At 35.1% G+C, this 922,746-nt stretch carries 762 protein-coding genes, 11 tRNA genes, 3 rRNA genes, 3 other RNA genes, 4 pseudogenes and 2 riboswitches (2 of these 785 cut by a window edge); of the genes and pseudogenes, 386 read left to right on the top strand and 397 right to left on the bottom strand.

Annotated elements, in window-relative coordinates:
• From ACXX8U_RS09275 to ACXX8U_RS09265, 3 genes are all read right to left on the bottom strand, one after another.
• Positions 1-1,314 carry the 5' portion of a phospho-sugar mutase gene (locus ACXX8U_RS09275; protein WP_458565611.1) on the bottom strand. Its footprint begins 414 nt before the window's first position, so only the first 1,314 of its 1,728 coding nucleotides appear in the window; its start codon is at positions 1,312-1,314; the stop codon falls past the left edge of the window.
• 136 nt (positions 1,315-1,450) lie between these two features.
• Entirely contained in the window at positions 1,451-2,407 is a 957-nt protein-coding gene (locus ACXX8U_RS09270; RefSeq protein ID WP_458565610.1) for a glycosyltransferase family 2 protein, read from the bottom strand.
• Positions 2,408-2,413: 6 nt separating this feature from the next.
• Positions 2,414-2,944: a DUF4199 domain-containing protein gene (locus ACXX8U_RS09265; protein ID WP_458565609.1), complete on the bottom strand. Its 531-nt coding sequence runs from the start codon at positions 2,942-2,944 to the stop codon at positions 2,414-2,416.
• Positions 2,945-3,186: 242 nt separating this feature from the next.
• Between ACXX8U_RS09265 and ACXX8U_RS09260 the strand changes: the two genes are divergently transcribed.
• The 3 genes from ACXX8U_RS09260 (at position 3,187) to ACXX8U_RS09250 (ending at position 6,707) form a co-directional block, all read left to right on the top strand.
• A complete protein-coding gene (locus tag ACXX8U_RS09260) occupies positions 3,187-3,438 on the top strand; it encodes a type B 50S ribosomal protein L31 (protein ID WP_166138340.1) in 252 nt (83 codons plus the stop codon).
• Between the two features lie 250 nt (positions 3,439-3,688).
• On the top strand, positions 3,689-4,864 hold the full coding sequence (locus tag ACXX8U_RS09255) for a GlmU family protein (RefSeq protein ID WP_458565608.1): 1,176 nt from the start codon (positions 3,689-3,691) through the stop codon (positions 4,862-4,864).
• Positions 4,865-5,072: 208 nt separating this feature from the next.
• Positions 5,073-6,707: an ABC-F family ATP-binding cassette domain-containing protein gene (locus ACXX8U_RS09250; protein ID WP_458565607.1), complete on the top strand. Its 1,635-nt coding sequence runs from the start codon at positions 5,073-5,075 to the stop codon at positions 6,705-6,707.
• Between the two features lie 240 nt (positions 6,708-6,947).
• On the opposite strand, the gene ACXX8U_RS09245 is transcribed toward ACXX8U_RS09250, so the two are convergent.
• Positions 6,948-7,232: a GNAT family N-acetyltransferase gene (locus ACXX8U_RS09245; protein ID WP_458565606.1), complete on the bottom strand. Its 285-nt coding sequence runs from the start codon at positions 7,230-7,232 to the stop codon at positions 6,948-6,950.
• 14 nt (positions 7,233-7,246) lie between these two features.
• Complete coding sequence (locus ACXX8U_RS09240) at positions 7,247-7,966, bottom strand: pirin family protein (protein ID WP_458565605.1); 720 nt, start codon at positions 7,964-7,966, stop codon at positions 7,247-7,249.
• A 114-nt stretch (positions 7,967-8,080) separates the two neighbouring features.
• Here ACXX8U_RS09240 and ACXX8U_RS09235 point away from each other — a divergent pair, with 114 nt between their 5' ends.
• Positions 8,081-8,755 carry an alpha/beta hydrolase gene (locus ACXX8U_RS09235; RefSeq protein ID WP_458565604.1) on the top strand — a complete coding sequence of 225 codons (675 nt, stop codon included), beginning with the start codon at positions 8,081-8,083 and terminating at the stop codon, positions 8,753-8,755.
• 53 nt (positions 8,756-8,808) lie between these two features.
• Here the strand turns inward: ACXX8U_RS09235 and ACXX8U_RS09230 are convergent, their stop codons facing one another.
• Positions 8,809-9,324 (bottom strand): DUF2892 domain-containing protein, encoded by a 516-nt coding sequence (locus tag ACXX8U_RS09230; RefSeq protein ID WP_210788226.1) that lies wholly within the window; start codon positions 9,322-9,324, stop codon positions 8,809-8,811.
• A 164-nt stretch (positions 9,325-9,488) separates the two neighbouring features.
• On the opposite strand from ACXX8U_RS09230, the gene rpmH reads away from it, so the two are divergent.
• Complete coding sequence (gene rpmH, locus ACXX8U_RS09225; RefSeq protein ID WP_008464848.1) at positions 9,489-9,650, top strand: 50S ribosomal protein L34; 162 nt, start codon at positions 9,489-9,491, stop codon at positions 9,648-9,650.
• A 146-nt stretch (positions 9,651-9,796) separates the two neighbouring features.
• Positions 9,797-12,649, top strand: coding sequence for a carbamoyl-phosphate synthase large subunit (carB, locus tag ACXX8U_RS09220; RefSeq protein WP_458565603.1), 2,853 nt, complete (start codon positions 9,797-9,799; stop codon positions 12,647-12,649).
• Between the two features lie 69 nt (positions 12,650-12,718).
• Here the strand turns inward: carB and ACXX8U_RS09215 are convergent, their stop codons facing one another.
• The 3 genes from ACXX8U_RS09215 to ACXX8U_RS09205 form a co-directional block, all read right to left on the bottom strand.
• The gene (locus tag ACXX8U_RS09215) at positions 12,719-15,859 is read right to left on the bottom strand and encodes a DEAD/DEAH box helicase (RefSeq protein ID WP_458565602.1); all 3,141 of its coding nucleotides are present in this window, start codon (positions 15,857-15,859) and stop codon (positions 12,719-12,721) included.
• A complete protein-coding gene (locus ACXX8U_RS09210; protein WP_458565601.1) occupies positions 15,856-16,257 on the bottom strand; it encodes a (deoxy)nucleoside triphosphate pyrophosphohydrolase in 402 nt (133 codons plus the stop codon). Before ACXX8U_RS09210 ends, ACXX8U_RS09215 begins: the two co-directional genes overlap by 4 nt.
• 117 nt (positions 16,258-16,374) lie before the next feature.
• Positions 16,375-17,268: a dienelactone hydrolase family protein gene (locus ACXX8U_RS09205; protein WP_458565600.1), complete on the bottom strand. Its 894-nt coding sequence runs from the start codon at positions 17,266-17,268 to the stop codon at positions 16,375-16,377.
• A gap of 279 nt (positions 17,269-17,547) precedes the next feature.
• Here ACXX8U_RS09205 and ACXX8U_RS09200 point away from each other — a divergent pair, with 279 nt between their 5' ends.
• The 7 genes from ACXX8U_RS09200 (at position 17,548) to ACXX8U_RS09170 (ending at position 24,209) form a co-directional block, all read left to right on the top strand.
• Entirely contained in the window at positions 17,548-18,498 is a 951-nt protein-coding gene (locus tag ACXX8U_RS09200; RefSeq protein ID WP_458565599.1) for an ion channel, read from the top strand.
• A 72-nt stretch (positions 18,499-18,570) separates the two neighbouring features.
• Positions 18,571-19,467, top strand: coding sequence for a MerR family transcriptional regulator (locus tag ACXX8U_RS09195; RefSeq protein WP_458565598.1), 897 nt, complete (start codon positions 18,571-18,573; stop codon positions 19,465-19,467).
• Between the two features lie 38 nt (positions 19,468-19,505).
• Positions 19,506-20,981, top strand: a complete 1,476-nt coding sequence (crtID, locus tag ACXX8U_RS09190; RefSeq protein ID WP_458565597.1) for a bifunctional phytoene desaturase/3,4-desaturase — start codon at positions 19,506-19,508, stop codon at positions 20,979-20,981.
• A gap of 1 nt (position 20,982) precedes the next feature.
• Complete coding sequence (locus tag ACXX8U_RS09185; protein ID WP_458565596.1) at positions 20,983-21,822, top strand: phytoene/squalene synthase family protein; 840 nt, start codon at positions 20,983-20,985, stop codon at positions 21,820-21,822.
• A 36-nt stretch (positions 21,823-21,858) separates the two neighbouring features.
• Positions 21,859-22,299 (top strand): sterol desaturase family protein, encoded by a 441-nt coding sequence (locus ACXX8U_RS09180; protein ID WP_166137063.1) that lies wholly within the window; start codon positions 21,859-21,861, stop codon positions 22,297-22,299.
• 153 nt (positions 22,300-22,452) lie between these two features.
• The gene (locus ACXX8U_RS09175) at positions 22,453-22,914 is read left to right on the top strand and encodes an SRPBCC family protein (protein ID WP_458565595.1); all 462 of its coding nucleotides are present in this window, start codon (positions 22,453-22,455) and stop codon (positions 22,912-22,914) included.
• On the top strand, positions 22,914-24,209 hold the full coding sequence (locus ACXX8U_RS09170) for a cryptochrome/photolyase family protein (RefSeq protein WP_458565594.1): 1,296 nt from the start codon (positions 22,914-22,916) through the stop codon (positions 24,207-24,209). The genes ACXX8U_RS09175 and ACXX8U_RS09170 overlap by 1 nt, the downstream gene beginning before the upstream one ends.
• Positions 24,210-24,303: 94 nt before the next feature.
• On the opposite strand, the gene ACXX8U_RS09165 is transcribed toward ACXX8U_RS09170, so the two are convergent.
• The 9 genes from ACXX8U_RS09165 to ACXX8U_RS09125 form a co-directional block, all read right to left on the bottom strand.
• Positions 24,304-25,722 (bottom strand): SDR family oxidoreductase, encoded by a 1,419-nt coding sequence (locus tag ACXX8U_RS09165; protein ID WP_458565593.1) that lies wholly within the window; start codon positions 25,720-25,722, stop codon positions 24,304-24,306.
• A 123-nt stretch (positions 25,723-25,845) separates the two neighbouring features.
• Positions 25,846-26,457: a GTP cyclohydrolase I FolE gene (gene folE, locus ACXX8U_RS09160; RefSeq protein WP_458565592.1), complete on the bottom strand. Its 612-nt coding sequence runs from the start codon at positions 26,455-26,457 to the stop codon at positions 25,846-25,848.
• A gap of 36 nt (positions 26,458-26,493) precedes the next feature.
• Complete coding sequence (locus tag ACXX8U_RS09155) at positions 26,494-27,177, bottom strand: SDR family NAD(P)-dependent oxidoreductase (RefSeq protein ID WP_458565591.1); 684 nt, start codon at positions 27,175-27,177, stop codon at positions 26,494-26,496.
• 44 nt (positions 27,178-27,221) lie between these two features.
• A complete protein-coding gene (locus ACXX8U_RS09150) occupies positions 27,222-27,506 on the bottom strand; it encodes a TIGR03643 family protein (RefSeq protein ID WP_210789287.1) in 285 nt (94 codons plus the stop codon).
• 41 nt (positions 27,507-27,547) lie between these two features.
• Entirely contained in the window at positions 27,548-29,035 is a 1,488-nt protein-coding gene (locus tag ACXX8U_RS09145; RefSeq protein ID WP_458565590.1) for a cryptochrome/deoxyribodipyrimidine photo-lyase family protein, read from the bottom strand.
• Positions 29,036-29,041: 6 nt separating this feature from the next.
• Positions 29,042-30,346 carry a DASH family cryptochrome gene (locus ACXX8U_RS09140; RefSeq protein WP_458565589.1) on the bottom strand — a complete coding sequence of 435 codons (1,305 nt, stop codon included), beginning with the start codon at positions 30,344-30,346 and terminating at the stop codon, positions 29,042-29,044.
• Positions 30,322-30,456, bottom strand: coding sequence for a DUF2256 domain-containing protein (locus tag ACXX8U_RS09135; RefSeq protein ID WP_166137087.1), 135 nt, complete (start codon positions 30,454-30,456; stop codon positions 30,322-30,324). Before ACXX8U_RS09135 ends, ACXX8U_RS09140 begins: the two co-directional genes overlap by 25 nt.
• Positions 30,456-31,763 (bottom strand): ABC1 kinase family protein, encoded by a 1,308-nt coding sequence (locus ACXX8U_RS09130; protein WP_458565588.1) that lies wholly within the window; start codon positions 31,761-31,763, stop codon positions 30,456-30,458. The genes ACXX8U_RS09135 and ACXX8U_RS09130 overlap by 1 nt, the downstream gene beginning before the upstream one ends.
• Positions 31,763-32,422, bottom strand: a complete 660-nt coding sequence (locus ACXX8U_RS09125; protein WP_458565587.1) for a TetR family transcriptional regulator C-terminal domain-containing protein — start codon at positions 32,420-32,422, stop codon at positions 31,763-31,765. The genes ACXX8U_RS09130 and ACXX8U_RS09125 overlap by 1 nt, the downstream gene beginning before the upstream one ends.
• A 118-nt stretch (positions 32,423-32,540) precedes the next feature.
• On the opposite strand from ACXX8U_RS09125, the gene ACXX8U_RS09120 reads away from it, so the two are divergent.
• Positions 32,541-33,455, top strand: coding sequence for a TIGR01777 family oxidoreductase (locus ACXX8U_RS09120; protein ID WP_458565586.1), 915 nt, complete (start codon positions 32,541-32,543; stop codon positions 33,453-33,455).
• A 2-nt stretch (positions 33,456-33,457) separates the two neighbouring features.
• Here the strand turns inward: ACXX8U_RS09120 and ACXX8U_RS09115 are convergent, their stop codons facing one another.
• The 5 genes from ACXX8U_RS09115 to ACXX8U_RS09095 form a co-directional block, all read right to left on the bottom strand.
• Entirely contained in the window at positions 33,458-33,997 is a 540-nt protein-coding gene (locus ACXX8U_RS09115) for a YceI family protein (RefSeq protein WP_458565585.1), read from the bottom strand.
• A gap of 106 nt (positions 33,998-34,103) precedes the next feature.
• Positions 34,104-34,652, bottom strand: coding sequence for an acyl-CoA thioesterase (locus ACXX8U_RS09110; RefSeq protein ID WP_458565584.1), 549 nt, complete (start codon positions 34,650-34,652; stop codon positions 34,104-34,106).
• A complete protein-coding gene (locus ACXX8U_RS09105) occupies positions 34,653-35,018 on the bottom strand; it encodes a DUF8785 domain-containing protein (protein WP_458565583.1) in 366 nt (121 codons plus the stop codon).
• A 6-nt stretch (positions 35,019-35,024) separates the two neighbouring features.
• Positions 35,025-36,395, bottom strand: coding sequence for a DNA recombination protein RmuC (locus tag ACXX8U_RS09100; protein WP_458565582.1), 1,371 nt, complete (start codon positions 36,393-36,395; stop codon positions 35,025-35,027).
• A 154-nt stretch (positions 36,396-36,549) separates the two neighbouring features.
• Positions 36,550-39,957, bottom strand: coding sequence for a choice-of-anchor J domain-containing protein (locus ACXX8U_RS09095; RefSeq protein WP_458565581.1), 3,408 nt, complete (start codon positions 39,955-39,957; stop codon positions 36,550-36,552).
• A 159-nt stretch (positions 39,958-40,116) separates the two neighbouring features.
• Between ACXX8U_RS09095 and ACXX8U_RS09090 the strand changes: the two genes are divergently transcribed.
• Entirely contained in the window at positions 40,117-40,689 is a 573-nt protein-coding gene (locus tag ACXX8U_RS09090) for a pseudouridine synthase (RefSeq protein WP_458565580.1), read from the top strand.
• 56 nt (positions 40,690-40,745) lie between these two features.
• The gene (locus tag ACXX8U_RS09085) at positions 40,746-41,204 is read left to right on the top strand and encodes a tRNA (cytidine(34)-2'-O)-methyltransferase (RefSeq protein WP_458565579.1); all 459 of its coding nucleotides are present in this window, start codon (positions 40,746-40,748) and stop codon (positions 41,202-41,204) included.
• 109 nt (positions 41,205-41,313) lie between these two features.
• On the opposite strand, the gene ACXX8U_RS09080 is transcribed toward ACXX8U_RS09085, so the two are convergent.
• The 3 genes from ACXX8U_RS09080 to ACXX8U_RS09070 form a co-directional block, all read right to left on the bottom strand.
• Complete coding sequence (locus tag ACXX8U_RS09080) at positions 41,314-42,096, bottom strand: ABC transporter ATP-binding protein (protein WP_458565578.1); 783 nt, start codon at positions 42,094-42,096, stop codon at positions 41,314-41,316.
• On the bottom strand, positions 42,096-43,127 hold the full coding sequence (locus ACXX8U_RS09075; protein WP_458565577.1) for an iron chelate uptake ABC transporter family permease subunit: 1,032 nt from the start codon (positions 43,125-43,127) through the stop codon (positions 42,096-42,098). The genes ACXX8U_RS09080 and ACXX8U_RS09075 overlap by 1 nt, the downstream gene beginning before the upstream one ends.
• Before the next feature lie 66 nt (positions 43,128-43,193).
• Positions 43,194-44,336: an ABC transporter substrate-binding protein gene (locus tag ACXX8U_RS09070; protein ID WP_458565576.1), complete on the bottom strand. Its 1,143-nt coding sequence runs from the start codon at positions 44,334-44,336 to the stop codon at positions 43,194-43,196.
• 158 nt (positions 44,337-44,494) lie between these two features.
• Between ACXX8U_RS09070 and cobU the strand changes: the two genes are divergently transcribed.
• The 5 genes from cobU (at position 44,495) to ACXX8U_RS09045 (ending at position 50,276) form a co-directional block, all read left to right on the top strand.
• Entirely contained in the window at positions 44,495-45,010 is a 516-nt protein-coding gene (cobU, locus tag ACXX8U_RS09065) for a bifunctional adenosylcobinamide kinase/adenosylcobinamide-phosphate guanylyltransferase (RefSeq protein WP_458565575.1), read from the top strand.
• The gene (cobT, locus tag ACXX8U_RS09060; protein ID WP_458565574.1) at positions 45,007-46,689 is read left to right on the top strand and encodes a nicotinate-nucleotide--dimethylbenzimidazole phosphoribosyltransferase; all 1,683 of its coding nucleotides are present in this window, start codon (positions 45,007-45,009) and stop codon (positions 46,687-46,689) included. Before cobU ends, cobT begins: the two co-directional genes overlap by 4 nt.
• 51 nt (positions 46,690-46,740) lie before the next feature.
• Entirely contained in the window at positions 46,741-47,526 is a 786-nt protein-coding gene (locus ACXX8U_RS09055; RefSeq protein WP_458565573.1) for an adenosylcobinamide-GDP ribazoletransferase, read from the top strand.
• Positions 47,511-48,047: an alpha-ribazole phosphatase gene (cobC, locus tag ACXX8U_RS09050; protein ID WP_458565572.1), complete on the top strand. Its 537-nt coding sequence runs from the start codon at positions 47,511-47,513 to the stop codon at positions 48,045-48,047. The genes ACXX8U_RS09055 and cobC overlap by 16 nt, the downstream gene beginning before the upstream one ends.
• A 40-nt stretch (positions 48,048-48,087) precedes the next feature.
• A riboswitch (cobalamin riboswitch) is annotated at positions 48,088-48,289 on the top strand.
• Between the two features lie 76 nt (positions 48,290-48,365).
• Positions 48,366-50,276 (top strand): TonB-dependent receptor plug domain-containing protein, encoded by a 1,911-nt coding sequence (locus ACXX8U_RS09045; RefSeq protein WP_458565571.1) that lies wholly within the window; start codon positions 48,366-48,368, stop codon positions 50,274-50,276.
• A gap of 77 nt (positions 50,277-50,353) precedes the next feature.
• Here the strand turns inward: ACXX8U_RS09045 and ACXX8U_RS09040 are convergent, their stop codons facing one another.
• The gene (locus ACXX8U_RS09040) at positions 50,354-50,974 is read right to left on the bottom strand and encodes an N-acetylmuramoyl-L-alanine amidase family protein (RefSeq protein WP_458565570.1); all 621 of its coding nucleotides are present in this window, start codon (positions 50,972-50,974) and stop codon (positions 50,354-50,356) included.
• A gap of 188 nt (positions 50,975-51,162) precedes the next feature.
• Complete coding sequence (locus ACXX8U_RS09035) at positions 51,163-52,671, bottom strand: GFO_1087 family putative carboxy terminal peptidase (RefSeq protein ID WP_458565569.1); 1,509 nt, start codon at positions 52,669-52,671, stop codon at positions 51,163-51,165.
• Between the two features lie 123 nt (positions 52,672-52,794).
• Here ACXX8U_RS09035 and ACXX8U_RS09030 point away from each other — a divergent pair, with 123 nt between their 5' ends.
• From ACXX8U_RS09030 to ACXX8U_RS09015, 4 genes are read left to right on the top strand one after another with little or no spacing between them, the layout of a single operon-like run.
• Positions 52,795-53,313, top strand: a complete 519-nt coding sequence (locus ACXX8U_RS09030; RefSeq protein WP_458565568.1) for a GFO_1088 family ECF-type sigma factor — start codon at positions 52,795-52,797, stop codon at positions 53,311-53,313.
• Entirely contained in the window at positions 53,291-53,773 is a 483-nt protein-coding gene (locus tag ACXX8U_RS09025; protein WP_458565567.1) for a PG0215 family putative anti-sigma factor, read from the top strand. The genes ACXX8U_RS09030 and ACXX8U_RS09025 overlap by 23 nt, the downstream gene beginning before the upstream one ends.
• Before the next feature lie 49 nt (positions 53,774-53,822).
• The gene (locus tag ACXX8U_RS09020; RefSeq protein ID WP_458565566.1) at positions 53,823-54,413 is read left to right on the top strand and encodes a GFO_1090 family protein; all 591 of its coding nucleotides are present in this window, start codon (positions 53,823-53,825) and stop codon (positions 54,411-54,413) included.
• Between the two features lies 1 nt (position 54,414).
• Positions 54,415-54,948, top strand: coding sequence for a GFO_1091 family lipoprotein (locus ACXX8U_RS09015; RefSeq protein WP_458565565.1), 534 nt, complete (start codon positions 54,415-54,417; stop codon positions 54,946-54,948).
• 60 nt (positions 54,949-55,008) lie between these two features.
• On the opposite strand, the gene ACXX8U_RS09010 is transcribed toward ACXX8U_RS09015, so the two are convergent.
• From ACXX8U_RS09010 to ACXX8U_RS08995, 4 genes are all read right to left on the bottom strand, one after another.
• The gene (locus tag ACXX8U_RS09010) at positions 55,009-56,613 is read right to left on the bottom strand and encodes a PepSY-associated TM helix domain-containing protein (RefSeq protein ID WP_458565564.1); all 1,605 of its coding nucleotides are present in this window, start codon (positions 56,611-56,613) and stop codon (positions 55,009-55,011) included.
• A gap of 100 nt (positions 56,614-56,713) precedes the next feature.
• Positions 56,714-58,861 carry a TonB-dependent receptor family protein gene (locus ACXX8U_RS09005; protein ID WP_458565563.1) on the bottom strand — a complete coding sequence of 716 codons (2,148 nt, stop codon included), beginning with the start codon at positions 58,859-58,861 and terminating at the stop codon, positions 56,714-56,716.
• A 226-nt stretch (positions 58,862-59,087) separates the two neighbouring features.
• On the bottom strand, positions 59,088-59,465 hold the full coding sequence (locus ACXX8U_RS09000; RefSeq protein ID WP_458565562.1) for a hypothetical protein: 378 nt from the start codon (positions 59,463-59,465) through the stop codon (positions 59,088-59,090).
• Between the two features lie 183 nt (positions 59,466-59,648).
• Positions 59,649-60,155 carry a tetratricopeptide repeat protein gene (locus ACXX8U_RS08995; protein ID WP_458565561.1) on the bottom strand — a complete coding sequence of 169 codons (507 nt, stop codon included), beginning with the start codon at positions 60,153-60,155 and terminating at the stop codon, positions 59,649-59,651.
• Between the two features lie 457 nt (positions 60,156-60,612).
• Between ACXX8U_RS08995 and ACXX8U_RS08990 the strand changes: the two genes are divergently transcribed.
• From ACXX8U_RS08990 to ACXX8U_RS08940, 11 genes are all read left to right on the top strand, one after another.
• Entirely contained in the window at positions 60,613-61,854 is a 1,242-nt protein-coding gene (locus ACXX8U_RS08990; protein ID WP_458565560.1) for a tyrosine-type recombinase/integrase, read from the top strand.
• 11 nt (positions 61,855-61,865) lie between these two features.
• A complete protein-coding gene (locus ACXX8U_RS08985) occupies positions 61,866-62,204 on the top strand; it encodes a helix-turn-helix domain-containing protein (RefSeq protein WP_458565559.1) in 339 nt (112 codons plus the stop codon).
• Between the two features lie 497 nt (positions 62,205-62,701).
• On the top strand, positions 62,702-63,382 hold the full coding sequence (locus tag ACXX8U_RS08980) for a hypothetical protein (protein ID WP_458565558.1): 681 nt from the start codon (positions 62,702-62,704) through the stop codon (positions 63,380-63,382).
• 362 nt (positions 63,383-63,744) lie between these two features.
• Positions 63,745-65,085, top strand: coding sequence for a DUF3987 domain-containing protein (locus ACXX8U_RS08975; RefSeq protein WP_458565557.1), 1,341 nt, complete (start codon positions 63,745-63,747; stop codon positions 65,083-65,085).
• 118 nt (positions 65,086-65,203) lie between these two features.
• A complete protein-coding gene (locus ACXX8U_RS08970; RefSeq protein WP_458565556.1) occupies positions 65,204-66,286 on the top strand; it encodes a DUF6371 domain-containing protein in 1,083 nt (360 codons plus the stop codon).
• Between the two features lie 407 nt (positions 66,287-66,693).
• The gene (locus tag ACXX8U_RS08965) at positions 66,694-68,436 is read left to right on the top strand and encodes a TerB family tellurite resistance protein (protein WP_458565555.1); all 1,743 of its coding nucleotides are present in this window, start codon (positions 66,694-66,696) and stop codon (positions 68,434-68,436) included.
• Between the two features lie 63 nt (positions 68,437-68,499).
• The gene (locus tag ACXX8U_RS08960; RefSeq protein ID WP_458565554.1) at positions 68,500-70,851 is read left to right on the top strand and encodes a type I restriction-modification system subunit M; all 2,352 of its coding nucleotides are present in this window, start codon (positions 68,500-68,502) and stop codon (positions 70,849-70,851) included.
• Complete coding sequence (locus tag ACXX8U_RS08955; RefSeq protein ID WP_458565553.1) at positions 70,851-72,149, top strand: restriction endonuclease subunit S; 1,299 nt, start codon at positions 70,851-70,853, stop codon at positions 72,147-72,149. Before ACXX8U_RS08960 ends, ACXX8U_RS08955 begins: the two co-directional genes overlap by 1 nt.
• A gap of 9 nt (positions 72,150-72,158) precedes the next feature.
• Positions 72,159-73,946 (top strand): DUF262 domain-containing protein, encoded by a 1,788-nt coding sequence (locus ACXX8U_RS08950; protein WP_458565552.1) that lies wholly within the window; start codon positions 72,159-72,161, stop codon positions 73,944-73,946.
• A gap of 4 nt (positions 73,947-73,950) precedes the next feature.
• Complete coding sequence (locus ACXX8U_RS08945) at positions 73,951-76,050, top strand: DUF262 domain-containing protein (protein WP_458565551.1); 2,100 nt, start codon at positions 73,951-73,953, stop codon at positions 76,048-76,050.
• Positions 76,043-79,075, top strand: coding sequence for a type I restriction endonuclease subunit R (locus tag ACXX8U_RS08940; RefSeq protein WP_458565550.1), 3,033 nt, complete (start codon positions 76,043-76,045; stop codon positions 79,073-79,075). The genes ACXX8U_RS08945 and ACXX8U_RS08940 overlap by 8 nt, the downstream gene beginning before the upstream one ends.
• Before the next feature lie 73 nt (positions 79,076-79,148).
• Here ACXX8U_RS08940 and ACXX8U_RS08935 read toward each other — a convergent pair whose 3' ends face one another.
• Positions 79,149-79,352 carry an IS3 family transposase gene (locus ACXX8U_RS08935; RefSeq protein WP_458565549.1) on the bottom strand — a complete coding sequence of 68 codons (204 nt, stop codon included), beginning with the start codon at positions 79,350-79,352 and terminating at the stop codon, positions 79,149-79,151.
• A gap of 319 nt (positions 79,353-79,671) precedes the next feature.
• Positions 79,672-80,682 carry a helix-turn-helix transcriptional regulator gene (locus ACXX8U_RS08930; protein WP_458565548.1) on the bottom strand — a complete coding sequence of 337 codons (1,011 nt, stop codon included), beginning with the start codon at positions 80,680-80,682 and terminating at the stop codon, positions 79,672-79,674.
• 383 nt (positions 80,683-81,065) lie between these two features.
• Here ACXX8U_RS08930 and ACXX8U_RS08925 point away from each other — a divergent pair, with 383 nt between their 5' ends.
• The 8 genes from ACXX8U_RS08925 to ACXX8U_RS08890 all read left to right on the top strand — a co-directional run bounded on the left by ACXX8U_RS08925 (position 81,066) and on the right by ACXX8U_RS08890 (position 91,822).
• Entirely contained in the window at positions 81,066-82,664 is a 1,599-nt protein-coding gene (locus ACXX8U_RS08925; RefSeq protein ID WP_458565547.1) for a reverse transcriptase domain-containing protein, read from the top strand.
• 11 nt (positions 82,665-82,675) lie between these two features.
• A complete protein-coding gene (locus ACXX8U_RS08920) occupies positions 82,676-83,929 on the top strand; it encodes a hypothetical protein (protein ID WP_458565546.1) in 1,254 nt (417 codons plus the stop codon).
• On the top strand, positions 83,926-86,088 hold the full coding sequence (locus ACXX8U_RS08915) for a response regulator (RefSeq protein ID WP_458565545.1): 2,163 nt from the start codon (positions 83,926-83,928) through the stop codon (positions 86,086-86,088). Before ACXX8U_RS08920 ends, ACXX8U_RS08915 begins: the two co-directional genes overlap by 4 nt.
• A gap of 64 nt (positions 86,089-86,152) precedes the next feature.
• A complete protein-coding gene (locus tag ACXX8U_RS08910) occupies positions 86,153-86,515 on the top strand; it encodes a hypothetical protein (protein ID WP_458565544.1) in 363 nt (120 codons plus the stop codon).
• A gap of 84 nt (positions 86,516-86,599) precedes the next feature.
• Complete coding sequence (locus ACXX8U_RS08905; RefSeq protein WP_458565543.1) at positions 86,600-88,789, top strand: ATP-dependent DNA helicase; 2,190 nt, start codon at positions 86,600-86,602, stop codon at positions 88,787-88,789.
• Positions 88,779-90,284: a DUF7017 domain-containing protein gene (locus tag ACXX8U_RS08900; protein ID WP_458565542.1), complete on the top strand. Its 1,506-nt coding sequence runs from the start codon at positions 88,779-88,781 to the stop codon at positions 90,282-90,284. The genes ACXX8U_RS08905 and ACXX8U_RS08900 overlap by 11 nt, the downstream gene beginning before the upstream one ends.
• 100 nt (positions 90,285-90,384) lie before the next feature.
• Positions 90,385-90,705, top strand: coding sequence for a hypothetical protein (locus ACXX8U_RS08895; protein ID WP_458565541.1), 321 nt, complete (start codon positions 90,385-90,387; stop codon positions 90,703-90,705).
• A gap of 52 nt (positions 90,706-90,757) precedes the next feature.
• Positions 90,758-91,822, top strand: coding sequence for a hypothetical protein (locus tag ACXX8U_RS08890; protein ID WP_458565540.1), 1,065 nt, complete (start codon positions 90,758-90,760; stop codon positions 91,820-91,822).
• 1,795 nt (positions 91,823-93,617) lie between these two features.
• Here the strand turns inward: ACXX8U_RS08890 and ACXX8U_RS08885 are convergent.
• The 3 genes from ACXX8U_RS08885 to ACXX8U_RS08875 all read right to left on the bottom strand — a co-directional run bounded on the left by ACXX8U_RS08885 (position 93,618) and on the right by ACXX8U_RS08875 (position 93,927).
• Positions 93,618-93,700, bottom strand: a tRNA-Leu gene (locus ACXX8U_RS08885).
• A 42-nt stretch (positions 93,701-93,742) separates the two neighbouring features.
• Positions 93,743-93,815: transfer RNA gene (locus tag ACXX8U_RS08880), tRNA-Lys, on the bottom strand.
• Between the two features lie 39 nt (positions 93,816-93,854).
• Positions 93,855-93,927 (bottom strand) — tRNA-Lys (locus ACXX8U_RS08875).
• 127 nt (positions 93,928-94,054) lie between these two features.
• On the opposite strand from ACXX8U_RS08875, the gene ACXX8U_RS08870 reads away from it, so the two are divergent.
• Positions 94,055-94,573: a shikimate kinase gene (locus ACXX8U_RS08870; RefSeq protein ID WP_458565539.1), complete on the top strand. Its 519-nt coding sequence runs from the start codon at positions 94,055-94,057 to the stop codon at positions 94,571-94,573.
• Here the strand turns inward: ACXX8U_RS08870 and ACXX8U_RS08865 are convergent.
• Positions 94,565-95,065, bottom strand: coding sequence for a phosphoribosyltransferase family protein (locus tag ACXX8U_RS08865; protein ID WP_458565538.1), 501 nt, complete (start codon positions 95,063-95,065; stop codon positions 94,565-94,567). The genes ACXX8U_RS08870 and ACXX8U_RS08865 overlap by 9 nt on opposite strands.
• 69 nt (positions 95,066-95,134) lie before the next feature.
• A complete protein-coding gene (locus ACXX8U_RS08860) occupies positions 95,135-95,524 on the bottom strand; it encodes an RNA-binding S4 domain-containing protein (protein ID WP_306263198.1) in 390 nt (129 codons plus the stop codon).
• An 80-nt stretch (positions 95,525-95,604) separates the two neighbouring features.
• On the opposite strand from ACXX8U_RS08860, the gene bamM reads away from it, so the two are divergent.
• A complete protein-coding gene (bamM, locus tag ACXX8U_RS08855) occupies positions 95,605-96,597 on the top strand; it encodes a BamM family beta-barrel-assembly machinery protein (protein WP_458565537.1) in 993 nt (330 codons plus the stop codon).
• 70 nt (positions 96,598-96,667) lie between these two features.
• Here bamM and ACXX8U_RS08850 read toward each other — a convergent pair whose 3' ends face one another.
• Both ACXX8U_RS08850 and ACXX8U_RS08845 read right to left on the bottom strand, forming a co-directional pair.
• Positions 96,668-97,621, bottom strand: a complete 954-nt coding sequence (locus ACXX8U_RS08850) for a transketolase family protein (protein WP_166137207.1) — start codon at positions 97,619-97,621, stop codon at positions 96,668-96,670.
• Positions 97,622-97,725: 104 nt separating this feature from the next.
• Entirely contained in the window at positions 97,726-98,580 is an 855-nt protein-coding gene (locus ACXX8U_RS08845; protein WP_458565536.1) for a transketolase, read from the bottom strand.
• A gap of 151 nt (positions 98,581-98,731) precedes the next feature.
• Here ACXX8U_RS08845 and ACXX8U_RS08840 point away from each other — a divergent pair, with 151 nt between their 5' ends.
• A complete protein-coding gene (locus ACXX8U_RS08840) occupies positions 98,732-99,307 on the top strand; it encodes a Crp/Fnr family transcriptional regulator (protein ID WP_458565535.1) in 576 nt (191 codons plus the stop codon).
• A 222-nt stretch (positions 99,308-99,529) separates the two neighbouring features.
• Positions 99,530-100,624 carry an alkene reductase gene (locus tag ACXX8U_RS08835; RefSeq protein WP_458565534.1) on the top strand — a complete coding sequence of 365 codons (1,095 nt, stop codon included), beginning with the start codon at positions 99,530-99,532 and terminating at the stop codon, positions 100,622-100,624.
• Between the two features lie 117 nt (positions 100,625-100,741).
• Here ACXX8U_RS08835 and ACXX8U_RS08830 read toward each other — a convergent pair whose 3' ends face one another.
• Positions 100,742-101,026, bottom strand: a complete 285-nt coding sequence (locus ACXX8U_RS08830; RefSeq protein ID WP_458565533.1) for a rhodanese-like domain-containing protein — start codon at positions 101,024-101,026, stop codon at positions 100,742-100,744.
• 357 nt (positions 101,027-101,383) lie between these two features.
• On the opposite strand from ACXX8U_RS08830, the gene ACXX8U_RS08825 reads away from it, so the two are divergent.
• Both ACXX8U_RS08825 and ACXX8U_RS08820 read left to right on the top strand, forming a co-directional pair.
• Positions 101,384-101,761: a hypothetical protein gene (locus ACXX8U_RS08825; protein ID WP_458565532.1), complete on the top strand. Its 378-nt coding sequence runs from the start codon at positions 101,384-101,386 to the stop codon at positions 101,759-101,761.
• Between the two features lie 197 nt (positions 101,762-101,958).
• On the top strand, positions 101,959-102,813 hold the full coding sequence (locus ACXX8U_RS08820) for an alpha/beta hydrolase (protein ID WP_458565531.1): 855 nt from the start codon (positions 101,959-101,961) through the stop codon (positions 102,811-102,813).
• 53 nt (positions 102,814-102,866) lie between these two features.
• Here the strand turns inward: ACXX8U_RS08820 and ACXX8U_RS08815 are convergent, their stop codons facing one another.
• Positions 102,867-106,913: a chemotaxis protein CheB gene (locus tag ACXX8U_RS08815; protein ID WP_458565530.1), complete on the bottom strand. Its 4,047-nt coding sequence runs from the start codon at positions 106,911-106,913 to the stop codon at positions 102,867-102,869.
• Between the two features lie 624 nt (positions 106,914-107,537).
• On the opposite strand from ACXX8U_RS08815, the gene tgt reads away from it, so the two are divergent.
• From tgt to ACXX8U_RS08770, 9 genes are all read left to right on the top strand, one after another.
• Complete coding sequence (gene tgt, locus ACXX8U_RS08810; protein WP_166137227.1) at positions 107,538-108,668, top strand: tRNA guanosine(34) transglycosylase Tgt; 1,131 nt, start codon at positions 107,538-107,540, stop codon at positions 108,666-108,668.
• A gap of 76 nt (positions 108,669-108,744) precedes the next feature.
• Positions 108,745-109,833: an LptF/LptG family permease gene (locus tag ACXX8U_RS08805; protein WP_458565529.1), complete on the top strand. Its 1,089-nt coding sequence runs from the start codon at positions 108,745-108,747 to the stop codon at positions 109,831-109,833.
• Positions 109,820-110,710: a DMT family transporter gene (locus ACXX8U_RS08800; RefSeq protein WP_458565528.1), complete on the top strand. Its 891-nt coding sequence runs from the start codon at positions 109,820-109,822 to the stop codon at positions 110,708-110,710. Before ACXX8U_RS08805 ends, ACXX8U_RS08800 begins: the two co-directional genes overlap by 14 nt.
• 112 nt (positions 110,711-110,822) lie before the next feature.
• Complete coding sequence (locus ACXX8U_RS08795; protein WP_166137236.1) at positions 110,823-111,776, top strand: acetyl-CoA carboxylase carboxyltransferase subunit alpha; 954 nt, start codon at positions 110,823-110,825, stop codon at positions 111,774-111,776.
• A gap of 146 nt (positions 111,777-111,922) precedes the next feature.
• The gene (dnaB, locus tag ACXX8U_RS08790; protein WP_210789172.1) at positions 111,923-113,467 is read left to right on the top strand and encodes a replicative DNA helicase; all 1,545 of its coding nucleotides are present in this window, start codon (positions 111,923-111,925) and stop codon (positions 113,465-113,467) included.
• 169 nt (positions 113,468-113,636) lie between these two features.
• Complete coding sequence (locus ACXX8U_RS08785; RefSeq protein ID WP_458565527.1) at positions 113,637-114,032, top strand: hypothetical protein; 396 nt, start codon at positions 113,637-113,639, stop codon at positions 114,030-114,032.
• 2 nt (positions 114,033-114,034) lie between these two features.
• Positions 114,035-114,676 (top strand): hypothetical protein, encoded by a 642-nt coding sequence (locus tag ACXX8U_RS08780; protein WP_458565526.1) that lies wholly within the window; start codon positions 114,035-114,037, stop codon positions 114,674-114,676.
• Entirely contained in the window at positions 114,673-115,464 is a 792-nt protein-coding gene (locus ACXX8U_RS08775) for a sensor histidine kinase (protein ID WP_458565525.1), read from the top strand. The genes ACXX8U_RS08780 and ACXX8U_RS08775 overlap by 4 nt, the downstream gene beginning before the upstream one ends.
• Positions 115,465-115,467: 3 nt before the next feature.
• Positions 115,468-116,136, top strand: a complete 669-nt coding sequence (locus ACXX8U_RS08770) for a response regulator (RefSeq protein ID WP_458565524.1) — start codon at positions 115,468-115,470, stop codon at positions 116,134-116,136.
• Between the two features lie 17 nt (positions 116,137-116,153).
• On the opposite strand, the gene ACXX8U_RS08765 is transcribed toward ACXX8U_RS08770, so the two are convergent.
• Complete coding sequence (locus tag ACXX8U_RS08765) at positions 116,154-116,807, bottom strand: DUF547 domain-containing protein (protein ID WP_458565523.1); 654 nt, start codon at positions 116,805-116,807, stop codon at positions 116,154-116,156.
• 334 nt (positions 116,808-117,141) lie between these two features.
• Here ACXX8U_RS08765 and ACXX8U_RS08760 point away from each other — a divergent pair.
• A pseudogene (locus ACXX8U_RS08760) lies at positions 117,142-118,397 on the top strand (asparagine synthetase B).
• Between the two features lie 70 nt (positions 118,398-118,467).
• Here ACXX8U_RS08760 and ACXX8U_RS08755 read toward each other — a convergent pair.
• The 11 genes from ACXX8U_RS08755 to ACXX8U_RS08705 all read right to left on the bottom strand — a co-directional run bounded on the left by ACXX8U_RS08755 (position 118,468) and on the right by ACXX8U_RS08705 (position 127,610).
• Positions 118,468-119,274, bottom strand: a complete 807-nt coding sequence (locus ACXX8U_RS08755; protein WP_458565522.1) for an endonuclease/exonuclease/phosphatase family protein — start codon at positions 119,272-119,274, stop codon at positions 118,468-118,470.
• Positions 119,275-119,349: 75 nt separating this feature from the next.
• Positions 119,350-119,646: a hypothetical protein gene (locus ACXX8U_RS08750; protein ID WP_458565521.1), complete on the bottom strand. Its 297-nt coding sequence runs from the start codon at positions 119,644-119,646 to the stop codon at positions 119,350-119,352.
• 206 nt (positions 119,647-119,852) lie between these two features.
• Positions 119,853-120,140 (bottom strand): hypothetical protein, encoded by a 288-nt coding sequence (locus ACXX8U_RS08745; RefSeq protein WP_458565520.1) that lies wholly within the window; start codon positions 120,138-120,140, stop codon positions 119,853-119,855.
• Positions 120,141-120,317: 177 nt separating this feature from the next.
• Positions 120,318-120,986: a response regulator gene (locus ACXX8U_RS08740; protein WP_458565519.1), complete on the bottom strand. Its 669-nt coding sequence runs from the start codon at positions 120,984-120,986 to the stop codon at positions 120,318-120,320.
• 8 nt (positions 120,987-120,994) lie between these two features.
• Positions 120,995-122,710: a tetratricopeptide repeat-containing sensor histidine kinase gene (locus ACXX8U_RS08735; RefSeq protein WP_458565518.1), complete on the bottom strand. Its 1,716-nt coding sequence runs from the start codon at positions 122,708-122,710 to the stop codon at positions 120,995-120,997.
• 145 nt (positions 122,711-122,855) lie between these two features.
• Positions 122,856-123,200, bottom strand: a complete 345-nt coding sequence (gene rplT, locus ACXX8U_RS08730; RefSeq protein ID WP_086453231.1) for a 50S ribosomal protein L20 — start codon at positions 123,198-123,200, stop codon at positions 122,856-122,858.
• A 173-nt stretch (positions 123,201-123,373) separates the two neighbouring features.
• Entirely contained in the window at positions 123,374-123,571 is a 198-nt protein-coding gene (gene rpmI, locus ACXX8U_RS08725; protein ID WP_022827375.1) for a 50S ribosomal protein L35, read from the bottom strand.
• A 118-nt stretch (positions 123,572-123,689) separates the two neighbouring features.
• On the bottom strand, positions 123,690-124,247 hold the full coding sequence (gene infC, locus ACXX8U_RS08720; RefSeq protein WP_370637578.1) for a translation initiation factor IF-3: 558 nt from the start codon (positions 124,245-124,247) through the stop codon (positions 123,690-123,692).
• Between the two features lie 16 nt (positions 124,248-124,263).
• Complete coding sequence (thrS, locus tag ACXX8U_RS08715) at positions 124,264-126,210, bottom strand: threonine--tRNA ligase (protein WP_166137272.1); 1,947 nt, start codon at positions 126,208-126,210, stop codon at positions 124,264-124,266.
• A 291-nt stretch (positions 126,211-126,501) separates the two neighbouring features.
• On the bottom strand, positions 126,502-127,110 hold the full coding sequence (locus tag ACXX8U_RS08710) for a DUF8845 family protein (protein ID WP_458565517.1): 609 nt from the start codon (positions 127,108-127,110) through the stop codon (positions 126,502-126,504).
• The gene (locus ACXX8U_RS08705) at positions 127,110-127,610 is read right to left on the bottom strand and encodes an RNA polymerase sigma factor (RefSeq protein ID WP_458565516.1); all 501 of its coding nucleotides are present in this window, start codon (positions 127,608-127,610) and stop codon (positions 127,110-127,112) included. Before ACXX8U_RS08705 ends, ACXX8U_RS08710 begins: the two co-directional genes overlap by 1 nt.
• 267 nt (positions 127,611-127,877) lie before the next feature.
• Here ACXX8U_RS08705 and ACXX8U_RS08700 point away from each other — a divergent pair, with 267 nt between their 5' ends.
• Positions 127,878-129,182 carry an NAD(P)/FAD-dependent oxidoreductase gene (locus ACXX8U_RS08700; protein WP_458565515.1) on the top strand — a complete coding sequence of 435 codons (1,305 nt, stop codon included), beginning with the start codon at positions 127,878-127,880 and terminating at the stop codon, positions 129,180-129,182.
• A gap of 48 nt (positions 129,183-129,230) precedes the next feature.
• Here ACXX8U_RS08700 and ACXX8U_RS08695 read toward each other — a convergent pair whose 3' ends face one another.
• Positions 129,231-130,292 (bottom strand): DUF3810 domain-containing protein, encoded by a 1,062-nt coding sequence (locus ACXX8U_RS08695; RefSeq protein WP_458565514.1) that lies wholly within the window; start codon positions 130,290-130,292, stop codon positions 129,231-129,233.
• Between the two features lie 110 nt (positions 130,293-130,402).
• On the opposite strand from ACXX8U_RS08695, the gene ACXX8U_RS08690 reads away from it, so the two are divergent.
• A complete protein-coding gene (locus ACXX8U_RS08690; RefSeq protein WP_458565513.1) occupies positions 130,403-131,866 on the top strand; it encodes an aminoacyl-histidine dipeptidase in 1,464 nt (487 codons plus the stop codon).
• Between the two features lie 165 nt (positions 131,867-132,031).
• Here ACXX8U_RS08690 and ACXX8U_RS08685 read toward each other — a convergent pair whose 3' ends face one another.
• From ACXX8U_RS08685 to ACXX8U_RS08675, 3 genes are all read right to left on the bottom strand, one after another.
• A complete protein-coding gene (locus ACXX8U_RS08685; protein WP_210789143.1) occupies positions 132,032-132,799 on the bottom strand; it encodes a carboxypeptidase-like regulatory domain-containing protein in 768 nt (255 codons plus the stop codon).
• A gap of 84 nt (positions 132,800-132,883) precedes the next feature.
• On the bottom strand, positions 132,884-134,803 hold the full coding sequence (locus ACXX8U_RS08680; protein WP_458565512.1) for a DEAD/DEAH box helicase: 1,920 nt from the start codon (positions 134,801-134,803) through the stop codon (positions 132,884-132,886).
• 205 nt (positions 134,804-135,008) lie between these two features.
• Positions 135,009-135,587: a non-canonical purine NTP diphosphatase gene (locus tag ACXX8U_RS08675; protein WP_458565511.1), complete on the bottom strand. Its 579-nt coding sequence runs from the start codon at positions 135,585-135,587 to the stop codon at positions 135,009-135,011.
• A gap of 262 nt (positions 135,588-135,849) precedes the next feature.
• Between ACXX8U_RS08675 and ACXX8U_RS08670 the strand changes: the two genes are divergently transcribed.
• Positions 135,850-138,234 (top strand): hybrid sensor histidine kinase/response regulator, encoded by a 2,385-nt coding sequence (locus ACXX8U_RS08670; protein WP_458565510.1) that lies wholly within the window; start codon positions 135,850-135,852, stop codon positions 138,232-138,234.
• On the opposite strand, the gene ACXX8U_RS08665 is transcribed toward ACXX8U_RS08670, so the two are convergent.
• On the bottom strand, positions 138,227-138,991 hold the full coding sequence (locus ACXX8U_RS08665; RefSeq protein ID WP_187038256.1) for an NYN domain-containing protein: 765 nt from the start codon (positions 138,989-138,991) through the stop codon (positions 138,227-138,229). The genes ACXX8U_RS08670 and ACXX8U_RS08665 overlap by 8 nt on opposite strands.
• 259 nt (positions 138,992-139,250) lie before the next feature.
• On the opposite strand from ACXX8U_RS08665, the gene capB reads away from it, so the two are divergent.
• The gene (gene capB, locus ACXX8U_RS08660) at positions 139,251-140,513 is read left to right on the top strand and encodes a cysteate-C-fatty acyltransferase (protein WP_458565509.1); all 1,263 of its coding nucleotides are present in this window, start codon (positions 139,251-139,253) and stop codon (positions 140,511-140,513) included.
• 132 nt (positions 140,514-140,645) lie between these two features.
• Here capB and ACXX8U_RS08655 read toward each other — a convergent pair whose 3' ends face one another.
• Both ACXX8U_RS08655 and ACXX8U_RS08650 read right to left on the bottom strand, forming a co-directional pair.
• Complete coding sequence (locus ACXX8U_RS08655) at positions 140,646-141,764, bottom strand: GTP cyclohydrolase (protein ID WP_458565508.1); 1,119 nt, start codon at positions 141,762-141,764, stop codon at positions 140,646-140,648.
• A gap of 21 nt (positions 141,765-141,785) precedes the next feature.
• Entirely contained in the window at positions 141,786-142,730 is a 945-nt protein-coding gene (locus tag ACXX8U_RS08650) for a transporter (RefSeq protein WP_458565507.1), read from the bottom strand.
• 120 nt (positions 142,731-142,850) lie between these two features.
• On the opposite strand from ACXX8U_RS08650, the gene ACXX8U_RS08645 reads away from it, so the two are divergent.
• The 6 genes from ACXX8U_RS08645 to ACXX8U_RS08620 all read left to right on the top strand — a co-directional run bounded on the left by ACXX8U_RS08645 (position 142,851) and on the right by ACXX8U_RS08620 (position 149,768).
• Complete coding sequence (locus ACXX8U_RS08645; RefSeq protein ID WP_166137311.1) at positions 142,851-143,129, top strand: DUF4834 family protein; 279 nt, start codon at positions 142,851-142,853, stop codon at positions 143,127-143,129.
• Positions 143,130-143,177: 48 nt separating this feature from the next.
• The gene (locus ACXX8U_RS08640) at positions 143,178-145,595 is read left to right on the top strand and encodes a YfhO family protein (protein WP_458565506.1); all 2,418 of its coding nucleotides are present in this window, start codon (positions 143,178-143,180) and stop codon (positions 145,593-145,595) included.
• Positions 145,596-145,697: 102 nt separating this feature from the next.
• The gene (locus tag ACXX8U_RS08635; protein ID WP_458565505.1) at positions 145,698-146,987 is read left to right on the top strand and encodes a glycosyltransferase family 4 protein; all 1,290 of its coding nucleotides are present in this window, start codon (positions 145,698-145,700) and stop codon (positions 146,985-146,987) included.
• A 40-nt stretch (positions 146,988-147,027) separates the two neighbouring features.
• Complete coding sequence (locus ACXX8U_RS08630; protein WP_458565504.1) at positions 147,028-148,497, top strand: lipopolysaccharide biosynthesis protein; 1,470 nt, start codon at positions 147,028-147,030, stop codon at positions 148,495-148,497.
• A gap of 162 nt (positions 148,498-148,659) precedes the next feature.
• Positions 148,660-148,968, top strand: coding sequence for a hypothetical protein (locus tag ACXX8U_RS08625; RefSeq protein ID WP_458565503.1), 309 nt, complete (start codon positions 148,660-148,662; stop codon positions 148,966-148,968).
• A 38-nt stretch (positions 148,969-149,006) separates the two neighbouring features.
• Positions 149,007-149,768, top strand: a complete 762-nt coding sequence (locus tag ACXX8U_RS08620) for a DUF3575 domain-containing protein (RefSeq protein ID WP_458565502.1) — start codon at positions 149,007-149,009, stop codon at positions 149,766-149,768.
• Positions 149,769-149,840: 72 nt separating this feature from the next.
• Here ACXX8U_RS08620 and uvrA (ACXX8U_RS08615) read toward each other — a convergent pair whose 3' ends face one another.
• Positions 149,841-152,624, bottom strand: a complete 2,784-nt coding sequence (gene uvrA, locus ACXX8U_RS08615) for an excinuclease ABC subunit UvrA (protein ID WP_458566399.1) — start codon at positions 152,622-152,624, stop codon at positions 149,841-149,843.
• Between the two features lie 182 nt (positions 152,625-152,806).
• On the opposite strand from uvrA (ACXX8U_RS08615), the gene ACXX8U_RS08610 reads away from it, so the two are divergent.
• The 9 genes from ACXX8U_RS08610 (at position 152,807) to ACXX8U_RS08570 (ending at position 167,955) form a co-directional block, all read left to right on the top strand.
• Positions 152,807-155,608: a helix-turn-helix and ligand-binding sensor domain-containing protein gene (locus ACXX8U_RS08610; protein WP_458565501.1), complete on the top strand. Its 2,802-nt coding sequence runs from the start codon at positions 152,807-152,809 to the stop codon at positions 155,606-155,608.
• Positions 155,609-155,844: 236 nt separating this feature from the next.
• Positions 155,845-158,895, top strand: coding sequence for a SusC/RagA family TonB-linked outer membrane protein (locus tag ACXX8U_RS08605; protein ID WP_458565500.1), 3,051 nt, complete (start codon positions 155,845-155,847; stop codon positions 158,893-158,895).
• An 11-nt stretch (positions 158,896-158,906) separates the two neighbouring features.
• On the top strand, positions 158,907-160,385 hold the full coding sequence (locus tag ACXX8U_RS08600) for a RagB/SusD family nutrient uptake outer membrane protein (protein ID WP_458565499.1): 1,479 nt from the start codon (positions 158,907-158,909) through the stop codon (positions 160,383-160,385).
• 19 nt (positions 160,386-160,404) lie between these two features.
• The gene (locus tag ACXX8U_RS08595; RefSeq protein ID WP_458565498.1) at positions 160,405-162,000 is read left to right on the top strand and encodes a hypothetical protein; all 1,596 of its coding nucleotides are present in this window, start codon (positions 160,405-160,407) and stop codon (positions 161,998-162,000) included.
• 29 nt (positions 162,001-162,029) lie between these two features.
• Positions 162,030-163,679 (top strand): glycoside hydrolase family 16 protein, encoded by a 1,650-nt coding sequence (locus ACXX8U_RS08590; protein WP_458565497.1) that lies wholly within the window; start codon positions 162,030-162,032, stop codon positions 163,677-163,679.
• Between the two features lie 73 nt (positions 163,680-163,752).
• A complete protein-coding gene (gene bglX / locus ACXX8U_RS08585; protein ID WP_458565496.1) occupies positions 163,753-166,047 on the top strand; it encodes a beta-glucosidase BglX in 2,295 nt (764 codons plus the stop codon).
• Positions 166,048-166,053: 6 nt separating this feature from the next.
• The gene (locus ACXX8U_RS08580; RefSeq protein ID WP_458565495.1) at positions 166,054-166,809 is read left to right on the top strand and encodes a glycoside hydrolase family 16 protein; all 756 of its coding nucleotides are present in this window, start codon (positions 166,054-166,056) and stop codon (positions 166,807-166,809) included.
• Between the two features lie 367 nt (positions 166,810-167,176).
• Positions 167,177-167,761, top strand: coding sequence for an RNA polymerase sigma factor (locus ACXX8U_RS08575; RefSeq protein WP_458565494.1), 585 nt, complete (start codon positions 167,177-167,179; stop codon positions 167,759-167,761).
• 50 nt (positions 167,762-167,811) lie between these two features.
• Entirely contained in the window at positions 167,812-167,955 is a 144-nt protein-coding gene (locus tag ACXX8U_RS08570) for a hypothetical protein (RefSeq protein WP_306263147.1), read from the top strand.
• A 77-nt stretch (positions 167,956-168,032) separates the two neighbouring features.
• On the opposite strand, the gene ACXX8U_RS08565 is transcribed toward ACXX8U_RS08570, so the two are convergent.
• On the bottom strand, positions 168,033-168,686 hold the full coding sequence (locus ACXX8U_RS08565; RefSeq protein ID WP_458565493.1) for an endonuclease III domain-containing protein: 654 nt from the start codon (positions 168,684-168,686) through the stop codon (positions 168,033-168,035).
• A gap of 230 nt (positions 168,687-168,916) precedes the next feature.
• Here ACXX8U_RS08565 and bcp point away from each other — a divergent pair, with 230 nt between their 5' ends.
• Positions 168,917-169,369: a thioredoxin-dependent thiol peroxidase gene (gene bcp / locus ACXX8U_RS08560; RefSeq protein WP_458565492.1), complete on the top strand. Its 453-nt coding sequence runs from the start codon at positions 168,917-168,919 to the stop codon at positions 169,367-169,369.
• 116 nt (positions 169,370-169,485) lie between these two features.
• Here bcp and ACXX8U_RS08555 read toward each other — a convergent pair whose 3' ends face one another.
• Positions 169,486-170,946 carry a TonB-dependent receptor gene (locus ACXX8U_RS08555; RefSeq protein ID WP_458565491.1) on the bottom strand — a complete coding sequence of 487 codons (1,461 nt, stop codon included), beginning with the start codon at positions 170,944-170,946 and terminating at the stop codon, positions 169,486-169,488.
• 93 nt (positions 170,947-171,039) lie between these two features.
• Between ACXX8U_RS08555 and ACXX8U_RS08550 the strand changes: the two genes are divergently transcribed.
• Positions 171,040-171,804, top strand: a complete 765-nt coding sequence (locus ACXX8U_RS08550) for an MBL fold metallo-hydrolase (protein WP_458565490.1) — start codon at positions 171,040-171,042, stop codon at positions 171,802-171,804.
• A gap of 11 nt (positions 171,805-171,815) precedes the next feature.
• Complete coding sequence (locus tag ACXX8U_RS08545) at positions 171,816-172,316, top strand: hypothetical protein (protein WP_458565489.1); 501 nt, start codon at positions 171,816-171,818, stop codon at positions 172,314-172,316.
• Between the two features lie 58 nt (positions 172,317-172,374).
• Here ACXX8U_RS08545 and ACXX8U_RS08540 read toward each other — a convergent pair whose 3' ends face one another.
• The 4 genes from ACXX8U_RS08540 to ACXX8U_RS08525 form a co-directional block, all read right to left on the bottom strand.
• Positions 172,375-173,019, bottom strand: a complete 645-nt coding sequence (locus tag ACXX8U_RS08540; protein ID WP_458565488.1) for an alpha/beta hydrolase — start codon at positions 173,017-173,019, stop codon at positions 172,375-172,377.
• A 68-nt stretch (positions 173,020-173,087) separates the two neighbouring features.
• Positions 173,088-173,420, bottom strand: coding sequence for a hypothetical protein (locus ACXX8U_RS08535; RefSeq protein ID WP_166137366.1), 333 nt, complete (start codon positions 173,418-173,420; stop codon positions 173,088-173,090).
• A complete protein-coding gene (locus tag ACXX8U_RS08530; RefSeq protein ID WP_458565487.1) occupies positions 173,420-174,676 on the bottom strand; it encodes a dihydroorotase in 1,257 nt (418 codons plus the stop codon). Before ACXX8U_RS08530 ends, ACXX8U_RS08535 begins: the two co-directional genes overlap by 1 nt.
• Positions 174,677-174,707: 31 nt before the next feature.
• Complete coding sequence (locus ACXX8U_RS08525; protein ID WP_458565486.1) at positions 174,708-176,630, bottom strand: vWA domain-containing protein; 1,923 nt, start codon at positions 176,628-176,630, stop codon at positions 174,708-174,710.
• A gap of 181 nt (positions 176,631-176,811) precedes the next feature.
• On the opposite strand from ACXX8U_RS08525, the gene ACXX8U_RS08520 reads away from it, so the two are divergent.
• On the top strand, positions 176,812-177,924 hold the full coding sequence (locus ACXX8U_RS08520) for a lactonase family protein (protein ID WP_458565485.1): 1,113 nt from the start codon (positions 176,812-176,814) through the stop codon (positions 177,922-177,924).
• An 80-nt stretch (positions 177,925-178,004) separates the two neighbouring features.
• Here ACXX8U_RS08520 and ACXX8U_RS08515 read toward each other — a convergent pair whose 3' ends face one another.
• The 3 genes from ACXX8U_RS08515 to ACXX8U_RS08505 all read right to left on the bottom strand — a co-directional run bounded on the left by ACXX8U_RS08515 (position 178,005) and on the right by ACXX8U_RS08505 (position 181,052).
• On the bottom strand, positions 178,005-179,357 hold the full coding sequence (locus ACXX8U_RS08515; protein ID WP_458565484.1) for a DEAD/DEAH box helicase: 1,353 nt from the start codon (positions 179,355-179,357) through the stop codon (positions 178,005-178,007).
• 65 nt (positions 179,358-179,422) lie between these two features.
• Positions 179,423-180,187: a TIGR02757 family protein gene (locus tag ACXX8U_RS08510; RefSeq protein WP_458565483.1), complete on the bottom strand. Its 765-nt coding sequence runs from the start codon at positions 180,185-180,187 to the stop codon at positions 179,423-179,425.
• Between the two features lie 178 nt (positions 180,188-180,365).
• Positions 180,366-181,052, bottom strand: a complete 687-nt coding sequence (locus ACXX8U_RS08505; RefSeq protein ID WP_458565482.1) for an ABC transporter ATP-binding protein — start codon at positions 181,050-181,052, stop codon at positions 180,366-180,368.
• Between the two features lie 148 nt (positions 181,053-181,200).
• Between ACXX8U_RS08505 and msrA the strand changes: the two genes are divergently transcribed.
• Both msrA and ACXX8U_RS08495 read left to right on the top strand, forming a co-directional pair.
• Positions 181,201-181,848, top strand: coding sequence for a peptide-methionine (S)-S-oxide reductase MsrA (gene msrA / locus ACXX8U_RS08500; RefSeq protein WP_458565481.1), 648 nt, complete (start codon positions 181,201-181,203; stop codon positions 181,846-181,848).
• A 49-nt stretch (positions 181,849-181,897) separates the two neighbouring features.
• On the top strand, positions 181,898-182,194 hold the full coding sequence (locus tag ACXX8U_RS08495; RefSeq protein ID WP_458565480.1) for a hypothetical protein: 297 nt from the start codon (positions 181,898-181,900) through the stop codon (positions 182,192-182,194).
• Positions 182,195-182,207: 13 nt separating this feature from the next.
• On the opposite strand, the gene ACXX8U_RS08490 is transcribed toward ACXX8U_RS08495, so the two are convergent.
• The 6 genes from ACXX8U_RS08490 to ACXX8U_RS08465 form a co-directional block, all read right to left on the bottom strand.
• Entirely contained in the window at positions 182,208-182,510 is a 303-nt protein-coding gene (locus tag ACXX8U_RS08490) for a DUF6787 family protein (protein WP_166137394.1), read from the bottom strand.
• 34 nt (positions 182,511-182,544) lie between these two features.
• Complete coding sequence (locus ACXX8U_RS08485; RefSeq protein ID WP_458565479.1) at positions 182,545-182,979, bottom strand: DUF6146 family protein; 435 nt, start codon at positions 182,977-182,979, stop codon at positions 182,545-182,547.
• Positions 182,980-183,072: 93 nt separating this feature from the next.
• The gene (locus tag ACXX8U_RS08480) at positions 183,073-183,636 is read right to left on the bottom strand and encodes a hypothetical protein (protein ID WP_458565478.1); all 564 of its coding nucleotides are present in this window, start codon (positions 183,634-183,636) and stop codon (positions 183,073-183,075) included.
• A 98-nt stretch (positions 183,637-183,734) separates the two neighbouring features.
• Positions 183,735-184,685 carry a D-2-hydroxyacid dehydrogenase gene (locus ACXX8U_RS08475; protein ID WP_458565477.1) on the bottom strand — a complete coding sequence of 317 codons (951 nt, stop codon included), beginning with the start codon at positions 184,683-184,685 and terminating at the stop codon, positions 183,735-183,737.
• 170 nt (positions 184,686-184,855) lie between these two features.
• On the bottom strand, positions 184,856-185,926 hold the full coding sequence (gene serC, locus ACXX8U_RS08470) for a 3-phosphoserine/phosphohydroxythreonine transaminase (RefSeq protein ID WP_458565476.1): 1,071 nt from the start codon (positions 185,924-185,926) through the stop codon (positions 184,856-184,858).
• Positions 185,927-186,016: 90 nt separating this feature from the next.
• Complete coding sequence (locus ACXX8U_RS08465) at positions 186,017-187,078, bottom strand: acyl-CoA reductase (RefSeq protein ID WP_458565475.1); 1,062 nt, start codon at positions 187,076-187,078, stop codon at positions 186,017-186,019.
• Between the two features lie 134 nt (positions 187,079-187,212).
• On the opposite strand from ACXX8U_RS08465, the gene ACXX8U_RS08460 reads away from it, so the two are divergent.
• The gene (locus ACXX8U_RS08460) at positions 187,213-187,563 is read left to right on the top strand and encodes a 4Fe-4S dicluster domain-containing protein (protein ID WP_166137409.1); all 351 of its coding nucleotides are present in this window, start codon (positions 187,213-187,215) and stop codon (positions 187,561-187,563) included.
• 136 nt (positions 187,564-187,699) lie between these two features.
• Here the strand turns inward: ACXX8U_RS08460 and ACXX8U_RS08455 are convergent, their stop codons facing one another.
• Positions 187,700-190,348 carry a TonB-dependent receptor gene (locus tag ACXX8U_RS08455; RefSeq protein ID WP_458565474.1) on the bottom strand — a complete coding sequence of 883 codons (2,649 nt, stop codon included), beginning with the start codon at positions 190,346-190,348 and terminating at the stop codon, positions 187,700-187,702.
• Between the two features lie 285 nt (positions 190,349-190,633).
• Between ACXX8U_RS08455 and ychF the strand changes: the two genes are divergently transcribed.
• The 8 genes from ychF (at position 190,634) to ACXX8U_RS08415 (ending at position 200,155) form a co-directional block, all read left to right on the top strand.
• Positions 190,634-191,728: a redox-regulated ATPase YchF gene (ychF, locus tag ACXX8U_RS08450; protein ID WP_458565473.1), complete on the top strand. Its 1,095-nt coding sequence runs from the start codon at positions 190,634-190,636 to the stop codon at positions 191,726-191,728.
• A 270-nt stretch (positions 191,729-191,998) separates the two neighbouring features.
• Positions 191,999-192,661 (top strand): hypothetical protein, encoded by a 663-nt coding sequence (locus ACXX8U_RS08445; RefSeq protein ID WP_458565472.1) that lies wholly within the window; start codon positions 191,999-192,001, stop codon positions 192,659-192,661.
• Positions 192,662-192,696: 35 nt separating this feature from the next.
• Positions 192,697-193,218, top strand: coding sequence for an NADPH-dependent FMN reductase (locus ACXX8U_RS08440; protein WP_458565471.1), 522 nt, complete (start codon positions 192,697-192,699; stop codon positions 193,216-193,218).
• A gap of 358 nt (positions 193,219-193,576) precedes the next feature.
• The gene (locus ACXX8U_RS08435; protein WP_458565470.1) at positions 193,577-195,445 is read left to right on the top strand and encodes a DNA topoisomerase IV subunit B; all 1,869 of its coding nucleotides are present in this window, start codon (positions 193,577-193,579) and stop codon (positions 195,443-195,445) included.
• Between the two features lie 22 nt (positions 195,446-195,467).
• Positions 195,468-196,079, top strand: a complete 612-nt coding sequence (locus tag ACXX8U_RS08430) for a hypothetical protein (protein ID WP_458565469.1) — start codon at positions 195,468-195,470, stop codon at positions 196,077-196,079.
• A gap of 28 nt (positions 196,080-196,107) precedes the next feature.
• Complete coding sequence (locus ACXX8U_RS08425; protein WP_458565468.1) at positions 196,108-196,287, top strand: hypothetical protein; 180 nt, start codon at positions 196,108-196,110, stop codon at positions 196,285-196,287.
• Between the two features lie 52 nt (positions 196,288-196,339).
• Entirely contained in the window at positions 196,340-197,467 is a 1,128-nt protein-coding gene (locus ACXX8U_RS08420) for a PDDEXK nuclease domain-containing protein (protein ID WP_458565467.1), read from the top strand.
• A complete protein-coding gene (locus tag ACXX8U_RS08415) occupies positions 197,468-200,155 on the top strand; it encodes a DNA gyrase/topoisomerase IV subunit A (protein WP_458565466.1) in 2,688 nt (895 codons plus the stop codon).
• 98 nt (positions 200,156-200,253) lie between these two features.
• Here ACXX8U_RS08415 and ACXX8U_RS08410 read toward each other — a convergent pair whose 3' ends face one another.
• The 8 genes from ACXX8U_RS08410 to ACXX8U_RS08375 all read right to left on the bottom strand — a co-directional run bounded on the left by ACXX8U_RS08410 (position 200,254) and on the right by ACXX8U_RS08375 (position 206,248).
• On the bottom strand, positions 200,254-201,033 hold the full coding sequence (locus tag ACXX8U_RS08410; protein WP_458565465.1) for a TerC family protein: 780 nt from the start codon (positions 201,031-201,033) through the stop codon (positions 200,254-200,256).
• A gap of 23 nt (positions 201,034-201,056) precedes the next feature.
• A complete protein-coding gene (locus ACXX8U_RS08405) occupies positions 201,057-201,431 on the bottom strand; it encodes a DNA topoisomerase IV (protein ID WP_458565464.1) in 375 nt (124 codons plus the stop codon).
• Positions 201,432-201,593: 162 nt separating this feature from the next.
• Positions 201,594-202,166, bottom strand: coding sequence for a pentapeptide repeat-containing protein (locus ACXX8U_RS08400; protein ID WP_458565463.1), 573 nt, complete (start codon positions 202,164-202,166; stop codon positions 201,594-201,596).
• Complete coding sequence (locus tag ACXX8U_RS08395; protein WP_166137439.1) at positions 202,166-202,387, bottom strand: DUF6095 family protein; 222 nt, start codon at positions 202,385-202,387, stop codon at positions 202,166-202,168. Before ACXX8U_RS08395 ends, ACXX8U_RS08400 begins: the two co-directional genes overlap by 1 nt.
• 149 nt (positions 202,388-202,536) lie before the next feature.
• Positions 202,537-203,709 (bottom strand): hypothetical protein, encoded by a 1,173-nt coding sequence (locus ACXX8U_RS08390; RefSeq protein ID WP_458565462.1) that lies wholly within the window; start codon positions 203,707-203,709, stop codon positions 202,537-202,539.
• Between the two features lie 34 nt (positions 203,710-203,743).
• On the bottom strand, positions 203,744-204,565 hold the full coding sequence (gene murQ, locus ACXX8U_RS08385; protein WP_458565461.1) for an N-acetylmuramic acid 6-phosphate etherase: 822 nt from the start codon (positions 204,563-204,565) through the stop codon (positions 203,744-203,746).
• A 167-nt stretch (positions 204,566-204,732) separates the two neighbouring features.
• Positions 204,733-205,401, bottom strand: a complete 669-nt coding sequence (locus tag ACXX8U_RS08380) for a ZIP family metal transporter (protein ID WP_458565460.1) — start codon at positions 205,399-205,401, stop codon at positions 204,733-204,735.
• Positions 205,402-205,483: 82 nt separating this feature from the next.
• Complete coding sequence (locus tag ACXX8U_RS08375) at positions 205,484-206,248, bottom strand: class I SAM-dependent methyltransferase (RefSeq protein WP_458565459.1); 765 nt, start codon at positions 206,246-206,248, stop codon at positions 205,484-205,486.
• Positions 206,249-206,317: 69 nt separating this feature from the next.
• On the opposite strand from ACXX8U_RS08375, the gene ACXX8U_RS08370 reads away from it, so the two are divergent.
• Positions 206,318-207,514, top strand: coding sequence for a THUMP domain-containing class I SAM-dependent RNA methyltransferase (locus ACXX8U_RS08370; protein WP_458566398.1), 1,197 nt, complete (start codon positions 206,318-206,320; stop codon positions 207,512-207,514).
• A gap of 38 nt (positions 207,515-207,552) precedes the next feature.
• The gene (locus ACXX8U_RS08365) at positions 207,553-207,792 is read left to right on the top strand and encodes a hypothetical protein (protein WP_166137457.1); all 240 of its coding nucleotides are present in this window, start codon (positions 207,553-207,555) and stop codon (positions 207,790-207,792) included.
• Positions 207,793-207,829: 37 nt separating this feature from the next.
• Here ACXX8U_RS08365 and ACXX8U_RS08360 read toward each other — a convergent pair whose 3' ends face one another.
• From ACXX8U_RS08360 to rlmD, 3 genes are all read right to left on the bottom strand, one after another.
• Positions 207,830-208,663, bottom strand: coding sequence for a DUF6048 family protein (locus ACXX8U_RS08360; protein ID WP_458565458.1), 834 nt, complete (start codon positions 208,661-208,663; stop codon positions 207,830-207,832).
• Positions 208,635-209,156 (bottom strand): DUF6452 family protein, encoded by a 522-nt coding sequence (locus ACXX8U_RS08355; protein ID WP_458565457.1) that lies wholly within the window; start codon positions 209,154-209,156, stop codon positions 208,635-208,637. The genes ACXX8U_RS08360 and ACXX8U_RS08355 overlap by 29 nt, the downstream gene beginning before the upstream one ends.
• 92 nt (positions 209,157-209,248) lie before the next feature.
• Complete coding sequence (rlmD, locus tag ACXX8U_RS08350; RefSeq protein WP_210789047.1) at positions 209,249-210,661, bottom strand: 23S rRNA (uracil(1939)-C(5))-methyltransferase RlmD; 1,413 nt, start codon at positions 210,659-210,661, stop codon at positions 209,249-209,251.
• A 318-nt stretch (positions 210,662-210,979) separates the two neighbouring features.
• Here rlmD and ACXX8U_RS08345 point away from each other — a divergent pair, with 318 nt between their 5' ends.
• Positions 210,980-212,035, top strand: a complete 1,056-nt coding sequence (locus tag ACXX8U_RS08345; protein WP_458565456.1) for a sensor histidine kinase — start codon at positions 210,980-210,982, stop codon at positions 212,033-212,035.
• A 174-nt stretch (positions 212,036-212,209) separates the two neighbouring features.
• Here ACXX8U_RS08345 and ACXX8U_RS08340 read toward each other — a convergent pair whose 3' ends face one another.
• On the bottom strand, positions 212,210-212,956 hold the full coding sequence (locus ACXX8U_RS08340; RefSeq protein WP_458565455.1) for a CPBP family intramembrane glutamic endopeptidase: 747 nt from the start codon (positions 212,954-212,956) through the stop codon (positions 212,210-212,212).
• A gap of 249 nt (positions 212,957-213,205) precedes the next feature.
• Here ACXX8U_RS08340 and ACXX8U_RS08335 point away from each other — a divergent pair, with 249 nt between their 5' ends.
• The gene (locus tag ACXX8U_RS08335; RefSeq protein ID WP_458565454.1) at positions 213,206-213,619 is read left to right on the top strand and encodes an OsmC family protein; all 414 of its coding nucleotides are present in this window, start codon (positions 213,206-213,208) and stop codon (positions 213,617-213,619) included.
• Between the two features lie 64 nt (positions 213,620-213,683).
• On the opposite strand, the gene ACXX8U_RS08330 is transcribed toward ACXX8U_RS08335, so the two are convergent.
• The 3 genes from ACXX8U_RS08330 to ACXX8U_RS08320 all read right to left on the bottom strand — a co-directional run bounded on the left by ACXX8U_RS08330 (position 213,684) and on the right by ACXX8U_RS08320 (position 215,888).
• Positions 213,684-214,358 (bottom strand): SGNH/GDSL hydrolase family protein, encoded by a 675-nt coding sequence (locus ACXX8U_RS08330; protein ID WP_458565453.1) that lies wholly within the window; start codon positions 214,356-214,358, stop codon positions 213,684-213,686.
• Between the two features lie 49 nt (positions 214,359-214,407).
• The gene (gene cysM / locus ACXX8U_RS08325) at positions 214,408-215,295 is read right to left on the bottom strand and encodes a cysteine synthase CysM (protein ID WP_458565452.1); all 888 of its coding nucleotides are present in this window, start codon (positions 215,293-215,295) and stop codon (positions 214,408-214,410) included.
• A gap of 305 nt (positions 215,296-215,600) precedes the next feature.
• Entirely contained in the window at positions 215,601-215,888 is a 288-nt protein-coding gene (locus ACXX8U_RS08320; protein ID WP_458565451.1) for a DUF2752 domain-containing protein, read from the bottom strand.
• 91 nt (positions 215,889-215,979) lie between these two features.
• Here ACXX8U_RS08320 and ACXX8U_RS08315 point away from each other — a divergent pair, with 91 nt between their 5' ends.
• Both ACXX8U_RS08315 and ACXX8U_RS08310 read left to right on the top strand, forming a co-directional pair.
• On the top strand, positions 215,980-216,165 hold the full coding sequence (locus ACXX8U_RS08315; RefSeq protein WP_458565450.1) for a hypothetical protein: 186 nt from the start codon (positions 215,980-215,982) through the stop codon (positions 216,163-216,165).
• The gene (locus ACXX8U_RS08310) at positions 216,155-216,706 is read left to right on the top strand and encodes a DUF8465 domain-containing protein (protein ID WP_458565449.1); all 552 of its coding nucleotides are present in this window, start codon (positions 216,155-216,157) and stop codon (positions 216,704-216,706) included. Before ACXX8U_RS08315 ends, ACXX8U_RS08310 begins: the two co-directional genes overlap by 11 nt.
• Before the next feature lie 130 nt (positions 216,707-216,836).
• Here the strand turns inward: ACXX8U_RS08310 and ACXX8U_RS08305 are convergent, their stop codons facing one another.
• Positions 216,837-217,784, bottom strand: coding sequence for a hypothetical protein (locus ACXX8U_RS08305; RefSeq protein ID WP_458565448.1), 948 nt, complete (start codon positions 217,782-217,784; stop codon positions 216,837-216,839).
• 195 nt (positions 217,785-217,979) lie between these two features.
• Between ACXX8U_RS08305 and ACXX8U_RS08300 the strand changes: the two genes are divergently transcribed.
• The gene (locus ACXX8U_RS08300; protein ID WP_458565447.1) at positions 217,980-218,879 is read left to right on the top strand and encodes an EamA family transporter; all 900 of its coding nucleotides are present in this window, start codon (positions 217,980-217,982) and stop codon (positions 218,877-218,879) included.
• Positions 218,880-218,917: 38 nt separating this feature from the next.
• On the top strand, positions 218,918-220,042 hold the full coding sequence (locus ACXX8U_RS08295) for a cysteine desulfurase family protein (protein WP_458565446.1): 1,125 nt from the start codon (positions 218,918-218,920) through the stop codon (positions 220,040-220,042).
• A gap of 130 nt (positions 220,043-220,172) precedes the next feature.
• Here the strand turns inward: ACXX8U_RS08295 and ACXX8U_RS08290 are convergent, their stop codons facing one another.
• The 10 genes from ACXX8U_RS08290 to truA all read right to left on the bottom strand — a co-directional run bounded on the left by ACXX8U_RS08290 (position 220,173) and on the right by truA (position 232,042).
• Entirely contained in the window at positions 220,173-220,559 is a 387-nt protein-coding gene (locus ACXX8U_RS08290; RefSeq protein WP_458565445.1) for a response regulator, read from the bottom strand.
• Entirely contained in the window at positions 220,552-223,164 is a 2,613-nt protein-coding gene (locus ACXX8U_RS08285) for a PAS domain S-box protein (protein ID WP_458565444.1), read from the bottom strand. Before ACXX8U_RS08285 ends, ACXX8U_RS08290 begins: the two co-directional genes overlap by 8 nt.
• 239 nt (positions 223,165-223,403) lie before the next feature.
• A complete protein-coding gene (locus ACXX8U_RS08280; RefSeq protein WP_458565443.1) occupies positions 223,404-223,850 on the bottom strand; it encodes an endo-arabinase in 447 nt (148 codons plus the stop codon).
• Between the two features lie 200 nt (positions 223,851-224,050).
• Positions 224,051-224,635 (bottom strand): fasciclin domain-containing protein, encoded by a 585-nt coding sequence (locus ACXX8U_RS08275; protein WP_458565442.1) that lies wholly within the window; start codon positions 224,633-224,635, stop codon positions 224,051-224,053.
• Between the two features lie 687 nt (positions 224,636-225,322).
• Positions 225,323-226,240 (bottom strand): cysteine synthase A, encoded by a 918-nt coding sequence (gene cysK / locus ACXX8U_RS08270; protein WP_458565441.1) that lies wholly within the window; start codon positions 226,238-226,240, stop codon positions 225,323-225,325.
• Between the two features lie 4 nt (positions 226,241-226,244).
• On the bottom strand, positions 226,245-227,081 hold the full coding sequence (locus ACXX8U_RS08265; protein WP_458565440.1) for a serine O-acetyltransferase: 837 nt from the start codon (positions 227,079-227,081) through the stop codon (positions 226,245-226,247).
• A gap of 206 nt (positions 227,082-227,287) precedes the next feature.
• Positions 227,288-228,676 (bottom strand): dihydrolipoyl dehydrogenase, encoded by a 1,389-nt coding sequence (gene lpdA, locus ACXX8U_RS08260; protein WP_458565439.1) that lies wholly within the window; start codon positions 228,674-228,676, stop codon positions 227,288-227,290.
• A 163-nt stretch (positions 228,677-228,839) separates the two neighbouring features.
• Positions 228,840-229,382, bottom strand: coding sequence for a hypothetical protein (locus ACXX8U_RS08255; protein WP_458565438.1), 543 nt, complete (start codon positions 229,380-229,382; stop codon positions 228,840-228,842).
• Positions 229,383-229,431: 49 nt separating this feature from the next.
• Positions 229,432-231,189, bottom strand: a complete 1,758-nt coding sequence (locus tag ACXX8U_RS08250; RefSeq protein ID WP_458565437.1) for an ABC transporter ATP-binding protein — start codon at positions 231,187-231,189, stop codon at positions 229,432-229,434.
• A gap of 112 nt (positions 231,190-231,301) precedes the next feature.
• Positions 231,302-232,042, bottom strand: coding sequence for a tRNA pseudouridine(38-40) synthase TruA (gene truA / locus ACXX8U_RS08245; RefSeq protein WP_458565436.1), 741 nt, complete (start codon positions 232,040-232,042; stop codon positions 231,302-231,304).
• A 240-nt stretch (positions 232,043-232,282) separates the two neighbouring features.
• Here truA and ACXX8U_RS08240 point away from each other — a divergent pair, with 240 nt between their 5' ends.
• Positions 232,283-232,780 carry a metallophosphoesterase family protein gene (locus ACXX8U_RS08240; protein ID WP_458565435.1) on the top strand — a complete coding sequence of 166 codons (498 nt, stop codon included), beginning with the start codon at positions 232,283-232,285 and terminating at the stop codon, positions 232,778-232,780.
• Here ACXX8U_RS08240 and ACXX8U_RS08235 read toward each other — a convergent pair.
• The 3 genes from ACXX8U_RS08235 to ACXX8U_RS08225 all read right to left on the bottom strand — a co-directional run bounded on the left by ACXX8U_RS08235 (position 232,755) and on the right by ACXX8U_RS08225 (position 235,834).
• Complete coding sequence (locus ACXX8U_RS08235) at positions 232,755-234,479, bottom strand: tetratricopeptide repeat-containing sensor histidine kinase (RefSeq protein WP_458565434.1); 1,725 nt, start codon at positions 234,477-234,479, stop codon at positions 232,755-232,757. The two genes, ACXX8U_RS08240 and ACXX8U_RS08235, sit on opposite strands and share 26 nt — an antisense overlap.
• Positions 234,480-234,527: 48 nt before the next feature.
• Positions 234,528-235,187 carry a response regulator gene (locus tag ACXX8U_RS08230; RefSeq protein WP_458565433.1) on the bottom strand — a complete coding sequence of 220 codons (660 nt, stop codon included), beginning with the start codon at positions 235,185-235,187 and terminating at the stop codon, positions 234,528-234,530.
• 236 nt (positions 235,188-235,423) lie between these two features.
• Positions 235,424-235,834 (bottom strand): DUF4293 domain-containing protein, encoded by a 411-nt coding sequence (locus tag ACXX8U_RS08225; RefSeq protein ID WP_236363151.1) that lies wholly within the window; start codon positions 235,832-235,834, stop codon positions 235,424-235,426.
• 187 nt (positions 235,835-236,021) lie between these two features.
• Here ACXX8U_RS08225 and rho point away from each other — a divergent pair, with 187 nt between their 5' ends.
• Positions 236,022-237,791: a transcription termination factor Rho gene (gene rho / locus ACXX8U_RS08220; RefSeq protein ID WP_458565432.1), complete on the top strand. Its 1,770-nt coding sequence runs from the start codon at positions 236,022-236,024 to the stop codon at positions 237,789-237,791.
• A 95-nt stretch (positions 237,792-237,886) separates the two neighbouring features.
• On the opposite strand, the gene ACXX8U_RS08215 is transcribed toward rho, so the two are convergent.
• The 3 genes from ACXX8U_RS08215 to ACXX8U_RS08205 form a co-directional block, all read right to left on the bottom strand.
• Positions 237,887-239,140: a DEAD/DEAH box helicase gene (locus ACXX8U_RS08215; protein WP_458565431.1), complete on the bottom strand. Its 1,254-nt coding sequence runs from the start codon at positions 239,138-239,140 to the stop codon at positions 237,887-237,889.
• Between the two features lie 126 nt (positions 239,141-239,266).
• The gene (locus tag ACXX8U_RS08210) at positions 239,267-239,647 is read right to left on the bottom strand and encodes a helix-turn-helix domain-containing protein (RefSeq protein WP_458565430.1); all 381 of its coding nucleotides are present in this window, start codon (positions 239,645-239,647) and stop codon (positions 239,267-239,269) included.
• 159 nt (positions 239,648-239,806) lie between these two features.
• On the bottom strand, positions 239,807-240,835 hold the full coding sequence (locus ACXX8U_RS08205) for a formimidoylglutamase (RefSeq protein WP_458565429.1): 1,029 nt from the start codon (positions 240,833-240,835) through the stop codon (positions 239,807-239,809).
• A gap of 105 nt (positions 240,836-240,940) precedes the next feature.
• Here ACXX8U_RS08205 and ACXX8U_RS08200 point away from each other — a divergent pair, with 105 nt between their 5' ends.
• Positions 240,941-241,825, top strand: a complete 885-nt coding sequence (locus ACXX8U_RS08200) for a DUF8428 domain-containing protein (protein WP_458565428.1) — start codon at positions 240,941-240,943, stop codon at positions 241,823-241,825.
• A gap of 51 nt (positions 241,826-241,876) precedes the next feature.
• Here the strand turns inward: ACXX8U_RS08200 and hutI are convergent, their stop codons facing one another.
• Entirely contained in the window at positions 241,877-243,115 is a 1,239-nt protein-coding gene (gene hutI, locus ACXX8U_RS08195) for an imidazolonepropionase (RefSeq protein ID WP_458565427.1), read from the bottom strand.
• A gap of 6 nt (positions 243,116-243,121) precedes the next feature.
• Positions 243,122-244,198 (bottom strand): glutaminyl-peptide cyclotransferase, encoded by a 1,077-nt coding sequence (locus ACXX8U_RS08190; RefSeq protein ID WP_458565426.1) that lies wholly within the window; start codon positions 244,196-244,198, stop codon positions 243,122-243,124.
• A gap of 88 nt (positions 244,199-244,286) precedes the next feature.
• Here ACXX8U_RS08190 and ffs point away from each other — a divergent pair.
• From ffs to fsa, 4 genes are all read left to right on the top strand, one after another.
• An RNA gene (gene ffs / locus ACXX8U_RS08185) (signal recognition particle sRNA small type) lies at positions 244,287-244,384 on the top strand.
• Between the two features lie 97 nt (positions 244,385-244,481).
• On the top strand, positions 244,482-245,285 hold the full coding sequence (locus tag ACXX8U_RS08180; RefSeq protein ID WP_458565425.1) for an SDR family oxidoreductase: 804 nt from the start codon (positions 244,482-244,484) through the stop codon (positions 245,283-245,285).
• 10 nt (positions 245,286-245,295) lie between these two features.
• Positions 245,296-246,138, top strand: a complete 843-nt coding sequence (locus tag ACXX8U_RS08175) for a hypothetical protein (RefSeq protein WP_458565424.1) — start codon at positions 245,296-245,298, stop codon at positions 246,136-246,138.
• Between the two features lie 145 nt (positions 246,139-246,283).
• Positions 246,284-246,940: a fructose-6-phosphate aldolase gene (gene fsa, locus ACXX8U_RS08170; RefSeq protein ID WP_458565423.1), complete on the top strand. Its 657-nt coding sequence runs from the start codon at positions 246,284-246,286 to the stop codon at positions 246,938-246,940.
• Positions 246,941-247,051: 111 nt separating this feature from the next.
• On the opposite strand, the gene ACXX8U_RS08165 is transcribed toward fsa, so the two are convergent.
• Positions 247,052-248,521, bottom strand: a complete 1,470-nt coding sequence (locus ACXX8U_RS08165) for an MFS transporter (RefSeq protein WP_458565422.1) — start codon at positions 248,519-248,521, stop codon at positions 247,052-247,054.
• Positions 248,522-249,010: 489 nt separating this feature from the next.
• Here ACXX8U_RS08165 and ACXX8U_RS08160 point away from each other — a divergent pair, with 489 nt between their 5' ends.
• Positions 249,011-250,630 (top strand): ABC-F family ATP-binding cassette domain-containing protein, encoded by a 1,620-nt coding sequence (locus ACXX8U_RS08160; protein WP_210788997.1) that lies wholly within the window; start codon positions 249,011-249,013, stop codon positions 250,628-250,630.
• Between the two features lie 73 nt (positions 250,631-250,703).
• On the opposite strand, the gene ACXX8U_RS08155 is transcribed toward ACXX8U_RS08160, so the two are convergent.
• The gene (locus ACXX8U_RS08155; protein ID WP_458565421.1) at positions 250,704-250,877 is read right to left on the bottom strand and encodes a hypothetical protein; all 174 of its coding nucleotides are present in this window, start codon (positions 250,875-250,877) and stop codon (positions 250,704-250,706) included.
• 201 nt (positions 250,878-251,078) lie between these two features.
• On the opposite strand from ACXX8U_RS08155, the gene pyrR reads away from it, so the two are divergent.
• The 6 genes from pyrR (at position 251,079) to ACXX8U_RS08125 (ending at position 255,380) form a co-directional block, all read left to right on the top strand.
• The gene (gene pyrR / locus ACXX8U_RS08150) at positions 251,079-251,618 is read left to right on the top strand and encodes a bifunctional pyr operon transcriptional regulator/uracil phosphoribosyltransferase PyrR (protein ID WP_458565420.1); all 540 of its coding nucleotides are present in this window, start codon (positions 251,079-251,081) and stop codon (positions 251,616-251,618) included.
• A gap of 45 nt (positions 251,619-251,663) precedes the next feature.
• Positions 251,664-252,590 carry an aspartate carbamoyltransferase catalytic subunit gene (locus tag ACXX8U_RS08145; protein WP_458565419.1) on the top strand — a complete coding sequence of 309 codons (927 nt, stop codon included), beginning with the start codon at positions 251,664-251,666 and terminating at the stop codon, positions 252,588-252,590.
• Positions 252,591-252,665: 75 nt separating this feature from the next.
• Positions 252,666-252,998 carry a ribonuclease Z gene (locus ACXX8U_RS08140; protein WP_458565418.1) on the top strand — a complete coding sequence of 111 codons (333 nt, stop codon included), beginning with the start codon at positions 252,666-252,668 and terminating at the stop codon, positions 252,996-252,998.
• 67 nt (positions 252,999-253,065) lie between these two features.
• Positions 253,066-253,971 (top strand): ribonuclease Z, encoded by a 906-nt coding sequence (locus tag ACXX8U_RS08135; protein ID WP_458565417.1) that lies wholly within the window; start codon positions 253,066-253,068, stop codon positions 253,969-253,971.
• A 90-nt stretch (positions 253,972-254,061) separates the two neighbouring features.
• Positions 254,062-254,706 carry a pyridoxamine 5'-phosphate oxidase gene (pdxH, locus tag ACXX8U_RS08130; protein ID WP_458565416.1) on the top strand — a complete coding sequence of 215 codons (645 nt, stop codon included), beginning with the start codon at positions 254,062-254,064 and terminating at the stop codon, positions 254,704-254,706.
• A gap of 167 nt (positions 254,707-254,873) precedes the next feature.
• Positions 254,874-255,380, top strand: coding sequence for a CAP domain-containing protein (locus tag ACXX8U_RS08125; protein ID WP_458565415.1), 507 nt, complete (start codon positions 254,874-254,876; stop codon positions 255,378-255,380).
• A 596-nt stretch (positions 255,381-255,976) separates the two neighbouring features.
• Here the strand turns inward: ACXX8U_RS08125 and ACXX8U_RS08120 are convergent.
• The 3 genes from ACXX8U_RS08120 to ACXX8U_RS08110 all read right to left on the bottom strand — a co-directional run bounded on the left by ACXX8U_RS08120 (position 255,977) and on the right by ACXX8U_RS08110 (position 275,660).
• Complete coding sequence (locus ACXX8U_RS08120) at positions 255,977-257,917, bottom strand: OmpA family protein (protein WP_458565414.1); 1,941 nt, start codon at positions 257,915-257,917, stop codon at positions 255,977-255,979.
• A 10-nt stretch (positions 257,918-257,927) separates the two neighbouring features.
• On the bottom strand, positions 257,928-258,836 hold the full coding sequence (locus tag ACXX8U_RS08115; RefSeq protein WP_458565413.1) for a PorP/SprF family type IX secretion system membrane protein: 909 nt from the start codon (positions 258,834-258,836) through the stop codon (positions 257,928-257,930).
• A gap of 138 nt (positions 258,837-258,974) precedes the next feature.
• Positions 258,975-275,660 (bottom strand): MBG domain-containing protein, encoded by a 16,686-nt coding sequence (locus tag ACXX8U_RS08110; protein ID WP_458565412.1) that lies wholly within the window; start codon positions 275,658-275,660, stop codon positions 258,975-258,977.
• A 557-nt stretch (positions 275,661-276,217) separates the two neighbouring features.
• On the opposite strand from ACXX8U_RS08110, the gene ACXX8U_RS08105 reads away from it, so the two are divergent.
• The 3 genes from ACXX8U_RS08105 (at position 276,218) to ACXX8U_RS08095 (ending at position 279,753) form a co-directional block, all read left to right on the top strand.
• On the top strand, positions 276,218-276,703 hold the full coding sequence (locus tag ACXX8U_RS08105; RefSeq protein ID WP_458565411.1) for a SixA phosphatase family protein: 486 nt from the start codon (positions 276,218-276,220) through the stop codon (positions 276,701-276,703).
• Positions 276,700-278,793, top strand: coding sequence for a polyphosphate kinase 1 (gene ppk1, locus ACXX8U_RS08100; protein ID WP_458565410.1), 2,094 nt, complete (start codon positions 276,700-276,702; stop codon positions 278,791-278,793). Before ACXX8U_RS08105 ends, ppk1 begins: the two co-directional genes overlap by 4 nt.
• Positions 278,794-278,862: 69 nt before the next feature.
• Positions 278,863-279,753 (top strand): Ppx/GppA phosphatase family protein, encoded by an 891-nt coding sequence (locus ACXX8U_RS08095; protein WP_166137883.1) that lies wholly within the window; start codon positions 278,863-278,865, stop codon positions 279,751-279,753.
• 1 nt (position 279,754) lies between these two features.
• Here the strand turns inward: ACXX8U_RS08095 and ACXX8U_RS08090 are convergent, their stop codons facing one another.
• Positions 279,755-280,135, bottom strand: a complete 381-nt coding sequence (locus tag ACXX8U_RS08090; RefSeq protein ID WP_458565409.1) for a DUF8439 domain-containing protein — start codon at positions 280,133-280,135, stop codon at positions 279,755-279,757.
• Positions 280,136-280,178: 43 nt separating this feature from the next.
• Here ACXX8U_RS08090 and ACXX8U_RS08085 point away from each other — a divergent pair, with 43 nt between their 5' ends.
• The gene (locus ACXX8U_RS08085) at positions 280,179-280,382 is read left to right on the top strand and encodes a hypothetical protein (protein WP_458565408.1); all 204 of its coding nucleotides are present in this window, start codon (positions 280,179-280,181) and stop codon (positions 280,380-280,382) included.
• Positions 280,383-280,410: 28 nt separating this feature from the next.
• Here ACXX8U_RS08085 and dnaX read toward each other — a convergent pair whose 3' ends face one another.
• Positions 280,411-281,496, bottom strand: a complete 1,086-nt coding sequence (gene dnaX, locus ACXX8U_RS08080) for a DNA polymerase III subunit gamma/tau (protein ID WP_166137880.1) — start codon at positions 281,494-281,496, stop codon at positions 280,411-280,413.
• A gap of 48 nt (positions 281,497-281,544) precedes the next feature.
• Positions 281,545-282,207, bottom strand: coding sequence for a hypothetical protein (locus ACXX8U_RS08075; RefSeq protein ID WP_458565407.1), 663 nt, complete (start codon positions 282,205-282,207; stop codon positions 281,545-281,547).
• A 188-nt stretch (positions 282,208-282,395) separates the two neighbouring features.
• Here ACXX8U_RS08075 and rnpB point away from each other — a divergent pair.
• Positions 282,396-282,721: RNase P RNA component class A (gene rnpB, locus ACXX8U_RS08070), an RNA gene on the top strand.
• 10 nt (positions 282,722-282,731) lie between these two features.
• Here rnpB and ACXX8U_RS08065 read toward each other — a convergent pair.
• The 3 genes from ACXX8U_RS08065 to ACXX8U_RS08055 all read right to left on the bottom strand — a co-directional run bounded on the left by ACXX8U_RS08065 (position 282,732) and on the right by ACXX8U_RS08055 (position 286,937).
• Entirely contained in the window at positions 282,732-284,516 is a 1,785-nt protein-coding gene (locus ACXX8U_RS08065) for a chloride channel protein (protein ID WP_458565406.1), read from the bottom strand.
• 95 nt (positions 284,517-284,611) lie between these two features.
• Positions 284,612-286,312, bottom strand: a complete 1,701-nt coding sequence (gene ggt / locus ACXX8U_RS08060) for a gamma-glutamyltransferase (RefSeq protein ID WP_458565405.1) — start codon at positions 286,310-286,312, stop codon at positions 284,612-284,614.
• 34 nt (positions 286,313-286,346) lie between these two features.
• Positions 286,347-286,937 carry an acyl carrier protein phosphodiesterase gene (locus ACXX8U_RS08055; protein WP_458565404.1) on the bottom strand — a complete coding sequence of 197 codons (591 nt, stop codon included), beginning with the start codon at positions 286,935-286,937 and terminating at the stop codon, positions 286,347-286,349.
• A gap of 117 nt (positions 286,938-287,054) precedes the next feature.
• Between ACXX8U_RS08055 and glmM the strand changes: the two genes are divergently transcribed.
• On the top strand, positions 287,055-288,443 hold the full coding sequence (glmM, locus tag ACXX8U_RS08050) for a phosphoglucosamine mutase (RefSeq protein ID WP_458565403.1): 1,389 nt from the start codon (positions 287,055-287,057) through the stop codon (positions 288,441-288,443).
• A gap of 82 nt (positions 288,444-288,525) precedes the next feature.
• Here the strand turns inward: glmM and ACXX8U_RS08045 are convergent, their stop codons facing one another.
• From ACXX8U_RS08045 to ACXX8U_RS08035, 3 genes are all read right to left on the bottom strand, one after another.
• Entirely contained in the window at positions 288,526-291,057 is a 2,532-nt protein-coding gene (locus ACXX8U_RS08045; protein ID WP_458565402.1) for a TonB-dependent receptor, read from the bottom strand.
• On the bottom strand, positions 291,044-291,958 hold the full coding sequence (locus ACXX8U_RS08040; RefSeq protein WP_458565401.1) for a FecR family protein: 915 nt from the start codon (positions 291,956-291,958) through the stop codon (positions 291,044-291,046). Before ACXX8U_RS08040 ends, ACXX8U_RS08045 begins: the two co-directional genes overlap by 14 nt.
• 61 nt (positions 291,959-292,019) lie before the next feature.
• On the bottom strand, positions 292,020-292,535 hold the full coding sequence (locus ACXX8U_RS08035; RefSeq protein WP_458565400.1) for an RNA polymerase sigma factor: 516 nt from the start codon (positions 292,533-292,535) through the stop codon (positions 292,020-292,022).
• A 247-nt stretch (positions 292,536-292,782) separates the two neighbouring features.
• On the opposite strand from ACXX8U_RS08035, the gene ACXX8U_RS08030 reads away from it, so the two are divergent.
• From ACXX8U_RS08030 to ACXX8U_RS08015, 4 genes are all read left to right on the top strand, one after another.
• The gene (locus tag ACXX8U_RS08030) at positions 292,783-293,826 is read left to right on the top strand and encodes a hypothetical protein (RefSeq protein ID WP_458565399.1); all 1,044 of its coding nucleotides are present in this window, start codon (positions 292,783-292,785) and stop codon (positions 293,824-293,826) included.
• 89 nt (positions 293,827-293,915) lie between these two features.
• Complete coding sequence (locus ACXX8U_RS08025; RefSeq protein ID WP_458565398.1) at positions 293,916-294,689, top strand: membrane metalloprotease; 774 nt, start codon at positions 293,916-293,918, stop codon at positions 294,687-294,689.
• Positions 294,690-294,728: 39 nt separating this feature from the next.
• The gene (locus tag ACXX8U_RS08020; protein WP_458565397.1) at positions 294,729-295,310 is read left to right on the top strand and encodes a porin family protein; all 582 of its coding nucleotides are present in this window, start codon (positions 294,729-294,731) and stop codon (positions 295,308-295,310) included.
• Between the two features lie 373 nt (positions 295,311-295,683).
• Complete coding sequence (locus tag ACXX8U_RS08015) at positions 295,684-297,168, top strand: aminotransferase class V-fold PLP-dependent enzyme (protein WP_458565396.1); 1,485 nt, start codon at positions 295,684-295,686, stop codon at positions 297,166-297,168.
• Between the two features lie 71 nt (positions 297,169-297,239).
• Here the strand turns inward: ACXX8U_RS08015 and ACXX8U_RS08010 are convergent, their stop codons facing one another.
• On the bottom strand, positions 297,240-298,109 hold the full coding sequence (locus ACXX8U_RS08010; protein WP_458565395.1) for a lysophospholipid acyltransferase family protein: 870 nt from the start codon (positions 298,107-298,109) through the stop codon (positions 297,240-297,242).
• A 110-nt stretch (positions 298,110-298,219) separates the two neighbouring features.
• On the opposite strand from ACXX8U_RS08010, the gene ACXX8U_RS08005 reads away from it, so the two are divergent.
• Together ACXX8U_RS08005 and ACXX8U_RS08000 are read left to right on the top strand one after the other, a co-directional pair.
• Complete coding sequence (locus ACXX8U_RS08005; protein WP_210791417.1) at positions 298,220-298,858, top strand: rhomboid family intramembrane serine protease; 639 nt, start codon at positions 298,220-298,222, stop codon at positions 298,856-298,858.
• A 49-nt stretch (positions 298,859-298,907) separates the two neighbouring features.
• Entirely contained in the window at positions 298,908-299,597 is a 690-nt protein-coding gene (locus tag ACXX8U_RS08000; protein WP_236364569.1) for an SIMPL domain-containing protein, read from the top strand.
• Between the two features lie 410 nt (positions 299,598-300,007).
• Here ACXX8U_RS08000 and ACXX8U_RS07995 read toward each other — a convergent pair whose 3' ends face one another.
• Both ACXX8U_RS07995 and dinB read right to left on the bottom strand, forming a co-directional pair.
• A complete protein-coding gene (locus tag ACXX8U_RS07995; RefSeq protein WP_458565394.1) occupies positions 300,008-303,052 on the bottom strand; it encodes a DNA polymerase III subunit alpha in 3,045 nt (1,014 codons plus the stop codon).
• Between the two features lie 548 nt (positions 303,053-303,600).
• Positions 303,601-304,782 carry a DNA polymerase IV gene (dinB, locus tag ACXX8U_RS07990; protein WP_458565393.1) on the bottom strand — a complete coding sequence of 394 codons (1,182 nt, stop codon included), beginning with the start codon at positions 304,780-304,782 and terminating at the stop codon, positions 303,601-303,603.
• A gap of 84 nt (positions 304,783-304,866) precedes the next feature.
• Here dinB and ACXX8U_RS07985 point away from each other — a divergent pair, with 84 nt between their 5' ends.
• The 3 genes from ACXX8U_RS07985 to ACXX8U_RS07975 all read left to right on the top strand — a co-directional run bounded on the left by ACXX8U_RS07985 (position 304,867) and on the right by ACXX8U_RS07975 (position 307,860).
• Positions 304,867-305,646: an XRE family transcriptional regulator gene (locus tag ACXX8U_RS07985; RefSeq protein ID WP_166137811.1), complete on the top strand. Its 780-nt coding sequence runs from the start codon at positions 304,867-304,869 to the stop codon at positions 305,644-305,646.
• Between the two features lie 60 nt (positions 305,647-305,706).
• Entirely contained in the window at positions 305,707-307,101 is a 1,395-nt protein-coding gene (locus ACXX8U_RS07980) for an exonuclease domain-containing protein (protein ID WP_458565392.1), read from the top strand.
• Between the two features lie 111 nt (positions 307,102-307,212).
• Positions 307,213-307,860 (top strand): SOS response-associated peptidase, encoded by a 648-nt coding sequence (locus tag ACXX8U_RS07975; RefSeq protein ID WP_458565391.1) that lies wholly within the window; start codon positions 307,213-307,215, stop codon positions 307,858-307,860.
• Positions 307,861-308,135: 275 nt separating this feature from the next.
• Here the strand turns inward: ACXX8U_RS07975 and mnmE are convergent, their stop codons facing one another.
• Positions 308,136-309,536, bottom strand: a complete 1,401-nt coding sequence (gene mnmE, locus ACXX8U_RS07970; protein ID WP_458565390.1) for a tRNA uridine-5-carboxymethylaminomethyl(34) synthesis GTPase MnmE — start codon at positions 309,534-309,536, stop codon at positions 308,136-308,138.
• A gap of 168 nt (positions 309,537-309,704) precedes the next feature.
• Here mnmE and ACXX8U_RS07965 point away from each other — a divergent pair, with 168 nt between their 5' ends.
• A complete protein-coding gene (locus tag ACXX8U_RS07965; protein ID WP_458565389.1) occupies positions 309,705-310,544 on the top strand; it encodes a universal stress protein in 840 nt (279 codons plus the stop codon).
• A gap of 399 nt (positions 310,545-310,943) precedes the next feature.
• Entirely contained in the window at positions 310,944-312,515 is a 1,572-nt protein-coding gene (locus ACXX8U_RS07960) for a MutS-related protein (protein ID WP_458565388.1), read from the top strand.
• A gap of 184 nt (positions 312,516-312,699) precedes the next feature.
• Here ACXX8U_RS07960 and dnaN read toward each other — a convergent pair whose 3' ends face one another.
• The 5 genes from dnaN to ACXX8U_RS07935 all read right to left on the bottom strand — a co-directional run bounded on the left by dnaN (position 312,700) and on the right by ACXX8U_RS07935 (position 317,682).
• Positions 312,700-313,818, bottom strand: a complete 1,119-nt coding sequence (gene dnaN / locus ACXX8U_RS07955) for a DNA polymerase III subunit beta (RefSeq protein ID WP_166137668.1) — start codon at positions 313,816-313,818, stop codon at positions 312,700-312,702.
• Positions 313,819-314,042: 224 nt separating this feature from the next.
• Positions 314,043-315,728 (bottom strand): gliding motility-associated ABC transporter substrate-binding protein GldG, encoded by a 1,686-nt coding sequence (gldG, locus tag ACXX8U_RS07950; protein ID WP_458565387.1) that lies wholly within the window; start codon positions 315,726-315,728, stop codon positions 314,043-314,045.
• Positions 315,728-316,453, bottom strand: a complete 726-nt coding sequence (gene gldF / locus ACXX8U_RS07945) for a gliding motility-associated ABC transporter permease subunit GldF (RefSeq protein ID WP_458565386.1) — start codon at positions 316,451-316,453, stop codon at positions 315,728-315,730. Before gldF ends, gldG begins: the two co-directional genes overlap by 1 nt.
• A gap of 66 nt (positions 316,454-316,519) precedes the next feature.
• Complete coding sequence (locus ACXX8U_RS07940; protein ID WP_306262919.1) at positions 316,520-316,816, bottom strand: putative quinol monooxygenase; 297 nt, start codon at positions 316,814-316,816, stop codon at positions 316,520-316,522.
• Between the two features lie 26 nt (positions 316,817-316,842).
• Positions 316,843-317,682, bottom strand: coding sequence for an SAM hydrolase/SAM-dependent halogenase family protein (locus tag ACXX8U_RS07935; RefSeq protein ID WP_458565385.1), 840 nt, complete (start codon positions 317,680-317,682; stop codon positions 316,843-316,845).
• A 121-nt stretch (positions 317,683-317,803) separates the two neighbouring features.
• On the opposite strand from ACXX8U_RS07935, the gene ACXX8U_RS07930 reads away from it, so the two are divergent.
• From ACXX8U_RS07930 to ACXX8U_RS07910, 5 genes are all read left to right on the top strand, one after another.
• Positions 317,804-318,313, top strand: a complete 510-nt coding sequence (locus ACXX8U_RS07930) for a hypothetical protein (RefSeq protein WP_458565384.1) — start codon at positions 317,804-317,806, stop codon at positions 318,311-318,313.
• Between the two features lie 21 nt (positions 318,314-318,334).
• Positions 318,335-319,285, top strand: coding sequence for a PhoH family protein (locus ACXX8U_RS07925; protein ID WP_458565383.1), 951 nt, complete (start codon positions 318,335-318,337; stop codon positions 319,283-319,285).
• A gap of 154 nt (positions 319,286-319,439) precedes the next feature.
• Positions 319,440-320,294 carry a Cof-type HAD-IIB family hydrolase gene (locus tag ACXX8U_RS07920; RefSeq protein WP_458565382.1) on the top strand — a complete coding sequence of 285 codons (855 nt, stop codon included), beginning with the start codon at positions 319,440-319,442 and terminating at the stop codon, positions 320,292-320,294.
• 25 nt (positions 320,295-320,319) lie between these two features.
• Positions 320,320-322,665, top strand: a complete 2,346-nt coding sequence (locus tag ACXX8U_RS07915) for an alpha/beta hydrolase family protein (protein ID WP_458565381.1) — start codon at positions 320,320-320,322, stop codon at positions 322,663-322,665.
• A gap of 95 nt (positions 322,666-322,760) precedes the next feature.
• Positions 322,761-323,717, top strand: a complete 957-nt coding sequence (locus tag ACXX8U_RS07910) for a phosphoribosylaminoimidazolesuccinocarboxamide synthase (RefSeq protein WP_458565380.1) — start codon at positions 322,761-322,763, stop codon at positions 323,715-323,717.
• Between the two features lie 208 nt (positions 323,718-323,925).
• Here ACXX8U_RS07910 and ACXX8U_RS07905 read toward each other — a convergent pair whose 3' ends face one another.
• Entirely contained in the window at positions 323,926-325,014 is a 1,089-nt protein-coding gene (locus tag ACXX8U_RS07905) for a M42 family metallopeptidase (RefSeq protein ID WP_458565379.1), read from the bottom strand.
• 81 nt (positions 325,015-325,095) lie between these two features.
• On the opposite strand from ACXX8U_RS07905, the gene ACXX8U_RS07900 reads away from it, so the two are divergent.
• The 7 genes from ACXX8U_RS07900 to ACXX8U_RS07870 all read left to right on the top strand — a co-directional run bounded on the left by ACXX8U_RS07900 (position 325,096) and on the right by ACXX8U_RS07870 (position 331,896).
• Positions 325,096-325,767 (top strand): DUF4294 domain-containing protein, encoded by a 672-nt coding sequence (locus ACXX8U_RS07900; RefSeq protein WP_458565378.1) that lies wholly within the window; start codon positions 325,096-325,098, stop codon positions 325,765-325,767.
• A gap of 804 nt (positions 325,768-326,571) precedes the next feature.
• Positions 326,572-328,085, top strand: a 16S ribosomal RNA gene (locus ACXX8U_RS07895).
• 132 nt (positions 328,086-328,217) lie between these two features.
• Positions 328,218-328,291: transfer RNA gene (locus ACXX8U_RS07890), tRNA-Ile, on the top strand.
• An 88-nt stretch (positions 328,292-328,379) separates the two neighbouring features.
• A tRNA-Ala gene (locus tag ACXX8U_RS07885) sits at positions 328,380-328,453 on the top strand.
• Between the two features lie 130 nt (positions 328,454-328,583).
• Positions 328,584-331,467, top strand: a 23S ribosomal RNA gene (locus tag ACXX8U_RS07880).
• Between the two features lie 188 nt (positions 331,468-331,655).
• A 5S ribosomal RNA gene (rrf, locus tag ACXX8U_RS07875) occupies positions 331,656-331,765 on the top strand.
• Together the 16S, 23S and 5S rRNA genes with 3 tRNA genes alongside form the textbook arrangement of a ribosomal RNA operon.
• 58 nt (positions 331,766-331,823) lie before the next feature.
• Positions 331,824-331,896 (top strand) — tRNA-Phe (locus tag ACXX8U_RS07870).
• A gap of 204 nt (positions 331,897-332,100) precedes the next feature.
• Here the strand turns inward: ACXX8U_RS07870 and ACXX8U_RS07865 are convergent.
• Positions 332,101-333,303: an aminotransferase class V-fold PLP-dependent enzyme gene (locus ACXX8U_RS07865; protein ID WP_458565377.1), complete on the bottom strand. Its 1,203-nt coding sequence runs from the start codon at positions 333,301-333,303 to the stop codon at positions 332,101-332,103.
• Between the two features lie 231 nt (positions 333,304-333,534).
• Here ACXX8U_RS07865 and ACXX8U_RS07860 point away from each other — a divergent pair, with 231 nt between their 5' ends.
• Complete coding sequence (locus ACXX8U_RS07860) at positions 333,535-333,993, top strand: Lrp/AsnC family transcriptional regulator (RefSeq protein ID WP_458565376.1); 459 nt, start codon at positions 333,535-333,537, stop codon at positions 333,991-333,993.
• Positions 333,994-334,138: 145 nt separating this feature from the next.
• Positions 334,139-335,542 carry a dihydrolipoyl dehydrogenase gene (gene lpdA / locus ACXX8U_RS07855; protein WP_458565375.1) on the top strand — a complete coding sequence of 468 codons (1,404 nt, stop codon included), beginning with the start codon at positions 334,139-334,141 and terminating at the stop codon, positions 335,540-335,542.
• Between the two features lie 51 nt (positions 335,543-335,593).
• Here lpdA (ACXX8U_RS07855) and ACXX8U_RS07850 read toward each other — a convergent pair whose 3' ends face one another.
• Entirely contained in the window at positions 335,594-336,487 is an 894-nt protein-coding gene (locus tag ACXX8U_RS07850; RefSeq protein WP_458565374.1) for a DUF4349 domain-containing protein, read from the bottom strand.
• Between the two features lie 249 nt (positions 336,488-336,736).
• Between ACXX8U_RS07850 and ACXX8U_RS07845 the strand changes: the two genes are divergently transcribed.
• The 4 genes from ACXX8U_RS07845 (at position 336,737) to ACXX8U_RS07830 (ending at position 343,467) form a co-directional block, all read left to right on the top strand.
• Positions 336,737-338,026, top strand: coding sequence for an anthranilate synthase component I family protein (locus ACXX8U_RS07845; protein ID WP_458565373.1), 1,290 nt, complete (start codon positions 336,737-336,739; stop codon positions 338,024-338,026).
• Between the two features lie 24 nt (positions 338,027-338,050).
• The gene (gene tilS / locus ACXX8U_RS07840; protein WP_458565372.1) at positions 338,051-339,361 is read left to right on the top strand and encodes a tRNA lysidine(34) synthetase TilS; all 1,311 of its coding nucleotides are present in this window, start codon (positions 338,051-338,053) and stop codon (positions 339,359-339,361) included.
• The gene (locus ACXX8U_RS07835; RefSeq protein ID WP_458565371.1) at positions 339,361-341,397 is read left to right on the top strand and encodes a protein-disulfide reductase DsbD family protein; all 2,037 of its coding nucleotides are present in this window, start codon (positions 339,361-339,363) and stop codon (positions 341,395-341,397) included. Before tilS ends, ACXX8U_RS07835 begins: the two co-directional genes overlap by 1 nt.
• A 222-nt stretch (positions 341,398-341,619) precedes the next feature.
• A complete protein-coding gene (locus tag ACXX8U_RS07830) occupies positions 341,620-343,467 on the top strand; it encodes a CocE/NonD family hydrolase (protein WP_458565370.1) in 1,848 nt (615 codons plus the stop codon).
• 133 nt (positions 343,468-343,600) lie between these two features.
• Here the strand turns inward: ACXX8U_RS07830 and ACXX8U_RS07825 are convergent, their stop codons facing one another.
• The 4 genes from ACXX8U_RS07825 to ACXX8U_RS07810 form a co-directional block, all read right to left on the bottom strand.
• Positions 343,601-344,917, bottom strand: coding sequence for an ammonium transporter (locus ACXX8U_RS07825; RefSeq protein ID WP_458565369.1), 1,317 nt, complete (start codon positions 344,915-344,917; stop codon positions 343,601-343,603).
• Between the two features lie 304 nt (positions 344,918-345,221).
• On the bottom strand, positions 345,222-345,599 hold the full coding sequence (locus ACXX8U_RS07820) for a PH domain-containing protein (protein WP_458565368.1): 378 nt from the start codon (positions 345,597-345,599) through the stop codon (positions 345,222-345,224).
• A gap of 6 nt (positions 345,600-345,605) precedes the next feature.
• Positions 345,606-346,913, bottom strand: a complete 1,308-nt coding sequence (locus ACXX8U_RS07815) for an amidohydrolase family protein (RefSeq protein ID WP_458565367.1) — start codon at positions 346,911-346,913, stop codon at positions 345,606-345,608.
• 65 nt (positions 346,914-346,978) lie between these two features.
• The gene (locus ACXX8U_RS07810; RefSeq protein ID WP_458565366.1) at positions 346,979-349,972 is read right to left on the bottom strand and encodes an amidohydrolase family protein; all 2,994 of its coding nucleotides are present in this window, start codon (positions 349,970-349,972) and stop codon (positions 346,979-346,981) included.
• A 235-nt stretch (positions 349,973-350,207) separates the two neighbouring features.
• On the opposite strand from ACXX8U_RS07810, the gene ACXX8U_RS07805 reads away from it, so the two are divergent.
• On the top strand, positions 350,208-351,743 hold the full coding sequence (locus ACXX8U_RS07805; protein WP_458565365.1) for a YifB family Mg chelatase-like AAA ATPase: 1,536 nt from the start codon (positions 350,208-350,210) through the stop codon (positions 351,741-351,743).
• A gap of 215 nt (positions 351,744-351,958) precedes the next feature.
• Here the strand turns inward: ACXX8U_RS07805 and ACXX8U_RS07800 are convergent, their stop codons facing one another.
• From ACXX8U_RS07800 to panB, 7 genes are all read right to left on the bottom strand, one after another.
• Entirely contained in the window at positions 351,959-353,248 is a 1,290-nt protein-coding gene (locus ACXX8U_RS07800) for a DEAD/DEAH box helicase (protein WP_458565364.1), read from the bottom strand.
• 191 nt (positions 353,249-353,439) lie between these two features.
• Positions 353,440-354,300 (bottom strand): KPN_02809 family neutral zinc metallopeptidase, encoded by an 861-nt coding sequence (ypfJ, locus tag ACXX8U_RS07795; protein WP_458565363.1) that lies wholly within the window; start codon positions 354,298-354,300, stop codon positions 353,440-353,442.
• A gap of 31 nt (positions 354,301-354,331) precedes the next feature.
• Complete coding sequence (locus ACXX8U_RS07790) at positions 354,332-358,342, bottom strand: PAS domain S-box protein (RefSeq protein WP_458565362.1); 4,011 nt, start codon at positions 358,340-358,342, stop codon at positions 354,332-354,334.
• Between the two features lie 180 nt (positions 358,343-358,522).
• Positions 358,523-359,317 carry a hypothetical protein gene (locus tag ACXX8U_RS07785; RefSeq protein ID WP_458565361.1) on the bottom strand — a complete coding sequence of 265 codons (795 nt, stop codon included), beginning with the start codon at positions 359,315-359,317 and terminating at the stop codon, positions 358,523-358,525.
• A gap of 146 nt (positions 359,318-359,463) precedes the next feature.
• On the bottom strand, positions 359,464-360,792 hold the full coding sequence (locus tag ACXX8U_RS07780) for an aldehyde dehydrogenase (protein ID WP_458565360.1): 1,329 nt from the start codon (positions 360,790-360,792) through the stop codon (positions 359,464-359,466).
• A gap of 128 nt (positions 360,793-360,920) precedes the next feature.
• Entirely contained in the window at positions 360,921-361,610 is a 690-nt protein-coding gene (locus ACXX8U_RS07775) for an RluA family pseudouridine synthase (RefSeq protein ID WP_458565359.1), read from the bottom strand.
• 27 nt (positions 361,611-361,637) lie between these two features.
• Positions 361,638-362,456, bottom strand: coding sequence for a 3-methyl-2-oxobutanoate hydroxymethyltransferase (gene panB / locus ACXX8U_RS07770; protein WP_210791340.1), 819 nt, complete (start codon positions 362,454-362,456; stop codon positions 361,638-361,640).
• A gap of 100 nt (positions 362,457-362,556) precedes the next feature.
• On the opposite strand from panB, the gene ACXX8U_RS07765 reads away from it, so the two are divergent.
• Positions 362,557-363,000 carry a nuclear transport factor 2 family protein gene (locus tag ACXX8U_RS07765; protein WP_458565358.1) on the top strand — a complete coding sequence of 148 codons (444 nt, stop codon included), beginning with the start codon at positions 362,557-362,559 and terminating at the stop codon, positions 362,998-363,000.
• A 53-nt stretch (positions 363,001-363,053) separates the two neighbouring features.
• Here ACXX8U_RS07765 and ACXX8U_RS07760 read toward each other — a convergent pair whose 3' ends face one another.
• A complete protein-coding gene (locus tag ACXX8U_RS07760) occupies positions 363,054-364,481 on the bottom strand; it encodes an L-serine ammonia-lyase (protein ID WP_458565357.1) in 1,428 nt (475 codons plus the stop codon).
• Between the two features lie 235 nt (positions 364,482-364,716).
• Between ACXX8U_RS07760 and ACXX8U_RS07755 the strand changes: the two genes are divergently transcribed.
• The gene (locus ACXX8U_RS07755; RefSeq protein WP_458565356.1) at positions 364,717-367,224 is read left to right on the top strand and encodes a M14 family zinc carboxypeptidase; all 2,508 of its coding nucleotides are present in this window, start codon (positions 364,717-364,719) and stop codon (positions 367,222-367,224) included.
• 63 nt (positions 367,225-367,287) lie between these two features.
• Here ACXX8U_RS07755 and tamL read toward each other — a convergent pair whose 3' ends face one another.
• The 14 genes from tamL to ACXX8U_RS07685 all read right to left on the bottom strand — a co-directional run bounded on the left by tamL (position 367,288) and on the right by ACXX8U_RS07685 (position 384,834).
• A complete protein-coding gene (gene tamL, locus ACXX8U_RS07750) occupies positions 367,288-369,579 on the bottom strand; it encodes a translocation and assembly module lipoprotein TamL (RefSeq protein ID WP_458565355.1) in 2,292 nt (763 codons plus the stop codon).
• A 4-nt stretch (positions 369,580-369,583) separates the two neighbouring features.
• Complete coding sequence (locus tag ACXX8U_RS07745; protein WP_458565354.1) at positions 369,584-374,572, bottom strand: translocation/assembly module TamB domain-containing protein; 4,989 nt, start codon at positions 374,570-374,572, stop codon at positions 369,584-369,586.
• Between the two features lie 362 nt (positions 374,573-374,934).
• Positions 374,935-375,372, bottom strand: a complete 438-nt coding sequence (locus tag ACXX8U_RS07740) for an acyl-CoA thioesterase (protein ID WP_166133634.1) — start codon at positions 375,370-375,372, stop codon at positions 374,935-374,937.
• A 222-nt stretch (positions 375,373-375,594) separates the two neighbouring features.
• Complete coding sequence (gene trpA / locus ACXX8U_RS07735) at positions 375,595-376,356, bottom strand: tryptophan synthase subunit alpha (RefSeq protein WP_458565353.1); 762 nt, start codon at positions 376,354-376,356, stop codon at positions 375,595-375,597.
• Positions 376,357-376,440: 84 nt separating this feature from the next.
• The gene (locus ACXX8U_RS07730; RefSeq protein WP_458565352.1) at positions 376,441-376,758 is read right to left on the bottom strand and encodes a gamma-glutamylcyclotransferase family protein; all 318 of its coding nucleotides are present in this window, start codon (positions 376,756-376,758) and stop codon (positions 376,441-376,443) included.
• Positions 376,759-376,889: 131 nt separating this feature from the next.
• Positions 376,890-378,071 carry a tryptophan synthase subunit beta gene (trpB, locus tag ACXX8U_RS07725; RefSeq protein WP_210791324.1) on the bottom strand — a complete coding sequence of 394 codons (1,182 nt, stop codon included), beginning with the start codon at positions 378,069-378,071 and terminating at the stop codon, positions 376,890-376,892.
• Positions 378,072-378,089: 18 nt separating this feature from the next.
• A complete protein-coding gene (locus ACXX8U_RS07720; RefSeq protein WP_458565351.1) occupies positions 378,090-378,755 on the bottom strand; it encodes a phosphoribosylanthranilate isomerase in 666 nt (221 codons plus the stop codon).
• Between the two features lie 37 nt (positions 378,756-378,792).
• Positions 378,793-379,575, bottom strand: a complete 783-nt coding sequence (gene trpC, locus ACXX8U_RS07715) for an indole-3-glycerol phosphate synthase TrpC (protein ID WP_458565350.1) — start codon at positions 379,573-379,575, stop codon at positions 378,793-378,795.
• Positions 379,576-379,659: 84 nt separating this feature from the next.
• Positions 379,660-380,652, bottom strand: a complete 993-nt coding sequence (trpD, locus tag ACXX8U_RS07710) for an anthranilate phosphoribosyltransferase (RefSeq protein ID WP_458565349.1) — start codon at positions 380,650-380,652, stop codon at positions 379,660-379,662.
• A gap of 42 nt (positions 380,653-380,694) precedes the next feature.
• Positions 380,695-381,261 (bottom strand): anthranilate synthase component II, encoded by a 567-nt coding sequence (locus ACXX8U_RS07705; RefSeq protein WP_458565348.1) that lies wholly within the window; start codon positions 381,259-381,261, stop codon positions 380,695-380,697.
• 124 nt (positions 381,262-381,385) lie between these two features.
• The gene (locus ACXX8U_RS07700) at positions 381,386-382,786 is read right to left on the bottom strand and encodes an anthranilate synthase component I family protein (RefSeq protein WP_458565347.1); all 1,401 of its coding nucleotides are present in this window, start codon (positions 382,784-382,786) and stop codon (positions 381,386-381,388) included.
• Positions 382,787-383,132: 346 nt separating this feature from the next.
• On the bottom strand, positions 383,133-383,702 hold the full coding sequence (locus tag ACXX8U_RS07695; RefSeq protein ID WP_458565346.1) for a YceI family protein: 570 nt from the start codon (positions 383,700-383,702) through the stop codon (positions 383,133-383,135).
• A gap of 29 nt (positions 383,703-383,731) precedes the next feature.
• Positions 383,732-384,364, bottom strand: coding sequence for an NAD(P)H-dependent oxidoreductase (locus ACXX8U_RS07690; protein ID WP_458565345.1), 633 nt, complete (start codon positions 384,362-384,364; stop codon positions 383,732-383,734).
• Positions 384,365-384,378: 14 nt separating this feature from the next.
• A complete protein-coding gene (locus ACXX8U_RS07685) occupies positions 384,379-384,834 on the bottom strand; it encodes a MarR family winged helix-turn-helix transcriptional regulator (RefSeq protein WP_458565344.1) in 456 nt (151 codons plus the stop codon).
• 274 nt (positions 384,835-385,108) lie between these two features.
• Here ACXX8U_RS07685 and ACXX8U_RS07680 point away from each other — a divergent pair, with 274 nt between their 5' ends.
• Positions 385,109-391,150 carry a PAS domain S-box protein gene (locus ACXX8U_RS07680; RefSeq protein ID WP_458565343.1) on the top strand — a complete coding sequence of 2,014 codons (6,042 nt, stop codon included), beginning with the start codon at positions 385,109-385,111 and terminating at the stop codon, positions 391,148-391,150.
• A gap of 120 nt (positions 391,151-391,270) precedes the next feature.
• Here ACXX8U_RS07680 and ACXX8U_RS07675 read toward each other — a convergent pair whose 3' ends face one another.
• From ACXX8U_RS07675 to ACXX8U_RS07660, 4 genes are all read right to left on the bottom strand, one after another.
• Positions 391,271-391,882 (bottom strand): methyltransferase domain-containing protein, encoded by a 612-nt coding sequence (locus ACXX8U_RS07675; protein WP_458565342.1) that lies wholly within the window; start codon positions 391,880-391,882, stop codon positions 391,271-391,273.
• Between the two features lie 105 nt (positions 391,883-391,987).
• Complete coding sequence (locus ACXX8U_RS07670; protein WP_458565341.1) at positions 391,988-393,406, bottom strand: MBL fold metallo-hydrolase; 1,419 nt, start codon at positions 393,404-393,406, stop codon at positions 391,988-391,990.
• A gap of 79 nt (positions 393,407-393,485) precedes the next feature.
• Positions 393,486-394,271 carry a sulfite exporter TauE/SafE family protein gene (locus tag ACXX8U_RS07665; RefSeq protein ID WP_458565340.1) on the bottom strand — a complete coding sequence of 262 codons (786 nt, stop codon included), beginning with the start codon at positions 394,269-394,271 and terminating at the stop codon, positions 393,486-393,488.
• Between the two features lie 33 nt (positions 394,272-394,304).
• Entirely contained in the window at positions 394,305-394,937 is a 633-nt protein-coding gene (locus ACXX8U_RS07660) for a Crp/Fnr family transcriptional regulator (protein WP_458565339.1), read from the bottom strand.
• 286 nt (positions 394,938-395,223) lie between these two features.
• On the opposite strand from ACXX8U_RS07660, the gene ACXX8U_RS07655 reads away from it, so the two are divergent.
• Positions 395,224-395,535 (top strand): rhodanese-like domain-containing protein, encoded by a 312-nt coding sequence (locus tag ACXX8U_RS07655; protein WP_458565338.1) that lies wholly within the window; start codon positions 395,224-395,226, stop codon positions 395,533-395,535.
• A gap of 43 nt (positions 395,536-395,578) precedes the next feature.
• Complete coding sequence (locus tag ACXX8U_RS07650) at positions 395,579-397,159, top strand: NADP-dependent glyceraldehyde-3-phosphate dehydrogenase (protein WP_458565337.1); 1,581 nt, start codon at positions 395,579-395,581, stop codon at positions 397,157-397,159.
• A gap of 78 nt (positions 397,160-397,237) precedes the next feature.
• Here the strand turns inward: ACXX8U_RS07650 and ACXX8U_RS07645 are convergent, their stop codons facing one another.
• Together ACXX8U_RS07645 and ACXX8U_RS07640 are read right to left on the bottom strand one after the other, a co-directional pair.
• Positions 397,238-398,299, bottom strand: a complete 1,062-nt coding sequence (locus tag ACXX8U_RS07645) for an AMP-binding protein (protein WP_458565336.1) — start codon at positions 398,297-398,299, stop codon at positions 397,238-397,240.
• 31 nt (positions 398,300-398,330) lie between these two features.
• A complete protein-coding gene (locus ACXX8U_RS07640) occupies positions 398,331-399,251 on the bottom strand; it encodes a CPBP family intramembrane glutamic endopeptidase (RefSeq protein ID WP_458565335.1) in 921 nt (306 codons plus the stop codon).
• A 103-nt stretch (positions 399,252-399,354) separates the two neighbouring features.
• On the opposite strand from ACXX8U_RS07640, the gene ACXX8U_RS07635 reads away from it, so the two are divergent.
• On the top strand, positions 399,355-399,702 hold the full coding sequence (locus tag ACXX8U_RS07635) for an ArsC/Spx/MgsR family protein (protein ID WP_458565334.1): 348 nt from the start codon (positions 399,355-399,357) through the stop codon (positions 399,700-399,702).
• A gap of 95 nt (positions 399,703-399,797) precedes the next feature.
• Positions 399,798-402,254: a TonB-dependent receptor gene (locus ACXX8U_RS07630; protein ID WP_458565333.1), complete on the top strand. Its 2,457-nt coding sequence runs from the start codon at positions 399,798-399,800 to the stop codon at positions 402,252-402,254.
• 110 nt (positions 402,255-402,364) lie between these two features.
• On the opposite strand, the gene ACXX8U_RS07625 is transcribed toward ACXX8U_RS07630, so the two are convergent.
• Entirely contained in the window at positions 402,365-402,535 is a 171-nt protein-coding gene (locus ACXX8U_RS07625; protein ID WP_166133677.1) for a hypothetical protein, read from the bottom strand.
• A 217-nt stretch (positions 402,536-402,752) separates the two neighbouring features.
• Between ACXX8U_RS07625 and fumC the strand changes: the two genes are divergently transcribed.
• The gene (gene fumC, locus ACXX8U_RS07620) at positions 402,753-404,150 is read left to right on the top strand and encodes a class II fumarate hydratase (protein ID WP_458565332.1); all 1,398 of its coding nucleotides are present in this window, start codon (positions 402,753-402,755) and stop codon (positions 404,148-404,150) included.
• Between the two features lie 49 nt (positions 404,151-404,199).
• On the opposite strand, the gene ACXX8U_RS07615 is transcribed toward fumC, so the two are convergent.
• Positions 404,200-405,228 carry an LLM class flavin-dependent oxidoreductase gene (locus ACXX8U_RS07615; RefSeq protein WP_458565331.1) on the bottom strand — a complete coding sequence of 343 codons (1,029 nt, stop codon included), beginning with the start codon at positions 405,226-405,228 and terminating at the stop codon, positions 404,200-404,202.
• Between the two features lie 199 nt (positions 405,229-405,427).
• Positions 405,428-406,630, bottom strand: coding sequence for an NAD(P)-dependent oxidoreductase (locus ACXX8U_RS07610; RefSeq protein ID WP_458565330.1), 1,203 nt, complete (start codon positions 406,628-406,630; stop codon positions 405,428-405,430).
• 246 nt (positions 406,631-406,876) lie between these two features.
• Here ACXX8U_RS07610 and ACXX8U_RS07605 point away from each other — a divergent pair, with 246 nt between their 5' ends.
• A complete protein-coding gene (locus tag ACXX8U_RS07605; RefSeq protein WP_458565329.1) occupies positions 406,877-408,076 on the top strand; it encodes a serine hydrolase domain-containing protein in 1,200 nt (399 codons plus the stop codon).
• A gap of 76 nt (positions 408,077-408,152) precedes the next feature.
• Positions 408,153-408,549: a transfer-messenger RNA gene (ssrA, locus tag ACXX8U_RS07600) on the top strand.
• A 79-nt stretch (positions 408,550-408,628) separates the two neighbouring features.
• Here the strand turns inward: ssrA and ACXX8U_RS07595 are convergent.
• Entirely contained in the window at positions 408,629-409,096 is a 468-nt protein-coding gene (locus ACXX8U_RS07595) for a thermonuclease family protein (protein ID WP_458565328.1), read from the bottom strand.
• A 106-nt stretch (positions 409,097-409,202) separates the two neighbouring features.
• On the opposite strand from ACXX8U_RS07595, the gene ACXX8U_RS07590 reads away from it, so the two are divergent.
• Positions 409,203-410,006: a hypothetical protein gene (locus tag ACXX8U_RS07590; protein ID WP_458565327.1), complete on the top strand. Its 804-nt coding sequence runs from the start codon at positions 409,203-409,205 to the stop codon at positions 410,004-410,006.
• A gap of 156 nt (positions 410,007-410,162) precedes the next feature.
• On the opposite strand, the gene ACXX8U_RS07585 is transcribed toward ACXX8U_RS07590, so the two are convergent.
• The 12 genes from ACXX8U_RS07585 to ACXX8U_RS07530 form a co-directional block, all read right to left on the bottom strand.
• Positions 410,163-410,585 carry a DUF6943 family protein gene (locus ACXX8U_RS07585; protein WP_458565326.1) on the bottom strand — a complete coding sequence of 141 codons (423 nt, stop codon included), beginning with the start codon at positions 410,583-410,585 and terminating at the stop codon, positions 410,163-410,165.
• Between the two features lie 1,011 nt (positions 410,586-411,596).
• Entirely contained in the window at positions 411,597-412,241 is a 645-nt protein-coding gene (locus ACXX8U_RS07580) for an NYN domain-containing protein (RefSeq protein WP_458565325.1), read from the bottom strand.
• 695 nt (positions 412,242-412,936) lie between these two features.
• Positions 412,937-413,812, bottom strand: coding sequence for an Abi family protein (locus ACXX8U_RS07575; protein ID WP_458565324.1), 876 nt, complete (start codon positions 413,810-413,812; stop codon positions 412,937-412,939).
• 25 nt (positions 413,813-413,837) lie between these two features.
• Positions 413,838-414,512 (bottom strand): M48 family metallopeptidase, encoded by a 675-nt coding sequence (locus tag ACXX8U_RS07570; protein ID WP_458565323.1) that lies wholly within the window; start codon positions 414,510-414,512, stop codon positions 413,838-413,840.
• A gap of 1 nt (position 414,513) precedes the next feature.
• Positions 414,514-417,714 carry a type I restriction endonuclease subunit R gene (locus tag ACXX8U_RS07565; RefSeq protein ID WP_458565322.1) on the bottom strand — a complete coding sequence of 1,067 codons (3,201 nt, stop codon included), beginning with the start codon at positions 417,712-417,714 and terminating at the stop codon, positions 414,514-414,516.
• Positions 417,715-417,724: 10 nt separating this feature from the next.
• The gene (locus ACXX8U_RS07560) at positions 417,725-418,945 is read right to left on the bottom strand and encodes a restriction endonuclease subunit S (RefSeq protein WP_458565321.1); all 1,221 of its coding nucleotides are present in this window, start codon (positions 418,943-418,945) and stop codon (positions 417,725-417,727) included.
• A 1-nt stretch (position 418,946) separates the two neighbouring features.
• On the bottom strand, positions 418,947-421,838 hold the full coding sequence (locus tag ACXX8U_RS07555; RefSeq protein ID WP_458565320.1) for a type I restriction-modification system subunit M: 2,892 nt from the start codon (positions 421,836-421,838) through the stop codon (positions 418,947-418,949).
• Between the two features lie 88 nt (positions 421,839-421,926).
• On the bottom strand, positions 421,927-424,131 hold the full coding sequence (locus ACXX8U_RS07550) for a DUF3987 domain-containing protein (RefSeq protein ID WP_458565319.1): 2,205 nt from the start codon (positions 424,129-424,131) through the stop codon (positions 421,927-421,929).
• A gap of 46 nt (positions 424,132-424,177) precedes the next feature.
• Positions 424,178-424,465, bottom strand: coding sequence for a helix-turn-helix domain-containing protein (locus tag ACXX8U_RS07545; RefSeq protein WP_458565318.1), 288 nt, complete (start codon positions 424,463-424,465; stop codon positions 424,178-424,180).
• A 3-nt stretch (positions 424,466-424,468) separates the two neighbouring features.
• Positions 424,469-424,756 carry a helix-turn-helix domain-containing protein gene (locus tag ACXX8U_RS07540; protein WP_458565317.1) on the bottom strand — a complete coding sequence of 96 codons (288 nt, stop codon included), beginning with the start codon at positions 424,754-424,756 and terminating at the stop codon, positions 424,469-424,471.
• Between the two features lie 97 nt (positions 424,757-424,853).
• Complete coding sequence (locus ACXX8U_RS07535; RefSeq protein ID WP_458565316.1) at positions 424,854-426,557, bottom strand: hypothetical protein; 1,704 nt, start codon at positions 426,555-426,557, stop codon at positions 424,854-424,856.
• Positions 426,558-426,834: 277 nt separating this feature from the next.
• Positions 426,835-428,070, bottom strand: a complete 1,236-nt coding sequence (locus ACXX8U_RS07530; RefSeq protein WP_458565315.1) for a tyrosine-type recombinase/integrase — start codon at positions 428,068-428,070, stop codon at positions 426,835-426,837.
• Between the two features lie 503 nt (positions 428,071-428,573).
• Here ACXX8U_RS07530 and ACXX8U_RS07525 point away from each other — a divergent pair.
• The 4 genes from ACXX8U_RS07525 to katG all read left to right on the top strand — a co-directional run bounded on the left by ACXX8U_RS07525 (position 428,574) and on the right by katG (position 432,558).
• Entirely contained in the window at positions 428,574-428,882 is a 309-nt protein-coding gene (locus ACXX8U_RS07525; protein ID WP_458565314.1) for a DUF202 domain-containing protein, read from the top strand.
• Positions 428,883-429,022: 140 nt separating this feature from the next.
• Positions 429,023-429,586, top strand: coding sequence for a YeeE/YedE family protein (locus ACXX8U_RS07520; RefSeq protein ID WP_458566397.1), 564 nt, complete (start codon positions 429,023-429,025; stop codon positions 429,584-429,586).
• A gap of 10 nt (positions 429,587-429,596) precedes the next feature.
• Positions 429,597-430,070, top strand: coding sequence for a DUF6691 family protein (locus tag ACXX8U_RS07515; protein WP_458565313.1), 474 nt, complete (start codon positions 429,597-429,599; stop codon positions 430,068-430,070).
• A gap of 235 nt (positions 430,071-430,305) precedes the next feature.
• Positions 430,306-432,558 carry a catalase/peroxidase HPI gene (gene katG / locus ACXX8U_RS07510; protein ID WP_458565312.1) on the top strand — a complete coding sequence of 751 codons (2,253 nt, stop codon included), beginning with the start codon at positions 430,306-430,308 and terminating at the stop codon, positions 432,556-432,558.
• A gap of 168 nt (positions 432,559-432,726) precedes the next feature.
• Here the strand turns inward: katG and ACXX8U_RS07505 are convergent, their stop codons facing one another.
• The 3 genes from ACXX8U_RS07505 to prfB form a co-directional block, all read right to left on the bottom strand.
• Positions 432,727-434,355, bottom strand: a complete 1,629-nt coding sequence (locus ACXX8U_RS07505) for an acyl-CoA carboxylase subunit beta (protein ID WP_458565311.1) — start codon at positions 434,353-434,355, stop codon at positions 432,727-432,729.
• 162 nt (positions 434,356-434,517) lie between these two features.
• Positions 434,518-435,519 carry a UDP-3-O-(3-hydroxymyristoyl)glucosamine N-acyltransferase gene (lpxD, locus tag ACXX8U_RS07500; protein WP_458565310.1) on the bottom strand — a complete coding sequence of 334 codons (1,002 nt, stop codon included), beginning with the start codon at positions 435,517-435,519 and terminating at the stop codon, positions 434,518-434,520.
• Between the two features lie 188 nt (positions 435,520-435,707).
• Positions 435,708-436,803, bottom strand: a protein-coding gene (gene prfB / locus ACXX8U_RS07495; protein WP_210790014.1) for a peptide chain release factor 2 whose coding sequence is annotated in 2 segments (ribosomal slippage) — positions 435,708-436,739 and positions 436,741-436,803 — 1,095 coding nt in all. Because the reading frame shifts where the segments join, the coding sequence is not laid out codon by codon here.
• Positions 436,804-436,994: 191 nt separating this feature from the next.
• Between prfB and ACXX8U_RS07490 the strand changes: the two genes are divergently transcribed.
• On the top strand, positions 436,995-438,017 hold the full coding sequence (locus ACXX8U_RS07490) for a threonine aldolase family protein (RefSeq protein ID WP_166133700.1): 1,023 nt from the start codon (positions 436,995-436,997) through the stop codon (positions 438,015-438,017).
• Between the two features lie 80 nt (positions 438,018-438,097).
• Here ACXX8U_RS07490 and ACXX8U_RS07485 read toward each other — a convergent pair whose 3' ends face one another.
• Positions 438,098-438,418: a YbaB/EbfC family nucleoid-associated protein gene (locus ACXX8U_RS07485; protein ID WP_210790012.1), complete on the bottom strand. Its 321-nt coding sequence runs from the start codon at positions 438,416-438,418 to the stop codon at positions 438,098-438,100.
• 70 nt (positions 438,419-438,488) lie between these two features.
• Between ACXX8U_RS07485 and ACXX8U_RS07480 the strand changes: the two genes are divergently transcribed.
• Positions 438,489-440,624 (top strand): S9 family peptidase, encoded by a 2,136-nt coding sequence (locus tag ACXX8U_RS07480; RefSeq protein ID WP_458565309.1) that lies wholly within the window; start codon positions 438,489-438,491, stop codon positions 440,622-440,624.
• A gap of 70 nt (positions 440,625-440,694) precedes the next feature.
• Positions 440,695-441,735 carry a cysteate synthase gene (gene capA, locus ACXX8U_RS07475; protein ID WP_458565308.1) on the top strand — a complete coding sequence of 347 codons (1,041 nt, stop codon included), beginning with the start codon at positions 440,695-440,697 and terminating at the stop codon, positions 441,733-441,735.
• A 127-nt stretch (positions 441,736-441,862) separates the two neighbouring features.
• Here capA and ACXX8U_RS07470 read toward each other — a convergent pair whose 3' ends face one another.
• From ACXX8U_RS07470 to ACXX8U_RS07460, 3 genes are read right to left on the bottom strand one after another with little or no spacing between them, the layout of a single operon-like run.
• A complete protein-coding gene (locus ACXX8U_RS07470) occupies positions 441,863-442,573 on the bottom strand; it encodes a YebC/PmpR family DNA-binding transcriptional regulator (protein WP_166133708.1) in 711 nt (236 codons plus the stop codon).
• Positions 442,574-442,628: 55 nt separating this feature from the next.
• A complete protein-coding gene (locus ACXX8U_RS07465) occupies positions 442,629-442,955 on the bottom strand; it encodes a DUF2752 domain-containing protein (RefSeq protein WP_458565307.1) in 327 nt (108 codons plus the stop codon).
• A 12-nt stretch (positions 442,956-442,967) separates the two neighbouring features.
• On the bottom strand, positions 442,968-443,327 hold the full coding sequence (locus tag ACXX8U_RS07460) for a TM2 domain-containing protein (protein ID WP_306262780.1): 360 nt from the start codon (positions 443,325-443,327) through the stop codon (positions 442,968-442,970).
• An 86-nt stretch (positions 443,328-443,413) separates the two neighbouring features.
• Between ACXX8U_RS07460 and ACXX8U_RS07455 the strand changes: the two genes are divergently transcribed.
• Positions 443,414-444,280: a hypothetical protein gene (locus ACXX8U_RS07455; protein WP_458565306.1), complete on the top strand. Its 867-nt coding sequence runs from the start codon at positions 443,414-443,416 to the stop codon at positions 444,278-444,280.
• 78 nt (positions 444,281-444,358) lie between these two features.
• Here ACXX8U_RS07455 and gcvT read toward each other — a convergent pair whose 3' ends face one another.
• Positions 444,359-445,441 (bottom strand): glycine cleavage system aminomethyltransferase GcvT, encoded by a 1,083-nt coding sequence (gene gcvT / locus ACXX8U_RS07450; RefSeq protein WP_458565305.1) that lies wholly within the window; start codon positions 445,439-445,441, stop codon positions 444,359-444,361.
• 240 nt (positions 445,442-445,681) lie between these two features.
• Between gcvT and ACXX8U_RS07445 the strand changes: the two genes are divergently transcribed.
• Together ACXX8U_RS07445 and ACXX8U_RS07440 are read left to right on the top strand one after the other, a co-directional pair.
• Positions 445,682-446,476: a HipA family kinase gene (locus ACXX8U_RS07445; RefSeq protein ID WP_458565304.1), complete on the top strand. Its 795-nt coding sequence runs from the start codon at positions 445,682-445,684 to the stop codon at positions 446,474-446,476.
• Positions 446,454-446,837: a DUF3037 domain-containing protein gene (locus ACXX8U_RS07440; protein ID WP_458565303.1), complete on the top strand. Its 384-nt coding sequence runs from the start codon at positions 446,454-446,456 to the stop codon at positions 446,835-446,837. The genes ACXX8U_RS07445 and ACXX8U_RS07440 overlap by 23 nt, the downstream gene beginning before the upstream one ends.
• Before the next feature lie 14 nt (positions 446,838-446,851).
• Here the strand turns inward: ACXX8U_RS07440 and ACXX8U_RS07435 are convergent, their stop codons facing one another.
• The 4 genes from ACXX8U_RS07435 to thrA all read right to left on the bottom strand — a co-directional run bounded on the left by ACXX8U_RS07435 (position 446,852) and on the right by thrA (position 452,271).
• On the bottom strand, positions 446,852-447,358 hold the full coding sequence (locus tag ACXX8U_RS07435; protein WP_458565302.1) for a GNAT family N-acetyltransferase: 507 nt from the start codon (positions 447,356-447,358) through the stop codon (positions 446,852-446,854).
• A gap of 91 nt (positions 447,359-447,449) precedes the next feature.
• Complete coding sequence (gene thrC, locus ACXX8U_RS07430) at positions 447,450-448,745, bottom strand: threonine synthase (RefSeq protein WP_458565301.1); 1,296 nt, start codon at positions 448,743-448,745, stop codon at positions 447,450-447,452.
• 72 nt (positions 448,746-448,817) lie between these two features.
• A complete protein-coding gene (locus ACXX8U_RS07425) occupies positions 448,818-449,738 on the bottom strand; it encodes a homoserine kinase (protein ID WP_458565300.1) in 921 nt (306 codons plus the stop codon).
• Positions 449,739-449,823: 85 nt separating this feature from the next.
• Positions 449,824-452,271, bottom strand: coding sequence for a bifunctional aspartate kinase/homoserine dehydrogenase I (gene thrA, locus ACXX8U_RS07420; protein ID WP_458565299.1), 2,448 nt, complete (start codon positions 452,269-452,271; stop codon positions 449,824-449,826).
• 624 nt (positions 452,272-452,895) lie between these two features.
• Between thrA and hutH the strand changes: the two genes are divergently transcribed.
• Genes hutH through ACXX8U_RS07405 form a run of 3 tightly spaced genes read left to right on the top strand, consistent with a single transcriptional unit; the run spans position 452,896 to position 456,487 of the window.
• Positions 452,896-454,410 carry a histidine ammonia-lyase gene (gene hutH / locus ACXX8U_RS07415; RefSeq protein WP_458565298.1) on the top strand — a complete coding sequence of 505 codons (1,515 nt, stop codon included), beginning with the start codon at positions 452,896-452,898 and terminating at the stop codon, positions 454,408-454,410.
• 49 nt (positions 454,411-454,459) lie between these two features.
• Complete coding sequence (locus ACXX8U_RS07410) at positions 454,460-455,104, top strand: DUF47 domain-containing protein (protein ID WP_458565297.1); 645 nt, start codon at positions 454,460-454,462, stop codon at positions 455,102-455,104.
• A gap of 30 nt (positions 455,105-455,134) precedes the next feature.
• Complete coding sequence (locus ACXX8U_RS07405) at positions 455,135-456,487, top strand: inorganic phosphate transporter (RefSeq protein WP_458565296.1); 1,353 nt, start codon at positions 455,135-455,137, stop codon at positions 456,485-456,487.
• Positions 456,488-456,555: 68 nt separating this feature from the next.
• Here the strand turns inward: ACXX8U_RS07405 and rimK are convergent, their stop codons facing one another.
• Both rimK and ACXX8U_RS07395 read right to left on the bottom strand, forming a co-directional pair.
• On the bottom strand, positions 456,556-457,938 hold the full coding sequence (gene rimK, locus ACXX8U_RS07400) for a 30S ribosomal protein S6--L-glutamate ligase (RefSeq protein ID WP_458565295.1): 1,383 nt from the start codon (positions 457,936-457,938) through the stop codon (positions 456,556-456,558).
• Between the two features lie 133 nt (positions 457,939-458,071).
• Positions 458,072-460,618: an ATP-dependent Clp protease ATP-binding subunit gene (locus ACXX8U_RS07395; RefSeq protein ID WP_458565294.1), complete on the bottom strand. Its 2,547-nt coding sequence runs from the start codon at positions 460,616-460,618 to the stop codon at positions 458,072-458,074.
• 256 nt (positions 460,619-460,874) lie between these two features.
• Between ACXX8U_RS07395 and gyrA the strand changes: the two genes are divergently transcribed.
• Together gyrA and ACXX8U_RS07385 are read left to right on the top strand one after the other, a co-directional pair.
• The gene (gene gyrA, locus ACXX8U_RS07390) at positions 460,875-463,517 is read left to right on the top strand and encodes a DNA gyrase subunit A (protein WP_458565293.1); all 2,643 of its coding nucleotides are present in this window, start codon (positions 460,875-460,877) and stop codon (positions 463,515-463,517) included.
• Positions 463,518-463,555: 38 nt separating this feature from the next.
• Positions 463,556-464,824, top strand: a complete 1,269-nt coding sequence (locus tag ACXX8U_RS07385; protein WP_458565292.1) for a tetratricopeptide repeat protein — start codon at positions 463,556-463,558, stop codon at positions 464,822-464,824.
• Between the two features lie 64 nt (positions 464,825-464,888).
• On the opposite strand, the gene ACXX8U_RS07380 is transcribed toward ACXX8U_RS07385, so the two are convergent.
• The 4 genes from ACXX8U_RS07380 to ACXX8U_RS07365 all read right to left on the bottom strand — a co-directional run bounded on the left by ACXX8U_RS07380 (position 464,889) and on the right by ACXX8U_RS07365 (position 468,489).
• Positions 464,889-465,977 carry a PAS domain-containing sensor histidine kinase gene (locus ACXX8U_RS07380; RefSeq protein ID WP_458565291.1) on the bottom strand — a complete coding sequence of 363 codons (1,089 nt, stop codon included), beginning with the start codon at positions 465,975-465,977 and terminating at the stop codon, positions 464,889-464,891.
• Positions 465,978-466,198: 221 nt separating this feature from the next.
• Complete coding sequence (locus tag ACXX8U_RS07375) at positions 466,199-467,044, bottom strand: hypothetical protein (protein ID WP_458565290.1); 846 nt, start codon at positions 467,042-467,044, stop codon at positions 466,199-466,201.
• Positions 467,045-467,062: 18 nt separating this feature from the next.
• Complete coding sequence (gene kdsA, locus ACXX8U_RS07370) at positions 467,063-467,881, bottom strand: 3-deoxy-8-phosphooctulonate synthase (protein WP_458565289.1); 819 nt, start codon at positions 467,879-467,881, stop codon at positions 467,063-467,065.
• Positions 467,882-468,039: 158 nt separating this feature from the next.
• Positions 468,040-468,489, bottom strand: coding sequence for a 2-dehydro-3-deoxyphosphooctonate aldolase (locus ACXX8U_RS07365; protein WP_458565288.1), 450 nt, complete (start codon positions 468,487-468,489; stop codon positions 468,040-468,042).
• Between the two features lie 163 nt (positions 468,490-468,652).
• Here ACXX8U_RS07365 and ACXX8U_RS07360 point away from each other — a divergent pair, with 163 nt between their 5' ends.
• Complete coding sequence (locus ACXX8U_RS07360; protein ID WP_458565287.1) at positions 468,653-469,213, top strand: YeeE/YedE family protein; 561 nt, start codon at positions 468,653-468,655, stop codon at positions 469,211-469,213.
• Positions 469,214-469,232: 19 nt separating this feature from the next.
• Entirely contained in the window at positions 469,233-469,649 is a 417-nt protein-coding gene (locus ACXX8U_RS07355) for a DUF6691 family protein (RefSeq protein WP_458565286.1), read from the top strand.
• Between the two features lie 88 nt (positions 469,650-469,737).
• Here the strand turns inward: ACXX8U_RS07355 and ACXX8U_RS07350 are convergent, their stop codons facing one another.
• Complete coding sequence (locus ACXX8U_RS07350) at positions 469,738-470,013, bottom strand: ATP-dependent Clp protease adaptor ClpS (protein WP_166133756.1); 276 nt, start codon at positions 470,011-470,013, stop codon at positions 469,738-469,740.
• Between the two features lie 48 nt (positions 470,014-470,061).
• Positions 470,062-470,895 (bottom strand): 50S ribosomal protein L11 methyltransferase, encoded by an 834-nt coding sequence (gene prmA, locus ACXX8U_RS07345; protein WP_458565285.1) that lies wholly within the window; start codon positions 470,893-470,895, stop codon positions 470,062-470,064.
• A gap of 94 nt (positions 470,896-470,989) precedes the next feature.
• Between prmA and ACXX8U_RS07340 the strand changes: the two genes are divergently transcribed.
• Complete coding sequence (locus ACXX8U_RS07340) at positions 470,990-472,213, top strand: porin (RefSeq protein ID WP_458565284.1); 1,224 nt, start codon at positions 470,990-470,992, stop codon at positions 472,211-472,213.
• 58 nt (positions 472,214-472,271) lie between these two features.
• Here ACXX8U_RS07340 and tpiA read toward each other — a convergent pair whose 3' ends face one another.
• The 4 genes from tpiA to ACXX8U_RS07320 all read right to left on the bottom strand — a co-directional run bounded on the left by tpiA (position 472,272) and on the right by ACXX8U_RS07320 (position 475,454).
• The gene (gene tpiA, locus ACXX8U_RS07335; protein ID WP_458565283.1) at positions 472,272-473,024 is read right to left on the bottom strand and encodes a triose-phosphate isomerase; all 753 of its coding nucleotides are present in this window, start codon (positions 473,022-473,024) and stop codon (positions 472,272-472,274) included.
• A 52-nt stretch (positions 473,025-473,076) separates the two neighbouring features.
• A complete protein-coding gene (locus ACXX8U_RS07330) occupies positions 473,077-473,574 on the bottom strand; it encodes a TlpA family protein disulfide reductase (protein WP_458565282.1) in 498 nt (165 codons plus the stop codon).
• 221 nt (positions 473,575-473,795) lie between these two features.
• Positions 473,796-474,896, bottom strand: a complete 1,101-nt coding sequence (locus ACXX8U_RS07325; protein ID WP_458565281.1) for a BT_3928 family protein — start codon at positions 474,894-474,896, stop codon at positions 473,796-473,798.
• 9 nt (positions 474,897-474,905) lie between these two features.
• The gene (locus ACXX8U_RS07320; RefSeq protein ID WP_458565280.1) at positions 474,906-475,454 is read right to left on the bottom strand and encodes a DUF1599 domain-containing protein; all 549 of its coding nucleotides are present in this window, start codon (positions 475,452-475,454) and stop codon (positions 474,906-474,908) included.
• 151 nt (positions 475,455-475,605) lie between these two features.
• Here ACXX8U_RS07320 and folP point away from each other — a divergent pair, with 151 nt between their 5' ends.
• A complete protein-coding gene (gene folP, locus ACXX8U_RS07315; RefSeq protein WP_458565279.1) occupies positions 475,606-476,427 on the top strand; it encodes a dihydropteroate synthase in 822 nt (273 codons plus the stop codon).
• A gap of 13 nt (positions 476,428-476,440) precedes the next feature.
• On the opposite strand, the gene rlmH is transcribed toward folP, so the two are convergent.
• Genes rlmH through ACXX8U_RS07300 form a run of 3 tightly spaced genes read right to left on the bottom strand, consistent with a single transcriptional unit; the run spans position 476,441 to position 477,908 of the window.
• Complete coding sequence (gene rlmH / locus ACXX8U_RS07310; RefSeq protein WP_458565278.1) at positions 476,441-476,914, bottom strand: 23S rRNA (pseudouridine(1915)-N(3))-methyltransferase RlmH; 474 nt, start codon at positions 476,912-476,914, stop codon at positions 476,441-476,443.
• A gap of 58 nt (positions 476,915-476,972) precedes the next feature.
• Entirely contained in the window at positions 476,973-477,482 is a 510-nt protein-coding gene (locus tag ACXX8U_RS07305; protein WP_458565277.1) for a CIA30 family protein, read from the bottom strand.
• A 3-nt stretch (positions 477,483-477,485) separates the two neighbouring features.
• Positions 477,486-477,908: a hypothetical protein gene (locus ACXX8U_RS07300; protein ID WP_458565276.1), complete on the bottom strand. Its 423-nt coding sequence runs from the start codon at positions 477,906-477,908 to the stop codon at positions 477,486-477,488.
• Positions 477,909-478,102: 194 nt separating this feature from the next.
• Between ACXX8U_RS07300 and nadC the strand changes: the two genes are divergently transcribed.
• From nadC to priA, 4 genes are all read left to right on the top strand, one after another.
• On the top strand, positions 478,103-478,960 hold the full coding sequence (nadC, locus tag ACXX8U_RS07295) for a carboxylating nicotinate-nucleotide diphosphorylase (protein ID WP_458565275.1): 858 nt from the start codon (positions 478,103-478,105) through the stop codon (positions 478,958-478,960).
• A complete protein-coding gene (locus ACXX8U_RS07290) occupies positions 478,957-479,865 on the top strand; it encodes a YihY/virulence factor BrkB family protein (RefSeq protein WP_166133780.1) in 909 nt (302 codons plus the stop codon). Before nadC ends, ACXX8U_RS07290 begins: the two co-directional genes overlap by 4 nt.
• Positions 479,866-479,913: 48 nt before the next feature.
• The gene (locus ACXX8U_RS07285) at positions 479,914-480,342 is read left to right on the top strand and encodes a DUF2147 domain-containing protein (RefSeq protein ID WP_458565274.1); all 429 of its coding nucleotides are present in this window, start codon (positions 479,914-479,916) and stop codon (positions 480,340-480,342) included.
• Positions 480,343-480,411: 69 nt separating this feature from the next.
• Positions 480,412-482,859, top strand: a complete 2,448-nt coding sequence (gene priA, locus ACXX8U_RS07280) for a replication restart helicase PriA (RefSeq protein ID WP_458565273.1) — start codon at positions 480,412-480,414, stop codon at positions 482,857-482,859.
• Here the strand turns inward: priA and ACXX8U_RS07275 are convergent.
• Positions 482,856-483,551, bottom strand: a complete 696-nt coding sequence (locus ACXX8U_RS07275; protein ID WP_210789907.1) for a LytR/AlgR family response regulator transcription factor — start codon at positions 483,549-483,551, stop codon at positions 482,856-482,858. The genes priA and ACXX8U_RS07275 overlap by 4 nt on opposite strands.
• Positions 483,552-483,718: 167 nt before the next feature.
• On the opposite strand from ACXX8U_RS07275, the gene rpsF reads away from it, so the two are divergent.
• From rpsF to ACXX8U_RS07240, 7 genes are all read left to right on the top strand, one after another.
• Positions 483,719-484,060, top strand: a complete 342-nt coding sequence (gene rpsF, locus ACXX8U_RS07270; RefSeq protein WP_166133788.1) for a 30S ribosomal protein S6 — start codon at positions 483,719-483,721, stop codon at positions 484,058-484,060.
• 5 nt (positions 484,061-484,065) lie between these two features.
• A complete protein-coding gene (gene rpsR / locus ACXX8U_RS07265) occupies positions 484,066-484,362 on the top strand; it encodes a 30S ribosomal protein S18 (protein WP_026715037.1) in 297 nt (98 codons plus the stop codon).
• A 62-nt stretch (positions 484,363-484,424) separates the two neighbouring features.
• Positions 484,425-484,865, top strand: a complete 441-nt coding sequence (rplI, locus tag ACXX8U_RS07260) for a 50S ribosomal protein L9 (protein WP_210789905.1) — start codon at positions 484,425-484,427, stop codon at positions 484,863-484,865.
• A gap of 98 nt (positions 484,866-484,963) precedes the next feature.
• The gene (locus tag ACXX8U_RS07255) at positions 484,964-488,140 is read left to right on the top strand and encodes a TonB-dependent receptor (protein ID WP_458565272.1); all 3,177 of its coding nucleotides are present in this window, start codon (positions 484,964-484,966) and stop codon (positions 488,138-488,140) included.
• 127 nt (positions 488,141-488,267) lie between these two features.
• The gene (locus tag ACXX8U_RS07250; protein WP_458565271.1) at positions 488,268-488,741 is read left to right on the top strand and encodes a DUF6495 family protein; all 474 of its coding nucleotides are present in this window, start codon (positions 488,268-488,270) and stop codon (positions 488,739-488,741) included.
• A gap of 74 nt (positions 488,742-488,815) precedes the next feature.
• A complete protein-coding gene (gene ligA / locus ACXX8U_RS07245) occupies positions 488,816-490,816 on the top strand; it encodes an NAD-dependent DNA ligase LigA (RefSeq protein ID WP_458565270.1) in 2,001 nt (666 codons plus the stop codon).
• A gap of 4 nt (positions 490,817-490,820) precedes the next feature.
• Positions 490,821-491,534 carry a hypothetical protein gene (locus ACXX8U_RS07240; RefSeq protein WP_458565269.1) on the top strand — a complete coding sequence of 238 codons (714 nt, stop codon included), beginning with the start codon at positions 490,821-490,823 and terminating at the stop codon, positions 491,532-491,534.
• A gap of 64 nt (positions 491,535-491,598) precedes the next feature.
• Here the strand turns inward: ACXX8U_RS07240 and ACXX8U_RS07235 are convergent, their stop codons facing one another.
• Both ACXX8U_RS07235 and ACXX8U_RS07230 read right to left on the bottom strand, forming a co-directional pair.
• Positions 491,599-492,510 (bottom strand): bifunctional metallophosphatase/5'-nucleotidase, encoded by a 912-nt coding sequence (locus tag ACXX8U_RS07235; protein WP_458565268.1) that lies wholly within the window; start codon positions 492,508-492,510, stop codon positions 491,599-491,601.
• Positions 492,511-492,658: 148 nt separating this feature from the next.
• Entirely contained in the window at positions 492,659-493,438 is a 780-nt protein-coding gene (locus tag ACXX8U_RS07230; protein WP_458565267.1) for a 5'-nucleotidase C-terminal domain-containing protein, read from the bottom strand.
• Between the two features lie 53 nt (positions 493,439-493,491).
• Here ACXX8U_RS07230 and ACXX8U_RS07225 point away from each other — a divergent pair, with 53 nt between their 5' ends.
• From ACXX8U_RS07225 to ACXX8U_RS07170, 12 genes are all read left to right on the top strand, one after another.
• Positions 493,492-494,004 carry a DUF6913 domain-containing protein gene (locus tag ACXX8U_RS07225; protein ID WP_458565266.1) on the top strand — a complete coding sequence of 171 codons (513 nt, stop codon included), beginning with the start codon at positions 493,492-493,494 and terminating at the stop codon, positions 494,002-494,004.
• A gap of 10 nt (positions 494,005-494,014) precedes the next feature.
• Entirely contained in the window at positions 494,015-494,902 is an 888-nt protein-coding gene (gene dapA / locus ACXX8U_RS07220) for a 4-hydroxy-tetrahydrodipicolinate synthase (protein ID WP_458565265.1), read from the top strand.
• Between the two features lie 128 nt (positions 494,903-495,030).
• Positions 495,031-495,825, top strand: coding sequence for an outer membrane protein assembly factor BamD (locus ACXX8U_RS07215; protein ID WP_458565264.1), 795 nt, complete (start codon positions 495,031-495,033; stop codon positions 495,823-495,825).
• An 8-nt stretch (positions 495,826-495,833) separates the two neighbouring features.
• Positions 495,834-496,151 (top strand): DNA-directed RNA polymerase subunit omega, encoded by a 318-nt coding sequence (locus ACXX8U_RS07210; RefSeq protein ID WP_026709525.1) that lies wholly within the window; start codon positions 495,834-495,836, stop codon positions 496,149-496,151.
• Positions 496,152-496,160: 9 nt separating this feature from the next.
• Positions 496,161-497,372, top strand: a complete 1,212-nt coding sequence (gene coaBC, locus ACXX8U_RS07205) for a bifunctional phosphopantothenoylcysteine decarboxylase/phosphopantothenate--cysteine ligase CoaBC (RefSeq protein WP_458565263.1) — start codon at positions 496,161-496,163, stop codon at positions 497,370-497,372.
• Positions 497,373-497,436: 64 nt separating this feature from the next.
• Positions 497,437-498,321 carry a type IX secretion system protein PorD gene (porD, locus tag ACXX8U_RS07200; protein ID WP_458565262.1) on the top strand — a complete coding sequence of 295 codons (885 nt, stop codon included), beginning with the start codon at positions 497,437-497,439 and terminating at the stop codon, positions 498,319-498,321.
• Between the two features lie 54 nt (positions 498,322-498,375).
• Positions 498,376-500,028, top strand: coding sequence for a DNA repair protein RecN (gene recN / locus ACXX8U_RS07195; RefSeq protein ID WP_458565261.1), 1,653 nt, complete (start codon positions 498,376-498,378; stop codon positions 500,026-500,028).
• Between the two features lie 96 nt (positions 500,029-500,124).
• Complete coding sequence (fabV, locus tag ACXX8U_RS07190) at positions 500,125-501,315, top strand: enoyl-ACP reductase FabV (protein ID WP_458565260.1); 1,191 nt, start codon at positions 500,125-500,127, stop codon at positions 501,313-501,315.
• A 123-nt stretch (positions 501,316-501,438) separates the two neighbouring features.
• On the top strand, positions 501,439-502,437 hold the full coding sequence (locus tag ACXX8U_RS07185; protein WP_458565259.1) for a glycosyltransferase family 2 protein: 999 nt from the start codon (positions 501,439-501,441) through the stop codon (positions 502,435-502,437).
• A gap of 1 nt (position 502,438) precedes the next feature.
• The gene (gene coaE / locus ACXX8U_RS07180; protein WP_458565258.1) at positions 502,439-503,035 is read left to right on the top strand and encodes a dephospho-CoA kinase; all 597 of its coding nucleotides are present in this window, start codon (positions 502,439-502,441) and stop codon (positions 503,033-503,035) included.
• A 59-nt stretch (positions 503,036-503,094) separates the two neighbouring features.
• Positions 503,095-504,678: a sensor histidine kinase gene (locus ACXX8U_RS07175; protein WP_458565257.1), complete on the top strand. Its 1,584-nt coding sequence runs from the start codon at positions 503,095-503,097 to the stop codon at positions 504,676-504,678.
• A 3-nt stretch (positions 504,679-504,681) separates the two neighbouring features.
• Positions 504,682-505,398 (top strand): response regulator transcription factor, encoded by a 717-nt coding sequence (locus ACXX8U_RS07170; protein WP_210789861.1) that lies wholly within the window; start codon positions 504,682-504,684, stop codon positions 505,396-505,398.
• 56 nt (positions 505,399-505,454) lie between these two features.
• Here the strand turns inward: ACXX8U_RS07170 and ACXX8U_RS07165 are convergent, their stop codons facing one another.
• From ACXX8U_RS07165 to ACXX8U_RS07135, 7 genes are all read right to left on the bottom strand, one after another.
• Positions 505,455-506,195, bottom strand: a complete 741-nt coding sequence (locus ACXX8U_RS07165; RefSeq protein ID WP_458565256.1) for an acyl-[acyl-carrier-protein] thioesterase — start codon at positions 506,193-506,195, stop codon at positions 505,455-505,457.
• A gap of 29 nt (positions 506,196-506,224) precedes the next feature.
• Positions 506,225-507,142: a tRNA (adenosine(37)-N6)-dimethylallyltransferase MiaA gene (gene miaA, locus ACXX8U_RS07160; protein ID WP_458565255.1), complete on the bottom strand. Its 918-nt coding sequence runs from the start codon at positions 507,140-507,142 to the stop codon at positions 506,225-506,227.
• Between the two features lie 269 nt (positions 507,143-507,411).
• Complete coding sequence (locus tag ACXX8U_RS07155; protein ID WP_458565254.1) at positions 507,412-508,773, bottom strand: exonuclease domain-containing protein; 1,362 nt, start codon at positions 508,771-508,773, stop codon at positions 507,412-507,414.
• A gap of 67 nt (positions 508,774-508,840) precedes the next feature.
• The gene (locus ACXX8U_RS07150) at positions 508,841-509,503 is read right to left on the bottom strand and encodes a YggS family pyridoxal phosphate-dependent enzyme (RefSeq protein ID WP_458565253.1); all 663 of its coding nucleotides are present in this window, start codon (positions 509,501-509,503) and stop codon (positions 508,841-508,843) included.
• Between the two features lie 22 nt (positions 509,504-509,525).
• Entirely contained in the window at positions 509,526-510,749 is a 1,224-nt protein-coding gene (locus ACXX8U_RS07145) for a DUF1015 domain-containing protein (RefSeq protein WP_458565252.1), read from the bottom strand.
• A gap of 89 nt (positions 510,750-510,838) precedes the next feature.
• On the bottom strand, positions 510,839-511,726 hold the full coding sequence (locus tag ACXX8U_RS07140; RefSeq protein ID WP_458565251.1) for a 3-hydroxyacyl-CoA dehydrogenase family protein: 888 nt from the start codon (positions 511,724-511,726) through the stop codon (positions 510,839-510,841).
• Positions 511,727-511,807: 81 nt separating this feature from the next.
• Positions 511,808-512,773, bottom strand: coding sequence for a Gfo/Idh/MocA family oxidoreductase (locus ACXX8U_RS07135; protein WP_166133840.1), 966 nt, complete (start codon positions 512,771-512,773; stop codon positions 511,808-511,810).
• A 156-nt stretch (positions 512,774-512,929) separates the two neighbouring features.
• Between ACXX8U_RS07135 and ACXX8U_RS07130 the strand changes: the two genes are divergently transcribed.
• Positions 512,930-513,571, top strand: a complete 642-nt coding sequence (locus tag ACXX8U_RS07130) for a protein-L-isoaspartate(D-aspartate) O-methyltransferase (protein WP_236364209.1) — start codon at positions 512,930-512,932, stop codon at positions 513,569-513,571.
• A gap of 71 nt (positions 513,572-513,642) precedes the next feature.
• Here ACXX8U_RS07130 and ACXX8U_RS07125 read toward each other — a convergent pair whose 3' ends face one another.
• The 3 genes from ACXX8U_RS07125 to ACXX8U_RS07115 form a co-directional block, all read right to left on the bottom strand.
• On the bottom strand, positions 513,643-514,614 hold the full coding sequence (locus ACXX8U_RS07125) for a helix-turn-helix domain-containing protein (RefSeq protein WP_458565250.1): 972 nt from the start codon (positions 514,612-514,614) through the stop codon (positions 513,643-513,645).
• Positions 514,615-514,695: 81 nt separating this feature from the next.
• Complete coding sequence (gene smpB, locus ACXX8U_RS07120) at positions 514,696-515,151, bottom strand: SsrA-binding protein SmpB (protein WP_458565249.1); 456 nt, start codon at positions 515,149-515,151, stop codon at positions 514,696-514,698.
• A 40-nt stretch (positions 515,152-515,191) separates the two neighbouring features.
• Positions 515,192-515,677 (bottom strand): SixA phosphatase family protein, encoded by a 486-nt coding sequence (locus tag ACXX8U_RS07115; protein ID WP_458565248.1) that lies wholly within the window; start codon positions 515,675-515,677, stop codon positions 515,192-515,194.
• A gap of 44 nt (positions 515,678-515,721) precedes the next feature.
• Here ACXX8U_RS07115 and ACXX8U_RS07110 point away from each other — a divergent pair, with 44 nt between their 5' ends.
• Positions 515,722-515,952 (top strand): VF530 family protein, encoded by a 231-nt coding sequence (locus ACXX8U_RS07110; RefSeq protein WP_458565247.1) that lies wholly within the window; start codon positions 515,722-515,724, stop codon positions 515,950-515,952.
• 5 nt (positions 515,953-515,957) lie between these two features.
• Here ACXX8U_RS07110 and ACXX8U_RS07105 read toward each other — a convergent pair whose 3' ends face one another.
• The 3 genes from ACXX8U_RS07105 to ACXX8U_RS07095 all read right to left on the bottom strand — a co-directional run bounded on the left by ACXX8U_RS07105 (position 515,958) and on the right by ACXX8U_RS07095 (position 518,038).
• The gene (locus ACXX8U_RS07105) at positions 515,958-516,509 is read right to left on the bottom strand and encodes a DUF3575 domain-containing protein (protein ID WP_458565246.1); all 552 of its coding nucleotides are present in this window, start codon (positions 516,507-516,509) and stop codon (positions 515,958-515,960) included.
• A gap of 116 nt (positions 516,510-516,625) precedes the next feature.
• Positions 516,626-517,174, bottom strand: a complete 549-nt coding sequence (locus ACXX8U_RS07100) for a GNAT family N-acetyltransferase (protein WP_458565245.1) — start codon at positions 517,172-517,174, stop codon at positions 516,626-516,628.
• Positions 517,175-517,186: 12 nt separating this feature from the next.
• Complete coding sequence (locus ACXX8U_RS07095) at positions 517,187-518,038, bottom strand: aldose 1-epimerase family protein (RefSeq protein WP_458565244.1); 852 nt, start codon at positions 518,036-518,038, stop codon at positions 517,187-517,189.
• A 162-nt stretch (positions 518,039-518,200) separates the two neighbouring features.
• Between ACXX8U_RS07095 and ACXX8U_RS07090 the strand changes: the two genes are divergently transcribed.
• Positions 518,201-520,471: a M1 family metallopeptidase gene (locus tag ACXX8U_RS07090; protein WP_458565243.1), complete on the top strand. Its 2,271-nt coding sequence runs from the start codon at positions 518,201-518,203 to the stop codon at positions 520,469-520,471.
• Between the two features lie 70 nt (positions 520,472-520,541).
• On the opposite strand, the gene ACXX8U_RS07085 is transcribed toward ACXX8U_RS07090, so the two are convergent.
• Positions 520,542-521,582, bottom strand: coding sequence for an agmatine deiminase family protein (locus ACXX8U_RS07085; RefSeq protein WP_458565242.1), 1,041 nt, complete (start codon positions 521,580-521,582; stop codon positions 520,542-520,544).
• A 182-nt stretch (positions 521,583-521,764) separates the two neighbouring features.
• Between ACXX8U_RS07085 and ACXX8U_RS07080 the strand changes: the two genes are divergently transcribed.
• Positions 521,765-523,285, top strand: a complete 1,521-nt coding sequence (locus ACXX8U_RS07080; RefSeq protein WP_458565241.1) for a choice-of-anchor I family protein — start codon at positions 521,765-521,767, stop codon at positions 523,283-523,285.
• A gap of 76 nt (positions 523,286-523,361) precedes the next feature.
• On the opposite strand, the gene ACXX8U_RS07075 is transcribed toward ACXX8U_RS07080, so the two are convergent.
• Positions 523,362-524,249, bottom strand: coding sequence for a carbon-nitrogen hydrolase (locus ACXX8U_RS07075; protein ID WP_166133864.1), 888 nt, complete (start codon positions 524,247-524,249; stop codon positions 523,362-523,364).
• A 134-nt stretch (positions 524,250-524,383) separates the two neighbouring features.
• On the bottom strand, positions 524,384-527,089 hold the full coding sequence (locus tag ACXX8U_RS07070) for a S8 family serine peptidase (RefSeq protein ID WP_458565240.1): 2,706 nt from the start codon (positions 527,087-527,089) through the stop codon (positions 524,384-524,386).
• A gap of 545 nt (positions 527,090-527,634) precedes the next feature.
• Here ACXX8U_RS07070 and ACXX8U_RS07065 point away from each other — a divergent pair.
• From ACXX8U_RS07065 to ACXX8U_RS07055, 3 genes are all read left to right on the top strand, one after another.
• Positions 527,635-528,465 (top strand): M57 family metalloprotease, encoded by an 831-nt coding sequence (locus tag ACXX8U_RS07065; protein WP_458565239.1) that lies wholly within the window; start codon positions 527,635-527,637, stop codon positions 528,463-528,465.
• Positions 528,466-528,731: 266 nt separating this feature from the next.
• Positions 528,732-533,090: a PKD domain-containing protein gene (locus ACXX8U_RS07060; protein WP_458565238.1), complete on the top strand. Its 4,359-nt coding sequence runs from the start codon at positions 528,732-528,734 to the stop codon at positions 533,088-533,090.
• Between the two features lie 16 nt (positions 533,091-533,106).
• Positions 533,107-534,111: a PorP/SprF family type IX secretion system membrane protein gene (locus ACXX8U_RS07055; protein WP_458565237.1), complete on the top strand. Its 1,005-nt coding sequence runs from the start codon at positions 533,107-533,109 to the stop codon at positions 534,109-534,111.
• A 696-nt stretch (positions 534,112-534,807) separates the two neighbouring features.
• Here the strand turns inward: ACXX8U_RS07055 and ACXX8U_RS07050 are convergent.
• The 4 genes from ACXX8U_RS07050 to clpB form a co-directional block, all read right to left on the bottom strand.
• Positions 534,808-535,062, bottom strand: a complete 255-nt coding sequence (locus ACXX8U_RS07050; RefSeq protein ID WP_210789801.1) for a PH domain-containing protein — start codon at positions 535,060-535,062, stop codon at positions 534,808-534,810.
• A 243-nt stretch (positions 535,063-535,305) separates the two neighbouring features.
• Entirely contained in the window at positions 535,306-536,181 is an 876-nt protein-coding gene (locus ACXX8U_RS07045) for a DUF808 domain-containing protein (protein ID WP_458565236.1), read from the bottom strand.
• A 355-nt stretch (positions 536,182-536,536) separates the two neighbouring features.
• Positions 536,537-537,868 carry an amidohydrolase family protein gene (locus ACXX8U_RS07040; protein WP_458565235.1) on the bottom strand — a complete coding sequence of 444 codons (1,332 nt, stop codon included), beginning with the start codon at positions 537,866-537,868 and terminating at the stop codon, positions 536,537-536,539.
• 282 nt (positions 537,869-538,150) lie between these two features.
• Positions 538,151-540,754, bottom strand: coding sequence for an ATP-dependent chaperone ClpB (clpB, locus tag ACXX8U_RS07035; RefSeq protein WP_458565234.1), 2,604 nt, complete (start codon positions 540,752-540,754; stop codon positions 538,151-538,153).
• 143 nt (positions 540,755-540,897) lie between these two features.
• On the opposite strand from clpB, the gene ytxJ reads away from it, so the two are divergent.
• Positions 540,898-541,287, top strand: coding sequence for a bacillithiol system redox-active protein YtxJ (gene ytxJ / locus ACXX8U_RS07030; RefSeq protein WP_458565233.1), 390 nt, complete (start codon positions 540,898-540,900; stop codon positions 541,285-541,287).
• A 41-nt stretch (positions 541,288-541,328) separates the two neighbouring features.
• A complete protein-coding gene (locus tag ACXX8U_RS07025) occupies positions 541,329-542,006 on the top strand; it encodes a hypothetical protein (RefSeq protein ID WP_458565232.1) in 678 nt (225 codons plus the stop codon).
• A 120-nt stretch (positions 542,007-542,126) separates the two neighbouring features.
• Here the strand turns inward: ACXX8U_RS07025 and ACXX8U_RS07020 are convergent, their stop codons facing one another.
• The 12 genes from ACXX8U_RS07020 to fahA form a co-directional block, all read right to left on the bottom strand.
• Positions 542,127-543,290, bottom strand: a complete 1,164-nt coding sequence (locus ACXX8U_RS07020) for a hypothetical protein (protein WP_458565231.1) — start codon at positions 543,288-543,290, stop codon at positions 542,127-542,129.
• Complete coding sequence (locus tag ACXX8U_RS07015) at positions 543,274-544,272, bottom strand: DUF2157 domain-containing protein (protein ID WP_458565230.1); 999 nt, start codon at positions 544,270-544,272, stop codon at positions 543,274-543,276. The genes ACXX8U_RS07020 and ACXX8U_RS07015 overlap by 17 nt, the downstream gene beginning before the upstream one ends.
• Positions 544,273-544,407: 135 nt before the next feature.
• Positions 544,408-545,688, bottom strand: a complete 1,281-nt coding sequence (gene argH / locus ACXX8U_RS07010; protein ID WP_458565229.1) for an argininosuccinate lyase — start codon at positions 545,686-545,688, stop codon at positions 544,408-544,410.
• A gap of 145 nt (positions 545,689-545,833) precedes the next feature.
• Positions 545,834-546,904, bottom strand: coding sequence for a M20 family metallo-hydrolase (locus ACXX8U_RS07005; protein WP_458565228.1), 1,071 nt, complete (start codon positions 546,902-546,904; stop codon positions 545,834-545,836).
• 79 nt (positions 546,905-546,983) lie between these two features.
• Positions 546,984-547,769, bottom strand: a complete 786-nt coding sequence (argB, locus tag ACXX8U_RS07000) for an acetylglutamate kinase (RefSeq protein WP_458565227.1) — start codon at positions 547,767-547,769, stop codon at positions 546,984-546,986.
• 76 nt (positions 547,770-547,845) lie between these two features.
• Complete coding sequence (locus ACXX8U_RS06995) at positions 547,846-548,787, bottom strand: N-acetylornithine carbamoyltransferase (protein ID WP_458565226.1); 942 nt, start codon at positions 548,785-548,787, stop codon at positions 547,846-547,848.
• 97 nt (positions 548,788-548,884) lie between these two features.
• A complete protein-coding gene (locus ACXX8U_RS06990; protein ID WP_458565225.1) occupies positions 548,885-550,024 on the bottom strand; it encodes an aspartate aminotransferase family protein in 1,140 nt (379 codons plus the stop codon).
• A gap of 78 nt (positions 550,025-550,102) precedes the next feature.
• Entirely contained in the window at positions 550,103-551,080 is a 978-nt protein-coding gene (gene argC / locus ACXX8U_RS06985) for an N-acetyl-gamma-glutamyl-phosphate reductase (protein ID WP_458565224.1), read from the bottom strand.
• A gap of 192 nt (positions 551,081-551,272) precedes the next feature.
• Positions 551,273-552,475 carry an argininosuccinate synthase gene (locus ACXX8U_RS06980; protein WP_458565223.1) on the bottom strand — a complete coding sequence of 401 codons (1,203 nt, stop codon included), beginning with the start codon at positions 552,473-552,475 and terminating at the stop codon, positions 551,273-551,275.
• 102 nt (positions 552,476-552,577) lie between these two features.
• Entirely contained in the window at positions 552,578-553,201 is a 624-nt protein-coding gene (locus tag ACXX8U_RS06975; protein ID WP_458565222.1) for a GNAT family N-acetyltransferase, read from the bottom strand.
• A 465-nt stretch (positions 553,202-553,666) separates the two neighbouring features.
• Positions 553,667-554,851, bottom strand: a complete 1,185-nt coding sequence (locus ACXX8U_RS06970; protein ID WP_458565221.1) for a hypothetical protein — start codon at positions 554,849-554,851, stop codon at positions 553,667-553,669.
• A 143-nt stretch (positions 554,852-554,994) separates the two neighbouring features.
• A complete protein-coding gene (fahA, locus tag ACXX8U_RS06965) occupies positions 554,995-556,278 on the bottom strand; it encodes a fumarylacetoacetase (protein ID WP_210789754.1) in 1,284 nt (427 codons plus the stop codon).
• Between the two features lie 108 nt (positions 556,279-556,386).
• Between fahA and glyA the strand changes: the two genes are divergently transcribed.
• Together glyA and ACXX8U_RS06955 are read left to right on the top strand one after the other, a co-directional pair.
• Complete coding sequence (gene glyA / locus ACXX8U_RS06960) at positions 556,387-557,661, top strand: serine hydroxymethyltransferase (protein ID WP_458565220.1); 1,275 nt, start codon at positions 556,387-556,389, stop codon at positions 557,659-557,661.
• A 135-nt stretch (positions 557,662-557,796) separates the two neighbouring features.
• Positions 557,797-558,390, top strand: a complete 594-nt coding sequence (locus ACXX8U_RS06955) for a MiaE family protein (protein ID WP_458565219.1) — start codon at positions 557,797-557,799, stop codon at positions 558,388-558,390.
• A gap of 115 nt (positions 558,391-558,505) precedes the next feature.
• Here ACXX8U_RS06955 and ACXX8U_RS06950 read toward each other — a convergent pair whose 3' ends face one another.
• Positions 558,506-559,075 carry a pentapeptide repeat-containing protein gene (locus ACXX8U_RS06950; protein WP_458565218.1) on the bottom strand — a complete coding sequence of 190 codons (570 nt, stop codon included), beginning with the start codon at positions 559,073-559,075 and terminating at the stop codon, positions 558,506-558,508.
• A gap of 215 nt (positions 559,076-559,290) precedes the next feature.
• Between ACXX8U_RS06950 and ACXX8U_RS06945 the strand changes: the two genes are divergently transcribed.
• On the top strand, positions 559,291-560,334 hold the full coding sequence (locus ACXX8U_RS06945; RefSeq protein ID WP_306262571.1) for an NAD(P)-dependent alcohol dehydrogenase: 1,044 nt from the start codon (positions 559,291-559,293) through the stop codon (positions 560,332-560,334).
• A 78-nt stretch (positions 560,335-560,412) separates the two neighbouring features.
• Here ACXX8U_RS06945 and ACXX8U_RS06940 read toward each other — a convergent pair whose 3' ends face one another.
• From ACXX8U_RS06940 to ACXX8U_RS06915, 6 genes and pseudogenes are all read right to left on the bottom strand, one after another.
• Positions 560,413-562,566 (bottom strand): S9 family peptidase, encoded by a 2,154-nt coding sequence (locus ACXX8U_RS06940; RefSeq protein ID WP_458565217.1) that lies wholly within the window; start codon positions 562,564-562,566, stop codon positions 560,413-560,415.
• A gap of 263 nt (positions 562,567-562,829) precedes the next feature.
• Positions 562,830-562,910, bottom strand: a tRNA-Tyr gene (locus tag ACXX8U_RS06935).
• Between the two features lie 173 nt (positions 562,911-563,083).
• A pseudogene (locus ACXX8U_RS06930) lies at positions 563,084-563,470 on the bottom strand (peroxiredoxin family protein); the annotation flags it as partial.
• A gap of 18 nt (positions 563,471-563,488) precedes the next feature.
• Positions 563,489-564,253 carry a DUF4369 domain-containing protein gene (locus ACXX8U_RS06925; protein ID WP_458565216.1) on the bottom strand — a complete coding sequence of 255 codons (765 nt, stop codon included), beginning with the start codon at positions 564,251-564,253 and terminating at the stop codon, positions 563,489-563,491.
• Positions 564,254-564,467: 214 nt separating this feature from the next.
• A complete protein-coding gene (locus ACXX8U_RS06920) occupies positions 564,468-564,908 on the bottom strand; it encodes a KTSC domain-containing protein (RefSeq protein WP_210789734.1) in 441 nt (146 codons plus the stop codon).
• 136 nt (positions 564,909-565,044) lie between these two features.
• On the bottom strand, positions 565,045-565,290 hold the full coding sequence (locus tag ACXX8U_RS06915; protein WP_458565215.1) for a hypothetical protein: 246 nt from the start codon (positions 565,288-565,290) through the stop codon (positions 565,045-565,047).
• Between the two features lie 86 nt (positions 565,291-565,376).
• Here ACXX8U_RS06915 and ACXX8U_RS06910 point away from each other — a divergent pair, with 86 nt between their 5' ends.
• A complete protein-coding gene (locus tag ACXX8U_RS06910; protein WP_458565214.1) occupies positions 565,377-565,931 on the top strand; it encodes a hypothetical protein in 555 nt (184 codons plus the stop codon).
• A gap of 28 nt (positions 565,932-565,959) precedes the next feature.
• On the opposite strand, the gene ACXX8U_RS06905 is transcribed toward ACXX8U_RS06910, so the two are convergent.
• Entirely contained in the window at positions 565,960-566,361 is a 402-nt protein-coding gene (locus ACXX8U_RS06905; protein WP_458565213.1) for a response regulator, read from the bottom strand.
• Complete coding sequence (locus tag ACXX8U_RS06900) at positions 566,358-569,204, bottom strand: PAS domain S-box protein (protein ID WP_458565212.1); 2,847 nt, start codon at positions 569,202-569,204, stop codon at positions 566,358-566,360. Before ACXX8U_RS06900 ends, ACXX8U_RS06905 begins: the two co-directional genes overlap by 4 nt.
• Positions 569,205-569,522: 318 nt before the next feature.
• Here ACXX8U_RS06900 and ACXX8U_RS06895 point away from each other — a divergent pair, with 318 nt between their 5' ends.
• From ACXX8U_RS06895 to ACXX8U_RS06885, 3 genes are read left to right on the top strand one after another with little or no spacing between them, the layout of a single operon-like run.
• Positions 569,523-569,672 carry a hypothetical protein gene (locus ACXX8U_RS06895; protein ID WP_458565211.1) on the top strand — a complete coding sequence of 50 codons (150 nt, stop codon included), beginning with the start codon at positions 569,523-569,525 and terminating at the stop codon, positions 569,670-569,672.
• Positions 569,673-569,690: 18 nt separating this feature from the next.
• Positions 569,691-569,933, top strand: a complete 243-nt coding sequence (locus tag ACXX8U_RS06890) for a hypothetical protein (RefSeq protein WP_458565210.1) — start codon at positions 569,691-569,693, stop codon at positions 569,931-569,933.
• A 7-nt stretch (positions 569,934-569,940) separates the two neighbouring features.
• The gene (locus ACXX8U_RS06885) at positions 569,941-570,324 is read left to right on the top strand and encodes a YchJ family protein (protein ID WP_458565209.1); all 384 of its coding nucleotides are present in this window, start codon (positions 569,941-569,943) and stop codon (positions 570,322-570,324) included.
• Positions 570,325-570,520: 196 nt separating this feature from the next.
• Here the strand turns inward: ACXX8U_RS06885 and ACXX8U_RS06880 are convergent, their stop codons facing one another.
• A complete protein-coding gene (locus ACXX8U_RS06880; protein WP_458565208.1) occupies positions 570,521-571,153 on the bottom strand; it encodes a hypothetical protein in 633 nt (210 codons plus the stop codon).
• Between the two features lie 282 nt (positions 571,154-571,435).
• Between ACXX8U_RS06880 and ACXX8U_RS06875 the strand changes: the two genes are divergently transcribed.
• The 3 genes from ACXX8U_RS06875 (at position 571,436) to ACXX8U_RS06865 (ending at position 575,137) form a co-directional block, all read left to right on the top strand.
• Entirely contained in the window at positions 571,436-572,554 is a 1,119-nt protein-coding gene (locus tag ACXX8U_RS06875) for a vWA domain-containing protein (protein ID WP_458565207.1), read from the top strand.
• A gap of 145 nt (positions 572,555-572,699) precedes the next feature.
• A complete protein-coding gene (locus tag ACXX8U_RS06870) occupies positions 572,700-574,157 on the top strand; it encodes an AAA family ATPase (protein WP_458565206.1) in 1,458 nt (485 codons plus the stop codon).
• Between the two features lie 125 nt (positions 574,158-574,282).
• On the top strand, positions 574,283-575,137 hold the full coding sequence (locus tag ACXX8U_RS06865) for an EamA family transporter (RefSeq protein WP_458565205.1): 855 nt from the start codon (positions 574,283-574,285) through the stop codon (positions 575,135-575,137).
• Between the two features lie 29 nt (positions 575,138-575,166).
• Here the strand turns inward: ACXX8U_RS06865 and ACXX8U_RS06860 are convergent, their stop codons facing one another.
• Together ACXX8U_RS06860 and ACXX8U_RS06855 are read right to left on the bottom strand one after the other, a co-directional pair.
• Positions 575,167-575,805, bottom strand: coding sequence for a response regulator (locus ACXX8U_RS06860; RefSeq protein WP_458565204.1), 639 nt, complete (start codon positions 575,803-575,805; stop codon positions 575,167-575,169).
• A gap of 26 nt (positions 575,806-575,831) precedes the next feature.
• Positions 575,832-577,184, bottom strand: coding sequence for a sensor histidine kinase (locus ACXX8U_RS06855; RefSeq protein ID WP_458565203.1), 1,353 nt, complete (start codon positions 577,182-577,184; stop codon positions 575,832-575,834).
• Between the two features lie 436 nt (positions 577,185-577,620).
• Here ACXX8U_RS06855 and ACXX8U_RS06850 point away from each other — a divergent pair, with 436 nt between their 5' ends.
• The 3 genes from ACXX8U_RS06850 to ACXX8U_RS06840 are packed head-to-tail and all read left to right on the top strand — an operon-like array spanning position 577,621 to position 588,599.
• Positions 577,621-585,672, top strand: a complete 8,052-nt coding sequence (locus ACXX8U_RS06850; RefSeq protein ID WP_458565202.1) for a CLIPPER-2 domain-containing protein — start codon at positions 577,621-577,623, stop codon at positions 585,670-585,672.
• 52 nt (positions 585,673-585,724) lie between these two features.
• Positions 585,725-586,639, top strand: coding sequence for a PorP/SprF family type IX secretion system membrane protein (locus ACXX8U_RS06845; protein ID WP_458565201.1), 915 nt, complete (start codon positions 585,725-585,727; stop codon positions 586,637-586,639).
• Position 586,640: 1 nt separating this feature from the next.
• Positions 586,641-588,599, top strand: a complete 1,959-nt coding sequence (locus ACXX8U_RS06840; protein WP_458565200.1) for an OmpA family protein — start codon at positions 586,641-586,643, stop codon at positions 588,597-588,599.
• A 152-nt stretch (positions 588,600-588,751) separates the two neighbouring features.
• Here ACXX8U_RS06840 and ACXX8U_RS06835 read toward each other — a convergent pair whose 3' ends face one another.
• The gene (locus ACXX8U_RS06835; RefSeq protein ID WP_166133953.1) at positions 588,752-589,084 is read right to left on the bottom strand and encodes an ArsR/SmtB family transcription factor; all 333 of its coding nucleotides are present in this window, start codon (positions 589,082-589,084) and stop codon (positions 588,752-588,754) included.
• 179 nt (positions 589,085-589,263) lie between these two features.
• On the opposite strand from ACXX8U_RS06835, the gene ACXX8U_RS06830 reads away from it, so the two are divergent.
• Complete coding sequence (locus ACXX8U_RS06830; RefSeq protein ID WP_458565199.1) at positions 589,264-592,392, top strand: TonB-dependent receptor; 3,129 nt, start codon at positions 589,264-589,266, stop codon at positions 592,390-592,392.
• Position 592,393: 1 nt separating this feature from the next.
• Here ACXX8U_RS06830 and ACXX8U_RS06825 read toward each other — a convergent pair whose 3' ends face one another.
• The 3 genes from ACXX8U_RS06825 to ACXX8U_RS06815 form a co-directional block, all read right to left on the bottom strand.
• A complete protein-coding gene (locus tag ACXX8U_RS06825) occupies positions 592,394-593,686 on the bottom strand; it encodes a type II toxin-antitoxin system HipA family toxin (RefSeq protein WP_458565198.1) in 1,293 nt (430 codons plus the stop codon).
• Complete coding sequence (locus ACXX8U_RS06820) at positions 593,686-594,033, bottom strand: helix-turn-helix domain-containing protein (RefSeq protein ID WP_458565197.1); 348 nt, start codon at positions 594,031-594,033, stop codon at positions 593,686-593,688. The genes ACXX8U_RS06825 and ACXX8U_RS06820 overlap by 1 nt, the downstream gene beginning before the upstream one ends.
• A gap of 292 nt (positions 594,034-594,325) precedes the next feature.
• A tRNA-Arg gene (locus ACXX8U_RS06815) sits at positions 594,326-594,399 on the bottom strand.
• 94 nt (positions 594,400-594,493) lie between these two features.
• Here ACXX8U_RS06815 and ACXX8U_RS06810 point away from each other — a divergent pair.
• Positions 594,494-595,006: an adenine phosphoribosyltransferase gene (locus tag ACXX8U_RS06810; protein WP_210789329.1), complete on the top strand. Its 513-nt coding sequence runs from the start codon at positions 594,494-594,496 to the stop codon at positions 595,004-595,006.
• Here ACXX8U_RS06810 and ACXX8U_RS06805 read toward each other — a convergent pair.
• The 4 genes from ACXX8U_RS06805 to ACXX8U_RS06790 form a co-directional block, all read right to left on the bottom strand.
• The gene (locus tag ACXX8U_RS06805; RefSeq protein ID WP_458565196.1) at positions 595,003-595,143 is read right to left on the bottom strand and encodes an SsrA-binding protein; all 141 of its coding nucleotides are present in this window, start codon (positions 595,141-595,143) and stop codon (positions 595,003-595,005) included. The two genes, ACXX8U_RS06810 and ACXX8U_RS06805, sit on opposite strands and share 4 nt — an antisense overlap.
• 68 nt (positions 595,144-595,211) lie before the next feature.
• On the bottom strand, positions 595,212-596,987 hold the full coding sequence (locus ACXX8U_RS06800; protein ID WP_458565195.1) for a M56 family metallopeptidase: 1,776 nt from the start codon (positions 596,985-596,987) through the stop codon (positions 595,212-595,214).
• Between the two features lie 36 nt (positions 596,988-597,023).
• Positions 597,024-597,392, bottom strand: coding sequence for a BlaI/MecI/CopY family transcriptional regulator (locus tag ACXX8U_RS06795; RefSeq protein WP_236363689.1), 369 nt, complete (start codon positions 597,390-597,392; stop codon positions 597,024-597,026).
• Between the two features lie 331 nt (positions 597,393-597,723).
• Positions 597,724-598,950 (bottom strand): MDR family MFS transporter, encoded by a 1,227-nt coding sequence (locus ACXX8U_RS06790; RefSeq protein WP_458565194.1) that lies wholly within the window; start codon positions 598,948-598,950, stop codon positions 597,724-597,726.
• A gap of 209 nt (positions 598,951-599,159) precedes the next feature.
• On the opposite strand from ACXX8U_RS06790, the gene ACXX8U_RS06785 reads away from it, so the two are divergent.
• The 5 genes from ACXX8U_RS06785 (at position 599,160) to ACXX8U_RS06765 (ending at position 602,856) form a co-directional block, all read left to right on the top strand.
• A complete protein-coding gene (locus tag ACXX8U_RS06785) occupies positions 599,160-599,762 on the top strand; it encodes a DUF1684 domain-containing protein (RefSeq protein ID WP_458565193.1) in 603 nt (200 codons plus the stop codon).
• Positions 599,762-600,415 (top strand): TatD family hydrolase, encoded by a 654-nt coding sequence (locus ACXX8U_RS06780; protein WP_458565192.1) that lies wholly within the window; start codon positions 599,762-599,764, stop codon positions 600,413-600,415. The genes ACXX8U_RS06785 and ACXX8U_RS06780 overlap by 1 nt, the downstream gene beginning before the upstream one ends.
• Positions 600,416-600,455: 40 nt before the next feature.
• The gene (locus ACXX8U_RS06775) at positions 600,456-601,169 is read left to right on the top strand and encodes a tRNA threonylcarbamoyladenosine dehydratase (protein ID WP_458565191.1); all 714 of its coding nucleotides are present in this window, start codon (positions 600,456-600,458) and stop codon (positions 601,167-601,169) included.
• Positions 601,170-601,282: 113 nt separating this feature from the next.
• Positions 601,283-601,957: an HAD family hydrolase gene (locus ACXX8U_RS06770; protein ID WP_458565190.1), complete on the top strand. Its 675-nt coding sequence runs from the start codon at positions 601,283-601,285 to the stop codon at positions 601,955-601,957.
• Positions 601,958-602,010: 53 nt separating this feature from the next.
• Complete coding sequence (locus ACXX8U_RS06765; protein ID WP_458565189.1) at positions 602,011-602,856, top strand: DUF2911 domain-containing protein; 846 nt, start codon at positions 602,011-602,013, stop codon at positions 602,854-602,856.
• A 277-nt stretch (positions 602,857-603,133) separates the two neighbouring features.
• On the opposite strand, the gene ACXX8U_RS06760 is transcribed toward ACXX8U_RS06765, so the two are convergent.
• The 11 genes from ACXX8U_RS06760 to ACXX8U_RS06710 form a co-directional block, all read right to left on the bottom strand.
• Positions 603,134-603,616: a hypothetical protein gene (locus ACXX8U_RS06760; protein ID WP_458565188.1), complete on the bottom strand. Its 483-nt coding sequence runs from the start codon at positions 603,614-603,616 to the stop codon at positions 603,134-603,136.
• A gap of 74 nt (positions 603,617-603,690) precedes the next feature.
• Positions 603,691-605,415 carry a sodium:solute symporter family protein gene (locus ACXX8U_RS06755; protein WP_458565187.1) on the bottom strand — a complete coding sequence of 575 codons (1,725 nt, stop codon included), beginning with the start codon at positions 605,413-605,415 and terminating at the stop codon, positions 603,691-603,693.
• A 120-nt stretch (positions 605,416-605,535) separates the two neighbouring features.
• A complete protein-coding gene (locus ACXX8U_RS06750) occupies positions 605,536-608,067 on the bottom strand; it encodes a PIG-L family deacetylase (RefSeq protein WP_458565186.1) in 2,532 nt (843 codons plus the stop codon).
• 157 nt (positions 608,068-608,224) lie between these two features.
• Positions 608,225-608,725, bottom strand: a complete 501-nt coding sequence (locus ACXX8U_RS06745) for a hypothetical protein (protein ID WP_458565185.1) — start codon at positions 608,723-608,725, stop codon at positions 608,225-608,227.
• 305 nt (positions 608,726-609,030) lie between these two features.
• On the bottom strand, positions 609,031-610,692 hold the full coding sequence (locus tag ACXX8U_RS06740) for a hypothetical protein (protein ID WP_458566396.1): 1,662 nt from the start codon (positions 610,690-610,692) through the stop codon (positions 609,031-609,033).
• Between the two features lie 248 nt (positions 610,693-610,940).
• Positions 610,941-612,134 carry an AI-2E family transporter gene (locus ACXX8U_RS06735; RefSeq protein ID WP_458566395.1) on the bottom strand — a complete coding sequence of 398 codons (1,194 nt, stop codon included), beginning with the start codon at positions 612,132-612,134 and terminating at the stop codon, positions 610,941-610,943.
• Positions 612,135-612,296: 162 nt separating this feature from the next.
• Positions 612,297-612,833 (bottom strand): mechanosensitive ion channel domain-containing protein, encoded by a 537-nt coding sequence (locus tag ACXX8U_RS06730; RefSeq protein WP_458565184.1) that lies wholly within the window; start codon positions 612,831-612,833, stop codon positions 612,297-612,299.
• A 5-nt stretch (positions 612,834-612,838) separates the two neighbouring features.
• Complete coding sequence (locus ACXX8U_RS06725) at positions 612,839-613,423, bottom strand: Maf-like protein (RefSeq protein WP_458565183.1); 585 nt, start codon at positions 613,421-613,423, stop codon at positions 612,839-612,841.
• On the bottom strand, positions 613,416-614,336 hold the full coding sequence (locus ACXX8U_RS06720) for a geranylgeranylglycerol-phosphate geranylgeranyltransferase (RefSeq protein WP_458565182.1): 921 nt from the start codon (positions 614,334-614,336) through the stop codon (positions 613,416-613,418). The genes ACXX8U_RS06725 and ACXX8U_RS06720 overlap by 8 nt, the downstream gene beginning before the upstream one ends.
• Before the next feature lie 21 nt (positions 614,337-614,357).
• The gene (locus ACXX8U_RS06715; protein ID WP_458565181.1) at positions 614,358-614,885 is read right to left on the bottom strand and encodes a KdsC family phosphatase; all 528 of its coding nucleotides are present in this window, start codon (positions 614,883-614,885) and stop codon (positions 614,358-614,360) included.
• Complete coding sequence (locus ACXX8U_RS06710; RefSeq protein ID WP_458565180.1) at positions 614,869-615,642, bottom strand: Rossmann-like and DUF2520 domain-containing protein; 774 nt, start codon at positions 615,640-615,642, stop codon at positions 614,869-614,871. Before ACXX8U_RS06710 ends, ACXX8U_RS06715 begins: the two co-directional genes overlap by 17 nt.
• A gap of 200 nt (positions 615,643-615,842) precedes the next feature.
• On the opposite strand from ACXX8U_RS06710, the gene ACXX8U_RS06705 reads away from it, so the two are divergent.
• Positions 615,843-619,055, top strand: a complete 3,213-nt coding sequence (locus ACXX8U_RS06705; RefSeq protein ID WP_458565179.1) for a cytochrome c biogenesis protein — start codon at positions 615,843-615,845, stop codon at positions 619,053-619,055.
• Positions 619,056-619,295: 240 nt separating this feature from the next.
• On the opposite strand, the gene ACXX8U_RS06700 is transcribed toward ACXX8U_RS06705, so the two are convergent.
• Entirely contained in the window at positions 619,296-620,081 is a 786-nt protein-coding gene (locus ACXX8U_RS06700) for an anti-sigma factor (RefSeq protein WP_458565178.1), read from the bottom strand.
• On the bottom strand, positions 620,081-620,611 hold the full coding sequence (locus ACXX8U_RS06695; RefSeq protein WP_210789369.1) for an RNA polymerase sigma factor: 531 nt from the start codon (positions 620,609-620,611) through the stop codon (positions 620,081-620,083). The genes ACXX8U_RS06700 and ACXX8U_RS06695 overlap by 1 nt, the downstream gene beginning before the upstream one ends.
• A gap of 707 nt (positions 620,612-621,318) precedes the next feature.
• Here ACXX8U_RS06695 and ACXX8U_RS06690 point away from each other — a divergent pair.
• Positions 621,319-621,819: a glutathione peroxidase gene (locus tag ACXX8U_RS06690; protein WP_254906704.1), complete on the top strand. Its 501-nt coding sequence runs from the start codon at positions 621,319-621,321 to the stop codon at positions 621,817-621,819.
• A gap of 184 nt (positions 621,820-622,003) precedes the next feature.
• Here the strand turns inward: ACXX8U_RS06690 and ACXX8U_RS06685 are convergent, their stop codons facing one another.
• Entirely contained in the window at positions 622,004-622,954 is a 951-nt protein-coding gene (locus tag ACXX8U_RS06685; RefSeq protein WP_458565177.1) for a tRNA dihydrouridine synthase, read from the bottom strand.
• A gap of 59 nt (positions 622,955-623,013) precedes the next feature.
• Entirely contained in the window at positions 623,014-623,511 is a 498-nt protein-coding gene (locus tag ACXX8U_RS06680) for a GNAT family N-acetyltransferase (protein WP_458565176.1), read from the bottom strand.
• A gap of 96 nt (positions 623,512-623,607) precedes the next feature.
• Between ACXX8U_RS06680 and menD the strand changes: the two genes are divergently transcribed.
• On the top strand, positions 623,608-625,269 hold the full coding sequence (gene menD / locus ACXX8U_RS06675; protein WP_458565175.1) for a 2-succinyl-5-enolpyruvyl-6-hydroxy-3-cyclohexene-1-carboxylic-acid synthase: 1,662 nt from the start codon (positions 623,608-623,610) through the stop codon (positions 625,267-625,269).
• Positions 625,270-625,359: 90 nt separating this feature from the next.
• On the top strand, positions 625,360-625,701 hold the full coding sequence (locus ACXX8U_RS06670) for a DUF2853 family protein (RefSeq protein WP_458565174.1): 342 nt from the start codon (positions 625,360-625,362) through the stop codon (positions 625,699-625,701).
• A 70-nt stretch (positions 625,702-625,771) separates the two neighbouring features.
• Here the strand turns inward: ACXX8U_RS06670 and ACXX8U_RS06665 are convergent, their stop codons facing one another.
• Entirely contained in the window at positions 625,772-627,124 is a 1,353-nt protein-coding gene (locus ACXX8U_RS06665) for a M28 family metallopeptidase (RefSeq protein WP_458565173.1), read from the bottom strand.
• A gap of 440 nt (positions 627,125-627,564) precedes the next feature.
• On the opposite strand from ACXX8U_RS06665, the gene ACXX8U_RS06660 reads away from it, so the two are divergent.
• From ACXX8U_RS06660 to ACXX8U_RS06625, 8 genes are all read left to right on the top strand, one after another.
• Entirely contained in the window at positions 627,565-628,419 is an 855-nt protein-coding gene (locus tag ACXX8U_RS06660; protein ID WP_458565172.1) for a CvfB family protein, read from the top strand.
• 451 nt (positions 628,420-628,870) lie between these two features.
• Complete coding sequence (locus tag ACXX8U_RS06655) at positions 628,871-629,740, top strand: 1,4-dihydroxy-2-naphthoyl-CoA synthase (RefSeq protein ID WP_166134218.1); 870 nt, start codon at positions 628,871-628,873, stop codon at positions 629,738-629,740.
• A 79-nt stretch (positions 629,741-629,819) separates the two neighbouring features.
• Positions 629,820-630,341: a PH domain-containing protein gene (locus tag ACXX8U_RS06650; protein WP_458565171.1), complete on the top strand. Its 522-nt coding sequence runs from the start codon at positions 629,820-629,822 to the stop codon at positions 630,339-630,341.
• Positions 630,341-631,852 (top strand): PH domain-containing protein, encoded by a 1,512-nt coding sequence (locus ACXX8U_RS06645; protein ID WP_458565170.1) that lies wholly within the window; start codon positions 630,341-630,343, stop codon positions 631,850-631,852. The genes ACXX8U_RS06650 and ACXX8U_RS06645 overlap by 1 nt, the downstream gene beginning before the upstream one ends.
• An 84-nt stretch (positions 631,853-631,936) precedes the next feature.
• The gene (menA, locus tag ACXX8U_RS06640) at positions 631,937-632,896 is read left to right on the top strand and encodes a 1,4-dihydroxy-2-naphthoate octaprenyltransferase (protein WP_458565169.1); all 960 of its coding nucleotides are present in this window, start codon (positions 631,937-631,939) and stop codon (positions 632,894-632,896) included.
• Positions 632,897-632,983: 87 nt separating this feature from the next.
• Positions 632,984-633,661 carry a metal-dependent hydrolase gene (locus ACXX8U_RS06635; protein WP_458565168.1) on the top strand — a complete coding sequence of 226 codons (678 nt, stop codon included), beginning with the start codon at positions 632,984-632,986 and terminating at the stop codon, positions 633,659-633,661.
• A gap of 174 nt (positions 633,662-633,835) precedes the next feature.
• Entirely contained in the window at positions 633,836-635,041 is a 1,206-nt protein-coding gene (locus tag ACXX8U_RS06630) for a tetratricopeptide repeat protein (protein WP_458565167.1), read from the top strand.
• A gap of 26 nt (positions 635,042-635,067) precedes the next feature.
• The gene (locus ACXX8U_RS06625) at positions 635,068-636,126 is read left to right on the top strand and encodes an o-succinylbenzoate synthase (RefSeq protein WP_458565166.1); all 1,059 of its coding nucleotides are present in this window, start codon (positions 635,068-635,070) and stop codon (positions 636,124-636,126) included.
• Positions 636,127-636,157: 31 nt separating this feature from the next.
• Here ACXX8U_RS06625 and ACXX8U_RS06620 read toward each other — a convergent pair whose 3' ends face one another.
• The 7 genes from ACXX8U_RS06620 to ACXX8U_RS06590 form a co-directional block, all read right to left on the bottom strand.
• Positions 636,158-636,634: a nuclear transport factor 2 family protein gene (locus ACXX8U_RS06620; protein WP_458565165.1), complete on the bottom strand. Its 477-nt coding sequence runs from the start codon at positions 636,632-636,634 to the stop codon at positions 636,158-636,160.
• A 231-nt stretch (positions 636,635-636,865) separates the two neighbouring features.
• Positions 636,866-637,219 (bottom strand): hypothetical protein, encoded by a 354-nt coding sequence (locus tag ACXX8U_RS06615; RefSeq protein WP_458565164.1) that lies wholly within the window; start codon positions 637,217-637,219, stop codon positions 636,866-636,868.
• A complete protein-coding gene (locus ACXX8U_RS06610) occupies positions 637,216-637,569 on the bottom strand; it encodes a phage holin family protein (RefSeq protein WP_458565163.1) in 354 nt (117 codons plus the stop codon). Before ACXX8U_RS06610 ends, ACXX8U_RS06615 begins: the two co-directional genes overlap by 4 nt.
• Before the next feature lie 54 nt (positions 637,570-637,623).
• The gene (locus ACXX8U_RS06605) at positions 637,624-637,887 is read right to left on the bottom strand and encodes a YtxH domain-containing protein (protein ID WP_458565162.1); all 264 of its coding nucleotides are present in this window, start codon (positions 637,885-637,887) and stop codon (positions 637,624-637,626) included.
• 131 nt (positions 637,888-638,018) lie between these two features.
• The gene (locus ACXX8U_RS06600; protein ID WP_458565161.1) at positions 638,019-638,171 is read right to left on the bottom strand and encodes a lmo0937 family membrane protein; all 153 of its coding nucleotides are present in this window, start codon (positions 638,169-638,171) and stop codon (positions 638,019-638,021) included.
• A gap of 127 nt (positions 638,172-638,298) precedes the next feature.
• On the bottom strand, positions 638,299-638,910 hold the full coding sequence (locus tag ACXX8U_RS06595) for a porin family protein (protein ID WP_458565160.1): 612 nt from the start codon (positions 638,908-638,910) through the stop codon (positions 638,299-638,301).
• A gap of 330 nt (positions 638,911-639,240) precedes the next feature.
• Positions 639,241-640,131: an EamA family transporter gene (locus tag ACXX8U_RS06590; protein WP_458565159.1), complete on the bottom strand. Its 891-nt coding sequence runs from the start codon at positions 640,129-640,131 to the stop codon at positions 639,241-639,243.
• Positions 640,132-640,468: 337 nt separating this feature from the next.
• On the opposite strand from ACXX8U_RS06590, the gene ACXX8U_RS06585 reads away from it, so the two are divergent.
• The 3 genes from ACXX8U_RS06585 (at position 640,469) to ACXX8U_RS06575 (ending at position 645,894) form a co-directional block, all read left to right on the top strand.
• A complete protein-coding gene (locus tag ACXX8U_RS06585; protein WP_458565158.1) occupies positions 640,469-640,987 on the top strand; it encodes an ankyrin repeat domain-containing protein in 519 nt (172 codons plus the stop codon).
• 21 nt (positions 640,988-641,008) lie between these two features.
• Positions 641,009-641,776: a T9SS type A sorting domain-containing protein gene (locus ACXX8U_RS06580; RefSeq protein WP_458565157.1), complete on the top strand. Its 768-nt coding sequence runs from the start codon at positions 641,009-641,011 to the stop codon at positions 641,774-641,776.
• A gap of 290 nt (positions 641,777-642,066) precedes the next feature.
• Positions 642,067-645,894, top strand: a complete 3,828-nt coding sequence (locus ACXX8U_RS06575) for an FIDD domain-containing protein (protein WP_458565156.1) — start codon at positions 642,067-642,069, stop codon at positions 645,892-645,894.
• Between the two features lie 341 nt (positions 645,895-646,235).
• Here ACXX8U_RS06575 and ACXX8U_RS06570 read toward each other — a convergent pair whose 3' ends face one another.
• The 11 genes from ACXX8U_RS06570 to ACXX8U_RS06520 all read right to left on the bottom strand — a co-directional run bounded on the left by ACXX8U_RS06570 (position 646,236) and on the right by ACXX8U_RS06520 (position 661,236).
• Positions 646,236-650,054 carry a DUF8693 domain-containing protein gene (locus ACXX8U_RS06570; RefSeq protein WP_458565155.1) on the bottom strand — a complete coding sequence of 1,273 codons (3,819 nt, stop codon included), beginning with the start codon at positions 650,052-650,054 and terminating at the stop codon, positions 646,236-646,238.
• Positions 650,055-650,875: 821 nt separating this feature from the next.
• Entirely contained in the window at positions 650,876-653,410 is a 2,535-nt protein-coding gene (locus ACXX8U_RS06565) for a multicopper oxidase domain-containing protein (protein ID WP_458565154.1), read from the bottom strand.
• Between the two features lie 4 nt (positions 653,411-653,414).
• Positions 653,415-654,287, bottom strand: a complete 873-nt coding sequence (locus tag ACXX8U_RS06560) for a DUF2911 domain-containing protein (RefSeq protein ID WP_458565153.1) — start codon at positions 654,285-654,287, stop codon at positions 653,415-653,417.
• 17 nt (positions 654,288-654,304) lie between these two features.
• Positions 654,305-656,842: a heavy metal translocating P-type ATPase gene (locus tag ACXX8U_RS06555; protein ID WP_458565152.1), complete on the bottom strand. Its 2,538-nt coding sequence runs from the start codon at positions 656,840-656,842 to the stop codon at positions 654,305-654,307.
• A 77-nt stretch (positions 656,843-656,919) separates the two neighbouring features.
• Positions 656,920-657,480 carry a helix-turn-helix domain-containing protein gene (locus ACXX8U_RS06550; RefSeq protein ID WP_458565151.1) on the bottom strand — a complete coding sequence of 187 codons (561 nt, stop codon included), beginning with the start codon at positions 657,478-657,480 and terminating at the stop codon, positions 656,920-656,922.
• A gap of 88 nt (positions 657,481-657,568) precedes the next feature.
• Positions 657,569-657,871, bottom strand: coding sequence for a heavy metal-binding domain-containing protein (locus ACXX8U_RS06545; protein WP_458565150.1), 303 nt, complete (start codon positions 657,869-657,871; stop codon positions 657,569-657,571).
• 109 nt (positions 657,872-657,980) lie between these two features.
• The gene (locus ACXX8U_RS06540) at positions 657,981-658,790 is read right to left on the bottom strand and encodes a hypothetical protein (protein WP_458565149.1); all 810 of its coding nucleotides are present in this window, start codon (positions 658,788-658,790) and stop codon (positions 657,981-657,983) included.
• The gene (locus ACXX8U_RS06535) at positions 658,790-659,278 is read right to left on the bottom strand and encodes a heavy-metal-associated domain-containing protein (RefSeq protein WP_458565148.1); all 489 of its coding nucleotides are present in this window, start codon (positions 659,276-659,278) and stop codon (positions 658,790-658,792) included. The genes ACXX8U_RS06540 and ACXX8U_RS06535 overlap by 1 nt, the downstream gene beginning before the upstream one ends.
• A 5-nt stretch (positions 659,279-659,283) precedes the next feature.
• The gene (locus tag ACXX8U_RS06530; RefSeq protein ID WP_458565147.1) at positions 659,284-660,138 is read right to left on the bottom strand and encodes a DUF3347 domain-containing protein; all 855 of its coding nucleotides are present in this window, start codon (positions 660,136-660,138) and stop codon (positions 659,284-659,286) included.
• A 196-nt stretch (positions 660,139-660,334) separates the two neighbouring features.
• Positions 660,335-660,712, bottom strand: a complete 378-nt coding sequence (locus ACXX8U_RS06525) for a hypothetical protein (RefSeq protein WP_458565146.1) — start codon at positions 660,710-660,712, stop codon at positions 660,335-660,337.
• A gap of 439 nt (positions 660,713-661,151) precedes the next feature.
• Positions 661,152-661,236: transfer RNA gene (locus tag ACXX8U_RS06520), tRNA-Ser, on the bottom strand.
• 488 nt (positions 661,237-661,724) lie between these two features.
• On the opposite strand from ACXX8U_RS06520, the gene ACXX8U_RS06515 reads away from it, so the two are divergent.
• The 21 genes from ACXX8U_RS06515 to ACXX8U_RS06415 all read left to right on the top strand — a co-directional run bounded on the left by ACXX8U_RS06515 (position 661,725) and on the right by ACXX8U_RS06415 (position 683,652).
• On the top strand, positions 661,725-663,026 hold the full coding sequence (locus ACXX8U_RS06515) for a site-specific integrase (RefSeq protein WP_458565145.1): 1,302 nt from the start codon (positions 661,725-661,727) through the stop codon (positions 663,024-663,026).
• A 40-nt stretch (positions 663,027-663,066) separates the two neighbouring features.
• Complete coding sequence (locus tag ACXX8U_RS06510) at positions 663,067-663,819, top strand: hypothetical protein (protein ID WP_458565144.1); 753 nt, start codon at positions 663,067-663,069, stop codon at positions 663,817-663,819.
• An 83-nt stretch (positions 663,820-663,902) separates the two neighbouring features.
• Complete coding sequence (locus ACXX8U_RS06505; RefSeq protein ID WP_458565143.1) at positions 663,903-664,199, top strand: helix-turn-helix domain-containing protein; 297 nt, start codon at positions 663,903-663,905, stop codon at positions 664,197-664,199.
• Positions 664,200-664,308: 109 nt separating this feature from the next.
• Positions 664,309-664,749: a hypothetical protein gene (locus ACXX8U_RS06500; RefSeq protein ID WP_458565142.1), complete on the top strand. Its 441-nt coding sequence runs from the start codon at positions 664,309-664,311 to the stop codon at positions 664,747-664,749.
• The gene (locus tag ACXX8U_RS06495; protein ID WP_306262388.1) at positions 664,736-665,056 is read left to right on the top strand and encodes a hypothetical protein; all 321 of its coding nucleotides are present in this window, start codon (positions 664,736-664,738) and stop codon (positions 665,054-665,056) included. Before ACXX8U_RS06500 ends, ACXX8U_RS06495 begins: the two co-directional genes overlap by 14 nt.
• Positions 665,053-666,243, top strand: coding sequence for a primase-helicase family protein (locus ACXX8U_RS06490; protein ID WP_458565141.1), 1,191 nt, complete (start codon positions 665,053-665,055; stop codon positions 666,241-666,243). The genes ACXX8U_RS06495 and ACXX8U_RS06490 overlap by 4 nt, the downstream gene beginning before the upstream one ends.
• Positions 666,244-666,554: 311 nt before the next feature.
• Positions 666,555-668,117, top strand: a complete 1,563-nt coding sequence (locus ACXX8U_RS06485) for a type I restriction-modification system subunit M (protein ID WP_458566394.1) — start codon at positions 666,555-666,557, stop codon at positions 668,115-668,117.
• Positions 668,117-669,313, top strand: coding sequence for a restriction endonuclease subunit S (locus tag ACXX8U_RS06480; protein ID WP_458565140.1), 1,197 nt, complete (start codon positions 668,117-668,119; stop codon positions 669,311-669,313). Before ACXX8U_RS06485 ends, ACXX8U_RS06480 begins: the two co-directional genes overlap by 1 nt.
• Before the next feature lie 11 nt (positions 669,314-669,324).
• Positions 669,325-670,032, top strand: a complete 708-nt coding sequence (locus ACXX8U_RS06475) for a hypothetical protein (RefSeq protein WP_458565139.1) — start codon at positions 669,325-669,327, stop codon at positions 670,030-670,032.
• 39 nt (positions 670,033-670,071) lie between these two features.
• Entirely contained in the window at positions 670,072-670,365 is a 294-nt protein-coding gene (locus ACXX8U_RS06470) for a hypothetical protein (RefSeq protein ID WP_458565138.1), read from the top strand.
• A 19-nt stretch (positions 670,366-670,384) separates the two neighbouring features.
• The gene (locus ACXX8U_RS06465) at positions 670,385-673,264 is read left to right on the top strand and encodes a type I restriction endonuclease subunit R (RefSeq protein WP_458565137.1); all 2,880 of its coding nucleotides are present in this window, start codon (positions 670,385-670,387) and stop codon (positions 673,262-673,264) included.
• A 151-nt stretch (positions 673,265-673,415) separates the two neighbouring features.
• Positions 673,416-674,414, top strand: a complete 999-nt coding sequence (locus tag ACXX8U_RS06460) for a hypothetical protein (RefSeq protein ID WP_458565136.1) — start codon at positions 673,416-673,418, stop codon at positions 674,412-674,414.
• A 70-nt stretch (positions 674,415-674,484) separates the two neighbouring features.
• Positions 674,485-675,597: a hypothetical protein gene (locus tag ACXX8U_RS06455; RefSeq protein WP_458565135.1), complete on the top strand. Its 1,113-nt coding sequence runs from the start codon at positions 674,485-674,487 to the stop codon at positions 675,595-675,597.
• 200 nt (positions 675,598-675,797) lie between these two features.
• Positions 675,798-676,163 carry a hypothetical protein gene (locus tag ACXX8U_RS06450; protein WP_458565134.1) on the top strand — a complete coding sequence of 122 codons (366 nt, stop codon included), beginning with the start codon at positions 675,798-675,800 and terminating at the stop codon, positions 676,161-676,163.
• Positions 676,164-676,374: 211 nt separating this feature from the next.
• Positions 676,375-677,661 carry an OmpA family protein gene (locus ACXX8U_RS06445; RefSeq protein ID WP_458565133.1) on the top strand — a complete coding sequence of 429 codons (1,287 nt, stop codon included), beginning with the start codon at positions 676,375-676,377 and terminating at the stop codon, positions 677,659-677,661.
• Between the two features lie 286 nt (positions 677,662-677,947).
• Positions 677,948-678,745, top strand: a complete 798-nt coding sequence (locus tag ACXX8U_RS06440; protein ID WP_458565132.1) for a hypothetical protein — start codon at positions 677,948-677,950, stop codon at positions 678,743-678,745.
• A gap of 137 nt (positions 678,746-678,882) precedes the next feature.
• Entirely contained in the window at positions 678,883-679,434 is a 552-nt protein-coding gene (locus ACXX8U_RS06435; RefSeq protein ID WP_458565131.1) for a hypothetical protein, read from the top strand.
• A 108-nt stretch (positions 679,435-679,542) separates the two neighbouring features.
• Positions 679,543-679,869, top strand: a complete 327-nt coding sequence (locus tag ACXX8U_RS06430; RefSeq protein WP_306262364.1) for an Lcl C-terminal domain-containing protein — start codon at positions 679,543-679,545, stop codon at positions 679,867-679,869.
• A 591-nt stretch (positions 679,870-680,460) separates the two neighbouring features.
• Positions 680,461-681,711 carry a phospholipase D-like domain-containing protein gene (locus ACXX8U_RS06425; RefSeq protein WP_458565130.1) on the top strand — a complete coding sequence of 417 codons (1,251 nt, stop codon included), beginning with the start codon at positions 680,461-680,463 and terminating at the stop codon, positions 681,709-681,711.
• Between the two features lie 97 nt (positions 681,712-681,808).
• Positions 681,809-682,474 (top strand): hypothetical protein, encoded by a 666-nt coding sequence (locus tag ACXX8U_RS06420; RefSeq protein WP_458565129.1) that lies wholly within the window; start codon positions 681,809-681,811, stop codon positions 682,472-682,474.
• 362 nt (positions 682,475-682,836) lie between these two features.
• Positions 682,837-683,652 (top strand): hypothetical protein, encoded by an 816-nt coding sequence (locus ACXX8U_RS06415; RefSeq protein WP_458565128.1) that lies wholly within the window; start codon positions 682,837-682,839, stop codon positions 683,650-683,652.
• A 346-nt stretch (positions 683,653-683,998) separates the two neighbouring features.
• On the opposite strand, the gene ACXX8U_RS06410 is transcribed toward ACXX8U_RS06415, so the two are convergent.
• The 13 genes from ACXX8U_RS06410 to ACXX8U_RS06350 form a co-directional block, all read right to left on the bottom strand.
• A tRNA-Ser gene (locus ACXX8U_RS06410) sits at positions 683,999-684,083 on the bottom strand.
• 166 nt (positions 684,084-684,249) lie between these two features.
• Positions 684,250-685,383, bottom strand: coding sequence for a 3,4-dihydroxy-2-butanone-4-phosphate synthase (gene ribB, locus ACXX8U_RS06405; RefSeq protein ID WP_458565127.1), 1,134 nt, complete (start codon positions 685,381-685,383; stop codon positions 684,250-684,252).
• An 8-nt stretch (positions 685,384-685,391) separates the two neighbouring features.
• Positions 685,392-686,825 (bottom strand): LptF/LptG family permease, encoded by a 1,434-nt coding sequence (locus tag ACXX8U_RS06400; protein ID WP_458565126.1) that lies wholly within the window; start codon positions 686,823-686,825, stop codon positions 685,392-685,394.
• A gap of 8 nt (positions 686,826-686,833) precedes the next feature.
• On the bottom strand, positions 686,834-687,523 hold the full coding sequence (gene lolA1 / locus ACXX8U_RS06395; protein ID WP_458565125.1) for an outer membrane lipoprotein periplasmic chaperone LolA1: 690 nt from the start codon (positions 687,521-687,523) through the stop codon (positions 686,834-686,836).
• Between the two features lie 3 nt (positions 687,524-687,526).
• The gene (locus ACXX8U_RS06390) at positions 687,527-689,977 is read right to left on the bottom strand and encodes a DNA translocase FtsK (protein ID WP_458565124.1); all 2,451 of its coding nucleotides are present in this window, start codon (positions 689,975-689,977) and stop codon (positions 687,527-687,529) included.
• Between the two features lie 18 nt (positions 689,978-689,995).
• Complete coding sequence (locus tag ACXX8U_RS06385) at positions 689,996-690,370, bottom strand: diacylglycerol kinase family protein (RefSeq protein WP_458565123.1); 375 nt, start codon at positions 690,368-690,370, stop codon at positions 689,996-689,998.
• An 11-nt stretch (positions 690,371-690,381) separates the two neighbouring features.
• Complete coding sequence (gene tpx, locus ACXX8U_RS06380) at positions 690,382-690,879, bottom strand: thiol peroxidase (RefSeq protein WP_458565122.1); 498 nt, start codon at positions 690,877-690,879, stop codon at positions 690,382-690,384.
• Positions 690,880-691,060: 181 nt separating this feature from the next.
• On the bottom strand, positions 691,061-691,318 hold the full coding sequence (locus ACXX8U_RS06375; protein WP_166134272.1) for a DUF6952 family protein: 258 nt from the start codon (positions 691,316-691,318) through the stop codon (positions 691,061-691,063).
• Positions 691,319-691,411: 93 nt separating this feature from the next.
• Complete coding sequence (locus ACXX8U_RS06370; protein WP_458565121.1) at positions 691,412-691,720, bottom strand: thioredoxin family protein; 309 nt, start codon at positions 691,718-691,720, stop codon at positions 691,412-691,414.
• Between the two features lie 125 nt (positions 691,721-691,845).
• Entirely contained in the window at positions 691,846-692,484 is a 639-nt protein-coding gene (locus ACXX8U_RS06365) for a peroxiredoxin (RefSeq protein WP_458565120.1), read from the bottom strand.
• A gap of 142 nt (positions 692,485-692,626) precedes the next feature.
• Positions 692,627-694,237 carry a glycoside hydrolase family 3 protein gene (locus tag ACXX8U_RS06360; RefSeq protein ID WP_458565119.1) on the bottom strand — a complete coding sequence of 537 codons (1,611 nt, stop codon included), beginning with the start codon at positions 694,235-694,237 and terminating at the stop codon, positions 692,627-692,629.
• Positions 694,238-694,337: 100 nt separating this feature from the next.
• The gene (locus ACXX8U_RS06355; RefSeq protein ID WP_458565118.1) at positions 694,338-695,630 is read right to left on the bottom strand and encodes an MFS transporter; all 1,293 of its coding nucleotides are present in this window, start codon (positions 695,628-695,630) and stop codon (positions 694,338-694,340) included.
• Positions 695,631-695,639: 9 nt separating this feature from the next.
• On the bottom strand, positions 695,640-697,181 hold the full coding sequence (locus ACXX8U_RS06350) for a glycoside hydrolase family 10-like protein (protein ID WP_458565117.1): 1,542 nt from the start codon (positions 697,179-697,181) through the stop codon (positions 695,640-695,642).
• Positions 697,182-697,402: 221 nt separating this feature from the next.
• Between ACXX8U_RS06350 and ACXX8U_RS06345 the strand changes: the two genes are divergently transcribed.
• The 19 genes from ACXX8U_RS06345 (at position 697,403) to ACXX8U_RS06255 (ending at position 720,914) form a co-directional block, all read left to right on the top strand.
• Positions 697,403-700,312 (top strand): FAD-binding and (Fe-S)-binding domain-containing protein, encoded by a 2,910-nt coding sequence (locus tag ACXX8U_RS06345; protein ID WP_458565116.1) that lies wholly within the window; start codon positions 697,403-697,405, stop codon positions 700,310-700,312.
• Between the two features lie 201 nt (positions 700,313-700,513).
• On the top strand, positions 700,514-702,445 hold the full coding sequence (locus ACXX8U_RS06340) for an amino acid permease (RefSeq protein WP_458565115.1): 1,932 nt from the start codon (positions 700,514-700,516) through the stop codon (positions 702,443-702,445).
• Positions 702,446-702,959: 514 nt separating this feature from the next.
• Entirely contained in the window at positions 702,960-703,754 is a 795-nt protein-coding gene (locus tag ACXX8U_RS06335; RefSeq protein ID WP_458565114.1) for a 3-keto-disaccharide hydrolase, read from the top strand.
• Positions 703,755-703,855: 101 nt separating this feature from the next.
• A complete protein-coding gene (locus tag ACXX8U_RS06330) occupies positions 703,856-705,085 on the top strand; it encodes an HD domain-containing protein (RefSeq protein ID WP_458565113.1) in 1,230 nt (409 codons plus the stop codon).
• Positions 705,086-705,125: 40 nt separating this feature from the next.
• On the top strand, positions 705,126-706,169 hold the full coding sequence (lpxD, locus tag ACXX8U_RS06325) for a UDP-3-O-(3-hydroxymyristoyl)glucosamine N-acyltransferase (RefSeq protein ID WP_458565112.1): 1,044 nt from the start codon (positions 705,126-705,128) through the stop codon (positions 706,167-706,169).
• Entirely contained in the window at positions 706,162-707,550 is a 1,389-nt protein-coding gene (locus ACXX8U_RS06320; RefSeq protein ID WP_458566393.1) for a bifunctional UDP-3-O-[3-hydroxymyristoyl] N-acetylglucosamine deacetylase/3-hydroxyacyl-ACP dehydratase, read from the top strand. Before lpxD (ACXX8U_RS06325) ends, ACXX8U_RS06320 begins: the two co-directional genes overlap by 8 nt.
• Positions 707,551-707,619: 69 nt before the next feature.
• The gene (gene lpxA, locus ACXX8U_RS06315) at positions 707,620-708,405 is read left to right on the top strand and encodes an acyl-ACP--UDP-N-acetylglucosamine O-acyltransferase (protein WP_210789453.1); all 786 of its coding nucleotides are present in this window, start codon (positions 707,620-707,622) and stop codon (positions 708,403-708,405) included.
• Between the two features lie 58 nt (positions 708,406-708,463).
• Entirely contained in the window at positions 708,464-709,030 is a 567-nt protein-coding gene (efp, locus tag ACXX8U_RS06310) for an elongation factor P (RefSeq protein WP_236363628.1), read from the top strand.
• A gap of 87 nt (positions 709,031-709,117) precedes the next feature.
• Entirely contained in the window at positions 709,118-710,047 is a 930-nt protein-coding gene (locus ACXX8U_RS06305; RefSeq protein WP_458565111.1) for a UDP-3-O-(3-hydroxymyristoyl)glucosamine N-acyltransferase, read from the top strand.
• A gap of 1 nt (position 710,048) precedes the next feature.
• On the top strand, positions 710,049-710,411 hold the full coding sequence (locus ACXX8U_RS06300; RefSeq protein ID WP_458565110.1) for a nuclear transport factor 2 family protein: 363 nt from the start codon (positions 710,049-710,051) through the stop codon (positions 710,409-710,411).
• A gap of 241 nt (positions 710,412-710,652) precedes the next feature.
• Positions 710,653-711,558, top strand: a complete 906-nt coding sequence (locus ACXX8U_RS06295) for a hypothetical protein (RefSeq protein WP_458565109.1) — start codon at positions 710,653-710,655, stop codon at positions 711,556-711,558.
• Positions 711,559-711,653: 95 nt separating this feature from the next.
• Entirely contained in the window at positions 711,654-712,526 is an 873-nt protein-coding gene (gene sucD, locus ACXX8U_RS06290) for a succinate--CoA ligase subunit alpha (RefSeq protein WP_210789466.1), read from the top strand.
• A gap of 214 nt (positions 712,527-712,740) precedes the next feature.
• Positions 712,741-713,163 carry a hypothetical protein gene (locus ACXX8U_RS06285; RefSeq protein ID WP_458565108.1) on the top strand — a complete coding sequence of 141 codons (423 nt, stop codon included), beginning with the start codon at positions 712,741-712,743 and terminating at the stop codon, positions 713,161-713,163.
• 114 nt (positions 713,164-713,277) lie between these two features.
• Positions 713,278-713,374, top strand: a riboswitch (SAM-I-IV-variant riboswitch).
• Between the two features lie 54 nt (positions 713,375-713,428).
• On the top strand, positions 713,429-714,751 hold the full coding sequence (locus ACXX8U_RS06280; protein ID WP_458565107.1) for a Na+/H+ antiporter NhaC family protein: 1,323 nt from the start codon (positions 713,429-713,431) through the stop codon (positions 714,749-714,751).
• A 183-nt stretch (positions 714,752-714,934) separates the two neighbouring features.
• Positions 714,935-715,681, top strand: a complete 747-nt coding sequence (gene fabG / locus ACXX8U_RS06275) for a 3-oxoacyl-[acyl-carrier-protein] reductase (RefSeq protein WP_144890891.1) — start codon at positions 714,935-714,937, stop codon at positions 715,679-715,681.
• A gap of 99 nt (positions 715,682-715,780) precedes the next feature.
• A complete protein-coding gene (locus ACXX8U_RS06270; RefSeq protein WP_458565106.1) occupies positions 715,781-717,808 on the top strand; it encodes a hypothetical protein in 2,028 nt (675 codons plus the stop codon).
• An 11-nt stretch (positions 717,809-717,819) separates the two neighbouring features.
• On the top strand, positions 717,820-718,716 hold the full coding sequence (locus ACXX8U_RS06265) for a LysR family transcriptional regulator (RefSeq protein WP_458565105.1): 897 nt from the start codon (positions 717,820-717,822) through the stop codon (positions 718,714-718,716).
• A 73-nt stretch (positions 718,717-718,789) separates the two neighbouring features.
• A complete protein-coding gene (locus ACXX8U_RS06260) occupies positions 718,790-719,770 on the top strand; it encodes a YeiH family protein (RefSeq protein WP_458565104.1) in 981 nt (326 codons plus the stop codon).
• 145 nt (positions 719,771-719,915) lie between these two features.
• A complete protein-coding gene (locus ACXX8U_RS06255; protein WP_458565103.1) occupies positions 719,916-720,914 on the top strand; it encodes a zinc dependent phospholipase C family protein in 999 nt (332 codons plus the stop codon).
• Between the two features lie 59 nt (positions 720,915-720,973).
• Here ACXX8U_RS06255 and ACXX8U_RS06250 read toward each other — a convergent pair whose 3' ends face one another.
• The gene (locus ACXX8U_RS06250; protein WP_458565102.1) at positions 720,974-723,070 is read right to left on the bottom strand and encodes an LTA synthase family protein; all 2,097 of its coding nucleotides are present in this window, start codon (positions 723,068-723,070) and stop codon (positions 720,974-720,976) included.
• A 161-nt stretch (positions 723,071-723,231) separates the two neighbouring features.
• On the opposite strand from ACXX8U_RS06250, the gene ACXX8U_RS06245 reads away from it, so the two are divergent.
• The 24 genes from ACXX8U_RS06245 to ACXX8U_RS06130 all read left to right on the top strand — a co-directional run bounded on the left by ACXX8U_RS06245 (position 723,232) and on the right by ACXX8U_RS06130 (position 749,846).
• On the top strand, positions 723,232-723,669 hold the full coding sequence (locus ACXX8U_RS06245; protein ID WP_458565101.1) for a thioredoxin family protein: 438 nt from the start codon (positions 723,232-723,234) through the stop codon (positions 723,667-723,669).
• The gene (locus tag ACXX8U_RS06240; protein ID WP_458565100.1) at positions 723,666-724,652 is read left to right on the top strand and encodes an FAD:protein FMN transferase; all 987 of its coding nucleotides are present in this window, start codon (positions 723,666-723,668) and stop codon (positions 724,650-724,652) included. Before ACXX8U_RS06245 ends, ACXX8U_RS06240 begins: the two co-directional genes overlap by 4 nt.
• Positions 724,653-724,663: 11 nt before the next feature.
• Complete coding sequence (locus tag ACXX8U_RS06235) at positions 724,664-724,876, top strand: DUF4266 domain-containing protein (protein ID WP_458565099.1); 213 nt, start codon at positions 724,664-724,666, stop codon at positions 724,874-724,876.
• 38 nt (positions 724,877-724,914) lie between these two features.
• Entirely contained in the window at positions 724,915-726,291 is a 1,377-nt protein-coding gene (locus ACXX8U_RS06230; RefSeq protein ID WP_458565098.1) for a DUF3570 domain-containing protein, read from the top strand.
• A 25-nt stretch (positions 726,292-726,316) separates the two neighbouring features.
• Entirely contained in the window at positions 726,317-726,979 is a 663-nt protein-coding gene (locus ACXX8U_RS06225; protein WP_458565097.1) for a response regulator transcription factor, read from the top strand.
• Between the two features lie 6 nt (positions 726,980-726,985).
• Positions 726,986-728,380, top strand: coding sequence for a sensor histidine kinase (locus ACXX8U_RS06220; RefSeq protein ID WP_458565096.1), 1,395 nt, complete (start codon positions 726,986-726,988; stop codon positions 728,378-728,380).
• Positions 728,381-728,437: 57 nt separating this feature from the next.
• Positions 728,438-732,772, top strand: a complete 4,335-nt coding sequence (locus tag ACXX8U_RS06215) for a CusA/CzcA family heavy metal efflux RND transporter (protein WP_458565095.1) — start codon at positions 728,438-728,440, stop codon at positions 732,770-732,772.
• 10 nt (positions 732,773-732,782) lie between these two features.
• A complete protein-coding gene (locus ACXX8U_RS06210; RefSeq protein WP_458565094.1) occupies positions 732,783-733,898 on the top strand; it encodes an efflux RND transporter periplasmic adaptor subunit in 1,116 nt (371 codons plus the stop codon).
• Positions 733,899-733,912: 14 nt separating this feature from the next.
• Positions 733,913-735,031 carry a VIT1/CCC1 transporter family protein gene (locus ACXX8U_RS06205; RefSeq protein ID WP_458565093.1) on the top strand — a complete coding sequence of 373 codons (1,119 nt, stop codon included), beginning with the start codon at positions 733,913-733,915 and terminating at the stop codon, positions 735,029-735,031.
• Between the two features lie 52 nt (positions 735,032-735,083).
• Entirely contained in the window at positions 735,084-735,587 is a 504-nt protein-coding gene (locus ACXX8U_RS06200; protein ID WP_458565092.1) for a hypothetical protein, read from the top strand.
• A 269-nt stretch (positions 735,588-735,856) separates the two neighbouring features.
• A complete protein-coding gene (gene hisG, locus ACXX8U_RS06195) occupies positions 735,857-736,714 on the top strand; it encodes an ATP phosphoribosyltransferase (protein WP_458565091.1) in 858 nt (285 codons plus the stop codon).
• 86 nt (positions 736,715-736,800) lie between these two features.
• Entirely contained in the window at positions 736,801-738,093 is a 1,293-nt protein-coding gene (gene hisD / locus ACXX8U_RS06190; protein WP_458565090.1) for a histidinol dehydrogenase, read from the top strand.
• Positions 738,083-739,135 carry a histidinol-phosphate transaminase gene (gene hisC / locus ACXX8U_RS06185; RefSeq protein ID WP_458565089.1) on the top strand — a complete coding sequence of 351 codons (1,053 nt, stop codon included), beginning with the start codon at positions 738,083-738,085 and terminating at the stop codon, positions 739,133-739,135. The genes hisD and hisC overlap by 11 nt, the downstream gene beginning before the upstream one ends.
• Before the next feature lie 16 nt (positions 739,136-739,151).
• Entirely contained in the window at positions 739,152-739,574 is a 423-nt protein-coding gene (locus ACXX8U_RS06180) for a DUF2846 domain-containing protein (protein WP_458565088.1), read from the top strand.
• 195 nt (positions 739,575-739,769) lie between these two features.
• Complete coding sequence (hisB, locus tag ACXX8U_RS06175; RefSeq protein WP_458565087.1) at positions 739,770-740,906, top strand: bifunctional histidinol-phosphatase/imidazoleglycerol-phosphate dehydratase HisB; 1,137 nt, start codon at positions 739,770-739,772, stop codon at positions 740,904-740,906.
• A 77-nt stretch (positions 740,907-740,983) separates the two neighbouring features.
• Positions 740,984-741,565, top strand: a complete 582-nt coding sequence (gene hisH, locus ACXX8U_RS06170; RefSeq protein ID WP_458565086.1) for an imidazole glycerol phosphate synthase subunit HisH — start codon at positions 740,984-740,986, stop codon at positions 741,563-741,565.
• A 47-nt stretch (positions 741,566-741,612) separates the two neighbouring features.
• Positions 741,613-742,344 (top strand): 1-(5-phosphoribosyl)-5-[(5-phosphoribosylamino)methylideneamino]imidazole-4-carboxamide isomerase, encoded by a 732-nt coding sequence (gene hisA / locus ACXX8U_RS06165; protein WP_458565085.1) that lies wholly within the window; start codon positions 741,613-741,615, stop codon positions 742,342-742,344.
• Between the two features lie 23 nt (positions 742,345-742,367).
• Positions 742,368-742,727, top strand: a complete 360-nt coding sequence (locus ACXX8U_RS06160; protein WP_458565084.1) for a four helix bundle protein — start codon at positions 742,368-742,370, stop codon at positions 742,725-742,727.
• Positions 742,728-742,760: 33 nt separating this feature from the next.
• The gene (gene hisF / locus ACXX8U_RS06155; protein ID WP_458565083.1) at positions 742,761-743,516 is read left to right on the top strand and encodes an imidazole glycerol phosphate synthase subunit HisF; all 756 of its coding nucleotides are present in this window, start codon (positions 742,761-742,763) and stop codon (positions 743,514-743,516) included.
• A gap of 47 nt (positions 743,517-743,563) precedes the next feature.
• On the top strand, positions 743,564-744,163 hold the full coding sequence (hisIE, locus tag ACXX8U_RS06150) for a bifunctional phosphoribosyl-AMP cyclohydrolase/phosphoribosyl-ATP diphosphatase HisIE (protein ID WP_458565082.1): 600 nt from the start codon (positions 743,564-743,566) through the stop codon (positions 744,161-744,163).
• A 155-nt stretch (positions 744,164-744,318) separates the two neighbouring features.
• Positions 744,319-745,416 (top strand): alpha/beta hydrolase, encoded by a 1,098-nt coding sequence (locus tag ACXX8U_RS06145; RefSeq protein ID WP_458565081.1) that lies wholly within the window; start codon positions 744,319-744,321, stop codon positions 745,414-745,416.
• Between the two features lie 45 nt (positions 745,417-745,461).
• On the top strand, positions 745,462-746,895 hold the full coding sequence (locus ACXX8U_RS06140; RefSeq protein ID WP_458565080.1) for a leucyl aminopeptidase family protein: 1,434 nt from the start codon (positions 745,462-745,464) through the stop codon (positions 746,893-746,895).
• A gap of 3 nt (positions 746,896-746,898) precedes the next feature.
• Positions 746,899-748,113, top strand: coding sequence for an ATP-grasp domain-containing protein (locus ACXX8U_RS06135; RefSeq protein ID WP_458565079.1), 1,215 nt, complete (start codon positions 746,899-746,901; stop codon positions 748,111-748,113).
• 80 nt (positions 748,114-748,193) lie between these two features.
• Positions 748,194-749,846 (top strand): M1 family metallopeptidase, encoded by a 1,653-nt coding sequence (locus ACXX8U_RS06130; protein ID WP_458566392.1) that lies wholly within the window; start codon positions 748,194-748,196, stop codon positions 749,844-749,846.
• Positions 749,847-749,912: 66 nt separating this feature from the next.
• Here ACXX8U_RS06130 and ACXX8U_RS06125 read toward each other — a convergent pair whose 3' ends face one another.
• From ACXX8U_RS06125 to ACXX8U_RS06040, 18 genes are all read right to left on the bottom strand, one after another.
• A complete protein-coding gene (locus ACXX8U_RS06125; protein ID WP_458565078.1) occupies positions 749,913-750,791 on the bottom strand; it encodes a sugar phosphate isomerase/epimerase family protein in 879 nt (292 codons plus the stop codon).
• An 18-nt stretch (positions 750,792-750,809) separates the two neighbouring features.
• Positions 750,810-751,703 carry a hydroxypyruvate isomerase family protein gene (locus tag ACXX8U_RS06120; protein ID WP_458565077.1) on the bottom strand — a complete coding sequence of 298 codons (894 nt, stop codon included), beginning with the start codon at positions 751,701-751,703 and terminating at the stop codon, positions 750,810-750,812.
• 6 nt (positions 751,704-751,709) lie between these two features.
• Positions 751,710-752,948 (bottom strand): MFS transporter, encoded by a 1,239-nt coding sequence (locus ACXX8U_RS06115; RefSeq protein ID WP_458565076.1) that lies wholly within the window; start codon positions 752,946-752,948, stop codon positions 751,710-751,712.
• A 50-nt stretch (positions 752,949-752,998) separates the two neighbouring features.
• Positions 752,999-753,736: a 3-keto-disaccharide hydrolase gene (locus ACXX8U_RS06110; protein WP_458565075.1), complete on the bottom strand. Its 738-nt coding sequence runs from the start codon at positions 753,734-753,736 to the stop codon at positions 752,999-753,001.
• Positions 753,737-753,764: 28 nt separating this feature from the next.
• Complete coding sequence (locus tag ACXX8U_RS06105) at positions 753,765-755,222, bottom strand: Gfo/Idh/MocA family protein (protein WP_458565074.1); 1,458 nt, start codon at positions 755,220-755,222, stop codon at positions 753,765-753,767.
• A gap of 77 nt (positions 755,223-755,299) precedes the next feature.
• Complete coding sequence (locus ACXX8U_RS06100) at positions 755,300-755,674, bottom strand: c-type cytochrome (RefSeq protein WP_458565073.1); 375 nt, start codon at positions 755,672-755,674, stop codon at positions 755,300-755,302.
• Positions 755,675-755,692: 18 nt separating this feature from the next.
• Positions 755,693-756,745: a sugar phosphate isomerase/epimerase family protein gene (locus ACXX8U_RS06095; RefSeq protein ID WP_458565072.1), complete on the bottom strand. Its 1,053-nt coding sequence runs from the start codon at positions 756,743-756,745 to the stop codon at positions 755,693-755,695.
• A gap of 33 nt (positions 756,746-756,778) precedes the next feature.
• Positions 756,779-757,945 carry a Gfo/Idh/MocA family protein gene (locus tag ACXX8U_RS06090; RefSeq protein WP_458565071.1) on the bottom strand — a complete coding sequence of 389 codons (1,167 nt, stop codon included), beginning with the start codon at positions 757,943-757,945 and terminating at the stop codon, positions 756,779-756,781.
• Positions 757,946-757,949: 4 nt separating this feature from the next.
• A complete protein-coding gene (locus tag ACXX8U_RS06085; protein WP_458565070.1) occupies positions 757,950-759,653 on the bottom strand; it encodes a GMC oxidoreductase in 1,704 nt (567 codons plus the stop codon).
• A 47-nt stretch (positions 759,654-759,700) separates the two neighbouring features.
• Complete coding sequence (locus ACXX8U_RS06080; RefSeq protein ID WP_458565069.1) at positions 759,701-760,264, bottom strand: gluconate 2-dehydrogenase subunit 3 family protein; 564 nt, start codon at positions 760,262-760,264, stop codon at positions 759,701-759,703.
• Between the two features lie 425 nt (positions 760,265-760,689).
• A complete protein-coding gene (locus ACXX8U_RS06075; RefSeq protein WP_458565068.1) occupies positions 760,690-761,880 on the bottom strand; it encodes a hypothetical protein in 1,191 nt (396 codons plus the stop codon).
• 12 nt (positions 761,881-761,892) lie between these two features.
• A complete protein-coding gene (locus tag ACXX8U_RS06070; protein ID WP_458565067.1) occupies positions 761,893-762,723 on the bottom strand; it encodes a type 1 glutamine amidotransferase in 831 nt (276 codons plus the stop codon).
• 32 nt (positions 762,724-762,755) lie between these two features.
• Complete coding sequence (locus ACXX8U_RS06065) at positions 762,756-763,865, bottom strand: carboxylate-amine ligase (protein WP_458565066.1); 1,110 nt, start codon at positions 763,863-763,865, stop codon at positions 762,756-762,758.
• A 68-nt stretch (positions 763,866-763,933) separates the two neighbouring features.
• Entirely contained in the window at positions 763,934-764,875 is a 942-nt protein-coding gene (locus ACXX8U_RS06060) for an ATP-grasp domain-containing protein (protein WP_458565065.1), read from the bottom strand.
• An 18-nt stretch (positions 764,876-764,893) separates the two neighbouring features.
• Positions 764,894-765,607 carry an esterase family protein gene (locus ACXX8U_RS06055; RefSeq protein WP_458565064.1) on the bottom strand — a complete coding sequence of 238 codons (714 nt, stop codon included), beginning with the start codon at positions 765,605-765,607 and terminating at the stop codon, positions 764,894-764,896.
• 340 nt (positions 765,608-765,947) lie between these two features.
• A complete protein-coding gene (locus ACXX8U_RS06050) occupies positions 765,948-766,343 on the bottom strand; it encodes a glyoxalase (protein WP_458565063.1) in 396 nt (131 codons plus the stop codon).
• Between the two features lie 84 nt (positions 766,344-766,427).
• Entirely contained in the window at positions 766,428-767,699 is a 1,272-nt protein-coding gene (locus ACXX8U_RS06045) for a mechanosensitive ion channel family protein (protein ID WP_458565062.1), read from the bottom strand.
• Entirely contained in the window at positions 767,692-767,976 is a 285-nt protein-coding gene (locus ACXX8U_RS06040; protein WP_458565061.1) for a DUF3817 domain-containing protein, read from the bottom strand. The genes ACXX8U_RS06045 and ACXX8U_RS06040 overlap by 8 nt, the downstream gene beginning before the upstream one ends.
• A gap of 99 nt (positions 767,977-768,075) precedes the next feature.
• On the opposite strand from ACXX8U_RS06040, the gene ACXX8U_RS06035 reads away from it, so the two are divergent.
• The 4 genes from ACXX8U_RS06035 (at position 768,076) to ACXX8U_RS06020 (ending at position 773,150) form a co-directional block, all read left to right on the top strand.
• Positions 768,076-768,603, top strand: coding sequence for a DUF6155 family protein (locus tag ACXX8U_RS06035; protein WP_458565060.1), 528 nt, complete (start codon positions 768,076-768,078; stop codon positions 768,601-768,603).
• A 249-nt stretch (positions 768,604-768,852) separates the two neighbouring features.
• The gene (locus tag ACXX8U_RS06030; protein WP_458565059.1) at positions 768,853-770,397 is read left to right on the top strand and encodes a DEAD/DEAH box helicase; all 1,545 of its coding nucleotides are present in this window, start codon (positions 768,853-768,855) and stop codon (positions 770,395-770,397) included.
• Between the two features lie 142 nt (positions 770,398-770,539).
• Complete coding sequence (locus ACXX8U_RS06025) at positions 770,540-771,877, top strand: DEAD/DEAH box helicase (RefSeq protein WP_458565058.1); 1,338 nt, start codon at positions 770,540-770,542, stop codon at positions 771,875-771,877.
• 205 nt (positions 771,878-772,082) lie between these two features.
• Positions 772,083-773,150, top strand: coding sequence for a serine hydrolase domain-containing protein (locus tag ACXX8U_RS06020; RefSeq protein ID WP_458565057.1), 1,068 nt, complete (start codon positions 772,083-772,085; stop codon positions 773,148-773,150).
• An 18-nt stretch (positions 773,151-773,168) separates the two neighbouring features.
• Here the strand turns inward: ACXX8U_RS06020 and ACXX8U_RS06015 are convergent, their stop codons facing one another.
• Together ACXX8U_RS06015 and ACXX8U_RS06010 are read right to left on the bottom strand one after the other, a co-directional pair.
• Entirely contained in the window at positions 773,169-774,413 is a 1,245-nt protein-coding gene (locus tag ACXX8U_RS06015; RefSeq protein WP_458565056.1) for a multidrug effflux MFS transporter, read from the bottom strand.
• Between the two features lie 78 nt (positions 774,414-774,491).
• Complete coding sequence (locus ACXX8U_RS06010; protein ID WP_458565055.1) at positions 774,492-775,211, bottom strand: sulfite exporter TauE/SafE family protein; 720 nt, start codon at positions 775,209-775,211, stop codon at positions 774,492-774,494.
• A 106-nt stretch (positions 775,212-775,317) separates the two neighbouring features.
• On the opposite strand from ACXX8U_RS06010, the gene ACXX8U_RS06005 reads away from it, so the two are divergent.
• Positions 775,318-775,743, top strand: coding sequence for an Lrp/AsnC family transcriptional regulator (locus ACXX8U_RS06005; protein ID WP_458565054.1), 426 nt, complete (start codon positions 775,318-775,320; stop codon positions 775,741-775,743).
• 256 nt (positions 775,744-775,999) lie between these two features.
• On the opposite strand, the gene ACXX8U_RS06000 is transcribed toward ACXX8U_RS06005, so the two are convergent.
• Complete coding sequence (locus ACXX8U_RS06000) at positions 776,000-776,506, bottom strand: DUF2911 domain-containing protein (RefSeq protein ID WP_210789594.1); 507 nt, start codon at positions 776,504-776,506, stop codon at positions 776,000-776,002.
• A gap of 179 nt (positions 776,507-776,685) precedes the next feature.
• On the opposite strand from ACXX8U_RS06000, the gene ACXX8U_RS05995 reads away from it, so the two are divergent.
• Complete coding sequence (locus ACXX8U_RS05995) at positions 776,686-778,602, top strand: DUF294 nucleotidyltransferase-like domain-containing protein (RefSeq protein WP_458565053.1); 1,917 nt, start codon at positions 776,686-776,688, stop codon at positions 778,600-778,602.
• A gap of 2 nt (positions 778,603-778,604) precedes the next feature.
• Positions 778,605-779,201, top strand: coding sequence for a 3'-5' exonuclease (locus ACXX8U_RS05990; RefSeq protein WP_458565052.1), 597 nt, complete (start codon positions 778,605-778,607; stop codon positions 779,199-779,201).
• A gap of 5 nt (positions 779,202-779,206) precedes the next feature.
• Here the strand turns inward: ACXX8U_RS05990 and ACXX8U_RS05985 are convergent, their stop codons facing one another.
• The 7 genes from ACXX8U_RS05985 to ACXX8U_RS05955 are packed head-to-tail and all read right to left on the bottom strand — an operon-like array spanning position 779,207 to position 784,626.
• Positions 779,207-779,710: a 4'-phosphopantetheinyl transferase family protein gene (locus tag ACXX8U_RS05985; RefSeq protein WP_458565051.1), complete on the bottom strand. Its 504-nt coding sequence runs from the start codon at positions 779,708-779,710 to the stop codon at positions 779,207-779,209.
• Positions 779,711-779,727: 17 nt separating this feature from the next.
• Positions 779,728-779,985 (bottom strand): acyl carrier protein, encoded by a 258-nt coding sequence (locus tag ACXX8U_RS05980; RefSeq protein ID WP_458566391.1) that lies wholly within the window; start codon positions 779,983-779,985, stop codon positions 779,728-779,730.
• A gap of 41 nt (positions 779,986-780,026) precedes the next feature.
• The gene (locus tag ACXX8U_RS05975) at positions 780,027-781,298 is read right to left on the bottom strand and encodes a beta-ketoacyl-[acyl-carrier-protein] synthase family protein (RefSeq protein WP_458565050.1); all 1,272 of its coding nucleotides are present in this window, start codon (positions 781,296-781,298) and stop codon (positions 780,027-780,029) included.
• Positions 781,299-781,733 carry a 3-hydroxyacyl-ACP dehydratase FabZ family protein gene (locus ACXX8U_RS05970; protein WP_458565049.1) on the bottom strand — a complete coding sequence of 145 codons (435 nt, stop codon included), beginning with the start codon at positions 781,731-781,733 and terminating at the stop codon, positions 781,299-781,301.
• A gap of 14 nt (positions 781,734-781,747) precedes the next feature.
• On the bottom strand, positions 781,748-782,800 hold the full coding sequence (locus tag ACXX8U_RS05965; protein WP_458565048.1) for a type III polyketide synthase: 1,053 nt from the start codon (positions 782,798-782,800) through the stop codon (positions 781,748-781,750).
• The gene (locus ACXX8U_RS05960; RefSeq protein WP_458566390.1) at positions 782,797-783,468 is read right to left on the bottom strand and encodes a methyltransferase domain-containing protein; all 672 of its coding nucleotides are present in this window, start codon (positions 783,466-783,468) and stop codon (positions 782,797-782,799) included. The genes ACXX8U_RS05965 and ACXX8U_RS05960 overlap by 4 nt, the downstream gene beginning before the upstream one ends.
• A gap of 42 nt (positions 783,469-783,510) precedes the next feature.
• Positions 783,511-784,626 (bottom strand): NAD(P)/FAD-dependent oxidoreductase, encoded by a 1,116-nt coding sequence (locus tag ACXX8U_RS05955; RefSeq protein WP_458565047.1) that lies wholly within the window; start codon positions 784,624-784,626, stop codon positions 783,511-783,513.
• Positions 784,627-785,110: 484 nt separating this feature from the next.
• Between ACXX8U_RS05955 and ACXX8U_RS05950 the strand changes: the two genes are divergently transcribed.
• Positions 785,111-785,443, top strand: coding sequence for a hypothetical protein (locus tag ACXX8U_RS05950; protein ID WP_458565046.1), 333 nt, complete (start codon positions 785,111-785,113; stop codon positions 785,441-785,443).
• 11 nt (positions 785,444-785,454) lie between these two features.
• On the opposite strand, the gene acs is transcribed toward ACXX8U_RS05950, so the two are convergent.
• A complete protein-coding gene (gene acs / locus ACXX8U_RS05945) occupies positions 785,455-787,362 on the bottom strand; it encodes an acetate--CoA ligase (protein WP_458565045.1) in 1,908 nt (635 codons plus the stop codon).
• Between the two features lie 93 nt (positions 787,363-787,455).
• On the opposite strand from acs, the gene ACXX8U_RS05940 reads away from it, so the two are divergent.
• Positions 787,456-787,656 (top strand): hypothetical protein, encoded by a 201-nt coding sequence (locus tag ACXX8U_RS05940; RefSeq protein WP_458565044.1) that lies wholly within the window; start codon positions 787,456-787,458, stop codon positions 787,654-787,656.
• Between the two features lie 199 nt (positions 787,657-787,855).
• Here the strand turns inward: ACXX8U_RS05940 and ilvC are convergent, their stop codons facing one another.
• The 6 genes from ilvC to ACXX8U_RS05910 form a co-directional block, all read right to left on the bottom strand.
• Complete coding sequence (gene ilvC / locus ACXX8U_RS05935; protein ID WP_458565043.1) at positions 787,856-789,325, bottom strand: ketol-acid reductoisomerase; 1,470 nt, start codon at positions 789,323-789,325, stop codon at positions 787,856-787,858.
• A gap of 56 nt (positions 789,326-789,381) precedes the next feature.
• Entirely contained in the window at positions 789,382-789,900 is a 519-nt protein-coding gene (gene ilvN, locus ACXX8U_RS05930) for an acetolactate synthase small subunit (RefSeq protein WP_458565042.1), read from the bottom strand.
• 96 nt (positions 789,901-789,996) lie between these two features.
• On the bottom strand, positions 789,997-791,691 hold the full coding sequence (gene ilvB / locus ACXX8U_RS05925; RefSeq protein WP_458565041.1) for a biosynthetic-type acetolactate synthase large subunit: 1,695 nt from the start codon (positions 791,689-791,691) through the stop codon (positions 789,997-789,999).
• A 137-nt stretch (positions 791,692-791,828) separates the two neighbouring features.
• On the bottom strand, positions 791,829-793,502 hold the full coding sequence (gene ilvD / locus ACXX8U_RS05920; protein ID WP_458565040.1) for a dihydroxy-acid dehydratase: 1,674 nt from the start codon (positions 793,500-793,502) through the stop codon (positions 791,829-791,831).
• Positions 793,503-793,540: 38 nt separating this feature from the next.
• Positions 793,541-794,644, bottom strand: a complete 1,104-nt coding sequence (gene leuB, locus ACXX8U_RS05915; protein ID WP_458565039.1) for a 3-isopropylmalate dehydrogenase — start codon at positions 794,642-794,644, stop codon at positions 793,541-793,543.
• A gap of 29 nt (positions 794,645-794,673) precedes the next feature.
• Positions 794,674-795,849: a 2-isopropylmalate synthase gene (locus ACXX8U_RS05910; protein WP_458565038.1), complete on the bottom strand. Its 1,176-nt coding sequence runs from the start codon at positions 795,847-795,849 to the stop codon at positions 794,674-794,676.
• Between the two features lie 154 nt (positions 795,850-796,003).
• On the opposite strand from ACXX8U_RS05910, the gene ACXX8U_RS05905 reads away from it, so the two are divergent.
• Positions 796,004-797,548, top strand: coding sequence for a hypothetical protein (locus tag ACXX8U_RS05905; RefSeq protein ID WP_458565037.1), 1,545 nt, complete (start codon positions 796,004-796,006; stop codon positions 797,546-797,548).
• A gap of 31 nt (positions 797,549-797,579) precedes the next feature.
• Here ACXX8U_RS05905 and ACXX8U_RS05900 read toward each other — a convergent pair whose 3' ends face one another.
• Together ACXX8U_RS05900 and ACXX8U_RS05895 are read right to left on the bottom strand one after the other, a co-directional pair.
• Positions 797,580-797,804 (bottom strand): hypothetical protein, encoded by a 225-nt coding sequence (locus ACXX8U_RS05900; protein ID WP_314838772.1) that lies wholly within the window; start codon positions 797,802-797,804, stop codon positions 797,580-797,582.
• Positions 797,805-798,082: 278 nt separating this feature from the next.
• Positions 798,083-800,059: an alpha-ketoacid dehydrogenase subunit alpha/beta gene (locus ACXX8U_RS05895; RefSeq protein WP_458565036.1), complete on the bottom strand. Its 1,977-nt coding sequence runs from the start codon at positions 800,057-800,059 to the stop codon at positions 798,083-798,085.
• Between the two features lie 167 nt (positions 800,060-800,226).
• Between ACXX8U_RS05895 and ACXX8U_RS05890 the strand changes: the two genes are divergently transcribed.
• The 7 genes from ACXX8U_RS05890 (at position 800,227) to ACXX8U_RS05860 (ending at position 806,278) form a co-directional block, all read left to right on the top strand.
• Positions 800,227-801,177, top strand: a complete 951-nt coding sequence (locus ACXX8U_RS05890; RefSeq protein WP_314838775.1) for an isopenicillin N synthase family dioxygenase — start codon at positions 800,227-800,229, stop codon at positions 801,175-801,177.
• Between the two features lie 127 nt (positions 801,178-801,304).
• Complete coding sequence (locus ACXX8U_RS05885) at positions 801,305-801,634, top strand: translation initiation factor (RefSeq protein ID WP_458565035.1); 330 nt, start codon at positions 801,305-801,307, stop codon at positions 801,632-801,634.
• A 103-nt stretch (positions 801,635-801,737) separates the two neighbouring features.
• Positions 801,738-802,610 (top strand): nucleoside phosphorylase, encoded by an 873-nt coding sequence (locus ACXX8U_RS05880; protein WP_458565034.1) that lies wholly within the window; start codon positions 801,738-801,740, stop codon positions 802,608-802,610.
• A 90-nt stretch (positions 802,611-802,700) separates the two neighbouring features.
• Positions 802,701-803,825, top strand: a complete 1,125-nt coding sequence (locus ACXX8U_RS05875; RefSeq protein WP_458565033.1) for an SDR family oxidoreductase — start codon at positions 802,701-802,703, stop codon at positions 803,823-803,825.
• 120 nt (positions 803,826-803,945) lie between these two features.
• Entirely contained in the window at positions 803,946-804,473 is a 528-nt protein-coding gene (locus tag ACXX8U_RS05870) for a GNAT family N-acetyltransferase (RefSeq protein WP_458565032.1), read from the top strand.
• Positions 804,473-805,324 carry a substrate-binding domain-containing protein gene (locus ACXX8U_RS05865; RefSeq protein WP_458565031.1) on the top strand — a complete coding sequence of 284 codons (852 nt, stop codon included), beginning with the start codon at positions 804,473-804,475 and terminating at the stop codon, positions 805,322-805,324. Before ACXX8U_RS05870 ends, ACXX8U_RS05865 begins: the two co-directional genes overlap by 1 nt.
• Before the next feature lie 21 nt (positions 805,325-805,345).
• Complete coding sequence (locus ACXX8U_RS05860; protein WP_458565030.1) at positions 805,346-806,278, top strand: transglutaminase-like domain-containing protein; 933 nt, start codon at positions 805,346-805,348, stop codon at positions 806,276-806,278.
• Positions 806,279-806,306: 28 nt separating this feature from the next.
• Here the strand turns inward: ACXX8U_RS05860 and ACXX8U_RS05855 are convergent, their stop codons facing one another.
• The 9 genes from ACXX8U_RS05855 to ACXX8U_RS05815 all read right to left on the bottom strand — a co-directional run bounded on the left by ACXX8U_RS05855 (position 806,307) and on the right by ACXX8U_RS05815 (position 817,170).
• Positions 806,307-808,043 carry a HAMP domain-containing sensor histidine kinase gene (locus tag ACXX8U_RS05855; protein ID WP_458565029.1) on the bottom strand — a complete coding sequence of 579 codons (1,737 nt, stop codon included), beginning with the start codon at positions 808,041-808,043 and terminating at the stop codon, positions 806,307-806,309.
• A gap of 114 nt (positions 808,044-808,157) precedes the next feature.
• The gene (locus ACXX8U_RS05850) at positions 808,158-809,285 is read right to left on the bottom strand and encodes a sensor protein KdpD (protein WP_458565028.1); all 1,128 of its coding nucleotides are present in this window, start codon (positions 809,283-809,285) and stop codon (positions 808,158-808,160) included.
• A gap of 75 nt (positions 809,286-809,360) precedes the next feature.
• The gene (locus ACXX8U_RS05845; RefSeq protein ID WP_458565027.1) at positions 809,361-810,443 is read right to left on the bottom strand and encodes a porin; all 1,083 of its coding nucleotides are present in this window, start codon (positions 810,441-810,443) and stop codon (positions 809,361-809,363) included.
• A 203-nt stretch (positions 810,444-810,646) separates the two neighbouring features.
• Positions 810,647-811,201: a K(+)-transporting ATPase subunit C gene (locus ACXX8U_RS05840; RefSeq protein WP_458565026.1), complete on the bottom strand. Its 555-nt coding sequence runs from the start codon at positions 811,199-811,201 to the stop codon at positions 810,647-810,649.
• Between the two features lie 53 nt (positions 811,202-811,254).
• Positions 811,255-813,288, bottom strand: coding sequence for a potassium-transporting ATPase subunit KdpB (gene kdpB / locus ACXX8U_RS05835; protein WP_458565025.1), 2,034 nt, complete (start codon positions 813,286-813,288; stop codon positions 811,255-811,257).
• An 8-nt stretch (positions 813,289-813,296) separates the two neighbouring features.
• Complete coding sequence (gene kdpA, locus ACXX8U_RS05830; protein WP_458565024.1) at positions 813,297-815,018, bottom strand: potassium-transporting ATPase subunit KdpA; 1,722 nt, start codon at positions 815,016-815,018, stop codon at positions 813,297-813,299.
• 120 nt (positions 815,019-815,138) lie between these two features.
• Positions 815,139-815,216: a K(+)-transporting ATPase subunit F gene (gene kdpF / locus ACXX8U_RS05825; protein ID WP_236363702.1), complete on the bottom strand. Its 78-nt coding sequence runs from the start codon at positions 815,214-815,216 to the stop codon at positions 815,139-815,141.
• Positions 815,217-815,329: 113 nt separating this feature from the next.
• A complete protein-coding gene (locus tag ACXX8U_RS05820) occupies positions 815,330-815,611 on the bottom strand; it encodes a DUF7674 family protein (protein WP_458565023.1) in 282 nt (93 codons plus the stop codon).
• 215 nt (positions 815,612-815,826) lie between these two features.
• Positions 815,827-817,170 (bottom strand): sigma-54-dependent transcriptional regulator, encoded by a 1,344-nt coding sequence (locus ACXX8U_RS05815; RefSeq protein ID WP_458566389.1) that lies wholly within the window; start codon positions 817,168-817,170, stop codon positions 815,827-815,829.
• A gap of 373 nt (positions 817,171-817,543) precedes the next feature.
• Here ACXX8U_RS05815 and ACXX8U_RS05810 point away from each other — a divergent pair, with 373 nt between their 5' ends.
• From ACXX8U_RS05810 to ACXX8U_RS05795, 4 genes and pseudogenes are all read left to right on the top strand, one after another.
• Positions 817,544-818,845 (top strand): glycosyltransferase, encoded by a 1,302-nt coding sequence (locus ACXX8U_RS05810; RefSeq protein ID WP_458565022.1) that lies wholly within the window; start codon positions 817,544-817,546, stop codon positions 818,843-818,845.
• Between the two features lie 275 nt (positions 818,846-819,120).
• A complete protein-coding gene (locus ACXX8U_RS05805) occupies positions 819,121-820,560 on the top strand; it encodes an FAD-dependent oxidoreductase (RefSeq protein WP_458565021.1) in 1,440 nt (479 codons plus the stop codon).
• A 102-nt stretch (positions 820,561-820,662) separates the two neighbouring features.
• Positions 820,663-821,468 (top strand): annotated as a pseudogene (locus ACXX8U_RS05800) (DUF3822 family protein).
• A complete protein-coding gene (locus tag ACXX8U_RS05795) occupies positions 821,465-822,067 on the top strand; it encodes an RsmD family RNA methyltransferase (protein WP_458565020.1) in 603 nt (200 codons plus the stop codon). The pseudogene ACXX8U_RS05800 and the gene ACXX8U_RS05795 overlap by 4 nt, the downstream one beginning before the upstream one ends.
• A 46-nt stretch (positions 822,068-822,113) precedes the next feature.
• On the opposite strand, the gene ACXX8U_RS05790 is transcribed toward ACXX8U_RS05795, so the two are convergent.
• On the bottom strand, positions 822,114-822,671 hold the full coding sequence (locus ACXX8U_RS05790) for a hypothetical protein (RefSeq protein ID WP_458565019.1): 558 nt from the start codon (positions 822,669-822,671) through the stop codon (positions 822,114-822,116).
• A gap of 94 nt (positions 822,672-822,765) precedes the next feature.
• Positions 822,766-823,689 carry a ketopantoate reductase family protein gene (locus ACXX8U_RS05785; protein ID WP_458565018.1) on the bottom strand — a complete coding sequence of 308 codons (924 nt, stop codon included), beginning with the start codon at positions 823,687-823,689 and terminating at the stop codon, positions 822,766-822,768.
• Positions 823,690-823,874: 185 nt separating this feature from the next.
• On the opposite strand from ACXX8U_RS05785, the gene ACXX8U_RS05780 reads away from it, so the two are divergent.
• The 13 genes and pseudogenes from ACXX8U_RS05780 (at position 823,875) to ACXX8U_RS05720 (ending at position 844,097) form a co-directional block, all read left to right on the top strand.
• The gene (locus ACXX8U_RS05780; RefSeq protein ID WP_458565017.1) at positions 823,875-824,624 is read left to right on the top strand and encodes a LytR/AlgR family response regulator transcription factor; all 750 of its coding nucleotides are present in this window, start codon (positions 823,875-823,877) and stop codon (positions 824,622-824,624) included.
• The gene (locus tag ACXX8U_RS05775; protein WP_458565016.1) at positions 824,608-827,589 is read left to right on the top strand and encodes a sensor histidine kinase; all 2,982 of its coding nucleotides are present in this window, start codon (positions 824,608-824,610) and stop codon (positions 827,587-827,589) included. Before ACXX8U_RS05780 ends, ACXX8U_RS05775 begins: the two co-directional genes overlap by 17 nt.
• 372 nt (positions 827,590-827,961) lie before the next feature.
• A pseudogene (locus tag ACXX8U_RS05770) lies at positions 827,962-828,060 on the top strand (YkvA family protein); the annotation flags it as partial.
• Between the two features lie 101 nt (positions 828,061-828,161).
• The gene (locus ACXX8U_RS05765) at positions 828,162-828,416 is read left to right on the top strand and encodes a hypothetical protein (protein WP_458565015.1); all 255 of its coding nucleotides are present in this window, start codon (positions 828,162-828,164) and stop codon (positions 828,414-828,416) included.
• 400 nt (positions 828,417-828,816) lie between these two features.
• A complete protein-coding gene (locus ACXX8U_RS05760; RefSeq protein ID WP_458565014.1) occupies positions 828,817-829,554 on the top strand; it encodes an outer membrane lipoprotein-sorting protein in 738 nt (245 codons plus the stop codon).
• A gap of 63 nt (positions 829,555-829,617) precedes the next feature.
• Positions 829,618-832,698, top strand: coding sequence for a WD40/YVTN/BNR-like repeat-containing protein (locus ACXX8U_RS05755; protein WP_458565013.1), 3,081 nt, complete (start codon positions 829,618-829,620; stop codon positions 832,696-832,698).
• A gap of 137 nt (positions 832,699-832,835) precedes the next feature.
• The gene (gene uvrA / locus ACXX8U_RS05750) at positions 832,836-835,667 is read left to right on the top strand and encodes an excinuclease ABC subunit UvrA (RefSeq protein ID WP_458565012.1); all 2,832 of its coding nucleotides are present in this window, start codon (positions 832,836-832,838) and stop codon (positions 835,665-835,667) included.
• 368 nt (positions 835,668-836,035) lie between these two features.
• On the top strand, positions 836,036-836,764 hold the full coding sequence (locus ACXX8U_RS05745) for an LOG family protein (protein ID WP_458565011.1): 729 nt from the start codon (positions 836,036-836,038) through the stop codon (positions 836,762-836,764).
• 175 nt (positions 836,765-836,939) lie between these two features.
• A complete protein-coding gene (locus tag ACXX8U_RS05740) occupies positions 836,940-839,705 on the top strand; it encodes a gluzincin family metallopeptidase (RefSeq protein WP_458565010.1) in 2,766 nt (921 codons plus the stop codon).
• Positions 839,706-839,891: 186 nt separating this feature from the next.
• Entirely contained in the window at positions 839,892-842,300 is a 2,409-nt protein-coding gene (locus ACXX8U_RS05735) for an alpha-ketoacid dehydrogenase subunit alpha/beta (RefSeq protein ID WP_458565009.1), read from the top strand.
• 170 nt (positions 842,301-842,470) lie between these two features.
• The gene (locus ACXX8U_RS05730) at positions 842,471-842,764 is read left to right on the top strand and encodes a putative quinol monooxygenase (RefSeq protein WP_458565008.1); all 294 of its coding nucleotides are present in this window, start codon (positions 842,471-842,473) and stop codon (positions 842,762-842,764) included.
• Positions 842,765-842,941: 177 nt separating this feature from the next.
• Positions 842,942-843,619 (top strand): peptidoglycan DD-metalloendopeptidase family protein, encoded by a 678-nt coding sequence (locus ACXX8U_RS05725; protein WP_458565007.1) that lies wholly within the window; start codon positions 842,942-842,944, stop codon positions 843,617-843,619.
• 1 nt (position 843,620) lies between these two features.
• Complete coding sequence (locus tag ACXX8U_RS05720) at positions 843,621-844,097, top strand: hypothetical protein (RefSeq protein ID WP_458565006.1); 477 nt, start codon at positions 843,621-843,623, stop codon at positions 844,095-844,097.
• Between the two features lie 173 nt (positions 844,098-844,270).
• Here the strand turns inward: ACXX8U_RS05720 and ACXX8U_RS05715 are convergent, their stop codons facing one another.
• Positions 844,271-845,308: a response regulator gene (locus ACXX8U_RS05715; RefSeq protein WP_458565005.1), complete on the bottom strand. Its 1,038-nt coding sequence runs from the start codon at positions 845,306-845,308 to the stop codon at positions 844,271-844,273.
• Positions 845,296-846,492, bottom strand: a complete 1,197-nt coding sequence (locus ACXX8U_RS05710) for a PAS domain-containing sensor histidine kinase (protein ID WP_458565004.1) — start codon at positions 846,490-846,492, stop codon at positions 845,296-845,298. Before ACXX8U_RS05710 ends, ACXX8U_RS05715 begins: the two co-directional genes overlap by 13 nt.
• 1,006 nt (positions 846,493-847,498) lie before the next feature.
• Between ACXX8U_RS05710 and ACXX8U_RS05705 the strand changes: the two genes are divergently transcribed.
• The 11 genes from ACXX8U_RS05705 (at position 847,499) to ACXX8U_RS05655 (ending at position 858,585) form a co-directional block, all read left to right on the top strand.
• On the top strand, positions 847,499-848,545 hold the full coding sequence (locus ACXX8U_RS05705) for a glycoside hydrolase family 130 protein (protein ID WP_458565003.1): 1,047 nt from the start codon (positions 847,499-847,501) through the stop codon (positions 848,543-848,545).
• On the top strand, positions 848,535-850,898 hold the full coding sequence (locus ACXX8U_RS05700) for a glycosyltransferase (protein WP_458565002.1): 2,364 nt from the start codon (positions 848,535-848,537) through the stop codon (positions 850,896-850,898). The genes ACXX8U_RS05705 and ACXX8U_RS05700 overlap by 11 nt, the downstream gene beginning before the upstream one ends.
• A gap of 114 nt (positions 850,899-851,012) precedes the next feature.
• Positions 851,013-851,273, top strand: a complete 261-nt coding sequence (locus tag ACXX8U_RS05695; RefSeq protein WP_458565001.1) for a hypothetical protein — start codon at positions 851,013-851,015, stop codon at positions 851,271-851,273.
• A gap of 188 nt (positions 851,274-851,461) precedes the next feature.
• Positions 851,462-852,139, top strand: coding sequence for a DUF6629 family protein (locus ACXX8U_RS05690; RefSeq protein ID WP_458565000.1), 678 nt, complete (start codon positions 851,462-851,464; stop codon positions 852,137-852,139).
• An 18-nt stretch (positions 852,140-852,157) separates the two neighbouring features.
• Positions 852,158-853,168 carry a 2-hydroxyacid dehydrogenase gene (locus ACXX8U_RS05685; RefSeq protein ID WP_458564999.1) on the top strand — a complete coding sequence of 337 codons (1,011 nt, stop codon included), beginning with the start codon at positions 852,158-852,160 and terminating at the stop codon, positions 853,166-853,168.
• Between the two features lie 113 nt (positions 853,169-853,281).
• Positions 853,282-853,527 carry a hypothetical protein gene (locus ACXX8U_RS05680; protein WP_458564998.1) on the top strand — a complete coding sequence of 82 codons (246 nt, stop codon included), beginning with the start codon at positions 853,282-853,284 and terminating at the stop codon, positions 853,525-853,527.
• A gap of 38 nt (positions 853,528-853,565) precedes the next feature.
• Entirely contained in the window at positions 853,566-853,886 is a 321-nt protein-coding gene (locus ACXX8U_RS05675) for a hypothetical protein (protein ID WP_458564997.1), read from the top strand.
• A complete protein-coding gene (locus ACXX8U_RS05670; protein WP_458564996.1) occupies positions 853,887-854,360 on the top strand; it encodes a hypothetical protein in 474 nt (157 codons plus the stop codon).
• A 92-nt stretch (positions 854,361-854,452) separates the two neighbouring features.
• The gene (locus ACXX8U_RS05665; RefSeq protein ID WP_458564995.1) at positions 854,453-856,954 is read left to right on the top strand and encodes a cation-translocating P-type ATPase; all 2,502 of its coding nucleotides are present in this window, start codon (positions 854,453-854,455) and stop codon (positions 856,952-856,954) included.
• Between the two features lie 74 nt (positions 856,955-857,028).
• A complete protein-coding gene (locus ACXX8U_RS05660; RefSeq protein WP_458564994.1) occupies positions 857,029-858,132 on the top strand; it encodes a DNA alkylation repair protein in 1,104 nt (367 codons plus the stop codon).
• Positions 858,133-858,408: 276 nt separating this feature from the next.
• Complete coding sequence (locus ACXX8U_RS05655; RefSeq protein WP_166134531.1) at positions 858,409-858,585, top strand: BF3379 family histone-like protein; 177 nt, start codon at positions 858,409-858,411, stop codon at positions 858,583-858,585.
• Positions 858,586-858,740: 155 nt separating this feature from the next.
• On the opposite strand, the gene ACXX8U_RS05650 is transcribed toward ACXX8U_RS05655, so the two are convergent.
• Positions 858,741-858,815, bottom strand: a tRNA-Val gene (locus ACXX8U_RS05650).
• 211 nt (positions 858,816-859,026) lie between these two features.
• Here ACXX8U_RS05650 and ACXX8U_RS05645 point away from each other — a divergent pair.
• Complete coding sequence (locus ACXX8U_RS05645) at positions 859,027-860,814, top strand: ABC transporter ATP-binding protein (RefSeq protein WP_458564993.1); 1,788 nt, start codon at positions 859,027-859,029, stop codon at positions 860,812-860,814.
• Between the two features lie 97 nt (positions 860,815-860,911).
• Here ACXX8U_RS05645 and ACXX8U_RS05640 read toward each other — a convergent pair whose 3' ends face one another.
• A complete protein-coding gene (locus ACXX8U_RS05640) occupies positions 860,912-862,081 on the bottom strand; it encodes a proline dehydrogenase family protein (RefSeq protein WP_458564992.1) in 1,170 nt (389 codons plus the stop codon).
• A gap of 183 nt (positions 862,082-862,264) precedes the next feature.
• Between ACXX8U_RS05640 and aroB the strand changes: the two genes are divergently transcribed.
• The 6 genes from aroB to ACXX8U_RS05610 all read left to right on the top strand — a co-directional run bounded on the left by aroB (position 862,265) and on the right by ACXX8U_RS05610 (position 869,168).
• On the top strand, positions 862,265-863,332 hold the full coding sequence (gene aroB / locus ACXX8U_RS05635; RefSeq protein ID WP_458564991.1) for a 3-dehydroquinate synthase: 1,068 nt from the start codon (positions 862,265-862,267) through the stop codon (positions 863,330-863,332).
• 291 nt (positions 863,333-863,623) lie between these two features.
• Positions 863,624-865,024 carry a type III PLP-dependent enzyme domain-containing protein gene (locus tag ACXX8U_RS05630; RefSeq protein ID WP_210790158.1) on the top strand — a complete coding sequence of 467 codons (1,401 nt, stop codon included), beginning with the start codon at positions 863,624-863,626 and terminating at the stop codon, positions 865,022-865,024.
• 88 nt (positions 865,025-865,112) lie between these two features.
• The gene (locus ACXX8U_RS05625) at positions 865,113-866,084 is read left to right on the top strand and encodes a deoxyhypusine synthase family protein (RefSeq protein ID WP_458564990.1); all 972 of its coding nucleotides are present in this window, start codon (positions 865,113-865,115) and stop codon (positions 866,082-866,084) included.
• A 7-nt stretch (positions 866,085-866,091) separates the two neighbouring features.
• Entirely contained in the window at positions 866,092-866,490 is a 399-nt protein-coding gene (locus tag ACXX8U_RS05620; RefSeq protein ID WP_458564989.1) for a DNA primase, read from the top strand.
• 88 nt (positions 866,491-866,578) lie between these two features.
• A complete protein-coding gene (gene recQ, locus ACXX8U_RS05615; RefSeq protein WP_458564988.1) occupies positions 866,579-868,693 on the top strand; it encodes a DNA helicase RecQ in 2,115 nt (704 codons plus the stop codon).
• A gap of 1 nt (position 868,694) precedes the next feature.
• Positions 868,695-869,168, top strand: a complete 474-nt coding sequence (locus ACXX8U_RS05610; protein WP_458564987.1) for a DNA-deoxyinosine glycosylase — start codon at positions 868,695-868,697, stop codon at positions 869,166-869,168.
• Positions 869,169-869,172: 4 nt separating this feature from the next.
• Here the strand turns inward: ACXX8U_RS05610 and ACXX8U_RS05605 are convergent, their stop codons facing one another.
• The 4 genes from ACXX8U_RS05605 to ACXX8U_RS05590 all read right to left on the bottom strand — a co-directional run bounded on the left by ACXX8U_RS05605 (position 869,173) and on the right by ACXX8U_RS05590 (position 874,095).
• Positions 869,173-869,688: a DinB family protein gene (locus ACXX8U_RS05605; RefSeq protein ID WP_458564986.1), complete on the bottom strand. Its 516-nt coding sequence runs from the start codon at positions 869,686-869,688 to the stop codon at positions 869,173-869,175.
• Positions 869,689-869,701: 13 nt separating this feature from the next.
• Positions 869,702-872,287 (bottom strand): phosphoenolpyruvate carboxylase, encoded by a 2,586-nt coding sequence (locus ACXX8U_RS05600; protein ID WP_458564985.1) that lies wholly within the window; start codon positions 872,285-872,287, stop codon positions 869,702-869,704.
• Between the two features lie 97 nt (positions 872,288-872,384).
• A complete protein-coding gene (locus ACXX8U_RS05595) occupies positions 872,385-872,864 on the bottom strand; it encodes an Lrp/AsnC family transcriptional regulator (protein WP_072943262.1) in 480 nt (159 codons plus the stop codon).
• Between the two features lie 76 nt (positions 872,865-872,940).
• Positions 872,941-874,095, bottom strand: coding sequence for a M14 family metallopeptidase (locus ACXX8U_RS05590; protein ID WP_458564984.1), 1,155 nt, complete (start codon positions 874,093-874,095; stop codon positions 872,941-872,943).
• Positions 874,096-874,405: 310 nt separating this feature from the next.
• On the opposite strand from ACXX8U_RS05590, the gene ACXX8U_RS05585 reads away from it, so the two are divergent.
• Entirely contained in the window at positions 874,406-874,867 is a 462-nt protein-coding gene (locus ACXX8U_RS05585; protein ID WP_458564983.1) for a helix-turn-helix domain-containing protein, read from the top strand.
• A gap of 29 nt (positions 874,868-874,896) precedes the next feature.
• Here the strand turns inward: ACXX8U_RS05585 and ACXX8U_RS05580 are convergent, their stop codons facing one another.
• Positions 874,897-875,898 carry a hypothetical protein gene (locus ACXX8U_RS05580; protein ID WP_458564982.1) on the bottom strand — a complete coding sequence of 334 codons (1,002 nt, stop codon included), beginning with the start codon at positions 875,896-875,898 and terminating at the stop codon, positions 874,897-874,899.
• A gap of 13 nt (positions 875,899-875,911) precedes the next feature.
• A complete protein-coding gene (locus ACXX8U_RS05575; protein WP_458564981.1) occupies positions 875,912-876,475 on the bottom strand; it encodes a 1-acyl-sn-glycerol-3-phosphate acyltransferase in 564 nt (187 codons plus the stop codon).
• A gap of 62 nt (positions 876,476-876,537) precedes the next feature.
• Here ACXX8U_RS05575 and ACXX8U_RS05570 point away from each other — a divergent pair, with 62 nt between their 5' ends.
• Positions 876,538-877,206, top strand: a complete 669-nt coding sequence (locus tag ACXX8U_RS05570) for a spermidine synthase (RefSeq protein ID WP_458564980.1) — start codon at positions 876,538-876,540, stop codon at positions 877,204-877,206.
• Positions 877,207-877,208: 2 nt separating this feature from the next.
• Here ACXX8U_RS05570 and kdsB read toward each other — a convergent pair whose 3' ends face one another.
• The 5 genes from kdsB to ACXX8U_RS05545 all read right to left on the bottom strand — a co-directional run bounded on the left by kdsB (position 877,209) and on the right by ACXX8U_RS05545 (position 881,150).
• Positions 877,209-877,940 carry a 3-deoxy-manno-octulosonate cytidylyltransferase gene (kdsB, locus tag ACXX8U_RS05565; RefSeq protein ID WP_458564979.1) on the bottom strand — a complete coding sequence of 244 codons (732 nt, stop codon included), beginning with the start codon at positions 877,938-877,940 and terminating at the stop codon, positions 877,209-877,211.
• 103 nt (positions 877,941-878,043) lie between these two features.
• Positions 878,044-878,874: a 4,5-DOPA-extradiol-dioxygenase gene (gene ygiD, locus ACXX8U_RS05560; RefSeq protein WP_458564978.1), complete on the bottom strand. Its 831-nt coding sequence runs from the start codon at positions 878,872-878,874 to the stop codon at positions 878,044-878,046.
• 13 nt (positions 878,875-878,887) lie between these two features.
• Positions 878,888-879,283 carry a VOC family protein gene (locus tag ACXX8U_RS05555; RefSeq protein WP_458564977.1) on the bottom strand — a complete coding sequence of 132 codons (396 nt, stop codon included), beginning with the start codon at positions 879,281-879,283 and terminating at the stop codon, positions 878,888-878,890.
• 11 nt (positions 879,284-879,294) lie between these two features.
• Positions 879,295-880,716, bottom strand: a complete 1,422-nt coding sequence (locus ACXX8U_RS05550) for an ATP-dependent DNA helicase (protein WP_236363502.1) — start codon at positions 880,714-880,716, stop codon at positions 879,295-879,297.
• Between the two features lie 152 nt (positions 880,717-880,868).
• The gene (locus ACXX8U_RS05545) at positions 880,869-881,150 is read right to left on the bottom strand and encodes a hypothetical protein (RefSeq protein ID WP_458564976.1); all 282 of its coding nucleotides are present in this window, start codon (positions 881,148-881,150) and stop codon (positions 880,869-880,871) included.
• A gap of 467 nt (positions 881,151-881,617) precedes the next feature.
• On the opposite strand from ACXX8U_RS05545, the gene porX reads away from it, so the two are divergent.
• From porX to ACXX8U_RS05520, 5 genes are all read left to right on the top strand, one after another.
• Positions 881,618-883,198, top strand: a complete 1,581-nt coding sequence (porX, locus tag ACXX8U_RS05540; protein ID WP_458564975.1) for a T9SS response regulator signal transducer PorX — start codon at positions 881,618-881,620, stop codon at positions 883,196-883,198.
• 72 nt (positions 883,199-883,270) lie between these two features.
• Positions 883,271-883,678 carry a tRNA (adenosine(37)-N6)-threonylcarbamoyltransferase complex ATPase subunit type 1 TsaE gene (gene tsaE / locus ACXX8U_RS05535; protein WP_458564974.1) on the top strand — a complete coding sequence of 136 codons (408 nt, stop codon included), beginning with the start codon at positions 883,271-883,273 and terminating at the stop codon, positions 883,676-883,678.
• 5 nt (positions 883,679-883,683) lie between these two features.
• Complete coding sequence (locus ACXX8U_RS05530) at positions 883,684-884,169, top strand: GNAT family N-acetyltransferase (protein WP_458564973.1); 486 nt, start codon at positions 883,684-883,686, stop codon at positions 884,167-884,169.
• Between the two features lie 81 nt (positions 884,170-884,250).
• The gene (locus ACXX8U_RS05525) at positions 884,251-885,450 is read left to right on the top strand and encodes an alanine dehydrogenase (RefSeq protein ID WP_458564972.1); all 1,200 of its coding nucleotides are present in this window, start codon (positions 884,251-884,253) and stop codon (positions 885,448-885,450) included.
• A 37-nt stretch (positions 885,451-885,487) separates the two neighbouring features.
• Entirely contained in the window at positions 885,488-885,862 is a 375-nt protein-coding gene (locus tag ACXX8U_RS05520; protein ID WP_458564971.1) for a DUF4258 domain-containing protein, read from the top strand.
• A gap of 151 nt (positions 885,863-886,013) precedes the next feature.
• On the opposite strand, the gene ung is transcribed toward ACXX8U_RS05520, so the two are convergent.
• On the bottom strand, positions 886,014-886,703 hold the full coding sequence (ung, locus tag ACXX8U_RS05515) for a uracil-DNA glycosylase (protein WP_458564970.1): 690 nt from the start codon (positions 886,701-886,703) through the stop codon (positions 886,014-886,016).
• A 149-nt stretch (positions 886,704-886,852) separates the two neighbouring features.
• Between ung and ACXX8U_RS05510 the strand changes: the two genes are divergently transcribed.
• Positions 886,853-889,018, top strand: a complete 2,166-nt coding sequence (locus tag ACXX8U_RS05510) for an endonuclease MutS2 (RefSeq protein ID WP_458564969.1) — start codon at positions 886,853-886,855, stop codon at positions 889,016-889,018.
• A gap of 64 nt (positions 889,019-889,082) precedes the next feature.
• Positions 889,083-889,499, top strand: coding sequence for a thiol-disulfide oxidoreductase DCC family protein (locus ACXX8U_RS05505; protein ID WP_458564968.1), 417 nt, complete (start codon positions 889,083-889,085; stop codon positions 889,497-889,499).
• A 74-nt stretch (positions 889,500-889,573) separates the two neighbouring features.
• On the opposite strand, the gene ettA is transcribed toward ACXX8U_RS05505, so the two are convergent.
• From ettA to holA, 3 genes are all read right to left on the bottom strand, one after another.
• On the bottom strand, positions 889,574-891,268 hold the full coding sequence (gene ettA / locus ACXX8U_RS05500; RefSeq protein ID WP_210790217.1) for an energy-dependent translational throttle protein EttA: 1,695 nt from the start codon (positions 891,266-891,268) through the stop codon (positions 889,574-889,576).
• A 49-nt stretch (positions 891,269-891,317) separates the two neighbouring features.
• A complete protein-coding gene (locus tag ACXX8U_RS05495; RefSeq protein ID WP_166134592.1) occupies positions 891,318-891,500 on the bottom strand; it encodes a CAL67264 family membrane protein in 183 nt (60 codons plus the stop codon).
• A gap of 67 nt (positions 891,501-891,567) precedes the next feature.
• Positions 891,568-892,572 (bottom strand): DNA polymerase III subunit delta, encoded by a 1,005-nt coding sequence (gene holA / locus ACXX8U_RS05490; RefSeq protein ID WP_458564967.1) that lies wholly within the window; start codon positions 892,570-892,572, stop codon positions 891,568-891,570.
• Between the two features lie 94 nt (positions 892,573-892,666).
• Between holA and ACXX8U_RS05485 the strand changes: the two genes are divergently transcribed.
• The 3 genes from ACXX8U_RS05485 (at position 892,667) to ACXX8U_RS05475 (ending at position 895,034) form a co-directional block, all read left to right on the top strand.
• Positions 892,667-893,122: a type I restriction enzyme HsdR N-terminal domain-containing protein gene (locus tag ACXX8U_RS05485; RefSeq protein ID WP_458564966.1), complete on the top strand. Its 456-nt coding sequence runs from the start codon at positions 892,667-892,669 to the stop codon at positions 893,120-893,122.
• 9 nt (positions 893,123-893,131) lie between these two features.
• Positions 893,132-894,118, top strand: coding sequence for a glycosyltransferase family 2 protein (locus tag ACXX8U_RS05480; RefSeq protein ID WP_458564965.1), 987 nt, complete (start codon positions 893,132-893,134; stop codon positions 894,116-894,118).
• An 82-nt stretch (positions 894,119-894,200) separates the two neighbouring features.
• Complete coding sequence (locus ACXX8U_RS05475; protein ID WP_458564964.1) at positions 894,201-895,034, top strand: OmpA/MotB family protein; 834 nt, start codon at positions 894,201-894,203, stop codon at positions 895,032-895,034.
• A 326-nt stretch (positions 895,035-895,360) separates the two neighbouring features.
• On the opposite strand, the gene ACXX8U_RS05470 is transcribed toward ACXX8U_RS05475, so the two are convergent.
• The 3 genes from ACXX8U_RS05470 to ACXX8U_RS05460 all read right to left on the bottom strand — a co-directional run bounded on the left by ACXX8U_RS05470 (position 895,361) and on the right by ACXX8U_RS05460 (position 899,286).
• Positions 895,361-895,981 carry an L-threonylcarbamoyladenylate synthase gene (locus ACXX8U_RS05470; RefSeq protein WP_458564963.1) on the bottom strand — a complete coding sequence of 207 codons (621 nt, stop codon included), beginning with the start codon at positions 895,979-895,981 and terminating at the stop codon, positions 895,361-895,363.
• 85 nt (positions 895,982-896,066) lie between these two features.
• The gene (locus tag ACXX8U_RS05465) at positions 896,067-898,400 is read right to left on the bottom strand and encodes an ATP-dependent helicase (RefSeq protein ID WP_458564962.1); all 2,334 of its coding nucleotides are present in this window, start codon (positions 898,398-898,400) and stop codon (positions 896,067-896,069) included.
• A gap of 118 nt (positions 898,401-898,518) precedes the next feature.
• Positions 898,519-899,286, bottom strand: a complete 768-nt coding sequence (locus ACXX8U_RS05460) for a sulfite exporter TauE/SafE family protein (protein WP_458564961.1) — start codon at positions 899,284-899,286, stop codon at positions 898,519-898,521.
• A gap of 122 nt (positions 899,287-899,408) precedes the next feature.
• Here ACXX8U_RS05460 and ACXX8U_RS05455 point away from each other — a divergent pair, with 122 nt between their 5' ends.
• Complete coding sequence (locus ACXX8U_RS05455; protein WP_458564960.1) at positions 899,409-899,930, top strand: DUF7935 family protein; 522 nt, start codon at positions 899,409-899,411, stop codon at positions 899,928-899,930.
• An 8-nt stretch (positions 899,931-899,938) separates the two neighbouring features.
• Here the strand turns inward: ACXX8U_RS05455 and ACXX8U_RS05450 are convergent, their stop codons facing one another.
• A complete protein-coding gene (locus ACXX8U_RS05450) occupies positions 899,939-902,005 on the bottom strand; it encodes a M1 family metallopeptidase (RefSeq protein ID WP_458564959.1) in 2,067 nt (688 codons plus the stop codon).
• 93 nt (positions 902,006-902,098) lie between these two features.
• Here ACXX8U_RS05450 and ACXX8U_RS05445 point away from each other — a divergent pair, with 93 nt between their 5' ends.
• Positions 902,099-902,842: a Dph6-related ATP pyrophosphatase gene (locus ACXX8U_RS05445; protein ID WP_458564958.1), complete on the top strand. Its 744-nt coding sequence runs from the start codon at positions 902,099-902,101 to the stop codon at positions 902,840-902,842.
• 24 nt (positions 902,843-902,866) lie between these two features.
• On the opposite strand, the gene ACXX8U_RS05440 is transcribed toward ACXX8U_RS05445, so the two are convergent.
• The 7 genes from ACXX8U_RS05440 to ACXX8U_RS05410 all read right to left on the bottom strand — a co-directional run bounded on the left by ACXX8U_RS05440 (position 902,867) and on the right by ACXX8U_RS05410 (position 909,054).
• The gene (locus ACXX8U_RS05440; protein WP_458564957.1) at positions 902,867-904,078 is read right to left on the bottom strand and encodes a sensor histidine kinase; all 1,212 of its coding nucleotides are present in this window, start codon (positions 904,076-904,078) and stop codon (positions 902,867-902,869) included.
• Between the two features lie 264 nt (positions 904,079-904,342).
• The gene (locus ACXX8U_RS05435) at positions 904,343-905,827 is read right to left on the bottom strand and encodes an aminopeptidase P N-terminal domain-containing protein (RefSeq protein ID WP_458564956.1); all 1,485 of its coding nucleotides are present in this window, start codon (positions 905,825-905,827) and stop codon (positions 904,343-904,345) included.
• Positions 905,828-906,247: 420 nt separating this feature from the next.
• On the bottom strand, positions 906,248-906,796 hold the full coding sequence (locus ACXX8U_RS05430; protein WP_458564955.1) for a DUF1697 domain-containing protein: 549 nt from the start codon (positions 906,794-906,796) through the stop codon (positions 906,248-906,250).
• Positions 906,797-906,893: 97 nt separating this feature from the next.
• Complete coding sequence (locus ACXX8U_RS05425; RefSeq protein WP_458564954.1) at positions 906,894-907,373, bottom strand: GyrI-like domain-containing protein; 480 nt, start codon at positions 907,371-907,373, stop codon at positions 906,894-906,896.
• A gap of 161 nt (positions 907,374-907,534) precedes the next feature.
• Positions 907,535-908,170: a nitroreductase family protein gene (locus ACXX8U_RS05420; protein WP_458564953.1), complete on the bottom strand. Its 636-nt coding sequence runs from the start codon at positions 908,168-908,170 to the stop codon at positions 907,535-907,537.
• A gap of 22 nt (positions 908,171-908,192) precedes the next feature.
• A complete protein-coding gene (locus ACXX8U_RS05415; RefSeq protein ID WP_458564952.1) occupies positions 908,193-908,615 on the bottom strand; it encodes an organic hydroperoxide resistance protein in 423 nt (140 codons plus the stop codon).
• Between the two features lie 13 nt (positions 908,616-908,628).
• The gene (locus ACXX8U_RS05410) at positions 908,629-909,054 is read right to left on the bottom strand and encodes a MarR family winged helix-turn-helix transcriptional regulator (RefSeq protein WP_458564951.1); all 426 of its coding nucleotides are present in this window, start codon (positions 909,052-909,054) and stop codon (positions 908,629-908,631) included.
• Positions 909,055-909,475: 421 nt separating this feature from the next.
• On the opposite strand from ACXX8U_RS05410, the gene recG reads away from it, so the two are divergent.
• From recG to ACXX8U_RS05380, 6 genes are all read left to right on the top strand, one after another.
• The gene (gene recG, locus ACXX8U_RS05405; protein WP_458564950.1) at positions 909,476-911,587 is read left to right on the top strand and encodes an ATP-dependent DNA helicase RecG; all 2,112 of its coding nucleotides are present in this window, start codon (positions 909,476-909,478) and stop codon (positions 911,585-911,587) included.
• 263 nt (positions 911,588-911,850) lie between these two features.
• Positions 911,851-912,909, top strand: a complete 1,059-nt coding sequence (locus ACXX8U_RS05400; RefSeq protein ID WP_458564949.1) for an efflux RND transporter periplasmic adaptor subunit — start codon at positions 911,851-911,853, stop codon at positions 912,907-912,909.
• Positions 912,910-912,975: 66 nt separating this feature from the next.
• A complete protein-coding gene (locus ACXX8U_RS05395) occupies positions 912,976-916,071 on the top strand; it encodes an efflux RND transporter permease subunit (RefSeq protein ID WP_458564948.1) in 3,096 nt (1,031 codons plus the stop codon).
• Positions 916,072-916,128: 57 nt separating this feature from the next.
• Complete coding sequence (locus tag ACXX8U_RS05390; RefSeq protein WP_458564947.1) at positions 916,129-917,442, top strand: TolC family protein; 1,314 nt, start codon at positions 916,129-916,131, stop codon at positions 917,440-917,442.
• Between the two features lie 27 nt (positions 917,443-917,469).
• Complete coding sequence (locus ACXX8U_RS05385) at positions 917,470-918,333, top strand: bestrophin family protein (protein ID WP_458564946.1); 864 nt, start codon at positions 917,470-917,472, stop codon at positions 918,331-918,333.
• A 73-nt stretch (positions 918,334-918,406) separates the two neighbouring features.
• Positions 918,407-919,330, top strand: a complete 924-nt coding sequence (locus tag ACXX8U_RS05380) for an AraC family transcriptional regulator (RefSeq protein WP_458564945.1) — start codon at positions 918,407-918,409, stop codon at positions 919,328-919,330.
• A gap of 1 nt (position 919,331) precedes the next feature.
• On the opposite strand, the gene ACXX8U_RS05375 is transcribed toward ACXX8U_RS05380, so the two are convergent.
• Both ACXX8U_RS05375 and ACXX8U_RS05370 read right to left on the bottom strand, forming a co-directional pair.
• A complete protein-coding gene (locus ACXX8U_RS05375) occupies positions 919,332-919,706 on the bottom strand; it encodes a DUF779 domain-containing protein (RefSeq protein WP_166138905.1) in 375 nt (124 codons plus the stop codon).
• Positions 919,707-919,782: 76 nt separating this feature from the next.
• On the bottom strand, positions 919,783-921,288 hold the full coding sequence (locus tag ACXX8U_RS05370) for an aldehyde dehydrogenase family protein (protein ID WP_458564944.1): 1,506 nt from the start codon (positions 921,286-921,288) through the stop codon (positions 919,783-919,785).
• Between the two features lie 284 nt (positions 921,289-921,572).
• Between ACXX8U_RS05370 and pheT the strand changes: the two genes are divergently transcribed.
• A protein-coding gene (gene pheT / locus ACXX8U_RS05365; RefSeq protein WP_458564943.1) for a phenylalanine--tRNA ligase subunit beta crosses the window boundary here: on the top strand, positions 921,573-922,746 show its start. Its footprint extends 1,247 nt past the window's final position; only the first 1,174 of its 2,421 coding nucleotides appear in the window; its start codon is at positions 921,573-921,575; the stop codon falls past the right edge of the window.

Raw genomic sequence — 922,746 nt, 5'->3', positions numbered from 1 at the left:
TTCTTGGTATACAGTACTTCCATTGGCTTTTGCTTGAGCTGCCATTTCGCAAACCAAAAGGGTTGCCGCAACAGCATCTTTATCGCGTACAGCATCGCCCACCATGTAACCAAAACTCTCTTCGCCACCACCAATGAACTCTAGTTCTGGGAAGTCTTTGATCATTTTGGCAATCCATTTAAAACCAGTCAAACCAACTTTGCATTCTACGCCATAATTAGTAGCTAGCTCCATCATCATAGGAGTCGATACAATCGTAGAACCAATAAATTGTTTGTCGTTAATTTTTCCGGCTTTTTTCCATTGCTCTAGTAAAAAGGCTGTCATCAAAACCATAGTTTGATTTCCGTTCAACAATACCATTTTACCCTCGTTATTACGAACTGCAACTCCTAATCTGTCACAATCTGGATCAGTACCCACAACGATATCGGCATTAGTTTTATCTGCCAACGCCAATGCCATAGTCAATGCTTCTGGCTCTTCAGGATTTGGCGATTTTACTGTTGGGAAATCACCATTTGGCACGCGTTGCTCCTCAACAATGTGCACTTGGGTGTAGCCCGCTTGCGCTAAAGTATCTGGAACAAGTTTTATCGAAGTACCGTGTAAAGAGGTAAATACAATATTCAAGTCTTTTTTGGCCTCAGCCGAAGTACCAAAACTAGCATTCTCAATAGTTGATTTTATAAAAGCAGCATCAATTTCAGTATCTACGTAATGAATCAAATCTTCATTTGCTGCAAATTTGATTTGATCGTAAGTCAAGTTTTCAATTACCTCAATAATTCCTTTGTCTTCTGGTGGTACAATTTGTCCACCATCTTGCCAATATACTTTGTATCCGTTGTATTCTGGTGGGTTGTGCGATGCAGTAAGTACAATTCCACATTGGCATCCCAAATGCTTTACTGCAAAGGATAATTCTGGTGTTGGTCTAAGTTCAGAGAACAAGTAAACTTCAATTCCATTAGCCGAAAAAACATCAGCAACTACTTTTGCCAGCGTATCACTATCATGACGGCAATCATAAGCAATAACTGCTTTTAAAGGTTGGTTCGGGAAAGTAGTTTTCAAGTAATCAGATAATCCTTGCGTGCTTTTTCCTAATGTATATTTGTTGATTCGGTTATTTCCCACACCCATTACCCCGCGCATTCCACCGGTTCCAAATTCTAAATTTTTATAGAAACTTTCCTCTAAATCCTTCGGTGATGAGGTCATTAATTCTATAATTGCTTCTTGTGTGGCTTGGTCAAACGTTGGTGTCAACCATTCATTGACCGCATCTAAAATGTTTTGTTTAATTTCCATTTGATGTGTTTTTTATTTTTTCTAGGAGCTATTTCCTGCTATTCGTTACAATCTTTTATTCGCCGCGGCGCATAAAAGGATTTCCACTGCTATCAGGGCTAGGGTTTGTCCCGTTGCATGTCGTTTTTGCTTAAAACTACAAATTTACACTACTCGCAACCTTGTAGCGCTCTTCATTATTTTTCGTTCTCAAAATGATTTCTCCCAGAAATCCAGCTAGAAATAATTGTGTTCCCAAAACCATCGTAGTCAAAGCAATATAAAACCAAGGATTGTTGGTCACCAAGCTATAGCGCATGTCGTTATACATATAATATAATTTCGAAAACCCAATATATCCTGCAAGCATAAATCCTATGATAAACATCAAAGATCCCATCGCGCCAAAAAGGTGCATTGGTCTTTTGCCAAAGCGAGACAAAAACCAAATGGTAATCAAATCTAAGAATCCGTTAATAAAACGTTCCATCCCAAATTTAGTTTCACCATATTTTCGGGCTTGATGTTGCACTACTTTTTCACCAATTTTGCCAAAACCTGCATTCTTAGCCAATACCGGAATGTAACGGTGCATTTCGCCAGAAACTTCAATATTCTTAACAACAATATTTTTGTACGCTTTCAAGCCGCAATTGAAATCATTCAATTCTACGCCTGATGTTTTTCGTGCTGCCCAATTAAATAGTTTCGAGGGTAAATTCTTAGCCACAACAGAGTCGTAGCGTTTCTTTTTCCAACCCGAAACCAAATCGTATTTTCCATTGGTAATCATGTCATACAATCCCGGAATTTCTTCAGGGCTGTCTTGCAAATCAGCATCCATGGTAATAATAACATCTCCTTGAGCTTTTGCAAAACCGGCGTGTAAGGCCTGCGATTTTCCAAAGTTTTTCATAAAACGAACGCCTTTTACATGAGGGTTTTCTTTGGAAAAGCCTTCAATTAGTCCCCAAGAATTATCGGTACTTCCATCATCTAAAAAAATGATTTCATACGAATAATTATGGGTTTGAACCACTTTGATAATCCATGTGTAGAGTTCGTGCAGGGATTCCTCTTCGTTTAAAAGCGGAATAAGTATAGATAAATTCATTAATTTTTATTCTTGTGTAGATTTGCTTTTGAAAATAGCAGCTAATAATAAACCAAATAGTGAGCTAAAACCAATACTGAAAAGGGATCCTTTCAATAATTCAATAGGCGAGTACGGATCGTTTTCTCTCATTTTAGCAATAGCTTCATTAATTGCTGATGCTGGTGCGCCAAATTTTTGCATCATATTCATCGTGTATTTAATGATCAATTCATTAACGGCCTCCTTAGCAGATGGATCAATTACATTAAATAATAGTATATTGAATAGGACAGATATTAAAATTCCAACTACGATGGCAATAAAATAAGTCGTAAAGGCTTGCTTAAAAGTGAAAACGCCATTTAATTCTTTTTTTGTTCTAACCAACAATACAATTCCTAAAACTAAATATGTTAAAATGCTGAGTACTCCTATCCACCATTCGGTAAACAAATTCAAGTCAATAGCATAGATTAGGGCAGTAATTAATGAAGAAACAACTCCAATTGCAACTCCAAATGTAATTCCGTTCTTTTTAACAATTTCGTTAGTCATTTTTGCTAGTTTTAAAATTAATCCACAAAGATAACAATTCCCAAAACATACAGCGCTAAAAAACGTTTTTTGGATTTGCGTAAAAAAAGTGAATCAAAGATTTGTTTATTGAAAATTAATTGTAAATTTGCACACTCAAAATAATAGTGTTAAACAAAAAGTTAGTAGGCGTTTATACCTTTTTTGTATTTGAAAAAGCTGCAAAACAAGGACTAACCAATCAATAAAAAAAGATTTACAAGATGAAAAAAGGAATTCACCCAGAAAATTACAGATTAGTTGCATTTAAAGACATGTCAAATGACGAAGTTTTTATCACTAAATCTACTGCAGATGCAAAAGAAACAATTACAGTTGACGGTGTTGAATACCCAGTTGTAAAAATGGAGATCTCTAGAACTTCTCACCCTTTTTACACAGGTAAATCTAAACTTATCGATACTGCAGGACGTATTGACAAGTTCAAAACTAAATACGCGAAACACGTTAAATAATTTTAACTGTTTACTTCATATCAAAGCCTCGCAATTTGCGGGGCTTTTTATTTGATATCAATTCTTGTAATGGTACTTTACACCAGTTCCTTCCCAATACTTTTATTTTCCCAAACCTTAATTCCCGTAATACCTTAATGGTTTAAAAAACATTACGAGTTTATCGACAATTCCTTCGTTGACCTTTTATTTTTATTGCTATTTAAAACTTTGTAACTTTGAACCTTCATAACATCTGAAAAGCTACACCATGAATTACATACTTTTTGACGGACCTGCCAGAAATGCACTTTTGCCTTTTACATTTACACGCCCTGTTGCTGATATTTTAATCGGAATTTTGACTATTCGTCAAAAATGGGAACTTTACTTAGGTTCAACCACAACGACTTTAACAGAAGAATATCTGTCGGAGAAATTCCCAATGGTTGAATTAGAGGAGAATGTAATGATCAACGCCTCGTTTCTTCCTAATCCAGTTTTGGCGGAAATAGTGAGTAATTTAGAACCAAATCAAGCTGTCTTTAAAGGCGATGAAGTCATCGCTTTTTATACCAATGACGAGCAAGAAGAAGTAGATTTTGACTCTTACGAAATTATCGAGTACAATGATGACTGCCTAACAGTGGCGCACACTTGGGATATTTTTGCTAAAAATGATGCTGCAATTCGTGCTGATTTTGAATTTCTAACAGAAGATAGAACGTCACAACCTATTCCTAAAAGTGTAAATGTGATTGCACCTGAAAACATTTTCATCGAAGAAGGTGCTAAACTAGAATATGTAACTTTAAATGCTGCTACTGGACCTATATATATTGGTAAAGATGCTGAAATCATGGAAGGTTCGGTAATCAGAGGTCCTTTTGCCTTGTGCGATCATGCGCAAGTAAAATTAGCTACCAAAATTTATGGTGCAACCACAGTTGGTCCGCATTCCCGTGTAGGTGGCGAGGTAAATAATTCGGTTTTGTTCGGATATTCGAACAAAGGGCATGATGGATTTTTAGGTAATTCAGTTCTTGGCGAATGGTGTAATATTGGTGCGGATAGTAACAATTCGAATCTTAAAAACAACTACGAAGAGGTGAAATTATGGAGTTATGAAACCGAAGGATTTGCAAAAACAGGACTGCAATTTTGCGGTTTGATGATGGGCGATCACAGTAAATGCGGAATCAATACGATGTTCAATACCGGAACCGTAGTGGGAGTGAGCGCTAATATTTTTGGAAGCGGTTTTCCTCGCAATTTTGTACCAAGTTTTTCTTGGGGTGGTGCATCTGGTTTTACAACATACATTACTAAAAAAGCTTTCGAAACAGCACGCTTGGTAATGAGTCGCCGTAATATGGAGTTTGACGAGCGTGAAGCGGCCATTTTAGAACATGTTTTTGAGGCAACTAAAAAGTGGAGAAAAGAATAAATGCTTCTTGTTTAAAAAAATAAAAAGCCATTAAAAAACCGCTAATTCGCAAATTTTAAATTCGTGAATTAGCGGTTTTTAGTTTTTGGCATAAAAAATTAATAATTGCTCAATTCCTTATTTAATCTATCTTTGCACCTTCAAAAAAACGGTTTCATAAAATATGGAATCCTTTACACTTTTGAACATTAAACTTTAAACTCAAATAATGATTACAGTAAACGATATTTCAGTGCAATTTGGTGGTACAACGCTTTTTAGTGATGTTTCTTTTGCCATTAATGAAAATGACAAAATCGCCCTTATGGGTAAAAATGGCGCGGGTAAATCTACCTTACTTAAAATTATTGCAGGGCAAAGTAAACCTTCAACTGGAAATATCTCCGCACCAAAAGAAGCTGTCGTGGCTTATTTGCCACAGCATTTGCTAACAACTGATGGTGCTACTGTGCTTGAAGAAGCTTCAAAAGCTTTTGGGGAAGTTTTTGCAATGAAAGCTGAAATTGACGAAATCAACGAACAATTAACCATTCGTACTGATTATGAAAGTGATGCATACATGAAGTTAATCGAGCGCGTTTCTGATTTGAGTGAGAAATTTTATGCCATCGAAGAGATAAATTATGAAGCTGAAGTAGAGAAAATTCTAACTGGTTTAGGGTTTGAGCGTACTGATTTTAATCGTCAAACTTCTGAGTTTTCAGGAGGTTGGAGAATGCGTATCGAGTTGGCTAAAATTCTTTTGAGAAAACCCGATTTGATTTTACTAGATGAGCCCACCAACCACATGGATATCGAAAGTATTCAATGGTTAGAAGACTTTTTGATTAATTCAGCTAAAGCGGTTGTGGTAATTTCGCACGATAGAGCATTTGTTGATAATATAACCAACCGTACTATTGAAGTAACAATGGGACGTATTTACGATTATAAAGCGAAGTATACTCATTACTTAGAGCTGCGCAAGGATCGTCGTATTCATCAGCAAAAAGCATACGATGAGCAACAGCGATTTATTGCAGACAATCAAGCTTTTATTGATAGATTTCGTGGTACTTTTTCTAAAACAGATGCCGTTCAATCGCGAGTTAAAATGTTAGAAAAATTAGTACTTGTAGAGGTTGACGAGGTTGATACTTCTGCCTTGCGTTTGAAATTTCCGCCTGCAGCGCGTTCGGGACAATATCCTGTGATTGTAAAAGAAATGTCGAAATCGTATGGCGATCATGTGGTTTTTAAAGATGCTAATTTGGTAATCGAAAGAGGTCAAAAAGTTGCCTTTGTAGGTAAAAATGGTGAAGGTAAATCGACGATGATCAAAGCCATTATGAAAGAAATTGGTATTGATTCAGGTAGTGTAGAAATTGGACACAATGCACAAATTGGTTATTTTGCTCAAAACCAAGCGGCTTTATTAGATGAAAATGCTACTATTTTCGAAACAATTGACGGCATTGCAGTAGGTGATGTGCGAACTCAAATCAAAAACATCTTAGGTGCGTTTATGTTTCACGGTGACGATGTGACCAAAAAAGTAAAAGTACTTTCAGGTGGAGAGAAAACGCGTTTGGCGATGATTAAATTGTTGCTTGAGCCAGTGAATTTATTAATTCTGGATGAACCTTCAAATCACTTAGATATGAAAACCAAAGACATTATCAAAGATGCCTTGCGTGATTTTGATGGTACTTTAATTTTGGTTTCGCACGATCGTGATTTCCTTGACGGATTGGCGACTAAAGTATTTGAATTTGGAAACAAACGTGTGGTAGAGCATTTTGAAGATATTACTGGATTCTTAGCCAATAAGAAAATGGAAAGTATGCGCGAAATAGACAAATAGAATAGCAATCAAAACAGTGCGGAAGTTGAAAAAAATATCGCAAGTGATTTACTGCTACTTCGCAAATTTTATTGATGATCTTTAATTATAAATAATTTTAAATCTGCGAATTTGCGGTGGAATATTTTAAAAAATAATAATAATAAACCGCAGATTCGCAAATTTTTAGTAATAATCTATAACTTTAAGTTGTTTTTTAAATCTGCGAATCTGCCGTGAAAAAAATCAAAGCAATTTTTTTTACAATCTAATTCCGGGAGGAAGTAATTCTTTGTATTGTGGGAATTTTTTAAAAAACTGCACAATTCGTGGTAAAATAGGAACTACTTTCCACTTTTTCTCGATGGCATTTTCTAAAATACTTTTTAAAAAATCATTCAAAAAATCTTCATCTTCAAATCCTTCTGGTTTGTGAATTTTGGTGAGAAAGATTTTCTTTTCCTGAAAAGAATACTCCACAGCGAGTAAACCTTGTGGGCCGTTGGTTTCAAATTGTCTCGAAAATGTATTGTCTTTAATTTCCATAAAAATAAGGAGGATTACTGCTGCATTGGTACTTCAATCAACAGTATTTTAGCTGTACTGTTAATTTTAATATCAATTGCAGTTGTTGCGGTTATTCCGATTGCATCTCTTGCTGTCAGAATTTGGTTGTTTATTTCAATTTCACCTTCTATTAAAAACAAGTAAACTCCGTTGTTAGGAATTTGAATCGGGTAGTTTACCGTGGTGTTTTCGTCAAAAATACCTAAGTTGAAAAACGTTTTTTGGTGCACCCAAAGCGCGTTCCCATCGTTGAGATCCTTTGGTGAGACTACATTTACGAAAGTGTTTTTGTGATGTTCTAGGTCAAATGATTTTTGGTCGTAACGCGGTGTTACTTCTTCTGTATCCGGAAAAACCCATAACTGTAACGTTTTAGCGCGTTCGGTTTTGCTGGCATTCATTTCAGAATGTTCCACTCCGCTACCGGCACTCATTACTTGTACTTCGCCAAAGCGAATAACGCCTTCGTTACCCATGCTGTCTTTGTGCATCAATCCACCTTCAAGCGGAATGGTGATGATTTCCATATTGGCATGACCGTGCGTACCAAAACCAGCTCCAGCTGCAATGGTGTCGTCATTTAGTACACGTAACATTCCAAATTGCACGCGTTCTGGATTGAAATAGTTACCAAACGAAAAAGAAAAATTAGCCTGAAGCCAGCCAAAATCAGCAGTACCTCTTGTATTTGCTTTATATAGTTGCGAAGTCATAATTTAATGGTAATATGTAATTGTAAAGAAGCGCTTATTCTGAAAAAAGAATTATTTTTAAACAAATTTCGGGATTAAATATCCGAATGATGTTATAAAATAGTTAAAACAATTATGGATAGAATTCCAGTTTATTTCATGCCTGGTTTAGCAGCAAGTACTGCTATTTTTGAACGTATTTCTTTGCCTGAATCGCAGTTTGAAATGCATTTGTTAGAATGGGAAATTCCGCTGCCCAATGAATCTCTACAGCAGTATGCGTCTCGAATGGCTGCTAAAATTACACACGTAAATCCAGTACTTGTTGGAGTTTCTTTTGGGGGAATCTTGGTTCAAGAAATGGAAAAGTTTATTACAACTCGTAAAGTAATCATTATTTCAAGTGTTCGCTGCAATAATCAGTTTCCGAGGCGATTAAAAATAGCCAAGGCGACAAAGGCATACAAGTTGTTACCCATGCGATTCATTGCAAATATAGATGCTTTAGCGCGGTTTTCGTTTGGTCATAAAATTAACGAACGCTTGCATTTGTACAAGAAATTTTTATCCGTTCGTGATGTGGGATACCTAACTTGGGCCGTAGAACAAGTTGTGCTGTGGGATCGGGTGGCAATTGATGATAAAGTAATTCACATTCATGGCGATCAAGATGACGTTTTTCCGATTCAATACATTAATAAATGTATCGTTGTAAAAGGCGGAACACACATCATGATTTTAAATAAATACAAATGGCTCAATGAGCATTTGCCTGCATTAATTTTAGGAACATCTGAATTGAAAGTATAACAGAAAGGGTCAAAAATAAATTTGACCCTTTCTGTTATATAAAATTGAAGCAATTAAATCTTTTTCATTTGTTCTTTCATCATTGCAATTTGCTCTTTGAGCATGTTTTGCTTGTCTAATTTTTTAGCTTCGTTCAAAAGAGCAGTCGCTTCTAATTTACGACGACGTGTCATCGCTACACCTGCCAGATTCAATTTGGCAACAGCCAAATCCATATCCATTGATAAACCTAATTCAATTGCTTTTTTGAAATATTTTTCGGCTTGATTGATATTGGTTTGCGCCAGCATGATTCCGTGTAGGTAGTTAAAATATCCTTGTTGTTTTTGAATCAAAGCAGTTTCAGGATTTTTAATATGCGACAACCATTTTTTGGCTCCTTCAAAATCTTGTTTTCTCAGTTTTAAGAAAGCGAGTAAAATAAATTCATTTCTAAAGTATAAAAATATTGGAATGGCACTTAATACTAATAGGAAAATTCCGTTACCAATATTACTCTCAGTAAATTGCCAAATGCCAGCGGCAATAATAAGTCCGGCAATAATAAATTTGATATTTTTGTGAAACATAGCGTGTTTAATTTAAGAGCACAAATATAGTAAAAGGAATTGAAAATATTTTTACAAAACTACTTGTGAGGAAAAAAAGTCTTTGTATATTTGCACTCGGTTTTCGAACAACCACTATTGAGAATTAAATAGACATATAAATAAGTTTTTAAAGATACAAAGCAATGAGCAAAAGAACGTTTCAACCATCGAAAAGAAAAAGAAGAAATAAGCACGGATTTATGGACAGAATGGCTTCTGCTAATGGAAGAAAAGTTCTTGCGCGTAGAAGAGCTAAAGGAAGACATAAATTGACTGTTTCTAGCGAACCAAGACACAAAAAATAATGTTTGAATAAACATATTTAAGGCGTTACTTTTTTTAGTATCGCCTTTTTTTATACCTTTTCGGTAAAAAAATCACTGCAAATCGACCCAAAAGTCTTCCTTTCAGTACCTTTACATTTACACATAACTACACAACACACTACAACATGCCTAAAGACACATCAATAAAATCGGTTTTAATAATAGGTTCAGGTCCTATTGTAATTGGTCAAGCTTGCGAATTTGATTACGCAGGTTCGCAATCAGCACGCTCTATTCGTGAAGAAGGAATCGAGGTAATCTTGATCAACTCCAATCCGGCTACCATTATGACCGATCCTTCTATGGCCGATCATATTTACCTAAAACCACTTACTACCAAATCGATTATCGAAATCCTAAAAGCGCATCCGCAAATTGATGCTGTTTTACCAACTATGGGCGGACAAACCGCTTTGAACTTGTGTTTGGAAGCTGAGGAGAAAGGAATTTGGAAAGATTTTGATGTGAAATTAATTGGCGTTGACGTTAATGCCATCAACATTACCGAAGACAGAGACCAATTTAAAGCATTACTTAAAAAAATAAATGTACCAACTGCTCCAGCCGAAATTTGTACTTCGTACCTACGTGGTAAAGAGATTGCGCAAGAATTTGGTTTTCCGCTGGTAATTCGTCCTTCGTTTACTTTAGGAGGAACAGGAGCTGCAATTGTGTACAAAAAAGAAGATTTTGACGAACTCTTAACTCGCGGTTTAGAGGCGTCTCCAATTCATGAGGTGCTTATTGATAAAGCTTTGATGGGTTGGAAAGAGTACGAATTAGAATTGCTTCGAGACAAAAACGACAACGTAGTTATTATTTGTTCTATCGAAAATATGGATCCAATGGGGATTCACACAGGAGATTCGATTACGGTAGCGCCAGCAATGACCTTATCGGATACGACTTTCCAGAAAATGCGTGACTATGCCATCTTAATGATGCGTTCTATTGGTAACTTCGCCGGAGGTTGTAACGTTCAGTTTGCCGTTTCACCAGATGAAAAAGAAGACATTGTGGCCATCGAGATTAATCCTCGTGTGTCGCGCTCTTCAGCATTGGCATCAAAAGCTACAGGTTATCCTATTGCCAAAATTGCTTCAAAATTGGCTTTGGGTTACAATTTAGATGAGTTACAAAATCAAATTACCAAGTCAACTTCGGCTTTGTTCGAACCGACTTTGGATTATGTGATTGTTAAAATTCCGCGTTGGAACTTTGATAAATTTGAAGGAGCTGATAGAACTTTAGGGCTGCAAATGAAATCGGTTGGTGAGGTTATGGGAATTGGGCGCTCGTTTCAAGAGGCCTTACACAAAGCCACACAATCATTAGAAATTAAAAGAAACGGATTGGGTGCCGACGGAAAAGGCTACACCAATTACGAACAAATTATAGAGAAATTAACCTATGCCAGCTGGGATCGTGTGTTTGTTATTTACGATGCCATTGCGCTTGGAATTCCGTTGAGTAGAATTCACGAAATCACCAAAATTGACATGTGGTTCTTGAAACAATACGAGGAATTATTTACACTCGAGAAAGAAATTGCCAAATACACCATCGCTACTTTGCCAAGAGAGTTGTTGCTTGAAGCCAAACAAAAAGGCTTTGCCGACAGACAAATTGCGCACATGATGGGTTGCTTAGAAAGTGAAGTACACAGTCTACGTACCGAACAAAACATCAATCGTGTGTTTAAATTGGTTGATACTTGTGCGGCCGAATTTAAAGCAAAAACACCATATTACTATTCAACTTTTGAAGCTGAAATCGAAAAAGCAGATGGTACGCGATACGTTGACAACGAAAGTATAGTTACCGACAAAAAGAAAATCATTGTGTTGGGCTCTGGGCCAAATAGAATTGGTCAAGGAATCGAATTTGATTACTCTTGCGTGCACGGGGTTTTGGCTGCCAAAGAATGTGGCTACGAGACAATCATGATCAATTGTAACCCTGAAACGGTTTCGACTGACTTTGATACGGCCGATAAATTGTACTTTGAGCCAGTATTTTGGGAACATATTTACGACATCATCCAGCACGAAAAACCAGAAGGTGTTATTGTGCAGTTGGGCGGACAAACCGCTTTGAAACTGGCTGAAAAGTTATCTAAATACGGAATCAAAATTATAGGAACTAGTTTTGATGCACTTGATTTAGCCGAAGACCGCGGTCGTTTTTCTGATTTGTTAACCGAATTAGAAATTCCGTTCCCGCAGTTTGGTATTGCGGAAACAGCTGATGAAGCGGCTGCCTTGGCTGATCAATTGGATTTCCCATTGTTAATTCGTCCTTCGTATGTGTTGGGTGGTCAGGGAATGAAAATTGTAATCAACAAACAAGAATTAGAAGAGCACGTAATCAATTTATTAAAAACCATTCCGGGTAATAAATTGCTTTTAGATCACTATTTAGATGGTGCTATCGAAGCCGAAGCCGATGCCATTTGCGATGGCGAAAATGTTTACATCATTGGTATCATGGAGCACATTGAGCCTTGTGGCGTGCACTCTGGCGATAGTAATGCGACCTTACCACCATTTAACTTGGGTGAGTTTGTAATGCAACAAATAAAAGACCACACTAAAAAAATTGCCTTGGCACTCAAAACAGTTGGTTTGATTAACATTCAGTTTGCCATCAAGAACGATACCGTGTATATTATTGAGGCCAACCCGCGTGCGTCACGTACAGTGCCGTTTATTGCCAAAGCTTACGGCGAACCGTATGTAAACTACGCCACGAAAGTAATGCTAGGACACAATAAAGTAACTGATTTCGACTTTAATCCACAATTAAAAGGATTTGCCATAAAGCAGCCGGTGTTCTCGTTCAGTAAGTTTCACAATGTAAATAAAGCGTTAGGACCTGAAATGAAATCAACTGGTGAAAGCATCTTGTTTATTGATGACCTAAAAGACGATCAGTTCTACGAATTGTACTCTCGCAGGAAAATGTATTTAAGTAAATAAAACCTAACATCGTTGTATATAAAAAGCTCCGTTTGGGGCTTTTTTTGTTGTGAGGAATTTGAAATTATTTTATCCAATTGACATTTTTGCGGATTCTTTCCACAAATAGTTGGGTAAAGGTTCATTAAGTTCCCATTTTATACTCATCGGTTTTGAGCCTTCTGTTTCTCTGAAATTTGCTTCACCGATAAAAACATAACCAAGCGTATTTCCGTTTTCGTCATTAGCTTTTTCTCGAACAAAAAGAAGTATTTTTTTATTCAATTTACCATGATTTATGTATGATCGGCCTTTGCCAGTCTCTGGACCATAAGCATTGTGTGATTGCCAATGAAATAATGTTTCACTAATTGCATAATCATCATACATCGTTGTTGGAGAAAAATTTTCCTCTGATTTAATTAAATTGATAAAGAGAATTTCAGTGTTTAATCTTTTATTTTCAGCGGCTCCTTCTCGGTTTGAAGATTTTTTGTCAAATGTACTAAGTCCAAAAGCGACCAAGATTTGATCTCTTGTGTATCTAGCATGTAACTTTAATGGTTGCTCGTAAGGAAGTTTAATGTCAATTTCTTTAAATCCAATTTTATCAATTAAAATCTCTAATACTTCAATTATTTCATTGACTAGTATTTTATTTTTCCCAATTTGCTTTATACTTTGCTCTAAAGAATCAAAACCACCTGCACTTTGCCATACATCATAATGTAGCATAAGTAACATGATTTTTTCATTTTCATTAAAATCATTGATGTCAATATTAAAACCACTTTTTGCAATGTTCAAAATGAAATTGAAATAACTGGTGGAATTTGTAGACAACCATTTTTTTCCGATAGCTGAATAAATTTGTTTTTCATTTTTTGATTCAAAATCATCTATTACACCTGCTTTTTGACATAATCTTGACCAACTATCTTTTTTATAAATTGTTTCAATTGATAAATGATTCAAACTAATAAAGTTTTCTAAAGATAATGGTAACGTCGTTTGATGTTGAAAATTTCTGATCTTTGCAATCAGTTGATTTACATTTAAGGATGTTGCTTTCTTGATATTTTCAAGAATAGTTTCTTTTGCTTTCTTTTCTAAAATAACAGAACAACCCAATGGTAAATACGGAAAATCATCTTCTATTTCCTTTTGCACAGATGTAGTAGTTTTTCCAATCAATGCTCTAAATTTACTTTCAAAATCATATTCAGGCCTTGAATTTCCAACAAAATCTAAAACGGTTAAACAATCTTTTCCTTCAGCTAAACGTAAACCACGTCCCAATTGTTGAAGAAAAACTGTCAAACTTTCTGTTGGTCTTAAAAACAAAACTGTATCAATTTCGGGTATATCAACACCTTCGTTGAAAATATCTACGACAAATAAATAATTGAATTCTTTTTTCTTGAATTGAGCTCTAATTCTTTCTCTATCAGTTGAATTTTTGCGTGTCAAACATTCCGCTTTTAAACCTGCTAAATTGAACTTTTCTGTCATAAAAACTGCATGTTCAACAGTTACACAAAATCCAATCGCTCGCACATCGTTTATGTCATTTGTATACTTTTCAAGATTTGAAATTATTTGACCAACACGCACATCATTTTTTGTATATAAACTCGTCAATTCACTTGCAACGTACTTTCCTTTTTCCCACTTTACATTAGTTAAGTCAATACTATCTGTAATTCCAAAATATTGGAACGGACTTAACAATTTCTTATTTAAAGCTTCGGGAAGTCTAATTTCAGCAGCAATACGATTACAGAAATCCTCTAAAATATCTTCTCCATCCATTCTTTCAGGAGTTGCTGTTAATCCAAGTAGAATTTTTGGTTGAAAATAATTTAAAAATGGTCTATAGCTTGATGCTGGTCCATGATGAGCTTCATCTAAAATTATAAAATCATAATAATCAGGTGAAAGTTTGATGTCTTTGATTCTGTTATTAAGAGTTTGAACCGAAGCAAAAACATATTCATTTGAATTTGGTTCTATTCCATCAACCCATAAATCGCCGAAATTATTGTCTTTTAGAATTCCTTGAAAAGTTGCTTTTGCTTGTTGTAAAATTTCTTTTCTATGAGCGACAAAAAGTAACTTTGATGATTGATTATTATTTCTAAAATTTTTATAATCAAAAGCAGAAATAACAGTTTTTCCAGTTCCTGTTGCGGCAACTAAAAGATTTCTAAATCTATTATGAACTAATCTTTCAACTTCTAATTTTTCAAGGATTTCACTCTGATAATGAAATGGTTTTAAATCAAAATAAGATGTTGTAAAAGTGTATTCTTTAGAAAATTTTCCTTGTTTTAAAGCTTCAACTAACTTTACAGAATGAATATTTTTATCATATAATTCAAATTCAGAATTTTGCCAATATGCTTCGAATGTTTTCTTGAATTTATCAATAATATGACCAACTTCTTTGGTTGTTATTTTTAAATTCCATTCTAATCCATCTGTTAATGCAGAACGAGAAAAATTTGAAGAGCCAATATATCCTGTGTGGAAACCTGTTTTTCTTTGAAATAAATAGGCTTTTGCATGTAATCTTTCATTTCCTGTATTATAAGAAACTTTGACTTCAGTATTTTTTAAAGAAGATAAAAACTCAACTGCTTTCGCATCAGTTGCACCAATATATGTTGTTGTAATTACTCTAAGTTTTCCGCCTCGTTCGGTAAATTCTCTCAGTTCACGTTCCAGAATTCTAATTCCTTTCCATTTGATAAAAGAAACCAACAAATCAATTTCATCTGATGATAAAATTTCTTTTCTTAATTCACTTTCTAATGTTGTTCCTGAATTTCCACCTGTAAAAAGTTCACTGTGAATTAATCTTGTGTAGGGTGTGATTTCTTTTAAATGTAAATCCAAATCTGTAAAATGACTATCAACTTTTGTAAAAACAGCTTTTAATATTTTCCCTTCTGTTTCAATTAAGTCATCTTCAAATTCTTCCTTTTTCAATTCTTCTTTCAAAAAAAGAATAATCTTATTGGCAATTTCAATTTGAGTTTCAAGAACATCTTCACCTTTAATTAAGTTAAAAGCTTGTTTTATAGTTCTACCAATATGCTGCGATAATAATTGTGCTGCTTCTGCTCTGTCAATCGAGGTTTTTTTAACTTGAAAAGTATCTTTATCTAGTTCGTTTAATTTATAGTTGATAAGTTTGGTTACTAATTCTTCGTACAATCCTTGGTTCATAATTCAAGTTTTAAAAATTCTTCAACGATAGGTAAATCCGCTTCTGCCCAATCTAAGTTTAATAGTTCAGCTTTATCTAATAACTTATAATCTTTATGTTCGGATAAAATGATTTCTCCAGAAACATAATTGGCTATAAAAGGAATCAAATTGATTTTAAAACTTCCGTAATCATAAACACTATTTGATAATTGTTTTAGCACTTCGATTTCAATATTAATTTCTTCTAATATTTCTCTTTTAATACAATCTGCTTCACTTTCATTTTCTTCTAGTTTACCACCCGGAAACTCCCATTTTAAAGGTAGTTTCATTTTTTCACTTCTTTGAGTAACAAGTATTTTATTTCCCAAAAATATCAATGCGCAAGTCACGTCTATGATGCTAATTTCTTTCATTTGATAATATTACAAAATCCAATCTTCAAAACTATACGGAAATCCACAAATTAGGAAATTTAACATAAAAAAAAGTGGAAACCTTCATTTCCACTTTCTTACTATTTCGCAATGCGCTTATTTCTTTTTGAGTTCTTGTTTAAAAAAAGCAATGGTTCGTTCCCAGGATAGGGTAGCGGCTTTTTCATCGTAACGCGGTGTGGTGTTGTTGTGAAAACCATGGTTCACACCTTCGTAAAAATGTGCTGTATGTGGTACCTTGTTTTTTTGTAAAATAGCTTCGTAGGCAGGCCAGCCTTCGTTCACGCGAGTGTCTAAGCTCGCGTATTGGGCCATAATAGGGGTTTTAATTAATTCTGCTTCAGCAGCAGTGGGTTGACCTCCGTAGTACGGTACGGCAGCTTGCAAAGTTGGAATTTTTACCGCCATCATATTGGCAATCCAACCTCCAAAACAAAAACCAACAACGCCTATGTGTCCGTTACAGTCCTTATGGGTTTTTAGGTAGTTGTAGGCTGCAATGAAATCTTCGAGCATTTCATCGCGAGTCCGTTTTTTTTGCAATTCGCGACCCGCATCATCGTTACCGGGATAACCGCCTAATGGCGACAAGGCATCTGGCGCTAGGGTGATAAAACCATCAAGCGCAGCTCGGCGCCCCACATCTTCAATATAAGGGTTGAGGCCACGGTTTTCGTGAACGACAATAATTCCCGGAAGTTTCTTTTTGCTAGCCACAGGTTGCGATAACAAACCTTTGATAGCGCCACCACCTTTGGGCGAATCGTAGGTGATGAAACCTGTTTTCAGTCGCGGATCATTGGGTGAAACTAGTAAAGTGTCAACATAATTGGGTGACATAAAACTCAGTAATGAGGGTAGGGTCAAGGTTCCCACCGCGAATAGGGATAGTTTTTCAACAAAGCCGCGACGGTCGATTTTGTTGTGTGCGTAATCGTCATAAAGGTCAAAAACCTCTTGGCTGATGTCTTCTTTGGTTATTTTGGTCATGTTTTTTTGAATTAGTTGGTACTAAGATACTAAAAAAGATTGTAGTAATTGGTTCTCGATACAATGGCCTTCCCGAAGTATCGGAAGTCCATCACTCGAACTGACGTGCCATTCAGCAGGCTAGTTTTTTGCAGTTCGTTAGTTCGAGTGCTTTGTTTGTAATGCAATGGAGAACAAAGTGTATCGAGAACCTTGTGAAACCAATTAATCATCTTCCTCGAATTAATAGTGCTACGTTGCCATAATAGTTTTATTTTTGAATTTTAAATCCAAGCAGAAATGAGCACAGCAGGGAAATCACAAGAAAATACAGGTTTTGGAACCAATGCCAGCAACTACGGCGGCCGATTCATCAATAAAGACGGCAGCGCCAATGTAGAAAAACGAGGCATGTTTTTACTGCGTCGTATTAGTTGGTACCACACCATGATTGCCATGCCGCAGTGGCGTTTTTTGTTGACGCTTTTGCTGTTTTACATGGGGATGAATTTCATTTTTGCGCTTTTGTATTTTTCTATAGGTATCGAACATTTAAATGGTATCGATCCTTCGGGCACCGAATTGGGTAAGTTTGGGCAAGCTTACTTTTTTAGTGCGCAAACTTTTACGACTGTGGGTTATGGGCACATCAGTCCTGTTGGTTTTTTGGCTAGTGCGCTTTCTGCCGCCGAGGCATTAATAGGTTTACTCAGTTTTGCTATTGCTACCGGATTGTTTTTTGGGCGTTTTAGTAAACCTACTGCTTTCATCAAATTTTCAGACAATGCCCTGATTGCGCCTTACCGCGAGGGAACGGCTTTAATGCTGCGATTGACTCCTTTTAAAAACACCGACTTGACCGATGCTTTCGCAAGAATTACGATGCGTAGGAGTGACAACGAAAACGGCGCCATGACCAATCGCTTTTTTGCTTTAGATTTAGAACTCGATCGCATAAATGTACTTAGTTTGAGTTGGACACTCGTGCACCCTATAACACCTGAAAGTCCGTTGTATGGTCTTTCAGCTGAAGATTTCGCTTCCATCAACGGAGAGTTTATCGTGCACTTGACTGCTTTTGACGATATGTTTAGCAACACAGTGGCTACACGAACGTCTTATACTTTTGATGAAGTAGTTTATGGTGCTAAATTCGATTCGATGTACACCCGAAATGAATCAAACTCCAAGACAATCTTACACTTAGATTTGTTAAACAGTTATCAAAAAGTCGATTTTAAAGAAAAATAGCGTTTTTACAACGGTTTAGGTCGTTTTATATCTAAATTTATTTTACATTTGTTCAATAAATTTTCAGAAACGATGAACAATGTAAAAAATGTATTCAGTATCAAGGATCTTGAAAACCTTTCAGGAATCAAAGCGCATACGATACGAATTTGGGAAAAACGCTACGATATACTGCAGCCCATGCGTACCGATACTAACATTCGTTTGTATGATTTGCCGAGTTTGCAAAAGCTGTTAAATATCACATTGCTACACGATTACGGTTATAAAATATCTAAAATCGCGACCTATCCACAGGAGAAAATCCCATCTTTGGTTCGTGAGATTATATCTAACAAAACAGCCAAAAGTCACGCCATAAGTGAGTTCAAAATGGCTATGATGAACTTTGATCAGGAACTTTTTTTTAATACCTACAATTGGTTAATCGCCGAAAAGTCGTTTAAAGAAATTTTCCATCAAGTATTCATTCCGTTAATGAACGAGTTGGGATTGTTATGGCAATCCGATACTATTACCCCAGCACACGAGCACTTTATCAGTTATTTGATCAAACAAAAATTGCTCATCAACACTGAGAAATTGCAAATTTTAAAACAAACCAAGACCGATAAAGTTTTTGTTTTGTCATTGCCAATGAATGAAATTCATGAATTGGGATTGATGTATTTAAATTACGAAGTACTTTTACACGGTTATAAAACCATCTATCTGGGCGAAAGCATGCCGATAGAAAACCTACGAGATCTTAAGAAACATTTTGACTCGATTGTATATGTATCTTACATGACGGTTCAACCTGAAAAAGGCATTCTAGACGAATACGTGCAGCAAATGTCTGATCAACTTTTAGATGATACTTCCGAACTTTGGCTTATTGGTCGAATGGTGGAACACATCGATAGAGAAAAGCTGGCCGAGCGCATTACTATTTTTAATTCTATCACGGAATTAGTAGATTGGATTTAAAAATAATTGTTTAAAGATTTTGTATATTTGCTAAACAAATGAAGAAAGTAAAAAATATTACCATTATAGGATCGGGTTTCTCTGCTTTAGCAGCTTCGGCTTATTTAGCTAAGAGCGGTCATCAAGTTACCGTTTATGAAAAAAATAGTGCTGTTGGCGGTCGCGCACGTCGACTAGTACGCGAAGGTTTTACCTTTGATATGGGACCAAGTTGGTATTGGATGCCTGATGTTTTTGAACGCTTTTTTGCTGATTTTGGCAAAAAAACAACCGATTATTATGAGCTAATAAAACTATCGCCTGCTTATCGCGTGTATTACGGAATTGATGATTTTATAGCAATTGCAGATAATCTTCCAGAAATTATATCGGCTTTTGAGGCCATCGAAACAGGAAGTGGAGCCAAATTGCAAGCTTTTATGGATCATGCTAAAAGCAATTATGATATCGCCATCAAGGATTTGGTCTATCGCCCAGGTGTTTCGCCACTTGAGTTAATTACTGTTGAAACAGCGTTAAAAGTAGGGGAGTTTTTCTCTAATATTAGCAAAGATGTACGCAAGAAATTCAAGAACGAACGTTTGATTCAAATTTTAGAATTTCCTGTTTTATTTCTCGGAGCAAAACCTTCGGACACGCCTTCGTTTTACAGCTTTATGAACTACGCCGATTTTGGTTTAGGAACTTGGCACCCTAAAACAGGTATGCACGATGTAGTGCGTGCCATGGAAAACTTGGCAACTGAACTTGGTGTTCAATTTGTAACCAATGCAAACATTGAAAAAATAATTGTCGAAAATAAAACAGCTGTAGCCATTCAAGTAAACGGAAAGATAATCGCTTCTGATTTGATTTTGAGCGGTGCCGATTACCATCATACCGAAACTTTACTCGATCAAGAGCACCGCGCTTATTCTGAAAAATATTGGGACTCGCGCGTGTTTGCGCCTTCGTCCTTGTTGTTTTATGTTGGTTTTGATAAAAAGTTAGATAACATTTCGCATCATGCTTTGTTTTTTGATGTTGATTTTTACCAACACGCGAAAGACATTTATGATGAGCCACAGTGGCCAAAAGAACCGCTTTTCTATGCCAACTTTCCATCGGTTACTGATGCAACTGCGGCTCCTGAAGGAATGGAATCTGGGTTTTTCCTTGTGCCATTAGCACCCGGAATCAATGATACCGAGGCATTGCGCGAAGAGTACTTCGAAAAAATTATCAGCCGTTTCGAAACTTTAACACAGCAAAGTGTCAAAAATAATATTATATTTAAAGAATCTTTTTGTAAAAATGATTTTGTGTCCGAGTACAACTCGTACAAGGGTAACGCTTACGGTATGGCCAATACCTTATTGCAAACCGCATTTTTAAGACCAAAACTAAAGAGCAAAAAAGTAAAGAATTTATATTTCACAGGACAATTAACCGTTCCTGGACCTGGAGTACCGCCTGCACTGATTTCTGGAAAATTAGTGTCGGAATTAATTAATAAGCAATTTTCAGAACAATAATATGAAGCAATTATTTGACGATGTCTCTTTTAAATGCAGTAAGTTAGTTACTAAAAATTACAGTACATCTTTCTCACTCGCGGTGTATATGTTGTCCCCAACAATTCGCGAGGCAATTTACAGCATTTACGGTTTTGTGCGTTTTGCTGACGAAATTGTCGACACTTTTCACGGTTTCGACAAAGAAACTCTAATCACCGAATTTGAAGACGAGTACTACAAAGCCTACGATCGTGGAATTAGTTTGAACCCGATTTTGAATTCGTTTCAACAAACAGTGAAAGAGAATAATATTGGTGACGATTTAATTCAGGCCTTCTTGCGAAGTATGAAATTAGATCTCATAAAATCCGATTATCACAGCAAAGAAGAGTACGATGCCTATATTTATGGCTCGGCCGATGTGGTAGGGCTTATGTGTCTTAAAGTTTTTGTGGCGGGTGACAATGCACGTTACGAGCAACTGAAAGATGAAGCCATGCGTTTGGGATCAGCTTTTCAAAAAGTAAACTTTTTACGTGATTTGAAAGATGATAACTTAGTACTCAACCGCAACTATTTCCCGGGTGTCGACTTGAATTCGTTCGATGAAAAGGCCAAAACAGCCATCATCAACGAAATCGAAGAAGATTTTAGAGTAGCCTACGAAGGTATTGTAAAACTACCAATGGAAGCTAAGTTTGGCGTATACACGGCGTATGTGTACTACCGCAAACTACTCAAAAAATTAGAAAACACACCTTGTCACGAAATAGGAAGCGCCCGTATTCGCGTTTCTAATTACACCAAAGCAGGTCTTTTGGCCAAATCTTTTGTATCGTACAAGCTAAAACTAGTTTAATTCATTCCTTTAATTTTCACTTAAATCTATAATAAAATGATCTTTTTTTTGATTTTTTTGGGTACTTTTCTGACCATGGAAGGCATAACTTGGTGCACACACAAATACGTGATGCACGGTTCTATGTGGTATTTCCACGCCGATCATCACCAACCTAAATATGCCAATATCTTTGAGCGCAACGACATCTTTTTTGTCATTTTTGCAGCGCCAAGCATCGCCTTATTTTACTACGGAGTCGAAGGCGGCTTGAATTACAAATTCTTTATCGGCCTTGGAATTATGTTTTACGGCTTGTGTTATTTCTTGATTCATGATGTGTTAATTCACCAGCGTTTCAAATGGTTTAAGCACACTAACAACAAGTACTTAATTGGTCTTCGTAAGGCACACAAAGTACACCACAAACACCTAGGTAAAGAGGATGGCGAATGTTTCGGAATGCTTTTCGTACCATTCAAATACTATAAAATGTAAAGTTTTTTGGGGCGTGACCCCGCTTTCACTAGCGTTACAGCGGGGTCGGGCAATCCGTTCCCGCTTTTTTTATCGCCCTAAAAAGGGCTCTCAAAAAGAGCTCCACTGCTGTCCCTCACGCGGATCGCTGCTAAATATCCTAAACAAAATACCATGAAAATATACAAACAAGAAACCGTGCAGCACATCAATGCAACGGTCGAGGAGTGTTGGGCTTTTTTTTCAAATCCAAAAAACCTTCAAAAAATAACACCTCAGGATATGGGATTCCAAATCACTGATTTTGATCAAAAATCAATGTATCCCGGACAAATTATTCAATATAAAGTCACGCCGCTTTTTGGAGTTACACTTTCTTGGATGACTTTAATTACTGCCGTGAAAGAGAACAGTTATTTCATCGATGAGCAAAAATTTGGTCCGTACAGTTTTTGGCATCACAAACATTTTTTTGAAGCCACTGCCACCGGAACCAAAATGACTGATGTGGTTCATTACGGTTTGCCGCTTGGTTTTATTGGTCGTATCATGAACACTTTGGTGGTAAAAAACAAATTGAAATCCATCTTTGAATACCGCGTTCAGAAAGTAGATGAACTTTTTAATTCGAAGTAATGAGCAAAGCAGCTGTTTCTATTTTTTGGTTTCGTCGTGATTTACGCCTTGAAGATAATGTAGGTTTGTATCAAGCCTTACAATCAGATTATCCGGTGCTTCCTATTTTTATTTTTGACGAGGCTATTTTGAGTAAACTCCCAAAAAACGATGCTCGAGTAGGTTTCATTCATGAAAATCTGCAGCAAATGCATGTCCAATTGCAAAAACATTCCAGTGGCTTGCGTGTTTGCCACGGAGCAATCAATAGTGTTTGGGAATCGCTATTGGATGAGTTCGATGTCAAAGAGGTTTTTTATAACAAAGATTACGAACCTTATGCACTGCAACGCGACGCACAAATTACAACTTTGCTGAAAGAGCGTGGAGTAAGCGTTTCTCCATTCAAAGACCAAGTTATTTTTGAGGAAAAAGAAATCGTTAAAGCGGATGGTTTGCCGTATACAGTGTACACGCCATTTAAAAACAAATGGTTAGAAAAGTATAAAACATTGGCGCCTGTTCAAGAGTGGGATACTGCAGCACATTTTAGCAAGTTGTACCAACATAAGGGAGAAATTTTAACGCTTTCCGCAATTAGTTTTGAACCAAGTCCAATAAAAGTAAAACCGCATAATTTAAAGTTTATAGTCAATTACCACGACACGCGCGATTTTCCAGCCATGGACAAAACTTCGTACTTATCGCCGCATCTGCGTTTCGGAACAGTAAGCGTACGCAAATTAGTAAATTGGGCTTTTCACAAAAATGATGTATTTTTAAGTGAGTTAATTTGGCGGGAATTCTTCATGCAAATTTTATTCAGCTTTCCGAAAGTGGCTAATAAAAATTTCAAGTCGGCTTATGACGGCATTCAATGGCGCAACAATGAAGACGATTTTAAACGTTGGTGCGAAGGAAAAACAGGCTATCCTATGGTTGATGCAGGCATGCGCCAGCTCAACGAAACGGGTTACATGCACAACCGCGTGCGTATGGTTGTGGCGAGTTTTTTATGCAAGCACTTGTTGATTGAATGGCAATGGGGCGAAGCGTATTTTGCTCAAAAACTGTTGGATTATGACATTTCAGCCAATGTCGGCAATTGGCAGTGGGCAGCAGGAACAGGTTGCGATGCCGCGCCTTATTTCAGAGTTTTTAATCCTGATATTCAGCAGAAAAAATTTGATGAAAAAGGAGCTTACATCCGCACTTGGATTAAAGAATTCAATTTAGGTTACGGAAAACCAATGGTGGAGCACGCCATGGCCCGCGATCGCGCTATTGCAACTTACAAAGCGGGGATTTTAAAATAAACCAAAATCATTTTTATAGCAAAAAATAAAGGCTCGGAATTCATTTCGAGCCTTTTTTGTTGCTGATCATTTTTGAAATTATTTGATATTGGAATTACCGAATTAATTTTTCGAGCATTCCCTTAAAGATGAATCCGTGAAATGGCAAAACGGAGTACCAATACAATTTGCCCCAAATGCCGCGCGGTCTAAACGTAGCCGATTGGTACAAGGTATTATTTATAATCTTAAACTCGAGCCAAGCTTCGCCAGGTAGTTTCATTTCGGCAAACAAAATCAATTTTCCTTCTTGTTTGTTAGCGTATAAAACTCGCCAAAAGTCCAGGGCATCGCCTGCATGTATGTCATGTCGGTTGGTGCGTCCGCGTCGAGAACCAACACCTCCGTACAGTTTGTCAATAAATCCGCGTAAATCCCAGAGCCAATCGCCATAATACCAACCCGTTTCGCCACCAATTGACCAAATGCGGCGTATGGTGAAATCACGATCAATAATCTCCATTTTGCGGCGATCGATATAACAATCTTTCTTCGGGACTTTTAAATAAGGCGACAGATTACGGTTGAAGCGACCACTTACTAACGAATCTTTCCAACTCGAAGCCACTTGATCTTCATCTACTTTGATCAATGCACGTGACAAACCTTGTTGATAGGTCATGGGTTGCACGCCCAATAAATCATTAATTCGATTATCCTGGCACACGACTTCTACTTTCATACTGCTTACTAATGCAGATGCCAAACGGTACGAAGTTGAGGTTACAAAATATAACCAATATGACGATAATTTGGGAGTCATCACCGGAACGGTATAAATGTATCGTTTTAAGTTTTTAGCTTTGGCAAACCCCAAAAGCATTTCTTTATAGGTGAGTACATCGGGTCCGCCGATATCAAAACTTTGGTGGTACGTCAATGGATTGCATAGAGATTTGTACAAAAAATCTAAAACATCAGGAATGGCAATGGGTTGGCAACGGGTGTTGAGCCATTTGGGAGTAATCATTATAGGTAATTTATTCACCAAATCCCGAATGATATCAAAGGAGGCACTGCCTGAGCCGACAATAATTCCGGCGCGTAGGGTAGTGGTTGCAAAATTGGCAGACCGTAAAATTTCTTCAACACGCAGTCGTGATGATAAATGTTTAGAGAGCGCACTGTCGTTTACAATTCCGCTTAAATAAATAACATGTTTTACTTGCGTGCTATTCAAATATTCGACAAAATTGTGTGCCGACAAGCTTTCTAAATCATCAAAATTAGATGCTGAACCAGACATCGAATGGATGAGGTAATACGCTGCATCAATATCTTTAGGAATGGCAATTAATGAATCTTCATCAAGAAAATCTACTTCAACTACTTGAACTTTATCTTGTAAATCGATAGGACAGTAAAATCGGTTTTTGTCCCGAACGCAGCACACTAACTCATGACCATTATTTACTAACATTGGCAAAAGTCGCTTGCCAATATATCCCGTAGCTCCTGTTAGTAAAATTTTCATAGCGCCTCTGTTTTAAACCAAAAGGCGCAACAATGGCAAAGATGACAATCTAAAATAGGAGAGTATGACTTTGTATTGTTGCGCCTTCGTGGCAATTATTAATGTTGGATTACCTACATAAAGTTAGCTTAATTTATTCGAAACTAGGCTAATAAATTCTTTTCTTGTTTTGTCTTTTGTAAAAGCACCTGTAAACGAAGAAGTTGTAGTAACCGAATTTTGTTTTTGGATGCCGCGCATTTGCATACACATGTGCTGTGCCTCGATTACTACGGCTACACCTAGCGGATTTAAAGCTTCTTGAATACAGTTTTTAATTTGGTCAGTTAAACGCTCTTGTACTTGCATTCTGCGAGCAAATGCATCAACCACGCGTGGTATTTTACTTAATCCTACAATTTTTCCGTTTGGGATGTAAGCCACGTGCGCTTTTCCAAAAAACGGTAACATGTGGTGCTCGCACATAGAGTACACTTCAATATCTTTTACAACGATCATCTGTTGGTGATCCTCAGTAAACATCGCTGATTTAAGTATTTCTAAAGGATCCAATCCGTACCCGTGAGTCAAATATTGCATGGCTTTGGCCACACGCTCTGGTGTTTTTTCAAGTCCTTCACGAGTCACATCTTCACCTAAATTGTCAATTATGGTTTTATAGTTGTCCGCTAATGCTGAAGTAATTTCGGTGTCGTATTGTTCGATTTTCTCGTAACTTTTCATTTCTTTGATCATGGGTTTCGGTTTTCTATATATGTAATTTTTATTGTATTAGATTTTAAAAGAGACAATGCCATAATCCATTTCAAAAATTTGTCCTGAAATAGATTTTGCTTGATCTGAGATTAAGAAATTGGCCATGTTGGCTACTTCTGTTGGTTTTAAATACCCTTTCATTGGGTGTCTTTCGATCATGTTTTCTTTCATACGATCGTTGCGCAAAATGCCTGCCGCAAGTGTAGTTTCGGTAATTGTTGGTGCAATAGCATTGATACGAATTACCGATGCCAATTCAGCACCTAGTGATTTTACTAAACCTTCAATTCCAGCTTTTGCTGTAGCGATACTAGCGTGAAACGGCATTCCGAGTTTTGCTGCTACCGTGCTAAAAAGTAAAATAGAAGGATTCGTTCCTTTGCGTAAAAGGGGTAAGTATTTTTGAATGGCTTTTACAGCGCCAATCACGTTGATTTCGAAATCGTTTCTGAAATCGTCAATGCTCAAACTGCCAATTGGTTTCAAGTTAATTGATCCCGGACAATAAATCAAGGTATCAACAGCTTCCAAATCAGGAAGTGCATTTTGCAAAACATCTACTGAAAAATGTTTTAAGTTGGGATGCGTGATTTCAGGTGCATTTCTGCTGATGTTGTACACTATATTTGACTCTAGTTGTTGCAACAAAATGGCACTGCCAATTCCTTTACTGCCACCAATGATTACGATGTTTTTCATGTGTTTTGTTCAATCAGTTATTAAATATGTTGCTGCTCTTGAGCTTATCGTTTGGAAATCTTATTGTTGTTTATTTGCCTTTGCATACTGCATTTAAAGCGACCTTCTCTGAACTCGCGCAGTTTTTCGTGTTTGGTTTTGCGCCCTTGTACACGCTCACGCCACATTCTGAAACTAGAGGGTTTCATTTCGGTACGCATCAAGTTAATCACTTCTTGTTCCTTAAGTCCAAATTGTCTCAGGATTGCATCAAAAGTAGTACGGTCTTCCCAGGCCATCTCTATGATTCTGTCTTTTTCAAGGTCGGTTAATTCTCTTTTTGTAGTCACGGTCAACGGTTTTTATATTCGTAAATGGTTTCTATAGTATTTTAGGCGTCTGAATCACCAATATCGGCCATGGTGTGCAGGCGTAGTATTCGGTTGCTCTCTTCCTTTACAAGCGGATTTTTTTTCATTTTCCATAAAAAGTCACTTGCAAACTTTCGGGTACGTTCCATATTGACAATGGGCTTTGGGTAATGCACACCAACTTCAAAATCATTAAATTTCTGATCCAAATAGGTCATTTTATTTGGTTCATGTACAAAGTTGGTTGGCAAATTGCTCAATTCAGGCACCCATTTTTTGATAAATTCCCCTTGCGGGTCGTGCGCATAACTGTTTTTAATTGGGTTGTAAATACGCAACATATTAATTCCTGTTTCGCCCGCTTGCATTTGCAATTGCGGAAAGTGAATGCCAGGTTCAAAATCTAAAAATTTTTGCGACAAATGCTGTGTGGCTTCTTGCCAAGGTTGCCATAAGTTATGGGTAAAAAACGATACCAACATGGCACGCATTCTAAAGTTTAAATAACCGGTTTCATTCAAGCAACGCATGCACGCATCAATTAACGGGAAACCTGTTTGACCCGTTTTCCAAGCTTCAATATAGTTTTCGTTCACTTTTTTCTGTAACGAATGAAAGCCTTTATTCACACTTTCAAACTCCATGATGTCTTCCATTTCAAATTTTTGAATGAAGTGTGCTTGCCATGTTAAACGCGATACAAATGAATCGATTTGCTTTGGATTGTTGCAATTCAATCGAAAGGTCGCTGCTTTTTGCAAAACTTGTCTCGAGGACAAGTTACCCCACGCAATGTACGGCGACAAACGACTGCAGCTTTTGCGAGCCAACGTTGGTTTAGAGATGTGCGCACTGTAATTGTGGTAGCGATCATTTAAAAAACTATTCATGTATTTCCAACCCATAGTTGATCCTCCTTTTTGGAAAATAGCATCCGGTAGGGTTTCTAAATCTTGAACTTCCAAAGAGGTTTCAAGAGCTGCAATCTCCTCTAGGTTGAGGTATTTTGATGGTGTAAAATCAAATTGGCATTGTGGTTGATTCATGTAATCTTCCCATTTTTGCACCCAATTGCTACGGTCCTTTAACGCTCTAAAAATGCCGTTATTTATATTTTCTGTCCAAGTGATAAAGTTGTTTTTGCAAAAGCGTTTGAATGCCTTGTCGCGCTCGTATGTAATGCGAAGCCCAGTTTCTTGATGTGAAAAAACAGCATTAATCTTATAGCTTTCTTCAAGAATGTTAAATACGTGAATCACCTCAGATGAAACGGCTAAAATTTTGGTATTGCAAGGGGCTAGCTGTTTATTCAGGTCAACGATAGATTGTTTGATAAAATTCCAATGTCTGCTGCTATAATGGGCGTCTTGCTCTAGCGATTTTTCAAAAACGTACAGCAACAAAGTAGGAATAGCAGTTCTTGTGGCGTTAAAAATCGCTTCGTTATCTTGCAAACGAAGGTCTCTTTTGAGCCATACTACATTAATCTTTGGTTTGTTGGTCGTCATGTTTTTTTAGAATAATTGTTGTTGTAACCACAAGTTTTGAAACTTTGATTGTCCATCGTAATTGCTTGCTTGCAATTTGATGTTGAATTTTCGGTTTCGAGGATCGTTGCCTACGCCAGATACGTACATCCAATTACCATAGTTAGAGTGTACGTCATAATCCAGCAACATGGCTTCAAAATAGGCAGCGCCAATGCGCCAATCCATCAACATTTCTTTGGCAAAATAAGAAGCTACGTTTTGTCGGCCGCGATTACTCATCCAGCCCGTTTGCTGCAATTCGATCATATTGGCATTCACAAAAGGCTCTTCGGTAGTACCGTTAATCCATTTGTTGATGGCGTATTTGTTGTTTTTCCATTCGTAATCGCGCTCTAAAATTCCTCCAATTTTAAAAATGGCACTACCATTTTGAAGTGAAATGTATTTGAAATAATCACGCCAAATCAGCTCAAAAAGCAACCAATAAGTCGATTCGTTTTTCTCTACTTCTCTTTCATATTGTGCCACTTCCCAGTAAATTCTTTTTGCCGAAATACAACCATTAGCTAGCCAAGGCGAAAATTTTGAACTGTAATCGGTGCCAACTAGTCCGTTGCGCGTAAGTTTGTAAGAACTTAGTTTTTCAGTATTCCAAAAGTAATTTTCCATTCGGCGTAACGCTTCTTGCTCTCCACCTTTAAACGGAAATGCAGTGCGAGTATCTTTTTCAAAAGCTTCAAATCCTAGCTCCTGTAAAGTTGGTAACGTCGTATTCGTTTCTTGGGAATTAGCAGCTGTGAGTGAACCTAATTTAAATTCGGCACTTACTTTTGCTTTCTTTTCGCATTGATTTCTGAATTGTGTAAACACATTCGGAATCGATTCAATCGTAAACGGAATTGCATTTGGATGAAACAAAAATTGTCCGTATGTAGCTTTGAATATTACGTTATCAGTAGCTTTAGCTTTTAACGCATTGGCTACTGCCAGCTCTTCAGTTGTCCATTCTTCTTGATAATAAACCTTGGTGATTTCTTGGTTTTCAATCAGTACGGGAACAATATTTTCAGGCTCTTGAAAATACACAAACAAAGGAATGTGCAGTTCTTTGAGATTTTTACGAAGGTTAGCAACCGATTCCAATAGAAACTGCGCTCTAAACTTCTCTGTTTTTTTAAAACCGTATTTTGTTTTCGCAAAATGTCTTGGATCAAAGCAATATACAGCTACCACCGCCTCATTTTCTTTAATTGCAAGATGAAGTGATTCATTATCATGAACACGTAAATCGTTTCTAAACCAAACTAAACCTTTTTGTTTCTTCTGCATTTTTCGCTACAATATTTTACTTCATCCCAAACTTTTTCCCATTTTTTGCGCCAAGCAAAAGGCCTATCGCATACCAAACACATTTTGGTGGGTAAATGTTCTTTTTTCACTAGGTGTATTTCTCAAATTCGTTTACTACAATCTTGGCTTTCAAATCAAACATTAAGTTGTACAAACCAAAGAAAGTTCTGTTCATATAAATAAAATGCTTCGAACCTCTGCTGCCATTCATCTTCTTAAGATTGGTATCTTTTGAAAAACGCTCTCCTAATTCGCCAATACTTTGAAAGAATTTTTCGTCCGAGAAGTCGAATGTTTTTTCCTGAAACGGCTTGGTAAATAATGACAATAAATCATGAAACATACTCGTGAAATAGGCCATTTCTTCTTTCGTATCGTCTTGACGTAGAATTTCTAATTCTAATAACTTATTGTGAAATAAGGCAGCGTCATTAATTACTTTTTTATCGATGAGTTCGAAGTATGGGATGTAAAAGTCCATTGGAATTTTTTTCATACAACCAAAATCAAGTGCAACTAAATTATTGTCGCTATCTACTAAAAAGTTGCCAGGATGCGGATCGGCATGAACTTTCTTAAGCACGTGGATTTGGTACATATAAAAGTCCCATAGTGCTTGACCTATTTTATCTGCAGCTTCTTGATCGGTATTAATTTTCGTGAATTCAGACAAGTGCTTGCCTGTCATCCAATCCATCGTGATGATTTTTTCTGATGAAAATTCTGGATAGTAACTAGGGAAAACCAAGTTGTCAATTTTAGAACAAGCATTAACTACTTCAGTACTTTGCTCTAACTCCAATAGATAATTCGTTTCTTCGATTAATTTGTCTTCAACTTCCTTGAAATACTTATCAGAGTCTTTTCCTTGAAGATTAAACATACGAATCGCAATAGGTTTTACCATTGCTAAGTCAGATGAAATACTATTGGCAACGCCGGGATACTGAATTTTCACGGCTAATTTTTTACCGTCCTTGTGTGCCACGTGAACCTGACCAATACTCGCAGCATTTACAGAGTTGGCATTAAAATCATCAAAAATTTCAGTTGGCGTTTTACCAAAATTATTTTTAAATGTTTTTAAAACCAAAGGCGCAGACAAAGGCGGTACCGAAAATTGAGACAACGAAAATTTCTCAACATAAGCTTGAGGCAAGAAATTCTTGTCCATACTTAGCATTTGAGCTACTTTCAAGGCACTTCCTTTTAAGCTTTTCAATCCGTCATAAATATCCTCGGCATTGTCCTCGTTAAGTTTATCGCGAGTCAAATCAGAGTTGACCATTTTTTCGCCGTAGTACTTCAAATAATTCACGCCAATTTTAGCGCCTGTTTGCACTAATTTTGATGCTCTTTCAATTTTTGAAGTAGGTATATAGTCTATCGTTTTCATTATTTTTTGTATATTTTTTCTTTGAAAATGAATTTTCCAAAGTCAATTAGGCTATCAATAGGAGCAATGTTCATTAATTCGAAAGTTGCTTTTACTGATTTTTCAATATAAATATCTGTTTTTTCAAAAGCGGGTGAGGCGTCATCCAACCAGAATTTAAGTGTAAGTAACAACTGAAACCAAGAAGTTTCTTGAAATGCTTTTTCTTGAAAATTTTGAAAGCGCTCTTGCTGTGTTCTAAAATCATCTTCAATAACTTCGGTTAAAAACTCTTTGAAGCGTTCACGCAAACCAGCTAATAAACTCAATTTTTTCAATTGGTTGTTGTGCTCCTTTAAAACCAAAACAACATAACTGCGATTGGCTGTTAGGATTTCGAAGAAGGTAAAATAGAAACTCAACATTTTGCTTTTCATGTCGTAGGTCTCATATTCACTGTTTTTGTGCAAAAGTTCAATTGTTTTTTCAACGAACATTCTGAAAATCTCTTTCTCAATACTTTCAATAGTTCCAAAAAACGCGTAAAACTCTGTTTCAGTAAAGCCGTTAGTTTTAGTGAAATTGTAAACTGATTTAGGTTTTTCGCTGTGCTCCAGTACGTGATCCATGTACATAGAAACTATTTTATCTTTTGTAATTGCTGTTTTTTTAGTAGCCATTTCGTGTGTATTTCAAATTAAGGTATAAAGGTAGTAAATGTTTAACTATATATTAATAAAGTTAAACAAAATTTAATATAATTTTATATCATTAAAAAATCACTAGCTTTACGGTATTATGAAAAAGAATGTATTAATTAGCGGCGGTACTGGATTTGTTGGAAAACATCTAACGGATTTATTGTTAAAAAAAGGGTATTCTGTATCTATTTTAACTAGGAGCGTAAAACCAAATCAACCAGATGTTTTTTATTACAAATGGGATGTTGCTCAGCAAACTATAGATGAAAAAGCTGTTGCCAAGGCTGATTATATAGTACATCTAGCTGGAGAAAACATTGCTGAGAAACGATGGACGGCAAAACGTAAAGCTGCCATCATCGAAAGTAGAGAACAATCAACTGTTTTGTTGTATTCTACAATAAAAAAACAAAATAAAAAGCTTGAGGCTTTTGTATCTGCCTCAGCAATTGGTATTTATGGTGCTGTTAATGGGCCTGAGATTTGTACAGAGGATATGCCTCCTGCAAATGATTTTTTGGGCTATACTTGCCAGAAATGGGAGGATTCTTTAGACTTTATTGAAAACAGAAACATTCGAACTGTTAAAATTCGAACTGGTTTAGTATTAGGAAAAGGAGATGGTTTTTTGTCTAAATTGGCTCCCTTATTCAAGTACAGATTGGGTGCTATTATTGGAAGTGGCAAGCAATATATGCCATGGATTCACATTGATGATTTGTGTGAGATGTATGCTATGGCGCTAGAAAACAATGAAATGCAAGGCGCTTACAATGCTGCAGTTCAAGATGACACTAACAATGCTATTTTTTCTAAAACTCTAGCATGTGTGTATCGCTATTCCATCTGGTTGCCTGCGGTTCCTGAGTTTGTTATAAAATTAGCAATGGGCGAAATGTCAAAAATTGTGCTGACTGGTCGCAGAGTTTCTTCTAAAAAAATTGAAGTTGCTGGTTTTCGTTTTCAATTTAAAAACCTTGAAGGTGCCTTGCGCAACTGTTTAATAAAATAAGTTTATTGTAAGACAAAAAAGAGGCTTGTATTTACTTTTTTAGAAATTTTTGAACGAACCAAAAGTGGAATTTCGATGTTGTAGTCGTCTGTATTGACTGTAAAATTAGCTTGGAAAGACAATCCTTCACTTGTTTTTTTGATACTAGCCGGAATACTAATTCTTTTTGTAACTCCTTTGATAGTTAGTTTTCCCGAAACAATATAATTCTGTGCTGAATTGCTGCATTTTTCAAAGTCAAATTTTTCAATACTCCCTTTGAAGAACGATCTTGAAAACCGAATACTCTCCATGTAATTTTCGTTGAAATGTTGTTGCATTAAGGCACGAGGAAAATTAAAATCCTTAATGTTCATCCAGCAGTTTATGTTCCCAGATTTGGTTAGTAGGGCACAAGAGGTTTTGGTATTTAAAGCTTTCACCTCTTCAAACATAGGTATTGAGGCTTCAAATTCTGTTGTTCCTTTTGTAGTGCTCAAACGGTCTTGTGCCAACATAGAAAGTTGGCAGCAGGTAAGTAGTAAAAGGACCATCTTTTTCATGACTACTAATTAACAATAAACACTTAAATTTACGAATCGTTTCTTAGATACACAAAAAAAAGTCCTATGATTTTCAATAGGACTTAGTATATTTATGATGTCATTTTTAGCGTAAATCCAATTGGATATGATGTTGCTCTAAGCTGGCAAGTGCTTCGGGCGAACTATAATCGAATATTTCTTCGTGTAGGTCTTTTTCTTTTTTTTGAGCAATTTGTTTGATACAATTAAAACAACGTCGAACATCATTCATTGTAGACAAAATCAATCCAGGAACGGCTATGGTTTTACCGTTATTGTCTTTGGCAACCATTGTAAAATAAGAGGAGTTGCAGTGTTTTACTTCGCCTGTTTGAATGTTTTCCGATTCGACACGAATGCCCACAATCATGGAGCTATTGCCTACATAATTTACGCTGGCTTTCATCGTTACCAATTCGCCCACTTCAATGGGGCGTAAAAAATTAACCGTATCTACTGATGCCGTGACGCAATAATGTCCTGAAAATTTAGAAGCACATGCAAAAGCAATTTGATCTAGGAGGGATAAAATGTAGCCACCATGAATTTTTCCGCTAAAATTGGTATGCGACGGGAGCATCAATTCAGAAATTTTAATATCTGAACTCGCCACGGTTTTGTACAAAGTTTTCATCTACTTGATTTTGAAAGGAGAATTTACTTTTTTTACTGAAGTGATAAAGTAACGCGTGTCACCCCACCATGGGAAAGTACGGTATTTTTCAACATAATTTACTTGTACATATTGTCCTTCCATTTCTTGTAGCTGCGTAATTACATCTGATTGGCTATCTAAAACAGAAAATGAAAATATTTGTGCACCTGAGATTCCTTGACTGATTTCGCCTTCCCAGGTTTTAAAAATAACTCCTTTGTGGCTCACTTTTATTAATTCGCCAGAGCGCACTCCTTCGCTGTAAGTGGCATTGTATAAAAAGGTAAAATAGGAAACGAGTCCTAAGACTAATATTGCTAAAGTGATCATTAAAAATTTTCTCATCTGTACTTAGTTTAGTAGTTTATTTTCGTCTTTTTCTGCTCGGTTTATAATACTTTCGGGTAGAGCTTTTTTTGCTTTGGCACCCATTTTCTTTAATTTTTCGACACTAATTATTAAGTTTCCTTTTCCTTCCACTAATTTGTTCATGGCCGCTGCATATTCTGTTTTACTTTCGTCAATTTTTTTACCAATTTTAATCAAATCATTTACAAAGCCTTCAAATTTATCGTAAAGTGCGCCTGCTTGTCTTGCAATTTCGAGGGCATTTTCTTGTTGTTTTTGGTTGGTCCACATGCTATCAATGGTTCGTAAAGTGGCTAGTAATGTAGATGGCGTTACGATGACTATATTTTTCTCAAAAGCTTTATTGTAAAGGCTATTGTCTTCATTTAGCGCTACAGCAAAAGCCGGTTCAATTGGGATAAACAGCAATACAAAATCAGGACTTTCAATGTGGTATAGATCGTGGTAGTTTTTGTTTCCTAATTGTTCTACGTGACGTTTTATGGAGTTTACATGTTCTTTTAACCAACCTGTCCTGATGGTGTCATCTTCTTCGTTACTATATTTTTCGTAGGCAGTTAAGGATACTTTTGAATCGACAATCATTTTCTTGCCATCAGGTAAGTTAATCACTACGTCAGGAAAAACACGATTGCCTTCTTCTGTCGTAAAAGCTTGTTGCACTTCGTATTCTCGTCCTTTTTCGAGTCCTGATTTTTCTAAAACTCGTTCCAAAACTAATTCGCCCCAATTGCCTTGCATTTTGCTATCGCCCTTTAAAGCTTTGGTTAGATTGATAGTTTCTTTACTCATTTGAATATTCATTTCGCGCAAGCCCAAAATTTGTTGGCGTAAGGCGGCATGATAATCAATACTTTCCTTGTGGGTATCTTCGACCTTTTTTTCGAACAACTGAATTTTATCTTGTAGCGGTGACAAGATATTTTTCATATTTTCTCTATTTTGTTCGGTAAATTTATTCGATTTTTCTTCGAGAATTTTATTGGCTAAATTTTCGAATTCTTTTGTGAATTTAGCTTGCAGTTGTTCCACCTCTTCTTTTTGTTCTTTGTTACGTTCCCAAAGATTTTCAAAGTCTACTTCTTTTTTAGAAAGCTGTATGGCTAGGCTGTCTTTCTCGTCTCTTATGCGTTCTTTTTCATTGCTAATTACTTCAATCCGTTTTTCAAATTGAAGTTGCTCTGCACTGGCTTGTTCTTTTACTTGTGAATATTGTTGCGTAAGAGCAAGAATTTTTTCTTCCAAACTTATTTTTTCGCCTTTTGCATGAGCGGTAAAAAGCAATTTTCCTATAAAAATTCCAATGCCTAGGGCTACAATAAAAACGATTAAAAATGTTAGTAGGTTGGTCATAAATTAAATATTTGTCAGTTGGTAAAAGTAAGGAAAAGATTCTAGGTTTTGATTGTGACAAACAAATTAGTGTTGCATTTTAACGTGTTGTTGCATAAAAAAAAGCCAGATTTCAGGAGTATGAAATCTGGCTTTTTAGAGTTGCTTTTAAAGCTTATTTTTTAATTATTTTTTGAGTGTAAATTACCTTTTCACCGCTTGTCACGGTATAAATGTAAATACCTGTAGGTAATTGGGCTACATCAATCGCAGCTGAGCTACCATTTGAAGTAGCTTTTAAAATAACTGGTTTTCCTACTTTACGACCAAGAAGATCGTAGAATTGTACACTAGTTTTTTCACTATCAGTGCTAGTTACATTTACAGTAAAAATATCGTTCACTGGATTTGGATAACCGTTTACAGCAGTGCTATTGGTTACTGGATTAGATAATCCAAGTGTAGGATCTGCTTTTAATTCAAAACGAGCAATAACTGGTCCGTGGTCTGAAGTGGTGTTAACGTAATTTGTAATTTCAGGACGTGGGTCGTATACTTGAATAGAATTCGCGATGTACTCGTCATTTAACTCATTCGAGATCAAGATGTGATCTAAAAATCCTCCAGATGATAAGAAACTAAAAGCACCTGCTTTACTAATGTCTAATGTTAATGCATTGTAACGAGCGGTATCTTCAACCAATTTTTGGTAAGATGAAGGATTGCCAGCAATTACAGAGACATCTACGTCGTCATTGTAATCACCTAACAAAATGATGTTAGCATCTGGATATTGAGCATCTAAACTGTCTTTTAGTAATTCAACATCATATTTACGCATATTGTAACGCGTAATGTCGGTACCACTATTAGCACGAGCGTGTAAATTAACTATTTTAAGGTCTTTTTTAATACCACCAATATTAGTTTCAAGTTCTACCATGTACGGTAAACGACCAGATGAATAAAAGCTTTCACCAGTACTTGGGTAATTAGGTAAAGTAGTTGTTCCAGAACGAACCTCATCGTACAATTTACTAAACATGACACGTGTCTTTTTAACAGCAGTAGTTTGAGTGTTGTACAATACAACTAACTTTTGAGGTGGAAAAGTAGGATCGGCTGGTTGGTAAGAGCGTGACCACACAGGAGAAACTGCTTTTGCAAAAGTTTTTCCGTTCACATTTATTTTTGTAATCAAAGTCTCTAAAGCAGCATCATCAGACACCTCTTGCACAGCGTATACATCTGCATTTAAAGTGTTCATTACTTTTGCCACATTATCTATTTGTAGTGCGTCATCTGTTGGGCCAAATTCAGCTCCGCTAGTATCTTTTACATCAGTACCAAAAAACTCTAAATTGTAAGTAACGATATCAAAAGTTTCAGATTTAGTTAAAGATGATGCAGTTAACATACCCAATTGTTGGTTCAATCCTGTTCCATTTAATTGCAATGGTCCAGCACTATTCAACTCTTTAGTAGTTGGAGCAAAACGAGCATAAAGCGTAATTCCAGCCAATGCTTGTTCAGCAGTTACTTGTACGTTGTTTTGAAAGTTAGTATTGTCCAAACTCAATTGATAGTACAAAGGTGCTGTAACAGTTATAGCGCCGTATCCTCCGGCCATGAAAGTAAAAGATTGGCTAGCAGAAACTGTATTTGGGGCGATTTCACCAAAATTTAAAGTCGGTATTGTTGCGATGAACGCAGCTTCATTTGTAATTTTTACATCGTCAAGTGTCCACTCAGCACTGTCTGTAGCTCCATTCAATCCTGATTCATATACCCATGCAACATAGGTGCTGTTTGATTTATAGGCTTCTAGATTGATAAATTGCGACTGTTTGAAAGTTCCTGTAGTAGTTGGAAAATCACCATTTAAAGCAGTCCATGTAGCTGTTTCGGGGTTGCTTTTTCCATCATAATTGGTAGATACCATTAATTTTAAAGTATTTCCAGAAAAGAATTTTCTACTGAAAAAAGATAACAATGGGAATTTATCAAATGAATTTAAACGCATTGCTGGCGAAATCAACCAATCTTTACTTGGTCCATTTTCTGAAAATCCATTCATTTGTACTGCTGCTGGTGAGCTATTAAAACGAGAAGTTGTACTGCTCCATTTTACTTTATCTCCAGCTACACTATATGAAGTCCATCCGCTATTAGTCAATACATTTATGTCGTTAAAATCTTGAGTGTATGGGTTGATTCCTACTCCATTAACAGCTACTGTTTTTGATGAGCCACCTGCAGTTGCAAGTGTAATTACTCCAGATTTTACCCCAGTTGTTGTAGGGTTAAATTGTACAAATACTTTTGGAGTAGCGTTGTTTGCGAATTCGCTAACTTCAAAGCTTAAACTGCTTTGGAAACCAGTGCTTTCTGTTTTTGAAATCAAAAATTCTGAAGGAGCAGTGACTGTAACCGCCTGGGTTAAATTTTGTCCCTGAATACCGTAGTTCAAAATTGAGCTTGAAGTATTTTGTTCCACAAAACTAAAGTTTAATTCATTTACAGTGGTTGTAATTGAAGGTACTACAACATTCGAAGTAGTTACATTTAGTAAGGTGCTTGCAGCTTGTAAATTACCTGAAGTGTCCTCAGATACAGCGTAAACATTGTAGGTAGTTCCCAATGTTAAGCCGCTTACTGCAGCAGTGTAAACAATAGCAGGATCGGCTATAACAAGAACTCCTGTTTTAAGTGCAGCCGAATTATTAGCATCAGTTCCTGCTTTAATCTGCGCAACGCTAGGAGCATTACTTCCAGCTGGTAAAACAACAAAAAACGTTTTTCCGTTTTCATTAAGTTGCGTAGCAAAGTCAAATCCCTCTGAAAGGATATTGTTTATTTTTGGAAAACCATCTGCATATTTTGGGGCTTCGGTATCGTTTGTAATGCTGATGTTATCGATTGCAAAAGATGGTCTTGCACCTCCGCCAGATGTTTGTTTTGAAATCCATCTGAGTTGAACAATATCTTTGTTGTCGCAATCGGCTGGTAATTGTATTTTTATCTTTTGTGGATTTTGCTCTGCTGTTCCTGCTGATTGTGGAGTGGTAGTACTTGCGTAAGCAGTTGCAAGTAAGTTTACAAAAGCATCTGTTGTTCCTACGCGATACTGTAAAATCATATCATTGATTCGGGTATTGGTCGATCCGTTATATGGGTTACGAATAACCATAGCATCATATTCTACAAAAATTCCTGATTTACCTGTAGTTTTTATAGCCAAGCCAATACTTAAATCTAATGAACCTGTGTTTAAAAAACCAATTTTACCGTTGTAGTTGTGCACGTTTCCACTACTTGTTGCAGCGGTACTACTACCTACTAAAACTCTATCAGCAGCTATAGTTGCTGAAGTGTTGTAACTGCTTCCAGGTGAAGTACTGGCTGTCCATCCTTGAAAGCCGTCTGGATAAGTAGTTGATGCAACATCAAGAGCATTAAAGTTTTGTAAAAACGGCAAGGCTTGAGGGGTTGGCTGCGTGGCTTGCGCCGAAATATTCCAGCTGAATGCCAAAAGTGCTAATAAGAAAAACGCTAAGGTTTTGAATGCGTAATTGTGTTTCATAGGGTAACAATTAATTAATTGGGCACAAAAATAGAATTCCTAAGGTTAAGCCAATATTATCAGTTGCTTTTTTTCAAAAAAAATAGATTTTGAAGGAAACTAGGTGCTGTTTTTTTACAAAAGAGAAACGACCTATCTTTGTCGCCAAATAATTTAAGCATGCACCGCCATTTTATCATTCACAAGCCTTACGGTTATTTAAGCCAATTTATTTATGAGTTAAAGCGAAAGAAACGCTTACTTGGGGAATTGTATGATTTTCCCGAAGGCACCATGGCTATTGGTCGCTTGGATGAGGATTCAGAAGGTTTATTACTTTTAACCACAGACGGAAAAGAAAGTGAACGTATTAGAAGTAAAAAAGTCGAAAAGGAATATTTTGTTCAAGTTGATGGGCTAATCACTCAAGAAGCTATTGAGAAAATTAGAGTTGGTGTTGAAATTGGGTTTAATGGCACGAAATACATAACCAAGCCTTGCAAAGCAAATGCACTTGAGATAGCGCCCGATTTTGGCCCACGTGGTAAAAAAATTCGTGATGAACGTCATGGTCCCACTTCATGGGCATCGATCACCGTCAACGAAGGTAAATTTCGACAAGTACGTAAAATGACTGCTGCAGTTGGTTTTCCTACTTTACGATTGGTTCGTGTACGAATAGGAAACGTAAATCTCGACAATTTGCAGGCAGGAGAAGTAATTGAAGTAGAAAATTTTCAAATAGAAATTTAAAAGGTAGTACTAGTTTTTTAATCTTTTAATTTTCCAATCTTATAATAAAGTATAAAATGTTAAACATTGTTTTAGTAGAACCTGAAATCCCAAATAATACAGGAAACATTGGCAGGTTATCCGTAGGTACCGAAAGCCGTTTGCACTTAATTCACCCTTTTGGATTTGTTATTAATGATAAAAATTTAAAACGTTCAGGGCTGGATTATTGGGTACATCTCGATGTAACCGAATATCAAAATGTAAGCGAATGGCTCGATCAGGTTCCTGATAAATCACGTGTTTTTTTGATGAGTTCGCATGCCGAAAATTCATATTTAGACATCGAATTCCAAGATGAAGATTGGTTGGTTTTTGGTAAAGAAAGCGTTGGCTTAAGCCAAGAAGTTTTGGGTTTATTTGCGAAAGAAAATCAACTTAAAATCCCGATGTCAAATTTAATTCGCAGTTTTAATATTGCTAATTCGGTTGCTTTTGTCATTGGTGAAGCTAGGAGACAAATTGGATTGAGATAGGCTCTGGATCTACATTTTTTTAGCCCAGATAGGAGCGGCATCCTTTTATTTTTTTCTTTAAAAAATAAAAGATATAGCGGATAGCTGGAATAAGCTCCTAAAAAGAAAATTACTGAATCATAAACTTTCCCTTTTCAGGATCAAAAACTATATGTTCGTCATTAAAAAGGGTACCAAAAGTTCCTTTTGAGATAAAATTACAAGGCTGGTCCTGAAAAGTAGCTTCAGGTGTCATGATGATCATTTCGTCACTCAATTGTATGGCCATATCAATATCATGTGTTGAGAATAAAATGCATTTGCCTAATTCCGAGGTTAATTTTTTAAGCAATTTAAAAAGAGCCACTTTGTGCAACAAGTCGAGGTGGGTGCTGGGCTCATCAAGAATTATCAGCTCTGTGTCTTGTGCCAATGCTCGTGCAATCAGTACTTTTTGAAGTTGTCCGTCGCTAATTTCAAAATGTTTTTTGTGCGCCAAATGGCTAATTTGAGTAAGCTCCATCGCCTCATTTACTTTGGCGATGTCATTCGGTGTCAATGTGCCTATCCAATTGGTGTAAGGTTGACGGCCCAGCGCGATTAATTCGAAAACAGTAAGATTGCTTGGTGGTAATTTTTCGGTTAAAACTAAACTTAATTTTTGCGCAAGGTCCAACGGGCTATACGTATCGATTTTTTTATCCTCCAAATAAACAGTTCCTTGCAAGGGTTTTTGTATTCCCGTAAGCGTTTTTAACAATGTAGATTTTCCAATTCCGTTGGCACCTACAAGAGCAACAAGTTTACCAGTTTCAAGTTGTACATTCACCTTTGAAGCAACGGTAATTGTTGTTTTTTTGTGCGTGTAGCCTATGCTAATATCGGTTGCTGAAATAAGTATTTTATGATTCATTAGGCAATCATTTTTTGTTTTCGTACCAATAACCAAATGACAATTGGTGCGCCAATAATCGAGGTAATGGCATTAATTGGCAGCATGACTTCTAAACCTGGAAGTTGCGTTAAAATATCACATAATAAAAGAATTGCTGCACCAAATAGTAGGGTGCTCCAAAATAAAACAGCATGATTACTAGTTTGAAAAACCAATTTAGCAATATGTGGTACTGCCAAACCAACAAAGGCTATAGGGCCCGCGAATGCCGTAATACTTCCCGCCAAAATACTGGTTGCTAAAATAATTATATTTCGAGTGCGTTTAAAATTTAAACCCATACTGCGAGCGTAATTTTCGCCTAAAAGTAAAGCATTCAAAGGTTTGATGCTAAATATACTAATTAAAATTCCCAAGAAAACACAAACTGTCAACAGCCCAATAGAAGTCCAAGATAGGTTTCCTAAATTTCCCATTGACCAAAAGGTAAATTTTTGTAGTTGCTCTGCAGAACTAAAATAGGTTAAAACTCCAACAATAGCGCTGGTAAAACTACCAAACATTAATCCAACAATTAAAATGGCCATGGTGTCTCGCAGCTTTTGTGACACGGCTAATACTGCCAATAAAACCAATGAACTTCCCATGGTAGATGCTAGTACTATTCCGTAAGGCGAGGTGATGAGGGTGCCTAAAAATGAAGGCAATAATCCAGCTCCTAAAATTACAAAGGCAACGCCCAAACTTGCTCCTGAGCTTAAACCCAAAACGTACGGTCCTGCAAGCGGATTCCGAAATAAGGTTTGCATCAATAAACCACTTATTGATAATCCAGCACCAACCAAAATAGCCGTAATTGCTTTTGGTAAGCGATAGTTGATAATGATATATTCCCAAGTTGTTTTGCTCGCATGCACTCCCGTAAGACTGTGATAAATATCTGCCACAGGAATTTGAATTGCGCCATAACTGATGTTTATAAAAAACAGCACCACCAAACCAATGGTTAGGATTACAAATAAAAAGCTATTTCTCTTGCTTGAACTCAATGTTTTTGGAGATTTATTTTTGGGCGATGTTGTTTGAAAAGTTATGTTTTATAAAATGTTTTGCGATTATTGCAACTGTTCCGCAAAGGTAAAATTATAGTTTGGCAGCACCTCTGGATGAAAAATTTTAATATAATCTTTCAAAACCAAATCAGGTCTGCTGGCAGCTGTTTCATAATAAATCGTGCCGCCTTTGGCTCCTAATTTCGCCTCAAAAGTAAAAACTTTATTTCTTTTTAAAGCCGTAAATTGAGCATAATGCGGATTGCTTTTTTCAAATTCAGCTTTGCTTTTGATGGCTCCAGTGGCAATCCAATAATCTGCATTTTGAGCTTTTTCAAGAACTTTTTCAAATGGTAAATTCAAGCTTCCGGAGCCGGCCACATCTGACCAAAGGTAATTGGCTTTTGCATCTTTCATGAATTGTGCTACCCAACTGTTTCCTTTGGCTACATACCAAGTGTCAGAATACATCGATCCATACAATACGGTGCTTGAGGGTTTTTTGGTAGCTACCATTTGTTGCGCCTCTTTATAATTTTTTACAATAGTATTGAAAAGTGTGTTGGCTTCTTTTTTCTTTCCAAACAGAGCGCCATACAGTTTAATCCATTCTGCTTTTCCAAGAGGAGTTTGTTCCATCCAATCGGCTTGAATCAATACTTTTAAACCGCTTTTTTGTAAATTATCCAAAACAGGATTTGAATTATCAATACCAAAAGTCACTATTGCATCAGGTGATAATGCAATTAATTGTTCAATATTTAGCTTTTCATTTTGTCCAATATTAGTGACTTTTCCAGCATCAATAAGTTGACGCGTTTTAACTGATGAAACATAATCTGTATGCGGAAAACCAATTAATTTTTTTTCAACACCCAACATTTCTAAAAACGGAATCGAAGTAGTTGAGGTAACAACAACGCTATTTAAAGGTACATTTATAGTTTCATATTCAGATAAGCTATCTGGAATTTGAGCTTGCTGCTCTTTCAGGACATAGGTAAAATCTTTTTTGGCTTGCGGCCAAGCATCCGATACGGTTACTACGTCATAACCATCATACGATACAATTGATAAACCACTGGCGTACGAAATGCTATTCTGACCTTTTAAGTTGATTTTTTTATCCGACTTTACTTCGTTTTTGCAAGAGCTTAAAACAACAAAAGTAAGTAGAATAAGTAAATTTGGTACTGAAATTCTCATGAGGTAAATTTAAAATCACGGCAAAGGTAGCCCAAATTAATCTATTTTCTTGTTTATTTTTTGCAGTAAAAAAATCAACAAACACTATCTTTACCCCTCAAAAAAATGCAGACAAGTGAACTTTTTAGTTTTTAGTCTGGCATCTAAATGATTTTCAAATGATGTATTTAATTACAGGTGGTGAGCGCTCGGGCAAAAGTTCTTATGCCGAAAACCTTGCAAAAAGTTTAGCAGAACAACCATTGTATGTTGCAACTGCGCGAAAGTGGGATGCTAATTTTCAAGAGCGTATTGACCGACATCAAAAAGACCGAGACGAACGTTGGATCAATATCGAAAAAGAGAAGTTTTTGAGTGAGATTGATTTTTCTGGTAAGGTTGCAGTGGTTGATTGCGTGACGCTTTGGTTGACTAACTTTTTTGTCGATACAAAAAATGATGTACCCTTATGTTTGGAACAGGCCAAAGCTGAAATTGATGCTTTAGTAAAACAAGAAAATGCTACAATTATCATAGTTACGAACGAAATCGGAATGGGACTTCATGCTGAAACTCCGGTTGGACGCAAGTTTACCGAATTGCAGGGCTGGATGAATCAATACATTGCGAGCAAAGCCGATAACGTGGTGCTGATGGTTTCAGGAATTCCGGTTGAAATTAAAAAAGCAAAATGACACATTTAGATAAAATCATGCAATCGCGTCGCGATACCCGTCATTTTACCGCAGATCCTGTTCCGGATGATGTTTTGGCAAAAGCCTTACAAGCCGGAAACTATGCGCCATCTGTAGGTTTAACGGATGCTACGCGCTATTACACGATTCATTCTGCTGAGGTAAAAAAAGCAATAAAAAAACTCTTTGTGGCTTATGATGCGAAAGCAATTGCCCAAACTGACAATCTTGAACAAGAGCAATCCTACAAAGCCTTGAAATTAGAAGCAATAGAGGAAGCGCCTGTTGGCTTAGTAATTGCCTATGATCGTTCGGTGCTAAATTCGTTTACCATTGGCACCGTGGGCAGCAATGAGTCCATCAAATTTAGTGCAGTTTGCGCAGCACAAAATATTTGGCTTTCGCTCACAGAGCAAGGTTATTCTATGGGATGGGTGTCGATTTTAAATTACCATCAATTCAAACAATTACTCGGATTACCAGAACATATCGAGCCTTTGGGCTACTTTTGCGTTGGCAAACCGGCTACGGATTATGGCAAGCAACCCATGTTACAACAACTTGAATGGCGAGAAAAACAATCTGCTGCGCAGGTAACAACAATCGATCTTTTGCATCCGATAGAGGATGTTAATACTCCTTCTGTTGCTCAACAACAATCAAAAAATATTTCTTTTGAAGCAGCTATTCAGTTCAAAATAGATCAAAAAACAAAACCTACTGCCTCATTAGGTGTTTTAGAAACTTTGGCGAAGCAAATAGCATTGGTTTTCCAAACTGATTCACCAAAAATTATCGCGCCACATTTAGTTGTTTTTGCCGCAGATCATGGCATTGCTAATCATGGCGTTAGCGCTTATCCACAGGATGTTACCAGGCAAATGGTGAACAACTTTCTAGAAGGTGGCGCCGCGATAAATGTTTTTTGCAAACAAAATAATATTGCACTTTCGATAGTTGATGCAGGTGTAAACTACGATTTCCCGACAAACACAGCCTTAATTGCTGCTAAAATAGGGAAGGGAACGGCTTCATTTTTGAACGAACCTGCCATGAGTAGTACCGAGTTGCAATTGTGTTTTGCAAAAGGAGCCGAAATTGTTCGTACCATAGCGCAAACTAATTGTAATTGTATCGGTTTTGGCGAAATGGGAATTGGGAACACCACAACAGCAGCCGTTTTGATGAGTGTCTTGCTGCAAATCCCCATCGAAGAATGTATCGGTTTAGGAACAGGAATTGCCAATGAAAAACTCCAATTCAAACTAGAAATTGCTAAAAGAGCACTGAATAATTACACCGGTCCTGAAACTTTAGATAGTCAATTGGCCTACTTTGGAGGTTTTGAAATCATGCAAATTGCGGGAGCTATGCTCGAGGCAAAAGCACAAAACATGTTGATCCTTGTGGATGGTTTTATAGCTACAGTTGCTTTTTTGGTCGCTTTTAAAAAAGATCCTGCCGTTTTGCAAAACGCGATTTTTTCTCACTTATCAGCTGAGCAAGGACATCAAAAAATCATAAACTATTTAGGCGTCCGTCCTTTGTTGCAACTAGATTTACGCTTGGGCGAAGGAACGGGCTGTGCGCTCGCATTTCCTTTGGTACAATCGGCTGTAGCTTTTTTGAATGAAATGGCAAGTTTTGAAAGTGCCGGAGTAAACTCGAAAGATATTTAATGCTTGTTCGATAATTTCTGAAGAGAGGAAATGATTTTTAATACACTACAAATGAAAAAAGAAATAAACTTGTTTTTTACTGCCTTGATGTTTTACACCAGGATTCCTTGTCCCAAAAACATCGATCATGCCGCTGATTCCCTCAACAAAGCATCTCGTTATTTTCCCTTGATTGGTTGGATAGTTGGCAGCGGTTCATTTGCTATTTATTTTCTGGGTAGCCAGCTTTTTAATGAAAGTATAGCTTTGGTTTTGTCCATGATTGCTTCCATTTTAATCACAGGAGCTTTTCATGAAGATGGTTTTGCTGATGTTTGTGATGGTTTCGGAGGCGGTTGGACCAAGGAAAAAATCTTATTCATCATGAAAGATAGCGCTATTGGAGCCTACGGAGCCATTGGGTTGATCTTACTTTTTTTACTTAAATTTTTAGCTTTACACGAGCTCGTTGCAGTCGATAGCACTTCATTTTATTGGATTGTTTTGTTTTTTGTTAGTGGTCATTCCTTAAGTCGATTTGCGGCGATTTCAATTGTATTTACCCATCAATATTCAAGGGATGACGCCACAAGTAAAAGCAAACCTATTGCTCAAAATTTTACGTGGCGTGAAGTAGTAGGAGCTAGTTTTTTTGGTTTACTGCCTTTGGTTTTATTGACCATGCAGCAACCTTTATTTTTAATTACCATTGTTCCTGTAGCGGTAACGCGAATTTTTATGGCACGCTATTTCCAGAAATGGATTGACGGTTACACAGGTGATTGTTTAGGAGCTACCCAACAAGTATGCGAAGTTGTTTTTTATCTTTCAAGTATTGCAATATGGAAATTTATTTAGTTCGCCACACCGAAACTGTTTGCGAAAAAGGAGTGTGTTACGGTCAAGCCGATGTCGAAATTCAAACGCCTTTCGAAACGGTTTTTAAAGCAATAGTAAAACAATTGCCCACTGATTTTGAGTTGTTTTCTAGTCCCTTACAACGCTGCCGTATTTTAGCAACATTTATTCAAAAGTATGCTGCTATCCCTCAAATAAAGCACGACGATCGATTGCTCGAAATGAATTTTGGCGATTGGGAACTTCAGCCATGGAATGCCATTGATGAAGCCGTTTTAGAACCTTGGATGGCTGATTTTGTTTCGGTTCGTGTTCCTAATGGCGAATCTTTTCTTGATTTGCATGATCGTGTTTTGTCTTTTATTGAAACAGAATTAACCCATCCATCACAAAAAGCAATTGTAATCGTGGCTCACGCCGGTGTAATTCGAAGTATTTTATGTGCCTACAGCAATTTACCGCTGAAAGATGCCTTTCAAAACAAGGTCGATTTTGGTCAAGTTATTCGGCTTGAAATATAAAAATCAAATTTCTGTTGCATTGTACACTTTTATAATTCTATATTTGTGCCCGTATTGAGGTTGTTATTGGTTCAGTTTGTTCCAATAGCATTAAAAGGGAATTAGGTTCAAAACCTAAGCTGTACCCGCAACTGTAAGCTACCAAGCTTGTTGTTATCTACAAAACCACTGCTCGCCGCGGCGAGTGGGAAGGTCAACAACAAGACGCAAGCCAGGAGACCTGCCTAATACATCGAGTATCAAACTTTCGGGAAAAAAGGTTTGGGTATGGGTAATTCTGTGCTTTTCTCCCAGTTATTAAAATTTTACATTTTTAAAATGAACAAAAAATTCATTCGCTTTAGTGCGCTTGCATTATTTTTTGCAGTGGGTGCGTATGCACAAGAACAAGAACCTCAAAAACTAGATGAGGTAGTAGTATCTGATTCAAAATTTGCTTTGGCTAAAGAAAAATCAGGAAAAGTAATTGTTAAAATCACCGCCGAAGATCTTAAAAAAAGAGCGGGACAGTCAGTAGCCTCGATTTTGAGTACTGTTGCTGGTGTTGAAATCAACGGAAACCAAAGCCGAATGGGTAAAGATTTAGGCCTTTACATTCGTGGCGGACGCAACCACCAAGTTTTGATTATGATAGATGGAGTTCCAGTAACCGATGCTTCTGGAATTAGTTTGTCTTACGATTTACGCCTTTTGCCAGTTGAGCAAATCGAAAGTATCGAGGTTTTAAAAGGAGCTTCAAGTACTTTGTACGGTTCTGGTGCTGCGACAGGAGTAATCAACATTACACTTAAAAAAGCAGCTAAAAAAGAAATCGCCGGAAATGCCTACGTGAATATGGGTTCACAAACAGCTGCTAAAATTGTCGATTACAGTTTACAAGATTTTAATCAAGGAATTGCAGTAAATGGTACTTCTAAAAAATTCAGTTATTTCACGGGACTAAATAGTACTGAAACAACTGGTATTTCTGAGGCACGTCCAGCTTCGAATGCTGCTGTTTTTGAAAACGATGCTTTTTCCCGTGTTAATGCAGTGGTGAAAGTGGGCTTCAAAGCAAATGATGCGTTTTCATTAGATTTTTTCTCTAATTATGATCGTTTGAAAAGCGATTTTGATTCAGGTTCATTTGCAGACAATAAAGATAATTTTAGCGTTTCTGAGCAGTTTAGAGTTGGGTTTACACCGAAATTGAAATATGCCAAAGGCGAATTAGTTTTGAATACAAGTGCAGGTTTGATTGAAAGAGGGATTTTTAATTTCGGGAGTTTAAGCAACTACAAATCCAGAAATGTCAATGCTGATTTATTCAACAAATACAATTTCAGCTCAGAGTTTTTCTTGGTAACTGGTGCGCAATTTCAGTTTCATGAAATGTCAAACGAAAGTCAGTTCGCTGTAATTCCAACTGAATTGGCAAAATTCAATATGATTGATCCTTATTTCACCTTAGTTTATAACGCTGAATTCGGACTAAACGTTAACGCTGGTGCACGTTATAACATGCACAGTAAATACGGAAATAACCTAGTTTACAATTTTAATCCGTCTTACAATGTGAGTTCAAATTTTAAAGTTTTGGCTTCATTTAGTACGGCATTTGTAACTCCAAGTTTGTACCAATTGTATTCTGAATACGGAAAATTAGATTTGGCACCAGAGAAAGATGCTACGGCTGAATTGGGTTTTGAAACTAGTGTTTTGAACAAAAAATTAGTAGTTAATGCTGTTGCTTTTCAACGTGAAGAGGAGGATGCTATCGGGTTTGATTTAATCGATTATAAATATTTTAATGTACTTGGTAAAAACAAGGCGCGCGGACTAGAGACTATGGTATCTTATGCTTTTTCAGATAAAGTAAAAGCTGCAGCTAACTATACCTTCACAGAATTAGAAAGACAGTCTCGAATTCTAAATCCAAAACATAAAGTAAACGCTACTCTTGATTACCAAGCTTCTTCTCGATTGGCATTTAATATGGTGTATCAATTTGTTTCGGACAGGGTTTTTGAATACACAACTTATCCTGCGCCAACTTTTGATCCGGTGCTCAATTCAGAAATTTTGAAAGATTATCAATTAGTGCATGTTAATGCACGTTATGATTTACTAAAGAATAGACTTCAAGTTTTTGGAGCTGTTGATAATATTTTTGATCGTGATTTTGTTGAGACTAGAGGGTATTCTACCAGAGGTCGAAACTTTAAAGTAGGTTTGAATTTCTTATTTTAAGATTATAAAATAGATTTTGTTTGAATTGGAAACGAAAAAGCGAGACTCAGTATTGATGATCTCGCTTTTTTATTTTTTTATTTTAATTCTGAAACAAAAGATAGAATTGTAGAGGCAATTTTTTCTTGCTGTTTTTCATCGGTCAGCATTGCTCTGTCTGCAGTATTAGAAAGATATCCTAATTCGATTAAAACGGCTGGTGCTGCTGACTTTTTTAAAATGAAAAAAGGTGCTTTTTTGATCTCGGTTGCACTGATAGCATTGTCTTTTTTGAATTTTTCTTGTAGCGCTTGGGCAATAGTGTGCGTTGTATCATTGTCTTTTGAAGTATTTGATACATAAAATTCCATTCCGGATTTCTCATTATTCGCACTTTGATTAATGTGAAGTGATAGCACTAAATCAGGCTTGATTTCATTGATCATTTTGGCTCGATCTGTTAATGATAAAAATTCATCCTCTTCTCTTGTTAAATGAATTACTACGTCTTGATTTTGGTTTAATGCTTTTATTTTTTGGGATATAGCAGCAACAATTTGCTTTTCTTTATAAAGGATAGAGCTTGCGCCAAAATCGCTTCCTCCATGCCCGGCATCAATAACTACATGAATTTGTTTATTGTTATTGAAATTAGGTTGCGTAAAGCTTAAACTTATTAGTGCAGTTAAAGCGACAAAATACGGAATTGCTTTTTTCATAGGTATGTTTTTTTGATGTTAGTATTTATAAACTTACAAAAAGTATTGTTTATTGTACGGTGAATCATTTTTTTATTTTTCAACTCTAAAAAATTTCAATTCCTAGTTATTTAAAATCGAAAATGCCACAACAAAAAAGAATGTTTCCTTTCTTGTTGTGGCATTTTAGATATGTTTGTGGTCGAAAATTATTTTTGCTCTAAAGCTTTCAATAAACCTTCAGGTGCTTTTTCAAGATACATTTGATTTTGAATTCCTTGCGTAGCTTTTTGATCCGTGATAAAACGAAGAGTTGAACCTGAATAATTTGAATTTATTCGGTTTGATGTTGTCGTTCTACCTGTAATTTTCGCAAAAGCTAAATCCAAAAGTGGTTCATTTGAAATCAATTCCTGTTTACTATTTATTGTTTGTAGTTCAGAATGGCCTAGTTCACCTAATTTTCTAACACTTTCTTTAAGCAAGAAATCGGGTTGTAAACCATTAAAGTAATCACCAAAGCCTACTGAATTTACAATTTTCAACACTAGTGGCTGCATTGCATAACGGTGTCTTGGATTTCTGTTTTCTTTACCAAAAGTTGGCGAATCGTATAAAGTGACTGATCCTACGTTTTTACCTACTGTCACATCTCCAATTTGAATCACATTGATGTGTGGTTCGAGCCCGTTTATTACCAATTCACTAGCCGATGCTGAGCTGGCAGAGGTAAGGATATATACTTTGGTCAAGTTTAAACTATTAATCGGCGTACTACCAATTTTATCGGTAAAAAGGTTGTTTAACGCATTTGGATCTTCGGCCTCAAAATAGTCGTTTATTTTTTTATTCCACTGCTGCTTAGCAAATATTTTACCTGTAAACTGTCCGGTTATCATACTTGCCAATCGTGTTGCTGTTTGCACTGAGCCACCACCATTGTAGCGCAAGTCAAGAACTAATTCCGTAACGCCTTGTGATTTTAAACTTGCAAATGCTGTATTCAACTGTTCATCAAAGTTAGAGAAAAAGCCATTGTACATTAAGTATCCAATTTTGTGTGGTCCTACGGTATATACCTTGTTAACTAAAATAGGATTCTCAGTCAAATCGGTTTTGGTTAAATTAACTGACTTACCATTGCTAGTAAAGTTTGCTGATGCTGGATCGGCCATATTCAGTGTGTAATTTTCATTTGCTCCAAATAATAAAGATTGGTAATTAGTAATGGTCAATGGTGTTCCATTTACACCAATAAAAATATCACCTCGTTTTATGTCTTTATTTGCAGCATCAGAATTTGGAACAATATATCGCACAAAACCAAGAATTTCAGTATTACTTCCTGGTTTGTAGCTTAAACCAAACTCGACACCGTTATTTTTAGTTGTTCCTTGAAGCTGTCCTTCTAGTTCTAGATAATCATCTACTATCCAACTAAAACGATCAATAGAAGGTGCTACACGTAGTGCATTGAATAAATCTTCTGGTTTATTGTAGTTTTGTAAAAAAGAATTGAGAGCATTTTGATTGGCAAACTTATCATCAGCTAGATTGGGTACATCAGCTTGCCATAAATAGTATTGATTCATTCCTTTCCAGATAAAATCTTGAACTTCAAGTCTTGTTGGTGTTGCTATATCATCATTGTCTTGACAGCCTTGAACAAAAAAGGCAGAGACAAAAGCGATTAGGGTGAGTTTAAAGTAGGTTTTCATAAATTTGGTTTAATTCTTTAATTAACGTAAAAATAATACCTTTAGTTTTATTTTACATTTTTTTGTTGCAAAAATAAATGTGAATCGTCTTCTTTTTGTAAACGGTCAAACAGCACCCTTAGTATGAACCAAAATGAATTTTTAACAGTCGTTTTACCCTTCAAAGACAAACTCTTTCGATTGGCCAAACGATTGTTGGTAAGTACCGAAGAAGCGGAAGATGCTACACAAGAAATTATGGTGAAGTTGTGGGTTAAGAATGACAACTTACAAACCTACAAAAGTACAGAGGCGATGGCTATGACAATGACCAAAAATTATTGCTTGGATCAGTTAAAAGCCAAGCGCTCCGGAAATCTACAATTAGTTCATACCAATTATACTGACGGAGCAGCGGGAGTTGAACAAACCGTTGAAGATACTGATAGCCTAGAATGGGTTAACAAAATAATGCTGCAGTTGCCTGAACAACAACGAGTAATTATTCAGTTGAGAGACATTGAGCAATATGATTTTGACGAAATGGCCGAAATTTTGAACATGAGCGAAAGTGCCATTCGCGTAGCGCTATCAAGAGCGCGTAAAACAATTAGAGAAAATATGACAAAAACACACAATTATGGAATGGAGCGAGATAGATAGTCTTTTAGAGAAATATTTTAACGGAGAAACTTCTTTAAGCGAAGAGCAGCAACTACGAGATTATTTTTCCACAGAGGTTCCTGCGCCACATTTGCAACAATACCAATCGCTTTTTGGATATTTTGATCAAGCAAAATTTGAAGAGTATCCTAAACAATTGCCAATTTTTACAACTGCAAAACCTGTCCGTAATAGAATGCTGTGGTGGTCAGCAGCAGCATCTGTTGTGGTGCTTCTAGGTTGGAGTACTTTTGCTTTATTGCAAACCACAGCACCTGAGCAATCAGATTTAGGTACTTACGAAGATCCTAAAGTGGCATTTGAGGCAACACAAAAGGCTTTATCAATGTTATCTAGTCAAGTAAATGTTGGCATAGAAAGTGTACAGTATATTGAAGAGTATCAAATTGCAAAAAATAAAGTTTTCAAGAAGCCTGTAACGAAACAGCAAGGCAGTTAAGTAAGAATTATAATTTAAGAATAAGTAATCACAAATACCCAATTATATCATGAAATCAATCAATCAAAAAGCGTTAGTTAACGCAAAAAATGGAGTTTCAATTCAAAAATCGTTTCGTAAAATAGCGCTTACGTTAGCCTTGTTCTTGGCTACAAGTTCGCTTTTTGCGCAATCGGTGTTTGATAAATTTGACGGACAGGATGATGTTACCTCGATCATTGTCAACAAAAAAATGTTCGACTTAATGAGCAAAGTTAAAATGGATGCATCCGATAAAGATACGCAGCAATATTTAGCTTTAATTAAAAAGTTAGACAACCTAAAAGTGTTTACAACCAAAAGTACTCGTGTAGAGGGCGAAATGAAACTTGCAGCTGAAAAATATGTAAAAACAGCAGGTCTTGAAGAGTTAATGCGTGTTAACGATAATGGCCGAAATGTAAAAATCATGGTAAAATCAGGGACAAGCGATACGCAAATACGTGAGCTGTTGATGTTTATTGAAGGTGCCAAAAACGAAGATACTGTTTTGATGTCCTTGACAGGAAATTTCGACTTGAATCAGCTTTCGGTTTTGACAGATAAAATGCGTATTCCGGGCGGTGACGACTTGAAAAAAGCAACTAAAGGTAAAAAGTAAGATGAAATTGCGATTCGGTATTCCCGTTGTAATGGCACTCTTTTTATGGAGTTGCAACAATGAATCTTCTTTGCAAAAGTATTTTGTAGAACATTCAGAAGATAAAAACTTTGTTGCCTTAGATGTTTCGCCTACTATTTTGAATGTGGATGCGAGCAAATTATCAGTCGCTCAAACGGAAGCCTTAAAATCTTTTGATAAGATGAATGTGTTGGCCTTTAAAGCAAATCCAACCAATAAAGCTGAGTTTGAAACAGAACGAGCAAAAGTCGATTTGATTTTAAAAGACAAAAAGTACCAGCAATTGATGAAATTCGGTTCAGGAAAAGAGGGTGCTTCGGTGAGTTTTGTAGGTACTGATGAGCACATTGATGAATTTATTTTGTACGGAAACAAAAAAGAAAACGGTTTTGTAGTTGTACGTGTTTTGGGCAAAGACATGAACCCGACGCACATTATGACCATGATGAGTGTGCTGCAACAATCAAAAATTGATATGGAACAGCTAAAACCTTTACAGCAATTGATGAAATAATTATTGCTACAAAAAAGTAAAGCGTCATGAACTCTTGTTTATGACGCTTTTTTTTGGCTTTTATTTTTTCTTTAGGAACAAAATCAATCCTAAAACACTCACGATTAAAATTGCAAGTGCGGCCAAAACCATTGCAGCATCACGTACATTTTTGCCCGCCCAATCTAAAAACAAAAATTTGTGTAGAATAGCAAAGGAATATCCTTCTCTTTTGTCTGCGTTTTCTACTTTTGCGGCTAATCTTGAGGTGGCAGTTTCTATAAAATAAGTAGTGTTTTCAGGTGTGTCATACGCCAATTTTACCACAGGAAGTCGCTTGTTCACAAAGCCATACTCACGACTTTCAAATTCGTAAATGGTTTTCGTTTCAACCAATTTTGCGTTTTGTAAAGAAGTTTCAGGTTCATCAGTTTCAGGGATCATTTCGCAGCAAGCGGCTTTTGGCGCACCATCAGTAAAATAATGGGCTAAAAATTCAGCATATTTCACATCTAGAATAGGCGCTATGCGATTAGTTTGTGCGTTGATGTAAACAATTTCTAGTGGTTGTTTGTCTTTCTTTGCCCATTTTGACTCGGGTGAACTGATGGCTGTGTTGGTCTTTGTTACTTGCTTGGGAAGCAGTTGGCAACGGTAGTACAAACTGTCTTGAAAAGCAACTATACTCGCATTTTCAAACCGACTCCAATCTAGTTTTAAATCAGTAAGTGAAGTTGTAAGTGCTTCGGTTTTAAAGCTAGGTTCGTATACCATTTGCGATAGCGTGTACGGGTCCCATTTGGTAGTGGCGTGATAAGCACCGCTAAAAGCAAAGGTTAAAGTAAACAGTGAAATCCAAATTCCGATTTGTCGGTGGTATCGACGAATGCCTTTTTTGGGAGCAAGCGCATCACTTTTTTTGAATTGTTTCCAGAAAAGCCCGTAAATCAAGAGTCCGCTTATTGCTGAAAAGGAGATCACAGACAAAATTAAAATCATGATTATGATGCGCAAACTGTTATTAGAAATCGCATCAATAAAGGACCAATTGTGAAAGGTATCGAAGAACCAAATAAAAATTTGTCGCGATTTCGGGTTGAAAGTCGCTAGTTTACTTGAGGCTGTTTCTACATAAACTTGCATGGCATCGTCACGATCAAAACTTATTTGGTATACGGGCAAGTAGCGGTTCACGTACTTGTATTGCGTTGTAAATTCAGTGAGGACTTTGCTGTTTGAATTGCTGCTGCTGCTGTCTTGTAAAAAGTAACGCGCTAGAACTTCGGCGTATTTTTGATCACCGTTTTCAAGTTTTTGAGCCGTGGCTGCATCAAAATAGAGTAGGGCTCCTGATTCGGTTTTTACTTGATAATAGGTTTTGTCGTTCAGACTGACTAGACGAAAGTTTTTGAACGTTTTGAGCTGGTTTTTTTGTAAAACCTCTTTCAACGACAATGGCAATTGACTCTGATTAATGGCGGTTTGAGGTAGTTCTTGATTGGCGATTTCAGGTTTAAAAAAATGCGCCATAAACGGATGCATGACGCCTGAAAGTGTCCAAAAGATAACGGGAATAATGGTGATAATGGCCAAAGTACGGTGCCACGCGTAGACGTGCTGCTTGATTTTTTTGATCCATTTGGAATCTTTTTTTCGTGTAGATGCCTTTTGATTTTCTTTTTTCATTTTGTGTGTTTTTTAGCCCGGATAGGAGCGATATCCTTTTTTGAGGCCTTTTTTTGGCCTCAAAAAAGATAAAGCGGATAGCCGGATAAGCTCCTGATAATTATTTTTTTAATGATAAGTTGTACTGCAATCCCATCATTAAAATGCGGGGTGCGGCGGCGGTATACGTAGCCTGATCAATTTCGGCATTGCCTCTAGAAACATTGGTAGCATACAATTTATCGGTCAAGTTCATGATATTTGTGAAAATTTCAACTTGTTTGTAGCGGTAGCCCAAACGAGCGTTGAAAATGGTGTAGCCTGCGGAGGAAACGGTATTTATTTGGTTTTGAAACCAGCTCGAAACGTACTGGCATTCTAGTGCTGCACGGAAGTTCGGGAACCATTTTGGGTAGTAATTGAGCTCAGCATTAGCGATCCATAGTGGTGCGCTAGGCATGTCAAAGCCGTCGAGTTTTTGAACCGCATCGGTGCTTCGTCTGGAAACGGTAAAGTCGATAAATTCGTGGCGCGCGTAGGTTCCGCCAAGGCGAAATGCAAGCTGTAAGGACGGATTGTATTGTAGTCCAAGTTCAATTCCTCTATGGCTTGTTTTTCCGGCTGATTGGGTATCGGTTGAATTATCTGGTTGGCGAATGCTCAATAATTCATTGCGACCATCAAGTATATACACGGCAAAATCTAGTGTCAATTTGTTTTTTAGTAAATTGCTATAACCGCCAATTTCGTAGTTTGAAAAATGTGCCGCATCAAGATCAGTGTAAAATTGTACGGGTGTAACTCCAGGTTTTGGACGGAATAAAGTGGTCACCGAAGGTGGAGAGAATCCTTGAGAATAATTAGCATAAAACCCAACATTAGTAAGCGGATTGTAATTGATGCCCGCTTTAAAAGTCAGCTGATCATAAGTTTTGGCTCCCGAAGTAGCATTGATGTTATTGATGTAATCAATTTTGATGTAGTCGTAGCGCGCGCCTGTGGTTACCGTTACTTTTGGAAGTGGTGCAAAGCTGTATTGTAAATAGCCCGAATTGTTGTAAATGGTAGCATTGTAATTTGAAATGCGTAAATCAGGACGAATTTCTAAAATTTGATACTTGTTGACCGTCTTTCCATCAGGATTTCGGTTGGCTTGTAGTTTAATTTGGTGCGAAAAATACTCGTTTGGTGACCTATCGTAAGTAGTTCCGGCGATTAGTTTAGAGTTTAAAAATGAAAATCCTTGCGTGTGCTGCGCTACTATTCCGTAACTTTTAAAATCGTTCGAATTGATTTCGCCAGTTGCTTTTGTAGGATCGTTGGTTGCTGATGGTGTGGGATTCCATCGAATGCCGTAACTTGGATTTTGTCCTAATTTATTGTCTCGATGGTAAACAGTTACAACGGTTTGGCTGTTCTCAGACCACTCTTTTTCAAGTGTTAAACGGCTGCGTAATGCATCTGATTTTCGGTAGGTAAAATCGGTTGTACTTTTGTAGGAGCGACTTTTAAAGTCTTGTTCGTTTACGCTGCCCGTCATATCCGAGTAATATTGCCCATAAAAAGTACTGCTGATCAAGCGGAGACTGCTACTAAAATTATATTGGAATTTAGCGTTCAAATTGTTTTTGTTGTAATCAGAAAAAGTGAGCCAACTGTTAGTTTGGTCAGTGCTAGCGCCCGCAATAGCAAACGAAAATTTACCAACGGTAGCGCTCCCAAAGGCTTGCAGGTTGCGGTAGCCGTATTGATCTGCCTGAATACCTACTTTAAACTCAGGATCGCGACTTGGTTTTACGGTGATAAAATTTATGGTTCCGCCCACAGCCTCTGGACCGTACAGCGATGAGGCGGGTCCTTTGATCACTTCTAGATTCTGTAAATTAAACGGATTCATTTCAAGCAAAGCATTGTGGTTGAAAACGCCGAGTGGTCGAATTGGTAAACCGTCTTCGAGATACAAATAATACGGACTCAAACCCATAGGCTGCCTGATTGACATTCCGTGTTGCTCGTTGCCCAGATTTGTCATTATTACCCCAGGTGTTTTATTCACAATTTCGAAAGCAGAAGTTGCTTTAGTTTCTTGAATGAGTTTTGTAGATAGTTTAGTAATTGCTACTGGCACCTCACTTCGTTTGGCTTTGCCACGATTGGCAGTAATTACTACTTCGTTTAGGTTTTCTACGGTGCTGCTATCTACTGCAGCAGTTTTTTGTGCATAGGTATATTGTAACGCCAAAAGCATTACAAAAATCAATTTTTTCATTTTGTTTGAAAGGTGTAAATATCTTATTTCAGTGAAAATTTAACCCAGAATCCTCATTTAATTAAGTTATGAAACTGAATTAGCTGATATTGGGTTCAAAATGTTTGCAAAGCTAGAGAGCAGCAAACAAAGCACGAAAGATCAAGACGCGGTTAGTGCCTACACAATATTGTAAAACGAAATAGGCAACATAAGGTGCATTTCGTTCTAAAACAGATTGATCTTTTTAAATGAAATAAGCGGGAGGACGAAAGGTGTAAGCCGAAAAGGAAATCGGTTTACGGTTTACAACAGTTTCAGTTTTTGTTGTACTAACGATAAGTTGTACCAACTCGTATGAAGTACTTAGTAACTCTTGCACGTACACCACATCAACTTTTTCTTTGAGGGTGTTTTGCATACTTTTTTCATTATCAGTGTAGCGTTTTAGGCTTTTTTGCAGTTCGCATCGGCCGTTACAACTATTAAAAACCATTTTGCGTTGTACGCAAATGGTTTTTGCAATTTCTTCTTGCTGAAGTTTAAAGTTCAAATACGTAAATGAGCTGCCAAAAGAGGGCAGGAGTAAAATAAAAGAAAGTATGTAGATACTGAACTTTTTCAAAGGGGGTATTTTGATTTTGCAAAAGTACTTGTTCCTTTAGAATAATAAATAGCTCAGATGTTAAATTTTGAAAGTGAAAATAATTAGGTATTGTATTGTTTTAAAAGACAAGCTGTTTCTTGAGATTTAAAAAAAATGACCTACTATTAAGTAAGTCATTTTTATAGAAAAGCTTTTAAAAGCTTATTTACAAAAGGTTTTTTTGTTTTTCACGGCACTTTGACTACCGAGTTGAATGGCTTTTGTAAAATCAGCACAAGCATTTTTGGTGTTTTTTGAATGGTAATTAGCCAAACCTCGTAGATTATAAGCAATGTAATCTTTCGCATTCATGTTAATGGCCGTGGTGCAATCTTGAATGGTAGTTTTATAATCTTTTGCTTTATAGCTAATATCAGCACGGGTGGTAAAAGCATCAGCTCGTTGTGGCTCTATTTTTATAGTTATGTTCACATCGCTCAAGGCTCCATTTATGTCTCCTAATTTTTGTTTTAAAAGTGCTCTGTTGAGATAAGCTGAGGCAAACAAAGGATCAATTTTGATAGCTTTTGTATAATCGTCAATAGCTCCTTTTGAATTTCCTGCTTCTGCTTTTTTGATGGCTTTGTCAAACAAGGCATAAGCAGCGGGATCTTGGCTCCAGCCTACGTAGGGACTTAATAAAATGGCAAGTAAAAATATTTTTTTCATGAGGATTGGCACAGTTTGGGTTTTCTTTTTTGGATTATTTTCTAATTGCAATAAAAGTACATTTATTACTGAAAGTATACAACGATTTTATGCTTGGTTTATTATTGTTTTTATCAGTTAGTTTTAAAAATATGAAGTAAAAATCGGAAATACTTTTTATTCGATGGTAAGAACATTATCGAGGATTATGATTTTGAGAAATGCTTTTGTAGAAGATTTTTTTCGAATTTTATTTCTTGTCTTTCATTTGGGTACAGAAAGGTTTGAAACAAAAAAAATCCCATCAAGATGGGATTTAAAATTTTAAAGTGACCACGGTGGGACTAGGTTTTTATTACTATTTATTACCAAATAGCGCTATTTTGTCCCTCTTAAATATATTATATTATTATTTAATTGTATTTAATTATACTTAGTACTATATTTGTTGGGAAAATACAGGGAAAATACAGGGAAAATGAATGTTAGGATAATAATAAAAAGTAATAATTTGTACTGCAGATTGACCGCTGGCAGACAAATTGATATTTCTAAAAAAATCGGAATTTCTATTCCAACGGAGCATTGGGATTCAGTCAAACAAAAGATTAAGAACTCCTATAAATTGCCAAACAAAGATAAGATTAACGCGAAATTATTTTTGTTAAAATCCAAGATAACTGACAAGTATAACTTCGACAATATTAACGGAGAAGTCATCGATGGTATTTGGTTGGAAAAAGCAATAGACGAAGCTTTTGGTCGAGTTCCAATAACTGCAGGTAAAATTGAAACATGGAAGATTTATCTCCTTGATTTTTGTAAACATTGGTTGAAAAATGAATCTACAAAGATAAATGCAACCGCACGTCAGCAATATACTGTTTTTGTCGATTTGCATCTGACAAATTATCTCAAAGAAAAAAGTCTAAGTAAAATAAAAATCAAAGAGGTAACGAATAAAACTATTGAGGATTTTATTGATTATTTGCTTGGTAAGAACTATTCTTCTGATACAGTAAAACGACATGCAAATCGTTTTAAATTTTTTCTTAACCGAGCTGAAAACATGAACTTACAAGTAAATAGAAATTACAAAGAGTCAGTAAAAGTCAGCAAAGAAACGGAAATTGTAAAAGAAATTTATCTTAATGAAGATGAAATTGAAAGAATTTATAAACTAGATTATTCAGACAACATTACACTAGACAACATCCGTGATAACTTCATTATTGGATTATGTACAGGGCTCCGTGTTAGCGATTTTAATAACAATTTGAACCAGTCTAATATAGTAGATGGTTTCATTGAAATTAAGACCAAAAAAACAGGCACTGCAGTAGCTATTCCGCTCCATAAATACATTGTTGAAATTCTAAAAAAACGAAACGGTAATTTACCCAAAAAAGTTAACGATGCTCAATTTAACGAATCGATTAAGGATGTATGTCGAGACGCCAAAATAAATGAAACTACCAAAGGTCTAGTATTTGACAAAGCTACTAAGCGCAACAAATTAGACTATTATGAAAAGTACAAATTGGTATCTTCTCATATTTGCAGACGATCCTTTGCAACTAACTTATTCGGAAAGGTGCCAAACTATGTAATTCAAGCAGTTGGCGGATGGGCTACTGAAAAGATGATGCTGCACTATATTAAGAAATCAAACCGAGAGCAAGCAGAGGAGCTAAAAAAATATTGGGAAGAACAAAACTAAAAATGAACACAATGGAAGAAATTATTACAGACGGCCAAAAAATTCAAACAATACTCGATGAATTAGGAATGTCATCATACAGAATGACACAAGAATTAGAACTTTCTTCGGGAGCACTTTATCATATTCTTTCGGGTAAAAACAAACTTTCTAAAAACGTGATCGACAAAATCTGCAATACTTATCCGGAGGTCAATAAAAAATTCCTTGTAAAAGGCATTGGCGAGCCGATCATCGAAAAAAGTCCAATTAAAGAGGCAGAATACATATTCGTTAAGAAACAAGACCTCGAAGATATCAAAACCGACATCAAAAAACTGTACGAAATCATAAAAAAAATAGATAAATAGCAAATTATTTTTTGTCCAAAAACTATACAAAAAAAACAGACTTTACCATCCCCCTTCCTGTTTCAGCTATGAATGTAAAACATTTCCAAGCCCGGAGAGTATTGGCTTTTTTTAGATTTTTTTCTTTTTAGGATTCTGTTTTACCTTCTTTTTTTATTGTCTAATAACTATACAAATAAATTATTTTTTTATACTTTTTATTATTTTTAATTTATTTTGTTTGAAATTATTCTATAGCTTTGTAATTCAAAACGAGGCGGAACTCGGTTTGAATATCGGGTTCTATAATCGTTGAAAAACAATTTTTATTCCCTAAAACCTTTAGCTATCCGCCTCGCTAAAGGTTTTTTTTTGCAAAAAAATCAAGAACGTCAGTTTACATTTTGATTTAACAGTAAAGATCAAATTAGGACTGAGATTTACCTTATCGCAGTAGAGTAATCCAAAAAGTAATATAAAAATAAACTATAAATCATATAATTGTAATAATTAAGAAAATGGAAAATAAAGATCAGAAAGCAACCGACAAAATTGAAAATACAAAAAGAGTTTCAACAGAAAAAGAAGTGTTATTTCGCGGAACCTTAAATCCAATCCACAGTCAAACAGATCTCGACGTTCAATACAGAAAAGGCCAAAGATGTTTAAGGTTATCTGACTTATATGTTTTATCCAAAGCATATCATAAGTATCACGTATTCTACCTTGGTAAATATGTATTAAATCATAGTAAAGAATACAATTCATGTGAAAGTACTTCAATGCTAATGAATACAATTTTTAATTTAGAAACAACTCCTGCCGATTTCATCCAAACACAAGATGAGGCAACAAATGAGTTGATAGAATATTATCAAGATTATCAAAGTTTTTTAGATAAAAGCCATTTAGATAAACAAGTATTAGATGCGTTTTGCAAAGCATATGAACATAATTTTGGAACAATGCTCAAAATAAACTCTGTTACATTTATTTTTCAAGTAGAAGCGCTGTTAGAATATAATATAGGACTAATAACAAAAAAAGAATTGCACGAACGTTTAGTTGACTATTGTATTTTTTCTCAAAGGACAAAAAAACTTAATACTAGTGTATTTAAAAAAACAATCCACTCCATAGAAAAATTGTACAGCGAAATACTGAATAAAAGAGCTGTAAGGCAAAGGAAGAAAGTATAAATAAAAAATTTAACTACAACGGTAACAATGTTACATTCAAAAAAGGAATTGGTTGTGCGAAGTTATCGGTTATCCAAACAGCAAAATCATTTTGCAAAAAAAAACTCAATGATTGTTTAAAACTAGTCAAACAATTGAATTGATTGACGCTTAACCCTTTGGTGCAAAATTCGTCATGATTTATTTAGCCAGAATATTAAGCGGACTGACGTCGAATTCATTTACAAAGTACTAGCTACCTAAAAAAATGTAGAAATCTAATTTGAAGCAAAAAAAAATAACAAAACAAAAAAAGGTAAACTATGCTGGAACATAACAATAACCGGATAAATTCTCTCACCAGAAATTTAAAAGTTACTAATTTGAGAGATGCAGTTGACATTGCAATGAATAGTGTTGTAGTTTCAACTGAAAACCAATTCCCTATTGACATATTTCCTAAGATATTTAAGAATTTAATTATTGACTTAAATAAAAGTTTGAACTTTCCTATTGACTATACAGGAACATCAATTTTAACAGCAGTTTCAACAGTGGTAGGAACGAGTGTAAAAATAAGAGTGAAGGGCAATTGGTTTGAATATGCTTCAATTTATAGTTGCATAATTGGAAATGCAGGAGCTAATAAAACGCACCCAATTAATACGGTCTTTGCGCCGATAAAGGAATATGATAAAAGTAATCACGATAGCTTTGTTAGCAAAACAAACGAATGGGTCAAATGGAGTAAATTACCAAAAGAAGAGAAAATAGAGATGGAAGAACCAAACGTTCCTCCTCTTAGGAAAAGTATTTTAACAAATTTTACACCCGAAGTCTTGTATAAAAGATTAGACGAAAATTTGAGAGGTTGCACTGTTTTAAGTGATGAAATGGCTACTTTTTTCGAAGGAATGAATAACTATTCCAAAGGGGACCAAATAGGGATTTATTTATCATTTTGGAGCAATCAATCGACAACAATTGATAGGATGGGAAACCCAATTCCTCTGTTTATTCAAAATCCTTTTTTATCAATTATTGGAGGTCTGCAGCCGAGAGTTTTAGCTAAATCCTTTCCAGTTCAAAAAATAAATAACGGATTTTTTCAAAGGTTTTTGTTTGCTTATCCTGATGTTATTTTCAAAAGTCCGATAAATGACAATGAATCAAATTTTCAAATTCTAAAAGAATATGAAAACTTCATAAAAAAATATTATGATGCTACAAATGTAATAGAAGAAAACGGACAAATTAATAGCAAGATCTTAAATTGGAATAGTGAATCTAAAGCTTTTTTCTATAAATGGCAAAAAGAGAATTGCAATTTAGTTAATGAATACAGCAATTCGATAAAAGGTGAAATAGCTTCAAAATTTGATAATCATTTTGTAAGACTAGCTTTATTGCTTCAGATAATGGAAAACCCAGAAAGTGATTTTGTGGAACTTAAAGCAGCAATGGGTGCTGAAAAACTATGTTCTTATTTTATGAATTGTAGTTTTAAGGTGTTGGAAGCTATCCAAAACCCAAAAGAATATTTAAACACTTTAGTAATTAATAAGCAAAAATTTTACAAGGAACTCAAGGAGAATTTTACCACAGCTGAAGCAATTATGATTGGTTTAAATTTTGACATGCAAGATAGAAGAGTTAAAGAATTTTTAAAAGACACTATTTTGTTCAAGAAAATAAAACATGGGTTCTATAAAAAAACAATATAGAAAGCAAAAACTGCAAGTTTATAAATAAACCATTGCACTTTGCACTTTTAGCACTTTCAACACTTTAAAAGTGTCAATAATGTCAATAATGCAAAGTGCAAAATTTTAAAATCTATTTATGAAACAATATAAACACAGTTTAGATAAAAGTAGTAAGAAATTTATTTGTCCTAGATGTCATAAAAAAACATTTGTCAAATTTATTGATATTGAAACAGAATGCTATTTAGAAGAAGAGTATGGCAGATGTGATAGAGAAACGAATTGTGGTTATTTCAATATACCAACTGCCGAAAAGATCTACACTTTTGAAAAAGTAACCATGTCTAAACCTAAAATAAGTTATCACGGTTTGGATTTAGTAAACAAAATGTATGCAGAAGAAACAAGCGTTAATAATTTTACCGAATTTCTAAAAACTAAGTTTAAGGCTGAAAAGGTTTTTATAGCCATGCAGAAATATCTGATTACAGCTTCAAATGAACGCTGGCAAGGAGCTACTGTTTTTTGGCAAATAGATAATTTAGAAAAAGTTCACGCTGGTAAAATATTACATTACAATCCAGAAAAGGGTAAAAGAATGAAAGACAAGAATAATAAATCATCAATAGATTGGATTCATAGTCTTTTAAAAAAAAATCAATCAATCTCAGAATTTAACCTTGGTCAATGCTTGTTTGGTTTACACCTCATAAATGAAGACAAAACAAATAAAATTGCATTAGTTGAGAGCGAAAAGACTGCCGTTATAATGAGTATTTTAAAGCCAAACTATACTTGGTTGGCAACTGGTTCAAAAAGCGGTTTAAAATATGATTTCTTAAAACCTGTCAAAGATTATAAAATTGCAGCATTTCCAGATAAAGGCGAGTATTCAGATTGGTTGTATGTAGCTATAGAATTAAATAAGTTAGGGTTTAGAATTTTAGTTGATGACTGGTTAGAAAATACGGATTATCCAATTGGAACAGATTTAGCAGATGTTTATATCAATGAAATTTTAGCCGAGCCACCGCCAGAAAAGAGGAAGCCAAAACAAGAGCATGAATTTTCAGAAGGAAGTTTGGAAGTTTACGAAATAATACAAAGGCGCAAGGAACAAAAACAAGATTTAACAAAAGAGGAATCTTATAAAGCAATCCAATACTTTATTGATAACGATACAGATAAGTATATTTTCAAAAGTGCTCATAATTTTTAAAGTGCTAAAAGGGCGAAAGCAAAATTTTAAAAAATTATAAGTAGCGGCAAAAAAATAAGAGGAAAAATCTTAATGGGAACGAATGAGTTAATTGAGTCTTAGTTTATGATATTCAATTTATTAAAATTGGATTTGAGAGCTGCAAAATGTAAGCTTACATTATGAGCCGCAAAAGGAAATATCATTTTTTGACATAAATTTTGTTTCAAATCCTAAACGAATGAATTTTGTCTTAAAATCACTAAAAGTGGGTATGGTAAATTCTCTTAAAAAATTGTTTCTTTACCAATTGACAAAAAATGTTTCAATCGTTAATGAACAATGATAAGTGAGTGATTGGGCTTCATTTTTAGTGTAACACGATAGCTTTTTATGATTATTCATTCATTTAAAAACAAAAACCTTCAATGAAAATTTCTGCGGACAAGCAACTTCAAAATATAATTTACGATCAAATTAAAACCATTTTAAAAAATCAAATCCCCAATGAATTTGATAAGATAATTATCAACGAAAATCAAGCTATTAAAAGAGCAGATTATAGTTACTCAAAAATGAATTTTCAAAAGGTAGAGAGAGAAATTCAGTATGTGAAATTTCCGCTTTATGGTGCTGTCTTAGATAATTTTAGAGAGATCGAAGGTGGGGAGTTAAAATTTGGTCAAAAAGCAGTATTACAAAGTGAAAATATTTTAAAAATATTAAGTCAGCACTTTAAAATAGATCCTAAGAAACTTGAAAAGATTCACCTTGCAAATCCATTCGAATTTCCTTTTGATGAGATGGACAATGAAATTAAAGCGAGTCAAACCAAATATTTTTTCCCAGATTTAACATATCAAGAAAATTGTTCGAACTGTAATGCAGCTAAATACATCGGCTGTACAAATACAGAATGTCAAGGAAGACATGATTATACCTGTCCTACATGTAATGGAAACAAAAAGGTAGACTGTAAACCATGCAAATGCTCTGGATTTATAAAGTGCGATCAATGTAGAGGTAGTGGAGAGTGTAAATGTTCTAAATGTAAAGGAAAAGGAGAAATAAAGTGTGTTTCTGGACTTTTTGATATTGGTTGCAATGGAACAGGAAAAGCAACTTACAATGGAAAAGAACAACGTTGCAAAAAATGTAGTGGTCGAGGTAATTATCCTTGTTCAGATTGTCGTCATGGAATTGTTAATTGCAATAAATGTGCTTCTAAAGGAGAATTGCGTTGTGAAAATTGCAGTGGTCGTGGAGAAATAAATTGTAGCTATTGTAAAGCACAAGGAAATATCATCTGCAAAACATGTTACGGAGATAAAGAGCGATATGGAATGGTTGACTGCCCAATATGCCAGACAATGGGGCACTTAGCGCAAGTTGTATATGTTAACACAACTGTCTCTAACGATAGTATTGATAACCTTACTTTTGAAGGGGATCGCATTGATATAGAAGAGGAACGAATCAGAAAACACGTAGTTGATGATTCACCTATGATCGAGATTTATAAAAAGTTGAACGATGTGGCAATCGAAAACTACGACGATTATAGTCATAAATTTGCAACAAATTTTGAATCAATTTTGAAGCTAAGTAAAGATAGTTTCCCAATGATTACCCGGGAACAAATAAGTTATCAAATAATACCTTGTGTTGAAATTAGTTATAAACATATCATTACCAACGAAGATCATAAAATTTCAATTATTGATATTTGGGATAATCCCGAAGTGATTTTTCATAGCGATGCAGAGCAGTTAAAACAAAATATTGGCAATGCTTCAAAAGCAGTTGGTGGTTTTTTTGGAAAACTTTTTAAAACAAACACTTTCAAAACAAAAGAGGATAAAAGAAACGAAATTATTTTACTGCTGCATTTAGCTAAAGTTGACGGTAAAATTGAGGAACAAGAAAAAGTACTCCTTTCAGAAATGATTGGTAACTTAAATGAATTTACAAACACTGAAAAACAACTTTTGTTTGATTTAATGAATGCTACAGTTTTACCTGACCTAACAGCTAAGGAAACTACTTTCAGCACTAGAGAAAGAGCTGATGAAGTAATTCAAAAATTAAATCAATTAGCAATTAGTGATGGCGAAATAGAGGAATCAGAGCGAATGCTGATTGAAAAAATAATTCGGTTGGTCAAAAACTAACAAAACAGACAATTAAAAAAAAAGAAAAAAATACCACAATTAATAATACCATTTCAAAATACAATGAATCAATCCGTGCACAATAAATTAGTTTCCTTCATTTGGTCAATTGCCGATGACTGCCTTCGCGATGTCTATGTTCGTGGAAAATACCGCGATGTAATACTGCCTATGGTGGTTTTACGTAGGTTAGACGCTTTGCTTGAACCAACGAAAGAGGCCGTAATGGAAGAGTTAACTTTCCAACGCGATGAAGCAGGTTTCACAGAATGGGACGAAAGCGGTTTACGAGCAGCTTCTGGGTATGTTTTTTACAACACCAGCGATTGGACCTTACAGCGTTTACACGATACGGCTACCAATAGCCAACAATTATTACAGGCTAATTTTGAAGATTACCTGAATGGTTTCAGTAGTAACGTGAAGGAGATCATTGAAAAATTCAAACTCAAAAGTCAAATTCGTCACATGGCAGCCAAAGATGTGCTGCTTGATGTATTAGAAAAATTCACGTCACCAGATATTAATTTAACGCCTTTTGAAAAAAATGATTCCAATGGCAGAAAACTTCCTGCCTTGTCAAACCTCGGAATGGGCTATGTGTTTGAAGAATTAATCCGAAAATTTAACGAAGATAATAACGAAGAAGCAGGAGAGCACTTTACACCACGTGAAGTAATCGACCTGATGACGCATATTATTTTTGATCCTATAAAAAACAATTTGCCTCCGGTAATGACCATTTACGACCCGGCTTGTGGAAGTGGTGGAATGTTGACCGAAGCGCAAAATTTTATCAAAGACGAAGACGGCGAAATACGTGCCGTGAACTCGGATGTGTATTTGTACGGAAAAGAAATCAATGATGAAACTTATGCCATTTGCAAAAGCGACATGATGATTAAAGGGAATAATCCTGAGAATATTCGTGTGGGCTCTACCTTATCAACAGATGAATTTGCAGGAACTTCTTTTGATTTTATGTTATCCAATCCGCCTTACGGGAAATCATGGGCAACCGAGCAAAAATACATCAAGGACGGAAAAGACGTAATCGACAGTCGTTTCCAAATCCGATTGAAAAACTACTGGGGAATTGACGAAGATGCTGATGCCATTCCGCGTTCTTCTGATGGGCAATTGTTGTTCTTGATGGAAATGGTCAGTAAAATGAAATCCCTTTCGCAAAGTCCTACAGGTACACGCATTGCCTCCGTTCATAACGGAAGTAGTTTGTTTACCGGTGATGCTGGCGGTGGCGAAAGCAACATTCGTCGTTACATTATTGAAAACGATTGGCTCGAAGCCATTGTACAACTACCCAACAACTTGTTTTACAATACAGGAATTACCACTTACATTTGGATACTAAGCAACAATAAAACCGCCAACCGTGTAGGCAAAGTGCAATTGATTGATGCTGGGCAATTGTACCGCAAACTACGTAAGAACTTAGGGAACAAAAACTGTGAGTTTGCTCCAGAACACATTACTGAAATTGTAAAAACCTATACCGATTTAGCAGCAATCGAAAGAACGGCTGACGAAGGCATTGCCGCAAAAGTATTTGATAACAGTGATTTTGGCTATCATAAAGTAATCATTGAAAGGCCTAAACGCTTAAAAGCACAATTCACTGCGGAACGCATTGCCGAATTGCGTTATGACAAATCACTGAAAGAAGCCATGGTGTATGCCTATGAAACTTTTGGTGACTCGATTTATACTGAAATTGAAAATCATAAAAAAGAAATTCTCGACTGGTGCGAGAAGAACGAATTGAACCTAACCGCTGCCAACCAAAAGAAAGTAGTGGCCAAAACTACTTGGGACAAGCAAGCTTTTTTACTAGAGCAAGCTACTATTTTGTTGGATGCTTTAGGAGACGAAGTTTTTAGTGACTTTAACCTTTTCAAACAAAAAGTCGATGCGGTTATCAAAGACAAAAAACTAAAATTAGGCGCATCAGAAAAAAATGCGATTCTAAATGTCGTAAGTTGGTACGATGCCGAAGCCGAAAAAGTAATTAAAGGCACTGTAAAACTAACGGGCGAAAAACTTTCATCGCTTTTAGATCATTTAGATTGTACTGAAAGTGAATTATCTAATTACGGGTATTATCCAACGGCTAAAAAAGGCGAATACCTTACTTACGAAACAGAAAGTGATTTGCGTGACACCGAAAATGTACCTTTAAAAGAAGACATTCATACCTACTTTTTACGAGAAGTAAAACCACATGTGGAAGAAGCTTGGATAAACCTGGATGCTACCAAAATTGGTTACGAAATAAGCTTTAACAAATATTTCTACCAACACAAACCCTTGCGTGCTATTAATGAAGTTAGTGCTGATATTATAGATTTAGAAAAATTGAGCGATGGACTAATTGCCGAAATTTTAAACCTAGTATAATGGAAGCAACTATAGAAAAAGTAATATTGCAATCTTATTCTGCATATAAAGATTCCGGTGTGGAATGGTTGGGTGCAATTCCTGAGCATTGGGAGTTAACTAGACTCGGAACACGTTTTTTAGAAAGAAGAACAAAAGTTTCTGATAAAGATTTTGAACCTTTATCAGTTACAAAAAACGGAGTTTTCCCTCAATTAGCAAGTGCTGCCAAAAGTAATGATGGAGATAATAGAAAGCTAGTCAAAAAAGGTGATTTTGTTATTAATAGTCGTTCCGATAGAAAGGCATCTAGCGGTATCTCAGATAGAGACGGCTCTGTATCATTAATTTACATTGTGATTGAGCCTATTAGCATAAATAGTACTTATTGTAATTATTTATTAAGGGGTTACAATTTTGTTGAAGAATTTTATAGAATGGGTCATGGAATTGTTGCAGATTTATGGACAACTCGTTATGATGAAATGAAATCGATTATGGTTGGAATTCCACCTATCGAAGAACAAACTGCAATAGCCAATTTCCTTGACGATAAAACTACCAAGATAGACCAAGCCATTGCCATCAAACAAAAGCAAATAGAACTGCTTAAAGAACGCAGACAAATAATAATTCATAAAGCGGTTACTAGAGGTTTAAACGAAAATGTAAAGTTGAAAGACAGTGGTGTGGAATGGATTGGGGAGATTCCGGAGCATTGGGAGGTGAAACCACTGAAATATATTGGAAATTCAATTATTGGTTTAACATATAGCCCAAATGATTTATGTGATCAAGATGAAGGTACTTTGGTATTTAGATCTTCAAATTTATATGAAGGTAAAATTAGATATGGTGAAAAAGAAAATGTCTATGTAAAATCAAGGATTTCAAATAAATTGATGGTAAAAGAAAATGATATTTTAATTTGTTCTAGAAATGGAAGTAGAGATTTAATTGGTAAATGTGCTTTAATTTCAAAAGAAGATATTGGACATTCATTTGGTGCATTTACAACAGTTTTCAGATCAGAAATTAATCCATATATATTTTGCATATTAAACTCTTCAATTTTTAAAGCATTGTCAGGAATGTTTCTAACATCTACTATAAACCAATTAACAATTGGTAATTTAAATTCTATTTTAGTACCAATTCCACCACAAAAAGAAATGGATACAATTAGAGCTTTTGTTGAAAATATAAATTTAAAAATAGATACCGCCATTTCATTAAAAGAGCAAGAGATTGATAAGTTGAAGGAATATAAAATGAGTTTGATAGATGGGGTGGTTACGGGGAAGGTAAAAGTGAGTTAAAATACAACTATGAAAGAATTAATATTCAATATAAAGGACATATTTAATAATCATAATCAAAATGGTTGTTTAAGCCAATATGAAAGTAGCTTTTATCACATTCCTGCTTATCAAAGAGGTTACAAATGGGCATCCAATCATAATGGAGCAGTAACAATTCTATTAAACGATTTGTGGAAAGCTTTTGATAGTTTTATAAAGCAAGAAAAGTCAGAATATTACTTGCAATATATAACAGTAAAGAGAATTGAATTAGCAAAAGGAAATTGTTTAGAAGTTATAGATGGGCAACAACGTTTGACTACTTTATCAATTTTACTTTCTGTTTTGTCATTAAAATTAGATCAAGAAAACTTAGCTGAAAATAAATTAGACTACGCGATTAGAGATAATTTTTTTGAAAAGCACATTTACCCTAAAGAAAAATTAAAGGTAATTATTGAAAGTAATTGGAAAGATCTACAAGAAAATAAAATGCTTGAAAACAATCAAGATGTTTTTTACATGGCTAATGCCGCTATCACAATGAATACTTTTTTTACCAATAAAAAACTGTATGAATTTTATGATTTTGTGCTTAATCAGGTAAAAATTATAGTAAACTCAGTAGAGGAACACATCAGTAGCGAAACAGTTTTTAAAAACTTGAATAGTAATAAAGTACCATTAACTGAAGCCGAACTTATTAAGGGATTACTTATTACCAAAGTTGGCAGAACGCAAACCAACAAACAAACAAAACATTTTAAGGAAATTATGGAAATCCGAATGAACATTGGCAGGCATTGGGATGAAATAAATAACTGGGCAAACAAACCCGAAATAAAAAGCTTTTATTTTAATAATAAACAAGATGCCATGCACGAGTTGCTGGCCTTAACTGCTGCTTGCCAAGACGATGCAATTGTTATTAAAAACTTAAACAATCATTCAAAAGATTTTCCTCTTTTTAATTATTATTTAGAGCAAACGGATTGTTCTGTATTGTACAATAAATTGTTAGCCGTAAAAAACACCCTTGAGGATTGGTATAATACGACAGAAATCTATAATCTTCTAGGTTACTGTAGATTTACCAAAAAAAGCGGTAGAAATAATCTTAATTTCTTAAAAGAATGTTTAAAATCGAAAACGAAAACTGATTTGATCAAGAACAAACTAAATAGGATCAAGCTCGATTTAATTACTAACATAGATTTTAATGAAATTAGCTACGAGGAGACACCCGAAAAAATCCATCAAATTTTATTGCATTTAAGTGTGTTTGTTAAAGGACAAGAAAACACTCGTTTTGATTTTTATCAATTTGAAAAAGAAAAATGGACTTTAGAACATATTTTTCCACAAACACCAGAGGGTAAAAATAAAATATTAAATAACGCGGATAAAGAAGCTATTAAGCAAATTTTGGTAAATGTGTCTGATGAGGTAAACGATGTTTTAGAATTAGATGTGAGAACAGAAGAAGAAAAAAATGTGTACTACAAAGCATTAAAAGAACATCCTGCCTTAAATAGTATTGCAAATATGTGTTTGCTTACAGGTGGGGATAATTCCTCCAATGGTAACAAATTTTTCAACGAAAAAAGATTAAATATCTTATCGTTAATACAACGTGGGAGTTTTGTCCCAAAACACACTTTTGATGTGTTTAGCAAAATGTTTTCTAATTCAAATACCGAGAGTATGAATAACTGGACAATTTCTGATTTTAATGCACATTTAGAATATATTAAAAATTCAATTGGTTATGAAACTATTGAATCTATTGAGTTAGTTGAGTCTCTAAGTAATTGATCATATGAAAGCAGGAAAATATAACGTAAAAGAATTGTTTGTAAATAGATATGTACAGCAAATTATAATACCCGAAATTCAAAGAGATTATGTTTGGAAACTTGAACAAGTCAAAGGATTGTTGGACTCAATAGAAAATGATTATAATCTGTTTAAGTCAGCAGAAATTCCATTGATTGAAAGTAAAGATGACTTACTTGTCAAATCATTTGCAGCCTTTTATAAAAAAAGAAATTATTCCTCAAATATTGGCTTTATCTATGCCTACAACGATGAACAATATCATGGCAAGTATTTTTTAATAGATGGGCAACAACGCATTACTACAATATTTATCATTTTATTGGCACTGGCTAGTTTAAATGAAGGATTAAAAGAAAAATTTAAAGCAACTTATTTACTTAATCAAAATATAAAACTGGATTATAAAGTTCGTGAATTAACACATGACTTTATAAATGCATTTGTCCTACATGTTTTGGAGGGAGAAAAAGAATTTGTAAACCAACATTGGTATCTAACTACGAAATATAATTCGGATACTACTATTCAAAGTTGGCTATCAAATTTTAATTTTTTGTCAAAATATTTTAATGGCAAAACAGATGACGAAATTGTCGATTTCTATTATTTCATAGAGGATCAAGTTGAGTTTTGGTACTTTGACACTAATATTAGCGAGCAAGGAGAGGAACTTTATATTTATATGAATGCGCGAGGCGAACAAATGCAGAGTAACGAAAATTTGAAAGCCGATTTATTAAGTAAGTTTGATAATATCGATGACAAAAATAGTTACGGGATATTATGGGAAGATTGGCAAGACTTTTTCTGGGAAAATAAAGGCAAAAATGAAAATGCTGATATAGGCTTCAATGAATTTTTGTTTTGTATTGCAGGTCTTGAAAACATTAGAAATGATAAAAGAAAGATTTATCAAAATATAGATAATCATAGTGTTAAATATGCTTTGATAAAAGAAAATTTAGATCTTCTAATCATAAAAAGATATTTCGATGCATACAAATACCTTATTACAAACAAAGAAAATTTTAAAGGAGCTTATGGATACTGTGATTGGGTAGATAATTGTTTAAATGATTTAATGAAATTATTTAACGAGACAAATACCAATTGGTTTGCTGACATTCAAGATAATAATAAAGGTACTGAAAGGAATCGAATGATTTTTATTTGGTCGATTTTATATTTTAATACGTCTACTGGAGAACTTAACATAGATGGTTCGTTCCGTACGATGAGAATGTTTTATTTAAGGTACAATAACTTTAATCGTTCAGTTTCAACATTATTTAAAACTATAGATGAAATATTTGAAAACGGGCTTTTAAATATTCATGAATTAGAACAAAACAATGGTATTAAGAATGAAGTAGATCAAAATGGAAACGACAGTAAACTAAGGACTAATGATGAAATTATAAGAATTAAAATTCTTAATAAGTTCAAAGATTTAGAAGTTTTTAAAGAGATTGAATCTGTTCTATGGGAAATAGAAGATCATAAATTGAATTTAAATGGAAGAAATGTAGGCGCAACGAATATTAGTCATTTAATTCATAGCATTGAAACAATTAGTTTAGAACAACTTTATCTTATAAAAAATAAGTTTTTTGAAATATTTCCACCAAAAGAATTAAAACATCCAACTGTTCAGAACATATTATTACATTACAATGAATACTGGGATAGAGTATCACCTTATTATTATGAAAATTATAGATTTGATAATTGGGCAAAAATTATTCGCGAACATATTATAAGTTCTGATAAACAAAATATTGCATTCAAAGAGTTTTTCAAAGAGTTTTTAACTTTTAATGGTTCGATCCATAGTTTCTTAGAAACCAAAAGAATTGATTTTACAGAAATAGAGAAAATAGATGATTTAAGAACCCAACTCATTTGGTATGCGCAAAAGTTAAATTCAAAATTATGGTCTAAAGGCAATAATATTGCTTTGAGGCATTGGGAGAATCAGGATGCGATTTTTTCAAATCAAATGAAAATAATTAATACACAAGGAGATTTTAAAGGATACAATAATATCGAAATATCAAAATTAGTAGAAGACCATGCCTAGCCAAACCAACGAACAAGCATTAGAATCCGCCATAGAAAAAAAACTAACCGGTTCTTGTCTTGAAGATTTAAAAAACGAAGGAAGTTTACAAGAACGAGAGGACTTGTACCGCGCTGGCAATGGCTATTACATAGGCTATGCTGCTGATTTCAATACTAAATATGCAATTGATGAGGTTCGTTTTTGGCATTTTCTGGAAACAACCCAAGCAGATGAGTTAGCCAAATTACAAAAGCAAAACGACTGGAAATTAAAAATTCTGGAACGTTTAGATCGTTTGATTAAAAAATACGGCATCCTGCGTTTGCTTCGTAAAGGTTTAGAAGTAGATGATGCTCATTTTACTTTACTGTACGTATTACCATTAGCTAGCAGCAGTGCAGCGGCAAAAGCCAATTTTGAAAGCAATGAGTTCAGTGTGTCGCGCCAACTAAGATATTCTTTGACAAATCCAGGAGAAGAAATTGATATGGTGGTTTTTATAAACGGTTTGCCTATTGCTACTATGGAACTCAAAAACCATTGGACCGGTCAAAACGCCAAAGTACACGGACAAAATCAATACAAACACAAAAGAGACATAACACAACCCTTATTAAACTTTGGTCGTTGTGTGGTACATTTTGCCGTTGATACCGATGAAGTCTACATGACTACCAAATTAGATGGAGCCAATACTTTTTTCTTACCCTTTAATTTAGGTCACAATTACGGAAAGGGTAATCCGCCCAATCCTTTCGGACATAAAACAGCCTATTTATGGGATGAGGTCTTGACACGTGAAAGTGTGGCAAACATCATACAGCATTTTGTGCGTTTTGACGGAAAAGAGAAAGATCCATTGAGTAAAAAAACCTTGTTTTTTCCACGATACCATCAAATGAATGTAGTTCGTAAACTAATAAATCACGCCAGTAAAAACGGTGTGGGTCAAACCTATTTAATTCAGCATTCAGCCGGTTCAGGAAAATCAAACTCTATTACTTGGGCAGCGTACCAATTGATTGAAACCTATCCCGAAAGCGAAACCACACCTGGAAGCAGAGGGATTACCAATCCGCTTTTTGATTCCGTGATTGTAGTTACTGACAGACGATTGTTAGACAAACAACTACGCGAAAACATTAAAGAATTCTCGGAAGTAAAAAATATCGTAGCACCAGCTTATTCTTCCAAAGAACTAAAAGAAAGTCTAGAAAGTGGTAAGCGTATCATTATCACTACTATTCAAAAATTCCCATTCATTGTTGATGGAATAGCTGATTTAAGCGACAAACGTTTTGCGGTAATCATCGATGAGGCGCACAGCAGTCAAAGTGGTTCAGCAGCTGATAATATGAACCGTGCGATGGGAACAAACAACAATGAAGAAGAGGACGAAGATCCTCAGGACAAAATTATTGAAATCATGCGCTCGCGCAAGATGAGCAAAAATGCTTCCTATTTAGCTTTCACGGCTACACCAAAATCAAATACACTCGAAAAATTTGGAGTAAAACAAGAAGATGGAACCTTCAAACCATTCCATTTGTACTCCATGAAACAAGCCATTGAGGAAGGGTTTATTCTGGATGTCTTGGCGAATTATACAACTTATAAAAGTTACTACGAGATTGAAAAGTCCATAGAAGACAATCCATTATTTGATACCAATAAAGCACAAAAAAAGCTACGAGCATTTGTAGAACAGGACAAACAAACCATAGCAATTAAGGCAGATATCATGGTGGATCATTTCATCAGTAAATTAGTAAATACTAAAAAGCTGAAAGGAAAGGCCAAAGCTATGGTGGCAACTCAAAGCATTGAATCAGCAATAAAATATTTCTTTGCCATTCAAAAGATATTGAAAGAGAAGGGAGAACCTTTCAAAGCAATTATTGCTTTCTCGGGTAAGAAAAAAATAGAGGGAGTCGAATACACAGAAGATAGTATCAATGGTTTTGCAGAGAAGGAAACCCGCGATCAATTTGATAGTGACGATTATAAAATTTTGGTAGTAGCTAACAAATATTTGACTGGTTTTGACCAGCCGAAACTCACCGCAATGTATGTCGATAAAAAACTACAAGGCGTTTTAGCCGTGCAAGCATTATCAAGATTAAATAGAGCTGCCAACAAATTAGGCAAGAAAACAGAAGATTTATTTGTACTCGATTTCTTCAACTCGACAGAAGACATGAAAGATTCCTTTGATCCTTTTTATACCGCAACATCATTAAACAAAGCCACAGATGTAAATGTGTTACACGAAATCAAGGCAATTTTAGATGATGTAGGCGTTTACGAATGGTCAGAAGTTGAAGATTTTGTCGATAAATATTTTAAGAAAGTAGATGCACAATTGTTGAGTCCAATTATTGATACCGCGGCAGACCGTTTCAACTTTCAGTTAGATCTGGAAGATAGTGACAAAGCCGATTTCAAAATCAAAGCAAAACAGTTTGTGAAAATTTACGGTCAGATGGCATCTATATTACCGTATGAAGTACTGAATTGGGAAAAGCTCTTTTGGTTTTTAAAGTTCTTGATACCAAAACTGATTATTGTTGATACCGATATTGATGCTTTAGACGAATTACTAAATTCAGTCGATTTATCCACTTATGGATTAGAGCGCGTTAAGTTAAACACAAGTATTGCATTAGACGATTCCGAAGCTGAATTAGATCCACAAAACCCAAATCCGAGAGGCGCTCACGGAACAGATAAAGAGGAAAACCCATTAGATTTAATCATCAATAGTTTTAACGAAAGATGGTTCCAAGGTTGGGAAGCTACGCCAGAAGAACAAAGAGCAAAGTTTGTGAATTTGGCCAAAAACATGCAAACGCACCCTGATTTTAAAGCAAAGTATGCAGAGAATACTGACACACAAAACAGAGATATCGCCTTCGATAAAATATTCGCAGACATCATGTCTAAACAGCGAAAATTAGAACTCGATTTGTACAAAAAAGTAACCCAAGATGATTCCTTCAGGATTGCAATGCAAGATACTTTGAAGAGGATATTGAGTGTTTGATTACAGTTGTAAATTTTTATACTAAAAGAGCAATGTAGCATAATGGATATGCAAATAAAAACTGCACATTAAGTTAAGCTACATTTTTGTAATTAATTTGATTGTTAAATTCTTCAATAGTTGCATAATTCAAAGCAGAAGGTCTCCTTTTTCTGTTGTACCAAATTTTAATATATTCAAAGATTTCCAGTTTCATTTGTTCTTTAGAAATCAGTTTGTTTCCATAAATCAATTGGACCGCTTTTTTTTTGAAAGCTTTGTCATAAATTTTGCGCACTTGTTTCGTAGGTTAAAATTAAGATTATTTCTTAACTTTTTGTGATGGCTAAGTTAGTATGTTCAATTAGGAACCGATAAGGTATTTGTATGCTTAAATTGTGACAAACATTTTGATTTAAATAATAATGATGATTTTAATTTTGTTAGAAAAAGAGCAGTTCATATATTTCACAAAAAAGTTTTTCCTAAAATTGATCTGTAATAACAGCTGACCCCATCCTACTTTAAGAAGCAACAGGATTAGTGGGGAACTTTTTTTCAGAAAGAATAACATTAGGGTCAAATTCAAAAATGGTTTGTATCAATGCGGATATAGCTTAATATTGATTCATCCCATTAAAAAGTCTATTTTTTATCCGTTCCTTTAGTTCTTGAGGTTCTACAACCCTAACACTCTCTCCATAACTTAAAATTAAACGTTCGAGTTCATAATTGATCATCACATTAATTTTCAGTTCCAATACATCATTACTAATCCATTTGTGCTTTTGTGTTTCGTGAATAGATTTGTTCTCCATATATTTCCCCGTCAGTTGATTAAAATGCAAAACAACATTTTCTAAAACAGCACCTTCTGTTTTGCTGACTCCTATCATGTCCGAGAAATACTCTTGCCAATCAATAGTATCATTGTGAATAAAGGGTACGTTAATTGGTACGATTGTCACAATTCTGTCAATAGCAACATTCCAGTCTGATTTCCAGCTTTCTACATGCAGCCCAAATAAAAACCATCGATGATTGTATTCCTTTAAATAATAAGGGTGAAAAATATAGGTATAAGGTTCTTCAGTTTTAAAATCCTTATAAGTTATCTGTAGAGGTGTTTTATTTTGTACCGCGTTATACAGTGTACTGAAGTGCTCGATACCTTTTAAATCTTGCGAGCTATCAAAACCAATGAAGGGTTTTTCGTGGTTGGTTATTTTTAAATCTGTTTTTAATTTGGCTATTATAGCTTGAATACCTTCAAATTGTGGCATACCTTCAAATTGTGCTAAAACTTGTATTGCCGATTGGAACTGGTCCATCTCAACATCATTTAATGGCGCATTGTTAATCGAAAAGTTCAAATCTTCATATCGATAAATTTTCTTTTTCCCTTCAAATAGATCAGCTAATTCGATGTTCCATCCCTCAGGACTTCTCATGAAAGCAATATCATCCCTCAGTTGACGTGTCTTTATATGTTCTTCAACACCAGTAACTTCAAAAAGAGCTTCGTTTACTGTTTCTAATAATGTATCGAAATAATAATTTTTGTAAGGATTTCGAAAACACTTATCTAAAATTTTGTAACGAATTAAAGGGTTTTTAGTGATTGCCATTGTGGGTTTTTATTTATATTTACCAAGTTAAGAATACGCAAGGTATAAAATAAATTTATGTGTGCAGCAAAAACGCACTCTTGAATTATACGTTTGCAGAGTCAAACAAAAACAAGTTCTTTGAAAGCCTGCTGCATAATATTGATTTTTTGCCAACTGGAATCTATCGCAAGAAAGTTTCAAATCGGTTGGTGTCCTAGAGCGATCTAGGATGAATGTTTCGTGGTTATTTTACACTTGGGTTTTTATGATCTTCTTGTAAAACTATTTTGAAATATTATTTTTCTATTATTTTAATTATGATCTATTTTTAGTTTAATTTTCTTTAATATAGTTCATAAACAAAGAGTACAATAGCAGGCTTCTTGGAATATTTTAATATCATGAAAATAGAACAAACACATATAGACCAGATCCGTACCGCATTTCAAAATATGAAGTCTAGAGAAGATTTTCTTCATTTATTGAATGAAGCAAAACCTTTAGTCTATGGTGAAAAAACGGTTCCTTTTGAATTTAAACAGCTTACTTGGTATTCCAATCCTAAATTGGTAAAAAAACGCTACACTGAATTCAAAGTAAAGAAGAAATCAGGCGCGGAGCGTACTATTCATGCTCCAGTGAATGGTCTAAAAGCCATTCAAAAAACACTAAGTTTCATTTTACAATGCGTCTATGAGCCTCATAAAGCTGCAACAGGTTTTGTTAAGGAGAAGTCTATTGTTGATAATGCCAAAGAGCATGTAGGAAATAAATATGTTTATAACATTGACTTAAAGGACTTTTTTCCTAGTATTGATCAAGCTAGAGTATGGAAGTGCTTGCAGTTGAAACCATTCAATTTAACTCCATCAATTAACGAAAATCTTTTTGAGAAAGAGATAAAGGAAGTATCCTTTGAAAAAATTAAAGAAGTTTTCAAACCAACTCACGCCATAATAAAAGAAACTAAAATTGGAGGTTTTTTATATTTAATAGATACCATTATTGGAAATAAGGTAGTATTAAAAATTAAAATCGATAGTAATGCGAAAATTACAGGCACTACCATAGAAGATAAAATCGAAGATATTAAAACAAATCATGTTTTTTATCTTACTAAAACAAAAGATCAAACGTGGATAAGTTTGACTCATAAAGACGAGTTCATCAATAATCTTAGGTCTATTAGCTTATCTAAACAAAATATTGCTAATATGATTGCTTCATTATGCTGCACAGAAATGAATGTAGAACGAAAAAATACAGCTGGTGAATGGGAAACAGTAGTGCGTAATGTTTTACCTCAAGGCGCTCCAACTTCTCCAGTGCTAAGTAATGTTATTTGCCAACGATTGGATTATTTACTTTCAGCAGTAGCTAAACGTTTTGGGTTGAAATATACTCGCTATGCAGATGATATGACATTCAGTTCAATGCAGAATGTGTACCAACCTAATAGTGATTTTATAATGGAATTACACCGAATTGTTGCTGAGCAAGGTTTTCATATCAAAGAAAGTAAAACGCGTTTACAAAAAGAAGGTTACCGTCAGGAAGTAACCGGTCTTTTAGTTAATGAGAATGTTAATGTACAAAAACGTTATATCAAGCAGTTGCGCATGTGGCTATACTATTGGGAAAGCTATGGACAAGAAAGAGCACAAAGTTTTTTTCAGCAACAATATATTGCTGATAAAGGATATAGTATTAAAGGAAGACCTGATATGATCAATGTTATTGACGGTAAACTCAATTACCTTAAAATGGTGAAGGGTGATAGTAATGACTTGTATTTGAAGTTGAGAGAGAGATTCAATAAACTAACTAATAAAGAATCATTCATTAGTAAAGTATTGACCATTTGGGAAACCAATGGAATTGAAAGTGCTATGGAGCTTTATTATTCCAAAAATGGAGAACATCCTATCAATAATTCAAATACTGATTTTGAATTTAATCAATTTGATATAAGTATGTTTTTAGACAAGCAATCAACTTAAAAAGAATCATGATGAGTACTAATAAAATTGATTTTATAAATGATTTGTTGTCTTCTAAAAAAATTAAAACAGAAGAAAAAAGTAGAATCATTGATCTAACTAAGAATGAATTTAAAAATTTCGAAGCTGATAATTTAGAGCTTAAGAAAAGGATTGATATTATTGAAGTTAAATTAGGAATAAATTTTGAAGAAAATAAAGCAAGTGAAATTGTGTCAAATATAGAGAAAAATGATCTTGATTCTAAAGACAAAGTTTCTAAATCAAAAGAAAATAAATCGCTAAAATACATTAATCCATTTTCTTCTAATGGCCTAGTAAAGTTTTTAGAAGAATATAATTCAAATGAATTTTTAAAATATACTTGGCATACTTTTGATGATAAAGATGTCTTTGAAAATATCATTAATAAAATGGACATTAAAGAATTTGACTTAGTAAAATATCAAGAAAAAATTGAATACCAATTAAAAAATTTATTTATCAATTATTTTTTACAAGGAAAAGTAAAAAATTTTCTATTGGATTATATCACAGGTAAGAATTATGAAGGTAAAATCGGATTTTGGACACAAAGCAATGTTGTAAATTGGAATTCTGAAAACTTAATAAATTGGTCTAATCAAAATAAAATTGTCCCTAATCCAGGTGGGAATTTTTCAAGACAGATAAGAAGTAAGGGATATAAACTAGATAAACCTATAAAATCAAAATTAAATGGTAAAAGAATAAATTACTTTTCTGAACTAATAATCTATTCTAAAAATTTATTTAGAATTCAAGCTGATAATTCATTATTCGATATTCTCGTTTACAATAATGAAAAATATAAAAACGATTGTATTTTTAATTATGATAATTTTGAAAGAACTATAAATTTATACACAGATGTTAATAGCATAATTGAATGTTTTAATATTATCATTGAAAACACTCTCGATATTTACAGAAGATTTAATTTAGAAAAACCTATTATTAATATCTCGTTTAGTACAGAATTAAATAATCACATTAATTTAATTGTGCATCATGAAAATGTAAATTATTTTAAAAAAAATCTTAACTCAATTTCAGATAGAATGTTGCTGGGAGAAAAACATATCAGAATGATAGAGAAAATAAACGGTATTTGTGATTTATATTTAGAAGCAATTTTTGAGAACAATTTGTCTTACAAAATAAATTTATGGGATAGCAAAGAAATAAAAGCTCAGGAAATTGAAAAAAGAATCGGAGTTAAACACATATTAAATTTTAAAGTATGATTTATTTAATTGATGATAACATATCAAGACAGATTGGATTCGGTTGGAATAAATCAAGATTTGAGGAGTTTTCAGATATTGTTTGCGTTATAAATAATATTGATATGCTCTTTAAAAACAAAGAATCCATTAATAAAACGGCAACTCACATATTCATACATGAATCTTTTAAAGATTTATCTGCGTTAAATAATAAAAGTTTTATTGATGATTTTATAAAAGAGATAAATTACAGGGCAGAAAATAAAGAAATTTTTTTAACCTTTTTTAGTGGAGGGAAAAATGAGCGTTCCATTATAGATAATATTGTAAATATACCTGCGGATATATTTTATCAAAATTTGAATATTTTTTTATTAAAATATTCAAAAAAAAATGATGAAATTAAGCATATTGTTTACGGTGAAAATATTCAGATTGAAGAAAAGATAATTGAATTATTAAGAACTAAAAATAATAATATTGATAATTCATTAAGTATTGAGAATTCTTCAAAAAACTTAATTTTTAAATCATTTGAGCATGAGATTGAAGATCCATTCGAGGATACTTTTAGTGAAATAATTTATGAAGATGAAGATGGTATAACAGATACTTTTTTAAATAAATTATGCTTTCAAACTTTAAATTCTAATGAATTTGAAAACATTTTCCTGCCTATTTGTTTTGGGCCAACTTTGTCAGATTTTAATGGTTTAAGACTTGCAACACATATTAGGTGTACACCTACAATAAACCAATTAAAACCAATCTTTATTTATTCAGTGGTTGATTTTAAGGATATTTTTAACATTGAATATGGTACTATTTTAAAAACTAAAAATATATTTTTAATTGATTATTCAAAAATTGCCTTTAAAAAAGCATTGGAAATAGGGATTAACAATTTTACTATTGAAGAGTTACCTATTGAAATTAAAAAATTAAATCTCAAAATACCTACAAACTATGAGGATAATCATAGTATTGCAAATGAATGGGCGATATATAGATGGTCACAAGTAATTGATGCTAACGACGACGGGATTAAAAAGATAATAGACATTCAAAATAGTAATTTATACTTCAAATATTTAAAGACCATTTATCCAATTTGTCATCTAGACAAAATAAATTCTACACAATTAAAAATCAGATACGATGATCATCCTAAAGTATTATATATTGATGATGAGGCAGAAAAAGGATGGTATGAAATTTTTTGTAAAATTTTAGATGATGAAAATAAATTGTTTTTTAGGCATTTAGACTATGAATTTAATGAAAAATCTAAAGAAGAGATAATTGATATTTCACTAAAAAAAATAATCGATGAAGATATAGATTTAGTTATTTTAGATTTCCGCCTTCATAAAGATGATTTTGAGAATATCAGTATTAATGAAGTAACCGGTTATCAGATTTTAAAAAAAATAAAGGAACACAATAAAGGAATTCAAGTTATTGTTTTTTCTGCAACTAATAAAATTTGGAATTTGTTAGCTCTTCAAGATGCTGGTGCTGATGGATTTATTATAAAGGAAAGTCCGGAAAACAGTATTGATAATCAATTTACCAAACAATCCATTCAAAACTTTATTTCAATAAGTCAGGAGTGCTTAAAAAAGAATTTCTTAAAAAGCTTTCTTAACGTTTGCCAAGAAATTCAAAAAAATATAAAAAATGCATGTGCAGATCCGCAAAGCGACTTTTATAACTTTAAAAACGAATTATTAATTGCACTGAAAATTGTCCGTCAATCAGCAAGTAGAATTGATTTAAATTCAAGTTCATCATTAGATGTAGTTTTTCTAAACTGCTACAATTTCCTTGAAAAATTTAAGCATAGTTATATTAGAGAAATAAAATATGATCTTGTATTGGGCTTTGAAGAAGTGGAAATGAAAAGGTATAACTTAGCTAACAATAGACTAGTTGATGGCGGAAAATTTACAAGGCTCAACAGTGCTGACAATCCAACTTTTTTTCATAGTATGACAGCATTGCTCATTGATTATTTTGGTATTGTAAACATTAATGATACTGCAATTAAAAAAGTTTACGAGATAAAAGAGGCAAGAAATAACTATGTACATAAGGATAAATCAAATTTTAGCATAAATGAATTAGTTGATGTAATTAATATTTGCAAAACAATTACGGACAATCTAAAAGAATAAATGCACTAATCCTTCATATTTCCCTACCATCTTTACATCAAAATTATAATACAAAATCGAAAACATGAAAGACTTACTAATTAAACTCCGACGACAATTAGCTGCAATGATTGAAGAAATTGACAACTATAATATCCCCTCAGATGATACTATATTTATCAAAAAAGAAGATCTAAAATGGATTAAATATTTAGGAAAATTAAATTCATATATTAATGTATTTGAATATAAACAAGAAGTGATATTTACTCTAAGAGTGTCTTCGTCCTATCCATATGATTATGAAATTTATAATAAATTAATGGATGGTACACTTGAAATATTAATTCTCAATAAACGTGAAGAAGAATATGTAGATTCTGGACATCTAATTAATTATACATTAGAGGATAAAAAAAACACTATACTACGTGATTTATATAATTGAGAAAAACAAACCCAAAACGAATAATTTTTTCTATGCGCTAATCCCGCACACATCTCTCCAATCTTTGCATCAAAATAATAAGACATGAGTATATTCAATCATTTCAGTCATCTAAACTTAAGTTCTGCACAAGAAACAGCTCTAACAAAATTGGAATCTTTTTTGGAAAGCCCTGTTCCGGTTTTTATGCTAAAAGGATATGCAGGTAGTGGTAAAACAACTATTCTTAAAGGATTGGTTGAATTCTTAAATGCCATTGAAAAAGACTTTTTATTAATGGCGCCCACAGGTAGAGCAGCAAAAGTAATACGAGAAAAAACAGGTCAAGAAGCTTTTACTATTCATAAATCAATATACAGTTATGAAGAAATGTTAGAAGTCGAAGAAGGTGATTCTTTTTTCTACAATTATAAACTCCGAAACAATACTGATGTATCGGGTAAAATATTTATTATTGATGAAGCTTCAATGCTATCAGATTCTAAAACTGAAGGAGAGTTTTTTCGCTTCGGCTCAGGGCATCTATTGAGTGATTTAATTACCTATTCAAGAATTAATAATGAAAATGCAAGAACCAAGATAATCTTTGTAGGTGATCCATTTCAGTTGCCTCCTGTAACCGATAATAGCTCAAAAGCGTTTGAACCACTGTACTTGAAAGAAAAGTTCAATCTTTCCTCTGAAGAAACAGAAATGAAAGAGGTAAAACGTCAAGGTAGTGAAAGTGGCATTTTAAAAGCAGCTGCCAAAATGCGCAAAAGTATATCTGCTGGTTTTTTCAACGATTTTGATTTACGTCCAAACGGTGCTGATATTGTAAATCCTTCATATGAAGCCTTTTTAGATACTTGGCAGTCAACAGCAAATCCTAAAATTATTATTGCTAGTAAAAACAAAACTTGTCTAAAACTCAATTTACAAATAAGAGAAAGAAGATTTGGAAATGCAAATTTACCTCTTCAAAAAAGTGACATAGTAATAATGGGAGGTAATAATTATAGAAAAGGAATTTTCAATGGTGAATTTGCTGTAATCAATGAAGTTAGTAATGAAATAGAAACTCGTACCATACCTTTAAAAGGAAAACCTCCAGTAACTTTAAATTGGAGAAATGTTGAATTAGTGTTTCCTGATTCCGATAGCAATAATAAAATAGTTAAAGGTAAAGTGTTGGAAAACTACCTTTATGGGGATAATTACTTAAAACCCGAAGAGACACAGGCATTATATGTTGATTTTAGGTTGAGACATGAAAACCTGAAACCTAAAACAGAAGAATTCAAAGAAGCTATTATACAAGATGAATACTTCAATGCTTTACTAATGAAATTTGGTTATGCGGTAACCTGTCACAAAGCACAAGGTGGTGAATGGGCTAATGTTTTTACAGTTTGGGATAATGATAACACAGAGGGTTTTAATTGTTTCTCAGACAATCAAAGAAGAGCAGGTAAATTAAATCAAAACTTCTACAGATGGGCATATACAGCGATTACAAGAGCATCTAGTACATTGTATGCTTTAAACCCGCCTTATTTCAATTCCTATTCTGCAATGGCATTCTTAGATGTTGAGGTATTAAATGCATTGAATGAAGTATCAGGATTTGACATTCAAGGAGAAGAACTAAGCATTGATGAAGAAATGCAAGAACAACTATCTCAGTTTAATCTATTTGAACAATCAGTACAACTGCAGGATCATTTTGTCAAAGTACGTGAAACTGTTAGAAAACAATACATTGAAATAATGGGTTGGGAAAAGAAAAATCTTGAAATTTGGTATTATTTTAAAAGGGAAAATCAAACTGCTGCCGTAAAAACCTGGACAAATAAAGAGGGTGTATTTAATGGTAAATACCAAAAATTAGTATCAAATACTAATAGTGAAGAACTTTATAGCGACATTGAAACATTACTAAAGAATTTACCCAATATTTCCATTAATAGAAAAACTGTAGAAACTATTATAAGTAAATTAGTATTTGATACTGAGATTGAAGAAATGTTACCATTTACTAAAAATTTATTTGATGATTTGAGTGTTGTATTAGAATCTAAGCAAATCAGTATTGATAAAATAAAACATCTGCAATACAAAGAAAGATATACATTCATGCGCAATCAAGAAGTAGCAGTTATGGATTATGAATACAATATGAAAGGTTTCTTTGGTCGAGTGGTTCCTATTCAAAAACAATCCAATAGCCCAAGATTAATTTCAGACATACAATCTGCACTACAAACTTTTAAAAAAGAAGATTATGCCAGCTAAAGAAATAAAAGAACTACGCCAATCCGGAAAATTGGAAGAAGCACTAACTATGGCTAAATCAGAATTAGAAGTTCAGCCAGACAATATATGGGCAAAAAGAAATATTAGCTGGGTGTATTATGATTATTTAAAGCAAAATGTAGCTTCAGTGGATGTAGATGGATTCATTTCCATTTTATCAGAGATAAAAAATCTGGAATTGCCTGTGGATGAAAAAATGCTTTTTGATAATCTAAGTTGGCAAATAGGTTCAATGGTTTTTAAAATTCTTGGTAGTGATAATTTACAACTTGCGAAATTAAAGCTAATGATTGAAATCAGTATGTCTTTTGAATATACTAAACCATCTGAAGGGTATAGTTTTTTGTTTAAAGCATTCCATAAAGCTTTAAAAATTGATAACACTTATATACAGTTTGCAGATTGGTGGAACTTTGAAAATTTCAGGGAAGTAGATTATCAAAAGGAAACTCTTCCTAACGGAAGAGAAATAATGTCGATTGTGGAGCAGGCTTATATCACTTATGCTAAACACTTGTTGCCAATACAACATCCGGATGGTGAAATTGTTTTTCACAAAGAAAAATCATTGGCTTTTATAGAAAAACTATCTGTTTTGGAAGAGAAACATAAAGAGTACCAATATCCGGCTTATTTCAAGGCTAAACTTTTATTAGCGGTAGGAGATCAAGATAATATGCTTGAATCACTTATACCCTTCGCAAAGAAAAAATGTAATGATTTTTGGGTATGGGAAATCTTGGCAGAAGCATTTTCAAGTGAACCAGAAAAAGTTTTTGCTTGTTATTGCAAAGCATTATCGTGTAAAAGTCCAGAAGAAATGCTTGTAGGGATAAGACAAAAAATGGCTCGTATTTTAATTTCTAAAAACAACTACAATGAGGCCAAAACGGAAATTGAATTATTGGTAAAAGTGAGAAATCAACATGCCTTTAAAATTCCAAATGAAGTCCTCAAATTTCAATCTCAGGAATGGTTTAAAAATGCATCGGTGCATATATCAAATACTGATTTTTACAAAAGGTATATACCTGAAGCAGAATCGCTTTTGTATTATGATATACCAGAAGAAATGCTAATTGTAGAATTTGTCAATACAGATAAAAAAATTCTGAATTTCATTGCTTCTGAATCAAAGTTTGGCTTTTTGAAATATGACAGGTTCTTTAGACAAGTTAAAATAGGAGAGACTTTGAAAGTAAGGTTTCAAGGTGGTAGTAATGAGGGTATGCATCAACTTTATACAGCAAGTAAAATTGAAGACACTTCTTTTAAAAAACAATTTTTAAAAGAAGTTGAAGGAAAAGTTCGTATTCAATCTGGTAAACCATTTGGCTTTTTAGAAGATGTTTTTATTCATCCATCTTTAGTAACTAAATTAAGATTACAAGATGGAATGATTTTTAAAGGCAATGCCATGAAATCGTATAATAAAGATAAAAAAATGTGGAGTTGGAAAATGATTGATAAGTAATTTGATGAAAATCTCAGCGAAGGAGCAATTTCTACTAAAACTTAAAAGTGCATCACCTTTGTTTGTTTCAAAGAACAAAATTGTAAAATAGATAGAAAAAATGGGAAATATAATAAAATCAAAATGCCAATCATGTGGTTTTTCAAATGAGTTCAGATTTGGTGGTGGCAGATTTAATTATCTAACCAATTGTCCAGTACCAGCAATTAATAAGGAAACCTTAGAGTTTGAAAACATAAATTATTTAGCAAGCAAAAATTCAGAAAAATATCTATTCTACACTGATGATGTTTTAAAAGGTGATAATCTCGATTATATCACTATCAATAACTTTGATTTAAAATTAAACATGGTCAATAATTATTGTCCTAATTGCAAGGAAAAAGCACTAGACTTTAGGATAATTATGTTTGTTGATTAAAACAAGTAATTACAATAACTCAAGATAAAGGAATTCTGAATTTTTAACATCAATGAAACCCGAACAAATAAGATTAATTCAAAAGCTTGCAGAAGTAAGCGAAGATGCCATGGTAAATAATGCTCCAGCAAGTCTTATTGATGCTATTTCAGAAATGAATTGCAAAGCCATAGAGTTAATTTTAGAGGACAAGATTACATATCAAGATACTACCAAAACTATTTTTCTTCAAAAATTGCAAGAAGTCTTCAAGGAATTCCAAAATAAGGACAATAAGCTACTTGCTTATGAGGGTAAATGTAATTCTGATGAATGTATCAATAAAAATAAAAAAGGAATTGCCTTTGTTGGCAATAAATCAGGTCGCTATATCAATTTTATAATAGAAGAAGACGAGGTTTGTTCTGTAAAAGGCATTTACAACTGTTCTGATTTTTACACAGATAAAAGAGTTATAGATGAAAATAAGAGACAATTAAATTTTATTATTTATGATGATGAAAAAGTAACTTTTGTTCCTTCAGCTTCATATGACTATTTAAAAAACAAATCAATCACTGCTCTGAATGAAATGAGGCAACTCAATGACAGTGAGATTTCAAAAGATCAAATAATCACTTGGATTAAGCGATATGAAGAATTATATGATGTTATCGATAGGATAAATAATTTTTACAAATATCATCATTCATTTTATTGGCTTTATGAGCATATCAATCAAATTTTTCAATTCTTAATGATCGAAAATGAAGCTAAAATAGCGATTGACGAATTTAAATCAATTACTCTTGACAACGAAATAGATCTATTAAAATGGTTAGTAAAACAGGAACATTTATATAATGATTTGATATTGTTGTTTGGTAACGTTGTATCTGTGGAAAGTTTAAAAACCGGCAAATGTGTTTTACATGAAGACTATACTGTTTACTTCAAAACAAGCATTTTACAAAACTGCATTGATTTGCAAGAGCTTTTAGATAAGTATTATTACGAAAAATTAAATAAATACAATACCCTTTCTCCAGCAGAACAACAAAATCAAACACCTTTTGATGATGATTACGAAGAAACTTCATCATTGAAGTATCATTTACAATTAAGAGGGATTGTCTAAATAAGATTTCATTCAGGTGCATTAAGCTATTCCTTGTTCGAAGAATGAATTAGAAAAAACCTTGAAATTTGAAAGAGTACATCAAAAAAATGTTACTTTAAAAATATGTTATATAAAAAAATTAGTTTACATACATATTGCCAATTCATACCTCTTCAATTTAATAAAATTTGAACTCAAATTGGTTAAGAGCAGATTGATAAGGGAAACTGAAACAGTGTGGTTAGCAAAAAAAATACTATCGGATAACGTGTTGGTGATGGAATATAGTTTTTTCGCGGGGTGGGGATCGCGGGAAAACGCAAACGCAAAGGGCAGGGGGGTGTAAGGCGTTAATGATGCCCAAGATTTTTACCTTTTTTCGGTCGGTGGCGCTGGAGCTATTTCGGTTTCTACTACTCGTACCTAATCTTTAGAGGAACCCTCGTTTCATTCGCAACTGCCTACTAACAAAGGAATTGTATTTAGTCAGTGTACTATTTTCCCAACATAGTCCCAACATTGAGCAAAACAAGGCGTCATACGTAGCGTATTTGGAAACGTTCGATACATTGGTCGGGAATATGGAAAGGAAACAAGGCTTAAATCGTTGAAATTGAATTGAGGTGGTAAAAACTGCTGAACGAACGACTGCGTTAGCGATTCGGAGTCTAACCATTCCATCGTCCTTAATTCTACAATATTGGTCGAATAACGAGTCCTTTTTTTTTAACCTTTGGCATTTATATATAATTTATAATTATTCCAACACGCTCGACAAAATGTGTGACTTTTTTTTGATGCTTATTTGTGGTCTAATTTTGACAGTCAATCGTTGTGTATTTTGATTGACGAAATAGAGATATTCAGCAGTAGTAGTTTTGTAGTTCAAAAAAAAAAAATAAGAACCCTAAGATTATATATATATTATAATCAAACCCCCAAAAAAAAAACACCCCAATTCTATTAATATACATAGTATGTTAATAGATATATATATATAACACTCGCTTCGCTCGAAAAAAAAAAAAAAAAAGAGCGTGATATGATGCCTACAAATAAAATCCTTTGCCTACGATGGGTGCAAATGCGTGTATTGCGATATTTCTTGTCGTCAACGGCACACTACATACTACATACCTTTCACCTAGCAATTAACCTCAAAGACAGAAAATAGCTTTGTTTTGTTAGTTTTTAGCCGTTTTTTAAGCTAAACACTATCAAAGTATCACCTAGTCAAAATTAAAGCTTTAAAAGCGGTATATTACGTTTGGTGTATTTTGTTATACTATACACTTACCAATTTATAAATATGTATAAAGATAAATTTAAAAGGTCGGTTTATTGAGGTCTAATGCTATCGGTGCATTTGCAATTAGGTTGAGAAAAATGTAATAAAGTGATTTCAGTTCAAGTTAATCGAATTGATAAGCTTTAAATCTAAAGTGTGTGCAAGCTATTATGTTGTAAAGGAACTTTCAAAGTAGTATTTGATAGATCTAAAAAAATGAAAATGGATAAATTGGAGCATGAATTCTAAAAGTGAACTAGTTAATCCAAGACGAAAAAATTACAAGAAGTAAGTTTGGAGGTACTTATTCCTTGACAAAGATACTTTAGAATGGAAATTTCACTTGCATGGTTAAACTAACTGTATAGAAAATGGCAAAACTTGGCAAAGCTCCAGAATATTGGGTTACTACTAGTAAAAAATATGAGAAATTAGGACCACTATGGTTGGCGGGAATATGCTGGGAAAAATTTATAAAAAAACCCCTTAAATCGTTGATTATAGGGGTTTTACATTTCAAAAACGTGACCACGGTGGGATTTGAACCCACACGCCCTTACGAGCACCACCCCCTCAAGATGGCAAGTCTACCGTTTCTCCACGTGGCCTAAAAAAAATAAAGGTCATTCGCCATGGCGAACAACCTTTTGTGACCCGACTGGGGCTCGAACCCAGGACCCCATCATTAAAAGTGATGTGCTCTACCAACTGAGCTATCGAGTCATTGCTTTCAAGGAAATTATGTGTTGATCACTAAATTTGTGACCCGACTGGGGCTCGAACCCAGGACCCCATCATTAAAAGTGATGTGCTCTACCAACTGAGCTATCGAGTCATATTCTTTCCTTGAATGCGGGTGCAAATATAAGAACTAATTTCGGATAATTGCAAGCGTTTTTATTATAAATTTGTCTTTTTTAAACAAAAAAACACAACACCTTAATTTGTAAGGTTTTATTAAGATGAAAAAAATCATATTATTAGGCTATATGGGCTGCGGGAAGTCTACTATTGCTAAAAAATTGTCAAAAAGTATTCAAGTCCCTTTTGTAGATTTAGATGAAATGATCGAAAAAAAGCTCAATTTATCTGTAAATGCTATTTTTGAAAAGCACGGAGAAATCTATTTTCGTAAAATAGAACACGAAGTTTTTGCCGATTTGATGCAATCAACAGAAGAAATGGTCATCGGTTTGGGCGGAGGAACGCCTTGTTATGCCAATAATCATGAATTTTTTAAAGGAGAAAACGTTTTTTCGATCTATTTGAAAGCTTCAATTGAGACTTTGTTTCAAAGATTGCATCAAAATAAAAGCAAACGACCACTTATAGCGAGTAAAAACGAAGAAGAAATGAGGGAATTTATAGCAAAACATTTGTTCGATAGAAGTTTTTACTATAATCAAGCACAGTATAAAATTGTGGTTGATGAAAAATCTATCGAACAAACGGTTGCCGAAATTATAGCCTTGTTAGCTTAAATACGCGTAGTTGTCGCCGTTTTCATCAAACACAACTTGTACATGCTCAAAAAGTGAGGTAGAAAGTGAGATACCTTTGAAATCGGCTTTTACAGGATATTTTTTGTGATTTCGATCGACTAATACCGCTGTTTTGAATTTTTTCAGTGGTACGTCTATAAAGTGTTTTACGGCATATATTAGTGTCGTACCTGAATTGAGTACATCATCTACCAAAACCAGTCCTTTGTTAGCGTATTGCTCTTGTGTTAATGAAGTTGTAATCGGAAGCTGTGGCTCTAGTTTGTTAATTTGCACTTCGCAGAGTGATACTTTGATAGGAGAAATGCTTTCAAGGACTGCTGTAATTTTTTTGGCAAAAGTAAAACCATTGCTTGCAATGCCAGCAATCACAATTTCTTGTTCATCTACAAAGGTTTCGTAGATTTGATAGGCAATTCGTTTTATTTTATGTTCTATTTCTTGGTTGTTCAAGATGATATTTTTGCTCATTATATAATGTTGTTGTTTAGCGGTTTTATGTTGTAAAAATGATTTTTTTATTTGATGAGAAATTATGGTTTAATCCTCTTCTTCATCGGTGATTATCTCGTTCCCAAATTCATCAATGTCACGACGGTCTTTTTTGGTTGGTCTACCAGTTCCGTTTTTACGGTAATGTTCCTTGGATAATTTCAGCAATTCTAAATGCTGAAAAGCTTCGGCAGGAGTATCGTTACGGCGGTACATATCGACTAATTTGGCACCTACACGATTTTCAGGAATGTCAAGAACGGTGATAATTTGCGTTATTTGATCTTTTCTAAAGGTAATTTTATCGGTAGGGAAAACTTCCTTGGAGGCTTTGGCTACTTGGCCATTAACGGTAATATGGTTTTTTTTACAGGCCTCCGTTACCATGTTTCTGGTTTTATAATAACGAACACACCATAAATATTTATCTATTCTCATAATTTTTCTAAAATCAGCGTTAAATTGTTTACAAAAATCAATCAATATTGTATCTTGCGCACTTAAAAAATTTAGCTATAATGAACAAATTTAAGTATTATTTTATTTTATTAATTACAACAGTCTCTTTATTTTCATGTTCAAAAGATGAAGTGGCGGCATTGACACCACCAAGAGAATATGCTGCACAATATAAGACTGAAAAAGCAGATATTGAGGAATACTTGAAAACGTATTATATCGAAGATTTGAATCCTGATGTAGTTACTAAAATTAGTAAAATACCTGCTGGTGGAACGCAAAGATCCATTTTTAGTTATTTAAATAATGCCTCATTTCCTAAGTTATTGATGAAAGAAATAAGCTTTCACGATATAAAATATGAAGTATACTACATGGTATTGCGTGAAGGAGTAGGGCAATCACCAACAAATACTGATGAGGTATTAGCTGCGTATAGCGGATCGTATTTGTCTAGAAAAAAAGTGGCAGATGTAGAAACCTTGGAGGCTACTTTTTTTGAAGCTTCAAACACTCCTCAAAGTTTTTTTAATTTAACTACTACTATTTCGGGTTGGGGATTGACTTTTCCCGAATTTAAAACAGGAAATTATTCATCAAACCCTGATGGAACGATTTCGTATTCTGATTTCGGAGCTGGGATTTTGTTTTTGCCTTCAGGTCTTGGGTATTACTCTCAAGGTAGCAATTCGATTCCTCCTTATGCGCCTTTGGTTTTTAGTATTAAGCTTTACGAAATTAATAGAATTGATAGCGATCTTGACGGTATTCCTAATTATTTAGAAGACTTAGATGGCGATGGTTATATGTACAATTATGCCAATACAACTAATTATCCTACTACTCCAGCAGATAATATTCGATATGCAGATGACACGGATAAAGATGGAATTCCAAATTTCCTAGATACTGACGATGATGGCGACGGCGTAAGTACAAGAACAGAAATTACAGTTAACGGAAAGCTTATTCCTTTTGCAGATATTCCAAGTTGCGATGGAAATATAACTGATCCAAACAGAGTTAAAAGACATTTGGTTAAATGTAACTAGAAGTTAAAAGACATAAAAAAACCAGATTGCTAAGGCAGTCTGGTTTTTTTTTATGAATAAATCGAAAAGATTATTTTCTTTTCATTACTCGTTCTACTGCTTCGATAATCGCTTGATCGTTCAGTTTGTATTTTTCCATTAATTGTTCTGGAGTTCCTGATTCACCAAAACTGTCATTTACAGCAACAAACTCTTGTGGAGCCGGACTGTTTAAAGCTAATACTCTAGAGATGCTTTCGCCAAGACCACCCAAAATATTGTGCTCTTCAGCGGTAACAATACATTTTGTTTTTGCTAAAGAATTCAAAATTGCTTCTTCATCTAATGGTTTGATGGTGTGAATGTTGATTACCTCTGCAGAAATTCCTTTTTCTTCTAGGGCTTCAGCAGCTTGCAACGCTTCCCAAACCAAATGTCCTGTAGCTACAATAGTCACATCAGATCCTTCTGTTAGTGTGATTGCTTTGCCAATTACGAAAGGTTCGTCAGCTGGCATAAAGTTAGGCACAACCGGACGACCAAAACGCAAATAAGCCGGTCCGTTATGATCTGCAAGTGCTAAAGTAGCCGCTTTGGTTTGGTTGTAATCACAAGTGTTAATTACGGTCATTCCAGGTAGCATTTTCATCAACCCGATATCTTCAAGGATTTGGTGTGTTGCACCGTCTTCTCCTAAAGTTAATCCAGCGTGAGAAGCACAAATTTTTACATTTTTCTCAGAATACGCTACTGATTGACGAATTTGATCGTATACTCTTCCAGTAGAAAAGTTAGCAAAAGTTCCAGTAAAAGGAATTTTTCCTCCTACGGTTAATCCTGCTGCAATTCCGATCATGTTAGCCTCTGCGATTCCGATTTGGAAAAAACGCTCTGGATGGTTTTTCTTAAAATCGTCAAATTTTAATGAACCAATTAAATCGGCACAAAGTGCTACCACATTTTCGTTTTTTTGACCTAATTCAGTCATTCCCGCTCCAAAACCCGAGCGCGTATCTTTACTTCCTGTATTTGTATATTTTTTCATTATTGCTTTTTAAAATTGAAAGATTAAAAAATTGAAAGATTAAAAAATTCTGAACTATTTCGCCATTGCGTAGATCAGAAATTAGCACCTCATAATTTTAATACTTAATAATCTAGGTTATCTCCGGTAGTATCGTTTTGTCCTAATGCAATTTCTAGTTGCGTATCATTAGGCGCTTTACCGTGCCAAGCATGACTGTACATCATGAAATCGACACCATTACCCATTTCTGTGTGCAACAATACGCAAACTGGTTTTCCTTTTCCAGTTCTTAATTTAGCATCGTTCATACCGGCAATAATAGCCTCGATATCGTTTCCATTTTTAATTTCTAAAACATCCCAATCAAAGGCTTCAAATTTAGCACGGATACTTCCCATAGCTAAAACTTCGTCAGTAGTTCCATCAATTTGTTTTCCGTTCAAATCGATTGCTGCAATTAAGTTATCTACTTTTTTAGCAGATGCATACATGATGGCTTCCCAGTTTTGACCTTCTTGTAACTCACCATCACCGTGAAGGGTGTAGATGATATGATTGTCACCATTCAATTTTTTAGCTTGAGCAGCACCAATTCCAACAGATAATCCTTGACCTAAAGAACCAGATGCAATACGAACACCAGGAAGATGGTCGTGTGTAGTTGGGTGACCTTGTAATCTAGAATTGATCAAACGGAAAGTAGCTAATTCAGCAACTGGAAAATAACCGCTGCGGGCCAATACACTGTACAATACAGGTGAGATATGACCATTAGAAAGAAAGAAAAGATCTTCACCTATTCCGTCCATTTCAAAACCTTTTTTGCGATCCATTATGTTTTGGTACAATACTACAAGAAATTCAGCACAACCTAATGAACCACCTGGGTGCCCTGAGTTGACTGCGTGTACCATGCGAAGAATATCTCTTCTAACTTGGATTGTTAAATCCTTTAATTGTTGTGTGTTTGGTTTCATTTGTGTGTTAAATTAGACTCGGCAAATATAATCAGATAATTTGATTAATATAAGGTTCCATTTTTAGATTTATCATTAGTTATCAAGGTTGAATTGTTATTAGTTGTAAATGCTACGCTACTGTTTTTACAGTATTTTGTAACTTGCAAACATGTTTGATCAATTGTTTAAAAGTATTCAAGAAAAAGTAGCTTTGAGTGAAGCAGAGCGCGAGTTGTGTAAAACTTATTTTGTGCCGAGGAAGGTGTTAAAAAAAGAAATGCTACAAGTTTCTGGCGGACTTTGTCAGTATAATTTTTTTGTTGAAAAAGGAGTACTTCGATCCTTTTATGTCGATGAAAAAGGCAATGAACACACGATGCAATTTGCAGTCGAAGGCTGGTGGATTACTGATTTAGCTAGTTTTTTAACTCAAAGCACTTCGATTTACACGATTCAGGCGCTTGAGGATTCAGAGGTATTACTGCTAACTTCAGTCACTCGTGAGGCTTTAATGGAGCAAGTGCCTTTATTTGAAAGATACCAGCGTTTGCTTTTGCAAAATGCCTACGTTGCCAATCAAGAGCGCATTAACAGTGTGCTGACCGCATCCGTAGAGGAGAAATACATTCAATTGCTACAGCGATATCCAAACATCGTTCAAAGAGTTCCGCAACACATGATTGCTTCTTATTTGGGTTGTACTCCAGCTACACTTAGTAGGGTTCGGAGAAAAATTAGCAGCTAAATTTTTTTATTTCAAACTTGTTTCTTGTCCTAGGTCAACGAAATGAGTTGTGGTTCTGATTTATCTTTGTGCCATAAAAAAAGGAAGATAGAACTTGTATTTAAACGGACTTGCATCAAGAAAATAATGTGTGTCTGTTTAATTTCTTCTCTTACTTACCGTTTTACTGCATGATTTGAATTTATGTAGTTGCGGTTTAAATTATCTAAAAAAATAAATCAAATGAGTAAATCAATTTTATTTCAGCCTTACACTTTAGGAAATAGTGTTTTAAAAAACAGAATGGTGATGGCACCTATGACTCGTAGTCGTTCAAATAACGAAGGAAACGTTCCTACAGCACTTACAGCAGAATATTATGCGCAAAGAGCAACAGCAGGTTTAATAGTTTCTGAGGGAACTTTTGTAAGTACCAAAGCAGTAGGTTTTATTAATGTACCAGGAATTTATAGTGAAGCGCAAACCGAAGGATGGAAGCTGGTTACCAAAGCGGTACACGAAAAAGGAGGGACTATTTTTGCACAATTGTGGCATACAGGTCGCATGTCGCACCCAGATTTGCATAACGGTGAATTACCTCACGCACCATCAGCGTTGAATCCTTTTGCGCAAGCGTATACTAAAGATGGTTTTCAAGATACCGTAGTGCCAAAAGAAATGACAATCGAAGACATCAAACAAACTGTGTTAGATTTCAAAAATGGAGCTAAAAATGCTATCGCTGCAGGATTTGATGGCGTAGAATTGCATGCTGCTAATGGCTATTTGTTACAACAATTTTTTAACGGTTATTCCAATCATCGTACTGATGAATACGGCGGATCTATTGAAAACAAATCAAAAATCCTTTTTGAGATTCTAGATGCTTTGAAAGAAGTTATCGATTATTCAAAAGTGGGAGTGCGTTTGAATCCATCCTTGCACAATGCGCAAGGAATAATGTTGGATGAAGAAACAATTCCGACCTACGAATATATTGTTAATAAACTGAACGATTACGGATTAGCGTATGTTCATTTAACGGAGCCTTTTACAGATGTATCTGAAGTGCCTTTTGCGGTAACTCAAGTAGCGAAACATTTTAGACCCTTGTACAAAGGAACTTTGATTATTAACAAAGGTTTCAATAAGGAAACAGGTATTAAAGTTTTGGAAGATGGTGATGCTGATTTGGTTGCTTATGGCGTTCCTTTTATTGCCAATCCTGATTTAGTAGCACGTTATGAAACGGACGCTCCTTTGAACACACCTGATCCAACCACATTTTACACCGATACGGTAAAGGGATATACTGATTATCCAGCTTTGAATGACTAAGTCGTTTTATACTTCAAAAATTTGATTGAGACGATTCAATATAGTACAAGAAAGCCCGCAAGTAGCGGGCTTTTTGCATTGTATAATTTCAATTGAAAGTAATTATCTTCATGGTTTTTACTCAGCTTGGGCTTGCATAAAATTCACATCCAGCCATGAACCTCCGTTATAACATTCAATTCCCTGCGAAGTGAGGAATACTTGTGCTTGACCGCTTCTGTTTCCAGAGGCACAAAATAATACTAATGGAGTTTTAAGTTCTTGAATTTCTTGTATTCTGTGTGGTATTTCTTGGAGCGGGATATTTAATGATCCTGCAACATGACCTCCAGTAAATTCTGCGTAAGAGCGAACGTCAATTAAGGTTCCTCTTTTTTCTTTAATAATTTGAGCTATTTCCATTGGGATTATTTTTGTTTCGAATCTAGATTTTATTGATACAAAAATAAAGCTTTATTAGATAATACTTTAGTCAAACAAAAAAGTAGCGTTTATTCTTTTGTATATTCAGCTTAATTTAATGCTCCTGTTGCTAATTTTCTGGTGAATTTTGTTTAAGCTTTTGTGTGTTCATTGTAAGTTTCTGATCAATTTTAAATTAGTTTGTATAAACCTATGAAACGCACAAATACTATATAGAGAGCATAAGACTTTGTTAAATACAACTTTATTAAAAATAGATGGGTTACCTTTATAAGAATACTAATAATCAGCAAAATACAGCTGATGCAAAAGGTGTTATAACTTAAACAAACAATCATGTCACAGAACAGCAAAAAGCAATTTGGAGTGTGGATGGGTTCCCATCACGCTTCCATTGTAGGAAGAGAAAATGTAGATTCCGGAGATTTTTTAGTACTAGGTCATGAAACCGTTGACGGACAAGGTTACAATACCAGCGAAAATGCCGCTAACAATGCCGAGAGAGATCAGCTGCGAAAACTATTTAAAAGCATTACCGCTCACATGCAAAACGTAGATGAATTGCACGTAACAGGAACAGGAACTGCTCAGGAGCAATTCATAAATTTTTTAAGTGAAACTCCACAGTACAAAAATGTAGTAGCTACTGAAAGCACTTCGAATAAAATGTCAGATCAAAGTTTAGTTGAGTACGTGACAGCGCAATTTAATTAATCTAAATGCTTCTTTTTTGATAATCATTTGATCATCAAAAGCTTCATTAAAAACGGTTGGTATCCTTGATATGGACCGTTTTTTTTGTGTTTTAAATCTACCAAAACTAAAAATGACTCTCAATCGAAAGGCCTATTTTAGAGACTTGCTAATGTCTATGAATTTTATAAATAGTATATTCGTAAAAAAAATACATGATGCGTTTGTTTAAAATCCCTACTGTTCTAATATCGGTTTTTCTGATAACGAGTTGTGCCTCTAAAAAGACTACTAATATCGTTTACCAACCAACTACGGTTGAAAACGCAAGCACAGCGCCCAAGCTCAACATTTTTGTTCCTCGAAAAGTAAATAAAGCAGGCGCTAAAGTTTTGATTTTTGTGCATGGTGGAAATTGGAATAGCGGGCGTAAGGAAACTTATAATTTACTAGGTCGTAATTTTGCTAAAAGAGGAATTATCACCGTTATACCAGATTATAGCTTGAGTCCTACGGTAAATTATGATGTCATGGCACAGCAAATTGCAACTGTCATTGAGTGGACTAAAAAGAATATTGGTCAATACAACGGTAATGCGAACCAAATTTTTGTAACCGGACATTCAGCAGGCGCACATCTCGGTGCCTTGGCGGTTATGAATCCTAAATATGGTGTACAAACTAATAGTGTTGCTGGAATTATTTTAAACGATGCGGCTGGATTAGATATGAAAAACTATCTCGAAAAATATCCTCCTACTAATCAGGATGATTATTTGGCAACTTGGACTTCCGATCCTGAGCAATGGAAAGCAGCTTCGCCAATTTACTATGTTAATGCCCAAACGCCGCCAGTTTTATTGTATGTTGGTACAAAAACCTATCCCTCTATTATTGAGGGAACACAACGTTTTGAGAAAGCTATCAAAGTTTTTCAGCCTGAGGTACAAACCATTCGTTTGAGGAAAAAGCATGTTCCTATGGTATTACAATATTTTAAACCTTGGAGCGCTAGATTTGAAGAAATGATTAGTTTTATGGAAGAAAATTCAAAAGAGCGTTCATCAAAATAGTTTGATAAACGCTCTTTAAATAGTATTAATTCTTTAGATAAGTAAATGTCTTTTTAAGCCATCCATTTCCCAAGTGTTTCAATTAATTTTTCTTTGGTAATGGGTTTTGGTATGTAATCTACAAATCCTATTTCAAGGCATTTATCCTTGTCTCCAGACATTGCATTGGCGGTTTGTGCAATTACTTTGGCTTCAGGTTTAATGTCAAGTAACATTCGGGTAGCTTGATAACCATCCAAAAGAGGCATTCTAATATCCATTAATACAATGGCAATATTGCTTTCTTTTTTGAAAATAGTTACTGCTTCTAGTCCGTTTTTTGCCCAGAGTACTTGTAGCGGAAACTCTTGAAGAATCGCTTTTAAATATAGTTGGTTGTTAATTTCATCCTCTACAACTAATATTTTTTTACCCTCAAAAATCGGGATAATGGAATCGAGATTGGTGTTTTTTGCCTTGGAATTACTTTTTATAGGACGGTATGGAATTTCGAAAGCAAAAGTACTTCCTTTGCCAAATTGAGATGTAACCACTATGTGTCCTCCTAATAAATGAACAATTCCTTTTGAAATGGTAAGACCTAAACCAGTACCGTCATACTTTATTTTAGAGTCGTGTTCTACTTGCTGAAAACGTTCAAAAATAAGGTCTAATTGATCTTGCGACATTCCAATTCCTGTATCTACTACAGTAAATACAATGGAATGATCATTTATTTGGTAACCAAATTCAATACTTCCTTCGTTAGTAAATTTGAGTGCGTTTCCAATCAAATTGGTAAGTACTTGTTTTAGTCGAGCACTATCAGTAGTGATTATTAATTCTTGGTTAGGGTTAAAAACTTTTTTAATTAACCTAATGTCATTTTTTTCTTTTTGATGCTGAATATTATTAAAAGTGATTTCTAATTCATTAAAAATTTTATTGATGTCGCAATTTTCTAATTCTATTTTTAATTCACCTGCCTCGATTTTTGCCAGGTCAATTATATCGTTTATTAGGTTTAGTAATTGGTTAGAACAACTTTCAACAATAGACACGTATTGATTTTTGGTTTCTTGATCTAAATCTTCACTGCCTAATAAAGAGGCGAAACCAACTAAGCCGTTAATTGGTGTTCGTATTTCGTGGCTCATATTGGCAAGAAACTGGTTTTTATAAATATTTGCAGTTTCTGCATTTTGAAGTGCGCTAAAAAGTTCTAATTCAATTTGTTTTTTGATGTTTATGTCAACTACAATACCTGACATAATGGTTTCATGATTATTTTTTAATACAATTTTCCCAATATCTTGAAACCATTGGTAATCACCATTATGATTTTTGATACGGTATTGGCAGTCGTAACTTTGCGTTTTACCTGCCAAATGATTTTGGAAAGCTTGAACAGTTTTAGCATAATCATCGGGATGGATAAGTCCTAGTAAATCATCGTGATTTTTAACATCATTAGGATTTAAACCAAGCATTTCAACCCATGATTTAGAAAAAAATAATCCATTTGGTGTTGATTTCAGTTCCCACCAAGCCATGTTTCCTGCTACTAAAGCTGTTTCTAATCGAGCTTCAATGGCATTGAGTTCTGATTTTACTTTTTTCAAGTTATTAATATCGACAAAGGTGATTACCACACCATCAATTTTTTTATCAGAGGTTATAAAAGGACTAATTCGTTTGAGATACCAGTTGCCTTTGAGATCTCTTACTTCTTTTTCAACATTGGTTAAATTATCTAATGCTGCCTTCGCATCTCTAAGAATTGATTTTTGAATGGCAGTATCAAACTCAGATGCAAAACTCATAACTGATCTACCAATATCGCTTTCTTCTAAATGAAATAAACGTTTTACTGCAGGTGTAAATTTTCTGATATTGAGTTGATTGTCAAGAAAAAGAGTGCCAATATCAGTGCTGTTTAACAAATTATTGATATCGTTGTTTAAATTCTCGAGTTCTTTGTTTTTCTCTTGAAATTCAGAGTTAACCGTGTATAATTCTTCGTTTACAGATTGTAATTCTTCGTTTGAACTTTGTAATTCCTCGTTAGAGGACATCAATTCTTCATTGGAACTTTGTAATTCCTCATTACTGGTTTCGAGTTCCTCAACTACATTTTGCAATTGGGCTCTGTTCTCTTTCAAATCAAGCTCTAAGTCTTCAATGCGTTGTTTTGAAAAATTGGAGACATCTTCATTTGATAAAACAATCTTTTCTTCAGATTGATTGTAAGTACCCATATCAAATTGCACCATATAAACATTGTCTGTTGTATCGGTGCTGTTGACAGATTCAAAATATAAATCGGTTGTTATTTTGTCTTCCTTAATATCATATACCAAATTTTTAATGCTCAATGAATTATTTGTTTCAATGACTCTTCTAATTCCGTTGCGGATGATAGTAGCTAGTTCAGGCTCGACCATTTGTAAAAGATTATTAGAAAATAGTCCATCTGTTTGACGAAACCATTTTTTAAATTCGCCTAGAATGAATTGAACATTAAATTCTTTATCAACAAATACAGTAACTGGCGAATGTTTTTTGCTGAGGTATTTGTAGTAAAAAAGTTCGTTTTGCTTTTTGCTTGTCACAATTTGGTTGTTTTGACTCACGAGATATTGTGCGGTTCCTGCGCTAATATTGTATAAATTTTCATCACCGTTATCCTCACGGGTGAGTCTTTTATTCTCGAACATACTCTGGAAAATTTTATTTTTTTGGTCGTGAACCGCAAATAAATTACTTAAAGTTCCTAGTGATTCACTGCTGCCAAGGAATAAAAAAGCATCTTTATTTAAAGCAAATTGAAAACTAGATAAAACGGTTTTTTGTGTGGTTGTAGAAAAGTAAATGAGTAAATTTCGACATGAAATTAAATCTACTTTAATGAAGGGTGGATCTTTGATAACATCGTGATACGAGAAAACAATTTTTTCCCGAATACGTTTTATGATTTGAATTTTTTCTCCTGTTTTTACAAAATAGTCTTGTAAATAATCCTTTTTAATTTCAGTACTATTATTTACTGAGTACGATCCTAAACTAGCTCTTCGTAGGGCTTTGCGGTCTATGTCTGTTGCAAAAATTTTATAATCAATAGTGAGTTTGTTGGTCCTTATGTAGTCTTCAATCAATATGGCTATCGAATATACTTCTTCGCCACTAGAACAAGCGGGAATCCAAATTCGGATATTATTTTGATGGTTTGTACGATTGCAAATTGCGGGTATTACAGATTTTTCTAAGATTTCAAAAGCTTCACTATCTCTAAAAAAGCAGGTGACACCTATTAAAAATTCTTGGTTAATTGCGGTTATCTCCTCGGTATTTGCTCGAAGAAACTTTAGGTACTCTTCAAATGAGCTTAAGTTATGTAAGTTCATTCGTCGTTCTAAGCGACGCAATAAGGTATTGACTTTGTATTTTTTAAAATTTACTCCGGTGTGTTTGTAAATAACAGAGAGGATTTCTTGAAAAACGGTTTCATTTTTTTCATAAATATCTTTTTGAATAGAACCAATTTTATTGCTTTGGGTAAATTGAACTACTTTTTGTGCTAATTCTTGAGGTGGCAAAATAAAATCAGCGAGATTAGTTAGAATGGCCGAATTAGGCATTCCGTCAAATTGTGCAGATCCTGGTTCTTGAACTAATATGGTTCCGCCAGCTTCTTTGATCGTTTTAATGCCGCGCGAACCGTCTGATCCCGTACCAGATAAAATAACGCCTATTGCTTTCTCTCGATAGGATTCACCAAGCATATGAAAAAGAATGTCAATGGGTAAATTCAAATGGTTTTTAGGAGCTTTGTCAAGCAGGATGAATTTATTATTTTCAATTCCAATATTTTTATTTCGTTGATTAAGGTAAATGCAGTTGGGTTTAATTTCTTGCCCATCTTCGGCAGTGTAAATGTTTAAACCAGTATGTTTAGCCAACAACTCAGGCATTAAACTTTTAAAATCCGGAGACAAATGCTGAATGATAATATAAGCTACATTATCGCTTTGTGGTATGTTGTCAAAAAAATGCTGAACCGCATCTAATCCTCCTGCAGATGCTCCTACACCTACGACATAAAAATCGTTTTCTTGCTTCATAAATTCAAGTTATCCAATGGAATATCTAATAAATATTGTTTTGTTCAGTTGTTTATTATGGATATGTATAATAGCGTTACAACACAAAACTACTTCCAAATTTACTATTAATTGTTTAATATTTTACTTTGCAGTTTTTATTTTGTTAAAATTGCGTTTTTAAAAAATAGTTTACGGTTTGTTTTATGGTATGAAATTGCAATTAGTTTGCAATAAGATTTTTTGTTTTACTGTAAATTTTTTTGTCGAGTTAGTTCAACTAATATTTTGATTGGGTTGTGCAAGACAGTTTTTTTGCGCGAGGGATAGCAGTGGAAATCCTTTTTTAGAGAACAGCGACTAGCTGTGTACTAAAAAAGATTGCAACGAATAGCCCGACCCAAATGCAACGCTAGTGAAATGGGGTCGCGCCCAAATAAATGAGGTGTTGGTTAATCGTGTAGCCAATAAAAGGAGTGCGTAAATGGACTGAAATATTTTTTTGATGTGGATTTCTATTTAACCTATCTTTGCCAGCCGAACAAACGGGTGAAATAGGTTCGCACGAAAGGCGTTACGCAGGCTGATTTTGTTAAAGAAAGTCTTTGTGAAAAGTTTAGGCGACTGAAAAAATAGAAGTACCAGATGAAATTTGATTTATTAAAAAAAGATCCGCTATCGAAAGCTAGAGCGGGAAGTATAACTACTGATCATGGGGTGATTGAGACCCCAATTTTTATGCCTGTAGGTACCGTAGCCTCTGTAAAAGGAGTGCATCAACGTGAATTAAAAAACGATATCAACCCAGATATTATCCTAGGGAATACCTATCACTTATACTTGCGTCCGCAGACTGAAATTCTCGAAAAAGCAGGCGGATTGCATAAATTCATGAATTGGGACCGTAATATTTTGACCGATTCAGGCGGATACCAAGTCTATTCACTTTCAGCAAATCGTAAAATTAAAGAAGAGGGTGTGAAGTTTAAATCGCATATTGACGGTTCGTACCACTTTTTTACTCCAGAGAATGTAATGGAAATTCAGCGTACCATTGGTGCTGATATTATCATGGCTTTTGATGAATGTACGCCTTATCCTTGCGATTACCGCTACGCGCAACGCTCTATGAAAATGACGCACAGGTGGTTGGATAGATGTATCAGTCATTTGGATAAATTACCTTTTAAATACGGGTATGAGCAAACTTTTTTCCCAATTGTTCAAGGTAGTACGTACAAAGACTTACGCATGCAATCGGCGGAGTATATTGCCAATTCAAATCAGCAAGGAAATGCTATTGGAGGTTTATCAGTAGGGGAACCTGCTGAGGAAATGTATGCCATGACCGAAGTAGTTTGCGAAATTTTACCAGAAGACAAACCAAGATATTTAATGGGAGTTGGAACGCCAATTAATATTCTAGAAAATATTGCGTTAGGTGTTGATATGTTCGACTGTGTGATGCCTACTCGTAACGCCAGAAACGGAATGTTGTTTACAGCCAACGGTACCATCAATATTAAAAATAAAAAATGGGAAGCTGATTTTTCGCCACTTGACGAAATGGGAATCACTTTCGTAGATACTGAGTATACCAAAGCGTATTTGCGCCATTTGTTTGCTGCCAATGAATACTTGGGTAAACAAATTGCTACAATACACAACCTTGGTTTTTATATGTGGTTGGTTCGTGAGGCTAGAAAGCATATTTTAGCTGGCGATTTCAAGCCATGGAAAGAAATGATGGTAAAAAACATGAGTCAACGTTTGTAAAAAAAATGTTTAAGGTTTCAAGTTTAACGTTCTAGCGCTGACTTTAAACCTGAAACTTTAAACTTTAAACAAAAACATGCTTACAATAATAGACAAGTACATCCTGAAAAGATATTTGGCCACGTTTGTGGTCATGTTATTGTTGTTTATCCCAATCGGAATCGTGGTTGACGTATCTGAAAAGATTAATAAGTTACTCGAAAACAAAGTTCCTTTTGCAGAAATAGCCTTGTACTATTATAATTTTACAGTGTACTTTGCTAATTCGCTGTTTCCTATCTTTTTGTTTTTGTCGGTGATTTGGTTTACTTCGAAACTGGCCAATGATACTGAGATTATAGCTATTTTGAGTTCCGGAATTTCATTTACTCGTTTTTTACGACCGTATTTGATCGGAGCTTCTATCGTTTCGGTTTTTGTTTTGTTGATGGGTTTTTATGTAGTGCCATCAGCAAGTGAGGGGTTTAATAATTTTAGGTACACTTATTTAAAAGGAAATGGTAAAGAAGCCATGCGTGGTGACAATACGGATGTTTATCGCCAATTAAATGACAATGAGTTTATTTATGTAAACAGTTTTAATACAGAAACTAAAACAGCCTATAGTTTTACTTTAGAGAAATTCAAGAATGATAAGTTGCAGCATAAAATAACTGCTACTCGAATCACTTGGAACCCAAAAGACAGTACCTACACATTATACGATTATACTAAAAGAACGGTAGGCAAATTAAGTGATGTTATTGTGAAGTTACCTGAAAAAAAAGCAACTTTTGCATTTGATTTAGAAGATTTAACTCCTGTTGTTTATATTGCAGAGACCTTAAATTTGGGTAAATTGAATGCTTTTATTGCAAAAGAACGGGAACGTGGCTCATCGAACATCAATGTGTATTTGGTGGTGTTGTACAAAAAATATAGTATTCCAGTTTCAGCTTTTATCCTAACCATTATCGCGGTTGCAGTTTCGTCAATGAAACGTAGGGGCGGTATGGGAACCAATTTGGCTATTGGAATTGCGTTGGCATTTGCCTTTGTGTTTTTTGATAAAATATTTGGTGTACTCGCTGAAAAATCGAGTATACCGCCTTTATTAGCCGTTTGGTTGCCAAATATTGCTTTTGGAATTTTAGCCATTTACTTATTACGAAATGCAAAACGATAATTTAAAAAGTTACTTAAACCTTCATTTAATTGTATTTATTTGGGGTTTTACGGCCATTTTAGGCGCATTGATTACCATTCAATCGGATGCTTTAGTTTGGTTCAGAATGTTTTTTGCAGGATTGTTTTTGGCACTTTTTATTGTAGCTACCAAAAAATCGTTTCGGGTACCTTTACGATCTTTCTTCAAACTACTTTTTGTTGGATTGCTAATAGCCTTGCATTGGATTTTATTTTTTCAAGCTATAAAAGTTTCAAACGTGTCCATTACGCTTTCTGTATTTTCTTTGGGAGCCTTTTTTGCCTCCTTACTAGAACCGCTTTTTTATGGGCGTAAAGTTCTCTGGTACGAGGTGTTTTTTGGACTAATAATTATCGCCGGTTTGGCTTTAATCATGCAAGTTGAGGTAAATTACATCAACGGAATGTTGTTTGCTTTAGCTTCAATTGTATTGGGCGTTTTATTTACTTTGATGAACGGAAAGTTAATTGCCAAGCACGATCCCGCTGTAATTTCGTTTTATGAATTTATAGCTGGCGTTTTCTTTATTTCTATCTATTTGTTGTACCAAGGCGTTTTTACAGCTGACTTTTTTACGTTAACCGCTAAAAATTGGGTGCTAATTTTAGTTTTGGCTTCAGTTTGTACTGCCTATGCTTTTACAGCTTCGGTCAAAGTAATGCAAAAACTTACTCCTTACACGGTTATGTTAACCACTAATTTAGAGCCTGTGTACGGAATTGTCTTAGCCTACTTTATCTTGGGCGGAAAAGAAAAAATGAGTTTCGAGTTTTATGTTGGTGCGGTGATTATAGTGCTTACCGTATTGTTAAATGGGGTAATCAAACATTATCAAAAAGCAAAATTTAAGGAATAGAAACTCGTTCAAATCATTCAAAAAAATATACATTAACACAATAATTACCTTTTCGAACGATTTAAAATTTTATATTTGCGGTTCGAAATAAAAACAAAAACGCAAAAATCCTATGGAATATTTAGATTTTGAGCTTCCTATAAAAGAGTTAGAAGAGCAGTTAGAGAAATGTCTTGTCATTGGTGCAGAATCAGATGTAGACGTTACAAATACATGCAAACAAATCAATAAAAAACTAGAAGAAACCAAAAAAAATATCTACAAAAATCTTACGGCTTGGCAACGTGTTCAGCTTTCGAGACACCCAAATAGACCTTATGTTTTAGAGCATATCACTAATCTTACAAAAGGTACATTTTTGGAACTTTTTGGGGATAGAGCATTTAAAGATGATAAAGCCATGATAGGTGGTTTAGGCCAAATAAACGGGCAATCATTTATGTTTGTTGGTCAACAAAAAGGAATCAATACTAAAATGCGTCAGTTCCGCAATTTTGGGATGGCGAATCCTGAAGGATATAGAAAAGCTTTGCGCTTGATGAAAATGGCTGAAAAATTTGGTATTCCTGTTGTTACCCTTATTGATACTCCTGGTGCTTATCCAGGTCTTGAGGCTGAAGAGCGCGGACAAGGAGAAGCTATCGCGAGAAACATTTTTGAGATGGTTAACTTGAAAGTGCCAATTATTACTGTCATTGTGGGTGAAGGAGCATCAGGTGGTGCACTAGGAATAGGAGTGGGAGATAGAGTTTACATGATGGAAAACACTTGGTACTCTGTTATTTCACCTGAATCTTGTTCTTCAATCTTATGGAAAAGTTGGGAATACAAAGAACAAGCTGCTGAGGCTTTGAAATTGACATCAGCTGATATGAAAAAACAAAAATTAGTTGACGATATTATTCCAGAACCTCTTGGAGGCGCGCACTACGACAGAGAAACTACATTTAAAACCGTAGAACAATACATCTTAAAAGGTTATAATGAGCTGAAAGACTTATCAACAGCTGATTTAATTGCACAAAGAATGGAGAAATACAGCAAAATGGGAGAGTACAAGGAATAAGCACTCCAAACTTATATTTACCTAACCGTCTCGTACTGATATGAGACGGTTTTTTTTGGGGTTATAAACAAAAAATAGTTACTTATGAACATTTATTTGTAATAACTCCGGCTTAATCTTTTTTATAATTTTGTTACTTTCGTGCTATGGAAAACTTCAGAAACATCAATCCAGTGAAGGTTGATAAATCGACAATTATAAGCCTAGAAAAAGGAAAATTACAACCTCAAGTTATTGAATTAGAGGAGGCTGTACTTGGCGCCATGATGATTGATAAAAAAGGGGTAGATGATGTTATTGATATTCTGCAACCTGATGCTTTTTACAAAGAAGCGCACAAGCATATTTTTGAAGCAATTACCCAGTTGTTTACTGATACACAACCTATTGATTTGTTGACTGTATCGGCACAATTAAAAAAGAATGCCAAATTAGAGCTTGCCGGTGGCGATTTGTATTTAATTCAATTGACTCAAAAAATATCATCTTCGGCACACATTGAATTTCACTCGAGAATCATTTTGCAAAAATTCATTCAGCGTAGTTTGATTCGAATTTCAACTGAAATTATAGAAGACTCTTACGATGAAACTACAGATGTATTTGATTTATTAGACAGAGCAGAATCTAAACTATACGAAGTTACGCAAGGAAATATCAAACGTAGTTCTGAAACAGCACAAAGTTTGGTTTTACAAGCTAAAAAGCGAATCGAAGAAATTGCTGGTCAGGAAGGCTTGAGTGGTGTAGCCACTGGTTTTGACAAATTAGATAAAGTAACTTCTGGTTGGCAGCCAAGTGATTTAATTATTATTGCCGCGAGACCTGCAATGGGGAAAACAGCATTCGTTTTGTCTATGGCTCGTAATATGGCAATCGATTTTAAAATGCCAGTAGCTTTATTCTCGCTCGAGATGGCATCGGTGCAATTGATTACTCGTTTGATATCTTCAGAAACTGGTTTGTCTTCAGAAAAATTACGTACTGGAAAATTAGAAAAACACGAATGGGAGCAGTTGAGTACCAAGGTTAAAAATTTGGAGAAAGCGCCACTTTTTATTGATGATACACCTTCGTTATCTATTTTTGATTTGCGTGCAAAAGCAAGGCGTTTGGTCTCGCAGCATGGAATTAGAATTATCATTGTCGATTATTTGCAATTAATGACTGCTGGAGGTAGCGGAAAAGGAGGAGGAAATAGAGAGCAAGAAATCTCGACAATTTCGCGAAACTTGAAGGCTTTAGCAAAAGAATTAAATGTGCCAGTAATTGCACTTTCGCAGTTGTCTCGTGCTGTTGAAACCCGTGGTTCAAGTAAAAGACCTTTGCTTTCTGACCTTCGTGAATCTGGAGCGATTGAGCAGGATGCCGATATTGTATCGTTCTTATACCGTCCGGAATATTATAAAATTGATGAATGGGATGATGACGAGGCAGCACCAACGGCAGGTCAAGCCGAAATTATGATTGCCAAGCACCGTAATGGTAGTATCGAGAACGTTCGTTTAAAATTCTTAGGACATCTAGGTAAATTTGATAACCTTGAAGATTACAGCGGAGGTTATGATGATTTACCTTCGAGTATGAATCAAGAAGATAATCCGTTTATTACTAAAAATTTACCATCAGCGAATGAGGCTTTTGGTAGTAATTTTAATGATGATGATGATGATAGTGATGTTCCATTTTAATTAAATTGGTCGAAAAAAGTATTTACATGATATAAAAGCCTAAATTTCAAAAAGTTTAGGCTTTTTTAGTAAATTCTAATATCGTATTCTTTTTGTTAAAATAATAAAAAAATGGTAGTTTAGCCTATCATTTTCTTGAACCAATTTAAACAACCAAATTTTCTAAATAATGGATAAAGAAACCAATTCAAAAGAAAGTATAACGAGTAAAAAACCAAATTCGATATCCTTAAAAACAGCCCAAAAATGGGCCAAACGTTGGTCTAAAAAAGAAGGTGATTATAACAAACACCATCGGTTAAATGCATTTTTAATTCCAAAGGAAGATTTACTTGAAGTTTTGGCTGAGGGTGTTGATGCGGTTAGAGCTTATATTGGAGTTGATGATAACAATGTAGAAAAATTAATGATTGTAGGTACTAAGTTTGATGCAGCAACAAATACATACGTTGATATGATTACTGTTGGTGTTGATGGGGTTACTCAAGGTGAAGACGATATTTATGATTTTACTAGACCCTGTCCAACTGTATGTGATGAGAGTAGTCCATTATTACAAAAATAAAAATGATTACAATTCTAGCATACACAGGATATTTTGTTTTATTAATCAATCTAATTCTTTTTTCTACTCAATTTATTAAAGAAACCAAGGCTTATAAAATCTTTACAATTTATCTCGCGCTCTCTTTTATTATTCAAATGTGGGCTGAAATTTTAATTCTGCAAAAGAGTAGTAATTTATTTCTTTCCCATTTTTATTTTATAGGACAATTCATCTTGTTAAGTGGGTTTTATAAACAAATATTAAAGCAAGATGGTACGCAAAATAAAATTGTAACAGCTTGTTTAGTTCTTGTTTTATTGATTTTAGGCGTACAATATGCTTATGATAGCACTTTGTTTTTTAGGTTCAATTTATTAGAAATTGTAATTACTTCAATTGTATTAGTTGTGTTAGCAAGTTTTCATTTTTATAATTTATTAAATGAAAAAAAAGAATTTTATTACGTGAACATAGGGATTTTAATTTACTTATTAGGAAGTACCATTTTATTTCTAGTAGGTAATTTAATGACTTCGTTAAGTGCAGCATTTAATAAAATACCATGGGTTTTGAATAGTTTTATGTATCTTTTGTATCAAATTATTATTTTGATCGATTGGAAAAGAAGATTTTCAAACAACGAAATTAAGAACGAATTATGAAACCAAACACCCTTGCTGAAAATGAAATAATAGAGATTATTATCTATAGTTGCGTTACATTTATTCTAATGGGAATTGTTTTGGTCTTGTTTTTTTATTTTTCAAGAAAGAAAATTATTCAAAAAGAGCTTGAGAAAAAAGATCTAGAAATTCAATATCAAAAAGAGCTATTGACTGCTGTAATTCTTACACAAGAAGAGGAGAGAAAACGTATTGCACAAGATTTACATGATGATATAAGTTCTAAATTGAACATTGTTTCTTTGAATAGTCATTTGCTTAACACCCCCAAATTATCAGAATTACAAGTCAAGGAAATCACAACTACCATTATTGATTTAACAGGTAAAGCACTTGATAATTCGCGAAAAATAGCTCATAACTTACTGCCTCCAGTTTTGGAGAAATTTGGTTTGCAAGCTGGAATCGAAGAGCTCTGTGAGGAGTTCAGTAGTAGTAAGGCAGTTAAAGTGAATTTTACCTGCAATACTAGTTTTGATCTTGCCGAAAATGATAGGCATTTACATGTTTTTAGGATTCTGCAAGAATTAATGAATAATTCTTTGCGTCACGGTAAAGCAACCGAAATTAATCTTGTATTAGATGAAAAAAACGGTAAAAAACACGGTTTTTATACTGATAATGGAGTCGGTTTCGATCAAAAAATATTTGAGAATCAAAAAGGTCTAGGAATGAAAAACATCGAGAGCCGAGTGACTTTTTTGAAAGGGAATTTGCAATTGCAATCAGGAATTAATGAAGGAGTCAAAGTAAATTTTAATTTTTAAAAAATGAAAAACGTTGTAAAAATTGCGCTTGTAGATGATGAAATTTTATTTCGTAAAGGAATATTATTTTTACTAGACCGCGAAGAAAATATTAACGTTGTTTTTGAAGCGGCAAACGGACAAGAACTCCTAGATGCTTTACATGATGAAAATGTAGATGTGCCTGATATCATTATTATGGATCTTAAAATGCCCGAAATAAATGGAGTCGAGGCTACTAAAATTATTCATACTTCTTTTCCAGATATAAAAATATTAGCACTGACAAGTTACCAAACTAAATCTTTTATAGCCAACATGATTGCAGTAGGAGCTGTGGCTTATTTAATTAAAAACGCCACACCGCAAGAGCTTTTATTTACTATAAATGAGGTTGCTGAAAAAGGGTTTTATTATGCAGAGGATGTGTTAAAAATTATTCAAGAAGATAGTTTGAATTCTAAAAAAATGAAATCTGTTTTTGATGCTAATTTTTTAACCACTCGTGAAATAGAGGTTTTAGGACTAATTTGCGCACAAAAAAGTACAGCAGAAATTGCTGAAATACTTTTTATAAGTCCCAGAACTGTTGAAGGGCATCGCAATAATTTACTTTTAAAAACAGAATCTAAAAATAGTGCAGGTTTAGTAGTTTTTGCGGTGCAAAATGACCTGATGCTCTTTGACTTATAAAAAAACTTCATTTATTATTACGTGAATTTTTTATATCGCAAGCTGTGTTTTTGTAAGTCTCTGTTTAAAATTAATTGCAGTATATTTTTGATACTACCAAAGCCCCCAAAATCGCCTGCATATTGGCGTAAAAAAGAAGGTGTAAAAAGTATATTTTGTGCTGTGTCTTCTTGAGTTTGCTCTTGTAAGAGGGTAACAGCAGTGTTTTTTAGCTGCGTGCGTAAGTTTTCGGCATCAAAGATTATCGTTCCGCCGGAATTTGTTTTGATTTTTTGTAAAGCAAAATGCACATTGTAATTCAATTGCTCTACGGCCATATTTTTAATGAAGGAAGAGTAAAAAGGATTTTTTAAATACCCAAAACCTATATTTAGTTTTGTTTTTCTTAAAATACCGTGTTCGATATCATGCAAAGAAAGAATTGACCGAGCTATTTTTATCTTTTTTAATTTATAGTGCTGTTTATTTTTTGCTATTTCATTTTGTTGTAATAGGTAAAAAGCATTGTATAAGTTGAGCCAAAATACAATTTTTAAACAATCGGTTGTAAGGCTATTTTGAAGATTTGATGCTCGAATATAAAACAGTTGTCTGCGATGCGCACTAGTATCGCCTCCTTTTTGAGCAATCGAAAGCATTTCTTGGGCGATATTGACGTGGTAATTTTTCAAAAGAAAAAGTGTTTATTGAATTAGGTTATTGGCTTAAAAACCGGAAGCACAAAATATAGAAAAATAGTATACACCCAATTAGGACTATAATTCCTAATTTTTTTAATAATGTCAACATTTTAAATGGTGAGTTGTTTGGGTTTGGTATCATTATTAAGGTTCTCATAGTTTTGGTTTTAACTATTTGCGAATTTAGCACTACACTGGAAACCATTTGTACGTGTTTTTACGTGATTTGAAGTAAATTTAATATGCGGAGTCATTTTATAGTTAAAATTAGATTTACTATTCTCCTTAGTTTCTATCTTTGAAATATCAAAAAAAATATCCTATGATGCAGCGACTTCTTTTTTTAGCGGTAGTGTTCCTTTCGTTACAGGCAAAAGCCTCTTTTATTTTGTTGCCAATGGATGAAACTTCACAAAAAAATCATCTTAAAGCCTATGGAATTACGTTTTGGTGTATCGATAAAAGCTACAAAGCTAGCTGGCTTTTAAATTACCGAGGCGGATCTTTCTTATTGCCTGATGCCGATGAAATTAGAAAAGAATGTCAAATTCGAGGGGTTAGTTTTGAGGTAATTTCAGATGATGAGCAACAAACAATCTTAAACGAAATAAACAGTCCGTCCCAAAATATGGAAGCTGTTCTCTTAGAAAAAGCTCCAAAAATTGCGGTTTACACCCCAAAAGGCAAACAACCGTGGGATGATGCCGTAACACTCGTGCTCACCTATGCCGAAATTCCTTTCACCGCAATATATGACTCAGAGGTTTTGACAGACCAATTGCTTTTGTATGATTGGCTACACCTACATCACGAAGATTTTACGGGGCAATATGGTAAGTTTTATGGTGCGTACAAAAATACACCTTGGTACATTGAGCAAAAAAAGAAGCTGAGACCTTAGCCTCATCTTTAGGGTATGCAAAAGTATCAAACGAAAAAGGCGCAGTAACAAAAAAAATTAGAGATTTTGTAATTGGTGGAGGATTTATGTTTGCGATGTGTTCAGCAACTGACAGCTTCGATATTGCTTTGGCGGCTGATGGATTAGACATTTGCGAAACTATGTTTGATGGTGACGCGAGTGAGGCCAATTACCAATCTAAATTGAATTATACGAGTGCTTTCGCTTTCAAGGATTTTACTTTAGAGCGTAAACCGGAACAATATGAGTTTTCAGATATTGACATGACTTCTAAACGCCGTATTCCGATGGATAAAGACTATTTTACTTTAATGGAATTTTCGGCAAAATGGGATCCTATCCCAAGTATGTTATGTCAAAATCATACACAGTTAGTAAAAGGATTTATGGGGCAAACCACTGCTTATGATGCTAATTTAATAAAGTCTAATGTTTTGGTCATGGGAGCTTGTGAACTCAATAACGAAGCACGCTATATCCATGGACAAAAAGGCAAAGGAATGTTTACTTTTTACGGAGGTCATGATCCTGAAGATTACCAACATCAAGTGGGTGATGCGCCAACTGTTCTCGATTTACATCCTAATTCTCCTGGTTTCAGATTAATTTTAAACAATGTTTTATTTCCTGCGGCAAAGAAAAAGAAGTTAAAAACCTAAAGTAAGTCGGTTTTAAAACTTAATCCTTTATGACATTGTACAAAGTGTAAGACAGAAATTTTTTTTTTAGTCATAGCAACGAAAGTTTAAACCAAATAGGGATGTGGTCTGAAATTTTTCTTGCTTCAGTTAACGCAGTGAAACTTGTATAGAATAGCAATACTCCTTTTTGATCTACTTTTACCTTTGCTTTGTTGTAAAAAATGTTGTCAAATTCTGATGCTAAACAATTTCCGGCAACACAATTCTTTTTTAGCGACGTTTTTTGGCCTTTAAAAACCGGTTCATAACCCATTTTTTTTAGAGGCGTAAATACACTGTGAGATTGTGGACAATTAAAATCTCCCAAAAACACCAGGTTTAAATTAGGATATTGCTCTGGCAATAATTTAAAATATTTGATCTCAGTTTCGGGCTGACGTTGCTTGGTAATGGCATGAAAATTCGCCAAAGTAAAGGTTTTAGTCCCGTATTTGAACGTACAATAAAAAGGTTCCCTGTCAATTTCTTGATTGAATTTTTTTTCAAGCCATGCGTTTCCTAGCTTTTTAACTTTTGATGCTTGCCAAATAAAAGCATAACGTTCGGTTTTATAGGCACTACTGCTTGTAGGATCGCTTACAACATAATCCCACTGCTTACCTTTTCGATTGAGGTTGTCAACTAGTTGAGCGATAGCTTGCGCTCCTCCAGGTCCTGCAACTACCTCTTGGATGGCAACGATATCAAAATCTTCTACGGTATTGACTATAAAAAGTATTTCGTTTGCAGATTTTGACTTACCAAGATTTTCAATATTCCATGAGGCTACTTTTAATTGAGCAAAAGTGTAAAATGAAATAAAAAATAGCAGTAATAGAGGTATAAATCTTTTCAAACCGTTAAATGGTGCTATTGATTGTGAATGAATAATTGTAATGGTGTTCCGTAAGTAGAAATGGTATTCATCCTACTATTTTTTGGTTTTAAAATCAGGTTTAGATTCCGATTGTAAAAGTAAAGAATTCGAAAATATTATCTTTCCTTTTTTACGTCGGGTACGATAGTTGGGATCACTTTTTACGAGATTTTCTTTGTTGATGCGACTAATCGATAATCTGGTATCATCGTCTCGTTTAAAGTGCTGCTTGAACAAGATGGTATTTGTGTTCGTATAATCGGACTCTATTGATCCGATGTGTTTTTGTTTTGCAGGGAATGAAAAGATTAAAATTAAAACTAATGTCAAAATCCAAGGTGTTTTTTTCATTTTTTATGGTTGCAGCAGTCTAGTTGTTGGTTTTGGGTTTACAAGGATTAAGCGTATACTTAAAAACAATTTACCATTAGCTTTGTGTTTATAGACAATTTTAAATCTAGATTCATTCCATAAAAAGTAAGAGCTGGAATATTTAGTTTTTAAATTGTAATACTATAAACAATAAAAATAAGCGAATGGAAGCTTTGAAATTACTACTACAGTTTGATCCAATTGGTAGCAATCCAATCTTGTAACTGACTTCTATGTATTTCATTTTCTAACGCTTCGTGGTGCAAAAAATGTTCAACTTTTTGAAAAGTGGCTTTAGTTTTGGGAACTTTATATTTTTTAAGAAATTGATTGCAAAAGTAAACTACCTCGGCTTCCTCTGCTTTGTCAACATACTCGCCCTGCAAAACAGTTATGGCATCAGGATGCGTACTATCAATAATTGATTGTGAATAACCAGAATAGGATAAATCTTTACTTGTAAAAAGGGCCATTATTTGTTGTCTTAAAGTTTTGCAGTTACAAACGTAGCATCTTTAAAACATAAAAGTTTACGGGAATCCGTAAAGGCTCACTTTTTTTTGATTTAAATGAGTAGAAAAACTGTTGAAAAAACGATGACTGGCATCAAATTGCTGTTGAAATACGAAAAAACTTAAAATTCTCAAATATTAAAGTAATCCAAAATCTTTAGTGATAGCTATTAATTGAACGTTATTATTTGCCTTAAAAGATAATTTGAGTTTATTGATTCTTTTTTCAATGCTGCTGTGACCATTGGGTGTGAGTCCATTTTTTTTGAAAGACAGTGAAATTTCTTCAATTGTACATCCATTTGCCAGCAGCTTTAAAAGTTCAATATCATAATGCTCGATTTCAAAAATAGTTTTGTCTTGCAGTGCATTTGCTACAAAATTAATTGGCGTATAAGTTTCGTTGTTATATAGTTGTTCAATAGCTTTTTTTAATTCGGTTAAACTATCGCGCCCTTTAGGGACATATGCATTAATGCCAGAATTCTTGAAAAGTGATTGAATGCGATAAGATTTGTCCTCAATCGAGAATACAATTATTTTTATGTTTTTTTGAATTTTTTTAATAGCATTTATTAACTCTTCTCCAGAATTGATTTTGTTTTCTCTGTGGTCGGGTTTAAATGATAAGTCACAAATAACAAGGTCAAAAGATTTGTTCTGGTTTAAGGCTTTTTTCACTTGTAGAAAGGCATCATCACAATATTTGGTATGATGAATTTCTTCAACCCCAATTTCTTTAATCGTATCAATGAGGGAGACTGCTATTGCATCTAAATCTTCAGCTATTAAAACTTTTTTAAACATAAGAGATGTTATATCGGAATTTGAAATTGTGCATTAAAACCAGATTCATTCATCGTATTAAAAGTAGCTGTTCCGTCAATACTTTGAACTCTACGTTCTAAATTTGACAAACCGTTTTTTAATTGTAATGTTTGATTTTGTAAACCAAGCCCATTATCGCGATATGAAATTTGTAATACGTTCATAATTATTTCAAAGTTAAAAACAGCTACAGTGCAATTACTGTGTTTTTTCATATTGACTAATAGTTCTTGTACGATTCTGAAAATAGTGATTTTTGTATGGTTTTCGATACTGTTCCATTTTATAGTGTCTAGTCCTACGGTAATAATATGCTGTTGTTGCGTATTAAAGTCAAAAAATAGTCCTTTTAAATTGGGCAAATAACTCGCTTCAGTTTCTATACTATTATTTTCTCGTGAAATATTTCGAGTTTGATTGTATATTATGTCCAAATTAGCAATGAGTGTTTCCTTATTTTCTTTTGTTGATAAATCTTGACCTTCGGCAAATGCTATGGCCTGAAATACATCATTCGCCAACTCGTCATGTAGTTTTTGTGACAATCGTACTTCAGTAGAATAAGCAGCATTTACTTTTTCTTTTTTGCTATTAAGTCGGATTTTCTTAATGATTAAAAATCCAATCAAGATCATTGTTGCAATAGTGAGGACAATGGTTATATTGCGTTTTTGTATTTTTTGTGCTTGCTGAATACTTTCGTTTTTAAGACGTAAATTTTCATCTTTTTCACGCTTGGAGTCGTACTGAATTTTAGCAAATACATGTTTAGCTTTTTGACTTGCTTTTTTGAGACTATCATTAATTTGAACGTATTCCGTTGCGTATTTTTTTAATGTACCACCATTTGAATTTCTAATTAAAAGATCTAAAAATTCTAATTCGCTTAATGGGTTTTTTAATTTTCGGGAAATTTCCAAACCTAAAAGCGCATATTCCTTAGATTTTTCAGCATTTGTTTTTTCAAAATAAAATGATAAATAATTGTAATTTCCGCTTAAACCTACATATTGTTTAAGCTTTATTCTTGTTTTTAAAGATGATAATAATAATTCTAGCGCTTTCTTTTTTTGCAATTTAAAATAAATGAATCCTAAATTGGCTTGTATTATTGCGTAGTTCAAAGTATCCTCTTTTACTTCTCTTTTCTGTAATAATGGTTTGAGAATTTTTTCTGCTTTTTCGTATTTTTTGTCGGCCAGATATACAAGTGCAATGTTATTTAAAATACAAGCTTTTGTTAATGTGTCTGTTTTATGATTTATTGCTTTCCTATAGCATAGTTCTGCTGTTTCAAAATCATAGGTATCGAGATAATTGGTTCCTAGTGTTATGTATAAATTGGTTTCACCATAGGGGAAATTTTTAGAATTGTTTAAAACTTTTAATGCTTCTAAGCAAGTAAATTCACTACCATTAAAATCACCTTGATTATGTTGAATATCTGCCATCCATCCTAATGAATGAACAATTCTTGAAGTGTCTTGTATTTTTTCAGCTTCATTTTTTGCTTTGTTAAAATAAAAAAAAGAACTGTCGTATCTAGCTTCTTCAAAAGTTGTGTACGCACGATCCAGGATATTTCCTATTTCAGCTAATTTTATTTTTTTTTGTGTGTTTTGTACCTTTTTCTCTTGGCAAGAAAAAAGTAAAAATAGAGTTATGAAGAATATAATAAAGCAGTGTACGCTGTGGTATTTCATATTACGAAAATACCTATTTTATTTTAAAATCAAAACAATTTTAATCTTCTAATTCTTCCATTTTGAATAATTAAAAAACCCCATCTCACGAACGTGGATGGGGTTTTTTTATAAGTAAGTAATCTAAATTGAGTTGATAAAACGTTTATTTTACTTTATTAAGTACTGCTTTGAAAGCTTCTGGGTGATTCATTGCTAAATCAGCAAGAACTTTACGGTTCAATTCGATACCGTTAGCTTTTACTTTACCCATAAACTGTGAGTAAGACATTCCTTCTAATCTAGCTCCTGCGTTAATACGCTGAATCCACAATGAACGGAAATTTCTTTTATTCACTTTTCTATCGCGGTAAGCGTAGCACATTGCTTTCTCTACTGCGTTCTTAGCAACTGTCCAAACGTTTTTACGTCTACCAAAGAAACCTTTGGCTTGCTTCATTATTTTTTTTCTTCTTGCTCTTTTAGCAACTGAATTTACCGATCTTGGCATAATTTTTAATTTTTTTTTGTAGCAGGCGTCCCGAATTTAATCAAGAGAACTTAAAGGCCATACTCCAAGGTTATTGAAATTGTTTTAACCTAAAGAAATCTTAAGTCAAATGTCAAAAGTCGAATGTCGAAAGTGTGAACTTTCGGCTTTAAGACTTTCTAACTTTGGACTTATTAGATAATTCTTAATTGTTGTTTGATGCTTTTCATATCTGTTTTGTGAACTAACGCTGAGTGTGTCAAAGCTAATTTACGTTTTTTAGATTTTTTAGTCAAGATGTGACTTTTAAAAGCATGCTTTCTTTTAATCTTTCCAGAACCAGTAACTTTAAAACGTTTCTTGGCGCTAGATTTGGTTTTCATTTTAGGCATTTTTTCCTAGTGTTTTTTAATTTATTCTTACTTACTTATATGGCATAGTCGTAAAGTTTCTAAAGTCTTAAAGCCGAAAGTGAAATACTTTTGACTGTAAGACTTTTGACTTTGAGACTTATTTTTTCTTCTTAGGAGCAATGAACATGATCATTCTCTTTCCTTCCAAAACTGGCATCGCTTCTACTTTACCAAATTCTTCTAAATCGGTTGCTAATCTTAATAACAAAATTTGACCTTGGTCTTTGTAAATGATAGAACGTCCTTTGAAAAATACAAACGCTTTTAATTTAGCTCCTTCTTTTAGGAACTTTTCAGCATTTTTTCTTTTAAATTCATAATCATGCTCATCTGTTTGAGGTCCGAAACGGATTTCTTTTACCACAACTTGTGTAGATTTCGCTTTCAGCGCTTTGTCACGTTTCTTTTGCTCGTAAACAAATTTCTTGTAATCCATGATTTTACAAACTGGCGGCTCTGCATTTGGCGAGATTTCAACTAAATCTAGTTCAAACTGATCTGCTAAACGCAATGCTTCTGCTAGTTTAAAAACACCTGGCTCGATGTTTTCTCCTACAAGCCTTACTTCTTGTACACCACGAATAAGATTATTTATTCTGTGTGCATCTTTTTTTTCTACGCGAGGTTGGTAACCTCTGTTGCTTCTTATTGCTATGACTTTATAATTTAAGTTAAACTGTAAATACTTTCAATGTTTTGCTAATTTCCTCATTTACAATAGCTGCAAATTCTTCTATTGTAACGGTAACATTACCTTTTCCTTCTTGTCCGTGACGACGAATTGAAATGGTTCCGTTCTTTTCTTCTTCTTCACCTACAATCAACATGAACGGTGTTTTTTGCATCTCGGCATCTCTAATTTTCTTACCGATAGTCTCATTTCTATTGTCAATGAGGGCGCGAATTTCGTGATTTTCTAGCAAATCTAAAACTTTTTTCGCATATATTTCATATTTCTCGCTCAAAGACAATATTATAGCTTGTTCAGGCATTAACCAAAGCGGGAAATTTCCTGCTGTGTGCTCTAATAAAATAGCTATAAAGCGTTCCATTGATCCAAAAGGTGCTCTGTGAATCATTACCGGACGGTGTAATTCATTGTCTGAACCCTTGTAAGTCAAGTCAAAACGCTCCGGTAGGTTGTAATCTACTTGGATGGTTCCTAACTGCCATTGTCTTCCTAAAGCATCCTTCACCATGAAATCTAGCTTTGGACCGTAAAAGGCAGCTTCACCGTATTCTACAACGGTATTTAAACCTTTATCTGCTGCGGCATTGATGATTGCATTCTCTGCTTTTTCCCAATTTTCATCTGTACCAATGTATTTGTCTCTGTTCTCTTTATCGCGTAATGATATTTGAGCGGTAAAGTTCTCGAAACCAAGTGATCCAAATACGTAAAGAACCAAGTCAATTACTTTTTTGAATTCTTCATCCAATTGTTCTGGTGTACAAAAAATGTGTGCATCATCTTGAGTAAATCCACGTACTCGCGTCAAACCGTGCAATTCTCCACTTTGTTCGTAACGGTAAACAGTTCCGAATTCAGCGTAACGTTTTGGTAAATCTTTATAAGACCATGGACGAACGTTGTAAATTTCACAGTGATGCGGACAGTTCATCGGTTTTAATAAAAACTCTTCTCCTTCAGCAGGCGTGTTTATCGGTTGAAAACTATCAGCTCCGTACTTAGCATAGTGACCTGATGTTACGTATAATTCTTTTTGACCAATATGTGGCGTAACTACTTGCTCGTAACCCGCTTTTTTCTGCGCTTTTTTCAAAAATTGCTCCAAACGGTCTCTCAATGCAGCTCCTTTTGGTAACCACAATGGTAATCCTTGTCCAACTTTTTGTGAAAAAGCAAATAATTCTAATTCTTTACCTAGTTTTCTGTGGTCGCGTCTTTTCGCTTCTTCAAGTAATTCTAAGTATTCCGTTAGATCTTTTTGTTTTGGGAAGGAGGTACCGTAAACACGAGTCAACTGTTTGTTTTTCTCGTCTCCACGCCAGTAAGCTCCTGCAACACTCATGATTTTCATGGCTTTGATAATTCCTGTGTTAGGAATATGGCCACCACGGCACAAATCAGTAAAAGTATCGTGATCACAAAACGTAATCGTTCCATCTTCTAGATTAGTAATTAACTCAGTTTTGTAAACGTTGTCTTTGTATAATTCTAATGCTTCCGCTTTAGTTACCGGACGCAATTTAAATTCGTGTTTTCCTCTTGAAATCTCTAAAACTCTGTCTTCGATTTTTTTGAAATCAGCATCAGTAATTTTGTGATTTTCAAAGTCTACATCGTAGTAAAACCCATTAGAAACAGCTGGTCCTAGAGTTAATTTTATACCAGGGTACATTTCTTCTAAAACCTGAGCCATTACGTGTGAAGTCGAGTGCCAAAAAGCTTTCTTTCCTTCTGCATCGTTCCAAGTATACAATGTAAGACTTCCGTCGGTGGTCAATGCAGTGGTGGTTTCAACAGTGGTACCATTGAAAGAAGCCGAAATTACATTTCTTGCAAATCCTTCGCTTATGCTTTTAGCAACATCCATGGGAGTAGCTCCTGGAGCAAACTCTCTAATTGACCCGTCGGGCAAAGTAATCTTAATCATTGTTTGATAGTTTTATACTGCAAATATAGCCCTTTACAAAAACACAAGCAATAGTTGGCCTAGGTTTGTTTCAGTAAATGATGCGATTGTGGAAGTAAATATAAATCAGATTTTATTTAAAACTATTCATACTCTAATTCCACATAAAAAAAGGAACCAAAAAACAGTGCGATTGTTTTTTGGTTCCTTGGTTTTATAAAACGTTTTCCGTGGTTACGAACTTTTATTTTTTAAGTGAATCTCGATAATGAAAAACTTTGTCTGTTATTTCATTGAGATCATAATTTTATATTATAAATCAATTTTCTTCAATTCGGAATAATTTTTTGATAATCTAGATAAAAAACTACCGTAAATGAGCTTGTAAAAACACCAAATTAAACCCATGATAATCAGTGCAAAAATCAATATTACAATTATGTTTTCGCTATCTAAAAGCTCTGCTTGTGAATTTGCTGCTTTTTGCCCTTCATTGAAACCTTCTATTGCTGTATAGGTACCTGTGAGTCCACCAAACACTATATTCCACAAAATATAAAATTTAACGACTTTACGTGTGGTCAAAATTTGTTTTATGAGTTCTTTAGCCGAGGTTAGGGTGGATATTAATCTGTAGTTCCTGAAAAACAGTACAATAAAGCCAAAAATTACAGCGTAATTGATGATCTCAATCGTTTTGATAATCGGATGCGCCAAAACAAAAGCATCGTACTCTTTACTGTTCATGAAAAACGATATACCGTTCAACAGTACAAATTCGAGTATACTTACAATCAATATCCATTTCACTACCGATGATGATTTTTTATGTATCATCTGGTAAATCGCGTCTGCGCTCACTTGTTCAAAAGAGTTTTCGCTCCTTTGCCAGTCTTTTTTAAGTAAATCCAGTTCTTTCATTATCCTAATGGATTTAATATTTTTTTTAATTTCCCTTTAATTCTGTTCATTTTCACCCTTGCGTTTACTTCGCTAATACCCAATGTTTCTGATATTTCTTGGTAATCTTTATCTTCTAAATACATAAAAATTAACGCTTTTTCAATATCATTCAACTGGTAAACTGCGGCATACATTAATTTTAATTGTTCTTCCTCTTCATAATTGTACTCCACCTCATTTAAAAAATGCTGCCTTCCCTCAAACTCAACGGTATTTATTGAGCGTTTGGTTTTCCGGTAAAGCGTAATGGCTGTGTTTAAGGCTACTCGATAGGCCCAAGTGCTAAACTTGCTATCTCCTCTAAATTTAGGATACGCCTTCCATAATTGAATCGTGATTTCTTGAAACAAGTCTTTATGCGCATCGTCACCATTGGTATACAACCTACAAATCTTGTGGATTATATTCTGGTTTTCTTGCAATTGATGCACAAAGGATTGTTCTAATTGTGTACTCATATTTACGTTAGTACTGCGCTTCTGGATTTTGTTACAAAACGGCTGTTTTTTTTCTAGGAGCAGGAATTTTCCCCTTCTATAAGTCGCCCAGTCCCGCTCTCCGCTGTATCCTCGCCCAAAAAAGGCGAGGGATGACGCTGCTATCGGGGCTCTAAAGTCGATTAATTTTCATAAAACTAATAATTTTATTTTGGCTTTTTACTGCTTTGATACTGCTACTTACAAAATAAATGTACCTTTGATTACACCATTTTCATTTTGAATACTATGAATATTCCTAAATCTACTTTGCCGCGTGTTGTTATCATTGGAGGCGGATTTGCTGGTCTAGCAGTTGCTAAAAAACTCAAAAACAAAAATTTGCAAGTCGTTTTGCTTGATAAACACAACTACCATACGTTTCAACCTTTGTTGTATCAAGTGGCTACAGGAGGTTTAGAGGCGGGTTCGATTGCCTATCCCATTCGAAAAGTAATTCAAGAGTACCGTGGCTTTTATTTCAGGTTAACTAATGTGCAAGAAATTGATACGCAAAACCAGAAAATCAGTACCGAAATTGGTGATTTAACCTATGATTATCTAGTAATTGCAACTGGTTCTAAAACCAATTTTTTTGGCAATAAAGAAATTGAACGCAACAGTATGTCAATGAAAACCATACCGCAATCGCTTAATATTCGCAGTTTGATTCTTGAAAATTTTGAACAAGCGGTACTCACACAAGATCCTACAGAGCAAAAAGCATTGATGAACTTTGTTCTTGTAGGCGGTGGTCCAACGGGTGTAGAATTAGCGGGTGCTTTGGCCGAAATGAAAAAAGCCATTTTACAAAAGGATTATCCCGATTTAGACATGGGTAAAATGCAAATTAATCTAATTCAAAGTGGTGATCGCATTTTAAATACCATGAGCGAAGAATCATCTGCAGCGGCGCAACAATTTCTGGAAAGCTTAGGTGTGGTGATTTGGAAAAATGTGCGCGTGACCAATTATGATGGCCGAACGATTACTACCAATTCTGACCTGCAATTTGAAACCGCTACAGTGATCTGGACCGCGGGCGTACAAGGTGCTTTACTAGCCGGAATTAAAGGGAGTGAACTCGTGGATAAAGCAGCAAGAATAAGGGTGAATGAATTCAATCAAGTTCGCGGATTTAATAACGTTTTTGCCATTGGTGATATTGCTACTATGGAGTCAGACTTGTTTCCGCAAGGGCATCCTATGATGGCGCAGCCTGCTTTACAGCAAGGAGAATTATTGGGCGAAAACTTAGTGCAACTCCTGCATAATAAACCCATGAAAGCTTTTGAATACGATGACAAAGGCTCCATGGCAACTATCGGTAGGAACAAAGCGGTAGTCGACTTGCCAAAATATCATTTTCATGGCGTTTTTGCTTGGTTCGTTTGGATGTTTGTACATTTATTTGCATTGATTGGTTTTAAAAATCGAGCCGTTGTTTTCTTGAATTGGGTGTACAACTACATTCGATTTGATCGTGAAGGCCGATTAATCATTAGACCCTACAAAAAAAGAAGTTTTACTACTTTTACCACTGATGAAATGTAGTGCAAAACAGCTTGGTTTTTTGTTGAATAAGCCAAATTTTTCGCTTTTTTACAGCGGTTTGTTTTTATAGTAGTTCACCATCAAATCAACATATTTACTATAACTATTCAAGCCGTCTTGTTGCTGATTGAGTTTTAAAAACTGATCGTAAAATGCGTGAAAAGCAGCGTCGATAAAAGTGTCATATTGTTCCCAAAAAGCAATACTCTCTTTGTAATTCTGAATGATTCCAGGGTTTATTTTTTTTAGTAAAATTTGATATTGTTTTTCATCACGAGCCTGCCAATTGGCTAGGCAATACCGCAACGCAAGGCTGTAGCCAGAATATTTAATGTAAGGATTACTGTTTTTAGTAGAAGCCATAAATCCAATAAAATTACATTCGCTTTCGCTTGCATATCCTATCTGATGCGCCATTTCATGATTGGTAGTCATGGCAAAACTGTACATCGGTCCGAGCGAGTTTACTTGGGCCTCATTTGTAAAAGGATTCAAATAACCACCAAAACCCATATATGTTAAAGGTGTACTCCAAAGAGATTTTTTAATGCTCGCTTTTTCGTATTTCAAAAAGGGAAGTTCTTTTGTTAAATTGTCGTAACTGTTTTGATTCATTTTAAAAATAGCAGCGGCACTATAAGGTACTATCACTTTTTTGTTTTTTACTGCAGTAATTTGATGATGAATAGCGTTGGTTTTAACGATTAATTTTTCTGTAAAAAGTAATAAATCTTCATTGCTATATTCTTTTTGAAGCTGTAGTTTTTCGTGCAAAGGCTGTCGGTAATAATTGTATCCCCACAATAAGTGAAAACAAAAATAAAGTACTGAACAAAAGTTCAGTATTGCCAAAATTGTTTTTTTTCGATTGGAAAGCCAAGATTTTTTTAAATTCCAAACCCATCGTATTAAAAACAATATCAAAATAAAATAGAGAACATCTCCCACTGAAAAGGGAATTCCTCCCAAACTGCTTCTTAAAAATCGCGAAAGAATAGGGTATAACGTTTGGCTGTACTTTGTTTCGACCTGTTCAGGGAAGTATGGCAGAATTTGTAATAGTACAATTTGAAATAATAGAAAAAGGGACAAGAAGTAGGATTTGCGCACGAGTGTTTTTTTTATTCCCGTAAATATAATTACAATATCAATTCTATCGTAATCGATTTTAAACTTTGTAACTTTGAACTTTCAATAATGTAAACATCTAAATATACGACATGAGTCAAGAAATAAGAAACCTCGAGCCGAAAGCGCTTTGGAATAAATTTGCAGATTTGAATGCAGTACCTCGACCTTCAAAAAAAGAAGATCGCGTAATTGCTTTCATGAAGAACTTCGGCGAAAGCCTTGGTTTGGAAACCTTTGAAGACGAAATTCGCAATGTGATTATTCGTAAACCTGCCACTGCCGGAATGGAAAACCGCAAACCTATAGTGCTTCAAGGACATTTGGATATGGTGCATCAAAAAAACGGAGACACTGTATTTGATTTTGATACGCAAGGTATTGATATGTATATTGATGGCGACTGGGTTCGTGCGCGTGGTACCACTTTAGGTGCCGATAATGGTTTGGGAGTAGCAGCAATTATGGCTGTTTTAGAGAGCACTACAATTGCACATCCAGCTATCGAAGCTTTGTTTACAATTGATGAGGAAACAGGTATGACAGGTGCATTAAACCTGCAAGGCGGTATTTTGCAAGGTCAAATTTTATTGAACTTAGATACTGAAGAAGATGATGAAATTGACATTGGTTGTGCCGGTGGTATTGATGTTACAGCTACTGCCGAATATGACGAAGAGGATACTCCTGAAGGGTCAGTAGGGTACAGCATTACGGTAAAAGGCTTGAATGGTGGGCACTCTGGTATGGACATTCACAAAGGATTAGGGAATGCCAATAAAATCATGAATCGTTTATTATTTGACGGATTTGATAATTTTGGATTGCAAATTGCCGAAATAAAAGGTGGTAGTTTGCGCAACGCTATTCCGAGAGAAAGTGTGGCTAAAGTAATTATTGCCGAAGTTTACGATGAGGCTTTTGTTTTTGATATGCAGCAAATTGTAAACGAAATTAAAACCGAATTAAAAACGACCGAGCCAAATTTAGAGGTTGTTTTTGAAAAATTAAAGGCGACTCCTGCTAAAGTTATGCCTTCAATTGCGCAGTTTTATTTTGTACGCGCTATGTACACGGCACACAATGGCGTGTATAGTATGAGTGCCGACTTTGATAATTTAGTTGAAACTTCAAATAATATTGCAAAAGTGATGTTAGCTGAGGGGCAACTTACGGTTCAGTGTTTAACTCGTTCTTCTATTGAGACAGCTAAGTTTGACTTGGCTAATGGGTTGCGATCTGCATTTGAATTAATGGGCTGCGAGGTGGAGTTTTCAGGCTCTTATCCAGGTTGGACACCGAATTCTAAATCTGAAATTTTAGATGTTTTGGTGCCTTTTTATGAAAAACAAAATGGCGAAAAACCACGAGTTGTTGCTTGCCATGCCGGTTTAGAGTGTGGTATTTTAGGAACTAATTATCCTGATATGGATATGATTTCATTTGGACCAACGATTCACGGTGCGCATTCGCCAGATGAAAGAGCTAGCATATCTTCTTCTCAAAAGTTTTGGAAATTCTTAGTTGAAATTCTGGCTAATATTCCTCTTAAATAAAATAATTTTTGACTGCAATTCTGGATTAAATTAGGAACAGCAGATTGTTATAAAATATTTTAAAAACACTTCTTGTAGGAGTGTTTTTTTGTTTGTAATTTTTTTTAATAAAAAATCCTCTTTTGGTTTTATCAAAAGAGGATTTTATCAATGAGTAATTTTGTTTTATTTCTTTTTTAGAACTTTGTAATCTTCGTAACAAGCGCTTATGGCATCCATGATTTGTAAGTCGTTGGCAGTTTTAATAAACGATTCAGAGTAGTTGCAACGTTGTAATATTTCAGGAATTTCGTTTTTATCAATGCCAAGCAAAACGGCAATGGTTTCTCGGTCAAACTTAGATTCTAGTAGTTTACGCACCGTATCGTCTTTTTTCATCTCCTTTAATTTCTTTAATTCCTTCGGATTTTTACCAAAGAAATTATAGAGTAAATCGGCGGGATTGAATATCGATCCTAAAACTTTTCCAAATGCGTTTGGAGAGTATTGCCCGGCTTCATAGCCTTGTGTTAAGCCTGAAATACTGTAGCGGTAGTTTTCTTTTACCGGGATTATCTTGCTGTCAACCTCCAAATATCCCGTTAAATTAAAAGGTCTAATAACAACTTCTTCAAGTGCAATAGCCTTTTCTGTCAATTGAATTTTAGTAGTTCTATTTTTAATCCAGTCATTGGTAACGCGCACGCGCAAAGATTGATATCCTAAACTAGTAATGTGTAAAGTATCATTTACTTGTACATCAAGTTCAAAGTGTCCACTTTCATCAGTTGTGGCTCCTCGTACTTTATTGACGTTGATGATGTTGACGCTCGATAGGGGTTGCTTGGTCGTGTTACTCAGGATGATTCCTTCTACTCTTTGCGATGGCTCTCTAACTTGCGAAAAAGCAGATATTGAAAGTGTTATAAATAGAAAAACTACAAAATATTTCATACTTAGATTTAAGACTTTAAAAGTAATAAATCAAGATTAAATATTTTGTAGTTCTCTTATAATTATAAGAAAATTAACTAAACGTTAGTCTCTTCTTGGTCTTCTTGGTCTAGGAGCGTCTCCAAAACTTTCAGAACGTCTTGGTGCTCTGTCAGATCCGCCTTCGCTTCTTGATCTATCCGATGAAAAACCGCCTTCTCTTCTTGAAGAAAAACCGCCTCTATCACTTTTAAATCCGCCTTCTCTTGGAGCAGCACTTCTGTCGCTTCTAAATCCGCCTGAACCTTCTCTTCTTGGTGCAAAACTTCCTTCTCTTCTAGGAGCAGAACTTCTTCCGCCAAAACCACCACCAGAATTTCTTCCATTGTGATCACGTCTTCCGCCACCGTCATTTTTAGAAATTTCAACATTGATTCTACGTCCTTCTAATTGTACGTTATTCAATATTTCCATTACTTTATCAGTATGCTCAGGATCCGTGTTAAAGAAAGAGAAACCTTCTTTTACATCTACTTTGAAAACGTCATCACGACCTAAGTCTAATGTTTCTTTCAAGTAATCTTTCAATGACATCCAGTCAAAGTTATCTCTTGATCCGATGTTTACAAAATAACGAGTTGCACCGCCATTGTTGTTTTCTCTCGGTTCTCTGTCGTCACTTCTTTCGCGTCTTTCTCCAGATTGTGAAGAGATATCTCTTGTTTTCTTGTAGTAATTGATAAAACGGTTGAATTCAACTGAAACCATTTTCTTGATCAATTCCTCTTTGGTTAAACCTTCAAGAACACTGTTAATAGCTGGTAAATAGTTGTCAATTTCGTGATCAACCTCAGTATCTTTAATTTTTGTAGCTAGGTGCAACAATTGAATTTCGCAGATTTCGATTCCTGATGGAATAACTTTTTCTTCGAATTTTTGCTTGATAATTCTTTCAATAGAAGAAATTTTACGCAATTCACTTTTAGTTACAATAACAATAGATGTTCCTAAACGACCTGCACGACCTGTACGACCAGAACGGTGGTTGTAAGTTTCAATTTCGTCTGGTAATTGGTAGTTCACTACGTGTGTAATGTTATCAACGTCAATTCCACGAGCGGCAACGTCAGTTGCTACAAGCATTTGAATTTGACGACCACGGAATGATTTCATAACGCCATCACGTTGTGCTTGAGATAAATCTCCGTGCAAAGCTGCAGCGCTGTATCCGTCTTCAATTAATTTTTCAGCAACTGCTTGTGTGTCTCTTTTGGTACGACAAAAAACTACTGAAAAGATATCAGGATTTGCATCAGCCAAACGCTTTAAAGCTTCGTAACGGTCGCGTGCGTTTATTAGATAAAACTCGTGAGAGACTGTTGCTGATCCCGAGTTTTTAGCACCTACAGTTACTTCAACTGGGTCGGTCATAAATTGCTTACCAATACGCGCTACTTCAGCAGGCATAGTTGCAGAGAATAACCATGTGTTTTTGTCGTCTGGTGTAGTTGAAAGGATGTTTACGATATCTTCGTAGAATCCCATGTTCAGCATTTCATCTGCTTCATCTAAAATGCAGTAGTTGATCCCAGTGATGTTTACTAAACCTCTGTTAATCATATCTTGCATTCTTCCTGGAGTTGCCACAATGATTTGTGCGCCTCTCTTTATTTCTCTAGCTTGTTCTGTAATGCTAGCTCCACCGTAAACTGCTACTACATTAATACCTTTTTCGTATTTAGAGTAGTTTTTAAGTTCGTTGGTAATCTGCAAACACAACTCGCGCGTTGGAGATAAAATTAATGCTTGTGTGTTTCTGTTGTTAGCATCAATTTTTTGGATAACTGGAAAACCAAAAGCTGCCGTTTTCCCTGTCCCTGTCTGAGCCAACGCAACCATATCTGTATCTTTTTCCAATAATAGGGGAATCGCTTTCTCCTGTACTTCGCTCGGATTTTCAAATCCTAGATCTAAAACCGCCTTCAGTAACGATTCACTCAATCCTAATTGTTCAAATTTATTCATATGTATTTTTAAAATAGGGTGCAAAATTACTCTAAAATATTCATATAAACTAATGCAATCTGAAGATTTGTGGTTTTATTACAATTTGATTATCAGAAAGTTATGTTTTGTTGTTCAAATAGATAAAGACTTTTTAAAAAATAATGTGTTAAATTATGACTTGTTTAGTGCAGAATTGTTGTAAAAATGTTATGCTTTGGCGTTGCTATTTTTTTTCATGAAGAAAATCAAGCAATTGCTGTGTAGCCTTACCTCTATGGCTGATTTTGTTTTTCAAGCTCAGCGGCAATTGAGCGAAAGTTTCTTCGTAATTCTCAGGTTGAAAAATAGGGTCGTAGCCAAAACCTTGATTACCAATTTTTTCAGTTGTTATTTGTCCTTTTGCAATTCCCGTAAAAAGATACTGTGTTCCTTTTAAATTGAGTGCAATAACGGTTTTAAATTGAGCGCTTCGGTCATTTTTGGTTGCAAGTGCCCCCAAAAGTTTGTTCATATTGTCATCAGCATTTCGCTGCTCACCTGCATATCGGGCACTGTATACTCCTGGAGCGCCATTCAAAGCAATGACTTCAAGTCCTGTATCATCAGCAAAACAATCAAAGCCGTAGTTTTGGGTAACGTAATTGGCTTTTAAAATAGCGTTGCCTTCAATTGTGGATGCAGTTTCGGGGATTTCTTCATGACAGCCAATACTTTCAAGTGACAGTATGGTAATGCTGTCTGGCATCATGCTTTGTAGTTCGGCTATTTTATTGGGGTTGTTGGAGGCAAAAACTATTTTCATGAGTTATATTTTGTTTAAACAAAGGTAATAATTTGAAGAAGGCTTCGATAGCCTTTACTTGTAAATAACTTTCTTGTTTTGATATCAGGTGAGTGTATTCACAAATTAATTTCATTTTGTTTTTAAATGGTGTTTTTTACTAAAACCTTTTATTAAATCTTATTTTTGCTTCCATTTTATGATTAACTTTATCTTGTGATGTAAAACCAAATGTGCGCTCTGCACGTAGATAATAATACAGGAATTTAAGTAGAATAGCAGTATGGGAGAAAAAAAGACAAAAAATAATTTCGCTTTTTTGGGTTTGGTTTTAGTTATCTTATTTTCTGTCAATTCCCGGGCACAATTTATTGTAAAAAATAATACTTCTTTAAGTACATTTTCATTACACGAGCATACCTTTATAATTGATATGCAGGATCGTGTTTTAACAATTGAGCAAGTAATCAAAGGTTTTGATAGTTTTAAACCTGTTCCTTTAAAATCTGAAAATGACGATTTAGGTTTTTCGCAACATCATTTTTGGGCAAAAACGGGTTTAGTAAATGCTACAAATGTAGAGTTTCACTATTATATGGAAACAGCTAGACCGATGACTGACGTGGTTGAGTTGTTTATTGTTAATCGTGCAACGGGTAAAATAACCAAAAAAATTAGTGGCGATGCTAAGCCTTTCGAGGATCGTGATTTTACCAGTCGAAAATCAATTTTTGAGCTAACTCTACCTCCAAAAGCACAGTTCGATTTGTATTTGCATTTGAAGAGCGACGGCGAAGTGGTTAAAATCCCAATGCTTATTTATTCGACTGAAAGTTACATTGCCCTGATGTCTAAGGAAAATTTGTTTTTTGGTGTCTTTTACGGCATGCTTCTTATAGTTGCGGTAATTTACTTCTTTTTTTATCTCGCCTTAAAAGAGAAAATTTTTCTTTTTTACAGTTTGTATGTAACTTCTGTGGGTTTGTTGCAGTTTTCTCTGGATGGTTTCTTTTATAAACTAGTAGTTTCAGATGGTAGTTGGTTTTCTAAACATGCCATTTTACTCATTGCAATTGTCGCGGTATTCATGTCGGGTATGTACAGTCAGTTATACCTGAAAATAAAAGAAAATAGTAAAACAATTTACCAACTTTTTAAGGTAGCGTATGGTTTGTTGATTTTTCTCCTATTTTCAGTAATTTTCTTGCCAAGCATATTGTTATTTTCCTATATATTAGTAAATGTTTTAACTTTAGTTTTTCTTTTGCTGATTGTTTATTCGATAGGGTTTTTGTATTATACTAATAAGCCTGTTGATTCCTATTTTACAACTGGAATTTTGTTTTTGATTTTAGGTTTTGGTGTATTTATTTTGTACAATTTTGGATTGTTACCTATTAATTTTTTTACACAAAACAGCTCTAAATTAGGTACTGCACTTGAGGTAATTTTTCTGTCGTTGTCAATGTCTAATCTAATTCGAAATCTTAAAAACGAAAAAAACGAATTGAATCGCCTTGCTTTAGTTCGTTCTGAAGAAATGAATGATTTGAAATCTTACTTCTTATCGAATATTAGTCATGAATTACGAACGCCTTTGAATGCTATTTTAAATTTAATTGAAAATATTTCAACAGAGGTTCAAGATGATAAAATACGAGAAAATTGTCAAATTATTAAATACTCCTCACATAGTTTACTGAGTTCTGTAAACGATATTTTAGACTTTTCTAAAATTGAAAAAGGAGAACTTAAATTGGATAAAAGTCCGTTTAATCCCCTTGAAGTCTTAAATAATTTAAAAAATAATGCAATTTATCGGGCTAAAGACAAAGGACTTGAGTTTGAGTTTGTACAAAGTGGTAATTTTCCGGATCGTGTGGAAGGAGATGTAAATAGATTTGTGCAAATTGTAAATAATGTGCTTAATAATGCTATAAAATTTACAGGTCGAGGTCATGTCAAATTTGTTGTAAATTGCGAATTAACTGAGGGAGACAAGGCCCATATTGTTTTGACTGTTTCAGATACCGGAATTGGGATTTCAAAAAGAAAGATCGGCAGTATTTTTGATTCTTTTTCACAAAATAACATTAATAATAAACGAAAATTTGGTGGCTTAGGTTTGGGTTTATACATCGTTAAAACCTTGGTTGATATGCAAAAAGGACAGGTTCAAATTGAAAGTAAAGTTGATTTAGGTACAACCTGCGTTATTGCTCTTGACTTTCCTGTTTTAAAAGCTGTTGAAATAGTAGAACCAAGTAAAATCGCGATTGAGTATGATTTATCAGGTAAATCTATTTTGGTTGTAGAGGATAATCCTATTAATCAGATGGTCATAAAAATGATTACCAAAAAATGGCTAAACACCAATGTAGCCTACGCAAATAATGGTCAAGAGGCCATTAATTTTCTATTGGAAAGTACTTATGATTTGATTCTAATGGATTTGCAGATGCCAATTATGGATGGTTATGAAGCCGCAATTGCAATAAGAAACGGCGAGGCAGGAATGCAAAATACCAATGTGCCAATTGTGGCCGTTACCGCAGACGTAATGGAAACTACCAGGGATCGAGTTAAAGAGCTAGGTATGAATGATTACATTACAAAACCTATAAAAAAAGAAGCTTTGTTCGAAATAGTTCAGCGATTACTTAGCTAAAACGCAATCGTACGTATACGTGTTTTATTCCTTTTTTATCGGAGTCGCGTTCGTCAATCTCTAAAATATCAGTTAGTGATTTTAGCATGGGTGTTAGTTTCGTGTATCCATAATTTCTGGGGTCAAATTCAGGTTTTTTCTTGACAATTAAATTACCTACATCACCAAGAAAAGCCCAACCGCTTTCGTCACCAATATCTTCAATTGTCGCCTCAATAAGTTCAATAGTTTGCAAATCAATTTTGTTTAGGCTTTTGGTCACGGTCTTTTTAGTATCGGTGTTGGCTCTTTTGGGAGACACTTTTTTAGTGGCACCATCCAAAACTTCGATGTAAACAAATCGGTCACAGGCCACAATAAATGAATTTGGTGTTTTTTGTTCTCCAATTCCAATTACTTTCATGCCTGACTCACGCAATCGAATTGCTAGTCTAGTAAAGTCGGAATCACTAGACACAATACAAAATCCATCCACTTTATCAGAGTACAATAAATCCATGGCATCAATAATCATTGCTGAATCTGAAGAGTTTTTACCCACAGTGTAGCTGTATTGCTGAATTGGAGTAATGGCGTGTTCTAACAAAACACTTTTCCAACCTGCAGCATTTGGTTTGGTCCAATCTGCATAAATGCGTTTGGTAGTGGGTGTGCCAAATTTTGCAATTTCCTCCATCATCCCTTTTACATTACTGTAAGGCACGTTGTCGGCGTCAATTAATACGGCTAATTTTAACTCTTTGGTGTTTTGTGACATAATCTATTATTGTTTAACAAGCTGCAGCCAAATATACAAAGTTAAAATGGCACCGATGCTATGAAAATTGTAATCTATGATATTATTCACAGTTAGAAAATTGCTTGCATAATTTGTAAAGTTTTTACTTGTCTGCAGGAATTCTTCATGATTTTAAGCTATTTATAACCAAAAAAAATAAATTTATTTTCAAGTCCTTTATAAAATTAAATAATTATTTTTGCAACTTCTTAAAATTAAAATTATTACTTGACATATTATGGTAAAAGATTTATTCGAAAGGATTCAAAACAATAAAGGACCTTTAGGGAAATGGGCTTCTCAAGCCGAAGGTTATTTTGTTTTTCCAAAATTAGAAGGTGAATTAGGACCAAGAATGCAGTTTGGTGGAAAAAATATTTTGAATTGGAGTTTGAATGACTACCTAGGTCTAGCCAATCATCCTGAAGTACGTAAAGCAGATACTGAAGCCGCTGTGCAATTTGGAGCTGCTTACCCGATGGGTGCGCGTATGATGAGTGGACACACGAAATACCATGAGCAATTGGAGCAAGAATTAGCTGCTTTTGTAATGAAAGAATCAGCATATTTATTGAATTTTGGTTACCAAGGAATCATGTCAGCAATTGATGCTCTTGTGACAAGAAACGATATTATTGTATATGATGTTGATGCGCACGCATGTATTATTGATGGTGTACGTTTGCATAGTGGAAAGCGTTTTACTTACAAGCATAACGATATCGAAAGTATGGAGAAAAACCTGCAGCGTGCTACTAAAATGGCAACCGAAACTGGCGGTGGGATTTTGTTCATTACCGAAGGTGTTTTTGGAATGCGTGGGCAACAAGGAAAATTAAAAGAGATTGTAGCTTTAAAAGAAAAATACAATTTCCGTTTGTTAGTTGATGATGCGCATGGTTTTGGAACTTTAGGAAAAACCGGTGCTGGAGCAGGTGAGGAGCAAGGTTGCCAAGACGGAATTGATGTGTATTTTTCGACTTTTGCTAAATCAATGGCGAATATTGGTGCTTTCGTAGCAGCAGATAAAGACATTATTGATTATTTGAAATACAACATGCGTTCTCAAATGTTTGCTAAAGCTTTACCAATGATTCAAACTATTGGTTCGTTAAAACGTTTGCAATTATTACGTGAATCTTCGGAGATAAAAGATAAATTGTGGGAAAATGTTAATGCGTTGCAAAACGGATTAAAAGAAAAAGGTTTTAATATTGGAGATACCAACACTTGTATTACACCTGTTTACCTAGAAGGAAGTATACCTGAAGCAATGGTAATGGTGAATGACTTAAGAGAAAACTACGGTATTTTCTTGTCAATTGTTGTGTATCCAGTAATTCCAAAAGGAATTATTTTATTACGTATGATTCCAACTGCTTCACATACTTTAGCCGATATTGATGAAACTTTGGCAGCTTTCGAAGCTATCCGCGAGAAATTAGTAAACGGAACATATAAACAAATTGCAGCGACTACAACTGTAGATATGGAGGCATAATTTTATAGTGAACTAATAAATAAAAGTCTAAAGAAGTTAACTATTTGAATTTCTTGGATCAAAACAAAAAAGGAGTAAAACAGTGTTTTACTCCTTTTTTTATGGTTTCATCTATCAGTTTCATCACTGGTTCTACAAATCTTTTTTGTAGGTACATCGGCGTTTGTGAATTTTTGGATCAAAATGTTTCCATAAATTCAAACTAGCCGCATTGTCAGCAAGCTCAGGTGTTCTAAAACAATCTTGAATATTCAATTTTTTAAAAGTTTCGTAATATTCTTTAAAGATAATGGCGGTTACGGCCTTATTTTGATATTCGGGCAAAACACCAATTAGATAAAAAATGACATTTTTGCTCTGCTTTTTGGCTTTTAAAAGATGGATGAATCCAAATGGGAATAACTTTCCTTTTGCTTTTTTTAAAGCAGGAGCAAAGTCAGGCATAACAATACTAAAAGCAACAATATTGTGGTCCTTGTCCTCTACAAACTTGATGTATTCAGGATTTATAAAACTAATGTATTTCTTTTTGAAATATTCTTTTTGAGTATCAGAAATAGCTACAAACGACGATAACGATGCGTAAGATTTGTTAAATAAATCGAACATTTTGTCTACATGAGGCATCACCTCTGCAGTAGTTTTAAAATTAAGTGGGCTAAGTTGGTATCTTTTACGGACTAAATCATTTGCTTTTTCAAAAAATTCTGGTTTTACATTAGCAAAAGGAAAGGTACTTTCGATGTATTCTTTTTCTTTGATGTAACCTAATTGTTCAAAATGTTGTGCATAGTAGGGGTGGTTGTACCAAGTAATCATTGTGCCAATTTGATCAAAACCTTCGGTTAAAACGCCTACTTTGTCAAGGTTTGAAAAACCCATTGGTCCTTCAGCATAGATCATTTGGTGTTTTCTACCTAATTCGTAAACCTTTTCTAATAGTGCTTTTGTAACTTCGATATCATCAATTATGTCAAACCAGCCAAAACGTACTTTGCGTTTGTCTTGATCGTTTACTTCGCTCCAATTAATTATAGCGGCAATTCGTCCTACTATTTCTTGATTTCTTTTGGCAACATAGAAATACGCCTCAGCGTTTTCGAAAGCTGGATTGTTTTTTTTATCAAAACCTTCTAATTCATCAGCAATTAGTGGCGGAATCCAGTTTTCGTTGTTTTTGTAAATGGTAAAAGGGAACTTAATAAAATCAGTTAATTCTTTTTTGGTAATCGCTTCGTGAATTGTAATCATTATGTTTAGAAAAGTCTGGTGTTAATTTTTTGATCCCGTTTTGGATGTATTGTTGTTTTTGGGTTTTTTTGATCCCGATTTTGGGCTATCGATATTGATGCGCACCTCTTTGTAATTAGCATCGTATCGCCAAGAAAAACCTAGTCCTCCATAAAAAATAGAAGGTGTGTTTTTTAAACTCGTACTAATTGATGCGTCAATTTGCATGTCTTTATTAAGCAGGTAAGCGGCTCCACCTCGAACAATGGCATCACTGTAAAAGTCACTTTTATACCCTTGATTTTCTACAAACCCTGACCATTTTTGTGTAATGCCTCTGGTTAAAGTAAGTACGTAGCCATAACTTGGGAATTCGGTACCAATGTAATCAGCAATAATATTAGTTACAAAAACCCATTTGCCATCACCCAAATGGTTTTGAGTAATCAGCATGATTTTCGGTGAAATACTCGATTGTAAATCAAAAGCATAAGGATTGTCTGCCATAGTAACATTTGCGCCAGCAAAAACGGAAACTGCCGGTACTAATTGCCTCCAATTAAAAGCTCTGTTGGCCTTCCAGCTATAGACATTTACCTTTTTTTCGTAGTTTTTAAATGGGTCGTAAATCAAGTATTTAGCACCAAGTACGGTTTGTTTTAAATTAGATATTTTTGTGGAACTAAATAAATTATTGATCGTTTCGTTTTGATACTGCAAATCGGCAATAAGTTCTAATTTTTCTGAAAAAACTCCCCAACGTAACACAGCGTCCACGCCAAAGCCATTTGATTCATAATTTAAAATAGAATGCTTTTGACGAATGCCGTATACTCCCGTTTCTACTTGAATAACAGATTTACCGACTGAAAAAGCAGACATAGTTTCTCCGGGACGATTTGAGTTGATTTCATCAGTATGTTGTGCATAATTGACGCTGCAAAAGGCCATCACGGTGCAAGTGAGGAAGAGTTTTAAATGCTTCATTGTTTTTTGGTTTTAAAATTAACAAGGCTCTTCAAATGTACTATTTTTTATTATTTATTTAAGATTGATAACTTACTTTTGAACTTTGGATTTAGTAATTTTGAAAAAAAATATACCAATATGCAAACAGCTTCATTTTCTGGATTTATCAGAGCGATTTTTTACATGATTGCTTTTTATTATATTTTTCGCTTTTTGGCTAAATTATTTTTACCTCTTGTTGTGAAAAAAGTAGTTGAAAAAGCAGGTCAAAATATGCAGCAACAGCAATACCAGCAACAAAATAACTGGAATAAGTCACGCGCTAATGAGGATGTTGTATACAATACCGAAAATGTAAAAAAACCTCGTGAGACCAAAAAAGTAGGAGAGTATGTGGATTACGAAGAAATAGACTAAATTTGCGCTTTTTAGCATTAGATTTATTTAATTCAAATTCTTTTTACATTGAAAATAGTACAAAAGTTCTATCCGCACGCTCTTGCTTTACTGGGATTCGTTTTGGTCTCTGTTCTTTATTTTTACCCTGTTTTACAAGGTAAACAAATATTTCAATCGGATATTGTTCAATATACCGGAATGGCAAAGGAGCAAAACGACTTCAGAGCGGCTGAAAATATAGAACCTTATTGGACTAATTCTGCTTTTGGTGGTATGCCAACCTACCAATTGGGAGCGCAATATCCGCATGATTACGTGGGAGTTTTAGATGATATTTTGCGTTTTTTACCGCGTCCTGCCGATTATTTATTTTTATACTTCCTAGGTTTTTACGGATTGATGTTAGTGCTGAAGGTAGATCCTCTTAAAGCGTTTTTTGGTGCTTTAGCTTTTGGTTTGTCTACATATTTAATCGTAATTCTTGGTGTTGGACATAATGCAAAAGCACACGCCATTGCCTATATGCCACTAGTGGTAGCTGGTTTCATACTAGTTTTTCAAAAAAGGTACATCTTGGGTGGATTATTAACATTGATTGCTACGGCTTTAGAAATCAATGCAAACCATTTCCAAATGACGTATTATTTGTTGTTTTTGTTATTATTTGTAGTTGCTTTTTATTCCTATAAATTTATTAAGTCAAAAGATTACAAAGGTTTAGGTATCGCTTTTGGAGTACTTTTAATTGCTGGAATATTGTCTCTTGGGTCTAACGCTACAAGTCTTTTAGCTACTAAAGAATATACCGATTATAGTATTCGTGGTAAAAGCGAGTTGACTTATAATCCGGATGGTAGCAAGAATGAAACTACATCGGCTATGTCCACAGAGTATATAACCGAGTACAGTTACGGCATTACAGAAAGTTTTAACTTAATTGCTCCAAGGCTTTTTGGAGGATCAAATAGTGAAGCAGTAGGTACAGATAGCAATGTTTACGAGTATTTAATTGGTCAAGGTGCTCGAGAAGATCAAGTACGAGAGTTTGTAGATGCCATGCCAACCTATTGGGGAGACCAACCAATTGTGGCTGCTCCAGCTTATATTGGCGCCATTGTATTTTTTCTAGCAATTTTAGCTTTGTTTCTTGATAAACGAAAAATTAAATACGTTTTTGCATGTGGTGCTGCCGTAGCATTAATTCTTTCTTGGGGTAAGAACTTTAGCTTAATCACTGACTTTTTTATCTCCTACGTTCCTTTGTATGATAAATTCAGGGCTGTTTCATCGATTCAAGTGGTTTTAGAATTATGTTTCCCTGTTTTGGCAATAATGGGATTGCAAGCCTTCTTTTTAGCAGATAAAAAATCCCAATGGAAAGCACTTTATGAGACAACAATTTTAAGTGCGGGCATTCTCATTATTTTATTTTTGAGCAAAGGAATGTTTAACTTCTCAGGTCCATCGGACGCACTTTTTGTTAAAAATTTCGGCCCTGAATTTATAACTGCATTAAAGCAGGATCGCATGAATTTGTATACTGCAGATTTGCTTCGATCTGTATCCTTTATTTTGGTCGCTGCAGGTCTATTATGGTTGGCTGTAAAAGATTTTTTTGCGCAACGTACTGCAATTATTCTAGTTGGACTATTTATGGTTTTCGACTTGTTTTTTGTAGATAAAAAATACGTTTCAGCTAAGGATTTTGTCAGTAAATACGAAGTAGAAGTTCCATTTCAAGAAACAGCAGTTGACAGCCAGATTTTAAAGGATACTGCTAATTTCAGGGTATTTGAAGTAGCAAATGTTATGGGTTCTCGTACTTCTTATTTCCACAAATCAATTGGTGGTTACAGTGCAGTACGACCAAGACGTATGCAGCAATTATTGGATTATCAGATAGCCAAAAACAATATTGAAGTACTCAATATGCTTAATGTGGTTTACGTGATTCAAAAGGATGAAAAAGACAATGATTTTGTTGCTGCTAATCCAGATGCAAATGGAAATGCTTGGTTTGTGAACCAAGTTAAAAAAGTAAATTCTCCTGATGAGGAAATGAAAGCGTTGACAAATTTAAACTCTAAAGAAGTTGCTGTTGTAAACCAAAAAGAGTTTCAAGTTCCTACAGTGGCTTTCGCCAAAGATAGTATTGCAACTATTACACTTGAAAGTTACAAACCTAATGCATTAAAGTATAAAGCTGTGAATGCGAACGATGGCTTGGCTGTTTTCTCTGAGATGTATTATGCTGATGGTTGGAATGCCTACATTGACAATAAACTAGTAGATCATTTGAGAGTAGATTATACTTTACGTGGGCTAATTGTTCCAAAAGGGAATCACATTATCGAATTTAAATTTGAACCTCAAGTGGTAAAAACGGGAAGTACCATAACACTTATTAGTTCTATTGTTGTCCTGATTTTACTCGTGGCAGGAATTTATTTTGAACGTAAAAAGATTTCGGTGGCAAGCAAATAAATCGAAATCTTCGTCGGAATTTGTAATAACACTGCATAGCTAACCATGTTTATTTTGGCTATTTATTTTTGTGTCGCGTATAAAGTTTAAAAAAAACACATTTTGTCTCAAAAAAAGGTACTTATTATCACATATTATTGGCCGCCGGCAGGAGGACCAGGAGTGCAACGTTGGCTCAAATTTGTCAAATACTTGCCTGAGTTCGGTGTACAGCCAATTGTATATATTCCGGAAAACCCAACGTATCCCATTATTGATGAGCAATTAGCGCAAGAGGTTTCTAATGAGGTTGTTATTATTCGAAATAAGATTTTTGAACCTTATCAATTGGCATCGTTTTTATCTAAGAATAAAACTAAAAAGATGAATTCGGGAATTATTCCGAACCAAAAAAAGCAATCTTTTTTAGATAAAGCTTTTTTATGGATACGAGGTAATTTGTTCATACCAGATGCACGTGTTTTTTGGGTAAAACCCTCTGTGAACTTTTTAGAACAGTACATAAAAGAAAATCAGATTGATACCATTGTAACATCCGGACCACCACATAGTTTGCATCTTATTGGATTGGAATTACAAAAACGATTGGCTGTAAAATGGATTGCTGATTTTAGAGATCCTTGGACAACTATTGGCTATCATAAGGCATTACGCTTATCTAATTTTGCAGCATCGACTCACAAAAAATTAGAAAAACAAGTTCTAAATGCTGCTGATTCGATTTTGGTAACCAGCAAAACTACCAAAGTTGAGTTTGAAGGAATCACATCAAAACCAATCACAGTAATTACCAACGGATATGACAGCGAAGAGGTGTCAGTACAAGTTTTGGACCGTAAGTTTTCACTGGCGCATATTGGTTCTTTTTTATCAGAACGTAACCCTATGATGCTGTGGGAAAGTTTAGTAGAATTGTGCGAAGAAAACGCCACGTTCAAATCAGATTTGGAAATAAAGCTTATCGGAGCTGTAAGTCAGGAAGTTTTAGGAACTATAGAGCGAGTTGGCTTAAATTCCTATGTGAACAACTTAGGTTATGTGTCGCATAAAGAAGCTATTGCTCACCAACGAAAGTCGCAAGTATTACTGCTTATCGAAATAGATTCGGTTGATACCAAGAGTATTATTCCAGGGAAATTATTTGAATATATGGTTTCGAATAGGCCAATAATCGCAATTGGTCCAAAGGATTCTGATTTTGCCGAAATTATTACGCAGACTAATACGGGAGTATTTTTTGAGTATTCCGAAAAAGTGAAACTTAAAAGTGTAATTTTGGACTTTTATAACCAATTTCTGCAAGGGAAATTACAATCGCATCCCGTTGGTTTGCAGCAATATTCGCGTAAAAATTTAACACAGGAACTGGTAACTTTATTAAACAAAGTCTAAAAATAAGAGCAAGGTAACTAACACTTTGCGTAAAATCACAATGGGAATAGTTCTTAATCAATCTTTAAAAAATACAATAATTACCTATTTAGGTTTTGGTATCGGTGCAATCAATACACTCTATTTATATCCATTTTTTTTAGGAACTGTATTTTATGCTTTAACTAATTACATACTTTCTTGGGCAAATATTATTATGCCTTTGTTAGCTTTTGGGATGCAAAACACTTTAGTAAAGTTTTATACGCAATATGAAACAGAGGAAGAGCGCTCTCGTTTTTTATCATTTACGGTGTTAATTCCTTTATTGTTATGTATTCCATTAGTATTGATAGGATTGTTCTTTTTTGAACCCATTTCGCTATACTTGAGTAAAGAAAATCCTGTTGTTAAAGATTATTTGTGGCTTATTCCATTTATAGGCCTCAGTATGGCTTACTTTGAGATTTTTTATGCTTGGGCTAGAGTGCACATGCATTCAGTTTTTGGCAATTTTGTTAAAGAGGTTGGCTTAAGATTATTTTCTTTATTTGCCTTGATTGGAGTTTATTATGGATGGATTTCTGTTGTTGAATTCATTTATGTCACTGCAATTATTTATTTTCTGGCTTTTATTATTACCATGCTTTATGCTTTCCGTATAAAAAAACCAGTTTTCCAGTTCTCTATTCCTCAAAATGTGAAAGATGTTTTAGTCTATACTTTTTTCATTATTTTGTCAGGTAGTGTTGCGGTTATGTTGTTAGATATCGATAAGATTATGCTGAATCAATATATTAAAATTGAAAACATAGCCTATTATTCAGTTGCTACATATATTGCTTCTGTAATTGCTGTTCCCAGTCGTGCAATGCATCAGATCACATATCCAATAACTGCTAAATTGATGCATGAGAACAAGCATGATGAATTAAATGACTTGTATAAAAAGACTTCTATTAATCTGCAAGTTGTTGGTGGCTTTGTAATGCTGTGCATTTTCGTTAACATCAATCAATTATATGTTATGGTTCCAAAAGAATATGGTGGTGGAATTCTTGTGGTATTTTTGATTGGTATATCTAAATATTTTGATTTGATTTTAGGAAATAATAATGCGATTATTTTCAATTCAAAATACTATCGAATGGTCTTGTTTTTAGGATTATTGCTTGTTTTTTTGACAGTTGGGTTAAATATGTTTTTTATTCCAAGGTTTGCTATAACTGGAACTGCAGTCGCTACGCTTTTATCTATAACTTTATATAGTTTGGCTAAATTACTTTTTGTTGTCAAACGAATGCATTTGTATCCATTTACAAAGCAAACTGTGTATTCCTTAGGAATTACCTTCTTCTTGTTTTTATTGTTTTATTTTTGGGACTTTCCATTTGTACCAGTTTTTAACATCATATTAAAATCGATATTAATTACAGTTGTTTATGTAGCTGTCAATTATAAACTGGTTATTTCGCCCGAGATTAACAATGCTATTGACATGGTTTTAGTTAAGTTGAAACTTCGTTCCTAATACAGTTTAAATAGTTATGTTTTTTGAAGTACTATCGATTTTGTAATAAAGCACTTCTTTTTAAGGTGTAAATATCACCTAAAGTTGGTATTGCTTTTACTGGATTTTGGAAGTAAATTTGTGAAGTTAATTTTTAGCAAATCAAAAAATTTACAACTAATTATGGAATCAGAAATTATACTTCAAGATGTCTCAGAGACGCAAAAAAAGAATTTCTACTTTACCTTAAAAAATAAAATTGCAGATGGTTTTGTTATTTTAGAGCAAAATGACAAGTTGCCCTACATTGTTTTGCGTAGGGAAAAACAGCAAGTTGATCACTTATTCAACTTTGTATTGTGTTGTATTACATTGGGGCTGTGGTCTTTTGTATGGCTATATTATACAAGAGTAAGTGCAAAGCCTAGAGAGATTATTATTGCCATTGACGAGGATGGTAATATTTTTGAAGAAAATTGCCACATGGCTTAAAAAATCCTATTTTTGATTCATTAAACAATCTAAATCCTATGAAAAAAAGTATCCTTTTAGTAGCGTTGCTGCTTTTTGCCATCGCGCCTGTTGTCGCACAAACAAAAAATGATTCTATTGTAATTCCGAAAAACAATTTTAAAATTAGTTTGACAAGTTTGGCATTCAAAAACATTCAACTTCAATACGAAAGAAGTGTTTCAAAACGAATCGGAATTGTATTAGGTTATAGTTTTATTCCTTCAGGTGCCTTGCCGTTTCAAAAAACTATTAACGATTTTACATCTGATGATCCAGAAACGCAGGGTATTTTTGAAAACGCGACTTTAGGCTACACAGCGATAACCCCTGAGGTTCGATTTTATCTTGGAAAAGGGTATGGAAAAGGATTTTACATTGCTCCTTTTTACAGAAATATAAAGTATGATATTTCAAATATAAATTTTACGTTTGATACAAGCCCCACTGGAACAAATCAAGAAAATATTGCTGTTGGAGGTAAATTAACCGCCAATTCATTCGGGTTACAATTGGGAGCCCAATTTAATTTAGGTAAACATTTCATTTTAGACTGGTGGATTGTAGGACCTCATTACGGTACATCTGATGGTAATTTTCAAGGTGTTACAGATCGTGACTTGAATGCTTTTGAGCAAGAGGAATTACGCAATCAATTAGAGGATATCGAGTTGCCTTTATCAGATGTGACTTCAACAGTAACTGCTCGTGGAGCAACCATTAAAGTAAGCGGTCCTTGGGGCGGTGTACGCAGTGGATTGAGTTTAGGTTACCGATTTTAAGCAAAGAAAGTTAATCAATTAAAAAAGCCGATTCTAGATAAGAATCGGCTTTTTGCTTTTATAAATCGGCCTTTATAAAACTGCTTTCAAGTAACTTGCAGTAATCGATTTTTTATTTTTTACAATTTGCTCCGGCGTACCAACGGCGAGCAATTGGCCTCCATTTTCGCCACCTTCTGGGCCCAAGTCAATAATCCAATCGGCACACTTAATCAAATCCAAATTATGTTCAATTACGATGATGGAATGTCCTTTGTCTATCAATGCATCAAATGAAGCTAAAAGTTTTTTAATATCATGAAAATGTAGTCCCGTAGTAGGTTCATCAAAAACAAACAAAGCCTTATCTTTCGTTGCTCCTTTTACCAAGAATGAGGCCAATTTGATTCGTTGTGCTTCACCACCAGAAAGGGTAGAAGAGGACTGGCCTAATTGCACATAACCCAAACCTACATCTTGTAATGGCTGTAGTTTTTGAGTGATTTTAGTTTGTTTGTGAGCGGCAAAAAAGGCAAGGGCATCATCTATGGTTAAACTCAATATTTCATGAATGTTTTTGCCTTCAAAAGTAACTTCGAGCACTTCCTTTTTAAAGCGTTTCCCTTGACAAGTTTCGCATGGCAACTGTACATCGGCCATGAAGACCATTTCTACATTAATACTGCCTTCGCCTTTGCATGTTTCGCAGCGTCCGCCATCCACATTGAAGGAGAAATGTTTGGCTTGGTATGCTCTTAATTTAGAGAGTTTTTCGCGTGCATACAAATCTCTGATATCATCGTATGCTTTGATATATGTAACAGGATTCGATCGTGAACTGCGGCCAATCGGGTTTTGGTCTACATATTCAATGTGTTTGATTTGCGAAAAAGAGCCTGTCATTTCGCTAAACTGCCCGGCTTTGTCTCCTACATTTTCCAGCTTTTTTTGCATGGCAGGAAACAAAATCTTTTTTATCAATGTACTTTTTCCGCTTCCTGAAACTCCAGTAATAACAGTGAGAACATCTAATGGAAAAGTAACATCAATATTTTGTAAATTATTTTCTCGAGCTCCTTTTATTTCGATATGATTTTTAAATAATCTTCTTTTTTTTGGCACTTCAATCGCTAAATCTCCGTTCAGGTATTTGGCTGTAAGCGAATCGGCTTTCAGAATTTCCGGGTAAGTACCTTGTGCCACTAAATTTCCGCCTAATGTTCCTGCTTCTGGACCAATATCAATAATCATATCAGCCGCTTTCATGATGTCCTCGTCGTGTTCTACCACAATTACAGTGTTTCCTAAATCACGTAAAGAAAGTAGCACCTGAATCAATCGTTCGGTATCTTTTGGATGTAAACCAATACTAGGTTCATCAAGAATATACATGGAGCCTACCAAGCTACTACCAAGAGATGTTGCTAAGTTGATTCGCTGAGATTCACCGCCTGATAAAGTAGCGGAGTTTCGGTTTAAGGTCAAATAATCGAGTCCTACTTGGGTTAAAAATGACAAGCGATTATTGATTTCAACTAGCAATCGTTTGGCAATTTGTTGCTCATAAGTATCTAGTTGAATGTCTTTAAAAAAGTTAACTAAATGTTTTATTGGAAGGTCAACTAGATCAGAGACAGTTTTGCCGTTAATTTTAACGTAAGAAGCCTCCACACGCAGGCGTTTTCCTTTGCAAGCCGTACATTTTGTTTTCCCTCGGTAACGCGACAGCATTACTCGGTTTTGTATCTTATAATTTTTCTCTTCTAATTCTTTAAAAAAGGCATTCAAACCTACAAAATAAGAATTTCCAGTCCACAACAACTCTTTTTGTGCGTCGCTCAATTGGTAATAAGGTTTGTGTATCGGGAAATCAAATTTATAGGCTTTGTTTACCAATTCATCTCGGTACCATCCCATACTTTCGCCTCGCCACGGATAAATAGCGTTTTCAAATACAGATAAGGTAGTGTTAGGCACAACTAATTCAGCATCTACACCAATAATGTTTCCGTAGCCTTCGCACACCGGACAGGCTCCATACGGATTATTGAAGCTGAATAAATGTACATTGGGCTCTAAAAAAGCGATGCCATCTAACTCAAAATTATTGGAATAGGAATATTTTTGTTCGCCCTGTAAATCTTGTAGGTAACAAATTCCTTTTCCTTCAAAAAAGGCAGTTTGCACCGCATCAGCCAATCGGTTGAAGAATTCTTCTTCGTCTTTGACTACAATTCGATCAACAATTAAAAAGATAGTTTTTTTATCCAAATCATCCGGTAATTCATCAAGACGAACCATTTCGTTGTCCACCAAAATCCTTGCGAAACCTTGCTGTAGGAGTACATTTAATTTGTCTTTAAGCAGTCTGCCTTCTTCGAGATGAATCGGGGCAAGGAGTAGCCATTTACTGTCTAAAGGAAGCGATTTTACTTCGTTTACAACATCAGTAACCGTGTTTTTTTTAACTTCTTGGCCTGAGATTGGTGAAAATGTACGACCGATACGAGCGTACAATAATTTCATATAATCATAAATCTCGGTTGAAGTTCCTACTGTTGACCTCGCGTTTGTAGTATTCACTTTTTGCTCAATCGCAATTGCGGGAGCTATACCTTTAATATATTCTACTTTGGGTTTGTCTAACCGACCGAGAAATTGACGTGCATAAGATGATAAACTTTCTACATACCTTCGTTGTCCTTCTGCGTAAAGCGTATCAAATGCCAAACTAGATTTTCCTGATCCTGAAAGTCCTGTAATTACTACTAATTTATTACGCGGTATAGCAACATCCACATTTTTTAAATTGTGAACTTGAGCTCCTTTAATAATAATATTTTTCTTTGGATCTAGCTTAGAAAGGTCAATTTGCATACAAATGATAATTTTTACAAAAGTAAGCATTTTTGAACAGAGATTTGAGCGTGAACAATTCACAATTAATCATTAAAACGTTTATTTAGGCAGATAAAATTGGTCATCCAAATTTTATGAGGCTGATATGTGTAATAAATACTATATTTAGATTTACTTTTGAAAAAATAAACTTTTGAGCCTTGAAAACACCTATTTACTTCCTAATTCTGTTTTTTTATTCTTTTGTCTTTTCGCAGGAATTGCCACCTATTGTTAAGTATAACTCGGCAACTTACGGTGCGGGAAATCAAAACTGGATGATTGCGCAAGATGAAAATCATTTTGTTTTTTTTGCCAATAATGAAGGTTTACTTGAATATAATGGTGCTAGTTGGGAGTTGTATCCTTCGCCTAACGAAACAATTTTACGTTCGGTTAAAGTGATAGGTAACAAAGTATACACTGGTTGTTACATGGAATTTGGCTATTGGTCAAGGCAAGCGAATGGAAAACTGAAGTACAATTCGTTAAGTAAAAAGATAAAATCAAAAATTTTAGATGACGAGCAGTTTTGGAATATTTTGCAGTATGAGCATTGGGTTGTTTTTCAATCGTTAAATAGGATTTATATTTATGACTCAAAACAAAATAGTTTTAAAATTATAAGTCCTAAAAACACGATTACCAAATCATTTTGGACTAAAAATGGCATTTTTTTTCAAACAGTAAATCAAGGTTTATTTGAAATAGAGAATGGCAACGCTCGCTTGGTTTCGAACAGTCCGATTTTACAAAACAATAAAATTGTAAATCTTTTTTCAGATGCGGATGGTTTGCTGATTCAAACGCAGTTAAATGGTTTTTACAAGCTAGTTGGAAATACTGTAACGAAGTTTAGCACTGAAGTAGATGCTGAGTTAGCTGCCAGTAGCGTGTATAGTAGTCAACGGCTTTCTGATGGTAGTTTTGCATTAGGAACAGTGTCTAACGGAATTTATATCATTAGTTCCACTGGTCGATTTCAATATCATATCACTCAAAACAAAGGATTAAGCAATAATACAGTACTTTCATTATTTGAAGATGATGATAAAAATTTATGGGTTGGCCTCGATAACGGTATCAATTGCATCAACCTGCAATCACCTGTTCAAAATTATGTTGATGATACGGGGACTTTAGGAACAGTTTACGCCTCAAAGTTGTACAAAGGAATCCTGTACATTGGAACCAACCAAGGTTTGTTTTACAAGAAATATGGTGGTAATGATTCTTTTAAGTTTGTTCCAGGAACCAAAGGGCAAGTATGGTCGTTATTCACTTTTGACAATACCTTATTTTGTGGCCATGACTCGGGTACTTTTGTTGTTGATAATGGTGCAGCACAATCTATTTTTTCGGCATCAGGAACTTGGAAATTTGAGTCTGTTCCTAACCAAAAGGGCCTCTTACTACAAGGAAATTATTATGGAATCTCAGTCCTACAAAAAACAGCTTCTGGTTGGCGTTTTAAAAACAAAATCGCGGGCTTTAATAATTCTTCGAAATATTTTGAAGCCACTACTAAAAATCAAATTTTTATAAGCCACGAATATAAAGGAGTCTATCGCTTAAACGTGGACGCTAACTGGAGCAAAATAACTTCTTTATACACGTATCAATCTCCAAGCAAAGGTAAGCATGCCAGCTTAACACAATTTAATAACGCCATTTATTACGCTAACAAGCAAGGAATATATAAATTGAATGCAGCAACCAATCAATTTGCTAAAGACAATTTGTTAAGTAATGTATTTGCAAAAGACGAATACACTTCAGGTAAGTTAATTGTAGACGAGTCGAACAAAATTTGGCTTTTTTCTAAAAATTACATCCACTATTTTTCTATTGGAAAATTAAGTAGTCAATTAAAACAAAATGTAATTCCAATACCTGCATTTTTAACCAATTCGATGCTAGGATATGAAAACATAACTCAAATTTCTAATGCACATTATTTAATAGGAACAACAGACGGTTACTACATTTTAAATCTGAATGATTTGACTTTTAAAAACTACAAAGTTGCTATTACGTCAGTCACAATTAACAAACAGAACGAGGCTAATAAAAATCAGGAAATTCAGGGCCAAGGTATTTTTAAATATGATGAAAATAACATCACAATAAATTACACCGTTCCGGAGTACAATAAGTACATCAATACAGAATTTCAATATCTTTTGACGGGTTTTCAAGAAGAGTGGAGCGAATGGAATTCTAAAACGTCTATAAATTTTAAAAATTTACCACCAGGTGATTATGTTCTAAAAGTTCGTGCCAAATATGCTAATGGAACTCTTGATGATGGTGTAAGTTATAGTTTTACGGTAAAAAAACCTTGGTATTTAACCAATCTTGCTTTGCTGACTTATTTCGTTCTCTTTGCCATTTCAGCTAGATTCATCCACAAAGCATATAAAAAATATTATCAAGAAAAAGAGCTTAAGTTAATTGAAGAAAATAATCTTTTGTTGGAGATTAAAGAGTTAGAAAATGAACAAGAACTCATGCGCGTACGTAACGAGCAGCTTTCTCGCGATGTAGATACCAAAAACAGGGAATTAGCAGTATCGACTATGAGTTTAAACAGTAAAAATGAATTACTCGCTTTTATAAAAGAAGACTTAAAGAAAACTTCCGAAGAGGGAAATAAAAGCATTAAATCTGTTATTACTACAATCAATAAAAACATCTCCGAAGGCGATAGTTGGAGCGTTTTTAAAGAAGCTTTTGATAATGCCGATAAAGATTTCTTGAAGAAAGTAAAAGAAGCACATCCAAATTTAACTCCTAATGATTTACGCTTGTGTGCATACTTGCGATTGAATCTTTCGTCTAAGGAAGTTGCACCATTGTTAAACATCTCTGTTCGAAGTGTCGAAATTAAAAGATATCGTTTGCGTAAAAAGATGGGATTAACACATGAACAAGGACTTGTTGAGTATATTTTAGCTGTATAGGTAAGTCGAAATTAATGGGTATTACCTATACATCACCACAACATTAACGTTATTGTTGGATGATTTAACCTTTTTGTTGGGGATATTTTTCTGTAAAAAGGCACGATTTTCAATGTATGTTTGGAGATTCGAAATTAATTAGATGTTTTTTTGCATTGTATGTTTTTTGTTGAGGTTCTTTTTAATTAATTATTAGTTGTTACCGCTAATTTTATGATTCACAAAAAACACAAATTATGAAGTCAAACTATCTAATCATTCTTTTTCTATTTCTGACTTCCTTTGGTTTTGCCCAAGGAAATGATGTAGGAGGAGTTGTTAAAGAAGCAGGTTCTGGTTTACCAATTCCAGGAGTAAACATTCAAATTAAAAATTCAACTTTGGGAACGTCTACAGATATGGATGGGAAGTTTTCTATTAAAAACGTTCCAACCGGAGCAACTTTAGTGTTTTCATACGTTGGATATAAAAACCTTGAATTTAAAGTTACCTCTGCGAACAATGTATTAAATATTGTAATGCAAGAGGACTCTAAAATGTTAGACGAAGTAGTCGTTATTGGTTACGGAAGTCAAAAAAAGCGTGAAGTAACAGGTGCCGTTTCAGTAGTGGATAGTAAAACTCTTGAAACATTAAAGCCAGTCCGAGTGGAACAAGCCCTTCAAGGTACCGTTTCGGGAGTGAATGTAACTACTACATCAGGTGCTCCGGGAGCTTCCTTGGATATCAGAATTAGAGGTATTGCTACCAATGGTGAGAACAGACCTACCACAATCATTGACGGTTATGTAGGAGAGTTGGGCTTATTAAATCCTAATGACATTGAATCGATCACTGTCTTGAAGGATGCTCAAGCAGCTATTTATGGAACAATTGGTGCGAATGGTATTATATTAATTACAACAAAGTCTGGTAAAAAGAATTCCAAAGGCAAATTAAGCTATAATACTTACACCGGGTTTCAAGAAACATCACGATCGCTACCTACATTAAATGCTACTGAGTATGCTTTACTTTTAAATGAAAGTTATGCTAATGGTGGTGCTGCCATTCCTTTTCCTAATGTATCAGGTTTAGGTAAAGGTACCGATTGGCAAAAAGAGATTTTTAGTACCAATGTCCCTGTTATAAGTCATGATTTGTCTTTTTCAGGTGGTTCTGATAAAATCACTTATTCTGTGAGTGGTTCACACATCGATCAAGAGGGAATTATCGGTCGAGCAAAGTCAGGTTTTTTAAGAAATACTGCCAGAATTGGACTAAGTGCAGATGTTACCGATAAACTGAAATTGAAGACCAATGTTATCTATACTTATTTTAATAGAAAATCTTTAAATGAAAACGGACTTGGTTCAGTTTTGTTCAATGCCTTGAATTTACCAGCAACACTTGCGCCCTATGATGCAAATGGCAATTTTACCAAAGTGCCAAGCCCAGCAGGTTTGGGTTTTGAAATTATCAACCCTTTAGAGCAAATGGCTAATACTTACAATGACTACAATTTCAAAAAAATTAATGGAAATTTTGGTTTAGAGTACAAAGCATTTAAAAATTTTGTGATTTCTAGTACCATTGGTTTCAATACAGCGAACAGTGAAGCGAAATCTTTTGCAAAGCAAGTATCCTACGGTGGTAAAGTTTTTGATGTACTGCGTAGTTCAGTATCTCAAAATGCGATTAATGATAACGATTATTCTTTCGATTTATACGGAACTTACTCAAACAAATTTGGTGAAAATCATAATGTAACTGCAACGGTAGGTAACACCATTTACAAGCAGTTTGGTAATGGTTTGTTTGCAACAGGATATGATGTGCCTTACAATTCATGGGATTTTGCTGATATTACTTTAACAAGAGGTGTTCCGCCGGAAGGGACGATTCCAGTTGGATCTTATGTGTACGATGAGCGCAGACTGTCTTACTTTGCAAGAGGATTATACGATTATAAAGGAAAATATTTATTCTCTGCTATGATTCGTAGAGATGCTTCAACAAAATTTGGTCCGGGTAACAGAGTGGGCTATTTCCCTTCATTAACTGCGGGTTGGGTAATTTCTGATGAAGGTTTTTTTGGAAAAGACAAACTTGTTAATTTTATGAAATTAAGAGGAAGTTATGGAACACTGGGTAATGATCAAATTCAAAATAATGGATACATTTCTCAATTAAATGGTGAAGCAACCTATGTTTTTGATGGGACTTTAATCAACGGTCTGGCTACGGGACAAATTCCTAATCCAAATTTGAAATGGGAAGAAGCTAGGAAATTTGACGTTGGTTTAGATTTGAGGTTAATGAATGACAAAATTTCAATTGTAGCGGATTATTTTATTGACACAAGAGCTGATTTGTTGATCACTAATATACCAGTTTCGGGTATCAATGGAACTGCAGCGCCAGGAGCGTCTTCACCAACAATAAATGGAGGTACAGTAAGAAATTCAGGATTGGAGTTTGCTTTTGATTATAAAAATAAATTCTCGGATAGTTTTTCAGTCAATTTAGGGTACAATGTTACTTTTATTAAAAATGAAGTTTTAAGTACAAATGGAGTACCATTTATACCAAGAGGATCTTTCGGGGTAGGTCAACAAGCACCATCAAGAATGCAAGTAGGTTTGCCAATTGGATATTTTTATGGTTATAAAACGGACGGAATCTTCCAAAATCAAGCTGAGGTCGATGCACATCCATCTCAATTAGCACTTGGTGCTGAAGCTAGCCCTGGTGATTTGCGATTTGTAGATGTAAATGGTGATGGTACTTTAGACGACAAAGACAGAACAAACATCGGTGATCCTATTCCAACAGCTACTATGGGTTTTAATATTCAAATGAATTACAAGCAATTTGATTTTGCCATGTATACATTTGCTTCCGTTGGTAATGATATTGTTCGTAACTATGAAAGAAACCTTACGGATGTCAATAGATTAAACTACGTTTTAGGCCGTTGGACAGGTGAAGGAAGTACAAACTCTATTCCAAGAGTAACTACAGGTGCTACCGGAAACTCAAATTTCTCAAGTTATTTTGTAGAAGACGGATCTTATGCCCGAATTCAAAATATTCAGTTAGGCTACTCAGTAAAACCGAGTTTTGTAGAAAAAGCGGGTATTTCAAAAGTGCGTTTATACGCAGCGGTAAACAACCTTTATACATTTACAAAGTACCGTGGTTATGATCCAGGTGCTTCAAATGGAGCTCCAATTGGTGGAGGTATTGACAATGGTTTTTACCCTATTCCAAGAACCTATTTGTTAGGTTTAAATCTTAATTTTTAATTCTACATACAATGAAAAAGTACATATACATTAGTTTACTTTCGGTTGCTGTTAGCTCTACTTTAATCGTTTCTTGTAGCGATGAGTTTATAGACAGACCGGTTCAGTATTCAATCGATTCAGAGAATTATTTCAATTCAAAATCGGATTATGACAATGCAATAATTGCAACTTATGATATTTTACAGTCAACTTACCTGAATGTTTTATTAGGAGAAATTGCTTCGGATAATACCTTAGCAGGTGGAGAAAGCCAATTAGATACTCCTGGTTTTCAGCAGATTGATGATATGATTCACACTCCAGTAAATAGTAATTTGAAAAATCTTTGGGATTTTATGTTTGCAGGAGTACAACGTGCCAACTATATCCTAGAGTTCAAAGACAAAACTGATTTTATAGGAAAAAATCAAGTGATTGCCGAAGCTCGTTTTCTAAGAGCCTATTTTCACTTTGAATTAGTAAAATGGTTTGGAGGAATCCCAATGAAAGGGGACGCCCGCTTTAGTCCTGGTGATGAAAAATCAATTAAAAGATCGACTCCAGCAGAAGTGTTTGCATCTATTGAGGCAGATTTGATTTTTGCTTCAGAAAATTTGCCAGTTACAGCTACTCAAAAAGGACGTGTGACTCGTGGTGCAGCATTAGCACTTTTAGGTAAAGCATATTTGTATCAAAATAAATTTGCACCTGCAGCTACTGCGCTGGAGCGTGTAATAAATTCTTCAGCATATTCATTAGTGGCTAATTACAATTCTATTTTTGAAGAAGCTGGTGAAAATGGTCTAGAATCAGTTTTCGAAGTGCAATACACCGATACCGAAGGTGCTGATTTTAATTGCTTGCAATGTAGTGAAGGAAACGTAGCAGTTGGTTTTAGCGGACCACGTAACTATACAGGTGATGTATTTAGCTCTGGTTTCAGTTTTAATGTGCCTACGCAAAAAATTGTAAATGCTTTTGAAGCAGGTGATAACCGAAAAGCAGTAACAATTTTAGATATCGAAGCTTGGGCAGCAAGTACGGGCGCCACATTTGGTAAAGGGTATGAGCATACTGGGTTTTTTAACAGAAAATACATTCCAAGAAAAAGACGTACTAATGCGCAAGGAGATTTGAACCTAACCAATCCAAACAACTACAGAGCTATTCGTTATGCTGATGTATTATTGATGGCTGCAGAAGCTTTAAATCGTGGAAACATAGATGATGCCAAAGCAAGAGGCTATTTAAATCAAGTGCGTCGTCGTGCGTTTGGAGATTTAAATCACGACATCGCTTCATCAGGTGCTGCCTTAACAGATTTTATTTGGGCAGAAAGAAGAGTGGAATTAGCAGGCGAAGGACACCGTTTCTTTGACTTAGTTCGTACCGGAAAAGCAGCTCAAGAAATTACAGGATTTACAGCCAATAAGCACGAATTGTTTCCAATTCCAATCGAAGAAATTCAGTTTGCTAACGGAAATTGGGCACAAAATCCAGGATACTAAAAACTAATACTATTTAGATATGAAAAAGTTAAAATTAATACTAAGTGTTTTTGTACTGACATTCGCTTTTGGGTGCTCAGAGGAAAATAACGATGTTGATTTAGACAGCATCGCTGCTCCATCAAATATTTCAGCACTTACAACCATTACACAGGACAATACAGGTAATGTTACCTTTTTGCCAAAAGGAGATGGAGTAACGCAGTTTGAAATTTATTTTGGAGACAGTACTACAGCTCCAGTGTTTTTGAGAGCTGGTGAGACATATACACACAAATACAAAGAGGGAAAATACAATGCTCGTATTATTGGTGTGACTTTGAATGGTAAAAGAACTGAAACTACTCAAGAAGTTATGGTTTCTTTCTTGGCGCCACGCAATTTAGTTACTAAAGTAGGAATCGGAAGTAATCTAGGAATTACAGTTTCTGCCGAGGCGGAATTGGAAACTTTCTTTCAAGTTTATTTTGGAGATGTTCCTAACGAAGTACCAGTTGACTTTATGCAAGGGGATGTAGTTTCTCATACGTACAAAGCAGCAGGTACATATCAAGTAAGAGTGGTGGCACTTAGCGGTGGCGCAGCAAAAACTGAAAAAACAGAAAGTGTTACAGTAACTAATTTATTTGCCGCTCCGGCTCCTACTATTCCTGCTGCAAATGTAATATCTATGTTTAGCAACAGCTATACAAATGTCGCAGTTGATACTTGGAGAACATCTTGGTCACAAGCAACCCTTGAGGATATTAATATTAGTGGTAATGCTACTAAAAAATACAGTGCCTTAAATTTTGTTGGAATAGAGGCTACTTCCTCGCCAATTAATGCTTCGGCAATGACTTTTTTCCATATCGATATTTGGTCAGCTGATTTAACTGAATTCAAAGTGAAGTTAGTCGATTTTGGTGCCAATGGTGTTTTTGCTGGAGGTGATGATAGAGAACACGAAATTACAATTGCCAACCCAAAAAGGGAACAATGGGTGAGTTTAGATCTACCTTTGAGTGACTTTACAGGATTAACTACTCGTAGTCATATTGCACAGTTGATATTGGTAGGAGCTCCAGCTTCAAATAATACGGTGTATGTTGATAATGTTTTTTTCTACAATACAGCGGGATCAATTACTGCTTCGCCAAACCCAACTTTACCAGCATCCAAAGTAATTTCTATGTTTAGTGATGTTTACAGCAATGTAGCAGTTGATACTTGGAGAACTTCATGGTCTAGCGCAACTTTAACGGATGTTAGTATTAGCGGTAACGCTACAAAAAAATACAGTGCACTAAACTTTGTGGGTATTGAAGCAACTACTACACCAATCAATGCTACTGCGATGACACATTTTCATACGGATGTATGGTCGTCTGATTTTACACAATTCAAAATTAAGTTAGTTGATTTTGGTGCTAATGGTGTTTTCGCTGGAGGTGACGATGTAGAACATGAGATCACAATTACATCACCTGCAAAGAACACTTGGGTTAGTTTGGATATACCTCTAAGTCAGTTCACTGGTCTTACCACAAGAGCGCACATCGCACAATTGATATATGTGGGAGCACCTTCAGGAAACAACACGGTTTATGTCGATAATGTTTATTTCCATAACTAAATCGTAATAAGATTTAAAAAAATAAAAAAATGAAAAAATTAATATCAAACATTGTAGCTCTCTTTGCCCTTCTGTTGATGGTCAATTGTCAAGAGGATAATTTAGGCTTTGGGTCAATTAATGCCCCTTCTGGACTTCAAATAACAGCTGAAGTTGTGGGTAAAACAGCGGCTCTTCCAAACGGTGACGGTTCAGGTAAAGTGAAGTTTGTTAGTAAAGCTGATGATGCCATTTCGTATAAGTATATTTTTAGTGATGGTACTTCTAAAAATGTTCCTAGTGGTGTTTTTGAAAACACCTTTAGTACACCAGGAACAGTAACTTATACGGTAACTGTTATTGCCTCTGGAGCAGGTGGAGTTAGTTCAAGTAGTACTATTGAAGTAACTGTTTTTAGTGAATACGATGATCCAATCGCAGTACAACGTCTTACAGGTGGTACTTCAAGGAAATGGTATTGGGCACAAAGCGAGCCAGGACATTTAGGTGTAGGACCAAATGTGGCTTGGGCTGATCCTACTTTTGGTAAACAAAATTATTTTCCTGCATTTTATAGTGCTGCGGCAAATGAAAAATCAGCAACTTGTATGTACAACAGCGTGATGACATTTTCACTAGTTGGTAAACAAATGAAATTTGAATTGGATAATAAGGGACAAACTTTTTATAACGGTGCTTTTAAAGGTGGAGGGGATGATGCCTGCTACCCATTAAACACTAGTGGTTTAAAAACAGTTACCTTGAGCAAATCAGAATCGTTTGTTTCTAAAAATCCGGATGCGAAAACGCAAACAAGAGGGACAGTTCTCAATATTGCTGATGGCGGTTTCATGGGATATTTTGTTGGAGCTAGCTCTTACGAAATCTTAAGTATTACTGACAATCGTATGACTGTACGTGTAATTCAATCAGGAAATCCATTCCTAGCTTGGTACCATACTTTTACGACATCGCCAGCAGGTTCAGTGGTGAATCCAACGCCTGTAACGGATTATACCGTGTTAAAATTTTCAGATGAATTCAATGTAGATGGTGCTCCTGACCCAAGTAAATGGGGTTATGACTTAGGTACTGGTACAAACGGTTGGGGTAATAACGAATCTCAAAGTTATACTAGCGCAGCTGATAACGTTTTGGTATCAAACGGAACTTTGAAAATTACTGCTAAAAAAGTAGGATCAAGTTATACTTCTGCTCGTATCAAAACAGAAAATAAATTTGAATTTACTTATGGTAAGATCGAAGTGAGAGCCAAATTACCAATCGGGCGTGGAACTTGGCCTGCAATCTGGTCTCTTGGTGAAAATTATGCAACCAATCCTTGGCCGGCATGTGGTGAAATTGATTATATGGAACACAGAGGAAATGAACAAAATGTAATTCATAGTTCTTTCCATTATCCAGGTAATTTTGGTGGTAGTGCGAATACAGCTAAGAAAACAATTCCTAATGTTTCGACAGAGTTTCATATTTACAAAACTCTTTGGACTCCTACATCGGTACAAATTTATGTTGATGATACCTTGGTACATTCCGTAAATAACACGAGTAGTTTACCTTTCAATAAGGATTTCTTCTTAATTATGAATGTGGCTATGGGTGGTACTTTTGGTGGTGCAATAGATCCTGCTTTCATGCAATCAGCAATGGAGGTAGACTACGTTCGAGTTTACCAATAACGATATATTTATAAATCAATTAATAAAAGGTAGGTGTCATTACCTACCTTTTGTTTTTTAAAAAAGACTAAAAATGAAACATTCATTTATATATCTGGCAGTTTGTGTAAGCGTTGCGGTGGCTTGTAGTAAACAAACATTGCAAACTCCGGTGAATATGAAAACTACAAATACATTAGACCGTAAAGTTGATTCTGTCCTTAACTTAATGACGCTGTCTGAAAAAGTAGGTCAACTCAATCAATACAATGGTTTTTGGGATATCACTGGGCCTACGCCAAAAGAAGGTCAAGCAGCCAAAAAATACGACGATTTAAAAAAGGGCTTGGTAGGATCTATGCTTAACGTAAAAGGGGTGAAGGATGTACGTGCCTTACAGAAAATAGCTGTAGAAGAAACTCGTTTGGGTATTCCCCTAATTTTTGGGTTTGACGTCATTCACGGATACAAAACCATAAGTCCAATTCCGTTAGCCGAAGCAGCTAGCTGGGATCTAGCAGCGATCAAAAGATCAGCGGCAATTGCAGCCGAAGAAGCAGCAGCAGTAGGTTTAAATTGGACTTTTGCGCCAATGGTTGATATAGCTCGAGATGCCCGCTGGGGACGCGTTATGGAAGGTGCTGGCGAAGATCCGTTTTTAGGAAGTAAAATTGCAGTAGCTCGTGTCCAAGGTTTTCAAGGAACGGATTTAGCAGCAACCAACACTATTTTGGCCTGTGCAAAACATTTTGCTGGTTATGCTTTCGCAGAATCAGGGCGTGATTATAATACAGTTGATATCAGCGAATCAGTTTTGCAAAACACTATTTTTCCTCCGTTCAAAGCTGCAGCTGATGCTGGCGTACGTACCTTCATGAATTCATTCAATGAGTTAAATGGAGTGCCTGCAACGGGAAGTGCTTACTTGCAAAGAGAAATCTTGAAAAAAGATTGGAATTTTGATGGGTTCGTAGTTTCTGATTGGGGATCTATCAATGAAATGATTACACACGGATTTGCAAAAGATAGCAAACATGCCGCTGAATTAGCTATCAACGCAGGTTCTGATATGGATATGGAATCTTCAGCATACGTTGATCATTTGGTTCAATTAGTTAAAGAAGGCAAGGTTAAAGAAGCGACAATCAACGATGCTACAAGAAGAATTTTGAAAGTAAAATTCGAATTGGGATTGTTTGATGATCCGTACAAATATTGTGATGAAAATCGTGAGAAAACAACAGTTGGAAAACAAGAATTTCATGATGGGGTTTTAGATGTAGCTAAGAAGTCTATCGTTTTATTAAAAAATGAAAAAAACTTGTTGCCTTTACAAAAGTCAGGTCAAAAAATTGCAATTATTGGTGCACTTGCGGCAGATAAAACAAGTCCGTTAGGAAGTTGGCGCATTGCCGCTGATGATAATACCGCAGTTTCTGTGGTTGAAGGAATGCAAAAATATACAGGAAACCAAATCACCTACGTTAAAGGTGCTGATGTAGCGATGGGAAGGACGCAGTTTATTTGGGAAACTAATATTAATATGACGGATAAAAGTGGTTTTCCTGAGGCGGTTGCTGCTGCAAAAAAAGCAGATGTGGTGGTAATGGTTTTAGGCGAGCACGGTTTGCAATCAGGTGAAGGACGCAGTAGAGCCAACATCGATTTACCTGGAGTACAACAACAATTATTAGAGGAAGTTTACAAAGCAAACCCTAATGTTGTTTTGGTACTCAACAACGGTCGTCCGTTAGCATTGCCTTGGGCAGATCAAAATATTCCGGCAATTGTAGAGGCTTGGCAATTGGGTACGCAAAGTGGTAATGCCATTGCGCAAGTACTTTATGGTGATTACAACCCAAGTGGTAAATTACCAATGACTTTTCCGCGTAGTGTGGGGCAGTTGCCTTTGTATTACAATGCTAAAAATACTGGCAGACCCACAATGAACGAGCCTGAAAGTGTTTTTTGGTCGCATTTTATTGATGAGAAAAATACACCTTTGTATCCATTTGGACATGGTTTAAGTTACTCTAAATTTGAATATTCTGATTTAAAACTAAACGCTAATTCTTTTGGTGTAAACGGAAAAATTGAAGTGTCAGTAATCTTGAAAAATAACAGTAAAATAGCTGGGAAAGAAGTGGTTCAATTATACATTCGGGACCTAATTGGTAGCACAACGCGTCCTATTAAAGAGTTGAAAGGTTTTGAAATGATCGAACTTCAAGCTAACGAATCAAAAAAAGTAACATTTACTATTGATGAAAAAACCATCGAATATTTTACTGCTAACCGCAAATGGGAGACCGAAGCGGGCGATTTTAAAGTGTTTGTAGGTGGAAGTTCAGAAACGGTTTTAGAAAGTAGTTTTCAATTTGTAAAGTAAGTAAAGATGAAAAAATACATCCTTTTTTTGATAATTATTGTGCAAACTAGTTTTGCGCAACAGCAACGAAAGTTAGTTTGGGAGGAGAATTTTAACGGGTCAAGTTTGAATGAAAAGGATTGGAATTTTGAACTTGGTGATGGCTGTCCTAACTGTGGCTGGGGTAATAATGAACGCCAATTGTACACGAAAACAAACCATAAAGTAGCTAACAATCAATTGACAATTCTGGGCAAAAAAGAAGGTAATACCTATTCTTCCACACGTATCACTACCCAAGGTAAAAAAGAATTTCAGTACGGACGTTTTGAAGCTCGAGCTAAATTGCCAGTCGGACAGGGAGTTTGGCCAGCATTCTGGATGTTAGGATCAAATATCAAACAAGTAGGATGGCCACTTTGTGGTGAAATAGATATTCTAGAATACGTGGGCAAAGAGCCTCACATGGTTTTTACATCGTTACACACGCAGGCAAGTCACGGAAATACGATCAATACTAAAAAAACAAAGTTTGAAAATATTGAAAATGGATTTCACATATATGCAGTAGAATGGACAAAGGACAAAATGGATTTTTTTGTAGACGATCAATTGGTATATACCTTTCAACCAGAGCAAAAAACAGAGGCAACTTGGCCTTACAATCAACCATTTTATCTTATTGTAAATATGGCAATAGGCGGCAATTTTGGAGGACCTGCGGTTGATGATACTATCTTACCTCAAGAATTTTTGATCGATTATATCAGAGTTTATCAATAACCAATTCATATTTTTAAAGAAATGAGTTCATGCTTTTTTTCTTTTTAAAAATAGCATCATAATATAAAAGCTGTTGTTCTTTTTACGAGCAACAGCTTTTTATTTGAACAGAGTTAAAATGTCAAATAATCTTGAAGAGATGAAATACAAGGTCTTACATTTTCGCTTTTAAGCACACTTAGTTAAATCAAGTTTGATAAATTAACATTTTTTGCTATCAAAATGTTAACTTTTATTGATTTTAGTTGCAACTTGAAAAAAAAAATAGCTATTTTTGATTTATAATTTAACGCAAAACATACTGCCTATAGCATAACAATACTTTTTAGAACATTATTTCAATAAATTACCACTAAAAAGTACTATTATGGTTAGTATACAACTTCCTGACGCGTCATTAATCAAAGAATATATCGATGGAAACGAGGATGCACTAGCAAAACTCATCAAAAGACACGAATCTAAGATTTACGGTTTTATTTATTCAAAAGTCCCAGATCGCGATGTGACCAACGATATTTTTCAAGATACTTTCATAAAAGTCATTAATACCCTTAGGTCTAATTCCTATAACGAAGAAGGTAAATTTTTGCCTTGGGTAATGCGTATTGCTCACAATTTGATTATTGATCATTTTCGTAAATCTAAAAAAATGCCGCTTTTTAGAGAAACCGAAGAATTTTCCATTTTTTCTGTTATGACTGATGAATCATTAACGGTAGAAAATCAAATTATTGCTGATCAAGTGCAATTAGATATTAAAAAATTAATCGAAGAGCTTCCTGATGATCAAAAAGAGGTTTTGATTATGCGCATGTATCAAGACATGAGCTTTAAAGAAATAGCCGAAACTACGGGGGTTAGTATCAATACAGCTCTTGGGCGCATGCGTTATGCATTACTCAATTTGCGTAAAGTGATTGATAAACATCAAATAGTTTTAACGGCTTAGCAATATTAGCCAAAGTAGAGCGTTATCATAGAAACAAAATATTGTATTCTATGGCAAAAATTTACTCTAAAAAATTGCAGACAAGTGCTGTAATGAAACCCAAAAAAGAAACCATTTCTTTTTTACTCAATTATTCAAAAGCCTTGCATTTAATGCAAACCAAAGACCAAAAATTTCTGATAATAGCCAATTAAATGGCCTGAGTTATTTATCGATTTTTAATAAGTATAAAATAACCACTTTCTAGTTGATGAAAGTGGTTTTTTTATGCTTATTTCCCTTTGTAAAAACTATCAATAACTGTTTTTCTTCCAATGGTTTTGGTTATAATATCGCGTTCCAAATCCCATCCACGAGCTGGCGAATATTCGCGTCCATACCATATAATTTGCAAGTGCAAGTCGTTCCAAGTAGCTTCAGGAAAAAGGCGTTTGGCATCTTTTTCAGTCTGCACCACATTTTTACCATTCGTTAAATTCCATCGGTACATCAAGCGGTGAATGTGTGTATCAACTGGAAAAGCAGGCACACCAAAAGCTTGTGACATCACCACACTCGCAGTTTTATGTCCCACCGCTGGCAATTCCTCCAAGGCTTCAAAACTTTGCGGTACCTCGCCATTATACTTGTCAATTAAAATATGAGATAAACCATGAATCCCCTTTGATTTCATTGGCGATAAGCCACAAGGTCGAATGATTTCTTTAATTTCTTCAACGGTCATTTTTATCATGTCATACGGGTTATCTGCCTTAGCAAAAAGTAAGGGTGTTATTTGATTGACCCTAACATCGGTGCACTGTGCCGAGAGTAAAACAGCAATCAATAGCGTATACGGATCCTTATGATCTAGCGGAATTGGGATGGTAGGATATAATTCTTTTAACGTATTTATAACAAAAGTTACACGTTCCTGTTTGTTCATTTTCGTACATTTAACTCAGGTAAAAATAACAAAAATTTTAAGAGGAGCCTAATCCAGCTGTACATTGCAAGTCCTCCTTCAAAACACTTTTTTTCTAGAATGCTAAAGGAGCTTCCTGTCGGTCGCTCTTTATCATCCTGAAAAAAATAGTGTTTTTCAGTCCGGGCTTTCCATTTCCATCTGGGGCATACCTCAATTAAAAACACAAATAGAAGTAAAATCCACAATCCATGACAACATTAAAAAAAGGCGATGCCGCTCCCGCATTTATAGGAATCGATCAAGACGGAAATACCCATCAACTAGCTGATTATGCTGGTAAAAAACTAGTAGTTTTCTTTTATCCAAAAGCTAGTACGCCAGGTTGTACCGCTGAGGCTTGCGATTTAAGAGATAATTTTGAGCGTTTTCAAGCAAATAACTATGCCATATTAGGCGTAAGCGCTGATTCGGCAAAAGCACAAGCAAAGTTCAAAGACAAGTATGAATTTCCTTTCCCTTTATTAGCTGACGAAGACAAAGCCGTAATTCAGGCTTTCGGAGTTTGGGGACCTAAAAAATTCATGGGTAAAGAATACGATGGAATTCACCGCACCACTTTTATTATTGATGAAAACGGAATAATCGATGAGATAATTTCAGATGTAAAAACCAAAGCGCACGCTGCTCAAATTTTGAAATAAAAATACAAACTCATTCCTGTAAAGTAGTTAATTTCAACTATTGCTTCGTTTGATGAAAACAAAAAACCTTGTTAGTATATCCTAACAAGGTTTTTTTTATCGTTCAAAGTGAATCTTTAATTGACTTCTTTTAAAATTTTATTTGGGTCATAACCAAACAATTGGTGTTCCTTTATAATTTCTGCAATACCTGACGGTAGCATACTTTCCCAACCTGGTTTTCCATTGTTAATCATATTCAATACTTGACGAGAAAACACCTCCAAAATTGTAGGATCATAGTCGTCAATATCAACTACTTTACCATTAAATTTAAAGAACTTGTAAAGTTCCTTCATTCTAGGATGTACTTTTAAATTGTCAGAGTTGATAATCACACCATCTTCGCCCATCATAGGGTATAAAAATACTTTCATATCGCGGTAAAATAATTTACCAAAGGCTTCTAAAATACCACCGCTTAAGTGACGATAGTATTTTTCGTCAAAAATATCAACCAAGTTGTTTACACCTAGTGCTAATCCCATGCGGGCTTTGGTATAATTAGCAAAATACTCAACCACTTTGTAATATTCTTGAAAGTTCGATATCATTACCGTTTGTCCGAGAGAACAAAGTAATTCCGCACGATCCATAAAATCTCGTTCGTCAATTTCACCATCCGATCGTAAATTAGAAAGTGTAATTTCAAAAACAACCAAGGTATTGTCTTTATCGACCTTGTTTTCATTTAGGAACATTTTTAATGATTTCTCATACATGTCCATGTTTACCTTGGTTACCGGTCTAAAACTTCCTCTGAAAGCTAAGATATTCTTCTTGTACAAAATGGCAGCAGGTAAAATGTTTTTTCCATCAGGATTAAACATCACCGCATCAGTCATTCCGTTTTTAACTAACTGTAAACTCATCAAACGGTTATCTACATCAGCAAAGCGAGGTCCAGAAAAGTTAATGGTATCAATTTCGAGTTGGTCTTTGTCTAAATGGTCATACAGATAACGCAGCAAACGTTTTGGGTCGTTGTATTTGTAAAAGGCACCATAAATTAGGTTAACACCTAAAATACCTAAAGTTTCTTGTTGTAAACGCACATCAGTCTCTTTAAAACGGATATGCAATATAATTTCGTTGTAGTCTTCGTCAGGTTCAATTTGGTAGCTAATTCCTACCCAACCGTGGCCTTTAAATTGTTTCGCAAAATCGATAGTAGCTACGGTATTAGCATAACTAAAAAACATTTTGTTAGGATGTTTTTCTCTACTCAAACGTTTTTCAATCAAATTGACCTCGTGGCTTAACATTTTTTTGAGTCGACTCTCGGTTACATAACGACCATCCGATTCAACACCATAAACGGCATCACTGAAGTCTTTATCATAAGCTGACATTGCTTTTGCAATAGTTCCAGATGATCCACCAGCTCTAAAAAAATGACGCACTGTTTCTTGTCCAGCACCAATTTCAGCAAAAGTTCCGTATATATTTTCGTTCAAATTAATACGAAGTGCTTTGTCTTTAATCGAAGGTATTTGTTCGATGATTTTATCACCTTTTAATTTAATTGCTGTATCCATTTTTGTTTACTATGCTAATATGTTGCAAAGTTAATGAAATAGGTTATCAAAGAAAGAGAATTAACCCTATTTTTGCAATAAAAAGCGATAAAATTGAAGGTAAATTTTTTAGGAACTGGCACCTCACAAGGCATTCCCGTAATAGGTAGCGATCACCCTGTTTGTAAAAGTACTGATAGTAAGGATAAAAGGTTGCGCGTGTCCATTTGGTTGGCATGGGAGCAGCATTCTTTCGTAATTGATTGCGGACCCGATTTTAGGCAGCAAATGTTGCGTTCCAATTGTCAAAAAGTAGACGGCATTTTGTTTACTCACGAACATGCAGACCATACTTCAGGATTGGATGATATTCGCCCTTTTAACTTCAAGCAAGGCGAAATTCCAGTTTATGCACATCAGCGAGTATTAGATAACTTGCAGGAGCGTTTTGCTTACGTTTTTGAAACTGTCAACAAATATCCCGGAGCTCCTTCGGTACGCACTATTCCGGTTCAAAATAACGTTCCATTTGTTTTAGGCGGAAAATTAATTATTCCGATCAATGTGCTGCACGGAAACTTACAAGTTTTTGGGTACAGAGTGGATGATTTTGCTTATTTAACAGACGTGAAAACGATTGAAAAAGCTGAAATTGAGAAGTTAAAAGGAGTAAAAGTATTGGTGGTTAATGCTTTGCGCGAAGAGCCACATGATACACATTTCAATTTGAAAGAAGCTTTAGATTTCATAAATTTGGTACAGCCAGAACAGGCCTATTTAACGCACATTAGTCATGTTATGGGCTTTCATGAGGAGGTACAAAAAAAATTACCGCCTAATGTTTTTTTGGCATTTGATACCCTGGAAATTACTATTTAAAAATTTACAAAATGAAAAATTCTTTCTTGCTTTATCTCACAATTTTGGCCGTTTTGTCAACTCTTTTTACTTATATGTTTTTGAGTAATCAAGTAAATTTTGAGCAAAAGCGCTACGAAAAAACGACTAAAAAATTACGTGATAGCTTAACTTTAGTGACAGATCAATTAGCAAATGCCGATTATTTTTCATTGCAAAAAAATGAAAATGCTCAAAATTATTTAGAAGCTAGTTTTCCAGATAAAACCATTCAATACGAAAAGTTAATTCCTGTAGTTACTGAAAAATTATTAGACTTTAACGCTAATCCAAAAGGGAATCCGTACACGGGTCAGGATCAAATTGGAGCCAATAAATTTGTGATAAACAAAGTAAAAATTTTAAACCACCGTTGGATTATTGCAGATTATAGTGACGGAGAACGTTGGGGCGAAGTACTGTTGAAATACTTTATCAATGAAGATGACAGTATTTCATTTGAAGTAAACCAGTCGTTTATTTATCAGAAGTAAAAATCAAAAGAAAATCGCAGTAAAGAATTTAATTCCTTCTGCGATTTTTTTTATTCCTTTATTCTTGTAACCAAGCCTTGAAATCATAAAAATTTTGTGGTGCTACTCCGTGGCCAACTGCATACTCTTTATAGGTTATAGGAATACCATATTTTTCGATTATTGCAGGTGTTTTTCGGGCCCAATCAATTGGGATTACTTGGTCTACCGTGCCATGTGATGCAAATATTTTTAAGTTGGTAAAACTATTTTTTAAGTAATCAGCGGTTGCCATTTCAAGATTTACATAGCCACTCATAGCTACAATTCGTTGCACTGTTTCTGGGTACGATAAAGCTACGGCATAACTTAAAATTGCTCCTTGGCTGAAACCGATTAAAGAAACATTTTGTTTATTAATTGGGTAATTTTCTATTAGTTCTTCAATAAAATTTTTGATACGGTCTCTAGATTCTTGCCCTTGACCAACATCTGAAAATTTATTTTCATCTGCATCAAAGTTGATGGCGTACCAAGCATAGCTGCCAAATTGCAAATCATACGGAGCTCTTGCAGAAACTACATAATATTCGTCCGGTAATTCTTCTGCAAATGAGAATAAATCAGCTTCGTTGCTGCCGTAACCGTGCAATAATAACAATAATGGATTTTGAGCTTCAATTTTTTTGGGCTCTCTAATTTTATATTCTAAAGATAAATTCATGCTGTGTTTTTTAAGGAATACTGAAATTCTGGTTTTTTTTTCAGTTAAAAAGTAGCTTCTAACTTCGTTTATGAAATATTAGAAAGCCATTTTTGGTATAGATTTCCCAACAATGGTAATGGTTTCATTTCGCCTCTTATGGCAGATGTGATCCCGTACGACCACAAAACTAAAATAAAAATCCACATTGGCGCGGAGATCATCATACTATCAAAATTACTAATGATTAGACCTAATGAAAAAAAGGTAAGTGTGAGTCCTAGTCCTTGTCGGATGTGAAATGAGGCAAAGGCACTTTTATCTTCGGAGTTCATTGACATAGCAATAAAAACGCCAATCCCTAAAATATAACTTGTAATCGCGGCCGTTTTTCCTGAATTAGACTGATTTGTTGGTGTCATTATTTGTTTAATATTAATTGTCCTTGGTTTACAATTCCGTATACTTTTCCTTTGATAGCACTACCTAAAAAAGCAGAATTTTTCGATTTTGACAGTATGTTTTTTTTCTGAAAAATAGCATTTCCATCAGGATTGAATAAGCTAAGTGAAGCTTGAGCTCCCTCAGTTATGCTGTGCGAGTCGATGCCAAAAGTAGCTTTTCCAGCGGTTAATTTTTCAATAACTAGCTCTAGTGGAAGCACAGTTAGTAAGCTTGCAAAAGCGCTTTCTAAACCTATCGTTCCGTATTTTGCGCCATCAAATTCCATTTTCTTGTGCTCAATGTCAATCGGATTATGGTCAGAGGTAATCATATCAATGGTGCCATCGTGAATACCTTCCAAAAGAGCTTGTCGGTCAGTTTCGCTACGCAGCGGAGGCAAAACCTTAAAACGGGTATCAAAATCATCAAGCTTTTCATCGGTCAAAACTAAGTTGTGAACAGCAACGCTACAAGTAACCTGCAATCCTTTTGCTTTAGCTTCTTTAATAAATACAACTGATTTTTGAGTAGAAATGGTGGGAATGTGTAACTTTCCGCCTGTGTATTCCGATAAATATAAATTTCGTGCTACTTGCAATTCTTCAGCTAAACTCGGTATTCCCTTTAGACCTAAGCGAGTTGAAACAATTCCTTCATGCACTACACCATGTCCTTTGAGTGTGTTGTCTTGGCAAAAAGCGATCACTAAACCATCAAAATCTTGCACGTATTGCAAAGCGATTTTCAGCAAATTAGCATTTGCAATACTTTTGTTATAATCTCCAAACGCAATTGCTCCTGCGTTTTTCATATCGAACATTTCAGCCATATCAATTCCTTCGCTTCCTTTACTCAATGCGCCAATCGGATAGAGTTCAGTGGCTGCGTTTTTAGCTTTTGAAAGTACGAAGTTGATTTGTGATTGATTGTCAATAACAGGGTTGGTGTTAGGTTGTAAAGCCACGGCTGTGAATCCGCTTTTAGCCGCTACCAAAAGCCCATTGGCTAAAGTTTCTCTTTCTTCAAAACCAGGCTCTCCTAATGAAACGCTGCTGTCAAACCAACCCTGCGAAACGTGTAAATTTTCTAGTTGGAGTTCTTCAATATTATCAGGATTGGCTAATGCCGTTTCTATTTTTTGCAGGAAACCATCAACGATTAAAAGATCAGTAGTCTGGTTGTTGAATGGACTTGTTGGATCAATAATCTTGGCATTTCTGATGATTAATTTCATGATTGTATAAAGTTAAGCAAGGTGTGTGTTGTTATTTTACGAATCGAATTATCGCCATTTCAGTCAGTGCTAGCAATAGCGCAAAGATAGCAAACCATTTCCATATTTGATTATCGGTTCTGTTGGTTTGTAGGGCATCAAAAAAGGATTCAATTGATGATTCAGTGTCAAAATCCGACGCAGCATTTTGGTTGGTTTGAGACAGGTCGCTTTCATTTCGGTTGTAATTAAAGCTGATGTTTTCAATCCACTGTTTTTTATTGTAAATCCTGAAATTTCCGGCTTGTTGCGGATATTCTGTAAAACGCATTTTGACTTTGTTACTCAAAATTTGTTGTACCGGAATAAAGGGTTCGCCGGGACCTTTTACTTCAAGAATAGCATCTTTTGATAAGGTTACAGGTGTAATATGGGGTTGATCGTTACCGATAGTTTGAGCTAAGCTACCATTGGACTGCTGTAAAGTAGCGAGTTTGTAAAAAGTAGGAACAATTAAAGGCGATTGCTGAAAATTAGAATTTTCTGTATTTAAAGGCGCTGCAAATACAGCCAAAGCACCAACTGGATTGATAACTGCCGTTAAAAATGCCGATTGATCTTCATACCATAAAGCCGCAGGATTATTATTTGATAGCTCAAAGTTGCCTTTGGTTTTAGGAAACTGGAAGTTGGTAATTTTCTCTTCAAAAACAGCATTAAAAACCGGATGGTCAAAATTGATTTTGGTAATTTGTTTTTCATTCGCAGCCCAATCAGTCAACTGTAAGTTACTCACTTTTGCTAGAAATGGATTCGTATCCTTTGTATTGGCTGCAGGAATAAGAATAACACTTCCTCCCTTGTTGATAAATGATTGTAATGTTGTACTCAATGCTTGCGGTATGGCATCAATTTCATTTAAGACAATGGCATTTTGCTCTTCGATGCTGTTATAATCCAAAGCAGAAAGTGCGCTATTGCGAAAACTAAATTCGGGAGCGGTGTAAATTCGGGATAAAAATTCGCTTTTCGATTCATCTCCAATGCTCAATACACTTGTTTTTTTCATTTCGGCAATACTAAAATAATAGGTATTGTCATAAGCTAAACCATCGTCGCTGATAGAAGCATAACCATGAAAAGCTTGTTTGGGAATAGTAAACGGAATGGATTGTTTGTTGCCTTTTAGTGTTACTGATGTTTTGGCTATCAATTTATTTTCGTTGTATAAAGCAACCGGAATACGATCCATGTCTGAACCATAGTTTGAAATTTCAACACTTATCTCGTAGAAATTGGAAACGGCTTTTTTGATAAATACACTATCAATGGATACGTTTGTTTTTTGTTCGGCCTCCGGAATTATCAACAATGGGGCTAAGTCTTTCGATACGCTTTTAAGCGCTTTAACGTCTAAATCTACAGCATCGCTGATAATGACAATATCTTTTTTGAAAGCTGATTTTCGGGCTTTGATTTGTGATAAAAGAGCTTTGACATTAAAAGGTGTAGCACTGTAATCTAAATTTTGCAAAGCGTTCGTAATGGTTTTGATATCGGTATTCCAAAAATTCTCTGTATTTGTAAGTAAAGAAAACGTGGTTTGCTCCGGTGCGTGTTCCAATAAATCTTGTACGGCTCGTTTTAATAATTCTCCCTTTTTGCCCTTGGCTTGCATGCTGTAGGAGTTGTCAAGCACTATGTACAATTCGTTATTGGCATTTTTACTGTCTTTGGATTCAAAAAAAGGTTGAGCAAAAGCTAAAATTAAAGTAGTTAAAAGCAAACAGCGACAAGCCAAGAGCAGCCACTTTTTTAAGGTCGAGCTTTTTCTGGATTGAATAGAAAGTGCTTGTAAAAATCGAACATTGGTAAAATATTCTTTTTTAAATCGCCTTAGTTGAAACAGATGCACCACTATAGGTATGAGGAGCAAAAACAGGAAATATAAAAATTCAGGATGTTTAAAATGCATTCGTAAGCGGTGTTTAAAGCTTTGCAAGTCACTTGCAATGGCATTTGTTTACTTTTCGGAATCAAAAATACAAATTTGTGAACAGATTAATGGTATTGCGCTTTTATTTTTCGGCGCTTGATTCAAAGTGTTAAACCTACACAATTAATGCGTATTTTAGCTACTTAATACCATTTAAAACATGAAAAAAATAGTTTTATTTACGGTTGCGTTTCTGTTTTTAGGAGCTACTTATGCACAAAAAAACAAATTGAATTTACTTATAGGTACCTACACGCAAGGGTGTGACAGTAAGGGAATTTATGTTTACGATTTTGATAGCAAGACAGGTGATTTTAATTTGAATAACACTTCGGCTCCAACTGTGAATCCGAGTTTTTTGACAGTTTCTAGTGACAATAAGTATGTTTATGCAGTCAATGAATTTGGAAGTAAAAGTAGCGTTAGTGCTTTTAGTTACGATGCGAGTTCTGCACGGTTGCAATTACTTAATACACAGCCGTCAGAAGGGGCAGATCCTTGTCATATAATTACAGACGGCCCAAATGTGATGGTAGCCAATTACAATGGTGGTAGTATTACTGTTTTTAAAAAGAAATCCGATGGAAGTCTTTCCGCAGCCAATCAAATTATTTCTCACAAAGGCAAAGGTCCAAATATACAGCGACAAGAAGGTCCTCATGTGCATATGTTGCATTTCTCTCCTGATAAAAAGTATGTGCTAGCAACTGATTTAGGTACTGATACCGTGACGCTCTATGCTTACAATCCTAATTCAGAAAAGGATGTTTTTACCCAAACAGCTGTTATTGCTGTAAAATCGGGTAGCGGGCCAAGGCATTTAACCTTCAGTCCTGATGGGAAATACATGTATTTAATACAAGAACTTACTGCTGTTTTGTCCGTTTTTGAATATGGAAACGGTCAATTAAAATTAATTCAAGAAACTTCATTACTTTCTCCAGATTTCAAAGGTAGTTTTAGCGCGGCCGACTTGCATTTTTCTCCGGATGGGAAATTTTTATATGCCTCAAATCGTGGAGAAGCCAATACCATTTCAATTTTTAAAGTCGAAAAAAACGGTTTGTTAAAAGTGCAAGAACATCAAAGCTCATTAGGTAAAGGGCCTCGCAACTTTGTGATTGATCCAAGCGGTAATTTTTTACTGGTTGGACACCAATATACAAATGAAGTGGTTTTTTTTAAACGAAATAAAAAAACAGGAAGTTTAACAGCAACGGGTAAGAAGATTTCGTTAAGCGCACCAGTTTGTTTGGTTTTTACAAAGAAGTAAATAGTTTAAGTAAACAAAAAAAAGCTAAAAATACAATTGCATTTTTAGCCTTTTTTAATGTTATGTAACTAATAAAAGTATTATTTATTGCTGTCTTTCTTCTTTTTAGCTCGCGTTTTTAGCATGTTTCTATTCACTGATCCGTGTGTTTTTTTCTTTGTAACGCCAGGACCTCCGAGATTAACCTTTTTATTTTTCTTGCTTTTTTCCTGAAAAGCACCATCGCCGGCTAGTTTTTGTTTTTTCATCAAAAACTTAATCGGTTGTTTATCTTTTTCAGGTTCGATTAATTTGCTAGAAATCTCGACTGTTTCTGGGAAAGGTTCTAAAGCCAATTCCATATTCATCAATAATTCTACTTCAATCTTTTTTTCTTCTTCGCGAGGAGCTATAAAACTTATTGCTGTGCCTGTTGCATCGGCACGGCCAGTTCTACCAATACGGTGCATGTACAATTCAGGTAGTTCAGGCATTTCAAAATTGACAACATGAGTAATGTTAGAAATATCAAGTCCTCTTGCCATGATATCAGTAGTAATCAAACCACGTAAATTGCCTTCTTGAAAAGAGGCCATAGTGCTCAAACGGTAATTTTGAGACTTGTTGGAGTGAATTACCCCAAATTGACCTTCAAAATCTTCCTCGATTCGCTCGTGTAGTAGATCGGATATTTTTTTATTGTTTACAAATACCAACAAACGACTCATATCTTCCGTTGTCGAAAGTAGGTGTTTTAATAAGTTAACTTTGGTATTAAAATTAGGTACATGATACGTAATTTGTGTAATGTTTTCAAGCGGCGTTCCCGATGCTGAAAGGGTAACTTCTTCAGGATAATCAAAATAATCATTCAAAATAGCATCTACTTCGTCTGTCATTGTAGCCGAGAAGAGAATGTTTTGACGTTTTTTGGGCATCATTGCCAAAATTGCAGTTAGTTGGGTGCGGAAACCCAAGTTGAGCATTTCATCAAATTCGTCAATAACTAATTTTTGCATTTCCTCAAATCGGATCACATTGTCCAAGGTAAGGTCCATGATACGCCCAGGAGTGCCTACAAGAATATCACATCCTTGGTATACAGTAGTTTTTTGGGTATTGATGTTTACACCACCGAAAATACCAATAGTACGAACCGACATGTATTTGGTTAGCTTTTCAACCTCTTCAACTACTTGTACAACCAATTCACGTGTAGGAACCAAAATCACGATTTTTGGCGTATGGCCGGGTGTGAATTTATACAACTTTAATAGAGGTAATAAGTAGGCAAATGTTTTTCCAGTACCTGTTTGTGCAATTCCCATCATATCGCGTCCTGACATAATTACAGAAAAAGTTTTTTCCTGAATTGGAGTTGGAGTGGTAAATCCTAAATCATCAATTGCTTTTTGTACAGATTTAGGGAGTTTGAATTGTTCGAAAGTACTCATTTGCTTAAATTTTGTGCAAAGATAGTCTTTTTACAAGGAATGTAGCAAAGGCAGTTTGTTTTGGATTAAAAGCCTTCAAAAACGCCTAACCCAAACAAAGCAAAATCGTATTTTACAGGATCATTGGGATCAAATTCTCTTAATTTGGTATCTAGCTCGGCTAAGGCTTTGCCATCGTTTTGTTTTCGATTTAAAATACCCAATTTACGTGCTACATTGCCAGAGTGCACATCCAAAGGGCAAGATAGGGCACCGGGTGAAATACTTTTCCAAATGCCTAAATCCACTCCTTTATTGTCTTGTCGAACCATCCAACGGAGGTACATGTTAATGCGTTTGGCTGCCGAATTGTTCAAAGGATCAGAGATGTGTTTTTGTGTGCGTGGCAAATGCGGAATAGAGAAAAACGTTTTCTTGAATTCAGATATGCTTTTTTGCATGGATTGAGCTTCCTGATTTTGCGCAAAAACAGCCTCAAGTCCACCGTGGTTTTTATAAATGTGTTGCAATGATTTTATGAAGCCCATGAAATCTTGCCCGTTGAAGGTGCGGTGCACAAAATTATTGAGGCGTTCTAGATCGCTTTCGCTGTGCGACATTACAAAATCAAAAGGTGCATTACCCATTAAATCGAGCATGCGATGTGAATTTTGAATGATCATTTTGCGGTTGCCCCATGCAATAGTAGCACTCAAAAAGCCTGCAATTTCGATGTCTTCTTTTTGTGAAAAAAGATGCGGAATTTGAACGGGATCACTGTCGATAAAATCAAGAGTGTTGTATTGTATGACTTTTTCGTCTAAAAAATCTTTGAGTTCAGTTGAAGTCATGGTTAAGAGGTAGCTTAATGAAATTAATTACGCATGTTTGGAGCAGTTTTCCTAGCCCAGATAGGAACGGCATCTCCCGATTTTTAAAAAAAAAACAAGGCTTTTTCGGCCGTAGTTTTTTTGATTGGGAATATAGTGGATAGCTGGACATCAAAGATTCAACGTAGCTAATTAGCTCCTAATTACTAATTTGCCCGTCAACCATAATTAATTTTCTGTCGGCCATATTGGCGAGCTCCTCGTTGTGCGTAACGATGACAAAAGTCTGTCCGAATTCGTCACGTAATTTAAAAAATAGCTGGTGCAAATTTTCGGCTGATACGGTATCTAAATTTCCTGATGGCTCATCGGCAAAAATCACAGCTGGTTTGTTGATTAAAGCTCTAGCAACTGCCACACGCTGCTGTTCTCCGCCAGAAAGTGCATTTGGTTTATGATCAATACGGTGCGCTAAACCCAAATAGGTGAGGAGTTTTATTGCTTCGGCCTCGGTTTCTTTTTTTGATTTTTTGGCAATCAAAGCGGGTATGCATACGTTCTCTAGAGCAGTGAACTCGGGTAAAAGTTGATGAAATTGAAAAATAAAACCTAAGTTAAGATTTCTGAATTGTGACAAAGTCGTGTCGTTCATTTTTGTGATATCCTGCCCGTTGATAAGTAATGAGGATTCGCCAGGCGTTGCATGATGCTTGCTTGCCGCAACAGTGGGTTTGTCTAGGGTACCTAACAGTTGTAGCAAAGTTGTTTTTCCAGCTCCTGACGCGCCTACAATCGATACGATTTCACCTTGTTTAATATGTAAATCGACTCCTTTTAGAACGTGTAATTGGTCGTAATATTTATGCAAATTGGTAGCTTGGATCATTTTTTGAAACTGTTTTGACAAAGAAACAAAGATTTTAAGTATTATTAAAAAGATCCTTCGTAATTTTAGTTTAACAAACGATAAACTTTAGTTAATGACAAGGGCAAGACTGTTGCTTATCTTGTAACTTTGATTTAAAAATTACACTATGAAAAAAATGATAGGTGTTTTTTTGGCATTACTTCCTTTTTCATCTTGTGCCAAAGAAAAAGCAGTTTTAGTACCTAAAAGTATAGAGAAGAATAATATGGAAATTCAAAAAGATTGGGATGTTGCCACATTTGCAGGTGGCTGTTTTTGGTGTACCGAAGCGTTATTTTTACAACTAGATGGCGTAACTAAAGTAGTTTCAGGGTACATTGGCGGACGTACATTGAATCCAACTTATCAAGAAATAAGCGGCGGTATGACAGGCCATGCCGAGGCGATTGAAATTACATTTGATCCTAAAAAAATTACCTATGGCGAATTGCTAGAAATATTTTTTGCCACACACGATCCAACAACATTGAACCGTCAAGGTGCCGATTCAGGTACACAATACCGCAGCGAGATTTTTTACCACAATGAGGCCCAAAAACAGTTAGCCACAGATTATATTGCTTTAATGACTAGCGAAAATACTTTTGGAAAGCCGATTGTAACTCAAATTTCGCCGGCTACTGCTTTTTATGTTGCTGAGGATTACCATCAGAATTATTACAATCAAAACAAAACGCAAGGTTATTGCAGTTATGTAATTACTCCTAAAATTGAGAAATTGCAAAAAATGTACAAAGACAAGCTCAAAAAATAATTGGCATTAGATTTGTAACTGCTTTGTGAAATATTAAAAAGTAATACAAATGAATAACCCTGTTGCTGTTCCTGAAACCCAGTCCAAAATGCGTCTTTTGGCTCTGAGTATTATATTTGATGCAATTGGAATGCTGTCTTTTACAATTCCGTTTCTAGGCGAATTTTCAGATGTGATTTGGGCGCCATTCGCTGGTTTTCTAATGACTCGAATGTACAAAGGAACTTTAGGAAAAGTTGGTGGTATTTTGGCATTTGTCGAAGAGGTATTGCCATTCTCTGATTTTGTGCCCACCTTTACACTAGCTTGGCTTTATAAATATGTTATCAAGAAGGAAAACGCCTAATAAGGCGTTTTTTTTATTCTTTTAATAAAAATCCCAAGCCAATACGGCGAAGCATTTTCTTTTCAAATGTCCAAAAGAATTTGAATTGCCCGAATATAAAACCTATCAATACCAATAAAACTTGATAAATTGGGAATACTAACAAGAATCTTAGCGGATAATAACCCCAGCCAAGAGTTTCTTTGGTAATGCCTATCCACACGCATAAAGGCTTAGACAGCCATGCAGAGGCAGAGCCAGTAATAGCGAAAACAATAAAAATTATTGTAAGTTGGTAATTACTTGTAACACCCCAACGTTGTTTGAGTTTATTCATTCTATATTTTTATCTGCTTACAAAGATACTTACATTATCTAATGGGAACAAAACCATAGAGCTGCTGTTTGTAAGTGTTTTGAAAAAAAATCATGTAATTATAAATTAGATAATTTACTTCGTAGCCATAGTTAATGGTTGGGTCGTAATTAATTGTCATTTCATACAAATTAGGATCGAATCGCATAGGCTGTAAAACACGGTTATTCCATTCGGTTATATAGAGACGGTTTTTATTTTCGAGAAAAGATTGGGTATGATAATTTCTTGGCAAAGCATTGCCATTAAGCCAAGCATTAAAACCGGGCTCAATAATGATCACTTCGTATTCGAGCTCCTCATTTGCTATTCTAATGGTATCACTAGCAACATTATTTGATGGAATTTTCACCGCTGTTAATGGCGTAGTTGTAGCACAACTGTACATAATGAGCGCTATTATTCCTAGGATATAGAGACTGCGTTTCATAACTGAAAATTTACCCTAAATTTACAACTATATTCTCTTTTTAGTAAACCATTTGACAAAAAAAAATCACCCAATTGAGTGATTTTTAATATTTTATTTTCCAAATAGTTTTCCGAGTAAACCTCCTAATCCGCCACTTTTTCCTGAAACAGCGGCCATTGCATCACTAACATCTATTTTTCCGTCAGCGTTTTGATCTAGTCCAAACTGCCCGCCGTATTTTGAAACAGCATCCATAATGCTAGAGCCGTTTGCTCCACCTCCTGAGATTGCTGCAATGATATCCGAGATTTGAAAACTACTATCATTTGGATCTTTAGCTTTGTTTACTAATGAACCAAGGATTTGTGGAATTAAGTTTCCTGCCACACCGGCTGCGGTTTCGCTATTAATTCCAAATTTTTGACCTAAGCTTCCTGTGAGTTTTTCGGTTAGTTTTTGAACCACAGGATTGGATGCATTTTGAGCATTGTTACCTTGAAATAGGGATGCTAATTGTTCCACGCCGCCTTCAGAAGCTATTTTTTGTAAGCCAGCAAAAATAGAACCACTTGTTTCTTGAATTACGGCTTCGTTTTGTTCATTTGGAATTGCATTGTTTTTTACAACTGATTCTACTCCAAACTGTTGTGCTAATTGGGTTAATTGTTCTAACATAGGTTTTTGATGTTGTTTAGTTCTCAAAGCTAAATAAAAAAAAGGATTTATTTCATTGAAATAAATCCTTTTTAAATTAGGCCTGAAATCGTATTATGTTATGCCAAAAGGCTGATAATTTGTTGTGCCAATTCTGTACCAATGCGGTCTTGTGCTTCACCAGTTGCGGCACCAATATGTGGTGTTAACGAAATTTTTGGGTGCATTAAAATGCCCATTTCAGGAGTTGGTTCGCTTTCAAAAACGTCTAATCCTGCAAACAATACTTTGCCGCTATCCAAGGCTTTTACCAAAGCTACTTCATCAATTACACCGCCACGCGCGCAGTTTACAATGCCCACTTCATTTTTCATGATGCTCAATTCTTTTTCACCAATAATATAGCCGTCTTGTGCAGGTACGTGAAGAGTTATGAAATCAGCTTCTTTAAAAACACTTTCTAAACTTTGAGATACAATTGTGGTAGTGATTGATTGACCATCAAAAAATGATACCGTAACATCCACTTGAGGAATAAAACTATCCGCTGCAATTACCTTCATGCCTAAGCCCAAAGCCATTTTTGCAGTAGCTTGACCAATGCGGCCAATACCAACAATTCCTAATGTTTTACCTCTAAGTTCAATACCATTTGCGTATGCTTTTTTAAGTCCGTCAAAGTTAGTATCGCCCTCAAGTGGCATATTTCTATTCGAGTCATGTAAGAAACGTACTCCAGAGAATAGATGTGCAAATACCAATTCTGCAACCGATTCTGATGACGAAGCTGGTGTGTTAATCACATGAATGCCTTTGCTTTTAGCGTAATCCACATCAATATTATCCATTCCTACGCCACCACGACCAATGATTTTTAGTCCCGGACAAGCATCAATAATATCCTTACGAACTTTGGTTGCACTACGTACCAAAACCACGCTCACATTATTTTCATTCACAAAATTAGCTACTTGCTCTTGAGCTACTTTGGTTGTAATTACTTCAAATCCGCCTTGCTCCAAGGCAAGAATTCCGCTTTTTGAAATTCCGTCGTTTGCTAATACTTTCATTTTTTTATATTTTAAGAATCCTAAACGATTCTCTAGTTATTTATCTTATCAGAAGCTATTTCCCGCTTTCCATTGCAATCTTTTATGTTTTTAAAGAAAAAACATAAAAGGATTTCCATTACAATCGGGGCTAGAGCCTATTGCTTTTGTAGTTCGTTTTTTTTTGGCTTTTACACTTTCGTTTCTAAAGCTTTCATTACATCAACTAAAACTTGTACGCTTTCAAGAGGTAATGCGTTGTACATAGAGGCACGGTAACCACCTACACTGCGGTGACCTGGTAGTCCAGAGATCCCAGCTGCTTTCCACATTTCATCAAAAATTGGGGCATGCGCCTCATCATTCAATAAAAAAGTAGCATTCATTGCTGATCTATCAGCGACTGCAGCGGCGCCTTTGAACAATGGGTTACGATCAATTTCTGAATACAATAAATCCGCTTTAGCGTTATTTTGCTTTTCAATAGCTGCAATTCCACCTAAATTTTTTAACCATTGCAAGGTTAATAATGAGGTGTACACCGGGAAAACAGGCGGTGTATTGTACATGCTTTCGGCTTTAATATGTTTGCTGTAATCCAACATGCTTGGAATCTCGCGTCCACTTTTCCCTAGGATTGATTCTTTTACAACAACAAGTGTAGTTCCAGCAGGTCCCATGTTTTTTTGTGCGCCTGCATAAATCAAATCAAATTGAGAAAAGTCTAATACTCTCGAGAAAATATCCGAACTCATATCGCACACTACCGGCACTTCAGTATTTGGAAAAGTTTTCATTTGTGTACCAAAAATGGTATTGTTGCTCGTGCAGTGAAAATAATCGGCATCAGTAGGAATGCTGTAACCTGTTGGAATGTGGTTATAATTGTCGTCTTTTGATGATCCTACGACTACGGTTTCACCAAATAGTTTGGCTTCTTTGATAGCGCCTGCTGCCCAAGTACCTGTATCTAAATAGGCAGCTTTTCCCCCTACTTTCATTAAATTATAAGGAGCCATAACAAATTCTAAACTTGCTCCTCCTGCTAAAAATAAGGCTTGGTAGCCTTTTCCTTCAAGGCCTAACAATTCAAGTACTAAGGCTCTTGCTTGGTCCATTACGGCTACGAAGTCTTTACTTCGGTGTGAAATTTCTAAAAGTGAAAGTCCAGAGTTGTTAAAATTAAGGATGGCTTGTGCTGATTTTTCGAAAACTTCTTGCGGTAAAATGCAAGGTCCTGCGCTGTAGTTGTGATTTTTCATGGTGTAGTTTATATCCAAAAAATTAAAGTGCAAATTTCGGCAATACTTGCTTAATAAGGACTATTTAATTCGGAATAATTACACTTTTTTCTACGGCAAACTTGTTAAAAATGAAATTGTATCGATGTTATCTGCGTAATTCCACAATCGCGGATTTTGAGTTTCGCCAAAGGCGACACTGTTTTCAATCAAATTATCTGATACAATGCACTGTAGTAGGTCTTTTTCGTTTTCTAAACGATTTTTGAGTTCATCTAGGTTGTCGTAAAATTCATAAAACACACTCGAAATTGGAGAGGCATGACTCACATCTTCTTTAATGGTCAAAAAGCCATTGTCAAGTAATTTAAAATTGCTCATCAAGAAAACGGCCTTGTTGTAATCGTAATTATTGGCGTATTTCTCGTAATGAATCACATCTTGGTAGGCAAAAATTGCTTCAAAAAACGGAACAAACGAGTAGTCTTTTGGAACAAACAGTTTAGAAACGTTACGGCAGCCCAAACCAAAATACCTAAAAATATCTTCGCCCAATGCATGGAGTTGTGCTGCAGTTTCGTTACCGGTTAATACGGCTACCGAATTGCGGCTTTTTCTGATGATGGCTGGTTTTTCTTTAAAATAATATTCAAAGTAACGCGCTGTATTGTTACTTCCAGTTGCAATTACAGCATCAAAATTTTCTAATTTGCCTTCAACGAAAGCAATTTTAGTAGCTAATTCAGGCTCAATTGCAATGAGGTATTTGGCTAAAAAAGGCAATAAATGTTGGTCGTTTGAAGAGGTTTTAACAACCACATTATGGCCACAAATTAAAACTGATAAAAAGTCATGAAAACCAACCAGCGGAATATTTCCTGCCAATATTAAGGCAATGGTTTTCGGTTGTTGATGCTCAATTTCATAGGATTCTAACCACTGATCTAAATTTTCAGAAGTTAATGCTTGTGCCCATGAATTAATGGCATAGTACACATTCTCGGGAGTGTACCAGCCGTTGTGACTTTGCGACAACTGAATCAAATCATGAAACGAGTCAAAAAAAGTATCATTATGCAAAACTGCATCATTTTTTGAGGTGTTGTTGGCTGTAAATTGCCCGAGAAATTTACCTAATGCAACAAAAATACTTTTTTTTGTTTCTAATGTCATAATGTTTGCTTATGAATTGTTTTGATTGTAATTTTGCACAAAAATAAGCATAAATATGTCTAAAGTCAAAGGTCTAGCGTTCAAAAGAAATTGATCGTTGCCAACAGACCGTCAGACTTTAAAAATTATATATCATGGCAATTATTATAACAGACGAGTGCATCAATTGTGGGGCCTGCGAACCAGAGTGCCCAAATACAGCAATTTATGAAGGTGCAGATGATTGGAGGTACAAGGATGGAACTAAATTATCGGGTACGATTATTCTTCCTGATGGAACTGAAGTAGATGCCGAGGCGGCTCAAACTCCAATTTCTGATGAGGTGTACTACATCGTTCCTGGAAAATGTACGGAGTGTAAAGGATTTCATGACGAGCCACAGTGTGCAGCAGTTTGTCCTGTTGATTGTTGTGTGCCTGATGATAACCACGTAGAAAGCGAAGAAACATTGTTAAATAGACAAGCTTTTTTACACAACGAATAGTAACTTTTTATTGTAAATCATAAAAAAAACCTGAGATATTCTCAGGTTTTTTTTTGTGGTTATTATTTTGCATAAGTGCAGAAAAAAAAGGACCATCTTGCGATAGTCCTTTTTGTGTGATATGGATATTTTAAAATTAGAATTTGTAGTTCAAAGATAAATTGAACATAGTTCCTAATTGACTAAAGTGGTATCCATCATAAGTCATTTGAGAGTAACGTTGGTTAAATGTGATCAAGTTAGATTGTGTTTTAACTTGTGCTGGGTCATTTAAGATCGCTACACCTGCTGCATTTTCAGCTTTGAAATTCCATTCTGGCAAAACATTCAAAAGGTTATTTACATTTAAAGCTAAAGTTAATTTATCAGTAGCAGAGAACGTAACTCCTAAATCAGTAACAATTTTTGGTGTAAACTCAGTTCTTAAGTTTGCATTCATACCATCTTGTTTGAAAGTTGATTTTCCGAAATAGGTGTTATTCAAAGAAAAACCAAATTTGCCAATTTCATAGTTTGCTCCTAAAATCCATTTAGTTTCTGGTCTTGAAGTGAACATCAATGCATCTAGAGTTGCTCCAAATGAATTGTTTGTTACAGGAGAAATTCTTTCATTTTGGAAAGTCACGTTACCAGATAAATTGAATCCTAATTTTCCTTCTCCAAGTAGAATGTTACTGTAGTTTGTCACAACATCTAAACCTGCTGTTCTTGAATCAAATGAATTAGAGAAGTAAGCGATGTTACCAAATTGAGTGTCTTGTCTGTCACCTAAAACAATTCTGTCTTTAACTTTAATATTGTAGTAGTCTACCGTAAGGCTAAAGTTTTTAGAAGGTTTAGCGCCAAAACCAATAGTAATGTTAGTAGATTTTTCAGCATCTAGTTGCGGTACACCCAAAATACGTGCTTGTGGTGAAACGTTATTGATGATACCACTTACTTGAATTCCTTGACCAGCTACAAAAGAATATTGTGCTTTTTGAGTATAAATCTGGTGCAAAGTTGGTGCTCTGAAACCTGTAGACACAGATCCTCTAAAAGTAATTTTGTCATCTAAAAATTTATATCTAGAGCTAATTTTCCAAACTGTAGCTCCACCAAAATCGCTATAATCTTCGTAACGAAGTGTTCCATTAATTAAGAAATCTTCGGTAACGTCATAAGCTAAATCAAAGTAAGCTCCTAAATTGTAACGGTTCCATTTCCCAGAGTTTTCAGGTCTGTTTCCTGCAAATGAGTCAGCACCAATTCCGTCCCAAGATGCTTTGTCGCCTTCTGTTACTTCAAAAGTTTCTGTTCTAATTTCTGATCCAAATCCAATACTAACTTGGTCAGATAAGTTTTTAGAAATATCTAAGTTACCCACAATATGATTGAAAGAAGTTCCTCCAGGCTTGAATGTGATAGGGCTATTCTCTAAGTAAACATTGTTACCATCTTCATCTTGAATGTCAGAACGGTTAAATGAATTTTCTACACTGTACGTCTGAGAGTTTCCTCCAACAGTAATACTTGCGTCAGTATTCCAACCATTTTTCACAGCTTTGTAACCTAATGTTGCGTTGTAATCGTTCAAATCTCCTGTGAAAGTAGGTACATAACCTTTGTAAGAAGCTGCAGTTCCGTTTCCGAAGAAATCAGCTAAGAAAGGATAATCAGCCAAAGTTCTCCAATATGGTGTTCTGTAGTTGGCAAATGAATTTACTTTTTTGTAAACATAAGCCGCATTATAGTACAGTGAAGTGTCATCAGATAATCCAAATCCACCATTAACTAAAAATTTAGCAGCAGCAGTTTCAGGTGATCCATTGATGTTTCCTGCATCTGGTTTTAATGCTAAAAACGATTGTACATCTGCTAGTGATGCTCCAAAATCAGCTGCTTCTCCAGCCGCATCTACTTTACCGGGTCTGTTAGCAAGGTTTACTTTAGAAAAATCTACTGTATAGTTGATGAATCCTTTTTCACCTACCTCAGAACCGTTATTTAAGCTAATACCGATCATTTCACCATCGCCTTCTGAAGTCATTCCGCTTCTCATAGTTACCGATGGGCCATTTGTGTTTTTCTTTAAGATGATGTTCATTACACCCGCAATCGCATCAGAGCCGTACTGTGCAGAAGCACCATCACGTAAAATCTCTACTTTTTCAATTGCGTCAGTAGGAATTGCTGATATGTCAGATCCTGTTTCACCGCGTCCTGGAGAAGTCTGTACATATAATAAAGAACTTAAGTTTTTTCTTTTACCGTTAATTAAGATCAACGTTCTACTTGGTCCCATGTTTCTAATCTCATACGGGTCAAGTAAAGAAGTTGCATCATTAACAGGAGTTTGCACTGTGTTAAATGACGGGATTTTGTACTGTAACGCTTTGTCAAAAGTAGCTTGTCCTGTTGAAGTTAAGTCTTTTGAAGACAATACGTCTATAGGTAATGCTGAAGTAGTGTTGCTTCGAGGAGCTGTTCTAGTTCCTGTTACTACAACTTCATTTAAATTTTGCCCACCTTCTTCAGACATAACCACATTAATTGTGGCTTCAGTAGCGGCTCTTTCTACTTTATTAAAGCCCACGTAACTAAATACGAGAGTTGCGCCATCTTTTACTTTGATCTTGTACGAACCATCAGTATCTGTCGATACTCCGTTTTGCGTTCCCTTTTCAACAATATTTACTCCTGGGAGTGTGTTGCCGCTGTTGTCTTTTACAACTCCCGAAACCTGCTTCTGTGCGAAGGCAAAGGAGATGTTTAATAGAATTAATAAAAATGCGAATTTTTTCATAATACGTTGTGATTTTTTTGGTTTGATTAGAATTTGGTTGCAAGATATATATCTTTTAACAAAACATTAGTATCAAATTTTGATTTTTTTTCGATTTTAACAGTTCTTACTGTTTTAAGCCTTCTATTGCGTATTGAAAACCTATTTTAAAATGGTATATTTGCCAACTTTTAGCAACAAGCCACCTTCTTTATTTTTGTAACGTGGTCTAAAAGAGTAAAATCAATTAATGGCATTGCCAGTAACAAGTGGCAAGTCTCTTTATTATAGAAAAAGTATTTACACATGAAAGCAGGAATTGTAGGGTTACCTAATGTTGGAAAATCAACTTTGTTCAATTGTTTGTCAAACGCAAAAGCGCAAAGTGCTAACTTTCCTTTTTGTACCATTGAACCAAATATTGGTGTGGTAAACGTTCCCGATCCCAGAATTAACAAACTAGAAGAATTGGTAAAGCCAGAGCGCGTAATAATGGCGACTGTAGATATCGTTGATATTGCAGGTTTGGTAAAAGGCGCTAGTAAAGGCGAAGGTTTAGGAAATCAATTTCTTGGAAATATTAGAGAGTGTAATGCAATTATTCACGTTTTACGTTGTTTTGATAACGATAATATTGTTCACGTAGATGGCAATGTAAACCCAATTCGCGACAAAGAAACTATTGATATCGAGTTGCAGTTAAAAGATTTAGAAACTGTTGAAAAACGTTTAGAAAAAGTAAATCGTGCTGCAAAAACAGGTAATAAAGAAGCGCAAACTGAAAAAGCGCTTTTAGATCGCATTCGTGAAGCTTTATTGCAAGCAAAATCAGCGCGAACAATTGTTCCTCAAAGCAATGATGAAGAGGTTTTGATGGAAGCTTTTCAATTGATCACCGCAAAACCAGTATTGTACGTTTGTAATGTTGACGAAAGCTCTGCTGTAAACGGAAACAAATATGTAGACCAAGTAAAAGAATTGGTTAAAGATGAAGATGCCGAGGTAATTATTCTTTCAGTAGGAGCCGAGGCTGATATTACAGAATTAGAAAGCTATGAAGAGCGTCAGGTTTTCCTTGAAGATATGGGACTTGAGGAGCCGGGAGCATCTGTTTTGATTCGTGCTGCCTACAAGTTGCTAAAACAACAAACTTATTTCACTGCAGGTGTAAAAGAGGTTCGCGCTTGGACCATTAATATTGGTTCAACTGCACCGCAGGCAGCAGGAGTAATTCACACCGATTTCGAAAAAGGTTTCATCCGTGCCGAGGTGATTTCTTACGAGGATTATGTAACTTACGGTTCAGAAGCTAAATGTAAAGAAGCTGGGAAATTTAAAGTAGAAGGCAAAGAATATGTTGTAAAAGATGGTGATGTAATGCACTTTAGATTTAACGTCTAGTTTTTACAAGTAAAAATAGAAAAGTCGAAAGTTAGAAATAGCTTTCGACTTTTTTTTTGAACCCAATCCCGCTTTCCGCTTCAAGATTTTCAGCTAAAGTCACTTTTTCTAAGCCCTAAAAGGAGCTTCCGGTGGTCGCTCTTTTAGTGCAAGAAAAAATAGTGACTTTATCTAAAAATGCTTTTCGCTGCAATCGGGGGTAATTTTGTAATCTTTCTAATTCCGATTCAATTATAAATTGTAAATTCACTTTAATTTTAAGTGGTTCAAATGAAGCAATTTCTGTTAATAGCAATATCTTTACTTGTTTTTTCTTGTAAAAAAGCAAATTTTCCAGCAGATGAGAATGTTTTGTATTACGAACAACCACAGCCAATTCATGATGCTGAATTGTCTCAAATTCCATTTAAGTTTAGAGGTTCTTTTGTAAATTCAGACTCTGTACACTTAATGATTTCTGAAAAAATGATTCGTAGAGAATTTGATAGAAAATTTAAAATTCACAAAACACAGTTGGACTCTTTAAAACAAGAATTTGATTTTAAGAACGACAAATACTTTTTCAAAGGCGATGACCGTGCTTTTATTGCCAAAAGCATTGGTGATTCTATTGAGTTTATTCACACGGAAATAGATACTGTTTTTGTTTTCTCAAACACACAAAAAGCAAAAAGATTTAATGGAAAATTAGTACTGAACTACAAGGATTCATTGTACTGGGCAGTAAATACTATTGACTTAGCAAAAAATGTGCTGCACTGGAAAACATTAGGCACCCAAGACGATGTTAGACGAATGGATTCACTAACTCAAAGAAAATCAATTCTCATTGATTCTTTAACTTACTTGTCAAAACCAACACGAAATGAATTCAAAACCTTCATTAACTTAAAACGGTTACAATCAGATGAAGTGTTTGAAAAAATCAAATAATTAAAAGTTACTTTATTCATACACAAACCAATCCCATGAAAATAATCGCTTTTGGCGCTAGCAACAGTAAAAATTCAATTAATAAACACTTGGCAACTTATGCGGCAAGTTTGTTTAGTGCAACTGAAGTACAAGTTATAGATTTAAACGATTATCAAATGCCGCTTTTTAGCGTTGATTTAGAAGCCGAAATTTGGCAGCATGAACTAGCTAAAGCCTTTATAAAAGCGCTTTCTACAGCTAATTTACTAGTGGTGTCAATGGCAGAGCACAACGGTAATTATTCTGCGGCCTTTAAAAATATTTACGATTGGTGTTCTCGAATTACTCCAAAAGTTTTTCAGGACAAACCCATGCTATTGCTGGCTACCTCGCCGGGAGCACGCGGTGGCGCTTCGGTTTTAGAAATTTCCAAAAATGCTTTTCCGCGTTATGGAGCTGATGTGAAAGCAACTTTTTCGTTACCTAGTTTTAATGACAATTTCGATCTTGAAAAAGGCGTGATTACAAATGAAGTATTGGATGCGGAATTGAGAAAATTGATTTCTCTTTTTTAATTCCAAATATTGGCTAAATAGCAAATTAAATAAACTCGTCTCATTACCCCCGACAGCAGCGGCATCCTTGTGACGGTGGCATTTATGCCGGTACAAGATACAGCGAATGGCGGGAGCGAGTGTCTTTAAAAGAGGACTGCTGTGGTCCTAAATAAAAAAAAACTAAGGCTTTTATTGTAAAGTAAATTCGGACTCTGATTTCAAAATTGTTGGTGGAGTTTCGTTGTCAATATCATTTTTAATAACTTTGCTTGCATCTGCTTTTTATATAGTTTGAGATGCATTATATTAGCGCTTTCGAGGGCTAGGCGGATAGCGAAGGCCTAACTGAACGAAGTTAAAATCCACAATTTTTACCATGTCCAATCAAAATCAATATACCGAAGATAATATTCGGTCACTCGACTGGAAAGAGCACATTCGTATGCGTCCCGGGATGTATATCGGGAAATTAGGTGATGGCTCCTCGCCAGATGACGGTATTTATATTTTATTAAAAGAAGTTCTTGACAACTGTATCGATGAGTTTGTCATGGGTTCGGGCAAAACGATTGAGGTGACTATTCGTGACAAAACGGTTTCGGTACGTGATTACGGTCGCGGAATTCCGTTGGGTAAGGTCGTTGATGTGGTTTCGAAAATGAATACAGGTGGTAAATACGACTCTAAAGCGTTCCAGAAATCGGTTGGTTTGAACGGTGTGGGTACTAAGGCTGTCAATGCGTTGTCGAACTATTTTAGGGTAGAATCAGTTCGAGATGACAAGCAAAAAGCCGCTGAGTTTTCGGCTGGAAATTTGGTCCTTGAAGAAGATATCATTGATACCACCAAGCGTAAAGGAACGAAAGTAACTTTTACGCCTGATGAAACCATTTTTAAGAATTATAAATTCCGAATGGAATACGTGGTCAAAATGGTCAAAAACTATTGTTACTTAAACAATGGTTTGACGATTATTTTTAATGGTGAAAAATACATTTCGGAAAACGGACTTCGTGATTTGTTAGAAGAAACGATCAATGTTGAAGACCAAGAATATCCAATTATTCATCTTAAAGAACACGATATCGAAATTGCGCTTACTCATAGTAAAACGCAGTACAGTGAGGAATACCACTCGTTTGTAAACGGTCAAAACACCACACAAGGAGGTACGCACTTAGCAGCCTATCGGGAGGCTATTGTAAAAACCATTCGTGAGTTTTACAACAAAAACTTTGAAGCTTCAGATGTTCGGAAATCTATTGTGAGTGCTATTAGTATTAAGGTAATGGAGCCGGTATTTGAGTCGCAGACGAAAACCAAATTGGGTTCCACAGATATGGGATCAGATGATGGTACGCCGCCAGTTTCAGTTCGTACTTTTGTTAATGATTTTATCAAAAATAAGTTAGATAACTATTTACATAAAAATCCACCCACGGCAGAAGCGTTATTGCGTAAAATTTTGCAGGCAGAGCGTGAGCGTAAAGAATTATCTGGAATTAGAAAACTAGCTACAGATCGTGCTAAAAAAGCCAACCTGCACAATAAAAAATTAAGAGACTGTCGTGCGCATTTGCCTGATACTAAAAACCCAAGAAACTTAGAAAGTACGCTTTTTATAACTGAGGGGGATTCGGCTTCGGGATCTATTACCAAGTCGCGCGATGTGAATACACAAGCCGTGTTTAGTTTGCGTGGAAAGCCGTTGAACTCCTACGGAATGAGTAAAAAAATTGTTTACGAAAACGAAGAATTCAACTTGCTTCAAGCCGCCTTAGATATTGAGGACGGTCTCGAAAAGTTGCGTTACAACAACATTGTAATCGCTACCGATGCCGATGTCGATGGAATGCACATTCGATTATTATTGATTACCTTTTTCTTGCAATTTTTCCCAGAATTAATTAAAGAAGGGCATTTGTATATTTTGCAAACGCCATTGTTTAGGGTTCGAAACAAGAAGGAAACCATTTATTGTTACTCTGAAGAAGAGCGAAAAGATGCCATCGAAAAACTAAAACCAAAACCAGAAATCACACGATTTAAAGGATTAGGTGAGATTTCACCAGATGAGTTCAAGAATTTCATTGGAGAAACCATTCGTTTAGATCCTATTATGATGGATAAAAATACGTCGATTGAGCAGTTACTTTCCTTTTATATGGGCAAAAATACGCCAGATCGACAAGAGTTTATTATCAAGAACTTGAAGGTGGAGTTGGATGCTTTGGTAGAGGAGTGATTTTAATTAGGATATTTAGTTTATGCGGAGAATAATATTTTTTGTTGCTATTTTATTATTGGTTTGTTGTAAAAATGAAAATGGACAGCAACAATTGGAGTCGGAAGGGATTCCTATTGAAAAATCAATTAGTAAAATAATTAATAAAAGAGATTTTCCAATAAAGAAGTTCTCTAAGATTGAATTGGTTTCTTATTATAACAGAGTAGTTTGGGATACTATAAAATATAAGGACGAGTCAACTTCATATAAAGCACTAGTTGATAATTATAAACTTACTTTTGATAGTACAATGATACAAGAGAGAGTAGTTTTAAATAGAAGCCAAGAGAAAGAGCTTATTAATCTGTTGATAAGTGATACTTGTATTCCCCAAGAGATGGAAGCTGGGTGTTATAATCCAAGGCATATGATATTGTTTAGAGATGAAAAGAATAGAATTATTGGTTACAATGAGTTTTGTACGAGTTGTATTGGTTCAAGAAATTCAAGAAATTTGGAAGGATTTCAAAAATATTGTTATGCTGATATGGCTGAGCTTTTTCGAAAATTTGGAATAAAACTTTTTGTGGAATATGGAGATGGAAATGGAGCAAAAGAATATAATTTTTTTAAAAGCAAAGGTTTTAACTAATTGACAAACATTAATTAAAAAAGGAAGTATGAACAAAATTACTCTAATATTAGGCTCAATTTTTACTCTAGCTGTTTCAGTATTATTTTTCATTAATTTATCAAATGATCATAAAGAGTGCGGCAAAATCGTTAAAAATCACGTTGATGCAAAAGGAAAGAAAGTAGAAGTTGTGGAACATATCTGTAAGGAGAACTATTCTTTTTAGCTGGATAAGATAAAAAAAATATACACAACTATTATTCAATAGAATATATTTAATGAAAAACGAAGAAGGTATATTCGAGGAAAAGCTTCAAAATAAAGTTTTATTTTCTCAAGTTGTTGGGTTACTACAAAATGCTCGAACGCAAGTTCTACGTACTGTAAACTCAACAATGGTGTATACCTATTTTGAAATTGGAAGAATGATTGTTGAAGAAGAACAAAATGGAAACAACCGAGCTGAATATGGGAAGCAATTATTGAAAGGACTTTCTAAAGAGTTGACTACTAAGTTTGGGAAAGGGTTTTCTGTTGTTAATTTAGAGAGTATGAGAAAGTTTTATTTGACTTACTCAATTTCCGATACAGTGTCTCGAATTTTACAAATTCAAAAATCCCAGTCAATGACTGGGGAATTGAATACTAAGATTTCTCAGTCAGTGACTGGGTTTTCTGAAAATCAAAAAACGCAGTCGCTGATTTCGTTTTTCAAACTAACTTGGACACATTATGTTTTTTTAATACGAATTGAAGACTTAATGGAGCGACGTTTCTATGAAATAGAAGCCGAAAAATACAACTGGAGTGTTCGTGAGTTAAAAAGACAATATGATTCGGCACTTTATACAAGATTGGCTTTAAGCAGGGATAAAGAAGGGATCTTGAAGCTTTCTGAAGAAGGTCAAATTATTGAGAAACCAAAAGACATTATCAAAGATCCTTATATTTTAGAATTTCTAGGCTTACCTGAATTGCATCAGTATTCCGAATCGGAACTAGAAGAGGAAATCATTAATAAACTGGAGCATTTTTTATTAGAATTAGGTCACGGTTTTACTTTTGTAGCGAGACAAAATAGAATAACCTTTGATGATAAACATTTTCGAATCGATTTGGTTTTTTATAACCGAATATTAAAATGTTTTGTTCTAATTGATTTAAAAATAGGGGAACTAAAGCATCAAGATTTAGGACAAATGCAAATGTATGTCAATTATTATGACAGAGAAATGCGTTTGGAGGATGAAAATAAAACGATTGGAATTGTGCTTTGCCAAAACAAAAGCGATTTGGTTGTCGAGTATACTTTGCCTGAAAATAATGAGCAAATATTTGCCAGTAAATACAAAACAATTCTGCCTAGCAGAGAAGATTTAATACATTTAATTTCGGAATCAAAATAAATGAAAGACGAAGAAGACGAAAATACAATTCCTGAGGGAGACGAAAATGAAGATGTAAGCAACGACGCTGGTTTCGAAGACATAAAAACCTCGAGTGGCATGCAGCATTTTTACGAAAACAATAACGAAGAAGGCGATACCATAACCAAGGTTACGGGCATGTACAAAGACTGGTTTCTGGATTATGCTTCGTATGTAATTCTGGAACGCGCCGTACCTGCTATTGAAGATGGTTTCAAACCCGTTCAACGCCGTATCATGCACTCGCTGAAAGAGTTGGATGACGGCCGTTATAATAAGGTAGCCAATGTAGTAGGGCACACCATGCAGTATCACCCACACGGAGATGCGAGTATTGGTGACGCCATGGTGCAAATTGGCCAGAAAGATTTATTAATTGACTGCCAAGGAAACTGGGGAAATATCCTAACAGGCGATGGCGCTGCGGCTTCGCGTTACATTGAGGCGCGTTTGTCTAAATTTGCTTTGGAGGTTTTGTATTCTCCAAAAATTACTGATTGGGGTGTTTCGTATGACGGTCGTCGTGCAGAACCAAACAATCTTCCGGTAAAGTTTCCGTTGCTTTTGGCGCAAGGAGCAGAAGGTATTGCAGTAGGACTTTCCACGAAAGTACTGCCGCACAATTTTAATGAGCTAATTGACGCTTCGATCAAAATATTAAAAGGAAAAGCGTTTACGTTGTATCCTGATTTCATGACACAAGGTATTGCTGATGTATCGAATTACAATGACGGTATGCGTGGCGGGCGTGTACGAGTACGTGCCAAAATTGCTCAATTAGATAAAAATACGTTGGTGATTACACAAATTCCGTTTTCGACCAATACAACTACTTTGATTGATAGTATTTTGAAAGCCAATGAAAAAGGCAAAATCAAAATCAAAAAAATTGAAGACAATACTGCTGCTGAAGTTGAAATTTTAATTCATCTTTTCCCAGGAGTTTCTCCAGACAAAACCATTGATGCCTTGTTTGCTTTTACAGCTTGCGAAACATCGGTAGCGCCTTTGGGCTGTGTGATTGAAGATAACAAACCTTTGTTTATTGGGGTTTCTGAAATGTTGCGTATTTCAACACACAGAACAGTTGATTTATTAAAACAAGAACTCGAAATTCAGCTTGAAGAATTAAAAAACAAGTGGCATTTTTCTACGCTCGAAAAAATCTTTATTCGAGAAGAAATGTACATTGATTTCAAATTATACTCAGACAGAGAGTCGCTTTATAAATATTTGTACGATCGTTTTGAGCCTTTCAAAAAATCGTTTGTCAGAGAAATTAATGATGACGATTTGCAGAAACTAACGCAAATTCAAATGATTCGTATTACCCGATTTGACTCGGATAAGGCTGATGATATGATTGCCAAATTAGAAGCTGAAATGCAAGAAGTAGAGCATCATTTAGCAAACTTAAATGATTTTGCAATAGCGTATTTCACCAAGTTGAAAGAGAAATACGGTAAAGGACGCGAACGCCAAACAGAATTACGTATTTTTGATGATATCGAAGCAACAAAAGTAGTTTTACGTAACACCAAACTCTATGTCAACCGCGAAGAAGGTTTTGTGGGTACGAGTTTAAAGAAAGACGAATACGTTACCGATTGTTCGGATATTGACGATGTGATTGTGTTTTTGCGCGATGGAAAAATGATGATCACCAAAGTTGATGCAAAGACTTTCGTAGGAAAAGATATTATTCACGTAGCTATTTTTGATAAGAGCGACAAACGTACTATTTACAACTTGATTTACCGCGATGGAAAATCTGGTCCATCGTACATCAAACGTTTCAATGTATCGGGCGTTACTCGTGACAAAGCGTATGATTTAACCAATGAAACTGCCGGATCCCAAATAGTTTACTTTTCATGCAATCCAAACGGAGAGGCTGAGGTAATTACCATTTTGCTGCGTCAGGTGGGAACGATCAAAAAATTGAAATTTGATATTGACTTTGCCAACTTAGCCATCAAAGGACGAAGTTCAAAAGGGAATTTAGTGACTAAATATCCAATCAAAAAGATTGAACTGAAAGAAAAAGGAATTTCTACTTTGTTACCTCGTAAGGTCTGGTTTGACGATACAGTACAACGATTAAATGTTGATGGACGCGGAGAATTATTAGGTGAATTCAGACCTTCAGACAAAATTTTGATCGTGTCGCAATCAGGTAAATTAAAAGTGATTACACCTGAATTAACGACACACTTTGATCAAGACATGATTGTTTTAGAGAAATGGAATCCGAAAAAACCTATTTCTGCTATTTATTATGACGGTGAAAAAGAGCGCTACTACATCAAACGCTTTTTGGTAGAAACCGAAAACAAAGAAGAAGCTTTCATCTCAGAGCATGCTAATTCAAGACTCGAAATTGTTTCGACTGATTACAGACCTGTTGCCGAATTAGTTTTTGCAAAAGTAAAAGGAGTTCAAAAAGAAAATCAAATTGTAGATGTAGAGGCTTTTATCGCCGTAAAAGGATTCAAAGCACAAGGTAATCAATTGACTACGGATAAATTAAAACAAGTCAATTTGCTAGATCCACTGCCATACGAAGAACCCGTAGAAGAGGTGCCTGAAACACCTGTTTTAAGCGATGAAGATGCCGGTCCTGTACAACTTGATGATGATGGTCAAATCACCATGAGTTTAGATTAATTTTATTCTCCATAAAAAATGCCCCCAAACAGTGCTACGCTATTTGGGGGCATTCTATTTTATAAATGAAATCATTTTCACAAATCACAAATCACTTCTCACGATTTACTTTTGCTTTTATTCATTTTCATATTCAGTACTTCTACTAACAATGAGAACGAAATGGCAAAGTACAAGTAGCCTTTTGGTACCGGAGTCACATGACTTCCAAAGATTAAAGCGTTAGATAAATGCGCACTTTCTGTAAGTAGCATCATTCCAATTAAAATTAAAAAAGATAATCCTAAAATTTGAATCGATGGATGTTTGTTTACAAAATTCCCAACTGGAACTGCAAACTGCATCATCACCATTACTGAAATAATAACGGCAGTAATCATAATATAAAGTGCACCTTCAACGCCATTGGTCATTCCCACAGCAGTCAAAATACTATCAAAAGAAAATACAAGGTCAATTAAAATAATTTGAAAAATTACATTTTGAAACGACTTTGTTGCGGCTTTGCTTAACTCTTTTTCTTCATGGCCTTTTTCATCTACTTTCTCTCTAATTTCGTTGGTACTTTTGTAAATTAAGAATAATCCACCGCCAAACAGAATCAAACTTTGTCCCGTAATTCCAGCCGAAAACCAAGATAAATCAATATGAAACCAAGGCTCTTTCATTTGAATCAAAATATTGATACCAAACAATAGCGCAATACGCATGAACATGGCCAAAAACATTCCAATTTTGGTAGCTTTTTTGCGTTGTTCTACTGGTAATTTACCCGTTGCAATCGAAATAAAAATAATATTGTCAATTCCTAAAACGATTTCAAGAAAAGTCAATGTTAATAAGGCTACCCAAGCATCTGGGTTCAAAAATACTTCCATTTTATAGTGTTTAAAAGTCTACTTTAATCATTAATTTTCGTTACCGTACCGCGCTGCTTAGCATCGGAGCCTACCATCCCAAATTCAAATGTGTAAGAATCCTTAGTGGTGGTTAAAATTTTCATACCAATTGCTTTTTCTTCGGCCATATTTTTTGGATGCAATTTGAGCAAAACATATTCGCAATCATTCACCCATCTAATACTGGCTGTATCTGTTTTTCCTTCAAAAGTTTCAATTTCAATACTATCGTTGCGCTCAAAAACAGTCGTTTTCTTAACGCCATCTACCTCGTATTCAAACTTGAATTTTCCAGTTTTAAAATCCTTACAATTGTGTTCTTGCTCGTAGCAGGAAGCCAACATAAAAATACTTACTAATGCAATAATTTTTTTCATTCTTGTTTTTTTTAGAACCAATTCCAGCTGTTCGTTGCAACGTGTTGCGTTTTTTGCTTTTTTTCTACTGTCCCAAAAGGAGCTTCCGTTGGTCGCTCTTTTTGGCCAAGAAAAAGAACGCAAAAAACAGCAACCCTGTTTTCACTGCCATCTGGGGTAAAATTAAACTATTTTGATATCATATTTATCCAATAATCCCACAATTCCTTGCGCCGAAAATTTGGCTTTGCGCATCGGGTTGTATTCGGGGTCAATCTTATAATTACTTGCTTTGGTAAAATCTACTGAGGCTAGTTGCGTATTGTTAAAAATAGTGCCTTCAAGCATACTATCTTCAAAACTAGAGCCTGTAAGAGTACTGCCAACAAAACTTACTTCTTTAAGCGAACACGCAATAAAATTAGTTTTCGGCATTTTTTTATTGGCAAAAGAGGCATAATCAAGGTTGCAATCCTGAAAACTAACTTGAAACAAAAAATCAGCACATTGGTCAAAAGCAATGCCTAGCAATTTGCAATTGGTAAATTGTACATTTTTGAAACTGCAGCCAGCGGTTTGAATTAGGGCCAAATTACAATCGATAAACTCGCAATCCATAAAAGTGGTTTGCGACCAATTGCTTGAAGAGAAATCGCAGTTAGTAAAAACACAATCTTCAAATTCACGGTTGGTGAGTTTGTAAGAAGGCAGCACGATTTTATCGAATTTTTTTTGAAAATAGAGTAATTCTTCCATTAATCGTTAAATAAGCTTTGCATGATTATTTTTAGACCTTTAAACATGCAATACATCGCGGCACCGCAGGCTGCAATGCCTATGGCAAGAATTAAATAATGCCAAACATTTCCTTGGTTCATAAAGGCATTGTAAATCAAGGACGGTCCTATAAATAACAACGGCAACGAACCCGCTAAATATTTAACTCCTTTGGATAAAAGTACTCTATTGGTGCTCATAGTGATAGTTTATGCAGTTTGTAATTGTTGTTTTTGTTGCTACTGCGGGTTTGATTGTACTTTGCGTTTTGTTTTAGGTTTAATAACTTCCGAATACAAAACAATTTTGTCATTACTTTAAAAATAGCAAAGTGATTGTCTTACATGTTTTAGGTATTGTTTTTTATTTCAAATTCCATATTGGCAAGATATTCATTTATATTTATTTCACTTTTCACTTTTTTTAATGCTACAACTATTGGAATTGTCGCAGAACCAATATCATTAGTATGTTCGTTAAAAATTATAATTTTTGCTTTATTGTAGTTATCTCTTATGAAAACATCATCGTAAAGAGCACAGGAAAGTTGGTCCAAACATTGCGATGCGTGAATAAGTGAAGATTTTAAATCGTGTTCTTTTTTTCCTTTAAGTTTTAAACAAAATGTTTCATTTTCAATTTCAGTCGAAATAAATTCAAAACCTACTATTTGCATATTATGAACTAAATTTAAAAGTGAAGATTCAAAACGATGATTAGATTTTTCTGAAACGCCAATATTGCCAATAATTTCTTTCATATAGTTTAGACAAGTAATAACTTGAGATAATCGGATTACTCGATATATGTCTTGCGTCCAATATACTATTTTGTAAAAATCTTCAAATTGTATAAAAACAGTTTTTTTGTTTGTTTTTCCGTATTCAACTTTAATATTTTCTTTGTTAATTGTAAATGATTTATGTGCTGAAATATTTCGCCACTGACTTGTTGAAATTGAATGTATTGGATCTTTTAAAAAAAGTTTTGCATCAATTTCATATTGTTTTGGGAAATCTGAAATTATTTTTCCAAAATCATAATTTGAATTATCAATTATATTTTGGGTTATTAAGAAGTTAGTTAATTTATCAAATAGTTTGAAGCGTGGTTTAAAAACTCCTTCTAATGTTTCATCTATAATTTTAAAATAAAAAGTAATTTTATCTCTTTCTGCAAATTCCTCAATATTTGGTTGAGTTAATACATTTGTCATCCATTTATAATCAGTATTACAAATTTCGTCAAATGATTCTGAAATAACATTAATTGTTTCTTTCTTATTAAAGTTTATACAATCAGTATATATTTTTAATGTCCATTCGAAAAGTTCTAAATATTCGTTTTTTACTGCAACTCTAATATAATTTACAATTTCGGTTCTTAAAACTTCTTTGTTTTCTTCTATTAAATTTTCATTTGGTATGTATTTTTTGAATTTAAGTTTTATTAAAGCGTTCCAATCTTCAACAGCAAAATCTGTTGAAAAATCTAGTCCTTTAAAAATTTTATCTTGATTCACATTTTTGTTTTTTTTTAGGCCTAATAACGGCTATCTACGACCTTGATACAGTATAATTCATCACCGCTTGTCTTACACTTTTGTGTTCCAACAGTAAGGCAGATGCTTGCTCATAGGTCACTGGAATTTCATCCATGATCATTTTAATGCCACGATCTACAAGTTTGTTGTTGCTGAGTTGCATATCGACCATTTTGTTTCCTTTTACTTTACCAAGCTGAATCATACTTGTAGTCGAAATCATGTTTAGTACTAGTTTTTGTGCTGTTCCGGCTTTCATTCGTGAACTTCCGGTTACGAATTCAGGACCTACAACCACATCAATAGGGAATTGTGCGGTTTGCGAAAGCGGACTGTTGGCATTGCATGAAATGCTTCCGGTTGTAATGTTATTTTGGTTGCAAGCCTGTAAACCGCCAATTACGTATGGCGTAGTGCCTGAAGCAGCGATTCCAATAACGACATCATTGGTATTGATATTGAATGCTTGTAAGTCAAGCCAAGCTTGTGTGGCATTGTCTTCGGCATTTTCAACGGCTTTGCGTATTGCAGCATCGCCACCTGCAATGATACCCACAACCAAATCAAATGGAACTCCAAAAGTAGGCGGACACTCGGAGGCGTCAACTACTCCTAATCGGCCGGATGTTCCTGCGCCAATGTAAAACAAACGCCCGCCTTGCTGCATTTTGTGCACTATTTCATTAACAAGCGCTTCTATTTGCGGGATGGCTTTTGCCACTGCTTGTGGTACGGTTTGGTCTTCTTGGTTGATGTTGGTTAACAATTCCTGAACCGACATTTTTTCTAAATGGTCGTATTTGGAGGCTTGTTCGGTAGTTTTTGTAAATTCCATTGCTGTTGTATTTTGGGTGCCAAAGCACAAAATTTTCTATTTATTTGGGTCGCGCGTGAGGGATAAAAGCGGAAATCCTTTTTATCATGAAGCGGCAGCGAAATGAAAAAAGATTGCAACGAATAGCCCGACCGCCTTTTTTTGGCGGGCACGCCCACCTTGTAAATTTATAAAAAATATGCCAATGCAATACCAATTACAATCATGGAAACCTTGGCGATATTGAATTTGTGGCCTTCGCTACTTTCAAAAATAATGGTGGAGGAAATATGGAATAAGATTCCGATGACTATGGCTGTGATTTGAGTCGTGTATTGAGTAATGAATGGCAAATAATCAGCGGCAAGTGAGCCAAGTGGCGTCATGACTGAAAAAGTGATCATGAAGAAAAAGATGGCCGTTTTATTGAGATTTCCGTTAATGAAAAAGGTGGTCAAAATAATGGCGATTGGTAGGTGATGTATGGCTATTCCTAATGCTAAATCGTGGTGATGGCTTACTGGAAAGCCTTCGAGAAAAGCATGAATGCACAAACTGATGAATAGCAACCACGGAATTTGGCTCATGCTGGCTTTGCCATGTACGTGTCCGTGCTCTGCGCCTTTGGAGAAGAATTCTAAAATAATTTGGAACAATATCCCTAACATGATAAACAAACCGATATTGCTTATGCTACTTTCGTAAATTTCAGGCAACAAGTGCATGACTGTAAGCGACAACAAAAACGACCCGCTAAAGGCGAGTAGTAATTTTAAGTTGGTTTTGTTTTTTGGTTTAAGAGCGAGTGCTATGAGGTAACCAATTAAAACAGAAAGTAAGGGCAATAGGTAATTCATGGTACGTAGTTAACGAATAAATTGTTGTATTGTGCTGCAAAAGTGAGTTGAAAATGCAGTTGGGTACAAAAACAATTGTTTCCTATTTAAAAATCATAATCAATCGTTCGCTCTCTGTTTTATGGAATTTTTTTAATTTATAATCGCCAAAAAGGTCTAAGAGATAAATTCCGGCCTCTTCCATAAGGGTTTCAAAGTCGGTTAGGGTGAGTGCTTTTACTTTTTCGGTAAAATGGTAGTCTTGCCCTTGGTCTTGAAATTGAATTTCTTTGTAAATATGTCCGTCTTTCAAGTAACGGGTGATGTGAAAATCGATTCCGTCAACAGTTTTTGTTTCTGCGGGTACCAATGTGTTCAGTACCTGATTGACGTTCATGAAATCAATCACTGCAAAGCCGTACTCAGATAAACTTTCTTTGATGGCTTTTAGGGTAGTTAAATTGTCTTCGTCATTTTCAAAATACCCAAAACTGGTAAAAAGATTAAAGATAGCGTCGAATTTTTCTTCGAAAGGAACACGCATGTCGTGTACTTTGAAGTGCAGATGGTTGTTCTCGTTTTTCTTGGCTGTTTCAATGCTGTTGGTAGATAAATCGGCACCCAAAACATCAAATCCTAATTGATTCAAGTAAATAGAATGACGGCCTTTGCCGCAAGCTAAATCCAATACTTTGGCTTTTTCGGGTAAGTTAAGGTAGTGTGTTAAATTATCCATGAAAAGCTGTGCTTCTCGGTAATTACGGTCTTTGTAAAGGATGTGGTAATAAGGAGTGTCAAACCAGGAAGTGTACCAATTGGCTTTAGAAAGTTCTTGGTTTTCTTGAGACGTATTTTGATCTGCAGACATTTATTCTTTTTCAATTAATTCGATTGATGCAAATTTAGTGTATTTTTGCAACGAATACTTGATTTTACGATGGAAAATAATTTTAAAATGATTGCCAAAACCTTTTTTGGTTTTGAAGAAATATTAGCAAAAGAATTGCAAATGCTTGGCGCACAAAACGTGGAGCAAGGTGTAAGAATGGTTAGTTTTAAAGGGGATAAAGGTTTTATGTACAAAGCGAATTTGTCTTTGCGTACGGCTTTGAAAATTTTAAAACCTATATATTTCTTTAAAGCCAATAATGAGCAAGGTTTGTATCGTGGGATTGCGAGCATGAATTGGTCAAAATTATTGCAAGCCAATCAAACTTTTGTGATTGATACAACGGTGCATTCTACCTATTTTAATCACTCGGAGTTTGTTTCTCAAAAATGTAAAGATGCTATTGTAGATCAGTTTAGAGAACGTACAGGACAACGCCCAAGTATTGACAAAGTTCATCCTGATTTACGCATCAACATTCATATTGACAAAGATCAAGTTTCGGTGGCATTAGATACTTCTGGAAATGCGTTGAACCAACGTGGTTATAGAACGGCTACCAATATAGCACCTATTAATGAAGTGTTGGCAGCGGGTATTTTATTGCTTTCTGGTTGGGATGGGCAATCGGATTTTTTAGATCCAATGTGTGGGTCAGGGACTTTCTTGGCCGAAGCAGCAATGATTGCTTGTAATATTCCGGCGAATATCAACAGAAAACAATTTGCATTTGAAAAATGGAACGACTGGGATAATGACCTATTTGATGCCATAACGGATAGTTTGCTTAAGCGTGTGCGTGAGTTTCATTATACCATCAAAGGCTATGACAAAGCGCCAAGTGCGGTTTTAAAAGCAAAAGAAAACATCAAGAATGCTAATCTTGAGGATTATATATCTATAAGCGAAGCTAACTTTTTTGATTCGGAAAAAACCTCTGAGGGCAAATTACATATCGTATTCAATCCGCCGTATGATGAGCGTTTGGATATTCACATGGAAGCATTTTACAAAAATATAGGAGATACGCTAAAGAAGAATTATCCGGGGACCAATGCTTGGATGATTACAGCAAATCTAGAAGCCTTAAAGTTTGTGGGATTGAAACCTTCTCGTAAAATTAAATTATTTAACGCTGGTTTAGAAGCTCGCTTGGCTAAATACGAAATGTACGAAGGTAGTAAGAGAACGAAATTTGCAGCAGTTGGTAAAACTGACGGTGAGCAAGCAGCAGAAGAAGCTTAATTTTATAAGTTGATTTATATTTTCAAAAAAATAAAGAAATGACAAAAAAACAAGTACAAGCATTTGTTTATCAATTGGCTAGTTTTGCGGTTTTATTTATCGCAGCGCGTTACGCCATTGCAGAATACACCAATTTAACAGGGATTTGGATCCCGCTAACTGCATTTGTAATAGGAACATTAATCGCGCCTAAATTTCAAGCCGTTAAAACCAAAGATGGCGAGAAGCTGTATATGAAATGGCTTTTTGTAAAAGGATTTAAAGAAATAGGATCGTAGTTGAAACTGCATCAAAAAAATAACCGCCAATTGGCGGTTATTTTTTTATGACTACTTTTGGTGCTACCTTCTTTTTGAAAATAGGAACAAAATACGTCACGGTATAATTAAATCCAACTCCAAAATTACCATCGTAAGTTCGGTTGAATCCCGGAATGTACAAGTTTGAAAAATTATCAGGTTCTTTATTAGTAACCAATCGGTTTAAACGAAGGCTGAATCCCATAAAAACATTATCAAAAACTTTCGCTTTTATTCCTGCCACTACTTCAATCCAACTTGCTGACAATCCTTCAAATTTTCGTCCAGAAGCTATAGTTGGTGTTTCTTGAAAATACGGATTGGCATTGTAAATTCGATACGTATTCAATTGCTGATTGAAAGTACTAAAGCCGTAGCGTAAACCAATCGAAATGATGTTTTCCATATCCAGCCAATTTTCGTAGCCGTTGTAATCAAAACCTACTTTCAAGTATGAACCTTTTGTGGTAAAGTTTACACGATCGTCATCAGTGGTTTTGTTTTCGTTACCTAACTCTGCGGCTAAAAAATATTTTTTAGTCAAGCGGTAATCTCCAACAAGTTCTAATCCTTTGTAATCGCGGTCATATAAACCTCTTGTAATTTTGTACAAATCAAGACCTACTCGTATTCCATAACGATCTGTTTTGGGAGGCACCACAGTAGCTTTTTTTACTGTATCATTGATAATTGTATTGCTCAGCGGTTTTTGATTACTAACTGCAGGTGCAGCAGTATTTGCTTTTGGTGCTTTCGGAATTTCTCCTTTGGTTGTTGTTTCTTGTGCAGTAGTGATCGCTATCGAAAAGAAAAGCAAACTGCTAAAAAAAGATTTTAAGGTGTGTTTCATTTTCGTTAGTTATACTGTTTTTTTCAACTGAAATAAATCGGATCCATCTTTGGTTAGCCGCAATAGGGTCTGTATGCGTAAAAGGCTTGGTTGGGTCTAATGTAAAGATACTTTTGTAGCCGCACGCCCTTGATACAAATAACTCCTGTGTGCTGTAGTCAAAACGGATGATATCTTCATCAATTAAAGCAGGATTTGAATTTCCGGAGTTGAGTGTAAGGCTGAATGTTGTGGTGGTACCGACAGTTCGCAAGGGCAAAGCAATTTTGCTTCCGCTAGTAGTAGGAGCACCACCAAACAATAGCGGTTCTGTCATTCCTTGGCCAATGACTCTCAAGTTGGATACGTTTTTAAGCACCGAAGGATTATCGAAATCATAGAACTCGATAATGAGTCGGGGAGTGGTTGGTGTATTCGCATCGCAAATATCATCCTTTTCACAAGATGAGAAAGCACATGCCAAGAGCATGATGAACACTACTATTTTTTTCATTTGCATATTTTTGTACTTGATGGCAAACATTTTTAAAGCAAAATTATTGTTTTTACACAGCTAATTTTGACAAAAGGTTGTGACTATCGCGTTTATCTTAGCTCTAAAAGAACAACATTCTCAACGTGATGCGTTTGTGGAAACATATCTACAGGACGCACACGAGTTACTTTGTATTTTTCATCCATCAAAGCCAAATCACGAGCTTGTGTAGCCGAATTACAACTTACGTAAACAACTTTTTGAGGCGCAATTTTCATGATTTGCTCTATAACATCTTTGTGCATTCCGTCACGTGGTGGATCAGTGATAATAACATCAGGTTGTCCGTGTTGCGCAATGAAAGCGTCATTAAAAACCACTTTCATATCTCCAACAAAAAACTCACAATTGGTTATCTCGTTTCTTACGGCATTTGCTTTGGCGTCTTTAATCGCATCAGGAACACTCTCTACACCAATTACTTTTTTCGCTTTTTTAGACACGAATTGCGCAATAGTTCCAGTTCCAGTGTATAAATCATATACTACTTCGTTGCCAGTAAGTCCTGCAAAATCGCGCGTAATTTTGTATAATTCGTAAGCTTGATCAGAGTTGGTTTGGTAAAAAGACTTGGCATTAATGCTGAATTTTAAACCTTCCATTTCTTCAAGGATGTAATCTCTTCCTTTGTACAATTCGATGGTTGTATCGTATAAAGTATCGTTCGCCTTGTTGTTGATTACGAACTGTAAAGAAGTAATTTGCGGAAATTTAGCGTATAAATGATCAAGCAATAATTCTCTTTGTTCTTTGTTATCTTCAAAAAACTGAATCAACACCATGATTTCTCCGGTAGAAGCTGTACGCAACATTAAAGTTCTTAGCAATCCAGCGTGCTCTCTCGGGTTGAAAAATGTCAATCCGTTTGCATTAGCAAAGTCACGTACTTCGTTTCTAATCGCGTTTGATGGATCTTCTTGAAGGTGGCATTTGGTAATGTCTAAAATCTTATCCCACATTTTCGGGATATGAAAACCTAGGGCATTGCGGTTACCTAAATCGTCTGTACTGTCGATTTCGGCTTGAGTCAACCAGCGACTATTGGAGAAAGAAAACTCCATTTTGTTTCTGTAAAAAAACTTCTTCTCAGAACCAAGAATGTTTTCGAACTCTGGTAATTCAATTTTTCCGATACGTTGTAAATGGTTTTGAACCTCATTTTGTTTGTAAAATAATTGTTGGTTGTAGTTCATGTTTTGCCATTTGCATCCTCCGCAAACACCAAAATGCTCGCAAACAGGATCAACGCGATGTGTTGAATATTCATGAAAATGCACAGCTTTACCCTCGTAATACGCTTTACGCTTTTTAAAGGTTTGTACATCAACTACATCACCCGGAACTACATTCGGGATAAAAATTACTTTACCATCAGGAGCTTTTGCTACCGAAACGCCTTTTGCACCAGCATCAAGGACTTTTATTTGATGAAAGACAACTTTGTCTGTATTTTTCTTAGCCATGCTGCAAAAATAAGGGATTGAATGGTTTTTTGAATTTAAATTGTGAAATATTTTTAAGTCCTATTATTTTCAAGTAAAGGATGTCCTTGCTTAATGGAGTTTATAACTTTAATAAATTTGTTCGATTACTGTATAATTCCATAATTTTAATCAATTTGTGCTATTTTGTCTATTTCTAAAACCAAGTAAGTAATTTCATCGTACCTCATTTCAATTGCAATAAAAGCTTTAACTTTTTCTTATCATTTAAATAAGAAATAGCTTATTGATTTTAATTATTTTCGTTTAGCTTCCATTTTTACATTTAAAATTTATATAATGCAATTTTACAGTCAGTTATCAAAAATTTCTTTTCTTAGAAAAAGGTATGCCTTCAAATTTTTGTTTGTTGCTTTTGTTGGAATTCACTTGCCTTTAATTGGATTGGTGTTTTTTGTACTTTTTGGCAAAGAGCATTTTTCTGCAGAGTCTGCCATTTATTTCATTCTGGTGGTTACTTTACTTGCCACCTCAATTACTTTATGGGCGCTTAAATTATTAATTAAACCAATTGAATTGGCCTCTAAGGCTTTGAGTAAATATCGTAAAAAAAGAATTATCCCGCAGTTACCTACAAATTTTCAGGATGAGGCAGGGTTGCTTTTGGCAAATATACAAAGTGCTGTTATTGAAAATGAACGTTTTATTGATGACAAACAAGATTTAGTTTATCTTTTATCGCATGATCTTAGAGCTTTTGCTGCAAATGCAAAAACACTTGCAACTTTGATCGTTGACGAAAAAGGATCGGCAGAGGTGACTGAGTTTGCACATTTAATTGAGGATTCAATGACGCAGCAATTAGAGATGATTGGTTCTTTTATTAAACTAATTCATGCAGAAGAAGAGGCATCTAAAAAAAGTAAAAAATTAACCCCTGTTTCTATTGATTCTCTTGTTGCACAAATACAACTTGAAATGGAGGCTAAATTAAAATCTAAAAATATTAAATTTCAACAAAACATAAAATTGCTGTCAGTAAAACTAAAAATTGATGTTGATTTACTGACCAGAGTTTTAGTAAATGTCGTAGCTAATGCGCTCAAGTTTTCATTTGAAAATAGTCATATTGAGTTTTCTGTTTTTGAAAGAAACCAGAGAATTATTTTTGAAATAAAAGATTATGGAATTGGTTTTGATCCTGACAAAGTACCTGAGCTATTTCAAAAATTCACAAGTAGGAGCAGAACTGGTACCGCCGGAGAAAATTCAACCGGTATTGGGCTTTATCTTTGCAAGAAAATTGTAGAGAAGTTTGACGGAGAAATTTCTGCTGTAAGTGTTGGGGTAAATAAAGGAGCTACATTTACAATTAGCTTACCTAGTTTTGACTAAAATGTTTTTATTTGGAAAGTTTAAATTATCTGTTTTTGAGAGAGAAAAGCCTTGCTGATGCTCTTATTGTGCTCCAAAGTGGCTCATGATTTTAAACCTCACAATCTTTTGTTTGGGAAAATTTTATTTTCGTTATAATTACTATGTATTATCGTTTTTTACCTGAAGTACTTTTTAGTATTTGAAAGTATTGTGGACTCTGCATTCTTGGCTTGAGTTCCATTCAATGATTCTCTGCTGCGAAATTTTCTTTTTTTCAAGGTCAGGATTTGTTTTAAAAGCTATGACACTGATACCCACGAATACAAAATTATGGAAAGCATGCATCAAAAATCCAGTCCAAAAGCCGTGACGAACTCTTAAATATCCAATTACTAATCCTAATACTATTTGCGGTGCCACAATAATAGGCGAAAGTAAGAGGATTGCTGGTGTTATTTCAAAATTTACGAGATGAACAAGGCCAAATAGCAGTGCCGAAAAGTAGAAAATCTTCGGGTAAAACCGAGACCATTTGCTGTTCATAGCCAAATCGAATTGGGCTGCTTTTTCCCTATCATAAAAAAGGTAACTAAATCTGATGCTTGTTCCAACTAATAAATTCGTTTCATAGCGCAAATAAAGTCTAAAAATAAGTTCTTCAAATAAAGGGGCAATAATAATAACTAGAAAAAAAAGTGCTGTTGTTGGAACAGTTTTTAATAAGGTTTCGATGGAGTGATTATCGGTATTAATTAATTTAGCATTTTCTAGACCGCCAATAATTAAAATCAAAACGAGCATTACAGGTATTTCAAGTAAAAAAAACGAAAGAACAATTTTAAACTTTGATGCAATTGTTGTAGGCAAAGGAACCTCGTCTTTTGGGTTTTTTAAAAATGATAAAAATTGAAGTAGTTGCTTATTGATGAAATCTGACATTGACAAGGTTTTAATGATTCTTAAAAGTTTTGAAGTCGAACTGTTCCTTACAAAGTTAATTATTTTACTACAAAATCCGATTGAATGTTTGTTTTAGTTTACTAATTCTTTTTTTTGTATTTATAAACTTCTATGATGATTTGTTGAGCATCGCTACGTCAAATTTGTGTTAAAAAAAAGGTTCTAAACAGTTGATTCAAAGACTTCCGTCTATCTTTGATAAAACACATAAACTAAAAACAAACTATTATGAAAAGAAATGCAACCGCTGTTTGGAAAGGCACTTTAAAAGAAGGAGCAGGTCACTTGAGTACGCAAAGTACTGTTCTTCACGATACACAATATTCATTTAAATCAAGATTTGATGAAGGTGTAGGTACAAATCCTGAAGAATTGATTGCGGCAGCGCATTCGGGCTGTTTTACGATGCAATTAACCGCTTATATTTCAGAAGCAGGCTTTGCAATAGACCAAATAGAAACCAAGTGCGATATTGATTTTGTTGATGGAGCCATACAAACCTCTCATTTAACGGTAGAAGCAAAAGTACAGGATATCTCAGAAGATGCTTTTCAAGAATTAGTGACAAAGGCAGAAAAAAACTGTCCGATTTCAAAGTTACTAAACGCAACTATATCGAGCACCGCTACACTTATCAATTAGAACGATTTATTTTTAAAAAAAAAGGCTCAAAATCAGTATGAATTTGAGCCTTTTTTTATTGATTTTATTTCAAACTTCTTTGAATAGCTTTGGTTGCTAGCGGAGCCATAGCTTGGTATCCTATTTTATTGGGATGCACACCATCACCAGAATAAGCTGATTGAAGTCCGTTGCGATCGTCTTTCATTGCAGTAAAATAATCGATGAACTCAATTTCGTGCGCCAAGGCATAACTTTTAAGCATCGTATTAAGAGCAATAACTTTTTCAGCTGGATTTTGATTGGGTTTCCAAGGAAAATCGTAGGCAGGCAGTACACTGCATAATATCACTTTGATGTTATGACTTTTAGCGAGCTCCGCCATAGAAAAGATATTATCTGCAATCATTTCAATAGTTGACGGTCCCGTGTTGCCCGCAATATCATTGATTCCTGCTAAAATATGCACTACTTCAGGCTTCAATGCAATAACATCTGCTCTAAAACGTACCAACATCTGTGGCGTGGTTTGTCCGCTAATGCCTCTGTTGATATAGTTTTTTCCTGAAAAAAAATCAGAATCTGTTGCGCTCCAAAATTCGGTTATGGAGTCGCCCATAAAAACAATTCGTCGAGGGTTCTTGTTGGTAGTAACAAGTGCAGCATTTTGTGATTGGTATTTACTGAAATTTGGCCAATCCTGACCTTGAGCGGTAGTTGTCATGACAAGTAAAATAAAAATTGGAATAAATTTGCTCATTTTCATAAATATAAAGGTTTGCAAAGATTACTGTTTTAGATGGCCACTATTAATCAAACAGGTCAGATGATAGGTATCTGTCCCCGCGATCACAAATAATGGCTACAATCACTCCTGATTCGATTGATTCGGCTATTTTACAAGCGGCCGCTACAGAGCCACCACTACTCATGCCCGCAAAAATGCCTTCTTCACGTGCCAAACGTTTGGTCATAGCTCTTGCTTCCGCTTCGGTTACTTCAATTGTGACGTCTACTTTGCTCGCATCGAAAATTTTCGGCAAGTATTCTTGAGGCCATTTTCTAATACCTGGAATTTGAGATCCATCACTAGGTTGCGCACCCACAATTTGAATAGCTTGATTTTGCTCTTTTAAGAAAGTTGAGGTGCCAATTATTGTTCCCGTTGTTCCCATGGCCGACACAAAATGAGTTACAGTTCCTTCGGTATCGCGCCAAACTTCTGGTCCAGTGGTGTTGTAGTGTGCTTTCCAGTTGTCATCATTGGCAAATTGGTTCAGCATAACATAACCACCTTGAGCTACTTTTTGATCGGCGTAATCTCTTGATCCAATTATTCCCGTCTCGGCTGGTGTTAAGGTAACAGTCGCTCCATAAGCTCTCATGGTTAGAGTTCGTTCAATTGTTGAATCCTCTGGCAGTACCAATTCGATTTCAATATTAAAAAGTTGAGCAATCATGGCTAATGCAATTCCGGTGTTGCCACTGGTAGCTTCAATTAGTTTATCTCCTTTTTTGATGTCGCCACGATCCAGTGCCGCTTTAATCATATTATAGGCTGCTCGGTCTTTTACACTACCGCCAGGATTATTTCCTTCTAGCTTTAATAAAAGTTTGACGTTTTTATTTTTTACTAAGTGACTTGATTCGACTAATGGCGTGTTGCCAATTAATTGAAGTAAGGGGTATGCTTTCATTTGTTATAATTTGTAATGCACTTTTTATCTTTCATTTTAATCATAGTAATTGTAAAGTCATCTTCAGCTTTTGAGAGATGATTGAGACTATTTTATTTGGAAGATTTTCGACTTGCTTTTAATTTTAAAATTTAGATTGTCACGATCTTTTGCAAAGGTATTGAACAATTTTTACACGGCGGTGCGCTTGTGCAAAAAGCTGAAACACGAATTCAATTCAATTGGTTAAAAAAGTTCATTGTAATAAAAGCAGATAGTGAATTTGATTATCAATTACGCACAAGTTTTTCTCTAAAAAATAAATTTTAGAAATGTTTGTAATAGTAACCGACAATCATAATCGATGCGTTAATGACTGCTAAAACAACAATTGCTCTAGAGTAATTTCCTTTTTTATGAACAGCGTTCAGAAGTAGTGAAGCAATAAAAATTAAGCTTGTAAAAATGGCGGGATACATTTCAAAAGCGGCTTTAAATTCTCCTTGAAAAAGCAAGAATAAACTACGCTGAAAACCGCAACCCAAACACTCAATTCCAAAGAGCGTTTTGCTTAAACAAGGCAGCATGAATTTTTGTATTTCTTCGAGTTTCATATTTTACAATAGTACAAAAAAAAGAGAAACTTTTTTGAGATTAAAGGAGGCAATTTTAAATTCAGTACTTTTGGAAACTGATATTTTAAAGATGAAAAAAATAGTACTTCTGATAATGGTAGTTGCAATAGCAGTTGCTTTCAACGAACAGGTAAGCAAAGAAAAAAACGTGTACATAATGGTGGGAGCAATTCTAGTTTTTATGTTTGGCATGATGCGATTAAGCGCTAAAACACCGAGTAAAAATCAAGATAAAAAAGAAGAGCATGATAACTAAAGGCGATCGAGTAGAGGTATTAGATGATGCCATCAGCGGACGCGTGTTGAGCGTTCAAAATAACCAAGTTACGATAGAAACTGAGGACGGTTTTACGATGACATTTTTTGTCAATGAAGTTATTAAAGTAAACGATTCCAGTAATTTACTAAATGACATTAAAAGAATTAATGTAAGTGAGGTTGCAAAGGAGAAAGAAATTCCAAAACCCAGAAGTTTTGTAAAAGAAAAGAAATCGAAGCACGAAATTGCCGCTCCAGAATTTGATTTACATATCGAAAAGTTGGTCCCAAACAAGCGTGGTATGTCAAATTACGACATCTTGACTTTACAAACAGAAACGGCTAAACGACATATTGAATTTGCAATCAGAAATAGAATTCCGAGAATCATTTTTATACACGGAGTTGGTGAAGGGATCTTAAAATCGGAATTGGATTTTTTATTGGGTCGCTATGAAAATATCGATTTTAGAGACGCCAATTATCAAAAATATGGTTTAGGTGCAACCGAAGTTTTTATCAAACAAAGCGCAATGTAAGTGCTCTTTTTTCGCGTTTTTTTGAAAGCAAAAAAAAATCCCAAATCCTAGTTTTAGGGTATTAAATACCTACTAGAATTTGGGATTTTTTAGATCAAAAAAGCAGTGTTTTTTTAACCGATTTTCACTCTTAATTTGTGGTTAAAAGTTCGCCATAAATGTAATTGTCACCTAGTAAAAAATCATTATTTCCTTTCTTCATTTTTACCTTTTTTAGAACAATTGTATGCTTAAATCCGTTACCAAAAGAGGCTGTTGTAACTTCAATTATTCCGCTAGAATTGGCAACTCCAGCTACGCCCAACCACTCTTCATTCACTACAGGTGTAGCAGGATAAGTAGGGTTGCAAAAGTAGTCGTCAGTCAATAAACCTCCAAATAATCGGTAGGTAAGTTTGTTTGTTGTAGTACCAATTAGTGCTGTTCTTGGAGTATTTATAGGTGTCGGTGTATTGCTTATTAGGCTTGGGTCGATGTCTAAAATTAGCGCTTCAGCACTATTTCTGTCGTACAATTGTTTGGATGTAGGACATTGCTTTAAAACTTTGGTGAATGAAAATGGCAAAGGTGTTGCAGTGGTTTTATAGTTTCCAAAAGCAAATGTTTCATACACTTGCGTGCCATTTTCTTTATTAAAAGTAACGTTTTTAAAACTGATGTTGTGATTGTATCCAGTGATTCTAGTACTGTTATCAGTTGTGTTTGGTGGCTTGATTGCTGTAGTGTTAATCACAATTATTCCACCTTCTTTTGCGGTCCATTGGTTGCTTACAATTGGATTTGCTGGCGGTATCGTTTCGCAGAAAGTGGCTGATGTTACTGTTCCTTTGTAAGAGCGGTATAGGATACGATTGGTCGAACTGATAATGATTTCTTGACTACCTTCCTCAGTAGGAAAAGTAATTCCTGTAGCATCAATGATAAAAGCTTCGTTGTCTTTTATCTTGTAAATGATGTTGTTATTAGCACATTTTATAGGATCAACATTGTCAAAACTAAGGTCTTCTTGTACTAAATCTCCGTCATCACAGCTGGTAAACAGTAGTGCTAGTGTTACTAGGCTCAATATTTTTTTCATTTCTTTGGTCTATTTAGAACAAAAATATAATTTTTAATCTGTATCAAATCGATTCCGTTTTAAAATTCCCATTTTTAACAAGATATTGTGTTTAAGGAACCTCTTTTTTGCCTCAAAAGTTTGCTATCAGAAAGGAGTTCACTTACGGATTTAGCCAACATAAATCAGTATCTTTGCACTTATTTTATATCTTTCATGGCACGAAATAAGTATTATGCGGCGGCCTTTGCGGCTTTTTTTATTTGGGGATTTTTTAGTTTTGCTCTCAAACCGCTGCAAAATTATCCTTCACTCGATATTTTGTTTTACCGCGTTTTTTTTAGTGTTGCTACAATGATTTTGATTAACGTACTTTTTAGAAGAAAAGTAGTTACGCAAAATTGGCGTTATTTGCGTTCTTTGCCTATGGCGGAGCAGCGTAATGCTATTGTGATGACCTTGGGTGGAGCAGTATTTTTATCAAGTAATTGGTTCATTTATATTTTTGTAATGAACCATGTAAGCGTTAATGCTGCTTCATTAGCCTATCTAATTTGCCCTATTTTAACCACAGTCTTTGCCTATTTTTTGCTTAAGGAGCAGTTAAGTAAATGGCAGTGGTTTGCTGTTTTTGTAAGTTTTGTGAGTTGTATACTGTTGGGTTTTGGTCATTTTAGTGCTATTTTTTATAGTCTGTTAACGGCAGCCACTTATGCGTTTTACATTATCAGTCAACGAAAAAATACGGCAATTGATAAGTTTTTTGGACTTACGGTACAATTGAGTTTTACTGCGGTAATTTTAGCTCCTTTTTATCCTACATACAGTGGCGCTGTCCCAACCGAGCCATTGTTTTATGGGTGCATGGCGCTTATTGTTGTGTTTTTTACGGTAATTCCTTTGTTTTTAAATTTGTATGCACTGAAAGGAATAAGCTCTTCGGCGGTTGGAATTATGATATATATTAACCCAATCATAAATTTTTTACTAGCCATTTTTTATTACAAAGAACAAGTAAGCTTCGTACAACTATTCTCGTATTTCCTAATCTTAGTTTCGATTGTAATTTTTAATGAAAAGTTATTGTTTACTAAAAAGAAAGCCAGTTTGGTTTAACAAAAGTCATTTAATTGACCTAATTAGTATTAATCACCATGAATAAAGTATATCTCGATAATGCTGCTACAAGCGCCTTACGACCTGAAGTAATTCAAGAAATGACCCGTGTTTTAACGCAAGAATATGGCAATCCATCGTCTACCCATAGTTCTGGTAGATCTGCCAAAAACACTTTAGAATTAGCTCGAAAATCGATTGCTAAAAACCTAAATGCAACAGCGCAGGAGATTATTTTTACATCAGGTGGTACCGAAGGAAACAATTGGATTCTTCGTTCTGCGGTGCGTGATTTGAAAATAACCCGAATTATAACTAGCAAAATTGAACATCATGCGGTTTTGTATGCAGTTTTGGCATTGCAAAATGAATTTAAAATTCAGGTAGACTATGTGAATTTACAAGCTGATGGAACTGTAGATTTGACTCATTTAGTAGAATTGCTTGGTCAGGAACGCAAAACCCTTGTAAGTTTAATGCATGTGAATAATGAAATTGGTAGCGTACTTGATTTGCAACGTGTGGGTGTAATATGTCAAGAGCATTCAGCTTTGTTTCATACTGATGCAGTACAATCAGTGGGGAAATTAGCGCTTGATTTGAGTCAGTTACCCATTGATTTTTTAGTATCAAGTGCTCATAAGTTTCATGGACCGAAGGGTGTGGGTTTTGCTTTTATTCGTAAAAATTCGGGATTACAACCACTCTTTTTTGGAGGTGAACAAGAAAAAGGATTGCGTGCAGGAACCGAGGCTTTACATCAAATTGCTGGTATGGCGCATGCTTTGACGTTGAGTTATGATAGTTTAAGAGAGGATGAACAGTACATTAAATCGCTTAAATCCTATTTACTGAAATCACTTGAAGATTCGTTTCCGGGTGTTAGAGTAAATGGACCAGCAGAAGGTTTACATACGGTTGTAAATATCCTGCTGCCTTTTTCGGAAAGTAAAACGGCGATGATTTTATTTCATTTGGATATGAAAGGTATTGCTGTTTCGCGCGGGAGTGCTTGTCAATCGGGCAGTATAAAGCCTTCGCATGTGTTGGCCGAAATACTCTCTGGTGAGGATTTAAAAAAGCCAAGTTTACGTATCTCTCTTAGTCAATACAACACCAAAGAAGATATTGATCTATTTGTTCAAGCTTTACAAGCTATTTGATCAACTTTATTTTAGTTGTAAAACAAAAAAACTTTTTTCAATTGATACACTCGTGAAATCTTTTGAAAAAAGTTTTTTACCGAAAAAAGATAATAGTGTTAAATTACACGTTTTTTTTGCAGCAGCAATATTACGAAATAAGTTTTTGTAACTCTTCTATTGTAATAGGTTTCACAAGATAATTGCTTACGGCATCATAACTTTTTGCTTTTTCAATATCTGCAGGATCTATAGAGCTTGTCATAATGTAAATAGTTATGGGATTTGCGCTTGGGATTTTGATAAACTCGTCCAAGAAGGTCCATCCATCCCATATTGGCATGTTTAAATCTAATAAAATTAAATCAGGTAGCTTTTGGTTTGCAATAATTATAGATTTCAAATTATCGAAAGCTTCTTTTCCATTTCTGAAAATCATAAAACTTTCGCAAAAGTTTGCAATTTCCATGATGCGTTTTGTTCCAAAAACAAAAATAGGATCGTCATCAATAATACAGGCAATATCAATTTTAGCCATAATTAAAATATATTTTAAAGGTCGTCCCTTTGTTAAGTTCGCTTTCTATTTCTACTTTTCCTCCAAGGGCTTCAATTTGGTTTTTAGTAATAAATAGTCCAATTCCACGAGCATCTTCGTTGCCATGAAAAGTTTTATACATGCCAAATACCTTGTCTCCATTTTTCTTTAAATCGATCCCAATTCCATTATCAGCAATACACAATACAGCGTGATTTTTTTCACTTAGCAAATATAATTTTATTGTTGGTGGGTAAATCGTAGATCGGTATTTGATTGCATTTGATATAAAATTCAGTAAAATGCTATCTACATATGCTGGAATTCCTTTAATATTAATATCATCTTGAATCTCATTTTGGATTTCTACATGAGCGCTATTAATTAATGCTTGTAGATTTTGAATACTTGATGCTATTGAATTTTTAAGATTAATACTGATCAAATTATCGCTTAAAGTAGTATTCATGTGTACTACTTCATTCAAATGAGCAATAGTTTCTTTTAGATTTTTAGAAGCGGTATCGAGTAATTGTATAATGTCGTTTTCTGCTAAATATTTATTTTCGTAAAGCAATAAATCTAGCATCATGGCAATATTCCCAGAATGCGATCGCAAGTTGTGTGATACAATATGAGCGAAGTTTTTCAGCCTTTCGTTTTGATCTTTTGTTACCAATAATAATGATTGTATTTCCTCTTCGGCCTTTTTTTGCGATGTAATATCAATTATTTGGGATATAAAATACAAAGGTTTTTGATTCTCATCTCGAACTAATGAAGCAGCAAGAATTATATGTACAATGTCACCGTTTTTACAAATATATCTTTTTTCGATATGATAAAAATTAATATCACCGGCTATAAGTTCGTTAAGTAGTTTTAAATCAGCATCTAGGTCTTCAGGATGTGTAATGTCTTGAAAAGTAATTTGCATGAGCTCTTGCTCTGTATAACCTACAATTTTGCATAGGCTTTGATTGACTTTCATCCATTGTCCTGACTCATTGAGTAAAGCCATTCCGATAGCGGCATTTTCAAAATTTCCCCTGAAAGCTTCTTCACTAATTCTAAAGGCTTCTTCTGTTTTTTTTCTATCTGTGATGTCTAGGGTATACACGATTAGGCCACCAACATTTGATTTGTCTATATACCAAGGTTTTATTTCCCATTGTAACCATTGTACAGCGCCATCTGCTAGAAAAAATTTCTCTTCGTCATTCTTTTTTACAACTCCAGTTAAACATTCGTCATGAATTTTTTTCCATTTTTCTTCAGATCCGGGAAATAATTCGTAGATAGATTTTCCTTCAGCATAAACACTTTTAATGTTATAATCTAATTGCCATTTTTCGGAACAAGCAATATAACGCATGTTGTTATCAAACATGGCTATTGCGTTAGGGTTTTGTATTATGAATTGTTTATTTAGCTCAAATTTGTTTTTGCTTTCAGTTATATCGGTATGGGTTCCATACATCAATAATGGCTGTCCGTCAACGGCCCAACTAATGACCCTTCCCTGATCAAGAATCCAGATCCATTCACCGTTTTTGTGGCGCAATCGACATTCACAGCTATAAAATTCTATTTTTTTTGTAAAGCAATCTTGAAGTTTTTCCTCTGATTCTTTTAAGTCGTCAGGATGCACGAGGTTTATCCACGTTTGAAGACTGATCGGTTCTAATTCCTCAATTGTGTAACCAATCATCCCAGCCCATCGTTTGTTAAATGTAAGGCCTCCAGTACTTATATCCCATTCCCATGTACCTAGATTAGTGCCTTCGAGTACGGTTTGTAATTTTTCCTTTTCTTTGATTAGGGCAAGTTTAGCCACTTTTTCAGCTGTGATATCCTGAAAAGTTCCGTAGACTTTTACGCATTTTCCATCAACAAATATTGCTTGACCTATTGAACGCACCCATTTTGTATTGTTGTTTACTGTAACAATTTGCAAACGGACGTCATAAGGCGTCCCGTTTGTAGCACACTCAGTAAATTTTGAGATGATTTCATCGCGGTTTTCTCCTGTTTTGAAGAAATTAATTGCAGTTTCAAGTACTGGTTCGTAATCCTGTGGAGTTTCGTGAATTATTTTGGTAATTCTACTCCAATGTAATTTTTGCGCTACTAAATCTACTTCCCAGTATCCTATTAAAGCAGCTTCATTACATTTTTCTAAAAGTTCTTCTTGGTATTTTAAGTCGGTAATATCAATGTGGGCTCCCAACATACGTATTGGCTTCCCATTTTCATCTCGAATGGCTTTTCCACTACATTTTATCCATTTGGTAGTACCGTTTTTATGCTTGTATCTACATACCTGGTCGTAGGGATGATTTGGATCTTGTAAATGTTTAGTCACGTTATTCGTAGCTACGGCTAAATCTTCTGGGAAAATAATGTTTTGCCAAGCACTTGATTTGTGCGGCATTTCATCTGGATTGTAACCTAAAGTGGTCCAAAATTTAGGATTCATCCATTCTTCTTCGGGGTTTTCTAAATCCCAATACCACAACCCATCTAGTGCGGATTGTTGAATAAAATCAAAAATGGAATTATCATTTGAGATTAATTCATAAAGTTCCTTTTTTAAGTAGCTCATTCAGAAGAAACATATAATTAGTATTCAAATGTAATTTTATTTTTTGTAAACTACTAGTTTTGCTAGGTATTATTTGGTAAATAAATAACGACTAAATTTTAAATTAAAGCCTTGTTTTTTACGTTAATTACAATTTTAGAGTCTTTTCTCCACCTGAAAAACTTTATTTTAACGTTATGAATTACATCAAAAATAGCATCCGCAAAATAAATAAGGTCATCAATTTCTCCGTTTTTTATTTATTCCGTTTTGTAAATATGAATCGATTGGCCAACAAGTTTCCACTTTTTCTTTATTTTTTCGAGTAAACGTATTTCATATGAGTATGTTTTTTTACCATCAATCCCAATCGAAATTTCATCATGACTCACCCAAGCTGTTTGTTTTTGGATGTTCATTTTGTAATTACTATTAACTGCTGAACCGCCGTTGCCCATTTTTTGAGGATCTGTAGCTGTCATTGCCGAAGGTGGCACGTCATATGTTTGTCCATCAGCTGTTGATACTAAAATGCGACTGTAGGGTTGAATGTACCAACATTCAGCATGACCTTTTGCATCTTGCAAACGCCAAGTTGATGACTCCTTTTCTAGGAGTTTTTTAATTTGTTCTTGATCTTTTTCTTTTTGCGCAAAAACAATGAAGGCATTTAAAAGCGCTAGTGTGATGAATAACTTGAATTTCATAATGCACTGATTTTTATATTTTTAAAATCTAAGATATAAAAAACATAATAATATTGGATATAAAGTCCTCTTGGTTTGCTCAAGCTGATTGTATAATAGCACTGATTTACTATGGAAATTAAATTCAAATTTTATTCATTTATAAATATAAAAAAAGCCGCTGTAAAGTTACAGCGGCTTACAAATGTATGTAGAGAGCGTTATTTTGGCATTACTACGCTGTCAATCGCGTGAATTACTCCATTTGAAGCAGCTACATCAGCTAAAACTACTGTTGAAGTAGCTCCGTTTGCATCAGTTAAAATTACTTTACCGTCTTTTAAGCTAAGAACGATATTTCCTCCTTGTACAGTAGTCACAGTAAATTTACCGTTTCCTTTGGTAATGGCTTCTGTTACAGCCGCAGCATCAAATTTTCCTGCTACTACATGATACGTTAAAACCGCTTTTAATTTGTCTAAACTTTCAGGCTTCAATAATGTATCTACTGTTCCTGCTGGTAACTTATCAAAAGCTGCATTGTTTGGTGCGAACACAGTAAATGGCCCTTCACCGCTTAAAGTTTCTACTAATCCAGCCGCTTTAACAGCAGTTACTAAAGTAGAGAAGTCTGCGTTTTCAGCTGCTACTCCTACAATGTTTGGCGTTTCAGTTACTACAGTACTATCTACTGCAACTGCAGTTGAATCCAAAGTTTCTGTTGCTTCAGCTGTTTTCTTATCTCCGCAAGATGCGGTCAGCGCTCCAACCACCATTAATGCACTAATTGTTTTTACTAATTTCATAAGGTTTATTTTAGATTGTTAAATTAAGATGTTCAAATGTAGTTATTTAATTCTCTTGTCTAACATATTTAACAAAATATTAAACAAAATATAATATTGCGAATGACCACCTTACATTATACTGAGTTGCCGTTATGGAAAAAGAATTTTTTTTGCTATCAATTGGCTTTTCGCTCTAAATAATACAAAATACAGCCATCTGAAAAATTCGTTAAGTTGATTTTGTTACCAGATACTGTGATCTCAAACATATATCTAACACCATCTATTGAAAGGACTTTTCCTTTTGGTTCTTGTAAATCGGGATTAAAGTAATTTTCGAGCAATAATGAGTAATTGTAGTTCCCCAAAGCATGAAGAGGCGTATCTTTTTTAATTAAAACTGTAGCTCCGTCAAAAGTAAATTCGGTATTACTGCGATCAAGTACAACTGTCGCATTATTTTTTTGTTGTATGACTTGCTTTAAAACCCACGTTCCTTTTATTTGTTTTTCGGGATTTTGAAAATCATCATCAGGATTACAGGAAATAATAGTGAAAATGAAAATACCTAGTAACGATAAAATTTTTTTAATAGTATCTTTAAGTAATTGATTTAGAAAGCAATTTATGAATAAAATTTTGAAGTTACTTTACTTTTTATAAAAAAAAACCGACTTAAAATTTATAAGTCGGTTGTTGTAAAAATTAGACAAATAATCCTTCGATGCTCAAATAATGTTCTCCTGTGTCGTAACAAAAAGTGAGGACGGTAGCATTTTCTGGAATTTCATTTAATTTTTGTGCAACTGCTGCAAGCGATGCGCCTGAAGAAATACCTATAAACATACCTTCTTCTTTTGCAGCGCGTTGTGCGTAGGTGAAAGCTTCGTCTTTGCTAACTTGAATACTTCCATCGAGCAAATTGGCATGCAGATTTGTTGGAATAAAACCAGCTCCAATTCCTTGAATGGGGTGTGGGGCAGGAGCTCCGCCGCTTATAACCGGAGATGCTTCGGGTTCGACAGCGAATACTTTTAAGTTCGGGAATTTTTGTTTTAAAATATCTGCACAACCTGTAATATGTCCGCCTGTGCCTACGCCAGTAATCAAATAATCGATTCCGTCTGGAAAAGCAGCAATGATTTCTTGAGCGGTCGTTTGTTGGTGAATTGCAATGTTAGCAGGATTCTCAAATTGAAGAGGAGACCAGGCATTTGGTAATTCTGCGACTAATTCTTGTGCTTTTTCGATAGCGCCTTTCATACCTTTTTCGCGAGGTGTAAGTACAAATTCAGCACCGTACAAACTCATTAAACGGCGTCTTTCAATCGACATTGATTCGGGCATTACCAAAATCAATTTGTATCCTTTTACTGCTGCTACCATCGCAAGTCCAATTCCGGTATTTCCAGAAGTGGCTTCAATGATTACGCCTCCAGCACTAAGTTTTCCATTTGCTTCGGCATCTTCAATCATAGCCAATGCAATACGATCTTTGATGCTTGCACCCGGATTGGCACGTTCTAATTTGATGTACACGTTGTGTTTTTCGCCAAACAAGCGATTGATTTTTACATGTGGCGTATTGCCAATGGTTTCTAGTATGTTGTTGTATTTTGTCATTTCTTTAAATAGTAAAAAAGTTAATATCCTTGGTTTCCTGTTGATTTAAAACAGTGTTTTTATTGGATTGCATTACAAACGAGTATGGATTAACGCTTTTTGTTATGAAAGTATTTCCACCAATAATACTATGATTGCCAATAATAGTGCTGCCACCTAAAATAGTTGCATTCGCATAAATAATTACATGATCTTCAACCGTTGGGTGGCGTTTTTTTTCTTGCATGCTTTTTTCTACTTGTAAAGCACCAAGTGTAACTCCTTGATAAACGCTGACGTGTTTGCCTATAACGGTAGTCTCACCAATTACGATACCTGTACCATGATCAATCATGAATGGTACGCCAATAGTAGCATTTGGATGAATATCGACACCCGTTTTACTGTGTGCATATTCTGTAATTATACGTGGTAGTAGGCAAGGAGTTCTTTTTGCAATGGCATTGGCAATTCGGTACACTTCAATAGCAAAAAATCCAGGATAGGAATTGATGATTTCTTGAATGCAATCTGCAGCAGGGTCAGTATCCAGAATAGCTTGTGCATCAGCCTGCATGTTTGCGTAAAGTTCCGGTAAACTATTGTAAAACGCCTCAGCATCATCTAAGATGGTGTTCGTAGGTTTGTCTTTTACAATTTCAGATAAAATACTAATAAAATCGGCCTTGTTTTGATTTAGTAATACTTCTATCTGCAGCGTTTCCAAAGCCTTTTCAGGAAATAATATTTTGAATAAATCATCAATCCATTTAATGATTTTTGTCGAATCGATTGCTCGTACCCAATTGTTGTTCTGGTTTTCGCTTAAAAGTGTAGAAAATCGTTTGTTTTTTGGAGTCATTGCTGTAAAATAAGTTCAATAAAAAAGTGGTTCAAACCACCATTTACAAAGATAAAGTAGATTTGATTAGAATGTAGGTTACATTTTGTAAATAATTGTTAATGTGCAAAAATTAAACAAATGCATCACATCGTGTTGTTTTGCATAAAAAAAATCCGATTAGCATTTTGAGCCAATCGGATTTTTTTGTTCTAAAAAGTGTAGTCTTACAAGTGAATCACTTCTCCGTAAGCATCAGCCACGGCTTCCATTACTGCCTCACTCATTGTAGGGTGTGGGTGAATGGCTTTTAAAATTTCGTGTCCTGTAGTTTCTAGTTTACGAGCTACAACTGCCTCAGCAATCATATCTGTAACACCAGCGCCAATCATGTGGCAACCTAACCATTCGCCGTATTTTGCATCAAAAATTACTTTTACAAAACCATCAGGTGTTCCAGCTGCTTTTGCTTTTCCAGAAGCTGAGAATGGGAATTTACCAATTTTTAATTCGTATCCTTTTTCTTTAGCTTGTTTTTCAGTTAATCCAACTGATGCAATTTCAGGAGTAGCATATGTACAACCTGGAACATTTCCGTAATCAATTGGTTCTACATGAAGACCTGCAATTTTTTCAACACAGTTAATTCCTTCGGCAGAAGCAACGTGCGCTAATGCTTGCCCCGGAGTAACATCGCCAATAGCGTAGTAACCTGGAATGTTGGTTGCATTGAATGCGTTTACTAGAATTTTATCTTTATCAGTAGCGATACCTACTTCTTCTAATCCGATGTTTTCAATGTTGGTTTTGATTCCAACCGCTGAAAGTAAAATATCAGCTTCAAGAACTTCTTCTCCTTTAGCAGTTTTTACAAATGCTTTAACGCCTGCGCCAGTGGTATCAATACGCTCAACAGAAGAGTTGGTCATGATTTTTACTCCTGCTTTTTTCATAGAACGTTCCATTTGTTTAGAAATGTCTTCGTCTTCAACAGGAACAATGTTTGGCATGAATTCTACAATAGTAACTTCTGTTCCCATCGCGTTGTAGAAATGAGCGAACTCAACTCCAATTGCTCCAGAACCTACAATAATGATAGATTTTGGTTGCGTTGGCAAAGTCATCGCTTGTCTGTAACCAATTACTTTTACACCATCTTGTGGTAAGTTTGGCAACTCACGAGAGCGAGCTCCGGTAGCAATAATAATGTGATCAGCGCTGTATTCAGTAACTTTATTGTCTTTGTCAGTAACATCAACTTTTTTTCCTGGTTTTAGTTTTCCAAAACCATCAATCACGTCAATTTTATTTTTTTTCATTAAAAATTGAACTCCTTTGCTCATGCCGTCAGCAACAGAACGGCTGCGTTGTACCACAGCAGGGAAATCTTTATCAAATGAAGAAACAGTTAATCCGTAATCCGAAGCATGTTTTAAATAATCAAAAACTTGAGCTGATTTTAGCAATGCTTTTGTTGGGATACATCCCCAGTTCAAGCATACACCACCTAAGTTTTCTTTTTCAATAACCGCTACTTTAAAGCCTAATTGCGATGCTCTAATAGCTGTAACGTACCCACCAGGACCACTTCCTAAAACTATAATATCGTATTTCATTGTAAAGTTTTTTTGTTTTTTTAATTGTTGAAAATCTAGCACCTCTACCACTGCAATTTACAAGTGGTTCAAAACACTTTTCGGGTAGCAAAATTAAGGATTTTTTTTAAAAAAAATTAACCGTTTTACAAGTTTATTAGCTTTGTTGATAGCCATAATGGAATCATTTCATTTTTAAATAGGCTTCAACATAATTTGTGGTCGAAAAATATTCGTCCTTTATCTTTTTTAAATGTTTGATTACAATTGCTTGTTCGGGATGAGTAGGGTCGAGGCAGTCTTTGATTTCACCATCACGAACTGAAATTACAATATACCAATACCCATTTCTAGAAGTATAATTGTCCTCAAAAATTGGGTCATTTCCTTTAGTTTGTAAACCAGCATCTACTGCAATTGGGAGTAAATTCAGCGTTTTGCTGACTCTTTCTCTTTCAAAAAAAGACATATAAAAAGTCTTCTTGTCAACAACAATAGGAACATTTGAATCAACATTGCTATGTTTTAAATTGTATTTTGTATTGATAAAATTATAAAATTCATCAGCTTTTTTTTTGTCTTCAAATACAAAACCGTAGCAATTGGGCAGGTCTTTTTTGAATTTTTTGGCTTGAACAATTTTGTCGCCCTTAATATTTGGTGCAATTCGCAAAGGGATACACGAATGGAATAGTAGAATCAAGAAACAAAGTCCAATTTTTTTCACTTGCTTATGGTGTTGAGTAGAATACTAACTTCAAGTAAATGTAAGGATTTTATTTGTATTCAGAAACAAATTGCGATTCGTATAAGTTTTTATAATATCCACTTTCGCGATTAATTAATTCTTGATGTGTTCCTTGCTCCACGATTAATCCTTTATCCATAACTACAATTTTATCAGCATTGACAATCGTTGCTAGTCGGTGCGCAATAACAATAGAGGTACGACCTTTTGTAATAGTTTCGGTAGCACGCTGAATCAATTCTTCAGAGTAAGTATCAATAGAAGATGTGGCTTCGTCCAGAATTAAAATACTTGGATTACTTACATAAGCTCTCAAGAACGCAATTAATTGGCGTTGACCTGATGAAAGCATTACTCCGCGTTCCTTAACATCAAAATCATAATTATCAGGCAAACTCATTATAAAGTCATGAACTCCAATTTTTTTGGCGGCAGCCAATACTTGTTGGCGATCAATTTCTGGATTATGTAAGGTAATATTATTAAAGATAGTATCTGCAAAAAGGAAAACATCCTGCAAAACAACCGCAATTTGCTTGCGTAACGAGCCTAAGGTATAGTTCTCTATGTTTTGATTGTCAATATAAATCGAGCCGCTGTTGATTTCATAAAAGCGATTCAACAAGTTGATTATGGTTGATTTTCCTGCTCCGGTTGATCCAACAATGGCAACTGTTTGGCCGGCTTGCACTTCAAGATCAATGCCTTTGATGACTTCTTCTTCCGGAATGTACCCAAAACGAACTTTGTTAAAAGTTATGGCACCATTAAAAGTAGGTGCTTCAATAACACCAGTATCTTGTATTTGATCTTGGGTGTCTAAAATGTCAAAAACACGGTTGGCTGCAATCATTCCCAATTGCATTTCGTTGAATTTATCAGCAATTTGACGCAACGGATTAAATAACATACCAATAAACATCGTGTACGAGAATAAATCACCAAAAGTGGTAAAGTTATCTCCGTTTAAAATTTTGATTCCGCCGTAAAGCACAATAAAACCAAGTGTCAATGACGAGATGATATCAGCAATAGGAAAGAAGATGGAGTTGTATAAAATGGTTTTTATCCACGCTTTTTTGTGTTTGTCATTGATTTCTTTGAACTTTTCGGATTCAATATTTTCTCTATTAAAGAGTTGAACAATCTTCATTCCGGTAACACGTTCTTGCACAAAGGAATTCATATTGGCAATTTGAGTACGCACTTCTTCAAAGGCAACTTGCATTTTTTTCTGAAAAATACGAGTGAAAAACACCAAAATAGGCATGGCTACAATAACAATCCAAGTCAAAGTCCAGTTCATATAAAACATAAAACCTAGCACAACTACCATTTTCATCAAGTCGCTAATAATCATAAATAGACCTTGACTAAAAATTCGTGCAATAGACTCAATATCAGATACACTTCGCGTTACCAACTGCCCAACAGGAACGTGGTCAAAGTATTTCATTCTGAAACTTAAAATGTGTTGAAACAATTTGGTTCGAATGTCTTTTACAATATCTTGCCCGAGCCAGTTGGCCCAAAATACAAAGTAAAATTGCGAAAAGACTTCTAATAACAATACAATTCCCATCAAGGTTACGTACAACAGCAATCCTTTTTGATCTTCGGTTGCAATGTATGCATCAACGGTTTGCTTGAGCAAATACGGCCGTAATGCTGCAAAAATAGAGAGTGAAATGGCAAATATTATAACGCCATTAAAACGCCATTTGTATGGTTTTGTGAATTTTAAAATGCGACTAAACAGTCGGGTATCAAATGCTTTTGCTTTCATATTTTTTTGGAGCTATTTACTTCGTCGATTCGCTTTGCTCGTGTCTGCTATTAGATATAAATATAATTTACTGAGCTTCTACTAAAATTAAAGTCTAGGAATTTAATCAAGGCTATTCAGTGATGTAATCGTATTCTATTTGGGTTAAAAACAACCCGTGTGCCGGCACCGAAAATCCAGCTTTATCGCGGTTTTTACTTTCGATTATTGCTGAAAAATCAGTAAGTGTAATCTTGTGTAAACCTACATTAACTAATGTTCCAACTATCGCGCGAACCATGTTGCGCAAAAATCGATTGGCCGAAATGGTAAAAACCAAATGACCATTGTTTGCTGTCCAATAGGCTTCAAAAACGGTACAATCAAATGTATTAACATCTGTATTTACTTTTGAAAAGCACTGAAAATTAGTATGAGCTAGCAGAATTTGCGCCGCTTGATTCATTAATTCTACATCAAGTGCTTGATGAAAATACCAACTTTGTTCTTGCAAAAAGGCATTTTTAAAGGTGTTAATGTGGTATTCGTAGGTACGTTTACTAGCATCAAACCGGCAATGAGCCTCATCATGAACTAACTGTACGGCATAAATGACAATGTCCTTTGGTAAATAGGAGTTCAGTTTGTGAACTAAAGTCGGCTCGTTTATTGGAGTATCAAAATCAAAATGGGCATACATTTGCGTGGCGTGAACACCAGTATCAGTGCGGCCTGCTCCCATAACGCTTATGGTTGTGTTTAATACTACCGAAAGTGCTTTGTTGAGCGTTTCTTGAACCGATGCGGCATTGGGCTGGATCTGCCAACCGTGATAATGCGTGCCATTGTAGGCGAATTTGATAAAATACCTCAATTCTTTTTTTTTGAAAGCACAAAGATACTTATTAATTTTTGTGCAAAGAAGTGGCAAATAGCCAAAGTTTGTTAAGATTAAATGAGGCGTTCTTATTGACTGAATAATGGCTATTTTTACCGAAAATTCTAGCCCAGATAGCAGCGGTATCTCCCGATTTTAAAAAACAAGGCTTTTTTGCCGTAGTTTTTTGATCGGGAATAAAGCGGATAGCTGGAAATAGCTCCTAAATAAAAAACTTTGAAAAAAATTCTTCTACTTTCGGATACGCACAGTCATGTTGATGATGTTATTTTAAAATATGTGGCACAAGCTGATGAAGTATGGCATGCTGGCGATATTGGCAATTTGGAAGTAACGGATGCAATTAGGGCGTTAAAACCCTTGCGGGGCGTTTATGGAAATATTGATGATGCTAAAGCGCGTTTGGAGTTTCCATTACACCAGCGTTTTTTGTGTGAGGATGTGGATGTTTGGATCACGCATATTGGCGGTTATCCGGGTAAATACAGCGCGGCAATTAAATCGGTTTTGGCAACCAATCCACCTAAGTTATTTATTTGCGGACATTCGCATATTTTGAAAGTGATGTTTGATAAGCAGTTTCAGGTATTGCATTTAAATCCAGGCGCTGCGGGTATAAGTGGTTTTCATCAAATGCGAACGATGCTACGTTTTGTAATTGACGGAGCAGCTATCAAGGATATGGAAATTATTGAGTTGGGTAAACGGGGTTAGTTTTCTTTTTTTGGTAAGCAATTGGAATTTGCAACTGAATACTTGAACCGTTGTTTAATTTTGAGTCGATAATTATAGAACCTTTCAAATTATTGATACGTGCTTTGATTTGGTTGATTCCAAAGCCTTCTAAAACTTGAAAGTTTTTTGAGTCGAAGCCTTTTCCGTTGTCTTTTAAGTTGATGTGCAGCGCTTGGTTGATTTCCTCAATTTCTAGTAGTGCTTGATTGGCTTCACTGTGTTTGATGATATTGTTTGTAAGTTCCATTACAATATAGTATATCTTTATTTCAAATTCTTCATGGTAGCGTCTGTCATGTGTTGTTGCCGAAGTGAATTTAAATTCTAGAAAAGGGCTTGAGTTTTTTTCGCACAAATCTTCTAGTGCGTCAAAAAGGCCAAAACGAGCGAGTAGGGACGGCATAAGTTCATGCGATAAATCGCGTACTTGGTCGTGTGCATTATCTAAGATTGCTTTAGTTTTTTTTATTTCTGGTGATGCAATAGGATTTTGTATTAAAAAAGCTTGCAACTGCATGCCCGCCGAAGATAGTAAAGCACTGATGTTGTCATGTAAAAAGGAGGCGATTTTTTTACGCTCCAATTCTTGCCCATTTATGGATGCGTTAATGATGTTTTCTTGTACCTTACTTTTTAAATCTTTGAGTTTGTTTTTGTGCTTAAGTTTTGAATTCTGCGCCCAAATATAAAAGAGTAGAGATAGGAGTAGAACAATTATGACAACCACTATGACTATTTTTTTATTTCGATCTTGCTCTTTTAATAGTTTATTCTTTTGATCTTCAAATTGGTTTTCAATTTTATCTATTTCTCTTTTGTATTCGTCAATTTGCAAATTGATACCAGCAACATTTGCCTTGTTTAATTTTTCTTCGTTGTTAAGTTCTTCTGTAATTTGGTTGTATCGTGCTAAGTTGAGATATGCATTTTTATAATCGCCAACTGATAGAAGGAATTTTGCGTACTCATTGTGAGAGTATGATAAATCTGATTTTTCGTTTCCTGCAGTACCCTCTTTGATTGCTTTTTGAAAAAATTGATCTGCTTTTTTATTGTTTTTAAGCGATGCTTGATACATACCATTTAGCATATTTAATGCTACCATAGTAGATTTGTCTCCGTGTTTTGGATGGTGTTTGTTGATGTAATCTAAATGAGGTGCGCCTTGGTTAAAATTACCTACATCAAAGTAAGCCCAAGTGATATTTAATTTTGTGAAAACAATCTGTGCTGAGTCTTTCAGTTTCTGGCTGTACGATAATGATTTTTTGTAGTGATAGATTCCTTTTTTGTATTCTTTTTTATCAAAACAATAAATGTTGGCAAGGTTGTTATGAATCCAGTTTTTTAAAACATCGTTGTTTGTTTTTTTTGCATAGGTAAGACCTTGGTTGTAATAATAAAAAGCTTTGTCAAACTCTGAAAGTTGATCAAAATTAGCAGCTATCGTATTGTAACAACTAGCTATTAAATTATCGTTTTTTAAAGCGATGGCTTGGCTCAATGCTAATCTGGATTGCACCAAAGATTGTTCAAAATCTCCTTTTTTCAACAGCTCATTGGCTTGTTTTGCAAGAACAGCTGTTTTGTTATTAAGAGTTGGGTTAGGATGTGCAAAAGTTGTATTTATACTACTGAGGTAAAATGTGATCAACAATACAAATTGAGGTAACAGCATGGTAAGTGGCTTTGTAGAGAAGAAATTAGGGAAAATGTGGGTATAGTTTTATTTAATTAGTTTTTTCTTTAATGCATATTTTACTAGACTTATAGAATTTTTCGCATCTAGTTTTTTCATTATGTTTTTACGATGTGTCTCGACTGTGTTGACGCTAATAAAAAGTTGTTCGCTAATTTCTTTTCCGCTAAATTCAAGAGCGATGAGTGTAATTATTTCTCGTTCTCGCTCGGTCAAATTGTCTTCATCTTTGGTTTCAAAGACTGCTGATTTAGTGAGATCTTTGGTGGCAGAGGTAAAAATCTTTTCGCGAACGGCCTTGCAAAAATATTCTTCTCCATCTAGTACGGCGCCAATTGCTTCAATGATATGTTCGCCAGCACATTTTTTGGTTAGAAAGCCTTTTGCTCCTAATTTCATTACTTCTTTAATTATTCGTAGGTCGTCATGGCTTGATAGAACAATAACCTTGCATGGAAATCCTTTAGTGCTGAATTCTCTTATTACTTGGACTCCGTCTGTTTCGGGCATGTTTAAATCAAGAACTAGTAGGTCTGCTTGATTATCAATTAATTCTTGGCGTAAGTTGCTTCCGCTAAGGGATGTTCCTACTACTTGCAAATTAGCATGGGTATGCAATAAGGTTTTAATTCCGTCAATTAAAATTTGGTGGTCATCGGCAAGGTGAATACGGACTTTGTGAAGCATGTGGAAATTATAATAATCAAATTTATGAAAAAAATATTAAGTTTTTAATTTATTAAGAACTTTATTATCATTTTCTTTATCTTAAGAGCTATGAGAATGTTTTTACTGTTTCTTTTTTGAAAAATTTAAAGAGCCTACAGTGGTTTATTTGTTATTAACTTTAAAAAAGGAGCACAAAAAAACCCGAATGATTAAATTCGGGTTCCCTTCGCACTAATAAATTAAAATTTATAGGTTTATCTCAATCGGTCCACAGATTTTACAAGATCTTCGTCCTTCTTGATGGCCTTATTAGCAAGGGCTAATAACACGATAGCTACGACAGGCAGAAACATCCCAATACCTTTCTCAGAAACAGCAGTTTCTCCAGATACACTTAGTGAGCGATAAACAAATAATCCTAATAAAATCAAATTTAATATCATATTCAATCTGCCTAACACAAATTGATTTTGTCTTTTTTTGTAGGAAAGGATACTAAAAACAGAAAGAGTTGTACTTAAACCAAGAAGAACAGTGTAGACTTGACTTTGCATAAAGTAAAAAGGAGTTCCATCAGTTCCTTTCCAAAGAGGAATGAAAAAAACCAAAACACCCGTTACAACAAATGCTAAAAATAAATAAACAGTTTGAATTCTTTGTATCATTTTGTGGTCATTATCTGTTACAAAAATATATTTTCTTTTTTAAAAATACTATTGTATGCTTAATTTTTATTCGTATTATTGCATCAAATTACCGTAAGCACTTCATACTGCGGTTCATTCATTTTACGATTACTACCTATCCTTACAGTATTCCCAACACAAAATTAATTAAACTCCAAGAACTTTCATGTTTGATATTTCTGCATTAAAACAAATGAAGCTTACCGAGCTTCAACAAATAGCTAAAGCCGCTAAAACTATTAAATTTAATGGTGTTAAAAAAGAAACATTAATTGGTCTGATTTTAGATTTTCAAGCAAGCGTTGTTCCTATTGCAACTGAAAAAACTAAAGGAGAGGTTAAGGAAGATAATAAGTCTAAAAGAGTTCGTATTGTACCGACAAAAAACAGAGATGTTGAAGAAGGAGTTGAATCAGAGCAAAATCAACAAACACAAGAGCGCATTGAAACAATTCCAGTAAAAGCTGAAGCTGAACAAACCAAAGTTGAAACGCTGGGAAATGAAAGCGCACCTTCTGAAAAGAAATTAGGAAAGGTTATAAAATTCAATAAATCAGCTTACGAGAAAAAAATAGCTTTAAAACAAAAGAAAAGCGAAGGAGTAAAACCTGTTACAGAAACTGAAATTGCTGCAGTTGAAACAGTTGAAGCCCCAGTTGCTCCTAAAAAAATAAATCCGAATCAGTTAAATAAATCCAATGGAAACCAAAACGGAAATTCTAACGGAAACCAAAATAACAACCCGAACGGAAATCAAAATGGGAATCAAAACCCAAATTTTAAAAACAAGAAAAACAATTTCGCAGCCTCTGATTTTGAATTTGACGGGATTATAGAAAGCGAAGGAGTTTTAGAAATGATGCCTGATGGGTATGGATTTTTAAGATCATCAGATTACAACTATTTGGCTTCGCCGGATGATATTTATCTTTCTACTTCGCAAATTAGACTTTTTGGTTTAAAAACCGGTGATACTGTAAAAGGTGTGGTGCGTCCACCAAAAGAAGGAGAAAAGTTTTTCCCATTAGTACGTGTCTTAAAAATTAATGGTCACGATCCTCAAGTAGTGCGTGATCGTGTTTCATTTGAGCATTTAACTCCAGTTTTTCCTTCTGAAAAATTCAAATTAGCCGAAAAACAAAGTACTATTTCCACTCGTATCATTGATCTGTTTTCTCCAATAGGAAAAGGGCAACGTGGTATGATTGTGGCGCAGCCAAAAACAGGTAAAACCATGTTGTTGAAGGAAATTGCTAATGCTATTGCAGCAAATCATCCTGAGGTTTATTTAATTGTTTTATTAATTGACGAGCGTCCTGAGGAGGTTACTGATATGCAACGTAGTGTAAGAGGTGAAGTTATTGCCTCAACATTTGATCGTGAGCCGCAAGAGCATGTGAAAATTGCCAATATTGTTCTCGAAAAATCAAAACGCTTGGTAGAATGTGGTCATGACGTAGTTATTTTGCTCGATTCGATCACTAGATTGGCTCGTGCTTACAACACTGTTCAACCTGCATCTGGAAAGGTGTTGAGTGGTGGTGTTGATGCTAATGCATTGCAAAAACCAAAACGATTTTTTGGAGCAGCTCGAAATGTAGAAAATGGCGGTTCGTTAAGTATTATTGCGACGGCATTAACTGAAACAGGTTCTAAAATGGACGAAGTAATTTTTGAAGAGTTCAAAGGTACGGGTAACATGGAGTTACAATTAGATCGTAAAATTGCCAACAAACGTATTTTCCCAGCTATTGATTTGACTTCATCAAGCACTAGACGTGATGACTTATTATTGGATCAAAAAACATTACAACGCATGTGGATTATGCGCAAATACTTATCTGATATGAATCCTGTTGAAGCAATGGATTTTATCAACGATCGTTTCAAGAAAACCAGAAATAACGAAGAGTTTTTAATTTCGATGAATGATTAAAAGCTAAAATCGAATTGTAAAATAATTACAATAGAAAAAGCCTCAAATGAATTAATTTCAATTGAGGCTTTTTTGATTTATTGTCTAAATATTTTTTAATACCAACGTTTCTTGTTTTGTTTAGAACCTGCTGATTTTCTGGATTTATGAGCACCGCCGCTTCTGTTTGAATTTTTTGGCTTGCTTCCCGCTGCAGCGTCAGGACTTCCTGAATGCCATTGAAACTGATGGTCAGTTACTGTTTTAACATCAACTTTTATCAATTTTTGAATGTCCTTCCAATACGGATGTTCGTCTTTGCCACAAAAAGAGATTGCAATTCCGCCATTGCCTGCACGTCCTGTACGCCCAATTCGGTGTACGTAAGTTTCAGGAATGTTAGGTAAATCAAAGTTTATTACCACCGGAAGTTGTTCAATATCAATTCCACGAGCTGCTATATCAGTTGCTACTAGTACGCCAATTTCTTTGTTTTTAAAAGCATCAAGTACTCTTTGTCTGGCGTTTTGCGATTTATCACCATGTATTGCTTCGGCAGCGATGTTGTTTTTGTTTAAAGCTTTTACAACATTATCTGCACCGTGTTTTGTTCTTGAAAAAATGAGTACATCGGTCAAATTCTCGGTTTTAATCAAGTGATAAAGTAAATTTCTTTTTTCGCCTTTTTCTACAAAATATACGCGTTGCTCTACATTTTCAGCAGTTGAAGATATAGGAGAAACGGTAACGGTAGCAGGATCAGTTAAAAACAATTCGGCTAGTTCTCTAATTGCGATTGGCATTGTGGCCGAAAAGAATAGCGTTTGTCTGTTTTTTGGCGTTAGTTTTACTATTTTTTTTACGTCATTTACAAAGCCCATGTCTAACATTTGATCAGCCTCGTCTAATACCAAAGTGTGTAGATGATCCAGATCTACAAAACCTTGTTTGTGTAAATCAAGTAAGCGTCCAGGTGTGGCAATAAGTACGTCGATTCCGTTTTTTAAGGTGTCAACTTGCGGATTTTGTGAGACACCACCAAAGATGGTTAATTGTGTTAAATTGGTGTATTTGGCATACGTATCAAAACTTTGCCCTATTTGTACTGCTAGTTCGCGAGTGGGAGTTACTACTAGAGCACGAATTTGTTTGGCTTTTTTTGAAGACCCAACAATTCGGTGTAATTGGTGAATAATAGGTATAGCAAATGCAGCTGTTTTTCCGGTTCCGGTTTGTGCACAGCCTACCAAATCTCGACCTGATAAAATAATAGGAATGGATTGCTCTTGAATAGGAGTAGGGTTTAGGTAGCCTTCTTCAAAAACGGCTCTTTGGATGCTTTTGGATAATGATAACTCTTCGAATAACATATTTTTGATTGGGTATTTACAAAAAGCTAATTCCTTTAAAATTAACAGCTCTGTTATATGCTGGTTAGTAGTTGGTTGTGCTTTTTGTGTAAAAATTGTGTAAAAAACACAACGTAAAAATTCGCTCTAATTTTCTATTTTTGATTCTAAAATTTTTATTTTTTCTTTTAAAATATTATTCTCATTGAGGTACATTTCAGCAATTTTGGTTTTCTCAACTAAGAAATCTTTGAGTGTTTTAATGTAATCTTTTAAAACTTCTCTATCATCATCTAAACTATCGTTAATAGGTGCAACAATAACCTCTCTTTTTTCATTAATAGCCGAGGCAGATTTCATTAATCCATTAGCAAGCATTAATTCTAGCAGAGTTACTTTTGTTTTCGGAATTACCTTTCCCTGCTCGTAATTTATAACAGTTCTCTTATCAACTCCTATTAATTTTCCAAATTCTACTTGAGTCAAATTCAAATCTTTTCTAATTTTTGCTACATCTAATCCATTCATAATCAGTTTTTTGAAAATTTTACTGTTTTGATTTGTGAAATAATATATTTTGTGAAATAACAAATCTTGCAAGAAGTACAAGATTGGAGCTGCAAAGATAGTTTATTTATTGTTTGGGTTTCTGCACTCCCTTTTTATGTTATACTTTAGTTTTTTATTTTATTGATTTGCTTTTATAAAATCGGTTACCAAATAGCCGATTAGTTTTCCAATTAAGTGGTTGTTTAATTCTTCACCTAAGTCGGGTGCGCCCTCACAAATATGCAAGTAAGCGGCGTTTGTGTTTTTTGCATAAAAGGAAATAAATTGGCGTAATTGTTCAACTGAAAAACCACTAGTTGTCATGGCACTACAAGCTATATTTGGTAGCGAGTCAAGATCGATTTCGATACCAAAGTGGTTGTCATCGATGAACTCTAAGGCAGCTTGCATTTCTTGTCTAAAGTCTTTTTCGCCTCGAATTGAAATACTGTCATAGGTAGTGTATCGAACTCTATTTTCAAGTTTTTTGATGATGTCTAACACATTTTTTGAAGTGTAATTTTCATGTAATCCAAAGATGAAATACTTTTTCAGGAAACCTTCTTCGTAGGCATAGGAAAATCCGTTGCCGCTGTGACGACCTTCTAAGATTCTAAAATCAGAGTGCGCATCAAAATTTATTGAGTTAATAGGTTTTCCTTTTGCGAGAGCAGTACCTTTTATATTACCGTAAGAGTTGTTGTGACCGCCACCAATTACAATTGGTATTTTTCCTGAGGAAACGATATTGAATATAATATGCGATACATCTTTGTCAATTTTTTGAACTAATTGACTGAGTTTTGAACGGTCATCAATATCGTTAAAATCAAGAGAGGTAACATCTTTCATTAATTTTCGAACATCTAATGTGCCTAAAACCAGGATTTGATTTCCTTTACAAAATTTATTGTGCTGAATATTGGCAATACTTTTTATAGCGCTTTCCCAAGCAGAAGCTGCTCCTGGCCTGCCATAGTTGGCACGTATGCCAATATCTTCGGGAATGCCAAATAATACATATTTGGCCTCTGATTTTTTTAAAAACTCAAGTGTGTCATTCTCTTTTGGGATGGTAATCATTTTCTCTCCAAATTTAATTTCTCCACTGCGGTGGTTGGTAATTTTAGCTAGATCATGAGAGGTAAATCGGATTATTTTTTCCATTCGAGAAATAAATTTTTTTCCAAAAATAATATAATTGTGTTAACATTCGTTACTAGGTAATTATATATTGTTAAATTTGAAAAATAAATAAAAAATTAAATCGAGATGGAAAACCAAAAAAGCAATTCAAGTCTTAAAGCGATAGTAGCCATATTAGCACTTCTTTTAGTGGGAAGTTTGGTGTATATCTTTAAAATGACATCGGAAGCAGAAGTTGTAGAAACAGAATTAAAAACAACTACGACTGAAAAAGAGTCTGTTATGAAAGACTTAGAAGAACTAAAAGCTACTTATGATGCGGCAATCGCTGAGAATACTTCAATGTCAGATGAACTGATTGTGGAGCGTGACAAAGTAGTTAATTTAATGGCAAGTTTATCAAAGTCGAAAGGTGATGTGGCAAGTTTGGCAAAATACAAAGCGCAATACAATACTTTGCAAGGAAATATGAAGGTTTTAATGGAGGAGAATGAGGCACTTAAAAAGGCTAATACTACTTTAACAGCGCAAAGAGATAGTACTGCAACTGTTTTGGGTGAGTCAAAAAAATACAACGAAACTCTAGTGGGTCAAAACGAAGAATTATCTAAAGTGGTTGAAAAAGCTGCAAAGTTGACTGTTTTGAATACAAGAGGATCTGCTTTTAAATTGAGAAGTAGTGGTAAAGAAATTTCTACTGAAAAAGCAAGTCGTGCTGATGTTTTAAAAATTAGCTACACTATTGCTGAAAATCAAGTGGCACAATCTGGCGCTAAAACGTACTTTGTTCAAGTTATTGACAGTAAAAACAATGTTCTTGGAGACAAGAAAACAGAAAATTTTGGCGACAATTCACTGACTTATAGTTTTGTATCAAACATTAATTATGAGAACAAAACAGTTGATGTAACTGAAAATTTGAAAGGAAAAGATTTTCCAAAAGGTGTTTATTACGTTAACATTTTTGACAAAGATCAGTTGGTTTCAAAAACAAGTTTTACTTTGAAATAATTCAAGGTAGACTTTACATAAAAAAAGAGGAATTAATCGATTCCTCTTTTTTTATGTAATTATTTTTCCTTCAATAAAAACACTTTCTATCAAGTTGCTTCCAAATGAATAGGGAAGCTCTGCAAAGGACGAAATGGGTTTAGTTACTATAAAATTGGCCTTTTTTCCAATTGTAATGCTGCCGTGAGTATTAGACAGATTCATTGCGTAAGCTCCGTTAATGGTAGCGGCATTTATCGCTTCCTCAGGAGTCATTTTCATTTTGATGCAAGCTGTCGCTACCACAAAATTCATGTTTCCAGAAGGTGTTGAGCCCGGATTGTAATCAGAGGCCAAAGCCAGCGGAAGACCCGCTGTGATCATTTCACGAGCTGGCGTATACGGAATGCTTAAATAATAAGAACATGATGGCAAAGCAACTGGCATTGTTTGGCTCTTTACTAATGCTGCTATATCATCTAGAGTAAGAACCTCTAAATGATCTACAGAAAGGGCATTGTTATTAACTCCAGCTTGAATGCCTCCAATGGCAGTAAATTGGTTGACGTGAATTTTTGGTTGTAAGCCAAAAGAAATTCCTGCTTGCATGATTTGCTCGGTCTCTGCAACGGTGAAGTAGCCCGTTTCGCAAAAAACATCAATAAAATCAGCCAACTCTTCTTTTGCAATAGCAGGTAACATTTCGTTAATAATCAAGTCGATGTATTCTTCTCTGTTGTTCTTGTAAAGAGTAGGCAATGCATGAGCACCCAAAAATGTGGCTTTTATGGCAATAGGATATGCTATTTTTAAACGCTGAATAACTCGTAACATTTTCAACTCGCCTTCAACAGTTAATCCGTAACCCGATTTTATTTCGACCGCACCTGTGCCCAAGCGCATGATTTCTTCTAAACGTTCGTTTGATTGCTCGTATAAATCGTCTTCGGAAGTTTGGTTAAGTTTGTCGGCAGAGTTTAAAATTCCGCCACCGCGTTGCGCTATTTCTTCATAGCTCAGTCCATTTATGCGATCTACAAATTCTTGAATTCGATTATCTGCATAGACTAAGTGTGTATGACTGTCGCACCAAGTGGGCAGAATCATTTTCCCAGTAATATCAATGATCTTGTCAGGATTTATTTCTGGTAAGTCATCCATTGATCCAAAATCAACAATCAAATCATTTTCAATAACCAAAAAAGCATTTTGGATGGTTGGTAAAACGGCCATTTCTGAACCGGAAACCTTAGTGATTCCTGCTTCTCTGATTTGAATCAACTCTTTGATATTGGTAAATAGCGTGGTCATAAACTGTTATTCTGTTACTTTGATTTCAAACATTTTATCCCAGTTTTTTCCGGTAACAAAAATAGTTTTGGTTTTTGGGTTGTAAGCAATTCCGTTTAGTACATCAGTATCTGGTAATTGCGTGATTTTCTTTTTTAAATCGGCTAAATTAATGATGGCTTCTACGGCTCCATTTAAAGGGTTGATAACAGCTATAGCGTCTTTCTGGTAAACGTTTCCGTAAATTTTTCCGTTGATCCATTCGAGTTCATTTACCGCTGCAACTTTAGAGTTTAGCGAGTAAACATGAATTTGATCAATTGGTTGAAAAGTAGCAGGGTTTAAAATATGAATGGTTTCTGAACTGTCGGTCATGTATAAGTTAGTCCCGTCATTTACCAATCCCCAACCATCCATTTTTTTGTGATAAGGAAGAGTTTTTTCTTTGGCAAAAGTGTCGGCATTGTATACATAAGCTTCGCCATTTTGCCAAGTTAACTGGTATACTTTATTGTTTAAAATGGTTATGCCTTCTCCAAAATATTGTTCTGCGAGCTCTACTTTTTTATACAATTCGCCGGTTTTGTAATTGGTTTTGCGTAAGCTCGAAATTCCTTTTATTCCCGTGCCGTTGCCTGCTCCATTTCCTGTTCCTTCATATAAAGTGTCACGATAAAACTCTAAACCTTGCGTGTAGGCTGCTGTGTCATGTGGGTAGGTGTTTATGATGGTATACTTTAACAATTTTGGTTGTATATCTGAGACTAGCTCGATTCGAGTGGTTGCTTCAGTGTTTTGTCCTTCAAAATAAACCAAAGCTTTAATGGTTTGATAACCTAGTTTTTGGTCTTGTAATACCAATGGCAAAGCTGTAGCATCTTTTTTTGTCGCTATTTTTTTATCATTTACATAATAAACAACGCTATCAATTGCTTTATCATCTTTGTTCAAAAGAGCTAATGAAGCTGTTTCTTTTGGGGTGTATTGCTCTTTTAATTTGCTGCTATCAAAGGAAAACAAAGTATTTGTATCTTTTTTTGTATCGCCGCAGTTTGTTAATGCTGTACTTAATAAAATGACAGATAGGAAGTTATGTTTTTTCATGAGATCTATTTTTTGTTGAAGCAATATACAACGTTATTTTTAATAGGTAAAGCTCTTGCGAAAATATAAAAAGGTTGTATATTTGCACCGGCAAGTCCTACACGACCAGCTCCTGCAGACTCCCCCAGGATGGGAACATAGCAAGGGTACGTGGTTGAGCGGTGCGATGTAGGTCGCTTGCCATTTTTTATTTTATGTACTTTCCGAAATTCACTTCATTATATGGTCTTCCTTACGGAGGATTTTTTTATTTTTGGACCTTTCTAGCAATAACAAAACACCAATGAAAAAAGTAGTATTGATTACAGGCGCATCATCAGGAATTGGTAAATCAATAGGCGAATTTTTACATGAAAAAGACTTTGTGGTGTTTGGAACTAGCAGAAATCCTAAGAACATTCAAAATTCTGTTTTTCCGTTATTACAATTAGATGTTAGAAATGCCAATTCAATTCATGCTGCAGTTGCTGAGGTTATTAAGTTGGCTGGACGAATAGATGTAGTGATTAACAATGCTGGAGTTGGGATTACAGGTCCTTTGGAAGAAATCCCGATGGAGGAAATCAAAAATCACTTCGAGACTAATTTTTTTGGACCAATTGAAGTTATGAAAGCCGCTTTACCGCAAATGCGCGAGCAAAAATCAGGTTTGATAATCAATATTACTTCTATTGCGGGCTACATGGGTTTGCCATATCGCAGTATTTATTCGGCTTCAAAAGGAGCTTTAGAGTTGATAACCGAAGCTTTGCGTATGGAGGTAAAATCTTTTGGCATACATATTACAAATGTTGCACCAGGAGATTTTGCTACTAATATAGCCTCTGGAAGGTATCATGCGCCTATTATTTCGGGTTCGCCTTATGAGTTGCCATATAAGAAAACTTTAGAGACTATGGATACGCACGTGGATACAGGTAGTAATCCTAATCAGATGGCAGAAGCTGTCTATGCTATTATTACCACTTCAAATCCGAGAGGACATTACAAGGTAGGTGCGTTTCTACAAAAAATAAGTATCGTACTCAAGCGAATACTTCCTGATAAGGTATACGAGAAAATGCTAATGAATCATTATAACTTATAAATATTTACAAATGGACTTTAGAAAAGCGCTATTGTTTTTTCCGTTTTTTACTATGGCTACTGCTCAACAAATTGATGCTACAACCAACGGTAATTTTGCTCAAATTGAAAAAGCTACTGTTACTATGAATTTGGTAACACCACAAATTGACACCATCAAAAGTCATCAATTTGTAAATTCAATGACTGATTTTTCTTCAAATGAAATCATATCTACTGTAGATAAAACTAGAAGTCCAAAAATTTTGCTAATGGCTAATTTTGCTAAGAGTTGGAGAGTTGCAGCGTCACCTGATAATTTAACAGCACAAGAAAAAAAATATTATAAAGAGTTAAAATCAGGAAGTAGCTTTGACATAGCTGCCTATTATATTACTAACGAATCAAATGGTGTTGGTTTAAAATATAATGTGTTTCGTGCGGATGCAATATTGCGCAATCAAATTATTGATTTTGGTGGCGGAAATTTTGTAAGTGGCGATATTGCTGACGATGTTAAAATAACATTTGTTGGGCCGTCATTTATTATTTCTGATAACGCAAGTGCACGCTTGGGAGAAGCTAGTTTAGAGATTGCATTGGGTTATATGGGTTACCGTAATGATGCTTCAGTAGTAGGTAATCCGCTTAAAATAACAGGCGGTGACGTTGGAATGGTTGGAGGTTTTAGTTATCATTTTAGATTGCGTCCTGATTTATTAATTGGGCCTCAGCTAAATTTTGCAGGAGCGGTTCTCAAAAAATTGAAATATACTTACGAAGATGGCTCTACCCAAACTATTAAGCTTGACGAGGAAGAGTACGAAAATTTATGGAGAATTGATTTGGCGATTGGTGCTAAATTCAGATTCTAAATTGTAGTTTTGCAGTAGTTATGCGTTAGTGATTGTAGCGGCATCCCTCGCTTTTTTGCGAGGATACAGCGAAAAGCACGACCCGTAGCTTTGCGGAGGGTAACGCCCAAAAGAGTAGTAACACACAATTAAATATACAACGATTATGAAATTTTTTATTGACACAGCTAATTTAGCTCAAATTAAAGAGGCGCAAGCATTAGGTGTTTTGGATGGGGTAACTACCAATCCGTCATTGATGGCAAAAGAAGGAATTACGGGTAAAAACAATATTTTAAAGCATTATGTTGACATTTGTAACCTTGTTGAAGGTGATGTAAGTGCTGAGGTAAATGCTCTTGATTATGAGGGTATGGTTAAAGAAGGTGAGGAGCTTGCTGACTTACATGACCAAATTGTGGTAAAATTGCCTATGACTAAAGATGGGGTTATGGCTGCTAAATATTTCTCAGATAAAGGAATTAAGACCAATGTTACTTTGGTGTTTTCTGTAGGGCAAGCTATTTTGGCTGCTAAAGCGGGAGCAACATATGTATCTCCATTTGTAGGTCGTTTGGATGATGTTTCAACAGATGGCTTGGCATTGATTGAAGAGATTCGTTTGGTTTACGATAATTACGGTTACGAAACTCAAATATTAGCTGCGTCAGTACGCCATACAATGCATATTGTAAATTGTGCTAAAATTGGTGCTGATGTAATGACTGGCCCGTTATCTGCAATTTATGGTTTATTAAAACACCCTTTAACAGATATTGGATTGGCGCAGTTTGTTGCTGATTTCGAGAAAGGTAATAAATAAAACATTTTTTGGTGTGTAGTTTTTAGTTACACTGAATGAAATAAAAAAATCCCATTCGCCGCGGCGAATGGGATTTTTTATTGGTTTGCTTTTGGTTAGTTTTTTTGGGAATTAGTGTCCGCCGCCAGCGCTTTCAACGGAGGATATTCCTTGTTTTTTGAGTAGTTTTGGACAGTAATATCCATAAAATGCCAAATAAGCAAATCCTATTAATGGAACGATATACGAGAAATGAGTGTAAGTAATTCCTAAAATCCCCTCAGGGTTAGAAAGATCTAAATCACATATTTTTCCCTGAACAAGAGGTATAACTCCTCCGCCAAGAATCATCATGATCAAAAAAGAGGAGGCTTTTCCTGTGTTTTTGCCCAGTCCTGATATGGCAAGATCAAATATCGAAGGCCACATTATTGATAAAAACAGACCGCCGGATATGAAAAAGAATTTTGCAATTTCTGGATTTGGCCAAATTAAACCAAGAGCCATCATTAATAAACCAGAAAAACCAAAAAGCATTAATGTTTTGCCAGCATTTTTGCCTCCAATAAAACTGATAGCAATGAATAAACCAATCCAAATTGGGTAAATGTAAAAGGCAGAGACGTCATGGGCAGCAAATACATTAGCTCCAATAATAACCCCGAAAGCTACGGCTGGGACAATGAATTTTAGTGCCGTGTTCACTAAGGTTGATGTATTGAATACGTTTACTCCGCCGTTCCAACGTCCGATCATTAGACTTCCCCAATACAATGCAATAAACGGAGCAATGGCATCTTCAAGTACGCTGCCAAAGGCTTTCGTACTAAGCAATGCTGGAAGGTTACTAATGATGGTTACCTCTGTACCTACATAAATAAAAATGGCAATCATCCCTAAATACAATTGCGGGTAATTCATGATGCTGAAATTTTCATCAGTTAAGGTTGCACTCTCTGATTCTAATTTAGCAGGATCTTCTATGCGTGAAAAATACATAAATACAGCTACTGCGAGAAAGGCAATTCCTAAAATGATAAACGGTAGTTTAATGTCTTCAAGTGATAAATTTGTTTTTTTATTATCTCCCATGCCAAATAATGCAATACCTAAGAGAATGGCTCCAATAGTGGTTCCAAAAGAGTTCACACCACCGGCTAATGTTAGTCGATGTGCTCCTGTGCCGGCACTACCCATTTTGATTGCTAGTGGATTGGCTACAATTTGTTGTATTGAAAAACCCAAGCCCACGGTGAAAAGTGCAGTTAAAAAGAAAGTAAAACTTTGCATTGTTGCTGCAGGCACAAACAGGAATGAACCAATAGCTGATAGTACGAGACCAATAGAGAGCGTTTTTTTATATCCGTATTTTTGTAATACGTCTGATTTTAATGAGATTAAAAAGAAGATTAGTGAACCAACAAAATAGGCAGCATAAAAGGCCCAAGCAACCAATTGCGATTGTACTTGAGATAGGGTAAAGACTTTCTTAAAAACTGGAATTAGGATGTCGTTTGCTGATCCGACGAAGCCCCAAAAAAAGAAAACAATAATAAGTGAAATAAACTGACCCCATTTGGTTTGGATTTGCTCTGTGTTCATAAGATGAATTTAGTTAGAAATAGTGTATGCTCTTTTAATATTCGATGTGAGCGTAAATATATTTGTTAAGTGAATTAAAAAAAAATTAATCGAACGAAATAATAATATAATTATTGAATAACTAGTTTTTAATCGAGATATCTGCTTTTTTTTCAAACTTTTTATTTGTTTTTCTTAAGATAAATATTGTAAGTCTGATACTATAGATGAGTTGAATTATTATTTGGTGATTATTCACGTATGTAAATTTGTGTCAAGTAACTTGTGTGTATAGCACTTCTTTTGTTTTGTAGTTTTCAAGTTGTACATGATGAATTTTCAACTAGAAAAGAGCTTTGACTTTTAAAAATCATTTGTCATTTTGAAAGAACAATTTTAATGAAATGTTGGTTTTTCGGACAATCGCAATAGAATTTGCTCCATTTTTTTTGATGGTTTTTAAACCGTATTTTTTTTGTATTTTTGCAAAAATTTTATAATCAGATCTTCATGTTAACAGTTAATAATTTATCAGTTCAATTTGGCAAGCGAATTTTATTCGACGAGGTAAACACTACTTTCACTCACGGAAATATTTATGGTGTGATTGGTGCTAATGGTGCTGGAAAATCTACCTTTTTAAAAATAATTTCGGGTGATATGGATCCAACTTCTGGACACATTCATCTAGAGCCAGGCAAACGTATGTCTGTTTTGAACCAAAATCACAACATGTTTGATGAGCATACCGTTCTTGAAACAGTAATGATGGGTAACAAAGTACTGTATGCCGTTAAAAAAGAAATGGATGAGCTGTATTTAGATTATAATGATAAAAATGCTGATAGAATTGGCGAATTGCAAGTACAATTTGAAGAAATGAACGGTTGGAATGCCGACTCTGATGCGGCAGCCATGTTGTCAAACCTTGGTATTACTGAGGATAGCCATTATACATTAATGGCAGATCTTGAGGGTAAGATGAAAGTTCGTGTACTTTTGGCACAAGCTTTATTTGGGAATCCTGATTTACTTATTATGGATGAGCCTACCAACGATCTTGACTTTGAAACGATCGCTTGGTTAGAAAATTTCTTGGCAAATTATGAAAATACAGTTATTGTAGTATCTCACGACAGACACTTTTTGGATGCAGTTTGTACTCATATTTCTGATATCGACTTTAATAAAATTAGTCACTATTCTGGTAACTATACGTTTTGGTATGAGTCTAGTCAATTAGCTGCTAAACAACGTGCACAACAAAACAAAAAAGCCGAAGAGAAAAAACAAGAGTTAGAAGAGTTTATTCGTCGTTTTAGTGCCAACGTTGCTAAATCGAAACAAGCCACTTCTCGTAAAAAAATGATTTCTAAATTAAATATTTCTGAAATCAAGCCTTCAAGCCGCAGGTATCCTGCAATTATATTTGATCAAGATCGCGAAGCAGGAGATCAAATTTTGAATGTACAAGATTTAAGCGCCACTGTAGATGGTGAACTTTTATTCAAAGGAGTCGATTTGAACATGGCCAAAGGAGATAAGATTGTGCTTTTTTCAAAAGATTCCCGTGCTACAACAGCTTTTTACGAAATTTTAAATGGCAATCAAGTTGCTGATACTGGTAAATACGATTGGGGAGTAACTACCAATCAAGCTTATTTACCAAGTGAAAATCATTCTTTTTTTGATAATGATTTGACTTTAGTCGACTGGTTGCGTCAATATGCTAAAACTGAGGAGGAGCGCGATGAGGTTTTTATCAGAGGATTTTTGGGTAAAATGATTTTCTCTGGCGAAGAAGCTTTAAAAACAAGTAGAGTATTGTCAGGAGGAGAAAAAGTGCGTTGTATGTTATCTCGAATGATGATGGAGCGTGCTAATATTTTGATGTTAGATGAACCAACCAATCACCTAGATTTGGAGTCAATTACAGCATTCAATAACTCGCTTAAAAACTTTAAAGGTTCTGTGATTTTTACAACACATGATCACGAGTTTGCACAAACTGTAGGTAATAGAGTAGTAGAGCTTACGCCAAACGGTGCAATCGATCGCTATATGACCTTTGATGAGTATCTTGAGGATGATAAAATTCAAGAATTAAGAACTAAAATGTATACGGTTTAATTACAAACTAATTATCTAGAAAATAATACTTAAACCCCAACTGTAATAGCCGTTGGGGTTTTTTATTTGGGTTCTATTTACGTGCTAAGATCCTTGAAATGATAAAGGCTAGTATGGCTAGTATGGCTACTACAATAAAAATGCCTACGCCAACACCCGCTTTAAAGATGCCTTCAATCAACGAGCAACTAGATACGGTAATTAATACGAGTACTAATGTAAGGACTCTTGATATTTGCTGAAACATAAGGCTGAGGTTTTAATGGTTAGTGAAGTATCAAAAGTAATCGATTTATAAGTGTATGGGTTATACAATTCTGTTTGGTTTTTACACGATTGTTCTATTTAAAATGCTTTTTCGGAAATATTTTACGCTTTTTTGTCCCTTTTGAATACCAAAAAGCTAAATTTGAATTTGTATATTTGCACAACTATCTACCTAATTACTATGAGTCAAAAAGTATTACTTACTGCACAAGAAGTTACTATCATACTGCATCGTTTGGCTTGTCAATTAATCGAAAAACATTCAGATTTTTCAAATACAATTCTAGTAGGGATTCAACCTCGAGGTGTTTTTTTGGCAGAGCGTTTAAAACAAATCTTAGAACAAGAATATAAGACTCCTGCAATTGCGTTAGGTTATCTGGACATTACTTTTTTTAGAGATGATTTTAGAAGAACTGATAAACCACTCGAGGCAAACAAAACCAAGATCAATTTTATTGTCGAAAATAAAAAAGTAATTTTTATTGACGATGTACTCTATACCGGCCGCAGTATTCGATCGGCATTAACAGCAATACAATCTTTTGGGCGACCATCAGAAATTGAACTTTTGGTTCTTGTAGACAGACGTTTCAGTAGGCATTTGCCAATTCAACCTGATTACAGAGGAAGACAAGTTGATGCCATCAACAACGAAAAAGTAAAAGTAAGCTGGAAAGAACAAGAAGGGGAAGATGGCGTGTATTTGATTACAAGCTAAGTGCCAGCGCAACTATCAAGTAAAAACATATAATCGTAAACTAAAATGAAAGAATTAAGCGTAAATCATTTATTGGGTATCAAGTACATTACAAAAGATGATATCGACCTAATTTTTGAAACTGCGGATCATTTTAAAGAGGTAATCAACAGACCTATTAAAAAAGTACCTTCGTTAAGAGATATTACGATTGCCAATATATTTTTTGAAAACAGTACCCGAACTAAATTATCATTTGAATTAGCTCAAAAAAGATTATCTGCTGATGTTATTAGTTTTTCGGCAGCACAATCATCTGTTAAAAAGGGTGAAACCTTAATTGATACCGTAAACAATATTCTCTCCATGAAGGTTGATATGGTTGTAATGCGACATTCCAATCCGGGAGCCGCTTATTTTTTGAGTAAAAACGTAAAAGCCAGTATTGTAAATGCAGGCGATGGCGCGCACGAACATCCTACACAAGCCCTGTTAGATAGCTATTCTATTCGAGAAAAATTAGGAGAAGTAGCAGGAAAAAAAGTAGTTATTGTGGGTGATATTTTACACTCTCGAGTAGCACTTTCAAATATTTATGCGTTACAAATGCAAGGTGCTGAGGTTAAAGTGTGCGGACCTAAAACATTAATTCCAAGATACATCGAATCCTTAGGTGTTACAGTAGAGCCTAATTTGCGGAAAGCATTAGAATGGTGTGACGTAGCCAATATGTTGCGAGTACAGAACGAACGTATGGATGTGAATTTTTTCCCTTCAACTCGTGAATACGCCCAACAGTACGGAGTAGATCTTCCGCTGTTAGAATCTTTGAACAAAGAAATTGTAATCATGCATCCTGGTCCAATAAACCGTGGAGTTGAGATTACTAGTGAAGTGGCTGATTCTGGTCAATCGGTTATCTTGAATCAGGTTGAAAATGGAGTGGCAATCCGTATGGCGGTAATTTATCTTTTGGCTTCTAAAATTCAATAGTTTGTTGAAAAACTTCGTAAATTAGCCAAAGCAATACAAATAGATTATAAAAATTGATTTCAGAATAAATACAAAATGAAAGTAGATCAAAAAGGACACACCATTATCATTAAAGATACACAAGGAGATTTAATGGGATTTTTGATGAAAGTGACACACCAACACAAAACCTTTGAAACGCATAATCTAATCATTGATTTGTTGGCGTACAAAGAAGTTTCAGTTGCTGATGTAAAGTCATTTGCTCCTTTAGCAAAACAACATAAAAAATTAAAAAAATCATTTGTCATTGTGGTAGCTGATTTTGATTTTAACGCACTTCCAGCCAAGTTGACTGTCGTGCCTTCATTACTTGAAGCACATGATATTATTGAAATGGAAGAAATTGAACGTGATTTGGGTTTTTAAACTTATTCCCATACTTAGAAAGTGTTGCAAAAAGGAATACCAATACATTAATTGAACACGAAACCCTTTGAAACTAACTATCCTTGGTTGCTATGCCGCCACTCCGCGCACATTTACCAATCCTACTTCTCAAGTATTAGAAATAAAAAATAGACTTTTTTTGATTGATTGTGGCGAGGGTACTCAGGTACAACTTCGAAAGAACAAGATTAAGTTTTCTAAGATCAATCATATTTTTATATCTCACTTGCACGGTGATCATTTTTTTGGTCTTGTTGGTTTGGTTTCTACATTTTCTTTGTTAAATAGAACCACTGATTTACACATTTATGGTCCTGAAGGAATTAAGGATATTATTCTGCTTCAACTTAAACTATCAAACGCTTGGACTAATTATGGTTTGTTTTTTCATGAATTGAAATCGCTTGATAGTGAAATTGTTTATGAGGATGATAAGGTTACAGTCAAAACCATTCCATTAAAGCACCGTGTTTATACCAACGGCTTTTTATTTGAAGAGAAAGTCGGAGAGCGTAAATTAAATGTTGTAGCCGTACAGCAACATAAAATAGAAACTTGCTACTATCAAAAGATTAAAAACGGTAGAGATATTACATTAGATGATGGTACTATCATACCTAACACAGCACTAACTTTCGATCCTGATGCTACCAAGAGTTATGCTTTTTGTTCTGATACTATATATCATGAAGCTATTATTCCCATTATAAAAAATGTTGATGTATTATATCATGAATCGACATTTTTGCAGTCAGAAGAAGCTTTAGCAAAAAAAACATTCCACAGCACCGCTCAAGAAGCCGCCTTGATTGCCCAGAAAGCAACGGTTAAACAATTGATTCTTGGTCATTATTCTACACGATACGATTCTATTTCCTTGTTTAAAGATGAGGCTGAATTAATTTTTTCCTCTATTCTTTTGGCTGACGATGGTAAAAGTTTCGAGTTCTAAAATAATATAGTGGGGAAGTAGTGAGCTATAATTACAACCTTGCTTCTGTTTTGTAAAATAGATTATCACAACTAATTAAAATATATAAGTATGAATGATTTAAGTAATTATCGTAAGTCTTATGATAAAAATGAACTATTAGAGTCGACTATTCCAACTAATCCAATGGAATTATTCGATTCATGGTTTCGAGAAGTTGAGGAGGCAGGAGGAGAGTTTGAGGTAAATGCAATGACTGTTGCTACAATTGGCAAAGATGGGTTCCCAAAATCAAGAGTCGTTTTGTTAAAACAAGTAACTCAGGAAGGATTTGTTTTTTACACCAATTACAACTCTGATAAAGGGAAAGCTATAATTGCTAATTCACAGGTGTGTTTATCCTTCTTTTGGCCTAATTTAGAGCGTCAGGTGATTATTAAAGGCACTGCTGCTAAAACAACTACAGAGGTATCTGACGCCTACTTTAATTCTCGCCCGTTAGGCAGTAGGCTCGGCGCAATTGTATCGAATCAAAGTGATATCATCACCGGAAGATCATTTTTGGAGGATGCCTTGAAGGAATTAGAAAATGAAATGATTGATAAAGAAGTAAAAAGGCCAGAACATTGGGGTGGATTTTTAGTGTCACCAGTTGAAATTGAATTTTGGCAAGGAAGACCCAATCGTTTACATGATCGAATTCGATTTATAGTTAAACAAAACGGAGCTTGGGACTATAGTCGTTTGGCGCCTTGATGTAAGATAAATACCTATTTATTTTTTATAATGATGTAGTTCATCGATTTTTTTTGGTACTTTAACGATAATGCTTGTATATTTGTCAAAGAAATCAAGGGAAAAATTAATGATACATTAAAGTTTTTTGCCCCACAATCTACTTTAATTTTAATCTACTTTTTATTATGAAAAAAGCTTTACTCCGTATTTTTTTAATAGCAAATGTTGTATTAACAATGAATTCTTGCGCATCTGATGATTCAGAAGCTGAAACAAAACCAGCTGCGGCTCTTGAAAAAGTAGTAAGTTATGAGTACAATACCATCGAGATTGAAACGATGGATTTGATTAACAAATATAGAGTAAGTAAAGGTTTAAATCCTTTGCAACGCATCAATCATATGTCATTCAAATCAGAAGAGCATGACAATTACATGATTGCAAACAATGTGGTAAACCATAATGATTTTGTTGCAAGATCTGAAAACATAATGAAGACTTTAGGTGCCAAATCAGTAAGTGAAAATATTGCTTATAATTTTAACACACCAGAGGCAGTTTTAAATGCATGGTTAGCAAGTCCAAGTCATAAAGAAAATATCGAAGGAAATTTTACACACTTCGGTTTAGCTATTAAAGAAAATCCAGCAAATGGTAGAAAGTATTACACTAATATCTTTGCAAGAATATAAGTTGAGTTTGTAATGAAAAGGCTGCCTTCTCCCCAAGAGGCAGCCTTTTTTTTGTTGTATAAAATTGGGTAGTGATTAGTTATACGCTTCTATCTGTATTTCTACTTTTTACGTTTTGGAATATAGCTTAATCTTTAATTGTTTTACTTTTAAAATATATCTTACGTGATTTTAACGGCCTATTTTTCAATCCAAGCAAAAATAGTAGAGGAATAGCCTATTTTACACGTTATTACATGTGTTCCTTGCATTCACTAGTGATTTATGACAGTTAGTGCACAAGAAGGTGCACCAAACAACAATGTAAAGTTTAAAAGAGCTCTTTTTCTATTTAACGCATATTTACGTTTGTACCTATATTGATTTGTAAAGTACTTAGTTATTCCTTAATTGTGATTGAAAATCTTAGTACCACCCTTTTATTTTGTATTGAAGGTAATATCTTGAAAGCATACTTAAAGTTTTTGTTTTCAAATCTATTTTTGATAGCAGATCTAATTAAATTCTTTGAGCTACAAATTATGTTGTATAAAAAAAGGAGTAGTTCACACTACTCCTTTTTTTAATCAGTTGCTAAACTGTTTAATAATTTCTAATTACAAAGCTGTAATAATAAACTCACTTCTTCTATTTAGTTGGTGCTCTTCTTCGGAACAGGATACTCCATCGGCACAATTATTTACCAACTGAGTTTCACCGTATCCTTTACCAGTGAGGCGAATAGGACTAATCCCTTTCGAAATTAACCAATCTATTGTCGCTTTAGCTCTACGATCAGATAATGCTTCATTGTATTTAAAGGTTTGCCTACTATCTGTATGTGATCTAATGTCAAGTTTCATAGTTGGATTTTGTTCCAGTACATCTAATATTTTTTCTAAGTCAAAAGCGGCAGCTTGCTTTATCGTTGATTTATCCAAATCAAAATAGATCATTTTAATATTGAAACATTTACCTAAATCATCACCAATTGCAACCTTGCATTTTGAACTTTCTAAAGCAATTGGAACATATGTTTTTTCGTTCTCTTTTTTGGTTTCTGCTTTTACTTCTGTTGTTGTAAACTCAGGATATTGTGCTCTTACAAAATATATCTTGTCGCATTCCACGTTGAATGAGTATTTGCCTTGCGCATCTGCTTGCTGAGTTTGAATCTTGTTGTATTGCTCATCTAATAACACTATGGTTGCGTTTGCCAATCCTGCAGAAGTACTTAAATCAGTAACAACTCCATACAAAACATGTTCACATTTTATCTTTTTGAGCTCCAGAAATTTATAGATGTCATCAAATCCTTTTCCACCGTCTTTATTAGATGTAAAAAAACCTTTTCGTGATGTGGTGTCAATATAGTAAGCGAAATCATCTTTAGGAGAGTTGATGTCTGATCCGACATTTTCAACAGTTCCCCAAGCAGAATCGTTGTTCAATGTCGATACGAATACATCTAATCCTCCTAATCCTGGATGCCCATCAGATGAGAAATACAATTCGTTATCTTGACTAACAAAAGGGAATGTTTCTCTTCCTTCAGTGTTTATATTTTTACCTAGATTTTCAGGAGTGCTAAAACTACCATCAGTGTTAATTGTCACTTTAAATAAATCAGATTGGCCAATAGTACCTGGCATGTCAGAAGCAAAATAAAGTGTTTTTTCATCAGGACTAAGGGCGGGGTGAGCGGTATTGTAGTTGTCACTTGTAAATGGAAGTGCTTCAATGTTAGTCCAAGTGTTGTTGATTTTAGTAGCTTTGTATATTTTTAAAAGTGTTATTTTTTCTGCATTTTTCCCTTTTTTACCATTTAGAAAGTTATTTCTGGTAAAGTACATTGTGTTGAGATCTTTGGTGAAAACAGGTGTCGATTCATTGAATTTGGAGTTTACATTTTTATCAAATTTTGTTGGTTTTGCTTCAGCTGAAATTTGATCTAAAGACGCGCTGTAGAGGTTGGTAAAATGCTGATTAGTCCATTTGTGTTTGCGTTGACTAATTCCACCTGTATCTCTAGCTGATGTAAAAACAATTCTGTTGTTGTAAAGGGTTGTACCGTAATCGGAATAAATAGAGTTAATACCCGCATCTTCAATAGTGTAACGCCCTGAATTTTTTTTTATTTGTTCTAAGTAATTGGTGTTTTTTTTATAGAGAGTTCCTCTAGAATCTCCACTCGATTTTTTTGTAAATTCAAGTAATATTTTATCTGCTTTGTCATTTTGACCTATTGCTCTCAAGCATTGAGCATATCTATAATAATATTCTGTTTCTAAATCAGAAGTATTCATTTCAAAAAGCGCTTGGTACCATTTAGCTGCTTTATCTAATTGTGCATTAAAATAATAGGAGTTGCCAAGTTTTTTGAACATTTCTGCTGACTTATATCCTTTTTCAGCAACCTTTTCATAGGTTTTAATAGCATCAATAAAAGCATAATTTTCATATTCCTTGTTAGCTAATTTCACTTGTGCCTTTTGAGCATATCCGGTTATTGAAATAGTTATCAATAGAGCGATACAAAAGAGTATATTAGGTTTCATATAATTTTATTTAGAAGAATCGTGGAGCTACTATTTTATCGTTATTTTTGAAAATATCATAGCGAATAAATATTTCGTGTGAGCCTCTGTTGTAATTTTTCAAATTAGTGGTTTCGTTGTCAAATCCATAACCAATGTACATTCCTTCGCTTACTTGGAAACCTACCATAGCACTAACAGCGGCACTCCATCTGTAGGCAAGTCCAACAACAAATTTTTCGTTAAACATAAAATTTCCCGAAACATCAACTTGTAAAGGCGCTCCTGTCACTAATTTTGATAAAAAGGCAGGTTTAAACTTCACACTGTTGTTTAGATCAAATACGTATCCTCCAATTAAATAATAATTTATTCTTTCTTTAAAAATAGCTACTTCATTATCGTCATAGCGACTAGATTCGATAAAATTGGGAACAGATAAACCCAAATATGCTTTATCAGAATGTAAATATAAACCAGATCCTATGTTAGGGCTAAATTTATTATTGAAATTTTGAAGTGTAGGATCAGCTGTTACTGGATCTAATCTTGAAGGATCTAAATTTAATAAGTTAGCTGTTCCTTTCAAGCCAAAAGCAAGTTTATAGTTGGCAGATACTTGTATGCTGTATGATAAATCTGCAGATATTGTTGTTTCGTTAGTTGGACCAATCTTATCATTAATAAATGATACCCCAAGTCCAAGTTTACTGTTATTTAATGGTGTATTAATAGAGCCTACATTGGTAACAGGTGCACCATCTAATCCCACCCATTGTGCACGATGTAAGGCAAAAATACTCATAGCCCCTCTGGAGCCTGCGTATGCTGGATTAATATTTATGGTATTGTACATATACTGCGTGAACTGGGAATCTTGTTGTGCAGCGCTCTTGTAAGCTGTAAGTAGCAACAAAACAAAAAATATTTTCGTCTTCATAGTGGGCTTTTTTAATATAATTGTACCTAAGCTGTAATGTGTTATTCAGGTTGTAATCGATTTATTTCTTCTTTGTGTTAGTGTGCATAATTTTAAATGCAATCCTAAGGATGTTGTTCCCTAGGATTGTATTTATGATTATCTAGAAAGATACAAATATCCATCTAATTTTTTAGTTTCAACTCTATTACTGTCATCTACTGATTTGTATGTTAAAATATAGAAGTAAGTTCCAGTTGGTAGTCCAGCAGATTGTTGAATTGTCGATCTACCTCTAGAAGTACCATCAAAGTTATTAGTTTCGTTATTGTAATTTTTCGTTTCGAATACTAAAACTCCCCAACGGTTGTAAATTTCAACTGTATTTTCAGGGTAGCATGTTGCGTCAATATTGTCAATAACAAACACTTCATTAATACCATCACCGTTCGGTGAGAAAGCATTACGAACTTTAATATTTCCACATCCTAATACAATTGCAGCTTCTACGACTGCGTCATCAGAAGTGCTAACCTCATTATTTTGAGGTGTTTTTCCTTTTGCAAAAGCCACGTTTGTCACACTTAAATTAGTGATGTCGCTTTGAGTTACTCTATAGCTTTGCTCGTATTCTTTAGACGCTCCTGGTAGTAAAGTGTCGATAGTTTCATTCATACCAGTAAGTGGGTCAGTTACAACAATCTGTGCTAAAGTTACATTTCCATTGTTTGTGACTTTAATGGTGTAATTGATTATGTCTCCAACACTGATATAGTTTTCAGTACTAGATGTTTTTACAACCAATAAACTAGGATTTTGTGAAATTGGTGTTATCGTACATGTTGTACAAGTTGGAATTACTGGACAGGTCGTGCAAGGTGTTGGATCAGTAGATGTTGCTGATATAGTTGATCCATTTGGTAAGCTACCTTTTACTGTTGCTAAATTATACACAAAGCCAGCATCAATATCATTTTGAGTTATTGTATGAACTGCTGTATATGTTGTAGAATTTGTTGCACCAACAGCTAAAAGAGCGATAGGTCCACCGTTTACAACAGCGTTATTATCTGTCAAAACTACGTTTGTCAAGTCTACATCGCCAGTGTTTTTTATTACAAATGTATATTGTACTACATCACCAATGTTTGCTTTTCCGTTACCATCTTTGTCTACATAGGTACCTTCTTTCAAAACTGAAATTCCAGGATTATAGGTAGGTTCATTTACTGTGATTATCACAGTTGCATTTGAACAATTAGTAGGGTTTATAATTTCGCAAATTTCATATTTGATTTCGTATGTTCCTGGTATTGTCCCGAAAGGAATACTTACTTGTCCATTGCTAGGGTTGAGTACAGGTACAGGTGAATTTGTAGCAGACGTTGCAGGTCTTGTTACAGTTATTACCACAAGTGTTGTTGTAGCTTGTTCTCCATTTAATGTATCTTTTCCAGAACCGTTATCCAGTAATACGTTACCAGCATCTGTTGTGCCGGCTGTTGCTGTAATTGCATCGTCTTTTGCGAGAATTTTAAGAGGCGTAACTGTTAAAGTTCCGTTTACAGCAGTAACATTATAATTAGGATTATTACCTAAAGTCACTACGATAGGGTAAGAACCTACGTTAGAGAACTGCGTTGCAGAAGTTGCAAGAGAGTAATCAATAACATCTCCATTTACAGCACCCGTTACCACAGCAGTAAGAGCAGGATTAGCTTCACCGTATACTTTTGTTTTATCATCAGCCGTAACCAAAACATCAATAGCTTTAGGAGTTACAGTCAAGGTTCCGTTTACAGCAGTAACATTATAATTAGGATTATTACCTAAAGTCACTACGATAGGGTAAGAACCTACGTTAGAGAACTGCGTTGCAGAAGTTGCAAGAGAGTAATCAATAACATCTCCATTTACAGCACCCGTTACCACAGCAGTTAGAGCAGGATTAGCTTCACCGTATACTTTTGTTTTATCATCAGCCGTAACCAAAACATCAATAGCTTTTGGAGTTACCGTCAAAGTACCATTTACAGCAGTAACCGTGTAGTTAGGATTACTACCTAAAGTCACTACGATTGGGTAAGAACCTACGTTAGAGAACTGAGTAGCAGAAGTTGCAAGAGAGTAATCAATAACATCTCCATTTACAGCACCCGTTACCACAGCAGTAAGAGTAGGATTAAGATCACCGTATACTTTTGTTTTATCATCAGCCGTAACCAAAACATCAATAGCTTTTGGAGTTACAGTCAAAGTACCATTTACAGCAGTAACCGTGTAGTTAGGATTACTACCTAAAGTCACTACGATAGGGTAAGAACCTACATTAGAGAACTGCGTAGCAGTAGTAGCAAGAGTATAGTTGATGGTATCTCCACCCGCTACAGCACCCGTTACCACAGCAGTAAGAGCAGGATTAGCGTCACCGTATACTTTTGTTTTATCATCAGCCGTAACCAAAATATCAATAGCTTTTGGAGTTACAGTCAAGGTTCCGTTTACAGGAGTAACCGTGTAGTTAGGATTACTACCTAAAGTCACTACGATAGGGTAAGAACCTACATTAGAGAACTGCGTTGCAGTAGTAGCAAGAGTATAGTTAATCGTATCTCCGTTTACAGCACCATCCACCACCGCTGTTAGAGCAGGATTAAGATCACCGTAAACTTTTGTTTTATCATCAGCAGTAACGACTACATCAATAGCTTTAGGCGTAACTGTTAAAGTTCCGTTTACAGGAGTAATGTTATAATTAGGATTGCTACCTAAAGTCACTACGATAGGGTAAGAACCTACGTTAGAGAACTGAGTAGCAGAAGTTGCAAGAGTGTAGTTAATCGTATCTCCGTTTACAGCACCAGTCACCACGGCTGTTAGAGCAGGGTTAAGATCACCGTATACTTTCGTTTTATCATCAGCAGTAACTACTACATCAATAGCTTTAGGCGTAACTGTCAAAGTTCCGTTTACTGGAGTAATGTTATAGTTAGGATTAGTTCCTAAAGTCACTACGATTGGGTAAGAACCTACGTTAGAGAACTGCGTAGCAGAAGTTGCAAGAGTGTAGTTAATAGTATCTCCGTTTACAGCACCAGTAACCACGGCTGTTAAAGCAGGATTAATGTCACCGTATACTTTTGTTTTATCATCAGCAGTAACTACTACATCAATAGCTTTTGGAGTTACAGTTAAAGTTCCGTTTACTGGAGTAATGTTATAGTTAGGATTAGTTCCTAAAGTCACTACGATTGGGTAAGCACCTACGTTAGAGAACTGAGTAGCAGAAGTTGCAAGAGTGTAGTTAATCGTATCTCCGTTTACAGCACCAGTTACTACAGCAGTTAAAGCAGGATTAGCTTCACCGTATACTTTTGTTTTATCATCAGCCGTAACCAAAACATCAATAGCTTTTGGAGTTACAGTCAAAGTTCCGTTTACTGGAGTAATGCTATAGTTAGGATTAGTTCCTAAAGTCACTACGATAGGGTAAGAACCTACGTTAGAGAACTGCGTAGCAGAAGTTGCTAGGGTGTAGTTAATAGTATCCCCGTTTACAGCACCCGTTACTACAGCAGTAAGAGCAGGATTAGCTTCACCGTATACTTTCGTTTTATCATCAGCAGTAACCAAAACATTAATAGCTTTTGGAGTAACTGTTAAAGTTCCGTTTACTGGAGTAATATTATAGTTAGGATTTGTTCCTAAAGTCACTACGATAGGGTAAGAACCTACGTTCGAGAACTGCGTAGCAGAAGTTGCAAGGGTATAGTTAATCGTATCTCCACCCGCTACAGCACCAGTTACTACAGCAGTTAAAGCAGGATTAGCTTCACCGTATACTTTCGTTTTATCATCAGCAGTAACCAAAACATTAATATCTTTTGGAGTAACTGTTAAAGTTCCGTTTACTGGAGTAATATTATAGTTAGGATTAGTTCCTAAAGTCACTACGATAGGGTAAGAACCTACGTTCGAGAACTGCGTAGCAGAAGTTGCAAGGGTATAGTTAATCGTATCTCCACCCGCTACAGCACCAGTTACTACAGCAGTTAAAGCAGGATTAGCTTCACCGTATACTTTCGTTTTATCATCAGCAGTAACCAAAACATTAATATCTTTTGGAGTAACTGTTAAAGTTCCGTTTACTGGAGTAATATTATAGTTAGGATTAGTTCCTAAAGTCACTACGATAGGGTAAGAACCTACGTTCGAGAACTGCGTAGCAGAAGTTGCAAGGGTATAGTTAATCGTATCTCCACCCGCTACAGCACCAGTTACTACAGCAGTTAAAGCAGGATTAGCTTCACCGTATACTTTTGTTTTATCATCAGCCGTAACCAAAACATCAATAGCTTTTGGAGTTACAGTCAAAGTTCCGTTTACAGCAGTAACATTATAATTAGGATTAGTTCCTAAAGTCACTACGATAGGGTAAGCACCTACGTTAGAGAACTGAGTAGCAGAAGTTGCAAGAGTGTAGTTAATCGTATCTCCGTTTACAGCACCCGTTACCACGGCTGTTAGAGCAGGGTTAAGATCACCGTATACTTTCGTTTTATCATCAGCAGTAACTACTACATCAATAGCTTTAGGCGTAACTGTCAAAGTTCCGTTTACTGGAGTAATGTTATAGTTAGGATTAGTTCCTAAAGTTACTTCGATAGGATAAGAACCTACGTTAGAGAACTGCGTAGCAGAAGTTTCTAGTGTATAGTTAATAGTATCCCCGTTTACAGCACCCGTTACTACAGCAGTAAGAGTAGGATTAATGTCACCGTATACTTTCGTTTTATTATCAGCCGTAACCAAAACATCAATAGCTTTAGGCGTAACTGTTAAAGTTCCGTTTACTGGAGTAATGTTATAGTTAGGATTAGTTCCTAAAGTCACTACGATAGGGTAAGAACCTACGTTAGAGAACTGAGTAGCAGAAGTTGCAAGAGTGTAGTTAATAGTATCTCCGTTTACAGCACCCGTTACTACAGCAGTAAGAGCAGGATTAGCTTCACCGTATACTTTCGTTTTATCATCAGCAGTAACCAAAACATTAATAGCTTTTGGAGTAACTGTTAAAGTTCCGTTTACTGGAGTAATGCTATAGTTAGGATTAGTTCCTAAAGTCACTACGATAGGGTAAGAACCTACATTAGAGAACTGCGTTGCAGAAGTTGCTAGGGTATAGTTAATAGTATCTCCGTTTACAGCACCAGTCACCACGGCTGTTAAAGCAGGATTAAGATCACCGTATACTTTTGTTTTATCATCAGCAGTAACTACTACATCAATAGCTTTAGGAGTTACAGTCAAAGTTCCGTTTACTGGAGTAATGTTATAATTAGGATTACTACCTAAAGTCACCACGATAGGGTAAGAACCTACATTAGAGAACTGCGTTGCAGTAGTAGCAAGAGAGTAATCAATCACATCTCCATTTACAGCACCAGTTACCACAGCAGTTAAAGCAGGATTAGCTTCACCGTATACTTTCGTTTTATTATCAGCAGTAACCAAAACATCAATAGCTTTTGGAGTTACAGTCAAAGTTCCGTTTACAGGAGTAATGTTATAATTAGGATTACTACCTAAAGTTACCACGATTGGGTAAGAACCTACATTAGAGAACTGCGTTGCAGTAGTAGCAAGAGAGTAGTTGATGACATCTCCACCCGCTACAGCACCAGTTACTACGGCAGTTAAAGCAGGATTAGCTTCACCGTATACTTTTGTTTTATTATCAGCCGTAACTAAAACATCAATAGCTTTAGGCGTAACTGTTAAAGTTCCGTTTACTGGAGTAACCGTGTAGTTAGGATTAGTTCCTAAAGTTACTTCGATAGGGTAAGAACCTACGTTAGAGAACTGAGTAGCAGAAGTTGCTAGGGTGTAGTTAATAGTATCTCCGTTTACAGCACCAGTCACCACCGCTGTTAGATCAGGATTAACGTCACCGTATACTTTTGTTTTTTCATCAGCCGTAACCAAAACATCAATAGCTTTTGGAGTTACAGTTAAAGTACCATTTACAGCAGTAACCGTGTAGTTAGGATTACTACCTAAAGTCACTACGATAGGGTAAGAACCTACATTAGAGAACTGCGTTGCAGTAGTAGCAAGAGAGTAATCAATCACATCTCCATTTACAGCACCAGTTACCACAGCAGTTAAAGCAGGATTAGCTTCACCGTATACTTTCGTTTTATTATCAGCAGTAACCAAAACATCAATAGCTTTTGGAGTTACAGTCAAAGTTCCGTTTACAGGAGTAATGTTATAATTAGGATTACTACCTAAAGTTACCACGATTGGGTAAGAACCTACATTAGAGAACTGCGTTGCAGTAGTAGCAAGAGAGTAGTTGATGACATCTCCACCCGCTACAGCACCAGTTACTACGGCAGTTAAAGCAGGATTAGCTTCACCGTATACTTTTGTTTTATTATCAGCCGTAACCAAAACATCAATAGCTTTTGGAGTTACAGTCAAAGTTCCGTTTACAGGAGTAACAGTGTAGTTAGGATTACTACCTAAAGTCACTTCGATTGGGTAAGAACCTACATTAGAGAACTGCGTAGCAGAAGTTGCAAGAGTGTAGTTAATAGTATCTCCGTTTACAGCACCCGTTACTACGGCAGTTAAAGCAGGATTAGCTTCACCGTATACTTTTGTTTTATTATCAGCCGTAACCAAAACATCAATAGCTTTTGGAGTTACAGTCAAAGTTCCGTTTACAGGAGTAACTGTGTAGTTAGGATTACTACCTAAAGTTACCACGATTGGGTAAGAACCTACATTAGAGAACTGCGTAGCAGAAGTAGCAAGAGAATAGTTGATGGCATCACCACCTGCTACAGCACCCGTTACTACAGCAGTAAGAGCAGGATTAGCTTCACCGTATACTTTCGTTTTATTATCAGCAGTAACCAAAACATCAATAGCTTTTGGAGTTACAGTCAAAGTTCCGTTTACTGGAGTAATGCGATAGTTAGGATTAGTTCCTAAAGTCACTACGATAGGGTAAGAACCTACGTTAGAGAACTGCGTTGCAGAAGTTGATAGGGTGTAGTTAATAGTATCTCCGTTTACAGCACCCGTTACTACAGCAGTAAGAGCAGGATTAGCTTCACCGTATACTTTCGTTTTATCATCAGCAGTAACTACTACATCAATAGCTTTAGGCGTAACTGTCAAAGTTCCGTTTACTGGAGTAATGTTATAATTAGGATTACTACCTAAAGTCACCACGATAGGGTAAGAACCTACATTAGAGAACTGCGTTGCAGGAGTAGTAAGGTTATAGTTGATAGCATCTCCACCCGCTACAGCACCCGTTACTACAGCAGTAAGAGCAGGATTAGCTTCACCGTATACTTTCGTTTTATCATCAGCAGTAACTACTACATCAATAGCTTTAGGCGTAACTGTCAAAGTTCCGTTTACTGGAGTAATGTTATAATTAGGATTACTACCTAAAGTCACCACGATAGGGTAAGAACCTACATTAGAGAACTGCGTTGCAGGAGTAGTAAGGTTATAGTTGATAGCATCTCCACCCGCTACAGCACCCGTTACTAAAGCAGTAAGAGCAGGATTAGCTTCACCGTATACTTTCGTTTTATCATCAGCAGTAACTACTACATCAATAGCTTTAGGCGTAACTGTCAAAGTTCCGTTTACTGGAGTAATGTTATAATTAGGATTAGTTCCTAAAGTCACTACGATTGGGTAAGAACCTACGTTAGAGAACTGCATCGCAGGAGTTGCAAGAGAGTAATCAATCACATCCCCGTTTACAGCACCCGTTACCACCGCTGTTAAAGCAGGATTTGCCTCACCGTATACTTTTGTTTTATCATCAGCAGTAACTACTACATCAATAGCTTTAGGAGTTACAGTCAAAGTTCCGTTTACTGGAGTAATGTTATAGTTAGGATTAGTTCCTAAAGTCACTACGATTGGGTAAGCACCTGCGTTAGAGAACTGAGTAGCAGAAGTTGCAAGAGAGTAATCAATAACATCTCCGTTTACAGCACCGCTTACTACAGCGGTAAGAGCAGGATTAGCTTCACCGTATACTTTTGTTTTATCATTAGCAGTAACCAAAACATTAATAGCTTTTGGAGTTACTGTCAAAGTACCATTTACAGGAGTAACCGTGTAGTTAGGATTACTACCTAAAGTCACCACGATTGGATAAGTACCTACGTTAGAGAACTGCGTTGCAGTAGTAGCAAGAGTATAGTTGATGGCATCTCCACCCGCTACAGCACCAGTTACTACAGCAGTAAGAGCAGGATTAGCTTCACCGTATACTTTCGTTTTATCATCAGCAGTAACCAAAACATCAATAGCTTTTGGCGTTACTGTCAAAGTACCATTTACAGGAGTAACCGTGTAGTTAGGATTACTACCTAAAGTCACCACGATTGGATAAGTACCTACGTTAGAGAACTGCGTTGCAGTAGTAGCAAGAGTATAGTTGATGGCATCTCCACCCGCTACAGCACCAGTTACTACAGCAGTTAAAGCAGGATTAGCTTCACCGTATACTTTTGTTTTATCATTAGCAGTAACCAAAACATCAATAGCTTTTGGCGTTACTGTCAAAGTACCATTTACAGGAGTAACCGTGTAGTTAGGATTACTACCTAAAGTCACCACGATTGGATAAGTACCTACGTTAGAGAACTGCGTTGCAGTAGTAGCAAGAGTATAGTTGATGGCATCTCCACTCGCTACAGTACCAGTTACTACAGCAGTTAAAGCAGGATTAGCTTCACCGTATACTTTCGTTTTATCATCAGCAGTAACCAAAACATCAATAGCTTTTGGAGTTACTGTCAAAGTACCATTTACAGGAGTAACCGTGTAGTTAGGATTAGTTCCTAAAGTCACCACGATTGGATAAGTACCTACGTTAGAGAACTGCGTTGCAGTAGTAGCAAGAGTATAGTTGATGGTATCTCCACCCGCTACAGCACCAGTTACTACAGCAGTTAAAGCAGGATTAGCTTCACCGTATACTTTCGTTTTATCATCAGCAGTAACCAAAACATCAATAGCTTTTGGAGTTACTGTCAAAGTACCATTTACAGGAGTAACCGTGTAGTTAGGATTACTACCTAAAGTCACCACGATTGGATAAGTACCTACGTTAGAGAACTGCGTTGCAGTAGTAGCAAGGGTATAGTTGATGGCATCTCCACCCGCTACAGCACCCGTTACTACGGCAGTAAGAGCAGGATTAGCTTCACCGTATACTTTTGTTTTATCATTAGCAGTAACCAAAACATTAATAGCTTTTGGAGTTACTGTCAAAGTACCATTTACAGGAGTAACCGTGTAGTTAGGATTACTACCTAAAGTCACCACGATTGGATAAGTACCTACGTTAGAGAACTGCGTTGCAGTAGTAGCAAGAGTATAGTTGATGGCATCTCCACCCGCTACAGCACCAGTTACTACAGCAGTTAAAGCAGGATTAAGATCACCGTATACTTTCGTTTTATCATCAGCAGTAACCAAAACATCAATAGCTTTAGGCGTAACTGTTAAATTTCCGTTTACTGGAGTAATGTTATAGTTATGATTAGTTCCTAAAGTCACCACGATTGGATAAGTACCTACGTTAGAGAACTGCGTAGCAGTAGTAGCAAGAGAGTAATCAATCACATCTCCATTTACAGCACCAGTCACCACGGCTGTTAAAGCAGGATTAATGTCACCGTATACTTTTGTTTTATCATCAGCAGTAACCAAAACATCAATAGCTTTTGGAGTAACTGTCAAAGTTCCGTTTACTGGAGTAATGTTATAATTAGGATTGCTACCTAAAGTCACCACGATAGGGTAAGAACCTACATTAGAGAACTGCGTTGCAGTAGTAGCAAGCGTATAGTTGATGGCATCTCCACCCGCTACAGCACCCGTTACTACAGCAGTAAGAGCAGGATTAGCTTCACCGTATACTTTTGTTTTATTATCAGCAGTAACCAAAACATCAATAGCTTTAGGCGTAACTGTCAAAGTTCCGTTTACTGGAGTAATGTTATAATTAGGATTGCTACCTAAAGTCACTACGATAGGGTAAGAACCTACGTTAGAGAACTGAGTAGCAGAAGTTGCTAGGGTGTAATTAATAGTATCTCCGTTTACAGCACCAGTCACCACGGCTGTTAAAGCAGGATTAGCTTCACCGTATACTTTTGTTTTATTATCAGCCGTAACCAAAACATCAATAGCTTTAGGCGTAACTGTTAAAGTTCCGTTTACAGGAGTAATGTTATAATTAGGATTGCTACCTAAAGTCACTACGATAGGGTAAGAACCTACGTTCGAGAACTGCGTAGCAGAAGTTGCTAGGGTGTAGTTAATAGTATCTCCGTTTACAGCACCCGTTACTACAGCAGTCAAAGCAGGATTAGCTTCACCGTATACTTTTGTTTTATTATCAGCCGTAACCAAAACATCAATAGCTTTTGGAGTTACAGTCAAAGTTCCGTTTACAGGAGTAATATTATAATTAGGATTGTTTCCTAAAGTCACTTCGATAGGGTAAGCACCTACGTTAGAGAACTGTGTTGCAGGAGTTGCAAGAGAGTAATCAATCACATCCCCGTTTACAGCACCAGTTACTACAGCAGTTAAAGCAGGATTAGCTTCACCGTATACTTTTGTTTTATTATCAGCCGTAACCAAAACATCAATAGCTTTAGGCGTAACTGTTAAAGTTCCGTTTACAGGAGTAATGTTATAATTAGGATTGCTACCTAAAGTCACTACGATAGGGTAAGAACCTACGTTCGAGAACTGCGTAGCAGAAGTTGCTAGGGTGTAGTTAATAGTATCTCCGTTTACAGCACCCGTTACTACAGCAGTCAAAGCAGGATTAGCTTCACCGTATACTTTTGTTTTATTATCAGCCGTAACCAAAACATCAATAGCTTTTGGAGTTACAGTCAAAGTTCCGTTTACAGGAGTAATATTATAATTAGGATTGTTTCCTAAAGTCACTTCGATAGGGTAAGCACCTACGTTAGAGAACTGTGTTGCAGGAGTTGCAAGAGAGTAATCAATCACATCCCCGTTTACAGCACCAGTTACTACAGCAGTTAAAGCAGGATTAGCTTCACCGTATACTTTTGTTTTATTATCAGCCGTAACCAAAACATCAATAGCTTTTGGAGTTACAGTCAAAGTTCCGTTTACTGGAGTAATGCTATAGTTAGGATTAGTTCCTAAAGTCACTACGATTGGATAAGTTCCTACATTTGATGTAGTCGTTGCAGTGGTAGCTAGGGTATAGTTAATAGTATCTCCATTGATAGCACCAGTCACCACAGCTGTTAAAGTTGGATTAACGTCACCGTATACTTTAGTTTTATCAGTAGCTACTACAGTTGCAGTCTTAGGGGTAACAGTAAGTGTTGCATCTGTTTTGGTAACAGTATAATTAGGATTGGTTCCTAAAGTCACCGCGATTGGATAAGTTCCTATATTTGATGTAGTCGTTGCAGTGGTTGCTAGGGTATAGTTAATATTATCTCCATTGATAGCACCAGTAACAGTTGCAGTCAAAGTTGGATTAACGTCACCGTATACTTTCGTTTTATCAGCAGCTACTACAGTTGCAGTTTTAGGGGTAACAGTAAGATTTGCGTCTGTTTTGGTAACAGTATAATTAGGATTGCTTCCTAAAGTCGCAACGATTGGATAAGTTCCCACATTTGATGTAGTCGTTGCAGTGGTTGCTAGGGTATAGTTAATCGTATCTCCGTTTACACCACCAGTCACCACGGCTGTTAGAGCAGGATTAACGTCACCGTATACTTTAGTTTTATCAGCAGCTACTACAGTTGCAGTCTTAGGGGTAATAGTAAGATTTGCATCTGTTTTGGTAACAGTATAATTAGGATTGGTTCCTAAAGTCACCGCGATTGGATAAGTTCCTACATTTGAAGTAGTCGTTGCAGTGGTTGCTAGGGTATAGTTAATAGTATCTCCATTGATAGCACCAGTAACAGTTGCGGTCAAAGCTGGATTGGCATAACCGTATACTTTAGTTTTATCAACAGCTACTACGGTTGCAGTCTTAGGAGTAACAGTCAGAGTTGCATCTGTTTTAGAAACAGTATAATTAGGATTGCTTCCTAAAGTTACTGAAATTGGATAAGCTCCCACATTTGAAGCAGTCGTTGCAGTGGTTGCTAGGGTATAGTTAATAGTATCTCCATGGATAGCTCCAGTAACAGTTGCAGTCAACGCTGGATTAACGTCACCGTATACTTTAGTTTTATCAGCAGCTACTACAGTTGCAGTCTTAGGGGTAATAGTAAGATTTGCATCTGTTTTAGTAACCGTATAATTAGGATTGGTTCCTAAAGTCACCGCGATTGGATAAGTTCCTACATTTGAAGTAGTCGTTGCAGTGGTTGCTAGGGTATAGTTAATAGTATCTCCATTGATAGCACCAGTAACAGTTGCGGTCAAAGCTGGATTGGCATCACCGTATACTTTAGTTTTATCAACAGCTACTACGGTTGCAGTCTTAGGAGTAACAGTCAGAGTTGCATCTGTTTTAGAAACAGTATAATTAGGATTGCTTCCTAAAGTTACTGAAATTGGATAAGCTCCCACATTTGAAGTAGTCGTTGCAGTGGTTGCTAGTGAGTAGTTAATGGTATCTCCGCTAATAGCTCCTGTAACAGTTGCAGTCAAAGTTGGATTAGCATCACCGTATACTTTAGTTTTATCAGCAGCTACTACAGTTGCAGTCTTAGGAGTGACAGTCAGAGTTGCATCTGTTTTAGAAACAGTATAATTAGGATTGCTTCCTAAAGTCACAACGATTGGATAAGTTCCAATATTTGAAGTAGTCGATGCAGTGGTTGCTAATGTATAGTTAATAGTATCTCCGCTAATAGCTCCTGTAACAGTTGCAGTCAAAGTTGGATTAGCATCACCGTATACTTTAGTTTTATCAGCAGCTACTACAGTTGCAGTCTTAGGAGTGACAGTCAGAGTTGCATCTGTTTTAGAAACAGTATAATTAGGATTGCTTCCTAAAGTCACAACGATTGGATAAGTTCCAATATTTGAAGTAGTCGATGCAGTGGTTGCTAATGTATAGTTAATAGTATCTCCGCTAATAGCTCCTGTAACAGTTGCAGTCAAAGCTGGATTAACGTCACCGTAAATTTTAGTTTTATCAACAGCTACTACAGTTGCAGTCTTAGGAGTAACAGTCAGAGTTGCGTCTGTTTTAGTAACCGTATAATTAGGATTGCTTCCTAAAGTTACCGTAATTGGATAAGTTCCAATATTTGAAGTAGTCGTTGCAGTGGTTGCTAGTGAGTAGTTAATGGTATCTCCGCTAATAGTTCCTGTAACAGTTGCAGTCAAAGCTGGATTAACGTCACCGTAAATTTTAGTTTTATCAACAGCTACTACAGTTGCAGTCTTAGGAGTAACAGTCAGAGTTGCGTCTGTTTTAGTAACCGTATAATTAGGATTGCTTCCTAAAGTTACCGTAATTGGATAAGTTCCAATATTTGAAGTAGTCGATGCAGTGGTTGCTAATGTATAGTTAATAGTATCTCCGCTAATAGCTCCTGTAACAGTTGCAGTCAAAGCTGGATTAACGTCACCGTAAATTTTAGTTTTATCAACAGCTACTACAGTTGCAGTCTTAGGAGTAACAGTCAGAGTTGCGTCTGTTTTAGTAACCGTATAATTAGGATTGCTTCCTAAAGTTACCGTAATTGGATAAGTTCCAATATTTGAAGTAGTCGTTGCAGTGGTTGCTAGTGAGTAGTTAATGGTATCTCCGCTAATAGTTCCTGTAACAGTTGCAGTCAAAGCTGGATTAACGTCACCGTAAATTTTAGTTTTATCAACAGCTACTACAGTTGCAGTCTTAGGAGTAACAGTCAGAGTTGCGTCTGTTTTAGTAACCGTATAATTAGGATTGCTTCCTAAAGTTACCGTAATTGGATAAGTTCCAATATTTGAAGTAGTCGTTGCAGTGGTTGCTAGTGAGTAGTTAATGGTATCTCCGCTAATAGTTCCTGTAACAGTTGCGGTCAAAGCTGGATTGGCATCACCGTATACTTTAGTTTTATCAACAGCTACTACGGTTGCAGTCTTAGGAGTAACAGTCAGAGTTGCATCTGTTTTAGAAACAGTATAATTAGGATTGCTTCCTAAAGTTACTGAAATTGGATAAGCTCCCACATTTGAAGCAGTCGTTGCAGTGGTTGCTAGGGTATAATTAATAGTATCTCCATTGATAGCTCCAGTAACAGTTGCAGTCAACGCTGGATTAGCATCACCGTATACTTTCGTTTTATTCGCAGCTACTACAGTCGCAGTTTTAGGAGTAACAGTCAGAGTTGCGTCTGTTTTAGAAATAGTATAATTAGGATTGCTTCCTAAAGTTACTGCGATTGGATAAGCTCCCACATTTGAAGTAGTCGTTGCAGTGGTTGCTAGTGAGTAGTTAATGGTATCTCCGCTAATAGTTCCTGTAACAGTTGCGGTCAAAGCTGGATTGGCATCACCGTATACTTTAGTTTTATCAACAGCTACTACAGTTGCAGCCTTAGGAGTAACAGTCAGAGTTGCGTCTGTTTTAGTAACCGTATAATTAGGATTGCTTCCTAAAGTTACTACGATTGGATAAGCACCCACATTTGAGGCAGTCGTTGCAGTGGTCGCTAATGTATAGTTAATAGTATCTCCGCTAATAGCTCCTGTAACAGTTGCAGTCAAAGCAGGATTAGCTGCACCGTATACTTTAGTTTTATCAACAGCTACTACAGTTGCAGCCTTAGGAGTAACAGTCAGAGTTGCTTCACTTGAAGTTACTTGGTTACAATTTCCTGTTCCAGTCAGTATTACTCTGTACAGGTATGAATTCATACTAACAGCAGGATTATTAACTGTAAGGGTTGAAGTTGTTGCGTTACTATAAATAGAATTGTTTGTGATATTACTAAAACCAGATCCGGTATTAACCTGCCACTGGTAAGCAGTAGCATTAGAACTTGAGATTGTAAACGTGGTACTATTTCCGTAGATAATAGCTTTTGATATCGGTTGTGTACTAATAATTGTTTTCGGGTGAACGATTACAGTTATCGGAGATTTTGGACCAAAACATGAATTACGTTGTTCGGCAACATAATAAGTGAACTGCCCGGCAGTAGTGGTACTTGGTGTAATACTGGTTTGAGGAGTGCCATTTAACGAACTAAAATAAAATAATGTTCCTCCAGCTGAACTTGCATTAGCGCTTAGCGGTTGAGCTATAGCATCCTGGCAGTATTCGTAGTTTGTTGCGATTGGTTGTCCTGGTAAAGGAGTGATTGTTAAAGTGACTGCAGTTCTAGTCAAACTAGAGCAAGTTCCGTTTGATGCTTGCGCATAATAAGTTTTAGTTCCAACACCAACTTGGGTTGGAGCATTAACTACATTTCCAGCAGTTGCTGAATCATACCAAGTTATGGTTCCACCTGTTGCAGTTGCAGTTAAGGTTTGAGTGGTACTACCATCACTACAAACAGTTTGATTTCCTCCAGAAACTGGAGCATTAGGAGTTGCAGGTTGGCTATTAATTGTTAAAGAAGTAGCACTTGATATACAGCCAGAAGATGATTTAGCTGTAACAGAATAAGTACCTGCTGGAATATTTGTAAAAATCCCACTTGTGTTTTGATAATTCGTTCCGTTAATGCTATATGTTAATCCATTTCCTGTTGGAGAAGAAACAGTTATTGATCCGGTTGCTACTGCACAAGTAGGCTGAGAGGTTACAGATGCAATTGGTTTTTCAGGAGTGTATGTAATTGTTATGGTAGCCTCATTCGACATTAATGGTGTACTGTCGCTAATTGTATATCTAATAGGTGTTGGGTCTCCTTTAAAAGTCGTTAATGGAGTAAAAGTTACCACACCAGTATTGTTTACAGACCAATTACCTTGATTGGTTACAGATAATGTTGTCTGTCTACCCACAGCAGTTGGGTTTAAATCAACTGAATTTGTATTTAAATTTCTGTTTGCATCTACATCATTTGCTGTAACGTCAATACTTACTGGTCCGTAAGTATTACACAATTTATTATCATTATTTGCAGTTGGAGCTGTTGGCACAGAAAACGTAACTTCTCCGAAACTTATGGAACTTTGTCTATTACTTGATTGAGTACTATTTCCTAATCTAAAAGTTACAGAATTAACATTACCATAATTAATAGCAGCAATATATCTAGTGTTTGTAATACTTATCGGGTCTACAGAATTGGATGGTCCTTGAATTCTTGTAAATTGATCAATTAAATTTGGAAGAATGGTAAGAAAACTGTTTAATTCTAAAATTATTAATTCGTTAGAAGGTCGCAGCACATCGAAAAACTCATTTCCATCTAAATCTAGCGCTTCAAAGGTAAATGAACTTAAATCAATTTTAAGTTCTTGAGGTGTGCCGTAAGTTCCCGCTTTGTAAAAATCAAAAGTGAATTGAACATAACCATTTGACCTTTTTGTAGTAATAACAGGTTGAAATCGATCTCTCAAACTTCCACTACCATTGTTGGGGTTATCAATGTCCACAATTGTGGCATCTTTAATACTTACAACAGATAAAATAGCATCAACATCTGTACCGTTCACATTGGTTACGTTTGTATAACGATACTTAGCACCAGCCGTTTTATCTATTCCCGAGTATAATGTGGGATCAGTAAATCTCGGAGTTTGACTATAACTAGAAAGGGAGATAAAAAAGAATATAAAGAATATAAATCCCTGAATTAATTTTAATTTTTTGTGAGTAATTTTGCTCATGTGTTTATTTTATTTTGTGAAAAAACAGCTTTCATTATAGCAGCTTTTTACCTGTTCAATGTATTGATTATTTTGTATTCTAAAACAACAAAACAGTAATTAATTATCACCTTAATTTTTCCAAAAAATAAGGGATAATAATTATGTTTTTTATAACTTTATTTTGTTTTTATGTGTCTATAAATCAGGTGTTTATATGTAAAATAATTTTAATTTTTGCTTGTTTATTTAATCATTGTCAATTTGACTGTTGAGCAAGTATCTAATAATACTTTGCTAAATTAAATGTTAAAATTGTATTACCATTATTTTTCCTTTTAAAAACTTAAATAACCGTTGAATTACATTATACAAGTACTTCTACGTATGTTTTAATTTAAGTCAACATTTGATTACTTTGTGTTAATATTGTAAGCAAATTAGTATTATTAATGATTTTGCACTGCTAATTATCGATGTCGTTTTATGTCACTTTTTGCAAAAATTATTTGTTTGTAAAAGTGCTTTATTTCGTGTAACTTTCAACGTTAATAAATTAAGGTTTTTAATAAAAGTTTATGAAAGAACTTATTTTGATTCGCCATGCCAAATCTAGTTGGGAAGTTCCTGTGAAAGATATTGATAGAGGTCTAACTTGTCAAGGAATTAAAGACGCTCATTCTATTGCGCTTCATGTAAAGGATTTATTGCCAAAATCCTACTCAATTTGGTGTAGTGAGGCTAAGAGAACATCAAGCACTGCATTAATTTTTGCTCAAAATGTTGGCTTTCCTCTTGAAAGTATCAATTACAAATACGACCTTTATACTTTTGAATCCAAGCAGCTGGAAAAAGTTATAAGAAGTTGCCCAAATGCTATTGATAATTTAATCATTTTCGGACACAATAATGCCTTAACTGATTTTGTAAATAAATTTGGATCTGTACCTGTAGCTAATGTATCAACTGCAGGTTTTGTAGCTATACAATTTGATAGCGATGATTGGAATTTTAATAAAAAAGGTATAACAAAAACAGTACTATTTCCCAAAGATTTAAAATGAATAAAGCAGTTGCATACAAATATATTGATCGTGAAAAAAGTTGGTTGGCATTTAATGCTCGCGTATTACAGGAGGCGGGAGATTCATCAGTTCCTTTACTAGATCGACTTCGGTTTTTAGGTATATTTTCTAATAATTTAGACGAATTTTTTAGAGTTCGTTTTGCTGCTATTAGGCGCTTGAGTTTAGCAGGTATTACTGGCGAAAAATATCTAGGCGGTATCTCGGCGCAACAATTAGTTAAGGATATTACCGAAATTGTAATTCAGCAGCAGTCCGAAAGTTTGCGAATTCTGAATATCATCGAAAGTGAACTCGAGACCAAAAACATTTTCATCATCACTGAAGCTGATATTGATGCCGAGCAAGAACTCTTTCTGAAAGATTTTTTTATTCAAAAAGTCAGTCCCGAGTTGGTTACTATAATTCTTAACGATTTGGCTGAGTTTCCTGTTTTAAAAGATACTTCTGGTTACTTGGCTGTAAAATTGGTAATGAATCATACTGCCGAGGTGCGTTACGCAGTAATCGAAATTCCAACTACTATAAATCGTTTTGTGGTATTACCCACAATCAATGAAAAACAATATATTATTTTGCTTGATGATGTGATCCGTCACAATCTCAGTAATATTTTTAATATTTTCGACTACGAAAGTGTTTCTGCACACATGATTAAAATTACCAGAGATGCTCAATTAGATATCGATAGTGATTTAAGTAAAAGTATGATTGAAAAAATCACGCTAAGTGTCAAAGACCGACGTATTGGTGAGCCGGTTCGTTTTATATACGATCAGTTGATTGAGCCAGACACTTTGAATTTCTTTTTGGATAAAATGAAAATCGTTTCTACCGATAGTATCATTCCAGGCGGAAGGTATCACAATAGGAGAGATTATATGAATTTCCCAAATTTAGGAAGACAAGATTTGTTGTATCAAACTAATGATCCGTTGCCAATTCCTGGTTTGAGTTTAGAAGGAAGTATGCTCGAAAAAATTAGCGAACGCGACTATTTACTTCATGCTCCTTACCAGTCATTTTCATACTTGACTAAGTTTTTGCGCGAAGCTGCCTTAGACCCAAAGGTAATATCAATTAAAATTACGTTATACCGTTTAGCGAAGAATTCGCAAATCATCAGTTCATTGATTAATGCTGCTAAAAATGGTAAAAAAGTAACGGTACAAATAGAATTGCAAGCGCGATTTGATGAAGCTTCGAATATTTCCTATGCAGAGCAAATGCAACTCGAAGGTATTGAACTTATTTTCGGTATTAAAGGCCTAAAAGTACACAGTAAAATATGTGTTATTGAACGAGTAGAAAATCTTAAAATCAAACGTTACGGATTTATCTCGACTGGTAACTTTAATGAGTCAACTGCCAAGATCTATACGGATGTAACTCTTTTTACAAGTCACCAACAAATCCTTAAAGATATCATGCGTATTTTTGAGTTTTTTGACATCAATTATCGTGTGCATCGCTACAAGCATTTGATCGTTTCTCCGCATTACACTAGAACACGATTTATTAAATTAATTGATCGCGAAATCACACACGCATTAGCTGGAAGAAAAACACATATTAAGCTTAAAATGAATAGTTTATCTGATTTAGAAATGATCGATAAATTGTATGAAGCGAGTAGAGCAGGTGTGAAAATTCAGCTTGAAATTCGTGGTATTTGTTCCTTGATTCCGGGCATTGCAGGTATGAGTGAAAATATCGAGGCTATCAGTATTGTTGATAATTATTTAGAACATTCTAGAGTGTATATTTTTGGCAATGCAGGGCAAACAGAAGTTTTCATTTCTTCGGCTGATTTTATGACTCGAAATTTAGATGGCCGTGTAGAAGTTACATGTCCTATTTACGATCAAAACATTAAAAATGAGTTAATTGACAATTTTGATATCGCTTGGAAGGGAAATGTAAAAGCCCGTTTTCATTCGTATAAATTAGATAATAAATACCGAGCGCGCAATCATAATCCTATTTTTAGAGCGCAATTAGAAACGTACAAATATTACCAAAAAAAATTAGATGAACTTGCTCATAACGAAGAATTGGCACAAAATTAGCGAGTCTTTTTTGTGTTCGATTTTTATGAAAAAAACAGTGTAATTGCAAAGAAAAAACAGCAGTAAAAAATGATTAAAATTAAAAAGTATGCAGCAATAGATATTGGCTCGAATGCCATGCGATTGCTAATTGCAAACATTGTAGAGCAAGACGGTAAAGAACCACAATTTAATAAAAGTTCCCTCGTGCGTGTGCCCATTCGTTTGGGTCAGGATGCCTTTACAGTAGGTGAAATTTCGCCTGAAAATATTGACCGCATGTGCGATGCTATGAAGGCATTCAACTTGCTTATGAAAGTGCATAAAGTAGAGCGTTATATGGCTTTTGCAACCTCTGCCATGCGCGAAGCTTACAATGCCAAAGAAGTGGTGGCGATCATTAAGAAAAAGGCCGATATTAAGATTGAAATTATTGATGGAAAAAAGGAAGCAGCAATTATTGCTTCAACAGATTTGCATCATTTGCTAAAAACAGATCAAACCTATTTGTTTGTTGATGTAGGTGGCGGAAGTACCGAATTCACTCTATTTTCGAATGGTAAAATGATTAATTCGAGATCATTCAAAGCAGGAACGGTACGCTTGTTAAATAATATGGTTTGCGATGTAGTCTGGGACGAAATTGAAAAATGGATCAAAACCAACACGCAAGATTACGAAGAGGTAACTTTAATTGGCTCTGGTGGAAACATCAATAAGTTGTTTAAAATGTCTGGTAAACCGCAAGAAAAGCCACTTTCGTACATTTACATCAACTCTCAATATGCATTTTTGAACTCCTTGTCGTATGAGCAAAGAGTGGCGGAATTAGGCTTAAATCCGGATCGTGCTGATGTAATTATTCCGGCTACTAGAATATATCTGAATGCCATGAAATGGAGTGGCGCCAGACAGATTTACGTGCCAAAAATTGGACTTTCTGACGGAATTGTAAAAGCCATGTACTTTGGTAAAATATAAATTAAGCATCTAAATCCAATCCGAATGTTGTGCGTAAAAGCTCAATGTTCGGATTGATTTCTAAAAAGCGGTTGTAGCGGTCTTGATCTGTAAAACTGCGTTTGTGTTCTATAGTTTCATTAACTATCACTTCAATAGTAATATCGTGATTGTGTAAATGACCACGCAAATACCCCAATAATCCAATCAATTCTCTTTCGAAATCTAACTTTGAACCCTCATTAGGAAGTTCGATAGTAATTGCGGTTCCGTTTAGTTTTGGATCGTTAATCAATAGGAGCGACTCCATAATTTTGAAACCTTTTTCTCCTAAGCGTTGTGCATATTTGTTCCAATACACTAGCATTTCAGTCTCTGTAAAAGGTTCTGTAGGTAAGTGCAATACTTCTTTTACAATTCCTTTGGTGCTTTCCTCTAGTGCTTTTTTGGCTCTAATACTGGCAAGTGAAAATGCAGATACTTTCCCCTCTGTTGGTACAGAAGCTGCGGGTGCTACAATAGGATTTGGCTTCGCTTCAACGGGTACCAGTGGTTTTGGTTGTTCAATTGTAGTTGTCGTAGTTACGTTTAATGCTTCGGCGGTTTTAGCAGTAGCAGTTGTGTTAGAACTATTATCAACAATAGAATAATCCGATTTACGGAAATGTGTGGGCGGGATTATAAATTGCTCAACTTTTTTTTTTCTCCATCAAAAGTGATAGAGGCCAATTGCATTAAGCAAAGTTCGACTAAGAGTCGTTGGTTTTGACTGACTTTGTATTTCAAATCACAGTCGTTTGCAATTTCAATTCCTTGTAGTAGAAAATCTTGACTGCATTTTTGTGATTGCGTTGCATACATTTGCTGTGCAGCTTCGCCAACTTCTAAAAGAGTTAAAGTAGCAGGATTTTTTGATACCAATAAATCTCTAAAATGAGTAGCCAATCCCGATACAAAATGATGTGCATCAAAACCTTTGGCCAAAATTTCATTAAAGGCAATTAACAGGTCTGGAATTTTATTTTCCAGAATCAAATCGGTAACATTGATGTAGGTTTCGTAATCTAAAACATTTAAGTTTTCGGTTACCGCTTGTCGTGTTAAGTTTTTACCACAAAACGAAACCACACGATCAAATATGGACAGCGCGTCACGCATGGCTCCATCAGCCTTTTGGGCAATGATATGCAGTGCATCATCTTCAAAAACTACACCTTGACTAGTTGCAACTTCAGCTAAGTGCTCTTTAGCGTCTTTTACGGTAATGCGTTTGAAGTCGAAAATTTGACAACGAGAAAGTATCGTTGGGATGATTTTGTGTTTTTCGGTCGTGGCCAAAATAAAAATGGCGTGCTTAGGCGGTTCTTCTAATGTTTTTAAGAAAGCATTAAAAGCTGCCGATGACAGCATGTGCACCTCATCAATAATGTATACTTTGTATTGCCCTGTTTGTGGCGGGATTCTAACTTGGTCAATTAAATTACGAATGTCATCAACAGAGTTATTGGAGGCCGCATCAAGTTCAAAAACATTGAAAGCAAAATCTTCATTTGGGTCATCATAACCAGGTTGATTGATTTTGCGAGCTAAGATTCTAGCACAGGTGGTTTTTCCCACTCCGCGTGGTCCCGTAAACAATAGGGCGGAAGCCAAGTGATTGCTTTCTATGGCGTTCAATAAAGTATTGGTAATGGCTTTTTGCCCTACAACATCTTTAAATGTTTGCGGGCGGTATTTACGTGCCGATACTACAAATTGCTCCATAAAAATCTATAATTAATGTGAGCAAATATAGGGTTTTTGTTGATTTGTTTAATCGCTAATTTGTTTATTTGCAGAAAATCTTTTCCCTAATACTATCAATATTAGAACTGAAAGCAATAGTCCATTAATAATCAAAGAAATGATTAGAGCTTTGACATAAAATGAGTTTTTCTGATTTTTAGAAATTTTATTTTGAGATAATTTATAAGCTCTTAATTGTTCTAATTGGTAAAACCAATTTGACATCGTTTCATTCCTAATATTTAAATTATCGATTTCATTACTTAAAGAATCAATTTTTGTAATTCTACTTTCCGAGGATGTATATAATGGAATTGGAGGTAAAAAGCCAGCAGGAATATCTATAGTTTGAGATGGCAAACAATAATTAAGATGAATTGTATTGTCTTTATTAAAACTTGCATAGACTATCCATAAATCTTTTTTGAAGGGAAATATTTCACAATTATTATTAATTGCTTTTCCTTTTATTAGATAGTTATTATAACTGCCCTTAAACGTTTCAATTATTCTAAATGAATAAGTTCGAGATATAGAATCAATTTTTATTAACTCTCCAAAAAAAACTATTTCTGCTTTTTCAAGTCCTTTTGAAACCATCGTCTCTCTTTTATGAGGTGGACAATCACAAGAAAAAGCTTTGTTAAAACAAATGAAAGTTAGTAAAAATAGTATTTTTTGAAATTTCATTTTTTTTGTAAAATATGTTTACAAGGATACGTATTTTATTTAAATAATTTTATTAACAAAAAAAATCATATTGAATATCGAGAATTCATAGCCCCGATAGTAGTGGAAATCCTTTTTGTTTTTTTCTTTAAAAAACAAAAAGATTGGAACGAATAGCGGGATTAGCTCCTAAAAAAAGTTACTTTTGCACAGCAGACCGCCTTATCGTCGTCCCGATTTATCGGGAGGGAGGAAAGTCCGGACACCACAGAGAAGCATAGCGGGTAACACCCGTCGGTTGCGTTTTTACGAACGCGATTAGGACAAGTGCAACAGAAAGTATGTACAGGTAATGCTGTAGTGAAACCAGGTAAACTCTATGCGGTGAAATATCAAGTATATCAGCATTTAAGGGCTTCTCGTTCGTTGCTGAAGGGTAGATAGCTTGAGTTACGCAGTAATGTGTGATCTAGATAAATGATAAGGGTTTCGAGTAATCGAGATACAGAATCCGGCTTATAGGTCTGCTTTTTTTCTACAATTAGTTATTCTATTGTCATCGATTTTAGCTTGCTTCTGTAAGCCTCTAAAGCAACTGATTTAGAGATGAATCCGTAATATTTATCGTTTTTTAGCACGGGTAAAAAGGCTTTGTTAGCGCTTTCGAACTTGTTCATAACCACTCCCATGGAATCTTCGGGCGAAATTACTGCAGTGGGCGCCGTCATTACTTCGTGTACCAAAGTATATTTAACACGGTAATTGTTAAAAATAATTTCGCGAATGTCATTGAAATGTACAATTCCGAGTAGGTTTTGTTCCGTGTCTACCACCGCAAATATCACTTGGTTGGAGTGTGAAATTAAGTCGACCAATCGTTCTAAATTTTCGTTAGCAGTTACAGTCAGAAAATCAGTTTGTATTATCGCGCTTGTTTCAAGAGTCGAGAGTACGTTTGTGTCTTTGTTGCTGGTAAAAGCGTGTCCTTTTTTGACTAAATTTTTCACATCCATGGAGTGTTTTTCAAAACGTTTGGAGATGGCAAAACTTATTGATGCTACGATCATAAGCGGAATCATCAAGTTATAACCACCCGTAATTTCGGCAATAAGGAAAATGGCTGTGAGTGGCGCATGAAACAAACCACTTAAAATCCCGGCCATTCCTACCAAGGTAAAATTGCTTACAGGTAGTTTTGTCAATCCGATAAGATTGATCAGTTTTGAAAAGAAAAAACCAGCATACGATCCTAAAAATAGTGAGGGTGCAAAGTTACCCCCGTTTCCGCCGCTGCCAAGAGTAATACCTGAAGCAAATACTTTGATCATCATTGTTGCACCCACAAAAAGTAGTAAAACCCAATTGTTGTCTCTAAAACCTTCAAACAAGGTGTTTTCTAATAGTTTACCGGGATCGCTTTCGGATAGTGTTTTAATGCTTTCGTAGCCTTCGCCAAAAAGTGTCGGAAAAATAAAAATTAATATGGCTAAAATAGAGGCGCCAAAAAGCGCTTTTTTATAAGGAGTTAGTTTTAAACGGGAAAAGAAATGTTCGACGCGTTGAAAATTACGAGAATAATAAACTGATACAAAACCAGTAAACATGCCTAGTAAAACGTAGTAAATGATGTTGTGGTAATCAAAATCTTCTTGACGCTTGAACGAAAGCAGAATCTCTTCATTTAAGGCAATAACCGATACCAAAGCGCCTGTTGCGGCTGCGATCATGATAGGCGTGAAGGCAGCAATGCTTACATCGACCAATAATACTTCGATAGCAAATAAAACACCAGCAATTGGCGCGTTAAACGCAGCTGCAATTCCGGCAGCAACTCCGCAGCCAATCAGCAATGTACGATCTTTATAACTGAGTTTGTATTTTTGGGCATAATTCGACCCAAATGCGGCTCCGGTAATTACAATAGGACTTTCTAAACCAGCTGATCCTCCCAAGCCTACGGTTAATGAGCTAGTAACAATTTGGGCGTACATTTGTTTTTTGGGTATGATGCTTGCTTTTTTAGCAACTGCATATAATATTTGAGAAGTTCCTTTTTGAATAGAACCACCTAACACTTTTTTGACAACCAAAACGGTGAGTAAAATTCCAATAATGGGTAGAATACTATTTAAAAATCCGAGTTTCAAAATGCCGCTGACGTAGGTAGCAAATGAAAAAACGCCATGAGCAAATGTTTTCAAAACAATTACAGCAAATGCAGCCGAAATACCCACCAAAACTGCCGACATAAAAATGAACTGTTTCGGACTAAGTAATGATTGAGCAATGGCAATTATGGCCTCTAGTTTTGATAGAATTTTTTTGAACATATTGTAATTTATAGGAAGGCTACAAAGCTAGTATTATTTTACGCTTCGACATATTTTTAGTTGTTTTTTGCTTAGGAATTCGCAATCTGTGTTTCCTAATATCCAACTGCTTTATTGTCACCTCTTTTGTCGGCACCGCCTTCTAATTTTCCGTTGGGTAAAACTAAAATTGCATCAACTGCTCCGATTATTTCTTTGTCTTTTTCGTTGGTTGTGTAACCTTTTGCTTGTAATTCTTTCAAAGTTTCTTTTGGGAAGGAGTTGGGTTCAAAAGTAATTAAGTCCGGCAACCATTGATGATGAAATCGAGGTGCATTTACCGCTTTTTGCATACTTAAATTAAATTCATAAACGTTTAAAATAGTTTGCAAAACTGAGGTGATAATGGTAGACCCGCCGGGAGTTCCTACTACCATATAAAGTTTTTTGTCTTTTTCGATAATGGTTGGCGTCATTGAGCTGAGCATTCTTTTTTCAGGCGCAATACTGTTGGCTTTGCTACCTGTTAAACCATACAAATTGGGTACGCCCGGCTTAGAGCTAAAATCATCCATTTGATTGTTCAAGAAAAAGCCCAATTCATCACAATAAATCTTGGAGCCATAATTGTCGTTTAAGGTGGTTGTAGCTGCGACTGCATTCCCAAAGGAATCAACAATAGAATAGTGGGTAGTTTGATCGCTTTCATGGCCTACGATTTCTCCTTGAGCTACATCGGCTGATTTGGTCGCTTTGTCAAATGAGAAGCTTTTCATGCGGTTTTTTAAATAAGAATCATCCAATAATTGCGCTGTCGGAATGGATACAAAATCGGGATCGCCCAAATAAAAATTTCGATCGGCATACGCACGTCGTTCCGCTTCGGTAATGAGTTGAATGCTTTTTGTACTGTTATGTCCCATTTGCGCCAGCGGATAAGGCTCTATCATTTTCATGATTTGATTCAAACAAATTCCTCCACTACTAGGAGGCGACATCGAAGTGATTTTTAAATCTTTGTAATTAAACGAAATGGGAGTGCGCCATTTTGCTTGGTATTTTTGCAGGTCGGTTGTGCTCATGATTCCGTTTTTTTTAGCGAGAAAAGCAACTAATTTTTGTCCTGTTTCGCCTGTGTAAAACTCGTCGCGACCGTTTTGAGCAATCCTTTTTAACGTAGCTGCTAAAGCCTTATACTTGATGGTGTCTTTTGCATGATATACTTTCGAAAAAAGGCTTTCTGGACCATTCACTTTTTGAAAAACAGCTCGAAATGCAGCCAAACTTTTAGCTTGATTGGGTGTTACAACAACTCCTTTTTCGGCCAATGCAATAACAGGTTCCAAAATTTCTTTTAGTGGTAAAGAACCAAATTTTTTGTGGACTTCAAAAATACCGGCAATAGTCCCAGGAACTCCTACGGCATAGGCTGTAGCAGTGCTTTTACCAGGAATCACATTTCCGTCGGCGTCTTGAAACATAGTGCTGGAAGCGAACAAAGGTGCTTTTTCTCGGTAATCAATTGCACCAGTTTCACCGTTGGCTTTTCGGTACACCATAAATCCGCCACCGCCTATATTTCCGGCTTGCGGGTGGGCTACAGCCAATGCTAATTCGGTGGCAACCATAGCATCAAAAGCGTTACCTCCTTTTTTCATAATAGCCACACCAATTGCTGATGCTTCTTCACGAGCAGAAACAACCATAGCGTGAGACGTTACTAATCCTGTTGGTTTTGTATTTTGCTTTTGCGCATAAAAAACACTGCTACAAAACAGTGCTAAAAATAGGGTTGAAATTCGAGTGGTTAAGATCATTTTTTGGTTCGGTTTAGTTTAAAAGGCTAGTTTTTTATACTTCTAATTCGTTTATTTTTTGCTGTACAAATGCACGGAGGTCTTCAAAAAAAATCTCAAATTCTTTTTCAAATTCGGAGTAGTAAATTGTTAATTGTTCCGTGGCAAATCGCATCTGAGATTGGTTCTTCGTGCGACGGTCCATTTGCGTTAAAATGTGTTTGATACCATCAACGGTTTGGTAGCTCAGTAACCAATTTTCCTCTTCCATGATCGGTAAAATATTCTTGGTTTTGTCAGATAATAAATCGTAGTTTTTGTGCAGTGATTGATAAAATTGATGTACAAAATCAGCTAGCGGTTCAGAGGAATAGACTTGCCAGTTTTTGGCTAAGAAATGATCGTACAAAACATCTACAATTACACCTGCGTAGTGATGGTAGTTCTCGTGTAGTTTTTTCGTGCTTTGTCTAAAAACCGGATGCGCATCGGTAAAAGAATCAATTGCTCGATGTAAAAGGATACCGTTTTGAATGGCTTTGGGATAAGTTTCAAATTGCTTGCCTCGAATACCGTCAGCCATAAAATTGCCTATTTTTAAGAGCTCGTTGTTGCCAGAAAGATATATGTGTGCTAAAAAATTCATTCGCACAATTTAAGGATTTATCTGCTGATTTTAAAATCAATTTTACGTTTGTAAGTATCCAATTGCTATATTTGTTGTCTTTTTAAATTTAAATTCAGAATTTAATACTCATACTAAATGACTTTAATAAAATCAATATCAGGAATTCGTGGCACAATAGGCGGTAAAGTAGGTGATAACTTAACACCGGTCGATGCGGTAAAATTTGCATCGGCGTACGGTACATGGTTAAAAAATTATGCTGGAAAAGAAAAATTAACTGTGGTTGTAGGGCGTGATGCACGTATTTCAGGACCGATGATTCACAATTTGGTAGTAAATACGCTTATTGGTTTAGGTATTGATGTGATTGATTTGGGACTTTCGACTACGCCAACAGTTGAAGTTGCGGTTCCTTTAGAAAAAGCTGATGGTGGTATTATTTTGACTGCATCGCATAATCCAAAACAATGGAATGCCTTGAAGTTATTGAACGAAAAAGGGGAATTTTTAAATGGTATTGAAGGCGAAAAAATATTAACGATTGCCGATGCCGAAGCTTTCGATTTCTCGGATGTGGATCAGCTTGGAGAAGTAATCAGCAATGACGCTTACATGGATATACATATTGATGAAGTGTTAAATTTACCTCTAGTGGATGTTGAAGCTGTTAAAGCGGCAAAATTCAAGGTTGTTGTTGACGGAGTAAATTCTTCAGGCGGAATCATTATCCCAAAATTGTTAGAGTTAATGGGTGTTGAAGTAGTGGAATTGTACTGCGAACCAAACGGACATTTTCCGCACAATCCAGAGCCGTTGAAAGAACATTTGACTGACATATCCGAATTGGTTGTCAAAGAAAAAGCACATCTTGGAATTGTTGTAGATCCAGATGTAGATCGTTTGGCATTCATTTGCGAAGATGGCGAAATGTTTGGCGAAGAGTACACTTTGGTAGCTTGCGCCGATTATGTTTTGAGTAAAACTCCAGGAAATACAGTTTCTAATATGTCTTCGTCTCGCGCCTTGCGTGATGTGACAAAAGCACACAACGGAAACTATGAAGCTAGTGCTGTAGGTGAAGTGAATGTGGTGGAATTGATGAAAAAGAACAATGCAATTATTGGTGGCGAAGGAAACGGTGGAATCATCTATCCAGAGCTTCATTACGGACGTGACAGTTTGGTAGGAGTAGCTTTGTTTTTGACTCATTTGGCTAACAAAAAAATGACAGTTTCGGCATTGCGTGCTTCGTATCCAGAATATTACATGAGCAAAAACAAAATTGAATTGACACCACAAATTGATGTGGATGCCATTCTAGTTGCAATGACTGAAAAGTACAAAAACGAAGATATTACCACTATTGACGGAGTAAAAATTGACTTTGCTGACAATTGGGTGCATTTACGTAAATCGAATACCGAACCAATTATTCGTATCTATACTGAAGCGGCTTCTCAAGAAAGAGCAGATGCTTTGGCGTTACGTATTATTGACGAAATAAAAGTTATTGCCGGAATTTAATTCTGAATAATTTCAAATACAAAACCCTTTCAAAGCAATTTTTGAAAGGGTTTTGTTCTTTTAATTACAATGTAAAATGAAATTAAAAATTCACTCTAAAGCTTATATTTGGCGTTAAGCCAAGTGACTTATTGTCTACTTGAATGGCATCATTCTTGTCATTTGGATTAACTCTGTAATAGCGATTGATCTCATTATCTTGATTGGTAATATTCATTACTCCGGCTGTTAAGGACGCTTTAATAGATTCCGAAAGATTAAAATTATAATTAAGAGAGGCATCTAAACGCATGAAATTATCTAAGTTTTCACTGTTTGGTGAATCATAATTTACCAAGATGTTATTTCCGTTTTGAACGGTTTCATTTCCTTCGATTGGTTTTGTATACGGTTGCCCATTTCTCCAAATACCACCAACCGATATTTTTAGATTTTTACGAATATCATAATAAAAACCTAGAGATACAGAGTGTCTTATATCTACATTATTGGGAAAAGTTGAAGGGGTGAAGGTATCAAATGTATAGTCATTGGTACTAAACGTGTAACTCAACCAAACGCTATATTGACGCGCAGTTTTATTGGCTAAAAATTCTAAACCTTTGGCTGTGTAGCTGCCATTTGCGGTCTCATACTGAAAACGGTTATAGAAACCCTGATTAGAAGCCGTGATACCATCAACAATTTTATAAAAAGCTGTGGCCTCGATATTTAGTTTGTTCTTATTAAATTCCATACCAAAAGAACCTTGTTTGCTTGTGGCAATTGGAATGTCTTTATCGTTGACTAAAACCCAACGTCTTTTTTCAACACCTAAAAAATCATCTTCAAAATCCACGATTTGAGTAGTCGATTGATTTTTGAATTCCCCTTCTAATTTTAAAGCAAATTGATTGGATAATTTTTGTCGAATGTTTATTCTTGGTTCAACCAAAAACTTTTCGAATTTTTGAAAATAATTTAAACGCAATCCAACTCGCAAATAGGTATTATTTTTATTGTATTCTATCTCAGAAAACAAGGCATGGTTCAACAAAACATCTTTTTTGGTACTCGAGAAAAATGGAGCACTAACAGTGGTTTGATTCAACATTCCTGTTTCATTAAATTGATATCCAAACAAGAAATTTAAGTGGTCATTTTTTTTGTAATTGGTATTGATTTTAGCGCCAGTTTCCAGTACTTCATTGGCTTCTGTTAAGCGCTGATCCGTTTCTACTCTGTAATCAATAGCGTCAATATTGTATCTGGAAAAGTAAGTGATAAAATTTGAACTTAGTTTTGAATTCCATTGTGCTTTCCAATTTCCGCCGTAACCTATGTTTTTTTGAGATAAATTACTGGTCTTAGATTGGGTTTGGTTTGTATTTATGCGACGTTCCGAATAATCCAAAGCGTTATTGATGCCAATGACATTTGCTCTGAATTGATGTTTTTCGTTTAAATCAAAAAGTAACTTAGCGGTATAATCGTAAAAATAAAAATCAGATGAGGTGTCATGTTGGTCGCTATCTGCGTTGATTTCAGTGTCCTGAAAACTACGTTCAAAGTATTTAGCGTACGTAGGTGATTTCACCAAATCAGTGAGGGAACGACGTCCTGAAATATGAAGTTCTAATTTTTTAGTTATCGGAATTTCTAAAAAGGCATCGGCGCTAATGGAGTTAATTCCTGCACCACCAGAAAAGGTATTACTTATTGCATCTTTTGTATACATGTTTATAGTACTGGAAACGCCATCACTATACTCAGCACTTGTTCCGTTTTTGCTAACGATAACTTTATTAGTTAGATTAGGATTGTAGGGAGATATTAACCCGAAAAAATGACCAGAATGATACATTTTGATATTATCCCAAAGCACTAAATTTTGATCGTTAGTTCCACCGCGAACGTTTATGTTAGCAATACTTTCGTTAGTACTTTCCACACCCGGAAGTGCTTGAACTGATTGTAGAATATCGGGTTCAATTAATCCGGGAAGGATACCAAATTTTTTTGTGTTTAAAACGGTGCTTCCATCTAAATATTTTTGTAATCCTGAAGTTAAATATATTGGAATCAAAACCTGATTCAACTCTTCATTTTTTGTAGTAAGAACAATTTCCTTGCAATTGTTTTGTGCCGAAAATAATTCGTTAGCCGAAAATTGTTTGGATTCAAATCCTACATACGAAATGGTCACCGTTGCATTTATTGGAATATTCTGCAATTTGAATATACCATTTTCATCTGTAATTGTGCTTCTTCCAATATTGTTTACAAAAACAGATGCGCCAACTAAACGAGATTTTTTTTCATCAGAAACAATTCCGCAAACTGATATTGTTTTGTTCAGTACTGAAACGGTAACATATCGATCGTCTAAAGCTTTAAAGTTTAAAAGCGTTTTCGAGTTTAGATAATCAATTGTTTCTTGTAAAGTAAAAGAGGTGCTTGGCTTTTCAATTGCAATATTTGACACATCCTCAACAGCATACGAAAACTTGATGTTGAATTGTTTTTCGAGGGAAATAATCACCGCAGTCAAAGATGTCTTTTTAGTTGAATTTTGCCCATAACAAATACAACTACTACAAAATAACAGAAAAACCAGCCATTTATTTAACATCATAGTTGTAAAATAAAATGGTTTTACCTTCGATCTTGTAACTTAATTTCAAGGGAATTGTAACTGCTTGAAGCGCAATTTTTTTGTTGGTATGAGTAAAACTTCCTGTAAAGAGTTTTGAAGTATCGACACCTTCCACTTTAATTTTGATATCGTATTGACGCTCTAATTCTGCAATGACTTGTTCTAATGGAATCTGAGTAAAGCTTGATTCTTGTTGAATCCACGAAGGATTTTGTGCATCAAAATCTGCAACATTTTCGATGGTGCCATTTATAACTCGAAATGTTTTCCCAGGAGGTAATTTGATGGTTTTATTATTATGTGTAACACTCACCAAGCCTTCATAACAATGCACTTCAAAAAAGTTTTTACGTTCTTTTACATTAAATTGTGTTCCTAAAACCTTAACAACTCCTGCAGCGGTATTTACACTAAAAGTTTGCCCTTTCTGCACCTTGAAAAAAGCTTCTCCTTCAAGAGATAAATCTCTTTGGTCAGCCCATTTTTTTTCGTTAAAACTAAGTTTGGAAGCAGCGTTTAATATCACTTCAGAATTATCTGGAAGTGTGACTGACTTTGTTTGTGCTATTTGGGTTTCAAATGAGGTAATGTTATTGAACAACAAAAAATAACTTGATGTTAGCAAAACGGCCACAACTGCGGCAACTTTGTAGAATGATTTGAAGTTCAAAGTTCTTACTTTTGTTTTGTTTTTAGAATGGTTTTTGGCCTTAAAAGCTTCCAAAGCAGCTTGCGCATCAACGGTTGGTGCCTTTAATTGAGATGCGTAATGAGCGATTTTTTCAAGCGTTTGTAAATCTTCTGATTGTTTTAAATCTCCGATTTCTTGGCTTGAAAGCTCATCATTGAACCATTTTAATATTTCTTTTTCGTTTTCCATTTTCTATCTCTATGTTTATAAGACAACTAACTTTTAAATTACCCTATAGCTAAATGATTAATTATATATTTTCTATTTGGGCTCTCAATAGTTGTAATGCCCCAGACATTCTTTTTTCAACGGTTTTTTGAGAAATATCGAGTAATTCAGCAATTTCTCTGTATTTTTTTCCATCTATTCGATTCAACAAAAACACTTCCCGTTGCACATCACTTAATGATGCGATCGCGTTGGTGAGTTTAAGTTTGAATTCTTCCTCTTCGAATAAATATTCGGGACTTTGATTAGTAGTGTCTAAGTTAGGCGCATCTTTGGCATACCTCAATACCACTTTTTGATGCTTAATGTTATTCAGGAATAAATTATTAATGCTGGTAAACAAATACGTTTTGACTTTACTAAAGTCAATCTTAGAACAATTTTCCCAAATCTTGGTAAACGCATCTTGTACCAGATCTAATGCAGCTTCATCATCACCACATTTGTAATAGGCAAAATTAGTTGCTGATTGCACGTGCTTTAAGTAAAAGTCTCTAAAGTGATTTTCTTCGCAAAGGTTACTTTTTTCGTCGCTCATGGAATATTAATTCATTTTTTGTAGGTTGTAAATGTAAATTATTTTTTCAAAAAGCAGTTGTGTTACCGGTGATAGCTTTTTTATTTAAAATATTTTTTACTTTAACGTTTTGATTTTTAGTATTTTAAATTTTTTTTAAATTTTTTTTAAAATTTAGGTAGGGTAAAACTAAGCGTAGTTGTCTTACTAACAGAAAGGCGTTAAAAACATCGCTTATAAATATAAAAATACATTAAATTTGAAAATTATGAAAAAATTAAAAATTGTTACCGGAATTGCATTGATGGCTATCTTAGGTTTTACATCATGCCAAAGTGAAGTTGATGACGTACAAGGAGAAAATCCAAATACAAATTCAGCTAATTCAACTACAACAACTAATTTGAAACGTACTTCGATGTATGATGGTACATTTGATGATTTCTTGGATGGAGCTTCATGTTCATCTATTGTATTGCCGGCTACTGCAAAAGTTAACGGAGTTCAGGTTTCTCTATTAAGCCAAGTAGATTACCAACAAGTACTTTCTATTTTTGGTAAATTCAATGACGATCAGGACACTGTTGTTTTGCAATTTCCTTTAAAAATTAAAACTAGTAATTACACAGAAGTTACCGTTGCCAATCAAACAGAGTACAATGCAATTCTAAATGCTTGTTCTTCTGCCGAAGCCTCTGGAAAGGATGCAATTTCATCTGTAAAGTTGAGCTTTCCTATCACAATTTTAACCTACAATCTTAGTTTTCAGCAAACGGGTAGTGTTGTCATTACATCCGAACAGCAATTATATACGTATATGACAAATATTAGCGCTTCAGAATTGTATTCAGTAAAATATCCTATTTCAGTAACAATTGCTGATGGAACAAAAACTACTGTTACAAGTGATGCAGAATTACAAGCAGCTATAAGCGCGTCATTAAAAACAGAACAGACAATTGCTTTAGCAGCTCAAAATAGAAAAAAAGTAGAAACTATTTTAGTAAATGGTAAGTTCAAGGTAGATTCATTTGTGAATGCAGGAGTTAATTCAGCAACCAATTATAAGGATTTTACGATTGATTTTGCAAATAATTTATCAGTAACTGCTGTAAATTTGGTGAACACGACTGTAAGTGGAACTTATGCAGTAAGCTCGGAATTAAATGTTTTTCTAAAATTAAATTTTTCGGGTAACGCTTCGTTTGCATTATTAAATAATACATGGAAAGTTACCAGTTTTACTGCTTCGACAATTACATTACAAAGCTCAACTAATGCAGCAGTAACATTAGTATTGAAACAAATATAGCTTGATTTAAGTTGGTGGTTTACTAAGAACAGCTACCTTCAAAAAGGGTAGCTGTTTTTAGATAAATAAACTTAAAAATAAATTTAGTAATGAAAAAAATATCTCTTCTTAGCCTCATCGCCTTATGTTTTTTTGTTTCCTGTGCCAAAGACGAAACTGAGTTAAGCGGTTCAGCTGCAGTAAATACAACAGCCAATAAACAAATCACAGGGAGTTCAGCAAACGATTTATTATCGGACAGAAAGTTTAAAAGTCTTGTTATCGAAATAGTGTACGTAAACGGGTTTGAGCCAAGTGCTGCAGCAATAAATAATTTTGTAGCATTTATTAGTGCTCGTACCTTCAAGCCTGCAGGTATAAATGTAATCAAACGTGCTATTACATCTCCTGGTAATGCCACTTTTACTACTCAGCAAATAGTAGCTCTTGAAGATGCAAACAGGACAAAATACAACTCAGGTACGGAGCTTGCGGTTTGGGCTTTCTTCGCCGATGGAAAATCAGCGCAAGATACTGCCGATGGTGTGGTATTAGGTACCGCCTACAGAAATACATCCTTTGTGATTTTTGAAAAAACCATTCACGGATTAAGCGACAGCGCTTTCGAACCTAACCGAACCCTACTAGAAACTACTGTAATTACTCATGAGTTTGGCCATATTCTGGGATTGACCAATTTTGGAACTGCCTTGCAAAGCAATCATGAAGATGCGGCGCACCCTAAACATTGTATTGAAAAAACGTGTTTGATGTACTGGTCTGCGGAAGTTGGTGGCGGTATTGGTAATATGGTTTCAAGTGGTTCAGCTCCACAATTAGACTCGCAATGTATTGCAGATCTTCGTGCCAATGGAGGGAAATAAATTAGAATTGGATAAACAAAAAACAAAAAACAAAAAACGATGAAAATGAAACAGATTACATTAGCTTTATTTTTTGGAGCATTAACAACAATCAATGCTCAAGAAAAAACCATTTCTAAATCAAATGGTGGTATTAAGGGCGGGTATACACTTGCAGCGGTAAGTTTTGACGGTGAGAGCGAAACAGAGCAAAGACACGGCTTTCATATTGGATTTTACGGTGAATCATTTATCAGTGAAAGCTTTTCTATTCAACCTGAATTACTGTATTCGCAACAAGGATATACACTTACAAATAGCAATGGTACTTTTACCCAAAAGCTGGACTACATCAATTTACCAATAATGCTTAAAGCGTATCCATCTAAAAATTTATTTCTAGAAGCAGGTCCTCAAATTGGATTGGCAATTTCTCATAAAGAAGAATACGATGGACTTTTTAGCGGCTCGCAAGAGTATGATCCTAATAATTTTGATTGGGGTTTAAATTTTGGAGGTGGTTTAAAATTTGATTCAGGAATAAATTTAGGAGTTCGTTATCATTTAGGATTAGGAGATTTATATGATGAAGGCAAAGCTCAAAATAGAGTATTGCAATTTTCAATAGGATTCGATTTATAATCTTATTTAGTTTTAAAATAAAAATCCTTTCAGAGTGTAAACTTTTGAAAGGTTTTTTGTTTTTAAGTCAAATTTGTTTTCATTTCGGGAGCTACTTATGGGTGTTTTTTCATAAATATCATTCCTGTTTTTAGTTGCAAATGAAATTCATTGAACTCAAATAAAAATTAAAGTATAGTCAAGTAATCTTGCCCTTTTTAAAGAAAAAGGAAAAGGATTTTTACTAAAACTGGAGCTAAATCTGTAAAAATGGTTCTCTTTCTACAAATATTAAAATTTGAATCGTTGTATTTCATGGTGTATTCTCCGAATACATTTCTAATTTCAGAAATACTAAGAAAACCTATATCTTTGAAGTCAAATTAGACATATTATGACTGCCAAAGAAACGCCAACTCAATTAGAGCAATACTTTCAACAGTTTCGCGATAACATAATCGGAATAGATCAAACGTTTGATTCTCCTTATGGGAAAAAACAAATCATTTATACAGATTGGACAGCGAGCGGACGCTTGTACCGACCAATCGAAGAAAAATTAATGAATGAATTTGGTCCTTTTGTGGCCAACACACATACTGAAACTACAGTTTCGGGAACAGCAATGACCAAAGCTTATCATCATGCTAGACACCTAATCAAGCAGCATGTTAATGCAAATGCCGATGATGTTTTGATTACAGATGGAACCGGAATGACGGGCGTTGTCAATAAATTTCAACGTATTTTGGGTTTAAAAGTTCCAGAAAACCTCAAAAATTTCATCACAATTCCTGCCGAAAAAAAACCAATTGTTTTTATTTCGCACATGGAGCACCATTCTAACCAAACTTCTTGGCTTGAAACCATTGCAGATGTTGAGGTAATTTCGGCTACCGAAGACGGTTTATTTAGCATAGAAAATTTGATGCTTTTACTTGATAAATACAAAGAACGCTCATTCAAAATAGCATCAATAACGTCATGTTCTAATGTTACTGGTATCAAAACGCCGTATCATGAAGTGGCAAAAATTATGCACCAGCATAACGGACTTTGTTTTGTAGATTTTGCATGCAGTGGTCCGTATGTAAAAATTGACATGCATCCGGAAGATTCAGAGAGTTATTTGGATGCCATTTTCTTTTCGCCACACAAATTTTTAGGAGGCCCAGGAACATCAGGAATCCTAGTTTTTAATAAAAAATTGTATCAAAATGTAGTACCTGATAATCCAGGTGGAGGTACGGTGAGCTGGACCAATCCGTGGGGAGAGCACAAGTATATTGACAATATTGAAGAACGCGAAGATGGTGGAACTCCAGGATTTTTACAAGTTATTAAAACCGCTTTGTCCATTCAGTTGAAGGATCAAATGGGGATTGAAAATATTTTAAATAGAGAACACGAACTGGTTGATTATATTTTTTCAGAGTTAAAGTGGGTACCTAACATTAAAATTTTGGCTGGCCAACACCAAGAACGTTTGGGAGTGATTTCGTTTTTTATTGAAGACTTACATTTTAATTTAGGTGTAAAGTTACTCAACGATAAATTCGGAATTCAAACTCGCGGTGGATGCAGTTGTGCTGGTACTTATGGGCATTTTTTATTGCATGTAGACCAAGAAACTTCTAATAAATTGATTGATGAAATTTCATTGGGTGATTTAATTAGAAAACCAGGATGGATTCGCATGTCTATTCATCCAACAACAACCAATGCCGAAATTGAATTTGTTTGCAATGGCATTAAAGCACTAGCAGAAAATCATGGAACTTGGTCTTTAGATTATGAGTACAATCCAACTACTAATGAGTTTGTTCATAAACAAGCCCAGCCACTAGAAGATGCTCTGGTAACAACTTGGTTTTCTTAATTAATAATGCAATTGGAAGTTTTAAAGAAGTAATGGTAAAACTGAAAACTGAGACTGTTAGACTAATTCACTTACCTTCTGTGTTTCCAACGTTTGTGAGTCCAGAAATAATACTCAGGAGCTTCAGCAATTTGTTTTTCGACCTCTTTGATGTAGGCTTCTGTAATTTCAAAATCAGGAACCGATTTGGCATTTTCGCTCAAAGGCACAATCGTTAGTTCGTAATACCCTCGTTTTATTTTTTTTACCTTGGCAAAAACTACATTCATATCGTATTTTTTTGCTAGCATCTCGGGTCCTGTATGCACAGGAACTTCGACACCCATAAAACTGTGCCAATGAAAAATTCGGTCTGCTTTTGGCGATTGATCGCTTGCCAAGCCGTAGATGCACTGAATGTTATTTCTGTGGTTGTTTGCAATTAACGGAATCGTTTGGTTCGTAGGTACCAATTCCGTGTTGTATTTCGAACGTATATCGCGCACCAATTTATCAAAATGCTTGTTGGCCAATTTTTTATAAACACCAATACCTTTGAGGGATACTTTTTGGTTAAAAGAAAGTAACCATTCCCAGCTTGCATAATGTGAAGCAATGAGCATGATACTTTTTCCTTTTTTTTCTAAGTCTGTCATCACCTCAAGGTTCGTAACTACAAAACGTTTGTTCATTTCTGCTGAAGAGATGGTCATTGTTTTTACCATTTCTAAAAACATGTCGCACAAATGATGATATGATTTTTTTTCAATTTGCAACCGTTCTTTTGCTGTAAGATGAGGTAAAGCCAAAGCCAAGTTAGCACGAACTACTTTTTTTCGGTATCCAATAACATGATATACAAGTAGGTAAACGCAATCAGAAAGAAAATAAAATATAGGAAAAGGCAATATTGAAACAATCCACAAAAACGGATAAGCAATAATAAAGACAAGTAATTGCATGAATTTTTTTTTGCAAATATAACGGAAAAATGATTGCTGTTAGAAAATTACGCCTCAGCACGCAACCCTATTTGATAATGATTATCTTTACCAATAAAAACAAATTAGTTATGAATAGCGCACTTATCGCCATTATTGTTATCAATGTATTATTTAGTTACAAAGGGTTTAACGACCTTTCTTTTTTTAGGAAATACGAGTTTCATATCGGAAGTATTAAAGCAGGTGAGCAGATTAGAATGATAAGTTCTGGTTTTTTGCATGTGGATATGTTACATTTGATTTTTAACATGATGACACTGTGGTTTTTTGCTCCGGTTGTACTGGGTTATTTGGGCAATTTTTCTTTTGTTTTGATCTATTTAGGGAGTTTGATTTTTGGTAATTTACTCAGTTTGATGTTTCATAAAAACGATTACAGTTACAGAGCAGTAGGCGCTTCGGGTGCAGTGACAGGAGTATTGTATTCTGCTATTTTGTTGCAGCCTGATATGATGTTGGGTCTCTTTTTTATTGTTCCAATACCGGCTTATTTGTTCGGGATTTTGTACTTATTGTATTCTATTTATGGCATGCGCGCTAAAAATGATAACATTGGTCATACCGCACATTTTGGAGGAGCCATTGGTGGATATGCCATTACGCTTTTAAAAGAGCCTAGTTTGTTAGTTAATAATATTACTATGGTTGTTTTACTAGCCATTCCAATTGTGATTTTATTTATCATGGCTAAGCTCGGAAAATTATAGTGGCATAACTTTTGAGATAGACAGCAACAAACAACTAAAATAGCATATCATGAAAAAAGCACTTACCATTTTATCCGTATTCTTTCTATCATTTGCGCAAGCGCAGGAAACAAAACAAATTCCGCAAATTAGCGCTAACGGCGAAGGAAAAGTAAAAGTTACGCCTGATCAAGCCAGTATTTCGGTAACGGTTGAAACGAAGGGGAACAATGCAAAAGACGTAAAAAAACAAAATGATACGAAGATAGATGCGGTTCTAAAATTCATCAAAAAAATGAATGTCGCTCCAGCTGATTTTAAAACTGAGCGTGTAGCACTCAACCCGCAATACGATTACGAAAAAAAGAAACACAGCTACAATGCCACTCAAACTATCGTGATTTTGCTTCGTGACTTGGGTAAATACGATGAGTTGATGGAAGGTTTGGTAAATGAAGGAATTAACAGAATTGACGCGGTTACTTTTCAGTCTTCAAAATTGGCGCAATACCAATCAGAGGCGCGTAAATTGGCTATGAAAGATGCTAAGTTAAAAGCCGAAGATTATGTATCGGTATTGGGTCAAAAAGTAGGTAAAGCATTCACAATTGTTGATAATTCACAAACCTATTATCCGCAACCGATGTATGCGATGATGAGAAAATCCGAGGCTATGGATGTTAACGAACCAAGAGAAACATTGGCCTTAGGTGAAATCACAATCACGGCTAATGTGATGGTTAGTTTTATTTTAGATTAAACAGCTATTGTATACAAATTGGAAATCGGGATGGTCTACTATCCCGATTTTTTTGTTTGTAGTAACTTTTTTTAAGGGTCTAATGCCGTTGGTTGCAATTAGTTTTTAAAGATGATTTTTCGTCTGCTCGTTTTTCGATAGAAAAACGGATCGAGCCTTTCGATTATCACTAAGGACAAAGGAAAAATTTTATTAAGAACGGTTCTCGATACGCGTCACTTCGAGTAGCGGAGCGTATCGAGAAGTTTTGTATCTTTTTACTGTACAAAAAACACTCGGGCTGACGTTTTTAATAATTTCATCCCGCGGGTTAAGTTTATTAAGTTTTGGACTTAATTTTTCTTAATTATCTTAATGGTTTTAATACACTTCATAACAAATGAGGGAGTAAAAGATATTGGTTGATTTTATTAACTGCTTTTAAATCTAGGTAAATTAATTTCATGCGCTCTCGGATAAGGCGCTCTATTGGTACTGCTTACATCTTCCTTGATGCGTTGTTGGGCTAAAAATTGATGGTCTTTAGCATCAGAATATCTTGGGTCAGGTACAAAGGGCATTTTTGCCATTTTGCTAATCGTTAGTGTAGGGAAGTGGTAATCAACTTCGACAGTTCCTAAAAGTAGGTAACAACCGCCTCCTTGAAACGGATACTGCTGTAAATTATCAGGAAAATGGGTGGTGTCAAAATAAGTACCTTCATGATCTATCCAAGTGCCAAAAAACATCGTGCCACGTACCGTAGGAACCTGTTTTCGAGAAATAAGATAGGCGAGCATGCGAACTTCTTTTTTATGATATTGAAGTAAATGTTGGGCCATAACATTGCCTCTGTAAGGACTTTGTAACAAATCGAAAGGTGTGCAAGAAACAGGAAAGCCTAATAATTCAATCTCGTCAAAAGCATCTTCAAAAAAGGAACGTTCTAGTTTAGGCAATTGAAATTCTTTGACAGCTTCTTGCAACAATAACATTTGATGGTCTTGTGGTGACGAGTTAAATAACAAACTAGCCAGTATGAGTAATTCGTTTTTGGTTTTGCCTGTGTCTCTAAAAGCGCCTATGAAGATTAATAATTTAAGACTTTCTAAACCAATTGAAACCCGATTACAAAAATCTTCTAATGAAAGATAATCGCCATTTTTTTCTCGTTCGGTTACAATTTCTTCGGCTAGTTTTGTGGGTAAACCTTGCATGTGCATGAAGCCTAAATAAACCTCTTTACCATATAATGTTGTGGTGAATTCACTTTTATTTACACAGGGATTATGAATCGTAGCGCCAGCCATTCGTGCTTCGTGTACATAAACTTCAGTTCTGTAAAAACCACCTTGATTGTTGATTACGGCTACCATAAACTCAATAGGATAATACACTTTTAAATACAAACTCTGATAGCTTTCTACGGCATACGAAGCCGAGTGTGCCTTACAAAACGAATAGCCTGCAAACGATTCTATTTGGCGGTAAATTTCCTGACTCAGTTTTTCGGCATGACCTTGTTTGGCGCAGCTCACGAAAAAATCATCTTTAATTTTTTGTAAAGCTGCCAAGGAACGCCCTTTACCGCTCATCGCTCTACGCAAAATATCTCCATCGGCAGCGGGTAATCCACCAAAATGCAATGCAATTTTGATGACATCTTCTTGGTACACCATTATACCGTAAGTTTCACTTAATTGTTCTTCAAAAACGCTATGAAAATATTCAAATTGGTTGGGATGATTGTGTCTGAAAATATATTCTTTCATCATACCAGATTTAGCCACTCCAGGCCGAATAATTGATGAGGCAGCGACTAAGGTTTTGTAATTGTTGCATTGCAAACGGCGCAATAAACCACGCATGGCTGGACTTTCGATATAAAAACAACCAATGGTTTTGCCTCTTGCCAAATACGTATTGGCTGTAGCTTCATTTTTAGAAATGCTGGTGTCTCTAATATTAATTCGGATGCCTCTGTTTTTGGCTACGAGTTTTACGGTATCGTCAATATGACCAATGCCACGCTGACTCAAAATATCGAACTTTTCAAACCCAATTGATTCGGCCACATACATATCAAATAGCACAATAGGAAACCCTTTTGGAGGCATTTCTAAAGGCGTATAATTAGTGATGGGTTCTTCAGAAATTAAGACTCCACACGAGTGCATGCTACGCTGATTAGGGTATTTTTCTAGTAGCATACCATATTCTTGTACTTCTTTGACGATGCTATTGCTTTGTTGCAAACGCATAGGATTTTTAGCCAAATGATCGAGTTCTTCTTTGGGTAAACCAAAAACTTTTCCCACTTCTCTAAAAATAGAACGGTATTTGAATTCCACATTGGTACCACAAAACGCTACGTTTTCATATCCATACCGATTAAAAATATATTCTAAAATGACATCGCGTTCTTGCCAGCTCCAATCGATGTCAAAATCAGGAGGACTTTTTCTGTTTTCGTTCAAAAAACGTTCAAAATACAAGTCGAGCTCAATGGGGCAAATATCTGTGATTCCTAAACAGTAGGCGATAATGGAGTTGGCACCGCTACCGCGACCAATGTGCAAAAAACCACGGCTATTGCTATAGCGAATAATGTCCCAAGTAATCAAGAAATAGCCGCTAAACTGCAATTCGTCAATTACTTTTAATTCTTTTTGCACTCTAGCTAAGGCAACAGTATCGTTTTTTCCGTAGCGCCAATGCAGGCCTTGATGGGCCAATGTGGTTAGCAGTGCGATATCACTTTCTTGAGAATTGGTGTAGTGTTTTTTGTTCTTAGGGGTTTCAAAGTCAAATTGAAAATCGCAACTATCGATGATCGTTTGTGTATTGGCAATGATTTGCGGGTAATCCTTGTAAGCAGCAAGCAAGCGATCTTGATTGACCATGATTTCGTAAGGCGTTGCTATATCTGTTTCTTGCAGTTTTGAGAGTAAAGTATTGGTGTCAATGGCGCGCAAAATTTGATGCAAGCGGTATTCTTTTTTGGTTCTAAAAGTTACGGGTTGCAGGATTACTATTTTGTCCAGATTGCCTTTGTAGCCAAATAACTTTCCTACTTCTTCGGGGCGAATGCCGATGTATTCGTTCGTTTTTAAGGTTGTTGGTGCATTCGCAAAAGCGTAAATAATCACTACCGATTCCATTTCAGGAGCTATAGTAGGTAATGGAATATTCTTAAAATTATGATGTGTCAAAAACCGATTCATGGCAGCCAATCCGCGAGTGTTTTGGGCTAGGCCAATATATTTGAATTCGTTATTGGTGCGAAAATCAATTCCTACCAAAGGTTTAATGTTTACTTGATTACAGGCTGTTATGAAATCATAAATTCCGGTCACGGTATTAATATCAGTGAGTGCCATAGCCGTAACGCCAGATTGAACCGCTTTATTGATGAGGTCCTCTAGCGGAATCGTTCCGTAACGCAAGGAATGGTACGAATGACAATTTAAGTACATACGGTTTTGTAATTTTAGGAATTAACTTTTAATCTCTTGAAGATCTAGTTTGTTATTTTTTCGCCACAGATTTCACAGATTTTCACAGATTTTTGTTCGTGTAAATTTGTATTCTATTTCATTATAGGGTTTTGCAACAGCATAGTCTACGCCATAGCCGTAACGACAGATTGAACCGCTTTATTGATGAGGTCTTCTAGTGGAATCGTTCCGTAACGCAAGGAATGGTACGAATGGCAGTTTAGGTACATGATTTAGATTTTAATTTTTTTTATGAAATGCAATATTTCTCATCTTGCAATGTATGTCCTTAGCTGCCGCAGGCGAGTGTCAAATGTGTGAAGAATGCGAAAAAAGAAAAGCTGTTTGAGCGCAGCGAGTTTTTTTCTTTTAGCATTCGAAAACTAATTTGACCGCCGAGGGAGCGTAAGACTTGATTTTTTTGTTTCTTTTTTGATCAAGCAAAAAAGAAAAATATCAAACTACTATTTCTCAATAAAAAAGATTCAGCAATAGATGATTTTACTTAATTCTAATACATACGTCAACTAAATTCTACGCTTCAAAATAACATCCTTCGTATTGGGTTTTATAGCTGCACCAGCACAACGCATAACCGCATCAAATCCGTAGCGGCTTTTCATTTTATCCATGGCGGCATAAAGCGAGAGCATTTCTTGCGTATCTTCAAAAAGATCAATCTGGTAGGTGCCTCGAACGAGTCCGCTAAACCGAACTCCAACGAGACGTAAACGCATCCTTCGATGATACAAGCTTTCAAACAGACTGAGTACCTTTTGCGTAAGCGCATGATCGGCTGAGGTGTATTGAATTTTACACTGTTTGGTTTCGGTGTCAAAATTGGCATACCGAATTTTAACTACCACAGTTGAGGTCAGCCATTGTTCAGAGCGCAATTGAAAGGCTAGTTTTTCGACCATGCCACACAAAACTGATTTTAGTTGTGCCATATCGATGGTGTCTTGTACAAAGGTATGTTCCGTAGCTATGGATTTGCGTTCGGTATACGGTTCAACGGGATTGTGGTCAATGCCATTGGCTTTTTTCCAGATTTCGATTCCGTTTTTACCAATCATGCGTTGCAAGACTTCGGCAGGCATTTCGGCAAGGGTTTGAATGGTTCGAATGCCAATGCGCGATAAGGTTTGAAACGTGACATCACCTACCATAGGGATTTTTTGTATCGATAACGGATTCAAAAAATGCCGAACCTGATCTTCGGGAATGTCTAAGTGGCCTTTGGGCTTGCCCTCGCCAGTACCAATTTTAGAGACTGTTTTATTGATAGAAAGTGCAAAGCTGATAGGCAATCCCGTCTCTTTGACTACGCGTTGCGCCAACTCATTGGTCCATTGGTAGCAACCATAAAACCGATCCATGCCGGTAATATCCAGATAAAATTCGTCGATACTGGCTTTTTCCATAATAGGCGCTTTTTCCTGAATCACCTCGGTCACGGTATGCGAAAGTTGTGAGTAGCGTTCCATGTCGCCTTTGATTACTTTGGCTTGCGGACATAGTTTGAGCGCCATAGCAGTTGGCATCGCAGAGCGTACTCCAAAACGTCGAGCTTCATACGAGCAGGAGGCCACCACACCGCGATCGCCGCCACCAATAATAAGCGGAATCCCTTCTAGTTGCGAGTTGTTCAAGCGTTCACAGGAAACAAAAAAAGTATCTAAATCCATATGTACAATTGCACGTGCCATTTCCTTTTATTTTAGATTACAAAATTAGTACAGATAGTAACATTTTTTAGTATATTTGTTGTTCTAAATTATAACAAAATAGTTATGTCGTTATTTTCAGACAATATCAGAGCCTTGCGAGTAAAGCACAAAATTTCGCAAGAAAAAGTAGCCGAAAGCCTTATGATTACTAGGGGTAGGTATGTAAAATACGAAGACGGAACCTCAGAAGCGCCGTATGAAATTCTGAAAAAAATAGGACAGTATTACCAAATCAGTATTGATTTGTTGCTCTCTGTTGATATTCGTAAAATTGAGGTAACTGATTTGTTAAAACTCGAAAATAACCGTCTTATTTTGCCTATTCAAGTCGATCAAATGGGTGAAAACCGTATAGAAGTAGTCACCCAAAAAGTAAAAGCAGGATACTTAAACGGATATGCTGATCCGGAATATATCGAACAATTGCAACAAATTTCGTTACCGTTTTTGGGTGTGGGCAAATACCGTGGTTTTCCGGTTGAAGGAGATTCGATGCCACCACATCAAGACGGGGATATTATTGTAGGCAGTTATGTAGAGCAATTGGGCGAAGTGCTAGATGGGAAAACCTATATTTTTATCACCCGAAGCGAAGGTATGGTGTATAAACGACTCAATAAAAATAAAAAGAACGCGCTGGTAGTAGCTTCGGATAATTATTTTTATCCGCCATACGAAATTAAAGCCTCAGATATTCTTGAAATTTGGGAATACCAGTGTAGTATTTCTAAAAATGACCAGCGCACAGAGCTGTTAGAAAGTGATGCCATTAAAAATATGTTTGTAGAATTAAAAAGAGATTTAGCCGAAGTAAAAAACAGTATTGGCTTAACAAATAGTTAGCACTAGTACCGGAGTACAACTTTACTTTTTACCCCAAAAAACAGAACAGTACCTACAAAAATGAAACAACAAGAATACGCCATAGTCGATATTGAAACCACAGGTGGCAATGCCAGTCACAGTCGTATTACCGAAATAGCCATTATCATACATGATGGTACGCAAGTAATTGAGCGCTGGGAAACCTTGGTTAATCCGCAAAAATACATACCTGATGCTATTTTTGCTCTAACGGGAATTACCAACGAAATGGTGCAGGATGCGCCTAGTTTTGAAACCATATCCAATACGGTTTTCGAACTACTAACAGATCGGATTTTTGTGGCGCATAACGTGAATTTTGATTATTCATTTGTAAAACACGAATTAGAGCGTGCCGGTTTACCTTGGAGTGCTAAAAAATTGTGTACCGTACGAGCGGCCCGCAAGATCAAGCCAGGATTACCGTCTTACAGTTTGGGGCGTTTGTGTACCTCGTTAGGAATTGATTTAGAGAACCGGCATAGAGCAGGAGGTGACGCCGATGCAACCGCTATTTTATTTACCAAATTATTAGCCTGGGATACGGAGCAGGAAATGGGTAAAATGATCAAAAAGACAGCGCAAGACCAGCGATTACCACCCAATTTGCCACGCGAAGATTTTGAGCAATTACCTGAAAAACCGGGTGTGTATTATTTTTATGACGAACATAAAAAAGTAATTTACATTGGTAAGGCATTGAACCTGAAAAAACGGGTAGCATCGCATTTTACAGGTCATAAAATTACGCCTCAACGACAGCATTTTTTACGGGATATTTACGCTATTAGCTACGAGCTTTGCGGTACTGAACTCATGGCGTTGTTACTTGAGTGCATTGAAATCAAGCAATTATGGCCCGTACACAACAAGGCATTAAAACGTTTTGAGCCTAAATTTGGATTGTTTGAATACGAAGCCAGAAACGGTTATCGTTATTTGGCCATTGGTAAATTGACCAAAAATCAAACCTGTTTAGAAACTTTTGACACTTTGTACGAAGGCATACAGGTATTGCAGGAACTCAGTAAAAAATTTGAAATTGACCAACGTTTTTGTAAATACGGCAGCATGAGCGAGGATGTTTTTACAAAAACGGTAGCTGTTACTGAATTACCTGATTTGGATATTCATAACGATCAAATACAGGCAGCTTTGGATTTTTATACCAATAGTAGACCTAGTTTTGCTATTATCGATGCTGGACGAACGCTACAAGAACGCAGTTGCATTTGGGTCGAAAAAGGACATTTTTACGGTATGGGTTACCTAGATACGGATGTTGTAATTCATGAGGCTACACAAGTCAAGGAGTATGTTACACCTTATAAATCGAATCAATACATCAGGCAGCTTTTGTTTGCCTACGCACAAAAATATCCACGTAAAGTAATGCTGGCGCAAAGGAACGACTTAGTAGTTTTTGAAGATTAAAAAGTGGTAGTTTTTAATCTATTTTGTTGGTAAAAACGAGCGTATTCTTTTGCTCGAGGATTCAGTATCTTTGTTCTGATGTTATTTTTTTGTATTTCATAAAGTAAAGCCATGTGTTTTCATACTATTCAAAACAAACTCTCCAAACAAATTGAAAAGCGTTTTAATGCAAAGATCAAGGACAAACATGAGTTTGCTCCACAAGAACATTACAATGGATTTACTTTTCCTAAAACGCCTATAATTACAAACACAGATCCAACGATTATTGAACATTATAATTGGGGCCTTATTCCGAGTTGGTCCAAGGACGATACTATCAAAGCATCAACTTTAAATGCTCGTATTGAAACTGTAACAGAGAAACCTTCTTTTAAAGAAATTTTACAGCAACGTTGCTTGGTTATTGCCAATGGTTTTTATGAATGGCAATGGCTTGACAGCAAAGGAAAAAACAAAGGAAAATACCAAGTTGGAATTTGCAATGAGGAACTCTTTGCTTTTGCAGGCCTTTATTCGCATTGGAAAGACGCTCGGACAGGCGAAATTAAAAACACCTATACCATTTTGACCACCGAAGCCAATCCGTTAATGGCCGAAATTCACAATCACAAAAAGCGCATGCCGATCATTTTAAATCCTGAAGATGAATACAAATGGTTGAACCAAGAACCGATTATTTCTTTTGCGTTTCCGTACACTGCACCCATTGTAGCTACTAAAATTACAACAGGGGAGGAGCCTTGGTTGTTGTTTTGAATTTGTCTTTTGTTACTTGCGGAGAAAAAATTAATTCGTTGTGAAAATCGGCGTGTAAAATTTATCGGCGATGATTATCTGTAATTTAAGTAACTCTCCCTGCCCCTGATAGCAACGAAAAGCCCGCAAGGGTAGGAGCCTAATAAAAACAAAACCCAAAACAGCGACCAACGGAAGCTCGTTTTGGGTTTATGTTTTTTAGGGCGATACCCGCGGACTTGTAGTGTATAGCAGGAATTGGCAGCCAGAATATTTAGAGTAAACAGTTGATGAAATTATTTCCCGATACAGAAATTTGCAAATATATTCCCCAGCAGTTCATCATTCGTCACCTGACCGGTAATCATCCCGAAATGGTATAGTGCTTCGCGGATATCAAGCGCCATCAAGTCGCTAGAAAGGTTGGTTTCAAGGCCGTATTTTACTTTGCTAATCTCATCAAGAGCTTTTAATAAGGAATCATAATGACGAGTGTTGGTTACAATGGTTTCGTTATTGCGCAACGCACCGGTGTTGACAAAGGAAAGCAATTGGTTTTTGAGTTCGTCAATGCCAATTTTTTGTTTCGCGCTTAATAAAACTTGCAGCACATTTAACTTGTCAAGTTGCTGGCTGATAGAATCTCTTTCCTCAACCGAAATTAAATCTATTTTATTGATTACAACGAGTAAGGGTTTTAAAGGATATTTGTTTTTTACTTTTTCAATTTCAAGGATGTACTCTGAACCTGAAACTTGAAACCTGAAACTTTCAAACAAATACAAAACCACTTGCGCTTGCTCTATTTTCTCAAAAGTTTTTTGAATACCTATACTCTCTACATAATCTTTGGTTTCGCGAATACCTGCCGTATCAATAAAGCGGAAACCAATGCCGCCGATGGTTAATTCGTCTTCGATGGTGTCACGAGTTGTTCCCGCAATGTCCGATACAATAGCGCGTTCTTCGTTGAGTAAAGCGTTCAAAAGCGTCGATTTTCCTACGTTTGGTTCGCCCACAATAGCAACGGGAATTCCGTTTTTAATTACGTTACCCACCGCAAAGGAATCAATCAAACGTTTTAGTACAAACTCAATTCTATTCAACAATTCGTGAAATTGTGTTCTGTCTGCAAACTCTACATCTTCTTCGGCAAAGTCTAATTCGAGTTCGATAAGCGAAGCAAAGTTTAAAAGTTCTTCTCTCAATTTGGCAATTTCGTTCGAGAATCCGCCACGCATTTGCTGCATCGCAATTTGGTGGCTGGCTTCATTGTCTGACGAAATCAAATCGGCTACCGCTTCGGCTTGTGATAAATCGAGTTTTCCATTCAAGAAAGCACGTAGGGTAAACTCACCAGCATCGGCCATTCGGCATCCTTTTCTAAGCAATAACTGAATAATTTGCTGCTGAATATAAGTTGATCCGTGACAAGAAATTTCTATGGTATTTTCGCCGGTATAGGAATTAGGTCCTTTAAAAACAGAAACCAAAACTTCATCGAGTGTTTTGGAACCATCCACAATATGACCTAAATGAAGGGTGTGGGTTTTTTGAGAGACTAGATTTTTATTTTTTATCGATTTAAAAACACTATCAGCAATAGGAATAGCATCTTGACCAGAAATTCGTATTATAGCAATTGCTCCGGCGCCAGATGGTGTGGCAAGGGCAACGATGGAATCTTGAGCGATCATGTTGATTTATTTTTATACAAAAGTAACCAAAATTGGTGGGAGCGCAAGACAACTGAGCTACTGAAAAATAATTTTGAAAAAGTGATGCTATAATGATAAATGTCATACTTCTAGTGCAAGTAAGAGTCTACCTTTGTTACAACAACTAATCTTTTAACTTCACTTGCCATGAAAAAAATTCTTTTCCCTACCGATTTTTCTCCTGTTGCCACAAATGCTTTTGTACATGCCTTAGAATTTGCAAATACCGTAAAAGCTGAAATCGTATTGTTGCATACCTTTGATGCGCCTAGTTTTGACAGTTCGTTTTTTCCGCCTAATTATTCCATTTTATACAACTCAGTCGAGTTGATTAATTTTGAACAGTTTAAGGATGAGGTTCCTAAATTGCGCGCCATTGCAGAAGAACGCAATTTGCAACACATTATATTATCGCATAGATTGACTGAAGGCGACTTGACCTCTTGTATTTTTGATATCACTCAAGAAGAAGATATTGATTTTGTAGTAATGGGAACTAATGGAGTGCAAGGTTGGGATGATTTTTTTGCGGGCACCAATACGGCAAATACTATTTCAAATGGTTCAGTACCGGTATTGTGCATTCCTGGAGATGCTATATACAGACCCATTCAGGAAATTTGTTTTACCACTCGATTTCGAAAAAAAGACAAGAAAGCTTTAAAGCAGGTTTTGGCTATTGCGCGCAAAACAGGAGCCAAAGTAAAATGTTTGTATGTAAAAACAGCTAGTTCTGATGTTACAAAAGATACGATTAAAGCTTGGGAAGAGGAGTTTAGTGCTGATCCAGTTCAATTTCACGTTATGATTAGTGATGACGTTCAAGGTTCTATTTACGATTTTATTCAGCAAAAAGACATTGATGTACTCACTTTGTTGCATTACAAAAGAAGCTTTTTGGCAAGTATTTTTAATTCGAGTTTAACCCGAAAAATGGCTAATTACACTGAATTGCCAATTTTAGCCATTCCTGCAGAGGTAGAGTAGCAAAGAGCTGTTTTGGGGCATAGTTGTCAATTTTTAAAAGTTGCTTGTATTGTTTTTCGAATGTGAAATCGTTTGATAATCAATGGAGACTCTTAAGTTATGGTTATTGTGCGACTTGTAGTATGGCGGCGTCACTGTTTTTTTAAGGAAGGAGCGCTCGATGCAATTTCACTATATTTGCTTTTCAATTTTATTACTATGCAAATTTATAATTCAAAACATGCTCTTTTTACTGCCGAAGCACTCGTTTTTTCAAGAAAGCACAACACAATCAGTATATGCAGATTACTGGTGGTTGTGCTTTTTTTTGTGGGTCTTTACTATTATAATCAAACAACAGACTCAATGTATGCCGTAGCAGCTGCCTTTGGTTTCGTGTTATTTATAATTTTAATGCGAATGCATACTACACTTGGCGTAAAAAGGAAATTGAATCAAGCGCTGATCGATATCAACAAGGATGAAATTGATTATTTAAACGGCAGTAGTATCCCTTTTAAAGATGGTGTCGTTTACAATGACTTTCAGCATCCGTATGCGTATGATTTGGATATTTTTGGAGGGCATTCGTTATTTCAAAATATAAATAGAACTGCCACTCATATTGGAGAGAAAACCTTGGCTAATCGTTTGTTGGCTGTGGCAACTCCTTTAGAATTAAAGCAGAATCAAGAAGCCATTCAGGAATTAGCCTCAAAAATCGAATGGCGTCAAGAGTTTTTAGCTATAGCAAAAGTAGGTGAGGATAGTGCCGCTAGTTATGAAAGTTTGCTCCGTTGGAAATCATTCAACAGTGCACCGCTCCCACGCTGGATCGAGGTGATTATGTATGCTGCTCCCGCCTTATTTTTGGTTTTGTTGTTAGTGTATGCTTTTACATCTAATGCTTATTATGCCACTCTTGCAGGCTATGTTTTTGTGTTCAACTTGATTATTTTAGGCCGCGTTGTCAAACGAATTATGGCTGATGTTGCAACTTCAACCAAAATTGATGCGATTATTTTTCAATACAGTTTGCTGTTGCAAAAGATAGAACAAGAGTCGTTTACATCCCAAAAATTAAAGCAATTACAACAACAGTTATCGAGCAATCAAAGTACAGCAAGCGCGTATTTAAAATACTTGTCGGAATTGTTTTCTAGGATGGATAGCATCGGTAATTTTGTAACAGCTACTGTTTTCAATGGTACTTTTCTATTTAATTTACACGTCTTTAGGCAGCTTTTGCAGTGGAAAAAAAAGCATGGAACTGAACTTCCTAAATGGTTACAAGTGATTGGCGAAATGGAAATGCTGAATAGTTTGGCTAATTTGAGCTATAACAATCCAGATTTTGTATTTCCGTTGATTAACGATAAGTATCAAATTGATTTTAAAGATTTGAGTCATCCTTTACTAAATTCTCGAAGCAGAGTTACCAATGAGGTATCTTTTCACCCACAGTCATTTTTAATTTTAACGGGCTCGAACATGTCGGGCAAGAGTACATTTTTACGTAGTTTGGGAGTCAATATGGTTTTGGCCGGAATTGGCGCTCCTGTTTGCGCTACTGCTGCCAATGTACATCCGTTACCGGTTTTGGTTTCGATGCGTTTGTCTGATTCATTGGCAGATAGCGAATCGTACTTTTTTGCTGAAATTAAGCGCTTGAAGCAAATTATGGACGAGCTTGAAAGTCAACCCGCATTTGTTTTACTAGACGAAATATTACGCGGAACGAACTCAGATGATAAACGCAACGGCACAATTGAAGTAGTAAAAAAAGCTATTGGTAAAAAAGCCATTGGAGCCATTGCTACTCACGATATTGAAGTGTGTTTAACAACTAATGAATACCCAAATGTATTAGCTAATAAATGTTTTGAAGTGGAGATTATTAATGATGACCTGCATTTTGATTACAAACTGCGTGACGGAATTTGTAAAAACAAAAGCGCTACTTTTTTAATGAAAAAAATGGGAGTGATTTAAAAGAAATACAGAGTAAAAATCATTTAAGATACTGAAATACGCATCTATTTTTGAGGTAAAAAAATCTAATGATAATGCTGATTTCAGCGAAAATTAGTCAAAAAAAAAACCGCTTTTCAAATCTGAATAGCGGTTTTTTTAAATATAAAAGTGGTTTGGTTAATAGCGTATTTTAATTGTAATCTTAGCTGTTTAGCATTACTGGCATTACCAGCATGGTAACGGTTTCACCTTCCTCTAATCCATCAACAGGCGTTAAAATTCCAGCTCTGTTTGGTAAAGACATTTCAAGCATAATCATATCCGATTGTAAGTTGGTCAACATCTCAGTTAAAAAACGAGAATTATATCCAATTTGCATGTCATCCCCTTGGTAATCACAAGTCAATCTTTCTTCAGCTTTGTTTGAATAGTCAATATCTTCTGCCGAAACGTTCAATTCAGCTCCAGCAATTTTCAAACGAATTTGGTGTGTAGTTTTGTTCGAAAAGATAGCCACACGACGTACTGAACTCAAAAATTGAGAACGGTCAATCATCAATTTATTTGGGTTCTCTTTCGGGATTACAGCTTCGTAATTTGGATATTTACCATCGATTAAACGACACATCAAAATGTAATTGTCAAAAGAAAAAGTAGCATTCGAGTCGTTGTATTCAATTTTTACTTCAGCGTCAGAACTTCCTAAAATATTTTTTAAAATAGTCAAAGGCTTTTTTGGCATGATAAAATCCGCTACCTGCGATGCAGTCACATCAGTACGAGCATATTTTACTAACTTGTGTGCATCGGTTGCAACAAAAGTTAATCCTTGTGGCGAAAACTGAAAAAACACCCCCGACATTACCGGACGCAAATCATCATTTCCGGCTGCGAAAATTGTTTTGCTAATTGCAGTAGCTAAAACATCAGCAGGAACTAAAGTAACAGATGGATCTTCTAATTGAACTGATTTAGGAAATTCTTCACCAGGTGCATACGCCAAAGCATACTTTCCGGAATTAGAACTAATTTCGATAGTGCTATTTTCTTCAACAGTAAAAGTCAAGGGTTGCTCTGGAAATGTTTTTAAAATCTCAAGAAGCAATTTCGCTGGTACCGCAACACTTCCTTTACTTTCGGAATCAATTGTCAATGATGCAGACATAGTAGTCTCTAAATCAGATGCAGACACTGTCAAAACATTTTGGTCTAAATCAAATAAGAAATTATCTAAAATAGGTAAGGTATTGTTGCTGTTAATCACATTACCTAAAACTTGTAATTGTTTCAATAAGTACGAACTCGATACTATAAATTTCATCTGTTTTATTTTATTTTTAAAGCCTTTTCATCTGTCAAAAAAGCGATAGCGTGTACAAATATATCGTAAACTATTCTAGTATGGAAACTTTTTTATTAACATATTTCTTTAAAAAAAAGCTTTTCAAACTCCTGTTCTTGCTGTGGCTATCAAGGCCTTGCTATTGTTGGTTTTACTATTTTAAAAGTTGTTTAAACCAACTGAACAAGTAGTAGCACTAGATGCTATTTACTGTATGTTTTTTTGCGAATATAGGTAAATAACAGTCCAAAAACGAGCAATACCACAAGCGGCAGTCCAATGGTGATTAACTGCGTTTGGGTATACGAAGCATATACTTTTTCTTTATCCAACAGTGGCAACGTCAAGTCTTTGCTACGAATGTTAATAAGTCCTGTATCGTCAAGTAAATAATTTACACAATTGATCATAAAATCTTTATTGTCATAGACATTTCCAGAGCGTTGGTCAAAACCTAATTCTACCGGTTGGAAATTTTTATCTAACTGATTCTTTACTAAATCACCATCCGAAATAACGATCATTTTAGTAGGTTTCCCGCTGCCTTTAAAGTTATTTTGATTAAATGGCAGTACTCTATTTTCATAAACCGAGTGAAAGTCTCCTTCTAAAAGTACCGCCATTGGTAGGTTTCCTTTGTTCAAATATTCTTGTGGAACGCTGTTTTCGGCTACAATATTCAAGTTGACTTCGGCTGGTGTACCTATTTTTTTCGAATAAGGTGATGATTGCAATAAAACTGTTTTTTTGATTCCGTTTTTCAAAGTGTCAATCGGATTGGCGAAGTCAAATTTGATTCCGCCTAAATTTTTCACAATCGGATGCGTGCTTGTTGGATACACTTGCGGTGCGAATTTCCAATTGAATTCTTGGTATTGTGTAGCCGATCCTTGTTCGCCCGAAGCTAGTTTAATTGGACTTCCTTGCTCGTCTTTTATCAAATCAGGATTAATTCGGAAACCGTATTTGAAAAACATATCATTTAATCCTAAATCGCGAGGGTAGGCCAATGTAGCGCCAGCATCATTATACAAACTATCCATTTCTGCAACCACTTGATCTACCAACCACAAGGTTTTTCCGCCGTTCATGATAAATTGATCGAGGACTTGTTTTTCAGAGTCGGTAAAGGTTTCAGTTGGTTTGGCAATAACAGCCAAATCGTATTTTGTAAGCGCTTCTAAACTTGCAACGGGACTTTTGGCCACAGAATCTAAAGTAAATGGTCCGATGTAATAGCTTTCCCGGACTTGTAACAAGAATTTTGCCATCAAAATGTCCTGCAACTCGCCGTTTCCTTTAATAACGGCAATTTTCTTTTGCTTGGCTTTAATAATTTTATTCAAACCATCTGCAATTGAATATTCAAGGTGTTGCACAGAACCAATCACTTTTTGTGTAGTCGATGCGCCCATCATGTTTTTAAGCAAAGGAATATTCACCTCTTTGTTGTTGTAAACGGCAATTGCCCAAGGGAAAACCATCGCTTGTGATTGTTTACCTTTATCATCAACGGTAATATTGATTGGCGTGAGGCCTTTACGGTACAGCTCTTTAATATTGTCCATACTGCTTTCCTCATTCTCTAAAGGATCAACAAATTCAAATACAATGTTACTGTTGTAGGCTTGAAATTCTTCTAAAAGTTGTTTGGTTTCTACCTGTAACCTTTTGAATTCTGCGGGTAAATCGCCTTGCATGTACACTTTAATTGACAGCGGATTATCAACCTGTTTTATGATTCCCAAAGAGGTTCCAGATAGGGTGTAGCGTTGGTCTGCCGTTAAATCAAAACGCTGAAAAAACGAACGACTAAGTACATTGACAACAAGTACAACTGCCAAAACGAGTAGTACTGATTTGATGTTATTTTTTCTAAAAGATGTCATTACGATTTGAAAGATTTTAAATTAAAAACAGTAAACGAAAGGAATAGTACTGCAATGCTGCAAAAATAAATAATGTCTCTGCTATCGAGTACACCGCGGCTCATACTTTTAAAATGATCTTGCATCCCTAACGAAGCTACAAACGAAGATCCTACCGGTAAAATGGAGGAGAATCCTTCGAATCCAAAATAGAAAAAGAAGCATAAAAAAACCGCTACAATAAAAGCTACGATTTGATTATCAGATAGAGTAGAGGTGAAAATCCCAATGGCTGAATAGGCCGCAATAAGAAAAAACAACCCGAAATACGAACCAATTGTGCTCCCCATATCAATATTTCCTTCGGGTAAACCCAATGATGAAATGCTAAAAACATAGATAAATGTGGGAATGATTGCCAAAATAATTAATGCAATTGCGCCAATAAATTTACCATTTACGATGCTCCAAACTGAAAGCGGTTTGGTTAGCAATAGTTCTAAGGTTCCTTGTTTTCGCTCATCAGAAAAACTACGCATGGTTACGGCCGGAATTAAGAAAATTAAAATCCATGGTGCTAGCGTGAAAAAAGGTGTTAGGTCAGCAAAACCCGTATTTAAAATGTTGTATTCTCCTTCAAAAACCCACAGAAATAGGCCGTTGATTATTAAAAAAATAGCGATTACTAAATAACCTATCGGTGAGCCGAAAAAGGATTTAATTTCTCGTAAAATGATTGCTTTCATTTGATGTATTTAAAAATTGAAAAAAGTACAAATGTACCCTTGCTGTTCAACACTTAATAATTGATTTTATTGTAAAGAAGCTAATTTATCAACGCTCCAAGCCTCAGGTTTGTCATTAAAAAAAGCTTTTGTGTATGCCCAAACTTCCTTAAAAAGAGCTGAGTTTCGATAGTTTTCTAAATCAGCTTCGCTTTCCCAATAACTATAAGTAAAAAAAATACTCGGGTTGTTTTTATCTTGATACAATTCTAAAAAACGATTGCCCGGTGAATTGCGTATTTTGTGTTTTACCTCTTCAAAGTTGCTTAAAAAAGCAGGAATATGCTCTTGATGAAAACTTAATTTTACGATGCGTACGAACATGAATTATATTTTACAGTTTTGATTTTTTATTTGTGTTCTGCTTTAAATTGAATGGTAATAACGTCTCTATAATTTAATCCCAAAAGACTACTTGCTGAGCCCACTTTTGATGGATTACTTCTAAAGATGGCAATTTCTAAAAAACCAGCTTCGTTAAAAAGTGCTAATTTTTCCCCTTCGTATGATTTTATTGGATACTTGTCGGAGTGCGCCACTGCCGAATAATTGGGTAAAATAGTTTTTATGTTTTTAGTTTTTAAAACAATCTCGTAAGGTCTGCCTTTAGCAATTTCAATAAAATATTTTTTCGAGATATTGGTCACCACGTTGCCAAAATGATCAATGTAAATTACGTGTCCTTTTATAGTGTTGCCAGCATCGGTTGTGGTTGCTTCAAAATTAGTCAAAGGTTTTATTTGATCTATTTCGCGACCAATGACACTCAAAGCGCCTCCTTTAGCCAAATGGCAAGCCACTTTTACAAACACATCTAAATCAGTGGCATCAGTAGGAAAACGGTCGTGTATATAGATTTGAACAATTTTTTGCGGAACAATTTTTTGCGATAGTATGCTTAAAATACCATTATCGGCTGCAATAAAAAAGTGATCGTTCCATTGCATTACAATATGCTGATTCTCCTTATTACGCTCAATATCCACTCCAATAAGATGTACCGTTCCTTTCGGGAAACTATTATACGAGGCCTCAATTATGTAACTGGCTTCTAGTGTGTTGAATGGGTCAATATTGTGCGAAATATCAATAATTTTAGCCTCTCCAAATTCAGATAAAATTTTCCCTTTCAATGCACCCACAAAGTGATCTTTCAAGCCGTAATCGGATGTAAGGGTAATTATTGACATAATTTTTTTTCTAACTATTGCTGTTTTGTAATCTTAAATTTGCTTAAATTTGAGAAACGCAAAGCTAAAGTATTTTAAGCGTTATTTTAAATAGAATTTTCAATTTGAATCAGGTGTCAGTATGAAGCAAAAAGTTTTTTTTCTACTTGTATTATTTATGTGCTTAAAATCGTGGAGCCAAACATTAGTTTACAAGGGAAGTGGTACTGTTACCAACCAAAAAAATACGGTGTTAACCCCAAATTTGGTACGCATCGCATTAGCCGAACATCCAGATTTATTAAAGGAGTACAACATAGGGCGACGCAAAAAAACAGTGGGTAATACCATGTTGTTAGCTGGTCCGGTACTCATAGGTGTTGGTACAATGGCATATGTCATATCTAATTTTGATTCTGGCATGAATCCTGGCTATGCTGAACCTAGAAACACAGTGCCCAAAATTATGATGGGTACAGGTTTGGCAGCAATGCTTATTGCTATTCCAGTTAAAATTGGTTTTTCTAAAAAGGTCAAAAATTCCATATCACAATACAATAATCGGCTAGAAACAACTTCTGAGACAAATAATAACAATTTGGAAATTGTTGGAAATACAAATGGCTTAGGTTTGCGATTAACTTTAAATTAAAACAACTAAATACACTATCATTTGAACGAACGAATTATCGAGCTCATAGACATCGCTCCAAAAGAGTTTTGGGGCGCTCAAGACACTCATCTTGAAACTATTAAAAAATATTATCCCAAGTTAAAAATTGTAGCTCGCGGCACAACTATCAAAGCTTTTGGTGAAAAAGAAGTTTTAGACGAATTTGAAAAACGTTTCGGGCGCTTAATGCTCCATTTTACCCGATACAATAATATAGATACAAATGTTATTGAGCGTGTTATTATGAGTGATGTACAAGAGGATCGAAAGTTTCAAGCGCAAGACAAGATTTTAGTGCACGGTGTAGGTGGTAAAATAATAAAGGCCATGACGCCCAATCAGCAATTACTTGTTGATACGCTCGAAAAAAACGATATGGTCTTTGCCGTAGGTCCTGCTGGAACCGGAAAAACGTATACCGGAGTTGCTATGGCGGTAAAAGCTCTAAAAGAAAAACAGGTAAAGAGAATCATTTTGACTAGACCTGCTGTTGAAGCTGGCGAAAATCTCGGTTTTCTGCCTGGTGATATGAAAGAAAAACTAGATCCTTACATGCAACCTTTGTATGATGCTTTACGTGACATGTTGCCTAATGAAAAACTCGAAGATTATATCCTGAAAGGAATTATTCAAATTGCACCTTTGGCATTTATGCGTGGACGTACACTTGACAACGCCTTTGTAATTCTTGACGAAGCTCAAAACACTACGCATTCGCAAATGAAAATGTTTCTGACTCGAATGGGTAAAAGTGCCAAGTTCATGATTACAGGTGATCCGGGTCAAGTAGATTTACCTCGCCGAACAATTTCAGGATTGAAAGAAGCCCTTTTGGTACTAAAAGATATTGACGGAATCGGAATTATTTACTTAGATGATAAAGATATTGTGCGCCATCGTTTGGTTAAAAAAGTAATCGATGCCTATAAAATGATCGAGAACAACGATTAATTTTTTTTGCAGTTATTATTAGGGCAAAAAAGCGTTTTTGATTCAAGTGAAATCAAAAACGCTTTTTGAATTTTAACAGTGTTCGATATTTCATTTTAAAATCATCAATAAAAGCCGTTGCAATCTTTTTATTTCTATGAAAAATGCAATAAATTTGAAAAGAATAAAAACTTCTTTTTTAAAAATGGGTTTACAACACAATATAAAAGTCGTGGTCACAGATCTCGACGGTACGTTATTAAATGAACACCACCAAATTGCACCCTACACCAAGAGTGTTTTTCAAGAGTTACACCGCCAAAATTTTTTAATTGTCATAGCAACAGGTCGCCATCATTTAGATGCACTGCCCATTGTCTCCAAACTTGAATTGCCCTTTTATTTGGTTACCTCAAACGGAGCACGAATTCATGCACCTAATCAGGAACTAATTTTTTCTATAAATATGCCCAGTGAGTCCGTTCAATCGCTTCTTTCAGCAGCAGTTGATCCTGAAATTACTACGGTACTCTTTCGAGAAAAAGTATGGTTGACCAACAAACACAACGATAAACTAAATGCGTTTCAACCAGAGGTTCATTACCATCCTGAATTAGTTGATTTTGCAACACTTGAAGATTTCACGGCAATTAAAGTATTTTTTACCCATCACAAACACAGTAAGCTTTTAGCATTGCGGAAACAAATTTTAGAACAACATGAAGGGCGTTTCAGTCATGCCTTTAGTTTACCGTATTGCTTAGAGTTTATGGAGAAATCGGTAGATAAAAAAACTGCAATTGACAAGATCTTAGAATTAGAGAATTTGCAATTTGAAAATGTAATTGCGTTTGGCGACGGATACAATGATGAACAAATGCTATGCGCTGCGGCAAAAGGTAAAATTATGGGTAATGCTCCTGAAAGCCTTCAAACCAAATTGGCTCATTTAGAAGTGATAGGGGATAATGTTCAAGAAAGTGTAGCAAAGTATTTAAAAGAGCATGTCTTACTGCCGGTTACTAATTAAAAAACCAATCTAAAATAAACGAACTATGATAAACAAAAAAATACTATTGCTTTTTGGAGTGCTTTGCTTTTCGTCTATGCACGGGCAAAAGCTTAAGATGGAAGAAATCATGAAAGGTAATGGCTTTATTGGTGTTTCCCCTGAAGGCGAACGTTGGTCTGTAGATGGGCAACAAATATTCTTTGAATGGAATCCCAAAAACGAATTAGGAACTTCAACTTATTTCTGGAAAAAAGGAATGAGTAAGCCCGAATTAGCAACAGCAGCCCAAGCTAGTTTTTCAAGAATGGACTTAAAAAAAGTAGCTAACTCAAATTTACATTATTATTTAGACAAAGGGCGTTTGTTTTCGTATGATGCAAAAGCGAAGACAACTAAGAAGCTAGTTCAAATGAGCACGCCAATTGCAAACTTACAATTGGGTTCTGAGTCGGCTGTTTTGTTTTTCAGACAAGGAGATAATATTTTTCAATACAATCAAAAAGAAGGTTCTGTGGTGCAATTGACCAATTTCCGTAAAGGAAGAGGCGAGGAGCAAGCAACAGAAAAAGAATCGTTCTTGAAAAAACAACAGACTGAGTTGTTCCAGTTTGTTAGAGATCAAGAGGCGTTGAAAAAATGGAATGCAGCCAAAGCTACAAAATCGGATTTTGCAAAACCTTATTTTTACGGAAAAAATACTTTAGGAAGTTTAAAAGCGCATCCAAAAGGAACTTATGCTACTTTTCGATTAGTAGAAGATGCGGAGCGAAAGTCGGAGAAGATGGAAGTTTTTATTACCGATGATGGGTATAATGATATCGAAAATACCAAGGAAAAAGTGTCAACTGCTAATTTTGTGAATACCAAATTCGGAATTTACAACGTAGCTAAGGATTCCGTTTACTTTGTGAATTTTTCAAAATTAAGTCACATTCAAGATGTTCCTAAATATTTTGCTGATTATCCTACGGCAAAACCTGCTGATAAAAAGGATAAGTTAATCTTGGTACAAGAACCCGTTTACAATGACGAAGGAACTTTTGCGGTATGCGATATTCGCAGCCAAGACAACAAAGACCGTTGGATTGTGAGTTTGAATCTAGAAAACGGAACTTTTGAAGAAATAGAACACCAACATGACGAAGCTTGGATTGGAGGACCTGGAATTCCTTCGAATGCATTTGGCAGAGGAACACTTGGTTTTTTAGCAGATAATGAAACTATTTATTTTCAATCAGAAGCGACAGGCTATTCGCATTTGTACTCTTATAATTTAAAAAGCAAGAATAAATCGCAACTCACAAAAGGCAATTGGGAAGTTCGTTCTGCGGTATTAGCCAAAGACGAAAAGACGTTTTATTTGACTACAACAACAACGCATCCTGGAAACAGAAGTTTTTACAAACTAGATTCGAATAAACCAGTTTTACAGCCAATTTTGGTAAAAGATGGAGCGCATGAAGTATCACTTTCACCAGATGAAAGTACTTTGTTAGTTCGTTATTCTTTTAAAAATAAACCTTGGGAATTATTTATTGGTCCAAATACTGCAAATCCAAAGTTGCAACAAATTACAAATTCTACAACATCAGCTTTCAACGGATACGCATGGCGCGAGCCTGAAGTGATCACGATTACAGCACAAGATGGAACGCCTGTGAATGCTCGTTTGTACAAGCCAGAGGTTGCAAATGCAAACAAAGCAGCGGTTATCTTCGTTCACGGCGCAGGATATTTGCAAAACGCACACAATTTCTGGAGTACGTACCACAGAGAATATATGTTTCATAACCTTTTGGTCGATTTAGGATACACCGTTCTTGATGTAGATTACAGAGGTAGCGACGGTTACGGACGCGATTTTAGAACCGGAATTTACCGTTTTATGGGAGGTAAAGATTTAACAGATCAAATTGATGGTAAAAAATACTTGGTAAACAATTTAGGTATTGATCCAGCTCGCGTGGGAATCTACGGAGGTTCATACGGAGGATTTATTACACTTATGGGAATGCTTACAACACCGGGCGAATTTGCATCAGGTGCAGCATTGCGCTCAGTTACAGATTGGGCACACTACAACCACGGTTACACAGGTAATATTTTAAATTTCCCTGAAACAGATCCAGAAGCGTACAAAAAAAGTTCACCAATTTATTTTGCTGATAATTTAAAAGGTGATTTGCTCATGCTACACGGTATGGTGGATGATAATGTGGAGTACAAAGATATTGTACGTTTGTCACAACGTTTCATTGAATTAGGAAAGAAAAAATGGAGTTTAGCCAGTTTTCCGGTTGAAGCACACGGTTTCAAGGAAACCTATTCTTGGGTTGATGAATACAGCCGAATTCTAGATTTGTTCAACAGTACTTTAATCAAACAATAAAACAGCACAAGTTGAAACCTTCGAGATTTTTCTTTGCGAAACTCTTTGAAATAGTTTTAAATTTGCATCCATAAAAACAACACACAACAAACACAATGAGCAACACAATTACAACTACTGATTTTAATTTTCCGAACCAAAAATCGGTGTATCGCGGAAAAGTAAGAGAGGTATACAACATCAATGACGATCTTTTGGTTATGGTAGCTACAGATAGGCTTTCAGCTTTTGATGTGGTTTTACCAAAAGGAATTCCGTATAAAGGTCAAATTCTAAATCAAATTGCTACCAAGTTTATGGAGCTTACTCAGGATATTGTTCCTAATTGGTTAATTGCAACTCCAGATCCCAATGTAGCAGTGGGTCATTTATGTGAACCATTTAAAGTAGAAATGGTAATTCGTGGATACTTGTCAGGGCATGCAGCACGTGAATATGCTCTTGGCAAAAGAGAACTTTGCGGCGTAGCTATGCCAAAAGGTTTGAAAGAAAACGACCGATTTCCGGAACCAATTATAACGCCAACAACCAAAGCGGATAACGGAGAACACGATGCAGATATTTCTCGCGAAGCCATTTTGTCAAAAGGAATCGTAACTGAAGCCGATTATTTGGTTTTAGAAAAATATACTCGTGCTTTGTACCAGAGAGGAACTGAAATTGCAGCGAGTCGCGGATTGATTTTGGTAGACACCAAATACGAATTCGGGAAAACAAAAGATGGCGTTATTGTTTTAATTGACGAAATTCATACACCTGATTCTTCTCGCTATTTCTACGCCAATGGATACCAAGAGCGCCAAGATAACGAACAAGAACAAAAACAATTATCAAAAGAATTTGTTCGCCGTTGGTTAATCGAAAATGGTTTCCAAGGTCAGGAAGGACAACAAATTCCGGAAATGACAGAGGAATATATTGAAACAGTATCAGAGCGCTACATTGAATTGTATGAAAATATTTTGGGTGAAAAATTCGTTAAAGCAGATATCACACAAATTGATGCACGCATTGCAAAAAACGTAAACGAATATTTGTCTGCAAAGAGCTAAATAATATTTTGTACTAAATATCAAAACGCCATTCAAAACTAAAATTTTGAATGGCGTTTTTTAGTAAAGTCTCTTTTCGAGTTAAAAATAAAAGAATTGAAGTTCTGTATTGAATTCTGATTTGGTAGCCCCGATAAAAGCGGCATCCTTTTGCTGGCTTCTTTAGCCAGGAAAAGATATAGCGGATAGCGGGATGAGCTCCTAAAAATTATTTGAAGTAAGAAAAAGTATCTTCGTTCTCTAATTTGAGTAATGTTTCGTAAATCAATTTGATTACATTTTCAACATCGTCACGGTGCACCATCTCTACAGTGGTATGCATGTAGCGCAATGGTAATGAAATCAACGCCGATGCAACTCCGCCATTGCTGTAGGCAAAAGCATCCGTATCAGTACCTGTTACTCTCGACGAAGCCAATCGTTGAAAAGGAATTTCTTTCTCAATTGCAGTGTCTAAAATCAGTTCTCTCAAATTATTTTGAACTGCTGGTGCGTAGGTCACAACGGGGCCTTTTCCTATTTTGGTGTCTCCTTCAATTTTTTTATCAATCATAGGAGTAGTCGAGTCGTGACAAACATCAGTTACAATGGCTACATTCGGTCTGATAGTTTTGGTAATCATTTCGGCACCGCGCAATCCTACTTCCTCTTGCACCGAGTTGGTAATGTACAAACCAAACGGAAGCTTGATGTTGTTTTCATGTAACAAGCGCGCTACTTCGGCAATCATAAAACCGCCCATGCGGTTATCAATAGCTCTGCACACAAATTTGTTGCCGTTCAAAACTGTAAAAGTATCAGGGTAGGTGATCACACAGCCTACGTGGACTCCAAGCGCCTCTACTTCAGCTTTGGTTTCGCAACCACAATCAATGAAAATATTGGTTAGTTTAGGCACCTCTTCCTTATCTCTCATACGTGTATGAATCGCTGGCCAACCAAAAACTCCTTTTACAATACCGTTTTTAGTATGAATGTTGACGCGTTTTGATGGGGCGATTTGATGGTCTGAACCGCCATTTCGAATCACATAGATTAATCCGTCTTCAGTAATATAATTTACATACCACGAAATTTCGTCAGCATGTCCTTCAATAACTACTTTATAAGGTGCGTCCGGGTTAATGATTCCCACGGCCGTTCCGTAGGTGTCGGTAATAAAGGTATCCACATAAGGCTTTAAATAGTCCATCCAAATGCGTTGCCCGCTGCTTTCGTATCCTGTAGGCGAAGCATTGTTTAGGTATTGTTCTAAAAAGGTCAAAGACGACTCCTTTAAGATAGATGTAGTGCTCATAAAATTATTTTTTTGCTAAATTATAAATTTGGCACAACACTTGCAGATATATTGCATAATTTTGACTTGAAATTTTTACCCATGAAACAAGTTTTTTTCCTCTTTTTCTTTACAATTGGTTTAGCGTCTGCTTTTGGTCAAGTTACACCCAAAGATACCACTCAAATAGCCTTTGAGTTAGATGAAGATTATAATCCCAATGATACCATTAAGCTTCCAGAAATCTTTATCTCCAAAGAGAAACTAGATCCCGAGGCAAAAAAACAGTTTTTACTCCTGCAAAACAGAGTGCTCAAAACGTATCCGTATGCCAAGTTGGCTTCGGAACGATTGACTAACCTTAATATTGGTATGGCAAATTTGAAAACCAGTAAAGAAAAGAAAAAGTATTTCAAGATAGTAGAGACCTATTTAACCAATGAGTTCGAAGCCAAGCTTAAAAAACTTTCTCGCAAACAAGGTCAAATTTTGGTCAAATTGATTCACCGCCAAACGGGTAATACAACCTATGAACTTGTCAAAAGCCTCAAAAGCGGTTGGAAAGCCTTTTGGTCTAACACCGCTGCCAGTTTATTCGACATCAATCTCAAGACTAAATACCAACCTTACACCGTTAATGAAGATTTTTTAATAGAGACAATATTGGTGCGCGCTTTTGAATCGGGCCGATTACAAAATCAAAGGCCTGCACAACCCATAGATTTTGATAATCTTAATGAATCCTGGATAAACAAAGCTGCTAAGGCACAGTAGGGCGTTCCGCTTTTCTTGCTCTTGCCATTTGGTAGGGCAAGCGCAAGAAAGGCGTCGGGCTATTCGCTACAAGTCCTCGCCACTCCCCAAGGGGGTCGTGTCTGTGGGCTTTCCGCTGCTATCCCTAACGCGCGCTATTCTTATTAAAGACGAATTTTGCAAGAGCTACCTATTATATAGTAAAGCTTTATTGAAGACTATATATAGTGAGACGAATTATCAAATCACTGCCCAATTCCCTCATCAACCCCTCAAAACCACCCCAACTATCTTACCAACCAAAAAAACTTTATATTTAACCCCTTTGATTTTAAGACAATTAAAAAATAGTTTACAATTAAGTTTAAAAAAGGCTTGTAAAAGCGAATAAAGGTTGTAGTTTTGCACCCGCAATCAGCGCAACGTTCTACTAAAAACCTGAAACAAACGAAGAAACAATTTTTAAAAAAAGATTGCAAAAAGTTTGCCAGAGTTAAAATAGATGTTACCTTTGCACCCCGCAATACAACAGAGTTCTTATTACATATTGAGAGAAAAAGAAAAGAAAATTGAGAAAAACATTTTCGAAAAAAACTTTAAATTTTTCTTGCATAGTTAAAAAGAAATTTCTACTTTTGCACCCGCTTTGAGACACACGAAAAGCGTATTAAATAAAGAAGAATACGTTCCTAGACATATTGAATTGACAGCCGTTTTGAAAGAGATTTCAAAACAAAAGAATAAGAGTAATAGAATCGAGAGATTTGAAAAGAACCGATAGAATTTATCGTCATACAACAGTCCGCCACGGCGGACAAACAATATACGATGAAGAGTTTGATCCTGGCTCAGGATGAACGCTAGCGGCAGGCTTAACACATGCAAGTCGAGGGGTATAGTTCTTCGGAACTAGAGACCGGCGCACGGGTGCGTAACGCGTATGCAATCTACCTTTTACAGGGGAATAGCCCAGAGAAATTTGGATTAATGCCCCATAGTATAGTTTTTTCGCATGAAGAGATTATTAAAGTTCCAACGGTAAAAGATGAGCATGCGTCCCATTAGCTAGATGGTAAGGTAACGGCTTACCATGGCGACGATGGGTAGGGGTCCTGAGAGGGAGATCCCCCACACTGGTACTGAGACACGGACCAGACTCCTACGGGAGGCAGCAGTGAGGAATATTGGTCAATGGACGCAAGTCTGAACCAGCCATGCCGCGTGCAGGATGACGGTCCTATGGATTGTAAACTGCTTTTGTACGAGAAGAAACACTCCGACGTGTCGGAGCTTGACGGTATCGTAAGAATAAGGATCGGCTAACTCCGTGCCAGCAGCCGCGGTAATACGGAGGATCCAAGCGTTATCCGGAATCATTGGGTTTAAAGGGTCCGTAGGCGGTTTAGTAAGTCAGTGGTGAAAGCCCATCGCTCAACGGTGGAACGGCCATTGATACTGCTAAACTTGAATTATTAGGAAGTAACTAGAATATGTAGTGTAGCGGTGAAATGCTTAGAGATTACATGGAATACCAATTGCGAAGGCAGGTTACTACTAATGGATTGACGCTGATGGACGAAAGCGTGGGTAGCGAACAGGATTAGATACCCTGGTAGTCCACGCCGTAAACGATGGATACTAGCTGTTGGGCGCAAGTTCAGTGGCTAAGCGAAAGTGATAAGTATCCCACCTGGGGAGTACGTTCGCAAGAATGAAACTCAAAGGAATTGACGGGGGCCCGCACAAGCGGTGGAGCATGTGGTTTAATTCGATGATACGCGAGGAACCTTACCAAGGCTTAAATGTAGATTGACCGGTTTGGAAACAGACTTTTCGCAAGACAATTTACAAGGTGCTGCATGGTTGTCGTCAGCTCGTGCCGTGAGGTGTCAGGTTAAGTCCTATAACGAGCGCAACCCCTGTTGTTAGTTGCCAGCGAGTCATGTCGGGAACTCTAACAAGACTGCCAGTGCAAACTGTGAGGAAGGTGGGGATGACGTCAAATCATCACGGCCCTTACGCCTTGGGCTACACACGTGCTACAATGGCCGGTACAGAGAGCAGCCACTGGGTGACCAGGAGCGAATCTATAAAACCGGTCACAGTTCGGATCGGAGTCTGCAACTCGACTCCGTGAAGCTGGAATCGCTAGTAATCGGATATCAGCCATGATCCGGTGAATACGTTCCCGGGCCTTGTACACACCGCCCGTCAAGCCATGGAAGCTGGGGGTGCCTGAAGTCGGTGACCGCAAGGAGCTGCCTAGGGTAAAACTGGTAACTAGGGCTAAGTCGTAACAAGGTAGCCGTACCGGAAGGTGCGGCTGGAACACCTCCTTTCTAGAGCCTTAGTGTTAGTAGTAATACACGCTAGGGAAAAAGATAAATGATAGAGGAACTTACTAAATAAAGAAGTTCTATTACTCTTGCTGTTAATTTAAAGAAATTGAAAAGAAGAATGAAGTAAAACAGAGTCTCGTAGCTCAGCTGGTTAGAGTACTACACTGATAATGTAGGGGTCGGCAGTTCGAGTCTGCCCGGGACTACTATTTTAACCATTCGGAAGGAAATTCTAGAGTTGAGAGGTTATGAATCGACATTCATAATTCATAATTCACAATTCATAAATAGATTGGGGGATTAGCTCAGCTGGCTAGAGCGCCTGCCTTGCACGCAGGAGGTCAACGGTTCGACTCCGTTATTCTCCACAAATTCGCTGATGCGAATAAAAGTTCATTGACATATTGAGATAAGAAATAATAAAAAGTAGAAAGCAGTTTTTTCTAATTTATTAGAAAAAGCGAAAAAAAACGGTCGTAATTAATTTTACGATTGGTACAATAAGCAAAATAAGGGCGTATGGGGGATGCCTAGGCTCTCAGAGGCGATGAAAGGCGTGATAAGCTGCGAAAAGCTACGGGGATGGGCACACACCAATTGATCCGTAGATACCTGAATGGGGCAACCCACTATCTTGAAGAGATAGTACACCGATAGGTGGGCAAACCCGCTGAACTGAAACATCTAAGTAGGCGGAGGAGAAGAAAACAAAAGTGATTCCGTAAGTAGTGGCGAGCGAACGCGGATTAGCCCAAACCAATGTTGTTACGGCAATGTTGGGGTTGTAGGACCACGATATTTTATGTACAAGGAACCGGAATTGACTGGAAAGTCGAACCATAGAGGGTGATAGTCCCGTATGGGTAACGAGTATAATAAATAGTGGTATCCTGAGTAGGGCGGGGCACGTGAAACCCTGTCTGAATTTGGCGGGACCATCCGCTAAGGCTAAATACTCCTGAGAGACCGATAGTGAACCAGTACCGTGAGGGAAAGGTGAAAAGAACCGTGAATAACGGAGTGAAATAGATCCTGAAACCATACGCTTACAAGCGGTCGGAGCCCTTTAGTGGGGTGACGGCGTGCCTTTTGCATAATGAGCCTACGAGTTAACGTTGCTGGCAAGGATAAGTGGTTAAGCCACGGATCCGTAGCGAAAGCGAGTCTGAATAGGGCGCTTTAGTCAGTAGTGTTAGACGCGAAACCGTGTGATCTACCCATGGGCAGGATGAAGCGCTGGTAACACAGTGTGGAGGTCCGAACCGGTTGACGTTGAAAAGTCTTCGGATGACCTGTGGGTAGGGGTGAAAGGCCAATCAAACTCGGAAATAGCTCGTACTCCCCGAAATGCATTTAGGTGCAGCGCACGGCATAAAGTTATATAGAGGTAGAGCTACTGATTGGATGCGGGGGCTTCACCGCCTACCAATTCCTGACAAACTCCGAATGCTATATAATGTTTCCGTGCAGTGAGGGCTTGGGTGCTAAGGTCCAAGTCCGAGAGGGAAAGAACCCAGACCATCAGCTAAGGTCCCCAAATATACGCTAAGTTGAAAGAACGAGGTTTGTCTGCCCAGACAGCTAGGATGTTGGCTTGGAAGCAGCCATTCATTTAAAGAGTGCGTAACAGCTCACTAGTCGAGCGGACGAGCATGGATAATAATCGGGCATAAGCGTATTACCGAAGCTATGGATTTACAATTTATTGTAAGTGGTAGGGGAGCATTCTAACAGGGTAGAAGGTGTATCGTAAGGTATGCTGGACTGGTTAGAAAAGAAAATGTAGGCATAAGTAACGATAATGCGGGCGAGAAACCCGCACACCGAAAGACTAAGGTTTCCACAGCTATGCTAATCAGCTGTGGGTTAGTCGGGACCTAAGGCGAACCCGAAAGGGACAGTCGATGGACAACGGGTTAATATTCCCGTACTAGTTATTACTGTGATGGGGTGACGGAGTGATGAAAGCGCCGCGAACTGACGGAATAGTTCGTTGAAGTACCTACCTATAAGACCCGCAGGCAAATCCACGGGTTTTGGGGAAATACGATAGTACTCGGATACTTCGGTAGAAGAGATAGTGCGCCTAAGGGCTTCCAAGAAAAACCTCTAAACTTCAGGTAATAAGTACCCGTACCGCAAACCGACACAGGTAGTCGAGGAGAGAATCCTAAGGTGCTCGAGAGATTCATGGCTAAGGAATTAGGCAAAATAGACCCGTAACTTCGGGAGAAGGGTCGCCAGCAGCAATGCTGGCCGCAGTGAAGAGGTCCAGGCGACTGTTTATCAAAAACACAGGGCTCTGCAAAATCGTAAGATGAAGTATAGGGCCTGACACCTGCCCGGTGCTGGAAGGTTAAGTGGAGATGTTATCTTCGGAGAAGCATTGAAATGAAGCCCCAGTAAACGGCGGCCGTAACTATAACGGTCCTAAGGTAGCGAAATTCCTTGTCGGGTAAGTTCCGACCTGCACGAATGGTGTAACGATCTGGACACTGTCTCAGCCATGAGCTCGGTGAAATTGTAGTAGCGGTGAAGATGCCGCTTACCCGCAGTGGGACGAAAAGACCCTGTGCACCTTTACTATAGCTTAGTATTGACCTTGGATAAATGATGTGTAGGATAGGTTGGAGACTGTGAAGTGGCGTCGCTAGGCGTTGTGGAGTCATTGTTGAAATACAACCCTTTGTTTATCTGAGGCCTAACTCCGCATTGCGGAGGACATTGCTTGGTGGGTAGTTTGACTGGGGTGGTCGCCTCCAAAAGAGTAACGGAGGCTTCTAAAGGTTCCCTCAGTACGCTTGGTAACCGTGCGTAGAGTGCAATGGCATAAGGGAGCTTGACTGAGAGACATACAGGTCGATCAGGTACGAAAGTAGAGCATAGTGATCCGGTGGTTCCGCATGGAAGGGCCATCGCTCAAAGGATAAAAGGTACGCCGGGGATAACAGGCTGATCTCCCCCAAGAGCTCATATCGACGGGGGGGTTTGGCACCTCGATGTCGGCTCGTCACATCCTGGGGCTGGAGAAGGTCCCAAGGGTTGGGCTGTTCGCCCATTAAAGTGGCACGCGAGCTGGGTTCAGAACGTCGTGAGACAGTTCGGTCTCTATCTACTGTGGGCGCAAGAAATTTGAGTGGATCTGATTCTAGTACGAGAGGACCGAATTGGACAAACCTCTAGTGTATCTGTTGTCACGCCAGTGGCACCGCAGAGTAGCTACGTTTGGAAGGGATAAGCGCTGAAAGCATATAAGCGCGAAACCCACCACAAGATGAGATTTCTTTTAAGGGTCGTGGGAGATGACCACGTTGATAGGCTATAGATGTAAAGGCAGTAATGTCATAGTCGAGTAGTACTAATAACCCGTAAGCTTATGTACACCCTTTTCCTCCCGAGTAATCGGGAGGGAGAAACTTTCTAATACTTCAATGTATACTTTTTTATATTCTTTATCTCAGTATGTTAAGATATTTGTCCGCCGCGGCGGATGTTTAAAGTTTGAAGTTTAATGTTGCAGGTTGAAAAACTTGAAACTATAAAAACTTGAAACTCCTTAAACAATAATCTTAAGGTGATTATTGCGGCGGGGCTCACCTCTTCCCATCCCGAACAGAGTAGTTAAGCCCGCCAGCGCAGATGGTACTGCAGTTATGTGGGAGAGTATGTCGTTGCCTTTCTTTGAAAGCCCATTCTAATCGGATGGGCTTTTTTTTATCATTTACTTTTTACAAGTAAGGTACCTTAGCTCAGATGGTAGAGCAATGGACTGAAAATCCATGTGTCCCTGGTTCGATCCCTGGAGGTACCACAACCAAAGCTCGCTCGGATGGTGAAATTGGTAGACACGCTGGACTTAAAATCCAGTGAACAGCAATGTTCGTGCCTCAACTCCGAAAATTCGGAGCCGCTCTGAGTACTAAATCAACATGAAAAACTCCCTATGAAGTAGGGAGTTTTTTGGCGTTTGTTACAATTCGGTAACTTGATTTTTTTCTTAAAAATTATAGTTTGATTACAAAATGTTTAAGTCAATCATACATTGTTTCATAGATTGGTATGTTCTTTCTATGTCATTATCTAATCCAATTGAAAATCTAATTAATCCATCTGTTAATCCCATTTCCTTTTGCTCTTCTAAAGGAATTTCACTTGAGGTTGATGTTCCTGGAGCACTAAATAAAGTTTTATAAAACCCTAAACTAACTGCTAGATAGCCTAAATTTCTTTCTTGCATTAATTCCATAAGTTCATTTGCTTTTTCAAGCGTTCCTACATCTATGGTCATCATTCCGCCAAAACCGTATTCAGGATTAATCATATTTTTATAGAGAGTATGGCTTGGATGACTTTCTAATCCTGGATATACCGTCTTTAACCCATCTTTTTCAAAACGTTCCGCTAGGAAAAAAGCATTGTTGCTGTGTTGTTTCATTCTAATGTGCAGTGTTCGTAGATTTTTCATTACGCTTGCAGATCTTAAACTATCCATTGTAGGACCTAATAGCATACTGGCACCACTATTTACATTTTTTAAACTATTTATAAAGTCTTGTGAAGCACACGTTACACCACCCACAGTATCACTGCTACCGTTTATGTATTTCGTTAAACTATGAATTACAATATCAGCGCCTAATTTAGCTGGAGAAACCGATAATGGTGAAAATGTATTGTCAACCACAAGTGTCAAATTGTGCTTTTTCGCAAGTAAAGAGAGTCCTTTAATATCAGCAACTTCTAGCAACGGATTGCTAACTGTTTCACAGTATAGCACTTTAGTATCTGGAGTAATAGCAGCCTCTACAACATCTAATTTTGTAATATCTATAAAGGTAGTTTTGATACCTAATCTTGGAGTGAAATTCTTCAAAAAAGCATATGTTCCTCCATAAATTGTTCTACTCGAAACAATGTGGTCTCCAGTTCCGCATAATTGTAATAGAGTAGGTGTAATGGCACCCATTCCAGAAGCCGAAACATTTGCTGATTCTGTACCTTCCATAGCAGCTAATGCCTGATCCAAATATAAATTACTAGGTGAGGAGTGTCTTGAATATAAGTAACATCCTTCCATATTGCCCTCAAAAGTATCAAACATCGTTTTTGCTGAAAGGAAAGTATATGTTGATGAATCTGAAATTGAAGGATTTACTCCTCCAAATTCGCCAAAATATTGAAGGTCTTGAATGTTGTTTGCTGGATTAAAATTTTTCATTTGTTGATTATTTAGTAATGATTTTTATTTTTAAATTAAAATTTGTTCTTGTTACTATTCAATGATGCTTTCTACATTTTTAGGTCTAAATTCGCTATTTATAGGTGTTTTGTCAATACTTAATCTTTATTTTAGTTTTATTATCTATTATTGCGTAATTTGGTAGTTTTAATAATTATGGGAAATGCTTTTTAAGTTGAATTATAGATATTTTATATACTTTGCTACATTATGATATTAGACGTGATTGATAAAAAAATACTCGAGTTAGTTCAAAACGACAGTAAAAAAACAACGAAAGAGTTGTCGATTAAGCTTAATTTATCCGTTACTGCCGTTTACGAGCGCGTAAGAAAATTAGAACGGGAGGGAATTATTGAAAAATATGTAGCAATAGTCAATAAATCGAAAGTTGAAAAAGGGTTTTTAGTGTTTTGTCATCTTAAATTAATCCAACATTCAAGAGAATACATTCAGATATTTGAAAAAGAGGTAGCGCAACTTTCTGAAGTTGTCGAGTGTTATCATGTGAGCGGAGATTATGATTACATTTTAAAAATTGTTGTAAAAGATATGGAGGCGTACAGGCAATTTTTGATAAACAAACTTACTTCTTTGTGTCATATTGGTAGTACACACAGTACTTTTATGATTGATGAAATAAAAAATACCACACAAATTGTATTGTAGATAGAAATATTTGGCGAAGGATTTAAATGATAAGTAAATGTTAATACCTCTAAAAAGGCTGCAAAAACCTTCATAATTCAACTTTTAACAAAACTTAATTCCTTAATTTTGTATAACTTTTATAAAACCATTTAAAAAATTTACTATGAGTTCATTTGACGTAGTCATTATAGGTTCAGGACCAGGCGGATATGTATCGGCAATTCGTTGTGCACAATTAGGTTTCAAAACTGCCATTATTGAAAAATATTCAACCTTAGGCGGAACATGCTTGAATGTTGGGTGTATTCCATCTAAGGCATTACTAGCTTCTTCTCATCATTACAGTGAAATTGCTCATTTTGCTGACCATGGTATTGAGCTTTTTGGCGAAGTAAAAGTAAATCTAGAAAAAATGATTGCTCGCAAACAAGCTGTTGTTGATCAGACTTCTGGTGGAGTTAAATTTTTGATGGATAAAAATAACATTACCGTTTTAGAAGGTTTAGGTTCATTTGTAGATGCGACGCACGTAGCAATCGCAAAAGCAGATGGTACTTCTGAAACGATCGAAGCAAAAAATATTATTATCGCAACAGGTTCAAAGCCATCTTCTTTACCTTTTATCAAAATTGACAAAGAAAGAATTATCACTTCAACAGAAGCCTTGAAGCTTAAAGAAGTGCCAAAACATTTGGTAATTATTGGTGGTGGAGTTATTGGTATTGAGCTTGGTCAAGTATATTTGAGATTAGGAGCACAAGTTTCAGTAGTTGAGTATTTAGACAGAATTATTCCGGGAATGGATGCGTCTTTATCTAAAGAATTGACAAAAGTATTGAAGAAACAAGGTATGAAATTCTATGTTTCGCACAAAGTTCAATCTGTTGATAGAAATGGAGATGCTGTTGTTGTTCAAGCTGAGAATGCAAAAGGAGAGACAATTACACTTGAAGGAGATTACGCATTAGTTTCTGTAGGTCGTCGTCCATACACTGATGGATTGAATGCAGATAAAGCGGGCGTTAAAGTAACTGAAAGAGGAATGGTTGAAGTAAACGATCATTTACAAACCAATATTCCTAACATTTATGCAATTGGTGATGTGGTTCGTGGAGCAATGTTAGCGCACAAGGCAGAGGAAGAGGGGGTTATGGTTGCTGAGATTTTAGCAGGTCAAAAACCTCATATCGATTACAATTTAATTCCAGGTGTGGTTTACACTTGGCCAGAGGTAGCAGCAGTTGGGCAAACGGAAGAGCAATTAAAAGCAAACGGCGTAGCCTACAAAGCTGGAAGTTTTCCTTTTAAAGCGTTAGGTCGTGCAAGAGCAGGTGGAGATACGGATGGTTTTGTGAAAATCTTGGCAGATGCAAAAACAGATGAAGTTCTGGGAGTTCACATGATTGGTGCTCGTTGTGCTGATTTAATTGCCGAGGCAGTTACTGCTATGGAGTTTAAAGCATCGGCAGAGGACATTTCGAGAATGTCACATGCGCATCCAACTTTTGCAGAAGCAATTAAAGAGGCAGCTTTAGCAGCTACTGACAATAGAGCTTTACACGTATAAGTACATTATATTTCAACAAAAACCCGTTCAGTTTTGAACGGGTTTCTTTGTTTAATTTCCTTTTTGAAAATATTTTTTATAACCGAAATAGCCCAAAATACCTATCAAAATAATCGACCATAATTGTGCGATTATTGCAATTATTCCTTCAAGAAGATACCATCCGTTTTCTAGACCATCAATTATTTTCGAACCAAAACCTTGACGGTATTGCTTTTCGTTAGCGATCATTTCTTTCTTAATAGTTTCACGTTGGTAAATTTGTAACGTTAAAGTACTAAAATTTACTTGGTCAGCTAGTGAGATATTTTCGAGTTTGCTATTGTCTTTTTGTTCAGATTTTTGATTCAGATGGTTTTCAGCTTGTACTACTTCATTTAGTTTTTTGCCTTTGCCATCAATCGCTTTTGTGAGGCGCTTTTCCTGATTTACTTCTCGTTTTTCTTTTAATTGATTCGAGAGTAGTTGTAATGAAACATCATCGGCTTTGATTACTCGGTATTCCAGAAAATCAATTTGTTTCGCAATGGTTTTAATTACGGTATCCATTTGGGTGTTGGGAACTCGAATGGTAATGTTATTTTCTACTGTATATTTGGTAATTTCTAAAGTGCTGTCCTGGCTAATTTTAACTTCATTCTTTTCAGAAATTGTGCTTTGTAAATTGGTATATGTGACAAAACCTCCAAATTTAGTGGTAGCATTTTCAATGATGTAAGTGGAATTGGGAACATTTTTTACTTTGAATTTAATATCGGCAGTACGAACAAATTTTCTATCGCTATTTTTTGATTGCACCGCAGCAGCTGAAGAAAGTGTGTTGGTACTGCCGCTTGAAGAAGTTGTAGTATCTGAAGCAGTTTCTTCTAAAGCTTCGGCTTTTTTGCAAGAAACAGCTACAATTATTAGCAGTAAAGGTTGTAGAGCATGGTGTTTTTTAAGCATAATTTTTTTGTTTTTTAGGTGAATAATTTATTTGTTAATAGGTGTTTTCTTCTTCAATTGCGTTTTATTACTTAAGTAAAATGGTACAATTCACGCAATCCAAATTTCATGCCGATAAATTGAAGTTGCTACAATCGGGTATGCTTTTTAATTATAAACTTTAAAGATTATTGCCATTGAGGATAATTATCATTGCTCATTTCACCTAAAATTGTTGTAATTTTGAGCTATCAAAAATATTTCAATTCCTTGAGAACATCCATCATAAAAAATGTTGAAAATCCATTGCAAATCAAGCAACAACTTGTAACATGGGCGCAACAGTTTCGTGAAGTTGTATTTTTAGACAGTAATTCTTATCCACAACGATATTCTAGTGCCGATTGTATACTTGCTGTTGATGCATTCACAGCCATACAAACAGACTACGCGAACGCTTTTGAGGACTTGAAACAATATCAAGAAAGTACCAAGGATTGGTTATTTGGGTATTTGTCCTATGACTTAAAAAATGACATTGAGAGCGTTACCTCTTCCAATCGAGATAATCTAGATTTTCCTGATTTGTTTTTTTTTCAGCCTAAAAAGATATTTATCTTGAAGGGGCAAGAATTAGAAATGCAATATTTGTTTTTATGTGATGATGAAATTGATTACGATTTCGAGTCTATTCAGGCAACCGAAGAACTGCAATTTGATAGTTTGGGAACGATAACTATTGAAGAAAGAATTTCACAAAAGGATTATGTAACAAAGGTCAATGATATTTTAAGCCATATTCATCGAGGAGATATTTACGAAGTCAATTTTTGTATGGAGTTTTTCGCAGAAAAAGCGGAGATTAATCCGTTGGAAAAATTTTTGAAGTTGAACGAAATTTCACAACCTCCATTTGCTGTTTTTTTCAAGAATAATAAGCATTTTATTTTATCAGCTTCGCCGGAACGCTACTTGCGTAAAGAGGGAGATTTGATAATTTCGCAACCGATTAAAGGTACGGCTAAGCGCTTTTTGGATGTGGAACAAGACGAGGCATCAAAAAATGCCTTGCTCGCAGATCCGAAAGAGCGCTCTGAAAATATTATGATTACTGATTTGGTTCGAAATGACATGTCAAGAACCGCTCAGAAGGGAAGTGTTCAAGTTACTGAACTCTGTAAAATTTACTCATTTTTACAAGTACATCAAATGATTTCGACAATTACAGCACGTTTGGCAGAACCTTACACGGCTGTTGATGTGATAAAATCGACTTTTCCAATGGGAAGCATGACGGGAGCTCCAAAAATTTCAGCTATGAATATTGTAGATCGTTTAGAAGAAACTAAACGCGGTGTGTATAGCGGTGCTGTTGGGTATTTTACTCCAAATGGCGATTTCGATTTTAATGTTGTTATTCGAAGTATTTTGTATAACGAAGAAAAAAAATACCTGTCATTTTCAGTAGGAAGTGCAATTACAGCTAATTCAATTCCTGAAAAAGAATACGAAGAATGTTTATTAAAAGCTAAGGCGATGTATGCAGTTTTGCAAGAGTAAATTTTAATCAATAAAATTATCCTAATGATTGATACTTTAAAAGAAATTCTTTCGGAACGTTTTTCATTTCTTGACAGCAAGCGACTATTGTTGGCTGTTAGCGGTGGAAAGGATAGTATGGTAATGTTGCATTTGTTTCAAAACCTAAATTATGACTTAGCACTTGCGCATTGCAATTTTCAGTTACGTGGTCTAGAGAGTTTTGAAGATCAAAATTTTGTCAATGATTATGCGTTGTCAAATAATATTAAAGCGTTTATAACACAGTTTGATACAAAGGCTTTTGCCGAAGATTATGCTGTTTCAACACAAGTTGCTGCACGTGAATTGCGTTATAATTGGTTTTATGAATTATTGGAAACTGAGGGCTATGATTATGTACTGACGGCACATCATGCAGATGATAATTTAGAAACTTTTTTGATCAATTTGAGCCGTGGGACAGGTTTAGAGGGTTTAACAGGCATTCCTGAGCAAAATGATAAAATAATTCGCCCGCTGCTTACATTTACCCAAGAAGAAATTGAATTATATGCGGCTAACAATGGTATTGCGTGGCGTGAAGACAGCAGTAATGCCTCTGATAAATATCTTCGGAATAAAATTCGCCATCATCTAGTTCCGATGTTCAAAGAATTAAATCCAAACTTTCTTTCATCTTTTGGTAAAACACAGAACTATTTGCAGGAAGCACAAGAAATGGTAGAGGATGCTTCAATTATGGTGTATCAACAAGTAGCAAGGCAGGAAAATGACATTATTTATTTTGATTTGAATAATTTAATAAAATTGCCAAATTTTAAATCTTACTTGTACCAATGGTTGAAAGAATTTGACTTTACGGCTTGGGATGATATTTATAATTTGGTCGAAAGTCAGACGGGTAAGTTTGTATATTCGCCAACTTATCGATTATTGAAAGACAGAAATTCTTTAATCCTAAGTCCATTAAATTTCGTAAATGCTAGTGAGGAATATTTTATTTCTGAAAATCAAAAAGAAGTTAATATTCCCTTAAATCTAACGTTTTGCAAAGTAGCGGACATTAGTATCGCCTCAAATACTTCTATCTTTGTAGACGCAGATTTGTTACACTACCCATTGCGATTGCAAAAGTGGAGTGAGGGAGCTGTTTTTCATCCTTTTGGTATGCAAGGGAAGTCAAAAAAAGTCAGTAAGTTTTTTAAGGATGAAAAATTGTCTTTAAATGAAAAAGAGCAAACTTGGTTGCTATATTCCGATGAAAAAATTGTTTGGATTGTTGGATTAAGACCAGACGAACGGTTTAAAGTAACCGAAACAACTAAAAATATTTTAAAAATAGAAGTACGCTAATGAAAAAATTATTCTTTATTTTATTTGCTTTTTTGGTCTACGCCAATTCAAGTGCACAAGTTCTAGATCCTGCTAAATGGACCACCAAAATTGAAAACAAAGGTGGTTCTACATATCTCTTAACTTTTAATGCGGTTATTGAAAATGATTGGCACTTATACTCTCAATTCACACCAGATGGAGGCCCTCTTGCATTAGAAATTATTTTTAAAAATCAAAAAGGTAATTATACTTTGGTTGGTAAAGCCAAAGAGAGCAAAACTAGAACTGCTTACAATGATATTTTTGAGGTGAATGAAACTTTTTTCGAAAAGAAAGCACAAATCCAACAAGAAATTAAGATTACAAATCCTAAGTTAACTGAAATCAAAGTTGACTTTAATTATCAAGTGTGCAAAGATGTTTGTATCAATCAGGAGAAAAATTTCACTTTAAAAGTTCCTACAGTTCCTTCAGTCGAGGGTATTACGCCTACAATAACAAAAGTTGATACCATCAAATCAGCAACTGATTCAGTTGCAACGACAGTAGCGGATACAGTTCGAGAGCAATCTACAGCATCAGTGCCTTCTGCTGAAGTGTCAAAAGTGGAAGATACATCAGAAAAAAAGGGTTTACTGTCTATCTTTTTCATCGCATTTTTATCTGGTTTTGCAGCATTATTGACACCTTGTGTGTTCCCTATGATACCTATGACAGTGAGCTTTTTTACAAAACAAAGTAAAACCAAAGCAGCCGGCATTCGCAATGCGGTAATTTACGGAGTATCAATTATTTTTATTTATGTAGTTCTAGGATTATTGGTAACTGCTATTTTTGGTGCTGATGCGCTGAATGCATTGTCTACAAATGTTTGGTTCAATATAATCTTTTTTGTTCTTTTAGTTGTTTTTGCGGCTTCATTTTTAGGAGCATTCGAAATCATGTTGCCCAACTCTTGGGCAAATAAAGTCGATTCGCAGGCAGACAGAGGTGGATTGGTTGGTATTTTGTTCATGGCTTTGGCTTTAGCGATTGTATCTTTTTCTTGTACGGGACCAATCGTAGGAACGTTATTAGTAGAAGCAGCATCTAAGGGCGGAATTGCTCCTGTGGTTGGAATGTTTGGCTTTTCTTTGGCCTTAGCCTTGCCGTTTATGTTATTTGCTATGTTCCCAGGTTGGTTGAATTCATTACCAAAATCAGGTGGCTGGTTAAATACTGTTAAGGTTGTACTTGGATTTTTAGAATTGGCATTGGCATTCAAATTTTTATCAAATGCAGATCTTGTATTGCAATTACATTTATTAGAGCGTGAAGTATTCTTGGCTATTTGGATTGCAATTTTTGGTACTCTTGCATTATACTTATTTGGAAAAATTACGTTACCTCATGATAGCCCATTGAACAGTATTTCTGTTGGTAGATTATCACTTGGATTAGTAGTGTTATCTTTTACTGTTTACTTAATTCCGGGACTTTGGGGAGCGCCTTTAAAAGTTATTTCTGGTTTTCCACCGCCCATGACTTACAGTGAAAGTCCTTATGGTGTAGGAAATTCAAAAGGATCCGCAACAAATTCAAGTCAATCGTTGCCAGATGGAGCGCACCTTGGGCCACATGATTTAATTGCTTTTGAAGATTATGAAAAAGGTATGGCTTACGCGAAATCGGTTAACAAACCTGTTTTACTTGATTTTACTGGTTATGCGTGCGTAAATTGCCGTAAGATGGAGGATTATGTTTGGTCACAGCCCAAGATTTTATCTATATTACAAAAGGAAGTTGTTCTAATTTCATTGTATGTTGATTCTAAAAAAGATTTACCAAAAAGTGAACAATACGTTTCGAAAGAAACGGGAAAAGAAATTGTTACTGTAGGAAATAAATGGAGTGATTTTCAAATTACAAAGTTTAAATCCAATGCGCAGCCCTATTATATCATATTAGATTACGAGGGTAATTCTTTATCCAAAAAACCAGAAAGTTATAATTCAGATGCTACAGCTTATCAAGCATGGTTACGCCAAGGTATAGATGATTTTAATAAAAAGTAAATACTTTTTTTACTGAACAATAAAGCACTAAAAGCACTAGAATAAAAGTGTTTTTAGTGCTTTTTTTGTTTTCAAGCTAATTCATATTGGTTGGAATAGCGATTAAATTCGCATTTATTTTTTGATTTAGTTATTTGTTTTCTTTCTAAAAAAGCTAGCTATTGGCTTTCAATTTCGAGTAGTTTTTATATCTTTAAACACTATTTTTTAATAAAAAAACTTATGAAAAAACTATTTAGTATTGTGCTGCTTTTTGTGGGTGCAATTCTCTTAGCACAAGATAAAGTGCCGAATTATGTAGCCGAAAACTATACTAAAAAAGAAGTGCATATAAAAATGCGCGATGGGCAATCGTTATTTACCGCTATTTATTCTCCAAAGGATGTTTCTAAAAAATATCCCATCATCATGCAGCGTACGCCTTATAATTCTGGGCCTTACGGTGAAGGGCAGTACAAGCGTGCAGTTGGGCCTAGTGAGACCATGATGAAAGAAGGGTATATTGTTGTTTATCAAGATGTACGAGGGCGTTTTATGAGTGATGGTTTGTATGACAATATGCGAGCATACATACCGAACAAAAAAGGAAAAATAGCCGTTGATGAAGCTTCTGATACATACGATACGATTGATTGGTTGGTTAAAAATGTACCTAATAATAACGGAAATGTTGGTACTTGGGGTATTTCATATCCTGGGTTTTACGCGAGTTATTCGTTGTTAAGTAATCACCCAGCTTTAAAAGCGGTTTCTCCGCAAGCGTGTATTGCTGATTTCTTTTTTGATGATTTTCATCATAATGGTGCATATTTATTAAGTTATTGGAAGGTAACACCATTGTTTGGACCACAAAAAACGAAGCGAACCACCGAGCCGTGGTACAAATTTACCAATGTAGGAACGAATGACGATTACCAGCTTTTCTTGGACGCGGGGCCATTATCCAATTTAGATAAATATTATGGTAAAGACAATGAATTTTGGCAGCAATTAAAAGAGCATTCAAGCTATGATGATTTTTGGCAAAAAAGAGGATTATTGCAACATTTAAAAAATATCAAACCAGCAGTAATGACAGTAGGTGGATGGTTCGATGCGGAAGATTTGTATGGTCCATTGAACACCTACAGTACTATTGAAAAAAACAGCAAAAATTACAATACCATCGTAATGGGACCATGGAGTCATGGTGATTGGGCTCGTAATTCCGCTAAACAAGTTATTGGTAATATCAATTTTGGCGATAGTATTTCAGCTTATTACCAAAAAAATATTGAGGCGAATTTTTTCCGTCATTTCTTAAAAAATAATGGAAAAGGAGAAAATAAATTGCCAGAGGCTTTTGTTTTTGATACTGGTAGAAAAGAGTGGAAAACCTATGAAATATGGCCTCCACAAAATACTGAAAAACAAAATTTCTTTTTGCAAGGAAGTCAATTGACAAAAATGGCTAAGAGAAATATTTCATTTGAAGAATTCATTAGTGATCCTAAAAAACCAGTTCCTTATTCTGAAGATACTAAACAAGCGGGTCTTACACCGAGGAAATACATGACCGATGATCAACGTTTTGCCGCTAGACGTCCTGATGTAGTTGTTTTTGAAACGGAAGTTTTACAAGATGACACGACTCTGGCAGGTGAAATTTTAGCTAAACTACAAGTTGCTACCACAGGTACTGATGCTGATTGGATTGTAAAAGTCATCGATGTTTTTCCTGCTGATGAACCAGAGACTAAGGAGGTTGCTCCTTATTTAAAAATGAGTAATTACCACATGATGGTACGTAGCGAAGTGATGCGTGGGCGTTTCCGTAATAGTTTTTCTAAACCAGAAGCATTTGTTGCTAACGAGAAAACACCAGTGAATATTAAGTTACAAGATGTTTTTCATACTTTCAAAAAAGGACATAAAATCCAAATTCAAGTACAAAGTACTTGGTTTCCTTTAATTGATTTAAATCCACAGACTTTTGTAGAAAATATTTTTTATGCTAAGCCAGAAGATTTTCAAAAACAAATACATCGTATTTACAATGATTCAAGTATTGAGTTTACGGTGTTAAAATAAATGAAATACTTATTCTATAGTCTTTTAAAAAGTAGATAAAAGCTTGCTTTTAAATTTCAAATTAAAATCAAATTATACAAAAAAACACTCTGAATTTTCAGAGTGTTTTTTTATTTAAACTGGTTTGTTCCTCTTATAAAAACTCACCGTGTTGTGTAATGTCAAGTCCAAGTTCTTCTTTTTCTTCGCTTACTCTAAGTGGAGTAATTTTGTTTACAATGAAAAACAAAGCATATGATGCAGTAAAGGCAAAAACAGATACAATTGCCAAAGCCGTTAATTGATTTAGAAATAAAGTGGAATCTCCAAAAATAAGTCCTTGTTTGTCGCCAACAACTGAGTTGATTGATTTAGATGCAAAAACTCCTGTTAGAAGCATTCCAACCATTCCGCCAACACCGTGACAAGCAAATACGTCTAAAGCATCATCAATTTTCCCCTTGTGGAAAGCTCTCACAACAAGATTGCTAACAATACTTGCAAAGGCACCGATAAAAATTCCGTGTGAAATACTAACGAACCCAGCTGCTGGAGTAATAGCTACTAAACCTACAACTACACCAATACATGCGCCCATTGCTGATAATTTTTGTCCTAGAATTTTGTCAAGAAATACCCATGCCATTCCTGCAGCAGCAGCTGCAACAGTAGTAGTTCCTAGTGCTTGAACAGCTAAGCCGTTTGAACCTAATGCAGATCCAGCATTAAAACCAAACCATCCAAACCATAATAATCCAGTTCCCAACAATACATAAGTGATGCGGGCAGGATTAGGTTTTTGTGCTTTTCTTTTTCCTAAAAATATGGCTCCCGCTAATGCAGCCCAACCTGCACTCATGTGTACAACTGTACCACCAGCAAAGTCTAATACTCCCATTTTAAAGAATATCCCATCAGGATGCCAAGTCATGTGTGCTAAAGGGGTATATATTAATAAAATGAACAAAACCATGAATAAAAGGTAAGCCCAAAAACGGATTCTTTCTGCAAATGCACCTGTGATTAAAGCGGGTGTAATTATAGCAAACTTCGCCTGAAACAAAGCAAATAACAAGAAAGGTATTGTTGGTGCAAGACTCCAAGCGGTATTTGTCCCTACGCCTTGAAACATTAAATTGGGTAATGGATTACCGATAATTCCATTAATTGTTGGGCCGAATGATAATCCAAATGCTATTACAACCCACAATACAGTAACGATTATCATAGCCATAAAACTCTGAAGCATGGTACTAATTACATTTTTTTTGCCAACCATTCCTCCGTAAAAAAAACCTAATCCAGGAGTCATTATTAAAACAAGTGCTGTTGCTACAATCATCCAAGCGGTATCTCCTGTGTCAAATTTTACGGGTTCGGTCGGAGTGGGACTTTCAAGTATAAAATAATTTGAAAAAAGGGTCAGTAGTAAAATGGCGATTAAAATCACACTTAAAATAATTTTTCTCATAGTTGTTTGTTTTAAATTTCAATAAAAGTATAAAAATCATCATTGCACCCTGTGAAAAATGATAGTTAGTATTAAATTTTTATCATTTTTATATTAGCACCCCTATTTTTTTATAGGTATAGGATTATTTTACTCTTAATTTTATAATTTGTTAAAATAAGATTTATGCTTTAATGGCTATTAAAGGCAACCGAGGTCTTACCGATAGATTGTAGGATAAAAATTCAATTTTCAAATGCACTGAATAAAAAAAACGCCATCCGATTTGACTCGAATAGCGCTTTCACTATGAATTTAAAAGTACTTATTTTAAAGTATGCTTACTTAAAATTCTGTAGACTTCATTAATATTGTTGCCTCCTTTTCCAAATTGTTTTGTAATTGGAGCGTTATCATGATTGAGCCAAATTTTTAGCTCTGCATCCATATCTAAAATTCCAGCACTTTCTTTTGAGAACTTTTTAATGCTAGAGTAGGGAATCGTTAGATAGTCTACCTTGGTGCCTACAAGCTGTTTCTCGACTAATATCAGTCGCTTATTTGTAAACAAAAAGAGGTCTTTGATAAGCTTGTATGCTTTTTCAATATGTTCTCCATCGATCAAGATGGGCTCAAACTCTGCTGAAATTTTTTCGATATCTACTTCTGAGGCATTTCCTAAAATTGCATTAAATAGTCCCATTTTTATTTATTTTTGATTGTATTTTGTTTTGTAACGCTCGTTTAATCGTGTTTGGTGTGTTTCTAAACTAATAGCTCTTCCTTGAATAAAGGCGTTGGTTAGTTTATTTGTTCTCATATCCAAAGCATCTCCTTCTGATATAAATAAAGTCGCGTCTTTACCTTGTGTTAAGGTACCACATTGTTCATCAATACCCAAAATTTTAGCAGTATTTGAAGTAATTAATTGTAATGCTGCTTCTTTATCTAAACCATAAGCGGCACAAGTACCTGCAAGGAATGGTAAGTTTCTGGTGTTCATTCTTTCGTGTGAACCACTGTTTTCTAAGCCCACTAAAACTCCTTTTTCGGTTAATAGTCTTGCGTTTTTATAAGGCAAATCAACATCGTGATCATCGTTTTCAGGCATGTCATGCACGCGCTTCAACAATACACCTACGTTGTTTTTCTGCAACAATTCAGCTGCTTTATACGCTTCATAACCTCCAACAATTGCCATTTTTTTAATTCCGTTTTGTTTGGCAAATTGTACGGCATCGATGATTTGTTTTTCTTCGTTAGCGTGAATGTATAAGGTTTGCGTACCATCAAATAGTCCCTTTGTAGATTCTAATACCAAATTTCTTTCCTTGGCCGTATCACCCAAATAGGCTTTTGCATTGGTGAAAAAAGAATTTAGGTCATTTACTTGTTTTGGATAATCTTTATTGGCCTCAATTGCTCCTGGCTCAGCCCACCAACCGCTTCTTCTAAAAGTAGATGGAAAATTCAAATGCATACCATCGTTTTCCTTTACCAAAGCATCTTGCCAATGCCAAGCATCCAATTGTACAATTGAAGATGAGCCTGAAATGATTCCACCTCTTGGCGTAATTTGAGCCATTAAAATTCCGTTTGGTCGTACGGTTTCGATTACCTTAGAATCAGCCGTGTAAGCAATAATACTGCGAACATTTGGATTCATACTTCCAATTTCGCTTTCATCATCAGATGATTTTACGGCATCAATTTCAACTAAACCTAATGTAGAGTTGGGTGCAATAAAACCAGGATATACGTGCTTGCCTCCTGCATTTATTGTTGTATCATAAGCATCTGCAGCCAAGCGGATCGTTCTTGCATCGGCAATTAGCGTTATTTTACCATCTTTAAAACCAATGGCGCTGTTTTCAATAACAGTCCCATCACCGATGTGTGCCGTTGCATTCAAGATCAAAACAGACTTGGTTTGTTTATTGGCTGGAGTTTGTTGCGCTTGCAAAAGAGTAGATGCACCAAGCATCAAGGTTGCAAGCATTATTTTTTTAAATTTCATAATTTTAAGTTTTAGAATTGAATCGAGCAATGCTCTGCTTTTAAAGAAATCTATTGTACTACTAACTACAATTCTTCAAGAGAATCACAGTGGTATTCTACTTTTTCTTTCTTTGTAGCAGGTTGTGTGCTCATTCCTTTGTTTTTCTCTTGCAATAATTGACCAATCAATTCGCTTCTCTCTTTAGTGATTGCTTTTCTTTGTTCTTCGTCTTTTTGAACGTCATAATACACAACACCTTCAATTAAAGTTTTTTCTGCTTTGGCATAAATTGATAACGGATTGGCGTTCCATAAAACGATATCAGCATCTTTACCAGTTTTGATACTTCCTACTTTATCATCAATGTGTAATAATTTTGCAGGGTTTAATGTTACAAATTTCCAAGCATCTTCTTCAGATACATTGCCGTACTTAACTGCTTTTGCAGCTTCTTGGTTCAATCTTCTTGACATTTCGGCATCATCAGAGTTATAAGCTACAACCAATCCAGCGTTGTGCATGATAGGTCCGTTGAACGGAATAGCATCGTTTACCTCAAATTTGTAAGCCCACCAATCAGAGAAAGTAGAAGCTCCAACACCATGTTCTTTCATTTTGTCGGCAACTTTGTATCCCTCTAAAATATGCGTATATGTATTTACTCTAAAATTGAATTTTTCAGCAACCTTCATCAACATCAAGATTTCAGACTGTACGTAAGAGTGACAAGAAATAAAACGCTCTTTGTTTAAAATTTCAGCTAAGGTTTGTAATTCTAAATCTACGCGAGGCGCTTTGCCTTTTTTGTTGCTTGAATTGTATGCTTTCCAAGCTACATCATAATCCTTTGCACGTTGAAAGTAATCTGTAAAAACTTGTTCAACTCCCATTCTACTTTGTGGGAAACGAGTTGGGTTTACATTACCCCAGTTCGATTGTTTTACGTTTTCACCAAGTGCAAATTTGATAAAGCCTGGCTGGTTTTTGTATAACATTTCATCGGCAGCAGCACCCCATTTCCATTTTACAATTGCAGAGCGACCACCAATAGGGTTTGCTGATCCGTGAAGCAATTGCGAAGTAGTTACTCCACCAGCTAATTCTCTATAAATATTGACATCCTCTGAGTTTACCACGTCTTGAATAGTTACCTCGGCGCTAGAGTTGTGACCACCTTCGTTTACTCCATTTGAAATGGCAATATGCGAGTGCTCGTCAATAATTCCGCTAGTAAGGTGTTTTCCTTTTGCATCAACAACAGTAGCGCTTGCATCTGAAAGATTTTTTCCAACGGCAGCGATTTTTCCATTTTTAACAAGTACATCTGTTTCTTCAAGAATTCCTTCTTTTTCATTGGTCCAAACAGTTGCATTTTTGAATAAAAGGGTAGTTGCTGTTAGTTTTTTCGTGTTTCCGTAGGCAATGTTCGGGTAAGTAACGGGCATTATTGTTGGTCCTTTTTCTACTTTTACAGAATCTACTGCTTTTGCAAAAGCGGCCGTTTTTACAGCAGCCCATTTCAATTCTGATCCATCAAACAAAACCGCTTTTCCAGATAAATTATCGGTATTGTCAACATAACCAATTAATCTAGTAAAGTTCGTTTTTGTTGAATCAATTGGTTTTACCACTGTAGAAACCCAATTGTTGGTGAATGTCAATTTTGAATTCACTTTTTTAGCATCAGTTGTTGTAATTTCTGATTTAGGAGCGTTGATTTCTCCGTTGATTTTCCATTTGAATTTTTCATTTCCAATGGTTAAATCGTAGTTTCCTCTGATATCTTTGGTGTTTAAATCGTTGATTACGAATTTATTTCCTTGTACCCAGTTTTCATACATTACCGTCTTAGCGTCAAAAATTGCTCCTGATGTAATCACAAAGTTGGCTAAACTTCCATTTTTTAAAGATCCTACTTCATTACTTTTTCCTAAAAGCGCTGCAGGAACGGTAGTTAATGCCTCTAATGCTTTTGTACTATCAAAACCGTATTGAATGGCTTTTAAAAGATTGGTTCTAAAATCTTCAATTTTTTTCAATTTATCAGTTGTCAAAGCAAAAACAACTCCGTTATCTGACAATACTTTTAAATTGGTTGGTGCTTGATTCCAAAATCTCAAATCTTTTAACTCCATTTGGTTGGCTTGATTCGGGTCGGATACATCATAAGCCTCTGGAAAGTTGATTGGAATAATAAATTTAGAATTCGTTTGTTTGATTTCTTCAATACGTTCAAATTCGTTTCCGCTTCCTTTTAGGATGTAGCTTAAGCCGAATTCTTTTGCAATTTTGGCAGCACGTAAACTATTCAGTTTATCTTCGGTTGTAAAAACTTGAACTAATTTTTCATTTTTAGCCAAAGCCTCTAAAGATAAATCCGTTGTTTTTGAATTTCCTTTTTTATACCAATCTAAATCATGATACATTTGACGCAATAAAGCCATCATTCCCATCAATGAACTTGGGTAAGATTGTGCTGTAGTTACACTTCTTGAAAAAGCAAAGTGATTGGTTAATTTGTCTGTTAGCAATTGTTTGCTGTTATCAAAATTATTTAATGCAACTAGAGTTCCTGTACCGCGAGCAATTCCGTCAGGAACGTGAGTTCCTACTACGCCGAAGCCTGCTTTAAGGAATTCCTCCGCCTTGGCCTGGTCGTATTTGAAAGCTTGGTAAGCATTTTGTTCTGATTTGATGTTTTCATTCCAATAATAGCCCACGCGTTTGGTATCGTATAATGAACCACGACCCGCTGTTGCTACAGGTTTTGGTTTTTCTACTCCAAAGCTGGTGTACAAATCAATGAAGGATGGGTAAATTGATTTTCCATTTAAATCCACAGTGGTGCAATTTTTTGGAATAGCAATGTTAGTTCCCGCATTTACTACTTTTCCGTTCTGGATTAATAAGGTTCCTTTTTGGATAATTTGTGTGGGTGTCACATAAATAGTAGCATTGGTAAATGCAGTAAAATGATTGGTCTTGTTCGGGATACTTTCGTTGTTTGGAAAGTATTCCTGAGCATAGGATTTTGGCATGAAGATGCTCAAAATCAGCAGTAATACAATTTTTTTCATGGTTTAGTTTCTAATTAGTTCTTAAAAGTAAAAAAATGTTAATATTTCACCTTGTTTATTTCTGATTTTAACATTTATTTTTGATAGTTATTCTATGAATTTGAAGTGATTTTAATAAAATTACGCTGTAATATGCAATCATTTTTATCTTTTCTGCAATAATTAATATTACATGTAAGATTTGTAGGTATAATTTGAAATATTTTTTTATTTTTAGAAATAAAATAGTGATTATATGCTAGTTAAAGTTTTTGGTAGTGCTGTTTTTGGAGTCGAAGCGACAACCATAACCGTAGAAGTTAACATGGATAAAGGTATTGGCTACCACTTGGTAGGATTGCCTGATAATGCCATAAAAGAGAGTAGCTACCGCATAGCCGCCGCTCTTAAAAATAACGGATTTGCCATGCCTGGTAAAAAAATTACAATTAATATGGCTCCTGCTGATTTGCGAAAAGAAGGTTCTGCTTATGATTTAACTTTGACGATGGGTATTCTTGTCGCTTCTGGGCAAATTCAAGCCGATGCTTTGTCGGAGTACATTATTATGGGCGAACTGTCACTCGATGGCAGTTTACAACCTATTCGCGGTGCTTTGCCTATTGCAATTAAAGCAAAAGAAGAGGGTTTTAAAGGTTTTTTTCTGCCAAAGCAAAATGTAAAAGAAGCTGCTATTGTTGCAGGTTTAGATGTCTATGGTGTTGAAAACGTACAAGAAGTGATTGATTTTTTTGAAGGCAAGGGTACTTTGGAACCTACAAAAATAGATACGAGAGCTGAGTTTTATAAAACTTTAGATTTTCCTGAGTTTGATTTTTCGGATGTGAAAGGGCAGGAGAGCATAAAGCGATGTATGGAAATCGCAGCAGCCGGTGGACACAATATCATTTTAATAGGTCCGCCTGGAGCTGGAAAAACTATGTTAGCCAAGCGTTTACCGAGTATTTTGCCGCCTATGACTTTGCGGGAAGCGCTTGAAACTACTAAAATTCATAGTGTAGCGGGAAAATTAAAAGAAGTAGGCTTGATGAATCAAAGGCCATTCAGGAGTCCGCACCATACGATTTCAAACGTAGCTTTGGTGGGTGGAGGTAGTTATCCGCAGCCTGGTGAAATATCAATGGCGCACAACGGAGTTTTGTTTTTGGATGAGTTACCGGAGTTTAAACGAGATGTTTTAGAAGTGATGCGACAGCCACTTGAAGATCGAGAAGTAACTATTTCAAGAGCTAAATTCACCGTAACCTATCCGTCTTCTTTTATGTTGGTGGCAAGTATGAACCCGAGTCCGAGTGGATTTTTTAACGATCCTGACGCGCCACAAACTTCTTCTCCGCATGAAATGCAACGTTATTTAAGTAAAATTTCAGGGCCTTTACTAGACCGCATTGATATTCATATTGAAGTTACGCCTGTTCCTTTTGATAAATTATCAGATGATCGCAAGGCAGAAAGCAGTGTTTCGATTCGGGAACGAGTTACTGCCGCAAGAGAAATTCAAACATTGCGCTTTGAGCAAATGGATCACATTCATTACAATGCACAAATGAATACTAAACACATTCGAGAATATTGTGTACTTGACGATAGTTCTAAATTATTATTAAAAACAGCTATGGAGCGCTTGAACTTGTCGGCTCGAGCGTATGATAGGATTTTGAAAGTAGCAAGAACGATAGCCGATTTAGATGCAGCTCCGAATGTTTTGGCAATGCATATTACAGAAGCTATTCAGTACCGAAGTTTAGACCGCGATGGTTGGTTGGGCTAACTCTATTATGGTACCTTCGAAAATTGGCAGCATAAATTCAAAAAAAAAACTACTCTCGTTAATGAAAGTAGTTTTGATATTTGTTTTGAAAGATATAGGTGATTTGTAGCCCCGATTGAAGTGTAAATCCTCCCGATTTTTTTCGGGAGATTGCAACGGAAAGCGGGACAATTTAGGTTCTGAAATGAGATTTTCTGCTCCTAAAACAACCAATATTAGTTAGATGAACGTCTTTCGTTATTTTGTTTTGGTCTTCTTGGACCAAAGCTATTTGGGCTTGTACGCTTACTAGCATCAGCTTTAGGTTGCTTTGGTGTGGAATTGCGTTGCGGTCTGCCTTGCCCTTGTTTGATAGGAGCGGTAGATGCATTTGGGTCGGCCTCAAAACCTGGAATTTGCTCTTTAGGCAAGCGCAATCCAATTAGTTTTTCGATATCTCTTAAAAATTGTGTTTCGTCAGGACTAAACAATGAAATGGCCTCGCCGCTAGCACCCGCGCGACCTGTACGACCAATGCGGTGTACGTAATCCTCAGGAATATTTGGCAATTCAAAGTTAACGACGTGTGGTAATAGCGGAATATCGAGTCCTCTGGCAGCAATATCGGTTGCCACAAGCACGGCGACAGTTCCTTTTTTAAAGCCATCTAAAGCTTTTGTTCGTGCGCCTTGTCCTTTATTTCCATGGATGGCAGCAGCTACAATTCCGGCTTTATTCATGCTCTCACACAATTTATTAGCACCTTGTTTGGTGCGCGTAAAAACGAGTGTTTGTTTCCAATTGCCTTCCGAAATTAATTTGATAATTAATTCGGTTTTTTTCTCTTTAGCCGCAGGATATATTTTTTGAGCAATAGCTTCAACAGTTGTGTTTTCAGGAGTTGCCTCAACATGAACGGGTTGGTGTAAAATGCCCATTGCTAGTTTTTTGATATCTGGAGAAAACGTAGCTGAGAATAATAAGTTTTGTCTTTTGGCAGGAATGATTTTTAAAATTCGCTCAATGTCTCTTAGAAATCCCATGTCGAGCATGCGGTCAGCCTCATCGAGTACAAGGATTTCAATTTTATTTAAGCTTATTAAACCTTGGTTTTGTAAATCGATCAATCGTCCTGGAGTTGCAACCAGAATATCCACGCCTTGGCGTAATTGTGTTACTTGCGGATTTTGATTTACTCCGCCAAAAATCACAGCACTTTTTAGGTCTAAAAAGATGCTATACTCTTTAATATTTGCTAAAATTTGGGCTGCTAATTCGCGAGTTGGAGTAAGTATTAACGCTCTAATTGGGCGGTTGCGCAGTTGTACTCCTTGAGCAAGCGTATGTAAAATTGGCAATGTAAAGCCAGCTGTTTTTCCGGTACCGGTTTGAGCTGAGGCTAAAACATCTTTTCCGTCTAAAATGGGTGGTATTGCTTTTTGTTGTATTGGTGAAGGGGTTGTGTAACCTTTTTTGCTGATGGCTTTGAGTAGCTCATCAGATAATCCTAACGATTTGAATGACATATATGGTGTTTACGAAGCATTTACAAAAAAAAAAACTTCTTTTAATTGTGCGCGAAGGTACTGCTAATTTTTTGATAAGCTGGTTTATACAGAATATTACTTATTTTTTGTAAATATTAAATCACAATTTTGTTTTTTTAGTAAAAAAAATAGGGTAGATCCCTATTTTTCTTTTTTATCTTAGCTGTTGTTTACAGCTTTTCGAAAGTATTACCTTGTCTGATATCACCACTTTTATAGCCTTTCATAAACCATTGTTTACGCTGTTCTGAAGTGCCATGTGTGAATGATTCTGGAACGATATGCCCTTGAATTTTCGACTGAATTGCATCGTCGCCTACGGCATGTGCAGCACTAAGTGCATCATCTAGGTCTCCCTCTTCAAGGAAGTTTTTCATATTTTGGTTGTAGTGCGTCCATAGACCCGCATAAAAATCAGCTTGCAACTCGAGAGCTACAGATAATTTGTTGGCTTCGGCTTGACTTTTTCCTTGTTGCATTTGTCGCATCTTGGCTGATGTGCCTAATAAGGTTTGTACATGGTGACCTATTTCATGTGCAATTACGTAGGCTGTTGCAAAATCGCCTCCTTGAGCACCAAATTTGGTTTTTAGATCATTGAAGAAGGTCAAGTCCATATAAACTTTTTGGTCAGCAGGGCAGTAAAATGGTCCGGATGCTGATGTTGCACTTCCACATTCTGTATTTACAGCATCTGAAAACAACACCATAGTTGGTTCTTTGTATTGTAAGTTGTTTTCTTGAAAAATTTTGGTCCAAACATCCTCAGTGTCAGTTAAAATCGCATCTACCATTTTGCCCTCTGTAAGCTCAGCTTGTGTAAGGTCTCTTTGCTCGGTTGGCGCACTTTGACCGCCTTGATTTAATTGTTCTAATATTGGAGTCAGCATTTGAGCGTTTTCACCACCAAATGTGTTTAGTAAAAGGATTATGATACCTATTACTCCACCGCCAACAATTGTTTTACCCCCAGAAGACATTCCTCTGCGGTCCTCAAGATTTCCGCTTTCGCGTCTGCCACTCCATTTCATAAGTTTTAATTTAGCTGTTATTTTGTTTTTTTTATACTTGTTGCCATTTGAAAAATGTCTCCTCCACGATGCCTTTAATGATAGGTTTGGGGATATAATCGTTCATTCCGGCTTTCAGGCAATTGTCTCTTTCTTGTTTTTCGGTTCCGGCAGTGATCGCAATAATAGGCACATGCTTGCCTGACTCTAATTTACGTATTTGTTCTGTAGCTTCGTAACCGTTCATTACTGGCATTTGGATATCCATAAAAACAAGGTCAGGTTTCCATTTTTCAAATTGCTCTACAGCTTGCGATCCATCTGTAGCTTCGTGGATTGTAGTTGGAAAGGACAGGTTTTTTAAAATTGTTTTTAATAACAACATATTCACTTTATTGTCCTCTACTATCAGCACTGTTGCCATTTTTGAGCTGATTTTATTTTTTACGACCATATCTTTTATGGCGTTAAAATCAGTATCAAATAGACTTTCGCTAACAATAATTTCAGAGCAAGTTTGTAATTTTATGTCAAAATAAAAAGTACTTCCCTTTTTGGCAGTGCTCTCGAGTTGTAACTTACTATTCATAAGGCCAAGTAGTTGGTTAGAAATAGTTAGCCCAAGACCGGTACCGCCAAACTTTCTTGTTGTTGATCCGTCTTCTTGTGAAAACGCCCGAAAGATTTTCTTTTTATTTTCGTCTAATATTCCTATTCCAGTATCCTTTACTGCAAAACGAATAGTAGCGCTGCCATCCTTTAAGGGGTTGAGCATTTTTACTTCTAATTTGATACTTCCTTTTTCAGTAAATTTTACTGCATTGGCCAAGAGATTGATTAAAATTTGCTTTAATCGGACACTATCCAAAAGGAAAAATTTTGGTAAATCGTCTGCTATATGCAATTCTAATGCTAACTTTTTTTGATTGGATTCAAATAAAATCAAATCAATCACTTGATGAAGAAGCTCGTTAAGATTGCATTTCTCGATATACAATTCTAGTTTACCAGCCTCAATTTTAGAAAAATCCAAAATATCATTAATGATGTCAAGTAAAGAGTGTGCGGACTGACTAATGGTTTTCATGTACTTACTTTGAGTAGGTCCTAGCATAGTTTTCATTAGCAAATCTGTAAACCCAATAATGCCATTAAGAGGTGTCCGTATTTCATGGCTCATGTTAGCTAAAAACTCTGATTTTGCTTTGTTGGCAGCTTCTGCTAACTCTTTTTCTTGAACGGCAGTTTCAGCCATAACACGCTCAGTAATATCAATAAAAATACCTTCTAAAAAAGCAATTTTATCATTTTTATAAATGGCATCTCCAAATTCTTCTACCCATACTACGCGGTTGTCTTTATGTATAATGCGGTATGTTTGACGAATTGATTTCTTGTTTTCGATTGCTTCTTTTTGCTCGTTGATCGTTTTTATTTTATCCTCTGGATGAATAAGATCGATAAAGGATATTTGATTAGTTAAAAAAGCAGATTTTGGATAACCAGTTAATTTCTCTACTTCATCGTTGATGTAAATTTTAGTATTGTTTTCATCGTAGTTTGATAAATATACCGTTCCAGGTATGTTGTTAGCTAACGAACGAAATTTTTCTTCACTTTCATAAATGGCAGTTTCATTGGTAATACGTTCTATTGACGAAGCAATATTTCGAGCCAAGGTTTTTAAAATCGTCACCTCGTCTTCGCTCCAATAGCGTTCAGTTATTGTATCATCAAATCCTAAAAATCCTTGGAATTTATCTTTTATAAAAACAGGAAACAAGATGAGCGATTTTACCTCGACACTTTCTAGTTTTTGTCGAAGCGATTTGTTTTCGATATGCGAAATAGTCGCCTCGTAAATTTCGTTATTTAGTAACGGAATTAAAAGTTCTTCAAATTCTGAGTGGGGTAGGTTTTGCAGCCTCGGGTTGGTCTCGCTTAATTCAGTATTGTGCACAAACCAACGGTGCTTTTGACTAATTAATCCTGTTTCTTGGTTGTGTTCGTAATAATACGATCGATGGGATTTTGTAGCTTTACCCATAATAACTAGTGCATCTGCAAAGATATCGTTGAGATCAGTACAATTCAAGAAATTTTCGGTACACAAAGCCATTGCCGACAATAGTTCACTCTTGTATGCCAGTTTACCCTCTGTTTCATAGCGGCTTTGTGAAATGATAGTTAGAGCAATTATGTCTGCAATTGATTTAGCAAAACTGATGTCTTCATTGTCCCATTTTATTTTATTATGAGTGCCCTCTAGACATAAGATAGCATATACTTCACCATTTAAAATTAATGGAATATCTAGGATTGATTTAATATTGTGTTTGGTAAAATAATCGGCATGAAATTCTTTTAAGCTTCTCTTTTTAAAAACATTGGACGCACAAATTTGTTTTCGAGTAGTTAATTTCTCGAAGTACAAAGGGAAATTTTCTTGGTACAATACTTCTCCTTTGCTGAAGGAATTGCGATCTAATTCAAATAAAATTTCGCAAATAATTTTATCTTTTTCATATTTCCAGTAACTTACTCTATTGCATTTCATGACCTTAGCAGCTGTCTGAATAATTTGCCTAATACTAAGTTCAAGGTTAATGTAGTTACTAAAATTGGTGGTAGAAAGTTTCGCTATGGTTTTGTTGTATTCATCTACTTTTTTCTGGCGATTTTTGGCGTTTAATTCAATTTCTTTGAACTTAGTTATGTCTCTTGCGATACCGGAATAAGCAATAATTTTTCCATGCTCGTTACGACGAATAATTACTTTTTGCGATATCCACAATTCATCTCCATTACTTTTGATCATTGGGAATTCAACGGTAGGGAAAAAAGTTTTATCGGCTGCATTATTCAAATAATAATCTGCCATAGATGAAACATGGTCTTTACGGATGAAATCAGTAAAATAACTACCTATAATTTGTTCTTTTTTGTAACCCAATGTTTTAATGGAGAATTCATTTGCAAATACAAACTGCCCTTTATCATTTACTTCGTAGATTAAGTCAATTGCGTTTTGAATGAGGTTTTCATATTGATTTTGCATTTCCATTTCATGCGTAACATCTTGGCCAATTCCAATGATGAGGTCATTCGAAAATTTTTTGTCGTTCCATCGAATAATTTTGTAATCTCCGTTCTTGCACTTGAGGCGACGTGTAAACACGCGGTCTGCTTTAAATTTTTTGTGATATTCCTCGCCATAAAACTCTGTGTCCTCCGTTAATTTCCAGTATCCTAAGCCCATAACTTGATCTACAGAGTAACCTAAAATAGATTCAACATTATCGCTACAAAATACAATTTCACCTTTGATGTTGGTAGCTAAAATTAATGAGTTCCCTTTATTAATGATTTGGTTGTTGAAATTAAGTTTGTTCTTTAGATTTAAAATAGAAAGTTGTCTGATATAGTTTACCACCACTACTGCTATGCAATAATTGAATAAAATGATCGCGGTGTTTATAGGAATGATTTCGAAAATCATCAATACAAACAAGAAAATCAAAACAATGGCTACTAAAATCCAATACCATTTTTGGGGCTTTATAATAGAATATGAGAAGAAAAAAGCCGTAACAAATGCAATAGACGGTATGATATCTGGCGAGTACAGTATGATATTTCGAGCTATATAAACCAGAGCAATTAGGAATAAAACGCGGAAAATTTTCTCTCCATTACGATAAATAAAATCGTTTTTTTTGCTTAAAAAGTAAAGTCCCAGAAAAAAAACACCGATAAAACAATTTGTAGCTAACAAGCTGGAATCTCTTATTCCAAAAATTTCAAAACTTATTTCCAAAAAAGGAACTATGATTCCAATAAACAAAAAATAAAGCTGGTATTCTTCACTTTTTGAATCTTTTTCCGAATTGCGTGTGATAAAATCAGGAAAAAGAAGCTGTGTGATTTTTGAAAATTTGAAAATAATCAAAAACAATAACAGTAAAATAAATGGATTCAGAATGCGGAATAAGTTATTATTCATCGCAAGTTTGTCAATGAATGAGACTGGCACGGCACTCGCAAGCACTGATATCTCTTCCATCAAGGAATTGTTTATTTGTAAAGCTGCTATAGTTTTACAAGCGTAGGTCATGGTTGGTTTTGGCTTTAATTCAATAAAATTTGAAAAGTACTTCTAATTTTATTGAAAATTAAGTAATTTTTTAATAAGAACCAAAACAAGTAATCGGTCTGTTTTGGTTCTTATTAAAAAAGTTGTATTCTAGCCATTATCCTGCAAATCCTCAAGAGTTTCTACACCAATTATTTCTTTGTATACAACATAATACATTGAGTATAAAAAAGGAATAGTAAAAACAATACCGATGCAACATCCTAAAAATCCAATAAAAGTAGCAATTGAACTCACAATGATTAATCCTAAAAGAGTAAGTGGCTGTTTGGATACAACAAGAATACTAGCCTGAATAGACTCAATCGCTTTTAGGTTGCCAAAAATGATAAATGGAACTGATAAAAAAGTAAATAACGAAAGTATTACTGACGAAATCGAGCCTACAAATGGAATTTGGAAATAGGTAATTGTGTTTTGTAAAACAGTATTCACGATAGCTAATAGTGTTGTAGCTATCAATAATTCTACAAAATAAGGTGCTTTATAATATTGAAACATGGTCGCAATACCAAATTCCTCATCTTTGTCAGCACTTTGCGCCATTTTTGTTAAACCAGCCGGAAACGGACATGTAATAGCTGTAATAATTATTGTTGCGACCGAGACGTATAATAAAATCTCTAGAGATAGATTTTCTAATTGTAAGTTTTCTGGTTTTAAAATGGCCTTTAATTCAGGAAATCCAATAAAGGCAACAGCTATTCCGAAAAGAACTAAACAAAAAAGAGTGAAAAACACAAAAATCATTAAGCCTCCATACCAAGCAATTTTTTTATAGTTTTCTATGGTGTTGTTGAATACGGTTCCAAAATCAAGTTGATATCCTTGTTCTTTGATTTCGGCCAGGCGTTTTTTGGTGTAGGTGTTCATGGTTGTTTGCATTGGTTTGGTTTTAAATTATTATTTTTTAATAGTCGCATTTTTTGTAAAAAGTTTCATTTTTTGTTTTAAATAATTTTAAGAATCTACTACTTCTTCAAATATTATATATCATAAAAAGATTGTGCGGCTCCGAATATTTTATGCAACTACATCCATTTTAGTAGTTTACGAATGGTTTTTAATTTTTCTTTATATGGAGCATAGCGCAAAGGTAGGTCAAGCCAAGTTCCTCTTTTTACGATCGATTTTTGATGGGAGAAAATATCAAAACTTAGTTTTCCGTGATAAGCGCCCATCCCAGAATGTCCTACACCACCAAATGGAAGTCTCTCGTTTACTAAATGCACCACTGTGTCATTGATGCATCCGCCTCCAAAAGAATGATTTTGCAAAACATAATCAATATATTTTTTGTTTTCAGAAAACAAATAGAGTGCAAGCGGTTTTTCGTAATTGTTGATAATTTGATCTACTTCGGAGGTCTTAGTGTAAGAGATAATTGGAAGTATTGGTCCAAAAATTTCTTCAGTCATTATTAAACTATCTTTTGCGGGTTCATCAACTAAGGTCGGAGCTACGTAAAAACTATTTTTGTCTGATTGTCCTCCAAAAAGTATCGATTGGTTTTCGAGAAGTTGCAATTGTCTTTCCCAATTTTTCTGATTGATAATGCGAGCGTAATCTGGAGACTCTTGTGGATTTTCGCCCAATGCCGTGGTAATTTCAAAACGTAGCGCCTCAATCAATTGCTGTTTAACAGATTGATGCACCAAAACATAATCAGGTGCTACACAGGTTTGGCCAGCATTTACAATTTTTCCCCAAACTATTCGTCGTGCACTGATTTTAATATTGGCGGTTTCATCAACAATACACGGACTTTTTCCGCCTAATTCTAATGTAACTGGTGTAAGATGTTGTGCGGCCGCCTTGGCTACAATTTTACCTACTGCCACGCTACCCGTAAAAAAGATGTAATCCCATCGTTTTTCTAGTAAATCTGCCGCTACTTTGGCATCACCAGTAACCACGACTACATGTTGTACCGTAAAAGTTAAACGTACAATTTTAGCAATTATAGCGGCGGTATTTGGTGTAAGTTCAGAGGGTTTTAGTGTAACAGCATTCCCCGCTGCTACAGCGGCAACAAGCGGACAAAAAGCAAGTTGAAAAGGATAGTTCCAAGGGGACAAAATTAAAACATGTCCGTATGGTTCACTGTAAATATAGTCAGATGAAGGAAAGTTGAGTAACGAAGCACGAACTTTTTTAGGTTTGGTATAAGAGTCAAAATTTTTGATCGTTGCTTTAAGGTCACTTATAACATAATTTGTTTCGGTTAAAACAGCTTCAAAATCGGGTTTTTTAAAATCATCATATAGCGCTTTTATAATTTCGTCTTCGTGTTGTGTAATTACTTCGAGCAATTTTTTTAACGATTCTTTTCGGTACCCTAGATCGGTTTTATATTTCATGAGATGATTTTATTTTAAAAGTACAATTTAATTAGTTCAAAGCCAATTTTGATTTTAATAAAAAAGCGAGCTGATATAGCTCGCCGTATTTGGTTTTCATGTCTCTAAAATTAGAAGGAATGGGTTTTTTAAATGGCATTCCAAATTACATCATCGGGTGTTGGAGCAATGATTTCTAGTTTTTCTTTTGTAACCGGATGGTCAAAAACTAATTTTCTTGCATGTAAATGAATACCTCCATCGGGATTGCTGCGGTCAAAACCATATTTTAAATCACCTTTTATAGGAGAACCGATTGCAGATAGTTGGGCGCGAATTTGATGGTGTCTCCCGGTGTGCAAATTAATTTCAAGCGCACAATAATTATTGAGTTCTTTTATGATTGTATAATCTAAACTGGCCAATTTACTGTCGGGTACTTCTTTTAAATGCGCTTTAGAAGTATTGTTTTTTTCAGTTCTTTTCAAGTAATGTACCAACTTATCATGGCTTTTTTGAGGCTTGTTTTTAACCACACACCAATAGGTTTTTTGAGTTGCGCGATTGCTAAACAATTCGTTCATTCTGCTCAGTGCTTTACTGGTTTTTGCAAAAACTACAATGCCTGTAGTAGGGCGGTCTAAACGATGAACAACTCCCAAAAATACAGCACCTGGCTTATCATACTTTTCTTTGATATATTCTTTTACAACCTCCGGTAATGGCTTGTCACCAGTTTTGTCACCTTGAACAAGATCTCCTACGCGTTTATTAACAACAATAAGATGGTTGTCTTCGTGCAGAATTTGAAGGTTGCTTTTATTTGATACTATTTTCATTCGGATTTCCCAGTGGGGAATTAAAGCTTAATATTGTTCGCTAGCGTTTGGAAAATCAGATGATTTTACATCGGCCACATATTGTCCAATGGCTTGTGTCATCCCTTCGTAAAGGTTCATATAGCGACGTAAGAAACGAGGACTGAACTCATTATTCATTCCCAACATGTCGTGAATAACCAAAACTTGTCCGTCTACACCACCACCAGCACCAATACCAATTACAGGAATCGAAATACTTTGCGCTACTTTTTCAGCTAAGTGTGCAGGGATTTTTTCTAATACCAAAGCAAAACATCCTAGACGCTCTAATAATTTGGCGTCTTCGATTAATTTATCAGCTTCTTCTTCTTCTTTTGCACGAACTGTATACGTTCCAAATTTATAGATAGATTGCGGTGTAAGACCTAAATGTCCCATTACCGGAATTCCAGCATGTAGTATTTTTTTAATCGAATCTTTAATTTCGTGACCACCTTCTAATTTAACTGCATGACCACCACTTTCTTTCATGATTCGGATAGCAGAGCGTAATGCTTCTTTTGGGTCTGATTGGTAACTTCCAAAAGGCAAATCAACTACAACTAAGGCTCTTTCAATAGCTCTCACTACTGATGAGGCGTGGTAAATCATTTGATCTAACGTAATTGGTAAAGTCGTTTCGTGACCTGCCATAACATTTGATGCTGAATCTCCTACCAAAATAACGTCAATACCAGCAGTATCAACTATTTTAGCCATCGTATAATCATAAGCGGTAAGCATCGAGATTTTCTCGCCGTTGGCTTTCATCTCGATCAATGATTTTGTTGTGATGCGTTTGTAATCTTTTTTTGCTACAGACATAATTCTTTTATTTGAGGCGGTAAAGGTAGTAAAATGAATATTTTTTAATCAAAAATGTAACACTAAGTTTGTAAAAGTACTAATTAAAAAAATGGAAGATATGAAGCGTATAGTTACCGTTATGATTTTGTGCTTTTTTGCGGGAAGTTTGCAAGCACAGGAGGTAGAAAAAGAAAAAGTTAAAGTTACAATAATTCAGTTTTTTGAGGCTTTTCATGCCAAAGATACGGCACAACTCAAAACATTTTGTCACCCGAAAATGCTGATGCAATCCATAGCAGAAAAGCCAACAACTGCAACGGTAACTGCTGATGGTGTGGCGAGTTTTATGAAATCAATTGCTTCAATTCCAGCCGGAATGGCCTTCAAGGAAGAGTTAAAAGGATTTCATATTCAAATACAAGGCGCTATCGCTCATGCTTGGACGCCTTATGTTTTTTCGGTTAATGGCAAAGTGAGTCATACTGGTATTAACGCTTTCACTTTCGTGAAAAATGCCGATACTTGGCAAATTGTGCACTTGATTGACACTCGTAAAAAATAGATTTTATCGAATTATTTCGGCTGAAGTTTCAACAAAATGAAACGATAATTATTCTAACAATCGGCCATATTTACTGCAATAGCAAGACCGCCTTCGGATGTTTCCTTGTATTTGTTGTTCATGTCTTTAGCTGTTTGCCACATGGTATCGACCACTTTGTCTAGCGGTACTTTTGCATTTTTAGGATCGGTTTGCAAGGCAAGTTCAGCGGCATTGATCGCTTTTATGGCACCCATAGTGTTGCGCTCAATACACGGAATTTGAACCAATCCGCCAATTGGGTCGCAGGTAAGTCCCAAGTGATGTTCCATCGCTATTTCGGCAGCCATTAAAACTTGTTCCGGAGTTCCGCCCATTACTTCGCATAAAGCGGCTGCGGCCATTGCTGATGATACACCAATTTCTGCTTGACAGCCTCCCATTGCTGCTGATATTGTAGATCCTTTTTTGAAAATACTTCCAATTTCACCGGCTACCATCAAAAATTGTTTGATTTCCTTGTTACCTGCTTGATGATTTTCAATTACCAAATAATACATCAATACGGCTGGAATCACTCCTGCGCTACCATTAGTTGGAGCAGTAACTACACGTCCTAGTGCGGCGTTTACCTCATTTACCGCAAGGGCAAAAGTAGAAACCCATTGCAAAATTTGTCTGAATTTGACTTCAGTTTTTCTGATTTCTTCCAACCAAGTTTGTGGCGAATCATAATTAGATAATCCAATTAAATTTTGGTGCATGTCGAAAGCGCGTCGGCGCACATTGAGTCCGCCTGGCAATATGCCTTCTGAATGGCAACCAATATACATACATTCTAACATGGTATGCCAAATGCGCAGTAACTCGTGATCAATGATGTCTTCGCTTCGCATTGATTTTTCATTCTCGTAAACAATCTCCGAGATCGATTTGTTTTCCTGACGGCAAATGGCTAGTAATTCAGTTGCTTTGTCAATAGGATAGGGGAAAGCGCATTTTATCTTTACTTTTTCCTTGGCATTTACGCGTTCTTCCTTTACTACAAATCCACCACCAATAGAGTAAAAGGTGGAAGCATACTCTTTTTCATTGCTCAAATAGGCCGTAAAAGTAAGTGCATTGGCATGAAAAGGTAAAAAGTTTTTATTGAAAACTATGTCTTGTAAAAAGTAAAATGGAATATTTTTTTCGTCACCCAACAATAGTGTATTCGTGCTTTCGATGCTTTGAATGATGCTGTTGATGTTGGCAATCGGAATGTACTCTGGATCTTGTCCGCTTAACCCAAGCATCACGGCAAGATCAGTTGCGTGTCCTTTTCCTGTTAACGAAAGGGAACCGTATAAATCGATTTTGATACGCGTTACTTCTGAAAAAATAGATGCTTCACGAAGTTCTGTCAAAAAACGCTCTGCCGCTCGCCACGGACCTAAAGTGTGGGAACTCGATGGGCCAACGCCAATTTTTAACATGTCAAAAACAGAGATACATTCTTCCATTTGTAGTGTGATTTTGTTACTTGCAAATATAATAGAATGTGGCAATGATGCTAGTTAAAAAGTAAATATTATTGTTTTTTTAGTAGTGATTGCCTCTGTATTATCAGTATTTCATAAAAAGTAGTTGATTTTGACGGATGTATAATGAGTACTTCAAAACTACTTTTTCAGTTCGAAATAGTTTGTGGATAATACACTAAATGGCTATTTTTGAGGCATAACTAATTGAAACAATATGAAAAAAACTTTTTTTTCTTTCGGACTACTGCTTGCTTTTGTCTGGAATATGCAGGCGCAAGTTCAAAGTCCCTCGGAATTTTTACCTCTTTATGGGAAACAAATTTCATACTACCATCAAGTAGAAAATTATTTTAAACATTTGACCGAAAAATCTCCCCTGATCAAACATCAGAAGTATGGAATAACTGCTGAGCAACGCGATTTGAGTGTTTATTTTATCTCATCAGAAGAAAATTTATCGCAATTAGATGCTATCAGAAATAATAATCTTGCGGCCATTGGTATGTCAGCCAATCGCACTGCAACTATTGGTGATAAACTGATTGTTTGGTTGAGTTTTAACGTACACGGAAATGAATTTGCTGGAACCGAAAGTGCCATGACAGTGGCTTATGAATTGCTCAATCCAAGTAATGCAGCCACCAAAAAATGGTTAGAAAACACGATCGTTATTCTTGATCCTTGCATCAATCCAGATGGATATTCAAGATACGGAAATTGGTTACGCGAAATATCTGGAAAGCAAACGCATCCTGAATTATCAGATAGAGAACACATGGAAGCTTGGCCAGGCGGGCGCTACAACCATTATATGTTCGACTTGAACCGTGATTGGGCTTGGCAAACACAAATTGAGTCGCAACAACGCATTGCGCTTTACAACCAATGGATGCCGCAAGTTCATACTGATGTGCACGAGATGGGCTATGATTCTCCTTATTTTTTCCCGCCATCGGCAGAACCTTTGCACGAATATATTGAGCCGTATCAAAAAGATTTTCATGCTACCCTAGGTCAAAATATCTCAAAGAAATTCGATGCTCAAAATTGGATGTATAATACGAGCGAGCGCTTTGATTTATTTTATCCAAGCTATGGTGATACTTATCCAACCTACAACGGAGCAGTGGGAATGACGATGGAGCAAGGAGGAATAGGCGCCGGTCGTGCAGTAATGATGAGTAATGGAACTGTTTTAACTATCAAAGACCGTTTAACGCATCACGCCACTGCAGTGTTAACCGTGGTAGAATCAGCAGCAGGACAAGCGGATGTTTTATTGAAAGGCTTTAGAGGATTTATGAATAATTCTCGTAAAACGGTAAAAGGGAATTACAAAACTTATGTCTTGAAGCAAAACCCTAAATTAGTACAACTAGCCGATTTGCTCGCTAAAAACAATATCGAGTACAGCTATGCAGCAGGTTCTCAAAAAGCAACAGGTTTTGATTATTATACAAAATCCGATAAGGCTTTTTCGGTAGAGCCAAATGATATGATTGTAAAAGTGGACCAGCAAAAAGCAGTTTTTGCACAAGTATTATTTGAACCGAATCAAAAATTAAACGATAGTTTATCCTATGATATTACTGCATGGGCTCTTCCGTTAGCTTATGGAGTTCAGGGTTATGCTGTAAAAAACAATCTTCTTGTTCCCACAAAAAAGAGTATTGAAACCGCTGAAAAAGTAGTTCCAAAACAGGTTTATGCTTTTTATATTCCATGGAATAACAGAGTTTCAGCGCAAGTTTTGTCTGCATTACATCAAAAAAATATCAAAGTACGTTCAGCTATGAAAAAAGCCGTTTTTGGTGATGTTGTAGTGGAGCCAGGAGGATTGATTGTAACCAAAACAGATAATATCAAAATGGCTGATTTTGAAAATACAGTTGCTAATATTATCAAAGTTAAGAACGATTACAATTTTATACAAACAGGTTATTCATCTAATGCGAAAGATATTGGTGGAGAAAATTTCGTTTTGTTACGAGCGCCAAAAGTAGCGTTATTATCAGGAAAAGGAGTGTCAAGTACTGAGTTTGGTGCTGCATGGTATTATATGCAAGAAACAATTGGTTATCCTGTGAGTGTGGTTGAGACTGCTAATTTCAATAGAGTGAATTGGAACAGTTACACCACTTTAATCTTGGCCGATGGTTATTATTCATTGTCGGAAGAGCAACAAAAAAAATTAGCTGATTGGGTTTCCAATGGAGGAAAAGTCATTGCGATGAACAACGCATTGTCTCTATTTGATGGTAAAGAAAATTTTGCACTTACCCGTTTTGCTACTGATGAAGAAAAAGAAAATGCTGCGAAAGCCGATGACGAAGCCGAATTAAAAGAGCGCTTTTTGGATTTTCAAGATGCAGAACGTAGGTCGATTTCAAAAGCAATTCCGGGTGCAATTATTGAAAATGTATTAAATAAAACACATCCGTTGGCTTTTGGTTTGGGCGATAAATATTTTAGTTTGCGTACCGATGACAGACATTATTCGTTGTTAAAAGGAGCAACAAATGTGGCTTACGTTCCTAAAGATTTTAAAAGTTATGGCTTTGTTGGAAGTAACATTCGCAAGAAATTAGACAACACAGTAAGTTTTGCTGTTGATTATAAAGGAAATGGGACCGTAATTTATATGGTTGATAATCCTTTGTTTAGAGGTTTTTGGGAAAACGGAAACTTACTTTTCAGCAATGCATTGTTCTTGGTAAACTAAGCCAACTCCAATTCAAATAAAAAAGAGCATCATTACAAAATGATGCTCTTTTTTTATACTTGTTTAAAAAGGATATCCAATGGCTAGATTGAAGATGAGGTTTTCTTTGCGCCAAGTTCCATTTCCGAAATTGATTTGATCTAAAACCCAACGATTTCCTGAAGGTAAATTAGGCTTTCGCAAAGGAAAAGCAAAATCGGTTCGCAAAACCAGAAATGAAAAATCAAATCGCAATCCAGCTCCGGCACCTACAGCGAGTTCACTCATGAAATTCTTGGTAAACTTAGCTCCTGGCTTGTCGCTATTTTCGTTTAACAACCAGATATTTCCAGCATCTACAAAAAGAGCTCCTTTAACAGGTCCAAAAATTTGTGCTCGATATTCTGTATTGAACTCTAGTTTGATATCACCGGATTGGTCAGGTAAAAATGCATTACTATTTGTAGTTGATCCATCAAAACTTCCCGGGCCAATTGAGCGCACTCTAAAAGCACGCAAACTATTTGTGCCACCAATAAAAAATTGTTTGATAAACGGCATTTCTCGCGAGTTTCCATAAGCGTGACCTACACCTGCAATTACTCTTGTAGCCAATTGCGACTCGCGACCCAATTTATAATAATGTCTAAAATCATTTTCAATTTTTATAAACTGACTGAACGGGACATTAAATATCGAGATAGTATCGCCTTTTTGAATGTTTGCACCTGTTGCTAAACCTGCAATATTCCCTGCCAAGTCAATACTACCTTTATAATAAAAAGTGTTTTTCTTTCTTTTTTGCATCGTATTGGTGTATGTGTACGAGTAAGTAGGACCAAAAATAAGCTGCTTTTCGATAACTTTTTCTAGAGTAGGGTTGCTAGCAATTTGTTGTAAATAAAGATCGGTTACGTTTTGTGGGCTTGCATAGGTAATCTCTGAAATTTGCAAAACGTGCTCTTTGCGTTCGTTTTCTTTCCACAAATACCCAAACGAACCTTTAAATGTTTGTAAAGAATACAAATTGGTTCTGTTTTGAAACTCGTAACCAAGCGTTGCTTTTGTTTTTGGTACAAAGCCAGATGGCGCTTTTAGTTTAAATGGTGATATTAATCGTGGCCAAATCAAATTAGCTTCTGTTCCCACACGATATACATTAAAACCGTTATTTTGTCCCGAAACTTGAACCTCGACACCTCCAAAAGCAGATACTGTGAGTAATTCGGCTCCACGAAAAGTATTTCGGTTACTCCAATTCAAGTTAAGTTCTGTACCAGTATAGTTCGCAGAGTTTGTTTTGCCAAGAAGTTCTAATTGCAATGATTTTCTTGGCAAAGGAGTGAGGTAATAATACGCGTCAAGATAGTTAGCGGTTGTATCTGATACTGTGAATTGATTTTTTACGAATTTAAAAGTACCCAAATTCACCAATCGATTTAAAGATAAATTATGATTTGTACGATTGTACAAATCGTTTTTTTTAAAGTAAAGTGCTCTGTCGAAAATGCGTGGTTTGAATAATTTTGCAGAATCAATAATGGTCAAATCATTGTATTTGGTAATAGAATCTGCTGATTGTTTGATGCCATTTGGTCCAATAGAATAATTAGGATAAACAATTATTTTATTGATCTTGTATGGTGTTAGTCCTAATTTTGGCGTAGTCTCTTTAATTTTTACAATTAAATCAACTTGATTTTTTGCTACAGTGCTATCAACTTGCACTAAGATGTAATCAGGATTAAAATAATAAAATCCTTTTTCTTTCAAGCGACTATCTATACGATTGCGTTCCTCTTTTATAACCTCCAGATTGTATTGTTTATTTATTTTTAAAAGGCTACGACGCATTGTGGCATTCACAGCCTTACCAATTTCAGAGGAGTCGGTCTGGAATTTTACAGATTTAATGGTATAAGGTTTCCCAGGTTTAACCGTGTACAAAACACTAGCAAGTTTGCCTTTCGTGGTAGAGTCGGCTGAAACTCTCGTTGTAAAAAAACCTGAATTTTCACTGTAATTTTGCAGTACATTTTTGGTGTACTCAGGATCTATTTGGCTGTAAAGTACGGGCGCTTGTCCTGCTTTGTTTTTTAACCAATACCTGAAACCTTTTTCTTTTTTTGGATTTCCCGCAAAGGCGTAAAGATATAACCTTGGTCGCATACCAAAAAAGCTTGCGTTTGGTTTTGGGCGTACTAAATCTTCTAAACTATTTTTTAATAATTTTCTATCCTCTTTTGAAGTGGCGGTATCTTTTACGGTTACCTTGGCGCCGGTGTATAAAAGTTCACCTTCGGGCAAAAATTGTGTACCGCTGCAAGCAGATAGCAAAAATAGGCAAAGTACCATTGGTAAATAATGACTCTTCATGTTGTTATTTTTTTGGCGTTGCTTTTTTTGATTTTTCTTTTGGTGCTTGACTCTTTTTAAACAATTCGCTGAATTTATTATAATCCATCGTAATTACAAATGACACGCCCGTTTCAATAACTTCGCCTTGCAGGGCTACTTGGTATTTGTTTACTCGATAGGCGCGAGCTTTGTATCTTCCATCTTTTGATATCTGATAATCAAGAGCTACGTCGCCTGCAATATTGCTTGCGTTTTGGTTGGCTTGCTGAGATCCTTCGAGGCCAAAACTACTTCCAACCGTCACTTTCAAACGGTCGTTCAACAACTTTTTCGAAATCCCTACACTTAAATCGGTTTTGTTTTCACGTTGGCCGGTGGTGAAATCTTCGGAAGTATTTAAGTCAAAGTTGAGTTCAACACCTTGAATTAAATCGCCTGCTAAATTGTTCAATTGTTGCGATAAAAGTTTACTAGCACTCTCTCTGGCCAAAGCCGAAACTGAGGTACCGCCATTTTCGCTAGCAAAAGGATTCTCACCAATGAAACGATTCAAAAGTAAAAGTGCAAAAACTTGCTTATTTAATTCGTCCTGCTGTGTTCTAATTTGTTCTAACTTGGCTTGAGTTGAATTAATAATCTCGGTAGCCACATTATTATTTCCTTCTGGCAAAACAATATCAAACGAGATAGTTGGTTGCAGCAATTCACCATTCATTTTTAGTTCGGTTTCAAACGGAATTTTCTCTTTGTAGGTGTTGCGAACTGATGCACTTACATCGCCCAATTGATCATTGACCAAATCAATAGGAGCGGCCTCAGTTTTGTATACTGCCGTAATGTTAATATCAGCTGTTGTTGGCTCGCCGGTCCACAAAATATAGCTTCCTGATTTGATATCGAATTTCCTTTTGATGGCGTTAAAATTCATTTCATAACTTCCTTCAGAAAGTTCGTATCGGCCTGTTAAACTGGTTTTTCCTGAAGGATCAATACCACCGTTTAATTGTGCCTCACCTTTTAGTTTCAAGAAATCACCATTTGCTTTGTCGATAATAATTGATAATTCAGCTTCTTTGTCAACCTCGATATTTACCGATGCGTTTATTCCTTTTACCTCAGTGCTGCTGCTAAATTCTTGTAGTGCGATTGCTGTTGCAGCTTTTGGTTTGTCCTGATCAATAAATTCAACAATACCTTCGCGGTCAGCAATCGATGGATCTGACTGGGGTAGAACAATATTAAATTTTGTGTCTTTATTAATTGTAACGGTCCCTTCAATTTGAGGGCTATCTAATGTTCCGCTAATTTGTAATTGGTTGTCAAGATACAATTCACCATAATACAAATCGTTGTCTTTGGCTTTAGAGTTGACCGCTTTAAAGTTTTTAGCATCGATGGCTAAATCAAAGCCCATATTAGTAAGGTTACTAATGTCTATTTTACCGTCAATAATAAGGTCATTCTCTTTTTCATCTTTGATGGTAAAGCGATTTAGCACTATGGTATTAGGTGCAAAAGTAATTTTATCATTGATTTGTTGAAACTTAGCGTTCAATGGTTTGACTGTAAAACCAAATGAATTGAATTGTACTTCTCCTAAAAGTTCAGGCTTTGAAGTGTTTCCTTTTAGATTCAATTGCCCGGATAGAAAGCCATTGCTGTCAATTAAATTACCTAAAGTAAAACCTTGAATACTCTTTAATTGTAATGCTTTTAGATCGATGTTCAGGTCAAAAGTACTGTTTAGGGCATTGTAGATTCCCTTCAATTCCGCTTGATTTTCCTGGCTACTTATTTCAATATTGGCATTGTATTGATTGGCTATTGCGTTATCAATTTTAATTTTCAGGTTACCAACGGTATCTTTTTTAAAGGTTAAATTTTGTACATCTAAATCAGAGATAAAAAGTGGACTTGGAGTATTAATAGTAACCTTTGCTGCACCATTAATTTTACCGCTCAATTGCAGGTCGTTTTTCTCAACAAAACTTGTAATTGTGCTGATATCAAAATCTTTAAATTCTAGTTGCAAAGGTGCATTTTCGGTATTGGGTTCGGATTGAATTTGTATTTCACTTCCGTTTTTTTTCAAGTTAAAATCGGTAATCAACAGTCCTTTTTTACCAAAACGAATGCGATTACTGTTGGCAATTTCCCAAGGTTCGTAATTCAAAACGAATTGATTACTATCAAAATACAGTTCTTGATTACCATTTGTGGCAACTAATTCTCCGGTCAAAAGGTAGCGTTCTTTATCTTTCTTATCTTTTAATTGTAATAGGTATTCAACAGTATTATTTTTCACACTGCCTTTTAATTCTGTATGTGGTAATTCTAAAGCGCTGTTTTGGATATCATCTACCAAAAACTCATACAATAGAGCTTTATTTTGCGTATCAACTTTTAAAGCAGCATTAGTTACAGTTACACCTGCATATACCATTTTTGGTACGGATCCTTGGATGGTGATTGTATCGTTAACCGAATTGTATCGGCCAGAAAAATTAATTGGCTCGAGACTTTTCAGATCTGGAAGCAATTGAAATAAGATAGGATGATCTACTACAGCTACTTTAAATTCAAATTGTTGAGGTGCTGTATTTTTTTTCTTTTGAGCAGGATTTGTACTGTAGTAAGCAGCGATTGATTGAGATAAAGCTGTTCCTAATTGTGATAACGAAAAACGTCCATTTACAGCAGCATTCATAAATGGTGCTTTCAATTCTATAACATTGCTTTGCGCTGTAGATTTGGCTGTAACTTGAATAGAATCAATTACAAATTGCTCTTTAGCATTTGTAACTTCAATATTTTGCGCTACAATTGTTCCGTTCAGAAAATCTAAATTTGCCGATTGGATATCAGCATCTACAAAACCTCTTAGTTTTAAAGGACCTGCATGCAGATTTAATTTTTCAAGATCGGCAATATCCATATTGAGTTTGATTTTTCCAGTTGGATATTTGTCTCTAAAACTTCCCGAGCTCAACATTGTGAAATTCAAATTAGGATCTTTTGCCGAAGCAGTAGCTTGAAATAATCCTTTTTTAATAGCGCCTTTTAATGCAATGCTTTTGTAATTGTATTTATTAAAATAAGCTTTTACAACATTTGCATTTAATGCCGCAGTTGCTGTTTTTGGATTAAAACCAGTTCCTTTAACATTGGCAGTAGCACTTATTTTACCAATAGAATCGTTTTTTAGTAGTTTCCCTAAGTCAAAATTGACAAATGTAGCTTGTGCTTGGTACTGTTCCGCATTTTTTCTTCTTTGGTCTAAACTGGCATTTACCTTGGCAATTCCCATACTGCTATTAAAATTGAGCATTGTTTTGAAAGACTGAATGGTTCCTTTAAAAGTACCATTTAAGCTCAATCGTGCGGGAAGTTGAATATTGTTTGGAATCACGCCTTTTGGTACAAACGAATAAATATCTTTTGCTGTTGATTTAAATTCTTTAATCTTCAAGTTGAAAACCGCTTTTTCTATGTCTGGCAAGCCTTGTATTGTGCCACTTGCAGCTAATTTGGTATTGCCTATTCCGCTTACCTCAAGTGAGGGAATTACTAAATTTTTAAGTTTTCCTTTTACCGCACCGTCAATTAAGATAATAGCTTTGGGATTGGTTTTAAATGGCGGATTACTGGCTAATGCAGGTGCTAAAATCAAAATATCTTGAGTACCCAAACGACTCTTTTTAAGACGTGCAATGACACTCAAATCTCCCGGATTTTTGGATAAAGCTTCAATTGAAGGATAGCCAACTTGAATTTCATCACGAAGTTCAGTATTTGGGGTTTTTAGATAGAGATTTTTGATAAATGAATTCTTTTTTCCATAAAAGAAATTTCCTTTCAAAGATTGAATGTTCAAACCGCTTTTATCTTTTATTGTAAGTTTGGTGAGGTCTCCTGAAATATTTTCTGGATTGTAGTTTAAAGATTCCAAATCCATATTAAAGTTGCGCAAATGCATGTGGTTGTAATCAATCCCTTTTGCTACAGGAGCCGCGTTATTGTTATTGAATTTAAAATCAACACGCTGCAAAGCTGTTTTCTTTATTTTGATTTCCCAACCTGTTGTTGCGGCTACTTCTTGAACTTTTTCAATTTTTTGTGTGGTGTTTTTGTTCAGAGCTAATTCTCCTTCAACTCCTGTTAATTCAACGCTTTCAAGAATTGCAAATTGGTTGTTGAGGTCAAATTTATCAATTGTTGCTAACAGTTTTTTAAAGTAAAATTGAGTATCGATTTTGCTGTTTTCGTCGGCATACACTACTTTAATTTTACCAAAATCCAATGCGCCTAGTTTTAATTTCAAAGGTGTTGTTGGATTCGAATTTTTATCATCAATTTTTGTCTTACTAGGAGCTGATTTTCCTTGTTTGTAAAGAACTGTTAAACCATTTATTTTAATTTTCGGAACGTCAAAGTCCATCTTTTCCAGATCAAACTTTTTGATGGTCGTTTGAAAATGATTGATTTTGGTATTCAGTTCATTATTGGCAGTAGCATCTTTGTAGCGCAATTGAATACGGTCTAGCGCAATAGACTCCACCGAAAATGTCATTGGTGTGCTTTTTTTATCTTCTATTTTTGGAGGTGATGTAAATGCTTGAGTAATATAATCAAAGTTAAATACGCCGTCTTTTGACCTTGAGATATTAGCTGTGATTCCCTCGAGTGCGATACTATTAATTTCGACTTTATTGCGTAACAATTGAAACATGCTGATATCAACCGCAAGTTTTTCGCCAGCTAAAAGGGTGTCCTTTTTTTGGTCTTCAAAGTAAACACCTTGCAAGATTACATTTTTAGGAAAACCAATTGAGAGATGCTCAATTTTTACTTTCGTTTTAATTTTGTCTTGCAAATAAACCACAGCTTTGTCTTTGGCATAAAGCTGAACAGAAGGAATTTGAATGACAATCAAAAGCAGTAGAAAAAGGGCAACTAAACCACCCAAAATCCATAATGCGATTTTCAAACTTTTTTGTAAGTATTTTTTCAAACGTAGCATTTTAAATTTAAAACAACTATTAGTTGCAATTTTGCAATCCTGATGGGATATAATTATATACAAAGGTCGCTAATTTGCCTTACAATTGCTTATAAAACTTTTGTTTAAAATTGTATAATTTCTCTTTTCGCCAAAGCATTAGTTGTTACTCTAAATTTGAATAAAAACAATTTTTACGAGATATTAGTTTTGAGAGCTTTTTAACTAGAAGTACCAAGATGTTTTTTGAAAATAAATTGAATAAGGAGGTCAATAAAAAACTAGGAAAATTTTATAAAAACCCTCCTAGTTTTAAAGGTACGCAAACCAATTTCCTTTTAAAATGGGTTTAAAAAAGAGCGTTATAATTTGAATTATTTTGTAGAGAAATTATCGCTTTTTGGAAAAATACTCAAAGCTTGCATAGCCAATTCTGGAGTAGGAGAGGCCAGTTTACGCAGTTTTACATCCATCCAAGCGCCATCAACGGTGATGGTTGCGCACACTTGATCTTGTTCGTTTTTGAATTCGTGAATGATAGACCATCGAGAGCCATCTTCATTCACTTTTGAGGTTTTAGTATGCATGACAATACGATCTGAGAGTTTGATTTCTTTTCTGAATACGCATTCTTCTCTAAATAAAATAGGTCCAAAACCTTGCGCTTGCATGACTCTCATAGTCAACCCCAAGCTTTCTAAAATTTCAATTCGATGTTGTGCACCAAAATCGTAATAAGCACTATGGCGAACATGAAAATTAGGATCAAGATCAGACCATCTAAAGGATAACTCTTTGGTAAATGAATTCATTTTTGGTGATTTAAAGTATAAAATATATTTGTTGCTAAATTGCAAAAAAAGATTGACAATTTCTTGTGGTTTTTGACGAAAAATGAGCTGTGGAGAAAAGAAATTGCTATAGATTGGATAGGGTTGAAATTATTCTTGCGCCTTCGTTTTTTTATTTATGTAGTAAAAAAAAGCCTCTTTGCAGAGGCTGATTTGTTTTTTTGAAATTGTTTGTGGAAATGCTTAGCGAATCGTTTTTACAAATTCTGCAATGGTTCCTGTTCCTTGTTCCGTGAGATGTTTGATGAATGCACTTCCAATAATAGCTCCTTTTGCATATTGTGTGGCTTGCTGAAAAGTAGCTGCATTATTGATACCAAAACCTACTACTTGCGGGTTTTTCAAATTCATGTTGGCAATGCGTTCAAAGTAGGCTTCTTGCGAAGTTCCGAATCCGATTTGTGAGCCGGTAACACTAGCCGAGCTTACCATATAAATGAATCCGTCAGAAACACTATCAATAAATTGAATGCGCGCCTCAGAAGTTTGAGGAGTGATTAGGAAAATGTTTTTTAAACCGTATTTTTCAAATGTAGATTGATAAGAATCAGCATAAACGTCAACTGGTAAGTCAGGAATAATGAGTCCGTCAATGCCAATAGCGGCACATTGTTTGCAAAATTCTTCGATTCCATATTGTAACATTGGGTTAAAATAACCCATAATGATCAACGGAATAGAAACGGTTTTGCGAATGTCTTTTAGTTGATCAAATAAGACCTGCGTGGTCATACCGTTGTGTAAGGCCTGCGTAGAACTTTCTTGAATGGTTGGTCCGTCAGCCAAAGGATCACTAAATGGCAAACCAATTTCGATCATATCGACACCATTTTTTTCTAAATCTTCGATGATTTGAACGGTATCATTCAAACTTGGGTATCCAGCTGAAAAGTAGATGGAGAGTATTTTTTTTGATTCTTGTAATTTCTGATTTATTCTGTTCATTGTAAACTCTTTTTGTGTCTTTCAGCAAGGTTTTAGCAAGCTAAAGCATTTATTTTTTATGTTTGATGCGATTACTGTTATCTATTAACTTTCAATATAAATCCAAGCAGTGATGCCTGATTTTAATGTGATTTCAGTCCTTTTGTAAGCGTTTGATTCAAATTGATCTGCTTTGATAAGATCATCGCTTGTTACTGCAAAGGCAATTCCGGTGATTGCATCAGCGGGATCATCGCTTGGCATGGCTACAAAATAATCTTCCATTCCAAATTCTTCTTCAATTTGCAAACCTTTTAGTTTGTATCCTGTAAGTTGGTTTTCGGTTCCGATTAAAAGTTTATTAAAAACTTGCATCTGAATTTCTTTAGACTGAAGGGTACCGTAGGAGAATAAATATTCCATAAGTAGTTTGATTTCTGGTTATTGGTGTGCGTTAGGGATGGAAGCGGCATCCTTTTTCATGGCTTTTTTTGCCATGAAAAAGATACAGCGTACAGCCCGACCCGGCGGGAAACGCCCCAAATATACTGATGTTATAAGTTGAAATAATCAATGTATGTATTTAAATCTTTGTCGCCACGGCCAGAAAGGTTGATGACTACAATATCCTCAGGTTTGAATTTCATTTCGTCTAAAACTGCAAAGGCGTGTGCGCTCTCGATCGCAGGAATTAATCCTTCGGTTTTTGATAATTTGATACCCCAATCCATGGCTTGTGCATCGGTAATTGAAATGAATTGTGCACGTCCGGAAGCAAATAAGTGCGCGTGCATTGGACCGACACCAGGATAATCAAGACCAGCTGAAATACTGTACGGCTCGGTAATTTGGCCATCGGTGGTTTGCATTAACAAAGTTTTGCTACCATGAATAACGCCCACTTTACCTAGTGCTGAGGTTGCGGCACTCTCGCCAGAATCAACGCCTAGTCCTGCTGCTTCAACGGCAATAATGTTCACGTCTTTCTCGTCAAGAAAGTGATAGTACGTTCCGGCTGCATTGCTACCGCCACCTACGCAAGCTACCACATAATCAGGGTTTTCGCGGCCTTCTTTTTCAAGCAATTGTGCTTTGATTTCTTTTGAAATAACCGATTGGAAACGCGCTACCATATCAGGATATGGATGCGGTCCCACCACTGAACCAATGATGTAATAAGTATCTAGCGGATTGTTAATCCAATCTCTAATCGCTTCGTTAGTAGCATCTTTTAAAGTTTTTGATCCTGAAGTTGCTGGACGAACGGTAGCGCCTAACATTTTCATACGAGCCACATTGGGAGCTTGGCGCTTGATGTCGACTTCGCCCATGTACACAATACACTCTAAGCCCATCAATGCACATACAGTTGCGGTGGCTACACCGTGTTGTCCTGCACCAGTTTCAGCAATAATTCGCGTTTTTCCTAGGCGTTTAGCTAGTAAAATTTGACCGATTGTATTGTTTACTTTATGCGCACCAGTATGGCATAAATCTTCACGCTTTAAGTAAATTTTGGTATTGTATTGCTCTGATAATCTTTTGGCAAAGTACAATGGAGTAGGGCGACCTACATACTCACGCAATAAACTGTCAAACTCCTCTTGAAAAGAAGGTTCGGCTGTGATTTTTAAATAATTCTGACGTAGTTCCTCTACATTTGGATATAACATTTCAGGGATAAATGCACCACCAAATTCTCCGTAATAACCTTTCTCGTTTACATTGTAACTCATGATATTTTTTTTAAAAGTTTATTGTTTCAGTAGTTCCTGAAACTGCTTTAATGCATTACTGTTTTTTAATCCTGCCTCAATTTCAAATTTACTATTCAAATCTAAGGCGTATACGGGTAAGTTGCTTTTTGTTATTTCTTTTATTTGTGCTACTTCATTAATACCAATTCCGCCACTTAAAAAAAACGGTTTTTGCGAAGGATAATTTTCTAGCATTTTCCAGTCGAATACGGTACCGTTGCCACCGGGTAATTTTCCTTTGGTATCGAATAAGAAAAAATCGCAACTGTCTTCAAATTCTTTGATTATTTCGAAATCAAAATCACTCCCAACAGAGAAGACTTTAAAAATTTCGATGTTAACACCCAGAACTTCTCTTAAATCTTGGCAAAATGCAACAGATTCGTGTCCGTGTAATTGTACGGCTTTTAAATCGTGTTGGTTGACTTTTGCTTGTATTTCAAGCACGCTTGCATTTACAAATACCCCAACTTTTTTTATTGATGCTGGTAAGGTTGGAATAGTTCCTGTGAAATACCTTGATGATGGTTCCCAGAAAATAAAGCCCATGTAATCTGGCAAAAGCGCAGCAACTTCGAGAATGTTTTCAGAGTACTTCATGCCGCAAATTTTCATGGCGTAGCCAATAGGTTTTGCAGTATTTGGTATTTCTTGTTCTTGCATTGTGAGCGATTTAAGAGTGTTTATCGTAATTTTTTATTTAACCTAATTGTTGAATGAATTCAGCAGCTGCTGCGCCTGCGTTATCGGTTTTCATGAAGTTTTCTCCAATTAAAAAACCTTTGTATCCGTAAGGTTTTAATTCTTGAATGGCCGCTACTGATGAAATACCACTTTCGGAAACCTTAACAAATTCATCCGGAATATGAGCTGCCAAATCCTTACTGAAATCTAAGCTGACTTCGAATGTTTTTAAATTGCGATTGTTAACGCCGATAAGATCTAAGGAAGGCATAATCGATTTGTGTAACTCTTCAAGATTGTGTACCTCGAGCAACACTTCTAGATTTAAACTCTTAGCAAATTCAGATAATGATTTGATTTCGTCTCGCGTTAAAACGGCAGCGATTAGCAAAATTAAATCGGCGCCATGTGCTTTGGCTTCTAAAATTTGGTACTCGTCAACAATAAATTCTTTTCGCAAAAGCGGAACATTTACACTTGCTCTTGCTAGTAGCAAATCGTCAAGCGAACCACCAAAATATTTCCCATCGGTTAGTACCGAGATTCCGCAAGCACCCGCATTTTCATATCCTTTTGTCACTTCTTCAACGGTGAAGTCGTAATTTATAGCTGCTTTTGAAGGTGATCTGCGTTTGTGTTCGGCAATAATTCCGGAACTGCTGTTTAATAAATTTGATCGCAATGAAATGGTTTCTTTGTTGAAAAACACTGACGATTCTAACTGCGAAACAGGAATGATATTTTTTTTGAGAATAACTTCTCGTTTTTTGTCGATTATGATTTTATCTAAGATATTCATTCTTATTTGTTTAACGTTTTGTTTGTTTAAAGTTTCAAGTTGTTCGAAATTCTAACAACTTTAAACCTCAAACTTTAAACTATTTTATTTACTCAATTCCTGCAATCTGGTCAAAGATAAAAGTCCTTTTCCGGATAATAAACTTTCTTTTGCTATTTGAAATCCTTCTAAAGGACTGCATTTAGTAACCGTTGCGATAGCCATTGCTGCATTGGCACAAACTACATTATTTTGAGCCTCAGTACCTTTGCCAGAAATGATGTTAGTAAACATTTGAGCCGATTCGTCAATTGTTTTTCCGCCTTCAATATCTGTTTGTAGCAATAGGCTTGCTCCAAAATCTTCAGGGTGCAACATGCCTTCCATTGTATTGCTTATGGTTTTGGTAGCACCTGTTAAGGATACTTCGTCATAGCCATCAAGTGAGTGCAAAATTGTGAAATTTACCTCGGTATTTTGATAGAGATAGGCATACATTCTAGCTAATTCTAAATTAAAAACACCTACCAATTGATTTTTAGGAAATGACGGATTTACCATCGGTCCCAACATATTAAAAAAGGTTTTTACAGCTAATTCTTTTCTGATGGGTCCCACATTTTTCATTGCAGGGTGAAAAAGTGGCGCATGCAGTACGCAAATACCCGCTTGATCGATGGAACGCTCTAAAAACTCCGGGTCGTTACTGAACTTAATTCCCATTTTTTCCATGACATTGCTCGATCCTGAAACAGATGATAAGCCATAGTTACCGTGCTTTGCTACTTTTATACCAGCACCAGCAGCTACAAATGAAGCCAATGTTGAAATGTTAAAAGTATCTTTTCCATCGCCACCTGTTCCGCATAAATCGATAGCATTGTAAGCAGACAAGTCAACGCGAATGCACAATTCTAGCAAGGCTTCGCGAAATCCTGCAAGTTCATCAATTGTAATGCTTCGCATCATGTAAACGGTCAAGAAAGAAGCAATTTGGCTACTGTTGTAACTTCCGTTCGAAATATTAATCAATACCTCCTTTGCCTCTTTCTTTGAAAGTATTTCGTGATTAATTAGGCGGTTTAATATGTTTTTCATTTTTGTATCTGACTTAAAGTTGAGAGTCTTTGGGGCTTATGACTAATTTTTCACCCAATTTTCTAAAATCTTTTTACCATTAGGCGTCAAAACGCTTTCGGGATGGAATTGTACGCCACGAACATCAAAAGTTTTATGACGCAAAGACATAATTTGTCCGTTTTCGTCAACAGAAGTAGCTTCAAGTACTTCGGGTAAATTGCTTTCGACAACCCACGAGTGGTAACGTCCTACTTCAAATGAATTACCCAAACCTTCAAACAAAGCTTCATCAGTAACGGTGGTTTGCACCATTGAGCTTACACCGTGATAAACTTTGTCTAAGTTGGTTAATGTTCCGCCGTATACTTCGCCGATAGCTTGTTGGCCTAGGCATACTCCAAAAATACTTTTTGTTGGGCCATATTTTTGAATAATCGCTTTTAGTAAACCAGCTTCGTCAGGAATTCCAGGTCCTGGCGAGAGTAAAATTTTATCAAACGAAGCGATTTCGTCTAACTCAAATTCATCGTTTCGGTACACCGTAACTTCGCAATTTAAATCTTCTAGGTAGTGCACTAAATTGTAAGTGAAGCTATCGTAATTGTCTATGACTAGTATTTTTTTCATTTTTATTATTGAAAAATTGAAAGATTTAAAGATTGCTTCGCCAGTTCGCCGCTAAGGCTCGTGTAAAAATTCTATTTTAGACAATCTTTAAATTCTTGAATTATTAAATCTTTAAATTAGTTTTTTATATTGTCTCCGCTAGATCCAAAGCTGTATTTAATGCTCTTAATTTATTGTACACTTCCTGCATTTCGTTTTCTTCATCTGATCCTGCAACAATTCCTGCACCTGCTTGGCAATGCAATTGATGGTTTTTACTTAAAAAAGTACGAATCATAATGGCGTGATTAAAGTTGCCTTCAAAATCCATAACACCAATTGCACCTCCGTAAAAATTTCTATTGGTTTTTTCGTACTCTTCAATCAGTTGCATGGCTCTATGTTTTGGTGCGCCACTCAAGGTTCCTGCTGGAAATGTATCGGCTACTACTTGCATAGTTGTGGCATTTTCATGCAAATGTCCTGTTACCTTGGACACTAAATGAATTACATGCGAGAAAAATTGAACCTCACGATAGCGCTCCACGTTTACTGCATGGCCGTGGCGACTGAGATCGTTTCGAGCCAAATCAACAAGCATAACGTGTTCGCTGTTTTCTTTTTTATCTTCGGATAATTGTTTGGCTAATTCAGCATCTTTTTCGTCATCGCCAGTTCGTTTAAAAGTTCCTGCGATTGGGTGAATTTCAGCCTTTCGATCTTTTACGATAATTTGCGCTTCGGGCGAAGACCCAAATATTTTAAAATCGCCATAATCAAAGAAAAACAAATAAGGTGAAGGATTTATGCTGCGTAAGGCACGATATACATTGAATTCGTCTCCTTTAAAGCCTTGTGTAAATCGGCGTGAAAGTACCAATTGAAAAACGTCTCCGCGGAAGCAATGTTTTTTTGCCAAAGCTACATTGTGCTTGAACTCGGCATCCGTTAAGTTCGAAAATCCAGCTCCTTCTTTAGTGAATTTATACGAAGCAATATTGCGAGACTGCAGCAATTGTTCAATTTCTGAAATATTATTGTGACCGTTTATGCTGTGGCAAAAAATATAAGCTTCATTTTTAAAATGGTTGATGGCAATTATATTTTGGTAAACCGCATAATAGATATCGGGAATGGTATTGCTATTCTCTTTTTTAGCAATAGTTACTTTTTCAAAATAACGCACAGCATCATACGAAATGTACCCAAACAAGCCGTTATTGATGAATTTAAAATTATTTTTTTCAGATTTGAATTGTCCTGAAAATTCTTGAATAATTGACGGTACATCTGTACTAGCTTCGATTGCCGTTTTTTCAAAAGTTCCATCAGGAAACTGCTTGTAAATCGTTTCATTTTCTATTTTTATTGAAGCGATGGGATTGCAACAAATGTACGAGAAGCTGTTGTCGTTACCGTGGTAATCGCTACTCTCAAGCAGTAAACTATTAGGGAATTTATCTCTAATTTTTAAATACACACTTACAGGCGTAATAGTGTCTGCAAGAATTTGTTTGTAGTGGGTATGTAAAGCAAATGATTTCAAGATCTTGTATTTTTAGTTGATTGGGTTTGATTTTTTGATACATAAAAAAAAGGCTTGTCGTCATGACAAGCCTTTTTGTATAAGTAGTTTTAAACATACTATAGGAGCTCTCTTCACGACGATTGACGTAAATTGTTCCACCACCAAGTATTGTTTAAAATTGTGTTCATTTTTTATTTTTATGGTGCAAATATAGAAATGATTATCGGACTTGCAAATAAAACGGTTGTTAAAAATGAAGCAGTTATCACGCTATTTTGTTAAATCCTGACTGAATATTAATTGGTATATAAAAAAGAACCCCAACAATTGCTTGTTGGGGTTATAATGTGAGGGCTATAAATTCTTAGAATTTTAAAGCTACAGCTAATGTGAAATCATCGTTGATGGCTTTGTCACCAATTGCGCTGAAGATACTAGCTGAGTTGTACTCAATTTTGTATTTAGTTCTATCAACTACTACGTTAGCATTTGCAGTGTTTGCAGTTGTAGTCAAGTCAAAAGTTACTGGTTTAGTAATTCCTTTGATAGTCAAATCAGCTGTTACTGCGTAAACGTTTGCAGATTTTGGAGTTACTTTTTTGAAAACTAAAGTTGAAGTTGCAAATTTGTCAGTTCCAAAAAAGTCATCAGCTTTTAAGTGTCCTTCTAATTTTTCTTTTCCTTGACCTGCTTTTAAGTCAGTTACAGTCATTGAGTTCATGTCAACAATAAAGTTTCCACCAACTAATTTTTTACTTTTAAAAACAAGGTTACCACTTTTAAGGTTGATTGTACCTTCATGAGCACCTGTTACTTTTTTTCCAACCCATTTAATAGAGCTTTGAGTAGCATCTACTTTTTTAGTTTGCGCGTTTCCTGTTACTGTAGCTAATGCTACAACTACTGCTAATGCAATTGATTTTAGATTTTTCATTTGTTTTTTTGTTTAATGTGGATTAATAATTATAGTGTAATAAATAATTCTTCAGTTGATTTACGCACTTTTTTGCCAAATTGAGTTGCGTCATCTTCGTGTCTGTAACCTACAGTTGCAAGTAAAGTTGCGTTCAATCCTAAAGCGTTCAGTCCTAAAATGTCGTTTACATCAGCAGGAATAAATCCTTCCATTGGAGTAACGTCAATTTTTAGCTCCGCTGCGGCATTCAATAAATTACCCATTGCTAAGTAAGTCTGTTTTGCTGCCCAAGTGTTACGCACTTCTTCAGGAAGTGTAGTCAAGTTATTTTTCATTAAGTCATTGTATGGCTGCAAATTTTCAACAGGAATACCTCTTGTTTGACTCATGTTTGCAATAAAAGCATCAATTCCTTCAGCTCCAAAATTCACTTCATTAGCAAAAACCAATAGGTGAGAAGCATCAACAATTTGTGTTTGTCCCCATGCAGATGGCTGAATTTTAGCTCTTAATTCAGGATTTTCAACAATAATAATTTTGTAAGGCTGTAAGCCGTAAGAAGATGCAGAAAGTCTAATTGCTTCTTTCAATATGTTTAAATCTTCTGTACTTACTTTTTTAGAGGCATCAAATTTCTTTGTTGCATATCTCCAATTTTGATTGTCTACGAATGTATTCATTTTGCTATTGGTGTTTATTGATTTCTATATTTTTCTAATAATTGATTTAATGTTTCAATTTCTGGGTCAGTTAGTTTTTTTGAAAAAGACTGTTCGTGGGCCAAAACTTTTTCGTCTAATGCTGCTAGGATATCGAGTCCTTTTTGAGTGATTAAAACTTCAATTTTTCTGCGGTTGTCTGAACAAACTTTTCGGGTCACAAAATTTTTAAGTAATAATTTATCAACTAACCGAGTGGTGTTACTTGTTTTGGCTAACATACGCTCTTGAATGACGCACATATTGGCTGGATTTCCTTTTTGCCCTCTTAAAATTCGCAAAACATTGTACTGTTCATTTGATATTTCAAAAGGTTTTAAAATTTCATTAAAATGCTCTGCAAGTACATTTTGGGTGTACATGATATTAAGGATAATTTTTTTTGAATTATCCATCGGTACAGTAGATTTTAATATTTCTTCAATTTTCATATTTGTATATATGTCATTTGTGGGTACAAATGTAGTCTTTATTTAATGTTGTATATACAAATGTCGATTAAATTTTTGTTAATTTTTTGAGATCGAAATAGAGGTTGAATTTTAGTGTTTTTTACGATCCATAACTTTTGTCCGAATTTTAGGATCTTCAATAATTGTAAGGGTATGATTAGTTGTTTCTTGCACGATTATAATTTGAAAAAGTAAACTTGATTTAAGTTTTAAAAATTTATACATTTAGCTTTTTCTTTAATATTTTCACAATATGCAATCAAAAGAACCATCCTACGATGATCTAATTCGGCAAATCAAAGCTCAAGAGCAACAAATAAGTAGGTTGGAGCAAGCAAATGCTGAGCTCAAGAAAATTGAAAATGTGCTACATCAGTCAAAAGATTTAGTGTGTATCCTGTCATTTGATGGTTTTTTTAAGCAAATTAATCCTGCTTTCACTCTTAAATTTGGATTTTCCGAAGAAGAGTTTCTTAGTCGACCATTTTTATCTTTTATACATGCTGATGATCATAATGAAACTTTAAAAGCATTTGCGTTAGTAGGCAGTGGTACTTCTGTCACTACTTTAAAAAATAGATTTGTAGCGAGTGATGGCCGAGTATTCGGTTTTGAATGGGTGTTGACATTGTCATCACAAAATGACTGTATTCAGGCCATTGGTGTGGAATTTACTGAGTTCGAAAGTATACAAAAACAATTACTCGATAGCGAAGCATCTTTAACTCATATTCAAAAAATCGCAAAAATAGGCAGTTGGGAACTCGATTTTACAACAAAAAAAATGCAATGGTCGCAACAACTATTTGCTATTTTGGAAGTTCAAGAGGCAGCTCAGTTGGATTTGTATAATGAATTCCTATTGGTCCAAACCAAGGAATCGGCTGAACTTTTTTTAAGTAAATTAATTACCTGTATACAAGATATAGAAGAAGTAATATTTGAACAATGTGTGACTTTATCAACCGGAAAAAATAAGTATTTAAATGCCATAGTTTTCCCTATTGTAGATGAAGATGGATCTGTGCGCCGTTTAAAAGGAACAATTCAAGACCTTACGGATAAGAAAAAATTCAAAAAAGAAATAAAAGAACCTGAGGTTTCGGCACTTGACTACGAATTGAAATTACTAGCGGAAGAAAGTAACTCAAACTTTAAAACTTATATCGAAAATGCACCCGATGGTGTTTTTGTAGTAGGTGAAAAAGGTCATTATTTAGAGGTCAATCAAGCAGCATGCACATTATCAGGATATTCGAGAGAAGAACTTTTAAAAATGAAGTTTGGTGATTTATCTATTGAAGAAGAGGTTCAAGAGTACATCAAGGAATTTCAAAAATTGGTAGAAAATGGGGTGGGTAAAAAAGAAATATTTATCAAAACAAAATCTGGGCAAGTTAGATGCTGGGCTGCCGAAGCGGTAAAGTTGTCCGAAAATAAATTTTTAGGTTTTGTAAAAGACATTACAGAACAAAAAAACATTCAAGAGCAACTTGTTCGCAATGAAAGACGATTTAGGGCTTTTATTCAAAATAATCAAGATAGCATCACTTTATTAGACGAAAACTATCGAATATTGTTTAAAAGTGAGTCTTCAAAAAAAATAACAGGTTGGATTAACGATGATTTTACAGATTTATGTGGCCTAGATTTTATACATCAGGACCATTTGCTTTATGTAAAAGAAAAAATGGCTTTAGCTATCGAAAATCCTGGTTTATCATTTCCGGTACAATTTCAAGTCAAACATAGTGATGGGTACTACATTTGGATGGAGGGATACGTTAATAACCTTTTGCACGATGAAGATGTGCGTGGTATTATTACCAATATGCGAGACGTTACGCAGGCAAAAGCAGCTCAAAAACAATTGGAACTTGAACGAGATAAATTTTTAAAAATTGCTGAAGCCTCGCCAGGAATGATATATTCATTGCGACAAAATTTAGATGGAAGCTATAGTTACACCTATGCTAGTAACGCAATCCACGATATTTTTGGATTTAAATTTGAAGAAATAGAAAACAATCAACAACAAATTTATGCTGCCGTACACCCGGATGATCTTGCTCCTTTATTAGCTAGCGTGACCAATACTAAAAATAATTTGGTACCCCTGCAAATAGAATACCGCTATTTTCATCCTACAAAGGGCTTAATGTGGCATCACATAAATTCGTTACCTATTCTGGAGCCTGAAGGAACGGTAATTTGTCATGGTATTATCACTGATGTTACTTCTAGAGTGATTTCTGAACAAAAGATCATTAAAGCCAATCGCTTATACTCTTTCATTAGTCATATGAACCAAATGATTGTTCGTACAACTAATCAAGAAAACTTATTCAATGAGGCCTGTACAATTGCTGTAGAGCAAGGCAAGTTCAGAATGGCTTGGATTGGTTTGTATGATGAGCAAAAGCAGTTGTTAAAACCTGCTCGTATGGCTGGTGACCATCAAGACTATTTTGATAATATTGTAATGCCTTCAACAAATGCAGACATGCCTGCGGGGCAAGGTCCTGCTGCTCGGGCATTTCTTGAAAACCGATATATTGTTTGTAATGATATTGAGGCAGATGCAATGATGTTGCCTTGGAAGAAAGAAGCCTTAAAACGCAATTATAACTCTGTGATAGCATTGCCTATTCAGAAATTTAAGGAAGTCATTGGTGTCATTATGTTTTATGCGGGTGAAAAGAACTTTTTTGATGCAGAAGAAATAAAATTATTGCAAGAGGCAACCAACGATATTGCTTTTGCACTTGAAATTCTTCAAAACGAATCACAAAGAAAAGAAACATCTGAGGCAATAATAGAAAGTGAGCAGCGCTACCACACTTTAACAGAAGTGTCTCCTGTTGGAATTTTTAGAACCGATATTACAGGTTGTACGACTTATGTAAATCCGTATTGGAGTAGAATTTCAGGTTTTTCATATGATGATGCTATTGGTTATGGTTGGCTCGATGCAGTACATCCTGACGATAAGGAGTATTTGGCAAAAAGATGGCAAGAAGATTCAAAAACACAACAAAAATCAACTACAGAATATCGTTTTTTAAAGCCCGATGGAACTATTGTTTGGGTAATGGGGCAAGCAATTCCAGAACGCAATATTAAAAATGAAGTAGTAGGGTACGTTGGTACAATTACAGATATTACGGAACGTAAGAAATCGGAAGTTGCAATTTTAAAGGAGCAGCAGCTTTCGGAAGTAATTATCAATAATCTACCTGGAATTTTCTACTTGTGTAACGAGGAAGGAAAATTTGTAAAATGGAATAAAAACTTTGAAGCGCTCACTGGTTACACTACGGAAGAAGTGGGGCAATTAAATGCACTTGATTTGTTTTATGATGATGAAAAAGCAAAAATTAAGGAACGAATTGAACAAGCACTTGGACCTAACTTTGAAGAAGGTGATAAATTGCCTGGGATTGAGGTTGTTTTTCAGACAAAAAATAAGATTATGGTTCCGTTTTTTATTAACTCGAACCCAATTCAATATAACGGTGAACGATGTTTGTTGGGAATGGGACTTGACTTATCCGAAATTAAAAAAGCCGAAGAGGAACTAAAGACTGCAAATTTGCGATTTGAAACTATTGCACAGGCTACCAATGATGCTGTTTTTGAAGTAGATTTAGTTACTGGTCAAAGTTGGAATAATCAAACATTTATTGATTTACTAGGTTTTGGAAGTTTAGAGCCTGATGGAATAAATAATGCAGATTTATGGCGTTCTAAAGTGCATCCTGATGATCGCGAACGGGTTACAAAAAAGTTAGATGATACTTACGCTGGCGCAGAACGTAACTGGTCAGATGAGTTTCGTTTTCTTAAAGCTGATGGAACTTACGGCATATTTTACGACCGTGGTGTTGTCACCCGGGACCAGAATGGAAAGGCTATTCGGTTAAACGGAGCATTAACTGAAATAACAGAGTTAAAAAATATCAAAGAAAAACTCAGTAACAGTGAAGAACAATACCGCAGTTTAATTGAGCAAGCATCTGATGCGATTTTTATTAATAATGTTGCTGGTAATCTATTAGAAGTAAACGAAAGTGCTTGCAAGATGTTAGGCTATTCTAAGGAAGAATTGTGCTCTAAAAACGTAAGTGATTTATTTCAAAATGAAGAACTAGAACGAATTCCGTTAATGTTTAAAGAACTTGCAAATGGTCAACAAACGCTACTAGAACGCAGTATGCAGCACAAAGACGGTTCTTTAGTTGTTGTCGAAATTACTGCTAAGATGATTGCTGATGGAAGGATTGTGGCTATTGTTAGAAACATTAGCGAACGGAAAAAAATTGACAATGAGTTTCTGAAAATGCATAAAAAAATGGAAGCTATTCTTGGCGCCATTCCTGATATGCTTTTCGAATTAGACGAAGACGGAAAAATTTACAATTACCATTCACGTACTAATGAATTGTTGATTGTAACTCCCGATTACTTTCTTGGAAAGTTGTTTTCAGAGATATTACCAGCTGATGCATCCAATTTGATTTTATCAGCAATAAAGGAGGCTAGTGAATTTGGATATTCAACGGGACGTCAATATTCTCTGGACTTACCTGAGAAAGGCTTGCATTGGTTTGAATTGTCGGTTGCACCAATGTCCGATAGTGCAAGCGATCAGAAACACTTTATTTGTTTGAGTCGTGATATTACACAATCAAAGCAGTCCGATCTTATGCTTTTTAAAAGTGAAGAACGTTATCGTGGACTGATAAGCAATTTAGATGCAGGAATCATTGTTCACGCTCCTGATACTTCAATTATTGTATGGAATCAAAAGGCAGCTGAATTATTAGCGTACGATGTAGAATCCTTAAAGGGAATGACGGCCAATAGTCCAATTTGGAAGTTTTACGATGAAAACAACGATAAAATGACGCTGGAATGGTATCCGGTTAATCAAATTATTACCTCTAAAAAACCACTTAAAAACTTTAAAATTGGTTTAGAATTGCCTGATTCGAGCACTATAACTTGGTTGTTGGTCAATGGTTTTCCTGATTTTGATATGAACGGCAATTTGGTTGAGGTAATTATAAGTTTTATTGATATAACTGAACAAAAAACACTTGAAATGGAATTGCTGAAAGCTAAAGAGCAAGCCGAAGCAGCCAACAAAGCAAAAACGGATTTCTTGGCCAATATGAGCCACGAAATACGAACGCCTCTAAACGGAATTATAGGTTTTACATACCTATTAATGAAGTCTAATTTAAAGAAGAATCAGGCGGAATACATGACGACGGTAAATGAGTCAGCAGCAACACTTATGGATATTGTTAATGACGTTTTGGATTTTTCTAAAATTGAATCTGGAAAATTAGAACTGAACATTGAAGAGGTTAATCTTGTAAAGTTAACCACTCAGGTAATTAATTTATTCAAAATTCAGGCCAGCAAAAAGAACATCCAATTAACATTAAATATAGATAAACTGTTGCCACAATACATTATGGCTGATTCCGTTCGATTGAAACAAATTTTAGTCAATCTCTTGAGCAACGCTATTAAGTTTACTCATTTTGGCGAAATTCGTTTAGATATAAATAAAATAGAATCTTCGGGGCAAAAGTGGTCAACTATAAAGTTTTCTGTAAAAGATACAGGTGTAGGAATCAAAACTGATAACAACAAAAAAATATTTAAATCCTTTGTACAAGAAGACAATTCGACTAACCGAAAATTTGGTGGTACGGGGCTAGGTTTGGCAATTTCAAACCAACTTTTGGCTTTGATGAACAGCAAGCTTCAATTGATAAGTACCTTAGGCGAAGGAAGTGATTTCTTTTTTGAAATTAAATTTAAAAACGCCAGAAATAAAAAAAATGAATTAATAGCTATTCAAAAATCTATTGAAGAGAGTATAACTGCTCCTCAATTTGAATTAAAAGATAAAAAGGTTCTTATTGTTGAGGATAATAAAATCAACATGATGTTGGCTAAAACATTAGTTAAACGACTTGTTGCTAATTGTATAGTATATGAAGCAAAAGATGGAAATGAAGCCATTGAAATGTCTCGAAATTACAAACCCGATATTATTTTGATGGACATGCAAATGCCAAACAAAAATGGATACGAAGCTACAGTCGAAATTAGAAAAATAAATGGGTACGAAGAGGTTCCCATAATTGCGATTACGGCAGGAATCATGGTTGGTGATAAGGAAAAATGTTTTGAAGCTGGAATTAATGATTATTTACCTAAACCAATTATACAATCAGATCTAGAGAAAATGTTACAATTGTGGTTAACTGAGAAATAATTAAAAAACGGGTAAAAACTGTTGGGTTGCAGTTCTTATCCGTTTTTTTATTTAGAAAGATTGGAAATTATAAATTGTGTTTGGCAGATCATAATAAATTTGATTGCAGTAGTACAGCCCTTACTTTCTTATTTGTAAATGAATGAATACCTCGGCGTTTGCTCTTGGCTGAATTGAATTTGTTGCTTTTTCAAGGCGAATTATATTAAAATCTTTTTCAAATAAGTTTTTATACTCGTTTATGCTTCCGCCAAAAGGAGGTCCTGAGTCAAAATCTCGGTCAAATAAAAGACCAAACAATTCTCCGTTCGGAGCAAGTAATTCTTTCATTTTTGAAACATACAAGGGCCTGTTTTGTGGAGGCAACGCACAAAAAAAAGTTTGCTCAAGGATATAATCGTAGTGGTCTTGATGTTCGAAAAAATCTCCTAAAAGTACTCTAATTTGCAGCTGATTTTTGAATTTTTCTTGTAAATTATTTACTAATGTAGGTGCAATATCAATTAATGTGATAGCAGTAAATCCTTGTTGAAGTAAATAAATAGCTTCATAACAATTCCCACAACCTGGAATTAGAATTTTTGCATTTTTATCAGCAATAGTGTCTATAAATTCCTGAATTGGCGGTGCAACTTGACCAATGTCCCATTGGGTGTTGTTCGTTTGATAGCGATTGTCCCAATAATTTTTGTTTAGTTTTTGATTCAAATTGATCTCTTTCGTATCACTCATTAAAACAAGCTTTATTTAATTTGATAGTGTGATTTCCAAATTACTTAAAATATGAAAATCACACTAACCAATGTTGAGGTTTATGACAATTTTACTGCAGCTGAACTAGTTTTGAAGTATTTTACTCTGACAAACAAAATCAGTTTTTGGCACCTCAGTTTTTGCAATAGCGTTAAATCCACCTTCAATTTCAGTAAAATTTCTAAATCCTCTTGCTTCTAAAATCGATGCTGCTATCATACTGCGGTATCCGCCGGCACAATGAATAAAAAAGTGTTGTTTTGGGTCAATATCTTCAATCCAATCATTAATTGCAGCAAGTGGTTTGCTGTAAGCATCTGTTACATGCTCCGCTGCATATTCTGTTGCTTTTCGAATATCAATTACTTTGCTTTCGCCAATAATTACTTGCTTTGCAAATGTTTCGGCAGTAATTCTATTGATGGTATCGGTTTCTTTTCCTGCAGTTACCCATGACTCAAAACCTCCTGCCAAATGGCCTACCAAATTGTCAAAACCTACACGACTCAATCGAGTTACAGTTTCTTCTTCTTGACCTACTTCACAAATAATTAAAATAGGTTGTTTAACATCGGCAATCATCGATCCTACCCACGGAGCAAAGTCACCATCAATACCAATATTAATCGATTGCGGAATAAATCCTTTGGCAAAATCACCATTTTTACGAGTATCCAATAGTAAAGCTCCAATTTCAGAAGCTGCAGTTTCAAACTCGTCGGCCGTAAGTGCTCTCATTCCCAGATTTAAAACATGTTCAAAGCTTTCGTAACCTTGTTTGTTCATAGCTACGTTCATACCAAAATAGGCCGGCGGTGGCAATAAACCATCTGTAACTTCTTGAATAAACTCCGCTTCAGTCATATTGGCTCGTAAAGCATAATTAGTAGCTTTTTGGTTTCCAATGGTCGATACTGTTTCTTTACTCATATTTTTGCCACAAGCGCTACCTGCACCGTGTGCCGGATAGACAATCACATCATCTGGCAAAGTCATGATTTTTGAACGTAACGATTGATATAATGTAGCTGCCAATTGTTCTTGTGTTAAATGCGCCGCTTTTTGAGCCAAATCCGGGCGACCAACATCGCCAATAAACAAAGTGTCACCAGAAAAAAGTGCGTGTTCTTTACCGTTTTCATCCAACAATAAATAGGAAGTACTCTCCATTGTGTGTCCTGGCGTATGCAAAACTTTGATGGTTACATTTCCAAGAGGGAATAATTGCCCGTCAGTAGCTGATATCGCCTCAAAAGCAGTCACTGCCTGTGGACCGTAAACAATAGGAGCTCCTGTTTGCTTACTTAAATCCAAATGACCCGATACAAAATCAGCATGGAAATGAGTTTCAAAAATATATTTTAATACTACGCCATCTCTTTGCAAACGATTTAAATACGGTTGCGTTTCGCGCAGTGGATCAATAATTGCTGCAACTCCATTTGAAGTAATATAATAGGCACCTTGTGCTAAACATCCAGTATATATTTGTTCAATTTTCATAATAGTATGTTTTATTTGAGTACAAATGTACTTTTGTTTTTTAGTAATAAAAGTGATAATTGTTACAGTTGTAGATTTTTTAGAAAAAAAGTTCTCTAGTAATAATGTACATGCCCATGATTAAAACAAACCAACCAAAAATAGGTTTGAGTTGTGCTCCATTAATTTTTTTTGAAATTTGAATTCCAATCAGCATTCCAACAAAAGCCATTGCGGCAATTACCACTAATAACTGATAATTAATAGCAGTCCCGATATACAAATCGCCCGCAAAACCGATGCTAGAGTTGATAAAAATAATCAGTAAGGAGGTTCCAACAGCTTGTTTCATTGGTAGGTTTGCAAAAAATAATAAGGCAGGAATAATCAAAAAACCGCCTCCTGCTCCCAAGAAACCGGTCACAATTCCTACAACAAAACCAATAAAGCCTAATTGTATGTAATTTGTTTTTAAACCTTCAGGAATAGGTTTGCTTTTTCGAATCATAGCAATTGCTGCAGCCATCATTAAGATCGAAAAAACAATCATGATTAAATCGTTTTTAGAAACTTGATAAGTTGCTATAGTAAAAAGGGTAGTTGCAATTTGCGGAAAAATAACTTCTCGAATAATCAAGATCGAAAATACCGATGGTATGGCAAAGTACAAAGCCGACTTGAGTTGTAAGTTACCCATTTTGTAATGGCTAATACAGCCTAATAAGGATGTAACCCCTACGATAAATAAGGAGTATGTAGTGGCTAACTCAGGGTCAATTTTAAATAAGTACACTAAGATTGGTATCGTTAATATTGATCCGCCACCACCAATTAAACCCAACGAGAGCCCGATAATTATTGATGCTAAATAGCCAAAATATTCCATAATAAGTTACAAATGAGAAGGAAACAATGAATGTTATTTTTTAGAAAGCAGTTCGATGTTATTGCGATGCAACTTCAACAAACCTCTTTGTTCCATTTTTTTTAAAAGTCTTGAGATAACTTCTCTTGACGTATTTAAATCGGATGCAATTTCTTGATGAGACAATTTTAGTTCATTGCAACCACAAGAGTCTGCATGACGCTGCAAGTAGAATTCCAAACGCTCATCCATGGCTCTAAACGCAATGCTATCAATTACTTCTAAGACTTCTTCAAATCTGTTTCTATAGGTTTCGATTACAAATTCATACCAAGAGCGGTGCTGCATCATCCATTTGTCCATAACCGATAGCGGGATGGTGATTAGCTCGACTTCATCAACCACTTTGGCCATTATTTGGCTTTTTTCATTTTTGGTAGCGCAAATCATTGATAACGCGCAGGCTTGACCTGGATGCAAGTAATACATAAAGAATTCGCCTCCATCTTGGTCTTCACGATAAATTTTGACAGTGCCGCTTACAACCAAAACTGTATTTTTAATATACTGACCAGTTCGCATTAAAATGCTACCCGCCTCTTGCGTTTGGTAGGAAGCTTCTTGATCGATGGCAGCGAGTAGATCAGGCGAGAATTGTGGAAAAATTGTTTTTAAAGGAACAATCATCTATAATTTATTTTAATTTCTGATGCAGGTAAAAGTACTTCATAAAATAGAAAATAGCAGGTGATTTAGATATATTTTTTAAGCTAACTACTTTATTTTTAAGTAATTAATTTTGTATGGCCTATCGATGAAATAGGGTGTTTTGCTAATTTTAAAACCGATTTCGGCTATAGTATTGATTGTAATGTGGTTGCGAAATCGTTTTCTGCTATTTATTATCTAATTAACAAAAGCCACGATAACTGTTACTTAAAAACGTCGTATTTTTACAAAAAAAAACATCATTATGAATTTAACACAAGAAGATTGGTTAGCTCAGTTTGAAGCTGAAGAAAATGCAGTAATACTTGACGTAAGAACTGCTGATGAGTTTAACGAAGGTTTTATCGCAAACGCTATTAATATTGATATTCACAAAGGTCAAGGCTTTATTGACGCTGTTGAAGAATTAGATAAAGACAAAAAATACTATGTGTATTGTCGTTCAGGAATGCGTAGTGCAAAAGCCTGCGAAATCATGAACCAATTAGGTTTTGAAAATGCATACAATTTACTTGGAGGAATCTTAGATTGGGAAGGTGAAGTAGTAGAACCGTAAACCACTACAATAGCTAATTAACTAACCACAAAACACCAACTAAATGAATACAATTCCCGAAGAATTTCAGATTAAAGCCTTATTGAATCAAGATACCTATTTAATCAACGGCGAATTAAAAAAGTGGGAGGGAGAAACCACACCTGTTTTTTCTACTATTTCTTCTACCGATGCTTATGGACCCACTTTACTCGGTTCTATTCCTTTTATGGGCGAGGCAGAAGCTAACGAAGCAGTGCAAGCTGCAAGTGAAGCGTACAACAACGGACAAGGACTTTGGCCAACGATGAAAGTTGCTGACCGAATTAAATGCATGGAACGATTTGTTGAACAAATGAAAACCACTCGAACCGAAGTTGTAAAACTATTGATGTGGGAAATTGGTAAATCATTGGGCGATTCTGAAAAAGAATTCGATCGTACAGTTGAATATATTTATGATACGATTACAAGTTTAAAAGAACTCAATACTCGTAGCGCCTTTTTCTCGAAAGTACAAGGAATCAACGCCATGGTACGCCGTGGTCCTCTTGGGGTAGTATTGTGTCTCGGTCCGTACAATTATCCTTTGAATGAGACATTTTCGTTATTGATTCCCGCATTAATCATGGGGAATCCAGTAATATTTAAACCTGCCAAACATGGTGTGTTATTAATTTCTCCACTTTTAGAGGCTTTTCGAAACAGTTTTCCAAAAGGAGCTATCAACATTGTTTATGGTCGAGGCCGAGAAGTAGCATCTCCTATAATGAAATCCGGTAAAGTTGATATCTTAGCTTTGATCGGAAATAGTAAATCAGCGATTGCCTTACAAGATCAACATCCAAATAAAAACAGATTGCGACTTATTTTAGGACTTGAAGCCAAAAACCCAGCAATTGTTTTACCAGATGCTGACTTGGATTTGGCCATTCAAGAGTGTATTGCAGGCTCACTATCATTCAACGGACAACGTTGCACTGCACTCAAAATAATTTACGTACACGATTCGATTGCAGCAGAATTTAACAAACGCTTTGCAGCAAAAGTAGATGCGCTTGCGTTTGGAAACCCTTGGGAAAAAGGAGTGTTTTTGACACCACTTCCTGAAAAAGATAAACCAGCTTATATTCAAGAGTTAATTGATGATGCGGTAGCAAATGGTGCTTCAATAATTAATGAAAAAGGAGGTCAAACAACTCCAAATGCGATATTTCCAGCGGTTCTTTTTCCTGTAAATAAAGCAATGCGAGTGTATCATGAGGAACAATTTGGTCCTGTGGTTCCCATAATGACTTTTAGTGAAATTCAAGAACCACTTAATGACATGGCCGAATCAAACTACGGTCAGCAAGTAAGTTTATTTGGTAAGGATATTACAACGATAGCACCATTGATTGATGCATTGGTAAATTTAGTTTGTCGTGTAAACTTAAATAGCTCATGCCAAAGAGGTCCAGATGTGTTTCCGTTTACCGGACGCAAAGATTCGGCAGTAGGAACCTTGAGTATTCATGATGCTTTGCGTTCGTTTTCGATACGAACTTTTGTAGCATCAAAAGACAATGCTTACAATAACGAGATTCTTCAAGAATTACTCAATAGTAAAGAATCCAACTTCATCAACACGGATTATATATTGTAAATTAAGTTTGTAGAATTAAAAAAAAACATCTGAAAAGAAACCAAGCATTACTTGCATTTCCTTTCAGATGTTTTTGTTTTATGCAGTTATGTTGTAAGGAATCTGAGCTAAAATTTCTTTTCTTTTTATTTTTCCGCTTTCTGTTTCTAGAAATTGTGTAACAAAGAAATAGTCTTTTGGTTTTTCGTAAGCACTTAAAGTTTCAAAAACACCAAGTGGAATTTCTCTTGCTTCACCTTCAATGACAAGAATTAATTTTTCTCCCAAAGTAGTGTCAGGTATTCCTGCTACGAAAAAGCGTTCTTTTATTTTTGAGGCGAGCTTTGTTTCAATTTGTTCGGGAATCAATTTAATTCCTCCGCTGTTGATGATGTTATCTGCTCGACCTAATAAAATGAATTCTTTTTCATTTATAATTTCAACCAAATCATTAGTTATCAAAACTTCTGACGATACTAGCGGAGCGTCAATCACCAAACAACCTCTTTGATCTTGACTAATAGTAACATTTGGTAAAACCGAGAAAGAGGTAGCGCCCACACGCTTAGCAGCAATATGCGAAACCGTTTCGGTCATTCCGTAAGTTTCAAAAATTTGCGTAGGCAATTTGGCAACCAAATTTTCTAATTCCTGATTCATTTTGGAGCCCCCCACAATTAGTTTTTTTACTTTTCCCAAACTATCTATTGAATTTTGTACCTGTAATGGTACCATAGCTACAAAATGATAGGTTGTGGTGTTTTTAGCAAGAGGAGTACTGTTTGGTGCCACAAGATCAAGGTCAAGCCCCAAAATAAAACCGCGTACCAGCATCATTTTTCCAGCTATATATTGTGTTGGAAGGCAATGCAAGGCTTTATTTCCCGGACTTAAATCAAAATAAGCTCCCGTAGCTAAGGCAGATTGAACCATGGCTGATTTTTGAACTTGTATTAATTTGGGAGTACCTGTTGTTCCAGAAGTACTGACTTCTAAATAGGGTTTCGCATCAAACCAATCTAAAATAAAAGAGCCAATAGCTTGTTCATAGGGATCCCCTTCTTTAATAAAGCTGTAGGCTACTCGACATAAATCGTCTCGATCCAGATGAAATCCATTTAATTTAAAAAGAGGATGTACTTTTTGATAGGCTGCGATCATAGCTTAAGATGGTTTAGGTTCTTTACCAAAGTTAGTCATTTAAAATTTTCCCTGTTAATTTTTCTTTCCAATTGGTCCATTGGTATTTTTTACCAAAAACAAATAATAGTATAGGATAGATAATCAGAATAGGTAAAATCACATCAAAGCCAGCAGAAGGATCTGAGATATCTTTAAAAATGGAATTGGTTTTAAAAGCTGACCAGTCAGAGGTTACTAATAACGCGCCGATGAGGTTGTTGGCCGCATGAAATCCCAAAGCCAGTTCCATACCTTCATCCATTATGGTGATGAACCCCAAGAATAATCCGGTACCAATGTAGTATACCATGATAATCGGCCCCATTTGCGTTACTTCTGGATTAAACCAATGCATGCCACCAAATATTAGAGAGGTGAGCAGCAGCGGAAACCACTTATTTTTTGATAAAGTAGCAAAGCCTTGCATTAAATAACCTCTAAAAATATACTCTTCGGTGCTGGTTTGAATAGGAATTAGTAGCGCGCCAATAATTACCAAAAAGGCAAACGGTAGAGGATTAAAATTCCATTTAAAATCTTCTGGATATAAAAAATAAGAGATAACTGTGGTGATAATGGTAATCGAAGCCCAAACTGTAAATGAAAAGGCAACACGTTTCCAATCTACTTTTTTGCGCGAAGTGGTAACGGATAAAAACGATTGATTGTGATAAAAACGAACCAATAAGTAAAGCGCTGCTAGCACAAGGGCGAAAGGAATTAAAAGAAAAAATAACGTTGTATTCGAATCGAAATAATGCATCATTCCTTTTTCAGAAGTTGGAAAAGGAAGGTTGTTTGACTGCGAGTCAATAAAAAGCGCACCTACAAATAACAGTTGTCCAATAAACGATACAATTATCAATATCAGCGATCCCAGCATGTAGCCCCAAAATGAATTTTTATTTTGTATTCCTTGTTCGATGTACATACAATTAAGTTTAATTATTTCTTAAATAAGTTTAACAAATGCTACTTTTGTTACAATAAATAATCAGAATTTTTCTAATAGTTATCTAAAAAAATTATTTCTCATGATAAAAGTTTTTCATAATGCCCGTTGCGGTAAGTCTAGAACATGTTTGGCTGCATTGACTGCTAACAATATCGATTTTGAAGTGGTTAATTATTTACAAGAAGCGCCAACTTTTCAAGAATTAGAAGCACTCCTTTTAAAGCTAAACTACAAACCGATTGATTTGATTCGACAAAAAGAGCAAATTTGGATAGAGAATTACAAAGGAACTGAAATGACTGATGAAGCGATTATTCAAGCAATGGTGCAGTATCCTATTTTAATTGAACGTCCGATTGTAATTGACGGTAACAAAGCTATTGTGGGTCGAGATGAAAAATTGCTTCAAGATTTTTTAACAATTTAAGTACGTATTTTTTTATTAACATTTTTTTGTGATTCTCCTTATTAAACCATTAATCGGTTTAGTCATCTAAAAAAGCGTAACCAAAGTTTTAAAAAATGAAAAAAATCAAATCCGTTTTAATTCTTGTTCTTGTTTTTACATCGCTCTTCACTTTTGCACAACCGGGCGCTGCAGGATCAAAAATTAAAATATCAGGTAAGGTTGTCGAAAAAGTAAGCAAGCAGCCATTAGAGTACGCAACTATTACCTTTATGCTACCCAATGATTTAAAGCCAGTAGCTGGCGGAATCACCAATGCAACAGGTCAGTTTGACATTGAGGTTAAACCAGGAGTGTATGATATAAAAATTGAATTTATATCCTTTAAATCCAATGACATCAAACAGAAAGCTTTGCAAAAAAGTACTAATCTTGGAGTTATTAGCCTTGATGAAGATGCCAATCAGTTGAATGAAGTAGTAGTTAGAGCTGAAAAAACAACAGTAGATATCAAGCTAGATAAAAAAGTATACAGTGTAGGAAATGACCTTATGGTAAAAGGAGGTACTGTGAGTGATGTACTTGATAATATCCCATCAGTATCTGTAGATGTAGAAGGAAATGTAAGTTTGCGCGGAAACGAAAATGTACGTGTTTTAATTGACGGACGACCATCAAATGCGATCAATATCGCTGAGGCGCTACGTTTAATTCCTGCTGATGCAATCGAAAAAGTTGAGGTAATTACTAACCCATCTGCACGTTATGATGCTGAAGGTGGAGGAGGATTATTAAACATTATTTTGAAAAAAGGAAAAAATCAAGGATTGAACGGAACTGTAATTGCTTCTGTAGGTGATCCTGCTAATTATGGTTTAAGTGGTACTTTAAATTATAAGTCTAAAAACTTTAACCTTTTTACTACACAAGGATACAACGATCGTAACAATCCAGGAAATGCGTTTACCAATACAGATTACTTAAACGATGCTAATCAAATCACAGGTTCTGTTAATGAATCTCGTACTAATGAAAGGTTAAGTAAAGGGTACAATGGAAATTTTGGTGTAGAATGGTTTTTGAACGAAAGTACTTCTTGGACAAATTCATTTAATTACAGAAAAAGTAACGGAGACAATACAGATAATGTTTTCCAAGATTATTTTAAAGCAGATGGTTCTTTTGACTACCGTAGAAATCGTATAAATTTAGAGGGAAGTGGTAATGAGAGTGTAGAATTTAATACCAATTACATCAAAAAATTTAAAAAGGACGGTCATAAGTTAACCATTGATGGTTCTTTCTCTACCAGTAATGAATTGAACGATGCTTTTATAACTGATACTGATACACGAACAAACGAAGTAACATTCGATACTACTTTAAATGATCAGAAACAAAGTAGAAACTTAATTCAAACAGATTACGTATTGCCTGTTGGTGAATCAAGTCAATTTGAGGCAGGATATCGTGGAGATTTTTTAGAAACCATTACCGATTTTAATGTACAAAATAGCGGCGTAGTAAAACCAGAATTTACTAACATATTGCAATACAAAGAAAAAGTAAATGCTTTGTATACGCAGTACGGAACGAAATTCAATAAGTTTTCAGTATTACTAGGATTACGTTTTGAAGATTCAAACATCGACGTAAACCAATTAGGAACAAATGATTTTAATACCAAAAAGTACAATAACTTTTTCCCAAGTGCTTTTTTAACCTACGAGCTATCAGATAAAAGTAGTGCATCTGTGAGCTACAGCCGACGTGTACAAAGGCCAAGAGGTCGACTTCTGAATCCATTTAACAATTTATCAAGTAACATTAACATCTTTGTAGGAAATCCAGATTTAAATCCTGCGTTTACGGATGCACTTGATTTTGGATACATCAAACGTTGGGAAAAATTGACTTTTAATACCTCATTGTATTTAAACAAAACAACTGATTCTTTTCAATTTGCACGAAGAGACTCAGGTGATATTGTAAATGGAATTCCTGTTATTATTAGTACTCCTTTTAACTTGGGTATTGAATATCGCGCTGGGTTTGAGTTTACGCTGAATTATTCCCCTTATAAATGGTGGAAATTGAATGGAAACTTTAACTTTTTCAGAAACGAAACGCAAGGATCATCTACATATACTGATTTTAACGGTGATGAAGTGGTGCAAGATTTTAATAACATAGCAACTTCATGGTTTACCAGAATTACATCAAAAATTACTTTACCTTATAAAATTGACTGGCAGACTAACGCTACTTACAACGGGCCTCAAGACAATGCCCAAGGCAGAAGTTTAGGTGTTTTTGCAGCTAACTTAGCATTTAGTAAAGATATTTTGAAAGATAAAGGGACGCTGTCATTTAACGTTAGTGACGTGTTTAATTCTAGAAAAAGATTAATGGAAACATTTATTCCAGGACGTTTAACTTCATACAGCGAAATGCAGTGGAGAGTACGTCAAATAAACTTATCATTCACGTACCGTTTTAACAAACCGAAAAACGAACGCGAGAAGCCAGAACGTAAAATGCAAGGTGATGGCGAAGGCGATTACCAAGGATAAAATAAAAAGGACTCATGAAAATGGGTCCTTTTTTTTATTCTTTTAAATCAGATTGAAACCAAAAAAAAAGGACAACCAATTGGATGTCCTTTTTTATAGTAACAAAAAGCTTATGCTGATTGTTCTTGCTTCTTTTTTGCTCTTTTCTCTTTGAAAGCTTCCCAACTAGCTCCGCCAACCCAATAGGATACGAAACCAACTAGAAAAAACATTAACCAAAAACCTATAGTTAGTATGGTCAAGAAAAGTAAAAAGCCTAAATACTGTGAAAATTCAAACATGTTTTCCGGAATTTTGAATGTTGCTACAAATGTAAGTTTAATTCTTTGTGATAACAATAATTTTTGATAAAAACTGATGACAATTTTTAAGCTTCCAATAAATAGCGTAACTTACTTTCTTGGAAAATTAAAACAACTTGTATTTGTTTTTAAAATACTGAATTGATGAGGTTTATTGCTTTTTTAGATTCCCTAACGCAACTAAAAAATAATTGAAATGAAGTACCGAATTGAAATAGATACTATGGGCGAGGTAAAAGTACCTCATAATAAATATTGGGGTGCCCAAACGGAACGCTCGAAGAACAACTTTAAAATTGGACCGACTGCCTCAATGCCCATTGAAATTATTGAGGGATTTGCCTATTTGAAAAAGGCGGCGGCGTATGCCAATTTCGACTTGGGTGTTTTATCAGAAGTTAAAAAAGAGGCTATCAGTGTCGTTTGCGATGAAATTTTAGCAGGTAGTTTAGCTGACCAATTTCCTCTCGTGATTTGGCAAACAGGCTCTGGAACGCAAAGTAATATGAATGTCAACGAAGTAATAGCCAATCGAGCGCAAGTATTGGCGGGGTTACAAATTGGTATAGATGAACCATTTGTTAAAGCGAATGATGATGTGAATAAATCGCAATCGTCAAATGATACTTTTCCCACGGCAATGCACATAGCAGCTTATAAAATGGTGGTTGAGAAAACAATTCCTGCGGTGCAGCAACTTCGAGATACTTTGCACAATAAAGCCATTGCGTTTCGGGATATTGTCAAAATAGGTCGCACACACTTAATGGATGCAACACCGCTTACTTTAGGACAAGAACTTTCAGGTTATGTAGCACAATTAAATTTTGGAATTCGAGCCTTAGAAAATACATTGGATCATCTCTCTCAAATAGCTTTAGGAGGTACCGCTGTAGGAACAGGTTTGAATGCGCCTGATGGTTACGATATAAAGGTTGCTAATTATATCGCACAATTTACCTGTCATCCCTTTGTTACAGCGACAAATAAGTTCGAAGCTTTGGCTGCACACGATGCGCTGGTAGAAACCCATGGCGCACTAAAACAATTGGCGGTTTCTCTAAATAAAATTGCAAACGATATCAGAATGTTAGCATCAGGACCGCGATCTGGTATTGGAGAATTATTTATTCCAGAGAATGAGCCCGGTTCCTCAATTATGCCAGGAAAAGTGAATCCTACGCAATGCGAAGCTTTAACAATGGTGTGCGCTCAGGTTTTAGGTAATGATGTGGCTATAGCAATAGGAGGCATGCAGGGTCATTACGAGTTGAATGTTTTTAAACCCATGATTGCTGCTAATTTTTTACAGTCAGCGCGATTGTTAGCCGATGCTTGTGTGTCATTTGATGTGCATTGCGCGCAAGGAATAGAACCTAACTACCAAAGGATTGCTGAGTTGGTTAACAATTCGTTGATGTTGGTAACTGCTTTGAATACTAAAATTGGGTATTATAAATCGGCAGAAATAGCACAGTTGGCTCATAAAAATGGAACTACTCTTAAGGAAGAAGCTGTTCGATTGGGATATGTCACCGCGGAAGAATTTGACCAATGGGTTCGACCAGAAGAAATGGTGGGTAAATTAAAATAGTCTGCTTGATAAGATTTTGTTTGGTAAAAGAATAAAAAAATCTTGTACGCTACAGTACAAGATTTTCTTTTTTTGAAGTAACGATAGATTCCGCCACTGTTTTCATGAGGTGCATACTTTTTATTTTGGCATCAAAATCATAAATGGGACTCGTAATCATGAGCTCATCTATTTGTGTATATTTTACAAATTGTTGCAGCTCTCGAGCAATTTTCTCAGTACTTCCTATAAAAGAGCAGGCTGTCATTTGATCTACATGAAATTTTTCTACTTCGCTCATTAGATCATTGATATCTTCAACGGGCGGTTGCAAGGGTTTGCGGTCATTCCGAATTAAGTTCAAAAACATTTGCGTTAAACTTGTGGCAAGTTTCGCAGCTTCTTCGTCTGTATCTGCAGCTACGGCATTAACACAAGCTATTATTTTGGGTTTTTGCAAATATGCTGAAGGTTCAAAATTATCTCGGTAATACTGAAAAGCTTGATGCATTAGTTTTGGAGCAAAATGTCCTGCAAATGCGTACGGAAGTCCTTTAGATGCTGCCAATGCGGCGCTGTCTAAACTAGAACCTAAAATCCAAATGGGTACAGAAACTCCTTCTGCAGGAAACGCTCGCACTTTTGCGGAAGCATTATTGACGTTAAAAAAGTCTTGCAAAGCCGTCACGTTTTCTGGGAAACGTTGCGATTGTTCTACAAAATCTTTACGGATGGCTTGAGCTGTTAAACCATCGGTACCAGGTGCTCTCCCTAATCCTAAATCAATACGATTGGGGTACAAAGTGGCTAATGTTCCAAATTGTTCAGCAACAATTAGCGGCGCGTGGTTGGGTAACATGATTCCGCCAGAGCCTACGCGAATGTTTTGCGTTTGCGAAGCTATATGACCTATTAAAACTACGGTTGCTGAACTGGCTACGTGTGCCATATTGTGGTGTTCGGCTAGCCAAAAGCGCTTGTATCCTAGCTTATCGGCTGTTTGAGCAAGTAGTTTAGTTCTTTCTAAAGTTGTAGTAGCGTTGCTATCCTCGGCGATAATTGCCAATTCTAAAATCGAAATAGGAAGGGATGCTGACATTGTATTTTTTTTACAAAATTAAGCAATACTTCCCTTTGCAAGTCTTTCAGGATTGTTAATTGAATGGTAATTGTCACAATACCGATATGAAAAAAAATAACCTGTAACCAAAGGCTACAGGCTAATAAGTATGAATTTTAGCATCGATTTTATCTCGAAGCGTATTAATGTTGATTTACTAAAATACGCAACAATTTGCTTATTGACCGTCTACATAATCTTGCAAGTAGCTAAATCTCTCCGTTAATTTACCGTTTTTAGTAATTTGTGCACGTTGTAAAATACCGTCTTTATCTCCATCAAAAAAAGCAGGAATCACATGTTCTAGGAACATTTGCCCAAATCCTTCGCTAGCATCTTTAGGTAACTCACAAGGCAAATTATCAACTGCCATGACCACTATCGCACCCGGATGAAAAACATCAACCTCTTTGTTTTCTAAAGGCAAGTAACCGTACAAAGGTTCTGCTATTGTTGAGGCACGTAAAGTACAAGCAATTGGACCGTTGACATCGCAAGAAACATCCGCTACAATTTTGAGCTTACAATCTTTTGAATTCAACATTTCTTGTGTCAAAATCATTGGAGCTTCATTGGCATGAAAATGTCCTGAAATATAAACATCAGAAACAGTGGTAAATAGTTCAAAATTAGTTTCGTATTCCGTTGGGTTTTGGTAAAAATCATAATGATCCAAAACTTGACCGTCTTTTCGTTTGTTGTAATCTAAAACATCAATTTGAGTGTAAACGGCTTGAGTGTAATTTTTAGTTAAATAATTTTCTACGGTTACCGATTTGATTTTCATGGCATCGAGTATTTCTTTAGCGCCACTGCCTACTTTTCCGCTACCGGTAATGACAAATTTAATAGGAGGTAAAATCACACGCTTTAATTGTGCAATCAGCGCTTCTTTTCCTGAAAGGGTTTCTGCTTTTGGTAATTTAAACAATTCAAATTTGATTCCAAACGCACGAATTCCGTTGTACGCACCAACCATTCCAGCATAGCGTCCAAAACCAATCAGTCGTTGGTTTTTAGCATTTACAATGGTTTCGTGGTCAAACAATGAAATGTTTTCTTTCAGTATGGTTTGTAGCAAATTTCTATTGTAAGGCTGTTTTTTTATTGTATGCGAAAAAAAGAAATACGATTTATTAGGAATTAGTGCTTCAAAAGGAACTTCTTTTACTCCCAACAAAACATCGCATGTACTGAGATCAGTACCAACTTCAATTCCGACTTGAGTATAAGCTTCGTCCGTAAAAATGCGACAATCTGAACTTTCAACAAGAATTTCTATACTAGGATATTGATTTTTTAATTGTACTAATGCCTCTGGAGAAAAAACCACTCTACGATCTGCTGGTTTTTTTCTTTCTTTTATGATTCCAAACTTCATTTTATAAGTTTTTTCTAAATTATAATATAACTTTAATAGTGCTATTTGTTACAAATATAACAAATACCATTTCTCTTTTAATTTTTTTTCGAAAAATTCGATAGTTTTTATTCAAGTATGCACTGACGTACAATTTAGTAGCATTCAAAAAGCCTTTTACTACTGATAAAATACTGTTAAGGTTTAAAAAAAAGAAGGAGCAAAAACAGACTGATTCTATATATTTGTCTTTCTAGTTATACCACAATGAATTTTATTAAAAACGCAAATATACTACATATATCACTCCTTTTTTTGATTTTTGGATCTTGTGCCAAAGAGAAAGTAAAGGTAGAATTACGAGACGATCAATTGCCAAAAAACAGGTTGCCAATTATGAAGCCTTTAGCAACAGTTGAGCCAAAACTGACGGCATCATATATTAACGTGAAGCAGGCTGAAATCGATTCTTTTTACCAAAAAAACTGGCCCAACCAAACTGCAAATGGAAGTTTTTTGGTAGCCAAAAATGGTCAAATCATTTATGAAAAATACGAAGGTTTCTCCAATTTTAGAGATGAAACAGTCATTACAGCAAATACTCCTTTGCATATTGCATCAGTAAGCAAGGTGTTAACGGCCACTGCAGTTTTAAAATTGGTTAACGCCAAAAGGTTGAGTTTAGATCAAAAAGTAAATACCATTTTAAAGTCTTTTCCTTATCCAGAAGTAACTGTGCGTACCTTGTTGAATCACCGAAGCGGATTGCGTAACTATGCTTATTTTACCGATCGTGATAAATCGGTTTGGGATAGACGTAATACTTTGACTAATACAGATATTTTGACCATTATGGCAACTAAGGATATTGGTCTAGAGTTTGCAACTGATACTCGTTTTGCGTACTGTAATACCAATTATGCAATGTTAGCGCTAATCATAGAAAATATTACAAAATTGTCTTATGAAGAGGCTATGAAAAAGATTGTTTTTGAGCCCCTAGGCTTGAAAAACACTTATGTTTTTGATTACGAACGCGATAAAGACTCTGCTGTCACTTCGTATAAAGGCAATAAAGTAGAAATAGGCAAAGATTATCTTGATGCAGTGTACGGAGACAAAAATATTTACTCCACGCCACGAGATTTATTGAAATTTGATCGTGCTAGGAGCAGTGCTCAGTTTTTGTCGAAAGACCTAAATAAACAAGTGTACCAGCCGTATAGCAACGAACGTAAGGGAACTAAAAATTACGGACTTGGTATCCGAATGATTAACTGGGAGACTGGGCAAAATTTTTATTTTCATAATGGTTGGTGGCACGGGAACACTTCGTCTTACATTACTTTGACTAAGGAAGGCGTGACTATAATCGCACTTTCAAATAAGTTTACACGTAAAACGTATGATGTTAGAAAACTGGCGACTTTATTCGGAGATTATCCTTTTAAATTTCAGGACGAATAAATAAAAAGGCACTATTTTTGAAATAGTACATTATAAAAAAGTGTACATTTGCACTCTCAAAAAAAATGAGAAAATTGGGGTCGACTGGTTTTGACAGCAAGTCGAATTGATAAGTAAGCACGTCGAGCATTGAGACCTTGCTCGTAAATATAAGATCTTACACTTTTACACGGCGAAAATAACTACGCTTTAGCTGCATAATCCGAATTATAGTACGATTACGCCACGTCTCTACAAGGTAGGGAAGCTGGATTCTCCTTGAAAGCCTTGGTTTGTGGCGTTCAGTACAGGGGAACCGTAAAAATAAACCTAGATTTCCATGAGCTTCGGGTGGATTTCGACATTAAGAAGATAAGTAGGGTGTGGTTGTTTCTGGCCGAGCACACTATCGAAAATTCAATCAGGAAATAAGCGCGTAGAAAGCTTTTTAGTTGCTTGTTTGGACCCGGGTTCGATTCCCGGCGACTCCACTTTAAAAACCTGTTAATATCTTGATTTATAGATATTTACAGGTTTTTTATTTTATCTTTTCCCAACATCTTCCCGACAATTTTAGAATTTTTCAATTATTGAGTACAATCCTTTTTTAGCAATTCTAGCCTCTAAATTCCACTCTTGATACATTGGCAGCATTTCACAAAAAACATTGCTGTACGGCTTTGCAAATCCTTCCTTGATCATAATTTCGTTTAAGACTCTACCATCATTTAAAATTAAATAACCTAAACTTCTTCCGTATTTGTCTTTTAGATTATTAGTTTCTTGTACTAATGTACATTTTTCGCCAATCGAAACGATATCTTTCAAAAATTCGAAAGACATAAATCCAAGTTTAATTAAAAAAGCAGCAGGAACATGAAGTTCTTTTTCATCTTTTTTAATTTTATTGCAGTAGTTCATTTCAGGTGCATCGATACCATATAATCGTACTTCAAACTCCTTTTTACTAAAATAATCTTCTACAATTAGTCCATCCCCATCTACAAATTTTTTCACTTTCAGAATAATATTTCTTGTCATGGTTTTTTTAGCGTTACAAAGCGTTAAAATGCTTTATTTAAGTTAATGATTATCAATGTATTATATATTAATTTAGTAAATATAAACATTTAAAATACATATTCAAATGGCAAAACAAAAAGGACACATTAAGTATGTCGGAACATTAGGAGAAGTACGTCACTTCAAAATTAAAGGAAACGAAGGTTTCTTTGCAGGTCTAAAAGGAGGACCTACTGGGGAACAAGTAAAAACTGCACCAGGTTTCGTCCGTACTCGTGAAAATATGAGTGAATTTGCAGCTTGCGCAAATGCGGGTAAATCATTAAGAGTTGGTTTATCTTCATTAATGAAACAAATGTCGGATAGTCAACTTACAGGAAGACTAACCGCAATCATGAAAAAAATAAATATTGAAGATGGTTCTGAAGCCAGAGGGCAAAGAGCTGTTTTGGTATCGCAGCAACCTCAATATTTGAAAGGATTAGACTTTAATCGTAATATTTCATTAAACGGTATTTTTAAAGCTCCTTTTACACTTTCGGCTACACAAGATAGAAATGAAAGTACTTTGAGTGTTCCTGAATTCAATCCTCTTAGTTTTTTAACTGTTCCTTCTGGAGCTAGTCATTTTAGAATTATTAATGCTTTGTCTGTCGTTTCAGATACTGTTTTTAATCCAATCTCTGGAGCGTATGAGCCAGCGGAACCAACATTAAATGAACTGTCAAACATTGCCTATTCTGATTATACACCTGTAAACGCTATAACTTCACTAATTGAAGTAACAGCAACGTTACCAAATGCACCGGTAATTACAAATAATGTAGCAGTAATTGGAAGTATAGGAATAGAATTTTATCAAATGGTAGGATCAAATTATTATTTGTTCAATGCTGGTAACGCATTAAAAATCCACGATACTTTCTAAAACAAAACCATCAGTTCTGCAACACTGCAAAGTTTGCAAAATATGCCCTTTCAGCGAGAGGGCATTTTTTATTTGCATTCATTTGTCCATAATGTGGACTTACATGTGAAATATGGTGCAAATAACTACCAAATAAAGAGCAAGAAAACCCGAATACTATCTATTATAAAAACCATGTAAAATAGTGCTCCTTAATTCATTAATCAAAGTCAAATTCTTTTGAAAATGCTGCGCTTGTTGTTCCAATATTTTCAAAGCTTTAATTCGTTTTTGATGCTGCTGAAAATTTAAAGTCGTTTCATAAACTTTGATATTAAAACTTTTCTTAAATTCTGTCAAACGTAAAAAAGGAATAACCGAACCACAAAGAGACTGATGCCAAAATTTAGCTTTCCAAAGGCTGTATGCTAGCCAATAAACCGTTTCGGCATCTTCTTCGCTTTGAAGAATAATTACAAAACTATTTGTAAAAGGCTCTTTCTGTGGCTTTCCGCTATTTAATCCTTTGCTTAGAATGTAAATTTGATTTCCAGCATGAACAATATCCTTTCTGTGGGTTTTAACGATAAATTTTAGCATAGTATCGGATTTAAAGTGATGCTGTCGCTACGCTCCGCACCATATCATTTTTAAAAGAAAAAAAAAGAAAAAAAAGAAAGTCATCTTGTAAGTGGAGGTTTCAAAAGGAGTCAAGTTTTTTTGAAAAAATACTACCCAAGGCATCAACGGATGGAATGGTAGCAAAACGAAAGTGAGTATGTTGCGATACGATAAGGGTGGAGATTTTTTCAAAAACCCGTAGGGCTTGAACTTTACTTTTTGAAACCGAAACTTTACTTTACTTTCTTTTTATTATTTTTTTATAGGATATTTTTCTGTTGAGGAGTATCTAAGAAATACGTTCTACCGAAGGAGGCAATCAAACACCCCCAAGCACCGCAAGAAGCAAAAAAAAGTGGTCTCGCCTTTTTTTTGGCGAGAAGGAACTTTTTTTGCGGATGAGGAGCGCAGTGGCGGGGTTGCGGCAATCGAACAGCTACCATAGATGCGGGAATTGAGCGAAGGAACGTAGCGAAATGTAGCAGGTATGAGCGTGAACGGCGGGGAAATAATTAATACTCCCGCCTTTTTTTGGCGGGGAACCTTGATTTAGGGCAAAGTGCTAACGGAGCCAACCCCGATAGCTGTGCGAAGGAGCAACCGCTGAAAAAACTGAGGGCGGCAGACATAATATGGCTGGAATGTAGTGAAACGTAGCCTGCGGAGTGTAGCGAAATGAAGCGGTATTATGGATGCATAAGCCCGACCGAACGCAGGAAGAGACCGTGTGAAGATGAGGAACGAAACAGTGCTAAAAAATAGCTGCTGTTTTTTAAGCTGCTATTTTTGTAGTGCTGTAAAGTGACTGTGAAATGGAGGGAAACCTTACTGTTGAATAGAATAATGAATTGCCTATTTACCGAAAATGGACTTACAAAAATTTAAGGTTGACCGACTGAAACAGCCGAACGGAACAAAGGGAACGACCGTAGAGAGACCGCTTGATTGCTTTACGTTCTAGTGAAGATATTTAATAAATTTTTAAAATAATTAAACTGTCCATTCTACTGGAACTCTATATGTTTTACCGTTAACTTCCAAAATATTATCTAATATTGATTTATTCCATCTTTGCTTATATCGATCCATTGATATGCAAGGGAAACCTAAACTTGCAATTGAATTAGTATATTTTGCGGGCGGAAATAAAACCATTAATTCAATTTCTTTGTAAAAGTTTTTAATTAATTTTAATGGAGGTAAAAAATCACTATCCCCTGAAACTAAAATAATTTTATTACAATCAGAATTGTGACTATCTTCAACCATTTTTATGGCAAGACTAACATCGGTTTGTTTTTCTTCCCAATGCATAAATTCTTTTGCACAACCATCGTCAGCACGACATTTCATCGTTTTATCTTGATATTTACCGTAATGAAGCTTTAACTTATCACCATTTATTGCTTTGTTACAATTCATCAAATTATTTTGACGGGCTGTTTTACCCATATTTTTAGGTCTGGCAGTAAAATAATGGACGGTACCAATTATTTCATCTTCTTTGAGGTACTGCTCAAATAATTTCACCAAATCAATCCAATAAAATTTTCTCCAGTCTCTTTTCATTTTGGCCATATCCTTAAGGCCATAATAAAAATTGAATCCATCAACGTAAATATTTACTTTCTTCATCAATATTAATTTTTTAAAATAAAAAAAGCCTCTATTAAGAGGCTTGGCTAGAGTGATAGAACACTGTAGGTTGCGTTACCAATACATTGAATGGTGGTACAAAAGTAACATATTTAATTAATATTCCTATATATTTTAAAGAAACATGATAATATGAGTGTCAATAAATAAAATTAAAAGTAAAACAGTACAATATGCAGCTCATTGATAATACGCTCACAGTGGATAATAAAATTATTCTTCAATAGCAATTTTACCTGCAGTATTTTAACCTAGTTTCGTTAAATTAAGCGTTGGAAGAATTAATGTAGGAACACCAAAAATAGCTGTTAATGATACTTTGTATGCTCTGATATATGAGAAAACAATTGCAGATGAATTAGCTGTAAACAAACCGTCTTGCAATGCTACTAAACTTATTGCGCTATTATAGCTAAATATTGATTTAGAAACTATAAGGTATGTTTGATTTTTCCTTCGCTTTGATTACTTGTGTTATTGGAACGAGATTTATGGTAAAAAAGTTTTTTAATTTTGGTTGTATTTATGCAGATGATAGAGGTAGTATTAATAAAATAAAAAAGCTCAGTTGTTAAACTGAGCTGAATGTTTTTTTATAGTGCACCAAATAAGCCATTGTTAAGAGAGGCACTTTATAATGCAAAGATATAAACTTTTTACTAATGCAACACGTTTTAATCTAAATATTTTATTCTATCATTAATGACTTGTAACAAAACAGGATCTTGTTTTCTTTTATCAAAGAATAGTTTTATATCCTGTTGAAAATCAATATATCTATTTGATGAAATTGTTTCAATAAAAAAGCCAATTACTTTAATAGAGGTATCTAATGAATTTCTATCTCCTTTATTGTAATTTATTTGAGGAATTGAACTTACACTTTGTGGTAAAGAATAATCAAACAGAACCCCGCTATGAGCACAAATATTCCTTATTAGTCTTACGGTATTCAAAAGTTTAAAAAACTTGTTTAAATCTTTTATACCGTATTTTTCGGAAATTATCTGCTTTACTGATTGGTCTTGTATATTACTAAAAATAGTTATGATTGCGCCAAAAGTTAGGTATTCAAAAACTTTCCAACAAGGGGCAAAATCATCCTCTGGATTATTGATGTGATGATTTTTTACTGTTAGGTTATCTTGCTTAAATTTATCTGTATAAATATTGTTTTTGAATGTTATGACACTTTCAGCATCCATTATTGAATCATCAACATACCATCTTGAATTATCTTTATATTTCATTGATACGTAATAAATAAGCTTTGTTCTAAAGTTTATTTCAATGCGGTTAATGTATTTTAAAAGAAGGTATTTTAAATCAATGTCAAGGTAATAAAGGTTTATAATATCTGATATTTTTATATCCTTTGAAAACTTATTTGCTTTTGCGTCAAAATAATAATAGCAATAAAAACCTAATCTGTAATATCCTATATCAAGAAGCATTTCTTTGAGTTTTGCTTCTTCATAACAAGATAGATCTAATTCACGCTCTTTGAATTTCGCTATTTGGTTAGTAATACTGTGAACTACATTTCCCATATTTTTAATTTTGTAAATTATTCATTTAAAAATCTACTTCCAATAAATGGCCATTTACTTTAAGCCAATTTTTTGCTTTTTGATAATTAGGAACTTGAATTGATAAAATATTCCAAAAAGTAGGTGTATGATTTTCTTCTAGAAGATGTACTAATTCGTGAGCTACTAGATATTCTAAAACGTACATCGGTGCTTTTATTATTCGCCAATTGAAAATGATATTGTTGTTTGGTGTGCAAGAACCCCAACGGTATTTCATTTGTGATGTTTTAAATTCATTGAACTTAACACCTAAATTTGTTGCATACATTTTAGCTAATGGTTCAATTTTACTTAATGCTTGTTTCATATACCAAGCTTTAAATAATTTGTTAGCTGCTTCTTGATTTTCTCTTGAAATTCTGAAACGTTGATTAAATTCAATTCCTTCAATTGATTCATCAACTACTAATAATTGATAGTTTCTACCTAAATACAGTAGCGTTTCCCCTGAAATAAACTCTTTTGGTTTTGTATCAACTGGGTATTTTTGAGTATGATTAATTTTTTCTTTTAACCATTGTCTTTTTGATTGAACTATTTCTTCAATCTTTTCTAATGATAAATTTAGCGGAGCACGGACAATAATTTTCCTATCACGTTCAACTGTAATGTTGAGTGTTTTTCTTTTACTAAATTTTATTTCGTACTCTAACTGCATATTATTCTGCTATCATTTTAAAATGATTGGTTTTTGAAAGCTCCATAATCCTTGATATTAACTCTTTGTATTTGAGCTTAATATTTGGCAGTTTGTTGAACTCCACAGATAATAACATTTTTTGTATTTCGGCTTTTAGTTTTAATTGTGCAGGTGTGCTATCCCAAAACCCTGTCAGTTTTATTTCTGTAACTACAAGATAAAAGATGTGTTGTGTTAGATTTACATTCTGTGCAATTTCGTCTTCGCTTAATGCTCTGTTATCGAATAATTCAGCCTTGAAAATACGGAATAAAGGCATTTGTTTTTTACGGTCTAAACCATAGGTTTCCTCTTTTTCTCTATTCTTTATTTTCTCACGAAGTTTTTCTAATTCTTCATAGATTGCTTTCCAATTACCTTTAAAGTTTTCCAAAATCTTTTCTAATGCTTCGGAGAACGATGCAAATAATTCAGGGTCTTCATCTAAATTAATATCGATGTAATGGCGGATTGCGTGTTCTACTTCGGCAGCTTTTGTTTTGGTTCTCGTTTTAGTGTTTACATTTTTTTGAAAATCATCTGCCATAATTGAAATTGGTGCAATAGTTTGTTCAATTCCTTTTGATTTCAAAAACTCGTCTGCTATTCCTCTTAACTTTGGAGGAATACCTTTCATACTGAAACGATTATCTCTAAAATGCTTGTTTGCTAAAGCATTAATTTCTGTAAATGATTTCCAATCTGTAAAAAAGTCTAATGCTTCTTTTCGTGGCAAAACATTATTAAAGCAAGTCGTTAAAGTATTATAACGCTTAATATATTCAAAACGAATATCTTCATCGTAAAACACATCAAAGAAAGCATCTATATCTGTTAAATCATCTAAACCTTGATTTATAAGATAATCCCAAATGTCGCCGTGTGCTTTTATAAGCTCATTTAATTCGGTTTCATCATCTGAAATACATTCGATAAATTCCTGTAATTCTTTTTCAGCATAGGTATTTAATGCTCTTTTTAAATGATGTCCAACACCAACATAATCAACAATAAAACCTTTGTCTTTTCCTTCTGGTCCAATTCTGTTTACCCTTGCAATTGTCTGTAATAAATTATGAGCAACAATCACTCTATCCAAGTACATTACTTGTTCTATGGGGGCATCAAAACCAGTAAGTAACATATTGTTTACGATAATAATACCTACATTACCGTTTACTGATTTATCTTCTTCATCTGTTTTTCCGAATGGCAGTTTGAAACGTTTGATGCTTTTTTTATGGTATTCTCCATTTGTAAAAGCTTTTATATGAAGTTTATCGTTATGGTCTCCGGAAATAACTACTGCCGTTTCCAATTGTTTTAACACCTCAATATTTACTAACATCGGATTTGATATTTCCAATTCGGCTATTTTTGTTTTTAAAGCATCATCTAATGCTACTTTATATCGTACACAGGCCTCACGAGAATTACCAACAATTTGTGCTTTAAAACCTCCTGAAAAGATATGTTCCACATAATGATTGATCATGTGGGTAGCCTTATCTTTAATAGTTTCAATAGCATCTAAATAGGCATCACGAGAACCAAATCCTAAAATTTGCAATCGCTCTTTTAATGTATATTCACTGAAAACATCTTCAAACTTTTTATCCATTCCTGATTTGTTAGGAATTTCGGCATTGTGGGTTAATCCTTCATAAACAATTTCTAATGTTACACCATCATCAATAGCTTGACGCATTGTGTATTTATCGATGTAATCTTTGTATTTCTTTTCTGTTTTTCCTGTTGGTGTACCTGTGAAGCCTATTGATGTTGCATTAGGTAGCGCTTTGTCTAAATTTGCAGCTAATAATGAATATTGAGAACGGTGCGCCTCATCTGTCATTACTAAAATATTAGCGCTTGGATTCAATTCTGGAAAAATTTGTAAACCGCTTAAATCTCCGTTTTCTTGAAACTTATGTATCATTGCCATCACCAAGTCGGAATTATCAGTTGCTAATAATTCTTTTAAACTTTGTCCGTTTGGTTGGGCTTTTGGATTAATGAAATTTGCTGTTTTGATAGTAAAACCAATACTTCCGCCTGTTTCTGATAATTGTTCTTCTAATTGGGTTCTATCAGTTACAAAAACAATTTTCCAAGAAAGTAGTTCAGGTTTTAAACGCATTTCGCGCACCATAAACATCATCGTTAATGATTTCCCTGAACCTTGTGTATGCCAAATAATACCGCCGCGCTCTAAAGGATTTTTTCCTTCAATTAAACGCTTGTTAGCTATTTTTACTGATCTGAATTGCTGATAGCGACCAACGACTTTTATTTTCCTTCCCTTATCGTCTATTTGAAAAACTGTGAATACTTGAATGATGTCTAATAGGTTCCTTAAATCAAGCATACCAGCAACTAATCGTTGTTGGTCGTTTGGTGAAGATTTTCCGTGAACTAGATCATTTAATGATTTAGGATATGGATCTGTCCAGCGATAGAAATGTTTCTCGATGTTAGTTGTAATAGTTCCAAATTTTGCTTCTAAACTACAAGTTGTAATTATAAATTGATTGTAAAAAAATAATTCTTTGTTTCCTTCTCTGCTATCACCGCGTTGCTCTGAATAACGTAATAATTGGTCGATGGCTTCTGGAATAGGTTCTTTTACTTTTGATGATTTTGCTTCAACTACAACTATTGGTAAACCATTTATAAACAAAACTATATCAGGAATAATATTGTGGTCTGTGCCTGGAATGTTAACTTTGAATTGAGATATTGCTGTAAAAATATTGTTTTCTATATTTTCAAAATCAATGTAACGAACTGTTGGGCTTAACTCTCCTGTTATTTCATTTTTAGAAACGGTTGTGTTTTCTAACAATAAATCTAATACTTTTTGATTGCTTTCGATTAAGCTGTTTTTTTCAAACGTAGTTATTTTGCGAACTACATCATCAATTTGTGGCTCGGTTAAAAATGGATTTATTGTTTTTAGAGATTGACGCAATTTGGGTTGTAAAACAACTTCTGAAAATGAAGTACGATAACTTTGTTGAGGAGTTTGTTGTAACGCTAATTCTAACACTTCGTTGTTGCCTGATGCCCAACCTAAATGTATTAGCTGCTCCAAAAAAGGTTTTTCTACGTGTGAATACTCGTCTAGTTTTAGACTTGAACCCAAATTACCTCTGTATTTGTTATCGTTAGTGACTATCATTGGATGCGTTTTAATTTATTAAATGCGTTACTCTTTTTTTACCTGATAATAGGTCTTGCATTAACCCTGTTTTGATGGATTTCAATTTGTTTAATTCAACTTCATTAAGTGAAATATTCTCTTTTATTGAATTTATTTTATCTGCTATTTTATTTTGTTCTGTTATATCTTTTGGAAAAGTCAAAATAAAATTTTCAATATCACTCTTTGTGATGTTAGGGTCTTTCCTAGTGCTGACTGCAAATTGTTTCCATTTAAACCTGTAATACTGTAAAAGTAATTGAACAAAATCTGAATTCATTTCAAATCTTGGATTACTTAAACAAGTTATAGCTTGATTTGTTCCTGCTTCTTTTTTAAGTATTGCAGTTCTTCCTATTTGTTCCCAACCACCATACATTGCAATTAGTATTGAGTTAACTGGCATTAATTTAAGTGATGTATTACTTAAAGCATAATCAGAAACTCTTTCTTCTGTTTCAAATAAATAATCCTCATTTAAATCAAGTGTTTTTACCCAATTATGACCATCATTCGAAAAGTATTTTTTATTACTTCTTAATGGTGTAATACCTGACTTTAAATCATAAACATTTGCAATTGGTAAAAATTCCCATTCTTTTGGAATTCTACCTAATGGACTATCTTTAAAATTGTGTGTTACTTCACTTCTAATATTGCCTTTTTCATCAATACCTTTAGTCAATAAATCTTGCATTAAACCTGATTTAATTAGACTGTATTTTGCAATTATATTTCCTGTTTCTAAAATTGCTTTATCAACTTTAGATAGTATTTCTGCTATTTTGGATTGTTCCTTTAGAGTAACAGGTTTTAATATTTTAAAATTTTTTAGCTGTGAAATCTTTATGAATTGAATAGTTGTGCCACTTTGACCTTCTGATAAGTGTTTTATTAAATTCGATTTTAAGTATTGATACAAATACTGAACATCAACACAAAAATCAGATAAAATGTATGTTCGTTGATAAGCTTCAAATTTACCTTTATAATAATGAACAGTACCTACATCGCCATTTCCTGCAATTAGTAAAGCTTCTTTGTCAAAAGAAAAATATTCCGAAGAAAAGACTTTTTTGGAACAAGTAAAAAATGGGTACTCACCAATTGAATTTCCTTGATTAACATCTTTTTTCCCTGTGGCGAAATTAGTTAATTTTGATAGCTCAAGATTATCCCAACCATCTGGAATATTATTATTTTCTTCCATATTAATTCAAATATTTTAAATCAGTTAGAAAATCATTAAGCTCCTTCATTGTGTTGTTTCGATCTTTTTCTATACTATCAGCCGAAACAAAATATTTATCAAAAAGGTTTTCATACGCACCTATTAAAGCTCTTTTTTCAGCATTTAAATAACGTTGTAATTGATTGTTTATAATATCAAAATGTTTTTTAAGAATTAGCTTTTGGGCTTCCTCTATAGTTATCATTGCACCAATTTCAATCAATAAATTATCTAATTTGTTTAATTTATTGGTGATAATTCCTCTGTCTTTCGTTAGTGCTGTAACTTGTTTTGATATTTCTGCAATTTGTTTTTTAGCCTCTATCACTTTTGATAATTTCAATAGTGTTTCTGCTTCGTTAGTTTTATTTGCTTTTAGTTCTTTTTCTAATGCTGTTACTGATTTCTTTATATCTTGAAAATCAGTAGTGTTTTTTAGATTGGCTTTGAAATCTATAATTAATTCCGCTGTTGCACTATTCAGTTTATCCAATTCGGTATTTACTATTTTCAAAAGCTTAACGCTTTCTTCTTTTTCTTCTTCAGAACCGTATCGTTTTAGAATTAACTTCAATTCCAATTCTGCTTGTTTTAGTTTTAAAGTAGCTTTGATTTCTTTGATTTCGGCTTCAAGATTTTTAATCGTTTTTTCAACATCTTGAAAAGGTTTTGCCTCATCGAGTTTCTTCTTTTCTTTAACCAAATAATCAATGTTCTTTTTAAGTTGTTCTTTTACTTTAGAATTGGTTACTTTTTCGTCTTCCTCTGCTTCGTATTCTAATAAATTGATTGCTTCTTCAATAGCTTCCTCCAAATTGGTTTCTTTTTCGGATTGACTAATTTCAAGGTTTTCAATTTCGGATTGTTCTTTTGTGAAAAATTCTGCAATAAGATATTCATCAGGTATCAATCCTGCATCCCAACCATTTTGCATAATTGTTTTTAGGTCGTACTTGATATTATCCCACCAATTTACGAAAACTCCTGCAACTTGAAATTTATCTAATACACCAACAGGAACAAATTTTTCTTTTATAGTGTCTAATAATTCTTTTCTAACTTTTGGAATTTTGTCACCTCCAATAGAAACGTAATACGAAATACTTTCAGAAGCTGCATTTTGTGGAGTAGTTTCATTAACAGGTGCTAAGGTTGAAAAATCTTCTTTGGCTAATTGCCACCAATCTGCTAAATGTAATCCTAAATCTACTAATGTTTTGACTACATTTGCATCCTCTTCGATTTGCTTTTTTATTTCTGCTTTCTCGTTAATTGCAAAGTCTTTGTATACTTCGTTTTTATTTGCAAACAAAACACTACCATTGTAATTAAACTTTTTACAAATGGAGTTTTGTATTGCTTCAATTTCAGTTATTGGAATACCACCAACTAAATGCGCCTTTACATCTTCAGGTTCAGGTTCTGGAGTATTATCAACGTATCTTCTGATGTTTAAGGTATACTCATTTTCTTCAATAGTTTTTAAATCAACTAATTTGGAATATTTAGGTTCTTCTACTTTGTTTGTGAAAACATAATCTATTTTCTCAATATCTTCTGGACGTAATGAATTTTGTTTTTTGCCTTCTGCAAAGTCTTTGTCTGCATTAATGAAAAACACTTTATTCTTTAAATTGTCAGGTTTGTTTTTATTTAAAATAATCACGCAAGCTGGAATACCCGTACCATAAAATAATTGAGGTGGTAAACTTATGATACCTTCGATTACATTATCTTTCAACATTCCCTCTCTGATTTCCTTTTCTTTTCCACCTCTAAATAAAACACCGTGAGGCATTACAACGACAACTTTACCGTTCTTTTTACAACTAGCCAACATATGTTGTACAAACATAAAATCGGCTTTTTTACCATCTTCTGGAGCAAAACCATAAGGAAAACGAGATTTGTATTTCATCTCAGCTTCTTTGTAATTTTGAGAAAATGGTGGATTTGCAATTACTCTATCAAACTGCAATAACTGACCATCTTTTTCATTTAATGGTTCTTCTAAAGTATCGCCATATTCAATTGTGTATTTTGAAATGTTATGCAAAATGATATTCATCTTACAAATTGCAACTACAGTCGGGTCCATTTCTTGGCCAAACAATTCTAAATTATTTGCATCTTGACCTTGCTCTTCAATGTATTGGTGCGCTTGAATTAACATACCTCCCGAACCTGCTGTTGGATCGTAAATTGACATTCCTTGTTCGGGTTTCATCAATTGTACTAGTAATCTAACTACTTGGTTTGGCGTGTAAAATTGCCCTCCTTTTTTTCCACCTTCATCGGCGAAGTGTTTCAATAAATATTCATAAGCGGCACCTAATAAATCAGGGAACTCAAAGTTTTCATTGATTAATGCAGGAAAAGAATTAAAGTGTTCCAGCATCTTAATTAGGTCATTGTTTTTTACAATTGCTTTTCCGTCAACTTCTTTGTTGAAATTAATCCTACCTTTAAAAATACCTGATAAAGTTTCGGAATTTGAATCTTCAATAGCATCTAATGCTTTGTTTAGCATTTGACCGATATTGTTTTTTAAATATTTTATTGGTGGTTGTTGATTTCCATTTTCATCAATAAATCCTTCATTCCATCTTGCTCTTGCAGGAACAAAAAAAGTATCACCATAAGTTAATTTATCTTCTAAAATAATTGCGAGAGTTTCTTCGTCTAAATGTGCATAATCGGTTTTTTTGTATTGCCCTCTTTTTTGTTCGAATATATCAGACATTCTTTTAAGGAATAGCATTCCAAAAATAAATTCTTTGTATTCTGATGCGTCCATTTTACCTCTCAAAATATCAGCTGCTTTCATTAAAAAGCCTTCTAATTGTGAGAGTTTAATTTTATCGTTTTTCATTGGTTTTTGCCTTAATTAGGGTTTGCTAATATAATAATAAGTAAATAAAGATTATTTTAAATAAGCTTAACTTTTACTTGTAAATTACTTACATAAATTTTTCATAAAACCCTGTTTTTGGCTGTGTTAAATATTGTCCTAAACAAGACTTTAAAAATGTTGCTACTGAACGCTCGCTAATATTGAAGTTTTTAGCAATTTCAATGGCATCTTTACGCTGAAAATCATTTGGAAGAGCATCAAAAAATAACTTTTTATTTTGTCCTGACTTAAATACTCCTCCTTCTCCTTGCTTTGGTAAATTTTCAAACATAATAACACTGTGTTGCAAGTACACGTTTATTAAATTTAATGCGGTTTCAAAATCTAAATCAGAGCAAAATACATTTTTAGTATGGTCGTTGTTTTTAAATTTTCTGATGGCTGTAAAAAGCATGCAAAATCGATATAAAATCAAACCTAAACGCTTAACAATACTAAGAGCATCTTCGCTTACAAAAGTGTTTATTTGTTGTAAATATGAGCTAAAAGCAGGATTAAATCTTTCCCATTGTTCGTCTGTGAGTTGTAAAATCATTTCGTCTCTTTCAAAATATTGTACCAATTTATAAACTTCATTTGATTGCTTTTTGAAATAATCCGTGAGGTTAATAGGGTTTCCTTTTGGTGATGGATCTAGCCATACTGCATCTGTCTTAAAAACATAAAATACAAAACGACTAAACAAACCGTCCTCTGCTGAAGCAATAATATTAAATACTTGTTTGGGTGTTCCTGATAAGGCAACTGAAAGTTGCGGATTATTGACTTCGACAAATTCTCCATCTGTTTTACGACTAACCGATATTTTTTCACCATGAAAAGATTTGCGCAGCATATCTGAATACGAACCCCAATCATTTTTAAACGTTTGTCCTAAAGTATCGGCTTCCGTTTCGCAAATAATTCCTTTGCCTTCATTGCAATCTAAATGCTGAATGATTTTAGCATTGCTAGTGTTTGCAGGAATAAAAACTACTTTAAACTTCGGTGCTATAGGCATTGCTTGTCCGTCCTCTAATTTTCCTTTAGCTTTAAGCATTTTGTATGCTTCCAAATTTTGATCGTACCTTTCTTTTTCTGCTCTGGATTCTGCTAAAACCGCATCGTGATATTTGTCTGCTAGTGCTTTCGCAAATTTCAAAGCTCCTTTACCTGATGCCGCTGGAGCTAGTATGAATGAAAATAAACTTGGAAAAACTACATTACCGCTATATAAACCGGTAACATTTGGTAAACACCCTGAAAGTATTGCTAATGCTCCGGTAAGAAATACATCTCTTTCTCGCGGTTCTTTAAATGCTTGGCAACTTTCAAATAATATAGGTGGCAAATTATCGTAGACTGTTTGAGGTATAGTAGGCGTTGATTTTAAATAATCTTCTTCCTCTACTGCTGATTGAATAATAGGATTATTTGTATTGACTGTTTCTGTACTTTGCAAGTTTGCAAACTTTGCAAACTTTGCAAAGTCTGCAATTTGATTTTTATAGGCGCTGTGAACAGCGTTTTTAATTTCTCTTTCCGCTAAATCAAAATTAGTAACACAATAATCCAGAGTGTTCAATTCATCAATACCAAACCTGTTGGCATTACTTGCAAACAAATGAATGAAATTGTTTCTGTTCCCATTCTGATATTGTTCTTTGTTTTCTGTGAATTTTAGGCATTTGTCTAATAAATCATCTGTTGAAAGACATTGCGAAACTTGTTTTTCAACTTGTGGTTTTTGTTCTTTTACATCTTCTTTAACTGTAAATATTTCAGCTTCTTCATCTATAAAAGTATCTGGATCATGAGATACAAAACACAATCTGGTAATGTCTTTACATTTTGGATCAAAGTCAAAACCTGTAAGGCTTTTGTAAAAATTAGCCACTTGATTGTATGCGATTGCGTGTTTGTCTGCATTTGAATTTATTTTAATGAATACTTTAATTCCTTCACCTCTAGGACTTACAAATGAAGCAAGTGTAAACTTGCAATTGTTTATTATTGCTACTAGATTTTCTAAATCTTCGGTTGGAATGTGGTCAAAATCAAGATTTATAATTTGTGTATAATTTGTTAAAAAAGCTTCTTTTCGTTGTGTTGAAAATGTACCCGAAGTTGTAAAACCTAAGAGATTGCTTTTTAATTCATCCGCTTTTTGGTCTTTGCCGGAATGATAAGCATATCGAATAGATTTTATCTCACTTTCATATTTTCCATTTTTTATGTCCTGTAGAATGTGAATTAAACTTGTGTCCTCCAACTTTGTTTTGAAATTTTTATATGTAGATACCATCAGCTTTATTGGATTATTTTAGAGTTTCTTTTTTAGGATTGTAGTTCTCTTTTAACAGATTGAGAATATCTGAAAGTGAGTAATAAATTTTATTACCCACCTGAGAGAAGCCAATGACTTTGTTGTCTCGCCATTGTTGTGCTGTTCGTTTACTAATATTCATTAGTTGCATGAACTCTTGGCTATCAAAAAAGATATTCTCTGGGTTTAATCTATAGCCTAACTTCATCTTGGCAGACATTTCGACAACATTGCTCTCAATTCTTGAAAGGCTGTCTTTTGCGTTTTCGTAGAAATTCATCACTTATTTTTTTAATAAGGTTAAACATTCTAATAACTCGCTTTTTTTGTAGTAACGTCTGGCACCTATGCCGTAAGCCTTAACTTTAGAGTTATTGGTCCATGCCCAAAGTGTGCTGCTATCAATTTTTAAAAATTGGCAGGTTTCTTCTCTAGTAAGCAATTCCTCAGAATTGTCTTTTTCTTGAAGTTGTTTTTGAAGTTCTAAAATTCCGTTTTTAACGGATGTCCCAATCAGTTGTTGTAGTTGTTCAACGGTTAGGGTTTCGAGTAAAATTGCATTTGTTTGCATGGCTTGTTGTTTTAAGTTTAACAAGCCAAAGGTTTAAATGAAGTCGTGTTGTAGATTGAATGGTTTCGTGTGTTTTTAAACACGGTTTAAAAAAAAACTATTTTACACTATTGTAAATACTCTCTCTTAAATCTGTTTTGCCTAGTTGATTTTTAGGTTTAATTCTTTTTATATTGATATTAAAATCTAGTAAAAAAAACATGAATTCTGTTTGTTTATAATCTTCGTAAATAAATTTATCTTTCACCATACGGTGATAAACAAAACTATAATTAGCCAAATTTTCGTCTCCATTGCCAAATTCCTCTAACAGTTTTTGGAATTTATCAAAGGCTTTGGAAGAGGTAAAAATTCTCGGATAGGGGTTTGCTTCTATTGGATTGCCTATAACACTTTGCTTTGCCGAAGTTTTTTCACTGTCTCTATTTTCAAAATTAAATAGTTGTTCAATTTCGTTTTCAAATAAAACATCTTTGAATTCGGATACTTGACCACTCATTTTTTTAATTGTTTTAAGTAGAAATTCTAGTTTTTGATCTTCGTGAAAGCAATCCATTGTTTTGTTCAATTTTTCACTTAATCTTGACTTAGTAGCTGCGATGTGATTTATTATCTCGTCTTCTGACATACCTTCTTGCTGCAAATTTTTACGCAAAAGTGACATTGATGTTTCTAGGTCTTTTCTAACTTTATCAATACCGAAATAAATTAAATTGTTGTCAAAATCTATTGTGATATCGCGATTTTGGAGCATCCAATCTTCAAAATTATTCCTTATAATATCTGGTGTCAAACCAATTGCAAACAAATTACTTAGTGTTAGCTCAATGGTTTTTATTGGAGTATCAACATCTTGCTTTGAGTCTGCAACAACTGTTTTTTGCTTTTGGCTTTTCGCATCTGTTACAATATCTACAATAGAAGGTAGTTCAAATTTATAATCATCAACATGAGTACTTAGACCAAATTCAGCAGCTCTGGAGTTATGAATATTACTGATTTCATTACAATCTCTATTGAAATCCTCATTTTTATAAGCCTTTTGATTTTTGAACTCACTTTTATCGTAAGTATAATCAATTTGAGTAAGTAAATAATAATATCCATCTCTTAGACTGAAATTCTCTGGATTGATATTTTCTATTTTGTAAAGTTCATTGAAAAATTTAGTAAAAGCATCGTTAAACAAAAAACTTTGATAAACCGGAACGGTTCCTTTCATGAAATTTTCAAGTCTAAAAAGAGCGTTGTTAATATCTGAAACAATTTCTTCTATTCTAACTGAAGGAATTGGATAATGCTTATTTAATTGAACAAGAGTATTTTCAAACTGCTTCTTAAAATTAATTATGGCAACCTCGTTTGGAGCAACATTTAAAATTGCATTACAAACAGAAATTTGATATTGAAAATAACGTTTTTCAAAACTTTTATAAGTATCTGTTACCCAATCCGCTTTTTCTTCAATATTTATAGGTAATTCTAAATCATCGAATTTGTTTTCATTAGCTATTAGCCATTGACTGAGATTATTGTCAAGACGGTCATCCATTTGAAACTCAAAAATGACTTTTTTGTGGTTATTATCGGTAGAAAAAGTACTGCTATTTTTTGGTTCTGCATTTTGTTCTGAAATAAATTTCAAAATCAAAATGGAACTTTTAATATGATTTTCTAAAGCAATTTCATCAATTTTAATCTTATCATTTTTGGCTCCAGAAAGTGATAAAACAGTATCATCTTTAACAGGATTAAGTTCTACAACAATCGAATTATAGGCCTTTAAATCAATCTTTTTCAAGTCTAGTGCTGTAGTTCTATAAATTGGATTTTCTTTAAGCTCAGCACTTGTAAATAGCTTTATTTGGTCTGATATTTTAATTAAGGCTTTTTGGTATGCCTTGTATTTGGTTTTTTCTTTTTCAAGAAAAAAAGCTGTTGTATTATCTTCGTATTCGTTCAAAAACGCTTCTAAGTTAGTCTTGAAACTTTGTTTATATTGGTTCAAAGTACTGCTTATCATACTGTAATTTTATGATTTTAAAAAAGCGTCAATTTATAAAATAAATCCTTACATATTAAAAGTAATTTGTTAACTCCATTGCAATATCCTTGTTACTCTTTCCGATGTAGGTTAAAAACATGGTTTCTGTTGCGTGTCCGGTTACATAAATTAAATAAGTAGTTGGAATTTTACCGTAAAAATTCGTGGCAAAACTACGTCGACCAATATGAGAAGATACTAGCTCATACTTTTTGTAGGTATCTGTTTTTTTGCGAAAAATACCGCTTTTAGGTTTAGTCTCAGTTTTTTTACTTCCTACAACTAATTTATTTATTTCAGCTATTTCACAAACCTTCTTTATGTAGTCGTTGTATTTTTGGTCTGATATGGCATAAGGGAATTCTCCATTTCTTTTTTCTAATATTTCCAGTACTTTTTTATGGACAGGAATAGTCATTATTTTATTCGTTTTCTTTTGAGTGAACTCTAATAGATGTTTGCCATTTTCTATTCTGATCATTCCCTTAGTAAACCTCAAAAAATCAGAAACACGTTGCCCTGTATAACAACTAATTATTAGCCAATCTTTGGCGTTGTCCAGGCTCTCTGTTAATTTATCTTTTTCTATTAGTTCAATTGTATCTAGTTCTTCTACTGTTAAATAAATTTTCTCCACTTTTGCTCTATCCAATCTTAAACTATCTAATTGGTTATGGGTTTCAAGTCCTAAAAAGCGAGCGTGTTTGCAGAATGTTTTTATCATTACTAATTCTCGCTGCATCGTATTTTGAGCATACGATTGGCTTTTATAATAACTTACGAATTCATTTTTAAATCCATCATTTATCTCTGCAATATAGATTGGCCTGTTTCTAAATTGTTGAAAACGCTCCATCTTTTTTTGAATAACTTTAAACTTTTGAATTGAAGTATAATTAAGTTCGTGCTTTCTATATTCGATATAATGATCAATATATTCTATAAGAGTGTTAGGAATAGTTTTTTCTTCGACAACCGTTACAGCTGGATTGAGAAAATCTTTTAACCATTGCGTATTTATTATCGCATTATCTTTGGAATCATTATAGTATTTTGTTAATCTTGATTTTAGTGTCGCTAAATCAGAATGCATATTACTGTAATGAATGTCATTTAAGTTTTTTGGCTGCTCTTTTGCATTACTCCAATCGGTTGAATTGATGTTGTATTTGGTCTTAGCTATTACATCAATTTGTCTTCCATCTGTTAGTCTAATATAAATAGGAGAGGGATTGTTTTTCGATTTTAAAAGTACTTTTATCCTAGCCATGATATTGATTTTTTGTTCTATCAAATATACGAAATACTTTTATCCTTCCCAACATCTTCCCGACATTATATCAAACCTATCCAAAATGAATCAAAGCTATCCAAAAATGAATATTAATAAACCTCTCTATTTCATTGGTAAACAAAAGGCTTTTGTGTAAAAATCAACACTTTTGTAATTTATGAATTTTAGTAATAGTATTCCCGGCGACTCCACAAAAAAAACCGTAAGAACTTAATTGTAAGTGTTACGGTTTTTTTTATTTATGTTATCCTGATATCTTCCTGGCATTTTTTTTTCTTGATCTCCTTTTTATAATAGGCTTGCAGCAATTTGCTCATCAGTCTTTTCGAAATTCTTTTAATTTTATTTCATAATTATTGCCTCTGTGACATTTGTCACTGTGTGTGTTTTATATGGATCTTACTTTTGTGTAGGATGAAAAACAAGTTTACTTTCTTGCGAGCAAATTAGCATTTAATTTTAAATAAATAATCACCACGATGGATTCAGAACAAAAGAAAAATAAAGATCTCATTTTACGAGAAAAATTGGCCCTTCAGCGCACTACGCTGGCTAATCAATCTACTTTTTTATCATTTATGCGAACGGCTATGTATTTTTTAATAGCAGGTTTAAGCCTTAAAAATTTGATTGCAGTTCCAAATAGCTTTTATATCGAAGTGGGCTTGTTTGCTAGTTCATTGATAATTTTTGTTTTCGGAATTGCAAATTATTTTGTTCATCGAAAGTCAATTGCTAACAATAAAAAACACGTAGGCGATTACCAGCTTGAATATTTAAAACTTTAAGAAAGCCTGTAAAGTATTCTTTTGATCAATTAACCTTAAAAGAATCTTCAAATAAAAGGAGTTGTGTGACAAAAGTAACAGAACGTTTCGTCTATAAACTCAACCTTTGTCAAAAATAATTTATGATTAACACTATCGAAATTTTAGAATTTATTCAACAACCTTGGCCTTGGTATGTTGCCGGCCCGCTGATAGGCTTAACTGTTCCCGCTTTATTGCTAATTGGAAACAAATCATTCGGAATTAGCTCCTCTTTGCGCCATGCATGCGCTATTTGTGTACCTGCAAATATTCCTTTTTTTAAATACGATTGGAAAAAGGAAATTTGGAATTTGTTTTTTGTGTTGGGAATTGTGCTTGGAGGCGTGATTGCCTTTTTTGGACTTTCAAATCCAGATCCTATTCAAATTTCCTCATCATTACAAACCGATCTAGCGCAATACGGTATTACTGAAATTAACGGTCTGCTTCCTGAGCAATTGTTTTCTTGGTCTAATTTAGGTACAATTCCTGGTTTTGTGGTTTTGGTGTTTGGAGGTTTTTTTGTTGGCTTTGGTTCGCGCTACGCCGGAGGTTGCACCAGTGGTCATGCTATTTCAGGCTTATCTAATTTGCAATTAGCGTCCTTAATTGCTACTTGTTGTTTTTTTATCGGTGGTTTGTTAATGGTTCATTTTATCCTGCCTCTAATCTTAACACTTTAATTTTAATACAATGAATCAATTTAAAAATATTACAACTAATAATAAGGAGCAGGACAGCAATCGTGTTAGCTTTTTAAACTCTTTAAAATATTTAATCGTAGGGATACTTTTCGGAATTGTTTTTATCAAAGCCGAAATCATTAGTTGGTATCGCATTCAAGAAATGTTTCGCTTTGAATCTTTTCACATGTACGGGGTAATTGGTAGTGCAGTAGTTGTAGGAATGCTTTCTGTATTTATTATCAAAAAATATGACATCAAAACATTTTCAGGTCAGCCAATTACATTTCAACATAAGCCCTTTCACAAAGGTCAAATCATAGGCGGATTACTATTTGGTTTCGGTTGGGCACTTACAGGTGCTTGTCCAGGTCCTTTGTTTGCACAAATAGGAAGCGGTGCCACTGTGATGTTAATTCCTCTTTTAGCTGCTATTTTTGGAACTTGGGTTTATGGACTTTTAAAAGAACGTCTGCCTCATTAAGTAATTTTCTCAATTCAAATGCTTTTTTTATCATAAATACAAGCTTCCGCATTTAATTTCGACTAGGAACTTAATTTTAGGTTATCTGTTTGATTTAAAGGTAGAAAGAGACGTTTAGTATCGGTCTGAAGTATGTTTTTTTTGTTGCAGTATAGTTTTTATCTATTAAAATTTTGATTACACTCGAATTTTTATTGGTAAATTTGGAATTAGAAAATTAAAAATCAAACATATTATGGAAAATAATTCAAGACCTACCTCTTACAATGTGAATGGAGAGAGTAAATGTCCTTTCTCTGCTGGTGCAAATGCGCCTAAGCAAAGTGAACGTAATGGTAAAATCAATCGCGATTGGTGGCCAAATCAATTAAACCTGAATATTCTGCGTCAGAATGGAGTGGCTTCAAACCCAATGGGAGAGCACTTTAACTACGCGGAGGCATTTAAATCAGTTGATTTAGAAGTTTTAAAAAATGATATCAAAGAGGTAATTACTACTTCACAAGATTGGTGGCCTGCTGATTACGGTAGCTATGGTCCGTTCTTCATTCGTTTGGCTTGGCATAGTGCAGGTACCTATCGTATTGCCGATGGTAGAGGTGGAGCAGGTTTTGGTACACAACGTTTTGCACCATTAAACAGCTGGCCAGACAACGCTAACTTAGATAAGGCAAGACTATTACTTTGGCCTATCAAACAAAAATACGGAAACAAAGTATCATGGGCAGATTTAATGGTTTTGGTAGGAAACTGTGCGCTTGAGGTAGCTGGTTTCAAAACATTTGGTTTTGCAGGAGGTCGTGTTGATGTTTGGGAACCACAAGAAGATATTTATTGGGGACCTGAAAAAGAATGGCTTTCATTAAGTACGGAACCACACAGCCGTTACTCTGGTGATCGTGAACTTGAAAATCCGTTAGCAGCAGTGCAAATGGGATTGATTTATGTGAATCCAGAAGGACCAGATGGAAATCCAGATCCATTATTAGCAGCTAAAGATATCAGAGAGACTTTTGGTAGAATGGCCATGAATGACGAAGAAACAGTTGCACTTATTGCGGGTGGACACACTTTAGGAAAAACGCACGGTGCTGCTGATCCAAATAAATATGTTTGCGCAGAGCCTGCAGCAGCTTCTATGGAAGAGCAAAGTTTAGGTTGGAAAAACACTTACGGAACTGGAAACGGAGCGGATACAATTACAAGTGGATTAGAAGGTGCATGGACAACTACGCCGGCAACTTGGAGTAACAATTACCTTGAAAACTTATTTGGTTACGAATGGGAATTAACGAAAAGTCCAGGTGGAGCACACCAATGGAAACCAGTTGGTGATGCAGGAGCAGGTACAGTTCCTGATGCGCACGACCCAAACAAAACGCACCAGCCGTTTATGTTAACTACTGATTTATCTTTAAGAGTTGATCCAGCTTACGAAAAAATTTCAAGACATTTCTTAGCTAATCCAGATGCTTTTAATGATGCTTTTGCAAGAGCTTGGTTCAAATTGACACACCGTGACATGGGACCAAAAGTTCGTTATTTAGGACCAGAAGTTCCTGCTGAAGAATTAATTTGGCAAGATCCAGTTCCTGCAGTTACTCATGCTTTAATTGATGCTGAAGATGAAGCAGCTTTGAAAGCAAAAGTTTTAGCTTCAGGATTGAGTATTTCTGAATTAGTAAGTACAGCATGGGCTTCAGCATCTACATTTAGAGGATCTGATAAGCGTGGTGGAGCTAATGGAGCACGTATTCGTTTAGAGCCACAAGTAAACTGGAAAGTTAACAATCCAGCACAATTGCAACGTGTTTTACAAACTTTAGAAGGAATTCAAAATGAATTTAACGCAGCTCAAACTACTGGGAAACATTTATCAATTGCGGATTTAATTGTTTTGGCTGGAAATGCGGCAATTGAAAAAGCAGCAGCAAATGCAGGACACGCTATCAAAGTTCCTTTTGCAGCAGGTAGAACAGACGCTTCTCAAGAACAAACAGACGTAGAGTCGTTTGCAGTTTTAGAGCCGCAAGCGGACGGATTTAGAAATTATGTAAAAACTAAATACACTGTTTCAGCAGAAGAAATGCTTATTGATAAAGCACAATTATTAACTTTAACTGCGCCAGAAATGACCGTTTTAGTTGGTGGATTACGTGTATTGAACACTAATTTTGACCAATCTCAAAACGGAGTATTCACTAAAAAAGTAGATGCTTTAACGAATGATTTCTTTGTAAACCTATTGGATTTAGGCACTACTTGGAAAGCGGTTTCTGAATCAGATGATGCTTTTGTAGGAAGCGATCGTATGGCAGGAGGTATCAAATGGATTGGAACAAGAGTTGATTTGATTTTTGGTTCTAATTCAGAATTAAGAGCACTTGCCGAAGTATATGCATACAGTACAAGCCAAGATAAATTTGTAACTGATTTTGTTGCAGCTTGGACTAAAGTAATGAATCTTGACCGTTTTGATTTGGTTTAGATTTTGAATTTAATTTGTTAGAAAAGTGAGTTGGAAACAACTCACTTTTTTATGTTTAAAGGATAGCTAATCGATTTTTAAATTGTTTTGTTCCACAAAAAAAGCCCGACTTAAAATCGGGCTATTTTGTTTTATGTATTTTGCAATTAGTAATTCAGTCAATGTGATTTACACTTGAATTACGCCCAAGTTAAAAGCTTTTTCAATAGGAGCGTGGTTGGCTGCTTCAATTCCCATAGAAATCCAAGTTCTGGTATCAAGAGGGTCAATGATGGCATCTGTCCACAAGCGTGATGCTGCGTAGTAAGGAGAAACTTGTTCGTCATAACGCGCTTTGATAGTGTCGAATAATTCTTTTTCCTTCGTTTCGTCTACCAGTTCGCCTTTTGCCTTGAGCGATGAAGCTTCAATTTGAGCTAAAACTTTGGCTGCTTGCGTACCGCCCATTACCGCTAGTTCAGCGCTTGGCCAAGCAAAAATTAATCGAGGATCATACGCTTTACCGCACATGGCATAGTTTCCGGCACCGTAGGAGTTACCAACAATTACTGTGAATTTTGGAACAACAGAGTTAGAAACGGCATTAACCAATTTAGCTCCGTCTTTGATGATTCCGCCGTGCTCGCTTTTTGAACCCACCATAAATCCAGTAACATCCTGCACAAATACCAACGGAATTTTCTTTTGGTTGCAATTAGCGATAAAACGAGTGGCTTTGTCAGCGCTATCAGAGTAAATCACTCCTCCAAACTGCATTTCGCCATTTTTGGTTTTTACCACTTTACGTTGGTTAGCCACAATTCCTACTGCCCAACCGTCAATGCGGGCGTAACCCGTGATAATGGTTTGTCCGTAACCATCTTTGTATGTTTCAAATTCAGAATTATCGACCAAACGGTGAATGATATCCATCATATCATACTGTTCGCTTCGCGCTTTTGGTAACAAACCGTAAATTTCATTTTCGTCAAATTTTGGTTTTTCTGGAGCAATACGGTTGTAACCAGCTTTGTCAAAATCACCAATTTTATCTACTATTTTTTTAATTCTATCTAAAGCGTCTTTATCATCTTTGGCTTTATAATCAGTCACACCTGAAATTTCACAATGTGTTGTTGCACCGCCTAGAGTTTCATTATCAATGCTTTCTCCAATGGCAGCTTTTACTAAATAACTTCCTGCCAAAAAGATACTTCCGGTTTTATCAACAATCATAGCTTCGTCACTCATGATTGGTAAGTACGCGCCACCAGCGACACAACTTCCCATAACTGCAGCAATTTGTGTAATACCCATGCTGCTCATTTGCGCATTATTTCTGAAAATTCGGCCAAAATGTTCTTTGTCAGGAAAAATTTCATCTTGTAATGGCAGATAAACACCAGCGCTATCAACTAGGTAAATGATTGGTAATCTGTTCTCCATTGCGATTTCTTGTGCGCGAAGATTTTTCTTTGCAGTAATTGGGAACCAAGCACCTGCTTTTACGGTAGCATCGTTGGCAACAACTACGCATTGTTTGCCTTTGATATAACCAATTTTTACCACTACGCCTCCTGATGGACATCCGCCGTGTTCTTTGTACATTCCTTCGCCTACAAAAGCACCAATTTCTATACTTTTTGCTTTCGGGTCTAATAAATAATCAATGCGTTCGCGTGCTGTCATTTTGCCCTCGCTATGCAATTTTTGAATGCGTTTTTCGCCGCCGCCTAGTTTAACAATGCTTAATCTTTGGCGTAAAGCAGATAACAAAAGTTTATTGTGGTCTTCGTTTTTATTGAAGTTCAAATCCATGGTCAATTATAGTTATAAAAGTTTGTGCTAAAATACAAAAAGGAACTTAATTATTAGTATCAATGCTTTGTTCTAGTGAAAAAAATAGCGTGTTTGATTGCTATATAAACAAAAAAACAGAAGCGAACTTCTGTTTTTTTATGGATATGATAAAAAAAATAATTATTTATTTTTAGATTCGTTAACGAGTCTTTTTAAGATTGCCCATTGTTTTAGGGCATCTCTGGCCTCAACTGCAGGGTAACCCAACATCGTTTTTCCAGCAGGAATATCGCCGGTTACACCAGACCCTGCACCAACAATGGCACCATCACCGATAGTCGTGTGATCTTTAATCGATGCACTTCCACCAATGATTACGCCGTTTCCTAAGGTTACAGATCCAGCCAATCCGCTGTTTCCGGCCATGATACAAAATTTGCCTAGTTTACTGTTGTGACCAATTTGCACCAGATTATCGATTTTACATCCATCACCAAGAACTGTTGAGCTGAACTTACCGCGGTCAACACAAGAGTTGGCGCCAATTTCAACATTATTACCAATGATGACATTTCCAATTTGCGGAATTTTTACCAAACCACGTTGCGGATCAGGTCGAAAACCAAAACCATCAGCACCGATTGTTGCGTTCGGATGAATAATACAATCGTTACCAATATGACAGCGCTCTCTTACCACCGTTCCTGACCAGATTACGGTGTTTTTACCCACTGTTGATTCGTCTAAAATGGTTACGTTTGGATAGATAGTTGAGTTGTCGCCAATTATTACATTAGGTCCTATGTAGCATCCAGCGCCAATCTTAGCGCCATTACAAATTTGTGCGGTAGCATCGATGGTTGCAGTAGGATGTATGCTTACTGCAAAAACTGGAGTTGGTGGAGCAAAAAGTTCTAAAACTTGTGACATAGCCAAGTCAGCATTTTTAACTTTGATAAAAGCACGATTATCACCTGGTTCGATGCTAATATCTTCATTTACAACAGCAGCACAAGCCTTTGAGGTTGCCCAAAATTTTTCGTATTTTTTGTTTCCTATAAATGAAATGTCCGTAATGCTGGCAGCTTCTAATTGTTCTGGAGCAGTAATGCTTGTTAGGGTTGACCCAACGATTTCTCCGTTAAGAATTTCGTTTATTTCGTTAATTGTATAGGATTTCATTGAAAAATTGGATGTTTTTGAGTTAAATATTTTTCAAATAAAAGAATTTACCCGTAGTTATCCTAATTAATCCTCCATTTTAGTTCTAACATTTTTTGATTGTTATTGAAGTTTTGTAATTGCAGTTTTGATATTCTTTTTTTAAATAAAAAATCCTATAAAAAAAGTTTTTTATAGGATTTTAAAATTTATTCTTCTTTTTGTCCCATCATCATCAGATAGGCTTTTAGGAACGCATCAATTTCACCATTCATGACGCCATCCACATTGCTCGTTTCGTAGCCAGTCCTGACGTCTTTAACCAGTTTGTAAGGTTGCATCACGTAATTTCGGATTTGTGAGCCCCATTCAATTTTCATCTTGCCAGCTTCAATATCCGCTCGTTGTGCTTGTTTCTTTTTCAATTCAATTTCATACAACTGTGATCGAAGCATTTGCATGGCACGTTGTCTGTTATCTTGCTGTGAACGCGTTTCTGAACATTGAATTTGAATACCGGTTGGTTTGTGAAATAGTTGTACTTTCGTCTCTACTTTATTCACGTTTTGACCACCTGCACCACTAGATCGTGAGGTAGTAATTTCAATATCCGCAGGATTGATTTCAATTTCAATACTATCATCAACAAGCGGGTACACGTATACGGAAACAAAAGAAGTATGTCGTTTGGCATTACTGTCAAAAGGCGAAATACGCACCAATCGGTGTACGCCGTTTTCTCCTTTTAGATAGCCAAATGAATAATCGCCCTCAAACTCTAATGTTACGGTTTTGATTCCAGCGGCTTCTCCTTTTTGAAAGTTCAGTTCTTTGATTTTGTATCCGTATTTTTCGCCCCACATCATGTACATACGCGTAAGCATTTCGGCCCAATCACAACTTTCAGTTCCACCAGCACCGGCTGTAATTTGGATTACGGCACTAAGCGTATCGCCTTCGTCAGAGAGCATGTTTTTGAATTCGATAGCTTCAATATGTGCTTCTGTTTTGGTGTATTGCTCGTCTAATTCTTCTGTAGAAAGTTCTCCTTCTTTGTAAAAATCATAGGCTAACTCTAATTCGTCGGTCATTTCAACCGCTTTATTGTAGTCTTCTATCCATTTTTTTTTGTTTCGAAGATTTTTTACCAAAAGCTCAGCCTCTTTAGGATTGTTCCAAAAATCGGGAGCAAATGTTTTTTCTTCTTCGTTAGAAATTTCAATTAGTTTGGCATCAACGTCAAAGATACCTCCTCAACGCACCAAGGCGCTCTACAATACCTTTTATTTGTTCGGTAGTTGTCATAAAAATTAGTGTACTAGGTTGTTAGATAATCATTTTACCTCGCTACGTTTTTGCTGTGTAATATTAGTTCAGATTTAACGGAACTTATTGGAAATAACAATTCGTATTGTGTAAATTTGTGCCACAAAAATAGGAAAATTATGCGACGGTGCAATTGTAAGTGCTGCACCGTGTCTAAATAAAAATATAATATGGAAATAAATTTAATAAGCGATACGATTACAAAACCGTCTCGCGAAATGCTAGTGCACATGTTGAACGCAACTGTGGGAGACGATGTGTACAAGCAAGATCCTACAGTTATAGCTCTTGAAGCCAAAGTAGCAGCGATGTTTGGTATGGAGGCTGGTCTTTTTTTTCCTTCAGGAACGATGGCTAACCAAACGGCCATTAAATTACATACGCAACCAGGCGAGCAGTTAATTGCCGATAAATACGCACACGTATATCATTACGAAGGTGGTGGAGTTTCGTTCAATAGCGGTGTATCCTGCTGTTTGCTTGACGGAAAACGCGGAATGATTACAGCAGATCAGGTGGCAGCAGCTATTAATGATCCCGAATTTTACCACAGCCCGTTAACGAGTTTGGTTTGCGTTGAAAACACTACCAATAAAGGTGGTGGCGCTTGTTATGAAATTGAAGATTTGCAAAAAATCCAAGCAGTTTGTAAAGCCAATAATTTAAAATTCCATTTAGATGGCGCGCGAATTTGGAATGCATTGGTAGCTAAACGTCAAGATCCTAGGGCATTTGGGCAAATTTTTGATACGATTTCAGTGTGTTTGTCAAAAGGTTTGGGTGCTCCAATTGGTTCAGTGCTTTTGGGTGACAAAGCAACAATACATCGCGCTTTACGCATCCGAAAAATATTTGGTGGAGGAATGCGCCAAGTAGGTTATTTGGCTGCAGCCGGAATTTATGCTTTAGATAATAATATTGAACGCTTGGCCGAAGACCACCGCAGAGCTAAAGAAATTGCAGAAGTATTAAAAAGGGTAAGTTGGGTAGCTTCTGTCGAACCAGTAGAAACGAACATTTTGATTTTTACTTTGGTGCCGAATGTAATCGAGAAGAATTTAATCGAACTCTTAAAGCAGAAAAATATTTTAATTAGTTCAATGGGGCATGGAAAACTGCGTATTGTAACCCATTTAGATTATAAAGAAGTAATGCATACCTATGTGCTTGAAACACTCCAAAAATTAGTGTAAAGCTAATTCAAGAACTTTTTAAAGTTTAAGGTTTACCGTTTTTTAAATCATTAAAAACAGTAAACCTTAAGCTTTATTTTTTATTTGAACAAATTATCCATTCCTGGAATCATCGGCATGTCCATTTTTGCCACAGCATCCAATTCGGCTTCATTAACTTGAGAAGCTTTTGCGATAGCTTTGTTCAAAACCAAAATCATATAATCCTCTAATTGTTCTTTATCCTCCAAAAGTGCATCATCAATACTAATTGATTTGATTGCTCTGTTAGCAGTTAGCGTCACTTTTAGTAATCCATCTGAACTTTGTTCGTCAATCAATACTGTATCAAGTCTCTTTTTTGTGTCTTCTATTTTTTGTTGGGTCTCTTTTAATTTGCCCATCATTCCCATTAAATCCATGTTTAGCTATTTTTAAGTTAATTCAGATACAAAATTACTATATTGCGTAGTCATTATCAATAAAAGATTCATGAAAAACACACCCTTCCTTAGTGGTGTTTGTCTTATTTTTGCAATTGTAAATAGTAATGTGCAAGCACAAAAAATAGTAACTCCTATGACTCAGCCAAAAGCTAAAATTATACCTAAAACGCTAGAAAAACACAATCAAAAACGTATCGATAATTATTTTTGGCTGAACGATCGCGAGAATCCAGAAGTAATTGATTATTTGAATCAAGAAAATGCCTACTACGAAGCTTCTACTGCTGGTACGAAAGATTTTCAGAAAGCTTTGTACGAAGAAATGAAAGCGCGTATTAAAGAAGATGACCAGTCCGTTCCGTATTTGTATAATGGTTATTACTACATTACTCGTTACGAAACTGGCAAAGGTTATCCGATTTATTCTCGAAAAAAAGGAAGTTTGACTGCTACTGAAGAAATTCTTTTTGATTGTAATGAATTAGCTAAAGGACACTCTTATTTTCAACTTGGTGGTATGAGTATCAGTCCTGATAATAAATTGGTGAGTTTCGGAATCGATACGGTGGGAAGAAGAATTTACACCATTCAAATCAAAAACCTAGAAACGGGCGAATTATTCTCTGATACCATTGAAAATGCTGACGGAAGTTCCGTTTGGGCAAATGATAATAAAACTATTTTTTACACCCGACAAGATACGGTTACGCTGCGTTCCGATAAGGTTTTTAAACATAAAGTAGGCTCTTCAGCTGATCAGGATGTGGTTGTTTTTTATGAAAAAGACGATACATTTAGTGTTTCTGTTGGTAAAGAAAAGTCTAAAAAATATATTGTAATCAGTTCAGGCAGTACACTTACAACCGAGTACCGCATTTTAAATGCGGAGCAGCCTGATGGCGAATTTACTATTTTTCAAAAAAGAGTGCGTGGTTTAGAATACAGTATTTCGCATTTTGGAGATTCATTTTACATCCTAACCAACAAGGATAAGGCGAGTAATTTTAAACTAATGAAAACCCCAGAAAACGCTACATCCAAAGAAAATTGGAAAGATGTAATTGCGCACCGTGAAGATGTTTTGCTAGAGGATATTGAAATTTTCAAAAACTATTTAGTTGTCGAAGAACGCTCAAATGGTTTGAATCTTATTCGAATTATGCCTTGGAGTGGGGAAGCTGACTATTACTTGCCTTTTGGTAGCGAGACTTACAATGCTTTCACTACGACGAATATCGATTTTGATACAGATGTTTTGCGTTACAGTTACCAGTCATTGGCTACACCTTCGTCAGTCATTGATTTTAATATGACAACGAAGGAGAAGACGATTCTAAAAGAGCAACAAGTTCTAGGTGGTAAATTTGATAAAGACAATTATACCGAAGAACGTGTGTGGGCGACTGCGAAGGATGGTACCAAAGTGCCAATTTCGATGGTGTACAGAAAAGGCTTGAATAAAGATGGTAAAAATCCATTATTACTGTATGCATATGGTTCATATGGTGTAACGATGGATACCTATTTTTCATCTACACGACTTTCTATCTTAGATCGTGGATTTGTTTTTGCAATTGCACACATCCGCGGAGGCGAAGATTTAGGAAGGCAATGGTACGAAGATGGGAAATTGCTGAAAAAGAAAAATACGTTTACTGATTTTATTGATTGCTCTAAATTTGTAATAGAGCAAGGTTATACCTCTGCAGATCATTTGTACGCTGAAGGAGGCTCAGCTGGTGGATTACTAATGGGTGCGGTAGTCAATATGGCTCCTGAATTGTATAAAGGCGTAATTGCTCAAGTACCATTTGTTGATGTAGTAACAACGATGCTAGATGATACTATACCTTTAACAACGGGTGAATACGACGAATGGGGAAATCCAAACGTAAAAAAATACCATGATTATATGTTGTCTTATTCGCCCTATGATAACGTAAAAGCACAAAAATATCCTAATATGCTTGTTACAACAGGCCTGCACGATTCGCAGGTGCAGTATTGGGAGCCTGCTAAGTGGGTGGCTAAGCTTCGTGCATTTAAAACCAATGATACTGTTTTGTATTTGAACACCAATATGGATGCGGGTCATGGCGGGGCTTCAGGACGATTTGAGGCTTTGAAAGAACTCGCTAAGGAATACAGTTTTTTGTTAGATTTAGAAGAAATTAAAAACTAATTAGATTATTTTTGTTAAATTTGCACCATGCGCGTTCGAATTTATAGTCGGTGCGACTAACTATTTTTTTATGAAAAAAGAAATATCTGCTTATAATAATGTCTTAGAATTAATAGGGAATACACCCCTTATTAAACTAAATAAAGTTACTGAAGATCTAGTTGGAAATTTTTACGCTAAGGTTGAAGCTTTTAATCCAGGACATTCCTCTAAAGATAGAATTGCATTATATATAATTGAAGAAGCTGAAAAACGTGGGATTTTAACTCCAGGTGATACCATTATAGAAACTACATCGGGTAATACTGGATTTAGTTTAGCTATGGTAAGTATCATTAAAGGATACAATTGCATTTTAGCAGTAAGTTCAAAGTCATCAAAAGATAAAATTGACATGTTGCGTAGCTTGGGCGCCAAAGTTTATGTTTGTCCAGCACACGTTTCAGCAGATGATGAGCGATCTTATTATAATGTAGCAAAACGTTTACACGAAGAAACAAAAGGGTCAGTTTACATCAATCAATACTTCAATCAGTTAAATATTGATGCACATTATAACTCTACCGGTCCAGAAATTTGGAAACAAACTAACGGACAGATTACACATTTGGTTGCTTGCAGCGGAACCGGAGGAACTATTTCTGGTACAGCCAAATATTTAAAAGAGCAAAATCCGAATATCAAAATTTTAGGAGTAGATGCTTTTGGCTCGGTGTTAAAAAAATACCACGAAACTAGAGAGTTTGATAGTGAAGAAATTTATCCGTACCGTATTGAAGGTTTAGGGAAAAATTTAATTCCATCAGCAACTGATTTTGATATTATTGATAAATTCATGAAAGTAACTGATGAGGAAAGTGCTCATACTGCTCGTGAAATCACCAAAAAAGAAGGTTTGTTTGTAGGCTATACTTCTGGTGCAGTAATGCAAGCCATCAAGCAATATGCTGAAGAAGGTGAGTTTGATGAAAACAGCAACGTAATTGCTATTTTTCCTGATCACGGTTCTCGTTATATGAGCAAAGTATTTAGCGATGATTGGATGAATGAGCAAGGCTTTTTTGATAGTATCAATGAAGAGGAAGTTCAAAAAATCGAATTTATTAAATAATTCAATATTGAATTAAATCCCATATAAAACTCCAGAGCAATCTGGAGTTTTTTTTGCTTTGTGGTAATGATATCCATAAAAAAAGCCCTTGTAAAACAAGAGCTTTTAGTATTGTAAAAAGAAAAATTTATTCTTCCATAGTGTGATAAACGTTCATAACGTCATCATCTTCTTCAATTTTTTCGATCAATTTCTCTACATCCGCCATTTCAGCTTCAGTAAGTTTTTTGGTAATTTGTGGAATTCTTTCAAAACCTGAAGAAAGAATTTCGATTCCGCGACTTTCTAGTTCTTTTTGGATAGTTCCAAAACTTCCAAAAGGAGCATAAATTAAAATGCCATCTTCATCAGCAAAAATTTCTTCTGCACCAAAATCGATAAATTCTAATTCTAGTTCTTCGATATCTTGGTTGTTATTCGGAATACGGAAATTACAAGTATGGTCAAACATGAATTCTACAGATCCTTGTGTTCCAAGAGTACCGTTACATTTGTTAAAGTAACTACGAATGTTGGCTACTGTGCGATTGTTGTTATCTGTTGCTGTTTCAATTAGTATAGCAATTCCGTGTGGAGCGTAACCTTCAAATAATTGTTCTTTGTAGTTAGCCGTATCTTTGTCAGTTGCTTTTTTGATGGCGCGTTCCACGTTTTCTTTCGGCATGTTAACTGCCTTCGAGTTTTGGATCACCGCTCTTAGTCTGGAGTTGGCTTCTGGATTAGGTCCACCTTCCTTAACAGCCATCACGATATCTTTACCAATTCTGGTAAACGCTTTGGCCATTGCTGACCAACGTTTCATTTTTCTTCCTTTTCGAAATTCAAACGCTCTTCCCATTTCTATTAATTATTTTGAAGTGCAAATATAAAAAAATAAAGCAAAAAAAAGAGGCCTAAGCCTCTTTTGGATAAGTTAATCTACCTATAATGCCTGGTATTTTTTTACCCTGAATATCGTAAATTGCTTTTAGCCACATGACAAATAGCATTGGCACTACAACAAAGCAAAGTGGGTTGTATTCCCAAGCCTTTACAAGGTCAAAATGAATAAAATGCATTACAGCTCTGGTTAGTCCGCAAGCATAACATTCAATTCCTGCCAATACTACAGACAAGCAAGTGCTTTCTCCTTTATCAAACCAAGTTTTTGGTAAAAAGAGCAAAACAATTGGAGCTAAAATCAATACAAGATTCGAAAGATAAAAATAAGCTTTACGCATTTTTAGGTTGTATTAAAGTGTTTTAGAGTAAGAACCTCCTTTTGGTTGTAAATCTCCAGTGATGATACGAATTAAGTCAATTAAAGACCAGATTCCGCAACCTCCAAATGTCAACAACTGAACAATTCCTTGCCAAGTGTATCCTAAGTAAAAACGGTGAATCCCGATTCCACCAACAAAAATAGCCAATAATAAGGCTGTCAATTGACTTTTTCCGCTTGCAATAGCGGCTGGAGATGATAACTCATCTTCTTGCGTGTTCACTACTGTAGTGTTTTCACTTGTTGCTCTTTGCACAGGGAAAGATGCGTAGGTTGTTGTTAAAACACCTAAAAATAACAGTACAACTGTAAAAAGTAATTTGATTTTCATAGGAAAAAGTTTAAGTTTGTGCCAAATATAAATAAAAAAATAAAATACCGATGTATATTTTTATTAAAAAAATAACAATTTTTTTTGTGGCCTTTCTAGGATACTTCCTAACAGTAGAAAATGCATTTTCACAAAATAATTACGAGTTTCTTGGAGCATTAAAACTGAATGGAAATGATAAAAGTGTCATCACATACCGTTTGGTTTTTGAAGAATTGAACGGAAAATTAAAGGGCTATTCAATTACTGATTTAGCAGGTAAGCACGAAACCAAAAATTTAATTGAAGGTAGCTATAATAAAAAACTAAAGTTGTTTGAGTTCCGCGAAACCAATATTGTGTACACCAAATCAAAGTTTGAGCAGAGTGCATTCTGTTTTGTTAATTTCTCAGGAAAATTGAAGTTGGTGCAAAGTACAAGTAAATTGGAAGGAGCTTTTAAAGGTTTGTATAAAAACAAACAAAAGTGTATTGATGGAACTCTTGTTTTAATTGGAAGTGCTAAACTTTATAATTTGGTAAATAAGGTGAATAATCGCATTCAAAAATCAAATAAGGTAGATGTAAAAACTAAAGAAACCATCAATCCTTTAAAAGTGTTGGACAGTTTAAAAACAAATCGATTGAGTAACGATGAAAATTTAAATGTTTTTTGGGGATCGAATAAATTTAAAATGGAGATTTATGACATTGGTAAAGAGGATGGCGATGTTGTAAATATTTATCAAAATAATAAATTAATTCTGGCTAAGCATAAATTAACTAATGCTAAAAGAATTATCGAAGTGGTACTTGATGGTAATAAAAATGAGTTTAAAATTGAAGCAATTAACGAAGGTACAATTGCTCCGAACACCGCCAAGATTACATTATTTGATGGAGATACTTCTTTTGACTTGATGTCGAATTTAAAGAAAGGGGAGAAAGCAAGCATCACAATTCATAAAAAATAAACGAGTTTCTTGAAGTTCAAGATAAAAAAAACCGGAAGCTAATGCTTACCGGTTTTTTGTTTGAGATCCTTTTCGGAATTATTTTTTGTAAAAAGGTAGCTTAACTACTTTCGCAGGAACATCATTTTTTCTGATACGGATAAAAATATCGCTATCAACAGTACTGTTTTCTGTAGTAACGTATCCTAGTCCAATTCCTTTGTTCATAGAAGGCGACATAGTTCCTGAAGTTACAATGCCAATTACAGTTCCTTCTGCATTAACTATTTCGTAATCGTGTCTTGGTACGGCACGTTCTTGCATTTCGAAAGCTACTAATTTGCGGCTAACTCCTTTTTCTTTTTGTTCTTTTAAGTTTGCGGCATTCACAAAATCTTTGTTGAACTTTGTAATCCAGCCTAAACCAGCTTCTAATGGCGAGGTAGTATCGTTAATGTCGTTTCCGTACAAACAGAATCCCATTTCCAGTCGTAAAGTATCACGAGCTGCCAAACCAATTGGTTTGATTCCAAATGAAGCACCTGCCTCAAATACTTTGTTCCAAATTTGCTCTACTTCATCATTCTTGCAATAAATTTCGAAGCCGCCAGAACCTGTGTATCCCGTTGCTGAAATAATAACATTTTCAATCCCTGCAAAGTCACTTACTTCGAAATGGTAATACGCAATAGACGCTAAATCAACAGAAGTTAAAGCCTGCATAGCTTCAACTGCTTTTGGCCCTTGAATAGCTAAAAGAGAATAATCGTCTGAAAGGTTTTTCATATCTACACCTAAATCATTATGGCTAGAAATCCATTCCCAATCTTTGTCAATGTTTGATGCATTTACAACCAAAAGATATTGCTCTTCTTTCATTTTGTAAACTAATAAATCGTCTACAATTCCGCCATCAGCATTAGGCAAACAAGAATATTGCGCTCTTCCAATAGTTAAGGTAGCTGCATCATTTGATGTTACTTTTTGGATTAAAGCTAGAGCATTTGGTCCGGTAAGCAAAAATTCGCCCATGTGCGAAACATCAAAAACACCTACGGCGTTACGTACGGTTTCGTGTTCAGCATTAACTCCTTCGTATAAAATAGGCATGTTAAAGCCTGCAAATGGTAGCATTTTTGCTCCTAAACTTTCATGTATGTGCGTTAGCGCAGTATTTTTCATTGCGTTGAATCTAAAATTTTAAGTGGCTAATTTATTGATTTTATTCGGTGTGACAAAGGTTCTTTGAGGGATTATTTCAATCGTTTTCGGTGTTCTGTTTTTTGATAATAGGTTAGGAAAATTAATAGCTATTCAGTCGATTAGCAATGCTTAATAAATAGTAATAGTGCCAATGCCGAAATTTTACAGCACTTATTTGTAAATTTGCAAATAGGTAAAATCACCTTAGCCAATTAAATTATGGATAAAACACTGCATTTGAGAACAGTAAACGTGACGCGTTACATTACCCCTTTACGGGAAGGTGGATCGTTGCCCGCATTAGCTGAAGCCGATGATGATTTTAAATATGTCTTAAAATTTAAAGGAGCAGGGCATGGTGTTAAGGCACTTATTGCCGAATTAATAGGTGGCGAGATTGCCCGTTTTTTGGGTTTTAAAATGCCTGAATTGGTTTTTGCAAACCTTGACGAAGCTTTTGGCCGCTCGGAGGCTGACGAAGAAATTCAGGATTTGTTACAAGGAAGTCAAGGCCTTAATTTGGCGCTGCATTATTTGTCTGGTGCTATTAATTTTGACCCTGTGGTTACTCTAGTTGATGCTAAATTAGCTTCTCAAATTGTATGGTTGGATGCATTTATCACCAATGTAGATCGCACGTTTAGAAATACTAACATGTTGCTGTGGAAAAAGGAATTGTGGTTGATTGATCACGGTGCCAGTTTATACTTTCATCATTCTTGGACCACTTGGGAAAAACATGCACAAAGCCCGTTTGGGTTGATTAAAGATCATGTGCTTTTGCCACAAGCTAGTTTACTTGATGAGGTAGATGCTGCTAGTAAAGCTCTTTTAACGCCTGCTGTTTTACAAGAAATTGTCAATTTAATACCTGAGGTTTGGTTGCATTGGGAAGATACAGATGAAACTCCTGAACAAATCCGCCAAGTATATTTCAACTTTTTATCGACCCGATTACAACATTCTGAAATTTTTATAAAAGAAGCGCAAAATGCAAGAAAAACACTTATATGAGTACGCGGTAATACGAGTGGTACCTCAAGTTGAGCGCGAAGAATTTCTCAATGTTGGTGTCATTTTGTTTTGTAAAAAAGCCAAATTTATTAAAGTTCTTTTTACTATCAATCCATTAAAATTACAATTATTTTCGAAAGAATTAGACGTTGAACAACTGCAATTAAATATCGAGGCTTTGGCAAAAATTGCCCATGGCGAAAAGCAAGCAGGTCCAATAGCGCAGTTTGATATTCCTTCTCGTTTTAGATGGTTAACCGCCTTGCGGAGCTCTGTGATACAAACTTCTCGTCCGCATGCGGGACTTTGCGAAGATTTAGATTTAACTACCCAACGCCTATTTGAAGAAATGGTTTTGTAACCAAAATGATTTTCTTAAAGTACCTTTTCGAGAACTAAAAATTCTAGTGGCTCAGCTGTAATCGGAATATGAACTTCACTTGCAGGGAAAGGCTCTCGCGTGCCTGTTTCTGCATAACCATTTCGCTTATACCATGCTATAAGTTCCTCTCTAACAGATATTACTGTCATTACAATTTTGGGTAATGAAAGTGATTTGGCATGAATTTCAGCTTCTTGAAGTAGTTTTTTACCAACACCTCCATTTTGTAATTCGGGTGATACTGTCAGCATTCCCAAATACAGTTGATTTTCCTTTTGAACTAATAAAACACAACCAATAATTTGCTCTTGCTCAGTGTATTTTAAGATAGTATTTTTTGGATCATTTAAGGTTTCGGCTAATTCCCTTTCGGTGGTTCGCAAACCTTCTAAAATGTTGGCTTCGGTGGTCCAGCCTTTTTTAGAAGATTCGCCGCGATAAGCCGAATTTATCAATGTGTTGAGTGCTGTTATATCAGATGCGGTTGCTTTGGTAATCATTATTTTTTGCTTGTTTGAACGTCAAAGATATAAAAAAGCTGCATCGTAAAACGCACATTTGAAATCCTTATTTATTTTTGTTTCTAATGGATTAATTCTGTAACAAATAGGTCTTTAAATCCTCGTAAATACGTACTGAAACACTAAATTTTTCTTTGTTTAATATAGGTGTAATTTGCAACGGAATTGGGAGTTTTATCTTCAAAGCAAGCTCTACAGTATCTAAAAATTTGATGGGATGGGCTGTTTCTAAAAATATACCAATAGCATCAGGATGGTTTTGTAATTCTTGTTTTAAACCAAGGTAGCCAACCGCGCCGTGAGGTTCAGCAACATAGCCTGATTTTTCAAATATATTTTTCATTGCAACCAAGGTTTCCTCGTCAGAAAATGAAAATGAACTAAAATCTTTTTTGAATTCTGCTAAATCATTTTGATACAGTTCCTGAATACGGATAAAGTTACTCGGATTTCCTACGTCCATTGCATTTGAAATGGTTGCTTTTGAAGGTTTAGGATTGTATTTTCCTTCTTCTAAAAAGCGTGGAACCGTATCATTTACATTTGTAGCTGCAATAAAATGTTGAACAGGCAAACCCATTTTTTTGGCAACAATTCCAGCACAAATGTTGCCAAAATTCCCACTTGGGCACGAAAAAACTAAAGGTTTGTTGTGTTTTTTTAAAGATTTGTAAGCAAAGAAAAAGTAAAACATTTGTGGTAACCAACGCGCAATATTTATTGAATTAGCCGAAGTAAGATTTTTATGTTGCAATTTTTCATCTAAAAATGCTTGTTTAACCATATCTTGGCAATCGTCAAAAAAACCATCAACTTCAAGTGCTGTTATATTTTGTCCCAAGGTTGTCAATTGACGCTCTTGAATGTCGCTTACTTTTCCTGAAGGATATAAAATTACAACGTCAACGCCAGGAACTCCCAAAAAACCACTTGCAACTGCACCACCTGTGTCGCCAGATGTAGCCACTAAAACAGTATTGTGGCTGTTATTTATATCAGAATTAAAATAGCCTAAGCAGCGAGACATGAATCTTGCTCCAACATCTTTAAACGCCATGGTTGGACCGTGAAATAATTCAAGCGAAAAAATACCGCTCTCTATTTCAACAACAGGAAAATCAAAACAAAGTGTTTCTGCAATGATTTGTTTTAAAATTGCTTCAGGAATTTCGTCGGCCACGAATTGTTTAATAGCTTCGAAAGCGATTTCCTCATGACTCATTTTTTCAATATTTTCGAAAAAACTATCAGGAAGTCGGGTAATTGATCCTGGGAAATACAAACCTTTGTCGCTGGCTAATCCTTGCTCAACGGCCTCTTGAAAAGTAACGTTTGGGGCATTGTGGTTTAAACTATAGTATTGCATGCTGTATGTTGTAAGTAGTTGTGTTATTTTTTTAATTTAAATTATTGATTTGTAAGCAACTGAAATTATCGTTTAGATAATTTTAATTCCTTCGTCATTTACTTTTGAAACATGTATTTCGTAAGGTAGATTCATTGCGTCGTATACTTTGCTCATGCCTTTTGCAACAGCATTAGCAGTTTCTAGTCCTTTGCTCAAGGCAAAAATTGAAGGTCCAGAACCTGAAATTCCAGAGCCGAGCGCGCCATTTGCATAAGCACTTTTTTTAATGAGATCAAAACCAGGAATCAATACAGAACGAAGTGGTTCGATAATTTCGTCGTGTAACGAGCGACCAATCAATTCATAATCTTGCGTGTACAAGCCAGCAACCAAGCCGCCTACATTTCCCCATTGTGTGATGGCGCTTTTTAACGAAACGGTTTGTTTTAATACGGAGCGGGCATCAGAAGTTTTGAGTTCAATTTGAGGATGAACAACGGTTGCATATAAATCGGTTGGACTTGGAATTTTTACAATATCAAGCGGACTCGAACTCCTAACGAGTGTAAAACCGCCAAGTAGGGCAGGCGCCACGTTATCAGCATGTGCATTTCCACTTGCTAACTTTTCGCCTTGCATGGCAAATAATACCAATTCTTTCCTAGTAAAAGGTTTATCCAATAATTCGTTAATGCCGAAAACAGCCCCTGCTGAACTAGCAGCGCTACTGCCAATACCACTGCCAGCTTTGATGCGTTTGTATATTTCAATTTCGAATCCAAATGGGAAATCAATTTGCTCCAGCATCGCGAGAGCTGCGACACCAGCCACATTTTTTTCGGTTTCCAAAGGTAAATCAGCACCGTCTATTTTGATGATTCGAACTCCCTTTTCAGTAGATTTTCGAACAATCATCTGATCGCCTGCGGTTTCCAAGCAAAGACCTAGAACATCGAATCCGCAGGATAAATTGGCAATTGTTGCAGGGCAAAATAACTTTATTTCGTTCATGATTTTTTGTTTCAGGTTTAAAGTTTAAAGTTGTTTTTAGTTCTTGAAATTGAAACTTTAAACAAAGAAAACTTTAAACTATTTTTTAAATATTTCCAATTCGAATCACATCAGCAAAAATTCCGGAGGCGGTTACTGCAGCACCAGCGCCAGCTCCTTTAATTAGCAACGGTTGATCGGAGTAACGGTCTGTAAAAAAGAGTACGATATTGTCTTTTCCTTCCAAATTGTAAAAAGGATGGTCTTTCGGGATGAAACGCAAGCCAACATTAGCTTTTCCATTTTCAAGCTGAGCTACATATTTTAATCGTGAATCTTTAGCAAGTGCCTCTTGAAATATGGTGTTAAAATGATCGGCATGCGCAATTAATGATGCAAAAAAGGCCTCGTTGTTAGTTGTCTCCAAACAAGCTGCTGGTAGGAAAGATTCATTTGAAATTTCGTCAATCTCCATTTTGTAGCCACTTTCACGAATCAAAATTAAAATTTTACGTGCTACATCAATTCCACTTAAATCAATCTTCGGATCAGGCTCGGTAAATCCTTGAACACCTGCTTCTTTAACCACATCATGAAAACTGCTACTTTCATTAAAATTGTTAAAAATAAAGTTTAAACTACCCGATAAAACAGCTTGAATTTTATTGACTTTGTCGCCAGATGCCACCAGGTTTTTTACGGTATCAATAATTGGTAAACCCGCTCCAACATTGGTTTCAAATAAAAATGGCGCATTGTATTGGCGAGATAATTTTTTCAATTTTTTATAATTATCAAACTCGGATGCGCAAGCAATTTTGTTGCAAGTTACTACGGCAATATTTTGTTTTAAATAATGTTCATAGGTTTGTGAAACGCTTTCATTTGCAGTAATGTCAACAAATATACTGTTACGTAAATTGAGGTCTTTGGCTGTTTTAAAAAACAGAGAGGCATCAGCTGCATCGCCTGTATCCAGCAAAAATTGCCATTCTTTTAAAGAAATTCCATCTTCGTCGAAATACATTTTGCGTGAGTTTGATAAAGCAATAACACGTAAGTTGATTTTTAATTTTTCTTTTAGAAATTTTTTCTGTTGGTGAATTTGTTCAATGAATTTTTCACCCACATTACCCACACCCATCACAAACAGGTTCAATTGCTTGGTGTTTTCTTCAAAGAAGTTCTCGTGAAGCGTGTTTAAAGCCTTTTTTACATCACGCTCATTAATAACTGCTGATATGTTTCGTTCTGATGCACCTTGGGCAATTGCTCGAATATTGACATTGTTTTTACCCAAAGTACTAAACATTCGGCCACTCAATCCCTGGTGGTTTTTCATGTTTTCACCAACCAAAGCGATAATGCACAAGTTTTTTTCAACGATGCAAGGTTGAATTTTATTTTGAGAAATTTCTATTTCAAAGGCTTTGTTGATGGCATTTTCAGCTGTGTCAGCATCTGAATTTAAAATTCCAATACAAATAGAATGTTCCGAAGAAGCTTGTGTGATAAAAATTACGTTTATGTTTTTTTGTGAAAGCACTTCAAAAAGACGTTTTGATGATCCAGAAACACCAATCATTCCTGAACCTTCAAGAGTTACCAATGTAATGGAATCGATGTGCGTAATTCCTTTTACGGGATTGTTTTGCGTAAAAATGTCATTCGAAATATAAGTACCAATTGCAGTGGGTTCGAAAGTGTTTTTAATCAAAATAGGAATACTCTCGCGTAAAACGGGCTGAATTGTAGGCGGATAAAGTACTTTGGCTCCAAAATGAGACAATTCCATAGCTTCTTGATACGATAAGTTTGCAATTGGTTTAGCTTGCTTTACAATTTTAGGATTTGCAGTAAACATGCCATTTACATCAGTCCAAATTTCTAATTGATGCGCTCGCAAGGCTGCTGCAAGTATTGCTGCCGTATAATCTGAGCCTCCACGACCCAAAGTAGTAGTAATTCCCTCTGTTGAAGCAGCTATAAATCCGGGCATAACAATAACTTCCTGATTGTTTGTTTGAAAGTATTCTTGAATTAGAGCATTCGATACTTCAAAATTCACACTTGCCTTTCCGAAATTATTATCGGTTTTAATTACTTCGCGACTGTCTTTGTAACTGCTGTTTTTTATTTTTTGCTGTAAAGCTTCAGAAATAATGTAAGCTGAAAGTAATTCACCAAAACTCAGTATTGTGTCTGATGTTCTAGCAGATAGTTCGCCAAGCAAGAAACAGCCATCTAATAAAGTTTCAAGATAATTGATAATGCGCTTAATATGACTCAATAAAGCGCTTTGCTCGCTCACAGGAATCAAAGCTTTAAGTGCTTCTAAATGTTTGGTTTCTATTTCGGCTACTATTTCTTTGAATCTATCATCGCCTTGTGCTGCTTTTTGCGATGCGAGATGCAGTAAATCAGTGACTTTACTAAACGCAGAAACAACTACAACTAAGTGTTCTCCTGATCTTGATTCTTCAATTATTTGTAAAACTAATTTTATGTTTTGTGCATTGGCTACCGATGTGCCACCAAATTTTAAGACTTTCATGTGTGGTAATGTATAAAGTTGTGTGCTGTGTTTGTGTGAATGAGATCGTATTTTATTGTTGTAAATACTTTTTTACAACTGTAGTTTGGTCTCTTTGTAAATAGGAGACAAATAAAAATACTTGCTTATATGTAGTTTGTTTACCCCAAAGGGGTAGTGGTAGTTGTAGTAAACGTCATGGTAGTAACCGTCTCAGTTGAGATCGATTTATAAGAAGCTTGTATGTAATTTTTTTTCTCCATGATTGTTTTTCAAAATTAAGGTTTTTTGTAGAAATGAAAGTCTAAAGTGCTCTTTTTGTGAATATTTGATTATTGTAGTTTTAAATTAAGAATTGCTAAATATTGGTTGTTTTTAGTACGGTCATATCTCAGTATTCGTATTTATTGTCCTTTTTTAATCAGGAAAAATTAAGAAATAAATCAAGGTTTTTAGCTTCAACAATATTCAAAAATGAAAATTTGATTCGAATTCTAGCTTTGAATTATATTAAAAGTTATTTATCTCCTTTACAGTTTTTGCAAGAATTATTAAGATTTGTTAAAGCTTTTTTTGAAATAAAATGCAATTGGTATTGTGTAATATTAAAGAATTAATCACTTTTACTTCCCAAATAGAAAACCGATGAATTCAACGCATTATATTACAAGTGAAACTCTTGATTTTGATTTGTTACATAAAATAATTACTCAAGATAAAAAACTGTGCTTATCAGAGGAGAGCAAGGACAAAATTTTAAGTTGTAGAACTTACTTAAACAAAAAAATGGAGTTGCATGCAACACCCATTTATGGTATCAATACCGGTTTTGGATCACTTTGTAATGTCAAAATTTCCAATGATAACTTAGCTCAATTACAAGAAAATTTAGTCAAGTCTCACGCTTGTGGTACAGGAGATAAGGTTCCTGTTGCCATTGTGCAGCTTATGTTACTTTTAAAAATTCAGTCTTTGAGTTATGGTTATTCCGGTGTACAACTCGAAACGGTTGAGCGCTTGATTGCTATGTACAACAATAAAATTTGGCCTGTAGTTTATGAGCAAGGGTCATTAGGCGCATCGGGCGATTTGGCTCCGCTTGCACATTTGTCATTGCCGCTACTAGGAGAAGGAGAGGTGTATTTTGAGGGCAAAATAGTTCCGACTGAACAGGTAATGCGTTTTTTTAATTGGGAACCTATTGTTTTACAATCAAAAGAAGGGTTGGCTTTATTAAACGGAACACAGTTTATGAGTGCTTATGGAGCTTATGTAAGTTTGAAAGCAGCTAAAATTTCGTATTTATCAGATTTAATTGGTACCATTTCATTAGAGGGTTTTGATGGAAGGATAGAACCGTTTGATGCGTTAATTCACCAAATTAGACCTCACAAAGGACAATTGGCGACAGCCGAAAGAATCAAAGAATTTCTTGAAGGTAGTGCTATTATTTCACAACCAAAAGTACAGGTTCAAGATCCTTATTCTTTTAGATGCATGCCCCAAGTTCATGGTGCTTCAAAAGATGCTATTGCCTATGTGCAACAAGTTTTCAAGATAGAAATAAACTCGGTAACCGACAACCCAAATATTTTTGTAGACGAAGATCAGATTATTTCTGGTGGTAATTTTCACGGTCAGCCATTAGCTTTAGCGCTTGATTTCATGTCTATTGCGCTAGCGGAGTTGGGTAGTATTTCTGAACGTAGAACCTTTCAGCTTATTTCAGGAACTCGTAATTTGCCTCCATTTTTGGTTGATAATCCCGGATTGAATTCAGGTTTAATGATTCCGCAATATACAGCAGCAAGTATTGCAAGCCAAAACAAACAATTGGCAACCCCAGCAAGCGTAGATAGCATTGTATCTAGTAATGGTCAAGAGGATCACGTGAGTATGGGCGCCAATGCAGCGACGAAAGCTTTACAAGTTCTTGAAAATGTAGAACGCATTTTAGCTATTGAACTGCTCACAGGAGCTCAGGCGATAACTTATCGAAGACCTCTGCAGTCTAGTCCATTTATAGAGAGTTTTTTAACAGTTTACCGTGGCGAAGTCCCGTTTGTCAAAGAAGATAGAATATTGCATTATGACATCGAAAAGACAATTGCTTTTTTGAATTCTTTCGATATTGAAAGTGATTTGTTAATGTTAACTTAACATTCGCGCTGAATAATGAAGTAATTTTGCCAAACTAAATTTAAACGAAATGAACATTAATAATTTTTTCCAATTTTTGGTTCCAAAAGACAAAAAGTTCTTCCCTCTTTTTGAAGAAGCTTCAAGCAATTTGATTGAAATTGCTGAAAATTTGCACGAAGCAGTTAATTTACCTTTGAAAGAACGTGAAATTCTTTTTCAAAAAATTGATATGTTGGAACAAAAAGGAGAGGACATTGCCCGTCAAACTAACTTAGAATTGAGTAGAAATTTCATTACTCCGTTTGACAGAGAGGATATTCACTCGTTAATAACTGCTATTGATAACGTTGCAGGTAACCTACATGGTGCAGCAAGTAGAATGCGTTTGTATCAAGTTGACAAAATCACAAAATCGATTCGTAAGTTGACTGAAATCAATTTAGAAGCATGTCAGAATATTGATGTTGCTATTCGCGAATTGAGAGATTTGAAAAAAATGAAGAATATTACAGATGCTTGTGCACGTATCAATAAATTAGAAAACAAATCGGATAACGTTTATGATAAAGCGGTTTTAGATTTGTTTGAAAACGAAACTGATGCCAAAAACATCATCAAATACAAAGAAGTATTATCTGTTTTAGAAACGGCAACTGATAAATGCAAAAGTGTTGCAGGTGTTTTAGAATCTATTTCTGTGAAGCACTCTTAATTCAATCCGTTTTATTCTGAAATTATAAATATGGAATTTACTCTTTTAATAGTAATCATAGTCTTAGCATTAATTTTTGATTACATCAATGGTTTTCATGATGCTGCTAATGCGATTGCGACTGTAGTTGCTACAAAGGTATTGACGCCTTTTCAAGCCGTTGTTTGGGCCGCTTTTTTTAACTTTTTGGCATACTGGGTTTTTGGTTTTGGTGTTGCAGATACTGTTGCAAAAACAGCGAATACCGATCAAATCGATTTGGTAGTAATTCTCGCCGGTGTTATTGCAGCTATCATTTGGAATTTATTCACATGGTGGCAAGGTATACCTTCCAGTTCGTCTCATACCTTAATTGGTGGTTTTGCTGGAGCAGCAATTGCTCATGCCTTAATGGTGCACGGTTTTTCTTCGTATACAACAGGTACAGGTGTCGAAATGCAGACAGCCTACTGGTACGACACAGTGAACTGGTACACTGCAAGTAAAAGTGGAGGTTTTCCTTCTGGAGTTCTTGTCATTATTGCTTTTATTGTATTAGCTCCTTTATTGGGTGCCTTAATGTCTTATTTAATTTCTATTTGGTTGCTGAACGCTTCTAAAAGAGAAATTGGACCAAAAATATTTACTGGGGTCGTGATTTTGTTGACCATCTGGTTTGTAGAAAGCCAAATGGTATATTATAAAGATATAGCCAAACCTCGTTTTGAATCGCATTTTTGGAGCGTTGTTTTCGAAACGCATAACATCAAGTGGTTTTTGGTAGCATTCATAGTGCTATCAATTAGTTCGTTTTCTTTGATTTTTAGCAGCTTAAATTTACATCAATCAACAGCTTGGTTAAAGAAGATGCAATTATTGTCTTCTGCGGCCTTTAGTTTAGGGCATGGTGGAAATGATTCTCAAAAAGTAATGGGAATTATAGCCGCTGCCGTTACAGTTTACAAAGTCAAGAGTGGTGTATCGCTAAATAGTCTTCCAGATTGGTTGAATGTTATTTTGCCAAATGAAGATAAAGGAATACTTGGTGTAATGCCAGAATGGATTCCGCTTGCATGTTACTCTGCAATTGCTGCTGGAACATTAAGCGGTGGCTGGAAAATTGTGAAAACAATGGGGTCTAAAATTACTAAAGTTACTTCTTTTGAAGGAGTTGCTGCAGAAACCGCTGGTGCACTAACCTTATATTTTACGGAGCATTTTAAAGTTCCTGTGAGTACTACACATACAATTACAGGTTCTATTATTGGTGTTGGATTAACAAAAAGAGTATCAGCTGTGCGATGGGGAATGACTGTGAGTCTTATTTGGGCTTGGGTACTTACAATTCCAATCTCAGCAATTCTTGCAGCTCTTATCTACTACTTATTTCGTATTTTTATCTAATACCAAAATTTAATATTTACAAAAAAAACCATTCTCAGAATGGTTTTTTTGTTTTTGTTGGACTCTTTTTATTTAAGCTCTATTTTTTGTCTGAAGTTCTTTTCGATTGCTTTAATCATTTCGCCAGCAATATCTTTATTGGTTGCTCCTTCAATACCTTCCAGACCAGGAGAAGAATTTACCTCAAGTAATAAAGGTCCTTTTGAAGACCGAATAATATCAACACCTGCCACTTTTAGGTCCATTGCTTTAGTTGCACGAATGGCGATCTTCTTTTCCTCTGGAGTTACTTTAATAACCGATGCAGTTCCGCCAAGGTGAATATTTGCTCTGAACTCTCCTGGCATTGCTTCACGTTGAATAGCAGCAACTACTTTTCCGTCAATGACAAAGCATCTAATATCTTTCCCATTAGCTTCTTTTATAAATTCTTGAACCAAAATGTTAGCATTCAAACTTTTGAAGGCGTTAATAACACTTTCCGCTGCTTTTTTAGTTTCTGCCAAAACAACACCTTTTCCTTGCGTTCCTTCAAGTAGTTTTACAATTAAAGGAGATCCACCTACCATTTTAATTAAATCATCAGTATCTAAAGGCGAATTGGCAAATCCCGTTGTAGGAATAGCAACGCCATGATTGAGTAATAATTGTAAAGAGTATAATTTGTCACGCGACTGTGTAATAGCATTAGATGAGTTCAAGCAATATACTTTTAGAGCTTCGAATTGTCGTGTCAAGGCGCAGCCGTAAAAAGTGATACTTGGTCTTATTCTTGGAATTATCGCGTCAAATTGATTTAAAATTTTACCACCACGATAGTGTATTTCGGGAGTTTTGGCATCCAATTTCATGTAGCACTCTTTTATGTTCAAAAAGTGCATTTCATGGCCTCGCATTTCGCCGGCTTCCATAATACGTTTGTTGCTGTATAGTTCGGGGTTACTCGCCAAAAGACCTATACGTAATCCTGAACTTGCCTTTTCTGAATTTTTATATAATTCTTTTAAAGTATCGCTCGTAGGTTGTCCTAGTAAATATTTTTGTTCAGGATCAACTAAAACTCTTCCACTCATTGCTTCACGACCCAATAACATACGGAAACCCATGGAATCACGATTGGTCAAAGTCATTTCTATAGGCCATTGCCCGCTACCAAGTTGAACATTAGTTTGGATCACATAGCGGTGTTCTCTAAAACCACTTGAACTTTTTACAATACGTTTGTCTACTAGTGGAGCTTCGCAGTGAATTACTGTTTTTAAGTTATTTTGAATGGGATTGATGTCAAATTTTACCCAGTTGCTTTCGTTTTTGATAAAGGGTGCGATGTTAATGGCATGCAATGCTGATGTTTTAGCACCTGAATCGACACGGGCTTTTATGGTAGGAATGCCTAATTCTGGAAAAGAACACCATTCTTCGCTACCTAAAATTACTTTATTATCTGACATAAATTGCGGATTTAATCTTATTTTAAAATTCAAATGTAGCTATTTGTTTTCACAAAATGTTGGTTTACTGTAAAGAATAAACCCGTTATGTTATAAAAACGTAACGGGTTTATTATCAATTAAAAAGTGGTTTTTACAAATTGGTAGCTTCTCCAGCTTTGTGCACTTTTACAGTTAATTCCTGAGCTCCTTCTTCTATATCCATGAATATTTCGTCGCCTACTAGAATTTTTGAAGTAATTATTTCTTCGGCGAGTGTGTCTTCTACATATTTCTGTATCGCTCTTTTTAGTGGTCTAGCACCAAATTGTTTGTCAAACCCTTTATCAGCTATAAATGCTTTTGCAGCGTCTGATAGGTTCAAATTATAACCCAATTCGGCCACGCGAGCATACAGTTTTTTCAACTCGATTTCAATGATTAAATCAATATCATGTTTTTCAAGTGCATTGAATACAATTACATCATCAATACGGTTTAAAAATTCAGGAGCAAAAGTTTTCTTTAAAGCATTTTCAATAATACTTTTCGAATTGTCATCTGCTTGGGCCACTTTTGCAGCTGTACCAAATCCAACGCCTTGACCAAAGTCTTTTAATTGTCGGGCACCAACATTAGAGGTCATTATGATAATTGTATTTTTAAAATCAATTTTTCTGCCTAAGCTATCCGTTAAAAATCCGTCATCAAGAACCTGAAGTAACATATTAAATACATCAGGATGTGCTTTTTCAATTTCGTCTAATAATACTACGCAGTACGGTTTTCTTCTTACTTTTTCGGTAAGTTGTCCACCTTCTTCATATCCTACGTATCCCGGAGGAGCTCCCACTAATCTTGAAATAGCAAATTTTTCCATGTATTCGCTCATGTCAATACGGATTAAAGCATCTTCTGAGTCGAATAATTCTTTTGCTAAAACTTTAGCCAATTGCGTTTTTCCTACTCCTGTTTGACCAAGGAAGATAAACGATCCGATTGGTCTGTTCGGGTCTTTTAAGCCTGCACGATTACGCTGAATAGAGCGTGCTATTTTAACAACGGCTTCTTTTTGCCCAATAACTTTATTTTCAATAAGTTCTGGTAATTTCGCAAGCTTGTTACTTTCGGTTTGTGCAATACGATTTACAGGTATACCGCTCATCATCGAAACTACATCGGCTACATTGTCTTCAGTTACTTCAATACGATTGTTCTTTGCATCTTCTTCCCATTGCTCTTGAGCAATTGCAAGATCCTTCTCGATGCGTTTTTCATCGTCTCTAAGTTTAGCAGCTTCCTCGTATTTTTGTTTTTTAACCACTACATTTTTCATCTCGCGAACTTCTTCCAACTGACGCTCAAGATCTAAAATTTGTTTAGGAACTTCGATATTGGTAATGTGTACACGTGAACCTGCTTCGTCAAGAGCATCAATCGCTTTGTCTGGTAAAAATCGCTCAGACATATATCTGTCAGTCAATTTTACGCAGGCCTCAATGGCTTCAGGTGTAAATGTTACGTTGTGGTGATCTTCATATTTGTTTTTAATGTTATTCAAAATCGTAATTGTTTCTTCAACAGATGTTGGTTCAACAATGATTTTTTGAAAACGTCTTTCTAAAGCGCCATCTTTTTCAATGTATTGACGGTATTCGTCAAGAGTTGTAGCTCCAATACATTGAATTTCACCACGAGCCAAAGCCGGCTTGAACATGTTTGATGCATCAAGTGAGCCTGTAGCACCACCTGCGCCAACAATTGTATGGATTTCATCAATGAATAAAATAATGTCATCGTTTTTTTCAAGTTCGTTCATGACCGCTTTCATACGCTCTTCGAACTGTCCGCGGTATTTTGTTCCAGCAACTAAACTTGCTAAATCTAAAGTTACCACTCGTTTGTTAAAAAGTGTACGCGAAACCTTTTTTTGAATAATGCGGAGCGCTAAACCTTCAGCAATTGCTGATTTTCCTACTCCAGGCTCACCAATAAGTAAAGGATTATTTTTTTTGCGACGGCTTAAAATTTGCGATACACGCTCAATTTCTTTCTCGCGTCCTACAACAGGATCTAGCTTGCCCTCTTCGGCCATTTCGGTTAAGTCACGACCAAAATTATCCAGAACTGGAGTTTTTGATTTTTTATTGGATTTGTTTGTCGGATTGTTGAAAGTTCCTTCTTTCAAACTGTCATCTTGTCCTGAATCGTCGTTGTAAGACTCATTGCGTGGCAAATTTTCTCTGAAATCTTCGTCGTTTGGCGTCATATTAATGTATTGTTCTTTAGCTATATCATAATCTATTTTGAGCTTATTCAATAGCTTGGTTGTAGGATCGTTCTCGTTTCTTAAGATACACAGCAGCAAATGTGCGGTACTAATCGAGGTACTTTGGAATACTTTTGCCTCTAAAAAAGTGGTTTTTAAGGCACGCTCTGCTTGTCTAGTCAAATGTAAATTTTTCTTTTCTACATTGATTTCTAGGGTTGGGCTTGCAGGACTTAAAATTTCTACTTTGCGGCGTAAATGGTCTAAATCAACATCTAAATTGTTCAGAATTTGTATTGCTTTTCCGCTGCCATCTCTCAAAATACCTAACATTAAATGTTCAGTACCTATAAAGTCGTGACCTAAGCGCAAGGCTTCTTCCTTACTGTAGGTTATTACGTCTTTTACTCTTGGTGAAAAATTATCATCCATATTATATATTTAATCTCGTAAATTTAATGATTTACAATTTGAAAAACAAAAACCGTTCCTCTTGTTGCGCATGTCTGCTAAGAGACAAAAAATATCACGATTTAAGAGTTAATTTTACCTTAAATTATTAACTAAAAGCGTGTTTAATTTTGTTAATAAATCATTGAAATATGTTGGTACAAATTGGTAAAAAAAAATCTAAAAAGTGTATCTTGGCACGTTTTGAAACTAATATAATATTTTAATATAACAACTTATGTCTGAAGGAGAAAAGTTAATTCCTATTAACATAGAAGATGAAATGAAGTCAGCTTACATTGATTATTCAATGTCTGTAATTGTATCTCGAGCGCTTCCAGATGTTAGAGATGGTTTAAAGCCTGTACATCGAAGAGTTCTTTATGGTATGTATGATTTAGGAGTTTTTTCAAATAAAGCCCATAAAAAATCCGCAAGAATTGTAGGAGAGGTTCTTGGTAAGTACCACCCGCACGGTGATACTTCTGTATACGATGCCATGGTGCGTATGGCTCAGGAATGGAGCATGCGTTATTTATTAATTGACGGCCAAGGTAACTTTGGATCTGTAGATGGTGATAGCCCTGCAGCAATGCGTTATACTGAGGCTAGAATGCGCAAGATTTCTGAAGAAATCATGGCAGATATTGAAAAAGAAACAGTCGATTTTCAATTGAACTTTGACGATACTTTATATGAACCTAAGGTAATGCCAACACGCGTTCCGACTTTATTAATAAACGGAGCAACAGGAATTGCAGTAGGTATGGCTACCAATATGCCACCACACAACCTTACCGAAGTAATCAACGGAACATTAGCTTACATCGATAATAATGAAATCGAAATTGATGAGTTGATGACACATATTAAAGCTCCTGATTTTCCAACCGGTGGTATAATATATGGTTACGAAGGGGTTCGCGAAGCTTTTAAAACTGGAAGAGGACGTATTGTCATGCGTGCGAAAGTTGGTTTTGAAGAAGTAGACGGAAGAGAGTGTATCATTGTTACTGAAATTCCATACCAAGTCAATAAAGCGGACATGATTAAGCGTACTGCTGATTTGGTAAACGATAAAAAAATCGATGGTATTGCCAATATTCGAGACGAATCGGATAGAAACGGAATGCGAATTGTTTACATCCTAAAACGTGATGCTACTCCAAACGTAGTTTTAAATACACTTTATAAGTTTACACAATTGCAATCTTCATTTAGTGTAAACAACATCGCCTTGGTAAAAGGACGTCCGCAAATGTTGAATCTGAAAGATATGATTCATTATTTTGTAGAGCACCGTCATGATGTGGTTATTCGTAGAACACAATTTGATTTGCGTAAAGCCGAAGAAAGAGCTCATATCTTAGAAGGTTTGATTATTGCTTCAGATAATATTGACGAAGTAATAGCATTAATTAAGGCGTCTAAAAATACGGAGGAAGCTCGTAATAAATTGATGGAGAGATTTCAGTTGTCTGATATTCAATCTCGTGCAATTGTTGAAATGCGTTTACGTCAATTAACGGGTCTGGAGCAAGACAAGTTAAGAGCGGAGTATGATGAGATCATGAAATTGATTGATCATTTAAGAGCATTATTAGCTGATGTTAATTTGAGAACGGCTTTGATAAAAGAAGAACTTGAAGAAATTCGTGATAAGTATGGTGATGAGCGTCGTTCTACTATTCAATATTCAGGTGGAGATGTTAGTATTGAGGATTTGATTGCCGATGAAAATGTAGTAATTACAATTTCACACGCAGGATACATTAAACGCACCAACTTAACAGAATACAAAACTCAAAATAGAGGTGGAGTTGGGCAAAAAAGCGCTGGAACTCGTGATCAAGATTTCTTAGAACACATGTTTGTAGCTACAAACCATCAATATATGATGTTCTTTACCCAAAAAGGGAAATGTTTCTGGATGCGTGTGTACGAAATTCCAGAAGGCAGTAAAACAGCTAAAGGTAGAGCCATTCAAAACTTAGTGAACATTGAAAGCGATGACAAAGTGAAAGCTTTCATTTGTACCCAAGATCTTAAGGACAAAGATTATATCAATAGTCACAACTTAATCATGGTTACAAAACAAGGTCAGGTTAAGAAAACTTCATTAGAAAAATACTCAAAACCGCGTGTAAATGGGGTGGCGGCTATTACAATTAAAGAAGGTGATGAATTACTTGAAGCAAAATTAACTGATGGCGAAAGTCAAATTATTTTGGCAGTTAAATCAGGTAAACTAGTTCGTTTTGAGGAAACTAAAACGCGACCGATGGGTAGAACAGCCTCTGGGGTTCGCGGAATTAGCTTGAAAGACGAGTCGGATGAAGTAATTGGCATGGTTACTGTTGCTAAGGACAATATCAACGATTCACAAATTCTTGTTGTTACTGAAAACGGATACGGAAAACGTACCAAATTAGTTGACGAAGATGGAGAAGATGTGTACCGTATTACAAACCGTGGAGGTAAAGGTGTAAAAACACTAAATATTACTGAGAAAACCGGTAATTTGATCTCGATTAACGCAGTTACTGATGCTGATGATTTAATGATTATTAATAAATCAGGACTTACTATTAGAATGGCAATTGAAGATTTACGTGTAATGGGGCGTGCAACACAAGGAGTGAAATTAATCAACTTGAAAGGCAAAGACTCAATCGCGGCCGTAACTAAAGTAATGAAAGACGATGTTGCCGAGGTTGTTGTTGATGAAGATGGAAATGTCCTAGAAACAGCTGCTATCGAAAGAGTAAAACCTGTTTTAGAAGTGCTAGAAGAAGAAGTTGTTGAAGAAGATGAAGACGAAGAAGATGAAATTATCGAGGACGACGAAGATGTTGAAGACGAAGAAGAATCTGAAGAATAAACATAAATTAAAACAATTATAAATTAAATTAGAATACCATGAACAGTAAATATGTAGTATTAGCATCAGCGTTATTGATATCAGTAACTACTTTTGCTCAAAAAGACCAAATTAAAGCTGCTGAAAAGGCTTTAAAAGGTGGTAAATCTCAAGAGGCAGCCACATTTTTAACTGAGGCTGAGTCCTTAATTGCTAATGCAGCAGACGCTGAAAAAGCGCAATTCTTTTTCGTTAAGGGTAATACATACTTAGATTTAGCTAATAAAAATGTAAACACAGACGCTAGTCTTTCTGCCGCTGCCAAAGCATTTCAAGATTTAATTGATGCTGAAAAGGCTTCAGGGAAATCAAAATTTTCTGCACAAGCAATAAAATCAGTTACTGAGATAAAATATAAATTAATCAATAGTGCAATTGCAGATTCTAAAGTTGAAAAATTTGCAGAAAGTTCTAAAAAGTTATATGATGCCTACTTGTTGGACAAAAAAGATACAATCAACTTGTATTATGCAGCTTCAACTTATGTAAATGCTAAAGATTACGATAAAGCACTTGAACTTTACGGAACATTGAAAACATTAAACTATTCTGGTAAAGCAACCAATTTTATTGCTGTTAATAAGCTGACATCTGCAGAGGATTTCTTTTCAACGGCACAAGAAAGAGACCGTTTGGTAAAACTTGGTACACACGAAAAGCCAAGAACAGAGGTTGTACCTTCAAAAAGAGGAGAGATCTACAAAAACATGGCTTTAATTTTGGTTGAAAAAGGAAAAACAGACGAGGCTAAAAAAGCAATTTCTGAGGCTCGTAAAACAAATCCAGAAGATGGATCTCTAGCTTTAACAGAAGCTAATTTATACCTAGAGACTAAAGACTATGACACTTACAAAAAGTTAGTTTCTGAAATTTTAGAAAAGAATCCGAATGATTCCGAACTAATTTTTAACCTAGGTGTTCTTAGCGCTAATGCGAAAAATGTAGTTGATGCTGAGAAATACTACAGAAGAGTAATCGATATCAATCCTCAATACGTGAATGCTTACATTAATCTTGCTGCCATGAAATTGGAAGATGAGAAGGTGATTATTGATGAGATGAATAAATTAGGAACTTCTACAAAAGATCAAAAACGTTACGACGAATTGAAAAAGAAAAGAGAAGATATGTTCAAAGCGACTATTCCATTTTTGGCAAAAGCGGTTGAATTAAATCCAACAAATCAAGATGTATCCAAAACTTTATTAGGTGTTTACAATGCCCTTGAAATGACTGCTGAAGCAAAAGCTTTGAAAGCAAAAATGTAATTCAAAACTGTAGTTAAATAAAAAAGCCTGTCTCGAAGGAGACAGGCTTTTTTATGATTTATATTTATTTGAATGAAATAGTAAAAGTGGTTCCTTCATTCGGTTTGCTATTAACCGAAATGCTACCACCCAAGCTGTTCACATGATTGTAAACGAGATACAATCCAATACCACTGCTGTCTGAATTATTATGAAATTTTTCGTAAAGACCAAATACTTTATTTTTTACTTTTTCCATATCAAAACCAATTCCGTGGTCGCTAAAAATTAATTGCTTGGTACCATTATTAAATTTTGTGGATATTACAATATTGGGTGAACTACCAACTTGACAGTATTTAATGGCATTGCTGAGCAGATTTAAAAAAATACTTTGCAAATAGCCTTTGTTAAAGTTTATTTCATCAAATGCAGAAAAATCACTTGAAATAGTAGCTTTAGAGTTTAAAATTAATGATTTAATCGATGCTATTACTAGCGCCAAAGTCTCGGAAATATTTACAGTTTCAATTTGAGGGTGCAAATTTTCGTTAACCACTAGTTGATCAAGTGAATCATTTAGTGTGTTTCTTAAATTTTGACTTGTTTCCTGTAAGATGTTTATTAATTCTAGAGTTTCGCTATCATCTATTTTAGATGTATCTATTAAGTTGAAAATAGCCATCATATTATTTAGTGGCGATTTTAAGTCATGTGAAATTTTGTGCGAAAGTACTGTTAGTTCTTTATTGATTTGTGTCAGTTTTGCTAATAAAATATTACGTTCTTCCTCTCTCTTTTTGGTATGCGTTATATTTTTTGCAATTGCGTACACTAATTTTTCTTCTATTACTGGCATTGAAGTCCATGACAACCAAATAATCTCTCCGCTTTTAGTAAGGTATCGATTTTCAAAATTGAGAAGTGGTTTGTTTTTGTAGACCTGCTCCCTGGTTTCAATTGTGTTTTTTAGATCAGCTTCGTGTATAAAACTACTTATTGGTCTAGTGTAAAGTTCTGCATCAGTATATCCTAAAGTTTGGGATACGGCAGGATTAATTCTTTTAAAATAACCGTCAAATCCTGCAATACAAATAAAGTCTGCAGATATTTTAAAGAAATTATCAAAATGATAAATTCCGGCAGGATCAGGATTTTCTTTGTTTTTAGTCATGATTGTTTCACCTAAATGATACTATTTCTAAGCCAAACAAAAAATTAATATTTGTTTAGTTTTTGTTTTGGTTATCAAAGAATTCAACTTCAAATCTAGTTATTATTTATCAATTAGGAGGGTGATTTTATCACAATATTTTTAATTATAACCTTAAACAAAAAAAACAGACTCTTTGTTATAGAATCTGTTTTTTTGTACTTTGAATGGTTGAGAAAGTGTTATAGTTTAAATATTCCACCAAAAGCTATGATTCTTTGCAAAAAGAAAAAATCTTGTGAAGCACTATCCGCGGTGCTTTGCGTGGTGCGAATGTCTGGCATGTTGATGTAACCGCCTTTGATTTCTCCCTGAATATAAAAATGTTTAAAAAAGGTAACGTTTACACCTGCTTTTACCGAAGCTCCATATCCTGAAACATGAAAATCGTCGTGGCGCTCTTTACCAAGCAAAGTAGTATTGGTTTTAGGATATAGCATTCCGGCGCCAATACCTTCTGTCAGATTCACCTGAATTTTATCAGTATTTGAAATTTTAAATAGTTTGGAAATATCATCATGACGAGATATTTCAGTATGTACATAGTTTAAACCATCGGTGTGCTCGTACATTAAAAAATCTTCAGTCAATTCAATCGGGGAATTATTATACACTCCGTCAAAAGGCGTTCCTGCTGCAATTGTACCACTAATATTAGCCGTTTGACCTTGAGTCATCACATATTTCATGTGGTCAACTCCAAGGGCTATACTGTAATGGTCATTGATAAAATAACCCAAACGAAAATTGGTTTGTGGGATGGTCATTTTAGTAGGGTTGATGTAATCTACATGCCAACCCTTAGGTTTGTCATGCGCCGTTATGTTATTAAGGGTAAAATTATAATCGGCTCCCTTAAAAGTAACATCAGATTTACTATAAGTTTCTCTGTTTCCGCCCCATGACACAAAAAACTTCCCTTTATTGTGTGCTGTATATTTATCTTGAATTTTAATATCGTCTTGAGCTTGAACCCTATTTCCAGCCAAAACTGTTAAAAATGCAGATATAAAAATTATTTTTTTCAATTGTTTAGTTCTCTAAAATTAGAATTTATTCACCGTTTGTCTAATAGCCACTAGCTTAGTCATCAAAGCTTCAAAATAATCTAAATGTAGCATATTAGCACCGTCACTTTTAGCATTAGCAGGATCAAAATGTGTTTCTATAAAAATACCATCGACTCCTGTTGCAATTCCGGCCTTGGCGATCGTTTCAATCATATCAGGGCGTCCGCCCGTTACACCTGCAGTTTGATTGGGTTGTTGCAAAGAGTGGGTTACATCAAGCACCGTTGTAGCATAGTTTTGCATTGTTGGGATTCCTCTAAAATCAACAATCATGTCTTGGTATCCAAACATCGTTCCTCTATCTGTAACCATCACATTGGTATTGTTGCAATCTAGTACTTTTTGAACGGCATGCTTCATGCTTTCTGGACTCATGAATTGTCCTTTTTTTAAATTCACAACTTTTCCAGTATTAGCCGCCGCAACTACCAAGTCAGTTTGACGTACCAAGAAAGCAGGAATCTGCAATACATCAACATATTGAGCAGCCATGTCAGCATCTTCATTGGTGTGAATGTCAGTAACCGTTGGAATATTAAAAGTTTCAGAAACTTTTCTTAGAATTTTCAAAGCTTTCTCGTCTCCAATTCCTGAAAAACTATCTATTCTTGAACGGTTTGCTTTTTTAAAGGAACCTTTAAATACAAATGGAATTTGAAGATTGGTAGTAATTCCAACTAATTTTTCAGCAATTTGTAATGCCATTTCTTCGCCTTCAATAGCGCAAGGTCCAGCCAATAAGAAAAAATTGCCGCTATCAGTATGCTTAATTAAAGGGATATCTTGTATGTTCATAATGTGTTGTTTTTTAAAGTTGCAAAGATAGTCAGGTTTTACAAATTAGCTTGCGATTTTATTTTTTTTAGGAGCTCTTTCCTGCTATCCGTTGCAATCTTTTGCTTTTTGAAAATAAAAAGCAAAAGGATTTCCACTGCTATCAGGGCTAGGAGCGATTATTTTTTTAAAGTGAAACCCATTGGTACCATCAAAACTCCTTTTTCATAGATGTTTAAGTAGAGTAAAACAGGTTTGTTTTGGCCTTGCCATTTAACCTGATATACATCTAAGAAACCTGCACCCATATCACTTTTTGTGGTCGGAAAAGGACAACAGCTTTCTAATTTTTCAAAACTTATTTTTTCACCTTTTGGCCCAGCCAAGGCATTCAAAAAACGTTCTTGGTTAATGGTTGGATTTGTTGTACCGCTAAAAAAAATGTTTATAGGGTAATCTTTGTCGTATCCATATTTCTTATCCGTACTAAACTGAGTAATTATAAAGGTGTTATTCTCGCTCAGTCGTAGGTTTGGTGCTGAGTCATCGGTGTTTTTTAAAGTTGATTTGGTGCTAGTGCAAGAGCTTAGTTGTAATGCCAAGATGGTTAAGAGCAGTAATTTTTTCATACTATGTGGTGTTTTTGTATTTGTTTGTAGCGCTTTTTAGGGGTTCAATTTCTAAAACAAAGATAAATGAATCTGAGATGTATTGTATTTCTACTTCCAAATTTTACACGTCTTAATTGAACTTTGCAAATGCTTCTTATATTTGTCTAAAAAATTCAAGAATATGGAAATAATTTTTCAAACCTGGCCTTGGTATATTTCAGGTTTTTTAATCGGTATGATAATGCTAACACTTACTTATTTTGGAAAAGCTTTCGGAATGTCTTCGAACCTGCGCTCACTTTGTGCAATGTCTGGATTGGGTAAAAAGGTATCCTTTTTTAATTTTGATTGGAAATCGCAGCGTTGGAATTTGGTAGTGGTTTTAGGCGCTATGCTTGGCGGATTTGTAGCAGTTCAATTCATGAGCGACCCTTCTAACGTTACTTTAAATCCGGCTACAATTACACAATTAGAACAAATGGGTATTGATGCGCCAAATGGTAAGCTGATGCCTGCGGCACTTTTTGGGTCTGAAGCAATTGCAAATCCTGCGACTCTTATTTTATTAGTTGTTGGCGGAATTTTGATTGGTTTTGGCTCGCGTTATGCCGGCGGATGTACGTCTGGTCATGCTATTTCTGGCTTGAGTAATTTGCAAATCCCATCTTTAAAAGCGGTAATTGGTTTTTTTATCGGAGGGTTATTGATGGCTCATTTTATTTTACCATATCTTTTATCCTAATCATTTTAAATAGTTCAAAATGAAAAATATAATAAAATATCTTTTAGTTGGTTTTGTTTTTGGAATTGTCCTTACAAAATCTGAAGCCGTTTCTTGGTACCGAATTTACGAAATGTTTCAATTCCAATCCTTTCATATGTTTGGTATTATTACCGTTGCAATTTTAACTGGCGTAATAGGGTTACAGCTAATCAAGCGTTTTAATGTTAAGGACAGTTCAGGTGCAGCGATTAACATTCCAGATAAGGAAAAAGGAAATGCCAGATATTGGATTGGCGGTCTTATTTTTGGATTAGGTTGGGCCTTAGTTGGTTCTTGTCCAGGACCGATTTTTATTTTAATTGGCGCAGGTTTCTGGAGTGTACTTATTGTCTTGTTTGGTGCTCTGTTGGGTACTTTTTTGTACGGTGTCATTCGTTCAAAATTGCCTCATTAAACTAAAACAAGTAAACTTAAAAGCAATAAAAAAACCTATTCGAGATTAAAGCAAGAATAGGTTTTTTTATTGTTTTTAAGCGAATTAATTACACTATTTCAGCGCTAATTCCTGCCTCTAGCAATTGTGTACATTGTGGTTTTAGCTTTTCAATAGGTCCCGTTTTTACGGTACATTTGCCGTTATAGTGTACAATTAAGGAACATTGCTCTGCTTGCTCTGGAGTATGATCGCATACTCGAATGAGAGTTTCAATAACGTGATCAAAAGTGTTGACATCGTCGTTATACACGATAATTTCATTTTCAAGCTGCACAGCCTCTTTTAAACTGACTCTTTCTCTAACTTTTTCTTTAGTACTCATTTTATTTGCTTTTTGTACTGTGATTATTACTTTTTACAAATACTAGTTCTAATTTACGTATTTTAATGATACCCAGTTGTTTCTTTCAAATTTTTTAACATAGGTCAACCCTTTTTCAGTGCATGACGCATCGATAAACGGGATATCTTCTTGGTAAAAACCACTCAATAACAAAGTCCCGCCCGGATTTAAACAATCTACATAGCTTTGCATATCATTTAACAAAATGTTGCGATTGATATTTGCAATAATCAAGTCGTAATTTTTTCCTGCAAGTAAAGCAGCTTCGCCTTCATAAACGGTAATGTGCTTGCAATTGTTGCGTGCTGCATTTTCAATCGAGTTCAAATAACACCAATTGTCAATATCAATAGCATCAATAGGTTGTGCGCCTTTCATTTCGGCTAAAATAGCCAAGATGGCCGTTCCGCAGCCCATGTCTAGTGTTTTAAGATCAGTAACATCCATCTCAAGTAAATGCTGAATCATCATGTGTGTAGTTTCATGGTGACCAGTTCCAAAACTCATTTTGGGTTCGATAACAATATCAAACTCGGCATCAGTTTTTGGGTGAAAAGGAGCTCTCACATGGCAATTACCGTCTACGTCAATTGCTTCAAAGTTTTTTTCCCATTCCTCATTCCAATTAACTTGCTCGATTTCTTCAAAGGTGTAATCAATTTCAAATTCTTCTGAACTTAAAATTTGTACTCCTTCTAAAATCATTTCGTCCCAAAGGTCTTTTTGTACAAAAGCTGAGATGCCGTTTTCTGTTTCGGTAAAACTTTCAAAAGCTTTTTCTCCTAATTCAGCAATTAAAATTTCTGAACCTAATTCTTTTGGACTTATCGTAAAATGGTAGCCTATATAAATGTTTGACATGCTTATTTTTTTTGCAAAGGTAACAATAGCGTAGCAAATGCATTTGATATTTAAATAATATTTTACATTTGTAAGACAAACACACAACAAAATAATGAAAAAAATTGCCTTAATCATTGCGCTTGCTTTTTGCTTGTCTAGTTCGGCTCAAGTGTCTATTAAACGAAGCAATCAAGACAATGATTTAAAACTTTCTGCTTTACCCTATTATAGTTTTGGAAAAGGAATTGGGATCACTTCGCCAGATAGTTTGTACCAATTGAATATTAGGTTCCGAATGCAAAACAGAGTTACCTACTTAGATAATGAAGGAGTGGCTTCTTCCTATGATGGTCAAATTCGTCGATTGAGATTGCGTTTGGATGGTTATGTGGGCTCACCAAAATTTTTATATGCGGTGCAATTGTCATTTGCCCCGGGCGACGTAGGCGAATTTAGAGAAGGCGAGAATATAAACATTATTCGAGATGCTGTGTTGTTTTACAGACCCAACAAACATTGGAATTTAAGTTTTGGTCAAACGAAATTACCCGGAAACAGACAACGTGTAAATTCGTCAGGAGGATTACAGTTAACCGATCGCTCCATCAATAATGCTAAGTTTACTATTGACCGTGATTTTGGTTTTCAAGTTCACAATTTGAATGAATTTAAGGATGCATTCTCGTATAATTTTAAAACAGCTATTTCAACGGGAGAAGGCCGAAATATTACCGACAACGCTGATGCAGGTTTAGCTGTAACTGGTAAAGTAGAATTGTTTCCGTTTGGCGCTTTTGCAAAAGACGGTACTTATTTTGAGGGAGATATTGTGCGAGAGCCAAAGCCTAAATTAATGCTTTCAGGAGCTTTTCAACAAAATAATCAAGCCAAGAGAACGCAAGGACAATTAGGAAATGATTTATTTCAAGCTCGAACTATGCAATCCGTTTTATTGGATGCCATGCTGAAATACAACGGTTGGGCTTTTATGAGTAGTTATATGTCTAGAACTACGAGTAAGAACGCTGTTACTTTTAGCCCTACTGATGCAAGCCTTTTTAATTTTGCTTATGTTGGTCATGGATTTGACCATCAAGTCAGCTATAATTTTGTATCAAATTATGAAGTAATTGGTCGTTTTTCAACTCAGAAGGTGGGAACAGATATTCAAACATTGGCTCCAAATACCAAACAATATAGTTTAGGACTCACCAAGTACATCTGGGAACATGCCTTTAAGGTACAAGGTGAAATTAGTTTTGATACACTGACTTTTTATTCAGGTGATAGAAAAAATAATTGGTACGCCCGTTTTCAAATTGAAATTGGGATCTAAAACAAAAAAAACCGATGCTGTTAGAGCATCGGTTTTTTTTGTTTTAAATAGGAGTTGTTTAGATTGCAGTAACAATTGCAACAAAATCATCTGCTTTTAAAGCAGCACCACCAATTAATCCGCCATCTACATCTGGCTTAGAGAAAATTTCTTTAGCATTTTCAGGTTTAACGCTTCCACCGTAAAGGATAGAAACGGTATCAGCCACTTTATTTCCGTATGTTTTACGAACAGTTTCTCTGATGAATTCGTGCATTTCTTGTGCTTGCTCTGGCGAAGCGGTTTCGCCTGTACCAATAGCCCAAACTGGTTCGTAAGCCAAAACAACTTGCTCCCAATCTTTTGCTTCAATTTGAAATAAACCATCTTTTAATTGGTTTTCTACCACATTAAAATGATTGGCTGATTGACGGTCCTTTAATTCTTCGCCAAAGCAAAAAATAACAGTCATATCATGTTCTAAAGCTGTGTTAACTTTGTTTGCAATGAGTGCATCAGTTTCGTGAAAAATTGCACGTCGTTCAGAGTGACCTAAGATTACGATGTCAACACCAACATTTTTTAACATGTCTGCTGAAATTTCTCCGGTAAATGCACCGCCTTCAGCTTGGTGTACGTTTTGCGCTGCAACCTTGATATTGGTAAACTCTAAATGATCTACTGCCGATGCTAAATTGACAAATGTAGGTGCAACAATTACGTTTGTATCAGTATCAGTTGGAATTTTAGCGATTAATTCATTCAATAAATCTTCTGTTTGCTCCGCATTTTTATGCATTTTCCAGTTTCCAGCAACAATTTTTTTTCTCATTATAATTCTCTTGTAAGTTTATTAGTTTTTTCTTTTGTGTCAAAGTAGTAGTTTACTTTAAACTTTTTAGTGTTTCGTTGATTTTATCAAAGTCGGTTTCAATGGCTCTGTAAAGAACGATTTTGCCCGTTTTGTCTACGATGATGTAACGCGGTATCCAATCAATGTCCATTGCTTTTCCAAAAACACCTTTCATTTGGTCATTGGCCATATAATGATCTCCAACCAAAGCGTGTTTCTCAATACCAGACTTCCATTTGTCAGCAGTTTTATCCATCGAGATAAAAACGTAATCAACATTGGTATGAGTAGCTTGCATTTCTTTTACTTTCGGCATTGCTTTTACGCAGTCACCACACCAAGAAGCCCAAACTTCAATCACTACGGTTTTACCTTTGTGTTTCTTTAAAATGTTTTTAAATGCTACTTGGCTACCATTTGGCGCCAAAAGTGTTTCATTCAAAGCGGTTTTTGAAAATGCAGTTTTTTGTGCATTGGTATTACAAGAACAGCTCAAGATTACAAGAAATAATGCTATTAATTTTTTCATTTTTATTTTGTTTTTAACAAAGTTACGCAAACAAATGTAATGCCAAATAGAGAAAAAGCATTTTTGAAATTATTATTCGAAAATCACAAAATTATATCGTTATCGTATAGTAATTTTGTAACACTTTTGAGTTTTTGCAATGCAATATTTTGATTTAAAGTCATAAAAAAAAGTCGTAAAACTCATGATAGTATTTACGACTTTATATTTTGGACTTGTTTTTACCACTTGATTTGATCCAAATCTTGATGATGTACTTTTTGTTTTACGGTACCTTTTTCAAGAAGTATAATACTTGGATTTGCTCTTTCAATAGTTTTAACTGTGATTGCATCACAAAAATAAAAATCAAAATTGTAATCGTATTTTTTTTGAGCTTCGGTAATTTCCTCAGGTAATGAGGCTGTCATTCCTACAACTTGATATCCTTTTGCTTTAGCGGTTTTAGTTAAATTTACTAACTTTTTCATCCCATCAGTATCAGCATTTGGTAAATCATAAGCTGCAATCAAAAGTAATTTAGGAGCATTTAAAAATTCATCTTTATAATCCGAACCGTCTTTTTCCATAATAAAATCATGAATAGGCGGCACATAGCCTTCAGTAATTACCTTGTCTTTTCGGTCAACAAATATGGCTCCTTCTGGTATTGCCATTAAATCAGCCTCTTTGAATTCTTTGTCTACACCGTCTACTTTGTAAATAAATACCATTTCAACTACTGATTTTGCAGCTCCATTAGGAACTTTCATTCCTTCTTGAATGCTGTTACCCACTTTGTAAGGTCTAAAATCGATGATAGGTAAGTGGTTTAAAACCCAGTAGCCCAAGAATGCCGAAGCTGCAATGCTTCCTAAAAACAAAGTATTTTGTAAAGCGGCAGGAAATAACGGTTTGATGAGTTTTTGGTTTCGGTACAAAATCAAAATAAAGACTAACAAGACTACATCTTTTGTAAATGATTCCCAAGGTGTTAATTTTAAAGCATCACCAAAACAACCACAATCTTTTACCACATTAAAATAAGCCGAGTAAAAAGTTAAGAATGTGAATAAGACAATTAAAATAAGTAAGCTCCAAACTGTAAACTTTGTTTTGTAACCAATTAAAAGCATCACGCCTAAAACCACTTCAAGGATTACAAGAAATAAAGCAATTGCTAAAGCAAAAGGGACAAAAATAGGTAGGTTAAAAACCGGTTCACTGAAATATTCGGCAAGTTTGTATGAGAATCCTACTGGGTCATTTAATTTGATTAATCCTGAAATAATGAAAAGGATTCCGACAAATATTCTAGAAAATTGAGTAATTGCATTTTTCATGTGAAGAAATTATTTTTGAGAGCCAAAGCCCATTAAAATTAGTGCGAAAACAGCATAATTAAGCATGTCTTGATAATTGGCATCAATACCCTCTGATACCAAGGTTTTTCCTTTATTATCCTCGATTTGTTTCACGCGAAGTAGTTTTTGCAAAATTAAATCGGTTAAGGATGCCACACGCATTTCGCGCCAAGCCTCACCATAATCGTGATTTTTAGCTTCCATGAGTTCTTTGGTTAAAGTAATTTTAGCGTCGTACAAATCGGTTGCTTTGGCCACTTCAAGATCGGGTTGTTCTACAACTCCAAGTTCCAATTGTATTAAAGCCATTACCGCATAATTGATGATACCGATAAATTCGCCCGTTTCATCCTCGTCAATTTTGCGCGTAGCGTTTTCTTGAAGACTTCGAATGCGCTGTGCTTTGATGTAAATTTGATCGGTTAGCGATGGGAGTCGTAAAATGCGCCAAGCACAACCGTAATCTTTCATTTTGTTAACAAAAAGGCTGCGACATATGGCAATCACGGCATCATATTCTTGTGAAGTATTCTTCATTATTGCTGTATATTTGTATTCAATTTTTTTCAAAAGTAAAGAATTAAGACCGAAGTACAAAGTTCCAAAGTTGTTACACCACTCATATTAAACTTTCATCTTGCTGGTTTGGGACTTGCTGTAAAAGGAATTGAATTAAAACAAGTATAAAATGACAATTAATTGTAAAGGAAATTTAATCGATTTAAGCAGTCCGAAGGTGATGGGGGTTTTAAATATTACACCCAATTCGTTTTTTGATGGCGGAAAGTATAATGATGAAACTGCTATGTTGACTCAGGTAGAAAAAATGCTTCAGGCAGGCGCTACTTTTATTGATGTAGGTGCTTATTCTAGTAAGCCTAACGCCGAATTTGTAACGGAGCAAGAAGAAATTGAGCGCATTGTGCCCGTAATTGAATTGATTTTAAAACATTTTCCTAACGCATTACTATCAATAGATACTTTTAGGAGTGCTGTTGCAAAAGCTACACTTGATAGCGGAGCGGCTCTTATTAATGATATTTCGGCGGGGAGTTTAGATGCTGAAATGTTTGGAGTTGTTGCAGAATACAACGTTCCTTATATCATGATGCACATGCGTGGGAATCCGCAGACGATGCAAACTTTGACAAATTATGATAATGTAGTAAAAGATGTATTGTTTTATTTTTCTGAAAAAATAGCATTGGCTCGCAGTTATGGTATCAATGATCTTATTGTAGATCCTGGCTTTGGCTTTGCCAAAACTTTAAATCAAAATTTTGAAATTTTCCAAAAATTAGACCATTTTCATATTCTTGAGTTGCCGTTGCTTGTTGGTATTTCTCGCAAATCGATGATTTATAAAACTCTAGAAACAACCGCTCAGGAAGCCTTAAATGGAACAACGGTCTTAAATACTGTTGCGCTGACAAAAGGTGCTCACATACTGCGAGTACATGATGTGAAAGAAGCTGTTGAGTGTGTTGCTTTGCTTCAAAACTTGAGATAATTATTCAGTCACTTTATTGATGGTGATAGGGTTCATTTCGTAAAATAGTAAAGCCGCGGTACAATTGTTCAATAAAAAATAACCGAACCATTTGATGCGAAAAAGTCATAAGCGAAAGAGAAATTTTGCCCTGAGATTTGGCGTAAACAGTATCTGAAAATCCGTAAGGGCCGCCAATTACAAATACCAAAGTTTTTATTCCTGAATTCATTTTCTTCTGTAATTCAGATGAGAAACCTACGCTTGAAAAATTTTTACCGTTTTCATCAAGCAAAATCAATTGGTCAGTTGCAGTAATTTTTGAGAGTATCAATTCTCCTTCTTTCTCTTTTTGTTGGCTTTCGCTTAGGTTTTTTACATTTTTGATATCAGGAATGATTTCGAGATCAAATTTGATGTAAAATGACAACCGTTTGGTGTAATCATCAATTAAAGTTTGCAACGCTTTGTTGTCGGTTTTTCCTATTGCGATAAGCTTGATATTCATAAAGTAATGCTTTTGGGCAAAGGTAATCCTAATCTTGAATAAGGAAAAGTGGATTGAATTAAAATTCAAGCCAGATTTTGTCAATGCACAATTCAAAGTGTTCTGCTACTTTGTTACCAATCAAAAAAGTAATTTCTTCGAGATTTCCACCATTATAATTAGGTAAATCTAATTGTCGTCCTCTGTAAAAAGGTGTAAATTCTGCAACTGGAATTTTGATTACTTCCCAGTCTGTACTTGTGGTGATAGTATAAGTAAAGGCGTGTTGTTCTGATCTAAATTGCTTCACTCGAAATTGATACTGTTTGCCATCTCCCTTTAAACATAGAAAAATTATAGCTTTTTGTGATATACCGCTATATTTACAGTCTAACTTTGTAGCGCAAAAACCGCCATTGTTTTCAAGAGATACTTTACCTGTAAACAGCACGAAGTTTTCACGTTCAATTCTCATTTCGCTATTTGAAACGCCTCCCATCACGGTGTCGTTTACGGTACGCCAAGTATTAAAATCTTCTTTTCGGCTTGAATCGAAAAGAATAATGGTTTCCAAAGAGTTTGTTTCCATTTTTTACACTTTTGGTAATGGAGCACCGACTGCAATATCACAGCGGTGATTTTCTTGGCCATGCGGCGGATTCATTCCAGCTTCAGTGACTACAGGTGCTGGAATTGTTTCAGGCTGTGTTGCAGTACTTGGTGTTGCCGAATTTTGTGTTGCTGTAGGAGCTGGCGTCACAGGTGTGCTTAATGAAGCTCCTACGGGTATGTCACATCGGTGTCCTGGCTGGCCATGTGCTGGATTTGAGTCAGCGCTAGTAGTAGCAACGGCTGAACTTGTTGCTGGAGTAGAATTTGGAACTTCACTTTTCATTTGCCGTCCTACTTCTGTAAAAGGAACAACAATTTTATTTGGTGCAGGCTTTGGAGTTTCTTTGTTGCAAGATGTCAATGTAAGGAGCGCAATAGCACTATAATAAAGTAATGATTTCATGATCGTTTTATCTTTAGAATCTCAAAGATACTTGATTATTGCTATTTGCCAAAATAATTAGAGTACGGTTTTGGTTCTCAGAAGTTACTTGTGAAAAAGTCTTTATTTATCAGTTTTTTAATAAAGTTGCTTGTTTCCAAATTTCCTAGTCCGCAAAATATAACCTATTTTAGCAATTCAAAAATTATCACAAAATGATCAGCGAAAAACAGTTCGAAAAAGAATTACAATTAATTATTGAAAATGCAATTCGAGAAGATGTAGGAGCCGGAGATTACAGTTCACTGGCATGCATTCCTATTGAAGCGAAAGGAAAAGCGAAGTTATTGGTAAAAGAAGATGGCATAATAGCTGGTGTGGCTTTTGCCAAAAAAGTATTTGCATACGTTGATGCTGATTTGCAAGTAGAAACTTTCATTGAAGATGGGAATTTTGTAAAAAAAGGAGATGTCGTTTTTCACGTTAGTGGTAGTTCTCAATCCATCTTGAAAGCAGAGCGAGTAGTTTTAAATTCGATGCAAAGAATGTCGGCAATCGCTACAAAAACCAATCAGTATGTACAATTGTTAGAAGGAACTCAAACTAAAATTTTAGATACTCGAAAAACTACACCGGGATTTAGGGCTTGTGAAAAATGGGCTGTAAAAATTGGTGGCGGAGAAAATCATCGATTTGCTTTGTATGATATGGTTATGCTTAAAGATAATCACAATGATTTTGCAGGGGGAATTACGTTGGCAATTGCAAAAACCAAAGCGTATTTAGCAGCAAATAAGCTCGATCTAAAGATTATTGTAGAGGCTAGAAATTTAGCCGAAATAGAGGAAATATTAGAAAGTGAAGGTGTTTTTAGAATTCTAATTGACAACTTTAACTTTGAAGATACCAAAAAAGCAGTTGCGCTTATTGGAGATAAATGTCTGACGGAATCGTCCGGAAATATTAACGAAAGTACGATTAGAGCGTATGCAGAATGTGGCGTAAATTACATTTCTTCAGGAGCATTGACACACTCCGTTTATAACATGGACTTGAGTTTAAAAGCAATATGAATCTCTTATTAGAAGATAAACTTGTTAAAATGCCTGTTATTAGGCATGTAATCTCGGGACTTCAAAAATTGAAGTTACCATGGTTACAAGGTTTGTCTTTATATGATTTGATTGTTCTTTACAGTAAAGGAATTGTTGAAAGTGCCGTTCCGTATCACGCAAGCGCCATTGCTTTTAGTTTTTTTATGGCTTTGTTTCCGTTTGCACTCTTTATTTTGAATCTGATTCCTTTCATTCCAATTGATGGTTTTCAGGAGGATTTTTTACTATTCGTTAAAGATGGTGTTCCGCCCAATACCTATGATGCTATTTATAAAATTATCAGTGATATTTTGAATAATAGTGATTCTGGTTTGTTGTCTTCGGGTTTTATGTTATCGATTTTTTTGATGGCAAATGGTTTGAACGGAATTCTAGGTGGTTTTCAAACTTCAAGACATGTTATTGTAAAAAGGGGTTTTGTTAGGCAGTATTTGGTGGCTTTAGCAATGTCTTTGTTGTTGTCGGTTTTACTTTTGGTTACCGTAGCAACCATCGTAGTTTTTGAAGTTTTGTTGCAAAAAACAGTGTTTAGTGATCAAGTGTTGCTCATTGTTGCAGGTAGATATGCCTTTGTAATTTTGATGATTTTGCTTACCACGTCGGTACTTTTTAAATTCGGAACTAAAAGAGTAGGCAATAGAGCATTTATCTCGATAGGTTCTGTATTCACAACAATTTTAATTTTAATTGATTCCTATCTTTTCGGGATTTGGGTAACCAAGTTTTCTAAGTACAATGAGTTGTATGGCTCCATTGGAACGCTTTTAATTTTGATGTTTTACATCTGGATTAACTGTGTAATTTTGTTGTTGGGATTTGAATTGAATGCAACAGTCTCTAAGTTGCGTGCAAAAAAAGAGTAGTTTAAAAGGGAATAGTTTTAGTAAAAAAATAATAAAAATAAGATTAGAATGAAAAAAGTGATTACCGCAGTAGCAGTTATGATTTCAATGGCTTTTTATGGCCAAAATAATCAAGTAGTTGGTAAATGGAAAACTATTGACGATGAAACAGGTAAGCCTAAATCTACGGTCGAAATTTATGAACGTGGAGGACTTTTGTATGGTAAAATTATTGATATCGTAGAGGCAGATAAACGAAAAAGCATTTGTACCTTATGTACTGGAGAAGATAAAAACAAACCAGTAATGGGTCTTGTTATCATAAAAGGTCTTAAAAAAGACGGCAAAGAATACAATGGAGGGAAAATTGTAGATCCAACAACTGGAAAGCAGTACAAATGTTTTATTGCACTTGAGGGGAATGATAAACTTAATGTACGGGGTTACATTGGAGTATCTCTTTTTGGTCGCACTCAAACTTGGAATAGAGTTAAATAAACGTCTCATTAAGATTTTGAATAAATCAAAAACGTAAAGTAATAAGCTTTCAAAATAAAAAAATAATACATGTATTTTGTTGAAGTAATTTTGCCGCTATCTTTGGCTAAGACCTTTACGTATGCTATTTCTGAAGAAGAATATAAGTTCATTCAAAAAGGGATGCGCTTAGCGGTTCCGTTTGGTAAAAGTAAAATTTATACCGGTTTGGCGATAGCCACGCATCAAAACGCACCTGTTTTGTATGAAGCAAAAGAAATTCATCAAATATTAGATGAAAAACCAGTTGTTACTGAGATTCAAATACAACATTGGCAATGGATTGCATCGTATTATATGTGTGCTATTGGTGATGTGTACCGAGGTGCCATGCCAAGCGCTTTACTATTGGAGAGTGAAACAGTTATTTCGCAGCAAACAAGTGCAATTGTAGATGTTTCACTATTAAGTGACGATGAGTTTTTAGTATACGAGGCTTTACAGCAACAATCTACCTTAAAAGTCAACGATATTATTGCAATATTGAACAAGAAGAACATTTTTCCTGTCATTCAAAAGTTGGTAGATAAAAATATTTTAGTACTTCAGGAAGAGATTCAAGAAAGTTATAAACCCAAATTGATTCGATATGTGCGCTTGCACCCTCAATATGCCGGCGATTTGGGTTTGGGTGTTTTGCTAAACAACTTAAAAAACGCTCAAAAACAACGAGAGATTGTAATGGCTTTTTTTCAACTAAGTGCAAGTGAAAAAAAGTCGGTTACAGTAAAGAAATTAGTAGAAATAACACAGTCATCAACTGCAGTTGTTAAAGCTTTAATAACAAAAGAAATATTCGAAGAGTATTTTTTAGAAATAGATCGCGTAGAATTTGGAGCCAAAAATGCTAACGAACTAAAATTGAGTGAGCAACAAAAGGAAGCGAGCTTGTCTATCAAGGCAGTTTTTGAGTCTAAAGAAGTTTGCTTATTGCATGGTGTAACCTCTAGTGGTAAAACGGAAATCTACATTCAGCTTATTCAAGAGTGTCTAAATTCAGGATTACAAACCTTGTATTTGTTGCCTGAAATTGCGTTGACCACTCAATTAGTCAGCCGATTAAATGCTTATTTTGGTAACAAAGTGGCTGTTTATCATTCCAAATACAATAATAACGAGCGTATTGAAGTATGGAGGCAGGTTTTGTCAAATTCAGAAAAAGCGCAAGTTGTTATTGGTGCCCGTTCTGCTTTGTTTTTACCATTTTCAAATCTAGGTTTGGTGTTAGTAGATGAAGAGCACGAACAAACCTTTAAACAAGTAGATCCTGCACCACGTTATCATGCAAGAGATGCGGCTATTGTATTGGCTCATTCTCATAAAGCTAAGGTGTTACTAGGATCTGCAACGCCAAGTATCGAAACCTATTACAATGCACAATCCGGAAAGTTTGGATTAGTTGAACTTAGTAAACGATACGGTAACGTGCAGCTACCGGTCATTGAATTGGTTGATTTAAAAGATAAATATTTCAGGAAGAAAATGACAGGTCATTTTAGTGATGTTTTAATTGCTGAGATGGGGCAGGCGCTCTCATTAGGAGAACAAGTGATTTTATTTCAGAATAGAAGGGGTTATTCACCTGTGGTAGAATGCATGACTTGTGGGCATGTTCCGCAATGCCAACAATGTGATGTAAGTTTGACTTATCATAAAAATAAAAATCAATTGCGATGTCATTATTGTGGCTATACTATGGCGAAACCAACTAATTGTCATTCGTGTTCTAGTATTGATTTGTTGACTAAAGGATTTGGTACCGAGCAAATAGAACAGGAGTTACTTACTATTTTGCCGAATGCAAGAATAGGACGTATGGATCAAGATACGACAAGAGGTAAATTCGGCTTTGAACGTATAATTGATGCCTTTAAAAATAGAGAAATTGATGTTTTGGTTGGTACGCAAATGTTGGCCAAAGGACTAGATTTTGATAATGTAAGCTTAGTTGGGATTTTAAATGCTGATAATATGCTTTACCATCCTGATTTTCGCGCCTTTGAGCGTAGTTATCAAATGATGACTCAAGTAGCAGGTAGGGCAGGGCGCGCTCAAAAACAAGGAAAAGTAATTATTCAGACCTATAATGTCAATCACAATACGATTCAACAAGTTACCAGAAATGATTATGTTGGTATGTATAAAGAGCAATTGTATGATAGGCAAATTTATAAGTATCCTCCTTACTTTAGAATCATTAAGCTTACTTTAAAGCAGCGTGATTATGATAAGTTGAAGCAAGGCTCTCTGTGGTTGTATCAGGTTTTACAACAAAATTTAGATATGCCTGTTTTGGGTCCAGAAGAACCAGCTATAAGTAGGATACGTAATGAATATTTGCGCACAATTATGATTAAAATGCCTCAAAATGTTGGGGTTGCTACAACAAAAAAAACTATCCAGAAAATCCTGAATAGTTTTGAAGCTGTTGCGCAATATAGAGCAATTAAAGTTTCTGTAAATGTTGATTTTTATTAAGAAAAAGACAAAGCTTTTACTAAATCTTCTTTTTTGTGACGACTCAATGGTATTTTTGTCGAACCTATTTCGGCAAATTTACTATTAAAACGTTCTACCTTATCAATATTGATGATATACGATTTGTGTACACGAACAAACTTATCCTTTGGTAAGTCGCTTTCAAAAGCCTTCATTGTAGACAAAACCAAATTACTATCATCCTCTGTCACTACTTTTACATAATCTCCAAATGCTTCAATCCATTTGATTTTTGATGTAAATATTTTTAGTTTCTTGAGGTTACTTTTGATGAAAATGTGATCACCTTCTTCGTCTTTATTTTCTTTTTTGAGTAAATGAAAATCAATAGCTCTTTTTACAGACGAATTAAAACGATCAATTGCAATTGGTTTTTGTAAATAATCGGTGGCATCATAATCAAAAGCCTTCATTGCGTATTCTGCTTTTGAGGTAATAAAAATGATCTGAGGTTTGACTTTTAAACCATCCAAAAAATCAAATCCACTAATTACTGGCATCTCAATATCGAGAAAAATCAGGTCAACATTGTGAATAGACATACAACTACGCGCTTCAATAGCATTAGAAAAATCACCGATTAAATGTAGGCTTTGGTGATTATTAACTAACTTTGCGATGATCATTCTCTGAATGGAGCTATCATCTACAACTACACAGTTTAGTTTCATAATTTTTCAATTTTTAGATTTGGCTTTGTAAACATAATAATTATTTTTTAATCTGTAACCAGTTGCTATTCCTTTTTTTTGTCATACGTCGAATAAAAATGAAATAATGTTGCTTATTTTAAAAAAATGATTACTTTTGCACCCAAATTAACAATAAATATATTTTTATGAATCATTATGAAACTGTTTTCATTTTAAATCCCGTTTTATCTGAAGTTCAGGTAAAGGAAACAGTAAGCAAATTTGAAGATTTTCTTACTAGTAGAGGTGCTGAAATGGTGTCGAAAGAAGACTGGGGTCTTAAAAAGATGGCTTACGAAATTCAAAACAAAAAAAGTGGTTTTTACCATTTATTTGAATTTAAAGTATCTGGAGAAGTACTACTTGCATTTGAAACTGAATTTAGACGTGACGAAAGAGTTATGCGTTTCTTGACTGTAAGTCTTGATAAACATGCTATTTCATGGGCTGAAAGAAGAAGAACTAAATTAAAATCTACAAAAGCTTAATTATCATGGCAACATTACAACAATCAGCTTCAGGGAAAAAAGACGGAGATATCAGATATTTAACGCCTTTGAACATAGAGACTAACAAAACTAAGAAATACTGTCGTTTCAAAAAATCAGGTATCAAGTATGTTGATTACAAAGATGCTGATTTCTTATTGAAATTTGTAAATGAGCAAGGAAAAATTCTTCCTCGTCGTTTAACAGGTACTTCTTTGAAATACCAAAGAAAAGTGTCTGTAGCTGTTAAGAGAGCACGTCACTTAGCTTTAATGCCGTACGTAGCGGATTTACTTAAATAATAATTAATCAAAGTTGTTGCCTCGCCTAGGCGGGCTAACTTCTACAATACAAGGACAACAACATGGAACTTATTTTAAAACAAGACGTTCAAAATTTAGGATTTAAAGACGATGTAGTAACTGTAAAAAATGGTTATGGTCGTAATTACTTAATCCCACAAGGATTTGCTCAATTAGCTACTTCTTCTGCAAAGAAAGTATTGGCTGAAAACCTAAAACAAAGAGCGCACAAAGAAGCTAAAGTGGTTGCAGATGCAAAAGCACTTGGTGAAGCTTTAAAAGCAATTGAAATTAAAATTTCTGCAAAAGCAGGTGGAGAAAAATTATTCGGTTCAATCACTAACAGTGATATCGCTGAGGCATTAGCTAAAGGTGGTCAATCGGTTGATAGAAAATTCATCACTAGCGGAATTGTGAAACGTACCGGTAAATATACTGCTAGTGTACGTTTACACAGAGATGTTATAGTTGAATTAGACTATGAAATTGTTGCAGAAAAATAATATTTTGTTAGCATTTTGTTAATAAATTACTAAAATCACTCTTCGGAGTGATTTTTTTTTGCTTAATTTCGCGCCATAAACAATACATACTCAAACAAATGAAAAAAATCATCACATTACTACTTATCTTTTGTAGTTCGGTCACTATGATCGGTCAGACTACAACTTCTAGTATTAAAGGAATTGTAAAAAGCACAACGGGTGAAACATTACCTTCGGCATCAATTTTAGCAGTTCACACTCCTACAGGATCTAAATATTCTGGAGTTTCAAACGTAGATGGTAGATACAATATGCTTAACATGCGTATTGGTGGACCGTACAAGATTACCGTTTCCTTTGTAGGTTACAAATCTCAAGAATTTAATGAGGTATATTTAGAACTTGGTAAAGCATTAATTTTAGATGCAGAATTATCAGACGAAAGCATGCAATTGAGCGAGGTGAAAGTTACAGGAGCTAAAAACAAAGTATTTGGTAACGGTAGAACAGGTGCTGAGACTACAATTGGTAGAAAAGAGTTGTCAGCCTTGCCAACAATTTCTCGATCTGCAGAGGATTTTACACGTTTAGAGCCATCTGCAAGTGGAGGGTCTTTTGGTGGTCGCAACGATCAATACAATAGTTACTCTTTGAACGGAGCTGTGTTTAACAACCCTTTTGGTTTGGATGCTGCTACGCCAGGTGGACAAACGGGTTCTCAACCGATTTCCTTAGATGCAATTGATCAAATTCAAGTAGCTACTGCTCCTTATGATGTTACTTTATCTGGTTTTACAGGAGCATCTGTGAATGCTGTTACTAAATCAGGTACTAATGAGTTTCATGGTACAGCTTATGCTTTTTTTAGAAATCAAGATCTTACAGGTGGACGTATTAAAGGACAAGATATTTTTGTTCCTTCTTTAGAGCAAACTCAGGCAGGTTTTAGCATCGGTGGACCAATTGTAAAAGACAAACTTTTCTTTTTTGCCAATTATGAAATTGACCAAAGAAGTGATTTGGGTTCTAATTTCGTGGCCAACAATGGTGATGGAGTTGCCGGAGTGAATGAATCAAGAGTTTTAGAGTCTGATTTAATTGCGGTTTCATCTGCATTGAGTAGATTGGGATACAATACTGGATCTTATCAAGGTTTCAAGCACAATTCAAATTCTAATAAAGGAATTTTTAAATTGGACTGGAATATCAATGACAACAATAAATTAGCAGTTATCTACAATTTTTTAGATGCTAGTAAAGATAAACCAGCACATCCATCAGCATTAGGATTCAGAGGACCGGATGCAAATACACTTCAATTTGAAAAATCAGGTTACCAAATTAACAATGAGTTGAGTTCATTTTTAGTAGAGCTTAATTCAAAAGTGAGTGAAACTGTTTCTAACAAATTACAAGCTGGATACACAACATTCAATGATTTTAGAAACCCTTTTTCGACGCCAGCACCAGTAATTAATATTCAAAGTAATGGATCTAATTATATTATCGCAGGACACGAGCCTTTCTCTATCAATAATACTTTAAGTCAAAAGGTATTACAAATTACAAATAATTTAAACTATACTGTAGGAACACATGCTCTTACCTTTGGTGGTTCGTTTGAAAAGTACCAGTTTGAAAACTCATTTAACCTTGCTGGTTATGATAATTTTGGTAATCCAAATGGTTATGCTGGAACTTTCTTTTCTCCATACTTCAGTGTACAAGATTTTTTAACAGATGCTGCTAAACCGTTTGCTAGTAGTATTATTGCACAAAATTTACTTTACGCGCAAAATACAGCTGCAGCAAAAAATACTTTTGCTGTTGGTGCAGATAACGGCTGGAAATTAGCGGAATTAAATGTAGGTCAAGCTGCATTCTATGTACAAGATGACTGGAATATCACTGAGAATTTTAAATTCACTTACGGTATTAGAGTGGATAAACCATTGTATTTTAATACGTCAGATTTAATTCAGAAATACATTGATACGGAAAATGGAGCTACAAGAAACAATAATACTTTGTACTACAATCCGATAACTAAGATGAATGAGCAATTAATCTCAACTACGTTACCAACTGCTGAATTGTTGTGGTCTCCTAGATTTGGTTTCAATTGGGATGTAAAAGGGGATAAAACAACACAATTGCGTGGAGGTTCTGGAATTTTTACAGGAAAACTTCCTTTCGTTTGGTTAGGAAATCAAGTAAGTGGTGCTGATGATGGTTTCTTCCAAATTATGGATAAAGACTTTAAGTGGCCACAAGTATGGAGAAGTAGTTTAGGTTTGGATCACCGTTTCAAAAATAATTATATTGCTACACTTGATGTTGCTTACAATAAAGATATTAATGGGGTACACGTTCAAAACTGGGGATTAAGAACTCCATCAGGTACTTTGGCAGGTGTAGATAATCGTTTAATCTACAATGCTTCAGATAAAGGTGCTAACAATGCTTATGTAATGACCAATTCTAGTAAAGGTTATGTTTTGAACTCTTCTGTAAAGTTGCAAAAAACATTTGATAACGGAGTATTCGCTAGTTTAGCTTACAACTACCTAGTTGCCAAAGATGTGAACTCTATCGAAGCTGAAATTACAGGTGATGCGTTTGCATTTAATCCTGCTTTAGGAAATGTAAACAATGCTGTTTTATCAAATTCTAAATATGGAGATACACACCGTTTTATTGGTGTAGGTTCAAAAAAATGGAAATACGGTTCTAATGATGCATGGGCTACAACAATTTCAACTTTCTTTGAATATGCTCAAGGAGGTCGTTTTAACTACATTTACGGTGGCGACATTAATAATGACGGATCTGGAACTAACGACTTAATTTACGTTCCAACTACTACTGAAATCGGTGCTATGGCATTTAGTGCTCCTGGTCAAGGTGCAGCTTTTGATGCTTTTATTAGTCAAGATAAGTACTTAAGCGGTAGAAGAGGACAATATGCAGAGCGTTATGGAGCATTAGCGCCTTGGAGAGGAAAATGGGATATGAAATTAATTCAAGATTTTAACTTTAAGCCTTCTTCTCAATCGTCTAAAACTAATACTATTCAATTTAGTATTGATGTTTTAAATGTTGGAAATTTAATCAATTCTGATTGGGGATTAGTACAGGTTCCTACTAGTATTCAACCTATCGGAGTTAGCGTTAATCAAACTACAAAAGTACCTACTTATACTTTTAACGGAACGCAAACAAAAACATTCAATTATGATGCTAGCTTATTGTCAAGATGGCAAGCACAATTCGGATTAAGATATATCTTTTAGTAGATATTTTAAAGTACCCAAAAGCCTTCTTGAAAAAGAAGGCTTTTTTGGTTTTAAAATTATAAATTTGCACCCATTTTTATTTTAATCAAAGTCCGTATTCGGACCAATAGCAATTATATATTTCATGAAATATTCAAGACTTACAAAAGAGCAATTTGAAGAATTAACGCAAGAGTTTACTAATTTCTTAGCAACCCAAGCAATTGATAAAGCGGAATGGGATAAAATTAAATTAGAAAAACCTGAAGTAGCAGAGCAAGAATTAGATGTTTTCTCTGATTTGATTTGGGAAGGCGTTTTATCTAGAGCAATATTTTTAGAGCATTTTTCTAAAAACCATATTTTTCTTTTTGAATGTTTTGATACACACGTACAATCAATTGTTTTAAAATCATTAGTTCCTGATGTTGATTTTCTAACGCGTGAAGGTTTACAATGGTTGAGTGACAATATGTTTACAGATACTATTGAAATGAAAGTGGGTAAAAAAGTATTCACAGAAGAGCGAAATTCATCTATTTTTCAATTGATACAACAAGGAGCCTTTTTGAGCGACGGTCAGCTATACCAACAAATAAACTCGATTATCACATCCTAATTATGTTGTTTTTTGGTTTAATTTGATTATTTTAGTACACTGATTACAGGCGCTAAAATGACCAATTTTTTTTTATGGATGACCAAAATACGATATTAAAATTACGCGAAGAATTACACTTTCATAACCACAATTATTATGTGTTAGATACACCATTAATTTCGGATTATGAATTTGATATGAAATTAAAGGCCCTTCAAGATCTTGAAAATGTACATCCAGAATGGTTCGATTCTAATTCTCCAACGCAGAGAGTTGGAGGTGCAATAACTAAAAATTTTGAAACTGTTGCACATGAATACCGCATGTATTCGCTAGATAATTCGTATTCAAAAGAAGATTTAATAGAATGGGAAAACCGAATAAAGAAAACTTTAGGCGATGTACCTTTGCAATATACATGTGAGCTTAAATACGATGGCGCCTCCATAAGTATTACCTATGAAAACGGACAATTGAAACGGGCATTAACTCGTGGTGACGGTTTTCAAGGGGACGATGTTACGAATAACATAAAAACTATCAAATCAATTCCTCTCTCTTTAAACGGAAATGATTTTCCTGAAAAATTCGATATTCGTGGAGAGATCGTTTTGCCTTTTGCAGGTTTTGAAAAAATGAATCAAGATTTGATTGCCCTTGGTGAAACGCCCTATTCAAATCCTAGAAACACAGCTTCGGGAAGTTTAAAATTACAAGACAGTGCTGAAGTAGCGAAACGCCCGCTAGACTGTTTATTGTATTTTATGATTGGACCCAACCTTCCTTTTCAATCTCAATTTGAAGGCTTACAAGCTGCGAGAAAATGGGGTTTTAAAGTTCCTCAAGAATCAAAATTGGCTCAAAATTTAGACGAAGTTTTTGAGTTTATTGAATTTTGGGATCAAAACCGAAGCAATTTGCCTTACGAAACAGATGGTGTGGTCATAAAAGTAGATAACCTACAGTATCAGGACGAATTGGGTTATACAGCTAAGTCACCTCGATGGGCGATGGCTTATAAGTTTAAATCAGAGCAGGTTGCTACCGTTTTAGAATCTATCTCGTATCAAGTTGGTAGGACAGGTTCAATAACGCCTGTTGCTAATTTAAAGGCAGTACAGTTGGCGGGTACCATAGTTAAAAGAGCTTCCTTACACAATGCGGATCAAATTGAAAAATTAGATATTCGGGTTGGAGATACTGTTTTTGTTGAAAAAGGCGGTGAAATTATCCCAAAAATTATCGCTGTAGATTTAACCCAACGACCACTTCATGCTGAGCCTACAATATATATTGATAAATGTCCGGAATGTGAAAGTATTCTAGTAAGGAACGCTGGTGAAGCTAATCATTATTGTCCCAATTTTTATGGTTGTCCGCCGCAAATTATAGGTCGTATTCAGCATTTTATTTCTCGAAAAGCTATGGATATTGAAGGATTGGGCGGCGAAACGGTTGCGCTTTTGTATCAAAACAATTTAGTTCAAAATTACGCAGATCTTTATGACTTAACCGTTGTTGATATATTACCATTGGAAAGAATGGCTCAAAAATCAGCTGAAAACTTGGTAAATGGTGTCGAAAAATCAAAAAGTATACCGTTTGAGCGTGTACTTTATGCATTGGGAATCCGTTTTGTTGGCGAAACTGTTGCTAAAAAATTAGCCAAGCATTATAAAAGTATTGACGCTTTGCGTGCGGCAAATTTATTAGAATTGATGCTAGTTGATGAAATAGGAGAGCGCATTGCTCAAAGTGTAATGGACTTTTTTCAAAACGAACAAAACAGTATTACCATACAGCGCTTAAAAGGTTATGGTTTACAGTTTGAGCTATTAGAAAATACAAATCCTAATGCAACTAATTTGTTGGTTGGTAAGACATTTGTGGTATCTGGTGTTTTTGAGAAATTTTCTCGTGACGAATTGAAAAAAGCAATTGAAGATAACGGCGGAAAAGTAGGAAGTTCTATCTCTGCCAAAACAGATTATTTGATCGCTGGAGCAAATATGGGTCCTGCCAAATTGGACAAGGCTGTAAAGTTGAATGTTTCGATTATTTCGGAGGATGATTTTATGAACTTAATAGCTTAAAATAATGATGGTATCATTTAAAAAAACTCAATTTTCGACTGAAAATATTCTTGTTTTTTTGCTTTTTGCATTTTCGTTAGTAGCTGTAGTTGCGGAATGGAGAGGGAATCATCTATTTACAGTTCTATATAAGCCAACTGTAGCTATTTTTTTAATAGCCTTGTATTGGCTATCATCAAAAAGAAGAGACCCTATTTTTGTTATTTGTTGCTTTTTTTTGTTGGCCGCAAGTGTAATGATGATGAATCCTTCAATGTTATTTGTGATTCTAGGAGTAATTTCGATCGTAATTTTTCGTATTTTATTGATTGTTTTAATTTTAAAACTACAAAGAGTCAAAAAAACAGGAATTGCAATCTTGGCTGTTATACCATTTTTAAGTATTTTCTCTTATTTACTGATCAATTCAGAAGGATTGCCAGCCAATAGTTACACTGTTATTATAATTCAGAATGTAGTTGTTGCTGTTGCACTAGGCATTATCGCATCTTTGTACATAAATCAATACTTAAGTAATAATACAGTTTGGTTGTTTATTTTTGGAATCCTGTATGCTTCGCTTTATTTTTTATTGCTAATTGAAAAATGCTTTTTGGTAAAATTTCCTTTATCTCATTTCGAACCTTTAATAATGATACTTCACGTATGTTGTTATTATGCTTTTTATAAGTATGTACGTGACATCGAAGATAAGTCAGATTTCGTTACTCTTTCGTAAAAAAAAAGAATCGATTAACTAAATCGATTCTTTTTTTGTAAAACCCATTTTCAATAGGAAGGTTTTATACAATTATAGTTTTGCCATCGATGGCTTTTGCCTTATCATTATCGAAGTAAAAGTCAATACGCCCCAAATTTATACCGTAGCAGCCCACTTGGTTAACTAGTACATCTTGACCAGCTTTATTTTTTACAACTGTTGGCTTGTCTAAAAAAGTATGCGTGTGCCCTCCAATAATCAAATCGATATCTTGTGTTAGTTCTGCTAATTTCATATCAGATATTTTGTTTGGTTCGTCTCTGTATTTGTATCCTAAATGCGAAAGGCAAATTACAAGATCGCATTTTTGCTCTTTTTTCAAAATGCGAACCATATCCTGCGCAATTTCAAGTGGGTCATTGTAGACTGTTTCTTTTGATAAGTTTTTATCAACTAAACCGGCTAATTCTATTCCAAGTCCAAAAACTCCCACCTTTATACCATCTTTGTTAAATACTTTGAATGGTTTTACAAAACCGTCCATTACAGTATTTTTAAAATCGTAATTAGCACATAGAAAATCGAATTTTGCATGTGGCAATTGTGCTCGTAAACCATCAACTCCGTTGTCAAAATCATGATTCCCAATAGCAGATGCGTCGTATTGCATCATGCTCATTAATTTGAACTCTAATTCACCTCCGTAATAATTAAAATAGGGAGTTCCTTGAAAAATATCTCCCGCATCTAATAATAATACATTTGGATTTTCTTTGCGTACGGTTTCAATTAATGCAGCGCGGCGCGCAACACCTCCCATATTCGCATTTCTAGGATGGTCAGCAGGAAATGGATCAATGTAACTATGCACGTCATTTGTGTGTAAAATCGTCAAATGTTTTGTTTTTGAAGTGCCAAAACTACTTAACGATACTCCTAAGCCAAGTAGTGCAGAACCGGCAGCAGTTTTTTCTATAAACTCTCTTCTTTTCATGTGTATACTTTTTTATTAAAAGCAGGAACAATATTTTTAATTTAAAATGCTGTTCCAAATTTCGTTATTGCTAAATAGAAAATCCTAATCGGTCTTATTCTATTTTGCTACTACTAATTTATATTTAGTTCTGTTTAAAAACTATATTTTATTCTTCCGTAATTCGTACGTCGTTTGGAACCGCGATAGTGTCAACATCTTTGAAATAGTCAATTAAGATGTTGCGTAATTTGTATTCCAAATCAAATTTTTGAATACCTTTTTTGAAAAAGTTCATATTGTCTCCGCCGTTGGCTAAGTAATCGTTGGTGCCTACGTAGTAAATAGCATCGTTTTGAATAGGTTTTCCTTGTATCACAATGTTTTTTGCAAGCTTGTTTTTATCAATTGTAAATGTAATTCCTGCTAAAGGGTGTGGTTTTTTTTCGGCAATAAAGAAATTTACCATTTCAGTAATTTGCTCTCCTTTTAGTGCAATTACAACTAGACTATTTTCAAAAGGCATGATTTCAAAGGCAGTGCGAGCTGTTACATTACCTTTTGGAAGAATAGAACGAATACCACCACTATTAAGCAAACAAATGTCTATACTTTTTTTGTCTCTTAATTGAAATGCTTTGGTACCATATTGTAAGGTTACATCAGCCATTAAATTTCCAATTTTGGTTTGCCATTTCCCAGTACTTTTGTCAAGTGTTTCAGGGCAAATTGCCAAAACATTATCCAAATCTTTATTGATGTGCTCTCTGTATGGAGCCACAAAGTTTTCAATTGCAGCTACTTGCGAGTTTGTATTGTTAATTGGAACTTTCTTTCCCTCAATTTTTGTAACGTAATATTGCTGATTGCTACATGATGCAAAACCAGTAAGTGTTAAGAATATAACAAAAAGTTTCAAAAAATCGTTATACTTTTTTAAATTTACCATTTTAAATGCGACTTTATTAATTAAATTTGTAATCAGGTAAAAGTACTATGTTTTTGAATTATATAAAGCGTTTTTTGGTAAAAAAAACATTAAATTATGGATGGGGTAATTTAAAAACAAACGTGGTAAACAACCGTATTAAAACAGTTGGAATACTGGCAGATGATGAAAAGAAGGAGCTTCATGAGGAGCTATTAGAAGCAATTTTTACACACCAAATTAAAGTAGAAAAAAGTTCGTTTTTGGTTTTTAAATCAGATAAAACAAATTGTTTTGCCGAAAATGTCACTTATTTCAGCCCTAGCGATTTCGGTTGGAGCGGTGGTATTAATGAGAAGTTGATAATTGATTTTTGTGATATAGAGTTTGATTTACTGATTAATTTTTTTAATGAACCTAATCCCTTTTTGATCAAAGTAGCACAACGATCTAAAGCAGAATTTAAAGTGGGGTTTGATACAGTTGACCAACGATTAAACTATTTATTGATACAATCCGCTGACACAGAGCCTACGGTTTTTGTAGATGAATTATTCAAATACCTAAAAATACTTAACAAAATATAAATAGACGATCATGCAGGCATTAATAGGGACCGGAGTTGCCTTAATCACTCCATTTAAAAAAGATTTTTCAATCGATATAGAAGCTTTGAAAAGAGTTGTTCAATTTTCAATCGATGGGGGAATTGAGTATTTAGTAGTTTTAGGTACTACTGCTGAAAATGCCACTTTATCTCAGGAGGAGAAGGAATTGGTAATTCAAACTGTAATCGAAGCGAATAAAGGAACGTTGCCTTTGGTTTTAGGAGTGGGTGGAAACAATACTGCAAAAGTAGTAGAAGAGTTAATGACGAGAGATTTATCGGCATTTGCAGCTATTTTGTCAGTTTCTCCGTATTACAATAAGCCAACACAGGAAGGAATTTACCAGCACTTTAAGGCTGTTGCGCAAGCATCGCCAATTCCCGTGGTTTTATATAACGTACCAGGTAGAACATCAAGTAATATGTTGCCTTCTACTGTGGTTCGATTAGCAAATGAGTTTAGCAATGTAGTTGCAATTAAGGAAGCTGCAGGCGATATCGTTCAAGCCATGCAATTAATCAAAGATGCACCAAAAGGCTTCTTGGTTATTTCTGGGGATGATATGATTGCGTTACCAATGGTTTTGGCAGGAGGAGCAGGGGTTATTTCAGTGATAGGGCAGGGTTTTCCAAAAGAATTTTCAGAGATGATTCGCTTGGGGCTTAATCGCAAAGTTGATGAAGCTTTTAAAACGCAATACCTTTTAGCTGAAAGTATTGATATGATTTTTGAACATGGAAATCCAGCCGGTATTAAAGAAGTTTTTAGTGTACTAGGACTAACCGAAAATACGGTACGTTTGCCTTTGGTTACCGTTAATGATGATTTGTCTAGTCGAATTGCAGCTTTTGTGGGTAAACTTTCAAAAATTAGCTAAAAAAGCTACTTTTTTTTAAATAAAAAATATATTTTGCAGTCGCTAAATTAATAACTAAATTTGCCGACGAAACTTCGGCGTGATTCTGTAAGTAGTTTCAGCTTGCAAATCATGAAATAAGTAAGAAAATGAAAAAAATAATATCGCTTTTTATTGTAGTTGTCCTGTTGTGTTCTTGTAATGAGTATCAAAAAGCCTTAAAATCAGAAGATGTGGCTGTTAAATTTGATTTAGCAACTAAAATGTATGATGCAGGTAAATACAATAAAGCTATTCGTCTTTTTGAACAAATAGCACCATCGTACAGAGGGAAACCTCAAGCAGAAAAATTATTTTACATGTTTTCTCAGTCTTATTTTAAAACGAAACAATATTACTTGTCCGGATATCAGTTTGAGAGTTTTGTTTCAGGTTATCCAAAAAGTGAAAAATTAGAGGAAGCAGCGTTTCTTGGCGCCAAGAGTTATTCAATGTTGTCTCCGGTGTATAGTTTAGATCAAACGGAAACTAACAAGTCGCTTGACAAATTGCAAACTTTTATTGATGCTTATCCGAATTCAACTTATCTAGCAGAAGCAAATGCTATTGTGCAGACTTTGAGTGGTAAAATTCAAAAAAAGGTATACGAAAATGCTAAAGGTTATCATACAATTTCAGAATACAAAGCTGCTATCGTGGCTCTAGATAATTTTGTAGCTGATTATCCTGGTACGCCTTTTAAAGAGGATGCTTTGTTTTACAAATTTGATTCGGCATACCAATTGGCAATAAATAGTATTCCAGCTAAGATGGAAGAGCGTTTAAATGCAGCTAAAGTAGCACAGTCAAGTTTGATTAAGTTCAATGCGGAAACAAAATATAAAAAAGAAGCAACAGCAATGTTAGCTCGAATAGAAAAAGATTTACAAAAATTTACTAAATAAATAAAGTCATGGATTTAAAAAAGACGAATGCTCCAGTAAATACAATAACTTACAACAAAACAGTTATTGAAGAACCTACTGGTAATGTGTATGAAGCGATAACCATTATGGCTAAAAGAGCAAATCAAATCAACTCTGAGATCAAAAAAGAATTGACAGAGAAATTAGAAGAGTTTGCTACATACAATGATAGTCTTGAAGAAGTTTTTGAAAATAAAGAACAAATCGAGGTGTCTAAATTTTACGAGAAATTGCCTAAGCCGCACGCTTTAGCTGTTCAAGAATGGTTAGACGGTAAAATCTACCACAGAGATTCAAACAAATAATAAAGTACTATGTCAGTTTTAAACGGGAAGAAAATTCTACTAGGAATTTCTGGTGGAATTGCAGCCTATAAAACAGCGTCATTAGTTCGACTTTTCATAAAAGCAGGTGCACATGTCCAAGTGATAATGACACCTGCTTCTAAGGATTTTGTAACGCCGCTTACTTTATCTACGCTTTCCAAAAATCCAGTTCACTCTAGCTTTTACAATCAAGACGATGAAAACGAAAAATGGAATAATCACGTAGAATTAGCACTTTGGGCTGATTTTATGGTTATTGCTCCTGCAACGGCCAACACTTTATCGAAAATGACACACGGCACTTGTGATAATTTACTGATTGCGGCCTATTTGTCAGCTAAATGTCCGGTTTATTTTGCTCCTGCAATGGATCTAGATATGTACAAGCATCCATCGACTATTGCTAGTTTTCAGGCTTTAAGTAGTTTCGGTAATGTAATGATACCTGCTGAAACAGGAGAGTTAGCAAGTGGTTTATCGGGTGAAGGTAGAATGGCAGAGCCGGAGAACATAATTGCTTTTATAGAGGCTGATTTAGAGAGTAAATTGCCTTTGAAAGGAAAAAAAATTCTAATTACCGCTGGCCCAACATACGAAGCAATAGATCCTGTACGTTTTATAGGTAATCATTCGTCTGGAAAAATGGGTTTTGATATTGCACAAGTAGCTGCTGATTTAGGTGCTTCGGTGACCTTAGTTACAGGTCCTACACATTTAAAAATAAATCATTCCTTAATTCAAGTTGTACCTGTTGTGGCTGCAGAACAAATGTACCAAGCATGTCACGAGTTTTATCAAGATGTTGATGTAGCCATCGCTGCCGCTGCTGTGGCCGATTACAAGCCTAAGTATAAAGCTGATCAGAAAATTAAAAAAGCATCAGATGATTTTACAATTGAGCTTGAAAAAACAAAAGATATTTTATCTTCTTTTGGAGCTCTAAAAAAACAACAGTTTTTGATAGGTTTTGCTTTAGAAACCGAAAATGAAATTGAGAATGCCAAATTGAAAATTCAGAAAAAAAACCTAGATTTGATTGTTTTAAATTCGTTGCAAGATGAGGGTGCAGGATTTGGTACACCTACCAACAAAATCACTTTCATCGATAAGAATTTTTCGATTGAGCCAATGCCTTTAAAATCCAAAGAAGCAGTTGCTGCTGACATTGTCGCAAAAGTTTTAAAACATTTTAATTTGTAGTTAAAACAGAGGTAATAAACTTCTGTTTAAAATAACCGAGTCAAACAAATACTGAAAGTTAAAGATGAATAAATTAGTTACTTTTTTGCTCCTTTTTATTTGTGGATACGGACAAGCACAACAACTTAACTGTACAGTTACTGTTGATTCACAGCGGTTAAGTGCAACAAACCAGCAGGTTTTTAAAACTTTACAAACATCGATAACAGAGTTTGTTAATAAAACTGATTGGACCGGCCAAGTTTTAAAACAGTCTGAAAAGATTAACTGCTCGATGTATATTACGATTAATTCTAATAGTTCAGATCAATTTTCGGCTACTATTCAGGTGCAATCCTCGAGACCAATTTATAATTCTACTTATGCTTCGCCAGTTTTAAATTATAACGATAAAGATTTTAGTTTTAGATACGTTGAATTTGAAAACCTGTTTTTTAACCCTGCTTCGTACGATTCTAACTTAGTTTCTGTTCTAGCTTTTTACAGCTATATGATTTTGGGCTTAGATGCTGACACTTTTGTAGCTAATTCGGGTTCAAGTAGTTTAGAAATCGCCCAAAACATAGCAACGGTCGCACAACAAGGTGGTGCTAAAGGTTGGAGTCAAGCAGATGGAAATCAAACCCGCTTCTTTCTAATTAATGATTTATTGTCGCCACCATTCCAACCAATAAGGCAAGCAATGTTTGATTACCACACCGCACTCGATGTTATGAGTCAGGATGGTAAGAGTGCGAAAAATAGCATTAAAACAGCGCTGATCAATCTTTCCAAATTAAATTCATCAAGGCCAAATGCTTTTTTGTCAAGAGTTTTTTTTGATGCTAAATCTGATGAAATAGTTTCTATTTTTTCAGGAGGACCATCTGTACCTACCGCAGATTTGGTTGATGGGTTAAATAAAATTTCGCCTTTAAACTCTAGTAAGTGGGCTATAATGACTTTTTAATCTCACAAAAAAATCCTCTTTTTACTGCCAATTATCTATTAATAAATCAAACTAATGATTACGTCACTTTCGATAAAAAATTACGCTTTAATTGAAAAGCTAAGCATTGATTTTTCTTCTGGATTTTCTATTATTACAGGGGAAACCGGCGCAGGAAAATCTATTATTTTAGGTGCTTTAGGATTGGTTTTGGGCAAAAGAGCCGACTTAAGTTCGTTAAAGAACAAAGAAGAAAAATGTGTAATTGAAGCACAGTTTGAAATTAGTAAATACAACCTGCGTCCGTTTTTTGAATCAAACGATTTAGATTACGAGGATGAAACTATTATTAGACGTGAAATTTTGCCTTCGGGAAAATCAAGAGCATTTATTAATGACAGTCCAGCGAATTTACAAGAATTGCAGGATTTAAGTGTTTTCTTGTTGGACATTCATTCGCAGCAACAAACACAGGAATTATCCGATGAAGGAGCACAGTTTGCAATTATTGATGCAATTGCTTCAAATAATGGTACTATTTCAGAATATCAATCTTTGTTAAAAAAATTCAAAGCAGATCAATCTAAATTGAATGCGCTACTTAAAAAACAAGCTGAATCTAAAAAAGAACAAGATTACAATACCTTTTTATTGCAAGAATTGCAGGCTGCCAAACTAAAAGCTGGTGAGCAAGAAATTTTAGAGACAGAATTTGAAAAATTAAATAATGTTGAAATCATCAAAGAATCCCTTCAAAAGGCTTTGGCAATTTCAGAAGAAGAACAAATTGGAGTTTTTCATAATTTGAATGAAATAAAAGCTGCTTTACAAAAAATAGCTCCTTTTTCTGTTGAATACAATTTATTATTAGAGCGCGTAACAAGTTTAGCTATCGAATTTGTTGATATTTCTGATGAAATGAATCGCAATGCGGAGAAATTGATTGATGATCCTGAACAACTCAATTTATTAAGTCAAAAATTGCAATTGATTTTCTCTTTACAGAAAAAGCATCAAGTAGCAACCGTTGAAGAGTTGTTGGCTATTCAAACCGGATTAGAGTATGCTGTTTTAGAGTTAGGAACAATGGAAGAGGATATTGCATCTTTAACTGCTGCATTGTCTGGTTTTACAGAGCAATTAGATGGTGTGGCTGAAGTGATTCGTAAAAATAGACAAGTTGCTATTCCGGTCTTGACAGAGCAATTGGTTACTATTTTAGCATCTTTAGGTATGCCTAACGTACGGTTTGATATTCAAGTATTGCCATCAAAAATATATCATACTAATGGTAAAGATGAACTTCAATTTTTGTTTTCGGCAAACAAAGGAACTGATTTCGGGATTTTGAAAAAGGTAGCTTCTGGCGGTGAAATGTCGCGAATTATGTTGGCAGTTAAAGCTATTTTGGCACAATATTCAAAACTACCTACTTTAATTTTTGACGAAATTGATACTGGAGTTTCAGGAGAAATCGCCATTAGGATGGGCGAAATCATGAAGCAAATGAGTCAACAGATGCAAATATTTGCGATTACGCATTTACCGCAAATTGCTGCCAAAGGAAATGCGCACTTCAAAGTTTTAAAATCAACTGTTGGAGAAGATACGCAATCGGAATTGAGATTGCTTTCTGCGGAGGATAGAGTGGTTGAAATCGCTCAAATGTTGTCCGGAACCGTAGTCTCTGACTCAGCCTTAAATCATGCAAAAGCCTTGTTGAACTAATTTTTTAAATTATATTTGTCAGCGTTTTGAATTGTAATTACAACTACAAATGCACAAAAAAAAACTAAAACTGTACATAAACGAATAAGCAAGAATATGATTATTGAACCAAGAATGAGAGGATTTATTTGCACGACATCTCACCCTGCAGGATGCGAGCAAAATGTAAAAAATCAAATTGAATATATTAAATCAAAAGGCAGTATTGATGGTGCTAAAAAAGTATTGGTAATTGGAGCTTCTACTGGATTTGGTTTAGCCTCAAGACTTACTAGTGCTTTTGGATCTGATGCCGCTACTATTGGTGTGTTTTTTGAAAAAGCACCAGCTGAAGGAAAAACAGCTTCGCCAGGATGGTACAATTCTGCAGCTTTTGAAGCAGAAGCACACAAAGCAGGTTTATACGCCAAAAGTATAAACGGAGATGCTTTTTCAAATGAAATCAAACAACAAACTATAGATTTAATCAAAGCGGATTTAGGTCAAATTGATTTAATAATTTATAGTTTGGCGAGTCCTGTACGTTTACACCCTGTAACAGGTGTTTTGCACCGTTCGGTTTTAAAGCCAATTGGTGATACTTTTACCAACAAAACAGTTGATTTTCACTCGGGTAAAGTTTCTGAAATTTCAATTGCTCCGTGCAATGATGATGATATTCAAAATACGGTAGCCGTAATGGGTGGTGAAGATTGGGCTATGTGGATTGACGCTTTGAAAGAAGCTAATTTACTTGCTCCGGGAGCTACAACTGTTGCGTATTCATACATAGGACCTGCATTAACAGAAGCCGTTTACAGAAAAGGAACTATCGGTCGTGCCAAAGATCACCTAGAAGCAACTGCGTTTGAAATTACAAATAGCTTAGCTGATCTGAATGGAAAAGCTTTCGTATCAGTAAATAAGGCATTGGTTACGCAAGCAAGTTCTGCTATTCCAGTTATTCCTTTGTACATTTCATTATTATACAAAATCATGAAACAAGAAGGAATTCATGAGGGTTGTATTGAGCAAATTCAACGTTTGTACCAAGAGCGTTTGTATACTAACGGTGAAGTTCCTGTTGATGAAAAAGGCAGAATCAGAATTGACGATTTAGAAATGCGTGCTGATGTTCAAGAAAAGGTAGCATTACTTTGGGATCAAGCTGTAACTGAAAATGTTGCTGAAATAGGTGATCTTGAAGGATACAGAAAAGACTTTTATAACTTATTCGGATTTGACGTAGCTGGTGTTGATTATAAAGCAGACGCTAATGAAATGATGGGAATTGAAAGCATTGCTTAAGCCTAAATCATAAAATTATATAAAAAACCATCGCTGAAAAGTTGATGGTTTTTTTATGGATTAGAGTATCTTTGTTAAAATTTTTTGAATTAAAAAAGTGTTGTAAAACCACCATTTTCTATTATGTTATTTTCCTTAATTATTCCAGTATACAATAGGCCAGACGAAGTTGATGAATTACTAGAGAGCCTATCCAAAACTACCTATACAGAGTTATTTGAAATTGTTTTGATTGAAGATGGATCTACCATTAGGTGTCAAGATGTGGCTAGCAAATATGGTGATCGATTGGATATTTGTTATTATTACAAAGAAAACTCAGGACCAGGTGATTCTCGAAACTATGGAATGGATAAAGCCCGTGGTGATTATTTTATCATTTTTGATTCGGATTGTATCATTCCAGCTAATTATCTGAATAATGTGGCAAGTGCATTAGAAAAAAATTACGTGGATTGTTTTGGTGGTCCAGATCGTGCTTTAGATAGTTTTTCAGATATTCAAAAAGCAATCAATTTTGCCATGACATCCTTTTTGACAACCGGCGGAATCCGTGGTGGATCAGAAAAAATAGATAAATTTCAACCTCGTAGTTTCAATATGGGATTATCACGTAAGGCCTTTTACGCTTCACAAGGTTTTGGAAATATTCATCCTGGTGAAGATCCAGATTTGTCTATTCGCCTATGGAATTTAGGATTTGAAACCAAACTGTTTCCGGATGCTTATGTGTATCATAAACGCCGAATTGATTGGGATAAATTCTCGATTCAAGTAAACAAGTTTGGTAAAGCAAGGCCTATTTTAAACAGTTGGTATCCTGAGCATAACAAATTAACTTTTTTCTTTCCAACTGTATTTATCATTGGTTTGTTGGTAGCTATTGTAGCAGTATTTTGCAATTTCGATTATTTATTACAGTTGTATTTCCTATACTTTGCTATACTTTTTGTAACGGCTACTTACCAAACGAAAAGCTTTAAAATTGGCTATTTGGCGCTAGTTGCTGTTTGGAAACAATTTTATGGTTACGGTACTGGTTTTTTAAAATCATACATTAAAGTGATTGTTTTAAAACAAAAACCTCAATTAGCATTTCCAGAGTTATTTTTTAAAAAATAATATGACGAAAATTATCGGGTTAACTGGAGGTATTGGTAGCGGAAAATCTACTATTGCTACTTATTTTAAAGAGGCAGGTATTCCTATTTATTTAGCCGATGACGCGGGTAGGGAAGTAATGCAAGATCCTAGCATTATAGCCGCTATCGTAGATGTATTTGGTACTAGTATAATCGAAAACGGTGTAATTAACAGACAAAAATTAGCGGCTATTGTCTTTAATGAATCTCAACAATTGCAAAAATTGAATAGAATTGTTCATCCAGCAGTTAAAAAACATTTTGACAATTGGTTGCTAGAGCAAAAACATTTTCCTTACGTACTTTACGAAGCTGCTATTTTATTTGAAAGTGGAAAATATAAAGAATGTGATTGCGTTATAACTGTAATTGCATCCCTTGAGGCCCGAATTGCAAGGGTTGTAGAACGAGACCAAACTACAAGAGAGCTTGTTTTACAAAGAATGAATTCGCAATGGTCTGATGACCAGCGAATTTCATTAAGTGATTTTGTTGTTGAAAATGACGATTTAGATTTAGCTAAAGTACAAATTGCTAAAATTCTTAAAATTTTAGAGATTAAACAAAAACAGTCCTAGATGTTAATGTTTGGTTAATCTATCATTTAATATATTGTTAAAATACTAAATTTGTTTCGATGAATAAACTTTTCTTTAGGCTGCTTGTATTGTTAATGAGTTTGTCCCTAATCGGGATAATTCTGGTACAGGTATATTGGTTTAACAATTCTTTTGAAAATAACGATGAGCAGTTCAAGTTTCATGTGAACCAAGTGATTGGCAATGTTGCCGAAAAGATTCAGAAACAAGAAGCTTATAATTTTTACGATAAGATAAATCATTACAAGGATAGTACAGGTAAGGTGCCAAAGAGAGATGATATCTTGGAATTTTACTACGTTCAGAAAAATCCGCGTACCAAAAAAACGATTATTTATTCGAACAGCATAATTTCTGAAGATTATAATATTTCGCCTTCGTTCTTTGATAAAAAATATAACAATGATAAATTCAAAAGCTTTAGTGCCAAGAGGGTAACAGAGGTTTATGATGATAATTCAATAGATAACTCAGGATTGAACCAAAGTATGATTCCTGATATTAAAATTGAAAAATCAGGGAATTTGAATGTTTTAGATAATGCCTCATTTGAAATTTTTTATAAAGATTTTGCTTCCGTTTTACCTATTCAGGAGCGAGTTTCGAAAGAAACACTGAGTAAATTAATCAAAAAAGAATTAGCAGAATCTGGTGTTAATACCAAGTTTGAGTTTAGTGTTTACAACAACAATATTGCTACAGCTGTTAAATCTAATGATTTTAAATACAATAAAGAGGCGACTTATTCGATTCCGATTTTTACAGATAACGAGGGGAATAGTAAATACCAATTGCTGGTTACTTTTCCGCAGAAAAAGAAGTTTTTGTTGTCAGAATTGGTGAGCATTACTATCCTTTCAATTGTTTTTACATTAATTATTTTGATCGCCTACACAAGTGCATTGAATCAGTTAATTAGACAACGTCAGATATCGGAAATAAAAAACGACTTTATCAATAATATGACGCATGAGTTCAAAACACCAATTGCTACCATTAACCTAGCTCTTGATGCTATAAAGAACCCAAAAATAATTGAGGACAAGGAAAAAGTACTTAGGTATTTGCAAATGATTAAAGATGAAAACAAACGTATGCATGCTCAAGTTGAAAACGTTTTGCGAATATCGAAATTAGAGAAGAAAGAACTTGATATTACAAAGGATTCAAACAATGTTCATGATATAATAGAGGATGCTATTGATCACGTGAATTTAATATTAGAAGACAGAGGCGGAAAAGTACAATGTTATTTTAAGGCTGTAAGAACAACCGTTCTTATCAATGATGTCCATTTTACCAATGTAATCGTGAATATTTTAGAGAATGCGATTAAGTATTCTCCTAACGCACCTGAAATAGATATTTATACTGAAAACATTAAAGATGTAATCATTATCAAAGTTAAAGATAGAGGTTTAGGAATGAGTAAAATAGCTCAGAAGCGTGTTTTTGAAAAATTTTATAGAGAACACACAGGTGACATCCACAATGTAAAAGGGCACGGTTTAGGCCTTGCTTATGTGAAAAGAATAGTTGACGACCATAACGGTCAAGTTTATGTAGAAAGTGAAAAGGGAAAAGGAAGTACCTTCATAATAAAATTACCATTAATAAATTAGAATATGGAAAATGTAAATAAAAAAATACTTTTAGTAGAAGACGATCTTAATTTTGGAGCAGTCTTAAAAGATTATTTGATGCTAAATGATTTTGATGTGACTTTAGCTAAAAATGGTATGGAAGGATTTGAAAAATTCAAAAAGGATACCTATGATCTCTGTATTTTAGACGTCATGATGCCATATAAAGATGGATATACACTAGCAAAAGAGATCAGGGAAAAAAATACTGACGTTCCAATCATATTTTTAACCGCTAAGTCTATGAAGGAAGATGTGTTGAAAGGTTATAAAGCAGGTGCTGATGATTATTTAAACAAACCGTTTGACTCTGAGGTTTTGTTAATGAAAATTAAAGCCATTATTCAGAGAAAATCATCTGATACCAAGGCTGAACAAGTACAGTTTGAATTCAAAGTAGGTAAGTTCCATTTGAACTCTAAACTTCGATTTTTAACGTACAAAGATGAGGAGCCAATCAAACTTTCTCCAAAAGAAAATGAGTTGCTTAAAATGCTTATTTTACACGAAAATGATTTGATGCCAAGAGAATTAGCATTAACCAAAATTTGGAGAGATGATAATTATTTCACCTCAAGAAGTATGGATGTCTATATTGCAAAATTGCGTAAGTACTTAAAATTAGATGAGGATGTTGAAATTTTAAACATTCACGGTGAAGGTTTCAGGTTAGTTGTAAAAAACAAAGTAGCTCAATAACTTGAGTTGAAAATAGATAAAAAAATGCCCTAAGATTAATTTCTTAGGGCATTTTTTTATTTCCAATTGAGTTGTAAAGCAAAGCAAGTTTTTCCATCTTTGGTGATGTTAAAAAGGCTTTCGTTGTCATCTTCTTGTTTTAAAATTTCTACTTGATCCTGAAGTGATAATTCCTTTAAAAAATTCATTTCTAAGCTTTGTAGTTGTTGCGTTAATAATAGTGGTGCCGTTGTATAATCAAGGCACCACTCTAGGTATTTAACGTTGTTTACATGGTTTACAATATCTAAATCGGACATGTACACTGTTTTATCTGCAATTTTGCTTGTGGCAGTACTCACATTTACTTTACTAAATCCGTGTACGGTAGCTCTTTTTTCGGGATAAAGTTCAAAGTGATCGTACGGCAAAGCCAATGCTTCTGGACGGCGTTTTTGGGTGTTAAATACAGCCCAAAAGGTTTCGGCGCCCACAATTTTTTTTCCGTTCAAATGCATCTCTAAGGCACGAACGGAACGTGAATTTTCTAAGGAATTGATCCATGTTGTTACCGTAACGGTATCGCCCCATTTTGGAAGTTCTTCTATTTCAACGCGCATGCGGCTTAAAACCCAAGCTTGGTGAAACTCCTGCATATCATAAAAACTGATACCGCCAAGTTCAGAATGGGTAGCTGCTGTAAGCTGTAACATATTGCATAAATCAGTATATTTTAAGTAGCCATTTGGCGCACATTGTGTAAAATTAATATCCCATTGTTTGCTGATGATGGAATTGAAATTAGGGGAAATAGGCATGTATTTAAGTACGAATTATGAGTTATGAATTATTTGTATTGTTTAATGTAATCTATAATGGTCTTATACGGGGTTTCAAAGTCAAACCATTTAGTGTTTTCATTTCTTTTAAACCAAGTTAGTTGCCTTTTAGAAAATCGTCTTGTGTTTTTCTTTATTTCTTCTATGGCAAATTCTAAGGTGAACTCTTTGTCAAAAAAGCTAAATAATTCTCTATATCCTACGGTTTGCAAAGCGTTTAATTCTTTATTGGGATATAAAGTTTTGGCTTCGTTTAGCAAGCCTTCATTCATCATGATATCTACACGTTGATTGATTCGGTTATAGATTATTTTTCGATCAGCTTCTAAACCGATTACGATAGGAGTGAAGTTGCGATTGTTTTTTTTCAGGTTTAAAAAAGAAGAATACGGTTTTCCTGTTCCAAGGCATACTTCTACAAAACGCATCATGCGCTGTGGGTTTTGTAAGGTTTGCGGATTTTCTTTGGTTAGTGTTTTGTAATAGTTAGGGTCTAACTGATCAAGCTTTTGTTGCAAATATCCAATTCCCAATTTTTCGTATTGTGTATTTATTTGGATACGCAATTCAGGATCAATTTCAGGAAATTCATCAAAGCCTTTTAGAATGGCATCAACATATAAGCCAGAACCGCCAACTAGAATAGCGTAATCATTGTCTTGAAATAGTTCGTTGAGTTTAGCAATGGCTTCTTTTTCGAAATCGCCAACGGTATAATTTTCAAAAATAGACTTGTTTTGAATAAAATGGTGTTTGGCTGCAGCCAATTCAGTTAGGCTAGGAACGGCGGTGCCAATTGTCATTTCTTTAAAAAACTGTCGGCTATCGCACGAGACGATTTCGCAATTAAAGTGGTTTGCCAAGACAATGCTAAGAGAAGTTTTTCCGATAGCTGTAGGACCGACGATAGTGATTAGGTATTTCATATTTTTTAGCCCAGATGGGAACGTAAACCCCGCAGTGATTGAAGTTTGTTTTTCTTGGTGTAAAAGAGCGACCGTAGGAAGCTCCTTTTATGCCTTAGAAAAACAACTGAAGTCACGAGGAGTTGCAGTGTACAGCTGGATTGGCTTCAAGGTTAATAAATTAGGATTCGAATACATGATCAAAACACTATGTAAAAATAAATTTGATTATTAGTTGCATAAATCTAGTTTAAGATAATTCACATAAAGGATCATAATTAATATTCAGCCTAGAGATGAACTATTTTTAACGTTTTGTTTTTTCGGATGTGTCCTTGAATAATATTTTTTACATCTCGATTATTTTGCATTGGGATAATAATGTTTCTTAGGATTTCAACATTGGTTATTTGGTAGTTTAAATCATAAAAAGCATACCCTTTGTAGATTCCGTTTTCTATCAAAACCGCTGATCGTTCGCTAATTGTTCGGCCTTTGTCTATTAAAATCATGTTTTGATTGTCGAAACTATTTTTGTCGATAAAAGCTTGCACTCTTGTGTTGTATTCCTCTGGCGATACTTCTCCTACGCAAGCACCATCACATTCTTTTATGGTGTATTGAAAGCAGTTTGTTTTACTAGCGTACAAGCCCGTTAGTTTTTGGCATAAATTGTAATGAGATGTTATTCTGAACAAAGCATTTTTTCCTTCTTGAATTGAAGTGAAAGATGTGATTTCTTTTTTACGACCATCGGCTTTTTGAAGTTTTAAGTTCAAATAACCTTTTTCATCTTTCTCTACATACAAAGCGAGTTGAAAAATACTTTTGCGCTGCGCTCTGTTGTAAATGGGTTTGTTGACTTTGATTTCCTCACTTTCTTTTAACAAAGCTATAAGCTCACTACCCGTTTCATCATAGGAAACTGTAAAAACTTCGGCTTGAATTTTTTTACATTTTTTTGTAGTTCCTGTAAAATGTTGGTTGATTCTTTTTTTGATGTTTCGGCTTTTACCAATGTAAATCAAAGTTCCTTTTTCGTTGTAAATGTAGTACACGCCTGTTTTATTCGGTAGACTAGATACAATATCAAGTAACTTAGGAGCAATGCCTTTTTGTACTTCTAGTTTGATGAAATCTTTTACGATTTCTTTTTCTAGGTCTTTTTCTAAAAGAATTTTAAACAGTTTTACGGTAGCTAACGCATCTCCGCTAGCACGATGCCTGTCGGCCATTGGAATGCCAAGTGCGCGCACTAATTTTCCTAAACTATGTGAGGGTTGTTCGGGTAATAGTTTCTGTGAAAGGGCAACCGTACAAAGTGTTTTGGCTTCAAAATCATAGCCTAATCTGCGAAATTCTGTTCTCAAGATTCTATAATCAAAAGAAGCATTGTGAGCCACAATCACACAACCTTCCGTAATTTCAATGATGCGTTTGGCTACCTCAAAAAATTTAGGAGCTGAAGTAAGCATGGCATTATTGATACCGGTAAGTTTTACAACAAACGGCTGAATGGGAATTTCTGGATTGACCAAGCTTATGAATTGATCTACTATTTCATGTCCATCAAATTTATAGATGGCAATTTCAGTGATTCCTTCTTCGTTAAATTGTCCTCCTGTGGTTTCTATGTCGAGTATTGCGTACAAAATAAGTATTCAGTGTTCAGTTTTTAGTATTCAGTTTTTAACAGCATTATCGACTTTGAAATTGAAATCAATTTCGACCCCCAAAAATACTACTTCCTATTCTAACCATAGTACTACCACATTCAATCGCAAGCTGATAGTCACCGGACATACCCATTGAAAGGACTTCGAGCTGGCAGTTTGAAATTGTTAAAGCTTTCGTTTTTTCGAAAATAGTTTTCAAATGCGTGAACTCTTTCTTGATTTGATCTTTACTTTCCGTAAAAGTCGCCATTCCCATTAATCCAACGATTTGAATATTCTTTAGTTTTTCAAATTCATTTGAGGAAAGGAGGGAAGTCAGTTCAGCTTCATCAAGACCAAATTTACTTTCCTCTTCGGCAATGTAAATTTGCAGTAAACAATAAATAATACGGTTGTTTTTTAACGCTTGTTTGTTGATTTCTTGTAATAGTTTTAGGCTATCTACACCATGAATCAAGCTTACAAACGGCGCCATATATTTTACTTTGTTCGTTTGCACGTGACCAATCATATGCCATTGAATGTCTTTTGGCATTTGTTCCCATTTATCGGCCATTTCTTGGATTTTGTTTTCTCCAAAAATACGCTGACCTGCTTCGTAGGCTTGCATTAAATCAGATACAGGTTTCGTTTTTGAAACTGCAACCAATGTAACGTGTTCCGGTAAGGCTGCTTTTATGATTTGTAAACTATTTGTGATAGACATGGTTTTGTTTTTTTGTAATAACCTAATCAAATTCGTAAACGACCAATCCGCTTCTGAATTTGGGTTCGATATATGTGCTTTTAGGCGGCATAATCAAATTAGCATCTGCTAAGGCTTTGATTTCGCTAATATTGGAAGGAAAAAGAAAGAATCCCAACTCAAATTCGCCTTGATCTATTTTATTTTTTAATTCTAGAACGGCCTGTTTTCCTGAAAGATAATCAATTCGTTCGTCATTACGCAAATCTTCAATACCTAAAATTGGCAACAATATTGTCGTGTATAAAATTTGAGCGTCTAATGAATCCAATGGACTTTCAAAGTTTAGATTTTCAGATTTTAAAGTCAAACTATAAAACTCCTCTTCAAGATACATTCCAAATTGATGTTTTTGACTGGGTTGAAATGGTTGTTGCGCTCTATTTTCGATTGTGAAATGAGCACTAACTTGCTGTAAAAATTCAACTTTGGTCAAGCCATTCAAATCTTTAATCAACCGATTGAACTCGTATATTTTGACATTATTTTCAGAAATTAAATAACTTAAAATATGATTCGTAGTAGTATTTTCAGGATTATCATTTTCAGCTGCAAGCAAACGCATAGCTTCTGTACGATGATGACCATCGGCAATGTACAGGCTTTCAGTTTGAGCGAATATTTTTTGCAACCAACTTATTTCTAATGCATCATCAATTTTCCAGAGATAGTGAATTTCCTTTTTCGTAGTTGAAAACTCAAAATCAGCTAATTTTTGAGTACAATTAAAAATCCAGTTTTCGATGGTTTTGTTGTCAGGGTAGGTCATTAAAACAGGTTCTGTATTGAAGGCGGCGTGTTTCATGTACTCCTTAAGTAATTGCACTCTAAACGCAATAATATCTTCGTGCTTTTTGATGTGATCTTCGCAATAATCCGCTACGCTTGTTCCTGCAATAATTCCAGTAAAGGATTGCGTTTTGTTGACAATTTTATGAATGTAAAGCGCTGGTTTTTTATCTTTTACCAAGATGAGTTCATTTTTGAAATCTTGGTATTTTTGATGCACTTGGCGGTATCTTTTTTCGAATGAAACACTTTCTTGATTGGTGTAAGCGGGTTTTAGAATGTGTAAAAAAGAAAGCGGATTAAAATCCAATTGTGCAGCAAGCTCTGCATTGACATATTCCTCGTAGGACCTGCACGTTACAAGACAAACTTTATCACGAGTAGGGCGGACCGCTTGAAAAGGAATTATTTTTGCCATAATTAAGTCAAAAGTCAAAGGTCAAAAGTCAAAAGTTCAAGGTCTACAGAAGCTAACCTTGATACTTTTGACTTTCAAAATTTATGACATTAAATAAATTGTTTAGATATTTTTTCCGCTTTTTTGCTTTCAGAATAATCATAGAAACCTTCACCTGATTTTACTCCTAATTTTCCGGCGCGAACCATGTTTACAAGTAATGGACAAGGCGCGTATTTTGGATTTTTGAATCCGTCGTACATCACATTTAAAATAGCCAAACACACATCAAGACCAATAAAATCAGCTAGTTGTAATGGTCCCATTGGTTGTCCCATTCCAAGTTTCATCACCGTGTCAATTTCATACACACCAGCAACTTTGTTGTACAAAGTCTCAATAGCTTCATTGATCATTGGCATTAAAATTCTGTTGGCAACAAATCCTGGATAGTCATTTACTTCAACAGGAGTTTTTCCTAATTTTTCAGAAAGGCTCATGATGGTTTTAGTAACTTCATCGCTAGTATTGTAACCACGTATGATTTCTACTAATTTCATAATTGGCACCGGATTCATAAAGTGCATACCTATTACACGCTCTGGGTGCGTCACAACAGCACCTATTTGTGTAATAGATATAGACGATGTATTCGTAGCTAAGATGGTATCATGAGAACAAAGTTTATTCAACTTTTCGAAAATACTTAGTTTTAAAGCTACGTTTTCAGTTGCCGCTTCAACAACTAAATCAACGCCAACAACTCCATCTTCAATATCATTGTAAGTAATAATGTTGGTTATTGTTTTCGTTTTATCTTCCTCGGTGATAGTACCTTTAGCAATCATTCTATCTAAATTAGCGGCTATAGTTGCCATTCCTTTATCTAATGATTTTTCAGATACATCAATTAATTTAACGGTAAAACCACTTTGCGCAAAGGTATGTGCTATTCCATTACCCATTGTTCCTGCTCCGATTACGGCTATTGTTTTCATATTTTGAGTTTAAAGTTTAAAAGTTTAAAGTTCAAAGTTATTATGAGTAACTGAAAACGGTAAACTTCAAAGTAATTATATTTATTTTTTAAAGCAGTCAATGATTTGGTATGCTACTCGCAGCGCTTCTGTTGCTTGATTTAAGGTTACTGTTGGAGTAGTGTTGTTGGTAATGGCATCTGCAAACGATTCTAATTCATCAAGAATGGCATTATTTTGCTCCACTTCAGGATTGGAGAAGTAAATTTGTTTTTTTACTCCTTCAGCATTTTGCAGGATCATATCAAAATCACCTGGAACTTCTGGAGCATCTTTCATTTTAACGACTTCACATTTTTTTTCTAGGAAATCAACGGAGATGTAAGCGTCTTTTTGGAAAAAGCGTGATTTGCGCATGTTCTTCATCGAAATTCGGCTTGCGGTCAAGTTGGCCACACAACCATTTTCGAATTCAATTCTAGCATTGGCAATATCAGGAGTGTCAGAAATAACAGAAACTCCGCTTGCACTTATATTTTTTACTTTAGATTGAACTACGCTTAGAATAGCATCAATATCATGAATCATCAAATCTAAAACTACAGGAACATCGGTGCCACGAGGGTTAAATTCTGCCAAACGATGCGCTTCAATAAACATTGGGTTTTCGATCATGTTTTTAGTCGCAATAAATGCAGGGTTGAAGCGCTCCACATGCCCAACTTGACCTTTTACATTGTATTCATTTGCTAAAGCGATAATTTCTTCGGCTTCTTCAACGGTGTTTGAAATTGGTTTTTCAATAAAAACATGCTTACCTGACTTGATAGCGACTTTGGCGCATTTGTAATGCGAAAGAGTAGGAGTAACTATGTCAATTACATCTACAGCATGTATTAAAGTAGCGATGGTGCTAAAATGTTTGTAACCAAATTCTTTAGCTACTTTTTCAGCATTTTCTTGATTGGGGTCATAAAAGCCTACTAATTCATATTTTTCAGATTGTTGTAATAAACGCAAATGTATTTTTCCTAGATGACCCGCACCTAATACTCCAATTTTTAGCATAACGATGTAATTTTTACAAAAATAGCAATAATATGATTAAAATTCAATTTAAAAAAGTCCAATTTCGGGCTATTATTGCAAGGATTGATTTTGCAAATTGCCATTTGTTTTTTGGTATTTTTCCCTCTATTTTTACCAAAATAAAACTACCCCATTTTGAGAGATACAGCCAAACATCAAGGACTTCGAAATCAACTAACAAGCATTTTAGAGCAAAAAGGGATTGTAGATAAAAATGTACTTGATGCGATAAAAAAGATACCAAGACACTTATTTTTAGACTCTAGTTTTGAAGATTACGCATATCAAGACAAGGCTTTTCCTATTGGGGCGGGGCAAACTATTTCACAACCTTACACGGTAGCTTTTCAGTCGCAATTGTTAGAAGTTAAAAAAGAAGATAAAATCTTAGAAATTGGTACAGGATCAGGGTATCAAACTGCTGTTTTGTGTACCATGGGAGCTAAAGTATACAGCGTAGAACGACAAAAAGAGTTGTTCAAAAAGACATCTAATTTGTTTCCGAAATTGCATATTAGACCCAAGCATCTTTCTTTTGGCGATGGGTACAAAGGTTTACCAAATTATGCGCCGTTTGATAGTATTATTGTCACTGCAGGTGCTCCTTTTATCCCGCAACCGTTAATGGCTCAGTTAAAAATTGGAGGTCGATTGGTAATTCCGCTTGGCGAAGACGTTCAAATCATGACGTTACTTATTCGTAAAAACGAAACCCAATTTGAAAAACACGAATTTGGTGAATTTCGATTTGTACCGCTTTTGGAAGATAAAAATTAAGTAAGATTCCTAATATTCTGACGATAATTTGTTCTGTCTTTATTAGTAGACTATCAGAATTTATTTCAATTTCATTCGGTTGTAATAGCTAAACCATATCGTTTTAAAATGTTTTTCTGCTCATTTATAACGGCTATATAATTTTCTTCTTCACTTGAATTTGTTGTGTTTAATAAGGTTTGAATAGTTGGTACCAGCGTGTAGCCATTCAGTAAGAATAAGTAATTAGCCACTAAGCACGCAATCTTTTCATTTTCAACATCAAAAACAGACAGGCTTCTTAACTTTTGATAGGTTTGGACAGCAAAAATAATAGGATGAAGCTCATTTTTTTGGCTTTCGAACCATGTGAAAAAGCTTTCCAATTCTTTGTTTGATTCATTTGTCTGACTTTCATTTGCATCTGATGAAATGCCGCGAATTACCAATTGATAAAGTGTGTATAACTCTTTAGAACAGATTACTGTATTGTTTTGAGCAAGGTCTCGAAGGTAGGCAAGTGCCTCATGCTGATTAATTACTTCAAGGTGTTCGCGCATGCTTTTTCCTGAAATGGTGTGGCCTTTGTTGATGACTAAATCTGTTTCTCCAAGATTCATACTGTTTCCCGCAGCACGGTTGTTTTCAAAAGTAAATTCTATTTCTAAAGATTTGGATACTCGGTAACGGTCAAAGTGACTAATTTTGCTTAAGTCATTTTTTAAAGAAGTAACCTCATCTAATAAGCGTAAAAGGATTGTTGAAGGCTCGAAAATTTTTGGTCTAGCAATTACTTGGAGTTCCTGCTGAGCGAGTAGTAAGGCTTGCATAGCCCATTCTTCGTTATTGATTTCGTGAAGAATTTTATCTTTAAGCCAAAGCACTACAATTTTTTCTAAGTCTATTTCGAGTAAATGGGCTAGTTTTACTAATTGGTCTCTTGTAGGTTTTCGGTTTCCAGTTTCAAATTTGCTAATCAAAGCTTGATCAATGCCTAATAGTTGCGCTACCTCTCTGGTTTTTAAACCTTTTTTTTCGCGCGCTATTTTAAGCATTTGGTGCATATAATTGAAATGTTTTTGAGAGTCTTGACGATTTAAGTCATCAATAAAGTCATAATCTTAATGTAAATAAAACCAAACCACTTAGAATGATTTTTTGATTCGTTCTAAGTCGCGTTTGGTATCTTGCTCTTTTAATGATTCGCGTTTGTCGTAGGTTTTTTTACCTTTACAAAGGCCTATTTGTAGTTTAGCCAAGCCTTTTTCATTGGTAAACAATTTTAAAGGAACAATAGTTAAACCTTTGGCTTGTACGCTTTTTAGTAGGCCTTTTAATTCTTTTCTTTTTAAAAGTAATTTTCGTTCACTTCTAGATTTGTGATTGAATTGATTACCAAAAGCATATTCTTCAATATAGGTATTGATTGCAAAAAGCTCAGCATTGCTGCTAAACTCACAAAAGCTCTCTGTAATATTGGCTTTGCCTAAACGAATAGACTTAATTTCAGTGCCTGCTAATACAATTCCAGCCGTAAAAGTTTCGATTATTTCGTAATCGAATTTGGCTCTCTTGTTGAATATGTTTATTGTTTTTACCATAGGTTACAAAGGTAATAAAATTTAAAATGGTTTTGTCAAATTAAGGTAATTTGAGAAGTTGATAACTAATGGTATCGCCAATGATGGTCACAATATAAAGGTTTCCAAATGTGGTATCTTCAATTGGGTTAAAAACTTGTTGATTAATTATTTTATTGACAAATTCAGGCGTGGTATTACTGTGCCCTACAATGAGTACTTTTCTGCCTAAAGTGATTTTTTTAAACGCCTTTAAATCGATTTTTTGAGGATCATAAAGCTGTACTTCAATTTTATCGGCAGTAGCAATTGGAGCCGCTGTTTGCTGAGTTCTTTTGTAATTGGTACTGTAAATTTGATCAAAATCAATTGATTCAAAAATAGCTTTCCATTTTTGGGCACGTTGCATTCCTAACTCTGATAAATTAGGATCTTTAGAGTTATCTACTTTTTCAGCATGTCGAATAAAATAGTAAGTAGTACTTTTTTGTTGACTAAAAGTAAGTTGCCACGCCATTAATAGGAATAATATCAGTTTTGTTTTCATATTCAATTATAGTTTGCTTCTTTAAAATTAATTATCTTTGCATTATGCAAAATTCACCATCAAAAGACCCGCTTCATGGTATTACTTTAAAATCTATAGTAGAGCAATTGGTTGCTCACTTTGGGTTTGATACACTAGGCGAATTGGTCAAAATTAAATGTTTTAGAGACAACCCCAGTGTAAAATCAAGCCTTACTTTTTTGCGAAAAACTGAATGGGCACGTCAGCAAGTCGAAGAGTTGTATGTAAAAACTCTACCTAAATTCACAAAGTAATCTTGCTATTTAAGTCGGTATGAAAGCATTATGCCACCGCGATACGGTAGCCATTCTCCACTTTTATTGTATTTTTTGGCTTCATCCACTCGTTCACCCGTACTAATCAAATACCCTTTGTAAAACCCCTGATGATTTCCGCCACCTAAAAAGAAATCCAAAACAAAGCGTTCTTTTATTTTCTTTTGGTAACCAATGGTAGCCCCTGCCATATATCCTACTCCTTTTTCGTAGTTATCTGTTTTCCAATAGTTCCATTTTTGAAAGTTGTAAACGGTACCACCTACGTGAACGCCAGCATAAAAACCATTAAATTTTTCTTTAAAATGATAGCGGTACTCTGGAACAAACATATAGAACTGCGCTGGATTTCCATTGATCGATTTCCACATAGACGCAGTGATATCAAACTGAAAAGTTGATTTTTTACCAATGCTAGTTTCAATACCAACATTAGGTACGGTGAGTAAAGTCGTAATTGCATTGGCTTTCAAATAGGTTTGTGCTTGCGCAAAAGTGCTAATTAAAAGGAGAGTGCAGTAAATTAGTTTTTTCATAATTATCGAATTAATACCAATGGTATTCAATGTGTATAATGGTTTGGAGCAAATTTAAAATATAATAGATAGCAAAAAGGAATTGTGGTTTATAAATCACTTTTAAAGTGATTGTTTTACTTTTTTAAAATCGAATAAACAAGGCTGTCCCAGAAACGACCATCGAAAAATTCATTTTCTCGCAAATGACCTTCTTTTATAAATCCGTTTTTCTCTAATACTTTTGCAGAAGCATAATTTTTAGGATCGATAATAGCTTCAATAGAATGCAAGTTCATTTCGTTCCAGCCGTATTTTACAACTTCTTGCACTGCCTCTGTTGTAATTCCTTTGCCTTGATATTCAGGTAATAACATGTATCCAATTTCGGCTCTGTAGCTCTCCGGTTTTATTCTGTAATGCCCAATAATACCAATCATTTTTGGATTGTCTCGCAAAGATATGGCCCAATTAATACCTAGATTAGCATCAATGTTATCATTGATAGTTTTAATATGCTCAAGTACTTGTTCGGTAGTATGCAATAATGGTCTTGGAATAAACTCCATTGTTTGAGGATTAGAACGTAACGCAAGCATTTCGGCAGCATCGCCATTGTCTAAACGTCGTAAAACCAATCGCTCGGTTTGTAAAACAGGAAATGGGGAAAAATTAATTACCATCATGTGAATGCATTTTTAAAGTATTTCTATTTGATATTGTGCCGTAAAAGATTGATTTGTATTAAGTTTTTGCATTCCTTCCTTTTCAAACAAATTACCATTTGCATTTTGAGTATCAGAATAACCAAACCAAGGTTCAATGCAAATAAAAGGAGCGTTAATTTTTGTCCAAATGCCTAAATTAGGAAATCCAGCATATTTTACTTTTAAAATGGGTTTGTCTTGCTGTACGATGGTCAACTCTTTGGATTCAATAGTTTTGAAAATCAAAGCATCATTCTCGAACATTTCATAATTTAATGCCACTTTTTTGTCATTTGTAGCAAGAACTTTGGTTTGATCAGATACTAAATCGTCGGCCAAAATAAAATACTTCAAAGTTTCTTCTTTTTCGAAAACTAAACTGTAATCATTAAAATTATCTGCTAAAGCAAATGCAGGATGTGCACCTATGGCAAACGGCATCGAATGCTCGCCTTTATTACTCACTTTGTAATCAACAAAAATAGAAGTATCTTGAAGTGTGTAGCTCACCTGCAATTCAAAATGGAAGGGATAAACTGCTAAAGTTTTTGCATCGGCTTGCAAAGAAAAAGTAACTGCTGTTTTTGACGATTGTACGATATCAAAAGGCATGTCTCTCGCAAAACCATGTCGTGTTAAATGGTATTGTTGCTCGTTAAAGTTGAAGCTATTGTTTTTTAAAGTTCCAACAATTGGGAATAAAATAGGAGCGTGCTTTCCCCAGATAGCTGGGTCACCTCCCCACATGTATTCTTTTTGATCCGAATTTGTAATTGAAAATAATTCGGCCCCAAGCTGCTTAATTTTAACTGTAAGTTTTGAATTTTCTAGCGTTGTAATCACGTTGATTGATTTAAAATGAGAATTTGGAATTTTGTAAAAGTATTTATAAAATATCTAATTGTTGCTTGAAGCACTTTTTTTATTCATGCAGGTGGTAATGATTGCGTTTTTAGGATTTAAATTCCACTTTTTTTATTTAATTTGTATAAAAAATTATAAACAATGAAAAACTTAAAATTAGGATTTCTACTACCAGTTGTTTTACTGTCTGTAGGAGTTCATACTTTGTCAGCGCAGCAGACTCCAGCAAATGGAGCAACGGCACCGATTTCAAAGTATGATTATCATGATGCGTTTGCACCTCATTTTTATTCGAAAAACGGAACAAATACTCGTTCTGCGAGCGGACAACCTGGAGCCGAATATTGGCAAAATAGCGCCGATTATAAATTGACTGCCAAATTAGACGAGCAAAAAAATGAAATTACCGGTACAGGAATCATAACCTACACTAATAACAGCCCTGATAAATTGGGATTTTTGTGGATGAATTTGGATCAAAATTTATTCAAAGCTGATTCTCGTGGAAATGCCGTTGTGCCCTTAACAGGAAGTAGAAACGGAGCTCAAGGTCAGGTTTTTGATGGAGGACACAAAATTAAATCAGTTAAAGTTTTAAGCACTAACAAAGGAGTAACAACCGAGGCAGTAGCTAAGTATGTAATCACTGATACAAGAATGCAAGTTTTTTTACCTCAGGCTTTGAGTGCAAAAGGCGGCGTTGTAAAAGTAAAAATCGAATTTTCATTCGTTGCACCTTATGAGGGGTCGGATAGAATGGGAGTTTTGGAAACTAAAAACGGAAAAATCTTCACGATTGCCCAATGGTATCCACGTATGTGTGTGTACGATGATGTGCGCGGCTGGAACACTAACCCTTACTTGGGAGCGTCTGAGTTTTACCTAGAATACGGTGACTTTGATGTGAGTATCACCGCTCCAGCAAACCACATTGTGGTGGCTTCGGGTGAATTGGTGAACACAACTTCGGTATATTCTGCGGCGGAACAAGCTCGTTTGGCACAAGCAAAACAAAGCGATAAAACAGTAATCATTCGATCTGCTTCAGAGGTTGAGGCACTTGCTAAATCAGCAAGTTCAGCTACCAAAACGTGGAATTATAAAATTAAAAATTCACGAGATTTTTCATGGTCTTCTTCTGCAGCTTTTGTTTTGGATGCTGCTAAAATTAATTTGCCAAGCGGTAAAAAATCATTGGCAATGTCAGTTTATCCTGTTGAAAGCGCTGGTGATGCAGCTTGGGGAAGATCTACAGAATATACTAAGGCTTCTATTGAACATTATTCGAAAAAATGGTACGAGTATCCGTATCCTGCAGCAATCAACGTTGCTGGAAATGAGGGCGGAATGGAATATCCTGGAATTGTATTTTGTAGTTGGGAATCAAAAGGAGCTGACTTATGGGGAGTTACTGATCACGAGTTCGGACACATTTGGTTTCCGATGATTGTGGGTTCTAATGAGCGTTTATTTGCTTGGATGGACGAGGGTTTTAATACGTTTATTAACTCTTTAAGTACAGAAGAGTTTAATAATGGCGAGTACAAAGAACCAAAAGCCGACATGCATCAAAGAGCGGAAGTATATACAAGTCCGAATTTAGAAACTATCATGAGTTCTCCTGATAATATGAAGGAACGTAATATTGGTTTATTAGCGTACTCTAAACCAAGTTCTGGATTGGTAATTTTGAGAGAACAAGTTTTAGGGCCTGAGCGTTTTGACTTGGCTTTGAAAACATACATTGAACGTTGGGCTTTCAAACACCCACAACCAGATGATTTCTTCAGAACGATTGAAAACGTTGCTGGAGAAGATTTAAGTTGGTTTTGGAGAGGTTGGTTTCAATACAACTGGCGTTTAGATCAGGGTATTAATAATGTGAAATACGTTAAAAATGATCCTAAACTAGGTGCAGTAATTACCATTGAAAACTTCGAAAAAATGGCTATGCCAGTAGCCTTAGATGTAAAAACTAAAGCTGGAAAAGTTACACGTGTGAATTTACCAGTTGAAATTTGGCAGCGCAACAAAGCATGGTCTTTCAAACACAATTCAACTGAAGAAATTGAAAGTATTACTTTAGATCCAGATCACGTTTTACCAGACAGCAATACTAAAAACAATACTTGGACAGCAACAGCTGGAACTCTTGAAAAAGATGTGATTTTGGATGGATATTTAGGAACTTATTCTACAAAAATGGCTCCGCTTAAAATTACTTTCACAGAGAAAAATGGCGTTTTAAATGCGTTGATTACAGGTTATCCAAGTTTTAGTGTAGAGCCAATTGGTAAAAACAAGTTTGAATCTAAACTAGCAGGGTTAACTTTTGAATTCAACGATAGTTTAAATGGCTTCGAAATGTTGGTTCCGGATGGACAAAAAATTCCTTTCACGAAGGAAAAATAAAACCATGATTGTTATCAAACAAAATAGGCTGCCCGAAAAGGCAGCCTATTTTTATTTAGAGTTTTAATTGTTATTCTGGTATTTGTTGGCTTAAGCAGTGCAAAGTTCCAAATCCCCAAATGAAATCAGTAGCACTGATTCCTATAACTTCTCTGTCAGGAAAGCATTCAGATAAAATATTCAATGCAATTCGGTCATTACTGTCATTAAATGTTGGTACCAAAACGCAGTTGTTCAAAATCAAAAAATTAGCATAACTAGCGGGTAATTGCAATCCATCAAAAAGTACTTTTTTAGGCATAGGCAACGCTACAATTACTGGTGATTTACCATTTTCTAGTTTTGCATTTTGCAAGCGCTTTAAATTGTCTTGTAGTGCATGGTAATTTTTATCTTCTGGATTCGTCTCTACGATGGCCACAATGGTATCTTCGTTGACAAAGCGACACAAATCGTCAATGTGTCCGTGCGTGTCATCTCCTACGATTCCGTCACCAAGCCAAATCACATTGGTTACTCCTAAATATTCTTTAAATACGGCTTCGTAATCTTCTTTGGTGAAACCTGTATTTCGTACCTGAATATCTGGATGTAATAAACATTCTTCAGAAGTTAATAGAGTACCACGACCGTTTACATCAATAGCACCGCCTTCTACAATGACAGGTTTTCCATTGTATACCACTTGCGTTAGCGGTAATCCAAGATGAGTGGCTACTTTTTCAGGAACCAATTTATCTAATTGTATGTTTTTGTATTTGGCCCAACCGTTGAAATTAAAGTTTAAAGCTTCTCTTGCAGAACCATTATATACGATAATTGGTCCTGAGTCACGCATCCAACTGCGATTGGTTTTGTATAAAATATAAGATATCGAGTCGGCTGAAACATGAGCCATCTCTAGCATTGTTTGCACTTTTTCTTTTTGGTTTTCATCGGCTACAACCAAGTAAACAGTTTCAAAAGCGGCTACTTTTTTAATGAATTCAACAAATGCCCACTGAACGGCTTCATATTTTCCTGGCCAATCTTTTCCATTGTGTGGAAAACAAAGTAACATTCCTTGTTGTTTTTCCCACTCTGCAGGAAATCGTCTTGTATTTGTAGTCATAAAGTATTTCTTAATTGAAGTATGCAAATATAAACATTCAGCTTCACACTCAAAAATGATGTGGGTAAGAATAGATACTCATGATTATTGTCAGTTTTTTTTGGTAATGATTTTATAATATTTAGTTAATTTCAAAAATACAGTTGCGTGTTAGTTTTGATAAAAACAAAAAACACACAATTATGAAAAAACAATTTATGATGTTCTTGGTTGCCGGTACCGTATTGGTAGGTTGCGAGAAAGATTCGAATGCAAACCAAGAACCTGAGTTAATCGTTAATGAAAATGCTGCAACTTTTAAAGAAATCGGTTCTCTTGCTGTAGGAGGAACGGGTGCTGCTGAAATTAGTGCTTATGATGAAGTGACTAAAAAATTATTTACAGTTAATAACAGCAATACCAATCAAATTGATGTAATTGATTTATCAGATCCTACCAGTCCTAAAAAATTAGCTGTGATTGATTTATCTGTATATAATGGAGCATCAAATAGTGTAGCAGTTTACGATGGCAAGTTAGCAGTTGCATTAGAATCTACTGTAAACAAACAAGGAAATGGAAAAGTAGTTGTTTTTAAAACGTCTGATTATAGCTTAATTAAAGAAATTACTGTGGGTGCATTACCGGATATGTTGACCTTTTCGCCTGACGGGAAATTTATTATGACGGCCAATGAAGGAGAACCAAATGCAGATTATTCGGTAGATCCTGATGGAACTATTTCGATTATTGATGTAAACAATAACTACGCTGTGACTACTTTGAATTTTTCGGGATTCGAAAATCAATCAACAGCTTTGAAAGCAAAAGGATTTCGTATTTCTAAAAAAGCAAAATCTTTTGCTGCAGATATTGAGCCCGAATATGTTACTATATCTGAAGATTCTAAAACGGCTTGGATCACTTTACAAGAAAATAACGGAGTAGCTAAAGTCGATTTGACTAGTAAAACCATAACTGCACTTTTTGGATTAGGTTATAAAGATTTCAACAACGTTGAAAATGGCATTGACGTAAGTGATAGAGACAATGCAATTGCCTTCACTCCATGGAAATTAAAAGGATTGTTTATGCCTGATGCAATTGCCAGTTATATGGTAAACGGAACTACTTATTTTGTAACAGCAAATGAGGGTGACGCTAGAGAATATGGTACCTATAGTGATGTTGCACGGTTAAAACCCTTATCATTAGATCCAACTGCTTTTCCTGATGCAGTAACTTTAAAAACAGATCCTCAAATGGGACGTTTGAATTTAGTTTCTACTGAAGGTGATACTGATAATGATGGTGATCTGGATGAACTTATTAGTTTTGGAGCGCGTTCTTTTACCATCTGGAACGGGAATTCAGGCGCTTTGGTTTTTGATAGCAAAAATGATTTAGATAAACGTTCTCAAGATTTTGGAACCTATGACGATGCACGTAGTGATGATAAAGGTTCAGAACCAGAAGCTGTTGTAGTAGCAAAAATGGGAAACAAAAATATTTTATTTGTTGGCTTAGAACGAACAGATACAGTAATGATTTATGACATTACTAACCCAGCAGCTCCACAGTATTTGCAAAGTTTTAAAACGGGCGATGCACCTGAAGGTTTACTTTTTATACCAGCAGCAAAAAGTCCTACTAAAAGAAGTTTACTCGTTGTAAGTAGTGAAGGAGATGGTGTAGTCAAATTTTTCCAACCGGATTTGAATTAAATAGAGTTATTATTTAAAGCAAACAAGCCTGCTGATTTTAAAATTAGCAGGCTTGTTTGTTATTTACAATAGAAATTTAGTCGATGGCTCTTTTTGTAATATCGCCAAAAGCATCAATACGTCGGTCTCTAAAAAATGGCCAGTTTTGACGTACATTTTCTTGTAAGTCAAGATCAACTTCGGCAATTAATATTTCTTCTTGATCGTGTGAGGCTTGCGCTAAAATTTCTCCTTGAGGTCCGGCAATAAACGAAGATCCCCAAAATTGAATTCCAGCTGTGTCAGGTAAATATTGCTCTAAACCAATGCGGTTAGCTGCTGCAACGTACACACCATTTGCTACGGCATGGCCTTTCATAACAGTCATCCAAGCATTGTGTTGGTTTTCGCCATATTGTTCTTTTTCTTGCGGGTGCCATCCAATTGCAGTAGGATAAAACAATACTTCAGCACCTTTCAAAGCAGTTAAACGAGCTGCTTCAGGATACCATTGATCCCAGCAAATTAAAGTTCCAATATTTCCTTTTTTGGTTGGATTGTTTTTAAAGCCTAAATCACCTGGTGTGAAATAAAACTTTTCGTAAAAAGCAGGATCGTCTGGAATATGCATTTTGCGGTATAAGCCCGCTTCTGTCCCATCAGTATCAATAATGTACGCACTGTTGTGATAAATGCCAGCCATTCTTTTTTCGAAAAAAGGAACAATAATAACCACTCCTAGTTCTTTTGCTAAAGCACTAAAAGCAGTAAAAGAAGTGCTGTACAAAGGCTCTGCGATTGAAAAATTTTCAACATCTTCGCTCTGGCAAAAGTAATGGCTGCTGTATAACTCAGGCAAAGAGATAACTTCTGCTCCTTGTTGTGCGGCATCGCGAACCCAACTGATGCATTTTTTCAAGTTGTTTTCGGCAACATCATTCAAATTCAACTGAATAACCGCTATTTTGTATTTTTTATTTGACATGCTTTCTAATTTTAGACTGCAAAAATAGTGAATTTTAGAAAGAGTAAAAAATAGGGTATTAGCGAATTTGTTTTTCTGAAGGCTCGCTTTTTTCTTGCAGTCCTTTTTTTGGAAATTACTTTAGCATGTTAACACTATAATTTAATTAATTTTCCGGTTTGTGTCTCGCCTTTAGCGGTAATAAGCTTATAAATATATACGCCAGATGTGAAATTAATGAGCGTGATTTCTGAGGATTTTGAACTAATAGGATTGGTTTGTATTAACTGCCCGCTGCTATTAAAAAGTTGTAATTCGCTAGCACCTTCGGATTTAGCTTCAATTAAAAGTTTGTTGTCTTTTTGGACCAAGGTTGGAGTAACAAAAAATAACTGTTCGAAGTAATAATTAGTCTCGAATACGGAAGAGTCGAATACTGTTCCATCAGTTAAAGTTAATCTGATAAAGTAGCGATTAATACCAATTTCGGGATTGTCATCTGTTACGGTAATTGTTTTCGAATTGATATCCAAGATGGTATTTATTGCAGTTTCTTGATTATTTTTTGTTTTGAGTATTTCTATTTTTTTTATTTGAAAAAGACTAAAAAGGCTAGCGCTTATTTTAATTTGATTTTCTGATTCAATTTCAGCTAGAGTCGACTCAAAATAACAATCTGTATTTGGTGTTGTGACTGCCGTCGATTCACTTTTGATGCCCTCAATTCCTTTAAAAACTGGTGCTACCGTATAATTTGTGGCATCGGTAAAGGTGTAGGTGTTGGTTGTTATTTGCTCTTTAAGTTGTAAGCTATTGTCGCGCAAGGTATAAATATTGAAAGCGTTTACGGCTGGTGGAGTAGACCAAGTAATCTCTGTAATTCCACTGCAAGCCAAAGTTGTGGTAACGTTTAAGTCGTACGATAAAATAAAGGAATCACTCAGATATTCTCGTTCGTTAATCTTCATTTTTAGTTTAGCTTGCGCAAAAAGGGGTTGAGCTGGTAAGTACAAATAGCGTTGATTTTGTATATCGATATTATTTTGAATCGGTGTCCATGATAATCCGTCGTCAAAGCTTATAGATAGTACTCCATTAGTATTTGTTTGATTAGTTTTCCATTTAAACGGAGAAGGATTTATTCCATCAAATGGGAAATTATCATTGCGTTTTGGATACAACCATTCAAAGGTATCGGCTGATTCATAATCATAAACAATACTGTAATTTTGAAAATCATTTTGTAAAAGCTGACTTTTCACTATTAAAGTATAAGTTTGCTCCTGAGGATTTGCTAATTCAATTTGTTCGATTGTATTGAGATGGTCGGGCGCTTTAGTAGCAGGGGCTGCTGGATTTGCGGCATTAAGTGACCAAGGTAATTCATTTTCTGTAGCTGAATTTAAAGATAAATCGAGGTCATTTACCAAACAAAAGGTGCTATTGGCAGGTGCTTCGGGATCAGTCCAAACTAATGATATTTTTAGATTTTTTGCGGAGGCAGGCAATTCTATTTGGTGGGTGTTAGTTTGCATGGATCCAATTTTTCCCAAAATAATCCTATTTTCATTTATAGTATTCAAGCATTTGGTAGCATTTATATTCCCGAAACCGTAGGTATAATCAGGGCCTTTATTACCTACATCTTTAGCACTGTTTATTAAAATGGCTTTTGCAGTATCATTACGTAGCGGCTGTTTGTTTTTTGCAATATGCAGTTCGTTCATTAAGGCGATAACTCCAGTAGTAATGGCTGCGCTATTGGAGGTGCCTTCTGTGCTGTAAGCTACTATTTCGGGTTTTATTCGACCGTCATTAGCAGGTCCTTTTGACGAAAAAGGCATTATTTGTTCATTAGTATCAACACAGCCAACTACAATACTATTTTTAGAGTTTTTAAAATTACCTGTAATGGTTTTATAGCCCTCAGTTCCTCTGTTTCCTGCCGAAAAGACATGGTTTAAGCTGGTGTTTTCAAATAAATTTTTGTCGTAAGAGTTTGCTAGTAGACCATAAAAATTTTCAATAGTGGTTCCATACGAATGATTTTGAACAGTTACACCTTGTAGGGAATTAATTGGATCAGGAAAAAGTGAATTAAAATTAGAGGATTGTATTTTAGCCTTAGGTGCAACGCCTTTACCAAATACTGAGCTATTGCCTAATCCTGCTGAAATAGTTGCCATAGCAGTAGCATGGGAGCCTACTTGTGCTGACTCTGTGCTAGACGAAATATATTTTCCGAGGAGGTCAATATCTGTTCGATCAAACAAATCATCTTTAATGGAAATTATTTGGTTGGCGCCTTCGATGAGCGGAAATATTTCGGACAATCCGTTTATTTGATTTACCGTTAAATTTTGATCTCTTATTTTAGATTCAAGCGCAGGAGTAAAGGATTCTGTTGTGATTGATAATACGAAGGGCAATGGTAAAATATGGCTTTGTATGGTTTTTAAATCAGTACGTAAAACAATAATATTACCAACAATTTTATTTACTATTTGCAACTTGTTTAATGTGGCTTGTAGTAAATCAATGTTAGAAGTTGAGAGATTGAAATTTATCTTTTTATTTTTTTTTAAAGTTTGTTGCGGTAGTTTCCAATCATTGTTAACTGGATAAATTTGTCCCCTAAATTTTGCTGATGATTTTTCTGAAACGGATATGATACAAAATTGTGCGTCTAATTGTTTTATTATTTGTTGTTTAGTATTCACTGCATTAAGAACAGTGGTTAAAAAGAAGCTTGAAGCTTGCTTTTGGTCTGTTGTAACAATCAAATGTTTCCACTGATCTAATTTTTGAGAAAATGTAATCAGAGGAATGAAAAGTAATGCTAAGATGATTTTGCAATTCATGTATTAAAGTATTTTGACCGTATTTTTTTAAAGGATCTTAATGCGTTGTAGTCCTTTTTTCTGATGATTTATTTGTAAGAATTTGTGATTTTGCATTATTTTGGAGCTATTGTGTTAGGGGTTTTTATATTTTAACACCTTACAAAAATTATGTTAAAAAATATAAAATAACTGTTGTTTGTACTTTTTTTCTTAACGAAATTTATTGTTGACTTTTTTTCAAATATAAAAAAATAATTTCTATTTGTATTTTTCATTTTATTAAATAAAATTTATAGTATGATATTTTATTATTCATATTTAGTACATATTGTTTTTTTTTAACAATAAAATTACTGTATTGATAAATGAGTCTTAATTCTAAAATGCTGCTTATTTATCATTTCTTTTATTAAATTGTTATATTTGTAACTTAATTTGTTAAAATTGTTAAATTATGTAAATTATGATTTTCGTACAAAATTTATTGTCTATTTTCGGCTTTTGGAATTTGCAAAGTGTTTCAAAAAAATAATTATTTAACTTTTCTTAAAATTAACCAAACGATGAAAAAAATTAAAAGAATTTTAATGTTGTCTTGTGCTGTTTTAGCCTTTGTGGCATGTACAAAAGATGACGAAACTACTGCTGTAAAAGCGGAAGCTACAAAAGTAACACCAGAAATTTTAGCTAAACTTAGTGCGCTTTCATTCAATAATAAAGATGTGAAAGTAATCAAACATACTAATGCAAATGGCGTTTCAGAAGATGCTTTTTTAATTGAAGGCGATATTATCATGACAGAAAAACAAATTAACAGCATGGACTTGCATGGAGGTATTACTTCGGAGCAATATCGTACAACTAATCTTGTTTCAGGAACAAGAACGATTAAAGTTGTTGGTTTATCAGGTACTGGTTCATCAGCTCTAAGTACTAACATGCGTTCAGGATTACAAGCGGCAATTAATCGCTATAATAATCTTAACTTGAGGCTTAAGTTCTCTTTAACATTCAGTTCTAATACTACTGGTGCTAATATTGTAGTGCGCAGAGAAGTTGGTGGAGCAGGCGGAGTAGCCGGATTCCCATCAGGAGGAAACCCATTTAATACAGTAACTTTGTACTCTGGTATGGACACGTATTCAGTTGGTGTAAACTCGCATGTAGCTGCTCACGAAATCGGACATTGTATTGGTATGCGTCACACAGATTGGTTTAGCCGTCAAAGTTGTGGAGAAAACACTAATGAGGGTACTTCAGGTGTAGGTGCTGTTCATATTCCAGGAACTCCAACAGGTTATGATGCTACTTCATACATGAGAGCTTGTTTCAGTTCAAGTGACACTGGTGTATTTAACACTAACGATGTTACTGCTTTAAATTATTTATACTAGTAAGTAGTATTATAAACACTTTGCAAATTTTAAGAAGGCTGTTTCTCTGTTGAGAAATAGCCTTTTTTTTATATTCAATTCTTTTAATTTCAGTTATAGTTCATAAACAGTGCTTGTAATTTGATTATTTAAGTTTAAATCTGATGTTCACATAACTAGTATTAAAAACATTTTTTGTGTAATATTTTTTTTAAAATAACTCATGATATAATTGTGTAGTTGATTAATTACTATATTTTTGTGAGAAAATTATATATTTTGTTTTCATGCAAAAAAATACGCTGCTGTTCCGATGGTATGTGCTATTGGCACTCTTTTTTGGAATTAATTCCTTACTTGCCAATACGATCTACCCCAATAATGAGATTAAGGAATTTGCTCCCAATGTAGATTTTAATTTTAATAACAATAGTAGTTGCTCTGAAACCCCAATTACATTCAACCCAACTGTGAGCGGTAATACTCCTTTTACTTATCTTTGGGACTTTGGTGATGGAAAAACATCTTCAGACAGCAATCCGACTCATACTTTTACGGCTTTAGGTTGCGGTATCCAAACCTTTATTGTCAAATTAACAGTCAAAGACAGGAATGGGGAGGAAAGCATAGTTAGTAAACCTGTTTTGGTACAACAAAAACCCGATCTGAAATTTGTAAACAGAATGGCAGGTTCCAACTCGGTTTTTGAACGTTGCGGAGATAATAATTCCAGTTTAAGTTACACCATTGATGTTGGAAATGAATCGGCATCAACTTCATGTGTTACTTCTTATAATGTTGATTGGGGAGATGGTAGAACAGAAACCAATGTTGTTTTTCCTAAGCAACATACTTATGAAAAGTTGGGGTCGTTTAATATGGTAATTACTGCAGTAGGTGCCAGTGGTTGTAATAACCGTGTTTCATATATTGTAAAAAATTCAAATAACCCAATCGGAGCCTTAATTGCTCCGGGAAATACGACCAATTTTTGTCTACCTGTGGCACCAATGAATTTTGCAATTGGGTCTTGGGCTCTCAATCCTTCAGATACAAAATATCAGGTAAATTATGGAGATGGAACTATTGTAAATTACACTCAAGCACAATTAGAGAGCTCGATTTATTACAACAAGGCTAATCCAGCAGCTTCTCAAAATTTTCCAATTCCACATACCTTTACTAGATTCAATTGCCCAAACGGAAACACTGTTGCTTTAATTATTTCTACCTCATGCGGGAGCACTTATTTAACAGCTGGTCCTATTATTATTTTAGATGTTCCTATGGTTGATTTTAACGTGAATCGCGTTAATTGTGTAGGTAGATCAGTGTTTTTCAATAATAACACTATTGCAGGTTACACTAATGATTGTAGTACTTTTAATGTTTATACTTGGGATTTTGGAGATGGTAGTCCTGTTTCAAGAGCAGTTAATCCATCACATATTTATAACAATCCAGGATCTTATACAATAACTATGTTTGCCCAAACGCCTTGTGGAATTGGAAGAACAGTTACCAGAACAATTTGTGTAGAACCAGTATTGCAACCTAGTTTTACCTATTCAAAACCATGTGCGAATTCAAATACTCAAATCACCAATACAACAGATGTGCGACAAAGTTGTGGAACAGAAACGTACATTTGGGAGGTAATAAATTATTTTGAAGGTTTTTGTGGTAAAAAGCCAGAACAATGGTTTTTTGCTAATGGTACTGGACGTAATTCAAAGGATCCAGTGATTAATTTTGTAACTCCAGGAACTTATTATTTACGCCTTACCACAATAAATTCATGTGGTGTAGAACGTGTTAATGTACAGATTATAGAAGTTAAAACACCACCAAAAATTACTTTAAATCCAATATCCGATTTTTGTAATTCGGCTACTATTCAGCCTGTTGGGAACGTGTTAGATGGTTGCGCACCGCAATCAGAGTTGACTTACTTATGGAGTTTCCCGGGCGGAACACCGTCAACATCAACTCTTTTGAATCCAGGTTCTATAACCTATTCAGTTAGCGGAAATTACCAAGCCACTTTTAGTGTAACCAATAGTTGTGGTACTACTACTGCAACACGAAATTTTTCAGTAAATACGGTTCTTTCGCCAATTATTAGCCCAAAATCAGAATCAATTTGTAGTGGTTCTTCATTTTTTGTACGTCCTACTTCTAATGGTATTGATAATGTTCCAGCAAATACGACTTATACTTGGACGAATCCGGTTGTTTCGCCTGCAGGAGCAGTAGGTGGTGCTGTCGGACAGTTTTCTCCCGTTAGTGCTATTGGTCAAACATTAGTAAATAACACGAACACTCCTGCCACAGTTACCTACACCATCAACCCAACGGCAGGAAGTTGCCCTGGGCCAGCCTTTACAATTACCGTTGAAGTAAACCCTTTGATCAAAGTAGTAGAAACGAATAAAAAATCAAGTTGTTTTGGTGCAAATGATGCTTCTTTGAGTATTGTAGTTTCTGGAGGAATTCCATTTGCAACGGGCAGTCCATATCAGTTTTCTTGGTCAGGTCCTGACGGATTTTCTGCCAATACCAGCTCTATCATTAATCTAAAACCTGGATTGTATACATTAAGAGTTATTGATAATGGTAATTGTCCGTTTGTCAAATCATATTTGGTAGAAGAGCCAGGAAAGTTTCAGTTTGGAGCATCAAAAATTGATATCAGTTGCTTTAATAAAAATGACGGAACTATTGATTTGAATGTGATAGGAGGTAATTTGCCTTATACATATGAATGGACCAAAGATGGGGTTTCATTTTCAACAACTGAAGATCTTAGAAATCTGCAAGAGGGTACTTATAAGGTTACGATCAAAGAAGCTAATAATTGCGATATTTTAACAGGTACTTATGTTGTAACAAATCCGCCATTGCTAGAGGTGAAATTAGAAAGTAAAGTAGATATTTTATGCTATGGTTTTAGCACAGGAGAAATAAATGTTACACCTAGTGGTGGGCGTGCAGTTGAAACCACTCCTGAAAATTTTAATTACCGTTACAATTGGTCAGGTCCAAATGGTTTTAGCAGCAGCATTAAAAACCTAAGAAATGTTCCTGCTGGTACTTATAATTTAGTGGTTACAGATAATTCAAATTGTACTGCAAATTTACAAGTGATTCTTACCCAAAACGATGAAATAGCACTTGACTTTACCAAGACCGAAATAGCATGTTACAATGACGCGAATGCATCTATTACAATTACCAATATTAAAGGCGGAATTCCTTTTGCAACAGGAGCGCCGTACCAAGTACAATGGAGCAATTTAGGAACAGGTTTGGTTCAGAATAATTTATCAGCTGGAACGTATTTAATTACCGTGACGGATGCCTTAAATTGTTCGAAGATTTTCCCAGTAATTATTGACAATGCACCCGTATTTACAATCAATCCTGATGTTAAAAACATCTCGTGCTTCGGGGCTAAGGACGCTTACATTCGTTTGAATTTGGTTGGTGGATTGGCTCCTGTAAAATTAGTGTGGGATGACGATTCAACTGCTGGAATTGAGCGAAATAATATAGGGCCGGGCCGCTATACTGTTACGATTACAGATGCTAAAATGTGTCAAATTAAAAGAACTTTTATAATTAATGAGCCTTTACTATTAGAATTGAAAGCTGATGTGACTAATACATTGAGCTGCTCAAATGCTAATACTGGAGCTGTCAATTTGGTAGTAACAGGTGGTGCACAGCCGTTTAAATACTTATGGTCAAATGGTGCAACTACTGAAGATTTACAAAATTTACCTCCTGACAACTATACCGTAATTGTTACCGATGCAAATGGCTGCACGGAGACACAATCCTGGAAAATAACACGTTTTGAACAATTAACTCCTACTGTTGAGGTGCTTACGGATTATAATTGTGAAACTAAATTTGTAAAACAAACATTTGTGGGCAAAGTAAAAGGAGGAATTCCACCCTATACTTTGAGTTGGTCTGATGGTGTTGTTTCTGGAAGCAACAACGAGATTATGAATACCAATAATAATGGTTTGATCATTTTTAGTGTAACGGATAGTTTTGGTTGTAGCGCAGCCATTAATTTTAATGTTGCTACGCCAGTTTTAGGAACTCCAAATTTTGAAACAAGTTCGTATGGCAACGATGTTTACCAACTTTATTCTATTCATGATCCTATTCAATTTTCCAATTTAGCTACTGGCGATTTCACTAGTATTTCTTGGGATTTTGGAGATGGAAATTTCTCTGATCAAGCGAGTCCACAACATATTTATACCAAGTCTGGAACCTATACAATTAAACAAACTGTAAATTATCCTTTTGGATGTCAATATGTAAATACTAAAACTTTGCTTGTTCAAAAAGGCTACAGTGTAGTCATACCTAATGCCTTTACACCAAATGGTGATGGAGTAAATGATTCGTTTGCGCCTGTGTTTTTAGGTTTTATTGAGATGACATTAGATGTTTATGATAGCTGGGGAAGTATCGTTTATACTGAAAAGGGCCAAACACTTAGCGGTTGGAACGGGAAAGTAAAAGATTTAGATGCAGAAAACGGAAATTATTATTTCAAACTTTCAGCAACTACTTTTTACAATAAAACAGTTGTCGAAGAAGGCGCATTCACATTAATTAAATAAAGAAAAGCATTTTAGAATGAATTTTAAATTTTTTATTACCACTGTTATTACTGCTTGCTTTTTTGCGACAAGTACTGCACAAGATCCTATTTTTACACAATATTTTTTGGTTCCTGAAACACTAAATCCGGGTTTTACAGGTTTTATGGAAACAACTTACACAGGTATAATTCACCGTGAGCAATGGCCTGATTTGGCTTTAAAAATTGATACAGATTATGCTTTTTTAAATACTTGGAATGAAGAAATGAATTCTGGTTTTGGAATTAGCATTTTGAATCAAAGGGAAAACGCCAGTAATTACACATTCACGCAACTGAATGCAAACTATGCTTATCGTGTTAAAATTAGTGATAATTGGCAATTTCGACCAGCTATAGAGGCAGGTTTTGGCTTTAAATCATTTGCATTTCAAAACTTACTTCTAGAAGATCAAATTAATATTAGAACAGGAATTATCAATGCTAGTTCGATTGATCCTTTACTTAGAAACGAGAAAATTAGCTTTTTTGATGTGAGTGCAGGAATGGTTTTTAATACGGATGATATGTGGATTGGTCTTTCAATGAAACATTTAAACAAGCCAAATATTGCGCTTACTCAAGATGGAAATTTACCTTTGAACACATTTTTTTCATTGAGTGCAGGATATGAATTTTTATTAGCCAATTACATTGATGTTAAATTCTTTCCATACGAAACAAAGTTGTTTTTGACGTCTAATTACATGCAACAAGGTCGCTACAATCGTGTTGATTTAGGAGCCTCATTATTGTTTGAAAAAATGTTTTTTGGTGCCACTGCAGTGACCAATCCTGCTAAAAATGGTTTGAACAGTCAATTGCTAACTTCTGTCAATTTATTTACAGGCTTGCAATACGATCATTTAAGATTGGGATTGGCTTATGATTTAAACACGTCAAAAATTGGTAAAACAGGCGGGATTTATGAGTTATCCTTAACCTATCAATTTAATCTGGATAAAAAGTGTTTTGGTTGTCCCAATTATACTGGACGTTAGTTATACTTCTCGAACTTGATGAGGTGATGGTTTGAAGGTGTTAGCTTTTTCGATTAAAGACAAAATTTCAAATACAAAACAATCTTTAAATTCAGCTTACAGTCCGATCTTGTCAAACGCCTGCTAGCGGTAGTTTTTACAAATAATTTTTCGTGATCAAATACATTGGCAATAGTATACTCAATACTATAAAAATTAAACCAAAAAGTCTGTCAGCAAAAAGTTCTACATTTCCACTATAAAATAGTTCACGCGGTGGAGTTTTCGGATCTCTTTTTTTCTTGCCCAAAATGCGATTAATAATATTCTGTAGAGGAAAAGAGAATATAATGGACAAAACCAAATAAGTGCAAAGTTCGGTTTTCCACTTTCGGCTGATTCAAAGTTTAAGATTGCCAAAATTCCGCAAACTATGCAAACACATAAAATTATTAAAAATGGTTGTCTTTCGCGCAATGCTTTTCGGCTAATGAAAAAAATTGCTGGAATCAATATCAAACCAATAAAATAGAAATCTTCGAGCATGTTTTTAGGTTTGTATTCTTTTCAGTGCATTCTTGGTACTAAAGCATTTTATTATTTATCATTCCTGTTCAAAAGGGAATCTTTAGGTGACTAAATATTTAGATTTAAGCCTTTTAACTAGAATTTTTATTTGATTGGCTTGCGCTAAAAGTTGAGTATTGGTTTATTGTTTTACTCTGAATCTAGTTCACCAACTTCTTCAATTTGATCGAGAATATTGGTTTGATTAGGTGAAATGTAATTTTTTATTTCTGTGGGAGTATCTTTTTTAAATAGTAGATCTAAAGCATTATAAAGTTTTAAAAGTACATCTCGATCTTCTTTTGCAATGGCTACGGAGTTGTTAAAATCAAAAACATAGTTGTTTGAGTTTCGAACTTCAACTTTAATGGTTTTGGGTGTGATTTTAAATTTTACAATATCCATATTACTTTATTTTTAACGCTGATTCTCTTTTCTATTTTGCTTATTTAGCAGCTGCTGTACTTTTATTTGATACTTCAAAACTACTAGAAATTTCTATAATTACAATGGTCAAAAGAGGGTCTTTTTGAATAATCTTTTGTTGTATTCGAAAATAATTTTTTGGATTTTTATTTCGAAAAAAATTGCTTTCAAAAAAAAATCAGTCCGAAGACTGATTTTGTATTCTGTATTTAAAGCAAAAACTTAATGTGCTTTCTTACCAAAAATTTTCTTTGCTAACATTACTACGATCAAAACGGCTAGTCCAAATCCTAAACCGTAAGCGAATTCCATTACAAATGCAGGAAGTGGTGTTTTAATATGGTGTAAAAATGGAATGTAGTGTGCAAATATACCTCCGGCTACCAAAAGTAAAGCGATGGTACCAATTACAGATAAAGCTTTGATGATTAGTGGTAAAGCTTTGACTAAAACTGTTCCGAATTTATAAGTGAAACTTTTTTCATTGGAGTTCAATTGAATGAGTTTTAAGCCTGCTTCGTCCATACGAACAATGACTGCCACGATACCATAAACACCAACAGTTGCCAATAATGCAATGATTGATACCACGGTAATTTGCTTTCCGATAGGTTCTCCAAGTACGGTACCAAGTGCAATAATTACTATTTCGACTGAAAGTATAAAGTCGGTTACAATAGCCGATTTAATTTTTTCTTTTTCAAATGTTAGTACTTGCTCTTCGGTCCATTCTGTGGTTGTAATTTCTACTTTTGCGTGTTCGTGTGGAAAAAAATATTCGTAGATTTTTTCGGCTCCTTCGTACGCCAAGTACAAACCACCTAGTACCAAAATTACAGTAACAGCAGTTGGTAAAAAAGCACTGAGTACAAATGCGATGGGTAGAATGATTACTTTGTTCAAGAGAGAGCCTTTTGAGATGGCCCACAGCACAGGTAATTCTCTATTGGAAACGAAGCCGGAAGCTTTTTCAGCATTCACTGCTAAGTCATCGCCCAAAATCCCTGCTGTTTTTTTTGCAGCTACTTTGCTCATGACAGCCACGTCATCCATCATTGCTGCGATATCATCTAATAATGCGAAAAATCCTGATGCCATAATTCTAGTTTTTAGTAGGGCTTGCACTAACTTATTGCTTTATAGCAGTAACCCATTGTATTGTTTTGTGGTGCGAAGCTAAAACTTTTTTGCTTTAAAAAAAAGTATAGTAGAAAGGCTTTGTAGCAGTTTTATTCAATATTTGATGCTTTGGTTCGGAAGGATTGCGCTAAGGTTAGCGACTGCTGAAAAATAGTTGTCGATTATAGCCCTGATCGAAGCGGTATCCACGGCGCATAGCAAAGTGATTTAGCGTAGAGCAGGACTAATAGTCTTGAAGTGATAGGATTTATGTGCTCCTAATATTATCAGTTGGTTACCAAATAATCGAAGTAGTGATTTTTGAAGTCCGACTTTACTTTTGTTCTTGGTTCAGATAAGGATCTCCGTTGTGTATAACTTGGTAAATTGCTGTTGTGTTTTTTACATCTGTTAAAGGGTTTTGATTTAAAATTAGGAGGTCGGCAATTTTATCTTCTGCCACATATCCTTTTTCGTAAGTAGGTCCAAACCAAATGGCGGGATTTACAGTAGCAGTTTTCAATGCTTCGAAGTTACTTAAACCAGCCACAGTAAATCGTTCGATTTCTTGATGTAAGGACAGGCCAGGAACCAACCAAGGATTTGGAAAATCGGTTCCGGCTAGCAATTGTGCTTTTTCTTTGTGCAGTAAAGCCACGGTTTGATGCTGAAATTTAGTGTAATTAGTAAGTTCAGGAGTGTTGCCAAAACCGGTGCTTTGCCACCAACCTAATAGGCCATCTAAACCGGGATGAATTTTAGTTTTTAAAATGTTTTTACAAAAAATAGTATCTGTTTTATTGTAAAATAGGACTAGAGTAGGGCAGTTCCAAATTTTATTTTTTACTGTTTGGCTCACTGCAGTTTTAAGTTTTTCGTTATTTATCGATTTTGATGAAACTTCGTCAAACGGGACGTCATAATTTTTCAGCATTATTTTTTTAGGTAAGCTATCTTGGGCGTGAGCAAAACGTGCATAACCGCTCATATGCTGAATTTCGCCAGTAGCATTCTGAAAGAATTTTGATTTTTCTAGGTCGGTCGGAATGTGGTAGGTAACTTTAATTGTATTAGCCTTGCAATACGCAACCGCTTCCTGAAAAACGTCTTGTTTGAGTCTACTATAAAGTTTTATAAAATCATATCCTTTTTTAAGTTGCTCTTGTATTACTGGAATGATTTGTTCTTTTTTTGTCACGATTGGGCCTTGATGGTCAGCACCAAAAGACGGTGGATCACCATCAATTAACTCTGAGGCAACATAAATATCGGGTAGTCCTTTTAGTTTATTGGTTCGAATACTATCTCTTTTTACGCGTATGGCATCGTTTCCGGCCATTACTCTTATAGTGGTTACTCCATATTTCATAAAAAACGGTAATGCATACGTATCCATGTACGGATTGGAATGCATGTGCATATCCACTAGTGTGGGCATGATGTATTTACCAGTACAATCGATAGTTTTTACGTTTTCAGTGTTTTTCCATTTCGTACTGGGAATTATTTTAGATATTTTATTTCCTGTGATTAAAACGGTTTGATTTAATAGTACTTTGTCATTTTTCATTGTAATGATATTGCCGTTAAGCAAAGCAAGATCTGGTTTTTGGCAGTAACTAGCTGTGTAAGCCAAAAGAATAAAAGTAAAAATGAGTTTTTTCATATTGGTAGTTAGTTTAGAAATCAAAGAAAAGCATAATTTTTTTTTAATCAAATTTTAGCTACCAAAAAGTAAAGGTTAAATCACTCAAAATAGGATTGTTGCTGCGTGGATTAGTTGTTTTTTGTAATTTTTTATTTTCATTTTAAAAAAGAATAAAGTTGGAATATTGGATTGTTGAGGGCTTAAATTTCGTCTGAAGAAATAAAAAAAACACCTTCAAAAGATAAATTTCTTTTGAAGATGTTTTGAAAATGTTGCCTTACCTGAACTGATTTCGAGTTATTAATTTACCAATTCTGTTTGATTCCTGAAAACTAATTTTCCATCAAAGGCATCGATTAACACAATGCTATCTGTGGTAATTTTTCCAGAAAGTATCTCTTTTGAAAGTTCGTTGAGCACTTCTCTTTGGATGACTCTTTTTACCGGTCTAGCGCCAAATTGCGGATCGTATCCTTTTTTTGATAAGTAATCAATCGCTTCGGGCGTTGCATCTATCGTGATTCCTTGCGCCGCTAACATTTTTACCACACTCTTTAATTGTAAACCTACAATTTGAGCGATATTAGAGTGAGATAGTGGAGTGAACATCACAATTTCGTCAATACGATTGATGAATTCTGGTCGAACCGTCTGTTTTAATAAACCTAAAACTTCTACTTTGGCAGCTTCGGTTGCGGCTTCAACGCTTCCGCTTAAATTATCAAATTTATCTTGAATGATTTGGCTTCCCATGTTAGAAGTCATAATGATAATCGTGTTTTTGAAATCGGCCAAACGTCCTTTGTTATCCGTTAAACGTCCTTCGTCTAAAACTTGTAACAAGATATTGAATGTATCAGGATGTGCTTTTTCAATTTCATCGAGCAGTATAACAGAATAAGGTTTTCTGCGCACGGCCTCAGTCAATTGTCCACCTTCGTCATAACCCACATATCCCGGAGGTGCACCTACCAATCGGCTCACACTGTGGCGTTCTTGATATTCACTCATATCTATTCGGGTCATGGCGCTTTCATCATCAAAAAGGTATTCCGCTAAGGCTTTGGCCAATTCGGTTTTTCCAACTCCCGTTGTTCCCAAAAACAGAAAAGTTCCTACTGGTTTTTTCATATCTTGTAATCCTGCACGACTACGTCTAACGGCATCGCTCACGGCTTGAATCGCTTCTTCTTGGCCTACAACGCGCAGGTGCAATTCATCTTCTAGTTTTAAAAGTTTTTCGCGTTCGCCTTGTAGCATTTTCATGACCGGAATTCCTGTCCATTTAGCAACAACTTCGGCAATATCTTCTTTGGTTACTTCTTCTTTTATCAAAGAGGTACCCGATTGATTCTCTTGTAATTGTTTTGTCAAAGCAGCAAGTTGTTCTTGCGCTTCTTTGATTTTTCCGTATCGAATTTCGGCTACCTTACCATAATCTCCATCTCGTTCCGCTCTTTCGGCCTCATATTTCAGGTCTTCAATTTGTGTTTTGATGATTTGAATGCCATCAACTACATCTTTTTCTGATTTCCATTTGGCAAAAATCTCGTTGCGTTCTTCCTTTAAATTAGCCAAATCAAGGCCTAAAATTTTGAGCTTGTTTTCGTCTTTTTCACGTTTTATAGCTTCGATTTCAATTTCGAGTTGCATAATTTTACGATCCAAAACATCCAATTCTTCTGGTTTCGAATTGATTTCCATACGCAATTTTGAAGCTGCCTCGTCCATCAAATCGATGGCTTTGTCCGGAAGAAAACGGTTGGTAATGTAACGTTGTGATAATTCGACAGCAGCAATGATAGCCTCATCCTTAATTTGTACTTTATGATGCGTTTCGTATTTTTCTTTGATGCCTCGTAAAATTGAAATGGCGCTTTCGGTATCCGGTTCCTCGATCATGATTTTTTGAAAACGTCTCTCGAGTGCTTTGTCTTTTTCAAAATATTTTTGATATTCATCAAGCGTTGTAGCACCAATTGCACGTAATTCACCACGTGCCAAGGCCGGTTTCAAAATATTGGCCGCGTCCATAGCGCCCTCGCCACCGCCTGCACCTACGAGGGTGTGAATTTCATCTATAAAAAGAACAATATCGCCATTAGCAGCGGTCACTTCTTTCACAACCGATTTTAAACGTTCTTCAAACTCACCTTTGTATTTGGCACCCGCAATTAAAGCGCCCATGTCAAGAGAGAAAACCAATTTATCTTTTAAATTTTCAGGTACATCGCCATCCACAATTCGGTGTGCCAAACCTTCGGCAATAGCTGTTTTTCCTACTCCCGGTTCACCAACTAGCATTGGATTGTTTTTGGTTCGTCGGGTTAATATTTGCAATACCCTTCTGATCTCTTCATCGCGACCAATAACGGGGTCTAATTTGCCAGAGCGCGCCAGTTCATTTAGATTTTTTGCGTATTTGTTTAAGGAATTATACGTCTCTTCTGCTGATGCTGAAGTTACTCTTTCACCTTTTCTGAGTTCTTCAATAGCAGCTTTTAATCCTTTTGAAGTAACGCCTTGATCTTTCAAAATTTGAGCAACCTTAGCTTTCGATTCGAATATGGCTAAGAGCAAATGCTCAATAGAAACGTATTCATCATTCATTTTTTTACTGATGATTTCAGCTTCGTTCAAGGTGCTGTTTGCGATGCGAGAAAGCATGATTTCGCCTCCAGAAACCTTCGGGAAATTTTGTAAACTGCTGTTAAGAATTTGTTGAAACAACGGAAGGTTTACGTTTAGCTTTTTTAATATAAAGGGCGCTACATTTTCGTCTACTTCAAAAATAGCTTTTAATAGATGTTCGTTTTCAATTTGTTGTTGTCCCAATTCTTGCGCCAACTGCTGTGCGCGTTGTATGGCTTCTTGCGATTTGATGGTAAATTTATTTAAGTTCATCTTTCGGTATATTTAGGTTGAATTAAGTAACTTTGCGTGAGAATATTCAATTTATATTCCATTAGTAAATATACGACAAATTGACATATTAAAGCTGTTTTTTGCTTTTTTAAAATGTCAAAATGTCTTAAAAACAGACAATTATGAGTTTTTTGAAGAATATTTTTGGTAGTTCTGAGAATCAAGAACAAGCCCAATCAAAAATGCAGTGGAACAATTTAGAGACAATTTCACAGCTGGATGAATTAGTGGCTTTGTCACAAGATCAAGCGGTTGTTATTTTTAAACACAGTACACGCTGTAGTATTAGTCGCATGGCTTTGAAGCAATTTGAAAACGAGTTTGATTTTGCAGATCGTGTACAACCTTTTTATTTAGATTTAATTGCATTCCGCGAGGTATCAAATGAAATTGCAGCTCGTTTTGGAGTTGTTCATCAATCACCACAATTAATTTTGATCAAAGAAGGGAAAGCAGTTTATGATGTTTCGCATAGCGATATTGATGCTGGAGCATTGAAAGCAAAATTGTAAATACCCTCTTTTGAAATAAATAATTGAAAAAAATAGTGTTGATGAAATTAAACAAATGGCTAGTAGCAGGATTAATAAGTTTTCAAATATTATCCTCATGCACAGCGGTGCGAATTAGTGAAGTTAAGGAATACAATAAATCCGAATTCACCTTCGGAACAAATAAAACAGCATTACTAGTTAGTAGTGATGAGGTTGCATTGAAAGAGTTTACTAAAACTTTTGGTAAAAAGTATAAGGAAAAAGAAGATTTCATTAAGGAGTTTGATAGTCTACTTGTTACTACATTAAAAAATGAGAGTGTTTTTGGTACTATTAAAATCGAAAAATCAAGAGATTTGGTTTCTAATGATTCGTTTATATTTAATCTGGAGCAACAAAAAAAAGTAGATTCCTTGTTTACAAATGCAGGAACTGATTATTTGATACGAATTGTAAGGTATGAAATAACAAATAGCATCCAAGGGAACCCAGGTATGATGATGCCAATGGCCGGTGGTGGTATGGGAATGATGGGCGGGGGACAAAGTGAGAGTTGTATTGTAAATTCTCATTTTCAAATTTACGATATCAAGTCTAAGAAAAAAGTCCTAGATTTCGTATCAAAAGGAAGTGGGAGTGTAGTGTTTTTTGCATTTGAGCCAGCACTCAATAAAGCGATAGATAACTCCGTTAAAAATGCAGCGATTTATCTCAAGACAGGAAATGTAAAATTCTAGGTTAAGCAACACATCAAAAAAACCGCAACTTACAAAATTAGGATTTTCGCCTAGTTTGTAAATTGCGGTTTTTTGTTTTACTACTAGTAGATACAACTATTAAAATATAGTTTATTGTACTTAAAATTCTCCCGACGCTCCACCGCCGCTGTAGCCACCGCCACCAAATTTCATCGGTGAATCGGTTGTTTGTTGATTGGTTTGTGCACCACCTACTTGTGTGGAGACTATAATTTCGGCCGCTTGAAATGGAGTAGAATTACTAAAACGGTCAGGTTTAAAGGTAATTCCAGTTGTTTGATTTTGTAATTTTTTGGTCAACACCAAGGTAACTCCAAATAAAAATAACCCGCCAAAAGTTAGTGCTAATTCCAATGGCAGTACAGCGTAGTAAAACCGTATACTATAAATTGAAAATGCCAATGCTGCAAAACCAAGCCAAAGTATAATTTTATTTTTTTGTTGTAATGCTTGATAGATATAACCAACAGGTATAATAAAAGTAAAAATATAGAAAAACCAAGCAAAAGGTATATCTTGACCAGGGTTGATAGCTTGCTGTAGTAAAACCACCGAGAGTTCACGAACTACCAAATAATTCCCCGAAAGATAAAACAACAGATAGCTGTAATAACGAATTAAATCTACATCAAATTTATAAAACGTTGAAGTATGCTGTAACTTTTTGTTCCAAAGTAAAAAAAGGACCAATGCAAACGCCATGCTTACAAATGGTAGTATTGCTGCTGTTTCAGTCCCAAGGTTAAGGATTCCGTAAAAAATACTTACCGTTGCGGCAACACAAGCTAAAAGCAACATACTACGGTGTAAATAACGCAAATAACAGAATGCGGCTGATGTTGTTACTGCAATGGCTATCAAAAATTTGTCTCCCGAGGTATAAATTCCGATGGTAGCTGCCAAGCATATTTGAAATCCGATAATAAAAGCATCATCTAAGCCATGACCGAAATAGTTTTGTCGGGCAAAAAATTCAGTTCCAGCAAGGCCAATTAAGGCAAATACAAAAAATAGAACTTCAAAATGCTCACCTGTAACTTGAAGAATTGATAGCGCAATAAATCCACAAATCGAAGAATATAAAAAACTCCCTAGTAGTAAAAATGCAACTCGTAAAAACCAATTTTGGTTACTTTTAAAATCGACTAACTCTTTTTTAATGTTGCTGTAATGCTCTTCAGAAATGAAGCCGGCATCTTGTAATGCTTTGGCTTCTTCGCTCAGGTATTTATTTTGTAGTAGTGTTTTATCGTGTACTATCATGTGCAATTTTTTTATTGAAGTCTTTAATTACTTTTATGAATAAAACAATGGAACCTATAAAATAGCCTGGAATTACCATAAAAAAGAGGCTTTCAATCGCACCAAGATCAATTAGTGAAAGTAGTCTACCTAGTAGAATGTTGCAGCCGATATAGCCATAAAGACAAGTAAAAACAAAGAGCGAAACTGCTTTTTCTTGATAACTAAATTTGTAAAACAAATAACAAGTAGAACCAAGTACAATGGCAAAAATAGGCCAATATGTTTCGACAAGCTGCGAAAGACAAGCCAATGCAATAAGGTGTAAGGCGAAAGTGAGGTATAAAAAAGTAAAATGGGTTTTTAAATCGATGCGTTTACTGTATTGCGACCAAAATAAAAGTGCAAATCCAAGTATAATTGCCGTGTAACAAAGAAAATCGGTAGCGATGGTTTCGTTATTTAGTAAAGCCTGTGGACTTACTGTAAGTCCAACTGCAGCAGCAAGTCCGGAGATGGAAAGTGATAAAATACTCTTGTTGTCAAAATAGTAAGCGGAATAAAAACCAATTGCGGTTGGCACCAATGTGGCCAAGTTGTTATAAGTGCCAAAAACTTTATATTGGTATTGCAAATAGCCAAAAAACACACAAGTTAACAACTGAGCCGCTAAAAGGAGATAGTCCAAAATAGGATTGTCAAAGGAAACTTCCTGCTTGTGAAAACCTTTTGCATTTTTATTACAAAAGTAAAAACAACCAATAGTTGCCATTAAAATTAATGCTAAAAGTATCGTGTGGCCAATGGTATCAATGTTTTGATAAATTAGTATTCCGATACCGCTACTTATTGCCAATACGGATCCATAAAGCAACAATTTAAGTTCGTTGTGCAATGAAAAAATCTTCAATTTTCGATAGTCTTGCACTGCATCGAATTGTGATTTGTCGATTAACTTCCGATCAAAAAGGTCCTGAGTAAGTTGTTCTTGGTGGTTATGCATAATTGTTACTGACTTTTTGTATTTCAAATATAGACATTAATTGCTAATGAAATCTTTAGGACGATTATCAAAAAAAAAATCCACTCAAAGCGAATGGATTTTTAAAGTAGTTGTGGTTGTTGCAGTAGTTGCATCTTAAAATGTGTTGTCCATTTTATGTTTTATTTCATCTAGGCAAAGGTTGTTGATACTGCCTTCGTGAGTGTGTTGCGTAGCTTGAGGCGATTCGTAGCTGCCGTTTTCTAATTGTTCTGCAACGGCTTTGTAGGCATCTCTAAAAGGCATGCCTGCTACTACCATTTCATTTAAAGTATCTACAGTAAACAAATAGTCGTATTTTTTATCGTTTAGGATGTGTTCCTTAACTTGAATGTCTTTAATTGAAAACAAAGCGATATCCAAACAAGCTTTTAAGTTTTGAATGGCCGGAAAGAGACCTTCTTTTAAAAGTTGTAAATCACGGTGGTAACCACTTGGCAAATTGTTGGTTATTAGTGTAATTTCATATGGTAAAGCTTGAATTTTGTTGCACTTTCCACGAATTAATTCAAAAACATCAGGATTTTTTTTATGAGGCATGATGCTAGAACCTGTGGTTAAATGAGCAGGTAAACCAATAAAATCAAAATTCTGACTCATGTACAAGCATACGTCCATTGAGAATTTTGCCAAAGTTGCGGCTACACTGCTCATGGCAAAAGCAACGCTTTTTTCTGATTTTCCTCGGCTCATTTGTGCAGCTACCGAGTTGAATTTTAAAGTTTTAAATCCCAATTCGGCAGTAGTAAAACTTCGATTGATGGGAAAGGAACTTCCATAACCGGCTGCTGAACCAAGCGGATTTTGGTCGACAATTGCAAGTGCAGCATTGAGCATGCTAATATCGTCAATGAGAGTTTCGGCGTATGCTGAAAACCACATCCCGAAAGAGGAAGGCATGGCGATTTGCAAATGCGTATAACCTGGCAATAGCACGTTTTGATGCTCTTTGGCCAAATCCATTAACAAATCGAATAGTGCTTTTACTTGAGTTTTAAAATCAGTTATGACATCTTTGAGGTACAAATTTACGTCTACAAGGACTTGATCGTTACGAGAACGAGCGGTGTGTATTTTTTTACCAGCATCGCCTAGTTTTTCAGTGAGTAGGTATTCGATTTTTGAATGCACATCTTCAAAACTATCTTCAATTTCAAATTGGCCAGCAGCCACATCTTTTATGATTTGTTCCAAAGCCTCGACCAATGAGTTTGTTTCTTCGTTGCTTAATAAGCCAATGGAGCCTAACATTTTGGCATGCGCAATAGAGCCTAGTGCGTCGTATTTAGCAAGTACTAGGTCTAATTCTCGGTCGTTGCCAACGGTAAAATGTTCTATTTGTTTGTCGGTAGGTATTCCTTTTTCCCAAAGTTTCATATTCGTTTTTGTTTCTGGTTTACCATTTCGATTTTGTTTTTGAAAAGGTAAAATAGGTTTTTATTCGTGTTGTTTGTAGCCCTGATAGTAGTGGAAATCCTTTTATGGCGGGGTTCGCCATGAAAGATTGCAACGGATAGCAGGATTAGCTCCTAAAAAAATCGCTTAGGATTTGAATGTACAATTGAATTCCTTCTTCGATTTCGTTGAGGTATATAAATTCGTTAGCAGAGTGTGACCGAAGTGTATCGCCAGGACCAAGTTTTAAAGATTGACAACTCAAAACCGACTGATCAGAAAGGGTAGGAGAGCCATAAGTGGTTCGGCCTAGCGCAACTCCTGCCTGAACTAGCCCGTGATTTACAGGAATAGAGGAAGCGTTGAGGTGCATGGATCTTGGGGTAACTTGTGCTGTAAGATGTGCTGCTATGGTTTGTAAAATCTCTTCATTGCTATAGCAATCATTTACACGAATATCGACTACCAAATGGCATTCGGCGGGAACTACGTTGTGTTGTTTGCCGGCATTGATTTGCGTTACCGTCATTTTAACAGGCCCAAGAATCTCTGAAACTTTATCGAATTGAAAACTATTGAACCACTCGATTACTGAAATTGCGTTGTAGATAGCGTTATCAGGATTGTGATGTGCGGCATGGCTAGCGGTACCTTTTACAACAACATCAAGCACTAATAATCCTTTTTCGGCAACGGCTAGTTGCATCAAAGTTGGTTCGCCTACAATGGCACAGTCTAGTTCTGGTAAGTGTTTCAATACGCTGTTTAAACCATTTTTTCCGCTGCTTTCTTCTTCTGCCGAAGCGACCATAACTATGTTGTACGGTAGATTTTCAAGTGGGAAAAAATGTGAAAAAGTAGCCAATAACGATACCAAACAACCTCCAGCATCATTGCTACCTAAGCCAAAAAGCTTGCCTTCTTGTTCGATTGGCTCAAATGGATCGAGGGTGTAACCTTGATTGGGTTTTACCGTATCATGATGTGAATTGAGCAGTAAGGTTGGTTTTGATGCATCAAAAAAGTGATTGTAGGCCCAAATATTATTGTTTTCGCGCTCAAAAGGAATGGCATTGGTGCGAAACCAATTTTCAATCAATAGTGCGGTTTGCTGCTCTTCGCTGGAGAAAGAAGGTGTTGCGATGAGTGCTTTGAGCAAACTGATGGCCTCTTGTGTAAGTTGTGCTGTGTTTTTCATAAGTTGGGTTGCCACAAATATGGGTCAGGAACGGTAAAAAGGTTGCAATACATTATAAATAGTGCCGCTTCTTGGTGGTTTATAAGTTAATAGTGGTACAAATGGTTTTATTGTTTTGTAACATTTGGCGTTGGCCAATTTTGATGCTCTGCACACCTTGTTTTAAGCTGTTGAAGCAGTTGTCCAGTTTTGGAATCATGCCTGAGTGTATAGCGCCTTCTTGTTTTAAGTTGGCATACAAGCTTGCGTTTAGATGTTCGATTATCGAATCATCATCATTGCTATCAGCAAGAACACCTGCTTTTTCAAAACAATAATTTAAAGTTACCTCAAAATGTACTGAAAGTGCAATGGCCAATTCACTAGCAATAGTATCAGCATTTGTGTTGAGTAATTGCCCTTGCTTATCATGCGTTATAGCGCAAAAAACAGGTACAATTCCGGTATTTACTAGTGTTTGTAGCAAAGTCGAATTTACATGAGTAACATCACCTACAAAGCCGTAATCAATAGTGGGATGATTTCTTTTTTGTGATTGAATTAAATTTCCATCAGCACCGGTAAACCCCATAGCATTGATTTGGTTGGCTTGTAATTGTGCCACAATGTTTTTATTGATTTGGCCTGCATAAATCATCACGGCAACATCAAGCATTGCGGCATCAGTGATGCGTCGTCCATCAATTAAAACAGGAGTTAGGCCAATGCTCTCAGCCATTTTAGTAGCTGATTTTCCGCCACCGTGAACGAGTAGTTTAAATCCTTCTATGTTTGCGAAATCGTTTAAAAACAGCGCTAATTCGGTTGGATTGTCAATGATATTGCCACCTATTTTTATTATCGTTATCGGTTTTTTATTTTCCATTTAAAAAAGGTTCTGAGGTTCTCAGATACAAAATTTTTAAGGGTTTTGGGCTTTAGAACCTTTGCATCTAAATGCCTTATTTTTTTAATATTTTTTGCAAGACCAATTGTGCGGAATATGTTCGATTATTGGCTTGTTCAATTACAACAGAATTGGTACCGTCAAGTACTTCATCAGTGACAATTACATTTCTACGTACTGGCAAACAATGCATGAATTTAGCGTTGTTCGTCAGTTTCATTTTCTCTGAAGTGACTGTCCAATTTGTGTCGGAATTTGTAATTTGACCATATTCGTTGTAATTGCTCCAGTTTTTGGCGTAAATAAAATCAGCATTTTCAAATGCTTTGTCTTGATCATATTCAATGTGCGAATCTTTAGTAATTTCTGGATTGAGCTCGTAGCCTTTCGGGTGAGTGATTACAAATTCGGCATCTTGTAACTGCATCATTTCTACAAAAGAATTGGCTACAGCTTGAGGCAAAGCTTTAGGATGTGGTGCCCAAGTGAGTACTACTTTGGGTCGTGCCTTTGTTTTGTACTCGGCAATCGTGATGGCATCGGCCAAAGCTTGTAGCGGATGACCAGTAGCACCTTCCATATTGACAATAGGAACTGTAGCGTATTTTAGAAAACCTGCCATTACTGTTTCAGCATTGTCTTTTTCTTTGTCTTGCAAACCTGCAAATGCACGTACAGCAATAATATCGCAGTATTGTGAAACCACCGCTGCAGCTTCTTTGATATGCTCTGATGAACCAGAATTCATTATGGCGCCATCTTCGTACTCAAGCGTCCAACCTTCGCTGCTAAAGTTCATCACCATGACATTCATACCAAGGTTTAAGGCTGCTTTTTGCGTGCTCAAACGGGTACGAAGGCTTGGATTAAAAAACAACATTCCTAAGGTTTTATTTTTTCCTAGTTTTTTATTCTTTAAAGGTTTTTTCTTGATTTTTATGGCTTGTTGAACCCATTGGTCCAAATTATCTATGTCTTTAATTGAAGTGTAATTCATGGTACAATTGATTTAATTTTTTAAAATCGATTTGTTGTGCAATGTATTGATTTAATGTAATTTTTTACTTTAAGTAATTATTGTAATCAATTTATCCTTATTGCTTTAATTCTGATAATGATTCTTGTAATGCTTTGATAAAAGTATCTATTGCAGCAGTTGTGATTGTAAGAGGTGGCAAAATGCGTAATAAGTTTTTATTGCTTGATCCTCCGGTGAAAATGTGTTTTTCGATGATCATTTTCTTTCTCAAGTCATTGACGTCAAAATCAAACTCAACGCCAAGCATTAAGCCGCGTCCTTTTACTTTTATGATTTCTGGAATAACTTTGATGGCTTCCATAAAGTAAGCTTCGACCTTTTGTGCATTTTTCATTAAATGCTGTTTTTCGATGATATCTAAAACGGCAATACTAGCTGCACAGGCCAAATGACTGCCTCCAAAAGTAGTTCCAAGCAAACCGTAGCTCGCCTTAAAATGTGGTGCAATTAAAATTCCGCCAATAGGGAAACCGTTGCCCATACCTTTTGCCATGCAAATGATATCAGGTTGAATACCATGAAATTGATGTGCGAAAAATTTACCGCTACGTCCGAAACCCGATTGCACTTCATCTAAGATCAAAACCACATTATGTGCTTTGCAGGCTTTTTCTAAGGCTTGAAAAAAGTCTGTGGTTCCCATGTCAAGACCACCAACTCCTTGAATTGGCTCAATAATTACGCCTGCAACATCGCCTTTGGCCAATTCGGCTTCAACAAGTTCGATTTGGTTGAGTGGTAAAAAAGTAACCACTTGTTGCGCATTAATTGGTGCTACAATTTTTTTGTTATCGGTAGTAGCTACGGCTGCTGATGTACGGCCGTGAAAGGCATTTTCAAACGAAATAATTCTAGACTTTTGCGTATGAAAAGAAGCCATTTTTAAAGCGTTCTCGTTTGCCTCGGCACCGGAGCTGCATAAAAATAAGCTATAATCCGTATAGCCAGACATTTGACCGAGTTTTTCAGCTAATTCAACTTGTAATGGATTTTGAATAGCATTTGAATAAAAACTCAATTGAGCAAGCTGTGCGCTAACTTTAGCTACATATTCTGGTTGGCTGTGGCCAATAGAAATCACTCCGTGGCCAGAATATAAATCTAAGTATTCAATTCCTTTGTCGTCAGTAATGATACAATCTAGGGCTTTTACGGGAGTAATTGGATATAATGGGTAAACGTCAAATAAGTTCATTTTTTTGTGTTTAAATGGTTTAAGGTTTAAAGTTTCAAGTTACTCGAGAGGCTTGAAACTTGAAACTTGAAACAAATTTTAGAATCCTGATGGTTTTAATTGTAAACCAGTTGTTTCATTAAGGCCAAACATTAGATTCATATTTTGAATGGCTTGTCCTGAGGCTCCTTTTACAAGATTGTCAATTATAGATGTGATTAATAGTCGGTCGCCTTTTTTCATTAAACTGATAATGCATTTGTTGGTTTGTACCACTTGCTTCATGTTGATGTTGGTTGTGGTGATGGTAACAAATGGGTGTTCTTTATAAAAGGTTTCGTATTGTGCTACTATTTCTTCTAAACTTTTAGTACAATGGGTGTACAACGTTGCAAATATTCCGCGTGGGAAATCTCCGCGATTAGGAATAAAAAGCAACTCTTGACTGAAATTTTCTTGTAGTGAAGCTATACTTTGATTGATTTCTGCAAGATGTTGATGTTCAAAAGCTTTGTAGTGCGACATGTTGTTGTTTCTCCAGCTGAAATGACTTGTTTCTGATGGACTTACACCTGCGCCTGTGCTTCCCGTTGTGGCGTTGATGTGCACTTCGGTTGTAATTTGATTGGCTTGCGCCAAAGGCAATAAGGCAAGCTGAATTGCGGTGGCAAAACAACCTGGATTTGCAATATAGCTGGCAGTTTTGATTTTATTTTTTTGCAATTCTGGCAAACCGTACACAAAGGATTTGTTTTGAAATAGTTGATCAGCATGCAATCTAAAATCGTTACCTAAATCGATTATTTTGGTGTGATTTGCAAATTGATTAGCTTTAAGAAAAGCTTTTGACTTGCCATGTCCGAGACATAAAAAAACTACGTTGACGTTTGGATTTATGACATTGGTAAAATGTAAATCAGTATCGCCTAATAAATCATGGTGTGCTACCGAAAGCGGTTTACCAGCATTTGTAGTGCTGTAAACAAAATCGATAGTAGCATACGGATGGTATAGTAAAATACGAATGAGTTCGCCTGCTGTGTAGCCTGATCCTCCTATAATTCCAATTGTTATCATAATTCTATTTTTTGTCCTTGGCATTTTTGCCTATTTGAGTCTTGTAGCGTTGCAAATGTGTTGTTGTATTCCTGCGCGTGTGCGTGAGGGGTAGCAGCGGTATCCTTTTGTGAGGCTTTTGCCGAGCAAAAGATAAAGCGGATGACCCGACCCGTAGTTTTTACGAAGGGTCACGCCCAAAAGAATAGCATTTTAATCCTCGTACGTCAATTGGTTTACCGATGAAAAGATGTTTTGCGCGTTACCTAATATTTTGATGAATCCTTTGGCATCATCCGCGGTCCAAGCATTGTTCATTTCGCCGTATTGACCAAAACCAGTGTTCATTAAATCGTTTTCCGACTCGATGCCATCAAGCGAAAAATGATAGGGTTGCAAGGTCACGGTCACAATTCCGTTGACAGTTTTTTGGGTGTCTTCAAGAAAAGTTTCGATGTTGCGCATTACGGGATCAAGAAATTGACCTTCGTGAAAAAGCATGCCGTACCAATTGCCTAGCTGTTCTTTCCAATATTGCTGCCATTTGCCCAAAGTGTGTTTTTCGAGCAAGTGGTGCGCTTTGATGATGATCATAGGAGCCGCAGCCTCGAAACCAACACGACCTTTGATACCAATAATGGTGTCGCCTACGTGGATGTCACGGCCGATGGCGTACGCGCTGGCAATTTTTTCGAGAGTGACGATATTGTTTGATGGTTTGTCTGAAATGCCGTTCACAGCAACGAGTTCACCTTTTTGAAACTCTAATGTTACTTTTTCGTGCCCTTTTTTTACTAATTGAGAAGGATAAGCCTCGCTTGGCAAAGGTTGTCCTGAAGTAAGGGTTTCTTTTCCACCTACGCTTGTTCCCCAAAGACCTTTGTTAATAGAATATTGAGCTTTTTCCCAAGAATAATGTACGCCGTTTTTGGCTAAATAATCAACCTCTTCTTGACGCGAAAGTTTTAAGTCACGAATAGGAGTGATGATTTCAATTTCGGGAGCAATAGTTTGAAAGATTAGATCGAAACGAATTTGGTCATTTCCGGCACCTGTACTTCCATGTGCAATTGCGGTAGCTCCTACAGATTTGGCGTATTTTATGGCTTCAATAGCCTGAAAAACACGCTCAGCACTTACAGAAAGTGGGTAGGTATTGTTTTTCAAAACGTTACCAAAAATAAGGTATTTGATGGCCTTGTTGTAATATTTATCTAAAATGGTAAGATTGGCGTGTTTTGCACTACCTAATTCATATGCTCTTGCTTCGATAGCTTCCAATTCAGCCTCATCAAAGCCTCCAGTATTGATAAGTACGGTGTGTACTTCAAAGCCTTTTTCGTTTTTTAGATATTTTAAACAATATGAGGTATCTAATCCGCCGCTATAGGCTAAAACTACTTTTTTATTTTCCATTTGTGTTTTATTTTTTGTTGGGCTATTGCCGCTTAATGTCTGTTTTTTCTGGGTGCTGTTTTAATTTCACAGCTTACTTTTAATTCTTTAGGAGTGAACCTTTTAAAAAAGTTTTGGTAAAAAGAGCGCTTGCTTTATTTTTTTTAAACGGTTCCAAATCCGGACATTAAAGTCGTGTTTTGGTGGAATCTTAGGTTTCTCTGCAGGGTCATACAACATACCAGTGCAAAGGCACATTTTGTATTCTTTACTTTTTAAAATTTCAAAATTAGTACAGGTTTTACAGCCTGCCCAAAAAGTTGGGTCATTGGTCAACTCTGAAAAAGGTACTGGTTTGTAACCTAAATCCGAATTGATTTTCATCACCGCCAATCCTGTTGTAATACCAAATACTTTGGCGCCAGGATATTTTTGTTGTGAGTAGGTAAACACAAAAGTTTTGATTTTTTTAGCCAAACCATGATTGCGATAATCTGGGTGCACTATTAAACCAGAATGCGCTACAAATTGGCCGTGTTGCCAGCTTTCGATATAGCAAAATCCTGCAAAATTGCCGTTTTCAATAGCAATTACAGCATCTTTGGTTTCCATTTTTTTCTGGATGTACTCAGGCGTTCTTTTGGCAATACCAGTGCCTCTCAGCAAGGCTGAAAGTTCGATGGTATCGCAAATTTCTTGCGCATATTTATAGTGTTCTTCCTGAGCAGTTACAATAGAAATATTCATTTCAAAAGCTGAATTTTAGAGTTAGAAAAGGAATAAAAAATTGGATTGGTATCAATGAAATAATACCTAAGAATTAGGTTTATTGCAAATAAACAAGCGTAACTTATTGTATTTGAATAATTTGTAAATAAATCATGAGTTGGTATTGGATGCGAATATCCAATAGGTTTTTGAGATAAAATCAAAACGAGAAAAATGAAATATGAATACTAAACGAACAACGTGGAGACTATACAGATAGCGTCCGTACTTCGGGTGAAGTAGCAGGTGTGTTTGTCCGTGACAATGTAGTATGTAAACTTGTCTGATTCATTGCTGCAAAAGTACACTTATTTTTAAAAGTGAAACCTATTTTTTTAAAATCTAACAAATTTTTAATGGTATGTTTAATTTTTGGAATAAAAAAAAACTCCTTGATATTTGTTTATCAAGGAGTTGTAATTTAACAAGTTTTTGTTTTATATTTTAATTTCGAAAGCGATTTCTTGTAATAATGTCTTTTAATTTCGCTTTTAAGTCCTCGCCAGAATCATAAACCATCTGTTCGCTGCTTGGAAAAGGCACTGCCCTGCGATCAAAATAGGAGAAATAGTTGTCGTCAGAAGCACGACGATCACCTTTGTAAGTGGCGTAAATATTCTCGAAAACATACTCACTCGCCAATGGAAAAGATTGTAAAAGTTGGTTAGATCGTAAGTTTATATAATCAATTTTGGCTGTGACTTGACAAGCTTTGAATTGTTTGAATTCGTAAATTCTAGCATTAACCGTAACTAAATTGTCAACCATAACAGGTTTTCCTTTTTCGTCTAAGACTTCTTTCCCGTTTGCATCAATGAGTTTTTTAACGCCATCTTTAATTACGCGTTCTTTAACAAATTCACGTTCTTTGATTTGTTCTGGTGAAATATTTATTTGTCTAAAATTGATCAACATGCCATAATCGTAAGTTAAATTTCTGACTTTGTTACTGTGATATACGGTCCATCTGTCGTTCAATCCCAATGTACTGAAATCTAATAAATCATTTTGTAAACGAACCGGAATGATCATGTTGGTTTCGTTTTTGGTGTAAACATGCACATAGTCGGCGCCTTTTGCTAGGCATTCGTCCATTAAATCAACTGTATTTTTGTAGTTGGGATTGATTTTGTTCAAATACTCTAAATCATCATATGCTGCACGATACTTCATTTTATCAGGTGTTCCCATTAGCTTTTTAGCATTTCCAAACAAATAAGCAGAAAGCGCGTTCTTACTGTCTACCAATTCATCATTGTAATTGTCTAAAGGAAATATGGCATTGCGTCCTTCTTTCAGTAGTTTCAATGGTAAAATGGGTTTAATTAACTCCTGACGTTGGTTCAATTGTAAGTAAATGTTGTAAATTTTTTCTAACTGCGCAGGATTAGCCTCTTTTACGAGTAAATTAATGGTGTTTAAATCGCGTTCTTTAGCTTTCGCAAATGCCTCTTCAAGCATATAAACGTAATCCTGTTTGCCTTTTTTGTCTTTATTACTGCGTAAATTCGATACGGCATTTTCGATAGCTTGATCATAATTGCCTGAACTCAAAGCGTTTTGTGTTTGTTTGACTCCACAAGCTGTGGTAAGAACTATAAAAGCGATTAGGAGAGTAATTTTTTTCATAAGCGGATGATTGAGTTCTTAATTGATTACTATTTTGATTGATAATTAGGTTGTTTCAATTTGGAAAAATTCAAATATAGTGCCAAAAAAAACCTAACAAAATAAGTTAATTGTTAGGTTTGATTTTTTAGTTTGATGATTTTTTATTGACGAACAAATGGCGGTAATAATTTACTTGAAACTTCACCAAAACCGATACGTACTTGTCCGTTTTGACAGAAACCTTTCATGATAACAGTGTCGTTATCGTTGATAAATTTACGTTCAGTTCCGTCGCTCATTTTTAGGGGGTTTTTGCCTCCCCAAGTAAGTTCTAGCATCGATCCAAAGCTATCTGGAGTTGGTCCTGAAATGGTTCCAGATCCCATCATATCTCCTGAATTGACGCGGCAACCGTTGCTAGTATGATGAGCCAATTGCTGGCACATGCTCCAATATAAATATTTGAAATTAGAGCGAGAAACTACAGTTGCTTCAGCATTTTCTGGTTGTATAGCTACTTCTAAATTAATGTCAAACGAGTGCTTTCCTTTTTGCTGTAAATATGGCAATGGTGTTGGCTCTTGTTTTGGACCTTTGGTTCTAAAAGGCTCTAGAGCATCCATAGTTACGATCCACGGTGAAATAGAAGAGGCGAAATTCTTCGCTAAGAACGGTCCAAGTGGCACGTATTCCCATTTTTGAATGTCGCGTGCGCTCCAGTCATTTAATAAAACCATTCCAAAAATATAATCCTCGGTCTCGGTAACCGGAATATTTTCGCCCATGATGTTAACATCAGTGGTGATAAAAGCGGTTTCTAATTCAAAATCAACAGAGCGCGAAGAGCCAAATACAGGAGTGGTTTCTCCGTTTGGTAAAGTTTGTCCCATTGGTCGGTGCACCGGAATTCCAGATGGCACTATCGAAGAGCTTCTTCCGTGATAACCTACAGGAATGTGCAACCAGTTTGGTAACAAGGCATTTTCTGGATCGCGGAACATCTTTCCTACGTTGGTGGCGTGCTCTTTACTAGAGTAAAAATCAGTATAATCACCAATAAGAACCGGCAATTGCATTTCGACATCTTTTATGTCAAAAATAACAATATCTCTGTCTTTCGGATTGTTTTGCAATTTCGGATTATTGACATCAAAAATGTCTGCAATTCGGTTTCGTACCAAACGCCATGTTTTTTTACCATCCGAAATAAAATCGTTCAGAGTATCTTGCATGAACATATCATCGGTCAATTCTATACCTTCAAAATAGTTCAATTGTTGTAATGCACCTAAATCAATGGCGTAATCGCCAATTCTTGTTCCCACTGTTACGATGTTCTCTTTAGTAAGGAAAACTCCGAAAGGTATATTTTGAATAGGGAAATCGCTGTTTGAAGGTACTTCAAGCCATGATTTTCTATTCGTATCGTTAGCTGTTATTGGCATATTTTGTTAATTGTTTTGTTAAAAAATTACTCATCAAATATATTATAATCTGAGTACTAAGCAAACGTTTTTTTGTATTTTTGCATCAAATTAACGAAAATCAAAAAAATGCAACGCGACGAACAAATTTTTGACCTTATTCTTGAAGAACAAGAAAGACAAATTCACGGATTAGAACTTATTGCATCAGAAAACTTTGTAAGTGACGAAGTGCTTGAAGCAGCAGGATCTGTATTAACCAACAAATATGCTGAAGGATACCCAGGAAAAAGATACTACGGAGGTTGCGAAGTAGTAGATGTGGTAGAACAAATTGCAATTGATAGAGCTAAAGAATTGTTTGGTGCTGCTTACGCAAACGTGCAGCCACACTCTGGTTCTCAAGCCAATACTGCTGTTTTTCATGCTTGCTTGAAACCAGGAGATAAGATATTAGGTTTTGATTTGTCGCACGGTGGACATTTAACTCACGGATCACCAGTTAATTTTTCTGGACGTTTGTACTCTCCTTCTTTTTATGGAGTTGATCCTGAAACTGGACGTTTAGATTATGATAAAATACAAGAAATAGCTACCAAAGAGCAACCAAAATTAATCATCGCAGGAGCTTCGGCTTACTCACGTGATATGGATTTTGCTCGTTTTAGAGAAATTGCTGATAGCGTTGGCGCTATTTTGTTAGCAGATATCTCGCATCCAGCGGGACTTATTGCAAAAGGATTGTTGAGTGATCCAATTCCACATTGTCATATTGTAACTACAACTACGCACAAAACTTTACGTGGTCCACGTGGAGGTTTGATTTTGATGGGTAAAGATTTTGAAAATCCGTTTGGTTTAACTACTCCAAAAGGTGAGATCAGAATGATGTCTTCATTACTTGACTTAGCTGTTTTTCCTGGAAATCAAGGTGGTCCTTTAATGCACATTATTGCTGCAAAAGCAGTAGCATTTGGCGAAGCTTTGCAAGATGAATTTTTTACTTATGCTTTACAATTGCAAAAAAATGCAACTGCTATGGCGGAAGCTTTTGTAAAAAGAGGGTATAAAATTATCTCAGGCGGAACTGATAATCATATGATGTTGATCGATTTACGAAACAAAAACATTTCTGGTAAAGAAGCTGAAAACGCATTGGTTAAAGCTGAAATTACAGTAAATAAAAACATGGTTCCTTTTGATGATAAATCACCATTTGTAACTTCTGGAATTCGTGTAGGTACAGCTGCAATTACCACTCGTGGTTTGGTTGAGGCGGATATGGAAACTATTGTTGACTTAATCGACAGAGTTTTAGTTGATCACACCAACGAAGATGTTATCGAACAGGTAGCAAATGAAGTAAACGAAATGATGAGCGAGAGAGCTATTTTCGTTTATTAAATTTTTGTTTAAAGTTTCAGGTTAAAAGTTTAAAGTTTTGTGTTTACGGAATGGTATCGCAAAATTTTAAACTTTTTCAGTTCTAAGTAAAACTTGAAACATGAAACTAATTTTAAAACTTGAAACCAATTTAAAATGGGAGTATTACGATTGCAATTGCCTACTGACCCAAGATGGGTGAATATTGTAGAAAAAAATATAGAGGAAATCCTAACAGATCATGCTTGGTGCGAACAAAAAGCGGCTACCAATGCCATTACGATTATTACCAACAACTCAGAGCATCAGGATTTGGTTAAGGACTTATTGGCTTTAGCCAAAGAGGAGTTAGATCATTTTGAACAAGTGCATAACATTATTATTAAAAGAGGTTTAACACTTGGTCGTGAGCGCAAAGACGATTATGTGAATGAGCTATATATGTATATGAAAAAAAGTATCGATGGCAGCCGCGTTTCCGGTTTGGTAGAACGATTACTTTTTTCGGCAATGATTGAAGCAAGAAGTTGCGAGCGTTTCAAAGTACTCTCCGAAAATATTCAAGACGAAGAATTGGCCTTGTTTTATAGAGAATTAATGGAAAGCGAAGCAGGTCATTACACCACTTTTATTACCTATGCTCGTAAATACGGAACAGGAATAGATGTAGAAAAGAGATGGAGAGAATGGCTGGCTTTTGAAGAATCTGTAATTGCTAATTACGGTACAGGTCAAACTATCCACGGATAATAAATCTTTTGAATGCTTTTTTAATAAGCATTATTTTTACAGATTATAATTTTTAAGAACCAAATAGAATCAGTTTAGCGGTGTTACTGCAATGCAACTGATTCTATTTGGTTTTTTATTGCACAACAATATCATAGTGTTGTAACAATCCTTTTACGTTAGCGCTACTAAATACTGCTTTGGTAATTTTAGTTTTTTGAGGATTGATAGCAAAATTAAAACTACTTGCAAAATGAGCCTTACAAAGATTGGCTTGCGCAAACTCAGCGCGGTACAAGTCGCATTTTTCAAAAATGGCAGCAGTCAAATTGGCTTTCATAAAATCGACAGCAACACAACTGCAATTGGTAAATAGGGTTTCTTTTAAATTCAAATCGTAAAACTGTGAGAAATCTAAAATACAATTTTTGAAGGTAATTTCAAAAATCAGTCGATCGCACATGGCAAAATTGACTTCTACAATTTTACACGACTCAAAAGTAACTGTTCGTAGTGCAACATGGTTGATTTTTGTTTTGTTGAACGTACAATTAGTAAAATTACAGTCAATAAAAGTCACATCGATAAAACTACAGGCAGAAAAAATACAATTCGTAAAAGTACACGATTCGAACTCTTGAAAGTTCAATTCTGTTTCACTAAATATTGTATCTAAAAAATGTTGTTCTACCGTGTATTTAGCCATGCGGAAGTATTACTGATTTATATTTTATTGGCTAAAATTACTCAAAAAAACCTTATCAACTTAAAATGGGAGTGAGGGTGTTACCTTTATTTTTAAACATCTGATAAGCAGTTGTTCAGATTTGTGACAAAGTGAACGATTCTTAAAAAACGTTAAAAATCAGTATTTAATGGTGGTTTATGTGTAAATTTAGAACTTAATTAAAAAGAAAAAATATGATACCATCAAAAGGTTACGCGGCTCAAAGTGCCACTTCAGATTTAGCTCCTTGGAATTTTGAAAGAAGAACATTAGGGCCGCATGATGTACAATTTGATATTCAGTTTTGTGGAGTATGTCACAGTGATTTACATCAAATAAAAGACGATTGGGGAGGTTCAATTTACCCAATGGTTCCCGGTCACGAAATAGTTGGTAAGGTTGTACAAGTAGGAAGTCATGTTACCAAGTTTAAAGTAGGAGATATTGCTGGTACAGGATGTTTAGTAGATTCTTGCAGAAGTTGCGACAATTGTAAAGAAGGTTTAGAGCAATATTGTTTAAAAGGACGCACAGATACTTACAATGCTTTGGGTCAAGATGGGGTAACGCCTACTTACGGAGGTTACTCGGATACTATTGTAGTGCATGAAGATTTTGTATTGCATATTTCGGAAAAACTAGATTTAGCTGCTGTTGCACCATTATTGTGTGCTGGAATTACAACCTATTCTCCATTGCGTCATTGGAAAGTAGGGAAGGGACATAAATTAGCTGTTTTAGGTTTAGGTGGATTAGGACATATGGCTGTTAAATTCGGAGTTTCTTTTGGTGCTGAAGTTACAGTGTTGAGTACCTCTGCAAGTAAAGAAGCAGATGCTAAAAAATTAGGAGCTCACAATTTTGTGGTAACATCAGATGAAGCGCAATTAGCCAGTGTGGCTGGGACTTTTGACTTTATTTTAGATACGGTTTCTGCACCACACGATCTTAATCTGTATTTGTCATTGCTTCGCGTAAACGGAGTTCATATTTGTGTTGGAGTGCCACCTACGCCTTATCAAGTGCATGCTTTTAGTTTGATTGGTGGTCGACGTAGTTTAGCCGGATCATTAATTGGTGGATTGCCAGAAACGCAAGAAATGTTAGATTACTGCGCAGAACACGGTATTGTATCAGAAATTGAAATGATTGATATCAAAAATATTCATGAAGCTTACCACCGTATGGAAAAAGGGGATGTTCGTTATCGTTTTGTAATTGATATGGCTACTTTATAAAAAAGGACGCTGCATTAAAATAAAAAATCGCTACCAGCAAATTGTTGGTAGCGATTTTTTTTGTCTGTGTACTTATAATTATTTAGTTAAAAAACGTTGAAAAAACTCGTAAGTTCTCAACATTTGATCCATGCGTTGTCTGTTATCGCCATTACGAGTAATCTCGTGTGTAGCTCCAGGATGAACCACAAATTCTACCGGGCGGTCTAAAACTTTTAAACTTCTAAACATCATTTCGGCTTGTACAAATCCTGTTCTACGATCGTTACCGCCGTGAAAAATGATAAAAGGCGTTGTAATGTTTTGTACGTAATTAATTGGCGATTCACGAGCTAGTATTTCTTTAACTTTTGGTTCCCAAGGATAACCTCCAAAATAATTTGGCACCAATCGCCATGCATTTCCTTCTCCAAAAAATGTATTCAAATCGTATACACCTCTTTGAGCACAAGCCGCTTTAAAACGATTGTCATGACTGATGATCCATGCTGTTAAATATCCAGCATAAGAACCACCAGTTATGAATAAATTAGATTGATCTGCCCAACCTTCGGCAACAGTTTTGTCTAGAGCTGTTAAAACATCACTTGCAGGTCCTTTGCCCCAATCATTAACATTGGCTCTTAAAAAATCAAGGCCGTAACCTCCAGATCCACGCGGATTGCTGTATACTACGCCATATCCTTTGCTACAAAAATATTGGTATTCATGCCACATACTTTCTTCACCTGGTCCCCACATGGCTGATGGTCCGCCGTGAATTTCTAGTAATAAAGGCGCTTTTTTACCGCTTATGCTTTGAGTAGGTTTCATAACCCAATATTCAACGGTGAGTCCTAACTCGTTGACAAAACTTTTCTTTTCAGGATAAGATAGTTTTTTAGTTGAAACCCAATTGTTGAATGTACTTACTTTGTTTTCTTTCTTAAAATTGGAATCAGCAGTGTACAATTCTGATGGATTACTCACTTGAGTTTTACTGTAAAGAAAACCATCTGCAACTAAATCATAACTTGATATTCCTTGATCTGCTGCCGATAAAGCTTCAATTTTTTTAGATGATAGCGCAATTCGGTGTAAAACGTTCCCACCGTTCATTTGCGATGTAAAATAAAGGAATTTGTCGTCCTTGCTCCATTTTAAATTAGAGATGTTACGGTCAAATGGAATCGTTTGAATTGATTCTGGCCCACCGTTCAATGGCATAATTGATAAAGTTGGAATGCTCACGAATGAAGTTGCTCCTGATAAAAATGCAATCCATTTTCCAGAAGTACTAACAGACGCATTGCTGTAGCGTTTTCCGTTCTCGCCTAAAATCATTTTGAAAGTACTACCGTCAGTGGTTACTGTAAATAATTCACTTTCTTGTGAACGATCAGGATTTTCGATATTATCTACATCGCCAGACAAAAGTATTTGAGTTCCAATTGCGATGTAATCTGCTGATGAAAAGCTATAGAATCCGCTGGTAATGGCTTTTGGAGTACTATTTGTTTTTGCATCTGTCTCAAAAAAGTGATTAAAGTTAATTTCAGATGATAAATTACTTTCGCTTTGAAAGTTTAACTTGTTTAAAACAATGGCTTTTTTATCAGTAGCGTTTTGGTTCAAATAGGCTCTTACTTCGGCTAATGATCCGTTCGGATTGGCTTTGATTTTAGTATTGGCTAAATAATCATTTGATGTAAAACCAGGTTTTTCTGTATTCCAACTTGGAACTTCTTTTTTAGGATTTAAAATGGAGTCTTTTAAGATTTCTGCTAACGAAATACTAGCTGAAAAAAGTATTTTGTTGCCGTCAGGCGACCATTTTGGGTTATTGGCACCATATTTAAAATTTGTAAGTTGAGTGGCCTCACCGCCATCCATATCAAGGACAAAAATTTGCGTTTTATCTTTTACGAACCTTGTAAATGCTAGTTTTTTTCCATCCGGACTCCATGCAGGTCTGGAGGCCCCATTTTTATCCGATGTAAGTTGCTTTAAAGTATTTTTACCATCCTTTGTCCACGTGTAAATTTGAGTACGATAAGTGTAGTCTAACGAACTGTTTTCGTCGTTTTCAATAGAAGTAACAGTGAAGGCGGCTTTTTTGCTATCAGGAGAAGTTGTTATACTATTTACTGTTTTTATTTTTAGTAAATCAGTCAATTCAATCCGATTGCTTTCACTTTGCGCTTGAGCAAAATGTATTGGAATGAACAGTAAAAGGGTTAGAATTTTTTTCATAGTTTTTTTGTTTATTAATCGGCTTGTTGAAGCTGGTTTTAAAAGACCTAAGTTAATTATTCTTCGGCAGGAATCAAAATTCCACTGAGAATGTAATTGGACTTTGAGCTAAACTACCAGTATTTTTATGGAGATGTTTAAAATCTTATGAAATCATAAAATTTAGTGCTTTGTTATCGTATTGAATTAACTAGAATTTTTAAAAGGAGATGAAAAAATTACAAGTATAAAAAAAGCGCTTCAGTATGACTGAAACGCTTTAGTGGGGAGAGCAGGATTCGAACCTGCGAAGTTTTCACAGCAGATTTACAGTCTGCCCTCGTTGGCCGCTTGAGTATCTCCCCAAGACTTAAACAAGTGTACTTGTTTTGCTAACCGGGTGCAAATATAGGAACTGTTTTGATGTTTCCAAACAAAAAATGAACTTAATTTTGTACTTTTTTTTAATGTATTGGTAGTGAATAAAATAAAAAAATCTCCACGAAGGAGATTTTTTTATATGTTGCTTTTTCAAGCGTTATTTCTTTAATAATTCGATAACTTTTGCACGTAGTGCATCGCCTCGAAGATCTTTTGCAACTACTTTACCAGAGGCATCTAGTATAAAAGTAGCCGGTATGGATTGTACTTTATACTGTGCAGCTATTGGCTCATCCCAAAATTTTAAGTTGGAAACGTGGGTCCAAGTTAAATTGTCTTTTGCAATGGCTTCTTTCCATGCTTTAGCATCTTTATCTAAAGAAACACCAACAATATTTAATCCTTTACTATGGAGTTCTTTGTAAAGAGCAACTACATTTGGGTTTTCTTTTCTGCATGGTCCACACCATGATGCCCAAAAATCAACAATAGTTACTTTTCCTAAACTTTCTTTTAAGGAAATTACTTTCCCTTCTGGATTAGGTGCTGAAAAATCTGCTCTTCAGTTAGCAGCTGGTGCAGCAGGAGCAGGAGTTGCACCAACAGCAGCAGGAGCTTTCATTTCAGCTAATTTAGTTTTAATAGCTAAACCTGGTTTCGTTTTTTTCAATGATTCATCTAAACCATTGTACATTTTTTCAGCCTTAGCTACATCCATACTAGGGTCATTCAACATACCTTGCACGATTAAAGCAGAAATGAATGATTTTGGGTGTGATTCAGCATAAGAGTTGTATTTTGCTTTTGATTTTGCGCTAACTTCTTCTTGAATCTTTGCAAATTCTCCCATTAATTGGTTAATGACAGTTTGGTCATTTTTTTGCTGCGCTGCTTGCATTGCAGCCATGTTTTTAGTTTGGAAATCCATTAGTGGTTTTTGCACTTTTGTAATTTCTTCGTTAAAAGTCATGAATTCGTTATTATTATACGTTCCTGAAACTTTTGATTTTTGAATGCTGTCTTTGTTAATCTCAACTACAACTTCAGCATTTTCAAGAATAAAAGGAATTTTTGCTTGTGCACCTTCTAATTGAAGTGTATAAAATGCAGGTTCTGTAATGTTACCTTTCATTTCAAATTTACCGTTTTCAACTTTTACAGTATCTTTGGCTAACATCATTCCAGTAACATCTTGAGTTTCTAAAATGATTGTTTTGCCATTGTCAATTCCTTTGGCAGTTCCAGTAATTAAGTACTCATCTTTTCCTACTTTACTACATGAAATAAAAACAAGAGCTGCTGAAAGTAATAAAATTATTTTTTTCATTATTAATTAGTTAATTGAGTTATGGTTGCAAAAGTATTTAAAAATTGTAAAATAAAAATAATTTTTGAACCTAATTTTTTGTTATAATTCACTATTTATTCTGTATCTAAAAGTCAAATTATCAAATTGTATGCTTTAGAAATTACAATTTATAATTAAAAAAAAAGCATTCTTATTTGAAATAAGAATGCTTTTATATATTATTTTGTAAACCTTAGTCTTGGTTTGTTGTTTTTCTCCAAGTATAAGCGTTTAAAATGTGTCTTTTAGCAAAACGACCCGGTGAGTCAGCATTTACCATTTTCACATAAGTTGCTTTAGGTACGCTAATGTATTCGTATACACTACCGTTAGAGAAATTAATGATTAATCTACCGTCAACAAATTTATAATCTGTAATGGTTGAAGTAGAAATAGTTTCAGTATACTCAGGTAAATTAGCTTTAATAGTTTCTGGGTTGATACTAACAAGGAAATGGTAAGCTTCAATAATCTTCTTACTGTTTTCCTCTGCTGCTTTCAATCCAGCCTCGTCACCTTGAAACTTATCAGGATGCGCTTCTTTCATCGCGTTGCGATAAATGGTTTTTAAATCTTTCAGCTCTGCAGTTTTGTCTACATTAAGCAATTTGCGGTATTCAACTATTTTTTTCATAAATATGTAACTACTTGTCTTTTAAGATGAAATGAATAGGTCTTGATTTCAAAATCGACAATTTTTTGCAAAGGTACACTTTTTTTTATTTTTGACGTTTGTCACCTAAAAAATTAGTGTAAAAGTTTAGTTTTCTTTACTGTTGTGGTTTATGATTGGCTTTGTCAAAGTTTTTTGACTTTTTAGGATACTGTGAATGACTGATATCACTTGGGTTTTCAATTACAGATTTAATGGTAATTAATTCTCCCAATGTGTGTTTCAATGCCATTTTATAATCAAGAAGATAAATGCCGCAAAAAAAATTATTTTTATCGTCCTTCTCCATGATTCCGGTGTAAATTCCTTTTTGTAATATCTTATCGTCTTGAGATTTCGTCATGTTTTCGTTTTTAATTTTCAGGTTGCAAAGTTATGCAAATATCCTTAGCTCTGTTTTATTTTATAAGATGTGTGTACCTTTGTCCAATGAATTCTAATTTTAAACCACGTCCGGGATCATTTAAAAATACATTTTGTGTTTTTACCGAAGTCGAATTGACAGCAATTGATGATTTAAAAATTCAATATGAAAGCAAAGCAGGTAGTACCTATTTTTACACTAAAGAAGGAATGTATCGCTATTCTAATCATTGGGGGCGGCTTGCAAATAGTAAGTGGCGTTTAGAACAGATGAATCCTGAGTCAGTATCAAAAAGAAAGCTTGGTTTTGCTAAATGGGATTCCTTCTATCCGGATATTGCAACAGATAAATTATATTATTTAGAAGCTAATTTTGAAACAAAAACAGTGCAATATCAGCATATTAATAATCCTTTATATGATAAAAAAGCAGTAGTAAGGAATAGTTTTGATACAAGAAAACGTATCAAACAAGTTCGTAACTTGTTTGAGTTGGAATCTTGGTCTAAATATTTTGATGAGGAAGACATTGATCTACTTCGAAAAAAAATAATAACAAGGTTAATTGAAACAGATAAAGGGTTAGATGAAATAAAAAACGAAGTCAAGTTAGAAAACTAAACTTCGTTTTTATCTTTCCAATATACAACTACTCGTCTTTTGAAGCAATTAATAGAAGATCATTAACTGATATTGGTTTAGAAATGTAACCCAAAATGTCATTATATTTTTTCGATTTACTTTTGTCTTCTACAGCAATTGAAGAACTCACAATGTAAACCGAAAATTCTTTTTGAATTTGTGGTTTTATTGCCGTTAGTTCTTCCATAAATTCCCAACCGTCCATTACAGGCATGTTGATATCAAGTAAAATAATGTCAGGAATTGTATTTTTGTTTTCTAGAACTTGATACACAATGTTCATAGCTTCTCTGCCATTTTTAAAGGTAGTTACCTCTGAAAACATATCAGATCGCTGGACTATTTTATTGGCGATAATTTGATAAATCGGGTCGTCATCTACAATCCATATTGATTTTTTTGTGATCATTTTATATAAATTTTAAATGTTGTACCAATATTTGGTTCACTTTCTACTGTAATGTTTCCACCCATTGCATCAATTTGGTTTTTTGTTATGAATAAGCCAATTCCTCGAGCATCGGCATGTGATGTAAAAGTTTTGTACATACCAAAAATTTTATCTGCGTTTTTAACCAAATCAATCCCAATTCCGTTATCTGTAATTTGAATGACTTTCTTTTTTTGTTCTTCGTGTAGGCTAATTGTAATCGAGGGCTGACGCGAATGATCTCGGTATCGAATAGAATTAGATATTAAATTAAATAATATACTTTCTAAATATGCCGGATTGTATTTAATGAAAACGTTGTCAGGTATTTGATTTTGAAAGATAACATTTTGTGTTGAGATTTCATCGGATAATACATTAGCTGCTCTACCAACGTACTCTTTTAAATTTACAGTTTCAGATATCAGCCCGATATTATTTCGAATATTAATTACCTCATTCAAATGCAACATGGTTTCGTTTAAGGAATCGCTAGCAGATTTTAGTAATTCCATCATTTCTTGGCGCTCATTCTCCGATTCTGACGATTCTATCAATGCTATAACGGAGGCTATATTGCTAGTATGCGATCGTAAGTTATGTGAAACTATATAAGAGAAATTAAGTAATCGCTTATTTTGTTCGCTTACTATGGTGAACGAATTATTTAATTCATCTTGCGCTTGCTTTGTTTTGGTGATATCAATCATAATACCGCGCAAGCTGACAGCTTTTCCGTTTTCGTAGATAATGTTGACAATATCCCTAAGCCATACTACAGTACCATCTTTGGCTATCATGCGGTATTCAAAGTCATGATCTTCACTTTGTAAGGTTTTTGCTTGACAGTATTCTTGTACCCACTCTTTATCTTCCTGATAAATATGGTCCCTCCAAAAATAAGGCTTTGACAACCATTCCTCGGGTGTATAGCCTAATATATCCTCTACTTTTTGACTTACAAAATTAAATGTAAAAGTGCTAGCATCACATTCCCATACAATTCCGTCAATGGTATTGATTAACGATTCTACTTTTTGTTTGGTTTCGAGGATGATTTTATCAGAAATAAGCCGTTCGGTAATATCTTCACTAGAAACAATTACCCGCTCAAAACTTTTTTTGTTTCCTTTAATAACGTTCCATCTTAAATTTATATCTCTAAGATCGCCTTCTGCGTTTCTCATTTGAGTATCAATTGCAAACTGTTTTTTGCCTTGAGATATAGCGATTAAGCTTTCTATGAAATGTTGATGTGAATACGTATTTTTTAAAGCTGCTTGGTGCGAGGTTAGTTCTTCTTTGGTTTTAACTTTGTGCAATTTAATGCAGGCTTTGTTACAGTTAATAAGTTTGATCAAAGAGTAGCAGGTATTGACTACGTCTTGGTTGTTTGTAAAAAATTCAGCTAACAGTGTTTTGTTTTTTTTGTAAAGATTATTTTCTTTCAAATAGTGTTTAATAGCAGAAAAGTCCTCTTCTCGCAATGGTAAAGGAGAATCATCAAAAAGACTTTTAAAGCGAGTTTCATTTTTTTTAATTAAAAATTCAGCTTCTTTTTTTTGTGAAATATCTTCTACAATTGAAATAACCGAGTTTAATTTTTTCTCTTTTCTAAGTAAAGGTGAAACGGTCAAATGCACCCAAACAATTGTTCCACTTTTGGTAAAATATCTTTTTTCTACAGCATATTCATTTATTTGACCATTCATTAATTTCTCCAACATATGTAAATCAGATGCCAAATCTTCAGGATGCGTAATGTTTTGAAAGTTTTTCTCTTTCATTTCTTGCTGCGTATAACCTAAAATAGAGCAGAATTGGTTGTTGATTTCAATAAAATTTCCAGAATTGGCATCCACATGAGCAATACCGAGCGCTGCTTGATCAAAAATAGACTGAAATTTAATTTCAGAGTCCAATAATTTAGTTGCTTGCATAGTAACCAAAGACCGCAATTCTCTTGGTAAATTCAGTAATCTGTACAATAAAAAACTGAGCAAAGCAGCAAGTATAACCCCTACAATTCCAGGAATTAGAATTTGGGAATACAAAGAATTTTTATTTTTGGAAATTAGGTATAATTTCCAGTCCCCATCTGAGATTCTAGTTGAAATATTATAATGTTTTGAAAAATTAGCGTTTGCAATTGGCAAATAAAAAACTTCTTTTTGGAGTGTAGTGTCAAATTTTGAGAATTGAAAATAATATTTTGAATTATCAATGTTTTTAATCCCTGAAATATCTAAAAAGGTATCTAGTTTAATAACTACAGCAGAAAATCCCCAGAATTTATTTTTGTAAAAAATAGGAAAACGCCCTACAATTCCTAAACCACCTTGGCGCAATTTCAAAGGCCCTGCAAAATAAATTTTACGGTTTGCAATAGAACGTAGGGCTTCATTTTTTAAATAAGGGTCTGTTAATATATTTACATTAAGCGCTGCTTTGTTCTTCTCTAAAGGATAAAGATATTTGATTACTCCATTGGGCACCAATTGCAGAGCAAATATCGATTTGTTAGATTCCATTAATCGTCGGCTTACGTACTCGAAATCTTTGGGAATCCCTTCATCATCTATCGAAAGCGCCAATGTGAGGGTTGTTGTGGTATAATTTTTAAGAGATTGCTCAATGTTTTGATGCACAACCTGAAGGATATTGTTCATTTCTCTTTGGTCGTGCTCTTTTAATAATTGGTATTGCTGATGCACAACGTAAGCTGCCAAAACCGTCAAAAGCAAAAATGTTAGAAGGCTGGTGCTAACAGGTCTTTCTAAAAACCATGTAATGAGCTTATTGTGTTTTTTGTCAAAGTTCATGTATTTAAATATATGTTAACAAAGCCTAAGCATTCAGCAACTAAATATAAGAAAAATATCTATTATGACGTGCAAGATAGAGAATTAAATTTTCTGACGACTGTTTTGTAGGAGTAAAAAAGTAATTTTTAAATATTTTAATATTTGATTAATTTAAAATTATGTATTATTTAGGATTTTTTATTTAAATACTTCAAAATCAATTGTATTTGTAGGTAACAAAATAAATTAAGTTGAAACAATGTTAAAAAACCAATTCTGTTTGAACAATAAAGCCGAACTTTGTCACCGGAATTGAAAATAAATAAACTACAAATTGTGGGAAGAAATAACGAACGCAATATCAAAAAACACAATGATAAATTGCACAAAGCGCAGGATAAAGCAAAGCAAGCCGTAATTGCTAGAAAAGAAAAGTTGAAGCAAATTACCAAGAAATTTAATGAGGATAAAAACGGTCAAGAATAAGGTAAACAGCAAATAAAAATGGAAAATCCTAAATTTGAAGAAATAAAAAAGAGTGTACAACATATTATTGATTGTATCGCTGTAAAGAATGCACAAGAAGCCTTATTAACTTTAGCAGATGTAAGTGACGAACTGGATGAATTGCTCGATTATTCTGATGAAGACGATGATTTAATTGAAATTAGTAAATACCAAGTTTTGTTGAATCAATTGCAGCAAAAGATTGTTAGTTTGAATGATTCGAGTTCACAAATAAATTAGGACAGGAATGAAAACTGACGATTTGTGTCCTTGTTGCTCTGGTAAAACCTACTTTAATTGCTGTCAATTGGCACATTTAGACCATTCAAAAGCAAATACTGCCGAGGCCTTAATGCGTTCTCGATATTGTGCCTATGCTTTGCACAACGCCGATTATTTATTAGCAACAACGCACGAAACGCAACGAAAACTTTATTGCAAGAATGAGTTACTTGAATGGGCCACCCAAAACGAGTGGATTGAATTACAAATTATAAGCGCAGCAGCTACCGTCGTTGAGTTTAAAGCGTGGTATCGAAATGAAAAGCAAATGTTGTGCGTACATCACGAACGATCTACCTTTACACACGAAGTCGGTTTTTGGTATTATGTTGATGGAATCTTTTTATAATCTTATTCAACCTCTGTGTAGCAATAAATAAATTTGTTTAAAACAAGAAAATGCCCTAAAAAGTTAAATACTAATTGGGGCATTTTTTAATTATGTGCAAAGAAACAAAAAGCAGCACCTTGGTTTCTTACAATTCATATAGCAACAAAAGCAGCGCAACTTTTTTTGTATTGCGAAAGCACAATTTTATTATGTTTTAATACGGATTTTTAGCCGTTTTTGCATTTGCTGGTAAAGCAAAAAAACTTGGTTCTAACACTATATTTTCAATACTAGTTGCAGTTACTTCCATTGAAAATTGAGGGTTTTCAATGGTATACTTTAATGGCAATGCTTTTGATTGCGATACAAAGGCATACCAATTTCCAAATTTATGATTCACAAATTTATTAGCATCTACGCCTATTTTGGCATTGTAGTAATATTTTTGAATACCACTTTTACAAGTTAAAATGATTTCATCACAACTATAGCCTACCACAGTAGCAACCGCTTTATTAATTTCTACCTTGAGTACTTCGTCGGGGTTACTAGCGCCATCATTCCACATAAATGTTTCGGAGTTAGCCATTTTTGTATATAGTTTATTCTCGGCATTAAGGTAATTTTGAGATTGCAAAAGACTTCCATTAGAAATCGTTTTATAATCACCATTTTTTATGTAATACTCCATTGTATTACCCATCATTGCTGCAAATTGAGCATCGGTGACATTGGGTAATTTACTTTTAATATTGTTTTGATAAACAATTTTACCTTCAAAGGTTTGTGCCTGAACAACGAAACACATAAACAATAATGATGTTAAAAAGAGAATTGATTTTTTCATTTTTTAATTGATTTTGAGGAATTGATTTGTGGGTTTAAGGGTGATCATATTTTGGAAAATAACTCCAATAATTACTGTTGTCAGGAATAAAGTATTGTTTCATTTAATTTTAAAAATCAAAGATATCATTTTTTATAGTTTGTAGGTTTTTTTACTTTTTTTTATTTCCAAATAACTATAATGCACGTTCGGTAATGGATTATTTAGCATCCAAAAGTTTTTAACTAAAAATTAATAAACGTTTCTACAGCATACTTTTAAAAAGCCGTAATTTTAACAATTATGAGAAACAAGACTACTAAAGGATTTTACTTCAAGTCGTACGAGGCGCCGTATCAGTCGCCCTTCGACAGGCTCTTTGGTATATTCAAGGAGCTAATTACCCATACCTCAGGTGATTTTGATGAAGCTATTGATTGGTTGCGCGAACTTGATGTAGAGTACAAACTTACAGACGATTCGTATACGATCGATGATTTTATCGAAGACTTAAAGAAAAAAGGTTACCTACGCGAGGAAATTAAAGACGATGGAACTCCAGGCTTAGGAATTACTGCCAAAACAGAAAGAGCCATTCGCCAGCAAGCCTTAGATACTATTTTTGGAAACTTAAAACGAGCTGGAAACGGAAATCACAAAACCAAACACAGCGGTAATGGTGATGAGCACACGGGTGAGTTTCGCGAATTTCATTTTGGCGATGGACTCGAGCGTATTTCGTTAACTGAGAGTTTACGTAATGCGCAAATCAACAATGGTGTTGCCGATTTTATGCTCACCGAAAATGATTTGATTGTTGAAGACACGCAATTCAAAGCCCAAATGAGTACGGTTTTGATGATTGATATTAGCCACAGTATGATATTGTACGGCGAAGATCGCATCACTCCAGCCAAAAAAGTTGCCATGGCTTTGGCCGAATTAATCACCACGCGTTACCCAAAGGACACGCTTGATATTTTGGTATTTGGCAACGATGCTTGGACAATTGCTATTCGCGATTTACCGTACCTGAAAGTCGGACCGTATCACACCAACACCGTAGCAGGTTTGCAGTTGGCCATGGATATTTTACGTCGAAAAAGAAACACCAACAAGCAAATTTTCATGATTACTGATGGGAAGCCAAGTTGCGTGCGCGAAAAAGACGGATCGTATTATATGAACAGCAACGGTCTCGACGAATACATCGTTGACAAATGCTACAATCAGGCACAACAGGCTCGAAAATTGAACATTCCGATTACGACTTTCATGATTGCCAACGATCCTTATTTGCAAAAATTCGTCAATAAATTCACGGAGTCTAATCAAGGGAAAGCCTTTTACACCGGATTAAAAGGTTTAGGCGAAATGATTTTTGAGGATTATGAAACCAATCGTAAAAAAAGAATAAAATAGAGCAGGGCGTTACCCGCCGCGGCGGGTCGGGCTGTACGCTGTATCTTTTGTTTCGCTATCGCTGCACAAAAGGATGCCGCTACCATCCCTAACGCACTCTCGTAAATACTTAGAAAACTGATATACAAATTCAAAATAGATCTCAATGAACCACATAAAAACACTTGGCGAATTAAAACAAGCCGGATACCAAACTAAAAGTATCAAAGACGAATTGCGTAACAACCTACGCGATAAAATAAAATCAGGAAAACCAACTTTCGAAGGCGTTCACGGTTTCGAAAATACCGTAATTCCAGAATTAGAACGCGCTATTTTATCCCGCCACAACATCAATTTATTAGGCCTACGCGGTCAGGCTAAAACGAGATTGGCTCGCAAAATGATTGAATTGTTAGATGAGTACATTCCGTTTGTGGCCGGCTCTGAAATTAATGATGATCCATTAGCGCCCATTTCACGTTTTGCAAAAGACTTAATTGCCTCACAAGGCGATGCCACACCAATTGCGTGGTTGCACCGTAGCGAACGATTTTTCGAAAAATTAGCTACGCCAGATGTAACTGTTGCCGACTTAATTGGTGATGTAGATCCTATCAAAGCTGCCAATTTAAAACTTTCTTATGCTGATGACCGTGTCATTCATTTCGGAATGATACCGCGTGCTAACCGTTGTATTTTTGTCATCAATGAGTTGCCAGATTTACAGGCCCGAATTCAAGTTGCTTTGTTCAATATTCTACAAGAAGGCGATATTCAAATTCGTGGTTTTAAACTGCGTATGCCGCTCGATATGCAATTTATCTTCACGGCAAACCCTGAGGATTACACCAATCGTGGTAGTATTGTTACGCCATTAAAAGATAGAATTGGTTCTCAAATATTAACGCACTATCCTGAATCGATAAAAATTGCACGTACTATCACGGAGCAAGAAGCTAAGTTAGATGTCAATCAAAGTGATTTGGTTTACGTGCCATCTCTAGCGCGTGATTTGTTAGAGCAAATTAGTTTTGAAGCTAGAGAAAGTGAATATATCGATAACAAAAGTGGTGTAAGTGCCCGAATGAGTATTACAGCTTTCGAAAATTTACTGAGCACTGCGGAGCGTCGTGCCTTGCGAGCAGGAGACGACAAAACGACCTTGCGCTTGTCTGACTTTATGGGAATCATTCCAGCCATCACCGGAAAGGTAGAATTGGTTTACGAAGGAGAGCAAGAAGGAGCTGCAGCGGTAGCACAACATTTACTTAATGATGCGATACATACTTTTTTCCCAGCTTTTTTTCCGAAAATTGAAAAGTTAGAAAAACAAGATCAAAAAACGCCTTACACTGATGTTATTGAGTGGTTTTTTGCCGAAAGTGGTTTTGAATTACTAGATGATTGCAGCAATGCAGAATACGAAAGAATTTTGAGTAACATCGCTCCATTGGATGCTTTGATTCAAAAATACCAACCGCAGTTAGAAAAGCAAGATCAAAATTTCATGAAAGAATTTATCTTGTGGGGATTAGTCGAATATAAAAAACTGAGTAAAGACCGCTTTGCAAAAGGTTATCAGTTCAAAGATATTTACGGTAGTTTTATCAGTAAATTATAATTTCAAAAGGGTTTAGCTACGGTTAAACCCTTTTTTTTTAATCCTTATTTTAAAAATTTATCCAAAAAAAACTTGCATGTGTAGCGTTTTAAAAAATGTATTTTTACAGTTCAAAATAAAATAAGATGTTGTTTTTACTATTAAGTGTTGTTTGCAGTGTTACCGTTGGAGTTATCTTTAAAATGTCACGCCGTTATGAGGCAAATCCAATACAAATTGTAGCTTTTAATTACGCTATTGCTATACTACTTTGTTATTTCTTTTTTGAGCTCAATTTTGTAGATGAAACGGTTGTGTATCCTTGGCACCTATATATTCCTCTAGGTATTTTACTACCAACTATTTTTTTGGTTTTAGCAAAATCAATTGAACAAGTTGGCATTGTAAAAACGGATGCGGCGCAGCGCTTGTCCTTGTTTATTCCCATACTTGCGGCTTGGTTACTTTTTGGTGAGAGCTTTTCTGTTTTTAAAGTAAGTGCATTAGTTATTGCTTTTCCAGCTTTGCTTTGCATTTTAAATAAACCCACTCAAGATCATAATTCGCAATGGATGTATCCTGCAATCGTGTTATTAGGTTTTGGTGTTATTGATATTTTGTTCAAACAAGTGGCACTGCATACTACTTTGCCTTATACCACATCACTATTTGTTGTTTTCGCTATTTCACTAACAATTATGGTTGGGGTGATATTGTATCAAATAGGTATTCAAAAGCAAAAATTTGTTATCAAAAATGTTCTTTTTGGTATTGTTGTTGGACTTTTTAATTTCGGGAATATTTTGTTTTATTTGAAAGCACACCAAGAATTTGCCCAAAATCCTTCAACTGTTTTCGCAGGAATGAACATGGGAGTCATTGTGCTAGGCAGTTTAGTGGGCGTATTAGCTTTTAAAGAAAAGTTGTCTAAACTTAATTACGTAGGACTTCTTGCGGCAATTACCGCAATTGTTTTGATAGTTCTCTCGCAAAAATCATAGAATATAAAAGTAATGGTATATAGAATTTATTAATTATTCAAACCAGGCATTTTATTGCTTAGTTGAGAAAGTTCTATCACATTCTTGACTTTCAATTTGCTGAAGATCTTATTTTTGTGCGTGCTTACAGTAGTTAGATTTATGTCTAACTTGTTTGCTATTTCGATATTACCATCCCCTAAAATCAGCAATTCAGTAATTTCTTTTTCTCTTTTAGACAGTTGTTCAAAAGGATTCAAACTGATTTTATTGGTACTAATTTGGATTAAATTTTGTAAGGTACTTGGCGGTAGGTACGAACCATTTTGCAGAATTAAATCAACAGCTGTTGTAATTTGATTTTTATCACAAAGTTTATTTAAATATCCATTGGCACCAGCCATTATGTAAGGGCAAGCATGAGTTTTTTCGTCGTAGCCAGAAACCATTAGAATTTTCACCTCGGGCTGTATGCTCCTTATTTCTTGAATCATATCGGTATTTTTACCACCTGGTATATTGATATCCAATAGGATTAAATCCAAGTTACTTTGCTCTAATTTATTTAGCAATTCAAAATAAGTATCGGCAGTATCAATACTAAATTCAGGGAATCTTTCCTTTAGTATTATGGAAATCCCTGTGCTTACTACAAAATGATCATCGACGATTAAGATATTTTTTTGCATTGTATTCTATTTTAATTCTACACAAATTACTCGAGTGGTATGGTAACTGTGACTTTTGTTCCTTGCCTTAATTTGCTTTCAAAATGTATTTTTCCTTTAATTATTAGGAGCAACTCTAGTACTAAATGTAAACCAATTCCGTAGGTGCTTAGTATTAATTTTTCAAGGTCTCGGTTGTTTTGAAGCGTCATATAATAGTTTATTTGCTCTTCTTTCATCCCTATCCCTGTGTCATTTACGTAATAAACAAGATTTTGGTTTTCTATTTTAGCGCCAATAGTTATCGTTCCATTATGTGTGTTTTTGACCGCGTTATCTGTGAGGTTATGAATAATTACCGAAACGACTCGGCTGTTGATATTTGATAGCAAATCAGGGGTAACCTCTGCAATAAAGGTTGTTGAATTGTTGGCAGCAACTTCTTCAAAGAACAAAATTTTATTTTCAATAAGTTCAAGGATAGAATAGGTCTTTTTTTCTCCGTGTCGTTCTTCAATATAAATTTTAGAATAATCAACTAGATTCTTTGTAAAATCATTCAGTTGTGTTGTTGACTTGTAAATGGAGGCAATGTATTTTTTAGACAAAGGGTCTTGTTGAGGATTATCTAAAAGGTGCTTTGCAATGACTTGAATATATTTTAAAGGACTTTGTATATCGTGACTTATGGTTCCAATAATTTTTTTGTGTTGTATGATTTCTTTTGACAGGTTGTATTTGGCTTTTTTTAAATCCTTGATAGTGCTTAAAAGTTGCTTGGTTCGAGCGCTTATCTTTAATTGTGATCTTTGTATGCGTTTGGCACTAGCATAGTAGTATAGCGTGATTGTACTGATGAGAATTAAACTAAATATTATATTGAACCAGATAAGGTATTTTTTTGTGGCGCGAGTGCCAATGCCAAAACTTTGTGAAAAAGCATCTTGATTAAGTTCGATTTTAGAACTCAATACGTTAATTTTCAGAACCATCTCGGATCGATAATTTTCATTTAATTTATTTTTGTTGTTTTCCTGATGGATATTCTGACCAAGTTGAAATAGTTCTCTGTTTAGTTGATCACCAAGTTCCCAATGATAAATAGCTTTTTTAAAAAATGGTACTGATTTAAAGGTATTAAACAACCAAATCATATCGTCTAAATCTTCAACAGAATTTTTTCCTTCACTTAATGCATTTTCAATAATCTTTTTCTCGGCGCCACTTTGCATAGCAATTCGTGCTTTTTCATCTCCAAAATTTACTGCTAAACCATCTTCAAATTGTTGCCAATACAAATCTTGCTCGGTGAGCAAAAATAGGAGTAAGCTATTAACTGCCTTGTTGTGACCTTTGGAGTAAAGAGATTCACCATTTACGTAAGACCTAGTGGCTGACATGATCCTAATCGTATAGTAATTTACGAGAATTAAAATAGTACAAGCTATAACAGTTATGCTGATAACTTGTTGCAAATTTAATGCCTTCAAATTCAGTTTTGGTAATTTGTTGACCAAGTGTTATCGTTTTAAGTTTGTTATTTCTTACCAAATATAATTAAAAACTTTTTTGTTAAGTATATCTAATTGCTTAAAAAAGAGTAGTTCATGTTAACTTTGTAGGAAATAGTCAATTTTGTTATTTATATATAATGATTTTTAAGTCGATTTAATTTTAGTTGTCGATAGTTTTTTGTTTGTATTTTTTCCTATTTTTTACTAAAAAATTATCCTACTTTAGGGAAACCCAAATCATGTAATAAGCAAATTAGTGTTAGGCTGTAGGAGCAGCCGCACAACAACAAAGTTTTTTGCGATTAAATTAAAATTAGTCCTTATGAAACAGCATTACCTACTATCCAGTTTAAATTGGCTAAAGCTTGATGAAACTTTGAAAATAAACATTCTGAAGCTACTTATTCTAAGTTTATTCTTCTCCGGTGCTAACGTAGCGCACAGCCAATGTAATTCTGAAATTCCTCGTCCTTTCACTACTCTAGATTTTGATAATTTATCAGTTAGCTCTTCTACTAGCGGTCTTTGTCTTCTTGGCTGTGGAATATCAGATAGAAATAATTTAATTGACGCAGATTTAACTAATAGCGCTACTGCTAGCTTTGGAGCGCTCGGTGTGGGTACTACACATCGCTTGCGTGTTTCTGATGGAAACACAGTGTACAGTGCTGGTTCATTTGCCGGTTTTAAAATACAACCATCGGTGGGTGTTTTAAATCTTGATGTGCTCAATGGTATTAGTATCAATACCTATTTAAGCGGTACTTTAGTGCAATCTTTTTCTGGAACGTCTTTACTTGGTTTAAGTGTTTTGGGTAATCCAAGTGATTTTATAGTTGGATTCAATACCTCTTCTGCTTTTGATGCGATAGAAATTGCTATCAATTCGGGTGTTTCAGCTTTGAGCTCAACATCAATCTACCATGCGGTAATAAGAGAATATTGCGCTGGTCCAGCTTTGGTTTGTAATGTGAGTACAAAACCACAACTTCCTAACTTTCCCGTTGCAATAAATCAAGCTGCTACCGGTTTATCAGGAGTTTCTTTAGGAAGTATAGCCGATGCTGAAAACGCCATTAATTCCGATTCAAATGATTTTGCATCCATAAATTTGAATGTGGGTGTTGTGGCTGCAGGAACGTTTGCTATTAAAAATCAAGTTGATATATATCCAATAAATACTTTCGCAGGTTTTGAAATCGAAAATTCAAATTTAGCTGTAGTTGGTGCTTTGGACAATGTGGTTGTTGCAACTTATTTAAATGGTGTTTTTAGAGAACAAAGCAGCGGCAGTAATTTGATTGCAAATGCTGGTTTATTAAATGCTGGTGGTCGTATGCCAGTAGGATTTGTGGCTACTCAAACTTTTAATGAAATTCGACTCACTAATAATCAAACCTTAGCTTTAAATTTAGGCACAACTAGAGTGTATGGTTCCGTTTTACAGAATTTTTGTGCTGGCCCTAATTTAGTTTGTAATACACCAACAGCTATGACTTCTCCGCTATATCCTGTTTTTGTAAATTCAGCAAACACAGGTTTTGATGGTGTACTTTGTGTAGGTTGTAATGCAACTGATACTCAATTTTTGATAGATAGTGATCCTTCTAATTTTGCAACCATAAATAATACAGTAGGAGTTGGTGTAATAGGTAAGTTGGCGGTTAAAAATCAAATAACAGATTATTCATCAGGATCATTTGCTGGATTTACTATTGAAACGCCAGCTCTAGCAAATGTAGATGCATTAAACGGTATTACCATTAAAACCTATCTAAATGGTGTAGTGCAAGAAACTAAATCAGGTTCTGGAGCATTAGTTGCAGTAGGATCTAATTTATTGACTGGTTCTGGAAAGCAAACACTGGGTTTTGTGACAACAACAGCCTATGATGAGGTGCAAATTAATTTTGAAAATACAGTTGCGGTAAGTTTCGGAACTATTCGAGTTTATGATGCAGTAGTTCAACAGTTTTGTGCACCAACGGTTGTATGTGATGCGACTTACTTTTTATCAAATCCAGAATTTCCAGTTCAAGTTAATTCATCTCGTAGCGGAATTTCTGGTCTTGTTTGCGTGGGTTGTGATGTTGCAAATGCATCAAATGTTGTAACTGCTGATATTAATGATTTTGCAAATATTACTCTGGTTGCAGGTGTAGCAAGTACTGGTTCTATTGCTGTTCAAGATCAGTTGTTCACCTATCCTCCTGGTACCTTTGCAGGATTTGTTATTGATGATTTGGGTACTTTGGCACAGGTAGACTTGTTTCAATCGTTAACTATTAGCACTTACAACAATGGAATCTTTGTTGAATCAAAATCAGCTGCCAATTTGATTGATCTTGCCGCACTTGGAATAAATGTTTTAGGTTCTGTTCCCGGAGTTTATAACGTAGGTTTTAAAACATCACAAGAATTTGATGAGGTTAGAATCAGCGTAAATGGATTAGCATCAGTAATTAATTCTATAAATATTTACGGTGCTTTTGTAAATACATCAGAAAGTAATGATGGGCCTTCAGGAAATTTTAACTGTTTTCCCTCTTCTTTATTATTAACCAAGGATGGAACATACAATGATTTTAATGCTGATGGTATTGTTAATGTTGGAGATAGAATAGATTATGTATTTGAAATAAAAAATACTGGTACAGATACTTTAACAAATGTTACTCTTACTGATAATAATGCTGTTGTTTCTGGTTCTCCAATTGCATCAATGCCTGCCGGTGCGACCGATACAACTTCTTACTCTGCGCTATATAACATTACCCAGCAGGATATTGATGCTGGTGTTGTGTATAATTTAGCTACGGTATCAGCTCGTACTTTTTTTGGGACAATTATTACAGCAACTTCTACAGATCCAACTCTATGTTTGGTATGTCCTCCTAACCCGTCTTGTACAACTTGTACTGCTACGGCATTACCTCAAGTTAATTCTATCGCATTAGTGAAAACAGCCGTTTACAATGGCAATGCGACAGCAGCACAAGTAGGAGATACCATTACATATACCTTTACTATCACCAACACGGGCAATACCACTCTAAGCAATGCAGTTGTAAGCGATGCTAAATTAGGAATGAATAACGTAGCGGTAAGTCCAAGCACTTTAGCACCAAATGCCAGCGGTACTTTAACACAAAACTACACCATTACCCAAGCCGATATCGATGCGGGAACGGTAACGAATTCGGCAATAGGAAGCGCGACAGATCCATCAAATGCGACAGTCTCAGATACTTCGGGAACAACAACTACGAATGATACACCAACAGTAACAACTGTTCCAAAAATAGCAAGCGTAGTGTTGGTAAAAACCGCAGTGTACAATGGCAATGCGACAGCTGCTCAAGTAGGAGATACGATTACGTATACCTTCACCATCACCAACACGGGTAATACCACTTTAAGCAATGCAGTTGTAAGCGATACTAAATTAGGAATGACCAATGTAGCGGTTAGCCCAAGTACATTGGCTCCAAATGCCAGCGGTACTTTAACACAAAACTATACCATTACCCAAGCCGATATCAATGCGGGAAGTGTTACGAATTCTGCAGTAGGAAGCGCGACAGATCCATCAAATGCGACAGTTTCAGATACTTCGGGAACAACAACTACAAACGATACCGCAACGGTAACAAATCTTCCAAAAATAGCAAGCGTAGCGTTAGTAAAAACTGCTTTTTACAATGGCAATGCGACAGCTGCTCAAGTAGGGGATACTATTACGTATACCTTTACTATCACCAACACGGGTAATACCACTTTAAGCAATGCCGTTGTTACCGATACTAAATTGGGTATGACCAATGTAGCGGTAAGTCCGAGTACATTGGCTCCAAATGCAAGCGGTACTTTAACACAAAACTACACCATTACCCAAGCTGATATCAATGCGGGAAGTGTTACGAATTCTGCAATAGGAAGCGCGACAGATCCATCAAATGCGACCGTTTCGGATACTTCAGGAACAACAACTACGAACGATACAGCAACCGTAACTAATCTTCCAAAGACAGCAAGCGTAGCTTTAGTGAAAACAGCCGTTTACAATGGCAATGCGACAGCTGCACAAGTTGGAGATACCATTACGTATACCTTCACTATCACCAACACGGGCAATACCACTCTAAGCAATGCAGTTGTTACGGATGCCAAGTTAGGAATGAATAACGTAGCGGTAAGCCCAAGCACTTTAGCACCAAATGCCAGCGGTACTTTAACACAAAACTATACCATTACCCAAGCCGATATCAATGCGGGAAGTGTTACGAATTCTGCAGTAGGAAGCGCGACAGATCCATCAAATGCGACCGTTTCAGATACATCGGGAACAACAACTACGAACGAAACCCCAACGGTAACAAATCTTCCAAAAATAGCAAGCGTAGCTTTGGTTAAAACAGCCGTGTACAATGGCAATGCGACAGCTGCTCAAGTAGGAGATACCATTACGTATACCTTCACCATCACCAACACGGGTAATACCACTTTAAGCAATGCAGTTGTAAGCGATGCTAAATTAGGAATGACCAATGTTACAGTAAGCCCAAGCACTTTAGCACCAAATGCCAGCGGAACATTAACACAAAACTACACGATAACCCAAGCTGATATCAATGCGGGAAGTGTTACGAATTCGGCAATAGGAAGCGCGACAGATCCATCAAATGCAACTGTTTCGGATACATCGGGAACAACAACTACGAACGATACCCCAACGGTAACAAATCTTCCAAAAATAGCAAGCGTAGCTTTGGTTAAAACAGCCGTTTACAATGGCAATGCGACAGCTGCTCAAGTAGGAGATACCATTACGTATACCTTCACCATCACCAACACGGGTAATACCACTTTAAGCAATGCAGTTGTAAGCGATGCTAAATTAGGAATGACCAATGTAGCGGTAAGCCCGAGTACATTGGCTCCAAACGCCAGCGGAACCTTAACACAAAACTACACGATAACCCAAGCCGATATCAATGCGGGAAGTGTTACGAATTCGGCACTAGGAAGCGCGACAGATCCATCAAATGCGACCGTTTCAGATACATCGGGAACAACAACTACGAACGAAACCCCAACGGTAACAAATCTTCCAAAAATAGCAAGCGTAGCTTTGGTTAAAACAGCCGTGTACAATGGCAATGCCACTGCAGCACAAGTTGGCGATACGATTACGTATACCTTTACTATCACCAACACGGGTAATACCACTTTAAGCAATGCAGTTGTAACGGATGCTAAATTGGGAATGACTAATGTAGCGGTAAGTCCAAGTACTTTGGCTCCAAATGCAAGCGGAACATTAACACAAAACTACACGATAACCCAAGCTGATATCAATGCGGGAAGTGTTACGAATTCGGCAATAGGAAGCGCGACAGATCCATCAAATGCAACTGTTTCGGATACATCGGGAACAACAACTACGAACGATACCCCAACGGTAACAAATCTTCCAAAAATAGCAAGCGTAGCTTTGGTTAAAACAGCCGTGTACAATGGCAATGCCACTGCAGCACAAGTAGGAGATACGATTACGTATACCTTCACCATCACCAACACAGGCAATACCACTTTAACCAATGCCGTTGTTACGGATGCCAAGTTAGGAATGACCAATGTAGCAGTAAGCCCGAGTACTTTGGCTCCAAATGCTAGCGGAACATTAACACAAAACTACACGATAACCCAAGCTGATATCAATGCGGGAAGTGTTACGAATTCGGCAATAGGAAGCGCGACAGATCCATCAAATGCGACAGTTTCGGATACTTCGGGAACAACAATTGCGAACGATACAGCAACCGTAACTAATCTTCCAAAAACAGCAAGCGTAGCTTTAGTTAAAACGGCAGTGTACAATGGCAATGCGACAGCTGCTCAAGTAGGCGATACCATTACGTATACCTTCACTATCACCAACACGGGTAATACCACTTTAAGCAATGCCGTTGTTACCGATACTAAATTGGGTATGACCAATGTAGCGGTAAGTCCGAGTACATTGGCTCCAAATGCAAGCGGTACTTTAACACAAAACTACACCATTACCCAAGCCGATATCAATGCGGGAAGTGTTACGAATTCTGCAATAGGAAGCGCGACAGATCCATCAAATGCGACCGTTTCGGATACTTCAGGAACAACAACTACGAACGATACAGCAACCGTAACTAATCTTCCAAAGACAGCAAGCGTAGCTTTAGTGAAAACAGCCGTTTACAATGGCAATGCGACAGCTGCACAAGTTGGAGATACCATTACGTATACCTTCACTATCACCAACACGGGCAATACCACTCTAAGCAATGCAGTTGTTACGGATGCCAAGTTAGGAATGAATAACGTAGCGGTAAGCCCAAGCACTTTAGCACCAAATGCCAGCGGTACTTTAACACAAAACTATACCATTACCCAAGCCGATATCAATGCGGGAAGTGTTACGAATTCTGCAGTAGGAAGCGCGACAGATCCATCAAATGCGACCGTTTCAGATACATCGGGAACAACAACTACGAACGAAACCCCAACGGTAACAAATCTTCCAAAAATAGCAAGCGTAGCTTTGGTTAAAACAGCCGTGTACAATGGCAATGCCACTGCAGCACAAGTTGGCGATACGATTACGTATACCTTTACTATCACCAACACGGGTAATACCACTTTAAGCAATGCAGTTGTAACGGATGCTAAATTGGGAATGACTAATGTAGCGGTAAGTCCAAGTACTTTGGCTCCAAATGCTAGCGGAACATTAACACAAAACTACACGATAACCCAAGCTGATATCAATGCGGGAAGTGTTACGAATTCGGCAATAGGAAGCGCGACAGATCCATCAAATGCAACTGTTTCGGATACATCGGGAACAACAACTACGAACGATACCCCAACGGTAACAAATCTTCCAAAAATAGCAAGCGTAGCTTTGGTTAAAACAGCCGTGTACAATGGCAATGCCACTGCAGCACAAGTAGGAGATACCATTACGTATACCTTCACCATCACCAACACGGGTAATACCACTTTAAGCAATGCAGTTGTAAGCGATGCTAAATTAGGAATGACCAATGTAGCGGTAAGCCCGAGTACATTGGCTCCAAACGCCAGCGGAACCTTAACACAAAACTACACGATAACCCAAGCCGATATCAATGCGGGAAGTGTTACGAATTCGGCACTAGGAAGCGCGACAGATCCATCAAATGCGACCGTTTCAGATACATCGGGAACAACAACAACAAATAATACGCCTACAGTAACGACAGTTCCTTCTGCACCAAGTACATCTCGTATAGCTTTGGTGAAAACGGGGGTTTTAAATGGACAAGTGGCAGTTGGAACGACAATTACGTATACATTTGCTATTACTAATTTGGGAACAGAAACCTTAACAAATGTTATACTGACAGACAATTTAGATGGGATTAGGATGCAACAAACAAGTTTACCTTTTTTAAATGCAGGACAAACTAATAATAGTATAACAGGAATATATACTATAAATCAAGCAGATATTGATGCAGGTAAGGTTGTAAACACAGCCTTGGTAACTGCACGTAATCCACATAATGGGGTTGTTCAAGACACCTCAGGAACAGCCTTGAATAATGATACTCCAACGACAACAATTTTAAATTCTGTGTCAAGCATAAGCCTTTTAAAGGAGGGTGTTTATGAGGATTCCAACAATGACGGAATCGTAAATATTGGAGATAGAATTAATTACACATTTACTGTTCAAAATACGGGACAAACAACTTTGAGCAATGTGATGATTTCTGATCCTAATGTTACTGTTGTTGGGCCAGCAATTCCAACTTTGCCAGTAAATGCAATAAATAGTACTAATTTCTCAGCTTCATATCTCATTAACCAAAGTGACATAAGTGCGGGCGTAGTATATAATTTGGCAACAGTTTCGGCAACAAACCCGCAAGGAATGCCAGTAACAGCCACATCAACAGATCCAACGCCTTGTGCTACTTGTCCAGTTAGTCCGACTTGCTTAACGTGTACAATTACCGAGTTGCCTATTAATAATTGTGCTGTGGAAGTGTTTAATGCAGTATCGCCAAATACTGGTGACGATTTTGAGCGTATTTTATACATCAAAGGAATTGAATGCTACCCAAATAATACGGTGCAAGTATTTGATCGTTGGGGGGTGAAAGTCTTTGATATTGCAGGCTACAATAATACAAATAAGGCTTTTAGAGGAATGTCAGAGGGTAGAGTGACTGTACAACAGACCTCAGGATTACCTACAGGAACTTATTTTTATGTGATTGATTACACCAATTTTACAGGTGAAAAAATAGAAAAAACAGGCTATTTACATTTAGAAAACGATTAAAGTTTCATTGCTCTCCAATTTTTGCATTGCTTACTTTTCTAAAACTAAAACCATGAAAAAAATACATACACTTATCATGCTTGTTTTTGTTTGTAGTGCTTTATTTGCACAACAAGACTCACAATATACACACTATATGTACAATACCATTAACATCAATCCTGCCTATGCTGGTAATAGAGGTGCTCTAAGTATATTCGGGTTGCATCGCACACAATGGATGGGCCTTGAAGGAGCTCCTACAACTTATGCTGCCTCAATAAATTCGCCAATTGAAAACTCAAAATTGGGTTATGGATTATCATTGGTGAATGACAAAATTGGTGCGGGAAATCAAAGTAACATAGCTGTTGATTTGTCGTATACGATAATGATTTCAGAAGAATTTGACTTGTCTTTTGGTTTAAAAGGTTCTGTTGATTTACTAAATGTGGATTATACAAAATTGAATCGCTACAATGTTAACAATCCGATTTTTCAAAATAATATTGATAATGAGTTTTCACCAAATTTAGGTGCTGGTATATTTTTCTTTTCTGAAAAAATGTATTTAGGAGCTTCAGTGCCTAACTTTTTAGCAACCAAACATTTTGATGACAATAGCAGTGCGATTGAGATTGATCGTTTACATTATTATTTTATTGGCGGTTTTGTCTTCGATTGGAGTTCGAATGTAAAATTAAAACCAAGTGTGTTAACAAAAGTTGTTGCGGGTGCACCATTACAAGTCGACCTTTCTGCTAATGTTATGTTTTCGGAAAAATTCACCTTAGGATTAGCCTATCGCCTAGACGCAGCAGCGACAGCAATGACTGGTTTTCAAGTAAATAAAAATTGGTTTATTGGTTATAGCTATGATTTTGAAACCACCAAATTAAATAATTATAATTCAGGTTCGCATGAACTTTTTTTACGATATGAGTTGCCAAAAATCAATAGAAGAATAATAACACCAAGATTTTTTTAAGATGAAAAACTATCCTAAACAACATATACTTTTTACACTTTTTGTCTTTGGTTGTACCGTTATTAGCACTGCGCAAAGCACTGAAAAAAAAGCAGCTACAGATTATGATAATTACGCTTACGTAGATGCCAAAAAAACCTACGAACGTTTGTATGCGAAAGGATTAAAATCACCTGATTTAATTTTGAAATTAGCAAACAGTTGTTATTTTAACGCCGATTTTGAAAGCGCAGCTAAGTATTATAAAGCATTTTTTGATTTCACACCTAGTACGGCATCCGCTGAATTGTATTACCGCTATGCGCAATCCCTTAAAGCAATTACGGAGTATGCCAAGGCAGATGAAATGATGGAAAAGTTTAAAGCACAAAACAGTAGCGACAGTCGCGCTAAATTAGCAGTAAATCAAAAAGATTACTTAGCTGTTATTCGCAGTAATTCTGGGCGCTATGATATCACTAATGCAGGTATTAACAGCAAATATTCAGATTACGGGTCTGCGTTTCACCAAGATAAAGTTGTTTTTTCTACCGGAAGAGATGTTAGTTCAAAATCGGATAAAATGGATCCTTGGACAGGTGAAGGATATACCAATCTTTATGAAGCAAATAAAAATGCTGATGGGACATTGGCTTCAGCCAAAATTATGGAAGGCAATTTAAATAGTAGATACCATGAGTCTACACCTGTATTTACAAAAAATGGTAAAACAGTATATTTTACGCGGAACAATTTTGTTAACGGAAAAATAGGAAATGATAACAATGCAACTATTTTATTAAAAATTTATAAAGCCGAGCTGATTGACGGGCAGTGGAAAAATATTGCTGAGCTACCCTTCAACAGCGATCAATACAGTACAGCACATCCTGTTTTAAGCACCGATGAAAAAACACTCTATTTTGCCTCAAACATGCCTGGAACTATTGGACAATCGGATATTTTTAAAGTCGCAATAGGATTTGATGGTTCGTTCGGAACTCCGGAAAATCTTGGGAATAGAATTAATACCGAAGGCAGAGAAACCTTTCCCTTTATTTCTGCTGAAAATGAATTGTATTTCGCCTCTGATGGACATCCAGGACTTGGTGGCTTAGATGTTTTCGTTGCAAAAGGTAAAAAAGAAGGAGTTTACGATGAAGTTATAAATGTAGGAGCCCCATTAAATAGTTCTAAGGATGATTTTGGTTTCATTATTAATACAAGTAACAAACTAGGATTTGTTACATCCAATAGAGATGGCGGAGTAGGTGGTGACGATATTTATCGCATCAAAGAGATTAAACCTCTGCAGACCGCTTGCGAGCAAACTTTAGCGGGAGTAGTAACAGATAGCAATACCAAAAAAGCTATCGAGGCTGTGCAAATTGTATTGTATGATGATAATTATAAAAACCTACGCTCGATGATGACCGATGCTGATGGTAAATTTAACTTTGGCGTAGTCGACTGTTCTCAAAAATATTACTTGCAGTTATCTAAAAAAAATTACCATGTTGAGGAAATACCTGCTACAACAGGCGATCAATCAGGTGAAACATTTTTGCCTATAGTTCTTGAAGAAAGTATTCAAAGAGTGGGACTTGGTGACGATTTAGCAAAAATTTTTAAAATTAATCCTATTTATTTTGACTTCAATAAAGCAGATATCCGCATGGATGCTGAGATTGAGCTTTCTAAAATATTAGATTTTTTATTGGCTAATCCAGGAGTTAAAATCGAAATCCGATCCCATACAGACAGCAGACTTTCTGATGCCTATAATTTTAATTTATCTAAAAGACGCGCCGACTCAACTAAAAACTGGTTGATAAAATATGGTGTAGACGCTACCCGATTAAAAGCCTATGGCTATGGAGAATCGCAACTTTTAAATAAATGCGCAGATAATGTAGTTTGTACTGAAGCTGAACATCAGCAAAATAGACGTAGCGAATTTATCATTGTCGAAATTAAATAATTTTTGATTCGCATTGAAAAACCAAATTAGTAAGTAGTGTTTCAAAGCTACTTCGCTAGTTTGGTTTTTTTATGATATAATTATTTGGCATTTTTAATCGAAGATTTTGTACTATTTCAAATCTTACCCTCAAATCATAACCAAACAATGTATTAACAACAATTTCTTTTCGGTCGATTGATCATTGTCCTTTTATTCAATCGATCAAAAATGGTAAAAACACGTTCCAATTTATTCCATTCCAAAGTATAAAGCGATTGTGTTCCGCTAAATTTTCTACAAATTAGTTTTTCTTCTAACAAGTCATTCAAATGTTTGGATACAGTTGATTGCGAAAGGGGTAATTCTGCTACCAATTCTTTACAAGTACGGTCTTTATGTTTGGATAAAATTGTTATGATTTGAATACGTGCTGGGTGAGACAAACATTTTGCCATTTGTGATAATTCCAATTCTAAAGCGTGAAAAGTATTGTTGTCTTTCATATTAATCGTATTTATTAGATGAATAAAATCTAATTTTTTAAAAGTTTTATGGTTATTTTATCTATTGTTTATCAGTTAGTTGTGATTTTTAATATAAATATTAATCGTTAAAGTACGATTGAAAGATACAACTTTCTTGTTAGCAGTTACGTATATTTCATAAATATAAATTAGGCTACATGAAAAACATTTTTACTTTTTTCCTACTATGCTGTTCTTTAATGCTTTGCGCTCAAGAAACTACAGGGATTTTAAATGGAAATATTACTGATTCACAAGGAAATTTTTTACCAGCGGTGGCCGTTACGGTGCTGCAAAAAAGCACTGGAATTCAATACAATACACTCTCTCAAGGTGATGGATATTACGAGTTCAATCAGTTACCGCCAGCAGCTGATTATCAGGTTAAAATTGTACTCGATGGCTACGAAGCGTTAATTATCGAATCGGTTCAAATATTATTGGGAAAAGCCACAAAAAAAGATTTGCAGTTGATTGCAAATGCCCTACAGCTTCAGGAAGTTACAGTAGTTTCTGAATCTGGCTCTAAAAAAAACAATGAAAAACGATTAAAAATTGAGGTGATAACGAGTCTGCCTAGCGCAAACAGGAGTATTCAAGATGCTACACGATTATTACCAGAGGCTAATTTAAACTCCTTTGGAGGTGCCAATTACCGATTCAATAATTTGTCTATTGATGGTAGCGCAACAAATGATGTTCTTGGTTTTCAGGAACCGGCAAGTGGTGCTGCAGGATCAACCGCATCTGGAACTCCGGGCGGTTTAGCAGGTACACAACCAATTGGATTTGGTGCTATTAGTGCTTTGTCAGTAAAAACAGCTCCATTTGATGTAACCTTTGGTAATTTTACTGGTGCCAGTATAAACGCGGTAACAAAAAGTGGCTCTAACAATACCGAAGGTTCGGTTTATACTTTTGTAAAAAATAAAAATTTAATTGGTTCACATGCCAATGGGATTCGACAAGAAAATGCCGTTTTTACTGATTATACTTACGGTGTAAGTTTGGGCGGTAAACTAATCAAAAACAAATTGTTTTACTTCTTTAATGCCGAAGTTGGTGACCGAAATGAAACAGTGCTCAATGCGCCAGGCAGCGCCACATCAAATATTGATCCGGAGACCGTTGCTCAAATTGCTGACCGACTAAAAACAAAATACAATTACGATACCGGAACAGCACTTGATGCGCAAATTAAACGAAAAAACACCAAACTCTTTCTGCGTTTGGATTATAATATTTCAGATAATCACAAGCTCACACTTCGCAATAATTTTGTTACCGGTTTTGCAGATAATCTTGAATGGACACCCACAGTTTACAATTTTACCAATCAAGGTTACCGTCATAACTCGACCACAAATAGTATTGTAGCAGAATTAAAAAGTAAATTTTCAAATGCTTTGTCTAATAAATTGACCGTTTCATTATCTACTGTAAATGATGATAGGACCTATTCCGGTCGCGTATTTCCACATATTGAAATTATTGACAATACTGCCAATACAATTTTTGCGGGAACGTATCGCGAAGCTTCTGTTTATGGATTAACTTTAAACACGATTCAATTAACCGATAATGTAACCTATTATGTGAAAAATCATAAATTTACAGCAGGAGCATCAACAGAGATAAATGCTATTGAATATCGTTTTTTAACTGCCTTTAACGGAAGATGGCAATACAATTCTGTTGCTAATTTTTTAAATGATCAACCAAGTCGAGTTCGAGGTGTTTACAATATCGAGAACAACGATTTTGAGTTGAATAAAAGAACGCCATCTGCTGATTATTCGGTGCTTTTGTCAAGCGCTTATGTGCAAGATGAAATCAGACTTTCAAAAAAGTTTTCGATACTTGCTGGATTTAGATTGGACTGGCAAAACACACCAACACCGTTTCCGGTGTCAGATGATATCAAAAATACTCCCGAATTTGCTGGCTATCAAAACAAGATTAATAGCAGGCCGATTATTAACCCACGTTTTAATTTTAATTATACTATTGATTCGGATGGGAAGTACAATTTAAAAGGAGGAATAGGACTTTTTACTGGGCGAATGCCATTTGTTTGGTACGCCTACGAATATTATATATCGGGCACCAAGTATTATAATATTGATTACCGACCAACGGGAAGCTTGGATTTGAATGAAGATTTGAGTCAACTTGCACCTTTGCAAAGCAGAAGATTGACTGAGGTGAATTTGATAGACAACAATTTTAATTTACCAAGAGACTGGAAATCGAATATATCTCTTGATGTAGCTTTAAAAAATAATTTTGCTCTAAATTTTGAGGCTACCTACACCAAGACCTTAGATGGTTTATTGTTTCAATCCATCAACCGAAAAGAAGATCAAAAAAGTAATTTTGTAGGAGCTGATAATCGTCCGTATTACAACACATCTGCAGAAAGCATAAAGATCAATCCGAACTTTACGAATGTATTTTTGTTAACCAATACTTCGCAAGGCTACCGATACAATCTTACTTTTGGCTTGACCAAAACAGAGGAACGCTACAATGGATTTTTAGGATATACCTATGGTGTGAGTAAAGATATTTCGAGTACGAACCGCAACTCACATGCAGCTAATTTTGAATGGAATCAGGCTTTAGTAGCCAATTCGCCAGAGTTGACAGCATCTAATTTTGATTTGCGTCACAAAATTGTTTCGTATCATTTTTATGATCTTCCAATCAAATCAAGTACTTTAAAATTTGGGCTTTTGTACAACGGAAGATCTGGAAGTCCGTTTAGTTTTGTCTACGAAGGAGACGTAAACCGCGATGGATCGGCCAAAAATGATATTCTTTACATACCTAGAGACCAATCGGAAATTAGATTTCAAAACATAGTAAATAGTAGCAATCAAGTGGTAGTTTCGGCTGCTGAACAATGGTTGCAATTGGATGCGTACATTAATCAAAACGATTACTTGCGTAAAAATCGTGGTAGTTATGCCAGTCGTAATGCTGCGCGCACGCCGTGGAATCATCAGGTTGATTTGAAAGTTATTTTTGAAACAAAACTCTTTAAAAATAAACTCGAATTTGGACTTGATGTTTTTAATGTTGCGAATTTAATTTCTAAAAATTGGGGAACTCAAGTTTACGTTCCTAACATCAATAATTCGGGTTATGCCTTACTTGATTTTGTGCGTATTGAAAACCAGCAGCCCGTTTTTCAATTTAAAAACCCACAAGGTAAGCCGTGGTTGGTTGATAATTTAAATTCAAGATGGCAAGGACAACTGAGTGCGACCTATCATTTTATGTAATTTATAGCTTCAAGTGGTAATTGCCAATACGTTCTTTGAATGTGAGATCTACTTGAGCTTGATCGGCAAAAGTGTACCAATTACCAACTGTCGATTGAATTTGGTCAATAATGCTAGTTGCTTTTTTGATATTCATTGATTTAGCAACTAGTAAAAGATCTTCTCTTTGAAAATCTTTTTGTTTGCCGTTAATGCTCAAATTGTGTTGGCTCACCCATTCGCTGTCCGGACGGTACGCAAAACAAACATCGTACGCGGGAGCAAGTTCCCAACTACCGCCTTGTTGCAGTCGAAAAGCAAAATTTTTAGTATGATCGTCGCAATTTCTAGCAATTACATTAAAAACCATTCTGCGAAATAATTGCTCAGCTTGCGGATAGGGCAGACGCAACAAACGCATGGTTTGAAAAAGTTGCTCGTAGCTAAAACTGCTTATTTGATTGAAATCGTAATGCTGCATTGCGCACAAGGTCTGAATGTGATGCTTTTGTTGGCCTCCTTCACGATCAAAGCGTTTGGTCATAAAATGCGCTCGGTTATTTTCTTCAAGTAAACGTGATTCCATCATATCAATGCCACAAGCCTTAGCCATATAATAATACGCTAGTTCAATACGGCCATAGCCTGTGCTTTCGCCAAATTGTACATCGCTCACTGTGTCGAGTTTTATTAACCAATGTTCAAATCCACTTGGAGCATTGGTTTGCCCTGATTTGACTTGTCCTGTTTTTGAATTGTAGGCAATGATCGCTTTTGGGCGTGCGCCTCCTGCCGAAGTTCCTATTTTAAGAATATCGAGCATAGCTTTTTGCTCGTCTTGAGTCAAATTGGTTTCAAATTCGTCTCTACGAGAAAGCATTTTTTGAGAAATTTGAATCAAACTATCAATTTCTATATCAAAAGCTCTTTTGGTAGGTTGTAGTTGTGATGGCTCAAATTCTAAAGCGCCCATACCTCGAGTGCCTATAAAACACAAAAGCTCCACAGGATTCATACTATTTTCAGGACGACCATTTTGTGCGAGCCAACTATTGATTAATTGGTTTCCGTAATCATCGGGTAAAACGTCGGCTAGTAAACCGGGTAATCCTCTAAAAGTTTTGATTTGTTGTAATTCTGGAAACGAAAAAATACGATTGCTAGCATTGGTAATGGGCATTTTCAATGGTGCCAAATCAGTTTTAGTAGTAACAAATTTCGGATCATATTCAAAACTAGCCAATCCTGTTGTTGCATTCCATGCAATAGCTCCTACGGTGGTTCCCCAAATTTTGACAAAAGCAGTTGTTATCATTACCAAGTAGAATTTGATGAATTATCTGTATTGTTATTTCTGGCGCGTTGTCTTTTTTGTTTTTCTTGCTTGGCAAGTTGCAACGGACTTATTTGTTCTTGAATTGTAAATGAATTCAGGACGTATAATAGATCTAAAACACGAAGCACTTGCAAAAGTGTTGGTAGCGTAACTGTACCTCCTTTTTCTAATAAACTCAGTGTAGAGCGGCTGATGTTGGCAGCTTGCGCGATTTCCTCTTGCGTTTTGTTTTGAGACAAGCGATGGTGTTTTACAAATGCTCCGATCGTTTGCGCTAAAGCCAAATCACTCATTGCAATCCAATCTATGTATGGTTTATCATTCATAATATATATTTTTTGATATTAATGACTGCTTCGTCATACAAAAATACAAAAAAAAACATATTGGTGATTGCTTTATGTTTGCTTTTTAACTTGTTTTTTATTCCAATCTATAACGTTCTTATTGGGCTCACAAGTCGTGTTGCAAAGTTTACATGTATTTATCTATTTCATTGAAAAGGGAAGTGAATGAGTTTGTTTGATTTACAATCGTAATGGGGATAATTCCAAAGTAAAAATAGAGGTTTAAAAAAAGTATAAACATAAAAAAACCCCAACAAATGCTGGGGTTTTGTGACCTCGACTGGATTCAAACCAGTAACCTCTTGAGCCGTAATCAAGTGCGCTATTCAGTTGCGCCACGAGGCCATTTTGCAAAGCGACTATTTGTCTTGCTTGCGGGTGCAAATATAGGCATAAATGTGTAATTTGCAAGCGTAAAAATGTAAAAAAATAAAAAAAAATGAACTTAAAAAATTACATCCGTGATATTCAGGGTTTTCCTAAAAAAGAAATTGTGTTTAAAGATATCACTCCGCTGCTTTTAGATCCTCAGGCAACACAAAAATGCCTTGAAGAATTAGTCAACGCTGTAAAAGATTTGCAAATAACAACCGTAATTGGTGTTGAAAGTAGAGGTTTCTTTTTCGGAACGTTGCTGGCTCAACAATTAAATGTGGGTTTTGTTCCGGTTCGAAAGCCTAAAAAGTTACCTTACGAAACGATTTCGGCTACATATGCACTTGAATATGGCACCGATTCGTTAGAAATTCACATTGATGCTATTAAAAAAGGCGACCGAGTGCTTATTCATGATGATGTTTTGGCTACTGGCGGAACTGCAGCAGCCGTATGTGAATTAGTAGAGCGATTAGGCGGCATTGTGGTGCAGTGTAATTTTTTAATGGAGTTATCCTTTTTAAATGGTCGCGACAAAATTAAAAATTACGACACTTTTGCGGTGCTAACGTATTAGCGCAGCGCACGAGTAGTAACATAATAGCGGTAGGCCAATAGGGCAAGCTGCCATTTTTTGGCTTTAGAGATGTCTGTTCCTCGTTTGGTGAAACTAGGTAACACTATTTTATTGATTTGAGCTAAGACTTTATACATCTGTTATTTTTTTGAGGCAAAGGTATAAAAAAAGACAGTCTTGGATTGAGACTGTCTTAGTATATCAATTAATTATTCTTCTTTTGTTTTGCTTCAAAGGCTTCCATTGCTTTTTCGAAGTCTTTCATTTTCTTTTCGAACTCTTCCATTTCCTCGTCAAATGGTTTCATTTGTTTTTCAAATTCTTCCATTTTTTTTTCAAAAGCTTTAATTTGAGGTTCCATAGCTTCCATTTTTTTATCAAAAGCTTGCATTTTTTTATCAAAATCAGCCCATTCTTTTTCGTTTTTATAGTTACGAACTCCTGATGGTGCTTTTGGTGCAGCTGGAAAAATAGGAGCTTTTGGAGTCGTGAAGTTAAACTTCGGCGCTACCGGTGGCACTGGTGGTAGAGGGCGTTCTATTACGCTTCCATTTTCGCCGATGTAATTTTTGGTAATAATTCGGATAGAGTTTCTTTTTCCTTGTTCGTCCTTAGTAACATTTACGCTAGTGATTGTGCTAGGAAGTAAACTTTCAGCTTCTAAGGCACTCACACGTTTGTCATTTACGTACACCTCAGTATCTTCAGGGATGCCATTTTTTTCAGTTCTAATTTGCTTAATAACAGTTACGTTGTTTTCCTTTTTTACGACGGATAGATTATTTGGATCAATGCGGTCTAGACTTACTTCATTTGATGAAAATATGTTTCCGCTACCTATTGTGCTCGAGTTTTCCTTCGTGAAAATTTTAATAACAGATTTATTATTATCTTTTTCGACATTGACAGTTGCAATGTCATCAGGATTTGTGCTGTCTAATTCTTTTTTGGTTACCTTTTTTCCGTTGATAAAAATACTGGTGTTTTCGTCTGTAATTTCAGGAAGATTTTTTGAAATCAGCTCGCTTGTTTTACCTTTTTTCACAGTATCTGATACGGCAAGAGTACTAATGTTTTGATTTTTTGTGTTAGAACTTGTTGTTGTACTAATTTTTTCTTGCGCAACTACTTCAATTTGAAATAGTACAAAAAAGGCGACTAAGGCAGGAACAATAGTGGTGTATTTCCAAGAGTTCCATTTTTTTGATTGATTTTTGTTTAACATAACGATTCGTTTTTTGATTAATGATTGATAAAAAGGATTGGTAAGCGCAACACAATTTTGGTGTGTTGTAATTTTTAAAAGTGTGAATTGGTATTCTTTTTTGTTAGCTGTTTTTTGAATGGCATGATGATCAGCAATGAATTCTAAATTTTGCACCATCGCTTTTTTGTAAAGCCACACAAACGGATTAAACCAAAAAACAATACAAAAAATGCGACTCAATAATACGTCAGCCGAGTGGTATTGGGCGCTATGAACTTTTTCGTGCGCAATAATATTATTAAGTTCACTAGCACTGTACAGTGATGAATTGTACACTATTGTTTTAAAAAAGGAGAAAGGTGCTGTGTTTTCAGTTGTATTTACAAAAGCGAAACCGTTTATTGTTTCTGAAATTTGCCCTTTAAGCATTCGCTGAAGCTTGTATAGATCTAGAATAAACTTTCCTGATAAATATAACACTCCCAAACCATAGCAAACACTAGCTATAAGCCACCAATTAATTGTGGGAGTAGCTTCGGTTTTGTAGCTGCTTGTGGGAAGATTTGACCAATCAATAGGGTTTGGATTGGGGTCAACCCAAATAATCTCCGTGTAAGTTAGCAACGGAAAAACTGCCGAAATCACTAAACCTAGTAATAAAAACCATCGATTTCCAGTAAAAAATGTCTCTTTGCGCAGCAAAACGTAATACACTGCAAAAAACAATGCTAGTAAGCCGCTGGCTTTAATAAAATAGAGTTGAAGTGGTTCCATTTTTATTTTTGGTTTTAGGAAATAGTGGGTAAACGACTAGCTGTTTTGTTCTTGTTGCTCAATCATGTTTAAAATTTCACGTAATTCAGCTGCCGAAATTTTTTCTTCTTGTGCAAAATGGGAAACCATATTTTTATACGAGCTGTTAAAAAACGTATCAATTGCGGTATGCATAAAACGCTTGCGGTATTCTTCGAGGCTCACCGTTGGGAAATACTGATGCGAATTTCCGTAAGCGTTGTGCGATACATATCCTTTTTCTTCAAGATTACGAACTATGGTTGATAAGGTATTGTAATGTGGTTGGTCTTCGGTAATTTCATTCATAATGTCTTTCACGAAAGCTTTTTGTAGCTTCCAGACAATATGCATGATTTCTTCTTCTTTGTTAGTGAGTTTTTGCATGATGTTTTTATTTGATTCAAACGTACAACTATATTTCTAGTTTGCAAACTATTTTTATAGTTATTTAACTAAATTTTTAGTTTTTGGTACTTTGTCTTGTGTTTAAGTATTTATAAATGAATTAAATGCTTGTTTTTTAGTAGTGTTTTTAAATTGAAAACGTATTGATAGATATAAACGAGTTTCTGGAAACGGGCTCGCGTGAGGGATAGAAGCAAACCGCCGCAGCGGTGCGGATAGCCCGACGCCATTACAGCAAAGGGGCTACTCAAAACAATTATGAGTAGCCCCTTTGCCGTAATGGGGGCACGCCCCAATTTTTAAAATGATATTATTTTACCGTTGCTTTTTCTTGCTGAACCATTTTTTGCACCCATACGCAACCTGCAACGGCCAAGATGCCTAAGGTGCCCATAAAAAACCAATTGGCTTGATAACCATATGAGGCAATAATTTCGAGTCCCGTTTTAGAACTCGCAATGTGCGCCAAACTAAAACTCATGGTAAACAGCGCCATGTATCGGCCCTCGTGGCCTTTAGGAGCGCGACTCAAGGCAAATGAGTTGGAAAACGGAAAAATAAACATTTCGCCAAAAGTGATAAATAGAATACTTACAACCAGAATTCCGGCCCAAAAATGAATCAATAATACATAAAAACTTAGCGCCATAAGTAAGGAGCCCCACAAAATAATTTTGAGTTTGTCAATGTTTTTACGCTGACTGTAGCTCACAATTGGCATTTCGAGAAAGAAAATTAGCAAGCCGTTTAAAGACAATAACAAACCACTTTGAAACTCGGTCAGGCCAAATTTTTCATTGTGGTACAACGGTAAAGTGGTGAAAAGTTGAAAAAATAGTACTGCAGTGACAAAACACACAAATAGAAATATCCAAAAAATTTGATCTTTGAAAACCGAAGTTGGCAAATCAGTTTCGGCCTTTTCAGTTTCCAAATCGGCTGGTTTTTTGCGCTCTTTCACGAGCAACCAAAAAATCAAAATCGAGATAATACAAGAACTACCATCAACCCAAAAAAGTCCGCTGTAGCCCAAGTTCATAATGATTAATCCGCCCAGCGCTGGTCCTGCGGTAAACCCTAAATTTACGGCCAATCGTACCAAAGTGAGCGCTCTAGTGCGGTTTTCGGGCTTTGCATAGGTGGCGAGCGATACAAACATGGCGGGTCTAAACATATCCGCAACCGTCATAATGCAAAACATACTCAAACACAGTCCCCAAAACGTACGCACGTATTGCACCGCAAATAGTAGTAATCCACTGGTAAATAAGCTAAAAACCATGATTTTGTAAAAACCAATTTTATCAGATAATTTTCCGCCCAACCATGAACCTAGCATCGAACCAAAGCCAAAAGCGACCATAATCCAACCTACTTGCTCGTATGAAAATTGTAAATCCTCTTTTAAATATTTTGATAAAAACGGCAAAACCATCGTGCCGGCCCTGTTGATGAAGGTAATTAGCGTCAAAATCCAAACTTCTCTGGTAAATCCTCTAAAATTATTGATGTAACGTGTAAAAGCAGTTTGCAGCATAGCCTAGATTTGTAAGTTGCAAATTTACGATGTTTTTCAGGAGCTTTTTCCAGCTATTCGCTACAATCTTTTATTTTTTTAAAGAAAAAAATAAAAGGATTTCCGCTGCTATCTGGGCTAGGGTTTTGGTCTTCGGTAGGTATTTCTGCCAATTACTTTTCGTTGTGGTATTCTAACTTTTACACTATTTTTGCATCAAAATCAAACCATTGAAAACACTTTTCACTTTTCTGTTTTTTTGGACGTGTACTTTTGCTTTTGCTCAAAAGTCGTTTCAGGCCACTGCTGTAGCTCAGTTTCAAAAAAAAATGAATACCGAATTTGCTGATGCTGCAACGAGTCCGCTAACAACAGAGGATCGAGCCAAGTTCAAATCGCTTGATTTTTTTCCGGCCAATGCCTCCTTTTTTGTAATCGCGACTTTGGTAAAAACAGAAAATGCAGTTCCTTTTGCCATGAAAACCACCACAAGCAGACAACCTTTGTATGTTAAGTATGGCGAATTGCATTTTGAATTGGAAGGCAAAAAATTAAAGTTAAACGTGTACCGCAATTTGGAACTTGCCAAACAAGCAAAATACAAAGACTATTTGTTTTTACCTTTTTCTGATCGTACATCGGGTCATGAAACCTACATTGGCGGTCGCTACGTTGATTTAAAGATTTCAAAAGGGAAAAAAATAGCGATCGATTTTAACACCGCTTACAATCCGTATTGCGCCTACAATTCAAAATATTCTTGCCCAATAGTTCCTTTAGAAAATGATTTGGATGTTGCTATTATGGCTGGCGTAAAAAAGTTTCACGACTAATGAAGTTTTTTAATGCACATACACACCTTTGGAGCAAGCAAACGCATATTGTAGAGTTGGTCAATCAATATCCTCAGGAATTGAATGAGGCAATACCGCAGTATTCAATTGGCATTCATCCTTGGTATATTAACGAAACGCGCCTTGCTGCAGATTTTGATATCATGCAAAAAAGTATGAGCCAACCCAATTGTTGGGTAGTAGGTGAATGCGGACTTGATAAACGCATCGAAATGCCTTTACCCTTGCAACAACAAGTTTTTGAAACCCAATTGCTGCTTGCTCAGAAATACAATAAGCCAGTCATTATTCATTGCGTAGCTGCTTTTCAAGAGGTTGTTGCAATCAAAAAAAAACTACAAATTACCGTGCCTTTGATTATTCACGGTTTTTCAAAAAATAAAGTGATAGCACAGCAATTGCTTGACAATGGTTTTTACATCTCATTTGGTAAATATTTATTGCGCAACCCAGCATTGGAAGAAGTTTTTACAAGCATCCCCAACGATCGTTTTTTCTTAGAAACAGATACCGTTGAAGAGGGAATTGAGGCTGTTTACGAACTCGCTGCACGTTATAAAAACACAACAGTTGCAGCAATACAAACACAAATACAAACTAATTTTAATACCGTTTTTGGATCTAAAATATAATTTTCAATTTCAAAAACTTTTCATCTTAAAACAGAATAGAATGGCAGAATGGACAGAGAGAGCAGAACTTTTATTTAAAAAAGAAGGTCTGACTAATTTACAAAATGCAAACGTACTCGTGGTAGGATTGGGAGGCGTAGGCTCATTTGCTGCTGAATTTTTAGCTAGGGCAGGCGTGGGTAAAATGACAATTGTTGATGGTGATGTGGTAGATATTACCAATATCAATAGACAATTACCAGCTTTACATTCTACGGTGGGACAACCCAAAATTAGAGTTGTAGGAGACCGTTTGCAAGACATCAACCCAGAATTACAACTAACGCGAGTGCAAGAATTTTTGTCGCCTGAGCGCGCTTTTGAAATTGTTAGTCCTGATTTTGATTATGTTTTAGATTGCATTGACAGCGTTACTCCAAAACTAAACTTGATCATCGCGGCCAAACGCAAAAGAGTAAAAATTATTAGCAGCATGGGCGCAGGCGGAAAAATGGAAGCATCTAAAGTAAAGGTTACTGATATCACGAATACTGTGAATTGTTTCTTTGCCAAAACCATTCGCAGACGTCTTAAAGAGGCCAAAATAGACAAATTAAAAGTCGTTTTTTCTTCTGAAATTCAAGACGAATCTAGTTTAAGAATGACCGACGGCTCTAATTATAAAAAGTCGTTTTACGGAACCAACAGTTATATGCCAGGTTTGTTTGGGTTGTATGCCGCTGAAACGGTAATTCGTTATTTGATTAAAAAATAGTATTGCCTTTTTGATTTCTTTAATCATTTGTAATCAATTCACAACTCACAGTTCACAACTCACAGTTCACAATTCACAATTAACAACTCATAATTCAAAATTCACAATTTAAAATGATACAAACGGTAATTTTTGATATGGATGGCGTAATCGTAGATACAGAGCCGGTACATCGCTATGCTTATTTCAAACAATTTGAAGAGTTAAATATTGCTGTAACCGAAGAAATGTATACTTCATTTACAGGATTTTCAACCCGTAATACATTTCAAAAATTAAAAGAACTTTTTGTAATTGACCAAGAAGTCGAAGATTTGATTCAGCGCAAGCGCACCATTTTTAATGATGCTTTTGATACCAAAAGCGATTTAGAATTGTTGCCTGGAGTAGAAAAATTAATTAAAGATTTGCATGCTAATGGAATGCAATTGATTTTGGCTTCATCAGCTTCAAAAGTAACGATCGAGCGCGTTTTTAGTCGGTTTAAACTACATGATTATTTTACTCATGTGGTTAGCGGCGAGGATTTTCCGAAATCAAAACCACATCCAGCTATTTTTGAGCATGCTGCTAGTTTATCAATTACTCCAAAAGAAAGTTGTATTGTTATTGAAGATAGTACCAATGGCGTGAAAGCTGCAAAGGCGGCCGGACTGCTATGTATTGGGTACAACAGTTTGCATTCTGAGGCGCAAGATTTGGCTTTGGCCGATATCATTGTGCAAAATTTTGAAGAGTTAAGCTTTGAAACCGTTCAGCAAATAGACTCGAAATTAAGGAATATTTAACATTTCCTCGGTATTGAATTTGTAAATTTGGGCAACAAAAAAATTAAAAAACAATGAAAAAAATAATCCTTGCGCTAGCTTTAATTGTTAGCGGTTTAAGTGCTGAAGCACAATTAAAAACACCACAATCAAGTCCGAAAGCAACTTTATCACAATCAGTAGGTTTAACTGATGTTGAGATTACGTATTCTAGACCAAGTGCTAGAGGACGTGTAGTTTTTGGAAATTTAATTCCGTTCGGAAAAGTTTGGAGAACGGGAGCTAATGAAAACACAACTGTTTCTTTTGGTGACGATGTAGTTATTGATGGTCAAACTTTGAAAAAAGGGACTTACTCTTTGTTTACTGTTCCAAAAATTGAAAGCTGGGAAGTGATTTTTTACAAAACAACAGACAACTGGGGAAATCCAGTAGAGTGGAAAGAAGAAAATGTTGCTTTGAGAACTACAGTAAAACCTGAGACTTTAAACAAAAAAGTGGAGACCTTTACAATTGGTTTGAGTAATATCGACAACAATTTTGCATTTCTTGAAATGTATTGGGAAAACTCGTATGCAGCAGTAAAATTTGAAGTACCAACGCAACAAAAAGCAACGGCTAACATCAATAAAGTATTGGCTGGTCCAGCTGCAGGTGATTATTTCTCTGCTTCTCAATTTTTGTTTCAATCTAATGGCGATGCTAACAAAGCATTAGAGTATGTTAACAAAGCATTAGACATGACTAAAGAAAAACCATTTTGGTACAACAGACTAAAATCGTTAATTCAAGCAAAATTAGGTGATAAAAAAGGTGCTATTGAAACTGCAAAAGTATCATTAGCAGCAGCAGAAGTAGCCAAAAACCAAGATTACGTAAAAATGAATAAAGATAGTATTGCAGAGTGGAGTAAAAGCTAAACGAATGCAATAGGAATTTTAAAAATCCCGTCCGATTAATCGAGGCGGGATTTTTTTTGGTATTTCGTTGTTGTAAAAAAGAGACTTGATTTTATTAATTGGATTTTTGAAATCGTCAAAATTTTAAATCAATTTTACTGAATCATTGAGTTAAGACTTTAAAGTTTTTCTATTCCGTGAGTTGGATTCAAAGAGAATGAAATCGATTCATTTAAATGATAAGGTGAAGAAAATATTGGGCTTTTTTCGAGGCCGTTTCTACTTTTGTTTTTGATCTTTACTTTTCTATGGTATCTCTACTAACATTCTCCTTCAAGCTAAATAAAACGCTAATTAAAATAATTGCTATCAAATTGATACTTAGTTCGGCAACTTCACTGTCTGAATTTAATTTAAAATCTGACGATGTAATTCCAAAGTTAAAAGTCAAAATAGTGTCATTTGTTACATTTAATCCAAAGCAAAGAAATACACCAGAGTAAAATTTATAAGTAAAACCTAAAATTTGAAAGCTTAAAACTTGAATTGATTGATTCAAAATAGAATAATTCAATCCTTTTTTTATCTGATTTTTTAACAACAAATAACCACAGTACATAGAGAAAGAATACAATGCAAAAAACAATAAAAGTATTTTAGTTGTTGATTCATTTGATGAGCTAAATTTTACTATTAAAAATAATGATCCTATTAACCCAATCAAACCTCCAATTGCTTGATATAGCCCAATAATTTTAATTTTTCTGTCTATTTTTTGCATTTTAAATTTTTACAAATAGTTGATAAAAGAAATGTGGTTTATGTTTTGGAATGATTTTTTGTAAAGCTAATTTATTAAGCCTCTACCACTTTTTCGTTTCTGAAAATCGTATACTGCAACAACTGCGAAAGTACTATTGTTCCCATTGCGCCAATAAAGTTCAACCATAAATAACCCAGTTTTTCTTCGCCACTTGGGTAAATGTAAATAGCATAGTAGTAAATTACAAAAATCGCCAACTGACACACTACTGCGCTGTAAAATATTGCTTTTGATTGTACTTTTTTACTGTAAAAACCAACGAGGAAGATTCCTAGTACCGTTCCGTAAAAAATAGAACCGATGATGTTAACCAACTGAATTAAGTTCTCAAACAAAGTTCCTACGCAGGCAAATAAAATAGCAATTACACCCCATAAAAGAGTGAAGAATTTGGTTGCATACAAATAGTGTTTTTCTGATTTTTCTTCTTTAATGTTTCTCTTGTAAATATCAATTGCTGTCGTTGAGGCTAAAGCATTCAAACCTGAAGCTGTTGATGACATGGCCGCTGAGATTATAACTGCTAACAATAAGCCAATCAAACCTTTTGGTAAATAATTCAGAATAAAATGAAAAAACACATAATCCTTATCGTTGGTTTCGCTGTTGCTATCGGCTTTCGAAATAATTTCTTTGGCGCGATCGCGTAAGTCTTTTTCTTTTGAGGAGAGCGCTACTAATTCTTTTCTTAAAATCGGATTGTCATAATCTTGATTTAACTGGTCGATGTATAGCAAGTTGATTACTTTTTTATCTTCAGAAAGTTCGTTTAATTTCTTTTCAAGAGCGTTGTATTCGCCTTTGTAAGCTGATTTCTCAATCAGTGCTTTGTTGTTCGGGTTAAAGTTTAAAGGCACTGGATTGAATTGAAAAAATACAAATACCATTACACCCGTTAGTAGAATGAAAAACTGCATAGGTACTTTTAAGAGTCCGTTCATGATGAGTCCCATTTGACTTTCACGCACTGATTTTCCTGATAAGTAGCGACCAACTTGCGATTGATCGGTACCAAAATAGGCTAGGGCCAAGAAAAATCCGCCCGTAATTCCGCTCCAAAAAGTATATTTTTCCTCTGGATCGAAAGAGAAATTAACGATATTCATTTTATCATTTGCCCCAGCGATATGTAAAGCACTTGTAAAAGTCATATCATTGGGTAAGTAATACAAAATCAAGAAAAAAGTAATAAACATTCCCGACATGATCACAAACATTTGTTGTTTTTGCGTCACGTTTACCGCTTTTGTTCCTCCTGAAAAAGTATAGATAATCACCAAAACACCAATCACAATATTCATGTAGGTGAGATTCCACCCTAAAATAGCCGATAAAATAATTGCTGGTGCGTAAATCGTCAGACCTGTACCCAAACCTCTTTGAAACAAAAATAAAATAGCTGCCAGCGAACGGGTTTTTAAATCAAAACGTTTTTCTAGATATTCATAAGCCGTATATACTTTGTATTTGTGGTACAAAGGAATAAAGGTAACGCAGATGAGTACCATGGCTATTGGCAAACCAAAGTAAAATTGCACAAAGCCCATTCCGTCATGATACGCTTGTCCTGGAGTTGACAAAAAAGTGATTGCACTGGCTTGTGTTGCCATTACCGAAAGTCCCACGACATGCCAAGGAGTTTCGTTGTTTCCTAAAATAAAATCCTCGACATTTTTACTGCCTTTGGTTTTCCAAGCGCCGTAAATAACAATAAAAAGTAAGGTAACAATAAGGATAACCCAGTCAAATAATTGCATAGTTTAGGCGTATAATTTCATAATAAGACAAAAGATCAAAATGTAGAGCGCGTTGGCTAGGAGCACCCAAGTATAGTTTTTTTTCCAGGTTTTTGGTTTTTTGGTTTCCATTGTTTTGTTTTAAGGCTTTATTTTTTGCGCAGGTACTGTTGTGGTTTGTTGCATTGAGATCATATTGGCCAATAATTTATAGGCGCCTGTTACACCTTCAGGTAGTTCTCTAAAAAAGCTTAGCCCTGTGTAAATATAATGCCCTTTTCCGTAAGGTGCCACTAATAAAGCACCATTTTTAGGGGTTTCACCTTGATCATTTGATGATATGATAGGTGTGAAAGCTTTGTCAAAGGTACTAGGGTAGTACAAACCTTGTTCTTGTTTCCAGCCTTTGAAATCTGCTACTGTTATTTTATTTGGAAAATTTAAAACAGGGTGATTAGGAGCTAAGAATCGAACCTCGGCATCTTCTTCGGTTACGCGATCTCTTGATAATTTTATTGGATATGGCGCAAGTTCATCAGTTACTAAATCAGAGGAAGTATTGTATTGCACAATCATGGTTTTTCCTGACTTTACAAAATCGAAAAGTATTTCTTGTTTGTTTTTTAATGCATTTACGGTGTTGTAAGCACGTACGCCAGTAATTACAGCCTCAAACGGTTCTAAGCTTTCAGGTGTAATTGCATCAGGCTTTAAAATGGTTACATTATAGCCTAATTGTGTTAAACTATTTGGAACTTCATCTCCAGCACCCATGATGTAGGCAATTTTTTCACCAAAGGTTTTTAAATCGGTTTTGATTATTTTGGTTTGCGCTGTTTGCAGTACTTGTTGTTTCGTTATATGGTCAAAATTAATAATGATTTGCTCTTTATCAAATTGTTTGCCGTTTACGGTTGCAACGCTTTTCGCAATTCCTTCAGTAGCATTTTGTGGTGCTGTGACTTCAAAAAACACCAATTGCTCGCTGCCTTTTTTGGCAATTTCAAACGGAATAGTAGTTGGGCTAACTTTCCAGGTTTTTGGTACTTCGAGGGCTAAGGTTCCTTTTACGGCATCTTTGCCCGCTTTGATTTTTACACCAATGTACTTTGATTTGTTGTCTCTAAAAAGTACAACTTTGTCTGTGATTGAAGTGGTAACGTCCGGCACCACATCAAGATAGTTATAGATTTCTCCTTTCACATCATCATTGTATTTGTAAACGACAGTACGTTCAAAAGGAAGTGTAATTCCATTAACTTGAAGGTTAAAAATCACTTTCGATTCGCGGATAATATCAGGAATACCAATGTTTTCTTGCTTATTTACAGCATACATGCCAACGGTTCCGTTTTCATTCAACCAATAAGGAAACGTATAGTTTGTTGTTTTTGGTAATTTTAAGTCGATCGTAAAATTTTGAACAATGTTATTTTTTAACTCTTTTTCTATTGTGGTCGTGCTTTGTTCTGGTAGTGTAGTTACACTTTGCAATTGCAGTGGTGCATTACTACGGTTGATAGCCTCCATTTTTAATTTCAATACACTTCCTGGAGTTGTTTCTTGAGTAGGTGAAACAGCTTCAAGATACAAGCCTGCACAGGCCGCAATTAGCTCTTTTACTGTAGTAGCTTTCAAAGGAGCCCACTGCTTATCATTTAAAGCGCTCATCATACTGTATGCTTCGGTTAAAGCAGGAATACTTGCAGCTGGATTTTTATGATCAAAATCTTTGGCAATAGTAGTCAATAATTCACCAATTGGTTTGCCGCCTTTAACGCGATTCCAAGAGGTGTCAATTCCTTCAAAAAGTGATTTTTTATCTTGTAAAGGAGAACCGTTTATAAATTCAAGATACTCTGTTTCTTCACCACGAGCGCCTGTGCTACCAAATCCTTGTGATTGATGACGGCTGCGACTCAAAGCTGCAATTTCTTGGTTTGATTTGCCTATACCCGTGAAAAAAACACCCGTTTGTAAAGCAATTAGATTTGTTTTGTCTGCAGCATTAAATTTTTCCATCGTTCCATAAAACCACCACGATGTGTTAAAAAATTGTCGTTTGGTTTGCCAAGGTTGTACCCATTTTAATTGTTCAGGAAAACGATTTGGGTTTGCAGCCTCTTTAAAACTTTCTACGCTTAACATGGCTGATGCGGTATGATGTCCGTGAGTTGTTCCCGCCGAACGATGGTCAAATCGATTTACAATTACGTCAGGTTGAAATTTTCGGATAGCCCAAATTACATCTGCTAATACTTGTTCTTTATCCCAAATAGCAAGTGTTTCGGTAGGATTTTTAGAAAAACCAAAGTCATTAGCACGAGAAAAAAACTGTTCGCCACCATCAATTTTTCTAGCTTCAATAAGTTCTTGTGTTCTAATTACGCCTAATAATTCTCGTAGTTGCGTGCCTATTAAATTTTGTCCACCATCGCCACGGGTCAGGGATAGGTAAGCAGTTCTTGCTTTTTGATCATTAGCCAAATACGAAATTAATCGTGTGTTTTCATCATCAGGATGTGCCGCGATGTAAAGCACAGAACCTAAAAAATTTAATTTTTCAATTTGGTTATAAATTTCTACGCTATTTAATTTAGCCGGTTGCTGAGCGCGTAAAGAAGTAGTACAAAATAGAATACAAGAAAATAAAGGAACTAGTTTTTTAAACATTCTTTTAAAATTTAGTTGGCAGTAGCTTCAAATGTAGGAATTAAATATTTTTTGTAGAAATGTTTTCACTTTTCTTTAATGCTCAATTGTTTTTTTAACAAAAAAAGAGAGAAAACAGCTTTTGTTTTCTCTCTTTAATATCTTACCGGTTGAAGATTTAATCTCTATCATGACCTTTTCCGCCTTTCCCGCGATTATCATGACCTCGTCCTCGGTGATCATCTCGATCATATTTTCGTTTATCTACGTAAGTTTTCGTAACGTAAACATCACGATCATTGCGACCTCTGCTTTGCTGTGGTTTACCTTTGTATCCATGATAATATTTAACTTTATGTGTTTTGAAATTAGCATAAGGTCTTGATCCACGATAATCCGTTAGTACAACTTTATATCCTCGATACAAATCAAAGTTGCGGTATCTGTATGGTAAAGTTCTTGATCGAACCCATCTGCCATCGCCAAAATAAATAAATTGAGTGGCGCGTACATCATAATAGGCTTCAATATCTGGGATGTAGTAGTAAGAGACATCGTCATAACCAACTGGACCCCACTCAGGAGCTCTTCCTATATTTACATTTACGGATACTTGTGCTTCGATTGTGCTGCTTGCAAATAGTAGTAAGGCAGCAACTAGTAATTTATATGTTTTCATAATATGTTATTTTAAAATTAAAATTAAGTGGCAATTGCGATGTGAAATATTTCTTTTTTCAAATTTTCAACAACTATGCCAAAGTTGTTTTTATGGTTTTAAATTGTTTTTATGTCTCTGATAGTGAATGATTTATTTTTTAAATTTAATTAATTGAAAATTTTAAAAGGTAAACGAAATTAGCTAGATTTCTTCAATCAGTTTAAATCTACAAGACAAAGGTAGTCTTGCTTTCGACTTTTTTTGTTACAAAATTATTTTCCGTATTTATACAATTAACAGAAAAGTTAGTGAAATTGCTTTTTTTACAATCTATAATTAACTAATCGAGGTTTGGCTAAGTCAAAATCTTGTAATCTAAAGTCAGTAGTTTCTAATTCATTTGTTTTAAATATATCAGTACCATTGCCGGGAATAGAAGGATAATACGAAAGAGAAATTTGAAATGCACTAAAAACTAAATAGTCGTTGTTAATAATGAATCCGACACTTAACTTAGAGTAGGCTTTATTACTTAAAATACTTTTATTACTATTTCCTAAAGTCGCTAGAGAATAGTTTACATACGGGTTTAATCTAAATCCCCATAATTTCCATGGTGAATAGGCTTGTGTTTGTAGAACTACTAATGCTTTTTGAGTTCCATATTGTGCCGTGTTAAAACCACTTAATCCTTCATTTTGATTGATAGATAATTGGTCTCCAATAATAGTTGATCGATGAGCACCTATAACAATTTGCGGTTTTATGAATTGTCTGACTTTCCAAGTGCCGATACTCATTAAGTTGGTGAAATAATTGGCTTCGAAAGTAAAAGCAGATTGCTGCGTTCTCGAACCATCAAAAAAGGAGCCTAGCTCTATATTTGTACTTAAAAATCCCCATTCAAAAAAATGTCCGAAAGCTGCTCTCGCACCTGCATAAAAGTGATTTGTTTGATTTTTATTTTGGTATCCAGCGGTTAAACCATATATTTTTCCCGTTGGGACGTCTTCAATAATACCGTTTTGAAAGATGTATCGGTCTCTTACGAATCGTCTTGAGGTAATACCTAATCCAATTAATGCTAATTTTTCGTTGGCATAAAAATTATCAGGATCAAAAACAGTCGACGGACTTTCACTATATTGAATATTTAAAAAACGTCCGCTTAGAACTAATTTAGAGCTTCGATCGTCTACCGTTTGACCTTTAAAAAGTTTAAAAGCCCTACCAACCCAAAAATCTTGCGTATTAAATTTAAAATTTTGAAATTCAAAAACCGAATTAACATCTGGTAGTGTATCTTTTCTGAAGTTTTGCTCTATAAAAATACCACCTGCCCATTTGGCTACAGGCGAGTAAAATGGGCGCTCGAGTGCTACACTTTTGTTGTAGTACCCATCTAAATCTAGTCTGTATTTAACATCAGTACTAACAAAAGTATTTTTTATTGTCGGAATACGATACCCTACATCATAGGCTGTTTTACCATCTTCAAAGCGGTTGGTGATTTTATTCTGGAACTGATGTCCGGAACCTAAAAAATTTCGTTCGTTCAATTCAAAATTGATTCTCGAGCTAGATAGCGATCCTTGCGGAAGCATGCTCCAAGAATCCAGTACGCGAATGGTTACATCAACAGAATCGGGGCTAGTTGTGCTACTATAGGGTGTAATATCAACCCTATTTATGTACCGTTGCGCTCGAATTAAACGCTCAGATTCTCGTACAAGTAAGGAGTCGAAAGCCTTGTTTTTCTTAATTAATAGTAAATTTAGAATTGCTAATCGACTGGTTTTGATGTGCGCTCTGTTTCCCACTTTTTCTGCCCATCGAGTTGGTTTTTTTAGTGTGTCAGTATCTGAATATCCAAAGGGATCGAGCGTGATAATGTTTATTTTACGAATGATTTTACCTTCAAATGGGCTGTAATTTTTTTGTGTTTGAGGTATGCTTCGGCTACGAATGGTATTTCTCTTAAACACCAATTTGTGCAAGATTTTGTTAAACTTATTTTTTTTTGAAAATGAAGTTATGTTGTTAGCTATTGTTGTCGAATCCTTTTTGCCTTCTCTTTTTTGCCCAAACGAAATTGTTGTTCCAAAAAGGAACAGCACACATAACACTATTTTAAAAAACGTATTCATAACATAGTTGCGCCTACAAATAATGACTGGGTACAAAACAAATAATTTTCTTTTGTAGTACGATTTTTGAAGCGATTGCTAAGATACTATGTTTTTGGGGTATTTACATCTGTTATGGTTGTAGTTTCAGTAAATACCGGCACCGGTACATCTGTTTTAATAACATTAGTTTTTGGTTCGGCATCTTCTTCGGAGTCAAATAGCGGTAGTTTAATATTGCGCCAGGTATAGGTTTTAGGTAGATGATCGCCCATTAAGTATCCCCAAGGTTCTAATGATTCGATGCGATCAAAAATTACTTTTAGCACAGCTAATATCGGTAAAGCCAAAAACATTCCAGAAACTCCCGCAATAGCTCCTCCAATAATGATGGCTATAATTGATATGAAAGCGTTGATTTCTACTTTCGAACTTACAATCAGGGGGACTAAAATATTATTATCAATAAGTTGGACAACAATGGTAATTATAATCACTCCAATAATAACTGATAAATCTGGAGATCCAGTTAGGGATGCAACAATACTTAGAACCCCTGCAAATAAAATCCCGATGTAGGGAATTAAGTTTAAAATACCAGTTATGATTCCAAGTAAAATAGCATATTTCACCCCAATTAGCATGAAGCCAATGGTAGTCATTGTTGCCACACAAATGAGTTCGATGATTAAGCCAACGATGTAACTATTTATTGCCATTCGTATGTTGGTTAAAATATCTTTCAACTGAGCATGATTTTCTTTGCTGACTACTTTTCCTAAAAACATCAAGAAATGGGTACGATACAATAAAATTAGAAATGTATAAATTGGAATTAACGTAAGATTTAATAAAGTATCTGTGAATGACATTAGCGTTGTTCCTATTATTTCTTTTCCTTTTTCCATAGAATCTTCTGTTGCAGTATCTATATATTCTTTTTGTTCAGAAGAACTTAAATTGAAGTTGGCGCGAATATAGTCCTGAATATTTGCCAGATGAATGGTTAAGTTTTTTTCTATTTTATCAAAATCCTCAGTAAAATCGCTAATTTGAAAAGAAAGAAAAACAAACAACCCCACAAAGAATAGTACAAATAGTAGTACAGCAATCATTACAGCAAGAACGTTTGGGAATCGTAATTTTGTTTTTAAAAATTGTACTATTGGATACAGCAAAATAGCGAACAAAAACGACATTATTATAGGTACGAGAATCCCTTGACCGATATAAAACAAAAATAGCAGTGAAATTAATGCTAGTAAAATGAAAGTTAGTTTTGCGTAAAAGGGGAATTGCATCGAGTTGCTCATATTATCTCTTGTTAGAAGTACTAAAGTTATAAAACTAAATTTTTAAAGAGCAAAGATGAACCAAAAAAAAAACAACTATTTACATATTTAGAATTGAAAGTTATAGAATTTTAACATTTAAAAAGAGCTAAAATTTCAATTCAATCCCAACTAATCGATGAAATCTTGATCGTGAAATTCATTTTTAAGGATTGATATTCCTTTTTGAAGTAATAAATTGTTTGGAAAAATTATTTGCTCACCGTCAATTGTTCGCAAAAAAACATGAAAAGCGCCTATGTCTTCAATTTCTGCTTGAATAGGAAAATCTTTGTCATGAATTTTAATTACATCACCAATTTTAAACGGGAACGAAAAAAACAAAATAATGCCTGAGGTAATATTACTTAAAATAGACCATTGCGCAAACATAGCAACACCTACAACTGTCGTAAAGGAACTCAGGGCAATTATGATATCTTTTGCCTGAACTCCCCAAACGATAATTAGTGCAATTACCACCAAAATATTTAAAAATAAGTGCAAGTATTTGATAACCAAATTGGTTCGGTGTTCAATAGTTTGGTTGGATCGCGCATAACGACGCACCAATTTAGTTGTTACAATACGCAATATAATAAAAACTATTGCAGTAATGCCGCTTGCGATTATCTCTCGAGAATACTCTTGAATAATGGAAAAATTCATAATGTTTAAGGTAATTGGTTCAAATAATCAAAAACTTTATCAGTTGGCAAGCCCATTATATTAGTGTACGATCCCTCAATTTTTGCAACTCCAATAAAACCAATCCATTCTTGAATGCCGTACGAACCCGCTTTATCGTAGGGTTTATAGTTTTCTACGTAATATCGTATTGTCTCTTCGGTTAAATTATGAAAAGTGACTTTGCTATATTCATGAACAACAGTCGTTTTTTCATTGCTTTTAAAACAAACAGACGTTATTACTTCGTGGGAACTATTAGAAAGTGATTGTAATATTGCTATGGCCTCTTGTTCATTTTTTGGCTTGCCTAATGCTTGGTTTTTATGCCATACAATGGTGTCGCTTGTTATCAAAATACCATTTTCAGGTAGTTCATTTTCAAACGCATTTGCTTTTAAAACGGCCAAATAATCTGTTATTTCGTGCGCTTGTAAATGCGATGGGTAAACTTCTTCGGTATCTTTCAATCGAATTTCAAAATCCAATTCTAAGTCCTTTAAAAACTGCTGTCTGCGAGGAGAGCCAGACGCAAGAATTAATTGATATTTTTTTAATTTATCTTTAAGCATTGTATTGTAAATTTAAATTAAGGAGTGCAACTGAGATAATTCCGAAGAACAAAACCCATTTAAGCACTGAACTCAAAATATGAAAATCGGATTTATTTTTTGCAGACCACATTTTAATGGTAAAATAGAGTAGTGGACCAGTTACAAAAATTAAAAGGTAAACCACTACAAAAAGCAAATCCATCAAATACATGTTGATGTAACGCAGCAAAATCAATAGGGGAGCAAAACTAATCGCAAATACAAGCTTGCTAGTTTTTGCGACGCCTAAAACGATGGGTAAAGTCGCCATTCCTTGCTGTGAATCGCCGTCTAAATCCTCTAGATCTTTGACCATTTCACGTAAAAAATTAATGATAAAAGCAAAGATGGCATAGTCCGTTATGATGGAGAAAAAGAGACGCATTTGCTTTTGGTTATCTAAGCCGGTTGCAGGATACAAATCGAAAACACCAATTATCAATATACTAATTGCTAACAATAGTGCTACCACAATATTTCCCACAAGTACCATTTGCTTTAAGCTAGTTGCATAAAAATAAAGAGTGGCAGCAATAAAGATAAAGACAGCAGCAAAGCTTGGTTTCATAATCACATTCGAGAGATAAAAACCTAGAGCTACACCAACTGTAGTTAAGGCAATGTAGTAATTATAGGCTTTTTGTTCTGAAATAGTCACTCCAACAATTTGTTTATCAGGTTTGTTAACAGCATCAGTTTGTTGATCGTAAATGTCGTTGATGACATAGCCACCTGCGGCAATGCAAACAGTTGCGATAACCAACAAAAGGTACTGCCAATCGGCAAGTGCGAGCGGTATTGATTGCCATTTGAAAAATGCAAATCGAAATAACAATTGCATCACTGCCAGCATTATTAGATTTTGATAGCGAATCAGTCTAAGAAAATTCATAAGCTATTATTTCTTTTTCTTTTAATCGTGTTGTCCGTTAAAATGTTCCATCCATTTGCCTTGTACTCTCATTACTTGTTCAATAACATCTCGCACTGCGCCTTTACCACCATTTTTATGTGAAATATATCCTGATATTTCTTTTATTTCTGGGCTAGCATCTTGAGGGCAAGTTGCCAATCCTACTAATTTCATGACGTGATAATCAGGAATATCGTCACCCATGTACAAAACTTGCTCAGGATTGATTTTTGAAACGTCTGTGTATTTGTTAAAAGTAGCTACTTTATCTGGAATTCCTAAGTAGATATCCGTAATGCCTAAATTACGCAATCGTACACGGACTCCTTCATTGCTTCCGCCAGAAATAATACATACATTATATCCACTTTCAATAGCGGCTTTCATAGCATAACCATCTCGAATGTGCATTGTTCTTAGCATGTCACCTTCGTTGGTTACAAATACTGAGCCATCTGTAAGCACACCATCTACATCAAAAATAAAACTAGTGATGTCATTCATTATTTCTTTATAGCTTTTTGCCATTTTCTTGTATCGATTGAGTTAAAAGTTGATAAATTTCTTTTTGATATTCCTCTTTTAAAAAATTGAGGTGTGTTGTGATAGTATTTTGATCGTTGCGTTTTGCTGGTCCTGTTTGCGCATCGATGGGCGAGAGTGTTTGTATTTTTGCTGCTGTTTCTTGAATTAAAGGTTCAAGTATGTCAAATGGAACTTGATTTTCTTGGCAAATTGTTGCTGCAATGGAATATAAATGATTAGTAAAATTATTAGCAAAAACCGCAGCTACATGCAATGCTTGGCGCTGCTCGGTATTAATTGCAATCACTTTATCTGAAATTGCTTTTCCCACTTTTTGAAGAACATGAAAATCAGTTGCATTTTCACTTTCGATACAAATAGGTATCGGTCTAAAATTAATTTCTTTGTTTTTAGTAAATGTTTGCAGCGGATAAAAAACGCCCTTGCGATTGTTGTCGTTTAAAATTTGAAGTGCTGCCGCTCCTGATGTATGAGCTACCAATCTATTTTTGAAAGGTATTTGTGAGGATACTTCGGCTATTGCATCATCAGATACAGAAATAATGTACAAATCGGCTTCGATCAACTCTTCAAAAGAGGTTGTAATACGATCCCAAGAAACTAAAGAGGCAATCGTTGCAGAATTTCGGGCGTAAACTTGCACCAATTCTACATCACTACCATGTGAATTTTCATATTCAAACGCGGCAATTAAATGTTGCGCAACGTTTCCAGAGCCTATTATTACTACTTTGATCATCATGCAAAAATAGAAAAAAAATACCGCAAATTTTAGCAAAGGATAATCGCTTTTGGTACTGTTTTGTAATGCTTTCAGTTTCAAAAAAATTAGCCTGTAACGGTGTTCTTAATTTTGATTTAATTAACAAATGTGCGATTCGCGAAGTCAACATTTTTAAGTACTTTTGTGGCACTTTTACAAAACATAACCCCATAAAAATGGAGAAAAAAATAGTTTCTTTTTTGTTTTCAACTCGCTTAATGGCCTTTTTGTTTGTTGCTTATGCTGCAGCTATGGCTACTGGAACTTTTATTGAAAGCAAATACAACACAGATACCGCAAAAATTTTAATTTACAATTCATGGTGGTTCGAAGCCATTCACGTTTTTTTTGTGATTAATTTCATTGGTAACATCAAGCGTTACCAACTTTTAAAGAAAGAAAAATGGGCTACATTGTTGCTGCATTTATCTTTCATATTCATCATTTTGGGAGCTTTTGTAACCAGATACATTAGCTATGAGGGTGTAATGCCTATACGCGAAGGTGCAACTGAGAACCAAGTTTTTTCAGAGAAAACATTTTTGACTGTTTTTGTAGATGGCGAATATCAAGGTCAAATGCGACGCAGAGTTTTTGAGGAAAAGGTTTTGTTTTCACCTGTTACCTCAAATGATTTTACGATGTCAGGTAAATTTGCCGATACACCATTTGAGGTGGAGTATGAAAATTTTGTCATGGGTGCAACAGAGTATGTAAAACCAGATCCAAAAGGGATTACTTACCTAAAAATTGTAGAAGCAGGCGATGGTGGACGACACGAGCATTTTTTAAAAGAAGGCGAAGTTCAAAACATTCACAACGTTTTGTTCTCTTTGAATAAATATACTGATGGCGCCATTAACATTACAACAACTGGAAAAGAATACACTATTCAAACTCCTTTTGAAGGTAATTTTATGAGAATGGCCGACAAGTTACAAGGTAAAGTAACCAAAGATAATGTTCAGCCATTGATGATGCGTTCGTTGTATAGCGTTGGTGAAATGCGATTTGTATTTCCAGATCCGGCTGTAAAAGGAATCATCGATTATAAGTCGAATAACGATTTTAAAGCAAAAACTCATGAAGATGCCCTCACTGTAAAATTAATTGCTGAAGGTCAGGAAAAAATGGTAACGCTATTGGGCTCAAAAGGTAAAGTTGGGGAACCAAAGACTGTTAAAATTGGTAAAATCGATTATACTTTCTTTTTTGGAAGTAAGGCGTATGAGTTACCTTTCAAAATTAAACTAAACGATTTTATAGCTCAAAAATATCCGGGTACTGAAAAAAGTTACTCTTCATTTGAAAGTAAAGTAACCGTGCAAGATAAAGAAATTTTTGATGCACGCATTTATATGAATAATGTACTAGACCATGATGGTTATCGTTTCTTTCAATCTGGTTTTGATCCAGATGAAAAAGGTACTATTCTCTCTGTAAACCATGATTTCTGGGGTACGGGACTTACTTACATTGGATATTTTATTCTTTATTTTGCTATGATGGCCATCTTATTTACAAAGCACTCTCGTTTTGCTGACTTAAAGCGAAAACTAGAAGTTGTTAAAACCAAAAAGGCTAAGTTTTTACCTGTTGTATTGCTACTGTTTAGTTTGGGTTCATTCGCGCAACCACAAGAACACAATCATGAGGAGCATGAAGGTCATGTTCATGAAGAGACTGCAACTGCTCCGGCTCCAACAAAACATGCAAGCCATTCACAAAAAAAACTAAGCCAATCTGAACTTTTAGCTTTTATTACTAAAAACAAAGTTTCAGAGGATCATGCGGCGAAGTTTGCCCGTTTGGTTATTCAAGATGCTGGAGGAAGAATGAAACCGATTAATACTTTTTCTTCAGAATTGTTGCGAAAGGTAAGTCAGAGTAATTCATTCAATGATATGAATTCGGACCAAGTTTTTCTATCCATGACGCAATATGCAAACTATTGGATTGATATTCCAATTATACATTTACGAAGAGGGAATGACAGTATCAGAAAAATTATCGGCGTTGATAAAGAAGCCAAAGTAGCACCTTTTGTTTCATTTTTTGACGAAAAAGGAAATTATAAGCTAGCCAAATATCTTGAAAGTTCATTCAATGCGGCCAACCCAAATCAATTTGAAAAGGATTTCATTGAAACAGACAAAAGAGTTAACTTGATGGAATCTGCTTTGAGCGGTAGAATTTTGAAAATTTTCCCTATTCCTAACGATGCGAATAATAAGTGGGTTTCATTTTTAGAATTGAATGAAGCAGGATTAAAAGGAATGGAGGCAACTTATACCAAAAGCGTACTTCCTTTGTATTTTGGAGCACTAGCTAATGCCGCCACAACTGGCGATTTTAAAACATCAGATGAATTGGTAGAAAGTATTACTGGTTTTCAAAAACGTTTTGGTAGTAAAGTAAGGCCAAGTGAAGATAGGATATCTTCTGAAATACTCTATAACAGGTTTGACGTATTTAATAAGTTGCAAACTTGGTATATGCTGGGCTCTATTTTAATGTTGTTATTTACAATTTTACAAATTTTTAAAGAGCGCAAATGGTTGCATTATGCAGTTAATGGTATGCACATTATCATTGGACTTCTTTTTGCACTGCACACTGTTGGGTTAATTGCACGTTGGTACATATCTGGTCATGCTCCGTGGAGTAATGCTTACGAATCAATTATTTATATTGCGTGGGCGACTATGTTTTTCGGATTGGCTTTTGATCGCAAATCAAAACTTACCGTAGCCTCATCAGCTTTTGTAACCGCTATGATTTTATTTGCTGGAAACTTAAACTGGATTGACCCTGAAATTGCCAACTTGCAACCGGTTTTAAATTCGTATTGGTTGATGATACACGTTGCTGTAATCGTTGGTAGTTACGGTCCGTTGGCTCTAGGAATGATTTTAGGAGGTGTTGCTTTGTTGTTAATGTTGTTTACCAATGAAAATAATAAAGTAAAAATGGATTTGAATATTCAAGAGATTACTTATATCAATGAAATGGCATTGACTATTGGTTTAATCATGCTTACTATTGGTAACTTTTTAGGAGGTCAGTGGGCTAATGAAAGTTGGGGACGCTACTGGGGTTGGGACCCAAAAGAGACGTGGGCTTTAATTACTATTATGGTTTATGCATTTGTAATTCACGCGCGTTTTGTTCCATCATTGCGAGGTAAATGGATTTTTAATCTAATGAGTATGTTCGCATTTTTATCCACTTTGTTTACCTATTATGGTGTTAATTTTCACTTAGTAGGATTACATTCGTATGCAAGTGGAGAAGCTCACTCCCTAAATTGGATTTATTACACTTTGGGTGGGATAGCTTTATTTGGTGCAGTTTCATATCCTAAGTATAGAAAATATTATAAGAAGTAAAGTATAACATATTTTCATAAATGAGGCCCGACTATTTTAGTTGGGCTTTTTTTATTGCTCCTTTAATCACAGAAAGTTAAAAGTTGATTGTAATATTTGCAATGTGTTTTAAGTAAAACAAGAATTAAAGTTTCTCGCAATTATCGATACCAAAATATTTAATTACTGTGCTAATTTGATTTACAAAAAAAGGGATCAACAACAGTTGAGCCCTTTTCTATTTTAAAAACTAGTTTGGTTTTATACTTTACCCAAAGTATATAATTGTTCCATTGTAGGAGTTAAACTTCCACCGGCTGGTTCTAATGTAATTCCGAATCCTTCGGCACCGCTTGCACTGCTTACTGCAAATAATTTTTGATCGTTTTTATCAAAGTTATCTAGTAAACCTATACTTGTAGGAGTAAGCGGATTTAATTTTAGTGCCCAAACTTGGTAAACCATTCCTTTTGGTGGTTCAGGTAAATTAGCAGCATCAATATAAACCACTTCAGTTTCTTGATTCCAATATACCTTTGCTGATGATTGAGGGCTCACTGCCTGTCCACCTAAACTCACCACTGTGTTTTTGATATCACGAACTACTGCTAAGCTTGACTCAACCGCTGTCTTTTTGATTTTTAAGGTGTTGAATTCTTTTTCAATTTTTGCCTTATCGTCTTGAGCAGCAGCTACAATTGAAGAAGTTTGATTTAATTCATTATATTGATATGCTACACCCACCAACAAAGCTACAGATGCGGCCCATCCTAAATATTGGAATCTATTCTTTTTAGTTTCCAATTGAATTACAGGAGCGTATTTAAGCTCTAATTTTTCTTTAATTTTTTCATAGTTGGCCACCGAATGAAAAGGTGAAAAACTAGATGATAGTGCTACTATAGCTTTTTCTATCGAAATGATTTCTGAATTAATTTCGGGATTGTTTTTTGCCTTTGCGGCAACTTCTTCACTTTCTGTTTCCGTTAATAAACCATAAACATAAAGTTCCAGAATTCCTGAGTCAATATATTCTTTTGTTTCCATTATACTTTCAAATAATTTCTGAGATCGTTAATACAATTTCTGTTTTGTGTTTTTACTGTTCCTAAAGGTATAGCCAACTCGTCACTAGCCTCTTGTTGGGTGTAACCTTTAAAAAACAATAAGTCAATTATTTGAATACATTTTGGTTTGAGTCTTTTTACAAATTCATTTAATCCAATTGTATCCACTTTGTCCGACAGTATCGTGCTGTCTTCAAAGTGATTTACGAAATTATCTGTAGAAAGGTTTTTTTGACTGTTATTAAAATTTTTGGAGCGTAATTTATCTATTGAGGTATTTCTAGCAATATTAAGGATCCAGGTATAAAATCGTCCTTTACTTTCGTTATACGAATCAATGTTTTTCCAAATTTTCACAAAGACCTCTTGCAACACATCTTCGGCCTCTTCCCTGTTTTTTACTAAAACATTGATAACCGAGAACAGACTTTTTGAATACATGTCATAAAGATGCGTGAAGGCCCTCTCGTCTTTTTTGTATATCAGTACTAATAATTCTTCTTGACTCATAGTTTATATTGTTTATCTCTTACAAATTTATGCAATCTAACTGTAAATTCAGTATGATTTACAGTTAGTTGCTTTAATTAGTCAAAAAAATTAACATTTATTTGATGGAAACTCGGGCAAATAGTTACTTTTTAGTACTTTAAGTGTGAAAAAGATTAACTTTTTGTAAAACCAAAAGTAGAGCACTTTCGTAAATAACAAAAAGGAAGTGATGACCAATACCAAATAGAATCTATTTTAAATTATGTTGATTTATACCCTCTTCCTTTGTCGCTTTTAGAAATTTTAAGAACTAAATTTTTTTAAAGCAATAAGTTAAAATTGAAGTATTTAGTAAAACCATTAATTCATATCAATGAAAACACAATTTGCAACAGAATCGAGGCTTCAAAACGAGCCAGAAAGTGTTGAGGAAATACATTTTATTCCAGGAACGCCTTTCTTTGTGAAAGGGAAAATCACCTAAGCGTTCTAAATACCACGAGAAGTTTTTGTTGTTTATTTGTTTGGAAGCCTGACAGTTCATAGGGTCGGGCTTCCTTTTTTTATTTAACCACTGTTTAACAAAAAATTAATTTGTTAAAACAAAAAAAGAAGTACTTTTAACAAAAATTATAATTATGAAAAACTTAGTTTATATAGCAACTTTTGCTTTAGTATTATTCAGTTGTCAAAACCAAGCACAACCTAAAAAATCAGATAAAATTATGAGTACAGCAGTTACAGCTAAAGAAAACATTTATCAGTTTAAAGTAGAAGATTTATCAGGTAAAACTTTTGATTTTAGCACGCTAAAAGGGAAAAAAGTAATCATAGTTAATACAGCATCTAAGTGTGGATTAACTCCACAGTACAAAGATTTAGAGGCGGTTTACAAAGAATACAAAGATAAAGGCTTAGTAATTGTTGGTTTTCCTGCAAATAATTTTGCATCGCAAGAGCCTGGAACAAACGAGGAAATTGCCACATTTTGTCAAATGAATTACGGTGTTACTTTTCCTATGATGGATAAAGTTTCTGTAAAAGGCGATGATATGGCTGCTATTTATCAGTTTTTAACTCAAAAATCTAAAAATGGTTTACAAGATTCAACTGTAGAATGGAATTTTCAAAAATACTTAATCAATGAAAACGGAGAACTTGAAAAAGTTATTTCTCCAAGGGTTTTGGTTACCGATCCAGAAGTAATGAATTGGATCAAAGCATAAGTAACCAGTTGATTTTAGAAAGTAAAATATTTTAGAAGAGATTTTCAGTCAAATGAAGATCTCTTTTTTTTTGTGGTATATGTAAGTGTTGAATTTTTTTTAAACTTTTAACAATCAAGACATTAAGTTACATGTAGAATCAGTGCTTAATTTTTCTTGCTTTCTTAATGGTTTATATTTTCCTCTAGATTTTTTCGTTTTTGAAAATTTCAGCCACTGCCGCTTCGTAGTTCCGAATACTTTGCGCTTTTTTAATCTTTTTTAAAACTTTGTGCGGATTTGAAAAAGTAGTACTAAAATACTCCCACAAATGATACATTTTCAATAATATATGCGTACTTCCTGATAATGACTCGCTGTAAATAGCGTAAAGTGTATCATGAAAAGCGCTAAATAATTCTATTTTATTGGCTGGATATTCGGTAGTGTCATTCTTTATCATAATTGGTAAAAAAGGATCGGCAATCAAACCACGGCCAATCATCCAATGTGATATAGATGGGAAACGCTCTTGCATTTCTCTAAAACCTTCAACCGAAGTAATATCTCCATTATAATACAAAGTATGTTTGGCTTGATCAATACATTTTTGAAAACCATCAAGATCTACACCGCCTTTGTACAGTTGTTTTCCTAAGCGAGCGTGGATAGCAATATTTTTAAGCGGATATTGGTCCAGAATAGGAAGCACATCTAAAATTTCTTGTGGAGACTCATATCCCAATCGCATTTTCATCGATACCAAAATATCCGTTTCGTTATGGGCACGTTCTAATATATGATTGATTTTTTCTGTATTGCTGATTAGTCCTGAACCCATTCCTGACTTTGTAACCATCGGATACGGGCAACCTAAATTCCAATTGAGTTCTTTGTAACCTAATTCCAAAACGTATTTTGCAACAAACAAAAATTCTTCGGCATCGTTGGTAATTACTTGTGGAATAACCTCCAAATCTAAATTATTGTCCAATTGTAAGTCACGCTGATACGATGGTTTGATGACTAATTTACCATTAAGTCTGATGTAGGGCGAATAAAAAGTGTCAATACCACCAAATAATTTATTTTGGGCATTGCGAAAACGAAAATCGGTAAATCCTTGTAAAGGTGATGAAAGAAGGGTAAAGCTCATATTGTTATAAAAAACACAAAGGTATCTTTTATAACGCAAGTACCCTAATTATAGCTGCATTACTCTAAGATCAACTGCATAAAAACCGAGTGCAACCAACGATCAAATTTAAAACCAGATTCTTTAATTACGCCAATCGTTTTAAAACCAAATTTTTCGTGAAAGGTAACGCTGCTCTCGTTTTCGGCATCAATTACGGCAATCATAGTATGAAGTTCTTGTTGTTTTGCTAACGAAATGAGTTCTTGCAACAGTAGTTTACCAATACCTTTTCCATGAAAATTTTCATTAACATAAACCGAATGCTCTACTGTAAATTTATACGCTTCGCGGAAACGAAATTCGCTATACATTCCAAAACCAACTACTTGATTTTCAATTGTGGCTACAATTACAGGGAAATTTTTAGCCAGTTTATCTTCTATGATATTTTTTTGTTGCTCTAATGTTCTTACGTTGTAATCGTAAAGTGCTGTAGAGTGCAAAATATTGTGATTGATAATATCGAGAATGGCTTGAGTATCTTCGGGTTGATAAGGGCGAATGCTTACAGACATGGCTATTTGATTTGGTTCAAAATTAACAAAAAAGCGCTAAAAGAAAAGGAAAAAGCCTGCCAAGTTTGTAACTTTGTAACTCAGAAAAATTACACGATGATATACCCCAAAATACCTTTAGCTCAAAGCATAATTGAGTTGTGTTTGGCCAAAGGAATTACCACCATAATAATTTCGCCAGGATCACGGAATGCGCCATTAACCATTGGTTTTGCGAGCAATCCTGCATTTACTTGCTACAGTATTGCCGATGAGCGTTCGGCAGCGTTTTTTGGATTAGGAATTGCGCAGCAAACCAAGCAGGCAGTAGCTTTGGTATGTACTTCTGGATCAGCTTTGCTAAATTATTATCCCGCTTTTGCGGAAGCATTTTACAGTCAAATTCCGTTAATTGTAATTTCTGCTGATCGTCCGCAAAGTAAAATTGATATTGGCGATGGGCAAACGATTAGGCAAGAAAACGTTTTTGCTAATCATTCCTTGTACAATGCCAATTTACAAGAAGAGGCTTCGAACGAGAACGATATCAAAATTAATGAAGCTATAAATACGGCTTTGACTCAAAAAGGGCCTGTTCATATCAACGCACCTTTCGAAGAGCCTTTGTATGAAACAATCACAGAATTGTCGGTTAATGTGAATGTAATTCCTTCAGCAATTGAAAATTCAGTTTTAGCAATTGATGAAGTACAAAAAGCTGCTCAAAGTTGGAATAAGGCATCAAAAAAAATTATTTTAGTAGGTGTCAATGAACCAAATGCGGTTAACGATGCTATAATTGAAGCTTTAGCTCAAGATGAATCGGTTGTGGTGCTCACCGAAACTACTTCTAATTTGCATCATGCTACCTTTATCAGTAACATTGACACGATAATTACACCTTTTAAAGAGACTGAATTTGAACAACTGCGACCAGAAATACTAATTACTTTTGGAGGAATGGTAGTGTCAAAACGCATTAAAGCTTTTTTACGAAAGTACAAACCGAAGGAACATTGGCACATCGATCCGTTACGTGCTTATGATACTTTTGGGGCGTTGACAAAACGTTTTACAGTTACTCCTAATACATTCTTTCAGGCATTATTTCCGCTTTCGCAAAAGGGAAGCAGTACTTACTTCCAGGAATGGGAGCAGATTAAAAGTCTTAGAAAATTAAAAGCCGACTTGTATTTGTCGAAAATTCCTTTTTCAGATTTTAAAGTATTTGAAAAAGTAATTCCAGCACTACCGCAGCACTCGCAATTGCAAATAAGTAACAGTTCAGCTATTCGGTACGCCCAATTAATTGAAATTGATCCTAGCATCGAAGTATATTGCAATCGCGGAACGAGTGGAATTGATGGCAGTACGTCTACCGCAATTGGTGCGGCTGTTGCCAATAAAAAACAAACCGTGTTTATTACAGGTGATATCGGATTTTTGTACGATACCAATGCACTTTGGAATCACTACATTCCTAAAAATTTTAAAATTATTTTGATTAATAACGGCGGTGGCGGTATTTTCAGGATTTTGCCAGGTCATGCTGAAACTCCTGTGTTTAATACTTATTTCGAAACTTCACATTGCTTAACAGCTGAGCATTTAGCAAAGATGTATGGTTTTAAATATACCATTGCTAGTGACGAAAGAAGTTTACAAACCGCGGTAACCAAATTATTTGCTCAAAATGAACAAGCTTGTATTCTTGAGGTTTTCACACCTACATTGATAAACGACCAGATATTATTGAATTTTTTTAAAGAGTTAAATTAAATTTAATCTCAGTTTTCTTGATTCAGAAGATTTTATGTTTAAATTTGGTTGTGTTACGAAACTAATAAACAACCATTAAACCAATTATTTATGAGTGCAAGAGAAGAATTAATTACCAAGTATGCTGCTGATTTAAAAGAAAAATGCGGTGTAGAACCTAATATGGATTTGCTAACCAAAGTTACTATTGGTTGCGGACCATCAATTTATAATGCAGATGCTGCTACGGTTGCAGGAAGTCAACAAGCGGAATTGGATACAGTAAAAAATAACTTTTTGATCAAAAAATTAGGTCTTACTGACGGTCCTGAGCTTGATGCTGCTATTGATGCGGTGATGGAGCAGTACGGACGTTCAAACAGAAATAAGTTTAGAGCAGTGATTTACTATTTGTTGACAGTACATTTCAAAAAAGAAATCGTTTACAATTAATAAACTTTGTTTTACTGCATAAAAAAAGCGTTCGAGTCATCGAACGCTTTTTTGTTTTAAGTAGTACCATTTATCGAATTGGTAGCGGGAATACAGGCAAACTCGAGTGACCTAATTCGTCAACTGCTTGAACAGCAAAAAAGAAATTATCTTTTGAATAAGGTATTTCAGCTTTAGTTCCTTTTACAAAAATGGTTTTTTCCCAATGTTGCGATGACGTTTCACGAACTAAAATATTATAACCATAAACTGGTTTTCCTGCTGGTGCAGTCCATACCAAAGTTGAGAAATTAGTTAAATCTTTCACTTCAATTCCAACGTTAGTCGGAGCTTTTGGTGACCAAGCTAAGTTGCTGTAGGAAGCTAAGTTAGATAAGGTTACTTTTTTCATATATTCAAAGTCCATAAACTCTACTAAGTCGCCATATTGAATGTTATTTTCCTTACGAACATCTTGGTGTTGGTGGTCGTAGTTTTCGTTCATTTCACAAAAACGAACAGCTGTAAAACCATTTTGACTAAAAGGAGTGTGGTCTCCACCGCGCAAGAAACGATCGTTGCGGTACACCAAAGCAATATCCAATTGATCTACATATTGATTGGTTACCGTTTTAATGTAACGTGCCAATTGTCTTGACGGGCTATCGTTATCGCGGTTGATAGACTTTCTAACTTTTGCTTCAGCCTCGGTTTCTAAAAACGGAATTGCCTCACTGAATACGCGTACTTTTGTATTGTCACGCAACATTGTTCCGCTTGAAAGGCTATTTCCAATCATGTCGTTGTTGAACATGGCAATTAAGTTCCACTTTTCGTTTTTGGCTTTATCAGCCAAATGTTTGGCGCCGTACAAACCTTGTTCTTCGCCAACAACTGCAACAAAAATCAAGGTAAATGGGAATTCTCTTTGGCTCATGATGCGCGCCAATTCCATCATACAAGCAACTCCTGAGGCATCATCATTGGCGCCGGGAGCATCACTTTTAGCATCCATCACGTCAGACGCTCTGGAGTCTAAATGGCCGCTTATAACCATCACACGATCGTCTGTAGGGTCAGTACCTTTTAATGTAGCCATTACGTTGCCCAACTGGCTGTCGGTAGCAATGCGGCGTCCATCAGCTTTTACAGTAAAATAGTCGATTACAGATGTCAATCTGCCGCCTGAAGCTAAAGCATATTTATCAAATTCAGATTTTACCCAGCGTTGTGCTGCGCCAATACCGCGCGTATTACTTTTGGTATCGCTTAAAGTATGGCGTGTACCAAACGAAACGAGTTTGCGTACGGTAGCTTCCATGTTTTCCGATTTCACTTCGGATAGCATTTTTTTAATTTCGGGATCGTCTACGGTTGATTGTGCCACGCTCGAAAGTGAGAAACAAACCAACAGTACAAATGTAATAATGGAGTTAGATTTCATTAAGTAGTTTTTATTAGTTTCTCCAAAGTTAAGAAAAAAGAAAATGAATGCTGCTTGCGCGTTTAATTTTAGGATTTGTTTGAAGCTGAAGTTAGAAAGTTTAAGAGGTTATTTCGATTGGAATTTGAATTGAATATTGAGAATTTTAGACCTAACAGGTTTTTAAAACCTGTTAGGTCTCAGCCAAATGAATCTTATGACAGTTACTCTAGAGAATGTTTTCTGAAAACATAAATTGCAAATCTAGCCGCGATGGAAGCGAGTATCCCACGCTTTTTTGCGTGGATACTGCGTACAGCGGGACTACACGCGAGCAGTAAGACAGTTGTGTGCTCCCAAAAAGAAAAAAATAGAAAAATTTTGAATTTATTTTTTGTGGACCGTTTCTGAATATCCTATTTTCAAACTTCGTACCTTTGCGCTTTAGAAATTGAACTACAATGATTGAAATAGGAAAATACAATACACTTACAATATTACGTGATACCCAAGTGGGTTTGTTTTTGGGAAATCCGGAGCTGGATCCAGAAGGAATTCACGATGTGTTACTCCCAAATAAATATGTTCCTAAGGTATTCGAAATAGGTGAGGAGCTCATTGTGTTTGTGTATTTGGATCACGAACAAAGACCTGTAGCGACTACGCTTGAACCTTATATTTTACTGAACGAATTTGCGTTGCTTAGGGTAAACTATACCAACCAAGTGGGAGCTTTTATGGATTGGGGAATGGAGAAAGATATCTTGGTTCCGTTCAAAGAGCAAGCACGCCCGATGGAAAAAGGCAAGCGCTACTTGGTGTACTTGTATCTTGATGAAAAAACCAATCGTTTGGTTGCATCAAGTAAATTAAACCAGTTCTTAAAAAATGAAAACCTTACGGTCGAAAAAGGAGAAGAAGTTGATTTGATCGTATCGCACATTACGGAGTTAGGGATTAACGTAATCATCAACGAAAAATACAAGGGTTTGATGTACAAAGATGAAGTGTACGATGATGCAATTCGTACCGGTGATCGTATGCGCGGTTACATCAAAGCTATTAGACCCGATAATAAGATAGATGTTTCGCTTCAAATTCAAGGTTACCAAAGTATTGAACCTAATGCAGAGAAAATTATAGATGAGCTAAGAGCGAGTCGTGGTTTCTTGCGACTCACCGATAATTCTCATCCAGAAGATATCAAAACGGTATTGAAAATGAGCAAGAAGACCTTTAAAAAGGCTATTGGTGCTTTGTATCGAGAACAAAGAATCGAAATTAAAGAAGACGGTATTTACTTGATTAAAGAGTAAAAAAAAGAAAGACTAATCGATAATGATTAGTCTTTCTCGTTTTAATGTTAGGCTTGTACTTGCAAGCGTATCATTAAAAAATACAGGCTGCAATTTGTTTAACAAAGCGTTTACGTTATCATAGCAACAGTTTTGCTATTTCTGTTATACTTTTAAACGTTGCAAACGATACAACCTTTTCTATATTTTGTAGTAGTCACAAAGAACTACTGAATTCATTCTTGCAATTTTAATCAATCAAAACACAACCGAGAGTAGACTATTTTATAATTTAAAATACGTACTTATTTTAAATCGATATCGTCTTGATTATCATATGTTAAAGTTATAAAAAACGAATTAATAAGTTGCCTTTTTGGTTTCAAAATTTACTTTTTTTAACATTTGTTTTCTATAAATCAGATAATTATTACCACAAGCTTATTGAAATGGAATAGGGATAATGTAAAAAATGATTTATTTTTACACTGAAAATTTTAAATCATTCAAAATGGATTGGATTACTGCCAAAGAGTACGAAGATATCACTTATAAAAAATGCAATGGGGTAGCCCGAATTGCGTTTAACCGTCCGGATGTGCGCAACGCATTCCGACCAAAAACAACTGCCGAATTATACAATGCTTTTTACGATGCGCAAGAGGATACCTCAATTGGTGTGGTATTACTTTCTGCTGAAGGTCCTTCGTCTAAAGATGGCGTTTATTCTTTTTGTAGCGGTGGCGATCAAAACGCACGTGGACACCAAGGATATGTGGGCGACGACGGACAACACCGTTTAAACATACTTGAGGTACAACGATTAATTCGTTTTATGCCAAAAGTTGTTATTGCTGTTGTTCCTGGATGGGCAGTAGGTGGCGGACATAGTTTACATGTAGTTTGCGATATGACTTTAGCTAGTAAAGAACACGCTATTTTTAAACAAACCGATGCTGATGTAACCAGCTTTGATGGAGGTTACGGCTCAGCATATTTGGCCAAAATGGTGGGACAGAAAAAAGCAAGAGAAATTTTCTTCTTAGGACGCAATTATTCAGCACAAGAAGCAATGGATATGGGCATGGTAAATGCAGTAGTGCCACACGATGAATTAGAAGCAACTGCTTACGAATGGGCTCAGGAAATTTTGCAAAAATCGCCGATGGCTATCAAAATGCTAAAATTCGCCATGAACTTGACAGATGATGGAATGGTTGGCCAACAAGTATTTGCTGGTGAAGCGACACGATTAGCATATATGACCGAAGAGGCTAAAGAAGGTAGAAATGCGTTTCTTGAAAAGAGAAAACCAAACTTTGAAAAAAAATGGTTGCCGTAGCGAAATAGTTTTATTTGCTGCTTCAAAATCAAACCACTTCATGTATTTAGATTAAAGTGCTTAAAAAATTGTACTCTTTATGGAAATATTTACGAATGATATTATTGATACTCAAAATTTACCCAAATTAGAGTCTGTTCCTTTTACCGCTTTGAATAGTAAATACGGAATTGTTATTGCTTGTAATTTGGCACTGATTATTGGCGTACTTACTGTCGGTTTGTTTGTTTTTGCTGAACTTGAACCTGATATTTTTAGCAACCGAATTTGGTTCATTATTGGTGTTTTGACGCCTTTGTCATTGTTATTTATTGTTTGTTTTGCAATCATTGGTTTCAAGAAAAAAGGCTTTGCTTTTCGTGAGCATGATGTGGTGTATCGTTCTGGAATTATTGCTACGAATACTATTGTAATTCCTTATAATAGAGTGCAGCATGTGGCCTTACATGAAGGGTTTATTTCACGATTTTTAGGATTGGCAAAGGTTCAGGTTTTTACAGCAGGCGGTAGCGCAAGTGACATTGAAATTCCGGGTATCGAAAAAGAGCAAGCCGAAAATATCAAACAATTATTGATGGGCAAAATTCAAAAACAATTATAATGCGTACTGATTTTAGTCAGCCGCAAAGGCAGTCAGCCGTTGGTATTTGGGTTTTGTTTTTTTATACCTTACAACAATACGCACGAGCCTTTTGGCCTATTTTTTTGATTTACTTTTTTAAGTTAAAAGACTTTTATTTGGGATACATTTTTGGAGTGATTTGGCTTTTTTTAGTGCTAATCGCTCTCATTTCGTATTTAAAATACAGAAACTTTACTTTTTATCTGGATGAAGAAAATCAAGAATTCATTATCAACGAAGGGATTTTAAACAAGACCAAAACGGCCATCCAACTCAATAAAATTCAGCAAGTAAATATCAACCAGTCGTTTATTCAAAAAATAATTGGGGTTTATGAATTGCAAGTTGATACTGCTGGTAGCAACAAAAAAGAGGGAAACATCAAGGCGATTTCGCAGCAATTGGCTTTGGATTTAAAAGCGTGCTTGCTGGAAAATGAAGGTAAAGAACATAATGTAGATCAAGGTGAGGTTGGCACAACAGCAGATATTGAAAGCAACACAACGATAACTCCCTTTATAAAAATTAGTTTTTTTAGCTTGTTAAAAGTCGGAATAACCTCGAACTACCAGCGAACTATTGCCCTTTTGGTTTTATTTTTCAGTACTGTTTTCGAGAGTCTTTCAAAATTATCCGATCAAGAAACCGGCTATGAGCAGGATTTGGGGTCTTATTTTGATTCCTCTCAAGGATTAGCAGCCATAATCATGGGTTTTTTCATGGTGCTAGTTGCTGTTTTGGTACTAAATATTATTAGGGTTTTTGTGCAGTTTTTTAATTTTAATATTGCCAAACAAAAAGGTTCTTTACTTTTATCATACGGCCTTTTAAACTCCAAAAGCACTATTGTAAAACCAGAGAAAGTACAAATTACTACTGTTACGCAGAATTACTTTCAACGTAAGTGGGATATTTTAGACATTAGAATTAAACAAGCAACGGGCGGCGCCGAAGAACAACGCAAATCAGCCATTGAAATTCCGGGTTGTGATCTTGCAGAGCGAGACGCTATTTTACAGTTGTTATTTTCTAATCTCCCTGAAAAAGGAATTGAATTGACTCCAAATTACCGAAAGTTGGTTTTTGCACTTTTTATAGCTGTAGTTATTCCTGTGGCCTTGTTTTTTGGGTTGGCAAATACTTTTTACTCTGAGATAATGGAGTATGTAGGTTGGGTTCCGTTTTATGTTGTCCTAATGACCGTTTTGCAGTATTTTAAGTTCAAAAATTATCGCTTGTACATTCATCCGGAATTCATTTTGAAAAAGTCAGGAGCTTGGGATGTTAGCGAAGCAATTATTTTGCCTCAAAAAATTCAAGCTATTACCACTTCACAGCTGTTTTGGCACAAAAAAGCGGATATAGGTTCAGTTGTTTTGCATACAGCAGGAGGGAATATTTCATTTCAATTGGCCAATTATACCGTGCTGAAAGAACACATCAATCGATGGTTGTACGAATTAGAAACTTCCAATAGCAATTGGATGTAAAAAAAAGTGCATATCGTTCTTTTATGCCGTACATTTGTACATACAATTGTCAGTAAAAAAAGAATTTAAAAAATAAAAAATAGTATGAAGCAGTGGATTGAAGCCGCACGTTTACGAACCCTACCTTTATCTGTATCCGGAATCATAGTAGGGAGTATGTATGCGTTGCGACCAACAAATACAATCGAAACACCTACAGAAGTTTTTAGCTGGTCTATTTTTGGCCTTGCTTTATTAACAACCTTGGGCTTGCAAGTGCTCTCTAACTTTGCTAATGATTACGGCGATGGGGTAAAAGGAACTGATAATTCTGATCGTGTAGGTCCTATGCGTGCCATTCAAAGTGGCGCTATTAGTGCGCAAGCCATGAAGCAGGCAATTATTATTACATCTATTTTAACGTTGTTTTCAGCAGTAGCCTTAATTTATGATTCTTTCAAAGACACTAATCTTTGGTTTTCACTTTTCTATTTGGTTTTGGGAATTCTTGCAATCGTTTCGGCCATTCGCTACACGGTAGGAAAAACTGCTTATGGTTACCGTGGTTTCGGTGATATTTTTGTATTTGTTTTCTTTGGTTTGGTGAGTACTTTGGGAGTTAATTTTTTATATGCTAAACAACTTGATTTCGATTTATTTCTTCCTGCTGCCGCTATCGGATTATTAAGTACTGGAGTTCTTAATTTAAACAACATGCGCGATGAAGCTTCAGACAGAAAATCAAATAAAAATACCATGGTAGTACAAATGGGGGGTGCCAAAGCAAAAAAATACCATTATTTCTTGGTGATTACAGCAATGGTTTTGGTTTTAATTTTTGCTTTTTTAAGCGAATATCGCCTCGATCAATACCTTTTTGTTTTGGCTTATATTCCATTAATCAAACATTTAAAAACCGTTCAAGCCAATCAAAATCCAAAAGAACTCGATCCCGAATTAAAAAAATTAGCATTAAGTACTTTCGCGCTTTCTTTGCTTTTAGCGTTGTGCATGGTATCGCTTATTCAGGATATAATTGTGAACCTGTTTTTAGGCGGTCGTTAAGTTTATTTTAACCCAAAAAATAGTTTTAGTTGACAACTAATTGATACATTTTTTCGTTAATACACACAAACCTTTAATTCAATTCTTATGAAAATCACATTTTATGGTCACGCTTCACTAGGTATCGAAGTAGGTGGCAAAAACATTTTAGTAGATCCTTTTATTTCTCCAAACCCAAAAGCGGCGCATATCAATGTAAACGAGTTGGCTGCTGATTATATTTTACTTACACACGCACACGGCGATCACATTGCTGATGTTGAGGCTATCGCCAAAAGAACCAATGCCGTAATTGTATCCAATGCTGAAATTGCAGGTTATTATAGTGCTAAAGGTTTTCAGGCTCACCCGATGAATCACGGCGGAAGCTGGAATTTCGATTTTGGTAAAGTAAAATACGTTAATGCAGTACATTCAAGTTCTTTTCCTGACGGAGCTACTGGCGGAAATCCAGGAGGTTTTGTTATTGAGAGCGAGCACAAAAACATCTATATTGCAGGCGATACGGCTTTGACAATGGATATGAAACTCATACCAATGCGCACCAAATTAGACTTAGCTATTCTTCCAATCGGGGATAATTTTACTATGGATGTTGAAGATGCTATCCTTGCATCAGATTTTGTTGAATGTGATAAGGTTTTGGGCTACCATTTTGACACATTCGGTTACATCGAAATCAATAAGGAAGAGGCAATCCGTAAGTTTTTCAACAAAGGAAAAGATTTAATGCTGCTAGAAATAGGAGCGTCTATCGATTTATAAATGGTTTAGGAGCTTTTTCCTGCTATTCGTTACAATCTTTTACAAAATGGCTGGCCTTAACAGGCTGGCCATTTTATAAAAGGATTTCCACTACTATCAGGGCTAGAACGAGCGTTTAGCATTAGACGAACGTTTCTTTCTAGACCAATCGATTTCAGATTTAACTATCTTATTATGCTACAAAAAAAATATTTTTTTATTTATTTCGCGCTGTTAATAGCCTCAGGTGTTTTCGCTCAAAAAGAAGGCTACTGGGATAAAGCGCGCGCTACCACACAAGAAATTCAAGTTTCGGCACGTGACCGATTGGTAGTCAAAACTCAAGATTTACCAGAAGGCACTACCGAAATTTTGTTTCGTATTACCTTACTAGATAAAAACCAGCAAATGGCGAGCAGTTTGGTATCTGTTCTTAAAGCTATTCCTGATCCAACCGGAATAAGTCAAGGTTCAGCCGGAGCGGTTTTTTTACTTTCTAAAATATCGGGTGATGATACCTGCAAATACGCCGTTTTTACCTCAGCTAGTGCTGCGCAACAATACGTAAAAGACGGAACGGCAACAACAGCTTGCTTCGAGCAAAGTAAAGCTGTTAGTAAAGATGCGCAATTACTATCTGCTGATAAGAGTCTTTGTTTGCAGCAAAACTCAGGTAACTTATGGTTTGCTTTCGAAAGCAAAAATTGGATCATGAGTCAAAAAATCATTTTAGAAGTAGTGCCGTGGGTTGATACCAAACTAAGTCGCGGTTGGACAGTCGATAACCGAAAAGCAATAATTGAGCAATGCAAGACCTCTAATTTGGCTAAAAAAATGTCTAACTCGGATGATTTTTGTGTTTGCATTTTAGATAAGATTCAAAATAAATACAAGGCTAAGGAATTTATAAAATTACTGCCTGCAGAACAGTCTAAAGCTTTTAAAGATTTTGGTAACAGTTGTTATGGCGAAACAAGTTTATCTCAATCAATTTATGCTGATTTACGCACGCAAGCCAACACCTTAGCCAAGCAAGGCAAACCAGCCGAAGCGATTACGCAATTGCTAACTGTTGTAAATGATGGTCAAGCAACTGCTTTAGATTATAATGCATTAGGTCGCAATTATCTGATGACCAAGCAGTACGGAAAAGCGATTAAGTATTTACAAGAAGGAGCTCAAAAAGACCCATCTGAATTGCTTATTCAGCTCAATTTGGCGCATGCCTATTTGTTGAATGATAATTTTTCAGCAGCAAAAAAAATACACAAAACTTATCAAAATCAGAATGTAACAGCGCAAGCTAGTTGGCTAAAACAAACGGAGCTTGATTTTGCTACTTTTGCAAAAGCGGGTATTCAATCAGCAGATTTTGATCGTATTTTGAAATTACTTCGTTAACAAAACAAGTTTTAAAAAACAATATCTTGAAAGCAACTTATCATAAATACATGCTCGAGTTCAAGCGCCCGTCAGGTACATCTCGTGGTGTTTTAACAGAGAAAGAAACTTGGTTTATTATCATTGAGCACAACGGAAAAAAAGGAATAGGAGAGTGCGGTATTTTACGCGGTTTAAGCGCAGATGATCGACCGGATTACGAGCAGCGTTTGCAATGGACTTGCGAGAATATTAATTTGGGAGTGACAGCGCTTTGGGATGCTTTGATAGAGTTTCCGTCAATTCAATTTGGCGTTGAAATGGCTTTTCAATCTTTAGCGAGTGCCAATCCATTCGAGTTGTTTCCTTCTGATTTTACAAACGGAGTGCAAGCCATGGATATTAATGGTTTGATTTGGATGGGTGAGGAAGCCTACATGAAAGAGCAAATTGAAGAGAAATTAGCAGATGGTTTTAGATGTGTAAAACTCAAAATTGGAGCTATCGAATTTGAAAAAGAATTGTCTTTATTGCGTTATATTCGTACTCTTTTTACTGCTGATCAAGTAGAACTTAGGGTCGATGCTAACGGTGCTTTTGATAAAAATGATGCTTTAGATAAATTAACACAATTATCTGAATTTGAATTACATAGTATTGAGCAACCAATTGCTAAAAACCAAGCTGACAGTATGGCAGAGTTGTGTAAAAACACTCCTTTCCCTATTGCATTAGACGAAGAATTAATTGGGGTTTATTCTACCGCAAATAAAGATGAATTGTTGCAAAAAATTAAGCCTCAGTACATCATTTTGAAACCTAGTTTTGTGGGTGGTTTTCGAGGTACTCAAGAGTGGATTGAGTTAGCTGAAAAACATCAAATAGGTTGGTGGATCACCTCAGCTTTAGAAAGTAATATTGGCCTAAACGCAATTGCTCAATGGACGTATTTGCAAAACAGTCCCCTTCCGCAAGGATTAGGAACCGGTGCTTTGTACACCAATAATTTCGATAGTCCGCTACAAGTAAAAGCAGGACAACTTTGGTATAAAAAGGATTTGGGATGGTCTTTTGATTTTACTACTTTGGAGAATAGCAAAGGATAAAAGTTTTTTAAAAGCAAAAAAAAACGGGGCTTTATGAGCTCCGTTTTTGTATATAGTTTTGCAATGAATTTTTGGCTCCTTGTTGAATTTTATTTTGAAAAAATCCGGTCCAACCCAATAAAGCACCTTTTATTCCAAAAGCTTGTTTCGACCATTTGTAAAGGTCAAAATCATCTACATGTTTGATGATTAAACCGTTTTTAAAATAAAATTGGGCTTGAATGCGGTTGACAACAGTGGCATTGGTTGCACTAAATGGATAAGTAGCTGTCCACTGTGCTTTTCCTAAGTATTCATTGGCTATAACATTACTCAAATCAATTTTCAAATTGCCTTTGCTCTTTTTTATCAACATTTCCCACATGGCAAGTACATCTGAAGCTTGTAACACTCCAAAAACGGGATCTCTGAACTCTACATTTGGATCATAACAAGTTTTCATTGTTGTTATATCACCTTTAACCAAAGCTGTATAAAATTTAGATATGAGTTGTTCGTTGCGATGCATACTGAAAAGGTTTGAAAATATAGTAACTGCTTCTAAATAATTTTATAATAAACGCTAGTAAATTTGATTGATCAAACTTATTCAAAGCAGTTTGCAATATAAATTATAAAAATAGCAACTTTTCTTTCATTATGTCTTGATTTTTAATAAAATTATGACATAAAGTACTTTCTTTTAGTAGCTTACTTTTTACTTTAAACCTTTTCTATCCCTTACAGAGGATAATTATTTTTATTCGTTGTCTCGTTGCTCGTTAAAATTTGCAGCTTTTTTTTGTACCAAAGCGCCTACAGCAAATTGCAAAATGGTGCCAAATACTTTTTTTATGGGATTATGCGTGCTGCCAACTACTGCTTTACGTGTTAAATAACCCGTGAGCAACCCCAAACCATTACTTATTAAATCACTTTTTAAATCAGAAGATTGACGGACTTCGCCAAATGTTCTTTTTAGAATATTTATTGGTTTATAATGGCTGTACGTTTCATGATATTGATTTTTAAGGTCTAACAACTCCAATTCTTGTTTTCGCTTCAAGAGATCAATAGCTTCTTGTAAAGTGTCTGAGGGATTGATACGTTTCATAGCGTTTTGTTTTTAAGCATTTTTACAATAATCAAATTGCTGATTGGTGTTTTGATCCACTGCTCTTTGAAAACAAACAGCAAAACAGCTATTAGCAAATAAAATATTGCTACAATAAAAAAACCAAAATGTATTTTGCCTACAAGATCACCTATATAAAAAGAAAGGCCAATGTTGACTAGCAATGCGAACATTCCAATTACAGCACCAATCATCATTCGTGATAACAATGACGACGTTAAATCGGCTGCTTTGTCTATTGCTTGTAACTTGGCTAATTCAATTGAAGTTTTGGTATAGGTCTCTGCTTTTTCAAAAAGATCCTCTATTGAAGGTGTTTTTTTTTCCATGATAATTGTGTTGCATTAAAAGTTCAAACAAAATGAATTTGTTTGAAATGACATTTAAAGTTTTTTGGCCGCTTGGTTTAAAGCTTCCGTACCTTCAATTATTGCATCTTTACCTTCTTCGGTCGCCGAATTATATTTTTTTTGAATAGTTCCGATTAAGGCATCAATTTGACTTTTCAAATCTTCTGCATAATCAGCGCTTTTATCAGCTATTTTTTTTCTGGTTTTGCTTCCTTTTTCAGGTGCAAATAATACTCCTAAAAGTGCTCCAACAGCTACTCCGCCTAAAATTCCTAAAACTACTTTATCTGCTTTCATATTAATATGTTTTAATGTTTTTGTTTTTAGTTTGCCTTAGCAAATGCATTACCCTTTTTTTTCAAATAGCAACAAAACCTAAATTTTTAATAAAAAAAACTAAGTTTTGAAGATATGGAATTTAAAAGGTCTTAGATACTTCTTCCTGAGATAAGTCTGAATAGTACTGCAATAACCGCAATAACTAGAAGTAAGTGAATGATTGATCCCAGACTGTAAGCGAAAAAGCCGATAGCCCATAAAATAACTAAGATAACTGCGATGGTGTAAAAAAGATTGTTCATAATTTTGGTTTTTAAAAGGTTAGATTGAATTAGCCGTTGGTTGTATTTAGTGAGGTTGTACTAGTCTTTATTTTAGTATGACCAATAACTTTTCACCAGTAGTTACATCCAACGGCTTATTTATGATTTAGTTAAGTCTTAATCCGATGTAGGCACTAAGCACACTATTCTTGGCATCTGATGAATTAAAATCACCTTCTTTTCCAATTTTGGTTAAACCGTAGTTATAACGTACTCCAAAATTTACTGCATCTAAATCGATTCCAATACCTGCTGCAACACCTGCATCAAACTTGTTAAAATCGTCGGTATCTAAAGTTTGTTCTCCAGAAATGATACCAGATTCAAATGTTCTTTTACCGCTTACCATGTATGCAGCATATGGGCCAACATGAACGTTAAAATTTTCAGTTAAATTTGCAACCAATAATACAGGTACTTCAATATAGTTTACATTGAATTTTGAGGTACTATTATCAGTCACTAATTCAGCACCTTTTGTTGTGAAACTAATCTCTGGTTGGATGGCAATGCTATTTGTAATCGGTAATTTAGCATACAAACCTGCATTGAAACCAGTTAGGATATTATTGTCATCTACGGTATCTGTATACAAGTTAGAAAAGTTTAAACCTCCTTTAAAACCAAAAGCGGCTGTTTTTTCTTGCGCTTGCATTCCTGTAAATGCTAATAAACCAGTTACTACTGCTGCATAAAGTGTTCTTTTTGTATTTCTCATGACTTTGTTTTTTAATTGTTTTTATTTGATACAAAGATGGGATACTTCATCATAAATCGTGTTACACGAATTTGTCCAATTTTTATACAATTCACATATTTTACAATTAACAACGCTTTTCTGGAGCAATTCTATGAGTTTTTCACCGATTTGGATAAAAATGGACTGCAATTGTATACTTAAAGATGACTTTTGATCAGAAGTAAAGTGGTTAATTTTCCTATTGCTCTAATAGAAAGCCATTCTCTTTCAACACTTGTTTTTGTAATAACAATTAAAATGTTTTTAATTGAAGAAATGGATTGATGCGAAATATTTTACTAATCTTAATTATTGAATAAGATTTTCTAAATTTTCATCATCTTTAAGTTTTGCAGCTCTTTTTGAAGTGATCGTTGATCCAGCAGATGCAATAACCACACTACAAAGCGCTAAAATTTCATTTGTATTGAGACGCTCGCTCAAAAAAAGTAATCCGCAAATAGCTGCAGCAGCAGGCTCTAAACTCATTAAAATACTAAAGGTACGTGCCGGTAATTGCCCAAGTGCTTTCATTTCCAGCGTAAATGGTATCGCGCTTGATAAAAGAGCAAGAGCAATTCCCATGTATAAATATGTAGGAGTAAGAAGGAGAAGCCCTTTTCCAGCAATTCCAAATGGGATAATTAATAGTGAACCAAAAAGCATTCCTATTGCTACAGCTTGGCCACCGTTCATTATTTTTGAAATTTTTCCTCCTAAGATAATATATACTGCCCAAAAGCCTCCTGCGAGCAAGGCAAATACAACTCCCAGAATGTCAATTTCGTTATTAGTCCAAGGTGCAATCAATGCAATTCCTGTAGCTGCTAGAGCAACCCATAAATAATCCAAAATTCGTTTCGATCCCAAAACTGCAACTAGTAATGGTCCGAAAAACTCTAGGGTAACCGCAAGCCCAATTGGGATGCGTTCAATTGCTAAATAAAAAATCAAATTCATAGCTCCTAAGGATAATCCATACGGGACAACAATTTTCCATTGCTGGGCAGTTATTTTAAATAAGTTAGGTCTATAAACGACTAGAAGAATTAGTGCTGAAATCCCAATTCGTAGTGAGGCTGTAGCTGTTGCACCCAATATTGGAAATAAAGTTTTTGCAATGGCTGCTCCTGATTGAACGCTTATAATGGCAAAAAGTACCGCAGGAATAGGAGGGATGGAAAGGAATTTGGTTTTCACAACTTTGATTTATAGGAGTAGTAAAGCTACTAAAAAATACTTTCTGGCGAAGTACTTTTTATTTGATGATAAGATACTTTAAGTATAAAGCAAATGTGAAGAACGCATCTTTAATTTGTTTTTTTTGCTACAAGACAAATCTTGAGTCATGTAAAACTTTTTTAATCTTACTAATTATAAAGTTTAAAATAGAGATTTTGTATTGGTGTAAATAAAGAAAATTTTGTAACTAAAATATTGAAAATGAGTAGTAATAGTAGTGCTTTTTTTATATCTTTAGCACAGTCAAAAAAAAATATATATCAACTAAATAATAATTTTCAAATCGTTAAATCAAATGATAAAAAACTACTTTTTGTTCCTTTCAGTATTCTGTACCATTTTTTTACATGCTCAAAGTAAAAATGTTTTTGATATTTCACGAAAAGGTACTTTAGAAGAAATTAAAAATGTTTTTAAAGAAAACCCTAACATCATTAATTCCGTAGATACTAATGGATATACGCCGTTAATTTTGGCTTGTTATAGAGGTAATAAAGAGGTAGCGTTGTTTTTAGCTGAAAAGGTAAGTGATGTCAATTACAACAATGGGATGGGGAGTGCAGTAATGGCAGCTGTAATGTCAGGAAATAGCGCCATTGTTGAAAAACTTATTGCGTTAAAAGCTAATCTGAATGAAGTAGATGCTCAAGGAAAAACCGCATTGATTTATGCTACATTTTTTAACAAAAATGAAATTGCCAAAATGCTTATAAAAGCAGGCGCTAATCTCAACATAAAGGATAGTGATGGTAAAAGTGCACAAGATTTTGCCAATTTCAATAAAAATACAGAATTAATAATATTGCTAAATTAATTAACCCTTAATTACTTAAATATGAAGAAAATTTACATACTGCTATTTTTGATTACAACAAGTTATTTTTGCCAGGCTCAAAAAACATCGGGTGAGGTTACTCTAGGTGGTCTTATGTCTGCAAAACTTGATTTAGATTCCAATACATCAAGAGTGACACTTACTTTAAAGGGTCCATCAGATCGCTGGTTTGCATTTGGTTTAAACGCTTTGAGTATGAATTCAGGCACTGATTGTGTTGTGATGCGAAGTGCATCATCTTTTAGCGATGACAGATTGATTGGTTTTCAAGCACCCGTTGCTGATGCAGTACAAAATTGGACTGTAACAACTAACGAAGTTAATGGATCAACAAGAACAATTGTGGCATCAAGAGCATTTAATACAGGCGATACCTCTGATTATATTTTTAATTTTAACCTAAGCTCTCTAAATGTTATTTATTCATTTGGGTCGGGAGCAAATTACACTTTAGGATATCATGGAGGAGCTAATCGCGGTGCAACCACAATGTCATTTACCACTTTGGGAACGAATGATTTTGCAACTGTCGAGGATGTAAATATTTACCCTAATCCGTCAAATGGAGTTTTTAACATTTTAAAAAATGATTTAACTACAGTCTCAAAAGTTAGAGTTTTTGATATTAATGCAAAACTATTGAAAGAAATAGATACTAAAAATGACGATGCTATTGCTGTAAATTTATCACAATATGCAACGGGTCTTTATTTTATGGAAATTACCACTGGTAATACTAAAATGATTAAAAAAATTCAAAAAAAATAGCTCGATTAATTGAGCAAGAGAAAATTACTGTTTAATTAAACTTTAAAAATCTTCATTGTTGGATGCTATTAAATTCGATACGAACTAACTTTGAATCTACTTAAAAAAAAAACCGAGGCAATGCTCGGTTTTTTTATTGTCTTATTTCTGAGCCTTGCAGTTGTCGCAATTCTATCTAGGCTTTAAAAACTCGATAAGTGTACTTTTACAATTGTATTTATAGAAGTTTGTGAACCTTTAATAAGTAAAAGAACTCTGATTTTTCTATTTTTACCCAAATTTACAATTGCATGAATAAAATTTTTAAAGTGCTGCTTTTACTGCTTTCTTTTAATGCGGTGGCTCAAAAAGAGGCGAATATTTGGTATTTTGGCGGTAAAGCTGGATTAGATTTTAACAGTGGCAGTCCTGTCGCACTTACAGATGGGCAATTGGAAGCACAAGAAGGTTGTGCAACAATATCAGATGCAGACGGACAATTATTGTTTTATACCGATGGAATTGAGGTTTGGAATAGAAACCATCAAGTGATGTCTAACGGAACGGACTTGTTAGGACACGATTCAAGTACACAATCAGCAACTATCGTTCAAAAACCAGGTTCTTCAAATTTATTTTATGTTTTTACTATAGATGAAGAAGCTAAAGAAAATGGTTTTAGATATTCTATAGTTGATATGACTTTAAACAATGGCTTAGGTGACGTGACCAACGATAAAAATATTTTGGTTTACGCGCCCTCTTCTGAAAAAATAGCTATTGTCAAGAAAAGTAATAATACTGATTATTGGATTATAACACATGGGTTTGGTGATAGTAATTTTTATGCCCATAGCTTAACGGCTACGGGGTTTAATTTTACACCGGTAATTAGCAATATTGGAACTCCTATAGATGATAACGATAAAATACTTGGATATATGAAAATATCTCCAGATGGTTCTAAACTCGCTGTAGCATATACGATATACAATCCTGATCATGTAGCTTTAGAGCTATTTGATTTTAATTCCACTTCTGGGAAGGTCTCCAATCCTAAAATTCTTTTACAAGGTGAATTTGGATTTTATGGTGCTGAATTTTCTCCTAATAGCGAAGTTCTATATGCATCTAGTTTTAGAACATTTCGAATTTATCAGTTTAATTTAAATGCTCCTGATATTCCTTCATCAAAAATATTGTTTGATGGTTTTGATTGGGCTCCTGCTGCTATGCAATTAGGGCCTGATGGAAAAATATATATAACTGGTTTGGTTTCCTCGAAATTATCCGTTATTAACAGCCCTAACAGTATAGGGCTATCGTGTAATCTGAGGTTTGATCAAGTAGATCTTAGGGGTAGATTGATTTTTAATGGTCTACCTGCTTTCAATCAATCCATTTTTTTTAACCCTGCAATAGAGGTCAATTCAACTTGTGTTGGCGAGCCTTCTCGATTTAAAATAAATTCGAATCAAACCCTCACTAGCGCTATTTGGGATTTTGGAGATGGAACTAATTCTTCAGAAATCAACCCATCTCATATTTATTCAACAGCAGGAACTTACACCGTTTCTGTAACTGCCGCAAGCACCAGTGGAACTAGTACCAAAACTAAAGAAGTAGTGATTTTTGAAGTACCAACCGCAACAAAACCTGCGGATATACAAGTTTGTGATGATGACAATAATGGAAGGTATTCTTTTAATTTAGAATCTCAAATAACTTCAATATTAAATGGACAAGACCCTGATTTGTATCAGATAACTTTCTATGCCAATGCAACAGATTATGCCAGCAAAGTTCCTTTGACCACGCCAAACAATTATTTCAACACAACACCATATCAGCGTCAAACTATTTATGCAGAAGTAGCTAACAAATCAAATACAAGTTGCAAAAGCGCGACTTCTTTTGATATCGCTGTTTACGAAAAACCGCTTCCTAGTAGTGCTTCAAACATTCCAAAAATAGCATTGTGTGACAACACAACGGTTGGTACGGATACTGACGGTAGAGTGGTATTCGATTTGACTCAAAACGCGACTACGATTTTAAACGGACAATCGGCTGGTCAATTTTTGCTTTCCTATTACAAAGATATCGCGCTAACGCAAAGTATTTCTTCTCCGGAATCTTACGTAAATACGAATACATCAGAGACGATTTATGTTAAAGTAGTTAATAAGGATAATGCAAGCTGTTTTGCGGTTACGTCTTTTAAAATCGAGGTTTTGGCCTTACCAGTCATCTCGAATGTTGCAGATTTAAAGCAATGTGATGATGATACTGATGGATTTAGTGTTTTTAATTTAGAAGAGGCGATTTCTAAAATCACTTCGAATGCTTCAAATGAGACAGTTACTTTTTATAAAACTTTATCAGAAGCTGAAAATGATATTAATCCAATTTTGAATGCAACTTCTTATACCAATCGAATAGTAAGCAATGATGCTGTGTTTGCCAAAATCAGCAATAGCAATGGTTGTTATCGAATTGCAAGAATCAATTTGTATGTAACAACAACTCAAATTCCGGTGAATTATGCCAAGTCATTTACTGTTTGTGATGACGCTACTTTAGGCACAAATACAGATGGAATTACCTCTTTTGATTTTAGTAGTGTCACTTCAGATATTCAAAATATTTTTCCGGCAGGACAATTATTAGATATTCGTTATTTTAGAAATCTTGCAGATGCTTTAGCTGAGAAAAATGCGATTGTCGATATTTCAAATTACAGAAACATTGGTTATCCCACCACACAGAAAATTTATATTCGTGTTGACAGTAAAATTAACAACGATTGTTTAGGATTGGGAAGCCACATAACATTAAATGTAGAACGAATTCCAATAGTTCAAGCCTTGAAAGTTGCTAAATGTGATGATGATCAAGACGGTAATTTGGCTTTTGATACCTCTTCGCTGCAATCGCAAATTTTAAATGGTTTAACAGGTGTTTCTGTTACTTATTTTGACCAAAATAACAATGCTTTACCGAGTCCATTGCCTAATCCGTTTATCACTTCAACTCAAAAAATAAAAGTAGTTGTTACAAATACTACCGCAGCGGCTTGTTTTTATGAAAGTAGTATTGATTTTATTGTAGATGATTTACCAGAAGCATTCGCAATACCAACTAGTTTGACCAGTATTTGCGATGACGAAGTGGATCCTAATGAGCAAGATGGAAAATTTGCTTTTGATACCTCAACATTTCAAAACACCATTCTTGGAGCTCAAACGGGAATGCAGGTTTACTATTTCGATGCCAATAATAATCAATTACCAAGCCCTTTACCGAATCCATTTTTCACGACTACTCAAGAAGTGCGAGTAGAGGTTGTGAATCCGATGAATCCATCTTGTAAAGCAATCGTAACGATCCCATTTTTTGTCAATCCTTTACCAACAATGGAGCTTGCTGGCGATGAATTAGTTTGTAGTGATTTACCAACTTTTACCAAAGTAATTGATGCAGGATTACTAAACAGCAACCAAAAAAATAATTTTAGTTACAGCTGGACTAAGGATGGTAAACCGATCGTAAACGCAATAGATTATGAATTAACTGTCAATCAAAAAGGAATTTATACGGTAACTGCTACCAATTCATTTGGATGCGCAAGAACTAGAACAATTACAGTTAACGCCTCAGATAAAGCCAAAGTTGAAATAGCAATAAAAGACTTAACAACCCAAAACAGTATTACAGTTATGGCAAAGGGTGCAGGTGATTATGTGTATGCTTTGGATCAGGAATTTGGAAATTTTCAAACAAGTCCTCTTTTTGATAACGTAGCTTCGGGAGTTCATACGGTCTATGTAAAAGATTTAAATGGGTGCGGTACAACTGTACAAGAAGTTGCGGTTTTAGGAATACCAAAATATTTCACTCCTAATGCAGATGGATACCATGATAAGTGGACTGCCCAAGGGGTAAACGCAACTTTTAACCCAAAAACTATAATACGTGTATTTGATAGGTATGGCAAATTAATAAAACAAATTGATCCAAAAGGGGAAGGCTGGGACGGAACATTTAATGGGCAACCCGTGCCTGCTGATGATTATTGGTATGTTATCCAACTCGAAGATGGCAGAGTTTTAAAGGGACATTTTGCTTTAAAACGTTAAAAAACATACTACTACTTTACTAGTCAAAATACTCTTGACAGAGGAAAATGTAGTTTAAGTTTTTTATAACATTGAAAAAAACTAATTGTAAGTAACCATAATCCCAAAACAAATCAACTTAATATCACATGCATATTATTGCTTTTGTTCTTTTTGTGTTTGAAATAAAAGGCTCTGATTTGTGATTCTAACAAAACATTTTTGACGAAGTATTTGTTAAAATTGTTGATACAATTTATGCTTGTTTAAGACCTTACTTGTTTTCAAAATAAATTGTATATACCAGAATTTAAGTTGTTAATTTGCAAATAGCTGCAACAATTGTCCCACAAGAAATTACATTAATTGATTGTTATTTTTTTGATAAGATTAATATTTTGATGGCTTATTTTTGCAAGGTAAACACCTTGCGGTAGCTCTTTTTTGATTATGATATTTAGTTCTGGCTTGGCCTGAGTTTGAAGCTCGTATACTGTTTGTCCAAGTATAGAAATCAATTGTATTTTAAGATCTCCTTCTATAATTGTTGGTAGTGTAAGGTTAAATTGATTGTTGGTAACCGGATTAGGGTAAAGTACAATTTGGTCCGAAGTAAATTCTGCAGTAGCTAATGTTTTATTTTCGAATATAATTTTAAATCGATCGTTTTTGTATGAAGCTGCAGCTGTTGTAGTTGAAAAATTTATGATTGCGGCTTCATCTGTAGGTATTTTGGTTTTAGTCCCAAGATAGGTATCTACCAAAAACGGTGTAAATTGAGTGTCAAAATTAGAAAATTGAATTCGGAAACTGTAGTTTTTGTTGGCTTTAAAATCTTCTAAATTAAGGAATACTTCATCTTTATCACTAATGAGACCTCGAGTATCGATAGCCCAAGATTTGTTATTATTTGTTATGGAAAAATTTTCAGTTCCGCTGCTTAGTTTAACCACATCAGTATTGTCAATAGAGTTATTAAAAGCGGCATCAAAAACAGCAACAGCAGCATCAATTGGAAAACCGCCAGAGCTTAGTTCGCTCGCTTCGTATACACTCATATCTAAACGCGAAACCAATATTGGCTGGGTTCTTGAGCCTTGATTAACGTTAGTGTTACCTACTTTATCTGTTTCTTGAAATGTTAATTTTCCTGCAATACCGAGAATTTTATTTTGTACAAAAAAAGCTTGTCCCGGCGCAATAAAGCCGTTAACCTCCGAAGCTATGTTACTAGAACCTGTGGCACTGTTGTATACCACATAACGTCCTCTTTGCTCATCAGTACCCATTTTAGGATCCCATACATAGTAAGACTCCGTTAAACCCTCTTTAGATAGCGTATTCCAATTGACGGTATTTACATACGGATTTCCTATTAGGCTATAGCCATTAGTAGCTTGATTAGTAGTCGAATTTAAGACTTTGCTATCAAAAACAATAGTTCCAATTGCTAAATTCCCAGTAGCCTTGAGGGTTACACATGAGTTCATAGTGTGCGATTCATTATTATTAATGTTTGCATTTCGGTCTCCAAGCACCATCATTCGGTATCCATTGCCAATTTCAAGGTTAGTGTTGTTTGTTGCAGTTATGGTGCTCCAGCCATTTCCAACAGATTGATTATTGTTGAACTTAAACAAGGAAGGACTTGCTACTGCAGCAGTATCAAATCCGCTTCCGCTAGTGCCTACACCCACAATAGGAGTAGCTAATTGCCAATTATTGCTTATAAAATTTTTAGTTGTTACACCAGAGCTTAAAAGGTGGAAAGCTTTTTTGCCTTGTGCGATAAAAAGTTCTACGGTAACGTTAGCAGCGCCCAAAATAGTTCCCGTAACTTGTCCGATGACTGCAGTTCCAGTTTTATCTGATTTTAATGTAATTGGAAGATCATTAAAGTTTGCTAATCCTTGAACAGTTAAACTTGCATTAGGTGCTATAGTTAAAGTACCTAATCCTGAAACGGTAAGTTTTGCATTTTTGGTAATGGTAAATGGAATATCTAATGTTGGTGTTCCTTTTGGAATTTCAATATCTAAAGTTCCATCAGGAACTTGGTCGTTTGACCAATTGCCAGCTATAGACCACATATTGTTTATTGCACCTGTCCACATGATGGCACAATTAGTAACAGTAACCACTACTGCCTTGCGAGAGCTTTCGCAGCCACCAATAGTTTGTGAAACATAATAGGTGCCTGAGCGGAGTGCAGTGTTTGATAATAAGAAGTTGCTATCAGTCTCGGTAGCGTACCATTTTAAATCCTGGCCCGAGGCTTTTAAGTTAAAAACAGTAGGTTGATCGCTTGCGCAAAAAGATTGCATTGAGGCTGTTGGTGCAGCGGGTTGCGAACAAGTTGAAATCATGACTCTGTTATTAGTACCATTTGAAGAAACAGCAACAAATCTGTTGTTTCCGTAAGTAACACCAAACCATGAGTTATCTGATCCAGAATTTCTTGAAGTCCAAATGATTCCGTCAGGGCTAGTCATTACTTTGTTACCTCTTCCATCATTAGCTACAGCTACAAAAAGCCCATTACCATAAGTAATCGCAACCCATTGATAATCTGCTGCTGATGATCTTGAAGTCCAGTTAATACCATCAGGGCTACTCATTATTCTATCTCCAGAACCACTAGTTGCAGCAGCTACAAATAGGCCATTACCATAAGTCAAAGCATACCATTGATTGGCTGAGGCCGATTTTCTTGAAGTCCATACAATTCCGTCTGAGCTTGTCATGACTAAATCCTCAGTTCCATATTTAGCAACTGCTACAAAAAGTCCATTGCCATAGGTCACTGAAGACCAAGCATTATCAGCAGTTGAAGTTCGTGATGTCCAATTAATTCCATCAGGACTTGTCATTACTCGATTGCCTGTTCCTGAACTTGCAACGGCTACAAATAGGCCATCACCAAAGGTCACTGAAGTCCAAGCATTAGCAGCAGCTGCAGTTCTAGATGTCCAATTAATTCCATCAGGACTTGTCATAATTCCATGATCAGCACCATCAATTGCTACAGCTACAAAAAGACCGTTGCCATAAACTACTGAGGTCCACAAATTATCTGCTGCGGAGGCACGGGGAGTCCAAGTACAACCATCCGGACTAGTCATTACTCTGTTGCCTGATCCAGTGCAAGAAACGGCTACAAAAATATTTTTTCCATAAGTTACAGAACGCCACTGATTATCTGCTGCTGTGTTTAATGCGTTCCAAGTAATACCATCGGTACTACTCATAATGCGGTTTCCAGCTCCACTATTGGCTACTGCTACATAATATCCGTTTCCATAAGTTACAGCAACCCAATTATTGTCTGCGGCACTAAGTCTAGAATTCCATTGTAAACCATCAGTACTGGTCATTATTCGGTTACCGGTACCATCAATTGCAACCGCAACAAAAACACCATTACCATATGTAACTGATCTCCATGAGTTTTGAGCTGCCGGAGTTCCAGCTTGCCATGTTATACCATCAGAACTTGTCATTATTCTATTTCCTACTCCTGAACCGGCGACAGCCACAAAAAGATTATTTCCATATGTTACTGAAAACCAGCCAATATTTTCTGAAGCTGCCCTCGAAGTCCAAGTAATTCCATCAGGACTGCTCATTACTCTATTTCCAGAGCCACCACTTGCAACTGCAATAAAAAGTCCTTTACCATAGGTTACACTTGACCAATTCATATCTGCTGCTGAAGTTCTCGAAGTCCAAGTAATTCCATCAGGACTCGTCATTACTCGGTTACCTGAGCCGCTTTTGGCAACAGCTACAAAAAGACCATTACCAAATGTAACTGATTGCCATTGGTTATCAGCAGCAGAGTTTCTCAGGGTCCAATTAATACCATCTGAACTACTCATTACTCGGTTACCTGATCCATTTGTGCTCACTGCCACAAAAAGTCCGTTTCCGAAGGTAACCGACTGCCACTGATTTTCAGAAGGAGTGTTTCTTGCCGTCCAGTTTTTACTATCGGGGCTGGTCATAACGCGTTTATCAACTCCCGAACTAGCTACCGCAACATATAGGCCATTACCATAGGTAACCGAAGTATAATTTAAATCGGAACCTTGATTGATACTCTGCCAATCTATTCCTTGACCATAGGCGAAATAGGTACTGCAAAATAAAATACTGATTGTTAAATATTTTAAGAGTTTCATGATTACTACCATTTAAATTAATAATTTCAAGAAGTATTTTAGCGATAGTGGCGGATTATTACCAAGAATGGTTTGGGCTTAACTTTTAGTTATGCATGGTAATAATCGAACTTCATAGGGCATCCATATTAAATAAACGATAGTGCAAAAATCATAAACAGCAGAAGAGTAGTTTTTTAGTTTCATAGCAGTTTGGATTTATTTTTAGTAATTAAATTTTACAAAGTCAATACAGTATATCTGTAGTACATAGATTATATTCTACGTAGTGGTTTGGTACTACAGTTTAATAGCATTACAAATTTGGTTTTTCTTTTGTTATAAAACAAATTTTAAAACAATTATTTCTTACTTATTTTTTAAAAATATGCTTTTAATCGATAAAATATGCTTTTAATCGATTTTTTGTACGAATTTAAATCTGATATTTTTATTCCAATTAATTTCTAAAGTGCTTTTAAAGTTCAGTAGCCGTTTTATTTTATCACCTAGCCTAAAATCTTGGTAAATAAAACGGCAGTACAAGTGATAAATTTTTTGAAAGTAAAAAGGAGTGTGTCTAGATTTGCAAGAAGTAAGTTTAAGTGGGTTTAAGTAACTTTCAAGCAGCAAATTGCTATATATTTCAATCTCTTTACTGTAGAAATATAAACGCTAGTAAAAACGTTTTTGTATCTGTTTAATATTTTAACGTAGTTTATTAATATGTTCGTATTTTACGAAGTGACATCAACGCAAAATCGCCTTTAGGAATACTTGTCCTAAAGGCGATTTTTGTTTACTTGAAAGAGGAAATGATTTCGAAATCGTATGTGCTAACCTTAATAATTTAAATTTACACCCAAACCTAATCCCATATCACTGTCGAAATGCGTTTTGATACTAAAATTCCTTTTGATGATGTAGCGCAATCCTGCCATGTATTCTTTATCGGTATTCCACATTAAATCCATGCGAACTCTTTTGGAAACAGGAATATCCATTCGTTCTAACTGAAATCTTAAATTACCATCTGTAAAAACCTCGGCTTGTGCTTTTATAAGCATGGGCAGCGTGTATTCTATACCTGCACTAAAAACTGAACGGTTGTCTTTTGTATTGGATTGGTTGAATAGGTTTTTTTCCATTTCGCCTTCTTCCATTTTGCGGTAGCGCCAGTCAAAGCCTATGAACGGCATTAGCCATTGCATTTTACCAATATATCTACCAATATGAGTTTCTGTTTCATAACCATGATGATCTTTGTAGCCCAATCGCCATTCTGTACCAATACTCCAACGTGTGTTGCTGAACATTGCCATACCATCATTACCGTTAGTAGCAAAATCATTTTCGGCCATAAAGTGAAATTTACGGTCTTCGCCAAACAATTTGCGCTGTGCTAATTTTGGATTTGGAATTAATGGGTTTGTTGCTTGATTTTCATAGGCAAAAACGCGTCCCATTCCTGCCATCATGTGGTACAAAATATGGCAATGAAAAAACCAATCGCCTTCAGCATTGGCATTAAATTCAATCACATCTGTTTCCATTGGCATGATGTCTATGACGTTCTTTAATGGTGCATAATCTCCTTGACCGTTCAACACCCTAAAATCGTGACCGTGCAAGTGCATTGGATGACGCATCATGGAACCGTTGTATAACGTAATTCTAACATTTTCACCTTTCTTGATTAAAATTTTATCAGTTTCAGAAACCACTTTATTGTCTAAGCTCCACACGTAACGGTTCATGTTTCCTGATAATTCAAATCTTAATTCCTTTACAGGTGCATCTTGAGGCAGTGTGGTTTTAGTTGGTGATTTTAACATTGAATAATTTAAAGTCGTAATGTCTGAAAGTTCGTTACTGTTATAATCGTTTTCAGTCATTTTGATAGAATGCAGAGAATGATCTATTTTCTTTTCTCTATGTTCTTTTTTCGCAACTTCTCCAGTGATTTCTGGATACATGACTACATTCATATCCATTTGATTGTAGGACATTTGCATTCCCATATCATCTAAATCTCCGTTCATTTTCATCATTCCGTTCATCATTTTCATTCCATCAAAATATTTTAATTTTGGTAATGGTGAAATTAATTGTTTGATTCCATCACCAATATATAGTGATGCCGATTTAGTCCTGTCTTCTGGAGTTGCTAGAAATTCGAACGCTGTATTATCAGCAGGAATGGTAACTACCACATCATAGGTTTCTGAAACTGCAATTAGTAATCGATCTACTTCAACAGGTTCGACATCATTACCATCATTGGCAACAACCGTAATTTTACCCCCTGCATACGTTAGCCAAAAATAAGTTGATGCACCACCGTTTGAAATGCGTAATCGTACTTTGTCGCCACCTTTGAACTGGGATAATTGACTATTACTCTTACCATTAATTAAAAAGGCATCATAGTAAACATCACTCACGTCCATTGCATTCATGCGTTTCCATTCGTTCGCTACTTTAGTTTTGAAATGACCTTGCTTGATTGCCTCTGCATAACTTTGAGTAGTTCCTTTTTGAATAGCAAACCAATCGGTTGCATTGTGTAGCATTCGATGTACATTATTTGGATTTACATCGGTCCATTCACTTAAAATTACAGGAACTGTTGGCAAATCGTCAATGCCTTTTCTGAAGGTTTCGTCTTCAACTCTTTTGTTTAAAATCATTGAACCGTACATCCCGATTTGCTCCTGTAAACCCGAGTGACTGTGGTACCAGTGTGTACCGTGTTGGATGATTGGAAAACTATATTTATGCGTTGTACCTGGTTCAATTGGCATTTGTGTTAGGTAAGGTACACCATCTTGTTTATTGGGTAAAAATAGGCCATGCCAGTGCAGTGAAGTACTTTCTTTTAATTCGTTATGTACGTATATTTCGGCAGTATCTCCTTCCGTAAAGGTTAGCGTAGGCATTGGAATTTGACCGTTTACAGCAATTGCTCTAGTGGGTTTATTACCAATAGTTACCAGAGTATCCCGAACATACAAATCATATCGAACTGTTTTAGCTATTGTCTTAACTATAGGTTTGCTTTCGGAAATAGGAATATTTTTTGGAACTTCAACAATTTTTAGAGTTTCTTTTATGGGTTCTGAAACTTCCTTCACTTCTTTTTTTGTTGCAGAAATCGCCTTTTTTGTAGCTACTGCTTTTTTTACTACTACTTTTTTTATCGGTTTAACTTTTTCTTTAAATAATGCCATCCCACATTTTGGACATTCACCTGGTTTTGATGAATGGATTTCAGGATGCATGACACAGGTGTAAGACGTTTTTTGTGAAGTAACCTGAGCAACAGTTACTTGATTCATCAAAAAAAGAAAAACTATAATTATTAATTTGAATTTCATTACTTTAATTTTTTATTAATTTTTCCCAATCTGCGATTCTTTTATTTAAGATGTCGATTGTGCCTTTCATTTTTTCTTTATCGAGTAATGTAATTGCTCTCTTTGCTGCAGCAATTGCATTGTTGTAATCTTGTAATTCTGAAGCGATTTTTTGTCTCAAATTGGGGTAATAGAAATTTTTAGGGTCTAATTTTTCAGCTTCTAAAAGCCACACTATTGCCTGTTTGAAATCTCTATTTGTGCTGTAATAATAATTTGCTGCCTGAAATAATAAAGTAGCATCTTGGGTTTTTTCTTTAGTGATGTGTTTGTCTATCAATGCGAGTATATTGTCGTCCTCTTTACTCTTTAGAGGTATTTTTACCACTGTGTTTTCCCAAATAATTTTTAGAAATGCTTCCCCTTTACTGTTAATATCATTTAATTCAATTGTAAAGGTTTCATAGAAATTAGGACTTTTTTCAATGGGAACTTTGATACGCATCATATCTTTCTTTTCATCATAGCCCGTTTCGCCATGCAAAGTAGTATCAGTATTAACAATTATAGTCCACTCATTATTGGAAGGAATTGAAAATATAGAGTAACTACCGGCTTTTAAAAGATTGTTGCCAAAATAAATATCTTCGGAAGTATTTATCACTGTGCAATCACTTGCACCTGTTCGCCAAAGTTTATCAAAAGGCACTAACTCACCAAATACTTTTCGGCCTCTCACTAATGGTCTGCTGTAGGCTACTTTTATTTTTGCGCTACCTACTTCTTGCTCAAACGATGCTGCTGGGCTTGATGTGGTAACTCTAATTTGAACTTTTTCTTGTGCTGATACAATTAAAGATTGTAAAAGGATAATACTTAATAGGATTGTTTTTTTCATTTTTTTAATTTTTTCATTTAAAGTTTTAAATTTTTTAACCGTAATGCATTCACAATTACTGATACCGAACTAAATGACATGGCTAAAGCCGCAATCATTGGGGATAATAAAATTCCGAAAAATGGATACAAAACTCCTGCTGCGATTGGGACTCCCAAAACATTATAGAAAAAGGCAAAGAATAGATTTTGCTTTATATTTTTCATAACAGCATGGCTCAAATTTTTGGCTTTCACGATACCTAATAAATCCCCTTTTACTAAAGTGATTTTGGCACTTTCTATGGCTACATCGGTTCCAGTTCCCATTGCAATTCCAATGTCTGCTTGTGCCAATGCCGGAGCATCATTGATACCATCTCCAGCCATGGCCACAATTTTGCCTTCGGCTTGTAATTTTTTAATTTCTTTTAGTTTGTCTTCTGGTAAGCATCCAGCTTTGTATGATGCTAACCCCAATTCATCAGCAACTGCTTTGGCAGTATTTTCGTTGTCTCCGGTGAGCATAATTACCTCGACACCTTGGCGCATTAATTCTTTAATGGCTGCAGCACTTGATTCTTTTATGGCATCGAAAATGGACACAAAGCCAACTGCAACTCCATCAACGGCTATGTAGGAAACTGTTTTTCCTAGTTTTTGTTCGGCGATGATTTTGTTTTCTAAATCCTCAGAAACTTTAGCTTCGACTTGCTCCATTAGCTTTTTATTACCTAATGCTACTTTTTTGTTGGATACCGTTCCCGTAACTCCTTTTCCGGCAACGGCTTCAAAATCTTTTACTTCGATTAAAGAAATATTTTTCGCTTTGGCAAAATTGACTACTGCTTGTGCCAATGGATGCTCACTGTATTGATTTAATGATGCTATGCTTTGTAATAAATCAGTATCGTTGTTATTGGTCGAATAAATTTTTTCCACTGATGGTTTTCCCTCAGTGATGGTTCCTGTTTTATCTGTAATAAGCACATTAACCTTATTCATATTCTCCAGAGCTTCAGCATTTTTAATCAAAACGCCTGATTGTGCTCCTTTACCAACACCCACCATTACCGACATTGGCGTTGCCAAACCCAATGCACAAGGACAAGCAATAATTAAAACGGCAATTGCATTTATAAATCCATACACTAATGCAGGTTCAGGACCAAACTTTGCCCAAATTAAGAAGGTGATTATTGAAATTATCACCACAGTAGGTACAAAATATTTAGCAATACTATCCGCTAATTTTTGAATAGGTGCTCTTGAACGACTGGCATCGTTGACCATTTGAACTATTTGAGAAAGTAAGGTTTCTGAACCAACTTTTTCTGCTACCATTACAAACGATTTGTTGCCGTTTATTGTTCCAGCAATCACGTTATCGTCTTTCTTTTTGTCAACTGGTATTGGTTCGCCTGTAATCATGGCTTCATCGATATTGCTTTCTCCATCAGTTATTTTTCCATCTACAGGAATTTTATCTCCGGGTTTTACGCGCAATAAATCGCCTTTTTTGATATCGTGGATTGAAATTACTTTGTCACTACCGTCAATAACCAAAGTAGCTTCGGTAGGTGCCAGTTTTAATAATTCTTTTATGGCTCCGCTTGTTTGAGTGTGCGCTCGGGCTTCTAATAATTGTCCTAATAAAACTAGGGTTAGAATAACAGCTGTAGCTTCAAAGTATAAATGTACTGTTCCGTGTTCTGTTTTGAATTCGCTGGGAAAAATATCTGGAAAAAACATTCCAACCAAACTGAAAAGGAAAGAGATTCCCGTACCAATTCCTATAAGAGTAAACATGTTTAAATTCCATGTGATTATTGATTTCCAAGCACGGACAAAAAATATCCAACAAGCATAAAAAACTACAGGAATCGAAAAAATTAATTGTACCCAATTCCATTTAGAGGCATCCATTACTAGTAGTAAGGGATTGTTATGGGCCATATCAATCATGGCAATGATGAAAATCGGAACAGTAAACACCACCGCAATTTTCATCTTTTTAACCAGATCGGTATACGTTTTTTGGTCTTCGCTTTCACTAGGTTCCATAGCAACTAAATCCATTCCACATTTCGGGCATGAGCCAGGTCCTTCTTGAATTACCTCGGGATGCATTGGACATGTATACAGCGTTTTGCTAACGTTTAACGCTGCTGCTCTTACCAAATCCATTCCACATACAGGACAATCTCCTGCTTTGTCGTATACTTTTTCGCCTTCGCAATGCATAGGGCAATAATATTTTCCTTGTGCATTGCTGGATAAAGTAGTTTCTTTTTTATGATGATGAGATGGGGTAGAGCAACATGATTTTTCAGTTGCTTTATTTGTTTCTGAATTATCCATCACGTCTTCTTTGCTCATTTCAATAGTGTATTTTCCGGCTTTTGATAATGCCTCTTGCAACTTTTCTATTGAAATGTGTTTTTCCATAGTTATTGTTGCTATAGGCGGATTTAAGGAAACTTTTGCAGTAATGCCCTCAATAGAATGCAACGTTTTTTCGACTTTAGCGCGACAACCATCGCAAGTCATTCCGGTAATGTTGTACGTATGTATCATTAATTTGTTATTTAAATACAAATTTCCAGTTTAATACTTTTTTGGAGTTGCAGAATTTTGGGTTTGATATGCAAAATTTATAAATCTTCTATTTGTTTTCTTTTTATGGTTTTTATATTCCTGAAGAAGGTTGGTGAGAAGCCAGTTACTTTTTTAAATTGATTGCTCAAATGTGAAACAGTACTGTAATTTAAAGAGTAAGCAATTTCACTTAATGAGAGTTCATCATACATAATTAACTCTTTTACTTTCTCAATTTTCTGATTGATGAAATACTTTTCGATAGTGGTATTTTCTACTTCAGAGAATAGATTACTCAATGTATGGTAATCTTGATGTAGTTTTTGTGATAGATAAATGGATAAATTAATTGTCAAATCGTTGTTTTTGTTCTGAACCAAATCAATAATCAGTGTTTTAATTTTATCGATAGTTTTACTTTTCTTATCGTTAATTAAATCAAAGCCCACACTTCGAAGACTTTTTACTAATTCCTGTTTTTGGTTTTCGGGAATGTCATTTTTTAATTCAACTTCTCCCAATTCAACTGAAATAGGATTAATATCCATATTTTCAAACACGGACTTCACAACCATTATGCAGCGAGCACAAACCATATTTTTGATGTAAAGCTTCATTGTACAATGTTTTTTGCTAAAACGATATAAACTAACCTTGTTAAACGAATAACAAAGTTAGTTTAAGCTAATGTTCACAGATTAACGATTATTTGCTTCCTTCACCATTTTCTGGCACAGGTTCAGTCAATTTCATGCCACATTTAGAACATTTGTCATTCATTTTTCCTTGAACTTCAGGATGCATTGAACAAGCATACATTTTAGAATGATCCATCTTTGAATGATCGGTCATTGTAGAATCGTGTTCCATCATTGTTCCATCATTTTTCATTGTTGTAGAATCATTTTCCATCATTTCATAATCGGTTGTTGATTCTTCTTTAGTTTTTTGGTTACATGAAACCAAAACGAAAGCCATTATTATGGCTGAAAAGATTATTTTTTTCATTTTTTTATTTGATTTAAATTGCAGAGTAATTTCTGTCTTGTAATGGTACAAAAAATTGTTATTAAGTATGTTACATGTTTGACTAATTAAGTTGTATAATTCATACTACTTACTTGGATGCATTAAAAAAGATGTATTCCAAATTAAAATAAAAGCCATTTGGCGCAGTTCTCAACATGGAACTTGCCAACTCTTGTCGGTAAGCTAAATCTATCCGTGCTTGACTATTGATAATAAACTGAATTGCAGGAACAACATCAAGATAGGACTTACCACTTTTGTTCATGGTTTGGCCTACAAATTCAACCATCAAATTGATGTTAGTCTGCTTGTAATTGGTATACTTTCTGGGATACATTAATTTACCAAATGACAAGGTGTAATTTGTCGCATTATCACCAAAATTATCTGGAAAAGGATAATCGGGTTTATTGTCAAAGGCTTTTTCAAAGCTTACGGATGAACTTATGGCTACTTTTTTTATCAATTTAGTTGCCACAAACCCGGTTTCAAAACCTGTATTATGGCCCATAATTTCAATTTGTTCCTGATGGATATCGGCATTATTGAAACTGTATCTTCCAAATGCTGCCAAACGAAAGTGACTGTTTAAATCATCGGTTGAATAAAAACGGTACTTGGTGTAAAAACTTCCACCTTCAGTTACCAATTGGTTACTGCGATTGCTCACAAAAGCAGAGCCCCTAAACATTAGATTTTTATTCAATCCATAAGTGACCTCTGGCATCAAATGATAATTATAACCCGATACAAATTCTTCCTTAAACAAAGATTGTGAAAGTCGAACACTTATTGTATTTGCAGGAACATTACTCGCAGGATCGGTAACTACAAAAAGCTCTTGACTGTAATTTTTTTGAAGTGTAAACACCATTAATAAAATGAAAATCTTTCTCATTAGTTTATATATTTAGCATGAAAATCGTCTTCGTTGTTTAAAGCATAAGTAGCTACATTCTTGAGCGATTTTGATAGTTTTTTAAATTCTTTCTCTGTAACAAAGCCTTTGTCTAAAATTTGAATTTGGACTTCGGCATTATTAGTTGAAGCTTTATTAACTTCAATATAACCTCCTTGCTTAATTGTCTCAGCTTTTATTGTTAAGATCAACGAGCCAATAAAGAAACCTGCCTTTTCTACTTTTTCCTTGAACACTTTTGGACTTAAACTGTTATCCTCTTTTAGTGTTACTGTAAATGTATTGGTATTCAAATCGGTTGCTACATTAGCCACTTCTGACATACTTTTTAACTGCTTGTTAATTGCGTTAGAACACATCGAACACGTTAAACCTGTTGCTCTAATTTCGGCTTTTACAATTTGCGCATTACTTTGCATCGAGAACATCAAAACCATTGATGTTATGATTATATATACTTTTTTCATTTGAATTATTTTATAGTTTCAACCGTTTTTCCACAACTTAGCATCATGGAGCCATAATAGGGATTTTTTACTGCATTCTCTTTGCTTAACCAATTAGCACCTGTACCTTCGTTGAACATTGGACAAAATTGATAGTATACTGGAGTTTCATATTTAGAAACTTTGATTAATGAATACATGTTTTTAGAAAGTGCAGTGAAGTTGTCGCGTTGAATTTTAATATCTTTTGTATTAGCAATATTTTCTGCATTCTTTTTTATCGTATTTACAACTTCCATCCACGACATGTGAACGTTCATTTCAAGCTTGTCCATTTTAACATTATTGATACTCAATACCAATTCTTTTGCAGCAGCGGTAGTATTATTTCCATTTGAAGCGATTAACGCATCTTTGATCAAAAAGTAATTATCAAAAACCGATTTAAGTTGATTGTCACTTTGAACGGTTGTAACAGGATTACTATGATTGCTGTGGTTGGAATGGCCTTCGTTACGAGCCATCGCTGTTGTTGTTTCTTTAGAAGGAACTTTTGCTACTCTTTCATATTTACAACATTCGTGAAGATTAGTGTAAACATCATCTGGAGCAAGAAATTTATCACTATCGTAACCAACTAAAGCAATTCTTTTGAGTACTTCGTCTTGATTTGTTTTGGAAGCATCATAGGTTATGGTTGCCATTTGAGTTTCTTGGTTCCAATCAACATTGGCAATTTTTTTTATGTTTCCAGCTTTTTCGATTTTGGTTTCGCACATGCCACAGTTACCATAGATTTTTACATTTTCAGTTTTGGCATTTTTTATTTGTGCATTACTTGTAGTTGATAACAATACACTAATTGCTATCAATATTTTCATAAATGAATTTTTCATTGTAGATAAAGTTGTAATCAAAGTAAGCTACCTTGATTGGTTAATAAAATAAATTGGGATAAATAACAGTAAAAAGAGAATATAATTTCAATACCAATTTTGGTACAAAAAAATATCAAACTGTTAGATTGAGTAGCAAACTACTATGAATTTGACACAGCTATGGCTGCCAAAGAAGAATTTAGCCTATTTTAGGGATGAGCCAAATGGAATAAAAACCATCTGAGATTGTTGGTATTGTGTTTGAAAACTTAACTTTCTCAATTGAAGAATAGCTAAACATGTTGTTTTTAAAAATGATCTCGGATAACAAGCTTACTGAAGAAGTTGGACAGGTTGAAGAGCATCCGCATTTAGAATGACCGCAATTGCCTTTGCAACCCTTGTGGTCTTTTTGTTTTGAATGGTCGCTACCACAACAACTCTTTTTTTCTTTTTTAGTTGAAGAAACTTCTTTTTTGCAAGAACTTTTGCCTAAATCTTTACCACAAGCCATAGCATTACTAGGCATAAGAAATAGGCCTAATACAAATAATAGCATGAAGTAGTATTTTTTCATATTTTAAATAAAACAGTACAAAAATAATTAAAAATTAATACTAGATGTCAAAAATGCTGTTAAAATAGTTTGCTGAATTTTTAAAGCGATTTTATAAAATCAAATTCTTGTCCTGAGGCAAAGAGATTGGTGATACTTTTTACTAATTAATCAGGATAAAGTTTGCCTTCCTGAATTATAACAAACATACATCTTTCGATTTTGAAATCCTTAATGAAAAACTTTTGCTGATTAATTATATGATTTTATTGTTGTGATTTTAAATGATAGGGAAGAGGGCTCTAGGACGGTCTTGGATGGCTTTTCAGTTGCTTTGACTTTACCAGTACTCAATTTGATCACTTCGGGTTTGCAATTTGATAATTATATGTGGTAAAAAGAAAAAACCCTCTAAATCATAAGATTTAAAGGGCTTTATTTTAATTTGCTTTCCAGCACGCGGAGAAAGAGGGATTCGAACCCCCGGACCTGTTACAGTCAACAGTTTTCAAGACTGCCGCATTCGACCGCTCTGCCATTTCTCCAGTATCTAGCTCTCATTTTCTGATTGCGAGTGCAAAGATAATAAGTTTTTTCGAATCTACAATATTCTTTTAGGATTTTACAAAAAAATAATTCAATAACAGTGCAGAGTAAGGGTTATTTCTAAATCAAAAAACAGCACAAATTTTCCTTCTTTAAAATTAAAACAAAAAGGAGTTAGTCTTGCTACCGAGATTGATAGAGGAGGAGTTGTATAATCAAAACATCTAAAAAGTGAATTTTTTAAGTTTTATAAAATGAAAAAGCCCGAAACTTAAGTTTCGGGCTTTTCGCGGAGAAAGAGGAACTAGCATCTACTTAATTTAAACATATCAAACTTTATTTAATCATGCTGTAAACCCTTGTAAATACTAGGATTTAGGTATATAGTGATTAAGTAAAATAAGATTATTTATATATAAATACAGAAAATGTGGGGATTATGTGGGGATAATTTTTTAGCTTTGAGTTATCTAATAGTTAGTACTCTATGGCAACAATAAATTATCTTGTAAAGGGAGAAAAAAACGTAACCAATATACTTTTGCGTTTTAAAAATGGTAGAAAATTTGATTTAACTGCTTCTACAGATTTAAAGGTAGAGCCAAAAAAATGGAGTTCAGCAAAACAGAAAGTAAAACTTACTGCCGATGATGCTACAAAAGATGAAGTAAATAATAATTTGATAGAATTAGAAAAGTTTATATTTAACGAATTCAATTCCGATAATAGCAAAGGAGAGTTTATTGATAAATATTGGTTAAGAAAGAAGATCGCTAATTTTTTTAACAGACCAATTGATGAAACAGCTATTGATCAAGTGTTTTTTATTCCGTTTATAGAAACTTTTATCAAAAACGCTCCAACAAGAATTATAAAAGGTAAAAACAAAGTAATTGCCAAAGGCACTATTACAAAATATACAACTACACAACGTAAGTTAGAAGAGTACGAAGAACGCTTTAATACCAAATTAAAATTTACGGACTTAGACTTGACTTTTTACGATCGATTTGTCAATTTCTTGTCCCAAGAGCAAAAAATTAATCTAGGTACTATTGGTAATTATATTGGAACTTTAAAAACCATTGCCAGAGATGCTAAACTAAAGGGCTTGCCAGTACATCCACATATCGAACATCCAAACTTTTTTGTTCCAAAAATCACGTCAGATAGCATTTATTTAAATGATGATGAAATCAACGCCGTCTTTAAGTACGATTTTAAAGGTGTGGAAAGATTAGAGAACACTAGAGATTTGTTCATTATTGGATTGCGAACAGGCTTAAGAATTTCAGACTTTTTGAGATTAAAAGATGCTAATGTCAAAAATGGTTATATCGAAATTGAAACTCAAAAAACAGGACAAACAGTTACAATTCCTTTGCACAAGCAAGTAAAAGCAATTCTTGAAAAAAGAAACGGATTTCCAAGAACTATTTCAGATCAAAAGTTTAACGAGCATGTGAAAGATTTATGCAAAGTTGCAGGATTTAATGAGAAAGTTCAAGGTTCTAAAATCAATAAAGATACCAAGCGTAAAGAAGAAGGAGTATTTGAAAAATGGGAATTGGTAACATCTCATATCTGTAGACGTTCATTTGCTACTAACTTATATGGTAAACTAGACAATTTGACTATCATGGGAATTACAGGACACCAAACAGAAACTCAATTTTTAAAATACATCAAGATAACCAATACTGAAAAGGCCGAAAAATTAAAAGAGTATTGGAATAAGCAAAATGAAGAGCAAAATATTGAAGAGAAAGTTTTAAAAGTAGTTCAATAAAGCAAAGTTTAATATATTTAGCCCTTAACTATTAATTATCATGGACTACTCACATTTAGATTGTTTTTGTAATAATTTGGGAGGTAAACCTAATGTTGACCGCTTCTCTATTAATCATACTATTTCTCATCTTAGCGGAATTGCGAACAAGGTAAAAAGAGAAGTAAATATTGAATTAAACAATGTCAATTGTGATAAAAATTATTTTTTAAATTACCATTTGTCAGAGGTTGAAAATTCAAATTTTGATGAAAATATTTCTATTGTTTCAATAAATGAAATGTTAATTAAATACGGTGTTACTTTTGAAGATATTCTCAATGACAATATTGAAGATAGTAATTTTACAGAAGTTTTAAATACTGAATATCCCAAAGTTTCAGATTTAAATCCTTACCACAATTCAGCTCAAATTATTCAATTAGAATTATATCATTATGTAGTCTTCTATTTTAAAACTGATATGATTAAATTTTTCGAAGATAAAAAAGTTTCCTTTAATCTTGATTCAAATGATTTAGGTAATAAATTAAAATGGATTGGGAAACCCTCTCAATTAGGTATCATTATCAGGGAACTGGTCGAAATGGGATATATTGAAGCGCCGAGAAGAAAGACGGATGATATTAATTACACACAATTTGCAAAGGATGTTATTTCAACTTTTGACATTGAAACAACAGCTGATACTTTAATTAAGTACTTAAACTTGGATACAGATAAATCACAATCACTAATTAGAAAATTTCAAGAAAACAGTTTTAATATTCCTCATATAAATATAGTAAGCTAAAAGGTACTAGTACCTTCTGGTACCTTTACTAAAACATAGTCTCCTTTACTTTGTACCATCAATAACGATAAAATTTTTATTATATGGAACAAAATAAAATGACACAAGTATACGGTGTAGATCCCGTAGAGTACAAAGAAAGCATCATGTCTGATGTAAGAGCAGAAATTAAATCATTAGCTCAACATTTTCAACCAATTATTCCGCAAGAGTATCTTACTCGCCAAGAAGTTGCTGATATACTTAAGGTATCATTAGTGACACTTTCTGATTGGAACAAAAAGAAAATTCTTAATCCTTATCGTTTGGGTAATCTTATTCGATATAAGCGTTCAGAAATCGAACAGGCTTTAATATGTATTAATCCTAAAAAAGTCTAGTTACTGTAGTTTTTAAACTGAGCTTGATATTTTTTAATCTAAATACAAGCTTAATCAGTTTTCTGAAAATTTCAAATTAATCGTAAACCTAACGTAAAATTAACGAACAATGGATAAAGAATTTTATAATTGCCAATATTGTGGCACAGAATACAAACCGAAAAGACGTTTTAAACAACGCTTCTGCAGTAATAGTTGTCGCGCCAATTCTTTTAAACGAAATAAATTAAAAAGCCAATTGGGTAAAACAGTTGATGCCACAGAAAACAAAAATCCTACTAAAATCGAAAAAATGAGTTGGGCAGGAGTGGGGAATGCCGCTGCGGGAGCGGTTGTAGTGAATACAGTTGCACATTTATTTACAAAAGAAGAAAACCGACCAGCCACCAAGAAAGACATTAAGGAGATTATTTCAGTTTTGAAACAACGCTATTTCGTCGTGAAAAACATGAATCAGAAACCAGATGGCTCTGTACCTTATTTTGATATTCAAACTAGTTTAGTTCTCTATTTCAAACCAAATAAAATCGTAGGATATGGAAACAAATAACACAAGCAAAATTCCTGATGATGTAATTTATCATTTAGAACTAATTCTCAATGATCTTCATCGCTTAAAAATAGATTATAATAGAGATCCTCGAATTGTGTATGCTAGTGATTTTCTAATCAAAAGAGTAAATCTTGTAGCTGAAATTTATTTTGATTTAAACAAAAAAAGCTTTTTAGCGCTTCGAAACCATCTAAATTCCATTTTTAAAGAAGAGCCTAATACTTTGGGTGTTATTGTAAGAATTGAGAATTCGAAGTGTAATAGTGAAGCAACAAGTGTTAAATATTTTACTCAAATAATATGAAAGAATATATCCGAGTTGGCACTGAATATTTTAAAATAATAGATCATCCATTAATCAGCGGAGACTACATGAAAACAACAACCAAATGGAATAAACAGACCATTGTTGATGATTTCGGAAAAGATAGTCTTCAAAAAATAAAGAAATACGAATCATTTTGCACGTTTCCATCGCATATTTCATATACTCGTGAAATCAACAAATTTTACAATAAATACGAACCGTTATCCTATGCAATTAGCGAGGATGGAAACTGGAACACTATTAAAAGCTTTTTACAGCACATGTTTGGTGAACAGTACAAACTTGGCTTGGATTATCTTACCATTCTCTGGAAACATCCAAGTCAAATATTACCAATCCTTTGTTTTGTGAGTTCTGAAAGGAATACAGGGAAAAGTACTTTTTTAAAGCTCTTAAAAATGATTTTTGAAGGTAACATGACCATCAATAAAAATGAGGATTTCAGAAGCAGATTTAATTCAGATTGGGCTGGTAAATTAATTATTGCTGTTGATGAAGTTTTACTGGACAAAAAAGAAGATAGCGAACGAATAAAAAATCTTTCAACTTCAAATTTTTATAAGAGTGAAGGCAAAGGCGTTGATAAAATTGAAATTGAGTTTTTTGGTAAGTTTATATTGTGCTCCAATAACGAAGAGAATTTTATCAAAGTAGATCCTTTAGAAATTCGTTATTGGGTAATTAAAGTTCGTCCGTTTATCACTGAAAATCCTGATTTATTAGAGCAAATGCGAAAAGAAGTACCGTTTTTTGCTAACTATTTGACAAATCGAGAAATTGAATCTGCAAGAGTAACCCGAATGTGGTTTGCAAAAGAACAAATTTATACGAAAGCATTAGATGTTTTAATTCGAGGAAACAGAACGTCAATTGAAAAAGAAATTGAAGAGTTCTTGATTGATCAATTTTATTTGCTTGGTTTAGACGTTTTGTACTACTCAATTTCAAACTTGGTGGAAGAATTAAACAAAAGAAATGTTCGCGTAAATAATAGTTATATTTCAAAAATACTGAAAGAACAATTCAATCAAGAATCTAAAAATAGCACTTACAAAATTTACAAGATGGATTATAGCAGTCCTATGGCAGAAAATCCAAATATTTATCATGAAAATGCAAAAGGAAGACACTACACTTTCAACAAAGAAGATTTTATTAAATAAGACGTTGATTTGTTGAGAAATCAAGCTAAATCCAAATATAATACCACTTTGCCAAGCAACAAATCATCAACAAGGCAGCAACAGAACAAATTCAAATACAATTGCTGTTGACACTCTGTTGATGATTTGTTGCTTCTTTAAGTCGCTAATCTCAAGGTTGTTTGTGTTTTTGCAACAGATCAACAAAAAAAACATGATTTTCTAAACAACGATTACTTGATAAAAAAAGAGTCGATTTTACTGTTAACCGTAATATGTATGAATTTATTTTCAATATCTTAGCACTGGAAATTAAATTCACATTACAATTAATGGCAGCCGAACAAAAACAAAAATTAGAACAACAACTCTGGAACATCGCAAACACTCTTCGTGGGAAAATGGATGCTGATGATTTTAGAGATTACATATTAGGTTTCATTTTCTACAAGTACCTGAGTACTAAAATGGATTTGTACGCCAACACCATCCTACAACCAGACGGTTTGACTTTTCAAGAAGTAGTAGGACATCCTGACGAAGCCCTTTTGATGCAAGAAATAAAACAATTGGCTATTGATAAATTAGGCTTTTTCTTGGAGCCAGCTGATTTATTTTCCGAATTGGCAAGAAGAGGAAATGCAGGCGGAAAAAATAATTTCATCTTGGGCGATCTAGCCAAAGTACTCACGCACATTGAGCAAAGTACCATGGGATCTGAAAGTGAAGAAGATTTTGGAAACTTATTTTCGGATTTAGATTTAACCTCTCACAAACTAGGAAAATCCGAAGCGGATAAAAACGAATTGATCGTAAAAGTCTTGATTCACTTAGACGAAATTGATTTTGATTTAGAAAATACCGATAGTGATGTTCTGGGCGATGCCTACGAATATTTAATTGGTCAGTTTGCCAGTGGCGCCGGCAAGAAAGCGGGCGAATTCTACACGCCACAACAAGTCAGTAGTATTCTAGCACAACTTGTAACCGTGGGTAAAGACAAACTGAAGAGTGTGTATGACCCAACGTGTGGTTCGGGTTCCTTGCTGTTGCGCGTAGCCAAAGAAGTAAAAGATGTAAGCGCTTTTTACGGACAGGAAATGAATCCTACCACTTACAACTTATGCCGCATGAACATGATCATGCACGATGTACACTACAAACGTTTTGACATTAAAAACGAAGATACCCTAGAACGCCCACAACATTATGATTTGCGTTTTGAAGCCATTGTGGCCAATCCGCCATTCTCGGCCAACTGGTCTGCGAGTCCGCTGCACATGACCGACGATCGTTTCTCGGCTTATGGCAAACTCGCCCCAAGCTCAAAAGCTGATTTTGCTTTTGTGCAACACATGGTGCACCAGCTGGATGATAACGGAACCATGGCTATTGTTTTGCCACACGGCGTTTTGTTTCGTGGTGGTGCCGAAGGACACATTCGCCAGTATTTGATTCAGGAGAAAAACTACCTCGATGCTGTAATAGGTTTACCCGCTAATATTTTTTACGGAACCAGCATCCCAACCTGTATTTTGGTCCTAAAGAAAAAACGCGACAATCCAGATAACATATTGTTTATCGATGCTAGCCAACATTTTGAGAAAGTAAAAACCCAAAATGTATTGCGTACCGAGGATATTGACAAAATCATTAGTACCTACGAAAACCGTTTGTCCGAAGACAAATACAGCCATTTGGCACAATTAAGTGAATTAGAAACCAACGATTACAACCTGAACATTCCACGCTACGTAGACACCTTTGAGGAGGAAGATGCCATAGACCTACAAGCCTTAACCCAAGAATTACGCGCCTTAGCCCATGAAAGCAAAACGACCGATGCTACCATTGCCGGTTTTTGTAATGAACTAGGAATCGAAACCCCATTTTAATGAGCACAACAACTTTACAAATCGAAAAGAAAAAAATGCTTGTACCGCAATTGCGATTTCCTGAGTTTGATGGGGAATGGGAGCGATGTAAAATTGGCGATAATTTAACTATCGGAAGCGGAAGAGATTACAAGCATTTGGAAATTGGTAATATTCCAGTTTTTGGTACTGGCGGATTAATGACATACGTAAATAAATTTTTATATGATGGTGAAACCGTTTGTATTGGTAGAAAGGGAACAATAGATAAACCAATGTTTTACAGCGGTAAAATTTGGACTGTAGATACTTTATTTTACACTCACTCTTTTAATTCTTCATTACCAAAATTTATATTTAATGTTTTTCAAAGAATAAATTGGAAAGAGCACAACGAAGCTTCAGGAGTTCCAAGTTTATCAAAAAGTACAATTGAAAAAATAAACATATCAATTCCAACCCTCCCAGAACAAAAAAAAATAGCATCCTTTTTAAGTGCGGTCGATGAAAAAATACAGCAATTGTCTCGCAAAAAGGAATTATTAGCACAATACAAAAAAGGCGTGATGCAACAATTGTTCTCAGGTAAATTGCGCTTTAAAGATGAGAATGGACAGGATTATCCTGAGTGGGAAGAAAAAAAATTAAAAGATTTAGTTGATAAAGAACGTAAAATAAGGTACGGAATTGTTCAGCCTGGTGATTATGATCCTTCTGGAAGATTTATGATTAGGGGGCAAGATTATTCATCTGTTAAGGGATGGGCGGATAGTTCAGAGTTTTTTAAGGTTTCTGAGGTCATTGAGCAAAAATACATTAAAGCTAGAGTTAAAGCAGGAGATCTATTAATAACAATAGTTGGTGCAGGTACAGGTTGGTTAGAAGTTGTTCCAAACTTTCTTGAAGGTGCAAATATAACTCAAACTACAGGAAGAATTGCAATAGATAAATCCATTGCTTCACCTGGATATGTCAAAAATTATTTTTTTACGCATACTGGAAGAAAAGAAATTAATGGTTACATAAAAGGACAAGCTCAACCAGGATTAAATATAGGTGATGTTGAAAATTTTAAACTACCATTACCTTGTATTGCAGAACAACAAAAAATCGCCAATTTTTTATCGGGGATCGATGGTAAAATAGAACAGGTCAATGGAGAATTAGTAAAAACGCAAGAATTTAAAAAAGGATTGTTGCAGCAAATGTTTGTTTAAAAAGATAAAGTATGAAAATTCTAGGCTATTCAGAACGTGGGATAATTAATTCATTGATATTTTCAATTGGCGAGGATAAAGAGTTAATGAATAGCTTTATTGACTTGATAGACATTCCAGAGTTAAAAGAATTAGGGAAACCTGAAGATTATGAAATACTGTTAGAACAATCATTTTCTGATTTTGGAGATGCTGATTTAATTATTATAATCGAGTATGTAAATCCGAAACATAAAAGGGTATTATTTATTGAGGGCAAAGTGAAAACCTATTTGCGGAAGCTTTGGTGTGTAAAAGAAGAATATAAAAAATTCACAAAAGAGGAAAAATATAATGGTTCGGCTTCAAATTTATTTTTTCAACTCTATCTTAAAGCATTACTATTTGAAAACAGAGAAAAGATTAGTTTGAAAAAAGATTGTATAATTGAAGCAAAACATAGAACTAGAAAAATTGGCAAAAATGATGTCGTATGGTGCGCTTTTACAAAATTGTTAGAGTGTAATAAGGCTCACTATATTGGGTTTATTCCATCTAGTGTAACTGAGATTGAAACGTTTAAAGAGAATGATAAAACTGGATATAACTATCTTTCTTGGCATCAGGTTGAAAAATTTTGTAGTGAATACAAAAATCCAGAAGCAAAAGAAGAACATATTCATCCCAAACTAAAAAATGTTTTAGAGATATTTAATTTTAATAAAGGGCAAATATATTGAGTTTGAAAAATATAAAAATAACTATATATAAATTATATTATGGCAATAAATCATAATTGGAGCATTGAAGATTGTTTATTTGTGATCACCGAATTTGTAAAAAGATATAAAAAAGAAGATTTCAAAAGCATAGAAAAAGATGTTGCCAATAAAATTGGAACATCTGCTAGTTCAGTAAATTTAACAAGGAAGAATTATGTTGCACTTTTAGAAGGAAAGACCGAAGGTTATGGAGCTAATGCCTCTAAATCTCAGGAAGCTGCACTAAATAGTTTTTTAGAGACCAACATCGATATCACTAAATCTAAGTTAATTTACATTCTTAAAAATTAGTTTTTTAACTATTTAAAACATGAGCCATCAATCCGAAGCTACATTAGAAAATAACTTAATCAAGCAATTGATTGGTTTGAATTATGCATCTGTCAAAATTCAAGATGGAGACGCTTTAGTTTCCAACCTCAAAAGTCAGTTGGAAGTTTTTAATGAAACCACTTTTACAACCAAAGAGTTTGATGCCGTTTTGAATCATTTGGCCAAAGGCAATGTATTTGAAAAAGCCAAAACACTTCGGGATCGCTTTCAATTAACCAAGGAAGACGGGACTTCGTTTTACGTTCGGTTTTTTAATGCGGAGGATAACAGCAAGAATTTATATCAAGTTACCAATCAAATATCATTAGAAGGAAGCTATAAAAATCGTTTTGATGTCACACTTTTGGTCAATGGTTTGCCATCGGTACAAATAGAATTGAAACGTTCCGGCATCGAAATCAAAGAAGCTTTTAACCAGATCAATCGCTACCAAATGCACTCGTTTTGGAGCAACCACGGTTTGTTTCAATACGTGCAATTGTTTGTAATTAGTAATGGTGTAAATACGAAATATTTGGCCAACAATAAATTGCAATCGGTCAAACAAACCTTCTTTTGGGCTGATGCCAATAATAAAAATATCACAGAGTTACCCGAGTTTACGGCTGCGTTCCTAAACCTAAATCAATTAGGAAAAATGATTGCGCATTACATAGTGATCAACGAAACCCACAAGGTGATGATGGTCTTGCGACCGTATCAATTTTTTGCGACCGAGGCGATTATTCATCAAGTCAAAAACTCAAATGACAACGCGTATATTTGGCACACCACAGGATCGGGTAAAACCTTAACATCCTTTAAGGCTAGCCAAATTTTGATGGAATTGCCCGAAGTCTATAAAGTCGTTTTTGTAGTCGACAGAAAAGATTTGGATTACCAAACCATGAATGAGTTCAACGCGTTCAAAGAAGATAGTGTTGATGTCACCAATAATACCCAATCATTGGTAAGACAATTGACTGATAATACCAAGCTGGTCTTAACTACCATTCAAAAGTTAAACAACGCTATTTCAGAACGGTTTTCGGGCAAAATAGAAGCTTTACGACACAAGAAGATAGTTTTTATTTTTGATGAGTGCCACCGTTCGCAATTTGGAGAAACACACGACCGTATAACTAAATTCTTTGAAAAAAGTCAGTTAATCGGTTTTACAGGAACACCCATTTTTGCCGAAAACGCTTCTAAGAATGATTTAGGAAAACGTACCACAAAAGATTTGTTTGGCAATTGCTTACACAAATACGTCATTACAGATGCGATTCGGGATCAAAACGTTTTGCGTTTTGGGATTGAATATGTGGGCAAATACAAGAACAAGAGCAATGCTTTTATTGACATAGAAGTAGAGGACATTGACAAACAAGAAGTGCTGGATTCCGAAAAGAGAATCAATAAAATTGTAGATTACATCATTGCGTATCACGATCAAAAAACGTTCAATAAAGACTATTCGGCACTGTTAGCAGTTAGTAGTATTGATAATGTGATTAAGTATTACGACCTTTTTCAACAGAAGAAAGAAGCTGGAGCACACGATTTGCGCATTGCTACCATTTTTACGTATGGCACCAATGAGGATTCAGAAGAAGCAAAAGATTATTTACCAAGTGACGAAGTTGACTTTGATGTTTTAGCGGAAAAGCCAACGACCTATCAATCCAAACACACGCGTGACAAGCTTGAAAAATACATTGGTGATTACAACAAAATGTACAATACTAGTTTTTCAACTAAGGACAGCCAACAATTTGAGAATTACTTCAAAAATATTAGCCAACGATTAAAAGATCGAGAAAAAGAAAACTTCAACCACGAGAAAGACCGTTTGGATATCGTAATTGTAGTCAACATGATGCTTACCGGTTTTGATGCTAAAAAAGTAAATACGCTGTATGTAGATAAAAACTTGAAGCAACACGGCTTGATTCAGGCTTATTCCAGAACCAACAGGATATTAGGAGAACAGAAGTCGCAAGGAAACATTTTGGCTTTTAGAAATCTTAAAAAAGCGACTGACGATGCGATTACTTTGTTTTCGAATAAAGAGGCCGTTGAAGTCGTTACCATGCCCGATTATGAAGCAATTGCGGAGAAGTTTGACGAAGCCTTGAAACTTTTAAGAGAAATTACGCCCACCTATCAAAGCGTAAATGATTTAAAAAACGAAGAGGAAGATGCGCAATTTGTGCAAGCGTTCAGGAAGTTGATGCGAGCTATGAATGTGTTGCAATCCTACACTGATTTTGACTGGGAGGATTTAGGTATTGATGAGCAAGAATACGAAGACTACAAAGCCAAGTATTTAGACATCTATCAAAAGGTGAAACAGGATAATGAAAAGAAAAAGACATCAATTCTGGATGACATTGATTTTGAATTAGAGTTGATTCACAGAGACCAAATCAACGTTGCATACATCCTGAAATTGTTAGCGAAACTAAAAGGGGAGAAAACACCAACGGCAGCTGCGGCGCAAAAGAAAGCCATTATTGATTTATTGGGAGGTGATATTCAGTTAAGAAGCAAACGAGAATTGATTCAAAAATTCATTGATGAGAACATGCCCAACATCAAAGACGGTGATTCTATTGAAGATGAATTTGAAAAATACTGGCAAGATCAAAAAGTCTTGGCATTAGGCAAACTCTGCGAGGAAGAACACCTGGACAAAGCACAATTCAAATCTTTAATCGATGCTTATATCTACAGCGGTCGAGAACCTATAAAAGATGAAGTTTTTCAATGCCTAGACAATAGACCCAGCATCCTGCAAGCTAGAACCATTGGTGACCGAATTATAGCAAAAATGAAGGAGTTTGTGGAGGTTTTTGTGAAGGGGATGATGGCTTAGAATATGTAAGATTATATATGTAAAAATGTTTTTATTTGTAATAATTTAATTATAGATTAGCAAAAGTGAAAAGGATGACGTTTTTCAGACCTATATAAAAGTTGCCGGATAGCTTAAAAAACCAGAAAGAAACTAAAACCGAAATTTACAAATGACATTGTTAGAAAAACTTAAAGAAACACAAGAAAAAAGAAGAAAAGCAATTCCTTCTCAAGTTTTTTTCAATCATTTTTTTGCTGTAGCATATCATATTGAATGCAATACAGAACGTTTCAATTTGAAAAAGAACGCATTTTTTAATGGTTTAAAATTGAGGAATGAAAATTTTGATTTGGATAGCATTAGAAAATTATTGTGGAATTCGTGGAGCACAGAATATGCTTTTACATTAACAACTTTGGCAAATAATGAAGAATTTTACAAGTTTGCTTTGCATTGGAATTTTCCACAAGCTTATTATTCAATTTATCTTTCATTAACTGCATTTCACGAAACACAAGGATTAGCTAATGAACAACACGAAAAATCAATAAAAATATTTGGAAACTCTATAAAAGACGGGCATTATCCTGAAGCAATTAGTTTTTTTTGTAAAGGATTGCATCAAAACTATGAATATGCGGGAATTGAAAATTTTAAAAAATTTCCAAAGGATTATTGCGGTTTAACTAGAATACAGTCATTAGATGAAGCTCAATTACAAATCGCATTGTTTCTTAAATCAACCCGAAGAAAAATTGCTGAGAACAAAAGAGAAAAGTTAAAAAGCAATAATGACATAAAATTTTTAAATGCTAAAGGTGAATTTAGAAAATCATTTTCAAAATATCATTGGGATTTAATCTATAAAACAATTCCTGAAACAACAATATTGAATATAATGTATCGATTACGAATAAAAGCGAATTATCACGATGTTGAAACTTTTATTAATGCGGATATTGATTTCAAAACATTTCACGAATGTTTAAGTAACATAATTAATTATTTGAATTTTGTTCATGAGGCATATATATGTAAAGTTTTGGGAAAAATAGAATATGAAAAAATATTACATAATTTTCCAGGACATTTGAATAAAGAAACTGCTCTGAAAAGATATTCTGAATTTGAGAAAATAATTGAAGTTAAAAAAAAAGCCATCAGCTAAAAAACTAGAGATTCGGTGCATGTGCAGCACGAACAATGAAACTCTATCTGTTAGGTATAAATTTTAAAAAATGGAAGATATAAACAAGTCAGTGGAAATTCAGAAACATTTTTTTCATCCTGTTTGTAACAGTAGTGAAATTGAAAGAATATTTAATGTTAAAAATGCTCAAGATTATTTGCTTAAAATTCGTGCGGAAACAATTGTAGACCATATGAGACTTTTCCGTGTTTATCGAAATAAGGCTTTGGTAAATTCAAAAAATTGGTCTTTGGAAAAGTCATTTTCAAATTTGCATTATGAAAAATTTATATCACATCTCAATAAAGAGAATAAAGAAAATTGCAAAGAAATAACCTATGGTAATATATTTTCGAATCAAGTAAGTGGTTTAATATTTAAAAGTCCTTACGGAACAATTATAAACATCTCTGATTCAATGCGATTTTTTTTAAAATTCATGAATTTGGGTCTTCTAAATTTTGATAGTGAAGTACCGCTTCATGTGCGCCTAAATGCAATCCGAATAGCAATAAGGGTAATGCTGCAAAGTGAAGCTTTAGATTTTTATATGGATCCTCGAGGTATAGTTCCAAAAGATGTTGGAATATCAATAGAAAAAGATGTTCCTAATGAATTATTATTTATTGCTGGTCATGAATTCTCACATCATCTTTGTGGACACTTATCTGATGAAAATGTTATTGAAAAACCTATTTTCAAAGGGATTTTAGAAAATCAGGAAGATTACAAACCTATTATATCATTTAGTCAAAGTCAAATTGAAGAATATGAAGCTGATTTAGTTTCTATTGAATTACCAAAATACAGCAATTCAATGAAGAAAGGAGTTTTAGAAGGAGCTTTAACATTCTTTGCCAAATTGGATATATATGAACATTTTATTGGTTTATGCGCTCCATCAACTAAATTTATGAATCATGAACATCCCCCTGCATCAAAACGTTTTGATATGTTATTAGAACAAGTTGGAATGCCTAAAAACTTTAATAAAGCATATTGGCAAGATTTTAAAAAAGACATTGAAAGAGTTAAAGTAATAATTGGAGATGATGTTATAAACGGCTTAGAAAAGTATCAATTTTATGGTTCATTATATTTAGATAAACCTAATTCAGAATGGCGAGGAAAAGAACTTATAGATAGAGTTGACTATTATTGAATCTAAGCTAACAGCCACTAAAACAGATTTAGGAATTTGGTTTAATGGAAAGATGGTTTTGTATTTGCGATGTTTTGGCAAATCCGAAAATAGGGTTTAATTTAAAACCAAACCATCTTTAAAGCCAATAGTTTAGCAGTCAACTTTCAGGACGCACAGAAACTTAAGAGAAAACAAAAAACACAATATAATTTAGAGAAATGAAAAAAATAATTTTACTTTTTGTCATTATTTTGGCTTCAAATTTAGCAAATTCACAAACAAATAAAAAAAAATCAACAGTCAAAAGTGTAAGATATACAGAAGAAAAAGCTTTAGAGTTTATTGCTGATTATTATGAATTTTACAATGCTGATGAGGAATATGACAATCCAGTTGTGCGACAAATTTCAGATAATGTTTTTTATGTAAAAGTTCAATATTGCAATGGTGGAAAAGAAACTTGTTATGAATCAGATGATAATGACGGAACTGCTAAACGCGACTTTTTTTGGAGCTCTAAAGTTTTAGTCCTTAAAATTCAATCATTAACAAAATATACAGTAACGGAAAAAACAGATTATTAAAGTAAAAAGCTGAATTGCTAGCAAATGCTAAATATCATTGCTTGTTTTGGGTAAATTGTTCGTTTACTTTTCATAGCATTGCTCGGTCTGTTTCAAAAAAAAAGATTTCCAAAAGCCGCCACGAGCTATAGCATAGACCGTTTTGCGATAGCTTATAAGAATTAGAACAATAGCACCTCTTTCACAAATAACTAAAACAACAAATATTAATATGATTGAAGATTATAAAAAAGATGCGAAAGCATACCTACTCGAAAATGAAGGAACTTTAAGAAGTAGAGAAAAAATAATTTCACTTGACAAAAATGTTAAATTTGAAAATGGTAAAATATTATATAAGGATATTCAGTTTGGAAACTATGATGAAGAAACAAGAGTTATAAAAGTGGACAGACAAAAAGCTTTAGACAAAAAAGGTCTAAATCCTTTATTAAAACATCCGTCATATCCACCAAGTACTACTATCATAGTTATTGACGGAAAAAATACTCATACATACAATACTGATGAAAAAGGTCGAATAATTAAAGCGGAGTCTGTTGTAAATGAAATAGCAAAAAGCAGAGTTAGTGATGAACAGACAAAAGGTAAATTATTCGGAGATGAGGATGGATATGTTGATACTAACCCTAAAGAAAAAGACCAAGGTGGACATAGATTAGCTGCTTCTGCTGGTGGAATTCCTGAAGTTATTAATACTTATGCTCAAGCACATTCCCTAAATAATGGTAAAGAAAATAGAGATAATGAAAGAGATTGTGTTAGAGCTTTAAAAAAAGATGGTAGTTTCAAATTAACACAAACTTTTGAATATGAAGAGACTAGAAGACCTACTAAAATAACTTCAACATTGAACAATAATTCTTCTATCCAATTTATCAATTTAAACATAAAACCACAAGTCCTGAACGTCCCAACGTTTCCGAAAATTAAATCAACTGTTTCTGCTAATAATTCAGTAAATATTTTAAAAGAAAAAAAAGTATGGATTACATCCTTGCTGGCGCTTCTTTGTTTGATGTTAATTTATGGTGTAAGTCTATATAATGATGATAGTGATGATTTTAATAAAAACAAATTAGAAACTAATTTAAAAATTACCAATAAAACACAGAAGACTATTCCTAAAACTAATAAAATAGATGCCTCTGAAAATTTAACTTTATCAAACGTAAATATAATGTTTGATAAAAAGAGCTCAAGTATTACAAATGAAAATTATGCTCTTTTACAAAAGATAGTTGATACGATAATTAAAAGTGAAAGAAATTATAGTTTTTTAATCGAAGGTTATTCCTGTGATTTAGGTGCCAATATCTACAATGATAATTTATCAAAATTAAGAGCTAAAAATATAGAAACATACTTTCTAGAAAAGGGGGTTGATTCTTCTAAAATTAAAATTAGTTGGTTCGGTGAAACAAAATTTAATAGTAATGGAGATTTAGAAAATTCTAGAAAAATGAGCAGACGCGTAATTATAAAAACTAAAGAATAGAAGTCATTATACAACTTTTGTTTAGCGATATAAAGGGTTTAAGCATAATTTAAAATTGGTTTTAAATTCGATATGTCTAGAGTTTAACCGAAAATTATAGGTTCTTTAATCCGCCACATCGCCAATCGGCATGCTATGAAAAAATTACTTTAAATTTAGAACTTGTGCTGAGGGCTGCCAAAGAACAATTTCAAAGATGGGATTCTCAAGAGGTTCATTTTAGTTTTTTTTACAAACTAACTTTATCTGTTTAATTTTCAAAAAACTTAGAAAAAAATAAATTTATATGTTTGAAAATATTTTTAATAAAAAGTTTAAAGAGCATAATTCTTTAACGAAATTACATCTTAAAGGAAATGTAAAAGAGGTTTTTGTGAGGTTTGAAGAAAAAATTGATGAAAAATATGAAAAACAAAGTTATTCTTTAATAAGAGATCACCTAAGAAAATATTATGTAGACCTTTTTTTTGATTCTTTTGGCAATTTAAAAGAAAAAGTCCAATATGATAGCCCTGATATTATTGATTATAAAAACGTTTACAATTTTAATTCTAAAAATTTACTTCAAAGTTCGGTGTTTAAATCTACAAAAGATTCATACAAATCAGAAACAAATTATGCTTTTTTATATTTACCAAACAAAATAATTATTAACGAAAAAGAACATTCAAATTCTAAACGCAAATTGATTATAGAAAACAATAGTGTTAAAATTGATTTTTATGAATTAGATTACAATTCACCTTCAGGCAAAAAAATATTTACAAAAAAAACATATGTCAATGAATTACTTAACTCTAAAATAACTAACCAAAGTGAATTTTCATATTTTTATGATGATGATAAAAAAATAGTCAAAATAGAATTACTTTATATGAAGTTCCATAAGACGGTACAAGATTTTTTTTATGATAGAGGAATTTTACAAAAAAGTGTTTTAAAAAATATCGAGAGAAATGAAATAATAAATGAAAATTTTTATAAAACAGATATTTATGGAAACTGGATTGAAAAAATAATTACTAATCCAAATGATAAAAGTATAATTTTGATTAGTAGAAAAATTAATTATTACAGCAGTTAGCACTATAGGCGAGTTTTGGGCTTAATTTAAAGATGGTTTTGTATCCGGAAGATTTACAAGTCCGTAAAAGTGCTTAAGTTAGTTCTATACGGACTTTGGTGTAGAGATGTAATCGGTAAATTTTTAATCGTAAAGAAATGAAACTGCAAAAGAAAAAAATATTAGCAAAAGAAATACTTCTATTTGGAGGCGTGATAATTGTAAGTTCAATTGTCTGGTTCTCTTTACATATTTATAACAAAAACATTAAAAAAAGTAATACTGAAATATTAATTGAATTACGAAAGATAAATGGTGAAATAAGAATAAAAACAGATTCACTTAATAATTTACGAAGTCCTTTGGATTTAACGGAAGCTCTCAAAATTTTAAAACCTTATGAAAAATTCGACAAAGATGGAAAGTCGAAGTTTAATCCAAACAAGACACATGAAATTTATGATGAATACGGAATTAAGATAAAAATAGATCCTAAAAAAGATAGTTTAATGGGTGTTAGTTTTAAAAATCAAATTTTAAAACTTGCAAATCAACGAAAGCTATTAGAATTACAATTAGTGAGCGATATTGACGTAGAAAATAGTATTAAAAATTCTATCATAATTTTATTGATTCTGGCATATCCATTAAGATTTTTAATAATTGGTGCAATTTGGTCAATGAAAATTCTTAAAATGAAAGAAAATTAAACCTCCATATAATAGCTTTTGAGCTGTCAGGAGTTTATTTTAACTACCATCTATCTAAATTTCCCGAATGTTTATATATAAATTTTTTAAACAGAACCAAAAATAATTATGTGCAAAATCTATATTTTAACAGAAACTCTTTCCTTTGAAATTGCTGCTAATGATTTACAAGAAATGACGTGGAGCGAAGCTAGAGATTACACTTTAGTTGTAGGTGAAAGATGGCGCGTGCCAACAGTAGAAGAACTTGATGAAATGTATCGACTGCATTTGAAAGCAGTTGGTGGGTTTCAATTTAAAAAATATTGGAGTTCAAAGGGTTTTAACAATCTTAGTGCTTCAGCGAAGTCGTTTAGTAATGGAGGATATTCAGATGGAGTTTCAAAGTCCGCCCCAGTACCTAAGTATCTTGTTAGGTTGGTTAGAAACTTTTAAAGATCTATAAAAACATATAAAAAATATTGTGTAGTATATTTGTTTCAATAAAGTGTAATAAATCGCTTTTGTCTTTTTTAAGATTTTTACGTTACTCGTTAATATACGGTTAAAAAGTTTAAAATAGACACAATGCGGAGGATCCGTATCGCTAGAAAAGACCTATCAAATTCAAAAAGTTTTTGGAGAGGGACAAATAAGATTCTCAGATAAGAGTTTCTAAACTGAACTATATTATTTCATACCCGCTTTTACTTTGCTAGCAATTTCCCCGCTACCCTAATCCGAAAGAACTCATGATGAAATATGCAGAAGAATTTAAGTACGAGCACACGGATTATAAAGTGTAGTGACGAAATGAGAAGAATAATAAAAAGTATTGATAGTAAATAGTTCAGTCTTTCAAATGGTAATAGGCTTAGTTAACAAATTTTCTGTATCACACTTATTGCTATAATGAAAGAGTTTATAAAAGTTTTTGTGAAGGAGATGATGATTTAGGCTACAAGAGTAGATACGAGGAAAATACCTGTATCATGAGTAAAAAATAATTTCTACTCAGTGATTTGAATAATTTAAAAACGACGAAGCATGATTTTTATACCTCCAATGGAGATAGCTACGAGGATAATGACCTTAATTGATAATGCACAAACCGAATTGATTTTAGTGTCACCTTACATTAATATTGATAATTGGTCAAAGTTTAAAAAATGTCTACAAAGGGCAATAGATAGAGGTGTGAACATCACGATTTATGCAAGAGAAAATGCCACTCAAAATTTAGAGACAATTAAAGCCTTTAATCTTAATGTTTGTTTAGTTAAAGATTTGCATGCCAAGATTTACTTAAATGAAAAGTATGCAATCGCATCTTCTCAAAACCTAATTCAGTATTCAGATGATAACTCCATAGATTTTGGATACAGTACTGAAACAGAAGAGGAGAGGCAGCAGCTAAGAAGCTTCATAAGTCAATATATGTTTGCAAATAGGCCTTTAAAAATTGCACAACCTACAAGTATAGTTGATGTCAATGAAATTACTATAGGTCATAAAGCTCAACACTTAATTTTAAAAGATTTTGAAATCAGACAAATAGGTGAAATCTTCAGATCTAAGTTTGATAACGTTAGAGTCAATGAAAAAGAAACCTATGTATACTGCTCAAAATTGTTCCCTTTTGGAGATCTAATGATTAGAGAAGGTTTTGAAATTAGATTTAAATTTCGTCATAAGGTGTCTGATGCACTTGCTGACTTTCTAGAAAATTTGGATATACAAAACAATCATTATCACTATGAGAAAAAAAAAACATTGAATTTGTATAATTCATCGTTTATTTTCATTCCTCAAGAAGTAAATGATCTTCAAAAATTGATAAGTGATTATATTTTTATGTGCAAAAGAATAATAGGTTACAACGAAAAAAGAATTAAAATTGAAAGTCCATCAGAAATAAATTTAAAATTTAGTCCAGATGATATTGATAAAACTTATAAGAGACTTAGTAATGAATTTTCAAACTCAAAATATAAAGTCAACTCCAAGTATTTGTTCTGTAGAGATTTACTGCCTTTTGGAGATGTTATGATAAACAACGCATATCAAATTAAAATTGAAATGGATCATAATGATTTTAAAACTATTGAAAATACACTGCTACAAATGGATTTTAATTTTAATTACAAATATGAGATGTTTTTGTATCAAGAACATGAGTCAAGGTTATATTTCAATTTTAGACCATTACAATGGGAAAATTTAGATTTTTTAATTTCTGATTACATAGATATTACAAAAGAGATTTTAAAGAAAACAGAAAATGTAGTTTTAAACTGAATAACTATAAATAGTGAGGTTAATTAAGATTTTACGGCTTCAATAATATTGAGGAGAAAATTGTAATTAAAATTATGAATTAAAAAATCAAAAATTCTTGGAAAAATCTGTATTTCAAAAACATCCTTCAAAATTGCTAAATAAGCTATACGTAAAAAAAAATCATCAAGGAGCACATCCAAAAGATGCTAAAATTTTCTTTATTGGAAGAGACCCGAATTGGGCAATAAACGTAGAAAATATGGCAATGTTCAAGTATATTCAGGAGTACCTCAATGATGGTATTAGTTTTTGGAATAAATATGAAATCCATCATCCATTTCTGCTTCCAGATTACAAAGGTGATGGCAAAAGATATCATACAATTTTTTCAAAACTAAAAATAAATAGAGCTGCATCTTCCGAGATTTCCTTTTTAGAATTAATAGGTTTTCCCACAACGGGAATGGCAAAATCAAACACTAAGGTTTTTAACAATTATTTACTTTCCGAGGAGAATAAAAATCATTTAATTGAATTAGACTTTTTTTTAAGTGATAGTACAAAAACAATTTTTGTTGCTTGGGGTTTAGTTGAAGATTTTAAAATGATCCATGCTAAAACAGGACTATTTAAAAAATTTGCTGAAATAGATAAGTCCAAAATGCTAATAACAGACCTGAATCAATTTGGAAATATATTCGTTCATCGCCATTTTTCAGATGCAATTAGTAATACAACCATTGAAAAAATTGAAAATAAATTGAAAGAGATTCTGAATTAGAACAACTTCGAGAATTTTATTTTAAATCGTGAATTGACAGGACCATATTAGTTAAAGTTCCTTAGAAATTTCATCAATTGGACAAGCATAAGGGTTGCGAAGTTTGAAACCTCTCAAAATCTGATCATTGAGATATTCAGTACTTTATTTCGAGAACGATGAAGCGGATTTGCAATTCCTGCACGATACAGATAATTACAAAATGAGATGTTTATAACTAAGTATCAACTAAAAATAATTAAGGCTTTACAATTGGAATCTGTATGAATGTCAAAATATGTATTTCAGCATTTGTGGAATTATTCTTCTAGGAAAGTCCTGTCTTAGAAAAAATTATAAAAAAACTAATATCTAGAAATAAAATGAATCAAGTAAAATATACGTCAAAATTAAAAGATGTTATCCAATTAGCTAAATCTAAGGGCTTTTTTTTGGGAAGTGGAAATCCAAATGCTAAAATCCTAATTATTGGAAAAGAGGCAGCTATAAATTCATTAGCAGCTGCAGAGCAACATACCAGAGAAATTATAAATAACGAAAATAATTGGGAAAGTAATTATATAAATAAAGTACAGTTTTCAGATGTTGATAATTGGTTTAGTACATCTTGTAGACCAACGTACAATCCTTTGTATCCATATCAAGGACAAAAAAACACTGTAGAAAGTCGAAATGATAAAGGTCATATTGTAAGGGGTAAAGGCGGAACTAGTAAAACATGGTATAATTATCAAAAAATTATTGATACAATTTATTTCAATGATCTACCAAGCCAATTAATCAATTTCCATGAATATGCTTTTATCACAGAGCTTAATCAGATTACAGGGACATATAGTAAAAATGTTCCTAAAAAGATTAGAAGAGAAAGTATTGATAAAAGAAAGGAGTTGTTTCAACAACCATTTTTCACTGAATTCTCAATAACTATTGTAGCTGTAGGTACTTACGTTAGGAATTTTAATATTGATTTAAAAGATGTTTTTAAAATGAAGTTTGATAAGGAGATTTCAGAAGCTTTATCAAAGGGATTAAATAAAGAATATATCAATGTTTATTATGATAATTTAGAAACTCCTTCCAAATTATTAATTCACACCAATCAATTAAGTATGGTAAGTAATGAATTAATAAAGCGAATAGGTATGTTTTGTCATGGTTATTTAAAAAATAGGTAGAGTTTATTTTATAAAATTAATTGAAGATAGAGATTTTATACAAATAGAATAAGTTCCTCATTCTTTTGATGTATCATAACTAACAATTTGTAGTTTAGAACTAGAACTGAAGACATAACACTCTAAATTAGGCAGCTGTCTTTATTGTAAGTAAGAAGAAATTACAAAAAGAACTATTTTACGAAAAGTAAACTTTGATAAATAAATTTCTAAAATAGTAGATCAGTAGCTCTTCAGTAATCTACTAGGTTGTGATAAAATATAATATTGTGGGGATAATGTGGGGATATTTAGAAAATAAAAAACCCTAACTAATTGATAATCAATTGTTAGGGTTTTGTTTGTGCGGAGAAAGAGGGATTCGAACCCCCGGACCTGTTACAGTCAACAGTTTTCAAGACTGCCGCATTCGACCGCTCTGCCATTTCTCCAATGTATCGATTTCATTAACTGAATTCGATTGCAAATGTAAGGTTCTTTTTGGGTTATACAAGCCCTTTTTTAGAAAAAAATAGAGTCTTTTTTGGATTATATTTTAACCATTTCATTCTGTTGGTTTTACGATCAAAAAAAAAGAAATTATTTTTAGATATTTTATTAGTAACTCACGTATTCTGTTATTTCAAGGCCGTAGCCAATCATTCCAACGCGTTTTTCTTGAACTGAATTGGTCACTAATCGTATCTTTGAGATGTCAATATCATGCAAAATTTGTGCACCAATACCAAAATCTTTACTATCAATTACAATTTTTGGTGCTTTCATTTCACCTTTGGATTGTAAAATTTTTAAATCAGCCAAACGACTCAATAAATTAACCGATTGCATGTCTTGATTTACAAAAATAACAGCACCTTTTCCGTCCTCGTTAATTTTGCGGAACATATCGTCAAGTTGTTTATCTGCATTATTGGTTAGGGTACCTAATAAGTCATTATTCACTTGCGATGAGTTAATTCGAGTTAAAATTGGTTCACCCAAGTTCCATGTTCCTCTTGTTAATGCGATATGTATTTGCTTGTTGGTTGTTTGCTCGTAAGCACGCAATCTAAATGTACCAAAGCGAGTTTCTAAATTAAAATCCTCTTTCTTTACAATTAGACTATCATGTTGCATTCGATAAGCAACAAGGGCTTCAATTGAAACTAATTTTAAATCGAATTTCTTAGCTACAGCAACTAATTGCGGTAGGCGAGCCATAGTACCATCTTCGTTCATGATTTCTACAATCACACCGGCCGATTTAAAACCTGCTAGTCGAGCAAAATCAATAGCTGCCTCGGTATGACCAGTTCTACGTAAAACACCGCCTTGCTTGGCAATTAAAGGAAAAATATGTCCTGGTCTTGCTAAATCATGAGGTTTAGTTTCTGAATCAACTAACGCTTGAATGGTTTTGGCTCGGTCTGCAGCAGAGATTCCTGTAGTAACACCTTTTCCTCTTAAATCGACAGATACAGTAAAAGCAGTTTCCATTGGGTCAGTATTGTTACTCACCATAACATGCAAACCCAATTCCTTGCATCTGCTTTCTGTCAAGGGAGCACATATTAGTCCTCGACCATGTGTAGCCATAAAGTTGATCATTTCTGGAGTTACTTTTTCGGCTGCAGCCAAAAAATCACCTTCATTCTCGCGATCTTCATCATCCACTACAATGATTACTTTTCCTTGACGGATATCTTCTATTGCTTCTTCAATTGTATTTAGTTGTATTGTGTCTAGATCCATTTTGACATTTAGTTTTGTGAGGGTAGTATTTTTTTAATAAATTTTTGAAAAGGAACAAGTAAACTGTCCATGTTGATTAATCCTATGTCGTTCGTGGCGCGGTAAGTTAATAACACAGCAAGTGGCGTCAGTATAAAAGAGGATAGCCACGAACCAAGAAATGGAGTCATACCGTTTTCTTGCGCCAATCGTTTTCCGAAAGTATTGATAAAATGAAAGGTAATAAAAATTAAAACAGCAAAAACAATTGGTAATCCCAATCCTCCTTTACGAATTATAGCACCCAATGGAGCACCAATGAAGAACATCAAGAAACAGGCAAATACAATAACAAATTTATCATACAAAGCAATTAAGTGTTTGTTGATATTTTTCTGTTTGTTAAATAATTCTGTTTTAGAGGAATCGATAGAGTAGGCAGTACTTTTTAAATTGCTAACGGCTATATTTAAAATATCTTTTTGTTGTTTGTCTGTATATAAAGTCAAAACATCAAAAGGCAATTTATTTTTCTTAGAACGGATTGCAATTTTATTTTTTTGCGGATAATTTACTCTATTGTTGCTGCTTTTCGCGAAGGACACGATTTCAGTTTTTAAATTCTTATTCAGAGAATCTAAAGTATAATTCAATTCGTTGGCAGTTAGCATTGTGTTGGTGTTAGCCACCGACTCGTCATTGACATCAGATTTATAAAATTCAGATAAATCAATATTTATGATTTGCTTTTTAAAAGCACTTTTTATAAAAGGCATTTTGCTGCGATCCTCGTATTTTTTAGGAACAATATCTTCATAATAATGTCCGTCATTTAAAACCAACTGCAAAATACTCGATTCTTCACTGCTAATTAATTCACCGTCTTTGGCTTTGATAACAGTTTTGCTGCCATCACCAGTTTTTGATTTTTTGTGAATTGTAATTCCAGAAAGAATATTTCCTTCCTTACCGCTTTTTTTGTCGACTTTGATATTGTAAAAGCCTACATCGCTGAATTGTCCTTCGGCGATAGCAAGTGCTGGTTTTACTTGAGCAATATTTTTTCGAAAGTTTATAAACTTGTATTCAGCGTACGGAATTACATTATTTGCAAAGAAAAAGGCAACAATACTTAGCAGCGTAATAAAAACGGTTAAACTTCGCATGGCTCTTTGCAGTGAAATTCCAGAGGATTTCATAGCGGCAAACTCGTAGTTTTCGGCAAGATTACCAAAAGTCATGATTGATGCCAGTAATATCGATAAAGGTAATACCAATGGTACGATTCTAGGCATAGAAAAAGCCAGGAACTTGACGACCATAAATATGTCTAAATCTTTCCCGGCTAACTCTGATATGAATAACCAAACGGTTTGTAAAATGAAGATAAAAAATAGGATTACAAATACGGTTGTAAATGTAGTCAGAAATGTTTTTAATAAGTATTTGTCAAGAATTTTCACCTAATGCTTTAATCTAATTTGTTGATGTAGTAATTGGGATATTTGCTACCCACAAAGGTAAATTGATTTTTTGACAAAGGTTGGTTGGTTTTAAAAGAATTAACGGTTAATGTTGTTTTTGTTCCTTTTTTGCCAACTTCTATTAAATTGTAAATGTGTTTGGTTTGTACATCTATTCCTAAAAGGATTTCTTTTCGTTGATCTTTAGCATTTGTAGGAACTAATTTGATGTATTGAATTTTTCTACCTTTTACATTTTGAATTATATCCATCGTATACCTATACCCTGAATTAAAAAAAGTCAACATTTTAGATGGAGTAATAGCATTGTCATCTTTTTCATTGATGCTTGAAATGGTAATTTCTTCATCTTCAGGTACAATTGTATATGTTTTTTTTCCGTCAAAAATTTTTGTAACTCCCATAAAATTCAACACATATTGATTGCCTTTCATGGTCACATTGCCTTTACTGTCTTGGTTGATATTTTCTTTGGCATTGTTTAATGAATATTTAAAATCTATTCCGATATTATTATAACTTTTTACTTTGGCTGTCACTTGATCAAGTAGTTCCTTTGCTTTTTTATCTTGAGCTTGCGTTGAAAAACTAAATAATACACAAGCAAAGGCTAGTGTGCATTTTTTAGCTAATTTCTGAAAGTTGTTTCTTTTTGAGTCTTGAATGATAAGTTCCATGTTTTAATTGTTTTGTTCATTATTGAAAAATTGATCAAGAGCATGCATATCCATGATGTTTACACTACGCGCTTTACTTCCTTCAAAAGGACCTACAATACCCGCAGCTTCTAATTGATCAATCAATCGACCTGCTCGGTTGTAGCCTAGTTTAAGTTTTCTTTGCAATAGTGATGCCGAACCTTGTTGTGCATTAACAATAATTTCGGCAGCTTCTCTGAATAAGCTGTCTCTTTCAGAAATATCTACATCAAGATTAATGCCATTTTCCTCTCCAACAAATTCTGGTAATAAATAAGCTGTTGCATATGCTTTTTGTGCACCAATGAATTCTGTAATTTTTTCTACCTCTGGCGTATCGATAAAAGCACATTGTACACGTACCACATCGTTACCGTTCGTATAAAGTAAATCACCTCGACCAATTAATTGATCAGCACCTTGTGTGTCTAAAATAGTTCTAGAGTCAATTTTAGATGTTACTCTAAAAGCAATTCGGGCCGGGAAATTGGCCTTGATTAAACCGGTGATCACATTCACCGATGGTCGTTGTGTAGCAATTATCAAGTGAATCCCGATAGCTCTGGCCAATTGTGCCAATCTCGCTATAGGTACTTCGACCTCTTTTCCTGCGGTCATAATTAAATCGGCAAACTCATCAACTACCAATACAATGTAGGGTAAAAATCGGTGGCCATTTTCAGGATTTAATTTTCTTGATTTGAATTTTTCGTTGTACTCCTTGATATTTCGAACCATTGCATCTTTCAATAAAGAGTAACGATTGTCCATCTCCACGCAAAGTGAGTTCAAAGTATTCACTACTTTCGCATTGTCGGTGATAATGGCATCATCCATATCAGGTAACTTAGCTAAATAATGTCTTTCTATTTTATTAAAAAGTGTTAGTTCTACTTTTTTAGGATCTACTAAGACAAATTTCACCTCTGCGGGATGCTTTTTGTACAAAAGTGAAGTTAAAACCGCATTCAATCCTACCGATTTACCTTGACCAGTAGCACCCGCCATTAATAAGTGCGGCATTTTTGCTAAGTCAACTACAAATGTTTCGTTCGAAATGGTTTTTCCTAGTGCAATTGGCAGCTCCATTTCGGCCTCTTGAAATTTAGCACTACCAATAACGCTTTTCATAGAAACCATCGTTGGGTTTTTATTTGGAACCTCAATACCAATAGTGCCTTTTCCAGGAATTGGAGCAATGATACGAATTCCTAATGCTGAAAGTGAAAGGGCAATATCATCCTCTAAACTCTTAATTTTGGAGATGCGAATTCCAGCTTCAGGCACAATTTCGTATAAAGTTACCGATGGACCAACGGTAGCTTTTATTTGTGCAATTTCGATTTTGTAATTGCGTAAAGTATCTACAATACGATTTTTATTTTCTTCTAATTCTTCTTGATTAATGGTAATTCCGCCGCTTGAATATTCTTTTAAAATATCAATAGTTGGGAATTTGTAATTAGATAAATCCAAAGTAGGGTCAAATAATCCGAAGTCAGCCACTAGTCTAGAGGCAAGATTTTCTTCGATGATATCTTCCTCCGGAGCCGTTTCAATAACAAATGATTCTACTATTTCTGGTTCGACTTTAATACTAGGAGCAGGAGTAACCTCCATAGCTATAGGCTTATTAGCAGGTTTTACTGTTAAGTCAGACGATGCACTAATAGTTGGTTTAAGCGCTTCTTTGTTGATTTCAAATTGAGTACCATTAGTTTTTAAATGTATGGTATCAATTTCTTGCTCTTCTGGAGTTGCGTATTCTTCTAGGTTATAAGCGGCACTGTTTTCTTTGTCTTTCAATCCAATTGTTGGAGTTGCTTCTTCTTTTGCGGAAGCGGTAAAGAGAGATTGAATTTTTTCAGGTGAAATTTTAACTTTGAATATTACATAAATTATTAAACTGAAAATCAAGGTCAATAAAGTCCCAGTTTTTCCTAAATAATCTTGTAAAAACAAGTTGAGTTCGTAGCCAATTGTTCCACCTAATTCAGGTACCGAAGTGGCAAAAAATCCTAGCAAAACAGAGAGAATCACCATCATAAATAAATCCCAAAACCAAATATTTTTTAGTTTACGGCCGGGTATCCCAAGCACCATGTAAAGTCCCGTTAAAAAAAAGAGTCTAACAAACAAAAATGCTGCAATTCCAAATCCTTGAAATACTAGCAAATCTGCCAGAAATGCCCCAAATTTACCCAACCAGTTTTCTACGGTTTCTGAACGATCTGTTAATGCTTGAACAGCACTTTGATCTTGTTGCCCATGAAGGAAAAATGAAATAAAAGCGACTAGCAATGCAACCGAAAAAAGCACTAACAATGCTCCTAAAACAATTTTTTGTTGTTTAGAGATTACTATGCTTTTTGGAGAATCTACTTTATCTGCGTTTTTTTTGTTTGGGGGAGTCGTTTTGGTTGTTTTTGCCATTCGAGATTATAAAATTGCCTAAAAAATAAAAGGGATATAAATAACAAGACCAATAACAATTGCAGTTAGAGCGGCAAAAAATACCGCTCCTGCTGCAATGTCTTTTATGAATCCTATTTTTTGGTGAAAATTAGGGTGAATGAAATCTGCTATTTTTTCAACTGCGGTATTAAGTCCTTCTGTGCATAACACTAAGCCCAACGCCAATGTTTGAAAAAGCCATTCGGTTTTTGAAATTCCAAAATAAAACCCAGCAGCTGTAACCGCAACTCCAAGAGCGCATTGTACCATGATACTGTGTTCTGTTTTGATAAGTGTTACTGCGCCTTTAAAAGCAAACTGTACACTTTTTAATCGACCAGATAAAAATTTATTGTCTTTTTGAAATTCCATAGTGTTTATGATTACAATACTGCTAAAGCAGCCTCGTAATTTGGTTCATCAGCAATTTCAGCCACTTGCTCAGTGTGTGTAATCACGCCATTAGCATCAGTAACAATGATTACGCGAGAGTGTAAACCTGCTAAAGGTCCGTCAGTGATTTCTAAACCATTTTTTTTACCAAATTCACCTGAAGCAAAATCGGATAAATTCACTACATTTTCAAGCCCTTCAGCTCCACAAAAACGTTTTTGAGCAAAAGGTAAATCGCGAGAAACACAAAGAACTACTGTGTTATCAAGATTTGCAGCACTTTCGTTAAATTTTCTAACAGAAGCGGCACAAGTTCCTGTATCAATACTTGGGAAAATATTCAAAACTAATTTTTTACCTTCAAATGAAGTTAAACTGGCTACAGATAAATCAGTTGCAACTAATTTAAAATCAGATAATTTTGAACCAACTGCAGGTAGTTCACCTGAAGTGTTTATTGGATTTCCTCCTAATGTAATAGATGCCATAATTTTTGTTTTTTTGTGAGGTTCAAAAGTATGAAAATTATTTAAGATTTTGAACTTAGTATCGGCTTATAACTTTTGTTTTTAGTGATAATTTAATTTTAAATTTACGTGGAACGTCTTGGTTATTGGCAAAAAAAAACGCATCCTGAATTAGAATGCGTTTTTTTTGATCCAAAGATTTTTATTTATCGATTGATCCAAGAACTCGTTTCATAAACTGATTCAAAGCTTCTTTTTTATCAACACCAGATTTAACCAATTTGTTGACTTCAATCGCACCGTACATGTTTGAGATTAACTCGCCAATAACATCTAATTCTTCATCTTTTAACGAAGGAATTTCAGTCATAGCCTCAAGTACATCAATGGTTTCAATGATGTAGTCCTCATCATTCTCCTCGATAAATTGTGTTAAATGCTTTATTACGGGTAATTTCATTTTCTTTTTTTATTTAAACGTCTAAGTTTTTAATCAATATAAAGTTTAGAATTTTTCGCCTAAGCTTACAATTTTAAACAATGAACTAAAAAATTAAACAATTTCGTTTACCAACTCAACCAATACTTCTTGTTTGTTGGTTTGTGTTTCGTTTACCAATTTTCCATTTACAAAAGTAGCAAAAGTAGGCAAGTTGCTTACATTAGCTAATTTGCGTGATTCTGGGAAATTTTCAGCGTCTACTAATGCAAAGGTCATAGATTCGTTCTCGGTAGCCAATTTTTTGAATTTTGGTTTCATGATTCGGCAATTGCCACACCAAGAAGCTGAAAACTGTACTACCACTTTTTCTTCTTTCGAGATTAAATCTTGTAAACTATCAGAAGTTAATTCAATTAACATGGGATGTTTTTTTTAGGGTTGGAAGGAACAAAGGTTCAAAGGAGCAAGGCGTTTAAACTTGGTGAATTTGTGTGACAAATAAACTTAGTCGCTGCCGTCTTCTGAACCTTTGTAGCTTTATTTTATTAGTTTAAACTTAAGTATTCAGCAGTGCTTAAGCGGTCTGCGCTCATTGCTTCTTTACCAGCTTCCCAGTTTGCAGGACAAACTTCACCTTTTTCTTGAATGTGTGTGTAAGCATCAACCATTCGCAAGTACTCGTTTACGTTACGACCTAATGGCATATCGTTTACACTTTCGTGGAAAATTTTACCCGTTTCATCAATTAAATAAGTAGCTCTAAAAGTTACGTTAGATCCTTCGATGATAACAGAATCTGTCTCTTCACTATACTCAGTTGAGTCGATGTCAAGAATTCCTAAAATGTTAGATAAGTTACGGTTGGTATCAGCAAGAATTGGGTAAGTTACACCTTCAATTCCACCATTGTTTTTTGGAGTGTTCAACCAAGCAAAGTGTACTTCGTTTGTATCACAAGATGCTCCAATGATCATTGTATTTCTTTTTTCAAATTCTGGTAAAGCAGCTTGAAAAGCGTGTAATTCAGTTGGGCATACAAAAGTAAAATCTTTTGGGTACCAAAATAAAAGTACTTTTTTGTTGTTGTTTACTGCTTCTTCGAAAACGTTGATTTTTAAATTATCACCCATTTCAGAGATAGCATCTACTGCAATACTTGGAAATTTTTTACCTACTAATGACATTTTTATTGACTTTAAAGTTATTTTTTTGATTTTGCAAAAGTAGTTGTTCCTTATCTAAAATAAAATAGATGTTTCATTACATATTATTATACTTTAATAAGCTTTTCTTATGTGTTATCTCAAACAACTTAAGTCCTTGTTGTTAACTCAAAGGTACATGAACAGGTAGTGTTCCTTCTTTTAAAGTATCTGTCAATAAATGTTGCGCCGCAACTTCTTGAAACTCTTTAAAATCTTGATAAACCATCACCAAACTATTTGCTTGCGACAGACTTGGAATGACTTGTAAGGAGTAAGGATTCCCAAACACGTAGACCGTACATTTTTTAGTTTCTAAAAGCTTTTGTAGCATGTGCAACACTTCGTCATCTAACTCAAAATTATTTAGTGGCTTGGCTTTGGGAACAAACAAGGAAATTAAAACGGTATCAACGTTTTGTAATTGTTGTTCAAATTGTGATAAAAATGATGTATCGTCAAGTGTATAAGTAAATGTCGGACTTGATAATTCGCTTTCTAAACTCGTAAAAAATAAATTGTTACTTGGTCCGTATAAGCTTATTTTGGCAAATGTGTTCTTTCTATTAGCATTAACAAATTCAGCTTTGTTAGTTTTATTTATTAAAGTTGTAATGCTGTTTTGAGCAATTTTTTTATTAAGTCGTGAAGTGGTTTCCCAGTCAAAATTTGTTGTGCTTGAAAGCTTAAATTCGTTTTTGGTATCTAATAAACCTGATTTTTTCTTATACTTCAATATGCGATTGTAACTAGCGTCGATTCGTTCTGGAGTCGCGTTGGTTTTAATAAATTGAATTCCCTCAGCAATATTTTCTGCAAAACACAAAACATCATTTCCCGCCTGAAAAGCTTCCCATTCTAATTGCCCTTTCTCACTGTACAATTTTGAAACACTGTGCATGTTCAAGGCATCTGAAATAACTAATCCCTCAAAACCCATTTGAGTGCGTAACAATCCTTCAATAACTTTTTGAGATAAAGTTGCCGAAGTATTTTCGCCATCATTCAAAGCCGGCACCGCCAAATGGCCAATCATAATAGAATCAACATCGGCTGCAATTCCAGCAGCAAAAGGATGCAATTCATTATTCATTAATTCCTCTAGACTTTCTGTTAAAACAGGTAATCCAAGGTGTGAATCGACATTCGTATTGCCGTGTCCTGGAAAATGTTTCAAACAACCTAAAATACCTGCATCATTTAAACCTTGCAAATAAGCTAGCGCGAATTGAGCGACTTTTTCTTTGTCTTCACCAAAGGAACGGTAGCCAATCACTGGATTATCAGGATTATTATTGATATCAGCTAATGGTGCTAAATTGTAATGAATACCAACTTCTTTTAAATCAGTGCCAATTTGTCTTCCTACTTGATAAACCAAATCTATTTCACTCAAGGGCAAGGCACCTAGAGTAATTGCGTAAGGATATTGCGGTGTTTTTTCAACACGCATTGCTAAGCCCCATTCGGCATCAATACTAATAAGTAATGGAGTAGAGGCACACTTTTGATAGCGAATTATAAGCTCTTTCAAACGTTGGCAACTTTCATCATTTAAAATGACTTGTTTTTTAGACTCGTAATTGGTGGCAGCACTGGCTCTACTGTGAAAAAAAGTAAGTCCACCAATGTGATGCTCCCTAATTAATTGTTCCAAAGCTTGAATTTCACTTTCGCTGTCGTTAATGAATGCTGCCGGAAAGAAAAACTGTCCAATTTTTTGTTCTAAAGTCATTTTAAATGAGGAATAGTATTGTTGTAAAAGCAAAATGCGTTGGTTCTAAAAACGAATATCTTTTGAACTTGCTGCAGGCTTGCTGTTTTATCTTAATTAATTACTTCGATTGACGAAGATTCTCTGGAGTACTTTTTTTGCCAAAATCATTAGGATAAATCAAGAATCGTGACAAAATTAAACCCGGAATAGTAGCCACAAAAACCCAAATGAAGAAGTTTCCGTACCCTAAATATTCTTGTATGTAACCACTAACCATGCCTGGTAACATCATACCAAGAGCCATAAAACCAGTAGCAATAGAATAGTGGGAGGTTTTCGATTCGCCTTCGGCAACATAAATCAAGTACATCATGAAGGCAGCAAAACCAAAACCATAGCCAAATTGCTCTGCCACGACCGTTGCGTACACATACCAAATATCTGTAGGGTGATATTGCGCTAATAAAATAAATCCGATTATAGGTAAGTGCATGGTTAAAATCATGGGCAACATCCATTTTCCTAAACCATCTTTACTAATGACAATTCCACCTAAAATTCCTCCAATTGTGAGTGCAATTAAACCAAAAGTTCCATAAATAACGCCAACTTCTTGCGTACTTAGGCCTAAACCACCTTTTTCAAAAGGATCAATTAAAAATGGACTCAGCATTTTTAGTAATTGTGACTCTCCCAAACGGAACAATAAAATAAAAACGAGTACCAAACCTATTTGTTTCTTTTGAAAAAAACTTTTAAAAACGGTTCCAAAGCTTTTATTTGTAATGCTTTCAGCACTTAATGGTGCGGCCGTTGATTCTGTTTTTGGACTAACGAAAAAATTATAAATAGTGATGATAGCCATTAAAATTCCAACTAAAACCATTGTGTATGACCATGCTTTATTTTTGTCTCCAAATTCAATTTCAAGATAGCCAGCCAGCACAACAATTAATCCGTTTCCGGTAAGCATCGCAAGTCTGTAAAATGTACTTCTAATTCCTAAAAAAAAGGACTGTTGGTCTTTGCTTAGCGCCAACAAATAAAAACCATCACTCGCCACATCATTTGAGGCAGAAGCAAAAGCAGCTACCCAAAAAATCGCCAAAGTAACAAAGAAAAATTGCTGCAGCGGAAGCATAAAACCAACCAAAACAAAAGCAATTGAAATTAGTAATTGCATGCTTAAAAACCATTTTCGTTTAGTAGAATATAAGTCAATAAACGGACTCCATAATGGCTTGATCACCCATGGTAAGTATAGCAAACTGGTGTAAACACCAATAGCTTCATTGTCAATCCCTAAGTTTTTATACATGATAACCGATACCGAAATGATGATGGCATACGGTAATCCAGAAGCGAAATTTAAAATAGGTATCCAAAACCAAGGCGTGTTATCTGCTTTCATAGTTAGTTTTTAGTTTGATGCTGTTGCAAATGATACAATGGTTGGCTCACTTTCGTTGCCATACAAATCGATAAAAGTAATTGCGCAGGTTTTGTTTTTGTCAAGTTTGTAACTCGGAATAGCAATTTCAGCCAACTTTGATTGCTCATTGAAATTCACTTTAGCAATTATTTGACTTGGGTTATTGATATCTAATTTTGTTTGAAATCGTGAGCTGTACACCACTACATAACGCATGTTATTTCCCGCAGGTTGAGCAACTGTAAAACGCGAAGCTATCGGATCATATTGAATTGTTGTAGCAATTGGTTTGCTCTGGTTTTTTTTCACTGCTTGTGGTACTACGTTGGGCAACGCAGGATATTTGTATTGATTTTCAAGAAGCAATTTAGCTACGGTTTGATTCTTATTTACAAATCCTTTGGCACTGAAATACGCATTTCCTTGAACGTTTTTGTAAGTTCTGGTCAAGTCAATTTGGTTTGGAATCTCTTTCGGATTATTCCATCTTTTATCCGAATCTTCGTTTACTTTATAGGTGCTGTTTCCGATGTAAATCGCAGTATTATTGGAGTTTTCAGACCACCATTTCAACAATTTTGAATAGGAAGCTTTTGGATGATCAATACTCCAATACAGCTGTGGCAGAATATAATCAATCCATTTGTTATCCATCCAAGCTAATGGATCGGCATAAAGGTCGTCATAATTGGTTTGTCCTGCCTCAGTATCGGAACCTTTTGGGTCAACCGATTTATTGCGCCACACACCAAAAGGACTAATTCCGAATTGAACCCAAGGTTTTATCTTTTTGATTGAAAAGGCGACATCTTTAACAAAAGTATTTACGTTTTGTCTTCTCCAATCTTCTAAACTCAAACCAGCTCCATTTTTTTGAAAAGCAGCCGAATCATTAAATTTTTCGTTGGGGACTTTGTAAGGATAAAAATAATCGTCAAAATGAATGGCGTCAATATCGTAGTTGGTCACTACTTCGTTTACTACATTCAATAAATGCGCTTGAACTTCGGGTAAAGCAGGATTGTAATAAATTTTTCCGCCATAGCGAATCATCCATTCCGGATGTTTAAAATAATCGTGCTCCGGACTCAAAATACTAGTATTGTAATCCATTGTAGCGCGGTACGGATTGAGCCATGCGTGAAATTCAAAACCTCGATTGTGTGCCTCAGTAATCATCCAAGCCATTACATCGTAGTAAGGTTGTGGTGCTTTCCCTTCTTTACCAGTTAAAAAACGAGACCATGGTGCCAATTTTGTTGGGTAAAAAGCATCGCCAACACTACGTATTTGAACAATTACAGCATTGTAATTCAGTTTTTTGTAAGTTTCTAAAATTTCAAGATAATCCGCTTTTTGCTTGGTAACGTTATCAGTGCCCGCTTTTGGCCAATCAATATTTACAACTGTTGCAATCCATACGGCTCTGAATTCGTTTTTAGGATGTTGAGTAGCTGTTTGTGCGCTCATTTGATGAAAAGTCAGTAAAAAGATGGACATCAATAAAGCGCAGCGCTTGAAATTTTTCATTCGATTGTAATTTTTAAAGTGTTCAAAAATAGTTTTTTTAGTGATAATAGCTAGCACAATTGCTCCTAAAATTTGGCTTTATTTGAGTTTGCAATTTCTTTGCCAAAACAATAAGTTACTCTTTTAGGAAGTTGCTACTGGTATAAATTTTTATAAGAACGGACCACAATTGGCTCTTGATATTTCTATATTTGTGACTCAATTCTCTTTTTACCCATAACATGTCAATTATTTCACAATTAGAACAATTAGCTCAAGCGCTTGATGGAACTTTAGTTTACGATGATTTGCACAAAATATTGTATGCGACAGATGCTTCGGCCTACCGCATTTTTCCTTTGGCTGTCGCTTTTCCAAAAACGGAACAAGATATTGCTCGAATCATAACTTTTGCTGCAAAGCATCAAATTTCGATTACGCCGCGCACCGCTGGAACTTCATTGGCAGGACAAACCGTAGGAAACGGAATAATTGTAGATGTGTCGAAACATTTTACGGCGATTAAAGCTTTTGATGCCGAAGCACAAACAGTGACGGTGCAACCAGGAGTCATTCGTGACGAATTGAATTTGTACTTAAAACCACACGGATTATTTTTTGGTCCCAACACATCTACATCAAATCGATGCATGATTGGTGGTATGGTGGGAAATAATTCTTCAGGAACAACCTCAATTCGATATGGTGTAACTCGCGATAAAATTGTGAAGATAAAAGCCGTTTTAAGTGATGGTTCAACTGCTGTTTTTGAAAATATTACAATGGCTGAGTTCCAGCAAAAAATGAAAGGTTCTACTTTAGAAAGTCAAATTTACCGAACTTTATTTGAGGAACTTTCAAACACAGAGCAGCAACTCGAAATTAAAAGAGAATTCCCTAAACCTGAAATTCACAGACGTAATACGGGCTATGCAGTCGATATTTTGTTGCAATCGGAACTTTTTGGAGGAATAAATTCCCATATCAATGTTGGTCAATTACTTTGCGGAAGCGAGGGTACATTGGCGTTTACTACTGAAGTTACCTTGAAGGTAGATGCGTTACCGCCTGCCAATAACGTGATGGTTGTAGCCCATTTTGATTCCGTTCAAGAAAGTCTCGAAGCTGTGGTAACAGCGATGAAACACCATTTGTATACTTGCGAATTGATGGACGATACCATTTTAGATTGTACCAAAACCAACAGAGAACAAGCTAAAAATCGATTTTTTATCCAAGGTGATCCTAAAGCAGTTTTAATGCTAGAAGTAGCTTCTGAAATCAGTATGGAAGATGCCGAAAAACAAGCCGACGCTTTAATATTTGATTTACAGCAACAAAATTTCGGTTATGCTTTACCAAAAATTTACGGTGATGATATTAACAAAATAAATGAACTTCGAAAAGCAGGTTTAGGTCTTTTGGGCAGTATTGTTGGCGATGATAAAGCGGCCGATAGTATTGAAGATACTGCAGTAGAATTAAGTGATTTACCCAACTATATAGCTGACTTTTCAGCAATGATGGAACGCCACGGTCAAAGTGCTATTTATTATGCACATGCTGGCGCCGGAGAAATTCACCTTCGACCTGTTTTAAACTTAAAGACAAAAGAAGGTGTGCACCAATTTCGAAATATCGCAACTGAAGTAGCTATTTTGGTTAAAAAATACCGCGGTTCGCTAAGCGGTGAACACGGTGATGGCATTGTGCGAGGGGAGTTTTTGCCATTTATGATTGGTGATAAAAATTACGAATTACTAAAACGAATCAAAAAAGCATTTGATCCAAACGGAATCATGAATTCGGGTAAAATAGTTGATGCGTTAAAAATGGACGAGAACTTGCGTGTTGAAGCGGGTAGGGAAGAGCCCAACATTGCGACCATTCAAGATTTTTCAGATAGTATGGGAATTTTGCGTGTTGCCGAAAAATGTAATGGTTCTGGCGATTGTCGCAAATTACCGTCAGCAGGTGGTACTTTATGTCCGAGCTACCGCGCAACTCGCAACGAAAAAGATACTACTAGAGCACGCGCTAATGCATTGCGAGAATACTTGACACATTCTGAAAAAGAAAATAAATTTGACCATAAAGAATTGTACGAGGTTTTCGAATTGTGCGTGAGCTGCAAAGCTTGCTCCAGCGAATGTCCGAGTAATGTTGACGTAGCAGCCTTAAAATCTGAATTTTTGTATCAATACCAAAAAGCAAATGGTTTCTCGCTTCGAAATAAAATATTTGCTTACAATGCCAGACTAAATGCGTTAGGAAGCATCACCCCGAATATTACCAATTGGATTGCTAACTTATCTTTGGTGAAAAATACAATGGGCGTTGCCAAAGAACGCACTGTGCCACACTTGGCCACGAACACTTTTAGATCATGGCTGGGTAAGCAAAAAAGAAAGCAAACTGAATTTCCAAATGGAAAATTAGTATTATTTGTAGATGAATTTACCGATTATTATGATGTGCAAGTTGGCATCGATGCATATGAATTGCTATCGGCTTTGGGTTACGAAGTGCTTATCATTGATCATGAAGAAAGCGGAAGGGCTTTTATTTCGAAAGGTTTTTTAGGACAAGCTAAAGCGATTGCTAATACCAATGTTGCTATTTTTTCAGGATTTATTTCTGAAAACTTACCGTTAGTTGGTTTAGAACCCTCAGCGATTTTAACTTTTAGAGACGAATATTTGCGCTTGGCGGATGATACAGAAAAAGCCAAAGAAGTGGCTGCACATACGCATACCATTGAAGAATTTTTCAAACTCGAAATCACAAAAGGAAATGTTTCAGCTAAAAACTTCTCTGATAAAGAAAAACAGATTAAAATTCATGGACATTGCCATCAAAAGTCTTTGAGTACGATTGAAGCTACTTTTGCAATGCTAAATCTACCAAAAAATACAACGGTAACCATCTATAATTCGGGTTGTTGTGGCATGGCGGGATCGTTTGGATATGAAAAAGAGCATTATGAAATTAGTATGCAAATGGGTGAGGATACCCTTTTTCCAAAAGTCAGAAGCACTGCAACCAACACAGCTATTGCAGCAGCAGGAACAAGTTGTAGGCATCAAATCTTTGACGGAACGTCGCGTCAAGCCTTGCATCCTGTTTCTATTTTAAGAGATTGTTTGCTTTAAATGAAGAATTGCGATATAAAATGATGGATTAATTTAACTTATAGACAACAGGCTAAAAGTTTAGTTTTTGAAAAAAAAAGAGTAACAAACTATGATAATACAATTAGTTTTATACTTTTGATTTTTGAAGTTATTTTGCAGAATCAACAACATAAAATTGCAAAAATTACAGATTATAAATTTAATTGATAAAAATACAAGATGGCATTAAAGGGCTTATTTAGAAAAAAAACCGTTCAAGATATCTTAAAGCAAGTTGAAAAAAACAATGCTGATGGCCACGCAGCCTTAGGCAAGCACTTGACAGCCCGAGATTTGACCGCGTTTGGAATTGCAGCAATCGTAGGAGCTGGTATTTTTAGTACAATTGGTAAAGCTAGTGCCGATGGCGGACCTGCCGTAATTTTTCTTTTTCTTTTTACTGCGGTTGCCTGTAGTTTTGCTGCATTTGCTTATGCTGAATTTGCATCAATGGTGCCGGTTTCTGGAAGTGCATACACTTATTCGTATGTAGCTTTTGGTGAAATCATCGCTTGGATTATCGGTTGGGCATTGATTATGGAGTATTCTGTGGGTAATATAACAGTAGCCATTTCGTGGAGTGATTACTTTACTGGCTTGCTTCAAAGTGGAGGCATTAACCTGCCACAATGGGTTCAAATGGATTATTTATCAGCTTCTCGCGGATATGATGAAGCAATGGCACTCATGCAAAGTGGTAAAGATTTTGCTAATTTGAGTCCGGCTTTACAAAATGCTCACAATGCTTGGCAAACCGCACCGGTTATTGGTTCGTTTCATTTTGTAGCTGATTTGCCTGCCTTGTTAATCATTGTTTTGATTACTGCTTTGATTTATCGCGGTATGAAAGAGTCGCGCAATGCTAGTAATATCATGGTCGTTGTCAAATTATGTATAGTACTTTTGGTAATTGCTGTAGGTGTTTTTTATGTAGATACGTCCAATTGGGACCCGTTTGCACCAAATGGTGTTTCTGGAGTTCTAAAAGGAGTTTCAGCTGTGTTTTTTGCCTATATTGGTTTTGATGCTATTTCTACAACTGCCGAAGAATGTAAAGATCCACAACGTGATTTACCGCGTGGTATGATGTGGGCAATCATTATTTGTACCCTTTTATACATTGCTATTGCATTGGTTTTAACCGGCATGGTTTCTTACGATTTACTAAATGTAGGCGATCCGTTAGCCTTTGTTTTTGAAAAATTAGACTTGAAATGGATGTCAGGAATTATTGCTGTGAGTGCAGTGGTTGCTATGGCAAGTGTTTTGTTGGTTTTTCAAATGGGACAACCTCGTATTTGGATGAGTATGAGTCGCGATGGTTTGTTGCCTAAACGTTTTTCAAAAGTGCATCCAAAATACAAAACACCATCGTACGCAACTATTGTAACTGGATTCGTTGTCGCAGTTCCAGCATTGTTTTTGAATCTGACTTTGGTTACTGATTTGTGTAGTATTGGTACTTTATTTGCCTTTGTATTAGTTTGTGCGGGAGTTTTAGTACTTCAAAACAAACCAGATATTCCAAGAGGAAAATTCAAAACGCCATATGTAAATTCTAAATTTATTATGCCAATTTTATTGTTAATTGGTGTTGTTTATGCTTTTGTGTACCACAAAAAAGCCACTATGGATTTTGTTACTAATGAAACTCAAATCAATTCTTCTGCAGCTATTATTACTAGCTTAACCAAAGAGGAAACGACAAAAGTATATGATTATTTAGTTGGTTTGGATGCTAAAAACGCCACCACAGACACTCCAGATTTAGAGCAAATTTTAAATCAATACCAAGATGATGAAGCAAAGTATGCGGAAGTTGTAAAAGGTTTGCCTGTAGCTGATACTTTAAAATATGAATCAGGTTTTAGTTTGTTTAAGCATAAAATTCCAATGTGGATTTTCCTTTTGAGTTTAATTGGGCTAACAGCTTGGGCTTATCGCGCTAATTTATCTTTAATTCCGCTTTTAGGTTTAATATGTTGCTTGTACATGATGGCAGAATTAAGCGTTTGGAATTGGATTTATTTTGGAGTTTGGTTGCTTTTAGGATTAGTTATTTACTTCGGCTTTAGCCAAAAAAATAGTAAACTAAATACAGTTTCAGAATAAGAAATTGATTTTATATTTTACAAATGCTCTACATCAGTGGAGCATTTTTTTTTGGACTAAGTTCTGCATTTAAGGTGTTATCTTTTAAAATTAAAACTTTTTGATAATTTATCATTTCATAGGTAAGTAGCTCGTTTTAATGGTAGGTAGTTTTGTTTAATGCAGGTAAATAGTATCGCTTAAATCAAATAGAAAGATCAAAAATCATGCTCGAACTAAACCAATTAGTAATGAACTAATACTTTAAGTAATAATAAATAACTTTCATTGAAAGAATTTAATGAATATATTAAAAAACAAGAATTTATATGAGGTTTACACAAAGGAGCTGATTCCAGCTCGAACATGAAATCTGTGTTAATTGGTTTTCAATTGAATAGGGAGTATAAAATGGTTTCAATATTTGTTTAAAGGCCTAAATAGGAACTAAGAATCAAGTACATTGGAAAAAAATGCTTAATATTGAAAAATTGGAATAAGACGATTAACTACTATTTAATTATACCACACAATTATGAAAACAAAACAACATTCACCATTTTTAGTAACCGCATTTTTACTTGTGGCTACACTTTCATCTGCGCAACATAAATTTGTGAACACTCCCCCTGATGTTTCGCCTATGCCTATGAAACCTGAAATGACTGAAATTTGGGAGCCACAAGTTCAAGTAATAACACCTGCGAAAGTTTTAGGAAACGCTCCTTCTGATGCGATTATCCTATTTGATGGAAAAAATTTAGATCAATGGGTAAGTCAAAAAGAAAAAGGTAAAGCTGCACCTTGGAAAATTATCAATAATGATTACATGGAGGTGGTTCCTGGTTCTGGCGGTATACAAACTAAAATGTCATTTGGGGATTGTCAACTGCACCTTGAGTGGAGTGCTCCAGACGAAGTTCTTGATGGCGGACAGGCGAGAGGAAACAGCGGTGTTTTTTTTCAAAATCGTTATGAACTCCAGATTTTAGATTCATACAACAATAGAACATACGCTAATGGTCAAGCAGGAAGTATTTACAAAGATCATCCGCCTTTGGTTAATGCTGTTAAAACGCCTTTGGAATGGAACACTTATGATGTAGTTTACACCGCACCAAGATTTAAAACCGATGGCAAAATTGACGCACCAGCTCGAATTACCGTTTTCTTGAATGGTGTTTTGGTACAAAATAATGCCACAATAAATGGTTTAACTTTGTACATTGGCTTACACAATTATCCATCTGCACACGGAGAGGATGTAATTTCGTTGCAAGATCATGATTCAAAAAATCAGTTTAGAAATATTTGGGTTCGAAAATTGTAATATAAAAATTTACATGGAGCGCTAGTAACGCTCCATTTTTGTAGGATTTCATTTTTGAAACTGAATTTACTTATATTTGTTGACCTTTAAAAATATAAAAAGTGACTCCAATTAATAAGAAGAAAATATTTAATGACCCTATTTACGGGTTTATCACGATACCGAATGCACTAATTTACGATCTAATTCAACATCCTTATTTTCAGCGTTTACGCCGTATTTCACAAATGGGGTTGTCCTATCTAGTGTATCCCGGTGCCAACCATACTCGTTTTCATCATGCTTTGGGTTGTATGCATTTGATGCAAAAGGCAGTTGATGTACTTCGTTTTAAGGGAGTTGTTATTTCAGCAGAAGAAGAAAATGCCCTTTATATTGCGATTTTACTTCATGACATTGGTCATGGACCATTTTCGCATGCTATGGAAAAAAGTATTGTTGAAGATGTGCACCATGAAGAAATTTCTTTGCTATTCATGAATCAGTTAAACATTGAATTCAACGGACAATTAAGCTTGGCAATTCAAGTGTTTAAGGGAGAAAACAACCGTAAATTCATGTTGCAGCTGATATCTAGTCAATTGGACATGGACCGAATGGATTATTTGAAAAGAGACAGTTTCTATTCTGGAGTGGCAGAGGGAAATGTAAACTCGGAGCGCTTGATTCAAATGATGAACGTGGTGGATGATTATTTGGTTATCGAAGAAAAAGGAATTTACTCTGTTGAGAAATTTTTGATGTCACGCAGATTAATGTATTGGCAAGCGTATTTACACAAAACGAGTTTGGTTGCCGAACTTATTTTGATGAAAATCTTAAAAAGAGCAAAAGAACTTACACTAAAAGGTACTGTACTTCCTTGTAGCGAACCGCTTTTGTTTTTTATGCAAAACAGAGTTTCATTACAAAATTTTGATGCTTCCACTTTAGATTTATTCTCACAATTGGATGATTTTGATATTATTGGTGCTTTAAAAACTTGGCAAAGACATCCTGATTATATTTTGTCATCTTTAAGTAAAATGATTGTCAACAGGGATTTGCTTAAAATTAAACTAAGCAGTGAAAAAGTAGATTTAGACTATCTGCAAGAACTTAAAGAACGATTTTCTAGAGAACATCATATTTCTGTTGCGGATACTAAGTACTTTATTTTTAGAGGAAAAATTAAAAATCAAGCGTATAGTAAAGAAGCAGAACCGATTCGAATTTTGAAAAAAGATAGCACTGTTGAAGATGTAATTGAGTCTTCTGACCAGCTGAATTTAAAATCGTTATCCAAAGCAGTGACTAAGTATTATCTATGTTTCCCAAAACAACTGTTATAAAAACAGCATTTAAAATCTATTTTTTTATATTTTTGTCGCGATGAAATTTACAGCAGAACAAATAGCGGGGATATTAGAAGGAGAGGTAATGGGTAATCCAAATGCCGAGGTTTCTACCTTATCAAAAATTGAAGAAGGAGTAGAAGGTTCTCTTACTTTTTTATCTAATCCGAAGTATCAAAATTATATTTATACTACAAAAGCCTCTATAACAATTGTTAATAAAAGTTTTGTAGCCGATGCTCCTGTTGAAACGACTCTGATAAAAGTAGAAGATGCTTATGCTAGTTTTACCAAACTTTTAGAATTTTACAACGAAGTTAAATTAAATAAAACTGGGGTAGAACAACCTTCTTTTATAGCTGATGACGCAAAATTGGGGTCTAATATTTATTTAGGAGCCTTTAGTTATATCGGGCAAAATGTAATTATAGGTAACAATGTTAAAATTTATCCTAATTGTTTTGTGGGTGATAATGTAGTAATTGGAGACAATTGTGTTGTTTTCGCTGGTGCAAAAATATATTCAGAAACAAGTATAGGAAAAAATTGTACGATTCATTCGGGCGCTATTATAGGTGCAGATGGTTTTGGTTTTGCTCCAAATCCAGATGGAACTTATACTAAGATCCCTCAAATTGGAAATGTAGTTATCGAAGATAATGTCGATATTGGTTCCTGTACAACAATTGATAGAGCAACAATGGGTTCTACAATTATACGCAAAGGAGTAAAATTAGACAATCAAATACAAATTGCTCACAATGTCGAAATTGGCGAGAATACGGTGATTGCTGCACAAACAGGCGTAGCAGGATCGACTAAAATTGGTAAAAATGGAATGATAGGTGGTCAAGTTGGAATTTCAGGTCATCTAACAATTGGAAATAATGTGCGCATTCAGGCACAATCTGGCGTTGGTCGCAATATAAAAGACAATGAAGTCTTGCAAGGTAGCCCAACATTTGGATATAATGATTTTAGTAAGTCATACGTTCACTTTAAAAACTTACCCAAAATTGTTGCAGAAATTGAAGAATTAAAGAAACAAATATTAAACCAAAAAAATGGAAACAATGGTTAAACAGAAGACCATCAAAACAGAAATCTCATTAACAGGAGTTGGCTTACATACTGGTAAAGAAGTAAAAATGACTTTTAAACCTGCTCCAGTGAATAATGGTTTTACTTTTGTTCGAATAGATCTTGAAGGACAACCCGTTATTGAAGCAGATGCTAATTTTGTAGTAAATACACAAAGAGGTACCAATCTAGAAAAGCGCGGCGTACAAATTCAGACTCCTGAACATGTTTTAGCAGCTTTAATTGGTTGTGATTTAGATAACGTAATTATTGAATTGAATGCTTCTGAACTTCCAATCATGGATGGTTCATCGAAATATTTTGTTGAAGCTTTAGAACAAGCGGGTTTTGAAGAGCAAAACGCAAACCGTAACGTTTATGTGGTAAAAGAAGTTATTTCATTTACGGATGAGGCGACTGGCAGCGAAATATTAGTAATGCCTAGCGACCAATATTGTGTTACTGCAATGGTAGATTTTGGTACCAAAATTCTTGGAACTCAAAACGCCAATATGAAAAGCATTTCAGAGTTTAAATCTGAAATTGCTGATTCACGAACTTTCAGTTTTTTACATGAACTAGAATCTCTTTTAGAACATGGATTGATAAAAGGGGGTGATTTAAACAACGCTATTGTTTATGTTGATAAAGAAATATCTGCAGCAACAATGGAGAATTTAAAACGTGCTTTTGGTAAAGATGAAATTTCAGTAAAACCAAATGGTATTTTAGACAACCTTACTTTGCACTATCCAAATGAAGCAGCACGTCATAAATTGCTGGATGTAGTTGGTGATTTAGCTTTGATAGGAACTCGCATTCAAGGAAAAGTAATTGCAAACAAGCCAGGGCATTTTGTAAACACGCAGTTTGCTAAAAAAATGGCAAAGATTATCAAAATAGAGCAGCGTAATTACGTACCAGTTTATGATTTGAATCAAGAGCCCTTGATGGATATTCATAAAATCATGGCTGTATTGCCACACCGTCCACCATTTTTATTGATTGATCGAATTATTGAAATGTCTGAAAGTCATGTGGTTGGAATGAAGAATGTAACTATGAATGAAAATTTCTTCGTAGGACATTTTCCAGAAGCTCCAGTTATGCCAGGAGTTCTTATTGTAGAAGCTATGGCGCAAACAGGCGGAATTTTGGTTTTAAGTACTGTTCCTGATCCAGAAAATTACTTGACCTATTTCATGAAAATTGATAATGTGAAGTTCAAACATAAAGTTTTACCCGGCGATACATTAATCTTTAAGTGTGATTTGATTACACCAATCAGAAGAGGTATTTGCCACATGCAAGCCAATGCTTATGCTAATGGAAAATTAGTAGCTGAAGCAGAATTAATGGCGCAAATTGCAAAAAAACAATAATTTTTTTGTTGATTTGGTTAATCGTTTTTCGGTTAATCGATTAAACAGGTAAACGATTAAATAAAGATTATGAATCAACCACTAGCTTACGTTCACCCTGGTGCTAAAATTGCCAAGAATGTTGTTATAGAGCCTTTTACCACCATACACAACAATGTAGTTATTGGTGATGGAACATGGATTGGATCGAATGTGACCATCATGGAAGGAGCCCGCATCGGAAAAAATTGTAATATTTTTCCAGGCGCAGTTATATCGGCAGTGCCGCAAGATTTAAAGTTTGGAGGCGAAGATTCTCTTGTAATTATTGGTGACAATTGTACTATCAGAGAGTGCGTTACAATAAACAGAGGTACAATTGCTTCAGGACAAACTGTTATTGGAGACAATTGCTTGATTATGGCTACCGCGCACATCGCACACGATTGCCATGTTGGAAATAATGCCATTATTGTAAACGGTGTTTTATTAGGTGGTCACGTGACCATTGGTAATTACGCTATTATTGGAGGTTTATCAGCTGTTCATCAGTTTATCAGCGTGGGTGATCATGCTATGATTTCTGGTGGATCATTGTTGAGAAAAGATGTTCCGCCTTACACAAAAGCAGCTAAAGAGCCGCTTTCCTATGTTGGTATAAATTCTGTTGGTTTAAGAAGACGTGGATTTACCTCTGAAAAAATCAGAGAAATTCAAGAAATCTACCGTATTTTGTATCAAAAGAATTATAATGTAACACAAGCATTAGGAATCATTGAGGCAGAAATGGAAGCGACGCCAGAACGCGATGAAATCATTGATTTTATTCGAAATTCATCACGAGGAGTAATGAAAGGCTACTCAGGAAATTATTAAAAATTAGAAACAAATATAAACCGCTGTTATATTCAAAATAATAGCTAAACATACCAAAATGGCAACTACATCAGATATTAAAAACGGATTGTGCATTAAATACAACAACGATATTTATAAAATTATCGAATTCTTACACGTAAAACCGGGTAAAGGTCCTGCTTTTGTGAGAACTAAATTAAGAAGTTTGACTAACGGAAAAGTATTAGATAACACTTTTTCTGCAGGGCATAAAATTGACGAAGTTCGTGTAGAAAATCATAAATTTCAATTTTTGTATCCAGAGGGAGAGCAGTTTCACTTCATGAATACAGAGACTTTTGAGCAAATTTCCTTGAACAAAAACATTTTAGATTCACCAGATTTATTAAAAGAGGGCGAAAATGTAATGGTAAGTATTAATACAGAAACTGATTTACCGTTATCTGTTGATATGCCAGCATCAGTTGTTTTAGAAGTTACTTACGCAGAGCCAGGAATCAAAGGAAATACAGCAACTAACGCCACTAAATCTGCAACTGTAGAAACAGGCGCTACTGTAAATGTACCTTTGTTTATCAACGAAGGAGACAAAATTAAAATTGAGACTGCTACAGGTTCTTACATGGAGCGTGTAAAAGAGTAATTAATTTAGGTTTTCTATTTTCGTGAATTCTTTTTATGATTCACTAAAATTGAAAACCTAATTTGCTTTTTATTAAAGATATATTAGATGAAATTCGAAAAAGTTTACGCTTTACAAGAAATAGCTGCAATAATTGGTTGTGAGTTTATTGGTGACGCCAATTTTCCGGTACAAGGTATGAATGAAATTCATGTTGTTACACCTGGTGATATTGTATTTGTGGATCATCCAAAATACTATGACAAGGCTTTGCAATCGGCCGCTACAATTGTTCTAATTAATAAAAAAGTAGACTGTCCGGAGGGCAAAGCACTTTTGCTTTCTGATGATCCTTTTCGAGATTTTAATGTATTGACAAAGTATTTTAAGCCTTTTCAAGCAACTAATTCTGCTATTGCTTCTTCTGCAAAAATTGGAGAAGGGACTGTAATTCAGCCAAATTGTTTCATAGGGAATCAAGTTATAATTGGTAAAAATTGTTTGATTCATCCCAACGTTACTATTTATGATCACACTGTGATCGGTGATAATGTAATCATTCATGCAGGTTCCATTTTAGGAGCAGACGCTTTTTATTACAAAAAACGTGCAGAAGGTTTTGACCAGTTAATATCGGGAGGTCGCGTAGTTATTGAGGATAATGTTGGTATCGGCGCTTTATGTACCATTGATAAAGGTGTTACTGGCGATACAACTATTGGTGCAGGGACTAAGTTAGACAACCAAGTACACGTTGGACACGATACTGTTATTGGTAAAAAATGTTTGATTGCCTCGCAAACCGGAATTGCAGGTTGTGTTATAATTGAAGACGAAGTTACTATTTGGGGACAAGTTGGTACTACTAGCGGCATTACTATTGGCGCTAAGGCGGTAATTATGGGACAAACGGGAGTTACCAAATCAGTTGAAGGTGGAAGGTCCTATTTTGGTACTCCGATAGAAGAATCCCGAGAAAAATTGAAACAATTAGCTCATATTAAAAAGATTCCAGAAATTTTAAACAAACTAAAATAATATGTCTGTAAAAGAGATAGTTCAAAAGTTTTATAAGTCGGATGCCTTAATTGATAGCGCGGTCATTAAAGATTTTCTTCACCCAGAAGTGGTAGTGGAGTGGAATAGTAGTAAAGGTTTTGTTGAGTTAGATTACAATGCACTAGTGCAATTATCCGATGAATTAAGTAAAGCTTATGTGCGTTCAAAGGTACGCATTAGCCATATTTTGTCTGAGAATGATTTGGTGTCATTACGCTACTCACATTTTGTAAAAACTATTGAAAATCCCAGAGAAGAGATGTTACTAGCTCATTTTAATGTTATTTGGCAAATAAAAGATAATAAACTTTTTCGAGGCTATCAAATGAGTCAATTATCATAATTAAATGCAATTGGCTTGCCATACATTTAAGTACCCAAAAGAGGTAATTTTATTCAAAATTGTTTCGATCGGTTGGTTTATTGGTAAAATTATCTCATTCAAAGTTTGGATCTCGGATCGATATTTTCCTGTAATTCCTGTATTTAACTTTTTACAGTTTTCGAATCAAGTCCACTTCATTACATTTTTTATTTCCTTACTACTTATTGGAGGCCTTTTCTTTTATCCTTTAAAAAGACACTTGGTATTAGCTGTCATTGTTTTAGAGATTGCATCTTGTCTTTTAGATTATATGCGATGGCAGCCTTGGGAATATCAATATCTTTTAACCTTGATTTTTTTTCTGTTTTCAAGAAATAGCAAACATTTTCTATCATTGGTGGGGTTGTTAATTGCCGTAACTTATGTTTTCAGTGGCCTTCATAAGTTTAGTGGAAGTTTTCTATATATTTTTTGGGATAGTATTATTTTGAGAAAAATCGTGCATATTTCAGATGGATTGATAAAGAATCCTTTTGTACATTATTTCGGATTGATTTTCCCTGCCATGGAAATATTTATTGGAGTTGGTATTTTATTTTTTCGGAATAAAAAAAACTGTGCGATTCTCGCAATTTTAATGCATTTGCTCATATTATTGCTTTTTGGACCATTAGGATTGAATTACAACATAATAATAGTTCCATGGAACTTGGTTATGTTAGGGTTAGTTCTGATTCTTTTTTATCACGAGGGATTCTCAAATATTACATTATTATTCTTTAACAATATTCGTAATATAAGCGTTTTAGTGGTTATTGTATTGATGCCAATTTTGTCTTTTTTTGGACATTGGGATGATTATCTTTCTTTTAATTTATATTCTGGAAATACAAAAACACTTTCAATTTGTGTAGATAAAATTCAAGAATACCCTGAATTGGAGAAAAGGAGATCAAAATTAAAAAACGATATCTTTTGCAATGGTAGTTACCTTATTAATACCAACACCTGGGCTTTAGAGGAATTAAAAGTACCCGTTTACCCCGAGGAGAGAGTGTTTAAAATTATGAAAGATCGATTCAATCAGAAATACCCAAATATTAAAAATATATTTGTTTACTATAATTATCCCTACCAAAATAAAAACATCAATGAAGTGAAATAAAATTCTCTTGAGATTTTTATTGCTTTTGTTTTAAACTTTGCCCCTAAAAACCTATTTTTGCCTAACGATTTTAAAAACTACATAAAAAATATATCATGAGTGTTTTAGTTAATAAAGATTCCAAAATAATTGTTCAAGGTTTTACAGGAAGCGAAGGTACTTTCCACGCTTCTCAAATGATTGAATACGGTACAAACGTTGTAGGTGGTGTTACTCCAGGAAAAGGTGGAACAAGTCATTTAGATCGTCCGGTATTTAATACTGTAAAAGATGCTGTTGATCAAGCAGGTGCTGATACAAGTATCATTTTTGTACCACCAGCTTTTGCTGCTGATGCTATTATGGAAGCTGCTGATGCTGGTATTAAAGTAATTATTGCAATTACTGAAGGAATTCCAGTTGCAGATATGATTAAAGCTAATGCTTATGTAAAAGAAAGAAATGCAAGATTAATTGGTCCAAACTGTCCAGGTGTAATCACCCCAGGTGAAGCTAAAGTTGGTATCATGCCAGGTTTTGTATTCAAAAAAGGTACAGTTGGTATTGTTTCTAAATCAGGTACTTTAACTTATGAAGCAGCTGACCAAGTTGTAAAACAAGGATTAGGAATTACTACTGCAATTGGTATTGGTGGAGATCCAATTATTGGAACCACTACAAAAGAAGCAGTTGAATTGTTAATGAATGATCCTGAGACAGAATTAATCATTATGATTGGTGAAATTGGTGGTCAATTAGAAGCTGATGCTGCTAAATGGATAAAAGCTGACGGTAACCGCAAACCAGTTGTTGGATTCATTGCTGGAGAAACAGCTCCTGCAGGAAGAACAATGGGTCACGCTGGTGCAATTGTTGGAGGATCTGACGATACAGCTGCTGCTAAAAAACAAATCATGAGAGACAATGGAATTCACGTTGTTGATTCACCAGCTGAAATTGGTAAAAAAGTAAAAGAAATTTTAGGATAATCACCTGAAATTTAAATATTAAAAAGCCTCACATTTTGTGGGGCTTTTTTTGTTGTAAATTGAATTAAAGAAATATCTTTGCACTTTATTTAAAAAATCTTGCATCCAAGTTTTTATTTTAATAAAAAACAAAACATACGAATAGTTTTCAGTGAGCCTCACGATGTTGTGAGGTCTTTTTTTGTGAAAATCTATTCCATTAAAAATAACATATATGTACAAAGAATTAGAAAAATTCACGGTTACCAATCAATTTTTATTTAATGTTGATGATAGTTTAGAGCAAGTTTGTAATGCTTCTGAAGGATCTGGCGTGTTTTTAGTTTACGCAGTAGGTGACGAGAAAGAATTAATTATGGTTGGTTCTACGGGGACTGTTCAAAATAACGGCGCTTTGAAAATAAAAAATGGCGGTTTATTCGATAAAATTGTCGAAGGTCACCAATTTGCAAAAACAGGAAGAAAATATTCTTGGCCAGCTCAAATGAAAAAAGAAGCTATATCTGCTCTTGAAGTAGTTTGGTATGAGACTTTTAATAATGAAGTGAAATCAATTCCAACTGCTGTAGAAGGTCAAGTTTTACAATCATTTTTGGATGAAAACGGAAGGCTGCCTAGATGGAATGTTGCTTTCTAATAAATTTAGCATTTTAGATTAAGTACAAACGCTACCTTTTTCGGGTAGCGTTTTTTTATTATCAAATTTTAAAGCATTTGTTTGCAAATATTGTAATAGATTGTGTATTTTTGCACCCGTTATCACGAATCCTGCAAAGGGATAGCAACCTGCAACAACAAGCAAGGTGCTAAAACGATAAGCCAAATCCTTTGGAAAAAATGTTGTTTACATTCCCAATACCAGCTTTGTTTTTCGTCATAACACTTAATTTAAAATTATTTTTATGACAAATTTTACTAAGGAATCCGGAAATCCGTATGCTTTGATTCCGCTATTTATTTTTATTTTTACTTTTTTGGGTGCTGGTATTTTACTAGACGATTTTTATGCATTTCCTTCACCAGTTGCCGTATTGGTAGGTATTATTGCCGCATTTATATTATTTAAAACATCAACTGACGATAAAGTAGATACTTTAATTGCTGGTTGTGGTGATAGTAAAATAATGACGATGTGCTTGATTTATTTGTTCGCTGGTGCTTTTGCCGTGGTGAGTAAAGCAATGGGTGGTGTAGATGCCGTAGTAAATTTAGGGATTAGTACTATTGATGTGGCTTATTTTCCGTTAGGGATTTTCTTGATAGCCTCGTTTTTATCTACTGCTACAGGAACTTCAGTTGGGGCTATTGTTGCAATTGGACCAATTGCGATATCGCTCGCTGATAAAAGTGGTGCTTCAATGCCATTAATAGCAGGTGCTTTACTAGGAGGTTCTATGCTTGGGGATAATTTATCAATGATTTCAGATACGACAATAGCTGCTACTCAATCTCTTGGTTGTGATTTGAAAGATAAATTTAAGATCAACTTGTTTATAGCACTTCCGGCAGCCATTGTAACTATTTTAATTTTCTTTTATTTGGGTTTTAATTCAGATGTTGTTGCTGTCGATATTGCTAAAAATGATTACTCTTTGTGGGCTATTTTGCCGTATGTTTTGGTAATCGTTCTTGCCGTTGTGGGTGTTAATGTATTTTATACATTATTGCTAGGGACTATAATTGCAGGTTTGATTGGTTTTTATAACGATTCATTTACGGTAATGGAGTTTACTCAGAAAATTTATGAGGGATTTACGAGTATGACCGATATCTTTTTACTTTCGATGCTAACAGGAGGATTAGCTGCTATGGTTGATAAAGCTGGAGGTATTACTTGGGTTTTAAACCAGATTAAAAAAAGAATTAAAAGTAAAAAATCAGCACAAACAGGTATTGGAGTTTTAGTAGGTTTTGCCAATCTAGCTATTGCTAACAATACCGTTTCAATTGTGATTACTGGGCCTATTGCAAAAGAAATTAATGATGAGTACGGATTGAGCGCTAAAAAGTCAGCTACTATTTTAGATATTTTTTCATGCGTCATTCAAGGAATATTGCCTTATGGAGCTCAAATTTTGTTGATACTGAGTTATGCCAATGGCAAATTAGATTTTCTTGATATTTTGAGTAATGCATGGTATCATTTTTTTTTACTTGTATTTACATTGATTGCTATTTATGCTGCTTTTTGGGATAAACTAGCCTACCGTTTTTTGAAGGTATAATTGTAAAAATTATTGTTCATAATCAAGCCTAAATTTTTTTTAAAAAAGGAAATAGTATATATTTGGCAAGTCGTTTTTAGCCCTGATAGCAACGGAAATCCTTTTGGGTACGCGATAGCGGACCTAAAAGATTGCAGTGAATAGCAGGAATAGCTTCGAATAAAAAATAACTAATTTTTGATTATGAAATTACTAGAAGGAAAAGTTGCCATTATAACAGGCGCAAGTCGCGGAATTGGAAAAGGAATTGCAGAAGTTTTTGCAAAACATGGCGCTAATGTTGCGTTTACATACAGTTCATCAGTAGAGTCGGCAATGGCCTTGGAGAACGAATTAAATGCATTGGGCATCAAGGCAAAAGGATACCAATCAAACGCAGCGGATTTTAATGAAGCGCAAACGTTTGTGGATGCAGTTTTGGCTGATTTTGGTACGGTTGACGTATTGATTAACAACGCAGGAATTACAAAAGATAATTTGTTGATGCGTATGTCTGAAGAGGATTTTGACAATGTTATGGATGTGAACTTGAAATCGGTTTTTAATATGACAAAAGCCATTCAACGTACCTTTTTAAAGCAACGCGCAGGATCAATTATTAATATGAGTTCTGTGGTTGGTGTGAAAGGAAATGCGGGACAAACGAACTATGCGGCTTCAAAAGCGGGTGTAATTGGTTTTTCGAAATCAGTTGCTTTAGAATTAGGATCAAGAAATATTCGTTGTAACGTAATTGCGCCTGGATTTATTGAAACTGAAATGACTGCAAAGTTAAACGAAGATGTAGTAAAAGGTTGGAGAGATGGAATTCCGTTAAAAAGAGGTGGCTCTACTGAAGATGTTGCAAACGCTTGTCTTTTCTTTGCATCGGATATGAGTGCTTATGTAACTGGTCAGGTACTTAATGTATGTGGCGGAATGTTGACTTAAAACGTCATTAAAAGTTTTAAAATTCAAAGATTGACTGAATTTTAAACTTTAAAACATACTATAAGCTGTAAATTCTTCAAATCTTTTAAAAAAGAATAAATGACAACAAACACAATACTATTGATACTTTTATCTTTGATACTTGCTGGGGTGTTGTCGTATTTACAGTATATTTTTAAAGCCAAAAATCAAACTAAAACAGTTTGGTTTTTGGCTTTTTTGCGTTTTTTATCGCTTTTTGGTATTTTATTGCTTTTGATAAATCCGATCGTAACTCGTAAAACCTTAGAGTTATTTAAAACTCCTTTGGCAATTGTGGCCGATAATTCGAGCTCGATTTCTTTTTTAGAAGCTACCAAACAAGTCAAAGGAACAATGCAAGCTTTGCAAGATAACGCAGCATTACAAGAAAAGTTTGAAATACAATCTTTTCAATTTTCTAATACAATGGAGCCTTTTAGTAAGCTAGATTTTAAAGGAAGCCAAAGTAATATAGATGTGGTTGCTAAAAACTTGAAGAGTAATTTTAAAAACAAAACTTTTGCTACCGTTTTGATTACTGATGGAAATCAGACTTCGGGAAGTGACTACGTATTTCAATTCGATCCGCAAAACAAAGTATATCCTGTAGCTGTTGGTGATACAACAACCTATTTGGATTTAAAAATTAGTCAATTGAATGCCAATAAGTATGCGTTTTACAAGAATAAATTTCCTGTAGAAGTGTTTTTGCAATATGCAGGAAAGCAAAATGTCACGGCTAGTTTCTCCATTTCGCAAGGGAATAATGTTGTAGTTAAACAAAGCGTTTCTTTTTCTGCTTCAAAAAATACTGCCACTTTGAACTTGCTTTTACCTGCAGATAAGGTGGGATTGCAGATGTATCAAGCCAAAATAAGTTCGAATTTAACTGAAAAAAATAAATACAATAACGTAAAGAATTTTGCAGTTGAAGTACAAGATCAAAAAACAGCGATAGCTATTGTATCGGCTATTGATCATCCGGATATTGGTGCTTTTAAAAGAGCAATTGAATCTAATGCACAGCGCAAAGTAACAGTAGTTAAACCTAATCAAATTAACAACTTACGCGATTATAATATTCTTATTTTTTATCAACCAACTGCTGCTTTTAAAAGTGTTTTTGAAGGTGCTAAAAATGCTAAGATTAGTAGTTTTGTAGTGACAGGGATGGCAACCGATTTTAACTTTTTGAATCAACAGCAAAATGATTTGAATTTTAAAATGAGTGGCCAAAGTGAAGATTATTTGAGCGTTTTGAATACTGATTTTAATTTATTTGCTACTGATGATATCGGTTTCGATGCGTTTCCTCCGTTACAAAATGCATTTGGTACCATAACACCTAAAGCGGGTCTTGAAATTTTACTTTCGTCAAAAATACGAGTAATGAACACTAATGCACCACTATTGGCTTTTGCTGAAAATGAAAACCAACGCACGGCTTATTTACTAGGTGAAAATAGTTGGAAGTGGCGTTTACAATCGCACATAAAAGAAAAATCATTCGAAAAATACGACCGTTTTATCGATAAAATTATTCAGTATCTAGGATCAAAAGCAGCCAAAAAGCCTTTAGTTGTAGATCATGAAAGGTTTTACAATGCAGGAGAATCAATTGTTATTAGTGCCCAATATTTTAATAAAAATTATGAAGCCGATGACAAAGCACGTTTAACGATTAGCTTGCTGAATAAAAAAACAAAACAGCAAACGAATTATGATTTGTTGAAAGCGGCAAACGGATACAAGGTAAATCTTGATGGCTTGAAAGCAGGAACCTATCAGTTTACGGTAAAAGAACTCAACTCTAATACGACCTACAGTAGCAGTTTAGAAATTATTGATTTTGATATCGAAAAACAATTTGTTAACGCTGATATTGAAAGATTGTCTCAATTGGCATCGCAAACTTCAGGACAGTTATTTTTTCCGAATCAGGTTGACAAGCTTATTCAAACTTTGTTAGAAAATAAGGATTACCAAACAACTCAAAAAGAAATAGTTGTTAAATCACCACTTTTAGACTGGGTGTGGTTATTGGTCGTTATTGCACTTTTACTTGGTATTGAATGGCTCGTTCGTAAATACAATGGCATGTTGTAAAACTAAAAAATATGGATTTTAGGCTCAAAGTTTTTTATACCGTAGCGCAACGTTTGAGTTTTACAAAAGCTGCTGCCGAATTGTTTATCACCCAACCCGCGGTTTCGAAGCACATTCAGGAGTTAGAAGAGTATCATAAAATCAAACTTTTTGAACGCAATGGATCGCGAATTGCCATTACAGCCGCTGGAAATGTCCTTTTGAAACATGTAAAAAACATTTTTGATATTTACAGTGAAATCGACTTTGATATGAACGCATTGCTGCAAACACAGTCCGGTGTTTTACGAGTAGGAGCGAGTACAACCGTTTCACAATATATTATTCCGCCCGTTTTGGCTCAATTTCATCAAAAACTACAAGATGTTCAGGTTCGTTTATGGAACGGAAATACGGAACAGATGGAAACCGCCTTGCTTCAGCAAGAAATTGAAATCGGAATTGTTGAGGGAAAATCTAAGAATAAACTAATCAAATATACTCCATTTTTAAAGGACGAACTCGTTTTGGTTTGTAATAGTAAAAACCCATTAACCAAGCGTGATACAATAGGAATTGATGATTTGAAACAAATGCGGTTTTTATTGCGCGAGCAAGGCTCTGGAACACTTGAAGTTATAGATGATGCGTTGAAAGCTTTGGGTGTAAAACTATCCGATTTGCAAGTAGAAATGCAATTAGGAAGCACGGAGAGCATCAAATCGTATCTTATGAATTCAAACTGTGTGGCTTTCATATCTATTCACGCTATTCAAAAGGAGTTGCAGAATAAAGAATTGTATTTACTTGATTTAGATCGTTTTGCTATTGAACGCTTTTTTTATATAATTACTTTACAAGGAAAAACACATTCACTTGCTGATGTTTTGGCACAGAAAATCTTGAGTTATTATAACTTAAAGTTATAGTAGATTACAAGATACGATTGGTATAACAAAAACAATCGTCGCACCTTTGTACTGTCATTTTCAATACAAAATCGTGAAAACTCAAGTACAATCCAATTCAATAGTCATATTAAGAGAATTGTTAGCACAAAATAAATTGGCTAGCATTATCTTTTTTATTGTTTTACTTGTTTGTACAACAGGGCTTATTAGTCCGGCAATAGCTTTGTTACTCGGAATAGTGATTACTCATTTTTTCGGAAATCCGATCGCTATTTTCTCTCCAAAAATAATCCAATGGTTGTTACAGATATCCGTTGTTGGTTTGGGTTTCGGAATGCAATTAAAACATGTTGTAACTGCTGGTTCGGCTAGTTTTGGAATTACAGTGGTTTTTATCGCAAGTACTTTGCTGCTTGGAACGCTCTTGGGAAAATGGTTTAAAACAGATCGTAAAACGAGTCACTTAATTGCTTGTGGTACTGCAATTTGCGGTGGTAGTGCCATTGCGAGTATTGCACCCGTGATTCGGTCTACTGAAAAACAGACTGGCTTGGCACTTGGCGTTATTTTTATTTTGAATGCCATTGCTTTGTTTTTGTTTCCAATTGTTGGCCACCTTTTGAAATTATCTCAAAATGAATTTGGAATTTGGAGTGCCATTGCCATTCATGACACGAGCTCAGTTGTTGGCGCTGCAAATAGTTATGGCACAGAAGCGTTGCAAATTGCGACAAGTGTAAAATTAGCAAGAGCCTTGTGGATCATTCCCATTTCAATCTTCACCGCGTTATTGAGCAGTAACAAAGCGGGTTCAATTAAAATTCCGTATTTTATCATTGTTTTTTTGGGGATCATTATCATCCAAACTTATTTTCCTGTTGCTGATTTTATAACTATTAAGATTAATGCTTTATCAAAAATAGGTTTGACAATTACTTTATTTTTAATTGGTTCAGGTCTGACTAAAGAAATGCTTTTTACAGTTGGCGCTAAGCCATTATTACAAGGATTGTTATTGTGGGTTTTTATCGCGAGCGCATCTCTTTTGGCGGTAATATACTTTTATGATTGATATTTTAAAAAGACAATTAAGCGAATAATCATTTTTTGATAGAAAACAGATGTTAAGTAAAGCTTAATAATGCATTAGTAATTGCAGTTCTTTTTTTGAAAACCAATTTATTGAGATACATTTGCCTTTCTAAAAAAAAAATTAAATGAAAAATTTTAAACTGAAACCAACTCTTATTGTTTTTACCACAATTTGTGCAGCAGTAATACTGATGTCATGGGGTGTTGTAGGGCATGAGCGCATCAACAGAGCTGCTGTAATGGCGTTGCCAAAACCTTTACAAACATTCTTTTACAACCACATTGATTTTATCACGCAAGAAAGTACAGTTCCTGATTTGCGTAGAAATGTTTTGAATGACAAAATGGAGCCACCTCGCCATTATTTTGACATGGAAAACTTTGGTGATCCGGCTTCGTTTCCTAAAACTATGGAGGAAGCTAAAGCAAAATACGACGAGAAATTTTTGACCAAAAACGGAATTTTACCTTGGCATATTCAGGAGTTAATGGAAAAGTTAACAAAAGCATTTAAGGATAAGCGTAAAAACGAAATTCTTTTTATTGCGGGTGATTTAGGTCATTACATTGCAGATGGTCACATGCCATTACATACATCAGACAATCACGACGGACAAAATACAGATCAAAAAGGAATCCATTCTTTATGGGAAAGCCGCTTACCAGAGTTGTTTGCCAAAGATTATAAGTTTAACGTTCCACAAGGCGTTTATCTAGAAAATGTAGAAAAAGCGACTTGGGATTTGATTTACGATACGCATAGTTTAGTGGAACCATTGCTTGCCATTGATAAAAAGTTAAGAACAGCCACGCCACAAAATAAAATTTTTGTAACCGATGCGGCAGGTGTAATTGTAAAAAATAAATATGGAGGTACGATGTATTCTGATGAGTATGCTAAACAATTACATGCTGATATGAACGGAATGGTTGAAAAGCAAATGCGAAAAGCCATCACCGTTACGGCTAGTTTTTGGTACACGGCTTGGGTTAATGCAGGAAAACCAGACTTGAGCGGTTTAGATACTTCAGCACTAACTAAAAGAAATAGTAAATTGCTAAAAAAAGACATGAAGACGTATCTAAAAGGAGATCTTTTTGGACTAACAAGCGATAAAGAATAAAACTTTATTAAGTATCAAAAGCGGGTGAGACATATGTTTCACCCGCTTTTTTTTTATCATTAATTGAGATTGTCTTTTTTGTTTTTTAAAATATCAGAAGCTGTCTGGTAATAAGAAATAGTTTGATTTACAAGATCAGTTCTTTCTTTTTTTAGAGGTGTTTGGTCGTAAAGTAGTTGATAATTTGGATTAATTTTTTGACCAGTTTGTAGCCTCAACTGAAACTGTTTTACTTTTTGTTTGGGTGAAATTACCGTTAATACATTATCTTTTATTAAACCTAAATCTTGATAAGTAGCAACAAAAGCTCTTGGCCTGTAGTTTGCTTTTAGAACATCTTGTCCATAAAATTTGCTACGATAATCAAAATTTAGAAGACCAAGTACCGTAGGCATCACATCTATTTGTGACATTAGGTTAGTGTATTGTTTTGGTTCAATAAAACCAGGACTGTAAATCATCGCTGGAATGCGGTATTTATCAAGTGGTAAAGTAGTTTTTCCTGCACTTGATGCACAATGATCAGCTAGAATTACAAAAACCGTGTTTGCAAACCAAGGCTGTTTTTGCGCCATTTCAAAAAATTTGCGTAAGGCATAATCCGTATATTTAACACCACCATCACGTGATTTAGCATCGCCAGGAATATCTATCTTTCCATTTGGGTAAGTAAAAGGTCTGTGATTGCTAACAGTCATAATGTGGTTAAAAAACGGCTGACCAGTTTTGGCTTCCTGATTCATTACGTTAATTGCTTTGTGGTACATGTCTTCGTCACAAACGCCCCAAATGTTAGCAAAAGTGATTTCTTTGCGTGTAAAAGTCTTTTTGTCTACAATATCATAGCCGTTACCTGTGAAAAAATTCTCCATATTATCAAAAAAAGCATCACCTCCATACATGAATTTAACAGCATATCCCTTTTGCTTGAAAATGCTACCAGTTGAAAATTTGTTTTGATTATCCTCTCTTTTTACAACACTTTCGCCCGCAGTTGGAGGTAAGCACAAAGTAACTGCTTCAAGGCCGCGAACCGTTCTATTTCCGGTGGCATACAAGGTAGTAAACACTAAACTTTTAGTTGCTAAAGTATCCAAAAAAGGCGTTAAGCCTTTAGTATTGCCATACATCTGCATAAAATCGGCACTAAAACTTTCGATAGTGATCAAAACAACATTTTTTTTATTCTCAATTCCCTCATTATTAATCACATGTATTGAACTTGCTCCTTGCAATGATGGAATTTGTTCTTGAAGTAGGGCAAAAGCTTCATCCGAAGGCATTGTTTTATAAAATTTAAAATAGTCCAATTCGCTATGCACAAAAGCAAAATAAAACTTGTACAATCCGTTGGCTTGCAATTCATTGGTAAAAACATTTCGAGAGTTTTCTTTCGTCGATAAATAAGGTAAAGCAAGCAATGCGACACCAAAATGGAGGAGATAGATTCCTGATATTTTAATTTTTTGTGTAAAAGATGGAATATTTTCAATGTAACTTTTTGATTTTTTAACAATGAAATAAGTGATTAATCCCGCTAATGCAAACAAAGCCGAAAACAATGGAATTACGGGATAAGACTCCATGATGTTTCCAATAACTTCATTAGTATAAATTAAGTAATTGACTGCAATAAAATTGTAGCGAACACCAAATTCATTCCAAAAGAAATATTCACTGATGGCATTTTGCAAAATCAACAGGACATAGAGTAAAATAACAAAAGAGAATAACCAATATCGAATTGTATTTCGGTACTTCGGTAAAAAAAGTAAAAGTCCAAAAAGGAGCGTTTTGATAGAAAGAAAACCAATTGCAATTTTTGGTAAAGCGCTTCCGTATTCATTTAGAATAGTATTGCCAAAAGTTATGTAGCAAAGCACTGCTAAAAAAAGTCCTAGAATTATATACCCGTAAGGAGAATGATACTTGGCGTTTGAAATGAATATTGAATAAAGCCACAAGAATGAGCTAATCAGAATAAAAATCAAGACGTCCGATAGAAATCCTAAAATATAAATCGAGAAAGTTTCGGTGGCAGTAAATGAAGACTGTGTTATCGGATGAAAATATAGTATAAGCCGAACTACTAAACAGATTGATAGGTACAACATCAGCAAATAATTGAAGGGCGCTATTATCTTAAAAAACTTCATATTCTATTTTTTAAGGTAAATGTAACGGTAGTTAAACCATTTATATTTTAAGATTTGCTTAATGTTGCACGCCAAATTAATATTAACTTAAGAATAGCCGTTGTGGAAATCAGCAATCAATAAAATGAATAATTTTAAAGAGAATTTTAATTCAAGTTCAAATGAAGAAATCCATTATTTTTTTATTCCTCATGATAGGAACAATAGGTTTTTCACAAAGCTGGAAAACATCTTTTACAGAAGCAAAAGCTCAAGCAGCTGCCGAGAACAAAAACATACTTTTAGTTTTTTCAGGATCGGATTGGTGTGCTCCGTGTATAAAATTAGACAAAACCATTTGGCAATCGGAAGAGTTTAAAAGTGAATCTGCTCAAAAATGGGTGATTTATAAAGCTGATTTTCCAAAGAAAAAAGCCAATTTATTGCCAGCAGCATTAACCGAAAGCAATAAAAAGCTAGCAGAGCAATACAACAAAGCAGGGAATTTTCCGCTGGTACTTTTATTAAATCCCGAAGGATCAGTATTGGGAATTAGTGGTTACAAAAACGTGAGTCCACAAGAGTATATTCAATTGATTCATTCTTTCGAACAAAAATGAAAAAGATAGCCTTTTTAATAGCTGTTATTTGTAGTCTTTCGGCACAGTCACAAATCATTCACAAACGTAAGTTGTTTATGTTAGGAAGCCCTTTTGAGGTAACTGCTGTTGCAAAAGATACTATTTCCGCCAACGTTTATATAGATTTGGCTATAGCCGAGTCAAAGCGAATTGAGAATTTAATCTCAGATTGGATTCCCACCACTCAAATTTCTCAAGTCAATAAAAATGCGGGCATTAAGCCAGTTAAAGTGGACAAAGAAGTTTTTGAATTGGTCGAAAGAGCTATAAAAATTTCGAAGTTAACCAATGGTGCTTTTGATATTTCGTATGCTTCAATGGATAAAATCTGGAAGTTTGATGGATCAATGAAAGTGATGCCTACTGAAGAAGCTATAAAACAATCAGTATCGAAAATTGGCTTTCAAAATATCATCTTAGATCCAAAAGAGCAGACCATTTTTCTGAAATTAGAAGGAATGAAGTTAGGCTTGGGAGGAATAGGCCAAGGATACATAGCCGACAAAATAAAGAGTTTATTATTTTCTAAAGGATGTTTGTCAGGAATCATAAATGTTTCAGGTGATATAATTGCGTGGGGAAAGCAACCTGACGGGAAACCATGGACAGTAGGAATTGTAAATCCCGTAAATAAAAATAAAATTTTTGCCACTTTTCCACTTACCGATAGCGCGGTGGAGACTTCAGGGAGTTACGAAAAATTTGTTGTTTTTAATGGAAAAAGATACTCACACATCATCGATCCACGAACGGGTTATCCAGCCACGGGAATTGTAAGTGTTTCAGTCTTTGCAAAGCAAACAGAAATTGCAGATGCCTTAGCAACTGGAATTTTTGTGCTTGGAGTAGACGTTGGTTTGGATTTAGTCAATCAAATAAAAGGAGTGGAGTGCATCATTGTAGATGATACAGGTAAAGTGTATTCATCAAAAGGAATAAATACCAAAAATACAATCAATTAAAAAGTAGTTCGATGATAAAGAAATTAGGATTAATACTGGTAGGATTGTTCGTTTTGCAATCTTGTAGTTCTGTAAAGGAATATGAAAAAGAAAAACTTAACGATCCTGATATGAAGCTATCAGCAAGAACAGCAGAGCGTTATGAAACTTCTTTTCAAGTGTATCGTGAAGCTTCAGCCGGAGCCAATGGTGGTAAATCAGGTGGTGGTTGTGGTTGCAATTAGGCTTGCAAATATTTGACTTTAATAGCAATTCAATTAAAATGAAGATAAAAATTATAGCACTTTTGCTTATTGTAACAGCAACTGCATTTGCACAAGATACAGTAAAGGAACCTGTGTTTAAAAAGCGCGTATTAGAAACTACCGAAGTTGATTTTTTGGCAAGTTATTATACGCAAGATGGTTCAAGATCCGCTGTTTCGGGAGGACTTGGTTCTGAAAAACTTACGGATGTAGCTTCAAATATTGTAGTGGCAATGCCATTAAATGATGACGATTTATTGACTATCGATTTGGGTATTTCAGCTTACTCGTCGGCTTCCTCTAGTAATATAAATCCGTACGATACTACAAACGGTACACCTTGGCAAGCTTCCTCAGGTGCCTCACAGAGCGATCAACTTACATCTATCGTAGCTAATTACAGTCATAGCAGTGATTCACGAGATCTTATTTGGAATACAGATGTGTCATTTTCTAATGAGTATGATTACACTTCTGTAGGTGTAGGTGGTGGAGTAGCACGTTTGTTCAATGCTAAAAACACAGAACTTAGCGTAAAAGTGAATGCATACTTGGATCAATGGAGACCTATTTACCCAAAAGAATTAGCAGATTTTGATAGTAATGGAACTGGTTTTTTAAATCAAGGTATTTTTAATGGTAGAACTATTTGGGATCAAAACGGACAAGCCTCTACAGCATATTCTCCGAGTGCCTTTAAGCCAGTATCGGCAGTTAATAGGAATTCTTTTTCCGCTTCATTTGGATTTTCACAGGTTTTAACCAAGAAATTACAAGTTTCGTTTTTCTTTGATGTGTTGCAACAACAAGGACTTTTATCCTCACCCTATCACAGAATGTATTTTGCTGATAAAGCAAACTTTTATGTTGGACAGCCGCAATTTATTGCTAATTACACCAATGAAAACAACAAAGGAGCGTGTCAATTAGCCGATGATATTGAGCGATTGCCTGATACTCGTTTTAAACTTCCAATTGGAGCACGATTGAATTATTATCTTAATGAACGTGTTGCTTTACGAACGTATTACCGCTATTATTCAGATAATTGGGACATACAATCGCATACCGCTAGTATTGAAGTTCCAGTAAAACTGACAGATAAGTTTACAGTTTTTCCAATGTATAGGTTTTATACGCAAACGCAGTCTAAATATTATACGCCTTACGAAACCCATTTATCAACTGAAAAGTTTTATACTTCAGACGCTGATTTAGCTACTTTTGATGCGAATCAATATGGTTTTGGGGTGAATTATACCGATATTTTTACAGCTGCTAAAGTTTGGAAATTTGGATTGAAAAATATTGATTTCAGATTCAATCATTATAAACGAAGTGATAATCTTACAGCTGATATTGCAACCGTTGCATTTAAATTTATAATGCAATAAAGCTTAATTTTACAAAAAAAGAAACATGCACTTATTAATTGTAGAGGATGAGGCTGGGATTATTCAGTTTTTGAAACAAGGATTAGAAGAAGAAGGCTATACCGTGAGCAGCGCTGCTGATGGGAGTCTTGCATTTGAGAAAATCCAAAAGGAAAATTTTGACCTTATTTTATTAGATTGGATGTTGCCAAAAATGACAGGTTTAGAGTTGTGCAAAGCCATTCGATTAAAAAATAATACTACACCCATTATTTTTTTAACTGCTAAAGATACAGTTCAAGAGACCATTGAGGGATTGAAAGCAGGAGCCAATGATTATATTAAAAAACCTTTTAGTTTTGATGAATTATTAGAACGAATCAAGATCCATTTTAGGAATCAAGGTGAGATTACAAAACTGACTTTAGGAAGCGTAACTATTGACTTGGCTCAGCATAGGGTTTTAGTAAACGATGCGGAGGTTGCCTTTACACAACGGGAATTTGAACTTTTGACCTACTTAATTAAAAATAAAGGTAAAGTTTGCACTAGAACACAAATTATTGAAGATGTTTGGGACATTCATTTTGAATATGATACTGGCGTTATTGATGTTTTTATGAACGCAATTCGTAAAAAATTGAATTTAAAATTAGAACAAGACAATATAAAAACTATTCGCGGAGTGGGTTATATCGCTAATGATTAAATAAAAATGCAACAACTTTCATTTAAAAATAGAATTGCTCTCAATTATATTGTCACCACAGCATTATTGATTTTTGTGGTGTTTTGTGTCATCTATTCCATCGTAAAATTTAGTGTATACAATCATGTCAACAATGATATTAAAAGCGAAGCAGACAAGCATTTAAGCGAGATTGAAATCGTTGGCAATTCATTTCATTTAATTCACAAAGAAGAATGGAAGGAACGTGAACACAACACACTTGATGTGAATCCTGTTTTTATTCAGTTTATTGATCAAGATGGAAAATTAATTGAAAAGTCACCAAATCTTAAAAATAAGACTTTATCTTTTGACCCTAAGCACGTTTCAAATGTACTTTATGACGATGTTCTAGCCAATAGCGCAATCAGGCAAATGCAAGTTCCCATTTACAATAAGTCTAAAATTATTGGATATTTGATTGTTGCTATGTCACTTGAAGATGCTACAATGGTTCTTGATAATATCTCCAAAGTATTGATTATTACTTATCCTCTAATTTTATTAGTCCTTTTTTTTCTGGCTCGTTTTATTGCTGGTCGATTTATCAAGCCAATTAGTTCCATTATTACCACTTCAAACGATATTACAAAAGACAATTTGACGTCACGTATCGTATTGCCTTTTCAAAAAGATGAATTGTATGTTCTATCGCAAACAATAAATAATTTGTTAGACCGCATCGAAACCGCTGTAGAACGAGAAAAACAATTCACTTCAGATGCATCGCATGAACTCAGAACTCCATTAACGGTAATCAAAGGAACACTCGAAGTTTTAATTAGAAAACCGAGAGAACACGCTGAATATACCGAGAAAATAAACTTTTGTGTCAACGAAGTAAATCGTTTGAATAACTTAGTAGATCAATTGTTATTGTTAGCTCGTTTTGAAAATCAAAAACAGACTTTAAAAACAGAAAAAGTATATTTAAATGCCTTGTTTTTAGATACTATTTCTCGATTTTCATCGATCATTCAAAGCAAGAAAATCAATGTTAGTACCATTTTTTCGGCGGAACACTACACAGAAACAGACGGGTATTTATTTTCGATTGTAATTAACAATTTAATATCTAACGCATTAAAATATTCGAATCAATATGGAAACTTAACAGTAGTTTTGAAAGAAGTTGACTCTGTAATTGAATGCCAAATCAGTGATACTGGGATAGGAATTGCTGTTGAAGATGTAGATAAAATTTTTAATCAATTTTACAGATCTCAATCTAATAGTCATCCCGAAATTAAAGGCACCGGTTTAGGACTTTCTATTGTGAAAAGATTATGTACTTTGCTCAACATTGATATTGCAATTAGCAGTCAAGAAAACAAAGGAACCACTATTATTTTAAGATTATTTGAAGCACACCTTAAGTAGTTCTTAAGGAAATACCTATCTTTAAACCTTACTTTTGAGGTATAAAAAAAGATTAAAATGCTTGAAAAAATAATTGCTTTCAGTTTAAAAAACAAACTCATTGTTTTATTATTCACCCTCGGAATTTTTGGATTTGGTCTCTTTTCTATTTTCCAAATTTCAATCGGTGCAGTTCCAGATGTGACTAATAACCAAGTTCAGGTAATCACAACTTCTCGTAATCTTTCTACACAAGATATTGAACAATTTATCACCTATCCAGTTGAGATTGAAATGGCTAACTTGCCTGGAGTAAAGGAAATTCGATCGATTTCGAAATTTGGGTTGTCTGTTGTTACCATTGTTTTTGAAGAAAATCTAGGAACATATCTTCCACGACAACTTATAGCAGAGAAAATCAAAACCGCTTCTGAGAAAATTCCGCAAGGTTTTGGAACACCAGAAATGGGTCCAATTACCACAGGACTTGGAGAAATCTATCAATATACTTTAGAAGTTAAACCAGAATTTAAAAACAATTATTCCGTAACAGATTTACGCACCATTCAGGATTGGGTAGTAAAACGCCAGTTATCCGGAATCAAAGGTGTTGTGGAAATTAATACTTGGGGAGGGTTTTTAAAACAGTATGAAATTGCAATTAGTCCATCGAGTTTAAAAGCGATGCACATATCTACCGCCGATGTTTTTACCGCTCTCGAAAAAAACAACAGTATTGCAGGCGGTGCCTATATCGAGAAAGTGAATCAAAGTTATTTCATTAGAGGTGAAGGAAAAGTAAATTCACTGGAAGATATTGGCAATATTATGGTTACAAATACTAACGGATTACCCGTTTACATCAAGAATGTAGCGCAAATTCGTTATGGTCATGCCAACCGTTTTGGTGCCATCACTGGCAATGGCGAAGGCGAAAAAGTCTTGGGACAAGTCATGATGCTAAAAGGCGGAAACTCGAAACAAGTTATTGATGATGTGAAGAATAGAGTTGCCGAAATGCAAAAATCACTTCCCGAAGGTGTTTACATCAACGGATTTTTAGAACGAAGTGAGTTAGTAGGGAAAACGACTTTTACCGTTGCCGAAAACTTGATTTTAGGATGCTTAATTGTAATTTTTGTTGTGGTGCTATTGCTAGGAAATTGGCGTTCAGGCTTGGTTGTTGCTTCTGTTATTCCGTTGTGTTTGTTGTTTGCTATTTCGTTCATGAATATATTTGGCATCGATGCCAATTTAATGAGTTTGGGTGCGATAGATTTTGGAATTATCATCGATGGTGCTGTAATTATTGTCGAATTTATTGCTTTTCAAATAGCCACTAAATCAGCTCATTTAGGGAATCTTAGTAAGGAAGAACGCCAGTTAGAGATTGACCAAATCACCTATAAAAGCGCTTCCAAAATGATGAATTCGGCTATTTTTGGCCAGTTGATTATTCTGATTGTTTTTATTCCAATTCTATCCTTATCTGGAATCGAAGGTAAAATGTTCAAACCAATGGCAATGACGTTTAGTTTTGCTTTGTTAGGCGCTATGATTTTTTGTTTTACCTATGTACCGGTCGTTTCTTCTTTGTTTTTGAAACCAAAAGAGGAAAATCCAAACTCCTTATCAAGCAGGTTAATTAATAAATTGAATTCGTGGTATTTGCCTATAATTACTTGGGCTATAGACAATACCAAAAAAGTTTTATACGGCGCGCTTGGTCTATTACTGCTGGCATCGGCTCTTTTTGCAACGATGGGAGGAGAATTTATTCCCACATTAGATGAGGGGGATTTTGTGATTCAGCCCGTTTTAAAAACAGGAACGTCATTAACTAAGACGATTGCAATTACTACAAAAATTGAAAAAATAATCCTTAAAAACTTTCCAGAAGTTACTCAGGTTGTCAGTAGAATTGGTGCTGCCGAAGTACCTACAGATCCCATGTCTATGGAAGAAAGCGATGTTATTGTTAAATTGAAACCCAAATCCGAATGGACTTCGGCTTCTTCCAAAGATGAATTGGCAGATAAAATAAAAGAAGCTTTAGAAAATCAAATTCCAAATATGGAAATCGAATTTACGCAGCCGATAGAAATGCGCTTCAACGAATTAATTTCCGGAACGCGTTCTGATGTGGCGGTTAAAGTTTTTGGCGAAGACCTAACAATTTTGGCTGAAAAAGCTGAGGAAATTAAAAATGCAATTGCAAAAGTAGAAGGTGCTTCGGATATTATCATCGAAAAAACAGAGGGCTTACCACAAATGTCCGTAGTTTATGATCGTTCTAAAATTGCTCGTTACGGTTTGAATATTGCTGATTTGAACGAAATGATTGCACTTGGCTTTGCTGGAAAAACCGTTGGAACTGTTTTCGAAGGCGAAAAACGTTTTGATATGGTTGTGCGTTTGGATCAAACCAACCGACGAGATATTGAGGATTTACGTAATTTATACGTTCCAACTCCTAACGGCGAACAAATTCCTTTGCGCGAGTTGGCTTCTATTGAATATACTGAAGGTCCTGCGAAAATTTCCAGAGATAATACCAATAGAAGAATTGTAGTGGGAATCAACGTAAGGAACCGAGATTTGCAGAGTGTAGTTACTGACATTCAGCAAATTGTTGAAAACAAAATCAAATTACCAGCAGGTTATTACGTGAAATATGGTGGACAATTTGAGAATTTACAAAGTGCCAAAGCCCGATTGATGATTGCAGTTCCAATCGCTTTATTTTTGATTTTTATCCTTTTGTATTTTGCATTTGGCTCCGTGAAAGAGTCGTTAATGGTCTATTCAGCAATTCCGTTGTCTGCAGTAGGTGGCGTTCTTTTTTTATGGCTACGTGATTTACCGTTCAGTATTTCGGCGGGTGTTGGTTTTATTGCACTTTTCGGGATCGCAGTATTAAACGGGATAGTGCTCATCGAACATTTTAAAGAGCTCAAACATCAAGGGATGAAAGATATCGATGCATTAATTTTAAAAGGAACTACAGATAGATTGCGTCCGGTATTATTGACTGCAGCTGCCGCCGCATTAGGATTTTTACCGATGGCAATTTCGTCCTCAGCAGGAGCCGAAGTACAGCGACCCTTAGCAACGGTTGTTATTGGTGGATTGTTTACGGCAACTATTTTGACTATGATTGTGTTGCCTGTTTTATACAAAGTTTTTGAGGGTCAGTCCTTCAAAAAAGTAAAGTTTAAAAAGCATCAAAGTGCTTCTTTTATTATTTTGTTATTGTTGAGTACTTCATTTGCTTTCTCGCAAAATTCTAATCCAGAATTGGATAGTTTATTGTCAAAAGCAATTCAAAATAATAAAGGAATTAAAGCGGCTCAATTGCAAGTGGATAAGACTAAAGCCAATATCAAATCGGCCAATACTTTTGATAAAACCAATATTTATTACAGTTACGATCAAAATAATTTGGCATTGAATGAACTGCCTTTGCGTGTTTTTGGTGTGCAGCAACGTTTTGCTTTTCCAACGGTTTACGGAGCGCAGAAAAAAGCTTTTTCTTCTGAATACGAAAAGGAAAAAGCAAATTTTGAAATTCAAAAAAACAAACTTTCTTTGGCTGTAGCCAAATCCTATCAGCACATTGTTTATTTGCAACATCAAGAGAAACTGTATCAGTATTTGGATAGTTTGTATCAAAATTTCTCGAAAGCAAGCGACAGACGTTTTGAATTAGGAGAAACAAATTATCTAGAAAAAATTACGGCTCAAGCCAAGTTTAGGCAAATAAGAACCAAGCTTTCGCAAATTGAGAATAATAAAAAAGCACAGTACGAACTGTTGAAGTCCTTACTTCAAACCGATGAAACTATCGTTGTAAAAAGCAATAAAATAGCACCCTTATCATCTTCTATGGATGAAACAAGTAAAATACTATATACTGCTTATTTAGAAAGTATTACAACTAATTATAAAAGTCAAATTATGTTGCAAAAACAACATTGGCTACCAGATATTAACGTGGATTATTTTCAGGGTAGAAATAATGGATTATCGCAGTCGTTGTATGGTTTTCAAGTTGGAGTTGCTGTACCCATTTTATTCTCAGGACAAGTTGCAAAAAGTAAAGTAGCACAGCTTGAATTGCAAAGTTGGGAACAACAAAAGCAAAATGAAGCCACAAAAATAGAGAAGTACATCACTCAAAAAAAGAATGAATTAGCAAAGCATCAAGAGGCAATAAACTACTACAATTCATACGGTAAAAAATTATCGGATGAGATTATAAAAGTTGGAAATAACAGCTACAAACATGGTGAAATTGATTTTTTCCAATACATTCAAAGTCTAGAAAATGCCACAACCATTCAAGTAGATTATTTAGACACTATTTTGCAATTCAACCAAACCCAATTAGATTTACAATACCTCAATTTTTAATATTTTACCAATGAAAAACGCACTCTATATAATCACTGCATCCCTTTTTTTATTTTCTTGCAAAGAAGTGAAAACGGAAGAATCAGAACCAAAAGATAACGGTTTAATTACTGTATCTGCTACTCAATTCAAAACCTCGGGAATGGAGATTTCGAGTCCAACAGAACAGGATTTTGATGTTACCGTAAAAGCATCTGGAAAAATTGACGTGCCGCCGCAAAACCGAGCTAAAGTGAACACTTTTATGGGCGGTTACGTAAAATCGACAACGCTTTTGGTTGGAAATAGAGTCACAAAAGGACAAGCTTTATTGACTTTACAAAACACCGAATTTCTTGATATTCAAAAAGAGTATATGGAAGTAGCGGAGCAACTAAATTTCTTGAAATCAGAATACGACCGCCAAAAAACCTTGTACGATGAAAAAATCACTTCGCAAAAAAACTACTTAAAAGCTGAAAGCGACTATAAAAGAGCCAAAGCCATGCATCAAAGTTTACGTGCCAAATTGTTGCTTTTGAATATCAATCCTAGAAATGTAGAAAGAGGAATTTTGACTTCAACTATCACTATTTTTTCTCCAATAACAGGCGATATTGTCATTATGAATGCTAATGTAGGTATGTACGTAGCGCCTTCGGATGTGATTTTAGAAATTGTTGATACGGATCACTTGCATTTAGAATTAGCCGTTTTTGAAAAAGATATTTTGAATGTGAAAATTGGACAAAGAATACAATTTAAAGTTCCCGAAGCATCCAAAGAAGTATTTAATGCCGAAGTACATTTGGTAGGGAAATCAATTGAAGGAAATGACAGGACGATTAACATTCATGGACATTTAGACGATGCCATAAAGCAAAAACTGTTGACAGGAATGTTTGTAGAATCTGAAATAATTATCGATTCTCAAAAAGGTTTAGCGATTCCTACTGAAGCATTGGTCACAGAAAACAATAAAAATTTCGTACTTTTAGTCAAGAATGAAAAAAATGGATATTCGTTCCAGAAAGTAAGTGTTATAGTAGGATCGAAGTCTGAAAAGTTTGTCGAAATACTGCCAAACACAGCAATATCAGCTTCATCAAGACTATTAACAAAAGGAGTTTTTGATTTGGTTAATTAATAAAAAATGTAATAATGGACTTGAATAAACTTAAAGATCAGTTACAAACAGAGGTTGATACGGCCTTTTTGTACGATAGTATTGCTGCCATTCAGTCTGATGAAAATCTTTCGAGAGTTTTACTAAGCTTAGGCGAAATCGAGAAAGGAAACGCAAAACACATGTTAGATAAAGTTCGTACAATAGAACCAAATTTCAACATGCCTTTGCCATCTGGTAGAGCAAAATTTCAATTGAAGTTGGGTAAAATTTTTGGATACAGTGCCATAATTAGTTCCTTATCCTCAATAGAAAAGCAGTTTGCCGAAAATTCGGTTCGAAACAAAATCAAAACAGGTGAAAAACCAACTGGTTTTGAGCACAATCACTTAAATATTATTGAGGCTGTAAATAGTAATGCATCTTTAAATGTTTCTGGAGGGTTGTTGTCTAAATTTGAGAGTAGGCATAAATCCGTGGGAGGAAACGCCTTGCGAGCGGCAGTTTTAGGTTCTAATGATGGATTGGTTTCTAATATGAGTTTGGTAATGGGAGTTGCTGGCGCAGCCGTCTCTAATGATACGATATTGTTAACCGGAATTGCAGGACTTTTGGCAGGAGCAATTTCAATGGCGCTAGGCGAATGGCTTTCGGTACAAAGTTTCAGAGAATTAAACCAGCGCCAAATTGATTTGGAAACCGAAGAATTAGAAGCTTCTCCCGAAGAAGAGAAAAAAGAATTAGTTTTATTGTATCAAGCCAAAGGAATGAATGCAATCGAAGCACAAAAATTGGCTGACAAAGCTTTTGAAAATCCGCAAACAGCGATTGATGCCATTATCACGGAGGAATTAGGAATTGACAAAGAAGAATTAGGAGGATCAGCTTGGGAAGCAGCCACAGCATCGTTTGTGCTTTTTGCTATAGGAGCAATTATTCCATTATATCCATTTATGCTTTTAGACGGGAAAAATGCTATTTTATTAAGTGTCGGAAGCAGTGTCGTTGGTCTTTTTGGCATAGGAGCAGCCATCACTTTATTGACAGGAAAAAGCATTTTATTCTCGGGATTCAGACAAGTGGCTTTCGGTTTGTTAGCTGCAGCAGTTACCTACGGAATTGGGTCTTTAATTGGCGTATCCTTAGCAGGATAAAACTCTGAAAATTTAAATAACACTAATAAATACTAACTTAAACTATAAAATTATGAATGATGCACACTTACACCTAGTTGTAAACCATTTTCCTATTATTGGAACAATCCTTGGACTTGGGATTTTAATCGCTGGAATAGTATTAAAAAATAAATCAGTACAAAATACAGCTTATGTATTGTTTGTCGTTGCAGCTGTTTTTGCCTTTTTTAGCATGTCTACTGGTGAAGGAGCAGAAGAAATGGTGGAAGATTTCCCAGGAATTGGAAAAGCAATTATTCATGAACATGAGGAAATGGCCGAAAAACTTGCACTTGTTTTATATGCGCTAGCAATTACATCATTGTTTGGCCTTTATTTTAATTTGAAAAACAAGCCAAAAGCAAAACAAGTTTCTTATGTCGCGACAGTAGTTGCAATCATCGCTGTGTTTTTTGCACAACAAACGGGCACAACAGGAGGCGAAGTTCGTCACACTGAAATAAGAACTGAAAGTGCTGCTGTGGATAGTGACACAGAGAAAATCGTTCCTACAAATGAGGACGAAAAGGAATAAAAATAATATTTTAACAAAAAAGTAATATTTAGTTAAAGTATTAATTGTTTTTTAATTAAAAAAGAATCTATCTTTGCAAAGAAAAATAAAACACATGTTTACAATACAATTACATCATCATCATTTTCATTATTGCTCTCAAGCGATGTGTTAATGGTATGCATGTAAATCATCATATTTAAAAACCCGTTTGAGTACATCAAACGGGTTTTTTATTACCTCACATTGTGCTCAAACATTATCATTCTAAAAAAATAAAAAACAAAAAAATGAGTACATTAAAAATTGCAATTCAAAAATCAGGTCGTTTAAACGAAGACAGCATTCAAATTCTAAAAGATGCTGGTATCTCAATTGATAACGGAATCGACCAATTAAAAGCCGAAGCCTCTAACTTTCCTCTTGAAGTTCTTTATTTAAGAAATTCAGATATCCCACAATATTTGATGGATGGCGTAGTAGATATTGCCATTGTTGGTGATAATTTATTGGTTGAAAAAGGCAGAAATATTGAAGTCATTCAAAAATTAGGTTTTTCAAAATGCAAAGTATCTGTTGCTGTACCTAAATCTTTTCAATACACATCTGTAAAAGATCTTGATGGTATGCGCATTGCTACATCGTATCCTAAAACGGTATTGGATTTCTTTAATTCAAAAGGTGTTACGGTTGACATTCACCAAATTTCAGGTTCGGTTGAAATTGCGCCAAACATTGGTCTTGCTGATGCTATTGTAGATATTGTTTCAAGCGGAAGTACCTTGTTTAAAAATAATTTAAAAGAGGTTGAAGTAATTTTTAAAAGTGAAGCGGTTTTGGCTGTTTCGCCAAAAGTAAGTCCAGAATCTCAAAAAATTATTGACACGTTGAAATTCAGAATCGAGTCGGTTTTAAGAGCTAGAAAGTCAAAATATATTTTGATGAATGTTCCTAATGATAAAATCGAGGCAGTTGGTAAAATTCTTCCGGTTTTACGCAGCTTAACCGTTTTACCGTTGGCACAAGAAGGTTGGAGTAGTGTACACTCGGTAATTGACAAAGATACTTTTTGGGATGTTATCGATCAGTTGAAAGATGCCGGAGCCGAAGGAATCTTGGTATGCCCAATTGAAAAAATGGTCTTGTAAAAACTTTAGAGTGTAACTTATTTTATTAAAAATTCATTGCGAACTTTGCGAAAACCTTTGTGAAATTTGCGGTTAAAAACAATACAATGAACAAAATATACAATCCAAAACCAGAAACGTGGTCTAGTATTTTAGAACGACCTACAAAAACGGTAGATGATATTGAGGCTACTGTAAAAGAAATTTTCAAAGAGGTGCAGAAAAAAGGGGATGAGGCTGTGGCCAAATATACCTCGCTTTTTGATGGCGTTGCAGTAGACACAATGGTTGTTTCTGAAGCTGAAATTCAGGAGGCCATCGCTGCAGTACCGCAAGAGTTAAAAGAAGCAATTGCTTTGGCAAAGTCTAATATTACGGCCTTTCACCGTGCTCAAAAAACAGAGCGTGTGGCAGTTGAGACTGTAGCAGGAGTTTCATGCTGGCAAGAAAAAAGACCTATTCAAAAAGTAGGGTTGTATATTCCGGGTGGAACAGCGCCTTTGTTTTCAACTGTTTTGATGCTTGCAGTTCCTGCTGAAATTGCGGGTTGTAATGAGATTGTTTTGTGTTCACCACCTGATAAAGAAGGCAAAATTAATCCGGCTATTTTATTTGCGGCCAATTTATGTGGCGTAACTAAAATCATGAAAGTGGGCGGAATTCAAGCTATTGCTGGTTTAACTTTTGGTACAGAAAGTATTCCTAAAGTATATAAAATTTTTGGACCAGGAAATCAGTTTGTAACGGTAGCCAAACAATTGGCAACACAATTTGGCGTTGCTATTGATATGCCTGCTGGTCCTTCAGAATTATTAATTGTTGCTGATGATTCAGCGGTTCCCGCTTTCGTAGCATCCGATTTATTATCGCAAGCAGAGCACGGAGCAGATAGTCAGGTAATTTTAGTTTCGACATCAAAAAAATTAATCGATGCTGTTGCTGATGAAGTTGCTACTCAAATTGAGGCTTTGCCAAGAAAAGCCATTGCTGATAAAGCCATTGCCAATTCTAAATTAATTTATGTTGAGAATGATGTTATTGCTTTAGATTTAATCAATGAATACGGTCCCGAGCACTTTATTGTATGCGCTGGCAACGATAATTTCTTCATTGACGAAATACAAAATGCAGGTTCTATTTTTATAGGAAACTATACTCCTGAAAGTGCTGGTGATTATGCATCAGGAACCAATCACACCTTACCAACGAATGGATATGCAAAAAACTATAGTGGTGTAAACTTAGATAGTTTTATGAAAACGATGACTTTTCAAAAAATTAACGAACAAGGAATTCAAGCCATCGGAAAGGCAATTGAAATTATGGCCGAAGCAGAAGGATTGCAAGCACACAAAAACGCAGTTACATTACGATTAAAAGCACTTGAGAATGGAAAATAGTTTTGATATTACTAATTTAGTTCGGGAGAATGTAAAAAACATGAAACCGTATTCATCTGCTCGTGATGAGTTTGAAGACTTTGATACTGCCGAAATGATTTTTTTGGATGCCAATGAAAATCCGTTTGAAAATGGCGTAAACAGATATCCAGATCCACAACAAATGCGTGTAAAGCGCCTTTTAGCAAAACAACGTCGTGTACAAACGAATCAGATTGTATTAGGAAATGGTAGTGATGAAATTTTAGATTTACTTTTCAGAGCATTTTGTGAACCAAATACTGATAACGTGATTACTTTGCCTCCAACTTATGGCATGTACGGCGTTTTATCTAATTTGAATGCCATTGAGAATAGAGAAGTTTTACTTTCTGAGGATTTTCAGCCGGAGATTGAAAAAATCATGGAAGCCGTTGATGCTAATACCAAAATGATCTTTTTATGTTCGCCAAATAACCCAACAGGAAACTCCTTTTCGGATGAAAAAGTAGCGTATTTGTTGCAAAATTTTAAAGGACTCGTTGTTATTGACGAAGCGTATATTGACTTTTCTAAAAAAGAGAGTTGGATCAATGAATTGGATGAATATCCTAATTTGATTATTACGCAAACGCTTTCAAAAGCTTATGGATTGGCGGGAATCCGTTTAGGAATTTGTTACGCTTCTAGCGCGGTTACTACGATATTAAACCGAATTAAACCTCCTTATAATGTAAACGAATTGTCGCAAAATAGAGCGGTAGCAAGACTTGAAGATCAGTCAGCTATTACTACTGAAATTGAGTCAATTATATCACAAAGAGAACTTTTAATTGAAGCTTTATCAGAAGTAAGCTACGTAGAAAAAATTTATCCTACAGAAGCCAATTTTGTTTTGGTTAAAGTGGATGATGCCAATAAACGATATGCTGAATTGATTGCAAAAGGAATTGTAATTCGAAATAGAACTACACAAGCACTTTGTGAAAATACATTGCGTTTGACAGTAGGAACTGAAGAAGAAAATAAAAAATTAATAGTAGCTTTGAGGGGTAATTATTAACCTAAATTCAAACAAAATGAAAAAAACAATTTTAACTTTATTGGTATCGTTATTTTTTGCGGTTGGAGCAGCTGCACAAGAAGCAAGTACAGCAGAAACAGGTAAGATTTATTTTTTACGCTCTACTGGTTTTCAAGGATCTGCGGTTGCATTTAAAACTTTTATTGATGGTGAATTTGTGTGTAAGTTAAACAACAAAAAATACTCCATTCATGAGGTTCCTGCGGGGAAACACGAGTGTTCTGTTCAATTTGGAGGCAAAGTATCCAAAGAAAAAGCAGAGAAATTTATTGTTGATGTACAACCTGGCAAAACAGTTTATGTTCAAATTGTATTTGAATCAGGTATGCTTATAAACAATGTGTATTGCGAAGAAGTAACAGAAAACACTGCTACTAGTAAAATGCAAAACATGAAGGAGGATACTGAGTGTAAATAATACCATTTAGCTTCACTGCTTCGCGTGAGGGATAGCAGTGAAGCTCTTTATACTGCCGCAAAGCAGGGCAGGATAAAAGCGAGAACGAATAGCCCGACCCGACCTTTTTGGAGGGACACGCCATAAAAATCTAAATTTAATACTAAATTAAAACGCAAATATTAATTGAATACTGCGTTTTCGACACTGACAATAATGAAAAAAGTACTCTTTATCGATCGTGATGGAACGATGGTTTTGGAACCGCATGACTACCAACTGGATAGTTTTGAAAAATTAGAATTCTACCCACAAGCGTTTCAGTTTTTGGGTAAAATTGCAAAAGAATTGGATTTTGAATTGGTTATGGTTACCAATCAAGATGGTTTAGGTACCGCCTCTCATCCCGAAGAAAATTTTTGGCCAGTGCATAATTTGGTTATGAAAGCTTTTGAAAATGAAGGTGTTGTTTTTAGTGAAGTTTTGATCGATAAAACATTCCCACATGAAAATGCTCCTACACGCAAGCCAGCAACTGGTTTATTGACTAAGTATATCAATAGTTCTGATTACGATTTGGCAAATTCATTTGTAATTGGAGACCGAATTACAGATGTGGAATTAGCGAAAAACTTGGGTGCAAAAGGGATTTTCATTAACACAGATGAAGCTTTAGGAAGTGACGAAATAGCTTCAAAAAGAGAAGAATTAGATTCGGTTATAGCACTACAAACTACAGATTGGAAAACGATTTATGAGTTTTTAAAACTGGAGGAACGTTCAGCAACCATTTCTAGAAAGACGAATGAAACTGATATTTACATCAATTTGAACCTTGATGGAACTGGGAAGAGTAAAATAGAAACCGGTATTGCATTTTTTGATCACATGCTGGACCAAATTGCACGTCATGGGCAAATGGACTTGGAAATCCTTGTAAAAGGGGATTTAGAAGTAGATGAACATCACACGATTGAAGATACAGCTATTGCGCTTGGGGAAGTTTTTGCAAAAGCATTAGGTAATAAATTAGGTATTGAGCGTTATGGTTTTTGCTTGCCAATGGACGATTGTTTAGCTCAAGTGGCTATTGATTTTGGTGGTAGAAATTGGCTAGTTTGGGAAACCGAATTCAAACGAGAAATGGTAGGTAAAATGCCAACCGAAATGTTCTTTCACTTCTTTAAATCGTTTTCAGATGGTGCCAAAGCCAATATCAACATCAAGGCTGAAGGTACCAATGAACACCACAAGATTGAAGCGATCTTTAAAGCTTTTGCAAAGGCGATAAAAGTAGCTGTGAAACGCGATACAGAAAAAATGATTTTACCAAGTACAAAAGGTATGTTGTAAAAATGTTTCAAGTTTAAAGTTTCAGGTTGACTCGAGCAACTTTAAACGTTAAACTTGAAACTTGAAACAAAAGTGAAATGAAAATAGTAATTATAAACTACGGAGCCGGGAATATACAAAGCATTATGTTTGCCATAGAGCGCTTGGGTTTTACAGCAGTGCTTAGTAACGATTGGAAGGAAATAAAAGCGGCAGATAAGGTTATTTTTCCCGGTGTTGGTGAAGCAAGTTCTGCTATGAAAATGCTTATCGATAGTGGTCTTGATGTATTAATTCCAACTTTGAAACAACCTGTTTTAGGGATTTGTTTGGGTATGCAATTAATGTGTAACAAATCAGAAGAGGGAAATACTGCTGGTTTGGAAATTTTTGATGTAGATGTAGTTAAATTTACTTCAAAAGTAAAAGTTCCACAAATGGGTTGGAATCAAATCTATAATTTGAAATCAGATCTATTCAAGGGAATTGCTGAAAAGGAATACATGTATTTGGTACATAGTTTTTACGCTCCAAATTGCCCTGACGCCATTGCTACTACAAATTATGAAGTAGAATATGCCTCAGCATTGAAGAAAAATAATTTTTACGGAACACAATTTCACCCCGAGAAAAGTGGAGATGTTGGCGAACAAATTTTAGCGAATTTTTTAAAACTTTAAGTTGAGTCTTTTTGACTTTCGACTTTCAAACTTTAAGACTAATTATCATGAGAATAATACCAGCAATAGACATCATCGACGGGAAATGTGTACGTTTGTCGAAAGGAGATTACAATACCAAAATTATTTACAACGAAAACCCGCTTGAAGTTGCTAAAGAATTTGAAGCACACGGAATAGAATATTTACACTTAGTAGATTTAGATGGTGCAAAATCAAGTCAAATCGTGAATTATAAAATATTGGAACAAATTGCAACGCAAACCACTTTAAAAATTGATTTTGGCGGCGGTTTGAAAGCAGATTCCGATTTAAAAATTGCTTTTGAAAGTGGTGCCTATCAAATTACTGGTGGTAGTATTGCTGTGAAAAATAGAGAACTATTCGGAAAATGGATTGCAGAGTATGGTGCGGATAAAATTATTTTGGGAGCAGATGCCAATAATGAAAAAGTTGCTGTTTCAGGCTGGTTAGAAGATTCAAATGAAGATTTGATTCCCTTTATTCAAGACTATCAAAATAAAGGAATTAAGTACGTAATTTGTACTGATATTGCCAAAGATGGTATGCTTGAAGGACCATCGTTTGATTTGTATGCTAAAATTTTGGCCAAAGCCAAAGGAATAAAACTGATTGCTTCAGGAGGAATTTCTACTTTTGATGAATTACCAAGACTAGCAGAATTGGGTTGCGAAGGAACGATCATAGGTAAAGCTATTTACGAAGGACGAATCTCATTGAAACAGTTAGAGCAATACATATTAAGTATGAATTATTAAGCATTAATTATTAAGCATTAATTATGAGTGAGGACGTGATAAGAATAAAAAGTTTTTCTTTTGCCATTAGAATCGTTAATTTATACAAAACCTTAATTAGCAGAAGCGAATATGTGATGAGTAAACAAATTTTACGTTCAGGTACTTCTGTTGGCGCAAATATTAGAGAGGCTAAAAATGCAGAGAGCAAAGCTGATTTTATTCATAAAATGGGTATTTCGCAAAAAGAAGCAGATGAAACTTTATATTGGTTAGAACTCTTACATGCTACAAATTATATTTCAAATGATGAATTTTTAAGTTTAAATAATGATGGCGTAGAAGTTTTGAAATTAATTAAAAGCATAATTATTACGTCTAAAAACAATATCAAAAAAACTTAATAATTAATTCTTACAACTTTATACTTAATTTAAATGTTAACAAAAAGAATAATTCCTTGTCTCGACATTAAAAACGGAAGAACTGTAAAAGGTGTCAATTTTGTAGACTTACGTGATGCTGGAGATCCGGTTGAGTTGGCCAAAATATATTCGGATGAAGGAGCTGATGAATTGGTTTTTCTGGACATTTCGGCAACCGAAGAAAGAAGAAAAACATTAATTGATTTGGTTCGAAAAGTAGCTGCAACTATTAATATTCCATTTACAGTAGGTGGCGGAATTTCCTCTGTTAAGGATGTGGATGTTTTATTGCAAAATGGAGCTGATAAGGTTTCGATAAATTCATCCGCTGTTAAAAATCCGCAGTTGATTAATGATTTGGCACAAAAATTTGGAAGCCAATGTGTTGTTGTTGCAATTGATGCTAAGCAAATTAACGGACAGTGGATTGTACATTTAGTAGGTGGAAAAGTACCAACAGAATTGAATTTATTTGATTGGGCAAAAGAAGTCGAGCAACGTGGCGCAGGTGAAATATTATTCACCTCTATGGATAATGACGGAACTAAAAATGGTTTTGCTAATGATGCTTTGGCCAAACTGTCAGAACTGGTTAATATTCCGATTATTGCTTCAGGTGGTGCGGGAAACATTCAGCATTTTGTAGATTCATTTATTGATGGAAAAGCCGATGCAGCCTTAGCAGCAAGCGTATTTCATTTTAAAGAAATTGAAATCAAAACATTAAAAGAAGCTCTTAAAAATAACAATATTGAAGTACGAATTTAATTTTTTTACTTTAAGACATTCGACTTTACAACTTTAGACTCAAAATTATGAACATAGATTTCTCAAAAAATACAGACGGATTAATTCCAGCCATTATACAAGACAGCGAGACCAAAGCCGTTTTGATGTTGGGTTATATGAATGAAGAAGCATATCTTAAAACTATCGAAACACAAAAAGTAACTTTTTTTAGCCGTTCTAAACAAAGACTTTGGACAAAAGGCGAGGAAAGTGGCAACTTTTTAAACTTGGTTGATATAAAAAATGACTGCGATGGTGATACTTTATTGATTCAAGCAAAACCAGTTGGCCCAACATGTCACACTGGTGCTGATACATGTTGGCAAACAGTGAACAAGGCTGATTATGGGTTTATTTCACAATTAGAGCAAACCATCGAAACGAGAAGAGAAAAAGCTGACTCTGAAAAAAGTTATGTTGCTTCTTTATTCCAATTAGGAATCAACAAAATTGCACAAAAAGTAGGTGAAGAAGCAATAGAAGTTGTAATTGAAGCCAAAGATGATAATGATGATTTGTTCTTAAGTGAAAGTGCTGATTTATTGTTTCATTATTTGATTTTGCTGCAAGCCAAAGGATTCAAATTGAATGATGTTATTGATGTTCTAAAAAGTCGCCAGAAATAATCTAAAAAACTACAAAAGGTATAACCCAATAGAAAATTTAAAATCTATTGGGTTTTGTTTTTTATTTAAAATACTAAACTTGTATATTTAATTTTTGAAAATCAAATAATTAAATACCTGAATCAGTTTTTCAATCTTTTAATAAAATCCACATCTTGCAACAAAACACCAATCATACCGGCTTGTACATTATTCTTACCACAGAGGAAGATGATCTGAGACCGGTATACATAGCAGGAAATTTCAATAATTGGCAAACACAGGACCAATCTTTTGTGATGGAGAAAATGGGGCAAAATAAATACCATTTTAAGTTTCCAAATGATTTCGTTTTTCCTGAAACTCTTTTGTATAAATTTACAAAAGGTGATTGGAGTGAAGTCGAGATTGACGAAAATGGCAATCGAACAGAAAACCGCACAACTGTATTAAGAACAGGAATTCAGCTCGAGTCTGTAGCGCGATGGAGGAAAAATTGGTTGCCCTTTAAGCAGTCGTTTTTACCACAAATACAATTAATTTCAGATGAATTTGAAATCCCTCAACTCCATAAAACACGAAAAATTTGGGCTTTACTGCCACACGATTACGACCAGTCAGAAGAGAGGTATCCTGTCATGTATTTACAAGATGCTCAAAATTTATTTAACGATAATTCTGAATTTGGCAACTGGGAAATCGATAAAAAAATAGCAGTGATGTCAGAGTACAAAATTGGTAAAATTATCATCATTGCTATTGAACACGCTGAAGAAGATCGTCTAAAAGAGTATAATGTGGGTAAAACAATTTTAGGAAAAGGACAAGGTAAAAAGTACATTCGATTTGTTACGGAAACACTAAAACCATACGTTGATGTACATTTTAGAACAAAAAAAGAACGTGAATTTACCGGAATTGGTGGAAGCAGTATGGGTGGATTGGTAAGTATTTTTAGTGGGCTCCGAAATCCTGAAGTTTTTGGCAAGTTGATGATATTTTCTCCTTCGTTATGGGTTGTGCCTGAATTAACTATTAAAACCAATGATCTTCCTTTTCCAGAAACAAAAATTTATTTATACGCTGGCGGAAATGAAAGTAAAACGATGCTAAATCAAGTAAAAAATTTTAAAAATGAATTAATAAAGAGTACATTTATAAATGACTTGAACTTATTGAATGTCAGTATTAATAGATACGGGCAACACAGTGAGCGCTATTGGAGTGATGAATTCCCAAAAGCAATCGAATGGTTGTTTTTTCAACAAAAGTAAATTCAATAAACAATTTGTTATTATAACTAGTTTACAAACATCATTATGAAAATAAAAATCATTCCAGATTTAGAAGCCTTTTCAGGAACAATCTTGATTCCAATATTTGAGAATGAAGAGGTTGATAGAAACACAGTGCTCTTAGAAAACACATCAGTACCATCAACTCTTTTTAGCGGAAAAAAAGATAGCACTTATGCGTTTCAAGATAAAAATAATTTGTGTTTGGCAATTGGTTTGGGAAAGCAAGCCGATTATAAAACAATAAAAACTATTTTTAGACGTGTAGCAGCAAAACAGCAAGATCTGTTAAATGAAGATGTTGCCATACTAATTTCAGAAAATTTTTCTGCAACTCAAGTTGAAGGAATCATTTCTGGCCTTTTATTAGGAACTTATAATTTGGGGCATTACAAAAAGGAGCAAAAGAATCATGCTTTTTTAAATCCGAATTTTATTTTAAACATCGTTACTACCTCAAATTTCAAATTGGCAGCCGAAAGGGGAATTAAAATTGCTCATGCGCAATTGGCAAATTTCCATTTGGTAGATCTGCCACCCAATACCGTTACACCCAAGTATCTCGCCAATTGGGCTGTAGAAAAAGGAAAACAATATGGTTTTGATGTAGTTGTTTTAGGCCATGAAGATGCCAAAATTGCAGGACTTGGTGCTTTTTTAGCCGTAGGTAAAGGTAGTGAACAAGAGCCGCAGTTTGTCATCATGAAATATGTACCAAAGAACGCTAATCAGCCACTTAAACACGTGGGATTGGTAGGTAAGGGCATTACTTTTGACACAGGAGGCTTGAATATAAAAACTGCAGGAATGCTGCATATGAAGTGTGATATGGCAGGTGGCGCAGCTGTATTTGGTGCCATGCAATTAATAGCTGATTTACAACTACCTATTAAAGTAACTGCTATTGTTCCTTGCGCGGAGAATGCAGTAGATTCAAAGTCTTTTTTGCCAAGCGATGTAATTAAAAGCTATAGTGGTCATTCTATTGAAATTATTGATACTGATGCTGAGGGCCGACTTATTTTAGCTGATGCTTTGTCTTACATGATCAAGAATTTTAATCCTGAATATCTAATTGATATTGCTACATTAACAGGTAGTAGTGTTAGTACTTTTGGCTATGAATGCGGTGCATTATTCACAAATAATTCTAAAATAGCAGAGCAATTACAAGTAAATGGGGACGCAATTGGCGAAAGACTGTGGCAGTTACCACTTTGGGACTGTTACAAAAGTGATATTCAAAGTGATATTGCAGATGTGAAAAACTATAGTGGAAAAGCAGTTGCAGGAGCGATTAGTGCGGCTAAATTTTTAGAATATTTTACAAACGAGCATCCTGCTTGGGCTCATTTAGATATTGCAGGCGTTGCATTTGGCGATGATGAATTTGCTAAAAGTAAACACGCAACAGGTTATGGCGTACATTTATTAACTTCATTTGTTGAAAATCTTTAAGTTATGAAAAATTCCAAAAATTTTCTTTGCATCTCGAATTACTTTAAAGGGACTGATTTTTTAACTCATCTAAGCAAATTAAACAACAATGTTTATTTGGTTACCAGCGAAAAATTAAGAGATAAACCTTGGCCTCACCAACACATAAAAGAAATTTTTTATATGGAAGGGCAAGATGTCGATTGGAATTTAGAGCATTTATTACTAGGTGTAGGTAACTTTATGAAATCTACAAAAATTGATGCCATTGTAGCTCTTGATGATTATGATGTAGAAAAAGCTACTTATTTACGTGAAAATTTACGAATAGACGGAATGGGGCAAACAACCGGCAGGTACTTTAGAGATAAATTGGCCATGCGCATGAGAGCGAAGAGTTGTGCAATTCCGATACCCGCTTTTTGTTCTCTTTTTAATGATCATGACATCAATACTTTTGCGGATACTGTAGCAGCTCCGTGGGTTCTCAAACCAAGATCTGAAGCTTCGGCATCAGGAATCATAAAAGTATATGATAAAGAAACACTTTGGATTCACATAAACGAGCTCGGTAACAATAGATTTAAATACCTTTTAGAACAGTTTAAACCTGGTTCCGTGTACCATTGTGATAGTTTAATTTCAAATGGTGAAGTTATTTTTAGTTTAACATCAAAGTATTTAGCGACCCCGATGGAAATTTCGCAAGGTGGTGGCGTTTTCAGAACAGCTAATGTACACTATGATTCAGAGGATGATTTAGTTATAAAAGAATTAAACCTTCAAGTGATGAAAAGTTTTGGTTTAAAGCATGGTGCCGCACATACCGAGTTCATCAAAAATGAAGAAACTGGTAAAATGTATTTCCTTGAAACTTCGTCAAGAGTAGGTGGCGCTCATATAGCCGAAATGGTGGCAGAGGCATCTAATATTAATTTGTGGAGAGAATGGGCTGCAATTGAAAATTCATTGGCCAAAGGAACGGCATACCAAATACCAACCGTTAAAAAAGAATATGCTGGAATTGTGCTCACACTTTCAAAGTACCAACATCCGAACTTAGCCGCTTTTTCTGACCCAGAAGTTTGTTTTAAAGTTCCTTTAGAATACCACGCAGGAATAATTGTTAAATCTAATGATGCTGATCGTATACAATTTCTATTAGAAGATTATGGAACCCGATTACGGGAAGATTTTACAGCTGTAATAGAGCAAGTTAAAGTGGATAACTTACATTAATACTTACAATAAAATCAACAAGATAAAATCACTTTTTTAAAATGAATAAATTATTAGATCTTGTTGTTCATATAAGAATCATGAAAAAAACGTTTATTTTTATTTTATTAGGCCTTTCAGTTCAAGCAAGTTTAGGACAAGAGCTTTTGCAGAAAAACATAGAAAAATTTTCACGTCAGGACAGCTTACGTGGGAGTATTACAAAGGAGCGCGCTTGGTGGGATCTAAAAAAATACCATCTTGATATTAAAGTTAATCCACTAGATAGCACAATCAGTGGATCAAATACAATTACGTATCAAGTTTTGGAAAATGAAAAAAAGATGCAAATAGATTTGCAACAACCAATGCAAATTTCTAAAGTCATTCAAAACGGAAAACAAGTTTCTTTTCAAAGAGACGGTAATGTATTCTATCTTAACTTGACGGAAGCTCAAACAAAAGGAAGTATACAGCAAGTACAGATTTTTTACAACGGAAAACCAAAAGTAGCTGTTAATCCACCTTGGGATGGCGGAATTACTTGGAAAAAAGATGCCAATGGAAAATTTTTTATAGCTTCCTCTTGTCAAGGTCTAGGTGCAAGCGTTTGGTGGCCTAACAAAGATCACATGTATGACGAAGTAGAGAATATGTTAATCAGTGTGAATGTTCCATCCTCATTGACCAACGTATCAAATGGTCGTTTAAAAAGTATCAAAAAATTAAAAGATGGAACGAGTACTTTTACTTGGTATGTTGCTAATCCGATTAACAATTATGGCGTAAATATCAATATTGGAGATTATGTTTCTTTTTCAGAAAAATACAAAGGTGAAAAAGGAAATTTAGATTGTACGTATTATGTTTTGAGAGATAATTTAGCAAAAGCTAAAAAACAATTTAAGGACGTTCCTAAAATGTTGAAAGCTTTTGAACATTGGTTTGGACCTTATCCATTTTATGAAGATAGTTACAAATTGGTTGAAGCTCCGTACCTCGGAATGGAACATCAAAGTAGTGTAACATACGGAAACGGATTTCAAAATGGATACCGCGGCAGGGATCTAAGCGGAACAGGATGGGGATTAAAGTTTGATTTTATTATCATACACGAGTCTGGTCACGAATGGTTTGCTAATAATATTACCTACAAAGATATTGCTGACATGTGGATTCATGAAAGTTTTACCAACTATTCTGAAAGCCTCTTTTTAGAGTATTACTACGGAAAGGAAGCTGGATATACTTATGTGAGAGGTCTTAGAAATATAATTGAAAATGATAAACCTATAATTGGTAAATACGATGTAAACAATGAAGGTTCGGGTGATATGTATCCTAAAGGAGCAAACATGTTACACACCATTCGCCAATTAGTGAATAATGATGAAAAATGGAGGAAAATATTGAGAGGATTGAATAGTACTTTTTATCACCAAACGGTAACTACCAAGCAAATTGAAGATTATTTAAGCATGCAAACTGGAATTGATTTGTCAATGGTTTTTAATCAATATTTAAGAGATGTTCGAGTACCAAAATTAGAATATTCTATAAAAAATAATCAACTTAAATTTCGCTGGACAAATAGTGTGCAAGGATTTAATATGCCTTTAAAAATCACTCTAAATGGTAAAGACGAATTGTTACAACCAGAAAATCAATGGAAAACAATTCCATTATCCAATAATGAACTTAAATTGGTAGTAGATCCAAACTTCTATGTAGAAAGTTTAAACGTAACAGAATAATTTAAAAAAACTCAACAAAAAAGGGATACTGATTGCATCCCTTTTTTGTTGAGTTTTTTTTAAAGTTTAAATCAAGTTTTTCTTGATATAATTAAAACTCGTCATTGCTGATTCTATCGGATTAGGTTTGTAATTTGATTCATGTTCCAAGAAAAATCGTTTCATTCCCGCTTGTTTTGACTGAGCAAATATTGCTTTAAAGTCGATAGCACCTGCACCAATTTCGGCATTAAAATCAGGATTTGCTTTATCCATATCTTTCACGTGCCACATACTAAAGCGGCCTGGATATTTTTTAAACAAATCCAAAGGATTATTTCCAGAACGAACAACCCAATACAAATCCATTTCAAAATCAACTAAATCTTTGTCTGTATTGTTTAGCAAAATTTCATAGCCGTTTGTTGCTCCAAATTGAGTGAATTCAAAATCATGATTATGGTATGCCAGTTTTAATCCACCACTTTTACAAATACTACCAATTTTGTTTACATGTTCTGCTAACTTTTTGTAGGCATCTGCAGTTGTCCCTCTCAAATCAGCAACTATATAAGGTACAGTAATATATGTACTACCCAAAGTATTGGCTGTTGTAATGTAATCCGAAACTAAATCAGTAGATCCATCTTTAATCATGCTATTGAAATCAAAATGGTTGCTACTTGCTTTTAAACCATTATCATCTAACATTAATTTAAAATCTTTTACACTTGTTCCAAAAAATCCTGTCTTAGAAGCGTACCCAAAAGTTTCTACTTCTGTAAATCCAGCTTTACCAACTTGCGCTAATACTCCTTTAACATCTTTAGGTAATGTATCACGCAATGTCCATAATTGAATCCCGATGGTTTTTCTTTTAGCTTCAAAAGCAAAACTTGGAGCAATGGCTAAAGCACCTAATGCCAAACTGGTATTGATTAGAAATTCTCTTCTTTTGATCATCATCTTTATTTTTTTTACAAGTTAAATGTCACAAATTGAAATGGCTTGTTGCAATGAAGCTAATTTATTAGAATTAGTAGGTATAAATTCTTGACCTACAAAACCTTTAAAACCTGTTTTTGCAATTGCTTTCATAATTGCAGGATAGTTCAATTCTTGGCTATCGTCAATTTCATGTCTTCCTGGAACTCCAGCGGTATGATAATGTGCAATGAATTGGTGATTATTTGTAATTGTACGAATAACATCTCCTTCGTCAATTTGCATATGGTAAATATCATACAGTAATTTAAAGTTTGGAGAATTAATACGTTTCGCTAAAGCAACACCCCAAGATGTTTTATCACACTGATAATCTTTATGATCAATTTTACTGTTAAGTAATTCCATGACTAAAGTTACGTTGTGTTTCTCTGCAAGTTTTACTAGCGGTTGTAGCCCGATTACGCAATTTTCTATACCTTCATCATCCGTTTTTCCTCTTTTGTTTCCGCTAAAACAAATAAGATTAGAATATCCTGCAGCCGCAACCCTAGGAATCATATCAGTATATCTTTTTTGTAATTGTTCATGAAAAATAGGATCATTAAAACCATCTACAAGATTAAGTTCAGCTCCATTGCACATGGTAGAAACTAAATTGTATTTTTTTAAAATTGGCCAAGCGTCAGGACCTACCAAATCAATTCCAGTAATACCTAGTTTTTTAGCTTCTTGACAAAGAGTTTCTAAATCTAGATTATCAAAACACCAGCGAGAAACTGAATGATTGATTGTGCCTTTTAGTTTAATACTTTTATCAGAATTAAAACTTTGAGATTGACCAAATGCCGCCATTTGGCTTGCAAAACCTATACTTGCTGTACCTGCCAAAATACCTTTAATTGCTGACCTTCTGTTTAACGAATCGCTCATAATGCGCTAAATTGAATTAACAGCTGGATTACCTTCCTTTTTTTGGTCAAATAATAGAGCAAAAATCACAAAAACAAAGAAAGCAATGGCTGCTGGAGCAATCCAAACCACTTGCCAATTTATAGCTCCATTTGCAAGCTTATAATTATCAGTAATCCAACCTGCAACCGCAAATCCTATTAACATTCCAACGCCATAAGTAGCGAGAGTTATTAATCCTTGTGCAGCACTTTTATATTTTTCACCCGCTTTTGAATTGGTATAAATTTGACCCGAAACAAAAAAGAAATCGTAGCAAATACCGTGAAGTGCAATTCCAATAATAAGCATAAAACTTAAGTCATTTCCATTCCCGTAAGCAAATAGAAGATAACGAACAGCCCATGCCAACATACCTATTAAGATTGTTTTCTTAAAGCCATAGCGACTAAAAAATACAGGAATAAAAAGTAAAAACAGAACTTCAGAAATTTGACCTATTACCATTTTACCTGTTGGTCCTTCGATACCCGTTTGGGATAAGTACAGATTGGCGTTTTGATAGTAGAATGCCAACGGAATACAAATAAGTATTGAAGAGATGAAAAAAATAGCAAAGTTTCTATCCTTTAAAAGTTTTAAAGCATCTAAGCCTATTATATCGGCAATTTTTATTTTTTCGTCGCTACCTTTTGGTGGAGTGGCTGGTAAAGCAAAACTAAAAAGCCCTAATAGTAAAGAAGCACCACCTGCAAGTAGGAATGTGTTTTTAAGTAATCCGTCACGAAGTCCTTCTGCAGAATCCCAATGAAAAACATAACTAATAGCTAAGCCTGCAATTATCCAACCTAGCGTTCCAAAAACTCTAATATTTGAAAATTCTTTTTCAGGATCTTTCATTTGATTAAATGATACTGAATTGACAAGGGCCAAAGTAGGCATGAACAAAATCATGTAACTCAATACATAAGTGTAAAAAACAGAAACATCCGAAGATTGATACATTTGGTACATTAAAAAGGCACCAATTATATGTAAAATACCCAGAATTTTCTCTGCATTAAAGTAGCGATCAGCGATTAAACCAATGATGAAAGGAGCAACAATGGCGCCCCAAGATTGCGTTGAAAAAACAGCAGCGCTCTCTGATCCTGAAGCCTTTAAATTATTTCCTAAAAAAGTTCCTAATGTAACAAACCATGCACCCCAAACGAAAAATTCAAGGAACATCATAATGGATAGTTTTACTCTGGTTATAGTATTCATTGGTTAAAATAATAAGTGGTTTGGTTAGTTAATAGCATTTTTTTTTCTAATTACATTCCAGCTTCACAGCCAGTAGTAACCTTCATGGTATTCCATTCTTTAATCATAATATTTCTAAACCAAACATTATCACCATGATCTTGCAGCGCAATCTTACCTTTTTTGAAAGTTCCAAATCCTGGCCAAGTAGCAAATTTGCTACCAGCAATTAGATTTTTAAAATTAGGATCCCACAACGTAGTCTCTATAATTTTTACGCCATTCAATTGAAAAGTAAGTTTTCCAAATTTGCAAACTATATCGACAGAATTCCATTCACCAGCTGGTTTTACAGGCTCTGAACTACTTTTTATCAAATCGTACAAATCACCCGCTCTGTGTTTTTCAATTTTTCCATCAGGATGTCCTGCATTGTCTAACACTTGCATTTCAATACCTGTTTCGTAAGTGTTTTTATATTTTGTCAAATCTTCATTGACATAAAAAATAATTCCACTGTTGGCATTTGATGCTACTTTCCATTCTAATTTTAAATGGAAATTTTCATATTCTACATCAGTTACTAAATCGCCACCTTGACCGTCTTTTGCGGCAGTAGGATCAAAATGCAACATACCATCTTCTACTTTCCAAGCACTTCCCGCTGTTTTTTTTCCGTAAGTATGCCATCCCGCAGTTGATTGGCCGTCAAATATCGATTTAAACCCTTTTGGAACAGCTGCTTGCTGTGCATTTGATGTTTGCATTGCAACTAGCAAAACAAACGCTGAACAAATATTTTTAATCATTTTAATTTATTTTTAATTATTCTAAAAATTATAAAGTAAGTGCTTTCCAGCCTTCACGGTAATCACGTTTCACAAATTGATTTACTTCATCAAAATTGGTAATTTTCATTGCATTGTTATCCCAAAGTAATTTAGCTGAACGACCAGGATACACTTCTTCACCAAGCTCTTCACGAATTACATCATATCCTCTTACAGCTAAATTAGCCATAAGCAACGCTTCTGTTAATGGTCCCGCTACTTCAAATGGAGAACTCAATTCTGTTTTTCCATAGCCTGCAATAGCTGCCTCAACCCATTGTTTGTAGTGACCATCGGCGCCACCATCAACTCTAGCATATTTTTTAGCCAATTTTAGGTTTTCATTTTTACTCAATGGTAACAATCTTGGATTTAATCCATAGGTATCGCACATCATTTTTCCCTTGGTTCCCGTAAACAGAGTTCCATTACCACCATCTCCAAATATTTCATTTGGAGCTAATTCATCCGGGCGTTCTGGCTGAATTCCGCCGTCCATCCAATGTACTTTAACATCTCCTTTTGTTTTACTTGTTTTAGGAAAGGTAAGGGTAACATGACTAGATGGTGGACAACTTTCTGGAAAGTAACCTCTTTGGAATTCATCAACATATACAGAGCCAACGCTACATTGAACATCTTTTGCATATTGCAAACCTAATACGCTAAATGGAGCTTCTAATAAATGACAACCCATATCCCCCAAAGCTCCTGTGCCATAATCCCACCAACCTCGCCAGTTAAAGGGCACCAATTTATTTACATATTCTTTAAAAGGAGCAGTACCCAACCACAAATCCCAATCTAATTCAGTTGGAACTGTTGCTTTGTTTGCTGACCAAGGAATTCCTTGTGGCCACACAGGACGATCTGTCCAAGCATATATCGTGTGAACATCTCCAATAAGTCCTGCTTCGTACCATTCTTTCATTATTCTAGTTCCATCATTTGAGGCACCTTGATTCCCCATTTGTGTCACTACTTTGTATTTTTTAGCTGCCTCTGTTAAAATTCTTGCTTCAAAAATATCGTGAGCAATCGGTTTTTGTACATAAACGTGCTTACCTAATTGCATTGCGGCAAGCGCTTGAATAGCATGGTTATGGTCTGGAGTTGATACAGAAACGGCGTCAATATTCTTATGTTCCTTATCTAACATTTCGCGCCAATCCTTATAAAATTTAGCTTTTGGAAAAGCTTTAACACTATCGGCGGCTCTGCGAGTATCTACATCACACAAAAATGAAATATCTGCTTTTCCACTTTTCGCAAACATCGCAATATCTGAACGACCTTTACCACCAACACCAATTCCAGCTACAGATAGGCGGTCACTAGGAGCGATAAATCCTCTACCTAGTACATGACGAGGCACAATCATAAAGGCTGCGGCAGCAACAGCAGTGGTTTTTATAAAATCGCGACGATTATTTGTTATTTGATTATTTTCTTCTTTTGGTTTCATGGTTATTTTTCGATTAGATAATAAAAAGGAATCAAACACTAATTATTTCGAACTTTTTGATTAGAAAAGGGTCTGTCTTATTTTTTTAGAGATAAGATGTATTTGGCCATTGATTTAGCATCCTCCTTTTTAATTGATCCATGAGCTGACATTGGTACAGCACCCCACACGCCAGAACCACCCTTGATAATTTTCCCACTCAAATAAGCTACATTTTTATCATTCAACGGATATTTCTTTGCAATTTCTAAATAGGAGGGACCAATTAGTTTTTTATCAATTTTATGGCAACCAATACAATCCGATTTTGCGATTAGTTTTTCACCATCAGTGCCCTGATCGACAGCAGATGTTTTTTTGGTAATCGCAATGTATTTAGTTGAAAAAGTTGGGGTTGAAAATGAAGTCAAGGCCAATAAAGCTGCTCCAAACAATACAAATTTTAGTTTCATTTTAGTTTATTTATAGTTTTATAGTCCTAAGTTTTTTCGATTGAATGCTTGATCAGTAGCTACTGCTGCAAAATCATCAAATGCTTTATCTGTCACTTTAATGATATGATTTTTGATAAATTCTGCACCTTCTCGAGCACCGTCTTCTTGATTTTTTATACAGCATTCCCATTCCATAACAGCCCATCCTTTAAAATCATATTGTGCCAGTTTGCTAAAAATAGTTTTAAAGTCTATTTGACCATCACCCGGAGAACGATACCTACCAGCTCTATTGGCCCAATTTTGGTATCCGCCAAATGTGCCTTGTTTTCCTGTTGGATTGAATTCAGCATCTTTTACATGAAATGCCTTTATACGTTCGTGATAAAAATCGATATATTGAATATAATCTAATTGCTGTAAAACAAAATGAGAGGGATCATATAATAAACAAGCTCTTTCATGATTATTGACTGCCTTTAGAAACATTTCGTAGGTTTCGCCATCGAACAAATCCTCACCAGGGTGTATCTCGTAACAAACATCAACTCCGTTGTGATCAAAGTCATTTAAAATAGGAGTCCAACGCCTGGCTAGTTCAGCAAATCCCTCCTCAACCAATCCTGCCGGTCGTTGCGGCCAAGGATGAAAATATTGCCATAATAAAGAACCGCTAAAGGTAGCATGTGCAGCCAAACCTAAGTTATGAGATGCTTTTGCAGCAAACATCATTTGCTGTACTGCCCATTCTTGACGTGCTTTTGGATTTCCATGTACATTTTTTGGTGCAAATGCATCAAAAAAATCATCATAGGCCGGATGTACTGCCACTAACTGGCCTTGTAAATGAGTAGATAATTCGGTGATTTCTAAACCGTATGAGGCAATTTTTCCTTTAAGTTCATCAGCGTATGTGGTACTTTTGGCAGCTTTTTGAAGATCTATAAATCGTGCATCTAGAGTTGGCATTTGAATACCTTTAAATCCTAAATCAGCCGCCCATTTACATATTCCGTCTAAAGAATTGAAAGGTGCTTTATCACCAATAAACTGTGCTAAAAAGACTGCTGGGCCTTGAATTGTAGTCATATAATTTGTTATATGTTTAATACTAGTAGTTTTTTAGACTACAAAAGGTGTCCATTTTAAATCTGATGCAGATGAAGCCACAACATTATCTATGAATGCCATGCCACGAACTCCGTCAGCAACAGTTGGAAAATCAAGCATTTCTGGACTTGGTTCTGTTCCTTCTAATTTACATTGCAATGTGAGTGCAAAATTTCTGTAAATATTAGCAAATGCCTCTAAATATCCTTCGGGATGCCCACCTGGAGTACGGCAATTGTGAGTAGCAAAAGATGATAGATGACTGTAATTAGAACCTGCTCGTAAAATTTGAGTTGGTTCAGTCAACCATTTAATTATTAATGAATTCGGATCGTGTTGTAGCCATTCTAAACCACCATTTTCACCATAAACTCTAATTTTCAAAGCATTTTCTTCACCTGCCGCTACCTGAGATGCCATTAATACTCCTTTTGCACCATTTTCAAATTTGAGTAGAACGGCTCCATCATCATCCATAACACGGCCGTCAACCAAAGTATTCAATTCTGCACAAACCGCAGTAATTGAACTACCAGTAATATATTCAGCTAGATTTGCTGCATGAGTACCAATGTCACCCATTACAGAACTTTTACCTGATTTTTTTGGGTCAGTTCTCCACGCTGCCTGCGCATTACCCTCTCTTTCGGAAAGTCTACTCAACCAGCCTTGCGGATATTCTACCCAAACCTTTCTAATTTTCCCTAATTTACCTTCTTTAACCATGGCTTTTGCCTGTTTCACCATTGGATATCCTGAGTAGGTGTGGGTTAAACATAAGGTTAAACCCGTTTCATTTACTTTATCCTGCAACAACTTAGCTTCCTCAAGAGAAAACGTCATTGGCTTTTCTATAACAACATTAAAACCATGTTCTAAAGCCATCATCGCCGGAGCAAAATGAGCAAAATTCGGCGTGACAATTGTTACAAAATCTATTCTATCTTCTGACGGCAAAGCAGCTTCAGACTTAATCATTTCTTCGTAACTAGAATAGGTCCTAGACTCGGATAAAAAAAGTTCTTTCCCAGACTGAATAGAAGTTTCGGGATTTGAACTAAAAGCACCGCAACTCAATTCAATTAAGCCATCCATGTTAGCTGCCAAACGGTGAATGGCCCCAATAAAAGCATCTTTTCCACCGCCGATCATTCCCATTCTTAATTTACGTAATGTCATTGAATTAGATATTACCTTTTTTTAATTCTTTAACTGCATAATCACAAGCTCGTGCTGTAAGAGCCATAAAAGTTAGTGATGGATTTTGACATGCAATGGAAGGCATACAAGAACCATCTGTCACAAAAACATTACTCACTTCATGCATTTGATTCCATTTATTCAAAACTGATTCTTTTGGATTATTACCCATACGTGCAGTTCCCATTTCGTGAATTGCCATTCCTGGATAGCAATCATTATCGTAAGTTTTAACGTTTTTAATTCCAGAAGCTTCCAACATTTCAGCGGCATCATTCATCATATCCTCACGCATTTTAGCTTCATTTTCCTTGTACTCACAATCAATGGCAAGAACGGGTTGACCCCATTTGTCTTTACGGGTATGATCTATATAAACTCTATTTTCGTAATAAGGGAGCATTTCTCCAAAACCACCTAGACCCATGCTCCAAGAATCTGCAGGTAATGACATAGTTTCTTTAAAGTTTTGTCCAAAAGCTAACTCGGCTACTTCTTTGTGCCAAGAACCTCTACTTGCGCCACCTTGGTAACCAAAACCACGTAAATAATCGCGCTTGTCACTACCATAGTTTTGATATCGCGGAATGTAAATTCCGTTGGCTCTTCGACCGTAAGTGTATTTGTCTTCAAAACCTTCAGCAGTTCCTTCAGCACCACAACGGAAATGGTGATCCATTAAATTGTGACCTAAATGACCACTAGAATTTCCCAGTCCATTAGGGTGAGCCTCTGATGTTGAATTTAATAAAATGAAAGTTGAACCTAAAGTTGAACCATTTACGAAAACAATTTTTGCATAAAACTCCATGGTTTCATTAGTTTCGGCATCAATAACCATAACACCTTTTGCTTTTTTTGTGTCCTTATCATAAATGATATGATTTACAATAGAGTAGGGCCTTACAGTTAATCTTTTAGTAGCAGTAGCTGCTGGTAGTGTAGAAGATTGGGTGCTAAAATAAGCACCAAAAGGACAACCCCTACTGCATAAGTTGCGATACTGACAACTACCACGGCCTTTGTGGGGAACGGTTAAGTTGGCTGTTCGTCCGATAGTCAAAATGCGTGTATTGTTGTAGTGTTTTTCTAATCTTTCCTTAACTGATTTTTCGACACAATTTAAATCCATTGGAGGCAAAAATTTACCATCTGGCAGCAAAGGCCAATTTTCTGCTTGACCACTAATTCCAGCAAATTTCTCTACATAATCATACCACTTGGCTAAGTCTTTATAGCGTATTGGCCAGTCATTACCATAACCGTCTTTTTTGTTATCTTCAAAATTATGATCGCTAAAACGGTAACTTTGTCGACCCCACATTAATGACTTGCCACCCATGTGAAAACCTCTGTACCAGTCAAATCGTTTGTCCTCAGTATAAGGGCAATCTAAATCATTTACCCACCATTTTTCAGTTGCTTCATTATAAGGATAATCTCGAGTTTGTACAGGGTGCGTGCGTTTCTGTTCTTGTGTTAATTTTCCTGCTCGCTCAAATTCCCAAGGAGCTTTCATTGCCGACTCGTAATCTTTAATGTGCTCGATATTCATACCGCGCTCCAGCATAAGGACACGCATTCCTTTTTCGGTTAGTTCTTTTGCTGCCCAACCACCACTTATTCCTGAACCTACTACAATAGCATCATAGGTGTTTTCTGCTTTTAAATTGGTATTAATGTTCACGTTTAGTTTTTTTTGGTTTAAAATTCTAGTTTTTTGATTTTTAGCATTTAATTAGTTGCCCAAGCTTTTTGTCCTGGTTTGTAATCTGCATTACCGTCGTATCGTCCTGGAACAGGTAAATATTCTCTTGCTTGTGTACAACCAATTTCTGATGAATAATATCCCAGAATAGTTAGATCTCTCGCAAGAAGAAAGAAGGAAGGAGCTCTATTGGTTGCAATAGCTTCCTCTCTTAAGTCTTCCATTAGTTTTTGACGTTCTGCTGGCGAAGTGGCTAAAAACTCTTTATTAAAATCTTTTACACATTTGTATTGCATTGCTTTTAGCCCTGTTGCGAATACTTCTTGCATTTCAACTGGATAACAATCTTTAATAATTATTGGAATAAAAGTACCCAAACCTGCTGCTTTAGCGCCAGGAGAGGAAGCAGTTGTTGGAATGATGATTTCGGCAAATTCAGCCAAAATAGCTTCATCTGTAGCCGTAAAGCTTAGTTTTTTGTTTTCGTCAATAGGCGAACTAAAACTTTCAAACAAAACGCCCATAGTAGTTGTTGAAATTGCGCTTCCCATTAAAAACGCAACGCTTTTAAGTGCTTCTCTTCTATTCATTTGCTGATTATTAAAATTAATTGTGGTAACAAAATTATTAGAACTACACAATAATAAAGAAAAAAAAAGCAGCTTGATTTTTTTTATGTTAAAAAAATAAATTATTCCATTTTTGACATTTTATTAAGTAAAACAATTTAAAAAATTCAGCAATTGGGTTTGCAACTGTCTATTTTTCAGCAAAAAAATAGAACTCACAAAAATTTAAAGTCTTAAAAATGTGATATTAAGGAGATTTTGTAGATATTTTATAAATTAAAGATTACAAAATAAATCACAAAAAGCACTAAACCGTTTTATCATTGCGTTAAAATGACTTAATAGAAAAAAAATGCTACTAATTTGCGTAGTATAGCAGTTCATGATTTCAAGGAGAAAAAAAACTGAAATTGTATCTAAAGCGGTTACAATGTAAAAGTGAATTCTTATTTTTCAAACAACCCGATCGATCCACCAACCCAATTAGCATCTTTATTAAATTTTACGCCAATCATTTCACCTCGACTCAAGCGAACTAAATTACAAAGTAGAGTGGGAGCGCTATCATTTTTATCCCAAATACAAAGTATTCTAACTTCGGCTTTTACTTTACCATTAGGTGATTGTATAATTGGAGCATAGGTTACTTTTTTTTGCAGAATATAAAGGTCTTTTTCTACAACATTTTCAATATCTTGGCGCGTTACATGAAAAATAACTCCAGCACCAGCAAATGAAAATAGAGGTTTCAAAACATAATTTTCTAAATCAGTTGGGATTTCTTTCAGTTCGCTGAGTAATGTCGTTTCAATACAATATTTTCCTTTTAACATCGGCAGAATAAATTTACTTATTCGGAAAAACCAATTGGGATGTCCTGCCCACTCTATATCAAGTTCATCAGTAAAACTAAAATTTAAGTCTAAGTCAGTTCTTGCCTCTAATTCATCAAAAATGACACGATTGTAAATTCGTTTTATTTGTTTTTGTTCGCCACGTTTGTTGGTGTAATATAATTTATTTTCTTTTTTTATCACCGCTGTGACACAAACTACAGCTACTCCTAAATCGCGTTCACAATAATAAAAATCAATTTTTGTGTTTTGTTTTTCAGGTTCAATTTCTAGTAATATTACATCTTCTGGTAATTGATTACCGCAAATTGTTTTTTGTAAAATGTTTAAGTAATCTTGTTTTGAAATGCCGTTGATGAAAGGTGTTAATTCATCCAGAAAAGGATAATGATTTTTAAATTTCTCATAAAGATTCATTTGATAATTGAATAAAGATGGAAATCCTTGTACCTCAATCAATTTTGGTATAATCTTTTCATTTTCTATGCAAATACCAAAATCAATAGCTAAAAAAGTGGTGTGATTGTCTTCGTTTGGAACATTGCAATGAGGAGGCACTGCTTTTTGGGTTTGCGCTTTAAAATTATTTTGACTAATAAAAGAAATAACTTCTTGACAACCTTCAATCAATTGATCTTTGAGCGTGTTGGGAATAAAAAAAGGAGTTTCGGAGATTCTAAAGGTTGGTAAATAGTCAAAATCGGAGGCGATATCGGCTTTTAAGTTTTCGTGTTTCTGCTCGGAAAATTGCGAGTTGAATAATTCCCTATATTTTTCAATCATGAGAGACTGGTTTTAATTCGAAATCATTTTTTTAGTCTTAATCAAATCATTAATTGCGATTCGAAGAAAGTTCGGAATCAAAGTTTCGTTTGTTCTATAAATCTTATCATCATCTAATAAATCTTCTAACATTGAACGAAATTTGCGTTCTCCTTTCATCGCTTTAATTCTTTCTTTGGTTTCTTTATTTCTCATGAAGGTTACAAAACTTATTGGATCTGCTTCAGGATGAAATTGTGTGCCTACAAAATAATCGGTAAACCGGACTGCCATAATTGCCCTTTCATATTGAACATGATCTCTGATTTTTTCGAGAGAAATGATACGAGCTCCTTTTTTACTAAAAACGCTTAATTTAGGCTGTACTACTTGATAATCACGAGAATCAATAGCATAAAAAGGATCGGGAAGTCCATCAAATAGAGGATCTAAAAGACCTTCTTTGGTTTTATGAATTGACATTACTCCAAATGAGGTGTCATTTCGTTTGGTCACTTTTGCTAAACCAAAATGTTGGCAAGCCATTTGAAATGAATGACAAATAAATAACATGTGCTTTTTTATATCATTTTTTGCATTCCATGTCGATAAAGCGTCAATAAATTCATAATATTTTTTATCCCAATTTCCATCTCCCTCCAGAGGGTTTCCTGGCCCGCCGGTCGAAATATAAATATCGTATTTTTTAATATCTGGCAATTCACATTTTTGGCGAACATCAAAAATATCGTAACGAACAACCGGATGAAACCTATTGATCACATCAATTATACAACGCATGCCCTGATTGGGTTCACCGTTGTACATGTCTAAAAGTGCAATTTGTAATGGTTTTGGTAGCATAACCGTAAATTAAATATTTAAAATATTAATAATTATAAGCCTTTGGTAAATTCGGATGTAATGAAATCAACTACACTTGTGAGCTTTCCTGTTTCATTAAAAACAGCCAATTGCTTGTCTGCACCGGTACCATTTTTTAATATTTCATGAACAAAGTTAATTTCGTTTCTGCTTCCTAGTTCGTCTACGACATCATCAATAAAATCGAGTAATTCAAGAATAAGCATCTTCGTTGACACCTCTTTTTGTAACCCAAAATCGATCATATTGTTTTCTATTCCGTAGCGCGCTGCTCTAAATTTGTTTTCTTTAATTAATGCTAACCTGTAGATATTAAAACTAGTGTTGTTCATGTTTAATTTGTATAATTTGGCCACAATAGCTTGAATTATAGCTACAATACAAATAGTTTCATCAACAGTTAGTGACATGTCACAAATTCTAAATTCGATAGTATTATAAAATGGATGCAAGCGCAAGTCCCACCATATCTTTTTAGGATTATCGATACAATTGGTTTTTACCAATGTGTCTAAATAATTATCATAAGAACTTACCGAATCAAAATATTCAGGTAAACCTGTTCTTGGGAACTTGTCGAAAACCTTAGTTCTAAATGATTTATACCCCGTTTGTCTGCCTTCCCAAAAAGGAGAATTCGTAGAAAGAGCAAAAATATGTGGTAAGAAATAGGTGGCTTGGTTCATTAATTGTAAACCGATTTCACGATTTTCGATTCCAACATGACAATGCATTCCAAAAATTAAATTTGAACGTGCGGCATCTTGAAGTTCATTTACAATATCATGGTAACGAGGATCATCTGTAATAGGCTGATCTTGCCACTTTGAAAAAGGATGCGTACCAGCTCCGCCTACAATTAAATTTTGCTTATCGGCCAATTCTACAATTTTAGAACGTAAAAACCGAATCTCATTTTTGGCATCGTGAATATTTTTACAAATATTAGTACCTACTTCAACTACTGATTGATGCATTTCGGCCTTAACTTGTTCGTTCAATATAATTTTGGCCCCATCTACAATTTTAGATAGATGCGAACGTAAATCTCTAGTTTCAGGATCTATAATTTGGTATTCTTCTTCTACACCAAGCGTAAATACGGGTAATTTCTTTAGCATAATTATTTTTTTAGTGTTCAGTCGAAGTCACAGCTTGTAATCTGTTAAATGATTACTGTGAGTGAAAACTATTTTACTGCATCTTTAATAAAATTACCCCAAGTTAGGTTGATTTTACCAGATTTTTGTTTTTTAGCTGCAGCAATTGCCATTTTAGCAGCTTCTTCAACAACCCATTCAAAATTAGCTTCACCTACAGATGTAATTTCGGCATCAGGAGCAGGATTTCCAAAATCTATTGCATAAGGAATGCCATCTCTAACAGCAAATTCAACAGTATTAAAATCGTAACCTAAGCCTTTGCATAATCGCAATGTATAATCCTTTATAGTTGCTAATAATTTTTTATTTGCTGGTGGTCCATCGAGAACATATCTTAAATGGTGGGGATTTCTAGGTTCATATTGCATAATACGAACCGCCTTACAACCTAAACAATATACTCTAAAATATTCAGTAAAAACGATTTCTTCCTGCAAAAGCATTACTAATTGACCTGTTTCTTGATGTTTTTGCCAAAATTCTTCTTTGTTTTCAAGTCGATATACGTTTTTCCAGCCACCGCCTGCGTAGGGTTTCATATAGGCAGGAAATCCAACGTAATCAAAAATTCCATCCCAATCCATAGGATATTTTAAATTGCGAAAAGATTTTTCTGTAGTATCTGTAGGATGGTCGGCAGACGGTAAAATAACCGTTTTAGGCAAAGGAACGCCCAAAGTATCAGCCAAGGAATTATTGAAAAATTTATCGTCAGCACTCCACCAAAACGGATTGTTAATCACATTTGTACCTGTTAAAGCAGCATTTTTTAAATAGGCTCTATAAAAAGGAACATCTTGAGAAATGCGATCAATAATGACAGCATATTCTCCGTCCTTATTTTGTACCACTTTGTCAATTGTTACCGCTTCGGCAATGATGTCTTTTTCATTTTTTGAATTAACCCGATCAATAAAGGCTTGCGGAAAAGAGTCTTCCATGCCAAATAAAATTCCAATTTTTTTCATCTTGATTCCTTTATTTTGTTAAAAAAACTTAATTCGTGATAAATAATGCGGAAACATTTCTTTCCACAGGGGCCAATCGTGATTTTGTTCTGGCCTGATATCTAACCAATGGTGAATATTCCGATTACTCAACACCTTGCTCATTCTTAAATTGGCATCAAAGCAAATATCCCAATTTGAAGTTCCTAAAACGATATCAATATTCCACAATTCATGATCGTCAAGACCGAATAAATAATCTTCTGGGCTATTGTAAAAAACGTTATCATTGTGAAAGCCATCCATGAAATTTTTAATACTGAATGCACCGCTCATAGCAAATAAATGGCTGATATATCCTGGATGACGAAATGCAAAATTAGCAGCATGATAGCCTCCAAAACTACAACCTGCAATTGCAATTTTCCCTGTTGGACTGTGGTGCTTTATTTTTTCGACAATTTCGTGGCAAATCATTTTATCGTATTGAACGTGGTTTTCGATACGATGAACAGGATGAATATTTTTATTGTAAAAACTGTTTTTATCTATACTATCAGGGCAAAAAATCTGAATTAAACCTTGATCTAAAAACCATTTTGCCGATTCAATCAATCCCATATCCTTGTTTTCATGAAAACTCCCCATAGAGGTAGGAAACAGTAAAACTGGATAACCAGCATGTCCAAAAACTAGCATTTCAATTTCATGATTGAGATGCGGAGAGTGCCATTTGAAATAATCTTCCGTCATAAAATTTAGTTTAAACAAGTATAACGAAAAAAACGTATGAATTTTATGCGAATTTTAAAATCGCAAGACAATTCAAGGATATCAAATAGACGCTTACTATTTCAATCAAATGTTTAAAATGGACGATATTAAAACGCCAAAATTGCATTTTTACTAAAAAATTAACAAATCTTAAATTAGAGCTAAGCAATAAACATTGTTAAAACTTCTAAAAATAAGTTTAGATTTTGAATAGAAGTACGTTTTTTGTATAGAAAACATGCACTAAGGCTCTAATAAATAGTCTATTAAATTTATATTTTTTCTCTTTCAACTTTGACAAATTTCTTTTTGGGAAAATTTATTTAGTAGCAAAATACTGCAACTGACTTTTTAAGCGCTCTAGCAACATGCTCATCATTCTTTTATTTAAATGAGATGCGTTAAGAATGTATAAATCATATTCTTGTGCGGTAAAAAGACCAATAATAATTCCTTGACATTTATTTCTGAAGGCAGTATCTTTTTGTACGGCGTTCTCCATAAGCGCCATTTTCTTCTCCAACGTAAGATTGTAAAAATCAACTTTGCTGTTTTGAGCATAGGAGTTAAAAATACTCAAGAACAGGTCGTTTTGTAGTTTTAAAATAGGTCGTAAAACTTGGTTTTGAAAATGCTCATCAGGAGTAGTAGCTTCGTTGATAGAGCCTATAGTTTGACCTCTAAAGTCGTTTAAAAAAGAATCTCTTGTTGTCATTTTTTTTATTAAAGGTAATCAATAGCGCAAGACGCAACGTTATGTAAGCTTAATTTAGTTGTTAAGATTGTTATGATACTAACACTATTTATCTTTTTTCAAGCCACCAAGTGTGTTCTCTGACATAGTTTCAAACAATTCAAGACCAAAATAGGGCGCTGCCGCAATAATATGGTCAAAAATGTCTGCCATTATATATTCGTAATTCTCGAAGCGTTTATCATGCGAAAAAACATAAACTTCTAGCGGTACGCCGTGTGCAGTAGACTGTAACTGTCTGCAAAGCAATAGCATATCCTTATTCACACCTGGATAATGAGATAAATATTCGGTAATATATTTGCGAAAAACACCTAAATTAGTCAAGTTTCTACCATTTATTGGAAGTGATTTGTCTATACCGTTTTGCAGATTGAATTGATCAATTTCTTGCTTGCGAGCGGCAAGGTATGTGGTAATAAGCTGAATTTTATTTAATTCTAGAAGATCATTATCGTTAAGAAATCGAATGCTACTGGTTTTTATTAAAATATGTCTTTTAATTCGTCTTCCGTCTGAATTCAGCATGCCTCGCCAGTTTTGGAACGAATCGGAGCTCAAACTATAGGTTGGAATAGTGGTTGTGGTATTATCAAAATTTCGAACTTTTACGGTAGCTAAATTGATTTCAATTACATCACCATCAGCACCAAATTTGTCCATTGTAATCCAATCGCCAATGCGTACCATATCATTTATTGAAACTTGTACGCTGGAAACGAATCCGAGAATTGTATCCCTGAAAATTAAAATGATTACCGCAGAAACAGCTCCTAATATCGTTAACAATTCCTTCTTATCAATATCAAATAATTTAGAAACAATCAACGTGCTACCCACAACCCACAGCATAATCATGATAACTTGAATGAAGCTATCGATGGGTTTGTCGCTGTAGCGCGGTTTCAGCTTTAAATAATCGCGCAGAGCATTAAAAATAGTGCGGATAATCCATAAAACCAAAACAATGATATAAATACCAACCACTTTGCCAAATACGCCCTCCCAATATTCAAATCGTTCTAAAATGACAGGTACAGACTTGTAAATAAATAAAAGCGGAATCAAGTGCGCGATATACTTGGCTGTTTTATTGGAAACCAATAAATCATCAAATTTCGTTTTGGTTTTCTTGGCAATGATAGCTAAAATGGTTACCAAAACAAGGCGAAAGACAACATAGATGATATATGAAATGATACATAAAACGATAATGTTTAGTACCAAACTCAAATACGACGCGACGCTACTTCCTAAACCCCATTTTCTAAAAATAGGGTAGAGGAAAGTAAAAATTGCTTCAATGTATTTAAACATTTTTCAAGTATTTTTTGTCAACGTAAAAAGTACCGAAAGGGATTAAGGAGCCCAAACAGATAATACCGAATTTTTTCCAATCCCAATCTTGTTCAAATTTCAGCATTATCGCCAATATGATATAGCTTACAAATAGAAGACCGTGTGCCATTCCTATTGGGAAAAGTAATGATTTATAGAGATCTAAATTTGTAGGTTTTACAATCAGCATATTTGAAAACAATGCCAAATAAGAAATTCCTTCTAACAAAGCGACAATTTTGAAAATTTTAAGCATGATATTTTTTTAAGGTATAAAAACAAAATTAGCTATTATCACGCAATTTTATGTAACAGAAACCTAAAGTAATTACTTTTGTAATCTTAAACTTTGATAATGAGTAAGCGAGAGTTAAAAAAATATATAACAACACTAGATAAAGAACAACTTGAAGAACAAATAGTCGAGTTGTATGAAAAGTTTAGCGCTGTCAAAGTCTATTATGATTTTGTTTTTAATCCAAAAGAAGACACTCTTTTAAAAGAATGTAAAACTAAAATTGCCTACGAATACTTTCCTGTCAAAAAAACAGGACGTCGTAGCAGACCCAAAATGCGCCGCTCCGTAGCTCAAAAATACATCAAACACTTTCAAATTTTAGGTGTCGATCCTTTTGTAATTGCCGATGTTATGCTATACAACATTGAAATTGCTCAAACTTTTTCAAGCGAAAACACCATCAGAGTAGAGGGCTTTTATAAAAGCATGTTTAACTCATTTGAGCAAGCAGTTGTTTTTTTAATTGCTAATGGAATTCTAGATGAATTTAGAGATCGTTTGAAAGCAATTCATGCCGAAGCCATCCGTCAAAAATGGAATAATGAAACACAATTTGAAGCAGTTTTAGATCGATTGGAATACTAGAAAAATTCTATTTCTAGTTCATTTTTTTTACTCCAAAACTAAGATTTAAAGCAAAATTAAAACAGAATGCTACGTTTTTAGCTATGAAAATTCCATTTTCATGGAAATTAGATGGGATTAAGTGGCTCAATTTGAGTTAAGCGGTCCTCCTTAAATCAATTTTATTTAATCTAACGCTTATTTTTTTTCTTAATTGTGGCCTAAAAACTGTTTTTTAGGCGTATTTTTGCAAAAATCCAATAATTACCAATGTCCCAAAACACTTTAGAAATAGAAATCGAAGACAAAAAAGAACTTTATGCGTACCAAAAAGGCGATATCGATGCCATTTTTGAACGCATAGATAATGCACCGGAAAAACATCATTTACTATACCAACTCCCAACTGGAGGAGGAAAAACTGTTGTGTTTTCAGAAATTGTAAGACGTTATTTATCACAACATGATAAAAAAGTGGTTGTGTTAACGCACCGAATTGAATTGTGCAAGCAAACCTCAAAAATGCTAAAAGGCTTTGATGTAAAAAATAAAATCATCAATAGCAAAGTTAAAGATCTACCAGACCAAAACGAATATTCTTGTTTTGTGGCTATGGTCGAAACACTTAAAAACCGTATCAATGATGATAAATTACATCTTGATAATATTGGTTTAGTAATTATTGATGAAGCACATTACAACTCATTCCGCAAGTTATTGAGTTCGTTTAAAAATGCATTTATATTAGGAGTGACGGCTACGCCATTAAGCTCTAATATTAAATTACCAATGCATCAAAGTTATGATGAACTTATAGTAGGTGATACCATTAGCTCATTAATCGAAAAAGGATTTTTGGCAAAAGCCATTACTTACAGTTATGATGTAGGTTTGACCTCGTTAAAAGTAGGTATTAACGGAGATTACACCGTAAAATCATCTGATGATTTGTATACCAATATGGCCATGCAAGAAAAATTATTGCATGCCTACACTGAAAAATCTATTGGCAAAAAAACCTTGATTTTTAACAACGGTATCAACACTTCCTTATACGTTTATGAAACGTTTAGAGAAGCGGGGTACGGCATCCGACACCTAGATAATACTAGCAGCAACGAAGAGCGTAAAGAAATTTTACATTGGTTCAAACACACGCCAGATGCTATTTTAACATCGGTTGGAATTCTTACTACAGGTTTTGATGAGCCAACTGTTGAAACTATCATCTTAAATAGAGCGACTAAGTCACTTACTTTGTACTACCAAATGATCGGGCGTGGATCTCGAAAATTGCCTGGCAAAGATTCCTTTACCGTAATCGATTTGGGTAACAATGCCGCACGTTTCGGGTTGTGGAGCGAGCCTGTAAACTGGCAACATATTTTTAAATCACCTGAGTTTTATCTTGAAAATTTGCGTGACGATTCAGAGATCGAAATGTATTTCAAATACAGCATGCCCCCTGATGTTCGCGAAAAATTCAGCAAAACAGAAGTGGTTACTTTTGACGTAGAAGAAGAACACAAATTGATTATCAAGCAAAATTTACGCTCTAAAGAAGTTCTAGATAAGTCTCTTGACCAACACGCTGCCATGTGTGTAGACAATTCTGAAACCTTGCAAGAAGCCAAAGCGCTTGGTAAATTATTAGATGACGATATTGAATGCCGCATCAAGCGTTATGCAAAATGTTTGAGTCAGTGCAGTAAAAATTACCGTGAATGGCTCGTGGACGATTATAAAGTAAAACTAATTTTGCTTACAGGTAAAAAATACCGCGAAAAAATCATGAACGAACCTGACGAAGATTAATCTCTCTGTCAGGAGCTATTTCCCGCTATCCACTGTATCTCTTGTGTTCGCTGGCGCTACCACAAGAGGATGCCGCTACTATCGGGGCTAAAAAAACGAGCAGGCAACAACTATTTTTTTAAACATTCAAAATCCAAAAAACATGTCAAAACAATTCTCTGATTTAGGAATTTCGGCACCATTGGTAAAAGCAATTACCGATCTGAAAATTGTTGTGCCAACAGAAATTCAGCAAAAAACAATTCCGATACTATTATCAAATACAACAGATGTGGTTGGACTTGCACAAACCGGTACAGGAAAAACAGCTGCTTTTGGATTACCAATTTTACAATTAATAGACACTACTGCAGCGCACGTTCAAGCTGTAATTTTGGTACCAACCCGCGAGTTGGGTCATCAAGTTACACGTAATTTAGAAGATTTTGCTAAATATTTACCTGAATTATCAATAGCAGCTACTTGTGGTGGAATTCCAATTAAACCACAAATAGAACGACTTTCACAACCAACTCAGGTTGTAGTTGCAACTCCTGGAAGGTTAATTGATTTACTACAGCGTAAAGCAATTGATTTGTCTAAAACACAATTTCTTGTATTAGATGAAGCTGATGAGATGGTATCCATTTTAAAAGAAAGCCTAGATGAAATTGTAAGTGCCTTGCCTAAAGAGCGTCGTACTTTACTTTTTTCAGCAACCTTACCTGGCGCAATCAAACAGTTGGTTCAAAACTACCTTCACAAAAATGTGCAACACATCAGTGCACAAATGGAAACTGTTGGTCATCAAGGAATCGATCACGAATATATAGTTGTGGACCCAATTGAAAAATTAGATGTTTTAATGCATTTTTTAAATTCAAGAGAAGGGGAGCGCGGCATCATTTTTTGTAAAACAAAAGCCGCCGTTAATAAATTGGCTAAAAACCTAGCCATAAACCGTTTTTCATCAGGAGCATTACACGGAAGTTTGTCGCAAGGTATCCGAGACCGTATCATGGAGCAATTCAGAGAAGGTCATATCAATATTTTGGTAGCTACAGATTTAGCTGCAAGAGGTATCGATGTTAAAAACCTGTCTTACGTTGTGAATTATCATTTGCCTGACGTTTACGAGGCTTATGTGCACCGTAGTGGAAGAACGGCTCGTGCTGGTGCAAAAGGATTGGCTTTGACCGTTTTACAAGCAGAAGAAGTAGCTGAAATTGCTGATTTCGAAAGAGAATTAGGAATTACTTTTACGCCTTTTCAAAAACCAAGTGCTTTAAATATCGAGCAGAACAATACTTTACTATGGGCCAAACAAATTTTCAAAACCAAACCCAACCATGATGTTGACGCTGAGTTTAAAAATAAAGTAAAAACGATTTTTCATCATTTAACAAAAGACGAATTGGTTGAAAAATTGCTAGCCAATTATCTTTTGCAAAGTAAAAATGAGCCAGCTGAAAAAGTCGTAAAAAGACAGAAAATGAAGTAAAATATACTTCTTTAAACATAAAAACATCACTCGAGCGTAACAGTTTTGGTGATGTTTTTTTTTGATTTTAGAATTAGTACTGCTTTATTCTATAATTTGGTTTCTTAGAAAAGCTCAAACTTTGTAGAAAGAGCTAAAATTTTAACATTACGTTAAACCTTTTTAAAAATTAACAGTCCAAATAACAAACCTAAATTAAATAATCATGAAGAATTTAACACCATTTGTGCTTTTATGGCTATTTTTCGCATCTTGTAGCGGAGATGATAATCCAAATTCGCCACAAGTACCAACAAATATGTATTTCCCACCCACAAGTTCAAACACTTGGGAAACACAATCTAGCAATAGCTTAGGATGGAATCAGGCCGCGGTAGGACCACTGAAAGATTTTTTGACGCAGAAAAACTCTAAGTCGTTTATGATTTTAGTTAATGGTCGCATCGTTATGGAAGAATATTTTAATGGACACAATGCAACTACTTCATGGGAGTGGAATAGCGCTGGAAAGACTTTAGTGTCAGCTACAACAGGAATCGCACAGCAAGAAAATCTTTTGGATTTAAATAGGCCGGTCTCAAATTATTTAGGTAATTCCTGGACAGCAATGCCTTTAGAAAAAGAACGATTGATTAAAGTTGCTGACCTGTTAAGCATGATATCAGGTAATGATGATACCAAACAATTTGTAATAAAATCCAATATAACCTATGTTGCTGATGCGGGTACAAGATGGGCTTATAGCAATGTTTTTCAAAAATTATTTGATGTTGTTACATCGGCAAGTAATCAAAATTTTGAAACTTATTTCAATTCCAAGCTCAAGAATAAAATAGGAATGGATGGTTTTTGGAATTACGGAACGATATTTACTGTTTATCATAGCACCACGCGAAGCATGGCTCGTTTTGGATTATTGGCCTTAAACAAAGGAAAATGGGAAAATGAAACTATCATCAACGAAACTTTTTTTAACCAAAGCATCACTCCATCGCAAGCAATTAATCCTTCTTATGGATTTTTATGGTGGTTAAACGGAAAAAACAAGTACATGATTCCGAGTGAGCAAACTGTTTATCAAGGCTTCTTAATCCCATCAGCACCAGTAGATATGTATGCTGCAATGGGAGCCAAAGACCAACGTATTTATGTGATTCCGAGCAAAAAAATGGTAGTAATTCGAATGGGCGTAGCATCTGATCCAGATAATACTAATTTTGCAGTATCAGGTTTTGATGAAGAGCTTTGGAAAAAAATAAACGCCATTATTTAATAAATAGATAGCATCAATTTAATGTACCATTACTACATCGTTATCAGTTGAAGTTGTAATGGTATTTTTTATTTTACGTTTTCCAATTAATAAAACAATAAGTGCCAATACTGTTGTTACAGTAATTAGCCATACCATTGGCACTATTGATTTGGTTACAAAAACACCAACTGCAAAGGAGGCCAATGCTCCTAATCCCAATTGAATTGCGCCCATTAATGCCGAAGCACTTCCTGCATTTCGAGTAAAAGGAGCAAGGGTAAGTCCGGCGGTATTCGGATTTGATATTCCTAAACAAGCCAAAAAGAGAAATAATAGGGCAATTGTGCCATACAAATTCAATAAATTATTCATCGCAAAAATTAAAAACAACACGCTAATTCCGGTTTGTACCAATAGCGCGCCTAAAATCATTTGCTCACTTGTAAAACGTTTTAAAAGCACAGAATTTAACTGACTCGCTCCAATAAAACTTAAGGACATAAAGGCAAAAATCCAACCGTACATTTTTGCATCGACGGTATAAATATCCATGAATAAAATGGGAGAAACAGCAACGTAAGTAAATAATCCTGAAAATGCTATTGATCCAGCAAAAGCGTACGTATAAAACTGAGGCTCTTGTAAAATAACCCAAAAATTGGTCAAAATAGGTTTTGGTTTTAAAGAAATTGTTGGATCTGGTTGATAGGAATTTGGTAATCCAAACTGAGCTGCTAATAAAATAAAAATTCCAATCACCATCAAAATTAAAAATACAGTATGCCAACCGTAATCAGCAGTAATGTAACCGCCAACGGTAGGTGCTAGCATAGGAGAGAGTCCTACGACTAACATCAACATTGAAAAGACTTTCGGAATGTCTTTCACAGGAAACAAATCACGAACCATCGAAACAGAAGCTACTGTTGCGGCACAACTTCCTATGGCTTGGATGAATCGTAATCCAATAAAAGTATCAATATCTTGCACAAAAACGCAACCCAATGAAGCCAAAATATAAACTAGTAATCCAATAAACAAAGGTTTTTTTCTACCAAAACGATCCAATAAAGGACCATACAACAATTGCCCCGCCGAAATACCAATAAAGTAACTTGATAATGTCATGGCTACTTTTGCAACCGTAGTTTTTAAATCTATTGCAATGCCAGCAAAACCTGGTAAATACATGTCAATTGAAAAAGGACCTAATGCTGTTAAAGCTCCTAGAATTAAAATTAATTTAGTGTAAGTTCCTTTTTTCATTGCAGTGCCATTCATAATTTTCAAATTTTTGGCAAAGATACGTTTTAAGAATGCCAAAATAGAATTGTAATTTTACAAATAGGAATTGTGAAGCTAGTTTTTAATCAAAAGTAAAACGCCAGATACACAAAGTAAAAAAAGCATACTGTTTTTTAGCACGGCTTCATTGATAAAGGAGTAGACTTTTTTCCCTAAGAATAATGCTAAAACAAAGAAAGGCAACACATAAAGTGCATTGTAACACTGTTGCCAGGTCAAGATTCCTTCAAAAGCAAGTACAGGAATACGCATCAAAGTAATGAGTCCCAGAACACCAAACATAGTAGCACGAACTACTTTAACATCTGGAGTTTGATTTTTAATAATGATCAAATACAATGGTCCGCCGGTTGAAAATACTCCTGAAAAAAAACCACCTAAAAAACCGAAAATGAATTTCATCTTGGTTAATACTTTGATTTCACTTGCTGATTTTAGGCTGTTGAGTACAAATAATAAGATAAAAATACCTAATGCTTTTTTGAGAAAAATAGGCTGACCATAAGCCAAGACAAGAATCCCAATTAGTAATCCAAAAAAAGAAGAAATAAACAATTGTTTCAGTAATTGTTTATTAATTAACCGCCATTCTTTATAAACGTGAAAAGGTGTAGATAGCATGTAAAAAATAGACAAATAACCAATAGCATCAGGCAAAGGCATTACAAAAAGAAGTACGGGCAAAGCAATTAAAGCGCCTGCAAAACCCGTTACGGTTTGAACAAAGAATCCTAAACAAATACCAATCGTGAGCCAAAAAACAGTGTAATCCATTTGGCAAAATTAGATTATAAAACCGTATTTTTTAAAATAGAATCAACGGAAAAAATTATAAATTACCTTTAAAAAATGTAATTTTACGCATTAAACCAAAAATAAAATGGTAGATACGCTAGATTTAAAAATAATAGATTGCTTAAAAGTAAATGCACGAAGATCATTTGTAGAAATTGGAAAACAAGTAGGTCTTTCACCGTCATCAGTGCGAGAACGAGTGCAAAAACTCGAGGAAAATGAAGTTATTACAGGATATCAGGTACAACTCAATCCCGCTAAATTGGGTTTTGGTTTAGAGGTGTTTATCATGTACAAATTATTCAGTGGTAAATTGATGGTTTTTTGTGCGGATTTAGCTTTGTTTCCGGAAATTTATGAAATTCACCGGATCACGGGAACGCATAATATTTTTATGAAAGTAATTCTACGAGATCAAATGCATTTGCAACAATTTATTGACAGACTTTTAGGCTATGGAGAACCAACAACACATTTAATTTTATCTGATTTAAAAGAGATTAAAATTTAGATTACATCTTTTTCTTATTGAAATTAATAACTGATAGTCAAGAAGAAAGAACGATATTTTTAAAATTTTAAACTTTGTTATAGATTCATTTTTTGAAATTTATAAATGAACTATAATTTATATTATGTAAAATAGAAATTTTATCTTGTCATACTAACGATAAATAAATTTAAATATATCTTAATTAAACGAAGCCTAAATTTGAAATAAAAAAAGCATTGCTCTCACAATGCTTTTCTATTCAATAAAAATGATTTTATTTTATGTTGACTACGAAATCCCAATTTTCCCAGCTTAGTACAACAGCATTTTTTTCTACAGTATAAACTAATTTCTCAGTTGTTTTTTTAGAAGCTTTTTGTTTAACTGTCACACGTAATTGATCTTCGGTTTGCTTGTATTTGTAAGCTCCCCATTGTTTAGCTTCTTTATTGAATATGATTACAGATTCTTTTTCTGATGGTAAAACAAAAAATGAATATTTTCCTGCGGGTAATTTAGTACCTTCTACAGTAATTTCCTTATCGGTTTCAAATGTAGTTGCATCATTTGCACCAGCACGCCACACTTGATTAAATGGTACTAATGCACCCCAAATAGCTCTACCATTTACCGATGGGCTACCATAATTAATTGTAATTGTAGCTCCATTAATTTTTCCAGTTACAGATTCTTTTGTACTGGTTGGTTTTCCTTGTGCTGAAGCAACGTTAACAAGTAAAAAACCAATAATTGCAAATTGTATTTGTTTCAATAATTTCATAATAAATTAGTTTAGATTTGAGTTAAAAGTAAAACAACTTTAAATTTTTTTCATGCTATTTACGTTACTTTTATGAAAACATTAAGGATTGTACAAATTATGTGTTTTGCCACAGCCTACCTTGCAGTAGTGTTTTTTAATTTCTTATTTTTACCATCGATTACAACACTTGAACCATTATGAATTCGATAGCTGAACAAATTGCTGATTTTTTAAAAGAATATGCGCCTTTCAATTTTTTGACATTTGAGGAGTTGTCCAATATTGCAACAAATATTCGGGTAGTTAATTTGGAAAAAAATAAATCTCTTTTTCAAATAAATGATGCCTTACATGATAGTTTTTATGTAGTCGCTCAAGGTGTCATCAACTTATCTGTAATTGCTGATGCAGAAGAAACATTGTTGAACAAATGTGGCCCTGGTGATATCTTTGGACTACGTCCGTTTTTTGCTAAGAACAATTATATGATGACTGCTAAAGCCCGCGAAGAATCGTTAGTTTATGCAATTCCCATCGCTACTTTTCGTCCTTTTGTTGCAAATAATTCCGAGGTGCTCAACTATTTATTAGAAAGCTTTGCTGTCAATACCAGAAATCCAAAAGACAAAGAAAATTTAATAGGAAAATTAATTAGTGATAATGTGTTTTATTCTGATCAACAATCAGAAATGCAGTACTTTCAGTCGTTAAATTACAATAGCTCGCCACTAGTTACAAACCGCAGTTCTTCGATTAAAGAAGTTGCTTTGTTAATGACGGAATCCTTAAAAGACAATGCATTGGTGGTCGAAAATAATTGGCCAATTGGCATTGTAACTGATTGTGATATGCGTTCTAAAGTAGCCACCGGTCGCTACGAGCTACATACACCAATAACATCAATAATGTCGTCTCCAGTTATTACAGTGGTAGAAAACATTTCACTTGCCGAAGCGCAACTTGTTATGCTCAAGAATAATGTAACTCATTTGTGCGTGACCCAAGATGGTACAGACAAGTCTGTTATTAAAGGAATTATATCTGAGCACGATTTAATTGCAGCTCAAGCGAACAACGCTGGCGTACTTATAAAAGAAATTAAAAGAGCTCAAAACCCGAAAGAATTAAAGCAAATTAGAAATCGTGTTAGTGATTTAATTCAATCTTCTATTTCAAAAAATATTCCGCTTTCACATGTATTCAACATTACTAGCGAAATTAATCTGGCAATAATTAAAAGAAGTGTAGAACTTTCTATTTTAGATTCAGGCTCTCCTCCTGCCCGTTTTGCATGGTTAAGTATTGGAAGTCAAGGCCGAAAAGAACAGTTGTTGCGTACCGATCAAGATAGCATCATAGTATTTGAAGATGTTGCTCCAGAAAAATACCGAGATATAAAAGATTATTTTCTTCGACTTGGCAAAAAGACTACCGCTACACTTGAAAAAATTGGATTTGACTATTGTCCAAATGGCCACATGGGTAGTAATATACTTTGGTGTAAATCATTGACTGACTGGATAAAACAATATGATAATTGGATGAATACTCCAGGAGAGAATTCAAGTGATTTAAGTAGTATCTTCTTTGATTATGAAATCACTTTTGGTGAACAAAAAATTGAAGATGCAATTAGCGATACTATTTTTAAAAATGCTAAAAACAATGCCTTGTTTTATGATTTTCTGGGAAATGATGCATTGCGAAAAAACTCCCCTTTAACTTTTTTCAAAAATTTTAATTTAGAAGAAGACGGTCCAAATAAAGACAAATTTGATATTAAAACTAAAGCCTTGATGCCATTAATTGACGGCGCACGTTTATTTACCTTAAGTTTTGATATTCGTGGAATTAACAATACGTTTCAACGTTTTAAGCAATTGTCACTTACTGATTCCAAACATGCTGAAATTTATTTAAATTGTGCGGAGGCGTTTTTAACTCTATCGAAATTTAGAACTTTAGAGGGTATAAAAAATGACAACGATGGACAATTCATCAATCTTGAAGAACTTTCAAAAATTGATCGCGAAAAATTAAAAAATGCATTAGCACCGATGCGTGAATTAGAAGAATTGATTAAAAGCAAATTTCAACTTACACAATTTTCATAATTATGTTAGACTGGTTAAAAAATATTAACAAGGAATATCCGGAATTTTGGAAATCTTACAGCTCGAAATTCGATAAAAAATCTTCTCGATATGTCATTTTGTCTACTGAAACAACAGGCTTGAATCCAGAAAAAGACGTGATATTGTCGTTGGGTGCTTTTGCTGTCAAAGATAACGCAGTGCACATTGGTGATAATTTTGAAAGTTATCTAACTCAGTACAAGTTTTTACATGATAACGGCTTGACAAACGAATTCATGATGGAAAGTACTATCAAAAAAAGTAGCGAACCACAAGCCATTCAATCTTTTATAGAATATATTGAAAACGCTATTTTAGTTGGCCATCACATTGATTTTGACGTGGCCATTATCAACGAGGCCTTAGAGCGAATGGGATGCGGTAGACTAAAAAATGAAGCTTTAGATGTAGATGTGATGCACCGCAAGCTAAATGATATTAATGATAAAGAAACTTCTCTTGATACTCTTTGCGAATTGTATCACGTTCCCATTAGCGATCGCAATTCAGCCGCTGACGATGCGTACAAAACGGCACTCCTATTTTTGAAATTAAAATCAAAGTTAAAGATCAAGTAGGAAGTTTAAACTATACAATTTTCATCTAGCATTACGGCTTGCCAAAATTTTCCATGATGAGTAACTGAAATTGGGTAATCAAAACCTGATTCTTCATTTGGAATAAAAGGTAGACCTTCTTTTTTAAATATTTTATGGTCTTGTTTTAATTCGATAACTGCTGAAAAATAATTAGGATCAGTAACGGCAATTGTGTAGATTTTGTCATTGTCAATCACTGTTTTAGTAAAAAAGTTTTTATCCTCAAAATTTACCTTTCCATAATCAATTGTATCAATTGAACACTCAAATTCTATCGGATTAAAAACTCTGATTCCTGTTTCTCGATTGAAAATTTTATACGCAGATTCTTTCTGAGACCAAAGTTTCCAAACCATTTGCTCTTGGTCTTTGGCAGTTTCGATATAAAATTGCTCTTTAACAGAAAAAATTTTATTCAAAAACCCGGGCCGTTGCCAGTTACTCTCTGTGCGCGCCACGCTCAAATCGATTACATCGTTCCCAATCACATTTTCTTATTTTGCAATTAATCTCGTGCTGCTAATTTTTCCTCAATGATTGACAATGCTGCTTTTACAGTTAACATTTTTTCCATCGATTCATTATCAATAATAATATTGTATTTTTCTTCGATGTCTAAAACAACATCTACTAAGTTAGCAGAGTTAATCTTTAAATCTGCAATGAAATCAGTTTCTTCAGTTAAGTTTTCAAATGCCTCGTTGTTAGCAATATAAGGTTTTATAATTGCTTTTAGTTCGATTATGGTTTGTTCCTTATTCATTTTTTTATTTTTTTCTCCACTAAAGTAGTAAAGATTATTGATCATTCGTACTTTTTAAAAATGATACATGCATTTACATCGCCAAAGCCAAAACTAGCTTTTATTGCATATTGCATATTTTTTTCTAGCATTGCTTTTGGTATTTTTTCCTCGTCAATGAGCGCTGTAATTTCAGGATGTAAATCGGTGCAATTTAAATTCGGAAAAACAAAACCTTCATGCAATTGCAAAACAGTAGCTACGCTCTCAATACTACCTGCTGCTGACAAGCAATGTCCAACCATTCCTTTGAGTGAATTTATAAATGGAAAATCTTTCCCTTTCCGATTCAAGGCTTTCGTCCAATTTTCAATTTCCAAACTGTCCTTTGAAGTTGCAGTTAAATGTCCGTTTATTAAATTGATATCATTTGCTTCGATATTTGCATCCTCTAAAGCATCTGTAATGCACTTTTGAACAGCAACCGCATTTGGTGCAGTCATGGTTCCTGTACCTCGTTGTCCGCCAGAATTACAACTTCCTCCCAAAATTTCGGCGTAAATGGTAGCGCCACGTGCTAATGCACTTTCTAAATCTTCCAAAACTAAAGCCCCAGCACCACTTCCTGGCACAAACCCTGATGCTGTTGCTGATAATGGTCGCGAACCTGCTTCAGGATCTTGATTGTGTTTAAAAGTGCATACTTTCATAGCATCAAAACCGCCCCAAATATAAGGACCTGAATCACTCGTACTGCCAGCTAACATGCGTTTTGCTTTATCTGATTTGATACGTTCAAAAGCCATCAGAATTGCCTCGGTACCAGTTGTACAAGCAGATGAATTGGTTGTCACTTGATTTCCTAAACCTAATTTTCCGCCAAGATAGGCACTCACACCGCTATTCATGGTTTGAGCAACTGCTGTGCTCCCCAATCGGCGGGTTTGTAAATCGTCTATTTTATAAATGCTTTCGCGAAATTTATCAATTCCCGATGTTCCTGTTCCAAAAATAGTTCCGCTATCCCAATCAGGATTTTCATTGATTTCCATAAGTAAACCAGCATTTTTCCAAGCCTCAATACCAGCGATTACTCCGTACAGAATTCCACTAGAATTAAAATTACGCAATTCAAGTTCCGTGAAATATTGCAATGCGAGTTCATTAGAAACAGAAGGTTTCCCCGCAATTTGACATGAAAACTGGAGGCGTTCCAATTCTGGATCGTGCTTAATGCCCGAAATTCCGTTTTTGATGGCATTTGTAAACGCATCAAGTCCAACCCCATTTGGAGCAACAACACCTAGACCTGTGATAACAACTCTCTTTTTCATTTATTTGGAAATTATCATTCCTGCAATTGTTCCTCTACAAACTTCTTCTTCTTTTTCATTTATCATAAGGACTTGACATTTCAATTTTCCGAATCTAAAATATATTTTTTCTGAAATAATAATCACTTTTTCATTAGGAAAAACAGGTTTTAAAAAATCTATTTCTGTTGATGTTAAGCCTATTGAAGTGCTTTTGTTAAATGAATCATCTAACAAAAAAATACCTAAGCAAACCAATCCAATTTGCGCCATAACTTCGATTAAAATAACGCCCGGAGTAACAGGATTATTCACAAAATGACCTTTATAAAACTCTAAATTTTCATCAAATCTAAAAGTTCCTTTGACACCATTTTCATCAATATTCAGAATTTTATCTACAAAGAGAAAAGGTTTTGAATACGGAAGTTTGGCTAAAATTTCATCGTTTTTCATTGGGCTTTTCTTTTTTAAAATTGCAACAAAATACGTTGCGCTGAAAATCCAGGACCAAAACTCAACATTAAACCCTTCTCCCCTTTTGCAGGCTGCGCATCCATAATTTGCTCTAAAACATATAAAACGGTAGCACTTGACATGTTACCGTATTGTTTCAATACCTCTTTTGTAGCGTCAATATTTTTGCCCAATCCTAAAAATAATTCTTCTACTGTTTGAATAATTTTTTTTCCACCAGGATGAAAAATTAGATGATCGATTTCATTGATTTGAAAGTTATTTTTCTCCAAAAAAGGATGAATGATTGCGGGAAAATGTGATGCGATAGTTTCAGGAACTTCGATATCTAAAACCATTTGCAAACCAGAATTGGTCAGTTTAAATCCCATCATATGAATGTTATCATAAAAATGATACATCTCATCGGCAATGATTTCTGGTCCCTCATCATCTCCGTGTGAAGATAACAATACGCAAGCAGCTCCATCACCAAAAATGGCAGCACTCACAATATTAGCCATGGAGTAATCATCCAGTTGAAATGTAGCTGTTGGACTCTCAACGGCAATAACAGCCGCGCGCTTGCCAGGATTGGCTTGCAAGAAATTTTTAGCATAAATCATTCCTGAGATTCCGGCAGCACACCCCATTTCAGTAACTGGCAGACGAACAATATCTTGGCGCAAATGCAAAGAGTTTATCAAATAGGCATCAAGAGAGGGAATCATAATACCGGTGCAACTCACCGTAATGATATAATCTAAATCCTTTGGGAGCCAATTTGCCTTTTTTAGGGCTTTATCGAGTACTTTTTCGCCTAATTGTATGACTTCACGAATGTAAATATCATTGCGTTCCTCAAATGAAGTTTTGGTAAAAACTTCAATAGGATCCATGATAGAATATCGCTTATCAACAGCAGCGCCTTCAAAAATTTTCTTTACTTTTCTTATAAATCGATCGTCCTGACCAAGGAGCCAAGCATCTAAAAAAGGCAAAATTTCTGCAGTTGTTCTTGAATATTGTGGTAGCTGCTTAGCAACTGTTTTTATTTTTACACTCATTTTTTGGTAATTATCCATTGGTATCGAAACGCCCATTTCCAGCGAATCGTATCGTTTTTAAAATTAAGCTTTTTCGAAAATTCTACTAAATCTTCTTTTTTAAATCCGCGTAATATTGAAGTTAAGCCATCTTCTCGCGACATAGCATTCAATTGAAATACAAAACACAAAGCCTGAAATAATCGATAAGCGACAACACTTCGATGCAAATCGTTGATGACAACACCCAAGCGAGCTTGTTCATAAAACACAGCTAATAGCCTTTCTATTTCCTGATCTTTGAAATGATGTAAAGTCAAAGTGCACAAAACAATGTCACATTTTATTTCAGCAAATGATGGACTAAAAATATCCAAGCATTCGTAACTTATATTTGAAAAGTTTTTAGATAAATTTTGTGCATGATTAATCGTAAATGCATTCGCATCAATTCCTATTAATCGGAATTTAAAATTATTTTTTTTTCCAAAATCGGCTAAAAATCGCAACATGTCACCATTGCCACAGCCCACATCAACGATAACAATTTCTTTTTCCGAAGCAGTACTTTTTAATAGTTTTTCCACTCCTTTTAAAGTAAGTGCGTTTCCTCCTAGAAGTTGGTTGATGGATGCAATTTTGTCCAAAGCATCTCGAAGTATTTCACCCTCAAGTGCAAAATCATCCATGATTTCCGCTTCTTCTGTTCTGTATTTTGTTTGTATCAATTGTTATACGGTTTTACCATGAGTTTGTTTGATTATTAATGGCAGTAAAAACGGAAAGAAAGCAAAAATTTGAAGTAAAAAATTCGCAACTTTAGTTTTTTGCAACACAAAGCCGAGTATTCGACCCATTAACAAACGAGATTTAAAATTTTTATTCCACTCGTTTTTATAACGTTGTTCCATTGTTTCTCTTGTACAATTACCTTTTAAAAAATTGTGAACTTGTTCTGAGGCAATTTTTGCACTATGTATGGCCATTGCCATTCCGTTACCACAAAGCGGATGAATCAATCCTGCAGCATCGCCAATCATTAGCATGTGGTTTTCTACACATTTTTTCTTGACAAATGATACTTGACTAATGGTGATTGGTTTTTCAAATTGACAAATAGCTTGTTGAAAGATAGTCTTTAATAATGGATTTTTCTCTACCCATATTTTTTGATAGTCATTTAAAGAAGGAAATTGTTTAAAAGAAGTGTCGGTTGCCAAATAACAAATATTTACTAAACCATCTTCAACGCGAGAAACGCCGCAATAACCGCCTTCAAAATGATGTAAACCCACCAAATTATCAGGAAAATCAACTCGGTAATGGGCTTTCACTCCTAACCAAATATCTTCATTTTTTCGAGAGAAAACCCTAGTTAATTTATTATCTAAACTTGATCTTTTGCCAAAGGCTCCTAATACAATATCTGCTGAAAATATTTCGCCGTTAGTTTGTACAATGAATTGATTGTTTGTAAACTGTACATCGGTGACAGTATCTTTATAAACCGTACAACCTAATTGCTTTGCGTATTGACAAAGATAATTATCGAGTAACTTTCGACTAACACCAAAACCACCTAAAGGTAAATTAGTATACAAGCTTTTTCCGGATTTCAATGAAAAATGCAACTTAGTAATGTTTGATGGCTGCAGAGAATCGATGTCTATCTGTAAAGACTGTAAATACGATAGAATTTCATTAGAAATGTATTCCCCACAAACTTTGTGTTTGGGATAATCATTTTTTTCTAAAAGCACCACTTGATGATTTTTCAGTCGAAGATCAATAGCCGAAACTAAACCTGCTAAACCACCACCTATAATTACAACTGTTGCTTTTTTCATATAAGGTAAATTTACTCATTTAAGTTCTTAAATGCGTGACAAATCATCTTAAAAACAAATATAATTTTGCAGGAAACTATAAAAATTTTAGATTTGTTAGATGGTAATTAAAAACATTGTTGCACAGATAGTTATATGTACCTTACTCCTTTTTTTTATCGCTTACTTTAGCGCTGGTATTGTATTGAATGCAAATTCGGTAGTTTATACCAAACCATTTATAATTCCATTATTCGTTTTTTATGTTTGGCTAAAACATCGAAAAAAGCTCCATACTCTTTTTTATTGGTATAGTTTTTTCTTCTACATCAACGAAGTCTTATTGCTATTTTGGCAATATTCAAATCTTGTATATGAGCTTGGGTTAATAGCCTCTTTTTGCGGTTATTTATGTTTGTGTTACATGGGGTATTTGTGTGTTAGCAAACGAAAAAATAGTTCGTTTTCAGAAGGGTATAAATTACTTATTGTCCTAATTAACTGCATGTTTTTACTATCTGTTTTCTACTTTCTAAAGTCAATTATTCCAGAAAAACTCCTTGGTGTAATTATATTTTTTAATAGTCTTTCAGCCATTTCTTTAGGTGTTATAGCTATCTTGTATTTATCACAAGTAACTTCACAAAAAAGTTATTTTTACTTTTTTGGCGCTTTCTGTCTGATAATAGCTGATGTTTTCGCTGCTATAGTTACCTATTATTTTGATGATATGATATTAAACACCTTTGATAGAGTACTTCACTTTGGCGCTTTTTACTTGATTTACAAATTTGTAAGCGTTTCAAAAAAAAAGGCTAAAAACAACTTAAGTCTTTAGCCTTCTCTATTTTATAGTTTTCCTTCTTTAATTTCATCTACAATTTCGGGATTCAAAAGTGTAGTAATGTCTCCAAAGTTCGAATAATCTCCTTCGGCTATTTTTCGTAAAATACGCCTCATGATTTTTCCAGATCGCGTTTTTGGCAAACCAGAAACAAATTGAATTTTATCCAACTTGGCAATAGGACCAATATGGTCTGAAATATGTTGGTTGATTTCTTTACTTAAATTTTCTTTATTTCGCGTTTCACCGGTTTCTTTTAAAATTACAAAACCGTACAATGCATTTCCTTTAATATCATGCGGGAACCCAACAATAGCTGATTCAGCTACTGCAGGATGCTCATTAATTGCATCCTCAATTGGAGCTGTCCCCAAATTATGCCCCGATACAATAACCACATCATCTACTCGACCTGTAATTCTGTAATATCCTACTTCGTCACGTAAAGCACCATCACCAGTAAAAAACTTACCTGGAAATGCAGAGAAATAGGTGTCTTTATATCTTTGATGATCGCCCCAAATTGTTCTGGCAATTCCCGGCCAAGGAAACTTAATACACAAGCTACCAACGACTTGATTGCCTTCAATTTCGTTGCGTTTATCATCCATCAATACCGCTTGCACTCCAGGAAGTGGCAAGGTCGCATAAGTTGGTTTTGTAGGCGTTACAAAAGCAATTGGCGCAATCATAATTCCACCAGTTTCTGTTTGCCACCAAGTATCTACAACAGGGCAACGCTTATCGCCTACGTGGTCATTGTACCAATGCCAAGCTTCTTCATTAATTGGTTCTCCGACAGAACCAATTACCTTCAAGGATTTTAAAGGATATTTTTGAACAAATTCGATTTTTTCCTTTGCCAAAGCACGAATTGCAGTTGGCGCTGTGTAAAACTGAGTAATTTTATGTTTTTCAATTACATCCCAAAAACGACTAAAATCTGGATACGAGGGAATTCCTTCAAATAATACCGTTGTAGCTCCGTTTAAAAGTGGGCCGTATAAAATATAAGAATGTCCTGTTATCCAACCAATATCAGCGGTACACCAAAATATATCAGTGTCTTCGTAATTAAAAACGTTTTTAAAAGTATAAGCGGTATACACCATATAACCTGCTGTAGTATGCACCATTCCTTTTGGTTTTCCGGTTGAACCAGAAGTGTACAAAATGAATAGCGGATCTTCGGCATCCATGATTTCTGCAACATTATTATCTGAAGCTTCATCTAAAAGAGGTTGCAACCATTGATCGCGTCCCTCTTGCATTTTTACATCAGTGTGAGTTCTTTTGGCGACTAAAACTTTTTCAACCGAATTACATTTATCAAGAGCATCATCAATAATTCCTTTTAGATCAATTGTTTTGTTTCCTCTAAATCCACCATCGGAAGTAATTACCATTTTACAAGAGCTGTCGTTGATACGACTCGCCACTGCCGATGCAGAAAAACCTGCGAAAACTACGGAATGAATTGCACCAATTCGGGCGCAAGCTAAAACCGAAACAGCCAACTCAGGAATCATTGGTAAATAGATGCAAACTCGATCTCCTTTTTTGATCCCTTGTTCGCGTAAAACATTGGCCATTTTGCAAACTCTTTGGTGTAATTCGGTATATGAAATATGTAGAGCCTCCTCGGATGGATCATTTGGTTCAAAAATAATAGCCGTTTTATCCCCTCTTTTCGCTAAGTGCCTGTCGATACAATTTTTTACAATATTAACTTTAGCCTCGGTAAACCATTTAATATCGGCTTCGGCCATATTAAATTCGACCACTTTATCCCATTGCTGGTACCAAGTAAAATTTTCTTCTGCTATTTTGCCCCAAAATTTTCTAGGTTCGCGTACTGATTTATTGTAGTGTTTGAAGTATTGTTCTAGATTATCAATTTTGTAGTAACTCATAGTTTAATTTTTTATAAAAGTATTAAATCTGCGGCTACTGAGAAAATTATTTAAACCATAAATACTGCCAAAAAAAAGCCAAACTGAAAAATTTTGATTGATTTTATTACAAATACAGCGGTTTTAATTGTTTTTGTAGCCAAACTCAAAGATACAAAAAGGCGCAAAAGAAAAAATCTTCGCGCCTCTTACCAAACAAAAATATATAAAAAACAATTAAAATATTTTTTAAAACCCTTTTCTACAATTATCGAAATCAATTTACAAAAGGATTTATTACCACCTTATAGATAAGTTAGATTTTTAGATCTTTCTTTTGATTAATTATGGGATTACCTCACTTAACTTTGAAAAAAATCAAAGCTAAGTGAATGTAAAAGCATCCATACCTGTCGATCATTGTAACACTTTTTAACTAACTCAAGACATTATGAAATCAAATGATATAGTGCCAATCCCGCCACATCCTCATATGTGGTAACTCATTATTTATTTAACTTATTTTTTTCATGGCAGTCATAGAAGCACGAAGCCATTCCCCAACTTCTTCAATCGGATGCTGTCTGATGGTTTTATTTACTGCAATCAGTACGCTATTATCAACTCCGTTTGAAGTTGCAAATGGTTTACCAATTACATTTGTTTTTACGGTTTTCATAAAATCAATCAATAATGGTTTGCAAGCGTGATCAAATAAATAACAACCATATTCTGCTGTATCAGAAATGATTCTGTTCATTTCATATAATTTTTTTCTAGCAACAGTATTTGCAATCAAAGGCAATTCATGCAATGATTCGTAATAAGCTGACTCTTCAATAATTCCAGATTCGGTCATGGTTTCAAAAGCCAATTCTACTCCCGCCTTTACCATGGCAATTAGTAAAGTACCGTGATCAAAATATTCTTGCTCAGAAATGTGAGCTGCAGTTGGAGCTGTTTTTTCAAAATTAGTTTGAGCAGTTGCCGCTCTCCAAGTTAAAAGATTTATATCATCATTTGCCCAATCAATCATCATGTTTTTTGAAAATTCACCAGAGATAATGTCATCCATGTGCTTTTGAAATAACGGACGCATGATTTCCTTTAATTCATCGGCTAAACGAAATGCTTCAATTTTAGCAGGATTCGAAAGGCGATCCATCATGTTTGTAATTCCACCGTGTTTTAGAGCTTCAGTAATGGTTTCCCAACCGTACTGAATTAGTTTGGATGCATAAGCAGGCTCAATTCCTTCTTCGACCATTTTATCAAAACACAAAATAGATCCGGTCTGCAACATACCACACAAAATAGTTTGTTCGCCCATTAAATCAGACTTTACTTCCGCAACGAAAGAAGAAAGCAAAACCCCTGCTCTATGACCGCCAGTGGCTACTGCATAGGCTTTGGCTTGGGCTAAACCTACATTTTCTGGATCGTTTTCAGGATGTACTGCAATTAAAGTTGGAACTCCAAAACCTCTTTTGTACTCTTCACGTACCTCTGATCCTGGACATTTTGGAGCACACATAATTACTGTGATATCCTTACGAATTTGCATTCCTTCCTCTACAATATTAAAACCATGTGAATACGCCAAAGTAGCACCCTTTTTCATCAAAGGCATAATGGCAGTTACTACAGCTGTGTGTTGTTTATCTGGTGTTAAATTGCAAACCAAATCAGCAGTAGGTATTAATTCTTCGTAGGTTCCAACTGTAAAACCGTGATCGAAAGCGTTGTTAAAAGAGGCTCTTTTTTCTGCAATTGCATCCGCACGCAAGGCATATGAAATGTCTAAACCGGAGTCTCTCATGTTTAAGCCTTGGTTTAAACCTTGGGCTCCACACCCCACAATAACAACCTTTTTACCAGCCAATGCATTGATTCCATCTGAAAATTCAGATTGGTCCATAAATTCGCAAACGCCTAATTGTTCTAATTGTAATCGAAGTGGTAGTGAATTGAAATAATTTGCCATTTTGTATTTTTTAGGAAAGTATAGTTTTAGTTTTTAATCTTTTTTTTAGTTTATTGCTACAGTTGCTCGAGCAAAGAAGAAATTTGCATTTTTTCTTTAGAGACTGAAATTCGGCCTGACCGAACAAATTGCATGATTCCAAAAGGACGAAGCTTTTCGTATAAATCTTGAATTTCAGCACGCTGTCCTGATTTTGAAATCACAAAAAAATCGCGTGCTACAGTTACAATTTCAGAATGACTTTCTTTGATTATATTTTGAATTTGTTTTTCGTCAAAAAGTAAACTTGACTCTATTTTGAAAAGCGCATTTTCAAGAAAAATCGTTTCTTCGTCAATGTGATAAAACGCTTTGATTACTTCTATTTGTTTTTCAATTTGACCTACAATATTATGTACCCATTTTTCAGTAGTGTTTACCACGATGATAAATCGAGACACGTTTTCAATTTCTGATTCAGATACGTTCAGACTTAAAATATTGATGTGGCGTTTTAAGAATATACCTGATATTCTATTCAATAAACCCACGTTGTTCTCTGAATATACGGAGATGGTAAATGTTTTATTTTCCATTTTAATTTTTGTTTAAAGTTTTATGTTTAAGGTATAAAAGCTGAATGAAATTATTTTGAAGTTCCAAAACTTTACACCTTAAACTTTAAACTGTTTTTATGACAAACGAATGTCCGATACCGATGCTCCTGTTGGGATCATTGGGAATACATTATTTTCTTTTTCGACCATCACTTCTAAGAAATAGGAATCAGGTGATGCTAACATTTCTGCTACAGCGCTATCCAAATCTTCTCTTTTTGTTACTTTTTTCGCTTTGATGTAGTAGCCTTCGGCAATAGCTATAAAATTTGGATTGATCATTTCGGTAGAAGCGTATCTTTTGTCAAAAAACAATTGCTGCCACTGACGCACCATTCCTAAAAACTCATTGTTCAAAACCACAATTTTAACTGGAACTTTGGTTTGGAAAATGGTTCCTAATTCTTGAATGGTCATTTGAAAACCACCATCACCAATTATAGCTACTACTTCACGATTTGGCATTCCCATTTTAGCTCCAATTGCTGCTGGCAAAGCAAATCCCATCGTTCCTAAACCACCGGATGTGACATTACTTTTGGTAGTATTGAATTTCCCGTAACGACAAGCAAACATCTGGTGTTGCCCCACATCCGACACTAAGATGGCGTCTCCTTTAGAATGTTTATTTATCATTTCGATAGTTTCACCCATTGAAATTCCTTCCTTTTTGGGTTGCAACTCCTCATTTATGACAGCTTCTAATTCAATTTCATATTTAGATTTAAATTCATTGTGCCAAGAATCATGCGTGTTGTTTTCAATAAGAGGTAGCAAGGCGGTTAAAGATTCTTTCAAATCAGCTACAACGGCTACATCTGTTTTTACGTTTTTATCCACTTCCGCTGGATCAATTTCAAAATGAATTATTTTAGCTTGTTTGGCATATGTGGCAAGGTTTCCTGTTACGCGGTCATCAAAACGCATTCCGAGAGCAATCAACACATCACATTCATTTGTGAGTACATTGGGTCCGTAATTGCCATGCATACCTACCATTCCTACATTGAGTGGATGCGCGGTAGGCAATGCTGATAAACCTAAAATAGTCCATGCAGCTGGAATACCTGATTTTTCTACCAAAGCTTTTAATTCGGCTTCGGCTTGGCTCAAAATGACACCTTGACCCCAAATAATAAAAGGCTTTTTAGCGTTATTAATTAGAGCTGCAGCTTCTTGAACCTTATTTATATTAAGGATTGGTTTGGGATGATAACTTCGAATACTTGTACATTTTTTGTAACTGAAATCCATTTCATCAAATTGCGCATTTTTGGTAATATCAATTAAAACTGGTCCAGGACGGCCCGATTTAGCGATGTAAAATGCTTTCGCTATTATTTCTGGGATTTCAGATGCTTCAGTAATTTGGTAATTCCATTTGGTAACAGGAGTTGAAATTCCGATGATATCAGTTTCTTGAAATGCATCCGAACCCAATAAATGTTTACCAACTTGGCCTGTGATGCAAACCATTGGAGTCGAATCGATTTGAGCATCAGCAATTCCAGTAACTAAATTGGTGGCTCCAGGACCAGAAGTTGCAATTGCAACGCCTACTTTGCCAGTTGCACGAGCATATCCTTGTGCAGCATGTGTAGCTCCTTGCTCATGACGCACTAATACGTGATGTAATTCGTCTTTAAATTTGTATAGCTCATCATAAACCGGCATGATTGCTCCGCCAGGATAACCGTAAATTACATCTACGCCTTCTTCAAGTAAGCATTTTATAACGGCTTCTGCGCCAGATATTTTATTATTTCCCATTTTCTATTTTTATTTAGCCGCTGCCTCTTGTAAATTTACCTAGCAGTAGCAATTTCAATATCAATTTCAAAATTTGTGGTAAATACAATTAATTTTTTAGACTATTGATTTTGCCTTTTTGAAATTTTTATTGGTTTTTATTTATCGGTCACGCAACCTGTTGAGGCGCTTGAAACCGAGCGAATATATTTTAGTAAAACACCTTTTTTAATGGGCGTTTCTGGTTGTTTCCATTGTGATTTTCGATTTGCAAACTCTTCATCAGAAATTTTAAGATTGATTGTGTTTTTGACTGCATCAATGGTGATAATATCTCCATTTTGAACTAGCGCAATTCCGCCACCATCATAAGCTTCGGGAGTAATATGTCCAACCACAAAACCGTGCGAACCACCAGAAAATCTGCCATCTGTAATCAAAGCAACACTTTTTCCTAAACCAGCACCCATGATTGCAGAGGTTGGTTTTAGCATTTCAGGCATTCCTGGCCCACCTTTAGGTCCGCAATACCTAATGACGACCACATTTCCGGGTTTAACCTCCCCATTTCGGACACCTTTTATAACATCATGTTCATTTTCAAAAACAATAGCATCGCCTTCGAAATACTCACCTTCGTTACCGCTAATTTTAGCTACACAGCCTTCAGAAGCTAGATTTCCATATAAAATTTGAATATTTCCAGTGATTTTTAATGCTTTCTGGATTTCATGAATTACCTCTTGACCGTCATTTAAGTCAGCTACAGACGCTAAGTTTTCGGCTAAAGTTTTACCTGTAACCGTCAAGCAATTTCCGTGTAAAAGACCTTCTTTTAGCAAATATTTCATAACAGCTGGCACTCCGCCCACGGCATGAAGGTCTTCCATAAGGTATTTACCGCTAGGTTTTAAGTCGGCTAGCAAAGGCGTTTTGTCACTAATTCTTTGAAAATCATCCAAAGTAATTTCGATATCAACCGAGTGCGCCATTGCGATTAAGTGCATTACCGCATTGGTTGAACCTCCTAAAACTGCCACCATCGTAATGGCGTTTTCAAAGGCTTCGCGCGTCATGATATCTTTAGGTTTGATATCTTTTTCTAACAAAATTTTAATGGCTTTTCCGGCATCAAGACATTCTTGCTTTTTTTCTGGGCTTAAAGCTGGATTCGACGAGCTGTAGGGTAAACTCATTCCCAAAGCTTCGATGGCTGAGGACATGGTGTTTGCGGTATACATTCCGCCACAAGCACCCGCACTAGGACAGGAATTTTGAATTACACCTTTGAAATCCTCAGGTGAAATCGTATTGTTAAACTTTTTGCCAAGGGCTTCAAAAGCCGATACAATATTTAGCGATTCTCCTTTCCATTTTCCAGAATGGATGCTACCACCATAGACCATAATCGAAGGACGATTGAGTCGACCCATTGCAATAACTGAACCTGGCATATTTTTATCGCAACCCGGAATGGCAATTAGTCCGTCATACCATTGTGCTCCCACAACTGTTTCGATAGAGTCAGCAATTACATCTCGAGACACCAATGAAAAACGCATTCCATCTGTACCATTTGACATACCATCACTTACTCCGATTGTATTAAAAATCAATCCTACTAAATCTTCTTGCCAAACGCCAGTTTTAATATCTTTTGCTAAATCATTTAAATGCATGTTACACGGATTTCCTTCGTAACCCATGCTAACTATACCCACTTGGGCTTTATTCAAATCAGCTTCGGTTAAACCAATTCCGTACAACATGGCTTGCGCTGCAGGTTGTGTTTCATCTTGAGTAATCGTTTTGCTGTATTTATTTAATTCCATTATTGATGTTTCGTTTTTGAAAATAGTTTTTGTTTGTTTTAAACTATGGTTGACTGACCGATATACACGTTATCGCTTTTAAAATACAAGTCGTCTTTGCTAAGAATATAATTGGCAATAAAATCGCCTACTTCATTGGTACCGAATTTAGAATATGGATTCAAATCAGCTGTTACCACGTTTAGTTCAATTGCTTTTTGCACCGCTTCGTACACTTTTAAAGATTCGGCATGCAAGCCAAAGTGTTCTAATAACATTGCTGCTGAAATAATTGAGGCAATAGGATTGGCAATGTTTTTATTTTTTCCTTCTGGAAAAGAGCCATGAATGGGTTCAAAAAGCGCCGACGAACTTCCTAAAGATGCTGATGGTAATAAACCGATTGCGCCGGTAATCACACTAGCTTCGTCAGATAAAATATCTCCAAATAAATTTTCAGTTAAAATGACATCAAATTGTGTTGGATTGATGATAATTTGCATCGCAGCAGCATCTGCTAGTAAAAATTCTAAAACTACGTCAGGATACCCCTCTGAAAGTTCAGTTACCACCTTGCGCCATAAACGCGAGGTTTCTAATATATTTGCCTTGTCAACTAAGGTTAATTTTTTCTTTCTTTTCTGTGCAATTCGAAAAGCTAAATGACTGATTCGGATAATTTCCTCTTCAGAGTATTCGCAAAGATCAGAGGCAAAAGTGCCAGTTTCATTGCTTTTTTTCTCACTAAAATACGATCCGCCAGACAATTCTCTAAAAATAATAAAATCAGCTCCTTCTATAATTTTTCGTTTCAACGGAGACAAATCAAGCAAATCAGCATACGGTTTCACAGGTCGTATGTTGGCATAAAGACCAAGTGCTTGACGCAAGTTCAATACCCCTTGAATTGGTCTTACCGCAGTATTTGGCACCGTATCATCAACTGCTCCAAATAATACAGCATCCGTATTCAAACACAAGTTTAATGTTTGCTGTGGTAACGGAATTCCCGTTTTTTCAATAGCGATAGCTCCAATCAAAGCATCTTCAAAAACAAACTCATGATCATACACTACTCCTATCGCGTATAATGCTTTCTTGGCTTGGGTTATAACTTCAGGACCAATTCCGTCGCCTGCAAGCGCTGCTATTTTTAAATTCATATTACTTTTATTTTGAGTTGGGGACTATCTTAATTTAAGACCAATTCTTTTTTTATTTTACAAACCTCAATGATTTGATGAATGTCTTGATCAACTACTTCTTTTTTAATATCCGCAAATTTTAAAAACTCGACATAGACAATATCTAATTGTATTTTGGTCAATTCATAACCTACTTTTTTTGCTCGGTAAGCCAATGCTGCTCTACCGCTACGTGCTGTTAAAACAATTGATGATTCATTAACGCCTACTTCAAGTGGGTCCATGATTTCATAAGTAGCTCTATTTTTTATAACACCATCTTGATGAATTCCTGAGCTGTGTGCAAATGCGTTGGCACCTACAATTGCTTTATTAGGCTGCACCATCATTCCCATACTTTCACTAACCAATCGACTCATTTCGTTCAATTGTCGAGTATTAATATTGGTATCTAAATTTAAATACGGATGCTGTTTAAAAATCATTACCACTTCTTCAAGTGCCGTATTTCCTGCTCGCTCTCCTATCCCGTTGATAGTACATTCTATTTGTCTTGCCCCATTTATAGCTCCTGCGATGGAATTAGCAGTTGCCAAACCTAAATCATTATGACAATGACACGATAAAACCACATTTTCAATACCTTTTACATTTTCTTTGAGGTATTTAATTTTTGCACCATACTCTTCTGGCAAACAATACCCAGTTGTATCTGGAATATTTAACACGGTAGCACCTGATTTAATAACCTCTTCACAGACTCGTGCTAAAAATTCATTATTGGTTCTTCCAGCATCTTCCGCGTAAAACTCTACATCTTCTACGTAGGATTTGGCATGAGCTACAGCAGCTTTGGCACGCAGAATAATATCTTCTTTGGTAGTATTTAATTTATGAAAAATATGCGAATCAGAAGTTCCAATACCGGTATGAATTCTAGGTCTTTTGGCGTATTGAAGTGCTTGTGCCGCTACATCAATATCATTTTTCACAGCGCGAGTTAATCCGCAAACAACTGCATTTTGCACAACTTTACTAATCTCTGAAACGGATAAAAAATCACCAGGACTCGATACTGGAAAACCAGCTTCAATAATGTCTACACCCATTTCGTCAAGCCTTGCGGCAATAACTAATTTCTGTTTCGTGTCAAGCTTACATCCAGGCACTTGTTCGCCATCTCTTAAAGTGGTATCAAAAATTTGAACTTTCTCTCTATTCATTTTCATTTATTTAATGTACTTTGCACAACTTGAAACAAAAATATCTTTCATTGGTGGGATAGAAAACACAATTTCTTGAATTATACTGCTTATAAGTAATGTTTTAATCTATTAAATCGCTGATTTACAAATACATAAACCCTTTTATTCTACAATGGCTAACCATCAAAAAGATTTTTTATTTGTACTGATAAAGTCGCTTTCGAAGTCAGAAAAAAGACAATTTAAAATTTTCGCTAGCCGATTAGAAACTAGTTCGAATACCAAATTCATTGAGCTATTTAACATTTTAGACAAGTCAGAAACTTATGATGAAAAACTGATTTTAAAAAGTGGAAGTATCAAAAAAGTGCAATTGTCAAATCTTAAATCCTATTTGTATAAACAGATTTTAGTGAGTATTCGGTTGAATATTCCGAGTCAAAATATGCGCTACCAATTGCGAGAGCAAATTGATTTTGCCACTATTTTGTATAACAAAGGTTTGTACAAGCAAAGTTTGAAAATCTTGGATAAAACCAAAATTCTGGCCTTGGAGAACGATGAAAAGTTAATGGCCTATGAAATCGTAGAATTTGAAAAACTGATCGAGTCGCAATATATTACTAGAAGTATACAAGGCCGTGCGGATGAATTAGTGGTACAAGCAAAAGAGTTAAATTATCGCAATACCATTTCTAGTAAATTATCAAACTTATCGCTGCAGCTATATGGTATCATGCTCAAAACCGGTTATGTAAAAACCGATGCAGAGTATACCTATATTGATGACTACTTTAAAAAACATACCGCTAAGCTCGATGAAAAGAAATTTGGTTTTCGAGAGAAATACTGGTTTTACAATGCTAATTTGTGGCGTAGTTTTTTGGTTCAAGATTTTTTGTCTTGTTATAAATATGCCTTAAAATGGGTGACTTTGTTTTATGAAAATCCAAGTATGATCTACTTGAATCCAGTTTTTTTCTTAAAAGGGAATCATTACTTACTGGAATCTTTGTATATGTTGAAGTACAAAACCAAGTTCAAAAAATATCTTGAATTGCTAGAGGAAACCATTAAAGATTCTCGATTTCCTGTAAATGACAATATAGCTAGTTTGTCCTTTTTATATGTGTATAATAACAAACTGAATTTGCACATTTTGGAGGGTACTTTTACCGAAAGTGAGTATTTGATTCCAGAAGTATTGCATAAATTGAAAATGCACACCGATCACCTTGACGAACATCACGAAATGTTGTTTTACTATAAATTTGCCTCTATTTATTTTGGAAACGAAAAATACGCTGAATGCATTTTTTATCTAGAAAAAATTATCAATAATAGAAATCTAAGCATGCGCGAAGACTTAATGTGTTTTGCGCGTATACTGTGTTTGATTGCACATTATGAACTGGGGAAAGATTACTACTTAGAAAATCAGCTCAAAAACACCTACAAGTTTTTGCTTAAAATGAATGATTTGCATGAAGTACAAAAAGAAATTATCAAATTCTTGAAAAACTTAAACTCAATTTATCCGACAGATATCAAGAAAGAATTTATTAAGATGCGAACTCGTTTTATTGAGTTAGAACAAAACACTTATGAAAAACGCGCCTTTTTATATCTCGATATCATTTCTTGGCTAGAAAGTAAAATAGAAAATCGCAAGATTAGCGTCATAATAAAAGAAAAAGCCCAACAGGCCAATCGTTAAACAAGAAAAGGAGGCTAAATGCCTCCTTCTTTTACTCTATCTCTTTGCGACCGCGCATAATATCTTCATAACTGGAACATTTAACGAACTCTTGTTCTCCATCAATAAGCATTGGTAAATAAATGAATTCTACCTCCGACAAATCTTCTTTCAAATAAAAAGCCATATCATCTAATTTATAAAACCATTCTTTGTCAAATTGTACTTTATTTATCGTGGCATCTTTGACTAATAATTTTTCGTTAAGCGGCTTCATGACTACGTTTTTATTTTTTTCCAAAAATAGAAACATCATTTTGTTGCTACAAATACAAATGAATTTTTTTAGAAAAAATGCACAACAATAAAAAGATTGGAATGTAAAAACTTATCATTACATTTAATAAAAAAATTATGAACGGATTTTTTAAAACTATCATCGCCGGATATGGCGCAAAAAAATTAGGAGGCGGTTGTTTTGGAACCATCCTCCTATTTATTATTATTTATTGGATTTTAGGGTATTTTTAAAATCCGAAATTCCTATTTTTAATTTTAAAAAGCTAACAACGCAAAAAGTTCATTTTCAAAACGACCTTTTGGTAAATACTGATCTTCAAGCGCTTTTGTGAACGGAATAGGTGTGTCTAAACTGGCCACTCGTTTTACTGGTGCATCCAAATATTGGAAACAATTTTCCATTATCAATGCTGATAAATCACTAGCAATTCCGCCAAACAAACTATCTTCTTGGTAAATTATTGCTCTTCCTGTTTTTTTAACCGAGGCAAAAATGGTTTCTGTATCCAAAGGCTGAAGCGTTCTTAAATCCAATAAATCTGCTGAAATTTCTGGATTTTTATCCAATGTATCAATTGCCCAATGAACTGCCGCTCCAAAAGCGATAATAGTAACCGAATTCCCCTCTTTCAAGAGAGCTGCTTTTCCTAATGGTAAAGTGTAATAATCTGCAGGAACGTCCTGGTAAATACTTCTATACAATTGCTTGTGTTCAAAAAACAATACCGGATTGGGATCATTAATAGACTCATTCAACAAGCCTTTTGCATCATAGGGAAAGGCTGGATAAACTACTTTTAAACCCGGAGTTTTGGTAAACCAAGCTTCATTAGTTTGTGAGTGAAACGGTCCTGCTTGAGTTCCACCGCCACAAGGCATTCTTACCACAACATCGGCTTTTTCTAACCATCGATAGTGAGATTTTGCCAATAAATTCACAATCGGATTGAATCCTGTCGAAACAAAATCGGCAAATTGCATTTCAACAATCGCTTTGTAACCATTAATAGAAAGTCCCATTCCTGCTGAAACTACGGCGCTTTCACAAATAGGTGTATTAATCACGCGCTCTTTGCCAAATTGCTCTACAAAGCCATCGGTAATTTTAAAGGCACCACCATATTCTGCAATATCTTGGCCCATGATTACCGAATTTTCAAAGCGCTCCATAGATTGTTTCAAAGCACTGGAAATCGCATCGATAAAACGAATATTTTCTTTTTCTGTTGATGGTTTAACTTCTTCAAATACAAATGGTTTATATACATCATTTATTTCTTCCGTTAAAGATGCCTCTATTTCAGGTTCTGCGTTGGCTAGAGCCAAATGTTCTTCAATTTCCTGTTTGATATCTAGGTGAAACGCCACATCATCATCCGATTTCAAAATGCCATTTTCAATCAAATAATTTCTGAAATTTTCCACAGGATCTTTTTCTGCCCACATATCCATTAATTCCTGCGGTACGTATTTTGTTCCACTTGCCTCTTCGTGCCCACGCATTCGAAATGTTTTAAATTCTAGTAAAACAGGACGTGGATTATCTTTCATAGAAGCTTTTAACTCTGATAATAAGTTTACAACTTCCAGAATATTATTTCCGTCAACAATATGACTTTCCATTCCGTAACCAATGCCTTTATCTGCTAAATTTTCACAGCGGTATTGCTCATTTGTAGGTGTAGAAAGTCCGTATCCATTATTTTCAATTACAAAAAGAACGGGTAATTCCCATACTGAGGCAATATTCAAAGCCTCATGAAAATCGCCTTCACTTGTCGCTCCTTCTCCAGTAAAAACAGCTGTAATTTTTCCGTTTTTCTTAAGTTTATTGGCCAAAGCAATCCCATCAGCCACACCCAATTGTGGTCCGAGATGCGAAATCATTCCAATGATTTTATACTGTTGCGAACCAAAATGAAAACTACGGTCGCGACCTTTTGTGAAACCATTGGCTTTGCCCTGCCATTGAGAAAAAAGGCGGTATAAGGGAATATCTCTTCCTGTAAATACTCCCAAATTTCTATGCATCGGTAAAATGTATTCATCGGAATCTAAAACTGCGGTAACACCAACGGAGATAGCTTCTTGTCCTATTCCAGAAAACCACTTGGATACTTTACCTTGGCGAATTAGTTTTAGCATTTTTTCCTCGATAAGACGCGGTTTTAATAGCTTTTTGTAAAGTGTTATAAGCTCGAGGTCAGTGAGATTTTTTCTATCAAAAGTCATTTTTAGGTTTTTAGTATCGATTTCAAAGATAAAAATTTATAACAGTTTTTACTTATTTTGTTATATTTTTTTATTTTAATATCAATTTTTAAAATTCGAAATTAAAATTAATCTTTATCTTTGTAACTGCAAGATTTATTCCTTGCAATTTATAAAATTATTTAAGTATGCAAAACATTCCTAGTGTTGACTTGCGTGATTTCCTGTCGGATGACCCGGCACGTAAACAAAAATTTGTAAATGAAATCGGAAGTGCATTTGAAGACATTGGCTTCGTAGCACTCAAAGGTCATTTTTTAAATGATCAGTTAGTTGAAGAATTGTATGGTGAAATTAGAAACTTTTTCGCCCTACCATTAGAAACCAAACGCAGTTATGAAATTCCTGGAATTGGCGGACAAAGAGGTTATGTTTCTTTTGGAACAGAACACGCCAAAGGCAGAAAAGAAGGAGATTTGAAAGAATTTTGGCATTTTGGACAGTATGTGTCTGAAGATTCAAAATACGCTGCAGAGTATCCTGAAAATGTTGAAGTAAAAGAATTACCTCGTTTTAATGTCGTAGGAAAAGAAGCCTACCAAATGTTAGAAAAAACAGGTGTTTTTGTATTAAGAGCATTAGCATTGCGATTAGGATTAGATGAATTTTATTTTGACAATTATGCCAAAGATGGAAATTCTATCCTAAGACCTATTCATTACCCTCCAATTACATCAGAGCCAGAAAATGCCATTCGTGCTGCTGCTCATGGTGACATCAACTTGATTACATTGTTGATGGGTGCTCAAGGAAAAGGGTTACAAGTACAAAACCACAACGGAGAATGGATTGACGCTATTGCTGAGCCAGATGAATTGGTAATTAATGTAGGTGACATGTTATCACGTCATACCAACAACAAATTGAAGTCGACTATTCATCAAGTGGTAAATCCGCCACGTGAATTATGGGGAACTTCTCGTTACTCCATTCCGTTTTTTATGCACCCAGTGAGCGATATGCCATTGAATTGCCTAGAAAACTGTATCGATGCTGAAAATCCAAAACAATTTGAAGACATCACCGCAGGTGATTATCTTTACGAGCGTTTAGTAGATTTAGGTTTGATCAAAAAATAAATTTTAATTCAATAGTTCAAGAAAGACATCGAGTTCGCTTGATGTCTTTTTGTTTTTAACTAGCTAGAAAACAAGAGTTTTTAAAACTTAAATTTCTTAATAGTTAAATAATCAATATTATAAAATTATGGACTTACAAGACCAATTAAAAAACCTTTTCCCTGATCACGAACCCTTGCCAGAAGAGGTTTTAGCTCCTGAACCCCACGAATTATACGTTCAAAAAGAACCTATGATATGTAAATTTGAAAAACGTAAGGGAAAAGCAACCACCATCATTGAAGGTTATGAAGGAACGGATGAAGATTTTAAAATTCTAGCCAAAGAAATCAAAACCAAACTGAGTGTTGGCGGTACTTTCAAAGACGATTCTATTATCATTCAAGGGGATTACCGAGATAAAATAATGGAAATATTAAAACTAAAAGGATTCAAAGTAAAACGCGTTGGCGGATGATAGTGAGCAGTTTGCAGGCTCAGTGAACAGTCTTAGTGAACAGTCTCAGTTTTTAGATGCAGTTGAGCAACTTGAAACCTTAAATCTTTAACAAAAAAAACAAATGATACAATCATCAGAATTAATATTGAATCCAGACGGTAGCGTTTACCATTTGAATTTAAAACCCGAAAATATTGCGCACGATATCATCTTTGTAGGAGATCAAAATCGTGTGGAGAAAATCACTCAATTTTTCGATAGTATTGAATTTTCAACCCAAAAAAGAGAGTTCAAAACCCAAACCGGAATTTTTAAAGGCAAGCGCATTACCGTGATGTCTACTGGAATTGGTCCCGATAATATTGACATTGTAATCAACGAGCTTGATGCTTTGGTAAACATTGACCTTGAAACGCGTCAGCCAAAAGAGAATTTAACTTCCTTGAACATCATTCGTATTGGAACTTCGGGTTCGTTGCAGGCTGATATTCCTGTGGATAGTTTTGTATTATCTAAATTTGGCTTGGGATTAGACAACATGCTTCGCTCCTATTTAATTGACGAAGTTTCGAATCTAGAGATAGAAGATGCTTTCGTAAAACATACTAATTGGGATCTCAGAAAAGGAAAACCGTATGTAATTGCTTGTTCTGAAAAATTAGAAAAAGTAATTGAAAGCAACCAAATGCACAAGGGAATCACAGCAACTGCTGGAGGATTTTACGGACCACAAGGACGCGTACTCCGTTTGAACATTCAAGACGAAGCATTGAATTCAAAAATGGATAATTTTAAATTTGGAGAAAGTCAAATTACCAATTTAGAGATGGAAACCGCAGCAATATATGGACTTTCGGCACTTTTAGGACACAATGCCTTGTCGTTAAACGCAATCATTGCCAATCGTGCATCTGGAACTTTTAGCGAAGATCCTTATAAAGCAGTAGATGCCTTAATTGCATATACACTAGATAAACTGGCCGCAGGAATGTAAATCCGTAATTCTCGATACACATACATTTGTAGTTTTAAAAAATAATTTATTCTTTTTTAAAACTACATTTGTTTTTTGAACAAACAACGAATGAAAATAATACTTACCGGTGCCACGGGCGTTTTAGGATCGCACGTCATGTATGAAATTCTAGAACTTTTTAGCACTTCTAATCCTGATGGAAAACTCTTTTTGATAGCGCGAAACAAAGGAAAAAAATCAGCCCACGATCGTATCAAAGAATTACTGACAAGCAGCTACACACCTTCTGTATTGCTTCAGCAAGGTTTTGAAAAACTTCAAAAATTTATCGAAATCATTTATACAGATTTAGCGGATATTCAAAATACAGTAACCGAAAAAATCAAAGGAGCGTATTTTATTCACTCGGCTGGATTGGTCAATTTATCTACGGATGAATCTCAACGTGAAAGAATTTTTAACGAAAATACGACGATAACCAAGTCTATTTTTGAACTTTTTCATCCGTTCATTACCAAATTTATTTACATCGGAACAGCATTTTCTTCAGGCAACCGAACAGGAATGATTGATAACGATTTTCATTCCTTAAATTTTGAGCCAGAGCACCGCAATGCTTACGAAAACGCCAAATTTTCTTCTGAAAATTTCATTGCAACAGCTTGTAAAAAAATAGGTTTGCCTTTTCAAATATTACGTCCTAGCGTAATTGGTGGTAATATGCTTACTCCTGAAAACCCCTATTTTATCTCAAAATACATGGTGTTTTATTTGTTGGCCAAATTTTTCCACTTTACCTCGCAACGCAAAGGCGATCAAGAAAACGTGAGATTCATTGTAAATCCTGATACAGTTTTAAATATTATTCCTGTAGATTATGTGGCCAAAGTAATTGTTTCAGTTTTTCAACGAGACGATGTTGAACAGTTAAACATTGTTCACAACAAAAGTTTTAACATGACTAATGGCTTGAAATTGATTATGAAAGAGGTTGGCTATTCTAATTTTACTTTAATAGAAAACACAAAAGATTTTACCTATCAAAACACGATTGAAAAATTGTATTACGAGAGTATTGGCAAGCATTTGAGTCCGTATTTTACAACAGCGGCAAACGAGTACGATACCGAGATTCTGAACCAAATTTTAGAAATTCCGAGTTTAGATGACGACGCTTTTACCAACATGATTCGCTACGCAAAAAAACAGCATTTTAAAGATATTAATGTGTAAATTTAGAAGCTATTTCCTGCTATACGCTTTATCTCTTGTGTTCGCTAGCGCTACCACAAGAGGATGCCGCTTCTATCAGGGCTAAAGCAAACAGTGCTAAAGACTTAAAATTAATTTACCATGGACTTAATTCTAGAAACTGACCGATTACTTTTACGAGAAATGAAACTTTCAGATGCCGAAGCGTTGTTCGAAATGGACCGAAATCCAAAAGTACACGAATACCTTTGGAACAATCCATTAACAGACGTAAGCGAGGTAAATAAAATCATCAACTCCGTTCAAGAGCAGTATAAGCAAAACAAAATTGGACGTTTTGTAATGGTTTTGAAAGAAACAAATGAGGTCATTGGTTGGGCTGGACTCAAATTCAACACCGAAATGGTCAATAACAAAATCCATTTTTACGACATTGGGTATCGCTTAGATGAAAAATTTTGGGGCAAAGGCTACGCTAGTGAAGCTAGTTTTGCGTGGTTGGACTATGGTTTTAAAACTATGAAAATTCCGGTTATGGAAGCAGCAGCGCATTCAGATAACATTGCTTCTAACCGAATTTTGCAGAAAATCGGCCTACAAATGACTGAAACCTATTTAGAAGACGGTGTTTCTTGGAATTGGTACGAATTAAAAAATCCTAATCTATAATGAAAACTATAAAAATAGCAGGAGTTCCAGAACATTTTAATTTGCCTTGGCATTTAGCCATTGAAAACGGAGATTTTGAAAACGAAAACATCGATTTGCAATGGACTGATGTTCCTGAGGGAACTGGAAAAATGTGTCAAATGCTTCGAGATGGCGAAACTGATATTGCTGTTATCCTCACCGAAGGAATTGTAAAAGACATCACTGCTGGAAATGCGAGCAAAATAGTGCAAGTTTATGTTGATAGTCCTTTAATTTGGGGTATTCATGTTGCTGCTAATTCTCGTTTTAAAACCTTAGCAGATTTAGAAAACGCTAAAGTTGCCATTTCCCGCTTGGGTTCTGGTTCGCAATTGATGGCCTATGTAAATGCTAATAATCAAGAATGGGATACAACTAATTTACAATTTGAAATTGTAAATACTATCGACGGTGCTGTTGAAGCCTTGACAAACGGAACCGCAGATTATTTTATGTGGGAACGTTTTATGACAAAACCACTCGTAGATCAAGGAATTTTCAGACGAGTTGCTGATTGCCCTACTCCTTGGCCGTGCTTTGTAATTGCAGTTCGCGATGAAGTATTGCTAGAACAACCAGAAATAGTTTCGAAAGTATTAGAAATCATCAATCAAACCACGCAAGAATTCAAAGACATACCAAGCATTGACAAAACATTAGCTCAAGCCTACAGCCAAAAAATAGAAGATATTCAAGAATGGTTGCGATTAACGCGTTGGTCTCAAAAAGGATTAGAACCTCAAATGTTAAACAAAGTTCAAAATCAACTTTTTGAACTCGGAATTATTGATAAAAAAGGTACTTTTGAGGACATTGTAAAAACAGTATAGGGAACTGTTTTTATTGTAACTATGATACAAAAAAAAGAAATTAATTTTCAGGGAATTAAACATCGTTTTCAGGTCAAAAAACCTTGGGATGATGTGATCATTTTTGTACTGAATGTATTAATTGCCATTCCTCTTTTTATCATTTTACATCAAAACTTAATCAATCCCAATTGGTTTTTAAACATTGATCGCGTAGTGATTTTTATCGTTATGGTCGTGGTAATTCAGCTAATTTTAAGGTTATTACGTACAATTATCATACTTTGTATTTTTGTTTATCTACTGGCATTAATTTACGGTTCTACTATTGGTAATTATGGTTTTAATAGCGTTTATGACGACTACAACACGATGCTTTACACAATGTCTGATAATCCGTATCCGCAAGATATTATCATTGCAAAATTGTTGCCTTTTCCAAACAAATCTAAAATTGTTAATGCCATTGAATACCAAAACCCAAAGATTCGCAATTTTGCAATCATGGCTACGAATGAGCATTTTAAGGGACTAAAGGGCTACTCAGATTACCGAACAATCATTCAATGTTTTGCCGTTTTCAAAGAAATCAACAGCCGTTGGAATTACGTAAGTGACCCAAAAGCGCGTGATTACATTGCAACGGCATCAGAATCTTTACTTTATTTTTCAGGAGATTGTGACGATCATTCTATTTTAATGGCTGCCAGTATCAAATCTATTGGTGGAACGCCACGACTAATTCATACTACGGGACACATTTACCCTGAAATTTTAATTGGAACTGAAGCTGATTTAGAAAAAGTCAATTTTTTAATCAAGAATATTCTTTTCCCGAAGGAAAGTGCCAATCAAAAATTACATTATCACGTTGACGAACGCGGACAAATTTGGATGAACTTAGACTACACCGCACAATATCCGGGTGGACCCTTTTTGTCAGAAGAAATTTTAGGAGCCTTGACGTTAGAGTAATATAATTTGAAATGGTTTGAGACACTTTTTAAACCAAATCCACAGAAAAATAAAAAGTACTACCCAAACCTAATTCACTTTCTACGCCAATAGTACCATTTTGAGCTTCGATAAATTCTTTACTGATTGCCAAACCCAATCCTGTTCCTGATTTATGACTACCAGGAACTTGAAAATACTTATCAAAAACCTTTGTTTTATAGCGATTGTCAATACCTCGCCCCGTATCGATAACTTGAAATATAGCTTTATTGCCTTCTTTTTTAAGATTAACAGTAACGCTACTATTTTCAGAAGAATAAGCAACTGCATTGGTTAAAAAATTAATTAGAACCCACGCCGTTTTTTCGCTATCAACTTTTACTGTTTGAATATTAGGTTCTACAACCACATTAAATTGGATCTGCTTTTTATCCGCTTGCACTTTTACAGCTTCAATTGCGTACTGAATCATATCGTATGGATTACTATTTTCCATTCGCAATTGAATATTTCCAGTTTCTAGTTGCGATAGTTCCAGCAATTCGCCAGTAATTTTTAGTAAACGCTGACTATCTTCTTTAATACCTGATATTAACTGTTTTTGTTCTGCATTAATGCTGCCCGTTTGTTCTTGCTCTAGCAATTGTAAACTTAATTTTATCGATGCAATTGGAGTTTTCAATTCGTGCGAAACGGTAGCAATAAAATTAGTTTTTGCAAAATCCAATTCTTTAAAAGCGGTAATATTTTTCAAAATAATTACATCACCAATCGCAATAATGTGTTCTTCTCCAGTTGGCTGGATAGTGATATTCACAATTTCTTTTTCAAAATAACTTTCTTTACCATCAGCAAATATTTTTATCGGAAGTACTTTTTTTGCTGGTTTTTCAATTTCATCTTGAACTTCGCTAAGAATCAAATTTCGAAGCAAATCATTGGATAAAGCCAAGGTAGATGCGGATTGACCAATTACATCTTCGCTATGCATTCCCATAATTTTTAGTGCTTCATCATTGGCAAACAAAACAATTCCTTCAGTATCTAATCCGATAATGGGATCGTGTGTTTTGTTGATTAAAGTCTCTAAACGTTTTTTTTCAAAAGCCAATTTGTGCAAGTCACTGTTACTATATTCTTCTAACTTTTGAGCCATCGTATTGAATGACCTTGCCACATCGCCGTACTCATTATGATTCATAAAATGAACACGTTGTGAGTAATTTTTATTCGCAATTTCTTTGATACTCGCTGTTAATTCCTTGATTGGATTTGCAATATTGTTTGGTAAATTGACAAGCAAATTAAAGGCAATTAAAAAGCATAAGGTTCCGGTAATTGCAATCCAAAAATTTGCCGTTTCAGCGGTTTGTGTCGCTAAATCACTCTTTTGTTTTATTGCAATCATGTTGAGTTTCATGAGTTCAAAAATATCCAACCGAATAGTATTCTTTAAAGTGGAATTGTTACTTTCCAATTTCAAAGCATTGAACTGCTTTTGAATGCTGTAGGTCACAACATCTTCTCCTGATTCGGTAATATTGAGAATTTGATTTTTGAGATTAGATTCAAAAACTGCAACTGCCGCTTGTTCATCAGTACTTATTTTTTCTAATGAAAGAAGCATATTTCTCGAATATTCTAAGGTGTTGTAATTGGCCTTCAAAATATTTTCGGTGTCTTTTTTTATCGAAAAAACATAATATGCGCTAACCAAAGAGAGTATAATGATCAGCCCAAATAACAAGCCTACTCCTAAATTTAATTTTGTTTTAATTCTCATATTTTCGTGGGATGAATTTATGTTCAACCATGTTTTGATTGTTGTTGCTCTTGTTTGCTACTATAAATAAAGAACAATTTAACTTTTGCGAAAAGCTTTGAAACCTTGATTTAGTTAAGACAAAATCACTAAATCAACATTTGATAATGAAAGACTATTTAGCAAACGTGTAAAAATAGTCGTAGACAAAATTACTTTAATTAAATTGAAATGCGGTTTCCCGATGCAAACTGTTGTAATGTGTTTTTCAGTAACAATTTTTAACATGGTTTCAGTAATATCAGGGCTACTAATTTTTAGCACTTCGCCTCCAAGTTGCGTGGCTAATTTGAAATTATTAATCAAATACCGTTGTTTGTCTAGCGCAATTTTATCGCTGCTTTCTTTTGGAGTTTCTACATATAAAACATACCAACTGCAATTGTAATAACTAGCTAATCGAGCTGCTTTCCGAATCACAATTTTAGCTGTAGTATCGTTACTGCTAATGCAAGCAAGCAATTTTTCGTGACGATGTCCTGCCGTTGGTTTCACTTCATTTTCTACTTTACGAACCACTTGACTAGCTACTTCTTTCAAGGCTAATTCTCGTAACTGCAGGATTTGATCGGGTTTAAAAAAATTGTTAAGTGCGGTTTGAATTTTGTCAGCAGTATAAATTTTGCCTTCGCGCAAGCGTGCAATTAAATCTTCTGCTGTTAAATCGATATTGACCACTTCATCTGCCAATCGCAATACATTATCAGGAACTCGTTCTTGAACATCAACCGATGTAATGCGTTTTACATCTTGGTTCAAGCTCTCAATATGTTGAATATTTACGGCACTAATCACGTTAATTCCCGCATCCAAAATCTCTAGAACATCTTGCCATCGCTTTTCATTTTTACTTCCTTCCATGTTGGTATGCGCCAACTCATCTACAATGACCACTTCAGGTCGTAAATTAATAATAGCCTGAACATCCATATCTTCTAAATGTTTGCCTTTGTAAAAAAGACTTCGCCTGGGAATTATAGGTAATCCATCAAGTAATTCATGCGTTTCTTTCCTGAAATGCGTTTCGATATACCCTATTTTTACATCAATTCCGTTTTTAAGCAAAGTATGTGCTTCCTGCAACATCCGATAGGTTTTGCCAACGCCAGCGCTCATCCCAATATAGACTTTGAATTTCCCTTTACGTGATTTCTGAATCAAATCCAGAAAATGTTGCGCATTATTTTGTTTTTCTTGTTCCATAAAAAAGTACCATATAAGGCATATAAGGACATTTAAGTTTTCTTTTTTGAACTTATATGCCTTTCATGATATTAATTAGAGCGAGATCGCTAGCGAAGTAGTTAAAAAAGTATTACTAGTGCTTGGAATACTATTTTTTACAAAAACCGCATCTTGGCTTTGTAAATTTCTAGCTTCTACTCTAAAAATTACATTGTCGCTCACGAGGTAATCAAAATTAGCCGAGAATCCGTAGGTTTTAAAACCATTTGGTGTGCCACTAGCTATAATTACTCCTTTTTCATCATTGTAATATTCTGCTCGTGCGGCCAATTGCACCTTGTTTGTAGGTTTGTACTGAGCCATCAAAACGGGCGTAAACCAAACATCATAAGTACTACTTTTAACTGCTTTTTGCTGCGATCCAATATCAAAACCTGCAATTAATGTTGTTTTTTCGGCAACTTTTAATTGTCCGTAAAAATTATTGAAATAACGCCATCTGCACGCCACATCGGCCTGCTCATTACCAGCATAAGTACTCCAATTGAGCGTTACTTTTGCGTTCGGTTTATAGGTAACTTGAGTTCCAAAAGCCGGAGTTTGATTGCCATCAATTTTCTGAATGCGTTGCCATCCGTTCAAATACATCGCTGCTAAATACCATTTTTCAGATGGTGATGTGTACCCTATTTTTACACCACTTTCATAATAAGGTGAGTTTTCAGCTAAAATACTTCTGGTTAAAGTCATATTGTCTTTACCAATCGCGCTCTCAAATCCAATATGCGACGGCATAATTCCTGCATCTACCCATAAATTTGCCTTTGATGAAATGCGCACACCAACATTTGCCTCAAAAACATGTTGCATCAAATCGCTCTCCGCAGCCAAATTATACTCCGCATAGGTTCCTGCCATCAAAGCAAAATTTCCTCGAACCGTATTGCTGGAATAATTCATTTTTGCGAAGCCCAAATTCAAATTGACCTCATTATGCTTGTTGTAATTGTAAATAAATCCAGGACGAGCATGGTTTTCAGGATTCGCAAAATCATAACTGTAATACGTTTCAGCATAACCCGAAAACGTCAATGGACTTTTAGTTTTTTCGACTTCTTGAGCTTGAACAGTTGATACACCACAGGCTATTAAAGCCGCTAACATTATTTTTTTCATTTTATATTTTTTAGATGAGAATAAAATCATTTCATCCTCGTTAATTTTTTTTCTAGAAGCTATTCCAGCTGTCCACTATATCTTTGCTTGCCGAAAAAAGGCAAGCAAAGGATGCCATTTCCATCTGGGCTAGTACTCTCGTAAAGAACAGAATACTATCATTCAAATACATTATTTGTTTAACAAGAAACTTTGCGAGATTTTTATTTTAGTTCATTTAAAGCCACATTCAATTCCAACACATTAACAAACGGAGTTCCTATAATTTGGGGAGTATTTACCTTACTTTCGACTAATTTTTTAACCATATCTTCTGATAAATTGCGCTCCTGAGAAATGCGTTTAACTTGAATAAAAGCGGCTTGCGGCGAAATATGCGGATCCAAACCACTGCCCGAAGCCGTTACAATATCAGCTGGAATATCCGATTTTTTTAAATATGGATGCGCTACTAAAAAAGTATCAATACGTTTTTGAACAACTTCTAAATATTCTGCATTACTCGGACCTTTATTACTTCCAGCACTTCCCGCAGCATTGTAATCTACTGCCGATGGGCGACCCCAAAAATAATTCGATTTATCGAATTTCTGACCAATTTTTTGATAACCTACCACTTTTCCGTTTACCAAAACCGTTTCGCCTTTTCCTTCGTTCGCCGCCAATTGCGCAATTCCAAAAACTGCCATTGGATAAATCACCGCTAATAAAACTACCATGAACAAGGTCAATTTTAAAATAGAATATACATTTTTCATTTTTTTATTTTTTTATAAACCTAACAGGCTCTGAAAACCTGTTAGGCTTGATTTTACATAAATAATGCGACAACCAAATCGATCAATTTAATTCCGATAAACGGAACAACTAAGCCACCTAGACCGTAAATCAAAAGGTTTCTTTGCAAAATAGCACTCGCACCAATTGGTTTATAATCGACTCCCTTTAGCGCAAGCGGAATCAAAATTGGAATGATAATCGCGTTGAACAAAACCGCAGATAAAATAGCACTTTCAGGACTGTGCAGTTGCATAATGTTCAAGCCTTGGAGCGCTGGAATGGCAGTGATAAACAAAGCGGGAACAATAGCAAAATATTTGGCCACATCGTTTGCAATTGAGAATGTAGTAAGCGTTCCGCGTGTCATTAGTAACTGTTTTCCAATTTCAATTATTTCAATCAATTTTGTAGGGTCATTGTCTAAATCGACCATATTGCCGGCTTCTTTAGCAGCTTGTGTTCCGCTGTTCATGGCAACTCCTACATCAGCTTGAGCAAGAGCGGGAGCATCATTTGTACCATCGCCCATCATGGCTACCAGTTTTCCCATTTGTTGTTCGTTCTTGATGTAATTCATTTTATCCTCTGGTTTTGCCTCGGCAATAAAATCGTCTACACCTGCTTTTTCAGCAATAAATTTGGCCGTCAACGGATTGTCACCCGTTACCATAACCGTTTTTACGCCCATTTTTCGCAAGCGATCAAAACGTTCTTTCATTCCCGTTTTGATGATGTCTTGCAACTCGATCACACCTTGAACCGACCCATTTTTGATGACGATTAATGGCGTTCCACCGTTTGATGAAATTTCAATTACTTTTTGAGCGATATCCTCAGGAAAAATAGTTCCCGCTTGGGCTGCAATATTTTTAGCTGCGTCTTGTGCTCCTTTTCTAATGTTTGTACCATCTTTTAAAATCACGCCACTCGTTCTAGTTTCGGCAGTAAATTTAATGAGAGTCGCTCCTTCAATAGATAATTTTTCAGCGACTGCAGGACCTGCTAACTCAACAATACTCTTTCCTTCGGGTGTATCATCGGCTAAAGAACTTAGTACTGCTGATGCAATAAAATCGGCTTCATTGATGCCTGCAGCAGCATAAAATCCGGTAGCTTTTCTGTTTCCTATTGTGATCGTTCCTGTTTTATCCAACAGTAAAACGTCAATATCGCCGGCAGTTTCCACTGCTTTTCCTGATTTTGTAATCACATTAGCGCGTAATGCCCGATCCATTCCCGCAATTCCAATTGCAGATAATAAACCACCGATGGTAGTTGGAATTAAACAAACAAACAGTGCAATAAAAGCTGCAATCGTTATTGGCGCGTTAGCATAATCAGCAAAAGGTTTTAAAGTAACACACACAATCACAAAAATGAGCGTAAAAGCAGCCAATAAAATCGTAAGTGCAATTTCGTTAGGTGTTTTTTGGCGGCTAGCGCCTTCAACCAAAGCAATCATTTTATCCAGAAAACTTTCGCCAGGTTCATTGGTAACCATCACTTTAATTTTATCAGAAAGTACTTTTGTACCTCCCGTTACAGATGATTTGTCTCCGCCTGCCTCACGTATTACGGGCGCACTTTCACCTGTGATGGCGCTTTCGTCAATAGTTGCTAAACCTTCGATGATTTCGCCATCGGTTGCAATTAAATCTCCCGATTCACACACAAAAACATCCCCTTTTTTTAATTCAGATGAGCTGATGTTTTTGATTTCACCATTTGACAAAACCAGTCTGGCAGGCGTTTCTTCGCGTGTTTTTCGCAAACTATCTGCTTGCGCTTTTCCTCTAGCCTCGGCAATAGCCTCAGCAAAATTGGCAAATAAAAGAGTTGCTAATAACATTAAGAACACGATAAAATTGTAGGTAAAACTACCTTGATCCTGAGCACCAAAAAGGATTGCAATGCAAACTGCTAGCATTACGGCAGTTCCTATTTCAACGGTAAACATGACCGGATTTTTGAACATTATTCTAGGGTCAAGCTTAATAAAGGATTGCAGTAAAGCTTCCTTAACTTGCTTACTTTCAAACAATGAGTTGGATTTATTGTTAGTCATTTTTTAAATTATTTTAGTGTAAAATATTCTGCTAATGGACCAAGTGCCAGTGCAGGAAAGAAAGATAAAGCAGCAATAATGGCAATCACAGCAAAAACCATAACACCAAAAATGGTTGTATCTGTTTTTAAAGTTCCAGCACTTTCTGGAATAAATTTTTTGTGCGCTAGCAACCCAGCAATTGCTACAGGTCCGATTATTGGAAGGAAACGACTCAACAATAAAACGATTCCAGTAGTGATATTCCAAAATGGATTGTTATCTCCAAGCCCTTCAAAACCAGAACCATTGTTAGCGGCACTTGAGGTAAACTCGTATAACATTTCAGAAAATCCGTGATGACCAGGATTGTTTAGCCAGCCCGTTGCGTTACCCGAAAACCAGTATCCCATTGCGGTATCATTGGCCGCAAAGTATGAAGCTAATGCCGTTCCTGATAAAATCAATAAAGGATGAAGAATGGCAATAAAAGCAGCTATTTTAACTTCGCGTGCTTCTATTTTTTTTCCGAGAAATTCAGGTGTTCGCCCTACCATTAAACCCGAAATAAATACCGCTAGGATAATGAAAATGTAAAAATTAAGCCAACCTACGCCACAACCTCCATAAAAAGCATTTACCATCATGGCCAAAAGTTGCATGGCTCCTGAGACCGGCATGGCGCTATCGTGCATACTGTTGACTGATCCTGTTGAAATTACCGTTGTAGCAATACTCCAAAAACCAGATATTGCAGGACCAAATCGTACTTCTTTGCCTTCCATTGCTCCTGTGCTCTGCGAAATTCCCATTTTTGTTATTGCAGGATTTCCGTTCAATTCTGAAATAACTGTTGGGATTACTAGCAATAAAAAACCGATCGTCATTACTCCAAATACAACATAGGATAATTTTCTTCTTTTTAGGTAAAAGCCCAAAGCAAAAATCATAGCAAACGGAATAAGTAACTGTGCCCATAATTCGACTGCATTTGAAAGATAAGTCGGATTTTCAAAAGGATGCGTAGAGTTGGCACCAAAAAATCCTCCACCATTGGTTCCAATATGTTTGATAGCGATAAACGCTGCCGCAGGACCTCGAGAAACTGAAACTGAATCACCTTGCAAAGTCGTAATGGTATCTTTGCCTTCAAAAGTCATAGGTGTTCCACTAATAACCAATAGAATAGCCACAAATACTGACAGTGGCAATAAAATACGAGTACTCGATTTGATAAAATAATTGTAAAAATTACCCAGCTTATCAGTTGTTCGTTCTTTCATGGCGTTAAAAACCATCGCCGCAGCTGCAATTCCAACCGCGGCCGAAACAAACTGCAAGAACATCAATACCATTTGGGATAAGTACGAAAGTCCAGTTTCGCCAGAGTAATGTTGTAAATTACAATTTACAAGAAACGAAATGGCTGTATTAAAAGCCAAATCAGGACTCATGCTCGGGTTGTTATCTGGATTTAAAAAAAGAGAGCCTTGAAATAACAAGATGAAGAAACAAAGGAAAAACCAAACCATATTTACACTCAAAAGTGCTTTTAAATGTTGTTTCCAATTCATTTCTTCGGTAGCGTTAATGCCACTTGCCTTGAAAATAAATCTTTCAATTGGGTTAAAAATCGGATCAAGTAGTGTTTTATCTCCCGTAAAAACTTTGGCGATATATTTCCCAAAAGGAATAGCCACAAGAATTGAAAGTATAAAAATACTGATGACTCCTAATAATTCTGTATTCATAATTTGTTTGTTAGAAATTAAATAAAACGTCGGCTTTCAAAAAGAGAATGAGTCCCAGAAATGCGACACTCCACGCTAGGATTGCCTTTGTAACCAAATTGTATTGTGGTGGCATCATTTTTAAAATTTTTCAGGTTTAATTAATACGTAAACTAAATAGCCAAAAACGGCCAAAGCGATGAAGAGTAAGAGTGTCATAGATTAGATTTTTTCAAAAAATTCGACGGCTTTAAAGCAAATTGCAAACAATACAACAGCAAGAGCCAATAGTAAAAGAGTGATGAGCATAATTAAAAATGTTAGGGTTAGATTTAAACACTGCAAGTATTGACTTGCTTGATGTAAGCCAACTTTAATTGTGTTGGAAATAAGTTGGCTATGCTACAATGCTGTAATTCCATGAAGGACGAAACCGAGAATAAATACACATTGGTAATAGCAATTTTAGTTTCGTTGCTCCCAACGGTCATTAATCTTTCAGCCAATGCCAAACATTTTTTGGCTCTTAAAATATTTCCTGTTCGGATAGCCGTTTTTGTGATTTCAGCAAATCGCTCTGCTTGCTTATAAATCGTATTGACTTGTTTTTTCATAAGAATGATTTTATTGTTCTGCATACCACTTGCCAAAAAGTATTCCCATTTCAGCAAACAAATAGTAACTATTTACATTGCAATACTTTAAATAATAAATCGTGATTTCTGGCATAAAAAAAACCTATCAAAATGATAAGGTTTTATCTTTTTGATAGGTTTAGTGGTAGGTTCAACCAACTTTTTAAGCGTTTGCAAAAGCGAAAAGTTGTTGTTTATTGAATGCGGTATTCTTCTAATTTTCTGTATAAAGTTGCAATTCCTATTTCTAGTAAGCGCGCCGTTTCGGCTTTATTTCCTTTGGTGTAATTCAATACTTTTTGAATGTGAAGTTTCTCTACACTTTGCATCGAAAAAGCCGACATAACTTTGTTATTATTGCCCTGTTGATGCTGAATTTCATAAGGTAAAACATCAGCTGTTAAGGTAAAATCATTGGCGAGAATTACTGCGCGTTCTATCACATTTTTTAATTCTCGAACGTTTCCTGGCCAATGGTGTTTCTCTAAATAATGCACAAAATCGGGATCAACCGAGAGCGTTGGTTTATTCGTTTTGGCTGAAAATTGTTGGACAAAATAGTGGGTTAATGGCGCAATATCTTTTATTCTTTCTCGTAAAGGCGGAATCGTAATTTCAAAAATATTAAGTCTAAAATACAAATCTGATCGAAATTGATGCGCTTCACTTTCGGCTTTTAAATCCCGATTGGTCGCTGCAATTAGTCTGAAATTTGATTTTTTAGGCGTGGTATCTCCTAATCGAATGTATTCGTTCGTCTCTAAAACGCGTAATAATTTTGCTTGAAGTTCCAGTGGCATTTCGCCTATTTCGTCTAAAAACAAAGTCCCACCATTGGCTTCTTCGATAAAACCTTTTTTATCTTTAATTGCACCAGTAAACGCTCCTACTTTATGCCCAAATAACTCGCTTTCAAGAATTTCTTTGCTAAAAGTGCTACAATTTAAAGCCACAAACGACTTGCCAACTCGCGTACTATTTTCGTGAATGGCTTGTGCAAAAACCTCTTTCCCGGTTCCTGTTTCGCCTGTTAAAAGTACGGTCGATTCGGTTTTAGCAACTTTTTTAGCTAAATCAATAACAAGTTCTAATCCCTTGGATTTGCCTATGATGGTATCAAATGAATATTTATCTGAAATGCGTTTTTCTAATTGCTGTACTTTGTTTTGAAGACTTACTTTGTCCAGAGCCTTGTGCAAAAGCGGAATAATTTTATCATTGTCATCTCCTTTTACGATATAATCAAAAGCGCCATTTTTCATGGCTTGAACACCATCTGAAATTTTTCCAAAAGCAGTTAGCAAAATGACTTCAACAAACGGAAAACTGCTTTTTATTTTTTGAACAAAATCAACACCATTTCCGTCAGGTAATTTTACATCACAAAGCACGACATCAATAGCGTTGTGTTCCAATTTTTTAAAACCAGATTGCAAATCGGGAGCTTCTAAAACTTCAAATCCTTCTGATTTTACAATACGAGCCAGTAAACCACGCAGTTTTTCTTCGTCGTCAATAATTAAGATATTTTTCAAAATGTGGGAGATCAATTTATAAAAACAAAATTACAGATTTACAATGACGCTTTTGCAAAAGCATAAGGAATTTAAAAAAATGACCTTGAATCTTACCCCATTTTTCAACTTTCTAATTGCAGAAGGAATTGAGTAATGGGTAACAATTGAGTAATTATTATACATATTAAATAAATTACAAAACAATAAAACACTGATAATCAATTATAAATAAAAATGGTATTGCTATTGCAAAAAAGAATTGGAGTACACAACAAAAACAATTACACATGAAAACGCAAACCTTACCAACAGCAAACCCAATCTTTGAAAGAACTAAAAAACAGTTTTTACAACGCCAAAAATTTCGCAAACAGTTTTAAAAAATCGATTGGTATTGGGCACTACAATTTTGATGTTACTCATCGGCGCATCGACAGTTTATGTATTGCAAGATGATTTTTACAATTTCAACGAAAGTAGAATGGACTCTAATTTAGGGTTTGCCTTTTTAATGGTGACTCTTGCGTTACTTGCTTTTAAATCAATCTACTTTTTATACACTGTATATTTGTATTTGACCTACAAACCTATCGCTTCCGTTACAGATGTACTACTTCCTACAATAACCGTAATCGTTCCAGCATATAACGAAGGACATTTGGTTCACCAAACTTTATTAAGTATTGCTGGCAGCGATTTTCCAAAACATAAATTGCAGATTTTAGCGATAGATGATGGAAGTAAAGATGATACTTGGTCATGGATGCAAAAAGCAAAACAAACCTTAGGTGATCAAATTGAAATTTTTCAGCAACCAGAAAACAAAGGAAAACGTCATGCTTTGTACCGTGGATTCCATTTAGGAACGGGCGACGTTTTTGTAACCATTGATAGTGATTCTATTATTGAAAAAGATACACTTCGTAACTTAGTAAGTCCTTTTGCAACTGATGAAAATTGTGGAGCTGTTGCAGGAAATGTGCGCGTATTGAACAACAAAACAGCTATTTTACCAAAAATGCTGAATGTAAGTTTTGTGATGAGTTTTGAATTTGTACGCTCTGCAGAAAGCAGACTAGGCAGCGTGTTGTGTACTCCTGGCGCTTTGGCAGCCTACAAAAGAACAGCTGTTTTTAATTGTTTACCAGAATGGATTAATCAAACTTTTATGGGAACTCCATCGGATATTGGCGAAGACCGTGCTATGACCAATATGATCTTAAAACAAGGACAAAAAGTACTTTTTCAACGCAATGCGGTCGTTTTAACCGATGTACCTGAAAAATACAAAGCTTTGTACAAAATGTTTATTCGTTGGGGACGCAGTAATGTTCGCGAAAACTTAGCAATGGCCAACTATGTTTTTACTAACTTTAAAAAAGAGTCTAAAACAGGAACTCGTTTGTTGTTTATTAACCAATTCTTGACCTTAGCGATGACTTATCCATTTTTGCTGTTCATGTTGTTTTTTATTGCAATACATCCATTGTTATTTGTAAGTTCAACTTTATTGGGAATCCTGTTATTTTCAACTTTCCCAGTTCTGTTTTATGCCAAAAAATACAGTATTTCAGAATCACTATGGGCGTACTCGTATAGCATTTTGTTTACTTTCGGATTGTTTTGGATTGCACCTTACTCGATTGCCACAGCGGGTAAAAGCGGTTGGTTAACGCGTGAAATTGCACAGAAATAAATCCAAAAATAGATACTTGTTTACTACGATTTTAAAATCACTTGGGTTACAAATCGTTTTCTTTATACCTACAAAGTCTTCTTAGCACTTAGCAAAGAAGACTTTTTTATGCATTTGCACTACTTCTTCCCAATAATTTTTATCTTAAATTTGCCTTTCGAAAATATGTGAAAACAGCTTAAAAGTAGATTTGATTTTGTGAAAATCAACATCAAAGTTTTATTATAGTTATTTTTATATAATACCACTAAATCAATACTTTAAAAAAATTTCAATTGATTTCAAATCCCAAAAAATGGATTTTTTGTACAGCATGTCAAGGTCGTGGCAAAAAAAGTAAAGGCCTTAGTGACAAAGCCAAACGCGCGTACACAAACGCGCTTCAGCAATTCGAAAAGGAATCTCGAAAAGGACCCATGCCACAACCTCCAAAAGCTCATTTGCATAGTTGCGCTACTTGTCAAGGCACGGGAATTGTTGAAGGCGCAGCGTTTTTAGCTGCCGATTACAAAACCTTTCCTACTGTTGCCATAATTGGTGGCGGCATTGGCGGCGTTGCTCTTGCAGTTGCTTGCTTACACCGCGGCATTCCGTTTACTTTGTACGAACGTGATATTAATTTTCAGGCCAGATCTCAAGGATATGGTTTGACTTTACAACAAGCCAGCAAAGCCGTTAGTAGTTTAGGAATTGAAAACCTGTCTCAAGGCATCAAATCATCAAGGCATGTTGTTCATAATACAGAAGGCCAAATAATTGGAGAATGGGGTGCTCGAAAATGGCTAACAGAAGATGTGAAAAACAGTGGCAAGCGTTCCAACATTCATATTGCTCGACAAGCTTTACGTAGTGCTTTATTAGAACAATTACAAGACCATCAATCAATACAATGGAACCATCAATTGATTGGATTTAAAGACTCTGGAGATGCAGGAATCGAAATTCGCTTTCAAGTTGAAGATCAAATTATAACCAAAACAGCACATCTTGTTGTTGGTGCTGACGGTATTAGAAGCACCGTGCGGAAACTGCTTTTAGGAGACCAAATCGCCCCTTTACGCTATTTGAATTGTATTTTAATTCTGGGTATTTGTTCGTTAAAGGACAATCCATCAATTCAAGATTCATTGCTAGATAATGCTACCGTATTTCAAACAGCAAATGGCAACGATCGAATTTATATGATGCCGTATGACAATGATTCGGTGATGTGGCAATTTAGTTTTCCGTTAGCCGAATTAGAAGCGATTAGACTCAGCGAAAAAGGTCCCGTAGCACTAAAAGCCGAAGCTTTGGAGCGAATGCAATGGCACCATCCTATTCCGGCCATTATCGCTGCTACTCCTGAAAATTTAATTTCTGGATATCCTGTTTACGACAGAGCTTTGTTGCAATCTTCGGATTTGCATCACGATAATATTACTCTTTTGGGAGATGCTGCCCATCCTATGAGTCCGTTTAAAGGACAGGGAGCCAATCAAGCACTACTTGACGCAGTAGCTTTGGCACAAGCCATTCACTCAGCTTGTTTGGGCAACGAATCTTGGCGAGAAATAGGTTTACGACAAGCTGTTTTACAGAAGTATGAAACCGAAATGCTTAAACGTAGCGCGGTTAAAGTAGAAGATTCAGCCGCAGCCGCAAAATTTTTACATTCAGATTTGGTTCTTTTGGAAGCAGACTCACCGCGAGGACGAATTTTAAAAAAGAAGTAGCAATTTCCGGCAATTAGAATCACTTTTGATTTCACTGCTTTACAATCTGTTTCTTTGTTTTAAAATTTGTAAGTTTGCCTTCTCGAAAAAAGGCTTTGCAGTATGATTATTACCGATAAAATTCATAAAAAACTTTCTATTCAAGTTTCATTAACGGGGCTTTCCTTTTGTTGTTTCGATACTTTAAATAATACCGTTTCGTCTTTTAACGAAATTCATTTTGATGTTTTCCCTAAAACGACAAAAATCGAAGAATTATTTGCCGATGCTTTTACCAAACATCCTGAATTACGTGATTCGTACGATGAAGTGCTTGTAATTCACAATAATAACTTGGCAACATTTGTACCTGAACCTTTGTTTGATGAGCAATATTTAGGTAGTTATTTGCAATACAATACCAAAGTATTCGAAACTGATTTTTTTGCTTTTGATGCTATTCCTGCTTACGAAATAAATACCGTTTTTATTCCGTACGTAAATATTAATAATTTTTTTATTGATCAATTTGGAGCTTTTAACTACAAACACGCAAGTACCATTTTAGTGCAAACTTTGCTTAATGCTTCGAAAACCAGAGGGATAAAAAAATGTTTGTCCATGTAAGTGCAAGTCATTTTGAAATTGTAGTAGTGCAAAATCAAAAATTACTTTTTTTCAATTCATTTGAGTATCAAACTCCTGAAGATTTTATTTACTACATCCTATTTACTGCAGAGCAGTTGCAGCTAAACCCCGAATATTTCACTTTAGAATTAATTGGAGCCATTACCAAAGAAAATCCGCTTTTTCAAATAGCGTACAAATACATTCGAAATGTATCGTTAATTGATGTGGAAGATTTGCGTTGGAATAATTATTTCACTGAAGCTGAAAACCGAAACCATTTTATACTATTCCATTCATGAGAATTATTTCAGGAAAATACAAAGGGCGACGCATTTTTCCCCCAAAAGGACTACCTGTTCGACCTACAACCGATATGTCTAAAGAGGCATTATTCAATGTTTTAAACAATCATTTTAATTTTGATAGCCTTAAAGTACTGGATCTCTTTGCAGGAACGGGCAACATTAGTTACGAGTTTGCATCTCGCGGAAGCACACCTATCACTTCTGTTGATGGCGATTTTGGTTGCATAAAATTCATCAAACAAGTAGCTGCCGAATACGATTTTAATATTGCTGCTACTAAAAGTGATGTTTTTGCTTACCTAGAAAAATGCAAAACATCTTACGATATTATCTTTGCGGATCCGCCGTACAACTTGGATCAAAAAACATTTGAGCGCATTGTGGCTTTAGTTTTTGAGAAGCAATTGCTTAATGAAGATGGTATGATGGTTATTGAACATTCAAAATACACCAAACTCGATCACATGATGCATTTTTCTTTCCAAAAAAGTTACGGAGGATCGATCTTTAGTTTTTTCGAAATTGAAAGTGATGAGGATGATGACCAAGACGATGTTAAGGTAATTCCCTTAAATCAAGGAGAAGAAGAATAAAATTACCATAAAAAAAAGCGCTCTGTCAGCGCTTTTTTTGTTTTCATTATTTACCGATCACCCAACCAAGTGTAAAATTGATAACTGGTATGACATTGGAGTCGGAACCTTGAAAGTTATACCCTATTCCGGCGCTTAGATCGAGATTAAAATTCTTGTTATAAGTACGTTGAAAACCCCAAGCTGGTGCAAGTGTAAAAGATGATTGTTCAGGTAAAAAGTTTTTGTTACTATTGATCGATTCAAAATTATAAACTCCCATTAACGTCACAAAACTTCCTGTATTATGCGCTGTAGTTTTATTATTAGCAGCACGTTTATCAAGATTATAATAATGGCGAAACTGAGTGTCTACGTATGGATAAAAACTCCAAGTATTTCCAAACATATTTGAAGTATATCCGTACCCCGAACTTATTTCGGCGTATAAGGTGTTTTTAGAACTTAAACCATATTCGTACACCAAACCTGGTAATAGTACATTAATTTTAAATTGACTTTTAGCTACGGAGGGTATGTTCTGAGCAAAAGAGTTAGGAATTGTCAAAGTCATAAAGGCCGCTAAAATAAAAGTTTTGCTATTTTTAAAATTTTTTAATGGCATTGCGAATTCTTTTTTAATTATTTTTTTAATGGATAATTTCAGTTTTCAAACCTACTAAATTAAAGTTCAAAAAATCAGAATTTTACACTATTTCTTATTCTCTAGTTAGTTTGTTTAAAATTATTTGATAGTTCGGAGTTGGAGTTCCATATTTTACCCCTTCAGCAACCACATACTCTGTGAGTGATTTCACTTCTGTAGTTTTTCCAGCTAAAAAATCTCGATGCATCGATGATGTATTATCTTGTGGTGACTTCTCGAGTTTGATAATGGTTTGAGAAACAATATCTTTTGTTAAGGTAATCCCTTTTGCAAAAGCAACAGTTGAGATTTCATTTAGTAAGGCGATGTAAAGTTCTTTATTGCTATGATTATTCAAAATACCACTAATATTTTCATTTAAATACGATGTTGCTGAAGCTAAAGCCGAAATAAAAATAAATTTTTCCCAAACCGTTTCCTCGATATTTTCAACAAGGTAACTTTCGATTTTTGCATGTGTAAAAATAGATTGCAATGCTTCTAATTTAGAAATTGGTACAGTTGGAGAACCAAAAAACAATTTTTCATACGAACCAATTTTCTTAATATTCCCAGGAGACGTAATCATTGCAACAATATAAACACAAGCTTGTAAAATTGTATTTTCAGGAAATAATGTTTTAATGCGCTCCGTTGCATCAACGCCATTGTATAAAGGCAGAATCATAGTTTCTGAGGTGGTACAATCTTTTATTGAGGCGAGACTGTTTTCAATATCATAAGTTTTTGTGGCACAAATAAGAATATCTAGAGTTCCAATTTCTGCTGGATTATTGGAGACTAATGCAGGAAACACAATGCTTTCAGTAGTAACTGTAGTTATTTTTAAGCCATTTTGTGCTATGCTGTTTTTAGTTGCACCACGGGCTATAAACACAATTTCAATCGTATCTGAATCCCTGTAAGCCTTGGCTAGCAATCCACCAAAATAGCCGCCTACGCCACCAATTCCTAAAATACCAATTTTTGTTTTCATTTACTAAAATTTTCCTTTGATTATGTCTTTTACAATTTCAAATATATCTCAAAATTTGTAATAAACTTCTATTTTTTTAGGGTGCAAGAACCAATCAAAATGATAACTTTGCCGTATTACCAAAAAAAATATTACAATTTCAGGTTCATTTTAATTTAAACTAATTTCTACAACTTTTCTGTTTTATGGTACTGAACGCTATTATTGTTGATGATCAAAAAAATTCGAGAGAGCTTATTAAAAGTTTCTGCGAATTGTATAGTAATGGAGTTATTCAAATTGTAGCCCTATGCTCTTCTGTTAATGCCGCATTAATAGCTATCAAAACCCACAAGCCTGATTTAGTGTTTTTAGATATTGATATGCCCGAAAAAAATGGTTTTGAATTAATCAATAGTTTTGATTTACTGCCTTTTGAAGTGGTATTTGTTACGGGACATGCCAATCAATATACAAAAGCTATTGAAGTAAGTGCCATGAATTATTTAATGAAACCCATAAACCCATTAAACATAAAGGCCATTGTTCAACAATTCGAAAATAGAAACACATTGGCTAACACTGTAAACAGAAACGAAATCCTAAAGAATAATTTGAAGGAAAATCAAACTACTATTTTATTCCCATCGAATGACGGTTTTACGGTAGTTGATATAACTGAAATCATAAGTTGCCAGTCACAAAATGGAACTGGAAAATGTACAATTATAACAACAAACGACACCATTGTAATTCATAAATATTTAAAAGATGTCCTGTTATTGTTGCCCGAAAGTAGTTTTATCAAAGTTAGTAGCAGCGCTATTGTTAACAAGCGAAAAATCGTTTCCTTCAACAGCAAAAATTATACTTTAAAAATGACAAATGCTTCCCTAATTAAAGTTTCGGAATCTAATTATAACAAGACTAAACTCATAGATGCACTTACCAACTAGATCATTCATTATCATTACCTATTTTTTTTCAATTTATAGTGTAGCACAATACAAGCCTTCCATCAATTATAATACTTCAAATGGATTACCTAATAATGCAGTACGGGCATTGTTTTTAGATAATAATGAGGACTTGTGGATTGGTACTGAAAATGGGATTTCGAAGTTGGAAAATGGAACCTTTTCAAATCTAATTTTACCAAAAACAATAAAAAATAACAGTTGTTGGGACATAACTCAAGATCGCAACGGCAACTTATGGTTTGCTACTTATGGAGGTGGTGTGTACAAATATGACGGTTTACAATTTACTGTTTTTGATAAGCAAAAAGGCTTGCCATCGTTACGAGCTCGAAAAGTATTGGCTTATAACGACAAAATTTATGTAGGTACAGAACTAGGAATTGCAATTATCGACACTAAAACCAATGCCATTGTAGTCCCGAAAGGAATTGTACCACATTTTGGAGTGTTCATAGTTACTGATTTTGTGATTTACAAGAATGAGGTCTATTTTTCAACCTCAAATGAAGGGATTTTTAAAATTGTAACTAATAAAAACAAAGCAGAAATTGTACCTATACATCAATTTAAATATACATACAGTTTGGGTTTATTTGAAGGAACTTTATTCAGCGCCAACAAAGGATTCCTACAATCCTTTCCATTGGATAAGTTAATACAAAATCAGCCAATTTCAAAATCTCTTGGACAATCTACCTTTTGGGATTTTACTGCAGATAGTGATCGTAATCTTTACGCAGCTGCTTGGGGTGTGTTTGACAACAGCGGTGGTTTGTATGCAATTGCGAATAACCAAATGAAGAATATTTCGGAATTGTATGGAATTGATTCTAAAAATTTATTGAATGTGGTGCACGCTCGTAAAAAAAACATTCTATACGTAGGGTCAAAGGACAAAGGAATATACGAAATTCAGCTCGATAAAACCATCAGCTGCAACCCATTTGAAAATAAAACGATAGTGGATTTTACTACGATCGTAACAAAAAAAGTGATACTGCATCAGGATGGAGTCTCCTTTTTAGAAAAAGACAACACCATCGCTACTTCAGTTTCATTAACTGATTTTAAAAATGCCGAACTAGCTTATATCCAAAATTCAAAACAAAAACTGCCTTCACATGCTGACGGTTATTATGAATTAAATTATAAAATACCCGCAAACCAAATCGAATTTTACGAAATTATAAAACATCAAAAATCGTTGTGGATCAGCAGCAACATCGGTATATTTGAGATGAGTTTTAATGGTGAATTAATCAATTACGTACCCATTCACAGTTATAAAATTGGGTTTACCTATGATCAGCAATTTATAGAAACGATTCCCTATGCAGGAGTTCGTGTATATGATGATCTTACTGGTTTAAAAGCCAAACATTTCTCAGAATTTAACACAAATACCCCTTTGGACGTAGTTGGAATTTTAAATTCAAATGACAAAACCTATTTCATCTCAGTGTTTCAAGGATTGTTTGTTTATGAAAATAAAACTTTTAAATCGCTGCTAAAAGAAGGAATTTGGAACGAAAGCAAACTCAAATTTATTACTCAAAACAAGCAAGGAAACTTAATTATTGCATCTGAATTTGGTGCTATTTATGTAATTGATAACACCAAATCTTTTAAAATACTAAAAACAATTCCAAAAAATCAGTTGATCGGTACTACAATCACGTTTCTAGAAAGTTTCCAAGACTATATTTTTATAGGTACCGAAAAAGGAATAAACTGCTATCATAAAGGAGTTATGCAGTTATTCGATAAGGAACAAGGGCTGAAAGATGCCGCCATAACTAGTTCGTATATTTTTGAAAATCAATTGTGGCTTGGCACTAAGAAAGGTTTTTACAACATCGATTTAAAGAAAATTACAGCAACTAAAAATTCTGTTACGGATATCAAAATCAGTTCAATTGCCATTAATTCGGTTCCTATTGATCCACAAAACTACCGTTGGTTTTCGTATCAATCCAATCAATTAATTACAGATTATGAACACAATACAATCGCATTAGACTTTGTACCAAAAGGACATTCGTTCCCAAACAAATTAAAGTTTAGATACCGCTTAAAAAAAACAAATCGATGGAGTCCTTATACAGAAAAGCCATTCGTTTATTTGTCTTACTTACCAAATGACACCTACAATCTAGAAATTGAAGTTTTAGATTTACATGCCGGAAAAACAACGCGTTTTACTATTTTAAAAATTATCATTCAACCTCCATTTTGGAAAACAGGAATGTTTTATAGTGTAATCGGAATTCTTATCATTTTAGGAGCAGCGCTATTAATTTTCAGAATAAAGAAACGAGCCCAACAAAAAGCAACAACCGAAAATCAACTTGCTAAGGCAAAGCTAGAAGCCTTATTAAGTCAGATGAATCCGCATTTTACATTTAATGCTTTACAAACCATTCAAGGTTTTGTTTTTAATAATGACAAACTAAATTCTACAATTTATATTAGCGAAGTTGCTAGTTTGATGCGCCAAACATTAGACAATTCTACCTTCCAAACCATAACAATTGCTGATGAAATTAAATATTTAGAGACCTACATTGCTATTGAAAACAAACTATTTAACAATCGTATTCAATTTAAAATTGAAGTAGATGAAAGCATCGATAAGTACCAAATAGAAATACCTACAATGTTATTACAGCCTTTTGTTGAAAATATTTTCAAACATGCTTTTGATGAAGAATCTCCCCACCCTTCTTTCACAATTGATTTTACAATTACGGTTGATCAGCTGCTTCAAATCCAAATTTCAGATAACGGTAAAGGCAACTCGAAAAACATAAATACGCACAATTCAAAAGGATTAAGCATTGCCAAAAAGCGCCTTCAAATTATGCAACCTAACAATGTTAATCCTATTCAAATCATTTTTTCAACCTCAGGAACTACAGTAATTATCCGGTTAATTATTTAGCTGGAAAAAAAATTATAACACAGATTACCCATTTTATAGCCTAGAAACCCCGATTTATAATTTCGGGGTTTTTTGTTATTTTAAGTTTTTTAGTTTTGACTGATAACCATAAATCAACAGTAAAATATGTCTAGTGTAGAAAGTAATTTAAAAGGAATTGAAAATAATTTCAAAAACTCAAAAGAAGAGGCAGAAAAGCTAATTCAGGATAGAGAAAAAACCAACAAAAAACTCGATGAAGCCTATAAAAAAGCATCTGAAAACAAAGGCAAATTGGAAGAAGTTTGGAATTATTTACAACTTTTTTTTTCCATTTCAAGGGACTATATAAATGGTAACTACAGAGAGGTTCCAAAAGGTTCCATAATTGCAATTATTGCAGCACTTATTTATTTCCTATCACCCATAGATCTCATACCGGATTTTATTCCTGTAATCGGTTACATTGATGATATTTTTGTTTTAGGATTAGTTTTCAATCAAGTTAAATCCGACTTGGATAAATATGAAGTTTGGAAAAAGAATACTTCTTTATAAGTAAAGTCTATTTAAAAAAAATAAAATACTTAATTATGCTCTTTCAATTTTTATTAGATATAATCGTTTTCTTTATCAAATGTTTAGTTTGGATCGTTGTCGTTTTGGCAGCAATTCCTTTTGGTATTTACATGTTTTTAGTGGAATACTTTCCTGAATTTACTTTAGCCTATGGTTTTGGGTTTTGGTCTGTTTTTTCCATTTTATCAATTATTGGCTTTATTGTACTATGGAAACCAATTATATGGATTGTTGGCATTTTACAAACATTAGGACTAGGAATGGAGTAAGATGTAAAGACAATAAAACCAAAAAACGCTACCTCAAATTAGCGTTTTTTTTATACCCCATTTTAACACCAACCTCGAAACTGTTGCTTCAAAAGAACCAATCAAAATGATAGTATTATTTTTCCACAATATTATTCCAAACTAAGACAGTAGTATTGAATTTCAATGGGCACCAAGTAAAATTTCATCAAAAATGAAACGACCATGAAAGCTCGGAATATCATCATTGAAATAATAACCGTTCCTGAGGCTTTCCTATATTAACTCAATACCCGTGATGCCTATTTATACAATTCAAAACCAATTATTCACATAAAAAAAGATTTTTGTAACAAAATTAACATAAGGTATACTTACATATCACAAATCATCTAACTAAAAATAACTAAAGTAAGACATTATGAAAACATTAAAAATCAGCGTACTAGCACTTTTTCTTTGTACAAGCAGTGCTTCATTATTTGCACAAACAGCAGATGAAATTATTTCAAAATACATTACAACCATTGGTGGAGCAGAAAAATTAAAAGCTCTGAAAAGTGTAAAGATGGAAATGGTGACTAACGCACAAGGAATGGAAATTCCGGTAGAAATTTTTCAAGAAAAAGGTGGCAAAATGGCAGTAAAACTTAATTTCCAAGGAAAAGAAATTACACAAATGGCGTCAGACGGGGAAACCATGTGGAGCACTAACTTTATGACTATGAAAGCTGAAAAAATGGATGCAGAAACTACGGCAAATGCTAAATTGAGTAGTGAAGATTTTCCAGAACCATTTTTAGACTACAAATCCAAAGGATATAGTGCAGAATTTATGGGTAAAGAAACAAAAGAAGGAACAGAATGCTACAAAATAAAATTTACCAAAAAACCAATCATGGTTAATGGTGTAAAATCTGATGATGTTTCTTATTACTTTTTCGAAACCGAAAACAATTTGCCAATTGCAGCTGAAACTGAGATAAAGCAAGGACCTGCAAAAGGACAAAAATCAACTTCAACTATGAGCGATTACCAAGAAGTAGACGGAATCTTTTTCCCATTTGCAATGAATCAAGGTGGCCAAGAAATGAAAGTTAAAAAAATTACTTTAAACCCTACTTTAGATTCTAAAATTTACGCTTTTCCAGCTCAATAATATCTGTATCAACAACTCAAAGTCCTTATTGCGAAATAAGGACTTTTTTTAACAAACATTTTTATGAAAAAAAGAATAATGTGGGTTGCTTGTATAGGCATACTATCTGCAACAAATGCTTTAGCACAAGATAAAATCGTCCTGAAAGGCAAAGAGCTTTTTGGTGACATTCAAGCCAGACACTTAGGTCCTGCTTTAATGAGTGGTAGAATTACGGATCTTGAAGTGCATCCTACCAATAATAAAATCATTTACACTGGTACAGCTGGCGGCGGTGTCTGGAAAAGTAATGATGGTGGAGCTTCATTTAATCCAATATTTGATGAACATATTCAATCTATTGGCTGTGTAGCTATTGATCCTTCGAAACCAGACCAAAACATTTGGGTTGGTAACGGAGAAACGTGGACTAGAAATAGTGTTTCAATTGGTGATGGAATTTATAAGTCGACAGATGGAGGTCAAAACTGGAAAAACATGGGATTGCCGAAATCAGACCGAATCAGTTCAATTGTTGTTGATCCTAAAAATAGTGACATTGTTTGGGTTGGTGTTCTAGGTGCCTTATGGGGTGATAGCGACGAAAGAGGAATTTATAAAACAACAGATGGCGGAACAACTTGGAACAAAGTTCTTTTTGTGGATAACAAAACAGGTTGTTCAGATTTGATTATCGACCCTAAAAACAGCGCCATAATGTATGCCTCATTTTGGGAATTCAGAAGAACAGGTTGGTCATTTAGTTCGGGTGGAACCAAATCGGCTTTGTACAAATCTGTAGATAGTGGAAAAACTTGGAACAAAATTCACACTGGTTTTCCTGCAGGTCAATTGGGAAGAATAGCCATTGCAGTAGCTCCTTCGAACTCAAACATTTTGTATTCGGTACTTGAAACAGAAAAACCAGAATTGAATGGTTTGTACCGCTCTGATGATGCTGGTGCCAATTGGAAACATCTAAATAATGATTTTGGTTTAGTGGTAAGACCTTTCTATTTTTCTAGAATTACGGTTGATCCAAAAAATCCTGAAATTGTTGTAAAAGGTGGTCTGAGCGGATCAATTAGTAGAGATGGTGGAAAAACCTTCAAAAACCTTGGAAAAATGCACTCAGACATTCATGATATCGTTTTTGATATTAATGATAGTAACAGAATGTATTGTGGTACAGATGGTGGTGTTTACAGAAGTTGGGACGGTGCCAATACGATGGAAATGGTCAGTAACATTCCTGTTTCTCAGTTTTATCACGTGAGTATCGACGATAAAGAACCCTTTAATGTTTATGGAGGTTTGCAAGATAACGGTTCATGGTACGGCCCATCAAAAAGTCCGGGCGGGATTGAATCTAGAGACTGGACAAGAATTGGTCAGGGTGATGGTTTTAGAGTAATCAAACATCCAACCAAAAATATCATTTATAGCGAAATGCAAGGTGCCGAAAATGTTTGGCGCTATAATACAGATACGCAAGAGTTGATCACCATTCAGCCATTAGCAGTTAAAGGCGATCCAAAATTGCGTTTCAACTGGAATGCTCCCATGGAAATAAGTAAAAAACAAGCCGATCGTTTCTACATGGGAAGTCAGTTCGTACACAAATCAGAGGATATGGGTCGTACATGGACCAAAATTTCACCCGATTTAACTACGAATGATGCTTCCAAATACAACACAGAAAAATCGGGTGGATTGTCTGTTGACAATTCTGGTGCAGAGAAACACTGTACTATTTTTACAATTGCCGAGTCTCCATTAAACGAAAAAGTGATTTGGGCCGGAACTGACGACGGTAATGTACAAATTACCAAAGATGGCGGAAAAACGTGGACAAATGTGGTTGCTAACATTGCTGGACTTCCAAAAAACACTTGGTGTTACCACATTGAAGCGAGTACTTTTGGAGAAGGAACAGCCTATGCCGTTTTTGAAGGACATGCAAAAAATGATTATACTCCATATACCTACAAAACGACCGATTTTGGAAAAACATGGAAATCAATTATTACTCCTGATGTTGATGGTTTTGTGCGCAATATTCAAGAAGATTTTACGAATGAAAACTTATTATTCTTGGGTACCGAGAAAGGTTTATACATTACTATAGATGGTGGCGCAAACTGGTCTCATTTTACCAATAAAATGCCTTCCGTTGCTGTGCACTACATGGAATTAAGTACTAAAACCAATTCGTTGGTTATGGCAACCCATGGTCGTGGGGTTATTATTCTTGATGATATTACACCCTTGCGTCAAATCAGTCAAGACGTTCTTGCTAAAGATGTTCATTTCTTTACTATGAAGCCAGCTGTGATTGAAGAGCAGTCAAGTTTTGGAACTACTGCAACAGAATTAGAGTTTGTGGGAAATAATCCATCATCAAGTGCTCAAATTATCTATTACCTAAAAAAAAGACATACTTTGGGTAAGATGGATCTTGAAATACAAGACGAACAAGGCAATAAATTGGTGTCGCTACCTGCAGGCAAACAAAAAGGAATCAACGTAGTAACTTGGGACTACAACATGAAAAACCCAAAAATTGCGTCTGGAAAAACAGTATCATTTGCTGGTTTTACTTCGCCACGTGTGCAAGAGGGTAATTATAAAGTAGTAATGACGAAAGGAAAAGAGACTTACACACATACTTTTAAAGTTCTAAATGATCCAAAAAGTAGTATATCTGCTGCTGATAGAGGGAAACAAAAAGAGACTACTCGAGAGTTGTTCAATAAAAACGAAGAACTAGCTTATGCAGTGTATGAAATTGACGAAACTGTAAAATTATTAGATCAATTAATTGCTAAAAATAAAGGTTTTGCTAAAAATGGTACAAAAATCAAAACTGATTTTGAGAATGTAAAAGCAAAAATGGTAGTTACTACGGGTGACGCCTACGTAGCTTCGGCAGAGCCTCAGTTAAGAGAAAAACTTGGAGAATTATACGCTTCTATTGCTAGCAACTTTACAGCTCCTTCTCCTTCACAGTTAGAAAATAAGGAATCGATTATGCAGCGCTTTGATAGCGAAATGAAGGAGTTCAAGACCATTAAAGCCAAAAATGAAGCTACTTATTTAAAACAAGCAAAAGAACAAAACATCCCGTTTGTTTTGAAAACATATGCAGAGTTTATAGCAGAATAAGGACATTTAAAACAAATTGTATCAAAAACGCTAACTACAATTAGCGTTTTTTTTATACCTCATTTTAACAGAAACTTCTAAACTGTTGCATCAAAAGAACAAATCAAAATGGTAACTTTGCTTTTTTGCAAAAAATTATGCTAGACAAAGACAATACCATTGAAGTTCAAGGCGCTCGCGTTCACAACTTAAAAAATATAGATGTTTCCATTCCAAGAGAAAAACTGGTTGTTATTACCGGCCTTTCTGGATCTGGAAAATCCTCCTTAGCTTTTGATACCATTTATGCCGAAGGGCAACGCCGTTATGTAGAAACGTTTTCGGCTTATGCGCGTCAATTTTTAGGTGGATTAGAACGTCCTGATGTCGATAAAATCGACGGGCTTTCGCCTGTGATTGCAATTGAACAAAAAACAACTAGTAAAAGTCCTCGGTCTACGGTAGGAACAATAACTGAAATTTATGATTTCTTACGTTTGCTCTATGCTCGTGGTGCCGATGCCTACAGTTACAACAGTGGCGAGAAAATGGTTTCTTACTCTGATGAACAAATTAAGGATTTGATCATTCAGGATTTTGCAGGAAAAAGAATCAATATTTTGGCACCCGTAATTAGAGCTAGAAAAGGACATTACGCAGAACTTTTTCAACAAATTGCCAAGCAAGGTTTCTTGAAAGTTCGTGTCAATGGCGACGTACTTGATATTACTCTTGGGATGAAACTCGACCGTTACAAAACACACGACATCGAAATTGTTGTGGACCGAATGGTAATTGAAGATACGCCAGATAATGCCAAACGTTTGATGGAAAGCATCAATACCGCCATGAATCAAGGTGAAAATGTATTGATGGTACTCGACCAAGATTCGAATGAGGTGCGTTATTTTAGTAGAAATTTGATGTGTCCTAGCACGGGGATTTCCTATCAAAATCCGGAGCCTAATTTATTTTCTTTCAATTCTCCAAAAGGAGCTTGCGATCATTGCAACGGACTCGGAACTGTAAATGAAGTCAACAGTAAAAAAATTGTTCCAAACCCTAAATTATCTATCAAAGCAGGTGGTTTTGCCCCTTTGGGCGAATACAAAAGCTCTTGGATTTTTAAGCAATTGGAAACCATTGGTGAAAAATTCGGTTTTAAATTAACTGATGCAATTGAAACCATTCCTGCAGAAGCGATGGAAATGATTTTGAATGGTGGCAAAGAAAAATTTAGCATCGAATCGAAAACAGCTGGAGTTACTAAAGAATATAAAATTGATTTTGAAGGAATTTCGCATTTCATAAAAAATCAATATGATGAAAGTGGATCGGCGACAATCAAGCGATGGGCAAAAGAATTCATGGACGAGATAAAATGTCCGGTTTGTGAAGGTTCTAGATTAAAAAAAGAAGCCCAATTCTTTAAAATCAACACTAAAAATATAACCGAATTGTGCGACATGGACATTTCGGATTTGACTGCTTGGTTCAAAGATTTAGATAACCATTTATCTGATAAACAGCAGCGTATTGCCACTGAAGTAATCAAAGAGATTAAGGATCGATTGCATTTCTTGATGAATGTAGGTTTGGATTATTTGGCTTTAAGCCGAAGCTCGAAATCACTTTCAGGAGGTGAGGCACAACGTATTCGTTTGGCAACTCAAATTGGTTCACAGTTGGTTGGTGTATTGTATATTTTGGATGAGCCAAGTATTGGTTTGCACCAGCGTGACAATGAAAAACTGATTCAATCGCTAGAGCAGTTGCGTGATATAGGGAATTCAGTGGTTGTGGTTGAACATGATAAAGACATGATAGAACGCGCTGATTATGTGATTGATATTGGACCCAAAGCCGGAAAATACGGTGGTGAAATCATTAGTAAAGGAACGCCTGCCGAAATCTTGAAACACCATACTATTACAGCGATGTACATGAATGGTGAAATGAAAATTGAAGTTCCTAAAAATCGAAGAGAAGGAAACGGAAAATTCCTAAAATTAACTGGAGCAACTGGAAATAATCTAAAAAACGTTTCAATTGAGTTGCCTTTGGGTAAAATGATCTGCGTGACGGGAGTTTCAGGAAGTGGAAAATCGACTTTGATCAACGAGACGCTCTACCCTATTTTGAATGCGTATTATTTTAATGGTGTTAAAAAACCACAACCATACAAAAAAATTGAAGGTTTAGAGCATATCGATAAAGTAATTGATATTGACCAAAGCCCAATTGGAAGAACACCACGAAGCAATCCAGCAACTTATACTGAAGTTTTTACAGAAATCAGAAATCTGTTTACGATGACTTCTGAAAGTATGATTCGGGGATACAAAGCGGGTCGTTTTAGTTTTAATGTAAAAGGAGGTCGCTGTGAAACCTGCGAAGGATCTGGTGTTCGAACAATAGAAATGAACTTTTTGCCAGATGTGTATGTGGAATGCGAGACGTGCCAAGGAAAACGTTTTAATAGAGAAACACTAGAAATTAGATACAAAGGAAAATCCATTTCGGATGTATTGAACATGACTATTGATGAGGCGGTTCCTTTCTTTGAAATGATTCCGAAGATTTACAGAAAAGTTAAAACCTTACAAGAAGTTGGTTTAGGATATATTACACTTGGCCAACAAAGCACTACACTTTCTGGAGGTGAAGCACAGCGTATAAAACTTGCAGGAGAATTGTCTAAAAAAGACACTGGAAATACGTTTTACATATTAGACGAGCCTACGACAGGCCTCCATTTTGAGGATATTAGAGTGCTGATGGAAGTGATTAACAAACTGGTTGATAAAGGAAACACCATATTAATTATTGAACACAATATGGATGTGATTAAACTGGCTGATTACATCATTGATATTGGACCTGAAGGAGGTAAAGGCGGCGGTCAGTTGATTGCCAAGGGAACGCCTGAAGAAGTAGCGAAAAGTAAAAAAAGCTATACCGCTCAGTTTTTAAAGAAAGAGTTGGTTTAATTCCCCTGTTTTGGATGGGTGCCCGGAATGTTATTAACTTAAGAGTTTATTTGTCATTCCGACGAAGGAGGAATCTCTGTTTGTTGCTCACTTTTATTGAGATTCCTCCTTCGTCGGAATGACAAAATCATGGGGATTATTCCTTAAATTAATGACATTGGGCGGTGACCCCTTTCAAGGAGGTGAATAAAAAAGTGGTAAATCAGTAAGCTTCAGTTTTAAAAAAAGAATTACTTTAGCAGGCTCGATTTTTAGCCCTGATGGAAGTGGCATCCTTTTTATTTTTTTCTTCAAAAAATAAAAAGATAGAACGGACAGCAGGATAAAGCTCCTGAAAAAAAATAGAAAAGATAATTAAAATACAGAATATGAGATTAGAAGATTTTGATAATGATGAGGATAAAATAATCCAAGATAGTTTAAAGCAAAAAACTTGGAACGAGATTAGATCAAACGACAGTTGGGCGATTTTTAAAATCATGTCCGAGTTTGTAAATGGGTACGAAAGTATGGGGCGTATTGGTCCTTGTGTGTCTATTTTTGGATCGGCAAGAACAAAACCCGAAGATCCGAATTACTTATTGGCAGAAAAAATTGCTTACAAAATTAGTAAAGCGGGTTACGGCGTGATTACAGGCGGTGGTCCTGGAATTATGGAAGCTGGTAATAAAGGTGCGCATTTAGGAGGTGGAATCTCTGTAGGATTGAATATTGAGTTGCCATTTGAGCAGCATTTTAACCCGTATATAGATAACGACAAAAACTTAAACTTTGATTATTTCTTTGTTCGAAAGGTAATGTTTGTGAAATATTCGCAAGGATTTGTGGTTATGCCGGGAGGTTTTGGAACATTGGATGAACTTTTTGAAGCAATCACATTAATTCAAACCAAAAAAATTGGAAAATTCCCGATCATTTTGGTAGGAAGCAGTTTTTGGTCTGGGCTGTTAGAATGGGTAAAAACGGTGCTTGTAGAAAAAGAAAAAACAGTGAGTCCGCAAGACTTAAACTTAATTAAGATTGTTGATACCGAAGATGAAGTGGTAGCCGTAATTGATGCCTTTTATAAAAAATACGATTTATCTCCTAATTTTTAATACTATAAAGAAGCTGATCACAACAGCTTCTTTTTTTTTGGTAAAATTTGACTTGTATTAAGCATTTGTATGCCATAATAAGTATATTTATTTTTTAATACAGCCCTACCCGATTTTGAAGAAATTATTTTTTACCACACTTTGCCTCCTAACTGTTTTGTTTCCCGCTCAAATGATGGGACAACAGGAATCTAAAATACAGCTCACATGGCTTCCGGAACTCAAAAGTTTTGAAGTTAGTCAACAAATTAGTTTCACAAATGAAACAAAAGACACTTTAAAATCGATTGTTTTAAACGATTGGAATCATGCGTATTCTAGTAAAACTACACCTTTAGCCAAACGATTTTCGGATGAATTTTACAGAGGATTCCATTTGGCAAAAGAAGAAGAACGCGGCAGTACTCAAAACCTGAGCATTACCAACTCAAATCAATTACCACTTTTTTGGCAGCGACCAGAGAAACATCCTGACTTGATAGAAGTTGTGTTATTGCAGCCATTATTGCCGGGAGAAAAAACAACACTTTTACTGCGTTACAACAGTAAAATTCCGAATGATAAGTTCACCAAAATTGGTTATAATGATGCAGGTGGTGTCTATTTAAAAAACACTTTTTTGTATGTGGCACGCTATGAAAATCATGATTTTGTACGGTACAGCAATTACAATCTTGATGATGCGGCCAACGCCATTACTGACTTAGAAGTTGTTATTGCTGCACCCAACAATTGGATAATTACTACCGATTTGAATGCTAATAAAGCAGTACAAGACCAAAACTCTGTTTATCAAGGAACAGGTAAAAACAGAACTGATTTCACGCTCAGCCTTCAACCCAAACCTAGCTTTTATAGCTACAACAATACTTTGGTTAATGTTTGGACCGACTTAAAACAAAATAAAGTTGATGACATTCAGAAAGCCATAAGCGTAGACCGCATTGTTCAATTTACTCATTCTTTTTTGGGGACTTATCCGCAACAAAACATCATGGTTTCGCAAGCCGATTACGACAAGAATCCGTTTTATGGATTGAACCAATTGCCTTCATTTTTGAGTCCGTTTCCAAATGAATTTTTGTTTGAAATAAAATTTTTGAAAACCTATTTGAACAGTTTTTTAAAAAATAGTCTGCATCTTGATCCAAGAAAAGACACTTGGCTTTATGATGGTTTACAAGTATATTTAATGATGCAATACATTGAAAACTATTATCCGGATAGTAAACTGATTGGTAGCTTAGCAAAGTTAAAATTGTTAAAGCCTTTTAGTCTAGCCGATGTAAAGTTTAATGAGCAATACAGTTATTTTTACATGCTGATGGCGCGCAAAAATTTAGATCAAGCGCTTGGAGAAACCAAAAGTTCCTTGATAAAATTTAACGAGCAAATTGCTAACAAATACAAAGCTGGCTTGAGTTTAAAGTATTTAGACTCGTACCTGCAAAACAATGTGTTGCGCAGTACAATACTTGAATTTTACCAAAATCATCAAACAAAAAATAGCACTAGAACTGATTTTGAAACCATTTTAAAAAGTAAAACATCATCTAATTTAGATTGGTTTTTTAATACCATTATCAACTCCAGATCGATTGTTGATTACAAATTTAAAAACGTTACATCAACCAAAGACAGTATCACCTTTTCGGTTAAAAATAAAACAGGAACCCAAGTACCTGTGCCAATCTATGGCTTAGCAAAAGGGAAAATAGTTTATCAAAAATGGTTCGATTTCAAAGCCTGTGACACCACAATGACGATACCGCGCCAAGCAATAGACAAAATAGTCATCAATTTAAATAACGAAGTTCCTGAATATAATTTACGAAACAATTGGTATAAACTGAATGGTTTTTTTCCAAATAACAGACCTTTGAAATTTGCCTTTTTTAAAGATTTAGAGGATCCTTACTTTAATCAAATTTTGTTTTTACCTTCTATATATTATAACTTTTATGACGGTTTAACGCCCGGATTACGTTTGCATAACAAGACTATTTTAGACAAGCCGTTTACGTTTGATGTCAATCCGTCCTACTCAACAAAGTCGCAAAATTTGTCTGGTGCTGCGGCCTTCGTAGTTAATCAAAATATTAGAAGTAGTAATTTGTTTAATATAAAATATGGTCTCAGCGCCAACTACTTTAACTATGCGCCAGATGCAAGCTATTTGCGCCTTAATACTTCGGTACAAATGCGCATTCGTGAACCTAATTTTAGAGACAACCGCAAACAATTTATTTTATTAAGACAAATTAATGTAGATCGCGAAACAAGTGCTTTTGTTAACGATAATTCTCCAAACAATTATTCAGTACTTGATTTACGATACAGCAACAACAAAACCGAGGTCACCAATCACATTAATTTTACTGCGGTAACCCAATTTTCAGGAAAATTTGGTAAAGCCACCGCTGAAGTTGAGTTCAGAAAATTATACGAAAACAACCGCCAATTGAACTTGCGTTTGTATGTTGGAAGCTTTTTATACAACAAAACCGATTCGGATTATTTTAGTTTTGCTCTCGATCGACCAACTGATTATTTGTTTGATTACAATTATTTAGGACGATCTGAAAGCAGTGGCTTATTTAGTCAACAATACATCATTGCCGAAGGCGGGTTTAAATCTAAATTAGATACGCCATTTGCTAACACTTTTTTAAGTAGTTTAAATGCTAGTGTTAGTATTTGGAATTGGATCGAAGTGTACGGAGATGTCGGTTTTTTAAAGAATCGAAGCCAAAAAGAACGTTTCGTCTTTGATAGTGGTGTAAGATTAAACTTGGTTACAGACTATTTTGAACTCTACTTTCCGGTATATTCTAGCAATGGTTGGGAGATATCATCGAATAATTATAACGAAAAAGTACGTTTTATCGTAACATTTTCGCCTAAAACATTAATCAATCTTTTTAGCCGAAAATGGTTTTAATCGAAATTAAAGAGTGCTTTTTATTGCGTAATTATCATTTTAAAAGCAATAAAATTACATATATAAAAAAAATAAGTTTCATTTTCTTAGAATAAATTGAAAAAATTAAATTCTATTTTCATCAAAGTATTATGAAAAGAACTTGCTTTTCAGTAAATTTGTGGCCTAAAGTGATGCTTTTCAATTATGATAAAAGAAAAAACCAATAGTACGTTGACATTTGAAGATTTCAAAATCGAAGTTTTAAAGGACTACACGACCGCTATTATTAGCCGTGAATGCAGTTTATTAGGACGAAAAGAAGTATTGACAGGAAAAGCCAAATTTGGAATTTTTGGCGATGGAAAAGAAGTGCCTCAATTGGCTATGGCCAAAGCATTTCAAAACGGCGATTTTAGATCGGGTTACTATCGCGACCAAACTTTTATGATGGCTATTGGCGAATTGACCATGCAACAATTTTTTGCAGGTTTGTATGGCCATACCGATATTGAACAAGATCCGATGTCAGCGGGTAGACAAATGGGCGGGCACTTTGCTACGCACAGTTTGAATGCTGATGGTTCTTGGAAAGACTTAACCAAACAAAAAAATTCAAGTTCAGATATATCTCCTACTGCGGGTCAAATGCCACGTTTGTTAGGTTTAGCGCAAGCTTCCAAAATCTATAGAAACGTAAAAGGTATTCCAAACGCTGCTAATTTTTCTAATCAAGGAAATGAAATTGCTTGGGGAACCATAGGCAACGCAAGTACTTCTGAAGGATTATTTTTTGAAACGATCAACGCAGCCGGTGTTTTACAAGTACCGATGGTAATGAGTGTTTGGGATGATGAATACGGTATTTCGGTACATGCAAAACATCAAACCACCAAAGAAAATATTTCTGAAATCTTAAAAGGATATCAGAAAGAAGAAGATACCAACGGTTATGAAATTCTTCGAGTAAAAGGATGGGATTATGCTGAGTTAATTACTACCTATCAAAAAGCGGCACAGATCGCTCGTGAAAATCATATTCCTGTATTAATTCACGTAAATGAACTAACACAGCCTCAGGGACACTCTAGTTCAGGATCACACGAGCGTTACAAAAACGGCGATCGTTTGGCTTGGGAAAGAGAATTCGACTGTATCCGTCAGATGAGATTGTGGATGATTGCCATTAATATTGCTTCGCCAGAAGAACTTGATGCCATTGATGCACAAGCTAAAAAAGATGTAATGGAGGCTAAAAAAGCAGCATGGAATGCCTTTTTAGAACCAATCATTGCCGATCAAAAAGCCTTAGTTGCACTATTGAATGAAATCGCTGCAACAAGCGCCCATAAAGAAACTATAACTAATTATGCAAATGAGCTAAACGCTATTAAATCTCCTTTAAAGAAAGAGATTTTAGTAACTGCTCGTAAAGTATTGCGTTTAATTACTGCTGAAAGTGGAAAAGCCATTTTAGCTAATTGGATTACCGAGTACACTCAAAAAGAACAAAAGAATTTCAGTAGCAATTTATTTTCGGAAACGGAGAATAACGTTTTTTCAGCTCAAAAAGTATTGCCTGTTTACGCAGAAGATGCCAAAGAAGATACTGATGGCCGTATGATTTTGCGTGATAATTTTGATGCTATTTTTACGAAATATCCAGAAACTTTAATTTTTGGAGAAGATGCTGGAGCCATTGGTGACGTTAACCAAGGTTTGGAAGGCATGCAAGAAAAATACGGTGAACTACGTGTTGCCGATGTTGGAATTCGCGAAGCGACTATTCTTGGTCAAGGTATTGGAATGGCTTTGCGTGGTTTACGCCCTATAGCTGAAATACAGTATTTAGATTATTTATTATACGCTATTCAAATCATGAGTGATGATTTGGCTACCTTACAATACCGTACAGTTGGTAAACAAAAAGCACCACTTATAATTCGTACACGCGGTCACCGTTTGGAAGGAATTTGGCATTCAGGTTCACCAATGGGAATGATCATCAATGCTGTTCGTGGAATTCACGTTTTGGTTCCGCGTAATATGACACAAGCTGCTGGTTTTTACAACAGTTTGTTAGAATGTGATGAACCTGCATTGGTAATTGAGTGTTTGAATGGCTACCGATTGAAAGAAAAAATGCCTACGAATTACGGTGAGTTTAAAACCCCAATTGGAGTAATCGAAACTTTAAAAACAGGAAACGATATTACCCTTGTTTCTTACGGTTCTACGCTACGTTTAGTACAACAAGCCGCCAAAGAACTTAGCGAAGTAGGTATTGATTGCGAAATTATCGATTTACAATCTTTATTACCTTTTGATATTAATCAAGACATTGTTAAAAGTATTCAAAAAACAAATCGTTTGTTAGTAATTGACGAAGATGTTCCTGGAGGAGCTTCAGCTTTTATTTTGCAACAAATTATAGAACAGCAAGACGCATACGCTTACCTAGACAGTAAGCCTCAAACACTTACTGCTAAAGCACACCGTCCGGCTTACGGAACTGACGGTGATTATTTTTCGAAACCATCTGCTGAGGATATTTTCGAAAAAGTTTACGATATGATGCACGAAAGTAATCCTGCACGTTTTCCAAGTTTATACTAAGAACAATAAACTAATACCACAAGGTCCCAATTTGCTACTTGCAGATTGGGACTTTTTTTTAGATATAATTTAAAGTAAAACTATTTTTTAAAGCTGATAGCTACTTGAACAACAGTTAAATAAATAGGAGTTATCATTTAAAGCTGTAATTTTAAAGAAAAACAAATCACATGGGAAAATTTGCATTACTAGCACGTTTAGAAGCCAAACCTGGCAAAGAAGAAGAAGTTGCAGCTTTCTTAAAAAGCGCCTTGCCATTAGTTCTTGATGAACCTGAAACTATAAATTGGTACGGATGGCAAATTGGCACTTCTACCTTTGGAATTTTTGATACTTTTGAAACCGAAGAAGGAAGAAAAGCGCATTTAGCCGGAAAAATTGCTGAAGCTTTAATGGCAAATGCTGGTACTTTATTAGCGCAAGATCCTATTATAGAATTTGTAGATTTATTAGCTGTAAAATAGAAAAATATTTGATAACTCTGTTTTTTTGAAATCCTTTCCAATTGATTTTATCGAAGTAAGATGTTTATCTGCATCGAAAATCTACAACAATAAAATCTAAATTAAATGTTATAATGCCAACGTAAATTTTTATGTTGGCATTTTTTATTTAAATTTAAACATTATAAAAAATAACGCATGAAAACCTTAGAATCCCTTTTTCAAGAATTAGACAACATCAAAGTAATTGACGCTTCAATTGATTACCAATATTACACTCCACTAGACTTATCCCCTTCTAATACCGATTTAGAACAAATTAAAGACAGTAATTCAACTGATTTTGAAATTTACATCGAAAACCTTTTGCAAAAGCGTAATGCCAAAGTAGCTTACGGTGGTTACAATGAAAAACGCAATTTGTACAAGCGAAGTGAAAAATTCAATGATGAAACGACCGACGAGCGCAACATACACCTTGGTTTGGATTTATGGATAAAAGCGGGCACTTCAGTTTTAGCAGCTTTAGACGGACACATTCATAGTTTCAATTACAACACAGGTTTAGGAGATTACGGGCCGACCATAATTTTAGAACATCAAATTGAGGAGAATAAATTTTATACACTCTACGGGCATTTATCGTTAGAAAGTATTAACCATATTGCCATAGGCGATGCAGTTCAACAAGGTACTCAAATTGCAACTTTGGGCGATGCGAGTGTTAATGGTGATTATGCTCCGCACTTACATTTTCAAATTATTAAAGAAATCCCGAATGCATCAGGAGATTATCCGGGAGTATGCAACAGTAAAGATCTTCAGTATTTTTTAGAAAACTGTCCAGATCCTAATCTTTTACTTAAAATTTATTAAAATGAAAAAAATTCTTGTATTGTGCGCTATTGTGCTCTTTATTGGTTGTAAAACAAAGCAAACAGCAGTTGTTCCAGAACTTAAGGAGGGAAAAAATGTCAAGATGGCAACAGCAGCACTAAACGACAGTCAAAAAAACAAGTCGTATGATTTAGGAAAGCGCGTTTTGATGACTTGTAACACTTCAAAATTCAAACCTTTCACTACTGCAGAAGCTACTGCATCAGTAATTAAAAACACTACCGAAGCACGATTGACAAAAACATGTACTCGTTTTAGGCAATATTATGGTTCCTTTATTGATTTGCAATTTGTTGAAGCTTACGTTAACAAAGCAGATCAAATTACTATTTACAGATACAAGGCTCAGTATACCAAAAAAGTAGCAAATAAAGAATTACGCGTTAGTATGAATGCAGATAACAAAGTAACAGCCATAAAATCGCTAGATTGGGTAGATTATTTTCCAATTAATTAATTATCATTTTGGCATTGCATTTACCTGTGTGAATAAGAGTCTATTTCGCTGCACTCTATTAGATTTTCTTTTGTTAAAAGGCGCTAAAATTAATTAATTAGATAGCTAGCATATTTATCTAAACGGCCCAAAATCATCTGATTTTGGGCCGTTTCCTTTTTATAAATCAACAATTAATTTCGCATTTTACTGATTTTATCCATATTTACAATTTTTAAAACACTTCCTTTTTTTTCAATCAAACCTTCGTTTTTAAACTCGGTTAAAGTACGGCTTACTGTTTCGGTAGCGGTTGCGGTTAGTGCTGCTAGGTCGTCTCTACTTATGCGAATGGTTGTATCGTGTTTGAACAAGTCTACAATAGCCTCTGCGATTCTTTTTCTTACGGATTGATAGGCCAATTGTAGTAAAGAGGAATCTTTGGTAAGGATTTCATTAGATAAAATGTTGAGGAACTTTTTAGACACATCAGGATACAATCGTAACAATCCATCAAACTGTTGCTTCGAAAAGAAACACAAATGACTCTCCTCTAAGGCCGTTGCAGTATCGTTGTACAAGTGATTTGAAAGTAACGAATTAGCACCTAAAAAATCATCTTGTCGATAAAAAGCCGTTATCAGCTCGCGACCGTCTTCGGTCATTTTTGTCGTTTTTATTTTTCCTGAAAGAACTAAATAGATTCCCAAAGGACTATCACCTTCGTAATGTACCACTTGATTTTTTTTAAAAATCCTGCTTTGGCTTTTATGAATCAATTTGCTTAATTCAGCTAAACCTACTTTTTTAGAAATATCTGAAGTATCTTGTTCTAATGATTGCGAATAAAACTGTTGCTCTTTGAGTTTTTTGTTCAATCTAATTTCAATTGCATTTAATAACTCTAAGCGTCCGAATGGCTTTACCAAATAATCATCGGCTCCCATTTCCATTCCTTTACGCAAATCAGCTCTTTCAGACTTGGCAGTTATAAAAATAAAAGGTATTGAAGAGGTCGTCGCATTTTTTGCGAGCAAATATAAAACGCCATACCCATCCAAATCAGGCATCATGATATCGCATAAAATCAAATCAGGTACTTCAGCAATTGCCAATGCTACTCCTTCGATGCCATTTTTTGCTAAAAGCACTTTATAATTAGCCAATTCTAATATTTCAACGATACTTTCTCGTATGTCGTTATTGTCTTCTATTACTACTATTTTTCGCATAATTTCGAGAATGTTAGTGTGAATATTGATCCTTTTTCAGTTGAACTAGAACAACTTACTTGGCCGCGCATTAAAGCGATGTAACGCGCTACAATGTTTAAGCCAAGGCCAGTTCCGGGAATCGTTCCTGTATTATGAGCTCTAAAAAAAGGTTCAAACAAATGAGGTTGGTCGTCAATGGGAATTCCTATTCCGTCATCTTTCACTTTTATAATACATTGTTGGTCATCGATCTCGGTTGTTAATGCAATACACCCCGTATCATTGGAATATTTTATTGCGTTTGAAATAAGGTTGATTAAACAATTTTTAAGTAAGTTTTTATCTAAATTAATTTCTTGTACCTCACCTGAATGTGAATATTTTATTTTTTGTTTTGGCTTGGCTAACAATTGCATTTCTTCAGTGATTTCAGTCGCTAATAGTACCAAATCAAAGCAAGTTTCTCGGGGTACAACTTTACCTATTTCTAGCTGTTCGATGTACAAAAAATCGTTTAATACCGTTGTTAAATTAGTTACAGAATTGACTATTTTACCCACATGTTTCGTAATGTTGGCATTACCGTAGGCCTCGGCATATTTTTCTATCAGCGAAGCCGATAAATGCACGGTACTCAATGGAGTTCTAAACTCGTGCGAGGCCATCGATAAAAATCTGTTTTTTAAGTGACTCAGCGTTTTTTCTTTTTCTAAAGTTTGACGCACTTTTTCTCGCGATTTTTCAAGTGCTTTGATGGTTTTATTGAGTGTTTTTGTTCGTTCTTCGACCAACTCTTTTAAATGCGAAGCGTACTCTTTTAAACGTGCTTCGTCTATTTTTTGCTGTGTCAAATCGTGAATAAAACCAATAAAAATTTTCTTGTTGGCATATACTACCTCGCTAACTCCTAGTTTAAATGGAAATAGCGTTCCGCTTTTAGCTTTCCCAATTAATTCCCTTCCAATTCCTATAATATGGGCGTTACCAGTTAATTTATATTGTTCTAAATAAAAGTCATGTTTTTCTTTTTCAGGCATTGGCATCAACATAGAAACATTATTTCCTAATACCTCAGCCTCTCTATAGCCAAACAACCTACAAGCTGTTGGATTAATAGATGCTACAATTCCATGTTCATCTATGGTGATGATTCCGTCAATGGCGTTATGTACAAGAGCGTGCATTAGCGAAGCTTTTTTCATAACAGTTGAGTAACCAAAAAGTATCGGTTAATAGTAAAGGTACGCCAATTAGTACGTTTTTGGTTCAAAAAGTGATGCATGTCACAATAAGTACCGCGAGCCATCATGTGTTGCTAATATTTTTTTATCGAATTTTTAGACTCTTAATTATTAGATAAAAAAGCAATACTAAGGTTAAAAAACCCAACCTCAACAGTTAATACTACTTTAAAACCAATGCAAAAACTTGGTGCTTATATAGTTCATTCTACCGAGAAATTAGTTCTCTGACTTTTTTTATTAGAAAGTGTTAGGTATCACTTATTACAACTGATTACGTCATTTTGTAATCATAAAAAGAGCCTCAACTTTGCTTAAAGTACCATTCTAAAATTTATTAAGGCAGGTGGCTTTTAGAAACGAAATCAAATGTCTTTTCAATGAAAACAAATGAAGAATTACAAAAAAAAGTTCAAACTGAAATCAAGAAAAAAGATGTTGAAAAAGCCCTAGAGCCTCATTGGCTATCAACGTCCAAGACGTTCATGTAAATGCTTAGAAACGCAACTCTAACTGGTAATGTTATCTCCTTATACCACAAAGAAGAAGCAACAAAAATTGCTTGGAAAACACTAGGAGTTTAACCTGTTGACAATAGCCTTGAAGTACAATACGACTATTCCTATATTGACTAGACCAAAAAGATCGGGGAGTTTAATGCTTCCCGATTTTTAACTATTAATTTAAAACATACTGCTATGAAAGTACTTTTTTATGCCATCATATTGACCTCAATGACAACCACAATTTTGATGAACACATTGGGAAAAAAAATTAAAAAGCTAAAAGCTGCGAACAACCTCTGTTCGTATCAAGACAAAAATTGTGAATGCAATTGATGAATCATCATTGTTTAAAAAACTAGTAAACAAAAGTCTGTTAGTTCTTTAAACATGAAACCTTAAGTTCAATTTAAAACGAAAAAAAATCAATTATCATCGGGGAAGTACCCTTTTTTACAAAGCAAATGATACAAGTCAAAAAAGAAGGGATCATATTAAACAAAACCTCATTGCCTTTTGAAAATGAAGGTGTGCTGAATCCCGCAGCGATTAGAGAAGGTAATTTTGTACATATTTTATATCGCGCCGTAAGAATTGGCAATCATTCTACCGTTGGATATTGTCAATTAGAAGGTCCTTTATCAATGGTGAAAAGGAACAAAACTGCCTTGTTAATTCCTGAATTTGACTATGAAAGTCATGGTTTAGAAGATCCTCGAATTGTAAAAATTGAAGATACTTACTACCTAACCTACACCGGTTTTGATGGTGTAAATGCATTGGGTTGTCTTGCAGTTTCTAAAGATTTAATTCATTTTGAAAAAAAAGGAGTTATAGTTCCGCAAATAACCTATGCCGAATTCGATCTTTTAGCAGAAAATACAAGTCCTATTAATACCAAATACTTTCGTTACAACGAACACATCGGTATTTTAGAATCAGATAAAGAGAAATCACTGGTTTGGGATAAAAACGTTATTTTTTTTCCGAGAAAAATTGAGGGCAAATTTAATTTCTTACACCGCATTAAACCAGATATTCAAATTGTGGTTGGTGTTGATAATTTAGAAGATTTAACCGCTACCTTCTATCAAGAATATTTAAAACATTTTGATGATTGTGTAGTACTTAGTTCCAAATTTGATCACGAAGTAAGTTATGTAGGCGGCGGCTGTCCCCCTATTGAAACCCCTCAAGGTTGGTTAATCATTTACCACGGCGTAAAAGATGGAATCAATGGCTATATCTATTCCGCCTGTGCCGCATTACTTGATTTAGAGAATCCTAAAATCGAGATTGCTCGCCTGCCTTACCCGCTATTCTTTCCTCAGGTAGAATGGGAACTCAAAGGTGAAGTCAATAATGTTTGTTTTCCAACAGGAGCGGCAGTTTTTGACGACATTTTGTATATCTATTACGGAGCTGCTGATGAGCGTATTGCCTGCGCATCAGTATCATTATCAGGATTAATCAACGAACTATTACTTTATACTATTCAAGATGATAAATAAAATCAAAACCAATAGAAACAATATCTATTCAGACAATAATAGAAAATCTTTTGGTTTACAAGCAAAGCCAATTCTTGAAAAAAAGAAAATACCAAAAGTTTTATTTATTACCACTTATCCGCCTCGCGAATGCGGTATAGCTACCTATTCCCAAGATTTAATTGGATCGATAAACAACAAATTCAAAAACACTTTCGATATTCAAATTGCAGCACTCGAAACGCAACATCACAAGCACGAATATCCTGCGGAGGTCAGCTATGTTTTAGAAACTACTAATCCTGTTTCTTACCAAAAACTAGCTCAAAATGTCAACGAAAGTAAAACTATAGAAGTAGTCATTGTGCAACATGAATTTGGCTTGTTTAAAAACAATGAAGCCGATTTCATTCTGTTTTTGAAAACAATTCGCAAACCCATTATCCTAGTTTTTCATACCGTACTGCCAAATCCCGAAGTGCTTTTGAAACAAAACATTGCCGAAATGGAGGCGCTAGTCCATTTTTTTATTGTGATGACCAATGCTTCAGCAGCACTGTTAGAGAACAACTACGGAATTGCGAAAAACAAAATTACAGTAATTCCGCACGGTACACACTTGGTAAAACATGCTGACAAAGAAATTTTGAAAGACAAATACAACTTGTCAGGTAGAAAAATAATTTCAACATTCGGTTTATTAAGCTCAGGGAAATCAATTGAAACGACTCTAAATGCAGTACCTTTTTTGGTAGAAAAAAATCCGTCGCTACTTTTTCTTATTATAGGCAAAACACATCCCACGGTTGTAAAAGAAGAAGGTGAAGCCTACCGCAAGAGTTTAGAACAAAAAATTGAAGACTTGGGAATTCAAGCGCATGTAAAATTCATAAACAGCTACTTGCCTCTTGCTGAATTATTAGACTATTTGCAACTGACAGATATTTATTTATTTACTTCAAAAGATCCTAATCAAGCAGTGAGTGGCACCTTTTCGTATGCTATTAGTTGCGGTTGTCCTGTTATCTCCACACCAATTCCGCATGCGTTTGAACTGCTACAAGATGGAGGCGGAATCATTATCGATTTCGAAAATTCAGCACAACTGCAAAAGCAAGCAGCAATTTTATTGGGCAATACGACATTACGAAACGAAATTTCAAGCGCAGGCATTCACAAAATGGCGCCAACTGCTTGGGAAAACGCTGCAATAGCACATACTTTGTTGGTGTCAAGATTGATTCATACCAAATCACGATTGCAATATAAAATCCCTACCATCAATTTGGAACACCTGAAAAATATGACTACGCCTTTTGCTATGATTCAATTTTCAGTAATAAATAAACCTGATTTAAATAGCGGTTACACTTTAGATGACAATTCTAGAGCGCTAGTGGCTTTTTGCCAGCATTATCGATTAACAATGGATAAAACTGACTTGAAGTACATCACTCAATATTACCAGTTTATAGATTTTTGTCAACAAAAAGACGGAACTTTTTTGAATTATGTAAATGAAAATAAAGAATTCACTACTCAAAACGATGAAAATTTAGAAGATTCAAACGGAAGAGCTATTTGGGCATTAGGATTTTTGATTTCAATGCAGGATTTGATTCCGAGTACATTGCTTATTGAGGCCAAGAAAACCATGCAAAATGCTATTGACGTTGCTACAAAAATACACTCTACTCGAGCAATGGCGTTCATCATTAAAGGCATTTATTATAGCACTAAAAATGAGATGAATTTTAAAAATACAGCTATTTTAAAAGTGTTAGCCAACCGTTTGGTTCAAATGTACAAACACGAATCGAAAGAAGATTGGTCTTGGTTCGAAAGCTATTTAACCTATGGCAACAGTATACTTCCTGAAGCACTACTTTGCGCCTACTTAGCAACTGGAGAATTAATTTATAAAGATACAGCAAAAACATCTTTCGACTTTTTAGTATCAAAAACAATAACTAAAAATAGTATCAAAGTAATTTCTAATAAAGGTTGGTTGCACAGCCACAAAGCAGAAAACACAGCTATAGGTGGCGAACAACCTATTGATGTAGCCTATACCATCTTGGCACTTGCTAAATTTTACGAAACATTTAAAAGCAACGGCTATTTACAAAAAATGGAAACTGCTTTTAGTTGGTTTTTGGGGAACAATCATCTACACCAAATTATGTACAATCCGTGTACAGGCGGATGTTATGATGGCTTAGAAGAAGATTATATTAATTTGAATCAAGGTGCCGAATCAACTGTGAGTTACTTGATGGCACGACTCACCATAGCAACTTACAAAGAAGAAATCGATAATAAAAAACACCTTGTAAACATGACCAAAAGTAAAATTTTAAAGATTATTCATTAGCATCATTTTTTTTAAGTGTTGCATTACTGTGGTAAAAAGTACACCAAAAATGAAAGATGAACTAATGCTATCGATGCGAGCGTAAAAAAAATTAATCACAAACAAACAACAATCATGAAAGCAAACTCAAAAAAAATGACAGCCGAAATAACATCGGCATTAGCAGCAGCAGCAATTATGAATACTACTGCCAAAAAGATGATGAAAAAGATTGATGCTACTGCTAAAAAGATGGCTAAAACAATCACAAAAAAAATGGATGTTGTCGCAAAAAAATCAAAAAAGGACATTGTAAAAAAAGAGCAAAAACAAACAGCAACAGCTAAAAAAGTAGTACCTAAAAAACAAATAGACTCTGCCGTTCCTAGCAATTAATTAAAGATGGCGGACCGTCGTAAAAAACAGTTCTAATTAAAGAATTAGAGGGTATAAAAATGTATTCCGCAAGAAATACTCATCTCTAACAAACCAAAGACTGTGCTAACTTCCCGAAAGTTTCTGGAATTTATCGGGGAGTTTTTTTTAGCATAACATCAACGGAAAGCAAACAATAAATTAAGTCTATGTTTTTATACGCGTTTGTTAGTTTCGGATTAAGCTTCGTTTTGCTTCTTTTTGGTGTTTTTTCATTAAAAAAAGTACAACATCAATCGCAAGTATTATTTGCTACAATTCCTATAGTATTATGCATTCAGCAATTCTGCGAAGGAGTTCTTTGGTTGGTACTACCCTTTTCTAATTTACACTTACTTCAAAAATGTACTGTTTTTTTTCACCTCAATTTTACACAAGTTGTATGGCCACTGTATATTCCGATAGCCATTTTATTTTTAGAAAAACATAAAATTCGGAAAATAATTTTAGGAATTCTTGTGGGAATTGGTTTGATAGTATCCTGCTTTTTAGCACACTGCCTCTGTAATTACAGTGTTCATGCACAAATATACGAATCGTCTATCCTTTATATTCAACCTTATCCCGAAGATTTCAGGCTTTTAGGATCAATTTTATACGGAACCGCTACAATTGTTCCTTGCTTTATTTCACACATTAAACTAATGCGAGTTTTGGGTGTGATGATCTTTTTTTCTTATTGCATTGGTATGTTTTTTTATCAAAACTATCTTATCTCTGTTTGGTGTTTTTTTACAATTCCCATAAGCTATTCGGTTTGGTTTATATTGAAAAATACTGCCCTAAGGAATGCAAAAGACGCAGCCGTTTTGCCTATCACAATTTAATACCTAAACAAAATCAAAATGAAAATAGCGATCTATAGCACTAAATATTACGAACGTGAATATTTAGATTTATACAATAAAACTGCCAAACACCAACTGACCTATTTCGAAATACCGCTAAATGCAAAAACAGTTGCGACTGTAAAGGATTTTGATGCGGTGTGTATTCAATTAACAGATAAGCTAGATACCAATGTAATTCATCAACTTGCGAAAGCGGGCGTAAAATATATTGCACTTCGAAGCGCAGGCTATGACAATGTAGATATAGAAACAGCAGCAAAACACAAAATGAAAGTGCTGCGCATACCTGCCTATTCGCCCGAAGCTATAGCAGAACATGCTGTTGCACTAATTTTAACATTAAATAGAAAAACGCACAAAGCCTACAACAGAGTACGCGAGAACAACTTTTTACTTCAAAATTTAATGGGTTTTAATTTATTTGGTAAAACAATTGGCGTAGTAGGAACAGGCAAAATAGGTACTGCATTTTGTAATATAATGTTAGGCTTTGGCTGTAAACTTATTGCTAATGATATCATGGAGTCTAAAGAGTTAAAGGACAAAGGTGTTCAGTATGTTTCGTTCGAGACCCTTTTGGAGCAATCGGATATCATTTCGGTTCATTGTCCTTTGAATAGTAAAACAAAGTATTTGTTTAATACGGCTGCTTTTTCAAAAGTAAAAAAAGGAGTAATGCTTATAAATACAAGTCGTGGCGCAATACTAAATACTGCCGATGTGATACAAGCTTTGAAAAAAGCGCAACTTGGATATTTAGGTATTGATGTTTACGAGGGCGAAGAGCAGCTTTTTTTTAAAGATTTATCGAATGTTGTGGTACTTGACGATCAAATAGAGCGCCTAAAGTCTTTTAATAATGTTCTAATTACACCACATCAAGCATTTTTTACCAAAGAAGCCTTACATGCCATAGCGCGCATCACAATTGAAAATTTCAATTCGTTTGAAGATTCAGAGGTTACCAAAAACCAGGTTGTATTTGTATTGCCTAAATCTCTTTAAATAATAACAAATGTAATATAAATCATAGTTTTATATGTTTAAAGTCATTACGAGTGTAACCCAATTGCAGCATATTTGCTCTTTTATTTAACCATTAAAAGAGTTGGTCAAAAATGGAAACAGCTAGAAACAAAAAAGTAGCGAATCGAGAAATTGTTATTCATGAATTAGCAACCATTCTAGAAGAAGAAAAAGCACTGTACCATCAACAAACTGATGTACACAATTTAGATCCTTACAATATAGCACAGTGCAAATTATTTGAAGTGCAACTCGAAGAACAAAGCACTATTATTGATCGCATTGCAGCCCGGATTCAAACCTACCATTTTTGCAAGGACACGCGTACTCTTTGGTAAATAAGTATAACATAAAAGTTTTCATTAAAAACAGTATTATGGAAAAAGTAAATATGGATAGTCTCGTGACTGTCTTAGTTAAAGTAGAAGCATTAGGTTTTCGATCCCAATTTGAGGTAACAGGTAACAACTTAGTTTCGTTAAAAACAAACACCCATTTTTTGCCTGAGGAAGTTACGATTAAACATTTTTATCGTTTTGAAGGCGAATCGAATCCTGATGATAGTTCCATTTTGTATGCCATTGAGGGCATTACTGGTGAAAAAGGGACTCTCGTTGATGGTTATGGCACATCAGCGGATACAGATACAGCGAATTTTATGTTGCATGTTAGCACATCAAAAGCAAAAAATATTTAAATGAAAAACTCTCGTGTATTGTTGTACTTCGTTTTTGTTTTTTCAAGCGCAATCGTACTACTCAATCGGTATACCAATCTTCACATTACAGATTACCGAGTACACTACTTTTTTGATCTCATTGCAGCAACATCATTCGTTTTTATCGTAGCACATTTTTTTAACAAATTACAAACTAGCTGGTCTAAAATGCTTACTTTTATAGTAATAGGAATTGTTATTGCAAGCAAAGCTTTTTTAACTTGGAGCGCCGATTGGAAAACCCAAGCCATTTTGTATCAAAATAAAAGCGATCAAAACAAAACCATAAATTTACAATTTCGTACCGATCGTTTTTCGTTTAGTCATACAAAACGGGTTATACAAGTACATTCTATTTTACCCTGCATAGAATGGACAACAGATATTGACACCCTAAACTTAGATCAATCAAAATGGCAGCAGTTAAATAAAACCAATGATGAAACTTTATAAATCAGCAATAAACTTCAAAAATTGTGAGATAAAATTGTAGTTGTTCTAAAAAAATAGATCATCAATTCTGCAAATACAGTAAATTTTACCATATGCCAGCCAATAAATACAATAACATTGCAGGTTTATCTTCAGCACAAGTTTTTACTGCGAGGAATAAATACGGTCAAAACAAAACTACCTTTAAAAAAAACAATCACTTCTTAAAAGGCTTAATCCAAATTGTTAAAGATCCGATGACGCTTTTGCTAATGGCAGCCTCGAGCATCTATTTTATCAGCGGAAAAATTTCAGATGGCATCTTTTTAGCCTCAGCTATTGTTTTAATTGCTGTTATTTCATCTTATCAAAAAGCGAGAAGCCACAACGCTTTAGAAAAATTGAAAGATTTTACAAAACCCAAATGCAAAGTTATTCGAAACAATAGCGTCAAGGAAATTAAAACAGAAGAACTAGTCGTAGGTGACAGTTTGCTAATTGAAGAAGGAAACGCCATTGCAGCCGATGGAATAATCGAATATGCTGCTGATTTTTCTGTAAACGAATCGATCCTTACGGGAGAATCAATGGCGGTTAGCAAAGACAATTCGACCAAAGACAAAACTATTTATCAAGGAACAACAGTAGCTAGCGGATTAGCTGTAGCAACCATTACAGCCATAGGCGGTGATACCAAATTAGGTAAAATAGGCAAAAGTTTAGAGCAAATTGAAGAAGAAAAAACTCCCTTAGAAATTCAAATTGGCAATTTTGTAAAAAAAATGGCTATCGCAGGTGCTGTTATTTTTGTGATTGTCTGGATGATTAACTTTTATAATTCTCATAATATTTTAGACAGTTTACTCAAAGCATTAACCCTTGCAATGAGTGTTTTACCCGAAGAAATTCCAATTGCCTTTACCACTTTTATGGCGCTAGGTGCATGGCGGATGATGGAACATGGAATTATCGTCAAACAAATGAAAACCGTTGAAACCTTGGGGGGCGCTACTGTAATTTGCATTGACAAAACAGGAACGATTACCGAGAATAAAATGAGTCTGGCAAAAATTTTTACGCTCAAATCTCAAAAGATTACTGATGTACAAAATGAATTATCAAAAGATGACAGAGAATTAATTTCGATCTCGATGTGGGCAAGTGAGCCCGTTCCTTTTGATCCCATGGAAATTGCACTACACGAAATTTATTCTAAAGTTGTTTCAAAAGATGAAAAACCTGATTTTAAATTGATTCACGAATATCCGTTATCAGGTAAACCTCCCATGATGACTCATATTTTTGAAAACAAAAGCGGAGAAAGAATTATTGCTGCCAAAGGCGGTTCGGAGGCAATCATGGCTATTTCAAAACTTTCAAAAGATGAAAAAACGACAATCTTAGATGCAATAAAGGTATTATCAACCGAAGGGTATCGGATTTTAGGCGTTGGAAAAGCAATTTTTAAAGGAAAAAATTATCCCAAAACCCAACAAGAATTTCAATTTGAATTCATAGGACTAGTAGCTTTTTATGATCCGCCCAAGAAAAATAGCCATCTGGTTTTACAACATTTTTACAAAGCTGGAATTCAAGTAAAAATTATTACCGGTGATAATGCTGAAACTACCGCATCGATTGCAAAACAGATTGGTTTTATCGGATATGAAAAAAGTATTTCGGGCGACGAATTAATGCAACTATCAACAAAAGAACTCAAAAAACAAGTTTCAGAAATCAATTTGTTCACTCGAATGTTTCCCGAGGCTAAACTAAAAATCATCAACGCCCTTAAATCAAATAAAGAAATTGTAACCATGACTGGTGACGGTGTCAACGACGGACCCGCCTTAAAAGCGGCTCATATCGGTATTGCAATGGGTAAAAAAGGTACCGAAATTGCAAAGCAAGCCGCTTCACTTATTTTGATAAACGATGACTTAGCAAAAATGGTAACTGCGATTGCAATGGGCAGAAAGATATTTGCTAACCTAAAAAAAGCAATACAGTTTATAATTTCCATTCATATTCCCATCATTTTTACCGTATTTATCCCTTTGGCATTCGGCTGGTTGTACCCTAATATTTTCTCGCCTATTCATATCATTTTTTTAGAATTAGTAATGGGGCCAACTTGCTCAATTGTATATGAAAATGAACCCATGGAAAAGAATACGATGTCACAAAAACCCAGACCATTTACAACTACCTTCTTTAGCTGGAAAGAACTTTATACTAGTATCGTTCAAGGATTAATTATCACTGTAGGATCGTTATCAGTATATCAATTTTCAGTTTACCAATCGTTTAATGAAAACGTAACTCGAACAATGGTTTTCTTGGTTTTAATTACTTCAAATGTATTTTTAACCTTAATTAACCGCTCGTTTTATTATTCCATTTTTACCACCTTACGATATAAGAATAATTTGGTTTTCATTATTATCGGCCTTACCATTGCACTTACCGCTTTGATTCTTTATTTAAAACCACTTACTCAATTTTTTCAATTAGAACACCTCAATTTAAAACAATTATCTATTGCTATTGGAGTTGGAGCTGTTTCTGTTTTATGGTATGAGTTGGTCAAAGTTTGGAAGCGACAATCAAATTGATCCATGGAATTCCGAACAACTTAATTTTATTTAATACTATCTTTGAAGTTACTAATTTTTACAAATAGCATTGTATGGCAGCCGAATTGAAAGAAATGTTTAATCTAAAATTCTATCAACTTTTAGCAACCCAAATTAATACGATTCATCCACAATTTAATGAAAAGCAATTTTTAGTTGAAGTGACTGAGGGCATCGAAAATAGATCTCTAAATCAACGCTTACGCCATACAACACAAGTCCTAAAAGGTAATCTCCCTTCTGAATTTAAAGAAGCTATAAAAATTTTAAATGAAGTAATCCCGAACATGCCTACAGGCTATACCACGCTTATTTTTCCAGATTATGTGGGACAATTTGGTCTGAATGATTTTGAAATTGCAATGGAAGCCTTGTCCTATTACACTCAATTTGGATCGTCAGAATTTGCAATTCGTGAATTTTTAAATAATGATTTTGACAAAACTATTGCAATAATGCAGCAATGGTCGCAGTCATCAAACCACCATGTTAGGCGATTGGCTTCTGAGGGTTGTAGACCTCGACTTCCTTGGGCAACTGCATTGCCAAAACTCAAGAAAAATCCTGAACCAATTTTACCGATTCTTCATCAATTGAACACTGATCCGTCTGAATATGTCCGAAGAAGTGTTGCCAACAATCTAAATGATATTGCGAAAGACAATCCTGAAATTTGTATTGAAATTGCAAAAAACTGGAAAGGAATTTCAAAAGAAACTGATGGAATAATTAAGCATGGTTGCCGAACACTTTTAAAACAAGGAAATGAAGCCATTTTAAAGCTTTTTGGTCTTGATGCATCACAAATATCAGTATCTGACTTTCGTATTCATAACCAAAAAGTCGCTATTGGAAATCACTTAGAATTTTCATTTTCGGTTTGTAACCATAGTAATGATACTCAAACAGTACGTTTAGAATACGCTATTTATTATTTGAGACAAAACCAGCAACTTTCAAAAAAAGTTTTTAAAATTACCGAACGAATTATTGAGCCAAATCAAACAATGACAATTGTTCGAAAACAAAGTTTTAAAATTATAACCACACGAAAATTTTATCCGGGAACGCAAAAACTTTCGGTACAAATAAATGGTGAAGAAAAAATGACAAGTACATTTGAACTTTTAACTGAGGAAAGGGCTCTATCGAACTAAATGTAATATTGTAAATTAAGCATAAGACACTTAGTAAACAGTTATTATTTGTCTTTATTTGTTATTTTTAGGCCATAAAAGCACATTAAAAACTATAATTTCTACTCGATTCTAAGCAATACAAACAAGATTAAGATTTTTTTAAATCACTAGTTTAAAAATGGTTATCGATTTCTGGTCACAAAATCTGATTTGTAAGAGTAACTTTAACAACATTTTATTTCTGACTACCGACTAAAATTCTATTTTTGCGACCTAATTTAATATAGTATTATTATGAAAGATTTAGTTGCAAAAATCAATGCTGAGTTCGAAACATTCAAAACAGAATCTGAATCACTAATTGAAAAAGGTATTAAAGCTGCGGGACCAAGAGCTCGTAAATCTACTTTAGAGCTAGAAAAACTTTTAAAAGAGTTTAGAAAAGTTTCTGTTGAAGAATCAAAAAAATAGTTTTTATTTCCTAAAAACGAACCTCGCTGTCTTTGACTAGCGAGGTTTTTTTTTACCTGAAATTGTCGAAACTTATTTTTTATTAGAATAATTTAAAGAGAAAATTTCCCAAAAAAAAACCTCCAAAATCAATTGACTTTGAAGGTGTAATTTTGTGGGCGATGAGGGGTTCGAACCCCCGACCCCCTCGGTGTAAACGAGGTGCTCTGAACCAGCTGAGCTAATCGCCCTACTCAATTAGGCTTTTTTCATTACCTGATTGCGAGTGCAAATATACACCTAGATTCTGTATTTGCAAGCGTTTTTTTAAAATAAATTGATAAAAATTCACTCATTTATTGTACCCCATTCACTACGAACACTTTACCATCACTGGGATTTTAAACTATTTTTTTGAATTGCATTCTTATAGTCATACATTTGTAACATAAACAAAAAATAATGGCTCGATTCAAAGAAAACGATTTACCAAAATCAAAAATTACAGCTACTTCACTTCAAAAAGCAACCGTTATATTTCAATTCGCAGGCAATCATCGTTGGAAATTTTATGTTGGCCTTGTATTCCTGCTTTTTACAGGCGCTACGGCCTTAGCTTTTCCAAAATTGATGGGAATGTTGATTGATTGCGTAAAAAACAAAGACAACCAACAAGCCAACTATATTGCAGGCGGTTTGGTGTTAATTCTTTTTTTACAATCGATCTGTTCTTTTTTCAGATTGTATCTTTTCGTGAATTTTACAGAGAACACATTGGCCAATCTCCGACTTTCATTGTATTCTAACTTGGTAAAATTACCCATGTCGTTTTTCTCGCAAAAACGAGTTGGTGAATTAAACAGTCGCATTAGCTCTGACATCACTCAAATTCAAGATACACTAACATCAACCATTGCAGAATTTTTAAGACAATTTATTTTAATTATTGGAGGCGTTTTACTTTTAGCAAATGAAAGTATCAAACTCACCTTATTAATGTTATCTGTAGTGCCATTAGTAGCTGTTGCTGCCGTAATTTTTGGTCGATTTATTCGAAAATATTCTAAAAGCGTACAAGATAAAGTAGCCGAAAGCCAAGTAGTCGTTGAAGAAACCATGCAAGGAATTTCTATAGTTAAAGCTTTTGCAAATGAATGGTACGAAATAGCGCGTTACAACGGCAAAATTAAAGAAGTTGTAAGCATTGCCATAAAAGGTGGGAAATACCGAGGTTACTTTGCCTCTTTTATCATTTTTTGTTTGTTTGGAGCAATCGTAGCAGTAGTTTGGTACGGAGTACAATTGAGTATTAGCGGCGAAATGAGCGTTGGTCAATTAATATCGTTTGTGTTGTATTCCACATTTGTTGGCGCATCTTTTGGCGGAATTGCCGAGTTGTATGCACAAATTCAAAAGGCAATTGGCGCTACCGAACGTGTTTTTGAATTACTTGATGAAACACCTGAGAAAATTAATGCTAATGGCACAACATTACCACTTGAAAAAATACAAGGCAATGTAAGCTTCAAGAATGTTGCTTTCAGTTATCCATCTAGAAAAGAGATACAGGTTTTAAAAGACGTTAGTTTCACGGCTAATTTTGGTCAAAAAATTGCAATTGTTGGGCCAAGTGGTACCGGAAAATCAACAATTGCTTCGCTCCTACTTCGTTTTTACAATATTGATACAGGCGAAATTCAAATTGATGGTAAAAATATTTACGACTTTGATTTGGAAAATCTACGCGGAAATATGAGTATTGTTCCTCAAGATGTTATTCTTTTTGGCGGAACCATAAAAGAAAATATTGCTTACGGTAAACCAAATGCTACAGACGAAGAAATTCTACTCGCAGCCAAACAAGCTAATGCGTATCACTTCATCGAGAGTTTCCCTGAAAAATTCGAAACCGTAGTTGGTGAGCGTGGTATTAAACTATCAGGAGGGCAAAGACAACGTATTGCCATTGCACGCGCTTTGCTTAAAAATCCTAGTATTTTAATTCTAGACGAAGCTACATCTTCATTAGATAGTGAAAGTGAAAAATTGGTACAAGAAGCGCTAGAAATTTTAATGGAAGGTCGCACTAGCATAATCATTGCACACCGTTTATCAACCATTCGAAGTGCTGATCAAATTTTAGTTTTAGACAATGGTAGAATTGCGGAACAAGGAACGCACCAAGATTTAATTGAATTAGAAAATGGGATTTATAAAAACCTAAGTAATTTGCAGTTTAGCAACTCCTAAACCAAGCTAAAAAATAGCTACAAGAGAACAACAAAAAAGCTCCAATAAAATTTTATTGGAGCTTTTTTTATAATTGTTAAACCTATTTTAAATAGAATTATTTCCCTTTTCTGCGATTTCTTTCTGTTTTTATCATAGAAAGTTCTCTACTTGTTTGACCTGCTACTGAAGTGTTTTCTTCAGCACGACGAATTAGGTACGGCATCACATCTTTTACAGGTCCAAATGGCAAATATTTAGACACATTATAACCTTCATTTGCCAAATTGTAACTAATGTTATCACTCATTCCGTACAATTGCCCGAACCAAATGCGATTGTCATTGGTAGCCATACCGTTTTGTTGCATTAAGTCCATTAAAGTATAGGTACTTAATTCGTTGTGAGTTCCTGCAAAAATAGCCATCGTATCAATATGCGCTACCATATAAGCAACAGCTGCATCGTAATTAATATCAGTAGCTTCTTTTGATGCACAAATCGGACTCGGATATCCTTTTTCTTCGGCACGTGTATTTTCTTTTTCCATATACGCACCACGAACAATTTTCATTCCGATATAAAATCCTTCTGCTTTGGCTTGTTCATGTAATTTTTTCAAGTAATCCAATCGATCCCAACGGTACATTTGTAGCGTATTAAAAACGATAGCTTTCTCCTTATTGTATTTTCTCATCATAGAAGCAACCAAATCATCAGCCGCATCTTGCATCCAACTCTCTTCACCATCAATAAGTAAGGCTACATTTTTTTGGTGCGCTTCTTTACAAACAATATCAAAACGTTCCACTACTCGATCCCATTCTACTTGTTCGGCAGCAGTCAAAGCTTGTTTTTCTCCTAGTTTTTCATACAATTCGAAACGTCCAAAACCAGTTGGCTTAAAAACAGCAAAAGGAATTGCCATACGTTCTTTAGCAAATTCAATAGTTTTTAAGGTCATTTGCAAAGCAGCATCAAACTGATCCTCTTCTTCTTTTCCTTCCACAGAATAATCTAAAACCGAAGAAACTCCTTTAGTATACATTTTATCTACTACAGACAAACAATCATCCTCATTGACACCACCACAAAAATGATCAAAAACAGTAGCACGAATTAATCCCTCAACAGGTAGGTTCGCTTTTAAAGCAAAGTTTGTCACTGCAGTACCAATGCGCACTAAAGGCTGATTAGCTATCATTTTAAAAAGAAAATAAGCGCGATCAAGTTCGGTATCGCTTTTTAAAGCAAAAGCAACTTGTGTGTTGTCAAATATTTTTTTCATTATCTGTTTAAATTTTATACAAATATAAATAGACTTTGAATATTTAACTAAATACAATGGTTAAAAAACAGAAAAATGCAATGAATGTGAATTTTCTAGCTGTTTAACCGCATAAGAATTGATTAATTAATACATTTGACATCGGATTAATCCAATCTCAACACATCAAATACAAGTATTACAATGCAGACCATACAAGCCAACAACTACCCGATACATTTCAACGAAGAAGCTTACCAAGCGCTAAACACTCACCTACAAAACAACAGTTATTCCTCTATTTTCATTATCGTTGATAACAATACAAATAAATTTTGCTTGCCTAATTTTTTACCTTTATTAGAGACCGATGTAGCAATTGAAATTATAGCATTTGAAGCCGGCGAAGAAAATAAAAACATTGAAACCTGTGTACAAATTTGGAATGTACTTACTGAACTTGGTGCCGATAGGAAAAGTTTGGTTATCAATTTAGGCGGCGGTGTTGTGACTGATTTAGGCGGATTTGTAGCCAGTACTTTCAAAAGAGGAATCGATTTTATTCATATTCCCACAACCTTATTATCAATGGTTGACGCCTCTGTTGGTGGTAAAAACGGTGTTGATTTAGGTAATTTAAAAAACCAGATTGGAGTGATCAACGTTCCACTGATGGTATTAATTGACACGCAATATCTTGAAACAGTGCCGCAAACTGAAATGCGCTCTGGTTTGGCTGAAATGCTAAAACATGGTTTGATTTATGATAGAAAATACTGGAATCAATTTTTAGACCTAGCAGCAATAGATTATGCCGATTTTGATACACTTATTTACAGATCGGTAGAAATAAAAAATGAAATTGTAACGCAAGATCCAACCGAAAAAAACATCCGAAAAGCACTTAATTTTGGACATACGCTTGGACACGCTATTGAAAGTTACTTTTTAGAAAGCACCGAAAAAACTACACTTTTACACGGCGAAGCAATTGCAGTTGGTATTATTTTAGAAAGTTTCATTGCCATGAAAAAAGGACTTCTAACTGAGGAGGACTACATCGAAATTAAAAATTGCATTCAATCTATTTATGATGCTATTGTTTTTGATGAAAAAGATATCGATCCTATCTTGGCGTTACTGATTCATGACAAAAAAAATGAATACGGAACGATTCAGTTTGCCCTAATTGAAGGCATAGGAGTAATAAAAATAAATCAAGAAGTTGAAAATGAATTAATTCTTGAAGCGTTTGAAGATTACAAATCTTAATATTTTTTTTCTAAAAAAGCATTGCATTGCGTAGATAATATTTTTTACATTTGCACCGATGAAAAAAACACACAGTAAGTCACGCCCAGGATCTAATAAAACCCGCAAAACCATGTCCTTTTTAAGGATATTGAAGCGGTTTTATTCGATTAAAGGTAACTTTATTTTTGATGTTTTTCAATACTTAAAAGCCGATAACGAAAAGCTACAGATTGTTTATGCTAATATTCGGGTTTGAATGATAGATTCATCTATGTTGTAAACACTATTTAATCTATTAAACCTGCATCAATGAATACAAAATATTCGGACTTAATCAATCAGACATACTATTTTCCGCAAGAAGAATTTAAGCTAAACAAAGACCATTTACTTTTTCATAATATTGATTTGATGAAATTGGTTGAGCAATACGGTACACCTTTAAAGTTTACTTATTTGCCTCAAATTTCAAACAACATCAATAGAGCAAAAAGTTGGTTTCGTAAATCAATGGAGAAAAACAAATACGAAGCCAAATACTACTACTGTTATTGCACTAAAAGCTCTCATTTTGAATACATTATGAATGAAGCTTTCAAGAATAATATTCACATTGAAACCTCTTCGGCTTTTGATATTAATATTGTTGAAAATCTTTTAGCAAATGGTAAAATCAACAAAAGCACATACGTTATCTGTAATGGTTTCAAACGCGATCAATACATTGAAAATATTGCTCGTTTGATCAATAACGGACACAAAAATACGATTCCGATTATTGATAATTATGAAGAATTAGATTTGCTACAAGGGCAAATCAAAAACAAATTCAAAATTGGAATTCGTATTGCAGCTGAAGAGGAGCCAAAATTTGAATTTTATACCTCTAGATTAGGAATTGGTTACAAGAATATTGTTTCATTTTACAAAAAACAAATTCAAGAAAATGATAAATTAGAGCTTAAAATGCTTCACTTTTTTATCAATACGGGTATCAACGATACAGCCTACTATTGGAACGAATTGGTAAAATGTATTAAAGTATACATAGCACTTAAAAAAGAATGTCCTACACTTGATGGATTAAATATTGGTGGTGGTTTCCCTATCAAAAATTCATTGGCTTTTGAATACGACTACCAATATATGATTGATGAAATTATCAATCAAATTAAAATTGCCTGTGACGAGGCTGAAGTGGATGTTCCAAACATTTTTACAGAGTTCGGATCGTATACTGTAGGCGAAAGTGGTGGTGCTATTTATCAAATTTTGTATCAAAAACAACAAAATGATAGAGAGAAATGGAACATGATTGACTCTTCTTTCATTACAACTTTACCAGATACTTGGGCTATCAACAAGCGTTTTATCATGTTGGCAGTAAACCGTTGGAACGATACTTACGAACGTGTTTTGTTGGGAGGAATGACTTGTGACAGCGATGATTACTACAACTCAGAGCAAAACATGAACGCCATTTACTTGCCTAAGTACAATAAAGAGAAACCTTTGTATATCGGTTTCTTTAACACAGGCGCGTACCAAGAAACTATTGGAGGCTACGGCGGATTACACCACTGTTTGATTCCACAACCAAAACATATTTTGATCGATCGTGATGAAAATGGAATTTTGGCTACCGAAGTATTCTCAGAGCAACAAACCTCTGAAGACGTTTTGAAAATTTTAGGTTACGACCGCAAATAAAAATCGCATTTATTTCTTTGAATTTAAAAAATCGTTACATTTGAATTAGTCGTGACGACAATAACAGCAGCTAAAAATTAAAATAAAAATGAGTAAAGGACCAATCAGTCAGTTTATAGAAAAGCATTATTTGCATTTCAATTCTGCAGCTTTAGTTGACGCAGCTAAAGCATACGAAGAACAATTAGCAAACGGCGCAAAAATGATGGTGAGTATGGCAGGTGCTATGAGTACTGCCGAGATTGGAAAAATATTTTCTGACATTATTCGTCAAGACAAAGTACATATTATTTCATGTACAGGAGCAAACCTTGAAGAAGATATTATGAACTTGGTGGCTCACTCTCACTACGAAAGAGTGCCTAACTACCGTGATTTGACTCCTCAAGACGAATGGGATTTATTGGAGCGTGGTTTAAACCGTGTAACTGATACTTGTATTCCAGAGCACGAAGCTTTCCGTCGTTTACAAAAACACATTTACAAAATCTGGAAAGATGCTGACGATAAAGGAGAACGCTATTTTCCGCATGAATTCATGTATAAAATGTTATTATCCGGTGTTCTTGAAGAATACTACGAGATTGATTTAAAAGACAGTTGGATGTACGCTGCAGCGGAGAAAAATTTACCAATTGTTGTGCCAGGTTGGGAAGACAGCACCATGGGTAACATTTTCGCTTCTTATGTAATTAAAGGAGAATTGAAAGCTTCTACCATGAAATCTGGTATTGAGTATATGACTTTCCTTGCTGATTGGTATCCAAAAAACAGTGGCAACGGAATTGGATTTTTCCAAATTGGTGGTGGTATCGCAGGGGATTTCCCAATTTGTGTAGTACCTATGTTATACCAAGATATGGAAATGCATGATGTTCCATTCTGGAGCTATTTCTGTCAAATTTCTGACTCAACAACTAGTTATGGTTCGTATTCTGGAGCTGTTCCAAACGAAAAAATCACTTGGGGTAAGCTAGATATGAATACACCTAAATTTATCATAGAATCTGATGCTACCATTGTAGCGCCATTAATTTTCGCTTATTTATTAGATTTATAGAACATTTATGAAAAGAGTAATAGTTGACTACGCAAAACTTACCAATGAAATTTTAAACCTTTTGGTTGATAAATTTCCAGATGGTTATGATGATTCAAACATTATTAGTTTTAGAAACGCTAAAAACGAATTGGTAGAAGCAGTCGAAGTTCGTACTGAAGATACTATCTATTTAGTAAAAGTGAGTACAAAACTTGCAGACAGAATCGAAAATTACGACGAAGATGATGAAATAATGATTGATGATGTAGTAGAACCAATCAAAGGCTTAGATCTTGATGACGATATTGATGATGATGACGAAGACGAAATCATTGACAAGCCTGATACTGACGGCGAAGATGATGAAGATGATATCGACACAAAGGACTATGCTGACGAAGAAGATGATGAAGACGAAGACTAATTAGGTCTCGATTTTTATAAAATTATAGTAAAGGAACTCTTATTCGGAGTTCCTTTTTTTTATCTAAAGTGCGCTCACAAATTCACAAATGACCCATCCCCTTTTACACACTACTTTAAAAGAAAATTTTGGTTTTGACAAATTCAGACCACAACAAGCCGAAATCATAAGTGATGTACTTGCCGGTCTTGATACGCTTGCAATAATGCCAACGGGTGGAGGAAAATCAATTTGCTTTCAATTACCAGCTCTTTTATTACCGGGAATTACAATTGTCATATCACCTTTGATCGCTTTAATGAAAGATCAAGTCGACAGCTTAAAGGCAAACGGTATTGCTGCTTGTTACCTAAATAGTAGTCAAACAGATGAAGAGCGAATCATTTTAATAGATAAAATTCAAGCTCAAACTATTAAATTAGTTTACGTTGCGCCAGAGAGTTTAACTATCCTAGATCCTTTATTCAGTTCCTTAAATGTAAGTCTTATTGCTATTGATGAAGCGCATTGCATTTCTTCATGGGGACATGATTTTAGGCCCGCATATACTAATTTAGGCTACCTTAAAAATAGATTACCAAGTGTTCCTATTCTTGCATTAACCGCAACTGCAGACAAAGCAACTCGAACGGATATTGCCAAACAGCTCAATCTCAAACAACCAAAAGTATACATCTCCTCTTTCGACCGTAAAAATTTAAGTCTTGAGGTCCGACCTGCTTTAGATCGGGTAAAACAAATTATTGAATTTATAAAAGATAAACCCAACGAGTCTGGAATTATTTATTGTTTAAGTCGTAAAACTACTGAAGAACTAGCCGAAAAATTACAACAACTTGGCATTGCTGCAAAAGCTTACCATGCAGGCTTAGATGCTGATCTGCGTTCTCAAACCCAAGATGAATTTATCAATGACGATTGCCAAATTGTGTGCGCCACAATAGCATTTGGAATGGGAATTGACAAATCGAATGTGCGGTGGGTTATTCATTATAATTTGCCCAAAAATATTGAGGGATATTATCAAGAAATCGGACGTGCAGGTCGAGACGGACTTCCATCTGAAACTATTTTGTTCGAAAGCTATGGCGATTTAATACAACTTCAAAAATTTGCATCTCAAGGATTAAATGCCGAATTGCAATTGGCTAAATTGGATCGGATGAAACAATATGCTGATGCTTTAAGTTGTCGGCGAAAGATTTTACTATCCTATTTTGGTGAATTAGTTACGTCCAATTGTGGTAACTGCGATATTTGTAAAAATCCACCCTCGTTTTTTGATGGAACCATTATTGCTCAAAAAGCACTTTCGGCCATAAAAAGATTAAAGGAAAGCGAGCCACTTCCTGTAATCATTGATTTTTTACGAGGATCCAAAAACGCTTATATTTTTGAAAAAGAATATCAAAATTTAAAGACTTATGGTGTTGGCGCGGCTATTTCGTGGTACGATTGGAATCAGAATCTAATTCAATTGATCAACTTGGGTTATTGCGAAATCGCTTTTCATCAACAAAATAAAATTAGACTCACTAGTTTAGCTACTAAAGTTTTATTTGAGAACGAAAAAGTACAACTAACCGCTGTTCAAAGACTAAAAACCGAATCAGCTCCCGCGGTTAGCACGAAAAGTAAAGTACGTAAAGGAAATGGACTTTTTGAAGCCTTGCGAAACCTACGTTATCAAATTGCAAAAGAGGAAGAAGTTCCTGCTTATGTCATTTTTAGTGATGCAGCTTTACGCCAAATGGAAACTGAAAGACCAATGAGCGAAAACGAATTACTCGCTATTGATGGTGTGGGACGAACGAAACTCGAAAAGTATGGTACCGCATTTATTGAAGTTATTGTTGCGCACCACAAAGAAAAAAACGTTCGAAAAAAGAAAGAAGCTACAACTTATAAAGAAACGCTCAAACTCTATCAAGAAGGATTCAGCGTGAGCGAAATTGCTTCTAAACGAAAAATTGGCGAAAGTACCATTTTTTCGCATTTGGCAAAATTATATACCGATGGCGAAGAAATTGATTTAGAATCATTTGTGTCAGAAAATGAAATCCTTAAAGTAGCCAAAGCTAAAGAGCAACTAGAGGCACCACAAGCCTTAAAACCTTATTTTGATTATTTAGAAGAACAAATTGATTATGGTAAAATTCGACTCGCCTTAGCCATACTTGAAAAAGAAAATGCCGAAAGTTAAAATGATACATTCTTTTTCACCGATAGTAAACTCGAAAACCAAACTGTTAATTCTTGGCTCGATACCAGGCAATATTTCTTTGCAACAGCAGGAATATTACGGAAATGCACGCAATCAGTTCTGGAAAATAATGCAGGAAATTCTTGGTCATAGTGACATACTGCCTGATTATCAAAGTAAAATTCAATTACTGCAGCACCATCACATCGGCCTTTGGGATGTTGTAGCTGCATGTGAGCGTGAAGGAAGTCTCGATTTGAATATCAAAAATCCAGTGGTTAATGATTTTAATTCTTTTTTAAAACAACATCCAACTATTAACACAATTGTTTTTAATGGTAAAGCTAGTTTTTCATTGTTTTTTAAAAAATTCGGACAAATAAAAGGCATCACGTATTATGTGATGCCTTCTACAAGTCCTGCAAATACCATGTCGTTTGATAATAAACTTAAAATTTGGTCGACAGGTTTTTAAAATGTTATAAATACCTTTCTTCGAAAATTTTTTGATGGTGTTTTTGATGACCAATCATAATAAAACCGATTGCTCTAACTGATATCGCTGCATTGGATGCTGTTCCGATTCTTTGAAATTGATCTGAACTTAAGCTCTTAAAAAACAATAAATTGGAATGACGAACAGCAGATAATTCTGTAAGTAATTCTTGAATGCTTCTTTTGTTAGCCTCAGTATTGTCAACGTAGGCATTTTCATCAAAACCCGGTAAAGGCGTTTGATCGTTTCTCGAAATTCGTAATGCTCGATAGGCAAAAATGCGTTCCGTATCAATTACATGCTGAATAATTTCCTTGATATCCCATTTCCCTTCAGCATACCTATAATCAAACTTATCCATAGGAATGTTTTGAACAAATTTAATAAAGGCATGTAATGAAATTTCTAATTCTTCAATAAGATCTACCTCTCCTAAGGCTTGTATATACGGAGCATAATACGCTGCATATTCATTAACGGGTAACTGATTTGATTTCATATTTATATTTGTTTTAAGCCGAATTTCTACTGGCATTTGTATTTCCGAACAGCGAACGAGTCACAATTTTTTCATATGTCTTAATTAAAGCCTCGTCTGGATTTTCTTCTTTGTTCAATTCATTTATCCGCAACAAAGCATATTGCTGTATTGTCAACAATGGCAATACAATACGCTCTCTTATTTGAATAGAAGCTTTGCCATCAGGATAATTCTCCATTAGTTCAGTATGACCCGCAATTTTCAACAATAAGCGTTTGGTTTCTAAAAATTCATCGTAAATAATCTGCCAAAAATCACCAAACTTAGAATCCTTACGCATGTAAGCTGTTAATGGGAAAAATGATTTTGCTAACGACATCATACTGTTTTCCAACAAGGTTTTAAAGAACAAAGAATGATTGTACAAGTCTTGAACTTTATCCCACTCTCCTGCAGTTTCAAAATGTTTTAAGGCTGTTCCTACTCCAAAAAAACCCGGAACATTTTGCTTCAATTGACTCCAAGATCCTACAAAAGGAATAGCTCTTAAATCAGCAAAGTCCAATTGCTCCGACTTACTTCTTTTTGATGGTCGGCTACCAATATTAGTTTTTGCGTAATATTTCAGCGTACTCATCTGTTCTAAGTAAGGTATAAATTGCGGATGATTTTTAAAACTCAAATATTTATCATAGCCCAAATTGGCCAACTGATCTAAAATTTCTTGTTCAGAAGCTGATAAAGCATTGCTTCCTTTGCCAAAAACCTGATTGGTTACACCCGCACTTAATAAATTTTCCAAATTGTAACGACAGGAATCTAGAGTTCCAAAGTTAGAACTAATCGTTTGTCCTTGAACAGTTACTTGAATTTCATTATTTTCAATATTAGGCCCTAATGAAGCGTAAAATTTATGCGTTTTTCCACCACCACGCGCTGGAGGTCCTCCTCGACCATCAAAGAAAATAACTTTGATACCATACTTTCGAGACATTTCGGTCAAGGCTTCTTTGGCTTTGTAAATACTCCAATTCGCCATCAAATAACCACCGTCTTTTGTTCCGTCGGAGAAACCTAACATGATGGTTTGTTTGTTGTTTCTGCTTTGCAAATGTGCTGCATAAGCCTGATTAGTGTATAGCTTCTCCATTATTTCGTGCGCACTTTGCAAATCGTCAACCGATTCAAACAAAGGCACAATATCTACAGTAGGATTTTGCCATCCGCTTAAGCGAAATAAAGCAAAAGTCTCCATCACATTGAGCGCACTTTCATTATTACTGATAATGTATCTGTTGGCACCAAATTCGCCATTATTTTCTTGAATAGTTTTAATGGCTTGTATTGACTCGAGTGTAAGGCGCGTTATTTCATTCTCGAATGCTGTAGGATCGATACTTCCTTTTACTTTTGAAAGCACTTCAAACTTTTCAGCTTCGTTTAATTCGAAATAATTTTTGGGAAAAACATTGGTATTTGAATTAGAAAATAAACTCACGACTTCTTTAAAAACAGCGTCGTGAATTTTACTATTCTGACGAATATCTAAAGTAGCGAAGTGAAACCCGAACAAATTAACTTTAATAAGCAAGGCTTCCAATTCATCCAAATACAATGATTGGTGCTGCTCAATCACAATTTGCTTAATCTTATTAAGTTGCGATTTGAATTCCTCCAAAGTGATAAAAATTTCTCCTTTTGAATAAAAAACAGAACGATATAATTTTTGCTCCAGCTCCGTAACCAAAACATCAACTCCGTTAAAGGTAAGTTTGCGTTTTAAGTTTCGTATTTCAATGTAATAACATTTTAAGATTGAAGTACGCAAGCGATCGGCTACTTTCAGGGTGATTTCAGTAGTCACAAAGGGATTTCCGTCACGATCTCCACCAGGCCAAAAACCTAGTTTTATCAATGGATTTTTAATTGAAGTACCGTTAAAAATATTTTTTTGAATGTATTGCACCATTTCGCCCGAAGTGTGATAGAATACGTTTTCGAGGTACCAAATCAAACTTACTGCTTCGTCAAATGGATTTGGTTTTTCTTGCTGAATAAATGGAGTTTTACCCAACTGAGCCAATAATTGCTTGATATCAAGTAAATTATTATTTCTTATCGCCTCAGTTAAATCATTGATGATTCCCAATACTGCACCGGGATAAAACTGCGTTGGGTGTGCTGTGAGGACAGTTCGTACATTAAAATTTTCTAAAAAATCGATAACCTCTTCCTCCTTCGCAGCGGCATCCGTTTTTTCTTTAATATCACGCAAAGATCCAATTCCTTCCATATTGTTTACAACAGGAAAAGCAGCATCTTCAATGGCATCAAACAATACAATTTGCCTTTCAATGTATTGAATAAAACGGAACATAATATCAATTTTTTCAGACTCAGTTGCATTTTGTAAATATTTATCTGCAAAAAAATCGAAAATTTCTTTAGGAGTTTCTTGTTTTTTAAAACCCGTATCGCACACTTCTGTAAACAAAGGAAGTAACGCACCCGTATTATCAATAGAGTGAAAAGGTAAAGTTATGAATACACTATTGTAAATGTGGTATTTTGATAGAACGTCTTGATTAAAGCGTTCAATTTTAGGTAAAGTATACATAGTTAGTGTGTTGTGTAGTTGGTTTAGTAAATAGTTGTTATAAAAAAACCCCAAGAACAAACTTGAGGTTATATTTCATATAAGCATTCAAGATCAATTACATATTTTTGAAAATAGTATGCATTAAACGCTTTTTATCATTGATGCTTTCTTCAAGTGAAATCATAGTTTCAGTTCTATAAACACCATCAATATCATCAATCATAAAAATTACATCTTTAGCATGCTTAGTATCTTTTGCTCTAATTTTGCAAAAAATATTAAACTTACCAGTTGTTACAGAAGCTACAGTTACGAAAGGGATTTCGTTAATGCGCTCCAAAACAAATTTAGTTTGAGAAGTGTTGTTTAAGAATACACCAACGTAAGCAATAAAAGAGTAGCCTAATTTATCATAATCTAAAACCAATGACGATCCCATGATGATTCCAGCATCTTCCATTTTTTTTACCCGTACATGCACAGTTCCCGCAGAAATTAATAATTTTTTTGCAATATCCGTAAATGGAACTCTAGTATTATCTATCAACATATCCAGAATCTGGTGATCTACTTCATCTAAACGAAATTTACTCATAACTTTATTATTAACATTATTAATTGCTTCAACAAAGTATAAAATTATACATAAAAACAATAAAATGAGAAAAATATTAAATATTTATCATTCCATTAACAATTTTTATGTCGTTATCTAAATAAAAATCAGCTTTTTTATTTAATTCAGGAATAGAGTTGCTATCATCTTGATATAAAGCTCCTTTAGCATCGTACTCTATGTGTCCAAAATTATGCTCTAAATCCCCTATTTGTGAGAAAAAAGCATTAAAACAAATTTTATTGTCGACTAATTCTTCTTTGTATTGTAATGCAAAATTGGTGATTATTTCGATACCATCATAATTTATTTTGATGTTTTTATACATAAAATCATAAAAAACGACTTTATTTTGAGAAATATTCAAATATTTCTCGATTCCATTGCTAACTATAACGTTTTCGCTAAGTGCTTTAAATCCAGAAATCAAGGCTAAGAAAACATATTTTCGAGTTTCCTCTCGCTCGTAATCACCTTGAAAATGCCCCGCTTCAAATAAAACAGTTGGCACGCCCATAGACTGAAAAGTATCTCCAATACAATTGATATTAAACGAATCATCAAAGCGACCAATTTGTCCCGGCAAATAAACTTGTAACTCCTCGTTAATAGCCGCAATTAAATCAATCGCTTTTCTGCGACAGTCATTTATGTCACGATTTTCATTAAAGGATGGAGCCAAGAAAGACATTGTAGCAGATTTCCCTGTATCACCAACACCAAAAATGGTTCGCTGATCATGTAAATTAAAACAAAAGTCAGGCTGAAAATTTTCAAAAGTAGCCCGAAGTAATTTGCTTTCTGGCTGCGTTAAATTTTGAGAGTCTCGGTTTAAATCTACTTTATTCGCATTTTCTCGAGTATACAAATTAGCCCCATCAGGGTTAAGCATAGGAATAGCATAAAATGTAAATGCATCTAAAAATTGTTTCGCTAATGAATTATCACTGTGCAAAAAATTTATAAAATCAAAGAGGGCTTTGGTAGTTGTACTTTCGTTTCCATGCATTTGCGACCATAGAAAGATTTTGGTTTTACCACATCCAATTTGATAGGAATAAATGGGTTTTCCTTGCACAGATTCACCAATAACCTGCAATTGATCATTAGCGTTTAATTGAACTAAAATAGGCTCAATCATTGACAATGGAAGATACCTGCCGGATATACGTTCTTCTTTATTTTGATAGAATAACTCTTGTAAATTCATAGTCTACTATTTAATTTACAAAAGTAAACATCTTATTATTTACAAATGTAAATCGTTGTTTTTTGTTTGATTTCAATTTTGTAAACAAATTTAGTTGCTACCAAGAACAATTGATTTATAAACATATTCATAGTTATTACATATTTAACAAATGCATTATAAAAAACACAATAACAGTGTTTTAACAAAAATTATATAAAGTAATAGTTCGGACATAATGAGTATGTAACACTATATACACACTTTAAATTGGATTATTTGCTTTAATTAATTACATTTGTAAATAGCGTAATTGATAAATTAATTTACAATGGTAAACATAGAAGATTTTATAAAAAGACTTGAGTTACTACTGGATTATTACAGTTTGAATGCCTCTTCGTTTGCAGATAAAATAGGTGTGCAACGCTCTAGTTTGTCGCATTTGTTATCAGGTAGAAACAAGCCTAGTTTAGACTTTATTTTAAAAATTCTTGAGGTATATCCTGAGGTAGATTTATATTGGATTTTAAACGGTAAAGGTACTTTTCCGGCTTCTGACAAAAAACAAATATCATCTATTCTAAATGAAGAAGTTGCAAAAAAATCAGAAGAGACTACGCTATTCACCAATGATTTATTCGCAAGTAATAAAGAAGTGATTACTCCTAAATCTGAAATAAAAGATACTACGTCAAATACAAGCGTTGCTACCGACCCAGAAGTTCAGATCGATAAAATAGTTGTTTTTTATACCGATGGTTCCTTTAAAAGTTACCATCCTAAACTATAATCAATTAAAAATTTAATTTAGAGAATTGTTTAGCGGGTTGCAAAAATTGAGCTCACCCCTGCCTCTACCCTTACAAACAATGGCGCACTGTCTCCTGATTGACTTGGAAAACGAAAGTGCATTACTTGCCCTCCATTTTTTAAATTTTCTGCAATAAAAATTTGTTGAGATTGCTTATCATAAGCCACGTCAACTGGATTTCCTAATTGCGAATTAGGTCCATAAACGCGAAGTTGTTTGTCCATTTTAAGCGTACCCTCATTTGCGGTAAGCGCAAAAAGATTCGAAAAAGAAGGAAGTACAACAAAGCCGCCATCTGATGCTGAAGTCGCACTTGCAATATCTGTTACAACCATAACATCATCTGAGGCGGAATACGTAATGCCGTGAATTCGATTGATGCCTTCAATACTAATTCGTTTTGTTGGCGTTATTGCTCCGCTATTTGCATTCAATAGGTTTTCAAATTGCACGACATCACCCGTTAAATCAACCACAGCATATAAATCGGTACCGTCTAAATGAATTCCCCAAAGTTTAAATGTTGTACTAAAGGTTTTCAGCAAAGTAAATCCTGTACTCGACTTTTGATAAACAAATAACTTATTGGTTAGGTTATTAGAAGCTGATTGATCTTGTGCAACCATGACAATATCATTAAAAACCGCCGTTTCTCTGGCATTTGTAAAATCAGTACCTGAACTACTCGAAATTAATGTAAGATTATCAAGTCCTGCATCACTTGTTGTACGTAGCCTAGCATAAGCTTCGAGACGGTTATTAGAACGTGAAGCTAGAACAACAGCATCAGAAATAGGATCATAAGAAATACCATCCGCATCTGCTGAGACAATACTAAATGACTCAACTTTAGGAGTGGCTGCTAATAGATTCGTATAACTTATTTTACTAGAAGTATTACTTGATGTTAATAAATACAAGTTCCTTTCTGTCATTGAATTATCATTAGTACAAGATAATAAAACAGTACAACTTAATCCAAGTGCGAGTAAACCTTTATACTTCTTCATTCTAGTAAGTTATTTAATTTTTAAAATCAAAACGAAATCCATAATCTGGTATTTTTCCTTCAACACCTCTGTAATGTTCTTTCAAAATAGCTAAATCATTTTCAAAATTTCCTGTTGGTTGTAATGGCGCTCCTAAATGTACTTGTTTTCGACCAAAATCAAAAGAAACAGGGATGATAGGAACGTTTGCTTGCAATGCAATATAATAAAATCCGGTTTTGAGTTCTGTTACTTTGTGGCGCGTTCCTTCAGGTGCCACAGCCAAGCGAAAAGTTTCCTTTTTTTCAAAAATAGCAGCGATTGATTCTACTTTATTTAAACCTCCTGAACGATCTAGTGGCTCTCCTCCCATGTATCTGAAATAATATCCAAACGGAAAACGAAACAATTCCTTTTTACCTACCCAATTCATTTCTAATTGCGTTATACCTCTAGTAAAAATTCCTAAGTAAAAATCGTGCGCGCTTGTATGAGGCAGGACCATCATGACACATTTTTTAACCGAAGCGTCAATGCCTCCCACAATTTTCCAACCCATAAGTTTGAAAAAGATAAACTCGTACAACCGTTTTTTCATTATTTCGAAATTTGGTGTAAAATAAATAATTTAAATCTTATTTTTGGGTAAAACAGACCGTAATGATTAAAAAAATATTGAGCTACTTGACTCCTATCACCATTTTTCAAACCAAATCCGACTTAAGCAAGTCAATTGAAGTAAATTGGAATAATGGAGAATTGGTCCTCGATTCTAAAAACGCGAATTACTCGTACGGCAGCTTACAACGTATTTTACGTCACGGATTAAAAGAAATTGGTTTTAATCGCATTCAACCCATGCAAAATATATTGGTTCTCGGCGTAGCGGGTGGCAGCGTTATTAAAACCTTAGTTGATGAAATAGGATTTAAAGGAAACATTACGGGCGTTGAACTTGATCCTGAAATGGCTCGCATTGCCAACACCTATTTTCAATTGGATCAAATTAAAAACGTTTCCATCATAGTTGATGATGCGTTTGAATATGTTTTAAAAACCAAACAAAAATACGATCTCATAATAATCGATGTATTTCAAGATACGCACATGCCGAATTTTTTATTTGAGTCCTTTTTTAGCAATAGAATTTGTCATTTATTGCGAAATAACGGTTTTGCCTTGTTCAATACCATGATTTTAAACGAGATACAAAACAATCGCAATAAAGATTTTATCGCTGCGTTTCATGTTGCATCATGTAAAATTCGCTCACTTCCTCGCCTTGAAACCCACAACGAATTAATTATTATCTCAAAATTAGAAAGTTAAACTTATTGAGCAATCATTTTTCGAGCTTTTTCGAGATCATCTGCCGTATCAATTCCAATTCCCACGTGTGTAGTCTCGACCATTTTGATTCGTTTGCCAAACTCCAAATAGCGCAATTGCTCTAGTTTTTCGGATGCTTCCAAAGATTGCATTGGTAAGCTGTAAAAATCCAATAAAGCTTGTTTCCTAAAAGCATAAATACCAATGTGTTGCATGTATCGAACACCTACGTTTTGCTCTCTAGGATATGGAATTACAGATCGGGAAAAGTACAAAGCAAAACCGCTTTGATCTACTACAATTTTTACATTATTCGGATTATTGATATCTTCTAGATTGGTAATTTCACGCATTAACGAGGCTAAATCTACTTTTTTATCCAAATCGTTTTTAAAAACTTCAATGACTTTTGCCAAAGGTTCGGCATCAATAAATGGTTCGTCACCTTGTACATTAATCACAATATCAACATCCAGATTTTCAACTGCTTCGGCAATTCGATCGCTACCCGATTCGTGTTCTTTGATGCTTTTAATCGCTTTTCCACCGTTAGAAATAATTTCATCATAAATCAAATCAGAATCTGTCACTACAAAAACATCATCAAACAATTGTGTGTTTATTGCTGCCTCGTAGGTTCTTAGGATTACGGTTTTACCGCCAAGATCTTGCATTAATTTTGCTGGAAATCGTGTTGAGGCGTAACGTGCGGGAATGACTGCTATTATTTTCATGTGGTTAAAATAATTTGAGTTCAAAAATACATCATTGCAACTAAGGATAAAATAATTTTCGTGCTATTTTAAAATTCCTTTTGAATGATTTAGTTCGCCAATGTTAAATTATCTTCACCGAAGTCATACTTAACGATCCTCCCAATAATTTATCATTGAACAAACTGAGTTCTTCTTGTTTTCCTTTTAAACCCAAAGTATAAATCAAAGGCAAATAATGTTCTGGTGTTGGTATCGCTAATTGTAATGCATGGCTTTGTTTTTCAAAATCAATAAGCGGTTTGAAATTTCCGTCTAGCAAATAGGCATTGATAGTTTCACGAGCTTCAATTGCCCAATCGTAACCGTAATTATCTTTATCTAAATTCGGAAAATCGACTAATCTCAAATTATGAATAATGTTTCCGCTACCAACAATTAAGATACCTTTGGTTCGTAAAGCACTTAATTTTTGTGCTAAATCAAAATGGTATTGCGCGGATTTTGTATAATCAATACTTAGCTGAATTACAGGAACATTGGCATCTGGATATAAATGTTTAATTACACTCCAAGCGCCGTGGTCTAACCCCCAATGTTCGTCGAGTTCAACCGCCACTGGAGTCAATAATTGTTTAGTATCTAGTGCTAATTCCGGACTACCCTTTGCAGGATATTGTACATCAAATAGTGCTTGCGGAAAACCTCCAAAATCATGAATGGTTCTTGGAATTTCAATTGCTGTTACCTTGGTTCCGTTGGTAAACCAATGCGCCGAAACACACAAAATAGCGTTGGGTTGTGGCAGTGTTTTGGCCAAATTCCTAAAACCTGTTACAAACTGATTTTCTTCAATGGCATTCATTGGACTTCCATGACCAAGAAACAAAACTGGCATTTTTTCGGTGTTTGAAAAAGAGCCTGAAATTTTATGTAAATCGTTTAAAGAATTCATTTCTTCTTCTTTTTTAGTTGGCAGTTCGTTCGATTAAATCCCATAAATTACCAAAATCATCCGCAAAAACGGCTACTTTTCCGTAGCTTTCAATTTCGGGTTCTCTAACAATTGTAATGTTGTGTTGGAGTAAGTTGCGGTAATCTCTCTCAAAATCGTCTGTTTCTAAAAATAAAAATACGCGCCCACCCGATTGGTTGCCGATGCTATCTTTTTGAATTTGGTTGCTGGCTTTCGCCAAAAGTAAACTAAAGCCTGAAGTTCCTTTTGGTGCTACCAAAACCCAGCGTTTCTCTGGGCTTAATACAGTATCTTCGATCAAATCAAAATTCAATTTTTGAGTAAAAAAAGCAATCGCGCGGTCGTAATCCGGGACCAATAAAGCAATATGTGCAATTCGTTGTTTCATACTTTTGAATTTTACTCAACAAAACTATCATCTTTAAAACCAATTAAATATAATTTGTTTTTGGCACGTGTCATAGCGGTGTATAACCAGCGAATATAATCCCTATCAACACCATCAGGCAAGTAAGGTTGCTCAATAAACACGGTATTCCACTGCCCTCCTTGTGATTTATGACAAGTAATGGCGTAGGAGAATTTCACCTGCAAGCCATTAAAATATTCATTGGCTTTTACTTTTTGGAATTGTTTGAATTTGGTTTCGCCCTCGTAATCTTTTAAGACTTCTTGGTAGAGTCGGTTTGATTCTTCGTAGGTGAGCGAAGGCGATTCACTTTTAATGGTATCCAAAAGCAAAACAGTTTCAAAAGGTTTTTGATCTGGATAATCTACCATTCTGATTTTTACTTTGGCAAATTTGAAGCTGTACAACTCCTTTATGCTGAAAATTTCAAGAACTTCAATAATATCACCATTGGCAATAAAACCTGCTTGATCAGAATCCTTTAACCAAAAATAATTGTTTTTCACCACCATTAAAAAATCTCCTGTAGAAAGCTCGCTCTCTTTGTCTAGAATTTTGGTGCGAATTTGTTCGTTGTATTGATTGGCTCTTTTATTAGAGCGAACTATAAATGCGGTATCTTCAATGCTGTAATTACTGTAGGCAGAATTGATAGCATCTTGAATATCGTAGCCGTCTGTTAAACGCACAATATCTTTGAATTTTTTGAGATCGAATTTAAAATCAGTGATAAAAGATTCTTTGAGTACTTCACGCAATTCTGTGGCGTTGAATAAAATACCCGAATTTTCTTCTTGACGCATCACTTCGTCTAGTTCAATATGTTCAACTTCTTTATCGTAATTCATACCAAGCGTGCGAATATCAAGCGCTGGACTAATATCTAAATTCACCGGAGGCAATTGTGCAGTATCTCCCAACAGAATCATTTTGCAGTTTGCTCCTGAATAAACATAGGAAATCAAGTCATCTAATAAGGAGCCGTTTTCATATAACTTAGAATCAGAATTCGTGTCCGAAATCATAGAAGCTTCATCGACGATGAAAATGGTGTTTTTGTGTTTGTTGGGTTGTAAAGTAAAAGAAACTCCGCCACCAGAAGATTTTTTAGGGAAATAGATTTTTTTGTGAATCGTAAATGCGGGCTTGTTAGAGTAATTGGCAATTACTTTGGCTGCTCGACCTGTTGGTGCCAGCAAAACATACTTTTTATTTATGTCAAGCAAACTATTAACGATAGTTGAAATAACTGTTGTTTTCCCCGTTCCTGCGTAGCCCTTGAGTACAAAAATGGTTCGATTTTCGGCTTCAGTCAAGAAAATGGCTATTTTTTGAAAAAAAATATCTTGTTTGTAAGTGGGCTGAAAAGGAAATTGTTTTTGTAAAAAACTGTAAAACAGAGAGGAATTCATAACTATAGTTTTGGCAAAAATGAATTCCAAAGGTAGGCAATATCGAGCATTGCAACTGCCGAATTTTGGTATAAATTAGAACTGCAAAACAAATAGAAATTCTCTTTTTTTATTGAAAGTGATTGCTATTTGTTTTGCTAGTAACTGAATTTTTAGAATAGTTTGTGAATACGGTGAATAGGAATCATTACACCCTGTTTCAATATAATATTTTTATCAGTTACGGCCCAAACGGTCGTGTCTACTACTTTTTTAGACTCTACGTCTTCAAAAAATATTTTAATTTTTGAGTGTTCAAGATTCCCAAGTGCTAAGGCGCGGTTAATTTCGCTCATTCGCTCTTTAATTTCTTGATCGTCTTCTAGTACTTCGATTGCTGGGAATTTCAATTCGGCAATTGCTTCTTTATCGATGGTTGTAAAATCGTGTGTCATGGTATTTGTTTTTTATTATTTGTATTTATGCTTCATTTTCTAAGTCTACAGACTCTCTTCCTTGCTACAAGATAAGAAAGAATTTGATAAACTTAATGCAAGAATACTGCCAAATTTTTATTAATTTTTTATGTCTTTCTGAGAATCAAATGCAATTCACTGGAAAACAATGTATTTAGAACTTAGTCCTGAATCATAAGACAGTCTCGCGTGAAGGATGGAAGCGGCATCCTTTGATTTTTTTTGCAAAAAAAAGCAAAGATATAGCGTACAGCCTGACCCAAGTGGAGTTTACGTAGCGAGGGGCACGCCCAAAAAAAAGAATTAAAAGAGTAAAACAAGAACGTTTTGGACAGTCAGGAAGTTGAATTTCTTTTAAAAATTATCAAAAATTTAGGAAAGCAACGCTCTAAAATGATGTAATTTGGCACTTTGATTACTTTTTTTGAACTTTATTGACACTAGATATGAATACTATAAAAATACTTTGGGTTGATGACGAAATTGATTTGTTGAAACCACATATTTTGTTTCTGGAGAAGAAAAATTACGAGGTAACTACTTGTAACAATGGCTTAGATGCAATTACGATATTTGAAGAAAACAATTTTGACATTGTTTTTTTGGATGAAAATATGCCGGGAATGAGCGGATTAGAAACACTTTCAGAAATGAAGGAAAAAAAATCAGCAATTCCTATGATCATGATTACCAAAAGCGAGGAAGAATATATAATGGAAGAGGCCATTGGGTCTAAAATTGCCGATTATTTAATCAAACCCGTTAATCCGAACCAAATTTTACTGAGTTTGAAGAAAAACTTAGACCACTCGCGCTTGGTTTCTCAAAAAACGACTTTGGATTACCAAAAAGAGTTTCGCAAAATAGCCACTGAAATGGGTATGGTGAATTCCTTTGAAGATTGGATTGAATTGTACAAAAAATTGATTTTTTGGGAGTTGGAGCTCGAAAACATTGACGATCAAGGCATGATTCAGATTTTAGAGTCGCAAAAAGTAGAGGCTAACTCGCAGTTTGGAAAATTTATTGAGCGTAATTACGAAGATTGGTTTGCACCGATGCCTAAAAAAGTCGCTAGCGTTACCGAGGCTGACCGACCAATACAATCGCATACTTTATTTAAAGAATTGGTATTGCCGGAATTGAAGAAAAAAGACATGCCTATTTTATTTGTTGTGATAGACAATTTGCGTTACGACCAATGGAAAACCTTTGAAACTGTTGTAAGCAACTACTATAAATTGGAAAAAGAAGTTCCCTACTACTCTATTTTGCCAACTGCTACGCAATACGCACGCAACGCTATTTTTTCTGGATTAACACCTTTGGAAATGGAAAAACAGTTCCCGCAATACTGGAAAAACGATCCTGAGGAAGGTGGTAAAAACTTGTTTGAGGCCGAATTTTTATCAGCACAAATCAAACGTTTGGGATTGAATATCAAAGAAGACTATTTTAAAATCACAAGTTTAGCCGGAGGAAAAAAATTAGCCGAAAGCTTCAAAGCTTTAAAAGAAAATGATTTGGTTACTATCGTCTACAATTTTGTGGATATGTTATCGCATGCAAAAACAGAAATGGATGTGGTAAAGGAATTAGCATCAGATGACAAGGCATACCGTTCCTTGACTTTGAGTTGGTTTAAAAATTCGCCTTTGCTAGAGATTATTCAGCAGGCACAAAAAATGGGTTTCAAACTTATTTTAACTACTGATCACGGTACTATTAACGTAAAGAATCCATCAAAAGTAGTAGGCGACAAAAATACGAGCTTAAACCTGCGTTACAAAACAGGTAGAAGCTTAACCTACGAATACAAAGATGTGTATGCCGTGAAAGAACCAAAAAATATTGGTTTACCTGCCATAAATATGAGTAGTTCTTTTATTTTTGCAAAAACAGATTTGTTTTTGGCTTATGTAAACAATTACAATCATTACGTGAGTTATTACAAAAATACGTACCAACACGGTGGAATTTCGCTAGAAGAAATGATCATTCCGTTTTTGGTATTTAATCCGAGATAAAGAAGTAAGCAGTATCAGTTTGCCGTGCATCGATTGCTCTTTGAATGGCCAACTTTAAACCCTTTAATAAAAATGACTACCATTTTTTCAATTGACCAATTAGCACGCGTTGCGCAAGGCATACTGGACCAAAACCCATCAAGAGTGATTCTTTTTCACGGCGAAATGGGCGCTGGTAAAACCACTTTAATCAAGGAACTTTGCCGCACATTGGGCGTACAAGGCGCAACGAGCAGCCCTACTTTTTCGTTGGTAAATGAGTACGAAGCAACCAATAATCAGTTAGTGTATCATTTTGATTTTTACAGACTGAATAAGGAAGAAGAAGCCTTGGATATGGGCGTTGATGATTACCTGTACTCTGGACATTTTTGTTTTATTGAATGGGCCGAAAAAATTGAAAATTTAATTCCACCCTTACATTCTGTGATTACCATCACGGTGTTACCAGACGGAAATAGATCATTAACCCTAAGCTAATTACCATGTCAAGCACAGCGCCTGTAACAATATTACCTTATACTCCCGCTTTAAAAGAACACATTAAAACACTTAATTTAGAGTGGCTTACCAAATTTTTTAAAGTAGAACCCAAAGACAAAAAAGTGCTCTCGGATCCGCAGGGAGAAATTATTGATCAAGGCGGTTTCATTTTTTATGCTCAATACCAAAATGAAATAGTAGGAACTGCGTCACTCCTCAAAATGGAAGAAGGCGTTTATGAATTAAGCAAAATGGCAGTTACTGATGCAGTACAAGGTTTAGGAATTGGCAAAGAGCTACTTCAACATTGTTTTGCTTTTGCCGAAAAAGAAGGCTTTAGCAAGCTTGTTTTGTATTCGAATCGGAAATTACATTCGGCAATACATTTGTATCGAAAATACGGCTTTGTCGAAATCGAATTGGAAGACGGCGTGTACGAAAGAGCCGATATAAAAATGGAAAAACCACTGACTCAAAACACAATTTAAAAAGCGTCTTTTTAATTTAATTTCAAGTCAAATCGTAGCTAACTTTTGCGTAAATTGTTCCCTTAAAATTCAAAACCAACCATGTCCATCACTATAACGCCATTTTCCAAACAAGATCTTTTACCTCAAGAGGAAAAATTAGAAGTAGCCCGCCAAAAGAGCGAACTTTTTATTGGAATCCCAAAAGAAACTAGTTTTCAGGAGCGCCGCATTTGCCTCACGCCAGATGCAGTAACTTCATTAACATTTCAAGGGCACCGCGTAATGATTGAGGCTGGTGCTGGTTTAAGCTCAAGTTATACCGATAAAGAATACAGTCAAGCAGGCGCCGAAATTACCAACGACACTCAAAAAGTATTCAGTTGTCCTATGATTTTGAAAGTAGAGCCACCGACTCTAGCCGAAATCGACATGATGCAACCGCAAACAATCTTAATATCAGCCATACAACTTAAAACGCGCAAAAAAGAATACTTTGAGGCGTTGACCAAAAAGAAAATTACCGCACTTGCTTTTGAATATATTAAGGACGAAGGCGGAACTTATCCTGCTGTAAAATCCTTGAGCGAAATTGCCGGAACAGCCTCTATTTTAATCGCTGCGGAGCTTATGATTACCAATGATCTTGGAAAAGGATTATTATTTGGCAATATTACTGGCGTTCCTCCTACTGATGTGGTTATTTTAGGAGCTGGAACTGTGGGCGAGTTTGCGGCTAAAACCGCCATTGGTTTGGGTGCTACGGTAAAAGTTTTTGACAACTCCATTACCAAATTACGCCGCTTGCAAAACAATTTAAACCAACGCATATTTACATCTACCATTCAGCCCAAAGCCTTGCTCAAAGCCTTGCGCCGCTGTGATGTGGCCATTGGCGCCATGCGTGGCAAAGACCGCTGTCCGGTTATTGTGACCGAAACTATGGTGGAACACATGAAAAACGGTGCCGTTATTGTTGATGTAAGCATTGACACAGGTGGTTGTTTTGAAACTTCAGAAGTTACCTCTCATGAGAAACCAACTTTTATCAAAAACAATGTGTTGCACTATTGCGTGCCAAATATTCCATCGCGCTATTCCAAAACCGCTTCCCTTTCTATCAGCAATATTATCTCGCCTTATTTGATGCAAATTGCCGAAGATGGTGGCATCGAAAGCGCCATTCGTTGTGACAAAGGACTCAAAAACGGCGTATACATGTACCACGGAATCCTAACCAACAATGCCATTGCTGATTGGTTCAATTTGCCAAGTAGCGACATTAATTTAATTGTTTTTTAAGAGAACTTTCAGCTACCTTTGCACAAAAAATAAACACATGAAGTTAGTTCACCGTTTTGCTTATTACTTGGTTGGTATGGTTCTCGGCCTGTTTTTTGTAGGTCTTGTTTTTAGTGGCAAGGACACCCGCTGCAACTATTTCCCGAACGCAAGAGTATTAAACGACCTTCGCAACAAGCCCTTCTATTATTCTGAAAAAGCTACCAAAGTAATGCAGGAAAAATGGATTGACACAGCCGATATCAAAAACACCTTGCAATTTGGTGATGTTGATTTTGACCAAAGCAATGTTAAAAAAGAAAACGGAAAACTGTACGTAATTGAAGGAAAAACAGTAAAAAATCAAGCCGTTACTTTAAAAATAATCAACTACAGCAACAAAGCCGTTCTCGACGAAATTATCAAAAAATAGTCTCTTTTCAGTTTTTATTTGGTCGTGCCCCTACGCAAAAGCTTCGGGTCCTGCTGTACGTTCCCGCTTTTTTGGGGCGGTTAAAAAAAGCCGTCCCAAAAAGAGCTCCACTGCCATCAGTCACGCAAAACAGTGGTTGTTGGCGTATTTTTTACCCTACATTTCCGTTCAAAACCCAATTGATAGGTTCTTTATCTTGTGCTTTCAAATAAGCATTTACTTGACTAAAATGTTTGTTTCCAAACCACTTGCCTTGATTGGCACTCAGCGGCGATGGATGTCCACTTTCGAGAACTAAATGTTTGTTTCGGTTAATTAATTTCCCTTTTTTTTGCGCAAAGCCGCCCCAAAGTAAAAAAACAACACCTTGTTTTTCGGCATTGATTCGTTCAATAATTGCTGTTGTGAAATTCTGCCAAGGCAAGTGTTTGTGACTGTTAGCGCTGTCTTTTTGCACGGTTAAAGTCGCATTAAGCAGCAACACACCTTGTTTAGCCCAAGCCAATAAATCACCTGATGAGGGCAACAAAATTTCATCCAAATCATCATTTAATTCTCTAAAAATATTGCGTAACGAGGGCGGAATCGCCACACCATCGGATACAGAGAAGCAAAGTCCATTCGCCTCACCTGCTCCATGATACGGATCTTGACCAATAATGACCACTTTTACATCCTCAAACAAACATTGATTCAAAGCTTCAAAAATCAATTCCTGCGGTGGGTAGCAAGTATGTTGCGCATATTCTTGTGCTACCGTCTCCAGCAAAGTAGCCACATACGATTTTTTCAATTCGTCCGCTAAAACAGCTTGCCACGAAGGGTGCAAATTGGATATCATTTTCATTTGTAATTTAAAAACCAAAGATACATTCATTTTGGTTCAGGATAGCTTTGTTAACCACCCTAAACATTATTTAATTCTTTGCTAATTAAAGTTAAAAAACCTTAACAAATAACTACTTTTGCAACTCAAAGTCTAAACAAAATATGATTTCAATAACTGACAAAACACTACAAGATTTACAATTTCCTGTAATTCTTGACACCATATCTACCATTTGTAACACCGAAATAGGAAAAGTAAAGGCGCTAGAAATCACACCTTTTAGAGACAAAGACAGTTTGATGCAAGCCTTATTGCAAACCTCGGAGTACGTTTCTTCTTTTCAAAACAACAACGCCATACCAAATCATGGTTTTGATGCCATTACGCACGAAATAAAATTTTTAGCCATTGAAGACAGTTTTCTGGAAGTAAGCAGCTTTCGCAAAATTGCAAACTTATCGGCAACGGTCAATTTCATGTTGCAATTTTTACAAAAATTCGAAGAGTATTATCCCAACTTAAACCACCGCGCCAAACAAGTCACTTTGACCAAAGACATCATTCACATGATTGATGATGTAGTTGACAAGTACGGCGAAATCAAAGACAATGCCTCACCTGATTTGCTTAACATCCGTAGGAGCATGAATGCGGTGCGCGGCAAAGTCAATCAAAGTTTTGGTACTGCCCTCACCCACTACAATTCATTGGGTTATTTAGATGATATTCGCGAGAGTTTTGTTCAAAACCGACGCGTTTTAGCCGTTCTAGCCATGTACCGTCGTAAGGTGAAAGGTTCGATTATGGGAAGTTCAAAAACAGGCAGCATTGCTTACATTGAACCCGAAGCTACTTTACAATATTCGCGTGAGCTGAGCAATTTAGAATACGAAGAAAAAGAAGAAATCACCCGAATTTTAAAATTGTTATCGAACCAAATTCGTCCTTTTTTACCTTTATTGGTGCAATACCAAGACTTTTTGAGTGACATAGACGTCATCGCCGCAAAGGCCAAATATGCCAATAAAATCAACGGAATTCTGCCAACGATTACTGAAGAGCGTCGTTTGTATTTTAGAGATGCCTATCATCCTATTTTGTATTTGAACAACAAACAAAAGGACGAAATTACGCATCCGCAAACCATTGAATTGGGGCAAGAAAATCGGATTATTGTAATTTCAGGACCTAATGCGGGAGGAAAAACAATCTCGTTAAAAACCGTTGGTTTGCTGCAGTTGATGCTTCAATCGGGTATGCTTATTCCGGTACACGAGCGCAGCGAAACCTTTTTATTCGACCGTATTTTAACAGATATTGGCGACAATCAATCGATAGAAAATCACCTGAGTACCTACAGTTACCGATTGAAAAACATGAACTATTTCTTAAAAAAATGCAACCGCAAGACCATGTTTTTGATTGATGAGTTTGGTACAGGATCTGATCCGGAATTGGGTGGTGCTCTTGCCGAAATTTTCCTCGAGGAGTTTTACCACCGTGAAGCTTTTGGAATCATCACGACGCATTATTCTAATTTGAAAATCTTAGCTAACGAATTGCCTTTTGCAACAAACGCCAACATGTTATTTGACGAAAAAACACTCGAACCCATGTACAAATTGGTTTTGGGTCAAGCCGGAAGCTCTTTTACTTTTGAAGTGGCATTAAAAAATGGTATTCCATTTAGCTTAATCAACAGAGCCAAAAAGAAAATTGAGGTGGGCAAAGTACGTTTTGACAAGACCATTGCTACTTTGCAAAAAGAGCGTTCAAAACTCGAAAAAACATCGCAAACCCTCAAAGAAGAAGAATCAAGAGCACGTGAAGAGGGCAAAAAAATGGAGACCATCAATGTCAAAATCAAACAAAAACTAGAGAGTTATCAAGAATTGTACGATAGCAATCAAAAGACGATTTACATAGGTCAAAAAATTGAAGACATCTCTGAGAAATATTTCAACAACAAAAACAAAAAAGAACTCATAGGCGAATTTTTGAAAATCATTGAAATAGAAAATTCAAAACGCAAAAAAGCGACTGCCAAAGAAAGCAAGGCCCAACTTGATAAAAAGAAAGAGATTATTGAAGAAGTAACTGTTCAGGTAGAAGAAATTCGAAAAGAAAAAAAAGAAAAGAAGCAAAAAGTGGTGGTTGAAAAACCAAAACCGATTTTAAAAATTGGCGATCGCGTGCGCATGTTTGATGGTAAAGCCGTGGGAACTATTGACAGTATTGAAAAAAACAAGGCCACGGTAAATTATGGTGTATTCACCTCAAAAGCAAGCCTCGAAGTTTTGGAATTGGTTGAAGCAGTGAAAAAATAAGTATTTTTTTGAATTTTATTGGCAAAAATAAAAATTCATATAATTAGTTTTGACAAAAAACAAGATGCAAAATTTACCAAAAGATAAAAAGATAATCATTTTTGATGGAGTATGCAATTTATGCGATGCAAGTGTGCAAAAAATAATAAAACACGACTCCAAAGATATTTTCCGCTTTGTAGCCTCGCAGTCAACTTTAGGACAGGAAATCATTAAATATTTGGGAATCGACACTACAAAAACCGATAGTATCATTTTATACCAGCCCGGCGTAGCTTATTATTACAAAGCTGAGGCTGCGTTTGAAATTGCGAAAGATCTTGGTGGTGTTTTTGTTTTTGGCGCACTTATTAGTTGGTTGCCTAACACTATTTTAAATGCGATGTACGATTTTGTAGCTCGTAACCGGTACAAATGGTATGGTAAGAAAGAAGCTTGTATGGTTCCTACAAAAGAGATTTTGAATAAATTTTTAGCATAAAGTCTTGCTGTAAGTACAAACAAAAAAAGGATAATCGAGTGGATTATCCTTTTGTTTTTTAGTAAAATCAATTCTTAACTACGAATTAATTTTCTGTATTTCAATCGCTTTGGAGTTAAATCACCACCCAAACGTTTCTTTTTGTTTTCTTCGTATTCAGAGAAACCACCTTCAAAGTAATACACTTCTGAATCTCCTTCAAAAGCTAAGATGTGAGTACAAATACGGTCCAAAAACCATCTATCGTGCGAAATAACTACCGCACAACCCGCAAATTTCTCTAAACCTTCCTCCAATGCACGAAGTGTATTTACATCCAAGTCATTCGTAGGCTCATCCAATAATAGAACGTTACCTTCTTCTTTTAAAGTCATTGCTAGGTGCAAACGGTTACGCTCTCCACCAGAAAGCATCGAAACTTTTTTGTTTTGCTCCCCGCCACCAAAATTAAAACGAGAAAGGTAAGCTCTTGAATTTACTTGCTTTCCTCCCATCATGATTAATTCCTGACCGTCAGCAAAATTTTCCCAGATTGATTTATTAGGATCAATATTAGAGTGTGATTGGTCAACGTAAGCAATTTTTACCGTCTCTCCTACTGAGAATGATCCGCTATCTGTTTCTTGCTCGCCCATTATCATTTTGAAAATTGTCGATTTACCAGCACCATTTGGCCCAATAATCCCAACAATTCCAGCTTGTGGCAAAGTAAAATTCAAGTTATCGTATAATAATTTTTCACCAAAAGCTTTTGCTACATTTTTTGCTTCGATAACATTTGTTCCTAGACGCGGTCCGTTCGGGATATAGATTTCTAGATTTTCATCAAGTTGCTTTTGATCTTCGTTTAGCAACTTGTCATAGTTTTGCAAACGCGCTTTTTGTTTGGTCTGACGGCCTTTTGCACCTTGACGAACCCAGTCTAACTCACGCTCCAAGTTTTTTCTACGTTTAGAAGCTACTTTTTCTTCTAATGCCATTCTGCTTGACTTTTGATCCAACCATGAAGAATAATTTCCTTTCCAAGGAATACCTTCACCACGATCTAACTCTAAAATCCAACCCGCTACATTATCCAAGAAATAACGATCGTGCGTTACTGCAATTACAGTACCCGCGTATTGTGCCAAATGCTGCTCTAACCATAATACCGACTCCGCGTCTAAGTGGTTGGTTGGCTCATCAAGTAACAATACATCTGGTTGTTGCAACAACAAACGACAAAGTGCTACACGACGACGCTCTCCACCAGAAAGATTTTTGATTGGCGTATCTCCCTCAGGTGTGCGTAAGGCATCCATCGCGATTTCTAGTTTAGTATCGATTTCCCAAGCGCCTAAAGCATCAATTTTATCTTGTAATGCCGCTTGACGGTCCATCAATTTATCCATTTTATCTGGATCAGAATAGTTTTCTTCTAAACCAAACAAATCGTTGATTTTGTTGTATTCTTCAAGTACAGCCATCGTTTCAGCAGCACCTTCACGTACAATTTCGATAACCGTCTTTGTCTCATCCAAAATTGGTTCTTGCTCTAAATAGCCAACTGTATAGCCTGGAGCAAAAACTACATCACCTTGATAGTTTTTATCAACGCCTGCAATAATTTTTAATAAAGAAGATTTTCCAGATCCGTTCAAACCTAAAATACCAATTTTAGCCCCGTAAAAGAAACTTAAATAAATATTCTTTAATACTGGTTTATCAGCCCCTTGGTAGGTTTTACTCAATTTTGACATTGAGAATATTACTTTCTTATCGTCTGCCATGATTTATCTTTTTTTAATGTATTTCTTCTAATTTTTAATTCAATATAGTTTACAAACGCCCCTTTAAAGAGCTAAATACCCAAGCGTTAGCAAAAAAACCAACTCCTACAGCGGCAAAGCCCCAGCCAGCAACATCATCATAACGAAAAGCCCCCAGTGCAATAAGCAAAAGCCCCATTAGTATCATAATTAAAGTAGCCCAACCTAAAATTGTATTTTTATTCATTCCCATATTTGTGGTATTACGTATTTAAAATCCTGTTACTCATAACGGGCTACAAATATCGTTCTTTTGAGTTTTAATTGAAAATTTTATAAAGCATTTCTCGTAGTAAATCAGATTGCGACATTTGATTGGCACCTACTCCCTTGCTCTTAACATCAATATCCCGCAAAGCACCTACAATTTGGCTGACTTTTTTCATAGGATAATTTTTTAAGGCTAAGTCGTATTCTTTCATAAAAAATGGATTTATACCGAGTACAGCAGCTACATTTTTCGGATTTTTGTCCTTTAAACCATGGTATTTTAAAAGCTGTATAAAAAATCCAAAAACCAAGCTGGTAGTCACTACTATAGGATTGTCTTTTGGATTTTGGGCAAAATTCGCAGCAATTTTGTATGCCTTCAGTTGATTGCGTTCCCCCAAAGCTTTTCGCAATTCAAAAACATTATAATCTTTACTAAAGCCAATATTCTCCTCAATATCTTTAGGCATTATAGTGCTTCCTGGCGGAAGAATTATTTGCAGTTTTTCAAGCTCATTATTGATTTTACTCAGGTCAGTTCCTAAAAATTCTACAAGCATGGCATTAGCCTTAGGGTCGATACCATATTTTTTACCAGACAAAACGCGTTTAATCCAATCGCCTACTTGGTTTTCATACAATTTTTTACTTTCGAAAACCAACCCGTTTTTGGCCAATAATTTAGTTACCTTTTTTCGTTTGTCTAAAGTTTTGTATTTGTAACACATCACTAAAACCGTGCTTGGCATGGGGTTATCGGCATAGTTTTCCAATTTTTCAATGTTGCGGGACAAGTCTTGGGCTTCTTTGACAATGATCACTTGACGATCTGCCATCATAGGGTAACGTTTGGCTGCAGAAACAATATCATCAATTGTTACGTCGCGACCATATAAAACCGTTTGATTGAAACCTTTTTCCTCTTCTGTCAAGACTTTTTGCTCAATATAATCAGAAAGTTTGTCAATATAATACGGCTCTTCACCCATTAAAAAATAAATAGGTTTGATAACTCCATTTTTAATATCAGTGACAATTTTTACAACTTCGTCCATAAAATGTGGTGTTTTAGCAAAAGTACGGAGCCAAATAAAAAGCATTCCTGCTATTTTACGCCATCACTTTAAACTAAATACTTATTTTTGCCGCATGCAGCAATTACAATTTTCTACTTTTCAATTTCGTTTCAAAAATAGCGAAAATAAAACAGCAATTTTTGATGTTATTCGTAAAAAATTCATCATTCTTACACCTGAAGAATGGGTCAGACAACATGTCATTCACTTTTTGATAGAAGAAAAAAAATATCCAAAATCACTCATCAATGTTGAGAAAGTACTTCAAGTGAATGGCTTGCGCAAAAGATATGACGTGGTTGTTTACTTAGCAGACGGTAGTATTTTTGTACTCATTGAATGTAAAGCTCCCGAAGTAAAAATTTCGCAAGCCACTTTCGATCAAATTGCACAGTACAATATGACCTTGCAAGCACAATATTTAATGGTAACGAATGGTTTGAATCACTATTTTTGCCAAATGGATTTTCAAGAAGAAAAATACCAATTTTTGAGAGACTTACCCGATTACCCTAACGATACGATTTAAAAACTAAAAATGAAAATAGCCGTTGTTATATTAAATTGGAATGGAGTGCAATTGCTCGAAAAGTTTTTGCCGTCAGTGGTTCAATATTCTCCTGAAGCAAAGATTTACGTCGCCGATAATGCCTCGACTGATGCATCAATAGCTTTTGTTAAAGCCCACTTTCCATCTGTTCAAATCATTCAAAATAAAGGGAATTATGGTTTTGCAAAAGGATACAACGAAGCTTTAAAAAATGTACATGCAGATGTGTATGCTTTAGTAAACTCTGATATTGAGGTAACACCAAATTGGTTAACCCCAATTGTAAAAACATTTCAAGAAGAGCGCTCAACAGCAATAATTCAGCCTAAAATTTTAGATTACAAGCAAAAGGATTTGTTTGAATATGCTGGCGCAGCGGGCGGATTTATTGACAAATATGGGTATCCGTACTGTCGCGGCCGAATCTTCGACTCTATTGAAAAAGATAATGGGCAGTACAACGACAACCGAACTATTTTTTGGGCATCGGGCGCTTGTTTTTTTATTCGAACCTCCTTGTACCATGAGTTGAAAGGTTTTGATGATGATTTTTTTGCACATCAAGAAGAAATCGATTTATGTTGGCGTGCCAATAATAAAGGTTATCAAATAAAATATGTGCACGAAAGTACCGTTTTTCATGTTGGCGGAGCAACATTGCAGCAAGGCAACCCAATGAAAACCTATTTGAATTTTAGAAACTCCCTATTTATGTTGACTAAAAATTTGCCGAAAAAAAGTTTGATTCCCATTCTTTTTACGAGAATGGTTTTAGATGGATTGGCGGGAATACAGTTTTTAACAAAAGGAAAAGTGAAACATTTTTGGGCGATATTGAGAGCGCATTTTTCATTTTATCAGGGATTTAGAAAGCATTATAAAAAACGGGATATGGTGCAAATGATACAGTATTACCACATAAAAAGTATAGTTTATCAATACTTCATTAAAGCTGGCAAGGTCTTTGAGCAATAAGTTTTAACAATTAATTGTACTTTTGTAGCCTATTTAATTAACACTTTAAACCTATTTTTGTAAAACAACAAAATAATTATTTATGAAAAAAATCGTATTAACATTATCCGTAATGGCACTTTTGACCTCATGCGTTTCTAAAAAGAAATACACTGAGTTAGAAGCTAGAAACAAAGAAACTCAAGATTTATTAAACACTGCTACTGTAAAGTTAAATGCTTGTTTAGAGGAAAAAGCGGGACTTGCTGCTACAGCTGCAACTTTAAAAGAGCAAAATCAAGGTTTAATCAGCGTTTCGAAAGATATGACGGTTTTATCTACTAAAGGTGCGGAAAACATTGAAAAAGCCTTGGAATCTATCAAGGAAAAAGATTTAAAAATAAGCAGAATGCAGGATGCTTTAACTAAAAAAGATAGTGTTACACTAGCTTTGGTTACAAGTTTAAAAAGTTCTGTAGGTATCTCTGACCCTGATATTGAAATCAATGTTGAAAAAGGAGTTGTATTTATCTCAATTGCTGATAAATTGTTGTTCAAAAGTGGAAGTTATGATGTAACTGACAAAGCTAAAACAGTTTTAGCCAAAGTTGCAAAAGTAGTTAATGACAAACCAGATTTTGAATGTATGGTTGAAGGTCATACTGACAATGTTCCTTACAACGGTTCAGGAGTACTGTTAGACAACTGGGATTTAAGTGTAAAACGCTCTACTTCTATCATTCGTGTATTGACGAACCAATTGGGTGTAAAACCAGAGCAATTGATCGCAGCAGGAAGAAGTTCATACATTCCTTTAGTAGCTAATGATTCTGCTGAAAACAGATCAAGAAACAGAAGAACTCGTATTGTAGTATTGCCAAAGATTGACCAATTTTACGATATGATCGAAAAAGAAATGAAAAAACAAAAACAATAATTAATTTTATGTTTTAATTAAAAAATCACCTCGCGCGAGGTGATTTTTTTTTAAAATTCTGTTAAAATAAAAGAGGCAGATCCGAAGACCTGCCCTAATGTATCCTCAATTTTTCTTTAACAACCAATTAAATATAATTAAGAATAACATGCTATAAATTAAACTTTACTGACGCGATTTTTGTAAATATAGATATTAAAATCAAAATAGCCAAAACCAGGCCAAAAAAATATTTGCTAGACGAAAAACTAAAAATATCGACAACAGACAGCACAACAAATAAAATACCTACAAAAAATCTTGCTTATCTACAAACCAGTTTAATGTTATAAAATATCCAAGCTGCCTTTTCCTTCACGAACAACTACTGGCTCAAAGTCAGATAAATCGATGATGGTGGAACCTACATTATCTCCGTAACCGCCATCAATAACAAGATCAACTACATTTTGCCATTTTTCAAAAATCAGCTCCGGATCTGTTGTGTATTCAATAACATCATCTTCATCTCGAATTGAGGTTGAAACAATTGGATTTCCTAATTGTTTTACTAATTCCAGAATGATGGAGTTATCTGGAACACGAATTCCGACCGTAGTTTTCTTTTTAAATTCTTTTGGCAAGTTGTTATTTCCGGGTAAAATAAAGGTATACGGTCCTGGCAAAGCACGCTTTAAAATTTTAAAAGTAGGCGTATCAATTTGTTTCACATAATCAGATAAATTGCTTAAATCATGACAGATAAAAGAAAAATTGGCTTTCTCTAGTTTAATTCCTTTGATTTTTGCAATGCGTTCCAGTGCTTTAGTATTGGTAATATCACAACCTAATCCGTAAACCGTATCGGTTGGATAAATCACCAATCCTCCTTCTTTTAAAACCTTCACTACTTTTGCAATAGCGGCTTCGTTGGGTTTGTCTTCGTATATTTTGATAAACTGTGCCATTTATTTTTAAGTTTAAAGTTTAAAATGTTTAAGGTTTAAAGTGCTTTTTAATGACATCTTTAAACCTTAAACTTCAAACAAATTTTTATCCGATAATATCCAATTTCGCAAAGCGCAATAACAATTTTTTAATGCCACCTACTTCAAACTTTATTTCTGCTTTTTTATCAGCACCAACTCCTTCTAAATTGAGAACTTCGCCTTTGCCAAAGCGTTCGTGCATAACCACATTTCCTATTGCCAATTGATTGTCGAATAAATTACTGGTTCCCGCACCTGCATTAGAACCAACTGGTTTTAATTTTCGGACATTAATTTCAGGTTTTGGTCCCGGAGTACTTGTTTTAGGTGGCGGAGTTCCGTTAGATGGTTTCGCTAATCGCAGTTTAGATTTATCAACATCGCCAAAAATATCGCTGTCAATCATTGGTTTAAATCGGTAATTACTCTCTGCAGGAGTTAAATACTCTAAATATTGAGGGTCAATTTCTTCAATAAATCGTGATGGTTCGCTATCAGTCAATTTGCCCCAGCGATAACGCGATTGCGAATACGTTAAATACGCCTGGTGTTCGGCACGTGTTAAAGCTACGTAAAACAACCTACGCTCCTCTTCAAGCTCGCTTCTGGTACTCATACTCATAGCACTAGGAAACAAATCTTCCTCCATACCCACTACAAAAACGTGAGGAAACTCAAGTCCTTTTGCGAGGTGAATAGTCATTAAAGCCACACGATCCTCATCGCTAGTATCTTTATCTAAATCAGTAGCCAAAGCTACATCTTCCATAAATTCAGCCAAAGATCCTCTTGCGCCATCAACTTCAATTTGCCCTTCGGTAAAATCTTTGATACCATTTAAAAGTTCTTCGATGTTTTGAATTTTTGCCATTCCCTCAGGAGTCGCATCTTTTTTGAGTTCTTGAATTAAACCTGTTTTTTTAGCAACATGTTCAGCCAAATAAAAGGCATCTTGGTTTTCATTAATTGCTTGGAAACTTTGAATCATAGTTACAAAATCCAGCAACTTTTGCTTGGTACCCGAGTTGAGTTTTAAATCAATTCGTTCTATATTTTGCATTACTTCGAATAACGAACGCTTGTAATGATTAGCGGCAATAGTCAGTTTTTCGATGGTGGTATTCCCAATTCCTCGTGCAGGGTAATTGATTACACGAATTAACGCTTCTTCGTCCTTTGGATTCAAAACCAAACGCAAATAGCACAAAACGTCTTTTACTTCCTTCCTTTGATAAAATGAAAGTCCACCGTAAATACGATACGGAATGTCTCGTTTACGCAGCGCATCTTCCATAGCTCTCGACTGCGCATTGGTACGATACAAAATAGCAAAAGCCCCATTGTGGAGTTGATTCTGCATTTTTTGTTCCCATATTGTACTCGCAACAAAACGGCCTTCTTCATTATCGGTAAGGCTGCGATGCACTTTTATTTTGGGTCCAAAATCATTGGCTGTCCAAACAATTTTATCCAGCTTGACTTTGTTTTTATCAATAATCGTATTGGCCGCCTCTACAATATTTTTAGTAGAACGGTAATTTTGTTCCAAGCGAAAAGTTTTCACACCTTCGTAATCCTTTTGAAAGTTTAAAATATTATTGATATTGGCACCTCTAAAAGCATAAATACTTTGAGCATCGTCACCAACTACACATATATTTTGGAATTTATCTGATAATGCGCGCACAATTAAGTACTGCGAATGATTGGTATCTTGGTACTCATCAACCAAAATATATCGGAAACGGTTTTGGTATTTGGCCAAAATTTCTGGAAAACGCGTTAAAAGCTCATTGGTTTTCAAGAGCAAATCATCAAAATCCATTGCACCTGCTTTGAAACAACGGTCTACATAATTTTGATAAATTTCGCCCATTCTAGGTTTCTTCGACATGGCATCAGCCTCTTGAAGTTCGGGATTATTGAAATAAGCCTTTACCGTAATCAAACTATTTTTAAAGTTAGAAATACGTCCTAAAACCTGCTTTGGTTTGTAAACATCACGATCAAGCTGCATCTCTTTGATAATTCCTGAAATGGCGCGCAACGAATCCTGAGAGTCGTATATGGTAAAATTAGAAGGATATCCTAAATGTTCCGCTTCTGAACGCAAAATTCGAGCAAACACAGAGTGAAAAGTACCCATCCAAAGATTTTTGGCTTCGCCTGCTCCTACGATATCTGAAATTCTTTTTTTCATTTCGCGTGCAGCCTTGTTCGTAAAGGTTAGCGACAATATACTAAAAGCATCGATGCCTTGGTGCATTAAGTAAGCAATACGAATGGTGAGCACCCTTGTTTTTCCGGAGCCGGCACCCGCAATGATGATCATAGGACCGTCCTTTTGCAAAACAGGTTCGCGCTGGGCTTCATTCAGTTGATCGATATATTTGTGCATGGAGAATAATATAGTTTAAGAGGACAAAAATAGGCATTTTGAGCGAGCTTTGGAACATCAAAAACAACATTTACGCTCCCGCAATAGCTGGAAAGTAACGTTGCATTTAAGCTCATTTTTATTTAAAAAACACATCGTAGGCAAACCTAGTCAAGGTGCCAATTACGACAATCAAGAAAAATATTCTGATAAATCCATTGCCTTTATTTATGGCTAATTTAGCTCCTAAAAAACCACCAAAAGCATTACTTGCAGCCATGGGCAAGGCAATACTCCAAATGATTTTTCCTTTGATAAAAAACAAACAAATAGAACCAAAATTAGTCGCTAGATTAACCATTTTGGCATTGGCACTGGCTTGTAAAAAGTCGAAGCCCATAATGGCTATAAACGCGACTACCAAAAAACTTCCTGTGCCTGGACCAATAAAACCATCATACAACCCAATCACAAAACTGATGGAAACAGCATACCAAATTTGGGTTGTCGCAGAAGTATCTTTTGTTTTTTGTTGTCCGAAATTTTTGTTTGCGTAGGTATAAATTACCAAAAACGACAACACAATAAGCAACAAAGGCTTCATAAAATCATTGCTCACATAAGTCAGTAAAGTAGATCCTAAAAAAGCGGAAGGAAGTGCCAATGCCATCATTAATGCCAATAATTTCCAATTCATACTGACTTTTTTTAGGTATTGGTAGGCCGCAATTGAAGTACCACTAAAAGCAGGAATCTTTAGTGTCCCAATTACAGTTGCTACTGGAAGATTTGGCAACAAAACCAATCCCATTGGGGTTTGAATTAAACCGCCACCGCCTACAATTGCATCAATAAATCCCGCAAAAAAAGCAGCCAAACACAATAAAGGTAAAATGTAGTTTTCCATCGTTAATTTTTCAAAGGCGAGACAAAAATAGTATTCCACCGCCTTATTAGCTAAGAATGTTAAGTTGATTTGTACCTAAAAAAGTATATTTTTGCTTTTTGATTAATACTATAAAAATAGCTATGGATACTTCTAAATTAATTGACATTCTTTCTTACACTTTGCCATCACTTGTTACAGGTGGTGTAGCCTATTATTTTTTTACAGCTTATTTTGCAGAAATGCAGCAAACAAGAAAATTTCAGTTACAGAATGAAGCTAACAAACAAGCCTTACCGCTACGTTTGCAAGCCTATGAGCGTTTGACCTTATTTTTAGAACGAATTAATCCGAATAAATTATTATTGCGAGTAGCACCTATCAGCGACAATAAAAACGATTATGCCAATTATTTAATTAGTCAAATAGAGCAAGAATTAGAACACAATTTAACACAACAACTATACATTTCTGATGAAGCTTGGACTATTATTCTTACGGCGAAAAACAGTACGATTCAGATGATTCGCAAAATAGCTAGTGAAGCCAACGTAGACAATGCCGATCAGTTACGAGAGCAATTGTTGCAACAATTTTTAGAAAAACAAACTCCGAGTCATGCTGCCTTGGCCTTTTTAAAAAATGAAGTGGCGGAAATGTGGTAAAATTGCAATTATAATTCTTTCAACAATCGGTTTAGCTTCGCTTTCTCAGTTGCCTCTAAATCAGGTTCTAAAGCAATGAAAACGTTTCTCCATTGTTCATTTTTCAATAGCAACCGAATTGAATCGCGACCAAATTTAGAAAACTGCCACATGTGATGTGTAGTTGCTTGAACCAACTCACGCAAAACAACCTCGTCAATTAACTCAAATGCAATTAGTTTTTCAAGCGCATTTTGACGGATGTTAGCCTCGTATTTTGCAGATGCGTATGATTTGAGTTCTTTTACCGCTGTATCAATTTCATTAAGATAATTTGGCGTGGTAATCGCTATCGAAAGCCATAAAACTCTCAAGTTGTAATCATTAAAACCCACCCAATTTCTTGAATGATCCAAATATTTAGATCGATTTTCTGGAAATAAATCACATAGTGTCAACAAGGCAATTTCTCGGGTTTGATAGGAGGCGTCTTGTAATAAAGTTTCGTATTGCTCCCTAAAACTAGCGGGGAATTGCGGTAACAATTGCGCAACAACTTGCCGTAATTGCAAATCATTTGATTGCAAAGCTTTGGTAAAAAAGATGGCTTGACGTTCCCACTTTTCATTTTTTAGTTGTTTGAGTACAGCTTCTTTTACGGGAAAGTACATTTGAGAATCCATAATTTTGAGCATGGAATCGAACTTTTGGTCCCAACCCACTTTTTTAAGCTGTTCTACTTCCAATAAGCTTTGTATCATTTTGTTTTTCGATAATAATTCATTGCTTTTTGGAGTATCGAATGCGGTACTTTCGAGCCAAATTTTGCTAAAGTTCTTCACGTCATACGAGGATACTTTTATTACCTCAGCGAAAAAGTCATCTGTATCAACGGTTAGAAATTCATGTTTAGTGAGGTAATTTCGAATGACTTTTTTAAACGCTTCGTCGCCAATATCTTGATGCAAAACAAATAGCGCCCAAGCTCCCTTTTGGTAAAAAGTAAGGGAACTTGCCTTCGCATTTAAAACAGGAATTGCATCCGTGCGCGAAGCAAATTTTAACTGCTGTGCCGATTCATATAATTTAAAATAAAAGTAGTCATCGCCATATAACTCTCTTTCTGCAAGCAAAGCAAAATAAGTCGCAAAACCCTCTTGTAACCAATGATGGGTGCTACTTTTTGCCGTGATCAAATTGCCAAACCATTGATGGGCCAACTCATGAGCATTCACATTGGTATAACTGCGGTCATTAAAGCCTACCTCATCTACAACAAAACGCGAATTAAAAATCGTTGCTGTTGTATTTTCCATTCCTGCATACAAAAAGTCTCGCACAGGTACTTGCTGGTAGACCTCCCATGGATATGGCACGCCAATTAGTTTTTCAAGCGAATCAAACAATTGCTTATTGTAACGATAAGTCCAGTCAAATCGCGCAGAATCATTGGGCTCTAAATAAGTATGTAGTGGCACTTTCGATTTAGAAAATTCAATTCGTTTATCAAATTTCCCGATAGCCAACATCAACAAATACGAACTCATTGGTTTAGTCATCTTGTAGTTCCATGTTGCTTTATTGTCCTTTACGATCTTTTCCTTTAGAATACCATTCGTGATAATGGTATAATCCTTATCAAATTGTATGGCAAGATTAAAAACTACTTTTTCGTTCACATCATCAAAACTCGGGATCCAATTACTGGTATATTTCCCTTGCCCTTGTGTCCAAATTTGTAAATTATCTAAAGTAGTTGATCCAACAAAATAAAGCGCTTGCTTAGGGCTACATTGATAATTTAAACTTAGCGTATAGTTTCCTTTTTTAAAATGAGAAACTAAGAGCAACGCTTTTTTGGTGTTATGAAAGCGAACAGGCTTTTGATTTAAGAGGACCTCATCGAACATCATATTTTGTGCATCAATAGCTATTGTGTCGGTATCTTTTAAAACATCAAAAGTATAGGTTACAGTGCCCACAACAGATTTGTTCTCTGCGTTAATCGTTAGCACTGCATTTGCGGTAGTAAAATCAACCAAATTGGTTTGCTGTCCCCAAGCAAAAGAACACATGAGTAAAAAAATATATTTCATAAAAGTATTTTCAGCAAGATTTTCAAAGTTACAAAGGATTGCAATACTACCGCTTGAAATTTTGTAAGTTTACGGCACAAAACACAACTTACATTGAAAACGAAAGCCTTATTTAATTGGAGCAGTGGCAAAGATTCTGCACTGGCACTATATAAAATTTTACAACAACATGAAATCGAAGTGACTTGTTTACTTACAAGTGTAAATGAAAAATACGGCCGTATTTCAATGCATGGCGTGCGCGAAAGTTTATTAAGGGAGCAAGCTAAAAGTATCGGAATTCCACTAGAAATTATGTATTTACCAGAAATGCCGAGCATGGAAGTTTACGAAAATGTGATGCATGAAAAACTATCAAAATTAAAAGATCAAGGAATCACCCAATCAATTTTTGGAGATATATTTCTAGAAGATTTACGCCGTTATCGTGAAGAAAAATTAGCTACTGTTGGTCTTCAAGGTATTTTTCCGCTTTGGCAAAAGCAAACGCCTGAACTCATTCAAGAATTTATTGATTTAGGATTTAAAACAATAGTAGTTTGTGTAAGCGAAAGGCACTTAGATCAAAGTTTTGTTGGGCGAATTATTGATGCTTCCTTTTTAGAGGACTTGCCTGCAAATGTAGATCCTTGCGGTGAAAATGGAGAATTTCATACTTTTACTTTTGACGGCCCTTTGTTTAAGCAACCAATCGACTTTGAAATAGGAGAAACTGTGTACCGAAAATATGAAAAACCAACCACTTCAACTGCTTCAAAAACAGCCTGCGATACGGATTCGGGCGCTCCTTACGAATATGGATTTTGGTATTGTGATTTGATAGAAAAAACAATGTAAATGACAGCATTTACATTGTTTTAATTATTTTAAGCGAGGTAAACTAAAGGTAAAACTTGAACCTTTTCCAATTTCTGAAGAAACTTGAATAGTGCCTTTATAAGCATCAACCAGACGTTTTACAGTTGCTAAACCAATACCACTGCCTTTTTCGCCAAAACGATCTTGCTCTGCAACAACTTCAAATTCATCAAATATGATTTTTTGATGTTCCGGTAAAATGCCTAAACCGTTATCCTGAACCGAAATGGTATAGCTATCTGCTTCAGCATGTATCGAAATTGTTATTTGAATATTTTCCTTGTTATTGTACTTAATTGCATTTGAAATCAAATTGAGTAAAATTTGCTCAAGGATTGTTTTATTGATGTACAACGCTACCACATTCGAGTTTAAAACAATGTTACAATTCTCTTCAAAGGATAACAAATTTTTTAACTCCGTCTCTAAGGTAGTCACTAAAACCTCATCATTACTTGTATCTGCAACACTTTCCGCTTTGCTTATTACAAGTAAATTATCAATCATTTCCTTTAATTTGAGTGCTGAACTTTTAATTAGGCCAATGACTTCAATAGCTTCGCCATCTATCTTATTTTCATAACTTTCGATAAGTAGTGTCGATAGTCCTGAAATATTTGATAGTGGGGATTTTAAGTCATGGGCTGCACTGTATGCGAAACGTTCTAAATCCTGATTTTTTTTCTCAAGCAAGGCAATATTTTTTTCTAACTTTAATTTATTGGCACGCAGCTCCAATAATTTCATCGTTTGTCTCGAAAGTGCTTGTAATGAATTAATCTGGCCTTCACTTAGATTTTTGGGTTCATGATCAAGCACACATATCGTACCTATAGGCAAGCCAGTATTATCATCTAAAAGCGAAACACCTGCATAAAAAAGAATTGGTGCTTCTCCTTTTACCAAAGGATTATCCTGAAAACGCGTATCTACACGCGTATCTGGCACAATAAAAACATTATTTGCACTATTAATTGCATGCCCGCAAAATGAAAAATCTCTAGCGTTATCATTGAATTCAGTTCCTACTCTAGATTTAAACCAATGCCTATTGGAATCAATAAAGCCAATAATAGCAATTGGTGTATCACATATTTGCGAAGCAATAGCAGCTAGGTTATCATAATCCTCTTCTGGTAAAGTATCCAAAATGGAATAGGATTCTAAGACTTGTAGTCTTTTAAATTCTGCATGGTGTTTTTGAGGTGTAATCATTCTATTATATATTTTTCTTCATCTCCCTTCCCCACCCTCTGAATGTTTAAAAAGTAATGTCACCAAAACTTTATATAACAGATAATCAAAGAAATAAGTATGCAAAAATACAATTTTATTATGTTTGCATATAAAAAATAAAAACTTTTATAACAATTTTAATACAAAGTCGAAATATTTATCCGACAAAATACAAAATTTACCGTCAAAAAGTTTATTTTTAGAGAGCAGACGCTATTAGACATTCATTTTAATCAACAAATATTAATCTAATTTAGGAAGCAAAAATGAGTCCAAAATACTTTTTTCAAGCATCAATTTTTCAATTTCACTGCTACTTCTTGGGGCTTCTGCAGAGAGATTGATCGGACCTTTAGTAGTTGTTAAGATATCATCTTCGATGCGAACGGCTATTCCCCACCATTTTTTGTCGCAATCACTACCAATTGGAATGTAAATGCCTGGCTCAACTGTTACGATCATATTAGGTTTGAAGGCTTGATAAGTTCCCGGATCATGTACATCTAGACCAATATGATGACTTGTACCATGCGGAAAATAACGTCGGGCATCCATTGCTGATTTAGCAATTCCTAATCGAACTAAACCTTCTGTAATCACATTTCTTGCAGCGGCATCTGGAGCATTAAAGGAATTTCCTAATTGCACCGCAGCAATGCCTGCTTCTTGAGCTTGAAAAACCAAATCATATATCAATTGTTGTTCTGTAGAAAATTTTCCATTTGCAGGAATTGTTCTTGTCACATCAGCAGTGTACCCGTGATATTCTGCTCCTAAATCCATTAAAACCAAATCATTTTCAACTTTTAACTTTGTATTTTCAATGTAATGCAAAACACAACCGTTGTTTCCCGCACCTACAATTGAGGGATATCCTTCGTATTCACTTCCGCATTTCTTATACACATATTCATGAACACCTTGTACCTCCATTTCAGACATGCCAGGATGCATCGCTTTCATTATTTCGCGTTGTCCCATCGCAGAAATTCGCACGGCTTTTGTAATTAATTTAATTTCCTCATCCGTTTTTATCTCTCGCATTGCTGCCATAAAATTCAACATCGATCTTGTATCAAGCTTATTCTTTTTTACTGGTGTTGAAGTTGTCGGATTAACGGTTTTTAATGCTGCTGGATCATTTTGTGTGTTACTTCCTTTATCAAAATCAATTTGAGATTTAAATGATGTAATTAGCTGAAACAAGTTAGCCGCTTCACTTTCTTCATCGCGGACATCGTTTTGAAACTCTTTATACAAAACGGTATCAAACTTTCCAAAATTGATTTGGGCTTTTAAAAAATCACTACCATTTTTGACTACCGTAAAACCAAGTTCCTTTTTGGCTCCCTCTACTCCTAAACGAATGCCAGTCCATTGCTCGCGTCGTGCATTTTTTTCTTGAACGTATAAAATTTCGTTGGCTGAAGTTCCGTCGGACAGGATTTGTTTCTCCGAAAAAAGAAGCAAAACCGCATTGGGTTCATTGTAACCTGTTAGGTAATAAAAATCAGGATCTTGGTGAAAAATATAATCAACATCATTCGCTCTATTGCGTAAAGGATTACTATAGAAAACGGCCACCGAATTTTTTGGCATTTTTAAACGAAATGCGTCACGTTTTTCTTTATGAAATTGTGGACTTAAATAGTCTGTTGGCTTATTATTTTGCGCAAAAAGATTCGCTGCGCTGAAAATTACTGCTATGATAGAAAGTTTAAAAGTCATCTATATGGTTTGATATTTATTTTGGTAATAGTTCCTTAATAAAAGTTTAAACATAAGATAAAATTCTGTAAATCATCTATGAAAATTTGCAATTGTTTCATGTTGCATAAAAAAAGAGCACCAAAAGATTTTCACCTTTTAAATGCTCTTTGTAAAGTACTTCATTTTCTTAAAATTAACCAAACTAATCTTTATGAAAAATGTTAATGTAAGCACTCCTTTTTTTAAAATTTTTACAACTTAAAGTATAACTAACCTATGTTTTATTTTGCAAAGGACATTTGTAAGATGTAGTTTAAAAAAAAGGTTGCGTGGAAAAAGTTTTTTTTTTGAAAAAAATAAAAGAATCTCGAGTTATGAATGTTTGTCTATTGAATATAAAGACACAATATAACTCTCAATGCCCTTTTAAACAGAAATTTACCCTCGTTCTACAAACAACTGTAACAATTGAGTAACCGTATTCCAATTGCGGATTGTAGCTGTTACATTTAATTTTTTTTCGATGTATTTTTGATCGAATCTTGTTTTACCAGCACCAACAGCGTATTTGATAAAAATTTTATTGCCGTCAATTCGGGCTTCATCTGGTTTAAACTGACTTATTTTCAAATCATTGATACTTGTATCTTTTAAAGTGGTAGAAATGAAAGCCACGTATAACTTTTTAGTATCAACCTCTTTTTCTTTCAAAAACGGATTGTTGCTTAGACATGCATCTAAATCAGATTTTGCAATGACAACAACAGGTACTTCGTGACCAAAATTTTTAAACAATTCTTGCTTTATTTTGAATCCGACAGCCGCAGCATTGGTTTCATCTGTATCGACAAAAACATTGCCTGACTGAATATAGGTTTGCACATTTTGAAAGCCTGCTGCATCGAGCACTGTTTTTAAAGCCTCCATTTTAATCATATTGTGGCCCGATACGTTAATACCGCGCAACAATGCCAAATGAGTTATCATGTTTTATTTTTTTGGCAAATGTAAGTCTATTTTAAAAGTAGGAGCTATGAATTTGATTTCGAGTATAAAAATTGTTCTTTGAAATAATCGAAAAGCTTTATTTCAACTCAATGGGTATATAAACTTCTTCTTCAGAATCAGGATTGCCACGTTGGTACTTTTCTCCTAAAAGTTCAAATTGCGGACGATAAGCTAATTGGTAAGCTGAGTTGGGTAACCATTCTGTAAAAATTGACTCGAAAAAAGCAGGCGTATCAGTTCCGTCTCCTTTGTAAATAAATACAGCGTACAAGCCTGACGGAATTGTAATTGTTTCCATTTCGTCAGGTAGCGCTGAATAATCATTGACTTCTGCTACCGCCCATTTCTGGAATGAAGTATTAGGGTTAAAATTACTCCAAAAATTGGCATCAGTCACTTGAACCGATAAAAAGTGTTGCCCAACCCGATTTTCTATTTCATTTCTGCGTGGCATAAAACGCTGCCAAACTTCATGCGCTTTGTAATCGGTAAAGGACATATCTTGACGCATACCAATGCATTTTTTTTCTGTAATAGTTATAATAGTTGGTGTCATATAGATGTTATGTAAAATTGAAAACAAAAATTATTGATGCAAGTTTACAAAATTGTTCCTGCACTGCGAGACCTAAAAATAAAAAAAGTTCAAAGCAAAAAACATCCTTTGCTTTGAACTTAGCTTACAATCAGTTTTGGTAAAAACTGACTTGTTACAATTTATTTAAACTCCACTACAAATTCTTCTGTTGGTATTCGTACTTTTTTCATAGGTGCAATCCAATCGTTTGGTGTATCAGCATGACCTACATACATTAAGGAAACACTTTTGAGTCCTAATTCGTTTAGTTTTAAAATCTCGTCAACAACCTCGTTTTTGAAACCTTCTACAGGCGTAGTATCTACTTTTAACTCTGCCGCTTGTGCCAAAGCTAAGCCAAGAGCGATATAGGTTTGTCTGGCAATGTGAGCAAAATTTTCCTCGGCAGGCTGAGACAAATAAATTTTCTTAAGCATATCAGCATAGCTATTAAAACGGCCTTGTGGCAAACCACGTTCAGCAGTTGTAAAATCATATACCTTATCAATACGCTCAGCCGTATATCTGTCCCAACCCGCAAAAATCAATACATGAGAGCAATCACGCATACACTCTGGATTTAGAGCGCCTTGCACCAATTTTTCTTTTAACTCTTGATTTTCGACTACCAAAACCTGAAATGGTTGCAAACCAGATGAGGTTGGCGCCAAACGCGCCGCCTCGATTATTTTATCAATATTTACTTTACTTACTTTTTTGGTCGGATCGTATGCTTTTACAGCGTGTCTCCAATTCAAATCTTCTATTAATGCCATTGTATTGATTTTAATTATGAATTTAGTCGTTTGATACTGAAAGCGCTACTTCAATATTCCCTCTAGTTGCGTTAGAGTACGGACATACTTGATGTGCTTTTTCCATTAAATCTTGTGCTACTTCGATCGTAACTCCAGGAATATTGGCATGCAAAGCAGCCTCAAGGGTAAAACCACCGCTAGCGTTTGGTCCTATACCAATGTTAGCGGTTACCGTAGTTTCTCCAGTTGTAATTTTTTCTTTTTTGATAACTAAGTTCAACGCGCTATCAAAACATGCGGCGTATCCTGCTGCGAATAACATTTCTGGGTTGGCATGATCATCATTTGCTCCGCCTAATGCTTTTGGATGTTGAACTGTCATTTCTAAAATTCCATTCTCACTTTTAACTTGACCGTTTCTGCCGCCTTGTGCAGTTGCTTTTGTACTGTATAATGCTTTCATATTGCTAATTGTATTATTTATTTTTATTTGAAATTTTTGTGATAATTCGTTTTAATTCTTCCAGATCTTCCATCTCTAAATTCATGGCCTGCATTAATTGCTGCGGTATAGTAGCCGCTTGAGTTTGTAAATCTTTTCCCTTTGGGGTTAAAGTGATATTTACAATGCGTTCATCAGTTGAGCTGCGCGTTCGGCTCACCAATGATTTAGTCTCCAATCGTTTTAATAATGGCGTGAGCGTTCCGCTATCTAAATGCAACTTGCCTCCTAACTGATTGACGGTTTGCGAATCGTACTCCCACAACACCATCATGACCAAGTACTGCGGATAGGTCAACTCAATAGCATCTAACAAAGGACGGTATTGATTGATGATTTCCTTTGCAAAGGCATAAACAGGAAAACAAACTTGCTGACTTAAATTGAGTTGCTCATTCATAATTGAAAATAATTTATGGTACAAAGATATGATGTAATTAAATTGTGCGCAATTTAATTTTATAAAATTAATATAGTTTTAACAGTGCACTAATTTAGCAACCGAAGTACCGTATTGCTAATTACAACAATTTCGCAGCCTTGATAGCAATGAAAAGCCTTTGCAGACAGAAGACCATTTTTTTCTGGTTTTGACAGAGCGACCAAAGGAAGCTCCTGACAAAGGCAAGAAAAAAGGTTTTGTGACAAAAAGCTTGAAATGAATAGCAAGATTAGCTGACACAACAAAAGAGAAAGATTCGTTTTAAAGTAAAGAGCATTTTCTATTTTAGGAACAAAAAACTATCTTCGTGCGGTAGAAATAGGTGACAGTTGCGAATAAAAACCGATATGTAGCGAGACCTAAAAGCCGATAGCAAAAGATGTCATTGAATCAAATTTTACTTACTCCTATTGAATATTTAAAAGGCGTGGGACCCAGTCGCGGTGCTCTGTTGCGCAAGGAATTGGGGATTCATACTTACGCTGATTTGGTGAATTTTTACCCGAACCGATATATTGACCGAACCCGTTACTACAAAATTAACGAGCTGCAAAATAATGTTGCTGAGGTACAACTCATTGGCAAAATTATTCATGTAAAAACGGTGGAGTTTGGCAAAGGTAGAAAACGCCTTGTTGCCACTTTTGTGGACCAAACCGGGCAGATGGAATTGGTTTGGTTTCAGGGGCACAAGTGGGTGCGTGAATCGCTAAAATTGAATGAAATGTGTGTTATTTTTGGGAAATGCACCTCGTTTAACGGGGCGTACAACATGGCACATCCTGAAATTGAATTGTTGAGTGAGCATGAAAAAAGCTTGCGCTCAGCCATGCAACCGGTTTATCCTTCGACAGAGACTTTAACAAACAGAGGAATTTCGAACCGCACAATCAATAAAATGATGCTGCAGTTGTTTACGGAAACGCACAGTTTATACACCGAAACGCTACCAACCTATTTGCTACAAGAATTGTTGCTTATTTCAAAAAAAGATGCGTTGCTGCACATACATTTCCCAAAAAATCCTGATGCTTTAGCAAAGGCGCAATTCCGACTCAAATTTGAAGAATTGTTTTTTATTCAGTTACAATTGATCACCAAAAATTTGATTCAGAAACACAAAATAAAAGGCCATCCTTTTCGAATTGTGGGTGATAATTTTAATAGTTTTTACAAAGAACATTTGCCATTTGATTTGACGAATGCTCAAAAAAGGGTGATTAAAGAAATTAGAACCGACATGGGAAGCAATGCACAAATGAACCGTTTGCTGCAAGGTGATGTAGGTTCAGGGAAAACAATTGTTGCTTTTTTGACCATGTTATTGGCTCTAGATAATGGTTTTCAGGCTTGTTTGATGGCACCTACAGAAATTTTGGCGAATCAGCATTATGTTGGTTTAGCCGAATTGGCCGAAAAACTACATCTCAATATAAAAATACTCACAGGATCAAGTAAAACAGCGGCTCGAAGACAAATTCACGAAGAACTTGAAAACGGAAGTTTGCAAATCCTGATTGGTACGCATGCTTTGCTTGAAGATAAGGTTAAGTTTAAAAATTTAGGTCTCGCCGTAATTGATGAGCAACATCGCTTTGGGGTAGAGCAACGCTCGAAATTGTGGAAAAAAAATAGTATTCCGCCACACGTACTCGTTATGACGGCTACTCCTATTCCGCGTACCTTGGCCATGAGTTTATATGGGGATTTAGACATTTCAGTTATTGACGAACTACCGCCAGGACGAAAACCCATACAAACCGTGCACCGTTTTGACAGCAACCGCTTGAAGGTTTGGAAATTTATTAGAGACGAAATTGCCTTAGGTCGACAAATATATATTGTCTATCCACTGATTCAAGAATCGGAATCGATGGATTACAAAGATTTGATGGATGGCTACGAAAGTATTTCTCGTGATTTTCCGTTGCCACAATACGCCATTTCAATAGTTCATGGTAAAATGAAAGCTGCCGATAAAGAAGCTGAAATGAAACGCTTTGTTGATGGCAAAACCAATATCATGGTGGCTACTACCGTTATTGAAGTTGGTGTAAATGTACCCAATGCTTCGGTTATGATTATTGAAAGTGCGGAACGTTTTGGATTGTCACAGCTGCACCAATTGCGTGGTCGTGTAGGTCGTGGTGCCGATCAAAGCTATTGCATTTTGATGAGTAGCCACAAACTAAGTGCTGATAGCAAAACTCGCTTAGAGACCATGGTGCGCACAAACGACGGATTTGAAATTGCTGAGGTTGATTTAAAATTACGTGGCCCTGGTAATTTAATGGGAACACAACAAAGTGGTGTTTTGAATTTACAAATTGCTGATATTGTTAAAGATCGGGACATCCTTAGCTTGGCGCGGCATCATGCTATGAAAATTTTAAAAGCTGATGCTCCTTTAGAAAAACCAGAGCACGCTACTTTGCGTGCAGTCTACTTGGAATTAACTAAAAAGAAAAACATCTGGAACTACATTAGTTAGTTGTTTTTTACGTTTGATAAAGTCAGTTACTAAATCCATTTAGTTTTTTATTTTTTTCGAAAATTAAATTAAACCATTTTAACAACTTAGTGTCTAAAAAAAACAAAAAGGCAATTTTTGCTGTCTTACTCATACTTTTCTGTACAACATTTGTAGCAACAAACGTTAAATAAAAATTAAGAAAAGTATCGGTACAGTAATAAAAGCTAAATTTGCTTTTAACTAAATTTATACAATCATAATCTTACTTTATACTTGACTCTATGAAAATTAAATACTTATCCTATACCCTTTTAGCTGCCGGAATCATCGGTTTTATTGGTTACAGAATCATGGAAAACAAAAGTGAAAATGGTGATGGAAAAGATCCAAAAGGAAAAGGAAAAAAAATGAATGTGAGTGGAATTGTAATCAAAGCCCAAACATTTGATAACAATTTGTCACTTTCAGGTTCTATCGAAGCTAACGAGCAAGTTGAAATAAGAAGCGAAGTTTCAGGTATAGTTGAAGGTATCTATTTTCAAGAAGGAAGTAACGTTAGCAAAGGACAGGTTTTGTTCAAAGTAAATGATATTGAACTTCGAGCACAACTTACGCAAATGCAAACTCGTGAAGGACTAGCTTCTGAAAACGAACGCAGAGCGAAATTATTATTACAAAAGGAGGCCATAAGCCAAGAAGAATATGATTTGGCAAGAGCAGATTTAAAATCGGCACAAGCGCAAAGTTCATTAATTCGTGCACAAATTGCTAAAACATCTGTTAGAGCACCATTTTCAGGAAAAATTGGTCTTCGCAGTATTTCACCGGGAACTTACATCACACCCACAGTTTTAGTAGCAAAATTGGTCAACACAAGCCGATTGAAAATTACTTTTTCGATACCAGAAAAATACGCTACGCAAGTTAAAAACAATACCGTGCTTCATTTCAAGGTATCTGGCTCAGATGAAAAATATACCGCAACAGTTTACGCCATTGAACCTGAAGTAGCCGTGGCCACTCGTACGCTGCAAGTTCGCGCTTTAGCCGACAACAAAAACGGAAAATTACTTCCTGGAACATTTGCAGATGTTGATTTACCACTTGATATTATTAAAGATGCCATCATTATTCCTACCGAGGCAGTGATTCCGGTTCAAAATGGTAAAAAAGTATTTATATCTAAAAATGGTCTTGCTCAAGAAGTGAATATCGAAACAACTACAAGAACAGCGACTTCACTACTTGTTCTCTCAGGACTAAATGTAGGCGATACGCTAATCACATCGGGCGTAATGTCCTTAAAAAATGAGGCCGAAGTTGCCGTAAAAGTTAAATAGATTCAAAAGGTAGATTTCTGCACAATACAAAAATCTAAAAACAGCAATCAAAAATTAAAAATCTAAATGAGTTTATCAACAACTAGTATTAGAAGACCTGTATTTACCATTGTAATTAATTTAGCCATTGTTTTATTTGGTTTAATTGGTTATACCTTTTTGGGCGTGAGGGAATTCCCTTCTATTGACCCCGCTCAAGTATCGATTCGAACGAATTACGCTGGTGCAAATGCTGATATCATCGAATCGCAAATTACAGAACCACTCGAAAAAGCAATTAACTCAATTGATGGAATCCGAAACGTTACTTCGTCAAGTGCACAAGGAAGCAGCAACATCACCATTGAGTTTAACTTGGATAAAAACCTTGAAGATGCTGCTAACGATGTGCGTGATAAAGTATCGCAAGCCGTTAGAAACTTACCACAGGACATTGATTCGCCACCAGTAGTTTCAAAAGCGGATGCCAATGGTGATGCCATTATTTCGATGACGGTACAAAGTGACACTCGAAACGCTTTAGAATTGAGCGATTATGCTGAAAATGTAATTTCGCAACGTTTAGAAACGATCCCAGGAGTATCTGGAGTTCAAATTTGGGGGCAAAAACGCTATGCGATGCGTTTGTGGATTGATCCCGTAAAATTAGCTTCCTACGGCTGCACAGTGGCCGAAGTGAGAACCGCTTTAAATAAACAAAATGTAGAATTACCATCTGGAAAATTAACCGGAAACAATACGGAATTAACGGTAAAAACTATTGGAAACCTCTCAACTGCAGAAGAATTCAACAATATTATCATTCGTTCAGAGGGTGAAAAAGTAGTACGCCTAAGCGATGTTGGAAATGCAGTTTTAGGTCCTGAAAATACCGAAACTAAAATGACACAATCAGGGACGCCGCTTGTTGGAGTTGCTATTGTACCGCTTCCTGGAGCTAATTACTTGGATATTTCCGCTGCTTTTTACAAAGAATTTGAGCAACTAAAAAAAGACCTTCCAAAAGACATCAAACTGAATATTGCCATTGACAATACTGTTTTTGTAAAAAAATCAGTAATCGAAGTAGCTGAAACTCTTGGTATCTCAATTGTCTTGGTTGTTTTGATCATTTTCTTATTCTTTAGAGATTGGGCTATCGCTTTTCGACCTTTAATTGATATTCCGGTATCGCTAATTGCTACCTTTTTTATCATGTGGTTGTTCGGATTTTCAATCAATGTGTTAACACTCTTAGCCATTGTATTAGCAACCGGTTTGGTAGTTGATGATGGTATTGTAGTAACAGAGAACATCTTCAAAAAAGTTGAAGAAGGAATGACACCAATTGAGGCGGCCATAAAAGGATCGAACGAAATCTTTTTTGCAGTAATTTCAATTTCGGTCACCTTAGCGGCAGTGTTCTTGCCTGTAATTTTCTTAGAAGGGTTCGTCGGCCGACTGTTTAGGGAATTTGGAGTGGTGATTGGGGCCGCCGTTTTAATTTCTGCTTTTGTCTCCCTGACTTTAACACCAATGTTAAATGCTTATTTAATGAAAGGTGGCGAGCAGAAAAAATCTAATTTTTACATCAAAACAGAACCTTATTTTGAAAAATTAAATAGCAGTTATGCAAGTTCGTTAGCTTCTTTCATCAAAAATAAATGGTTGAGCTTCCCTATTTTAATTGGTTGTTTTGGCTTAATTTACTTGTTTTTCAGTTTGATTCAAAAAGAAACTGCGCCTTACGATGATCGTTCTGGTTTTGTAATGCGAATGTCTACGCCAGAAGGTTCTTCATATGAATACACCGATCGCTTCATGCAAGAAGTTTCGAAACTAGTAGATGATTCTATTCCGGGTAAAAAAGTAGCGCTCGTAATTACGTCACCGGGTTTTGGATCATCATCTGTAAACAGTGGATTCATCAGAGTTTCATTGGTACAACCTGACGAACGTAAAGATTCTCAAAAAGAAATTGCCGAAAAACTAACCAAGTGGACTAAGCAATATCCAGACGCTAAAACATCTGTTATCGAACAGCCAACCATTGCTGTTAACCGTCGTGGTGGGTTGCCAATTCAATACATCATTCAAGCACCAAACTTTGAAAAACTGCAAGAGAAGATTCCTGTTTTTATGGATGAGGTGGCTAAAAACCCAACATTTTCAGTAAGCGATGTCAACTTGAAATTCAACAAACCGGAAGTCAATGTAACTATTGATAGAGAAAAAGCCGAAAGTTTGGGTATCTCAGTAATTGATATTGCTCAATCACTGCAACTTTCTTTGAGCGGTCAACGTTTTGGATATTTTATGCGAAACGGTAAACAGTACCAAGTTATTGGGCAGTTCGATCAAGATGACCGTTCAAAACCATTGGATTTAACCTCGATGTTTGTAAAAAACAGCGCAGGTGAATTAATTCAAATGGACAACGTAGTTACTATTGAGGAAAAAAGTAATCCGCCACAGTTGTACCACAACAACCGATATATGGCTGCAACAGTTTCTGCTGGTTTGGCACCAGGAAAAAGTATCAGTGACGGAATTGACGCTATGAACGAAATAAAAGCCAAAGTACTTGATGATAGTTTTACAACAGATTTAGGTGGAGAATCTCGCGATTTTGTTGAAAGTAGTTCGAATACTGCTTTTGCCTTTGGTTTGGCTTTACTTTTAATTTTCTTAATATTAGCAGCTCAATTCGAAAGTTTTATCGACCCATTTATTATCATTTTAACCGTACCTATGGCGGTAGCTGGTGCATTGTTCTCATTGTGGTTATTTGATCAAACCTGGAACATATTTAGTCAAATTGGAACCGTAATGTTGATTGGTTTGGTTACCAAAAATGGAATCTTGATCGTCGAATTTGCCAACCAACTCCGTGAACAAGGAAAACCGAAATTAGAAGCAATTCTCGAAGCTTCTGAAGCACGTTTGCGACCAATTTTAATGACCAGTTTAGCAATCTCATTAGGTGCATTACCAATTGCTTTGTCTTTAGGAGCGGCATCTACAAGTCGTATTGGTATGGGAGTTGTTATCGTGGGAGGAACTATTTTTTCTCTAGTATTAACATTGTTTGTTATTCCAGCCATGTATTTAATGTGGTCTAAAGCACGTAAACATTATCCTGAATTTGACCGCATTGAAGAGTACGAGAAAGAATTCAAATAAAACCAAATATTGTATTCAAGCCGAATAGCCATTTTTTTGGCACGAAATATTAAAAGAATGACAAATTTTAAAAAACATATAGGAACCGGACTCTTGCTACTTTTATGCTATACAACCGGTTTTGCGCAAGAAGTACTTTCTCTAGAAAACGCTGTAAAAACGGCATTAGAGAATAATTACGATATAAAAATTGGACGTAATAATCTGGATGTTCAAAAGATAAATAATGCTATTGGTAACGCTGGAATGCTACCTACATTAACTGCTAATGTTTTGGATAACAATAGTGTACAAAACAGTTCGCAAATCCGACAAGATGGTACCCAAACAGAGTTAGACAATGCCAAAAATAACAATTTAACCTACGGTGTTGGATTAGACTGGACTATTTTTGATGGTATGCGTATGTTTGCTCGCAGGGATCAATTAAAGGAATTACAAAAGTTAGGTGAAGCGCAATTGAAACTCACTATTTTGACTAGAATTAGTGATGTTAATGCAGCCTACTACGATTTGGTGCAGCAGCAGCAACAATTAGCAGCTCTTGATACGACTATTGTAATTTCTAACCAACGATTAGCATTGGCTCAAAACCGATTTACAATTGGTAAAGCCTCAAAACTTGAAGTTTTAAATGCACAAGTGGACTTAAATACAGATCAAGTAGCGCTTTTGCGTCAAAAAGAATTGTACAATAACAGTAAAATTTTACTAAACCAACTACTCGCACGTGATGTGACCACTGATTTTAAAGTAGTAGATGAACTAGCTGTGGATTCCTTTTTAACTTTACCAGAGTTAAAAGCTTTAGCTGAAAAACAAAACCCCCAATTAGAAGCTCAAATCATTAATAAAAGAGTGGCTGAATTAGAGTTAAAACAAGTAAAAGCTGCCCGTTACCCTACTCTGAGAGTAAATACGGCATACAATTTTTCGGAGAGCGAAAGTAGTTTGGGGTTTGTTAGAGAATCGCAATCCAGAGGTTTTAATTACGGTTTTACCGCTTCGATCAATATTTTTGATGGTTTTGCACAAAACAGAAACGAGAAGATAGCAAAATTGCAAGTAGCTAATTCTAAATTAACTATTGAACAGCAAAATCTGACTCTTAATTCACAGTTGGCTTCTTCTTACCAAACGTATTTGACTAACTTAGAATTGATTCGTTTAGAAGAAAAAAATGAAGCAATAGCTAAACAAAACTTGTCAATTACTTTTGATAAATTCCGAATTGGAACCATTACCGCTTTAGAATTTAGAACAGCGCAGTTAAATTACGTGAATGCGAAAGTTCGTTACAGCAATGCTCAATTTCAAGGTAAACTATCTGAAATTGCTTTGCGAGAATTGGCTGGTAATTTAGTTTTTTAATTACTTTTACCGAAGTAAAAAAACAAAATGGTTTCGTACAACACCAAAGATTGGTTTACATTTATATTCCGCTTTCACAAAGCAGATACTTTTAGAAAATTATTCCCAGTGATGATTGCCATTGGGTTTTATTCGGGAATAGTTGGTTATGTTGAAGTAGAATATTGGAAGCTAGCTGAAGACAGTTATGTCAGAAACATAACCATCATGCATGGTATGTTAGGCTTTGTAATCTCCCTCTTGCTTGTTTTTCGTACCAATACTGCATACGATCGTTGGTGGGAAGGCCGAAAATTATGGGGCGCTTTGGTAAACAACAGTCGCAATCTTGCTTTGAAACTGGCTGCTATTCTCAAAGACGAAGAAGATGTAGCTTTTTTTAGAAATCTAATCCCAAATTACGCTTTTGTTTTAAACTTGCATTTGAAAGACGAAGCAACGAGCCAACAATTAAATGAAAATTTAGTAATTGATTTGGATCAAGAAAAACATAGGCCCAATCAAGTGGCTAAGCTGATGTTTGAGAGAATTAATTCATTATACATCAATAAAAAAATTACGGGCGACCAACTTATCATTTTGAACGAAGAATTAAAGTCGTTTACTGATATTTGCGGTGCTTGTGAAAGGATTAAAAACACTCCGATCCCCTACTCCTACAGTGCATTTATTAAAAAGTTTATCTTTTTTTATGTAATGACATTACCTTTTGGATACTCTTTTAATTTGGGGTATTACGTTGTTCCTGTGGTAGTATTTATTTTTTATGTTTTGGCAAGTTTGGAATTAATTGCTGAAGAAATCGAAGAACCTTTTGGTACCGATGAAAACGATTTGCCAACGCAAAAAATTAGTCAAAACATCCAGAGACACGTAAACGAATTGCTGTAAAAATGTTAAAGTAAATTACCGAATAAAGCTTTTTTAGTATATTTATATTTCCCTCATCGAAAAGTAATATACTATGAATAATAACCGCTATTTCATTCAGCCTCCACTGTTATCCAACGAAAAATCACTTAAAACTTTAGTAGAAAACAGAACTGTTTACGGTTTGAACCATTGCGAGTTAAATTTGTTCGAAACTTACGAATCCTCAATGGCTGTGCCTCTACAATTCAATGATTTGGTGGTTACCAGTATGCTTAGAGGTAAAAAAGTAATGCATCTTTTTGATGATCCAAGTTTTGTTTATTTACCGGGTGAAACTGTTGTGATTCCGTCAAATGTAGCTATGAAAATCGACTTCCCAGAAGCTTCTAGTCACAACCCCACTCAATGCTTAGCGCTTGCCATTGACCAAGTAAAAATCACTGATACACTCCAATTTTTAAACGAACGTTATCCAAAGGAAGGAAACAATCAGTTTTGGCAGCTGAATTATCAGAATTACTTTTTCTACAATAATATTGAGTTAGCTACAACTATTAATAAACTAATTCAGGAATGTATGAGTACTTCCATTACCAAGGATGTTCTCGCTGATTTGACTCTTCAAGAACTATTAATCCGCATTATACAATCGCAAGCTTCCCAATCTTTAGAAGAAGGAACTCCAACAGATCCTAATAATCCTATGACCCAAATTGTAGCATTTATCAGGGAAAATATAAAAGAAAATTTCAACATGAAGCAGCTTAGCGACAAAGTATCTATGAGCACAAGCTCTTTTTATCGCTATTTCAAACGCGAACTAGGCATGAGTCCTGTAGAATTTATTCACGTAGAGAAAATGCGTTGTGCTAAACAATTGCTTAAAAATCCAGCGATTCAAATTAATGAAGTTTGTTATTTGTCTGGTTTTGAAGACTGTAATTATTTCATTCGATTGTTCAAAAAGCACGAAGGCATAACGCCAAAACAATACCAACAACTGCTTGTAAATTAGTCTATTCTATAAATCGTAGCGGTTCTAAATCAAGAAGTTCTTCTTCTGAAAACAAACGATATTCAATTCGAAATGTCTTTTTGAGTGGAGTTTCCAATGAAAAGCCTCCAACGCCAAAGCCATCCAAAACATCTAGTGTAAAATGAGCATGTTTCCAGTATTCAAATAAATCCTTATCTACCCAGAACTCTGTGTTTTCTATTGTACCAATACATACATCGCCATAGCGTTGGTAAAAACCTCCTTTTTCAAAACATTGTGGCTGCGTTCCTTCACAGCAACCTCCTGCTTGATAAAACATCAAATCGCCATGTTTTTCTTGTAAAATGTGAATTAAATCAATCGCTTTTTGAGTAGCATGAATTCGTTTTTTCATTTTATAGTCTTTAAAATAAAACCTGGCAAATTGAAGTATTTGCCAGGTTTTCAATTGAACAATCTATTGTAACAAATTAAAAGAATCCTAACTTATTTTTATCGTAAGAAATAAGCATATTTTTAGTCTGACGGTAATGACCCAACATCATTTTATGGTTTTCACGACCAATTCCTGATTGTTTGTAGCCTCCAAACGGAGCTCCCGCAGGATATGAATGGTACTGATTAATCCAAACACGACCCGCTTTAATAGCTCTAGGCACTTGGTAAATTTCATGAGCGTCGCGCGTCCATAAACCAGCACCTAAACCATAAATGGTATCATTTGCAATCTCGATAGCTTCCTCGGTTGTTTTGAAAGTAGTCACGGCCAAAACAGGTCCGAAAATCTCCTCTTGAAAGATTCTCATTTTGTTATGCCCTTTAAAAAGAGTTGGTTTAATGTAATATCCGCCTTCTAATTCCCCGTCGTGAGTGTTTTCGAAACCGCCAGTAAGCAGCTCTGCTCCTTCTTCTTTTCCTAGTTTAATGTAAGATAGAATTTTTTCCTTCTGAATCATCGAAGTTTGCGCACCCATCATGGTATTTTTATCCAAAGGATGTCCGGTTGCAATTGCTTCGGTACGTTCAATTACTTTGGCAATAAATTTATCATAAATATCTTCGTGTACTAATAAACGTGATGGACAGGTACAAATTTCACCTTGGTTTAAGGCGAACATCACGGCACCTTCGACTGCTTTATCAAAAAATTCATCATCGGCATCAGCCACCGATTTCATAAAAATATTTGGTGATTTCCCACCAAGTTCTAACGTAACAGGAATAATATTCTCTGTAGCATATTGCATAACCAATCGTCCTGTAGGAGTTGATCCCGTAAAGGCTGCTTTTGAAACTTTTTTGTTGGTTACCAATGCTCTTCCTAATTCAGAACCAAATCCGTTAACGATGTTTACAACTCCCGGAGGCAATACATCTCCTATCAATTCCATTAAGATCAAAATTGATATCGGAGTACTCTCAGCTGGTTTAAGCACTACAGTATTCCCTGCTGCTAAAGCTGGAGCTAATTTCCAAACTGCCATTAAAATAGGGAAATTCCATGGGATAATTTGAGCTACAACTCCAAGAGGTTCGCTTAATGCAATCGAAACTGTTTGCGAATCTAATTCGGTTATTGAGCTTTCTTCAGCACGAATTACACTTGCAAAATATCTAAAATGATCTATTGCCAGAGGCAAATCGGCCGCAAGAGTTTCGCGAACTGCTTTTCCGTTGTCTATGGTTTCTACAATTGCTAAATATTCTAAATTGTCTTCGATTATCTGGGCAATTTTATTCAATAGAACACTTCTCTCGGTTACTGATGTTTTTCCCCAAGTTTTGAAAGCATCATAAGCCGCATCGACAGCCAAATCAAGATCAGCTTTGTTAGAATGCGCAGCTTGCGTAAATACTTTTCCATCAATTGGTGAAACAACATCAAAATAAGTTCCACCTACAGGCGCAACAAATTTACCGCCAATATAATTATCATATTTTGCCTTAAATTCAGGTCTTTTGAACACATTATCCATAGTCGTACGTATTATGTTTTTTCAAATTTAGCAACCCAATTCTAAAAAATATAGCACGATAGTATCAATTAATAGCATAAAATTTCCAAATACATTTTTTTAAGAACTATTTATTACATATTTCACATTTAATTAGGCTTTCATATCGAAAAAGGACAACCGTAACCTTCTATTACAACCGTTTAAAAAAGCAAAAAAATTGTTTCTTTCTACACGCTTCAATCCTTATATTTGCACACGGTTTCGAAAAATGAAGCTCTTTGCACTTTTATTAAAATTATCACATGAAAATATCATACAACTGGTTAAAGCAATTTATTAAAACAGACTGGAATTCAGAGGAAACATCTGCTTTATTGACCGATTTAGGTCTTGAAGTAGAAGGCGTTGAAAAATACCAATCTGTAAAAGGAGCCTTAGAGGGGATTGTGGTAGGTCATGTGTTAACCTGCGTACAACATCCTGACGCTGATCGACTAAAAGTAACTACTGTTGATTTAGGAACAGGAACTCCCGTACAAATTGTTTGTGGTGCAGCCAACGTAGCCGCCGGACAAAAAGTACCTGTTGCCACAATTGGAACCGTTTTATACGATGCCAATGGAGAAGCATTTACCATCAAAAAAGGAAAAATTAGAGGTCAAGAAAGCCACGGTATGATTTGTGCCGAAGATGAATTGGGTTTAGGCGATAGTCATGACGGAATTATGGTTCTTGATGATGCTTTAATTCCTGGCACAGCAGCTGCAACGGTGTTTAAAATAGAAAACGATGAAGTTTTTGAAATTGGATTAACACCCAATCGTGCTGACGCCATGAGCCATTGGGGAACAGCACGTGATTTAAGAGCTGGAATGCTACAAAAAGGAATTAGTGTAGAACTTATCACGCCATCTGTAAGTAATTTTAGAGTAGACAAGCGCACTTTAAAAATAGATGTTGATGTTAAAGAGAGCAAATTAGCTCCAAGATACTGTGGTGTAACCATTTCAGGAATCGAAATAAAGCCATCGCCAGCTTGGTTGCAAAACCGATTAAAAGCTATTGGTTTAACACCAAAAAACAATGTAGTTGACGTTACCAATTATGTTTTGCATGATCTTGGTCAACCGCTACATGCTTTTGATGCAGCTAAAATCAACGGTAAACTGATTGTACAAACACTTCCTGCTGGAACAAAATTTGTTACACTGGATGATGTTGAGCGCACACTACATGAAGAAGATTTGATGATTTGTGATGAAAAAGGGCCGCTTTGCATTGCAGGGGTTTTTGGTGGAAAAAAATCGGGAGTTTCAGAAAGTACGAACTCTATTTTCTTAGAAAGCGCTTATTTTAATCCTGTTAGTGTACGAAAAACAGCTAAAAGACATCAATTGAATACTGATGCGTCTTTCCGATTTGAAAGAGGTATTGATCCAACAATTACAGAATATGCCTTAAAACGCGCGGCATTGT

It is taken from the genome of Flavobacterium sp. GNP001, from assembly GCF_054343775.1.
The sequence above is the reverse complement of the archived record's forward strand: the minus strand, read 5'-3'. Positions and strand labels throughout refer to the sequence as shown.

Coding starts and splice junctions, on each gene's coding strand:
- ACXX8U_RS09030 (WP_458565568.1), top strand. CDS start 52,795: ATGAACCAAAATGAATTTTTAACAGTCGTTTTACCCTTCAAAGACAAA.
- ACXX8U_RS06450 (WP_458565134.1), top strand. CDS start 675,798: ATGAAAAAAATAATTTTACTTTTTGTCATTATTTTGGCTTCAAATTTA.
- ACXX8U_RS05715 (WP_458565005.1), bottom strand. CDS start 845,308: ATGCGAAAAATAGTAGTAATAGAAGACAATAACGACATACGAGAAAGT.
- ACXX8U_RS07250 (WP_458565271.1), top strand. CDS start 488,268: ATGAAATATTCAAGACTTACAAAAGAGCAATTTGAAGAATTAACGCAA.
- ACXX8U_RS08840 (WP_458565535.1), top strand. CDS start 98,732: ATGTTTGATCAATTGTTTAAAAGTATTCAAGAAAAAGTAGCTTTGAGT.
- capB (WP_458565509.1), top strand. CDS start 139,251: ATGGTAAAAGATTTATTCGAAAGGATTCAAAACAATAAAGGACCTTTA.
- ACXX8U_RS08355 (WP_458565457.1), bottom strand. CDS start 209,156: ATGAAAAAAATAGTAGTGTTCATCATGCTCTTGGCATGTGCTTTCTCA.
- smpB (WP_458565249.1), bottom strand. CDS start 515,151: ATGGTAAAAACAATAAACATATTCAACAAGAGAGCCAAATTCGATTAC.
- porX (WP_458564975.1), top strand. CDS start 881,618: ATGAATACTATAAAAATACTTTGGGTTGATGACGAAATTGATTTGTTG.
- ACXX8U_RS06840 (WP_458565200.1), top strand. CDS start 586,641: ATGAAAAACTATCCTAAACAACATATACTTTTTACACTTTTTGTCTTT.
- ACXX8U_RS07910 (WP_458565380.1), top strand. CDS start 322,761: ATGAGCAACACAATTACAACTACTGATTTTAATTTTCCGAACCAAAAA.
- ACXX8U_RS09250 (WP_458565607.1), top strand. CDS start 5,073: ATGATTACAGTAAACGATATTTCAGTGCAATTTGGTGGTACAACGCTT.
- tamL (WP_458565355.1), bottom strand. CDS start 369,579: ATGAAGAGTCATTATTTACCAATGGTACTTTGCCTATTTTTGCTATCT.
- ypfJ (WP_458565363.1), bottom strand. CDS start 354,300: ATGAAATGGAGTGGCAGACGCGAAAGCGGAAATCTTGAGGACCGCAGA.
- ACXX8U_RS07690 (WP_458565345.1), bottom strand. CDS start 384,364: ATGAATACATTCGTAGACAATCAAAATTGGAGATATGCAACAAAGAAA.
- ACXX8U_RS05730 (WP_458565008.1), top strand. CDS start 842,471: ATGGGAAAATTTGCATTACTAGCACGTTTAGAAGCCAAACCTGGCAAA.
- ACXX8U_RS08845 (WP_458565536.1), bottom strand. CDS start 98,580: ATGAAACCAAACACACAACAATTAAAGGATTTAACAATCCAAGTTAGA.
- ACXX8U_RS06790 (WP_458565194.1), bottom strand. CDS start 598,950: ATGCTGCAAACTGCTTTTACACGTTACATCAATAATTTTAGAGGATTT.
- ACXX8U_RS06160 (WP_458565084.1), top strand. CDS start 742,368: ATGAGTGAGGACGTGATAAGAATAAAAAGTTTTTCTTTTGCCATTAGA.
- ACXX8U_RS06630 (WP_458565167.1), top strand. CDS start 633,836: ATGCTACAAAAAAAATATTTTTTTATTTATTTCGCGCTGTTAATAGCC.
- folP (WP_458565279.1), top strand. CDS start 475,606: ATGACAATTAATTGTAAAGGAAATTTAATCGATTTAAGCAGTCCGAAG.
- prmA (WP_458565285.1), bottom strand. CDS start 470,895: ATGTCAAACATTTATATAGGCTACCATTTTACGATAAGTCCAAAAGAA.
- trpC (WP_458565350.1), bottom strand. CDS start 379,575: ATGAATATCTTAGATAAAATCATAATCGACAAAAAACGAGAAGTTATT.
- ACXX8U_RS08740 (WP_458565519.1), bottom strand. CDS start 120,986: ATGTTTAAAAAAGTTTTAATAGCTGAAGATTTAGATGCAATAGCAGTC.
- ACXX8U_RS08330 (WP_458565453.1), bottom strand. CDS start 214,358: ATGAGCAAATTTATTCCAATTTTTATTTTACTTGTCATGACAACTACC.
- ACXX8U_RS07210 (WP_026709525.1), top strand. CDS start 495,834: ATGGATTTAAAAAAGACGAATGCTCCAGTAAATACAATAACTTACAAC.
- ACXX8U_RS06605 (WP_458565162.1), bottom strand. CDS start 637,887: ATGAAAGCAGATAAAGTAGTTTTAGGAATTTTAGGCGGAGTAGCTGTT.
- ACXX8U_RS06235 (WP_458565099.1), top strand. CDS start 724,664: ATGATAAAGAAATTAGGATTAATACTGGTAGGATTGTTCGTTTTGCAA.
- ACXX8U_RS08495 (WP_458565480.1), top strand. CDS start 181,898: ATGAATAACCCTGTTGCTGTTCCTGAAACCCAGTCCAAAATGCGTCTT.
- ACXX8U_RS08315 (WP_458565450.1), top strand. CDS start 215,980: ATGAAAAAAATAGTACTTCTGATAATGGTAGTTGCAATAGCAGTTGCT.
- ACXX8U_RS05895 (WP_458565036.1), bottom strand. CDS start 800,059: ATGACTTTTGATAGAAAAAATCTCACTGACCTCGAGCTTATAACACTT.
- ACXX8U_RS07595 (WP_458565328.1), bottom strand. CDS start 409,096: ATGACAAGAAATATTATTCTGAAAGTGAAAAAATTTGTAGATGGGGAT.
- ACXX8U_RS07445 (WP_458565304.1), top strand. CDS start 445,682: ATGGATAAAACACTGCATTTGAGAACAGTAAACGTGACGCGTTACATT.
- ACXX8U_RS06495 (WP_306262388.1), top strand. CDS start 664,736: ATGGAAACAAATAACACAAGCAAAATTCCTGATGATGTAATTTATCAT.
- ACXX8U_RS07110 (WP_458565247.1), top strand. CDS start 515,722: ATGCAAAATTCACCATCAAAAGACCCGCTTCATGGTATTACTTTAAAA.
- ACXX8U_RS06795 (WP_236363689.1), bottom strand. CDS start 597,392: ATGCAAAAACTCACTAACAAAGAAGAAGAAATCATGCATATTGTCTGG.
- ACXX8U_RS05625 (WP_458564990.1), top strand. CDS start 865,113: ATGAGTAAAGGACCAATCAGTCAGTTTATAGAAAAGCATTATTTGCAT.
- ACXX8U_RS07040 (WP_458565235.1), bottom strand. CDS start 537,868: ATGAAAAAACTCATTTTTACTTTTATTCTTTTGGCTTACACAGCTAGT.
- ACXX8U_RS05765 (WP_458565015.1), top strand. CDS start 828,162: ATGCTCTTTCAATTTTTATTAGATATAATCGTTTTCTTTATCAAATGT.
- ACXX8U_RS08300 (WP_458565447.1), top strand. CDS start 217,980: ATGGCACGAAATAAGTATTATGCGGCGGCCTTTGCGGCTTTTTTTATT.
- ACXX8U_RS09115 (WP_458565585.1), bottom strand. CDS start 33,997: ATGAAAAAGATGGTCCTTTTACTACTTACCTGCTGCCAACTTTCTATG.
- ACXX8U_RS07580 (WP_458565325.1), bottom strand. CDS start 412,241: ATGAAGAAAGTAAATATTTACGTTGATGGATTCAATTTTTATTATGGC.
- ACXX8U_RS08960 (WP_458565554.1), top strand. CDS start 68,500: ATGAATCAATCCGTGCACAATAAATTAGTTTCCTTCATTTGGTCAATT.
- ACXX8U_RS05550 (WP_236363502.1), bottom strand. CDS start 880,716: ATGAATTCCTCTCTGTTTTACAGTTTTTTACAAAAACAATTTCCTTTT.
- ACXX8U_RS07660 (WP_458565339.1), bottom strand. CDS start 394,937: ATGATTGTTCCTTTAAAAACAATTTTTCCACAATTCTCGCCTGATCTA.
- ACXX8U_RS06575 (WP_458565156.1), top strand. CDS start 642,067: ATGAATAAAATTTTTAAAGTGCTGCTTTTACTGCTTTCTTTTAATGCG.
- hisIE (WP_458565082.1), top strand. CDS start 743,564: ATGAACATAGATTTCTCAAAAAATACAGACGGATTAATTCCAGCCATT.
- gldG (WP_458565387.1), bottom strand. CDS start 315,728: ATGACATCTTTTAGAAAAAATAACATCAAATCAGTACTACTCGTTTTG.
- ACXX8U_RS08120 (WP_458565414.1), bottom strand. CDS start 257,917: ATGAAACCTAATATACTCTTTTGTATCGCTCTATTGATAACTATTTCA.
- ACXX8U_RS07340 (WP_458565284.1), top strand. CDS start 470,990: ATGAAAAAAATTGCCTTAATCATTGCGCTTGCTTTTTGCTTGTCTAGT.
- ACXX8U_RS07305 (WP_458565277.1), bottom strand. CDS start 477,482: ATGGAAACAAACTCTTTGGAAACCATTATTCTTTTCGATTCAAGCCGA.
- ACXX8U_RS08835 (WP_458565534.1), top strand. CDS start 99,530: ATGAGTAAATCAATTTTATTTCAGCCTTACACTTTAGGAAATAGTGTT.
- ACXX8U_RS06780 (WP_458565192.1), top strand. CDS start 599,762: ATGAAGTTTTTTAATGCACATACACACCTTTGGAGCAAGCAAACGCAT.
- ACXX8U_RS05605 (WP_458564986.1), bottom strand. CDS start 869,688: ATGAAATCAAATCAGTTACCCGTTAATGAATATGCAGCGTATTATGCT.
- ACXX8U_RS05370 (WP_458564944.1), bottom strand. CDS start 921,288: ATGGATAATGTGTTCAAAAGACCTGAATTTAAGGCAAAATATGATAAT.
- ACXX8U_RS06860 (WP_458565204.1), bottom strand. CDS start 575,805: ATGCAAAAAAATATCTTAATCGTCGATGATCATTTTGTAGTAAGCACA.
- ribB (WP_458565127.1), bottom strand. CDS start 685,383: ATGGATCTAGACACAATACAACTAAATACAATTGAAGAAGCAATAGAA.
- ACXX8U_RS06480 (WP_458565140.1), top strand. CDS start 668,117: ATGAGCACAACAACTTTACAAATCGAAAAGAAAAAAATGCTTGTACCG.
- ACXX8U_RS09095 (WP_458565581.1), bottom strand. CDS start 39,957: ATGAAACACAATTACGCATTCAAAACCTTAGCGTTTTTCTTATTAGCA.
- ACXX8U_RS09100 (WP_458565582.1), bottom strand. CDS start 36,395: ATGACCAACCTACTAACATTTTTAATCGTTTTTATTGTAGCCCTAGGC.
- ACXX8U_RS05905 (WP_458565037.1), top strand. CDS start 796,004: ATGGCTAACCATCAAAAAGATTTTTTATTTGTACTGATAAAGTCGCTT.
- ACXX8U_RS06130 (WP_458566392.1), top strand. CDS start 748,194: ATGAAAAAAACGTTTATTTTTATTTTATTAGGCCTTTCAGTTCAAGCA.
- ACXX8U_RS08165 (WP_458565422.1), bottom strand. CDS start 248,521: ATGAACACAGAGCAAATCCAAACCAAATGGGGTCAGTTTATTTCACTT.
- ACXX8U_RS07570 (WP_458565323.1), bottom strand. CDS start 414,512: ATGCAGTTAGAGTACGAAATAAAATTTAGTAAAAGAAAAACACTCAAC.
- ACXX8U_RS06570 (WP_458565155.1), bottom strand. CDS start 650,054: ATGAAACTCTTAAAATATTTAACAATCAGTATTTTATTTTGCAGTACC.
- ACXX8U_RS05575 (WP_458564981.1), bottom strand. CDS start 876,475: ATGAAAAAACGGTTGTACGAGTTTATCTTTTTCAAACTTATGGGTTGG.
- ACXX8U_RS06475 (WP_458565139.1), top strand. CDS start 669,325: ATGAAAATTCTAGGCTATTCAGAACGTGGGATAATTAATTCATTGATA.
- gldF (WP_458565386.1), bottom strand. CDS start 316,453: ATGAAAGCAATCATTTTACGAGAAATTAAATCCTTTTTCGGCTCACCG.
- bcp (WP_458565492.1), top strand. CDS start 168,917: ATGACAACATTAAAAAAAGGCGATGCCGCTCCCGCATTTATAGGAATC.
- ACXX8U_RS07900 (WP_458565378.1), top strand. CDS start 325,096: ATGAAACAAGTTTTTTTCCTCTTTTTCTTTACAATTGGTTTAGCGTCT.
- kdpB (WP_458565025.1), bottom strand. CDS start 813,288: ATGACTAACAATAAATCCAACTCATTGTTTGAAAGTAAGCAAGTTAAG.
- tpiA (WP_458565283.1), bottom strand. CDS start 473,024: ATGAGAAAAAAAATTGTTGCTGGAAACTGGAAAATGCATAAAAATGCG.
- ACXX8U_RS06515 (WP_458565145.1), top strand. CDS start 661,725: ATGGCAACAATAAATTATCTTGTAAAGGGAGAAAAAAACGTAACCAAT.
- ACXX8U_RS07585 (WP_458565326.1), bottom strand. CDS start 410,585: ATGCTAAAATTTATCGTTAAAACCCACAGAAAGGATATTGTTCATGCT.
- ACXX8U_RS08015 (WP_458565396.1), top strand. CDS start 295,684: ATGACTGCCAAAGAAACGCCAACTCAATTAGAGCAATACTTTCAACAG.
- ACXX8U_RS05745 (WP_458565011.1), top strand. CDS start 836,036: ATGAGATTAGAAGATTTTGATAATGATGAGGATAAAATAATCCAAGAT.
- ACXX8U_RS09035 (WP_458565569.1), bottom strand. CDS start 52,671: ATGAAAACCTACTTTAAACTCACCCTAATCGCTTTTGTCTCTGCCTTT.
- ACXX8U_RS06020 (WP_458565057.1), top strand. CDS start 772,083: ATGAAGAATTTAACACCATTTGTGCTTTTATGGCTATTTTTCGCATCT.
- ACXX8U_RS09010 (WP_458565564.1), bottom strand. CDS start 56,613: ATGAAAAAAGAAAATCAAAAGGCATCTACACGAAAAAAAGATTCCAAA.
- ACXX8U_RS08940 (WP_458565550.1), top strand. CDS start 76,043: ATGCCTAGCCAAACCAACGAACAAGCATTAGAATCCGCCATAGAAAAA.
- ACXX8U_RS06615 (WP_458565164.1), bottom strand. CDS start 637,219: ATGAAACGTATCAATCCCTCAGACACTTTACAAGAAGCTATTGATCTC.
- ACXX8U_RS08905 (WP_458565543.1), top strand. CDS start 86,600: ATGAGTATATTCAATCATTTCAGTCATCTAAACTTAAGTTCTGCACAA.
- ACXX8U_RS08440 (WP_458565471.1), top strand. CDS start 192,697: ATGAAAATAATCGCTTTTGGCGCTAGCAACAGTAAAAATTCAATTAAT.
- ACXX8U_RS05840 (WP_458565026.1), bottom strand. CDS start 811,201: ATGAAAAATGTATATTCTATTTTAAAATTGACCTTGTTCATGGTAGTT.
- hisF (WP_458565083.1), top strand. CDS start 742,761: ATGTTAACAAAAAGAATAATTCCTTGTCTCGACATTAAAAACGGAAGA.
- ACXX8U_RS06225 (WP_458565097.1), top strand. CDS start 726,317: ATGCACTTATTAATTGTAGAGGATGAGGCTGGGATTATTCAGTTTTTG.
- ACXX8U_RS07405 (WP_458565296.1), top strand. CDS start 455,135: ATGGAATTTACTCTTTTAATAGTAATCATAGTCTTAGCATTAATTTTT.
- ilvC (WP_458565043.1), bottom strand. CDS start 789,325: ATGGCAAATTATTTCAATTCACTACCACTTCGATTACAATTAGAACAA.
- ACXX8U_RS08630 (WP_458565504.1), top strand. CDS start 147,028: ATGGGAATAGTTCTTAATCAATCTTTAAAAAATACAATAATTACCTAT.
- ACXX8U_RS06430 (WP_306262364.1), top strand. CDS start 679,543: ATGTGCAAAATCTATATTTTAACAGAAACTCTTTCCTTTGAAATTGCT.
- ACXX8U_RS06285 (WP_458565108.1), top strand. CDS start 712,741: ATGTACAAAGAATTAGAAAAATTCACGGTTACCAATCAATTTTTATTT.
- ACXX8U_RS07460 (WP_306262780.1), bottom strand. CDS start 443,327: ATGAAAATCAAATTACTTTTTACAGTTGTACTGTTATTTTTAGGTGTT.
- kdpA (WP_458565024.1), bottom strand. CDS start 815,018: ATGAATACAGAATTATTAGGAGTCATCAGTATTTTTATACTTTCAATT.
- ACXX8U_RS08655 (WP_458565508.1), bottom strand. CDS start 141,764: ATGATTACAATTCACGAAGCGATTACCAAAAAAGAATTAACTGATTTT.
- ACXX8U_RS06890 (WP_458565210.1), top strand. CDS start 569,691: ATGGAAAATCCTAAATTTGAAGAAATAAAAAAGAGTGTACAACATATT.
- ACXX8U_RS05620 (WP_458564989.1), top strand. CDS start 866,092: ATGAAAAGAGTAATAGTTGACTACGCAAAACTTACCAATGAAATTTTA.
- ACXX8U_RS09110 (WP_458565584.1), bottom strand. CDS start 34,652: ATGAAAACTTTGTACAAAACCGTGGCGAGTTCAGATATTAAAATTTCT.
- ACXX8U_RS08395 (WP_166137439.1), bottom strand. CDS start 202,387: ATGAGCACCAATAGAGTACTTTTATCCAAAGGAGTTAAATATTTAGCG.
- ACXX8U_RS09175 (WP_458565595.1), top strand. CDS start 22,453: ATGAAAATATACAAACAAGAAACCGTGCAGCACATCAATGCAACGGTC.
- ACXX8U_RS08075 (WP_458565407.1), bottom strand. CDS start 282,207: ATGAAATTTCAAAAAATACTATTTTTACTAACTTTCATTTGTTTTAAC.
- ACXX8U_RS06485 (WP_458566394.1), top strand. CDS start 666,555: ATGGCAGCCGAACAAAAACAAAAATTAGAACAACAACTCTGGAACATC.
- ACXX8U_RS08670 (WP_458565510.1), top strand. CDS start 135,850: ATGGGAGAAAAAAAGACAAAAAATAATTTCGCTTTTTTGGGTTTGGTT.
- ACXX8U_RS05760 (WP_458565014.1), top strand. CDS start 828,817: ATGAAAACATTAAAAATCAGCGTACTAGCACTTTTTCTTTGTACAAGC.
- ACXX8U_RS08690 (WP_458565513.1), top strand. CDS start 130,403: ATGAGTCAAGAAATAAGAAACCTCGAGCCGAAAGCGCTTTGGAATAAA.
- ACXX8U_RS06110 (WP_458565075.1), bottom strand. CDS start 753,736: ATGATTAAAAATATTTGTTCAGCGTTTGTTTTGCTAGTTGCAATGCAA.
- ACXX8U_RS08955 (WP_458565553.1), top strand. CDS start 70,851: ATGGAAGCAACTATAGAAAAAGTAATATTGCAATCTTATTCTGCATAT.
- ACXX8U_RS06350 (WP_458565117.1), bottom strand. CDS start 697,181: ATGAAAAATTTCAAGCGCTGCGCTTTATTGATGTCCATCTTTTTACTG.
- ACXX8U_RS08945 (WP_458565551.1), top strand. CDS start 73,951: ATGAAAGCAGGAAAATATAACGTAAAAGAATTGTTTGTAAATAGATAT.
- ACXX8U_RS08380 (WP_458565460.1), bottom strand. CDS start 205,401: ATGAATTACCTATTGCCCTTACTTTCTGTTTTAATTGGTTACCTCATA.
- ACXX8U_RS08305 (WP_458565448.1), bottom strand. CDS start 217,784: ATGAAAAAAATATTGAGCCTAGTAACACTAGCACTACTGTTTACCAGC.
- ACXX8U_RS08010 (WP_458565395.1), bottom strand. CDS start 298,109: ATGCAATTACTTGTCTTTATTATTGCTTATCCGTTTTTGTGGATTGTT.
- ACXX8U_RS08180 (WP_458565425.1), top strand. CDS start 244,482: ATGAAAAAAGTAGTATTGATTACAGGCGCATCATCAGGAATTGGTAAA.
- ACXX8U_RS07575 (WP_458565324.1), bottom strand. CDS start 413,812: ATGGGAAATGTAGTTCACAGTATTACTAACCAAATAGCGAAATTCAAA.
- ACXX8U_RS06500 (WP_458565142.1), top strand. CDS start 664,309: ATGGATAAAGAATTTTATAATTGCCAATATTGTGGCACAGAATACAAA.
- ACXX8U_RS09080 (WP_458565578.1), bottom strand. CDS start 42,096: ATGAATCATAAAATACTTATTTCAGCAACCGATATTAGCATAGGCTAC.
- ACXX8U_RS08405 (WP_458565464.1), bottom strand. CDS start 201,431: ATGAAAAAAATTATTGCATTAGTAAGTATTTTTATGTTGGCTTCCTGC.
- ACXX8U_RS07240 (WP_458565269.1), top strand. CDS start 490,821: ATGATGGTATCATTTAAAAAAACTCAATTTTCGACTGAAAATATTCTT.
- ACXX8U_RS06990 (WP_458565225.1), bottom strand. CDS start 550,024: ATGAACTTATTTGACGTTTACCCATTATATCCAATTACTCCCGTAAAA.
- ACXX8U_RS05690 (WP_458565000.1), top strand. CDS start 851,462: ATGTTTTTATACGCGTTTGTTAGTTTCGGATTAAGCTTCGTTTTGCTT.
- lpxA (WP_210789453.1), top strand. CDS start 707,620: ATGAATCAACCACTAGCTTACGTTCACCCTGGTGCTAAAATTGCCAAG.
- ACXX8U_RS07015 (WP_458565230.1), bottom strand. CDS start 544,272: ATGCATAACCACCAAGAACAACTTACTCAGGACCTTTTTGATCGGAAG.
- ACXX8U_RS09015 (WP_458565565.1), top strand. CDS start 54,415: ATGAAATTGCGATTCGGTATTCCCGTTGTAATGGCACTCTTTTTATGG.
- ACXX8U_RS08275 (WP_458565442.1), bottom strand. CDS start 224,635: ATGAAATTAGTAAAAACAATTAGTGCATTAATGGTGGTTGGAGCGCTG.
- ACXX8U_RS07645 (WP_458565336.1), bottom strand. CDS start 398,299: ATGATCGCAGCCTATCAAAAAGTACATCCTCTTTTTAAATTAAATGGA.
- ACXX8U_RS06800 (WP_458565195.1), bottom strand. CDS start 596,987: ATGGAACCACTTCAACTCTATTTTATTAAAGCCAGCGGCTTACTAGCA.
- ACXX8U_RS08900 (WP_458565542.1), top strand. CDS start 88,779: ATGCCAGCTAAAGAAATAAAAGAACTACGCCAATCCGGAAAATTGGAA.
- ACXX8U_RS09240 (WP_458565605.1), bottom strand. CDS start 7,966: ATGACTTCGCAACTATATAAAGCAAATACAAGAGGTACTGCTGATTTT.
- ACXX8U_RS07630 (WP_458565333.1), top strand. CDS start 399,798: ATGAAAAAAATCAAATCCGTTTTAATTCTTGTTCTTGTTTTTACATCG.
- ACXX8U_RS07530 (WP_458565315.1), bottom strand. CDS start 428,070: ATGGCTAGGATAAAAGTACTTTTAAAATCGAAAAACAATCCCTCTCCT.
- ACXX8U_RS07300 (WP_458565276.1), bottom strand. CDS start 477,908: ATGAAATCATTACTTTATTATAGTGCTATTGCGCTCCTTACATTGACA.
- ACXX8U_RS06685 (WP_458565177.1), bottom strand. CDS start 622,954: ATGAGCTTTACCCTTCTTTCATCACCTTTACAAGGATTTACCGATTTT.
- ACXX8U_RS05880 (WP_458565034.1), top strand. CDS start 801,738: ATGATACAATCATCAGAATTAATATTGAATCCAGACGGTAGCGTTTAC.
- ACXX8U_RS05400 (WP_458564949.1), top strand. CDS start 911,851: ATGAAAATTAAATACTTATCCTATACCCTTTTAGCTGCCGGAATCATC.
- ACXX8U_RS06855 (WP_458565203.1), bottom strand. CDS start 577,184: ATGTCAGCCACTAGGTCTTACGTAAATGGTGAATCTCTTTACTCCAAA.
- ACXX8U_RS08985 (WP_458565559.1), top strand. CDS start 61,866: ATGGAAGAAATTATTACAGACGGCCAAAAAATTCAAACAATACTCGAT.
- ACXX8U_RS06530 (WP_458565147.1), bottom strand. CDS start 660,138: ATGAAAATATTGATAGCAATTAGTGTATTGTTATCAACTACAAGTAAT.
- ACXX8U_RS05595 (WP_072943262.1), bottom strand. CDS start 872,864: ATGAGTAAATTTCGTTTAGATGAAGTAGATCACCAGATTCTGGATATG.
- ACXX8U_RS08210 (WP_458565430.1), bottom strand. CDS start 239,647: ATGAATGGATTAGATGTAGCAAAAATTAGAAAAGATTTGAATTTGACT.
- ACXX8U_RS09205 (WP_458565600.1), bottom strand. CDS start 17,268: ATGACCAAAATAACCAAAGAAGACATCAGCCAAGAGGTTTTTGACCTT.
- ACXX8U_RS06655 (WP_166134218.1), top strand. CDS start 628,871: ATGATTTATTTTTACACTGAAAATTTTAAATCATTCAAAATGGATTGG.
- ACXX8U_RS07985 (WP_166137811.1), top strand. CDS start 304,867: ATGTCGTTATTTTCAGACAATATCAGAGCCTTGCGAGTAAAGCACAAA.
- ACXX8U_RS07785 (WP_458565361.1), bottom strand. CDS start 359,317: ATGCAAACAACCATGAACACCTACACCAAAAAACGCCTGGCCGAAATC.
- ACXX8U_RS06125 (WP_458565078.1), bottom strand. CDS start 750,791: ATGATGATCAAAAGAAGAGAATTTCTAATCAATACCAGTTTGGCATTA.
- ACXX8U_RS06730 (WP_458565184.1), bottom strand. CDS start 612,833: ATGAATTTTTCCATTATTCAAGAGTATTCTCGAGAGATAATCGCAAGC.
- pyrR (WP_458565420.1), top strand. CDS start 251,079: ATGAGTCAAAAAGTATTACTTACTGCACAAGAAGTTACTATCATACTG.
- ACXX8U_RS05510 (WP_458564969.1), top strand. CDS start 886,853: ATGATTTCAATAACTGACAAAACACTACAAGATTTACAATTTCCTGTA.
- miaA (WP_458565255.1), bottom strand. CDS start 507,142: ATGAAATACCTAATCACTATCGTCGGTCCTACAGCTATCGGAAAAACT.
- ACXX8U_RS05610 (WP_458564987.1), top strand. CDS start 868,695: ATGATACATTCTTTTTCACCGATAGTAAACTCGAAAACCAAACTGTTA.
- ACXX8U_RS06305 (WP_458565111.1), top strand. CDS start 709,118: ATGAAATTCGAAAAAGTTTACGCTTTACAAGAAATAGCTGCAATAATT.
- ACXX8U_RS05685 (WP_458564999.1), top strand. CDS start 852,158: ATGAAAATAGCGATCTATAGCACTAAATATTACGAACGTGAATATTTA.
- ACXX8U_RS06390 (WP_458565124.1), bottom strand. CDS start 689,977: ATGGCAAAAACAACCAAAACGACTCCCCCAAACAAAAAAAACGCAGAT.
- ACXX8U_RS07825 (WP_458565369.1), bottom strand. CDS start 344,917: ATGAGAAAAATTATTTTAAGTGTGATTTTAATCGCCATTTTACTACTG.
- ACXX8U_RS08310 (WP_458565449.1), top strand. CDS start 216,155: ATGATAACTAAAGGCGATCGAGTAGAGGTATTAGATGATGCCATCAGC.
- ACXX8U_RS08815 (WP_458565530.1), bottom strand. CDS start 106,913: ATGAAGCAAGAAAACGATTTTTATGTCGTAGGTGTAGGAGCATCTGCA.
- ACXX8U_RS06755 (WP_458565187.1), bottom strand. CDS start 605,415: ATGCAATTATTTGACTGGGTTATCCTTATTGTTACCTTACTTTTTATT.
- ACXX8U_RS06735 (WP_458566395.1), bottom strand. CDS start 612,134: ATGCAATTCCCCTTTTACGCAAAACTAACTTTCATTTTACTAGCATTA.
- ACXX8U_RS05775 (WP_458565016.1), top strand. CDS start 824,608: ATGCACTTACCAACTAGATCATTCATTATCATTACCTATTTTTTTTCA.
- ACXX8U_RS06835 (WP_166133953.1), bottom strand. CDS start 589,084: ATGAAAGACAACAATACTTTTCACGCTTTAGAATTGGAATTATCACAA.
- kdsA (WP_458565289.1), bottom strand. CDS start 467,881: ATGAACATACAAGATATCCCTTTAATTAAGCATACTGATAGCGGCAAT.
- ACXX8U_RS08420 (WP_458565467.1), top strand. CDS start 196,340: ATGAAAAACGAAGAAGGTATATTCGAGGAAAAGCTTCAAAATAAAGTT.
- ACXX8U_RS06955 (WP_458565219.1), top strand. CDS start 557,797: ATGGGAGTATTACGATTGCAATTGCCTACTGACCCAAGATGGGTGAAT.
- ACXX8U_RS05695 (WP_458565001.1), top strand. CDS start 851,013: ATGAAAGCAAACTCAAAAAAAATGACAGCCGAAATAACATCGGCATTA.
- ACXX8U_RS05375 (WP_166138905.1), bottom strand. CDS start 919,706: ATGAAAAAACGAATTCATGCTACTCAAAAAGCGATTGATTTAATTCAC.
- ACXX8U_RS07235 (WP_458565268.1), bottom strand. CDS start 492,510: ATGAAAAGAAGAGAGTTTATAGAAAAAACTGCTGCCGGTTCTGCACTA.
- ACXX8U_RS06635 (WP_458565168.1), top strand. CDS start 632,984: ATGAAAATCACATTTTATGGTCACGCTTCACTAGGTATCGAAGTAGGT.
- ACXX8U_RS08735 (WP_458565518.1), bottom strand. CDS start 122,710: ATGAAATACCACAGCGTACACTGCTTTATTATATTCTTCATAACTCTA.
- ACXX8U_RS06460 (WP_458565136.1), top strand. CDS start 673,416: ATGACATTGTTAGAAAAACTTAAAGAAACACAAGAAAAAAGAAGAAAA.
- ACXX8U_RS08700 (WP_458565515.1), top strand. CDS start 127,878: ATGAATATTCCTAAATCTACTTTGCCGCGTGTTGTTATCATTGGAGGC.
- ACXX8U_RS08925 (WP_458565547.1), top strand. CDS start 81,066: ATGAAAATAGAACAAACACATATAGACCAGATCCGTACCGCATTTCAA.
- ACXX8U_RS07435 (WP_458565302.1), bottom strand. CDS start 447,358: ATGATTACCAAAGCAACCGCATCTGATATAACAGCACTCAACACATTG.
- ACXX8U_RS06915 (WP_458565215.1), bottom strand. CDS start 565,290: ATGACGAAATCTCAAGACGATAAGATATTACAAAAAGGAATTTACACC.
- uvrA (WP_458566399.1), bottom strand. CDS start 152,624: ATGCAAATTGACCTTTCTAAGCTAGATCCAAAGAAAAATATTATTATT.
- rpsF (WP_166133788.1), top strand. CDS start 483,719: ATGAATCATTATGAAACTGTTTTCATTTTAAATCCCGTTTTATCTGAA.
- ACXX8U_RS09170 (WP_458565594.1), top strand. CDS start 22,914: ATGAGCAAAGCAGCTGTTTCTATTTTTTGGTTTCGTCGTGATTTACGC.
- ACXX8U_RS09260 (WP_166138340.1), top strand. CDS start 3,187: ATGAAAAAAGGAATTCACCCAGAAAATTACAGATTAGTTGCATTTAAA.
- ACXX8U_RS06200 (WP_458565092.1), top strand. CDS start 735,084: ATGAATGATGCACACTTACACCTAGTTGTAAACCATTTTCCTATTATT.
- ACXX8U_RS06115 (WP_458565076.1), bottom strand. CDS start 752,948: ATGAATACTATAACCAGAGTAAAACTATCCATTATGATGTTCCTTGAA.
- ACXX8U_RS05555 (WP_458564977.1), bottom strand. CDS start 879,283: ATGAAACAACGAATTGCACATATTGCTTTATTGGTCCCGGATTACGAC.
- ACXX8U_RS08265 (WP_458565440.1), bottom strand. CDS start 227,081: ATGACTCCAAAAAACAAACGATTTTCTACACTTTTAAGCGAAAACCAG.
- ACXX8U_RS09210 (WP_458565601.1), bottom strand. CDS start 16,257: ATGAAAGAAATTAGCATCATAGACGTGACTTGCGCATTGATATTTTTG.
- ACXX8U_RS05525 (WP_458564972.1), top strand. CDS start 884,251: ATGTCCATCACTATAACGCCATTTTCCAAACAAGATCTTTTACCTCAA.
- ACXX8U_RS08515 (WP_458565484.1), bottom strand. CDS start 179,357: ATGAGTACTTTCGAACAATTCAAACTCCCTAAATCTGTACAAAAAGCA.
- ACXX8U_RS08095 (WP_166137883.1), top strand. CDS start 278,863: ATGATTAAAATTAAAAAGTATGCAGCAATAGATATTGGCTCGAATGCC.
- ACXX8U_RS09140 (WP_458565589.1), bottom strand. CDS start 30,346: ATGCAGAAGAAACAAAAAGGTTTAGTTTGGTTTAGAAACGATTTACGT.
- ACXX8U_RS09195 (WP_458565598.1), top strand. CDS start 18,571: ATGAACAATGTAAAAAATGTATTCAGTATCAAGGATCTTGAAAACCTT.
- ACXX8U_RS07465 (WP_458565307.1), bottom strand. CDS start 442,955: ATGCGTAAAGCTTATTTTTATCTTTCGAATCTTGTATTGATTTTAGCT.
- ACXX8U_RS05860 (WP_458565030.1), top strand. CDS start 805,346: ATGATACAAAAAAAAGAAATTAATTTTCAGGGAATTAAACATCGTTTT.
- ACXX8U_RS07835 (WP_458565371.1), top strand. CDS start 339,361: ATGAAAAAATTATTCTTTATTTTATTTGCTTTTTTGGTCTACGCCAAT.
- ACXX8U_RS05395 (WP_458564948.1), top strand. CDS start 912,976: ATGAGTTTATCAACAACTAGTATTAGAAGACCTGTATTTACCATTGTA.
- ACXX8U_RS08965 (WP_458565555.1), top strand. CDS start 66,694: ATGAAAATTTCTGCGGACAAGCAACTTCAAAATATAATTTACGATCAA.
- ACXX8U_RS05390 (WP_458564947.1), top strand. CDS start 916,129: ATGACAAATTTTAAAAAACATATAGGAACCGGACTCTTGCTACTTTTA.
- ACXX8U_RS06725 (WP_458565183.1), bottom strand. CDS start 613,423: ATGCTTAAAGATAAATTAAAAAAATATCAATTAATTCTTGCGTCTGGC.
- ACXX8U_RS08340 (WP_458565455.1), bottom strand. CDS start 212,956: ATGTCAGATTTCATCAATAAGCAACTACTTCAATTTTTATCATTTTTA.
- ACXX8U_RS06490 (WP_458565141.1), top strand. CDS start 665,053: ATGAAAGAATATATCCGAGTTGGCACTGAATATTTTAAAATAATAGAT.
- ACXX8U_RS05670 (WP_458564996.1), top strand. CDS start 853,887: ATGAAAAACTCTCGTGTATTGTTGTACTTCGTTTTTGTTTTTTCAAGC.
- ACXX8U_RS08770 (WP_458565524.1), top strand. CDS start 115,468: ATGAAAAACGTTGTAAAAATTGCGCTTGTAGATGATGAAATTTTATTT.
- cysM (WP_458565452.1), bottom strand. CDS start 215,295: ATGAAAGCATACCCCTTACTTCAATTAATTGGCAACACGCCATTAGTC.
- ACXX8U_RS08750 (WP_458565521.1), bottom strand. CDS start 119,646: ATGAAAAAAACACCTTGGATTTTGACATTAGTTTTAATTTTAATCTTT.
- ACXX8U_RS06040 (WP_458565061.1), bottom strand. CDS start 767,976: ATGCTTAAAATTTTCAAAATTGTCGCTTTGTTAGAAGGAATTTCTTAT.
- ACXX8U_RS06050 (WP_458565063.1), bottom strand. CDS start 766,343: ATGACAACAAGAGATTCTTTTTTAAACGACTTTAGAGGTCAAACTATA.
- ACXX8U_RS07565 (WP_458565322.1), bottom strand. CDS start 417,714: ATGATAGTCACTAACGATAACAAATACAGAGGTAATTTGGGTTCAAGT.
- ACXX8U_RS06025 (WP_458565058.1), top strand. CDS start 770,540: ATGTCAAAACAATTCTCTGATTTAGGAATTTCGGCACCATTGGTAAAA.
- ACXX8U_RS06665 (WP_458565173.1), bottom strand. CDS start 627,124: ATGAAATCTAACTCCATTATTACATTTGTACTGTTGGTTTGTTTCTCA.
- ACXX8U_RS08335 (WP_458565454.1), top strand. CDS start 213,206: ATGAAAAGAAATGCAACCGCTGTTTGGAAAGGCACTTTAAAAGAAGGA.
- ACXX8U_RS05845 (WP_458565027.1), bottom strand. CDS start 810,443: ATGAAAAAAATAATGTTAGCGGCTTTAATAGCCTGTGGTGTATCAACT.
- ACXX8U_RS05660 (WP_458564994.1), top strand. CDS start 857,029: ATGGCAGCCGAATTGAAAGAAATGTTTAATCTAAAATTCTATCAACTT.
- ACXX8U_RS08795 (WP_166137236.1), top strand. CDS start 110,823: ATGGAATATTTAGATTTTGAGCTTCCTATAAAAGAGTTAGAAGAGCAG.
- ACXX8U_RS06320 (WP_458566393.1), top strand. CDS start 706,162: ATGGTTAAACAGAAGACCATCAAAACAGAAATCTCATTAACAGGAGTT.
- ACXX8U_RS07995 (WP_458565394.1), bottom strand. CDS start 303,052: ATGTACTTAAATTGTCATTCGTACCATTCCTTGCGTTACGGAACGATT.
- ACXX8U_RS07060 (WP_458565238.1), top strand. CDS start 528,732: ATGCAAAAAAATACGCTGCTGTTCCGATGGTATGTGCTATTGGCACTC.
- ACXX8U_RS08190 (WP_458565426.1), bottom strand. CDS start 244,198: ATGAAAAAACATAACTTCCTATCTGTCATTTTATTAAGTACAGCATTA.
- ACXX8U_RS07020 (WP_458565231.1), bottom strand. CDS start 543,290: ATGATAGTACACGATAAAACACTACTACAAAATAAATACCTGAGCGAA.
- ACXX8U_RS06445 (WP_458565133.1), top strand. CDS start 676,375: ATGATTGAAGATTATAAAAAAGATGCGAAAGCATACCTACTCGAAAAT.
- ACXX8U_RS07175 (WP_458565257.1), top strand. CDS start 503,095: ATGAATAAACTTTTCTTTAGGCTGCTTGTATTGTTAATGAGTTTGTCC.
- ACXX8U_RS07605 (WP_458565329.1), top strand. CDS start 406,877: ATGAATTTTATTAAAAACGCAAATATACTACATATATCACTCCTTTTT.
- ACXX8U_RS06595 (WP_458565160.1), bottom strand. CDS start 638,910: ATGAGAAATACAAAAAGAACACTTTATGCAGCAGTAGTAACTGGTTTA.
- dnaX (WP_166137880.1), bottom strand. CDS start 281,496: ATGGAGCAATTTGTAGTATCGGCACGTAAATACCGCCCGCAAACATTT.
- ACXX8U_RS06205 (WP_458565093.1), top strand. CDS start 733,913: ATGGACTTGAATAAACTTAAAGATCAGTTACAAACAGAGGTTGATACG.
- ACXX8U_RS06610 (WP_458565163.1), bottom strand. CDS start 637,569: ATGGAAAAAAAAACACCTTCAATAGAGGATCTTTTTGAAAAAGCAGAG.
- ACXX8U_RS06075 (WP_458565068.1), bottom strand. CDS start 761,880: ATGATTGAAAAATATAGGGAATTATTCAACTCGCAATTTTCCGAGCAG.
- ACXX8U_RS08035 (WP_458565400.1), bottom strand. CDS start 292,535: ATGAGCGACGAAAAAAGTAACCTTTGCGAAGAAAATCACTTTAGAGAC.
- ACXX8U_RS06700 (WP_458565178.1), bottom strand. CDS start 620,081: ATGGAAACAAAAGAATATATTGACTCAGGAATTCTGGAACTTTATGTT.
- ACXX8U_RS07285 (WP_458565274.1), top strand. CDS start 479,914: ATGAAAAAAGTGATTACCGCAGTAGCAGTTATGATTTCAATGGCTTTT.
- ACXX8U_RS08460 (WP_166137409.1), top strand. CDS start 187,213: ATGGCAATTATTATAACAGACGAGTGCATCAATTGTGGGGCCTGCGAA.
- ACXX8U_RS06680 (WP_458565176.1), bottom strand. CDS start 623,511: ATGTCTGTAAGCATTCGCCCTTATCAACCCGAAGATACTCAAGCCATT.
- ACXX8U_RS06370 (WP_458565121.1), bottom strand. CDS start 691,720: ATGTTAATTGAATTAACTTCTGATAGTTTACAAGATTTAATCTCGAAA.
- rlmH (WP_458565278.1), bottom strand. CDS start 476,914: ATGAATATCAAGCTTATCGCAATAGGAAAAACCGACAACAAAGCGTTG.
- ACXX8U_RS08375 (WP_458565459.1), bottom strand. CDS start 206,248: ATGTCTGCAGATCAAAATACGTCTCAAGAAAACCAAGAACTTTCTAAA.
- fahA (WP_210789754.1), bottom strand. CDS start 556,278: ATGCCAATAACAGCTAACGATACGAATAGAAAATCATGGCTTGAAGTA.
- ACXX8U_RS09070 (WP_458565576.1), bottom strand. CDS start 44,336: ATGAGAATTTCAGTACCAAATTTACTTATTCTACTTACTTTTGTTGTT.
- ACXX8U_RS07940 (WP_306262919.1), bottom strand. CDS start 316,816: ATGTTCGTACGCATCGTAAAATTAAGTTTTCATCAAGAGCATATTCCT.
- ACXX8U_RS06070 (WP_458565067.1), bottom strand. CDS start 762,723: ATGCTACCAAAACCATTACAAATTGCACTTTTAGACATGTACAACGGT.
- ACXX8U_RS06660 (WP_458565172.1), top strand. CDS start 627,565: ATGATTGAAATAGGAAAATACAATACACTTACAATATTACGTGATACC.
- ACXX8U_RS07145 (WP_458565252.1), bottom strand. CDS start 510,749: ATGGCAAAAATAATTCCTTTTCAAGCGGTCCGCCCTACTCGTGATAAA.
- ACXX8U_RS08570 (WP_306263147.1), top strand. CDS start 167,812: ATGGCAAAAATTTACTCTAAAAAATTGCAGACAAGTGCTGTAATGAAA.
- ACXX8U_RS08980 (WP_458565558.1), top strand. CDS start 62,702: ATGGAAAATAAAGATCAGAAAGCAACCGACAAAATTGAAAATACAAAA.
- ACXX8U_RS08525 (WP_458565486.1), bottom strand. CDS start 176,630: ATGCATTTTAAACATCCTGAATTTTTATATTTCCTGTTTTTGCTCCTC.
- ACXX8U_RS05870 (WP_458565032.1), top strand. CDS start 803,946: ATGGACTTAATTCTAGAAACTGACCGATTACTTTTACGAGAAATGAAA.
- ACXX8U_RS09265 (WP_458565609.1), bottom strand. CDS start 2,944: ATGACTAACGAAATTGTTAAAAAGAACGGAATTACATTTGGAGTTGCA.
- ACXX8U_RS06265 (WP_458565105.1), top strand. CDS start 717,820: ATGGATTTTAGGCTCAAAGTTTTTTATACCGTAGCGCAACGTTTGAGT.
- ACXX8U_RS06925 (WP_458565216.1), bottom strand. CDS start 564,253: ATGAAAAAAATAATTTTATTACTTTCAGCAGCTCTTGTTTTTATTTCA.
- ACXX8U_RS05470 (WP_458564963.1), bottom strand. CDS start 895,981: ATGGCACAGTTTATCAAAATATACGAAGACAAACCCAACGAAGCCGCT.
- ACXX8U_RS06005 (WP_458565054.1), top strand. CDS start 775,318: ATGGTAGATACGCTAGATTTAAAAATAATAGATTGCTTAAAAGTAAAT.
- ACXX8U_RS08950 (WP_458565552.1), top strand. CDS start 72,159: ATGAAAGAATTAATATTCAATATAAAGGACATATTTAATAATCATAAT.
- ACXX8U_RS06710 (WP_458565180.1), bottom strand. CDS start 615,642: ATGATCAAAGTAGTAATAATAGGCTCTGGAAACGTTGCGCAACATTTA.
- folE (WP_458565592.1), bottom strand. CDS start 26,457: ATGATCAAAGAAATGAAAAGTTACGAGAAAATCGAACAATACGACACC.
- ACXX8U_RS07185 (WP_458565259.1), top strand. CDS start 501,439: ATGTTATTTTCCTTAATTATTCCAGTATACAATAGGCCAGACGAAGTT.
- ACXX8U_RS09215 (WP_458565602.1), bottom strand. CDS start 15,859: ATGAACCAAGGATTGTACGAAGAATTAGTAACCAAACTTATCAACTAT.
- ACXX8U_RS05590 (WP_458564984.1), bottom strand. CDS start 874,095: ATGAATTTACAAGAGTTATTCTATCAAAATAAAGAAGAACGTATATCC.
- ACXX8U_RS07915 (WP_458565381.1), top strand. CDS start 320,320: ATGATAAACAAAAAAATACTATTGCTTTTTGGAGTGCTTTGCTTTTCG.
- ACXX8U_RS06820 (WP_458565197.1), bottom strand. CDS start 594,033: ATGAATGATAAACCATACATAGATTGGATTGCAATGAGTGATTTGGCT.
- ACXX8U_RS06065 (WP_458565066.1), bottom strand. CDS start 763,865: ATGCTAAAGAAATTACCCGTATTTACGCTTGGTGTAGAAGAAGAATAC.
- uvrA (WP_458565012.1), top strand. CDS start 832,836: ATGCTAGACAAAGACAATACCATTGAAGTTCAAGGCGCTCGCGTTCAC.
- ACXX8U_RS06340 (WP_458565115.1), top strand. CDS start 700,514: ATGGCATTAAAGGGCTTATTTAGAAAAAAAACCGTTCAAGATATCTTA.
- ACXX8U_RS07540 (WP_458565317.1), bottom strand. CDS start 424,756: ATGCAAACAAATGCAATTTTACTCGAAACCCTAACCGTTGAACAACTA.
- rplT (WP_086453231.1), bottom strand. CDS start 123,200: ATGCCAAGATCGGTAAATTCAGTTGCTAAAAGAGCAAGAAGAAAAAAA.
- ACXX8U_RS08175 (WP_458565424.1), top strand. CDS start 245,296: ATGGACTTTAGAAAAGCGCTATTGTTTTTTCCGTTTTTTACTATGGCT.
- ACXX8U_RS06880 (WP_458565208.1), bottom strand. CDS start 571,153: ATGAAAAAATCAATTCTCTTTTTAACATCATTATTGTTTATGTGTTTC.
- ACXX8U_RS09025 (WP_458565567.1), top strand. CDS start 53,291: ATGGAATGGAGCGAGATAGATAGTCTTTTAGAGAAATATTTTAACGGA.
- ACXX8U_RS06770 (WP_458565190.1), top strand. CDS start 601,283: ATGATACAAACGGTAATTTTTGATATGGATGGCGTAATCGTAGATACA.
- ACXX8U_RS06030 (WP_458565059.1), top strand. CDS start 768,853: ATGTCCCAAAACACTTTAGAAATAGAAATCGAAGACAAAAAAGAACTT.
- ACXX8U_RS08800 (WP_458565528.1), top strand. CDS start 109,820: ATGCAAAACGATAATTTAAAAAGTTACTTAAACCTTCATTTAATTGTA.
- ACXX8U_RS07820 (WP_458565368.1), bottom strand. CDS start 345,599: ATGGGACTATTTAATGCAATTTTAGGAAATGCCTCAGAAGTAGATATC.
- ACXX8U_RS07760 (WP_458565357.1), bottom strand. CDS start 364,481: ATGGAAGAATGTATCTCTGTTTTTGACATGTTAAAAATTGGCGTTGGC.
- ACXX8U_RS05520 (WP_458564971.1), top strand. CDS start 885,488: ATGAAGTTAGTTCACCGTTTTGCTTATTACTTGGTTGGTATGGTTCTC.
- ACXX8U_RS07275 (WP_210789907.1), bottom strand. CDS start 483,551: ATGAAACTAAACTGTGTAGTTGTAGATGATAGCTCCATTCAGAGAATG.
- ACXX8U_RS05530 (WP_458564973.1), top strand. CDS start 883,684: ATGTCAAGCACAGCGCCTGTAACAATATTACCTTATACTCCCGCTTTA.
- ACXX8U_RS06550 (WP_458565151.1), bottom strand. CDS start 657,480: ATGAAGCTTTACATCAAAAATATGGTTTGTGCTCGCTGCATAATGGTT.
- ilvN (WP_458565042.1), bottom strand. CDS start 789,900: ATGGAAAATAAAACATTTACCATCTCCGTATATTCAGAGAACAACGTG.
- ACXX8U_RS08115 (WP_458565413.1), bottom strand. CDS start 258,836: ATGAAGACGAAAATATTTTTTGTTTTGTTGCTACTTACAGCTTACAAG.
- ACXX8U_RS06465 (WP_458565137.1), top strand. CDS start 670,385: ATGAGCCATCAATCCGAAGCTACATTAGAAAATAACTTAATCAAGCAA.
- ACXX8U_RS08485 (WP_458565479.1), bottom strand. CDS start 182,979: ATGAAACGCAGTCTCTATATCCTAGGAATAATAGCGCTCATTATGTAC.
- ACXX8U_RS09005 (WP_458565563.1), bottom strand. CDS start 58,861: ATGAAAAAATTGATTTTTGTAATGCTTTTGGCGTTACAATATACCTAT.
- bamM (WP_458565537.1), top strand. CDS start 95,605: ATGAACAAATTTAAGTATTATTTTATTTTATTAATTACAACAGTCTCT.
- ACXX8U_RS09145 (WP_458565590.1), bottom strand. CDS start 29,035: ATGACGACCAACAAACCAAAGATTAATGTAGTATGGCTCAAAAGAGAC.
- ACXX8U_RS09090 (WP_458565580.1), top strand. CDS start 40,117: ATGCACCGCCATTTTATCATTCACAAGCCTTACGGTTATTTAAGCCAA.
- ACXX8U_RS08520 (WP_458565485.1), top strand. CDS start 176,812: ATGAAAAAAATAGTTTTATTTACGGTTGCGTTTCTGTTTTTAGGAGCT.
- pdxH (WP_458565416.1), top strand. CDS start 254,062: ATGAATGATTTAAGTAATTATCGTAAGTCTTATGATAAAAATGAACTA.
- ACXX8U_RS08410 (WP_458565465.1), bottom strand. CDS start 201,033: ATGGAAGTATTTTTGAACCCAGATGCTTGGGTAGCCTTATTAACATTG.
- ACXX8U_RS07590 (WP_458565327.1), top strand. CDS start 409,203: ATGGCAAAACAAAAAGGACACATTAAGTATGTCGGAACATTAGGAGAA.
- ACXX8U_RS06720 (WP_458565182.1), bottom strand. CDS start 614,336: ATGAATTTTCTTAGACTGATTCGCTATCAAAATCTAATAATGCTGGCA.
- ACXX8U_RS06060 (WP_458565065.1), bottom strand. CDS start 764,875: ATGAAAAAAATTGGAATTTTATTTGGCATGGAAGACTCTTTTCCGCAA.
- hisH (WP_458565086.1), top strand. CDS start 740,984: ATGAAAATAGTAATTATAAACTACGGAGCCGGGAATATACAAAGCATT.
- ACXX8U_RS05755 (WP_458565013.1), top strand. CDS start 829,618: ATGAAAAAAAGAATAATGTGGGTTGCTTGTATAGGCATACTATCTGCA.
- ACXX8U_RS06775 (WP_458565191.1), top strand. CDS start 600,456: ATGGCAGAATGGACAGAGAGAGCAGAACTTTTATTTAAAAAAGAAGGT.
- ACXX8U_RS07670 (WP_458565341.1), bottom strand. CDS start 393,406: ATGAAAATTGAACAAATATATACTGGATGTTTAGCACAAGGTGCCTAT.
- ACXX8U_RS08025 (WP_458565398.1), top strand. CDS start 293,916: ATGAAAAAAATATCTCTTCTTAGCCTCATCGCCTTATGTTTTTTTGTT.
- ACXX8U_RS07815 (WP_458565367.1), bottom strand. CDS start 346,913: ATGAAATTTAAAAAAATAATGCTTGCAACCTTGATGCTTGGTGCATCT.
- rimK (WP_458565295.1), bottom strand. CDS start 457,938: ATGTCAGATAATAAAGTAATTTTAGGTAGCGAAGAATGGTGTTCTTTT.
- ytxJ (WP_458565233.1), top strand. CDS start 540,898: ATGAGTTTTTTGAAGAATATTTTTGGTAGTTCTGAGAATCAAGAACAA.
- ACXX8U_RS08065 (WP_458565406.1), bottom strand. CDS start 284,516: ATGTTCAAAAAAATTCTATCAAAACTAGAGGCCATAATTGCCATTGCT.
- ACXX8U_RS07980 (WP_458565392.1), top strand. CDS start 305,707: ATGAAACAACAAGAATACGCCATAGTCGATATTGAAACCACAGGTGGC.
- ACXX8U_RS09180 (WP_166137063.1), top strand. CDS start 21,859: ATGATCTTTTTTTTGATTTTTTTGGGTACTTTTCTGACCATGGAAGGC.
- ACXX8U_RS06470 (WP_458565138.1), top strand. CDS start 670,072: ATGGCAATAAATCATAATTGGAGCATTGAAGATTGTTTATTTGTGATC.
- ACXX8U_RS07115 (WP_458565248.1), bottom strand. CDS start 515,677: ATGAAAACAAAACTGATATTATTCCTATTAATGGCGTGGCAACTTACT.
- ACXX8U_RS07640 (WP_458565335.1), bottom strand. CDS start 399,251: ATGTACATCGAACAAGGAATACAAAATAAAAATTCATTTTGGGGCTAC.
- ACXX8U_RS06705 (WP_458565179.1), top strand. CDS start 615,843: ATGGAGAAAAAAATAGTTTCTTTTTTGTTTTCAACTCGCTTAATGGCC.
- ACXX8U_RS06230 (WP_458565098.1), top strand. CDS start 724,915: ATGAAGATAAAAATTATAGCACTTTTGCTTATTGTAACAGCAACTGCA.
- ACXX8U_RS09235 (WP_458565604.1), top strand. CDS start 8,081: ATGGATAGAATTCCAGTTTATTTCATGCCTGGTTTAGCAGCAAGTACT.
- ACXX8U_RS06600 (WP_458565161.1), bottom strand. CDS start 638,171: ATGAACAATCTTTTTTACACCATCGCAGTTATCTTAGTTATTTTATGG.
- ACXX8U_RS08000 (WP_236364569.1), top strand. CDS start 298,908: ATGAAAAAAGCACTTACCATTTTATCCGTATTCTTTCTATCATTTGCG.
- tilS (WP_458565372.1), top strand. CDS start 338,051: ATGATTGATACTTTAAAAGAAATTCTTTCGGAACGTTTTTCATTTCTT.
- ACXX8U_RS06875 (WP_458565207.1), top strand. CDS start 571,436: ATGAGAAACAAGACTACTAAAGGATTTTACTTCAAGTCGTACGAGGCG.
- ACXX8U_RS05910 (WP_458565038.1), bottom strand. CDS start 795,849: ATGAATAGAGAGAAAGTTCAAATTTTTGATACCACTTTAAGAGATGGC.
- coaBC (WP_458565263.1), top strand. CDS start 496,161: ATGTCAGTTTTAAACGGGAAGAAAATTCTACTAGGAATTTCTGGTGGA.
- ggt (WP_458565405.1), bottom strand. CDS start 286,312: ATGATCTTAACCACTCGAATTTCAACCCTATTTTTAGCACTGTTTTGT.
- ACXX8U_RS06090 (WP_458565071.1), bottom strand. CDS start 757,945: ATGACATTACGTAAATTAAGAATGGGAATGATCGGCGGTGGAAAAGAT.
- ACXX8U_RS08805 (WP_458565529.1), top strand. CDS start 108,745: ATGCTTACAATAATAGACAAGTACATCCTGAAAAGATATTTGGCCACG.
- coaE (WP_458565258.1), top strand. CDS start 502,439: ATGACGAAAATTATCGGGTTAACTGGAGGTATTGGTAGCGGAAAATCT.
- dnaB (WP_210789172.1), top strand. CDS start 111,923: ATGGAAAACTTCAGAAACATCAATCCAGTGAAGGTTGATAAATCGACA.
- ACXX8U_RS05645 (WP_458564993.1), top strand. CDS start 859,027: ATGGCTCGATTCAAAGAAAACGATTTACCAAAATCAAAAATTACAGCT.
- ACXX8U_RS07045 (WP_458565236.1), bottom strand. CDS start 536,181: ATGGCATCAGGATTTTTCGCATTATTAGATGATATCGCAGCAATGATG.
- ACXX8U_RS08565 (WP_458565493.1), bottom strand. CDS start 168,686: ATGAACAAACAGGAACGTGTAACTTTTGTTATAAATACGTTAAAAGAA.
- ACXX8U_RS05890 (WP_314838775.1), top strand. CDS start 800,227: ATGCAAAACATTCCTAGTGTTGACTTGCGTGATTTCCTGTCGGATGAC.
- ACXX8U_RS06015 (WP_458565056.1), bottom strand. CDS start 774,413: ATGAATGGCACTGCAATGAAAAAAGGAACTTACACTAAATTAATTTTA.
- serC (WP_458565476.1), bottom strand. CDS start 185,926: ATGAAAAATCACAACTACAGCGCAGGACCTTGCATTTTACCGCAAGAA.
- rpsR (WP_026715037.1), top strand. CDS start 484,066: ATGGCAACATTACAACAATCAGCTTCAGGGAAAAAAGACGGAGATATC.
- ACXX8U_RS05495 (WP_166134592.1), bottom strand. CDS start 891,500: ATGGGAATGAATAAAAATACAATTTTAGGTTGGGCTACTTTAATTATG.
- ACXX8U_RS08280 (WP_458565443.1), bottom strand. CDS start 223,850: ATGAAATTCAAGTTATTCATCACACTAGCGCTTTTAAATGCCTTCATT.
- ACXX8U_RS06565 (WP_458565154.1), bottom strand. CDS start 653,410: ATGAAATTCAAATTAATAATTATAGTTTTTCTTTTTTTGATGAATCAA.
- ACXX8U_RS05970 (WP_458565049.1), bottom strand. CDS start 781,733: ATGAAAAACGATGAAATTTTAGCCAAACTTCCGTATTCAAAACCTTTT.
- ACXX8U_RS08710 (WP_458565517.1), bottom strand. CDS start 127,110: ATGAAAGAACTGGATTTACTTAAAAAAGACTGGCAAAGGAGCGAAAAC.
- ACXX8U_RS08290 (WP_458565445.1), bottom strand. CDS start 220,559: ATGGCTAAAATTGATATTGCCTGTATTATTGATGACGATCCTATTTTT.
- ACXX8U_RS08425 (WP_458565468.1), top strand. CDS start 196,108: ATGAACAAAATTACTCTAATATTAGGCTCAATTTTTACTCTAGCTGTT.
- ACXX8U_RS08105 (WP_458565411.1), top strand. CDS start 276,218: ATGAAAGAACTTATTTTGATTCGCCATGCCAAATCTAGTTGGGAAGTT.
- ACXX8U_RS06885 (WP_458565209.1), top strand. CDS start 569,941: ATGAAAACTGACGATTTGTGTCCTTGTTGCTCTGGTAAAACCTACTTT.
- cobT (WP_458565574.1), top strand. CDS start 45,007: ATGACACATTTAGATAAAATCATGCAATCGCGTCGCGATACCCGTCAT.
- ACXX8U_RS05385 (WP_458564946.1), top strand. CDS start 917,470: ATGGTTTCGTACAACACCAAAGATTGGTTTACATTTATATTCCGCTTT.
- hisA (WP_458565085.1), top strand. CDS start 741,613: ATGAGAATAATACCAGCAATAGACATCATCGACGGGAAATGTGTACGT.
- ACXX8U_RS05570 (WP_458564980.1), top strand. CDS start 876,538: ATGATTAAAAAAATATTGAGCTACTTGACTCCTATCACCATTTTTCAA.
- hisD (WP_458565090.1), top strand. CDS start 736,801: ATGAACAAAATATACAATCCAAAACCAGAAACGTGGTCTAGTATTTTA.
- ACXX8U_RS05580 (WP_458564982.1), bottom strand. CDS start 875,898: ATGAAGAAGTATAAAGGTTTACTCGCACTTGGATTAAGTTGTACTGTT.
- ACXX8U_RS08605 (WP_458565500.1), top strand. CDS start 155,845: ATGAAGTCAAACTATCTAATCATTCTTTTTCTATTTCTGACTTCCTTT.
- ACXX8U_RS05740 (WP_458565010.1), top strand. CDS start 836,940: ATGGGACAACAGGAATCTAAAATACAGCTCACATGGCTTCCGGAACTC.
- ACXX8U_RS07025 (WP_458565232.1), top strand. CDS start 541,329: ATGAAATTAAACAAATGGCTAGTAGCAGGATTAATAAGTTTTCAAATA.
- msrA (WP_458565481.1), top strand. CDS start 181,201: ATGAAAAAAATGATAGGTGTTTTTTTGGCATTACTTCCTTTTTCATCT.
- ACXX8U_RS09165 (WP_458565593.1), bottom strand. CDS start 25,722: ATGAAAATTTTACTAACAGGAGCTACGGGATATATTGGCAAGCGACTT.
- ACXX8U_RS07360 (WP_458565287.1), top strand. CDS start 468,653: ATGGAAATAATTTTTCAAACCTGGCCTTGGTATATTTCAGGTTTTTTA.
- ACXX8U_RS07365 (WP_458565288.1), bottom strand. CDS start 468,489: ATGAAAAAATTACTGCTCTTAACCATCTTGGCATTACAACTAAGCTCT.
- ACXX8U_RS07425 (WP_458565300.1), bottom strand. CDS start 449,738: ATGAACGAAATAAAGTTATTTTGCCCTGCAACAATTGCCAATTTATCC.
- ACXX8U_RS06905 (WP_458565213.1), bottom strand. CDS start 566,361: ATGATCACAAAAAAATCAATATGGATTGTAGATGACGACCCGATTTAT.
- dinB (WP_458565393.1), bottom strand. CDS start 304,782: ATGGCACGTGCAATTGTACATATGGATTTAGATACTTTTTTTGTTTCC.
- aroB (WP_458564991.1), top strand. CDS start 862,265: ATGCAGACCATACAAGCCAACAACTACCCGATACATTTCAACGAAGAA.
- ACXX8U_RS09105 (WP_458565583.1), bottom strand. CDS start 35,018: ATGAGAAAATTTTTAATGATCACTTTAGCAATATTAGTCTTAGGACTC.
- leuB (WP_458565039.1), bottom strand. CDS start 794,644: ATGAATTTAAAAATAGCAGCGCTTGCAGGCGACGGAATTGGTCCTGAA.
- ACXX8U_RS08160 (WP_210788997.1), top strand. CDS start 249,011: ATGTTAACAGTTAATAATTTATCAGTTCAATTTGGCAAGCGAATTTTA.
- ACXX8U_RS08235 (WP_458565434.1), bottom strand. CDS start 234,479: ATGCTGTTACCTCAATTTGTATTGTTGATCACATTTTACCTCAGTAGT.
- ACXX8U_RS06950 (WP_458565218.1), bottom strand. CDS start 559,075: ATGGCTAAATACACGGTAGAACAACATTTTTTAGATACAATATTTAGT.
- ACXX8U_RS08850 (WP_166137207.1), bottom strand. CDS start 97,621: ATGAAAAAATATACAAATACAGGAAGTAAAGATACGCGCTCGGGTTTT.
- recN (WP_458565261.1), top strand. CDS start 498,376: ATGATTACGTCACTTTCGATAAAAAATTACGCTTTAATTGAAAAGCTA.
- ACXX8U_RS07635 (WP_458565334.1), top strand. CDS start 399,355: ATGATAAAAGTTTTTCATAATGCCCGTTGCGGTAAGTCTAGAACATGT.
- ACXX8U_RS06645 (WP_458565170.1), top strand. CDS start 630,341: ATGCGTACTGATTTTAGTCAGCCGCAAAGGCAGTCAGCCGTTGGTATT.
- ACXX8U_RS05705 (WP_458565003.1), top strand. CDS start 847,499: ATGATACAAGTCAAAAAAGAAGGGATCATATTAAACAAAACCTCATTG.
- ACXX8U_RS07515 (WP_458565313.1), top strand. CDS start 429,597: ATGAATCAATTTAAAAATATTACAACTAATAATAAGGAGCAGGACAGC.
- ACXX8U_RS05675 (WP_458564997.1), top strand. CDS start 853,566: ATGGAAAAAGTAAATATGGATAGTCTCGTGACTGTCTTAGTTAAAGTA.
- ACXX8U_RS05700 (WP_458565002.1), top strand. CDS start 848,535: ATGATAAATAAAATCAAAACCAATAGAAACAATATCTATTCAGACAAT.
- ACXX8U_RS06095 (WP_458565072.1), bottom strand. CDS start 756,745: ATGACTACAATTCAAGGCCCAGCAGTCTTTTTAGCACAGTTTATTGGT.
- ACXX8U_RS07440 (WP_458565303.1), top strand. CDS start 446,454: ATGCAAGAAAAACACTTATATGAGTACGCGGTAATACGAGTGGTACCT.
- ACXX8U_RS07905 (WP_458565379.1), bottom strand. CDS start 325,014: ATGAGCACTACATCTATCTTAAAGGAGTCGTCTTTGACCTTTTTAGAA.
- ACXX8U_RS05975 (WP_458565050.1), bottom strand. CDS start 781,298: ATGAAAAAGAGAGTTGTTATCACAGGTCTAGGTGTTGTTGCTCCAAAT.
- ACXX8U_RS07730 (WP_458565352.1), bottom strand. CDS start 376,758: ATGGAATATTTATTCTCCTACGGTACCCTTCAGTCTAAAGAAATTCAG.
- ACXX8U_RS08225 (WP_236363151.1), bottom strand. CDS start 235,834: ATGATACAAAGAATTCAAACTGTTTATTTATTTTTAGCATTTGTTGTA.
- ACXX8U_RS05680 (WP_458564998.1), top strand. CDS start 853,282: ATGGAAACAGCTAGAAACAAAAAAGTAGCGAATCGAGAAATTGTTATT.
- ACXX8U_RS07810 (WP_458565366.1), bottom strand. CDS start 349,972: ATGAAAAAAATTGTATTACTGCTGATTTTGAGCATCTTCATGCCAAAA.
- sucD (WP_210789466.1), top strand. CDS start 711,654: ATGAGTGTTTTAGTTAATAAAGATTCCAAAATAATTGTTCAAGGTTTT.
- ACXX8U_RS09270 (WP_458565610.1), bottom strand. CDS start 2,407: ATGAATTTATCTATACTTATTCCGCTTTTAAACGAAGAGGAATCCCTG.
- ACXX8U_RS07385 (WP_458565292.1), top strand. CDS start 463,556: ATGAACAGTAAATATGTAGTATTAGCATCAGCGTTATTGATATCAGTA.
- ACXX8U_RS06580 (WP_458565157.1), top strand. CDS start 641,009: ATGAAGAAAATTTACATACTGCTATTTTTGATTACAACAAGTTATTTT.
- ACXX8U_RS08215 (WP_458565431.1), bottom strand. CDS start 239,140: ATGTTATTCGAAGAGTTATCATTATCCAAAAGCATCCAAAGAGCCGTT.
- tgt (WP_166137227.1), top strand. CDS start 107,538: ATGAAATTTGATTTATTAAAAAAAGATCCGCTATCGAAAGCTAGAGCG.
- ACXX8U_RS07680 (WP_458565343.1), top strand. CDS start 385,109: ATGCAATCAAAAGAACCATCCTACGATGATCTAATTCGGCAAATCAAA.
- katG (WP_458565312.1), top strand. CDS start 430,306: ATGGAAAATAATTCAAGACCTACCTCTTACAATGTGAATGGAGAGAGT.
- ACXX8U_RS08600 (WP_458565499.1), top strand. CDS start 158,907: ATGAAAAAGTACATATACATTAGTTTACTTTCGGTTGCTGTTAGCTCT.
- lolA1 (WP_458565125.1), bottom strand. CDS start 687,523: ATGGAACTTATCATTCAAGACTCAAAAAGAAACAACTTTCAGAAATTA.
- ACXX8U_RS06255 (WP_458565103.1), top strand. CDS start 719,916: ATGAAAAATTTTAAACTGAAACCAACTCTTATTGTTTTTACCACAATT.
- ACXX8U_RS05545 (WP_458564976.1), bottom strand. CDS start 881,150: ATGACACACGATTTTACAACCATCGATAAAGAAGCAATTGCCGAATTG.
- ACXX8U_RS06000 (WP_210789594.1), bottom strand. CDS start 776,506: ATGAAATTATTGAAACAAATACAATTTGCAATTATTGGTTTTTTACTT.
- ACXX8U_RS06385 (WP_458565123.1), bottom strand. CDS start 690,370: ATGGAATTTCAAAAAGACAATAAATTTTTATCTGGTCGATTAAAAAGT.
- ACXX8U_RS08705 (WP_458565516.1), bottom strand. CDS start 127,610: ATGAGTACACAATTAGAACAATCCTTTGTGCATCAATTGCAAGAAAAC.
- ACXX8U_RS06435 (WP_458565131.1), top strand. CDS start 678,883: ATGAAACTGCAAAAGAAAAAAATATTAGCAAAAGAAATACTTCTATTT.
- ACXX8U_RS05785 (WP_458565018.1), bottom strand. CDS start 823,689: ATGAAAACAAAAATTGGTATTTTAGGAATTGGTGGCGTAGGCGGCTAT.
- ACXX8U_RS07720 (WP_458565351.1), bottom strand. CDS start 378,755: ATGCAAGAACAAGAAATACCAAATACTGCAAAACCTATTGGCTACGCC.
- ACXX8U_RS06055 (WP_458565064.1), bottom strand. CDS start 765,607: ATGACGGAAGATTATTTCAAATGGCACTCTCCGCATCTCAATCATGAA.
- ACXX8U_RS06900 (WP_458565212.1), bottom strand. CDS start 569,204: ATGAACTTTGACAAAAAACACAATAAGCTCATTACATGGTTTTTAGAA.
- ACXX8U_RS08595 (WP_458565498.1), top strand. CDS start 160,405: ATGAAAAAGTTAAAATTAATACTAAGTGTTTTTGTACTGACATTCGCT.
- ACXX8U_RS07665 (WP_458565340.1), bottom strand. CDS start 394,271: ATGGAATATTTTGGCTATTTAGCATCAATAATTATCGGGCTCTCGTTG.
- thrS (WP_166137272.1), bottom strand. CDS start 126,210: ATGATTAAGATTACTTTGCCCGACGGGTCAATTAGAGAGTTTGCTCCA.
- lpdA (WP_458565439.1), bottom strand. CDS start 228,676: ATGAAATACGATATTATAGTTTTAGGAAGTGGTCCTGGTGGGTACGTT.
- ACXX8U_RS08825 (WP_458565532.1), top strand. CDS start 101,384: ATGTCACAGAACAGCAAAAAGCAATTTGGAGTGTGGATGGGTTCCCAT.
- ACXX8U_RS07650 (WP_458565337.1), top strand. CDS start 395,579: ATGAATACAATTCCCGAAGAATTTCAGATTAAAGCCTTATTGAATCAA.
- ACXX8U_RS06375 (WP_166134272.1), bottom strand. CDS start 691,318: ATGAAATTACCCGTAATAAAGCATTTAACACAATTTATCGAGGAGAAT.
- ACXX8U_RS05865 (WP_458565031.1), top strand. CDS start 804,473: ATGAAAACTATAAAAATAGCAGGAGTTCCAGAACATTTTAATTTGCCT.
- ACXX8U_RS08505 (WP_458565482.1), bottom strand. CDS start 181,052: ATGATCCAAGCTACCAATTTGCATAAATATTACGACCAATTACACGTT.
- ACXX8U_RS09230 (WP_210788226.1), bottom strand. CDS start 9,324: ATGTTTCACAAAAATATCAAATTTATTATTGCCGGACTTATTATTGCC.
- ACXX8U_RS06620 (WP_458565165.1), bottom strand. CDS start 636,634: ATGCATCGCAACGAACAACTCATATCTAAATTTTATACAGCTTTGGTT.
- ACXX8U_RS07965 (WP_458565389.1), top strand. CDS start 309,705: ATGAAAAAAATTCTTTTCCCTACCGATTTTTCTCCTGTTGCCACAAAT.
- carB (WP_458565603.1), top strand. CDS start 9,797: ATGCCTAAAGACACATCAATAAAATCGGTTTTAATAATAGGTTCAGGT.
- ACXX8U_RS07935 (WP_458565385.1), bottom strand. CDS start 317,682: ATGTCAATAATTACCCTTACATCCGATTACGGCTTGAAAGATCACTTT.
- ACXX8U_RS07545 (WP_458565318.1), bottom strand. CDS start 424,465: ATGAATTTCTACGAAAACGCAAAAGACAGCCTTTCAAGAATTGAGAGC.
- ligA (WP_458565270.1), top strand. CDS start 488,816: ATGGATGACCAAAATACGATATTAAAATTACGCGAAGAATTACACTTT.
- ACXX8U_RS08400 (WP_458565463.1), bottom strand. CDS start 202,166: ATGGAAGAATTACTCTATTTTCAAAAAAAATTCGATAAAATCGTGCTG.
- ACXX8U_RS07765 (WP_458565358.1), top strand. CDS start 362,557: ATGAAGCGTATAGTTACCGTTATGATTTTGTGCTTTTTTGCGGGAAGT.
- ACXX8U_RS08320 (WP_458565451.1), bottom strand. CDS start 215,888: ATGAAACTCGAAGAAATACAAAAATTCATGCTGCCTTGTTTAAGCAAA.
- ACXX8U_RS06250 (WP_458565102.1), bottom strand. CDS start 723,070: ATGAAGTTTTTTAAGATAATAGCGCCCTTCAATTATTTGCTGATGTTG.
- recQ (WP_458564988.1), top strand. CDS start 866,579: ATGACCCATCCCCTTTTACACACTACTTTAAAAGAAAATTTTGGTTTT.
- gcvT (WP_458565305.1), bottom strand. CDS start 445,441: ATGAAAAATACTGCGCTAACGCACATACATGAAAGTTTAGGAGCAAAA.
- ACXX8U_RS08910 (WP_458565544.1), top strand. CDS start 86,153: ATGAAAGACTTACTAATTAAACTCCGACGACAATTAGCTGCAATGATT.
- ACXX8U_RS06300 (WP_458565110.1), top strand. CDS start 710,049: ATGTCTGTAAAAGAGATAGTTCAAAAGTTTTATAAGTCGGATGCCTTA.
- ACXX8U_RS08445 (WP_458565472.1), top strand. CDS start 191,999: ATGAAGCAATTTCTGTTAATAGCAATATCTTTACTTGTTTTTTCTTGT.
- ACXX8U_RS08930 (WP_458565548.1), bottom strand. CDS start 80,682: ATGGCAATCACTAAAAACCCTTTAATTCGTTACAAAATTTTAGATAAG.
- ACXX8U_RS07325 (WP_458565281.1), bottom strand. CDS start 474,896: ATGAAAAATGCAATTACTCAATTTTCTAGAATATTTGTCGGAATCCTT.
- ACXX8U_RS05965 (WP_458565048.1), bottom strand. CDS start 782,800: ATGAGTGTAAAAATAAAAACAGTTGCTAAGCAGCTACCACAATATTCA.
- ygiD (WP_458564978.1), bottom strand. CDS start 878,874: ATGAATTCTTTAAACGATTTACATAAAATTTCAGGCTCTTTTTCAAAC.
- ACXX8U_RS06210 (WP_458565094.1), top strand. CDS start 732,783: ATGAAAAACGCACTCTATATAATCACTGCATCCCTTTTTTTATTTTCT.
- ACXX8U_RS07740 (WP_166133634.1), bottom strand. CDS start 375,372: ATGAATTCATTTACCAAAGAGTTATCCTTTAGATGGTCTGATCTTGAT.
- fabG (WP_144890891.1), top strand. CDS start 714,935: ATGAAATTACTAGAAGGAAAAGTTGCCATTATAACAGGCGCAAGTCGC.
- ACXX8U_RS06415 (WP_458565128.1), top strand. CDS start 682,837: ATGAATCAAGTAAAATATACGTCAAAATTAAAAGATGTTATCCAATTA.
- ACXX8U_RS06215 (WP_458565095.1), top strand. CDS start 728,438: ATGCTTGAAAAAATAATTGCTTTCAGTTTAAAAAACAAACTCATTGTT.
- glmM (WP_458565403.1), top strand. CDS start 287,055: ATGACTTTAATAAAATCAATATCAGGAATTCGTGGCACAATAGGCGGT.
- lpxD (WP_458565310.1), bottom strand. CDS start 435,519: ATGAAATCCTATACAATTAACGAAATAAACGAAATTCTTAACGGAGAA.
- nadC (WP_458565275.1), top strand. CDS start 478,103: ATGATCAGCGAAAAACAGTTCGAAAAAGAATTACAATTAATTATTGAA.
- ACXX8U_RS08365 (WP_166137457.1), top strand. CDS start 207,553: ATGACAAAAAAACAAGTACAAGCATTTGTTTATCAATTGGCTAGTTTT.
- ACXX8U_RS07490 (WP_166133700.1), top strand. CDS start 436,995: ATGGAAATAAATTTAATAAGCGATACGATTACAAAACCGTCTCGCGAA.
- ACXX8U_RS06980 (WP_458565223.1), bottom strand. CDS start 552,475: ATGGAAAATAAAAAAGTAGTTTTAGCCTATAGCGGCGGATTAGATACC.
- ACXX8U_RS07355 (WP_458565286.1), top strand. CDS start 469,233: ATGAAAAATATAATAAAATATCTTTTAGTTGGTTTTGTTTTTGGAATT.
- ACXX8U_RS05790 (WP_458565019.1), bottom strand. CDS start 822,671: ATGCCATTAAAAAATTTTAAAAATAGCAAAACTTTTATTTTAGCGGCC.
- ACXX8U_RS08430 (WP_458565469.1), top strand. CDS start 195,468: ATGCGGAGAATAATATTTTTTGTTGCTATTTTATTATTGGTTTGTTGT.
- holA (WP_458564967.1), bottom strand. CDS start 892,572: ATGGACGAAGTTGTAAAAATTGTCACTGATATTAAAAATGGAGTTATC.
- ACXX8U_RS06120 (WP_458565077.1), bottom strand. CDS start 751,703: ATGAGCGATTCGTTAAACAGAAGGTCAGCAATTAAAGGTATTTTGGCA.
- ACXX8U_RS08030 (WP_458565399.1), top strand. CDS start 292,783: ATGAAAAAATTAAAAATTGTTACCGGAATTGCATTGATGGCTATCTTA.
- ACXX8U_RS06745 (WP_458565185.1), bottom strand. CDS start 608,725: ATGAAAACATATAAATTACTAGTTGCTGCCTTACTACTATTTGCAAGC.
- ACXX8U_RS08890 (WP_458565540.1), top strand. CDS start 90,758: ATGAAACCCGAACAAATAAGATTAATTCAAAAGCTTGCAGAAGTAAGC.
- ilvD (WP_458565040.1), bottom strand. CDS start 793,502: ATGGAATTAAATAAATACAGCAAAACGATTACTCAAGATGAAACACAA.
- ACXX8U_RS07960 (WP_458565388.1), top strand. CDS start 310,944: ATGCATACTACACTTGGCGTAAAAAGGAAATTGAATCAAGCGCTGATC.
- ACXX8U_RS05410 (WP_458564951.1), bottom strand. CDS start 909,054: ATGAATGAGCAACTCAATTTAAGTCAGCAAGTTTGTTTTCCTGTTTAT.
- ychF (WP_458565473.1), top strand. CDS start 190,634: ATGAAAGCAGGAATTGTAGGGTTACCTAATGTTGGAAAATCAACTTTG.
- ACXX8U_RS05850 (WP_458565028.1), bottom strand. CDS start 809,285: ATGGAACAAGAAAAACAAAATAATGCGCAACATTTTCTGGATTTGATT.
- ACXX8U_RS08535 (WP_166137366.1), bottom strand. CDS start 173,420: ATGACACCAACAAATCAGTCTAATTCAGGAAAAACGGCCGCGATTACA.
- ACXX8U_RS06045 (WP_458565062.1), bottom strand. CDS start 767,699: ATGTTTAAATACATTGAAGCAATTTTTACTTTCCTCTACCCTATTTTT.
- ACXX8U_RS08685 (WP_210789143.1), bottom strand. CDS start 132,799: ATGAAATATTTTGTAGTTTTTCTATTTATAACACTTTCAATATCTGCT.
- argB (WP_458565227.1), bottom strand. CDS start 547,769: ATGGAAAATAAAAAACCGATAACGATAATAAAAATAGGTGGCAATATC.
- ACXX8U_RS07485 (WP_210790012.1), bottom strand. CDS start 438,418: ATGGATTTAATGGGAATGATGGGCAAATTAAAAGAGACCCAACAAAAA.
- ACXX8U_RS05380 (WP_458564945.1), top strand. CDS start 918,407: ATGAATAATAACCGCTATTTCATTCAGCCTCCACTGTTATCCAACGAA.
- ACXX8U_RS05465 (WP_458564962.1), bottom strand. CDS start 898,400: ATGCACAAATATATCGATCAACTGAATGAAGCCCAGCGCGAACCTGTT.
- ACXX8U_RS05630 (WP_210790158.1), top strand. CDS start 863,624: ATGAATACAAAATATTCGGACTTAATCAATCAGACATACTATTTTCCG.
- ACXX8U_RS08995 (WP_458565561.1), bottom strand. CDS start 60,155: ATGAAAAAAATATTTTTACTTGCCATTTTATTAAGTCCCTACGTAGGC.
- ACXX8U_RS06245 (WP_458565101.1), top strand. CDS start 723,232: ATGAAGAAATCCATTATTTTTTTATTCCTCATGATAGGAACAATAGGT.
- ACXX8U_RS08055 (WP_458565404.1), bottom strand. CDS start 286,937: ATGAATTTTTTAGCACACATATATCTTTCTGGCAACAACGAGCTCTTA.
- ACXX8U_RS07775 (WP_458565359.1), bottom strand. CDS start 361,610: ATGAAAATAGTATCAAATAAAAGCAACCTTCAAATTCTGCACGAAGAC.
- ACXX8U_RS05585 (WP_458564983.1), top strand. CDS start 874,406: ATGGTAAACATAGAAGATTTTATAAAAAGACTTGAGTTACTACTGGAT.
- ACXX8U_RS06920 (WP_210789734.1), bottom strand. CDS start 564,908: ATGAAAAAAATAGTTGAATACCGCAAATTGCTTAATGTAGACAAAACT.
- ACXX8U_RS07135 (WP_166133840.1), bottom strand. CDS start 512,773: ATGCTAAAAATTGGAGTATTAGGTGCGGGTCATCTAGGAAAAATACAT.
- ACXX8U_RS07410 (WP_458565297.1), top strand. CDS start 454,460: ATGAACATTAATAATTTTTTCCAATTTTTGGTTCCAAAAGACAAAAAG.
- ACXX8U_RS06240 (WP_458565100.1), top strand. CDS start 723,666: ATGAAAAAGATAGCCTTTTTAATAGCTGTTATTTGTAGTCTTTCGGCA.
- ACXX8U_RS09040 (WP_458565570.1), bottom strand. CDS start 50,974: ATGAAAAAAGCAATTCCGTATTTTGTCGCTTTAACTGCACTAATAAGT.
- ACXX8U_RS08250 (WP_458565437.1), bottom strand. CDS start 231,189: ATGAAAGCAAAAGCATTTGATACCCGACTGTTTAGTCGCATTTTAAAA.
- ACXX8U_RS08990 (WP_458565560.1), top strand. CDS start 60,613: ATGAATGTTAGGATAATAATAAAAAGTAATAATTTGTACTGCAGATTG.
- ACXX8U_RS05455 (WP_458564960.1), top strand. CDS start 899,409: ATGGATACTTCTAAATTAATTGACATTCTTTCTTACACTTTGCCATCA.
- ACXX8U_RS08680 (WP_458565512.1), bottom strand. CDS start 134,803: ATGAATAAATTTGAACAATTAGGATTGAGTGAATCGTTACTGAAGGCG.
- dnaN (WP_166137668.1), bottom strand. CDS start 313,818: ATGAAATTTATAGTATCGAGTTCGTACTTATTGAAACAATTACAAGTT.
- ACXX8U_RS06805 (WP_458565196.1), bottom strand. CDS start 595,143: ATGTATAAAGTCTTAGCTCAAATCAATAAAATAGTGTTACCTAGTTTC.
- rpmI (WP_022827375.1), bottom strand. CDS start 123,571: ATGCCTAAAATGAAAACCAAATCTAGCGCCAAGAAACGTTTTAAAGTT.
- ACXX8U_RS07380 (WP_458565291.1), bottom strand. CDS start 465,977: ATGACTAAAAACAAAGAAAATCCTGATCCTGCCGGAATTTATCATTTT.
- ACXX8U_RS06440 (WP_458565132.1), top strand. CDS start 677,948: ATGTTTGAAAATATTTTTAATAAAAAGTTTAAAGAGCATAATTCTTTA.
- ACXX8U_RS06280 (WP_458565107.1), top strand. CDS start 713,429: ATGACAAATTTTACTAAGGAATCCGGAAATCCGTATGCTTTGATTCCG.
- ACXX8U_RS05505 (WP_458564968.1), top strand. CDS start 889,083: ATGCAAAATTTACCAAAAGATAAAAAGATAATCATTTTTGATGGAGTA.
- ACXX8U_RS08865 (WP_458565538.1), bottom strand. CDS start 95,065: ATGAGCAAAAATATCATCTTGAACAACCAAGAAATAGAACATAAAATA.
- ACXX8U_RS07685 (WP_458565344.1), bottom strand. CDS start 384,834: ATGAAAATTGAAGAAATATTAAAATCTACTGTACCGATGGATAATTCA.
- ACXX8U_RS05780 (WP_458565017.1), top strand. CDS start 823,875: ATGGTACTGAACGCTATTATTGTTGATGATCAAAAAAATTCGAGAGAG.
- ACXX8U_RS05485 (WP_458564966.1), top strand. CDS start 892,667: ATGCAGCAATTACAATTTTCTACTTTTCAATTTCGTTTCAAAAATAGC.
- ACXX8U_RS05960 (WP_458566390.1), bottom strand. CDS start 783,468: ATGGATGATTTTGCACTTGAGGGTGAAATACTTCGAGATGCTTTGGAC.
- ACXX8U_RS09185 (WP_458565596.1), top strand. CDS start 20,983: ATGAAGCAATTATTTGACGATGTCTCTTTTAAATGCAGTAAGTTAGTT.
- ACXX8U_RS09045 (WP_458565571.1), top strand. CDS start 48,366: ATGAACAAAAAATTCATTCGCTTTAGTGCGCTTGCATTATTTTTTGCA.
- menA (WP_458565169.1), top strand. CDS start 631,937: ATGAAGCAGTGGATTGAAGCCGCACGTTTACGAACCCTACCTTTATCT.
- thrC (WP_458565301.1), bottom strand. CDS start 448,745: ATGCAATACTATAGTTTAAACCACAATGCCCCAAACGTTACTTTTCAA.
- ACXX8U_RS06555 (WP_458565152.1), bottom strand. CDS start 656,842: ATGATACATACGTACAACATTACCGGAATGACTTGCGATGGTTGTCGC.
- ACXX8U_RS07800 (WP_458565364.1), bottom strand. CDS start 353,248: ATGTCATTCAAATCGTTAGGATTATCTGATGAGCTACTCAAAGCCATC.
- gyrA (WP_458565293.1), top strand. CDS start 460,875: ATGTCTGAAGGAGAAAAGTTAATTCCTATTAACATAGAAGATGAAATG.
- ACXX8U_RS08860 (WP_306263198.1), bottom strand. CDS start 95,524: ATGAGAATAGATAAATATTTATGGTGTGTTCGTTATTATAAAACCAGA.
- ACXX8U_RS07830 (WP_458565370.1), top strand. CDS start 341,620: ATGAAAAAACTATTTAGTATTGTGCTGCTTTTTGTGGGTGCAATTCTC.
- ppk1 (WP_458565410.1), top strand. CDS start 276,700: ATGAATAAAGCAGTTGCATACAAATATATTGATCGTGAAAAAAGTTGG.
- clpB (WP_458565234.1), bottom strand. CDS start 540,754: ATGAACTTAAATAAATTTACCATCAAATCGCAAGAAGCCATACAACGC.
- ACXX8U_RS08580 (WP_458565495.1), top strand. CDS start 166,054: ATGAAAAAATACATCCTTTTTTTGATAATTATTGTGCAAACTAGTTTT.
- ACXX8U_RS07330 (WP_458565282.1), bottom strand. CDS start 473,574: ATGAAAAAATTAATAGCATTATTTCTTGTAATCTTGAGCTGTTCTTGT.
- ettA (WP_210790217.1), bottom strand. CDS start 891,268: ATGGCAGACGATAAGAAAGTAATATTCTCAATGTCAAAATTGAGTAAA.
- ACXX8U_RS06345 (WP_458565116.1), top strand. CDS start 697,403: ATGTCAATTATTTCACAATTAGAACAATTAGCTCAAGCGCTTGATGGA.
- ACXX8U_RS08620 (WP_458565502.1), top strand. CDS start 149,007: ATGAAAAAAAGTATCCTTTTAGTAGCGTTGCTGCTTTTTGCCATCGCG.
- acs (WP_458565045.1), bottom strand. CDS start 787,362: ATGAGTTACTACAAAATTGATAATCTAGAACAATACTTCAAACACTAC.
- ACXX8U_RS06830 (WP_458565199.1), top strand. CDS start 589,264: ATGAAAAACATTTTTACTTTTTTCCTACTATGCTGTTCTTTAATGCTT.
- ACXX8U_RS06650 (WP_458565171.1), top strand. CDS start 629,820: ATGGAAATATTTACGAATGATATTATTGATACTCAAAATTTACCCAAA.
- ACXX8U_RS06940 (WP_458565217.1), bottom strand. CDS start 562,566: ATGAAAAAAATTCTAACCCTTTTACTGTTCATTCCAATACATTTTGCT.
- ACXX8U_RS06035 (WP_458565060.1), top strand. CDS start 768,076: ATGAGTAAGCGAGAGTTAAAAAAATATATAACAACACTAGATAAAGAA.
- ACXX8U_RS07005 (WP_458565228.1), bottom strand. CDS start 546,904: ATGAAAAACACAGCACAACTTACACAAGAGGCCATCAGTTTGCTCAAA.
- ACXX8U_RS08920 (WP_458565546.1), top strand. CDS start 82,676: ATGAGTACTAATAAAATTGATTTTATAAATGATTTGTTGTCTTCTAAA.
- ACXX8U_RS07505 (WP_458565311.1), bottom strand. CDS start 434,355: ATGGATTTGAACTTCAATAAAAACGAAGACCACAATAAACTTTTGTTA.
- ACXX8U_RS07930 (WP_458565384.1), top strand. CDS start 317,804: ATGAAGCAAAAAGTTTTTTTTCTACTTGTATTATTTATGTGCTTAAAA.
- ACXX8U_RS09120 (WP_458565586.1), top strand. CDS start 32,541: ATGAAAAAGAATGTATTAATTAGCGGCGGTACTGGATTTGTTGGAAAA.
- ACXX8U_RS08285 (WP_458565444.1), bottom strand. CDS start 223,164: ATGAGCTACTTAAAAAAGGAACTTTATGAATTAATCTCAAATGATAAT.
- ACXX8U_RS06695 (WP_210789369.1), bottom strand. CDS start 620,611: ATGAGTCAAGAAGAATTATTAGTACTGATATACAAAAAAGACGAGAGG.
- cobU (WP_458565575.1), top strand. CDS start 44,495: ATGATGTATTTAATTACAGGTGGTGAGCGCTCGGGCAAAAGTTCTTAT.
- ACXX8U_RS09085 (WP_458565579.1), top strand. CDS start 40,746: ATGTTAAACATTGTTTTAGTAGAACCTGAAATCCCAAATAATACAGGA.
- ACXX8U_RS05875 (WP_458565033.1), top strand. CDS start 802,701: ATGAAAATAATACTTACCGGTGCCACGGGCGTTTTAGGATCGCACGTC.
- ACXX8U_RS07610 (WP_458565330.1), bottom strand. CDS start 406,630: ATGAAGTTTGGAATCATAAAAGAAAGAAAAAAACCAGCAGATCGTAGA.
- ACXX8U_RS07850 (WP_458565374.1), bottom strand. CDS start 336,487: ATGCTTAAAAAACACCATGCTCTACAACCTTTACTGCTAATAATTGTA.
- rlmD (WP_210789047.1), bottom strand. CDS start 210,661: ATGGCTAAGAAAAATACAGACAAAGTTGTCTTTCATCAAATAAAAGTC.
- argC (WP_458565224.1), bottom strand. CDS start 551,080: ATGATAACAATTGGAATTATAGGAGGATCAGGCTACACAGCAGGCGAA.
- ACXX8U_RS08435 (WP_458565470.1), top strand. CDS start 193,577: ATGTCCAATCAAAATCAATATACCGAAGATAATATTCGGTCACTCGAC.
- ACXX8U_RS06865 (WP_458565205.1), top strand. CDS start 574,283: ATGTTGTTTTTACTATTAAGTGTTGTTTGCAGTGTTACCGTTGGAGTT.
- ACXX8U_RS08125 (WP_458565415.1), top strand. CDS start 254,874: ATGAAAAAAGCTTTACTCCGTATTTTTTTAATAGCAAATGTTGTATTA.
- ACXX8U_RS06690 (WP_254906704.1), top strand. CDS start 621,319: ATGAGTACAGCAGTTACAGCTAAAGAAAACATTTATCAGTTTAAAGTA.
- ACXX8U_RS06910 (WP_458565214.1), top strand. CDS start 565,377: ATGAATTCTAATTTTAAACCACGTCCGGGATCATTTAAAAATACATTT.
- ACXX8U_RS07125 (WP_458565250.1), bottom strand. CDS start 514,614: ATGCACCAAATGCTTAAAATAGCGCGCGAAAAAAAAGGTTTAAAAACC.
- ACXX8U_RS08200 (WP_458565428.1), top strand. CDS start 240,941: ATGGAAAACCAAAAAAGCAATTCAAGTCTTAAAGCGATAGTAGCCATA.
- rho (WP_458565432.1), top strand. CDS start 236,022: ATGTTTGATATTTCTGCATTAAAACAAATGAAGCTTACCGAGCTTCAA.
- ACXX8U_RS07695 (WP_458565346.1), bottom strand. CDS start 383,702: ATGAAAAATCTAAAATCAATTGCATTAGCAGTAGTTGTAGCATTAGCT.
- ACXX8U_RS05415 (WP_458564952.1), bottom strand. CDS start 908,615: ATGAAAGCATTATACAGTACAAAAGCAACTGCACAAGGCGGCAGAAAC.
- murQ (WP_458565461.1), bottom strand. CDS start 204,565: ATGGAATTTACAAAAACTACCGAACAAGCCTCCAAATACGACCATTTA.
- ACXX8U_RS08045 (WP_458565402.1), bottom strand. CDS start 291,057: ATGATGTTAAATAAATGGCTGGTTTTTCTGTTATTTTGTAGTAGTTGT.
- ACXX8U_RS08465 (WP_458565475.1), bottom strand. CDS start 187,078: ATGACATTAGAAACAAAAAAAAGTATTTTTGTTGCATTAGGTAAATTT.
- ACXX8U_RS08870 (WP_458565539.1), top strand. CDS start 94,055: ATGAAAAAAATCATATTATTAGGCTATATGGGCTGCGGGAAGTCTACT.
- ACXX8U_RS05990 (WP_458565052.1), top strand. CDS start 778,605: ATGTTAGACTGGTTAAAAAATATTAACAAGGAATATCCGGAATTTTGG.
- ACXX8U_RS05460 (WP_458564961.1), bottom strand. CDS start 899,286: ATGGAAAACTACATTTTACCTTTATTGTGTTTGGCTGCTTTTTTTGCG.
- ACXX8U_RS06140 (WP_458565080.1), top strand. CDS start 745,462: ATGAAAATAAAAATCATTCCAGATTTAGAAGCCTTTTCAGGAACAATC.
- ACXX8U_RS07070 (WP_458565240.1), bottom strand. CDS start 527,089: ATGAATTGCAAAATCATCTTAGCATTACTTTTCATTCCTCTGATTACA.
- ACXX8U_RS07705 (WP_458565348.1), bottom strand. CDS start 381,261: ATGAAAAAAATACTAGTCATAGACAATTACGATAGCTTCACTTACAAT.
- ACXX8U_RS09155 (WP_458565591.1), bottom strand. CDS start 27,177: ATGAAAAACATCGTAATCATTGGTGGCAGTAAAGGAATTGGCAGTGCC.
- ACXX8U_RS08575 (WP_458565494.1), top strand. CDS start 167,177: ATGGTTAGTATACAACTTCCTGACGCGTCATTAATCAAAGAATATATC.
- ACXX8U_RS07080 (WP_458565241.1), top strand. CDS start 521,765: ATGAAAAAACAATTTATGATGTTCTTGGTTGCCGGTACCGTATTGGTA.
- cysK (WP_458565441.1), bottom strand. CDS start 226,240: ATGACAAAATACAACAACATACTAGAAACCATTGGCAATACGCCACAT.
- ACXX8U_RS08745 (WP_458565520.1), bottom strand. CDS start 120,140: ATGGCCCTTTTTACAAGTAAAGATTTATCCTATTCTGGTTATTCACAA.
- ACXX8U_RS06505 (WP_458565143.1), top strand. CDS start 663,903: ATGGAACAAAATAAAATGACACAAGTATACGGTGTAGATCCCGTAGAG.
- ACXX8U_RS08110 (WP_458565412.1), bottom strand. CDS start 275,660: ATGAGCAAAATTACTCACAAAAAATTAAAATTAATTCAGGGATTTATA.
- ACXX8U_RS06760 (WP_458565188.1), bottom strand. CDS start 603,616: ATGCAAAAAATAGACAGAAAAATTAAAATTATTGGGCTATATCAAGCA.
- ACXX8U_RS05420 (WP_458564953.1), bottom strand. CDS start 908,170: ATGGCATTAATAGAAGATTTGAATTGGAGACACGCTGTAAAAGCATAC.
- ACXX8U_RS05435 (WP_458564956.1), bottom strand. CDS start 905,827: ATGACTTTTAAACTTTCTATCATAGCAGTAATTTTCAGCGCAGCGAAT.
- ACXX8U_RS05475 (WP_458564964.1), top strand. CDS start 894,201: ATGAAAAAAATCGTATTAACATTATCCGTAATGGCACTTTTGACCTCA.
- ACXX8U_RS08415 (WP_458565466.1), top strand. CDS start 197,468: ATGAAAGACGAAGAAGACGAAAATACAATTCCTGAGGGAGACGAAAAT.
- ACXX8U_RS08295 (WP_458565446.1), top strand. CDS start 218,918: ATGAATAAAGTATATCTCGATAATGCTGCTACAAGCGCCTTACGACCT.
- ACXX8U_RS08650 (WP_458565507.1), bottom strand. CDS start 142,730: ATGAAGCATTTAAAACTCTTCCTCACTTGCACCGTGATGGCCTTTTGC.
- recG (WP_458564950.1), top strand. CDS start 909,476: ATGTCATTGAATCAAATTTTACTTACTCCTATTGAATATTTAAAAGGC.
- ACXX8U_RS08665 (WP_187038256.1), bottom strand. CDS start 138,991: ATGTCACAAAACACCAAAGAGTTAAAATTAGCCGTATTAATTGACGCC.
- ACXX8U_RS06715 (WP_458565181.1), bottom strand. CDS start 614,885: ATGGCAAAAAGCTATAAAGAAATAATGAATGACATCACTAGTTTTATT.
- ACXX8U_RS06135 (WP_458565079.1), top strand. CDS start 746,899: ATGAAAAATTCCAAAAATTTTCTTTGCATCTCGAATTACTTTAAAGGG.
- ACXX8U_RS05665 (WP_458564995.1), top strand. CDS start 854,453: ATGCCAGCCAATAAATACAATAACATTGCAGGTTTATCTTCAGCACAA.
- hutI (WP_458565427.1), bottom strand. CDS start 243,115: ATGACCACGCTATTTACCAATATCAAAGAGTTGATTCAAATCAGAGAA.
- cobC (WP_458565572.1), top strand. CDS start 47,511: ATGGAAATTTATTTAGTTCGCCACACCGAAACTGTTTGCGAAAAAGGA.
- hutH (WP_458565298.1), top strand. CDS start 452,896: ATGAATTCAACGCATTATATTACAAGTGAAACTCTTGATTTTGATTTG.
- ACXX8U_RS07165 (WP_458565256.1), bottom strand. CDS start 506,195: ATGCCTATTTCCCCTAATTTCAATTCCATCATCAGCAAACAATGGGAT.
- ACXX8U_RS06810 (WP_210789329.1), top strand. CDS start 594,494: ATGAACTTAAAAAATTACATCCGTGATATTCAGGGTTTTCCTAAAAAA.
- ACXX8U_RS06010 (WP_458565055.1), bottom strand. CDS start 775,211: ATGGATTACACTGTTTTTTGGCTCACGATTGGTATTTGTTTAGGATTC.
- ACXX8U_RS05980 (WP_458566391.1), bottom strand. CDS start 779,985: ATGAATAAGGAACAAACCATAATCGAACTAAAAGCAATTATAAAACCT.
- ACXX8U_RS07395 (WP_458565294.1), bottom strand. CDS start 460,618: ATGGATGATAATTTTTCACCAAGAGTAAAAGACGTAATAACCTACAGT.
- ACXX8U_RS07215 (WP_458565264.1), top strand. CDS start 495,031: ATGAAAAAAATAATATCGCTTTTTATTGTAGTTGTCCTGTTGTGTTCT.
- ACXX8U_RS07975 (WP_458565391.1), top strand. CDS start 307,213: ATGTGTTTTCATACTATTCAAAACAAACTCTCCAAACAAATTGAAAAG.
- trpA (WP_458565353.1), bottom strand. CDS start 376,356: ATGAACAGAATAAATCAGAAATTACAAGAATCAAAAAAAATACTCTCC.
- ACXX8U_RS08145 (WP_458565419.1), top strand. CDS start 251,664: ATGAAAGAATTAAGCGTAAATCATTTATTGGGTATCAAGTACATTACA.
- ACXX8U_RS05885 (WP_458565035.1), top strand. CDS start 801,305: ATGGACTTACAAGACCAATTAAAAAACCTTTTCCCTGATCACGAACCC.
- ACXX8U_RS08345 (WP_458565456.1), top strand. CDS start 210,980: ATGCAATTTTACAGTCAGTTATCAAAAATTTCTTTTCTTAGAAAAAGG.
- ACXX8U_RS06870 (WP_458565206.1), top strand. CDS start 572,700: ATGAACCACATAAAAACACTTGGCGAATTAAAACAAGCCGGATACCAA.
- ACXX8U_RS08040 (WP_458565401.1), bottom strand. CDS start 291,958: ATGGAAAACGAAAAAGAAATATTAAAATGGTTCAATGATGAGCTTTCA.
- ACXX8U_RS08830 (WP_458565533.1), bottom strand. CDS start 101,026: ATGGAAATAGCTCAAATTATTAAAGAAAAAAGAGGAACCTTAATTGAC.
- ACXX8U_RS07470 (WP_166133708.1), bottom strand. CDS start 442,573: ATGGGAAGAGCGTTTGAATTTCGAAAAGGAAGAAAAATGAAACGTTGG.
- ACXX8U_RS05480 (WP_458564965.1), top strand. CDS start 893,132: ATGAAAATAGCCGTTGTTATATTAAATTGGAATGGAGTGCAATTGCTC.
- ACXX8U_RS05900 (WP_314838772.1), bottom strand. CDS start 797,804: ATGAAGCCGCTTAACGAAAAATTATTAGTCAAAGATGCCACGATAAAT.
- rplI (WP_210789905.1), top strand. CDS start 484,425: ATGGAACTTATTTTAAAACAAGACGTTCAAAATTTAGGATTTAAAGAC.
- ACXX8U_RS08785 (WP_458565527.1), top strand. CDS start 113,637: ATGGATAAAGAAACCAATTCAAAAGAAAGTATAACGAGTAAAAAACCA.
- porD (WP_458565262.1), top strand. CDS start 497,437: ATGAATAAATTAGTTACTTTTTTGCTCCTTTTTATTTGTGGATACGGA.
- ACXX8U_RS08005 (WP_210791417.1), top strand. CDS start 298,220: ATGAATAGCGCACTTATCGCCATTATTGTTATCAATGTATTATTTAGT.
- tpx (WP_458565122.1), bottom strand. CDS start 690,879: ATGGCATCTATTACATTAGGAGGAAATCCAATAAACACTTCAGGTGAA.
- ACXX8U_RS06335 (WP_458565114.1), top strand. CDS start 702,960: ATGAAAACAAAACAACATTCACCATTTTTAGTAACCGCATTTTTACTT.
- ACXX8U_RS06945 (WP_306262571.1), top strand. CDS start 559,291: ATGATACCATCAAAAGGTTACGCGGCTCAAAGTGCCACTTCAGATTTA.
- ACXX8U_RS06540 (WP_458565149.1), bottom strand. CDS start 658,790: ATGAGAAAGATTTTCATTTTATTAATGGTGTTTACACTTCAAAAAAAT.
- ACXX8U_RS07860 (WP_458565376.1), top strand. CDS start 333,535: ATGATATTAGACGTGATTGATAAAAAAATACTCGAGTTAGTTCAAAAC.
- ACXX8U_RS07290 (WP_166133780.1), top strand. CDS start 478,957: ATGAATCTCTTATTAGAAGATAAACTTGTTAAAATGCCTGTTATTAGG.
- ACXX8U_RS07805 (WP_458565365.1), top strand. CDS start 350,208: ATGCTAGTTAAAGTTTTTGGTAGTGCTGTTTTTGGAGTCGAAGCGACA.
- ACXX8U_RS07525 (WP_458565314.1), top strand. CDS start 428,574: ATGGATTCAGAACAAAAGAAAAATAAAGATCTCATTTTACGAGAAAAA.
- ACXX8U_RS06765 (WP_458565189.1), top strand. CDS start 602,011: ATGAAAAAAATAATCCTTGCGCTAGCTTTAATTGTTAGCGGTTTAAGT.
- ACXX8U_RS07105 (WP_458565246.1), bottom strand. CDS start 516,509: ATGAAAAAACTAATTTACTGCACTCTCCTTTTAATTAGCACTTTTGCG.
- priA (WP_458565273.1), top strand. CDS start 480,412: ATGTATTTTGTTGAAGTAATTTTGCCGCTATCTTTGGCTAAGACCTTT.
- ACXX8U_RS07560 (WP_458565321.1), bottom strand. CDS start 418,945: ATGGAAGAAAATAATAATATTCCAGATGGTTGGGATAATCTTGAGCTA.
- crtID (WP_458565597.1), top strand. CDS start 19,506: ATGAAGAAAGTAAAAAATATTACCATTATAGGATCGGGTTTCTCTGCT.
- tsaE (WP_458564974.1), top strand. CDS start 883,271: ATGACTACCATTTTTTCAATTGACCAATTAGCACGCGTTGCGCAAGGC.
- ACXX8U_RS09130 (WP_458565588.1), bottom strand. CDS start 31,763: ATGAAAACGATAGACTATATACCTACTTCAAAAATTGAAAGAGCATCA.
- ACXX8U_RS06360 (WP_458565119.1), bottom strand. CDS start 694,237: ATGACTTTAGAACAAAAAATTGGACAGTTTTTCTTTCCGGCAGCATTC.
- ACXX8U_RS07065 (WP_458565239.1), top strand. CDS start 527,635: ATGAAAAAAATTAAAAGAATTTTAATGTTGTCTTGTGCTGTTTTAGCC.
- ACXX8U_RS08205 (WP_458565429.1), bottom strand. CDS start 240,835: ATGGAAAAAATAATCCGATTTACCTCTCATGATCTAGCTAAAATTACC.
- ACXX8U_RS07170 (WP_210789861.1), top strand. CDS start 504,682: ATGGAAAATGTAAATAAAAAAATACTTTTAGTAGAAGACGATCTTAAT.
- efp (WP_236363628.1), top strand. CDS start 708,464: ATGGCAACTACATCAGATATTAAAAACGGATTGTGCATTAAATACAAC.
- ACXX8U_RS05600 (WP_458564985.1), bottom strand. CDS start 872,287: ATGTATACTTTACCTAAAATTGAACGCTTTAATCAAGACGTTCTATCA.
- dapA (WP_458565265.1), top strand. CDS start 494,015: ATGCAGGCATTAATAGGGACCGGAGTTGCCTTAATCACTCCATTTAAA.
- ACXX8U_RS09055 (WP_458565573.1), top strand. CDS start 46,741: ATGAAAAAAGAAATAAACTTGTTTTTTACTGCCTTGATGTTTTACACC.
- ACXX8U_RS08480 (WP_458565478.1), bottom strand. CDS start 183,636: ATGTTAGAACAATTAACCCAATTAGCACAACAGTTTGGAGTAGAATCA.
- hisB (WP_458565087.1), top strand. CDS start 739,770: ATGAAAAAAGTACTCTTTATCGATCGTGATGGAACGATGGTTTTGGAA.
- ACXX8U_RS08625 (WP_458565503.1), top strand. CDS start 148,660: ATGGAATCAGAAATTATACTTCAAGATGTCTCAGAGACGCAAAAAAAG.
- ACXX8U_RS05735 (WP_458565009.1), top strand. CDS start 839,892: ATGATAAAAGAAAAAACCAATAGTACGTTGACATTTGAAGATTTCAAA.
- ACXX8U_RS06355 (WP_458565118.1), bottom strand. CDS start 695,630: ATGAAAGCAGATAACACGCCTTGGTTTTGGATACCTATTTTAAATTTC.
- ACXX8U_RS07055 (WP_458565237.1), top strand. CDS start 533,107: ATGAATTTTAAATTTTTTATTACCACTGTTATTACTGCTTGCTTTTTT.
- ACXX8U_RS06525 (WP_458565146.1), bottom strand. CDS start 660,712: ATGAAAAAATACTACTTCATGCTATTATTTGTATTAGGCCTATTTCTT.
- ACXX8U_RS08140 (WP_458565418.1), top strand. CDS start 252,666: ATGAAAGTAGATCAAAAAGGACACACCATTATCATTAAAGATACACAA.
- ACXX8U_RS07090 (WP_458565243.1), top strand. CDS start 518,201: ATGAAAAACTTAAAATTAGGATTTCTACTACCAGTTGTTTTACTGTCT.
- trpD (WP_458565349.1), bottom strand. CDS start 380,652: ATGAAAAACATATTAAACCGCCTAATTAATCACGAAATACTTTCAAAG.
- ACXX8U_RS08915 (WP_458565545.1), top strand. CDS start 83,926: ATGATTTATTTAATTGATGATAACATATCAAGACAGATTGGATTCGGT.
- ACXX8U_RS06845 (WP_458565201.1), top strand. CDS start 585,725: ATGAAAAAAATACATACACTTATCATGCTTGTTTTTGTTTGTAGTGCT.
- ACXX8U_RS07655 (WP_458565338.1), top strand. CDS start 395,224: ATGAATTTAACACAAGAAGATTGGTTAGCTCAGTTTGAAGCTGAAGAA.
- ACXX8U_RS06670 (WP_458565174.1), top strand. CDS start 625,360: ATGAGTGCAAGAGAAGAATTAATTACCAAGTATGCTGCTGATTTAAAA.
- ACXX8U_RS05450 (WP_458564959.1), bottom strand. CDS start 902,005: ATGAAATATATTTTTTTACTCATGTGTTCTTTTGCTTGGGGACAGCAA.
- ACXX8U_RS06220 (WP_458565096.1), top strand. CDS start 726,986: ATGCAACAACTTTCATTTAAAAATAGAATTGCTCTCAATTATATTGTC.
- ACXX8U_RS06560 (WP_458565153.1), bottom strand. CDS start 654,287: ATGAAAAAAACAATCCTATTAAGTATTATCCTTTTACAATCTTTAATT.
- ACXX8U_RS09125 (WP_458565587.1), bottom strand. CDS start 32,422: ATGGCTACTAAAAAAACAGCAATTACAAAAGATAAAATAGTTTCTATG.
- ACXX8U_RS06425 (WP_458565130.1), top strand. CDS start 680,461: ATGATTTTTATACCTCCAATGGAGATAGCTACGAGGATAATGACCTTA.
- ACXX8U_RS08540 (WP_458565488.1), bottom strand. CDS start 173,019: ATGAATTTATCTTTAGAATATAAAATTAGAGAGCCCAAAAAAATTGAA.
- lpdA (WP_458565375.1), top strand. CDS start 334,139: ATGAGTTCATTTGACGTAGTCATTATAGGTTCAGGACCAGGCGGATAT.
- bglX (WP_458565496.1), top strand. CDS start 163,753: ATGAAACATTCATTTATATATCTGGCAGTTTGTGTAAGCGTTGCGGTG.
- ung (WP_458564970.1), bottom strand. CDS start 886,703: ATGATATCCAATTTGCACCCTTCGTGGCAAGCTGTTTTAGCGGACGAA.
- ACXX8U_RS07865 (WP_458565377.1), bottom strand. CDS start 333,303: ATGAAAAATTTTAATCCAGCAAACAACATTCAAGACCTTCAATATTTT.
- ACXX8U_RS08820 (WP_458565531.1), top strand. CDS start 101,959: ATGCGTTTGTTTAAAATCCCTACTGTTCTAATATCGGTTTTTCTGATA.
- trpB (WP_210791324.1), bottom strand. CDS start 378,071: ATGAGTTACAATGTAAACGAGAAAGGTTATTACGGAGAATTTGGTGGT.
- ACXX8U_RS08360 (WP_458565458.1), bottom strand. CDS start 208,663: ATGAAACACACCTTAAAATCTTTTTTTAGCAGTTTGCTTTTCTTTTCG.
- ACXX8U_RS07555 (WP_458565320.1), bottom strand. CDS start 421,838: ATGAAAAACGATAAAATTAAACTCTCACAATTAGAAGGCTTTTTAATG.
- ACXX8U_RS08370 (WP_458566398.1), top strand. CDS start 206,318: ATGGAAAATAATTTTAAAATGATTGCCAAAACCTTTTTTGGTTTTGAA.
- ACXX8U_RS06545 (WP_458565150.1), bottom strand. CDS start 657,871: ATGAAAAAAATAATCTTTTCAGCCATAATAATGGCTTTCGTTTTGGTT.
- ACXX8U_RS05430 (WP_458564955.1), bottom strand. CDS start 906,796: ATGATAACTCATTTGGCATTGTTGCGCGGTATTAACGTATCGGGCCAC.
- ACXX8U_RS05795 (WP_458565020.1), top strand. CDS start 821,465: ATGAGAATTATTTCAGGAAAATACAAAGGGCGACGCATTTTTCCCCCA.
- ACXX8U_RS05655 (WP_166134531.1), top strand. CDS start 858,409: ATGAAAGATTTAGTTGCAAAAATCAATGCTGAGTTCGAAACATTCAAA.
- ACXX8U_RS09255 (WP_458565608.1), top strand. CDS start 3,689: ATGAATTACATACTTTTTGACGGACCTGCCAGAAATGCACTTTTGCCT.
- mnmE (WP_458565390.1), bottom strand. CDS start 309,536: ATGATCGCTCAAGATTCCATCGTTGCCCTTGCCACACCATCTGGCGCC.
- ACXX8U_RS08775 (WP_458565525.1), top strand. CDS start 114,673: ATGAAACCAAACACCCTTGCTGAAAATGAAATAATAGAGATTATTATC.
- lpxD (WP_458565112.1), top strand. CDS start 705,126: ATGAAATTTACAGCAGAACAAATAGCGGGGATATTAGAAGGAGAGGTA.
- ACXX8U_RS08555 (WP_458565491.1), bottom strand. CDS start 170,946: ATGGATACAGCAATTAAATTAAAAGGTGATAAAATCATCGAACAAATA.
- ACXX8U_RS07150 (WP_458565253.1), bottom strand. CDS start 509,503: ATGTCTATCACAAATAGTTTACAAATCATAAAAGCAGCCTTACCGGAA.
- kdpF (WP_236363702.1), bottom strand. CDS start 815,216: ATGACACTCTTACTCTTCATCGCTTTGGCCGTTTTTGGCTATTTAGTT.
- panB (WP_210791340.1), bottom strand. CDS start 362,456: ATGTCTGTAGCAAAAAAAGATTACAAACGCATCACAACAAAATCATTG.
- ACXX8U_RS08490 (WP_166137394.1), bottom strand. CDS start 182,510: ATGAATAAACTCAAACAACGTTGGGGTGTTACAAGTAATTACCAACTT.
- ACXX8U_RS09245 (WP_458565606.1), bottom strand. CDS start 7,232: ATGGAAATTAAAGACAATACATTTTCGAGACAATTTGAAACCAACGGC.
- fumC (WP_458565332.1), top strand. CDS start 402,753: ATGAAGTACCGAATTGAAATAGATACTATGGGCGAGGTAAAAGTACCT.
- hisG (WP_458565091.1), top strand. CDS start 735,857: ATGAGTACATTAAAAATTGCAATTCAAAAATCAGGTCGTTTAAACGAA.
- ACXX8U_RS08970 (WP_458565556.1), top strand. CDS start 65,204: ATGAAACAATATAAACACAGTTTAGATAAAAGTAGTAAGAAATTTATT.
- ACXX8U_RS06455 (WP_458565135.1), top strand. CDS start 674,485: ATGGAAGATATAAACAAGTCAGTGGAAATTCAGAAACATTTTTTTCAT.
- capA (WP_458565308.1), top strand. CDS start 440,695: ATGAAAAAAGAAATATCTGCTTATAATAATGTCTTAGAATTAATAGGG.
- ACXX8U_RS06100 (WP_458565073.1), bottom strand. CDS start 755,674: ATGAAACTAAAATTTGTATTGTTTGGAGCAGCTTTATTGGCCTTGACT.
- ACXX8U_RS05710 (WP_458565004.1), bottom strand. CDS start 846,492: ATGAAAAAAGCTTCGCTAATGCACGCTCTTGTACATAACGCCATTGAC.
- glyA (WP_458565220.1), top strand. CDS start 556,387: ATGCAACGCGACGAACAAATTTTTGACCTTATTCTTGAAGAACAAGAA.
- ACXX8U_RS06585 (WP_458565158.1), top strand. CDS start 640,469: ATGATAAAAAACTACTTTTTGTTCCTTTCAGTATTCTGTACCATTTTT.
- fabV (WP_458565260.1), top strand. CDS start 500,125: ATGATTATTGAACCAAGAATGAGAGGATTTATTTGCACGACATCTCAC.
- ACXX8U_RS07615 (WP_458565331.1), bottom strand. CDS start 405,228: ATGTCAGCATCCCTTCCTATTTCGATTTTAGAATTGGCAATTATCGCC.
- ACXX8U_RS05725 (WP_458565007.1), top strand. CDS start 842,942: ATGAAAACCTTAGAATCCCTTTTTCAAGAATTAGACAACATCAAAGTA.
- ACXX8U_RS06975 (WP_458565222.1), bottom strand. CDS start 553,201: ATGAATATTTCTATTGTAACTGCTCAGGAAGAACACTATAAATATGCG.
- ACXX8U_RS06750 (WP_458565186.1), bottom strand. CDS start 608,067: ATGTTTAAAAAACTAGTTCCTTTATTTTCTTGTATTCTATTTTGTACT.
- ACXX8U_RS08780 (WP_458565526.1), top strand. CDS start 114,035: ATGATTACAATTCTAGCATACACAGGATATTTTGTTTTATTAATCAAT.
- ACXX8U_RS06850 (WP_458565202.1), top strand. CDS start 577,621: ATGAAACAGCATTACCTACTATCCAGTTTAAATTGGCTAAAGCTTGAT.
- ACXX8U_RS08530 (WP_458565487.1), bottom strand. CDS start 174,676: ATGAAATTAATCATCAGAAATGCCAAGATTATTGATCCAACAAGTCCA.
- ACXX8U_RS08590 (WP_458565497.1), top strand. CDS start 162,030: ATGAAAAAATTAATATCAAACATTGTAGCTCTCTTTGCCCTTCTGTTG.
- ACXX8U_RS06970 (WP_458565221.1), bottom strand. CDS start 554,851: ATGAAAAAAATTACTCTCCTAATCGCTTTTATAGTTCTTACCACAGCT.
- ACXX8U_RS08645 (WP_166137311.1), top strand. CDS start 142,851: ATGCAAACAGCTTCATTTTCTGGATTTATCAGAGCGATTTTTTACATG.
- ACXX8U_RS09200 (WP_458565599.1), top strand. CDS start 17,548: ATGAGCACAGCAGGGAAATCACAAGAAAATACAGGTTTTGGAACCAAT.
- ACXX8U_RS06825 (WP_458565198.1), bottom strand. CDS start 593,686: ATGATAACAACTGCTTTTGTCAAAATTTGGGGAACCACCGTAGGAGCT.
- ACXX8U_RS09020 (WP_458565566.1), top strand. CDS start 53,823: ATGAAATCAATCAATCAAAAAGCGTTAGTTAACGCAAAAAATGGAGTT.
- ACXX8U_RS05955 (WP_458565047.1), bottom strand. CDS start 784,626: ATGAAAAAAGCAACAGTTGTAATTATAGGTGGTGGTTTAGCAGGTTTA.
- ACXX8U_RS07790 (WP_458565362.1), bottom strand. CDS start 358,342: ATGGAAGAGATATCAGTGCTTGCGAGTGCCGTGCCAGTCTCATTCATT.
- ilvB (WP_458565041.1), bottom strand. CDS start 791,691: ATGGGAAATAATAAAATATCTGGCGCAGAAGCCGTTATAAAATGCTTA.
- ACXX8U_RS07075 (WP_166133864.1), bottom strand. CDS start 524,249: ATGTCAAATAAAAAATACAAAATAGCGGTTATTCAGTTGAATTTGAAT.
- ACXX8U_RS08155 (WP_458565421.1), bottom strand. CDS start 250,877: ATGTTTCAGCAAATATCAAGAGTCCTTACATTAGTACTCGTATTAATT.
- ACXX8U_RS07140 (WP_458565251.1), bottom strand. CDS start 511,726: ATGAAAACAATAGCCGTAATCGGAGCAGGAACAATGGGTAATGGAATA.
- kdsB (WP_458564979.1), bottom strand. CDS start 877,940: ATGAAAATAATAGCAGTCATTCCCGCACGTTACGCCTCAACACGATTT.
- menD (WP_458565175.1), top strand. CDS start 623,608: ATGATATACCCCAAAATACCTTTAGCTCAAAGCATAATTGAGTTGTGT.
- ACXX8U_RS07050 (WP_210789801.1), bottom strand. CDS start 535,062: ATGGATATTGTAAAATTTAAAATCACACCCAAAACCATTAAAGTTGAA.
- ACXX8U_RS08230 (WP_458565433.1), bottom strand. CDS start 235,187: ATGCTTCACAAAGTCCGTATTCACCTTGCCGATGACCACCAAATTTTA.
- fsa (WP_458565423.1), top strand. CDS start 246,284: ATGAAATTTTTTATTGACACAGCTAATTTAGCTCAAATTAAAGAGGCG.
- ACXX8U_RS06535 (WP_458565148.1), bottom strand. CDS start 659,278: ATGAAAAAAGTATATATAATCATAACATCAATGGTTTTGATGTTCTCG.
- ACXX8U_RS08510 (WP_458565483.1), bottom strand. CDS start 180,187: ATGACTTCAACTGAACTCAAAGATTTTTTAGACGAAAAAGTCATACAA.
- ACXX8U_RS05425 (WP_458564954.1), bottom strand. CDS start 907,373: ATGACACCAACTATTATAACTATTACAGAAAAAAAATGCATTGGTATG.
- ACXX8U_RS05950 (WP_458565046.1), top strand. CDS start 785,111: ATGTTTTTACTATCTGTTTTCTACTTTCTAAAGTCAATTATTCCAGAA.
- ACXX8U_RS07320 (WP_458565280.1), bottom strand. CDS start 475,454: ATGAAGAATACTTCACAAGAATATGATGCCGTGATTGCCATATGTCGC.
- ACXX8U_RS07085 (WP_458565242.1), bottom strand. CDS start 521,582: ATGACTACAAATACAAGACGATTTCCTGCAGAGTGGGAAAAACAACAA.
- ACXX8U_RS05855 (WP_458565029.1), bottom strand. CDS start 808,043: ATGAGAATTAAAACAAAATTAAATTTAGGAGTAGGCTTGTTATTTGGG.
- ACXX8U_RS07780 (WP_458565360.1), bottom strand. CDS start 360,792: ATGAAATATAAAACCGATCTAGGGTACCGAAAAGAATCGTTAAAAAAA.
- ACXX8U_RS07480 (WP_458565309.1), top strand. CDS start 438,489: ATGAAAAACACACCCTTCCTTAGTGGTGTTTGTCTTATTTTTGCAATT.
- ACXX8U_RS06995 (WP_458565226.1), bottom strand. CDS start 548,787: ATGAATTACACTTCAATTAAAGACATAGATAATTTGGACCAATGGGTT.
- ACXX8U_RS07255 (WP_458565272.1), top strand. CDS start 484,964: ATGAAAAAAATCATCACATTACTACTTATCTTTTGTAGTTCGGTCACT.
- ACXX8U_RS05720 (WP_458565006.1), top strand. CDS start 843,621: ATGAAAAAAATTCTTGTATTGTGCGCTATTGTGCTCTTTATTGGTTGT.
- ACXX8U_RS07100 (WP_458565245.1), bottom strand. CDS start 517,174: ATGATGGTAATTAATTTTTCCCCATTTCCTGTTTTACAAACCGAGCGA.
- ACXX8U_RS07675 (WP_458565342.1), bottom strand. CDS start 391,882: ATGAGTGATACGAAAGAGATCAATTTGAATCAAAAACTAAACAAAAAT.
- ACXX8U_RS08020 (WP_458565397.1), top strand. CDS start 294,729: ATGAAAATGAAACAGATTACATTAGCTTTATTTTTTGGAGCATTAACA.
- ACXX8U_RS08895 (WP_458565541.1), top strand. CDS start 90,385: ATGGGAAATATAATAAAATCAAAATGCCAATCATGTGGTTTTTCAAAT.
- ACXX8U_RS07625 (WP_166133677.1), bottom strand. CDS start 402,535: ATGTTTGAATTTTCACAGTATTTAGGCTTTTTACTTTTCTTGACCATA.
- ACXX8U_RS06080 (WP_458565069.1), bottom strand. CDS start 760,264: ATGAATAGAAGAGAAGCACTTAAAAGCGTTGCGTTTTTAATGGGAAGC.
- ACXX8U_RS08455 (WP_458565474.1), bottom strand. CDS start 190,348: ATGAAAAAATTCGCATTTTTATTAATTCTATTAAACATCTCCTTTGCC.
- thrA (WP_458565299.1), bottom strand. CDS start 452,271: ATGAAAGTCTTAAAATTTGGTGGCACATCGGTAGCCAATGCACAAAAC.
- ACXX8U_RS05820 (WP_458565023.1), bottom strand. CDS start 815,611: ATGAAAAAACAAGTCAATACGATTTATAAGCAAGCAGAGCGATTTGCT.
- argH (WP_458565229.1), bottom strand. CDS start 545,688: ATGAAACTTTGGGAAAAAGGAATACCTACCGACAAACAAATAGAACAT.
- ACXX8U_RS06510 (WP_458565144.1), top strand. CDS start 663,067: ATGGACTACTCACATTTAGATTGTTTTTGTAATAATTTGGGAGGTAAA.
- ACXX8U_RS07230 (WP_458565267.1), bottom strand. CDS start 493,438: ATGGTAAATTTAAAAAAGTATAACGATTTTTTGAAACTTTTTGTTATA.
- ACXX8U_RS07755 (WP_458565356.1), top strand. CDS start 364,717: ATGAAAAAAACTTTTTTTTCTTTCGGACTACTGCTTGCTTTTGTCTGG.
- ACXX8U_RS05640 (WP_458564992.1), bottom strand. CDS start 862,081: ATGAAAAAAATATTTGACAACACACAAGTTGCTTTTGCTTTAAAAAGC.
- ACXX8U_RS08475 (WP_458565477.1), bottom strand. CDS start 184,685: ATGAAAGTATTAGCAAACGACGGAATTTCAAAAAGCGGAATTCTTGCC.
- ACXX8U_RS05440 (WP_458564957.1), bottom strand. CDS start 904,078: ATGATTACACCTCAAAAACACCATGCAGAATTTAAAAGACTACAAGTC.
- ACXX8U_RS06105 (WP_458565074.1), bottom strand. CDS start 755,222: ATGAAACCAAAAGAAGAAAATAATCAAATAACAAATAATCGTCGCGAT.
- ACXX8U_RS08545 (WP_458565489.1), top strand. CDS start 171,816: ATGAAAAATTCTTTCTTGCTTTATCTCACAATTTTGGCCGTTTTGTCA.
- ACXX8U_RS08675 (WP_458565511.1), bottom strand. CDS start 135,587: ATGAAAATAGTTTTTGCCTCCAACAACCCCAATAAAATAGCCGAACTA.
- ACXX8U_RS06270 (WP_458565106.1), top strand. CDS start 715,781: ATGACAACAAACACAATACTATTGATACTTTTATCTTTGATACTTGCT.
- ACXX8U_RS06180 (WP_458565088.1), top strand. CDS start 739,152: ATGAAAAAAACAATTTTAACTTTATTGGTATCGTTATTTTTTGCGGTT.
- hisC (WP_458565089.1), top strand. CDS start 738,083: ATGGAAAATAGTTTTGATATTACTAATTTAGTTCGGGAGAATGTAAAA.
- ACXX8U_RS05995 (WP_458565053.1), top strand. CDS start 776,686: ATGAATTCGATAGCTGAACAAATTGCTGATTTTTTAAAAGAATATGCG.
- ACXX8U_RS06365 (WP_458565120.1), bottom strand. CDS start 692,484: ATGTCATTAGTAGGTAAAAAATTTCCAAGTATTGCAGTAGATGCTATC.
- ACXX8U_RS07350 (WP_166133756.1), bottom strand. CDS start 470,013: ATGAGTACTAAAGAAAAAGTTAGAGAAAGAGTCAGTTTAAAAGAGGCT.
- rpmH (WP_008464848.1), top strand. CDS start 9,489: ATGAGCAAAAGAACGTTTCAACCATCGAAAAGAAAAAGAAGAAATAAG.